Below are 837,957 nucleotides of genomic sequence, written 5' to 3'. Positions count from 1 at the left end.
CCGGAGCTAGGAGTTGGTGCTTCGCAACCCCAGCCTCTCAGCACCGCCCCGGGTGAACAACCTTCATAGCTTCGACATCTAGGCGGGCCGCGCCCGGCGCACTAGATAGGCGCCATGAGCATCGAACAGACCCCCGTCACCGTCCTGACCGGCTACCTCGGCGCCGGCAAGACCACCCTGCTGAACCGCATCCTCACCGAGGACCACGGCAAGAAGTACGCCGTGATCGTCAACGAGTTCGGCGAGGTGGGCATCGACAACGACCTCGTCGTCGACACTGACGAGGAAGTGTTCGAGATGAACAACGGCTGCGTCTGCTGCACGGTGCGCGGCGACCTGATCCGCGTCCTGTCCGGCCTGATGAAGCGCAAGGGCAAGTTCGACGCCATCGTGGTGGAGACCACCGGCCTGGCCGACCCCGGCCCCGTGGCCCAGACCTTCTTCGTCGATGACGAGGTCAAGGCCCGCACCAAGCTGGACAGCGTGACCACCGTGGTGGACGCCAAGCACATCCTGCAGCGCCTGACCGACAGCAAGGAAGCCGTCGAGCAGATCGCCTTCGCCGACCAGATCGTGCTGAACAAGACCGACCTCGTCAGCGCCGATGAGCTGCGCACCGTCGAGGCCCAGGTCCGCCGCATCAACCCCCTGGCCCCGATTCATCACGCCCAGCGCTCCAACGTGCCGCTGGACGCCATTCTCGGCCGCGGCTCGTTCGACCTGGACCGCATCACCGAGATCGAACCGCAGTTCCTGAACCCGGCCCACGGCGAGCACGGCCACGTGCATGACGAGCATTGCGGCCACGACCACGATCATGGCCACCATCACCACGATCATGATCACGGGCATCAACACCACGACCACGTGGCCGAGGCGGGCATCCGCGGGATCTCCCTGACCCTCGACACGCCGGTGGACGGAACGAAGATCACCACCTGGCTCAACAATCTGCTGGCCGTCCAGGGTCCAGACATCCTGCGGGCCAAGGGCATTTTGGACGTTCAGGGCGAAGACAAGCGCCTGGTCTTCCAGGCGGTGCACATGATCCTCGAGGGCGACCTGCAGCGCGAGTGGCGCGAAGGCGAGCGCCGCTACAGCCGCATGGTCTTCATCGGCCGCAACCTGGACGAAGCCGCTCTGCGGACCGGATTCGAGGCCTGCGCCGCTTAGAGTGAAGGGCGCGGCTTCGGTTGCGCCCGATCCTCCGCCGATCGGGCAAAGAAAAAGGCCGGGCGCTCGCGCACCCGGCCTTTCCTTCGCTCGAAAGCGACGAAGCTTACATGATGTCTTCGTTGATCAGGCCGACCTTGTAGTAGCCGTTGCCTTGCAGTTCGTTCAGGACCGCCATGAAGTCCTGGTACAGGACGTCGGCGTCGGCGCGGATCATGATGCGCTCTTCCTGCGGGATCGCGCCCGGCGACTGGGCGGCGATGCGGCCGGCGAGATCCGACGGCAGGCCTTCCAGGCTGGTTTGCTGTTCCGCCAGGAACAGGGCGCCCGACTTCTGGATCGAGATGAAGATCGGCTCTTTCGGCTTGTCTTCCGGGCTCGGCGGCGTGGCCGGCGGCAGGTCGACCTTGATGGCCACGGTCGCCATCGGCACGGCGACCATGAAGATGATCAGCAGAACGAGCAGAATGTCCACGAAGGGCGTGACGTTGATCTCGTTGTTTTGACCGAGATCGTACTTACCACCGCCACCGCCGGAAAGCTTTGCAGCCATCGACAAAAATCTCCCAATCACCGCGCCTATGCGCGGCCTTATCGTCGGGAAAGACTTCTGGCGCGGATATTTTTGGAAGTAAAGTGCAAGTTGGGGCCGAGACGCAGACTCTCGCAAGACTCCCGTTTGACGTGCAGGAATGACCGCGTTTCGTCACACGCCGATACGCCGATTTCATCCGCCGCGCCTAGCGCGGAGCCGGCCGGCGGGCTAATCGCGGGTCATGATCTTCGACTTCGACGCCTTCATCACCGCCGCCCTCTTTGATTCTCATGGCCGCGCAGCTTTCGCCCTCGGGGACGGAACGGTCCGCCTGCAGACCGAGGACGGCTTCGTCACGGTCGAAGCCCATGACGGCGCGGCGCTGTCCGCTTGCGTCCACCCCTCCGGAACAGGAATCGTCACCGGTGGAGATGACGGCGCGGTCGTCTGGTCGCGCATCGAAGACGGCGAGGTGGCCGTCACCCGCCTCGCCGAGGTGAAGGGCCGCTGGATCGAGGCGATCGCCGCCAGCCCGGCCACCGGCCTGATCGCCTTCGGGGCCGGCAAGGCCCTGCACGTGATCGACATCGCCGACGCCGGCTTCACCCGGGTCTACGCGCACGAGAAGTCGGTGTCCGACGTGGCCTTCGATCCGAAGGGCCGCCGCATCGCCACCGCCTCCTATGGCGGGGCGCATCTGTGGTGGGCGCGGATCGAGAACCAGAAGCCCCAGATCCTTAAATGGGCCGGAAGCCACATCGCCATCGCCTGGAGCCCAGACGGCAAGTTCCTGATCTCCGCCATGCAGGAGAACCAGCTGCACGGCTGGCGTCTGGCCGACGGCAAGGACATGCGCATGGGCGGCTATCCGGCCAAGCCGCGCAGCTTGGCCTTCTTCGACGGCGGCAAGGTGCTGGCCACGGCGGGCGCCAACGGCGCGGTCATCTGGCCCTTCGCCGGCTCCAACGGGCCGATGGGCAAGGAAGCGGCCGAGATCGGCTTCAGCCGCGACAGCCTTTCGACCCGGGTCGCGGCGCGTCTGACCGGCAATGTCATGGTCGCAGGCATGAGCGACGGCCGCATCTGGGCGGCGAACCTGCGCTCCGGCCGCATCGAGACCCTGAAAGCGGAAAAGGGCGCTGCGATCAGCGCCCTTTCGGTATCCCAGGACGGCGGCCGCGCCGCGTTCGGCGATGAAGCCGGCGCGGCGGGCGTGCTGGAGATTCCCGAGCTTTAGTAGTCCTCACCGTCGGCGCGGCCCCACCAGAACAGCTGGTAGAGGGCGTTCAGGGCGCTGAACACCATCAGCGCGCCGATGCCGGCGAAGGCCAGGCCGGCCATGTCGCTCATCAGGTCGCCGCCGAGCATGGCCAGGCCGGCGATGCCGCCGGTGGCCGCCAGCAGGCCCATGATGAGCGCGGCGCGGAAGAACAGGCGAGCGGGGCGGATCAGGGGGTCGGTCATGGGAGCAATAAGCGCTCCCGCCGGCCACGATTGAATATCGTAGAACTACCACTCGTAGTCCTACGGTATCATCTCAATCCTCGAAGCCGCTTAGTTCCGCCCATGTCTCGAAGGGGTCGCGACGCGTCCGCAGGGTGTTGACCGGGTCCGCCTCATCCGCCCAACCCAGGGCCATGCCGGCGAACAGCATGTGGTCCTCCGGCAGCTTGAGGAAGTCCGCCACCGTGCGGGCGTAGATCGACCAGAACTCCTGGGCGCAGGTGCCCAGGCCCCGCTCCTGGGCCAGCAGCATCACGGTCTGCATGTACATCCCGAGATCCGCCCACTGTGGCGGACCCAGCTTGCGGTCGAGCGAGAAGAACAGGCCAACCGGCGCGCCGAAGAAGTCGGCATTGCCGCTGAACTGACGCATGCGGCCGATCTTGTCTTCGCGCGGAATGCCCAGCGTGCCGTACAGGTCCTCGCCGCACTGGAAGCGGCGGGTGCGGAACGGCTCCCACAGATTGGGCGGGTAGACGTCGTACTCGGCCCCGTCCGGCTGCCCAAGCTTGCCGGCGATGATCGCCTTGAACGCGGCGAGCGGCTCGCCGGCCAGGGCATGAACCCGCCAGGGCTGCAGGTTGCCGCCCGAGGGCGCCTTGGCCGCGGCTTGCAGAATCTCGCGCACCACCTCGCCGGAAACCGGGCGGTCGGTGAAGGCGCGGACGGAGATGCGCCGTTGAACGGCCTCGGTCACGGTCATGCTTGTTCCCGTTAAGGACAAATCAGAACCACACCGCTAGCATCGCTCCGCCGCGTCAAGGCAAGGGGCGTATCCACACCAATGGCGAAATCGAAGAAGCCGGCTGCCCGCAAGCCGAAGAAGCCCGCCAAGCCCAAGGGCCGCGCCGGCCGCCTGATCGGCATGATCCTGATGGTGCTTCTGCTGGTCGGCGTGGTCGGCCCGGTGATGACAGTGATCGTCTATCGCTTCGTCCCGCCGCCGATCACCTTCCTGATGGTTCAGCGGATGTTCGAGGGCAAGGGCCTGGACCGCAAGTGGATCGCTCTGGACGATATGTCCCCCGCCCTGCCCCGCGCGGTGATCGCCGCCGAGGACGCCAAGTTCTGCCAGCACAACGGCTTCGACTTCACCGCCATGCAAAAGGCGATGAAGAACAACGAACGCCGCCCCAGCAAGATTCGCGGCGGCTCGACCATCAGCCAGCAGACGGCCAAGAACGTCTTCCTGTGGCCGCAGCGCTCCTACATCCGCAAAGGGCTGGAAGCCTACTTCACCGTCCTGATCGAGACGATCTGGGGCAAGAAGCGGATCATGGAGGTCTATCTGAACTCCATTGAGATGGGCCCCGGCATCTATGGCGCCGAAGCCGCCGCCCAGCGCTACTTCCGGGTCAGCGCCGCCGACCTGTCCAACGCCCAGGCCGCCCGCATGGCGGCCATCCTGCCGAGCCCGCTGAAGTGGAAGGCCGCCAGGCCCGGCCCCTATGTGAAGCGCCGCTCGCGCAAGATCACCGCCGCCGCCGGCACGGTCCGCCGCGACGGCCTGGCCGCCTGCGTGATCTGATCCGTCCCTCTCTTGACGCTGGCGCGTAAGGGCTTTCCCATGCGCGCCTTCAGCGGCCCGAAAGAGGCCGCAGCTCCGAGAGAGGCCGCATTCCCATGAAACTGAAACTCCTCGCCGCCTGCGCGGCCGTCGCCCTGGCGTCCGCGCCGCTGACGGCCATGGCCCAGGCGACGCCGACCGCCGCCGAGGCCAAGGCGTTCGTCGACAAGGCCGAGGCCGACCTCGCCAAGCTGAGCGAGTACGCGGCCCGCTCGTCCTGGGTGCGCGCCACCTACATCACCGAGGACACCCAGTGGCTGGAGGCCAAGGCCGGCGCCGAGATCACCGAGCTGGCCACCCGCCTGGCCATGGACGCGGCCAAGTACGACAAGGCCGCCGTCGATCCGGTGACCCGCCGCAAACTCGACATCCTCAAGCGCAACCTCAACCTGCCCGCGCCGCAGCGCCCAGGCGGCGCCGAGGAGCTGGCCACCATCGCCTCGCGCCTGGACAGCACCTTCTCCACCGGCAAGTTCGACTACAAGGGCAAGACCATCACCCTCAACGACGCCGAGGACGTGCTGGCCGAGGATCGTGATCCCGCCAACCTGAAGGCCGCCTGGGAAGGCTGGCACTCCACCGCGACGGTGATGCACGACGACTACGTCAAGATGGTCGAACTGGCCAACGAGGGCTCCCGCGGCCTGGGCTACAAGGATACCGGCACGCTCTGGCGCGCCGGCTATGACATGGATCCCGAGGCGTTCGCCGCCGAGACCGACCGGGTCTGGAAGCAGCTGGAGCCGTTCTACCGCAACCTGCACTGCTACGTCCGCGCGCGCCTGAACGAGAAGTACGGCGACGCCGTGCAGCCGCGCACCGGCCCGATCCGCGCCGACCTGCTGGGCAACATGTGGGCTCAGGAATGGGGCAATATCTACGACATCGCCGCCCCCAAGACCGCCAGTGCGGCGGCGGGCTACAACCTCGACGATCTGCTGGTCGCCAAGGGCTATGACCCGGTGAAGATGGTGAAGGCGGGCGAGGGCTTCTATTCCTCGATCGGCATGGCGCCGCTGCCGGAGACCTTCTGGAAGCGCTCCATGTTCGTCCGCCCGCAGGATCGGGAAGTCGTCTGCCACGCCTCGGCCTGGGACGTGGACGACAAGGAGGACATCCGCATCAAGATGTGCACCAAGGTGAACGGGACGGACTTCGTCACCATCCACCACGAGCTGGGGCACAACTACTACCAGCGCGCCTATTCCAAGCAGCCTTACCTGTTCCGGGGCGCGGCCAATGACGGCTTCCACGAGGCGATCGGCGACTTCGCCGCCCTGTCGGCCACCACGCCCACCTATCTGAAGCAGATCGGCCTTCTGGAGACCGTGCCGGGCGAGGAAGGCGACATCCCGTTCCTGCTGAAGACGGCCCTCGACAAGATCGCCTTCTTCCCGTTCAGCCTGATCGTCGACAAGTGGCGCTGGCAGGTGTTCTCCGGCCAGATCACGCCGGACCAGTACAATGACGGCTGGTGGAAGCTGCGCACCCAGTACCAGGGCATCGTGCCCCCCGGCCCGCGCCCGGCGGACGCCTTCGACGCGGCGGCCAAGTATCACGTGCCCGGAAACACGTCCTACACGCGCTACTTCCTGGCCCGGGTCTATCAATTCCAGTTCCACCGCGCGGCCTGCAAGCAGGCCGGGTGGAAGGGGCCGCTGCACCGCTGCTCGATCTACGGGAACAAGGAGGTCGGGGCGAAATTCAACGCCATGATGGAGATGGGGGCCTCGAAGCCCTGGCCCGAGGCCATGGCCGCCTTCACGGGCGAGAAGCAGACCGACGCCAGCGCCGTGGCCGACTATTTCGCCCCGCTGAACCTGTGGCTGACCAAGCAGAACAAGAACGAGAAGTGCGGCTGGTAGGCCGTTTCGCTGACGGGCTCGCCCGGGCCCGTCAGCCCTCTTTTCCGGCGACTTAGAGCAGCTTGATCTCGCGCAGGCGCTGCTTGAGGAAATCGTCGGCCGTGATCGGCTCCGGATAGCGGTTCGGATGTTCCGCCGTGGCGCAGCCCGGCAGGGTCTCGATCAGATAGTCCGGCGCGAAGTGCAGGAAGAACGGCGTCGAATAGCGTGAGAAGCCGCGACGTTCCGGCGGCGGATTCACCACCCGGTGCGTCGTCGAGGGCAGCACGTCGTTGGTCGCCCGGCTCAGCATGTCGCCGATGTTGCAGACCAGCGCCCCCGGCGGCGGATTGATCGGCAGCCAGCGGCCGTCGCGATCCAGAACCTCCAGGCCGGCCTCTTCGGCGCCCAGCAGCAGGGTGATGGCGTTGATGTCCTCGTGCGCCCCGGCGCGGACGCCGCCCGCATCGGCCGGCACCGGGGGATAATGCAGCAGGCGCAGGATCGAGTTCCCCTCGCGCACCGGCTCGTCGAAGGTGTGGCGATCAAGCTTGAGGTAGTTGGCGATCGCCTGCAGGACGCGCACGCCCATGTTGTCGAGCGCGCCGTATAGCCAGCTCAGCTCAGCCTGGAACCCCGGGGCCTCCGACGGCCACACGTTCGGCGGCATCACGTCGGAGAAACGATGCCCCTCGGGGAGGTCCCGGCCAATATGCCAGAACTCCTTCAAATCGTGATGGGTCGCGCCCTTGGCGGTCTCGATGCCGAAGGGGACATAGCCGCGCTGCCCGCCCTTGCCGACCACGTAGCCCTTCTTCACGTCCTCGGGCAGGGCGAAGAACCCCTTGGCCTCGCCGATGGCCCTCTCGATCCGGCCCTGGTCCAGGTCGTGGTCGCAGATCACCGCGAAGCCATAGCGCTGGAACGAGGCCCCCAGGTCGCGGGAGAAGCCCTCGAAGTCGTCGGCGTAACGCAGGAACGAAACGGGTTCGATGGCGGAGGTGGTCAAGGGGCGGCTCCATGGAGGACGGAGGCGGCTTCTACACCTTTCAGGGCCTGCGCGCATCTGACTCAGGTCAATGCCGCCTTTAGCTGTAGCCACGCTTACGGTTTCATTAACCATAATTGCAGAGCCTGACGCCGCATCGAGATTCGCCGCCGTTCATGTTCCAGAAGAAGCCCGCCTTCGCTTTCGCCACCGCCTCCAGCGCGGGCGGGGTCGGCGTGCGCGACATTCTGATCGGCCTACGGTCCAATCCCTATGTGGGCGCGGCGGGCGCGGCGCTGCTGTTCGCCGTGACCCTGGGCGTGCTGGTGCTGGCTCTGGGCGACCCCACGGCCGGCGCCCCATCGGTCCGCGTGCGTCTGCAAAGCATCGGCGCAACCAAGGGCGCGCCTCCCGGATGGCTGGAAGCGCTCGCACCGGAACCCAAGGAAGAAGCGCCGCTGATTCCTGACGTCTTCACCCTCTCGGAATCGCCGGGGCGCCATGAGGCCGACGCTCCCGCCGCCAAGGCTGAAGCGCCCTATGCACCGCCCCTGGCGGCGCACGGACCGCTGCCGGCCGCGCCGATCGCGGGCCTATGGGCGCCGGGGCCCGGCGGCGGCAAGCTGCCCGTGGTCGCCCCCGGCGGACGCACGCCGGCCGAAGCCTATGCCCGCCCCTTCACCCCGGACGGCCGCCCCCGCGTGGCCCTGGTGATCGGCGGTCTCGGCCTCAACGCCCAGACCACCCGCGCCGCCATCGAGCAACTGCCCGCCGAGATCACCCTGTCCTTCGCCCCCTATGGCGAAGACCTGCAGGGCTGGATCGACCTGGCCCGCCGTCACGGCCACGAGGTGCTGCTGGAGACGCCGCTTGAGCCCAACGACTATCCGCAGAACGATCCCGGCCCTTACACCCTGATGTCAGGCGCCCGGCCGGAAGAAACAGTGCGCAAGCTGGAGTGGCTGATGAGCCGCGCCTCCGGCTATTTCGGCCTGACCAACTATCTTGGCTCGCGATACCTGAAATCGGACATGGCGGTGGCCACCCTGACCGCGGTGCTGAAGCAACGGGGTCTCGCCTTCATCGACGACGGCCAAGCCAACGGACGCGGCGCCGGCCTGCGCGCCTCCGCCGACCGCATCATCGACGACCAACTCTCGGCCGAAGCCATCAACCGCCAGCTCAAGACCATCGAAGGCGGCGCCGTGCAGCGCGGCCAGGCCCTGGGCTCCGGCTTCGCCTATCCAGTGACCATCAGACAGACGGCGGCCTGGGCTCAAGGCCTTTCAGCGCGCGGCTTCCAGCTGGCGCCGGCCTCGGCGGTGACAAGCAAGCGATGACTGACCTGTCCGCCTATCGCCCCAATGTCGGCGTCGTGCTTTTCAACGATCGTGGCCAGGTCTGGCTGGGCCGTCGCGCAAACACGCCCGACCCGTGGAACTGGCAGTTTCCTCAAGGGGGCGTGGACGAAGGCGAAGACCTGGAGGCCGCCGCCCGCCGTGAGCTGGCCGAAGAGACCGGAGTCGTCAGCGCCGCCCTGCTGGGCCGCACCGATGGTTGGATCGTTTACGATTTTCCGCCAGAGATCATGCACAAGCAGATCGCGCGAGGCTGGAAGGGCCAGAAACAGGTCTGGTTCGCCTTTCGCTTCGACGGCGAAGAGGCGGAAATCAATCTTTCATCTCACGCGGATATCGAATTTGACGCTTGGCGGTGGGGCGCTCTCGACGAAGCAGTCGAATTGATCATACCCTTCAAGCGAGACGTGTACGGACAAGTGGCTGACGCTTTCCGGCGTTTCGCGGGGGTCTAGTTAGGGGCTTCGTTCTGGGGCGTATTGGCGGGGGCCAGTTCCATGATCCACGACATGCGACCGCAAGCGGACGCTAGACCGGCCGACCACGAGGGCCGCACTTCAACCCACGGGCCGACTTGGCCGAACGTCGCTGACAGGGAACCGATACAGTGATCGACAAAATTCTCACCTGGCTGGGCATCAAGCCGGCCCCGCAACCCGCCAAGCCGGCGGCGCCTGCTCCGGCCCCCAAGCCGGCTCCGGCCCCGGCCGCTGTCGCGCCGACCCCGGCTCCCACGCCGGCCCCGACGCCCAAGCCCGCCGCTCCGGTCGCCGCGGCCCCGGCCGCCGCCAAGCCGGCTGCTCCGAAGGCTGCCGCCAAGCCGGCCGCGAAGAAGCCCGCCGCCGCAAAGCCGGCCGCCAAGGCCGCCGCGCCGAAAGCCGCCGCCAAGCCGGTCGCCGTGAAGAAGGCTCCGGCAAAGGCCGCCGCCAAGCCGGCTGCGAAAGCCGCGCCCAAGGCAGCCGCCAAACCCGCCGCCAAGCCGGCGGCTAAGAACGCCGCTCCGGTGAAGGCCGCGGCGAAGCCGGCCGCCAAGGCCGCGCCGAAGGCCAAGCCGGTTGCGAAGCCCGCCGCGAAGGCGGCTCCGAAGGCTGCGGCCAAGCCCGCCGCCAAACCGGCCGCGAAGCCGGCCGCCGCCAAGGCTCCGGCCAAGACGACTGCTCCAAAGAAGGCCGCCGCCCCCAAGGCTCCGGCCAAGCCCAAGGCCAAGAAGTAAGGCGCTTGGCGTCACGACCTGACGCCTCGCAATCCCGGCGCCCCGTGGTGATGATCCACGGGGCGTTTTGCGGCGGATGGGTGTTCGAGCGGTTGCGAAAGCCGTTCGAGGCCGCCGGCCATACCGTCCTCGCTCCGAACCTTCCCGGCCATGGGGTGGGTCAGAATCCGGCGGGACTGTCCATGGGCGACTATGCCCGCGCCGTCGCGGCGCTCTGCGACGCCCAACCCGAATCCCCCATTCTCATCGGTCATTCCATGGGCGGCCTTGTCGCCCAGATGGCGGCCTCAAGGCTGGCGCGGCGCCGGCCGCTCGCCGGCTTGATCCTGCTGGCCCCCTCGGCGCCATGGGGCGTCATGGGCGCCTCCATGGAGGAGGCGGTCAGCGCCGTCGGCCTCTACAGCCTAGGCGCCTACTGGCTGCAGGCGGTGGATCCACAGTACGACCTGGCGCGGACCTACAGCCTGGACCGCCTGCCCCGTGACGAGATCCGCCCGACCTTCGAACGCATGACCGCCGAAAGCGGCCGCGCCCTGTTCGAGACCCTGAACTGGTGGCTGGACCCTATGATGACGACCTCCGTGGGCTCGGTCGGGGCGCCGGCCCTGGCCATCGCCGGCGATCGCGATCTGATCCACCCGTCGGCCACCGTGCGCCAGACGGCCGCTCGGCTGGGCGCCCACTTCCGGAATTTCACGGAGATGAGCCACTGGCTTCCCGCCGAGCCCGGCTGGGAAAGCGTGGCCGAGGCCTGCCTCGATTGGCTGGCCCAAGAGGCCCGCGCCGCGGCCTAGATACAATTCGGGCGTCGAACCGCTGAGGTCCGACGCCCGATAAAGCTTACTTGCGGACGCTGTAGAGCAGGTTCGACTGGTCGGCGTTCTTGCCCACCGGCGAGCCGTCCAGCTTCTTCAGCTGCACGAACACCATGCCGGTCGAGGCGTTGCCTTCACCGACATGCTCCCACGAAACCGTGGTGCGCTTGAAGTCCGAACCGGTCATCTGGTCGTTGCGGTACAGCTGCAGGATGGGCGCGCGGGTCGAGGCCCAGCCGTGCAGGTCGGTCACCAGCGTCTGGGCCAGGCCCGTCGGATGGGTGATCGTCAGGGTGCAGACGTTCTTGTTCGAGCCGGCCGGCTCGACGACGATCTGGTACGGCTTGGTCTGGGCCAGGATCCACTGATCGCGCTTCTTCTTGAAGCCGGCGGCCTTGGCCAGGGCGGCCTGGTCGCCGCCGTCCTGGACGCCGGGGACGCAGATGGCGTTCAAAGCGCTGATGATGGCGATCGACGTCGGATCGGTCGGGTCCGGATAGGTGACCGGAGCCGGTTCGGCCGGGGCGGCCGGAGCCGCTTCAGGAGCCGGAGCAGCCGGAACAGCGGCCGGATCGGTCGGGGTGGCGGCGGCCGGAGCCGGCGCGGTTTCGGCCGGGGGCGGCGTGGCCGCATCCTGGGCGACGGCGACACCGAACGTGGCGGCGGTGATCAGGCTGGCGAGCACAAGGCGCATACGGCAATTCCCCTTAACTTGACGGCGCGGCATGACACACCGGGCAGGACACTATCGCAACCCCTCTAGAGACGGTTTACGACAGTAATACGGCGACAAACCGCCTCAGGCGGCCTCGACCGCATGTTCGGCCAGGATCGTCAGGCCTTCCGGGGTGACGTCGGCGAAGCCGCCCTGGATGTCGAACACGCGCACGGCCGAGCCGTCACGCACCGTCACGCGGCCCTCCTTGAGGGCCGTCATGAACGGCGCATGGCCGGCCAGGACGCCGAAGTCGCCCTCGGTGCCCGGGGCGTCGACCTGATCGACGTCGCCCGAGTACAGCTCGCGCTCGGGCGCGACGAGGGAGAAGTGCAGCTTGGCCATGATCAGGCGGCTTCCGCGGCCAGCTTCTCGGCCTTGGCGACGGCGTCCTCGATGGTGCCGACGTTGTAGAAGGCCGGTTCCGGCAGATGGTCATAGCCGCCGTCGCAGATCGCCTTGAACGAGCGGATCGTGTCTTCCAGCGAGACGAACACGCCCGGCAGGTTGGTGAACTGTTCGGCCACGTGGAACGGCTGCGACAGGAAGCGCTGGATCTTGCGGGCGCGGGCCACGGTCAGCTTGTCGTCTTCCGACAGCTCGTCCATGCCCAGGATCGCGATGATGTCCTTCAGCGCCTTGTACTGCTGCAGGATCTCCTGAACGCGGCGGGCGACGGCGTAGTGTTCTTCGCCGATGACGTTCGGGTCCATGATCCGGCTGGTGGAGTCCAGCGGGTCCACGGCCGGGAAGATGGCCTGGGCGGCGATGTCGCGGCTCAGCACGGTCGTCGCGTCCAAGTGGGCGAACGAAGTGGCCGGGGCCGGGTCGGTCAGGTCGTCGGCGGGGACGTACACGGCCTGGACCGAGGTGATCGAACCCTTGTTGGTCGAGGTGATGCGCTCCTGCAGGTTGCCCATCTCGGTGGCTAGGGTGGGCTGATAGCCCACAGCCGACGGGATGCGGCCCAGCAGCGCCGACACTTCGGCGCCCGCTTGGGTGAAGCGGAAGATGTTGTCGACGAAGAGCAGCACGTCCTTGCCTTCTTCGTCGCGGAAGTACTCGGCCTGGGCCAGACCGGTCAGGGCGACGCGGGCGCGGGCGCCCGGAGGCTCGTTCATCTGGCCGTAGACCAGGGCGCAGCGGCTGCCTTCGCCGCCGCCCGGCTTGTTCACGCCGGACTCGATCATCTCGTGATACAGGTCGTTGCCTTCGCGGGTGCGTTCACCCACGCCGGCCAGAACCGAATAACCGCCGTAAGCCTTGGCGATGTTGTTGATCAGCTCCTGCATGGTCACGGTCTTGCCGACGCCGGCGCCGCCGAACAGGCCGATCTTGCCGCCCTTGGTGTAGGGGCAGAGCAGGTCGATGACCTTGATGCCGGTGACGAGCACTTCGGCGGTCGTGGTCTGCTCGGCGAAGGACGGGGCCTCGGCGTGGATCGGACGACGCTCGGCGGTGGCGATCGCGCCGCCTTCGTCGATCGGATCGCCGACCACGTTCATGATGCGGCCCAGGGTGGCCGGGCCTACCGGCACGTTGATCGCCGCGCCGGTGTCGGTCACCGGCTGACCGCGGGTCAGGCCCTCGGTGGTGTCCATGGCGATCGTGCGGACGGTGTTCTCACCCAGATGCTGTGCGACTTCCAGAACCAGGCGGAAGGTCTCGCCGGTGCGCTGGTCGGTGTTGGTGGTCTCCAGCGCGTTCAGGATCGCCGGCAGGGCGCCCGTGAACTCGACGTCGACGACGGCGCCGATCACCTGGGCGATGCGGCCCGTGGCGGCGCCGGTGGCGACCAGCGCCTTGGACGTGGAGGCCTTGGCGGCGGGAGCCTTCGGCGCAGCAGCCTTCTTCGGCGCAGCGGCGACAGCTTTCGGAGCGGCGGCTTTAGCAGCCTTCGGGGCGGCGGCCTTGGGGGCCGTAGCAGCAGGGGTCTTGGCCATGGCGAGCTTCAATCGTCTTTCGTCAGATAGCTTCGGCGCCGGAGATGATTTCAATCAGCTCCTTGGTGATCTGCGCCTGGCGGGTTCGGTTGTACTCAAGGGTGTAGCGGCGGATCATGTCGCCGGCGTTGCGCGTGGCGTTGTCCATGGCGCTCATCTGGCTGGCGTAGAAGCCGGCCTGGTTCTCGAGCAGCGCGGACAGGATCTGAACCGTCAGGTAGCGCGGCAGCAGCGTCTCGAGGATTTCCTCCTCGGACGGCTCATAGGTGTAGACCGCGTCGCTTTTCGGGGCGTCGGACTCCACGGCCGCCGGGATCAGCTGGCGGGCGGTCGGAACCTGCGACACCACCGACTTGAAGCGGCTGTAGAACAGCGTGACCACGTCGGTCTCGCCCGCTTCGAAGATGCGGGTGATGGCGTCGGCCACCGGCTGGGCGCTGGCCAAGGTCAGGGTGCGCTGACCGGCGAGCTCGAAGCTCTCCACGATCCGCTCTTCACCGAACACGCGGCGCAGCGGGTCGCGGGCCTTCTTGCCCACGGTGATGATCTTCACGTCCTTGCCCTGGGCCAGCAGGCTCTGGGCGAAGTCCTTGGCGGCGCGGACGATGGCGCTGTTGAAGCCGCCGGCCAGACCGCGGTCGGAAGTCGCGACCACCACGAGGTGACGCTGGTCCGAACCGGTGCCAGACAGAAGCTTCGGGCCGTCGCCCGACACCCCGGCCGACAGGTTGGCGATCACGCTGGCCAGCCGCGTCGCATAGGGACGCGCGCTTTCGGCGGCGTCCTGCGAGCGGCGCAGCTTCGCGGCCGCCACCATCTGCATTGCTTTCGTGATCTTCTGCGTGGCCTTCACGCTCGAGATCCGATTGCGCATTTCCTTCAGGCTGGCCATGCCTCAGACTCCCCGTCCGGAAGCAGGCTGACCCGCACGGAACACGAAATGCGGGTAGATTTGCTCGCTGCGCACGTTCTTCTCGTGGATCAATTCTTCCACCGCCTGGGTCGCCCCGAGGCAGGTGCTCACTGTTGCGTCGTCATAGACGACATAACCGCCCGGCGTCATGCGCTGCCATACGGCGGTCTGCACATAACGGATCGGGTGGTAGATATCGAGGTCGATGTGGGCCAGGCCGAAGGTGTCCTGCCCCGGGATCTGGACGGGGAAGGTGTCCTGCACCAAGCCCTTGACCAGAGTGATGTTGTTCAGACCGCGACGATCGGCCTCTTCCTGGATCGACTCCAGGGAGGTGTCGTTGAAGTCGCCTTCCGCATGATAGTCGACCGACCCGTCGGCCGCCGGCATGCCGCTGAAGGTGTCCAGACCATAGACCCGGGCTTCAGGGTAGAGCCGCGCCAGCAAGGTGGCGAAGAACAGAAGGCTTCCGCCGCGATAGCAGCCGAATTCGATCACGTTCCGGCTTTCGAGAGCCTCGAACCCCTGAACGATGATGAGGAAGAGGTTCTTCAGCCGATGCGGATCAACGACGGTCCGGCCTTGCGCCGCGGCCATCGCCTCTTGGAACAGAGGATGAGCGTCGACCAGCGCGGCCGTCTGACCCATCTGCAGGCCCGCAGCCCGCTGGAACCCCGTATAGGGATCGCGGCCGTGCAGGATGCCCGGCTGGATGCGTCCCACACCGTACTGCGGCAGGGCGAGGGCCGGATAGCCGGCGGTTTCAAGGGCAGCGGACATCTAGCCCTCCGCCTTCGTCGCGCCGTGCGGATCGGCGGCAACCAAAGCCCAGGACGCGCACGCGACGCGCGCGGCGTCGACCGACGCGGAGCCATGCCCCGCGTAGGTGTCGCCGAACGCACCGAACTTGGCGCCCAGAGGCTTGGGTTGGACCGAGGCCATCGCTTTCCTGCTTAGGCGAAGGTCGCCGAGAAGCTTTCCAGCGCGCTCTTCAGCTTGCCTTCCAGCGTATCGTCCAGGGCCTTCTTGGTGCGGATGCCGTCCAGCAGATCCTTATGCTGGCTGTGCAGACGCGACAGGAACTCGGACTCGAAGCGGCCGACCGAGGCGGTCGGGATCTTGTCCAGGTAGCCGCGGGTGCCGGCATAGATCACGCAGACCTGCTCTTCGACCGACAGCGGCGCGTACTGCGGCTGCTTCAGCAGCTCAGTCAGGCGCTCGCCGCGGGCCAGCAGGCGCTGGGTGGCGGCGTCCAGATCCGAGCCGAACTTCGCGAAGGCGGCCATTTCACGATACTGCGCCAGCTCGCCCTTGATCGGACCAGCCACCTGCTTCATCGCCTTGATCTGAGCCGAGGAGCCCACGCGCGACACCGAGATGCCGACGTTCACCGCCGGACGGATGCCCTGATAGAACAGGTCCGTCTCGAGGAAGATCTGGCCGTCGGTGATCGAGATCACGTTGGTCGGGATGTAGGCCGACACATCGTTGGCCTGGGTTTCGATGAGGGGCAGGGCCGTCAGCGAGCCCGAACCGTAGTCCTCGTTCAGCTTGGCGGCGCGCTCCAGCAGGCGGGAGTGCAGGTAGAACACATCGCCCGGATAGGCTTCGCGGCCCGGCGGGCGGCGCAGCAGCAGCGACATCTGACGGTAGGCGACGGCCTGCTTGGACAGATCGTCATAGATGATCAGGGCGTGCATGCCGTTGTCACGGAACCACTCGCCCATGGCGCAGCCGGCGAACGGAGCCAGGAACTGCAGCGGGGCCGGTTCCGACGCCGTGGCGGAGACCACGATGGTGTAGTCCAGAGCACCGTTGTCCTCCAGCGTCTTGACGATGCGGGCGACGGTGGAGCGCTTCTGGCCGATGGCGACGTACACGCAGTAGAGCTTGGCGCTCTCGTCCGTGCCGGCGTTGACGGCCTTCTGGTTCAGGATGGTGTCGATCGCCACGGCGGTCTTGCCGGTCTGGCGGTCGCCGATGATCAGCTCGCGTTGGCCGCGGCCGACGGGGATCAGGGTGTCGATAGCCTTCAGGCCGGTCTGCACGGGCTCGTGCACCGACTTGCGGGGGATGATGCCCGGAGCCTTCACGTCCACGCGGCGGCGTTCAGCCACGTTCTTGATCGGGCCCTTGCCGTCGATCGGCTCGCCCAGCGGGTTGACGACGCGGCCCAGCAGGCCCTTGCCGACCGGCACGTCCACGATCTCGCCGAGGCGGCGGACTTCGTCGCCTTCACGCACGTTGCGGTCGTCGCCGAAGATCACGACGCCGACGTTGTCGCGTTCCAGGTTCAGGGCCATGCCCTTCACACCGGCTTTCGGGAACTCGACCATTTCACCGGCCTGGACCTTGTCCAGACCGAAGACACGGGCGATGCCGTCGCCGACCGACAGCACGGAGCCGACGTCGGACACATCGGCTTCTTCGCCGAAGTTGGCGATCTGGGACTTCAGGATGGCCGAAATTTCGGCGGCGCGGATGTCCATGGCGGGCTTAGGCTCTCTTCAGGGCGAATTTCAGGGAATCGAGCTTCGACTTCAGCGAAGCATCGAACAGACGCGAACCGACACGCACCTTCAGACCGCCCAGGATGGACGGATCGACGCGCGTCGAGATTTCAGGCTCCTTGCCCAGCGCGGTGCGCAGGGCCTGCGCCACGCCCTTGGATTGGGCGGCGCTGAGCGGAACGGCGGAGACCACCTCTGCCGAGACAACGCCGCGCTGAGCAGCCGACAGGCGCTCGAAGGCGGCGATCGCCGACATCAGGTCGGACGAGCGGCGGTTGGCGGCCAGCAGGCCGAGGAACTTGATGGTGGTGGCGTTGAACTTCGCCTTCTTGGCGATGGCGTTCAGGCCGGCGGCCTTGTCTTCGGCGGTGAAGGCAGGGCTGGCCAGCAGGCGGCGCAGATCCGCGCTGTCCTTATAAGCAGCCTTCAGGCTCTTCAGATCGGATTCGACGGCCGCCGTTTGACCGGCCTCATTGGCCAGGTCGAAGAGGGCCTGGGCGTATCGGTCGCCCGCATCCGTCGTCTTGGTATCGTCCGCCACGTAAATCCGCCCGGTGGGTTTGTCTGTCGTCCGCGGGCGAAGGGTTAATTTCGCCGCGGTTTTAAAGGCTTGATTGCGTTCGAGAAAAACACGCTGACCCCGCGATCGTTAAAAATCGCCGGGCCGAAGCCGCGCGCCTGATAGCATGTGCTTTTGCCCCTCGCAACCGAGCGCTCCGCTCACGTTTGCAGCGGAAGCTATGCGGCGGCGGGAACCCGGAAGACGGCGCTGGCTGTCGCCGCTGCGGAACCCTGAGGGCGAACCGCCCTGGCTTGAACGAACACCAGGGTGCGGGTGGCCCGCTCCACCACCGCCTCGACCTGAAGGTCTTCTCCTGCGGCGCCCTCACCGTAATCCACCGTGAGCGAGACAGGCTCTGTCCCGCCGGCTTCGGCGGCGGCGGCGGCGAGCGCCGCCTGCAGGGCCGGAACGATGTCGGACGTCGTGATCATGATCTTGGACATAGAAGCATGAGCGCAAAAGAAAAGGGACGGTCGGAGCCGCCCCCTCATCCAAGTAAAGAAATGGGGCGGCCGGAGCCGCCCCAGTGGTTGATCGAGGAACGATCAGGCCAGATACGCGGCCGGGAAAATTCTCAGTTGGCGGCCGTCTGGGTCGCGGCGGCGGCCTGGCCGACGTTGCAGCGGTCCAGCTCAGCGGCCTCCAGCGCCTTGCGGTCGCCGGCATAGGCGGAGACCCGGCCCACTTCCTTGGCCAAGGCCTTGCAGCCGGCGGCGGTCAGGGCCCGGCTGGGCGCCGAGGCGGAGACGCATTCGGAGCCTTCGCAGGCGAACACGGCGCCGGCGGCGACGACCTTGGTCTTGGCGGCCACGGGCGCGGCCAGGGTGGCGGTGATCTTGCCGTCGGCCAGGGCCGGGGCGGCGAACATCAGGGACAGGGCGGCGGCGGCCGCGAGGGTTTGGAGCTTCATGAGGAGCCCTCCGAGCGTTGCGAATGTCTGATTGTGTGTAAGCAAGGATCGAGCACTGGCCCGCCGCGCCGAGGGGATCGCCGCCGATATCCCCATCGACGGCCCAGCGCGAACTAAGCATTGTTTAGATAGCGGCGGTCGAACTTGTCGTAAAGCGAAATTTTCGCGCCCGTCGAAATTTTCCTTAGGCGAGGCCGCCGCGCTTGATCAATCTCATCGCCCCGACATGGACAAGGTTTAACCTCGAAGGTCCTGACACGGCGTTCGGCCTGTCCTTATCTAGCGTGACTGCCGGGCGCATCCGCCTGGTCTGGAGGGATGAATGAACCGTCTTCTGAAGAACGTCGCCAAGATCGCCCTGCCCCTGGCCCTCGCCATCGGCCTGGCCGGCTGCGGCGTGAACACCATTCCCACCCGCGACGAGCAGGTGAAGGCCTCGTGGGCCGAGGTGCAGAACCAGTACCAGCGCCGCTCCGATTTGATTCCCAACCTCGTCGCCACGGTAAAGGGCTACGCCGCCCATGAGCAGAACGTGCTCACCGCCGTGACCGAGGCCCGCGCCAGCGCCACCCAGGTGAAGGTCGACGCCTCGACCATCACCGACCCGGCCGCCTTCGAACGCTACGCCCAGGCGCAGGACCAGCTGTCCGGCGTGCTCGGCCGCCTGATGATGATCACCGAGAACTATCCGGACCTGAAGTCGAACCAGAACTTCCTGGCCCTGCAGAGCCAGCTGGAAGGCACCGAGAACCGGATCACCATCGCGCGTCGCGACTACAATGAGAGCGTCCGCGTCTACAACACCGAGATCCGCACCTTCCCGGGCGCCCTGTGGGCCGGGACTGTCCACCGCTGGGCCAAGCCGGCCACGCCGTTCCAGGCCAGCGCGGCAGCCCAGTCGGCGCCGTCGGTGAGCTTCGACGCTCCGGCGGCCCCGGCTCCGACGAAGTAAGGTCATGCTCCTCTTCCGCTCTCCCCCGCGCAGGCGGGGGCCCAAGCTGAATCACCGCTTGGATTCCCGCCGTCGCGGGAATGAGCGGGGGTGGGGTTTCTTGGGTCTCGTCCTGGCTGCGGCCCTTGTCGCCCTGCCCGCCTTCGCCGCGCCCAGCTTTCCCAAGCTGACCGGGCGCGTGGTCGACGAGGCGAACATCTTGTCGCCCCAGACCGAGGCGGACCTGACCCAGAAGTTGGCGACGCTGGAGGATACGACCGGCCGCCAACTGGTGGTCGTCACCCTGCCCAGCCTGCAGGGCTACGAGATCGAGGATTACGGCTACCAGCTTGGCCGCCACTGGAGCATCGGGCGGGAGAAGGAGGACGACGGCGCCCTGTTCGTCGTGGCCCCCAGCGACCGCAAGGTGCGCATCGAGGTCGGCTACGGCCTCGAACCGGTCCTGACCGACGCCCTGTCCAGCGTCATCCTGCAAAGCCAAGTCCTGCCGCGGTTCCGCGACGGCGACATGGAGGGCGGGGTGGTCGCGGGGACCGACGCCATTCTCGAGCAACTGTCACTTCCTGACAGCGAGGCCAAGGCCAAGGTCGCCCAGGCCAGCGAGAGCCGCGATAGCCGCGGCGAGGGTTGGGGCACGGCGATCTTCGTCATCATCCTGATCTTCTTCTTCGTCAGCCGGCTGATGCCGGGACGACGCCGTCGGCGGTCGGGCCTGGCCTCGGCCCTGCCGTGGATCATTCTCGGCTCCCTGGGCAACGGACGGGGCGGCGGCGGGGGCTGGTCCGGCGGGGGCGGCGGCTGGGGCGGAGGGGGCGGCGGCTCCTTCGGCGGCGGCGGATCTTCGGGGAGCTGGTGATGGACTTGAGCAAGCAAGATCACGAACGCATCGCCGCGGCCGTCGCGGCGGCGGAGCGCACCACCGCCGGAGAAATCTACTGCGTCCTGGCGCCGGAGGTTTCGGACTATCGCGAGACGCCGCTGGTCTGGGCCGCCGCCTCGGCGCTGGTCCTGCCGGCCCTGGCCCTGTTCGCAGGACTGCGGCCGCATATGCTGACCGACCTGTTCGGCGGCTGGACGGCGGCGCATGACACCGCCACGGACGCCACTATCTTCTCGGCCCTGTCGATCTACATCGCCGTGCAGGCGGCGGTGTTCGTCATCGCCGCCCTGGTCGTCTCGCTCGGCCCGGTGCGCCGCGCCCTTACGCCGGGCCCGCTGAAAACCGCGCGCGTCCACCAGGCCGCCATGCAGCAGTTCCTCAGCCACGGCCTGCACCTGACCCAGGACCGCACCGGCGTCCTGCTGTTCGCCTCGGTGGCCGACCACCGCGCCGAGGTGGTGGCCGACGAGGGCATCTACGCCAAGGCTCCGCCGGAAGTCTGGGACGAGGTGGTCGCCCTGCTGATCGCCGGCCTGAAGCGGGACGACGCGGCGGGCGGCTTCATCGCCGCCATCGAACGCTCAGGCCAGATCCTGGCCGAGCACGTGCCGCCTCGCGGCGACAATCCGAACGAACTTCCCGACGGTCTGGTCGTTCTTCCCCGACCCGGACGCGACTGAGGAGACCACGATGATCGAGGACTTGATCGTCGAAATCTCGGCCAAGACGCCGCTTTCCCATGACCAGGCCCGCAAGGCCCTGGCCGGCGCTCTTTCGCTGATCGCCAAGCATGGCGAAGCCGGCAAGGTGGCTGAGCTGTTCGCCGCCGCCCCTGGCGCCCAGGCCCTGGCGGCCGAGGGCGCGAGCCAGCCGGCCAAGGGCGGGCTCTTCGGCGGACTGATGAAGGCTGCTGGCGGCGCCTCCGGCGCGGCCATGTCCGACGGCATGGCCATGCTGCAGACCCTGTCGCGGGCCGGCGTCGATCAGGACGGCCTGAAAGCCATGCTTCCCGTCGCCGCCGCCTGGGTGCGTGAACGCGCCGGCGGCCGTGACCTGCTGAACGAAACCCTCGCCTCCATTCCCGGCGTCGGCGGAATGCTGTCCCGCGCCTGACGTTAAGTCACTTTGGTTTACGTTTACGGGAACTGGCGCTCGCCCTGCGCTTGGCCTAGGGTCACCCTCAATTCAAACTAACGTTTAAGAGGGAAACGCCATGCGTGAAGCGGTCATCGTCTCCTACGCCCGCACCGGTCTCGCCAAGTCGGGTCGCGGTGGGTTCAACAACACCCACGGCGCGGCCATGGCCGGCCACGCCATCCAGCACGCGGTGCAACGCGCCGGCCTTGAAGGCGCCGAGGTCGAGGACGTGGTCCTGGGCTGCGGCGGCCCCGAAGGCGCCACGGGCATGAACGTGGCCCGCAACGCCGCCATGTGGGCCGGCCTGCCGGTGACCACGTCCGGCCAGACCATCAACCGCTTTTGCTCCTCGGGCCTGCAGGCCATCGCGACGGCGGCGAACTACGTGAAGAACGACGGCGCCGACGTGGCGGTCGGCGGCGGGGTGGAGTCGATCTCCCTGGTGAACATGGGCGGCCACATGAACCGCTTCCACATCACCGAGGAGAAGCTGCTCAAGACCCATCCGGCCCTGTGGATGGCGATGATCGACACCGCCGACATCGTGGCCAAGCGCTACAATGTCAGCCGGGAATATCAGGACGAGTACGCCCTGCGTTCGCAACAGCGCATCGCCGCCGCCCAGGCCGCCGGCCTGTTCAAGGACGAGATCGTCCCGATGCAGGTGAAGATGAAGAAGGTCGACAAGGTCACCAAGGAAGAGAGCCTGGTGGACTACGTGGTCGATCGCGACGAGTGCAACCGCCCCGACACCACCCTGGAAGGCCTGGCCTCGCTGGAGCCGGTGAAGGGTCCGGGGAACTTCGTCACCGCCGGCAACGCCAGCCAGCTGTCGGACGGCGCGGCCGCCGTGGTGATCATGGAGGCCAAGGAGGCCGAGCGTCGCGGCCTGAAGCCGCTGGGCGCCTTCAAGGGCTTCGCCGTCGCCGGCTGCGAGCCGGACGAGATGGGCATCGGCCCGGTCTTCGCCGTGCCCCGTCTGCTGGAGCGTCATGGCCTGAAGGTGGACGACATCGACCTGTGGGAGCTGAACGAGGCCTTCGCCTCGCAATGCCTCTACAGCCGTGACCGCCTGGGCATCGACCCGGAGAAGTACAACGTCAACGGCGGCTCCATCGCCATCGGCCACCCCTTCGGCATGACCGGCGCCCGCTGCGTCGGCCACGTCCTGATGGAAGGTCAGCGCCGCAAGGCCAAGACCGCCGTCGTCACCATGTGCATCGGCGGCGGCATGGGTGCGGCGGGTCTGTTCGAGATCTTCTAGGAAGCACTCTGAGCCTTCAGAAAATGGCGAAGCCGGCCGGGCTCAAAATCCGGCCGGCAAGCTCCACATTAGGAACCCGGCTCAACCCGCATCGGTTGAACTGTCACAATTCTTAATGCCGCTATGGAGCAAACCATGGCCCTCAAGGCCCTCATCGCCCTGGCCGCCGTCGCGGCCATCTCCGTCGGACTGCTTCTGCCCGTGCCGCATCACGACAACGAGGCTAAAGCCACCTCCGCGATCCCGACGCTGAATCTCAACAAGGGCTAGTTTTCTCCCCGCTCCCCCGCGGCCGCCGCGCAGCCCTTGAGCTTGCGCCCGCCGATCAGGGCCTCGGCCTTGAAGGGGTAGGACCGGTCCGACATGCCGTCAGAGCAAGGGCCCGCCGTCACCGTCAGCTTCAGCACGCCCTCCGCCGTTTTCGCCTCCCACCGAGTCGCCGAGGCGGTGCGGCTCGCGCCCGCATTGGGCGCGGTGACCGGCGGATGTTCCGGCCGCGTCAGGGCGATCTGCTCGGCGTCGATCATCACCGCCCAGAAGGGTTCGGTCCCCAAGGCGTCAATGGCGTCGGGGACCGGCAACGTGGCTTCCGAAGCTGGCGTCGCCCCGACGGGAGCGGTCTGGCAGGCGGACAGAAACCCGGCCAGGGCCAGCACAGCGACGCTCCGCATCGTCTTTTCCTTTTTGTCTCTTCCCAACACGCTTTAGCCTGCGTCGGCGATGAATCGCGCCGCGCCCTTTTCTTTCTACGAGTTCTTCGCCGGCGGCGGCATGGCCCGCCTGGGCCTCGGCGACGCCTGGGCGTGCCTGTTCGCCAACGACTTCGACCCGTTGAAGGCTCGAACCTACCGCGAAAACTTCCCCGACGCGCAAGCCCATATGCATGAAGGCGATGTGTGGGCGGTCGAGCCCTCCGCCTTACCCGGACGCGCCGACCTCGCCTGGGCCTCCTCGCCCTGCCAGGATTTCAGCCTGGCGGGCGGCCGCGCGGGCCTGAACGGCGGCAAGTCCTCGGCCTTCTTCGGCTTCTGGCGTCTGATGGAGACCCTCGACGTCGAAGGCCGCGCGCCCGGCGTGCTGGTGATCGAGAACGTCAGCGGCCTGCTGACCTCCAACGGCGGCCGCGACTTCCGAGCCCTGTGCGAAGTCCTGGCCGCGCGCGGCTACAAGGTGGGGGCTCTGGAGATCGACGCCGCCGCCTTCGCGCCGCAGTCGCGGCCGCGCATCTTCGTCATCGCCGCCCGCCACATCGCGCCGCATCTGCTCGGCGCCAGCCCTTTCCAGACCGAGGCCGTCCGCGCCGCTCATAACCGCCTGCCCGAAAGCTTGAAGGACGCCTGGGCTTGGTGGTCGCTGCCCGCGCCGCCGGCCCGCAACGCCGACCTGGCCAGCATTCTGGAGCCGGACGACGCCGTGAACTGGCGTGCCGAGGCGGACACCGAAGCCCTGCTCGCCATGATGGCTCCCCTGCACCGCGCCCGGGTGGAGAAGGCGCGCTCCGACGGCGGCCGGGCGGCCGGAGCCGTCTTCCGCCGCATGCGCGGCGGCGTGCAGCGCGCCGAGGTCCGCTTCGACGGCCTCGCCGGCTGCCTGCGCACCCCGCGCGGCGGCTCCTCGCGCCAGACGGTTCTGGTGGTGGACAACGGCCAGGTCCGCTCGCGCCTGATCACCGCGCGTGAGGCCGCGCGCCTCATGGGCCTGCCGGAAGACTACTGTCTGCCCAAAAGCCAGAGCGGCGGGCTGCACGTCATGGGCGACGGCGTTGCTGTCCCCGTGGTGCGCTGGCTGGCCGAGCATCTGCTTGAGCCCCTGGCGGCCGGTCCCCGCGCCGTCGCCGCCGAATGAGCCGCTGACAGCCCGCCCCCGACGGCATAAGGTCGCGACCATAGGGCCGGCCAACGAAAACCAGTCACGGAACTCCCCGCCATGGACGACGCCTCCAACCTGTACGACGCCGCGCGCTACAAGCGCGCCGGGCGCGGCAAGATCTACGACTCCATCCTCGACACCATCGGCGACACCCCCCTCGTCCGCCTGCCCCGTCTGTCGGCGGAGCTGAAGCCCAAGGGCGAGGTCGTCGCCAAGCTGGAGTTCTTCAACCCCATCGGCTCGGTGAAGGACCGCATCGGCGTGTCCATGATCGAGGCTCTGGAGGCCCAGGGCGTCCTGAAGCCCGGCGGCGCGATCATCGAGCCCACCAGCGGCAACACCGGCATCGCGCTGGCCTTCGTGGCGGCGGCCAAGGGCTACAAGCTGACCCTGGTCATGCCGGAAAGCATGTCCATCGAGCGCCGCAAGATGCTGCTGCTGCTCGGCGCCAAGCTGGAGCTGACCCCGGCCGAGAAGGGCATGCGCGGCGCCGTCGCCCGCGCCCAGGAACTGGTCGAGGAGACCCCTGGCTCGGTCATGCCGCAGCAGTTCGAGAACGGCGCCAATCCCCTGATCCACCGCGTCTCCACGGCGGAGGAGATCTGGAACGACACCGACGGCAAGGTTGACGCCGTGGTCAGCGGCGTCGGCACCGGCGGCACCATCACCGGCGTCGGCCAGGTGCTGAAGGCCCGCAAGCCGTCCCTGAAGATGGTGGCGGTGGAGCCCGAGGCCTCGCCCGTCCTGTCGGGCGGCGCGGCTGGCCCGCACAAGATCCAGGGCATCGGCGCCGGCTTCGTGCCCGGCATCCTGGATCGCGGCGTGATCGACGACATCGTCCAGGTCGGCAATGACGACGCCTTCGCCATGGCCCGCAAGGCCGCGGCGGTCGAAGGCCTGCCGGTGGGCATCTCCTCCGGCGCGGCCCTGGCCGCGGCCTTCCACCTGGCCAGCCAGGACGCCTATGCCGGCAAGTTGATCGTGGCGATCATCCCCAGCTTCGCCGAGCGCTACCTGTCCACGGCCCTGTTCGAGGGGCTGTAGGTCTAAAGGCCATGACCGACGTGTTCGACGCCGAAAAGCGTTCGGCGGTCATGGCCAGGATCAAGGGTAAGGACACCAAACCCGAGATGAGCGTGCGCCGGCTGCTGACGCAGCTTGGCGCGCGCTATCGCCTGCACCGCAAGGACCTGCCCGGCTCGCCGGACGTGGTCCTGCCGGGCCGCAAGCTGGCGATCTTCATCCACGGCTGCTTCTGGCACGGCCATGACTGCAAGCGCGGCGCGCGGGAGCCCAAGGCCAACGCCGACTATTGGCAAGCCAAGATCGGCCGCAACCGCTCGCGCGACACGGCTTCCCGCGAGGCCCTGGCCGCCGCCGGCTGGCGGGTCGAGACGATCTGGGAGTGCGAGATGAAGGACGAGGCGGCCTTGCGAGCGCGGCTGTCAGACCTGCTTGCCGGCTAGGCCGGAGCCGTCTCCCGCGCGCGGCGGCGCGTGACCAGGGCCTCGGCCATGGCGGCGTAGAGCTCGGCCCCGTCGATCGGCGCCGCCACCCAGCTGTTCATCCCCGCGCGCCGGCAGCCGTCCCAGTCGCGCGGCGCGGCCGAAGGGACGAGACCCACCACCGGGATGGCCCGATTGCCGCTGGGGCTGGTGCGCAGACGGCGCGTCACCTCGAACCCGTTCAAGCCAGGCAGGCCGGTTCCCATCAGGACAATATCGAAGGCCTGGCGGTCGAGCATGGCCAGGGCCGTTTCGCCGCTCTCAGCGACCGCCGGGCGCAGGCCCAACGGCAGCAAAAGCTCCATGGCGGCGCGGTGCAGCGCCGACGGCGCCGCCACCAGCACCCGCGCCCCGATCACCGCCGTCAGAATGTCCTGAGGCTCGGGCGCGTCGATGGGATAGACGCGGAAGCTGAGGGTGAAAACCGCTCCCTCCTCCGCGCCCGCCACGGCGGTCAGGTCGCCCCCCATCAGCCGCGCTAGTTCGCGGCTGATCGCCAGACCGAGGCCCGAGCCCCCCACGCGGGGCGACGCCCTGTCAAAGGGGGAGAAGAGCGCCTCCAGCTCTTCGGTCGAAGGCGCGGGACCGGTGTCAATCAGCACCACAGTGATCCCGATCCGCCCGTCATCACCACTCTTGGCCGACAAACGGATGGTGACGGAGCCGCCCTCAGCGTTGCGGATCGCGGTGGCGAACAGGGCGTTCAGCGCCTGGCTGATCCGCATGGGGTCGCCATTGACCCATCGGGGCAAGGTCGCGGCGCCTTCGAGCTTGAGCCGCAATCCCTTGCGCCGCGCCGCCGGCCGCCAGGCCCGCAGAACATCGTGCCCTTTCCGGCGCAGGTCGAAGGGAATGTGCTCCACCAGCATCCCCCCCGACTCCAGCCTGGCGAAGTCGGCCAAGTCGTTGAGCAGGCCGCGCATGGTCGAGCCTGAGCGGGCGATGCGTTGTCCCAGACCGCGCACCTCGGCCGCCGGCGGATGTGTTCCTTGCAACTGGGCGGCGGCGGCCAGGATGGCGTTGATCGGCGACTTCAGCTCCTGGCTGACCGTGGCGATGTAGCCCGCCTTGGCCCGCAGCGCCGCCTCCACCTCCAAGCGTCGCGCCTCGGCCTCGTTCAGAGCGTCCTTCTGCGCCGTGATCGCCCGCTCGAACATTCGCCAGGTGACCAACGAACTGCTCAGCATCAGCAGGCAGGCCAGGATGGTCACCGGCCGGTAGAAAGGCGTCACGTCGGGGTCGAAGATCACCACCAGGGCGGCGGTCAGCAGGTACGGCGCCGAGGAGGTCAGAAAGGCGATGCGCGACTGGGCGCTGATGACGATCAGGTTGATCACCGAACCGGAGATCAGGAACACCGCCAGCGCCGGACCATAGCTTCCGCCGAGCAGCCACAGAGCCCCGCAGATGCCGGACAGGATCAACGCGGGCAGGACGAACAGGGCGACGATGAAGATCATCCGGCCCCAGGACGGCTTTCGCCATTCCGCCCGGGCAGGGCGTATGGCCCAGACCTCAAGGACCTGGGCGGCGATATGGACGCCCATCCAGACCCAGACCGAACTGAACTCCGTGATCAGGTAGACCACCAGGGCGATCGGCAGGGCGGTGATCACCCGCAACGGCATATGCCGCCGGCGAGCCTCCGCCGCCTCCAACAGGCGCGCGTAACTCACGGAAAGATCGCGCATGGTCAAAACCCGAGCCCGGCGCACTATCGCGCGGAACTCACCTACAATTCAACCAAAGGTGTCAGGTTACAATCTTTGCTCGATATTTGAGAAATTCGCTCGAAATCGACCAATGTTCGTCGAATTATTCCCCGCGACCGGGCGAGTCAGGCGGCTTCCGCCGCTATGGCGCGAGACGTCAGCACTTGGCGAAGGGCGGCATGCAGTTCGGCCGGAATGACCGGCTTGGCCACATGGGCCTCCATGCCGGCCTCCCGGCAATCCTCCCAGTCCTTGTCGGTGGCCGAAGCGGTCACGGCGATCACCGGCGTCTTCTGGTTCGGCCCCGCCTCGCGACGCAGGCGGCGCACGGCGTCCCGGCCGTCCATGCCCGGCATGTAGAGGTCCATCAGCACGACGTCGAAGGGTTGCCGGGCCAGAATCTCCAAGGCCGTCTCGCCGGAATCGGCCGTCACCGGCAGCACGCCGAAGGGCTCCAGGATCACCTCCAGGGCGCGACGGTTCAGGACGTGGTCGTCGACCGCCAGGACCCGGACTCCCGCCAGGGTCGGCACGTTGGCCGCGGGCGGGGAGGCCGCCACCTCGAGATCAAGAGACAGGGTGAAGGCCGCGCCCGCGCCCGGACGGCTCTCGACGGTCAGTTCGCCACCCATCAGGCGGGCCAGCTCACGGCTGATCGCCAGACCCAGACCCGAGCCGCCATACTTGGCGGCAACGCCGGCGTTCAGCTGGTTGAAGGCGGTGAACAGGCGCTGGGCCGCCTCGTCATCAAAGCCCGGCCCTGTGTCCACGACGCTCAGCTCGAGGGCCAGACGCCCGTCGCGCCGCGGCTCGGCGTTCACCTTCAGCGTCACCGAACCGGAAGGCGTGAACTTGATGGCGTTGGACAGCAGGTTGTTGAGGATCTGCCGCAGGCGGGTCGGGTCGCCCTGCAGCCAGCGCGGCAAGCCCGCCGATCCTTCGATCCGAAGCCGAAGCTGTTTCTTCATCGCCTCCGGCCGCCAAAGACGCATGACGTCGGACAGCGTCTGACGAGCGTCGAAGGACACGGCCTCCACCGACAGGCGCCCCGCCTCGATCCTCGACAGGTCGAGCAGGTCGTTGAGCAGGTTGCGCATCATCGACCCGGCGTCGCCGATCACCTGGGTGTGGGTGCGCGTGGCCGCATCCGGCGCGTTGCGCTCCAGCACGGCCGCGCCGGACAGGATGGCGCTGATCGGGGTGCGCAGTTCATGGCAGACCACGGCCACGAAGGCCGACTTGGCGGCGGCGGTGGCCTCGGCCTCGGCGCGGCGGCGCTCATGTTCGGCGGCGATGGCCCGCTCGCGCAGGACGGCGGACATCGACATCCGCCAGGCGATCATGGCGTTCACGCCCACCAGCCCGCCGCCGATCAGCAGAACCGCCTTGGTGATCGGCGTCACGTCAGGGTCCAGCAGGACCACCCCGGCGGCCACCGTCATCATCGGCGTGACCATCGCCAGGAAGGCCAGACGTGAATAGGATGACGCTGCGATGACCTGCAGCAGGCCGCCGCCGAGCAGCAGGAAGGCGCAGACCGGGGCGAACTCGTTCAACTCCCGGACCGTCCACATGGGCACGGCGGCCAGGGCCCAGAGGGTCGACGGCGTCCCCGCCACGATCGTCATCACCGCCAGCCGAAGTCGCGTCGGCTCCCGCCAATGCTCCGCCAGACGGCTGCCCCTGAGAACATATCCGAAGATGTCGACGGCGGCGTAGGCCAGGCCCCAGCCCCAGATCCACGCCCAGGCGGAGCCCATCACGGCGAAGATCAGGCAGCAGACGGCGAAGGTGATGGACAGGCGCACGGGCGCGCCCGCGCGCCGCGCCGCGAGCGCCCGCATCAGGCCCGCATAGTGCTCGGAATAGGAGGCCATCTTCCTCACCCGTAAGAGCCTCAGGATCGCAGGGCACGGCTAATGGTTTGTAAAATCACCGCTTGCGGGCAGGCGGATGGACAATTCGCCGCAACGAATAAGGGCCGGCTCACCAGGAGCCGGCCCTTCCGCATCAGGATGCGAGACGCGCCTTAGGCGGCCTTCTGGGCCCCGGCGAAGCGTCCGTAGAAGGTCTCGCCCTTGGCGGCCATGTCCCGCAGAAGCTGCGGCGGGCTGAAGCGCGAGCCGTACTTCTGCGCCAGCTGATCGCAGGTCTCGACGAACTTCGCCGCGCCCACGCCGTCGATCAGGCTGATCGGACCACCGGTCCAGGGCGCGAAGCCCCAGCCCAGGATGGCGCCGACGTCGGCTTCACGCGGATCGACCACGACGCCTTCCTCGAAGCAGCGCGCCGCCTCGACCGCCTGACGATAGAGAAGCCGCGTGCGGATCTCCTCGATCAGGGCCTTGTCGGCCTCGGCCGTCTTCACGGGCGCCACGTCGGCCAGGCCCTTCCACAGGGTCTTGGGGCCGCTTTCCGGATAGTCGTAGAAGCCCTTGCCGTTCTTGCGGCCGTAGCGGCCGAGCTCGGCGACCATCTTCTCGATGATCGGGGTGAACGGACGGTCCTCGTACTTGTCGCCGAGGTCCTTCTTGGTCTGCTGGGCGATCTTGTAGGACAGGTCCAGGGCGACGTCGTCGTTCATCTCCAGCGGACCGCGGGGCATGCCCGTGGCGCGGCCGACATTGTCGATGATGGTCGGAGCGATGCCCTCGGCCAGCATCTCCAGGCCTTCCTGCACGAAGGTGCCGAAGCAGCGCGAGGTGTAGAAGCCTCTGGAGTCGTTCACGACGATCGGGGTCTTGCGGATCTTCAGGACGTAGTCGATCGACTTGGCCAGGGTCTCCTGGCTGGTCTCGCCGCCCATGATGATCTCGACCAGGCCCATCTTGTCGACCGGCGAGAAGAAGTGGATGCCGATGAAGTTGGCCGGACGCGCCGAGGCCTCGGCCAGTCCGGTGATCGGCAGGGTCGAGGTGTTGGAGCCGAACACGGCGGTCTCGGCCAGTTGGGCCTCGGCCTTCTTGGTGACCTCGGCCTTCACCTCACGGTTCTCGAACACCGCCTCGATGACGAGGTCGGAGCCCTTCACCTGGGCGTAGTCGGCGGTCGGGTGGATCAGGGCGAGGATGGCGTCGCCCTTCTCCTGGGTCAGCTTGCCGCGCGAGACGGCCTTCTTCACCAGGCCTTCGGCATAGCCCTTGCCCTTGTCGGCGGCTTCCTGGGTCTGGTCGATCAGCACCGTTTCGATGCCGGCCATGGCCTGAACATAGGCCACGCCCGCGCCCATCATGCCGGCGCCCAGCACGGCGACCTTCTTGACATCGTACTGCGGCACGCCGGCCGGACGGCCCGAACCCTTGCCCAGCTCCTGCAGCGACAGGAACAGGGTGCGGATCATGCCCTTGGCCTGGGGCGACATGATCGTCTTCAGGAAGTAGCGGGTCTCGATCCGCAGAGCTGCATCGATCGGCACCTGCAGGCCTTCATAGACCGCTTTCATGATGTTCAGCTGTGCCGGATAGTTGCCGTAGGACTGCTTGCGCAGCATGGCGTTGCCCATGACGAACACTTGGCTGCCGCCGGGGGTGTAGGGCCCGCCGCCGGGAAGCTTGAAGTCCTTCTTGTCCCAGGGAGCGACCGGATCGCCCTTGGTCTTCACCCAGGTCTTGGCGGCCTCGACTTCCGAGCCCGGTGCGACGACCTCATTGACCACCTTGAAGGCCAGAGCCTCCTGCGGCTTCATCGACTTGCCTTCCAGCAGGTACGGCGCGGCCTGCATCACGCCCATCAGACGCGGCAGACGCTGAGTGCCGCCGGCGCCCGGCAGCAGACCGACCTTGGATTCCGGCAGGCCCAGCTGGGTCTTCGGATTGTCGCCGACCACGCGGTAATGGCAGGCCAGGGTGATCTCCAGCCCGCCGCCGAGGGCCAGGCCGTTGATCGCCGCCGCCACCGGCTTGCCGCAGGTTTCAAGCGCGCGGAACGCCTTGTTCAAGGCGAAACCTGCGTCGAAAGCCTGCTGCAGATCGCCGCCGCCCAGGCCGCCGGAGCCGCCCAGTTCGCCCAGGTCCGCCCCGGCGCAGAAGCCGCTGGCCTTGCCCGAGGTGATCACCGCGCCCTTGATGGCCGCGTCGGTCTTGATGCGCTCCACCACCTCGCCGATCTCCTTGATCACGGAGGCGGTGAGGGTGTTCATGCTGCGTCCGGGGACGTCGAAGGTGACCAGGGCCACGCCGTCGCCATCAACCTCGATCTTGAAGTTTTCCATCACTCTAGTTCCTTGAAATCGAGGTTCAGACGCGTTCGATGACCGTGGCGGTGCCCATGCCGGCGCCGACGCACAGGGTGACCAGGGCGGTCTCCTTGTCGGTCCGCTCCAGCTCGTCCAGCACCGTGCCCAGGATCATCGCGCCGGTGGCGCCCAGAGGGTGGCCCATGGCGATGGCGCCGCCGTTCACGTTCATCTTCTCGTGCGGGATATCCAGGGCCTGCATCATGCGCAGGACCACCGCCGCGAAGGCCTCGTTCAGTTCGTAGAGGTCGATGTCGGCCACGTTCATGCCGAGCTTCTTGAGCACCTTCTCGGTCACGAAGGACGGACCGGTCAGCATGATCGAGGGCTCCGAGCCGATGGAGGCCATGCCCTTGATGCGGGCGCGGGGCTTCAGGCCCAGCGCGTCGCCCATCTCCTTGGTGCCGATCAGCACGCCGGCGGCGCCGTCGACGATGCCCGAGCTGTTGCCCGCGTGGTGGACGTGGTTCACGCGCTCCACTTGCGGGTAGCGCTGGGTGACCACCGAGTCGAACGCCATGTCGCCCATGCCCTGGAAGGAGGGGTTCAGCGAGGCCAGGCTCTGCATCGAGGTGTCGGGACGCATGTGCTCGTCATGATCCAGGATGGTCAGGCCCAGCTGGTCCTTCACCTTGATCACCGACTTTTCGAAGCGCTTCTCGGCCCAGGCCTTGGCGGCGCGCTTCTGGCTCTCCACCGAATAGGCGTCCACGTCGTCGCGGCTGAAGCCATACAGGGTGGCGATCAGATCGGCGCTGATGCCCTGCGGGACGAAATAGGTCTTGAAGGCGCTGGACGGGTCGGTCGGCCAGGCGCCGCCGTCGCTGCCCATGGGCACGCGGCTCATGCTCTCGACGCCGCCGCCGATGGCCATGTCGGCCTCGCCGCTCATCACCTTGGCGGCGGCCATGTTCACCGCCTCCAGGCCCGAGGCGCAGAAGCGGTTGATCTGCACGCCGGCCGTGGTCTCGGCGTAGTCGGCGGTCAGCACGGCGGTGCGGGCGATGTCCGAGCCCTGCTCGCCCACCGGGGCGACGCAGCCGAGCACCACGTCATCGACCTTGGAGGTGTCCAGGTTGTTGCGGTCGCGCAGGTTCTCCAGGACCTGGGTGGCCAGGGACAGGGCCGTGATCTCGTGAAGCGATCCGTCTTTCTTGCCCTTGCCGCGCGGGGTGCGCACGGCGTCGAAGATGTAAGCGTCGGCCATGGGGGTGGCTCCTTCCTGCGGGTACTAGTTCAGGTTTTGGGGGGTCACAGCGTCCTCGCAATGAGGAGCTTCATGATCTCGTTCGTGCCGCCGTAGATGCGCTGCACACGGCTGTCGCGGTACATGCGGGCGATCGGATATTCGTTCATGTAGCCGTAGCCGCCGAACAGCTGCAGGCACTCGTCGACGATCTTGTTCTCAAGATCGCTGACCCAGTACTTGGCCATGGAGGCGGTGGCCGCATCCAGCTTTCCGGCCAGATGCTGCTCGATGCAGTGGTTGACGAAGACCCGGGCGACGGTCGCCTCGGTCTTGCACTCGGCCAGCTTGAACTGGGTGTTCTGGAAATCGATCAGGGCCTTGCCGAAGGCCTTGCGGTTCTTGACGTAGTCGAGGGTCACGGTCAGCGCCCGCTCGATGGTCGCCATGCCCTGGACGGCGATGTTCAGGCGCTCCTGCGGAAGCTGGCCCATGAGCTGGAAGAAGCCCTGGCCCTCGTCCACGCCCAGCAGGTTCTCCGTCGGAACCTTCACGTCGTTGAAGAACAGCTCGGAGGTGTCCTGGGCCTCGTGCCCGATCTTGTCGAGGTTGCGGCCGCGCTCGAAGCCCTCGGCGCCGTCGGTCTCCACGAAGATCAGCGACACGCCCCTCGCGCCCTGTGACGGGTCGGTCTTGGCCACCACGCAGATCAGGTTGGCGGTCTGCCCGTTGGTGATGAAGGTCTTGGAGCCGTTGATGACGTACTGGTTGCCCTGCTTCACGGCCGTCGCCTTGACGCCTTGCAGGTCGGAGCCCGCGCCCGGCTCGGTCATGGCGATGGCGCCGACCAGCTCACCGGTGGCCATGCGCGGCAGCCAACGCTGCTTCTGCTCCTCGGTGCCGTAGTGGAAGATGTACGGCGCGACGATGGCGTTGTGCAGGCTGGCGCCGAAACCGTCGACGCCCTTGAGGCCGAGCTGCTCCATGAGCACGACCTCGTGCCGATAGTCGCCGCCCGGACCGCCATATTGCTCGGGCGTGGAGAGGCAGAGCAGGCCCGCCTCCCCCGCCTTGGTCCACATCTCGCGGTCCACGACGCCGTTTTCGCGCCAGCGGGCCACTGTGCTTTCGGGGGCGTGCTCGTCAAAGAAACGGCCCACGGCGTCCTCGAAGATCACCATGTCCTCTTCGGCCATGAAGGCCGGCCGTTCAACTTGAAGCACGCCCATGATCAGAAAGCCTCCGCCGGCAGCGACATCAGCGTCGCTGAACCCGTCTTCAACTTCGCCAGATGCGACGCCGCGTCAGGCAAGAGGCGTTCGACGAAATATCGGCCGGTCGTCAGCTTGGTCGCGTAGAGCGGGTCCGTGGAGCCCTCGGCGATCTTGGCCAGCGAGGCCTTGGCCATCAGCGCCCACATATAGGCCAGGCCCGTGAGCCCGAAGAGGTGCATGTAGTCGGTGGACGCCGCGCCGGCGTTGTCCGGGTTCTGCAGGCCGTTTTGCATCAGCCACAGGGTGGCGTCCTGCAGTTGCGCCTTGGCGGAGGCCAGACCGTCGATGAACGGCTTCAGCTCGGCGTCGTCGCCGTTCTCGCCCACGAACTGATCGACCTCGGCGAAGAAACTCATCACCGCGCGCCCGCCGTTGGCCGCCAGCTTGCGGCCCACCAGGTCCAGGGCCTGGATCCCGTTGGTCCCCTCATAGATCAAGGCGATGCGGCAATCGCGCAGGTACTGGCTGGCGGGGAAGTGCTCGGTGAAGCCCGAACCGCCGTGAACCTGCATGGCGTCCGAACAGATCTTGAAGCCCTTGTCGGTCAGGTAGCCTTTCAGCACCGGCGTCAGCAGGCCCATGTAGTCGTTGGCCTTCTGGCGCACCGCCTCGTCCGGGTGGGCGTGGGCCAGATCGCCGTGCAGGGCGGTCCAGAACAGGAAGGCGCGGCCGCCTTCGATGGTCGCCTTGGAGTCCAGCAGCATGCGGCGCACGTCCGGATGGACGATGATCGGATCGGCCGGGCCGTCCGGGTTCTTCGGGCCGGTCAGGGAACGCCCTTGCAGGCGGTCCTTGGCGAAGCTGACGGCGGCCTGATAGGCGGCCTCCGCCTGAGCAACGCCCTGCAGGCCGACGCCCAGACGGGCCTCGTTCATCATCACGAACATCAGCTTCAGGCCGCTGTTCTCCTCGCCGATCAGCCAGCCCTTGGCGTCCTCGTACTGCATGACGCAGGTGGCGTTGCCGTGGATGCCCATCTTCTCTTCGAGGCCCACGCACTTGGCGCCCTCGTTGCGCTCGCCCACCGAACCGTCGGACTTGGGCAGGAACTTCGGCACGATGAACAGGCTGATGCCCTTCACCCCGGCCGGCGCGCCTTCGATGCGGGCCAGGACCAGGTGGACGATGTTGTCGGCCATGTCGTGCTCGCCGGCCGAGATCCAGATCTTCTGGCCGGTGATGCGATAGCTGCCGTCAGCCTGCGGGACCGCCTTGGTGCGCAGCAGGCCCAGGTCCGTGCCGCAGTGGGGCTCGGTCAGGTTCATGGTGCCGGTCCATTCGCCGGACACCATCTTGGGCAGGTAGAGGTCCTTCTGCTCGTCCGAGCCGCCGTAGTGGATGGCCGAATAGGCGCCATGCGCCAGACCCGGATACATGGAGAAGGCCATGTTGGCCGAGCTGCTCATCTCTGAGAACGACAGGTTCACCACGTGCGGCAGGCCCTGGCCGCCATAGTTCGGGTCGGAGCCGATCGCCGTCCAGCCGCCTTCGCACAGTTGCTTGTAGGCTTCCTTGAAGCCGTCCGGCGTCTTGACCGTGAAATCCGGATTCCAGACGCAGCCCTGCTTGTCGCCGACGCCGTTCAGGGGGGCCAGCACCTCGCCGGTGAAGCGGCCGGCTTCTTCGATGATCTGGTCCACCACGTCGATCGAGGCGTCGGCGAAGGCCGGCAGCTCTGCGTACTGGTCGATCTTCAGCACGTCCCGCAGCAGGAAGGCGTGGTCACGGACGGGCGGTTGGTAAGCCATGGGTGCTCCGAACTGGGAAGGCGTTGAAAACGGCTATTTGGCCGAAAGGGGATAGGTGTGGCCGTCGAGACGGGCCCGCAACATCTGGTCGTAGTCTTCCGCCCGCGGCAGCAGGTCGGGGCGCACCTCGGCCAGTTGTTTCTCCAGACGCTCGCAGGCGGTCTTCAGCTCGCTGATCGCCTGGTCGATGTCCTCGCGTTGCTGCTCCATCTCGCTGATGCGCTGACGGAAACGCTTGAGCGAATGCGCGCTCTGCATCACCGGGCCGTCCTCGGCGCCGTAGAGCTCGAGAATGTCGCGGATCTCCGCCAGGGGCAGGCCCACGCGCTTGCCGCGCAGGATGAGCTGAAGGCGGGCGCGATCCTTGTAGGAATAGACCCGGTTCATCCCGTCGCGCGACGGCGCCAGCAGACCCTTGTCTTCATAGAAGCGCAGGGCGCGCGGAGTGACTTTGAATTCCTGGCATAGCTGGCGGATCGTGAAGGTCCGCTCCGGACGACGCAGCTCGGCAAGCATCAGACGGCTCCCTGTCTCGACCTTTGCGGTCTTGTTGTTCGAGAACTCTATATTCCCTTTACGTTAGCGTCAACGCAAGGGCCGCCGTGCGAATGGCTCTGCATGCCGCTGATAACCACCGCCGGGCGCGGCGACGCTCAGCCTCAACCGTGATCTCGGGAAACCAGCTTGGATAACCCGCAGATCGCCGCTCAGGTCGCCAAGCGCCTGCTCGCGGCGGAGATGGAGGCCCCGCGCGTGGGCGGTCCGAAAGAGCGCGTTGCCGCGGCCCTATTCAGCCTGGCCTGGATCGCCACCCTCCTGACCCAGATCGTCGCCGACGCCACGGGCCACTCTGGCGATCGATCTGGCCGTGCTGACCTGTCTGTTGTCCATGGCGTGGGAGTCGCCGCGCGATTGGCCGACGGTCGCCGCCGGGTTTCAGGCGATCGCTACGGCGGCGCATATGGCCCGAATCTATGGCGCTGCCGGCGATGCCAGCGCCTAGTTGCAGGTCATCGGCATCGCGGGGTTCGGGACGGCAGGCGTCCTCGCGCTCGCGACCTGGCGGGGCGATGAATGACAACCTATTCTAGGTTTACATTCCTAAATGGGCGACCTATTTTCCTCATACCACGCTGCAAGGATACGGGCCGCAGGGCCATGTCGCCGCTCTCCCATTCGCAGATCTGGTCGGCCATCGACGCCCTGGCGGCGCGCTTCGACATGACGCCGTCGGCCCTGGCCAAGCTGGCGGGCCTCGACGCCACCAGCTTCAACCGCTCCAAGCGCTTCGGCGGCGAGGCGGACGCCCGCCCCCGCTGGCCGTCCACCGAAAGCCTGGCCAAGGTCCTGGACGCCACCGGCGTCAGTCTCAGCGAATTCGCCGCCCTGTCCGAGGGCGGCCGCCCGGTCGCCCATCGCGGCGTGCCCCTGATCGGCTTCGCCCAGGCGGGCTCCGACGGTTTCTTCGACGACGCCGGCTATCCGGTCGGCCAGGGCTGGGACGAGGTGGACTTTCCTGGTGTGGCCAAGGACGGCGTCTACGCCCTGGAGATCGCCGGAGACTCCATGTCCCCCGTCTATCGCGACGGCGACCGCATCGTGGTCTCCCCGGCCACCGAGGCCCGGCGCGGCGACCGCGTGGTGGTCAAGACCCTGGAGGGCGAAGTGATGGCCAAGGAGTTGGTCCGCATCACCGCCAGCCGCATCGAACTGGCCTCGCTCAATCCGGAGTATGAGGGCCGCACCCTCGACCGGCGCGAAATCGCCTGGATCGCCCGGATCCTCTGGGCCAGCCAATAGCTCAAACGAAAAGGCCGCCCCGAACGGAGCGGCCCATCGACGCCTGTTCTACAGTGATCAGCGGGCCGCGAACTGGACCGCCGGACGGACCGCCGCGAGCTTGGTCTGGAATTCCTGGCGGACGGCGGCGCGGCAGTCGGCCTGGCGGCCCCAGGAGCCGCGGTCTTGCGCGCACAGGGCGCGGCCGGCGCGGGTGATGCGCTGCTCCAGCTTGGCGGCGCCGGACGCCTTGGTCAGGTCGAGGTCGCTGAACTTCACGGCCACTTCAGCCTGGCTGGCGCCGGCGGCGATGATGAAGCTGCCGAAGGCTGCGGCGGCAAGAACGGTCTTGAGCATTTCCAACTCTCCGGTGCTGACGGCCTTGCGGGGGCTTGGCGGCCGTCGTTGTGAACCGAGGAAATGAATACTGCCGCGTCATAAAGAACGCATCTTAACTCGGAGTCATTACACTGATTTAATCAAGACAAATCAAAGCAACATTTTTGTATTCATCGCGACAATTAATTCAAACAGTGCTGAAAGATGCAAAAGTTGCTTTTAACGGCGCAATTGCGGCGCCGCCGCTCTTGAGCGGCCACGGCGAGGCTTCAGGCAAAAGAAAAGCGGGCCGCCCGGGAGGAAGGCGGCCCGCTCCTTGAATCCTCCCGAACTGGAGGATTGGGGGGGTATGTCCGGGAGGATTAGCTCGGCTTAGCGCGAGGCCAGCTGGATCGCGTTGGTCGAAGCCAGTTGCGACTGGACTTCAGCGCGGACAGCGGCGCGGCATTCCGGAGCACGCGACCAGGAGGCGCGCTCGGTGTTGCAGACGGCGCGGCCGGCGCGGGCGATGCGCTGCTCCAGCTTGGCGGCGCCGGCGGCCTTGGACAGGTCCAGGTCGGAGACCTTCACGGACACTTGGGCTTGGGCGGCGCCGGCCAGAGCGACAGTGAGAGCGGCGGCGGTGATGACGGTCTTGAACATGATCTTATTCCCCTAGTGGGCGACCATTCCTCGGCCGCCGTTGAACGTGAGGAAGAGATACCTCGCCGCTCAGGGAATGGTCATGTTAATTTGCCGTCATTACGCCCATTTAATGCAATTACATACCTGTAATGCTGGATATGACAGAATTAATTCTCCGTTAACCGTCATTAGTCCGCAATAATCTTGCTCTCGATGAGCTGAATCGTCCGATCCAGACCAAAGATCGCGGCGAATGAGCCGAAACGCGGCCCCTGGCTCTGGCCGAGCAGGACTTCATACAGACCCTGGAACCAGGCGCGCAGCGGCTCGAACCCGCCATCCTTGCCCGCGGCATAGACCTCGTTCTGGATGACTTCCGCGTCCTGGCAGCCTTCCGGCAGGGCCTTGAAGCGGGCCAGCAGGTCCAGCATGGCCGCGCGTTCCTGCTCGGTCGGAGCCCGGAACGCCTTGTTCGGCTTCACGAAGTCCTCGTAGTAGTTGATCGCGTAGCCCGCCAGGCGGTCCAGCAGCGGCTGGCTCTGCGCGTCGGCGCCGGGGATGTAGCGGCTGAGGAAGCCCCACAGGATATCCTTGGTGGACGCATCCGCCGCCGACACCAGATTCAGCAGCAGTGAGAAGCTGACCGGCGAGCCGTATTGCGGCGGGCGGGCCGAATGGACGTGCCACACCGGATTGCCCAGCTGCTGGTTCTCGTCCTGGCGCGGATAGGCGTCCAGCTGCTGCAGATACTCGTCCGTCGCCTTGGGGATGACGTCGAAGTACAGCTTCTTGGCCGACTTCGGGCTCTGGAACATGTAGTAGGACAGGCTCTCGGGCGCGCCGTAGCGCAGCCAGTCCTCCATCGTCAGGCCGTTGCCCTTGGACTTGGAGATCTTCTGGTTGTTCTCGTCGAGGAAGAGCTCGTAGTTGAACCCTTCCGGCGGCGTCCCACCCAGGATCTTGCAGATCTGCGAGCTGACCTTGACGCTGTCGATCAGGTCCTTGCCGGCCATTTCGTAGTCGACACCCAGGGCCGTCCAGCGCATGGCCCAGTCGGGCTTCCACTGCATCTTCACATGGCCGCCGGTGACCGGAACCTCGGTCTTCTCGCCGTTCTCATCCTCGAAGACGATCGTGCCCTTGGCGACATTGCGCTCCAGGGTCGGGACCTGCAGCACGCGGCCCGTGGTCGGGCTCACCGGCAGGAACGGCGAATAGGTGGCGCGGCGCTCCTCGCCCAGGGTCGGCAGCATCACCTTCTGGATGGCGTCGAAACGCTCCAGGGCGATCAGCAAGGTCTCGTCAAAACGGCCGCCCTTGTAGCAGTCGGTGGCGGAGATGAATTCGTACTCGAAGCCGAAGCCGTCGAGGAACGCCTGCAGGCGGGCGTTGTTGTGCGCGCCGAAGCTGTCATGCGTGCCAAACGGGTCGCGCACCACGGTCAGGGGCTTGCCGAGGTCCGCTTCCAGCACCGCCTTGTTCTCGATGTTCTCGGGAACCTTGCGTAGGCCGTCCATGTCGTCGCTGAACGAGATCAGGCGCGTGGGGATGGCGTCGTCGGTCAGGGCGCGGAACGCCGCGCGGACCATGGTCGTGCGCGCCACTTCGCCGAAGGTGCCCAGGTGCGGCAGGCCCGACGGGCCGTAGCCGGTCTCGAAGATCACCGGCCGTTGCAGCGCCGGCAGGGTCTTCACCGCCTCGTCCGTTTTGCCCGCATTGATCAGCGTCGCGGCGAGATCGCGCTCGGCGTCGGACAGACGGATGCGCAGGACGCGGGCCAGCAGGGCGCGGGCTTGCTCGAACGGCCACGCCTTGGCGGCCTGGGCGGTGTGGGAGAGACCTTGATACATAGCGGCGGCGTATAAGACTTCCGCGTCGGATAGTCGATTGGTCTGCTTGCGCCGCCTCTCGCGGTCCGCATAGTTCCCCGCAACGATAAGCGGGAGAAGACCCTTGAGCGACGAGTTGTTTCCGGTCCCGGCCGAGTGGGCCGCCAAGACGCACATGGACAAGGCCGCCTACGCGGCCGCCGTCGCCCGCGTCGAGGCCGACCCCGACGGCTTCTGGCGCGACGTCGCCGGACGGCTGGACTGGATCAAGGCTCCCTCCAGGATCAAGGACGTCTCCTTCGACAAGGACGACTTTCGCATCCGCTGGTTCGAGGACGGGGTGCTGAACGTCAGCGCCAACTGCATCGACCGCCACCTGGCGACGCGCGGCGACGAGACCGCAATCATCTTCGAGGGCGACGAGCCAGGAGCCGGCGGCAAGCTGACCTATCGCGAGCTGCACGCCGAGGTGTGCCGCATGGCCAACGTCCTGAAGTCGCTGGGAGTCAGCAAGGGCGACCGGGTCACCATCTACCTGCCCATGGTTCCTGTCGCCGCCGTGGCCATGCTGGCCTGCGCCCGCATCGGGGCGGTGCATTCGGTGGTGTTCGGCGGCTTCTCGCCCGACAGCATCGCCGGGCGGATCGAGGACTGCGGCTCCAAGGTGGTCATCACCGCCGACGAAGGCTGTCGCGGGGGCAAGCGCATTCCGCTGAAGGCCAATGTCGACAAGGCCCTGGAGCAGGCCGCCGTCGACAAGGTGCTGATGGTCCGCCTGACCGGCAAGGACGTGCCGGTCATCGCCGGCCGCGACGTGGTCTATGGCGACGTGAAGGACGGCGTTCCGGCCGATTGTCCGCCGGAACCGATGAACGCCGAGGACCCGCTGTTCATCCTCTACACCTCCGGCTCCACCGGAAAGCCCAAGGGCGTGCTGCACACCACGGGCGGCTATCTGACCTGGGTCGCCTGGACCCATGAGCTGGTCTTCGACTACCGCCCCGGCGAGGTGTTCTGGTGTACGGCCGATGTGGGCTGGGTCACCGGTCACAGCTATGTGGTCTATGGCCCCCTGGCCAACGGCGGGACCACCCTGATCTTCGAGGGCGTGCCCAACTATCCCACCCCGGCCCGCTTCTGGGAGGTGGTCGACCGCCACAAGGTGGAGATCTTCTACACCGCCCCCACCGCCTTGCGCGCCCTGATGCGCGAGGGAGACCACTTCGTCACCGACAATTCGCGCAAGAGCCTGCGCCTGCTCGGCAGCGTCGGCGAGCCGATCAATCCGGAAGCCTGGCTCTGGTACCATCGCGTGGTGGGCGAGGGCCGCCTGCCCATCGTCGACACCTGGTGGCAGACCGAGACCGGCGGCGTGCTGATCTCGCCCCTCCCCGGCGCCACCGACCTGAAGCCCGGTTCGGCCACCAAGCCCATGCCCGGTGTGAAGCCACAGCTTGTCGACGCCGAGGGCAAGGTCCTGGACGGCGCGATCAGCGGCAATCTGGTCCTCACCGACAGCTGGCCCGGCCAGATGCGCACGGTCTTCGGCGACCACCAGCGCTTCATCGACACCTATTTCAGCACCTATCCGGGCAAGTACTTCACCGGCGACGGCGCCCGCCGCGACGCGGACGGCTACTACTGGATCACCGGTCGGGTGGATGATGTGATCAACGTCTCCGGCCACCGCCTGGGCACGGCCGAGATCGAGTCCGTCCTGGTCGGCCACTCCGGCGTCACAGAGGCCGCGGTCGTCGGCTATCCCCACGACATCAAGGGCCAGGGCATCTACGCCTATGTCACCCTGCATCAGGGGGTGGAGCCCAGCGAAGAGCTGCGCAAGGAGCTGATCGCCTGGGTGCGGTCGGAGATCGGTCCCTTCGCCACCCTCGACGCCGTGCAGTGGGCCCCCGGCCTGCCCAAGACCCGCTCCGGCAAGATCATGCGCCGCATCCTGCGCAAGATCGCCGAGAACGAGATCGGCGCCCTGGGCGACACCTCCACCCTCGCCGACCCGTCCGTGGTCGACGACCTGGTGAAGAACCGCGCCCCGGTCTGATCCGCGCCTGCGTGGCAAGATGACCGTTCCGTAATCTTCCCAGGCTGAGGGCCGGTGCTAGGGTCTCCGTTCCATCTGGAGACCCTCATGCGCCTCGCCAAAGCCGCCGTCCTCGCCTTCGCGCTTTCGACCACCGCCCTGACCGGCTTGGCCGCCGCCCCTGCGGTCGCCGCCGAGATCGCCGTCCCGCCCATCGCCTACAAGGAGCGGACCCTAGCGAACGGCATGAAGGTCTACTGGTCGCGCGACGCGGCGACCCCGAACGTGACCGTCCAGGTCTGGTACGGCGTCGGGTCCAAGGACGACCCCAACGGCCGCTCCGGCTTCGCGCACCTGTTCGAACACATGATGTTCAAGGCCACGCGCGACATGCCGTCCGAGACGCTGGATCGCCTGACCGAGGACGTGGGCGGCTTCAACAACGCCTCCACCTATGACGACTTCACCAACTATTACGAGGTGGTGCCGGCGGCGCATCTGGAGCGCCTTCTGTGGGCGGAGTCCCAGCGCCTGGGCGCCCTGGTGGTGGACGAGGCGATCTTCAAGTCCGAACGCGACGTGGTGAAGGAGGAGCTGCGTCAGCGCATCCTAGCCCAGCCCTACGGCCGGCTGTTCGGCCTCTACATCCCGCAGAACTCCTACACGACGCACCCGTACAAGCGCCCCGGCATCGGCTCGATCGAGGAGCTGGACGCCGCCACCATCGACGACGTGCGCGCCTTCCACGCCACCTACTACCGGCCGGACAACGCCGCCCTGATCGTGGTCGGCAACTTCGACGAAACCCAGTTCAACGCCTGGGTCGACAAGTATCTGGCGCCCATCAAGACGCCCTCGACGCCCCTGCCGCGCGTCACGGCGGTGGAGCCGGCCCGCACCGGCCCGAAAACCGTCACCACCTACGGCCCCAATGTGCCGCTGCCCGCCGTGGTGACCACCTGGCTCGGCCCGAAGGCTTCGGACAAGGACGCCGCCGCCACGGCGGTGCTCAACACCATCCTGTCGGGCGGCAAGTCGTCCCGGCTCTACAACACCCTGGTCTATGACAAGCAGGTGGCGGTGGAGGCCTTCTCCGGCGCCGACCTGCCGGCCCAGCCGGGCCTGATCTATGCCGGCGCCATCGTGGCCGGCGGCAAGACCATCGCCGAGAACGAGGCCTTGCTGAAGGCCGAGGTGGCCCGCATCCGCGACACCCCCGTCACAGCCGCCGAGCTGGACGAGGCCAAGACCGAGCTGATCGCCGCCGCCGTCCGTGACCGCGAGACCATCGACAACCGCGCCTTCGCGCTCGGCTACGCCGTGATGACCGAAGGCGACGCCGCCAAGGCCAACAGCGCCGTGGCCGAACTGTCGGCCGTCACCGCCGCCGACGTGCAGGCCGCCGCCCGCAAGTACATGCGCGACGACCGCGGCGTGACCATCCGCTACCTGCCCGAATCCGAACGGCCCAAGGGCGAGGCGGCGGTCACGACCCCGACCCCTGTCGTGCCCAGCGTCAAGTTCGCGGGCGAGATCGTCACCCTGCGCCCCGAAGGTCAGCGCCAGGCGCCGCCGCCGGTGGGCCAGGCGGTGAACCCGATCCTGCCCTCGCCTAGCGAGACGACCCTGCCCAACGGCCTGAAGGTGGTGGTGGCCAAGAGCTCGGCCCTGCCGCTGGTCGCCGCCCAGCTCACGGTGAAGGCCGGCGCCTCCTCCGACCCCGAGGGCAAGGCCGGAACCGCCAGCCTGATGGCGGACCTGCTGACCGAGGGCACCGCCACCCGCAGCGCCCAGGACATCGCCGCCCAGAGCGAGGCCCTCGGCGCCAACCTGTCGGCGGGCTCGGGCTGGGAGTCGTCCTCGCTCAGCCTCAGCGTGGTGAAGAGCAACCTCACCCCCGCCATGACCATCTTCTCGGACCTGGCCCGCAACCCGGCCTTCAAGGACGAGGAGATCGAACGCATCCGCAGCCAGTCCCTCGACGGGCTGAAGGTGTCGTACCAGCAGCCGGGCTCTCTCGCGGGTTTCGTCACCGCTCCGGTGCTCTACGCCGGCACGCCCATGGGCCACGTGGCCGGCGGCACGCCCGCCTCCCTGCCCAGGATCGCCCGCGCCGACCTGGCCGCCCTGCACCAGGGCGCTTGGCGGCCGGACAATGCGGTCCTGGTCCTGACCGGCGACATCACTCCCGATGAGGGCTTCGCCCTGGCGCGCACCGCCTTCGGCGACTGGAAGGCCTCCACCGGCAAGCCTCTGACCGCCCCGGCCGTGAACCCGGCCGCCGCACCGCGCCAGGTGATCATCGACCTGCCCGGCACCGGCCAGGCGGCCGTGGTGCTGGCCAAGACCGCCATCGCCCGCAAGGACCCGAGCTACTACGCCGGCATCGTCACCAACAGCGTGCTGGGCGGCGGCTATTCGGCCCGCCTGAACCAGGAGATCCGCATCAAGCGCGGCCTGTCCTACGGCGCCAATTCCGGCCTCTCGCCGCGCCTGACCACCGGCGGCTTCTCCGCCTCGGCCCAGACCAAGAACGAGTCCGCCGGCGAGGTGGTCGGCCTGATCCGCGCCGAGCTGACCCGCCTGGCCGCCCAGCCCGCCGCGCCGGAGGAGCTGACCGCCCGCAAGTCGGTGCTGATCGGCGGCTACGGCCGCTCCCTGGGCACCGCCGGGGGCCTGGCCGGCATCCTGGGCGACCTGTCTTTCAACGGCATCGATCTGAGCGAGATCCAACGCTACACGGCCAAGGTCGAGGCGGTGACCCCCGCCGACGTTCAGGCCTTCGCCCGCACCAGCCTCGATCCCGCCAAAGCCAGCGTCGTCATCGTCGGCGACCGCAGCCAGATGGGCGACAGCGTTGTGCAGGCGCTGCCGCAGGCCGAGGTGATCCCGGTGAATCAGCTCAACCTCGACAGCGCCTCGCTGAAGGGAAAGTAGGCCAGGATCAGGCGGAGGGCGCGCGGGCGCACCAGGCCGACAGGTCGTCCTCCGCACCGATCAGGGCCAGGCCGGAGGCGATGGAGACCAGCTCCGCCCCGCTCTCCAGCTTGGCCTCCCCGAACCGGCGCTCGAAGATCTCCCGCACCGCCGGGACAAAGGACGAGCCGCCGGTCATGAACACCCGGTCGACGCCGGCTTCGGTCAGGTTCGCCTTGCGCAGGGCCTCGTCCACGGCCCGCTCCATAGCGCCCAGCTCCGGGGCGATCCAGGACTCGAAATCGGCTCGCTCCACCCGGGCCCCGATGCGCACGTCGCCGCCCTCGAACACGAAGGGCGCACTCTCGGCGCCCGACAGCGCCTCCTTCAGCCCCGACACCGCGCGGTACAGGCTGTAGCCGTGGTTGTCGTCCAGCAGCTCCACCAGCCGCTCGATCTTCTCCGGCTCCACGGCCGTGCGGACCAGGGCGCGGATGTCCTTCATGTCCTTGGACGACCGCAGCAGGGCCAGCTGCTCCCACCGCGCGAAGGCGGTGAAATAGCGGTTGGGGATCGGCAGGACGTTGTCGAAGGCGCGATAGGAAGAGCCCTTGCCCAGGCTCGGCGACACCAGATTGTCGATGATCCGGTAGTCGAAGGCGTCCCCCGCCACGCCCACGCCGCTGTTGGCCAGGCCCTGCGAACGGATGCGCCCCGCATGGCGCTCGAACCGCACCAGCGAAAAGTCCGAGGTGCCGCCGCCGAAGTCGGCCACCAGCACCGTGGCGTCCTGCTCCAGCCGCCGGGCGAAGAAGAAGGCCGCCGCCACCGGTTCGAAGGCGTACCAGATGTCGTCGAAGCCCAGCCGCCGGAACGCCGCCTCGTAGCGGCGCAGGGCCAGGTCCGGATCGGGGTTGGACCCCACGAAGTTCACCGGCCGCCCGACGATCAGCCGCCGCCCCGCCTCCAAGGCTCCCGGACCATGCTCGCGCAGGCGCAGCAGGAAGGCCGACAGAAGGTCCTCGAACCCGTACCGCTTGCGCAAAATCTGGGTCTCGGTGAACAGGGCGCTGGCCGAATAGCTCTTGAACGACTGGATGAACCGCGTCTCCAGCGGGTCTTCCACATAGCTCTCGATCGCCCACGGCCCGGCCTCGACGATCCGCTCGGCGGGGTCGTGCGGCGAGGCGTGGAAGCTGAGGGCCGAGCGGAAGGGCGCGGTCTCGCCCTGCGGCGCGGCGAAGTGGGCGAGGTGCGCGCCGCCAGCCCCGTCGCCCAGGGCGACGACGCTGTTGGTGGTGCCGAAATCGACGCCGATTGCGGCCTGGTTGGCCGTGGTCATGGTGCGCTCCAACGCTAGAGAGGAGACGGCGGATCGCCCGCCGCCCTCCTCAGGGCGTCAGGCGCGTCTCGCCATCGAAATGTGAGGGCCGGTCAAGCGCCCGCCTCGGCCAGCGGCCGATCGTAGGCGGCCATCAGGGCCATGTTGAGAATCTTCGACACCGAGGCCGAGAGCGGACAGATCTGCACCGACTTCTCCAGTCCCAGCAGCACCGGCCCGATGACCGTGGCGCCGCCCAGGGACTGAACCAGCTTGGTCGAGATCGAGGCGGCGTGGATGGCCGGCATGATCAGGACGTTGGCGCTGTCGGTCAGGCGCATGAACGGATAGTTCGCCCGCAGGCTCGGGTCCAGCGCCAGTTCGGGCGGCATCTCGCCTTCGTACTCGAAGTCGACGTTCATGCCGTCGAGGATCTCCACCGCCCGGCGCACCTTGTCCGAGCGCGTGCCCATGGGGTTGCCGAAGGTGGAGTAGGACATGAAGGCCACGCGGGGCGTGAAGCCCAGCTTGCGCACGTCGCGCGCCGCTTCGCAGGCGATGGAGACCAGCTCCTCCGCCTCCGGCAGCTCGGTGACGTTGGTGTCCGCGATGAACAGGGTGTGCCCCTTGGCCAGCACGATGGACATGCCCATGACCCGGCCGCCCGGCGCCGGATCGATCACCCGGCGGACCTCCTCCAGCACCTGGTCGAAGCTGCGGGTCACGCCGGTGACCATGCCGTCGGCGTCGCCCATGGCCACCATGGCGGCGGCGAAGCTGTTGCGGTCCTGATTGATCAGGCGCTGCACGTCGCGGCGCAGGTAGCCCTTGCGCTGCAGGCGCTCGTACAGGAAGTCCACATAGACCGGGTTCTTGTCCGACAGGCGGGCGTTGACGATCTCCAGCGGGGTGTCGTCCGGATTCAGGCCCACCAGCTTCATGTTCTGATGCACCAGGTTCTCGCGGCCGCACAGGATCGCCTGCCCCAGCCCCTGGGTCTGGAAGGCGTAGGCGGCGCGGATCACCGACGGCTCCTCGCCCTCGGCGAACACCACCCGCTTCTGCGGATTGCTCATCACCGAGCCGCTGATCCGCTGCAGGAAGGCCGCCGTGGGGTCCAGACGCTGGGCCAGGCTGGCGCGATAGGCGTCCATGTCCTCGATCGGCTTGCGGGCAACGCCGGTGTCCATGGCCGCCTGGGCCACGAAGGGCGGGATGTACCAGATCAGGCGCGGGTCGAAGGCTGAGGGGATGATGTAGTCGGGGCCGAACTTCAGCTGCCGGCCGTGATAGGCGGCGGCCACCTCGTCCGGCACGTCCTCGCGCGCCAGTTCGGCCAGGGCCCGGGCGCAGGCGATCTTCATCTCGTGGTTCACCCGCCGCGCGCGCACGTCCAGGGCGCCGCGGAAGATGTAGGGGAAGCCCAGGACGTTGTTGACCTGGTTGGGGTAGTCGCTGCGGCCCGTGCCCATGATGGCGTCGGGACGGACGGCCTTGACCTCTTCCGGGGTGATCTCCGGATCGGGATTGGCCATGGCGAAGATGATCGGGTTCGGCGCCATGCTGGCGATCATCTCGGGGGTGAAAGCGCCCTTGGCCGACAGACCCAGCAGCACGTCGGCGCCGGCCACCGCCTCGGCCAGGGTGCGCTTGTCGGTCTTCACCGCGTGGGCGCTCTTCCACTGATTCATGCCCTCGGTGCGGCCCTCATAGAGGACGCCTTTGGAGTCGACCGCGAGCACGTTCTCCGGCCGCACGCCCATGGCCTTGATCAGCTCCAGCGAGGCGATGCCCGCCGCGCCGGGTCCGTTCAGCACGACCTTCACGTCCTCCAGCTTGCGGCCGGTGATGGCGCAGGCGTTGATCAGGCCGGCGGCGCAGATGATCGCCGTGCCGTGCTGGTCGTCATGGAAGACCGGGATGTCGAGCAGGTCCTGCAGCTCGGTCTCGATGCGGAAGCACTCGGGGCTCTTGATGTCCTCGAGGTTGATGCCGCCGAAGGTCACGCCGATATTCTTGACCACCGTGATGATCTCGTCGGCGTCCTTGGTGGAGACCTCGATGTCGATGGAGTCCACGTCGGCGAAGCGCTTGAACAGGACGCTCTTGCCCTCCATCACCGGCTTCGACGCCAGGGCCCCCAGATCGCCCAGACCCAGGATCGCCGTGCCGTTGGAGATCACCGCCACCAGGTTGCCCTTGGAGGTGTAGTCGTAGGCCGCGTCCGGATCGGCCGCGATGGCGTGAACCGGCACCGCCACCCCAGGCGAATAGGCCAGGGACAGGTCACGCTGCGTCGCCATGGGCTTGGTCGGCGTCACCGCCAGCTTGCCCGGGGTCGGATAGCGGTGGAAGGCGAGCGCTTCTTCGTCGGTGAAGGCGCGTTTCTCGGCGTCGCTCATGCGGCGTTCGTCCCGTCTGCAGGCTTTATGGGCCCGCCGTACATGCGGCGAACCCTTGTGATGAAGGGCACGCACCCTAGCGAGCGCCTCGCCCCCTCACAACCGCCGCCGCGGTGAACGCCCGTTCGGATCAGGCCCCGGCGCGCAGGGCGGCGAGGCCCTGGTCGATCTCGGCGCAGACCTTGACCGCCAGCGGATGGGCCGAGGCGCGGCTCCAGTAGGCGGCCAGGTTGGGCCGCTCGGCGATCATGGACGGCCGGCGGAACGCACCCTCGATCACCGGCAGGAAGTGCAGCATCGGGATCAACTGGCAGTCCGCCAGCCGCAACGCCCCGTCCGCCGCCGGCTTCAGATCGCACAGGTGGCTGTCCAGGTGGTCCAGGCCGGCCTCCAGCTTGGCGAACTCCTGCTCCGCCACCGCCGCATCACGGACGCGCGGATTGAGGTGCTTGAAGAGGACGCTCATCGGCGCCGCCACATAGAGGTCGCCGACCCGGGCGATCAGGCGCTGGCGGGCAGTCTCCTTCGGATCGGCCGGACGCAGGGCGACCTGCGGAAAGGCGTCCTCCAGATATTCCAGGATGGTGTCGGACTCGGCGATCACCTGGCCGTCGTCCAGCACCAGGGCCGGGATCTTCCCGATGGGATTGATCGCCAGATACTCCGGCGACTTCAGTCCGCCCGGCGGCGTGGCCAGCTCGATGTCCAGGCCCTTGGCGTAGACGGCCAGCCGCACCCGGGCGGCGAACGGCGACATGTCGTGGGTATAGAGTTTCATGACGTCTCCCCTGCCGCGACGGCTTGACCGCGCGGTTTGGCCGCGAGACTAGACTGCAAGCTCGATCGGCGACAGTTGTTTTTGGAGACCCACTTGTCCGACACCCTCCGCATCGCCGTGGCCGGCGCGCTCGGCCGCATGGGCAAGGCGGTCGCCGCCGTGGTCGAGACCAGCACAGACGCCGAGGTTTTCGCCCGCTTCGACCGCCCCGGCGCGACCGGGGACGGCCTGGTGGACGCCGACGCCGCCCTGGCGGTGGCCCATGTGGTCATCGACTTCACCGTGCCGGAAGCCTCCGTCGCCCTGGCCGAGCGCTGCGCGGAAAAGGGCGGCCCCGCCCTGATCATCGGCTCCACCGGCCTGGACGCGGCTCAGGAGACCCGCCTCGCCAGGGCCGCCGAGAAGGTCGCCATCGTCCGTTCGGGCAACTTCTCCCTCGGCGTGAACATGCTTATGGGCCTTGTGGCTCAGGCCGCCCGCGCCCTGCCGGCCGAGGACTGGGACATCGAGGTCTTCGAGGCCCATCACAAGCGCAAGGTGGACGCCCCCTCGGGCACCGCCCTGATGCTGGGCCAGGCCGCCGCCGATGGACGCGAGGTCGATCTGGCCGCCGTGTCCGACCGCGGCCGCGACGGCATCACCGGCCCGCGCACGCCCGGCGCCATCGGCTTTTCGGTGGTCCGCGGCGGCGGCATCATCGGCGAGCACAGCGTGATCTTCGCCGGCGAGGAGGAGATCCTGACCCTGTCGCATTCGGCGCGTGATCGCAGCCTCTTCGCCCGTGGCGCGTTGCAAGCTGCACGATGGGTGAACGGTCAAGCTCCAGGCCTCTACGACATGCAGGATGTGCTCGGACTGAAGTGCGGGCGCTGACGCCTTATTTCTGTCCCGCGAGCCACGACCCTGAGGGCGGATGACGGAGACGACGCAGAACCCCGAACCGACCGCCCGCCCCGCGCCTTCCCGGCGCGCGCGGCTGGCCGCCGTCGCTCTTGAGGTCGGCGCGGTCGCCCTGTGGAGCGTGGCGGCCGGCGGCCTGATCGTCCTGGCCCAGCGCCGCGAGATCGCGCGTGAGCTGGCGGTCTCCTGGCTGCGCGAGCGGGGCGTGGAGGCGGCGGTCGACATCCGGGCGCTCGATGTGGACGGCTTCGTGGGCCGGGTCCGCGTGGGGTCGGAAGCCGATCCGATCTTCACCGCCGAGCGGCTGGAGGTGGCCTACGCCCTGACCCCGCCCTGGGCCGGCGACAAGTTCGCCATCGAGACCCGCGCCGTGCGCCTGGTCCGTCCGCAGCTGAAGGCGGCCTTCATCAATGGAAAGCTGTCCTTCGGCGCCCTCGATCCGCTGATCGAGGACTTCACCAAGACCCCGCGCCCCGAACAGGAAGGCGGCCCCGCCGTCCTGATCCAGAGCGCCCGCATCGACCTGGGCACGGATTTCGGCCGCGTCACCCTGATCGGCGACGGGGCCATGGACCAGGGCGCGCTGCTGCGTCTGGACGGCGCTCTCATGCCCGCCCGGCTGCGCAAGGACGATTTGACACTCGCCACCAACGGCGGCCGCTTCTCCCTGCGCAAGCATGACGCCCGCCTGCGGGCCTCGCTGCACCTGTCGCCCTCGACTCTGACCCAGGGCGCGACCCGGCTGGAGGGCCTGGAGGGCGATCTGGCGGGCGAACTGCCCTATCCTGACCTGCGCGGCATGTCGGCCGCCGGCCCGGCCAGCCTTCAGGCCGCGCTCAAGGCCGGACGCGGACAGATGGGCGAGGCCTCGATCAACCTCGCGCGGCTGAAGCTGGACTGGAACGGTTCGATCTTCGGCTATCCAGAGCGCGCCGCCCTGTCCGGCCGTCTGGACGCCTCCCTGACCGCCGACCGGATTGCCCAGGCCGGACAGGCGGCCCGTGATGTCGAGGCGCGCCTGCTGCTCGACGGCTTCCGGTTCAATCACGACAAGGCCGGCGACACCTTCGAGGGCGCGGCCCGAATCCAGGCCAGCGCCGACGCCCTGGACGCCGGCGGGCTCGACCTGCAACGCGTGGCGCTTGGCGCCCGCACGGGCCGCATGAGCGCCCGGAACGACACCCAGGGCTTCACCCTGAACGGCCAGTTCGCCGTGGACGGCGGCGCCTCCACCTCGGCCGCCACCGCCCGCCGCATCTCGGCCCGGACCCCGGTCGTCGCCCAGAACCCGGCCTATCAGGCGGCCCTGACCCGCAACCTCACCCGCCTGACTCTCCACGCCCCGTCGCTGGCGGTCGCCATCCGTCCGGACAGCCTGAAAGCGACGGCCAGCCGGCCGCTGACGGTTCGCGGCGCAAGCGGCGCCCGCGTGACCCTCGACACCGGCGGGGGTTCTCTGATCCAGGCCGTCGGCGGCGCGGCGTCCGGTGCGGCGCGGGTGGAGCTGGCGGGCGGCGGCCTGCCCACGGCCAATCTGCGCATCGCCCGCTGGACCAGCGGCGCCCGGGGCGTCGAAGCCGCTCTGTCGCTGGACGCCAAGCTGGACGTCCCGCCGTTGCAGAACCTGACCCTCAAGGGCGACGCCCGCGCCGCTGGCCGAGACGGCCTGTGGACCGTGCGCCTGGACCGCTGCGCCGACGCCGAGGCGGAAAAATTCGTCATGGGGGAGACCAGCATCGACGGCATCGCCGCACAGGTCTGCGCCAACGGCCCCATCCTGCAGGTCGGGCCCAACGGCTGGCGCGCCGACGGCCGCCTGACCAAGGCCAGGGCCGGCCTCACCGCCGCCGAGTCCGAGCTGGCGGGAGGCGAAGCCGCCTTCCGCCTGAGCGGCGCGAACGGGGCCATGAACGGCGAGGTCAAGCTGAGCGCCGCCAAGGTGGTCGATCGCCAGCCGGCCCCGCGCTTCAATCCCATCTTCGCCGACGGGACCATCCGCCTGGCCCGCAACCGCTGGAACGGCCCGGTGACCGTGCGCACCGAGGCCGGCCGGCCCCTGGCCCGCATCGACGTGGTCCACGACATGAACAGCGGCGTCGGTTCGGCGGTGATCGACGCCTCGCAGATCAGCTTCATGCCCGATGGTCTGCAGCCGTCCGAGATTTCGCCCATGGCCGCGCCGCTGGAGAACGCCCAGGGCGCGCTCAGCTTCACCGGCCGTTTCGACTGGAACGCCGCCGGCATGACCAGCAGCGGGCGGCTGGCCGGTTCGGGTCTCAGCTTCAAGGGACCCGCCGGTCTCAGCAGCGGCGCGGCGGTGGACATCGCCTTCACCAGCCTCACGCCGCTGATCAGCGCCCCGGCCCAGACCGCGACCATCGCCCGCGTCGAGGCCTTCGCTCCCGTGGAGCAGGTCGCCGCCGCCTTCCACCTGGAGGAGAAGGCCTTCGTGCTCGAGGGCGCGACCGCCCAGACGCTCAAGGGCGTCGTGCGGGTCGAGCCCATGACCGTAGGCTATGAGGGCGGCGTCATACGCGGCGCGGTCGTTCTGGAGGGCATCCAGCTGGGCGAACTGGTCACCAGCACATCCCTGGTGGACCGCCTGCAGATCAACGGCCTTTTCGACGGCCGCATCCCCTTCGAGATCGACGGGGAGAAGATCCGGGTCCACGACGGCAAGCTGACCGGCCGCCCGGGCGGACGTCTCTCCATCAGCCGCTCCCTGATCAACAACACCACCGCCAACGGCCAGCAAGTGGAGTCCACCAACGCCATCCAGGACTTCGCCTATCAGGCCATGGAGAACCTGGACTACGCCAAGCTGGAGGCCACGGTGAACAGCACCGATTCCGGCCGCCTGGGCATCCTGTTCCATATCGAAGGCCAGCACGCTCCCAAGGTGAAGGAGAAGGCCCGCGTCGGCATTCTCGACGCCATCCGCGGCCGGGCCTTCAACAAGCGCATCGCCTTGCCGGCCGGGACGCCGGTCAATCTGACCCTCGACACCTCGTTCAATCTGGACGACCTGCTGGCGGGGTGGCGGCGCAAATGGGCCGATCCGCAAGACACCCCCTCGCGTTCAGGCGCCGTTCAGCCGTAGAATCCGATTAACTGAGCCATGACGGAGACCACGATCATGACCAAACGCGCAGCAGCGCTCGCCACAGCCGCCCTCGCGGCTTCACTACTTGGAGCCGCCTGCACGCCGACGGTGCGTGTGAAGGTCGATCCGATCAACATCTACGCCAAGCTGGACGCCGACGTCCGGGTGCGCCTGGACAAGGAAGTCCAGACGCTGATCCAGCAAAACCCGAACCTGTTCTAGGCGCCTGAGGAGACAAGTTTCATCATGATGCGCAAGCTTTTCACCGCCGCCGCCCTTGTCACGCTGATTGGCGCCGCCTCGGCTCCGGCCCTGGCCCAGTCCAACGCCAAGGCCCAGGTGGACATCGCCAAGAGTGCCGGCGTCGTCGGCGAGCAGGCGGACGGCTATCTCGGCTTCGTATCCATGGGCGACTCCGCCCTGCAGGCCGCCGTCCGCGAGATCAACGCCGGCCGCGCGGGCGTCTATCGCGACATCGCCGCCAAGACGGGCGTGACCCCGGAGGCCGCCGGCCAGGCCGCGGCCCGCCAGCTGTTCGAACGCCTGCCCGCCGGCGCCTGGTACAAGCCGGAAGGCGGCTCCTGGGCCAAGAAGTAAGCGGGGGTTTTCTAGCCCCCGCGGGCGACAAACCAGCCGTTGCGGAAACCCGCCTCGGCCTTGCCGTACAGGAATGGCGAGCCGTCGGGCGTCTCGAAGCGCCCGCCGGCTCCCTCCAGCACCGCCTGCCCGGCGGCGGTGTCCCACTCCATGGTCGGCCCGTGGCGCGGATAGATGTCCGCCGCGCCCTCGGCGATCCGGCACAGCTTGATCGAGCTGTCCATCGGCTGGCGCAGGTCGAAGCCGTACTCGGCCTGCAGCTTCTGCGCCGTCTCGTCCTTCATGGTGTGCGAGACCAGGGCCACCGCCTCGCCCTTCGGCCAGGGCCGCACGCGCACAGGCGCCGCCGCCTCGCCGCCCCGACGCTTCAGCGTGCCGGCCTCGGTCGTGAACCAGGTCTCCATGGTCACCGGCGCGCAGACCGCCCCCGCCACCGAACGGCCGTTCTCGATCAAACCAATGTTGACCGTGAAATTGGGGTCGCCCCGCACGAAGGCCTTGGTGCCGTCCAGCGGATCGACCAGGAAGAAGCGCCCCGCCGCGTCGGTGGGCACGCCGTTCTCGGCGGAATCCTCCTCCGACACCACCGGGATGTCCGGGAAATGGCGAGCCAGGAGCTGAAGGATCAGGGCCTCGCCACGCTGATCGGCCTCGGTCACCGGGCTCTCGTCAGCCTTGCGGATCACGGTCAGGTCCGAGCGCCAGTAGGGAAGGATCAGGCGCGCGGCCTCCTCCACGATGTCGGCCAGGATTTCGCCCATTGCGGCGTCGTTGCTCAACTCAGCTTCCCCTCGGATCGTCGCCGACGAAGATCAGGCGGACGGCGTCCGTGTCGATCGTCTGCTTGCCGGCCTGCTCGAAATTCACCGTCACCCGCCGGCCGGCCACGGACTGGACCTGACCCAGCCCCCAATCGTCCTGGTCGGGATGGCGCACCAGGGCGCCGGGTTCGAGAAACAGGTCCATCGGGCCGTCTTTAAGGGCCATTTTCCCGGGCGCCAAATCAGGTCAAGGTCCGCGTCGATGACCGACGCCGCCGACACCCCCGCCCAACAGTCTCCCTCCGAACTGGCGGCCCTGCTCGCGGCGCGCCTGTGTCACGACTTCATCAGTCCGGCCAGCGCCATCGTCTCCGGCCTGGACCTGCTGGAGGACCCCACGGCCCAGGACATGCGCGAAGACGCCATGAGCCTGATCAACGCCAGCGCCCGCAAGCTGGTGGACCTGCTGCAGTTCAGCCGCGTGGCCTTCGGCGCCTCCGCGGCGGCGGAAAGCTTCGACTGTCGCGACCTGGAGACCCTGGCCCAGGGCGTCTACGCCCATGTGCGGCCGGAGCTGGAGTGGGTGGCCGACGCCCCCCAGGTCAACAAGCCCGCCGCCCGCGCCCTGCTGAACCTGGCCCAGATCGCCGCCGGCGCCCTGCCGACCGGCGGCAAGGCCCGCCTGCGCGTGCTGCTGGCCGACAACCGCTATGTCATCACCGTGGACGCCTCCGGTCCCCGCGCCCGGCTGCGGCCGGAAGTGGTCGCCGGCCTTAAGGGCGAGCCCCTGGGCGACGGCATCGGCGGCCAGTGGATCCAGGCCGCCTATCTGCACAATCTGGTCAAGGCCAGCGGCGGCCAGGTCGCCGCCGAGACCGCTGAAGAGCGCGTCACCCTGGCGGCCTGGGTGCCCGCCTAAGCGGCGCCATTACCCCTCCTTAACCAAACCGGCGCAAAACGGCTCATTGGATTGGAGCCCGCGCGCCTGTGAAGACCTGCCTCGTCGTCGATGACAGCCGGGTGATCCGGAAAGTCGCCCGACGTATCCTGGAGGACATCGGCTTTCAGATCGCCGAGGCCGCCGACGGGATGGAGGCGCTCGCCTGGTGCCGTGCGGCCATGCCCGACGCCATCCTGCTCGACTGGAACATGCCGGTGATGAACGGCGTGGAGTTCCTGCGCCAGCTGCGTCAGGAACCCGGCGGCGCCGCGCCCGTGGTGGTTTTCTGCACCGTCGAAGCCGATATGGAGCATATCCGCGAAGCCCTCGGCAGCGGCGCGGACGAGTACATCATGAAGCCGTTCGACGGCGACGTGATCGAAGCCAAGTTCATTGAGGCGGGCGCCCTGTGAAACCCGCCGACCTAGAGTTCCTGGCGGCCCTGTGCCGCTCCCGCGCCGGCCTGAAGGTCGCGCCGGAGAAGACCTATCTGATCAACAGCCGGCTCTCCCCCGTGGCCCGCCGCGAAGGCTTCGCCAGCATAGACGACATGCTCGCCGCCGTCCGCGCCAAGCGCGAGGAGCGCCTGATCTGGGCGGTGGTCGAGGGCATGACCGGCGCCGAGACCGCCTTCTTCTTCCCCCGCGAGGCCTTCAACCAGTTCGAGAAGGAGCTGCTGCCGGCCATGGCCCAGCGGCGCCCAGGCGGCGCGGTGCGCATCTGGAGCGCCGCCTGCGCCACCGGCCAGGAGGCCTATTCCCTGGCCATGATGGCCGAGGAGGCTCGCGCCGAGATCCCCGGCCTGCGCCCGGAGCTGTTCGGTTCGGACCTGTCGGAGCGCTGCCTGGAGAAGGCCCAGAGCGGTCTCTACACCCAGTTCGAGGTGCAGCGCGGCCTGCCGATCCGCAAGCTGGTGACGCACTTCGAGAAGATCGACGACATGTGGTCCCTGGAGCCGCGGGTGCGCCAGATGGTGCGCTGGCGGCGGATCAACCTGATCTCCGACCTGTCCGCGCTCGGCCGCTTCGACATTATCTTCCTGCGCGGCGTGCTGGCCACCATGGACGAGGGGGTGCGGGCCCGCGTGCTGGAGAACGTGGCCGTCACCCTGGCCGACGACGGTTTCCTGGTGCTCAGCCCCGGCGACGATCTGGGCGGCCTGACCGGCGCCCTGCTGCCCCTGGACGGCCAGCCCGGCGTGTTCGGGCGCGACCCGAACTTCCGCAAGGCGGCCTGATCCCCCAACGCAAAAGGCCCCGCGGATGCGGGGCCTTCCTCGTCTCGGTGAACCCGAGCGGCGGTCTTAGTTCTTGGCGTCTTCAGCGGTGCTGGTGACGGCGCGGCCGGCGGCCGTGACGTCCTGGCCGGCGCCCGAAACGGTGTTGCAGGCGGCGGCGGTCAGACCAGCGGCGACGATCGCCATGACAATGAGCTTACGCATGAGAGTTTCTCCTGAACGCCGTTTGGGGGAACGGCTTTGTATCGCGCCGGAGAAACGCCAGCGGCTCAGCTTTGTTCCGCCTTGGCCGGTTCGGCGACCGGCGAATGAGAAGCCTTGGCCTCGGGGGCGGGGAACACCAGGCTGATCCGCAGCCCGCCGGCGGGCACAGGGTCGAAGCTGACCTTGCCGCGCAGCTGACGGGCGAAGGCGTTCATCAGGGTCATTCCCATGCCGCTGGGCGGAGCGCCCGGCGCGCCCAGGCCGCCGCCGTCGTCGACAATGTCCAGCTGACCCTCCCCGTCGCGCACGCGGAACTCCACCCGCAACAGGCCGGGACGCTCGGCGAACACCTGCTTTTGGGCGTTGGCCACCGCCTCCACCGCGAACAGGGCCAGCGGCGCCAGCCGGTCCGGGTCGATCATCAGCGGATCGGCGTGCACCTCCGTGCGCACCGCACCATGCGGACCCACGTCGCCCGACAGCAGTTGGGCGGTCAGCTCCTCCAGGAACGGCCGCAGATCCACCTGCTTCAGGTCCGGCCCCTGGTAGAGGGCGCGATAGACCAGGGCCAGGGCGGAGATGCGCTGGCGCGTGTCCATGATCGCCTGACGCGAGGCCGGGTCGGTCAGGGCCCGCTGCTGCAGGCTGAGCAGGCTGGAGATGACCTGCAGGTTGTTCTTCACCCGGTGGTGGATCTCGCGCATCAGCGCGTCCTTCTGGTGAAGGCTGTCATGCAGCGACGCGTCGCGGGTGACGATGGCCCCGGCCATGTGGTCCAGGGTCTCGGCCAGCTCACGAATCTCCGGCGGGGCCTTGTCGGCGCGGACCGGCCGCACGGTGAAGCGGCCCCGGGCATAGATCGCCGCCACCCGCTCCAGATAGAAGATCCAGCGCACGATGCTGCGTTCGGCCGCCAGCAGCACCGCCGCCAGGGCCGCCACGAAGGCGAAGACCGGCAGCAGCAGGCGCGAGATCGGATTGAGCCGCGCCCAGGAGAACAGGCCCGGCGACGGCGCCGACAGCACCACATAGACCTCGTTCGCCACCAGGGGCGCGGCTGAAAGCGTGCGCAGGCGGCCGGCCGCATCCCGCGCGGTCCACAGAATCTTGTCCGAGGACGCGGCAGCCAAGTTCGGCGGCGCATCGGGGAACGCGCTCTGATCGGTCATGGCGAAGTACTGGCCTTCGCGGTCGATCATGGCGATCTCGGCGCCGCCTGGCAGGGCGCGCGACTGGGTCTCGGGCTGCAGGCTGGACAGGGCGATCACCGCCACCAGGGCGCCGTCAAAGGCTCCGTCGCGCTCGGCGCGCACGGCCGCCAGCAGCGCCGGTTCGGCGGAATAGGCCACGCCCGGCTGGGCCTCCACCGTCATGGGCGCGCCGTCGCGGATGCGGGCGAACCAGGACCGGGTGGCGCGTTGAGCGTCGGGCGGCACGGTGTCCGAGGCGCAGGCGACCCGCCCGATCCGGTCGAACCGGATCAGGTTGGCGTAGCCTGGAAGCCGCCGTTTGACGTCATTGAGCCGCTGCGCGCAGTTCAGGCCTGTCGAGCCGGGACCGAGGGTCTCCAGCAGGACGCCCGCCGCCTCGATCCGGGCCTGGACCGTGGCGGCGCTGCGTTGCGCGCCGAGCGCCAGGCTTTCGCGCTGGGCTTCGGCGTCACGATAGAAGGCGGTGACGGTCTGCGCGCCGCTGAGGATGAGCACAGGCAGGAGCGCGACGGCCACGGCCGCGGCCAGACGGACGCGGATGGTGGTCGAGGGGCCCCAGCCCAGCCTTTCGGCCAGCCTCACCGAACCGAGCTCAACCGCTCCGCATCGGCCAGGATCGCCTTCATCGCGTCGCCTGCCGCGCCGCCGTCGCGATCATAGGAGCCGTCCTCGAGAATCGACTGGAGGGCGCGTCGCGCCCGGCTGACCCGGCTCTTCACCGTACCCACCGCGCAACCGCAGATCTCCGCCGCCTCTTCATAGGCGAAGCCGCCAGCCCCCACCAGAATCAGCGCTTCGCGCTGTTCGGCGGGCAGCATGTTCAGGCTCATGCGCAGTTCGTCCAGGGCCACCGGCGCTTCCGGATCGTCCACCGCCACCAGGGTCCGTTCGGCGGCCTCCTGGTCGAGCTGGCTCTGGCGCCACGAGCGGCGCTTCTCGGAATAGAACTGATTGCGCAGGATCATGAAGGTCCAGGCCTTCATGTTCGTGCCCAGCTGGAAGCTCTCGCGCGCGTCCCAGGCCTTCATCATGGCGTCCTGCGCCAGATCGTCGGCCGAGGTCGGGTCACCCGCCAGAGTCCGCGCGAAGGCGCGCAGATGCGGGATGAGCTGAACCAGCTCGCGCTTGAAAATGGTGTCGCGCTCGGCCCCCGTGGGGCCCGTCGCGGTCGCCGCCGCGTCCATATGGTCTTCCATCAGCGGTCTCCCGCTTTGGAGTCGGCCTTGCGCAGAATGTCCAGGAACTCGTCGGGAACGGGCTCGTTCACGACTTCGTCAAACATGGCGCGAAGTTTCACGCCGATGGCCTGCTGACGCAGGCGCGCTTCGTCCAGGGCCGGCGAGGACGGCCCCTTGCGACGTTCATCCATGGCTCTTTGTTCGATCATGACTCCAACGCCGGAACCGGCGATCGCCCCCTGATTAAGCCCAAAAACAAGGACGCATGCTGCGCCGTGAGCCGAAAACGCCTTTGGAACCGCGCGGTTCCATTGCTTTCGACCCTATCATGACGAAAGGTGAAGCTTGTTGGAACCGTAGCTTTGGAAACACGTTTCGGTCTTTGTCGGGACGCTGTGCGAACCTCGACGCTTGTTTCCAAGACCTTTGAGAGTCGGGAGGGGTCATGAGTCTTCTTGCTCGGCTTGCGCCGCATCTGCCCTATGTTCGTCGTTATGCTCGTGCGCTCACGGGCGACCAGACCACGGGCGACCATTATGTGCGGGTGGCGCTCGAAGCGCTGGCCGCCGGCGAGCGCTCGCTGGAATCGTCCCTGTCTCCGCGGGTGGCGCTCTATCACGTGTTTCACGCCATCTGGCTCAGCTCGGGCGCCCAGCTCGAAGCCACCGGCCAGGATGACATTTCGACCGGCGAGGATCCCTCCCGCCGCCTGATGCGCATCGCCCCACGTTCGCGCCAGGCGTTTCTGCTGACGGCCCTCGAAGGCTTCACCCCCACCGAAGCCGCCCAGATCCTGGGCACGGACTTCGACGAGGTTGAGGCCCTGATCTCCGAGGCCCAGAGCGAAATCGACGCCGAACTGGCCACCGACGTCCTCATCATCGAGGACGAGCCGGTGATCGCCGCCGACATCGAGGCCCTGGTCCGCGAGCTGGGTCATGAAGTCACCGACATCGCCGCCACCCGCAGCGAAGCGGTGGACGCCGTGGCCCGCAAGACCCCGGGTCTGGTCCTGGCCGACATCCAGTTGGCCGACGGTTCGTCCGGCATTGACGCGGTGAAGGACATCCTGGCCCGTCTCGACGTGCCGGTGATCTTCATCACGGCCTTCCCGGAACGTCTGCTCACCGGCGAGCGTCCGGAGCCGACCTTCCTGATCACCAAGCCGTTCCAGCCGGAAACGGTGAAGGCGGCGATCGGCCAGGCCCTGTTCTTCCACCCGCGCCGCGCCCGCAAGGCGGCGTAAGGAACCCGCTCCAGCGAGCCGGCGTTGGCTTCCAGAACGGCCGCAACCGCGGCCCGGCAAGGGAGAAAACGTCGTGCTCGGCTGGACTTTGGTTTTCGCGATCCTGGCCGTCGTGGCCGGTTATCTGGGCTTCATGGGACTGGCTGGCCTCGCCGCCTCCATCGCCAAGATTCTCTTCGTCATCTTCCTGGTGCTGCTGGTCGCGGGCTTCGTGGTCCGCGCGATCCGGGGGCAGTCTGTCATCTGACTCCCCGCGATCTCAGGCCGCGATCTTCAGGCAAAGAAAAACGGCCGCTCTTTCGAGCGGCCGTTTCCTTTTGCGGTGATGCGCCGGCGCTAGTTCTGCTTGGGCGCCATGGAGTCCGCCGGGGCGGTCCCGGTTTCAGCCGCCGCCGGACGGTTCTGCTCCTGCAGCGCGGCGTATTCGTTGCTGCGCATGCCCCAGCTGCCGAACAGGGCAAGAGCGGCCAAGGCCGTGGAAATCACCAGGACCCACAGGATGTGGCGACCCCAGCGGCCCTGGCGGGCGCGGGTGGCGTTCAGGCGGGGAGCGGTGTTGGAAGCAGGCATGGGAACTCCTTACTGCGGGAGATATGAAAGCGGCGCTTCGGTCTGGGCGACCTGCACCGGTGCGGCCTTTTCAGCCGGGGAATGCATGAACTGACTGGCGATCCCGCCAGACACGGCGATCACGACGCCGCCGGCGGCCATGGCCAGCATGAGGCGGCCGGACCGCCGACGCTCCGGTGCGTCGTAGAAAACAAGACCGCCCAGCGCTGCGCGATAGGTGCGGATCATGGCGATGCTCCTGGGGTGCGGACCTTCCGCACCATCGCCGAGTCAACGCGGGCGAGGCTTGAGCTGTTCCGGCCGGCCGCCTGAATCTTGGCCGTATCGTGACGGCTCGCCGACCGCTGAAATTATTTTCGCACGCGCCGGGAACGCTTGCCCCGGCCAATGCTTTCTATGTCTGCGGAGGCGGCGACGCCCCCCCGACTTGAGGCTGGCGACAGCCAGCCTGCCGTCTCCGCACCCCTTTTCTCGATGATGCAGACTTCAAAAAAGGCGGCCCGCGAAGGCCGCCTTCTTTTTCGTCGCAAGAAGTCCGCCGTTAGTGCGGGCCGCCCAGGTCCACCGCCACGTCGGCGCGTCGGCGCAGGGGACGGGCCTGACCATCGGCGGTGACCGCCCCGGCGTCGCCCACCGCCGCGGTGGAGAACTCCACGCTCGGGAAGCCGGCGCGGGCCAGGGCCTGCTCCACCGCCTTGGCCCGGCTCTGCGACAGCTGCAGGTTCGCGTTCGGCGCGCCCACGGCGTCCGCCAGGCCGGTCACGGTGACCTTGTCGATCTTGCAGCCGGCCGCCATGGACGAAGCGTCGCGCAGCACGGCCCGCGCCTCACGCGTGACGCTGGCCGAGTCCCGGTCGAAATAGATCGAGACAGTGAAGTCCTGGCAGGACGCCGACGCCTTGACGATGTCCGACCGCTTCATGGGCAGCGACGAACAACCCGCCAGCGCGGCGGCGGCCACGCCGAGACAGATGACCTTGGTCTGGATATTGCGCATTCTGAACCCCTCAACCGGCCCCTCGAGGCCCCTGATCCGATCGTCCCCAGACGCGAAGCGGCGGCCGACGTTGTCACGCCGGCCGCCGCCAAGCTGATCCCGCTTGCGAGAGATCAATAGCGCGGCGCGCCGTTCTCCCAGTAATAGCGGCTGTCGCGGCTGTCGTAATAGTAGTATCGGCCGGCGCGCTCATCATAGTACTGGCGACGGTTCACCTGCGCGCCGCAGCCGCCGTCCTCGCGGCAGCCCTTCACGGCGCCCGCCGTGCCGCCCAAGGCCGCGCCGATGGCCGCGCCGGTGGCGGCGCTTCCGCCGCCCACATTATTGCCGATGACGGCGCCGGCCAGGGCGCCCAGAGCCGCGCCGCCGGCGGCGTTGCGCTCCACATTGCCCGTCGAGGTGCAGGCGGCGGCGAGCATGCCGGCCCCCGCGAGGGCGATCCAGGTCCTGTACATCCGAGCTCTCCGTTCGAGTTTGATGCTGATCCACGAACGTGCCCCAACGGCTCAGGTTCCGGCAGGGCAGGAACGGACCCGGCGGCGCGGCGTTTCGACCACAGTTCCAAGGCCAAGATTGAGCCGGGAGGAGGAGAATCATGCGTTTCTGGAACCGGAAACCCGCCGCCGAAGAGCCCAGCCGGCTCGACGCGTTCGCCAGCGACGCCGCCGTGGTGCGCGAGGCCTATGAGCGCGGCCGCAAGGATGAACGTGGCCGCCGCCGAGACTCGCCTCTGCTGGTCTGCCTGGTGGTGCTGCTCGCCCTGGCCGGCGGGGTCAGCCTGACCACCGCCGCCACCCACGGCTCCTTCGCCGAGGGTGGAGCCGCCATCGACCGCGCCCTGGGCCGCAGCCCTTCCGCGCTCGGGGAATATGCATCGCCCGTCGGCGGCTGAAACACGACTTTGGGGCGTCATGAGCACTGATCCGAACCCGCCGCCGATCCGTCACGTCGAGGTGGTGGTCAATCCCCTGTCCGGTTCCGCCGGGCCCAACGCCAAGGCCGACGCCGAGGCGATCCTCGCCAGGCACGAGGTGAAGTGGCGCGTATGCACGCCGGAGGACGGCGTCGTCCCCTGCCTGCAACGCGCTATCGACGCCGGCCCGGATCTGTTGGTGGTGGTGGCCGGCGACGGCACCGCCCGCTGCGCCGCCGAGATGGCGGGTTCCGACGGTCCGCTGGTCGCTCCCCTGCCTGGCGGCACCATGAACATGCTGCCCAAGCAGCTCTACGGCGACCGCGACTGGAAGACCGCCCTGGACGAAATCCTCACCCGCGGCGTCGTCGCCCCGGTCAGCGGGGGCGAGGTGGACGGCCGCATGTTCTTCGTGGCCGCGATCCTGGGCGCCCCCGCGCATTGGGCGGAGGCCCGCGAGGCCGTCCGCGAGGGTCGGCTGTGGTTGGCCGTCCAGCGCGCGCGCCGAGCTGTCCGCCGCGCCTTCACCGGCCGCCTGCGCTACGCCCTCGACGGCGGCAAGACCCGCAAGACCGAGGCCCTGACCCTCATGTGCCCCCTGGTCTCCACCATCATGGACAACGACGCCCGCGTCCTGGAGGCGACGGCCGTGGACCCCGCCGGCGCCCGCGACATCTTCCGCCTCGGCTTCCACGCCGCCGTAGGCGACTGGCGCGCGGCCCCGTCTGTCCATGTGGACAAGGCGCGCTACGGCGCGGTGTGGGCCGGCGGCCGCATCCCCGCCATCCTTGACGGAGAACCCCAGCGTCTGGGCCGCACGGCGCAGATCAAGTTCCGCCCCGACGCGTTCCGCGCCCTGGTCCCGGAGGCGCCGTGACGATCCGCCTGATCCATCTGTCCGACATCCATTTCGGCGGCGAGCATCCCGAGGCCGTGGCCGCCGCGGCCGCGCGTATAGCCCGGGAGCCCGCCGATCTGATCGTCATCAGCGGCGACGTCACCCGCTTCGCCGAGCGACACGAATTCGTCGCCGCCCGCCGCTGGATCGACGGTCTGGACGGCGACAAGTTCATCGTGCCGGGCAATCACGACACGCCCTACTTCGATCTGGCCCAGCGGATCCTGCATCCCTGGCGGCGCTACAACGACTGCTTCGAGACGACCCGGCCGCCGTCGGTCTCCCGCCCCGGCCTCTTCGTCACCGGCTTCAACAGCGCGCGCGGCGTGCAGGTCCGCCTGGATTGGTCCAAGGGCGCGGTGTCGCGGGGGCAGCGCCATCGCGTGGTCGACCGGCTGCAGGCGGCTGACCCCGGCTCCCTGCGCGTGGTGGTCTGCCACCACCCGCTGGCGGAAATCATCGGCGGCCCGATCACCGCACGGGTGCGCGGCGGCTCCCGAACCGCCGCCGCCCTGACCGAGGCGCGGACGGACATCGTCCTGACCGGCCACATCCACGTGCCCTTCGCCATGGCCTATCCCTGCGGCGACCAGAAGACCTATGCGGTAGGCGCCGGCACCCTGTCGGTGCGCGAACGCGGCGTGCCGCCCAGCTTCAACCTGATCGAGGCGGACGAGGCGACCATCACCGTCACCGCCCTGGCCTGGACGGGGTCCGACTTCACCCCCCACCGCACCTGGGCCCTGGACCGCCGAGCCCAAGCCTGAGCTTCCAGAACCCGACCAAAGAAAAACCCCGGAGCGGCGGACCGCTCCGGGGTCTTGTCGTTCTCAGGTGAACCGCCTCTAGAGCGATCCGCGTCCGCCCCTGAACAGGTGCATGACCAGCGACACCAGGAACAGGACGATGAAGACGTAGAACAGGATCTTGGCGACGCCCATGGCGGCGCCGGCGATCCCGGCGAAACCCAGCAGACCGGCGATCAGCGCCACCACCAGGAAGATCAGAGCCCAACGGAGCATGCGGTTTTCCTTCTAAGCTATGGCCTGAAGGGAAAACGCCCGCATCGCTCCGCTGTTCCTGTCCCGCCTTACTGCGGCGCCGGGTAGGCCCAGACGGCGCCGGCGCCCTTGGCGGCCGACAGCTGCGAGGCGGCCAGCGACCAGTTGGCCACGGTGTCGAACCAGGCTTCCAGGAAGCCCTTCCGGTTGTTCTGGTGGTCCAGATAGTAGGCGTGCTCCCACAGGTCGCAGACCAGCAGCGGGGTCAGGTCCGGCTGGTCCAGCAGGTTCTCGCCGTCGTGGGTCGAGGTGATCACCAGCGAGCCGTCCTTCTTGGCGGCCAGCCAGACCCAACCCGAACCGAAGTGGCCGACGCCCTCGGCCACGAACTTCTCCTTGCAGGCCGCGATGTCGCCGAACGCGGCGTCGATGGCGGCCTTCAGCTCGCCTTCAGGCGCGGCGTAGGACGGGATCATGGCGTCCCAGAAGAACGCATGGTTCCAGGACTGGGCGGCGTTGTTGAACAGCTTCTTCTTCGACTTGTCGCCGGCCGCGAAGAGGGTGACCTCCTCCATCGTCTTGCCCTCGAGACCCAGCTCGGCGACCAGGGTGTTGGTCACATCCACATAAGCCTTGTGGTGCTTGTCGTGGTGGAAGGTGAAGGTCTTGGCCGAGACCGTCGGCTCAAGGGCGTCATAGGCGTAAGGCAGATCGGGAAGGATGAACATGGGGGAAGTCTCCTGAGGGAACGCACACAGGCCCTCAACGCGCAGCCCGCTTAGGCGGCGCCCTGAAGGCCGAGCTTGATATAGGCGCTTAGTCGCGGTCTGGCGCGCGCGTTTCCATGAAAGCCTTCGCCAGGGCGGCGAAAAGCACCGGGTTGCGCATGAAGAACACACCCGCGCCGAGCGCCGCGGCGGTCGACAGGATGGGCTTGTCCTTGGCCAGATCGATGATCCGCTCGATGAAGCTGGCGTCCGGCGCCGGCGCATGATGATGGTGGTGGTGCTTGCCCCCATCCTCGGCCCGGTCAGCCAGGACCAGCCCAGCGATCAAGGCCAGAACAGCGAAGATCGCCGCCACGATGGCCGCGGCGCCGGGCACGCCCACGAACGGCGCCAGGACGGCATAGACAGCGAAGCCTGCCGATACGACGGACACGAGAACGGCGGCGCCGATGAGCGCCGCCGAAGCCGTGGTTCTCAGAACCTTGCGGATGATCACTTGTTGCTGCGGTTCGCCAGGAGGAGACCGAGCAGCACGCCCACGCCGAGACCGGCGAGCGTGGCCGTGACCGGGCGTTCCTTAACGCGCTCGACCACGTAGCGCTGACCTTCGTCCCAGTACTGCCCGGCGTTGTCCACATAGGTGCGGCTCTGGGCGCGGAAAGCTTCGGCGCCTTCCTTCAGGGCCTTCTCGGCCTTGTGGGCGGCGTCGGTGAGACCGGCCTTGGCGGTGCTGGCCGTGTCCTTGAAGCTGCGCTTGGTCTCGGCGATGGCGTCGCGAGCCGTGGACTTGGCGTCCTTGGCGTCGGACAGGGCGGGATTGAGCGCGTCGGACATGGCGGTCTCCGGCTTGAGGCCCCGGGGAGGGGGCTGGAAATGAGCGATGGGGGCTCAACGCGAAGCTTCCGGGGTTGTTCCGAAAGCATAACGGCGAGCCTTATCGCTCCTTGTCGTTTTCATCTTCGCCTATAACAGCGATGCGGTCTATGGTCGCAGGCATGGACGATCATGGTGAACCCGCCACCGGGGCGGATGAGGCGGACCGCCTGCGCGCCCTGTATGACATGGGCATACTGGACAGCGAGCCCGATCCTCGGTTCGACCGCATCGTGCGCACCGCCGCCGCGGTGTTCCGCTGTCCCCGCGCCGCCATCGTCCTGATCGACGCCGACCGCCTTTGGTTCAAGGCCCAGGTCGGCCTTCCCATCAACGAGCATCCTCGCGCCGGCACCCTGGGCGAGCGCATGCTGCGCCGACGCGAACAGGTGGTCTGCGGCGACCTTCACGCCGATCCGGTCTTCGGCCCCCTCGTGAAGGAGCTGCCGGCCGTCGACGCCCGCTTCTATGCCTGCGCGCCGCTGTTCACCCGCAAGGGCGAGATGATCGGCCTGCTGGCCCTGGGCGACCCGGAGCCCCACCCCCCCGCCACCCCCGAGATGGAGGCGGCGCTCGCCGATCTGGCCGATCTGGCCATGGAGGAGTTCAACCGCGATGTGGAGACCGCCGCCACGGCGGCCCGCCATCGTCTGGACGAACAGCGCGTCCACCTCGCCCTGCAGGCCGCCCGCATGGGCGAATACGAGTGGGACCTGGCCAAGGATCAGGTGATCCTCAGCGACCGCACCGCCGCGTTGCTCGACTATCCTTCAGGCCTGATGGCCGCCGAACAGGGCGAACGCCTGCGCGGCATGGTCCATCCGGACGATCAGGACCTTGTCACCCGGGCCATCCAGCACGCGATCGACGAGACCGGCGTCTATGAGGTCGAGTATCGGCATGTGCGCGAACCGGGCAGCCGCCCATCCTGGCGCTACACCGCCGGCGTCGTCCTGTATGGAACAGGCCACGTCGCCGAACGGGTGATCGGCGTCACCCAGGACATCGACGACCGCAAACGCGAGGAGGAACGTCTCCAGGCCCTGCTCGCCGAACTCGACCACCGGGTGAAGAACGTCCTGGCGGCGGTGCAGTCCCTGGCGGTGCAGTCGGCCCGGCGCAGCGGCTCCCTCGACAGCTTCCTCAAGACCTTCCAGGGCCGTCTCAAGTCCATGGCCTCGGCCCACGACCTGCTGACCGCCACCCGCTGGCGCGGGGCCATGCTCAGCGACATCGTCGGCGCCGAGCTGGGCGGCCTCGCCCCGCTCCAGACCCGTTGGGACGGACCCGAGTTGTTCCTCACCCCGCGCGCCGCCAGCGCCCTGTCCCTGGCCCTGCACGAACTGGCGATCAACGCCGTGAAGTACGGCGCCCTGTCGGTGGAGATGGGCCGCGTGGACGTGGCCTGGCGGATTTCATCCTCGGGCGGCTTCATTCTCGACTGGATCGAAAGCGGCGGCCCCCGCGTCAGCGCCCCGGCCAGCGAACGCGGCTTCGGCGCCACCCTGCTGTCCGACGTGGCCGGCCGTGAACTGGGCGGCCAGGTTGAGATCGACTACCGCCCCTCCGGCGTCGCCGCGCGGATCGAGGCCTCGGCCCACGCCATCGGCGAGCGCCGCAGCTCCGACGAAGCCTTCGAGGCCGAACACGTGGCCGATCAGATCGCGGCGGAGTTTTCGCCCTCTGGTCCGACCTCGAGCAACCGTACGGACGTAAAGGGCCTGCGCCTGCTGATCGTTGAGGATTCCGTCCTGCTGGCCATGGAGCTGGAGGCCGGACTCACCGAGCTCGGCGCCAAGGTGGCCGGCGTCGCCGCGACCTTGGACGAGGCCATGGGCATGACCAGCCTGCCGCTCGACGCCGCTGTCCTTGACGCCAATCTGGACGGCCTGTCCGTGGCCCCGGCGGCCGAGGCCCTGCGCGCCCGCGGCGTGCCCTTCGTTTTCGCCACCGGTTATGCCGACCGCGCCGCGCCCATGGGCTTCGACGCCCCGATCATCCGCAAGCCTTATAACGTCGGCCAGATCGCCGCCGCCCTCGCCCAGGTCGCCAAGCCGGCCTGATCGGAGAACCCAGTTTCTTAGCGGGTTCCCGGAACCGATCACGTCCTCGTGAGGTTTTGACGCCATCGACCGACGCCGCTCCGGCGCTGGTTCGGCTCAGAACAACGGAGGGAATTCCATGAAACGCCAGCTGCTTATCGTCGGCGCCGCCATCGCCGCCCTGACCGTCGCCGCCTGCGGCGACAAGGCCGAGAAGACCAGCGCCGAACAGCAGGCCGCGACCCCGGACGCCAACCCGGCCGCCACCGTCCCGTCCATGGCCAACGAAACCGCCGCTCCGGACTTCGTCATGAAGGCGTCGGCCACCGACATGTTCGAGATCGAGGCCGGCAAGCTGGCCGTCGAGCGTTCGACCAATCCCGAGGTAAAGAAGTACGCCCAGATGATGGTGGACATGCATACCGCCATGTCTGCTGACCTGAAGTCGGCCATCGCCGCGTCGGGCCAGACCGCCCTGGCGCCGGCCGCCGCTCTGCCGGCCGACCTGCAGGACAAGCTCGACGACCTGCGCGCCGCCGACGCCAAGGACTTCGACAAGAAGTACGCCGACGACATGGTCGACGTTCACCAGACCGCCCTGAACACGGTCCAGCGCTACGCCGAGGACGGCGACGTTCCGGCCCTGAAGGCCTTCGCCGCCGCTGGCGCGCCGAAGATCCAGGAGCACCTGAACCAGGCCGAAGGTCTGAAGAACGGCATGAAGTAAGACTCTCCGCATCACGGAAAGTCGAACGCCCCTCCGGCGACGGAGGGGCGTTTTCTATTGCGGGCGCATCAGGTTGTCGTCCGAGTTGCGGTCGATCAGCTTGTTGTAGGGATCGACGCCGGCGAAGCGCGGCTGGCGCTCGGTGACGAAGCGGAACACCTGGGTTCCCGACCGCACCGGACGCCGCTCGAAGGCCAGGACGTCACCCGAGCGGAAGCCGGCCTTGCCCGGCTCGGCGGCGAACACGCCCAGATCCATCACCTCGTTCAGCGGGGCCTCGCGCTCCACGCCCTTGCCGTCGGCGTAGAGCTTGCGGCCCACCACGGTCAGCTCCACGTCGAACTTGCCGTCCGGGCGGCGGCGCACCGCCATCTTCGGCGCCTTCACGTCGTACAGGGTGATCCGTTCGAACAGGTCGGTGATCAGGGCCTGCTTGTCGGCCGGCGCCTGGCTGCGCAAGGCCGTCACCAGGTCCGAGGCGATGGGGAAGGGCGCGCCCTGGAAGGCGTAGCGCTGCAGCAGGATGCGAAGCGCGCGGTTCACCGCCTCCTCGCCCAGCTCGTCGCGCAGCCGGTACATGACCAGCGCGCCCTTCTGGTAGTGGATGTAGGGCTGGTTCTCGACGCGGACCAGCGGCAGCTCCTCGATCACCTCGCCGCCCCGGGCGCGCAGATAGCGGTCCAGTTCGAACTTCAGGAACTTGCGGATCTGCTCGCGGCCGTAGAGCTTCTCCATGACCATCAGGGCCGAATACTGCGCCAGGGTCTCCGACAGGGCGGTGGCCCCCTGCTGGTCGGCGCTGATCACCTGGTGCGCCCACCATTGGTGGCCCAGCTCATGCGCCCCGACATAGGTGACGAAGTCGATCTTGTCGGGGTCGCGGGAGTCCGAGATGAAGCCGATGTTCTCCGACCACGGAATGGTCCCCGCAAAGGCCTGGGCAAAGTCGCCATAGGCCGGGAACTCCAGCACCCGCGCCTGGCGGAACTGGTACGGCCCGAAGTTGGTCTGGAAATAGTCCAGCCCCACCCGCATCGCCTTCAGCATCCGCTCGGTGTTCCAGTCATGCTCCGGATGATGGAAGACCGTCAGGGTCACCCCGTCATGGACCTCCGACATCTCGCTGTAGCGGGCCGACTGGATCGAGAAGAACGGCAGGATCGGCGCCTCGGTGACGAAACGCGCCGTGCGCCGCCCGCCCAGGGTGCGGTCGCTGGTCTTGTAACCCGGCGCGATCGGCGTCTGGTCCGCCTCGGTGGTCACCGTGATGTCGGCATGGACCCAGTCGGCGTCGCGGCGCAGATAGGTGAACTGGCGGCTGGGCAGGTCACCCAGCCGCGCCATGCGCAGCTCCGGCGCCAGACCGTACTTGCGGCGCTTGGCCCGGTCCTTCAGCACCAGGTTGCGGTCGACGCCGAGGCCCGGCGCGATCTCCTGGTCATTGACGAACGTGCCGTTGTCCACCACCCGCGTGGTGTCGTCGCGATTGCGGAAGCCCTTCTGGGACAGCTCGGTGATGAAGGACAGGGTCCGCCGATCACCCGGCAGCATGGGCGTGTCGAAGGCGAAGATGCGGTAGTTGAACCGATCCAGGGTGCGCTCCGGCCGCGCCCCCTCGATGGACAGGCCCTTCACCTGCAGGTCGCGATTGAAGCGGACGTGGATCTCGCGCAGCGGCTGGGCGGTGCGGTTCTCGATCACATAGACCCCGCGCGTGTCGATGCGCGGTGCATGGGGATGGATGTCCACCTCCAGTTTCACCGAGGCGATCTTCGGCTGCGGGATGTTCTCCAGCGGCGTCAGGGTCTTTTCGTAGTCCGCCATCCAGCGCTCGTCGTCGATGCGCGTGCGGTATTCGTTCCAGACGTTGGTGTTGACGTAGATCCAGCACCCGACGCCGGCGAACACCGCCAGGGCCGCGGTCAGCAGCACGCCGGCCGGTCCGGCCAGGCGGCGCGGGGCGCGGGCCAGGCGCGGCGTCAGGCGCGTCTCGGTCCCACGCCGCCACAGCACATGCGCCAGCACCAGCAGCACCAGGGCGAAGGCCGACCAATAGAGCCGGAACCACCAGGCCCCGATCCAGAACTTGCCCTGCCCGTTCATGTCCGACAGCGGCACGGTGGGCGAGACGCCGTACTGATAGAGATTGTGCTCGAAGCCGAGCGAACCCAGGGTCAGCTGCGCCACCAGCATCAGGACCATCAGGCCCCAGCCCACGAACTTGTGCGGCGACATGGCTTGCAGGAACACCGCCAGGGCGGCGATCAGGATCAGGTCCACGCTGCGCGGCAGCATGTACCACAGCAGGTATTCACCCGGCGCGAAGTCGGTGTAGCCCTTGAGCGCCTGGACGGCGACCGCTGTCGCCACACTGATCACCAGGCTGCACAGCAGAACCAGCGACACGCCCAGGGTCTTGGGGAACACGAACGCCCAGTCAGGCAGGGGGGTGGCGTCGATGATCTCGTGCGTGCGGCGGTCGCGCTCGCGCCAAACCAGCTCGCCGGCGTAGAAGATCCCCACGATCATCGGAATGAAGATGAAGGAGCCGTCCAGCGCCTGGATCATCAGGCGCGTCACCGGCCAGATGTCGCTGCCGTATCGGGTCTGGGTGGCGAACCACAGGCTGCCGATGGCGTTTACAACGCCCATGGCCATCAGGACCAGGAAGGCCGGATGGCGGAAGATCTGGCCCATCTCCAGGGCGGTCCGCGCCCGAAGCTGGCTCCAGGCCGAGGCCAGACCGAAGCTCGGCGCCGGGCGCGCGGCGTCGATCAGCGTCGGGGCCGGTGTGTCGGCCTCCGCCTTGCGCAGGCGGCGCGCTTTGCGGGCCTTGGCCGAGCGTGGCGAGGGATCGAAGCGAAACAGGGCGTAGGTCCCCGCCAGGAAGCCCGCCGCCAGGGACAGGGCCACAGCGCGGTTGAACAGAAGGGCGCCGGCCAGGGGCGGAACCAGAGTGTTGCGCTCGGCGGCCGTCCAATACTTGGTCGCCAGGCTGTAGGCCGCCCCGCCCAGGGGCTCCCACAGGGCGGCGGCCCGCTCGTACTGCGGCTGATCCAGCACGATGCTGGCCACCAGCCAAAGCACCAGGAAGACCACCACTCCCATATAGGTCGCCATCATCGACCGGGTGATCGTGGCCAGGCCGAAGAACATCGCCCCGGTCAACAGCAGGTTGGGGACCGCCAGGACGAAATAGGCGAACAGGTAGTGGCCGATCACCAGCGGCCCCATGGTCTCCGGGTCCACCCATGGCGCCAGCGACCCGGCCAGGATCGCCAGAGGCACGGCGATGAACGACAGCAGCGCCGCCGACATGGCCCCGGTGAAACGCCCGAACAGATAGTCGAAGCGCCTGACCCGGGTGGAGCGGATGATCGGCCCGAACCCGGTCTCGTCGTCGCGCAGCACCACATTGGCCACGAAGGCCGCCGTGACGAACATGTAGAAGATCGACCAGACGAGATGGATCTGGGCGATGGCGAAGGCCGCGTTCTTATGGATGTTGCCGCCGGACCCGATGTTGACCTGGTCGATGGCCACCGCCCCGAAGGTCAGCAGGAAGAACAGCCCAGCCGCCACCCAGAAGACGGGCTGGCGGGTCTGGAACCGGAATTCAAAGGCGGCGATCTTGCCGAACATCGGGGGCCTCAGGCCGCGCGTGTGGTGGCCAGGGTGGAGAAGTAGACATCCTCCAGTCCCTCCGGCGCGGGGGTGAAGCCGTCACCCGGATCATTGTCCGACAGCACATGGACCATGGTCCGCCCGGCGAACAGGCGGGTGGAGATCACCTGCATCCTGTCCTTCAGCGCCGGCAGGTCGGCCTTGTCGATGGTCTTCATCCAGACGCGGCCCTTCAGGGCGGCGATCATGTCAGCCGGCGCGCCGCGCCCGACGATGCGGCCCTCGCAGATGATGGCCATGGCCGGGCAGAGGTCGGAGACGTCCTCGACGATGTGAGTGGACAGGATCACCACCACGCTCTCGCCGATCTCGGCCAGCAGGTTGAGGAAGCGGTTGCGCTCTTCCGGGTCGAGGCCGGCGGTGGGCTCGTCCACGATGATAAGGCCGGGATTGCCGATCAGGGCCTGGGCGATGCCGAAGCGCTGGCGCATGCCGCCGGAAAATCCGGCCAAAGCCTTCTTGCGCACGCCCCACAGGTTCACCTGAGCCAGCAGGCCCTCCACCGTCTCCTTGCGGTCGGCGGCGTTGGCGATCCCCTTGAGCACCGCCATGTGGTCCAGCATGTCGTAGGCGCTGACCCGCGGATAGACGCCGAAATCCTGGGGCAGATAGCCCAGGGTGCGCCGCAGGGCCTGCGGGTCCTTGAGAACGTCGATGTCGCCGAACCGGATATGGCCGCTGGTCGGGGTCTGCAGGGTGGCGATCGACCGCATCAGGGTCGACTTGCCCGCGCCGTTCGGCCCAAGCAGCCCGAACATCCCTCGCGGAACCATAAGGTTGACCTCGTCCAGGGCGCGGACGCCGTTGTCGTAGACGTGGGTCAGATTCTCGATGATCAGCATGTCGGCGTTTGTCGCTGCGAGCTGTCGGGCGGCTCCATTGCTCCTTGGCCTTCCACGGCCACGGTAGCAAGTGAAAGAAGAGTCACGCCCGCGCGTCTGCCAGCAATCACGGCAACGTGCCGTCCGATTGGTTGAGCCGCGGGCTGCGGCGCGCTAACCCTGCGCGCCATGACAAGCCACGCCGTCGCACTGCCGCCCGCGCCGACCGTTCCGGTCCTGGACAGCGATGCGGTGTTCCCGGTCCGGCGCATCCTCTGCGTCGGCCGAAACTACGATGCGCACCGGCGTGAGATGGGCGGCGACGACCGCGATCCGCCGTTCTTCTTCTCCAAGCCGGCCGACGCCGTGGTCCCGCCGGGCCAGGACGTCCCCTACCCCCCGGCCACCGAGAGTCTGCACTACGAGATGGAGCTGGTGATCGCCATCGGCGCCGAGGGCTTCCAGGTCGCGCCGGACAAGGCGCTCGATCTGGTCTTCGGCTACGCCGCCGGCGTCGACCTGACCCGCCGCGACCTGCAGAACGCCGCCAAGGCCAAGGGCCACCCGTGGGAGGCCGGCAAGGCCTTCGATCACAGCGCCCCGATCTCGGCCATCCGCCGCGCCGAAGGCCCCGCCCCGACCGGCCGCATACACCTGTCGGTGAACGGCGAGATCAAGCAGGACGCCGCCGTGGCGGACATGATCTGGAACGTGGCCGAGGTCATCGCCAAGGCGTCCGAGCTGTGGCGCCTCCTGCCCGGCGACCTGATCTTCACCGGCACGCCCGAGAATGTCGGTCCTGTGCGCAAGGGCGACCGCATCGACGGCGCCGTCGAGGGCGTCGGCGCCCTGACTTTCAACCTGGTCTGAACCTGATGAACCTGATCCTGCACAACTACTGGCGCTCCAGCGCCAGCTTCCGCGTCCGCATCGCCCTGAACCTCAAGGGGCTGGAGTTCGAGCAGCGGGGCGTCAACCTCGTGGCCGGCGACCAGAAGTCCGACGCCTTCAAGGCCCTCAACCCGCAGGGCTTCGTCCCCGCCCTGGAGGTCGACGGCAAGGTCATCACACAGAGCCTGGCCATCATGGAGTGGCTGGAGGACACCTATCCCGAGCCGCCGCTGATGCCCGATGACGACGACGGCCGCGCCTTGGTCCGCTCCATGGCCATGGTGGTGGCCTGCGACATCCACCCGCTGAACAACCTGCGGGTCCTCAACAGCCTGCGCCAGGATCTGGGCGCCGACGATGATCAGGTGAAGGCCTGGGTCGCCCGCTGGATCGCTCCGGGCTTCGAGGTGCTCGACGGCATGATCGCCCGCCACGGCCAGGGCTGGTGCTACGGCGACACGCCCGGCCTGGCCGACTGCTACCTGATCCCGCAGGTCTACAACGCCAACCGCTTCGGCGTGGACCTCGCCCCCTATCCACACATCCGTGAAGTGGTGGCCGAGGCCGCCGAGAACGCCGCCTTCGCCGCCGCCCATCCCGACATGCAACCGGACGCCGCCTGATGCCTCGGCTCGATGATCTGAAACTCAACAACCTAAACTGGTCGAAGAAGAAGACCGAGGTCGATCCAGACTTCTTCAAGCGCCTGGAAGGCCAGCAGAGCCCGGAATATCTATGGATCGGCTGCTCCGACAGCCGCGTCCCGGCCAACGAGATCGTCGGCCTCAACCCCGGCGAGCTGTTCGTCCACCGCAACGTGGCCAACCTCGCCCCGCCCCAGGACGCCAACTATCTCAGCGTCCTGCAATTCGCGGTCGACGTGCTGAAGGTGAAGCACATCATGGTCGTCGGCCATTATGGCTGCGGCGGCGTGGCGGCGGCCATCGACGGCCAGCGCCGGGGCCTTGTGGATCATTGGCTGCACCCCATCCGCGAGGTCCACGCCGAACACCGCTGCGAGCTGGACGCCATCGACGGCGACCGCGCCAAGCTCGACCGCCTGTGCGAGCTGAACGTCGTCCGCCAGGTGCGCAACGTGGCCTCCGACGTCTTCGTGCAGGACGCCTGGGCCCGCGGCCAGACGCTGTCGGTCCACGGCTGGGTCTATTCCCTGGCCAACGGCCTGGTCACCGACCTCGACGTCACCATCAACAGCCTCGAGGGCTACCAGGAAGTCCTGGACCGATAGCTCCATCTATCCCCTCTCCCTTGATGGGAGAGGGGCAGGGGTGAGGGTGACGCGGCCGTTCCGCCGCGCGACGTTCCCCGCAGCATCACCCCCATCCCATCAAGGGGAAGAGGCGGATCGTGCGTGCTTCGACAGGCTCAGGATGACGAACTCATCAATTGGCCAACCCGCCTTCGTCATGCTGAGCTTGTCGAAGCACGCACCACACACCCCTAAAGCGGCAGCTCCGCCCGCTTCACCACCGTCCGCATGGCGATCGACGAACTGACCCGCGTCACGCCCGGCAGCCGCGTCAGCTCCCGGCTGTGGACCCGCTCCAGGTCGTCCACGTCGCGGACCACCAAGCGCAGCAGGTAATCCGAGCCCCCGGTCATCAGGTAGCATTCGGCCACCTCGCGCACCCCGGCCACCGCGGTCTCGAAGGCCGTCAGGGTCGCCTCGGCCTGGGAGGCCAGGGTCACGGTGACGAAGACGCTGAGCGGCAGACCCACCGCCCGCTGGTCCAGCACCGCCGAGTAGTGGTCGATGATCCCGGCCTGCTCCAGAGCCTTCACCCGGCGCAGGCAGGCGGACTCCGAAAGATTGGCCGCCTTGGCCATCTCCACATAGCTGGCGCGCCCTTCGCGCTGAAGGAAACGCAACAGCTTTCTGTCGAAGGCGTCGAGCGGCTTGGCGGATTCCTGCGTCATGGGACGCCTTGTCGCACGATCACTCCATATAACAAAGTTCTTCATGGGCATTACGCCGGGAAGCCGCAGCCTGCTCGCGGCACACTGCGTTCAACATCCCGCCAGTGGAGGAAACATCGATGCGCGTTGGCGTCCCTTCTGAGATCAAGCCGAATGAACACCGGGTGGGCCTGACCCCCTCGGCCGCTCGTGAATATGTGGCCCGCGGCCACAGCGTTCTCGTCCAGACCAACGCCGGCCAAGGCGCGGGCTACACCGACGAGGCCTATGTGAAGGCCGGCGCAACCATCGCTCCCGACGCCGACGCCGTTTTCGCCGGCGCCGAGATGATCGTGAAGGTGAAGGAGCCGCAGAAGGTCGAGTGGGAGAAGCTCACCGACAAGCACATCCTCTTCACCTATCTCCACCTGGCGCCCGATCCGGCCCAGACCGAAGGCCTGCTGGCCTCGGGCTGCGCGGCCATCGCCTACGAGACCGTCACCGACGCCACGGGCGGCCTGCCGCTGCTGGCCCCCATGTCGGAAGTCGCCGGCCGCATCGCCGTCTTCTCGGCGGCTGAAACCCTTCTGAAGCACAACGGCGGCATGGGCCTGCTGCTGTGCGGCGTCCCAGGTGTTCCCCCGGCCCGGGTCGCCGTCCTCGGCGGCGGCGTGGTCGGCATCAACGCCGCCCGCATGGCCGCTGGCCTCGGCGCCGAAGTGGTGGTGCTGGAACGCTCCATCCCCCGCATGCGCCAGCTGGACGACCTGTTCCAGGGCCGCATCCTGACCCGCTACTCCTCGCTCGACTCGGTCGAGGACGAAATTCTCAAAGCTGACGTCGTCATCGGCGCCGTGCTGACCGCCGGCGCCGCAGCGCCGAAGCTGGTCAAGCGCGAGCACTTGAAGCGCATGAAACCCGGATCGGTCCTGGTGGACGTCTCCATCGACCAGGGCGGCTGCTTCGAGACCAGCAAGCCGACCACACACGCTGAACCGACCTACACGGTCGACGGCGTGGTCCACTATTGCGTGGCCAATATGCCCGGCGCGGCCCCCCGCACCTCCTCCGACGCCCTGGGTCACGCAACCCTTCCCTTCGGCCTCGCCCTCGCCGACCACGGCCTGGACGCGCTGAAGACCAACCCCCACCTGGCCAAGGGCCTGAACGTGCTGAAGGGTCAGCTGACCCACCCGGCCGTCGCCCAGGCGCTGGGCAAGCCGTCGGTCGATCCGTACGGCGTGTGGGGCTGAGCACAGACTCAAAAGACCGCTCCTCACGGGGAGCGGTCTTGAGAGACGACATCGGCCGCGGGTCAGAACGCGGCCGATGTTCGGCTCCTCGGGGCGCGGCCGCGGTTGAGCACGGCCCGCCCCGAGGGCGCCTCCAAATTCTGAATTCTATGGCTTAGGCTGCGGCCCAGTTCTTCGGGTCGAGCGCGATCGGATCGTCGATCGCCATTTCATCCCAGTCGAGATCCGGCGGCGGGCTCGCCGCGGCGGCCACCACGGCCGACAGCTCGGCGGCGGACGTCACGCCCACCAGCACCGAATGCGCCTCGACGCGTGACAGGGCGAAGCCCAGCGCCGCCTGCAGCGGATCCGAGCGACCCTCGGCGATCATGCGGCGCACGCGCGACAGACGGCCCGAAGCGCCCTTCAGCTGCGCCGGCACGCGGTCCGGCGGCAGGAACAGCAGGCCGTTCAGGAAGATCGAGCGCAGCTGCACCTCGGCGCCCAGCCCGGCCAGGCGCGCCAGGGTGCCGTCAGCCAGCAGGCGCTGGTCCAGCAGGCTGCCCGGCGCCTGGATGATGTCCGGCTTGAAGCGCTTCATGATGCCCACGGAATCGTCCGTGGCATGGACCGAAACGCCGACCTTGGCGAACAGCCCCTCGTCCTTCATGGCCAGAAGGGTGTTCCAGAAATGATCCCCATGCGGACCGAACAGGTCGTGCATGGACGAAACGATGATGGCGTCGGCGCGCTCGACCTGCAGGCGGCGCAGGGCCGCGCGGGCCTCGTTCTCCACGTGGATCGGACCACGATCGGCGCGGCCAGCGCCGATGGTCACGCGCATGGGCACGGGGCGCGGCATGATTTCGCCGAGCAGACCTTCGGCATGGCCGTACAGGCCCTGGGTGTCCAGGACGCCCAGGCCGGCGCGCGCGGCGATGCCCAGGATTTCACGGGCTTCGGCCTGCGGCGAACGCGAGCGCATGCTGGACGAACCGTCCAGACCGAACTGCGCGGCGTTCAGGCCGAGTTTCGAAACGAGGCTGCTCATGAGGGGCAAGATCGCGCCGAAGGCCTAAGAACCCGTATCTGAAGTCTTTCCGAGGCGTTAAGGTCGTTGCATGGGCACTACGACACCATTCGACCTAAACCCTTGGCCTGTCTTCGGTTTTTTCGATGACGCCCGCCCCGCTCTCAACCGTGCCTTGCAAAAAGGTTCGGCGATTTTAGTCACGATTATTGATCTTCACGGCGGCGGTCCGCGACCGGTCGGGACCCAGATGGTGTTCGGCGAGGGCGAGGCCTCCGGCTTCCTTTCCGGCGGCTGCATCGAGGCCGATGTGGCCCTCCACGCCGCCGCCTGCCTCACCGACGGAGAACCCCGGCGTCTGGTCTACGGGACCGGCAGCCCCTGGCCCGACATCCGCTTGATGTGCGGGGCGCGGCTGGAGGTGCTGGTCGAACGCATCTTGCCGGACGACGCGGCGGCCGCGGCCCTGCGCGCCTATGCAAAGACCCGCCAATCCGCCGTCTGGCTTACCGACGGGACCCATCGCGCCTGCACGCTTCCCGAACACGCCCAGCCCTGGGCGGGGGCGTTCGAGCGGCGTTTCGATCCCGCCCCGCGCCTGATCATCTTCGGCGGCGACCCCACGGCCCTGGCCATCGCCAGCCTGGGCGTCTCCTGCGGCCACGAAACCTGGCTGGTCCGGCCGAACGGCCCCTCCGACGCCCCGCCGATCCCCGGCCTGCACTACAGCCGCGCCGCGCCCGGTCAGGCCTTGGCCGATATCGGCCTCGACGCCTGGACCGCTGTGGCCGTCTGCCACCACGACATGGATCTGGATGAGGCCGCGCTTGTGCCGGTCCTCGAGTCGGACGCCCCCTATGTGGGCCTGCTCGGCGCGCGGGCCAGGCTTCCTGATCGCCTTGCACGTCTGAAGAAAGCCGGCCTGACCGAGCGGAAGCTGGCTCGGCTGCGCGCGCCGATCGGCCTGGATCTGGGCGGCAAGGCCCCGTTCGAGATCGCGGTCGCCGTGCTGGGCGAGATCACCGCCGTGCGGAACCTAGACCTGACGTCGCCAGTCCCCGGACTTGCCGCCGGTCTTTTCGACTAGGCGCACCGCCTCGATGGTCATGCCTTTGTCGGCGGCCTTGAGCATGTCGTAAACGGTCAGGCAGGCCACGGACACCGCCGTAAGCGCCTCCATCTCCACCCCCGTCTGGCCGCTGGTCTTGACCCGGGCCCGCACGGCCAGGCCGCCTTCGGCCGGCTCCACCGACACCTCGACCTTGGACAGGGCGAGCGGATGGCAAAGCGGGATCAGGTCGGCGGTCTTCTTGGCCGCCATCACCCCGGCGATTTCGGCTGTGGCGCGCACGTCGCCCTTCTTCGCCTCGCCAGACACCGCCAGGGCCAGGGTCTCCGGCGTCATGCGCACGAACCCCTCGGCCACCGCCTCGCGGGCGGTCACCGCCTTGTCCGAGACATCGACCATGCGGGCGCGGCCCTGGTCGTCGATGTGGGTCAGGCGGCTCATTTCTCCAGCAGCCGGGGCATGAGCTCGACCATGTTGCAGGGCTTGTGACGGCTGTCGAGCTGGGCGCTGATCACCTTGTCCCAACCATCCTTCACCGCCCCGTTCGAGCCGGGCAGGCAGAACACGAACACCCCGTCGATGATCCCGGCGGTAGCCCGCGACTGCAGGGTCGACAGCCCCACCGACTGATAGCTGACCATGTGGAACACCACCGAAAAGCCGTCGATGGTCTTGTCGAACAGCGGCTCCAGCGCCTCCGGCGTCACGTCGCGGCCGGTGATGCCCGTGCCGCCCGTGGTGATGATGGCGTCCACCTCGCCCGAGGCGATCCAGGCCTTCACCACCGTGCGGATGGCGGTGACGTCATCGGGGACCAGGGTGCGGTGCGCCAGAACGTGGCCCGCCCCTTCGATCCGAGCGGCCAGCAAGGCGCCGGAGGTGTCGCTCTCCTCGTCCCGGGTGTCCGACACGGTCAGGACCGCCACGCGGACGGGGATGAAGGGCAGGTCTTCGACGATGCGGCCGCCGGGAACGATGGAAGAGGGCGTGAGAGTGCTCATGCGTTTCTCCTAGCCGTCCCAGCGCTCGGCGTCAGCCAGGTCCTTGCCCGTGGGCTCGATCCAGCGGGCGCCGTCCGGACCGTGCTCCTTCTTCCAGAACGGCGCGCGGCTCTTCAGATAGTCCATCAGCTGGTCGCAGGCCTGCAAAGCCTCGCGCCGATGGGGCGCCGCCGTGGCCACGAACACCACCGCCTCGCCCGGCGCGACCGCGCCGACGCGGTGGACCACCGCCACATCATGCAGGCCGAAACGGGCGATAGCCTCCTCGACCATCAGGGCGATCTGCCTTTCGGTGAAGCCGGAATAGGCCTCGAGCTCCAGCACGCGGGTCGCCCCGCCCTCGGCGCGGGCCAGGCCGATGAAGGTGGCCACCGCCCCGGTCTCGCTGCGGTCGGCGCAAAAGCCCGCGGTCAGGGCGCCGACATCCAGGATCTCGGTCTGAAGGCGGATCATCCGCCGCTCATGGGCGGAAGGAAGGCGACTTCCGACGCGCCGTCCAGGATGGCCTCGCCGCGCACCAGCACCTGATCGACGGCCGCCTGCACGCCGGGCCCAGCCAGGGCCTCGCCCAGAGCGGAATCCTCCCGGGCAAGCTCGGCGCGCAGGGCAGAAAGCGCTACGGGCGGGACATCCAGCACCCGCTCGCGCCAGCCGGCCACATCGGCCAGGCGTCCGAACAACAGGACGCGCATCAGCCCCCCGTCATCGACATGTGCCGGGAAACGGCCGGCGCCGCGCCCCGGTCGATGCGGAAATCATGGCCCTGCGGCTTGCCCGCGACAGCCGCGCGGATCGCCGCCGTCAGCGCCCGATCGTCCGCCCCGTCCCGCAGCACCGCCCGCAGATCCGCGGCGTCCTCTCGGCCAAGGCAGGTGTGCAGCACCCCGGTGCAGGTCAGGCGCACGCGATTGCAGGCCTCGCAGAAATTGTGGGTCAGGGGCGTGATGAAGCCCAGCCGCCCGCCGGTCTCGGCCACCCGCACATAACGGGCCGGTCCGCCGGTGTTCAGCGGCAGATCCTCCAGCGTCCAGAAGGCCGAAAGCTCGCGCCGCACCTGGGTCAGGGACATGAACTGATCGGTGCGGTCAGCCTCGACCTCGCCCATGGGCATGGTCTCGATGAGGGTCATGTCGAAGCCTTCGCCATGCGCCCAGGCGATCAGCTCCGGCAGCGCCCCGGCGTTGTCATCGCGCAGGGCCACGGCGTTGATCTTGATCTTCAGCCCGGCGGACCTGCCCGCCTCCAGCCCGGCGAGGACCTGTTTCAGGTCGCCGCCCCGCGTCAGACGGCGGAAGCGATCCGGGTCCAGGGTGTCGAGCGACACATTGATCCGCCGCACGCCATGCCGGGCCAGATCTTCCGCATGGCGCGCCAGTTGCGTGCCGTTGGTGGTCAGGGTCAGCTCGTCCAGCGCCCCGGCGCGGATATGTCGCGACAACCCCGCGATCAGATCCATCAATCCTTTGCGCACCAGGGGTTCGCCCCCGGTCAGCCGCACCTTGCGCACGCCCAGACCGATAAAGGCCGCGGTCAGGCGATCCAGTTCTTCGAGGCCGAGAACTTCGTTCTTGGGCAGGAACGTCATATGTTCCGCCATGCAGTAGGTGCAACGCAGGTCGCACCGATCGGTCACCGAGACCCTCAGATAGGTCACCCGGCGGCCGAATCCGTCCAACAGGCCCCGGTCGGGGCTCGTCTGGCGGATCAGTGAAGGCGTGGCGTCGAACGGCGTCATGGCTCAGCGGCCAACATAGGCCGTCTGGGGCCACGGTTACAGGGGCGCACATGCGCAGGGGTTTTGAAGCGATCGTGCTGGCGGCCGGCTCCGGCAGCCGGTTCGGCGGCGGAAAGCTGGTTTCCGATTTCGAGGGCGCGCCCCTGATCGAGGGCGCCTTGGCGGCCGCCTTCGCCGCGCCGGCCCGTTGCGTCACTGTGGTTCTGGGCGCCGACGACCGCGTGGAGGAAGCCGCCCTGGCCTTCGCCCGCCGCTGGGGCGAGTCGCGCCGCCTGAATCTGGTCTATGCCGCCGATCATGCCCACGGTCTGTCCGCCTCGCTGCGGGCCGGACTGGCCGCCATCCGTGACTGCCGCGGCGTGTTCATCTTCCTGGGCGACATGCCGCGCATCCCGCACGGCTTGCTCGACGCCCTTGCCGACGCCGTGGAGCAGGGCGCAGCCGCCGCCGCGCCGATCTGCGGCGGCCGACGCGGACACCCCGCCCTGCTGTCGCAAGATTTGTTCGACGCCCTGCGCGCGCTCAGCGGCGACCAGGGCGCGCGCTCGATCCTCGATGATCTCGGCGATCGCCTGGCCCTCATCCCGACCGAAGACGAGGGCGTGCTTTTCGACGTGGATCTTCCGTCCTCAATCTAGGCCGGCTTGACGAACGGCTGGCTCAAGGTCGGCTGGCCCGTGGCGGCCAGGATGGCGTTGGCCACCGCCGGTCCGATCACCGGCGTTCCGGGCTCGCCCACGCCAGACGGCGCGGCGGTGGAAGGCAGGATGTGGGTCTCCACCCTGGGCGCCTCGTTCATGCGCAGGACGCGATAGGTGTCGAAATTGGTCTCCTGCACCGCCCCGTCGATCAGGGTGATCTGTCCGTATAGGGCGCCCGACAGGCCATAACAGGTGCCGCCTTCCATCTGGGCGGCGATCTGGTCCGGCGAGATGGCCGTGCCGCAGTCGATCACCGTGACCACCCGTCCGACCTTGGGCGGCTGGCCCTCCACAAGCTGCACGTCCGCCACCTGACCGACCACCGAGCCGAAACTCTCGTGAACCGCCAGGCCGCGCACCCAGCCTTCGGGCGCGGAGCTCTTCCACCCAGACCGCTCCACCAGCAGGTCGAGCACCGCCAGATGCCGCTGGGAGCCGGCCTTCTGGTACAGGGCGCGGCGATAGTCGGCCGGGTCCTTGCCCGCCTTGCGCGCCAGCTGGTCGATGGTGTGCTCCATGGCGTAGGCGGTGTGGGTCGCTCCCACCGAACGCCACCACAGGACTGGGACGCCGACGTCCGGCATGGCTACCTGGGCGTCCACGGCCGGCGTCGCCTTCAGATAAGGCGAGCCCTGGGCCCCTTCGACCGCCGGAGGTTCGGGACCGTCGCCCCCGCCCATGGGCGAGCCCTTCATGATCGACTGGGTGACGATCCGGTGCCGCCAGGCGGCGGGATAGCCGTCCTTGTCGACCCGCACCGAGACGGCGTGGTGGGTGAGAGGGCGGAAATAGCCAGCCCGCTGGTCGTCCTCACGCGTCCAGACCAGCTTCACGGGCCGGCCGTTGGTCTTCTTGGCGATGCGCACGCATTCGGCCACGTAGTCGGACTGGAAGTTGCAGCGCCGCCCGAAGGAGCCGCCGGCATAGAGCGTCTCGATCTCCACCGAGCCGGGCAGGGTCCCGACGATCTTGGCGGTGTTGAGTTGGTCCAGGGTCGGAAATTGCGAGCCGAAGGTCAGCTTCACCTTGCGCCCCTTCACCTGGGCCACGCAATTCATGGGCTCCATGGTGGCGTGGGCCAGATAGGGAAAGTCGTAGGCGACGGTCAGGACGTCCGGGCCGGACAGCTCCCCCACCGTCCCCTTGCTGTCGAAGCCCTGCCACTTGATCTCGCCGCCCTTGCCGGCGGCGATGTCGCGGAAGGTCTGGGCGATGGCGTCGGAGCCGCGCTTCTCGGCCTTGCCCTCATCCCAGGTCACGGTCAGGGCCTCGCGCCCCTTCAGGGCGGCCCAGGTGCTGTCGGCCACCACCGCCACGCCGGACTTCACGGAGAAGACGTCGATCACTCCCGGAACCGCCTTGGCCTTGTCGGCGTCGAAATTCTGAGGGACGGCGCCGAAACGCGGCGGGTGGGCGACCACCGCCACCAGCATCTCCGGCAAGCGGACATCCTGGGTGAAGCGGGCCTGGCCGGTGCTTTTCAGCACCGCGTCCTTGCGGCGCACCCGGTTGGTGCCCACCAGGGTGAAGGTCTTGGGATCCTTCAGCGTCGGATTTTCCGGCGGCGTCACCTTGGCCGCATCGGCCAGCAATTCAGCGAACCCCGCCGAGCGGCCGCTGCCCGCGTGGCTGACCACGCTGTCTTTCACCGAAATCTCTGCGGCGGGAACGGACCACTTGGCCGCGGCGGCCTGGACGAACATGGCGCGGGCGCTCGCCCCCACCTTGCGCAGCTGCTCCCAGCTGTTGGCGATGGCCGAGGAGCCGCCGGTGCCCTGCGCCCCCATGCCGGTGTTCATATAGACCTTGGTGTTGGCGGCGGCCTGCTCCACCCGCACCCGGGTCCAGTCGGCGTCCAGCTCCTCGGCCAGGATGGCGGCCAGGCCGGCGTGGTTTCCCTGGCCGAATTCGATGTGCTTGGAGATGACCGTAACCGCCCCGTCAGGAGCGATCTTCAAGAACGGCCCAAAGGCGCCGAAGTCGTTGTTGGTCCCGATCGACATGATGTCGGCCGGCGAGCAGGCGCCGACGGTGAGCGCCCCGCCCGCCAGGGCCGCGCCGATCACCACCTCGCGCCGGGTGGCGCCGGTCAGGGCCGAAGGTTTGACGATCTTGTTCATCGCGGCCCCCTCAAGCCTTGGCCGGAGCGGGCGCGGCGACGCCGGCCGCGTCCTTGATGGCGTCGCGGATGCGCTGATAGGCGCCGCAGCGACAGATGTTGCCGCTCATCACCGCGTCGATGTCGTCATCCGTGGGCTGCGGCGTCTGGGCCAGCAGGGCGGCGGCGCTCATGATCTGGCCCGACTGGCAGTAGCCGCACTGCGGAACGTCGTGCTTCACCCAGGCGTGCTGCAGCGGGTGGCCGCCGCCAAGCCCCTCGATGGTGGTGATCTGGCTGCCGCCGACCAGTTCGATCGGCGTCTGGCAGGCGCGCATGGGCTGGCCGTCCACATGGACCGTGCAGGCGCCGCACTGCGCCACCCCGCAGCCGAACTTGGTCCCTGTCAGGCCCAGCTCGTCCCGAAGAACCCATAGGAGCGGGGTTTGAGGATCGGCTTTGACGCTGACCGCGCGTCCGTTCACCTGCAAGGTCATAGCCATCGGAGAACTCTCCTTGATCGACATCAAGCTATGCGCATCTTGGCTCCGATAAGTTTTCAAGCGCGAGTGGAAAATTCACGATGTGCGGCTAAGCGTCGCTTCGCGGTGAGGGGCCGCGCAGTTTCAGCGTGTGAGTTGAGAGGCCTGAGTGGAAGCGTTTCCGGCTTATTTTCCCCTGAAGGGCGCCAAGATCGTCATCGCCGGGACTGGCGATGCGGCAGAGGCGAAGGCGCGTCTGTTCGACGGCTCGCCGGCCCAGGTGGTGCGCATCGAAGCGCCGGAGGCGTTCACTCGCACGCCTTATCAGGACGCCACCCTGGTGTTCATCGCCGGCGACAACCTGTTCGCCGAGACCGCCCATGAAGCCGCCAAGGCGGCCGGCGCCATGATCAACGTGGTGGACAAGCCCAAGCTGTCCGATTTCCAGACCCCCGCGGTGATCGACCGGGGCGAGGTGGTGGCCGCCGTGGGCACGGCGGGCGCCGCCCCCCTGCTGTCATCCCTGCTGCGCAGCGACATCGAAGCCCGCGTGCCAGAGGGCGCCGGTCGGGTGGCCGCCCTGCTGCACAAGCACCAGATCGCGGTCCGCAAGGCCCTGCCCGACCAGACCAAGCGCCGCTTCTTCATGCGCGAAGTCCTCAACGGCCCTATCGCCCAACTGGCCATGGAGGGGGACATGGACGCCGCCGGCGAGCAGCTGGTCGAGGCCCTGGCCCAGGGCGGCAAGGTGAAGGGCCGCGTGCGCTACATCGCCGGCCGCGGCCCCGCCGACCTTCTGACCCTGCGCGCCGCCCGAACCCTGGCGGCGGCGGACATCCTGATCGCCGACGAGGACGCTGACCCGCAGATTCTAGGCTTGGCCCGCCGCGACGCCGAACGGGTCGATCCGGCCGAGGTCGAGGTCAAGGACCTGATCGCCCATGCGAACGCCGGGCTGCAGGTGGCCCGCGTCATCACCCACACCGTGGACCCCGATGACCTGCGGGCCCTTATGAAGGCCAAGGTCGAGGTCGAGGTGCTTCTCGCCGCGCCTAGCGCCTGATAACCCGGGCTGATGGCGCCCGGCGATCTCGCGATCCTTTTCCTGTCCCTGAAGGTGGCGGCCGTGGCCGCCATCGCCGGACTGCCGCCCGCTGTCCTGGCCGCGTGGGCCCTGGCGCGGGGGCGGTTTCCGGGCCGCAACCTGCTGGACGCAGCCCTTCACCTGCCGCTGGTGATCCCGCCCGTGGCGACCGGCTTCGTGCTGCTGGTCCTGTTCGGGCGGCGAGGCCTGCTCGGGCCGGCGCTGGAGAAGGTCGGGATCGTCTTCGCCTTTGACTGGACCGGCGCGGCCCTGGCCGCCGGGATCATGGCCTTTCCCCTGATGGTGCGGCCCATCCGCCTGTCCATCGAAGCCATCGACGCCGAGGTCGAGGAGGCCGCCCGCACCCTGGGCGCCGGCCCCTTGGCCCGGTTCGCCCGTATTGTCCTGCCGCTTTCAGCGCCAGGCATCGGCGCGGGCCTGGTCCTGGGCTTCGCGCGGGCCTTGGGCGAATTCGGCGCCACCATCACCTTCGTGGCCGCCATTCCGGGCGAGACCCTGACCCTGCCGGCGGCGATCTATGCCGCGGTGCAGACGCCAGGCGGCGAGACCCGCGCCGCCGTGCTTTGCGTCGCCTCCGCCGTCCTGGCGGTGGTCGCGGTGCTGGCGGCGGACGTGGTGGGCCGCGCCGCCGGCCGATTCCGCTAGGCGTCCAACGGCTTTCCGTTCGTCTCGGGCAGGAAGAACAGGGTGGTCAGGGCGCTGAGCGCCGTGAAGAACACCCCGTACCAGAGGCCCGCATAGATGTTGCCGGTCCCCGCCACGATGGCGAACGCGGTGAAGGGCAGGAAGCCGCCCACCCACCCGGTGCCGATGTGATAAGGCAGCGACAGAGCCGTGTAGCGCACTCGCGTGGGGAACAGCTCCACAAGCGCCGCCGCCATGGGACCGTAGAGCGCCGTGGCCGCGACGGTGAACAGCATCAACACCCCGAACACCCCGGCCAGGTTCATGCGGGCGGGGTCGGCGACGGCCGGATAGCCCGCCGCGGTCAGGGCGGCCTTGATCTCAGCCTGGACCTTGGTCTTGGCGGCCTTGAGGTCGGCGCCGGACAGGCCTGCGCCCTCCACCGAACCGATCACCGTCTGGCCGACCCGGACGCTGGCGACCGCTCCCGCCGCCGCGGCCTCGTTGTCATAGGAGATCCCGCCGTTGGCCAGAACGCTCTTGGCGATGTCGCAGGAGGTGACGAAGGCCGCCTTGCCCACCGGGTCGAACTGCAGCGAGCAGGCGGCGGGGTCGGCCACCACCACGACGGGAGTCCGTTGCTGCGCCTCGGCCAGGGCCGGGTTGGCGAACTGGGTCATCAGGTGGAAGCCGGGAAAATAGAAGGCGATGGCCAGGACCATGCCGCCCAGCATCACCCACTTGCGGCCCACCCGGTCCGACAGCCAGCCGAAGAACACGTAGAGCGGCGCGCTCGCCAGGGTCACGACCATGATCATGGCGTTGACCGACGTGCCGGGAACCTTGAGGAACTTCTCCAGGAACACCTGGCTGTAGAAGAAGGCCGTGTACCAGACGCCCCCTTGGGCGCACATCATCGAGAAGAAGGCCAGCAGGACGAGCTTCAGGTTCCTCCACTCGCCGAAGGCTTCCTTGAACGGCGCCTTGGTCTCTTCCCCCGCCGCCTTCAGCTTCTGGAAGCTGGGGCTTTCGGTGAGCTTGAGGCGCATGAAGATCGAGATCGCCAGCAGGCCCGCCGAAACCAGGAAGGGAATGCGCCAGCCCCAGGCTGCGAACGCCTCCTCGCCCATGAGGGTGCGGGTGGTCAGGATCACCGCCAGCGCCCCGAGAAGCCCGAAGGCCGCCGAGGTCTGGATCCACGCCGTGGCCCAGCCACGCTGGTTCGAGGGCGCGTGCTCCGCCACGTAGATCGCCGCCCCGCCATACTCCCCGCCCAAGGCCAGGCCCTGAACGATGCGCAGCAGGACCAGCAGGATCGGGGCGATGATCCCCACCTGCCCATAGGTCGGCAGCAGACCGATGGCGAAGGTCGCCACCCCCATCATCGAGACGGTGATAAGGAAGGCGCCCTTGCGCCCCGCCTTGTCGCCGATGCGTCCGAAGATCAGGGCGCCCAGCGGCCGGAAGGCGAAGCCCGCCCCGAACAGGGCCAGGGCGGCGATGAAGGCCGCCGTATCGTTCAGCCCTGCGAAGAAGGTCTTGGAGATGACCTGGGTCAGGGCCCCGAAGATGAAGAAGTCGTACCACTCGAAGGCGGTGCCGGCGGACGAGGCCGCCACCACCGTGCGCATGGAAGCGCCATCCTTGTCCGAGGCGCCGTCCGTCGCCGTGCTCATGCGTTTCCCCCGCTTGTTTTGTCGAGGTCTAGCATCACGCCGTTCGGCGACAAGGGGTCGATCTTGCTATCCTTGCCCCTTCTTCTCCAGCCATTCGCGGGCGGCCTGGCGATGGCTGGCCTTCAGGTGGCGGCCGACCAGGGCGATCATCGCCGCCATGACCGCCGCGTCGTCGGTGAAGCCGACCCCCGCCAGAATGTCGGGAATGGCGTCCGTCGGAAGGACGAAATAGGCCAACCCGGCCAGCATCAGGGCCTTGGCCTTCTTCGGCGTGGCCGGATCACGGGCGGCCCAGAACACCGCCAGGGCGTCGGCGGCGAACGGAATCTTGCCGGCGGTGCGGGCGATCTTGGGCCAGAATCCACGCGCCACCCGCTGCTCATTTACGCGGACGACGGCCGGAACGAGGGCTTTTGACGAATCCAACGCCTGGTTGACGTCGGGTGACGGCTTGGCTTGCGCGCTCATCTTTGTATGGGTTCCTCCAAAGCCGCTCGAACGGTCCATCAGAACGCCTGAAATGGGAAGACGTCCATGAAGCTCGACAACACCATCGCCGCCGTCGTCACCGGCGCCGCCTCCGGCCTCGGCGAGGCCACCGCCCGCGCCCTGGCGGCCAAGGGCGTCAAGGTCGCCATCTTCGACATGAACGAGGCCGCGGGCGAGGCCGTGGCCAAGGATATCGGCGGCGTGTTCTGCAAGGTCAATGTGACCTCGGACGCCGATGTGGACGCCGGCTTCGAGAAGGCCCGCGCCGCCCACGGCCAGGAGCGGATCCTGGTCAACTGCGCCGGCACCGGCAACGCCATCAAGACCGCCAGCCGCGACAAGGCCACGGGCGAGACCAAGCACTTCCCGCTCGACGCCTTCGACAAGATCATCCAGATCAATCTCGTCGGCACCTTCCGCTGCATCGCCAAGTCGGCGAAAGGCATGCTGGACCTGGAGCCCATGGAAGACGGCGAACGCGGCGCCATCGTCAACACCGCCAGCGTGGCGGGCGAGGACGGCCAAGTGGGCCAGGCGGCCTATTCGGCCTCCAAGGGCGGCGTCATCGGCATGACGCTGCCGATCGCCCGCGACCTGATGAACGACGGCATCCGGATCAACACCATCCTGCCGGGCATCTTCAACACCCCGCTGATGAACGGCGCGCCCGAGAACGTGAAGGCCGCCCTGGCCGCCTCCGTGCCGTTCCCCAAGCGCCTGGGCCATCCGCACGAATACGCCCAGCTGGCCGTGACCATGATCGAGTGCGGCTATTTCAACGGCGAGGACGTCCGCCTCGACGGCGGCATCCGCATGGCTCCGCGCTAAGCAACGGCGTCAGGCCCGAAAAGAAGAAGGCCGGTGGGGAGCCACCGGCCTTTTCCATTTCTATTCCGAGGTCGGCCGCTGGATCGACGGGCCGAGGTTGGCGATCACCTCCCGGGCGTCGAAGGCGTTGCGGTCGGCGGGCTTGGCGCCCTTGCGCAGAACGATCTCGGCGCTGGCCTCGAACTTGTTGATGGTGCGCACGTCCATGCGGTCCGCCCAGAACGGGTCGCCCCAGTACGGATCCCAGGCGCGCCAGCCCATGCGCGGGCCGAAGTAGCTCCAGGACGGGGCCCAGTAGCTGTAGGCCCAACGGTTATAGAACGGGTCGCGGTCGATATAGGTGCGGCTGGTCTTGTCCGTCTTGCGGTCGGCCAGTTCGAACCAGTCATAGCCCTCGGCTACGGTCAGCTCGGCGGCGCGATAAAGCAGATAGCGCTCGACGGTGTCGCGCGAGGTCAGGCTGTTGCCCTGGAAATTGACCCGGAAGCGGTCAGCCTCGATCCGCATTTCGGAGAAACCGCCAGAGGTGCTGCTGCGGCCCGGAACCGCCGGTTGATACGGCGTCGCGGTGGCGCAGGCCGAAACCGTGGCGGCGGCCGCCAGAAGCCCGGCGATGGCGATGGGTTTGGTCTTCATATGCTCGCGTCCTCCAAAGGCGCGTACTGATCTACTCACAACACATGCGCAGCGGCGCTGGTTGCGCAAGCCCGCCCCGAGCCATTCCGCCCTTCAGATACGGGCTATCCGCGCTGGAAGATGAGCACGGCGGCCGCAATCAGCAGAACACCGACGAAGACGGCGAAAATCCGGCGGAACCTCGGCTCGGTCATGCGCGCGGCCAAGGCCGCTCCGCCGAGGCCGTAGGAGGTCATGCTGATCATGTCCATCGTCACCGCCGCCGCGGCGAACATGGCCATCTGCGGCGCCACCGGCCGGTTCACGTCCACGAAAGGCGGCAGGACGGCGGTGAAAAACAGCAGGACCTTGGGATTGGCGATCTGGACCATGAAGCCGTCGCGGAAGGCGGAGCGGCCGGTCTTGACCTCCACCTGCTCCTGCGGCTCGCCCTTGTCCTTCCAGGCCTTGAGCAGCGACTTGACCCCCAGCCACGCCACATAGGCCGCGCCCGCCAGGGTCAGCAGGTGGAAGACCTGCGGGAAGGCGGCGACCAGGGCGCCCAGGCCCAGCGCCGCGGCGGCGAACCAGACGAGGGAGGCGCTGTTCATGCCGATGGCCCCGATCACGGCGGCGGCCTTGCCCTTCTCCGCCCCGTTGGCGATGGCGAACAGATTGGCGGGACCCGGCGTGGCGGCCATCACCGCCATCACCGACAAGAATGCGCCATAGCGGGCGGGATCGACGGGAAGGGCCATGACCGCTCCTTCGGCTGAGCGGATAAGAGCGTCAAGAGCCGTCTTGGGTAGCGCTGGGTAGGGTGGGGGCGACGCCCGCCCCGAGGGAGGGGCGGGCGTCGGAGCCGCGGTTCGCAGAATGGGGTGGAGGAACCGCGGCCCCAGGAATGACCATCGCGGCCCGGCAATACGCTAAGCGCCGACGGCGATGTCGAGGATCACTATATAGTTCTTACTGGATAAGTAAATCCTGAAGCGTGACTTTTTCGCGCAATCACACAGGCCTTGTGGGTTGTGTAAGAACTGGATACCCTGCGGCCAGGGGGTTTTTGCAAGTGTCGCGCGTTCCCGCCCCCGTCAGATCAGGTGTGAAATGCCCAGACAGGCCGTCGATCCAGCACGAGCAGCCGAGACCAAGAGTCTCCGACAGGAGGCCGGGCGCTGGCTCAAGACCGCGCGGGAATCCGCCGGATTGACCCAGGCAGGGCTCGCGGAACGTGTGAACCTCCGCTATTACACCTTTATCTCGCAGGTGGAGAGCGGGCTGGGCCGCGTGCCGATCGAAATGCAGGCCGCCTGGGCGGAAGCCCTGGGTCTGGATCCGAAAGGTTTTGCGCGCACCCTGCTGCGGTATTACGAACCGGAGCTGTACCGCCTGCTGTTCACGGATGAACCCCGCGCCCAGATGACGCGGGAAAAGGCGGCTGGCTAAAGGAACCCTCGCGGTTGGCGACGATCCTCAAATTCATGGGCCGCGGCCTGGCGAACGGTGACTGGACCGTCGCCGAGCGCGCGCAGCTGCGGGAGATGTCCGCCGCCCTGACTGGGGATCGGACAGGCTCGAACCTTGTCTTCGGCACGACCGAGGACGGGGACCCCTGGGTCGTGGCCACCGACGACAACGAAGACGTCGTCCTGCACATCGCCCGCATCGGCGGGCGGGTGATCATCCACCGGATGTTTGACGGCATGGTGCGCGAGGCGCCCGACGTCTACACCGCCGCCACCCTGATCCAGCAGCGCCCGCCGGCCCGCGTCGGCCGTGTCCAGCCGATCCTGGCCGACGCGCTGCCCACCGACGCGCCGTTCACCCTGATCGCCGGCGCGGCCCTGCACGACAATCCATCCGACGCGACGCCGGTCCATGCTGAAATGGCCCCGCGCTTCGAGCCGGTTCACAGCGACGCCCACCAGCCGATCGCCGGCCTGCTTGGCGACGACCTGCCGATCCCGACCCTGGAAGACGCGCCGCTGCACGTCTTCGCCGCTCCGGCCGCGCCGCATGCGCCGCTGCAGCCGACGGCCGAGATCATCCAGCTTCAGGCCTATCTGCCAAGCTCGACTGGCCTTGCCGCCGTCTCGGCGCCTCTGCCCGACTTCGCCGCGCCGCAGCCGGCGGTCATTCCCGTCGTCGCCCAGACCCCGGACGAGCAGGTCGACGGCGAGACTGTCGGCGGAGGCGGCGAACCGCCCATCTCTCCGCCGACGATCGGCGCCGAAGGCAATGGTTCCGGCAGCGACAAGGGTGCTGACACCCAGACCTACTTCGAAGGCGGCGCCGGCGCCGACGTCATCATCATGGGCGACCGCGTGGTGGCCTTCGGCGGCGACGGCGCGGACACCTTCATCGTCAACTGGCGCAAGCAGGGCGACGACGCGGCTGCGTCGCGCAGCGCGGGCGTGATCCTCGATTACAACGAGGCCCAGGGCGACCGGCTGGTGTTCGCCAACGACGCCAACCCGCCTCAGATCGTCAGCGTCGAATTCGCGAACCTGTCCGGCTTCAACCCGGCCGCCAGCTTCGTCGGCGCCGCGATCGCCGGCCGCCGAATCGGCTTCGACCTGGACGGCGATGGGCGCGAGGACGTCCACATCCTGTTCGGGGGCGACAGCGAGGTGAGCTTCACCCGTCTGGCCGCCAATGTCCGCGAACCGGTGACAAACGTCGCCTCGCCGATGGCGGACGGCGACTTCATCATGGGCATCGCCGCCGCCGTCTCTCCGGCCGAACTGTTCATCTAGAGCCCGGCTAGACCCCGCCGGTCACCATCAGGGCCCGCACCGTTCCCGCGAGCGCGCCGAACAGCAGCACCAGCATCGCCAGGCCTTGCAGGCCGAAACCCAGGCTTCGGCTCTTGGGCTCCTTCACATAGGCCAGCATGTAGACCACGCGGCCGATGAGGAAGAGCGCGCCCAGGCCGGCGGCGATGAGGTCGTTCCAATAGATGGCGAACAGCCAAAGGGACGGCAGGAAGACCACCAGCCCCTCGATCATGTTCATCTGGACGCGGAAATGCCGCTCGAACTCCGGATGGCCGGTGACGGCGGGCGCCTCGACGCCGAAGCGGGCCCGCGCCTTGCCCACCCTGGCGATCTTCCAGACCAGCAGGACCAGCGACAGCAGAGTCACCAGGGCGATCAGGTTGTGTGGTTGATTCATGTCAGCCTCCCTTTTGGGGGATGCTGTCATGCTTCACGTCAAAACGCGAAAGCTGCGCCGCAGGAACCCCTTCGGGGCCTCAAGGCGTTGTAGCAACAGGGTTAGATGGAGCTCCGCCCATGCATGTGGACTCGACCGCCATTTCCGCCATCGACTACGAAACCGAGCACGGCAAGCTGTTCGTGCGGTTCATCGACGGGGACGAGTATGTCTATGTCGGGGTGCCTCAAAGGGTGCGGGACGCCTTCGTCCGCGCACCCTCCAAGGGTCGGTTCTTCCAGCGGATGATCCGGGATCGCTATCCCTACAACCGCTGCGCCTGAACCTTATTTCAGGCGCTGATCGCGCTTGGCGAGGACGCGCAGGCGCAGGGCGTTCAGCTTGATGAAGCCGCCGGCGTCGCGGTGGTCGTAGGCCACCTTGCCTTCTTCGAAGGTCACCAGGTCCTGATCGTACAGGCTGTAGGGACTGGTGCGGCCGATGACCGTGACATTGCCCTTGTACAGCTTCACGCGCACCTGGCCGGTGACGTTCTTCTGCGAGTGGTCGATGGCCGCCTGCAGCATCTCGCGCTCCGGCGAGAACCAGAAGCCGTTGTAGATGAGCGACGCATACTTCGGCATCAGCTCGTCCTTCAGGTGCATGGCGCCCCGGTCGAGGGTGATGCTCTCCATGCCGCGGTGCGCCGCCAGCAGGATGGTGCCGCCCGGGGTCTCGTAGACGCCGCGCGACTTCATGCCCACGAAGCGGTTCTCGACCAGGTCGAGGCGACCGACGCCGTTGTCGTGGCCCAGCTCGTTCAGCTTGGCCAGCAGGGTGGCCGGCGACATCTTCACGCCATCGATGGCGACGGGGTCGCCCTTCTCGAAGTCGATGGTGAAGACGTGCGGCTTATCGGGCGCGTCTTCCGGAGCGATCGTGCGCATATGCACGAACTCCGGCGCCTCGACGGCCGGGTCCTCAAGCACCTTACCCTCGGACGAGGAGTGCAGCAGGTTGGCGTCGACGCTGAACGGCGCTTCGCCGCGCTTGTCCTTGGCGATCGGGATCTGGTGCTTCTCGGCGAACTCCAGCAGGGCCTCGCGGCTCTTGAAGTCCCACTCGCGCCAAGGCGCGATCACGGTGATGTCCGGCTCCAGGCCGTAATAGCCGAGCTCGAAACGGACCTGGTCGTTGCCCTTGCCGGTGGCGCCGTGGCAGACGGCGTCGGCGCCGACCTTGCGGGCGATCTCGATCTGCTTCTGGGCGATCAGCGGGCGGGCGATGGAGGTGCCCAGCAGGTAGACGCCTTCATACACGGCGTTGGCGCGGAACATCGGGAACACGAAGTCGCGCACGAACTCCTCGCGCACGTCCTCGATGAAGATGTTTTCCGGCTTGATGCCCAGCAGCTCGGCCTTCTTGCGGGCCGGCTCCAGCTCTTCGCCCTGGCCGAGGTCGGCGGTGAAGGTCACGACCTCCGCGCCGTACTCGGTCTGCAGCCACTTCAGGATGATCGAGGTGTCCAGACCGCCGGAATAGGCGAGGACCACTTTCTTGATCGGCTTGTCGGCGGCCATGGGCGCGGCGTCCTTGGATTTGGGTGTTTCGGAAAGTCGCGCGCGTTCAAGGGCGCCGGACGCTCAAGGTCAACCCCTAAGCTGACCTTCGTCGCCCAGGATCTTGATCACCTTGCGCAGCCACCAGAGATTGACCAGCGCCAGGAGCGGGGCGAACAGGGCCTTCATGCCCAGCATCATGAGCGCCGCCTCATCGCTGCCGGTCCGGCCCACCGCCACCATGCTCAGCCACACCACCGTCGCCGCGGCCGGCTGAAACGCCAGGGCGAACAGCTTGGGCGCCCGCCAGGTAGGCTGCCCGTCAAAACCGAACTGCATCGGCACCTGGGTGTCCGGAAGGATGCGCGCGTAGGCCTGGCGCGCCGCGCCGGCCATGATGGCCAGGGCGGCGATCCAGAAGCCGTCGACGATGAGGTTCAGCGTATCCATCAGACGGTCACCTGCGCGCCCAGCTCGACCACGCGGCCCGGGGGGATCTTGAAGAAGTCGGTGGGATTGGCCGCGTTCTTCATCAGGAAGATGAACAGGCGGTCCTGCCACAGCGGCATGCCCGACTGGGCCGACGGCACCAGGGAGCGGCGGCCCAGGAAGAAGCTGGTCGCCATGATGTCGAACTTCAGCCCCTGCTTGCGGCACAGCCCCAGGGCCTTGGGCACGTTCGGGCTCTCCATGAAGCCGTAGGTGATGATCAGCTTCTTGAAGTCGTCATTGATCTTCTCGATGCGGACCCGGTCCTCCTCGCGCACGCGCGGGGTCTCTGCGGTCTTCACCGTCAGGATCACATTCTTCTCGTGCAGCACCTTGTTGTGCTTGAGATTGTGCATCAGGGCGACGGGGGTCATGTCCGGATCGCCGGTGAGGAAGATCGCCGTGCCGGGCGCACGGTGCGGGGCCCGGGCCGACAGGATGCCCATCAGGTCGACCAGCGGCACCGAATCCCGGCGCGTCTTCTCACTGAGGATCTGCGCGCCGCGCACCCAGGTGCTCATCACCAGGAACAGGCCGCCGGCGATCAGCAGCGGCAGCCAGCCGCCGGTGAACAGGCGCAGGGCGTTGGCGCTGAGGAAGGCGAAGTCCAGCATCAGCAGCGGGCCGATGAAGCTCAGGCTCAGCCACAGGGGCCACTTCCACAGGCGGCGGGTGACCACGAAGGCCATCAGGGTGGTGACCACCATGGTGCCGGTCACCGCCAGGCCATAGGCGTGGGCCAGGGCCGACGAGGTCTTGAAGCTGACCAGCACGGCCAGAACCCCGATCAGGATCAGCCAGTTGATCTGCGGCACGAAGATCTGGCCGGACTGGGTCTCCGAGGTGCGGCGCACGTCCATGCGCGGCAGCAGCCCCAGCTGGATCGCCTGCTGGGTCAGGGAGAAGGCGCCGGTGATCACCGCCTGCGAGGCGACGATGGTGGCCAGGACCGACAGGATCACCACGGGCAGACGGATGGCGTCCGGCGCCATCTCGAAGAACCAGTTGGCGTTGGGGAACACCCCGCCGGCGGCGGCCACCCGGTCGAGCGTGGCGAGGGCGAAGGCGCCCTGGCCCAGATAGTTCACCACGAGGCAGGGCAGGACGAAGAACAGCCAGGAGGCCTGGATCGGCCAGCGGCCGAAATGGCCCATATCGGCGGTCAGGGCCTCGGCGCCGGTCACGGTCAGGAACACCGCGCCCAACACCAGGAAGCCCACCAGGCCGTGCTCGGCCAGGAACAGCACCGCATAGTGCGGGCTGATCGCCATCAGCACGTCCGGATGCTCGAAGAACCGATAGGCCCCCAGGCCGAACATGGTCAGGAACCATACCGCGCAGACAGGGCCGAAGAAGCGGCCGACCTTGGCCGTGCCATGGTTCTGCACCATGAACAGGCCCACCAGGATGATGACGCTGATCAGCATCACCAACTGGGTGCTGATCTTGCCCTCCAAAGCCGGGATGGTGCCCAGGCCCTCCACCGCCGAGAGCACGGAGATGGCCGGCGTGATCACCGCGTCGCCATAGAACAGCGCCGCGCCGATGACGCCCAGGACGAAGACCGTGGTGGTCCGCTTGCCGATGGCGCGCTGGGCCAGGGCCATGAGCGACAGCACCCCGCCCTCGCCCTTGTTGTCGGCGCGCATGACGAAGAAGACGTACTTGATCGTCACCACGAGGATGAGAGCCCACAGGGCCAGGGACACGACGCCCAGAATCTCGCCGCGGGTCACACCGTCGGCGGCGGCCGTGTGCAGGGCTTCGCGGAAGGCGTAGAGCGGGCTGGTGCCGATGTCGCCGAAGACGACGCCGACCGAGCCGAGAGCGAGCGCCAGGAAGGCCCGGCCCTTGGGGCCGTGGCTGTCGTGACCGTTATTGCGCGGGGAGGCGGCCGAGGTCGCCGAAGCGGCGGAATCCGCGGAACCGCCAGAGGCTTGATCAGCCATTCAATCCCTCCGGGGCATGGTCCGCGAAGGCGGAGCCCCATTGATCGAGCGGCGCGCGATACACCCATTCCGCGCCCCATTCAATGACAGCAAGGTCTGATTCACGTAACTAGCCATTGAACACGCGCCAGACTGACCTACGTTCCACGATAAGATGTCAGACAGCCAAAAATTCCCAGTGGCGGCCCACGCCTTGGCCTATCTGGCCCACAAGGGGGCGTTTTCGGCTGATAAGGCCGTCGCCAGCGCCATGCTGGCGGCCTCCATGCCGACCAATCCCGTGGTCGTGCGCCGCGTGACTGCGATGCTTGGCCGCGCCGGCCTGGTCGGGGCCCGCGCCGGGGCCAGCGGCGGCGCCTGGCTGCTGAAAGCCCCCGAGGACATCCGTCTGGACGAAGTGCTGAAGGCCGTCGGCGGCTGCACCCACCTGGGCACCCCCCCGCCCGGCGCCAAGGGCTGCCCCATCGGCGAGAAGATCCCCGACGCCGTGCGGGGCGTGCTGGCGGCGGCGGATGCAGCGGCCCGTGATCGTCTGTCGCAGATCACCGTGGCCGACCTGCTGGCCGAAGCCGAGTCGCCGCGCGCTGTTGCCTAGCTTGGCGGAGCGCGCCAATCTCGCCGCGTTCCTGACGAGGTGACCTTTCCATGGCCCGCCGCCTCGCGCTGATCACCGGCGCCTCCGCCGGCATCGGCGCCGCTTTCGCCCGCATCTACGCCGCCCACGGCTATGACGTCGCCCTAACCGCCCGCCGCGCCGACCGGCTGGAGCAGCTGGCGAGCGAAATCTCCCTGCGCTTCGGGGTCGAGGCCCTGACCGTGCCCGCCGATCTGGCCGCCCCCGGCGGGGTCGAGGCCATGCTGGCCGGGGTCGAGGAGCAGGGCCGCGTGGTCGACGCCCTGATCAACAACGCCGGCTACGGCCTGCCCGGCGCCTATTCCCACACAACCTGGACCGATCAGGCCGCTTTCCTGCAGTTGATGGTCACCGCCGTGTGCGAGACCACGCACCGCGTCCTGCCGGGCATGGTGGAGCGGCGGTTCGGCCGCATCGTCAATGTCGCCTCCGTCGCCGGCATGGTGCCGGGCGCGGCGGGACACACCCTCTACGCCGCCTCCAAGAGCTTCCTGGTCAAATTCTCCCAGAGCCTGCACCTGGAGAACCTGTCCACGGGCGTCCATGTGAGCGCCCTGGCGCCCGGCTTCACCTTCACCGAGTTCCACGACGTCAACGGCACCCGCGAGCAGACCCAGGGCTCCACCCCGCCCTGGATGTGGCTGGGCGCCGACGAGGTCGCCGCCGCCGGCTACGAGGCGGCCGAGGCCAACCGTCCCGTCTGCGTCACCGGCGCCCCCAACAAGGCCATCGTCGCCCTGGCCAAGATCCTGCCCGACGACTGGGCCCTGGCCCTGATCGCCAGCCAGCAGAACCGCTTCCGCAAGGTGTGAGCGTGAGCCGGCCGCTCAGCCTCATCATGCTGGCCGCCGCTGGTGTTCTTTTGAATGGATGCGCCCACAAGCCCGCATCGAAGGGTTTGCTGCCCGTCGATCTGATCGGCGACGACTGGATCGGATCAATCCGGGGACGCACCTTGGTGATCGACGGCGCCCGCGAATCCTTGAGGGTGAGCCCTGCCGAACATGTGGTCGATGGGCCGATATTGCTGCTGGTCAATTCGCCGACCGACGAGGGTCGATATGTTTCGACATCCACCCGCACGCAACGCTGCGAGGTGCGCGGACGCGTCTTTCCACTGACGTTCAGCCTGTGCCTGAAGACGAAGGGAGACCAGGAGTGCCTCTATCGTCTGCAAGGCTGCGCCGAGCCCGCCCGCAGCTGATCGTCAGTTTCCGTCAGCGTATGGGCTCGCCGCCTCGTAGCGGATGATGCCTCGCGTGGCGTCGGCGGCGCCGATGATGATGAACTGCACCGCCATGGCGCAGAGGATCAGACCCAGCACCCGCACCACGATGGTCAGACCGATGCGGCCCAGCAGGCGCGTGATCAGCGGCGTCGCCCAGAAGGCCATGACCACCGTGAACGACACCCCGGCGATGGCCAGCACCCCGGCGAGGGCCCCCGCCAGGCCGGCGGCCTTTGCCTCCGAGGCATAGATCACTACGGTCGAGATGGCCCCCGGCCCGATGAGCAACGGCATGGCGAAGGGCACGATCAGCCGCTCGAACCGCTTGCGGGCATAGGCGCGGGCGGTGGGGATCTGCTCTCCGGCGTCGGCGGCGTCGGCGAAGCTGGCGGTGAAGTCGTCGCGGGCCATGTCCAGGCCCAGCAGGAACAGGATGATCCCGCCGGCGATGCGGAAGGCCGGCAGGGAGATGCCGAAGAACTGCAGCAGCGACAGGCCCGAGAAGAAGAAGAAGGTCAGGAAGCCCAGGACGAACAGGCCGATATAGACGGCCACCATCCGCCGGCCCCAGATGCTGGCGCCCACCGTGGCGGCGGCGAACAGCGGCACATTGCCGATCGGGTCGATCAGGGCGAAGAGCGCCACGAAGAAGTTGACGGCGAGGTCGCTGTGGATCATCTGGCGTCTTCAGCCTCAACTTGCCCCGCGCCCGCCGCGAGTCGCCTCATCCTAGGCGATCTGACGGTCCCCGCGCCATGCCCGGAGCCTGCCCGCCATGACCGCCGACGCCCGCCTGATCGTCCCCCTCGACCTGCCCTCCACCGATGAGGCCCGGGCCATGGTGGAGCGCCTGGGCGACGCCGTGTCCTTCTACAAGGTGGGGCTGGAGCTGCTGGCCAGCGACGGCATGGCCCTGGCGGCGGAGCTGAAGGGCCAGGGCAAGCAGGTGTTTCTGGACTGGAAGCTGCACGACATCGGCGAGACCGTCCGTCGCTCCACCGCGGTTCTGGCCGGCGCGGGCTGTGATCTGCTTACGGTCCATGCCACGCCGCAGGTGATGAAGGCCGCCGTGGCCGGACGCGGCGACTCCAGCCTGAAGATCCTGGCGGTCACCGTCCTGACCAGCCTGTCTGAGGCCGATCTCGTGGAGATGGGTTATCGCGAAAGCGCTCGCGACCTGGTGGCCAAGCGCATCCGTCAGGCGGTGGAGGCGGGCGTCGACGGCGTCGTGGCCAGCCCGCTCGAGGCCGCCCTGGCCCGCGAGATCGCCGGGCCGGACTTCCTGGTGGTGACCCCGGGCGTGCGCCCGGCCTGGTCGGCCAAGAACGATCAAGCCCGCGCAGCCACCCCGGCCGACGCTCTGGCTGCCGGCGCCAGCCACCTGGTCTGCGGCCGCCCGATCACGGCGGCGAGCGATCCGCGCGAAGCCGCGCTCAGGGTCGTTGCCGAAATGGCGCACTAACCGGCCAACGTCTGAGGCCGGCCGGCGCGGCCGGACCGCACCCTTGCACCCACCTGCCGCCACTGTTAATGCGAGCCATTCGCAATATCAGGGCTGGCGCTAGGGCGCGCCCCCTTCTACCGGGGATATGGAAATATGCGGTTCAAGCTGAGCTTGATGGCCGGCGTGGCGCTTGTCGGCGTTCACAGCGCCGCCCGGGCGCAAGACACCACCGTCGAAGAGGTCGTGATCACCGGCCGCTACACCGTGGACGAACAGATCGACACCGCCACCGGTCTCGGCCTGTCGGTCCGCGAGACGCCGCAGTCGGTGACGGTCATCACCCAGCAGCGCATCAAGGACCAGAACCTCACCACGATCGCGGACGTGATCCGCAACACCGCCGGCGTCTCGATGGTCGAGGTCGATGACGTGCGCAACGTGTTCAACGCGCGCGGCTTCGAGATCAAGAACTACCAGATCGACGGCGTGCCGCTGTCCTGGAGCCTCGCCGGCGACTCCGGCGAGACCGTCGCCGACGTGTCCATCTATGAGCGCGTCGAAATCGTCCGCGGGGCCACGGGCCTGCTGACCGGCGCGGGCGACCCATCCGCCTCCATCAACCTCGTGCGCAAGCACGCCGACGCCCGCGAATTCCAGGGCTCCATCTCCGCCGCCACCGGCAGCTGGGACAAGCGCCTGATCGAGGCGGACATCTCCGGCGCCCTGAACGACGGCGCGATCCGCGGCCGACTGGTCGCCAAGTACGAGAAGCGCGACACCTATTTCGATCGTCAGAGCACAGAGAAGAGCGTGCTCTACGGCGTGGTCGAGGCCGACCTGACCGAGTCGACCCTGCTGCGGGCTGGCGTCAGCTGGCAGGACACCGCGCCGAACGCCGCCTTCTGGGGCGCGCTGCCCACCTTCTATACGGATGGCGGCTTCACCAACCTGCCGGTCTCGACGAACACGGCGGCGAACTGGTCCTACTGGGACACCACCGCCACCAACTACTTCGCCAACCTGGCGCACACCTTCTCGAACGACTGGAAAATCTCGTTCAACTACAATCACATGATCAATGAGCAGGACTCCCAGCTGCTTTATCTCATGGGGACCATCGACCGCGCCACGGGCGTCGGCCTCGCCACCTGGCCCTACAAGAGCAAGGGCGAGACCACCCAGGACAGCTTCGACGTGCAGCTGCACGGCGGCTATTCGCTGTTCGGCCGCGAGCACGACTTCACCCTCGGCGCGCTGTACAGCAAGCAGGACTCGGACGTGGTGTACTACGTCGCCGGCGGCCCCAACGCCTTCGCTCCGGCGACCAGCATCTACACCTGGGACGGCAATTTCCCGAAGCCGGACTTCGCCGCGGCCCCGACCCAGTACACCGACAACAAGACCGAGCAGTCGGGCGTCTTCGCGTCCACGCGCCTGAACATCACCGACTCCCTGAAGCTGATCGGCGGCGCGCGCCTGTCCTCGTGGGAGCGTCGCGGCATCAACGGCGGCGCGGCCGACAACTACGAATCCAAAGACGTCGTCATTCCCTATATCGGCGCGCTCTACGACCTGACCGAACAGCACCGCCTGTACGGCAGCTATACGGAGATCTTCCAGCCGCAGAACGTGCGCGACGTCAGCGGCTCGACGCTCGATCCGATCACCGGCAAGGCCTACGAGCTGGGGATGAAGAGCTCCTACCTCAACGACGCCCTGCAGTCGTCGGTGGCGGTCTTCCTGATCCAGCAAGACGGCGTCGGCCAGCCGACGGGCGCCATGGTGCCCGGGTCAACCCCGCCGGAGCAGGCCTACGCCCCGGCCAAGGGCGCGGAGAGCAAGGGCTTCGAGCTCGAACTGCTCGGACGCGTGAACGCCAATTGGGACGTCAGCGCCAGCTACGCCCAGTTCGAAGTCGAGGACGCCAATGGCGCCAAGGTCAACACCGATCAGCCGCGCAAGAGCTTCTCGCTGTTCACCACCTACCGCCTCGACGGGATCGTGGACGGCCTGAGCGTGGGCGGCGGCGTCAACTGGCGCGACACCATCTACTCGCCGGCCGTCAATCCGGTGACCTCCGCGCCGACGCGGATCGAGCAGAAGTCGTTCGCCCTGGTGAACCTGATGGCCCGTTACAACGTGACGGAAAGCACCACGGTGCAGGTCAATATCGACAACCTGTTCGACGAGAAATACTACAGCCAGATCAGCTACTTCAGCCAATATCGCTATGGCGCGCCGCGTAACTTCACGGTTTCGCTGACGCAGAAGTTCTAATCGGGCGCCGCGAGTCATGCTGCAGGCATTGGGGATCCTGGTTCAGGCAGCGGGGCTCGCGGCCCTTCTCATGCATTGGCGCGCCAAGAGCGGGCTTGGCGGCGGCGTCCTCGCCGGCGCCTGGGCGCTGGTGATCCTCGGTGCGGCGCCGTGGTTGCTCACGGTGTCGCCCGAAAAGGCCCTGGCGCTCGGAAGCCTGGCGCCGATGATGTTCGGCCTCGCCCTGCTGGCGCCGGACGCCCTGCCCCGGATCAACTCGGGAAAGGTCAAGCGCGATCGGACCGCACGCGAGCCCGCCGATGACGCCGACATGGCCGCGGCCGGTCGCGTCAGCCGCAACACGGCGCGCTGGTTCTCAGCTCTCGTGGCCGCCCCGGCCCTGACCCTCGCCGCCTCCGCGGCCTGGCTGGCCTATGTCCCGCTCGGCCCCATCGACAGCCTGGTGTCCTGCGCCTTTCTGATGGCGGCCGTGCTGACCGGCGCGCTGCTGTGGCTGCTGTCCGTGACCCGGATCTGGCGCCATGTGCTGTTCGCCTGCGCGGCGGCGCTGGTCCTGGCCGCCCTCGCCTGGGCCGGAGTGAAATAATGACCGATACGGTGAAGGCCGCGGCCAAGGCCAAGCGGACCATCTGGCCGCGCGTCCCCTCGGGGTTCGTCAAAGGTCAGCTCCTGGCCCACAAGCTGCTGGGCCTGGTGCTCGCCGCCGTGATGTACCTGGTCTGCATCACCGGGACCGTGGCGGTCTTCTATGGCGAGTTTCAGCGCTGGGAGCAGCCGGCCGCGCCGGAAATGGCCTACGCCTCGCCGGAAGCCATCGGCCGCGCCGTGGCTAATACGCGCGAACACATCGCCCGCACCGGCGCCAAGCCGACCGACGTCTACATCATCACGCCCAGCGTGGAGATGCCGCGCATCATCGCCGACTACGAGACCGACGCCCTGGCCTTCGACGCTAAGGGAGAGCCCGCCGGGTCGGGCGAGCACAACCTGACCCACTTCCTCGTGGAGATGCACTACGAGCTCAATCTGCCGGGCACGATCGGCTTCGTGATGATCGGCGTGCTGGGCGTTTTGCTCGTGGCCTTGATCGTCGGCGGCGCCCTGGCCCTGCCGCGCATGTTCCGCGACGCCTTCACCCTGCGGATCGACGGCGGACGGCGCATGTCCCGCGTCGACATCCACAACCGCATCGCGGTGTGGGGCCTGCCCTTCCACTTCATCGTCGCCTTGTCCGGCGCGATCATGGGCCTGGCCCTGCTGGTCATCGCGCTCGCCGCGCCGATCCAGTTCCAGGGCGACAGCCTCAAGGCCATGGCCTCGATGTTCGGCGATCCGGGCAAGGTCGCCGCCGAGGCCCGCAAGGCCGGCCCTCCGCCCGCCATGGCGACGCCGGAGCCCCGCATCGTCACCGCCCTGCAGACCCTGGCGCGCGAACGGCCGGACAATCCGCCGATCTATATCGGCATCAGCCAGTTCGGCACGCCGAACGAGCTGCTGACCATCGGCGCGAAGCACGGCGACCGCCTGATCTACACCGAAGGCTACCGCTTCAATTCCGCCGGCGGCCTGATGGGCAAGGACGGCTATTCCGACGGCGAGGTCGGACGCCAGGTCTATGTCTCGATGTTCCGGGTGCATGCCGGCGCCTTCGGCGGCATGGGCGTGAAGCTTGTCTATGTGGTTCTGGGCCTGGGCCTCAGCCTGCTCTGCACCACCGGTGTCGACATCTGGCTGGCGAAATCGGCCGCCAAGGGCCGCGACTATCCGCGCGTGCAATCGGCCTGGACCACCTTCGTGTGGATGACCCCCGCCCTGGTGGCGGTCAGCTGCGCCCTGGCGATTCTGGCGAGTGTTCCGCCGGCGCCGTTCTTCTGGATCAGCCTGCCGCTGGTGACCCTGGCCGGCATCTGGGTGGAACAGCGGCGGCTGCATTGGCTGGCGCCCCTGGCCGCCGGCGTTCTGGTTCTGGGCTTGCCGCTGACTCACCTCGCCCGACATGGAGAGGCGGCCTTGTCGCCCGCGGCCTTCGGCGTGAACCTCGGCCTCATCCTGACGGCTGTGGCGATCATCGGCCTGGCCGTCCGCAACTGGCGCAAGGCCGGGCGCTGACCTCCGGCCCGCCTAGGCTGCGGCGGTCCTAGAAATCGACCGCGATTCCCTTTCGCTCCCAGTCGCCAAAGCGGGTGGGCTCGGGCCCGGCCGGGCCGCCCTGCTCGGCGACGCGGGTCTGCTCGGCCTCGGCGGCGCGGCGCGCGGCCGCTTCTTCCAGGGCCCGGCGGGCGGCGGGGCTCAGGACCTTGCCGGGGGCGGCGCCGATGTGGCCGTCATCTGTCTCGCTCATGGGAAGCTCGCTCATTTCGCACACTGATAAATTGCATTGTTCGCCCAACGCTGGCATGAGAGCGCCGACTTCTGGGGGGAGTTTACCATGTCTCGGCTCTCGATGGCCTTCTTCACCGCCGGCGCCCTTTGCGGCCTGATCGGCATGGGCTGGGGCGTCTATATGGGCGCCAGCCATGACCACACGACCTTTCCGGCCCACGCCCACCTGAACCTGCTCGGCTGGGTGAGCCTTTTCCTTATGGGCGGCTTCTACGCCTTTCTCGGCGATCGCGCGCCGGCCAAGCTCGGTTGGACCAATTTCGTCCTGTCCGCCGTCGGCGCGATCACCATGGCGCCGACCCTGGCCCTGCTGCTCAAGGGGAATCCCGGCATGGAGCCGGCCGTGGGCGTCACCTCACTGATCGCCTTCGCCGGCATGATCACTTTCGTCGTCGCGGTGCTCGGCGCCTGGCGCAGGACGGTCTAAAGTCCTTGCCTCGGGCCGCGCCTTGGGGCACGGCCCGCGGGTGACCTCTGAAAACTCTCATGAACTGGCTCCTCGCGCCGCCGCCTGCGACCTGATCGAGGCGGCCCTGGCGCGACGCGCGGGCCTAGACGAAGCCCAGACCACGGGCGCCTTCACCCGGCTGGAAGGGCGCGACCGCGCCTTCGCCCGCGCCCTGGCCCTGGCCACCTTGCGCCATCTGGGCGTGGTGGACCGCATCCTGGCCCCCAAGCTGCAGCGCGAGCCGCCGGCGCGGATCCGCACCCTGCTGCGCCTGGGCGCGACGCAAGCCTTCTTCCTGGACGTGCCGGAATTCGCGGCGGTGACCACCACGGTGGACCTCGCCGACGCCCGCAAGGAGACCAAGGCTTTCAAGGGTCTGGTCAATGCCGTGCTGCGCGGCCTGCTGCGCGACGGCAAGCCGGAGCTGGACCCGGCCGCCCTCGCGCCCGACTGGCTCTACGCCCGCTGGCGTTCGGCCTTCGGCGACGAGGCGGCGGCCGCCGTCGCCGGCCTTATCCCCGCCGAGCCCTCTACTGACCTTTCCGTGCGCGATCCGGACGACATCGCCGCCCTGGCCGAGGCCCTGCCCGCCGAACACCTTCCCGGCGGGACCCTGCGCACCGCCCTGCGCGGCGACGTGGCGAGCTGGCCCGCCTTCGAGGACGGCCGCTGGTGGGTGCAGGACGCCGCCGCCGCCATCCCGACCCGCTTGCTTAACGTGCAGAAGGGCGAGACCGCCCTGGACCTGTGCGCCGCGCCGGGCGGCAAGACCATGCAGATGGCCGCCGCCGGAGCGAAGGTGGTCGCTGTCGACCGCTCGGCGGCCCGCCTGAAGCGCGTCACCGAAAACCTCGCCCGCATCGGTTCGGGGGCGGAGATCATCGCCGCCGACGCCGCCGTCTGGCAGGACGACCGCACCTTCGACGCGGTTCTGCTGGACGCGCCCTGCTCGGCCACCGGCACCTTCCGTCGTCATCCGGACGTACTGTGGGCCGCTCGGTCCACCGACATCGCCAGCCTGGCCGCCGTGCAGTCGCGCCTGCTGGATGCCGCCGCCGCCAAGACCAAGCCGGGCGGCCGTCTGGTCTATTGCGTCTGCTCCCTGGAGCCGGAGGAGGGCGAGGCCCAGATCCGCGCCTTCCTGGCCCGCCGCACGGATTTTCAGCTCGTTCCGGTGGAGCCGGGCGAAGGCGGCGCGCCCGCCGCGAGCGTCACGGCCGAAGGCATGCTGCGCATTTTGCCGCACCACATCCCCGGCGGCGCGGACGGCTTCTTCGCCGCACGGCTGGTGAAGGCCCCTTAAGCTTGTAGCGGCCTGCGACGAAGGCTAAGCCTCACCCATGTCCGGCAAGACTCCGCTCATCGCCCCGTCGATCCTCGCCTCCGACTTCTCCAAGCTCGGAGAGGAAGTGCGCGCCATCACCGCCGCCGGGGCCGACTGGGTCCACATCGACGTGATGGACGGCCATTTCGTGCCCAACATCACCATCGGCCCGGACGTCGTGAAGGCCCTGCGCCCGCACAGCGCCCTGCCCTTCGACGTCCACCTGATGATCGCGCCGGTCGATGCGTACATCGAGGCGTTCGTGGCGGCGGGCGCCGACTATGTGAGCATCCACCCGGAAGCTGGCCCGCACCTGAACCGCACCCTTCAGCTGATCCGTCAGCTCGGCGCCAAGGCGGGCGTGGTGTTCAACCCCTCGACCCCGGTGGAGACCATCGAGTGGATGATGGAGGATATCGACCTGCTGCTGGTCATGTCGGTGAACCCGGGCTTCGGCGGCCAAAGCTTCATCACCTCGCAGCTGAAGAAGGTCGAGCGCCTGCGCGCCATGATCGACGCCAGCGGCCGCGACATCCAGCTTGAGGTCGATGGCGGCGTAAATCCGGTCACGGCCCGTGACTGCGTCAACGCCGGGGCCACGGCCCTGGTCGCCGGCAGCGCCGTGTTCAAGGGCGGTCCCGACGCCTATGCGGACAACATCCGCGCCCTTAAGGGCGGCTGATCGACGGCATGGACGACCGGGCGCCCCTGACACGCGTGGTTCCCGACTTCGTCGCCCGCCTGGGCGGCGGACCCTTCTCCACCTTCTCCGACGGCCTGCGCCGTCAGCTGGAGCTGGAGTGGTTCGGCTCGCCGCTTCATCTGCTGACCCTGGGCGGCAGGAAGCCGGAAGGGCTGCTGGCCCACCCGCGCGATCCCCGGCCGGTCAATCCCGAGCGCGGCCGCCAGATTCTGAGCGGGGCCTTCCTGTTTGGCGGCACCGCCCTGCACCTTGGCCCTCAAGGCGACCCCTGGAACAAGGCCAGCCCGTCGCGCCGCTTCGCCGTGATCCTGCACCGCTTCGCCTGGATGGCCGACCTGCTGGCCACCGGGGATGCGGGCGCGCGCCAGGGACTGCGGCTCTATCTCGACTGGCGGCGGGTGTTCGGTCGCTGGAACAGCTTTTCCTGGAGCGCCGAGGTGCTCGACCGCCGGGTCCTGAACCTGGCCTGCGCCGCCCGCGCCCTGAACGCCGTCGCCTCCGACGCCGAAGGGGCGCAGCTGGCCCAGGACCTGGCCCGCCAGGCCCGCCACCTGCTGCAAATCACCCACGACCGGGGCCGCGCCGCCGAGCGCCTGGCCGCGGCCGCCACCGCCGGCTGCGTGCTGTCGGGCCAGGCCGGCGATCAGATCTGCGAACGTGCGCTGGTCCGGTTGGAGCGCCTTCTGCCGCAGATCGTCCTGGCCGACGGCGGCCACGCCACCCGCTCGCCCGAGGCGGGTCTCGAGCTGCTGTTCGACCTGCTGACCCTGGACGACGCCCTGGTTCAGCGCGGCCGCGCCGCACCCGAGGCCCTGTCCCGCGCCATCGACCGCCTGACCGGCGCGGCCCGCTTCTTCACCCTGGCGGATGGGGCATTGGCCTGCTTCCAGGGCGGCGAAGCCGTGGGCAAGGCGCGGATCACCGCCGCCCTGGCCCATGACGACGGGGAGACCCGCCCCCCGGAGCAGGCCCTGAACGCCGGCTATCAGAAGCTGACCGGCAAGAGCCTTCAGGTCGCCGTGGACGCCGGCGCCCCGGCGCGGGGTGATCTCAGCCACGCCGCCTGCGGCCAGCCCCTGGCCATCGAGATCGTCTGCGGCAAGGACCGCCTGATCACCAACGCCGGCTGGAGCCCCGACGCGGCCGCGCCGCAGGCCTTCCGCCTGACCGACGCGGCCTCGACCATCGCGGTGGGCGACATCTCGGCGGGCGAGCCCCTGCGCGGCTGGCTGGCCAACCTGCTGGGTCCGCGCCTGCGCGGCGGCGCGCGGCGGGTGGAGGTGCGGCGGCATGAGACCGAGGCCGGCCTGTGGCTGGACCTGTCGCACGACGGCTGGGTCCGCCGCTTCGGCCTGACACACGAGCGCCGCCTCTATGTGGACCTGACCACCGACGAACTGCGCGGCGAGGACCGCCTGGGCCCGATCCAGGCGCCCAAGGGCGACGGCCCGCGCCGCTACGCCCCCTTCGCCGTGCGCTTCCACCTGCACCCCGACGCCCGCGCCAGCGTCGCCCGCGACCACAAGAGCGTGCTGATCAAGGGCGCCTCCAACATCGGCTGGTGGCTGCGCAACGACGCGGTGGACGTGGCGGTGGAGCCGTCGGTCCACTTCGAGAACGGCGTCGCCCGCCGCTCCACCCAGATCGTCCTGCGCAGCCAGGCCCGCCTGGACAAGGGCGCCCGCATCCGCTGGAAACTGGCCCGCGCGGAGACGTGACCGCGCGGCGTTGACTCCCCCGCGCCCTCGCCTATTTTCCGCGCCGCCTGCGTGACTGGCGCTGATGGTGGATGACCACCGGGGAGCGCGGGCTTGATATGCCGCGCGCCTGGGCTCCTTACTTCGTTCAAACCGAACCCCGGAGTCCGCCGTGCCCGCCGCCCCCGACTATCCTTCCGCCCCTGATCTCGTCGCGCCGAAGCGCGCGCTTCTGTCGGTCTCCGACAAGACCGGCCTGGTCGAGGCGGCCAAGGTCCTGCACGAGGCGGGGGTGGAGTTGGTCTCCACCGGCGGCACCAAGGCGGCGATCGCGGCGGCCGGTCTGCCGGTGAGGGATGTCTCGGACCTGACCGGCTTCCCGGAAATGATGGACGGCCGGGTGAAGACCCTGCACCCCATCGTCCACGGCGGCCTGCTGGGCGTGCGCGACGCGGCCGATCACGCCAAGGCCATGGCCGACCACGGCATCGGCGCCATCGATATCCTGTACGTGAACCTCTATCCGTTCGAGGCCACGGTGGCGAAGGGCGGCAGCTATGCCGAGTGCGTCGAAAACATCGACATCGGCGGCCCGGCCATGATCCGCTCGGCGGCCAAGAACCACGGCTATGTCGCCGTCTGTACGGAACCGTCCGACCTGGCCGAAGTGCTGGAGGCCCTGAAGTCGGGCGGCACGACCCTGGCCCTGCGCCAGACCCTGGCGGCCCGCGCCTATGCCCGCACGGCGGCCTATGACGCGGCGATCAGCGGCTGGTTCGCCGGCCAGTTGGGCCAGGACTTCCCGGCCCGCAAGTCCATCGACGGCAATCTGGCCCAGACCATGCGCTATGGCGAGAACCCGCACCAGAAGGCGGCCTTCTACACCTTCCCCAACCCGCGCATCGGCGTGGCTACCGCCACCCAGCTGCAGGGCAAGGAGCTGAGCTACAACAACATCAACGACACCGACGCCGCCTTCGAGCTGATCGCCGAGTTCGATCCTGCCGAAGCCCCGGCCGTGGCGATCATCAAGCACGCCAACCCGTGCGGCGTCGCCACCGGAGCCAGCCTGCGCGAAGCCTATGAACGCGCCCTGGCCTGCGACCCGACTTCGGCCTTCGGCGGCATCGTCGCCGTCAACCGCCGCCTGGATCGGGCCGCCGCCGAGGCCATGGTCGAGATCTTCACGGAGGTGGTGATCGCGCCGGAAGCCGACGAGGACGCCGTGGCGGTGTTCGCGGCCAAGAAGAACCTGCGCCTGCTGGTCACCGGCGGCTTGCCGGACCCCCTGGCCCCCGGCGAGACCTTCAAGTCGGTCTCCGGCGGGTTCCTGGTGCAGTCGCGCGACGACGCCCGCATCAAGGCCTCGGACCTGAAGATCGTCACCAAGCGCCAGCCCACCGAAACCGAAGTGCGCGACATGCTGTTCGCTTTCACCATCGGCAAGCACGTGAAGTCCAACGCCATCGTCTACGCCCGAGGCGGCCAGACCCTGGGCGTCGGCGCCGGCCAGATGAACCGTAAGGACTCGGCTCGCATCGCGGCCCTGCGCGCCGCCGACTTCGGCCTCGACCTGAGCGGCTGCGCGTGCGCCTCGGAAGCCTTCTTCCCCTTCGCCGACGGCCTGATCCAGGCGGCGGAGGCCGGGGCCACGGCGATCATCCAGCCCGGCGGCTCCATGCGCGACGCCGAGGTGATCGAGGCCGCCGACAAGGCCGGCCTGACCATGGCCTTCACCGGCGTGCGGGTCTTCCGCCATTAGGAGCCAGGCGCTCACCGTCGCCGGCTGGGCCGACCAGCTGGCGGCCAGCATCAAGGTGAGCCGGCCCGAAGGGGCCGGCCCCTTCCCCGTCGTGCTGCTGATGCACGGCTGCGGCGGCCTGCAGCCGTTCATGCGGTCCTATGAGACCGCGGCGGTGGAAGCCGGCTTCGCGGCGGTGACCATCGACTCCTTCACCCCGCGCGGCCTGTCGCGGGTCACGGCCCATCTGGTCGTCTGCACGGGCCTGGGCGTCCACGGCCAGCGGCGGGCGGCCGACATCTTCGCCATGCTGCACTGGCTGAAGGGCCAGGACTGGGCCGACGCCGATCACGTGGCGGTGGCCGGCTGGAGCCACGGGGGCTGGACCGTCCTCGACGCCCTGGCCCTGTCGCCGACCACGGCCCGGGCCACGGGCCTGGTCGATGTGGATCTAGCCGCGCTCGACCGCGTGAAGACGGCGGTGATGGTCTATCCCTATGCCGGCCCGTTCAGCACCGCCCTGCGTCGCGGCTGGAGCGGGCGCATGCCCCGCGTCGCGGCCGTGCTGGGCGGCAAGGATCAGGTGGTGGGCTTTAAGCCCGCCGAGAAGGTGCTGGCCCGATTGATGGCTGACGGGATCGGGGTCGACACCTTGAAGTTCGACGACGCCACCCACGCCTTCGACGATGACCGGGCCAGCGATCCGCGTACGCGGCATCGGCCCGACTACGCGCAGCAGACCCGCTCCTTCTTCGCTCAGGCGCTGCGCGCCGCCCTCTGAAAAGAAAAAGGCCTGGCCCTGTGAGGAGCCAGGCCTTCGTCTCGTCTGGAGCTCGGACGATCAGGCCGCGGACACCACCTCGCGCAGGGCGCCGTTGGCGATGGTCAGCTTGGCGAAGCTCCAGTCGCCGCCCGCCGCCTCGATCTCGTCCACCGCCTTCTTGGCGGCGCGGACGGGATCGGCGCGCAGTGCCGACCAGGACGACACCGCCGCCTTGGCCGCATCCAGGCTGTCGCCGGCCTGGGCGTTGGCGGAGAACTTCATCACCGCCTCGCTCAGGGCCGCCTGTTCGGACAGCAGGTCCTCGATCAGGCGGCGGACCGCCATGCGTTCGAAGGCGTCGCCGGCCGGCAGGCCGCCCGCGGCCGCCCGCAGACGGTCGAAGGCGAAGGCCGAGCCCACGCGGTGATAGAGACGGCCCGCCTGCTGCGGGGTCCAGCCCTGCCTCCAGGCCAGGTCCGCCACGTCGCTGACGCTGGTCAGGGTGCGCAGGGCCGCGATCTCCTGGGCCAGCGCCTCCGTGGCGCCGAGAGCGACGAAGCCCTTGGCGCGCTTGGCCAGGCTCTTCTGATCCAGCTGGGACAGCAGGGCCGAGCCTTCGGCGCGCAGGGCGTCGGCGGCCGGGCGGTAGAGGTCGATCAGCCCCTGCACTGTGACGTCGCCGCGCGTGGCGCGACGGGCCAGCCAGAAGGTCTGGCGGCGCAGAACCAGCGAGACTTCCGAGAACAGGGCCGTCTGGGCCGCCGCCGGAATCTTCAGGTCCTGGGCGGCGATGGCGTCCCAGGCCTCGTCCAGGCGGAAGATGCGGCGCGCCGCCTCGAAGGCCAGGACCATGGCGCGGGTGTCGCAGCCGGCCGCGCCGCGCAGGCGGTACGGGAAGGTCGGACCGCACAGGTTTACGATCTCGTTGGACAGGACCGTGGAGATGATCTCGCGCCGCAGGCGGTGACGCTTCATCTCGTCGCCGTACTTGCCCAGCGCCTTGGGGAAGTAGGCTTCCAGCGTGCTTTCGAAGAAGGCGTCGTCGGGACCCGTGGAGGCCACCATCTCGTCGAACAGGTCGATCTTCGAATAGGCCAGCAAAACCGCCAGCTCGGGCCGGGTCAGCCCCTTGCCGGTCTGGCCGCGTTCGATCAGGGCCGTGGCGTCGGGCAGGCCCTCGACCTTGCGGTCCAGGCGGCCCCGGTTCTCCAGGTCGGCCATGAAGCGCTGATAGGCGTCCAGGTCCGCCGCCCCGCCTTGCTGGGCGAGGGTGAGTGCCAGGGTCTGGTCGTAATTGTGCACCAGCACATGCTCGGCGACTTCGTCGGTCATCGAGGCCAGAAGAGTGTTGCGGTCGGGACGCGACAGCTTGCCCCCGCGCTCCACCATGCCGGTGAGGATCTTGATGTTCACCTCGTGGTCGGAGCTGTCGACCCCGGCCGAGTTGTCGATGGCGTCGGTGTTCAGACGGCCGCCGTTGCGGGCGAACTCGATGCGGCCAGCCTGGGTCAGGCCCAGATTGGCGCCCTCGCCGACCACCTTGACCCGCAGGTCGGCGCCGTTGACGCGCACGGCGTCATTGGCCTTGTCGCCAGCCTCCGCGTTGGTCTCGCCCTTGGCCTTCACATAGGTGCCGATGCCGCCGAGATAGAGCAGCTCGGCGCGGCTCTTGAGGATGGCGGTCATCAGATCGGCCGGAGAGACCTCATCGGCCTTCAGGTCGAGCACGGCCTGGACTTCCGGCGACAGCGGGATGGTCTTCAAGGACCGGGCGAAGACGCCGCCGCCCTTGGAGATCTTGCTGCGGTCATAGTCATCCCAGGACGATCGCGGCAGCTTGAACATCCGGTCCCGCTCGGCCCAAGACGTGGCCGGATCCGGATCGGGGTCCAGGAAGATGTGGCGATGGTCGAAGGCGGCCAGCAGCTTCGTCGCCTTGGACAGCAGCATGCCGTTGCCGAACACGTCGCCGCTCATGTCACCGACGCCCACCACGGTGAAGGGCTCGCTCTGGATGTCCTTGCCCAGCTCGCGGAAGTGGCGCTTCACAGCCTCCCACGCGCCGCGTGCGGTGATGCCCATGACCTTGTGGTCGTAGCCCACCGAACCGCCCGAGGCGAAGGCGTCGCCCAGCCAGAAGCCGTAGTCGTCGGCCAGGCCGTTGGCGATGTCCGAGAAGGTCGCCGTGCCCTTGTCGGCGGCCACCACCAGATAGGGATCGTCCCCGTCATGGGCGATGACGCCGGCCGGGCGGATGACCTCGCCGTCAGCGCCGAGATTGTCGGTGATGTCGAGCAGGCCCGACAGGAAGGTCTTGTAGGCGACGATGGCCGCGGCGCGGGTCTCGTCCGGGGCGCCGCCGCGCGGCAGGGCCTTGGGATAGAAACCGCCCTTGGAGCCCACCGGCACGATCACCGCGTTCTTCACCTGCTGCGCCTTCACCAGGCCCAGCACCTCGGTGCGGAAATCGTCGCGGCGGTCGGACCAGCGCAGGCCGCCGCGCGCCACCGGGCCGAAGCGCAGGTGGACGCCTTCCACATGGGGAGCCCAGACGAAGATCTCGCGATAGGGCTTGGGCGCCGGCAGGTCGTCCAGCTCGCGGCTGGCGACCTTGAAGCTGATGTGCGGCTTCGGCGCGCCGTCGGCGTCCTGCTGGTAGAAGTTGGTCCGCTTCACCGCTCCGACCAGCAGGGCCAGGCGGCGCAGGACACGGTCGTGGTCCAGGCTGGCCACGGCCTGCAAGGCCTCGACCACCTGGGCCATGATCGACTGGGCCTGGGTTTCGCGGGCCTCGGCGTCCGGCGCCAGGGCCGGGTCGAACTTGGTGCGGAACAGGTCCAGGATCAGGCGGGCCACGCCGGGGTGGGCGCTCAGCGCCTCTTCCTGCACGGCCTGGCTCGGATCGAGGCCGCTCTGCTGGCGATACTTGGCCAGGGCGCGGATCAGCGCCGCCTCGCGCCAGGAGATGCCGAGCTCAAGCACCAGGCGGTTGAAGCCGTCGCTTTCCGTCTGGCCGGTCCAGACGGCGGTGAAGGCCGCCTCGAACGGGGCCTTGGCGTCGGCGAAGACCAGATGCTCGCCCTGGTCGTCCTGCAGCAGGAACTCATGCACCCAGACCGGGCGCGGCGCCCCGTCGAGACCGATCGGCGTGACCTTGTTGCCCTCCTCGATCAAGGCCTTCAGGCCCATGTGCTCGAGGATCGGCAGGACATAGGCCAGCGGGGCCGCATCGTTCGGGCGGTAGAGCTTGAAGCGCAGCTGCAGCGGCGTGTCGGTGGGCTTGCGGAAAGCGCGGATGCGCACCGGCTCGTCCGCCGCCATGTCCTCGATGACCGCCATGTCGGCCAGAGCCTCGGCGGCGTCGTTCTCGTCACGATAGCCGGGCGAGAAGGCGCTGGCGTAGCGGGCCAGGGTCTCGCCCACCGCGCCCGGAGCCACGCCGCCGGCGCGGGCGGCCGCCTCGAAGCGGTCCTCCCAGGTGCGGGCGGTCTCGGCGATCTGGGCCTCGACGGCCGACAGGTCCGGAGTCGGATGCTCGCCCGGAGCAACGCCGATGATGTAGTGGACCCGCGCCAGAGGGGCGTCGGAGAAGCTGGGGTAATAGGCCGAGACGCGGCCGCCGAAGGCGTCGGCCAGGATGGCGCCGGCCCGGGCGCGGACGCCGGAATCATAGCGGTCGCGCGGCACGAACAGCAGGATCGACACGAAGCGGTCGAAGGGGTCGCGGCGGGCGAACAGGCGCACGCGCGGACGGTCGTAAAGGTGCAGAACGCCCAGGGCGATGCCCAGCAGTTCGTCCTCGCCCATCTGGAACAGCTCGTCCCGAGGATAGGTCTCGACGATGTTGCGCAGGCGCTTGGCGTTGTGGCTGCCGGGCGCGAAGCCGGCGCGCTGGGTGACGCCGGCGATCTTGCGGCGGATCAGCGGCACCTCATGGGCGGGCGCCTCATAGCCCTCGGCGGTGAACAGGCCGACGAAGCGGATCTCGCCCGACGGCTTGCCGTCCGCGCCGTAACGCTTCACCCCCACATAATCCATGTAGGCGTGGCGATGGACGCGCGAACGCAGGTTGGACTTGGCCACCACCACCGGGTCGCCGATCTCCAGCTGACGGCGCAGCTGGGCCGACAGAATGGCCGGCTCGCTGGCGCGGCGCAGGACCATGCGGTTCTGATCGCGCAAGACGCCCAGGCTGCCCTCCGGCTGATAGAGCGGCTCCTCCGCCGCATAGCCGCCGTCGGCGGTGCGCGGATACTCGTAGGACCGGGCGCCGAGGAAGACGAAGTGGTCGTCTTCGAGCCAGGTGAGGAAGGCGACAAGCTCTTCACGCTCGGCCGCCGATTCCGGGGCCGGGGCGGCGCGGAGCTCCTCCACCGTGCGGCGCATCAGGGCGCGCATGCCGGCGAAGTCCTCAACCGCGACCTTCACGTCGTCCAAGGTGGCGTGCAGGGCGGCGACCAGCGCCTCCTCGCGGTCCTCGCCCACCGGGTCGAGATGGACTTGAATCATCGAGCGGCGGACCCCCGCCAGTTCAACGACGGGGTGGAACATGGCGCGGACCGTGAAGCCGAGATCCGCGATCTCGCCCATGATCGAATCTACCAGGAAGGGACGGTCGGGCTGGACGATCTCCAGCAGGTCGTAACCCAGCTCCCGGCCGCCTTCGCCGACGGCGCGGCGCAGGCGGATGGCCGGGTCGGTCAGGCCGTCGGTGTTGGCGAAGCGCCAGAAGTCGGCGAGGACGGCGGCCAGGTCGCTTTCGCTCAGCCCGACGAACTCCTCGGGCGCGCAATCGTCGATCACCTGGATCAGAAACCCTTCGGCGGAAGGGGCGCTCGCGCCAAGTTGCGCGGCGAAGGCCTTTCTCAAGGCATCGGATTCGAAGTCAGCTGCGACTGACGGGCGGACTTTTGCGCCGCTCATTGGGTAACCCCGTTTTTCTTCCTCCCGCGGGCGCGTTTGCCCGCGTTCAAAAGGGATCAACCCCGACATGAATGGGGACACAACCCCCTGATTGGAAAAAACCCCGATTTGCCGCGATCTGGACGCGAAAGCGCCGCCGGATGGGGGAAATCCGGCGGCGCGATGGCTCGCCATGGGGGAAATGGCGTCGCCTTGTGCGGTTTCGGCGATTTTCGCCGATCCGCGTTTCGGACCTGGGGGAACGTCCGATGGTCTCTAGATAGGGAGACGGTGTGAGAGATTAAAGACCCTCAAGACGACGGTTTCGTGGCGGATTTTTTCCGGCGGCTCATCCGGGCCTGGGTCTCGTCCGCCCCCAGAGGATCGCCGTCGGCCGAGAGCAGGATGGCGATGCGGCGTCCGCCTTCGAACTGGGCGAGGATGACCATGGTCATCACCGCCAGCGGCGTGGACAGGAAGGCGCCCGGCAAGCCCCAGACCAGGCTCCAGAACGCCAGGGCCAGCAGCACTACCACCGGGTCCATGTTGAGGCTGTCGCCCTGCATCCGGGGCTGGATCACGTTGCCGACCACGAACTGCACCCCCTGCAGGATGCCGAGCAGCAGGAACGCCTGCCACCAGGTTTCGAACTGCACCAGGGCGAAGACCGGCGGCAGAGCCACGCCGATCACCCCGCCGACGATCGGAATGTAGGAGGCCAGGAAGATCAGGAAGGCCCAGAACAGGGCGCTGTCCAGGCCCACCGCCGCCATGGCGACCCAGGAGCCGACGGCGATCATCAGACCGGTGACCGTCTGGATCCACAGATAGCGCTCCACCCCGCTGCGGATGCGGTCAAAGGTCTTGCCGGCCTCCTGACGCTCCGCATCATCGCGGAACAGCTTTCGGGCCTTCTGGCTGAAGCCCCGGCGCGAAGCGATGATGAAGCCGAGATAGATCAGCACGAACACCGCGTCGGAGGCGAAGTTCTGGAAGCCCCCGGCCACCGCACCGATATAGCGGGCCGGATTGAAGCGCCCGATCAGCTCACGCACCGGCGGCGGGGCGGCGACGCCCAGGAAATCCGCCCCCTGAGCGATGCGTCCGTCGATGCGCGGGCCATAGTGGATCAACTGGTTCACGAACCCCGCCGCATTGGCGGCCACGAACCATAGGGTCAGCCCCAGAAGGAGGACCGAGAAGACCACCGCCGCCGGCATGGCCGCGCGCGCCGGGAACCCCGGGATGCGGTCCTTCAGCAGGCGCGCGAAGCCGTCGATCATCACGGCCAGGAACAGCGCCAGAGCCAGCGGCGTGAGAATTCCGCGCAGGAAGTAAAGGGTGAACCCCACCGCCACGGCGGCGATGATGATCAGCGAAGTGCGCGAGGTGACGGCAGGAGCAGCGACGGCCATGACGGGTCCAGATGACGGCCCGCGACTGTCTGATCCAGCCCTCGCGCCGTCAATGGCGACGCTTAGACCAGCTCGGCTTCGAAGACCTGGTTCCGCACAACGCCCCAAGGCTCAGCTTGGCTCCCGATGTCGTGGTCAAACTCGGGATTGCTCCAGTAGGACTCCGAGTGCATCTCCAGATTGCCGGACCCCTCGACCGGCGACGCCGCGCGATAGGCGTCGGGCAGATGGACGTTGAACTGGGCGACGCCGTCCTGGGCCAGGTCGATCAGAAAGCGGTTGTTGGCGGTCACGTAGGGACCCGCATCGGCCTTCTGGGCTTCGGCCAAGAGCCAGCCCGCCATGGCGGCCTTCGTCCCCGCGCCATTCTGCCCATCGCCCCCGTAGCTCACGAAATAGTCCACCCGGGCATTGGTCAGCAGGCTGGCGACCTTGGCGTCGGTGGCCGTCGCCCCAAAGATCTCCCCATAGACCTTTTTGGTCGCCTGCTGGAGGTTCAGGCTTCCGTACTCCTCGGCGAAGTTCAGCCGCCCCTCGCCGAGCTTGCCCAGGTTCACCGCGAAGTTGATGTAGCGGTTCTCCAGATTGAAGCCGGCGTAATAGGGATCGTTGAGATCGTTGGCGTTTGCGGCGCTGTTGATCAGGTAGTCCAACCCGTCGCGCGTCGGCGTCCGGCCGGTGAAGAAGTCATAGGACAGATTGGCGACGGACGTGGTCGTCGCCGCCCAGTCGGCGATCTGGGCCTGCACGTCGGCGATGCTGAGCTGGCCGCGATCCACCTGACCCGCCAGACCGGCCAGCTGATCGGCGTAGGCCTTCATCGGTCCGATCGCCAACGCCCCCCCGGCGGAGGCCAGGGTCGCGGGGTTTACACGCAGCACGAACTCGAAGCTCTGCTGCAGCAAGCCCAGGGTCGCCGTGGCGTTGGAGGCGCCCTTGGCGCCGTACAGAGTCTGAATTCCCGTGATGTCGTCGGCCGCCAGCACGCCGGCGCGGTTGGCGGTGGTGATCTGAGGGTACATCACCGCGTTCTGGACGTTGGTATGCTCCAGGCCGACCGCATGGCCGATTTCATGGACGGCCGTGCTGTAGAAATTGCCCCGGTCGTAAGCGTCCACGTCGAAATAGACTTGGGCGACCCGCATCTCGCCGCCGCTGTACCAGAACCGGGCTGTGGCGAGCGTCGAGCTCTGCCCGGGACTGGGCGGGCCGTCGATGGGCGCGTCGCCGATGCGGATGTTGACGCCGGCCGCATCCGGAACCCAGACGAAGTCGATGTTCGCGACGGCCTCCCAGGCATCGAACGCCGCCTGGACGAGCGCGCGGAAACCCGCGGCGATCGGGGTCATGCTGGTGTAGCCGGAAGGCAGACCGCCGACGGCGCCTTCAGCGAAGCTCCAGGTGACGGTCGCGCCGACACCGTACTGGGCGGAATCCCACTTGGCGGGTCCGTAAACGGGCATAGCTCACTCCACGTGGGCCACCCCTGTCCCATAAACGTTGTAACCCGGGACAGGATGCTCGTGAAAGGGATGTCTCGCCGCATCCCCTGGGGTTCACCCTCAGGCGGCGGTAGAGCGTCGGCGCGGCGCGGTCTTGCGGGCCAAAGGGTTGGTCCAGTTGGCCAAGGTCTCAACGGGCGCCGGGCGGCCGATTGCGTAACCCTGGACCTCGGCGCAGTTCTCACCGCGCAGGAAGGCCAGTTGCTCGCCGGTCTCCACCCCTTCGGCCACCACCGGAATGTCCAGGCTGCGGCCCAGGCTCAGCACCGCCTTCACGATGGCCGTGGCGCGGTCATGACGATGGATGCTTTCAACGAAGCTCTTGTCGATCTTGAGCTTGTCGAAGGGGAAGGACTGCAGGGTCGATAGCGACGAATAGCCGGTGCCGAAATCGTCCATGGCGATGCGGACGCCCAGGGCCTTCAGCTGGCGCAGATTGTCCAGGGCGCGCTGATAATCCTTGAACAGGGCGCTTTCGGTCACCTCCAGCTCCAGCCGCCGCGGCGGCAGTCCGGACTCGATCAGGACGCCATGGACCATGGCCGACAAGCCGGGCTGATTCAGCTGCAGGGGCGACAGGTTGACCGCCACGTTCAGCGGACGCTCCCAGGCGACAGCGTCGGCGCAGGCGCGGTTGAGGACGAAGGCGCCCAGCGCCTCGATCAGGCCGCTTTCCTCGGCGATGGGAATGAACTCCACCGGCGGGATCATGCCGCGGGTCGGGTGGTTCCAGCGCACCAGCGCCTCGAAACCGCAGACCTCGCCGTCCGAGGTGCGAGCCTGCGGCTGGTAGTAGACCATCAGTTCTTCGGCGGCGATGGCGGCCTTCAGCTCGCGGGCCAGGCTGCGACGCTCGCGGATGGTCTCGTCCATCTCGCGCTTGAAGAAGCGATAGCGGTCGCGGCCGCTCTCCTTGGCGCGATACAGCGCCATGTCGGCGTTGGCCATCAGGGCGGCGGCGGTGCGGCCATCGTCCGGGCACAGGCTGACCCCGATGCTCACGCTGAGGGACAGTTCGTGTCCTTCATAAATGAACGGCTTGCGCAAAGACTCAAGAATGCGGTTCGCCAGTTCAGCCGCCGCCGCCGGCTGATCGCGGCCGCCGATCTGGACGATGACGAACTCGTCCCCGCCGAGACGGGCGGCGAAGGACGGCGCGGGCAAGATCTCGGAGATCCGGTTGGCCGCCTCCACCAGCAAGGCGTCGCCGGCGGCGTGCCCGTGCAGGTCGTTTGCTTCCTTGAACTTGTCGAGGTCGAGGCAAAGCAGCGCCAGACCTTCGCGCGACGCCTCGACCCGGTCGAGAGCGGCGGACAGGCGGGTCTGCAGGGCGTTGCGGTTAGGCAGGCCGGTCAGGCCGTCGTGTTCGGCCAGGTAGCGGATTTTCTCCTCGGCCGAGCGGCGCTCGCGCAGGTCGCGGATCGCCAGAACGAAGAGCCCCGCGCTTTCCGTCCGACGACCGTCGTCCAGCACGCGGGCGAAGACCTCCACCGGAATCTCCACCGAGCCATCCCGCGGCCGCAGCATGGCTTCGCGGCGGCGCTCCACGTCGCGCGCCCCTACCGCGCCGTCGAACGCCAGAAGCTCGCCTTCGACCCACATGCCGCGAACCTCGTCGAGCGAAGCGCCGACCAGGGCGCAGAACGCGGCGTTGGCGTCGTTCACGCGGCCTTCTTCCACTACGACGATGCCTTCATAGGCGGCGTTGGCCAGGCGGCGGGTGCGCTCCAGAGCCGAGCGGCTGGTCTGGGCCTCGATGACCACCGCGCCCAGGCCCCCCAGCACGATCATGCTGGTGATGCCGGTGATCGCGAAGGTCAGGACGCCGCCCGACAGCAGCTGCTCGGGGACCACGACAGTCGGATCGGGAATGACCGTGATGGCGCCCATGCTGGTGAAATGCAGGGCGCACACGCCCATGGCGAACAGACTGCCGGCCATCAGTTGCCGGCTCAGGGTGCGAGCGCGGCCGGCGACCAACAGGGCCGCCACCGCGCCCACGACGCCGAACAGCACCGAGGCGCCGACGATCGCATGCTCCCAGACGATTTCGCCCTGGGTCTGGAAGGCCGCCATGCCTTCATAGTGCATGGCCGCGACGCCAAGGCCGATCAGGACGCCGCCCGCCACCTGGTTGTCGCTGTCGCGCCGCGCCGCGCCCACGGCGAAGCCGCCGCCGATGACCACCACCGCGATCATCAGCGAGGCCAGGGTGCCCAGGGGCTCGTAGCCGGTGGGCAGGCCGGGCGCATAGGCCAGCATGGCGATGAAATGGGTGGCCCAGACCCCTGACCCGGCCACGAGGCCCGTCAGCAGCAGCCACGCGGCGCGGACCATGCCCTGGGACCCGCGGATGCGCGAGAATAGGCGGAACGCCGTCATGCATGCGGCGAAGCAGACAACGGCCGCCACCACGACGAGCCGAAGATCGTGCTCCATGGTCAGGCACGTGAGAACTTTGAGCACGCGGCGCCCTTATCCAAGAATAAGGGGGCAACCTACGTGCGCGTTGGCGAATAAATAGTTTCCGGCGTCGCGTTTATTTTCAGAAACCCAAGCGCGGCAAAGGTTTCCGCGCCTTTAACTATATCGCCTTGCCATCTTTCGCGTAGCCAAGATCTTCCAGATCATCGTCGTCCAATCGCGAAGATTCATAGCGCGAAGCGCGGGCGCCGCCGGCGTCTGAAAGGTCGCCCGCTGCCGCTAGGTCAACCTCGTCCTCGGCGCCGCGAGACAGACCCATGGTCGAGCGGACCGCCAGATTTTGGTCGTCCTCCAGAGCCGCATCGTCGAACTCGCCGTAGTCGGCCTCCGCCTCCAGCTCGACGATCTCCTCGTCGTCCAGATCTTCGGCGATGAGTGCGTCATCGTCGTCCGTGTCGCCTGCGGCCTGGGTCAGGTCCTCGACGTCCGGCATCTCCTCGAAGGTGCGGAATTCGGCGTTTGGACCACCCTGCTCGTCGAGGGACATGTTGTCCTCGTCGAAGGTCTCCGCCTGATCTTGCTCCCAGTCTCCATTCGCGTCGGTCATGGCCGTCTCCTGTTCTGGACAGGGAAACGGACGGCGTCGGAGCGATGTTCCTGACGAAGCGACAAAGGGATCGGAAACGAAAAAGGGCCCGCCGAAGCGGACCCTTTTCAACTCGACGTTCCAGTCGGGAGACTGGAGCGGGCGAAGAGATTCGAACTCTCGACCCCAACCTTGGCAAGGTTGTGCTCTACCACTGAGCTACGCCCGCATCGGGGGGCGGCGAACCGCGTCCCCAAATTCGAGAGGCCGGCTTATGGCAGAGGCCTCCAGCCTTTGCAAGCCGCCTTTCGAAGAAAATCACGCCCCCAGTTTCGGAGCTTTCAGACGGCGCTTGTTGACGTGGTCCGTCGGCCCCGGCCCCAGCTCCTCCGGCAGCTCGCCCTTGAAGTAGTAACGCTGCCAAGCTTCCTTCACCGCCTCCGGTTCGCGGCGGAAGATCCGGGCGTTGAACTCGCCGCGCTGGCGGCTCCAGGCGTCGTACTGGTCGCGCAGCTCATCGTTGCGGGCCAGGGAGCGGGTCACCGGCTGGACGTTGGCCAACGGCTTGTCCTGCACCAGGGTGATGAAGCAGAACGGCTCGCCCTTCTCGAAACGGACCTCGCCCGGGCGGGTGAAGATCCAGTTCATGGTGAAGGGGAACGGCAGCCAGTCGGTCTCCACCAGGCCGGTGAGCGCCTGGATGCCGTCCTTGACGTGGTTCGGCGCGCCGGTGGTCCACATGGACCAGCCGGGCGGGCTGCGGAACAGGTAGCCGGGGTGGAAGGTGACCACCCCGTGGCTGAAGTGCGACTTCACGAAATCCGAAAAGTCGGGAAACGGATGGTCCGGCGTCAGGCGGATGTCGTCCTGGTGCTTGCCGCCGGTCCAGCTGGCCGTGAAGCCGACGGGGCAGAGGATCTCCCAGCCCGAGGTGTTGGCCATGGTCAGCGGCAGGCAGCGGTACGGATGCCGGTCCGAGAACGTCTCCATCCACCCGCGTTGCGGGCGCCCCGGCACGATGTCCGGCGGGCGGTTGCAGGTGGGATAGCACTCGAGCTGCATGCAGGCTCCTCAAGCTGGATGTCGAAACATCCTCTAACCTTGAGCCTTGGCCTGCGCTAGGGAGGCGCGATGACCGCTCCCGCCAGCCGCGCCGACCTGTTCGCCTTCTTCGACCGCCACGGGGTCGATCACCTGACCCATGAGCATCCGCCGGTGTTCCGGGTGGAGGAAGGCCACGCCATCAAGGCTGCCCTGCCCGGCGGCCACACCAAGAACCTGTTCCTGAAGGACAACAAGGATCAGCTCTGGCTGATCTCGGCCCTGGGCGAGACGCAGGTGGACCTGAAGGCCCTGCCCGCCGTGATCGGCTCGGGTCGGCTGTCCTTCGGCCGCGAAGAGCTGATGGTCGAGACGCTTGGCGTCACCCCGGGCTCGGTGACGGCTTTCGGACTGATCAACGACCGCGAGCGCCGGGTGCGCTTCGTTCTCGACGCCGCCCTGGCCGCCGCGGACCCGGTGAACTTCCACCCGCTGAGCAATGACGCCACCACCGCCGTGTCCCAGGCGGGTTTCCGCAAGTTCCTCGCGGCGCTGGGCGTCGAGCCCCTGATCGTCGATTTCGGCGCCATGACGCTCGCCGCGCGTTGAAGCCGACGGCGCTTGCGACCACATTAGCCCCTTGGAATTCTGGAGCACCGAAGCATGACCTTGATCGGCGAGGGCCTCGCGCCTGAAAAGAAGACCGCCGACGCCGGCGACCTGATCAAGGAAGGCTCCGACGCCAGCTTCGTGGCCGACGTCATCGAGGCCTCCAAGACCCAGCCCGTCATTGTCGACTTCTGGGCCACCTGGTGCGGTCCCTGCCGTCAGCTGACCCCCGCCCTCGAAAAGGCGGTCGCCGCCGCCGGCGGCGCGGTGAAGCTGGTCAAGATCGACGTGGACAAGAACCCGGCCTTCGCGGGCCAGTTGCGCGTGCAATCGATCCCCACGGTCTACGCCTTCGTCAACGGCCAGCCGGTGGACGGCTTCATGGGCGCCCTGCCCGACAGCCAGGTGAAGGCCTTCATCGACAAGCTGGCCGGCCCCGCCGCGCCCTCGGACGTGGACGCCGTCCTCGCCCTGGCCAAGGAGTCCATGGATCTGGACGACATCGGCGGCGCGGCCCAGGCCTATGCCGAGGCTCTGTCCCTCGACCCCGAAAACCTCAAGGCGATCGGCGGCCTGGCCCGTTGTTACCTGGCCGGCGGCGATCTGGAGCGCGCCCGCGAACTGGCCGAAATGGCCCCCGCCGACGCCAAGGACCCGGATCTGGAGAGCGTCCGCGCCGCCCTGTCCCTGGCCGAGGACGCACCGTCCGAGACCAGCGCCTTTGAAAAGCGTCTGGCCGCCGACGCCGACGATCACGAAGCCCGCTTCGAGCTGGCCAAGGCCTTGGCGGGCCACGGCCGCCTGGATGCGGCGGCGGACCACCTGCTGACCATCATCGAACGCGACCGGACCTGGAACGACGAGGCGGCGCGCAAGCAGCTGCTCACCGTGTTCGAGGCCGCCGGCCCCACGTCGGAGGTCGCCAAGCACGGCCGCCGACGCCTTTCCTCGATCCTGTTCTCGTAAAGGAGCGGCCCATGCCCACCGGCTACCGGAAGGCGGCGGACCTGCCCCAGGTGATCCCGGTGTTCCCCCTGGACGGAGCCCTGCTCCTTCCCGGCGGGCAGCTGCCGCTCAACATCTTCGAGCCGCGCTATCTCAACATGCTGGACGACGCCATGGGCGGCGAGCGGCTGATCGGCATGATCCAGACGCGTCATGGCGGCGATCCGGAACGGCCGCGCTTGGCCGCCATCGGCTGCCTGGGCAAGGTCACCAGCTTCGCCGAGACCGCTGACGGGCGTTACCTGATCACCCTGACCGGCGTTTGCCGCTTCGAGGCGGGGGAGGAGCTGCCGTCCCGGACCCCCTATCGCCAGGTGCGCGCCCGCTACAGCGCGTTCGAGCACGACCTGACCGGCATCGAATCCGGGTTGGAGCTTGATCGCGGTCCGTTCCTGGCCGCCCTGAAGCACTATCTTGAACGCCGCGGGATGGAGATCGACTGGGAAAGCGCCGAGAGCGCGCCCTGCGACGCCCTGGTCAATAGCCTGTCCATGGCCCTGCCCTTCGACGCCCAGGAAAAGCAGGCCCTGCTGGAGGCCCGCACCGCCGAGGAGCGCCGCACCGCCCTGATCGCCATGCTGGAGATCGACGCCGCCGCCGGACCCGATGACGAACCCGGCGCCATCCAGTAGAAGACGGCCATGAGCGATCCCTTCGACACCCCCGCCGCCGAAATCGACCCGCGCCTGCTGGAGGTCCTGGTCTGCCCGGTGAGCCGCGGCCCCCTGGACTATGACCGTAAGGCCGGCGAACTGGTCAGCCGCCAGGCCAAGCTGGCCTATCCGATCCGCGACGGCGTGCCGATCATGCTGGCCGAAGAGGCCCGCATCCTCGAAGGCTAGACCTCGGATCGCAGGCGCCGCGCCTCGTCGATCCACAGGACCAGATCCGCATAGGCGGGCATGGTCGCCAGAATGTGACGGGTCAGCCGCTCATAGTGCTGGATGAAGACCGCGATCTCTTCGGCGTTCATGAGACGCGTCCCGCCCGGCGACTGGCGCCCAAGCCCCTCTTCCTGCTGCAGCCGCCAGCGGCGGACCACCTCGAAGCCGGGCGCCGCCAGCAGCACCAGCCGGTCCACGCGGCTGAACAGCGCCGCATAAGCTCCGCCGAGAACGGAATTTGCCTGGCGGCGCCAGACGCCCTGCGGATCAGCCCGAGCCTCAAGCGCATTGGCCGGCGCGATCAGCTGATGCTCCGCCTGCGGCCGGGCGCCCACGCACCAGCCCTCGAAAATCAGGACATCCAGCGGCTCGTCCAGACGCCGCCAGGCGTCCTCCGGCGTCGGGTCGTCCGTGGACTTGTCGAAGCCGGGCAAGGTCACCGGGCGGCCGGCCTTCACCCCGTCCAGAATCGAAAGACCCAGGGCGAGGTCGTGTGTTCCTGGCGGCCCTCGGGTGGCGAACAGCGGATGGACGTCCTCCGCCAGTTGCCGGCGCGCCTCATGCGACAGGTAGAGATCGTCGATCGACAGGGCGGCGGCGCGAAGTCCCCGCGCGGCTAGGCGATCGACAAGACCGGCGGCGAGCGTCGATTTTCCGGACCCCTGCGCACCGCATAGTCCCAGGATGAACGGGCTGTCGGCCCGCCAGCCGTCCAGGGCCGCCTCGACCGCCTCAAGCGACCCGGTCAAGCGGCGGCTCTCCGTCGAAGAAGCGGTCCAGATTGTCCGCGACCCGCATGCCCATGGCGGTCCGCGTCTCCAGGGTCGCGCTGCCCAGATGCGGCAACAGCACCAGGTTCGGCGCCGCCAGCAGCACGGGATTCACCGCGGGCTCGCCCTCATAGACGTCCAGACCGGCCGCCGCGATGACGCCCTCGGTGAGCGCGCGGGCCAGGTCCGCCTCCGCCACCACCGAGCCCCGGGCGGTGTTGATCAGGATGGCGCTAGGCTTCATGCGCCGCAGAAGGGCGCCATCGACCATGTGGCGCGTCTCGGCGCCGCCTGGCGTGTGCAGGGACAGCACATCACTGGCCGCCGCCAGGCTTTCCAGCGTGTTGTGATAGACCGCGCCTTGCTCGTCCTCGGCGCGGCGGCGGCTGTGATAGGCGATCTTCATGCCCAAGGCTGCTCGAGCCCGCTGCGCCGTGGCCTTCGCGATGCGGCCGTAGCCCACCAGACCCAGGGTCTTGCCCGCCAGGGACCGGCCCAGCATGTGCGTGGGACGCCAACCGGTCCAGCGGCCCTCGCGCAGCTCCCGCTCGCCTTCGCCGGCCCGCCGGCTGGTCATCAGGATCAGCAGCAGGGCCAGGTCGGCCGTGGCGTCGGTCAGCACGTCAGGCGTGTTGGTGACCACCAGGCCCGACGCCTTGGCGGCTTGCAGGTCGATATGCTCGAATCCCGCACCGTAGTTGGCGATGATCCGCACGCGCGGGGACGGCGCGGCCAGCACCGCGGCGGAAATCTTGTCTGACACCGTGGGGCACAAGGCGTCGAACCGCCCCATGGCCTCCCGGAAGCCCACCTCGTCCAAAGGACGGTCGTCCGTATTGAGCGTGACGTCGTAGCGCGCGGCCAGATGGGCTTCGACCGCCTGCGGCCACCGCCGGCTGAGAAGAATCTTCGGCCTCATGCCTTGCCGCTAAAGCGCTTCGCCGCGCAGCAGGCGGGGCGTGTCGCCCACCGCGCCGCCGGCTTCCTCCATGAAGAAGCGGCGGGCCGGGCCGATGCGGTTGACCACCGCCATGCCCGCACCGCGCACGAAGCGCAGCAGCGGATCATCGTTGGAGAACAGCCGCACGAAGGCGTCCGACGAGGCCGCGATCATGGCGTTGTCGAATCGGCGCCAGCGAGCGTAGCGGTCGAGCACGGCCAGGGAGCCGATGTCCTCGCCCGCGCGCACCGCCTCCACCAGCACCTCGGCCAGGGCGGCGACATCCTTCAGGCCCAGATTCAGCCCCTGGCCCGCAATGGGGTGAATGCCGTGGGCGGCGTCGCCCAGCAGGGCCACGCGCGGCGCGGCCAAGCGTTCGGCAAGAGACAGCGACAGCGGATAGACGAAGGTCGGACCGGCGATCTCCACCCGGCCGAGGAAATCCCCGAACCGGCGGTTCAGGAAAGCGTGCAGCGCTTCGGGGCCGGAGGCCTTCAGGGCGTCGCCCCGCGCCGTCTTCTCGGTCCAGACCAGGCTGGCGCGGTTCTCGGTCAGCGGCAGTATGGCGAAGGGGCCGCCCGGCAGGAAATATTCGTGCGCCACGCCCTCGTGCGGCCGCTCCAGCTTCACCGTCGCCACCACGCCGGACTGGCCATAGCCCCAGCCGACGGTGCCGATGCCCGCCTCGCGGCGGATCACCGACCCCCGGCCCTCGGCGCCAACCACCAGGGGCGCGCGCAGCGTCTTGCCGCTTCCCAGCGCGACAGTCGCGCCGCCGCCTTCCATGGACAGGCCCGCTACGCTTTCCGGCGCGATCACCTGGATCAGCGGATTCTTCAGTACCGCCGCCGACAGGGCGGCCCGCGTCTGGCGGTTCTCCAGCATATAGCCGAGGGGCTCGCCCTCCACCCGGTCGGCGATCTCCGAAGCGTCAAACCGCAGATAGGCCGAATGGGACAGGTGAGCCGGGCCGGCTCCCGCCCCCGGGGCGCGGCCGTCAGTGACCAGGATCTGTTCGATGCGTTGGGCGTGCGGCTCCATTGCCTCGCCCACCCCGATGGTCTTCCACTGCCGGAACGAGGCAAAGGCGATGGCCGAGGAGCGGCCGTCGAAGGTCGGCGCCAGCTGATCCTCGAATGGCTGCGGGTCCACCAGGATCGAGCTCAGGCCCGCGCTGGCGAGCGCCAGGCCCAGGGTGGCGCCGGCCATGCCCGCGCCGGCGACGATCACGTCCGCATCAAATGGATCAGCCATGGGGGCGATATGCGCGCTCAGGCGGGGATAAGTCCAGACGGCCCGATCATCGTAAACGCCCCTTAACCTTCGTGGGGGCAGAACAAGGTTTGAGGACGACTTCGAACTGTTGAGGGGCGACATGGCGCGGGCGGCGCGACGCACGATCGGCGAACTGGCCTGGGACGCGGCCAAGGCGGGCTGGAGCGCGCCGTTCACGGCCCGTTTCCGGGGCGGCCTGGTGACCGCAGCCGGCGTGGCGCTGGTTCTGGCCGTGGCCACCTACGACGCCGCTGATCCCAGCTGGAACGCCGCCACCGGCGGCGCGCCGGGCAACGCCCTGGGCGGCGTGGGCGCGACCCTGGCCGACATCTTCATGCAATCCCTGGGTCTGGCCGCCTGGGGCGCCGGCCTGATGATGGTGATCTTCGGCCTGTCGCGCGTCGCCGATCAGGAGCCGGACCTGTCGCGCAAGTCGACCCGCATCCGGGCTCTGGTCGGCGTCCTGGGCCTGCTGGCCCTCGGCGGCCTCTTGGCCCTGCCGAGCCCGCCTTCGGGCTGGCCCCTGGCCAAGGGCCTGGGTGGCTTTTGGGGCGACGGCCTGCTGCATGGCCTGGCGGGCCTGCTGAGCTTCGCGCGCCTGCCCGGCGCCACCGTGATCGCCGGCATCCTGCTGGGTGTGCTTGGCGCTGTCGGCGTCGGCTACGCCATCGGCCTGCGCCGCCTGGACCTTGCCGCCTCCGCCGCCTGGGTCGGCGAGCAGATGCAGCGCCGCAATGAAGAGGTCGAGGAGCGCCGCGCTCCCGACCCGCGCAGCGCCCCTCCGCGCCCGGAACGCAAGCCCCGCCGCGCGCCTGAGCCGATCAGCATCGCCGCGGACGACGATGAGGACGAGGACGGCCCTATCGTCGCCGATCCGGTGGATTCCCGCCCCCTGTCGATCAAGCAGCCCAAGCCCACGCCGAAGGATTCCGGCCGCGAGGTGCGGGAGAAGCAGAAGACCTTCGATTTCGTGCAGCCGGGCGGCTTCCAGCTTCCCGAATTGGCCATGCTGACCAAGCCCAAGCCCCGCGCCTCGGCGGTGGACGAAGGCTCCCTGCGCCAGAACGCCCGTCTGCTGGAAAGCGTGCTGGCCGAGTTCGGCGTGAAGGGCCAGATCGACCAGATCCGCCCCGGCCCGGTGGTCACCCTCTACGAACTGGTCCCCGCCGCCGGGGTGAAAAGCGCCCGCGTGGTGGCCCTGTCGGACGACATCGCCCGCTCCATGAGCGTGGCCGCCTGCCGCGTCAGCGTGGTGCCGGGCCGCAACGCCATCGGCATCGAACTGCCGAACCAGAAGCGCGAGACCGTCTATCTGCGCGACCTGCTGTCGAGCAGCGACTACGAGAAGGCCGGCCAGGCCCTGCCCATGGCCCTGGGCGAGACCATCGGCGGCGAACCCTACATCGCCGACCTGGCCAAGATGCCCCACCTGCTGATCGCCGGCACGACCGGCTCGGGCAAGTCGGTGGGGGTCAACGCCATGATCCTGTCGATCCTGTACCGCCTGCCGCCGGACAAGTGCCGGTTCATCATGATCGACCCGAAGATGCTGGAGCTCAGCGTCTATGACGGCATCCCGCACCTGCTGGCGCCGGTGGTGACCGATCCCAAGAAGGCCATCGTCGCGCTCAAATGGACCGTGCGCGAGATGGAGGACCGCTATCGCCGCATGTCCAAGATCGGCGTGCGCAACGTGGCCGGCTACAACGAGCGCGCCAACGAGGCCAAGGCCAAGGGCGAACACTTCGAGCGCACCGTCCAGACCGGTTTCGACGAAGCCGGCCGCCCGATCTACGAGACCGAGAAGCTGAGCCCCGAGCCCATGCCCTATCTGGTCGTGGTCATCGACGAGGTGGCCGACCTGATGCTGGTGGCGGGCAAGGACATCGAAGGCGCCGTGCAGCGTCTGGCCCAGATGGCCCGCGCCGCCGGCATCCACCTGATCATGGCCACCCAGCGCCCGTCGGTGGACGTCATCACCGGCACCATCAAGGCCAACTTCCCGACCCGGATCAGCTTCCAGGTCACCTCGAAGATCGACGCCCGCACCATCCTGGGCGAACAGGGCGCCGAACAGCTGCTGGGCCAGGGCGACATGCTCTACATGGCCGGCGGCGGCCGCATCACCCGCCTGCACGGCCCCTTCGTGGGCGACAACGAGGTGGAGGAGGTCGCCAAGTTTCTCCGCTCGCAAGGCACGCCGCAGTACCTGGAAGAGGTCACCGCCGGCGGCGAGGATGAGGACGCCGAGGCCATCGAGGGCGCCTTCGCCGGCGAGGGCGGGGCCAACGACCTGTACGACCACGCCGTGGCCGTGGTCACCCGCGACCGCAAGGCCTCCACCAGCTACATCCAGCGCCGCCTGCAGATCGGCTACAACCGCGCTGCCTCTCTGATGGAGCGGATGGAGAAGGAAGGCGTCGTCGGCGCGGCGAACCACGCCGGCAAGCGCGAGATTCTGGCTCCGCCGCCCCCTGCCCTGTAGCGGAAAAGCGGCGCGGCGATGAAGCTTCGCCTTGGCTCGCGCGTTACGGCCTGTTCCAAACCTGACATGCAGCGGCCTTGCTGACGCCGAAATGGCGCGACAGGGTCGTCGCCAAGGAGAACAGAAGAATGACCAATCGCCGCGATCTGCTGGCGTTCGCCGCCGTGGCGGGCCTCGCGCCCAGCCTCGCCCTCGCCGCCCCGCCCGCACTGTCGGCCGCCGACCAGGCCTTGGTGGACAAGGCCGTGGCCTATCTGTCCGGCCTGCGCACCGCCAAGGGCCGCTTCGTCCAGACCGACAGCCGCAATGTCAGCACCCAGGGCACGATCTATCTGCAGCGCCCCGGCAAGGCGCGCTTCGAGTATGACGCACCGTCGGGCCTGACCGTGGTTTCGGACGGCGCCTATGTCTATGTCTCGGACAGCCGGCTGAAGACCTTTGACGGCTATCCGCTGAAGGCCACGCCCCTGGCCCTGTTCCTGGCGCGTGAAATCCGCCTGGACCGCGGCGTGCGGGTCGTCCGCGTCTCGCGCCTGGCCGAGGGCTTCTCGATCACCGCCGCCGACACCCGCAAGGAGACGCGCGGCGAGATCACTCTGAACTTCTCGGAATCGCCCATGCAGCTGATCGGCTGGACGATCACCGACGCCCGCGGCTCGGCCACCCGCCTGCGCCTGACCGAGCTTTCACCCGCCGGCGCCTTCCCGGCCGGGACCTTTGTTCTGAAGGATCCCCGCACCAAGCGCGGCGGCCGCCCCTGATTTGTGACATAATCACAACAATCAAGAAACTAACTGTCGCTTATTGCTTTTAAGTTTTGCCGTGGCTATTTTGGCACATAGGCGTCGCGATGGACCTTCGAGACGCTGGACCGTGCCGGTCTTATCCCCTCCCGGCTGCGGCATGAGAGAGATACGACTTTGACGCCTGGACGCAGCCCTCTTCGTCCAGGCGTTTTCTTTTGCCCGCAAACCGCGTAGGTCCGCCGAATGCGGCTTCGATTGGTCACTTGGAACGTCAATTCCGTCCGCCTGCGCATGGAGCAGGTGGCGCGCTTCGTGGATGAGGCGGCGCCCGATGTCATCGCCATGCAGGAGATCAAGTGCCAGGAGGGCGAGTTTCCCCGGGCCGCCTTCGAGGCCATCGGCTTCCCGCACCTGAAGATCGCCGGCCAGAAAGGCTGGCATGGGGTGGCCATCGCCTCGCGCCTGCCGATCGAGGATGCCCAGCCGCTCAGCGTCTGCCGCGAGGGCCACGCCCGCTGCGTCTCGGCCAAGGTGGCGGGGATCGAGATCCAGAACTTCTACATTCCGGCCGGGGGCGACGTCCCTGACCGGACGGTGAACCCGAAGTTCGACCACAAGCTCGACTTCTACGAAAAGCTCACCGCCGAGATGAAGCGCCGCGACCCCAAGGCGCCGCTGATCCTCACCGGCGATCTGAACGTCGCCCCCGGGGAGAACGACGTCTGGAGCCACAAGCAGATGTCGCGGATCGTCAGCCACACGCCTGTGGAGGTCGAGGCCATGGAGGGGCTGAAGGCCTCGCTCGGCTTCATCGACCTGCCGCGCGAAGCCGTGCCCGAGCCGCAGAAGCTATATTCCTGGTGGAGCTATCGCGCCGCCGACTTCCGCAAGTCCAACCGCGGCCTGCGCCTTGACCACATCCTGGCCAGCCCCGGCCTGCGCGAAGCCGCCTTCGCCACCGGCAAGGTCGTGTCGAAAGTCCACGACGACGTGCGCGAATGGGAGCGCCCCAGCGACCACGCCCCTGTCAGCGCCGATTTTCAGATCTAGGACGAGCGCCTACGGCTGCAGCCGGTAGCCGCCGGGGCCCGTCACCAGGATCCGCGCCGCGCCGGGATCAGTCTCGATCTTCTGTCGCAGACGATAGACGTGCGTCTCCAGCGTGTGGGTGGTGACCTCGGCGTTGTAGCCCCAGACCTCGGTGAGCAGCTCGTCGCGCGGCACGGGCTTGCCGCCGGCGCGGTAGAGATACTTGAGGATCTTGGTCTCCTTCTCCGTCAGGCGGATCTTCTTGCCCTTGTCGTCGAGGAGCAGCTTGGTCGAGGGTCGGAATTCGTACGGCCCGACCCGGAACATGGCGTCTTCCGACTGTTCGTGGCTGCGCAGCTGGGCGCGGATGCGGGCCAGCAGCACCCCGAAGCGGAAGGGCTTGATGATGTAGTCGTTGGCGCCCGACTCAAGGCCCAGAATCTGATCGGAGTCCGTGGCGGCGGCGGTGAGCATGATCACCGGAGCAGTGACACCGCCCTTGCGCATCAGGCGGCAGGCCTCGCGCCCGTCCATGTCGGGCAGGTCGACGTCGAGCAGGATCAGGTCCGGCCGCACCTCCTTGGCCAGACGCACGCCGTCGGTCGCGTTGTCGGCCTGGACGGCGGCGAACTCCTCGTGGAGCTGGATCTGTTCGGCCAGCGCTCCGCGCAGGTCGTTGTCGTCGTCGATGAGCAGCAGAGTCTTGCGTTGCGGCATGTTGGTGAACATGCACCGGTCAGGCCCCCTTCGCCAAGTCGAAGCAAGCGGGCATGATGCGGGAATGAGCGAAGCGATGATCTTCACCGCCCATGCCGACGGCCGATTGCAGCTTGGCGACCGCATCGTGCGCTGCGCCCTGGGCAAGGGCGGCGTGCTGCCGGCGGACGAAAAACGTGAGGGCGACGGCGCCAGCCCCCTGGGGACCTGGACGATCCGCAAGGTTCTCTATCGCCCTGACGTCTATCCGCACGGGCCAGGAACCGCCTTGCCCGTCGCGCCGATTACTCAGATGGACGGCTGGTGCGACGCCCCGTCCGACCCGCTCTACAACCAGATGGTCGCCCTGCCCTACCCCGCCAGCGCCGAGCGCATGTGGCGGGAGGATCATGTATACGATCTCGTCGGTGTGCTGGCGCACAATGACGACCCGGTGGTCCCAGGGCTCGGATCAGCGATCTTCCTGCACCTGGCGCGGGACAATTATGACCCCACCGAGGGCTGCGTCGCCCTCGCCCGCCCCGATCTGGAAGCCCTGCTGCACCTGGCGACGCCGGGTTCGGCCGTCGCCATCGTCAGGGACTGAGCCTCAGGTGCGCGCGCCGAACAGGGCCGAGCCCACGCGGACCGAGGTGGCGCCGAAGCGGACCGCCGTCTCGAAGTCGCCGCTCATGCCCATGGACAGCTTCGACAGGCCGTTGCGCTCGGCGATCTTGCGCAACAGGGCGAAATGCGGCCCCGGCGGGACATCGGCGGGCGGGATGCACATCAACCCCTCGATGGTCAGGCCGTATTCGCCCCGGCAGCGGGCGATGAAGGCGTCCGCCTCGGTCGGGATGATCCCCGCCTTCTGCTCTTCCTCGCCGGTGTTCACCTGCACGAACAGGCGCGGCAGCTTGCCGATCCGCTGCGCCTCGTCCGCCAGGGCGCGCGCCAACTTGTCGCGATCCACCGTCTCGATGACGTCGAAGAAAGACACGGCCTCACGGGTCTTGTTGCTTTGCAGGGGTCCGATCAGCCTCAACTCGATCTCCGCCCGACGCTCGGTCCAGCGGCTCATGGCCTCCTGCACCCGGTTTTCGCCAAAAACCTTCTGGCCGGCGGTCAGAACAGGCTCGACGACCGACCACTCCTGGGTCTTGGACACCGCCACCAGCTCCACGGACGCCGGACCACGTCCGGACGCCTCGGCGGCGGCGGCGATGCGGGCGCGGATGTCGTCGAGAGCTTGGGGCATGGGTCGATGAGTCTTCAGGTCCTGGCCGAAGCGGCGGCGCAGCTTAACCGCGCCGCCGGCCTGAAAAAGCCCCTTCCGCCGCTGCTGTTCTTCACAGACCCGCAGCGTACGCCCGATCCAGCGGCGATCGCCCGACGCCTGCCGGCCGGATCGGCGGTGGTGTTGCGCCTGTTCGGCGCGGCGGATGCGCTGGAGCAGGCGGAACATCTGCGGGTCCTGACACAGAAGCACGGCCTGAAGCTGCTGATCGGCGCGGACGCGGAATTGGCGGCGAAGGTCGAGGCTGACGGCGTCCACCTGCCGGAACGGCTCGTTCAGGAGGCCTCACGGCTTCGCCAGGCCCATCCGCACTGGCTGATCACCGCCGCCGCGCACGCGGAAGCCGCCCTGGCCGCAGCCCAGGACGTCGACGCCGCTGTCGTCTCCCCGGTATTTCCGAGCCTCAGCCCCTCCGCCGGCGCGCCTCTGAGCGTGCAGCGGTTCAGCGCCATGGTCCACACAGCGAAAATCCCCGTCTACGCCCTGGGCGGCGTCACGGTTGAAACGGTTGGAGAATTGGAAGGCAGCGGAGCAGCAGGGGTCGCCGCGGTCGGCGGTCTGGCCGACTAGAACTTCAAAGCGGTCTCGAGGCGGACGCGCGGCGCCGGCTCTTCGCGGGACTTGCGCATCATGGCGTTGTCCTGGTCCGGCTGGCCCAGACCGACGGCGCCGCCGACGCGCAGGGACGGGGTCACCTTGAAGTAGGCGCCGGCCTCGACATCGGCGGTGGGACGGACGCGCGACGGATCGACGTCGAACTTCAGGCCCCAACGGCCCTTGTTCGCGTCCCACTTCAGCTTGCCGGCCTGGCCGAACTGCGAGCCCTGCGCGCCCTTGGCGTCGAAATCGCCGCGGACGGTGAAGGCGTCGGGAGAGACGGCGGACGACGGACGCTTCTGATCGGCATGGGCCAGCGTCGCCGATCCCATGAGGATCAGCGTGGCGGCCGCAGCGAAGAAGACGCGCTTCGCGGTCATCACAACCCGTTTAGTCCCTACCGGTTTCACCGAACGCGCTTCGCCCAAAAAGGCTCCGCTTGTTCGGTCTGATAACTGGCATTTGAGACGCGAAGACGACGGGGTCAACGGTGAGTCGACCCTGGAAGGTGGTCTGACCATGATTCAAGCAGCCGCCTGTGGCGCTGGGGCCACGCGAAACCTGTTTGGCGGCGGCCCCGGAGTGTTATAGACCCGATCCGGTCGCGGGGGCGGCGCTGCACGCGCTTTGAACAGAGCGCGGCAAAGATATCGAGTGGAGCGGACGAATATGCGTCTTGAGCGTGGGTCTTTGAAGCGCGGCGCCGCGCTCGGCGTCCTGATCGCCAGCCTGACCCTGGTTTCAGCCTGCGGCGGCGGCAAGGGCCCCGAGGTCTATGGTGAGAAGCGCGGGGGCATCTGGCCCTTCGGCCGCGGCTCGTCGGGCCCCGCCCAGACCGAGATCGGCGTGAACGGCTATCTGTGGCGCGCCTCGCTCGACGCCCTGAACTTCATGCCCCTGGCCTCGGCCGATCCTTACGGCGGCGTGATCATCACCGATTGGTACACCGCGCCGGAAGCGCCGAACGAGCGCTTCAAGACCACGGTCTACATCCTCGACACCCGACTTCGCGCCGACGGCCTGAACGTGACGGTGTTCAAGCAGGTCCGCGACGCGGCCGGCGCCTGGGCCGATGCTCCGGCTTCGGCGCAAACCGAGTCCGACCTCGAGAACGCCATCCTGACCCGCGCCCGCCAGCTGCGCCTGGCCAACCTCAACGGCTGATTTCGGCCTTCCTATTTAAAGCCTGATGGCCCGCTACAACCCGAAAGAAACCGAGCCCAAGTGGCGCGCCGCCTGGGCGGACGCCGACGTTTTCCGCACGCGTGAGGACGCCTCCAAGCCGAAGTACTACGTGCTTGAGATGTTCCCGTACCCGTCGGGCCGCATCCATATGGGCCATGTGCGCAACTACGCCATGGGCGACGTGGTCGCCCGCTACAAGCGCGCCCAGGGTTTCGATGTTCTGCATCCCATGGGCTGGGACGCCTTCGGCATGCCGGCGGAGAACGCCGCCATGGAGCGGGGCGTTCATCCCAAAGGCTGGACCTACGACAACATCGCCGCCATGCGCGAGCAGCTGAAGGCCCTGGGCCTCAGCATCGACTGGTCCCGTGAATTCGCCACCTGCGACCCGGAATATTATGGGCAGCAGCAGCGCTGGTTCCAAAAGCTGCTGAAGCGCGGCCTGGTCTATCGCAAGGAAGGCGTCGTCAACTGGGACCCGGTCGACATGACCGTCCTGGCCAACGAGCAGGTCATCGACGGCCGCGGCTGGCGCTCCGGCGCCCTGGTCGAGAAGCGCAAGCTGACTCAGTGGTTCCTGCGCATCACCGACTATGCCGACCGTCTGATCGACGGCTTGAAGACGCTTGATCGCTGGCCCGAGAAGGTCCGCATCATGCAGGAGAACTGGATCGGCAAGTCCAAGGGCCTGCGGTTCAGCTTCGATTTCGCCGGTGAGGCCCCGAAGGGCTTCGAAAGCGGCCTGGAAGTCTACACCACCCGCCCGGACACCTTGTTCGGCGCCAGCTTCGTCGGCATCGCGCCCGACCACCCGCTGGCCGAGCAGCTGGCCGCCGCTGATCCGAAGGTCGCCGCTTTCATCGCCGAATGCCGCCGTGGCGGCACCTCGGAGGCGGATATCGAAGGTGCGGAGAAGCTGGGCCTGGATACCGGCCTGACCGTGGCCCATCCGTTCGACCCGGAACAGAAGCTGTCGGTCTGGATCGCCAACTTCATCCTGATGGACTACGGCACCGGCGCCATCTTCGGCTGCCCGGCCCATGACCAGCGCGACCTGGACTTCGCCCGCAAGTATGGCCTGTCGGTCCGACCGGTCGTTTTGCCCGCGAATGAGGACCCCAAGACCTTCGACGTCGGGACCGAAGCCTATGTCGGCCCCGGTTCGATCTTCAATTCTCAGTTCCTGGACGGCCTGGACATCGAGTCCGCCAAGGTCAAGGCCATCGAGGTGATCGAAGGCCAGAACCGGGGGCAGGGCGCCACCGTTTATCGCCTGCGCGACTGGGGCGTCTCCCGCCAGCGCTACTGGGGATGCCCGATTCCGGTCATCCATTGCGAAAAGTGCGGCGTGGTCCCGGTGCCGGACGACCAACTGCCCGTGCGCCTGCCTGATGACGTGGGCTTCGACAAGCCCGGCAACCCGCTGCTGCGCCATCCGACCTGGCGTCATGTCGATTGCCCGACCTGCGGCGGCACGGCCGAGCGCGAGACCGACACGCTGGACACCTTCGTGGACAGCTCCTGGTACTTCGCCCGTTTCGCCGACCCGACGGCGGAAGCCCCGGTGAACAAGACGGCGGCGGATCGCTGGCTGCCGGTGGACCAGTACATCGGCGGCGTCGAACACGCCGTCCTGCACCTGCTCTATGCTCGGTTCATCACCAAGGCGCTGAAGGACGAGGGCCTGCTGTCGGTGGAGGAGCCGTTCGCCGGCCTTTTCACCCAGGGCATGGTGACCCACGAGACCTACAAGGATAGCTCCGGCGCCTGGCTGGAGCCCGTCGATGTCGAGATCAGCGGCATGGGCGCGACGCGCTCGGCCGTTCAGGTCTCCACCGGCGCGCCCGTGGTCATCGGCGACATCGAGAAGATGTCCAAGTCCAAGAAGAACGTCGTGGCGCCGGAGGACATCTTCGACGCCTATGGCGTGGACGCCGCCCGCCTGTTCGTCATGTCGGACAGCCCGCCGGAACGCGACGTTCAATGGACCAACAGCGGTGTCGAGGGCGCCTGGCGCTTCACCCATCGTCTGTGGAACGAGTTCGACAGCCAACCGGAAGGCGATTTCGGCCCGATCGGCGACGATCCCGCGGCCCTGGCGCTGCTGAAAGCCGCCCACCAGCTGATCGGCGCGGTCACCAGCGCCATCGAGGGCTTCCGCTTCAACAGCGGCGTGGCCAAGCTGTACGAGTTCCTCAACACCCTGAAGGCCGCGCCGGCCGAGGGCGCTTCCGACGCCGTGCTGGCGGCGCGCAAGGAAGCCCTGGCCATCCTGGCCCGCCTGGTCGCGCCCTTCGTTCCCCACCTGGCCGAAGAATGCTGGATCCGCATCGGCGGGCAGGGGATGGTGGTCGACGCGCCCTGGCCGGTGGCCGACGCCGCCCTGGCGGCCGACGACGAACGCGTCCTGCCGGTCCAGATCAACGGCAAGCGCCGTGGCGAGATCCGCGTCAAGGCGGGCACGCCGGAGGACGATGTGAAGAAGATTGCGCTGGAAGACGCCGGCGTCCTGCCGCACCTTGAGGGCGTGACCGTCCGAAAGGTGATCGTCGTGCAGGACCGCATCGTCAACATCGTGGTCGGCTGATGCGCAAGCTTGCCGTCGCCGCCCTGGTTTTCGCGTCGCTAGGCCTTTCGGCCTGCGGGTTCACGCCGCTCTACGCCACGCCGGGCGTCTCTCCGACCCTGGCTTCGGTGGATGTGGTCGTGCCCGACGGCCGCTCGGCCTATCTGCTGCGCGAACATCTGGACGACGCTATGGCCCGGGACCTGTCGGTTCCGGCGGCCTACCGGTTGGAATTGACCATCGACGAGGCCCGTTATCCGCGCGGCGTGCGCGTCGACAACGTCGCCAACCGCTACGAACTGCGTCTGACCGCCAATTATAAGTTGGTGGAGAAGGCGTCGGGCGGCACCCTGCGCACGGGTCAAGCCCAGGCTGTCGTCTCCTACGACTCCGCCGACCAGCCCTACGCCGGCATCGCGGCGCAGCAGGACGGCCAGGACCGCGCGGCCGCCGAGGTGGCCCGCAAGATCCAGATCGATCTGGCCTCCTGGCTCGCCCGCCAGAAGGGTTGAGGCGGCTGACCGGCCGATGATCCTCTCCAAGCGGCCCGACATCGAGCGTTTCCTGAAGGAGCCGACGCCCGGCGTGCGCGCCGCGGTGATCTATGGCCGTGACCGGGGGGTGGTGCGCGACCGCGCCGACCAGCTCGCCAAGAAGATCACCCCCAACCTCGACGATCCGTTCGACGTCGCCATGCTCACGGACGGTGATCTGGACGGGGAGGGTGGAAAGCTGGAGGGCGAGCTGTCGGCCATCTCCATGATGGGCGGCCGACGCCTGGTGCGCCTTCGCCTAGGCGAGAAGGCCAGCGCCGACAAGGCCGCGGCCGAAGCCGTGGTCCCGCACGCCGACGGAAAATTCAATCCGGACGCCTTCTTCCTGATCGAGGCGGGGGCTCTGGGCCGGGATTCGGCCCTGCGCAAAGCCGCTGAGAAGGTCGCCGGCTGCGCGGTCATACCCTGTTACGAGGACGAGCCCGGCGATATCGCCCGCCTGGTGCGCGACACCCTCAATGCCGACAAGGTCAGCCTGAACAGCGAAGCCCTCGATATCTTCGTCAGCCGCATGCCCAAGGAGCGCGGCGTAGCCAGGCAAGAGATCGAGCGGCTGGCGCTGTACCTCAAACCCGGCAGCGGCTTTGTCGCCACGGCGGCCGACTTGCAGGATTTTCTCGGCGTTGAGGCCGATGCGTCGCTGTTTGATGCGGCCTCGGACGCGTTTGGAGCCAAATTGGCCGCTGCTCAGGGCGGCCTGAGGCGCGCAGCGGCCGAGGGTGAGACCGGTCCGGCCGCGATACGCGCCATAAGCCTGCATCTGGCGAAGCTCCGGCGGGTCAACACCCTGCACAAGAGCGGCGTCGGCCTGCAGGAAGCGGCCAAGGCGGCCGGCGTTTTCTGGAAACAGGAGCGGGAATTCCTGCGACAGGCCCGCGCCTGGACGCTGGAGGACCTCGACGCCATTCAGCCTGAGGTCCTGGAGGCCGACCGGCTGTGCAAGCAGGCCGGCTCTCCGGATTACCTGATCGCCGAGCGGCTGGCCCTGATGATCGCGGGCCGCGCGCGCCGTCTGGGACTTTAAGCCTCGACCGGCGAGGTTTGGGTCAGACGGCGGCAGAGATCGTCGAGCTGCTCCAAGGTCGCATAGCGCACACGAAGCTCGCCTACGCCGCCGCGATCATCGATCACCACGTCCAGACCGAGCACATCAGACAGATCGGCTTCGAGCGCCTGGGTGTCCGCATCCTTCACGCGCGGCGCACGCGGCATGGCGGGCGAGGGGGCCTTGTTTTCGGCGCCCATGTCGCCGCCGCGCTTGGCCAGGGCTTCGGTTTCGCGCACCGACAGGCCTTTTTCAATGACCAGACGCGCCAGGGCGGCCGGATCCTCGGCCGAGGCGATAGCCTTGGCGTGCCCAGCAGTGATCAGCCCTTCAGAAAGCAGGTTCTGGACCTCTTCCGGCAGGGTCAGCAGACGCAGGATGTTGGCCACATGGCTGCGGCTCTTGCCGACGACGTGGGCCACGTCTTCCTGGGTGCGGCCGAACTTCTCCATCAGCGCGCGGTAGGACTGCGCTTCTTCGACGGCGTTCAGGTCGGCGCGCTGGACGTTCTCGACGATGCCGATCTCCAGCACCTGCAGATCGTCCAGGTCCCGAACCAGCACGGGCATGGAGCGCAGGCCCGCCCGCTGGGCGGCCCGCCAGCGGCGTTCGCCGGCGACGATCTGGTATTCGCCCTCGGCGCCCGGAGCCGGACGCACCAGGATCGGCTGCAGAACGCCCTTTTCCTTGATCGAGGCGGACAGCTCTTCCAGCAGTTCTTCGGAGAAGACACGGCGCGGCTGGTCGGCATTGCGGCGGATCAGTTCGATCGACACCTCGTTGGGGCCGCCCGGCGCGCCCGGAGCCGCGGCCGTGGCGGTCTCCGCCTCGCCCAGGAGGGCGGACAGACCGCGACCCAGACCCCGACGTCCTTCGACCATCGTCGTTTCCCCAACCATCAGTACGCCCTTCAGTTCGCTCTACTATGCCGCGACTTGAGCCTGACGGGCCCGTTCGCGGCTTACAACTTCACGCGCCAGCTTCAGATAGGCTTGGCTGCCCGCGCATTTCAGATCGTAGATCAGCACCGGCTTGCCGAAGGACGGCGCCTCGGACACCCGAACATTGCGGGGGATCACGGTGTCATAGACCTTGTCGCCGAAGTGCGCCCGCACGTCGGAGGCCACCTGTTCCGACAGGCTGTTGCGGCGATCGAACATGGTCAGGACCACGCCCTGGATCTCCAGTTTCGGATTGAGGCTGCCGCGCACCAATTCGATGGTCCGCATCAGCTGCGTCAGACCTTCCAGGGCGAAGAACTCGCACTGCAAGGGCACGAACACCGCGTCGGCGGCCGTCATAGCGTTCACCGTCAGCAGGTTCAGCGACGGCGGGCAGTCGATCAGCACATAGGTGTAGTCGCCGGCCCGGCGCAGAACCTCCAGCGCGTCGCGCAGGCGGTATGACCGGCGGGCGGCCTGGCCCAGTTCCAGCTCCACGCCGGACAGATCCGGATCGGCCGGGATCAGATCCAGGCCGGGAAGGCTGGTCTTGACCGCCACTTCGCCGGCCGGAGCCTCGCCCATCAGCACGTCGTACAGGGTCGACTTGCGCTGGTGGCGCGGCACGCCAAGACCGGTGGAGGCGTTGCCTTGCGGATCCGCGTCGATCAGCAGGACGCGTTCGCCGACGGCGGCGAGCGCCGTGCCCAGATTGATGGCGGTGGTGGTCTTACCGACGCCGCCCTTCTGGTTGGCGATGGCGAGGATGCGTAGGGCCGGGTCAGACTGAGCGTGCACTGGAGAGGCCTTTCACCTGAAGAACGAAGCCGCGCGGGTCGCTGAGACTGGGCTTCAGGTCGGAGTTAAATTTCCAATATTTAGAGGCGAGGGTCAACTCGGACACAACATCTTGACCCTTTAGAAACAAGGCGGTTGCGCCCTTCTTGAAGTAGGGCTGGGCATACCCGAGAAGCCGATCGAGAGGGGCGCAAGCACGCGCCGTGATGATATCGGTTTTCAGCGACAGATCTTCGGCCCGGGCGTTGTGGATCGTCGCCGGAAGATCGAGCTGTGAGACCACCTCGGACAGGAAGCGGCAGCGCTTGGCCATGCTCTCCACCAGGTGCACGTGGCCGCCTTCACGCTCCTTGAGCAGGATCGCCAGCACCACGCCGGGCAAGCCGGCGCCGGCGCCGAGGTCAGCCCAGACCCGGGCTTCGGGCGCATAGGTCAGCAGCTGGGCGCTGTCCCACGCGTGACGGTTCCAGAAGTTCGGCAGGCTGGCCGGACCAACCAGGTTCATGCGCTCGTTCCAGTCCGCAAGCAGCTCGCGGAACTGGCGCAGTTCGGCCATGGCCCGGTCGCTGGCGCCGGTCGCGGCCTGGAAGCCTGCCGCATCCGTCACCCCGATCTGCAGGGGATCAAGCTGCACGGCCACGGCGGACATGGGCGAGCAATGCGGTGAGCGCGCCAGGAGTGACGCCTTCGATGCGGGCGGCCTGGCCCAGGGTAAGGGGGCGGACGCGGGAGAGCTTCTCGCGCACCTCGTTGGAAAGGCCGCCCACCTGTCCATAATCCAGGTCGGCGGGCAGGGTCAGGTTCTCGTCGCGCCGGAACGCCTCCACGTCGGCAAGCTGGCGATCCAGATAGCCGGCGTAGGCCGCATCGATCTCGATCTGCTCACGAATGGCCGGGGCCCATTCAGCGATCTCCGGCCAGGCGCCGGCCAGGTCGTCAAAGCTGATGTCGGGATAGGCCAGCATCTGGATCAGGCCTCGACGCTGACCGTCCTGGCCGACCTTGAAGCCGGCGCGCTGAGCCTCTGCCGGGGTGAAGGTGAGCTCCTTGGCGCGCTGTCGGGCGTGGGCGAGAGCTGCCGACTTGACCGCCCAGGCCGCGGCCCGCTCCGGACCGACGACGCCCAGCTCCACGCCGCGCGAAGTCAGGCGCTGATCGGCATTGTCTGCTCGCAGAGTCAGGCGGAACTCCGCCCGGCTGGTGAACATGCGATACGGCTCGGTGACCCCACGTGTGACGAGGTCATCGATCATTACGCCAATATAGGCCTCATCCCGGGCGAAGGTGACGGCCTCCTTGCCGGCGGCGGCGCGGGCGGCGTTCAGGCCGGCGACCAACCCCTGGGCGCCGGCTTCCTCATAACCCGTGGTGCCGTTGATCTGACCAGCCAGGTAAAGACCGGGCAGGGCCTTGGTTTCCAGGGTTGGAAACAGCTCGCGCGGATCCACGTAGTCATATTCGATGGCGTAGCCGTAGCGGATGACCTCGACGTTCTCGAGACCCGGGATCGCCCGCAGGAACAGCAGTTGGGTTTCCTCGGAAACCGACGTGGAGACACCGTTCGGATAGACGGTGTCGTCGTCCAAGCCTTCGGGCTCCAGGAAGATCTGATGCGCCGTCTTATCGGCGAAGCGAACGACCTTGTCCTCAATGGACGGGCAATAGCGCGGGCCGCGCCCTTCGATGCGGCCGCCATAGACCGCCGACTCCGTCAGGCGGTCAGCAATGATCTTGTGGGTCTCTTCCGTGGTCCAGGTCACGCCGCACTGAATTTGTGGCACGTGAATCTTGTCGGTCAGGAAGGAGAAGGGGATCGGCGTCTCGTCAGCCGCCTGCATCTCGAGGCGATCCCAGGCGATGGTCTTACCGTCGAGGCGTGCCGGGGTGCCGGTCTTCAGACGGCCCATGGACAGGCCAAGTCCATAGAGGCGATCCGAAAGACCGATGGCGGGGGCGTCACCAACCCGCCCGGCAGGAATGCGCTTCTCCCCGAGATGGATGATCCCCTTAAGGAAGGTTCCCGTGGTCAGCACCACACGTGGAGCAAGGTAATGCTGACCCGTTCCCCCCATCGCGCCGGCGACTCGGCCGTCCTCGACGATCAGGTCCTCTGCCGCCTCGGCGATGATGTCCAGATTAGGCTGGGCGGCCAGAGCCGCCTGCATGGATTCCCGGTAAAGGCGACGGTCGATCTGGGAGCGCGGGCCGCGGACCGCCGGCCCCTTGGAGGCGTTGAGCATCCGGAACTGAATCCCCGCCACGTCAGCCAGTCGGCCCATCAGGCCGTCCAGGGCGTCGATCTCGCGGACCAGATGCCCCTTGCCCAGGCCACCAATGGCCGGGTTGCAGGACATCTCGCCGATAGTCTCCAGCTTGTGAGTCAACAGAAGCGTACGCGCGCCCGTCCGGGCCGACGCCGCAGCGGCTTCGCAGCCGGCGTGTCCGCCGCCAATAACAATGACGTCCCACGAAGCGGGGAGGGGGGTGGTCATGACGATGCGATCTGAGGCGCGCCCCACGTTGTCGGGCGTAGAGCTAATATAGGGCTTGGCCCGGCAACCGTCGAGGCGACGAACTGTTCCACGTGGAACAGAGATGGGGACAGCCCTGTGGATAAGCTCGCGCTTGTTCCACGTGGAACATCATTTGCCGATGCAGAAGCTGCTGAACACCTTGCCGAGCACCGCCTCTGGATCGATCCGACCGGTGACCCTCGCGAGCGCGCGCGCGGCAAGGCGCACCTCCTCGGCCATCACCTCAATAAGCTCAGGTTTCGTGGACAGGGCGCGGGTCAGCGCATCCCGCGCCTCCGCAAGGCTATCCAAGTGACGGAGGCGGGTGGCGGCGGGGAAGTCCGCCCCACTGAGCGCATCCACCACACGATCTGTCAGCCGGCCTCGAAGGTGATCCATATCCGCACTGTTCCACGTGGAACACGCGATGCGCTCACCTTCGAACTCCAATTCGAGCGCCTGACCAGGGAGGTCGCTCTTATTCATCAGAAGCAGGTCGGTCGAGCGAACCAAGTCGCGCGCCTCTCGCCACGCACTATCCGCACCGTGGCTATCGACGACCCACAAGCGCAGATCGGCTTCCTCCGCCCAGCGACGCGCGCGCCTCACCCCTTCGCTCTCAACCTCGTCAGACGTTTTACGAACACCTGCTGTATCAGCGAGCAGAACCTTATACCCACCGAGGACAAGGGGGACCTCCACCACATCTCGGGTGGTCCCGGGAATGGCGGTGACGATCGCGGCGTCGCGCTCGACCAACGCGTTCAGCAAGCTGCTCTTCCCGGCGTTGGGGGCGCCGATCAGGGCGATACGATAACCGTCGCGCACACGCCGCCCGCGTTCGGCGTCGGCGAGTGCCTCCCTCAGCTCCCCGAGCAACATCGTCATAGCCGGATGTGCCCGAGCCGCCACGTCCTCTGGAAGGTCCTCATCGGGGAAGTCAACCGCCGCCTCGAGCAGGGCCAGTGCTTCAAGTAAGGACTCCCGCCATGACTCGTACCGGCGGCTGAGGGCCCCGCCCAATTGATCGAGGGCCTGCTTCGCCTGAAGGGCAGTTTCCGCATCGACCAGATCCGCCACCGCCTCGGCCTGGGCTAGGTCCAGCTTTCCGTTCTCGAAGGCGCGGCGGGTGAACTCGCCAGGCTCGGCGAGGCGCAGCCCCAGCTCACCCAACCGCAGCATCACACGCTCGACCACGGCGCGGCCGCCGTGGAGGTGGAGCTCGGCGCTGTCCTCACCGGTGTAGCTGGCCGGTCCTTCGAACCACAGCACGAGAGCTTGGTCGATCGTCGCGCCATCCGCGTCCTTTAGTCGGCGGAGCGTCGCCAGCCGCGGAGCGGGCAGGGCGCCCGCGAGGTTGATGAGCGCCTCACCCACGTGAGACCCGGACAGCCGGACGACCGCCACCGCCGCGCGGCCGGGCGCGGTGGCGAGAGCGAAAATTCCGTCTCTCATTCCTTCGGCGTGGCCCCGGTGAAGGCGGCGCCGGTGGCCGCGGTCATCAGCTTGCGGAACTGATCCTGCGCCCCGACCCCAAACGCCATCCAGTTCTTCATCAATTCGTCCGGCGCCAGCATGGCCATATTGGCCTCCATGCGGGCCTGCATCTCGGCGACCAGCTTCTCATTGAGCGGGGCCACATCCGGCAGGCCGAGGAAGGCCCGAGCCTCTTCCGGCGTGCATTCCACTTCGACCTTGACCTTCATGCCGGCTCCGTCTTCACAAACCCTATGCCGCATGGCCTTACCATGCAGCTGGATCAAACCACAGACAGGAGACTAGAGCCCATGGCCTCAGAAACCGTGAAGATCGCCACCCCCGATGGGGAGTTCTCCGCCTATGTGGCTCGCCCTGATCGCCCCGGAAAATCGCCGGCTGTTGTCGTCATCCAGGAGATCTTCGGCGTCAACGCTGTGATGCGTGAGATTGCGGACGGCCTAGCCTCGATCGGCTATCTCGCCATCTGCCCGGATCTCTTCTGGAGGATCGAGCCTGGCGTCGACATCACCGACAAGTCAGAGGCCGAATGGAAGAAAGCCTTCGCTCTCATGAACGCCTTCGACACCGACAAGGGGATCGCCGACATCCAGGCCACCATTAACTTTGCACGCAAGGATGAAGGTTCCACGGGGAGAGTCGGTGCGGTTGGATACTGCCTCGGCGGGAAGCTCGCCTACCTGACGGCGACCCGGACCGATATCAATGCTTCGGTTTCCTACTACGGCGTGGGTATCGAGAACCTCCTCAGCGAGGCGGCCCAGATCCGCACCCCCTTGCTGATGCATATCGCGGGCGCTGACCAATTCGTGCCTCCGCCCGCTCAGGAAAAGATCGTCGCAGCGCTGGAAGGCCACCCCAAGGTGGAGATCCACACCTATCCAGGCCGCGACCACGCCTTTGCGCGAAAAGGAGGCGAACATTACGACGCCAGCGACGCCGCAGTCGCCGACATCCGCACCCTGGCGTTCTTCAACAACAACTTGGCCTAAGCGGCCTTCTCGTTGCTGCGGGCGAGGGCGCGCTCGAAAGCCGGGCGCGCCTTCAGCCTGACCACATAGTCCTGGATCATCGGATCGACCCGATCCTGGAAGCCGATAAATTTCGCCAGCAAGAACGGATAGGACACCGAGATGTCCGCCGCCGTGAAGGCGTCGCCAGCGACGAACTCGCTGGTCTTCAGTTGATTGGCGATCATGCAGCTCCGGCCCATGGCCAGGTCGACGGCCAAAGCGGCGCCCCAGTTGTCGCGATGCTCAAGCGGAGCGGCGAACTTCGAGCCGACGGCTATGTTCAGCAGCGCCGCCACCGAACTCTCCCCGAAATGCAGGAACTGCTTGTAGCGAACCCACGTGGGATTTTCGGGGGAGGGGACCAGCGGCGTCGGACCATAGCGCGCCGCCAAGTATTCCATCATGGCGACGGACTCGATCATGGTCACATCGCCGTCCTGCATCACAGGCAGGAAGCCGGCCGGGTTCAAGGTCTTGAACGCCGGGTCGGATTTTGTCTCCATGAGGCTGACGGGGCGGATTTCGTAATCCAGCCCCATCTCTTCCGCCATCCAGGCGACGCGCAGAGACCGCGTGCGGCCCCCGCCATAGATCACGATCATGCCTGATCAGCTCCCCGTTTCTTTTCGAAACGGAGGCTAGATCAGGTGTTCATGGATTGGAAGAAGTCGCCGTTGGTCTTGGATTGGCGCAGCTTGTCGAGCAGGAACTCGATCGCGTCGGACGCACCCATGGGGTTGAGGATGCGGCGCAGGACGTAGGTCTTCTGCAGCTGATCCTTCGGCGTGATGAGCTCTTCCTTGCGGGTGCCCGACTTGAGCACGTCGATGGCCGGGAAGATGCGCTTGTCAGCCACTTTCCGATCAAGAACGATTTCCGAGTTACCCGTGCCCTTGAACTCTTCGAAGATCACTTCGTCCATGCGGCTGCCGGTGTCGATCAGGGCCGTGGCGATGATCGACAGCGAACCCCCTTCCTCAACATTCCGCGCGGCGCCGAAAAAGCGCTTGGGGCGTTGCAGGGCGTTGGCGTCCACACCGCCGGTCAGCACCTTGCCGGACGACGGCACCACCGTGTTGTACGCCCGGCCAAGACGGGTGACCGAGTCCAGCAGGATCACGACATCGCGCTTGTGCTCGACCAGGCGCTTGGCCTTTTCGATAACCATTTCAGCAACTTGCACGTGGCGGGTGGCCGGCTCGTCGAAGGTCGAGGCGATGACCTCGCCCTTCACCGTGCGCTGCATGTCGGTCACTTCTTCCGGGCGCTCGTCGATCAGCAGAACGATCAGGTAGCACTCGGGGTGATTGGTCTCGATCGACTTGGCGATGTTCTGCAGCATCACCGTCTTACCCACGCGCGGCGGGGCGACGATCAGGCAGCGCTGGCCCTTGCCGAGCGGCGCGACGATGTCGATTACGCGGCCCGAGCGGTCCTTCAGGGTCGGGTCCGGCATCTCCATGACCAGGCGCTCGTCCGGGTAGAGCGGGGTCAGGTTGTCGAAGGCGACCTTGTGGCGGACGTTGTCCGGGCTCTCGAAATTGACCTTCGAAACGCTGGTCAGGGCGAAATAGCGTTCGCCTTCACGCGGCGCGCGGATGGCGCCCTCGACGCTGTCGCCGGTGCGAAGGCCGAATTTTCGGATCTGAGACGGGGACACATAGATGTCGTCCGGACCCGGCAGGTAGTTGGCTTCCGGACTGCGCAGGAAGCCGAAGCCATCCTGCAGAACTTCCATGGTGCCGGAGCCGAAGATCTCCACGCCTTCGTCGGCGAGGGTCTTCAGAATGCCGAACATCATGTCCTGCTTGCGCATGGAGCTGGCGTTCTCGATCTCGAGACGTTCGGCCAGCGCCACCAGGTCGGCCGGGGATTTCTCCTTCAGCTCCTGCAGCGACATGCGGGTGATGCCCAGCTCGGCGATGGCGGCGATGATCTCGGCGTTGTCGTCGCCTTCATCGGAATCGATGTCGATGACCGCTTCCTCGGCCGTCGGCTCAACGGTGGCCACGGTTTCCAGGACTTCGGTCTCGGGGATGTTTTCGTCTTGCATGGCGTACTCAATGGTATGCGGACCCGCACAAGGCGGGCCTTGGGTCTTGTCTGAAGCCGGGATCGAAAGGACTTCGGCCGGCGGATTGGTTTGCGCATAAGGCGCGAAATTCGGGAGCCGGGCCATTAAGGGGCGCGAGGACCGCGCACGACCCGGAAAGAGGCGGGAACACGAAGCGTCCGCCCCATGCTTGCCAGCAGGGGAACCATAACGGCCCGCGCCGGTCAAGCGCGGCGCACGGTCGCTGAGGTGTCTAGCGACCGAACTCGGTCGTCACGGCGATGACCATCACAATAGCCGCCAGGAAGGGCAGCTCGTTGGTGGCGCGCCAGAATTTCTCGCTGCGTTGGTTGCGCCCCTCGGCGAAAAGCTTCCGCGCCTTCGACAGATAGCCATGCCACCCGCTCAGGAAAAGAACCCCGGCCAATTTCACCAGCATCCAGGGCTGCAGCAGGAAGTCATGGCCCAGGCGCACCGTGTCGGCCGCGATCAGGCAAACCCCGAAGATCCAGGCCAAGCCCATGGCGGGCGTCATGATGATCCGCAGGAGCTTGGCCTCCATGGTGCGGAAGGTCAGGTCTGCCTCGCCGCCCGGCGTCGCCTTGGTGTGGTAGGCGTAGAGCCGCGGCAGGTAGAGCAGGCCCGCCATCCAGGCGATCACCGCCAGAATGTGAAGGCCCCGCAGAAGATCGTAGCGCTCAGCCAGCCATGTCATCGAGCCGCTCCCTTGCTCCGCTCAGCACATTTCGGCTGGTTGGTCCCGCACGTCCAGTCATCGGACGCCTCCGCCAGAACGTCTACAGTAAGTCCGGCCAGTCCATTGATGAAGGCCGGTTCGATCCCCAGGGCCGCAACGCGCACATAGGCGGACGCGCCCAGGCCCTTGGCCAGATCGGCGTATTCGTGATCCAGCTCCACCAAAGTCTCCACATGCTCGGAGACGAAGGCGATCGGACAGATCACCAGACCCAGGCCTTCGCCGACAGCTTCTTCGATAGCCTCCGGTGTGGACGGGCCAAGCCATCTCAGCGGTCCTACCCGGCTCTGGTAACAGACCTGCCAATCCCAACCCGCGCCCAGACGATCCGCCACAGCCTTGGCCGTGGCCTGGATCTGCTGCTCATAAGGATCACCCGCGTCGATCACCTTTTGCGGCAAACCGTGGGCGGAAAACAGCAGCCGCACCTTGCCAGGCCGTCCAGCCGCCTCGTAGGCCGTCAGTATCTTTCGCGCGTGTGCTTCGACCAGGCCGTCCATTGTCGGATAGCAGCAAACCGTCCGCACCACGCCCGGTCCGCGATAAGCCTTCTTCCAGGCCTTCAGCGAGGAGTCCGTCGTGGTGGTCGAGAACTGCGGATAAAGCGGCAGCAGGACCACCTCGTCCGGCGCCCAGGCCGCCACGTCCCGCGCGGTATTCTCCGTCAGCGGATGCCAATAGCGCATGGCGATGAAGCACTTCGCCTCCACGCCCCGGGCTTTCAGCGACGCCTCCAGGGCATCCGCCTGGGCCTGCGTCTCCGGAAGAAGCGGCGAGCCGCCGCCCATGATCGCGTAGTTGGCCGTGGCTTCCTTGCGCCGACTCGTGGAGATCAGCGCCGCCAGTGGGTAGCGCGCGATCGCCGGCAAGCCGATGATCGCCGGATCGCGGAACAGGTTGAACAGGAACGGCTGGACCGATTTCGGACCATCCGGCCCGCCCAGGTTCATCAGGACGACGGCGACCCGCCGGCTCATTTGCCGGTGACCCTGGCCAGAACGCGCTCCACATGCGCGATCGGCGTATCCTGCAGGATGCCGTGGCCCAGATTGAAGATGTAGGGACCGCCGCCCCACTGCTCGAGCATCTGTTGGACGCGGATATCCAACGCCTCGCCCCCGGCCCGCAGAAGCAGAGGGTCCAGCGCGCCCTGGATCGGCTTCACGGCCTGAACCCGCTGGCCGGTCAGAGCCGGGCAGGCGGTGTCGAGGGCCACGCCCTGCACATCCACCTTCATGGCGTACCGTTCGGCATAGGCGGCCGAACCACGGGGGAAGCCGATCACCGGCGTGTCGATCCCTTCCGCTCGAAGGCGGCTGATGATCCGCTGGTGCGGGCGAATGACCAGTTTCTCGAACAGATCCTCGGGCAGCCCCTCCGCCCAGCTCTCGAAAATCTTCAGGGCCTGGGCGCCTGACCGCGCCTGCATGGCCAGATAGAGGGCGGTGCTGTCGGCCAGGGCGTTCAACAGACGCTCCATCTCCTCCGGCTGTTCGTAGGCGAAGGTGCGGGCCTTGGACCGATCGGAGGAGCCTCCTTCGATCATATAGGTCGCCACGGTCCAGGGAGCGCCCGCGAAGCCGATCAGGGCCCGTTCCGGCTCCAGAGCCTCACGGACGATGGAAAGCGTGTTCCCGACGGCTCTCAGCGCTTCGGCGGCGCCGTCCACCTTGCCCTCGATGACGTCCAGGCTCGGCAGCTCCCCAAGCTTCGGACCCTCGCCTGCCTCGAACCACACGTCCTGCCCAAGGGCCCGGGGGATCAGGAGAATGTCCGCGAAGACGATGGAGGCGTCGAACGGGAACCGCCGCATGGGTTGCAGGGTCGCCTCGGCGGCTTTCTCCGAATCCAGGCAGAAGCTGATGAAATCCGGGGTCGTGGCGCGAAGGGCCCGATACTCCGGCAGATAACGCCCAGCCTGCCGCATGAACCATACAGGCGGGCGTTCGGCCCTTTGCCCGGCGAGCACGGAGAGGAATTTCGGAGTCGGGGTCGTCGGAGCCTGGTCGGTCATTCCCGCCTTAAACCGGGTCCCGCTCGAAGGCTCAAGTCCGAAGGTCCGATCAGGTCCCGTCCCTTCCCTCCTTTCTTATCTTAATAAGATTTTAAGGAAGAATGGAGGAAGGTGCTGGTCAGGTGGATGATGGGGAAAAGCGTTCTCGGCGCGCCCTTGTCCCACCAGTCTCCCGATATTCGCGCCCAGACCCGCCCACAGTTCCAGACCTCGGCTGTGGAGATCGTGGACAAGTCGACAACCTGCCCAATTCCTTAAGGAAATCTTAATTCGAACCCGTGCGCGGAGAGGTGGATCAGCTATGCCTGTCCCCAAGCCCATCCGACAAGACGCGGGGGATCGACCTGGAACGGACCGCTCCTGGGGATTTACAAGACAGCAAGAGGGGTGGTTCTCAACCGGCGCGCTTGGCAAAGATTGCGACGCGCGGTTTTCTGCCCGCTGATCCCCAGAGAGACGAACTTTGGTTAAGCAACCATTAACGGCGCATCCACAGGGCGGAGATGAGGAACGGGTCGAACGGCCTCGGGTCTCGACCTACTTCCATATCCACCTGGTGTCGGATTCCACCGGCGAGACGTTGAACGCCATGGCGCGCGCGGTCTGCGCCCGCTTCAACGACGTGCTGCCGATCGAGCACATCTACGCCCTGATCCGATCCACCCGTCAGCTGGAACGGGCCCTGGAGGAGATTTCCGGCGCACCGGGCATCGTCATGCACACCATCGTCGATGCTGGTCTTCGCGCCGCGCTGGAGGATGGCTGCCGACGCCTGGAGATGCCCTGCATCGCCGCTCTGGATCCGGTGGTTTCGGCCATGTCCCGTTATCTGGGCGCCAAGATCTCCACCCGGGTCGGCGCTCAGCATGCGCTGGACAACGATTATTTCGACCGGATCGAGGCCCTGAATTACGCCATCGCCAATGATGACGGCGCCGGCGGCCAGGACCTGGAGCAGGCGGATGTGATCCTGGTGGGGGTGTCCCGCACCTCCAAGACTCCGACCTCCATCTATCTGGCCCATCGCGGCATCCGCGCCGCCAATGTGCCGCTGGTCCCGGGCCAGGCGCCGCCGCAGAAGCTGTTCGACGCCAAGGGCAAGCTGATCGTCGGCCTCACCGCCTCGCCGGACAGGCTGATCCAGATCCGCCGCAACCGCCTGCTGTCTCTGCGCGAGGATCGCGAAAGCGACTATGTGGATGTGGAGGCCGTACGGTCCGAAATCATCCAGGCTCGCCGGCTTTTCGAACGCATGGGCTGGCCGGTGATCGACGTCACCCGCCGCTCCATCGAGGAGACCGCCGCGGCGATCATGAACCTTCTGTATGGCGGCCGCGGCCAGGTTGAGATTTGAGTATGACGATGGTGACCCTGGCGTCGAAGAGCGCCGCCCGCACCCAGCTTCTGACCAATGCAGGCGTGCCTTTCGAGGCGGTCGGCGCCGGTGTGGATGAAGACGCCGCCAAGGCGTCCCTGCTCGCCGACAAGGCCACGCCCCGCGAAATCGCCGACGCCCTGGCCGAGCTGAAGGCCGTGAAGGTGTCGACCAAGCGCCCCGGCTTGGTGATCGGCGCTGACCAGACCCTCGACTTGGACGGTCAGCTCTACGACAAGGCCACGACCATGTTCGAGGCGCGCGAACGGCTGAAAAGCCTGCGCGGGAAAAGCCACAAGCTGCATTCCGGCCTCGTTGTCGCCCGCGACGGCCGACCCATCTGGCGCGAAGTGACCACCGCCACCCTGCGGATGCGCGAGTTCAGCGACGAATGGCTGGACGGCTATCTCGAACGCCAGGGCGAAGTCATTCTCGGCTCCGTGGGCTGCTACATGCTGGAAACCGAGGGCGTTCAGTTGTTCGACCGCATCGACGGCGACTACTTCACCATCCTCGGCCTGCCCCTGATGGGACTGCTGGATTTCCTGCGCCTGCACAAGGTTCTCGCCTCGTGATCACCGGAGCCGCCCGGGTCGCCGGCGTTTGCGGCCAGCCCATCGCCCACTCTCTCAGCCCGGTTCTGCACAACGCCTGGATCGCCGAAGCCGGGATCGACGCGGCCTATGTGCCCTTCGCTCCGCCGGAAGGTCGGTTTGAAGCCTTCGTCGACGGCCTGCGCGGCGGCGTGGTGCGCGGGCTGAACGTCACCATTCCGTTCAAGGAACGCGCGCTCGCCCTGGCGGACGAGGCTTCGGCGGTCGCGCGCCGGGCCGGCGCCTCGAACCTGTTGCTGTTTCGTCCCGATGGTACGATCTTCGCCGACAATACGGACGGCGTGGGCTTGCTTGAGGCGCTCAAGGCTCAGGCAAATTATGAGGCGAAGACGGGTCCGGTCGTTCTGCTGGGGGCCGGCGGCGCCGCGCGAGGCGCGGCCGCGGCCCTGATCGAGGCTGGAGCGCCGTCGGTCCGCATCATCAATCGCACCCTGGCCCGAGCTCAGGAGATCGCCGCCGAGATGGGCGCCGGCTGCAGCGCTCATGCCTGGGATGACGCGCCGGCGGCTCTGGCCGACGCGGCCCTGGTGGTGAACGCCACCTCCCTGGGGCTCGGCGGCCGCGCTGGCCCTGATGTGGATCTGGATGCGGCGCCGGCCTCGGCCGTGGTCATGGACATGGTCTTCAAGCCGCTGCGCACCGAATTCCTCGAACGCGCCGCCGCCAGCGGCCGCCGGACCGTGGACGGTCTGGAGATGCTGGTCCGTCAGGCCGTGCCCAGCTTCGAGGCCTTCTTCGGCCAAGTTCCGCCGGCTTCAGTGGATGTCCGAGCCCTGGCGTTGAAGGCTCTGGATCAATGATCCTGCTTGGCCTCACCGGGTCCATCGGCATGGGCAAGTCCACCACTGCGGCCATGTTCGCGGCCGAGGGCGTGCCTGTCTATGACGCCGACGCTGAGGTTCACCGTCTTTATGCAAACGGCGGTGCAGCGGTCGGCCCGGTGGGCGCGGCCTTTCCGGGCGTGGTGAAGGACGGCGCCATCGATCGCGCCGCGCTCAGCGCCCAGGTGGTCGGCAAGCCGGAGGCCCTCCAGAAGCTGGAGGCGATCGTGCACCCCCTGGTCGCCCAGACCCGCGCCGCCTTCTTCGAAAAGGCGGAAGCGGCCGGCGCCGACGTGGTTCTGCTGGATATCCCGCTGCTCTACGAGACCGGCGGGGAGGGCAAGGTGGACAAGGTGGTGGTGGTTTCCGCCCCCGCGGAGGTCCAACGCCAGCGTGTTTTGGCCCGGCCGGACATGACCGAAGCGAAACTGCAGGCCATTCTCCACCGCCAGTTGCCGGACGCCGAGAAGCGACGAAGGGCCGATTTTGTGGTGGATACGGCCCAAGGACTCGATTTCGCCCGGGCCGAAGTGCGAAAAATCCTTGCCAGCGTGCGGTTTCAGCCTCGTTCAGCTTGATGCGGCTGACGAACATCGGCATGGAATCGCCATGGCGCGTGAGATCATCCTCGACACCGAAACCACCGGCTTCGATCCGCTGAAGGGCGATCGTCTGGTTGAAATCGGCTGCATCGAGGTGGTGGACTTCATTCCCACCGGCCGATCCTTCCACGAATATGTCGATCCCGAGCGCGACATGCCGGCCGAGGCCGAGAAGGTCCACGGCCTGTCGGGCGCCTTCCTGAAGGGCAAGCCCAAGTTCGCCGAGATCGCCGACCGCTTCGCCGAATTCGTCGGCGACGCCGTGATCGTGGCCCACAACGCGGCCTTCGACCGTAATTTCGTCAATTACGAGATGGGCCGCTGCGGCCGCGCCTTGATGCACGAGGAGCGCTGGGTCGACACCCTGGCCCTGGCCAAGAAGCGCTTCCCCGGCATGTACAATTCGCTCGATGCGCTGTGCAAACGCTTCAAGATCTCGCTGGAAAGCCGCGACAAGCACGGGGCGCTGATCGACGCCCATCTGCTGGCCGAGGTTTATCTGGAGTTGCAGGGCGGCAAGGAACGCGCTCTGGATCTCACCCACTCGACCGCCGCTCTGGCGGTCTCCGCGGCGATGGCCGGCGGTTATGGCGAACGGCCCCGGCCGCTGGCGCCCCGCTCCACCGACGCTGAACGCGCCGCCCACGCCGAATTCGTAGCGGCGACCCTCAAGGACAAGGCTGTCTGGCTGAAGGTCGGACTATAGCCGCAACCCCATCTCGCCACGCCGGCCGTGACCGTCGTGAGAGAAAATCCCGGTTCAACCAAGGAGATTTGACGTGAACCAATCCGAACTGATCGCCGCGGCCGCCAAGGAAGCCGGCGTTTCGCAAGCTGAAGCCGGCCGCGTCCTCGACGCGTTCCTGTCGACCATCCAAGCGACCCTGGTGAAGGGCGAAGACGTCCGCCTGTCGGGCCTGGGCATCTTCGACGTGGCCGACCGCGCCGCTCGCGAAGGCCGCAACCCGGCCACCGGCGAAACCATCAAGATCGCGGCCACGAAGGCCGTTCGCTTCCGTCCGTCCAAGACCCTGAAGGACGCCGTCGCGAAGAAGTAAGCATCGTCCGAAAGGACTGCTGCTTGAAGGAACGGCGGCTGGATCCCTCCAGCCGCCGTTTTCTTTTCGTATCAGGCGTTGCCGATCTGGACGCCGCCTGCCTGCGCCTTGCGTTGGGCGTAGACGCCACCGAAGTCGATCGGGTCGATCAGGAACGGCGGGAAGCCGCCTTCGCTGGTCACATCCGCGATCACGCGGCGGGCGAACGGGAACAGGAAGCGCGGGCATTCGATCAGCAGCACCGGCTCAAGATCGTCTTCGCTGACGCCGGTCACCTGGAACAGGCCGCCATAGACGACTTCGACGTGGAAGACGGCGTCCGAACCGCGCGTGGCGCGGGCCGACAGCTTCAGATCCACCTCGAACAGGCCGTCCGTGCGGCCGCGGGCGTTCATCTCGACGCCCATGTCGATCTCAGGCTGGCCGCCGCCGCGCAGGGATTCCGGCGCGCCCGGATTCTCGAAGGACAGGTCGCGGATGAACTGGGCGATGACGCGAACGCCGATTTGTTCGCCTTCGGCGGGGGTTTCCGGAACGCCGGAAGTGGTGTCGGTCATGGGAAATCCGTCAGGATGGACAGCCGGGCGACAATGCCTCACGGCCTTCAGATCAGGGTTGAGAGCCGGGCTGCTAACATGAGGGGACCCCCGGTGCAACGCCGGGCCTGACGTGGCGGCCTGTCGCGCCTATATTGCATTCCAACTGTTCCATTGAAGTCGGTCTTCCTTTGCAAGCTCTCGAACTGATCATCTTCGCCGTTCTCGCCGCCGTGGTGCTCTATCAGCTCTATTCGGTGCTCGGCCGCCGGGTCGGCCGGCAGCCTGAAGACACGCCCGCCCCTGTGGAGGCTCCGCGTGGTCCGGTGATCGTCGACGCCCCCAAGGCCGAGGGCGCGGATTTCGCCGCCGCCGACGGTCTGGCCGCCCTGCGAGCCCGCGACCCGGCCTTCGACGTCAGCCGCTTCCTGCACGGCGCCCGCCAGGCCTATGAGATGGTGGTGCGCGGCTTCGCCGCCGGCGACCGCGAAACCCTGCGGCCTCTGCTGTCCGAACAGGTGATGGAGGGCTTCGACGGCGCGATCACCGCCCGCGAGGCTGAAAACCGCACCGAAACCGTCGAATTCCTGCATCCGCCCCGCGCCGATTTCGAAAGCGCGGCGGTGAAGGGCGACATGGCCCGCGTGGTGGTCCGCTTCCTGGCCGAGTTCCGCAGCCGCACCAAGGGTCCGGAAGGCGAGGCGGTGGATGACCGCCGTACGGCCGAACTGTGGACCTTCGAGCGCGATCTGAAGAGCCGCGACCCCAACTGGACCCTGGTGAACGTCGACGCCGCGGCGGCGTGATGCGCCGTATTGCTCTGCATCCCGGCGCCGCAGCTCTCGCGGCGCTGATCCTGGCGGCCTGCGCCACCCGAACTCCGCCGCCGGCCGAGGCGCCGGAAGGTCCCCCCGCGCCGGGCCGTCCAGCCGAACAGCCGCCGGAACGTCCGACGCCCCGGCCGCTGGTTTATGTTCTTTCAGACCTGCCCGGTTGGGCGCAGGAAGACCATCTGGCCGCTTTCGAGGCGCTGAAGACCGGCTGTCAGGCCGCCAAGGACCCCTCATCCGCCGAGCTTTGCCGCAAGGCCCGCCATGCCGGCGACCTGAAACCGGCGGAGGCGCAGGCCTGGCTGGAAGCCCACCTCGTCGCCCGGTCAATGGGCGATGAAGGGACCCTGACCGCCTATTTCGCGCCGGTCTATGAGGCCCGCTTCTCCCGTCGCGGCGAGTACACCGCCCCTGTCCGCGCCAAACCGGCGGATCTGGAGATGATCGACCTGGGTTCCGGCCCGGTGCCCGCCCAAGTCACCGGCGGCGTGCCGAAGCCCTATCCCGACCGCGCGGCCATTGAGGCGGTGGAGACGGACAAGCCCCTGGCCTGGATGAAGCCGGAGGACCTGTTCTTCCTGCAGATTCAGGGCTCCGGCGTTCTGGTCCTGCCCGACGGCAAGCGGTTCAAGGCGCTCTATTCCGGCCACAACGGCCAGCCGTTCCTCGGCATCGCCGCGCCCATGCGTGAAAAGGGCCTGCTGGCCGACAGCAACACCTCGGCCGAGAACATCCGCGCCTGGCTCGCCGATCATCGCGGGCCGGAGGCGGATGCGGTCATGCAGCTGAACCGCCGCTACGTGTTCTTCCACCTGAAACCCGACGACGGGGCCGAGCCGCGCGGGGCCGCCAATATCCCGCTGCCGCCGGGTCGCGCCATCGCGGTGGACCCCAGCCAGCACAGCTATGGCGGCCTTTACTGGATCGACGCCGACGCGCCGAAACTGAACGGCGCCTTCCCGACCTATCGCCGCGTGGTGGCTGCGCTCGATACAGGCGGGGCCATCAAGGGCGCGGTGCGGGCCGATCTCTACATGGGCTCGGGTCCGGCGGCGGGGCTGGAGGCGGGGCGGGTGCGCCATGCCCTGCGCCTCTATCGCCTGGTTCCGAGGGACTGACGTCATGAAGCGGCCGCTGAAGCCGGAGGAGCGGCGGCTGTGGGATCTCGTGGCCGGGACCGTGAAGGGCAGGGCGCCTGATGACGCCCAGGTCAGCAAGGTCACGCCCAAGACCCTGAAGAAGACCAAGTTCGGCAAGCGCGCGCCGCCGCCCGCGCCGATCCCTGAGGCGGATTTCCATGTTCCGGAAGATCCGGCCTGGACCGCTCTGGCCAAGTCCATCCGCCCCGACCGGACGCCGCCCAAGCCCAAGGCGCCGCCGAAGACGGCGACCGCGGCGGCGCCTCTCCTGCTGGCGGCTGAAGACCTGAAGGCTCTGCAGAAGCCGAAACGCGCCGCCCGCAGCGGCTATGACCCCATCGAGCCCGGCCGAAAACGCCGCATCAGCCGCGAGCGCGATCCCTTGGAGGCCCGTCTGGACCTGCACGGCCTGGATCAGGATGGCGCCCGCCCGACGCTTGAAGCGTTTCTGCGCCGGGCCTCGGACGAGGGTTATCGTTCGGTCCTGGTCATCACCGGCAAGGGCAAGACGGGAACGGGCGTCCTGCGCCGCTACGTTCCCGAATGGCTGGGGGCCCCGCATCTCAGCGACATCGTGGCCGGGGTCTCCCAGGCTGACCGGCATCACGGCGGGGAGGGCGCGCTCTACGTCGCCCTGAAGAAGCGGATCTAGGCTCCGCGCGAGGCCTTTTCAGCCAGGCCGGACTGCCCTTGGCGGGCTTCAAGTTTGGCGGCCACGGCGTCCAGATCCAGTCCCACCGCCGTAGCCAGGGCCAGCCAATGATAGAGCAGGTCGGCGCTTTCGGCGGCCAGGGCGTCAAGATCGCCCTGAACGGCGGCGATCACCGTCTCCGTCGCCTCCTCGCCCAGCTTCTTCGCCGCCAGGGCCGGGTCAGCCAGCAGCTTGGCGGTGTAGGAGGCGGAGACATCCCCACCCTTGCGAGAGGCGACCGTCGCGGCCAGGCCTTCCAGAACCTTGAACAGCTCAGCCATGATCAGGCCTCCAGACGCATGGGCAGGCCGGCGGCGGCCATGGCCTGCTTGGCCTGGCGCACGGTGATCTCGCCGAAGTGGAAGATCGAGGCGGCCAGCACCGCATCGGCCCCGCCGTCGCGGGCGGCCTCGATCAGGTGATCGGTGTTTCCGGCCCCGCCGCTGGCGATCACCGGCACGCTCACCGCGTCGCCCACCGCCTTCAGCAGGGGAATGTCGTAGCCGGTCTTGGCCCCGTCGCGGTCCATGGAGGTCAGCAGGATTTCGCCCGCGCCCTTCTCAACCGCCCGGGCGGCGTACTCGATCACATCCAGCCCAGTGTCCTTGCGTCCGCCATAGGTCCAGACGTTCCAGCCCGAGCCGTCATCACGCGCCTTGGCGTCCACGGCCACCACCACGCACTGGGCGCCGAAGGCGTCGGCCCCGGCGGCGATCAGGTCGGGGTTCTCCACGGCGGCGGTGTTCATGGCCACCTTGTCGGCGCCGGCCAGCAGCAGGCGGCGCATGTCCTCGACCGCCCGCACGCCGCCGCCCACCGACAGGGGCATGAAGCAGGCGTCGGCGGTCCGCGCGATCACGTCCAGGATCAGGCCGCGCCCCTCGTGGCTGGCGGTGATGTCCAGGAACATCAACTCGTCGGCCCCGGCGGCGTCATAGGCGGCGGCCTGCTCCACCGGATCGCCGGCGTCGCGCAGGGCCACGAAGTTGACGCCCTTCACCACGCGGCCGTCCTTGACGTCCAGGCAGGGAATGACGCGGCGGGTCAGCATCAGCCGGCGGCCCGGATGGCGTCGGCCGGGCGGATGGTTCCGGCATAGAGCGAGCGGCCCAGGATCGCCCCGGCGATCGGCGCGCCCTTGCGGGCCTTCAGATTGACGATGTCGTCCACCGAGGCGACGCCGCCGCTGGCGATCACCGGCACCGAAACGGCGTCGGCCACTTCGCCCACGCCCTCGACGTTCACGCCGGTCAGGGCGCCGTCGCGGGAGATGTCGGTGACGATCAGGGCCGCGACCCCGGCGTCCTCGAACCGCTTGGACAGGTCTACGGCGCTGATGTCCGACAGGGCGGTCCAGCCGTCCACGGCGACCTTGCCGTCGCGCACGTCCACGGCCACGGCGATCTGCTCGGGCCACAGGCGGGCGGCCTTCTTGACCAGTTCGGGATTGTTCACGGCCACCGTGCCCAGGATCACGCGGCTGACGCCGGCCTCGATCCAGGACTCGACGCCCTCAAGGGTGCGGACCCCGCCGCCCAGTTGAACCGGGATCGACACGGCGTTGAGGATCTCCTCAACCGCTTTGGTGTTCATCGACTGGCCCTCGATGGCGCCGTTCAGGTCGACCACATGCAGCCAGGAGAAGCCGTCCTTGGCGAAACGCTCGGCTTGGTCGGCGGCCGAAGTGTTGAACACCGTGGCCTTGTCCATGTCGCCGTGCAGCAGGCGCACGCACTGGCCGTCTTTCAGGTCGATGGCGGGATAGAGGATCATGGGCGCCATTCCAGAAAGTTGGCGAGGAAGGAAAGACCGGAGTCCTGGGACTTTTCCGGGTGAAACTGAGCGCCGGCCACATTGCCCCGCGCCACCGCCGCCGTGAAGCGTCCGCCATGGTCGCTGACCGCGACCACGTCCGCCGGATCAGCGGCGTCCAAGGCGAAACTGTTGGCGTAGTACATGGGCGAATTGGCCGGCACGCCGGCGAACAGGGGGTGCTCGCGCACCCGCTCCACCGCGTTCCAGCCCATGTGCGGGATGGTCAGGGTCGGATCTAAGGGTTCTAGCTTCTTCACCTCGCCGGTGATCCAGTCGAGGCCGGGGGTGATCCGGAACTCCAGCCCCCGCGTGGCCAGAAGCTGCATGCCGACGCAGATGCCCAGGAACGGGACGCCCCGGACCTTCACCGCTTCGTTCATGGCCTCGACCACGCCGGCGGCGTCCAGGCCCTCGCGGCAGGAGGCGAAGGCCCCGACGCCGGGCAGGAACACCCGGTCGGCCTTGGCGATGAGGTCAGGATCGGCGGTGACGCGCACGTCCACGGAAAGGCCGCGGCGGCGCGCGGCCTCGACCAGGGCTCGTTCGGCCGAGCGCAGATTGCCCGACCCGTAGTCGATCAGGGCGACGCTCTGCATGGATGAACCTTACAGCACGCCCTTGGTGGAGGGGGCATGGCCGCCGGTCTTGGGGTCGATCTCGACCGCCTGACGCAGCGCCCGGGCCAGGGCCTTGAACCCGCTCTCGGCGATATGGTGGGTGTTGTCGCCGTACAGGGTCTCCAGATGCACGCAGGCGCCGCAGTTCATGGCGAAGGCGTGGTGGAATTCCTTGAACAGCTCGGTGTCCATCTCACCCACCTTGGGGCGGGTGAAGTCCACCTTCCAGATCAGGTACGGGCGGTTGGACAGGTCGATGGCGCAGCGCGTCAGGGTCTCGTCCATCGGGATATAGGCGTGGCCGAAGCGGCGGATGCCCTTGAAGCCGTCCAGCGCCTTGTTCACCGCTTGGCCCAGGACGATGCCGGTGTCCTCGACCGTGTGGTGCATGTCGATGTGCAGGTCGCCCTTGGTCTCGACCTGAAGATCGAACCCGCCATGGCGCGCGAAGCTCTCCAGCATGTGGTCATAGAAGCCCACGCCGGTGGAGATCGTCGACTTGCCGGTCCCATCAAGATCGATCGAGACGCGGATCTGCGTCTCCTTCGTCTCGCGGACCACTTCGGCCGTGCGCGCCATTTGCGTATCCGTTCCTGTCAGAAGCCCTTGGCCGCGGCCAGCTCGGCGAGCGAGACCAGCGGACGGGGGCCATAGTGCGAGATCACCTCGGCCGCCGCGATGGAGCCCAGCCGGCCGCAGTCAGCCAGCGGCTTGCCCTTGGCGAGGCCGTAGAGGAACCCGGCTGCGTATTGGTCGCCCGCGCCGGTCGTGTCCACGATTTTCTCCACAGCCTCGGCCGGGATTTCGTGGCGCGCCTCGCCGGCGAGCACCACCGAACCCTTTTCGCTGCGGGTCACGGCGGCGATCTTCACGCTGGCGGCCAGTTGCTTGGCGGCGGCGTCGAAGTCGTCGGTGCGGTACAGAGACAGCAGCTCCGCTTCGTTGGCGAAGACGATGTCCACCTGGGTCTCCACGAAGCCGCGCAGGGCCTCGTAGTGGCGGTCGACCACGAAGCTGTCGGACAGGGTGAAGGCGATCTGGCGGCCCGCGCCGTGGGCCAGGCCGGCGGCCTTGGCGAAGGCGACGCGCGCCTCCGACGGGTCGAACAGATAGCCTTCCAGATAGACGATCTGCGAGCCTTCGATGACCGCCGGGTCCACGTCGTCGGCGGTCAACTGGTTCGAGGCGCCGAGGAAGGTGCACATGGTGCGCTGGCCGTCCGGGGTGACGTTGATCATGCAGCGGCCGGTGGCCGCGCCGCCGATCAGGCGCGGCACGTCGAAGTCGACGCCGATGGCCTTGATGTCATGGGCGAAGATGTCGCCCAGCTGGTCGTCGGCGACCTTGCCCAGATAGACGGCCTTGCCGCCCAGGCTGGCGACGCCGGCGATGGTGTTGCCGCCCGACCCGCCCGAGGTCTCCACGCCGGACGCCATGCGGCCATAGAGCGACACCGCGAAGTCCTGATCGACGAGCTGCATCGAGCCCTTCACCAGCTTTTCCGCCTCCAGGAAGGCGTCTTCGCAGGGGGCGATCACGTCGACGAGGGCGTTGCCGATGGCGGCGACGTCGTAGCGGGCGGTCATGCAGGGGGACTTTCAGAAGGAATTGACCCCGCCGATTAGCGAAAGCGGGGCCCGCTGGCAAATTTCGTGCGCACCATCTCAGCGTTGGCGACGGGCCGAACCTTTTGGCAAGGCCTTCCCCGCCGCTTTGAGGGCGGCATATTCCTCGTCCATGGCCGCCTTTCTGGCCGCCTTTCTCCGCTCGTCGAACTTGGCGTACTCGCGGAGGGCGGAGGTTTCTGCGTCGCCATGGCCGATCTGACCGCCATGATTGAGCACCTGCCGCCCGAGGTTGCTCAACTGGCGGTCAAGCAGCTCGGCGCGTGATCCATCGTGACGAGCTTTCCGATTTCAGCCTGATCATCGAAAATATCGAGGAGGATATTGGTCAGCCGGTTCAGCTCTCGGATTTCGCCGGGAGCCAGATAGTTCTTAGCCACCTTAGCGTCACGTTTTGTGACGTCGCGACCGCTCCAAGTCTGCAACCCCATATTGGGATGATCCGCATCCGCGCGGCTCTTCTGAATTTCCGACGGCGTATGCGATGTGACGGCGTAGAAGAGTTTCGCCTGCATCCGCGTTTAGAAGGTGATCGCCTGCGCGGAGCTCGGCTCGTAATCTTGGCAAAGTGCGCAGATGCCCCGAAGCTCCGCATACCCATTCGCCTCAGAGGCGCGAATGTCGCGGATGATTTCGCGAAGCTCAGAGACCCGGTCCTGGTCGCCGCGGGCTTTCAGTCGCTCCACATCGACGACAAACCCCTTCGTCGCGAACTTGACGAGGATGTTCGTGGCCCATCGCCTGAAAATCGTGCCTTGCTTCGAGCTGACCCGATATCCAACTGCGATTATCGCATCCAGGTTATAGTGCAGAACCTCTCGGGTGACCTGCCGGCCACCTTCAGATCGAACTATCCGGAATTTCCGGATAGTTGGATCTTCGTCGATCTCACCTTCTCGATAAACGTTGGAGACGTGCTCGTTGACGGTGCGAACATCAATGCCGAACAGGTCGGCCATCTGAGCCTGAGTCATCCAGAGTGTTTCGCCTTCATGGCGAAGCTCGACACGAAGCCCGCGGTCCGTTCCATAGATGAGGAAGCGGTCGCCGGTGTCTGCGTCCTCCATCAGCCGAACAGGGTCTTCAGCGGGCGTCTCGATCGTTATTCCGGCTCACCGCATTGGTCGGAACATTAATAGAACATAACCGCGCTGGGCGCCAATAAGCTTCCTGGCGATGGCCCCGCGCCGGGGGCGTTTCAGCCGCCGATGAACAGCTCTCGCGAGGGGCACAGGTCGTCGATGATGCAGTTGCGGCATCGGGGCTTGCGGGCGATGCAAACATAGCGGCCGTGCAGGATCAGCCAGTGATGCGCCCGGGTCAGCCAGGGCTCCGGCACGATGGCGAACAGGTCCTGCTCCACCTGGTCGGGAGTCTTGCCCTTGGACAGCTTCAGGCGGTGGGCGACACGGAAGACGTGGGTGTCCACGGCGATGGCCGGCTCGATGCCCAGCTCGTTCAGCACCACGCTGGCGGTCTTGCGCCCCACGCCGGGCAGGGCCTGCAACGCCTGCCGGTTCAGGGGCGTCTGACCGCCGTGCTGCTCCAGGATGATCCGGGACAGGGCGATGACGTTCTTGGCCTTGGTCCGGTAGAGGCCGATGGAGGCGATGTAGGGGGTCAGGCCCTCCTCGCCGAGGGCCAGCATCTTCTCCGGGGTGTCGGCCACGGCGAACAGCTTGTCGGTGGCCTTATTCACCGAAACGTCCGTGGCCTGGGCCGACAGGGCCACCGCCACCAACAGGGTGTAGGGGCTGTGGAAGCGCAGCTCGGTCTTCGGATTGTCCTCGAAGCGCTCGAAACGAGTGAAGATCTCGTCGATCCGCGCCCGTTCGGCGGGGGACACGCGTTTCTTCGGCTTGCGGGCGGGCTTCTTGGCGGTCTTGCCGGTGATCTGGGAGGCGGGCGCTTTCATGCGGGGCGGACCATGCCGCGCCTTCGCCTTCGCGAAAAGAGGCGCCATGGTGGGGCCATGGACGCGACCCTCTACATGGACGCTGTGATCACCCAGAACCGCTCGCTGTCGCCGGGCGGGTTCAAGGTGCTGCTCGGCTTCGTGGTCGCCGCCAATGTCCTGTTCGGCATCTTCCTGTTCGTAATCGGGGCCTGGCCCGTGCCGATCTTCCTGGGCCTGGACGTTCTGGCCATCTGGTGGGCTTTCAAGCTCAGCTTCCGGGCGTCCGAGCGCGCCGAGCGGGTCCAGGTCTCGGCCGAACAGGTGGTGGTCCTGCGCGAAAGTCCCGGCCGCCGGCGCCGCATCTGGGCCTCGCCCACCGCCTTCACCCGCGTGGCTTTGGAGCAGGCGGGGGAGCATGAGCGGCGGGTGCGCATCCGCCTGTCGAACAAGGCCCTGACCGTCGCCCGGGCTCTCAGTCCGGACGAGCGCGGCGCCTTCGCTGACGCCCTGGAGCGGGCCATCCGCACCGCCCGGGCGGAAAGACATGCGGTGACGCAAGAACCGGGCGGATTCGCCCAATCCGGGGACCTAGTCTGATGGCGAAGATGGAGACCGCCATGCCCCTCGACTCCGAAATCGCTGAAACCATCCTCAGCCCGCTCCAGAAGCTGGAGACTCGGTCCCAGGACTATGTCCGCATGGCCCAGGCCCTCGACTGGCTGGCGCAGCGGTGGCTGGACCGGCCGAGCCTGGACGACGCCGCCGACGCCGCGGGCCTGTCGCCGTTCCATTTCCAGCGCACCTTCACCCGCTGGGCGGGAGTCAGCCCCAAGACCTTCATGGCCGCCATCGCCCACGCGGAGGCCCGCAAATCCCTCGACGCCGGGGCCAGCGTCCTGGACGCCGCCTTCGACGCCGGCCTGTCGGGCCCGTCGCGTCTGCACGACCTGTTCATCGCCCATGAGGCGGTGACCCCGGGCGAGGCGCGCCGGCGGGGCGAGGGGCTGGAGCTGACCTGGGGCTGGGCGCCGACCCCGTTCGGCAAGGCTCTGTTCGCCATGACCCCGCGCGGCCTGGCCGGTCTGGGCTTCGCCGAGGCGGATGGCGAGGCGGCGGCCTTCGCCGACATGCACCGCCGCTTCCCGGCCGCGAACTGGGTTCGCGACGACCAGGCCGCCGCCGCCATGGCCCTGCACGCCTTCGCTGGGGGTGAAAGTCCCCTGCCGGTGGTGCTGATCGGGCCGCCGTTCCACGTCCAGGTGTGGAAAGCCCTGCTGCGCATCCCTGCGGGCGAGACGGCCACCTACGGCCAGGTCGCCGCCTGGGCCGGAAAGCCCAAGGCCTTCCAGGCCACGGGCGCGGCGATCGGGGCCAATCCCCTGGCCCTGCTGATCCCCTGCCACCGGGCCATCGCCAAGGACGGCCGGCTCACCGGCTATCACTGGGGCCTGGCCCGCAAGGCGGCGATCCTCGGCTCGGAGGCCGTGGCGGCGGCGCGGGCGGCTTGATTGCTTCCCCCTTCTCCTCGAGGGGAGAAGGACCGGGGATGAGGGTGATGCTGCATTTCAGGATGCGGCGCGGCTGAGCCCGGACCCGCTGGCGCTGTCACCCTCACCCTCGATCCCTCTCCCATCAAGGGAGAGGGAGGCGTGCAGAAACGTTCCCACGGGTATGAACCCGCAAGGTTGGAAGGGCGGCGGAGCGGCCTGACCTGCGTCAGGCGATGGGACTTAGGCGTGCCGGTTCGACGTAGGTCTTTCCGCTCCGCGCGATCGTGTCTGGGGGCTCCTCGAGAGGACTTACAAATCTCCGAGCAAAGGCCCTGACGGGCGGGCCTCCTCCAGCGAGGAGGTCCCGGACCGCGTGGACGCCGGGGTTCCACGCCTAGATCCCGCTCGATCACATCTCCACCACAACCGGCGCTGGCCGAGCGCCCTTCCCGTGATGGGGACGGGGGAAGAGTACGGGAGGTGGAATGGGGGCGGATAACTCTTCTCCTCTCCCCACGCGTGGGGAGAGGATTGGGTGAGGGGCCTTGCGGCGGTTCCGCTTGCAGCGCCTTGCCCGCTGAACCTCAGCGCCCCCTCACCCTTACCCTCTCCCCCAGAGGAGAAGCGGCCTAAAGGATATACCGGCTCAGGTCGGCGTTCTGGGCCAGGGCGCCGATGCGGTCGCGGACATAGGCTTCGTCGATCGTCACCTGGGGCGGCGAGCCGTCGCCGGCGGTGAAGCTGATCTCCTCGGTCACCTTCTCCAGCACGGTCTGCAGCCGGCGGGCGCCGATGTTCTCCACCGAGCCGTTCACCGCCACGGCGGCGTCGGCCAGGGCGTCGATGGCGCCTTCGGTGAAGGTCAGCTCGACGCCTTCGGTCAGCATCAGGGCCTGGTGCTGGCGGATCAGATTGGCTTCCGGCTCGGTCAGGATGCGGCGGAAATCGTCGCGGGTCAGGGCTTTCAGCTCCACCCGGATCGGCAGACGGCCCTGAAGTTCAGGCAAAAGGTCCGACGGCTTGGCCACGTGGAAGGCCCCCGAGGCGATGAACAGCACGTGGTCGGTCTTCACCGGCCCGTGCTTGGTGGCCACGGTGGTGCCCTCGATCAGGGGCAGCAGGTCCCGCTGCACGCCTTCGCGGGAGACGTCGGCCCCGGCCCGGTCGGAGCGGCTGGCGACCTTGTCGATCTCGTCCAGGAAGACGATGCCGTTGTTCTCGGCCAGCTCGACCGCCTCGCGGGTCAGGGCCTCCTGATCCAGCAGCTTGTCGCTTTCCTCGGCGATCAGCGGGGCGTGAGCGGCGGCGACGGTCATCTTCACCGTCTTCATCCGCCCCCCGCCGAAGGCCTTCATCATGTCCGACAGGTTCAGGACGCCGATGCCGCCCGCCTGGCCGGGAATGTCCATGCTGGGACCGCCGGTGTCGGCAAGCTGGATCTCCACCTCGGTGTCGTTCAGCTCGCCGGCGCGCAGCTTCTTGCGGAAGCTCTCGCGGGCGGCGGTGGAGCCGGGGCCGGTCAGGGCGTCGAGGATGCGTTCCTCGGCGGCGCGCTCGGCGCTGGCCCGAACTCCGGCCCGGCGGCGGTCGCGCACCATGATCAGGGCGCTCTCCACCAGGTCGCGCATGATCTGGTCCACGTCGCGGCCCACATAGCCGACCTCGGTGAACTTGGTGGCCTCGACCTTCAGGAACGGGGCCTGGGCCAGACGCGCCAGGCGGCGGGCGATCTCGGTCTTGCCGACGCCCGTGGGGCCGATCATCAGGATGTTTTTCGGCGTGACCTCGTCGCGCAGGTCGTCCGGCAGCCGCCGGCGTCGCCAGCGGTTGCGCAGGGCGACGGCCACGGCCTTCTTCGCTTCAGGGTGACCGACGATGTAGCGGTCGAGTTCGGAGACGATTTCGCGTGGTGAGAATTCAGTCATCAGGCCGGTAGGATCTGGTCATACACCAGACGCCAGCCTTCCGGCCGCGTCTGCCAGATTCGTACATAGTGCCCTTTGGCCGGCTTGCCATCCGCTGACGTCCAATCCGCGTCGCCCCAGGTCCAGGCCAGATCGCCGGCCCTGGAGGCCGACCCGCCCTTCTGAGCGAAGCTTATGGCCTTGGCGCGGGTGTCGAGTTCGGCGGCGACGGCCTCCGGCGTGGCGGGCAGGGGCGCCTTGGAGCTGGTCAGCCGGGCCTCCTTGGCCAGCACGGCCAGGAACGCAGCCTTGGAGTCGGTGAGCGCGGCCTTGGCCAGCGCGGCTTCGGCGGCCTGGACTTGGGCGAAAGCCTTTTCCGCCGAGCCGGCGCCGCCGACGGCCATCGCCAGGGCGACGGGCTCGCTCTCAGGTCCGGGCTGGCCGACCGAAGTCGCGCGCGGGCCGCCGTCGTAGACCCATTTCCAGGCGCCGTCGGCCTGCCGGGCCCAGACGGTGAAATAGTGCCCGCCGCGCTTGCCGTCGTACTCCGCCGGGCCGGTGGTGAAGCCCAGATCGCCGCTGCGGGCGATGCCGGCGAAGATCGGCCACCACTTGATCTGCACCTTGCTGTCGGGCCGCCCCTCGAAGAACGCCTTGGCGTTCACCGGTCCCGGCGCGAACAGCAGGGCGTCGTCGGTCATGTGGCGCAGGAAGGACGCCTTCACCCCGTTGGCGAAGCCGTCGGCGGCGAAGGCGCGTTCGGCCGCGATGACCTCGGCCGGAGAGGTTGTCTGGGCGATGGCCAGAAGGGGCGCGGCCGACAAGGCGGCGGCGGCGAGAAGAGTGCGGATCATGGGCGCGTCCGAAACGGGGGTTTCGGTGACCTATAAACCGCTCGTCAGCCGCCGTTACATGAATTCCCTGTAAACCCTTACAGGGTTTCGACGGTCAGATTGCCGTTGGTGTAGACGCAGATGTCGGCGGCGATGCCCATGGCCTTGCGGGCGATCTCTTCGGCCGACAGGGGCTGGTCGATCAGGGCCCGCGCCGCGGCCAGGGCGTAGTTGCCGCCCGAACCGATCGCCGCCACGCCCAGATCCGGCTCCAGCACGTCGCCCACGCCGGTGACAGTGTAGATCGCCTCGGCGTCGGCCACGAGCAGCATGGCCTCCAGCTTGCGCAGGTAGCGGTCGGTCCGCCAGTCCTTGGCCAGCTCCACGCAGGCGCGGGCCAGCTGGCCGGGGTGGGCCTCAAGCTTGGTCTCCAGCCGCTCGATAAGGGTGAAGGCGTCGGCGGTGGCGCCGGCGAACCCGGCGATCACCTTGCCGCCGGCCAGGACGCGGACCTTGCGGGCGTTGCCCTTGACGACGGTCTGGCCCATGGACACCTGTCCGTCGCCGGCGATCACGGTCCGGCCGTCCTTGCGGACCGCCAGGATTGTGGTGCCGTGCCAATCGGGGAATGTAGAAGCGTCGGCTTTCATGTCGTCCGATGTGGCGAGCGCAGCCGAAGAGGTCAAGCACATGGGCTTTTCGAGCGAGGAAGTTGAGCGGTACGCCCGCCACCTGGTCCTGCGTGAAATCGGCGGCCAGGGACAGCAGGCGTTGAAGGCGGCGCGGGTCCTGGTGGTCGGGGCGGGGGGCCTTGGCGCGCCGGCGTCCCTCTATCTCGCCGCGGCGGGGGTGGGGACCATCGGTCTTGTGGACGCCGACACGGTCTCCCTGTCGAACCTGCAGCGCCAGGTGATCTATTCCGCCGCCGATGTGGGGCGCGAGAAGGTCATCGCCGCCGCCGAACACCTGCTGGCTCTGAACCCGCATCTGGCTATCGAGCCGCTGCCCCACGCCCTCAACGCCGAAAACGCCGAGGCCCTGGTCGAAAACTACGACCTCGTGCTGGACGGCACGGACGACTTCGCCACCCGTTTCTGCGTCAACGCCGCCTGCGTGGCCGAGGGCAAGACCCTGGTCACCGGGGCCATCGGCCGATGGAGCGGCCAAGTGGGCGTTTTCTCGGGCCGTCCCTGCTATCAGTGCCTGGTGCCGGAGATTCCGCCGGACGCCGAGACCTGCAGCCTGGTGGGGGTGGTCGGCGCCCTGGCCGGCGTGATCGGCTCGATGATGGCGCTGGAGGCGGTGAAGGTCATCACCCGCGCTGGCGAGCCCTTGCAGGACAGGCTGTTGATCTATGACGCCCTGTCGGCCGCGTCACGAACCGTCCGGGTCGGCGCCGATCCGGCATGCACAGTGTGCGGCGCAACGTAAAAAGCGTCGCACCTCTCTTTTCCCCAGACGCGTTACGGTCCATAGGGGGCGCCGCCTTATTGAATTTTTCGTGATGGACGGCCGCAATCATGGACCTCTCCAAGATCCCCACCGGCAAGAACCCGCCCTATGATCTCTATGCGGTGATCGAAATCCCGCAGGGCGGCGAGCCGGTGAAGTACGAACTCGACAAGGACTCGGGCGCGATCTTCGTCGACCGCTTCCTGCACACCGCCATGTATTACCCGGCCAACTACGGGTTCATCCCGCACACCCTGGCCGACGACGGCGATCCCATGGACATCATGGTGGTCAGCCAGACCCCGGTGGTGCCCGGCGCGGTGATCCGCTGCCGCCCGATCGGCGTGCTGAAGATGACCGATGAAGCCGGCGGCGACGAAAAGCTGCTGGCGGTGCCGGTGGACAAGCTGCACCCGTTCTACACGGGCGTGACGTCCTGGAACGAACTGCCGACCATCCTGATCGAACAGATCGCCCACTTCTTCCAACACTACAAGGATCTGGAGAAGGGCAAGTCGGTCACGATCAGCGGCTGGGGCGACGTCGAGGAAGCCGCCGAGCTGATCCGCAAGTCGATCGACGCCTTCAACGCCGCCGAACCGGCCAAGGCGTATCCGGCCCTGGAAAAGGCCGGCGAGCACTAAAGACTATGGCGTCAGGGCCGATCAGGCCCTGACGAAATCGAGGAAGACCGGGGCGCAGTCGCCCAGCTTCTTTTCCTCGTACCGCGTGGTGAGGTGGTCGGCGGGCGCGATGCGCCAGTCGTCCGCCCGCTCCGCCGGCCAGGCGAACAGACCGCAGGCCAGAATCTTCTCCAGAGCCCAGTCCGCGTAGTTCGCCCAGTCGGTGGCGAAGCGCAGCCGTGCGCCCGGCTTCATCACGCGTCCCAGCTCGGCCAGGAAATCGTCCTGGATCAGGCGGCGCTTGTGGTGGCGCGCCTTCTGCCAGGGATCGGGGAACATGATGAACACCCGGTCCAGGCTCTGGTCCGGCAGGCCGGCGATGATGTCGCGCACGTCGCCATGGTGCAGGCGGACGTTCTTCAGACCCTGCTCCTCGACGTGCCGCAGGGCGCTGCCGACACCGTTGACGAAGGGCTCGGCCCCGATGACCAGCGCCTCGGGATTGCGGGCGGCCTGGCCGGCCATGTGCTCGCCGCCCCCGAAGCCGATCTCCAGCCAGACTTCCTTGGCTTCCGGCGCCAGGGCCCGAGGATCGAAGGCGCCTTCCGGCACCGCAATGGAGGGCAGGAGCGTGTCGAACAGCGCCGCCTGACGCGGCTTCAGGGGCCGGGCCTGGATGCGTCCGAACGAGCGAAGGTGGCCGTGAGGCTGCTGGGCGATGGGCATGGCGCGCCCTTTAGACGCTTTCCCGGCCCGCCGCCATGCCACCAAGCGTCGCCATGCGCGTTAGACGGCCGATGACCTCCGAAAGCCTCGCTGCGGAAATTCGCTACGCCCAGGCCCTGGCGCGCGCCGCTGCCGGGGCGCTGCTGTTCAGCCTGCCGTTGTTCATGACCGAGGAGATGTGGCGGTTCGGCCTCTACATGGACCGTCATCGTCTGGCCCTCATGGTCGTGCTCGCCCTCGGGCTGATCACGGGCGTCTCATACTACTCAGGCTTCGAGCGGACGACCGGTCTGTTCGACGACGCCCTGGACGCCCTTGCCGCCTTCGCCGTCGGCGCGGTCGTCACCCTGGCCGCGGTGGTGATCTTCGGCGTGGTCGGACGGGAGATGACCGTCGGCGAGATCGCCGGGATCGTGGCGGTCTGCGCCGTTCCGGCCGGAATGGGCGCCGTGGTGGCCGCCAACCAGTTGGCCGCCCCGGAAGACGGCGATGATCGGCGAAAGCGCGAGGCGGGCTATTTCGGCGAACTCTTCCTCATGGGCGCCGGGGCCCTGTTCTTCGGCTTCAACGTCGCGCCCACCGAGGAGATGATGCTCATCGGCTACAAGATGACCGCCGTCCACACGGTGATGCTGGTGGTCGCCTCGGCGGCCGCGCTTCATCTACTGGTCTATTCGCTCCAACTGCGCGGCCAGCATGAGCGCCGCGAGGGGTCGGGGCATATGGCGACGTTCCTTCACTACACCTTGGCCGGCTACGGCGTGGCGCTGGGCGTCAGCCTGGGCGTGCTGTGGTTCTTCGGGCGGCTGGACGGCGTGGACGCGGCCATGGCGGCGCGGATGACCATCGTCCTCGGCCTGCCGGCCTCGATCGGGGCGGCCGCGGCGAGGCTGGTGCTTTGATGGCGGGACGCGCGAAACAGAAGGCGCCGCCGACGCCGGACATCCCGATCCTGGAATGGGTGTCGGCGGGGGCCGGCGGCCTGATGGCCCTGGCTCTGCTGGCTCTGGTGCTGATCGACGCCCGCAAGGAGCACGAGCCGCCAATACTGAAGATCGCGGCCCTTGAGACCGTCCGAACGGCGGGCGGGTGGCGGGTGATGTTCGAGGTGCGCAACGAAGGCGGCGAGACCGCCGCGGGCGTGCATGTGACGGGCGCCCTGGCCGACGGCGAGACGGCGAACGCCGTGCTGGACGTCGTGCCAGGGGGCTCCGCCGCCGAAGGCGGCCTGTTCTTCAAGAGCGATCCGCGCGCCGGCCGGCTGGCCCTGCGCGCGGAAGGTTTCGTCGAGCCTTAGGCGAGGCCCTTCAGTTCGCCCACCAGATCGGTCTTCTCCCAGGAGAAGCCGCCCTCGTTGTCCGGCGTGCGGCCGAAGTGGCCGTAGGCGGCGGTGCGGGCGTAGATCGGCTTGTTCAGGCCTAGATGTTCACGGATGGCGCGCGGGGTGGCGCCGCCGATCAGCTGCGGCAGGACGCGTTCCAGCTCGGCCGGATCGACCTTGCCGGTGCCATGCAGGTCCACGTGGAACGAGACCGGCTGGGCCACGCCGATGGCGTAGGCGATCTGGATGGTGCACCGATCAGCCAGGCCGGCGGCCACCACGTTCTTGGCCAGATAGCGGCAAGCATAGGCGGCCGAACGGTCGACCTTGGTCGGATCCTTGCCCGAGAAGGCGCCGCCGCCGTGCGGCGCCGCGCCGCCGTAGGTGTCGACGATGATCTTGCGGCCGGTGAGGCCGGCGTCGCCGTCCGGGCCGCCGATCTCGAAACGGCCGGTCGGGTTGACCAGCCACTGGGTCTTCTTGGTGATCAGGCCTTCCGGGAAGATCGGCAGGATATGCGGCTTGATCAGGTCAAGCACGCGCTTGCTGGTGGCCGTCTTGCCGTCGATCTTCTTCTTGTGCTGGTGCGACACCACGATGGAGACGACGCGGACCGGCTTGCCGTTTCCGTCGTACTCCAGGGTCACCTGGCTCTTGGCGTCAGGCTCCAGCTCATGCAGCTCGCCGCTGTGGCGCAGTTCGGCCAGGCGGCGCAGGATGTTGTGGCTGTACTGCAGGGTGGCCGGCATCAGCTCCGGGGTCTCGGTGCTGGCGTAGCCGAACATGATGCCCTGGTCGCCGGCGCCCTCGTCCTTCTTGTCGGTCGAGTCCACGCCCTGGGCGATGTGGGCCGACTGGCCGTGCAGGAAGCAGGCGTACTTGGCCTTCTCCCAGTGGAAGCCCTTCTGCTCGTAGCCGATGTCCTTGATGGCGGCGCGGACCTTGGGCTCCAGGGACTTGATGATGTCCTTGGTCAGGGCCTTGTTGGCGGCCTTGTCGCCGCCCGGCTTGCCGGCGCGGACTTCGCCGGCCAGGACGATGCGATTGGTGGTCACCAGGGTTTCGCAGGCGACGCGCGCCTCGGGGTCGGCCGTCAGGAAGGCGTCCACCACGGTGTCGCTGATCCGGTCGGCGACCTTGTCCGGGTGGCCTTCGGAAACGCTTTCGCTGGTGAAGATGTACGATGAACGGGCCAAATGACGCCTCCAAACGGGATCGCGGAACACCGCGATGATGCTCCCGAACCTATAAAGATAACTTTATGTCCCGCGCAAGGCGTCAGGCGAGGTGTTCATCGCCCTCTTCATCCGCCATGGAGCGGACAAGCTCGAGGATCCGTCGGCGCACGCGCGGTCGGGTGATCTTCGGGAAAAGCTCCGCCAGCTCCAGCCCCTCGGGAGTCATCAGGAAGGTGTTGGCGAAAGGATTGGCCGTATCTTCCGCGAAGCCGGCGGCGCGCCCCTCGCTGGGGTCGGCCAGATCATCGAAGAAGAAGGTCACCGAGATCTGCAGGCTGCGCGCGATCTCGTAAAGTTTGGAAGCGCTTACGCGGTTGGCTCCGCGCTCATATTTCTGAACCTGCTGGAAAGTCAGGCCGAGGTCTTCGGCTAGTCGCTCTTGGCTGATACCCAACGAACGGCGTCGGAGTCGGATGCGCGCCCCGACATGGACGTCGATTGGATTCGGCGACCGCTCTACGTCGCTGTTCTCGTCCATTCCCACCCTGACTGACCGTCTATCGTTCCTGCGGGTATGCGCTCAAATAACTTTGCTTTTCAAGGGCTGAGCCTTCTGACGACGCAGGGCGGCCCCCAAAGAGATTAGGAGCATAGCGGCAAATGGTCCGTCGCCAAGCCGACCGTATACAGTTTTCGGCGCCAACGCTGGCAAAGCGGCGTCAATAACACCGGATTGCCCCAAATCGAGCCTTGCTCCTGGCACGATGCGACCGTAGGCGTCGATCATGGCCGAAACCCCGGTCGGGGTGGCGCGGATCATCGGCGTGCCGGTCTCGATCGCCCGGTAGCTGGCCAGATTCAGGTGCTGCAGAGGGCCTGAGGTGACGCCGAACCAAGCGTCGTTCGAGATGTTGACGATGGCCCGCGGCCGGGTCGCGTCGTCGCCAGCCTGGGTGAAGCCGGGAAACAGGCTCTCGTAGCAGATCAGGGGCTGGATGCGGAAAAGGCCGGCGCTGTCCAGCGGCCGGGGCTTGGGCCCCGGCGTGAAGCCGTCGCCCACCTGCACCATCTGCTTCAAGCCGACGCGTTCAGCCCAGCTTTCCAGCGGCAAATATTCGCCGAAGGGCGTCAGGCGGTGCTTGTCGTAGACGCCCGTCACCTCCAGCGTCGCCGTGCGCCGCAGGGTGATCAGGCTGTTGTAGTAGATCGGCTTCTCGACCGGGCCGTCGATCCGATAGGCGCCGAGGATCAGGTTCTGGCCCGGCTTTAGCGACATTTCGATCGCTTCGCGGGTCCAGGTCCCATGAGCGAGGTAGGAGTCGGCGGCGTCCGGAATGGCGCCTTCGGGCCAGACGATGAGGTCGGGCCGGCGGGCGGCGGCCTGGCGCGTCAGGCGGACATGGCGTTCGACGATGTCGGCGAAGGCGTCGGCGTCATACTTCACGGCTTGGCGGACGTCGGCCTGAACGATGCGGATCATCGGCGCGTCGGGTGCGGTCGGCTCCGCGTGACGGACACGCCAGCCGCCCCAGCCATAGAGGGCGATCAGGGCGATGACCCCGCCAGCCGTGGCGATGCGGCCGCGCGGGCCTTCGAAGGCCGCCGCGAAGCTGGCGGCGATCGCCAGGGTCACCCAGGTCAGCCCATAGGCGCCGAACAGGGCGGCGGCTTGAGAGGGATAGGAGCCGGCTTCCCAGCTCTGGCCCGGCAAATTCCACGGAAAGCCTGTCAGGATGTGGCCGCGAAGCCATTCCACGGCGGCGAAGATCCCGGCAAAGACCAGGACCCGGCGCGCGCCGGCGGGGGCGAAGCGCCGATAGACCAAGGCGGCCAGTCCCCAGAACAGGCCCAGGCCCGCGGCTAGAAGGGTTGGTGCGAAGGGCGCCATCCAGGCTTGCGCCGGATTGACGAAAAAGGCCTCGGCCACCCACCAGATGCTCAGGCCGAAATAGGCCAGCCCCGCCAACCAGCCGCGCAGAAAGGCCGAGGAGAGCGGCGCATGCTGGTCCGCGCCGTCGATGTTGCGCAGCAGGACCGCGTAGCCCAGCAGGCCGGGCAAAATCCCGAAGGGCGGATGGGCCAGGGCCGCGGCCAAGCCGGCCCCCAGGGACAGGCTGGCCGCCAGCCATGGCGCGCGCCAGGCCTGCCGCACCCTCGGTGCGACCTTCGCCTGGACGCGCCGGATCATCCCGCGGCGGCCTCTGCGGCCTCGGGATTCTTGACGGCGGGCCGGACGCGGATGCGTTTGACCCGCCGGGGGTCGGCGTCGGTGATCTCAAGATCGAAGCCGTCCGGATGGACGATCACCTCGCCCCGCTGCGGCACGCGGCCGGCGATGGCGGTGACCAGGCCGGCGACCGTGTCGATGTCCTCCTCGAGGTCGGCGGGCGCCAGGTCCTCGACCCCCATGGCGGCCTCAAGGTCCTCCAGCGCCGCGCGGGCGTCGGCCTCGAACACGCCGCCGGGGCGTTGCACGATGCCGGAGGTCTGGGCCTCGTCATGCTCGTCGGCGATGTCGCCGACCACGGCTTCGACCAAGTCCTCCATGGTCACCAAACCGTCGGCGCCGCCGAACTCGTCGATGACCACCGCCATGTGGATGCGGCTGGTCTGCATGCGCAGCAGCAGGTCGGCGGCGCGCATGGACGGGGGCACATAGAGGATGTCGCGGCGCAGGCGGTGCAGGACGGGCTGGTCCGGGGTCGGACGCTTGCTCTCGTCAGCCAGCAGCTTGAACACGTCCTTCACGTGGACAAAGCCCACCGGGTCGTCGAGCGTGTCGCGGTAGATCGGCATCCGCGAATGCTCCGCCTCGACGAAGCGGGCCAGCAGTTCGCTGAAGGTGGTGGCGATGTCCACGGCGACGATGTCGGCCCGCGGGGTCATCACGTCATGAACGCGGAGGGATTGGAAGGCCTCCGCCGAGTCCATCAGGTCGGCGGCGGACGAGTCGTGCGCGATGACGGCTTCGGCCCCTCGCGTTTCGCCCTCGCCCGAAAGGCGGCGGCGCATCTTCCTCAGGAACGCCCGAACCCCCCGGCTTTTGCGCGCGGCGGTTTCGGGCGGCTGACTTGGGTCGTCGCTAGGCATGGGTCCCCAGGGGGTCGGCGCGCTCGGCATAGGGGTCCGGAACGCCCAGTCCCGCGAGAACCTCGCGCTCCAGGGCCTCCATCTCCTCCGCTTCCGCGTCAGACAGATGGTCGTAGCCTACTAGATGAAGCACCCCGTGCGCCACCAGGTGTTGCAGGTGGTGCGCCAGGGGCTTTCCCTGCTCGACGGCCTCACGCTCGCAGACCCCGAACGCCAGGCAGATGTCGCCCAAGCTGTTCTCGGGATTCTCCGGGGCGGGGAAGGACAGGACGTTGGTGGACTGGTCGCGGTCGCGGAAGCGGGCGTTCAACTCATGGACCGAGGCGTCGTCGGTCAGCAGGATCACGCAGGCGCCGTCCTCGCCGGCCTTGGCCAGTGCGGCTTCGGCGGCCTGCAGCACGAGGGATTCAATCTCCGGCAGGGCCTTCGACCAAGCCTCATCCTCGATCTCGACGTCGATGTCGCTCATCGGCCGCGCTTCTCGGCGTCATCGTCGTAGGCCTTGACGATGCGCTCCACCAGCGGATGGCGGACCACGTCGGAGGCGCTGAAGCGCGACACCGCCACGCCCTTCACCCCTTCCAGGATCGCCACGGCGTGGGCGAGGCCGGAGTCGGAGGCGTTGAGCAGGTCGATCTGGCTGGGGTCGCCGGTCACCGCCATCTTGGCGCCCTCGCCCAGGCGGGTGAGGACCATCTTCATCTGCAGGCGCGAGGCGTTCTGCGCCTCGTCCACGATGACGAAGGCGTGGGACAGGGTGCGTCCGCGCATGAAGGCGATGGGGGCGACCTCGATCTCGCCCTTCTCGCGCCGGCGGCGCAGCTGGTCGGCGCCCATGATGTCGTTCAGGGCCTCCCAGACCGGGGCCATGTAGGGATCGACCTTCTCGTTCAGGTCGCCGGGCAGGAAGCCCAGGCGCTCGCCGGCCTCCACGGCCGGGCGGGTGACGATCAGGCGGTCCACCTCGCCGCGCATCAGCAGGCCGGCGCCATGGGCCACGGCGAGGAAGGTCTTGCCCGTGCCCGCCGGGCCCAGGCCGAAGACCAGGTCATACCGCGAGAGGCAGTCGAGATAGTTGGCCTGGGCCGCCGTCTTGGCGGCGACCATGCCCCGGCGTGAGGCCGAGGGGGAGCGGCTGTCGCCGCCGCTGCGGGCCTGGCCGATGGCGGCGCGGACGTCAGCCTCGCCCACCTCGACCCCGCTGTCGGCGCGGGCGGCGATCAGGCCGATGGCGGCCAGGGCCTGGCGGCGGGACTTGGCGTCGCCGTCGACAGAGACGCCGCCGCCCGGCGTTTCGATCAGGACGCGGAAGGCGTCTTCAATCAGGGCGGCGTGACGGCTGGACGGGCCCGACACGGCGCGCAGGGCCACGTCGGACAGGGCGGTGAATTCGGGGGTCTTGCTCACGCAGGCTCCAGGACCGACGCCAGAACGCCGGCGAGGCTGTTCTTGGAGGCGCCGGTGATGTTCACCGGAACGATCTGTCCGATCAGCTGTTCCGGGCCCTCGCAATGGACGCCGTTCAGGTAGGGGCTGCGGCCGACGATCTGGCCGGCATGACGGCCCTTGCGCTCGAACAGCACCGGCACGGTGCGGCCGACCACGGCGTTGTTGAAGGTGATGGTCTGCTCGTCCAGCAGGGCCAGCAGGCGCGCCAGGCGCTCTTCCTTCACCTCTTCGGCCACCTGGCCGGGCATGGCCGAGGCGGGGGTGCCGGGACGCTTGGAATACTTGAACGAGAAGGCGGCGGCGTACCGGACCTCGCGGATCAGGTTCAGGGTCGCCTCGAAATCACCGTCGCGCTCGCCGGGGAAGCCGACGATGAAGTCGCCGCTCATGGCGATGTCCGGCCGGGCGGCGCGGATCTTCTCGACCAGGCGCAGATAGCTTTCCGCCGTGTGCGCGCGGTTCATGGCCTTGAGGATCTTGTCCGAGCCCGACTGCACCGGCAGGTGAAGATAGGGCATCAGCTCCGGCAGTTCGCCGTGCGCCTCGATCAGCGCCTCGTCCATGTCGGCCGGGTGGCTGGTCGTGTAGCGGATGCGCTCGATGCCGTCGATTTTCGCCAGGCGGCGGACCAGGTTGGCCAGGCCGCCCTCGTAGGCGTTGACGTTCTGGCCCAGCAGGGTGACCTCGCGGACCCCCTTGTCGGCCAGGCTCTGGGCCTCGGCGACAATGGTGTCCATGGGGCGGGACCATTCCCCGCCGCGCGTATAGGGCACCACACAGAAGGTGCAGAACTTGTCGCAGCCCTCCTGCACGGTGAGGAAGGCGGTGACGCCGTCAACATGGCGCTCGGCCGGCAGGGCGTCGAACTTCTCGTCGGCGGCGAAGTCGGCCGACAGCCGTTCGCCGCTGCGGCGGTGGGCGCGGGCGATCAGCTCGGGTAGCTGGTGATAGGCCTGGGGCCCGACCACGAGATCCACCGCCGGCTGGCGATGCATGATCTCCTTGCCCTCGGCCTGGGCCACGCAGCCGGCCACGGCGATGGTCATCTGACCGCCGGCCTCGGCCTTGCGGTTCTTCATCAGCTTGATCTGACCAAGCTCGGAATAGACCTTTTCCGTGGCCTTCTCGCGGATGTGGCAGGTGTTCAGCACCACCAGATCCGCGCCTTCCGGCTCGTTGACCATGCCATAGCCCAACGGGCGCAGGACATCGGCCATGCGCTCGCTGTCATAGACGTTCATCTGGCAGCCGTAGGTCTTGATGAAGAGGCGCTTCAGCGGCGCGCCCTCTCCGACCGCGGCTTGGGCGGTGGTCGTATCGGTCATCGCGGCGTTATGGGGTTGTGGACAACCCGGCGCAAGGGCGCCGCGGCCACAGGCCCCCGCCTACTCCTCGATCGGCATGCCGTAGAGTTCGAGGCGGTGGTCGATCAGCTTGTAACCGAGCTTGCGGGCGATCGCGTGCTGCAGGGCCTCGATCTCCTCGTCCACGAACTCGACGACCTTGCCGGTCTTCATGTCGATCAGGTGGTCGTGGTGGTGATCCGGCGTCTCTTCATAGCGCGAGCGGCCGTCGCGGAAGTCGTGACGCTCGATGATGCCGCTTTCCTCGAACAGGCGGACGGTCCGGTAGACCGTGGCGATCGAGATGTGCGGGTCGATGGCGTGCGCACGGCGATGCAGCTCCTCGACATCGGGATGGTCCTGCGCCGTGGACAGCACGCGCGCGATGACGCGCCGCTGGTCGGTCATCCGCATGCCTTTTTCGGCGCAAAGCTTTTCGAGGCGGTCCAAGGGGCTGTCTCCAGGTCTTGTGCGTCGCCGCCAACATAGGCGGACAGAACTCAGGTGTTAAGGTCGCGGCGCATGACGAGCGCATCCACGTCGCCATCCGGGCGGCGATAATAGCCGCGCCGAAGCCCGACTTGCGCGAAGTCGGTTGTTTCGTAAAGCCCGATGGCGGCCAGATTATCGACCGCGACCTCCAGAAAGAAGCTCGCGGCGCCGTCTTTTCGGGCCCTTCCCGCGGCCGCCAATACCAGGCGGCGGCCCAATCCCAGCCGCCGCGCGGCCGGATCGACGGCCACGGTCAGGATTTCGGCCTCGTCCAGCACGGTGCGGCACAGGATGAAACCCTGACCGTCTTCCACCAGGGCGAAGGCGCCGTCCTGCATCAGATCGGCCAGCTCCGCCTCGCTCCAGGGCGACGGAAAGGCGGCCCGGTGCAGGGCGGCCAGGGCGGCGGCGTCGGAGGCCTCGGCCGCTCTCATGCGTCGGGCAGGGTGGCGTAGGGCGGCCGCAGGTAAAGCGGAGCCGGCGGGGCGGTTTCGGGATCGGCCTGAGCGCCTAGGCGGGCGACCGCGGCGGGATCAGCCAGGGGCCGGTCCACGATCTCCGCACCCGGAAAATGTTCGATCAGCAGCGCGGAGCCGGAGCCGATCAACAGCGGGGGCGAGCCCCCGAACAGGCCCTTGGCGATTTCCGCCGCTTCCGAGGCGGGTTGAGCGGCGGGATCGACCAGGCCCTTCCCGTCGAAGGCCCGCCAGTAGATCTGGTCCTTCTTGGCGTCGATGGCGGCGATGCGCGGACCGTCGCGTCCTTCGGCCAGGGCGTCCAGGGTACCGATCCCGATGCAGGGGATGTTCAGGGCGGTCGCCAGGCCCTTGGCGAAGGCCAGGCCCACGCGAAGGCCGGTGAAGGAGCCGGGGCCGACGGTCACCGCTATCCGGTCGAGGTCGGCGAACGCCACGCCCGCTTGGGCCATGGTTTCACGCACGACGCCGCCCAGGGCTTCCTGGTGGCCACGCATCATGGGCTCGGTGCGGCTCGCCAGGGTGCGGTCGCCGTCGATGACGGCGGCGCTGCTGGCGGCGAGGCAGGTGTCGATGGCGAGGACGATCACGCCCCGCACCTAGACGATAAGAGCCCTGGGCTCAAACCGGATCGTCAGAGGACCTGTTCGACCCGGGTCACTTCAGGGACGTAGTGCTTGAGCATGTTCTCGACGCCCGACTTCAGCGTGGCCGACGACGACGGGCAGCCCGAGCAGGCGCCGCGCATGTGCAGATAGACCGCCCCGGTGTCCGGCTCGAACCGCGAGAAGACGATGTCGCCGCCGTCCTGGGCCACGGCCGGGCGGATGCGGGTGTCGAGCAGATCCTTGATCTCGGCGACGATCTGGGCGGTTTCGCCCTCATAGACGCCTTCGTCGTGACCGACAGCTTCGGCGTCGGTCAGCAGGGGGCGGCCGGAGGTGAAGTGATCCATCACCGCCGCCAGGATCGGCGCCTTCAGGTGCGGCCACTCGGCCTCGGCGGCCTTGGTCACGGTCAGGAAGTCCGGACCGAAGAACACCCGGACCACGTCGCCCAGATCGAACAGGGCGCCGGCGAGCGGGGAGACCTGGGCCTCTTCCGGCGTGCGGAACTCCCGCGTGCCTTCACTCAGGACCTCGCGGCCGGGGAGGAATTTCAGGACGTCCGGGTTCGGCGTGGTTTCGGTCTGGATGAACATGGGCTCCAGATGGCGTCGCCGGCCGCCGATGGCAAGGGATTCAGGCCCGTTCGTAGATGCCGGTGATGCGGCCTTTCGCCGTCACCTTGCCCTCCATGGCCTTCAGAACCGCTTTCCGGCCGGGGGTTCCTGTGAGGGCGAGGGGTTCGGAGAGGGCGAAGAACTGGAACTCGTAGCGGTGCGGCCCGTGGCCCGTAGGCGGGTCGGGCGGCAGGTAATCGGTGCGCAGATAGGCGTTCTTGCCGGTCTGAACCTCGTCGGTGGAGATGGCGCCGGCCTCCAGGGAGCCTTCGGCGGGCAGGCTCCAGGCGATGGCGTGGACCAGGGGATCGGGGGTGGGGGCGTCGGGATCCTCGACGATCAGCACCACCTCGGCCGTGCCGGCGGGGGCTCCGGACCAGGACAAGGATGGCGACTTGCCCTCTCCGTCGGCGGTGAACGTGGCCTGCAGGCGGCCGCCGTCCTGGAAGTCTGCGCTGGAGACCGTCAGGCTTTCCGGCGCATCGTCGAAGGGATCGAGGAAATAGGCGATCTTCATCTCGCCGGCGCGGGCGTAGCGCAGCATGTCGCCGATGACGCGGGGGATCTTCTCGAGCATGGCGGCCTCTCCTTGCGGGCGAACAACGCGCCGCAGGCTTCGCCGTTGCCTCAGGCCAGGTCGATGATCTCCTCGTCCGTCAGGTCGCCCGGGACCACGGTGACGGGGATTTTGCGGGCGCCGAAGCCCACGCCGTCCTTGGCGATGGAGGCGACCAGGGCGCCGGGGCCCCGCCCGCCGGCAGCGGCGGCCAGGACCAGGATCTTGATCTCCGGATCGGCGGCGACCACGGCGCGGATGGCGGCCTTGGTGTTTTCGGCGTGCTTGATCAGGAATTCGGGCGCCTCGCCGGTTTCGGCGACCACCTGTTCGGCCAGCTTCTGCAGCACGGCCTCGGCCTCGACACGCTCCTGGCGCTCGATCTCTTCACGCACCCCGGACCAGTGCTCGAAAACCGCCGGCTCGATGACGCGCAGCAGGGCCACATGCCCGCCCGTGGAGCGGGCCCGGCGGCAGGCGTAGCGCAGCGCGGCGGCGAACTCCTCGCTGTCGTCGGCGATGACCAGGAACTTGCGTCGGCTCATGGGCCGAAGGTGACCGAGGCCGCCGCGACGCGCAAGCGGCCCCGTTCAACCCTAGAGCTGGAGAAAGCCCACCAGCTTCTTGGTCTCGGCCACCACCGGGTCGGCGATGGCGCGGGCGCGCTCGGCGCCGTCCTTGAGGACTGCGTCGATCTGGGCCGGATCAGCCATCAGCTCGCGCATGCGGGCGCCGATGGGACTCATCTTCTCCACGGCGAGCTCGGCCAGGGCCGGCTTGAAGGTCCCGAAGCCCTTGCCGCCGAACTCGGCGATGACCTGATCCTTGGTCAGGCCGGACAGGGCCGCATAGATGTCGACCAGGTTCTTGGCCTCCGGACGGCCGGTCAGACCCTCCAGGGTCTCCGGCAGCGGCTCGGGATCGGTCTTGGCCTTGCGGATCTTCGACGCGATGGCGTCGGCGTCGTCCATCAGGTTGATGCGCGAGGCGTCGGACGGGTCCGACTTGCTCATCTTGGCCGAGCCGTCGCGCAGGGACATGACCCGCGTGGCCGGGCCTTCGATCACCGGCTCGGTGACCGGGAAGAAGCCCGGGGCGTTGAAGTCGTTGTTGAACTTCTGGGCGATGTCGCGGGTCAGCTCCAGGTGCTGCTTTTGGTCCTCGCCCACCGGCACATGGGTGGCCTTGTAGAGCAGGATGTCGGCGGCCTGGAGCACCGGATAGGTGTAGAGGCCGACGCTGGAGCGTTCCTTGTGCTTGCCGCTCTTCTCCTTGAACTGGGTCATCCGGTCGAGCCAGCCGAGGCGGGCGACGCAGTTGAAGATCCAGGCCAGTTCTGCGTGCGCGGGCACGGCCGACTGCGGGAAGATGGTGGCTTTCTTCGGGTCGAGGCCGGCGGCGATGTAGGCGGCGGCGATCTCGCGCGTCTGGGCGGCCAGCACGGCCGGGTCCTGCCACACCGTGATGGCGTGCATGTCGGCCACGAAGATGAACGGCTTCTCGTCCTGGATGTCGACGAAGCGCTTCAGGGCGCCGAGATAGTTGCCCAGATGCAGGGCGCCCGAGGCCTGGATGCCGGACAGGATGCGTTTGGGGCCGGCGTAGGGGGCCGGAGCTTGATCGGTCATGGGGTCAGCTTCTTTGAAAGATCGGAACGTGCGGCGTCAGGCCCGCGAGCGGGCTCTCAGGAGCGGCGCCATCGCCACGTGTCGCGTCCGGTCAGAACCATGGCCCGCTGGATAGAAGACGCGGGGCGGCGCCGCAAGCGTCGTCAGGCCTTGCGGCGACGCAGGGCGGCCTTGGCCTCCGCCGGCGTGACGCCGCCAAAGGCGAACAGCAGGACCGGATAGAGTCCGCCGCCCACCAGGCAGACCACCAGGATGGCGATCTCCTTGGTCCCGAAGCGCAGGCCTTGCAGCGGCGCCTCGATCAGCGGCCGAAAGTGCGAGGCGAGGCCGAGGATGACCCCCAGGGCGAGGCTGGCGGCCGCCACACGGATGATCTTGCCGATGGCGCGCTTGCTGGGACGGTAGTCGCCCCGCCGCGCCAGAGCGGTCAGCATCTGCACGATGGTCAGCCAGGCCGCGAAGCTGGTGGCTGCCGCAATGCCGGGGATGCCGATCAGCCGGAACAGGATCAGGCCCAGCGCGATGTTCACCGCCACCGAGATCAGGGCGAAGCGCATGGGCGCCTTGGTGTCCTGGCGGGCGAAGAACACCGGCGACAGCACCCGGTTCAGCACGAAGGCCGGAACGCCCCAGCCGTAGTGCAGCAGGGCGGACGCCGTGGCGCGGGCGTCCACGACCGTGAACTCCCCACGCGTGAACAGTCCGTCGATCAGGAAGAACGGAATGGCCGACAGGGCCGCCGCCGCCGGCAGGGTCAGAGCCAGGGCGAAGACGATGGCCTGGTCGGTGGCGGTCTGGGCCTCGTCCGTGTCGCCGGCCTGGATCGCCTGGGACAGGCGCGGCAGCAGGGCCACGCCCACGGCCACGCCTACCAGGCCGAGCGGCAGCTGATACAGGCGGTCCGCCGCCGCCAGCCAGGAGCGGCCGCCGGCCACGAAGCTGGCCAGGATGCCCGAGATGAAGATGTTGATCTGGGTGGCGCTGGCGGCGATGGCCCCGGGGATGGCCAGGGCGATCAGGCTTTTGACCTCGGGCGTCAGGCGGGGCCAGCGCAGGCGGATGTCGGCCCCAGCCTTGCGCGCGCCCCACCACAGCAGGCCCGCCTGCAGCACGCCGGCCGTCAGCACCGCCCAGGCGGAGGCCCAGGCGCCGGAGATCGGATCGCTCTGCGGCCAGACGGCGGCCAGCATCACGATGTTCAGGAGAACCGGGAAGGCGCCGGAGACGATGAAGCGGCCGCGGGCGTTCAGAACCCCCGACAGAAGCGCCCCGATGGCCATGCACGGCAGGTAGGGCATGCTGATCTGGGTCAGGCTGACCGCCAGCTTGAACTTCACCGGGTCTTCCGCGTAGCCGGGATTGATGGCGTACATCAGCCACGGCATGGCGAGCTGGGCGACGAGGGTCAGGATGATGGTCGCCGCTGCGAGGGAGGCCATGGCGTCTGAGGCGATGCGGTCGGCGGCTTCCTCGCCGTCACCCTTCAGGGTCCGGGCATAGGCCGGGACAAAGGCCGCCGCGAACGCGCCCTCGGCGAAGATCCGCCGGAACAGGTTCGGGAAGGACAGCATGGTGTTGTAGACATCGGCCGCCGGGGTGGCGCTGGCGCCCAGGCGCGCGGTGATCACCAGGTCGCGCAGGAAGCCCATGAACCGGCTGACCAGGGTCAGGCCCGAATAGATCATCGAGGAGCGGATCATCCCGCCGCCGCGCTTGGCGGGGCTCTGGGAGGGCGCGGGCGCGTCGGTCGGTGCGGGTTCGGTCACAGCCGGCTTCTGCGCTCGCCCTCGAAGGCGGTCAAGGGAGCCTTTGACCGCTGCTTGGCGTTGAGCTTGACCGCACCTTCGCGGCTCGGGCGCCAAGACACCGCATGACCTTCCCGCAGATCCTCGCCTTCTCCCTGGTCGGCGTCACCGTGCTGGCCTTCATCTGGGGCCGCTGGCGCTATGACCTGGTGGCTCTGGGCGCCCTGGCCATCGGGGTGGCGATCGGGGTGGTGCCTGCCGAAAAGGCCTTCGAGGGCTTCTCCAACGACATCGTCATCATCATCGGCAGCGCCCTGGTGGTCAGCGCCGCCATCGCCCGGTCGGGCATCATCGAGATGATCATGCGGCCCCTGCTGCCGCACCTGAAGACCGAGCGGACCCAGGTGCCGGTCCTGGCGGGGGCCACGGCCCTGCTGTCCATGATGACCAAGAACGTGGGGGCGCTGGCGATCCTGATGCCCTCGGCCCTGGCCACCGCCAAGCGCAGCGGATCGTCACCCGCGCGTCTGCTGATGCCCATGTCGTTCGGCTCTCTCGTAGGCGGCCTGGCGATCCTGGTCGGCACCTCGCCGAACATCATCGTCTCCGGCGTGCGGCAGGAGGCCACCGGCGAGCCCTTCGGCATGTACGACTTCACGCCGGTGGGTGCGTCCCTGACGGTGATCGCCATCATCTATCTGACCCTGGCCTACCGCATTCTGCCCAAGGATCGGCAAGGGGCGGTCAGCCTGGACGCCGCCCTGGCCGCCCATGCCTATGTCACCGAGGCGGAGGTTCCCGCTGACTGGGTTCACGGCAGCCTGCGGGTCAGCACTCTCAAGACCCTGGGCGAGGGCGACGTGACCCTGGTGGCCATGGTCCGCAACGGAAAACGGCGGGCGACGCCGCATCCCAACACCAAGATCCTGCCGGGCGACATCCTGCTGCTGGAGGGTGAGCCGCAGTCTCTGGACGACGTGATCGTCAAGGCGAAGCTGCGCCTGACCCGTTCCGACCACCCTGTGGCCATGGATGAGCCCACTGACGAGGTCCGGGTGGTGGAGGCCATCATCAGTGCGGATTCTCCGCTGATCGCCTCCACCGCGCGCAGCTTGGCCCTGCACGAGGAGTTTGGCGTCAACCTGCTGGGTGTCAGCCGGGGCGGATACCGCACCACCCAGAGGCTGGAGATCGTACGCCTGCGCGCCGGTGATGTGCTGGTGTTGCAGGGATCGGAAAAGAACCTGCCCGCCGCGCTGAAAGCTCTTGGCTGCCTGCCCCTGGCCGAGCGGGAGGTGCGGCTGGGCGGCATCCGCCACGTCTTCACCCCGGCGGCGATCCTGGCGGCGGCCATGGTTCTGGTGGCCTTCGGGATCGTGCCGGTTGCCATGGCCTTCTTCGGGGCGGCGGTGCTGATCATCGCCGTGGGCTCGTTGCGCATGCGCGAGGCCTATGCGGCGCTTGACGCTCCGGTGCTCATCCTGATCGCGGCCCTGATCCCGGTCAGCGACGCGATCCAGGCCACGGGCGGCGCCGACCTGATCGGCGGCTGGCTGTCGACCCTGTTCAACGACATGCCGCCGATGATCGCCCTCGCGGCCATGATGGCGGTGGCCATGGCGGCGACGCCGTTCCTCAACAACGCCGCCACCGTGCTGATCGCCGCGCCCATCGGCATGAGCCTGGCCCAGAGGTTGGGGTTGAGCCCCGACCCGTTCCTGATGGCCGTGGCGGTGGGGGCGGGCTGCGACTTCCTCACCCCCATCGGGCACCAGTGCAACACGCTGATCCTGGGGCCCGGCGGCTACAAATTCGGGGACTATGCGCGGCTGGGCGCGCCCCTGACCCTGCTGGTCGTGGCGGTGGGCACGCCGTTGATCGCGTTCTTCTGGCCGCTGACGCCGGTCTAGCGGGCGACGCTGGCCCGGGCGCGCTGCAGGCGGCCGGCCTTGGCGGCAGCCTCGCCCTCTTCCAGCACGGAGGTCAGGGCGCTCTTGAGGGCGTTGCGCTTGCGGCCGTCGGTTAGTTTCCCGCCCTCCGCCGTCTGGACATAGAAGGCGTCCACGGCCCGCTCGCCATAGCCGTCGATGTGGGCTGACTGGATGGACAGCTCCGCCGCCGACAGGGTGCGGGCCAGGGCCTCCAGAAGGCCGGCGCGGTCGCGGCCCGAAGCCTCGACCACCGTGGCGTCCTCCGACGCATCGTTGTCGATGGCCACGCTGGGGGCGATGGCGAAGGCGGCGGTGCGGCCGAGATCCAGGCTGCGGCGGGGCTCCAGCTGGTTCGGCTCGCCCCGGGCGGCGCCTTCGAGCGCCTCGACCAGGCGGGGCAGGGCGCGGGTGTTGTCGCAGCCATAGGGCGCGCCGGCGGCGTCCTGCACATGGAACACGTCAAGCGCCAGACCCTGGCGGGAGGTGAAGACCCGCGCGCCCACCACGTTGGCGCCCAGGCTGGCCAGGGCCAGGGCCAGGTCAGCGAACAGGCCGCGCCGGTCCTGGGCGGCGACCACGATCTCGGCGGCGTTGCGGTCGCTGCGGATGCGGGCCTCGGCCGCGGCGCCGCCATGCAGGGCGGCCCGGCGCGACAGGGCGGCGTGGGCCAGGTGCTCTTCATGGGCGAAGGCGCTGAAATAGGCGTCCTCCATGGCGGCGGCCCAGCCATTGGCCACGGGATCGGCCTCGACCAGGGCGGCCCGGGCGGCTTGGGCCGCTCCGGCATGGTGACGTCGGGCGGCCCCCGCGGGGTCAGACCCGCGACCGCCCCGGAAGGTCGCCTCGGTGGCGCCGTAGAGCTCGCGCAGGAGCTGACCCTTCCAGCCGTTCCAGACGCCCGGGCCCACGGCGCGGATGTCGGCCACGGTCAGGACCAGCAGCAGGCGCAGGCGCTCCGGGTTCTCGACGATGCGGGCGAAGGCGGCCACGGTCTGCGGATCGGCCACGTCACGCTTCTGGGCGTAGTCGCTCATCACCAGGTGATGCTCCACCAGCCAGGCGACCAGCTCGACCTTGCTGCGCTCCACCCCCAGGCGTTCGCAGGCGGAACGCGCGGCGCGGGCGCCGGCCTTCTCCTGACCGCCGACCCCGCCCTTGCCGGTGTCATGCAGCAGCATGGCCAGGAACAGGGACTCACGGTCGTCGATCAGGGGCATGATCGAGGCCGACAGGGGATGGTCGTCCGCCAGCTCGCCGACAGCCAGATCGCCGATCACCCCGATAGCCCGCAGGGTGTGCTCGTCCACCGTGTACGAATGGTACATGTTGAACTGCATCTGGCCGACCACGCGGCCGAACTCCGGCACGAAGCGGCCGAGGACCCCGGAATCGTTCATCAGGGTCAGGGTCGTATAGGCCCGCTTGCCCCGGGCCAGGACGCTGAGGAAGGCCTGGGCCGCCGCCGGGTCGCGCCGCACCTTCGAGGTGATCAGGGGCAGGCAGCGGGTGACGGCGGTGAAGGCGTCCGGATGCAGGTCGAGGTCGCGGTCGTCGGCGATCTTGAACAGTCGGATCATGTTGACCGGGTCGCGCTCGAACACCTCCCGCCCATCCACGTTCAGGCGGCCGCCTTCCTCGTGGAACCCCGGCACGTCCAGGGCCTTGCGCTTGGGCTTGCCCGCCGGAAGGAACCGCGACAGGCCCTTGGGCTCGCGCTTGAACTGATCCGCCTCCAGCTTGGCCGAGAAGGCGCGGGTCAGGGCGCCGACTTCCTTGGCGATCAGGAAGTAGCGGCGCATGAACCGCTCCACCGCCGGGGTGTCGCCGCCCGGCCCGCCCCGGTCGCCATAACCCATGCGGCGGGCGACCTCGGGCTGCAGGTCGAAAGTCAGGCGCTCTTCCGGCCGGCCGGTGGCGAAATGCAGGTGGGCGCGCACCGCGTGCAGGAAGTCGAAGGCGCGGACGAAGGCGCGCACCTCTCGCCGGTCGAAGAGGTCCAGGCGGAAGACGTCGTCGGGGTTCTCGACCGGATAGATGTACTCGGCGATCCACATCAGGGTGTGCAGGTCGCGCAGGCCGCCCTTGCCCTCCTTGATGTTGGGCTCGACCATGTAGCGGGACAGGCCGGCCTTGTGCTGGCGGTCGTCGCGCTCCTTGAGCTTGGCGGCCACGAAGGCGGCGCTGGTGCCCTTCACCACCTCCTCGCGGAAGCGGTGCTTCAGATCGTCGGCGAGGGCCGCGTCCCCCGTCAGGCGGCGAGCCTCCAGGATCGAGGTGCGGATCGTGTAGTCCTCGCGCGACAGGCGCAGGCATTCCTCGATGGTCCGCGAGGCGTGGCCGACCTTGAAGCCCAGATCCCACAGGGCGTAGAGCATGAACTCGATCACGCTCTCGGCGTGGGGCGTCTGCTTGTAGGGGCGCAGGAACAGCAGATCGAGGTCGGAGAAGGGGGCCAGCGCCCCCCGGCCGTAGCCGCCCACCGCCATCAGGGCCAGGCGCTCGCCCTCGGTGGGGTTGCGGGCGCGGAAGATGTGGACGGTGGTGAAGTCATAGAGGGCGGTGACCACCTCGTCGGTGACGCCGCACAACAGGCGGGCGGTCTCGATGCCGCCGGCGCCGTTCTCCAGCCGCTCCTTGACGATCATCCGGCCGCGAAACAGCGCGCCCTTGAGGATTTCGATGGCCCGGCGGCGCTGCTCGGCCTGATCGCCCTCGGCCTCCAGGGCGGCGGCGGACAGGCGCGTGCGCAGGGCGGCGCCGTCGACGACGTGTTCCAGGCGGGTGGGGCGAAGACGCGGCGGCATGACAGGGCCTATATGGCGACCGTCGCCAGTTAAATTAAGGTTCGCAGGCGGTACAGCGCGTCGAGCGCCTCACGCGGGCTCATTCCATCGACATCCAGCTCGGCCAGCGCCTTTTCCATGGGCGACGGGCCGGTGCGGACCGGCTCGGGCGCCGTGGCCGCGAACAGCGGCAGGTCGTCGAGCCGGGCCGGGGCGTGGGCCTCGGACTCCAGCCGCTCCAGCACCTCGCGGGCGCGGGCCACGACCGGGGTGGGCACGCCCGCCAGCCGCGCCACATGCACGCCGTAGGAGCGGTCGGCCGGGCCGGACGCCACCTCATGCAGGAAGACCAGCTCGCCGTTCCACTCCTTGGCGCGCAGGGACAGGTTGGAGACGTGGGCCAGCCGCCCCTCCAGGGTCGCCAGCTCGTGATAGTGCGTGGCGAACAGGCCCCGGCAGCGGTTCACGTCGTGCAGCGCCTCGGCGCAGGCCCAGGCGATGGCCAGGCCGTCATAGGTGGCGGTGCCCCGGCCGATCTCGTCCAGGATGACGAAGGATCGGGGGGTGGCCTGGGTCAGGATGGCGGCGGTCTCCACCATCTCGGCCATGAAGGTCGAGCGGCCCCGGGCCAGGTCGTCGCCTGCGCCCACGCGGCTGAATAGACGGTCCACCACGCCCAGCTTCAGGCTGCGGGCCGGAACATAGGATCCGGCCTGGGCCAGGATCGCGAGCAGGGCGTTCTGGCGCAGGAAGGTCGACTTGCCGGCCATGTTCGGGCCGGTGACGATGGACAGCCGTGCGCCGGCGTCTCCTGCCGCATCAAGGCGGCAGTCATTGGGGGTGTAGGCCTCGCCCGCGCGCTTCACGGCGGCCTCGACCACGGGGTGGCGGGCGGCGACGGCGTCGAAGCATAGGGAGCGGTCGACGACCGGGCGGCAGGCCTGGGCGTCCTCCGCCCATTCGGCCAGGCCGGCGGCCACGTCCAGACGCGCCAGGGCGTCGGCGGCCGCGGCGATCGGGCCGGCCAGCATCCGGGCCTCTTCGCGCCAGGCTTCGAAGGCGTCGACCTCGATAGCCAGAGCGCGTTCGCCGGCGGCGGCGATGCGGGCGTCCAGATCGGCCAGCTCCACGGTGGTGAAGCGGACCTGGTTGGCCATGGTCTGGCGGTGAATGAAGGTGGCGTTCAGCGGCGGCTGGAACAGGGCGTCCGCCTTGCCGGCGGCGGCTTCCACGAAGTAGCCGAGCACGCCGTTGTGCTTGATCTTCAGGGGCACGCCGCTGTCGGCGGCCAGTTTCTGCTCCAGCCCGGCGATCACCCGGCGGCTGTCGTCGCGCAGGGCGCGGGCCTGGTCGAGTTCGGGACGGACATTGGCGGCCACGAAGCCGCCGTCGCGGGCCTGGGCCGGCAGGTCGGCGGCCAGGCCGATCTCCAGGGTCTGCAGGAAATTGGACAGACCCGCGTCCAGGGACGGGGTCAGGGACAGCAGGGCCGTCTCGATCTCGGCCGGGGCGCCGGCGATGGGGGCGGGCTCGCGGGCGGTGTGGGCGACGATGCGCTCGCCGGTCTTCAGGGCGTCCCGCAGGCAGCCGAGGTCGCGGGGGCCGCCCCGGCCCAGGGCCAGACGCGACAGGGCGCGGGCGATGTCCCCGGCGCCCTTCAGCTCTTCGCGCAGACGCTCGCGCAGGGTGCGGCGCTCCAGCAGCCAGGACACGGCGTCCAGGCGGGCCTCGATGGCTATGGGATCGAGCAGGGGGCGCGACAGGCGGGCGGCCAGAAGGCGCGCGCCGCCGGCGGTGACGGTGCGGTCGATGGCGGCCAGCAGGGAGCCGTCGCGCGATCCGGACTGGGTGCGGTCGATCTCCAGGCTGGAGCGGGTGGCCGGGTCAATGGCCATGACGTCGCTCTCGGCCGCGCGGCGCGGCGCGGACAGGGCGGGCAGGCGGCCGGCCTGGGTGACTTCCAGATGGGCGGCGATCAGGCCCAGGGCCGCGATCTCCGCGCCCGAAAGCCCGCCGAACCCGTCCAGGGTGTCAACGCCGTACAGCCGCTTGACCCGGGCCTCGGAGGCGGAGGGCTCCACCAGGGCTGACGGCATGGGCTGAACGAGGCCCGGCGCGTCCTTCAGGGCGGCGGACAGGGCCTCGTCCGCGAACAGGCGGTCGGGAACCAGGACTTCCGAGGGCGACAGAGCCGCCAGAGCGGAGGCGATGGCGCTGGTCGCGACGCTCCAGCACTCCACCTCGCCGGTGGACAGTTCGACCGCGGCGACGGCCGCTTGACCCGCACGGACAGCGACGGCGGCGAGGCGATTGGCGCCCCGGGCGTCCAGAAGGCCATCCTCGGTCAGGGTGCCGGGGGTGACGACGCGGACGAGGTCGCGGCGGACGACGGATTTTGAGCCCCGCTTCTTTGCCTCGGCGGGATCTTCCATCTGCTCGCAGAGGGCGACCTTGAAGCCCGCGCGGACCAGCTTGGCCAGATAGGCCTCGGCCGCATGGACAGGCACCCCGGCCATGGGGATCGGCTGGCCGGCGTGATTACCCCGGAAGGTCTGGGCGATGCCGAGCGCGGCCGCGCCGCGGATCGCGTCGTCGAAGAACAGCTCGTAGAAATCGCCCATGCGGAAGAAGACCAGCGCATCAGGCTGACGGGCCTTCATCTCGAAGAACTGAGCCATGACCGGCGTGGCGCCGGCGGCGTCGGGCAGGGCGGAGGAAGTCGGGGCGTTCATCGCCCGTGAGGCTACAGAGCGTCGCCCCGTTCGTTAAGAGGCGAGCGGCGTTTTCAGGCGCCTGTCACGCCGTCCCAGAACGACTTGGCCTTGCCCATGAAGGTGGCGGCCTTGGGATGCTGCTTCTCGCCGCAGCTTCCGGCCAGCTCGCGCATCAGCTCCTTCTGACGGGCGGTCAGGTGGGTCGGGGTCTCGATGAAGAGCTCCACCACCAGATCGCCGCGCTCGCGGGAGCGTAGGGACGGCATGCCCTTGCCCTTCAGGCGGACGGTCTTGCCGGTCTGGGCCCCTTCCGGGACCTTGACCGTGATCTTGCATTCGCCGTCGCAGGCCTCGCCGCCCATCAGGCAGGGGGCCTCGATCTCGCCCCCCAGCGCGGCGGTGCACATGGGCACCGGCACGGTGCAGTGCAGGTCCAGGCCGTCGCGCTCGAACAGGTCGTGCGGCGAGACGGAGAGGAAGATGTAGAGGTCGCCGCGCGGGGCGCCTTGCGAGCCCGCGTCGCCTTCGCCGGCCAGGCGGATGCGGGCCCCGTCGTCGACGCCGGCGGGGATGCGCACCTGCAGGGTGCGCTCGCGGCGGACGTGGCCCGCCCCGTGGCACGACTTGCAGGGGTCGAGGATCAGCTTGCCGGCGCCGCCGCAGCGGGGGCAGGTGCGTTCGATGGCGAAAAAGCCCTGTTGGGCGCGGACCCGGCCGACGCCGCCGCAGGAGCCGCAGACGGTGGGGGTGGTGCCGGCCTTGGCGCCGGACCCGTCGCAGGTCTCGCAGGTCATGGCCGAGGGAACGACGATCTCCACCTCGGCGCCGGCATAGGCCTGCTCCAGGGAGATCTCGAGGTCGTAGCGCAGGTCCTGGCCGCGCTGCGGGCCGGCGGGGCCGCGGCGGTTGCGGCCGAACATCTCGCCAAAGGCGTCTCCGAACACTTCGGAGAAGATGTCGTTCATGTCGGCGAAGCCGGCTCCGCCGCCGCCAGGGCCGCCCTGGCCGTTGACGCCGGCATGGCCGAAGCGGTCATAGGCGGCGCGCTTCTGCGGGTCCGACAGGACCGAATAGGCTTCGTTGATCTCCTTGAAGCGCGTCTCGGCGTCGCCGCAGCCCCCGTTGCGGTCGGGGTGATGCTCCATGGCGAGCTTGCGGAAAGCCGATTTCAGGGCGCCGTCATCGACGCCCCGGGCCACGCCCAAAATCTCGTAATAGTCGCGCATCGTCTGCGTCAGGCTTTCAAGGGATCAGGTTGTATTGGAGGTGGTGCGGCTCCCGCCCGCCCGCAAGGTTTCGAAACCCGGGTGTGGGCGGGAGCGCATTTTCCGCGAAGGCGGCGGCGACGGTCCCCGGACAAGGCAATGCCCTGTTCCGGGGGCTTGGCGCCATGGGGCGTGATGTCACGCCGCCAGGTCAGGTTCAGGCCGACTTCTTGTCGTCGTCGCTGACTTCCTCGAACTCGGCGTCGACGACGCCGTCGTCGGCCGGAGCCGAGGCTTCTTCCGAACCGGCTTCGCCGCCGGCCTGGGCCTTGTACATGGCCTCGCCCAGCTTCATGGAAGCCTGGATCAGGGCCTGGGTCTTGGTGTTGATCGCCTCGGCGTCTTCACCTTCCAGAGCGGTCTTGGCTTCGGCGAGGGCGGCTTCGATCGCCGACTTCTCGTCAGCCGTGACCTTGTCGCCGTGCTCGGCCAGGGCCTTCTCGGTGGAGTGAACCACCGCGTCGCCCTGGTTGCGGGCCTCGATCACGGCCTTGCGCTTCTCGTCGTCGGCCTTGTTGGCCTCGGCTTCGCGCACCATCCGCTCGATGTCGGCGTCCGACAGGCCGCCGTTGGCCTGGATGCGGATCGACTGCTCCTTGGCGGTGGCCTTGTCCTTGGCGCCCACGTTCACGATGCCGTTGGCGTCGATGTCGAAGGTCACCTCGATCTGCGGCACGCCGCGCGGAGCCGGCGGAATGCCGACCAGATCGAACTGGCCGAGGAGCTTGTTGTCCGCGGCCATGGGGCGTTCGCCCTGGAAGACGCGGATGGTCACGGCGTTCTGGTTGTCGTCGGCCGTGGAGAAGGTCTGCGAGCGCTTGGTCGGGATGGTGGTGTTGCGCTCGATCAGCGGGGTGAACACGCCGCCCAGGGTTTCGATGCCCAGGGTCAGGGGGGTCACGTCCAGCAGCAGCACGTCCTTGACGTCGCCTTGCAGCACGCCGGCCTGGACCGCGGCGCCCAGCGCCACGACTTCGTCAGGGTTCACGCCCTTGTGCGGCTCACGGCCGAAGAAGTCCTGCACCGCCTGCTGGACCTTGGGCATGCGGCTCATGCCGCCGACCAGGATCACTTCGTCGATGTCGCTCTTCTTGAGTCCGGCGTCCTTCAGGGCCTGTTCGCACGGGGCGATCGTCCGGGCGATCAGGTCATCGACCAGGGCTTCCAGCTTGGCGCGCGACAGCTTGACGTTCAGGTGCAGCGGACCCGAGGCGTTCATGCTGATGAAGGGCAGGTTCACCTCGTACTGGGCGACGCTGGACAGCTCCTTCTTGGCCTTCTCGGCCTCTTCGCGCAGGCGCTGAAGGGCGAGCTTGTCCTGGCGCAGGTCGACGCCCTGCTCCTTCTTGAACTCGTCAGCCAGGTAGTCGACGACGCGCAGGTCGAAGTCCTCACCGCCGAGGAAGGTGTCGCCGTTGGTGGACTTCACCTCGAACACGCCGTCGCCGATCTCCAGGATCGAGACGTCGAAGGTGCCGCCGCCGAGGTCGTAGACGGCGATCTTCTTGCCGTCGTTCTTCTCCAGGCCATAGGCCAGGGCCGCCGCGGTGGGCTCGTTGATGATGCGCAGGACTTCAAGGCCGGCGATCTTGCCGGCGTCCTTGGTCGCCTGACGCTGGGCGTCGTTGAAATAGGCCGGGACGGTGATGACCGCCTTCTCGACCTTCTCGCCCAGGTGGGCCTCGGCGGCCTCCTTCATCTTCTGCAGGATGAAGGCGCTGACTTCCTGCGGCGAGTAGTCCTTGCCATGGGCCTTCACCCAGGCGTCGCCGGTCGGGCCCTTGACGATCTCGTAGGGCACCATGTCCTTGTCTTTCGCCACGACGGGGTCGGCGAAGTTGCGGCCGATCAGGCGCTTGATCGCGAACAGGGTGTTGGACGGGTTGGTGACGGCCTGGCGCTTGGCGGGCTGGCCGACCAGGCGCTCGCCGTCGTCGAGGATGCCGACGACCGAAGGCGTGGTGCGCGCGCCCTCGGCGTTCTCAATCACCTTCGGCGCCTTGCCGTCCATGATGGCCACGCACGAATTGGTGGTGCCGAGGTCGATGCCGATAATCTTGCTCATGGCGAGGTTCTTTTCTCCTGACAGGCGGACGGTGGCGGCAAGGGCCTCAAAACTGAGCGCCCCAGTTTTTCTCGACCGTCCCCGTAGTATCAGTCTCCGGTGGGTGGGCCTGGCGGCCCGACTACGTTAGCGACGGCCATATGTCCATGGACGACGCTTCGAGGCCCGATATGGGAAAGGCGCGCGCCGCCGCAAGGGCAAAGTCCCTTTTGGCCGCAGGGACTTAAGGGAAAGCGGCATGCAAGACCCATCCGGCTTCGCCTTCCATCCCGCCCGCCTGGATCGGGCGCAGCAGGAAGCCCTTGTATCCCAAGTATTTGCGGCTCTTGAGGCCGCGCCCCTATACCGACCGGTCACGCCTGGAGGAAAATCCATGAGCGTGCAGATGAGCAATATGGGGCCGCTCGGCTGGGTCACGGATCAGGCCGGCGGCTATCGGTACCAGGCTGCGCACCCGGTCACCGGGGCGCCCTGGCCGGCCATTCCGGCGGTTCTGCTCGATCTTTGGGCTGAACTGGCGGACGCCGAGACGCCGCCGGACGCCTGTCTGGTCAATCTGTACCGCGACGGGGCCCGTATGAGCCTGCATCAGGACCAGGACGAGGCGGACATGCGCTTTCCGGTGCTGTCGGTGTCTCTGGGCGATACGGCCGTCTTCCGGTTGGGCGGGGCGAAGCGCGGGGATCCCACCCGATCACTGAAACTAAACTCCGGCGACGTCTGCCTTTTGGCTGGCGAGGCGCGCCTGTTCTTCCACGGGGTGGATCGGGTTCTGGAGGGCTCATCGACCCTGATACCGGGCGGCGGGCGCATCAATCTGACCTTGCGACGCGCCCGGCCGGCCTAAGAAGGCTGAAAAGAAAAGGGCGGACCTTTCGGCCCGCCCCCTCAATGTCGAAAAATTTCGATCCGGTCAGCCGCGCAGTTTGCGGGTGATGGTCTCAAGATCGCGGGCCAGGGCCGGATCCTCGGCGCGCAGGGCCTCGATGCGGCGGACGGCATGCAGGACCGTGGTGTGGTCGCGCCCGCCGAAGCGGCGGCCGATGTCCGGCAGGGAGCGGGTGGTCAGCTGCTTGGCCAGCCACATGGCCGCTTGACGCGGACGGGCCACGGAGCGGTTGCGGCGCTCGGAGATCAGGTCCGCCTGCTTCAGGCCGAAGTGTTCCGAGGTGGCCTTCTGGATGTCGTCGATGGTGATCCGCTTCTCGCCGCCGCGCAGATGCGGACGCAGGATCGCCTGGGCTTCATCCAGGGACAGGCGGGCCACGCCGTCGCCCAGACGGGCGACCAGGGTGTTCAGGGCGCCTTCCAGCTCCCGCACGCTGTCGGTGAAGCGATCGGCGAGGAAGGTCAGGACTTCCGGCTTGGCCTTGGCGGCCACGCCCTGCTGGCGCGACAGGCTGTCGAGCTTGCGCTCCAGGATGCCGAGGCGAAGGCTGCGGTCGGCCGGCTCGATGCCGCAGACCAGACCTGCCGACAGGTGGCTGCGCAGGCGGGCGTCGATCTCGGTCAGGGCGCTCGGCGGACGGTCGGCGCTGAACACCACGCGGCGGCCGTCTTCCATAAGGGCGGTCAGGGTGTGGAACAGCTCTTCCTGGGTCGACTGCTTGCCGCCCACGAAATGAACGTCGTCGATCAGCAGCAGGTCGGCCGCGCGCAGCTCTTCCTTGAAGGCGGTGGTGGTGCGGTCCATCACGGCGCGGACGAAGGACGACAGGAAGCGTTCGGCGGTCAGATAGACCACACGCTTCTCCGGCGCCGTACGCATGGCCTCCCAGGCCAGGGCGTTCAGCAGGTGGGTTTTGCCGAAGCCGTAGGGACCGTGAAAAACAACGGGGTTGAAGTGGCCGTCCGACCAGGAGGCGACGCGGCGCGCCACGGCATGGGCGAACTCGTTGGCCGGGCCCGGGACGAAGGTGTCGAAGGTGAAGCGTTCCTGCAGGCCGGCCTGCTTGGAGCGGGCGCTCGGCAGGGGCGCCACGGCCGGAGCGTCGGTGGAGACCGGCAGGGCGATCTCGATGACGGTCTCGCCGCCTTGAACCGGCGCGGGCGCGCCGGCGTCGAACTCAGAGCGCGACTTCAGATCCAGCGGACGGCTTTGCGGGTCGCTCAGCGCCCACAGCTCGCCGATGCGGCGCCAGGCATTGCGGCGCACCCAATCACGGGCCACGCCGGTCGGCGTCACCAGGACCAGTTCGCCCGCCGCGGTCTCGCGCAGGGCGGCGTGGGCCAGATAGGAATTGAAGCTGCCGTCGCCGAGTTCGCGCTGAAGCGCCTGGGAGGTTTTCGCCCACAGAACGGCGACCGACGCCGTCGTGGGGGAAACCGCCGCAGCCGTCGCCGCAGAACCCGAGAAAACCTTGTTGGTCATATGCCCCACCGCAAAATCCAGGCCCTTCACAATGACGGTCCGCCGCGCCCCCACGTAGCGGTCCGTTCACACCCAATAGGCCGCAGAGCTCCGACCGCCGAACGCATGCACGTTCGCCGCCGCCGTCTCGCATTCCGCTTGGGATGGAAGGTCGTCTTGGCGCTCAGAGTAGTCAGCGGCCCCTTCCGGTCAAACGGAAAACTTGCCGATTTGTAGCGATAATTCTGTTGACTCAGACGCGGGCTAGAGCCGCCAAGGGGAAGCCCATTTCCTGCTTAAGCTTGCGCCGTTCGTTATGTCGCAGAGCCCGGATTTCAGACGTGAAAAAGCCGGCCGAGCGACAAGCTCTGCCGGCTTTCTGATCACAGCTTCACCAGGCGCGAAAAGCGCCTGTCGCAGGCTTAGGCGGCGGTCGCCAGCTTCTTCAGCTGGGCGGCCAGGCGCGAAACCTTGCGGGCGCCGGTGTTCTTGTGAACCACGCCCTTGGAGACAGCGCGCATCAGCTCGGATTGAGCTTCAACGAAAGCGGTCTTGGCCAGGCCGGCGTCGCCAGCGGCCAGCGCATCTTCGAACTTGCGCAGGAAGGTGCGGACGCGCGAGCGGCGAGCCTTGTTCACTTCGGTGCGGCGTTCGATCTTGCGGATCGCCTTCTTGGCGCCGGGATTATTGGCCATAGGGCTTGGAACCTTCAAACGGACAAGCGCTCAAGACGGACATCCTGGGCGCGGCAAATCAGAGCGGGCGCATATAGCCGAAGGCCAAGCGCCGGTCAACGCGCATCAGCGGCCTTTGAACTGAGGCTTCCGCTTTTCCACGAAGGCCCCCATCCCCTCCTTCTGATCCTCGAAGGCGAAGAGGGAGTGGAACAGGCGCCGCTCCAGCTTCACGCCCTGGGTCAGGGTGGTCTCCAGGGCGGCTTCGACCAGCTCCTTGTTCATCATGACCGCGAGCGGCGACTGGCCGGCGATCTTACGCGCCACGCCCATGACTTCGTCGATCAGGCTGTCGGCGGGGACCACGCGGCTGACCAGACCCGCGCGCTCGGCCTCTTCGGCGTCCATCATCCGGCCGGTCAGGATCATGTCCATGGCCTTGGACTTGCCCACCAGGCGGGTCAGGCGCTGGGTGCCGCCGATGCCGGGGGCCACGCCGAGGTTGATCTCCGGCTGGCCGAACTTGGCGCTGTCGGCGGCGATGATGAAGTCGCACATCATGGCCAGCTCGCAGCCGCCGCCCAGGGCGTAGCCGGAGACCGCGGCGATGATCGGCTTGCGGAAGCGCTCGATGGCGTTGGCGCCGGCGGTGAAGAAGTCCGCCTTGAACATGTCCGCATAGGACTGGCCGGCCATCTCCTTGATGTCGGCGCCGGCGGCGAAAGCCTTGGCCGAGCCGGTCAGCACTACGCAGCCCACCGTCTCGTCCGTCTCGGCGGCGGCCAGGGCCCGGGCCAGATCGGCCAGCAGGGCGGTGTTGAGGGCGTTCAGGGCCTCGGGACGGTTCAGGCGGATCAGGGTGACGCCGTCGGCGGTCTCCACGATCAGGGTCTCATAGGCCATCTGCGCGCTCCTTATTGTTCTGATGCCGGAGGTCTAAGGACCTTCGACCTTGAATCCTAGGGCCCGAAGGCGGGCCGGCAAGCCGTCCTTGCCGACCAGATGGCCCGCGCCGACAACGATCACCGTCTCGCCCGATCCGGCCATGCGGGCCTTGATCGCCTCGATCCAACGGACGTTCCGTTCGACGATCAGGCGGCGATAGAGGGTGGGCGAAGCCTTGCGGATCGGCTCCAGAGCCTCTTCTTCCAGTGTGCGGATGTCGCCCGCCGCCCAGGCCTTGACCAGCTCGTCATAGGCGCCGGGACCTTCCTCCAGCTCGTCGAGGGTCTGGCGAAGGCTGGCGATCTGATCCTCCTGGGGGGTATCGGCCAGGATGGAGATCTGCTGCTCGGGTGTTTCAAAGGCGCGGCGGACGGCGGAAGGCGGGGCCGTTCGCTGGATGACGACCTCCACCCCTTCGGCGCGGCTGGCGCTGCTTTTCATGAACATGGCGTTGGCCAGGGACACCTCCGCCAGCCAGGGGCGCAGGTACTGCAGAACCGCCATGGGCAGGCCGAGCTGATCGGCGACCTTGCGCAGCCGGGCGCCATCCTCGGGGCCGAGCAGGCCGGTCAGGGTCTGGCCGGCCGGCAGATAACCCTTGGCCTGGGCCGCGCGGCCCACCTCCGCCTGGGCGGCGTCGTCCATGGGCAGCTCGAACCAAAGGTCGTCCGCCTTCGCCAAGGCCGCATCCAGGGCGTCGGGCCGCCAGTCCACTCCCGCCGGCAGGATGTGCATGGAGCCGAAGATGACGATCTCGGAATCCGCGTCCCGCACGATCCAGACGGGCGGCTCGGCCGAGGCTCCCGACGGCAGGCAGGCGGCGAGGAAAAGGGCGGAAAGCGAAACGAGGGAACGGATCAAACGCTCAAACCTGACAGACTGGACAATAGAATGTGGATCGCCCCGCCTGCACCTGCCGGTCGATGACGCCCCCGCAGCCCTCATTAAGGCACGGCTCGCCCTCCCGGTCATAGACCTTGAAGCGATGCTGGAAATAGCCCAGCGCCCCGTCGGTGGCCGCAAAGTCCTTCAGGGTGGATCCGCCGGCCTCCACCGCCTCGGCCAGGACGTCCTTGATCGTCTCGACCAGGAGCGGCAACCGCTTGCGGGCGATCTTGCCGGCCGGCTTGAAGGGCGAGATGCGCGAGCGGTTCAGGGCCTCGCACACATAGATATTGCCCAGGCCCGCGACGATGCGCTGGTCCAGCAACAGGGTCTTCGGCCCTTGCTTGCGGCCTTTGAAGGCCCGCTCCAGCACGCCGGCGTCGAGATCGGCGCCCAGGGGCTCCGGCCCCATGCCTTTGAAGAAGGCGTGGCTGGTCAGTTGATCGGTGGGGATCAGGTCCATGAAACCGAAGCGGCGCGGGTCGTAATAGGTGATGCGCACGCCGGCCTCGGTCTCGAAGACCACGTGGGCGTGTTTCTGCAACGGATGAACCGTCTCCACGAACTCACCGGGCGTCAGGGTGCGTCCGTGATCCTCGATCTCGAACCGGCCGGTCATGCCCAGGTGCGCCACCAGGGTGTCGCCTCGGTCCAGGGGCATCAGCAGATACTTGGCCCGGCGGTCGACGCTCTGGATCGTGGCGCCGGTCAGGCGCTGGACGAAGCCTTCCGGCAGAGCGAACCGAAGATCCGGCCGGTTGGCCTGCACCCCTTTTAGCCGCGCCCCGGCCAGAACCGGCTCAAGGCCCCGGCGGACCGTCTCGACTTCCGGCAGTTCGGGCATGAATTCCCTGCTCTCTAGATGACGCGGCCGGTCCGGCGGTCTAAAGCTGCCGCCATGACCAAGACCTCCGCCAGCTTCGGATATCAGGACGTCGATCCGGCCGAAAAGCCGAAACTCGTCCGTGGCGTCTTCGATCGTGTCGCCAAGAACTACGACCTGATGAACGACCTGATGAGCGGGGGCGTCCATCGGCTGTGGAAGGACGCGGTCGCCGCCCGTCTGAACCCCCAGCCGGGCGAGGTGATCGTCGACTGCGCCGGGGGCACGGGCGACATGGCCCGCCGCTTCTCCAAGATGGCCCGTGCGGCTCAAGACCGCCGCGGCGGCCCGGACGCCAAGGTCTTCGTGGTCGACTACAACGCCGAGATGATCGCCGCAGGCCGGGAGAAGGGCTCCGAGCCCGAAATGACCTGGACCGTGGGCGACGCCCAGCGCCTGCCGCTGCCGGACAATTTCGCCGACGCCTATGTGATCAGCTTCGGCATCCGCAACGTCACCGACATCGATGCGGCCCTGCGCGACGCGCGCCGGGTGCTGAAGCCGGGCGGCCGCTTCCTGTGTCTCGAATTCTCGCGCCCCACCACCGAGGCGCTGCGCAAAACCTATGACGCCTATTCCTTCAAGGTGATCCCGCAGGTCGGCGAATGGGTCGCCAAGGACCGGGACGCCTATCAGTATCTGGTCGAAAGCATCCGCCGCTTCCCGGACCAGCGCACCTTCGCCGGTATGATGGAGACCGCGGGCTTCGGCCGCGTGACCGTCACCAACTTCATCGGCGGCGTCGCGGCTCTGCACCAGGGCTGGAAGCTCTAGAGGCATGGGCTCGATCGCCGCCTTCTTCCGGCTGCTGGCCGCCGGCTGGGCGCTGGCCCGCGCCGACGCCCTGATCCCCCGTGAGCTTGACCCGATCCTGCCGCCTTCGCTGAAGGCCCTGGCCGGGTTCCTTCGCCTGTTCGCCGGCCGCGACGCCCGCCTGGGCCGTCCGGGCCAGCGTCTGGCGCGTCAGCTGGAGAAGCTGGGCCCGGTGGCCATCAAGCTGGGCCAGTTCCTGTCCACCCGCGCCGACATGTTCGGGACCGAGTTCGCCGAGGATCTCGGCCGGCTGAAGGATCGCCTCGATCCGTTCCCCATGAGCATCGCCCGCGCCGAGGTGGAGCGCGCCCTGGGCCGCCCCGTGACCCAGGCCTTCGCCAGCTTTGATCCTCCGATCGCCGCCGCCTCCATCGCCCAGGCTCATCCGGCGACCCTGCCGGATGGGCGCAGGGTGGCGGTGAAGGTCCTGCGCCCGGGGATCGAGCGCCGTGTGGCCGACGAGTCCGCCGCCCTGCGCCTTGCCGCCCGCCTGGCCGAGACCTTGGTTCCCGCCGCCAAGCGGCTGGAGCCGGTGCTGTTCGTGGAGACGGTGATCCGCTCCCTGGTTCTGGAGCTGGACCTGCGCCTGGAGGCCGCCGCCGCCGCCGAGCTGGGCGAGGTGATGAACCGCGACGGCTACATGCGCGCCCCGGCGGTGGTGTGGGACGGCGTGGGCAAGCGCGTCCTGACCCTGGAATGGGCCCGGGGCATGTCCCTGTCGGAGGCCGCCGCCCTGGAGCAGCCGGGTCTGGACCGCTCGCTTCTGGCCGACAACCTGATCCGCGCCTTCCTGTCCCAGGCCCTCGACCACGGCGTGTTCCATGCCGACCTGCACGAGGGAAACCTTTTCGTGGCCGCGCCCTCGACCCTGACGGCGGTGGACTTCGGCATCGTCGGCCGTCTGGGTCCGGCGGAGCGGCGCTACCTGGCCGAGATCCTCTACGGCTTCCTGCAGCGCGACTATGTCCGCGTAGCGCAGGTCCACTTCGACGCCGGCTACGTGCCGATGACCCACGACGTGAACGCCTTCGCCCAGGCCCTGCGCGCAGTGGGCGAGGCGGTGTTCGGCCGCCCGGCCAACGAGGTGTCCATGGGCCGCCTGCTGGCCCAGCTGTTCGAGATCACCGCCCTGTTCGACATGCGCCTGCGGCCGGAGCTGGTCCTGCTGCAGAAGACCATGGTCACGGTGGAGGGCGTAGCCCGCCGCCTGGACCCGTCGCACGACCTGTGGGCCGCCGCCGATCCGGTGGTGCGCCGCTGGATCACTCGCGAACTGTCGCCCGCCGCCAAGGTCCGTGACTTCGTGGAGGACGCCCTGTCGGCCATGCGCTCCCTGCGCCGCCTGGCCGAAGGAGGCCAGACGGCGGTGGTGGTCGCGCCGGAGCGAGGCGCTCCGCCGTTGGTCTGGTTCGCCGTGGGCGCGGCGACCGCTGGGGTCGCCTTCCTCGTCGCCCTTTGGTTCGCCTGACGCCTATTCGGCCTGGCCTCTGTCGCGTCGGGCCAAGCGGGTCGAACGCTCGGCTTCCTTAGCCTTCTGCTCCGCCCAATAGGCCTTGCCCTCGCGCGGCCTGAACAGGGTGCGGGGCGTGCCGTGCTTGCTCGACACGGCGAAGACGTTGTCCTTCGCGTCATAGATCAGGGTGTCGCCATTGGTCCGTTTCAGGGTCTCAACCCCCTTGGGCGGGTTCTCCACGAAGTCACGCGCGATGCGGGCGAAGTCTTCCGGGCTCTTGGCGCCGAAGTCCTCGCCGTTGCGCTCGAAGGCGCGCTGGACGTTCTCCTCGGCGGTGTAGCGGCGGCTGGCGGTCCAGATCGGCTTGCCGTCGAGCTGGGGCACGGGAGCGTCGCGGGCGTCGGCCTGCTCGAAAGTCGTCAGGGCCGCCGAAGTCGTCGCTTTTTCACTCTTCGGCGTGGCAGTCGCTCCGCCGTCGCAAGCCGCCAAAAGCAGCAATGACGCGTAAATTGCTGTCTTTGCCGGTGAGAACACACTCAGAACCATTGCTTCCTCCGCATTTACAGCTCACACGTGTGTTGTGGAACGAAGTAAGAACGAACTTTGGCTTTTGTCCATAGCGCGGCATCGCCTAAAGACGCAGGCGAACCCGCAGGGAGGCTTGGCCTTGAGCGAGAAACGCGTCCTTCTGATCGTCGGCGGCGGCATCGCGGCCTACAAGGCGCTGGAGCTGACCCGCCTGCTGCGCAAGGCCGGGGTCGCGGTGCGCCCGATCCTGACCAAGGCGGGGGCGGAGTTCGTCACCCCCCTGTCCCTGTCAGCCCTGGCGGAGGACAAGGTCTATTCCGAGCTCTTCTCCCTGACCGACGAGGCGGAGATGGGCCATATCGAGCTGTCGCGCTCCGCCGACCTGATCGTGGTCGCTCCGGCCACCGCGGATCTGATGGCCAAGGCGGCCACGGGACGGGCTGACGATCTCGCCTCCACCACCCTGCTGGCCACTGACACGCCGATCCTGATGGCCCCGGCCATGAACGTGCGCATGTGGGAGCATCCGGCGACCAAGCGGAATCTGGCCCAGCTCAAGGCTGACGGCGTCGCCTTCGTGGGTCCGGACGAGGGCGCCATGGCCTGCGGCGAATATGGCGAAGGCCGCCTGGCCGAGCCGCTGGTGATCTTCGAAGCTGTCATGGGGATGCTGAGCGGCGGCCGCCCCCTGGCCGGCAAGCGCGCCCTGGTCACCGCCGGCCCGACGGTGGAGGCCATCGACCCCGTGCGTCTGCTGACCAACCGCTCCAGCGGCAAGCAGGGCTACGCCATCGCCCGCTCCCTGGCGCAGCTGGGCGCCGAGGTGACCCTGGTCTCCGGCCCCACCGGCCTGCCCGCGCCCGCGGGGGTGAAGCGGGTGGATGTGGAGAGCGCGCGAGACATGCTGGCCGCCTGCCAGTCCGCCCTGCCCGCCGACGTGGCCGTGTTCGTGGCCGCTGTCGCCGACTGGCGTCCGGACGAGGCCTTCGGCATCAAGCTGAAGAAGGGCAAGGACGGCCCGCCGGCCCTGCACCTGGTGGAGAACCCCGACATCCTGGCGACCTTGGCCGCCTCGGGCCCTCAGCGGCCGACCCTGGTGGTCGGCTTCGCCGCCGAGACCAACGACGTCGAAGACCACGCCCGCGCCAAGCTGGCGCGCAAGGGCTGCGACTGGATCATCGCCAACGACGTCAGCCAGCCCGGCGTCATGGGCGGCGAGGAAAACGCCGTCCTGCTGATCTCCAAGACCGACACCGAACGGTGGGAGCGGGCGTCCAAGGACGCCGTCGCCCGCCAGATCGCCGACCGCATAGCAAAGGCCCTTTCATGACCCCGACCATTCCGATCGTCCGCCTGTCCCACGCCGAGGGCTTGCCCTTGCCGGCCTATGAGACAGAGCACGCGGCCGGCATGGACCTGCGGGCGGCGGTGGCCGACGAAGAGCCGGTCACCCTGAAGCCGGGCGCGCGAGCCATGGTGCCGACGGGCCTGTCCTTCGCCGTGCCGGTGGGCTTCGAGGCCCAGGTGCGACCCCGCTCGGGGCTGGCCGCCAAGGCCGGCATCACCTGCCTGAACTCGCCGGGCACCATCGACGCCGACTATCGCGGCGAGGTGAAGGTGATCCTGGCCAATCTCGGCGCCGAGGATTTCGTCATCCGCCGCGGCGACCGCATCGCCCAGCTCGTCATCGCCCCGGTGGCCAAGGCTTCCTGGAGCGAGGTCGAGACCCTGGACGAGACCGCCCGCGGCCTCGGCGGCTTCGGCTCCACCGGCAAGGGCTAGTTCAGCAGGTCGGCCGGCAGGGTCGGCTCCGACAGGATCGTCTCCATGGCCTTCCAGCGGGCGGCCGGATCGGACCCGGCCCGCTCCACCTTGGCCTTCACCATCTCCTGGCCGGTGACATAGTTCAGCACATAGCTGCGGTAGCCTTCCGAGAAGCGGATGCTTTGTTCGGCCCGGGCGCGGGAGACGAGCTGGTACTTCTGCATCAGGCCGATGGCCGTTTCGCGGTCGATCTTGCCGTTCAGCAGATCGGCGGTGATGGTCAGGCGCGCGCCCGTCAGGCCGCTCAGAGCCTCGCGCAGGGTCCCGTAGGCGGCGGCCGTCTTCGGGTCTAGGCCCGCCAGCGGATAGAGCGTCTTGGCTTCGAAGGCGGTGCGCTGCTCGCCCGGGAAGGCCAGGTCGATGCCGTAATTGCCTTCACCCTCGGCGATCAGGGAGAGGGGCGAGAACAGCGGATAGACCGAGAACTCGACCCAGCCCCGCGCCTTGACCAGACGGTCCTCCAGCAGGGCGTTGTGGGTGTGGTGGCCGGGATAGCCCTCATGGCAGCCCAGATCGACGGCCCGGTCGATGAAGATCGGCAGGTCGGTGTTCACCTGGATCAGGCTGTGGGCCTTGCCCTGGTACCAGTTGTAGCCGGACCAGCTCTTGTTGGTGACGAACTCGAGGACGAAGGACTCTTGGGCCGGCAGCTTGAAATGCGCGGCGGTGCGGGCGCGGCATTCGGCGATGGCGGCGCGCATCACCGGCTCCAGCCGATCCTTGGGGATGGCGTAGCGCATTTTGAAGGCGTCCACCCGGTCGGCCAGCGGGCCGTCACCTGGGACTGCCGCCTCGATCCTGGCCAGCAGCGGGTCGTAGGCCGACAGCGGCTTCAGCGGCGGGTTCACCCCGAACAGGGACTCGGCCTCGTCCTGGAAGGTGGGCTTGGCGCCTTGGATCATGCCGATGCGGAACTCCACCGCCTTGATCTGGGCGGCCAGGAAGGCGCGGCGCTTACGCTCGATGGCGCTCAGCGGCGCGGGATCGACCGCATTCACGGCGGTGGCGAGGCGATCCGCCTCCGCCGCCAGGGCGGGCAGACCGGGCTTGGCGGCCTTCACCGCCTCGCGCACCTCGGCCGGGCCGTAATAGGCGTCCACATAGCCGTCCTCATGCTCGCCCACGCCCAGCACAAGCTTCACATAGGCGGAGGCCGCGTCATCCAGCGGCGCCGCGGCGACCGGGAAGGCGGCGCTGATGGAAAGGGCGAGGGCGGTCAGCAGTCGGCGCATGGGCGTCTCCGGAAACGGGCCGGCACGCTAGCCCTTTCAGGAATCATAGCGAAGGCTCCTTGAATAATGGACCCGATCGTCCATTTTTCATTGCGCCGCAACACGGGTAGGCGTAAAGCGCTCGCCCGAGCTGCGTCTGTGCAGCGTTAAGATCGCCCCAGGGGATTGGCCGATGGCCGCAGATCGCAAGAAGAAGCTGGTTCCGCTTATCGTCGCTGGCGCGACGGGCCTGGCCGTCGTCATCGGCGGCGGCCTGTGGTGGCTGGACAAGCAGCGCTTCGAATCCACCGACAACGCCTTCGTTCAGGCCGATACGGTCCAGGTCAGCCCGCAGGTCAGCGGCTATGTGGCCGAGGTGCTGGTGGCCGACAACCAGCGCGTCCAGGCCGGTGACGTTCTCGCCCGCATTGATCCCTCGACCTATCAGGCGCGTCTGGACCAGGCGATCGCCAACGCCCAGGCCCTGGATGCGGCGGTCCGCAACGTGGACGACCGCACCGTCCTCGAACAGGCCCTGATCGCCCAGCGCGCCGCCGGGGTGGAGAGCGCCCGCGCCGACGCCAGCCGCGCCCGCGCCGATCTCAGCCGCTACGACGCCCTGGCCAAGCAAGGCTGGGTCTCCACCCAGAAGGTGCAGACCGAGCGCGCCGGGACCGCCCAGTCCGAAGCCGCCGTGGCCCAGGCCCAGGCCGCCCTGGAGGCCGAGCGCCGCACCGCCGCCTCCCTCGGCTCGACCCGCGCCCAGACCCTGGCCCAGGCCGTGGCCGCTCAGGCCGCCGTCCAGCAGGCGAGGATCGACCTGGAGCGCACCGTGGTGCGCGCTCCGGTGGCCGGCGTGGTGGGCGCACGCTCCCTGCGTCCCGGCCAGCTCGTCCAGCCGGGCCAGGCATTGATGTCGGTGGTGCCGCTGAGCCAGACCTACATCGTCGCCAACTTCAAGGAGACCCAGGTCTCCCGTCTGCGCATCGGCCAGCCGGTGGAGATCAAGGCCGACGCCTTCGGCAAACAGAAGATCGAGGGCCGCGTGGAAAGCTTCGCCCCGGCCACCGGCCAGGAGTTCGCCCTGATCCCGGTCGAGAACGCCGTGGGCAACTTCACCAAGATCACCCAGCGCCTGCCGGTCCGCATCGCCGTGGACCGCAAGGGCGTGGCGGGCGGCCTGCGCCCTGGCCTGTCGGTCGAGGTGAAGGTCGATGTCCGCGACAAGTCCGGCCAGGGCTTCGCCGACGCCGGCGGCGTCCAGACCGCCAGCCGCTAGGGCCTAGAGAGATCAGGAGCGCGCCATGAGCGACGCCGCCATCTCCGCCGGCCGCCCGGCCGCCGCTCCGCCCGTGGAGACCGACTGGGGAAAGCTTTTCCTCGGCTTCGGCGCCATGGTCATCGGCCAGTTCATGGCCATTCTGGACATCCAGATCGTCTCGGCGTCCCTGCCGCAGATCCAGGCCGGGGTGGGCGCCAGCGCCGACCAGGTCAGCTGGATCCAGACCGCCTATCTGATCCCCGAAGTGGTGATGATCCCCCTGTCGGGATATCTGTCGCGCCTGTGGGGCACGCGGAACGTCTATCTGGCGTCATGCCTCGGCTTCGTGGTCATGAGCATACTGACGGGCCTGTCGACCAGCATCGACATGATGATCCTGACCCGCGCCCTGCAGGGGTTCATCGGCGGGGCCATGATCCCCACGGTTTTCGCGGTGGCCTTCACCGCCTTCCCGCCCGAGCGGCGGGTGACCGCCAGCGTCATCATGGGCCTGATCGTCACCCTGGCGCCGACCGTCGGCCCGACCCTGGGCGGGCACCTGACCGAATGGTTCAACTGGCGCGCCCTGTTCTTCATCAACGTGCCGATCGGCGTGATCGTCCTGTTCGGCGTGGCCCGCTGGGGCGACTTCGACAAGGGCGACCCCAGCCTGGCCAAGGGCTTCGACTGGTTTGGCCTGGCGGTCATGGCCATCTTCCTGATGAGCATGCAGTTCGTCCTGGAGGAAGGCGCCAAGGAGAACTGGTTCGAGGACGCCTATGTCCTGTGGCTGACCGTGGTGGCGGTGATCGGCGCGGTCCTGTTCGTCTGGCGGCAGCTGACCTACTACAACCCGATCGTCGAGCTGCGGGCCTTCGCCAACCGCAACTTCCTGATCGGCGTGGTGATGACGGCCGTGTCGGGCGCCACCCTGTTCGGCGGCACCTTCCTGCTGCCGCAGTACCTGGCGCGCATCCGCAATTTCTCGTCGGCCGAGATCGGCACGACCATGATCGTCTCGGGCCTGTCGATGTTCCTCACGGGCCCCATCGCCGGCCGCATCGTGCGGACCGTGGACCCGCGTATCCCCATGTTCATCGGCTTCGGCCTGGCCGGCTGGGGCATGTGGATGGCCCATACGGTCACCGACGACTGGGGCTTCTGGGAGTTCACCTGGGTCCAGGCCCTGCGCGGGGTCGGGGTGATGATCGCCATGATCGCCACCCAGACCGTGACCATGAGCACCCTGCCGCCCCACATGGTGAAGAACGCTTCGGGCCTGGTGAACCTGTTCCGCAACACCGGCGGCGCGGTGGGGCTGGCCATGCTGTCGACCACCATCACCCAGCAGAGCGCGCTCTACTACAACGACATGTCGTCCAAGGTCGGGGCCTCGGATCCGCAGATCCAGAGCATGATGGCCGGCCTCGTCGCCCGCATGCAGCAGTTGGGCGTGGCCGATCCCGAGGGCGCGACCTTCAAGGCGCTGCACGGGATGATCTTCAAGCAGGCCTCGGTCCTGGCCTTCGGCGACGCCTTCGCCATGCTGGCCATGTGCGGGTTCTTCGCGGCGGTGGTGGCCCTGTTCGCCGCTCCGTCCAAGAACGCGCCGCCGCCGCCCGCGGACGCCCACTGATGCCGCGCGTCGCCGGACAGATCGACGAGGCCAAGACGGAGGCGATCCTCGACGCCGCCGCCGACGTCTTCGCCGAGCGTGGGCTGGCGGCGCCCATGGAGGCCATCGCCCGTCGCGCCGGGGTGTCGAAGCAGACGCTCTACAACCGCTATCGCAGCAAGAACGACTTGGTCCGAGCCTTGGTGATCCAGAAATCGGACCAGATCATCGGCTCGCTACACGCGCGCGACGCCGCCGCGCCGCCGCGCGAGGTGCTGGCCGACTTCGCCCGCAACATGCTGAACCTGGCCAATTCCAAGTCGCCGGTGTTCCTGCGGACGATCATCCAGAGCGCCGGCGAAATGCCGGATCTGGCGCAGGAGGTGTTCGAGGCGGGGCCCCTGCGCTCGCGGCTGGAGCTGGCGGCCTATCTGGCTGAGCAGACCCGCTTGGGGCGTCTGTCCGCGGCCGAGCCGGAGCAGGCGGCCGAATTCTTCGCAGGGATGGTGACGGGCCAGCGCCAGCTGCGCGCCCTGCTGGGCCTCAACAAGCCCATGGCGTCCGAGCAGATCGACCGCCTCGCCCAGGAGGCGGCCGACCGCTTCGTGAAGGCTTACGCGCCTTAGGCCTCTGCCTCGTCGGGCATGCCCATCATGTGGAAGCCGGCGTCCACGTGGACGACTTCGCCCGTGGTCGAGCGGCCCAGGTCGGAGGCCAGCCACAGGGCGCAGCCGGCGACGCCTTCCATCGACGTGTCTTCCTTCATGGCCGAGAAGGCGCGGCCCTGGGCGATCATGCCGCGGCCGCCGCTGATGCCGGCCAGGGACAGGGTGCGCATGGCGCCGGCCGAGATGGCGTTGACGCGGATGCCCTTGGGGCCCAGGTCGCGGGCGATGTAGCGGGTGGAGGCTTCGAGAGCCGCCTTGGCCACGCCCATGGTGTTGTAGTTCGGGATGGTCCGCTCAGACCCCAGATAGGTCATGGTGATCAGCGAACCGCCGTCCGGCATGATCTTCGAGGCGCGCTTGGCCACGTCCACGAAGCTGAAGGCCGAGATGTTCATGGCCGTCAGGAAGCCTTCGCGGGTGGTGTTGTCCACGAACGAGCCCTTCAGCTCATCCTTGTTGGCGAAAGCCACCGAGTGGATCACGAAGTCCAGCTTGCCGAAGACCTTTTCGATCTCGGCGAAGGCGGCGTCCATGGAGGCGTCGTCGGTGACGTCAGCCTGGATCAGGGTCTTCACCCCGATGCTCTCGGCCAGCGGACGCACGCGGCGCTCAAGGCCTTCGCCCATGTAGGTGAAGATCATCTCGGCGCCCTGGGCGGCGAGCTGCGAAGCGATGCCCCAGGCGATGGAGTTGTGATTGGCCACGCCCATGACCAGGCCCTTCTTGCCCTTCATGAGCTCGCCGGTCGGGAAGGTGTAGTCGTCGGCCATGGCTCGGCCTCCCTTGGAATTGGGTGTCGTGAACGGCGCTTTTGAAGCAAAGCGCCCGGTCAGGGAAGAGTCCTAGACGTCCAGGCGGCTCATGATCAGGCAGCCGTTGGTGCCGCCGAAGCCGAAGCTGTTGGACATCACCGTGCCGATCGGCTGGTCCGCGCGCTGGCGCAGGATCGGCAGGTCGGCGAACTCCGGATCGAGGTTCTCGATGTGGGCGCTCTCGGCGGCGAAGCCGTTCTGCATCATCAGGATCGAATAGATCGCCTCCTGCGCGCCGGCGGCGCCCAGGCTGTGACCGGTCAGGGACTTGGTTGAGGAGATCAGCGGCGCATTGGCCCCGAACACCTCGCGAACCGCGCCCATCTCCTTGCTGTCGCCCACCGGCGTGGAGGTGCCGTGCGGGTTCAGATAGTCGATCTTGCGTCCGCCGGCCTCTTTCCAGGCCAGGTTCATGCAGCGCACGGCGCCTTCGCCCGAGGGCGCGACCATGTCGAAGCCGTCGGAATTGGCGGCGTAGCCCACGACTTCCCCATAGATCTTCGCGCCGCGCGCGTTCGCGTGCTCAAGCTCCTCGAGGACGAGGATGCCCGCGCCGCCGGCGATGACGAAGCCGTCGCGGTCCTTGTCATAGGCGCGGCTGGCCACCGAAGGCGTCTCGTTGAAGTGCGTGGACATGGCGCCCATGGCGTCGAACAGGTTCGACAGGCTCCAGTCGATCTCTTCGGTGCCGCCGGCGAAGACGATGTCCTGCTTGCCCAGGGCGATCTGTTCGTAGCCCGAGCCGATGCAGTGAGTGGAGGTGGCGCAGGCCGAGCTGATCGAGAAGTTCAGGCCGCGGATCTTGAACCAGGTGGCCAGGACGGCCGACGGGCCCGAGCTCATGGCCTTGGGGACGGCGAACGGCCCGATGCGCTTGGGGCCCTTCTCCTTGGTGGTCTCGGCCGCCTGGATGATGGCCTGGGTGGACGGGCCGCCCGAGCCGACGATCAGGCCGGTGCGCTCGTTGGAGACATCGGACTCCTCGAGGCCGGCGTCGGCGATGGCCTGCTCCATGGCGATGTGGCCGAAGGCCGTGCCCTGGGCCAGGAAACGGGCGGCGCGGCGGTCGACCAGGGATTCCCAGTCGATCTGCGGCGCGGCCTCCACCTGAGAGCGGAAGCCGAGCTCCGCGTAGGTGGGGGCGGCGCGGACGCCGGACTTGGCCTCCCGCAGGGAGGCTAGGACTTCATTGGCGTTGTTGCCGATCGACGAAACGATGCCGATGCCGGTGACCACGACGCGACGCATATCTATTCCTCTTCTCCCACCCTGCGGTTCCGGCTCTGGCGGCCGGTTCGGTTAATGGATCAGGACGCCATCTGCTCGGCGGTGAACAGGCCGACCTTCAGGTCCTTGGTCTCGTAGATGACCTTTCCATCCGCTTCCATGACACCGTCGCCGATGCCCATGACGAGCTTGCGCATGATCACGCGCTTCAGGTCGATCTTGTAGACCACCTTCTTGATGTCCGGAGTGACTTGGCCGGTGAACTTCACCTCGCCCACGCCCAGGGCGCGGCCGCGGCCCGGCGCGCCGGACCAGCCCAGGAAGAAGCCGACCAGCTGCCACATGGCGTCCAGGCCCAGGCAGCCGGGCATCACCGGGTCGCCGATGAAGTGGCAGTCGAAGAACCAGAGCGACGGGTCGATGTCGAACTCCGCCTCCACGTAGCCCTTGCCGTAGGCGCCGCCGTCGGACTCGATCTTCACGATGCGGTTGAACATCAGCATCGGCGGGACCGGCAGCTGGGCGTTGCCCGGACCGAACATCTCGCCGCGGCCGCAGGCCAGCAGCTCCTCGAAATCGTAGGTGCTCTTGCGGACGTGGGTGGTCTCAGCCGTCATCAATTCATCTCTTTTAGGGCGAACCATGTCGCCGAAGCGTCTCGCCCTAGCACGTTGATGCAACGCGCCTCAACGGCATTGGGTTTTCGGATCGGTCCCCCAGACCGCGTTTTCAGGGATCCAGCCCTTTCGGCCGCCGGCCTTGATGCGGCACCAGCCGTCCTCGCAGCGGTCCAGACCGGCGATGGCCTCGCCGCTCAGATAGGCATCCGTCTTGGCCTCCAGCTTGGGCTGCGCGCGCATGGCCAGGGGCTCGGGCTCCACCCGCATGACCGTGCGGCGGCCATCGGTGACCCGCCCCTTGACCCAGGCGAGGCCGCCCTGGGGATCACAAATTCGGCGCCAGTCGCGGGTTTCGGCCACCACCTGCACGGGCAGACCCTTGGCGCGGTACACCCAGAGAACCTTGTGGTCCTCGCCGGGGCCGGCGCGGGCGTTCACCTCGTCGAACTTCAGGGCGACGTAGCGGGGGACCGGCAAGCCGGACGGGCCGATCCGGCCAGAGGCGGCTTCCGTCTCCTTCTCGCAGGCGGCCAGCATGAGGGGCGCGACCAGGAAAAAAGCGGCGATCGCCGCCTTTCGCGGCTTACGCTGGGTCATGCCTTTTCCGAACGCCACCTTGCTTTGCCCCTCGCGAACCGTCTGATACTGGTCAGGAATACAAAAAGGCCGAACGGCCGAACACTCCCTGCGCAGAGAGCTTCTTTCAGACCGCCGATGGCAGCCCGCAAGCCCAAAGTCGTCGTTACGCGAAAACTCCCCGATCCGGTCGAGACCCGGATGCGCGAGCTTTTCGATACGGAACTCAACCTCGAAGACACGCCGATGTCCGTCGATCAGCTCGTTGACGCCATGAGCCGCGCCGATGTCCTGGTGCCCACCATCACCGACCGGATCGACTCGCGGCTGCTGTCTCGGGCCGGCGAACAGCTGAAGCTGATCGCCAATTTCGGGGCCGGGGTGGACAATATCGACGTGGCCACCGCCAACGCGCGGGGGATCACCGTCACCAACACCCCCGGCGTGCTGACCGAAGACACCGCCGACCTGACCATGAGCCTGATCATGGCCGCCGCCCGCCGGGTAGTGGAGGGGGCGAACGTGGTTCAGAGCGGCGATTTCGCCGGCTGGTCGCCGACCTGGATGCTGGGCCGGCGGATCTGGGGCAAGCGCCTGGGCATCATCGGCATGGGTCGGATCGGCCAGGCCCTGGGCCGCCGGGCCAAGGCCTTCGGCATGCAGGTTCACTATCACAACCGCAAGCCGGTCAGCCCGCGCATCGCCGACGAGCTGGGCGCGACCTACTGGGAAAGCCTCGACCAGATGCTCGCCCGCATGGATGTGATCTCGGTCAACTGCCCGCACACCCCGGCGACCTATCACCTGCTGTCGGCCCGCCGGCTGAAGCTGCTGCGGCCCGACGCGATCGTGGTCAACACCGCGCGCGGCGAGGTGATCGACGAAGGCGCTCTGGCCAACATGCTGGCCCGCGGCGAAATCGCCGGCGCCGGCCTGGACGTCTACGAGCACGAACCGGCGATCAATCCCAAGCTGCTCAAGCTGCCCAATGTCGTGCTGCTGCCCCACATGGGCTCGGCCACGGTGGAAGGGCGGACGGACATGGGCGAGAAGGTCATCGTCAACATCAAGACCTTCATGGACGGCCACCGTCCGCCGGACCGTGTCATTCCTTCCATGCTCTAAGGTCTAGGCCCAGAGCTTCAGGGCCTCTTCGGCGATGACCTCGGGGTATTCTTCGGGAAAGAACAGCTTGGCTTTCTCCAGCCGGCGCACGCCCCGCGACTGGGGCAGCACGCGGTCGAGATAGCCGGGGCTGTCCTTGGAGAAGATGTCGTCGCTCATGCCCCAGACGATGCGGGCCGGGACCTGCAGCTTGCGCAGATCCTTCTCGATCCCGGCCAGCGGATTGGGGTCCAGCCCCAGGGTGTAGGCGTTGGTCAGGGCCTTGCGTTCCGGCGAGGCGACCAGCGGACCCAGATACTGTTCGATGGCCGCGTCCGTGGGCTGGGCGGGGTCGCTGTAGCAGAGGCCGCCCAGTCCTTCGGCCGACCGGCACAGCGCCTTGTCGGCCAGCCACGGGACCAGCCACGTGTCGGGATAGGTCCCCTCCCGCGCCATCTCGATCACCGGCAGAAGGGCCGGCGGCGGGCTGTCCGGCTCCACGTCGCAATTGGTCAGCAGCAGGGTCCGCACCCGCCCCGGATGGCGCAGGGCTAGAAGCTGGGCCACCGCCCCGCCGCTGTCGTTGGCGATCAGGTCGAAACGGTCGACGCCCAGGCGCTCCAGCAGCACGGTCAGCATCTCCACCTGATCGGCGGGCGCGACGCCTTGACCCCGGGCGACCTCGGTCAGCCCCAGCCCCATGAAATCGGGCGCGATGCAGCGGCGGTGAGGCGAGAGCAGGGCGATGGCGTCGCGCCATTGGAAGCTGCTCAGCGGAAAGCCGTGCAGGAACAGGGCGGCGGGGCCGTCGCCACGCTCCACATAGGCGGTCTTGCCGAAGCGCGTGGCCATGAAGCGCCGCCGGGTCGTGTAGTCCCGGGCGTGCTGAACGTCACGCGCGGCCTTGTCGCCAGCCAGGGCGGGTCCGGCCAACCCTAAAGCCGCCGTCGCGGCGAGGAACTGTCTGCGTTGCATCGGGATAGCCTTCAGAGATTGCATCCTCTTGAGGGCTAAGGATGCGGCGTCGCCGTCTCAATGACGTCTCAGGTCATGGCCTGTGGTCACGCGGCTTGTATTCTTCGGCCATGCGATCCAACGCCCTCCGATCCCCAAATCCGCCCGCCGCCCCGAGCCGCGTCGGCGATCTGCTGCGCGAGTGGCGCGCCGCCCGACGGATGAGCCAGCTCGATCTGGCCCTGGAGGCGAATGTCTCCTCCCGCCACCTGAGCTGGGTGGAGACTGGCAAGTCGCAGCCCGGCCGTGAGTTGGTTGAGCAGCTTGCCGACGCCCTGGAGATGCCCTTGCGCGAGCGCAACAGTCTGCTGGTCGCCGCCGGCTACGCCCCCAAGTACCGCGAGACGGCCCTCGCGGATCCGGAGATGGCGCTGCTGCGCAAGGCGGTGGAGTTCATCATCCGCCAGCAGGAGCCGTTCCCGGCCTTCGTCATCGACCGTCACTGGGATGTTCTGATGGTCAATCCCGCCATGCAGCGGGTGTTTGGCGCCCTGAAGCCGGGCGGCCCGACCCACGGCAACATCCTGCGCCAGGTCTTCGACCCCGCGGACATGCGCCCCTTGCTGGCCAATTGGGAGGAGGTGGCGGGCGACCTGATCCGGCACCTGCATCATGAAGCCGCCGCCGCGCCGTCCGACATGAGGGCCCGAGCCCTGCTGGCCGAGGTGCTGTCCTATCCCGACGTGCCGCAGGACTGGCGGCGGCGGGAGCTGGGCGCGACGCCCCTGCCGGTGATCACCACGGTGTTCCGCAAGGATGACCTGGAGCTGCGCTTCTTCTCGACCCTGACCACGTTCGGCACGGCCCGGGACGTGACGGTCGAGGGTCTGCGGATCGAATGCATGTTTCCGGCGGACGAGGCGACCGAGGCGTTCTGCCGATCGCTGGCCGGCTAGAGCAGGCCCGCCGCACCGTCCCAGACCAGCTTGGCGCCGACCACGACCAGCAAGATGTAGATGAAGCGGTAGAATCCCTCGGCCGGCACCTTGCGGACCAGCACCACCCCGGCCCAGGTGGAGGCCACCGCGAAGGGCAACAGCACGCCGGCCGCCATGAGGCTGTCGCGGTTGATCTGGCCCAGGGCGAAATAGGCCGGAACCTTCATCCAGTTCACGACCGCGAAGAACACCGCGCTGGTGCCGATGAACAGGTCGCGCGGCAGGCGCTTGGGCAGGACGTACATTTGAAAGGGCGGCCCGCCGGCATGGGCGATCTGGCTGGTGAAGCCCGAGGCTGCGCCGCAGATCGCGCCGAGAATGGGCGAGGACGGCTTGCCCTGGACCTCCGCCGCCGCCTTCACCGCCCGTTCGGCCCACAGGCGCTGCAGGGCGAAGACGATGGACACGGCGCCCACCGCCAGCTCCACCGCCGCCGATGAGACGAAGGCCGCCAGGGCGAAACCCAAGAAGATGCCCACCGCCGCGCTGGGCAGCAGCAGCTTGAGGAGGCTGAACTCCACCGTCTTTCGGAACGCCCACACCCCCACCACGTCCTGCACGAGCAGGATCGGCAGGATGATCGAAGCGGCCTGCACCGGCGGCATGATCAGGGTCATCAAGGGCACCGCCACCACCCCCACGCCGGCGAACCCGCCTTTGGCCAGGCCAAGAATGATCACGGCCGGCACGGCCACGGCGTAGAAGATGGGATCGGTCAGCAGCATCGCGCCGTCTTGTGGTCCCGCTCCCCACGGACGCGCAAGGCGCAAATCGCCGCCGGACGGGGGATTTGCGCTCCTCGATATCCAGCGCTATATTCACCGCAACATCGTCCGATCGCGCTGGATAGCGCTTTCGAGCGGCGGCGAAAGCCCGCCGCTTTTTTGTTGGCTGAAAGAGGTCAAGCTTTGCGCGGTAGAACCGCTGAAGACCGCCAGCTCGTGGAGCTGCTCGATCCGGTGGCCGAGGCCGTCGGTTACGAGATCGTCCGCCTTCGTCTGATGGCGGGCAAGGAGCAGCGCCGCCTGCAGATCATGGCCGAGCGCCCTGATGGCGACATGAACGTCGAGGACTGCGCCCGCCTGTCGCGCGCCGTGTCCGAGGTGCTGGACTCCGTTGACCCGATCAGCGGCGAGTATCTGCTGGAGGTGTCGAGCCCCGGCGTCGATCGTCCGCTGACCCGCCTGAAGGACTTCGACACCTATGAAGGCCTGGAGGCCCGGCTGGAGCTGGACCGCCTGGCCGACGGCCGCAAGCGGTTCAAGGGAATCCTGGCCGGCGTCGAAGACGACAACATCTGCATCGACCTCGAAGGCGAGGAGGAGACGGCTCTCGTCCCCTTCGCCTGGGTGGTCGAGGCCAAGCTGGTCCTCACCGACCAGCTCATGAAACGTGGGGCCGACCAACGGGCCGCCCGCATCGAATCCGAACAATCGTCCGAGAGTGAAGAGGACTGACCATGGCCACCGGCATTTCCGCCAACCGCCTTGAACTCCTGCAGATCGCCGACGCCGTCGCGCGCGAAAAGTCGATCGAGAAGGAGATCGTCATCGAGGCGATCGAGGACGCGATCCAGAAGGCCGCCCGTTCGCGTTACGGCGCCGAGCACGACATCCGCGTGAAGATCGACCCGAAGACCGGCGAGATGACCCTGAAGCGCGTCATCACCGTCGTGCCGGACGACTTCGAGATGGAAGGCGAAGTCGGCAAGGTCACGATCAGCGACGCCAAGCGCGCCGACAAGGAAGCCTTCGTCGGCCAGGTGACCGAAGAAATCCTGCCGCCCTTCGAGTTCGGCCGCGTCCAGACCCAGATGGCCCGCCAGGTGGTGACCCATAAGGTCCGCGAAGCCGAGCGCGAGCGCCAGTACGAAGAGTACAAGGATCGCGTGGGCGAGATCGTCAACGGTGTGGTCAAGCGCGTCGAATACGGCAACGTGGTCGTCGACCTGGGCCGCGGCGAAGGCATCATGCGCCGCGACCAGTCGATCCCGCGCGAGAACTTCCAGCTCAACGACCGCATCCGCGCCTACATCTACGACGTCCGTCGCGAGACCAAGGGCCCGCAGATCATGCTGAGCCGCGCCCATGGCGGCTTCATGGCCAAGCTGTTCGCCCAGGAAGTGCCGGAAGTGTACGACGGCGTCATCGAGATCCGCGCCGTGGCCCGCGACCCGGGCTCGCGCGCCAAGATGGCCGTCATCTCCAACGACAGCTCGATCGACCCGGTCGGCGCCTGCGTCGGCATGCGCGGCTCGCGCGTGCAGGCGGTGGTGGCCGAGCTGCAGGGCGAGAAGATCGACATCATCCAGTGGTCCGAGGACGAGGCGACCTTCATCGTCAACGGCCTGGCTCCCGCCGAAGTCACCAAGGTGGTGATGGACGAGGAAGACGAGCGCGTCGAAGTGGTGGTGCCGGACGAGCAGCTGTCGCTGGCCATCGGCCGCCGCGGGCAGAACGTCCGCCTCGCCTCTCAGCTGACCGGCTGGCAGATCGACATCATGACCGAAAGCCAGGAGAGCGAGCGCCGTCAGCGCGAGTTCGCCGAGCGCACCGCCCTGTTCCAGGAAGCCCTGGATGTGGATGAGGTCATCGCCCAGCTGCTGGTCACCGAAGGCTTCGCCTCGGTGGAGGACGTCGCCTATGTGGAGCCGCATGAGATCGCGGCGATCGAAGGCTTCGACGAAGACACCGCTGAAGAGCTGCAGACCCGCGCCCGCGAGTATCTGGAGAAGGAAGCCGCCGAGTACGACGCCAAGCGTCGCGAGCTGGGCGTCGAGGACGCCGTGCTCGAGATCGAGGGCGTCACCCTTCCCATGGCCGTGGCCCTGGGCAAGGGCGACGTGAAGACGGTCGAGGATCTGGCCGGCCTGGTGCCGGACGACATGCGCGGCTGGTTCGAGAACAAGAACGGCGAGCGCGTGCGTGAGCCGGGCATCCTCGAAAGCTTCAACTTGTCGCCCGACGACGCCGAAGCCCTGATCATGCGCGCCCGCATCGTCATGGGCTGGGTCGAGGCTCCGGAAGAGCCGGTCTACGACGAAGAGGCCAGCCTCGACGACGCCGACCTGGATCCGGATCACGCCGTGAGCGAGGAAGAGCGTCTGGCTCTGTCCGAAGCCCAGGGCGAGTCCCGCGACGCCTAAAGGAGTCTCCGCCGCCCGCTTCTTAAGGAGCGGGCGGTTCTCTTCATGACCGCACCCAAGACCCACGCCGAGGCGCATCGCGAGCGCCGCGACATCGTCACCGGCGAGGTGATGGACGAGAGCCGCCTGATCCGCTTCGTGGCGGGTCCGGACGGATCGGTCGTTCCCGATCTGGCGCGCAAGCTGCCGGGCCGGGGACTATGGGTGGCGGCCGACCGCGCCTCTGTGGAGGCGGCGGCGAAGAAGGGGCTCTTCTCCCGCGCGGCGAAGGCCAAGCTCTCCGTTCCGGTCGATCTGGCCGATCAGGTGGAGCGCCTTTTGACGCAGCGGGTTCTCGACGGTCTGGGCCTTGCGCGCCGGGCCGGCGATCTTACCTTTGGTTTTGAGAAGGTTGCTTCCGTCCTCTCCGCCGGAAAGGCGGCTTGGCTGGTCGAGGCCTCCGACGGAGCCCCCGACGGCCGGCGCAAGATGCTGGCCCAGGCTCGCAAGGCCTCGCCAGAACCCCGGATTTTCGGCGTTTTCACGTCGGAGGAATTGGGTTTGGCCTTGGGCGGGGAGAATGTGATACATACCGCCTTCCTTGCGGGGCGAGGCGCCGATCGCTGGACTTCTGAAGTTCTGCGGTTATCAGGCTTTCGCCCGCTCCTTCCTCCTGAGTGGACGGCGAGTTGGCGCGAGGAGCCGTAGAAATAGGGCTAGGCGAGTCATCGCCCGGTCCCTTTCGTGTTTGGATTTATGGGTCCGTCGGAACGCCGGCGGGTAGTCAAGCGAACGCATGAGCGACGAGAACGAAAACGGCCGCCCCGGACGGGCACCCCTGACCCTGAAGCCCCGCGCGGGCTCGGTCAGCTCGGGCGTGGTGAAGCAAAGCTTCAGCCACGGGCGGTCGAAGACGGTTGTGGTTGAGACCAAACGCGCGCGCAGCCATGCGCCCGCGACCGGCAATCTCGCCGCGCCGTCATCAGCCGAGCGTCGCGACGCCGCACCGGCTCCGCGCCCCGCCGCTCCGGCGGCGCCGCGTCCCGCCCCGACCTCGGGCGGCGCCGGCGGCCTGTCGGCTGAAGAGATGCAAGCGCGTCAGCGCGCCATCGAAACCGCTCGCCAGCAGCAGGAACGCGACCTAGCCGACCGACGCGCCCGCGAAGATGAAGCGCGTCGTCGCGAAGAGGCCGCCAAGGCAGCCGCCGCCGCCGCGGCCGCCGCTGCAGCGGCTCCGCCGCCGGCGGCGCCTGCTCCGGCTCCCGCTGCTCCGGCTCCGGCCGCTGAAGCGCCGCGCCCGGCCGCCCCGGCGGCTCCGGCTGAACCTGTCCGCGCCGCTGCGCCGCCGGCCCCGGCCGCTGGTCAGACGCGCACCTACGAGCCGAGCCGCGAGCGTCGCGACGACCGGCCGACCACCACCACCTACCGCCCCGACCGTCCGGCCGGTGACCGCCCGCAGAACGTCTATGGCCAGCGCGCCCCGCGCGAGGACCGTCCGTTCAACCAGCGTGCGCCCCGCGAAGGCGGCTTCAACAACGACCGCCCGCGTCCGCCTCGTGACGGCGACCGTCCTCAGGGCGGCGGCTATCGTGGCGGCGACCGCCCGCAAGGCGGCGACCGCTCCGGCGGCGCTGGCGGCGAAACCGTCCGCTATTCTGCCCTGGCTCCCAAGCCGGCGCCGCGCGACGGCGCGCGTCCGGGCGCTCCGCGTCCCGGCGGCCGCCCCGGCGCTCCGGCTGCTCCGGCCACGCCCGAAATCCAACGTGCGGCCCGCTCGACCCCGCGCCCCGGTTCGCTCAATCTCGACCGCCGTCCTGACGACAGCGACGATGATCGCCGCAAGGGCGCGCCCGGCAAGGCCGTGTCGCGCACCAAGGGTCAGCCCCAGCGCCGCGAAGGCCGCCTGACGATCCAGACTGTGGCCGGCGACGGTGAGTCCGCCGACCGCATGCGCTCGCTCGCCTCGGTCCGCCGAGCCCGCGAACGCGAAAAGGAAAAGCGTCGTGGCGGCGCCCAAGAGCAGGCCAAGGTCTCTCGCGAAGTGGTCATCCCGGACGTCATCACCGTCCAGGAGCTGGCCAACCGCATGGCCACCCGCGGCGTCGAGATCATCAAGTTCCTGATGCGTCAGGGCCTGATGATGAAGATCAACGACGTCATCGACAACGACACCGCCGAGCTGGTGGCCACCGAATTCGGCCACACGGTGAAGCGCGTTTCGGAAGCCGACGTTGAAGAAGGCTTCATCGGCGCCGAGGACATCGACGATCACCTGGAGGCCCGCCCGCCGGTCGTGACCGTCATGGGCCACGTCGACCACGGCAAGACCTCGCTGCTGGACGCCCTGCGCTCCACCGACATCGCGGCGGGCGAAGCCGGCGGCATCACCCAGCACATCGGCGCCTATCAGGTCCGCCTGAAGGATGGTCACCGCGTGACCTTCCTGGACACGCCGGGCCACGCGGCCTTCTCGGCCATGCGCGCCCGCGGCGCCAACATCACCGACGTCATCATCCTGGTGGTCGCCGGTGACGACGGCGTCATGCCGCAGACCGTCGAGGCCATCCAGCACGCCAAGGCGGCCGGGGTCCCGATGATCGTGGCCGTGAACAAGATGGACAAGCCGGGCGCTGACGCGACCCGCGTGACCAACGAGCTGCTCCAGCACGAGATCGTGGTGGAAAGCCTCGGCGGCGACACCCAGATCGTCGAAGTCTCGGCCAAGACCCGCCAGGGCCTGGACGAGCTTATGGAGCGCGTCCTGCTGCAGGCCGAAATCCTCGACCTGAAGGCCAATCCGGACCGTGTCGCCGACGGCGTGGTTATCGAAGCCAAGCTCGACAAGGGCCGCGGCGCCGTCTCCACCGTCCTGGTCAAGCGCGGCACGCTGAAGCGCGGCGACATCGTCGTGGCCGGCAGCCAGTGGGGCCGCGTGCGCGCCCTGCTGAACGAGCGCGACGAGCAGCTGACCGAAGCCGGTCCCTCCACCCCGGTGGAGATTCTCGGCCTCGACGGCGCGCCCTCGCCGGGCGATCCCTTCGCCGTGGTCGAGAACGAAGCCCGCGCCCGCGAGCTGACCGAGTACCGCATCCGCCTGAAGCGCGAGAAGTCGATGGCCCCCGTGGGCGCCGGCGCCTCGCTGGCCGACATGATGGCCAAGCTGCAGGACAAGAAGCTGCGCGAGCTGCCGCTGGTCATCAAGGCCGACGTGCAGGGCTCGGCCGAAGCGATCATCGGTTCGCTGGACAAGCTGGGCACCGACGAGGTCCGCGCACGGATCATCCTGTCGGGCGCCGGCGCGATCAGCGAAAGCGACGTCACCCTGGCCAAGGGCGCCAACGCCCCGGTCATCGGCTTCAACGTCCGGGCCTCGGCCCAGGCGCGCCAGCTGGCCGAGCGCGAAGGTGTCGAGATCCGCTACTACTCGATCATCTATGACCTGATCGACGACATCAAAGGCGTCATGTCCGGGATGCTTTCGCCGATCCAACGCGAAACCTTCCTCGGCAACGCCGAAGTGCTGCAGGCCTTCGACATCTCGAAGGTCGGCAAGGTCGCCGGCTGCCGGGTCACCGAAGGCGTGGTCCGCAAGGGCGCCCGGGTCCGCATCGTCCGCGAGGGCGTGGTGGTTCTCGAACTCGGCACCCTGCAGACGCTCAAGCGCTTCAAGGACGAGGTCAACGAAGTCCCGTCCGGCCAGGAATGCGGCATGGCCTTCGCAGGCTTCCAGGACATCCGTCCGGGCGACCTGATCGAATGCTTCACCGTCGAGGAAGTGAAGCGCTCGCTCTAGGGCGTCGCGAAAATCAAGAATGGAAGGGCCGCGCAGATGACCGTCTTCGCGGCCCTTTTTTCATCCGATCTCTTCCGGATCAGCGACTTCTTCACGTGGGAGGCCGGCGCCCGCACGCCCGGTCTCGTGACCCAGTCCGATTTCGGGCTGGTGCGGCGGGGCGCGTATGTCTGCCAGATGCGCGGCCGCGCCCATGTGGCCGACCCGGCCTGCGGCCTGATCTATCACGCGGGCGACGAGCATCACCTGACCAGCGCGGGCCCCGAGGGCTTCGACTGCACGGTGTTCGAACCGGCGGCGCAGGTGATGGACGAGGCGGTGATCGCCGGCGCCCTGACCACCCCGCTCAGCGGCGACACCCAGCTGGCTCACGCCCGACTCTATCGCGCCGCGCGCAAGGGGGCCGACCGTCTGATCGTGGAGGAGGCGGCGATGGAGCTGCTGCACGGCATCGCCCGAGATCGCCAGGGACTGGCCGGGATTACGCCCAGCGCCCGCGATGAAAGGCGCGTCGCCGCCGCGCGGGCCCTGATCGCCGCCGACCTTTCCGCGCCTCTGGGCCTGTCGGACGTGGCGTCCGAGGCGGCCTGCTCGCCCTTCCATCTGGCCCGGCTGTTCCGGGCGGTGACCGGACGATCCCTTCGCGACTACCGCCTTCGACTGCGTCTGGCCGCCGCTTTACACCGGCTGGACCAAGGGGAGCGCGACCTGACCGCCACGGCGCTGGACCTCGGCTTCTCGAGCCACAGCCATATGACGGCGGCCTTCCGGCGCTGCTTCGGGGCGCCGCCGGCCGCGCTGCGCCAAGCCCTGGCGCACTGACAAGCGCAGGTTTTTGAAAGCGGCGCGCCGCTGCACGGCCTATCCCTTGAGAACCAGAAGAGTTCTCGGGAGCATCACATGAGCCGCCTTTCCGGGCCCGTCGCCGCCATGTTCGTCGGCGGTCTCACCTCCGGGGCGCTCGACATCACCTGCGCCTTCCTGTCGTGGGCGCCGCGCGGCGTCACCCCGGCCCGCATCCTCAAAGGCATCGCCGCGGGTCTCCTGGGCAAGGGCGCGATGGGCGGCGGGATCGCCATGGCGGCCCTGGGGCTGTTCCTTCATTTCGCCATCGCCATGGCCGCCGCCGTGGTCTTCGTGCTTGTGGCGACGCGGGTCCTGCCGCAACTGTTGGAGCGGCCTCTGATATGGGGTCCGCTGTTCGGCCTGGGCATGTTCGGGGTGATGAACGCCGTGGTCCTGCCGCTGAACGCCAACCCGCCTCAACGCCCGCCGGAACCGGCCTATGTCGTGCTCGGCCTGTTCGTGCACGCCTTCGCCTTCGGCCTGCCCATCGGTCTGGCGGCGTGGAGGTTCGCGCGCCAGCCCTGAAACCGCCGCCTTCACGCTGTCTCCTGGCGCGTCCCGACGCTAAAAGGGCTTCATGAGACAGCTGCTTGTTCTGCCGCTTCTGCTGGCGGCCTTGGCCCTGAGCGCCTGCGCCACGGTTTCGCGGGTCGATGCGTCCAATGACGTCCACGCCTTGCTGATCGCCATACGCGACAATGACGGCGCGACCTTCGACCGCCACGTGGACAAGGTCGCCCTCAAGCGCCAGCTGGAGAGCCGCATCGTCGAGCAGACACAGCGCTCCAATGCGCCGGACCCGCTCAAGGCCCTCGGTTACATGCTGTCGCGCACCGCCGCCGACCTGGCCGGCGACGCCCTGCTGCGTCCGACCGTGTTCCGCGCGGTGGCCGAATCCTACGGCTATCGTCCGTCCCAGCCGATCCCGGGCCGCCTGGCCATCGCCAGCGCCCTGCGCCCCATCGGCGGCGGCCGCGTCTGTGCGGCGCGCAGCGACAAGGGGCCCTGCCTGCTGACCTTCGCCAATCAGGGCGGGGTGTGGCGGCTGGTCAGCTTCGACGGTCCGGTCTCGGAGCTGAAGCTGCCATGAAGCGTCTGATTCTCGCGGCCTTCGCCGCTCTCGCCGCCGCCTCACCCGCCGCGGCCGAGACCCGCATCTTTTCCTACGACCCGGTTTCGCCGGACGCACGGCGTCTGACGGGCACGGGCCTGACCTTCCTGTTCGAGACACGGATGCTGGGCGGCGGCAAGGTGCGCAAGATCATGGCCACCGCCGTGCCCGCCTCGGCGGAGGTCAAGTCGGTCGGCGTCGGCGCCCTGGGCAAGGGCGCGCCGGTCGGCCCGGGCGACATCTACGAGATCGATGCGGAGAAGGCCCAGGGCAAGGTCTATGTCCGCGCCTTCTGTCCCGGTTCGACCCGGGTCTGGCTGGCGGTGGGAACGCTGCGTCATGGCCGCGACCTGAAGGTCCAGGTTCTGGGCGACGATCCGGCGGGCGGCCCGGCGCGGGCCTGCGCCGAGATGGAGTTCGCCTATCGCGGTGAATGGCGTCTCGGGAACGGCACCCGTCCGGACCCCTTCGAGGACACCTTCGACAGCAATTTGCGGTTCTGAGCGAACGCGGGTTAGCCTCCCGTGGCGAAGGTTCGGGAGGCGGGGATGCGAGTGTTCCGAAGCGCGTTGATGGCGGCTGCATTGGCGTTCGCCGTCCCGGCGGCCGCTGAGGCGCCCAAGGCCGAGATCGACGCGATCATCCGCGAGGTGCTGGCTGAAACCGGCTCTCCCTCCGCCTCCGTCGCCGTGGTCCAGGAAGGCCGCCTCGCCCACCTCGCCGCCTTTGGAGAGGCCCGACTGGACCCGCCAGTCGCGGCTACGACCGAAACCCGCTATGGCGTCGCCTCGGTCTCCAAACAGTTCACCGCCGCCTCGATCCTGCTGCTGGCCGAAGACGGCAAGCTCAACCTCGACGATCCGGTGGGCCGCTATGTTCCGAACCTGACGGACGGGGACAGGATCACCATCCGGAATGTGCTCAACAACGTGTCGGGCTATACGGATTATTGGCCGCAGGACTTTGTCTTCGCGCGCATGAAGCGGCCTGCCAGCCGGGACGACATCCTCGACGGCTGGGCGCGCACGCCGCTCGAATTCCCCACGGGCACGGAGTACCGGTATTCCAATACCGGCTTCGTGATCGCCGGAATGGTGGTGGAGAAGGTCAGCGGCCAGGATCTGTTCGCCTTTCAGAGAGAGCGGATATTCACCCCCTTGCGCATGACCGGGGTGACCGAGAACGACACCGCCCCGCTGAGGTCGCCGCACGCCGCCAATTACACCCGCTACGGCGCGGGGCCTCTGCGCCCGGCCGACAAGGAAGGCCCCGGCTGGCTGTTCGCCGCCGCCCATCTGGCCATGCGCCCCGCGGACCTGGCGCTGTGGAACATCAGTCTGATGGACGCCGGCCTGCTGAAGCCGTCCTCGATCACGGCCATGACCACGCCCGCGGTCCTGACCAGCGGCGAGCCGACCACCTACGCCCTGGGCCTGCGCGTTTCTGTGCAGGACGGTCGCCGGGTGTGGAGCCACGGCGGCGCCTTGTCGGGCGTTCACACCGACAACCGCATCTGGCCGGACGAGAAGCTGGCGCTCAGCGTCATGGTCAACACCGAGGACAATCAGGCCCAGAGCGTCATCGCCGAGCGCCTGGCCTTCCTGCTGCTGCCCTCGACCGGGTCGGCGGCGGTGATGCGGGGGCTGCTGGCGGACGCGGCGGCGGGGCGCATCGACCGCGCGCGCCTGACGCCCAACGCCGACGCCTTCTTCTCCCCGCAGGTATTGGCCGACTATCAGGCCTCGCTGTCCGCGCTGGGTCCGTTGCGGATGTTGCGGCCCACGGGGGCGAGCAAGCGGGGCGGCATGACCTATGCCGGGTTCGACGCGATCTATGGCCGCAAGGTCCTTTGGGTCAGCCTGCGCATGACTCCCGACGGCAAGATCGAGCAATTCATGGCTGGGCCGAAGGTGTGACAATGGGCGGAGATTTCGGAGACTCCGGCGAAGACAAATCCGGAGATTTGGAAGACTTCGAACACTTCGCCTTCGACGACGGCCGCTGGTCGCGCGATGTGTTCCGAAAGGGCGCCGGCCCGGCCGTCATCGTCATCCACGAAATGCCCGGCCTGCACCCCGAGGTCATCCGTTTCGCCAATGACCTCGTGGCGGCGGGCATGACCGTCTTCTGCCCCAGTCTGATGGGCGACCCAGGCCGCCGGGTCACGCCGAACTACGCCCGGGGCGTGATCCTCAAGACCCTGTGCGTGCGGCGGGAGTTCACGGTGTGGGCCACGGACCGCTCCAGCCCCATCGTCGACTGGCTGCGGGCCTTGGCGCGAAAGGCGCACGCCGAATGCGGCGGGCCGGGCGTCGGCGCGGTGGGCATGTGCTTCACCGGCGGTTTCGCCCTGGCCATGATGACCGAGCCGTCAGTGATCGCGCCGGTCGTCTCGCAACCCTCCCTGCCGCTGGGCGAGCGGGGCGCGGCGTCCATGGGGTGTTCGCTGGACGAGATCGCCTGCGCCCGCACCCGGTTCGAGACCGAGGATCTGTCCCTGCTCGGCCTGCGCTTTCACGGCGACCCGTTCGTGCCGGCGGCGCGGTTCGACGCCTATCGCAAGGCCTTCGGCGATCGGTTCGAGGCGATCGAGCTCGACCCCGCCTCCGCCCGTCAGGGGACAGGCCGCACGCCGCATTCGGTTCTGTCCACGCATCTGGACCGTTCCGATCCCGCCGGCCCCACCATGCGGGCCCGCGACCGGGTCGTGGACTTCTTTCGCCACAGGCTCGGGGTGGACAGGGCGGGTCCGGAGGCCTAGAAGCGCGCCCTTCCTATTCTCCCCGCGACCGGCGTTCGACCCGCCGGCCGGGCCAGCAGGCTGAAAGAGCCAATGAAACGCCACCAGAACAAGGGCGCCCTGACGGGCCCCACCCAACGCCAGCTCCGCGCCGGCGAGCTGATCCGCCACGCCCTCGTCGACATCCTCCGGGAGGAGGAGCTGCAGGACGAGGCGCTGCAGGGCGTCTCGGTCACCGTCACCGAGGTGCGGATGAGCCCGGACCTGAAACACGCCATCTGTTTCGTCGAGCCCCTGGGCGCCGGCATGTCGGACGCCGCCCCGGCCAATGAGGTGGTCAAGGGCCTGAACCGGGTCTCCAAGTTCCTGCGCGGCCGTCTGGGCCGTCATATCGACATGAAGTTCACCCCGGACCTGAAGTTCATCCACGACGAGAGCTTCAACACCGCCGGGGAGATGGACCGCCTGTTCTCCGATCCCCGCGTCCAGCAGGACATCCGCCGTCTGAGCGATGTCCTCGGCGACGAGGATGAGGACTGATGGCCCGTCGCAAGAAGGGCGAGGCCGTCTCCGGCTGGGTCAATCTCGACAAGCCCTATGACCTGGGCTCCACCCACGCGGTCAGCCGGGTCCGCCGGGCGTTCAACGCCCAGAAGGCGGGCCATGCGGGCACCCTGGACCCCCTGGCCACCGGCATTCTGCCCCTGGCCCTGGGCGAGGCGACCAAGACCGTTCCGTTCCTGATGGATGCGGACAAGACCTATCGCTTCACCATCGAATGGGGCCGCACCACGGCCACCTTCGACCGCGAGGGCGAGACCACGGCCCAGTCCGACGTGCGCCCCACTGTGGAGCAGGTCGAAGCCGCCCTGCCGGCGTTCGTGGGCGAGGTCGATCAAGTTCCGCCCGCCTATTCCGCCATCAAGGTCGACGGCGAGCGCGCCTATGACCTGGCGCGCGAGGGGGTGGAGTTCGAGCTGAAGACCCGCAAGGTCAGCATCTATTCCCTGTCCGTAGTCGGCGCGCCTGACGCCGACCATGTGGAGCTGGAGATGGATTGCGGCAAGGGAACCTATGTCCGGGCGGTGGTCCGCGACCTGGCCGAAGCCCTCGGCGCCTGCGGTCACGTCAGCCAGCTTCGCCGAACGCGGGTTGGCGCGTTCACCGAGGCGACGGCGATATCGCTGGAAACTCTTGAGAATTTCGACTATGACGCCCGACTGTCGGAGGCATTGCTTCCGGTCGAGACCGCGCTGGACGACATCCCGGCGTTGGCCGTGACCGATGAAGACGCCTTCCGGCTTGCCCAGGGACGGCCGATCGTTCTCGTTCCCCGACAGGTAGAAACGCTGAAAGCCCAGCTCACGCCGGGTGACCGCACCGTTTCCGCCATGAACGGAGAGAAGATCGTCGCTCTGTGCGAGATGCGCGCCGGACGGCTCAATCCGGTGCGGGTCTTCCAACTCACCTGAGCGGAGACAACACGATGTCGATCACTGCCGAGCGCAAGTCCGCGCTCATCACCGAACACGCCCGCACTCAAGGTGACACGGGCAGCGCTGAAGTCCAGGTCGCGATCCTGTCGGAACGCATCTCGAACCTGACCGAGCACTTCAAGACGCACAAGAAGGACAACCACTCGCGTCGCGGCCTGCTGAAGCTGGTCTCGCAACGCCGGTCGCTCCTCGATCACCTGAAGAAGTCCGACGAAGGTCGTTATTCGACCCTCATCGAAAAGCTGGGCCTGCGCCGCTAAGCGCATCCCTTGCCGCCCATTCCCGGAGCCGGGGATGGGCGGTCCAGTTTTCGCCATCGGCCTTGGACAGGCTTAGGACGATGGCGCCCGGGACGTTCCCGGTTTGATTATCGAGGGTTCGAAGTAATCCTCGCCAGCCTGTCGATAGGATGAGGATTCCGCCACGCCCGCCGGGCCTGCCGCCCCTGTCCACCCCGAAGAAATGGGTCTTCGGGAACCGAAAGAAGCAAAAATGTTCGATATCAAACGCAAGACCATCGAGTGGGGCGGCAAGACGCTGGTCCTCGAGACCGGCCGCATCGCCCGTCAGGCTGACGGCGCCGTTCTGGCCACCATGGGCGAGACCGTCGTCCTGGCCACCGCCGTGTTCGCCAAGCAGCAGAAGCCCGGTCAGGACTTCTTCCCGCTGACGGTCAACTATCAGGAAAAGACCTTCGCCGCCGGCAAGATCCCGGGTGGTTTCTTCAAGCGTGAAGGCCGTCCGTCGGAAAAGGAGACCCTGGTCTCCCGCCTGATCGACCGTCCGATCCGTCCGCTGTTCGTCAAGGGCTTCAAGAACGAGGTCCAGGTGGTCGTCACCGTCCTGCAGCACGACCTGGAAAACGATCCCGACATCCTGGCCATGGTCGGCGCCTCCGCCGCCCTGACCCTTTCGGGCGCCCCGTTCATGGGCCCGATCGGCGCCGCGCGCGTCGGCTACATCAACGGCGAATACGTGCTGAACCCGACGCTCGACGAGCTGAAGGAAAGCGACATGGACCTGGTCGTCGCCGGCACCACCGATGCGGTGATGATGGTTGAATCGGAAATCAAGGAACTGACCGAAGAAGTCGTCCTCGGCGGCGTCAACTTCGCTCACGCCCAGATGCAGCCGGTGATCGACGCCATCATCGAGCTGGCCGAGCACGCCGCCAAGGAGCCTTTCGACTTCACGCCGGAAGACACCGACGCGATCAAGGCCGAGATGAAGGGCCTCGTGGGCGCGGACATCGCCGCCGCCTACAAGATCCAGAAGAAGCAAGACCGCTATGAAGCCGTCGGCGCCGCCAAGAAGAAGGCGATCGCGGCCATGGGCCTGTCGGACACCAACCCGGCCGGCATGGACGTGAACAAGCTGGCCGGCGTGTTCAAGGAGCTGGAAGCCGACGTCGTTCGCCGCGGCATCCTGGACACCGGCCTGCGCATCGACGGCCGCACCGTCGACAAGGTCCGTCCGATCCTGGGCGAAGTGGGCATCCTGCCCCGCACCCACGGTTCGGCCCTGTTCACCCGCGGCGAGACCCAGGCCATCGTGGTCGCGACCCTGGGCACCGGCGACGACGAGCAGTTCATCGACGCCCTGGAAGGCACCTACAAGGAATCCTTCCTGCTGCACTACAACTTCCCGCCCTACTCGGTGGGTGAGACGGGCCGCATGGGCTCGCCGGGCCGCCGCGAAATCGGCCACGGCAAGCTGGCTTGGCGCGCCATCCGTCCGATGCTGCCGGCCAAGGAAGACTTCCCCTACACCATCCGTCTGGTGTCGGAGATCACCGAGTCCAACGGCTCGTCCTCGATGGCCACGGTCTGCGGTTCTTCGCTGGCCATGATGGACGCCGGCGTGCCGCTGGTCCGTCCGGTCTCGGGCATCGCCATGGGCCTGATCCTGGAGAAGGACGGCTTCGCCGTTCTGTCCGACATCCTGGGTGACGAAGATCACCTGGGCGACATGGACTTCAAGGTCGCCGGCACCTCGGAAGGCATCACCAGCCTTCAGATGGACATCAAGATCGCCGGCATCACCCCCGCCATCATGGAGCAGGCCCTGAAGCAGGCGAAAGCCGGCCGGGACCACATCCTGGGCGAGATGAACAAGGCCATGGACGCCCCGCGCGACAGCGTCGGCGACTTCGCCCCGAAGATCGAAACCATCTCGATCCCCACCGACAAGATCCGTGAAGTGATCGGTTCGGGCGGCAAGGTGATCCGCGAGATCGTCGAGAAGACCGGCGCCAAGGTCGACATCAGCGACGACGGCACCGTGAAGGTCTCGGCCTCGGAAGCGTCCAAGATCGAAGCCGCCGTGAAGTGGATCAAGTCGATCACCCAGGAAGCGGAAGTCGGCGCGATCTACGACGGCAAGGTCGTGAAGGTCGTGGACTTCGGCGCCTTCGTGAACTTCTTCGGCGCCAAGGACGGCCTCGTCCACGTCAGCCAGATCAGCAACGAGCGGGTCTCCAAGCCCAGCGACGTGCTGACCGAAGGCCAGATGGTCAAGGTGAAGCTCCTGGGGTTCGACGACCGCGGCAAGACCAAGCTGTCGATGAAGGTCGTCGACCAAGAGACCGGCGAAGACCTGTCCAAGAAGGAAGAGCCGAAGGAAGAAGCGGAAGCCTAAGGCTCCGCTTCAACCGAAGCTGAAATGCGAACGGGCGGCCCAGGGATGGGCCGCCCGTTCTGCTTTGTGGTTCGATTGTCGGGCCCGATCAGTAGGGAATGACCGGCGGCGGCGCCTTGGCCGGATCGGTGGCAGGGGCCTCGGCCGGAGCGGGCGTCGTGGGCGCCGGGGCCGACGGGATCGGCACGGGGGCCGGGGCGGTTTCGGCGGTCTCCACGACCTCCTCTTCCTTCGGCTCCTCCTTGGGCGTCTCGGCGACCTTCTTGGTTTCGATCAGCGGCGCGCCCAAGGGCACGGCGTCCTTGGCCGGAGCGGCGATGCGGCTGTCGGGGGCGGCGGCGGCCACCGTGGGCGGTCCCTGACGCTGGAACGCGCCCTGAACGCCGACAGCGAAGCCGCAGACGGCGCAGACGCCGAGCGCGGCGAGGACGAGGGGCAGCTTGTTCTGAGGCGGGCTCCACATGGCGGCGAGCCTAATCCGCTCCGCAGGCGGGGCAAAGGGGGAGTTGCGTCAAGGTCCTGCCCCCTCTTGAGAATGATTATCATTGCAATACACAAAGCTTGCACATAAGAACGCCTCGCAATCGCACCGCCCATCTCTCTCAAACCGGCGATGCGAGCTGATCGGGGATACATCAATGCGCAATATGAACTCTTCGGGCATCCGCGCCCGGGCCAAGCGCGCCATCGGCGTCGCGGCCGTGGCCGGGGCCGCCGGCCTGTCCTTGGCTCCCGCCGCCTTCGCCGCCGATGCGGCCGCCGCGGCCGACAATCCGACCGAAGTGTCGGGCGTCGACGTCCAGGCCGTCGTGGGCCAAAAGCCGGAATCGCCCAAGTTCACCGGCTCCCTGGTGGATACGCCCCGTTCGGTCACGGTGATCCCGCAACAGATCATCGACCAGACCGCCGCCACCTCGCTGCAGGACCTGCTGCGCACCTCGCCGGGCATCACCTTCGGCGCTGGTGAAGGCGGCCAGCCCCTGGCCGACCGTCCGTTCATCCGCGGCCAGAACAGCGGCAACAACATCTTCGTCGACAACCTGCGCGACACCGGCGGCCAGATCCGCGAAGTCTTCGCCCTGGAGCAGGTCGAGGTCGTGAAGGGTCCGGACGGCGCCTATAACGGCCGCGGCTCGGGCGGCGGCAGCATCAACCTGTCCACCAAGAAGCCGAAGCTGGGCACCTTCGTCACCGGTTCGGCGCGCGCCGGCACCGACGACTATCTGCGCGGCGCGATCGACGCCAACTACCAGATCGGCGCCACCTCGGCCGTCCGCCTGAACCTGATGGGCACCCAGGGCGATGTCCCGGGCCGCGGCGACGCGGTGGACTTCGAGCGCTTCGGCGTTTTGGCCGCGGTGGCCTACGGCCTGGGCACCGACACCCGCGCCACCGCCAGCTACTACCACCTGGAAAGCGACGACATGCCGGACTACGGCGTGCCGCTGATGACCAAGGTCGCCGGCTTCCCGCGCACCAAGAGCGGCGTGCTGCCGGTGGGCATGGGCACGTTCTACGGCCTGAAGGCCCGCGACTTCATGAAGACGAAGGCTGACATCGGCACGCTCTTCGTGGAGCACGACTTCAACGACAAGATCTCGATCCGCAACGTCTTCCGCTACTCGCAGACGGTGAACGACTACATCGTCACCAACCCGGGCGACGGCGGCGCGGCCCAGTTCGTGGCCGGCGAATGGTGGATGAAGCGCGGCACCAAGTCCCGCTGGAACGAGGCGACCACGATCGCCAACATCACCGAGGTCTATGGCGAGTTCGACACCGGCGTCCTGAAGCACAACTTCGCCGCCGGGGTGGAGCTGAGCAAGGAGGTCAACGACAACGCCTCCTACCTGATCTACACGACCGCCGGCGCGGCCTGCCCGACGGGCTTCACCAACAACGTCACCACCGCCGGCATCGGCGACTGCACCCGGGTGTTCGCTCCGACGCCGAACGATCCATGGCAGGGCGTGGTCAATCTGGGCCCGGCCTCGACGGCGCGCACCCGTTCGGGCGGCGTCTACGCCTTCGACACCATCAGCTTCGGCGAGAAGTGGCTGCTGAACCTGGGCGGCCGCTATGACGAGTACAACACCAGCGGCGTGAACGCGGCCTCGACCAGCGCCAACGGCGTGGTCACCGGCGTGACCTACACCACGCCCCGCAAGGGCGGCTGGGACTTCTTCAACTACCAGGTGGGCCTGATCTACAAGCCGACCGAAAACAGCAGCATCTACGTGTCCTACGGCACGGCCTCGACCCCGCCGACCATCGCGGGCGGCGACCAGAACACCACCTCGGGCGTGGGCACGGGCAACCTGGCCACCGAGATTCTGGAGCCGGAAGAGAGCGAAAGCATCGAAGCCGGCGTGAAGTGGGCCCTGTTCCGCGACCAGCTGCAGCTGTCGGCGGCCGCCTTCAAGACCAAGCGTGAAAACGCCCAAATCCAGATCGCCAACGGGGTCTACGCCCAGGTCGGCGAAGCCGAGGTCCAGGGCGTCGAACTCGGCGTGTCGGGCAATGTCACCGACAAGTGGCAGGTGTTCGGCGGCTACACCTACATGGACAGCGAGCTGGTCCGCGGCGCCTACAACAGCGTCAATGTCGGCGATCCGCTGGCCAACACGCCCAAGCACAGCTTCAGCATGTTCTCGACCTACAAGGTCCTGGACGCGCTGTCGGTGGGCGGCGGCGCCTACTACGTGTCGAAGAGCTTCGGCGGCAACCAGGGCGGCGCCGGTGGCGGCGCCAACACGATCTACGCCCCGTCCTACTGGCGCTTCGACGCCTTCGCGGCCTACGCGATCAACGAGAAGATCGATCTGCAGCTCAACGTCCAGAACCTGGGCGACGAGAAGTACATCGCGCGGACCAACGGCGTTCACCACGCCGACTTCGGACCGGGTCGTCAGGCCATCCTGACCCTGAACGTCCGTTACTAGTCTGCGGAGCGGCGCGGAGCTCCCTCCCGCGCCGCTTCGATGCGCCCCGTCCAACGGCCCTTGGACGGGGCGCGCTTTCGTTTAAGGCTCCGCTCCCAGGAGAGCGCCTCGCCATGATGCTTCACATTCCCCAGGTCCTGACCAAGGAACAGGTCGCCCGCCTGCGCGCGGTGATCGACGCGGCGGACTGGATCGACGGCAACGCCACCTCCGGCAGCCAGTCGCGGATGGCCAAGGCCAACCGGCAGCTGCCCGAAGGCTCCGACGCCGCGCGCGACGCTGGCGCGGCCATCCTCGACGCCCTGGAGAAGAGCGCGCTGTTCGTGGCCGCCGGCCTGCCGCTGAAGGTCTTTCCGCCGCTGTTCAACAGCTATGGCCCCGGCCAGACCTTCGGCGATCACGTGGACAATTCGATCCGCGTCGCCGCCGACGGCATGCGCATCCGCAGCGACCTGTCGGCGACGCTCTTCCTCACCGAACCGGAAGACTATGACGGCGGCGAGCTGGTGGTGGACGACACCTATGGCGTCCATGAGGTCAAGCTGCCGGCCGGCGACCTGATCCTCTATCCCGCCTCCAGCCTGCACCGGGTCGAGCCGGTGACGCGCGGGGCGCGGGTGTCGTCCTTCTTCTGGATCCAGAGCCTGGTGCGCCAGGACGCCCAGCGGGCCCTGCTGTTCGACATGGACGTGGCGATCCAGCGTCTGGCCGCACAGGTTGGCGGCAACGATCCGTCCCTGATCGCCCTGACCGGGACCTACCACAACCTTCTGCGGATGTGGTCCGAGGTTTAGGTCAGCAGCGCCCGGGCCGCGACGGCCTTCAGGCGCAGGTCCGGCGTCTCGGTGAAGGCGAGGTCGGACACGCCGAAATACTCGGCCTGGTTCGTGGCGCACCAGTCGGTGGTGACGATGCGCAGCTTGTCCGCCGAAGCGGATGACGCCTTCGCGCCGTAGAGGAAATCTCCGCTGCGCTGATCGAACGGCATGGGCCGGTCCTGATTGGCGCGGGCCATGAACCCGGCCAGCCGCTCCCGCGAAACCTCCGCCGTCATCAGCTTGCCTTCGAAGCGCACGACGGCGTCGAAGGCGTAGCGTGACACCGGCCCCGCCGGCAGGCCGGTACCCAAGGTGGTGTGGCCGATGAAGCCGGCGTCGGCGCCGACCGCGCGGGCCATGGCCTCCGCCACGGCGCGCCCAGTGCCGCCCAGGGTCAGGGCCTTGGGCGAACGCCCGAGGATGGCCTGCTCCTGCTCCGTCAGGGTCGCGGCCAGGGTCTGGGTGATCAGGGCGGCGATGCGGGGCGACCGTGCGGCTTCAAGAGCGACGGATCGAGAGGCGGCGTCGCCACCCCCGCCAAGACGAAGGGTCACGGCCGTGTAGGCGTTGCTCCAGGATCCGGTGTGCGCATACACATTGTTTGGAAGCGGATGGTTGAAAAGCAGATGGTTGTGCCCGCCGATCATCACCGCCCCCTTGGGCAGCAGGGGCAGAATCTCCCGATCCGCTGCGACGCCGGCGTGGCTCATGACCATGGCCAGGTCGGCGCCGGCCAAGGCCCCGGCCAGATGGGCCCGGGCCCAGGCGCCGGGATCGGGGATGTTCAGGGCCGGGCGGCTGGCCGCCGGATAGGTGTTCAGTGAATTGGTTGCGATCCCGACCACCCGCAGGGTGCGGCGGCCGAACGGGATGTCGGCGCTGGCCGGCGCGTAAGGCGCGTTTGTCCGCGCGTCGATGATGTTGCTGACCACGGTGATCCCCAGGCCGCGCAGGCGGGCGACCACCTCAGCCAGATCCAGGGTGATGTCGTTGTCGTGGTTGCCCAGATTGACCACGGTGGGCGCGATCTTCGGCAGCTCGCCCAGGAACGCCCAGTCGATGGCGCCGCCGGAACGCAGGGCGACGACATTGCCGTGCTCGAAGATGTCGCCGTCGACGGCGATCACATGCGGAAACGGGCTGGAGGCGACCTCCGTCTCCAGGGCGGCGAGCAACTGCCCCGTCCGCTCATAGGCCGAGTGCAGGTCCGACATGGCCAGCACGCGCCCGGCGATCGCCGGAACCATGGCGCCCAGGAACGGCGTGGCGACGGTCACGCCCAACCCGCCCAACAGGCGGCGGCGGTCGATGCGGAGCAAGCGGCTGGACACGGGATCTCCATGGGGTCTTCGAGGGCGGCTGCCAACGGCGCGACCCTCCGAAAGCCCCCAAAGGTGGCGCATTTATACCGCACTGTGTCCTTGTCTTGAAAAATTCACCTCATTGTCCGGTTATCTGGTGGACGCTTCGGCGTTCGAGGCCTAGGTGACGCGCGTTTTTTTGTGTCTCGGGGATAATTCCAAATGAATCGCCGTCTCAGCGCTCTGGCCCTTACGGTCAGCGGCCTGGCCCTCCTCCTGTCGACGCCCGCCCTTGCCCAGTCGACCGACGTCGCCACCGTCGAGGACATCATTGTCACGGCCCAGCGCCGCAGCGAAAACATCCGCGACGTCCCGTTCGCCGTCACCGCCGTGAACAAGGAGACGGTCGCCGCCATCGCCGCCGGCGGCGCCGACATCCTGTCGCTGTCGGCCCGCGTGCCCAGCCTGCAGGTGGAAAGCTCGAACGGCCGCTATGCGCCGCGCTTCTACATCCGCGGCCTCGGCAATGTGGACTTCGACTTCAACGCCTCGCAGCCGGTCTCGGTCGTGCTCGACGACGTGGTGCTGGAGAACGTCTATCTGAAGGGCTTCCCGCTGTTCGACGTCCAGCAGCTGGAAGTGCTGCGCGGTCCGCAAGGCACCCTGTTCGGCCGCAACACCCCGGCCGGCGTGGTCAAGATCGACACCGTGAAGCCGACCAACGAGTTCGGCGGCTTCGGCTCGCTGACCTACGGCAACCTGGGCTCCATGCGCGGCGAAGCCGGCGTGACCATCCCGCTGCACGACACCCTGCAGGTCCGCATCGCCGGTCTGTGGAACTCGCGCGATGACTGGGTCGACAACGCCTACAACCCCGGCTTCGCCGATCCGGACGGCGATGATCTGGGCAACTTCGACGACAAGGCCGTGCGTGCGCACGTCGCCTGGACGCCCACCGACCGCATGTCGGCCCTGCTGACCCTGCAAGGCCGCGACTACGAAGGCACGGGCACGATGAACCGCGCCAACGTGCTGACCAAGGGCTCCAACGAGCTGAACGCCAACTTCGACCGTGACCGCGTCTATTACGACGGCGGCCGCAACAACTATCAGAAGCAGAAAACGACCTCGCAGTCCCTGCAGGTCGCCTATGACTTCGGCGGCGCGACCCTGACGACCGTGCTCGGCGCCTATCAGGGCTCGTCGGCCGGCAACGGCGACATCGACGGCGGCGTGGCTTCGGCCCCGGCCACCGCGCCCTATAAGACGCCGTTCAACTCCGAGACCGGCACGCTCGACAGCAACCTTCAGCAATACACCTACGAGATGCGCCTCGCCTCCAACGGCGACGGCCGCTTCGGCTGGCAGGTCGGCGCCTTCTACTGGAACGAGCGCTTCAACCTGATCTCCGCCACCTTCAACGGCACAGGCGGTCTGCAGCCGACCATCATCACCGACATCGTTCAGAAGTCGGACTCCTGGTCGCTGTTCGGTCAGGCGAACTATCAGGTCACCGACGCCTTCAAGCTCACGGGCGGCCTGCGCTACACCGACGACCACCGCGACTTCGACGGCCGCCGCACCCTCGGCGCCCCCCTGGCGATCGTCAAATCGGTCGGCGACGAGCAGGTCAGCTGGGACCTGAGCGCCCTGTACGAAGTGAACCCGGACCTGAACCTCTTCGCCCGCGTGGCCAAGGGTTACCGCGGCCCGTCGATCCAGGGCCGCATCGCCACGGCGAACGTCGTCACCACGGCGGATTCCGAGACGGTGATGTCCTATGAAACCGGCCTGAAGGCCCGTCTGTGGGGCAGCCGCGCGCGCTTCAACGCCACGGCCTACTACTACGAGGTCTCCGACCCGCAGTTCACCGCCATCGGCGGCGAAGGCAACTTCAACCAGCTGATCAACGCCGACAAGGGCGAGGGCTACGGCATCGAACTGGACGGCGACGTCTATCTCGGGGCGGGCTTCAGCGTGGCCGGCGGCTTCGCCTGGAACCACACCGAGATCAAGGACAAGGACCTGCTGGTCGCCTTCTGCGGCGCCAACTGCACCGTCACCGATCCGATCGTGAACGTCGGCACGACCCGTCGCGCCAACATCAACGGCAACCCGTTCCCGCAGGCCCCGAAGTACACGGCCAACATCACGCTGAACTACGTCCACACCCTGGGCAACGGTTCGGAGCTGTTCGCCTCCACCGACTGGGTCATGCAAAAGGACTTCAACCTGTTCCTCTACGAGTCGGTTGAGTTCATGCAGGACACGGCCTTCGAAGGCGGCGTCCGCGCCGGCTGGCGTGATGCGGCTCGCGGCATCGAGGCCGCGGTCTACGCCCGCAACATCACCGATGAGGAAAACGTCATCGGCGCCATCGACTTCAACAACCTGACGGCCTTCGTCAACGAACCCCGGACCTACGGCGTCCAGGTGACGAAGCGCTTCTAAGACTGACCGTCCGGGCGGGGCTCATGGCTCCGCCCGGATGACTTTTCAGCGGTCAGCCCGCTGCTTCCCGCGCTTTCGCGGCCTTGCGCATCTCTTCCGCCTGCTCCGCCGTCATGCCCATGGCCGCCAGCAGGGGCGAGGGCGCGTTCTTGTCCCAGCTCTGACGTCCGCCGATGGTGATGCCGCCGTCGACCACGAGATGCGTGCCCGTGACGAAGATGCTGTCGTCGCTGGCCAGGAAAAGGACCGCCTTGGCGATGTCGTCCGGCAGGCCGGCCTTGGGGATGGGCTGGATCCTCGGCCCGATCTCCACCACCCGCGCCGCCATCTGGTCGGCCACGTCGCGCGGCAGGCCCACCGACGCCCCGAAGATCGAGGTGGCGATCAGGCCCGGGCAGATGGCGTTGACCCGGATCTTCTGCGGCGACAGCTCCGCCGCCGCCGTACGGCTGAGATGGATCACCGCCGACTTCATGGTCGAGTAGCAGATGGGACCGAAGCCGGCCTGCAGCCCGGCGATGGAGGCGGTGTTGATGATCGAGCCGCCGCCCCGCTCCAGCATCAGGGGCACGGCGTAGTGCATGCCGATGGCCGGCCCGCGCAGCAGAACCGCATAGGTGGCGTCCCAGGCCGGGATATCCATCTCCTGCACGCCGGTCGGGCAGCCGCCATGGCCGGCGTTGTTGAACAGGATGTCCAGACCGCCGAACGCGGTCTTGGAGAGCGCGATCGCCGCGGCGACCTCCTTCTCCTTGGTCACGTCGCAATGGATGTAGCGGACTGCTTCGGGGAACCGCTTCTCCAGCATGGCGCCCTTTTCGTCCTGCACGTCGGCGGCGATGACCTTCGCCCCCTCGGCCACGAACAGCTCCACCGTGCCCAGGCCGATGCCGGAGCACCCGCCGGTGATGACGGCGACCTTGCCGTCCAGACGTCCCGCCATGGTTTCCTCCCTCGGCGAATGATGCGGGGCGGGCCATCTGACGCGGCCTCGCCCCTGGGGTTTTCTATTCGGTGACGACGACCACCTTGCCCATGGCCTTGCGGCTGGCGAGGTGGGCGATGGCCTCGCCCGCCCTGGCGAGGGGGAAGGTCTCCGACACGTGCGGCTTGATCTTGCCCTCGGCGTAGAGGGCCATCAGCGCCTTGACGTTCTGGGCGTGGCCCTTGGGATCGCGGGCCACCGCCGCGCCCCAGAACACCCCGACGATGTCGCAGGACTTCAGCAGGGTCAGGTTCAGCGGCACCTTGGGAATGCCGGCCGGGAAGCCGATGACCAGGAAGCGTCCGCCCCAGCCGCTGGCGCGGATCACCGCCTCGGCGTAGTCGCCGCCCACCGCGTCATAGGCCACGTCCCAGCCGTTGGGGCCGCAGGCGTCCTTGAACAGTTGGGCCAGGGCCTTCTGGCCGTCCTTGTCGAAGGGGCCGGCGGGATAGACCACGCCGCTGTCCGCGCCGCGCGAGATGGCCAGGTCCACCTTCTCCTGGCTGGAGGCGGCGGCGATCACCTTGGCGCCCATGGCCTTGCCCAGCTCCACCGCCGCCAAGCCGACGCCGCCGGCGGCGCCGAGGACCAGCAGGGTTTCCCCCGGCTTGATCGCGCCCCGGTCCTTCAGCCCGTAATAGGAGGTGCCGTAGGTCATCAGGAAGGCGGCCGCCTCGTCGAAAGGCATGGTGTCGGGGATCGGCACGACCCGCGCCGCGTCCACCTGCAGCTTCTCGGCCATGCCGCCCCAGCCGGTGCTGGCCAGCACCCGGTCGCCCACCTTCAGGTGCGACACGCCGTCGCCCACCGCGCTGACCACGCCCGACACTTCGCCGCCGGGGGCGAAGGGGCGCTGCGGCTTGAACTGGTACATGTCCTGGATGATCAGGACGTCCGGATAGTTGACGCCGCAAGCCTTCACATCGAGGACCACCTGGCCGGCGCCGGCGGCGGGATCGGGCAGCTCCTCCAGCTTCAGGGTCTCTGGACCGCCTACGGTTTGGCTCAGCACCGCCTTCATGATCGCGTCTCCGACTTCTTTTTGTTCGAAAGGGACGCTATCGCACCGGACCCAAGGGAAGGAAGGCCAATGTCGAACAAATGTTTGATTCTGGCGCTGCACGGCGGCGCGGGCGCCAAGCCGGGGCGGAGCTACGATCGCGAGATCGCCCACATGCGGGGACTGGTCGAAGAGGCGCGCGACGCCCTGCGCGCCGGGGCCACGGCCCTGGACGTCGCCACCGCGACGGTGGTCGCCCTGGAGGCCTCGGGCCTCTATGTGGCCGGGCGGGGCGCCTCGCCGAACCTGGCCGGGGAATATGAGCTCGACGCCTGCATCATGGACGGGCTGAGCGGCAAGGCCGGCTCGGTGGCCGCCCTGCAGGGCTTCAAGAGCCCGATCACCGCCGCCCGGGCGGTCATGGAGCGGACGCCGCACGTGATGCTGGCCGGCTCCGGCGCGGGACGCTTCGCCGCCGAACAGGGGCTGGAGGCCATCGACGACCCCAAGGCCTGGTTCACCCATGCCGGCCAGTTCGAGGCCAACCACGCCCCCGGCGCCCTGGCCCACGGCACGGTGGGCTGCGTGGTGCGTGACGGGGAGGGCCGCCTGGCCGCCGCCACCTCCACCGCCGGGGTGTTCAACAAGATGCCCGGCCGGGTGGGCGACAGCCCGATCCCCGCCGCCGGGGCCTGGGCTGACGGAAACGTGGCGGTCTCCTGCACGGGGCAGGGCGAGTATTTCATCCGCCTGGCCGCCGCCGCCCAGATCGGCTTCCGGGTGAAGTTCGCGGGCCAGTCCGTGGAAGAGGCGGCCAAGGCGGTGATCGCCGAACTGGCCGCTCTCGGCGGCGACGGCGGCCTGATCGCCGTGGGCGCGGACGGCTCGGTGGCCACGCCGTTCCACTCGCAGGGCCTGAAGCGGGCGACCCTGACCCCCGACGGGACGATCAGCGCGGCGGCGTTCTGAAAATCCGCCCCATTCGGGGGAGGGGGACCGCGAAGCGGTGGAGGGGGTTTTCTGCTCAGCAAGCCCCCTCCGGCCCTTGGGCCACCTCCCCCAAGGGGGGAGGATTTAGGGTCGCAGGGGCCTGTTTTTGCGGGATTAACGCCCATCTGCTATAAGCCGGCCCTCAATCTGGATTTTCCCGTGACCATCACCCTCGACCTCGCCCGACCGGCGCGCGCCGATGCGCCCTCGCTTCCGCAGAACCTGTCCGGTCTGACCCGGGCGGAGCTGACGGCCGCCCTGGTCGACAGCGGCGTTGTCGAGCCGGCCAAGGCCCGCATGCGCACCACCCAGCTGTGGCGCTGGATGCACCATCGCGGGGTCACCGACTTCGCCCAGATGAGCGACGTGGCCAAAGACCTGCGCGCCGCCTTGGCCGAGCGCTTCGTGATCTCGCGCCCCGAGGTGGTCGAGCGCCAGGTGTCCAAGGACGGCACCCGCAAGTGGCTGATCCGCATGGCCCCGGGGGTCGAGGTGGAGACCGTCTACATCCCCGACGTGGGCCGGGCCGGCGCCCTGTGCGTCTCCAGCCAGGTCGGCTGCACGCTGAACTGCACCTTCTGCCACACGGGCACCCAGCCCCTGGTGCGCAACCTCACCGCGGCCGAGATCGTCGCCCAGGTTCAGGTGGCCAAGGACGACCTGGAGGAGTGGCCGAGCGACCGCGAGGAGCGCCGCCTGTCCAACATCGTCTTCATGGGCATGGGCGAGCCGCTCTACAATCTGGACGCCGTCTCCGCCGCCATCGACATCATCAGCGACGACGAGGGCATCGCCATCTCGCGCCGCCGGATCACGGTCTCGACCTCGGGCGTGGTGCCGCAGCTCACCGCCCTGGGCGACAAGACCGGCGCCATGCTGGCCATCAGCCTGCACGCCACCAATGACGAGCTGCGCGACAAGCTGGTGCCGCTGAACAAGAAGTACCCGATCAAGGCGCTGATGGACGGCATCCGCGCCTATCCGGGCATCTCCAACGCCCGCCGGGTGACCTTCGAGTACGTGATGCTCAAGGGCGTCAATGACAGCCCGGCCGAGGCCAAGGCCCTGGTCCAGCTGCTCAAGGGCATGCCGGCCAAGATCAACCTGATCCCGTTCAACCCGTGGCCGGGCAGCCCCTATGAGTGCTCCGACTGGGGCACGATCGAAAAGTTCGCCGCGGTCATCAACCGCGCGGGCTACGCCTCGCCGATCCGCACGCCGCGTGGGCGGGACATTCTGGCCGCCTGCGGCCAGCTGAAGTCCGAGAGCGAGAAGATCCGCGCCAGCGCCCGCCGCAAGGCGGTTGAAGAGACCGTCGTCGCGGCTGAATAATTTGCGTCATCGCTTCGAAGCGCCGCCATGTTAACGGTGCGGTCAGCGTCGTTCGGGGATTGTCGCTTTCATGCCGCCAGAACTTCAGTCGCCTGAGATCCAGGCCTTCGCCACGGGCTTTCCGACCACCCTGCTGCACGCGGGGACGACGATCGCCATCCTGCTGCTGGGCACGGTGCTCTACGCCCTGCTGACGCCCCACCGCGAGGTCAAGCTGATCCGCGAGGGCAACGCCGCCGCCGCCCTGTCCCTGGGCGGGGTGATGGTCGGTCTGGCCATTCCGCTGGCCGTTTCCCTGCGGGCCTCCAGCACCCTGATCGACATCGGCATCTGGGGGGCGGCGACGACCATCGTCCAGCTGTTCGTCTTCCGCATCACCGACATGGTGCTGAAAGGCCTGCCCCAGCGCATCCAGGAGGGGGAGGTGGCCGCCGCCGCCCTGCTGGTCGGCGCCAAGATCGCCACCGCCCTGATCCTCGCCGCCGCCGTGGCCGGCTGAGCGGCCTGCGCGGCCCATGCACTTTCCCCGTCTTCCCGACTGGCTGGTCTATGCCGCGGTGGTCTGCGCCCTGCTGATCGCCGCTGTCGGCCGGCAGGAGCGCGCCGACGCTCCGCCGCCGCCGCCGCCGGTGGAGGGTGAAGAGGGGCTGCCTCTGGGGCCGGCTTCACCCTTCGATCCCGAGATCGTGGTCGATGCGCCCTTCGCACCGCAACAGGGGTCGGGCACCGCCTTCTCCGTGGATGACGGCGGGACCTGGCTGACGGCCCGCCATGTGGTCGACGGCTGCCGCCAAGCCGCCATTGTGGTCGCCGACGGACGCGGCGTCGCCGCCCGCATCCGTATTGATCCCAAGGCCGATGTGGCCGTCCTGCAGACCGAGGGCGGTTCCGGCGCCCTGCCGCTGGGTCTGGATCGACCCCTGCGCCGGGGCGACCGCGCCTTCCACCCCGGCTTCCCGCAAGGGCAGCCGGGCGAGGCGGCTTCACGTCTGCTGGGCCGGGAGCGTCTGGTGGTGCGCGGACGCGGCGCGCGGACCGAACCCGTCTTGGTCTGGGCCGAGGTCGGCCGCACCGACACCCTCAAGGGCACGTTGGCGGGTCTGTCCGGCGCGCCCGCGCTCGACAACGCCGGCCGGGTCATCGGCGTGACGGTGGCCGAGGCTCCCCGTCGCGGCCGCATCTACACCACGGCGCCGGAGACGGTGGTGGAGAGCCTGAAGCTGGCGCGTGGCCGCCGCGGCGGTCTGGCCATGGGCGAGCCGATCACCGTCGACAACTATGGCCGTGTGGCCGACAGCCTGCGCCGCGACCTGCGCGTGGCCCAGGTGGTGTGCCTCGCTAACTAGGGCGGGGCGAACTAGGCTTCGGTCGGTTTGGGCTGGCGGACCGCCACCATCAGGCACAGCACGATCGCCACGATGCCGATCAGCGCCGAGTAGATGAAGAAGGTCGTGTAGCCCACGCCCATGGCGGCGGGGCTGACCCCCAGCTTGGCCCCGGCGGACACGTAGCTTTCCGGGGTCAGGCCGCTGAACATGCCCTTCATGGCGCCGAGCAGGCCGCCGGCCTCCGCCGATTTCGCCGCCCATTCCACCAGCCGCCCTGACTGCGAGGCGATCAGCTTGCCGGGCAGGGCGTAGAGCGAGGTGAACATGGCGTACTGGGTGGCGGTGAAGCCGCTGGTCGTCAGGCTGGACATGTAGACGATCAGGGCCGTGCCAGCGACGCCGCCGGCCAGGTTGTCCAGGCAGATGGCGATGAACAGGGCCGGGATCGAATGCCCCTGGGCCGCCAGCCAGATGAAGATCAGATTGCTGATCGGCCCGGCGAAGGCGCCGATGATCAGCACGCGCATGATGCTCAGCCGCGCCACCAGCAGGCCGCCCAGGGCGACCCCGAGCATGGAGGCGATGATGCCGAACACCTTCCGCACCTCGGCGATCTCGGTGAGGGTGAAGCCCAGGTCGCGGTAGAACGGGTTCATGATGTTGAGGACGAAATCCGCCACCCGATAGAGGCAGATGGTCGCCAGGATCAGGCCCGCCACGCCCTGATAGCGGCGCATGAACTCGCCCAACGGCGCGCCCAGGGCGGTGGACAGATAGACCCCCGGCTTGGTGCGGACCCTGGGGATCGGCCAGGCCGCCGCGACGACGATGACGAGGCCGGCGAGGACGCCGCCCAACTGGAGCCAGACGCCGGACTGCTTGTCGCTCCAGGCGTCCGCCAGGGCTTCGCCGCCCACGATCTGCGACAGCAGGCTGGCGTCCCCCGCCAGGCCGGAGCCCAGCAGCAGGGCGCCGGTCAGCAGGATCGCCAGGCGGAGCACCCATTCGGCGGCCTGGGAGAGGCCGGACTGCTTCACGTCGCCGGTGGGGATGGGCCGGATGTCGTGAGAGGCTTCGCGCGGGGCCAGCAGCGTGGCCGCCAGGCCCACCACCATGACGGCGGCCATGATGGCGTAGGAGATGTTCCAGCCGAAGCTCTCGGCCAGCAGAAGCGGCACCGCCCCGGCGGCCACCATGGCCCCGCGGAAGCCCCACTGCACCGCCGCGGCCAGGGGTCCCTGGCCTTCCTCGCCCGCCACCTCGATCCGCCAGGCGTCGATGACGATGTCGTGGGTGGCGGTGAAGAAGCCAACCGCCACGGCGACGATCGCCATCAGGCCGAGATTGCGGGCCGGATCCAGGCCCGAGACCAGCCACAGGCCGAGCATGATCAGAAGCTGGCAGACGAGCATCCACGACCGGCGATGCCCGAGCAGCTTGGTCAGGCCGGGGATCGTCGCCCGGTCGATCAGGGGCGCCCACAGGAATTTGAACGAGAAGGACAGGGTCGCCAGGCTGAAAAAGCCGATCACCGCCAGGGACAGGCCGGAATCGCGCAGCCACACCGACAAGGTGTCGAAGATCAGCATATAGGGCAGGCCCGCCGCGAAGCCGAGGCCCAGCATCGCCAGGCTCCGCCGCTCACGGAAGATGGCCAGCGCCTGAAGCAGGCTGCGCTTGGGCTTGGTCCCGGTCGTCTCGCTCATCGCGTCCCCCTGGCGGAGGGCGCGTCGCCCCCTTCTCAGGAGGCGAACTTGGCGCGAGCCGGGGTCTGCGTCCAGCCGCCCGAAACGCAGCGGGCCAGGACCCCGCGCATGGCGTCGGCGCTGATCGGCTTGACCAGGAAATCGTCCATGCCCGCCGACAGGCATTCGCGGCGGTCGTCCTCGAAGGCGTCTGCAGTCAGGGCGACCACGGGGGTCGTCACGCCGCGCGCGCGCAGGATCCTGGTGGCCTCGACGCCGCCCAGATCGGGCATGCGGCGATCCATCAGGATCAGGTCATAGGCGCCGGCCGCAAGGGCGGCGAGGGCCTCCTGGCCGCTGGCCACGCGGTCCACCCGGCAACCCTCGCGCTCCAGCAGGGCGCGGGCCAGCAGGGCGTTGATGGGATTGTCCTCCGCCAGCAGGACGCGCAGACCCGGCGCGGCGGCGGCGGCGATCCGCTCGTCGTCGGCGGCGCGGACCACGGTCTCCGGCGCGGCCGCCCCCTGGAAGGTGTCGCGAGCGGCCAGAACCCGGTCGGCCAGGGACGCCCGGCGCAGCGGCTTGATCAGATAGCCCAGGAAGCCGTCGGCCCGCAGGCGGTCGATGCGGCCCCGCTCCTCAGCGCGCAGCAACACGACGCAGGCGCGGTCGGCCGGCGGCCGGAAGGCCTTCTTGCCCTCGGACAGGGCGACGTCGATCAGGATCACCGCCTCGGTCGGGGCGGCGCGCAGCACGGAGTCCACGTCATAGCCGACGACCGCGCGGCCCCCGCTGGCGGCGATCTGCTGGGCGGCGGCTTCGCGGACGATGGCGTTGGGCGAGGCGACGGCCACGGTCATGCCCTTCAGCGCCGTCTCGACGGAGGTCGTCTCCACGGGGGGCAGGGGCGCCTCGAACCAGAAGTCGGCGCCGTTGCCTTCTTCACCCTCGACGCCCGCGGCCCCGTCCATGGCGTCGGCCAGGCGGCGGACGATGGCCAGACCCAGGCCAGTGCCGCCCGGATGGCCGGCGGTCTCGGCCTGGACGAAGGGCTGGAAGATCTTCTCGCGGGCGGAGGCGGGAACGCCAGGTCCCGTGTCGGAGACGGTGAAACGCAGACGGCCCTCGCCGGCCGGCTCGGCCGACAGCAGGACGCCGCCATTGAAGGTGAACTTCACGCCGTTGCCCACGAAGTTCAGCAGGACCTGGCGCAGGCGGCCCTCGTCGGCCATCACCTCGCCGACGCCAGGGGCGGCGGCCCAGCCGATCTCGATGCCCTTTTCGTCGGCGCGCGGGCTCATCAGCTCGCAGACCTGGCGCAGCAGGGTCTCCACATGCACCGGGGCCGGATGCAGCTCCACCCGGCCCTCACCCAGGCGCGCGAAGTCGAGCAGATCGTTGACCAGGGACAGCAAGTGATCGCCGCTGTCGCGCAGGGCGGCCACATAGGACCGCTGCTCCGCTGTCAGACGCGTGCCCTCCAGCAGCCGCGCGACGCCCAGCACGCCGTTGAGGGGCGTGCGGAATTCATGGCTCAGGGTGGCCAGTTGTTCGGGCGTGACGCTCTTGGGCGGGGTCCGGTTCATCCGCGCACCATAAGGGCCGGCCTCTTAACGGGCCGTATGGGCCACGCTTGTTTCAGAATGTCGCAGGCGCCCGGCGGCGAACATTACAGAACGTTGTTTTGGAAGCGTGAGCTTTGGGCTGTAAGCACCGCGCCGAAACGGACGTGGAGATTGACCATGAAGGTGCTTCTGGCCGCGGGGGCGGGTCTGGTGTCGATGACGGGCGCGGCCTTCGCCGCTGCGCCCGACAAGGTCGATCCCGCCATCCTGGCGCCGCTGGAGAGCTATCTGGAAGGCCATCGCACCGGCAGCCGTGAGGCTTTCGCGCGCGCCTTCCATCCGGAGGCGGAGCTGTTCGGCATCCGCAACGGCCAGGTGTTCCGCGAGACGGCCGCCGCCTATGCGGTGCGCGCCGGCTCGGGCCGCGCCTCGGCGGACGAGGCCCAACGCAAGCGCTGGATCGAAAGCATCGATGTGGTCGGCGGGGCGGGCGTGGCGAAGATCGTCCTCGACTATCCGACCGTCCGCTACACCGACTACATGTCCCTGCTGCAGGTCGACGGTCGCTGGCTGATCGTCAACAAGACCTTCATGGGCGAGGCCAAGACTCCAGCCAAGTAGGGGGTCAGGCGGTGGGCTCCAGGGTCCCCACGCGGCGATAGACCACGGCCTCGGCCACATGGACGCGCCGGACCTGGTCCGACCCATCCAGGTCGGCGGTGGCCCGCGCCAGGCGCAGAGTTCGGGTCCAACCCCGCGCGGTCAGGCCGGCAGCTTCGGCGGCGCGGGTCAGAAGCGTATGGCCAGTCTGGTCCATGGCCGCGGCCTCCTCAAGAAAACGTCCCTCGGCGCGGGCGTTCAGCGTCGCCGCGCCGGGACCGGCCTTGGCGGCGCGTTCCACCTGAAAACGGCGCGCCTTCGCCACGCGGGCGGAAGTTATCCACAGGTGATAACGGACGTTCGGGTCGGATCGCGAACAGATGGGGAACCAAGAAAGAAAATGAAGGCGATCAGTCATCTAGCCTTCACACTTAAACTGGCGCCGCTTCCTCCGGCGCCACCATGAGCGGCATATGGGCCATCCCCACGAGGCTCACGGCAGGCGCATCGCCGTCCTTCATGAAGGCATAGGACTCGCCGCCCCAATGGAAGACGACCTCGGACCCCCGGGCGCGACCTCTGCGGCCAAACGCATGGCGTCCTCGAACGAGAAGGCCGGCGCGCCGAAATCCACGAACGCGCCGTCAGGTCCGGCGTGCATCGTCAGGCCGCCGACCTTGATGACGGCGAGGCCCGGCGACGCCTGGAGGGAGATGAAGTCGCCAAGAACGACGGAAGCCGTTCCTGAACGCGTGGCTTTTCACCGAGAGCGGCATGAACTGGAGAAGTCGAACCAGGACAATTTCACCCACAACAGCAGTGGGCGAAGTGTCACCCTTCACATATGAAGCATAGTCGGGGCGACGCTGTTGGTCAAATCGCCAGGGCTTCGATCCGTTCGAACAGGGCGGCGGTGGCGTCGATCCCGGTGAAGCGCTTCAGTTGCTGGGCGCCGGTGGGGGAGGTGACGTTGATCTCGGTCATGTAGTCGCCGATCACGTCGATGCCGACGAACAGCAGGCCGCGCGCCTTCAACTCCGGCCCGATGATGGCGCACAGTTCCTTGTCGCGGGCGGTCAGCTCGAACGGGTGAGCCGTGCCGCCCCGGGCGAGGTTGGAGCGCACCTGGCCCTCGGCCGGGACGCGGTTGATGCCGCCCACGGGCTCGCCGTCGATCAGCAGGATGCGCTTGTCGCCCTTGCTCACCGCCGGGACGAACTTCTGGATCACCACCTGGTCGCGGCTGGCCATGCCATGCAGCTCCAGCAGGGCGTCGAGGTTGGGATCATCGGGGCGCAGGCGGACCACGCCCAGGCCGCCCAGGCCGTGCAGCGGCTTCAGCACCACGTCGCCGTGACGGGCGCGGAAGTCGTAGATCGACTCGCGGTCGCTGGTGATCAGGGTCGGCGGCTGAACGCCGGGGAAGGTGGTGACGAACAGCTTCTCGGGGGCGTTGCGCACCTCGACCGGATTGTTGACCACGAGGGTCTTGGGATGCACGCGCTCCAGCATGTGGGTGGCGGTGATGTAGTGCATGTCGAAGGGCGGATCCTGGCGCATCAGGATCACGTCCACGTCCTCGGCGAGATCGAGGACCTCCACGGGCCCCAGCTTGGCGTGCTCGCCCTGGGCTGTCTTCACCTCGAGCTTCTGGGCGCGGGCGAACACCCGGCCGTCCTCCAGGCTGAGCCGGTCGGGGGTGTAGAACCAGAGCGAGTGGCCGCGCTCCTGCGCCGTCAACATCATCAGGAAAGTGGTGTCGGACTCGATGTTGACCCCATGGATGGGGTCCATCTGGACGGCGACGCGCAGGGACATGACGGCTCCTCAATCGACCTTGGCCGATCAGATAGGCGTTGCCGCCGCAAAAGCCTAGTTCAGCCGCATCCGGACGCGTTCGCGCTGGGCGCGGGCGGCGAGGGCGGCGCCGCCGTCGAGGAACTGCGCCTGGGCCAGGGCCTGCAGCGCGCCGGCCAGGGCCCCTTGGCCCTCGCGGGCGGCGGCCACGTCCAGCCAGGGCCTGTGGTCGGTGGGGTCGAGCAGGGCGCGGCGCAAGGCGGAGCGCTCGGCCCGCGCCCAGTCGCCCGCCGCCTGGGCGCGGGCGAAGATGTTGTTCTGCAGGCGGATCAAAACGTTGCGGTCGGGGGCCGGGGCCATCAGCACGTCCAGCTTGGCGGCCACGTCCGGCGTCAGCCCGGTGCGCAGGGCGCGGCGGGTCAGCTCCGACGGCAGGACCACGCGGCCCTCGCTGAACGGATCCAGGGCCAGCGGCCCTTCCTCGGTCTCGATGCGCAGCAGGAAGTGGCCGGGGAAGTCGACGCCCTGGACGTTCAGTCCCGTCTTGCGGGCGGCGTGCAGGTAGAAGATGCCCAGCGCCACGGGCAGGCCCTTGCGGCGGTCGGCCACCGAAATGATGTCGGCGTTGTCGGGGTTGTCGTAGGTGATCAGGTCGCCGGACAGACGCAGGTCACCAGAGAGGGCCTCCGCGATGGCCTCCTCCGGGCTTTCGAGCTCCAGGCGCTCCCGGACGCGGATCACCGCCTCTTCAGCCAGGTTGCGGGCGATCTGCGGGTCGCGGGACGGATCGTCATGCACGGCGCAGGCGAGCGCCGCCTCGAACAACGGAAAATCCGCGTCCCCGGCGCGCCCGGCGGCGTTCAGCAGCTCTTCCGCTTCCTGGCGGTCCAAAACGATCCCCCTCCGGCCAGTCTCTACGCGCCGGCCCAAGCGTCGGGAATATGACGCGGTGCGCGGCCGGGCGCGAGAGCGATCAGATCCAGGCGGACCGCGACATTACTCAATGCGGGCCGCATCGCGGCTATATGAGCGCCCGCGCGCCGCAGGCGTTCCCGCTGATCCGTCCGCACCGCCTCCAGCGCTTCTTCGAGGGTGCGGCGCTGTTGGACCTCCACCACCGACAGGAGCTTGCCGCGCAAGGCCAGCAGGTCGATCTTCGCCATGGGGGTGGCCAGGCGGAATCCGAGGATGCGATAGCCCTTGAGCATCAGCCACGCCGCCGCCCGGGCCTCGCCCCGACGGCCGCAAAGCCTCGCGGCCGCGCCGCGTGCGGAGCGGACCTGGCTCATCTCAGGCGCCCTTCAGGTCGAGGGCGCGGCGATAGAGTTCGCGGCGGGGCAGGCCCAGGGCCTTGGCCACTTCCGAAGCGGCGTCGGCCGGGCCCATGCGGGTCAGGGCCTCGGCCAGGGCGGTGTCGGCGTCCTCCGCCGTGGCGGCCTTCTCCTCGCCGGGGCCGACCAGGACGACGATCTCTCCCTTGGGACTGTCCAGCTTCGGATCGGCGGCCAGTTCGGCCAGGGTCCCGCGGATGCAGGTCTCGTGCAGCTTGGTGATCTCGCGGGCCACGGCGGCTGGGCGGTCGCCGCCGAACACGGCGGCCATGTCGGCCAGACTGTCGGCCAGGCGTGGACCGCTCTCGTAGAAGATCAGGGTCGCCCGCACCGGGGCGAACTCGCTGAGGAAGGTGCGCCGCGCCGCGCTCTTGGGCGGAGCGAAGCCGGCGAACAGGAAGCGGTCGGTGGGCAGGCCGCCCAGGGTCAGGGCCGCCAGGGCCGCCGATGCGCCAGGGATCGGATAGACCTGATGGCCGGCCTCGACCACCTCCTTGACCAGCCGATAGCCGGGGTCGGAGACCAGGGGGGTGCCGGCGTCCGACACCAGGGCCACCCGGCCGCCGCCTTCGAGCGCCGCCATGACCTTGGGCCGCGCGCGTTCGGCGGCGTGCTCGTCATAGCGCTCCATGCGCTTGGACAGGTTGTAGGCCGACAGCAGCTTGCCGGTGACCCGGGTGTCCTCGGCCAGCACCAGATCGGCGGCGTTCAGCACGTCCAGGGCCCGCAGGGTGATGTCGCGCAGGTTGCCGATCGGCGTCGCGACCACATAGAGGCCTGGCGCGAGCGGGGCGGTCGACAGGGCGGGCGGGGGCGGGTGCTGAGCCATCGGCCTCCGCATAACAGGTTACGCCGGGACGGCCAAAGTCAGACGATCAGGGCGGCGGTGAGGGAGTCCAGCACCAGGCGGCCCTGGCGGGTGGCGCGCAGGCGCGCCCGGTCCTCGACCAGCAGCCCTTCGGCGGTCAGGTCGCGGATAATCGTGTGGTCGGGCGTCAGACCAAGGGGCGCGACCTCCTCGAAGCTCACCCCGGCGTCGATGCGCAGGCCCATGAGCAGCCGTTCCTCCGCCGCCTCCAGGGCGGTCAGGGGCTCCGGCTCGAAACCCGTTCCCTCGCGTCCGACCCGTTCGATGTAGTCGCCGATGCGCCGTTCGGCGGCGGTGGCGAGGCGGCCGCCGTTCCGAGTCAGCCGGCCATGGGCGCCGGGTCCGACCCCGGCGTAGTCGTAGCCGCGCCAGTAGGCAAGGTTGTGCCGTGACCGCGCCGCCTCGCCCCGGGCGTGGTTGGAGACCTCATAGGCGTCGAAGCCGGCGGCCTCGAGCACGCTCTGGGTCGTTTCGAACAGGGCGGCGGCCAGGTTCTCGTCGGGCGGAGTGAACCTCCCGCGTCCCACCGCGCGGTCGAAGGCGGTGCCGGCCTCGATGGTCAGCTGGTAGGGCGAGACGTGCTCCGGCCCAAAGTCGAGGGCCTCCTTCAGCTCTTCCACCCATCTCTCCGGCGTCTGGTCGGGGCGGGCGTAGATCATGTCCATGGACAGGCGGGGGAAGGTCGCCGCCGCCTTGCGCGCCGCCCGGCGAGCGGTGTCGGCGTCATGATTGCGGCCCAGAAACGCCAGGGCCGCGTCATTCAACGCCTGCACGCCAAGCGACAGCCTGGTCACGCCGCCCTGGGCGAAGGCCTCGAACCGGTCCGCCTCCGCGTCGGTGGGGTTGGCCTCCAGGCTGATCTCCAGGTCCGGCTCGGCCTCCCACAGGCTCTTCGCGGTCTCGATCACCCGCGCCGCGGCCGCCGGGTCCATCAGGGACGGGGTGCCGCCGCCCAGGAAGATCGAGGTCAGGCGGCGCGGGCCCGTCGCCGCACGCCAGCCTTTGAGGTCGTCGATGATCGCCGCCGCCAGGGCCGCCTGCTCGTCCGTCCGCCCCCGGTCGCGCACGACGTTGAAGTCGCAATAGGGGCAGACCTTCGCGCAATAGGGCCAGTGGACATAGACGGCGAGCGGCAGGCTCAAAACAGGGCGGCTTTCAGCTTTTCAAAGGCGCGGGTGCGGTGGCTGATCGCCTCCTTGGCCGCTTGCTCCATCTCGCCGAAGGTCAGGTCGCGGCCTTCGGGGACGAAGATCGGATCATAGCCGAAACCCTTGTCGCCGCGCGGCGGGAAGACCAGCGTCCCGTCGACGCGGCCCTCGACCACCACGGCCGGGCCGCCGTCCGGCCAACAGACGGCCAGGGCGCTGGTGAACCAGGCGCTGCGGTCCTTCGATCCCGTCTCCTCGATCCGCTCCTCGACCTTTTTCATGGCCAGGGTGAAGTCCTTGGTCGGGCCGGCCCAGCGGGCGGAGAAGATGCCCGGCGCCCCGTCCAGGGCGGTGACCGACAGGCCGGAATCGTCGGCGATGGCGATCAGGCCCGACAGCTCGGCGGCGTGCCGCGCCTTGAGCAGGGCGTTGCCCACGAAGGTGCTTTCCGTCTCGTCCGGCTCGGGCAGGTTCAGCGACCCGGCGGTGACGATCTCGAACCGCCCTTCCAGAAGGGCTGCCAGCTCCTTGGCTTTTCCTGGGTTGTGCGTGGCCGCCACGATCTTAAGTCCGGGGGCGAGGGTCAGGGTCATGGCCGGTCTCCAGGATTGCTTCGATGCAGCTGCTCTACTCGCCCACCTCGCCCTTCGCCCGCAAGGTGCGTGTGGCCATGATCGAACTCGGATTGGAGGACCGCATCCAGCTGGCGGCGGTTGATCCGTGGACCGACGAGACCCTGCGCGGCCAAAACCCCCTGTCGAAAGTGCCTACCCTGGTCACCGGGGACGGGGAGATCATCTTCGACAGCCGAGTGATCTGCGAGCATCTCGACGTCCTGGCCGGCGGTCGGCTGTTTCCCGCAAACGGACCGGAGCGCTGGCGCGCCCTGACCGCCCAGGCCTTGGCCGACGGCATCGGCGATGCGGCCCTGCGCGTGGTGGGTCAGGAGAAGCGGCCGGTCGCCGAGCAGCACGCCGATCAGATCGCCCGCCAGCGCGCGGCCATCCTCGCGGCGCTCGACAGCCTGGAGGACGACGAATTCGACGGGCGTTTCGAGATCGGTGAGATCGCAGTGGCGGCTCAGCTCGGCTATCTCGACTTCCGCAAGGTGCTCGACTGGCGCGAAGGCCGGCCGCACCTGACGGCCTGGTTCGAGCAGGTCAGCAGCCGGCCGTCGATGACGGCGTCCGCGCCCAAGGAGTGAATGCTGCGCTGCATTACAACCTGTTCATAACATTGCGAAGGTTTAATATCGTTTTTCGATATGTTCCTTGATCGTTAGTCGGTGAAATCCTAGGTAGCGCTTCAGAAAACGAGGCCATCACGGCCTCACGAAACGGGACCGTCCCGTTTCATGTTGCGCCGCACAAAGGATGACCGAAATGACCGCCTCCCGTTTCATGAACACTCTCGACCGTCTGTCCATGACGGCCCTCACCGCCGTCCTGCTGTCGGGCCTGCCCCTGTCGGCGGCCATGTTCCTGGTCCGCTCGATCTAAGGCGGTCCACGTCGGCGGACTTTCAAGCCCGCCCGACGCAAGGCATTCTCGCCGTGCGCCCTGGCCTTAGAGGCCGGGCGCGGCGGGTTCCGGGGCGGACCCCGGACGAACGACGCAGGGGGATTTGAGGCATGCGCGCCTTGGGACCGGGCTCGGTATCGAGCTTTCTGAAGATCATCCTCGACGTCGTCTATTTCGCGCTCTGGGCCGGTGTGGCCCTGCTCGCGCTCTGCGCCCTCGGGGCGCTGCTGCTCAGCTTCAATCCCGAACTGCTCAAGGGCATCCACATCAGCGGCGACGACGGCCGTGAAGTGACCGCCAAGGGGCCGCTGCTGGCCGGCGTCCTGGCCGCCGCCGCCCTCTATCTGGGCGGGGTGCTGATCATCGTCGGCCGCCTGCGCCGCATCTTCGTCACCCTCACCGCTGGCGATCCCTTCCATCCCGACAATGTGCGCCGTCTGCGGGTCGTGGGCCTGGTGCTGGGCGGGCTGGAGCTGGGCCGCTACGCCTTCTGGGGCCTGGCCGCTTGGCTGGCGCCCGGCTCCAACCGCATCGACGGCGCGATCAACCTGACCGCCTGGTTCTCGGTGCTGGTGGTGCTGGTGCTGGCCGAAATCTTCCGCGAGGGCGCTCGCCTTCGCCGCGAAGCTGAACTGACCATTTAGAGTTTTCAGGCAGAGCCTCGACCCATGGCCATCCGTGTTCAGCTCGACCGCGTCCTCGCCGAACGGCGCATGTCCCTCACCGAACTCGCCGATCGGGTCGGCGTGACCATCGCCAACCTGTCGATCCTCAAGACCGGCAAGGCGCGGGCCATCCGCTTCTCCACCCTCGACGCCCTGTGCCGCGAGCTGGGCTGCCAGCCCGGAGACCTGGTGGTTTTCGAGCCGGGGCCCGGCGATGACGACGACTTCGAGGAAGAGCTGCAGGGCGGCCTCAGCTAGCCCCGCCTAGAGCAGGTTCATGATCGTGTTGCCGAAGTTGTGCAGCACGATGGGCAGCAAGATGCTCCGCGTCCGCAGCACGATCCACACGGCGATCAGCGACGGCATCGCGGTCAGCGCCATGGTCAGCGGGTCGAACGAGAAGCCGCCGCGCGAGAAGCCGAAGGCATGCGCCAGGCCGAACAGGGCGCAGGACAGGATCGCGCCCCAGCTCCAGTCAACGCCCAGCAGCGTCACGCGGCCGGTGAAGGCGCGGCCCAGGGCCAGAAGCAGCACCCCGCGATAGAAGGCCTCCTCCATCAGGCCCGGCATGGTCATCTGGAAGGCCAGGTTCTCGGTGGTGCTCGGCTCGTTTGGGAACACCAGGGCCAGGGCGAGGAAGAAGCCCATATAGAGCGCCGAGACCAGGAGGGCCGGCTTCACGCTGCCCGGCGCCTGGACCGGCGTCAGGTACGAGGCGCGCCAGCCGAAGGCCGGGGTCGAGGCCACGGCCAGCGTCGCCGCCAGGGCTAGGATCATGCCCTGCCAGTTGCGTTCTCCCAGGGGGATCAGGTTCGGCAGCAGGCCGTAGCCCCGGGTCAGCAGGAAATCGATCAGCAGGACCAGACCCGCCGAGACCAGGAGCCACCGCAGGCTGAACTGGCTGGGACGGGTCGCTCCGATCACCCCGCCCGTCGCGAGGAGCAGGGCGCCGACGCCCAGGATTCCAATGAAACTGTTCACGCGTCTGTCTCCGCAATTGTCATGCGGGGACAGCTAACTTGGCCTTGCGCGCCGCTCTCCTCAGAAGGCGGCCAAGCGTTCCTCAGAACCCGGCGCGGGCCCGAAAGGCGCTGGGCGTGGTGTTCTCCACGTCGCGAAACACCCGGTTGAACGAGGCGAGGGAGGAGAAGCCGCTGTCCATGGCCACGGCGATCAGCTTGTCGGTTCGGCGCGTCGGGTCAGCCAACAGGCGACGGGCCTCGGCCACGCGCTGGGCGTTCAGGAAGCTGCGGAAATGGTCGTGGCCGAGCTGGTGGTTGATCAGCCTGCGCACCGTGCGCTCCGGCGCCCCCATCCGACGCACGAAGCCGTCGAAGGTCAGCTCCGGATCGAGATGGACGCGCTCGATCTCGATCAGGGTGTTGAGGCGATCTTTCAGACGGGCGTCGTCGGGCGTGGCCGTGATGGCGGGACGCGCCGGCGCCGGCGCCGGCTCGTCGCTGTCGAACCCGACCCAGACCAGCCAGCAGGTGAACAGCAGAAAGCCCGCGTTCTGGGCGATGGAGAAGGCGTGCGGCTGCCAGTCCATGCCCAGCACCACATCCACCAGCAGGTCAGCCAGAAGCTGTCCCGCCAGCAGAACCACCAGCAGCACCCGCGCCCCGCGCCGCCGGTCGAGCAGGTCGCCCTGCCGGTCGCGGATCACCCGCCAGGCCAGGTGCGCGACCATGCCGAAGCCCAGGGTCACCAGGATCCAGGACAGCCCCAGGCTTTCCAGAGCCGGGCCGAACAGCCCCCTGTCGGCGCTGGCGATGACGATCCAGGCGAGGCCCACGGCCAGGACCACGGCCCTGGGCCGGAAGGTGCGGTCGAACACCGCCAGGCAGAACCACCACAGGAAGACCGCGGCGTATCCGGCCAGGAACTTGCCCACATAGCCCACCGCCCCGCCCAGGCGCAGGGCCGTCTGCGGCGTGTTGCCCGCCAGGAATCCGCAAAGGCCCAGCGCCAGGGGCAGGAAAGCCGCCGCCAGCCGGCGATGGCCGTCCCGATGCAGCAGGAAGACTCCGGCCAGCATCAGGGTCGCGCCGGCCGCGCGCACGATCACATCCAGAGCCGATAGGGACATGATCTGCATGACGGCCGGCCTAGAGCATCAGAGGCCGGCGGCCTGGCGCTGCATGACGAACAGCTCGCCGATGCCCTTCTCCGCCAGGCCATACAGGCTCTCGAACTCGGCGCGGGTGAAGCCGCGCTTCTCGCCTGTGGCCTGGATCTCGACGATGTCGCCGCCGCCGGTCAGGACGAAGTTGGAGTCGGCTTCGGCGTTGGAATCCTCTTCGTAGTCGAGGTCCAGCACCGGCACGCCCTTGAACACGCCGCAGGACACCGCCGCCACCTGGTCCAGGATCGGGTCGGTCTTCAGCACGCCTTCCTCCAGCAGGTAGCCGGTGGCCAGGCGCAGGGCGACCCAGGCGCCGGTGATGGCCGCCGTGCGGGTGCCGCCGTCGGCCTGGATCACGTCGCAGTCAAGGGTGATCTGACGCTCGCCCAGGGCCTTCAGGTCCACGACGGCGCGCAGGGAGCGGCCGATCAGGCGCTGAATCTCCTGCGTTCGGCCGGTCTGCTTGCCGGCGGCGGCCTCGCGGCGGCCGCGGCTGTGGGTGGCGCGGGGCAGCATGCCGTATTCCGCCGTGACCCAGCCCTGGCCCTTGCCGCGCAGCCAGCCCGGCAGGCTTTCCTCGACCGTGGCGGTGACCAGCACCTTGGTGTGGCCGAAGCCGATCAGGCACGAACCCTCGGCATAGCGGTTAACCTTGGTCTCCAGGGTCACGGGGCGAAGGGCGTCGGGAGTGCGTTCGGACGGGCGCATGGCTCAAGCTTTCCTATGAAGGCGCCGCTTATCCTAGATATGGCGCGGATCGTCCACGCCGCTTACATCTGCATCCATGACGTCGTTCCTGCCCGGCGCGGCCCCGACCTTGTCCCTGACCGATCTGGACAGCCGGGCGCGCGACATTTTCCGCCGTGTGGTGGAGACCTATCTGGAGACGGGGGAGCCCGTGGGCTCGCGCACCGTCTCCAAGGGCGGCGTGCATCTTTCCCCGGCCTCGATCCGCAACACCATGCAGGATCTGACCCAGCTGGGCCTGCTCGGCGCACCGCACACCAGCGCCGGCCGGTTGCCGACCCATGCGGGCCTGCGCCTGTTCGTGGACGGCCTGCTGGAGGTGGGCGACCTGGCGGAGGAGGAGCGCCGCGCCATCGACGCGCGCCTGTTCGCCAAGGGAAACTCCTTCGAAGAGGTGATGAACGAGGCCAGCGCCATGCTGTCCGGCTTGGCCGGCGGGGCGGGTGTGGTTTCGGCCCCGGTGCGCGACGCCGGGGTCAAGCATGTGGAGTTCATCGCCCTGGGCGCGGATCAGGCCCTGGCGGTCATGGTCTTTGAGGACGGCACGGTCGAGAACCGGCTGATGAAGCGGCCGGCTGGCCTGACGCCCTCGGCCTTGCAGGAGGCCTCGAACTTCCTCGCCGCGCGCCTGGCCGGCCGCACCCTGGCCGAGGCCAAGCTGGAGATGCGCGGCGAACTTGACCGCGCCCGGCGCGAGCTGGACGAGACCGCCGCCCGCCTGGTTGAGGACGGACTGGCCGCCTGGGGCGGCGGCGACGGGGCCGACCGGGCCCTGATCGTGCGCGGCCGCGCCAACCTGCTGTCCGAGCCCGGCGCCATGGAGGACCTGGAGCGGGTCCGCATGCTGTTCGACGATCTGGAGCAGAAGGAACAGCTGGTCGGACTGCTGGACAATGTGCGCGAAGCCCAGGGCGTGCGTATATTCATCGGCGCGGAAACGAGGCTTTTCTCGCTTTCGGGTTCCGCTGTGATCGCCGCGCCCTATATGACGGGCCGGCAGAAGGTGCTGGGCGCGATCGGCGTGATCGGGCCTGCCCGCTTGAATTATGCCCGGGTCATCCCCTTGGTGGACTATACCGCCAGGGTCCTGGGCAAGCTTTTGGACGGATGAGAGAGACATGACCGACGAACAAACGCCGGCGAACGAAGAAACCTTCGACGGCGCGGAGATCGCCGCCGCCGAGACCGAAGCGCTGAAGGCCGAGGTGGCCGCGCTGAAGGAGCAGGTGCTTCGCTACGCCGCCGAGGCCGACAACACCCGCCGCCGCGCCGAGCGCGAGATGAACGACGCGCGCGCCTACGCCATCCAGAAGTTCTCCCGCGACCTGCTGGGCGTGGCCGACAACCTGTCGCGCGCCATGGCCGCCGCGCCCAGGGAAGACGCTGACGGTCCGGTGAAGACCTTCACGGTCGGCATCGAGATGACGGAAAAGGCCCTGATGGACGCTTTCGAGCGCAACGGTCTGAAGCGCGTGGATCCGGTGAAGGGCGCCAAGTTCGACCCGCACCTGCATCAGGCGATGATGGAGCAGCCCTCAACGGAGGTCGCCGCCGGCGGCGTCATCCAGGTTCTGCAGCCGGGCTACGAGCTGCTGGGGCGTCTGGTGCGTCCGGCCATGGTGGTGGTCGCCGCCAAGGGCTCCACGGGCGTCGGCGAGACGACGGCGGCCGAGCCGACCGCAGCGGCCAATCCCTACGCCAGCGCCGAAGCGGCGGGCGAGGGCGGTTCGGTGGACACCCGCGCCTGATCTTTCTCCGCGCGCCGCTTGTCGGCGCGCGACCAGGCCCTTTCGTGAAGGTTGAAGGCCACGGTCTGGACCATCGGCTCGATGATGCCCACGGCCAGGGCCACCCTCCAGCTGCGCGTCAGCGCATAGGCCACGGCGACAGCCACCAACAGGTGCATGCTAGCGTAGGTCAGGGTCTTCAGGGCGAGCCGCATTTTGCGATGCCTTAATTGCGAGTGCGTCGCAATAACATAATATCGCGGGGATAGGTTGCAAGAGGCGCCCAAACGCGGGCCTTGCCTCTTCCTAAAGCGGCAAGTTCGGCTAATGTCCGTGGTCCTTTCCATAGGCCGCGCGGGGGCTCCTGCGGCCTCACGAGTCCGGACTAGACATGAAGCTTACGATCGAGCGGGCGGCGCTTCTGAAGGCGCTGGGGCATGTGCAGAGCGTTGTTGAGCGCCGCAACACCATCCCGATCCTGTCCAACGTCCTGCTGTCGGCCGACCGCGAGCAGGTCAGCTTCTCGGCCACCGACCTGGACATGGAGATCATCGACGAGGGCATGGCCCAGGTCGATGTTCCGGGCCAGATCACGGCTCCGGCCCAGACCCTGTACGAAATCGTCCGCAAGCTGCCGGACGGCGCCGACGTGTCCCTCAGCTTCAACGGTGATGATCCGCGCCTGCAGATCCAGGCTGGCCGCTCCAAGTTCAACCTGCCGGTCCTGCCGGCCGGCGACTTCCCGGTCATGTCGTCAGACGGCCTGTCGGGCCGCATCAGCGTCGACACCGGCGACCTGATCCGCCTGATCGACAAGACCCGCTTCGCCATCTCCACCGAAGAGACGCGCTACTACCTCAACGGCCTCTACCTCCACACGGTGGTCGAGGGCGGCGAGACCAAGCTGCGCGCCGTGGCCACCGACGGCCACCGCCTGGCCCTGGCCGAGATGGCCGCGCCGGAAGGCACGGCCGGCACGCCGGGCGTCATCGTTCCGCGCAAGACCATCAACGAAATCCGCCGCCTGCTGGACGACGCCGGCGAGAACGTCGAGCTGCAGCTGAGCCCGCAGAAGGTGCGCCTGGAGTTCGGCCGCGCCGCCGCATTGACCTCCAAGGTCATCGACGGCTCGTTCCCCGACTATGTCCGGGTCATCCCCAAGGACAACGCCAAGGTGCTGCTGGTCGACAACAGCCTGTTCGCCAAGGCTGTGGACCGCGTGGCCACCATCTCGGCGGAGAAGAGCCGCTCGGTGAAGCTGGCCGTGGAGCCGGGCAAGGTAATCCTCACCGTCCGCAACATGGAGGCCGGCCAGGCCGTGGAAGAGGTCGAGGTCGACTACGACGGCGAGCCCTTCGAGATCGGCTTCAACGCCCGCTACCTGCTGGACGTCTGCGGCCAGATCGGCGCCGAGACGGCGGAGTTCCGCTTCGCTGACCCGGCCAGCCCGACCCTGGTGCTCGACCCGGCCGATCCGGGCGTACGCTACGTCCTGATGCCGCTGCGGGTCTGAGTTCATAACGAGCTCGCCCCGTGTCCGAGGGCGGGCGGGGGAGTTGATCGTGAAGAAGTCTCTGTTCCTCGGCGCGGCCGTCCTGTGCCTGTTCGCCGCCGCCGATGTGTCGGCCCAGGCCGTCCAGCGCCGCGAGATCGGCAATCAGGTGCTCGAGAACGTGCCCGAGGCTCCGGCCTCGGTGCGCGAGGGCCTGGCCAAGTACCAGAACGTCCGCTCGGCCTATTTTCAGGACTGGGCCGCCGACGGCTCCATGCTGATCACCACCCGGTTCGGCCAGACCAACCAGGTCCACACGGTCGCCGCCCCCGGCGCGGCCCGCAACCAGATCACCTTCTATGACGAGCCGGTGGCCGGCGTCGCCTCCCTGCCGGCGGGCAAGGGCCTGATGCTGACCAAGGACACCGGCGGGGACGAATGGTTCCAGCTGCTGGTCCGCAGGCCCGACGGCAAGACCACCACCATCACCGAGGCCGGCACCCGCAACCAGTCGCCCGCCGTGTCCAAGGACGGCTCGGTCCTGGTCTGGAGCCGCTCGGCCAAGGGCGACGCGGACGCCGATATTCTCATGCTCGACCCGTCCGCGCCGGACGGCCGCCGCACGATTCTGGAGGGCACGGGCGCGATGTCGCCGATCGACGTGTCCGCCGACGGCAAGACCGTGCTGCTGGGCCGTTACCTGTCGATCAACGACTCCCCGCGCTGGCTGCTGGATGTGGCCGGCGGCAAGCTGACCCCGCTCGGCGCCGGCAAAACCCCGATCGCCTATCAGGGCGGCAAGTTCACGCCGGACGGCAAGCGCGTCCTCATCCTGTCGGACGAGGGTTCGGACTTCGCCCGTCTGGTGGAGATCGATCTCGCCACCGGCAAGAAAACCAATCTGTCGGGCGAGCTGAACTGGGATGTGGAGGACTTCGCCCTCTCCAGCGACGGGCGGATCCTGGCCTATGTGGTCAACGAGGACGGCTACTCGAAGCTGATCGTCCGCGACTTCGTCACGCGCCGCGCCCTGCCTCAGGCGCAGCTGCCGGCGGGGGTGCTGTCGAACCTGACCTTCAGCAAGGACGGCTCCAAGCTCGGATTCTCGCTCTCCACCCCGACCTCCTCCAGCGACGCCTGGAGCTGGGACGTGCTGGAGGGCAAGCTGCAGCGCTGGACCAATTCCGAGCTGGGCGGCCTTGATCCCGCCAGCCTGGTCGAGCCGAGCCTGGTGCGGTTCAAGTCCTTCGACGGCCGCTCGATTCCGGCCCTGGTCTATCGGCCGAAGAACGCCAAGGGACCCACCCCGGTGGTGATCGACATCCACGGCGGGCCCGAAGGCCAGTCGCGGCCGGTCTACAACTCGATCAACCAGCACATCCAGCAGATGGTCGGTGAGATGGGGATCACCGTGATCGTCCCCAACGTCCGCGGCTCCACCGGCTACGGCAAGACCTACCTGAACCTCGACAACGCCGAGAAGCGCGAGGACTCGGTGAAGGACATCGGCGCCTTGCTGGACTGGATCGCGACCCAGCCCGACCTCGACGCCAAGCGCGCCGTGGTCTACGGCCAGTCCTATGGCGGCTACATGTCCCTGGCGGTCATGACCCACTATTCGGACCGTCTGGCCGGGGGTGTGGAGCGCTACGGCATCTCCAACTTCACCTCGTTCCTCAAGAACACCGAGACCTACCGCCGCGACCTGCGCCGCGCCGAGTACGGCGACGAGCGTGATCCCAAGATGCAGAAGGTGTTCGAGCGCATTTCGCCGCTGAACAACGTCAAGAAGATCACCAAGCCCATGCTGGTGATGCAGGGCGCCAACGACCCCCGCGTGCCGCAGTCGGAATCCGACCAGGTGGTCGCCCAGCTGCGCCAGAACGGGGTCGAGACCTGGTACGTCCTGTTCAAGGACGAGGGCCACGGCTTCTTCAAGCGCGTGAACAGCGACCGCCGCCGCGAGGCGGAAACCCTGTTCCTTCAGAAGGTCTTGGGGCTAAAACCCGCCGGGTGAGCCGCGCCGCCGTTCTTTCCCTGAGCCTGACCGACTTCCGCTCCTACGAACGGGCGCGGCTGGAGGCTGACGGCCGCTCGGTCTTCCTGTTCGGCCCCAACGGTGCGGGCAAGACCAACCTGCTGGAGGCGGTGTCCCTGCTGTCGCCGGGGCGCGGCCTGCGTGGCTCGGCCTTCGCCGAGGTGGGCCGCCGCCTGCCGGGCGAGACGGCGGGCCGCGCCTGGGCCGTGGCCGCCGTGGTCGAGGACGGCGAGGGCGGGACCCGCCTGGGCACCGGCACGGAGAGCGCCGGCGCGGCCCGCCGCGTGGTGCGGCTGGAGGGCGAACCCGTGCCGCCAGGCCGCATGGCCGACCACATCCGCCCTGTCTGGCTGACCCCGCAGCAGGACCGTCTGTTTCTGGAGGCGGCTTCCGAACGCCGCAAGTTCTTCGACCGCCTGGTCTTCGCCGCCGAACCCTCCCACGCCGCCCATGCCGGCGCCTATGAGAAGGCCCAGCGCGAGCGTCTGCGCCTGCTGGTCGACGAGGTGGGAGACGAGGCCTGGCTGACTGCGCTGGAGGCCCGCATGGCCCAGGCCGGCGCGCTGATGGCCGCCGCCCGGGCGCGGACCCTGCGCGCCCTGCAGGACGAGATCGACAGTCGGGGCGACCGGCCGTTTCCCCAGGCGCGCCTGAGCCTCACCGGCGACTGGGAGACCATGGCCGTCAGCGGCAGCGAATCACCCGAGATCGAGGCCCGTCTTTCGGCCGCCCTGGCCGCCGCCAGGCCTCGTGATGCGGCCGCCGGACGCTCCTTGACGGGGCCTCACAGGGGCGATCTTGCTGTCGTCCACGCCGAAAAGGACCGTCCAGCCGCCGAATGCTCCACCGGCGAGCAGAAAGCGCTGATTTTGAACTTGGTTTTGGCCCAAGCGGCGCGACTTTCGCGTGCGGAATCAGCGCCAAATCCTATATTGTTGCTCGACGAAGTCGCAGCGCATCTCGACCTGAAACGGCGGGCTGCTCTGGCCGACGAAATCACGGCGCTGGGCCTTCAAGCCTTTTTGACGGGCACCGACGAAGCGCTGTTCGACCACCTCAAGGGTCGGGCCCTGGGTGTCCGCGTGGACGCCTCCGGCCTGACGGTTCTGGACCAGTAGATGAGCGACGAAAACCAAGCGCCCGAGACCGAAGCCGTCGCCGGCGAGTACGGCGCGGACTCCATCAAGGTGCTCAAGGGCCTGGACGCGGTGCGCAAGCGCCCCGGCATGTACATCGGCGACACTGATGACGGCTCGGGCCTGCACCACATGGTCTACGAGGTGGTGGACAACGCCATCGACGAAGCCCTGGCCGGCTACGCCACGGCGGTGGAGGTGATCCTCAACGCCGACGGTTCGGCGACCATCACCGATGACGGCCGCGGCATTCCCACCGACATCCACGAGGGCGAAGGCGTCTCGGCGGCCGAGGTCATCATGACCCAGCTGCACGCCGGCGGTAAGTTCGACCAGAACAGCTACAAGGTCTCCGGCGGCCTGCACGGGGTGGGCGTGTCGGTGGTCAACGCCCTGTCCGACTGGCTGCAACTGAAGATCCACCGCAACGGCCAGGTCCACGAGATGCGGTTCGAGCGCGGCGACGCGGTCTCCTCGCTCAAGGTCACCGGCGACAGCCCGACCCGCACCGAAGGGCCCAAGGCGGGCGAGTTCCTGACCGGCACCTCGGTCACCTTCATGCCCTCGACCGAGACGTTCTCGTTCATCGAGTTCGACCGCAAGACGCTGGAGCATCGCCTGCGCGAGCTGGCCTTCCTGAACTCGGGCGTGACCATCCGCTTCAAGGATCTGCGCGAAGCCGAGCCCTTCGAGGAGATCCTTTCCTACGAGGGCGGCATCGAGGCGTTCGTGCGCCACCTCGACAAGGCCAAGAACGGCATGCTGAAGGATCCGATCGTGATCCGAGGCCGCCGCGACAAGGTCGAGCTTGATCTCGCCCTGTGGTGGAACGACAGCTACCACGAGCACATGCTGTGCTTCACCAACAACATCCCGCAGCGGGATGGGGGCACCCACCTGGCCGCGTTCCGCGCCGCCCTGACCCGGGTGATGGGCAACTACATCGAAAGCTCGGGCCTGGCGAAGCGCGAGAAGGTCAACGTCTCCGGCGAAGACGCGCGTGAAGGCTTGACCTGCGTGCTGTCGGTGAAGGTGCCGGACCCGAAGTTCAGCTCCCAGACCAAGGACAAGCTGGTCTCGTCCGAAGTGCGCCCGGCCGTCGAAGGCCTGGTTCAGGACGGCTTGGCCACCTGGTTCGAGGAGCATCCGAACGAGGCCCGCGCCATCGTCGGCAAGATCGTGGAGGCCGCCGCCGCCCGCGAAGCGGCGCGCAAGGCCCGCGAACTGACCCGCCGCAAGAGCGCGCTCGACATCACCTCCCTGCCCGGCAAGCTGGCCGACTGCTCGGAGAAGGATCCGGCCAAGTCCGAAATCTTCATCGTCGAGGGCGACAGCGCCGGCGGCTCCGCCAAGCAGGCCCGCAACCGCGAGAACCAGGCCATCCTGCCCCTGCGCGGCAAGATCCTGAATGTGGAGCGCGCCCGCTTCGACAAGATGCTGTCCTCGGACCAGATCGGCACCCTGATCACCGCCCTGGGCGCCGGCATCGGCCGCGAGGACTTCGACGCCGACAAGGTGCGCTACCACAAGATCGTGCTGATGACCGACGCCGACGTGGACGGCGCCCACATCCGCACCCTGCTGCTGACCTTCTTCTACCGGCAGATGCCGGAGCTGATCGAGCGCGGCTACATCTACATCGCCCAGCCGCCGCTCTATAAGGCGACCAAAGGCAAGTCCTCGCGCTACCTGAAGGACGACGCCGAGATGGAGTCGTTCCTCACCGACGAGGGCGTGGACGGCGCCGAGCTCGACCTGTCGTCCGGCGAACGCCTCACCGGCCGCGACCTGCTGGCCATGGTGCAGACCGCCCGCGGCGCAAAGGCCAACATCGAACGCCTCTCGGCCCGCGCTCCGGCCTTCGCCGTGGAGCAGACGGCCCTGGCCGGCCTGTTCGGCGAGAAGGCCGATGTGACCGCCGCGGCCGCGCGCCTCGACCTCTATGCCGAGGAAGGCGACGGTCCATGGAGCGGCGAGCCCGCCGCCACCGGCGGCGGCTTCACCTTCAGCCGCGTGAAGCGCGGGGTGACCGAGCGTCTGGTGATCGACGAGCTGACCCTGAACGCCGCCGACGCCCGCCGTCTGGCCGAGCGCGCCGGCGCCCTGGCCGAAACCTTCGCCAAGCCCGCCGTGTTCCGCCGCAAGGACAAGTCGACCACCGTGCGCGGTCCGCTGGACCTGGTCCAGGCGGTGATGGACGCCGGCCGCAAGGGCCTGTCGATCCAGCGCTACAAAGGCCTGGGCGAGATGAATCCCGACCAGCTGTGGGAGACCACCCTGGACGCCGAGGCCCGCACCCTGCTGCAGGTCAAGGTGACCCACGCCGACGACGCGGACGACATGTTCGCCCGTCTCATGGGCGATCTGGTCGAACCTCGGCGGGAGTTCATCCAGGACAACGCCCTGGACGCCGAGGTGGACGTCTAAGACGCGGATGGCCGGACGAAAGTCCGGCCATTTTGCTTTTCGAGCTCTAGGTGAGACGCGTCGATCCGGGCGTCGCGACGATGGTGCGGACCGAGGCCCCGTCCAGCGCCGCCTGCAGGTCGCTGGGCGGCGCCGCGTCGGTGATCAGGTCGTGCACCTCCGAGAAGTCGGCGAAGTGCATGACGCCCGCCTTTCCGAACTTGTTGCTGGTGCAAAGGATCACCACCCGCCGGGCGCGGTCGAACAGGGCGCGCTTGAAGTCCGCCTCGTCGGAGCTGAAATCCATGAAGCCGCGCCGGGCGTCCAGCGCGCCGGTGGAGACAAACATGATGTCGGGGGTGAAGCGCTGGGCATAGGCGATGGCGTCGGGGCCGAAGGTGGCGCGGTAGTCCACATCCACGCGCCCGCCGGCCAGGAACAGGCGATAGCCGTCGCGATTGAGGATTTCACCCGCCACTTCGAAACCATTGGTCACGATGGACAGGCTGCGCGGGCGGCTCAAGGCGGTCGGCTGAGTTCACGGCGAATCCCCACGAGGCGTGCGGCATTTTAGAGCGGGTCGGCGCGAAGGTCGCAAATTCGCAGGTCCACAACACACCGACTCAGCGCTGGTCACGCTACCAAAGGTGATGGTCGTGAGAGCGCAGACGGCTTGTGGCGTCAGTCCGCGGAAGGTTTCCTCGGCTCAAGGGCTGAGGAGCCCAATCTGGTGATGTGAGTCAGAACGCCCTCCATCGGAGGGCGTTTCCGTTTCCGGATTAGGCCAGGAGCGGTCTCAGGCGGCCTTGATGTTCGCGAAGGCGAAGACGGTGCTGAGCTGCGGCGTGAGTTCCGGCGCCGGCGCGGCGGCCGGACGGCGACGAGCCACGGCCTTGGCCCCCGGGAAGGGACGGCCGTTGCGCACGATGATCGCGCTCACAGTGAAGACGATGTACAGGCCGCCCAGCCACACGAGGGGGGCCAGGACGAGCATGGCCGGGTAGGCCAGGTCGAATAGCGCCTGATCGGTCGGGTTCATCGTGGTTCTTCAGCTCCGCGGGCGCTGGGCGTTTAATCCCGCGCAACCATAACTGTGACGCTTTACAGCCCGATGTAAACGCCCGATAGCGCCAAGCGATCCAACTGCGCCAACTGGTCGCATGGCTTGCGGTCTATTCGGTATTGATTCTCGCGTCACGGGTGAAATTCGTCGACGCCTCGCGGGCGACTGACCAATGTTCCGCCCCCTTTCTGATCAATGTTTAGGCAACCGGCGGTCTGCGAACGCGATTTCACGCGTCCGACCTGCGGCGTTAACCTTGTGGATACGGGTGCAGCACAGCCTCACGCGCTAGTATCGTATGAAACGATGCGCGCGGCCCTAGGGGGGGTCATGAGCGACACCGATGTCAGCCTTCGTCCGGAACGCATTCTGGACCTGTCCGAGCGCTTGAGCGCGGTCGCCGGTCAGAAGATCGGCGAGATCGCCATGATCAACCGCGAAGCGAAAATGCTGTCGATCAACGCCTTGATCGTCGCGGCGCGGGCGGGGGAGGCCGGTCGCGGCTTCGCCATCGTCGCAGACGAGTTCAAGAAGATCGCCGCCGAGATCGACAATGTCGCCCTCGCCCTGCAGAGCCAGGTCCGCGCCGACCTGGATGAGCTGACCATGGTCGGCCGCTCGATCCTCGGCCATCTGCGCGGCCAGCGTCTGGCCGACCTGGCGCTGAACGCCATCGAGATCATCGACCGCAACCTTTATGAGCGGACCTGCGACGTGCGCTGGTGGGCCACCGACAGCGCCATCACCGCCTGCGCCGCCGAGCCGACGCCCGAGGCGTCCGCCTACGCCAGCAAGCGCCTGAAGGTCATCCTCGACGCCTATACGGTCTATCTCGACCTGTGGATCTGCGACGCCCAGGGCAAGGTGATCTCCACCGGCCGTCCGGACCTCTATCCCAGCGCCGTGGGCCAGTCGGTGGCGGAGACCTCGTGGTTCCGCAACGCCATGCGCACCGCGTCGGGCGACGACTTCGCCGTCTGCGACATCGAGAAGGTCCGCGCCCTGGGCGACGCGCCCGTGGCCACCTACGCCACCGCCATCCGCAAGGACGGCGAGACCCACGGCAAGCCGATCGGCGTGCTGGGCATCCACTTCGACTGGCGCCCGCAGGCCCAGGCCGTGGTCGACGGCGTGCGCCTCACCGCCGAGGAGCGCGCCAAATCCCGGGTCATGCTGCTGGACCAGAAGGGCCGCATCCTCGCCTCTTCCGACAAGAAGGGCGTGTTGGACGAGACCTTCCGCCTGAACGTCCAGGAAGGGACCATGGGCAGCTACTCGTCCGAGGGCAAAACCATCGGCTACGCCCTGACCCCCGGCTACGAGACCTACAAGGGCCTCGGCTGGTACGGCTGCATCGTCCAGAACGAGGATGCGGTTTCGGCGGCGCCGCCGGCGTTCAGCTCGCCCGCGATCGGCGCCGCCGCCTAGCTGTCCATCCCGGCGACCACGGCCAGCACGGCCGCGCCGTAGCGGTCCAGCTTGCCCTGACCGACGCCGCCGGCCCGGCCCAAGGCCGCTGAACTGGTCGGCCGCACCCGGGCGATCTCCGCCAGGGTGGCGTCGTGGAAGATGACGTAGGGCGGCACCTTCTGGCGGTGCGCCTCGTCCCGCCGCCAGGCGCGCAGGGCCTCGAACAGCGGCATGTCGGCGGGGGCGACCACGGTCTGGCCCTCACGGCGACGGCGGTTGCGGTCGGACTTCTCGGCGGCCTCGGAGGGCTTGCGGATCGCCACCTGGCGCTCGCCCCGATAGACGGCGCGCACGCCTTCCGGATCGCCCAGGCCGATCAGCGGCCGGTTGTCGTTCGGGTCCTCGCGCAGCAGGCCCTCGAACAGCAGCTGGTCGATCAGGTCGCGCCAGCCCGGGCCCGAGAACTCAGTCCCGATGCCGAAGGTCGACAGCTTGGCCTCCGCCTCCGTCACGTCCTTGGTCTTGCCCAGCAGGTGGTCCACCAGACGCCCGCGGCCGAACCGTCCGCCCATGCGATGCACGGCGGCCAGGGCCTTCTGCGCGGCCTGGGTGGCGTCCACGGATTCCGGCGGCGACAGGCACAGGTCGCACTGGCCGCAGACCTGCACGCCTTCTTCGCCGAAATAGCGTCGGACCGAGGCGGCGCGGCAGTTCAGCCCGTCCAGCATGGCGTAAAGCTGGCGCGCCTTGCGCACCTGCACGCCCTTCACCTCGGCGTCCATCTCGCGGCTGTCGACCCGGCGCAGGGCCCAGGCCAGGTCCGAAGCGCCGTAGAGGGTGATCCCCTCCGCCGGCTGGCCGTCGCGCCCGGCGCGGCCGATTTCCTGCCAGTAGGCCTCGATGGAGGCGGGGGGATCGGCGTGGATGACGAAGCGCACGTCCGGCTTGTCGACGCCCATGCCGAAGGCGATGGTCGCCACCATCACGGCGGCGTCGGCCTCCAGGAACTCCTCCAGCCGGTCGGCGCGCACCTGCTTGTCGAGTCCGGCGTGATAGGCGAGGGCGGGCACCCCCGCATCCTGCAGGGTCTTGGCCAGGGTCTCGGTCCCGTCGCGGGAGCCGGCATAGATGACGCCCGAGCGATTGAGGCGCTCCAGCACCAGCTCCACCACGCGGTTCTTGGACCCGGGGCGCTTGCGCTCCGCCGACAAGGCGAGCTCAGGCCGGGCGAAGCTGTCTACGAACTCCTCGCAGCCCTCCAGCCGCAGCTCGGCGCGAATGTCCTCGCGGGTCCGGTTGTCGGCCGTGGCGGTCACCGCCAGGCGTGGCACGTCCGGGAACATCTCGGCCAGCCGGCCCAGCATCCGGTACTCGGGCCGGAAGTCATGGCCCCATTGGCTGACGCAGTGGGCCTCGTCGATGGCGATCAGGGCCAGGGGCGTGCGCCGCAGACGATCCAGCATCGCCCCGGCCATCAGGCCTTCGGGCGAGACATAGAGCAGGTCCAGTTCGCCCTGCTCGATCCGCCGCCAGGTCTCCGACCGTTCGTCGAGGGATATGTTTGAATCCAGCCGCGCCGCCGCAACGCCCGATTGCTGCAGCCCGGCCACCTGGTCGGTCATCAGGGCGATCAGCGGCGAGACCACGAGGCCGAGGCCCGGGCGCACGATGCTGGGGATCTGGTAGCACAGGCTCTTGCCGCCGCCGGTGGGCAGCACCGCCATGGCGCTGCGCCCTTCCAGCGCCTCGGTGATCACCTGCGCCTGCAGGCCCCGGAAATCGGCGTGGCCGAACGTCTGGCGAAGGACTTCGCGGGCCTGGTCGAGGGTGGCGGACATTGGGCCCGCTTTTGGCAGTTCGCCCGTTGAATCGCCACCCGGAAAGTCAGGCGATCAGGCCTTCCGGAGCCAGCACGGCGGCCGGCGCGGGGGCGATGCCATGCCGGTCGCCCCAGCGCAGCGGCGAGTCCGCCCGACGCTCGCGGAAGATCTTCAGCGCGAGCCGCGGACGGACCATGAACAGGCCCATCCAGACCAGCAGCACGCCCGCATAGCGGATCGAACCCCAGACCCGGCTCTTGGCCCCGGGCTCCACCGGGCGCGTGGCGAACGGGCGATATTCGGCGAAGTCGATGATGTCGGCCATGGGTCCCTCCGGCGGCATGAGAAGCAAGCTGAAGCCCAGGTGCGTCAAAATCGGTCGCATCTTTACATTAGCAATACTGCTAATTAGCGTTTTGGCTATGAACGAGGTGTTCAAGGCCCTGTCCCACCCTGCCCGCCGCCAGATGGTGGCCATGCTGCGCGAGCGGCCCATGGCCTCGGGCGAGATCGCGGCGGCTTTCGACATGGCCTGGCCGACCGTCACCACCCATCTCGCGGCCCTCAAGACCGCCGGCCTGGTGGAGACGGAGAAGCTGGGCACCTCGGTCCGCTACCGTCTGGTCATCTCCGCCGTGGAAGAGGCCATGGCCTTTCTGTTGGGCCTTGCGCGGGTGGGTGAAGACGCGCCGCAACCCGCATCGAAGGGGGTCGAGTGTTGAGCCAGCTTCCCAGAAACATCCGCTTTCTAGAGATCGCGTCCCTGGCCGGCAGCCTGCTGATGGCGAGCGCCGTGGCTCTGGTCTGGTTTTTCGGCGCTGAAGGCCCGGTCCCGATCCACTTCAATGCCCGCGGCGAGGCTGACGGGTGGGCTCCGCGCGAACAGGTGGCGTTGATCATGGCCGCGGCGGCCGCCGTGGCCGTCTTCACCTTTCTGACCCTGAGCCGGATCGCGCGCGGGCCGCGCGTCCGGAACTTCAGCCCGGCCAACTGGAGCAGCCTCGCCATGGGCTGGGTGATCGGCATCGTCTTTCCGGTTCTCGTCGTCGGCCTGATGGCGGGCGTGGCCCTGGGCTGGACCCCGACCGCCGACGACGGCATGCCGCGCGGGATCATGGCGGTGGTCAGCCTAGTTTTCGCGGTTGTGGGCGGCCTCATCGGCAAGACCAGCCCCAACCCCGTCGTGGGCGTGCGCACCTATTGGTCAAAGCGAAGCCGACTGGCCTGGGACAAGTCTAACCGCCTCGCAGGAAGGGCCTACTTCATCATCGGCCTTGTCGGTCTTGTGGCCGCCCCATTCATGCCCATGCCGGCGGGCATGCTGATCGTTGTGGCCGCCGTCCTAGTGACGTCGGCCTGGGCGATATACGAAAGCTTCCGCGTCTGGCGCACGGACCCCGACCGCCTGCCTTAAGCTTCGTTCATCTCTCATAAACCTTGTCGCGGGTTAGGTCCTTCTCGGCTAAGACGCGCCAGGCTGGGCGGCGTCTTCTAGGACGGAACGAGATATGGCGAAGCAGAACGGCTCCGAGGGCCGGCAAGGCCGGGGCTTTCTGGGCGGGCTCGTCTACTGGACGGCGGTGTTGGGCGTGTGGGCGGCGATCTTCGTCCTCGCCATGCTGGCCGTCTTCGCCCGCGACCTGCCGGACGTGTCCACGGTCCTGGACGCCAAGCGCCAGCCGTCGATCTCCTATCTCGACCGCAACGGCGCTCTGTTGGCGGTGCGCGGCAGCCAGTACGCGCCGCCCGTGGATCTCGACACCCTGCCGGAATACGTGCCCGCCGCCTTCGTGGCGGTGGAGGACCGCCGCTTCTATCTGCACCCGGGTTTCGATCCGATCGGCATCACCCGCGCCCTGATCTCCAACCTGAAGCGTGAGGGCGGCCCGCTCAGCGGCGGCTCGACCATCACCCAGCAGTTGGCCCGCAACCTGTTCCTCGACTTCCGCCAGACCCTTCGCCGCAAGGTGCAGGAGCTGATCGTCGCCGTGTGGCTGGAGTTCAAGTTCTCCAAGAAGGAGATCCTGGCGCTCTATCTCAACCGGGTGAACTTCGGCGGCGGCGCCTATGGCATCGAGGCGGCGGCCCAGCGCTACTTCAACAAGAAGGCCAGCCAGCTGACCGTGGGCGAGACCGCCCTGCTGGTCGGGCTGATGAAGAGTCCGTCGCGCTACAGCCCTGTCTACAACACCGACCGCGCCGAACGCCGCGCCACCATCGTCCTCGACCAGATGGTCCGCACCAAGGTGATCACCGCCGAGGAGCGGGACGAGGCCCTGTCCACCCCGGTGCGCGTCTCCGCCCGCCTGGCCAACCAACGCGCCCAGTACTTCACCGACTGGATCGACGATCAGGTCCGCGCCCTTGTGGGCGAGCCCACCGAGGATCTTGTGGTGGAGACCACCCTCGACCTGCCGATCCAGGCGGCGGCGGAGTCCTCCGTCCGCGCCACCGTCAAGGCGCGCGCCTCGCAGGGGGTGCAGCAGGCGGCCCTGGTCGCCCTCGACGGCGAAGGCCGCATCCGCGCCTATGTGGGCGGTGCCGACTATGCCGAGAGCGAGTTCGACCGGGCCACCAAGGCCAAGCGTCAGGCCGGCTCGGCCTTCAAGCCCTTCGTCTATCTCACCGCCATGGAGGCGGGCCGCACGCCCAACGTCATGGTCGTCGACGAGCCGGTGAAGATCGGCAACTGGGAGCCGCGCAACTACACCAACGACTTCCGCGGCCCCATGACCATCCAGCAGGCCCTGGCCCAGTCGATCAACACCGTGGCCGCGCGCCTGGCCAGCGAGGTCGGCACCGGCAACGTGGCGGCCACCGCCCGGCGCCTCGGCATCACTTCCAAGATCCAGCAGGACCCGTCCATGGCCCTCGGCGCCGTGGAGGTCAGCCCCCTGGAGATGGCCCAGGCCTACGCCCCCTTCGCCAACGGCGGCTTCTCGGCGCGGGGCTACGGCATCACCCGCATCCGCACGGCGGCCGGCAAGGTCCTGTACGACCACGACGTGGGCAAGACCGCCCGCGCCAGCGTCATCGGCTCGCCGTCCCTGCAGTACATGAACCAGATGATGCGCCAGGTGGTGTGCTGCGGCACCGGCACGGCGGCGCGCGTGGACGGCTACGACGTGGCGGGCAAGACCGGCACCACCAGCGATTATCGCGACGCTTGGTTCGTGGGCTACACGGGCGGTTTCGTCACCGCCGTCTGGGTGGGCAAGGACGACAACACCCCCATGCGTCGGGTCACCGGCGGGGGCGCTCCGGCCGAGATCTGGAAGACCTTCATGGGTTCGGCCCTGCCGCGCCTGAAGGCCCAGGCGATCCCGGGCGGCATCATCGAGCCGCCGCCGCCCGCGGCGGACGCCATCAGCGACCTGCTCGGCGGTCTCGGCCTGGGCGGCGACCAGGAGCCCGATCCCAACGCCCAGCCGCAACAGCAGCCGAACCAACAGCAGCCGCTGCCCTACTGATCGGTTTCAGTCCTGGCCCACGGCGTGCAGCTCGCCGCCGTGGCGCTTGAGCCAATCGCGATAGGGGCGGTGGTCGCCCACCAGTCCGTGGACCAGGGCCCAGAAGCGCGGTCCGTGATTGGCCTCGATCAGGTGCGCCGCCTCGTGCGCGCAGACATAGTCGGCCACCGCCGGCGGACACAGGGCCAGCCGCCAGGAGTATCGGATCGCCGCCGGATTGCGGCCATGGGCGGGCTTGCACGACCCCCAGCGCCCCTTGGCGTCCATCACGGACACCGGCGGAAGCGGTTGCCCCAGGGTCTCGCAGTGGGCGGCGGTCAGCAGGGTCAGCTGGCTCTTGGCCTCGGCCTTCAGGCGACGCAGCACCGCGCGGGTCCAGGCCTCGCCCTCGCCCGACGCGATCAGGCGCGCGGGATGCAGGGCGTTGGCGGCGGTCAGGCGCGTGCGCCCCGGCGCCCGCTCCAGCCGCACGGGATTGCCGAACACCGTCAGCATGTCGCCCGGCTGAAGGGGCTGGGCGTCCGGCACGGCGGCCATCTGCTTGGCGATCCAGTCGGCGCGGTCGCGGGCGAAGGCGGCGGCGTCCGCCAGCTTGCGTTCGCTGGGGGCCGTGGCGATCACCCGCCGGCCCGCCCGATCCAGGCGCAGGCTGACGCGCCGGGCCTTGGCGTTGACCTTCATCAGCACCGAAGCGCCGGCCACGACGATCTCGTCGCCATCCCGAAGGGCGGCGGTGCGCGGCGCGTTGATGCGGAAGAGACTCATCGTCCCTGGATTTAGGCCTTCAGGCGCGAGCCTTCAAAGTCCGGATCGCATTCGCGGATGAAATCGCGCATGCGCGGCACGATCTCCTCGCGGAAACGGCGGCCGTTGAACACGCCGTAGTGGCCGACGCCGGGCTGGATGTAGTCCAGCTTCAGCGCTTCCGGCAGGCCCGAGCACAGGTCGTGCGCCGCCTGGGTCTGGCCGATGCCGGAGATGTCGTCCAGCTCGCCCTCCACCGTCATCAGGCCGATGTCGGCGATCGCCGCCGGGTTCACCAAGCGCCCGTGATGGCGCAGCTCGCCCTTGGGCAGCAGGTAGTTCTGGAACACGATGTCGATGGTCTGGAGATAGAACTCCTCGGTCAGGTCCAGGACCGAGAGGTACTCGTCATAGAAGGCCAGGTGCTTGTCGGCGTGGTCGCCGTCGCCCTTCACCAGGTCGTCGAAGTACTGGCGGTGGGCGTCCTGGTGGCGCTCCAGGTTCATGGACATGAAGCTGGCGAGCTGCACGAAGCCCGGATAGACGCGCCGCATCGCGCCCGGATAGGGGGCGGGCACGGTGTGGATCATGTTCGACTGGAACCAGGTGAACGGCTTCTGCTCGGCCAGCTGGTTGGTCACGGTGGGCGACAGGCGCGCATCGATGGGCGAGCCCATGAAGGTCATGGTGCGGGGCCGCGACGGGTCCTTGTCCTCGGCCATCAGGGCGGCGGCGGCCAGCACCGGCGGCCCCGGCTGGCAGACGGCGACCACGTGCGGGCGGCCGCCCATCACGGTCAGCATTTGCCGCACGTGGTCGATATAGTCGTGGAAGTCGAAACGCCCCTCCAGCATCGGCACGTCGCGGGCGTTGGCCCAATCGGTGATGAACACCGCGTGGTCGGGCAGCAGGGCCTCCACCGTGCCGCGCAGCAGGGTGGCGTAGTGGCCCGACAGCGGCGCGACGATCAGCACCGCCGGGTCCAGCTGCATCTTCCCGGCCTTGCGCATGTCGGCCATGTCGCGGTCGAACTGCACCAGCTTGCACCACGGGCTCTGCCACACGGTGGTGGGGCGCACGCGGACATCCACCTCGTTCACGCGGACGCTGTCGATGTTCCAGGCCGGCTTGCCGTAGCGGCGGGTGACGTTGGCGAACAGGTCGGCGCCCGCGAACAGGCTGCGGCCCCAGCGCGAATTGGCGCTCGGATTGAGCGGCGAGCTCCAGAAGTCGCGCGCCGCCAAGGCGGCCATCCGCATGGGCTGTGAGGCGTAGTAAGCCGCCTCGTGGAGGGCGTAGAGCATCAGACCAGTCACTTCGCTATTGTGCGGCGCAGCATAACACGCTTGCGCTTAACGAAGTCCAGCCTTCTGCGTTGCGCCCCAACAGCGCAGGCGCAAGCCTATTTGATCGCCTGGTTCAGCTGCACGGCCATCTGGTCCGGCGTCATGCCATAGGCCAGGACCCGGTCGAACTGGCCCTGCGGATTCATCAGGTAGATGGCCGTGGAGTGGTCCACCAGATAGCCCTCGCCCTCGCCGTTCTTCTTGTAATAGGCGCGATACGCCTTAGCGGCGGCGGCCACCTGCTCCGGCGTTCCGGTCATGCCGATGGTTTTCACCGGCAGGTCCATGGCCTCCAGATAGTCCTTCATCTGCTGCGGGGTGTCGCGCTCGGGATCCACCGAGATGAACACCACCTGCAGCTTCTCGGTCTTGTCGCCGATCTGGCCGGCGGCGGCCTTCAGCGCTTGCAGCGTGCCGGGGCAGACGTCCGGGCAATAGGTGAAGCCGAAGAACACCGCGCTCCAGCGGCCCTTCAGCGCCGCTTCCGTCACCGGCTTGCCGTCCTGATCGGTCAGGGTGAAGGGGCCGCCGATGGCCGCCGTGCCCGTGGCGCTCACCTGGCCCGGGCCGCCTGAGCGCCCGCCCAGGGCGCCCACGCGCCAGGCTAGCAGGCCCGCGAAAATCGCCGCGGCGACGCACAGGAGAACCAGAAGGATGCGGACGCGGTTCATGAAGCAGCTCCGGCCCTTTCAAACGAGGGCTCGCCTAGAGAAGGAAAGTCGTCAATCTTGGCGCGCATGGGCCCACCCACGACAGATGACGCCATGGCGCGAGGCCTCGATAGGCCGGGCGCCGATCCCGCGCAAGCCGATCGCGGCCAGGCGCCCCGGGTCCTGCGCAACGGTCTGCGCGCCCGCACCCTGATCGCCCTGCGCTGGCTGGCGGTGGTGGGCCAGACCATCGTGCTGCTGGTGGCCGGTCTGGTTCTGGACTTCGACGTCCCCTACGCCCTGTGCTTTGCGCTCATCGCCCTGGCGGCCTGGCTGAACGTCCTGCTGATGATCGCCGCCGGCGGCCAGCGTCAGGTGCGTGACATCGAGGCGACCGCCCAGCTGGCCTTCGACATCCTGCAGATGACGGCCATGCTGTTCCTCACCGGCGGCGGGGCCAATCCCTTCGCTCTGCTGCTCGCCGCGCCCGCCACCCTGGCGGCGGCGACCCTGCCGGCGCGCCATGCTCTCAGCCTGGCGGGGCTGGCCGTGGCCATGACCATCGCCCTGGCCTTCAGCCCGTTCCCCGTCCCCTGGGGGCCGGAGATGGCGTCGCAGGAGCCGACCCGCCTGTTCATCCTGGTGGTCACCGCCGCCCGGGTGCTCGGCATCATCTTCACCGCCGGCTACGCTTGGTATGCGGCGGCTGAAAACGTCCGCATGCAACTGGCTCTCGACGTGACCCAGCGGGTGCTGGCGCGCGAGCAGCGCCTGTCGGCCCTGGGCGCCTTGGCCGCGGCCGCGGCGCATGAGCTCGGCACCCCGCTGGCCACCATCACCGTCGTCGCGCGGGAGATGGCGCGCGGGACGACTGATCCGGTGACCCGCGAGGATGCCGAACTGATGATCGCCCAGGCCCAGCGCTGCCGCGAGATCCTGCAGCGCCTGGGCGAGACCCCCGAGACCGGCGACGCGGTGCACGAGCGCATGAGCCTGCTTCAGTTCGTGCAGGAGACCATCGACCCGCACCTGTCCGTGGGCGGCGTGCGGGTGGAGGCGGTGGTCACCGGCGGCCCCGGCGCCGCCCCCGACATCTGGCGCATGCCCGAAGTGGTTCACGCCATGACCTCCATCGTCGAGAACGCCGTGGACTTCGCCAAGTCGGAGGTTCTGGTCACCGCCCGCTTCGACGAGCGCTCGGTGATGGTCGAGGTGCGCGACGACGGTCCGGGTTTCTCGCCGGAGATCCTGGCCAAGCTGGGCGAGCCCTACATCACCAGCCGCCCGGGGACCGAAGGCGGCCGCACGGGCCATGTGGGCATGGGTCTGGGCTTCTTCATCGCCAAGACTCTGCTGGAACGAACCGGCGCCGTGGTGGATTTCAGGAACGGCCGTCAGGTCGGCGCCGTCGTCGCGGCGCGCTGGCCAAGGGCGGTCGTCGAGGCGCCAAATCTCGCCGAAACCTTGCGTGGGACTTGATGCGAAACAGTTTACAACGACAAGATGCCGCATCCGAGCCGGCGCCGCGCCGGGCTGCGGGGGAGTTTTGTGAATGACCGACCTGACCAGCGCCGTTGAAGCCCTGCCGGACAAGAGCCTGCTGGTGGTTGATGACGACGCGCCGCTGCGCACCCGTCTGGGCCGGGCTCTGGAGCAGCGCGGGTTCGAGGTGGCCACCGCCGCGGGGGTTCAGGAAGCCGCCGCCGCCGTGCGGACCAAGGCTCCGGCCTTCGCCGTCCTCGACATGCGCTTGGAGGACGGCACCGGCCTTTCGGTGGTCGAGCAGATCCGCAACGCCCGCCCGGAATCGCGCATCGTCATGCTCACCGGCTATGGCAACATCGCCACCGCCGTAGCGGCGGTGAAAGCCGGGGCGGTCGACTACCTGCCCAAGCCCGCTGACGCCGACGACGTGGTCCGCGCCCTGCTGGCCCGCCCCGATGCGGCCCCGCCGCCGCCGGAAAACCCCATGAGCGCCGACCGCGTGCGGTGGGAGCATATCCAGCGGGTCTATGAGCTGTGCGGCCACAACGTGTCGGAGACGGCGCGCCGCCTGAACATGCACCGCCGCACCCTGCAGCGGATCCTGGCCAAGCGCGCCCCGCGCTAAACCCTCAGCGGTAGAGAAAGTCCGCCGGCCGACCCATGCGCACCGATGCCTGGGCGGGCGGCGCGGCGCTGATCGCGATGCGGTCCGCGATGCGGCCCAGGGTCCGTACGACCGCCGCCTCGCCCTTGCGCAGGCCGCGATTGTCCAGGCCCAGCAGCGCCTGCGTCCAGTCGGGCAGGGTGGAGACCGCCGCCCGCACCAGCATGGCCTGCATCCAGCCCAGGCCGAAGGGCGCGGCCTTGGTCCGGGCGATGATGTCCAGGAACTCCAGGACGATGGCGGAGGGCTCCAGCTTCGGCCGCATGGCCTGGAACTGCGCCTCCAGTTCGGCCTCGGAGGTCGGGGCGCCGACCGCGCCGTAAAGTCGGGCTGAGGGCGCCGCTTCCGCATAGAACTGGTCGCGCTCGTCCTGCGACAGGGGCCGCACGAAGCGGTGATAGGCCTGCATGAAGCCGTAGGACGCCGTGGCCTGCACCCAGTCCAGCAGCTCCGGATCATCGGCGCGATAGGCGGTCCCGTCGGGCGTCGTCCCGGCCACCCGCCCGTGCAGGCGGCCGACCCCGGCGATCATCGCCTCGGCCTTCGACCGCGCGCCATAGACCGTGACCATGGCGGCCAGGCCCGTGCGTTTCATGCGCGGCAGGGGATCGGTGCGGAAACTGGTGTGATCCCACACCCCCGACCGCACGCGCGGCTCGGCCAGCTCCAGCAGCACGGCGGTGATGCCGCCGATGAACAGGGAGACGGGGTTCTTGAACACCCGCCAGGACACGGAGTCCGGCGCGGCCAGGGCGGCTTCGCCCGCCGGCGTGGTGAAGTCGAACGGCGGAACGCCCTTCATCTGACGGGCCAGCAGCCGCGTGGGAAAGGCCGCTTGATGCGCCATGGTGATGTCTCCGGTCAGCGCCCCGCGCCTTTTCTGAAACTTGGCCGGGTTCCCAATGGTTGCGTCAGGGTCCCCAACGTCAGTCAAAGGCGCTTTTCATGCCGCACCAGAACACCCAATCCCCCCGCGCGACCGCCCAGAACGCCGCCACCGGCCAGACCCCCGGCAATGACAAGGGCGCGGAGCAGAACGCCGCCGTCAGGCACGAGCCGCGGACCTACGCCGCGCCCAATGTGGCCGACTCCACGCTCGCGGCGCCGGCGGCGGGCGAGATCGCGGACTTCATGGATGAGGACGGCGACTTCGCCGACGAGTCCGTGGCCCTGCAGCAGGGCGGCGCCCACGCCAACATCCCGGTCCGCACCGAAGCTCTGCGCGGCCAAGGCCCCAAGACCCGCGCCGCCAACCGCAAGATCGTCAAGTCCGGCTCGGCCGACTGATCGGCGAAACATCACCTAATCATCGGCGCGCGACACGGGCGGACGCGCGCCGCACGCCCTAAGCGATCCTAAGCAACAGACGAGGATCGCTCATGCGCCCAATGCTTCCCATCGCCGCCGCCGTGTTCGCCCTGGCGGCCACCTGGGCCGTCGCCGCGCCCCGGCTCGATTGCCCCACCCTGGAGGGCGCCCCGGCGCTCAAGGCCCGCGCCCCCGACTATGTCCTGTTCGGCGAGGCGCATGGGACCAAGGAGCTGCCGGCCCTGTTCGGGGATCTGGTCTGCGCCTATGCCGCTTCCGGCGCTGTCACCGTGGGGTTGGAGTTCCTGCCGGCGGAGCAGGCCGCGCTCGACGCCTATCTGGCCTCCGACGGCGGGGCGCAGGCGCGGGCCACACTGCTGGCCTCCGCGGGCTGGAGCGACAGGGGCGGTCGGGCCAGCGTCGCCATCCTTGACCTGATCGACCGCCTGCGTGAGTTCAAGGCGGCGGGGGCGGATCTGACCGTCGTCGCCTTCGACCATGCCGGCGACAACCCGGCAAGCACGTCGGACGCCCGCGAGAGCGGAATGGCCCGCCATCTGATGGCGGCCAAGGCGGCGCGTCCCGCCGCGCCGCTCCTCGCCCTCACCGGGATCGGCCATGCAGGCAAGAGCGCCTGGACCTCCTTCAATCCGCCGTTCCCGGCCATGTCGCAGCACCTGCCGGCCGACCGCACGGTGGCGACCACCTTCGTGCGCGGCGGGGGCGAGGTTTGGGCCTGCCGCTCCCCGTCACAAGGCGCGCCGCAGGAATGCCGCGTCTGGCCCTCCACCGCCCGTGAGGCGATCCCGGCGCGGGGAATCCGGCCCGACGCGTCGCGTGAAGGGTTCGATGCGGTGGTCTCGCCGGGCGCGCCCTATTCCGGCTCGCCGCCGGCCCGTGACGCCAAGTGATGAAGGCTCAGGCGTCCAGGGTCTCGGCCTGGACGCCGGCCGCGCGCAGGGCCGCCAGACGGCCGAAGGCGATGGTCAGGGCCTTGCGCCGCGCCCCGGCCAGGGGCGCCGCCACGGCCTCGCGCACCACGGCCCCGTCGAAGGCGTCGGCCACGATCAGGCCCGGCTCCTCCGGCAGGACGCCCTCGGGAAAATTCGGCGACACCGCGAAATAGAAGGCGTCGCAATAGGGGGCGTACTCCCCCCACTTGCGGTCGGTGCGGAAGTCCTCGATGCCCGACTTCACCTCGACGATGACGATCTCGCCCTTGCGGCCGAGGGCCATCAGGTCCGCCCGCCGCCCATTGGGCAACCGCACCTCGGCCAGCGGCGCATAGCCCAGCCCGATCAACAGCCGCGCCGCCCCCCGCGTCACCGACGCGGTGGTCTCCGGGCGCGAGATGATCGTGACGGCGACGTCCATGCCGCCATTTTGTTCTGGATATGTTCGAGGCGCAAGTGGCGCGGGCGTCGCATCCTCAAGCCGCAGGCTGGCGCACGATCTTCAGGCGCTTCACGTCGTAGCCCATGGCCTCAGCCCGCCCGATGAGGGCGTCGCGCTCCGCTTCGGTCAGGACCGCCTTACGCGACAGGAGCCACAGGAACTTGCCCGAGCCCTCGCCGACGATGGCCCAGCTGTAGTCCTCGGCCCGGTCGAGCACCCAGTAGTTCCCGAAGAAGAACGGGCCGAAGAAGGACACCTTCAGCTTGGCGCCGTCGGAGCCCTCGACCACCTTCGCCTTGCCCTCGCTGACGCGTTCCGCGCCGTCGGGACTGCCCTCGCGGCAGGTGTTCTTCACGCCGATCAGGCCGTCGGGGCGCTTGGAGTATTCGGCGGTCACCGCTTCGCAGCCGACCTCGAAGCTCTGGTCATAGCGGGCGATCTCGTACCAGACGCCCAGATACCGCCCCAGGGCCACGGGCTTGGCCGGTTGCGGCACGGCCTTGTTGCCGCTCGGCCCGCCGAAACAGGCGGCGGCGGTCAGGGCGAGGGCCGTGGTCACGGCCAGGGGCAGGGCGGCGCGACGCATGGGGATCAGCTCGGCGGTTGTTGGGGGAACTCGAGCCGCTCGACCGGATAGCCCAGGGCCTTCATGCGCCCGAGGGCGGCGGCGCGGGCAGGAGCGCTCATCACCGCCTGACGGGCGAGCAGCCAGATGTAGTTGCCGCCCGGGGTCGCCATCAGCGCCCAGGACTGGTCGTCGGCGCGGTCCAGAACCCAGTATTCCTGGCGATGCAGCCCGCCCAGAAAGCTCATGGAGAACTTGGCGTTGCGGCTGCCCTCAACCACCTTGCCCTTGGTGTTGAATACCTTGGCCTTGCCGCCGGCCGAGCCTCGGCGGCAGGTCTGGACGACGGTGAACGCGCCCGCGCCGGCCTGGGTGAAGACGGTGGTCGGCGCCTCGCAATCCTTCTGGCCGGCGTTGGGCAGACGCGCGATCTCGAACCACTTGCCGCTGTAGAAGCGCTCGGCCACGGGCTTGGCCGGCGGCGGGGCGGCCGCCCGGGCGGCGGAGACGAGGATCAGGCTCGCCGCGGCGGCGATGGACAACAGGCGCATCAGCGTTCCCAAGGGTTCGACCCCGGCGAACGCAAAACGCCCCGCCGGGGTTCCGGCGGGGCGTCTTATACCTTCTCCTCCCCCGTGCAACGGGGGCTCAGCTTTTCAGCCGCTCATCCCGGCGAAGGCCGGGCTCCAGATTCATCCAGAGCCTGGGCAGGACTTCACCCGGGCCCCGGCCTTGCCGGGGAGAGCGGGTTCTTTGGTTACTCCGCGGCGATGCTGACCGCGCCCACCGGGCGGTCCTTGAAGTTGATCGCCTGCAGATAGCGGATGCCATCCTCGGCGATGTCGTCGCCGACCATGCGGTCGCCCTCGGCCTTCAGTTCGTCGATGTCGACGTACATGGCGTAGAAGGCGCGGGTGCGGTCGGTGATGATGCCGGCGTTGAGCAGGGTCTTCACCAGCACCCGGAAGATGTTGGTCTGCTCCTTCATGTTCTCCCGACGCAGGTCGTCGGTCATGATCTTCCCGTACTCCTCGATCACCTTGTCCGGATCCAGGCCGAATTCGGCGTAGAGATCCATCTGCTGGTGCGGCGAGACGAGGTTGAACAGCAGGGTCTGGAAGCAGTGCGCCGCCCAGTCCTCGATGATGTTGTGCTCCTCGGGGCTCAGCTTGGGCACGGTGCGGTCGGCCCAGATCTTCCCGAACTTGTGGTGGAAGGCCTCGTCGGTCATCACCAGCTGCAGCAGCTTCTTTCCCAGCGGATCGTGGATCTGGTTGAAGAAGGTGGCGAAGGCGCCCATGGCCAGGCCCTCCACCAGCATCTGCATGCCGATGATTTTCTTATAGACCTCCGGCGCGCCGATGATCTCCACCAGCAGGGTCTTCAGCGCCGGGCCGCATTCCACCGGACGGCCCCAGCGGGCCTTGATGTACTTGGCGAAGGCGGTGACGTGGCGGGCTTCCTCGCGCGTCTGGTTGGCGGCGTACTCCTGCGCGCCCTGGTCCTTCAGCACGTGGCACAGGCTGGCCGACAGGTTCAGCGCGCCCTGCTCGCCGTGCAGGATCGACGAGAAGCTGCGCAGCACCGACTGGTTGATGAAGCGGATGCGCTGCTTGGGATCGGACAGGTGGTTCGAGACGTAATCGGTCGACAGGGCGATCACGAGTTCCTCGGGCACCAGGGCCTGGTTCTCCATGTCGAACGGCTCGTCGAAATCGATATAGGCCTTATCCAGCGGGTCCCAGAAGTGGTCGTGGGTCGCGGAGATGATCTTGTCGAACGCGGTGGAGCGGTTGTTGTACCGGTCGAGTTCGAGCATCGACTCGAAGTCGTCCGGCGCCACCGCGTCATACATGGCGTCCTTAGTGATGTTCTTGTCTGTCACGGCGCGCTCCTTTTGGCCCTAAAGGCGGGTCCGCTTGCTTGGAACCTCTGGCCATAAAACCATCGGTCCAAAAATATCGACGGTCAAATGAAAATGACGGCGGCGTCACGTTTGTAATTTGAGCGAAGGAGTCAAAAACTTGCGCATCTTTCTGCTGACGGGAGCCGGCGTGTCGGCGGAAAGCGGCCTGGGCACCTTTCGCGACAAGGGCGGGCTGTGGACCCGCTTCGACCTTAACGAGGTGGCTACGCCCCGGGGTTACGCCCGTGACCCGGCCAAGGTCCTGGCCTTTTATTCCATGCGCCGGGAGAACCACGGCGACGCTGAACCCAACGCCGCCCATTTCGCCGTCGCCCGGCTGGAGCGGGAGCTGGCCGAGCGGGGCGGCAAGCTGTTCCTGTGCACTCAGAACGTGGACGAACTGCACGAACGCGGCGGGGCGACGGCCGTCCACCACATGCACGGTCAGGTGTTCCGCAGCCGCTGCGGCCATTGCGGCGTCATCTTCGACGACCGCGCCGCCCTGACCCTGGATCGGTCATGTCCCCATTGCGGTCGGGCGGGAAAGCTGCGCCCCGACGTGGTGTGGTTCGGTGAGACACCCCTGGGCCTCGACCTGATCGACGACGAGCTGTCGGAGGCCGACCTCTTCGTGTCGCTCGGCACCTCCGGCTCGGTCTATCCGGCGGCGGGGCTGGTCTCCCGGGCTCGGGAGTGGGGCATCCGCACCTGCGAGCTCAATCTGGAGCCTTCCCAGAACGCCTTCGCCTTCGACGACCGCCGCTACGGCCCGGCGACGGAGATCGTGCCGGCCTGGGTGGATGAGGTGCTGAGGTAGCGGTGCTCTCGAGACGGCTACGAGCTCCAAAGCATGACGCGCTTTGTTGCTGCTGAATTCGTCATCGTGAGGAGGCCGAAGGCCGTCTCGAAGGACGCAAGAGGGGCCCTAACCCTCGTCCTCGATCCGATGGATGTCGCCGTCCGACAGGCCGTAGTGGTGGCCGATCTCGTGGACCAGGACGTGGCTGATAAGTTCGCCCAGCTCCAGGTCGCCCCGGTCCGCCCACTCGTCCAGGATCGGCCGGCGATAGAGGAAGATCATCGCCGCCTCGGGCGCCGGCCCCAGGAACGAGCGGCGACCGATGTCGACCCCGCGATAGAGGCCGGTCAGCTCGAACGGGTCCTGGATCTCCATCTCGTCCAGGGTCGCCTCGTCGGCGAAGTCCTCGATGCGGAACAGCACGTCGCCCGCAAGCTTGCGCACCTCCGAAGGCAGCGCCTCGAAAGCCGCCTGGGCGAGGCGGGCGAAGTCGTCGAGCCCCGGGGCTCGGGCCTTGGTCCAATCGGTCATGCTCTGCAGATAGACCCTTCTTGACCGTTCGCCAGCGGCGCGGATGCGGCTTAAGATTAATTTCCTGATTCGCCGCTCGCCCGTGGACCGCCCTTGGCTCCTCTCAGCCCGTCAGACCTGATACTCGCCGCCACGGCCGGCGCGGTGAGCTTGGCGGTGTGCGCGACGCTCTGGTCCGTAGCCCAGCGCCGCCGTCACGAGGAGCAGATGGTCGCCCTCAAGCGCCAGCTGCGCGACGCCCAGACCCTGACCTCCGCCGCCCAGGCCTCGGCCGAGGCCTTCGACAGCGCCCTGATCGCCATCGACGACGGCGAGGCCATGCTGGCCTCCGGCATCGACAGCCTGATCGCCTGCGCCGCCGTGTTCGGCATCGACCGGCCCGAAGCCCAGGCCGTGGTCAACGCCGTGATGCGGGCCGAGCCCGACCACGCCAAGCGCCTGCGCGCCCTGTTCGACCGGGGCGAGCCCTGCGCCTTCGAAGCCCGCGGCCCCAAGGGCGCCGTGTCGGTGGAAGGCCGCGCCGCCGGGGCCATCGCCTGGCTGCGCCTCACCGCCCTGGACGAGGACGAGGGCCTGCCCACCGCCGCCCGCTTCGCCGCCTTCCTCGACGCCCGGCGCGATCCCGCCTGGATCGCCGGCGGCGACGGGGCCCTCCAGTGGGCCAACGCCGCCTGGCTGCGGGCCGTGGGCGCCGCCAGCTTCGCCGACGCCGTAGCCCGCCAGCTGTCCTTCGACCGCCCCGCCGAAGCCCTGGCCAGCGAGGCGGCCAATCTGGGCAAGAAGCGCGAGGCCGTCCGCCACGTGCCGATCGAGGGCCGCCGCCGGGCCTTCAAATTCATCGCCGACCCGCTGGAAGGCGGCGGGGCCGGGGTGTGGAGCATCGACGTCAGCGAGCTGGAGGACACCCGCGAGGCGTTCCGCAAGCACGTCGAGGCCCACGACGAGACCCTGAACCACATCGGCGACGCGGTGGCGATCTTCAGCCAACAGCGCCGCCTGTCCTTCCACAACACCGCCTTCGCCGAGCTGTGGGGGCTGGAGCCGGCCTGGCTGGCCGACCGCCCGACCCACAGCGAAATCCTCGACCGCCTGCGCCAGCGCCGCCGCCTGCCGGAGACCGTGGACTACGCCAAGTGGAAGGCCAGCGAACTGGCCCACTACGAGGACATCCGCCCCCAGGCCGACGACCTGTGGACCCTGCCCGACGGCCGCACCCTGAAGGTTGTCCGCCAGCCGCACCCCCTGGGCGGGATGCTCGTGCTCTATTCAGACATCACCGGCGAGCTGCGCCTGAAGGCCCAGTACAACGCCCTGATCCAGGTGCAGCAGGCCACCCTCGACAAGCTTACCGACGCCGTTTCGGTGTTCGGCTCCGACGGCCGCCTGCGCCTGCACAACGACGCCTTCGCCCGCTTCTGGAACGTCAACGGCGCCGATCTCGAAGCGGCCGGCGATTTCGAGCGGGTGGTGGAGCTGTGCCAGCACCGCATCCACGACCTGCAGTTCTGGCGCGAGTTGAAGGGCCGCGTGGCTGATCCCGATCCGCAGGCCCGCGCCCCGATCAGCGGTGAGATCAAGGACAGCGACAGCCGCATCATCGCCTACCAGTCACGGCCCCTGCCGGACGGCGCGACCCTGATCGCCTTCTCGGACATCACCGACACCCGCCAGCTGGAGCAGGCCCTCAACGACCGCTCCATGGCCCTGGCCGAGGCCACCCGCCTGAAGCGCGACTTCGTGGGCAACGTCTCCTACGAACTGCGCACGCCGCTCACCACGATCATCGGCTATTCCGAGCTGCTGGAGCACATGGGCGAGTCCATGCCCGAGCGGGCCCGCGCCCACCTGTCCTCGGTCCGCACCGCCGCCTCGCAGCTGGCGCGCTCCATCGACGACGTGCTCGACATGGCCCAGATCGACGCCGACGAGATGGCCCTCGATGTGCAGGACATCCGCGTCTACGACCTGCTGGCCGACGCCGAGGCGCGCTGGATCGAGCGGGCCCAGGGCGGCAAGATCACCCTGGACCTGTCTTGCGATCCGGCTGTCGGCCTGATCCGCGGCGACGCCAAGCGTCTGGGCCAGGTGCTGGACCATCTGATGGAGAACGCCCTGCTGCAGACCCCGCAGGGCGGCAAGGTCACCCTGTCGGCGACCCGCGCGGTGGGCGAGATGCGCCTGCAGGTGGCGGACACCGGGCGCGGCATTCCGTTCCACGTCCAGGCCCACATCTTCGACCGTTTCGTGGACCGCGACCGCGGCGGCCCGGGCTTGGGCCTGGCCCTCGTCAAGGCGCTGGTCGAACTGCACGGCGGCTGGGTGGCGTTGGAGAGCGAGCCGGGCGCCGGCGCGGTCTTCACCTGCCATCTGCCCGAAGCCGTCCTGTCCGGCGCCGCCCAGCCGGAGCTGGCGTTCAAGAACTGACGTTGCGTGTTTCGAGACGCGCTACGCGCCCGCAGCACGACGAGGTGGGTCGCTTCTGAATTCGTCCCCGTGAGGAGGCCGAAGGCCGCCTCGAAGGATGCACAAAGCCTCAGTGCTGGCTTTCCGGCATGCTCACGACCAAGCCGTCCAGGGCGTCGGTCACCTTGATCTGGCAGGACAGGCGGCTGTTGGGCTCCACGTTCTCGGCGAAGTCGAGCATGGACTCCTCCATGGCCGAGGCCGTGCCGGTCTTGTCGCGCCATTCCTCTTTCACATAGACGTGGCAGGTGGCGCAGGCGCAGGCGCCGCCGCAGTCGGCGTCGATCCCGGGGATGTTGTTCTTCACAGCCCCTTCCATCACCGTCAGGCCGGGCTTCACGTCGACCACGTGTTCGGTCCCGTCGTGTTCGATGTAGGTGATCTTCGCCATGCGTTCCTCGATGTGGATCGGGCCAGTCTAGGCCGCGACCTCCTTCATTGAAATTGCGGTGTCGGCCAGCTTCTCCAGCGACACGGGCGTGCGCCTGGAGATCAGCATCTTGCCGGCCATGAATTCGGGCGGGGCGTTCACCGCCTCCACCGCCTGGACCAGATCGCCCTTCAGGTGGAAGACGGCGAAGCTGGCGGTGTCCGGATCGCCGCGCACCACGATGCGGTCGGCGTCGAAGGGCAAGCCGGCGATCTGCAGTTTCAGGTCGAACTGATCCGACCAGAACCACGGCACCTCCGGCGTCGGGCCGGCGCGGCCGGCGATGGCGCTGGCGGCCTGCTTGGCCTGCTCCAGGGCGTTGGGCACGCTCTCCAGGCGGAACTGGCGGCCGTAAAGCGGCAGCGGCCGATGCGCGACGTCGCCGATGGCGAAGATGTGCGGATCCGAAGTGCGGGCCTCCAGGTCCACCACCACGCCCCCGGCGCAGTCGAGGCCGCAATCCTTGGCCAGCTCGTCATTGGGATGGGCGCCCACGCCCACCAGCACCGCGTCGCAGGCCAGGGTGCGGCCGTCGGCCAGCTTCACGCCCGTGACCCTGCCGTCCTCGCCCACAAAGGCCTCGACCCCGGCGTTCAGCTCGAAGCCCACGCCGCGTTCGCCGTGATAGCGCTGGAAGAAATCGGACAGTTCGGTGCAGGCCACGCGGGCCAGCACGCGGCGCTCGCGCTCGATGACCACGGCCTCGGCGCCCAGGGCGCGGGCGGACGCCGCCGCCTCCAGCCCCACATAGCCGCCGCCGATGATGGCCAGGCGCTTGCCGGGGCCAAGGACGCGTTTCAGATGCTCCGCGTCCGCCGCCGTTCGCAGGGCCAGGACATTGGCCAGGTCCGCGCCCTCGATGGGCAGCATGCGCGCCCGGGCGCCGGTGGCCAGGATCAGGAAGTCGTAGGGAACGGCCTCGCCGCTGGCGAGGGTCACGGTCTTGGCGCCGCGGTTGATCTCGGTGACCACGCCGCCCAGGCGCAGGGCCACCTCGGCCTCCGCGTACCAGCTGTCGGGCTTCAGGGCCAAGCTGTCGGCGTCCGCCTCGCCCTTCAGCCAGGCCTTGGACAGGGGCGGGCGCTGATAGGGCAGCAGCGGCTCCTCGCCCACGAGATAGATGGGCCCGTCAAAGCCGTACTGACGCAGAAAAGCCGCCGCTGAGCCGCCGGCATGGCCGGCTCCCACGATCACGACGCGCGGTTTGCTCACTCGACGTTCCTCCCGTCGGCCAAAAATGACGGGGCCGTCACTTATTGGCAAGTGGGATCGGCGGGTGGATCAGACCACCCGCTCCACCATCATCTTCTTGATCTCTGCGATGGCCTTGGCCGGGTTCAGGCCCTTGGGGCAGACCTGGGCGCAGTTCATGATCGTGTGACAGCGATAGAGCTTGAACGGATCCTCGAGCGCGTCGAGGCGGTCGCCCGTGGACTCGTCGCGGCTGTCGATCAGCCAGCGGTAGGCGTGCAGCAGGGCGGCCGGGCCCAGGTACTTCTCGCCGTTCCACCAGTAGCTCGGGCACGAGGTCGAGCAGCAGGCGCACAGGATGCACTCGTACAGGCCGTCCAGCTTCTCGCGATCTTCCGGAGCTTGGCGCCATTCCTTTTCAGGGGTCGGCGTCTCGGTGTGCAGCCACGGTTCGATCGAGGCGTACTGCGCGTAGAACAGGGTCAGGTCGGGGATCAGGTCCTTGACCACCGGCAGGTGCGGCAGCGGGCTGATCTGGACGGCCTTGCCCGGAACCTCTTCCCAGCCGTGGGTGCAGGCCAGGGTGTTGCGCCCGCCGATGTTCATCGAGCAGGAGCCGCAGACGCCCTCGCGGCACGACCGGCGGAAGGCCAGGGTCGGGTCGACGTTGTTCTTGATGTAGAGCAGGGCGTCCAGGACCATCGGCCCGCACGCGTCCACATCGATGTCGTACGTGTCCCAGCGCGGGTTTCCGCCCAGCTCCGGGTCGTAGCGGTAGATCTTGAAGGACTTGACCTTCTTGGCTCCCGCCGGCGCAGGCCAGTGCTTGCCGGCCTGGACGCGGGAATTCTTAGGCAGCGCGAGTTCGACCATCTTCTACCTCAGTAAACCCGAGCCTTGGGCGGGATGTAGGCGATGTCCTCGGACATCGTGTAGTCGTGGACCGGGCGGTAATCGATCTTGACCTTGCCGGTCGCCTGATCGAGCCACGCCAAGGTGTGCTTCATCCACTTCTTGTCGTCGCGGTCCGGGCAGTCCTCGCGGGCGTGGGCGCCGCGGCTCTCGGTGCGGTTCAGGGCGCCGTTCACGGTGACCACGGCCTGGGCGACGAGGTTGTCGAACTCCAGGGTCTCCATCAGGTCGGTGTTCCAGACGAGACCGCGGTCGCTGACCTGGACATCGCCCTTCTTGGCGTAGACGGCCGCCAAGCGCTGCACGCCGCTCTCCAGGCTCTCGCCGGTGCGGAACACCGCGGCGTCTTCCTGCATGGCCTTTTGCATCTCCAGACGCAGGGCCGCCGTCGGGATGGAGCCCGAAGCGTTGCGGAAGGCGTCAAAGCGCGCCAGGTGGGCGGCGGTGTGCGCTTCCGTCAGCTCCGGCTGCTTGGCGCCGGGGGTCAGGATCTCGGCGCAGCGCAGGCCGGCCGCGCGGCCGAACACCACCAGGTCGATCAGCGAGTTGGAGCCCAGGCGGTTGGCGCCGTGGACGCTCACGCAGGCCGCTTCACCCACGGCCATCAGGCCGGGGATCACCTGATCCGGGTTCTTGCCGGACTTGGTGACGACTTCGCCGTGATAGTTCGTGGGGATGCCGCCCATGTTGTAGTGGACGGTCGGCAGGACCGGGATCGGCGCCTTGGTCACGTCGACGCCGGCGAAGACCTTGGCGGTCTCGGAAATGCCGGGCAGGCGTTCGGCCAGGATCTTCGGATCCAGGTGGTCCAGGTGCAGGAAGATGTGGTCCTTGTTCGGACCCACGCCGCGACCTTCGCGGATCTCGATGGTCATGGCGCGGCTGACCATGTCGCGCGGCGCAAGGTCCTTAACGGACGGGGCATAGCGCTCCATGAAGCGCTCGCCTTCGGAGTTGGTCAGGTAGCCGCCTTCGCCGCGGGCGCCTTCGGTGATCAGGCAGCCGGCGCCGTAGATGCCGGTGGGGTGGAACTGCACGAACTCCATGTCCTGCAGCGGCAGGCCGGCGCGCAGCACCATGGCGTTGCCGTCGCCGGTGCAGGTGTGGGCCGAGGTGGCCGAGAAGTAGGAGCGGCCATAGCCGCCGGTGGCCAGGATGACCATCTGCGCCTGGAAGCGGTGCAGGGTGCCGTCGTCCAGCTTCCACGCCGTCACGCCGCGGCAGACGCCGTCGTCCATGATCAGGTCGAGGGCGAAGTACTCGATGAAGAACTCGGTGTCGTGCGCCAGCGACTGCCCGTACATGGTGTGCAGCATGGCGTGGCCGGTCCGGTCCGCCGCCGCGCAGGTGCGCTGGATCGGGGCCTCGCCGTAGTTCTTGGTCATGCCGCCGAAGGCGCGCTGATAGATCTTGCCTTCCTCGGTGCGCGAGAACGGCACGCCCCAGTGCTCCAGCTCGTACACGGCGGCCGGGGCGTTGCGGGTCAGGTATTCGATGGCGTCCTGGTCGCCCAGCCAGTCCGACCCCTTCACGGTGTCGTACATGTGCCAGCGCCAGTCGTCCTGGCTCATGTTGCCGAGCGAGGCGGAGATGCCGCCCTGCGCCGCCACGGTGTGGCTGCGGGTCGGGAACACCTTGGTCACGCAGGCGGTGCGCAGGCCGGCTTGCGAGCAGCCCAGCGCGGCGCGCAGGCCGGAGCCGCCGGCCCCGACGACCACGACGTCGAACTTATGGTCGATGAACTTGTAGGCCGACATCAGATGGCTCCGGTGAGGGCGACCTTGACGATCGCGAACACACCCAGGGCGCCCGTGAGGACGCTGACGAACAGATTGAGAAGCAGCAGCGCCGACTTGGTGGCGAAGCGCTCGATGTAGTCCTCGATCACCACCTGCATGGCGTTCTTCAGGTGGATCAGGCCCACCACCAGCAGCAGGGACAGCAGGACGGCGTTCAGCGGCTGGGCGATCCAGGCCGCGGCGGCCTCGAAGTCGCTGCCCGCCAGGCGAAGGCCGGCGAACACGCCCCACAGGACCAGCGGAACCGAAGCCAGAGCCGAGACGCGCTCGACCATGAAGTGGCCGACCCCGTGCTTGGCCGAGCCCAGGCCCTGGGCGCGCGAGCGCGGGGTGCGGAAGTTGGAGGAAGACTTGCTCACGACAGGGCCCCCGTGAAGCCGGCGATCACCCAGACCACCACGGCCGCCACGACGCCGAAGGCGATGGCGATGACGCCGGTCATGTCGGCGGTCTTGGGCGTGAAGCCGTAGCCCAGGTCCCAGAAGGCCTGGCGGACGTTGTAGGCGAGGTTGAAGAACAGCATCACCGTAATGCCGAACAGGACCAGCTTGCCCAGGGGCGAGCCGACCACTTCGGTGTAGCAGGCGTAGTGATCCGGGCCCGAGGCCAGGGCGACCGCCCAGCCCGCCAGCAGGATCGCGCCCAGGTACAGCGCGAAGATGCTGCCGCGGTGCAAGATCGAGCAGGCCATGGTCACGTGCCAGCGCCACACCTGAAGGTGCGGCGACATCGGGCGCTCCGGAAGTCCCCCGTTGGGTGCGGTCATCAGACGTTCGGCCCCTGTTCGTCCTTGAATATGCTGCGCCGCTTTTAAGCCGCGATCAGGGGGTGTCAACGAAACCGCGACTGTTGAGAATCGATCTCAAACCCCTTGGCCCGCAAGCTGCGCCATCCTGCCGCAGCGCGTATCGGCGTTCTCGTAAACGAGGGGATAATTCCGCCGGGGATGAAGGTTGCGACCCCCTGAAGCACGCAGCCAGGCCTCGCTCTTGCCAGCAACCTACGCAATAAATATATAGCATATACGAAACGTATATTCAGGAGCCGCCCCATGGGCATCGTCAACATTGAGGACGAGGTTCACGAGCAACTTCGCCGGGCCAGCAAGGCGTCCTATCGGTCGATCAACGGCCAGGCGGCCTTCTGGATCAGGATCGGCATGCTGTGCGAGCTGAATCCCGGCCTCACCTTCCAGGAGCTGGTGGCGCGGGAGCTGAAGGCGGCGGGCGTCGACGCGCCTGATCTGGCGGACGCGGCCCCATGACCAAGACACCGGCCGAGGTGGAGCTGATGGCGCAGTCCGGCCGCCTGCTCGCCTCCGTTTTCGCGCACCTCGACGAACAGCCGCTCGCCGGCCTCACCACCATGCAGGTCAACGACCTGGTCGAGACCTTCATCGTCGAGGGGCTCCAGGCCCGGCCCGCCAGCAAGGGCCAGTACGACTACGGCTTCGTGCTGAACAGCTCGCGCAACGAGGTGGTCTGCCACGGGGTCCCGTCCGCGGACGAGGTTCTGCGCGACGGCGACATCGTCAATTTCGACATCACGTTGGAGAAAAATGGCTTCATCGCCGACTCCAGCAAGACCTATCTGATCGGCGACGTGGCCCCGGCCGCCCGACGGCTGGTCCGCACCACCTATGAAGCCATGTGGAAGGGCATCCGCGCCGTGCGCCCGGGCGCCAAGCTCGGCGACATCGGCCACGCCATCGAACGCCACGCCAGCAAGGCCGGCTATTCGGTGGTCCGCGACTACTGCGGGCACGGCATCGGCCGCGAAATGCACGAAGAGCCGCAGATCCTGCATTTCGGCCGCCCTGGGACCGGCCTGACCCTGCGCGAGGGCATGGTCTTCACCATCGAGCCCATGCTCAATCAGGGCCGCCGCACCGTGCGGACCGAGGATGACGGCTGGACCGTGGTCACCACCGACGGAAAGCTCTCCGCCCAGTTCGAGCATACGGTGGCGGTCACCCGCGACGGGGTCCGCGTTCTGACCCTGCGCCAGGAAGAGAAAGCGGCAGCCTAGTCCCGCGTCTTCTCCAGCCAGCCGGCCGACCGCATCTCCTGCAGGCGCGACACGGTGCGCTCGAACTCGAACGCCCCGTCGCCCTCGGGATAGAGGGTCTCCGGCTCGGCCTCGGCCAGGACGACGATCTTGGCGCCGGCCTCGTACAGGGCGTCCACCAGGGTGTTGAACCGCTTGGCCGCGTCGCGCTTCTCGGGCCGCAGCTTCGGCAGGTCTTCCAGAAACACCGTGTGGAAGCGCTCGGCCAGGGCCAGATAGTCCTGCGGCCCCAGCGGCTTGTCGCAAAGCTCGGTGAAGCTGGCCCGCAGCAGCCCGCCCGCCGCGCGGGGCAGGGCCAGCTTGCGGCCCATGACCTCCAGCGTCGCGCCGGCCTCGGCGTCGCCGTCCAGCATGTCCGCCCACAGGCCGTCGAACTCCCGGCGATGGTCCGCATTGATCGGCGCCAGCCAGATCCGCGCCGCCCGCAGACGGTCCAGTCGGAAGTCCTTCGGCCCGGCGACGGTGATCACGTCCATCCGCGCCTTCAGCATGTCGATGAAGGGGGTGAACAGCTGGCGGTTGATGCCGTTCTTGTACAGGTCGTCCGGCGGCCGGTTCGAGGTGGCGACCAGGGTCACACCATGATCGAACAGCCCCTCGAACAGCCGGCCCAGGATCATGGCGTCGGCGATGTCGGTGACCTGCAGTTCGTCGAAGCACAGCAGCCGGGCTTCGGAGGCGATTTTCTCCGCCGTCGGCGCGATGGGATCGTCGCCCTTGTGCTGGCCGAACCGCGCCTTGCGGGCGGCGGCGTCGCCCTTGCGCCAGGCGTCGATGTCGGCGTGGACCTCGGCCATGAAGGCGTGGAAGTGGATGCGCCGCTTGCGGGGCACGGGGGCGGTTTCGAAGAACAGGTCCATGATCATGGACTTGCCTCGGCCTACCGGCCCCCAGAGATAGACGCCCTTCTGGCTCTTGGGCTTGCGGCCGAAGAACTTGAAGCCGGGCTCGCCGGCGGCGTCCAGCGCCCCCTCCAGCCGGGCCAGGATCTCGATCCCGGCCGCCTGGGCCGCGTCGGCCGTGATCTGGCCCTGGGCGAGGCGGTCCTGATAAGCGGTGCGGATCGACATGGCCGTCTCGTTAGCGGCCAAGGGCTTCGCTGAAAAGCCGGAACGGCCCCCGACCCCGTCCGTTGCTCACCCGACCAGCAACAGGAGACGCCCCATGGCCGAAGACAAGACCCCCGAAACCTATGGCGAGGACGGCTCCTACGATCCCACCACGCCCCAGGCGAACCGCAGCATCCAGCAGGGCGCCGGCGTCGGCGCCAGAGACCTGCGCCTGCAGGCCGATCCCACCCGCGAGCCGGGCCTGCCCGACGACATCAAGCTGGAAGAAGAAGCGCCGAGCCTGAGCGACGCCGACCGCGACGAGGCCCAAGCCTCCGACGAACGGTCCGAAGTCGGCCGCCAACCCTAGGGCCCGGCTTCCACGGCGCCGCGCGGCCCCCTATGGTCGCCGGCGATGCCGTCGATCGAACGCACCTTGGCCGAGGAGGCCGACACCGCCCGGTTGGGCCGGACCGTGGCCCATGCCCTGCGCAAGGGCGAGGCGGTCTGCCTGTACGGCCCCCTGGGCGCCGGCAAGTCGACCCTGGCCCGGGCCCTGGTCCGCGCCTTGACCACCCCGGACGAGGACGTGCCGTCCCCGACCTTCACCCTGGTCCAGTTCTATGACGGGCCGGACTTTCCGGTGGCCCACTTCGACCTCTACCGCCTGGCCTCGCCGGACGAGGCCTACGAGATCGGGCTGGAGGAGGCGCTGGAGGACGGCGCGGCGGTGATCGAATGGCCGCAGCGGCTCGACGGGGCGCTCCCCGCCGACCGACTCGATATAGAGATCACGCCCGAAGGCGAGGGCCGCCGTGCGCGGCTGACCCGCCATGGCGCGTGGAGAGGGCGCGAGCTTGAGTTCTGATCGCAGCGCGGCCAAGGCCGCCTTCCTGGACGCCAACGGCTTCGGCGACGTCCGCCGCGAGGCCCTGAGCGGCGACGCCTCGACCCGCGCCTATGAGCGCCTGCACCGGCCGGACGGCTCGACCCTGATCTTCATGGATCAGCCGCCCAAGGCCGAGACTCCGGCCTGTCCGCCCGATGCGACGCCGGAACAGCGTATCGCCCTGGGCTTCAACGCCGCCTATCGCCTGGCCGCCGGCCGGGTGGACGCCTTCGTGGCCTGCGCCCGGCATCTGAAGTCGCTGGGCCTGTCGGCTCCCACCATCCTCGCCTTCGACGCGGCGCAGGGCCTGGCGGTGCTGGAGGATCTGGGCGACGGCCTGTTCGCCGCCGAGATCGCGGCGGGCGCCAACGAGGTTCAGCTGTACGACGCCGCCGTCGACGCCCTGCTGGTGCTGCACGCCGCCCCGACGCCGGACACCCTGGCCTATGGCGATGTGGACTGGCCGCTGCTGACCTATGACGACCTGGCTCTGAAGATGGCCCAGGACCTGCTGGTCGAATGGCTGCCGAAGCTGCGGACCGAGCTGTCCTTCGACGCCCGGGCCATCGCCGAGTGGGACGCGCTGTGGGCGCCGATCCGCCAGCGGGCCGAGGCGGGCGCCTCGGTCTTCTGCCATCGCGACTACCATGCCGAGAACCTGCTGTGGCTGCCGGCCCGCGAAGGCCCGGCCCGCGTGGGTCTCATCGACTTCCAGGACGCGGTGAAGGCCCACCCGGCCTGGGACTTCTCCATGCTGCTGCACGACGCCCGCCGCCAGGTGACGCCCGATCTGGAGGAGCGCTGCATCGCCCGCTACCTCGCCGCACGGCCGCAGATCGACGCCGCTCAGTTCCGCGCCGACTTCGCCGCCCTGGGCGCGCTCAACACCTGCCGCATCATCGGCATCTTCGCCCGCCTGGTGATCCGTGACGGCAAGCCCCGCTACGAGGCCTTCCTGCCGCGTCTGTGGGGCTATCTCGACCGCACCCTGGCCGAACCGTCCATGGGGCCGCTGAAGACGTGGCTCGACGCCAATGTCCCGCTGGAAGCGCGGCGATGAGCGGACCCAAGACCGCGATGGTGCTGGCTGCCGGCCTCGGCACCCGCATGCGGCCGCTCACCAACGACCGGCCCAAGGCTCTGGTCGAGGTCGGCGGCAAGGCCCTGATCGACCACATGCTCGATCGTCTGGTGGCCGCCGGGGTCGAGACCGCCGTGGTCAACGTCCACTATTTCGCCGACCTGATGGAGGCCCATCTGGCCAGGCGCACGGACCTGCGCATCGTCATATCGGACGAACGCCAGGAACTGCTGGAGACGGGCGGAGGCCTGAAGAAGGCCCGCGCCCTGCTCGGCGACGCCCCGGTCTTCGTGGCCAATATCGACTCCGTCTGGACGGAGGACGCCGCCGCCATCGACGCCTTGGCCGCCGCCTGGGATCCGGATCACATGGACGTCTGCCTGATGCTGACCGGCACGGGCGACGCCATCGGCTTCCACGACAGCGGCGACGTCTTCCGCGAGGCTGACGGCCGCCTGCGCTTCAAGCAGCCGGACGAGATCGCCCCCTACCTCTATGTGGGCGTCCACATCGCCAAGCCGGCGGTCGTGGCGGACGAGCCGGACGGCCCGTTCTCCCTCACCCCCCTCTGGCGGCGTCTGGCTGACAAGGGCCGCCTGCACGGCGTCGCGCCGTCCGCCCACTTCATGCATGTGGGCGATCCCGCCGCTCGGGAGGCGGCTGAGGCGCGCCTCCGGTGACGCGCATCTTCGACACCCCCGGGCCGCGCTGGTTCTCGATCCCGGCCCATCGCCCCTTCGTCGAGGACCTGGCCGCCGGCCTGCACGCCCGGCTGTCGCCCCTGGGGCCGGAAGCGCTCTCCCAGGCCGTCGTCCTCACCCCCACCCGCCGCGGGGCCCGCGCTCTGGCCGAGGCCTTCGTCTCAGTGGCCGGGGGCAAGGCCCTGCTGCTGCCGCAGATCCGCGCCCTGGGCGATCTCGATGAGGGCGAGCCGCCCTTCGAGCCGGGCGAGCTGGCCCTCGACCTGCCCCCCGCCGTCTCGTCCTGGCGTCGCCGGTTCGAGCTGGCCCGCATCGCCGCCGACCAAGCCCATCTGCTGGAGCGGGAGCTCGACGCTTCCGGCGCCCTGGAGATGGCCGACGCCCTGGCCGGCTTCCTGGACAGCGCCCAGATCGAGGAGATCGCCGGCCGGGGCCGCCTGGAGAGCCTGGTCGACGGCGACCTCGCCAAGCATTGGCAGGTCTCCGCCCGCTTCCTGACCGCCGCCCTCGACGCCTGGTCCGATCGCCTGCGGGCGCTCGACCTGATCGACGTGTCCGAACGCCGGGTCCGCTTGCTGCGCGCCCTCGGCGACTTGTGGAAGGCCCAGCCGCCCCAGGGCGTGATGATCGCCGCCGGCTCCACCGGCACGGCTCCCGCCACCGCCGACCTGCTCGGGGTGATCGCCGGCCTGCCTCAGGGCGCGGTGGTCCTGCCCGGTCTGGACGAAGGCCTGGCCGAGACGGCCTGGCTGCAGATCAATGCGGGCGAACAGCATCCTCAGGGCGCCATGAAGCGCCTGCTGGAGCGCCATCGCGTGGGCCGTGAAGCGGTCACGCCCTGGATCGTCGACGCGGACATGAAGGGCCGCTGGCGCCGCCGGCTGGTCAATGAGGCCCTGCGCCCGGCTGAGGCCACCGCCGACTGGTTGGCCCAGATCGCCCGCCTCCGCGCCGAGGCGCCGGAAGGCGTCGATCCCTTCGCCGAGGGCCTGAAGGGCCTGTCCGTGGCCGCCGCCCGCACGGAGGAGGAGGCCGCCCTGGTCTGCGCCCTGCTGCTGCGCGAGGCGCTGGAGACCCCGGGCGTGACCTGCGCCCTGGTCACCCCCGACCGTGAGCTGTCCCGGAGGGTCGGCGCGCGTCTCGCCCGCTGGGGCGTGGCGGCCGACGACTCCGCCGGCGCCGATCTGGCCGGTTATGCCGTGGCGGTGCTGGCCGACCATGTGGCCGCGCTCAGCGCCGATCCGCTCGACCCCGTCCGCCTGCTGGCGGTGGTCAAGCACCCGCTGGTCCGCCTCGGCCTGGAGGAGGTCGACCTCAACATCGCTCGCGGCCTTTTGGAGGCGCGCGGCCTGCGCGGCCCCCGTCCGCCGTCGCGGGAGCGGCTGTTCGCCAAGCTGGCCAAGCATCCCGAGGCCGCCGATCTGGCCCGCCGCCTGTTCGCCGCCCTCGACATCGCGGCTCAGCCCTTCGCCGCCGGCCCGGCCTCGCCGCCCGACGCGGCGGCGGCCCTGGCCCGGTCCATGGAGGCCCTGGCCGACGGGCCGGACGGCTATGGCGCCCTGTGGAACGGCGCGGGCGGGGAGGGCCTGGGCAGCCTGCTCGCCGCCCTGTCCGGGGAAGGCGACGGCCTGCCCGCCGCCACCGCCGCCGGCTTCCACGACCTGCTCGGCCGTCTGATCGGCGGCGAGAGCGTCCGCACCGGCGGCGCGACCCATCCGCGCCTGCGCATTCTCGGGGCCATCGAGGCCCGCCTGGTCCGGGCCGACCGCTTGATCCTGGCCGGGCTGGAGGAGGGCGTCTGGCCCAAGGCCCCGCCTACCGATCCCTTCCTGTCGCGGCCCATGCGCACGGCCCTGGGCCTGCCGCCGCCCGAACGCCGCGTCGGCCTGTCCGCCCACGACTTCGCCCAGGCGGCCAGCGCCCCGGAAGTCGTGCTAGTGCACAGTGAGCGGCGCGGCGGCGCGCCCGCCGTGGAATCCCGTTGGCTTTGGCGGCTGCGCACCCTGGCGCGGGGCGCCGGCGCGGCCTTGCCTGAACGCCATGATGTTCTGGAATGGGCGCGCGCCATCGACGCCCCCGCGACCTATGATCCGGTGAGACGCCCGGCCCCCCGGCCGCCGGTCGAGCATCGCCCGACCCAGATGCCTGTCACCCGCATCGAGGCCCTGACCCGCGATCCCTACGCCGTCTGGGCGCGGGCCATCCTGAACCTGAAGCGCCTGGACCGGCCGGACGAGCCGGTGGACGTGAGGGCGCGCGGCACCGCCATCCACCGCGCCTTCGAGCAACTGGCCCTGCGGCATCCTCATCCCGGCCCGCTGCCCGCCGATCTGGCCGACATCTTCCGTGACCTCTATCTCGACGCCCTGCGCGACGAGGGGATGCCAGACGCCGCCCTGGTGCGCGAGGCGGCTCTGGCGACCGAGGCCGCCGCCTGGGTGGCCGATCTGGAGGCCCGCCGTCGCGAACACTCGGCGCGCATCATCGTCGAGCAGTCCGGCGCCGTGACCTTCTCCAGCGCCCTGGGCGACTTCACCCTCACCGCCAAGACCGACCGCATCGAGGTCACGGCCGACGGCATGGGCCACATCCTCGACTACAAGACCGGCGCCGCGCCGACGGCCAAGATGGTCGAGGCCGGCTTCTCCCCTCAGCTCACCCTCACCGCCGCGATCCTGCTGCGCGGCGGATTCGAGGGCATCGGCAAGGTCGCACCCGGCGACCTGACCTATGTCCGCGTCACCGGCCGCAAGCCCGCGGGTCAGGAAGTGACCATCGCCGCCGCAGGGGGCGAAAGCCTCAAGGCCGCCGAACAGGCCTTCGAGGGCCTGCGCCGCCTGATCGACCGCTACGCCGATCCCGAGCAACCCTACCTGTCCCGCGTCGCCCCGCAGTTCGTGAAGGACCACGCCGGCGACTACGCCCACCTGGCCCGGGTGTTCGAATGGTCCACCGCCGGCGAGGACGGGGGCGACGAATGACGGGTTTCGATCCCCAGGCCGTCGCCGCCGATCCGGCCATCAACGCCTTCGTCACGGCCAACGCCGGTTCGGGCAAGACCAAGACCCTGATCGACCGGGTGGCGCGCCTGCTGCTGGCCGGAGCCGCGCCGGAGGCTATCCTCTGCGTGACCTTCACCAAGGCCGCCGCCGCCGAGATGCAGCGCCGCCTCTTCGAGACCCTCGGCGGCTGGTCGGTGTTGGACGACGCTCGCCTGGCCGAGGCCCTAGGCAAGCTGGAAGGCGCGGAGGCGCCGCGCGACCTGTCCAAGGCCCGCGCCCTGTTCGCCCGCGCCCTGGAGACGCCGGGCGGCCTGAAGATCCAGACCATCCACGCCTTCTGCGAAAAGCTGCTGCGCCGCTTCCCGCTGGAGGCCGGGGTCTCGCCGGGCTTCACGGTGATGGACGATGCGGCGGCCGCCGCCCTGGCCGAGGCCGCCCGCCGCCGCACGGCGCTGGAGGCGGAGAAGGGCGGCCTGCTGGGCGAGGCCTATGCCCGCTTCTCGGTGGCCCTCGATTTTCAGGCCTTCCAAAATATGTTCCGCACCTTCGAGGACCGGCGCGGGGCCATCGCCGCCTATGTGGACCGCTGCGGCGGCTTCCTGGAGACCCGGGCCGACATCTGGCGGGTCTGCACCAACAGCACCGAGGAGCGCGATCCGGAGACGATCGGCGCCGACTTCATGACCCGTCTCGACCGCGCTTTGTGGCGCGACATCGCCGAGGTGCTGGCCACGGGCGGGAAGACCGACATCAAGTGCGCCGAGCAGATGGCCGCCGTGGCCAACAATCCCGACGCCACGCTCGAAGACGCCCTCGTCCCGCTGTTCACCGAGAAGGGCGAGGGCACGCCCGCCACCTGGCCCATGAAGACCAGCGGGCTGAAGAGCCGCGAGGATCTGCGGGGACGTCTGCTCGATCAGCAGAACGCGCTCGAGGACGTCCGCGCCCTGCGCCGCGCTGCTCGGGTGGCGGCAGACACCGCCGACATCCTGCTGCTGGCCTGGACCTACACCAAGGCCTACGAGGCCGAGAAGCGGGCCCGCGGCGCCCTCGATTTCACCGACCTGATCGAGCACGTCCACCAGCTCCTCACCCGCAGGGCGGACGCGGCCTGGGTGCTGTTCAAGCTGGACGGCGGCGTCGACCACATCCTGGTGGACGAGGCCCAGGACACCGCCCCCGAACAGTGGGCCATTCTGCGCGAGCTGACGGGCGAGTTCTTCAGCGGGGCCGGCGCGCCGGGTTGGCGCACGGGGACGGACGAGCGGACCCTGTTCGTGGTGGGCGACGAGAAGCAGTCGATCTACTCGTTCCAGGGCGCTGATCCCGAACGCCTGCTGATCGAGACCCAGCGCTATATCGGCCTGATCGAGGCGGTGGGCCGCACGGCCAAGGGCGTGCCCCTCACCGTCTCCTACCGCTCCACCAAGCAGGTGCTGTCCTTCGTGGACGCCCTGTTCGAGGCGCCGGAGATGCGCGCCGGGGTGCCGCCCCCGGCCGGCGAGGATCGGGTCATCCACCGGCCCTTCCGCATCGAACACGCGGGCTGCGTCGATCTTTGGCCCCTTGAGCAGGAGATCAAGGAGGACGAGCGCGACGCCTGGGACGCGCCGTTGGACGTGGAGGGCGCCCAAAGCGCCAACCGCCGCCTGGCCCGCCGCATCGCCGCCGAAATCAAGGCCCTGCTGGCGCGAGGCGACGCGATCTTCGACAAGGAGACGCGGGAATGGCGCCCGGCCACGGCGGGCGACGTTCTGATCCTGGTCCGCCGCCGCAAGGCCCTGTTCGAGGATATCCTGCGGGAGCTGAAGCACGCCGGCCTGCCCGTGGCCGGCGCCGACCGCCTGGCTCTGTCGGCGCACATCGCCTTTGATGACCTGCTGGCCCTGGCCCGCTTCGCCCTCTATCCGCGCGACGAGCTGACCTTGGCGGCCCTGCTGAAGAGCCCGTTCTGCGGTTATTCGGACGACGACCTCTACGCCCTGGCTCACGGGCGCGGAGACACCAACCTGTGGGGCCTGGCCCGCGAGCGCGGCGACGCCGCCTCCGTCTTCCTGCGCTGGGCTCGGGGCGAGGCTGGCCGCCGGCCGTTCGAGTTCTTCTCCCGCGCCCTGAACTTCAGCGGCGAGGACGGCGTCTCCATGCGCTCGCGCATGCTGACCCGCCTGGGGGCCGAGGCCGCCGACGCCCTCGACGAATTCCTGGCCCAGGTCCTGGCCGCCGAGCAGCGCGGGGTGAACGACCTGGAGGCCCTGGTCGCCGACTTCGCCGCCCTCGACATCACGGTGAAGCGCGAGATGGAAGGCGCGCGCCAGGAAGTGCGGGTGATGACGGCCCACGGCTCCAAGGGACTGGAGGCGCCCATCGTCATCCTGCCGGAGATGGCTCTGAAGGACGCCTCGCGCGGCTCCCCCATGCTGAGCACCGCCGACGGCGGCTTCCTGTGGTGCGCTTCGTCCAGGAACGACTGCGAGGCTTCCGCCGCCGCCCGCGAGCGCCGCAAGGTCAAGGACCAGGAGGAGGGGCTACGCCTGCTCTATGTGGCCCTGACCCGCGCCCGTGACCGCCTGATCCTCTGCGGCCGCATCGACGCCCGCACCAAGCTGGAGAACGTGGCCGGCTGGTACGGCGCCGCCCAGGCCGCCTTCAGCCATCCGGATATCGCGCCGGACGTCCGCACGCTGGGCGAGGGCGATGGGAGCTTCCGCCGCTATGGCCCCGATCCCATGCGTCTGCCGCTGGCTGAAGCCGTGGCTGCAGCGCCCGTGGCCCTGCCCGCCTGGGCGCGTCAGGCGGCGACGCCCGAACGGCCGGACGTCCGCTATGCCGCCCCGTCCATGCTGGGCGAGGATGAGGCGGTGAAGGCGCCGTCGCCCCTGGCGCGCGTCGCCGGTCTCGGCCGCTACCGCCGCGGGACCATCGTTCACCGCCTGCTGCAGCTCCTGCCCGACGTGGCGCCAGCCGAGCGTCCCGCCGCCGCCCGCCGCCTCCTGAACGGCGAGCGCGACCTGACCGCGGAGCAGCGGGCCGAAATGGCCCGGGCCGCCCTGACGGTGCTGGACGACGTCCGCTTCGCCGAGGTGTTCGGTCCCGGCTCCCGCGCCGAGGTGGCCCTGGCCGGAGCCGCCAGCACCTTGCCGGGCGGCTTGGCGGTGTCCGGCCGTGTCGACCGTCTGGTGGTGCTCCCCGACCGCGTCCTGGTGGTGGACTTCAAGACCAACCGCCCCGCCCCGGAGCGGATCGAGGACGCCGAAGACGCCTATCTGGTGCAGATGGCTGTCTATACCGCCGTCCTGGCCGAGGTGTTCCCGGGCAGAACCATCGAGGGCGCGCTTGTATGGACCGATGGTCCCAAGCTGATGCCGGTTCCAGAAAAGGTGATGGCCGATGCGCTCGCCCGTCGCCTTCGCAACAGTTGATGCGGCGGAACCCCCGCCCTACATCTTTCGCTGAAAGAACGCGCGGGCGATTCCCGCCGCGATGAGGAGCTATCGCCAATGAGCACCGTCACGGTGACCGACGAATCCTTCGAAGCCGACGTGCTGAAGGCCGACAAACCCGTCCTGGTGGACTTCTGGGCCGAGTGGTGCGGTCCCTGCAAGCAGATCGCCCCGGCCCTGGAGCAGATCTCCGAGGAGCTGGCCGACGTGGTGACCGTCGCCAAGGTCAATATCGAGGACAGCCCCACGACCCCGTCGCGCTACGGCGTGCGCGGCATCCCGACCATGATGCTGTTCCGCAACGGCCAGATGGCGTCCATGAAGGTCGGCGCCATGCCCAAGCAGAAGATCCTGGAATGGCTCAACGAGGCCGGCGTCCAGCCCGCCTGAGCCAGGCTCAAGAACTGAACCAGCGGACGGCCCGTCTCCTCGCGGAGGCGGGCCGTTTCGCTTTTCCGATCAGGCCAGGCCGTCGAGGCCTTCATGCGGGGCGCTGGTCCCCAGGATGCTGACCCCATAGGTCGCCTTGCCGGCGTAGAGGTCGGCGTAGAAGTCGCGCACGGCGTCGTCATAGACGCCGACGCCGGCTTGCAGGCCCTTGTGCATCAGGAAACCGGCAGCCGCCGCCTTGGCTCCGATGTCGCCCCCGCCCAGCGCCTTGAAGTAGGCCTCCTGGGCGACGACGTAGTCGATGGCGGCGCTGACATTGACGCCCTTGGCCGCCGCCTCGCTGTTGCCGATGATGGCGGCATAGAGCTTGGTGACCGCCGCCTTGAAGTCGAGCGCGCCGTAGGCGGTGTTGAAGGCGCTGGCCCCTTCGCCTTTCACGCCCAGGTTCACCGCCATGTTGATGTAGCGGTTCTCGGCGTTCAGCAGGGCGTAGGTCGGATCGGTCAGATCAGCCGGATTGCTCGGGCTGTCCACCAGATAGGTCATGCCCGCCTGGGTCGGAATCTTGCCGGTGAAGAACTGATAGACCTGCAGGGCGACCCCGGTGGTGTCCGAGCCGAACTCGACCATCTTGTTCAGGAACTGAGACGGGGTGGCGGTCCCGGCGTTCAGCTGGGTCACCCATTTCGCCATCTCCTGCGCCTCGGCGTAGAACTCGTTCTTCACCTTCTGGCCCGTGGGCGTGGTCAGGAACTCCTCCATCGCCTTGGAGGAAGTGGCCGCGATCCCGGCCAGGGCCTTGAAGGCGTCCTGCACCTGCTGGACCGAAGGCGTCACCACCGGATTGGTCGGAGTGGTGGGCGTGCCGCCGCCCGTGATCTCGCTCAGCGGCGTGCTGGGCGGATACTTCAACAGGGCGTCCTTGAGCGTCTGAACCCCGATGTCGATCAGGCCCGGATTGGCCTCCACGGTCTTCAGCGCCGCGTCGGTCTCCGGCGTCAGCACGCCGAGGCTCTGCAGCATCGCGCGGATGTCGCTGAACTTGAAGCTGGCCTTGATCAGGCCCGCGTCCACAAGCTGGATGAGCCAGGAAAAGTCCCCGATCGTCGGTACGGTCGCCATGTGATGAAATCCCCATCTGCCTTGGCCGGACTAGGCTCCGGCCTTCCCGGGCGGGGACGTTAGGGATCGCCGTTGGGCGGCGGCATCCCCGATTCAGGGGGTGTCAGACCAGGCCGCGCCGGGCCGCCTCCAGCGCCGCCTCGGCCCGCGAGGCGATGTTCAGCTTGCGATAGACGGTCTTCACATAGCCGGCGACCGTATGCTCGCTGATGCCCAGGACCCGGGCGGCCTCGCCCACCCGCAAACCCCGGCCGAGCAGGGCCAGCACCTCGGTCTCGCGCGGTGTCAGGGGTTCCAGATCCTCGGATGAAAGGGGCGGCGCGGCGCGGAAATGCTCCAGCATCCGCCGGGCGATGGATGGCGACAGCGGCGGCTCGCCCCGCTCGATGCGCCGCAAAGCCTGGACGAAGGCGGAGGTGTCCTGGTCCTTCAGCAGATAGCCCTGAGCGCCCGCCGCGATGGCGTCGAACAGGTGCGCGTCATCGTCGAAGATGGTGGTGACGATGGGCGTGGCGGCCGGGTGCTCGCGGGTCAGCTCCCGCACCAGGTCGACCCCCGAGCCGTCCGGCAGGCCGATGTCCACCAGGGCCACGTCCGGCGTGCGCCATTGCAGGGATTCCCGCGCGCCGCGCAGGTCGTCCACGGCCACGATCTCGATGTCGAAGGCCTGGTCCAGCGCCCCGACCAGCCATTCGCGCGTGGTGGACTGGTCCTCGACCACCAGTCCCTTGAGCCGTTGCATGCTGTCTGGGTTCGGCATCCTGGCGCCCCGTCCGTCCGAAGGCGGCACTCTAGGCGCCGCCTCGCCTCCTGCTCATCCCCCGAATGGGGGAGGTCATCCGATGGTCAGGGGCAGAGACATGGCGACGCCGGCTCCACGCTCCTGGTTGGGGAAGGTCAGCTCGCCGCCCAGTTCATCGATCCGTCGGCTCATGTTGCGCAGGCCCGACCCGCCGACGCCCTCTTCCGTCCGGGCTCCCAGGCCGACGCCGTCGTCGCTGACCGTGGTGTGCAGACGGCCGTTCTCCACCTGGACCGCCACGCTGACGCGGGAGGCGCGGGCATGGCGGATGGCGTTGCTGATCATCTCCCGGTGGGCGGAGATCAGGGCGCGATAGGTGCGGTAGTCCAGCAGGGCGTCCTCGCTCTCCGTCGCGGGCGTTTCCCAATCCAGTTCCAAGCCCGCGGCCTCCAGTCGGCGGGCGGTCTCGTGGCGCAGATCGGCGACAACCTGGCTCAGCGGCAGGCCGTCGCCGGTCATGCCGCTGACGATCACGCGGATGTCGCCCAGGGCCTCACGCACCGCCTCGCGGGCGCCGGGAAGGTCCTTGGTGTGCAGCCCCGACAGCAGGCGGGCGCCCACGTCGTCGTGCAGGTCGCGCGCGATGCGGCGGCGCTCCTCGCTGACTCCGCGCTCATAGGCCTCGCGGCTGTCCTGGACGTGGCTCATCATCGCCGCCAGCTGCCGCGCCAGTTTCAGGTGCGCCCTGCCGAACAGGCCGCGTCCGCGCCACGGGTACTGCAGGACCAGGGCCGGGCTGTCGGCGGTGGCGGGCAGGGTCAGGCGCAGGCCATCCTCGCTGGCCCGGGGCGTCGCGGGACCGTTCTCCAGCGGCGTCAGGTCCAGGGGCTCGAACAGCCGGTTCAGCAGTTCGCGCCAGCGGTCCCCGCGCTCCCGGCGGCTGCCGCCGAAGGCCACCTCGATCACCGCGTTGAACAGCTCGTGATCCTCAAGCGTGCGCCGGGCCACCAGGCGTCGCCAAAGCCAGTCGCGCAGCGGCAGATAGGCGAAAGCCACCACCAGCAAAGACAGGCCCAGAGCCGGCCCCTGATCCAGCGGCAGGGTCATGACCAGCACCAGGTCCAGGATCACGAAGGCCGCCGCCGCCCCGGCGTAGAACAGGATGGCGAAGGCCCAGTCCTTGAGGTCGAACAGGCGGTAGCGGCGCAGGCCCAGGGCGACCCCGATGTGGATCAGCAGGAAGAAGCCGAACGCGTAGCCCTGCGGCATGGCCGGGGCGAAGCCCAGCACCTGCGGCGCGGCCATCATGGCCACGAACGCTCCCGCCCCGACGGCCACTGAAAGGCCCAGCCATAGCAGGGCCGCACGGGAGGTCGGGTCTTTGCGCACCGCCACCGCCTGAACGAGAATGGCGGCCAGGATCAGCCCCATCTCGGTGACGATAGGCAGGTGATAGGCGGTCGCCACGTCGGGCGTCAGGCGCAGCAGGGCCACGGCGCCCCAGGCGCCGAAGACCAGTGGCGCCGCCAGAAGCCCGACGGCCGGGACCAGCCGCTTGGGATAGCTGAGGAACACGTTGATCATCGCCACGCCGAACAGGCTGGCGCCCACATAGTTGAGCTCGCACAGCGCACGGAACAACGGCGCGGCCAGGGCCAGCTCCCGCGTGCTGTAGATCGCCGCCGCGTGGGTGAAGGTCAGCATGGCCAGGCCGGTCAGGGCGAACATCCGCGCCGCCCAGTCGCCGGGCCGCAGGGCCCACACCCAGGCGGAGATCAGCAGCCCGCCAAAGCCGACTGCGATCTGGAACCAGAAGCCGAAGGGCAGGTCGCCGATCGCGGCCGGACGGGGCGTGATCTCGACCGTTCGCTCGCCGCCGTCCGCCCCGCGCAGACCCAGGGTGACGACGTCCCGCGCCAGCAGACCGGAAAGCGCCGCCTGCCGCGCCATGAAGCGCTCGCGGGCGGCGAAGTTGTCGATGACGTCCGGCTCTTCGATCAGGTCATCGGGATGGAGCTGGAACGTGGTCGGACCGGCGCTGAGGGACAGAAGCCGTTCGCCGGCCTGAATTCCCCCGGCGGGCCGCTCGATGGCCACCGCGCCGTCCGCCGTAGCGGCCAACTCGAAGCCGAGGCGTGGTGTGGAAAGCGCCGCGGCCGTCGCCGCGATCAGGGCGGCCACCCCTAGAAGCACGGCCGCCACCAGGGTCACCACGGGCGACCTCGAACCCAGAACCCCCACGCTCCCCCCTGCGCACTTGTTCTAATCGCCGCAAGCTGACGTCACGAACGCCGGTACGGCAAGGTGTCACGGGAGTGGCTGCGACGGGGCGCCGCACCTTGGCCTTGGGTTCAGCGCGGCCAGGTCTCTTCGGAGCGGGCCAGGATTTCGCCCGCCAGATAGAGCGAGCCGCAGGCGACGATGTGCGGCGGGCCGTCCTGCATCAGGGCCTCGGCCAGGGCGGCGTCGATGTCGGGACAGGCGACGGCGCGCAGGCCCGCCGCCTTGGCGGCCAGGGCCAGGGTCACCGGATCGGCGGCTGCGTCCGCCTCGAAGCCGGTGGTGAAGACCACGGGGTTCAGGTGCGCCAGGGCGGCGAAGAAGCCCGCGGCGTCCTTGTTGGCCAACAGGCCGGCGATCACCGCCACGGGGCGGCCGTCCTTCAGCGACAGGTGGCCGAGCGCGTCGGCCAGGGCGTGGGCGGCATGCGGGTTGTGGCCGCCGTCCAGCCAGAAATCGGTTCCCGCCACCCGCGCCTTCAGGGCGAACGGGCCGGCGGTCAGGCGCTGGAACCGCGCCGGCCAGACAGCGGAGGCGGCCCCCTTGGCGATGGCCTCATCGTCGATGCGCGGATCGTCCAGGGCCAGCAGGGCCGCCACGGCCAGGCCGGCGTTGTCGATCTGGTGGGCGCCGAACAGGCTCGGCTCTGGCAGATCGAGGAGGCGATCCTCCATCTGCACCAGCAGGCGGCCGTCCGCATTCCAAGCGTCGAAGTCCCGGCCCATCAGGGTCAGGGGTGATCCAGTCCGTTCCGCCTGGGCCTCGATGACGGCCTGCGCCTCGTCCTGTTGGCGGGCGCTGACCGTCCTGGCGCCGCGCTTGATGATCCCGGCCTTCTCGCCGGCGATGGTGGCGACGTCGTTTCCGAGGAACTCGCGGTGGTCGATGTCCACAGGGGCGATGACGCTGACCGTGGGCGCCGGGATCACATTGGTGGCGTCCAGCACCCCGCCCAGGCCCACCTCCAGCAGCAGCAGGTCGGCCGGCGCTTCGGAGAAAGCGACCAGGGCCGCCGCCGTGGTGATCTCGAAGAAGGTGATCGGCTGGCCGTCATTGGCCGCCTCCACCCGGTCGAGGATTTCGGCCAGGTGATCGTCCTCGATCAGCTTTCCGGCCAGGCGGATGCGCTCGGCGAAGCGCACCAGATGGGGCGAGGTGAAGACATGGACCTTCAGGCCCGCCGCCTCGGCCATGGCCCGCATGAAGGCGACGGTCGAGCCCTTGCCGTTGGTGCCGGCTACATGGATCGTCGGCGGCAGGCGGTCCTGCGGATCGCCCAGCGCGGCGCAAAGCCGCCGCATCCGGTCCAGCGACAGGTCGATCTTCTTGGGATGCAGCGCCTGCAGCCGCGCGAGGGCGGCGTCATGGGCGCGAAGGTGGTCGCTCATGGCGTAGGGGCTTAAGCCGCCTTCTTGCGCGCCCGGCCCATCATCAGGGTGCCCAGGATGGAGCCCAGCACCGCGGGCAGCTCCTTGCGGGCGGTGACGCGGTCGACCATGCCCTTCTCCACCAGGAACTCCGAACGCTGGAAGCCCGGCGGCAGGGTCTCGCGGATGGTCTGCTCGATCACCCGCTGGCCGGCGAAGCCGATCAGGGCGCCCGGCTCGGCCAGGTGGACGTCGCCCAGCATGGCGTAGGAGGCGGTGACGCCGCCCGTGGTCGGATCGGTCAGCACCACGATGTAGGGCAGGCCGGCGGTCTTCAGCTTCTGGATCGCCAGGGTCGTGCGGGCCATCTGCATCAGCGACAGGGCGCCTTCCTGCATCCGGGCGCCGCCGGCGGCGGTGTAGATCACCAGCGGGGCGTTGCGCTCCACGGCGGCTTCGGCGGCGGCGATGAAGCCTTCGCCCGCGGCCATGCCCAGCGAACCGCCCATGAAGGCGAAGTCCTGGACCAGGACCACGGTCGGCAGGCCGGTGATCTCACCGAAGCCGATGGCCATGGCGTCCTGTTCGCCGGTCTTCTTGCGGGCCTCCACGAGGCGCTGCTTGTAGGGCTTGCCGTCGGAGAACTTCAGCGGGTCCTCGGCCACCTTCGGGCTCGGCAGGATCTCGTGCTTGCCGTCGTCGAAGGTGTAGCGGAAGCGCGCCTCCGGCCCGATCCGCATGTGGCGCCCGGCCGGGGTGACCCACAGGGCCGCCTCCAGGTCGGGGCGATAGATCATCTCGCCCGTATCCGGGCATTTGACCCAAAGGTTGTCCGGGGTCTCGCGTTTGACGAAGGCCCCGCGCACGCCGGGCGCGATCTTGGCCAGCCAGCCGCCGCGCGAACGCTCGCCAGAGGCGGCCTTGGCCGCTTTTTCGGTCTTCTTGGGGTCTTGGGGGTCCGCCATAGCCATAGCCTTCACCACTCAAGCCTTGTTGGAACGTGCGAAGCGCACAGCGTTAGCAAGCTCTTCAGCTTTGGAAAGAACCGCCGAGGTCACGTTTTTGTTCGATGACAAATTGGATTCCAGTTCGTCGATGAGCGCCGAACCCACCACGGCGGCGTCGGCGACCCGCGCCACGGCCGCCGCGCGATCGGGCGTCTTGATGCCGAAACCCACCGCCACGGGCAGGCCCGAAGCCGCCCGGACCCGGGCCACAGCAGGGGCCACGGCGTCGGCGTCGGCTTCCAGAACCCCGGTCACCCCGGCGACGGAGACGTAATAGACGAAACCCGAGGTGCGCTTGACCACCACCGGCAGGCGCGCATCGTCGGTGGTCGGGGTCGCCAGTCGAATCAGCGACAGGTTCGCCGCATCCAGGGCGTCCACCAGCGGATCAGCCTCTTCCGGCGGGCAATCCACCACGATCAGGCCGTCCGCCCCGGCTTCCGCCGCGTCGCGGGCGAAGGCCTCGAAGCCGTAGTTCACCAGCGGGTTCAGATAACCCATCAGGATCACCGGCGTGTCCTCGTCGCCCTCGCGGAAGGCGCGGACGGTGGCGAGAACGCCCTTGGTGGTCATCTTGCCGGCCAGGGCGCGCTGGCTGGCGCGCTGGATGGTCGGCCCCTCGGCCATGGGGTCCGAGAAGGGGAAGCCCAGCTCGATGATGTCGGCCCCGGCGGCGGGCAGGCCGCGCATGATCTCAAGCGCGGTCGCGGCGTCGGGATCGCCGGCCATGATGTAGGCCACGAACGCGGCGCGGTCCTCGGCGGCCAGCGCGGCGAAGCGGCGGTCGATGCGGTCCTTGGTCAAATCTGGCGTCCCAGGGCGTCGGCCACGGTGAAGATGTCCTTGTCGCCGCGGCCGGACAGGCAAAGGGCGATGACGCCGTCCTTGCCCACGTCGCGCGCCACCTCGCCCAGCTTGGCCAGGGCGTGGGCGCTCTCCAGGGCGGGAATGATGCCCTCGAGCTCGGCGCACAGCTGGAAGGCCTCCAGGGCCTCCTTGTCGGTGCAGGTCAGGTATTGGGCCCGGCCCACGTCGTGCAGCCACGAATGCTCCGGCCCGATGCCCGGATAGTCCAGGCCGGCGGAGATGGAGTGGGCGTCCAGGATCTGGCCGTCGTCGTCCTGCAGCAGGTAGGTGCGGTTGCCGTGCAGCACGCCCGGGCGGCCGCCGGTCAGGGACGCGGCGTGCTTGTCGGTGTCCAGCCCGTGGCCGGACGCCTCGACGCCATAGATCCGCACGCCCTCGTCATTGAGGAACGGATGGAACATGCCGATGGCGTTGGAGCCGCCGCCCACGCAGGCGACCACGGCGTCGGGCAGGCGGCCTTCCAGCTCCAGGATCTGCTCGCGGGTCTCCGCGCCGATCACGGCCTGGAAATCGCGGACCATGGCCGGATAGGGGTGCGGGCCGGCGGCGGTGCCGATCAGGTAATAGGTGTCGGCCACGTTCGTGACCCAGTCGCGCATGGCCTCGTTCATGGCGTCCTTCAGGGTCGCCGCGCCGGAGGTCACGGGACGCACTTCGGCGCCCAGCAGGTTCATGCGGAAGACGTTGGGCTTCTGACGGGCCACGTCCGTGGCGCCCATATAGACCACGCAGGGCAGGTCGAAGCGGGCGCAGACCGTGGCCGAGGCGACCCCGTGCTGGCCGGCGCCGGTCTCGGCGATGATCCGGGTCTTGCCCATGCGGCGGGCCAGCAGGATCTGGCCCATGCAGTTGTTGATCTTGTGCGCGCCGGTGTGATTCAGCTCTTCGCGCTTGAAATAGATCTTCGCGCCGCCGAAGTGCCTGGTCAGGCGCTCGGCGAAATAGAGCGGGCTCGGGCGCCCCACATAGTGGGTCAGATAGCCCTTCAGCTCGGCCTGGAACGCCGGATCGGCCTTGGCCTCGGCATAGGCGCGGTCCAGTTCAAGGACCAGCGGCATCAGGGTTTCGGCCACATAGCGGCCGCCGAACTCGCCGAAGCGGCCGGCGGAATCCGGATAGGCCGTGTAGTCGTTGGGCGTTGCGGGCAGGCTCAATTGAGGCTCAGGCGCGGCGTACGGCGATCGAAGGGCCGTTACAGAAGACGCGTCCTTTAGTCCGGTGACGCCTCCGACGCCAGAAGAAACAGGCTGCGAGAACAGCGGTCGCCCAGCACCGGCGGGCTCAGCCGCGCCGGACGGCGTCCAGGAAGGTCCCGATCAGGGCGGGGTCCTTGAGGCCGGCGCCCCGCTCGACACCGGAGGAGACGTCCACCAAGGGGGCGTCAGAAAGCTCGATCGCCTCGCGCACGTTCCAGGGATCGAGGCCGCCCGCCAAGAACCACGGGCGGGCGAAGCGGCGGCCCTTCAACAAGGTCCAGTCGAACCGCGCGCCGGTGCCGCCAGGCAGTTCGGAATCCTTGGGCGGCTTGGCGTCGAACATCAGATGCTCGGCCACCTCCTCGAAGGCGCGGGCCGCCTCGATCTCCACCGAGGTGGAGACGGAGACCGCCTTGATGACCCCCGCGCCGGTCCGCACCGCGATGTCACGCACCCGCGCCGGGGTCTCCTTGCCGTGGACCTGGATCAGGTCGGGGCGAAGGGTCTCCATCAGGCGCTCAAGCAGGGCGTCGTCGGGGTCCACAGTCACCGCCACGACCTTCGCCTTGCCTCGCGCCGGCGTGGCCAGGCGGCCGGCGGTTTGGGGGTCGATGTCACGCGGGCTCTTGGGAAAGAACACGAAGCCGATGTGCGAGGCGCGCCCGTCGAGGGCGGCCTTAACCGCCTCGGGTGTCGACAATCCGCAGATCTTGGCCGTGGTCATGGGGCCGATGTGCGCCCTCCCCGTTTGGCGCGCAAGCCTTGACAGCGTTGTCATCAACAGTGTCGATAGCGCTCCGCTAAAAGCGAATAAGAAAGATCGGGGAGGATTTCATGGTTCAGGTCGGCGGCGCGCCCGCGAATGCGAGCGCCCAGAACGGCAGCGGCTTCCTGCTGCCTTGGGTGATCGTGCTGTTCTTCGCCTGGGGCTTCTCCACCTGCATGGTGGATCTGCTGGCTCCGGCGCTGAAGGCGGTGTTCACCCTCACCAACTTCGAGGCGGGCCTGACCCAGTTCGCCTTCTTCCTGGGCTATTTCGTCATCTCCCTGCCGGCCAGCGCCCTGTTGTCCAAGCTGGGCTATCTGCGCTCTATCGTGCTCGGCCTGCTGATCATGATGGTCGGCTGCCTGCTGTTCGCCCCCGCCGCCAACGCGGGCGTGTTCTGGGGCTTCCTGGCGGCGCTGTTCATCCTCGCCTCGGGCATCACCATCCTGCAGGTGGCGGCCAACCCGATCGTCACCATGCTGGGCAAGGCCGAGACGGCCTCCAGCCGCCTGACCTTCGCCCAGTTTCTGAACTCCTTCGGCACCTTCATCGCGCCGTTCATTGGCTCGGCCCTGATCCTCAGCCACATCGAAAAGGCGCCGGATCCCGCGACCCTGACCCAGGCCCAGCTGGAGGCCCTGCGCCACACCCAGGCCCAGGCGGTCCAGGCGCCCTACATGGTCATCGCCGCCGTTCTGGCGGTGCTGGCCCTGATCTTCTTCCTGCTTCGTAATCACGACCATGCGCCGAAGCCGGAGAAGGCGCCGAGCCTTGGCGAAATGTTCGGCCTGCTGCGCCGCAAGCGCCTGGCCTTCGCCGTGCTCTGCATCTTCCTCTACGTGGGCGCGGAGGTGTCGATCGGCACCTACATGACCACCTATCTGTCGCAGCCGAACACCCTGGCCCTGCCGCTCTCGAGCGCCGGCCACATGGTCGCCTACTACTGGGGCGGGGCCATGGTCGGCCGCCTCATCGGCGCCTGGGTCCTGGCCCGCGTCTCGCCGGGCAAGGTGCTGGCCTTCTGCGCCGTGGGCGCCTCGGTCCTGATCGCGGTTTCGGCCTTCTCCACCGGCTTCACGGCGGGCTACGCGATCATCGCCGTGGGCCTGTTCAACTCGGTGATGTTCCCGACCATCTTCGCCATCGCCCTGGCGGGCACGGGCACCAAGATGCCGGCGGCGTCCGGCCTGCTGTGCATGGCCATCGTCGGGGGCGCCCTGCTGCCGCCGGCCACCGGCTTCCTCGGCGACCATATCGGCCTGGGCCTGGCCTTCCTGCTGCCGGCCGCCTGCTACCTGGTGATCGCCCTGTTCGGCTGGACCTCGCGCAAGCCCGAGGTCGAGGTCGAGGTCGAGCCGGCGCCGGCCATCACCAACTGATCTAAAGGCGGCGGGCTCTAACGGGCCCGCCGTCCGGCCTTCGCGGCCCAGACGATGGCCGCGCTGGACAGCAAAATTCCGGTCATCAGGCAGGTGATCGCCAGGATGCCCGCCGGCGTGACCCGCACCTCCGCCCGGCCGCTGAACGGCCCGGCGCGGTATTCCGCCAGGGCGGATTGTTCGTCGCGACCTAGGCTGCGGTCGTCGGACATGGGCGCCATCCTCTACCGATAGGGCGACATGGAATAGGGGCGGTCGGCTTTGCCGGTCGCCCAGGTCTTGTTCGGCGCCGCCTGCATGACGAAGCGCAGCTCGCCGCCGGCCAGGATGTCCTCGTGGCGCAGCACCGCGCGGGTCAGCGGCTTGCCGTTCAGGCGGGCCGAGCCGACATACCTGTTGGCGTCCGCCAGCCCTTCGGTGACGATGGTGAACCGTTTGCCGTTGGGCAGGTTCAGGGTCGCCTTCTCCACGAACGGGCGGCCGATGACGTACTCGTTGGAGCCCGGCGCCACCGGATAGAAGCCCAGCCCCGTGAACACCACCCAGGCCGACATCTGGCCCAGGTCGTCATTGCCCGACAGACCGTCCGGCGTCGGCTTGTACTGGCTCTCGACGATCTGCTTCAGCCGCTCCTGGGTGCGCCAGGGCTGGCCGGCGTGGACGTACTGATAGGCCGCCTGGTGGCTGGGCTCGTTGCCGTGGATGTACTGGCCGATCAGGCCGCTGATGTCCTCGGCGTGGGAGTAGTCGAGCTTGGAGTTGTCGTAGTCGAACATGGCGTCCAGCTTGCCGACGAGCTTGGCGTCACCGCCCAGGTTGCGGATCAGGCCGGCGGTGTCGTGCGGCACGTACCAGCTGTACTGCCAGGCGTTCCCCTCGGTGTAGTCAGAGCCGTAGTTGATCGCCGTGGGATCGAAGGGCTCGCGGAAGGTCCCGTCGCTGTTGCGGGCGCGGACGAAGCCGGTCTTGGCGTCGAAGACGTTGCGCCAGTAGGCGGCGCGCTTATCGAACTTGGCGGCGGTCTCGGTGTCGCCCAGGTCGCGGGCCATGCGGGCGATGGTCCAGTCGTCGAAGGCGTACTCGACGGTCTTGGACGCCCCCTCGGGGGACTTGTCGATCGGCACGTAGCCGCGCGCCATGTACTCGTCCAGGCCGCCATAGGGGCCGTATTCCGCGCTGGCGACCATGGCCTCCAGCGCCGCCTTGCCGTCGAAGCCGCGAATACCCTTCATCCAGGCGTCGGCGATCACCGGCACGGCGTGATAGCCGATCATGGTCCAGGTCTCTTGGCCGTGGAACGACCACACCGGCAGGATGCCGAACGGGCTGACCTTCTGCGCCGCCAGCAGGGAATTGACGAAGTCGGCGTTGCGCTCGGCCGGCTGGATCAGGGTCAGCAGCGGATGTTCGGCCCGATAGGTGTCCCACAGCGAAAAGGTCGAGTGGTTGCGGAAGCCCTTGGCCGTATGGACGGCGTTGTCCGGCCCGCGATAGCGGCCGTCCACGTCCATGAACAGGGTGGGGCCCATCAGCGTGTGGTACAGCGCCGAATAGAGCGACGCCTTGGTCTGGGCCGGGGCGTCCATCTCAACCGCCGACAGGGCCTGGTTCCATTGGGCGCGGGCCGCGGCCTTCACCCCGTCGAAGTTCCAGTCGGCGACCTCGGTGTCCAGGTTCAGAAGCGCGTTGTCCTCGCTGACGCCGCTGATCGACACCTTGACCAGCACCTCATCGCCGGCCGCCAGCTCGCCGAAGTCCAGCGATCCGACCATGGCGCGGCCCTCGCGCTGATCAGGATCCGGCTTGCCGTGGGCGGGCTGCTTGAAGCCGTTATAGGGGATGTTCTGCTCGCGGTTCAGGAAGCTGTGACCCTTCACCGGCCGCGAGAACCGCATGGCGAAATAGAGCTGCCGCGCCGGGGCCCAGCCGCGGGTCTGGCGCATGCCGGTGACCGCCCCGTCGGGCCGCAGCCGCAGGCGCGACCACAGCACCTTGCCGTCATAGTCGTAGATGGCGTGGCGCAGATCGACGACCACATGGGCCGGGCCCGCCTTGGCGAAGCGGTAGCGATGCAGGCCCACCCGCTCGGTGGCGGTCAGCTCGGCCTTCACCCCGTTGTCGATCAGATCGACCGCGTAGTAGCCCGGCGACGCCGCCTCGGTCTTCTTGTCGATGCGCGAGCGATAGCCGACGCCGGCCTCGCCCGGATCGAGCCTGGCCTCGCCGCTCATGGCGGTGACCAGGATGTCGCCCAGGTCCGAGTGGCCGGAGCCCGAGAAGTGGGTGTGGGAGAAGCCCAGCACCGTCTGGTCGCCGTGCTGATAACCGGCGGCCCAGGGATAGCTGTCCTTGCCGAAGTGGGCGGTCTTGGTGTCGGGGCTCAACTGCACCATGCCGAAGGGCACGGTGGCGCCAGGGAAGGTGTGGCCGTATCCGCCCGTGCCGATGAACGGGTCCACGAAGGATGCGGGATCCTTGGCCTGGGCGACGGCCTGACCGGCGGCCAATACAAGCGCCAAGGCCGCGCAGAACCCGGTCACCAACCCGCCAGCCTTCATCACGCAACCCCTCATCACGCCAGATTTTCGGCCCGCACCTTAGCCGAGACGCGGCCTTGCGAAAGCGGGGTTTGGCGGTTTGGCGCCCAGCGGCGCGGCCGCTCAAGCTTGGAACGGCCTCGCGGTCCCCAGGGTTGATTGCCCCGAAGATGGGAGAGAGGCCCATGCGCGAGATCATGATCGGGGCGGTGGCCGCCCTGCTCCTCACCGGCGGCGTCAGCCGCGCGGACGAGAAGAAACCCGGCATCGTCCAGAACCTCGCCGGCACGGTGGGCAGCGTGGCCGGCAGCACCGCGGGCGCGGCGGCGGGCCCCGTGGCCGGCGCCGCCGGCGGCATCGTCGGCGGTTATATCGGCAAGGGCGCGGGCGGCCTGGTCAGCAAGGTCTTCGGCGGCGGCAAGAAGGACAAGAAGAAGGACGACGCGCCGGCCCTGACCGTGGCGGCCACTGACGCCGCGACGCCCGCGGCCGCTCATGTGCCGGAACCGAAGGTCCTCGACCTTCCGGCGGCGAGCCCTGCCGCGCCGCCGGTCCTGGCCTTGCCGGACGCGCCGAAGGGTTAGGGGCGCTTCTTCAGCTCGTCCCGGATCTCGGCCAGCAGGGCCTCGGTGGGGGTCGGCGCGGCGGGAGCGGCCTCTGCCTCCTCGGCATGCTGGCGGCGCAGGGTGTTGACGATCTTCACCAGTACGAACACGGCCATGGCCACGATCAGGAACTGGATGATGGTGTTGATGAAGGCGCCGTACTGGATGGCGACCTTCTCGATCTCCTCGGTGGCCGGGTTCTCGGAGCGTAGCACCCATTCCAGCTTCGAGAAGTCGAGGCCGCCGGTGGCCAGGCCGATGGGCGGCATCACCACCTGGTCGACAAGGCTTTTCACGATGCTGTTGAAGGCCGCGCCGATGATCACGCCGACGGCGAGGTCGATGACGTTGCCTCGCGCGATGAACTCGCGAAATTCCTTGATGATGCTCACTTGGCGGCTCCTGAAACTTGCCCGACCTCTATAGGCTGGCCGGGTTCGGATGGGCGGGTCAAGTTTGGCTGAACCAGTCGAGGGTGAGATCGTTCCGTCTGGAGCGTAGCTGTTCGTGGGGGAGTTTTCGTATGTTTGACGCGCCGCCGGCCGTGGATGCCGTCGTGGTCACCGCGCCGCGTCTTCCCGATGCCCCCGCCGCCGCCGTCTTCTCCTCCGTTCAGGTCGATCCTCGGCTGCTGGACGCCCGTCCGCGGGTGGACGAGGCGTTGAAGAGCGCGCCCGGCGCCTCGCTCTTTCGCCGGCAGGGTTCGGCCATCGCCAATCCCACCACCCAGGGCCTGTCCCTGCGCTCCATCGCCCCCTCCGGCGCCGGCCGCGCCTTGGTGACCCTGGACGGCGCGCCGCTCAACGATCCGTTCGGCGGCTGGGTGATCTGGAGCCAGGTCCAACCCTCGACGCTCGGCGCGGCGCAGATCGTGCGCGGGGCGGGGGCTGGTCCATACGGCGCCGGCGCCCTGACCGGCGTGGTGCGCCTGCAGACCGCCGACGGCGTGGCGGACGATGTCCAACTCGAACTGTCCGGCGGCGAACAGGGCTATGGCCGCGCCGCCGTCCTGGCGCGCGGGGCGGACCGGCGTCTGCTGGTCTCCGGCGCCTATGAGCGGTTCGACGGCCAGACGCCGGTGCGCGGACCGCGACGCGGCGCGGCGGATGTTCCCATCGACCTAGAGAGCACCGGCCTTTCCGCCGCTTTCGGCGACCGGATCGGCGAGGTCGAACTGGGCGTCCGCGCCGCCGGCTGGCGAGAGAAGCGGGGCGCGGGCCTGCGCGGCGCCGACAGCGTCGCTTCGGGCAAGAGCTTGGCCGCCACGGCGGCGCGCCAGGCCAAGGACGGCCGTCCCGGCTGGCGGCTGCAGGCTTGGGCGGTGGAGAGTGATCTGCGCAACGGTTCGGCAGCGACCGCGGCGGATCGCAGCTCGACCACCGCCGCCAACGATCAATACGCCACCCCTGCGGAAGGTTACGGCCTCAACGCCGCCCTGCGCGGGTCTTGGTGGGAGATCGGCGTGGACGGTCGGCTGTTCGAGGGCGAGAGCCGCGAGCGTTTCCGCAACATGGGCGGCGTCTTCACCCGCACCCGCGTGGCGGGCGGACAGGCCTCCGTGGCTGGCGTCTACGGCGAGGCGTGGCGCGAGAGCGGCCCGCTGCTGCTGACGGCCGGCGTGCGCCTGGACCGCTGGTCCTCCAGCGACGCCAAGCGTCAGGAGCGGGACATCCAGACGGGCGCCGTGACCCTGGACGAGCGACCCGCCGACCGCGACGGAACCACCCCCACGGCCCGCGCGGGCCTGCGCTATGCGGTGAACGACGGGCTGCACCTGCGCGCGGCCGCCTATTCCGGCTTCCGACCAGCCACTCTCAACGAACTGCATCGCCCGTTCCGGGTTGGCAACGATATCACCGAGGCCAATGCCGGGCTGGAGCCCGAGCGTCTGTTCGGCGCAGAGCTGGGCGTCGGCGGAGAGTTTTCAGGCCTGACCTGGTCGCTGACCGCCTTCGCCACCCGGCTGGAGGACGCCATCGCCAACGTCACCATCGGCGCGGGGCCCGGAACCTTCCCCGTGGCGGGCTTCGTCCCGGCGGGCGGCGTGCTGCGCCAACGCCAGAACGTCGGCCGGATCGAGGCGCTTGGGCTGGAGATCGAGGCGTCGAAGGACTTCGGCGAGGCTGTCAGCCTGCGCGCCGCCCTCTCCGGCACGGACGCGGAAGTGGACGGCGCCTCCGCCGCCCCTCAACTGACCGGCAAGCGGCCCGCCCAGGCGCCGCGCTGGACGGCGACGGCGGGCGCGGAGTGGCGGATGAACGCCGTCCTGACCGCCTCGGCTGATCTTCGCTACGAAAGCGCGCGGTGGGAGGACGACCTCAACACCCGCCGCCTGGGCTCGGCCCTGACCACGGACGTGCGGCTGGATGCGGATCTGGGGCGTCACGCCCGCCTGTTCGTGGCCGCCGACAACCTGCTCGACGCCAGGATCGAAACGGTGGAGAGCGCCGATGGTCTGGAAAGCTTCGCGCCCGGCCGTCTGGTGCGGGCGGGGATCGTTCTTCGCCGCTAGGCGGCGGAAGGCCTATTCGTCGCCGTCGGCGTTCAGGCGGGCGCGCAGCTCCTTGCCGCTCTTGAAGAACGGCACATGCTTGGCGCGGACCTCGACGGTCTCGCCCGTGCGCGGATTGCGGCCCGAACGGGCGGGGCGCGAACGGACCGAGAAGGCGCCGAAGCCGCGCAATTCCACCCGGCCGCCCTTTTCCAGGGCGGCGATCATCTGATCGAGGATCACGCCGACGACGCGCTCGATGTCCTTCTGGGTCAGGTGCGGGTTTTCGCCGGCCAGTTTGGCGATCAGCTCCGACTTGATCATCTCGTCCCCCGACAGGCTAAGCGAAACACAAAAACGCGCTGGTCGGCCCGCGGGCCTGACCTTTGCCCAAGGCGGCGTGAGTCTTCAAGTGCTTGCGCGCCAAAGGTTTAGGGTCTCGAGGGTGATCAAAAAGAAAACGGCGGCCCGGGAGACCCGGACCGCCGCAATCTTCAGCAGACCTGAAGGACGATTAGTCCTTGCCGGCCTTGTCGCGCAGAGCCGCGCCGAGGATGTCGCCCAGCGAGGCGCCCGAGTCCGAAGACCCGAACTGCTCGATGGCTTCCTTCTCGTCGGCCAGTTCCAGCGACTTGATCGACAGCGACACGCGGCGAGCGGCCTTGTCGATGTTGGTCACTTGAGCGTCGATGCGGTCGCCGACGGCGAAACGCTCCGGACGCTGCTCCTGACGGTCGCGCGACAGGTCCGACTTGCGGATGAAGGCGCTCATCGGCGCATCGTCTTCGCCGAAGCGGACTTCGATGCCGCCCGAGGTGACTTCCGTCACGACCACGGTGACCGTCTGGCCCTTGCGGTAGGTGTCGCCGGTCATCGGATCGCCGCCGAGCTGCTTGATGCCCAGGCTGATGCGTTCCTTCTCGACGTCCACGTCCAAGACGCGGGCCTTGACCACGTCGCCCTTCTTGTAGCGGGCCATGGCTTCTTCACCCGGCACGGTCCAGTCGATGTCCGACAGGTGCACCATGCCGTCGATGTCGTTGTCCAGGCCGATGAACAGGCCGAATTCGGTGGCGTTCTTGACTTCGCCTTCCACGGTCGAACCGACCGGGTGAGCTTCCAGGAACGCATCCCACGGGTTGGCTTGAGCCTGCTTCAGGCCCAGCGACACGCGGCGCTTCGACGGATCGACGTCCAGGACGACCACATCCACTTCTTGCGAGGTGGAGACGATCTTGCCCGGGTGGACGTTCTTCTTGGTCCAGGACATTTCCGAGACGTGCACCAGGCCTTCAACGCCGGCTTCCAGCTCCACGAAGGCGCCGTAGTCGGTGATGTTGGTGATGCGGCCCGTGAACTTGGCGCCGACCGGGTACTTGGCTTCAACGCCATCCCACGGATCCGACTGCAGCTGCTTCATGCCGAGGCTGATGCGCTGGGTGTCCGGGTTGATCTTCACGATCTGGACCTTCACGGTGTCGCCGACCGCGAGCACTTGGCTCGGGTGCGAGACGCGCTTCCAGCTCATGTCGGTGACGTGCAGCAGGCCGTCGATGCCGCCCAGGTCGACGAACGCACCGTAGTCGGTGATGTTCTTGACCACGCCTTCGCGGATTTCACCCTCTTGCAGCTGCGACACCAGTTCGGTGCGCTGCTCGGCGCGGGCTTCTTCCAGGATGGCGCGACGCGACACGACGATGTTGCCGCGCGGACGGTCCATCTTGAGGATGGCGAACGGTTGTTCCTTGCCCATCAGCGGGCCGACGTCGCGGACCGGACGGATGTCGACTTGCGAGCCCGGCAGGAAGGCCGAAGCGCCGCCCAGGTCGACGGTGAAGCCGCCCTTCACGCGGCCCACGATGGCGCCCATGACCGGTTCGTTCTTGGCGTAGACGCCTTCCAGACGGGTCCAGGCTTCCTCGCGGCGGGCCTTGTCGCGGCTGATGACCGCTTCGCCCATGGCGTTTTCGAGGCGCTCGAGGAACACTTCAACGGTGTCGCCGACCTTCACGGTCGCCTTGCCGTTCTCGTCGAGGCCGAATTCCTTCAGCTGAACGCGGCCTTCGGTCTTCAGACCGACGTCGACGATCGCGAAATCCTTCTCGATGCCCACGATCTTGCCGTGAACGACGCTGCCTTCCATGAAGTCGCGGCCGCCCATGGCGTTGTCGAGAAGCGCGGCGAAGTCGTCGCGGCTCGGGTTCATGCTCATATCGTCAGCCATGCTGATCTTGGTCTCTTAGGGTTGGGGGACGACCGAAAACGGGTGCGAACACCGGCGGTTCTCGGGAATCCGGGTGAATTGTAGAGAAGAGTGATGTCCCGCGGCGGTCGAGGTTCAGCGCGTTGGATTTGGCCTTGCCCGGCTAGATGCCGGCCTTGGCGCGCGCCGCCTCGACGATACGGCGGGCCGCATCGATGGCCGCGTCTATAGTCTTTTCGGACGTATCCAGCAAGACCGCGTCCTCGGCCTTGGCCAGGGGGGCGCTGTGGCGGCCGCTGTCCCGTTCATCCCGCTTGCGGATGTCGGCGAGAATTTCTTCGTAGGTCACGGCCTCGCCCTGGCCGTTCAACTGGCGCCAGCGCCGTTCGGCGCGCACTTCCGGCGCGGCGGTCACGAACAGCTTGGCCTGGGCGTGGGGCGTGATCACCGTGCCGATGTCCCGGCCGTCCAGCACCGCGCCGGGCTCGTGGGCGGCGAAGCTCTTCTGCAGATCGAGAAGCGCCGCGCGGACGCCGGCGTGAACCGCCACGCGGCTGGCCGCTTCGCCCGCCGCGCGGGTTCGGACCTCGGGGCGCTCCAGCGCCGACAGCTCCAACCCGCGGGCGCAGGCCTCGGCCGCCGCCCCGTCGTCCAGATCCTGGTGGTCGGCCAGCAGGCGCACCCCGACCGCCCGGTACAGCAGGCCGGTGTCCAGGAAGGGAAAGCCGAAATCCTTGGCCAGGACATTGGCGATGGTGCCCTTGCCCGAGGCGGCGGGTCCGTCGACGGCGATGATGAAGCCCATGGCCTCAGGCCTCCGAAATGTCCGCGCCCAGGCCGCGCATCAGGTCGGCGAAGCCGGGGAACGAGGTGGCGATCATGCCGGGCTCGTCCACGGCGACGCCCGACCGGGCGGCCAGGCCCAGCACCAGATGGCTCATGGCGATGCGGTGGTCGCCGTGGGTGACGACCGTCCCGCCGCCGCGCGGGGCCTGGCCGGTCCCGGTGACGATCATGCCTTCCGGCTCTTCCTCGACCTGCACGCCGCAGGCCTTCAGCCCGTTGGCGGTCAGGGCGATGCGGTCGCTTTCCTTCACGCGCATCTCGCCGATGCCGCGCATGATGGTGGGGCCTTCGGCGAAGGCGGCGGCCACGGCCAGGATCGGATACTCGTCGATCATCGACGGCGCCCGCTCCGGCGGCACCACCACGCCCTTCAGCTTCGAGTGGCGGGCGGTCAGGTCGCCGACCTCTTCGCCGCCGGCGGTGCGGCGGTTGTCGATCACCAGGTCCGCGCCCATCTCGATCAGGGTGTCGAACACGCCCGCGCGCAGGGTGTTGAGCATGACGCCCTCCACCGTCACCGACGAACCGGGGGTGATCAGGGCCGCCACGATGGGGAAGGCGGCCGAGGACGGATCGCCCGGCACGTCCACATGGGTCCCGGTCAGTTTCTGGCCGGCGGGCAGGCGGATATGACGCTCGCCGTTCTTGTCCTCGACCTCCACCGTCGCTCCGAAGGCGCGCAGCATGCGCTCGGTGTGGTCGCGCGTGGCTTCCGGCTCGATGACCTCGACATCGCCCTCGGCGTTCAGGCCGGCCAGCAGCACGGCCGACTTCACCTGGGCCGAGGCCATGGGCAGGCGGTAGGAGATGGCCTTCAGCGCCCCGCCGCGCAGGGTCAGGGGCAGGCGGCCCCGGTCGCGGCCGATCCAGGTCGCCCCCATTTCACCCAGGGGATCGAGCACGCGGCCCATGGGCCGGCCGCGCAGGGACTGATCGCCGGTGAAGGTCGCGCTCATGGGATAGCCGGCCGCCGCGCCCATGATCAGACGCACGCCGGTGCCGGCGTTGCCGCAGTCGATGACATCCGCAGGCTCGGCCAGGCCGCCCTGGCCCTCGATGCGCCAGGCCTTGTCGCCCGTGCGCTCGACCTTCGCGCCGAAGGCGCGCATGGCGTCGGCGGTGCGCAGGACGTCGTCACCTTCCAGCAGGCCTTCCACCGTCGTGGTTCCGGAGGCCAGGGCTCCCAGGATCATGGAGCGGTGCGAGATCGACTTGTCGCCCGGGATGCGGATGCGGCCCGAAAGCGCCGCGCCCGGGGCGCTCTTTAGTCCAGCGGCGTTGGTGCCCAAAACCGGGGTTCCCTAAAGCTTGCTTGAAGGTATTGATATGAGAGGGGTTTGCTTTTGACAGCGGCCCCCGCGCGTGGCAAGGGAGCCGCCGCTTATCGATCAAGCCCTATCTTTAGAGGATCGCCGCCTTGGCCAATCCCGAACTCGGCGCAAAGCAAGTTTGCCCGAACTGCCAATCGAAGTTCTACGACCTGGGCAAGCGCCCGGCTGTCTGCCCCAAGTGCGGCGAACAGTTCGATCCGGAAGAAGCGATCCGCAGCCGCCGCGTGCGCGCACGCGCCGTGACGCCGGATTACGACACGGACGACGAAAAGGAAGATCAGGTCAAGCAAACCGAGAGCGAGGACGGCTTCGAGGACGAAGCTGACCAGACTCCGGAAATCGACGAGGCCGCCGATGAGGTGGTCGAGAGCGATGACGGCGACGACGCCGAGCCGGGCGCTCCCACGCCGGGCAGCGACGACCTGGGCGTCGACTTCGCCGAAGACGAGGATCTCGCCGAAGAAGAGGGCGAGGACGTGCCGTTCCTCGAGGACGAGGAAGAGGATTTCGAAGATGGCGACATCGACGGAATCCCCGGTTCCGAGGACGAAGACGACCAATAAAAATTGAGGCGCAAAAAATCTTTCCGGGAGGCTTGATCCGATCAAACTCCCGGAATAGGTTCCGCGCCTCGCTCGGGGGGACGAACACCAGACCCGCCGAGAGAACCTAAGGTTCTGGGGCTATAGCTCAGCTGGTAGAGCGCTTGAATGGCATTCAAGAGGTCAGCGGTTCGACTCCGCTTAGCTCCACCATGAAGGCCCGCCGGTAAACTCCGGCGGGCTTTCGCCTTTTCCAAGGGTCTGAAATCCCTCAGGAACCGGCACGGAGTTCCAGGAAGGCGCGTCGAGTGGGTGTTACATCTGGTAAAGGTGATGACCCTATGGCGACCCATCTCACGAAGGTCGGTGCGACCTACTACTTCCGCCGTGTGGTGCCCGACGAACTGCGCCCCTACTTCCCGACCAAGAGCGGTAAGCCCCGCGTCGAGTTGATCTTCCCCCGAAATAGTGGACGGGGTTAAGCCGCTCTACGCTCCATGTCGGCTGGACTGATGTAGCCCAGGGCCGAGTGCAGGCGGCGGGAATTGTAGAAGCCCTCGATGTAGCCGAACAGATCTCGCCGGGCTTCGGCGCGTGTGGCGTAAATCCGGTGATGGACCCGCTCGGTCTTGAGGGTGTGGAAGAAGCTCTCCATCGGGGCGTTGTCCCAACAGTCTCCCTTGCGGCTCATCGACGGCGAAATCCCCGCCGTTGCAAGGGCCGAGCGGTAGGCCTCGGCCGCGTACTGGATGCCGCGGTCCGAGTGATGGATGAGACCGGGTGCCGGACGCTGGCGCTCGATGGCCATGTCGAGCGCCTCCAGGGCGATCTGGACATGCAGGGTCTCGCGCATCGACCAGCCGACGAGCTTGCGCGTGTGCATGTCGAGGATGGCGGCCAGGTAGAGCCACCCTTCGCCGGTGGGGATGTAGGTCAGGTCGGCCAGCCAGATCTGGTTGGCCGCCTGGGCGGTGAAGTTGCGACCGAGCCTGTTGGGCGCGATCGGATAGCCGTGGCGGCTGTCGGTCGTGCGGGTGCGTCGGGGCAGCGCGGCGAGGCCGCGGATGCCGGCGCGCCGCATCAACAGCTCCACGCGCGTGCGGCCGACCCGGCGGCCATGGCCACGCAGGACGGCATGGACGCGGGGCGAGCCATAGGTCCCGCAGCTCTCGGCGTGGATCAGCCGAATGTCCTCAAGCAGCGCCTCGTTGGCCGTAACCCGGCGGCTGACCGGGCGCGTGCGCCAGGCATAGTAGCCGCTGGCCGAAAGCCCCAGCACGGCGCACATCATCCGAACCGGCCATATGTCGCGATGCTCATCGACGAACCCGAACTTCAACGGGAGGCCGCTCCGAAGATGAGCGCGGCTTTTTTTAGGATATCGCGCTCCATGCGCAGCCGGTCGTTCTCACGGCGCAGGCGGGCGTTCTCAGAAGCCAGATCAGACGGCGACGGGGGCGGCGCTTGCGTGTGGGAGCGCCTCGCCGCCCCCGTCGCCTGCGCCCCATACTGCGTCATCCATCGCCGAAGCACCGTCTCGTGAAGACCCAGCTCGGCGGCCACCTTGCCCAGCCGACAGGCCGCTGCTGGCGACGCGATCAACCGCCTCTCGTTTGAAGGCCTCCGGAAAGACCCGACGCGAACCACTCATCAGACACTCCTCTCCAGGCCCAAAAGCCTAGCATGGGTGTCCACCAAACCGGGGGAGGATCACACTGCGTCTAATCGCAATCTCAGTTGGGGGCGCGCGCAAGGATCACGGAAACAGGCCGTGGAGTGAGTGCAGCACAGATTAAAGGCGGGACACTCAACCAACCTTATTGAGGTCGCTTTCGACGGTTACGCCATCCAGCAGGGCAGCATACTCGCCTCGCAGGTAGCTCATGGCGCGCTCGTCATTGGCGCTGAAGTTCAGTCGCTCTTGTATGAACTGGTATTTGGCCTTGTTCTCTTCGATGAGCTGGTCCCAGGTCCGCACGTAGATTTTGGACTTTGGCGTGTCACGGATCATGCCTCGACCATTTTGGTCCTGCTCGACCTGCCATTTGCCCATCTCATCGAGCGTGTCGGAGATGACCCAGTATCTCCAGACGACGCCATCGCGCGTGGCAAATCGGCCATCCCTTTCGATGGACGCCGCATACTTTGAAATCTGATTGATCTCGTCCTGGCCCACTGCCACGCCAGGCCGCTTGAGTTCGACGACTAAGTGCTCGACCTCATCGGCTCGATGTCGGCGCAAAAGACGTGAGAGCATTAGGTCGACGACGCCCCGCTTCTGGTCCACGTGCTTGACCGGATCGTCGATCACGATGTCCTCATCGAGGAATTTCTTGTGCGACTTTAGGACAGCCGTCAGGTCGCGATCATCGGTCGAGACGACGAACTCCTCGCCGAACAGCCACGGGTTTAGCGCGAGGACGCGGTGGAGCTGCGTCCGCTCTTTGACCCGCCCAGTCTCGTCGTACTCGTAGATGATTTGGTAGAGGCCACGTAGGAAGCTCAACCGGTCCGTGACCACCTTGGCTGCGCCGATGATCGACGAAAGCGTCGTATGCTCCAATAGCTTAGCCAGGTCATCCTGCTCTCGCTTAGGCAGGTCCACGACCTTGGCGAGTAGTTCGCGTAGTTGGTTCGGTCCTGTCTCGATTGCGTGCCTTAGAAGCTCCAGTTGCAGCTTCTTTGCGAGCTTCGGCGCACCGGCTAACTCGCTGTGAGCAGTCTGAACTTTGACGGCGACAATCTCGAAGACCTGACGCTCAGCCGCTTCGACGTCATTTTTCGGCTCGTCCTCGTATGGGTAGATTTTGCTCGCCTTCCATTCCTGGATCATGCGAGCCGCCTCCCGCTTCCCCTCGGCGTCGTAGTGAGCCTTGATCGCGTCCTTCGCCGCCTCGATCACGGCAGATACAAGGGGATCAAGCTCGGCCAGGTCCAGCCGGTTCTCTTGGTCGAGCTGATCGAGATACGGGGACTGAAGGTAGGCGGAGAAGGAGTGCTTCTTGAGCTGAAACCGCGTGCTCACCTGCTGGAGCGCAAAGCCTCGCGCATCACAAATGAAGAGGCTCCGACGGTCCAGATGCCGCCACTCCAGCACTCGCAGTCTTCCCGGCCCGGCGCTATCACCCGCCGCGAGCTTCACCTCAGGAACCTCAAGGGAAAACTGGTTGGAAATGGCCGACTTCGGATCGAGCGCCTGACCGGCATAGGAGACGCGGACACCCGGATAGTCGGCGAGATAGATCGCAAATAGTTCAGTAATTTCGAGGACCGCTTCCTCGCTATCGAGGTTCTTAAACTGGCGAATTGGGTCTTGTATCCGCACGATGCAGCCGGTGCGGTCGCGGCCTGACTTCTTCGGGTCGCTAGCCCGAACCTCGGACGGGTCGTCCCCGAGGATGCTGAGGGCGAACTCGTAGATGTCGCCGTCCTGCTCGTAATAATACGTCCACTGGATTGACCGCCCCACGGAAAGAGCCTTGTAGCGGCCCTGGCCCTGGCTCCCATGAAGCACGCGACCGTGCTTCTTCGTGCGGGAGCCAGGCTTCTTCCAAGAGCCCCCCAGGCGACGGAAGAACTCCCTCGCTTCATCCGGCGTCGCGCCGTCACCGTCGTCCTCCACGACAATCCCGCGCAGGCCAAGCTCGTTCTCGTCGAAATACACCGTGACGCTAGTGGCGTCGGCGTCGAGGCTATTCCAGATCAGCTCCGCGATAGCCGTTAGAGGGCGCGCACGGGCGATCCGCAGGAACGTATCCCGCTGCGCTACAACCTTGATCGGATCAGTCGGCAAGCCTCACCCCCCCCCCATGCCCGAGAACAACTTAGCAACGGAGTGCCGCATCAATGCAAGCTCAACCAGGTGGGGCGGGGTCAACCAAGTAGGCATCCTCTTAAGCGCGCTCTTGATCCCGAGCGGAACGGTAAGCGTCTTCCTCAGGCGAATGGACGCCCTCGGGTGATGAGAGCGTCCTCCGACAAGCGCCGCCGCCGCTAGGCAGCAGTCAGCTTCTGAGCTTCAGCTTCCGCGAGCTTCCTCTTCAGTGAGATGAGCCCTGGCCGCGGCTCAAGCCCGACCTGATCGCGGAGCTGGTACCGAACGAGGTCAGCGAGGTAGCGAGAGATGTCGCGGGTGTTCGGACCAAGCTGCAAGCGCCGCGCGTCGTCATCCCACGTTCCATAGGGCTTAAGGACAGCATCCGGAGTGATGTATTCGCTGATGCCCGGAAACGCTTCCTCACGATCCTCGTGGCTCATCAGATAGACGCGCCAAAGGGGGTTCTCATGAGAGAAATCGACCGCGCCATTGGCGATTGCGTCGATGATCGCATCCCGCTTCCCATGGGCCGCAGGCTCATCGCGGGCTTCTTCACCGTTGTGGAAGGACCGCACAAGGAACGCCATGCCCTTGATTACGGTGGGCTGTGCAAGCAGCGTCAGCCGGTCTCTACCGGCTTCAGCCCAGCCCGGCTGCCGGGAAAGCGCCCGCCAGAAGTTATCCGCATAATCTTCTGCGCCCATGACATCCATTGGCGTGATGCCTGACTGATTGAAGGCGCCCCGGAACAGTATGGCGCAGGTGTTCACGAGGTCGTCCCGGAAGATCGCGGCGTCTTCGAGTTTGGTGCCAGACTTCTTGTGGCCCGCGTCCACGACCTTCAACCCATGCACATGGCCGTTAGGAGCAAGGCGGTCAGACGCGTACTTATTGACGGGATTGGCGGCGTCGAACGATAGCGCCTGCGCTGCCGAGGGCTTCTTTCCCAGCACGTTGAGGTCGTGGAAAAGTTGCCGCTCCTGCCCTGCGTCAAGGCCAAGGTGGACCGTGACATCGATCGTGAACGAGGTGTCGAACTCTGTAAGAGCTGCAGCCCAGACCTCCATCTCGTCTGAGGTCACCTCTTGGGTGTCACCAATCCACAAGCCCTTCTTGGGGTACTTGGCATTCGTGATCACCACGCTGAGCCAGTCGTGCACCATCTCGCCAGCGCGCAGGCGGTGCTGGCCGTCGACGACGAAAAGCCTCTGGAGTTTATGGAGGTGCAGAATGGTGCCTGCGGGGGTGTCTTCGAACTCCAGCTCTCCTGGTTGGATGTTCCGAATGTTTGCGGTGAAGGGCTGAAGGGCTTGGTAAGGCCCCTCTCCCAGCTCGTTGAGAATGTCTGTGAGGCAATCCGGCACGTGACGCCCTGCCATCCTCCATTTTGACTTCACACCCGCGAGCAATCCTCGCAGGATATAGAGGGCCAACTTCCTCGCATGGTCAGGGATTAGCTGGCGTTGGGCGACTTGCTCAGGACCCTCACCCATAGACAAAATGCGGGCCTCGTTAGCGACCAAAGCCACTTCTCTAAAGGTACCCATCGGCATGGTGATGTTCAGGGTCCCGTTGCCCATGTTGAAGCCCGAAATCATGGGAAGGTCGACCGTGCCCCGCCCGCCGGTCCTTTTCAGCTGGTCTAAACCGTAACGTTTACCGTCGGTCATCTGCTTTCTCCGTCGATTAGAATTGGCCGCTTTGGCCTGTGTGTTCGCGGCAGAGAGGTGCTGGCGTAGCGGTGGAGCTGACCCCCAGGAGCCAGAGCTCCGGGGGTCATCCCGTGTCACTTCCGGATCAGGATGGGCCACGCTCGAAGCCCATAGGCGCGAGCATGAAGCACCTTTCCGGTCCGAGGGTCGGTTCGGGTGGCCCTGAAGACCAGCCGGTACCCCGGAGGGACGAAAGTCCGCCTACGCATGGCGGTAACCTCGCTGCTAAGCGGGGCGCAAAACCCTTGACTGATCACGCAGAAGTCGGGCCAATGGCCCTGTCCTGTGTCTGGTGATCGGCGAAGGCTTCGGCCGGCAAGCCCCGTTACCCAGCACGAATTGGGTTCGCCCACCGGGTGGTTGAGGGGATTGCGCCCCCTCTCCATCCGGCCCGACCTGCAGCGGTATAGCCAGGTCGCGAGCGCCCGGTCGTCTAATTCGTCTTCATTTCGTACCTCCTGTGCACGTCGCAGCCGACACCGGCTGCCGCGTAGTGTGTATAAGCCCCAGGCGGGGTGGCCATGTCAATCGGCCAGGCGATCAAAAACGTCCGCCTGGCGGAGCAAAATATCAGGCCAGGCCCTTATCTTCGATCCCCCAGCGTTGGATCATACGGCCAGGCGGCGGTGTGGCCGTTTATCGGGGCTGGCGTTGGGACTGCAATGAACGACCGTGCGGTATTCGCCATTGGCAAACTTCCGGTCTCTGCGACCGGCCCGCATGCGATTGGCGCGTCCGGCGCGATACCGAAGCAGCGGCCTGACTGACTTCTCAGCTCTTCCCCGGTGCGCGAAATACTTTTACATCCGGGCAAGGCAACCGTGATGCCCAAAGACAAACCTTCATGGTTTCAAGCGGGTAACAACCTCCGCTTAGCTCCACCATCAGGGCCCGGACGGAAACGTCCGGGCCTTGTCCTTTTCAGGCTCCTTGCCTTGTTCCCGCCCGGAACCTTCACCATAAGCGCGACGTTCTGAGACCTTGGACATCCAGGAGGAGGACGCCATGCGCGCCAGACCCGTCATCCTGAGCGTAGGCGTCGCCGCCATGCTCGCCGCGGCTTGCACCACCACCGATCCGTACAGCTCGACGCCTCGCCGCAACAACACCGGCACGGGCGCCATCGCGGGCGCTCTCGGCGGCGCCCTGCTGGGCTACCTGACCAACACCAACAGCGGCGAGCAGGGCCGCAAGAACGCCCTCATCGGCGCGGGTGTCGGCGCCCTGGCCGGCGCCGGCATCGGTCAGTACATGGATCGTCAGCAGCGCGCCCTGGAGCAGCAGCTCTCCGGCTCCGGCGTCGGCGTGCGCCGCGACCGCGACAACCTGATCCTGGTGATGCCGTCGGACGTCACCTTCGCCACCAACCAGTCGAACCTCGACAGCCGCTTCCTGCCCGTGCTGGACGACGTCGCCAGCGTCCTGCGCCAGTACGACCGCTCCATGGTCGACGTCATCGGCCACACCGACAGCAGCGGCGGCGACGCCATCAACCAGCCCCTGTCGGAGCGCCGGGCCTCGTCCGTGGCCTCCTACCTGATTGACCGGGGCGTGATGCGCGAGCGGCTCTATGTGGAGGGCGTCAGCTCCCGCCAGCCGGTCGCCGACAACGGCACGCCGGACGGCCGCGCCCGCAACCGCCGGGTAGAAATTCTGATCCGTCCGTTCACCGGTTGATCGACGGAGATCGAAGACAAGCCGGCGGAGAATTGCGAGACAAAGCGACAAAAAAGGCCCCGCAGAAGACTGCGGGGCCTTTCGTTTGTCATCGCGGCGGCTGCGTCAGGCTTCCTGGATCGCCGACAGCTTCCACTGGCCGCCGCCCTGGCGGACGAAGGTCCACACCTCGGTCTTCTGGACACGCTGGTTGGGGTCGCCTTCCAGGATCGCGCCGGTGGCCCGCTCGCGCACCACATCCACGAACTCGTAGCGCATGGCGGCCGTGGCGTAGTCGCGGCCTTCTTCGTGCCAGGCCTCGGCGATGTCGGCCTCAAGCAGCTTGGTGTCCGAGATTTCATTGTGGCGGCCCTCGGTGGCGTTCTGACCCAGCTCTTCGGCCAGATAGCCCATGACTTCCGGCGTCGTCCGTTCGCGCAGAGCGGCGTAGTCCTCGCGGCCGAAGGCGTCCTGGATCTCCATCAGCAGGCGCTCGAAGGTCTCCCGGTCCTGGCCGGTGACGCCGATCTCGTGGCTGGCGACTTCAGGAGCCGGGGGCGGGGTGTAGGCGGGCGCGGCTTGCGGCTGACGGCCGAAGCCCTCCGGATAGACCACCTCGCCGCTGCTGCGGGCGTTGCTCGACCAGCCGGCGTTGTTCGCCGCGCCGGCCATGGCGGGCTGCTGGCGACGGCGGAACATCTTGAACAGGCTGAACGCCAGGAAGGCGATGCCGGCGATGAGGGCGATCTGCATCAGCATGGCGGCCATGCCGGCCATGCCCGCGCCGAAGCCGTTGCCCATCAGGGCGCCGATGAGGCCGCCCGCGAGCAGGCCGCCGAGGATGCCGCCGCCCAGACCGCCCAGGAAGCCGCCGCGACGCTGCTGCTGCGGGGCTTGAGCCTGCTGGCGGTTCGCCGCCGGCGCGCCGGGGCGCGCCGTCTGCTGGCCGGGGGCGGGTTGGGTCATGGAGCGCTGGATCGGCGCGGCCTGCTGCGGAGCGGTCTGGGTGGTCCGCGGCGCCTGGTAGGTGCGCGAGCCCCGGCTGCCGAAGCTGCCGCCGCGGCGCGCCGCGTCGGCCGTGTCCAAGCTCACCAGCCCGATGCAGAGCGCGGCGCCGAGCACCGCCATGAGCCTGGATTTTCCAACGTTCATCACACACTCCCAAGAAAGGTCGTTCCCTATATAGGGCGTCCATGGCGCGCCGAGCCTCCGCTCGGGCGGTCGCTGTGTGATTTTTTGTTTCTAGATCCGCCGACGGGCCCGGAACCGGAATGGCTCAGCTTCGTTATGGCTGAGCTAGTTCAGCAGTGTCCCCCAAAAGATTGCGAACTTGACCCCGGCCCCGGAAGGCCGGGGTTTTTCTTGGCCGGCAGACGAAAACGGCCCCGGACTGCTCCGGGGCCGTCTGACCGTCAGGCTTGCGCAGAAGCCTTCTAGTCCTCGTGGGTATGGGTGTTGGCGTTGGTCAGGCCGCCGGCGCTCCACACCTCGCCGCCGGTTTCGGCGAACCAGAACGGCATGCGCTTGCGCATCCGCGTGCCGACCTCGTCCATGTTGTCGTCATAGACGCGGCCGTTGGCGATCACGTAGCGGATCGAGGTGGTGTTGCGGATGTTCTCCAGCGGGTTTTTGTCCAGCACCACCAGGTCGGCCAGCTTGCCGGCCTCCAGCGAGCCGAGGTCCTTGTTCATGCCCAGAGCGTTGGCCGGGTTGATGGTGCCCGCCTTCAGGGCCTGATGGTTGCTCATGCCGCCCTGGACGAAGGACCACATCTCCCAGTGGGAGCCGAGGCCTTCGCGCTGGCCGTGGGCGCCGATCGAGACCGGCACGCCCAGGTCGTTCAGCTCCTTGGCCTCCCGCGCCACGTTGATGTGGTTCGCCTCCTCCTCCGGCACCTTGGTGGGGCGGCGGGTGGTGGAGTCGATCAGGCGGCGGGGCACGTACTTGTTGAGGATCGGCTCCTTCCAGACCTCCGTGGCCTGGGTCCAATAGAGGTCGCCCGCGAAACCGCCGAAGGCCACCACCAGGGTCGGGGTATAGGCGGTCTTGGACTGGCTCCAGAACTGGTCGACGTCCTCGTACATCTTGGCCACCGGCACGGAGTGCTCGATGGTGGTGTGGCCGTCGGCGATCATGTTCATGTTCATGTGATAGAGCGAGCCGCCTTCCGGCGTGACCATCATGCCCAGCTGGCGGGCCGCCTCGATGATCTGCTGGCGCTGTTCACGACGGGGCTGGTTGTAGCTCTTCACCGACCAGGCGCCGGCGGCCTTCAGGCGGCGCAGGTGGCCCAGGGCGTCGTCCAGGCTGTCGATCTGGGCGGTGCCCGCCGTGGTCGCCCCATACAGGATCGAGCCCGTGCTGAAGATGCGCGGCGCCACGACCATGCCCGCCTTGCCCAGTTCGCTGTGAGCGAAGATCTCGGTCGTATCGTTGGACGGGTCGTGCAGGGTGGTCACCCCGTAGCCGAGGGAGGCGTAGTTCTCCCAGCTCTGCTGCGGAATGATCTCGTCCGCGCCCATGGAGCCGTGCCAGTGGGCGTCGATCAGGCCGGGGATCACGGTCTTGCCGGCGATGTCGAACACCTTGGCGTCGGCGGGAACGGTCACCGAACCGCGCGCACCGATGGCTTCGATCCGGTTGCCGTTCAGAACGACCACCCCGTCCTCGATGACCTCATCGCCCTTCATGGTGATCAGGCGGCCGCCGGTCAGGGCCACGCGGCCCGTGGGCTTGTCGTAGGCCTGGGTGAAGCCGAGCTTGATCCCCGCTTCCGGCGCCTTGGGCAGGGTGGCCGGCGCGCCGTCCACGAAGGCGAAGCTGTCCTTCAGGTCCCGGGTGAACAGCTCGTTGCCCAGCGACCATTGAAGGCGCTTGGAGTCGCCTGACCAGTGCAGCCATTCGCCGGCGTCGCGGGTGACCTTGGCCTGCGGCAGGGCCGAGCCCTTGGGCGCCATCTGCAGCGTCTTCGACGTCGCCACGAAGGGCGCGACATAGACGTTGAACCGTTCGGTCCAGGCCAGCCACTTCTCATCCGGCGAGATGGAGAATTCCGACGCCCATTGCGAGGTCAGGTGCGAGCGTTCCTCGCCGCCCTTGACGCCGGCCGAGCGCAGGGTGCGCTTGTCGCCGTCATTGGTCATGAAGAACACGCGGTCGGACTTGGCGCCGAACTGCGGGGCGGCGCCCTTCTTGCTGATCAGGCTCGCCTCGCCGCCCTTGGCCGGGATCGAATAGAGGCCGGTCTCGCGGGCGTTCACCGACGAGATCAGGAAGCCGTCGCGGGTGGCCCGATAGACGATGGTCTGGCCGTCCGGCGAGAAGGCCGGCTCGATATAGTCGCCCGGCTTGCTGGTCACCTTGCGGCCTTCGCCGCCCATGGCGCTGACCACGCGGATCGAGCCGAAGTCCTTGTCGTTCCAGGTTGTGTAGACGATGGAGCGGCTGTCGCGCGACCAGGATGGATAGAGCTCGAAGTGGTCGCTCTGCCTGGTCAGGCGGCGGGCCGCGCCGCTGGGCAGGTCCTTGATCCACAGATGGCCCAGGGCCTCGAACACCGCCTTCTTGCCGTCCGGCGAGGTGGTGGCCCAACGGGTCATCTTCACCTCGAACTGGTCGGGCGCCACCTCGACCGGGAAGCGGACGGCGTCGGCCACGCGGCGGGTGTCCGCCACGTGGAAGGGGATCACGGCCGCCGACTTGGAGGCCACGTCCACGCGGTTGATCTTGCCGCCGGCCCAGAAGACCAGGGACTTGTTGTCCGGCGTCCAGGCGATGCCCGGATAGACGCCGTGGATCGCCCAGGTCTCCTGCATGTCGCGGTCGAGATGCTCATAGATCGGCGTCTCGCGGCCGCTCTCGAGGTCCAGAACGTAGAGCTTCGACTGGAAACGGTCGCGTCGGATGAAGGCCAGGGACTTGCCGTCCGGCGAGGGAGTCGGGCGGATCGAACCGCCCGGGCCGGTGACGAAGGACTCGGTGTCGCCGGTCTGACGATCCAGGCGCTGGATCACATAGAGCTGGCTGTTGGGGTCCTTGCTGTACTCGAACACGCCGCCGGGCGTGGTCTCGTCGCTGTAATAGAGGTAGCGGCCGTCGGGGGAGAAGGCCGGTTCGCCCGTATCCTTTTGCTGGGTGCGGCGCTCGGTCAGCTGCACGCCGTCACCGCCGGAGCGGTGGTAGAGCCACATCTCGCCCGCCCCCAGAGAGCGGCCGGAGGTGAAGTGCTTTCGGCCCACCAGGAACTCGCTGTCCGGCGTCCAGGCCGGGGAGTTCAGCAGGCGGAAGGTCTCCTTGCTGACCTGTTTGGCGTTCGAACCGTCGCGGTCCATGACCCACAGGTTGTCGCCGCCGCCGCGGTCGGAGGTGAAGGCGATCCACTTGCCGTTGGGGGAATAGCGGGGCTGCATGTCCCAGGCCACGCCGCTGGTCAGGGCCTTGGCCTCGCCGCCGCCGATGGGCATCACATAGAGATCGCCCAGCAGGTCGAAGATGATCTCCTTGCCGTCCGGGCTGACGTCCACGGCCATCCAGGTGCCGGAGGTGACGTCGATCCTCACGTCCTTGCCCGGTCCGGGAGGATTGGCGACGTCCCACTTGGGCTTGTCGGCCGGCTTGGCGTCCTGGGCGATGGCGGTGGTGGCGAACGCGAGGGCGATGCCCGCCGCGGTGGTCAGGAATAGGCGCTTCATAAGTCCCCCCGAGTACTGAGGGGGCGACTCTTAACCCGCACTTCGCGGGGGGCGCCAGTCGGAGCGTGCGGTTTACGCCGCCGGGGCCGCCGGCCAGACCCGCACGATCACCGCCCAGGCGATGGCGCCGCCGACCGCGGCGAGCCCGCCCAGCCACTGGGCGGGGGTCATGCCCTGGGCCGCATAGGCTCCCACCAGAGTGCTGGTCAGGATCACGGCCGCGCACGATGCGTATTCGGAAACGACGCCGGCGGTCAGCAGCTTCAGCATGGGAGGGCTCGGGCAGGAGGGAACGCTCCTCCCTTAACCATGGCCGCCCGCGTCGTCGCTGCGACATGGGCTCGCACGCGCGGTTGATGCGACGGCTCCCGCCCGGCATGTTGCGGCCATGGCGATCGTGACCTTGGTGCTCCTTCTGCTGCTGGCCGTCGTGGCCAGCGGATACCTGGTGCGCATGCTGCCCGTGGTCGTGCCGCTGCCCCTCGTGCAAGTGGCGCTGGGCGCGGCCATCGCCGGGCTGGCGGGGATCACCATCGACCTGCGGCCGGAGATCTTCTTTCTGCTGATCCTGCCGCCGCTGCTGTTCCTGGACGGCTGGCGGATGCCCAAGCACAACCTCAAACAGGACGCCCGGCCGATCCTTCAGCTCGCCCTGGGTCTGGTGGTGTTCACCGTGGTCGGGGTCGGCTTCTTCATCCATTGGCTCATCCCCGCCATGCCCCTGCCGGTGGCCTTCGCCCTGGCGGCCGTTCTGGCGCCCACCGATCCCGTGGCGGTCTCGGCCATCACCCGGGGCACACCTTTCCCCGAGCGGATCATGCGGGTGCTGGAGGCGGAGTCCCTGCTCAACGACGCGTCGGGCCTGGTTTGCCTGCGCTTCGCCATCGCCGCGGCGGTCAGCGGGGTGTTCTCCCTGCCGGACGCGGTGCTCAACTTCCTGTGGCTGGCCCTGGGCGGCGTGGCGGCGGGTGCGGGCTTCACCCTGGCGGTCAGCTTCCTCAAATCGCGCCTGGCCCGCCGGTTCGGCGAGGATCCCGGATCGGAGATCCTCATCAGCCTGCTGATCCCCTTCGGCGCCTATCTGGCGGCGGAGGCCGTGCATTGCTCGGGCATCATGGCCGCCGTCGCGGCCGGCGTGGCCATGAGCTACGTCGAGCTCGGCGGCCAGCTCCAGGCCGGCACCCGTGTCCGCCGCAGCGCCGTGTGGGACACGGTCGCCTTCACCGCCAACGGCGCGGTGTTCGTGCTGCTCGGCCAGCAGATGCCCTCGATCCTGGAGAAGGCGGCGCGGACAGTCCGCCAATCCGGCCACCACGAGGTGTGGTGGATGGCGGTCTATGTGCTGGCGATCACGGCCGCCCTCGTGGTGCTGCGGTTCCTCTGGGTCTGGGTGTCGATCCGCATGGCGGGGCTGCGCTACGAGCGGAAAGGGCAGAGGATCGAAAGGCCGAGCTGGCGGATGGTGGCCGCCGTCTCCCTGGCGGGCGTGCGAGGAGCGGTCTCTCTGGCCGGCGTGCTGACCATCCCCTTCTTTGTCGCCGACGGCTCGCCGATGCCGGCGCGCAATCTGGCCATCTTCCTGGCGGCGGGCGTGATCCTGGCGTCCCTGATCCTCGCCGCCCTGGCCTTGCCCTGGGCCATGCGCGGGGTCGACGCCGCCGAGGAGCCGGGCCGTCACGACGAGGTTCAGTCCGCGCGCGCGGCGGCGGCCAAGGCGGCGATCCGGGCGATCGAAGCCATCCAGCCGCCGGCGGGGCAGGAGACTCATGCCGACCTGCACGCGGAGGCCGCAGCCCGCATCATGGGCCTCTATCGCCGCCGTATCGACGGCGGCCTGCGCGACGGGGGCGACGCCGAGCTGATGCAGATGCTGGAGGAGATCGACCGCGACCTGCGCCTCGTCGCCATGAAGGCCGAGCGCGAGGAGCTGTTCAGCCTGGTGAAGCGCCGCCTGCTGAAGGACGACGTCGCCCGCGACCTGGTGCGCGAGATCGACCTGATGGAGACGCGCTGGAGCCGCTAGGCCCTGAGGATCTTCTCCATCGCCTTTCCCTTGGCCAGCTCGTCGATCAGCTTGTCCAGATAGCGGATCTCCCGCATCAGCGGATCCGCCACCTCCTCGACGCGGACGCCGCAGACCACGCCCTTGATCCGGGACCGCGCGGGGTTCAGCGTCGGCGCGGCGGCGAAGAAAGCCTCGAAATCCGTCTTCTGCTCCAGATGGGTCTTGAACTGATCCGGGGTGAAGCCGGTCAGCCACAGGATGATCTCGTCCACCTCGGCCTGCGTGCGCCCCTTCCTTTGCGCCTTGGCGACGTAATGGGGGTAAACGCTGGCGAAGCTGGTCGTGTAGATGCGGTGCTTGGTCATCGCGATGCTGTCCGGCTGAAGGGAGCGCCCGGACAGTAAGCCTTTTTCATGTTCTGTCGCCGGGTGCGCCCTCACGCTCGCTCCCGACGCCCTTGCGGCGGGGCTTGGCCGTCGCCACCTAGAAGAACGACCGCATCCGGCGCCGATCCCGGGCCGGCGGCGGGAGTCGCTTTTCAAGGGCTCCAGACGATGACGACCCGCACCCTGCTTTTCGACAGCCCTTTCCTGTTGGGCTTCGACCATACCCGCAATCTCATCGAGCGCGCCGCCAAGGCCGCTGGCGAGGGGTATCCCCCCTACAATGTCGAGGCCCGCGAAGGCGGCGGGATCCGCATCACCCTGGCCGTGGCCGGATTCTCGCCCGAGCAACTGTTCGTTCAGGTCGAGGACCGACAACTGACCATCGCGGGGCGACGCGGCGAGGGCGAAGGGCAGGACAAGGCCTATCTTCATCGCGGCATCGCGGCGCGCGGTTTCGTCCGCGCCTTCGTGCTGGCCGACGGCATGGAGGTGGAGGCGGCGATCCTGGAGCACGGGCTCCTGCACGTGGATCTGGCCCGCCCCGAACCGCAACGTCAGGTCCGCACAATACCCATCCGAACGGCGGGCTGAGCCTGCCCTCGCCCGCACCGCGTCATGGCCGGCTGAACCGGCGGCCATGCGGCGCGTTGGAAATTTGAAGGAGGTGGTCGAAATGACGCCTACATTGCAAAACCCGGTCTTCTCGAACGAGGCTTTCGCCGCGCTGGGCGCGCCCGACCTCGTCTATGTCCGCCCGGTCAAGGCCGCGGAGGTCATCCCGGACGCCGATCCCGAACAGGCGCTGTCTTTGGACCCGGAGCAGACGCTCTACGCCGTATATCGCGCCGACGGCGCGCGTCTGGCTGTGCTCACCGACAAGGCGGCCGCCGTCGCCGCCGCGCTCGCCCATGAGCTGGCGCCGGTCTCGGTTCACTAAGGCTTGAAAGGCGGGCCGCGCTCACAGAGGGCGCGGCCCGATCTCGTTCGTCAGGCGGCGGAGCTGGCGAGCTCGCTGCCTAGGACGACATGGATGGCGTCGGCCGACTTGGCCTGACGAATCTGTTCGCGAATCTCCGGCTGACGCAGGAGGCGCGAGACGCGGGCCAGGGCCCGCAGATGTTCCGCGCTGGAGGCCTCCGTCGGAGCGAACAGGGCCACCATCAGATCGACCGGCTGGTCGTCCACCGCATCGAAATCGATCGGCAGCTCCAGACGGACCACCACGGCCCGCATGCGGTCCAGGCCCGACACGCGGGCATGCGGCACGGCGACGCCCTGGCCGACGCCGGTCGAACCGGCGGCCTCACGCTCCAGCAGGGCGTCCAGCGCTTCATCGGCGTCCACGCCAAAGGTGCGGGCGGCGATGTCGGCGATGACAGACAGGGCTTGGCGCTTGTTAGGCGCGCTGGCGCGCGGCGAGATGGCCCGCCGGTCCAGCAACTCTCCGATACTCATAGACTTAGAAAGCTCGCTCACGTCAGGCGGCCGACGCCCGGTCGAGAAACTCGGCCGGGCAAGAACGCGCAGACTGTCTACTGGGTCCCGGACGAAACGCCGTTATGTGCGGCGCCGTTCGAACGGCTCGAAGCATGCCCATTGGAGGTCCTTTCGGGATCGATCCAGCCGATGTTCCCGTCAGAACGTCGGTACACCACCGACAGACCGCCATGGGCGGCGTTCCTAAACACGATTGCCTGGCCTTCGGTCAAGTCCAACTCCATGACCGCCATAGAAACGGTCATCGTCTTAAGCTCGGCCTGTGTCTCGGCGATGACCATGGCGCTGGGCGCGCCCTGGTCGGCTTCGGCGAACCACTCCTCGTCGGCCTCGTCGTCCACATCGGGCGCACGCAAGATATAGAATTGCGCGGTTTCGGCGTTCTTGGCCGCAGCGGCGTTGGTATGGCTCTTCAGGCGGCGCTTGTAGCGCCGGATGCGCGTTTCGATCTTGGCCAGGGCCGCATCGAACGCCCCATGGGCGTCACCGCCGAGCGCGTGGCTCTGCAGTTGCTGACCGGAAGCCAGCAGCACCGAACAATCCACCCGGAAGGCGTGGCCTTCGCGGCTGACAACGATGTCGGCGTCGCCGCCGCGCTCGAAGTACTTGCCGATGCTGGAGGAGATTTCGTCGGTCACCCGCGTCCGCAGGGCATCACCGACAGCGACGTGTTTGCCTGAGATCTGGACTTGCATGAGCTTAGCGAACGCCTCCGTTTTGATACTGTCAAGCGGCGCCGCGGTCTTACGACCACGGCCAGAGATCGGCGATATGCCGAAGGCTCGCCACGACAACGCTTGCGCCCAAGACGAGCACGCACGCGCTGATGGCGGTGAGCAGGTACCCGGCGAGGGCGAAGACGCCGTCGCGCTGGATAAGCCCCAACGCAAACGCCGACACCGCCGCCGCAGGAAGCAGGTTTCCGAGCGGAATGGGTATGATCAGGATCAACGCCAGCGCCGTGCAGACCGCGCCGATCACACGGTCGCCCACCGGGCCGAACAGAAATTCCAGCCGCGGGCGGGAGACGTGCTCAACCTTCTCGAGCATGGGGATCAGCTTGCCGAAGGCGCCGCGCAGGTCGCCGCGCCGCAGGTTCTGATTACTGACCCGCTTGGGCAGCCAGGGATGCTCCGCGCCAAACGCCACCTGGGGCGACAGAAGCACCAGCGGCGCGCCCAGCACGGTGGAGGAGCCGGGAGGCAGGGGGAGCAGGTTGGGGGCCGAAAAGACAAGCAGCGCGGCCCCGAAGGCGCGCGGCCCGAACTCGTCCATGATTTCGCCGATCGAGACGCGCGGCTCGGGCCGATCGCAGATGATCTGCAGAACCTCGGAGAGCCGGTCGTTCTCTTCCATGCGCTAGTCCCGTGATGACGCCCTGAAGTTTCAGAACGCACACACAGGATGTGGGGTTCAGGCCAGCTCGCGCAACCGGCGTCTTCTTTCGACCGACGACGGAATCTTCAAGGCTTCGCGATACTTGGCCACCGTGCGGCGGGCGATATCGACGCCGGCCGCCTTCAGGATGTCCACAAGGGCGTCGTCGGAGAGGACTTCGGACTCCCGGCTCTCGCCGTCGATCAGCTGGCGGATCTTGTGCCGCACGCTTTGGGCCGAGTGGGCCTCGCCGCCGCCGGTGGAGGCGATGGCCGAGGTGAAGAAGAATTTCAGTTCAAAGACGCCTCGGGGCGTGGCGATGTATTTGTTGGAGGTCACGCGGCTGACCGTGGACTCGTGCATGCCGATGGCGTCGGCGACGGTCTTGAGATTCAGGGGCCGCAGGTGCTCCACCCCAAAGGCCAGGAAGCTGTCCTGCTGACGGACGATCTCGCTGGAGACCTTCAGGATGGTCTTGGCCCGCTGGTCCAGGCTCTTCACCAGCCAGTTGGCGGAGGACAGGCAGTCGGAGACGAAGGTCTTGTCCTGATCGCTGCGCGCGCCGCCGCTGATGCGGGCGTGATAGCGCTGGTCCACCAGCACGCGCGGCAGGGTCTCGGCGTTCAGCTCCACGTGCCACAGCCCGCCCATGCCTTCGCGCACATGCACGTCGGGCACCACGGTCTGGGCCGTCTCGCCGGTGCTGAAGGCGGCGCCGGGGCGGGGCGTCAGGGCGCGGACCTCGGCGATCATCTCGCGCAGGTCCTCGTCATCGACGCCGCAAAGGCGCTTCAGGTTCGGCAGGTCGCGGCGAGCCAGCAGGTCCAGGTTGTCCAGCAGGGCCGCCATGGCCGGGTCGTATCGGTTGCGGTCCTTGAGCTGCAGCATGAGGCATTCGCGCACGTCGCGGCACGCGACGCCGGCCGGCTCGAAGCCCTGGATGACGCTGAGAACCCCCTCGACCCGCTCGGCCGGGCAGCCCAGGCGGCCGGCGACCTCGTCGATTTCGGCCCGCAGATAGCCGCCCTCGTCCACGGCGTCGATGAGGACCCCGGCGATGGCCTGGTCGGCGGTCGGCAGGCCGGCGACGGCCAGCTGCTCGTGCAGGTGCTCCCAAAGGCTCTTCTCGCGGCCCGGGGCGCTGTCCAGGCCTTCGTCGCCTTCGAAGCTGCCGCCCCGGCCGGCCTTGGACCAGTCGATCTGGCCGCCGGTGGGTTCGGTGCCCGTCTCACCGGAATCGCGCTCCCCGGGCGAGGCGTCGGCATGGGTGTCGGAGGCGCCGCCATCCATGTCGGCGGCGGCCGCGCCGTCGGGAACGGCGTCCACCGCGTAGGATTCCGTCGCCGGGGCGGGGGCTTCGACCTCCACCTCGGCCTCGTCCCGTTGCAGGAGCGGGTTCTTTTCCAGCTCGGCCTCGACAAAGGCCTGCAGCTCGAGATTGTTCAGCTGCAGCAGCTTGATCGCCTGCTGCAGCTGCGGCGTGATGACCAGGCTCTGGCCCTGCCGGAACTCGAGTCTTGGGCCCAAAGCCAAGACAGCCTCCTACGAAACCTCGTAGGGACTAGATGCGGTCATCATGGTTAACGAGATGCTACCGCCTGCAAGGCTCGGGCCAGATGGAGGGCTTGCCGCCGGAAATCGGCCGTGCGGAGGGCAAGCTCAGGTCTCGGGCGAGGGCTGGTCCGGGAACAGGCGGTTCTCCCGCGTACGCTCCACCGCCGTGCTGATCGGCGCATCGGCCGGCAGAGCGCGCTGCACCCTCAAGGTGAAGTCGGCGATGATGTCGTTGTATTCCGCCGCCTGCTCCAACGGCCCCAGGTGATTGGAGCCGCGGACAACGCGAAATTCGGCCTTCGGATTGACCGAAGCGATGCGTTCGCTGGCCTCCAGCTTGGTGACGATGTCCATGTCTCCTCCCACCACGAGGGTCGGGGCATGAACGCGCTCGAGCGCGCCGTCGGCGTGCCAATGGAACATGGCCAGGTTGCCTTTGGCTTCGGCGGCGGGGGAGTTGCGGACCGCCAGGAGCGTCACATGCTCAAGCTGGCTGCGCGTCACTGAACGGCCAAAGCCGAGACGATGCGCCAGATGAGCCGAGCCGCTGAGATAGCCCTGCCAGTTGGCGAGCCAGGCCACGGGCTTCAGGATCACCGTCAGCTTCATCGCCTGCTCCAGCACGCCTTGGAGGCCGAGCAGCAGCTTGCTGAACACCATGGTGCGAAGAGGGTTCGTGAAGGTCGTATTGAGCAGGACGAGGCCCGCAAGCCGGCCTTGGAAATGCAAGTCGTCGCGAAGCAGGGTCTGGATCGTCATCCCGCCGATGCTGTGGCCGACGAGAACCGGCCGGCCGCCGGCGTGGTCGACGACCGCCTTGAGGTCCTCGGCGAAACCCTCCAGCGTGATTCCGCCTCGTCCGGGCTTGGACCGGCCAAGCCCCGGGAGGTCCCAGGCGACGAGCCGGAAACGGTCGCCCAACTGCGCCTTGGCGGCGCGCCAGAAGGTGCTGTCCATCCCCCAGCCATGGGTCAGGACGATGACGGGCGCTCCGGCGGGACCATAGGTCTCCACATGCAGGTCTGAGCCGCGCGGCGTCTGAAGCATGACGCCTCGGCCGTGATGATGCGCGTCGGGCCCGCCGTCATCCTTGCGGGCGAGGACAAAGAGCATCGGAAACCGGCCAAGAAGCGACCAGGCCAAAAGGGCCGCGCCGGTCCAAAGCCGCCAGTCCTCGCGAACCCGACGGGGCACGCCGTCGGGATCCAGCAGCTCCTCGCCTCGGGCGAAGGTCCATAGCAGGTAGATGGACGCGGCGAGCAGGCCCAGCGAGATCAGGCCCGCCAAGAATCGCAACAGATTGAAGGGCGGCAAGGCAAGGCTCCTGGCGATCCCGAGACGGGAACGCGGAGGCAACCTCACGGTCAGGCGGCTAGTTCCCGCAAGCGGTCTTCAAACGTGCGGCCGGTCCGGGCGGTCAGTCGTACAGATTGCCCAGATAGACGCGCCGGACCTCGGGGTTGCCGACGATCTCCTTGGGCGTGCCCTCGAACAGCACCTGGCCGCCGGCGATGATCGAGGCCCGGTCGATGATGTCCAGGGTCTCGCGCACGTTGTGGTCGGTGATCAGGATGCCGATGCCGCGGCTCTTGAGGTAGGTGATCACCTCGCGGATGTCGGCGATCGCCAGGGGGTCGATGCCGGCGAAGGGTTCGTCCAGCAGCATGAAGGACGGCTCGCCGGCCAGGGCGCGGGCGATCTCCACGCGGCGCCGTTCGCCGCCCGACAGGGCCACGGCGGCGGACTTGCGCAGGTGGCCGATGCGCAGCTCTTCCAGCAGGCGGTCGACGATGGCGCGCTGCTTCTTCGGATCGCGCTCGCGCATCTCGACCACGGCGAGGACGTTCTCCTCCACCGTCATGCCCCGGAAGATCGAGGCTTCCTGCGGCAGGTAGCCGACGCCCATGCGGGCGCGCTGGTACATGGGCTGGTCGGTGATCTCCTCACCATCCAGGAAGATGCGGCCGCTGTCGGCGGCGATCAGGCCGGTGACCATGTAGAAGCAGGTGGTCTTGCCCGCCCCGTTGGGGCCGAGCAGGCCGGCGACCTCACCCCGCTTCAGGTGCAGGCTGACGCCCTTGACCACGGGGCGGCCGCGGAAGGCCTTGGCGATCCCGTCGACATACAGGCCGTCCTTGGCGGGCGCGGCGGCGGACGCGGTCTTTGCGGCGGTGGAGAGGTTCACGTGTCGATGCTCAGCGCGCGGCGCCGGAAGCCGGCTTGCTTTCGGGGTAGAAGACGCCGCGCACGCGGCCCGGCTTGTTACGGCCGCTCACCGACGATTCCATCTTGGCCTCGCCGGTCTTGTTGTTCAGCGTCAGGCGCGAGCCGCGGGCCACGTTCTTGCCCTGAACCACGATCACGTCGCCGGTGACCACCACGGTGTCCTGGGCGGCGGTGTAGACGGCGCGGTCGCCGCGCACGGTCTGGTTCGGGGTCACGTAGTAGACCGGGCCCTCGGCTTCCAGCCGGTTGGTGTCGCCGCAGCGCGGACGCCCGTCCTCGCCCGTCCCGGCGCGCGGGTTGGCGTAGACCTTGATCACCGCGGCGCGCAGGCGCGTGGTCTCCTGCAGGGCCTCGGCGTCGCCGCGCCAGATGGTCAGGCACTGGCTGTTGATGACTTCGCTCTCATCGGCGGTGATGTCGATTGGCGCGCTGGAATCGCGCGAAATCTGCGCTTGCGCCGCGCCGGCCATAAGGGTCGCCGCAAGGCCGACCGCCGCCCACCGCATGATCACTCGCCGTTCCTCCGTCACAGGGTTTGAAACCCCTCTTAATCCTGATTGAGCCGCGCGCGAACCCTGCCGCGGAAGATCACCCGGTCGCCCTTGTCCTCGACCGTATAGCCGTTGGCGTTCAGCTGCGTCCCGGGGCCTTCGCCGCGCACCGGGCCCTGGCCCACGACGCGGCCGGCGCGAGTATCGACATTGGCCTCTTCCGCCGCGAAGCGGTAGCCGCCCGCGTCGCTGAACTTCACATCGCCCTGCAGCTTCAACGTCCGGTCGCTTTCGCGATAGATGCCGGTGCGCGCCGTGGCGCGCGTCTCCGACGGGCCGTTCATGGCCAGGCTGACGTCGGGCTGCTCCAGCTTGATGACATTGATGTCGTTGTCGTCCCGCGCGGCGCTCTTGGCGCTGATGCGGAAGGGGCGGCCCTTCTCGTCGCGGCCGAAGAAGCGTGGATTGGTCATGCGCACGACGGTCGACGCCTTTTCCAGCGAGGGCGTCTCCCGGGCGAAGGCGTTCCAGACCACCTGCGCGCCCAGCATCAGCACCAGCACGCCCGCCGCGGCGGGCAGGGCCCAGCGCAGGGTGCGCACCGTGCGCGAGCGTTTGCGCCAGCGCTGCAGGTCAGGCTGGGGCGAACGATCAGGCATGGCGGAGGCTGGGGTCATGAGCGGACCTTAGGCGTGGGCGAAGATGTCTGTCTCTTCCCAACCGGCGATGTCGAGCTTGGCGCGCGTGGGAAGGAAGTCGAAGCAGGCCCGGGCCAGTTCCGTGCGGCCCTCGCGGGCCAGCATCGCGTCAAGGCGCGTCCTGACCACATGCAGGTGCAGAACGTCGCTGGCGGCGTAGGCCAACTGCTCGGGGCTCAGGGTCGCCGAGCCCCAGTCTGAGCTCTGCTGGGCCTTGGACAGCTCCACCCCGGCGCATTCGCGGACCACATCCTTCAGGCCGTGGCGGTCGGTGTAGGTGCGCGCCAGCTTGGAGGCGATCTTGGTGCAGTAGACCGGCGTGGTGGTCACGCCCAGGTGCAGGTCGAACATGGCGATGTCGAAGCGGCCGAAATGGAAGATCTTCAGGACCTTCGGATCGGCCAGAAGCGCCTTGAGATTCGGCGCGTCATAGGTCGGGCGGTTCAGGCGGACGATATGGGCGTCGCCATTGCCGTCGGAAATCTGGACCACGCACAGCTTGTCGCGCCCCAGGCGCAGACCCATGGTTTCGGAATCGACGGCGACTGAAGTCGCGCCCGCGAAGACGTCGGCGGGCAGGTCGCCTTCATGAAGGAAATTGGCCAAGGGTCTCGAATGCTCCGGCGGTGTTGGCGCTCTATATAGCGCGCCGCCGGTTTGGCGCCCGCTCTTTTAGGTAGAAAAGAGCGATGGTGCCCAGGAGAGGACTCGAACCTCCACGGCCGTTAAGCCACTGGCACCTGAAGCCAGCGCGTCTACCAATTCCGCCACCTGGGCCCGCTCCGCATCCACCGGATCGGCGCGAGGCCGGGACCTTTAGAGAAGGCTTTTCGGCGCGTCAACACGTAGCTTCACGAAAAAGCATCTCCGTTGCGAATAACCGCCGGGTCGGGTATCCCGCGCCCGACAAACAAAGGGATTTCCCATGCAAGGCTTGGTGACGGTTTTCGGCGGCTCGGGGTTCATCGGGACCCAGGTGGTCCGCGCCCTGGCCAAGCAGGGCTGGCGTGTCCGCGTGGCGGTCCGTCGTCCGCACCTGGCTTTCCGCATGCGCATGCTGGGCGATGTCGGCCAGATCCAGGTGGTCCAGGCCAACATCCGCAACGGCGCCTCGGTGGCTCGCGCGCTGGAAGGCGCCGAGGCCTGCGTCAATCTCGTCGCGGTGATGCAGGAGCGCGGCCGCCAGGGCTTCCTCAGCCTGCACGCCACCGCCGCCGGCAAGGTGGCCGAGGCCGCCAAGGCCGCCGGGGTCCAGCGCTTCGTGCATATGTCGGCCCTCGGCGCCGACGCGCAGTCGCAATCCAAGTACGCCCGCACCAAGGCCCTGGGCGAGGAAGCCGTCCGCGCAGCCTTCCCGAGCGCGGTGATCGTCCGCCCGTCGGTGGTCTTCGGTCAGGAAGACGGCTTCTTCAACATGTTCGCCCGCATGGCGTCCCTGGCGCCGGCCCTGCCGCTGTTCGGCGGCGGCGAGACCCGGTTCCAGCCGGTCTTCGTGGGCGACGTGGCTCAGGCGGTGGCGCTGGCGGCCACCAAGCCGGAGCATGCCGGCAAGACCTTTGAGCTGGGCGGCCCGGCCGTCCTCAGCTTGAAGGACATCCTGGAGCTGGTGCTGCGTGAAACCGGCCGCGGCCGCGCGCTGCTGCCCGTGCCGTGGTTCGTGGCCAAGCTGATGGGCTCGGCCGGCGATCTGGTCTCCGGCTTCATCCCCGCGCCGATCACCAGCGATCAGGTCATCCTGCTGCAAAGCGACAACGTCGTGTCGGGCGCCCGGCCGGGTCTGGCCGAGCTGGGCGTGTCGCCGACGACGGTGGAGGCGATCGTTCCGACCTACCTCTATCTCTACCGCAAGGGCGGCCAATACGCCCCGCTGCCGGAAGGCGCGCTCTAGGACGCGCCTTCGCCTCGGCTAGTGGCGAGCCTTGCGCGCCGCGTAACGCGCATCGCGCTTGGCCTTCTGCTCAGCCGCGGTCAGGGCCTTGCGTTCCTTGCGCTGGGCGCGCTTGGCGGCCAGGGCCTCCTCGGCCAGGGCCTCTTCGGCCTGGCGCGCGGCTTCCTCGGCTTCAGCGGCGGCTTGCTTGGCGAGGGCCTTCTGGTCGGCGCGCGCCTGGCGCACGGCCTCGACCTCCGCTTGACGGATCGCCTCGCGCTGCTCGAACAGCGGGTCGGTGACAGCGGCCTTGGGCTTCAGTTTGGCCACCAGGGCCTGGCGGGCTTCGGCGGCGGTCTTCAGGCGATCTGCGAAGTCGACATTCTTCATGCGTGAGTGGGGTCCTTTGATAGGGGTCGGGGCTCGCGTGGCGCGGGTGCGTCACGTGATGAGAGTCGAAGGGGATCAGGGCTGGCCCGGTTGCGCGATCAAGGATCAAGCGCGGCGGGGCAGTCGGACCGAAACGTCATTCAACGCCGCCCCTATAGCGCCAAACGGGCCTTTCCACAAACGTGGCCGTAAGCCTAGCCGCCGGCGGGTTCGCGAAGCGACAGCTGGGCCAGGGCGAAGGACGTCACGGCGCAGGCGGTGATGCCGGCCACCATCGACAGCGGCTTGCCGTCGGCGAACAGGCCGGCGGCGGCCATGGTCGCCGCCCCGATCGTCACATGGATCGCGCCCATCAGGGCCGAGGCCGCGCCCGCGATGCGGCCGTGCGCCTCCATGGCCAGCACCCCGGTGGTCGGCATGACCAGGCCCAGGAACCCCCAACCCACGAACAGCAGGCCGCTCATGACCGGCAGGCTGCCGAGACCCGTGGCGAAGAGGGCGGTCAGCAGCACCATCGAGACCGCGAAGCCCGTCACCGCCATGCGCACCAGCCGCGCCAGGCCGAAGCGCTTCGACAGCATTCCCGTGAACTGGGCGGCGGCGAAGAAGGCGGCGGCGTTGAACGCGAAGAAGATGGCGAAGGCGCTGGGCGACAGGCCGTAGTGGTCGATGATCACGAAGGACGAGTTGGCCACATAGACGAAGAAGGACGACACGCCGAACGCGCCCACCAGCACGACGGACAGGTAGCGGCGGTCCTTGAGGAGCTGGCTGTAGCTGATCAGGGCGCCCGCCCAGGAGCTTTCGTTGCGGGCCTCGGCGGGACGCGTCTCCTTCATCACGAAGATCGACAGCAGCAGGCCGACGACCGCGGCGATGGCCGTGGCCCAGAACACCCCGCGCCAGCCGGCGACAGCGATGACCGCCCCGCCCACCGAAGGGGCCAGGATGGGGGAGATGCTGAACACCAGCATCAGAAGCGACATCAGCCGCGCCGCGTCAGGCCCGGTGTAGAGGTCGCGGACCACCGCGCGCGGCACCACCGACCCGGCGCAGGCGCCCACCGCCTGCACCACCCGGAAGGCGATCAGCGCCTCGATGGTCGGCGCCAGGGCGCAGCCGATGCTGCCGATGATGAACAGCACCAGGCCGAAATAGAGCGGCGTCTTGCGGCCGATCATGTCCGACAGCGGGCCGTAGATGAGCTGGCACACCCCCGAGGCGATGAAGAAGGCCATCAGGCTCATCTGCACCGCGGCCGGATCGGCCCGCAGGCTGGCGCCGATGGAGGGCAGGGCCGGCAGGTACATGTCGATGGCGAACGGCCCGATCGCCGAGATCAGGCCAAGAACGACGGCGAGGCCGAGAAACTGGCGGCTCGTGGCCATGACTATCCCCTGTTGAGAATGACGCTTCCCGGGAAAAGGCGCGTCAGCGGCGGCCGCGTCCCGACGGCGCCCGGACGCTAGCTAGGTCGAACAGGCCTTCGGCTCAAGTCGTCTTGGCCGAGACCCCCCAATCAGGGCTCCCGGCGAATCAGTATGTGACGATAATGACGCTCGTTGAACCGTGGGAGGGACGGCCATGGCCGGTTTTACGTTCACCGATTTCACCCTGCCGGTGCGCAGCGGATACTCCACCGCCAGCAGCCATGAGGTCGCCTTGGCCGACTTCAATGGGGACGGCAAGCTGGACGTCGTTCTGTCCTACTTCCTTTACCCTCTCGAAGACCGGGGCGTGCCGATCCGGGTGCTGACCGGCGACGGGACCGGGAAGTTCGTGGACGGCACGTCCAGCCTGTTCGCCAACCCGCCGGTGACGGTCCACGGCCGCCAGATCATCCTCGCCGACTTCAACAGGGATGGGCGCTCGGACGCGTTCTTCGCCGACCATGGTCTGGATGCCGCGCCGTTTCCCGGCGCAAGGAACGCGCTTTTCTTGTCGCAAGGGGCCTCGGGCCTGACAAATGCGGTGGCGGGCCTGCCTGCTATCGCCGACTTCAGCCATTCCGCCGCCGCCGGCGATGTGGATGGCGATGGCGACATCGACCTTTTCGTGGGCAATCAGGGTGATGGGGAAAAGTACCCGTACATTCTGCTGAACAACGGCGCTGGCGGTTTCACGGTGCAGCGCAGCGGTCTTCCGACGACGCTTCACAGTGGCGACCCGGGCATAACCACCAGCACCTTCTTTGATGCTGATCGGGACGGGGATTTGGATCTCTTCCTCGGACCTTGGGATCCGAGAAGCCGGCCCGCGGTGATCCTCGAGAACGACGGCAAGGGGAATTTCCTACGTACCCTGACGACCATTCCCATCCCGGCGCATGGAACTTCGGAGAATGTCATCGACAGCCATGCCGTCGATATCAACGGCGACGGCGCGCTCGACCTTGTGATCAATACCGTAGTCGATTTCTTCAGCGTCGGCTCAATCCGTTTCTACATCAACGACGGGACCGGAAAGTTCACCGACGAAACAGCCTCGCGCTTGCCAAGCCGAAGCGCTGAAGGTTGGAACACGCGGGTCCAGTTCGCCGATATCAATGGCGATGGAAAAGTGGACATGCTCGTGTCGAACGGCACGTCACGCCCGGTCTTCCTTAACGATGGTACGGGAAAATTCATCCAGACCGCCGAAGGCTATCTCCCGGGAGCTGGCCAATATGATCAATATCATGCCGCAGATCTCAATGGCGACGGGCGGATGGACATCTTCTCCGTGCGTGGCCTGTACAACGGCAATGAGCAGTTCCGCGTCTATCTCGCCAGCCCGCCGGAGCCGCTGAACGCCGCGGTCACCACCGCCATCAGTTCAATCCTTCGCGGCTCCAACAATGCCTTGGCGACCGACCTCTCGGCCAAGGTCTCGGCGGGGACCCTGACTCAGGCGGCGGCGATCGCCGAGATCGTCAAGGCGGCGGATCAGACGACGTCTGTGGCGACGCTCAGCTATCTGTTCTTCACCGGCAAGATCCCAGGTTCGGCGGGGATCGACTATCTGGTCTCGGCCTCGGGGCCCAACCCGAACAATCTGAACTCCGCCTACTTCCAGTCCTTCAATCTGGAGAACCGCTACATCAATTTCGCGGTGAACCTGGGTCGGGACGGGGAAGGCAAGGCCGCCTTCCAAGCAGACTACGGCTCCTTGAGCCTCTTTGACGCCACCCGAAAGGCCTATGCCGAAATCTTCGGCCGTGCGCCCACCGACGCCCAGCTGACCACCATGCTGTCAGGCGGCCGTGACGCCTACTTCGCCAGCTACGGCGGCGACGGCCTCACCGGTCAGGGAACCAAGGCGGCCATGGTCGGCTGGCTGCTGGCCGAAGCCGAGAAGGCGGATCTGGGCGTCATGGCCCGCTCCAACGCCGCCTGGCTCACCGACCTGGCCGACGGCTCGGCCCCCTTCGCCATCGACATCACCGCCGCAGGGACCGGCTACTACAAGCCTGAGTTCGTGTTCGGGGGCTAGCGGGCCGGGAAGGTCGCCAGAAGGATCAGGCCGATCGTCCCGACCACCACCCGCCAGATGGCGAACGGCATGAAGCCGTGGCGGGTGATGAAGTTCAGCACGCTGCGGACCACGAACACGGCGGAGATGAAGGCCGCCACGAAGCCCAGGCCGATGATGCCGGCGTCGTCCAGGCTGAGCAGGTCGACGTTCTTGTAGAGGTCGTAGGCGAAGGCGCCGGCCATGGTCGGCATGGCCAGGAAGAACGAGAACTCCGCCGCCGAGCGCTTGTCGCACTTCATCAGCAGGCCGCCGGCGATGGTGGCGCCCGAGCGCGACACGCCGGGGACCAGCGCCACGGCCTGGCAGAAGCCGATGATCAGGGCCGTCTTCAGCGAGAACTGGGTCACGTCGGTGTAGCGCGGCTCGACTTTCATGCGGTCCAGCAGGCCCAGGATGACCCCGCCGATGATCAGGTTGATGCAGATGAGCCCCGGAGACTCGTAGAGCACGGTCTTGATGAAGTCGTGGGCCGCCACGCCGATCAGCACCGCGGGAATGACGCCCAGGATGATGGCGGCGATGAAGCGGCGGCTCGCCGGGTCCTTCGGCGCGGTGATCAGCAGGGTCCAAAGGCGCGTGAAATAGACGCTGACGATCGCCAGGATCGCGCCGAGCTGGATCAGCACCTCGAAGGTGTTGCCCGTGCTGTTGAAGCCCAGGAAGTGGCCGACCAGCAGCATGTGGCCGGTGGAGGACACCGGGATGAACTCGGTCAGGCCTTCGATCAGGCCCAGCACGATGGCGATCAACCAGTCCGGCATTTCAGGCTCCTCCGATGGGCCGTCAGGCGTGGCCCGATAAGGTAAACAGGACGTTTAGTCCAAAAACTTTACTGATAATGACTCGCATGTGACGATTTCCGCCTTTGGGGGCCTGTGCGTCGCGGAATAATGGTCAACTATAGAGACAATGCTGTTTTCCCTGCATTGAACCGCACGTAAGACCCTGCCGCGCGCAAGGTTATGCCTCTGTGAGGCCGCGCGCACGTGGACAAGGGGATGATCATGGCCGAACGCATGTTGAAGTTCACGGTGACGCCGCGGCGGATGCCGGAGAAACGCGACGCTGCTCAGCGTTCGGACGATTTCCTGGAGATCTACGCCGACTTCATTGACGCCAAGGCGACGGAGCAGGCTTCGCGCTGCTCGCAATGCGGCGTTCCGTTCTGCCAGTCGCACTGCCCCCTGCACAACAACATCCCCGACTGGCTGCGGATGACGGCCGAGGGGCGGGTGCAGGAAGCCTATGACCTGTCGCAGGCCACCAACGCCATGCCGGAAATCTGCGGCCGCATCTGCCCGCAGGACCGCCTGTGCGAAGGCAACTGCGTCATCGAGCAGTCCGGCCATGGCACGGTCACCATCGGGGCGGTGGAGAAGTACCTGTCGGACAAGGCCTGGGAGGAGGGCTGGGTGCGCCCGCTGGTCGCCGGTCCGACCCGGGGCCAGTCGGTGGGCGTCGTCGGCGCCGGTCCGGCCGGCCTGGCGGCCGCCGAGCGTCTGCGCGAGGGCGGCTATGACGTGGTGGTCTATGACCGTCATGACCGCCCCGGCGGCCTGCTGATCTACGGCATCCCCGGCTTCAAGCTGGAGAAGGACGTGGTCGAGCGCCGCACCCGCCGTCTGGCTGATGGCGGCGTCGTGTTCCAACTCGGCTTTGAGGTCGGCAAGGACGCCACGCTCGAACAACTGCGCGCGCAGCACGACGCCGTGCTGATCGCCACGGGCGTCTATGCCGCCCGCGACCTGACCGCGCCGGGCGCCGGGTCGAACGGCGTGGTCGCCGCGCTCGACTATCTGATCGCCTCCAACCGCCAGAGCCTGGGCGACGAGGTGGCCGAGATCGCTTCCGGCCAACTGAACGCCGAGGGCAAGGACGTGGTCGTGGTCGGCGGCGGGGACACCGCCATGGACTGCGTCCGCACCGCCATCCGCCAGGGCGCCAAATCGGTGTCGTGCCTCTATCGCCGTGACAAGGCCAACATGCCCGGCTCCATGCGCGAGGTGGCCAACGCCGAGGAGGAAGGCGTCCACTTCGAATGGCTCGCCGCGCCCAAGGCGGTGAAAGGCGACGCGGACGCCGTCACCGGCGTTCATGCCGCGCGCATGCGCCTGGGCTCGCCGGACGCCTCCGGCCGTCAGTCGCCCGAGGAAGTTCCCGGCGGTGATTTCGACAAGCCCGCCCAGCTGGTGATCAAGGCTCTCGGCTTCGAGCCGGAGAACCTGCCGCAACTGTGGTCGGCCCCCGATCTGAAGGTCAGCCGCAGCGGCACGGTGCGGGCCGATTTTCGCACCCAGATGACCAATCTCGACGGCGTGTTCGCCGCCGGCGACATCGTGCGCGGAGCCTCCCTCGTGGTGTGGGCGATCCGCGACGGCCGCGACGCCGCCGACTCCATCCATTCCTACCTGACGGCCAAGGCGAGCGCTCCGGCGCTGGCGGCGGCGGAGTGACGACCATGAGCGACGTTCTCGACCTCTATTTCGCCAACCGCCAGCGTCTGATCGACGGCCACGCCTATGACCCGCGCAGCGAGCGCGACAACTGCGGCGTGGGCCTGGTCTGCGCCATCGACGGCCAGCCGCGCCGCGAAGTCGTCGAACTGGCGATCAAGGCCCTGAAGGCCGTCTGGCACCGGGGCGCGGTGGACGCCGACGGCAAGACCGGCGACGGCGCAGGCATCCTGCTGTCCGTTCCGCAGGACTTCTTCGCCGACCAGGTGCGCCGCACCGGCCACGCCCTGCGTCCCGGCCCGATCGCCGTGGGCCAGGTCTTCCTGCCGCGCACGGACCTGGGCGCCCAGGAGGCGGCCCGAACCATCGTGGAAAGCGAGGCCCTGCGCTTCGGCTTCTACATCTATGGCTGGCGCCAGGTGCCGGTGAACACCGCCGTCATCGGCGAGAAGGCCAACGCCACGCGCCCGGAGATCGAGCAGATCATGCTCGCCGCTCCGGAGGGCCTGGAGGGCGAGTCCCTGGAGCGCGCCCTGTTCCTGTGCCGCAAGCGCATCGAAAAGCGCGTGGCGGCCTCGAACCTGAACGGCTTCTACCTGTGCTCCTTCTCGGCCAAGTCCCTGATCTACAAGGGCATGTTCCTGGCCGAGCACATCAACGAGTTCTATCCCGACCTCAATGATGAGCGCTTCGCCGCGGCCGTGGCGATCTTCCACCAGCGCTACTCGACCAACACCTTCCCCGAATGGCGCCTGGCGCAGCCGTTCCGGATGCTGGCCCACAACGGCGAGATCAACACGCTGAAGGGCAACGTCAACTGGATGAAGAGCCACGAAATCCGCATGGCCGCCCAGGCCTTCGGGGATTTCGGCGAGGACGTGAAGCCCGTCATCCAGCCCGGCGTGTCCGACAGCGCGGCGCTCGACAACACCTTCGAGGTGCTGGTCCGCGCCGGCCGCGACGCGCCCATGGCCAAGGCCCTGCTGATGCCGGAAGCCTGGAACGGCAAGACCGAGGAGCAGATGCCCGCCTCGCACCAGGCGCTCTATTCCTACTGCAACGCCGTGATGGAGCCGTGGGACGGCCCCGCCGCCGTCTGCGCCACCGATGGCCGCTGGGTCGTGGCCGGCAAGGACCGCAACGGCCTGCGCCCGCTGCGCGTCTCCTACACCGATGACGGCCTGGTCATCATGGGCTCCGAAGCGGGCATGTGCGGCGTGGCCGACACCCGCATCGTCAAGAAGCTGAACATCTCGCCGGGGCGGATGATCGCCATCGACCTGGCCAACGGCCAGCTGTTCAGCGAGGACGAGATCATCGACGAACTCGCCGAGCGCCACCCCTACACCCAGTGGCTCGGCAACATCCGCGATCTCGACAAGGAGATCGGCCCCGGTCCCGAGCCGCGCCGCTATGGCCGCGAGGAGCTGGTGCGCCGGCAACTGGCCGCCGGCCTGACGCTGGAGGACCTGGAGATGGTCCTCGCCCCCATGGCCGAGGACGGCAAGGAAGCCGTCGGCTCCATGGGCGACGACACGCCGCTGGCGGTGCTGTCGGAGAAGTACCGGCCTCTGAGCCACTTCTTCCGCCAGAACTTCAGCCAGGTGACCAACCCGCCCATCGATCCCCTGCGCGAGACGGGGGTGATGAGCCTGAAGACGCGCTTCAAGAACCTGGGCAACATCCTGTCCGAGGACGAGGCGCAGACCGATGTGTTCGTTCTGGAAAGCCCGGTCCTGACCACCGGGATGTACGAGCGCATCGTGCCGGTGATCGGCGAGAAGAACGTCGCCCTCGTCGATTGCTCCATGCCGATCCCGGTTGCGGAGGCGCGCCCCGGCGACGCCCTGCGCGCCAATCTGGAACGCATCCGAGCCGAGGCCGAGGACGCCGCCCTGCGCGGCTGCTCGACCATCGTCCTGAGCGATGAGCAGGCCGGCTCCGACCGTGTCGCCATGCCGATGATCCTGGCCACCGGCGCGGTCCACGCGCACCTGGTCGGCAAGGGGCTGCGCTCCTACGTCTCGATCATCGTCCGTTCGGCCGAATGCCTGGACACGCACTATTTCGCGGTGCTGGTCGGGGTCGGCGCCACGGCGGTGAACGCCTATCTGGCCCAGGAAAGCTTCCAGGACCGCCTGGAGCGCGGCCTGATCGGCGAGCGGACCCTTCGCGAGGTCTGCCTGAACTTCAAGACGGCCATCGAGGGCGGCCTGCTGAAAATCCTGTCCAAGATGGGCATCAGCGTCATCTCGTCCTATCGCGGCGGCTACAACTTCGAGGCCGTCGGCCTGTCGCGCGCCATGGTCGCCGAGTACTTCCCGGGCATGCCGTCGCGCATCTCGGGCATCGGCCTGGCCGGTCTGGAGACCAAGGCGGTGGAGCTGCATCGCAAGGCCTGGGACGCTTCGGCCATCACCTTGCCCGTGGGCGGCTTCTACAAGGCCCGCCGCTCGGGCGAGGCGCACGCCTTCGAGGCGCGCATGATCCACACCCTGCAGCACGCCTGCGACACGGGCGATTACGGGGCCTACAAGCGCTGGAGCGAGGGACTGCGCGGCTTCAAGCCGATCCAGCTGCGCGACCTGCTGGACTGGCGTTCGGACCATGCGGCGATCAGCGTCGACGACGTCGAGAGCGTCAACGAGATCCGCAAGCGCTTCGTCACACCGGGCATGAGCCTGGGCGCCCTGGCGCCGGAAGCGCACGGCGTGCTGAACATCGCCATGAACCGCATCGGGGCCAAGTCGGTCTCGGGCGAGGGCGGCGAGGATTCCGCCCGCTACCGCCCGCTGCCCAACGGCGACAATCCCAACAGCGCGGTCAAGCAGGTGGCCTCCGGCCGGTTCGGCGTCACGGCCGAATATCTGAATCAGTGCCGCGAGATCGAGATCAAGGTGGCCCAGGGCGCCAAGCCCGGCGAGGGCGGGCAGCTGCCCGGCTTCAAGGTCACCGAGATGATCGCGCGCCTGCGCCATGCCACTCCGGGCGTGATGCTGATCAGCCCGCCGCCGCACCACGACATCTATTCGATCGAGGACCTGGCCCAGCTCATCTATGACCTGAAGCAGATCAATCCGGTCGCCCGGGTGACGGTGAAGCTGGTCTCCATGACCGGCATCGGCGCCATCGCCGCCGGGGTCGCCAAAGCAAAAGCGGACGTGATCCTGATCAGCGGCAATGTCGGCGGCACGGGCGCCTCGCCCCAGACCTCGATCAAGCACGCCGGCGGCCCCTGGGAGATGGGCCTGTCGGAGGCCAACCAGGTCCTGACCCTGAACAACCTGCGCCACTCGGTGATGCTGCGGGCCGACGGCGGCGTGCGCACCGGCCGCGACGTGGTGATCGCCGCCATGCTGGGCGCCGAGGAGTTCGGCATCGGCACCGCGTCCCTGATCGCCATGGGCTGCATCATGGTGCGCCAGTGCCATTCCAACACCTGCCCGGTGGGAGTCTGCACCCAGGACGAAGCCCTGCGCGCCAAGTTCACCGGCAGCCCGGAGAAGGTCATCAACCTCTTCAGCTTCATCGCCGAGGAGGTGCGCGAGATCCTGGCGTCCTTGGGCTTCAAGTCCCTGCAGGAGATCGTCGGCCGCACGGACCTGCTGCAGCAGGTCAGCCGCGGCGGCGAACACCTGGACGACCTCGACCTCAACCCGCTGCTGGTCCGCGCCGATCCGGGCTCCAACAAGCCCTACTGCACGGTGGAGGGCCGCAACGCGGTGCCGGACACCCTGGACGCCCAGATCGTCCGCGACGCCGCGCCGCTGCTGGAGCGGGGCGAGAAGATGCAGCTGACCTATACGGTCCGCTCCACCGCCCGGACCATCGGCACGCGGACCTCCAGCCACATCGTCCGCAAGTTCGGCATGAAGGGCCTGCCCGCCGGGCACCTGACCCTGCAGCTGCGCGGTTCGGCCGGCCAGAGCCTGGGGGCCTTCGCGGTCCAGGGTCTGCGCATCGAGCTGACCGGCGAGGCCAACGACTATGTGGGCAAGGGCCTGTCCGGCGCGACCATCGTCGTGCGTCCGGGCTCGCACCTGGCCCGGCCGGAAGACAACGCCATCCTCGGCAACACCGTGCTCTACGGCTCCACCTCCGGCCGGCTGTTCGCCGCCGGCCAGGCGGGCGAGCGCTTCGCGGTCCGCAACAGCGGCGCGACGGCGGTGGTCGAGGGTGTCGGCGCCAACGGCTGTGAGTACATGACCGGCGGCCAGGTGGTGGTGCTCGGTCCCGTGGGCGGCAACTTCGGCGCCGGCATGACCGGCGGCATGGCGTTCGTCTATGACCCGAACGACCGGTTCCCCCCTCTGGTCAATCCGGAGAGCGTGGTGGTCCAGCGCCTGGCCTCGCCGCACTGGGAAGGCGTGCTGCGCTCGCTTGTGTCAGAGCATGCTCAGGAGACCGGTTCGCCCCAGGCCAAGGCCTTGCTGCGCGACTGGGAGCACGTGAAGGGCGGCTTCTGGCAGATCTGCCCGAAGGAAATGGTGGGCCGTATCTCCCATCCCCTCGTGGCCGAGGAAAAGGCGCACGAGCGGGCCTAGGGTCGATCCGCCGCCGGCGCCCCTGTGCGCCGGCGGCGAGTCCGTCTACCTCTGCTTGGCGTAACCGCCGGAGGGGGCATGACGACCTGGAGCGAAGGCTACACGACGGACCTGCAGTACACGTCGTCCTTCTACAGCGAACTTGCTCCCGCCCACCTGGCCTTCGCCGCCCGGAGTGCGGGCTGGCGGCCGCCGGCGCTGGCGGGAGCGTTCGACTATTGCGAGCTCGGCTGCGGCCAGGGCGTCAGCGTCAATGTGCTGGCGGCGACCAACCCCCGGGCGCGGTTCTGGGGAATGGACTTCAATCCCGCCCAGATCGCCAACGCCCGCAAGATGGCCGCCGACGCGCGACTAACGAATGTGGAGTTCCGCGACTGGAGCTTCGCCCAGGCGATCGAGCGGGCGGCGGAGCTGCCGCAGTTCGACGTCATCACCTTGCACGGGGTGCTGACCTGGGTCTCCGAAGAGAACGTCCGGCAGATCCTGACCTTCATCGAACGGACGCTGAAGCCCGGCGGCCTCGTCTATGTGTCCTACAACGCCCTGCCCGGCTGGTCGCAGGCCCTGTCCTTCCGACACATGGCGCGGCAAGTCTTCCTCAGGCACGGCGAAAATCCGGAGGCGGCGCCGGCCCGGATACTCGATCTGGCCGACCGTCTGAGGGAAGGCGGCGCCGTCTATTTCGCCACCAGCCCGACCCTGGGACCGAAGCTCGACAATCTGCGCACCCAGTCGAGCGCCTACTTCGCCCACGAGTATCTCAACCGGAACTGGCGGCCGTTCCACTTCACCGAGGTGGCCGAGCTGATGGGCGAGGCGCGCCTGGACTTTCTCACCTCGGCCAGCTTGATGGACTCCATGCCGGAGGCGGCGACCTCGCCCGCCGCGGCGGCGGTGGTCGCGCAGGAGGCTGGCGAGGATCGCGTGTGGGCCGAGCAGCTTCGCGACTTCGCCAACAACAAGGCCTTCCGGCGGGACATCTATTCGCGTGGCCTGAACCGCCTCAATCCTGTCGAACAGTTCCTGGATCTAAAGGATCAGCAATTCGCCCTGGCCGTGCCGCGCGGACAGGCCGACATCCTCTTCGCTGGTCCCATGGGGCAGATCGCCGGTTCGGCTGAGGTGCATCATCCGCTGCTCGACCGATTGGCGGCCGGGCCGGCGACCTTCGGCGAGCTGCAGGCGGCGCTTCCGCAGCAGAACGTCGCCCTCGGCATTCAGGCCGTCAGTCTTCTCGTCCACGCCAAACAAATCCTGCCGGTGTTCGAACAGGCCGATCCGGAGCCGGGCAAGCGCCTGAACGGCGTTCTGCTCGACGCCTATCGCAGGGCCCGAAACTACAACGTCCTGGCCATGCCCGCGGCGCGGACCGGTCTGGTCGCTTCGGGTGCGGACATGCTGGCCGCCTGCGCCGTCGCTGATGGTCGGGACGGTGATCTGCAGGAGGCGGCGGCCTATGGATACGCGCTGCTCAGCGCCAGCGGCCGGACCCTGAACCAGGACGGCAAGCAATTGATCGACGACGAGGCGCGCGCCTATCTGGCCGATGAGATGGCGCCGGCTTTCGACGGTCGGATCGAGGTCTGGAGGAATCTCGGCGCGTTCTAGAGCGCCGGCAGGCCCACATAGCGGGCGCGAGGGCGGATCAGGCGGCCGGTTCCGGACTGCTCGACGGCGTGGGCGATCCAGCCGGCGCAGCGCGCCGTGGCGAACAGGGTGAAGGGGGCGTCCTGCGGCAGGGCCAGGTGCTTGGCCAAGGCGGTGAGGGCGAAATCGATGTTCGGGCGGCCAAAGCCGGCCTCCTCAGCCGCCTTGGCCGCGGCGGCCCAGCGCTTGGGCGTCTCGAACGCGCCGAGCAGGGCCAGGGCCCGCGGGTCACCCTCCGGATAGAGGGGGTGGCCGAAACCCGGCGGCGGCTCGCCGCGCATCAGGCGGGCGGCGGTGGCCGCCTCCGCCCCGCCGCGCTTCACCTCCGCCAAGAAGGACTCCACCCGGCTGGCCATGCCGCCGTGCAGGGGGCCTGACAGGGCGGCCAGTCCGGCAAGGGCGCTGGCGGCCAGGGACGCGCCGGTGGAGGCAGCCACGCGGGCGGCGAAGGTGGAAGCGTTGAGCTCGTGATCCGCCAGCAGCACCAGGGCGCGGCGGATCAAATTCGCGCCGTCGGCGTCGCAGCCCCAGGCGGCGGCGAGACGCTCATGGGCGGGGCCGCGCCCCTCCTGGCCGGCGGCGGCGGTGACGACCTGATCGAGCAGGGACGCCGCCTCCACGAACAGGGCGTTGGGAGAGCGTCCGGCCAAGGGGAGGTCGATGGCGGCGCGGGTGGCCAGGGCGGTGAACAGGCGGGCGCGGGCGGTCTTGCCCTTGGGAGACGGCGCGAGCTGCGCCGGGAAGAGGTCCGCATTGGTCTGTCCGCGCAGCAGGCGGCTCACGGCCTCGAAGTCGTGCGTCGCGGCCAGGGCGACGGCGTCCTGGCCGCGATAGAACAGCCGGCCATGGGCGACGGTGGTGATCGCTGATTCCAGGACCGGCTCGCCCCAGGCGATGGCGCTTTGGGCCACGTCGGCAGCCTTGCGGCCACGTCGTTTGCGCTCGGCCATCAGCTTCACATCGGCGGCGCTGTAACGGCTGCGGCGCGGGTCGGCGGCGTCGGTCTCGGCCGCGATCCGTCCCCGGCTCACATAGGCGTAAAGCGTCTGCCGCCGCACGCCGAGGGCGGCCATGGCTTCGGCGGCGCTCATCCATTCCATGATACATTGATTATATCGATCAAGATTGACGTCAATATATTTCGGGCGCGGATTGTCTCCGAACGAAAGGAGCTTTCCGATGTCGGGACTAGAAGGCGTCGTCGCCGCCCAAACCATTCTTTCCGAGGTCGACGGCCTGGCGGGCCGTCTGATTATCCGCGGCCATGCGCTGGACCAGCTGGCGGGCCGCTGGACCTTCGAGCAGGTGGTCGGCCTGTTGCTGGACGGCTTCTTTCCCGACATGCCCGAGGACGTCAGCGGCGCGCTCGGCGCCGCGCGGGTCAGGGTGTTCGCGCAGGTCGCCGGTCTGGATGCGGTCCTCGCCGCCCGCCCGCCGGTGGAGGCGGTGCGGGCCTTGATGGCGCGTCTGCCTGACGGCGACGATCTGGAGACGGCTCTGAACCTGATCGCCGCGCCGGCCGTGTTCACGGCGGCGGTTCTGCGGGCCGCCGGGGGCGAGGCGCCGATCGCGCCGGATGCGGCGCTCAGCCATGCGCCCGACACGCTGCGCATGATGCGGGGAAGCGCGCCGAGCGCCGGCGAGGCGGCGGCCTTGGACACCTATCTGGTCACGGTCTGCGATCACGGGCTGAACGCCTCGACCTTCGCGGCGCGGGTGGTGGCCTCGACCCAGGCCGGCCTGGGATCTGCGGTTCTGGCGGGGATCAGCGCCCTGAAGGGGCCGTTGCATGGCGGCGCGCCCGGGCCGGTGATCGACATGCTGGACGCCATCGGCGAGCCGCAGAACGCCCGCCCGTGGCTGGAGGCGGCGCTTGACCGCGGCGAGCGCCTCATGGGCTTCGGCCACCGCATCTATCGGGTGCGGGACCCCCGCGCCGATGCGCTCAAGACGGCGGTGCGCCTTCTGGGGCGCGACAGCGAGGGCGCGGCGGGGCGCATCGCCTTCGCCGAGGCGGTGGAGCAGGCGGCCCTGGCCATACTGCGCGAGCGCAAGCCGGATCGGCCGCTGGAGACCAATGTGGAGTTCTATACGGCGCTGCTGCTGGAGGCCCTGGGTTTTGCGCCATCAGCCTTCACCTGCGTCTTCGCCATGGGGCGGACGGCCGGATGGGTCGCTCACGCTCGTGAGCAGACGGCCGGAGGCAAGCTGATCCGGCCGCAGTCTCTCTATGTCGGTCCCGCGCCGAAGGCGGCGGCTTAGGCGTCGCCGTCGGTCAGGTCGGCGATGCGGCCGTCCACGGCTTCGCCCATGGCGGTGGTGACGTTATGGCCAGCATCCTTCACGCCGACGCGGGCGGCGTGCGGGGCCTCGACGACGGTTTCGAGGGTCGGGGTCTGGGGAGCGGTCTGAGCAATCATCGGATAGTCCCTCCGTGCGGGCGGCGTCCATCGCCGTTCGCGGGCGCAACTTCCTCCGATCAGGCACGCGGCGCCTTGCGCTTGATCAACAAGACTTGGACGAACCGGCGTCCTTGAAAGCCGGCTTGCATCGCGGCTCTACACGCTTAGGATCGTATACGATATTTGGTCGTAGTGGGGCGCGTCATGACTTTCAGTCGGGGTGCGGCGTTGATCGCCGCCGCTTGGTTCTGTGCGGGTGTTCCCGCCCTGGCGGCGAGCAAGGCGGCGGTCGAGGCCTCGGTGACGCTTCGCGAGCGCTGGATGTATCTGACCCGCGACGTGGCCGATCCGGCGACCTGGGCGGAGGCGCAGTCGAAGTTTCTCTATCGCAAGACCGTGCCGGGCGGCTTCAACTTCGTTCTCTATGACCCGGTCAGCGGCGCCAAGACGCCGGCCTTCGATCAGGCGAAGCTGGCGGCGGGCCTGTCCAAGGCCATGGGTCAGGAGCTGACCGCCCTGCGCCTGCCCTTCGACAGCTTCACCTACGAGAAGGACGGGCAGGCCATCGCCTTCACGTCCGGCGAGGGGCGCTGGACCTGCACCTTGACGGCTTACGAGTGCGGCAAGGCCCCGCCGCGCAAGACCCGCCCGCGCGGCTTCGGTGTCGTGCGCGATCTGTCCGTGCCCGCCGACAATACGCCCAAACGCTCGCCCGACGGCCGTTTCGAGGCCTTCGTCCAGGGCGACAACCTGGCTGTCCGCAGCCTGCCCGACGGAGTGGTGAAGGTGCTCAGCACCGACGGTTCGCCGGGCGACTTCTACGATCCCGAGACCATCGCCTGGTCGCCGGATTCGTCGAAGCTGGCGGTCTATCGCGTGCGTCCCGGCTATAGCCGTGAAGTGCTTCGGGTGGAGACATCGCCCGGCGATCAGGTGCAGCCCAAGCTGCAGACTCAGCTCTATCCCAAGCCGGGCGACGCGGTGGACATCGAGCGGCCGGTGCTGTTCGACGTGACGGCGGGCAAGCAGATCGGCGTGGCCGAGGACCTGTTCCCCAACCCCTATTCCATGTCGCGCCTGGCCTGGCGCAAGGACAGCCGCACGGTGTCCTTCGAGTACGACCAGCGCGGCCATCAGGCCCTGAAGCTGATCGAGGTCGACGCCGCCACCGGCGCGGCCCGCGCGGTCATCGACGAGCGGTCCAAGACCTTCATCAACATGGGCCGCACCTTCCGCCAGGATATCGGTGCGGACGGCCGCGAAGTGGTCTGGATGTCCGAGCGTGACGGGTGGAACCACCTCTATCTCTATGACGGCCGCAGCGGCCGGGTGAAGACCCAGATCACCAAGGGCGAATGGATCGTCCGCAAGGTCCTCAAGGTGGACGAGGACAAGCGCCGCATCTGGTTCGCGGCCAGCGGCATGCGGCCGGGCGAGGACCCCTATCTGCAGCATGTCTATCGGGTCGATTTCGACGGCCGGAATCTGACGCCCCTGACCACCGCCGACGCCTGGCACGACGTGGCGTTCTCGGCAGACATGAACTTCTACTTGGACACCTATTCGCGGACGGACCAGCCCAACATCTCCGAGCTGCGCCGCGCCGACGGCAGCTTGGTGGCGCGGATCGAGACCGGCGACATCACCGAGCTGAAGGCCGCCGGCTGGAAGGCGCCGGAGGTGTTCAAGGCCAAGGGGCGCGACGGCAAGACCGACATCTGGGGCCTGGTGGTGCGGCCCAAGGACTACGATCCGGCCAAGCGCTATCCGGTGATCGAGAACATCTATGCCGGGCCGCACGACAGCTTCGTTCCCAAGACCTTCTGGCCCTTCGGCTACCACTCCGGCGGGGACAAGGTGATCGGCATGCAGTCGCAGGCCGATCTGGGCTTCATCGTCGTGCAGATGGACGGCATGGGCACCTTGAACCGCTCGAAGGCCTTCCATGACGTGGCCTGGAAGAACCTGGGCGACAGCGGATTTCCCGACCGCATCTTGTGGCACAAGGCCCTGGCGGCGCGCGATCCGGCCTATGACATCAGCCGCGTGGGCATCTATGGCGCCTCGGCCGGCGGTCAGAGCGCCTTCGGTGCGCTGATCTTCCATCCGGAATTCTACAAGGCGGCCGTGGCCTATGCCGGCTGCTACGACAACCGCATGGACAAGATCAGCTGGAATGAGCAGTGGATGGGCTGGCCGGTGGACGGCAGCTACGCCCGCGCCTCCGGCGTCGACAACGCCCACAAGCTGCAGGGCGAGGTGCTGCTGATCGTCGGTGAGCAGGATTCAAACGTCGATCCGGCCTCGACGCTTCAGGTGGTCAACGCCCTGATCAAGGCGGACAAGGATTTCGAGCTGCTGATGGTCCCTGGCGAGGGCCACGCGGTGGGCCGTTCGACGGGGCCGATCCCCTACGTCCAGCGGCGCCAGTTCGACTTCTTCATGCGCACGCTGCGCGGGGAGGGGGCGCTGGGCTGGAACCGCAGCGCCGCCCCCTAAGCGGTACTAGTTGGCAGCCAGCTGACGGCCGACGGCGGCGCGGGTCTGCTCGACAGCCTGCTTGTAGCAGTCGCTGCGCTGGGCCGAGCGTTTCACCACGCGCAGGCTGGCCTCGTCGGCGCCGCAGGCTTTCAGCGCCGCCGCCTGGATGCGGCTCTGGAGCACGCGTGCGGTCGCGGGGTCGGAGGGGTTGAGGTCGCCGAACTTCACCACGGCGGTGTTCGGGGCGGCGATTGCGGCGCCGGCCACGCAGGCAAGCATGGCGGCGGGGGCTAGGATCTTCAACATTGTTGCTTCCTTGGGCGTATCGACGATATCGCGGCTTAGATTTTATGCGTTTGCCGCTTGTTGCTAGGATAAGCCCCCGTCGGCGCCGTTTCCACGTTGACTTGTGGATAATTTCGTCGCGCGCGGTTCAACGAACCGTGAGAATGCAAGGGATTGAGCGCCTTCATGACCCCAACGCCCCTGTCCCTGAGCGAAAAGGCGGCGGTCACCCGGCGCATCACCCTGTTGTCGACGGCCGCCGCGGCGCTGCTGATCCTGCTCAAGGGGGCGGCCTTTCTGTCCAGCGGGTCGGTGGCCATCCTCGCCTCCCTGGCGGATTCCGGGCTGGATCTGGTCGCCTCCCTGGTCACGCTCTTCGCCGTCCGCTACGCCGCCGCGCCGCCTGACGCGGAGCACCGCTTCGGCCACGGCAAGGCGGAAGCCTTCGCCGGTCTGATGCAGGCGGGGTTGGTCTTCGCCTCCGGCGCCTTGATCGGCCGGGAGGCCGTGGGCCGCCTGCTTCACCCTGCGCCGGTGAGCATCGACGCCTGGAGCATTTTGGTGATGATCGCTTCGGTGATCGTCACCGGCGGCCTGATCGCCGTCCAGTCGCGCGCCCTGAAAAAGGCCGGCTCCATCGCCGTGGAGGGTGATCGCGCCCACTACGCCGCCGATCTGGCGTCGAACGGGGTGGTGATTGTCGGGCTGGGAGCGACAGCCCTGACCGGCGTCGTGTGGATCGACGCCGCGGCGGGCCTGATCGTGGCGGCGTGGCTGGTCTGGGGCGCGATCGGCGTCTTGCGGGGCGCGGCCGATCAGCTGATGGACCGGGAGCTCTCGGACCAGGACCGCGACCGGGTCCTGAAACTGATGGCGGCCGATCCCCGGGTGCGCGGCGTGCATCAGCTGCGCACCCGCGAATCCGGGCCTTACATCCATATCCAGGCCCACCTGGATCTTGATCCGGGCCAGACGCTGGAGGCCGCTCACGCCGTCGTCGTGGCGGCGGAGCGTCGGGTTCTGGAGGCCTTCCCCGCCGCCGACATCCTGCTGCACGCCGACCCGCGCGGGCGGGCCGAAACGCACGGCGGCGTGTTCAGCGACGGCTAGGCTTGGCTGGTGCGCTCTGCGAAGGCGAGGGGATCCTCGCTTTCGTCGAGCTCGCCCAGTTCGCCGCGCTTGCGCGCCGTACGCCCATAGACCAGCTCGAACAAAGGCGAGGCCATCAGGGTGGTGATGATGGCCATAAGCACCAGCATGGAGAAGAGGGCCGGCCCGATGATTCCGCGCTGGAGTCCGATATTGATGATGATCAGCTCCATCAGCCCCCGCGCGTTCATCAGGGCCCCGATGCCGAGCGCCGTGGGATTGTCCTGCCCCGTCAGCCGCGCGGCGGCCCAGCAGGCTCCGCCCTTGGCCAGGATCGAGCCGGCGAGGATGGCGATCGTGGCCGCCAGCAGGCCGATATTGTTGACCATGCTCAGCTGGGTGTTGAGGCCAGAGAAGGTGAAGAACATCGGCAGCAGCACGACCACCGCGAAGGGCTCCAGCTGACGCTTCAGTTCACTGGACAGCACGCCGCGCGGCATGACCGTGCCCAGGATGAAGCCGCCGAAAACCGCGTGGATGCCCACCGCGTCCATGGCCCAGGCGCACAGCATGAAGAGCAGCAGGCACACGCCCAGCAGGCCGGGTCCGACCTTGCCCTCGCGCTCTGCCATTCGGCCCAGGGGCGCCAGAAGCTTCGGCCCGAAGGTCAGCATGAACACGGCGAAGGCGCCCCCGCCGGCGATGGCCTTGACCGCCACCATCGGGCCGTCGCCGAAGGAGGCCAGGACGATGGCCAGCACGATCCAGGCGCCGGCGTCGTCGATGGCGCCGGCGGACAGGGACAGGGTGCCCAACGGCGTGCCGCTGATCCCGCGTTCATGGATGATGCGCGCCAGCATGGGGAAGGCGGTGATCGAGATCGCCGCGCCCATGAACAGGGTGGCCTGGAAGGCGTCGATGCCCTTGCCGAACAGGCCGTGGCTCAGCAGCCAGGGGGCCATGGCGACGGCGACCAGGAAGGGCGCCGCCATGCCGGACAGTGAGACCGCCGCCGCGCTCTTGGCGTTCGAGCGGAAGTGCTCGCTCTGGAAGCCGAGGCCGACCAGGAACATGTAGAGGCCGACGCCCATCTGGGCCCCGACGAACAGGATGGCCTTGGATTCCTTGGGGAACAGCATCGCCTGCAGATCGGGCGCGAACAGGCCGAACAGGGACGGGCCGAGGATCACACCGGCGATCATTTCGCCCACCACCTGCGGCTGGCCGAAATACTTCTGCGCCAGCCAGCCGACACCGCGGCAGGCCGCGATGATGATCGCCATCTGCAGGAAAAAGGCCACGCTGAGTTCAGCAGGCGTCATTTCGTCCTCCCCTGGCGCTGTTCCGCGCCTTTGACGGCACCTTATCACCGTGTTTTCTGGGGAGAAGAGGCAAATGACAGCGCTGTCGTGTCTTGGCGCCTTGAATTAGGCGCCGGGCAGGCGCATTGCCGTCATCCCGCGACATTGGCTGTCAGAACGGCGTTCAGTAAACGGGACCTTAACGGGTTGCGCGCCTTGCTGGCGTCAGCGCCTGAACCTATCCCGCACAAAGGCCTTCCAGACCTCAGCATGAGCGTCGAACGCATCCTCCACCACTTTCCGCTCGATCCGGCCTCGCGCCAGGTGCGCGTCCTGCTGGGCGAGAAGCGCCTGCCGTTCACCGACGTGCAGGTGCGCTATTGGGAGCGGCCGGCGGAGTTCCTGAAGCTCAACCCGTCGGGCCTGACCCCCGTGCTGGTGGAGAACAAGGCCCCGGAGAAGCTGGTGCTGTGCGAGGCTCGCGCGATCCTGGGCCACCTGGAGGAGCAGCATCCGGAGCCGGCGCTGCTGGCGCCGGACCCTGCCGAGCGCGCCGAGGCCCGCCGCCTGCTGCAATGGTTCGACCGCAAGTTCGACTTCGAGGTCAACGGCCTGCTGCTCCACGAAAAGATGGAGAAGCGGCTGCTGCGCCTGGGCGCGCCGGAGCTGGCCAATCTGCGCCGCGGGCGCGAGGCCCTGCGCGAGCACCTGCTCTATATCGAGGGGCTGCTTCAGCTGCGCGACTGGCTGGCGGGCAAGCGGATGTCCCTGGCGGACATCGCCGCGGCGGCGCACATCTCGGTGATCGACTACTTCGGGGATGTGCCGTGGCGTGACTTCCCGGCCGCCAAGACGTGGTACATGAAGATCAAGTCCAGGCCGTCCTTCAGGCCGATCCTCGCTGATCGTTGGCCCGGGCTCGCTCCCGCCGGCCACTATGACGACCTCGACTTCTGATCACCCCAAGGACCTGATCCGCGCCAAGGCGCTGGAGCTCGGTTTCGACTTCTGCGGTTTCGCCGCCGTGGACGAGCCGTGGCTGGCGGGTCAGCGGCTGAGCCAGTTCGTGGCCGAGGGGCTGCACGGCACCATGGGCTGGATGGAGGAGACGCTGGAGCGCCGCAGCCACCCGACCTCCATGTGGACCGACGCCCGCTCGGCGGTGGTGCTGGGCATGAACTACGGGCCTGACTCCGATCCCCTGGCCGCTCTGGAGGACCCCACCCGCGCGGCGATCAGCGTCTATGCCCGGGGAGACGACTATCACGAGGTCATCAAGAAGCGGCTGAAGCTGCTGGCCGGTTGGATGGTCCAGGCCTTCGGCGGGGAAGTGAAGGTGTTCGTGGACACCGCGCCCCTGATGGAGAAGCCCCTGGCGGAGAAGGCCGGCGTCGGCTGGCAGGGCAAGCACACCAATCTGGTGTCGCGGGGTTTCGGCTCCTGGCTGTTCCTGGGCTCGGTTCTGACCACCTTGCCGCTGGAGACGGATGAGGTTCCGCAGGCGGGGTGCGGATCGTGCAGCGCCTGTCTGGACGCCTGCCCGACCAACGCCTTCCCGGCGCCCTACCGGCTCGATGCCCGACGGTGCATCTCGTACCTGACCATCGAGCACAAGGGGCCGATCCCCCACGAATTTCGGCCGGCGCTGGGCAACCGCATCTATGGCTGTGACGACTGCCTGGCGGTGTGCCCCTGGAACAAGTTCGCCTCCCGGGCGCGCGAGCAGAAGCTGCATGCGCGCGAGGCCTTGAAGGGGCCGTCTTTGGCCGCGCTGTCCGCCCTGGATGATCCGTCCTTCCGGCTGCTGTTCTCCAAGAGCCCGGTCAAGCGCATCGGCCGCGACCGCTTTGTCCGCAACGTCCTCTACGCCATGGGCAATAGCGGCGATGCAGCCTTGATGGCGGCGATTGAGCCGCGCTTGTCCGACGCCTCTCCCGACGTGCGTGGGGCGGCGGTTTGGGCGGCGTCGCGGTTGCTGGGCGAGATCGCCTTCGCCGATCTGCGGGGCAGGCTGGAGGCGGCGGAGACCGATCCCCATGTGCTGGACGAGTTGGCGGCGACCGATCGGGCGCAGCCGCATTTCGTCCAAGCTTGACCATGTGCTGAGCGCCGACAATGAAGTGTCTGGCTTCAGGGCGAAGCCAACGGCGGATTGCGGCGTCGGGCGACTTCAAAACGCCGTCACCCCAAGCCACGCACAGCCCAGCTGAGCAGCCGATGGGCCTCCGGGAACTCGTCCGGCTCGATAAGCGCCCGGGCGACCCGCAAGCAGGCCATGACGCCCTCGGTACTAGCGGGCTCGCGATCCATCAGCTTCTCGAGCAGCGCCCTGCGCTCGTCCAGGTTCGCCTCAATCCGCGCCTGCATGGATTCGAGGCGTCGTCCTTCCGGCAAAAGCTGCGTCTGATCCATCGAGAGGCCCGCCGCCTTCAGCATCTGCCAGACCTTGCTCTCCAAGGTCGGATAGGCGTCGTAAAGCCACTCGGCTTCCTCATGCAGGACGAGATACCGCCGGCAAAGATCAAGGCAGGCTTCGGCGCCTATGGCGGGCAAAGCCGGCGCCGCCGAGGCCGCCGAGCCGACCGCCAGGATCGTCCGCCGCGACATCTCCGGTCCGGGCGGTCCGCCGCTGCGCAATCGGCTCATGGCGCGTCTCCGATCACCGCGCGCACCGCGCCGGCCGCATGCCGCCAGTCCGCCGCCGTGAACAAGGTGGTCGGGAAGCGGTTGAAGGCATGGTTGGTGTAGTAAGGGGTGAAAAGCGCCGCCACCGCCGCCATGCCGCCCGGCGGCTCGACAAGGCCCGCCCGACGCGCGCAGCGCAAAGCTTTGGTCAAGTCGTGGCGAAGATGGGTGCGGTTCCAGTCGTCGCTCACCCCGAACGCCAGCAGATGGCTCTTCAACGCCAGCTCCATGGCGATGGAGGTCATGTGCCCGGCTTCGCGCGGGTAGACCGATGCGATGTCCTCCACGCCGCTCAGGAATTCGGTGGCGTTCTCGCGGAACAGTGACGCCAGATGACGGTCACCGCCGCGCGCGGACCGATGGCTGAAGCAGCTCATTGCACAGCCTCCCCTGGAGCCAGGACGCCCAGGACGCGGCGCAAAATGAGATTGGCTTCCTCGTTGTCGTCCTTGGTGACGAGCCGCAGCAGGACTCTCAGCGAGGCGATCGCCGCCGCCCGGGTGGTGGGCGGCGTGGCGAGCAAGGCATCCAGCGCCGCCTGTTCCTTCTCCTGCGCGATTCCTTGTCGCGCCTCGATCTCCCCGAACCTCTTCGCGGCGGGGTGCGCCCGCCGCTCTTCAGCGGATAAGCCCATCCAGCCGATCGTCCGGTGCAGATGGCTTTCAAGTCGGCTCCACGAGCCATAGAGGCTCCACGTCTCCGCCTCGGCTTCCAGGAAGGCTTCGCAGGCCTTCAGGCCGAAGTCTTCGCCCATAGCGATGGGCGACAAGACTGGCACAGCCGACGTCCCTCCAAGGACTGACCTTCTGGACAGGCGCGCAGGGTCGCGCCCCGTCTTTTGACGTGACTCCATAAGCGCAGCTCACTACTCATCGATTTGATTTTTATGATCATCTACGAGCGCGCCGGGCGGGTCAACATGAAACTTCAAAAATTTTTGAATAAAATTCAAAACCAGCTATGATGACGGGCCAGCAGATCAAAGCGGCCCGGGCTCTTCTGGAATGGACGCAGCCCCAACTCGCCGCGGCCTCCGGGCTGTCCACACCCACCATTGTTCGAATGGAAGGCTCACTTGGTCCGAGCCGCAGTGTGGCGGGCAATGTCGAAGCGGTAAGGCGTGCGCTTGAAGAGGCGGGGGTCATCTTTCAGGATCCAGATGACCGAGGGGGTGCAGGCGTGCGACTGAAGGGGTAGGGCGGGCCCGCAGACCGTCCGGCCAGGAAAAGCCCTTCCCCGCCTTCTTCGCGCCGAAGCGAAGGCTCGCGGCAACCGATCAGGCACAGCCGCATTCCGTCCAAGCTTGACCATTTGCTGAGGCCCCATGAACGTCCACGCCCGCCCCGTCGTCGCCGCCATCGCCGCCGCCCTGGTGAACAGCCGCGCCTACACCAACGTCCTGGACCATAGCCGGACGGGCAATGTGCGCATCAGCGCCAAGGCGGAAGGTGACATGGTCGAGGCCTATGACCATGGTCGCGACTGCCATGTGGCCGGTGCGCTGCCCAACGGCGTCTATCATCACGGGGACGCCGCCCACATCGCCTTCACCCGCGTCGGCGACACGGTCACCGGCTATCACCACGGCGACGGCACGCATTTCGAGGCCAAGGTGAAGGGCGGCGAGGTCACCCTGTTCGACCACGGCCCCAGCCAGCACTTCAAGTTCACGGTGGGCTGAGCGGCCGCCCGCAAAGTGCAATTGCACAGAAGGGCGCCGAAAATCTGAGCTGCAGGGGGTGAGGCGCGGTCTCACCGTCCCGTCTAGAACAATGGAAGGTTCAACATGGCCCCCAGCCGGGCCATGAACGACACCGTTGTCTCCAGGGGGAAGATATGAAGCCTGTTGGTCTGCTGCTCGCCGCCGCCTTGTCGTTCGGCGCCGCATTCTCCGCGGCCGCACAGCCTCTCGCGCCCGCCGCAACGACCAGCGCCAAGCCCTACGAAATCGAGTGGGCGGTCAAAATTCCCATGCGGGACGGCGTGACCCTGGACGCGACGATCGTCCGCCCGGTGGGCGGCGGCAAGCATCCGGTGATCTTCACCCTGACACCCTATGTGGCCGACCGCTTCATGGATGTCGCCGCCTATTTCGCCAAGGCGGGCTACGTCTTCGCCAGCGTCGACAGTCGCGGGCGCGGCAATTCGGGGGGCGAGTTCGTGCCCTGGAGCGGTGACGGCGTCGATGGCTTCGACGCCGTGGAGTGGTTGGCCAAGCAGCCCTGGGCCGACGGTCAGGTGGCCATGTGGGGCGGCTCCTACGGCGGCAAGAACCAGTGGATGATCGCCGGCGAACAGCCCGAGGGCCTGAAGACCATCGTGCCGGCCTCGCCCGGCTTCGTCGGCATCAACATCGGCAAGACCCAGAGCAATGTGATGCGGCCGTTCGACCACAACTGGGTGGTCAACGTCATGGGCAACACGGCCAACGCCAACGGCTCCGGCGACAAGGCCTATTGGCTGGGTCTCTACACCGAGATGGCCAAGGGACTGGTTCCCCTGCGCGACTTCGACAAGCTGTCGGGCTATGCCAGCCCGATCTGGCAGGAGTGGATGCGCCATCCGGAAATGGACGCGTTCTGGGACGGTGCGAGCGTCGCGCCGGACCGCTATCCCCTGATCAAGATGCCGACCCTGTCCATCGCAGGACAGTTCGAGGCGTCGAACACCGGGGCGATCATCTTTCGGCAGAACCATCTGAACGTCGCCTCGCAGGAGGTGGCGCAAGGCAGCTATCTGGTGATCGGCCCCTGGGATCATCCGGGCTCGCGCGTCCCCAAGCAGCATGTGGGCGGGCTGGACCTGGGCCCCGCGGCGGTCCTCGACGTGAAGGCGCTGCATGTGGCGTGGTACGACCATGTGATGAAGGGCGGACCGGTCCCGGCCTTCCTGAAGGACAAGGTCACCTACTATCTGCTCGGCCCCAATGAATGGCGCTCGGCGCCCAGCATCGCGGCCGCCACGGCGCGTACGCAGGAGCTGAGCCTGTCCTCGCCGAAGTCCGGCGCGGGCTCGATCGCCGAGCGCGGCCTGCTCACCGCCACGGCGGGCCGCGAGCGCCCCGACGCCTACGTCTATGACCCGTCGCTGCCGGCTCATAATGAGGGCTTCGAGGGTGATGTGATGGTTTCGCCCGACTATCTGCTGAACACCGCCATGATGCGCCGGCTGAAGGGCGACGGCCTTGTCTACGACACCGCCCCCCTGGCGGGCGACGCCGATCTGGTGGGCATTCCCAAGCTGAAGATCGACATGGCGCTGGACGTGCCGGACACAGACGTGCGGGCGGTGCTCTATGAGGTGCGGCCCGACGGTTCGGCGATCTTTCTGGCCCAGGACTGGATCCGCGCCCGCTATCGCGAATCCACCCGCGTCGCCAAGCTGGTCACGCCGGGCAAGGTCGAACGCTACAGCTTCGACTGGTTCCCCTTCATCTCCCGCCGGATCCAGGCGGGCAGCGTGGTGCGCCTTGTGATCGTGCCGCTGGGCGCGGGCCTGCACGTGGAGCGCAACCGCAACTCAGGCAAGACCGTGGCGGACGAGCTGGTCACCGACAGCCGCGTGGCCAATGTGTCGATTTCGGTGGGCTCGGGCGCTAGTGTGCTCAGCCTGCCCTGGGGACAGTGAGGCCTGCGGGGAATTGATCCGGATCAAGCCGCCATCGGACGGGCGGGCCTACGATGAGGCCATGCATCAGGAGCGTCGCCAGAACCGTCATCTGCTGTCGCCGGGCGCCGCCGTCGGCGTCACCGAGCCGATGATCCATGAGCTGGTCCACGCCTTCTACGCCAAGGTGCGGCGCGATCCGCAGCTGGGGCCGATCTTCGATGCGGCCATCGGTGATCACTGGGACAAACATCTGGCCAAGCTATGCGACTTCTGGTCGTCGGTCCTGCTGACCACCGGACGCTACAAGGGCGCGCCCATGCCGGTCCATGCGGCCTTGCCGAGGATCGAAGGCGGACACTTTGTCCGCTGGCTGGAGATCTTCACCGAAACCGCGGGGGAGCTTTGGCCATCCGAGGCCGCGGCGCTGGTGGTTGCTCGAGCCAATATGATCGCTCGTAGTTTGCAATATGGCATCGCCGCCAGCCGGGGTGAGATGATCGACGATCTGTCGCGCAGCTGAAGCGGGGTTGCGGCGATTATCGGGCCTATTCGCCGCATAATCTGCGGTGAATGCTGCCTGCTCGCCACTAGCGACTGGTTGGCGCAACATCCTTCGGCTCAATGGCATGGACCGGCGCGACGTCGATCGGAAGGTGATAACGCGTGGATTTTCCGGCCCCCGTCCTGGTCAACGCGCCCGTTTCCACAAGAGCGGCAAGATCGCGCGTTGTGGTGGCGGGAGGGGTGTGAGCGATCGACATGTAGTTTGCCGCGCTGAGTCCCCCCTTGAAGCCCTCAGGGCCCGCGGCGAAGAGACGTAGAAGCACCTTTTCCTGACGCTCGTTGATGGAGCTGCGGACGCTTTCCATCAGTCGCGCCTTTGCAAGAACAAACTCGATCTGAACAAGCGTCTGTTGTTGGGCCTCCAGGGCCTTGGCGGCGAACCAAAGCAGCCAATCGGTGATCTCAAGATGGCGATGCGCTCGCTCCAGTTCGCGGTAGTACGCCTTACGATGTCGCAGCAGCGTGCTGGACATGCCGGTTACGACAGGCGTTGGCAGTCCCTGAGCAAGCAGCTTTTCGCTGATGGCCCGGCCGATGCGGCCGTTGCCGTCCTCAAACGGATGGATGCTTTCAAACCAGAGATGGGCGATCCCCGCCCGCGCCAAGGGAGGCAGCCGGCCGGGTGAGTCCGGAGAGGTTTGCTCGAGCCAGGCCCAAAACAAATCCATCTCGCGTTCCAGCGATGCCGAGGGCGGCGCTTCAAAGTGAACCTTGGGCGCGTGCACATAGCCTGAAACGATCTGCATCGGCTCGGCGTGGGTACGGTAGCGTCCGACATCGGCCAGATCGGATCGACCGTTCATGACCCACCGATGCCAGCGGAAGAGAACCTCCTCGGTCAGAGGCTGATTTGCCTGCTCGAAGAGTTCGACCGTCATCTCGGCAATGCCGGCCTCGGCCGGAGACGCCCGGCGTCTATCGGTGGTCAGTCCGAGGTGTTTTCGGATTGAGGACTGCACACTGTCGCGATCAAGAGCCTCGCCTTCGATCGCCGAGGTGTCCGTCGCCTCTTCGCTTATGAGCTCGACGCGGATTTCAGACAGGTGCTGAGCGCTCAGGTGCTTGGAGACGCCGATCTGAACGCCGGCATGGGCGACAAACTGGGTTTCCGCCCTGAGCAGCGCACTGGCGTCCCAAGTGAAGGTGGGCCATTCCGGTTGCTGCCAATTCCAGGTCATGATCGATATCCGGAAATCTTATCGATCAAAAATCTGATGAATGTGATCGATAAAGTCCAATCTTATCGATCAAAAATTGGGAAAAATATGATCGATATCCGATGTGTTTATCGATCATGGGGCCGCTAGTAGCCGGCATATCTGCCGGGGCGGTGGTTCACGATGATCACCAGACTGAGCGCCGCGGCGCTGAGCAGCGACAGAGCCAGCCTGCCAAAATCGATCACCGTGAAAGCCGCGGCGATGATCAGGATGTCGGCGGTCAGCTGGACCCGACCGGCGCTGACGCCGCGCTTTTCCTGCATGTACATGGCCAGGACGCCGATGCCCCCGACGCTGGAGCGATGACGGGCCAAGGCGAGAACGCCCATGCCGATGATGGTGCCGCCGAACAGGGCCGAGAACACCGGATCGACCCAATCGAGCTTCAGCCACAGCGGCAGCACCGCGGTGAAGGCGGCCAGCAGGGCGTTGGTCGCCAGGGTCTTCAGGGTGAAGGTCCAGCCCATGGTGCGGCGGGCCAGTTCGTAAAACGGAATGTTCAGCGCGAAGAACAGCAGGCCCACCTGCCAGCCCGTGGCGTAAGAAACGATCAGAGCCAGGCCCGCGATGCCGCCGGTCACCAGCCCCGCCGCCTTCAGCAGGGCGATGCCCACGGCGATGAAGCTCGTGCCGATGAGGATCGAATGGATATCCTCGGAGGCGGTGTGACGTGGAGCGCTCACGGCGTCAGCCAGGTGTTGAGCGTCGCGGCCCAGCGAGCGGGATCCAGCGCCTTGGCGGCGTGAGCCTTGGCGGCGGCGCCCATGGTCCTGCGGGCTGCTGCGTCGTCGATCAGCTCCGCCAAGCGGGCTTCGGCGGAGTCGAGATCGGCCTCCGCCCATCGGCCGCCGGCGTACATGCCCTGGCGGTCATCCACGGCCACCAGCCGCGCCGGGATCAGTGCGGCGGCCTTCGGGGCCATGAAGTCCATGTTTCCCGACCAGGCCGTGGCCACCACGGGCTTGCCGGCCAGCATCCCCTCGGCCAGCCACAGGCCAAAACCCTCCGAACGGTGGAGGGACAGGATGATGTCGGCGCTGGCCACCAGGCGGTCGCGGTCTTCGGGCGACAGCACCCCGTTGAACAGGCGGATGTTGGGCGCGTCGCCTATGGCTGCGTTGATCTGGGCCAGCAGCGGCGAGGCGGCGTCAGCCCCTACGGTCTTGAGCACCAGCAGCGCCTTGGACAACGTGCGGCCGGTGGCGCGCTTGAACGCCGCGATGGCGGCCAGCGGGTTCTTGCGGGCAAGGGTTGAGCGCAGGTCGAAGGCAGACAGCACCACGACCGCGTCGTCGGGCAGCTCGAACCGCGCCCGGTCGGGCGCCAGGTCGGTGGGCGCGAGGGGATGCGGCAGGACGCGGATGGTCATGCCTCGGGGCGCGACTTCCTCCACCGCCTCGGCGGTGAAGCGCGACGGCGCCCAGACCTCGTCCACGTGGCGGAAGGCGGGCTTCCAGGCGCGGGGCAGGTGCTCCAGCTCCCAGGCCCAGTAGCCGATCGCCCGACGGCCCTTGAGGGCGTCGCCGCCGTGGAGAGCGATGAGCTGCAGCAGCTCCGGCGGGTTCATGTGCGCGATCAGCGTGCCCGCGCCGGGCGACGGCGCCGCCGGATCGCCGGCCTGGATGCGGCGCTCGTGGCCGAACAGGGCGCTGACGTCCCAGTCGATCACCTCGAAACCGGCCGAGCGCAGGGTGGCCGACAGGCTGCGCGCCGCCTCGCCGATCCCGAGCACCGAGCCGTGGAAGCCAGCCACGATGATCGGCCCCGACGGCGGCAGGCCGCCAGCCTTGTGCCTCAGGCCGGCGATGAATCCGAACGCCGGCGGCAGCATCTTGCCGATCGGTCCGCTCAGGCCTGGGGCCAGACGGCGGCGCAGCGCGCGAAGGCGGGTGAGGGCGGTGTCGGGGGCGCTCATGGGCTTCAACCTGATAAACCGCCGATGCATGCGGTGTCCACGCGCCCCCGCGCCTCGTGCTAAGAGCCGGCTGTGACCAGCGCCTCCCACCCCGCCGTCAGCGTCCTGACCGTCGCTTATCAGAGCGCGCCGACCCTCGCGCGCTGTCTCGACAGCCTCGATGCGCAGACCTTCCGCGACTTCGAGACCATCGTGCTCGACAACGCGTCCAGCGACGACGGGGCCGCCATCGCGCAGGCGCGGGCGGGTGTGCGGGTCATCCGCGCCGACCGAAACCTCGGCTTCGCGGGGGGCAACAACGCCGCCGCCCGGGTGGCCCGGGGGCGCTGGATCGTGCTGCTCAATCCGGATGCCTATGCTGAGGCCGGCTGGCTCGCCGCCTTCATGACGGCGGCGCGGGCCTATCCGGAGGTGCGCTGCTTCACCGCCCGCCAGCTGATGGACGAGGACCCCTCGCGCCTGGACGGCCTGGGCGATGTGATGTCCGTGGTCGGCGTGCCGTTCCGGGGCGGCTATGGCGCAAAGGACGCAGGCGGACCGGCGGGCGAGGTGTTCTCCGCCTGCGGGGCGGCGATGATGATCGACCGGGACCTGTTCGCCAGCCTCGGCGGCTTCGACGAGCGGTTCTTCTGTTACTGCGAGGATGTGGACCTGGGCTACCGCCTGCGGCTGATCGGCGAGGCGACGCGCCTGGTTCCGGACGCGGTGGTTCGCCATACGGGGTCGGCGAGCAACGCCGGACCGCGTTCGGCCTTCGCCCTCTATCACGGGGCGCGCAACCGCCTTTGGGCCTATGTCCAGAACACCCCGCCGCTTCTGCTGGCGCTGACCATCATCCCGCACATCGCCTTCACCGCCCTGCTGATGGCGCGGCATGTGGCGCGAGGGGAGACGAAGCCGGCGCTCCGCGGGCTTGGCGATGGACTTAAGGGTTTGGGCGAAGCGCTGGCGCGTCGGCGGGTCGTGCAGGCGACGCGGACGGTAAACTCGGCGCGGATCGCGGCGGCCATGAGCCTCAATCCGCTGGCGTGGCTGCGCGCGGCGCCGGTGGTCAAGGAGAGGGGATAAGGGAGCTCGGAGTGCTCTAGTCCCCGTTTAAGCTACGGCTGGTGCTCCGGATCTGGCCACGACCGCTCGCACCGTTCTCGCCGGCGGGGATCGAACCCGCATCGCTCCGAACCTGTCCAGAAAACGCCGCAATCACGATGGGGTTGCAAAGATTCTCGATGAGAATCTGAGCGTGTATTTTCCCCTTGCACGGCTTGGCGTTCAGGTCTCGACAACCTCGGCGATCAGGCGCGCCATGAAGGCGGCGCCGCGCTGCATCTGGCTGATCTCCACATACTCGTCCGGCTGGTGCGCCTGGTCGATGGAGCCGGGGCCGCAGATGACAGTGGAGAAGCCGGCGCCCTGGAACTGTCCTGCTTCGGCCGCATAGGCCGCCACGCGGGGCGGGCCGTTGTCGCCCGCCAGGCGCCGGGCCAGGGCTTCCGCCGCCCCTTCGGCTTCCGGCGCGAAGGCGGGGGTCAGCGACCGGACCTCGATCTTGACCCCGCCTTCCGGGACGCGCGCCTTCACCTCGGCGTCGAGCGTTTCGGCCAAGGCGAAGAAGTCCGCCAGGATCGCCCGCGGATCGCGGCCGGGCGGGCAGCGCAGATCGAAGAAGAATACGCACTGGCGGGCCAGGATGTTCACCGCCGTGCCGCCGTTGATCTGTCCGATGGTCAGGGTCGGCCAGGAGGGGGTGAACAGGGAGCCGGGATCGACTTCCGTCGCCAGCGCCTCCGACAGGTCGGACAGCCGGCTCATCAGCTTGATGGCGACCATGTTCGCCGACACGCCCAGATGGGTCATGCTGGAATGAGCTTCACGGCCGGTCACCGTGACCTTGAAGGTCGATATGCCCTTATGACCGCTGACCGCCTGCATCAGGGTGGGTTCGCCGACGACCACGGCGGCGGCCTTGGGGACCTCGGCGGCGAAGGCGGCGATCATGTCCGGCGCGCCCAGGCAGCCGACCTCCTCGTCATAGGAGAAGGCCAGATGTACGGGGCGCTTCAGCCGGCGCGCGGCCAGGTCCGGCGCGACGGCCAGGGCGAGGGCCAAAAACCCCTTCATGTCGCAGGTGCCGCGGCCGTAGAGGCGTCCGTCGCGCTTCGTCAGGACGAAGGGATCCGAAGACCAGGGCTGGCCGTCCACCGGCACCACGTCGGTATGTCCCGACAGGATGACGCCGCCCTCGATATGGGGGCCGATAGTCGCCATCAGATTTGTCTTGGTCCCGTCCGCATTGGGCACGCGACGGCTGCTCACGCCCAGACCCGCCAGATACGCCTCCACCCATTCGATCAGCGCCAGATTCGACAGGCGCGAGGTGGTGTCGAAGGCGACCAGTCTGGCCAGCAGGTCGATGGCGCGCGGCGCGAGAACTTCAGCGGAAGACATTCGCCCAGCTTAGGCGTGCGTCCGGCTTCACCCAAGGCGGGAGCGCCAAAATCCGTCCGCAGCTCTCCTAAACGCCTCGATAGCGCTCATTTGTGGAAAACCGCGCCCGGCGAAGCTAAAGAGCGCGGACCATGATCCTGACCCTCTCCTGTCCCGACCAGCGCGGCATCGTCTCACGCGTCTCCACCTTTCTGTTCGAGCGCGGCTGCAACATCCTCGACGCGCAGCAATTCGACGACCAGGAAACGGGCGTCTTTTTCATGCGCGTGGTGTTCGACGCCAAGGGCGCGGACCCGCAGACCCTGCGCGACGAGTTCGGCGCCCTGGCCGGCCAGCTGTCCATGACCTGGACCCTGCGTGACCGCACCGACCGCTATCGGGTGATGATCCTGGCGTCCAAGTCGGACCATTGCCTGGCCGACCTGCTCTATCGCTGGCGGATCGAGGAGCTGCCGATGGACATCTCGGCGGTGGTCTCCAACCATCCGCGCGACATCTATCCGCACGTGGATCTGAGCGGCCTGCCCTTCCATCATCTGCCGGTCAGCAAGGCCACCAAGCTGGAGCAGGAAGCCGAGCTGTGGAAGCTGATCCAGGAGACGAAGACCGACATCGTCGTCCTCGCCCGCTACATGCAGGTGCTGTCCGACGGCTTGGCCGCCAAGCTGGAAGGCCGCTGCATCAACATCCACCACTCGTTCCTGCCGGGCTTCAAGGGCGCCAAGCCTTATCACCAGGCACACGAGCGGGGGGTGAAGGTGATCGGGGCCAGCGCCCACTACGTCACCGCCGACCTGGACGAGGGCCCCATCATCGAGCAGGACGTGGAGCGCATCAGCCATCGCGACACGCCCGAGGATCTGGTCCGCAAGGGCCGCGACATCGAACGCCGCGTCCTGGCCCGCGCCCTGCGCTGGCGGCTGGAGGACCGGGTCCTGCTGAACGGCAAGAAGACCGTCGTCTTCACCGACTGACAGTGAACACCTCGCCGACAGCCAATATCCTCGCCGCGCTCGTGCTGATCGGGTTCATCGCCGCGGCGTGGAAGGTCGCGCCGCGGCTGACGCGGCGGGGCTTTCGGCCCCGCGTCAGCCTTATGGACGACCTCATGGAGCGCGTGGAGACGCGCCCGTCTCGTCCGCCCGACAAGGTTGAGATCGCTCCGCTGAAGACCGCCGGCGATCCTGATCGACCCGAAGGTTGAGTGTCGGGTCTGGAGGCGATGAAGCCGGCCTTGCGCCTTAGTTCGCCCTGGCGACCTTCTTGTACGGCACGAACTCGCCCAGGCCGACGAACCCGCTCTGCATGCGGCTGTTCGGATCCCAAAGGCTCACGATGTCGATGCTGCACAGGTCGCCGGTGCTGGTGCGGGTGACGAGGACGTCATTGCGGTCCAGCGACTGGGCGCCCGAGCGGGGGCGGTTCACGTAGAGCACGCCGCCCAGGCCTTCATAGACGATGGCGGTGCGGTCGTAGACCTGGCTTGAGCGGATGTTGGTCAGGCGCAGACAGCGCACGGGCTCGCCTGCGACGCGGCCTTCGAGCGCCTTGGCCAGGCGCGACTCGGCCTTGGCTTGGCGTTCTGTCAGCGCTTTTGACGGCGCGGCGTTTGCCGACGCCGCGCCAAGGCTCATGGCGACGGCGATGCAAACAGCGGGAATGGCGCTCTTCATGACGTTCTCCTATCCCCCGATCTGCTCCCTTAACATGTAGGCGCAGCCGAAGGTCCGTCAACGCGGTGCGGCGATTGCGACAGCGTCAGCCAGGCGCCTGGCGATTATGCGCACGCCGGCGCCATTGGGATGAATGCAATCGGCCTGGTTGAGGGCCGGATCGCCGAGGACGCCGGCCAGCCAGTTGGGGATCAAGGTCACCCCAGCGCGTCGTCCCAGGCGGATGAAGGTCGAGTTGAAGGCTTCGGCATAGCCGGCGCCCAGGTACGGCGGCAGATGCAGGCCGGCCAGGATTACGATGATCCCGCGCGAACGAAGCGTGCCGACTAGGGCGGTCAGATCTGCGCTGAACTGCGCGGGCGCGACACCGGTGAGCACATCATTGGCGCCGACAGCCACGATGCAAAGTGATGTGCCGGGAGCGATGCTCCGGTTGAGGCGTCTAAGGGCGTCGCCGGTGGTGTCGCCCGCTGCTCCGGCCCCATGAACGCGCCACGACAAATCTCGTCGGTGGAGCTCGCTTTGAAGCTGGCGCGGAAGACGCTGGGACGGCGGCAAGCCGTATCCAGACGTGATGGAGTCGCCCAGAAGGGTCAGGGTCATCGGCTTGTTCTGCGCCGCGGCCGGGACAGCAAGAAAACTCCCCAGCAACGTTAGAAGCTCGCGACGTCCGATGGCGTTAGACATGTTCGCGGTCTAACGTCTGATCGCAGCACTTGCGCGGCTTCATATCGGCGCGATTGCGACAGCGCGTGTCGCGCCAGTCACGAAAAACACGGTCCCCGAAACTTGAGGCGGCGTGCACGCTTTACCTTGGCGCGGTGCGGCCCTAACGGATCGCCTGCAGCTCTTTTTAGGATCGCCAATGGCTTCGGGACTTGTCGCACTGCTGGACGATGTGGCGGGCATCGCCAAGATCGCCGCCGCCTCCGTGGACGACATCGGCGCGGCCGCCGGCAAGGCGGGCTCCAAGGCGGTGGGCGTCGTGATCGACGACACCGCGGTGACGCCTGGCTATGCGGTGGGCTTCACGCCGGACCGGGAGCTGCCGATCGTGGCCAAAATCGCCATCGGCTCGATCCGCAACAAGCTGATCTTCCTGCTGCCGGGGGCGCTGCTCCTGAGCGCCTTCGCCCCTTGGGCGGTGACGCCGATCCTGATGTGCGGCGGCGCCTATCTGTGCTTCGAGGCGGCCGAGAAGATCATCGAGAAGATCCTGCCGCACGCCGAGCACGACGAGACCGAGGGGCTGGCCCTCAGCGCCAAGGACCTGGAGAACGAGAAGGTCTCCGGCGCCATCCGCACGGACCTGATCCTGTCCGGCGAGATCATGGCCATCGCCCTGTCGGAGGTGTCCGACATGAGCTTGCCAGTCCAGGCCGCGGCCCTGGCGGTGGTGGCCCTGGCCATCACGGTGATCGTCTACGGCGCGGTGGCCTTCATCGTGAAGATGGACGACATCGGCCTGCATCTGGCGCAGCGCAATTCAGCCCCTGTGAAGGCGTTCGGGCGCGGCATGGTCAAGGCCATGCCGGTCATCCTGAAGGCGCTGACCTACATCGGCACCCTCGCCATGCTGTGGGTCGGCGGCGGCATTCTGGTCCACGGGCTCGACCATTTCGGCGTCTCCGCCATCGAGCATGGCGTGGAGGCGCTCAGCCACGCCGCCGCGGTCGCGCCGGGGATCGGCCCGATTACCGGCTGGGCCGCCATGGCCGCCGCCTATGGCGTGTTCGGCCTGGTGGTGGGCTCCGTCATCGCCGGGATCGTCCACCTGATCCCCAAGCGCAAGAAGGCCGCTTAGGGACGCTTGGCCGGCGGCGAGGGTATGCGCAGGGCGACGATCTCTTTGGTGGAGCGGTTGATCCCGTAGATCATACCAGCTTGCGTTTCGTCCCAGTCGATGGCCTGACCCTCGACGTCCACGCCGATGGTGGCAAGGTGCTCGAGCACCGGGCCGCCCTCCTTGGGGAAGTCGAGGATGTAGAGCTCCTTGTGGTCGTGGCCGGTGATGTACAGCCGGCCGTCGGGACCGAAGCCGCCGCCGGAGGAGCTCATGGGCGCGAAACGCTCCAGCACCGTCTGCGGGAAGGTCCAGGCTTCGGTCCGCCGCCACTGGTCGTCGAACTTGACAAGGACAGTGTGGCGGTGGTCGCGCGGCGCCTCGCCGCCCTTGCCGTCATAGTTGGCGAAGGCCGCGTACCAAAAGCCGTCGCGGCGCTCGATCCAGGTCACCGAACCCGTGCCGGGGCCCAAGGCCACGGTGCGCAGGTGCTTGAGGGTCTTGGGGTCGAAGAACTCCACCGAGCTCCAGTGCGGGGTCGCCGGGAAGTTGGAGCTGGCGCAGACCAGCTCCCTGGCGATGATCGTGCAGGAATTGATGTGCGGGTAGCGGACGGGGTCGCCCTTCCACTCGGCCAACTTGGCGCCCGTCTTCTTGTCGTACTTGGCGATGGTGAAGTTGGCGACGGCGTAGATGTGGTCGCGGTCCACCGCGACGCCCTGGCGCGCTTCCGGCGCCGGATAGCGGCGGACCACCTCGGCTTGGCCCATGTCGACCGGCCCCGCGTGGGCGCTGAACGACAGAGCGGCCGAAGCCGCCAGTCCCGTGAGGCCAAAGCCGGTATGCGTGCGCGACATGTTGGAGATCCCTTCCGCCAGTGCGGCTGGACCTAAGTCCAGCCCGCGACAGTAGGGCGACGTGCGCGCGACGTTTAGATGAAAACTCAGCCCTGGCCGGGCGCGCCGGACTTGGAGAGAAAGTCGATCAGCTCGATGCGGAACACCATCACGCTGTTGCCGGGGATCGGCCCCTTGTCCTCGGCGCCGTAGCCGAGCGACGGCGGCACATAGAGCGTCCATTCATCGCCGGGGCGCATGAGCGGGATCGCCTCGCGCCAGGCGGGCACCAGGCCTTGCAGCGGGAAGGTGGCCGGGGCTCCGCGTTCGTAGGAGCTGTCGAACACCGTGCCGTCCAGCAGCTTGCCCTCGTAGTGGACCTTTACTTCGTCGCGGAGGCCGGGATGGGCGCCCGTCTCGGGCCCGGCGCGGACCACCTTGTACTGCAGGCCGCTGGGCAGGGTGACCACGCCCGGCTTCTTGGCGTTCTCGGCCATGAAGGCGTCGGAGGCGGCGAGGTTGGCCTTGGCCTCCTTGCTCGGGCCGCAGCCGGCCAGGGCGAGGGTGGCGGCCAGCGCCAGGGCGATCTTCTTGAACATGCGGATAGGCCTTCTTAGACGGTGCGCGGCGGATAGCCGGCGCCGCGCAGGGCGTCGATGATTTCCCGGGTGTGCTGGGCGTCGCGGGTCTCGATGGTCACATCGAACTCCGCGCCCTTGGCCGGCACGTCCAGGGCCAGGCGGTTGTGCGCCACCTCGATGATGTTGGCGCCGTGATCGCCGATGGTCTGGGACACGGTGGCCAGCAGGCCAGGACGGTCGTCGCCGACGATGCGCAGGGACACCAGGCGCTGGGCGCGCACCAGTTCACGGGTCAGGACCGAAGCCAGCAGGCGGGTGTCGATGTTGCCGCCGCACAGGATCAGGCCGCACTTCTTGCCGCGGAAGCGTTCCGGATAGGCCAGCAGGGCGGCCAGGGACGCGGCGCCGGCGCCCTCGGCGATGGTCTTCTCCACATTGGCGTAGAGCGAGACCGCCTGCTCCATGAACGGCTCCTCCAGCAACAGGACGTCGTCGATCAGGGGGCGGACCTGGGCATAGGTCTTGTCGCCGACGCTCTTGACGGCGATGCCCTCGGCGATGGTCTGGCCGCCGCACTGGGCGGTGACGCCGCGCATGCGGGCGGTGAAGGACGGATACATGGCCGGCTCGCAGCCGATGATGCGGATGTCGGGACTGAGGGCCTTGGCCGCCGTGGCCACGCCGCTGATCAGGCCGCCGCCGCCGATGGGCACGGGCAGGATCTCCAGATCAGGGACCCTCTCGAGCATCTCAAGCGCGATGGTGCCCTGGCCGGCCATGACGTCGTAGTCGTCGAAGGGGTGGACGAAGACCAGGCCGCGCTCTTCCTGCAGGCGGCGGGCCGTGGCGTTGGCGTCGTCATAGGTTTCGCCGTCGATCACCACCTCGGCGCCGAAGTCACGGGTGTGCTGCACCTTCACGAAGGGCGTGGTGCGCGGCATGACGATAGTCACCGGCACGCCCAGGCGGGTGGCGTGGTAGGCGAGGCCCTGGGCGTGGTTGCCGGCGCTGGCAGCGATGACGCCGCGCTTCTTCTCGTCCTCGGACAGCAGCAGCAGCTTGTTGAGCGCGCCGCGCTCCTTGTAGGCGGCGGTGAACTGCAGATTCTCGAACTTCACCCACACCTCGGCGCCCGTGATCTTCGACAGGGTCTTGGAGTGGCGGCAGGGCGTGCGTTCGATGTGGCCTTCCAGGCGCGCTGCGGCGGCGCGGATGGCCTCAAGGTCGAGGGTCATGAATCTGCCCGGCTGGGGAGGGGAAGAAGGAGGGCGGAACCTAACGGTGCGGAAGCGTCGGTGCAATGTCGGCGCAGCGCCGGTCTCATGACAAGCGGGCGGCCCCGCGATAGAGCTTGGCGATTGTAACCGCGGAGCGTGCATGCTGGAGATCGAACAGGTCGGGCGATTGGTCGAGGGCCGCGTCGTCGTCGTCGGCGATCTGATGCTCGACCACTATGTCTTCGGCCAAGTCGACCGGGTCTCTCCCGAGGCGCCCGTGCCGGTCCTGCATGTGGGCGGCGAGCGCTGGACCCTGGGCGGGGCGGCCAATGTCGCCGCCAACATCCTGGCCCTGGGCGGTCAGGCGGACCTCATCGGCGTGGTTGGCGACGATGCGGACGGCGCGCGTCTGGCTGGCCTTCTGGATACTCCGCACGGCGCCGCCACCGCGCATCTGGTCAAGGTGGCGGGACGGCAGACCGCGCTGAAGACCCGCTACCTGTCCGGGCAGCAGCAGATGATCCGTGTGGATCGCGAGGATTGCGGACCGCTGACGGCGCAGCAGGAGGACGCGGTGGTCGAAGCCGTGGCGCGGACCCTGGCGGATGGCGGCGTTCTGGTGGTCTCCGACTACGGAAAAGGCCTGTTCGGCGACCGCGTCCTGCAGGCGATCTTCGAGGTGGCCAAGCGCAAGGGCGCGACGACCATCGTCGATCCAAAGCGCCGCGACCTGTCCGCCTATCGCGGCGCCGACTTCATCACCCCGAACCGCAAGGAGCTGGCCCTGTCCACGGGTCTGCCGTGCGAAAGCGACGCGGAGGCGCAGGCCGCCGCCGACGCCGCCTTTGCGGTCAGCGGCGCGGCGGTTTTGTTGACGCGCTCCGAGAAGGGCATGTCCCTGTTCAGGGACGGTGTCGATCCTGTGCATCTTGCCACGGCCGCACGCTCGGTGTTCGACGTCTCCGGCGCCGGTGACACGGTGGTCGCGGCCGTTTCTCTCGGCCTGGCGTCAGGCCTGCGGGTCGAGGCAGCCATGCGGCTGGCCAACGCCGCCGCCGGCGTCGTCGTCGCCAAGCACGGCACCGCCGTCGCCACCCCCGGCGAACTGGTCGAGGAGCTGCGTGGCCCGGCTCAGCGTACGGAGTCCGTTGCCGGGCTTTTGCCGTTGAAGGGGATGAGCGATCTGCGCGCCGACTGGGCGCGGCAGGGGCTGACCGTGGGCTTCACCAACGGTTGCTTCGATCTGGTCCATCCTGGACATGTCTCCCTGCTGAAGCAGGCGGCCGAGCAGTGCGATCGCCTGATCGTGGCCCTCAACACCGACGCCTCGGTTTCGAGGCTGAAAGGCCCTAAGCGGCCAATCCAGCCGTTGGAGGCCCGCGCCCGGGTGATAGCGGCGATCAAGGGCGTGGACGCCGTGGTCGCCTTCGACGAAGAGACGCCCCTGTCCCTGATCGAGACGCTGAGGCCCGACGTGCTGATCAAGGGCGCCGACTATACGGAGGAAGCGGTGGTCGGCGGCGACGTGGTCAAGGCCGGCGGAGGGCGGGTTTATCTGGCCAACCTCGTGGACGGCCAGTCGACGACAGCCATCGCGGCCAGGGCGGGCGGCTGAGATGTTCGGTCGGCGCGACCCCAAGATCGGGCTGACTGATGAAAAGCTCGCGGCGCTGCGGGCGCGACTGGAGGCGTTGGAGACCCGCGCCAAGGTGCTCGACGAACAGTTGCTGCCCGGTCTGTGGTCCACGCTCGCACAGCTCCACGAGCAAAAGCTGATCAACGCGCCCCTGACCTGTCTGGCCTGCGGGCAGGCGGCGCGGGCCGAACGGTTCGGCGTGCGCGAGGACACATGCGTTTTCGGCGGCGGGCGCCTCAAGCGCTTTGAATGCCCGTCCTGCGGCTGCGTGTTCGGGCCTCAGTGGTATCTGGATGCGCCGCAGCATGTGATCGACGCGGACTACCGGCAGCTTTACCTGAACTATCGGGAAGCGGACTCCACGGAAGACGAGATTCGCGCCTTCCATCTGCTCGACCCACAGCCCGGCGGCCTCTATCTGAACTGGGGCAGCGGGGCCTGGAGTCGATCCGTCGAGGTCCTGCGCGAGCAGGGTTGGGATGTCTGGGGGTATGAGCCCCACGCGTCCACCGCCAGTCCGTTCATCGTGCGCAATCGCGCCGAGGTGAGCGCACGGTTCGACGGCATATTCTCGAACAATGTGATCGAGCACTTCTTCGACCCCGCCGCCCAGTTCTCCGACTTCCGCGAGGTTCTGAAGCCGGCCGGCAAGATGGCCCACGCCTCGCCCTGCTATGCGTGGGCCTGCGCCTACACCCGCTTCCACACCTTCTTTCCCATGGGACAGGCGCCCGCGCGGCTGGCTGACAGGACCGGCTTCACGCTCGAGAGCCAGGTCGAAGACGGCGAATTTCGGGCCGCAGTGTTCCGCGCCTTGTGAACATCGCTTCGTCGGGGCCTCGGAACGACTTCGCCGCCAAGGGTTTCCCTAGGTTTCCAATCCAGGGAGAACTCAGATGAACAGCATCATTTACATCGTTGGTCTTGTGGTTGTCGTCGCCGCCGTGGCGTCGTTCATCCTCTAGGCTTTGCTTCTAGCCAGAGGGTGACCGTCGGCGAGCATGGGTCTAAGAGCGGGGCATGACCTCCTCGACCCTGGGCGAGCTGAAAAGCCCCGTCCTCAAGATCGCCCAAACCCTCTGGCGCGCCGCTCCCCTGCCGGCGGCCGGTCGCGCGGTCGCGGGCCGCGCCGTGGCGGCGGTCATCGGCGCCCGTCACCGCCGCTCACGTCTGGCGGGCCTGGGCGTCGATCTGAAGCCGGGGCCCATCGTGGTCTCCGGTTTCCACAACGAGGCGCTCGGCATCGGCCGCGGCGGCCGCTTGACCGCCCAGGCGCTGGAAGGCGCCGGCTATCAGGTCATCCGTCATGACGCCCGCGAGGCGATCCGCACCCCAGGCTTCGCCAATGTGACCTTGCCAGGCGAAGGCGGCGTCTGGCTGCAGCACTGCAATGCGCCCGAGGCCATCGCCCTGTTCGATCGGGTGCGGCGCGAGGATCTCTTCGGCCGCTACCGCATCGGCTACTGGGCTTGGGAGCTGCCGCAGGCGCCCAAGGACTGGCTGAAGACGGCCCGCTTTTTCGACGAGATCTGGACGCCTTCGCGCTTTACTGCCGAAAGTCTCGCTGGCTGCGGTGTGCCGGTGCGGTCCATGCCCCATCCCTTGCCGGACGTGACCGCTGACCCGGCGCCGGAGAAGTTCGGCTTTATACCCGGCCGTGTGAACTTCCTGGCCATGGCCGACCTTCGCTCCAGCGCCGCCCGCAAGAATCCTCTGGGCGCGGTTGAGGCGTTCCTGAGAGCGTTTCCTCACGCGCAGGACAAGGCGGCCCTGACCCTCAAGCTGGTCCAGGCCCAGACTGACGCGGCGGCCATGCGCGCGCTCGGCGCCCGGATCGCCGGGCGGCCTGACATCCGCCTGCTGATCGAGGAGTACGACGCAGAGGATGTGATGCGGCTTCTCAGCTCGGCGGATGTGGTCCTGTCGCTGCATCGCGCTGAGGGCTTTGGCCTGGTTCCCGCCGAGGCTCTGGCGCTCGGCCGCGCAGCCCTGGCCACGGCGTGGTCGGGCAACATGGAGTTCATGGGCGGAATGCCGGACGCCCTGGTCCCGTACCGCCTGATCAGGGCCGAGGATTCCAGCGGGCGCTATCGTCGGCAGATGTGGGCTGATCCGGATCTGGATGCGGCGGCGCAGGCGATCCGGCGGCTCACGGATGACGCCGCGTTGCGCGCCGCTGTCGGGCAAGACGGAAAGGCGGCGGTCGCTCGGCTGCGTCAGGCCTGGACGCGCGAGGCCCTGGCCGATACAGGCGTGGGGCGTTGGGCTCTGTCATGAAACAGACATTGCGTTTTTACTGGATTCGTTGTTACTGAACTCCAAGCGGCGCTGTTCGCGCTCGCGCATGGAGTTTTAGATCATGGCTAACTCTACCCCCGGCCAGGACGCGCGTATCCGTTCCGTGATCGGAACTGAAGGCGACGACCGCATCCTCGTCGAGACCGGGACCATCGCCGTTGGCAATGGCGGCAGGGACGTCTTTGTCATCGCCGCTGCGACCGCAGGCAACGAGACCGTGCGTCTCGGCGCGATCACCGATTTCGGCGACGGCGACAGCCTGGACCTTGGCCTGCTCGGCCCCAACGCCACGATCCTGGGCGAAGGCCGGATGACCGATGGCTCCACCCGTCTGTCGATCGACTTCAATGGCGACGGCCAGGAAGACGGCTACCTCTATGTGGGCGGCGCGGGCTTCATCCCGGCTGACGACAATTTCCAATCGCCCATGCCGATCATCGACGGCGAGGCCCACATCCTGCCGTTCCCGATGCCGGGCGACGGGGAAGTGATCGGCGGTCCGGCGGAAGAGGGGGAATTCACGATCTTGCCGTATCCGCTGCCGGGCCAGGTGGGCTCCTTCGTGGAGACCGGCGACGGCGTCTTCACCATCCTGCCCTATCCGATGCCGGGTGATGACGGGGTAATGACCATACTGCCGTTCCCCATGCCGGGTGACGGCCCGATCACGGTGGGCGAGGGCGAATTCCATATCCTCCCCTTCCCGATGCCCGGCGACGGCGCCATCGAGGATGGTAAATTCCACATCCTGCCGATCGGGCTGTTCGCGGCTTCGGGCGCTCAGGGCGTGCAGATCGTCCACGCGAACCTGAACCAAAACGACTTTCTGGCCCTGATGGCCGCGTGAATGGGGAAAGGCGCCGGCGACCGCAGCCGGCGCCTTTGCTCACCCGTAGTTGAAGCTTGGCTGGCCGTAGACGCCGACCAGATCGACACCGTAGGCGGCGCCGTCGGCAAGGTCAGTGAGAAAGGCTGCGTTCGATCGGGCGAAGACGCCAAGATCCGCTTTCTCCGCCTCAGCCAAGAGCCAGCCCACCATTGCCGCCTTGGTCCCCTGGCCGGACGGTCCATCGCCGCCGTAGCTGGCGAAATATCCATCCCTCCCGCCTGAGAGCAGTACGGTCACCCGAGCGTCGTCCGGGGTGTTGCCGAAAATCTTGCCATAAGCCTTTTTGGTGGCGGCGAAGAGCGACAGGCCCCCGTACTCGGCCTGGAAGCCAGCCCTGCCCTCCCCATCTCGGCCGAGGTTGACCGCAAAATTGATGTAGCGGTTCTCAAGGTTGAACGACTGGAAGTAGGCGCTGTTGAGATTGTTCGGGTTCGGCCCGCTGGGCGAGACCAGATAGTCGAGGCCCGGCCCGCCCGGAATCTTGCCCGTGAAGAACTGGTAGGAGAGGGTGGCCACCGAGGTTGTGGCGTCCGCCGCCTTCACAAGCTCCCCGATCGCTGCGGTCAGTGACAAAGATCCGGCGGCGACGCGGGTCGACAGATCCGAGACCTGCGCGCTGCTGGAAAGCCGAAGGATGTTCTGAGCTGCGGTCGTCACGGCGGTCGAGCCGGCGGGCGACGACGTGTCGATAATTGACAGACGGTAAGTCCCGGTCTCGTCATCCTCGAAGCCGGAAGCCGCCAGATAGTAAATGCCGGTCGTGGCCGGGCGGAAGATATCGGATGAGTCCAGGCCAGCGCCGCCGTCATCGATGAAATCGATCTTCACTCCGGCGGCGTTGAAGACCTCCAAATAAGGGTCTTCGAGGGTGCCTTGACCTGAAGATTTGCCCTTCAGGTCGAGGCGGTAGGCTCGGCCCGCCGACAACTCCACCCTGAACCAATCCACATCGCCGCCGATCTCGATGACGCCGCTCACCGCGCCGCCGACGGTGACGCGGCCTGAGGTCGTCGCGTTGCCTGCATAATCGTCACGGGCTGGACCGCCCGTTCCGCCGGAGCCTGGCGCGCCATATATCGCCGTCACGCCGGCGATGTCGTCGGCGGTCAAGCTGGCGGCGGAGCTTGGAGTCTTCAGGTAATACATGACCGCGGTCGACAAGGTCGCGTGATCAAGCCCGATGGCGTGGCCGATCTCGTGCAGGGCAGTCCAGTAGAAATCCGCCGAGCTGTCATAAGCGTCGACGTCGAAGACGATCTGAGCGGCCCTGTAGTAGGTTCCGCTCCACCAGTTGTGGGCTTGGCCAAGGGTCGACTGGCCCCCGGGGGCGGCGCGGCCGTCGATCGCATAGTCGCCAATGCGGATGTTCACGGAAGCTGAGTCGGCGACCTGCACGAAATCGATATTGGCTGCCGCCTCCCAGGCATTGAAGGCCGCGATGATCTCGTCTCGGAAGTCGTTGTTGATCGAGGTCGAGAAGTCCCTGTAGCCGCTGTACTGTGTCTTCAGGCTCGCGTAGTTCGACGTTGCGAAGCTCCACGTGACTGTGGTGGTGAGGCCGGTCGATTGCCAACGCTCGCCGCTTAAGACCGGCATGAAGCCCCCCAAGATTGAACCGTCCCCCCCAAGATCAGGACGCGTGTCAAACCTACTTGCGCTGCAAGTTTAGGTGCAGCCCCATTTGGGGGCGCCGTGTCCGGGACCGACGTCAGCGCTCGTCTCTCTCTCTCTTGGTGACAAGGTGCTTCTCTGTCCGCAAAATCGCCGGCGAGCGTATAAAAATGCGTGTTAGAGCCTAGCTTGTTCAGTAAATCCTTAGGTAGTGTGCGGTGAATCACGCGTCTGTGACGCGTTAGTGACGCAAGACATGCCTGGGGGCTTTTTGTATGGCTGCTCTGACTTCGATCAATCTGGCGAGCGCGACGCCTACCTCGGACGACACTCTCGTCTACAACGTCTCATTCGACGCGGCCGTTCAGGGCGTTGACGCCGCCGACTTCGTGCTTGCAAAGACGGGCGGCGCGGACGGCATAATTTCGGGCGTAACAGGGAGCGGAACCGCGTGGCAAGTGACGGTCATCGGTGTGACCGGTACGGGCACGCTCGGCTTGAACCTGCGATCTGACAAGACAATTAGCGATCTGACCAACACGGCCATCACGAATGTGGGCGTTTTCGCTGGGCAGACTTACACGTTGGACAACACCGGCCCGGCGGTGACCGGCGTCACGGTGCCGGGCGCTGCGACGTACCATACCGGTCAGCCTCTCAGTTTCACCGTCACCTTCAACGATCCCGCGTTCGTCATCACCGGCACTCCTCGCATCGCACTGACGGTCGGCTCAGCGACGGTCTACGCCAACTATGTGAGCAGGGTCGGTGCCGATGCATTGTTCCAATGGACGGTCACTTCCGGTTCGGTGGACGCCAATGGCATTGAAGTTGGCGCCCTGACACTTAACGGCGGCACGATCAAAGACACTCTTGGAAACAACGCGATCCTGACTCTAAACGGCGTCGGCACGACCTCGGGCGTTATCGTCGATGCGACGGACCCGACAGTGGTGTCGACGACAGGTCCGGCAGCCGGAACGTATCAAGCGGGCGCGAACCTCGACTTTGTCGTCAAGTTCAACGAAACCGTCCACGTCACCGGTTCGCCATTCCTTGCTGTCACTATCGGCGTCGACACCGTACAGGCGGTCCGCGTCCCGGGGGCCGACAGCGACACTGTGACGTTCCGTTACACGGTCGGTGCTGGCAACATTGACACCAACGGTCTAACGACCGGCAGCGGGATCATCCTAAACGGTGGGTCGATCGCCGATCTCCAAGGTAACCCAGCGGTCACGAACGGGCTCTCTTTCTCAGGATTGGGCAGCGTTTTTGTGGATGCGGCGCCGCCTGCCGTCGACAAGATAGTGCTCGCCGATGGCGCGTTCACAAAGGGCGGCACCAAGCAGTACGTCGTGACCTTCACCGAGAACGTCACCGGCGTGGACAAGGATGACTTTGTTCTGTCGACCACCGGGTCGGCAACCGGGACGATTAGCTCCATCTCCGGAAGCGGTTCAACCTACGTTGTGACGGTTGCAGATGTTGCGGGCGATGGCGCTTTGCGTCTCGACCTGAAGGCGTCGGGCACAGCCATCATCGATAGCGCCAGCGCGCCGATTGGGGGCGGCTTCACTGCAGGTGATCATTACATCGTAGACAACTCCGCGCCGCCGGCGGCGGTCATCAACGCAGTGGCCACAAACGACGTGATCAGCGCGGGAGAGATTTCCGGCTTAAAGTTCACGGGTACGGCGGAATCTGAGGCAACTGTTCGGATCAGCTTCGGGGGCGTCGTTCGGACCGCCACTAACGCGGCAGGAAGCTGGAGCTATGAGGTCACTGACGACGACCTGCGCGCCATGGGATCCGGCCCCGAAACACTAAGCGTCACCGTAACCGATAGGGCGGGCAACGTTAGCGCCGCCGCCACTCGAGCGATCTCCATCGACATTGGCGTCGTACCAACTGGTCCGGGCGGCACCCCCGGCACGCCGGGCACGCCGGGCACCCCCGGCTCTAAGCCGACTAGCATTGCCGATGTGGCGAAGCTTGCTTCGGCTGAAGCAACCAAGGCGGTTCTGGAAGCTGCGAACATCATTCCAGATTCTCCCAAGGTGACCGCGCAGACGGGTACAGCCTCGATTGTGAACAAGAATGTCAGCGACGCATTCAGCGCCTACTCGGCCGGCACTATCACGCTAGACCAGCTTCAGGTGAAGCTAGTGGACGCCACCTTGCCGACCACGGGTGTCGCTCACGACGTCTACAAGTTCTTCACCGGCGCCGCCCCATCAGCGAGCGGCATGGCCTATCTGATCGACTCGCCCACCAACACGACCGATCTCACGGACGCTTACTATGGCGTTTTCAGCCTCGAGAACCGGTACATCAACTTCTCAGTTAATCTTGGCAAACTCGGCGAAGGTCGTGCGACCTTCGAGGCGAAGTACGGCTCGATGACATTCTCCCAGGCGGTCGAGAAGGCTTACGGAGACATCATCGGGTTCTCCAACGCCATTCAGGCCGGCGTCGATTTCACCGCCGCTCTCGCTTACATCGAATCCAAGCAAAGCTACTTCCAGGCACTTGGTGGAGATGCTCTCGGCGCGAAGGCGGCGATGGTTGGCTACGTGATTAGCGTCGGCAGCACCTTCCACCTCGGCAACTACTATGAAGATTTGAAGGACTATGTGATCGACAGTGTCGTCAGCAACGCTGGCTCGCCGGCGGCGAGCTGGGACCTCATCTAGTCCCCTTCCAGATGATCGAATTGAAGAGCGGCCCGGAAGCATTTCCGGGCCGCTTTTTATATAGCGGTCTGAGGTTCGGCGGCTGTCGCAAACAGCCGCGTAAGGGCTGCCGACAGCCGATCGGTGCCTGGGTGGTCGCGGTCGATGCCCAGCTGCGCCAACCGCCAGCCCATCCGCTGGCCCACCGCCAGCAGGGGCAGGGCGTCGATGGTTTCGCGGGCAGCGGCCTCCAGGCCCTCGGCGTAGCGTTGCGGCCCCAGGGCGTCGAGGGCGTAGGCGCGGGCCTTCTCGCCCATCTTGCGACGGGCGGCGGGATCGGCGGCGAGCCGCTCCAGCGTCGCGGTCAGCTCGGCGACATCCACTTCGGGCTTGATCTTGCAGACCAGATCGTCGGGCTGTTCGCCATAGAAGCCGGCGTCGCAGACGATGGTCGGGCGGCCCGACAGCATGCCGTCGATCACCGAGCCCGAGGCGCCTTCCAGCACCGGGCGGCGCAGGCAGGTGATGATGTCGGCGTCGGCCATGGCGGCCTCGAAGGCGTCGTCGTCCACCGCGCCCTCGATGGACAGCCCGGTGAAGCCGAGCTCGTCGGCCAGGGCGGTGAGGCGCTCGCGCTCCGAGTCCAGGATCGCGCCGACCAGGCGGTAGCGGACGCTGTCCTTCAGCGTGTCGGAAGCGGCGATGGCCTGGATCACCTCGGCGACGCACTTGTTGGCGTTCATGACGCCCAGGGTGAGGACCACCAGCTCCTTGCGCTTGCGAGCCGGGGCGGGGCCACCGGGACGGGCGGGACCGCAGAGCGGGATCATGCCCACGGGCCCGGCGCAGACGGCTTCGAGCCGCTCGCGATAGAAGTCGGCGTGGGAGAGGGCGCCGGCGCAGCGGCGAGCGACCCATTCGGTCATGGGGATGACCTTGGCGATGCCGCCCATGTCGAGCTCGCCGGAGCGCGCGGCGCGGGCGGCGTCCAGGGCTTGCGGGCCATAGACCGCCTCGATCTCGCCGTCGTGCACCTTCCAATCCAACTGTTTGTCGAACAGCCAACCCGAGAACAGGTTGTAGATGTAGAAGTCGTGGAAGACGCCCAGGGACGGGACCTGCTCCAGCACCGGGAAGATGCCCCCGTGGAACAGGTAGTTGTCGCCCACATTGACGATCGCCAGATCCACCTGACGCGCCAGGGCGGCCAGATCCACCTTGGACCAGTGCCGGCAGGGCAGGCTGGTGGGGTGCAGCGGCGCCTGCGGATCATCGACGCTTTCGCTGCGGATGATCTGCACCTCGTGCCCGCGGGCGGCTAGCTGGTCGGCGACGGCGGCGTTCACCCGGCCGATGGCCGAGCGCTGCACGAAGGGGGTGACGATGGCGAGCTTCATGCCGCGCCCAACCGCTTGGCCGCCGCGCCGCCCGGTTTGACGAAGGCGATGTTCACCGACTCCACGTCCTTCAGGCCCTTCGGATCACAGGGGCTGACCAGCCCCGTGGGCTCGGCGATGGCGTAGGCCTTGTAGCCCTTCGAGGTGAAGGCCTTGAACCAGGCGGCGGGGGTGACGCCCACGCGCTCCAGGTGGCTGGGACCGTATTCGGCGATGATCGCCAGATCGTTGTTGGCCTGCAGCAGCCCGGCCATGCCCTCCAGCACGTCGAGCTCGGCGCCTTCCACGTCGATCTTCACGACGTCGAGCTTGGTCTTTGCGCCGATGGCCTCGTCCAGGGTGACCACCTTCACCTTCACCTTCTTGGCCGCCTTCTGCTCGTCGCCGGGCAGGGCGTATAGTGAGGAGTGGCCGATGATCGGGCTGACATTGAAGGTCAGAGTCCCAGCCTTGGCTCCAACAGCGGTGTCGCGCAGGTCGACCCAGGACAGGCCGTTGGCGGCGGCCATCTTGGAGGCCAGGGTGCGGGGTCCAAGCTCCGGCTCGAAGGCCCAGACGCGCCCGGTGTGTCCGGTGGATCTGGCGCAGACCAGGGTCAGCAGGCCCACATTGGCGCCCACGTCGGCGACATTCATTCCGGGCACAATCAGCTTCTTAAGCGCCCGGCGCGTTCCCGGCTCCAGGCCGCCTGTAGTGGCGTCGGCCAGCATGAGCGTGAACAGCGGCTGGTCTCGGGGGGCCATGACGTAGCCGTCGCCTAGGCGCACGGCGATGGTGCCGGCGTCGTAGTCGATGAGCGGCCGGGTCTTCAGCTCGATCTCGTCGAATCGAGGCCCGAAAAGGCCGGCGAGGCCTTCGGTGCGTGTGTCGAGATGTTGGATCAGCGCCGTCTGGCGTTGAGCCGACGCCGAATCGAGGCCGCGATGGACGGTCAGCATGGAAGCCTGCAGCGACCGCTCCAGCCGCTCCATCTGCTCGGACAGTTCGGTGATCCGACAATCGACATGGCGCAGATGATGCTCGACCGAGGCGTTGAGATAGCGACGGGCGTAATGGGCCAAGGGGCCGAAGGCGCCTCCGACGATGCGGCGCAACGGATTTCGCGGCCTGGGAGCAGCGTTCTCAGCGTCGCTCTCGGCGGCACCCGACTGAGGTCTAGGTGGCTTGGCGTCCTGGCTGACCATGGCATTTCGGATGGAGAGGTCGAGTCGGGCTGGGCGCAAGGGCGTCTCCATCACAGTATTCATTGAGTGCGTGACTCGCGCCTAGACCTGTCGACAGCCGGGGTAAAGAGGCTGTGTCCGCCAGGCTTTAGCGTGCAACGCCGTCAGTCCCATACGCCTGTGCGTTTAATGCAACACTGGGCGCCCTTCATCAACCTTAACGGGTTGCTAACGACGTTACGTGAAGGGGGGCCAAGGCGGCGAAAAATATGGAGAAAGCGGCGGAACAAACTGCCGCTGCGTCCGCTTATCCGACCGTTCACGACCCGCAAAAAGCCGGGCCACCACTGGCTGGAGGCGGGTGTGTATGAAAAACGCTGTACACAGGAATTTCCTTCCTCTATAGCACCCTTAGCCTGGCGTGGTTGATGCCGCTCCGGCGATTGCAATCTCCCCTGGAGGACACACCGAAATGGCGACTCTCGCCCAACTGACCACGGCGTACACGACGATCACCCGTACGCAGCCGTCGGCCGCTCAGACCCTGGTTCTGACCGATCTGGCCACCCGTTCGTCGAACGGCACCATCACCGACGCTCAAGCTTACGCTTACGTCAACTCGCAAGCTCAAGCCACGACCTCGGTCGCCGCGCTGTCCTACCAGTTCTTCACCGGTAAGACCCCGACCGCCGCTGGCTTCGACTACCTGGTCAACAGCACGACCAACACCTCGGACCTGAACGACGCGTATTACCAGAACTTCAATCTGGAAAACCGCTACATCAACTTCTCGATCAACCTGGGCGTGAACGGCGAAGGCCGCACCGCGTTCTCGTCGACCTTCGGTTCGCTGTCGTTCGCCGACACCGTGCGCGTTGCTTACGAGCGCATCATTGGCACCGCTCAAGCTCAAGCTGCCGGCATCAACGTTCAGGCTTCGATCGACAACATCGTCGGCCGTCAGGCTTACTTCGCCGCTCTGGCCGCCAGCCTGCCGGCCGCTGACCGCGAACTGGGCACCAAGGCCGCCGTCGTCGGCTACATCCTGGCTGAAGCCACCAAGGCTAACGTCGGCGTGTACGTCACGGCCCTGAACAACTTCTACACCGACGCTGCCGACGGCACCGCCAACTTCAACGTCGACCTGACCACGTCCTACGGCACGGGTTCGGGCGGCGCTGGCGACCCGGGCATCCCGGGCGGCGTGACCATCAACTACGCTACGGCTCCGGCTGGCACGGCTGTCAACCTGACCTCGGCTGACACGGCGTTCCGTTCGACCGCGGCTAACGATACCGTCTCGGGCGGCACCCTGACGGGCGCCACCATCGACACCGCCGGCGGCAATGACGTCATCACCGGCCTGACCGTCGACAACACCGGCGCCACCGTTGACACCGTGATCAACACGGGCGTTGGCGCTGACACCGTCACCATCACGCTCTCGGAAGATGCGACGGCCACCAAGGCGATCCTGCTCGAAGGCGGCGCTGGCACCGACACCCTGAACGTCACCAACACCGCTGCCGTCACCAACGGCAACGCCTACAGCACCACGATCTCGGGCTTCGAGACCATCAACTTCACTGGCGCTTTCGCCGTTGACGCTGACTCGATCTCCGGCGCGACCGCGGTGTGGGCGAACGGCGCTGGCGCTGTGACCATCAACGACATCGCTCAAGGCCAGTTCACCGTCGGCACCAAGTCGTCGGCTCTGCTGACCGCTGCCTATGACGCTGGTACGACGGCCGCAACCGTCGCCATCGGCGCCGGCGGCACCGGTGGTGTCACCGTAACGGGCGTTGCCGCCACCGGCACGACCACGGTCACGGCTTCGGCCAACGCGACCTCGGGCGCCATCACGACCTCGACCGCCAACCTGGTTCTGACCGGTGGCGTCGAACTCAACCTGTCGGCCGGCGTGACCCTGGCTGGTGCTGCTCGCAGCATCGACGCCAGCGCTCTGTCGCGCGTCGCTCTGACCTACACCACGGGCGGCACCACCAGCGACACGATCACCCTGACGGGCGGCAACGACGTCCTGACGATCACCAACCTGGCCGTCCTGAAGTCGACCACGATCAACCTGGGCGCTGGCTCGGACCTGATCGCGATCACCGACGCCAACAACCTCGACATCAACTCGTCGGGCGTTGCGGTTGGCTGGGCCAAGATCAACGGCTTCACCGCTGACGACACCCTGGACCTGACCGGCGCCGGCTTCGGCACCTACGTCACCAACGCGACGCTGGACGCCGCCTACATCGGCAACTCGACGCTGGAAGACTTCCTGGCCGACGCGGCCGCCAACCTGGCTGCGAACGAGTTCACGGTCTTCACCTTCAACGGTAGCACCTACATCTACCTGGAAGATGCGACCGACGGTGTGAACGACGCCGACGGCCTGATCCAGCTGGTGGGCGTGACCGGCCTGACGGTCGGCGCCGCCGCCACCAACGACATCCTCGTCTAAGCCTAGGCTTATCGATGATGGGAAAGCCGGCCTTCGGGCCGGCTTTCTTTTTTTGTGGCCCGCGTTAGGAAGGGTGCATGAGCACCTGGAACGAAGGCTACACGACTGACGTGCAATACACGTCGTTCTTCCATGCCGAACTCGCCCCGTCCCATTTGGAGTTTGCGAGTCTCGCTAATGGCTTCCACGCCCCGAACCTTCAGGGCAAGTTCGCTTATTGCGAGTTAGGCTGCGGCCAAGGCGTGACGTTGAACGCCTTGGCTGCCGTGCACCCGCAGGCGAACTTCTGGGGGCTCGATTTCAACCCCTCGCAAATTGTTAATGCGCAACGCATGGCTGATGCGGCGGGGCTGGAGAATGTTCAGCTCCGAGATTGGAGCTTTGCGCAGGCCCTCGAACATGCCGACGAGTTGCCGCGCTTCGACGTTATCGTTCTGCATGGCATCTTATCTTGGGTCTCCGATACGAATCGGCAGGAGCTCGTGAGCTTCATCGACCGCACGCTTAAACCGGGCGGGTTGGTCTACGCGTCTTACAACGCTTTGCCTGGATGGGCGGTTATGGCTCCGCTGCGCCACCTCGCGCGGCAACACTACTTACGCAATCCCAAGCGCTCGGATCTGCACGTTCCTGACTTCGTGAAGTTCGCCGATGTCATGAACGAAGTGAGTGCACTCTATTTCAAATCGAATCCATCGGTGATGGGCCGCTTCGAAACGATGCGCAAACAGCCGCCCGCATATCTGGCGCACGAGTTCCTCAATGCAAACTGGCGCGGGTTTTACGTTAATGAGATCGCGGAGCAGTTCGGCGAGGCGCGCCTTGATTATCTAGCTTCAGCAACGCTGATCGAAAATATTCCGGCGGCTTCCTTGCCACCTGGCGTCGCAGGGCTTCTTCAACAGCATATGCCTGAAGACCGGATTTGGCAGGAACTCGCCAAGGACTACGCAAACAACAAGATGTTTCGGCGTGACCTGTACTGCAGGGGCCTGAACCATCTGAACGCCGCTGATCAAGGCCGTGCTCTGGCTAAGACGCTGTTTGCGCTGACGGCGCCGCGGTCCGCGGTGAAGATCGCGTTCCAGGGGCCGGTAGGGGAGGCTGGAGGCGCTCCTGACGTCTACAATCCGATCCTTGATCTCCTCGAGAAAGGGGCGGCGACCTTTGCGCAGATCGTCGCCACAGTGCCTGGGCGCGATCACGCCAAAGCTCTGCAGGCGGTGATCCTGCTCGTTCACTCTCGGCAAGTCCTGCCGATTACGAATTCCGTGCCGGAGAGTGCAGGCGCGTTAAACCGCTTCTTGGTCGACGCCTACTTTGAGGGCTCCAGCTATCACATCATTGTCGCGCCGCGCGCGCGCACGGCTCTGAACGCTGCCGGCAATGATCTAATACTATTGGGCGCCCTTCTCGCCGGCAAGAAGACCCCTAAAGAGATCGCAAGCTACGGAGTTGAGCGCTTGGCAAGCAACGGCCGGGCATTGCGTCACGGCGACAAGGCGCTGCAAGGCACCGCGGCTGTAGAGCACCTCGTCTCGCAGCTTGGTCCTGAGTTGGAAAGCCGCACTGCCGTCTGGCGTGACCTCGGCATCATCTGAGGGTGGTGTACAGCAAAGTCATATTAAGTGACGCTTGTACCGTGGCGCTTTATGCGTTAAGAAACGGAGCAATTCAGCAATCTATCTGTCGGCCCTGGTCGGCATGGGGGCGAGGTTCCGGCCATGTACGGCAATCCGCAGCGTCTAAACACCAGCGAAGCGCAGGACTTGCGCAAAGAAGGCGGTCGTTGGCTCAAGGCTCAGCGCGAGGCTGCGGGCTTGTCTCAGCGCCAACTCGCCGCGCTGGTAGGCGCCGACTATTATACGTTCATCTCCCAGCTGGAGACCGGACGCGGCCGCATCCCGCCGGATCGCTACCGCGATTGGGCTGAAGCGCTTAACGTGGACTCCCGCGAATTCGTGCGCGAGTTGCTTCGTTTTTACGATCCGATAACCTATGGGATCCTTTTTGAAGCCTAACCGGTTTTTGCTGGTTTAAGGGTCGCCCCCGCGCATGGTCGCACAGGTCATCAATCTCTTTCGTCGGCCTGCGGCTTTGCCGGAGGACTGGACTCAGGCAGAGATCGCCGAGTTCTACCGGGTCGAAAGCGCTCTGATCCAGGCGGGCTTGCGGATCGAAACCGACCGCGGCGTCTCCGATGAGGGCGAGCCTTGGTTCGTTTTTTGCCGCGCCGATGACGGCGAAGTGGTCATCCATTTTGCCCGCATTGATGGACACTACGTCATATCCTCGCCCGCTTACGACGGCGTGGCCCAGGGTCTGAACTTCCAGGCCTTGGTGCGCAATCTGCTCGACCGTCACCCACTGGTCCAGACGCGCAAAGCCGCCAACAACAATGTCTTCCTGCACCCGGCGGCGATTCTCATCGCCATCGTAGGCACCGCTTTTTTCAAGACGGGTGAGGCCAAGGCCGACGACGGTTCGAGCAAGTCCGACACCCGACGCGCCATGCTGACCAGCACATCGACCCCCACTCAGGTGGTGGCCGCGCCGGGCGAAGGCACGATCAAAATCGATGGCGCCCAAGCTATGGCGATTCTGACAAGCGCCATGTTGATCCTGCAGCGTGATGGGGCTTTAGCGCAGGCGCCTGTCGGCGTTTCGGGGGCTTCGTCGGCTTTGCAGGGCGCTTCATCTGCCGATGCAAAAGACAGCATGGCGGGCCTGTTCACGACGAATGAGGCGCATAGCGCGCTCTCCTTCAGTCCCGCTGATCCGGCTATCAAGAGCTTGCTCGCTGTGTCGGCGGTCCTCCATGATCTTCCGGCGGCGCCGGGCGTGATGACGCCTTCCGTCGCAGTCACGGCTGAGCCCGTGGCGTCATCTTCCGCCATCGCCCCATCGCCCCCGTCCACCTCCACGGCTTCCAGTCTGCATGCGCCGGTCATTGAGCGTTGGCAGTTGGAGATCGATCTGCGCGCTGCTTCGGTTCCAGAAGTCTCGGCGATCCGGATCGTTCAGACACTGGCCCAGGGCGAACTTGCAAAGGTGACCGTCCATCAAGGCGCTTTGCCGGACATTTTGGCGAAGTTCCTCACCCAAGCGGAATCGGTTCCGATCAACAAGGTCGTCGCTCCTGTCGTGGAAGCTCAACCTGGGGAGGGCGGATCCCAAAGCGACCCTTCCGCGGAGCTTCCGGTCCTGAATCCCGAGCCGACCGTGCCGGTCGATAATGTCGATCACAACGCTGTGGCTAAGCAGATCTTCGACTTCTTCGTCGCCCATACCCAAAGGGTCGAGATCGTTGTCACCGGTGATGCTGTTGTGCTGTACGATGCGTCTCTTATGCGTCCGTCAGCGGACTGGTCGGATGTCACCAGTGTGACTTTAAACTTCGATGACGGCAGCACGATCAGCATCGTGGGCCACGCTCACGCGATTTACGAACACCTCTACGGGGGGTAATGATCCGCTCCGGGCTTGGCCCCAACCGCGGCTCCCTTTATTACGGCCGGCGAAATGTCGCAGAAGTGACAATCGCGCCTTCGAGCCTTGGCGAAGTAGCGTAACTACTGTAGAGACCCTCGCCTGACGCGCTTGGCCGCGCCGACTGGATTGCCCAGACTTCATGACGAACTTGAAGGAGCTCTACCGCGCGCTCGCCGCCTGGGACGTCTGGTGGGCGATCGCCATGGACGATGTGTTGGCGCGCTATCGCCGCACCGCGCTGGGCCCGCTGTGGATCGTGTTTGCGCAAGCCGCCTTCGTGGCCGGCCTCTATATCCTCCACAAGAGCCTCTTCGCCGCCGGCGGCGACCAATGGCGCTACCTGCTGTATCTCTCCGCCAGCATGCCGGTGTGGAGCCTGCTGTCCTCGCTGCTGCTGGACGGATCAACAGCGCTGTTGCGGGCCAAGGGGTTCATCGAGAGCTATCCGCTGCCGATGCCAATCTACATTGTGCGCTCGATCGTCGCCTCCTTTGTGATGTTCCTGCACATGCTGTTGGTCTATCTCGTGGTGCTGCTGATCGTGCGGCCAACCTTCGAGCCGAGCATGCTTTTGGCTGTGCCGGGCCTAGCCATCGTCATGCTCTTCGGTCTTGGCATCACGCTGCTCCTGGCGCCCCTCAGTGCTCGCTATCGCGACGTCGCTCCGGCCCTGGCGGCAGGGATGAACCTGATGTTCGTGCTGTCGCCGGTCTTCTGGAAGCCAACGGCGGAGCAGAAGGCCCAGTGGCTGCTGCAGATCAATCCGTTCTATCACCTGCTCGAAGTCGTCCGCACGCCCCTGTCCGGGGGGCAGATCGAGCCCCATAACTGGGGCGTGGCGGGGGGCATCGCGGTCGTCAGTCTCATCGCCGGGGTCATCGTCTTCGGGCGCACCCGCTCGACCATCAGCTACTGGATCTAGCCATGGCGCACATCACCCTCGACGGCGTGACCGTGGCCTACCCGGTCGTCATCTCCAACCGCCAGCAGTCGGCCTTCGCCAACGCCGCGCACGCTCTCAGCTTCGGCCGCTATGGCCGTGGCGTGGGCGTTGACCATGTGGTGGCCATCGACGATCTGACCCTCGACTTGCCGCGCGGCTCGCGCATCGGCCTGATCGGCCGCAACGGTTCGGGCAAAAGCACCCTTTTGAAAACCTGCGCGGGGATCATCACCCCGGCCAAGGGCAAGATCGACATCACGGGCACGGTTGGCTGCCTTCTTGGTCTCGGTTCGGGCCTTGAGGTGGACAAGTCCGGCATGGACAATATGAGGCTGATCGGCCGTTTCCATGGCTTGCGCGGCTCCGACCTGAATGATGCTGTGGCCGAGGCCGCCGAGTTTACGGAGCTTGGCCCGTTCCTGCACATGCCGGTACGCACCTACTCCACCGGCATGATGGCGCGTCTGGCCTTTGCGATCGCCACCGCGCAACACAGCGACATCATGTTGATCGACGAGGTGATCGCCACCGGCGACGCCCACTTCATCAACAAGGCCGTCGACCGCGTCCGCACGGTCTGCGCCAATTCAGGGGTGACCCTAGTTGCCAGCCACATGCCGAATCTGCTGGCCGACTTCTGCGACGAAGCCATCTGGATGCATGCCGGCAAGGTCCAGGCCCGCGGTCCGGTGCTGGAGGTCTGGGATCAATATGCCGCCAGCGTCAACTAACTCGCGAGCGGCCTGCCTCTTGCAGGGCGGATGCGGGCGTGATCTAGCCCGCTGCCGTCCGTTTGCTTACATTCCGCTGCATTTTCATGGTCGAGACGCCGCCTCGATCGAATCGATCCTGAACCGCGCCGCGGCGCCGTTCCTTTAGGGCCCCTGAATGGCTGCTCCCAAACCTAACGTGAAGCTCACCGCACTCAACCGCGCCGTGGATGTCGCCAAGCCGGCGATCTTCACGGCCGTTGTGTTCAGCTTCTTCATCAACGTGTTGGCCCTGGTCAGCCCGCTCTACATGCTGCAGGTCTACGACCGCGTGCTGACCAGCCGTAACGAGATGACGTTGCTGTTCCTGACGCTGATCGTGATCTTCCTGTTTGTGATCTACGGGTTCCTGGAAGCGCTTCGCACTCAGGTGCTGGTCCGTGGCGGCCTTAAGTTCGATAGCGAGGTAAGAGATCCCGTGTTCGGCGCGGTGCTCGACTCGACGCTCAAGCGCAAGGGCATGGGTCCGCAGTCGTTCCGCGACATGGACCAGGTGCGCGACTTCCTTACCGGAGCCGGCTTGATCGCCTTTTGCGACGTTCCGTGGATTCCGGTGTTCGTCATTGTCGCCTTCATCCTCCACCCGTTCTTTGGCGTGCTGGCGATCATCTCCGGGCTGATCATCTTCGGTCTGGCGCTCGCCAATGATCGCGTGACCAATGAGCCGCTGAAGCAGGCCAACACCGCCGCGATCGCCGCCCAGAACGACGTCGGCGCCACGCTTCGCAATTCCGAGGTCATGAAGGCCATGGGGATGTGGGGCGGTCTGCAAGAGCGGTGGAAGCTCAAGCGCGACGAACAGATCAAGTGGCAGGCGTCTGCGAGCGACTCCGGCGGCGCGATGATGTCGGGGATCAAATTCTTCCGTCAGGTTGTCCAGACCCTGATCCTGGGCGGCGGCGCTTACCTGGCCATCAAGGGCGACATCTCGCCCGGTTCCATGATCGCCGCCTCCATTATCGTGGGCCGAGCGTTGGCGCCGATCGAACAGGCTGTCGGCCAGTGGAAGGGTTTTGTCGGCGCCCGCACGAGCTGGGATCGTCTCCAGGTCACTTTGCGCGAAAGCCCCGAAGGCGAGGAGCGCATGCCGCTTCCGGAGCCGAAAGGTCGCTTGGCCGTGGAAGGCGCAGCCATCATGCCGCCGGGCGGCTCGGCGCCGACGCTGCGCAACGCCAGCTTCGTCCTGGAGCCGGGCACTGTGGTCGGGGTCGTCGGCCCCAGCGCCGCAGGAAAGTCGAGCCTGATGCGAGGTCTGGTCGGCGTGTGGCCGACGGTCGCCGGCGCCATTCGCCTGGACGGCTTTGATCTCAAGCAATGGGACCCGCAGCAACTTGGCCGCCACATCGGCTACCTGCCGCAGGATATCGAACTGTTCAGCGGCACTGTCGCCGAGAACATCGCCCGCTTCGCCGCTTATGACGCCAACGACGTCATCGAAGCCGCCACCCTGGCCGGCGTTCATGAAATGGTGCAGACGCTGCCCAATGGTTACGACACGCCGATCGGCGAAGTCGGCGCAACGTTGTCCGGCGGTCAGCGCCAACGTATTGCTCTGGCTCGTGCTGTGTACCGCATGCCGGCGCTCGTCGTCCTCGATGAGCCTAACGCAAGCCTGGACGCCGCGGGCGAGCAGGCGCTGGCGGAGGCCATCGGCAAGCTCAAGGCGGCAGGCAAGACCGTGGTGTTCGCCACGCACAAGCCGAACCTGCTCGCAATCACCGACGCGATCATGGTGGTCAACGGCGGTGTGATCGCCGACGTGGGCAAGCGCGACGAGATGTTGGGCAAGCTGCTGGGCGCTCCGCGCCCCGCCGCCCCGCCCGCCTCCGGCGCCCCTGCCTGAACCGACGAGGCTTAGAACATGAACCCGTTTCTCAAACTGCCCAAGCTGTCGGAAATCATCGACCCTCAGGACAAGTCCAAGGGCGTGGCCCGCTTCGGCTACGCGATCATCATCCTGACGTTCGGGGTGCTGGGCCTGTGGGCGGCCTTCGCTCCGCTGGACGCAGCCGTGATCGCCCATGGCTCGCTCTCCAACGAGACCAGCAAGAAAACCGTCCAGCATCTTGAGGGCGGCATCGTGCGTGCGATCCACGTGCGCGAAGGTCAGGAAGTCCGCAAAGGCCAGCTTCTTTTCGAGCTGGATCCAACTCAGGCCAACGCCAGCTTCGAAATCGCCCGCAACCAACTTTTGGCGCTACTCGCCCAAGAAGCGCGCCTCTCGGCCGAACGTGACAACCAGCCGTCGATCACCTGGCCGGCCGAGCTGAACAACGCCGCCGGCGATCCCGCCGTGGCCAGGGCCGTCGCCGACGAGCAAAAGCAGTTCTTTGAGCGCCGCGCGACGGTTCGCGGGCAGATTGACGTGTTGAACGCGCAAAAGTCCCAGTTCCAGAGCGAGATCGAAGGCATCGAGCGTCAGAGCAGCGGCCTGCGTGAGCAGGTGGCCTATGTGGACGACGAACTGGTCGGCCTTCGCACGATCTACGAGAAGGGCCTCGTACCCCGTCCGCGTCTGCTGGCCCTGGAGCGTGAGCGCGCGTCGCTGAACGGATCGATCGGGCGTTTGCAGGCGGACCGCTCCAAAGCCCAGCAGGGGGTGGGTGAAGTCGGCCTCAAGATCCGCCAGCTGCAGCAGCAGTTTTATGAGCAGGTCAGCCAAGAGATCGCCGAGGTCCGCGTGAAGATCGCTGACATCCGCGAACGCGAAGTCGTTGCGGCCGATCAGGTCAAGCGTATCAATGTCGTTTCGCCCGCCAACGGCGTCGTTCAAAATCTTCGGGTCTTCACCAATGGCGCGGTCATTCGTCCAGGTGAGCCCATGGTGGATGTGGCGCCGGAAGACGAGGATCTTTTGATCCATGCGCAGTTCGCACCGACCGATGTGGACAATATTCACAATGGCATGCGGGCCGAGGTTCGGCTGAGCTCCTTCCACTCGCGCAAGATCCCGGTGCTTGAGGGGACTATCCAGTCGATCTCCAAGGACCGCATCATCGATGAGGCCAGCAAGAGCGCTTACTTCCTGGCGATCGTGCGTGTGGACGACAGCAACCTGCCCAAGGAAGTCGCCAAGCGCATTACAGCCGGCATGCCCGCCGAGGTGATCGTGCCGACCGGGGAACGCACGGTGTTGCAGTACCTGTTCGAGCCGCTGTCCAACACCCTGCGCAAGACCATGCGCGAGGAATAAGGCGTCAGCTCATCCTGTGACGGCCCCGCCGAAGTCGCGGGCGGGGCCGTTTGAACCGTCGCGCAACCAGACAAAATAAGAAGGGCGCGAACGCGCATGTCGAGAAAAGCGTTGATCACCGGCGTGACCGGTCAGGATGGGGCCTATCTGGCCGAATTGCTCCTGAACAAAGGCTATGAAGTCTATGGCATGGTGCGCCGTTCGGCTTCGCCCGAGGCCATGCTGGAGCGCCTGCGCTGGATCGGCGTGATCGACCGCGTGAATATCGTCCTGGGCGATCTGCTGGACCTGAGCTCGCTTATCCGCGTGGTGCGCGACGTGCAGCCGGACGAGATCTACAACCTCGCCGCCCAGAGCTTCGTCGGGGCTTCGTGGGACCAGCCGCATCTGACCGGATCGGTCACCGCGCTTGGCGTCACCAACATCCTGGAGGCCGTGCGCATCGAGGCGCCGAAGGCCCGCTTCTACCAGGCGTCTTCATCGGAGATGTACGGCCGCGTCCAGGAGCCTATCCAGAGCGAGACCACGCCGTTCTATCCGCGCAGCCCCTACGCGGTGGCCAAGATGTACGGCCATTGGCTGACCGTGAACTATCGCGAGAGCTACGGCCTGCACGCCTCGTGCGGCATCCTTTTCAATCACGAAAGCCCGCTGCGGGGCCTCGAGTTCGTGACGCGCAAGGTCACGGACGCCGTGGCCCAGATCAAGCTGGGCAAGGCCGACAAAGTTGAGCTGGGCAATCTCGACGCCAAGCGCGACTGGGGTCACGCCCGCGACTATGTGGACGCCATGTGGCGCATACTGCAGCAGGACACCCCCGACGACTACGTGATCGCTACCGGCCGCACCGTGACCGTGCGTGAAATGTGCGACATCGCGTTCAAGGCGGCGGGGCTGAACTACGAGGACCACGTGGTGGTCAGCGAGAAGTTCTTCCGCCCGGCCGAGGTGGACATCCTATTGGGAGACCCCGCCAAGGCCAAGAACGCCTTTGGCTGGGAGCCGACCACCACCCTCGAGCAGATGATGACCGAGATGGTTCAGGCCGATCTCAAGCGGCACGGCGGCTGACCATGTCCGCCGGACCGGTGATCGTTCTGGGCGCGGGAGGTCACGCTAAGGTCGTGATCGAACTGCTGCGCGCCAGCGGTCATGAGGTCTTCGGCGTGCTGGACGCCGATCCGACGCCACGCACGGTGGTGGACGCCCCGGTCATAGGCGACGATTCCCGACTGGAGAGCCTGAAGGCCGAGGGCGTGACGCATGCCTTCATCGCCATTGGCGACAACGGCCTGCGCCTGCGCCTTGGTCGTAAAGCGCAGCGGGCAGGTCTTGAGCTGGTCAACGCCGTCAGTCCTTTCGCCCGTGTCTCGCCGTCGGCGCGGCTCGGCGTCGGGATCGCCATCATGGCGGGCGCGGTGATCAACGCCGAGAGCGACATCCGCGACCTGGCCATCATCAACACCGGCGCGGTGATCGATCACGACGGGCTGATCTGCGAAGCGGCGCACGTAGCCCCCGGCTGCGCCTTGGCGGGCGACGTCACCGTGGGGCAGCGGGCGTTTCTCGGCGTCGGCAGCAGCGTCATTCCGGGCCGCCACATCGGTGAAGACGCCGTGGTTGGGGCCGGCGCCTGTGTAGTCCATGACATTCCGGCGAGTGCGCTCGCCATGGGCGTTCCGGCCCGCGTAACCGGCCGGGTGTGAGAAGAACAATGGCAGATCACCTTCCCCGCATCTCCGTGGCCGCTCCGGTCCTGGACGGACGCGAGCGCGAGTATGTCAACGAATGCCTGGACACCACCTGGATTTCCTCGGTGGGCCGCTTCATCAGCGAGTTCGAGAAGGCGTTCGCGGACTACTGCGGCGTCAGGCACGCCATCGCCTGCAACAACGGCACCACGGCCCTGCATCTGGCTTTGACGGCGCTTGGTCTGAAAGCCGGCGAAGAGGTCATCGTCCCCAGCCTGACCTATATCGCCTCGGCCAATTCCGTCAGCTACTGCGGTGCGACCCCCGTCCTGGCCGAGAACGAGACGCGCACGTTCAATATCGACCCCGCGGACATCGAGGCGCTGATCACGCCCAGGACGCGCGGCATCATGCCCGTGCATCTCTACGGCCACCCGGCGGAGATGGATTCGATCAACGCCATCGCCAAGAAGCACAACCTCTTCGTCATCGAGGATGCTGCCGAAGCTGTCGGCGCGCAGTACAAGGGCCGAATGACCGGCTCGCTCGGCGATGTCGGCGTCTTCAGCTTCTTCGGCAACAAGATCATCACCACCGGCGAAGGCGGGATGGTGACCACCAATGACGATGAGCTGGCTGCAAAGTTGCGTCTGCTGCGCGGTCAGGGGATGGACCCGGCGCGTCGCTACTGGTTCCCGATCATCGGCTTCAACTATCGCATGACCAACATCCAGGCCGCGATCGGCCTGGCCCAGCTGGAGCGGATCGACCACCACCTGGATGGCCGCCGCCGTGTGGCCGCCTTCTACGATAAGGCCATGGCTCGTCTGGGCGACCGAGTGATCCTGCCCGTGGTCGAGGACTACGCCACCCACGTCTACTGGATGTACACGATCCAGCTGGGCGATGGCGTCGCCAAGTCACGTGATCAGGTGATGCTGGACATGGACGCCTTGGGTATCGAGACCCGCCCGGTCTTCCATCCCATGCATGTTCTTCCGCCCTACCAGCATCTGGCGACACGCCCCTTCCCCAAGGCGGAGCTTTGCGCCGGTCGCGGGATCAACCTGCCCACTCACGCCCTGTTGAGCGAAGCCGACATCGACCGCGTGGTCGACGCGCTCGACAAGGTCCTGGCCTGATCCCGTGAAGATCGCGCTTGTCTCCTCCTTCGTACCGTTCATCAACGGCGGAGCCCGGTTCATTGTCGAATGGCTGGAGGAGAAGCTGCGCGTCCATGGGCATCAGGTTGAGCGGTTCTATCTGCCATTCATCGACCATCCTGATGAGCTGCTGCACCAGACGGCGGCATGGCGGCTGCTGGACCTGACGGACACCTGCGACCGGGTGATCTGCTTTCGACCGCCGGCTCATGTGATCGACCACCCCAACAAGGTGCTGTGGTTCATCCACCATATCCGCGCCTATTACGACCTGTGGGACACCCCCTACGGCGTGCCGGTGGACGCCAAGTCGACTGCGGTGCGCAAGGCGCTGGTGGATCTGGACACCCGCACCATCAAGGAGGCGCGCGCTGTCTATACCAACAGCCAGGTGGTGGCCGACCGCCTGATGAACTTCAACGGCATCAAGGCCGACCCGCTCTATCCGCCGATCTACCAGCCAGAACGCTTCCGCCACGACGGCTATGGCGACGAGATCGTGGTCGTCTGCCGGGTGGAGCCGCACAAGCGCCAGTCCCTGCTCATCGAGGCGATGCAGCATGTGAGGAGCGGCGTGAAGCTGCGTCTCTGCGGCACGGCCTCCAACCCGGCCTATGGCGCCGAGATCGGCGGCATGATCGAAAGCCTCGGCGTGGCAGACAAGGTGGTTTTCGACGACCGCTGGATCACCGAGGAGGAGAAGGCCGAGGTCATCGCTCCGGCCCTGGCGGTGGCTTACCTGCCCAAGGACGAGGACAGCTACGGCTACCCCTCCTTGGAGGGCGCGCATGCCCGCAAGGCCGTGCTCACCACCACCGACAGCGGCGGCGTTCTGGAGCTGGTGGAGAACGGCCGCAACGGCTTTGTCTCCGAGCCCGATCCTGTCGCCCTGGCTGAGGTGATGGACCGCCTGTGGCTCGACCGAAAACTGGCCGGCAAGATGGGCGACGCTTCGCTCAAGCGCCTGTCGGATCTGAAGATCGACTGGAACACCGTGGTGGAGCGCCTCACCGCATGAAGGTTCTGGTGGTCAACAACGCGGCACCCTTCATCCGGGGCGGGGCCGAGGAGCTGGCGGACCATCTGGTGCGCAAGCTGAACGCCACGCATGGTGTTCAGGCTGAACTTCTGCGCGTGCCCTTCGCCTGGGCGCCGCGCGAGCGCCTGATCGACGAGATCGTGATGAACCAGGCGTTCCAGCTCTATAACGTCGACCGGGTGATCGGGCTGAAGTTCCCCGCCTATCTGATCCCGCACGAGAACAAGGTGCTGTGGCTGCTGCACCAGTTTCGTCAGGCCTATGACCTGGACATCGCCGGCCAGGGTCACTTGGGCGATGATCCTGACGGGCGGGCGATCCAAGGCGCCATTCACCGCGCCGACGACCAGTGCTTCGCGGACTGCCGCAAAATCTTCGTCAACTCGCCGACCACCCAAGGCCGCCTGAAGAAGTTCAACGGCTTTTCCAGCGAGGTGCTTTATCCGCCGCTGAACGATGAGGAACTGTTCGTTCCGGGCGAGTACGGCGACTACATCTTCGCCGGCGGCCGCGTGGCGCCGGGCAAGCGCCAGCATCTGCTGATTGAGGCCATGGCAAGGACCAAAGGCGGCCTGCGCCTTGTGATTGCCGGGCCGCCGGAGACCGCTGAGTACGCCGCCGAGCTGGAGGCGCTGATCGAGCGCCTGGACCTGAAGGAAAAGGTCGAGCTGAAGTTCGGCTTCCACCCGCGCGAGGACATCGCCCGCTGGGCGGCGGGGGCGCTGGCCTGCGCCTACCTGCCGTTCGATGAGGATTCAGTGGGCTATGTGACCATGGAGGCTTTCGCCTGCGCCAAGGCCATGCTGACGGTGGAAGACAGCGGCGGACTGCTCGAGATCGTCAGCGACAGCACCGGCGCCGTTGTCGCGCCGACGGCTCAGGCCTTGGCTGATGGAATGATGCGGCTTGCCGATCCGGCCCGGGCGCGCAAGCTCGGTGCGGCGGCCAAAACGCTGTGGGACGAAAAAGGTGTGACCTGGCACGAGACGATCCGCCGACTGTTGGCGTGAGCGTCCTTGATTAGGTCACGATGATCTGGTTGACCGCGCGGTTTGAAGACCGGCGGTCTTGGTGAGAGACGAAGACGGTGATGGTGAAGAAGCTTGCCCTATGCGCCTCGGCGCTGGCGCTCGTACTGGGAGCGATGGCGCCCGGCCTCGCCCTGGCCGACACCTTGGCCGAAGCGGTGGATCTGGCCTACCGGACGAACCCGCAAATCCTAGCTCAGCGCGCCGCGCTGAAGGCGCTCGACGAAAGCTACGTCCAGGCGCGGGCCGGCTTTGGCATGCAGGCCAGCGGCCAGGTCAGCAGCACCTACAACTACAACGAACGCGACGTTCCTGGCTCGATCCTGGCTCCGGCCGGCGAGCAGAAAGACAAGGACTACACCAGCAGTCGACAACTCGTTCTTGCCCAGCCCCTCTATACCGGCGGCCGATTGACAGCCCGGCTCAACACCGCTGAGGCCCAGATTAAGGCTGGGCGTGAGAGCCTGCGTCGCGCCGAATATGACCTTCTCACGCGCATCGTCTCCGCTTACGTCGGAGTTCGACGGGATGAAGCGATCCTGAGAGTCAGCGAAGAGTCCGCTCAGGCGCTGGCGAAGATGCTGCAGGACAGCAAAGATAAGTACTCAGTGCGTCAGGTGACTTTGACTGATGTGGAGCAGTCAACGCACCGTTACGCTGCGGCTCGCACGCAGGTCATCAACGCAAGAGCGCAATTGTCCGTCTCTCGTGCGCAGTACACTGCCATCATCGGCCAGGCGCCCGGGACCCTTGAACCTGAGCCCGACCTGGATGGGCTGCCGCCCACGCTCGATGAAGCCTTTGATCTTGCTGAGCTCAACAGCCCGCTGCTGCTGCAGTCGGCCTATACGGAAGCGGCGTCGCGTTCACGCATGGCCGAAGCCAAGGCCGGACGCATGCCGCAGGTCACCGGCCGTATAGATTGGTCGCGAGGCCCCGTGGCGCAGTATGATGACCGCCTTGGCCGGGTTGATAACTACACCGCCTCGGTGACGCTCACCCAGCCTCTGTTCACCAGTGGCCAAGTGTCCTCAGTGATCCGTCAAACGGTGCAGGAGAACACGCGCGACCAGCAACTCCTGGACGATGCTCGACGCAACACGGTGTTTGGCGTCTCACAGAGCTGGGACCAACTGACCCTCGCTCGCGACAGCCTAGTCTCGATTGAAGAGGAGATGCGCGCCGCGGCCGTGGCGCTCTACGGCGTTCGAGAAGAAGAACGCTTCGCCTTGCGCAGCACGATCGAAATTCTGAATGCTCAGCAAGAGCTGCTGCAGGCTCAGATCAACTTTCTGCGCACGCGGGCCAATGAGTACACCAGCCGTGTGCAGTTGTTGGCGACAACCGGCATGCTGCGGCCCGAGACTCTCTCGGCGACGACCTTCGCATACGACCCGACGCGCAACTTCAACAAGGTGAAGTGGAAAGGCGCCCTCCCGACCGAGATTGTCACGCACGTCCTTGACGCCGTGCGCCAGCCAGATCTTTCGACGCCGGTGGCGGGGGACACCACGCCGATCCGGCCGCAAAACTCGTCGCTTCCCAAAGAGCCGGTCGAGGCTGAAAAAGTCGCTCCACTGCCGTCGATCCTGGATCTTGGCGATCCAAAGGAGATCGAGCGGCCGCCAGCGACCGCGCCTAAGGATTAGGCGTCATGGGTCAGCGCTGGAACTTGGTTCAGCATGCTGTCGTAATTGGTCAGTGAGCCTATGACTGAAGCATCCGCTGAACACGCCTCCGTCGACGCCTCCAGCCTTGTTCGCGATCTCACCCGTGAAGAGTTTTGGCGCGAGACATTCCTGGGTCTGACCATTCACGACCTGCTAAGGGCCGAGTTCCCGCTCAATCCATTGAGCGATGCGTCCGCAGTTCTGGCTGACCAGAAGATGCGGCTGGAAGGCTACTTCCAGGACCGCGACGAGCAGCTTGTCGATCTCGCGGATCGGTTGTCGCATGCTATCGAGCACTGCGCACAGCTTGGCATCCCGCCGGTGTTCATCTTTCTATTCGATGAGGCTTGGGCCGCCTTCTATCGGCAGCATCAAATGCTCTCGAAGTTCCTAGGCCCCGATTGCCAGGTGCTTCCCGATTTTTGGGCTTGGCGCGTCGACCCTACTGCGGGGCAGGCCGGTTGGAAGCCACATCGCGACAAGGGCAGCGCGGCGCTGGCACCGGACGGAACGCCCTTGTCTTTGACCATGTGGGTGCCGCTCAACGAGGCCTCCCCTCTGAACGGCTGCATGTACCTACTGCCGGCGAACCGTGATCCGGTCTACGGGACGCCCCAGGACAAAAACTGGCAGATCGATCTCCCCTCGATCCGTGCGCTTCCAGGAGCGCCCGGCGATTACTTCATCTGGAACCAGGCGGTGCTCCACTGGGGCGGGCAGTCGAGCGCCTTCGCGCAGAAGCCTCGGATAAGCATGGCGCTGGAGTTTCAAAGGGCGGATGTCGCGCCGTTTAACAGGCCGTTGTTGGGCACATTGCCATTTTTGACGTTCCAAGACAGGCTGAAGCTGATCGCCAAGCAGATCACCCAGTACAAGCACATGTACCCGCTGCCCCCGGAGATGCAGGCGCTGGCGCAGAAGGTCCTGACTGGCTGACATCGTGCTGCGGCAGACACTCTGCGCCCTGATCGCGGCTTCAATCATTGTCAGGCGTGCCGACCAATCTTTTCGTCGGATGAGTGGATGAGCGCCGGGTATCAACGGGGGGGTCTTTGGTCACGCGACGAGCTCTGTTCGTTCAGCTGGGATTGGTCGGGGCGGGCTTTGCCGCCGCGTGGACGTTTCGGGAGCAGATCTGGAGCGCGCCGGACGTCGCGCCGCAAGGGGCTGCCCGGTCGTCCGGCTGGCTGCAGATCGCAGCGCCGCAGGCGGCGATCCTCACAATCGAAGGCCGCATAGGCCAGAACTTGGTCAGGGTGCTGGTCGACACCGGCGCCGAACGGTCTGTGATCCATGCGGGCACGGCAGATCGATTGGGCCTGAAGGTCGAGGCGGGGCTGCCCATGGCGGCGGTCGGTCTTGGCGGCGGAGTTGCGTTTGGAGGGCGCGCGCCCTTCGATTTGAGCTTGGGCGACCTTGACCTTGTCGGTCTGAACGCCACTAGGCTCGATCTTGGGCCGCTGGCTCAGGCAGGTCCGTTCAGGGCCGATGTCGTGCTCGGCCGCGACGCCCTCAGCGCCATGATCATCGAACTGGACCTGCCTAATCGTCGCCTTGCCCTATCGCTGTCGGCGCAAAGGCCGCGAGGGTTGCGCGCGCGCTTCGGCGGCGCACCACTGATGACCGAGGTTGACCTCGAGGGCCGGTCGCTAAGAGCGCTCGTCGACAGCGGCGCTTCCGGTTATCTGACGCTGTCACATACCAAGGCGGCCGAGTACGGCCTGCACGGGCGGGCGGGCCGCAATGACCAGAGCATCGTTCTGGGCGGGACTGTGCGCACACGCTCGGTGACGATCGACAGTCTCAAGATCGCCGGCCGCAACTTTGCGGATGTCAGCATCAACCTGCTTCCTCAACAACAGATCCCTGGAGCGCCCGACGCTATCGCCGGATTGGAATGCTTCCGTTCCGACCTGGTGACCCTGGACCTTGGCGCTGGCAGCATCGTCCGGCGCGTGTCGCAGAAGCGATCGACAGAAAGGCTTGATGTTCTTGAAGCGCCACTGATCGGTCGTCCCTGATCAGGGGCCGGGATTCGATGTCGCAATCCGATGTCGGGATCAACCCAGCGATGGCACTCCCTAGGGGAGTCGAACCCCTCTTCCCAGATTGAAAATCTGGTGTCCTAACCGATAGACGAAGGGAGCGCGTCGCGGTGGAGGCAGCCGTTTAGCGATGCTCGTCGACAAAGGCAACCGGCGGATTTGTCTTTTACGTGAATGTGTCGTCCGCATTGCAGCTTTATGGCGAACTTTCAGTGGTTTGGACCGGAAAGCTGTCATGATCGCAGCTTATTGCGACGCCCCGTGAACCTGTCGCGGGTTTCGGCGTTTGGTGCGCCGGGGCGTCAGGGCCTCGTCAGTCTCGAGCATTGTCGTGCCGCATATCATCATCGTCTCTCCGTCCGAACTCGGCTGGGTCGTTCAGGCGCCGGGCATGTCCGAGCCGCGCAGCTTCGGCTCCGGCGCGGTGGCGGAGCGGTTCGCGCGCGGGCTCGCCGCCGCGCCGGAGCTGTCGGGCGAAGGCGAGGTCTGGATTCGCGGCCGTGACGGCGCTCTGCTCGGCCGCTGGCGCGATGGCGGGCGCACGCCGGACCTGTCGGCGGCCGACGCGACCCTGAACGCCGCGGCCGCCTAACGTCCGCCGCTGAAATAGCCAGGGAGCACATACTCAGCGAAGCCGCAGGCCGGAACGCCGGGCGCGGCCTTCCTATGCTCGCCAAACGGCTCGGACAGGGCGGTGATGACCTCGGCCTTCACCGTCTCGTAGTCGGGTCCGGGAGTTGTTCGCGGCGCCACGAAGACCTTGACCGTGGTTCGGGTATGGCAGGCGTAGCGGTCCAACATCCAAGGGCGATCGGGGTTCTCGGGTTCAAGGCTGTCCAACTGGATGTTGTTGGTCAGCATGAGCGTCTGAGGCATGCCGCCGTCCTTAGGGACAGCCACGAACACAAACTTTCGCTTGAAAATGCCCTGATCGAGCAGGCCTTCGAAGCCTTGAACCAGGAAAGTGTCTGTTTTGAAGAGCTCCAGCGGCTTCATCTTGGCTGAGAGCGCTAAAAAGTGAGCCTGTAAAAGCACGACGAGCTGGCGTTTGGCCGCGTCGGTTTCGCCAAGCGCATTATGGGCGGCGATCACGGTCAACTGCTTGAACGGCCAGAGCGGGTGTTGTGGCGGCGCCGACGATGAGCCAGCCTCCTTGATCGCCTGGGCGAACTTGCCTTCACGAAGGGAGAGGTCCGCGGCGTAGATCGGCAGGGTCTGGGCCGCGGCGGGGTCATCCTTGCAAGGGCCGGCGGCGATGCTGTCGAGTTTCGTCCGCGCGTCCGCGAACGTTTGCTTCTCCATCGCCCGACCGACGACTGGCAACAGGGTGCGGAAGCCCTCCGCGCAGGCGGGCGTGATCTGAGCCCGCGCGGTCGCCGCGGGCTCCTGGGCCAGCCCGAACATAAGCAAGGCTGCAAGCAACATCGGGCCAGGTCCTTTTGCGACGAGAAGACCTTAACGTCCGGGCCCGACAAAGCGAACCCGCCGTCGCGGGGCGACGGCGGGCTGCGAAGTCTTCAGCTTGAGGGCTGGGCCTAGAGGCGGGTCTTGGCCGCGGCCGCCACGGCTTCGCCGGTGATCCCGAACTCCTGGTAGAGGCGCTCATAGGGGGCGCTGGCGCCAAAGCCGGTCATGCCGATGAACAGGCCGTCTTCGCCGATGAAGCGCTCCCAGCCAAACCGCACGCCGGCCTCGACGGCCACGCGCACCGCAGCGTCGCCGATCACCGCCTTGCGGTAGGCGGCGTCCTGCTTTTCGAACAGATCCCAGCAGGGGGTGGAGACCACGCGGGTCGGCACGCCTTCGGCCTGCAGCAGGTCGCGGGCCTTGACGGCCACCGACACCTCGGTGCCCGAGGCGAAGATGGTCACCTGAGCTGCGCCGCCTTCGGCGGCGGCCAGCTCATAGGCGCCCTTGGCGCAGAAGTTCTGGCTGATGTCGGTGCGCACCGCGGGTACCTTCTGGCGCGACAGGGCCATGAGCGACGGCGTCGCCTTCTGGGTCACGGCGATCTTCCAGCATTCGGCCGCCTCGATGGCGTCGGCAGGGCGGAAGACCAGCAGGCCGGGCATGGCGCGCAAGGAGGCCACATGCTCCACCGGCTGGTGGGTCGGACCGTCTTCGCCAAGGCCGATGGAGTCGTGGGTCATCACATGGATGGCCTTGGCGCCCATCAGCGCGCCAAGGCGGATGGCCGCGCGGCTGTAGTCGCTGAACACCAGGAAGGTGCCCGAATAGGGGATGACGCCGCCGTGCAGGGCCATGCCGTTCAGCGCCGCCGCCATGCCGAACTCGCGCACGCCGTAATGGACGTAGCGGCCGTCATAGTTGGGCGCGTCGAAGGGCAGCATGCCCTTGACGAAGGTGTTGTTGGAGCCGGTCAGGTCGGCCGAGCCGCCGATCATCTCCGGGATGGCCGGGACCAGCTGCGCCAGGGCCGAACCGGAGTGGACGCGCGTGGCGTCGGCCTTGCCGGTAGCGGCCATCTCAGCGATGTGGGCGTCGATGCGCTCTTCCCAGCCGGCCGGCAGTTCGCCGGACATGGCGCGCTTGAACTCGGCGGCCTTGTCCGAGGCGGCCAGGGCCTTCTCCCAGGCCTTGCGGGGCTTGGCGCCGCGCTTGCCGGCCTTCAGCCAGGCCTTGCCCACGTCTTCGGGGGTCTCGAACGGGCCGTGGGTCCAGCCCATGGCCTTGCGCGCCTCGGCGATCTCATCGTCGAACAGGGTGTAGCCGTGGCTGTGCGGATCGCCTTCCTTGCGGCCGGCGCCCTTGGAGATCAGCGTCTTGCAGGCGATCAGGGTCGGCTTGTCCTGACGCATGGCCCAGCGCAGGGCTCCGGCGATCTGGCCGTGGTTGTGACCGTCGATCTTCTTCACCGCCCAGCCGGCGGCCTTGAAGCGGGCCAGCTGGTCGCCGGTCTCGGCGATGGTCGCCTCGCCGTCGATGGTCGTGTTGTTGTCGTCGAACAGGACGGTCAGCTTGGACAGCTTCAGGCGGCCGGCCAGGCTGATGGCCTCATGGCTGACGCCTTCCATCAGGCAGCCGTCGCCGGCGATCACCCAGGTGCGGTGGTCCACCAGATCATCGCCGAAGCGGGCGGCCAGGTGACGCTCGGCCATGGCCATGCCGACGGCGGTGGCCAGGCCCTGGCCCAGGGGGCCGGTGGTGGTCTCGACGCCCGGGGTGTGGCCGTATTCCGGGTGGCCCGGGGTGGCGGAGCCCCATTGGCGGAAGGTCTTGATCTGCTCCATGGTCACCGCCTTGAAGCCGGTCAGGTGGAGCAGGCTGTACTGCAGCATCGACCCATGGCCCGCCGACAGCACGAAACGGTCGCGGTCGGCCCAATCCGGCTTGGCGGCGTCGAACTTCAGGAACTTGGTCCACAGCACGGTGGCCACGTCCGCCATGCCCATGCACATGCCCTGGTGGCCGGAGCGCGCCTTGTGGACGGCGTCCATCGACAACACGCGAATGGCGTCTGCCATGGTCGTGGGGGACACGGACATCAGAGGTTCTCGCTGCGCAGGTGATTTTGCCCGGCGCAGTCGCACGCGTGGGGGCGGGGGTCAACCCGCGCGGGCCTCTCGCAGGGATTCAATCGGCGAGCGGCCCGTGCAAGCCACGCCTAGCTGGAAGGCCTATTTGTCGGCCTGCATCCACTTCCCGCCAGGAGGCGGCCATGGCCAAGACCCTTATCGCGATGAGCTGCCTTTGCGCCTCGCTCGTCCTGATCGTCTTCTATTAGGAGCGGCTCACGTCCATGCCGAGCGTGGGGCCAAGGCCGTCCCGGTTCTCGCCGAACGGATTGGCCTGCGTTCTGCGCCGCGCCAGGGCCTCCAGCCGCCCGCGCAGATCGGCGTCCAGCGGCAGCGGGGCGGGCGCCTCGGGATCGTCGTCATCGCTCATGTCGTCCCGGGGCAGGCTCGCCGCCAGCACCTGGCGCAGCCGGTCGCCGAAGCGCTCGTCCTCCGGCGTTCCGGGCTGAGGCGGCCGCTCCAGCCAGGCCAGGACCTCTTCCAGGGCGGTTTCGTCATCAACGGCGGCGGTCATGGGGCTTCCCGATGCTGCGATTGTCACAAAGCAAGCGTGCGCCGCCCGTTATGAGTTCCTCCAGCCTCGCCAAGCCTGACGAGGGCCGTTAAACCAACTCCGTTCGGGGATTTGGAGGAATTCGATGAAGCCTGTCCGTAAAGCCGTCCTGCCGGTCGCCGGCCTTGGAACCCGCGTCCTGCCAGGGACCAAGACGACGCCCAAGGAACTGCTGAACGTCGTCGACAGGCCGATCCTGTCCTACATCGTCGCCGAGGGCCGCGCCGCCGGCATCGAGCACTTCGTCTTCGTCACCGGCCGCTCAAAGGGCGCCATCGAGGACTACTTCGATCACCAGGTCGAGCTGGAGGCGCAGCTGGAGGCCAAGGGCAAGACCGCCATCCTCAAGCAGCTCCGGGACGAGCTGCCCAAGGCCGGCGAGATGAGCTTCGTGCGCCAGATGCAGCCCCTGGGCCTGGGCCACGCCGTGTGGTGCGCCCGCGACATCATCGGCGACGAGCCCTTCGCCGTCCTGCTGCCCGACGTGATCATCGACGGCGAGCCGGGCGCCCTGAGCCAGCTGGTCGATGTCTATAACCGCGTGGGCGGCAACATCGTCGCCGTCGAGCAGGTGCCCATGGAGGACACCCACAAGTACGGCGTGGTCGCCCCGAGCAAGATCGACGGCCGCCTGGCCACCATGTCGGGCATGGTCGAGAAGCCGCCGCAAGGCACGGCCCCCTCCAACCTGTCCATCGCCGGCCGCTACATCCTGCAGCCGGAAATCTTCGGCCTGCTGGCCGCCCAGGAGAAGGGCGCGGGCAACGAGATCCAGCTCACGGACTCCATGGCCCGCCTGATGGGCGTGCAGGACTTCCACGCCTACGAATATGAAGGCGCGACCTATGACTGCGGCGACAAGATCGGCCTGCTGCGCGCCAATGTCGGCCTGGCCCTGAAGCGCCCGGAACTGGCCGCCGGCGCCCGCGCCGCGGTCGAGGCCCTGCTCAAGGCCTGATCGACTTTTCCGAACCTTCGGCTTGATTAAGTGGACACTCGTGTCCACTTAATCGGCCATGACACGCCCCCTTCGCCAGGACGCCGCCCGCCGTCGCGCCCATATTCTTGAAGCGGCGCGGACGGTTTTCGCGGAATCGGGGCTGGAAGCGCCCCTCGACCTGATCGCCGAGCGCGCGGGGGTCGGGCGCGCCACCCTCTATCGCAACTTCGCCGACCGCTATGTCCTGGCCCTGGCGGTGTTCATCGACCAGCTGGAGCAGTTGGCGCAGCGCACGCGCGCGCTGGGCGATGATCCGCAGGCCTTCTTCGCCTTCATCGAGGACCTCGCCGAATTGCAGGTGCGCAACGCGGGCCTCGCGGCCGCCCTGCGCGCCCCAAGCTCCGCCGAGATGCTGGCCCAGCTGCGCCGGACCCTGGTGGAGGCCGGCGGTCCGCCCCTGGCCCGCGCACAGGCCGCGGGCCTGGTCCGATCCGACCTTGGGCCCGAGGATATCCGCGCCATCGCCCTGATGCTCAGCTCCGCCGCCAATGCGGTGGGAACTGATCCCCGGGCCATGAGTCAAAGAGCGCGTATGATTGTTCTGGAGGGGCTCAGGACCCGCTCATGAGCAGAGGTCACCACCTTCCCTGGGCCGAGTATTTCGCCACGCTGCAGCCGCACGAGCGGCCGCAGTTTCCGGGCTCGCCCGCCACGCCGGATCATCCCGCCGCGCGCCGCATGGCCTACGCCGCCGTCGGCGTGCTCGTGGCCATCACCGGCAGCCTCGGCAATGCGGTGGTGACCGCCAACCTGCCGCAGCTGGCCGGCGCGCTCGGCGCCACGACGGCGGAGGCCGCCTGGCTGCCGGTGGTGTTCGTCATGACCAACGCCTGCATGAACCTGCTGCTGATCAAGTTTCGCATGCAGTACGGGCTTCAGCTGTTCACCCGGATGATCCTGGGCGTCTTCGTCCTGGTCAGCATCGGCAACCTGTTCATCAGCAGCTTCACCTCGGCGATCGTCCTGCGTGCCGTGGCCGGCATGTGCGCCGCGGGCATGTCGACGCTCGGCTTCCTCTATCTGATCCAGGCCTTCCCGGCCGCGCATCGGCTGAAGGGGCTGATCATCGGCATCGGCCTGAGCAGCTTCGCCCTGCCCCTGGCGCGGATCTTCTCCAGCCATCTGCTGGACCTCGACCAGTGGCGGGCGATGCATCTGTTCGAGCTGGGCATGGCCCTGGCCTCGCTGGCGGCGGTGTTCGCCCTGCGGCTGCCGCCGTCGGAGCGGCTGAGGGCCTATGACCGTCTGGATTTTGTGACCTTCGCCCTCTTCGCGCCGGGCGTGGCCATGTTGTGCGCGGTGCTGGGCCTGGGCCGCATCGTCTGGTGGACGGAGGCGGCCTGGATCGGCTGGGCCCTGGCCGGGTCGATGATCCTGCTGTCGGCGGCCCTGATCATCGAGTTCAACCGCAAGCATCCGCTGATCAACCTGCACTGGATGGCCAGCGGCGACATCATCCGGCTGGTCCTGGCGATCCTTCTGGTCCGCATCGTGCTGTCGGAGCAGACCTCCGGCGCCGTGGGCTTCCTGCAGCAGATGGGCCTGGGCCCTGATCAGATGCACGGCCTGTTCTGGGTGATCCTGGCGGCCATGATCGCCGGCACCCTGACCAGCGCCTTCACCCTGAACGTGACCAAGCTGAACAAGCCGATCGCCATCGCGCTCGCCCTGATCGCCGTGGGCGCCTTCATCGACAGCCACGCCACCGTCCTGACGCGGCCGCAGAACCTCTTTCTCACCCAAAGCCTGCTGGCCTTCGCCTCGGCCTTCTTCATCGGTCCGGCCCTGCTGATCGGCATCTCCCAGGTGATGGCCAAGGGGGCGCAGAACCTCGTGAGCTTCATCGTCCTGTTCTCGATCGCCCAGAACGTCGGCGGCCTGGCCGGCGGCGCCATCGTCGGCACGGTCCAGACTCTTCGCGAGAAGTTCCACTCCAGCCAACTGACTGAGGCGGTGAACCTCGGCGACCCGCAGGTGGTGCTGCGCCTGCAACAGCTGTCCGGCGCCTACGCCCGGGTCGTGGTCGATCCCGCCGCCCGCAATCTCGAAGGCATGAAGCTGCTCAGCCAGCAGATCGCCCAGCAAGCCAACGTCCTCGCCTACAACGACGTCTTCCTGCTCATCGCCGCCGCCGCTGCTGCGGGATCTGTGTGGGTGACGATCGTCCACCTGCGCCCGCGCATCGCGGCGCGCCGCGCCGCCGCCAAGGAAGCGGCGGAGGCCGCCACCGATGCGGCCGCCTGACGGAAAACAATCATGACAGACACCCCTGCCACCCCTGCCACCCCCGCCACGCCCCGCCGCAAGGTGCTCTGGACCATCGTCCTGGCCGCCGTCGGCCTGCTGGGCGCCATCCTCATCCTCTACGCCTGGAAGCTGCCGCCGTTCTCCGGCGCGGTGCAGACCACGGACAACGCCTACGTCCGGGGGCAGGTGACGGTGATCAGCCCGCAGGTGACCGGCTATGTCACGGCGGTCCCGGTGCAGGACTTCCAGACGGTGACCCAAGGCCAGGTCCTGGCCACCATCGATGACCGCATCTATCGCCAGCGGCTGGAGCAGGCGCAGGCCGCGCTGCATGCGGCCAAAGCCAATCTGGCCAATTCCGCCCAGGCCCAGTCCTCGGCGCGGGGCGGCGTGGCGCAGAGCGCGGCGGGCGTGGCCGGTGCGGAGGCGCAGGCGGTGCGCGCCCGCGCCGACGCCAGACGCGCCCAGACCCTGTTCGAAGGCGGATGGGTGGCCCAGGCCCAGGTGGACATCACCCGCGCGGCCCTGCGCGCGGCGGAGGCCCAGGTGGCCCAGGCCCGCGCCCAGCAATCCATCGCCGGGACCGGCGTCGCCACCGCGGTGGTCAATCGCGAGGCGTTGGAGGCGGCCGTGGAGAACGCTGAAGCCCAGGTGTCCCTCGCCCGCATCGATCTTCAAAACACCCGCATTGTCGCGCCGCGCGCCGGCAAGCTGGGCGAGGTCAGCGTCCGCCTGGGGCAGCAGGTCGCGGTGGGCGCCCAACTGATGGCGCTGGTGCCCGACCGAATCTGGGTCACGGCCAATCTGAAGGAGACCCAGATGAAACGGGTCCGGGTCGGCCAGCCGGCTGAGCTGTCGGTGGACGCACTCGACACCACCTTGCACGGGCGGGTGGAGCGCATCGCTCCGGCCACGGGTTCGGAGTTCAGCGTCATCCGTCCGGACAACGCCACCGGCAACTTCACTAAGGTGGCGCAGCGCCTGCCGGTGCGCATCGCCCTTGACCCCGGTCAGCCGGGTCTCGACCGTCTCAGCCCAGGCATGTCGGTGGTCGCGCGCATTGATACCGGCGGTCACTAGGGAACTTACGGTATTGCGACGTCATTCCCTGCGTGGAAGTTTTGCGACAGCGAACTCTTTTCGCGCCTGCGAGAAAGTGGTTAGCTGAACCTTAATGAAGGCGGAGGCTCCGATGATGAGCGCAACCCTGAGCGACACGACCGAGGTTCGGCTGGCGCACGTCGAGGACGAAGCGCGCCTGTCGCAGTTCATCCAGGGTTTCCTCTCCGAGAACGGCTATCCCTTCATCATGGTCCACGCCGACGGCGCGGGCGGCCGCAAGGTGATGTTCGAGGACGCCTCCATCAGCCGCCGCTTCCGCGTTCTTTGGCGCCGCGCTTCGCGGCACGCGTGAACATGAACCTCGTTAGGGCTTTTTGACGCTATGGCGTTAGAAGAGGGCCCATGGCGATCCAGACCTCCGACCTGCCCTTCCTGAACCCCTACCGTCACGGATTCGTGCGGGTGGCCACCTGCGTGCCCAAGGTGCGGCTGGCCGACCCGGCGGCGAACGCTAGGTCGGTCCTGGAGCTGGTGAAGCAGGGCCAAGCCCAGGGCGTCGCCCTGATGGCGTTCCCGGAGCTAGGCCTCACCGGCTATTCCATCGACGACCTGCACCATCAGGACGTCCTGCTGGACGCGGTGGAGGAGGCCCTGGCCGAACTGGCCAGGGCCAGCAACACCCTGTCGCCGATCTTCGTGGTGGGCGCGCCGCTGCGTGACGGGCCGCGTCTGTTCAACTGCGCCATCGCCATCGGCGGCGGCCGCGTCCTGGGCGCCATCCCCAAGAGCTTTCTGCCCAACTATCGCGAGTTCTACGAGAAGCGCTGGTTCTCCAGCGGCGCCGGCGTCTCGGATCAGACCTTGACCGTCGCGGGCCATGACATCCCGTTTGGGTCGGACCTAGTCTTCAAGGTTGAAGGTGTTCAGCCCTTCACTTTCCACGCCGAGATCTGCGAGGACTTCTGGACGCCGTCTCCGCCGAGCACGGCCGCCGCCCTGGCGGGGGCCGAAATCCTGCTCAATCTCTCGGCCTCCAGCGTGGTCATCGGCAAGTCGGAGACCCGGCGTCTGCTCTGCGCCTCTCAGTCCGCGCGATGCCTGGCGGCGTATGTCTACGCCGCCGCCGGAGCGGGCGAATCCTCCACCGACTTGGCGTGGGACGGTCACGGCGACATCTGGGAGCTTGGCGCCCTGCTCGCCCAGACCGAACGGTTCGCCGCCACGGCCAATCTGGCGGTCGCCGACATCGATGTCGCCCGCATCCGGCAGGAGCGTTTCCGGCAGGGCAGTTTCGGCGACGCCGCCGAAGCCGCGCAGCACTACTTCCGCCAGGCGCGCGCAGGCTTCGAGCCCCCGGCGGGCGAGCTTGCCCTGGCGCGGCCTGTCGAGCGGTTTCCCTTCACCCCATCCGATCCGGCCAAGCTGCGGGAGAACTGCTACGAGGCCTACAACATCCAGGTCCAGGGCCTCGCCCGGCGGATCGAGGCGTCGGGTCTCAGGAAGCTGGTCATCGGCATTTCGGGGGGCCTGGACTCCACCCAAGCCCTGATCGTCGCCGCCAAGGCCATGGATCAGATGGGCTTGCCGCGCGCCAACATCCTCGGCTTCACCATGCCGGGCTTCGCCACCAGCGACCGGACCAAGAACAACGCCCATGCCCTGATGAAGGCGTTCGGCGTCACCGGCCAGGAGCTCGACATCCGGCCGGCGGCCAAGCAGATGCTGGCCGATCTCGGCCACCCCTTCGCCGAGGGGGAGCCGGTCTATGACGTGACGTTCGAGAACGTGCAGGCGGGCCTGCGCACGGACTACCTGTTCCGCCTGGCCAACCATCACGGCGGCCTGGTGGTGGGCACCGGCGATCTGTCGGAGCTGGCGCTCGGCTGGTGCACCTACGGCGTCGGCGACCATATGAGCCACTACAACCCCAACAGCGGGGCGCCCAAGACCCTGATCCAGCACCTCATCCGCTTCGTGGCCCATTCCGGCGACGTGGACGCCGCCACCGCGGCGCTGCTGGAGGACATCCTCGGCACCGAGATTTCGCCGGAGCTGGTGCCGGGAGAGAAGACCCAGTCGACGGAAAGCTTCGTCGGCCCCTACGCCCTTCAGGACTTCAATCTCTATTACCTGTCGCGGTTCGGCATGGCGCCGTCCAAGATCGCCTATCTGGCCCTGAACGCCTGGGGCGACGCCGCCAAGGGCGGTTGGCCCGCCAACACGCCGCCAGCGTCGCGCGTCGCCTACGACCTGCCCACCATCAAGGGGTGGCTGGAGCTGTTCCTCAGGCGGTTCTTCGCCAACCAGTTCAAGCGCTCGGCCGTGCCCAACGGGCCGAAGATCGCCTCGGGGGGCGCCCTTTCGCCGCGCGGCGACTGGCGGATGCCGTCGGACGCCCAGGCCGATGCATGGCTGGCCGAACTGCAGGCGAACGTCCCAGGCTGAGGCCGGAATGTCGGCATTGCGGCTTCCCAAGGCCAAGCTTTAGTTTAAACGCAAGTTCGGCCGGGAACGGCGAGGCTTCCGGCGCGTTCGGGAAGCCTGTTCGGGAGGCTGTGTATATTCCATGTCGCTTTATCCGGTGATCCTCTGCGGCGGTTCTGGCACGCGCCTTTGGCCGGCCTCGCGTCCTGACCGTCCCAAGCAGTTCCTCAAGCTGATCGGCGAGAGCTCGTCTTACCAGGAGACCTTGAAGCGCCTGCGCGAGATGCCGGGCGCCGAGGAGCCGGTGATCGTCACCGGCCGCAACATGCTGGAGCAGGTGCTGCGCCAGGCCGCCGAGATCGGCGTGCGGGTGACCGTGCTGGTGGAGCCGGAGGCCCGCGACAGCGGCCCGGCCATCGCCGCCGCCGCCGCCTATGTCCAGACCCTGGCGCCCAAGGGCGTCATGCTGATGCTCGCCGCCGACCACCACATCGCCGAATCCGAGATCTTCCAGCAGGCGGCCGCGGTGGCGGCCAAGGCGGCCGCCGACGGCCACATCGTCACCTTCGGCGTCGAGCCCACCGACCCGGCCACCGGCTACGGCTACATCCGCCCCGGCGAGACGTTGGAGGGCGGCGTTCAGCGCGTGGACGCCTTCGTCGAGAAGCCGGACCGCAAGACCGCCGAGAAGTACCTGGCGGAAGGTTACCTCTGGAACAGCGGCAACTTCGCCTTCCGCGCCGACGTGCTGATGGAGGAGATGGCCGAGTTCGAGCCCACCATCGCTCAGGCCGCCCGCGAGTCGGTCGACTGGGGGCGCCGTGACGGCCAGGCCCTGTGGCTGGACCGCGACACCTTCGCCGGCGCGGCCAAGAAATCCCTCGACTTCGCTGTCATGGAGCGCACCCGCAAGGCGGCCGTGGCGCCGGCGGGCTTCACCTGGTCGGATCTCGGCGCTTGGGACGCCATCTGGGACGCCTCGCCGCGCGATGAGGCGGGCAACAGCGCCAGCGGCGACGTGCAGCTGATCCGCACCGAAGGCGTGCTCGCCCGCTCCAACGGCCCCTTCGTGGGCGCCATCGGCGTCACCGACCTGTTGATCGTGGCCGAGCCTGACGCGGTGCTGGTCTGCCGCCGCGACGACGCCCAGAGCGTCAAGACCCTCGTCGACAAGCTGAAGGAGGGCGGGCGTCACATCGTCCAGCGCCACCTGATCAGCGCCAGCGGCGGCGTGGCCAAGCAGCCGGTGACTAAGGAGAACGGCGCCGAGGTGGAAATCTGGCGCCTGGACGACCAGGCCGCCGCCGTCCTGCCCGCAGGCACCGTCCAGGTGCTGGCGGGCAAGATCGAGGGCGAGCCCAAGCGCCACAAGAGCGGCGACCGCTTCGACCTCGACGGCCCCATGAGCGTCCGCGCCAAGGGCGGGGCCACTTTGCTCGTCACCCGCTGGCTGTAGAGCCTTCGATCAGGCCGGGCGGCAGTAGCCTTCCCGGCCAGCGATCACGATCAGGCAATCCGTCCGGTCGGCGAGATACTTGAACCCCGTCTCGGCGCCCGTGCCGAAGCGGATCGTCTCCTGTGCGCCGTTCCGCTCGAACCGGATCACGTCTCCGTCCAGGCGGCCCACATAGTCGGCCTGAGTGTCGAGATTGTCCTTCAGCGTCATGGCGAGCGTCCCCGCCTCCGCGCCCGGCTTGATGTCGAGGAACAGGCCTTCGGGACCGTTCCAGCGGCCCAGCCAGCGGCTGGTGTCCGCGACCGGCGGGGGCGTGGTCGGGGCCGCGGCCGTCGGCTGCGCGGGCGCCGCGGCGCTGCTCTGCGCCTTCTCCTCGGCGGGCTCCCCGCAAGCGGCGAGCGTCAGGGTGAGAGCGGCGGCGAGGATCAGTCTCATGGGCGGGCCTCAGGCGACGTGTTGAAGGATGGCGACAGCGGCCAGCGCGAAGAGCGAGACCGTGGTGAAATCGGCCACCGCATCGGACACCCTGTCAGGGTCGAGGCCCAGGTTCCGGATCAACGTGCTCATGAAGAAGCAAACGTGGTCCGCGGGGGAAGGTTCTCCGCCGCGGACCAGAGCTCTTGACCGCCTACTCGTTCAGACGGCGCTTCTCGAGGGCCTTGTAGAACAGGAACACCGGGCCCGACAGGATCAGGGCCGCGCCCACGAAGCCCATGGCCAGCAGCAGCGGATTGCGGCTGAACCACCACAGCACGAAGATCAGCGGCGACAGAGTCCCGCGCCAGAAAATCGGGCCGACCCGATAACCCTTCACCCCGTCGGCGGCGTCGGCCGTCAGGTCGCCCTGAACCTTGAAGATGTTGCTGGGCGCGGTCAGGCGGGCAAGCGTGCCCGGAAGGGAGCCGGGTTCGGACGACAGCACGGCCACCACCACACGACGGCCGCCATAGGGTGAGCGGAAGCTGGCCAGGCCGCGGAAGTCCTGGCCGTCGAGAACGCCGTCGGCGCCCTTGCCCCCGAACAGGCGGGTCAGGCCGTCCAGAAGCTGGGCGCGGCGGGCCAAGCCGCTCTGGGTCGGGCTGAACGGGCTCTTGGAGAACAGCTCCGCATGACCGGCGGCCATGGCGGTGGAGCCGATCAGCAGCACGTCCTTGTCTTTCAGGACCGAGGCGTCGGAGCTGCGGGTCACCGTCAGGCGGGTGGCCGCTACGCCCGTGGATTCGGCCGCCTGGCCGATGATCGAGAACAGCGTCTCAAGCTCGCCCGGCGTGGGGTTGCCGGCAAGGACCACGGCCGTCTCGGACAGGTCCGCCATGCGGGTGAAGGGGAAGATCGAACCGGTGAAATAGGCCAGGTTCGGCAGGCTGCCGAAGTGCGCGGCGCCGGTCAGGTCGATGGTGCTGTCCGGGTCGATGCCGCTGCGCAGATTGACCGGCAGCTCGCCCTTACAGTTCCCCACCGTCTTGGGAATGATGTTGAAATAGAGGTTCAGCTCGTTCTGGCCGAAGAGCATGTAGGACGGCAGATCGACCTTGGCTTCCTTGAAGGTGAAGTAGCCGGGCACGCGGTCCACGAAGACATCGGCGCGGGTGCTGTCCCGGAAACCCAGGGATTTGACGTAGGTGCCGTTCAGCGAGACGTCGAGCCGCGAGGCGGAGAGGTTCAGCCATTCGCCGTCGCCGAAGCGGTAGCGCAGCTTCAGCCGCGCCACATTGTTCGGCCAAAGAAACAGGTCCGGGGCGGTGCGGATCGGCACGATGACCGGCGCGCCGGAGCCGACGATCTGCATGGCGCTCTGATCCGCCAGCTCGCCGAAGCGCACGGGCCGGTCGGTGCGCAGCCAGCGCGGCGCGTCATAGGGTTTGCGCTCGCGAAGGGTGGGCGCGGTGGTCGTGGCGCCGCCCCCGCGCAGGGAGATGGAGCCAAGGGCCAGGGTGCGGCCGGCGGTCAGCAGTTGCTCACGGTCGCGCCCCAGCACCAGCAGAAGGGTCGAGCCCGGCGCCGCGGGGTTCTCCACCAGGCGCAGGGTCGGCTCGTTCACCGGGCCCACGGCGTAGCCGCCCACCGTCTCGTTGGAGGTGGCGAAGACCACGCCGTTGCCCGCCGGCAGCGAGCCGATCGCCACGGGAAAGCGGAAGTGCTGATAGTCCGCGGCCAGGGCGAAATAGGAGGCGACGGCGGCCGCCGACTGCAGCGCCTCGTCGCTGGGCGGGCCGCCGAAGGCGAAGGGCACGTTCAGGCCGCCGGGGAGACCTTCGAAGAACGGCGCCGGCAGGCGCGCCAGCTCCAGGCGGGGCGCGCCCCTGGTGGTGGTGATGCTGAGGCGCGAGGCGCGGGTGTCGATCTCCGCCCACAGGGACGGATGCAGCGGGTTCTCGCACCCGCGCGTGTAATGGCCCAGGAAGCGCAGGTTCAGGCGGTTGCGCGGCTTGAACAGCGCCGGATCCACGGGGATGTCGATGGTCATGCCCGCCGCGCCGCTGCCGTCCAGGCGCACCGCGCTGATGACCTCGTCGTTGATGTACACCACCAGCTGCGACAGGTCGGTCAGCATGGCGGTGGAGTGGGTGAGGCGAAGACGCAGGTTCGAAGCGGTGACCCGGGCGTCGGACGGCAGGTTGAACGGGACCGAGAACTCCCCGTCGACGCTGATCATCCGCAGCGGATTCTTGATCTCCAGATCGGCGAGGCTGAAGGACTGGACGTCCGGCGGCAGGGGCGCGTCGACCAAGGGCCCCAACTGCACCTGCGCCGGGGCGTAGGTGGCGCTGACGGCATTCGTGCCCAGCGGTTGCGGGCCCGCCGACGGGGCGGGGGGCGGCGCAGCGGGCGTGGCTTGCGCCAAAGCGGCAGGGGCGGGAGGGGCTTGGCCGGGGGCGACGGGCGCGCGCGCCGGAGCCGCCGCGGCGCGCGGGGCGGGCCCTTGCGACGCCGGCGCCTGAGCTTCGGCGGGAAGGAGGAGGAGAAGGGCGCCCGAAAGACCCAGGGCGATGCTTCTGGCGGCTCTGCGAATCAGCTTGCGGCTCCCCAACTTTGCTGTGCAGCCCTGGCCTACCAGCGATCGGAAGGCGATGCGATGCAAGGTCGCGGCGCCCGCTCCGTTTGGCAAGCTATCGCGTCATCCAGCGACGTGGAGGCTTTTCGCCCAGGAGTTTAACTTCGCCCGCCGCCAGGCCGTAGGTCTTCATGGCGAAAAGGCTGATGGGATTGACCGCCTGGACCGGTTCGCGCCCGTCGGAAGGGCTGGAGGCCAAGGGGCCGTCCTGGGTGGCGCGGTCCACGCAGGTCCATTCGGCCTTGCCCTGGTCGGGATGGCCCACGGCGAAATAACGCTGGACCAGTTTCTTGCCCGGCCCTTCGGTCATCACGGCGATCAGCCAGCCGCCGGTGATCAGATGGTCCTGGTTCACGCCTTCTGCGCCTTCATTCGGGCGGTCCGCTCGGCCGCGGCGCGCCTGGCTTCGAGCTTGGCGGCGTGACGGGCCTTGGCCTCGGGCGTGGTGACGCCCAGGTGCGTCATGCCCAGCTTGGCGGTGTGACGCATCTGGCGCATGCGCTCCGCGTAGCGTTCGCGCCGCCCGTCATCGCGCCGGCCGTGGCAGGCAGGACAGCTCACGCCCTCGACATAGAGCGGCGAAGCGCGGTCGGCGGCGCTCACCGGCATGCGGCAGCCGTGGCAAAGCGTGTGCTCGCCGACCTCCAGCCCGTGCTTCACCGCCGTGCGCTGATCGAAGACGAAGCATTCGCCGCGCCAAGCGCTGGCCGCCTGCGGCACGGTCTCCAGATACTTCAAAATGCCGCCCTTGAGGTGGAAGACCTCCTCGACGCCTTCGGCCTTGAGAAAAGCGGTGGCCTTCTCGCAGCGAATGCCGCCGGTGCAGAACATGGCGACCTTGGGCTTGGCCTCGCCCCATCCTTGGCGAAACGCCCGGAACCACGCCGGGAAGTCGCTGAAACTGTCGGTCTTCGGATCCACCGCGCCCTCGAAGGTTCCGATGGCGACCTCATAGGCGTTGCGGGTGTCGATCAGCACCACGTCCGGCTGAGCGATCAGAGCGTTCCAGTCGGCCGGATCCACATGGGTCCCGGCGTCGCGTGCGGCGTCGATCCCCGGCACGCCCAGGGTGACGATCTCCTTCTTCAGCCGCACCTTCATGCGCAAGAAGGGCATGGTCCGCGCGTAAGAGTCCTTGAAGTCGATCCCGCCGCAGCCGGGCAGGGCGCGGATGTGCTCGAGCACGGCGTCGATGGCTTCAGGCGCGCCGGCGATGGTGCCGTTGATCCCTTCGTTCGCCAGCAGCAGCGTGCCCTTCACATCCAGCGAGCAGCACAGCCTGGCCAGAGGCCCGCGCACCGCTTCGAGGTCGTCGAAGGGGGTGAAATGATAGAGGGCGGTCACGCGGACAGGCGCGGGGGAGGTCATGGCCGAGCCCATATGCCCCCGGGCCCTTCACGGCAAGAACAGCATGGCGGGGAGGGCGGGCGCCCGCCCCGCCGGACTGTCCGCGATCAGCGCCTTGCAGCCGCCAGGATCGCGCCGTGCACCTTGTCGGCGACACGGGCGGCGGCGGGGCTCTGCGGCCGATTATAGTCGATGGCCTGCACCACGAAGGCGGTCTTCTGGTCGACCGCGATGCAATAGACGATCAGCGACGCGCCGCCCGCGTTCGGGCCCGACGCGAAGACGGCCAGCTGGCCCGGATAGCGGTTCTCGACGGCGGCCGCATAACCCAGGGCGGCGGACTCGCGTTTGGCGGTGTCGATGCATGTCGACAAGCTGAGCTTGGCGGCCGCTGAGCGCTCCACGCGATACTCAAGGCCGAACTTCGACGCTGCCGCCCAGCTGGCGGAGGCGGGAAGACAAAGCGCGCAGCCTGCGAGCGCCAGACCGGCGAGTTTCAGCGACTTCATGGGTTTCCTCACGACGGGCGACGGCCCCGGGCAGGCGTTCAACGCGCAAGCCCTGAAAAAGAAACCCGGTCTCGAGGAGCTCAGCCGGCGCGCGCCTTCACCGCGCGGTCGAACTCGGCGATGGCCAGGACGATGTGATAGAGCGAGCTGGCGGGGGCGGGCTCGTCCACGAACGTGCCGTCAGGCTGCATACGGTCGCGGTAGAGTCCGGGAACGGGCGTGTCGAAATACTTGAGCAGCCCTTGCGCCCCGGCGCTGGCCACATCCCACCAGGAATCGTCGCCGGTCAGTTCGGCGGCCAGGACGCCGGCCTTGATGCGCTCCGTCTGGGCCCACAGGCGCGCCGACAGGTCGTGCGGCGTCATGTCGTCCAGCAGCGAGAAGAAGGCGACGCCGCGTTGCGGGTCGACGCCGGGCCCCTCGCCGATGCGGATCATGCGCAGGGCCGCCTCGATGGCGTTGGGGTGGGCCGCCAGACTGCCCCAACGCATCAATAGCCAGCCCCACTCGAACTGGTGCCCGGGCTCGAGGATTCGACCATCCACGCCGGGGGCGGGGTTCCAGTCGCCGTCGTAATACTCGCGCACGCCGCCGGTCTTCGGATCCACGAACCGGCTGAAGGCCAGGTTGGCGATCTCGTCGGCCAGGACGCGCCACTGGGCGTCGCCGCCGGCCTCGTCCCATTCCAGGCAGGCCTCGAACAGGTGCATGTGCGGATTGGACAGCAGGGGCGTGACTCGCGGCGAGTCTTCCTCGAAGCCGGCCACGGGATGCTTGCGCTCGGCGATCAGCGCGTCGCGCAGGGTGACGGCGATGTCCCGCAGGCGCGCCTCGCCGGTCAGACGATAGGCGACCGCGAGTCCGTAGATCGCGAACGCCTGGTCATAGAGGACCACGCTGTCATCCTTCGGCTCGCCGTCGGCGCCGACCAGGGTGCGGACAAGGCCGTCAGGGCGCAGATAGCGGCCCAGGAAGAAATCGAGGCCGTGGGCCACGGCGGCGTCCGCCGGCCCGGTCCAACCCAGCGTCTTGGCGGCGGCGAAGGCGTAAATCTGACGCGGCTGCACGCGCGCGCGGCGCGGGGCCTCGACCGGCGTGCCGTCCTGGTTGATCTTCTCGAAGAACCCGCCGCGCAGATGGTCCGCGCCGACCTCCCACCAGATCGGGTAGGCGTCGTTCAACAGCCAGGCCCTCAGTTCGCCGCACAGCTTGGCGGCCTTGGCGAAGGCGTCGGACATGGTGGCGCTCCAAGCTATGCTGCGTAAGGGCTTTTGAGGCCTTTCGCCCCTCCCCGCAACGGTCCCGCTTGAGGGGCGGTTCCCGCATGGGTAAAGCCGGAGCATGAAATCCAAGCTCAAGGCCGTGCTCTTCGACCGCGATGGGGTGCTGAACCTCGACGAGGGCTACACTCACAAGCCCGAGGATCTCGTATGGACGCCGGGCGCGCGCGCCGCGATCCGCCGCCTGAATGAGGCCGGCCTGAAGGTCGTTGTCGTCACCAACCAGTCCGGGGTGGCGCGAGGCCTTTACGATCTGGCCGCCGTCGATCTCTTCCATGACGAGATGCGGCGTCAGCTGGCGAAGGACGGCGCGCGGATCGACGCTTTCTACGCCTGCCCCTACCACAAGGACGCGCAGGTCGACGCCTGGCGTCACGATGACCACCCCGACCGCAAGCCCAATCCCGGCATGCTGCTGGCCGCCCTGCGCGATTTTGGCCTGAAGCCGGACGAGGCGATCATGATCGGCGACCGCGGCTCCGACATGGAGGCCGCGCGCCGCGCCGGCATGCCGGGTCACCTCTACGAGGGCGGTGATCTCGACGCCTTCGTGGCGCGGGTGACCGCATGATCCGCATCCTGCAGTTCGGGGCCACGGGGCAGGTGGCGCGCTGCGTCCTCGCCGCCGCCGAGCTCGCCGCCGCCGCGGGGCGGGCGTCGGTGACCGCCCTGTCGCGGGCCGATTGCGATCTGTCCGATCCCGCCGCGATCGAGGCGACGATCGCTTCGGCCGACTGTGACCTGGTCGTCAACTGCGCCGCCTTCACCGCCGTGGACGCGGCCGAGAGCGATCCATCAGCCGCCATGGCTGTGAACGCCGAGGCGCCGGCCGCCATGGCGCGGGCCTGCGCGGCGCGCGGTCTGCCGCTCATCCACCTGTCCACCGACTACGTCTTCGACGGCGCCAAGGGCGCGCCCTATGTGGAGACCGACCCCGCGACGCCGCTGGCTTCGGTCTATGCCCGCTCCAAACTGGCGGGGGAGGCGGCCGTGCTGGCCTACGCCAAGGGCGCGGTGTTGCGCATCGCCTGGGTGTTCTCGCCGCTCAGCCGCAACTTCGTCACGGTGATGATGCGCCTGGCGCGGGAGCAGGACGAGGTGCGCATCGTCGCCGATCAGACCAGCACCCCCACCAGCGCCGTGGATCTGGCGGACTTCCTGGTCCGCACGGCGCCGCGATGGGCCGCCGCGCCGGAAGGGGACGAGGCGTTCGGCCTGTTCCATTTCGCCAACGCGGGCGTCGCCACGCGCTTCGAGCTGGCCTCCGCCGCCATCGCCCGCGATCCGCGGACCCGCGCCCGGCTGACCCCGGTGCCGATGACCGCCTTCCCGGAGCCCGCGCCACGCCCGGCCTATTCGGCCCTGGACACCACAAAGCTGTCACGGGTTTTCGGCGAGCATCCGCGCCCGTGGCGGGAGGCCGTGAGCGAGACGGCTGACGCTCTGGTGGCGAACGGCGCGCTGAACAGCTAAGAGGCTAGCATGCAGATTTTCCTCGACTCCACCGACACCAAGCTCATCGCCGAACTGGCCGAGACCGGCCTCGTGGACGGCGTGACCACCAATCCGACCCTGATCGCCAAGTCGGGCCGCCCGATGCTCGAGGTGATCGCCGAGATCTGCGATCTGGTCCCTGGGCCGATCAGCGCCGAGGTGGCCGCCATCAAGGCCGACGCCATGATCGCCGAGGGCGAGAAGCTGGCCGGCATCGCCCCGAACGTGGTGGTGAAGGTGCCCCTGACCCGTGACGGCCTGATCGCCACCGGCCATTTCAACCGTCAGGGCATCAAGACCAACGTCACCCTGTGCTTCTCGGCGGTGCAGGCCCTGCTCGCCGCAAAGGCCGGCGCGACCTACATCTCACCCTTCATCGGCCGCCTGGACGACCAGGGCGCCGACGGCATGGGCCTGATCACCGACATCCGGGCGATCTACGACAACTATGGCTTCGACACCGAAATCCTGGCCGCCTCGATCCGCACCACGGGTCACGTGAAGGAGGCCGCCCTGTCGGGCGCCGACTGCGCGACCCTGCCGGCCAACGTCTTCGGCGAGCTTTTCAAGCATCCCCTGACCGACAAGGGTCTGGAGCAGTTCCTGAAGGACTGGGCGGGCACGGGGCAGTCGATCCTCTAGGATTCTCGACGAGGCCGACGCGGATCAGTCTGTCCAAGATTTAATCCACGTTGCTGTTATGTAATTGGCCTGAGCAGGTTGTGAGCGGGCACACCTCCCCTCAAGACTTCTGAGGGGGAGACACCATGCGTATGCAACTGCTCGCGGCGGCGTCCGTGTTCGGGCTGGCCTCGGCCATGAGCAGCGTGGCCCTGGCCCGGGCGCCGGCCGCGCCCGCCGCGCCGGCCGCCTCGGCCAACGGCGTCATCTCCTTCACCCCGGACTTCTTCGCCGCCCTGCTGCCCAACACGGCGCTGGAGATGGTGGAGCGGATTCCCGGCTTCGAACTGGAGGACGGCGAGGATCTGCGCGGCTTCGCCGGCGCCCAGGGCAATGTCCTGATCGACGGCGTGCGGCCCGCCTCCAAGTCGGACACCGGCTCGACGGTCCTGCAGCGCACCCCGGCCTCGCGGGTCGAGCGCATCGACCTGATCCGCGGCGGCGCGGGCGGCATCGACATGCAAAATTACGCGGTGGTGGTGAACGTCGTCCTCAGGCCCGAGGCGGCGCGCGAGCACATCGTCACCGTCGAGCCCTACCTCTTCGAGGGCGGGCCGGAGATGTACCGCCTGCGCTATGAGTTCAGCTCCAGCAAGGACGGCCGCAAGTGGGGCGTCCAGCTCGGCCAGGGCGTCGGCATCGACGACGGCACCGGTCCGGGCCGCCTGACCCGCCGCCGCGCCGACGGCAGCCTGATCTCCGACGAGCCCATGGAGACCGACTTCAAGGGCGGCGGCCAATACATTCGCGGCAATTGGGCCGGCCCGGTCCTGGGCGGCCGCCTGGAGCTGACGGCCGGTCTCGACGACGACTTCTGGCGCAGCAGCACCGCCTTCGGCGACAACGAGCGTTTCCGCCGCTCCGACTATCGCGAGGACGAACTGAGCGGCGACCTGGGCGCGCGCTATGAGCGCCGCTTCGCTGACAACCTGAGGCTCGAGGCCCGCCTGATGCAGAACCTGGAGGATGGCGAGTCGGTGGAGCGCAGCCGGGGCTTCGGCGCCGAGCAGGTGTTCACCGCCGACTACCAGTCAGGCGAGAGCATCGCGCGCACCTCCCTGCGTTGGGAAGGTTCGCCCAAGCTGACCCTCGAGGGCGGCGGCGAGGCGGCCTACAACTTCCTCGACACCAAGCAGCGCTTCACCATCGGCGGCGAGAACATCCCCCTGCCCAGCGCCTCGGTGAAGGTCGAGGAGAAGCGCGGCGAGGTGTTCGGCCAGGCGATCTGGCGGCCGCGTTCGGACCTGGTCATCGACGGCATCGTGCGTGTGGAGCGCTCGGTGATCAGCCAGTCCGGCGACGCCACCTCGGAAAAGACCTTCACCTTCGTCAAGCCGCGCGTGGTCGCCACCTGGACGCCGATCAAGAACAACCAGTTCCGCTTCCGCTTCGAACGGGAGCTGGGGCAGCTGGACTTCGGGGACTTCGCGGCTTCGGCGGCCCTCGACAACGACCAGGTGTTCGGCGGCAACGTCGATCTGGAGCCGGAGCAACGCTGGATCAGCGAGTTCGTCTATGAGCGCCGCTTCTGGGGCGACGGCGTGGTCAGCCTGACCCTGCGCCATGACGAGATCATCGACGCCATCGACCAGATCCCGCTGCCGGACGATCTGTCGGCCACGGGCAACATCGGCGACGGCACGCTGAACCGCGTGGCGATCAACCTGACCTTGCCTCTGGAGCGCCTGAAGGTTCCGGGCGGCCGCCTCGTGGTCAACACCAAGTGGGACCGCACCGAGGTGATCGATCCGACCACGGGCGACAAGCGCCGCATCTCGTGGGTGGAGCACAACCGTCACCTGGTCAGCTTCACTCAGGACCTGCCGCGCTGGAAGCTGACCTACGGGATCGACTACATCCCGCCCTTCAAGCGGGTCCGCTTCCGTCCGGACGAGACGGTGCGGATGGAGGTGAACAACTATCTCCAGGTCTATGCCGAATATAAGCCCAAGCCCGATCTGGCCATCCGCGTGATGGTGACCCGTTGGGAGGACTTCCCGTTCGAGCGGACGATCTACGCCGACCGCTTCACGCGGCAGGTGGAGATGGTCGAGCTGCGCCAGACGGACCCGCGCGAATTCGTGCAGATCCGCCTGCGCAAGAGCTTCTAGGTTTCTTGCGCGCGTCAGGCGGCGAAACCGCTGACACTTTCGCCTGACGCGCGTTTCAGTAGACGAACGCCATGGGCGTGTCCTTGGCCGGGAGGCAGGCGCGCTCCACCGGCTTGGACGGGTCGAGGAAGAAGTCGCGCACCATCTTGCGGGTGCAGGGGCTGGTCCCGGCCACGCCGTGGGTGGCGTTGGTGACGATCACCACTTGGCTGCCGGCATAGCCCTTGGCCGCGGCCTCGGTCAGCTCCGGCGGGCAGCCGGGGTCGATCTCGGCGGCAAGGAAAAGGGTCGGGATCTTGGTCTTCACCGGCTGCTGCTCGATCGGCGAGATCTTGCCCCAGTTGATGGCGGCGCAGATGTCGTGGATGCGCTCCATGGGCGCGACCATCAGTTCGGCCACCGGATCGCCCTTGGCGCCGGCCTTGATCCCCGCGCGCTGCTCGAAGGGAATCTCCTCCTTGCACAGGTGGGTCATGAACTGGCCCTCGGAGTAGTAGTCGCGGGAGGACATGAACTCGTCCACGGGCGACATGTCGCCGGCGATGATCTTCGACAGCTGCTGCGGCAGGACGGGGGCGGCGAAGTAGCTGGCGTCCATCAGGTAGCCGCCCAGGTCATCGGCCGTATAGGTCTTGCCGCCGATGGTCTGCGGGCCGGCCATGAACTTGGCGGCGGTCGTCCGAAGGCGGGCCTTCAGGTTCGGGTAGCGGTTGGCGCATTCAGTGATCGCCTCGCACTTGGCCATGACCACATAGAGCGAGCTGGCGACCATCTCCGGGCCGCCCACCGTCCACGCGGCCTCCGGCGGCCAGGGGCTGTCCTGCACCACGGCGCGCACGCCTTGCGGCGCATGGGTCTGGACGGCGGCTTCGATACGGGTCCCGTAGGAGCCGCCATAGAGGTCGATCTGGCCCAGCTTCAGGGCCTTGCGCATGTCCTGAACATCGTGGGCGATTTCGACGGCGTTGTAGCGGGTCAGGTCCACGCCCTTGGCCTGGAAGGCCTTGAGGCAGGCGATGATGCCGTCGGCGTCCTTCTTCGACGGCGGGCCGGCGTCGGTCAGGGCCGTGCCCGGGCAGTCCATGCCGGGATCCCCATGGCCCGTGCCGCGCTGGTCGAAGAAGATCCAGTCCTGATCGACCGCGACGAACTCCTTGGCCGCCGGACGCTTCAGCCGGGCGGGCACGCTTTCAACCGCGTCGCCGCCGGGGCCGCCATGGAAATAGACCACGGGCGGCAGGCCCTTTGGCTCCAGGGCCCGGACGATGGCTACGGGAAAGGTGATGCGGCGCGACTCGGGATCGCCCCGCGCCTCGTCCACCGTCATGGTTCCGCAGTCCACCTTGTAGGGGACGCCGGCATAGTCGCCCTTGCAGGCATTGGGCGTGAACTGCGGCTCTGCCGCCCGGGCCGCCCCCGCGCCGGCCGCCAGAAGGAACGCGCCCGCCAGCGGCGCCCACAAGGAACGGATCATCTTCTCTCCCCGACAATCGAACGACCATAGGTCGCCAGAACGGCTCCGGGCGCAAGGGCCTGCCCCGCCACCGTAGAAATACGGGATCGATCCGGCACACGCATGGCGCGATAAGCCGGGCCATGGACCCCGAGTTCGAAACCTCTCCCTGGCCTATGGTCGTCGTCGGTGTGATCGGCGGCTGCGGAGCCCTTGCGGCCTACATGGATGGCCGCCCGGGTCTGACGGCGCTCGTCTGTCTGGCGACCCTGGCGTCCATGGTCATCGTTCATCGCATGTCGCGCGAGAAGGACTAGGTCTGGCTGCCGATTCGCCGGACGTCGTGCGGATCGTGCGTTCGTCAGCCTTGCGCCGGCCCGTGCGGATCACCACGCTTTTGCTGCGCAAGGTTTTCTCGCCGTCCCTCACAGTCGGCTTTCGAACTTGCGCGTTTTGCCTCTAGAAGAGGGCAAATCCATCGTTTTTCGGCGGAGCCTTCGCCATGACCGACCAAATCTCGAGCGCCCCCAAGGCGCAGTCTTCCGCCCTCGACCTCATCGGCTCGACCCCGATGATCGAGGTCCGCAACATCGACACCGGCCCCTGCCGTCTGTTCCTCAAGCTGGAGAGCCAGAACCCCGGCGGGTCGATCAAGGACCGGGTCGCACGCTCCATGATCGAGGCGGCCGAAAAGGACGGCAGCCTCAAGCCGGGCGGCACGATCATCGAGGCCACCGCCGGCAACACCGGCCTTGGCCTGGCGCAGGTCGCCAGCCTCAAGGGCTACAAGTTGATCCTGATCGTTCCGGACAAGATGGCGCGGGAGAAGATCCTGCACCTGCGCGCCATGGGCGTGGATGTGCGCCTGACCCGCAGCGACGTGGGCAAGGGCCACCCCGAATACTATCAGGACATGGCCCAGACCCTGGCCCAGTCCATCCCCGGCGCGATCTACGTCAACCAGTTCGAGAACCCGGCCAACCCGCTGGCGCACGAGACCGGCACCGCGCCGGAAATCTTCGCCCAGATGGACGGCGACGTGGACGCGGTGGTGGTCGGCGTCGGCTCCGGCGGCACCCTGACCGGCATCGGCCGCTACATGGCCAAGCACTCGCCCAAGACGCAGATGGTCCTGGCCGACCCGGTCGGGTCGATCCTCTGTGACTATGTGGCGACCGGAACCTATGGCGAGGCCGGAAGCTGGATCGTCGAGGGCATCGGCGAGGACTTCATCCCGGCCGTGGCCGACATGAGCCTGGTCAAGAAGGCCTATTCGATCAGCGACCGCGAGAGCGTCGACACCGCCCGCCTGCTGCTGCGCAAGGAAGGTGTTCTGGCCGGCTCCTCGTCGGGCACCCTGCTGGCCGCCGCCCTGCGCTATTGCCGCGAACAGACCGAGCCCAAGCGCGTCGTGACCCTGGTCTGCGACACCGGCGCCAAGTACCTGACCAAGATGTTCAACGACATGTGGCTGGCGGCGCACGGCTTTGACGAGCGCGAGCTGCACGGCGACCTGCGCGACCTGATCGCCAAGCGCTACGCCGACGGCGGCGTCGTCGCCATCGGTCCGCAGGACACCCTGATGACCGCCTATAACCGCATGCGCAGCGGCGACATCAGCCAGCTGCCGGTGGTCGACCACGGCAAGCTCGTGGGCATCCTCGACGAAAGCGACATCCTCGCGGCCGTCGAAGGCGGCGACGACCAGCCCGGTCCGCGCTTCAAGCAGCCGGTGTCTCAGGCCATGACCAAGGCGGTGAACACCCTTCAGGCCCATCAGGGCGTGGACGCCCTGCCGGAAGTCTTCGACCGCGACGAGGTCGCCCTGGTCGTGGACGGCGACGAGTTCATCGGCGTCATCACCCGCGTCGATCTGATCAACCACCTGCGTCTGACGGCCTGAGCATGAGCGAAAACAAGACTGGCAAGAACCGCCTGGCCTTCGCCACGCGCACCATCCACGGCGGCCAGAGCCACGACCCGACCACGGGCGCGGTGATGGTGCCGATCTACGCCACCTCGACCTACGCCCAGACCAGCCCGGGCGAGCACAAGGGCTTCGAGTACAGCCGCAGCCACAACCCGACCCGCTTCGCCTTCGAGCGCGCGGTGGCGGACCTGGAGAGCGGCACGGCGGGCTTCGCCTTCGCCTCCGGTCTGGCGGCGGCCTCGACGATCCTGGAGATCCTCGACAGCGGCGCGCACGTGATCGCCAGCGACGACCTCTACGGCGGCTCGTTCAGGCTGTTCGACAAGGTGCGCAAACGGTCGGCCGGCCTGACCTTCAGCTTCGTGGACATGGCCGACCTGTCGGCGATCGAAGCGGCTATCCGCCCCGAGACGAAGATGATCTGGGTGGAGACGCCCACCAACCCGATGCTGCGCCTGGCGGACCTGGCGGCCATCGCTGAGCTGGCCAAGAAGCACGGCCTGATCACCGTGGCCGACAACACCTTTTGCAGCCCCTACGTCCAGCGGCCGCTGGAGCTGGGCTTCGACGTGGTGATGCATTCGGCCACCAAGTACCTGAACGGCCACTCCGACGTGGTGGCCGGGGTGGCGGTGGTGGGCGACAACGCCGAGATCGCCGACAAGCTGAAGTTCCTGCAGAACGCCATCGGCGGGGTGCTCGGCCCCTTCGACAGCTTCCTGGCCCTGCGCGGAGTGAAGACCCTGGCCCTGCGCATGCAGCGCGCCTGCGACAACGCCCTGGCCATCGCCGAGTGGCTTGAGGCGCGCTCAGACATCGCCCGCGTGGTCTATCCGGGCCTGGCCTCCCACCCGCAGCACGAGCTGGCAAAGCGCCAGATGATGCATGGCTTCGGCGGCATCATCTCGGTGGACATCAAGGGCGGCCTCGCCCCGGCGCGGCGGATGCTGGAGCGCACCCGCCTGTTCACCCTGGCCGAAAGCCTGGGCGGGGTGGAGAGCCTGATCGAGCACCCGGCGATCATGACCCACGCCTCCATTCCGCCGCAGCAGCGGGAGGCGCTCGGCATCACTGACGGCCTGGTCAGGCTTTCGGTGGGGATCGAGGATCTCGACGACCTGAAATCCGATCTCGCGCAAGCCCTCGAAGGCTGATGGGATGACGACGGCGGCTGCGTTCAGCGGCCGTCGGCTTCGGCGCGGGCGGCGTCAGCGGCGGCAGGTCCGCCTCGGGATTTTCGGACAGGATGCGGATCGCCAGCAGCAGGTCCGACTTCACCGATCCCTCGTCCTCGCGCGCCGTCCAGGCGCGCACGGCGCCCTCGATGAACGCTTCGCTCATGGCGGTGATCTCCACGACCGGCTTCGGATCCTTGCGGATGCGGGGATCCGAGGAGATGCGGGCGTTCAGCGCCGTCAGCATCGCCTGGATGTCGGTCTTGTAGGGCACCTTCCAGATCGCGTCGGAGCGATGTCGCGGATAGTGCGTGAAGTTGAGGATCACATCGCCGAAGACCTTGCCGTTGGGCACGATGACCTTGGTGTTGTCGCCCATGGCCAGCTCGGTGACGAACAGGTCCAGGGACTTCACCACGCCCTTGCGGGTCGAGGTCTCGATGGTGTCCCCCACGCGGTAAGGACGGAAGATCAGCAGCATGACCCCCGCCGCCACGTTTGACAGGGTCCCCTGCAGGGCCAGGCCCACCGCCAGGGACGCGGCGCCCAGCACCGCCAGGATCGAGGTGGTCTGCACGCCCAGCTGCTGGAGGACCGCGATGATGCCGACGAAGATGACGAGGTAGCGCGTCAGCGATGCGCCGAAGCTGGCCAGGGTGGGGTCGGGGTGGTGGCGCTGGACCCGGGTCAGGGCGCGCCGAACCACGCCGGACATGGTCTTGGCCAGCCAGAAGGTGACGGCCAGGATGAGGACGGCGACGAGCAGATTGACCGCGAAAGTGCCGAACATGTCGACGGCCTTGCGGACGAGGTTCTCATCCAGGGTGATCGGGTTGCGAACGGCCTGTTCGACTTCCTTCGGTGCGTTGGTCTGCATGTCTCTGGAATGAAAGCTGCGCCTTGGCTCGTCAACGGCTTCTGCTTGTTCAAGTTCCGACCGTCGCGGCCAAGCGCAGCCTTTGACCGCCGGGCCACGTTGGGTGTTAGGAGTAAGCGAGACCGCACCGCAAGGACGCCCATGTCTGACACGCCCCCGCCGCCGATCGAGCCGCGCCGCCGCCGTCGTCTGCCGCACAGCCCGGCCAGCGCCGAGCCGCGCGGCTTCGAAGGTGTCCGCCTCACCATCACCGAGGCTCAGGACGCCCTGACCGCCGCGGCCGACCGGATCGCGGCGCCGCGATCGCTGTGGTCGCGCGCGCCGTTCGACATCCTGGCGGTCTCCGGCGGCGCGGCGGGCGGCGCCTTCGGGGCGGGGTTGCTTGTCGGGCTCTCGCGGGCGGGACGCCGTCCGACCTTCGCTATCGTCACCGGCGTCTCCACCGGCGCGCTGATCGCGCCCTTCGCTTTCCTGGGCTCGGAGTGGGACGAGCGTCTGAGCGACGCCTATACCGGCGGTCACGCCGCGCGCCTGCTGAGCCGAAAAGCCATTCCCGGTCTGGGCGGCCTCCTGCGGGCCGACGCCCTGGACGGCCTGATCGCGCCCTTCGTGGACGAGGCCCTGCTGCTCGCCGTGGCGGCGGCCCATGCGGAGGGCCGCCGGCTGTTCGTGGCGACCACCGACCTGGACCGCCAGCAGGCCTGCATCTGGGACATGGGCGCGATCGCGTCCCGGGCCCGCCCGGGCGACAGCGACGCGCCGCTGAAGCTTTTTCGCGACATCCTCGCGGCTTCGGCCAGCCTGCCGGGCCTGTTTCCGCCACGCATGATCGCCAGCCGCGCCGACGGCGAGGATTTCGAAGAGATGCATGTGGACGGAGGGGTGGCCGCGCCCCTGTTCATCCTGCCCGAAGCCCTGCTGCGCGACCGCAACATCGGCCGACGGTTCCGGGGCGGGCGGGTGCGGGTTATCGTCAACACCGTGCTGGACCCCGCGCCCAAGAGCACGCCCATGAACCTGCCGTCGATCCTGATGCGCAGCTTCGACACCATGCTGCGGTTCTCGTACCGCCAGGCGATCAGCGTGGCGGCCACCTTCTGCGCCGGAGCCGGCGTGCCGCTGGAGATCGCTTCGATCCCCTACGACCCCAATCACGGCAGCATGGTGAAGTTCGACACCGAAAGCATGCAGCGCATGTTCGATTCCGCCGTGCAGAGCGTCATGGACGGCAAGGCCTGGGTCACGGCGACGCCGGAGCCGGAGACCCTCAGCGGCATGTTCGCCAAGTCGTTCCGCCCCGGAAAGCCGGCGCCGGTCTAATCTGCGTCAGACGTAACGCGGGATCGGCGTCAGCTGCGGGGTCTGGTCCGGAAGCTCGATGAAGATGTCGTCCACATAGCACCAGCCCCAGCCTTCCGGCGGGTCATAGCCCTCGATGACGGGGTGGCGCGTGGCGTGGAAATGCGCCGTGGCGTGGCGGTTGGGCGACTGGTCGCAGCAGCCCACATGACCGCAGGTCCGGCACAGCCGAAGATGCACCCACATGGAGCCGGATTTCAGGCATTCCTCGCAGCCGCGAGCGCTGGGCGTGACTGTCTTCACGGTGGAAAGGTGTCCGCACATGAGGCTCTCCCGGGTGTCTTAGGCGCCGGGTTCATCCAGCGTGGCGAGGTACTGGTGAATCTGGCTGACCACCGCCGCGCCCTCGCCGACAGCGGCGGCGACGCGCTTGGTCGAGCCCGCCCGCACGTCGCCGATGGCGAAGACGCCGGGGCGATCCGTCTGCAGCGACGAGGTGGAGGAGCGGGTGACGATGAAGCCCTTGTCGTCGAAGGTCGCGCAGCCCTCCAGCCACCCGGCGTTCGGGTCGGCGCCGACGAATAGGAACAGATGGCGCAGTTCGCAGCGGTGCGTCTCGCCGGAGCGGACATCTCGCAGGCGCGCGGCGACCAGACCCGTGTCGCAGTCGCCCTCCAGGGCGGTGACCTCGGTATGGGTGTGAAGCTGCACGTTCGGCAGGGCCGCGATCCGGTCGATCAGGTAGCGCGACATGGACGCCTCCAGACCCTTGCCCCGGATGAGCAGATGCAGCTGGCGCACCTTGGGCGCCAGGAAGACCACCGCCTGTCCGGCGGAGTTGCCGCCGCCCACCAGGGCGACTTCCTCGCCGGCGCAAAGCCGCGCCTCCACTGGTGAAGCCCAATACGAGACGCCGCCGCCCTCGAACGGCTCAAGGTTCTCGATCGGGGGACGACGGTAACGGGCGCCGGAGGCGATCACCACGGTCCTGGACTGGACGAGGGCCCCGTTGCTCAGCTCCAGTTTCAGCGGGCCTGCGAACCCGTCCTCCTCATCCGGGCAACGAAGGCGCGTGACCTCCATGGGGATGGCCAGCTCGACGCCGAACTTCAGCGCCTGATTGTAGGCGCGCCCCGCCAAGGCCTGGCCGGAGATGCCCGTGGGAAAACCCAGATAGTTCTCGATCCGCGCCGAGGCTCCCGCCTGGCCTCCGATGGCCCGTTGGTCCAGAACCAGAACCGACAGCCCTTCGGAGGCGGCATAAACGGCGGCGGCCAGGCCGGCCGGTCCGGCGCCGACGATCGCCACGTCGTAGAGCTTTTCCGGGTCGAGGTCGGGCGTCATGCCCAGGCAGAGCGCCGCTTCCGCGTCGCTGGGCCGCCGCAGCACCGTGCCGTTGGGGCAGACCATCAGCGGCAGATCGCCATCGGCCACGCCCAGCCGTTGGACGATGGCGCGCCCCTCCGCGTCCTGCTGCGCGTCGATCAGGGTGTTGGGGTATCCGTTGCGGGTGAGGAAGCCTTGCAGCCGGATCAGGTCCGGGTCGTCCGGCAGCCCCACCAGGACCGATCCCGCCGCGCCGCTTTCGATCAGGCCGACGCGGCGCAGGATCAGCGCCCGCATGATGATCTCGCCGATCTCCGCCGATCCGATCATCAGGGCGCGCAGGTGAGGCGCGTCCACGGGTACGGCGGTGCAGCCCTCAGGCCCGGCCGCCCCTTCGGCCAGGGACGCACGGCCGGCCAGCTGGCTGACCTCGCCGGTGAACTGGCCGGCCTGCTGGCTGGTGATGTGCTGCTCGTGACCCAGGCCGTCGCGCCGGACGATGGCGATCTCGCCCTCCAGGATCACCCACAGGGGCGCGTTGTGTTCACCGATCGCGAAGACGACCTCGCCCGGATCGAACCGACGCGCCGCCCCGCTGGCGAAACCCCGGGCGATCGCCAGCTGGGCCGCGTCCAGCACGGGGAACATCTGGTGGTGGCGATCGTCGATCACAGCCATGGCATCCCCGCTGGTCCGCTTGGCAAACGAGGTTGAGGGGCATCCAGCCTTCCCGCAAGGGGAAGCCTGGATTTCCGGGGCGCCCTAGCCCGTCAGCCCCAGCATGACGATGGCGGTCAGGAACAGCGACAGGGTGACCGCGCAGAAGATCAGCAGGAACCACAGGCGCCAGATCGTCGAGAAGACGCTCAGGCCGTAGGCCCCTTTCAGTTGCGCGTACATGTGGGTCGGGACCGCCAGCATGATGGCCAGGCTGACCCAGTTGAGCTTGGCGCCTCCCCACATCGCCACCGACGCCAGGAGCAGGAGGATGGCGATGAAGGTCAGGGAGTAGAGGACGAACACCCCGTGGTCGTAGAGCGTGAACTGCCGCTTCCACACGAACAGCAGGGCCACGAAGGGGATCGAGATCGGGATCAGCAGGAAGCTGAATTTGTAGAAGGTCTGCTGGATCTTGTAGAGCGCCAGCTCCGGGTTCTGCAGCTTCTTTTTCAGCTTCTTGTCCAGGTTCTTGTCGCCCGTATTGACCTTGATGTCGCCCTTGGCGGCCATGGACTGGAGCTCCCTGGCCCAGTCATTGGTGATCGCCCCCACGTCGGGCGCCGACGGATTGTTGGACATCGCTTCATTGGCGGCTTCCAGGTCCACACGCGCCTTGGTGACGCGCCGCACCGCCGCGTTGCGGACCTCGGGCGAGGCGCCCGCGGGCAGATTCTCCAGCGCCACCTCGGCCTGGGTCACCTCATTGGCGGCCCGGAACAGGGTGGTGCCGCTCACGGGCGGCCTGGCCGCGGCCGCGGTTGAGGGCTCGCCTTCGTTACGCGCCGCCGGCGCGAAGCTCAGCAGCATGAACACCACGAAGACGGTGAACAGGTACATGCCCAGAGGCGAGACATAGCGCGAGCGCTTGCCCTCGATCCATTCGCGGGTCAGGCGGCCGGGGTTGAGGAACAACAGCGGCAGGGTGCGCCAGATGCGGCTGTCGAAGTGCATGACCCCGTGCAGGATCTCTTCGCCCAAGTGCAGCAAGGAGCGATGCACATGGGTGGGCTGGCCGCAGTTGGAGCAGAACTTGCCGCTGGTCTGCGCGCCGCAGTCGGCGCACATGGCGTGATGCTCGCCCGCCTTGCCTTCGCCCCGCTCGACGGCCCCGCCGATCAGTCCGTGCGTGGCCCCCACGCCCGCCGCGTCGATATCCATGGCCATCCCCTGCTGCCCATGGGGGAACCTTTAGCGCTGTTCGCCTCGCTCGGCCAACGCGGGTCTTGAAGAAAGACCGCAACAGTCGGTTACAGGGTTTGTCTCGAAAGCGCCGCCGGAGCGCCTTAAGAGGCCGCCTCATGAGCATGATTCCCTTCATCGACTTGGCCGCCCAGCAGCGGCGCATCCGCGACCGCCTCAACGCCGCCATGGCGCGCGTCCTCGATCACGGCGGCTATGTCATGGGGCCGGAGGTCCGGGAGTTCGAGACCAAGCTCGCCGCCTATGGCCAGGCGAAGCTGGCCCTGTCCTGCGCCAACGGCACCGACGCCATCGCCCTGCCGCTGATGGCCTGGGGGATCGGCGCGGGCGACGCGGTGTTCTGTCCGTCCTTCACCTTCACCGCGACCGCCGAGGTCGTGCCGTGGACCAACGCCACGCCGGTCTTCGTGGACATCCTGCCCGACACCTTCAACCTCGATCCCGCCAGGCTGGAGGCCGCCATCGCGGCGGTGAAGGCCAAGGGTGAGCTGAAGCCCGCCGCGGTGATCGCCGTCGACCTGTTCGGCCAGCCCGCCGACTATCCGGCCCTGCGCGCCATTTGCGACCGCGAGGGGCTGAAGCTGATCGCCGACAGCGCCCAGGGCTTCGGCTGCACCCTGGACGGCAAGCATCCGCTGCATTGGGCCGACGTGGCCACCACCAGCTTCTTCCCGGCCAAGCCCCTGGGCTGCTACGGCGACGGCGGCGCGGTCCTGACCAACGACCAGGCGCTGTGGGACCTGATGGACAGCTTCCGCATCCACGGCAAGGCGGTTGCCGCCGACCTGAACGGCCGCGTCTTCGAGCACGAGCCCAAATACCTCAACGCCCGCATCGGGATGAACTCCCGCCTCGACACCCTGCAGGCGGCGATCCTGATCGAGAAGCTGGCGATCTTCGACGAGGAGATCGCCATGCGTCAGGCCGTGGCCGACCGCTACGCCGAGGGCCTGAAGGGCGTGGTGCTGTCGACGCCCAAGGTGATCGCCGGCGGCCAGTCCGTCTGGGCCCAGTACGTGATCGAGCACGAGAACCGCGACGGCCTTGCCGCCCATCTGAAGACGCAAGGCGTGCCCACCGCCGTCTATTATCCGGTGCCCATGCACCAGCAGGAGCCCTACGCCGGCTTCCCGCAAGGCGAAGGGGGTCTGCCGGTGACCGAGGCCAAGGCCGCAACCGTGCTGGCCTTGCCGATGCACCCCTATATGGACGAGGCGGTCCAGACCCGGATCATCGTCGCCGTCCGGGCGTTCAACGGCTAGTCGAGCATCCGCTCCAGCGTGGCCAGTTCATCGGCCTCCCTGGCGGGCTTGTCCCAACGGATGCGGCTGATGCGGGGAAAGCGCATGGCGACCCCGCTCTTGTGGCGGCTGGAGCGTTGCAGCCCCTCGAACGCCACCTCCAGCACCAGGCCGAAATCGACCCCCGCCTTCACGGCGCGCACCGGCCCGAAGCGGTCGGTGGTGTTGTCGCGCACGAACTTGTCGAGCTGCTTCAGCTCCTCGTCGGTGAAGCCGAAATAGGCCTTGCCCACGGGGGTGAGGGACCGCTCGCCCTCGGCGTCCTCGCGCCAGACGCCGAAGGTGTAGTCGGAGTAGAAGCTTGACCGCTTGCCGTGTCCCCGCTGGGCATACATCAGCACGGCGTCGATCAGGTGCGGGTCGCGCTTCCACTTGAACCACGGGCCCTTGGGCCGGCCGGCCTCATAGGCGCTGTCCCGGCGTTTCAGCATCAGGCCTTCCGACAACCGCGCATCCCCCTGCGGAGGCTCGGCGCGCAGGGCGGCGAGTTCCTCCCAAGTTTCGAACGGCTGAAGCGGCGAAAGATCGATGCGCGGGCTGCCGATGCGGGCGACGAAGGCCTCCAGCCGTTCGCGCCTCGTAGCGAAGGGCAGGGTGCGCAGGTCCTCTTCGCCATCCAGCAATAGGTCGTAGGCCCGTATCCCGGCGGGATAGGCCGCGAGCAGCTTGGCGTCCGCCGTCTTGCGGCCCAGCCGCTGCTGAAGATCGTTGAAGGCGCCGAGCTCGCCGTCTCGCAGAACGATCAGCTCCCCGTCCAGGGCCCCTTCAAAATCCAGAGCCGCGACCACGTCGGGGAAGCTGCCCGACACGTCGTCGCCCGTGCGGGTGTAGAGCCGCCGTACGCCCCGCTCGCTCACCGCCTGGACGCGGATTCCGTCCCACTTCCACTCGGCGGCGTAGTCGGCGGGATCGAGCTTGGCGAAGTCGCTGTCCTCGTCGACGGCCTGGGCCAGCATCACCGGACGGAAACGGCCGGGGTGGTCGGCGTCCGGCTTTTCGGCCCGCCCCTCCAGCCAGGCGAACAGGTCGGCGTAGGGCGGCGTGACCGCGTGCCAGATCTCCTCGATCTCGGCCACGGTCACCGTCTGGCCGTGCAGGGCGGCGAGGTCCGCGCAGGCCTGCTTGGCGAGGCGCGCGGACAGCCCCACCCGCAGACCGCCGGTGACCAGTTTCAGCAGGGCCCAGCGCCCGTCGGGATCCAGAGCGTCGAGCCACCGCTCGATCAGGGCCTGCACCTGCGACCGGCTGGCGGAGCGCAGGGCGTCCACCACCTCCGACAGCTCCGGCTCGCGATTGGCGCCGGGCTGCGCCGGCCAGACCAGGGACACGGTCTCGGCCAGATCGCCCACGAAGTCGTAGGACCAGCCGAACAGGGTTGGATCGACCCGGGCCTCCACCGCCTTGCGGATGAAGGCCGGCTTGGCGGCGTTGAAGCTGAGCTCTCCCGTCAGGGCGGCGAGCGCCCAACCTCGATCAGGATCGGGAATGTTGGCCAGGTGATCGCGCACCAGCACCAGCTTGGCGTTGCGCGAGCTGGTCAGAGACAGCCGGTCCAGCAGGAGGGCGAAGGCGCGCATGGGGCGACGATAGCGCCAGACCTAAAGCGGGCACAGCCCGCCGGAATCGCGGGCGTTCGGCAAGGTCGGGCGGGCGGTGTCCATGGGAGCAGAACCAGCGCTCCGCCGGGCGGTTCCGTCAGGCTTCGCTGAGATGCAGCAGCGGGTAGGGCATGCCGGCGCTGTCCAGGGGCGAGCGTCCGACCTGCCGGAAGCCCATGCGTTCATAGAAGCCCACGGCCCGGGTGTTCTGTTCGTTGACGTCCACCTTCAGCGGCAAACCCCGCGCCCGTGCGGCCCCGATCAGCAGCCGGCCGATGCCGCGGCCATGGTGCGCCGGGTCCACGAACAGGGTGTCGATGCTGTCGCCTTCCAGCCCCATGAAGGCCAGCGGCCGGTCGTCACGATCCACGGCCAGGTGAAGCGACGCTTCCGGCAGATAGCCTTCACGCACCTGTCCGCTGATGAACTCCAGATCCTCGGGCTTCAGGAAGTCGTGGGTCGCTTCAACGGCGCTCCGCCAGATCTCGAACAGGCGGTCGACGTCGTCCGGGCGGCTGAGGCGGATGGTGATCATGAACCCGCTTCTAACCGTCGAGGCTGACGATCGGAAGATGCGGTTTAGTTGTTGCGCAACATGAAGGCTCTGCGCCAAGTTTCCGCCATCGCGCTACTGCAAACCTCTAAGCCGCGAAGGGATTAGTCACCCGCAGGCGGCCGTCGACAAGGAGGCCGTCGTGCATGTCCTCGCTCCACAGCACATCGCAGCCTGCATTGAGCGCGGCGGCGACGATCTGTCCGTCGTAGACCGACAGACCGTACCGCTCGGAGAGCCGCAATCCCTCGACGTGGGTCGCCTCCGTCAGCGGCGTTACAGTCATCAAAGCCCGCACCGCGGAGACCATCTGTGTGGTTTCCGTCCAGGTCAGGGCCATCTTGCGCCGCGCGACGTGGGCCATTTCGTTGAGCACCTGCACGCTGATCGTGCCGCCTTCTGCGACCAAGGCCTCGGCGCGTTCAGCTTTTGAGGCGTCGTGAGAGGCCAGATAGAGCAGGACGTTGGTGTCGAGGAAGCTACCGGCCACCGGCCTCGTCCCGGTCGAACTTGAAATCCTCCGGCAAACGGCCGCGATAGGATCGCAATCGCGCTAGGAGCGCCTCGCGTCCTGGCTTGCGCGCCACCGTCATGGCTGCAGCGTCATGGACGTGAATTTCGATGTCGTCGCCCTCGCGCAGGCCCAACACCTCGACGACGGATTGCGGCAGCCTCACGGCGAGGCTGTTTCCCCATTTGGCGACCTGCATCCAACCCTCCTTAGATATACCTGGAACAATTGTATATCTTTGTGCCCGCAGCAACAAGAATGCCGTGAGCTCAGCAGCACGATCATCGACCTCACGGGAAAGTCGTGGACTCAATTTCAAACAATTGTTTAATTCGCGAGCAAAGGACGTTGCTATGAGCTTCTCTCCGCCCGAAGGCTTCTCGCCCCACACCCGCAAGAGTCCGCTGACCGATCCGTGGGAGCCGCTCTACGCCCGGGTGCTGGAGGACCGGGTTCTGATCGGGCTGGAGGTGCGGGCGCCGCACGCCAATTCGCGCGGCATGCTGCACGGCGGCCTGATCGCCGGCCTGGTGGACAACGCCATGGGCCTGTCCTGCGGCCAGGTGCTGGCGGCGCAGGGGATCGCGGCGGGTGGTCTCGTCACCGTATCGCTCAACGTGGACTATCTGGGCCTCGCCAAGCCGGGCCAATGGCTGGTCTTCGACACCCACTTCCTGAAGCCGGGCAAGACCCTGTGCTTCGCCGAGGCGGGCGTGACGGCGGACGGAGCGGCGATCGCTCGCGCCCGCGCCAGCTTCAAGGTCTTGCCGGCCTAGAGATAGCTCAGCCACCAGTCGCGCCGACGGCGCTTCACCCCCGCGAACCACGCCGACAGCGGATAGAGCGCGGCGAGGGTCAGGGCCCAGGCGGCGTAGGCGCCGGCCAGGCTGAAGCCCCAGCCCGCCTTGATGGTCCGGCTCGGATCGACCACGAAATTGACCATGATCGTCGGGTCCAGCCCCATGGCCGCCGCTATCAGGAGCGCGCCCAGGTGCAGGATGTAGATGTGCAGCACATAGGTGAACAGCGGCGTGCGCCCGAACGCCAGCAGCACATTGGCCGGCGCGCCCTTCAGCCGCTCCAGGGCCAGGGACAGCAGCAAGGACACACCCAACGTCGCCAGGACGTAGAGCAGGGACGGCGGGTACTTGGAGACGTTCAGGAACGACATGGCCGTCCGCGCGGCGTCCGCGTGCGCCGACCAGGGCGCCGGATCGCCATAGAGGTTCGGCGCGCGCAGCACGACGAAGGCCGCCAGCATGCCGAGCGCCAGGACCAGCACCGTCCTGCGCCGCTCATCCGCCGGTTTCAGGAACAGGCCGCCGAGGCCGTAACCCAGGAACATCACCCCCGCCCACGGCAGCAGCGGATAGGCCACGAAGCCCAGGTTCGGGATCAGGGTCAGCTCCATCATGAAGCCCCACAGCAGGCCCCATGACCCCAGGTCCGCCGCATCGATCCCGGACAGGGCGGGGTGGATGGCGATGATCGCCGCGCCCAGCGCCCCCACCGCCAGCGGCGGCGCCCGGGTCAGGGCCGCCAGCAGCACCATGCTCGCCCCGATGGCCCAGATCACCTGCATGAACAGGATGGGCCCGAAGTTGAAGCCCAGGCTGACCACCGTCACCTCAAGGAAAATCAGCCAAAGCCCGCGGGTCAGCAGGAACCGAGACAGGGTCGCCGGGCTCTTGCCGTTGGCGCGCTGCAGATAGGCGGAGACCCCGGACAGCAGGACGAAGGTCGGAGCGCACAGGTGGGTGATCCACCGCGTGCCGAACACCGCCAGGTTGGATTTGGCCGGGTCCACCGGGTCGTAGAGGAAGGCCTGAGCGTGGAAGTAGTCCCGCGCGTGATCCAGCACCATTAGGACAATCACCAGCCCGCGCAGCAGATCGATCACGTCCAGGCGCGCCGCGCCGGAGCGCGTCAGGGCAGGCTCGGTCAGCGGATCGGTCCGCTCGGCGGTAATGGATGTCATGGCGCGCTCCCTAGCATTTGGAGCGCACTTTGCGCAGACCAAACGCGGTTCGGCTACCCGTCGTCCTCGTCATCCTCGTAGCCGACCAGGGCCAGGGCGCGGGCCTTGACGCCTTGCAATTCGCACCAGCGCAGCAGGGCCTCCTCGCGGCCGTGGGTGATCCACACCTCGCCTGGCGACAGTTCGCTGATCGTGGCCGTCAGCTCGTCCCAGTCGGCGTGGTCGGACAGGATGATCGGCAGCTCAACGCCCCGCTGGCGCGCCCGGGCCCGCACCCGCATCCAGCCGGAGGCGAAGGCGCCCACCGGATCGGGAAAGCGGCGCGACCAACGGTCCTGCAAGGCCGAGGGCGGGGCGACGATGATCTCCCCGGCGAAATCGCCCTTCGCGGCGTCAGTGGTGGCGGGCGCCAACGGGCCGAGCTCGACTCCATGCGCTTGATAGAGGGCGCAAAGCCGCTCCAGCGCCCCGTGGATGTAGATGGTCCGCTCCCACCCCGCCTCGCGCAGCAGGGCGATGATCCGCTGCGCCTTGCCAAGCGCGTAGGCTCCCACCAGATGCGCCCGCTCCGGAAACTGCTTCACGGACTTCAGCAGCTTGGCGATCTCTTCGGTGTCCGGCGGGTGGCGGAAGATCGGCAGGCCGAAGGTCGCCTCGCTGATGAACACCTCGCAGGGGACGGGCTCGAAGGCGGGGCAGGTGGGATCGCGCCGACGCTTGTAGTCGCCGCTGACCACCATGGTCAGGCCCTTCCATCGGATCACCGCCTGGGCGGAGCCCAGCACATGCCCGGCCGGGACCAAGGTGATCTCCACCCCGTTGCGCGTGATCGTCTGGCCATAGGCGATGGGCTCAACCGTATGGGCGAAGTCGCGGCCGTACCGTTCGCCCATGATCGCCAGGGTCTGCGGCGTGGCGGCCACCGCGTGGTGGCCCGAGCGCGCGTGATCCGAATGCCCATGGGTGATCACCGCCCGGTCCACCGGCCGCACGGGGTCGATGTAGAAGTCGCCGGGCGGGCAGTAGAGGCCGTCGGGCCTGGGACACAGAAGGCTTTCGGGTTTCAGCACGGTCTGGATATGAACCCCTCGGGCGCTATAAGCCTAGAGTATGAGCGAAGACCTCGAACGGTTCCGAAATCTCGCCCTTGGCATGAACAAGGGCAGCCCCCAGGCGGCGGCCCTCGGGCTCGAGACCCTGTCCATCGACCCCAGCGGCGCGGTGCTGAAGGTCCCCTACCGCGACGAGCTGGTGGGCGATCCGGAAACCGGCGTCATCGCCGGCGGCGTGGTCACCACCCTGCTCGATCACGCCTGCGGCCAGGCCGTCCACGCGGCCATGGAGACCTGGACCTCCATCGCCACCCTGGATCTGCGCATCGACTACATGCGCCCGGCCGTGGCGGGCAAAGACATCCTGGCCCGCGCCCACTGCTACAAGCTGACCCGGTCGGTGGCCTTCGTCCGGGCCGTGGCCTACGACGTCGATCCCGAGGATCCCGTGGCCGCCGCCCAGGCCGCCTTCATGCTGGACTCCAGCGCCGGCCGCAAAGCCGGCGCCAATCTCAAGCCGCCGAGGGGCGTTTAAATGACCGAGGAGAGCGACCGCCTCGCCGCCGTTCTCGGCCGCATTCCCTATGTGAAGTTCCTGGGCCTGCGCGCCGAGCTGGCCGGGGACGAGATGACCGTCATCATGCCGGCCTCGCCGCACCTGATCGGCAATCCCATGCTGCCGGCTCTGCACGGCGGAGTGCTGGGCGCCATGATGGAGGTCACCGCCATCGCCCAGCTGATGGTCGCCCAGCCCCTGGTCAGCCAACCCAAGACCATCGACGTGTCGATCGAATACCTGCGCTCCGGCCGGCCCCTGACCACCTACGCCCGGGCCAAGCTGAACAAGATCGGCCGTCGCATCGCCAATGTGCATGTGGAGGCCTGGCAGGAGCAACGCGGCGCGCCCATCGCCGCCCTGCGCGGTCACTTCCTGGTCCAGCCGGAGGTGGAGGAGTAGGCGCACGTCCTGTGTCAGGACCGCACGATGCGCCTTGCAACGGCCGCGGAACGGTCGCCACATCCGTCCCGATAAGGAGACGGAAACGCCATGCGCAAACTGATCGCTCTCGCGCCCCTGTTCGTCCTGGCCGGCGGTCTCGCCGCCTGCGACCGCAAGGCCGAGACCCCGCCCGCCGCCGCGTCCAAGCCGGCGACGACGCAATTCGCCTCGATCCGGATGGAGGTGAACACCGCCTTCCTGAGCGCCGAGGAGCGCCAGGTGGTGAACCTGCTGATCCAGGCCGCCGACGTGATGACCACGATCTACGCCAAACAGTCGGCCGGCGAGGGGCCGGGCCACGGCTTCTATCCGGCCGGCATGACCAAGGCGCAGTTCGAGGCCTATCTGGCCGCCCATCCCGACCAGAAGGCCGCCCTGACCGACGGCTACACGGTGGTCAAACGCGAGGGCGACCGCTTCGTCGCCGTTCCCTATTCCACAGAGTACAAGGCCGAGCTGGATAAGGCCGCCGCCCTTCTGGAGCAGGCGGCCGGCGTCACTACCAATCCCAGCCTCAAGACGTTCCTGACCCTGCGGGCCAAGGCCTTCCGCACCAACGACTACTTCGAGTCCGAGATGGCCTGGATGGACCTGAAGGACACCCCCATCGAAGTCGCGATCGGCCCGTACGAAGTGTACACGGACGAGATCATGGCGGCGAAGACCGCCTTCGAAGCCTTCGTCACCCTGAAGGACCCGGCCGAGAGCTCGGCCCTCGACAAGTACAAAGCCTATCTTCCGGCCATGGAGGCGAACCTCCCGGTCCCGGACGCCTACAAGAACTTCAAGCGCGGCGGCGACTCGCCCATCGCCGTGGCCGAGCAGGTGCGCGGCGGCGGAGACAATCTGCAGGGCCCGCAGACCATCGCCTTCAACCTGCCCAATGACGAGCGGGTGCGTGAGGCCAAGGGCGCCAAGAAGGTCATCCTGTCGAACGTGCTGGGCGCCAAGTACGACCGCATCCTGGCGCCCATGGCCAGCCGCATCCTGGTGGCCGATCAGGCCGCCCTGGTGACCAAGAAGTACATGACCCTGGAGACCCTCTTCCACGAGCTGGCTCACAGCCTCGGCCCGGGCTCCATCGTCGTGAACGGCCGCAAGACCACCGTGAACGCCGAGCTGACCAGCATCTATTCGGCGAGCGAGGAGGCCAAGGCCGACGTCATGGGCGCCTGGAATCTGCTGTTCATGATGCAGAAGAACGAGCTGCCGGCCGCCGAGAAGCGCCAGCTTCTCAACACCTACGCCGCCGGCATCTTCCGCGCCGTGCGCTTCGGGGCGGAGGAGGCGCACGGCCGCGGGGCCGCGCTGCAGTTCGGCTACATGAAGGCCAAGGGCGCACTCGTCTGGGACGCCGGCGCGGGCCGTTTCCGAGTCGACGAAGCCAAGATGGAGACCGCCATACGTGACCTGACCGCCGATCTCGTGCGGCTGCAGGCCACCGGCGACCGCACCGGCATGGAGGCCTTCTTCAACCAGCACGCCCGACTGGACGACAACGCCAGGAAGGTGGTCGGCGGCCTGGGCGACATCCCCGTGGACATCGCGCCGATCTACCCGGACAAGATCTGACGGGAGGGGCGGAGGCGATGATCCTCCGCCTCCCATTTTGCGGGGTGAAGCTCATGAAGCGTATGGTCCTTGCCTTGGCCGCTTCGGCCCTCTTCGCCGGCCAAGCCGGAGCCGCGGTGGTCGACGCCCAGCCCCACGGCTTCAAGGTCGCCGCCAGCGCCCGGATCGCCGCCCCGCCGCGGAAGGTCTGGGCGGCCCTGTCCACGCCTGGCGGCTGGTGGAATGGCGACCACAGCTGGTTCGGCAAGGCCTCGAACCTGAGCCTCGACCTGAAGCCCGGCGGCTGTTTCTGCGAGATCGCGGCCGAGGGCGGGGCGCTCCACATGCTGGTCAGCTATGTGAAACCCGGCGAGGAGCTTCGTCTCTGGGGCGCGCTCGGCCCATTCCAGACCCTGGGTGCGGGCGGCGGGCTGACGATCCGGCTTGAGCCGGTCGATCAGGGCACGAAGCTGAGCTGGGCCTATACGGTTGGCGGCTACGTGCCGGGTGGTTTGGACAAGCTGGCGCCGGCCGTGGACGGGGTCCTGGCCGAGCAGTTCGGCCGGCTCGGGCGCTATGCGCAGACCGGTTCGCCGGACGTCGCCGAGGCGCCCTAAACCCTTACAAAGCAGTCACTTTCTTACATCGAGGTCATGACGCAGCCTTAACGGGACTTCGCCCGGCGTGCGGCGTATTCACTCAGTCATCGGGGCCGCGGCGCTCCATTCAAGACTGAAGGAAAACGAAAATGACCAACCAAGTGAACAACACCGCCCTGCTCGCCAGCCTGGCTCTCGCCATGCTTCCCCTCTTCGTCTTCGTGCAAGCTCTCTAAGGCTTCGCGGACCAATCCAAGGAATACGACGATGTTCGCTTCCGTGAACAACACCGCGCTTCTCGCCAGCCTCGCCCTGGCGGTTCTGCCGATCATCATGTTCGTGCAGGCGGCGCTGTAAGACCCCGCCGAGGGGGCGCCAAGCCCCCTTTCCGCCCCCGCCGTTAGGGGCTACGACCGCGCCGCATACGGCTTCGAAGAACAAGGCGCGCGGAATGTTGCTTCACCAGTCGACCTGGCCCGAAATCGAGGCCTTTCTGACCCGGTCCAAGACCGTTGTCGTCCCGATCGGCTCCAACGAGCAGCATGGCCCCACCGGGCTCCTGGGCACCGACTGGATGTGCCCCGAAATCATCGCCACCGAAGCCCAGAAGACCGCCGACATCCTGGTCGCGCCGACCTTCAACATCGGCATGGCCCAGCATCACCTGGCCTTCCCCGGCACCATCTCGCTTCGCCCCTCGACCTTCATGGCCGCAATCGGCGACTGGGTGCGCTCGCTCGCCGGCCACGGCTTCGAGAAGATCTATTTCCTCAACGGCCACGGCGGCAACGTCGCCACGATCGAGGCGGCCTTCTCGGAGATCTACGCCGACTACAGCTTCACGGGCCGCAGCGCAGGCTTCGCCTGCAAGCTGAAGAACTGGTGGGACCTGCCGGGCGTCCATGCCCTGGCCAACCGTCAGTTCCCGACCGGCCACGGCAGCCATGCGACCCCGTCGGAGATCGCCGTGACCCAGTGGGCCTATCCCCACGCCATCAAGACCGCCGACTACGCGCCGAAGATCGCCCCCACCGGCCCGATCCGCGAGGCCCTGGATTTCCGCGCCCGCTACAACGACGGCCGCATGGGTTCCGACCCGGCCTTAGCCACCCCCGAAAAGGGCGGCGAGCTGGTGGCTCTGTCGGCAAAAGGGCTGATCGCCGATCTGGCCGACTTCTCCGCCGAGCCCGCACCGTCGGTCTGAGCGGCCCCAAGTCCGTGACTGCAACAGTACCGAGTTTTCGCGGTTGACGTCCGGCGCGACCAAAAGCAACCTCAAATTGTGCTTTACGAAGAAGTACACGCGCTGAACCTGGTCAGCGCGCGGTGCCGGCGGGGGCGCTGGAGTAGAGGTGCATGAGTGACAGCCGCGCCAGTGCGGTCGGTCATGGCGGTCATCCGTTCGAGCCGTCAGATCAGTTTGTTCGGGTCCCCAAGGCGCTCAGCCGCCGGTGGCTGCAGTTCGTGGAAGACGCGGGTGGAAGTGAAGAGGCCCTGCGTCGCCTGATCATCATGGCGCCAAGGCCGCCCCGGCGGCTCTCCCCCGCCGCCGCAATTCGGGGCGCCGAGCGCCTCGACGTCCAGGTGACGGTGTCGTTCTCAAAACCGGACCTGGCGGCCGTGGATGCCGCGGCCAGATCCGCGGGCATGAAACGGGGAGGGTGGCTGCGCAGCCTTGCCCTGGCCCGCCTTCAGCGCGGCTGCCAGCTGGCGCCTGAGGAGCTGAGGGCCAACAGCGCGGTGCGCTACCAGCTGCAGCGGATCGTGGCGATCTTGCGGGAGATCGCCAAACGCTCGGCGATGGACGGCCTGCCGCCAGCGGAGCATCGCAAGCTCGTCGACGCCTATGAAGACGCTCGTCGCCAACTGTCGGCGCTACGCGCGGCCATGGCCGGGGTGCACCTCTATTGGGAGGCAGGCGATGACGGACTTTAGGGACGCGCATGGCTTTGAAGATGTCTGGCGCCAGCTGCGCAACCCGGCGCGGATCACGCCCGAGACGCTTCGGTCGCCGCGATTTCGGGCGGCCCTGATGCGCCTGACCTCGTATGCCCCCACCCCGGTGGTCAGCCACATCGGAGCGCCAAAGACGATCCGTCAGCTCAAGCAGAACCTCAACTACATCTCACGGGACGGCCGCTTGCCGTTGGAGGGGCCGGACGGGACTCGTGTGGTCGGCAAGGCGGAGATTAAGGAACGGTGCGAGGAATGGGTCGCCGATCGCTACTTCAGCGACAACCAGATGAGTCTGGCCCACAGCTTCATCGCGTCCATGCCGCCGGGCACCTCGCGCGAGCCGGTGTTCCAGGCCGCGTCCGACTTCGTCGCCGGCCAGTTCAATGAAACGTCCTGGCTCCTGGCCAGGCACGACGACGAGCCGCATCCCCATGTGCATGTATCGGTCCGGGCGCAGGACGACGAAGGCCGCCAACTTCACTTTGACCGCAAGGCCCTCGACCGGATGCGAGAGGCCTTCGCGGCGGCTCTGCGCGCGCAGGGCGTAGAGGCTGAAGCCGCCCCTCGCTGGGTCCGCGGTGTGGCTGAGAAGCCCCTGTAGCGACGCGTCCACGCCCTGGAGACCGCCCATATCGAAGGACGCGCTCCTGAACCGCGCTACATCGAAACGTCGATCAATGAGGCGTCCGACATCGTCAAAGGCCGCTCAGTAGCCAGCCGACCCTGGGAGGCGCGGATCAGATCGACGCAGCGGCTGGTACGCGACAAGTATCTCCTGATCGCGGACGATCTTTTGCGAATGGACTCGCACGAGGATCGGGATCTGGCCAAGCGGCTGCAGGACTATGTGGCCCGGATGCCAGCGCCGCTTACGCGCAGGGAGCTGTTGGTGGAGGAGGCCAGATCCATCGAGACGATCAGATCGCTCGAGCGGGTCGCCGCCAGGCATAGGGACCAGGACCGGGAGCTGTCCCGTTAAGCCGCCTTGGCATCAGGGTATTCAGGCCTCAACTTTCCTTCCGATCGAGCCTGGATCACCCAAGGCGAGTTCCGCCCAGCTTCCCGGCGCCCGACAACAACTTTGTCGATTTGCTCTAATTTACGTATGTATGGAGCCGATGAGGATATGGTTCGGATCAGCGCTACGGAATTTCAGAAGAGCCCCGGGCATTATCAAGATCTGGCTTTGCAGCATCCGGTGACGGTTACGCGCAACGGGCGGAATCTCATCGTGGTGATTTCAGCCAGTGAGTATCATCGCCTCAAGCGCCGAGACCGCGAGGTGCTTGGTCTTGATGATTTCACTGAGGCCGATCTTCACGCCATCCGGTCCACCCAGCCCGCTCCTGGCTCGGACAAGTTCGACGCCGAACTGAAATAGCACCGCGTGGCGTTCCCGGAACCTCAGCCAGGTCTAGTGATCCGATACTCTTTGGCGCGAACACGCAGAGCGTGGCCAGGAAGAAGGCGAAAAAGACCGTCCCTGTGCGGTCGTCCACCGAGAATGACCAGGGCGATACCGTCGTGATCGTTCTCCCCAATCACGCACACGCCGCCCTCGGTTCCCGATCTGGCCGTCGAGATTGCAGCAGCGACGAAAGCCCGCCTCGGCCTCGACGAGCAGCGGTCCTGGATCATCATAAAGCGGCGCGCTGAAGGAAGGCCGGTACTTGCCCGACGGAGAAGATGCGTGAGAACTACTGGACCCTAGCTTCCGCGCTCGCGTCCAGATGCTGCAGAAGATATCGCCAACTGCGCAGGCGAACATACCGCGCGTCCGCAGCGGGAAAGCTGTGACCGTCTCCTGGCAAGATGAGGGTGTCGAAGCTCTTGCCGGCGTCGATGAGCGCCCTCATCAGCCGAAGCGTGGACCCAAGCGGCACATCCTCATCCAGATCGCCGTGGATCAAAAGAAGGTCGCCCTCAAGTCGTGACGCCAGGGTTTGGTTCACGGCGTAGCCCAAGGCTCCGCCGGCAGGACCGTCCTTTGGCGCGCCGAAATGAAATTCACCGCTGCCCATCTCATAGAGATTGTTGTCGTGATTGCCGCTCGAGGCGACGGCGACCTTGTAGAACTTGGGCTCCAGAAGAAGAGCGGTGGCCGCCATGAAGCCCCCGCCCGAATGGCCGATGATGCCGACACGGTCGATGTCGAGTTGAGGGTGGCTTTGAGCCACTGCGCGCAGCGCGGCCATGTTGTCGGCGACGGGATAGTCGCGCACGGAGCCGAAGGCTCGCGCATAGCTGTGATAGGCCTTGCCGCGCCCTGACATTCCCCCGCGTTGGCCGACGCTCAAGACGGCCAGTCCCAGCTGCGCCATCGAGTAGTTCGGATCGATGGGGTTGAAGATCACCGGGACCTTCTCCGCTGAAGGGCCAGGATAGACGTCGGCGACGATCGGCGCGGTCTTGCCGGCGTCCAGTCCGATCGGCTTCCAAAGCACGCCGTAAAGCGGCGTGGCGCCGTCAGCCGCCAGAACCCGTATCCGCTCGGGCGCCCGCCAGCCGGTCTTCTCAAGCTTGCCCAGATCGGAGCGCTCCAGGGGGACGGCCTTGGCGGTGCGTGTACGCAAGATCAGGGTCGGCGCGAGATCGGCGCGCGAGACAGTATCGGTCCAATAAAGGCCCGTTGGCGACAGGCTCACGTCGTGATCGGCGTCCTCAAGGTCCAGCGCTCTGGACGGGCCGCCGGACAAGCTGGCGGCCCGCAGCCGCATCTGAGCGGGGTTGCGCACCCTTGCGTCGTCGAAGCTGCGATAGACAAGCTCGCCGTGCGTCTCATCGACCCTGACGATGTCGCGCACAGACATCTCTCCAGGGGTCAGATCCGCTTTGAAGCGACCTTGTGCATCATAGCGGGCATAGTGATGGAAGCCGTCGATCTCGGTCTTCCAGACGAAGCCGGACTTCAGCTCGGCGAAGTCCGCCATTCGGATGGACGAGCCGCCGGCCGGATGCTCGTCGACCAGAACCCTGACGGCGCCCGTCTCCAGATCCGCGGCGCAAAGCTGAACCCGCCCATAGCCGCGGTCCATGCGCGCAAAATAGAGGGTCCGCCCATCCCGGGAGGGCCACACGCCGCCGGCGCCCGGATCGAGGTTGCCCACATGGGTCCAACCGCCCGTATCGATCTGGCGTCCTTGGCCAGTCTCGGCGTCGAAAACCCAAAGCTCCGAAACGGGCAGGGGGCTCTCGCCCGGAAGCGGATACTTCTGAGTGATCAGGCGAGGACGCGGCGAGGCCAGCGAATTGACCATCCAAAGCGCGCCGGTGGCGCGCAGGTCCTGGCGCTGGATGTAGAATTTGGGACCCCGTCCGATCCAGCCCACGCGGGGCGGCGCGGCGTCCGCGCGCCCTTCGACAACGGGTCTGTCGCTCGGCTGGGTTTCGGACATGGCGCCGGCGAAGCTGCGCCATAGCTCGCCGTCATGGCTGAGCCGCACAGGGCCCTTTGGGCCGTTCGCATAGAGATCGTGATCGCGCGTACGGACCTCCCATTCGCCGGAAGGCGAGATCGCCGCAGAAGGGTCGCGCGTCGCGCGTCTGGCCCGGTTTTCGGCGGGGGAGAACAGCAGGGACTGCCCGGCCAGCTCCAGGCGCAGCGACCCGCCCTCGACGGCGATCAGTTGAAGGTTTTTCAGCTGTGTTGGCGTGGCGGTCATGCCGATCTGGGCGGCCAGGCTGGCGGCCGTCCGCGTTCGGCGCAGATGAGGGCGGCGTGCGTCGATGAGGGTGAGCGTCGCATCGCCAAGCCGCGGTCTGACATAGGCCAGTCGATGGGCGTCCAGCCACAGGACCTTGGTGCGCGAGGGTGTGATGTCGGCCAGGGCCTCGGCGAGGCCGTCAGCCGTAAAGGGCGCTGTGCGGGTCTCGACGCACTTCAGATCGCAGGCCGCGGCGACACCGGCTCCCATCATCCAGGTTGCGATGATCGAGGTTGCAAGCCGGATGAGCATGGCGTCCTCCCGGGGGCGCTGTGAATGACAAGAAGGCCAAGCCGGCCCGCATGCGAACATGCGGGCCGGCCTCGATCCTTACATGCGCTTGGAGAAGCCCAGATAGAGGTATCGGCCGCGGAAGTCGGCCAGGAAGCGATCCCAACCGTCCGTCGAACTGGCGACGAAGGGCAGGGCCTCGTCCCAGACATTCTCGGCGCCGGCGTGGACGCGGACATTCTTCAGCCAGCGGCCGTAGCCATCGTCCGCGCCTTCGAAGGTATAGGCCACCTGCAGATCGCCGGTGGTGTAGGCCTCGACACGGCGATCGGCGACGCCGGGCAGGACGTCCTTGTATCCGCTGGTGTAGCGGACATAGGCGCCGGCTTCCCAGCCATCCTTCACCCAGGTCGCGCCCGCCACCCAGCGCAGTTCGGGAATAGGGCCGAAGGTGGCGCTGTAGTTGTCCAGACGATCAACCCGCACGGCGCCGGCGCGATCTTCGAACTTGGTGGTCAAGGTGGCGTTGAACGACAGGTTCACCTGACCAAGGTCCATGGCCGGCAGCCCATAGTAGAGACCAAGATCGATCCCCTCGGCGGTGCGGTCGCCGCCGTTGGACAGGCGCAGATCAAGGGTCGGATACTGGGTGACCGGGTCACGTGTGATCGTGCCGCTGGGCGAGGAGCCGTTGAGCAGCGCCTGGCCGTCGGGCGCCGCGATCAGGTCGGTGATCTCCACGCGCCAGTAGTCCAGGCTGGCCGACAGGCGAGGGATCGCCTTGGGCACGAACACGACGCCGATGTTCAGGCTTTCGCCGCGCTCCGGCTGAAGACCCAGATTGCCGCCGACAAGGCGGTCGACCGGGAAATTGCCGCCGCGCACGGGGTCGTAGAAGAAGCCGCCCGGCTCGGTGTTGCGCGTCTGCGGCTGGTAGAGCTGGGCCAGCGAAGGCGCGCGGAAGGATTCCGCCCAAGAGGCGCGAAGATAGAGGCTCTCCTCCAGGAAGCCGACGCGTGCGTTGGCCTGCTTGACCGTCGCATCGCCAAAGTCGCTGTAGTCCTCGTAGCGAATGGCGCCGCCAACCTCGGCCGAGCTGATCGCCTTGGAGTCCGGATTGGCGTAGAGCGGCACGCGCAGCTCGCCAAACACGGTCTTCACGTCACGAGACTGCAGGCTGTCCATGCGCGGACCGCTCAGCCACCAGTAGGTGGTGCTGGCCCAGACCGCGTCGGAATCGAAGTTGTACTTCACGTCGCGAAACTCGCCGCCGGCGGCGAACTGGACCTTGCCGGCCGGCAGGGAGAACAGATCGCCGGAAACCTTGGCGTGCCAGGTGTCGAGGCGGTTGACCTGCTTGTAGCGCGCCGTGGGGCTGAGGCCCGCAAGCTGCTCGGCGGAGTTTGCGTAGTAGCCGAACGGGTTGAAGGCGGTGGCGCCGGGCCGGCTCACCGCGGCCTGGGCGGCCGCCAGCGAGATGTCGTTCAGGTACTCTTCCTTGACCGTCTTTTGATAGCGCGTGAACCCGGCCTCGTAGGAGAAGCCGTTGATCAGGCCGCGCAGGCCCACCGTGCCGCGCACGTTGGTGACGTCGAAGTTCTCGGTGATCGGGCCAAATTCGTTGGGACCGAACTTGTAGACGACCGAGGCGGTCGCGCCGAACGGGTTGTAGATGTTGGAGGCCGGGGCGGTCACCGAGACAATCGGGGAGTCCAGGGCCACGAACTTCTGATCGCGGCTGCTGAAGTAGCCGTCGGTGAACAGCACCAAGCGCTCGTCGAGAACGTCGTAGTGCGCCGCCCAATGGCTGCTGAAGCCTTCCGTGGGCGGGAAGGCGCCGTCCTCGTTTGTCGAGACCGCCATGTTCTGGCTGCGGGGAATGTAGTTGGCCGCGGTCCCCGTGGCGCCCGGGGCCAGGCCCGCAAGGTTCAGCATCAGCGTCTGGCCGTTGACGACCACGCGGTTGGGCACGGTGACCGACGTGCTGCGGCGATCGGCGCCGCCGCGGGCGCGATAATCGCGGCTGGCGGTCAGCTCACGGTCCCACTTGGTCATGCCGTTGCGCTGCTCGTAAGCGCCGCTGACAACGATGCCATAGTTGTCGCCGATCTTGCCCAGCACGGCGCCGCCGCGCTTGTAGCTGGCGTCGCCGTCGGTGGTGTTGCCATAGGAGGCGAAGACCTCGACCCCATCGAAATGGTCTTTGAGTTTGACGTTCACGACGCCGGCGATGGCGTCGGAGCCGAAGATCGCCGAGGCCCCGTTCTTGAGGACTTCGACGCTGGCCACGCCTTCGGCGGGCACCGCGTCGGTGTCGGGGACATCTTCGCCGCCGAACCGGCGACCGTTGACCAGCACCAGGGTGTAGGCGTGACCAAGACCCCGAAGATTGATCGACGAGCCGCCGCCCGAATACTCGTTGTTGGTGGGCGCCAGCGCGGCCCCCACGGAGATCGGCTGAGCCTTCAGCAGGTTGGAGACCGACTCCGCGGAGGTCAGCCGGAAGGTCTGCTCGCTGAGCACGTCCACCGGGGTCGGGTTGGTGATCAGGCGGGTGTTGCTGGTGGCGATGTTCGTGCCGGTGACGATGACTTCGTCGACGGTCGCCGTGTCGGCCGATTGCTTTGCGCTGGCGGGGGAGGCCGCCACCGCAAGGACGAGCAGACTCGCCCCGTAAATCCATGTCTTCATCTTGGTATCCCCCTTTGCGGTGGGGCCGCCGACGCCGGCGAATTTGGCGTCACACGGCCGTCCAAATGCGTCGCCCACCGCAGTTCCCCATGGGTGGGCCAGGAGAAGTCTGCCTCTCGCGGACGTTGGAGATTGCCTTTCTCAAGCCTCTGGCCCGGCTATTCTTCCCCCTGTCACACGACCGACAAAAGAATCCCCGCGCGCCGTCAGGGCATTGCCTTGGGCAGGCGCAGCACAGACCCTTCGCCCAGCAGAAGCTCAAGGGCGGGCGCAGGGGTCAGGGGCGTGGTGATGTAGTTGTCGGCGTCGGCGGCGGTGACCACTAGGCGGATGCGGGAGCCTTTTGCAAAGCGGTAGGCGGTGGGCTGCATCTCGGCCTTCATCACCGCCGGGGCGGCGTTGAAGGCCGCGGCGGCCTTGGCGTCCGCGGTCGTGGCCAGGGCGTACGGAAGCCCGGCGGCGTCATAGGGCGCCGCTCCCGGCTTACGATGGGACGCCCGCATGACCGCCTCGGTCACATAGGCCGCCTCGCCGTCGGCGCCGACCGCCTCGAGAGTGAAGAACAGATCGCCGTCCGCGGCGCTGGATCGCGCTGCAACCTCGATGATCGGATGACCAACGACCAGGAGGTCCTGGCTCAAGGGCGCGGTCTCAAAGCTCAGTGCGCCGCCCTCGGCGTGGGCGTTGAGGTTGCGATAGGCCATTTCCGGGGCGCCGCTGAAGCTGTCGTGGTAGCGCGACTGGCGCCCCAGGGTCTTGGTGTAGTCGGCGGTGAAACGCACGGCGCCTTGGCCGGGCTTGTCGGCGAGACCGCCACGGGCGCCCAGATAAAGCGCCACGTCCGAGGTCTGTTGGGGCCAGCCCGCCTGGGCCCGCCAGGCGATGTCGCCCGACGCCGCGGTGTAACCCACATGAACCTTGGGTTCGGACATGACCCCTGTGTCGACGCCCTTGAGCCAGTAGTCGAACCAGCGGATCGCCTCGGCGGTGAGCAGTTCTCTCGCCTTGGCCTCATTGGCCACGAGCGGACTGGTGTGGCGGCCGCTGTCTTCGTTGGGGCCATGGCTCCAGGGGCCGATCGTCAGCTTGGTCGGGCCGGTCAGATTGCGGGCCAGCAGAGCGGCGCCGCTGGTGTCCATGTCGTACCAGCCGCTCCACACATAGGTTGGGATCCTGGCTGCGTTGAGCTGCGGCAAAAGAAGGTGCGGCGAGCGGCGTCCGGTGCTGAGCGGATCGGTGAAGGCCGGCGCATCGCGATGCACCGTCAGGCTCTTCAGGGCGATGGCCTGGGCTTGCGGGTCGTCGGCCAGGCGCGCTTCAAACTGGGCTTCATCCATGATGACGCCCAAAGCCTCGGCGAGGCCCACGCCCCAGCGCTGGGCCAAGGCGGCCACGCCTTGCGAAAAATCCGGCGCCATGGCCTGGACGGCCCGCTCCACGACGCCTGGCGGAGTGTTCTGGGCGCGGCTTTTGAGAATTTTCGCCAGCTCGGCGGCTTCCGGATCGGCGTCGACCGGCGCCAGCTGCGCAACCACGGAGGATCCTTCCAGTCCGTCGCTGCGCGCCTGGGAGGCGGAGAAGCCGAGCATGCCCTTGTGCAGGACGCCGGCGCCGCCGGTGGCCAGGCGGTAGAGATCGAAGGCCGGCGCCGCCGGGAAGATCGCCTTCAGCGCCGGCGGCGCTTCGGCCGCCACGTTCAACTGCATGATCCCCGGATAGGAGCCGCCGATCATGCCGACCTTGCCGTTGCTGAATGGCTGCTTGGCGATCCAGTCGATCATGTCCGCGCCGTCCTGGGCCTCCTGTTTGGTGAAGTCGGCCAGCCGAACGCCTTCCGATGCGCCGGCGCCGCGACCTTCGACGCGCACGAAGATGTATCCGCGGCGCATGAGCTCGGGCACCGACTCGCGTCCCGTATCCCAGAAGATCAGGCGGCCGCTGGAATCGCGCGCCGTGAGCGGACCAATGCTCTGACCCTTCATCAGGACGCCCAGATTGGTCTGCACCGCGCCGTCGGCGGCGCGGCGGGCGCGCCAGTAGCGGGCGTAGTAGAAGATCACCGGCAGAGGCCTCGCCTCCACGCCCTGGGCGTTCATCGGACGAAAGACGTCCACGGCCAGACGCGTCCCGTCGCGCGTCGGCACATAGAGCGAGCGGCGCTCGTACCGGGAGTAGGCTTCACCTTGAATCGGCGGATAGACCCCAAACCCGTCCTGGGTCGCCTGGTCCTGGGTCGCCCGGTCTTGGGCTGTTTGGGGTGCGGACTGCGCCAGGCTCGAGGTGGCGAGAAGCCCCGCGCCCAAAGCGCCGAGGGTGAATCGAAGAATGGCGGCGGCGTTCATGACTTCCTTCTCACCTGACGGCCGCCTGTGCACCGGCCGATGATGCAGGGTGACGAAGCGCCTCCAAAGAAGCTGCGTCGCGCTCGCGCGACATCGCAAGAAGCTTTCGCGCCGCAGGCGGCCTGACGATGAGACCGTGGGCCGTCCCTGACGCTAGACTGCCCGCATGGACAGTTTGGACGATCTGCTGGTGAACCCCGTACGCGACGCCTTCGCCCACGACTATGAAGATGCGCGGCGTCGCTTCATGAGCGCCGCCAAAAGCTGGAGAAGCTATCCAAGCGCCGCGCGCGGACCCCAGGGCCAGGCGCTTCATACCGACGTCGCCTGGATCGGACCGCGCGACGCGCGCGAGGTTCTGGTCGTCCTGAGCGCCGTCCACGGCGTGGAAGGCTATTGCGGGTCCGGCGTGCAGGTCGACCTTGCGCGCCGCCCGCCTGCCCTGGCGCCCGGCCAGGCCATTGTCCTGGTGCACGCCCTCAACGCCTATGGCTTTGCCTGGGAGCGGCGGGTGACTGAAGAAGGCTGCGACCTCAACCGCAACTTCGTCGACTTCGACAAGGCCGCGCCGCATAACCCCGGCTATCTGGACCTGGCCGAACATCTGCTGCCGCGCTCGCTTGAGCCGGAAGCCCTCGAAGCGGCCGAAGCGGCGCTAACCGATCTGCGCCAGGCGATGGGTGAGCACGCCTTTCAGGTGGCGCGCAAGAGCGGGCAGTACGTCGATCCCAAAGGAATGTTCTACGGAGGCTCTGAGGCGTCCGGTCCCCGGCGCATCCTTGAAATCATCGCCCAAGATTGCGCCCTGGAGCAGCGTGACTTCGTAACCGTCATCGACCTGCACACAGGCCTTGGCCCATACGGCTACGGCGAGCTGCAGTGCGAGAACGCGCCGACCGACCTGTCGCATCATCTTGCCGAGGCGATGTTCGGCCCGGGCCTTACAAGCCCGGCCCTGGGCACATCCTACTCGGTGCCGGTCAATGGGACGGTGCAGCTCTTTTGGGAGCGATTGCGCGGCGATGGCCGCTATGTCTATGCGTGCCTTGAGTTTGGCACCTTCGACCAGGAGGCGAGCCGCAGGGCCTATCGCCTGGACCACTGGCACCACGCCTATGGGGACGGCCTGGCCGACAGCCCTGGCGGCGTCACGGCCCGGGCGGCCATGCGCGCGCAGTTCTATCCCGAGTTCGATGATTGGAAGGCCATGGTGCTGTTCCGAAGCCGTCAGGCTGTGGCGCAGGCCCTGGCCGGCATGGAGCGTTTCCGTTGATGTTGTCCCAGACCCGCGTGATCTCCGACGCCGAGTGCGCGCAGATCCTCACCCCGGCCATCGCGCTGGACGCCATGCGGCGGCTGTTCATCGAGCTGGCCACGGGCGAGGCGGACAACTTTCATGTCATCCGCGAGCGGCCGGGGATCGGCGACTGCGTCTGGGGCGTGAAGGCCGGCGTCAGCCGCCCGCAAGAGCTTCTTGGTCTCAAGATCGGCGGCTACTGGCCAAACAACCCCGCCCTGGGCTTGGCCCGACACCAGTCGACCATCGTCCTTAGCGACCCGCATACCGGCCGCTGCGCCGCGCTCGTCGGCGGCAACATCATCACCGCGCTTCGCACCGCCGCCTCCAGCGCCCTTGCCATCGATCTTCTGGCCCGCAAGGACGCCGCCACGCTGGGGGTGATCGGTGCGGGCGGTCAGGCGCTTTGGCATGTGGAGGCCGCCCTGGCGGCCCGACGGTTCGAGCGGGTCCTGGTCGCCAACCGATCCTTGCCTGCCGCCGAGGCTCTGGCGCGACGCATCTCGGCGCCGGTGGAAGTGGCGACCGCGCCCGACGAGCTCGTCTCGCGCGCGGATGTGGTGATCACCATCACCGGCTCGACGACGCCGCTGTTCGATCCCGCCAGCGTGCGGCCCGGAACGCATTTTTCCTGCATGGGCTCCGACACCCGCGGCAAGCAGGAGGTCCCCGCCGCCCTGCTTGCGCGGGCGCGGCTGTTCACCGACTCCATCGACCAGTCCCTGACCCTTGGTGAAGGCCAGCACGGCGCGACTGCCGAGGCCCTCACCCTTCTTGGCGCTGTGGCGGCGGGTCGGGCGGCCGGGCGCATCGAAGCTGGCGACATCACCCTCTATGACGGCACGGGGCTTGGCCTGCAGGACCTGGTCATGGCCAGGCTGGCGCTCGACCTGGCGGCCGACGCCGGCCTGGGCGTGGACGTGGATTTCTAAAGGCTAAAGCCGGGCTGCGGTCACGCAGCCCGGTCGAAGCGCAGGCCGCGGGCGCGTCCGGTGCTCAGGGTGATGTGGTCGACGTCGCCATCCGCGCCGCGAATGATCTGCAAGGTGCGCAAGACCCCGTCGGCGCCGTCGAAGCGGTCCTGGTCGGTGGCCAGCAAAATCACGCGCCGCGCGCCCCAAAGGTCGCTGATCACCAACTGGCCGTCGACGACGTCCAGACGGTAGGTGATGTCCAAAGGCCCGCTGCGCCATTCGCCGACCAGCTGCTGCAACCTGGCGGGCTTGGGCGCCGACGCGCCGACCCGGCGCCAGAGTGTCTTGGTCGGATGGAAGGGGTTGGAGGCGTCTGTCTCCTCAAGTCCGGTCACCGCGCCGCCCGCGTCCCGGCGCGGCCTCAGGCGCACGTCGGCGTCGAGCCGGACAAGCTCGCCGTCAACGGCTGTGAGCGGCGTTCCGCTGACGCCCGGCGCCAGGCGACGCTCGACGCCTGGCGGGGTGTCGACCACGAAGAGGCATTGCCCCATGGCCCCGCCCACATAGACGCCGGCCAGCTCACCAGCGGATGCGCTGGAGCGCGTCGTCCGACGCGGTTGGTGTTCGCCGGCGCCGGCGACGATGCGCACCATCTCGTCGGCCAGCTTGCGCACGTCCATACGCGTATTGGCCGTCACCGCCACGCAAAGACCGGCGGCAGGCACGATGGCGAAATAGGCGTTGAAGGCGGCGTCATTGCCCGAATGGACAAATGCTTCATGGCCGCCAAGCTGATCGTGGATCAGGCCATGGCCGTAGGCGATGGCCGCGCCGTCGTTCAGCCGTCCTTGAGCGAGCATCTGGCTTGCCAGCGCCTGGTCGGCCGCCGGCGGCCGCAGAAGATAGCCGCCCCAGGTCAGCAGATCGTCGACCGTGGTGTGGACGCTGGTGGCCCCGAAGTTGGCGTAGGAGAGGATCGATCGCTTCCATCCGCCTTGGCCGTCGGCAGTGTAGGACTGAGCCCTGGAGGTCAGAACGGCGGTCACGTCGTCATAGACGACCGTGTTCGACATGCCTCGTGGCGCGAAGACCTCGTCGCGCATGTGCCGCCAGAACGGCGCGCCGCTGACGCGCTGAACGATCTCGGCGAGGAGGGTGTAGTTGGTGTTGGAATAGGCGTAGGCGGAGCCTGGCGCGAAATCCAGTTCGGGGACGCGGGCGACCAGACGCAATATTCGCGCCTGGTTGAGGACATCGCCCCAGTCGCGCCCTCCAAGCGTCAGCAGCGCCCACTGGTCCTTCAGGCCGCTCACATGCCAGGCCATCTGGGACAGGCTGATCGCCTGGTCGAACTCCGGCAGCTCCGGCAGATAGGCGCCCAGCTCGCCATCCATATCCAGACGTCCGGCCGCGGCCAGGCGAAGGGCGGCGTAGGCGGTGAACTGCTTGGAGACGCTGGCCACATGGAAGCGTGTGGACGGCCCGATCGGGACGCGGTTCTCCAGGTCGGCGAGCCCTTGGAAGCCTCGCCAGGTCGCGCCATCGAGCCGTCGGACGGCCAGGGCGGCGCCAGGACCCTCCCGTGAGGTCAGGCTCGCCAGCAGCGTCTCCAAAGCCGCGCTTTGCCCGGCGCTGAAACCGGAAGGGCCGGAGGGCCTGGCCGCAACAGCTTCGACGGCGCTTGCCGCCAACAGGGCCGCCGGGGCACCGGTCACAAACGATCGTCGGCTCACCATCCCGCAAACCGCTCCCAATGATCGACAACGCGGCCGTCGCGCACGAGCGCATAGGCTTTGTGCTGCGCGGCGGTGGCGCAGGCGTGGTTCGGCAAGATCCTCAACCGTGCGCCGACCGGAAAATCTGAGCTCTGCAAAGGCCCCCCGTCCCGGCGAGCGATCACGCCGTGTTCCTGATTGGCGTTGATGACCACCAGGTCGTCGATCAGGCGACCTTGCATGTCGCAGATCAGACCATAGCCCTGGTCGACCGCCTGGCGCTGAGTGCCGCGGTCGCGCGACAGGGCCATCCAGCCTGCATCGACGACCACCCAGCCGCGATCGGCCTGATGGCCGATCACTTCGCAAAGCACCGAAAGGGCTATGTCCTCAGGGCGGCAGACGCCCGCGCCCGCCATGACCAGGTCCTGGAACATGTAGACCCCGGCGCGCATCTCCGTGACCCCCGCAAGGTCCTGGGCGAACAGGGCCGTGGGGGTCGAGCCGATGCTGACGGTCTTGCACTCCAGTCCGCCGGCGCGCAGGCGATCGGCCGCCAGGACCGCCTGGTCGCGCTCCAACCTTGCGAAGCGCTTCAGATCATCGAAGTTTCGCGAGCCGTAGCTCTCGCCCGCATGGGTGAGGACCCCTCCCAGAAGGCCCGCTTCGGCCAGCACCTCGCCCACCTCAAGAAGATGAGGATCGTCTGGACGAAGGCCGCTGCGATGACCGTCGCTGTCAATTTCGATCAGGACACGCAAGCGCCCTTCGAACCCGGGTGCGGCGGCCGCCAGGGCGGCCGCCGCCTCACGGCTGTCGAGGATGACCCCAAGGCGCGAAACCCTGGCGGCCAGGCTCGCCGCCCGATCGATCTTGGAGGGGGCGAGGCCGACGGCGTAGAGAATGTCGTCGAACCCGTGGTCGGCGAAGTATTCGGCCTCGGCCAGGGTGGAGACTGTGATCGGCCCGCCGGCCGGAAGCACGCGACGCGCCACGGCCAGAGACTTGGCGCTCTTCATGTGAGGCCGAAGCTCAACCTGCGGCCAGGCCGACAGCACCTCTCTCAAACGTGCCAGATTGGCCTCCAGCTTGATCTCCTCAAGCAAGAGCGCCGGCGTCTCGATCGCATCCAGTCCTTGCATGGCTCTACGTTCCGAGAACGGCCGTCACCGATTTTACGGTCCGCTCGACGATGGCGTCCGCATCGTTCCTTGTCAGCACCAGCGGCGGCGCAAAGCCCAGGATGTCGCCGCCGGGCATGCCGCGGGCGATGAGGCCGTTCTGCGCGCAGGCGGCTGACACAGCCGCGCCGATCCGGCGGGCGGGTTCGAACCGCTTCTTTTCGGCGCGGTCCTCCACGAACTCCACGGCGGCGAGCAGGCCCGCCCCACGGATCTCGCCCACATGCGGGTGAGCGCCCAGGGCGTCGCGCAGGCCTGCAAGCAGGTAGGGTCCGACCTCGCGGACATTGTCGATGATCCCCTCGCGCTCGATCAGTTCGAGATTGGCAAGGCCGGCGGCGGCGCACAGCGGATGGGCGCTATAGGTGTAGCCATGGGAGAAGGCGCCGTAGCTATCCTCACCCGCCTGCAGCACCGACCAGACCTTGGGGCCGACCATGACCCCCGACAGGGGCAGGTAGGCGCTGGTCAGGCCTTTGGCCACGGTGATCAGGTCCGGCTCGATGTCATAGACTTGGCAGCCGAAATCGGCGCCAAGGCGTCCGAAGCCGCAGACCACCTCGTCGGCGATCAGCAAGATGTCGTGCTTCCTGAGCACCGCCTGGATCGCGGCCCAGTAGCCGGCCGGGGGCGGGACGATGCCGCCGGTGCCCAGGGCCGGCTCGCCGATGAAGGCGGCGATGGTGTCGGCGCCTTCTTCTGCGATCAGCACTTCAAGCTCCGCCGCGCATCGCGCCGAGAACGCCGCCTCGTCCTCACCGTCGCGCGCCTCCCAATAGTGATGGGGCGCGGTGGTGTGACGGACCGGGCCGAACGGCAGGTCGAAGCCGGCGTGATAGACATCCAGGCCGGTCAGCGCCGCCGACATGATCGTGCCGCCGTGATAGCCGCGGCGCCGCGCGATGATCTTCTTCTTCTGCGGCCGTCCCAGGACATTGTTGTAGTACCAGACCAGCTTGACCTGGGTCTCGTTGGCGTCTGACCCCGACAGCCCGAAATAGACGCGCTGCATGTCGCCGGGAGCCTTGGCGAGCATCTTTTCGGCCAAGCGCACGGCCGGCTCGTTCGTGGCGCCGGCGTAGGCGTGATAGTAGGCCAGCTTATGGGCCTGCTCGGCGATCGCATCGGCGATCTCAGTGCGGCCGTATCCGACATTGACGCAATAGAGCCCGGCGAAAGCGTCGAGCAGGCGGCCGCCGTCGGCGTCATGGATCCAGGCGCCCTGGCCGCCCGTGACCACGCGGGTCGCAGGGCCTTGCCCTTGCGCATAGCTCTTCAGCGGCGTGAACGGATGGATGAGGCTGGACCGGTCGATCTCCTCCATGGAGAGGTTGCGGCGCTCGGCGTTGATGGGGTTCGACAAGAGGCTCATCCGTGGTGAAGGCAAAGATATTTGATGTCGGTGAAGTCGCGCAGGCCCTGACTTGAGCCTTCGCGGCCAAGGCCTGAGGCCTTCAGTCCGCCGAACGGCACCGGCGGGCCGGTCATGCGGGCGGTGTTGACCGCGACCATCCCGTATTCGAGCCGGCTCTGCAGGCGACGGGCGCGCTCCAGGTCCCGGGTCTGGATGTAGGCGGCCAGCCCATAGGTGCTGTCATTGGCCCGGCGCACGACCTCGTCCTCGTCGTCAAAGACGATGACCGGCGCCACCGGACCAAAGGTCTCCTCATGAAAGAGGCGCATGTCCTCGTTGACGTCGGCAAGAACGGTGGGGGCCAAAAAGGCGCCGGCGCCGGGCAGGCGACGCCCGCCGGTGACAAGCCGCGCGCCCTTGGCCAGGGCGTCCTCGATCTGCTCCAGGCAATGGTCGAGTTGGCGCTCATGGATGAGCGGCCCAAGATCGGTCTGCGGCGCGTCGCCCGGCCCGACGCGTAAAGCGCGCGCCCGGGCGGTCAACTCGCGGACAAAGACCTCTTCAAGGCTGCGGTGGACAAAGATGCGGTTGGCCGCCAGGCAGTCCTGGCCGGAGGTGACGAACTTGGCCGCCGCGCAGTCGGCCGCGGCTTTGACCGGGTCTGCATCCGCCATCACGATAAAGGGCGCGTGACCGCCCAGCTCCAGCAGCACCCGTTTGACGCCGGCTTCGGCGAGGATCCGTCGGCCCACCGCGGTGGAGCCCGTAAAGCTCACCGCCGAGACCTTGGGGTGGCGCACCAGGGCCGAGCCCAGCGCATCGTCGCGGCCGGTGAGGACGCAAAAGACGCCAGCCTCCAGGCCCGCGGTGCGCGCCGCCGCCTCGATGGCGAGCGCTGTCAGGGGCGTCTCCGGCGACGGTTTGACCACCACGGTGCATCCGGCCGCCAGGGCGGCGGCGGCTTTGCGTGTGATCATGGCGAAGGGAAAGTTCCAGGGCGTGATGGCCGCCGCCACCCCGAGCGGGACGGGCTGCGCGGTGAGGCTGGAGCCTTCCAGATGCGAGGGGATGGTCATCCCCTGCAGCCGAAGACCCTCGGCGGCGAACCAGTCGATGAACGACAGGCCGTAGGCGACTTCGCCGCGCGCTTCGGCCAGAGGCTTGCCCTGCTCGCGGGTGATCAGGCGAGCAAGGTCTTCGGCCTGGCTTTCGAGGCTCTGGCGCCAGCGAAGGAGGAGGGCGGCGCGCTCGAAGGCCGAGCGGCGGCTCCAGGCTTCAAAAGCTTCGCGGGCGCGCAGAACGGCCGCGTCGGCCGCTTCAACACCAAGATCCGGCGCGTGGGCAATCACGCTGCCGTCGGCTGGATCGAGGACCACGAAGCGCGCGCCGGCGTCTTCAGCGCTCACCACATCATCATAGGCCATGGGTCCCCCTCCAGGTGATCGTCGGGATCAGGCTAGGGGGGCGGATCAACAAAGGCTGCGCAGCGAGGCTTTGGCGACGAAGCGATCTTTCGCCAAAGACCGCCCCAGACGAAAAATTCCCGCCCCGGACATCGCGCCGCATGGCGTCCGAGACGGCCGCGCTTGAGTTTGAGCGGCCGGATGCTTGCGGAAGAATCTTCGGTTAGAGCCGCGTCGAGCGACGGACATCCCGTCCGCGAGCCCTCAGGATGGGCGGAGCAAGGGGGATGAATGCCGAACTCAACCAAGAGCTCGCTGTGGCGCCAGCCGGCAGGCGTCTATGTGGTCGCCATCGCCGAGTTTTGGGAGCGGTTCTCCTACTATGGGCTCGTCGCCCTTCTGGTTCTCTTCCTGAGCGGCGCGCCTGCCGATGGCGGGCTGGGCTGGACACAGGCGCAGGCGCTGCAGACCTACGGGGTCTTTGCGGGCCTGGCCTTTTGCCTGCCCGCGGCGGGAGGCTGGCTGGCCGACCGGTGGCTGGGCGAGCGGCGCGGCGTGCTCCTGGGCGGCCTTGGCATCTTGCTTGGCAACCTGGTGCTCTTCTTCATGACCCTGGGCGCCGATCCATCCGCGGCCCAGCTTTGGCTGATGCTGGGCCTTGGCCTGATCGTCCTAGGCACGGGACTTCTCAAGCCCGCCATCTCGACCCTGGTGGGGCGCGTCTATGATGGGCGGCCCCACCTGGCGCGCAGCGGCGGCTACACGCTCTTTTTGATGTGCATCTGGATGGGGTCTGTGGCCGGCACCCTGCTGGCCGGAGCCCTGGGCGAGACGATCGGCTTTCGGTGGGGCTTCCTGGTCTCGGCCCTGGGGATGGCGGCGGGCCTGCTCGTCTACGCCCTGATGGCGCCCAGGACCCTCGGCGAGGTCGGCCTGAAGCCGGCGCGGGCGACAGTCGAGGCTGCAGGCGGGACGGCGATCCCGGCGGCCATTCCGGCAATCTTGCTGATGACTCTGTTCACCGCGCTCTACGCCACCGGCTTCTATCAAAAGGCTGGCGTGCTCACCCTCATGGTCAAATCCCAGACCGACCGGATGGTGCTGGGCGTCGAGCTTCCCGCCTCAGCCTTCCTGACGATCAGCACGGCCGGCTTTGTGATCCTCGCGCCGATCTTCGAGATCGCGCTTGATCGTCTGGCGCGACGCGGTCTGGGTCTGGACGTCTTCCAAAAGCAGGCTCTGGCCCTGGCGGCCCTGGGTATCGGCTACGCCTTCTTCCTTGGCGCAGTCCATCAGTCGGCCGGCGGCGCACTGCACAGCCCCTGGTGGATCGTCGCCGGCTATCTGTGCTTCTCGGTGGGTGATGTTCTGATCTGGCCGCCGCAGATCTCCACCATCAGCCGCCTAGCCCCCGTGCGCCTCACCGGCCTGCTCATCGGCCTTTGGTATGTCACGGTGGGGATCGGCAACTATCTGGCCGGCTTCCTGGGCGTGGCGGCCCAGACGATCGGTCTTGCAGCCTACTTCATGGTCATACAGGCCGGCCTCGCGATCGGCGCTCTTGCGCTCCTCACCATCCGCCTGGCGGCGCCGCGCCTGCGCGCCGCCGTCGCGATCTACAACGACGGAAGTCCCCAATGAATTTGGCGTTCACCCGCGAGGAGTTCGAAGCGCGCCTGGCCAAGGTGCGCGCCGCCATGGTCGAGCGATCGCTCGACCTGCTGATCCTCAGCGACCCTTGCAACTTCTACTATGTGGCAGGCTACGAGGCCTGGTCGTTCTACGTCCAGCAATACCTTCTGGTGCGCGCCGACGACGACCGGCCGGTGTGGCTGGGCCGCGAGATGGATGCGCGCGGCGCGCGTCTGACCACCTGGCTGCGCGACGAGGACCTGCACACCTATCCGGACAGCTACGTGCAGTCCGACGAGCGCCACCCCGGGCAGTTCCTGGCCAACTTCCTGCGCGAGCGCGGCTGGCATAAGGGGCGGATCGGCGTTGAATCCCAAAGCTACTATCTGACCGCCAAGACCCAGAAGGTGCTGGAGGCCGAGCTGGGCGACGCCGCCATCGTCGACGCCAGCTTGCTGGTGAACCGCGTGCGGGCGGTCAAGTCGCCCGCCGAAATCGAGTACATGCGCCAGGCCGCCCGCATCGTGGAAGGCGCCATGGCTACGGCGATCCAGCACACCCGGCCCGGCGTGCGCCAATGCGATGTGGCCGCCGAAATCTATCGCGCCCTGATGCGCGGCACGCCGGACTTTGGCGGCCAGTACGCCAGCTCGCCGCCGTTCATGCCCTCGGGCGAGCGGGTGGACACGCCGCATCTGTCTTGGACCGATCAGCCCTATGCCAGCGAGGGGCAGGCCAACTTCGAACTGGTGGCCTGCCGGCACCGCTATCACACCCAGCTGTCGCGCACCGTGTCTCTTGGCAGGCCCACCGACACCCAGCGCCGGCTGGAGGCCGCCGCACTCGAAGGGATCGAGGCGGCTTTAACCGCGGCGCGTCCGGGCGCCCGGGCCTGCGACGTGGAGGCAGCCTGGCGTGAGGCCGCCGCGCGCCATGGCGTGCGCAAGTCCGCGCGCGTCGGCTACGCGGTGGGGATCGCCTATCCGCCGACCGTGGGAGAGCAGACCATCAGCCTGCGGCCCGAGGACAGGACGGTGCTTGAACCGGGCATGACCTTCCACCTGATGCCGGCCGTCTGGCAGGAAGGCGCCTCCATCGTCATCACCGAACCCTTCGTGGTGACGGAGACGGGGGCAGAGACCTTTTGCCGCTTCGAGCGCAAGCTCTTCTGGACCGAATGAGATTGCATGCATCGCGCAGACGGAAGAATCTTCGGTCAGCGTCTTTGGGCGCACCGGTGAGACGTCAGGAAGCGCGTACATGCAGCTAGACAGCTTTGACCTGAAGATCCTCGACATCCTGCAGCGGGACGGCCGCATCACCAACGCCCGCCTGGCTTTAGATGTAGGGTTGTCCGAGAGCGCCTGCTTCAACCGAGTGCGGCGTCTGGAGCAGCAGAAGATTCTTCAGCGCTATGGCGCTCAGATCGACCGAAAGGCGCTGGGATCCTTCGTCACCGTGCTGGTGAGCGTCATCCTGGAGTCCCACAAACAGCACGAACTGGCCCGGTTCGAGCAGGTGGTCTCAGGCCTTCCGGAAGTCGTCGAATGCAACTACGTGGCCGGTCAGTTCGACTATCTGCTGAAGGTCGTGGCCCGCGACATGACCGACTACATGCGGGTGATGGACGAGCTCATGGAGGCCTTCGGCAAGGTCAACCAGTACTCCTCCTACATCGTCATGCGCAAAACCAAGGAGCAGGAGATGGCCGCCAGCTATCTCGTCGACAAGACGCGGCGTTCGGCTGCCTGAGGCGTCAGTCCTTCAGAAGACTTTCGAACTCCGCCTGGGGAAGCTGCGAGCCGCCTGTGGTCCACACCACATGCGTTGCGTTCTCCACCCGAACCCGCAGGTCAGGCCGCTCCCGAGCCGCCCGCATGAAGGGCTCGACCGCCGCAAGACCTGCGGCGGCTGACGGCTCCAGGCGCAATCCCGCCAGAGTGTGGGCCAGGCGCACGCATTCGATCATCGCCGCATCGGTGACCGCGACGCAGGCGTCGATGGCGTCGCCCACCGCCTCCAGCACGAGGGCGGAGGCGACCGGTACGGCAAGGCCGTCGGCCAGGGTGCGGTTATCGAGGCCAAGCTCGTAGACGGGCAGGGGCTTGCCGCCGCCGGCGCCCATGGCCGCCAAAAAACACGCCGAGGCGACCGGCTCGACGAAGACGCCGATCACCGCTTCGCCCAGCAGCGCCTTGAGGCCATAAAGAACACCGCCTGGCGCGCCGCCGACGCCGCACGGCAGATAGACCACAAGAGGCTTGGAGGCGGTGGGGCGGACGCCGCGCTCGGCCAGTTGATCGCGCAGTTCGACCGCTGCGGCCGCGTAGCCGGTGAAGAGATCGGACGAGGTCTCATCGTCGACGAAGTGGACGCGCCGGGCGCCCCCTGAGGCGATGCGGGCGCGCGCCACGGTCTCTGTGTAGTCGCACTCATGCTCGACCACCTTGGCATCGAGAGCCCGCAGGCGGTCCTTCTTCCAGGACTTGGCGTCCGAGGACATGTGAATTTCGGCGCCAAGGCCAAGGCGGCGGGCAACAAGCCCGACGGAGTAGCCAAGGTTGCCCGTGCTCGCCACCGTCGCCGAATAGAGCGACAGGGTCTCCCGCGCCACAGGCTGCGCCAGAGCCTCGTAACGGTCGCCCGGCCGTACCAGCCCTTCGTCGAGCGCGATGCGCTCCACAAAAGCCAGCAGATCGTGCACGCCGCCGCGCGCCTTGATGGAGCCGGTCATTGGCAGCGCATGATCGGCCTTGAGCAGCAGCGACGGCAACGGCCCGTGCGGGGCGGGCCAGGTCAGCAACGGCGAGACGATCCTCCCATCCCAGCCCTCGTCGTCGAAGAGGCGCGCCAGGAGTGGCGCGAAGCGCTGCAGACGGTCTGCCGCCTCCTGAACATCGCCGCGTGAGATCGGAGCATCCTTGACGTCCGAGGCCGCACGGCGGCTCAGCCAAACGGCGGCGTCGCCCCGGCGCAGATCCGCCAGCCATCCACTCTCGTCGCCATCAAGCATGTTCGCGCCCCTGCTCGTGAGCCGATGATGTCCCACAGCCCGGCGCAAGAAGGTTTCTTGAGACGGCCGTTTTGCAAAAGGGCCTTCACGACGCCTTTGCCTGCTTCAATCGTTTCAGGCCGTCGAACGGACGCTCCAATTTTCCGCAGGCGCGCGGTCGTCGATTGATGAAACCTGTGCTGCGGGCCTTACGTCCGGCAGGTTCCTCTGTCAGGCCCTGTTAGTCTCGCGCGATACGACTTTCGAATCTCTTCAGGAGCGCAGCGATGCGGGGCGTGTTTGATCCTCGGCAGTTGGGCCACATCCCGGAGCGCGAACTGCATAACGGCGAGTGGATGGCCTATTCAGAGACGGCCGCCCGCGCCAACGCGATCATGCAGGCGCTCGGCCCGCTGGAGGCCGCGGTGGATTACGGTCGGGCGCCGCTCATCGCGGTGCATGATTCCGACTATGTAGCTTTTTTGGAAAGCGCTCATGAGCAGTGGTTGCGAGCCGGGCGAACCGGCGACGCCATCGCCTACACGTTTCCGGTGGTCGCCCGCCGCGCCGTAAAGCTGGACCGGATCGACGCCTTGCTGGGGCGTTACGCGTTCGACGCGGCGACTCCCATCGTCGGCGGCACCTGGGAAGCGGTCTACGCCTCCGCGCAAACGGCGCTTACCGCGCGCGCCATCATCGGCGGCGGCGAGCGGACCGCCTTTGCGCTCTGCCGCCCTCCAGGCCACCACGCCGGCGCCGACTACTGCGGCGGCTACTGCTACCTGAACAATGCCGCCATCGCGGCTCAGGCCGCGCTGGACGCGGGCGCCGGCAAGGTCGCCATCGTCGATGTGGACTATCACCACGGCAACGGAACCCAGGACATCTTCTGGCGACGGGGGGATGTCTTCTACGCGTCCATTCATGCCGATCCGCGGACCGACTATCCCTTCTACTGGGGCCATGCCGATGAGATCGGCGAAGACGAAGGGCGCGGCGCCAACCTCAATATTCCGTTGGCGCGCGGCGCGCGGATGGACGCCTTTCGTCGGGGTCTTGCGACCGCGCTGGAGGCCGTCACTGCGTTCGCACCAGGCCTCCTCATCGTCAGCTATGGCGCGGACACCTGGGAGGGTGATCCGATCAGCCATTTCGCCCTCTCCACGAAGGATCATGCTGTTCTGGCTGCGGACATCGCGGCGTGCCGTCTGCCCACATTGATCGTGATGGAAGGTGGGTATGCCGTGGAGGCGCTCGGCTCCAACGTCGCCAGCTTCCTTTCAGGCTTCTAAGCGTGCTGGCGCTTCATGTAAACGATCGTTCTTGGGATGCCGTGGCCCTTGGCAGCGGAGTCAAAGATGCGCCACTAGCGGTCATTGGTACTTGGCTAAAACTTGCCGTTCGCAACGAGTGCGGCCAGCTCGTCAACGAGCGGCAAGGGTGCGCCACGAGCGGACACAACATCATGCCGACGAGCGGCCGCTGGGCTCACTGCGCGACGAGCACAGTTGAGAAACTCAGCCGCGATCACGGCGGCCGACTTCATTCTTCCCACCAGGGGTTTGGCGGAGCTGGCCAAGCCAAGCCATCGTTGTCATAGACCGACCTGAGCGCCCGCCGGAGGTTTTCGTACAGCCAGCCAGCCTTTTTGTCCTCGGTAAGGAGACCGGAGAAGTACGTGGCGTACACGGCGAACTGCATGTCGATGACATCGTTCCGCACCCTGTCGAGCCGCTTCGGCGGCCGGCTTCCCTCTCGGATCCACCCCAGGGCGTAAATGATCGTCACGAGGCCTTGGCGGTAAAGATAGGAGTCGTAGCGGGCCCGCGACCGCTCCCGACGAACAACCGCACCTAGTCCCTCGGCTGCTTGTTCGTAGAGCTCGTCCGCAGCGCCGTAGATTTTGGCGAACATATCGTCCGTGTAGCGGCCGTTCACCCGGCAGAGACGGAGTTCGGCCAGCGTGAATGTCTCCGCGATTTCCGGAAGCGAGACGGCAATATCGTCGGCGCCCAGCAGCATGTCCTCTGCCTGGGATGCGGCGGCTGCCCAGTGTTCCCGCAACGCGTCGGAGGCGCCGGTCTCATCGCCGTCCAGCGCCGCCAGCTCCTCGGCCATACGGCGAATGCCGGCAGGTACGTCTTCAACCTGCATGCGGGAGACGAGTTCGGGACATAGCTCGTCGATCAGCGCGATCTCGCCCCAAGACCGCAGCACTGTCACTTGGTCGGGGAAATTGCCGATCACCGAAAACGCAGCGGCCAGTCCCGCCAGCGACTGCGTCTTGTAGATCTCGAACCCGATATAGTCTGGCAATACAGCGATGTTGTCGGCGTCGGCGGCAAGGAAGGCGCGCAACGCCAGCGACTGAAGCATGTTGCTATCAATGACGAGACTCAATGCCATGACCATCGAGACTAGCGATAACAACATCTTCAGTCAGTTACCGCTTGCGCCGCTTGCAGACTCTGGGGCCTGTCCGGAAGCCGGACGTTGGCCGACGCGGCCAAGATAGGTACCCTACGTTGGCGGTCAAAAGAGGCGGCCCGTCGCTACCGCGAATAATCAAATCGGTCACGATTTCAGGGAGCGGAACATGGCAGGCGTCGTAGCTCAGTCCTATCACCCGGAGAAACAGTCGATTGGGGATTTGCTGGCTTTGACCAATCCAGCAATTGTCGTTCCCGATTGGCAGCGGAACTATAGCTGGCGCATTGAACACGTCGAAACGCTCTGGAATGACCTGACCTTGTTTTCCGACCGCGTCGGAACGCGGATTACGGAAGAATATTTTTTCGGATCTCTGGTTCTCGTGAACGCGGCAGATCAACGCCTTCTTCTGCTTGATGGCCAACAGCGATTGGCCACTTGCTCAATCCTGCTTTCGGCAATCCGTGACACGCTAAATGGCCTCGACGACAAGCTGTCAGCATATCTCCAAGACAACTATCTTTGCGCATATGATGCGATCAAGAAGGACGTGATCAATAAGCTTCAACTGAACGTCTATGATCGCGACTTCTTCAAGCGTTTAATTTCGGTCGCGCGGGAGGATGGCTATGTCGAGCCCGTGCCCCAATACGCATCGCATCACATGATCAAGGGCGCACGCGCCTATTTCCTGCGCGTCATTGAGGATCGAACCAGGGGAATGCAGCCCGAGGAAAAGGCAGACTGGCTGCGGCGGTTGGTCGATATTCTGGCAAACCATTTCACAGTCATCGCAGCCTATTCGGACAATGAGAACAAGGCTGCCGAGGTATTCGAGACACTCAATGATCGGGGTATCGGCTTGTCGACGCCGGACCTACTGCGAAACTTCGTCATCCGTCGCACCCCAGAGGGGCAAAGGCCCGATGTGGTGGCCCGATGGGAAGATGTGATCGCGTTTGACACGGACTCAGAGATTAAGGCGTTCCTGCGCCACTACTGGATTTCAAAGCATGGCGACGTGAAGACCCAAAGCTTGTATCGCGAGGTCAAATCCGTCATCGAGCAGCAAAACATCGACTCCGCAGGGCTATCTGCCGAGTTGAGCGACGCGGCGAAGCTTTATCGTCGCATCAAGAATGCCGAGGCTGATACCGAAACGGACGCTGACATTCTGTCCGCCATCGACTCCGTCGGCGCCGGTGCCTCCATCCTTTACCCTGCGATTCTCAGCATCTTTGGCACGCTCAAGGGCGAGGAGATCACCACGGCATTGACCGCCCTGCTCAACATCTACACCCGAGACGGGATCATTGGCGGCATCGAAAACAGCGTCCTTGAAAACCGCTTTCACAGGGGCGCGCGCGATCTTCGAGGGCACGCATCACTGGCGCAATTATGCGCCGCTTTGGCAGACGGTGCCTTAACTGATGATGACGTTCGCAACAGGTTCGAGCGTTTGAGCCTGACGCAGAACGGTCCTCGCCGATACCTTCTGCACCGGATCGAACTGGCTAAGAGGGGTACCGAGGAATTGACAGTGAACCCACCTTCCAAGGTCCACGTCGAGCACATCTATCCTCAGACGCCTGGTGCAGGGCAGCGCTGGGCTAACCACGAGCGGTTAGTAAACAGGCTGGGCAACCTGTCCCTTCTCGACAAGCGCATCAACTCCGGAATTCGTAACGGCGTCTTCGCCGCCAAGAAGCCGTACTATGCGAAGTCTGAGATTGCCATGACCAGGGAACTGGTCAGCTATGACGAATGGACGGAAGATCGGATTGCAGTCAGACAAGCCGAGTTCGCCGGTTTGGTTCCAGGGCTTTGGCCCATCGTCAAGATTTGAATTCGAGCCGTTTACGGACGCCAAACGGCATTCCTCCTCACGGCGAAACGATGGATTCTGAAGGTCAGCTTGCCTCTCTAGCCGGGAACCTGAAAGTCGATCTATCTTTCGACGTCGGACCTAGACGTAGTCTAGGCCAATCCTCGTCATCGTGCCGCCTAGGCGCTGAACAAAGTTCAGAGCGTATTCATATCTCAACTGAGATACCACTCGCGCCGTTTCCACGCTGTAGGTGACTTTTCTGGACGTCCTCTTCGGAAGAAATACCTTAAAGGCGAAATTCTTTCCAAAGACACCCTTGTTGTCAGCCAAGAGATTGTACCAAGACGGGGCGGCGTCGTCGCTTGAAGGGTCGTTGTAGCAAAACGCCCTCACCTCGCCGTCAAGACGGAGGAAAATATACCTATTCGTCTGAACGTCCTCGATTTTTTTCTCTTTTTTTACGGGGTGAAGCTTTACCGCCATAAAGGGCAAGCGATCACCGTACACGTCGATTTTTGCAGAGGAAAGCTGAGACGGGACCGTGTCGCAAGCTGGCGATACGCAGACCCAATACTCGTCCCCCACCATAAAAACATGGCCGGTTGTCAGATGCCAACCGGTCGGTGCTTTGCTGCTGACGTAGGCATTGTGTTCACGCTCGGACAGTAGCTTTTCTTTTTCGTTGGCGAGATCGACCTTGAAGTGAGCGTCGCAGATATCAAGGGCAGGCCCGGAGCCGCTTTCTTTTCCGACAAGGCGCGTCGCAAACCTGTCGACCTCGGGAAGAATGCCGGCGAGCAACTGCTCCGAATGCCGGGCGACGCTCTCGGAAATCATCCAACGACGCTTTTCACCGTCCGCTTCGAGCAGGCGATGGTACCAGTGCGCCAGTGCGTGGCGATTGCTCAATACCGCCTCCTGCGCAAGCACGCCCCGCTCGTCCATCTCCGCACGTAGCTTTGCCAAAAACAGATGCGACGGCTGTGGTTTCCAAACATTCAGACTGGCCAGAAGGTCCGCAAGCAGGTCGTCATCGTCGCCTTTTTCGGAAAAGGCTACGAAGACAGAATCGCAAGCGATGTATTTGATCGCGTCGCCGCTCCAAGAGCGCGCGATCGTTTTTTCGCTGAGCTCCTCAGAAACCTTCGCCTCGATCTCCGACAAGAAATGGCGTGCAAGGACTTTCAACTCGCCCTTGGCTAAGCCTAGCCCGTCGGCGGCTTGTTTGAATCGTGCAAAGGCGCCTCGACCGGCAATGACGGCATCGATGTACTTGTCGCCGATGAGCCGTGCGTAGAGGTACTCGTCGACGCCAACACTAGTCATGAGCTCCGTAACCAGCTCAGCTTTATCCCCTGCGGCATCCTCGTCGTTTAATCCGTCCAGTTTGAATAGAAGCGCTTGGGCTCGCTCCTTGTTTGCGCCGTCACTAAACTCGCCCCGCACGCCGAGCAGCGCAAAAAGGACCTGACGGAATACCAAGTCCAGCTTCTCGCTCGTGTGCACGACCACAAGATTAAAGTGATTGTTTTTCGTCAGCCTCCGCACGATCTCTATAGCGAGCGTACCGTCATGCTCTTTTGTTTTGTCCAGCTCGAAATCAAGAACGAGCAGATCGGATTGATGCAGATGGGAGGCGATCTCGATCTCCTCCCCGGATGTCACGTTGGATCCATCGTGAATATCGACGAGTAGAGGCCGCTGCGGCTCCCTAAAACGGGAAATTACTTTCTTGATCCGCTCCGGGCGGCTGTACCAACTTTTCGTCCTCGGCGGCTCCTTGTGCTGAGCTCGATCAATCTCCGCACTTAGCATTTCATCAAACGTCGGATAGTCGTCGTCGACGATCAGTACAGACCGAATGGGCGCGATGAACGCCTCTTCGACGAACTCCGAATAGTGCTTACCCGGCATTGAATTGCGCCCCTTTGAACGCGATGAGGAAGTTGGCACCAGGCAACGGCCTGTTGCCTCCGTCGACCTCGTAGCGGATCCGGTGCCCGCCAGCGGCCAAGTTGGCGCGCGAAAGGTAGAGACCCACCCCACGCCCACCGCGCGCCTTTCTCGTGAAAAACAGCCCGAACAGATTAGCGACGTCCTCGGCGTCAACGCCCGGTCCATTGTCCGAGACGGCGACCTCGTCACCGACTACGCTCAGTAGAATTCGACGCTCGCCGGATTGACCCAGGCCAACCCAATAAATGCTGTTGTTCACGAGGTTGATGAAAACCGGGAACAACCGCGACTGCTGGTCGAACACTCGGAACTGAAGAAAATCCGACGTCGCTTCGAGAGCGATCTGCCCCTTAGACAGGTGTAGCTTGAAGAATTCACTCAGGTATTTGAATACTTCTTCGCCCGTAATCCAACGCTGGATGCGCTGCCCCGCCAATCTCAGGGGCGACAAGAACCGGAGCTGATCCGTCAGGCCGTCGAACCCAAATTCGATGTCTTTGGCAGCCTTGGTCTCGCGTACGTCGGCCGGCAGCTTCGCGAGCGCCGCGCCGATGATGTCGTCGTAGGCCTGGAGCTCGTGGCCGACGATCTCGACAGCGATGCCAAGCTGCGCCAGCGCGTTCAGCCTTTCGAGCTCCATCCGAAGCTCTGATACCTCTTCCATGCCGAACATGGCGAGATGCTCAAGATCAATGCTCTCCTTCAAGCTTTCGAGCGCGCCGATGTAGGGGACGAACATGTCCTCGTTGGCGGAGTCGACGTCCGACTTCATACGGTCCAACAACTTGGCCGCCTCACTGAAGCCGATCTCGCCTCGATCAAACCGGGCTAAGATTGCCGGTGCCTCGGCGTGGAAGACCTTATTCCGCTCGGCGACGAGCTCACGAATTCTCTCGAACTCGGCCTTTTGCAGGGTATCGACCGATTTGCGCCAGCCTTGGATACGGCGATGGATCTGCGCGGCGTTGCGAGCGATCTGTTTCTCCAACAAGTCGCGCGGCTGCGCCGGGCTTACCAGCTCGATCTTGGCTTCGAGATCCGCGGCGATCGCGGCTGCCAGGACCGACGCGTCTCGCATGGAGTCGCGATAATCGCCGAAAACACTCTCCAACGTCCCGAGATTTTTTGGAGCACCGGGAAGCTTGTAGTCGTTTATGCGCTCGCGAAACGCTTCAAGCTGCTGCTGGGCGACCGCAATGTCGCTCTCGTCTCGCACTTGGATGTTTCTGGCGAAGGCCTCCATCTCTCTGTTGAGTTTTGGAACGTCCTTCACGTACGCTTGCAGCTTCGATCGGAATTCTTTCCGTTGGCGTTGGCGTAACTTGTTGCGCGCTTCAGATGCCCTGCCTGCTTGGTTTGAAGCTTGGAGTTGCGGCAGCATTTCCGCACGAAAGTCCGACGCCGACCCGTAGTAGCGGCGCGCAGAGGTCATCAGCACGTTCGAAACTAAGATCTTGAGCGTTTTTGCCGCTCTGTTGTCGAGCAACCCCTCTCGGCCGGCCTTATCCTTGAGGTTGGGATTACGGTCACGCCGAATCGACAGGCGGCCGAACATTTGCCGGTGGTTCCAGAACTCGCGGCCAGCGCTTTTACTGCGCCGTGATTCGATCTCGAAGAAATCGTTGTCTTCTCGACCGTATGGCAACACGCGCAAACCATCTCGGAAAATCATAAATCCCGAATACTTTTCCGCTAGGGCTTTGTAGCGCTCGAATTCGGCCTTCGGCAGCGAACTATTGAGTTGGACGAACTCCATGGAAGCTACGTAAATCTCGAACGGACCGACCTCGGAGTCAGCGCGCCGCGGAATGATCAAGTCCTTGGGCGGCTCGATGACGCAGTCGCCTTCGATCCAGTTTCCGAACGCCTTGACCTTTCCAGTGAACACGCCGTCGGCGTCAATCCGACCGAAGAGCAGATGCTCCATTCCATCGAGCGTGCGGCGATCGAATTGCTTTTCGGCCCCGACGATCAGGCGCGGCACCGCACCGTCCCAGGCACGAACCGCGTAAGCGAATTCCAACTTCGCCGCCGCTGACCTCGCATCGGCAAGATCTACGAAGGGATCGACGAAACTGGTCAGCGTTTCGAAAAATCGATCCAACGCTCCACGCGCCGACGAATCGGCCGGCTTCTCATCGAGCTCGACCTTTAGATCGTAGTTGATGTCGCCGACCACAAGCGCGGTGCCGTGCTCACACTCGCCGGACCAGACAGGCCATTGGCCCAGGTGCCGTTCAGAAAAATCGATGCGAGCGATCGTATCTAGGATCGCCTGCGATGGCGGTTCAATCTTGTTCGAGATCCCCGCTTCCTGTTCTTCAGCGAAAAGGCGATCGTAGGCTTGCCAAGCCGCTCTCAGACGTAAGGTGCGGGCTTCCTCGCCCTCCCCACCCGTAACGTTTCTCGCCAAGCCCGTGGACAATTGCGGGAGAAGCGGTAGCAGCTCGTCGCGATGCTCGAACTCCGCCACAGGGACCTGAATATCGACGAGATTCAGGAATGGGTTTTCAAACAAGCGCCAATCGACAAGTGCTGCGACGAAGGGGGTCTCTCGTCGCTTCGAAACGAGCAGGAGAATGGGGCCCAGGTTCGCACAAGACAGGCGGCCGATCCCCTTTTGCCCCTGACGGGGTCGGAGTTGAAGGCCGTTTCGATCGCTAAGGGGCGTTCGATCCGAAAGAGCCTTCGACTCAGTACCAACGACCAGCCAGCGATTTTCGAACTCGAACCGGTTCATGCCGTGTCCGTCGTCGCTGACTACCGCGACGGGATCGCTACCGCCGTAAATGTCTAGGGCCACGGTCCGGGCATAGGCGTCGAAAGCATTCTTCCAAAGTTCGGAAATCGCGGTCGGGCAGTCGGCGATCTGCTCGCGGCCAAGATGATCGACCGTTCTCGCCTTGGTTTGAAACGCGACCGTACTGATCACGCGGCAACGTCCTCAACCTTATGGATTTCCGCCGGGCTCCCCGCAGACTCGTCGCCAGCCTCGTTTTTCGTAAAGGCCTCCCCGGCGGCAAGCAGCAGCGGCTTGAGGTGCTCGATGAGAATTTGACCCAAGGCGACTGGGACGGCGTTACCGACCTGCTTACCGGCAGCCATGAGACCGCCTTCGAATATGAACGTGTCGGGGAACGTTTGAATACGCGCTGCCTGTCGGACTGTAATGCCGTGATGCAGCGTCGGGTGCACGAACCGCCCTTTGGACGGATTGATACAAGCCGTCGTCATTGTCGGCGCGGGCTGGTCGGGGTCGATGCGCCCGTAAACGTCCTTGTGCCCGTCGTGATCCGCATGGCACGGCAGAACACGGCCCGAATCCGCGCGGCTGCCCCCGTTTGGCGGCGTTCTCTTGAAGGCCTCGATCAACGCCGCTCCGTGCGACATGTGGACGTCGTTGACGTCATTTTCAGCAGCCGCCCGAAATGCGCCCTTGCAGTTCACCCAGCGAGCCAGCGCCTCGTCCTTCGCGCACTTTTGGGGATTTCCGTGAGTCGCCCTCGGCGGCCAAGAGAAGCCTTCTAGATCGAGATCGTTTTTCACTCCAAGGATGAAGACGCGCTTTCGTCTCTGCGGGAGACCATAGTCGCGCGCGTCGAGTATGACTGAGTTGAGGAGCCGATAGTTCGAATCCGCAGCCGCTGTATAAAATCTCTCAAGGGCTGCCGCGTGCCGCGGCCAAAGCATCCCCGGCACGTTTTCCATGAGAAATGCCGTCGGCGCGAAGGCTTGCACGAACTCGAAATAGACGTGGATCAGATCGTTCCGTTCGTCATCGACACCGGCGCCATTGAGTCTGTGGGTCGAAAAACCTTGGCAAGGCGGACCGCCCAGAAGAAGATCACAGCGCTCTTGGTCGAACAGTTCGGCCGCGAGCGACTTGGGCGACAGTTCGCGTATCGACTTGTCGATCAACCGCAAAGAGGGATGCCCCTCGCAGAGGTTCCGACGGTAGGTTGAGGCGGCGGCCTTATCGTATTCCACAGCGAGTCGGATATCGAAGCCGGCCCGCCGAGCGGCCAGAGAGAAACCGCCCGCTCCCGCAAAGAGGTCCACGCACTTCAAAGCGCGCTCTCTCGGCGCTGGCGCGTTTCCAGCATTGCTATAACCCGCCCCCAACGACAGCCTCTGCAACCTCGGCCGGAACCGTGTCCGGGAGTTTAGCTTGCTTCGCTAACTGTGTCCGTATCGTTAACACGAAGAAACGATTCTGCTCTCGCTAAGCGTGCGCAACCAACCCCTAACCGCTACAGCTACTTCGCGAATACGCGGAGCCCCCACTACGAAGCTCCAATCGCTGCCCCGCTGGATTGTCGCACCCTTCACCCGCCAGCGGCGAAAGATCGCCTCCGTTAAATGCTCGTAGTTTAACGACGCGGAGAGCGGACCTTCCCAACGGAATCGATGAGCCGTTTTTTGGTCAGACGCCGGCAAACCGCTCCCGGTGAGCAGCCACGAACGATGAGCTCGGCCACATCCGCGAGTCCTTCGGAAGGAGGATGCGTTCCGCCTGGGGCGCGAAGAGCTGCCGCAACTCCGCCGGCACCTTATTGTGAGAAACCAGCAGGCGCATGTTGACGTCGATCGAGATGAGATGCCTGTCGAAAAGCCAATGAGCCGTCGCCGACAGTGCGATGCCGTTTTGGACAATGTCGGGACCACCATCTGCGACAGGAAGAATATGGGCAGCCTGTACTTCGGATCGGCCGCCGCCGTTGACGATCTTCAACCCGGTCACCGCACATCGATCATCATAGGCGCGGCACACAGCTCGACGGAAGTTCGCGTCCCGCACCTTGCGATTCACGAGCATCTCCACCACACCCCGCTCGGGTATCTCCGGCGGGGCATTCACCAGGTTCCAGGTCGCCTCATCAACGCTTCGCTGGTCGAGACCCAGCATCCTGGCATTAGTGGGGTCCGACGTCTCGGAAAGGCCCGTCTCGATGATCGCGACGAAATCGGCCTCCTCCAACTCGCGGACGGACTTGCCTCGAAGAAATAGCCCTACCTGCGGGACGTTGGTGATCTTTCGCAACGCGGCTTCCGCGTACTTCCCGTCTACCCGCCAGGGAACTGGCCGGTCGAACGCCAAAAAGTCGGCGATAACCGCGTAGTGGTGGCCGGGCGTCGTCGTGTCGGGAGTGATGCCGGCCACACGGCCGACGGCGAAATAGGCGATACCTTCACCGCCTGCTCGCGGACGGCGGAACACGACCCAGTCGCCCACACATCGACTCATGACGCCGAGATACCGCGACGGGAAATGATATCGACCGGCAATCTCGTCGTCGTAGGCTGACTCCGGCTTCGTATCGAGGATCGCCTTCATCGTATGCACTTCCCACGCCCTTGAGAAGAATTGCAAGGCAGGCGAGTTGTCTCAAGGCGCCACAACTGAAGCCGTCAGCGTCAAAGGGTCACGGTTAAGCTTGGTAGGCGGTCAGCTGCCAGAAGTTTTGCCAGATCGAACCCGCTCCTACGCAGACTCTGGGGACGACCGCTGCGAGCCGAGAACGGCCTACCGCCAAACGCCAAGCCAAGACTCTAATGTTCAGCCCAGCAATGTTTGGGTCGGACTTCGACCCTAGTCAGCGCTTCCAAGGATCCGCCTTGTCGGGCACTCAATGGTCAAGTTAGCGTGCAACCCATGGCATCCCCCCATCCGGTCCTTCTCGTCCGCGCGAATGCCCGCCGCATAGCAGCCAGTCTCGGTGGGGCCGCCTTGGCGACCTTCACGGTCTTTGCCTGGACAGGCGCTTTCGCATCGCGCTTCGCAGGCGGCCTCTTCATCGCTATGTCGGCGTTGGCCATCGCCGTTTTCGCCGCCACAGAGCCACGCCTTCTGGCTCGGGCACGGACTGCAACCCTAACTTCCTTGGCCTGGTGGCTGCTGCTGGTTCTGATCGCCAGCATCGTTACTCTGACCAAATCTGGACGCTTCGACGAAGGCGGCCCGCTTGGTCTGGCGCTTGTCCTCGGCGTCTATGTAGGCCTTCCCATAATAGTCTTGGCTGTCATGTCGGCCGAGCTTCTGGGTCGACTATTCAGAGATGAGCACTGAGCTTGTTTGACCGTTAGGCCCGCTCACGCCTCCCTCGCCTGCTGGCAGATCAGCGCCACAATGACCTTGCGAAGACTCGCTGACCTACGGCCTAGCGGCCTCTGCCGATCGCGCGAGGATCGAATGGCGTCGTCTGATAAATCTCGTTGATCCAGTTAGCGAACAGCAGGTGGGCATGGCTACGCCAACGGTTGCGCGGCGCACGCCCCGAGTCGCCGCTCGGGAAGTAATGGGCCGGAACTGGCGTCATCGGGTCCTTGGCCCGGTCGCGGACATATTCCTCGGCCAGGGTCGTGGCGTCGTATTCCAGGTGGTTGAACATGTGCAGTGACCGGCGGGCCGGGTCCTCGATCAGACACAATCCCGCCTCCTCGGACTCCAGCAGCACCTTCAGCCCAGCCCCGGCCGGCAGGTCCTCGGGCCGCACCTCGCTCCAGCGCGAGACCGGCACGTCAATCTCGTCGGCGAGCCCTCGCAGATAGGGCGAGGATGGCGCGACCAGAGTGTGGGCATAGACCCCCGAGCGCTTCTCGGCCAGTACGTGCTTGCCCACGCCATGGAAATGCCGCAGCGCCGCCTGCGCGCCCCAACAGATGGTCAGGCAGCTGTGCACGTGCTCCTGGGTCCAGTCCAGGATACGCCGCAGCTCGTCCCAGTAGCCTACGCCCTCAAACGGCAGGGTCTCGACCGACGCGCCGGTGATGATGAAGCCGTCGAACCGTTCGTGCGCCACCTCGTCCCAAGTTCGGTAGAAGGCGGCCAAGTGATCGGCCGAGGTGTTGCGCGAGATGTGGGTGGCCAGCTGGACTAGGGAAAGCTCGACCTGCAGCGGCGTCGCGCCCAGAAGGCGCGCGAACTGGGTCTCGGTCTTAGGCTTGTCCGGCATCAGGTTCAGCAGGCCGATCCGCAGAGGGCGGATATCCTGGCGCGTGGCATCGGTCTCGCGCATCAGCACAACGCCTTCGGCCTCGAGTGTGGCGCGCGCTGGCAGGGTGTCTGGGATCTTGATTGGCATGCACGTCCTCCTCGTCATCGATGCGGACGCAAGGAAGTCGGATCACCCGTTTCGTTGCCGCCTCGGCCACATCCCCCCTGGTGGGAGCGCCACCTTGCTCGGGGAGCAGGTTGGCGTCGGGCTGAGCCCGATCTCTTGATGCATCGCCACCACTACATCGTGGAGCTGAGCACCACAACTCTGGCTCGCCAAACAATGCTGACTGAGTTGGGAAGTCTGTTCACCCACCCAAAAGGCGACCTATTGGTTAGGGCTTGAACGGCACCGAGAGCAGACCTGTCGAGCAGCGGCTTAGAGCCGTTATGCGCCATCCCTCTTCAGCATCGGGGCGGGGACGCCGCGGCAAGCAAGTGTTTGCACTCTTAACGCGGATCATGCTGGACCGGTGCTGATCTCGAAAACGCGGCCGCGATGAGCGTCATGAGAACGCCAGCGCCGTACCCTTCAAAGCGCCAAGCGCCTTTGTGGCCGCAACTTCTACCTCCTGCTGGCGGAGAAGGCGCTGACCGCTGGGATCCAGGAGGCCTACATCCAGGGCGTCTCCACGGCGAATTCGGTTCTCACGCCGCTCACTCCGCCGTCGGCGCGTCGCGTCCCACGCGATGCGCTAGAAACTGTGCGAAGGGCACTATGTCCCCGTTGTGGCTGGCGGCTTCCAAGGCGGTCATGTAGTCGTCGCGCGCCTGCACGGGAATGACTGTCCAAGGATAGCCGCCGGCTGCCATCATCAGGTTCATCAAGAAGCGCCCCATGCGTCCGTTCCCGTCCACATAGGGGTGAATGTAGACGAAGATGAAGTGCCCCAGGACGACGCGCACGGCGGGATCGGGCTCGGCGGCGAGCAGTTCGAAGAAGACCGGCATGGCGTCGCGCACGCCGTCGGCGTGCATGGGCACGTGGCGCGACTTGCTGATGAACACCCGGCCGCCGCGGTAGCCGGCGAGACTGGCGGGCTTGAGCAGACCGGCCCGGACGCTAGGCGAGAACAAGGCCCGGTACCAGGCGCCGTGGTCGCGGTCGGCGACCTTACCGCAATTGGCGCCGGTCAGCACATCGCGGACGCTGGCGCGCACTGCCTGAAAGGCTTCCCAATAGCCTCGCGCGGCGAGTCCGTCGGCCAGGCGCCGGTCGTCGGCGTTGACCTGCGGGTTCCACGCGCCGCGGCGGACACGCTCGATCAGGTCTGGGCTGACCCGATAGCCTTCGATGGAAAGCGAGTGATAGGCGTCCGTCTGATAGAGGTCATCGACGCCCTGCAGGTAGCCCTCTGGCTCGATCGGCGTCTTGGGCGGCGGCGGAAAGTTCTCCCGGACCGGCCCGCGCCAGTTTTCCCACAACAGGCGAATACGTTGAGCATAGGCCGAGCGGTCTCGCCCGAAGGCCGCGCCGTCCACCCGCGTCTCGAAGGGATCGTTCTCACGAATGTCGTAGCCGGCGCTGCGCATCGCCGCGATGATCGCGTCGGCGTCCCGATTGCGGCCGATATTGCGAAAGGCGCCGGCCAATCGTCCGGCGATATGGGTGCGCCCGTCGAGAAGCCGCGACAGCAGCGCCGAGGCGTCGCGTTGAAGTGACAGGACGGTTCGCATCTCCGTCGGCGCGTTGACATAGGCCCCCGGGCCGGCGGCCACGAGCGCCGCCTCGGGCGTATAGGCGCGCAGACCCTCCACCTCGACCAGATCTTCCCCGCGGGCCGGATCCAGCCGCGCTTCGTAGATCGAGGCGCCATGGATCAGGTCGGTCTTCTGGTTGCGCCCATTGGGGGCGCGAACCAGCAGTTGGGCAGGCACGCTCCATTGGCCGGCATGGAGCGACAGCGATTGCTCCGGCGACAAGGACCACTCGTCTCCGAGCCGCTCTGTCAGGTAGGTGCGGACGAAATCCCAGTAAGAGGCGTACCAGGCGGTTGTGTCGCCGCGCGGCGCATCGGGATTGGCCGGCGCGTACCAGCCGTTGATGATCGGCTCGATGAAACCGTTTTCGACCAGCAGTTCGCGTTCGCGACGTTCGAGCTGTCCGCTGCGCAGCACAGCATGGCCGGCGGTCTGCAGGCGACGCAGCTTCTCAAGTGCGTTCGCGAGCTTTTCCTGCGGCGTCGCCATGATTAAGTCCCGAAAGCTTTTGACCGCATCGGCGCGCGGTATTTGTCGTTGGTGTTTCGCTACGACGTTTTCGAACGTGCGCCGCGCGAATTCCTGCGTAGTTTGACGCGTTATTTTTAGCACATTTTGTCGTGCTATTTTTAGCTAATTTTGACGGGATAATTTTAGCGTATTCTGAAGGGTGGAAATTAGCGAATTACGGCGAACAAAGAAATGCGCGCTTCGATCGCGTGGATTTCGAGCGGTGAAAACGCCCGCGTCCGCGTCAGAGACAGCGAAGACGCCATCCAACGAGCACTGAAAGGCGTCGGGTCGCCCATTTCAGCCCAGCCGGCGCGTTCGGAGCGTCCAGGCCGTCGGTCGCCGGTTGCGCGATGGCCCTCTGTCCAGAACCGATTGAGCTTCTTGATGTCCAAGTGGATCAATCGCAGGGCGCGTGAGCGCTCGTGGCGCCCGATCGCAACCTTGGCTCAAGCATCTTAAGCTTGCCGAGGCCGGACGGCGCAGGACCAAGCCCACGGTCGAACGGGCCATGCCCAATCAGCGGGCGATGAGCGGCCCCGTCATCCGCCGGCGGCGCATCGCTCCGATCCGCTGTGATCAATGAGGCGTCCGACATCGTCAAAGGCCGCTCAGTGGCCAGCCGACCCTGGGAGGCGCGGATCAGATCGACGCAGCGGCTGGTACGCGACAAGTATCTCCTGATCGCGGACGATCTTTTGCGAATGGGCTCGCACGAGGATCGGGATCTGGCCAAGCGGCTGCAGGACTATGTGGCCCGGATGCCAGCGCCGCTTACGCGCAGGGAGCTGTTGGTGGAGGAGGCCAGATCCATCGAGACGATCAGATCGCTCGAGCGGGTCGCCGCCAGGCATAGGGACCAGGACCGGGAGCTGTCCCGTTAAGCCGCCTTGGCATTAAGGTATTCAGACATCAACTTTCCTTCCGAGCGAGCCTGGATCACGCGAGGACTTGTCAGCTCATCAGACTCGACCGTTTGGCGCACGGACCCAGTGGAAACGGGCAGCCGTTGTAAACGGAACCTTTGCGAAGCTACTGGACTTCCGCACCTAGAGATGCGATTTAACGCACCTGGAGATGCGAAATGAACAGCGCCTTGGAAACGAGATATCCGTCCCTAAGGCCAGGGGCGGAACCGCAGACCTTCGCCCGCGAGGAAGACCGCGCTCGGCTCGGTGCTGTCGCCTTGAAAGCCTATCGCTCGCTGGCGAAGAAATGGGGTCTGACCAATGCCGAAGCCGCCAAGCTCATCGGAATTTCCGAAAGCAGCTGGGACCGCGTGAAGAGCGGGAAGGACTTGGTGCTTAACCAGGACCAAATGACACGCGTCTCGGTCCTCGTCGGCATTTTCAAAGGCCTGAACCTGCTCTTCGCCGATAAGATGGCGGACGAATGGGTGCGGCTGCCCAACCGCGGGCCTCTCTTCGATCGCCGGACGCCAATCGACGCGATGATCGAAAACGGCATCCCGTTCATGCTGGACGTGCGCCGCCTGGTCGACGCCGTACGGGGTGGCGTCTGACGTGCTCGACGGCCTAACGCTGACTACTGACGCTTTCGCCAAGACCGTCCGGTTCGTGGCGAGCGCCAAGTTGCGGCCGTCGGTGCTGGAAATGCTCGTCGATCCCGCCGAAATCTCCGCGTTGGCCGAAATCGAAGGGGCCACGAGCACCCGCTTGGTCGCCCAGGATCGCGGCACGTCTGTGCTGAACGCAAAGGAGTTTGTCTACGGCGTCCCGCACGCCGCCTTCATCAACGCGTCCTTCGCCTACGCCAAGCCGAGGGACCCCAACCGTTACAACGGCGCGGACCTCGGAGCCTGGTATGCGGCGCTGGACCCGAAAACGTGCATGGCCGAGGTCGCGTTTCACATGACGGAGTTCCTCGCCGACGCCGGCAAACTTGAAGGCGTCGTCGAGTACACCGAGATGTGGTCTAGCATGTCGGGGAGGTTCCTCGACCTGCGCCCACATCCCGCTCACGACTCGCTCCACCCGGACAAGACGATCGGATATCCGATCGGCAATGCGCTAGCCGAACACGCCCGAGCCGCCGGTTTGAACGGCATCATCTATCCCTCGGTCCGGCATGCGGGAGGGGTCTGCTTAGCGGCGTTGCGCCCCTATGTGGTCCAATCCGTCGCTCAGGGCGCGATGTACCGGTTCACATGGTCGGGATCGCCTGCGCCCTCAGTCGAGCAAACTACAACATAGGTCACCGCCAACTCTGTCAGAGAGCGCCCGAATTGGTCGTCACGCCCGACGCGAAGGTTCCTCCGACGCCGTCAGCCGGCCTGCGAAATCTCGACGACCAATCCACCTGGCAGCTCAATGGCGCTCGGCCTCTCCCCGGATCTCGGGGAAATCCGCCAGCTGCTCGTGATTGACCACGAGGAGGATGTCATAGTCGCTGTAGCGGCGGCCCACGGGATCAGCAGAACAAAGTGGACCGCACGTCGACCCCATTGTCCGAGCTGAGACGATATTCTGCGGCAAAGCTCGAACGACGAAATCGGGATTGGTGACGCTCAGGTCGTGACGATCCAGCCGTCCTCGACGGCGACCGGCCAGGGCGTCAGACTTTCGCCAGCGCAAGGACCTACGGTGCAAAAACCGTCCTCGGGGCGAAACAGCGCCCCGTGCCCCGCGCACAGCAGGGCGTTTCCGTCCCGCGTCAGATAGCGGTCCATCATGGCCAGGGGCCAGCCTGCGTGCGGGCAGGAATCCACATAGCCGACAAGCGTCCCCGCCCGCCGGACCACGAAGCCGGCGAACATCGCCTCGCCGGTGCGGAAGCGAAAACCCTTGGCCCCCGGTTCGGCCACCTCGTCGAGGGCGCAGAGCCGGGTCCCGGGCGCGGGGCGGGCGAAGTTCTCGATCAGGCCGGCTTCCCGATGGCCACGCGCCAGGGAAGGATCTCGGTGGTGGCGAAGATGCCGGCCTTGGCGAAGGGATCACCCTCCACATAGGCGCGGGCCTGGGCCAGATCCTCGGCCTCGATCATCATCAGCGAGCCCACCACGGTCTGGCCGTCTTCGGAAAGCAGGGCGCCGGCGATGCGGAACACCTGCGGCAGGCTTTCCAGATATTCCAGATGCTCCGGACGAGTGCTCTGACGCAGGTCGCCCGTGCCCGGCTTGTCGGTGGCGCGCAGCATGAAATAGGCCAAGGCTTCAGTCCTCCTCTGACTTCAGGGGCCGCGACAGCAGCCCCTCGATGGCGGCGTCCACATCGACCCGACCCGACAGGATCGCATCGACGGCGGCGCAGATGGGGGTCTCGACGCCCAGCCTGGCGGCCAGGGCGGTGACGGCGGGGGCGGAGGCGACGCCTTCGGCCACCGACAGTTTGCCGGCCAGGGCCTCCTGCAGCGTCTTGCCGCCGCCCAGGGCCAGGCCGACGCTCATGTTGCGCGATTGCGGGCTGGAGCAGGTCAGAACCAGATCGCCAAGACCGCAGAGGCCGGCCACCGTGGTCGCCTCGCCGCCCAGGGCCACGGCCAGACGGGTCAGTTCGGCGAAGCCGCGGGTGATGACGGCGGCGTGGGCGCTGCGTCCCAGGCCCCGACCCTCGACGATGCCGCAGGCGATGGCCAGGACGTTCTTCACCGCCCCGCCGGCCTCGGCCCCGATCATGTCGTCAGCGAGGTAAGGGCGGAAGGTCGGGGTGGCGATGGCCTCGGCCAGGGCGCGGCCCAGGGCGTCGTCCGGGCAGGCCAGGGTCACGGCCGTGGGCAGGCCGCGCGACACCTCGCCGGCGAAGCTGGGGCCGGACAGCACGGCGGCCACCGCCTGCGGGACCGTCTCGCCCAACACCTCGGTCATCAGCTTCAGCGAGCCCTGCTCAACGCCCTTGGAGCACAGAAGCACGGGCAGGCCTTCACGGGCGTGCGGGGCGAAGGCGACCAGGGTGGCGCGCATGTGCTGGGCCGGCGGCACGGCCAGGATCAGGTCGCAGTCGGAAAGATCGGCGAAGTCGCGGGTGGCGCGGACCGCCTCGTCCAGCTTCACGCCCGGCAGGAACAGGGCGTTCTCGTGCGTGGCGTTGATCCCCGCGACCACCTCGGTCTCGCGGGCCTGCAGCACCACGTCCAGGCCCGCGCGGGCGCAGACCTGGGCCAGGGCCGTGCCCCAGGCGCCGCCACCGATGACTCCGGCTTTTCTCATGCTTTGGCGCCTTTTCTTCCGAAGACGTGGGTTGGGTTGGCCGCCGCCGCCGCCGCGTCCAGCGGCCAGCGCGGACGGGCCGGAGCGTCCATGCCGTCCTCAACGCCCAGGGCCAGCCTTTCGGCGCCGGCCAGGGCGATCATCGCGGCGTTGTCGGTGCAATAGGCCAGGGGCGGGGCGTCGAATGAAAAGCCGTGCTTGTCCGCCGCCCCCTTCAGCGCCGCACGCACGGCTCCGTTGGCGGCCACCCCGCCGGCGACCACGAAACGCGGGGCCTCGCCCGCATGGCGCTCCTTGTAGTCCGCCATGGCCCGGTCGGTGCGTTCCGACAGCTGTCGGGCGATGGCGGTCTGGACGGCGGCGGCCAGATCGGCGCGCTCCTGCTCGGTCGTCACCGTCTCGGCCAGCCTTGCGGCGGCTGTCTTCAGGCCCGAAAACGAAAAATCGAAACCCGCCCGCCCCAGCAGTGCGCGGGGCAGGGTGTAGCGGCTGGCGTCGCCGGAGGCGGCCAATCTCTCGAGCGCCGGCCCGCCGGGATAGGGCAGGCCCATGCTCTTGGCGATCTTGTCGAAGGCCTCGCCCGCCGCGTCGTCGATGGTGGTGCCCAGACGTGTGCAGGCCCCGACCCCGGCCACTTCGAGAAGTTGACAATGCCCGCCGCTGACCAGCAGCAACAGGAAGGGATAGGCGATCTCGGCCCCCAGCCGGGCGGACACAGCATGCCCCTCCAGATGGTTCACGGCGGACAGGGGCAGGCCGCGGGCCAGGGCGACCGCCTTGCCGAAGGCCAGGCCCACCATCACCCCGCCCACCAGGCCGGGGCCGGCCGTGGCGGCCACGCCGTCCAGGTCCTCGAACGACAGGCCCGAGGCGCGCATGGCCTCCGCGGCGATGGCGTCGATGCTCTCCACATGGGCGCGAGCGGCGATCTCGGGCACCACGCCGCCGAACGGGGCGTGTTTTTCGAACTGGGTGCCGATGATCGACGACAGCACCTCCACGCGCCCGTCGGCGTCGCGGCGCACGACCGCGGCGGCGGTCTCGTCGCACGAAGTCTCCAGGCCTAGAATGGTGAGGCTGGCGGTCATCGGTTGCCGGGGAACCGGCGCTCCTGTAGCAGCGGCGTCTTAGGTCGCCTTCATATAGGCGTTTCGAGGTAGCTTCGTCCGCATGGTCCGGCAACAGCCTTCCGTCGTCCGCATCGGCGCCCGTGGCTCCAAGCTTTCGCTCGCCCAGACCCGCACGATGCAGCTTCGCATCGCCGCCGCCCTGGGCGCGCCGCCCGAAGCCGCCGACGAGGTGGCCCCGATCACGGTCATCACCACCACAGGCGACCGCGTGCAGGACCGCCGCCTGCTGGAGATAGGCGGCAAGGCCTTGTTCACCAAGGAGATCGAGGAAGCCCTCCTCGACGGCCGCATCGACTGCGCCGTCCACTCCATGAAGGACGTGCCGGCCGAACTGCCGCCCGGTCTCGTGATCGCCGCCGTGCCGCAGCGCGAGGACGTCCGCGACGCCTTCTGCAGCAAGATCGCCCCCCGGCTGGAGGACCTGCCGCGGGGCGCGGTGCTGGGCACCGCCAGCCTGCGCCGCCAGGCGCAGAGCCTGAACCGCCGTCCGGACCTGAAGATCGTCATGCTGCGCGGCAACGTCGACACCCGCCTTGCCAAGCTGGAGGCCGGCGAGGCCGACGCCATCCTGCTGGCCCAGTCCGGCCTGAACCGCATGGGCCTGGGCGACGTGCCCGCCAGCCAGATCGACCCGTTCGAGGCGCCGGTGGCGCCGGGGCAGGGCGCCCTGGCCATCCAAACCCGCACCGAGGACTTCCACGCCCCCTGGCTGGCGCCGCTGCGCTGCCCGCAGACCGCCCTGGCCGTGGCCGCCGAACGCGGCGCCCTGTTCGCGCTGGAAGGCTCCTGCCGCACCGCCGTCGGCGCTTATGCCCGCATCGACGGCCAGCGTCTGGACCTGGTGGTCGAGGCGCTGACGCCCGACGGAACCCGCCGTTTCCGCCGCGAAGGCGCGGTGGTCCTGCCGGCCGAGGGCGGCGAACGCGCCGCCGTGGAGCTGGGCCTGGAGCTCGGCGCCGCGGTCCGGGCGGAGGGCGGCGACGCCCTGATCTGGACGGTCTGACCTTGGCCGCGGGGCGCAGCATCTGGATCACCCGGGCTCAGCCTGGCGCCGACGCCACCGCCGCACGCCTCCGGGATCTGGGTCATGAGCCCGTTATCGCGCCGCTGCTGTCGGTGCGCGACCTCTCACCCATTATCGATCTGGACGGCGTCGGAGCCCTGGCCTTCAGCAGCGCCAACGGCGTCCGCGCCTTCGCCAAGCTTTCGCCGGAGCGCGGACTGCGCGCCTTCGCCGTCGGCGCCGCCACGGCCGAGGCCGCCAAGGCCGCCGGCTTCACCGGCGTGTTGTCGGCTGACGGAGACGTCGACGCCCTGGCCGCCGCCATCGCCGCGCGGGGGCGGGAGATCGGGGGGATCGTCCTGCACGCCGCCGCCGCCCAGCCGGCCGGTGATCTGGTCGGAGCCCTGGGCGCAGCGGGTGTCTCCGCGCTGGCTGTGGCGGTTTACGAGACGGTGGTGGAGAAGCCCGGCAAGACGCTTCTCGACGCTCTCGGCGACATCGACCTCGTGCTCGTCCACTCGCCCCGGGCGGCCAAGGCCCTGGCGCCGATCCTGGGCCGCCAGCCCGCGCCGCGTCTGCGCGCCCTGTGCATCTCGCGCGCCGCCGCGGCGCCGTTGAAGGCGCCACAGGCCAAAGGGAAACTGGGCGGCGTGGCTTTTGCCCCGTTCCCCATCGAGACCGCCCTGCTTAATCTTATAGACAGGCAACCGGACTAGGCTGGTCGCCTCTTGAAACTTCGCGGCCTGTCATGACGCTTGCGCCCGACCCGACCGAGATCACCCCGCCCAAGGATCCGACGATCTATGCGCGTCCGCGCCTTATGGGGCCGGGTTTCTGGGTGGCCATCGCCTTTGGCGTCCTGTGCATCGCCGGCGGTTACGGCCTGGCCAAGTTCGGACCGAAGCTGACCGGGCCTGGCGTGCTAAACGAATCAGCCGCGCCGGCTGAAGCGCCCGCGGCGCCCGAATCGGCCAGCCGTCACCCGACCGCTGAGCTTGAGCCGGCGTCCCGGCCCGCCGCTCCGATCACGACCGATCCCGCCCTGGAGGGCCGCATCGCCGATCTGGAGGCCGGCCAGGCCCGTCTGACCGAAGCCGCCGGAGCGGCGCTCGCCGTGGCCGCCCTGTCCGAGGCCGCCCAAAGCTCCCGTCCCTTCGATCGCGAGCTGTCCCAGGTCGAGGCTGTCCTGCCGATCTCCGTCGATGTGCGCGGTCTGCGCCGCCTGGCCGAGACGGGCGCGCCCACTCGCGCCGCCTTGACCGAGGAACTGGACGACGCCGCGTCGCGCGCCTCGGTCGCCGCCCGCGATCCGGGCGAAGGGGCCGGCCTGTGGGCCCGCGCCTCCCACGCCCTGGCCGCCATCGTCACCGTCCGCTACGTGGGCTCCACCACGGGCACGAGCCCGGACGCCATGCTCGCCCGCGCCCAGCGGCTGATGGACGAGGGGGATGTGGAGGGCGCGCTGCAGGTGGTCGACCGCCTGCCCGAGCGCGTGCGCACGACCCTGACCGACTGGCGTCTGCGCGCCGAGCGCCGCGCCGAGGTGGACCGCCGCATCGCCGTCATCCGCGGCGAGGCCCTGGCCGATCTCGCCCAGACACGCAGGGCGGCGAGATGATCCGCACCGCGCTCGTCCTGTTCCTGGTCGCCGCCGTGGCGGTGACCGCCATGGCCCTGACCGGCGAACCGGGCCACGCCAGCCTGACCTGGCTGGGCTGGCGCGTGGACACCACGGCCGCGGCCGCCGCCCTCATCACGCTCTTCTCCGCCCTGGCTGCGACCATGGGCTGGAAGCTGGTCCTCTGGCTGATCGAGGCGCCCAAGCGCGCCGCCCGCGCCCGCGCCGAAAGCCGCCGCAAACAGGGTATGGAGGTTCTGGCGCGCGGCTACCTCGCCGTCGCCGCCGGCGACGGCTCCGAAGCGCGCCGTCTGGCGCGCAAGGCTGTCGATCTGGCCGAGGACGCGCCGGTCCTGACCCGCGTGCTCGCCGCCCAGGCGGCCGAGGCCGCCGGCGACACCGCCGCCGCCAAGGCCGCCTACACCGCCATGCTCGGCTTCCCCGACATGCGCCTCGCGGGCCTCAAGGGCCTGATGCATGCGGCCCAGGCCGAGGGCGACGAGACCGGCGCCCTGCGCCACGCCCAGGCCGCCTACGGCTTGGCCCGCACCGCCCGCTGGGCTTGGCGCGCCCTGCTGGAGCACCGGCTGGAGGCTGGCGACTGGGCGGCCGCCCTGGATCTGGTCCAGGGCGCACAGGAACGGAAGATCGTCCCGCCCTTGGTGGCGGACCGCACCCGCGCCGCCCTGCTGGCCGCTTCGGCCGCCCGCATGGAGACCTCCGCCGATCCGCGTCAGCAGGCCCAGGCCCTGGAATTCGCCCAGCAGGCCGTGAAGCTGAAGCCCGACTTTGCCCCTGGCGTGGTCATGGCCGCCCGCCTGCTGGCCGCCGACGGCAAGGCCTCGCGCGCCGCCAGTGTGCTGGAGTCGGCCTGGAAGGCCTCGCCCCATCCGGCCCTTTGGCTGGCCTACCGCGATCTGAAGACCAACGAGACGCCCAAGGCCCGCGCCGCGCGCCTGATGAGCCTGGTCCAGCTGAATCCATCGGCCCGCGAGAGCCGCATCTTGCGCATCGAGCAGGCCCTGCTGGCCGGCGACCCGGTGGCCGCCCGCGCCGCCGCCCGCCTGCTGGACGCCGAGGCGCCCACCGCCCGCTTCGCCGGCCTGATGTCCCGCGTGGCCTACGCCAATGGCGACGCCGACGAGGCCCGCGCCTGGATCGCGCGCGGCGTCGGCGCGCCGCAGGAGGCCGACTGGTCCGACCTGGACCCCGAAGGCCACGCCTTCGCCTACACCCGCGAGGACTGGACGCGTCTGGTCGCCACCTATGGCGAGACGGGCGAGCTGATCCATCCGCGCTTCGAGCGCAGCGAGCGGACCATCAGCGACCTGCCGGAACTGCCGCTGTCCTATACCGACCATGGAGACCAGGCCTCTTTCCTCAAGGCCGCCGAAAGCGGCGCCGGTCTGATCCCGGTGCCGGACGATCCGGGGGCGCCGGACTACGCTGATCCTGTCGGCGAGACGCCGCCTCCGCCCCCGCCGAACGCCCGTCGCACACCGGGTGCGCGTCGACGCTTGGCAAACGGCCCGCGCGCCGCTAAATAGCCGCTTCCCTGGATCCTCGGATCTGGCGGAGCACCGATTACCAGCGTCCTCACGGACCCGGCGCCGCTTTAGCTCAGCTGGTAGAGCACCTCATTCGTAATGAGGGGGTCACAGGTTCGAGTCCTGTAAGCGGCACCACCGTCTTCCATGAAAATCAAAGAAGATGCGCCGCCGCGGGACCTGGCGCGTCGGTCATGCGGGCGCCGGCCGGGCGACGGCCTGCACGCCACGACCGCCAGGCTTTGTTCACTCGCCAATAATCGCGCCCCCGGCGAAGGCCGTGCGGGCGATCCGACCGCAGGGGCCTGCCGCTCGCCGACCTTCGCGCGGCCTCTGGCCTTTTGCCGGCGAGTCGTTGAATGATTCCGGGTATGTCGCAGACGCTGTCCAACGAAGAGCTGATCGCCTGGGCCCAGACCCTGGAGGGCTATGCTCGCGACTGGGACGAGACCTTCGACAAGCGCCCCGGCTATTTCACCCAGGAGTTCTGGTACCTGCTGGTGGGCTGCATGATCGCCGACTGGCGCGGCAAGCCCATGACCGTCAGCGCCGCCTGCCAGTTCATGAAGAGCGGCTCCAGCCGCACGCGCGAGGAGCGCATCAAGCGCGCCGTCACCGACGGCTTCCTGTCCAAGGAGAAGGCCGGCGATGACGGCCGCGCCGCCATCGTGCGTCCGACCCCGCGCTTGGAGGCCATGATGCGCGGCCATCTGGAGCGCACCCTGCGCATGGTCCGCGACGCGGTTTAGCCGCAGATTTTACGGGCAAATCCCCGCTAAACTCTACGATAGTCGTCGGCCCCCGAACCGATCACCCTGACCGGATAGACGCCGCATTGATCGGCGCACGCCCTTGGGGGGGACACATGACCATTCAATCGAGCGCGCGCCGCGCCCGCCTTCGCCGCGTCGGCGGCCTGCTGATGGCGGGAGCTTCGCTCGCCGCCCTCGCCGTCGCCTTCGCCGGCCCGGTTCGGGCCCAGACGGCTTCAGACGAGACCGCGGCCGCGGCCCTGGACGAGATCGTCGTCACCGCCCGCCGCCGCGACGAGCGCCTGCAGGACGTGCCGGCCGCCGTCACCGCCTTCTCCTCGACCGCGCTGCGCAACATGCAGGCGACCAATGTCGGCGACCTGCAGGGCTCGGCGCCCAACCTGACCATCCACGAGGGCGACGCCTCGAACGCCGTGGTCTATGTGCGCGGCGTCGGCCAGATCGACAGCCTCGCCTTCGCCGACCCGGGCGTCGGCGTCTATGTGGACGACGTCTATCTGGGCCGGGCCCAGGGCGCCTTCCTCGACGTCTATGACGTGGACCGGATCGAGATGCTGCGGGGCCCGCAGGGCACCCTCTATGGCCGCAACACCATCGGCGGGGCGGTGAAGTTCGTCTCCAAGCCGCTGACCAACGACTTCGCCGGCGCGCTGGAGGCCACGGTCGGCGACTACGAGCGCGTGGAGCTGAAGGGCTCTGTGGGCGGCGCCCTGGTCCAGGACAAGCTGCTGGCCAAGGCGGCCTTCGTCTATTCCGCCCGTGACGGCTACAGCCTGAACGCCCTCGACGGCCGGACCGACGGGGACAAGAACCTGCTGGCCGGCCGCCTGGCCTTCGAATACCGGGCCAGCGAGGACTTCAGCCTGCGCCTGAACATCGACGGATCGCGCGACCGGCCTGACCGCTCGCGCACCCCGGCCCGCGCCACCGCCGTGTTCGGCGCGCCGCCGACCTTGAACAATCCCTTCGACGTCAACGCCAGCTTCAACACCCTGGCCGATCTGTCGACCGCCGGGGTGTCGCTGGTGGCCGACTGGAAGCTGTCGGACGCGGTCGGCCTGAAGTCGATCACCGCCTATCGGAAGATGTCCTACGACTCCAACCTGGACCTGGACGCCACCACCCAGGCGATCTTCGGCGTTTATGTGCGGGAGGATCAGGACCAGATCAGCCAGGAGCTCCAGCTCAACTACACCGGCGATCGCTTCACCGCCGTCGGCGGCCTGTTCTGGTTCAAGGAGCATGACGACACCTTCAGCGGCCTGCTCGGCCCGGCCATCAGCCTGGTGACCGGCTCGCAGAACGACCAGCACAACGAAAGCTGGGCCGCCTACGGCCAGGGGACCTACAGCCTGACCGACCATCTCTCGGTCACCGCCGGCCTGCGCTACACCCACGAGAAGAAGGACTTCTTCCGCACCCAGAAGTTCTTCGCCCCGACGGTCACGACCCTCCCGGTGCCGTACGATCAGGGGCCTTTCGCCACCTTCATCGACACCTCTGACGAGTGGAGCTCGTTCACCCCGCGCTTCGGCCTGGACTACAAGATCAGCGACGACGTGCTGGCCTATGCCAGCGTCAGCCGTGGCTTCAAGAGCGGCGGCTTCGACGGCCGCGCCAACGACGCCGCCGGCGCCCGTCCCTATGATCCGGAGACCCTGTGGGCCTACGAGGCGGGTCTGAAGTCGACCCTGCTGGACCGCCGTCTGACCGCCAACTTCGCGGTTTTCTGGAACGACTACAAAGACCTGCAGCTCTCCAGCTTCACCGCGGACTCCAGCGGCGCCTTCACCGCCCTGTTCACCAACGCCGGCGCCGCCACCATCCGGGGCGCGGAGCTGGAGCTGGTCGCCCGTCCGATCCGGCCCCTGACCCTGAACTTCGTGCTCGGCTACCTCGACGGCCGCTACGACGAGTACATCGGCCCCGGCGGGCGCGACATCAGCGACCAGCGCGAACTGGTCAACGCGCCCAAGTGGGACGGCAAGATCGGGGCGAACTACCGCTTCGACCTGGCCGATGGCGGTTCGCTCACCGTCGGCGCCGACGCCGCCTTCCGCAGCAAGACCTACCGCACGGTCTCCAGCAGCGAGATCCTGGCCCAGAAGGGCTATGTCCTGGTGGACGCCTTCGCCCGCTGGCAGGACGCCCGCGACAAGTGGTTCGTGCAGGCCGGCGTGAAGAACCTCACCGACAAGCGCTACATCGAGCAGGGCTTCGACCTGTCGGACTCGCTCGGCTACCAACTGGCTTACTTCGGCGCCCCGCGCACCGTGTCGGCCACCATCGGCGTCGCGTTCTAGCGCCGATGTCGGACCCTTACGTCGATCCTGACACCGAACGCCTGCTGGCGCGCATGGCTGGGGACTTCGCCGCCGCGCCCGCGGAGCCGACGGTCCAGGAGCGGCGCGAGGGGCTGGCGGCGGCCGCCGCCCTCTATGGGCCGGACCCCACGCCGGTCGGGCGCGTCGAGTCTCTGCTTATCGACGGCCCCGGCGGACCGCTGCCGCTTCGCATCTACTGGCCGGTCGAGACGAAGGGCTCCTTGCCTCTGCTGCTGCACATCCACGGCGGCGGCTGGGTGCTGGGCGATCCTGACGCTTATGAGCGCGTTGTCCGCGCCTATTGCGCCTTGGGCGGCTGCATCGTCGTTGATGTCGACTATCGACGCGCGCCGGAGCATCGCTTCCCCGCCGCGCTTCTGGACTGCGAAGCGGCGCTCGTCTGGGCCGCCGCTAATGCCGCCAGGCTGGGCGCGGATCCCAAGCGGATTGTGGTCACCGGAGACAGCGCCGGCGGGCACCTGGCCGCCTCGGTCTGCCAGCGCGCCCGCGTGCCCCTGGCCGGGCAGGTCCTCATCTATCCGGTGACCAGCGCCAGCACCCGGGCGGACTTCGCCTCGCGCTCGGCGCTGGGCGACGGGCGGTGGTTCTTGCGCCACTTCGACATCATCCGGGCCGAGACGGAGTACTTCTCCCGACCGGAAGATCAGGACACCGCAGCCGGCTCGCCCCTGTCGGCGCCGCAGATGCTGCGGGCCAATTCGCCGCCGACCCTGGTGATCACCGCTTCGCTCGATCCTCTGGTGGATGAAGGCCGCGCCTATGCGGAGGCTTTGGCCGCCGCCGGCGTGCCGACCACCTATCGCTGCGTGGAAGGGACCATCCACGCCTTCGTCCTGTTCGCCGGCCAGATCGCCCTGGGGCGTGAAGTGCTGGAGCAGGTCGGCGTCTTCATCCGGGCCGCCTAGCCCTCCCAGCCGTCCTCGAACGGGAACCGCTTGGCCCAGAAATCCCGCAGCAGCGGGTGGTCGTCCACACGCCGGACCACCTCCGACAGCTTGGGCGCGACCTCGTAGAAGCGCCGCCGCCGCGGGCGCCAGCGGCTGATCACGGTCACATAGAGGTCCAGCACCGTCAGCTGCTCGCCCAGGATGTAGGTTCCCGGCTCGACCTGCGCGTCCATCATCCGCCAGCAATCGGCGATGCGTTCCAGGGTCCGCGCCTCGATCACCTTCTCGGCCTCTGCGCCCTCGGCCAGCCGGGAGGGTTCGTCCCGCACCCAGAACATCGAATAAATGCTGGCCGGGATGTAAGTCATCCAGCGCAGGAACTGCTTGCGGCGCGGATCGGTCAGGCCGGGGGCCAAGCCCGCCTCCGGGTGGCTGTCGGCCAGCCAGGTCAGGATGGCGCCGCTTTCGGTCATCACCTCGCCATCAGGGAAGACGAGGGCCGGCACCTGCCGCATCGGATTGACGGGAGCGACCTTGGCCTGCTGCGCCTCACCCTCCCAGGTCGGGGCCTCGACCACCGCGTGCTCTATGCCCAAAAGGGTCAGGGCGGCCTCCACCGGGATCGAGCCGGAGCCGGCCGCGCCATAAACGGTCAAGATTTCGGGCTTGTGGATCATTCCGGACTCCTGTGGATCGAAACGCTAAATATGGTTTCCAGGTGCTTTACGCACCCAAGATGTTGCGCGATGGTGTGCTTGCTTCACTCGAACCTTCCGACTCGTCGAGCTGCCCGCCATGACCGTCTCATCGCTCCAAACGCCTGGACTCCTCACTTCGTCGATCGGCTACAAGCCGTTCCGTTATCCGTGGGCCTATGACTTCTGGAAGAAGCAGCAGCAGGTCCACTGGATGCCCGAAGAGGTGCCGCTGGGCGAAGACCTGAAGGACTGGGCCACCAAGCTCAACGACAAGGAGCGCAATCTGCTCACGCAGATCTTCCGCTTCTTCACCCAGTCGGACGTGGAAGTGGCCGACAACTACATGGAACGCTACGGCCGGGTCTTCAAACCCACCGAAGTGAAGATGATGCTCTCCTCGTTCGCCAACATGGAGACCATCCACATCGCCGCCTACGCCCTGCTGCTCGAGACGATCGGCATGCCGGAAAGTGAGTTCGGCGCGTTCATGGAATACGAGGCCCTCAAGGCCAAGCACGACTACATGCAGCAGTTCGGCGTCGACACCAACGCCGACATCGCCCGCACCCTCGCCATGTTCGGCGGCTTCACCGAGGGCCTGCAGCTGTTCGCGTCCTTCGCGATGCTGATGAACTTCCCGCGCTTCAACAAGATGAAGGGCATGGGGCAGATCGTGTCCTGGTCGGTGCGCGACGAAAGCCTGCACTGCGAAGGCATCATCAAGCTCTACCACGCCTTCAACAAGGAGACGCAGTGCGTCACCAAGGCCGTGGCGGACGACATCGTCGACTGCTGCAAGCACGTGGTGGGCCTGGAGGACAAGTTCATCGACCTGGCCTTCGAGGCCGGCGAGGTCCAGGGCATGACCCCCGACGACATCAAGCAGTACATCCGCTTCATCGCCGACTGGCGCCTGCGTCAGCTGGAGCTGCCGGAAGTCTACGGCGTGAAGGAAAACCCGCTGCCCTGGCTGCAAAGCCTGCTGTCGGGCGTGGAGCACGCCAACTTCTTCGAAGCCCGCGCCACCGAGTATTCCAAGGCCGCCACCAAGGGCCAATGGCACGGCAATGAAGGCGTGTGGTCGAACTTCGACCAGATGCTGGCCAAGCGCAGCGAAGCCGCCGCCCTGGTCGAATAGGCCAAGCCGTAACGGACATCGAGAAGGGCGGCGGGAGCGGAACTCCCGCCGCCCTTCTTCATTGCGCTTCGGTCAGAGGAGCGCGTCATGACCGACAAGACCTTCAAGGGCGGCGACAAGGTGAAGTGGGACCACAGCCAAGGGACCGCCACGGGCGAGGTGGTCCGCAAGCAGACCCGCGCCACGCACATCAAGGGTCACAAGGTGGCCGCCACCAAGGACGATCCCCAGTACATCGTCGAAAGCGGCAAGACCGGCGCCCGGGCCGCCCACAAGCCCTCGGAGCTTCGAAACGCCTAGAGCGGGCGGGCGAAGACGATCGTGTTGCGGCCCATGCCGATGCCGGCCATGGCGCGGTTGAACTTCATGCGCAGCTCCTGGCCCATGGCCAGCTCAAGCCGCCGCCGCCGCTGGTGGCAGCTTTTCCCCGTCGCACGGTCGCGCGTGTAGTCCTCGCCCATGAGCAGGAACAGCTCGAGCGGGAAGTCAGCCGTCCGGCGCAGGACCTCAAACCGCTCGGCGGTCAGGAAATTCTCCAGCCCCTCGGCGGTGAAGTAGTTCACGTGGTCAGGAATGGCGACCCACCAGGGCTTCTGGTCCACAGCGGCCCGCGCCTGCTCCTGCACGGCGCTGAAGTCGTTGGGAACACGGATCATCACCAGCCCGCCGGGGGCGAGCAGATTGCGCATCCGCTTAAGCACCTCCGCCGGGTGGGGAATGTGTTCGAGCACGTTGGACAGGGTGACCACGTCGGCTGATCCGTGGTTGGCCTTATCGTCCGCATAAGGCTCCAGATCCGACTCGATAAGGTTGCGGCCAAGCTCCCGGCCGTGCCTGACCGCCATGGTCGACGGGTCGATGCCGCGCGCGTCGAACCCGGCGGCGGCCAGCGACGCCACCAGCTCACCCAGCCCGCAGCCGATATCCAGGGTGCGCGGCCCGGCTCCCAGCTCGCGCAAGGTGGTGATGATATCGGCGTGCTCCGACTCCCGCAGCCAGCGCATCTCCTCCACAGCGTCGGGATCGGCGTTCAGCCGGCGGTCGTCGGGCGCCAGGGCCTCGTAGTAGGTCGAGGCGTAGAACTCGTGGAGGTAGGCCTTGCTTGGGGCCGGCTCCAGCCGACGGACGCCGGGAATGGGGGTGTCGGCGACCTTGAACTTTGGTGTCTCGCTCATCGGATCAGGCGGCGTTCACGAGGGCGGCGTCCGGTTTGAACACCGTCGAGACGCGGCCCGGGAAGGCATGCTCGCGGCTGAACGCGCCCCGGGTTTTCAGATACGCGTTGAACAGCGTCATGACGTGCCAGAAGGCGACCTCCTCGGGAGTGAAGGCGCCTGGACGATAGATCAACGCCCAGCCGGAGCGGATGTCCGAAATATCCATCACGCCCGCCATTTGCATGGCGAGGCACTTGGCGTCGAAGGCCATGACCATGTCGCGGCCGGCGGGATCCAGGGTGTGCGGCGCGCGGGTGAAGCGCATGGTTCCCGCGGCGAAGTCCAGGGCGATCTCGTAGCCGACGCTCGCCTCGCCATCCGTGACGGCGAACAGCGTGCGCCAGGTGCGGGGCTGCACTTTGTCCAGGTTGTGCTTGAACATATCCGCAAAGTTGGCGGTGACATGGGCGGCGTAACCGATCATGGCGGCCTCGTAGACCGCCGGATCGTGGACGAAGCCGTCCTCCCAAAGGCTCTGGGCGGCGATGGCGGCCTGGACGTCCGGCCGCCGGCGCATGGCCGCCAGCACCGTCATCAGCTCCTCTTGGCTGGAATAGGCGGGCGTGAAGTCAAGGCGCGGCTCGGCCAGGTCGAGCTCGTCGCCGGGCGCCATGGTCAGCACCGTGAACGGGCGGCTCTTGGCCGCGGCGTCGCGCCGGAAGTCGAAGGTGTGGGGGCCCAGATAGGCGTCGCTGTCCGGCACCCGGATATAGATCATGTCGCAGGCGCAGGGGACGACGAACCTCGCGCCGACCGCCTCGCCGTATGCAGAGCTGCGGTCGAGCACGCGCTGCTTGCGCGCCTCGGTCTCGGCTTTCTTGCGGGTCTCGTCCATGACGAAGAAGGTCGGATAGATGCTGGAGTTGATCACCCCCAGCAGGGCGAGGTCCACCTTGTGCGCGGCGCCGATCTTCCGCGCCTCCTCGATCGGCATCATGCAGTCGTTCTGGTGGAAGACCGAGTGCCGTCCGTCAGAGGCGACGATAGCGCTGTCGACCGTGCCCAGGTCGGCATAGAGGGTGACGGTCAGATCGCGTTCGATGCGCCGCGTCTCGCCGTGCTGCAGCTCGATGATGGTCTCAAAGCCCATCTCGACCAGGGTCGGCCGGATCGGATTGTCCAGGTCGCCATAGGCCCGGATGATGATCGGGATGTGGCGCGGGATGTGCCCCAAGGTCAGGGGGCAGAAATGATCCACGTGGCTGTGCGAGATGTAGATGTAGTCCTGGTCCACATAGTCCGCCGGGCCGATCGGGCACTCGGGGAACTGCCACATCAGATTGTGGATCGGGTTGTAGGTCCAGGGATCGCACAGCAGCCGCACACCCTGGTCCGTCACCAGACGGAATGAGGCGTGCGAATAGTAGGTGACTCTCACGGGCTTGCCTTTCGCGGCCGAACGCCGGGCGTCCCGAAGGTCGCCCGGCATGGTTAACGCGGCCCTAAGGAAGCCGAAGGGCTCAGTGCCCCTTCACAGGCTCCACGGTCTCCACCGGCGGGCCAAGCTGCTTCTCCCACTTGCCGACAACGGCGGCGGCGACGGAGTTGCCGACCACGTTGGTGCCGCTGCGGCCCATGTCGAGCAGATGGTCCACCGCCACGATCAGCAGCAGGCCGGCTTCCGGCAGCTTGAAGTAGGTGAGGGTGGCGCTGATCACGACCAGCGAGGCGCGGGGCACGCCCGCCATGCCCTTGGAGGTCACCATCAGCAGCAGCAGCATGGTGATCTGCTGGGCGATGGACAGCTCGACCCCATAGACCTGGGCGATGAACAGCACCGCGAAGGTGCAGTACATCATCGAGCCGTCGAGGTTGAACGAATAGCCCAGCGGCAGGACGAAGCTGACGATGCGGCGGTTCACGCCGAACTTCTCCAGCATCTCCATGGTGCGCGGATAGGCGGCTTCCGAGGAGGCGACCGAGAAGGCCAGCAGGGCCGGCTCGCGGATCTCCTTGAACAGACCCACGGCCCGGGCGCCGATGAAGGCGAAGCAGGCCAGGAACAGCACGCCCCACAGCACGCCCAGCGACAGGTAGAAGCCGCCGACGAACTTGGCGTAGGTCAGCAGCACGCCCAGGCCCTGGGTGGCGATGGTCGAGGCCAGGGCCGCGAAGATGGCGACCGGCGCCAGCTTCATGACGTAGCCGGTGACCTTCAGCATGATCTTGGTGATCTGCTCGACCAGGGTCAGGACCGCCGGGGCCTTGTCGTCGATGGCGGCCACGGCCGTGCCGACGAAGATCGAGAACACCACGATCTGCAGGATCTCGTTCTTGGCCATGGCGTCGATGGCCGAGGACGGCACCAGGTGGGTGACGAAGTTCGACAGGGTGAAGGCGGTGGTCTCGATGCCCGAGGCCTCGGTCACCGCCGGCGGCGTCAGGGACAGGCCCGAACCCGGCTGGATGAGGTGGACCATGATCAGGCCGATGGTCAGCGACACGATCGACGCGCCGATGAACCAGCCCATGGTCTTGGCGCCCACGCGGCCGATGGCGCCGGCATCCTCCATGTGGGCGATGCCCGACACCAGGGTGGCGAAAACCAGCGGGGCGATGATCATCTTGATCAGGCGCAGGAAGAGGTCGGTCAGAACCTTGAGGCCGGCGGCCACCTGTTCGATCTGCTCCGGCTGGAGCGTGATGTGGCAGATCCAGCCGACGAGGATCCCGAGGACCATGGATCCGACGATGAGATAAGCGAACAGACGGTTCATGCGTCCCCCACTGTTATTTTGGGCGCCTTTTTCACAGGGAAATCCGGCGGCGTCCACGGCGCTGTGAGCCCGGTGCGGTCATTTGCGGCATGAAACGACGGAATCCGGGCAAAACGCAGCTGTTAAGACGCTCTTCTTCATGACGCAGGCGGCGCGACATACCCCAAACGGGGATGTGCGATCCCCTTCGCGCCCCACACACAAGTCTCTCCGAACAGCCTGGAGAGGGATTCATGGCCAAGGTCACCGCGGGAGCCGTCGCCGGCTTCAACATGTTCGACATGGATATCGGCGGGATCGCCGAAGGGGACATCCTCAGCGCCACGCCGACCCAGATCGTGATCGGCTACGGCGGCGGCGACACGGACACCTTCATCGGCAGCTTCACCTACGCCGGCTCCAACATCACCGGCGGCACGCTGAACCGTATTGAGGTGCGCGTTGGCAACGCCCTGGTCTGGACCGCCAGCGACTTCAGCGCCTCGGTGCCGCAGTTCCTGGCCTGGCTCGCCGCTGACGACACCGAGGCCGCCGTGCGCAGCATCCTGTCCGGCGCGGACGAGATCACCGGCTCCTCCGGCGCGGACGTTCTCTACGGCGTGGGCGGCAACGACCGCCTGGACGGCGGAGCCGGCACGGACACCGTCGTCTATGACGGCGCCTCCGCCAGCTACACCTGGATCCAGACCGCCAACGGCTGGACGGTGACGGACAACCGCGCCGGCTCGCCGGACGGGACCGATACGCTGGTCGGCATCGAAGCCCTGCGGTTCTCCGACCGCACAGTCAGCCTGACCAGCGGCGGCCCGAACCAGCCCGTTCCCGCCGTGACCACCGGCATCGCCTCCATCCTGCGCGGCTCGAACGCGGCGCTGGAGGCCGACCTCTCGGCCAAGGTTTCCGTCGGGGCCCTGACCCAGGCGCAGGCGATCGGGGAGATCGTCAAGGCGGCGGATCAGACGACCTCGGTGGCGACGCTCAGCTACCTGTTCTTCACCGGCAAGATCCCGGGTTCGGCGGGGATCGACTATCTGGTCTCGGCCTCGGGCCCCAATCCGAACAACCTGAACTCCGCCTACTTCCAGAACTTCAATCTGGAGAACCGCTACATCAATTTCGCGGTGAACCTGGGCCGGGACGGGGAAGGCAAGGCCGCCTTCCAGGCCGACTACGGAAGCCTGAGCCTCTTCGACGCCACCAAGAAGGCCTATGCCGAAATCTTCGGCGGAACCCCCACCGACGCCAAGGTCACCGCCCTGCTGTCGGGCGGCCGCGACGCCTACTTCGCCTCCTATGGCGGCGACGGCCTTGCTGGTCAGGGGACCAAGGCGGCCATGGTCGGCTGGCTGCTGGCGGAGGCCGAGAAGGGCGATCTGGGCGTCATGGCCCGCTCCAACGCCGCCTGGCTCACGGATCTCGCCGACGGCTCGGCCCCCTTCGCCATCGACATCACCGCCCCGGGGGCCGGCTACTACAAGAGCGAGTTCGTGTTCGGCGGTTGATCAAAGGAGCAGTCTTCATGGTAACGCTCAGCACCACAAAGCCGCCGGCCGCATCGGCCTTCTACAAGGTCGGCCAGTTCGGCATTGAGACCCGGTCCATCCGCGAGGATCACGGTGTCTACTACTATCCCACCGCCAATGACCGGCAGGAGGCGGGGATATTCAGCCTGGGAATGCCCTATAGCGGGGTGGGCGACTTCAACGGCGACGGACGGCAGGACATCATCCTGGGCTGGGTGGCGTTCCCACACACCGTTCCTCGACAGTCGATGGTGGCGCCGAGCCTTTATTTGAATGACGGCAAGGGCGGGCTGCGGTTGGCGACGAGCGCCGAGGCCGACGCCATTCCCGCCATCTTCAAGGGGCAGCGCTTCGCCGTCGCGGATCTGAATGGCGACGGCGTGGACGACATCGTTCAGGCCAGCGAAGGGATGAACCAGCGCAACACCGACGGGACCTACACGACTAAGTACGATCCCATCATCCTGATGCTGTCGGCCCCCGGCGGCCGGATCATGAACGCCACCACGAACATCCAGGGTCAGGAAGCTCTCGCTCCGCCTGCGGGTTATGCGGTCGGCCATGAGATTTCCGTGGGCGATGTCGATGGTGACGGGGACAAGGACCTCTTTAGCGGGAAGCTGTTGTTCCTCAACGACGGCAAGGGGAAGTTCACCGCCGCCACCGGCGCCCTGCCCGAAGCGGTCAAGCCCGGCCATACGATCCTGACGGCGTCGGCCATTGGCGACGTGGACGGCGACGGCAAGGCCGACATCTTCGCGGCCTATATCGACGGGACCCAGGTGCTGGCGCTTTCGCGGTGGAACGGGCAGGCGTCAGGCTGGCAACTGCAGACGATCCCCCAAGGTCTGTACGGGGCCAACACCAAGCCTAACGATGCGGAAATGGCCGACGTCAACGGCGACGGCAAGCTCGACATCATCGTCACCCAAACCCGATCGGAGCCCTACTATCGGGGCGCTGGGGTCCAGATCCTGATCAACAAAGGCTCGGGCCAGTTTGTCGACGAGACGGCCTCCCGCATCGACAACGGTCCACGCGACAAGTGGTGGGGCGAAGGTGAGATTTATCTCGCCGATTTCGATGGCGACGGCGACATCGACCTTAGCCACAGCACAGACCACGAGACCCAAGATGGTAAGGTTGTCGGGGGCGGCGCCGCAATTGCGCTCAATGACGGCACGGGCAAGTTCACCTGGCTTGCCCAGACTGTCTACGCGGACGTCAAACCCTATCAGCTTGCCGGCTATGAGGACACGGAGCCCTTCCAGCAGCGGCCCCTGCCTGCGCGCCTGTTCCCGATCGATCTCGACGGGAAGGGTGCGATCGACTTCGTCGCGCAGGTCCAAACTCCCTTCAGCAAGTGGCCGACGACAGAGCCCGCCGCCTACACGACCTACACTGTGATCAACACCGCGCCGCTTCCGGGTTCGGCTGATCCGACCATCCTGGCTGCGACAAGAGCGATGCTGCGCGGCTCCAATAGCGCTCTGGCCACCGACCTTTCGGCCAAGGTCTCGGCGGGAGCTCTGACCCAGGCGGCGGCGATCGCCGAGATCGTCAAGGCGGCGGACCAGACCACCTCGGTGGCGACGCTCAGCTACCTGTTCTTCACCGGCAAGATCCCAAGCGTTGGCGGCATCGACTATCTGGTCTCCGCCTCCGGCCCCAACCCGAACAATCTGAACTCCGCCTACTTCCAGTCCTTCAACCTGGAGAACCGCTACATCAACTTCGCGGTGAACCTGGGCCGGGACGGGGAAGGCAAGGCGGCCTTCCAGACGGAGTTCGGAAGTCTGAGCCTCTTCGACGCCACCAAGAAGGCCTATGCCGAGATCTTCGGCGGAACCCCCACCGACGCCAAGGTCACGGCCCTGCTGTCGGGCGGGCGCGACGCCTACTTCGCGAGCTACGGGGGCGACGGCCTCACCGGCCAGGGGACCAAGGCGGCCATGGTCGGCTGGCTGCTGGCGGAGGCCGAGAAGGGCGATCTGGGCGTCATGGCCCGCTCCAACGCCGCCTGGCTCACCGACCTGGCCGACGGCTCGGCCCCCTTCGCCATCGACATCACCGCCCCGGGGGCCGGCTACTACAAGAGCGAGTTCGTGTTCGGGGGCTAGGGTGCTTCCCCCGGGAGGCGACGCGCGCTAGCGACAGCGGGCGTCACCTTCTCAGGGAATTTCCCATGCGTGTTCTGCTGCTGGCCGCCGCTTCGTGGTTTCTGCTGACCGGCGCCGTGTGCGCTCAGTCCTCGGAGACCACCAAGGGACGCCTCGACACCCAGGCAGGCGGCGTGGTGTGGAAGCCCGTTTGCGAGGAGCCGCGGCGCCCCGCGCGCAACACCACCTTCGCCGCCGCCGCCTATAACCGGGCCGTCACCGAGTATTTCACCTGTGTCACCAGCCAGGCCGACTACGATGTGGCCGTGATCCAGCGCTCGGTCGAGAAGGGGCGTGAGGAGGCGGTCCAGCAGATGCGGGACCGCCTGAGACGCAACCAGTAGGTCAGGCGACCGCCGTCGGCGCGCGCCGGCCTCGTACGACCGCAAGGCCGAAGCCGACGAACAGCGCCAGCATGATCGCCTGGCTGGCGGCGAACGGCGGCTCCGACAGGGTCGGGGCGGCGGCCTGCAGGACGGGGATCTTGGTGAAGGCCTGGGCCACGGCCACGAAGGCCAGGAAATAGACCTGGGCCACGAAGCTTCCCAGATAGACGCCGCGCCACAGGCCGGCGAAGCCGCGCAGCCGTGCGACGAGCATGGCGGCGAACACCAGGGTCGCGACGATCCCTGTCGCCACCGCCGGCGTGATTCCCGGCAGCGGGAACATGAAGCCGGTGGCCGTGGTGCCCGCGGCGGTGACCAGGAACAGCGGCGTCCAGAACCGCTGCACGTGCGCGCCCAGCAGGGCGGCGACGGCCATGAGGCCGGAGGCGAGCGCGATCAGGGCGATCACGCTGTGGAAGAGGGTGAAGTAGAACAGGATCATGGCGAACCCCATCAGCTCGATGCTGCGATGGGTGAAGCCTGCGCCTGTCATCGGCCGCCCGCTTGTATGTTCGTGACGGTCTTTGCCGCTCAGCTTGAAAAGGTCATGTCCTGCGCGGCGGCCAGACTCTCGGGCACGCCGATGTCGATGAAGGCGCCGTCGAAGCGGGCGCCGGCCAGGCGGCCCTCGCGGCAAAGACGCGGCAGGGTCTCCTGCTCGAGCGACACCTCGCCAGCCAAAATCGCTCTGCGGTCCATGGCATAGACGCCGCCGTTGATCAGGCCCTCGGCGCGCTGCGGATCGCGCGGCTCAAGCGCCGTGATCATGCCGCCGTGCAGTTGCGCCGTCTCGTAACGGTCGGCGATCTCCACATGACGCAGCGCCACGGCGGCGAAGGCCGGCTCGCCGACGCTCAGCGCCCGCCAGTCGAAGTCGAACCAGGTGTCGCCATTGACCAGCAGAAAGCGCTCATCGAGCTTCGAGCTCGCATGCGCGAGGGCCCCGGCGGTGCCCAGCGGCTCCGGCTCGATCGACAGCGATACCTTCACGCCCGGATAGCGGCGGACCTCGTCCTCGGCGAAGGCGGCGATCATCTGCGCCTTGAATCCGGCCAGCAGCAGGATTTCCGAAATGCCGCTCCGCGCCGCCTTGGCGAACAGGTGGGCCAGGAACGGCCGCTCGGCCACCGGCTGCAACGGCTTGGGCAGGTTCTCGCCCAGCGCGCCCAGGCGCGTGCCGCGGCCGCCCGCCAGGATCACGCACTGCTTCATGGGTTCGGCTCTACCGGCGCACGCGCCAAGCCTCGGCGCCGTCATAGGTGAACTTCACCGCCCCGGCCTGTCCACCCGCGGCGTTCAGCGCCTCGACCAGGCGATAGCGGTTCTCCGGATCGGTCAGCAGCATCAGGAAGCCGCCGCCGCCGGCGCCCGACACCTTGCCGCCCCAGGCGCCGGCCGCCATGGCCAGGTCGTACAGGCGGTCCACCTCGCTGGTGGCGACCCCGCTGGCGGTGCGCTTCTTGGCCCGCCAGGAGCGGTTCAGAATCTCGGCCACCTCGCGCACGTCGCCGGCCAGCACCGCCGCCTTCATGGAGGCCGCGTCCGCCTTCAGGGCGTGCATGCTCTCCAGGGTCACCGGGTCGTCGGCGTTCAGGCCCTTGAGCTGTTCGCGGATGATCGTCTCCGACCGGCGCGACTGGCCGGTGAAGCAGGCCACCAGCGAGGACTCCAGCTCAATCAGATGGTCGCGCGAGGCGCGCAGCGGATTGACCACCACCCGCTCCCCGTCGAGAAATTCGATGTAGTTCAGCCCGCCGAAGGCGGCGGCGTACTGGTCCTGCCGGCCGCCGGCCAGACCCAGGCGCAGGCGCTCGATCTCGAAGGCCAGGCGCGCGACCTCATACGGCCCCAGCGGCGCGTCCAGGGCGGCGCGGAACGCCTCGATCAGCGCCACCACCACGGCGGAGGAGGAGCCCAGGCCCGATCCGGGCGGGGCGTCGGCCGTGGTCGACACCACCAGCGGAACCCGTACGCCGTCCAGATAGGTCTCCACGAAATGGCTGTAGACCGCCTTGTGCAGGATCAGGCCGGCGCCGCCGTCGATCTCCTGGCCGGGGGCGTAGCGCTCCTCCTCGCCCAGATCGCTGGCGCGAAACACGATCTGGCCGTCCGCCGAAGGGCTCACATGGGCGAAGGCGAAGCGGTCGATGGTGACGTTCAGCACGGCCCCGCCGTACTGGTCGCAGTAGGGCGAAAGGTCGGTGCCGCCGCCGGCCAGACCCAGGCGCAGGGGCGCGCGGGCCCGCATGGGCGCGATCACCGGCCGTTCGCTTGCCGGCCGCCCAATCACCGGCTTCTCTGGCATCAGCCGACGGCTTCCAGCACGCGGGTGCCGCCGTGATCGACGCCATAGTGCAGGCGGGGCATGTTGTTGCGGACCATGAAGGCTTCCAGCGCCTCGCCGTCGCCGGGCGTGAACAGCATCAGGAAGCCGCCGCCGCCGGCGCCGATCACCTTGCCGCCGGTCACGCCATAGGCGCTGCGCGCCTCGTCATAGATGGCGTCGATGTGCGGCCAGCTGATCTTCGAGGACAGCTTCTTCTTGTGGGTCCAGTGCTCGTGCAGCATCTCGCCCCAGCCCTCCAGGTCGCCCGCCTTCCACGCGTCGCGGATACGGTAGCCCAGGTCCTTGATGAAGCCGAGGTTCTCCTGCGTCTTGCGGCGGGCCTCGTCCTGCTCGTCCGCGCCCAGCATGGCCTTGTGCTGGTCTTCCAGGATCACGGCCGCGTCCCGGCGCAGGCCGGTGTAGTAGATGTGGGTGTGGCGCACGAAGGCGGCCTCGACCTCGGGGTCGAGCTCGACCTTGCCCACGGTCACCTTGCCGTCCGGCGCGATGTCCAGGGTGGTCAGCCCCCCGAAGGCGGCCATGTATTGATCCTGCTTGCCGATGCCCTTGTTGAGGACGTCGATCTCCAGGGTGCAGGCCTCTTCCGCCAGTTGGGCCGGCGTCGGGCGCTCGCCCTTCAGGGCGTGCAGGGCGTGCAGGAAGCCGACCAGGAAGCAGCTCGATGAGCCCAGGCCGGTGCCGCCGGCGATGTCGGCGATGGAGGCCAGCTCCACACGGTCATGCAGGCCGTGGCGCAGCAGCGCCTCGCGCACCAGCTCGTGCTGGATGTCCAGGCTGCGGTCGGCGGCTTCCGGGTGCGGGCCGTGGATCAGCACGCGCCGTTCGAAGGCCGGGCGGTGGGCGGTGATGTGGATGTACTTGTCCAGCGCCATGGCGAAGATGAATCCGCCGCCGTGGCGATAGTAGCTTTCCAGGTCCGTGCCGCCGCCGCCCAGGGTGACGCGCAGGGGGGTGCGCGTGGAGATCATTCGGCGGCCGGGGCCTCGACGGGGGCGATCTGCTCCCAATGGCCCTTGTGCAGGGACAGCGCCGGGTGGCTGACCAGCAGGTGCCAGACCACGGCGGCGAGGCCCTCGACGATCGGGGTGATCAGTTGCGGATCGACGGTCGGGATCACCACGCAGGCGTCGGCGACCTGGGCGGTGAAGCCGCCGTTGCGGCCGACGATGCCGGTGATCGCCGAGCCGCGCTGCTGCGCCAGCTGCAGGGCGCGCACGATGTTGGCGCTGACCGGCGGCTCGACGCTGCCGCCGCCGACGGAGAACACCAGCAGGGCGTCTTCGGCCTTCAGGCGGCTGGTCTCCAGCCAGGTGGACAGCGTGCCTTCCCACCCCTCGTCATTGATGCGGGCGGTCAGCTCCGAGACGTTGTCGGTCGGGCAGTACGCCTCGAAGCCGCAGATCTTGCGGAAGTCGTTGGTGGCGTGGCTGGCGTGGCCGGCGCTGCCGCCGACGCCGATGATGAACAGGCGGCCGCCGGCTTCGCGGCGTCCGGCCAGGACTTGCGCCATGGCGTCGATCTGGGCGCGATCGAGGCCGGCGACGGCGCGGTTCACCGCATCGAGGAAGTGGTCGACGAACATGGGGGATCAGGCTTTCTGGTAGACGTCTTGAAGGATCACGCGGGCGGCCGCGTAGAGGTCGTCGACGATGCTGTCGGCGCCGGCGCCGCTGTTGTAGGGGCGTGCCAGAAGGATGGTGCGCACGCCGGCGGCTCGGCCGCAGGTGGTGTCGCGGTCCATGTCCCCGACCATCCACGAGCGATGCAGATCCACGTCCCAGCGCTGGGCCAGGTCGAGCAGCAGGCCCGCCTTGGGCTTGCGGCAGCCGCAGCCGTCGCGGTCGTCATGACGGCAGGCGGCGATCTCGTCGATCGGCAGGGCGTCGTCGAGGATGGCGTGCAGCACGTCCAGCTCGCCGTTGCTCATCAGCCCGCGCCGCACGTCCGGCTGGTTGGTCACGCCGAACAGCAAGAAGCCCGCGGCCTTCAGGTCGCGCAGGGCGGCCTCCACGCCCGGGATGATCTGCAGCTCCTCGGGGCGGCGCGGCGAGGCGGGTTTGCCGTCGCGCCAGACGACGCGGTTCAGCACCCCGTCGCGGTCGAGGAAGACGGCGCGACGCTTGGTCATGATTACAGCGTGAACCCGGCGGCGACGGCGTCGCGGCGGAACATGGCCACGGTGTCCAGCGACAGGGCGTCCAGGTCCATGCCGGCCATCTGGTCCATCTTCTTCAGGATGTCCGGCGTGGCGGTGATGATGTGGCAGCCGCACTCGCGGGCCTGATAGATGTTCAGGGCTTCACGGGTGCTGGCCCACAGGACCTCGGCCTTCGGCTTTTCGGCGGCCATGGCCACGGCGGCGCGCATGATCGGCATGGGATCAATGCCGGTGTCGGCGATGCGGCCGGCGAAGATCGAGATGATCCCCGGGACGTTCGGGTCCAGGGCGGCCACGGTGCCGGCGGCCTGGGTCAGGGTCAGGATGGCGGTGACGTTCAGCTTCACGCCTTCGCGCGACAGCTTCTCCACCAACGGCAGGCTGCTTTCGCCCTTGGTGTTGGTGATCGGAATCTTGACGTAGGCGTTCTCGCCCCAGCCGGCGATCAGGCGCGCTTGGCGCTCCATCTCCTCGAACTCGTCCGAGAACACCTCGAAGGAGATCGGCATGTCGGGGATCAGGGCCAGCAATTGCTTGGCGAACCCGGCGTAGTCGGTGACGCCGGCCTTGTACATCAGGGTCGGATTGGTGGTGAAGCCGGTGACGCGGCCCTCGGCGTGCAGCCGGGCGAAGTCATCGAGGCTCGCGCCGTCGCCATACAGCTTCAGTTCGACGCCGGCGGCGGCGGCGTTGGCGTCGCGAAATTCCTTCTGGATGTGACCCATTGCCGACCTCTTCTAATAATCACTATTGAAACGCGCGCGCCAAGTTATGGCTTTTCAGGCGTGCGAATATTCGAGCGCGGCCATTTGGTCCATGCGACCAAGTTGCGCAAGCATTTAACCTTACATGTGGGTTAATTTACATTTGGCAAACATGACTTAGCTCAAAATGCAACCGGAACTAGATTTCGAGTTTTGTCGCGCGCCACAATTTCGGCGCCATGCGTCGCCGGGGTTGCGTTCATCGAGCCGCCCCCGCAAACCTCGGCGGATTTCGGGAGCTGTCCGTTGGACCTGACCATCTCCATCGCCACCTACGACCGGCCGCAACTTCTGGCGCAGACCCTGCGTTCCTGCCTGGCTCAGCGGAACGCCCTGGGTCTGAAAATCGAGATTCTGGTCACCGACAATCATCCCGACGCCGCCGGCCTGGCGACGGCGCGGGAGATGTCGAAGGACGCCGCCTTGCCGATCCGCTGGCAGGCTGACCTGACCCGCAACATGTCGGCCCTGCGCAACGCCGGCATCGCCGCCGCGCGCGGCGCCATGCTCGCCTTCATCGACGACGACGAGATCGCCGATCCCGATTGGACCGACCAGCTTGTGGGCGCTCTGCGCGCCGCCGACGCGGATATCGCGGTGGGTCTGCGGGCGGCGGTCTTCGCCGAGAACGCCCCTGCCTTCGATCCGGCGGGCGACTCCTTCGTCCGCCGCCTGAACCTGGCGCCCGGCGCGCTGGTCGAGCTCATGCGCGCGGACGGCAAGCCGCTGCACGGCCTGGGCACCGGCAATTCGCTGTTCAAGATGGCGACCTGCTTCCCCGATCGACACGCCTTCGACGAGGCCTTCGGCGACGCGGGCGGCGAGGACGCGGAACTCATGGTCCGCCTCTACAAGCAGGGCCGCCGCATCGTCTGGGCGCCCCAGGCGCGGGTGGTGGAGACGGTGCCGCCGCACCGGACGCTCGCCGCCTACCGCCTGATCCGCGCCAAGCGCGAGGCGCAGCACTACTTCAACATCTACGTCGCCCACGCGCCCAGGCCCGCCCGCGCGGCCGCCATTCTTCGACTGAAGGGCCTGTTGCAGGTGGCGGCCGGAACGGCGCTGGCCGTGGCCGGGTTCGAGTTCGGATCGGAGCGCCGGCTGCGCGGCCGTCTGCTGATCGCCAACGGCGTCGGCAAGCTGACCACCCGTCAGGTGGGCTACATCAAGGAGCCGTCCTTGGCCGCCTAGACAGCCTTCTCGTCGATGAAGCCGATGGGCGCGCGCCAGGTCAGCTTGCCCAGCCCCTTGGCCATCCCGATGCGGTTGTCGATGCGGTCGCGGCGGGCGAACTCGCCCGAGACCACGAACAGGCCCAGATGGACCATGAACTGGGCCAGGCCCAGGAAGCTGACCTTCACCCGCGTCCAGGCCTTGCTGTCACTGGTGCCGATGCGGGACGCCGCATAGTGCTGCGAGCCCCGCTTCATGCGGGTGATCATGTAGTCGGGCTTGGTGCGGTCGGTCTCGATGAACTCGACCACCACGGCGTCCGGCGTCCAGACGAAGCGCTTGCCCTCCAGGGCCAGACGGAACAGGAACTGGGTGTCCTCGCCGTTGGCGTCGCCATAGGACACGTCGAAGGGCTCGGCGCCCTCCATGCAGGTCGCGACGCGATAGGCGGAGTTGCCGCTGCCCAGGCCTTTGCCCTTCTTGCGCAGGCGGCCGAACATGTGGATCGGCTCGTCCTTCGCCATCCGAAAGTCGAGGGTGTAGCGCCAGCCTTCCGGGTCCCATTCGGGCGGGCGGCCGCTCTCGAACTCCGGCCGCTTGGGGCCGAAACAGGCGTCGGCGCCGGTGCGGTCAAGGCACTCGGTCAGGGCGTCGATCCAACCCGGTTGCGGCGCCTCGTCGTCATCCACGAAGGCCACATAGCGCCCCTTGGACGCCTTGATGCCCAGGTTGCGGACGATGGACACGTTGCGCCGCGCGTCGGCCAGATAGGTCACCGGCGCGGGCGCCGTGCGCGCCAGTCCTTCCACCAGTCCCCGGGCCAGTTGATCGGGATGATTGTCCACCACCACCAGCTCGTAGGACGCGCCCGCCGGGCTGGCGAACAGGGCGTTGAGCGTCCGCTCCAGCAGGTGGACGCGGTCGTAGCTCAACACCACGACACTGATGTCGATGCTCATATGCCCGTGCCCTTGATCACCACGCCGGCCGTCTTCACCAGGATCATCAGATCCAGTCCCAGCGACCAGGTGCGGATGTACTCCAGGTCGCGTTCGACCCAGTCGTCGTAGTTGTTGATGCGGTGCCGCCCCTCGACCTGCCACAGGCAGGTGATGCCCGGCTGGACGGTCAGCTTCTGGCGCTGGAAGTCGGTGAACTGCTCGTACTCGTGCACGCGCGGCGGACGCGGCCCGACCAGGGACAGGTCGCCCTTCAGAACGCTCCACAGCTGCGGCAGCTCATCCAGGCTGTACTTGCGCAGGAAGCGGCCGATGGGCGTGATCCGCGGATCGTTGGTCAGCTTGAAGGCCGGGCCTTCCATCTCGTTCAGGTGCTGAAGGGCCGCCTCCTGGGCGTCCGCGTCGGCGACCATGGTGCGGAACTTGTAACCGTCGAACCGCCGCCCGCCCTTGCCGACCCAGTGGCAGGTGTAGAAGACCCCGCCGCGCGAGGTCAGGGCCACGCCCAGCATGATGACGATCAGGGCAGGTGACAGGAACAGCATGCCGGCCGCCGAAATCACGATGTCGATGGCGCGCTTGACCGCCAGTTGCGGCCTCACGTCGCGTCCGCCGGCGAAGACCAAGGGTTCCAGAGAGTGACTCATATTAGCTAGGCTTTAAGCACAACACGGTTGACCGCCGCGCCGCGAATATGGTCGCAGCCGTCTCGAAAGCCTTAAGCCCGCGGGAAAACATTGTCCGAGCCGTTTCCGTCCGTCCGTTTCGCCGGTCTTCGTTTCACGCCGATGACGGTGGAGCAGTCCGTCCGCGCCCTGGCCGACCGCCCGGCCTGCGCGCCGCTGTCGGCCTTCGTCACGCCGAACGCCGAGCACGCCTTCCTGCGTCGCAAGGATCCTGAGTTCGCCGCCTGCGGCGACGCCTGCTTCGTCAGCACCAACGACAGCCGCATCCTTGGCCGCGCCGCCCTGCTGGGCGGGCTCCAGCTGCACTTCGCGCCAGGAGCCTACGTGGTCCGCACCCTGTTCGACGAGGTCATCAAGCCGGACACTCCGATGACCGTCATCGGCGGCACCGAGCCAATGATCGTCGAGCTGCGCGCCCGGTACGGCCTGACCAATCTGAAGCAGCACATCCCGCCCATGGGCTTCATCGACAAGCCCGAGGCCGTGGCCGACGCCATCGACTTCGTCGCCGCCAATCCGGCGCGCTTCATCTTCGTCGCCATGGGACCGCCCCAGTCGGAAAAGTTCTGCCAGCGCCTGTCCGCCGACGGTCGGGCCACCGGTCTGGCCCTGTGCATCGGCAGTTCGCTCACCGTCCTGACCGGCGCGTCAAACCCGGCGCCCGACTGGATGGAGCACTCCGGCCTGGTCTGGCTCTATCGCCTCGCCACCGAACCGAAGCGGCTGTGGAAGCGCTACCTGGTGCGCGGCATGTTCGGCCTGGGCCTTGCGCTGCGCGACGCGGTCCGCCTGCGGCTGGGGCTGCTCAGGCCTTCTCATGCCTGAGCCCCTCCTGTCTGAGCCCCTCCTGTCTGAGATCGGGCATGTCTGAACTCGGCGGCAGGATCGCTGCGGGTGTCTGGCGGGACAATCTCGTCGAACGCCGCCTGCGCAGAGAGGCGTGGATCGCCCGTGCGCTGGAGCGGCTGGCCGACGTCGTCCTGGTCCTGACCCTGCTCTATGTCCTGATCGGCGCTTCGCCCTATTCCCGCGGCCTCAACATCGACGAGGCCACTGGAGGCACCGAGCTGTCGCCGGTGAACCGCTACGCCTGGCTGGGATTGATGGCGCTCAGCGGCCCGATCCTTCTGTTGCGTTGGCGACGTGCGATCGACGTCGTGCTCGGGGCCTGGCCGGTGATCGCCGTCTTCGTGTGGTTCGGCCTGACCACCACATGGGCGCTCGACCCCGCCGCTTCCGACCGGCGCTTCATTCTCTATGCCGTCGGACTGATCATCTGCATCGCCCTCGCGGTGGGGATCAGCGACCGGCGCCGGGTCTTGACCCTGATGGCTGGGACCGGCGGGTTCGTGATGATCGTTGACGCGGTCTCCTGGGCCGTCGCGCCGGGCCTGTCCATGACCGAGATCGGCCTCGCGGCGATCCATTCCCACAAGAACACCCTTGGGGCGGTGGCCCTTTTCTCGACGCTGGCCTGCGGGACCCAGACTCTCGTTCAGACGCGGGCCAAGGGCCGCATCCTGTGGGGAGGCCTCGCTGCGCTTTCGATCCTGTTGCTCGTGGCCAGCCTGTCCAAGACCAGCATGATCATCCTGGCGGGGGTGTTGGCGGCGGCCCCGGTGCTGGTCTTCCTGTCACGGGGACGCGTCGGCGTCATGTGGTCGGCGGCCCTCGCGGGCTTCACCATCCTGCTGGGCGCGGTGTTCACCTGGACGGCCGTGAACCTCGCCATGGGCGCCGATCCCCTGGGACCGTTCCGCACCGTGACCTTCACCATGCGCACGGACGTTTGGAAGTTCGCCTTGGGCGAGTTCGCGGCTCATCCCTGGCGCGGCTTGGGTTTCGGATCCTTCTGGGACATTGATCCGCGCCTCCAGCCGAGCCTCAAGGCCGACCTGTGGTTCGCCCAGCCCGACGCCGCCACCAACGGTTCGCACAACGGCTATATCGACCTGATGGTGACCACGGGGATCATCGGTCTGGCGGGCGGGGTGATGCTGCTGTTCCGCTGGATCGCCAAGGCCTGGACCCTGGTGCGCTTCGCCCGCCCGGGAGAGGCCCTGCCGCTGTTCCTGGCGGTGTTCGTCGTGGCGGTCTTCGTCCACAATTTCATGGAGAGCAGCTATTTCACGGCCAACTCGCTGTTCGGCTTTCTGGTGCTGCTCGCGGGCGTGCTTATCGAGGCGCAGTCCCGTGACCACGCCTTAGAAGGACGATGAGCAAGATCGCCATGGCCGCCGCCTCGGCCGCCTGACCGATGACGGTGCCCAGCACCGCGCCCGGCGGCCCCGCCAGCTTCAGCCCGGCCAGGATCGCGCCCATGGCGATCAACGACGCTCCGGCGTTGGCCAGGGCCAGGACCTTGAAGGCCTTGATCGACTGCAGGCCCGTGTTGATCACCACCTGGACGAAGGTCGTGGCGGCGCACACGCCCCACAGCACGACCAGCGCCGTCTCACCCGCATACTTGCCGCCGAAGACATGGTCGGTGACCAACGGCCAGGCGGCCGCCACCCCGGCGGTCCAGAGCGCCGTCAACAGCAGGCCGCCGCCGGCCGCCAGGGCCAGCTGCCGCACCAGGCCGCCAGCGTCGCCCGCCTCCCGCCGCGCCACCAGGTCCGGCCGCGCCGCCATGGCCCAGGATGACGCCAGCAGCGCCGGCGGGCGCAGCAGAAGCTGCGTCGCCGACAGGGTGGCCAGGGCGACCGCTCCGGCCGTGCCCGCCACGGCGAACACATAGAACCGCGCCAGCACCTCGGTGCTCGCCGCGCCCAGGAAAATCCAGCCGCTCTGTCGCGCATAGGGCGGATAGGCGCGCAGCGACGCGGCCAGGCCCTTCACCGCCGACAGCGCGCCGGGGCTCCAGACGCCCCACAGCGCCACCAGGCCATAGGCGGCCGCCAGGAGGATAAGAGCCTTGTCCGCGCTCAATCCGTTGTCGCCGGCCCCTATGGCCGCCGTCGTCAGCCCGGCGGCCGCCAGGGCCAGGACTGCGGCTGTGCGCACCGTGGCGCCCGTGGCGTCCCGGCGTGAAAAGCGAAGAGCGCGCCCGTACTGCTGGGCCAGGAAGGCGATCAGATAGACGGGCCCGGCCCAGACGCCGAGGCTGGCGCCCAGCCCCTTCAGCACCACGACCCCGCCCAGGGCGATAAGGCACACCGCCGCCAGGAAGACCAGGTTCACCCCGGCCATGATCGTCTCGATCCGGCCGCGCGTCTCCTCGAAGCCCGGCCCGAACGGCGTGACCTGCAGATGACAAATGCTCACCGCGTTCTGCACGCTGGCCAGGACGTAGCCGAGGGCTCCCCAGAACACGAAGACCCCATAGTCCTGCGGCGCCACCAGCCGGATCAGGACGAGATTGACCCCGAGGTTCAGGATCGAGAACAGGCCCTGTTCGACGGCGGAGGTCAGGTAGCGGCGCATAGGGCCATCAATTCACGACGCCGTCGCCGCGGTTGACGTTGAAGTTGCGGCTGAACGGCAGGACCCCGGTGATGTACTGGGCCACGAACAGATCGACCTCCGCGATGCGGCTGCGCGGCACGAACACCAGGTCGCCAGGCAGGAGCGGGAAGTTCTGGCTGTTGTCGGCCGTGCTCAGCATGTCGGCCACGTCCACCACCCGCATGGCCAGGCGGCGGTCGCCGACGCGCTGACGCAAGACCACGACCTTGCCGGTGCGCGCGGTGTCCTGGAAGCCGCCCGCCAGCATCACCGCCTGGGCTGCGTTCAGGTCGCCCTTGACCTGATGCACGCCGGGCAGACGCACCTCGCCCCCGATATAGATCTGCGACGAGCCGTAGCTGGTGACCAGCGCCTCCACCTGCGGATTGCGCAGCACCGCGCCATAGGAACGCGCCAGGGCCGTGTTCACCTCTTCCGAAGTCAGGCCCGAAACCTTCAGCGGACCGGCCAGAGGCAAAAGGACGCGTCCATCCGGGCCGACCACAAGACGGGCGTTCAGCTCGGGATTGACCAGGAAATTCAGGCTCAGCTCATCGCCCGCGCCCACGCGGTAGCGATAGTCAGCGTCGTTCCATTCCGCGAAGGCTGCACGGTTCTCCGCCCTGGTCAGGGGTTTCGGCCCGGAGGCGCAGCCAACCACAAGGGCCGCCGCCATGCAGAGGGTCGAGACCACGCCAAATCGCAGGCTTCGCACTGTTCATCCTCCCGTTGCGCCGCGGCGCGGGTTCCGTCTCGCGGCATAGCGACAAGACGTCCATTCCACCATGGACGCCTGACTAAACCCCTAAAAAATCAGGCTTCGTTAAGCATATCGGCGCATGCCTTTTGGACGAGGCCGCGCATGTGCGCGCGGTGGTTTTGGAGACGACACGGCGCAGCCATGAGCAGCGTGGCGTTGGAGAGTGACCCGCCGATTTCGGCGGCGCCGCCCAGACGGGCGCGCGTGTCCCTGACCGCGCGCGACTTCCTCACGCCTGTCTTCTACTACAAGCGCATCGCCATCATCGCCTTCGTGGTCCCAGTGCTGCTGGCTCTGGTGGCGGCGGTGCTGGCCAAGCCGGTCTACACCGCCCAGTCGCGCCTGCTGATCCTGCTGGGCAGCGAATACTCCTTCCGCAGCGGCGTGGCCGGCGACGCCAACCGCCTCAGCTTCGACCGCGCCCAGATCGTCAATGCCGAGATGGAGATTCTGCAGTCGCGCGAACTGCGGCAGAGGACCGTGCAGGAGGTGGGGATCGCCCGCATCTATCCGGGCAGCGCCCCGACGCCCAAGGCGATCGAGCAGGCGACCGAGCAACTGGGCCGCGATCTGGCCGTCACCGCCGTGCCGCAGTCCAACGTGGTCGAGGTCTCCCTGCGAAACGGCGATCCCCGCGTCGCCGCCGAGGTGCTGGCCAAGTTGCTGGATCTCTATCGCGAGCGCCGCCTGGAGGTCTTCTCCCAGGCCGATATCAACGCCGTCGTCGGCCAGCGGGACGATCTGCGCCGCCGCCTGGACGAGATCGAAGGCCGGATCACGCGCTTCTCGGGCGAACATAATCTGTCCGACTACACGCAGGATCTGGTCGACGCCCAGACGCAGAAGGCCAGCCTGACCGCGCAGATCCAGCAGTTCGACCAGCAGATCGCGTCGGCCCAGGCCCGCACGCGCCAGTATCGCGGCAAGAGCGGCGCGGCGCCGCAGGACATCGAGCTGCAGACCGACGTCGGTCCCTCCCTGGCCAACCAGGATCTCAACCTGACCTTGCTGCGCCTTCAGGAGCAGCGTCGCCAGGCCGCCGCCAAGTTCAAGGACGGCTACCCGCTCATCAAGGAGCTGGACGCCCAGATCGCCACCGTCCAGGCCGCCATCGCCGCCGCGCCCAAGCAGCAGGTGGAGACCATCCGCCGGGGCGTGAACCCCCTTCGCCAGCAGTTCGACGCCGCCCTCGCCACCAATGAGAGCGAGGCCGCCGGCCTGTCCGTCGGCCGCCAGCGGCTGGAGCGCAGCCTCGCCGAGGCGCAGACCCGCCTCGATGAACTGGTGAGCGTCGGCCCCGTCTGGCGTGAGATGCTGCGTAACCGCAGCGTGGTCGAGGCGGCCTACCAGGATGTCTCCAAGCGGGCCGAGGACGCGCGCCTGGAAAGCGTCTTCTCCCGCTCGCGCGCCAACGTCCGGATGATCCAGGCGCCGGAGGCTCTCCCCAGCGGGCACAGCGGCCGTCTGACCATCCTCGCCATCGGCGTCTTGCTCGGCGTGGTCAGCGCCGCGGCCGGCATCGTCATCGCCGCCACCTTCTCGCAGGTGATGATCTCGCCCTCCGACGTGGAGGCCAAGCTGGAGCTGCCGACCCTGGCCGCCCCGCCGGCCCTCGACGGCCAGACGCCGCCCCACGTTCGTCTCGACCAACTACGCCCGGTCTTCCTCAGCCACGACGACAGCGCCTTCCTCATGCGCATCCTGGCCACCGTGGGCCGCGAGCGTCACGCCCTGGTGCAGTTCATCGCCGCCAACGCCGGCGAGGGGACCGCCAGCCTGGCCCTGGACTTCGCCATCGCCGCCGCCCAGCGCAAGCAGCGGGTCCTGCTGCTGGACGTGGAGCCGGAGAACGGCGGCGTCGTCGGCCATCTGCGCTCGCAGGGCGCCACCCTGGCCGCCACCGACGCGGCCGGCGGCGTCATGCGGGTGGGGACCAGCCGCCTCTATGTGGCCTCGACCCGCGGGCTGGACCTATCGGAAGACCGCCTGTCCAACGCCATCGTCGCCGCCCGCAACAGTTTCGACCTGGTGGTCATGGCCGCCCCGGCCCTGCAGCAGTCCTATCTCGGCGTCACCCTCAGCGGCTTGGCGGACCTGACCGCCGTGGTGATCGAGGCCGAGCAGACCCGCGCCGCCGTGGTGCGCAACCTGCTCGACAAGCTGGACGCCGCCGGCGCCGACGTGGCCGGCGCCATTCTCAACAAGCGCCGCTTCTACATTCCGCGCCTTATCTACGGATGGCTCTGACGGCTTGACGTCAGCCCAAACGCCGAGCGCTATCGCCCGATGTCCACGCAGTTCATAACGCGCGCGCGCCTGCGCGACGATCTCCACGCCATGGGCTTGCGGGCCGGTGATCTCGTCATGGTCCATGCCGCCATGAGCAAGGTCGGCCGCCTGTTGCACGGCCCCGACGCCCTGGTGGGCGCCCTGCGCGACGCCGTGGGGCCGGACGGGACGGTCATGGCCTATGTGGACTGGGACGGCGCCTACGATGAGCTGGTCGATGCCGAGGGGCGCGTGCCGCCGGCCTGGCGCGACCACGTGCCGCCTTTCGATCCCGCAACCTCGCGGGCGATCCGCGAGAACGGCGTCCTGGCCGAATTCGTCCGCACCACACCCGGTGCTCTTCGCAGCGGCAATCCCGGGGCCTCGGTCGCCGCGATCGGCGCCCGGGCCGCATGGCTCACCGCCGATCACCCGCTCGACTACGGCTATGGCGAGGGCTCGCCCTTCGCCAAGCTGGTGGAGGCGGGCGGCAAGGTCCTGATGGTCGGTGCGCCGCTCGACACCCTGACCCTCCTGCATCACGCCGAGCACCTGGCGCGCATCCCGGGCAAGCGCGTGCGCCGCATTGAGGTCCCGTTCGCGGTGGAGGGCGAAGTCCATTGGCGGATGGTCGAGGAGTTCGACACCAGCGACCCCGTCGTCGGGGGCCTGGCCGAGGACTATTTCGCCCGGATCGTGCGCAATTTCCTCGACGGCGGCCAAGGTGCGGTGGGCGCGGTGGGCGCGGCCGAGGCCGTGCTGGTCGACGCCGCCTCGATCTGCGCCTTCGGCGTCGAATGGCTCCAGAGCCGGTTCGCCTAGCGCGCGTATGGCCGCACCGGACTGAGACTGCTAAGCGTCCGCCCGCGAAGATCCAAAGAGTTAGAAAAATGCCGACGATGATCACACCGACCGCGACCTTCGCTGAGAACCTGCAACAGTTGCCGGGCATCGACGGCGTGGCGCGCATCGACCTTGTGGACGCCGCCGGGACCGTGGTCGCCAGCATCGAGAACCAGCCGGGCAAGAAGGGCTCGGTGGCGGTCTATCAGCATCTGGGCAGTGCCTTCGGCAAGCTGGATGCGGCGGCGGCCGAGCATGGCTTGGCGGTGTTCGCCGAGCACACGGCCGACGCCCGCCAACGTCCGGGCGCGCACCCCAATGTCGACCGCCTGCTCGAGATCGCCGCCGGCGGCGCTGCGCTGGAGATCAGGATCGTTCCCGTCAACGGCTGACCGGCCCGTATTTCTACCAGATGGCGTTCAACCGCTGATAGGCGCACATAGCTTCTCGTCGCTCCGGACCTGCTAGAGCACATCCGAACGGCGCCGGCCGACAGCTCTTTCCCTAGGGAGCTGCGGCCGGCAGCATCGTTCAGGCCGGCGCCGCCGCGTAGCGCGTCGATAGCTGACGATAGGCCTTCGAGTTGAACGCCAGGATCGTCATCACCACCCCCAATAGCCCGCCGAGGGTGAAGACGATGGCGATGCCCCGCTCAGGGCCGCGCCCGAACCAGTCGCCGATGGCGTCCGCGCCCGCGCCGGTGGTCATCAGCGGGACGAAGACGAATTGGGTCAGCGGCCCGATCAGGAAGGCCGTGACGGGCGAGGCCGCCTGCTCGATGGACTGGGCGAAGCCGAACACCCGGCCCTGGCGCTCAAACGGCACCACCTTCTGCAGCGTGGTGTGCTCCGCCGCCTCGGCGTAGGGGCCGAGGAACATCCAGATGAAACAGCCGCCCGCCAGCAAAGGGATGGACGACTGCACGGTGAACACGGCGGCTACCGCCCAGGCGATCAGGTTGACCACCAACAGGGTGCGCAGCGGGTTCTGGCCCAGGCCGGTGCGGGCGATCAGCACGCCGCTGAGGATGAAGGCGCAGGACACCACCGCCCAGAGCACGCCCCAGGCCTCGACCCGCATCAGCGACAGGCCATAGGCGTCCATCAGCGCCATATAGACGCCGCCCAGCAGGTTGTTCATGGCGGCGAAGAAGATCAGGGCGAACAGGCCGGGCACCGCGCCCACCACCTTGATCGTGCCCATCAGGTCCACGCGCCCGGCAGGCTTTGCGTCTTCAGGCGCGGGCGTCGTCGGTTCGGGCTCCTGCAGCGGCACCGAGATCAGGTGGGCCATCACGACCACGGTCAGGACGATGGCGCAGGCCAGCGCCGCCGCCATGCCGCCGCGCGCCACCAGAAAGCCGCTGATCACCGAGGTGGTCAGGAAGCCGATGCCCGTGACCATGCCCACCAAGCCGTTGGCCTTGTCGCGTCTATCTTCCGGCACCAAAGCCGTGACCAGGGTCGGCAGGGCGATTCCGCGCACATTGCCGGCGATCACCCCGATCATCACCAGCACGATGAACGCCCACAGCAGGGGGCCGTCGATCCGTTTCAGCTGCTCCGCCGGCGCCAGCAGGCAGACCGCCAGCGACAGGATGTAGAGGGCCAGCGACGCCAGGCTTGATCCCAGCATCGCGGTCTTCTTCTTGTGGTGGTCCACCAGGCTGCCGAACCAGATGCCCGAGGCCGCCGTCATCACCAGATAGACGCCTGCGATCATGCCGGTGGCGAAGACCGACCGCGTCTCCAGGTAAACCCAGAAGGTCAGGGCGAACCACACCGTGAAGTTGACGATGTTGGCCACCAGGTTGTTGCCCAGAACGGCGTAGAACGGCCCCATGAACTTTTCCTGCCTGGCGATGCCTCACTGGTCGACTGTCGCGCGCGGGAAGGCAAGTCCTCAGGGACGGTAGTCGCGCTCCTCATAATCGAACCAGGCGAAGTCGGCGGGGCGCCCCATGCCGCTCATGTCCTGGCAGGCCATGCCCACGAAGGCGCCGGTGAAGTTGGGCAGGCCGGGCGCCGTCGCCTCGTCCGACAGGATGGAGGCGTCGAACGCCTGGGGCAGCCAATCCCAGGTCTCGCCGTCCAGGCTCCACCCGAACCGCAGCCGTTCGAAATCCACCTCGACCCGCAGATGCACCGGTCCCGCCGGCAGCGGGACCGGCGGTGTGAAGGCGTCGGCTTGGGGCGAGTCCGGCAGGGCCGACATCACCCGCAGATGCTTGCCCGCCGCCTCGTCGTGACTGACATGCAGGTAGTGGAGCTTGGTCCCGCCGTAATAGCAGACCAGCCCCGCCGCCTGCTGAAAGTGGGCGGGCTCGAAATCGACCAAGGTCGTCGCCGAATAGCAGTGCGCCTGCTGCCGCCGGGCGACCAGGGCCTGGCGGAATTGGCTGCCGATGGTCTCCCGTCCGAACAGCCGCAGCCAGCCGGGCCGCGCCGTGGTGCTGAACAGCTCCTCCGGAAACGGCGAGCGCAGCCATTGGAAGTCGATGGACAGGCCGCTGTCGAAGGTCGCGCGCACCGGCGTCGGCGGGAACGGATGCGGCGGCAGGTCGGGCGCGGGCGGATTCAGCTCCGGCATGCCGTCGCCGTCGGTGGTCCGCAGCCAGCCGTCCTCACCCCAGACCATCTTCTGGATCGCCGTCTCGCGGCCCAGCACGCAGCGTCCGCGATTGGGCAGGGGCCGCCCGCACAGATAGACCATCCAGGTCTCGCCCCCCGGCGTCTCCACCAGGTCCGCATGACCCGCCCGCTGCAGCGGCGCATCCGGCCGCAGGCGCGAGGACAGGATGTAGGTGTCGGGGTGCAGCTCATACGGGCCCGGCAGGTTCCGCGACCGGGCCATGGTCACCGCGTGATTCCAGCCCGTCCCGCCCTCGGCGGTCAGCAGATAGTACCAGCCGTCGCGCCTGTAGATGTGCGGCGCCTCGGTCAGGCCCAGCGGCGTGCCCTCGAAGATGACCTGACGCTCGCCCACCAGCCGCCGCTCGGCCGGCGAGTATTCCTGGGCCACGATGCCGGCGAAGCGGTTCTTCCCCGGCCGGTGATCCCACAGCATGTTGACCAGCCATTTGCGGCCGTCGTCATCGTGGAACAGCGACGGGTCGAAGCCGCTGCTGTTCAGATAGACCGGATCCGACCACGGCCCCTCGATGGACGGCGAGGTGACGAGGTAGTTGTGGAAATCCCGTAGCGACGCGCCCGAAGCCCCCGCCGTGGTCGTCCGCCCGTACCGCTTCACGTCCGTATAGATCAGGTGGAACAGGCCGTCGGCATGGCTCAGGCACGGCGCCCACACCCCGCAGCTGTCCGGCGCGCCCAGCATGTTCAGCTGGCTGGCCCGCTCCAGCGGCCGTTTGATCAGCCGCCAGTTCACCAGGTCCCGCGAGTGGTGGATCTGCACCCCCGGGAACCACTCGAAGGTGGAGGTGGCGATGTAATAGTCCTCGCCCACGCGGACGATGGACGGGTCGGGATTGAACCCCGGCAGGATCGGATTGCGGATCACGGGAACGCTCAGACGGTGAGGGGCGGGGGAACGGCGGCGGACTTTGGTGCGCGCCCGGCCGGATCGCGGACCAGGGTCCACAGCAGCAGAGCGCCCACCAGGTCGAGCACGCCCAGGGCGATGAAGAAGGGGTCGTAGCCAATGGTGGCCACCAGCCCTCCGATCAGCAGCGAGAAGATCAGCACGCCGAAGTTTCCGAACGTCCCGGCCATGCCCGCCACCGTCGCCACCTCGCTCTTGCGGAACAGGTCGGACGACATGGTGATCACCGTCACCGACAGGGTCTGGTGCGCGAACCCGCCCAGGCACAGCAGGGCGATGGCGGCATAGGCGCTCTCCACCTGGCCGACAAAGGCCATGCCGGTCATCAGCACCGCCCCCACCGTGAAGGCGCCGCGCCGGGCGTTGATGAGGCTGACGCCGCGCCGTTGCAGGAACAGGGCGACCGTGGGCCCGAACAGGCAGCCCAGGTCCGCCGCCACAAAGGGCAGCCAGGCGAACAGGGCGATCTGCTTCAGATCAAAGCCCCGCGCCGTGGCCAGATACAGCGGCGCCCAGAAGGCCAGGGTTCCCCATACCGGATCGGCCAGGAAACGGGGCAGGGCGATGCCCCAGAAATTGCGCTGCTTCAGGATGTGGACCAGGGACGGCTTGCTTTTTGCCGCGCCCAGATGCTGCTCCTGCCCGGCGGCGATGTAGTCGCGTTCGTCATCCGACAGACGCGGATGCTTGGCCGGCGGCTGGTAGAACTTCAGCCACAGGGCCACCCAGACCAGGCCCAACATGCCGGTGACCACAAAGGCCGCGCGCCAGTTCCAGCTCAGGATCGCCCAGGCCACCAGCGGCGGCGCCAGCATGGAGCCCACCGAGGCGCCGATGTTGTAGACGCCCCCCGCCATGCCGCGCTCCTTGGCGGGAAACCACTCCGCCACCGCCTTCATCCCGGCGGGATTGGCCGAGCCCTCGGCCAGGCCCAGCAGGCCGCGCAGCCCCGCCAGCATCGGCCAGTTGTTGGCCAGGCCGTGGGCCATGGTGATCAGCGACCAGGCCGTGGCGAACAGGGCGAAGCCGGTCTTCAGCCCGATCACGTCCAGCACATAGCCGCACACCGGCTGCAGCATGATGCCCAGCTGGAAGGCGGCGGTGATCCAGCCGTATTCCTTGGTGGTGATGTCCAGCTCGCCCAGCACTGTCGGCGCAGCAACGCCCAGGGTCGCCCGGGTCAGATAGTTGACGATGGCGCCCAGCATGATCAGTCCGATCATCCACCAGCGCAGGGCCTTGAGCGCCTTCATGAACCTTTTCCTCGCCTATCGCCGTCTCACGCGGCATTCTGCGTTACCGGTACCAAAGACCTTGATTGGTCTGACCATGTAGTTCACAACGTCTGACAACGCCCGCCGATAAACAAGGGTGAAATGGGAAACGCCGCACCGCCAAGGCCAAAGGCCGGCGGCGCGACAGGGAAGAGGAAGCCTCGGATGCTGACGCGTCGCGCCTGCCTGAGCCTGACCGCCGCTGGGTTTGCGGCCGGCTTCGCCTCGCCCGCTCCCGCGCAGGAGCCCTCGCTTTCCGCGCTGGCCAAGGCCAAGGGCCTCAATTTCGGCACGGCCCTGGGCACGGGCAAGCCGTTCGAGGACGCGCGCTATCGCGAGATCATCATCCGCGAATGCGGCATGATCGTCCCGGAGAACGAGCTGAAGTGGTACGTCCTGCGGCCGGACGACAAGACCTTCGCCTTCGGTCGCGCCGACGCCCTGGCCGCCTTCGCCCGTGGCAACGGCATGATCCTGCGGGGCCACACCCTGCTGTGGCATCACCCGCGCTGGTTCCCCGCCTGGCTCAACGACTACGACTTCGGCTCCCGTCCGGCGGCGAAGGCCGAGGCGATGCTCAGCCAGCACATCCGCCACCTCTGCGCCCGCTATCCGCAGATCCAGTCGTGGGACGTGGTCAACGAGACCATCAACGACAAGACCGGCGAGCTGCGCGAGACCTCGCTGTCCAAGGCCATGGGTCAGGGCGTTCTGGAGACCTCTTTCCATCTGGCGCGCGAGGCCGCGCCAAACGCCAAGCTGGCCTACAACGACTACATGGGCTGGAACGCCAGCGACGCCAAACACCGCGACGGCGTCCTGCGCCTGCTGGAGCGGCTGAAGAAGAACGGCGCCCCGGTGGATGTGCTCGGCATCCAAAGCCACCTCGGCGTCGGCCAGGGGGACCAGGTCACCGGCTCCGGCGCCCGGCAGGAGCGCGAGTGGCGGCGCTTCATCGATGAGGCGGTGGGCATGGGCTACGACCTGTCCCTCACCGAGCTCGACATCAACGACAAGGCCCTGCCGGCCGACCTCCCGTCCCGCGACCGGGCCGTGGCGGACGAGGCCAAGGCCTTCCTCGACCTGATGCTCAGCTACCCCCAGACCAAGGAGGTCCTGGCCTGGGGCATGACCGATCAGTATTCGTGGCTGCAGGGCACGACCCCGCGCCCGGACAACCTACCCAAGCGCCCGTCACCCTATGGCGCGGATTATCAGGCCAAGCCCCTGCGCGAGGCGATCGCCGCCGCCTTGCGCGCCGCGCCGGAACGCACGCCATGGGGTTGAGGCGGACCCTCATCCTGGCCGCCGCCGCGGCGGTTGTGGTCTCCGCGGCTCAGGCGGCCGAAGCGCGGTTCGAGCGCTTCGCCTATGCCGGCTCGGATCCCGTCTCGGCGACCCTGAAGCCGGGACCAGACGACTACCGCAATCCGATCCTCGCCGGCTTCTATCCGGACCCGTCGATCACCCAGGTCGGCGGCGACTACTATCTGGTCAATTCGACCTTCGCCTACTTCCCCGGCATCCCGGTCTTCCACAGCCGCGACCTGGTGAACTGGACCCAGATCGCCAACGCCATCGACAGGCCACGCCAGCTGAAGTTCGACGGCTTGCGCACCTCGCGCGGGGTCTTCGCCCCGGCCATCGAGCACCACGACGGTCTGTTCTACATCGCCAACACCTGCATCGATTGCGGCGGCAACTTCATCATCACCGCCAAGGACCCGGCGGGCCCCTGGTCCGATCCGGCCTGGCTGGACTTCGACGGCATCGACCCGTCCCTGTTCTTCGACGCGGACGGCAAGGTTTGGCTGGTCAACAACGGTCCGCCGGAGGGCGCGCCCCTCTACGAAGGCCACCGCGCCATCTGGATTCAGCAGTTCGATCCGGCGGCCCTCAAGCTGACCGGCCCGCGCCGGGTGCTGGTCAACGGCGGGGTGGATCTGAGCAAGAAGCCGATCTGGGCGGAGGGGCCGCACCTCTTCAAGCGGGACGGCTGGTACTACCTGATCGCGGCGGAGGGCGGTACGGCCGAGGGCCACTCCCAGACGGTCTACCGCGCCCGCACCCTTGATGGACCATTCGTCCCCTGGGACCAGAACCCGATCCTGACCCAGCGCCATCTGCCCAAGGACCGGCCGTTCCCGATCACCTCCGCCGGCCATGCCGACTTCGTGCAGGCGGCCGACGGAGAATGGTGGACCATCTTCCTCGCCACCCGGCCCTATGCGGACGATCACTACAACACCGGCCGCGAGACCTTCCTGCTGCCGGTGACCTGGACCGCTGACGGTTGGCCATCGATCCTCACCGGCGATGCGGTGATCCCGGCGGTCCACAAGCGTCCGAACCTGCCGGTCCAACCCGCGCCCAAGGTCCCGACGAGCGGCGACTTCTCAGTCGTCGATGAATTCGACGGTCAGCGCCTGCCGCCGTACTGGCTGACCATCCGCACGCCGCCTTCTCAATGGTGGAGACTGGCGGACGGCGCCCTGGCCCTCGACGCCCGGCCGGATGCGGTCGGCGACCTGTCCGCCCAGCCGTCCTTCTGGGGGCGCCGCCAACAGCACGCCGACATGACCGCCTCGACGACCGTGCGGTTCACCCCGCAGCGCGACGGCGACAAGGCCGGCCTGCTGACCTTGCAGAACGACGAGCATTTCTTCTTCCTCGGCCTGGCCCGCGAAGGCGGCCGCGACGTCGTTAGGCTGGAGCGTCGCGCCGGCAAGGCCGCGCCGCAGGTCGTCGCTTCCGCCCCCGTGACCCTCGCGCCCGGCGCGCCGCTCGACCTGAAGGTCGAGGCGCGGGGCGGGACCTACGCCTTTTCCTATGCCGTCCGACCCGGCCGCTGGACCATCCTGGCCAAAGACGTCGACGGCCGCATCCTCAGCACCAAGACCGCCGGCGGATTCGTCGGCGCCCTGATCGGCCCCTACGCACAAAGCGGCCGCTAACTTCAGATGGAGACCCGTCCCATGCACATGACCCGCCGCCATCTGGGCGTCAGCCTCGCCGCCCTCACTGTCGCCGCCGTCGGCCCCCGCGCCCTGGCCGCGCCGGTTCCGCTCTACAAGGACCCCCGCCAGCCGGTGGACGCCCGGGTGAAGGACCTGCTCGGCCGCATGACCCTGGAGGAGAAGGCCGCCCAACTCATCGGCATCTGGCTGACCAAGGCCAACATCCAGAACGACAAGGGCGACTTCTCGCCCGCCAACGCCACCAAGAACTTCCCCCATGGCCTGGGCCAGATCTCCCGCCCGTCCGACCGTCGCGGCATCAAACCGCCGTCGGTGGTGGGCGCCGCCGCGGGGGCGGAGGCCGACACTGTCAACCGCAACGCGCCGGAAACCGCCCGCTACATCAACGCCGCTCAGAAGTGGTCGATGGAGAACACCCGCCTCGGCATCCCCATGCTGATGCACGACGAGGCCCTGCACGGCTATGTGGCCCGCGACGCCACCAGCTTCCCCCAGGCCATCGCCCTGGCCTCCACCTTCGACACCGCCCTGGTCGAGCAGGTCTTCGCCTGCGCCGCGCGCGAGATGCGCGCTCGCGGCTCCAACATGGCCCTGGCTCCCGTGGTCGACGTGGCCCGCGACCCGCGCTGGGGCCGCATCGAGGAGACCTTCGGCGAGGACCCGCACGTCTGCGCCGAGATGGGCCTGGCCGCCATCCGCGGCTTCCAGGGGACGACCCTGCCGCTCGCCCCCGACAAGGTCTTCGTCACCCTCAAGCACATGACCGGCCACGGCCAGCCCGAGAACGGCACCAATGTCGGTCCGGCCCAGATCGCCGAACGCACCCTGCGCGAGAACTTCTTCCCGCCCTTCGAGCGCGCGGTGACCGAACTGCCGGTGCGCTCGGTCATGCCCTCCTACAACGAGATCGACGGCGTGCCGTCCCACGCCAACCGCTGGCTGCTCACCGACATCCTGCGCAAGGAGTGGGGCTATCAGGGCTCGGTCCAGAGCGACTACTTCGCCATCAAGGAGCTGATCAGCCGCCACAAGCTTACCGACCAGCTGTCCGACACCGCCGTCATGGCCATGAACGCCGGCGTCGATGTGGAGCTGCCGGACGGCGAGGCCTATGCACTCCTGCCCGAACTGGTCCGCTCCGGCCGTATTCCCCAGGCGCAGGTCGACGCCGCCGTGGCCCGCGTCCTGACCATGAAGTTCGAGGGCGGCTTCTTCGAAAACCCCTATGCCGACGAGAAGACCGCCGACGCCAGGACCGCGACCCCGCAGTCCGTCGCCCTGGCGCGCGAGGCCGCCCGCAAGGCCGTGGTCCTGCTGAAGAACGACAAGGGCCTGCTACCATTGGACGCCGGCAAGGTCGGCCGCGTCGCCCTGCTGGGCACGCACGCGCGCGACACGCCGATCGGCGGCTATTCCGACATCCCGCGCCACGTGGTCAGCATCCTCGAAGGCCTGCAGGCCGAGGCCAAGGGCAAGTTCCAGCTCGACTACGCCGAGGCCGTCCGCATCACCGAAAGCCGCTCCTGGTCGGGCGACGTCGTGAAGCTGGTGGACCCGGCCGTGAACGCCAAGCTGATCGCCGAAGCGGTGGAGACGGCGAAGAAGGCCGACGTGGTCATCATGGTCCTCGGCGACAACGAGCAGACCAGCCGTGAGGCCTGGGCGGACAATCACCTGGGCGACCGCGACAGCCTCGACCTGATCGGCCAGCAGAACGACCTGGCCAAGGCGATCTTCGACCTCGGCAAGCCGACGATCGTCTTCCTGCTCAACGGCCGCCCGCTGTCCATCAACCTGCTGGCCGAGCGCGCCGACGCCATCATCGAGGGCTGGTACCTGGGCGAGCAGACCGGCTTCGCCGCCGCCGACATCCTGTTCGGCCGCGCCAATCCGGGCGGCAAGCTGCCGGTCAGCGTCGCCCGAGACGTGGGTCAGCTGCCGATCTACTACAACCGCAAGCCCACGGCCCGCCGCGGCTATCTGCTGGGCGACACCAGCCCGCTCTATCCGTTCGGCTTCGGCCTCAGCTACACCACCTTCGACATCTCCGCCCCGCGCCTGGCCAAGAGCCGGATCGCCATGGGCGAGAAAGTCCGCGTCGAGGTGGACGTGACAAACACCGGCAAGCGCGCCGGCGACGAGGTGGTCCAACTCTATGTCCGCGACGTGGCCGCCTCGGTCACCCGTCCGCTGCTGGAGCTCAAGCACTTCAAGCGGGTCACCCTGGCGGCGGGTTCCAAGACGACGGTGGCCTTCGAGATCGCACCCTCGGACCTGTGGTTCTGGAACCTGGAGATGAAGCGCGTGGTCGAGCCGGGCGACTTCACCATCATGGCCGGCCCCAACTCCGTAGACCTGAAGTCGACGACCCTGACAGTGGCCTGATGTTCCGCAACCTCCTGATCGCCGGGGTCATGGTCGTCGCCATGTCCCCGACCCTGGCGCGCGCTTGCGCGACGCCCGTCTCGGTCTGCGCCAAGGATGGCGCCGGCAGCTTTCCCCTGATCCGCGCCGGCAAGGCGGCGGGGGTATATGTGGACGCCGGCGCCGATCCCGCCGTGCGCCACGTGGCCGATAGCTTCGCCGCCGACCTGCAGCGCGTCGGCGGCCAGGCCGCTCTTCGCGTCACGAATGTCGCGTCGGCCAAGGGCGATCTCGTCGTCATCGGCGTGCGCGGCGCAAGCCCCGTGATCGACGCCCTGGTCCGCGAGGGAAAGATCAAGGCTGACGACCTCGCCGGCCAGTGGGAAGCCTATCGCCAGCTCGTGGTGGAGCGGCCGTTCCCGGGCGTTCCGCGCGCCTTGGTGATCGTCGGCTCGGACCGGCGCGGTGCGGTGTTCGGCGCCTATGACCTGTCCGAGAAGATCGGCGTCTCTGCCTGGCACTGGTTCGCCGACGTGCCGACTGAGCGGAAGTCGAACGTCTTCGTCACCGCCGGCGACCGCCGAGACCAGCCGAAGGTCCGCTATCGCGGCTTCTTCATCAATGACGAGGATCCGGCCTTCGGCGCTTGGTCGAAGACCAAGTTCGGCGGAGCCAATTCGAAGATGTACGCCCATGTCTTCGAGCTGCTGTTGCGCCTGAAGGGCAACTACCTGTGGCCGGCCATGTGGCAGCCGCGCGCCTTCAACGCCGACGATCCTCAGAACATGGTGGTGGCCGATGAGATGGGCGTGGTGATGGGTACCTCCCACCACGAACCCATGACCCGCGCCCACGACGAATGGAGCCGCTTCAAGGGCGGCGCCTGGGACTACGCCCGGAACGGCGACAAGCTGCGCGAATTCTGGCGCGGCGGCGTCGAGCGGATGATGTCCAAGGGCGATGGCCAGCCTTACGAAAACCTCGTCACCATCGGCATGCGCGGCGACGGCGACGAGGCCATGGGCGAGGAGACCGCCATCGGCCTGATGGAGACCATCGTCGCCGACCAGCGCAGGATCATCGCCGACGTCACCGGCAAGCCGGCGGAAAAGACGCCCCAGGTCTGGGCCCTCTACAAGGAGGTGCAGGACTATTACGACCGCGGCATGAATGTCCCCGACGACGTCATCCTGCTGTTCGCGGACGACAACTGGGGCCAGGTCCGCCGCCTGCCCACCACGGATCGCGACCGGGCCGCCGGCTACGGCGTCTACTACCACTTCGACTATGTGGGCGCGCCGCGGAACTACAAGTGGCTCAACACCGTCCAGAACGAGAAGACCTGGCAGCAGATGGACCTCGCCTGGCGTAAGGGCGCGCGGGCCCTGTGGATCGCCAATGTCGGCGACATCAAGCCGATGGAGTTCCCGCTCAGCTTCTTCATGAAGCAGGCCTGGGATCCGGAAGCGATGACGCCCGAAGCCTTGGCCCGCTATCCCGAAACCTGGGCGCGCAAGGCCTTCGGCCCGGCCCACGCCGCCGAGATCGGCGCCATCCTCACGCGCTACGGCCAGCTGGCCGGCCGCCGCAAGCCTGAGCTGATCACCGCCGACAGCTTCCCCCTCGGACCCGACGGCGAGGCGTTGGACGGGGGCGAGTTCGGGATCATGATCGACGAGTGGCGCGCTCTGAATGCCGACGTGGCGCGGGTGAAGGCGTCTATCACGCCGGCCCGGTCTGACGCCTTCTTCCAGTTGGTCGAGCATCCGGTGGCGGCCATGTCGAACCTCTACGAGCTCTACTACGCCGCCGCCTGGAACCATCGCCTGGCCGTCCGGGGCGACGCGCGGGCCGACCTGTTCGCCGACCGGGTCGAGGCCGCCTTCAAGGCCGATAAGGCCATCGCCGCCGCCTATCACGCTCTGAACGGCGGCAAGTGGGAGGGCATGATGCGGCAGACCCACTTCGGCTACACAAACTGGCAGCAGCCCCCGGCCGACGTCATGCCCGCCGTGACCCGCGTGGGCGGAACGCCGAAACCGCTGGTCTTCGCCAAATCGACCCCGCCGTCCGCCCCGGGCGTCGTCGCCGTGGAGGGGCCGGACTTCACACGCGCCGTCGGCGGCGCCGGGCTGGACTGGAAGGTCGTGCCGCACTTCGGCCGCACCAAGGGCTCTGTCATCGCCCTGCCGCAGGGCCGCCCCTCCACCACCCGGGCCGATGGCGTGCGCCTGGAGTATGCCATGCCCGTGGCCGAGGCCGGCGATCTGACGGTGGAGCTGCACATGTCCCCGACCCTGGATCCCACCGGCCGCAACCAACTGCGCGTCGGCGTCTCGCTGGACGACGGGCCGATGCAGGTCATCACCGACAGCCTGATCCCGGCTCCCACCGCCACGACCATGCAGGAGCAGCGCGACTGGAACAAAGCGGTGATGGACAACGCTCGCGTGCTGCGCGCGGCCTTTCCCCGCGTCCCCGCCGGCCGGCATGTGGTCAAGGTCTGGCGCCTCGACGACAACGTGGTGCTGCAGAAGGTCGTGGCCGGGACGCGGCCGGCCCCGCCTTCCTATCTGGGCGTCGCGGCCCGCTAGGCTAGATCGCCACCCGCTTTGCGATGGCGCTGCGGCGGGCCTTGGTCTCCTGCTGCGCCTTCTGCAGGGCCTCGGTCTCGGTGGCGTGCAGCAGGTGCTCGATCACCCGCTCCAGGTGGTCGCGCATGGCCTGGCGGGCGGCCACCGGATCGCGGGCGCGCAGGGCGTCCAGCACTCGGCGATGCTCGTTGGCGCGCGGCTCCAGGCCCAGACCGCGGGCGCGGACCAGGATGTTGCGGGCCAGGGGCGAGCGGTTGCGCAGCTCCCACAGGTTCTCGACCGTGGCGGCGATGGCCCCGTTGCCGGTGGCCCGCGCGATCAGCAGGTGGAAGTCGCGGTCGGCGTCCTCGCCCTTGATTTCCTCCTGCGAAGTCATCAGGGCCAGCAGGCGCTCCAGCTCCGCCAGATCCTCGTCGTCGATGGTGGTGGCGGCCAGGGCCGCGGCCTCGCCCTCGAACAGGCGGCGGGCCTCGATCAGCTCGAAGGCGCCGATCTCGAAATCCCAGGAGGTCGTCATCGGCCGCGCGCCCCCGGTGACATAGATGCCCAGGCCGTGGCGGGCCTCGACCATGCCCAGCATCTCCAGCGCGATCATGGCCTCGCGAAGGGTGGGGCGGCTGACCCCGAACTGCTCGGCCAGCTCACGCTCGGTGGGCAGGCGGTCGCCCACCTTGTAGTTCCCGCCCTCGATCTCCTCGGCGATGGAGTCGGCGATGCGGCGATAGAGCTTGTTGCTGGCGGTCATGAGCGGTGTCGGATGGAGGTAAGACGACTCCCGCTAGCATAGGTCAGCTTTCTCTTCGCCGCCAATGCGCCGAACAGGCGGCCTCACCAGTCGTGCATCGACCCGTCCTCCAGCCGGGCGACCGGCAGGTAGGCGCGCTTGTAGGGATGCTTCTGCGCCAGGGCCTCGTCGATATCCACGCCCAGGCCCGGCGCCTCGCCCGGATGCATCATCCCGTCGGCGAAGGTGTAGGCGTGGGGGAAGACCTCGTCCGTCTGGGCCGTATGGCGCATGTACTCCTGCACCCCGAAGTTCGGGATCGACAGGTCGAAGTGCAGGGCCGCCGCCATGCACACCGGCGACAGGTCCGTGGCCCCGTGGCAGCCGGTCCGCACGTTGTGAAGCGCCGCGAAGCTGGCCAGCTTGCGTAGGTGCGTGATCCCGCCCGCATGGACGACCGTGGCGCGGATGTAGTCGATCAGCTGCTCCTCGATCAGTTGCTTGCAGTCCCAGATCGAGTTGAAGATCTCGCCCACCGCCAGCGGCGTGGTGGTGTGCCGGCGGATCAGGCGGAAATTGGCTTGGTTCTCCGCCGGGGTGGCGTCCTCCATCCAGAACGGACGATAGGGCTCCAGGTCCTTGCCCAGCCGCCCCGCCTCGATGGGCGTCAGGCGGTGATGCACGTCATGCAGCAGGTGGACGTCCCAGCCCAGCCGTTCGCGCGCCGTCTCGAACAGGCCAGGCACGGTGCGCATGTATTTCTCGGTGGACCACAGGTTTTCAGTGGGCAGGTCGCTGTCCGCCGGCTCGTAGAAGAACTTGTCCTTGGAGACCCCGTAGGTCCCCTTCAGGCCCGGAACTCCGGTCTGCAGGCGGATCGCCTTGTAGCCCTGCTCGGCGTAGTGGGCGGCGTTGTCGAGCGTCTCTCCCACCGTCTGGCCGTTGGCGTGGCCGTAGACCATCACGCCCGTGCGGCACGCCCCGCCCAGCAGCTGGTAGAGCGGCAGGCCCGCGACCTTTCCCTTGATGTCCCACAGGGCCATGTCCACCGCGGCGATGGCCGACATGGTCACCGGCCCCCGGCGCCAGTAGGCCCCGCGATACAGGTATTGCCAGATATCCTCGATCTGATGGGCGTCGCGCCCGATCAGGCACGGAATCACGTGGTCCTTCAGGTAAGCCGCCACCGCCAGCTCGCGCCCGTTCAAGGTCGCGTCCCCGATCCCGTAAACGCCGTCCGAGGTGACGATCTTCAGGGTGACGAAGTTGCGGCCAGGGCAGGTGACGATGACCTTGGCGGCGATGATCTTCAGCATGGACGCGCTTTCCTCATTGATACCGGTATCGGTTTCAGCGCGCAGGTTGTCAACCTAGAGGTCTGACCAATATTGTCTCAGTGTCTCGACCTCCGTTCTCTCAGGCTGTAGGAGGAAGGCAACGACGCCCTTCCCAGGCTTGGAGGCGGGCGCACCCTGGTTGGAAACAGAAGGTCCCATGCCCATGCCGGCGTTCCTGCGCGGTCTGATCGTCCTCCTCGCCGCCCTCGTCCTGGCGCCGGCCGGCCATGCGGAGGACGGCTACGACCTCTGGCTCCGTTACCGCCCGGTGGAGGACGCGGGTCGCGACCGCTACCAGCCTCTCGCCGCGGCCATCGTACCCGGAACGGCGTCCCCGACTCTTGATGCCGCTCAAGCCGAGCTCGTGCGCGGCCTTACCGGCCTGCTTGGCGCCGCCCCCGCCGTTTCGCCATCCGCCCGCGACGGCGCGGTGGTGTTCGGCACCCCCAAATCCTCGGCGGTCATCGCCGGCCTGAAGCTGCCGCTGGAGAAGGCGGGGACCGAAGGCTACCTGATCCGCAGCGTCCGCATCGACGGCTCACGCGCTACGGTGATCGCCGCCAACAGCGACGTCGGCGTTCTCTACGGCGCCTTCGCCTATCTGCGCCTGATCCAGACTCGCCAGCCCCTCGACCGTCTCGACATCGCCTCCGCGCCCAAGGTGGCGCTGCGCATGCTGAATCACTGGGACAATCTCGATCGCACGGTGGAGCGCGGCTATTCCGGCCAGTCGATCTGGGACTGGCACAAGCTGCCGGACTGGAAGGACCCGCGCTACCTCGACTACGCCCGCGCCAACGCCTCGCTGGGGATCAACGCGACGACCCTGAACAACGTCAACGCCAACGCCCTCAGCCTGACCCCGATGTACCTGGAGAAGGCCGCCGCCCTGGCCGGCGTGTTCCGGCCTTACGGGATCAAGGTCTATCTGACCGCCCGCTTCAGCGCCCCGATGGAGATCGGCGGCCTCAAGACCGCCGACCCTCTCGATCCGCGGGTCCGCGCCTGGTGGAAGGCCAAGGCCGACGAGATCTACCGCTACATTCCCGATTTCGGCGGCTTCACGGTCAAGGCCAACTCGGAAGGCCAGCCCGGTCCCCAGGACTACAAGCGCACCCATGCCGACGGCGCCAACATGATGGCCGAGGCCCTCGCCCCCCATGGCGGCGAGGTCATCTGGCGCGCCTTCGTCTATTCGCACGAACAGCCCGACGACCGCGCCAAGCAGGCCTATGACGAGTTCGTCCCCCTGGACGGCAAGTTCGCCTCGAATGTCATCGTCCAGGTGAAGAACGGCGCCATCGACTTCCAGCCGCGCGAGCCCTTCCACCCCCTGTTCGGGGCCACGCCCAAGACGCCGCTGGCCATGGAATTCCAGATCACCAAGGAATACCTCGGCTTCGCCACCCACCTGGCCTATCTAGGCTCCATGTACGAGGAGACCCTTCGCGCCGACACCTGGCGGCGGGGCGAGGGCTCCACGGTGGCCAAGGTCATCGACGGCTCCCTGTTCGGCCACAAGCGTTCGGGCATGGTCGGCGTCGCCAATATCGGCACGGACCGCAACTGGTCGGGCTCGGACTTCGACCAGGCCAACTGGTACGTCTTCGGCCGCTTGGCCTGGGATCCCTACCTGTCCACGCGCGACATCGCCGATGAGTGGGCGCGCCAGACCTTCTCCAACGACCAAGCCTTCCTCAAACCTACTGTCGACATGATGACGGGCTCGCGCGAGGCGGTGGTGAACTACATGACCCCGCTGGGCCTGCATCACCTCATGGCCCGCAGCCACCACTACGGTCCCGGCCCCTGGGTCTCCGGCGGCGAGCGCGCCGACTGGACCTCGGTCTATTACCACCGCGCCGACAAGGCCGGCATCGGCTTCGACCGCACCGTCGCCACCGGCAGCAAGGCCACGGCCCAGTACGCCCCGCAGGTCGCCGCCGTGTTCGAGGACGTGAAGAAGATCGATGAGAAGGACCTGCTCTGGTTCCACCATCTGCCGTGGGACTACCGCACGCGCTCGGGCCGCACCCTGTGGGACGAGATGGTGGTCCGCTACACCGGCGGCGTCGCCGACGTGAGCGCTATGCGCAACACCTGGGCAGGCCTCGCCGCCTATGTGGACCCCCAGCGCCACGCCCAGGTCGCGACCTTCCTGTCGATCCAGGAAAAGGAGGCCCAGTGGTGGCGCGACGCCTCCATCGCCTACTTCCAGACCTTCGCGAACCGCCCCCTGCCGGCAGGCTACGCCCCGCCGCCCCAGCCGCTGTCCTACTACGAGGCCCTGAGCTTTCCGGAAGCACCGGGGATCTAGTTCTCCACACCTCTCCCTTGACGGGAGAGGGGCGGGGGGTGACGGCGTCAGCGGGGCCAGGCTCGGCCGCGCGCCATCTTGAAATGCAGCATCACCCTCATCCCCCCGGCCCTTCTCCCATCCAGGCAGAAGGGGGGCTCACCGACAAACTCCGTCCAACCCCGTCACGCTCCAGCCCTGAACCGGAACGGCCACGCCCTTCGCCCTCGCCGCGTTCTCCAGCGTCGTCGGCGCGTCCCCCGACGGCTTCACGTCCGGTGCGTAGAACGCATCCCGCGTCGCCGTCTCCAGGGTCACGAAGCGCACGCCTTCCGACCGGTAGAAGGCCAGCAGTCTCGGCATCATCCGCGCGTCGAACGCCCCGGCGTGCAGCAGCAGGACCAACGGGATCTCCCGCTCCAGCGCCGCCTTCGACAGCGCCCGCGCATAGGCCAGGCTCGCCGCCGCGCCGGCTATGTAACGCGCCTCCAGCTCGGCGATCGCCGCTGCGTCACCCTTGGCCGCGCAGCGGGCGTAGGGGTCGTTATAGGCCCAGTCCCCGAAGTCCAAGGTCACCCCGGCCACCCGATAGCCGCGCCTGGCCAGCATGGCCCGCGCCTCGGCGTGCTGGGCCGGCGTCTTGCCTTCGGCCAGGTAGGGATAGCGCAGCCAGCGCCAGTCCTCCTGGCCCATCCGCCGCTTCAGCATCGGCTCGTTGCGGGCGACGTCGGCTTCGAATTCGGCGACGGAGTGATCGTCCAGCCGCATGTGCGACCAGGTGTGATTGGCCAGGGGCTGGCCCGCTGCCCGCCATAAATCCAGGGCCGCCGCCGAGTCCGGCTCACGCTCGGTCTGGACCCCGTTGATGAAGCCCATGGCGGGGGCGCCCGCGTCGGCCAGGGCGGCGATCAGGCGGGCCGTCACGCCGACCCGCGTCTCCCCCGGCGGCAGGGCCGCATGGGCCGGCAGGTCGTCGAAGGTCAGGGCGATCTCCTGCGCCTGAGCGCTCATCGCCCAGAGCGAGGCCGCCAGCCCCAGCAGCAGCCGCCTCACCGGAACAGCGCCAGCGGCACGGCGTCGCCCATGAAGCGGTATCCCGCCAGGGACGGGTGCAGGCCGTCATTGTCCAGGTCCGCCCGCAGCCGTTCAGGCCGCGCCGGATCGCGCAGGGCAGCGTCGAAATCGATCACCGCGTCGAAGTTTCCGGGCGCGCGGATCCAGCGGTTCACCGCCTGGCGGTCCGCCTCGTTACGGGCGTCGGGATGATAATAGGGCGAGGCGCCATAGGGCAGGATGGTCGCCCCGATCATCTTCAGCCCTCGAGCCCGGCCGCGCTCCACCATCTGGCGATAGGCGCCGATCATCCGGCGCACCAGGGCGTCGTGCTGCTCCGGCATTGCGGGGGCGTCGCGGGTCAGGGTCCCCAGATCGTTCACCCCCTCCAGAACGATCACATGCTTCAGGCCGGTCTGGCTCAGCACGTCGCGGTCGAAACGGGCCAGGGCGTTGGGGCCCAGGCCGTCATTGAGGATGCGGTTGCCGCCGATGCCGTGGTTCAGCACGCTCAGATGCCGGGTCGCGGCGCTGGCCTGCAGCCGCTCCGCCAGCCGGTCGGGCCAGCGGGCGTGCGTGTCCGTCGTCACCCCGAACCCGTCGGTGATCGAGTCGCCGATGATGGCGATGGCCGCCGCCTTCGGTCCGGCCAGCACGTCGACCGCGGACAGTTGGTACCAGTGCGCCACCCGTTTCGCGTCCGGCAGGTCGTTCTCGCCGACGCGGGCGCCCTTGGCCACGAACGAGGTGGTCCGCGAACCGGGGTGACTGGTCTGCACCGCCGGCGGGGCGGGCAGGTGATAGGTCACCGCCAGATGGGACAGGGCGGCCATCGGCATGTCCAGCGGGTCGGAGACGTACTCCGCGCCCGCCGGAATGATCACGCCCGCCTGCCCGTCGAAGGTCAGGGCCCGGCCGCCCTCGATCGACGCCGAGCCCAGGGCGGCGGCGCGCGCCACATGCACGGCGCTGAACGCCAATGGCGCGGTCCCGAAGCGGTTGGAGAGCCGCACCCGCAGCTTCGTCCCGCCGATCATCAGCCGCACGATCTGGCGCACCGTGGCGTCAGTCAGGTCGGCGGGGTCGAGGGCGTTGTGCGGTTCGGGAATCTGCTGGGCGCTGGCCCAGGCGCCGACCCATCGAGACGCGGCGGGCGCGGCCAGGGCCGGCGGCGCGACGAAAGCGGCGGCGGAGAGGGCCAGAAGAGAGCGGCGGTCGAGGGTCATGACGCCTCCATTGATCCTTGGATTATCCGTCTCCCCCAAGAAAAAAAACGGCGCACCCGGGGAAGGTGCGCCGCAAGGGAGAGATAGGGAGTTGGACGTTAGAACTTGCCGCGCACGCCGAGCAGGAAGGTCGTGCCCGGCTTGTAGTAGGTGAAGGCCGCGTTATCCCATTCGAAGGTGCTGCGCTGAGGCTCGTTCGTGATGTTGATCACGTCGAAGGTCAGGCGCGGCTGGCTGGGCAGCCATTCGAATTCGTACGAGGCCGACAGGTCCCACTGACCACGTTCGTCCGTGCGCAGCTGGGCGACCGGGACGCTGTTCTGGTTCGGGCCCGAGGAGATCTGGGCGTCGTTCCAGACGTAGGAAAGGCGGATCGAGGCGGGGCCGCGCTCGTAGTAGCCCGTGACGTTGTAGGTCCAGGGCGAGATGCCCACCGCCACGGCGGGTGCGCCGGAGCCACGGCCGCGCTGCTCGATCTTGGTGACGTTGGCGGTGAAGCCCGCGCCCTCCACCAGGAAGTCCAGCGGCTGCACCCAGGTCACTTCCGCGCCGTCGATGGTCAGGATGCCGTTGGCGTTGACCTGCTGGGTCACGGTCACCGAGGCGGCGTCGGGGCCGCCGCGGTTGGTGATCGCCTGCTGCTGAAGCTGCGTCAGTTGGTCGAAGGGGATGCCCAGCTGGGTGAAGGGGATCGTGGTGTTCCCCTGCACCGTGAAGCCGGTGATCTCCTTGGTGAACAGGGCGACGCCGATATAGCCCTCGCCGCCGGTGTAGAACTCGCCGCCGATGTCGAAGTTGTTCGAGATGTACGGCTGAATGCCCGGGTTGCCCTGGGTGGCGTTCTGGGCCGACGGATCGCTGAACACCGTGCCCGGCAGCATGGCGCTGGGGTTGGCGCGGGTGATCGTCCGCGATGCGGCGAAGCGCAGGTTGATGTTGTCGCGGATCTGCCAGACCGCGTTGAAGGCCGGCAGGAAGCCGTCGTAGTCCGTCTCGCGGGACAGGAACGACAGCACGCCGTTCACGGTCTGCGGACCTTCGATCAACTGGTTGGTGTCATAGTAGCGGACGCCGGCGTTGAAGCGCAGATCGCGGTCGAGGACCTGGGTCAGGCCGTTGACCTCGATATAGGCGCCCTTCGTCTTCTCGCCGACCAGGCCCGATGCGGCGCCGGTGGCGGCCGAGGCGGTGAACGGCGCGACGCTGTTATAGGCGTCGAACTGACCCGTCTGCATGATCCGCGGATCGAAGGTGATGAAGTTGGTCGGTCCCGGAACGATGAAGCCGGCGAGGGCCGATTGCGGGATCAACGACCCGGCCTGGCCGTTGCAGGGAGGGGCCGGGGTCGGCAGGGCGCCGGTCGGGGTGATGCCGCCGCCGCCGCAGACCGCCTGTTGCCAGCGGGCGCTGTTGTCCAGCGCCTGGATGGTGCGGCCCACGTCGTCATACGAGACGCCGGCCCGGACGTTGATGCCGTCCTCGGCGCCGAAGGTGACGTCGATGCGGGCGCCCTTGTTGGAGGTGACACGCTTCTCGTTCTGGATGTTCACGCGGCCGCCGGCCCACATCCAGCCCAGATTCGGGTCGTTGAGGTTCAGCGAGCTCTTGATCGAGGGGTACGGGCCCGAGGTGTTGTCATACTCGACCGTCGTGAAGGGCGAGTTGATCAGGATGGTCGGCGCTTCGCGGAAGAAGATCGAGCGGCTCAGATTGGCCTGGGCGTCGACGCGCAGCCACTCGTTCGGACGCCAGGTGCCGCCGGGATTGAAGTTGTAGAACTCAACCTCTTCGTCATACGGGCGGTACTCGAGGAAGAACTGCGAGTTGAGGAAGGTGCCCTTGGTGACGATGTTGTTGCTGTCGACTTGGACGCCGACCGGAACCATGGCGTTCGAGTTGCGAACGATCCAGTTCATGTCGATGCGTTCGAACTCCCGGTTCGCCTTCCCGTAGAGGGTGTCGAAGTAGAAGTTCAGCGCATCGTTCGGACGCCATTCGAGGGACAGCAGCGCCGAGTTGCGGTCGCGGTCGCCATAGCTGACGGACTCGCGGCCAAGGCGCGGGATCAGGCCGTCCGACAGCTGAACCAGGCTGGTGCCGGGGTTCAGGCCTTGCAGCGTCGCCGTGGTGATCGCCGAACCGGGAACCAGACCGTTGCTGGTCACGCCGGCCGGTACAGTGGATGCGAAGTTGAAGCCGTTGCCGCCGTTGGTGTTGCAGCCGGGGCAGGTCAGGTTGGCGTTGGTCCAGCCGATGGTTTCGAAGCCGTCGGTGCGGCTCTTGTTGCGAACGAAGGCCACGCCCGCCAGCACGCCGATCTCGCCGATCCCGGTCTCCCAGGTGTCGCTGGCGATCAGGGCGCCGCGCGGCGTCACCTTCTCGGCGATGGAGTTGTAGCTGCCCTGCATCGAATAGGTGATCTGCCGGCCCTTGTAGTCGAACGGGCGGGCGCTGCGCATGTTGACCACGCCGGCCACGCCGCCTTCGACGGTGCTGGCCACCGGCGTCTTGTTCACGTCGAGACGGGTGAACAGTTCGGTGGGGAACAGGTCCAGATCGACTTCGCGGTTCTGGTTCTGCGAGTCCGTGCGCCCGGACGAGGCGACGGCGATCTGCGCGCCGTTCAGCAGCACCTTGGTGAAGTTGGTGCCCAGGCCCCGGACCGAGACGTTCAGGCCTTCGCCGTTGATCTCGCGGGTCAGCTGCACGCCGGGAATCCGGTTCAGGGATTCCGCCAGGTTCAGGTCGGGAAACTTGCCGATGTCCTCGGCGAAGATGGAGTCGCTGAAGCCCACCGATTCGCGTTTGGCGTTGGTGGAGCTGATCAGGGCGCCGCGGAAGCCGGTGACGATGACCTCTTCGACGGTCGAGTCATCGGCCGGTGCGGATTGCGCGAAAGCGACGGAGGTCAGACCCCCTGTAAGAAAGGTCGCGCCCAGCAGCGCGGCCTTCGCGCGCGCAATTATCCTGCGGTTTGAACTACGCATGTTTCGTCCCCTTGTGCGCGCTCTGAGGCGCTTTTTGTTATGCGGGCCGGCCCGGGAGCCTTGTTCCCTGCGCTCCCGCTTCACCACCCCGCGCAGGCCTCTGCGAACCCCGAGGAATGGTACCGGTCACATCAAAAACCGGTACTAGGTCAGTTCTTGGATGTCAAGTTGGTCTAACAGTGCTCAGCTCAGTGGTCAGACCATAGGGCTTGCGGTTCCGTTCTCTTCGTGGTTCTGGTCTGATGGACAAGTCTTCCGAGGTCCGCCGCGAGCGTCCCGTCCAGGAAGCGAGAAAAGCGGGGGCGAGCCGACTCGTCCTAGTCGGAGGAAACTGGTGCAGCAGAAGGTAGCCCGTCGACAGGGAGGCGGATCGACCATCCGCGACGTGGCCCGTCAGGCCGGTGTCTCCCCGATGACGGTCTCCCGCGTGATCAATGGCGAAAAGAGCGTCCGCGATTCCACGCGTGAGACGGTGACCGCCGCGATCCGCGACCTGAACTATGCGCCCAATCCCGCCGCCCGCAGTCTGGCCAGCGCCGAGCTGGTCCGCATCGGCCTGCTCTACAGCAACCCCTCCGCCGCCTACCTGAGCGAGTTCCTCGTCGGAGGCATGGAGCAGACCAGCCGCAGCGGCGCCCAGCTGATCATCGAGCGCTGCGACGAGGGCGGCGAAGCCGAGGCCGCCGCCAAGCTGGTGGGCATGGGCGTGGACGGCGTGATCCTGCCGCCGCCGCTCTGTGACTCCGAAGCCGTGCTTCAGACCCTGGCCAAGTCGCGCACGCCGGCCGTCTCCGTGGCGACCGGCCATCCCGCCGCCTCGACCTCCGCCGTGCGCATCGACGACCGCGCAGCGGCCGAGGCGATGACCCAGCATCTCATCGACCTGGGGCACCGCCGCATCGGCTTCATCAAGGGCCACCCGAACCAGACCGCCAGCGCCCAGCGCTATGACGGATACCTGACTGCCCTGGCGCGCGCCGGCCTGCCCGCCGACCTGGCGTTTGTGACCCAGGGCTACTTCACCTACCGCTCGGGCCTGGAGGCGGCGGATCAGCTGCTCGGCCTCGCTTCGCCGCCCACCGCGATCTTCGCCAGCAACGACGACATGGCCGCCGCCACGGTGGCCGTGGCCCACCGCCTGGGCCTGGATGTCCCACGCGACCTGACGGTCTGCGGGTTCGATGACAGCGCGCTCGCCACGACAATCTGGCCGGAGCTGACCACCATCCGCCAGCCCATCGCCGACATGTCGCGCGAGGCGGTGATCCTGCTGATCGAGGAGATCCGCGCCCGGCGGTCCGGCGAGCTGACCGACCGTCGTCGCACGCTCCTCGACTTCACCCTGATCCGACGCCAGTCCGACGGTCATCCGAAGGGTTGATGCGATGAAGCATTCCCATCACGTGATCAGACCGTCTAAGTTTGATACCGGTAACAGCCCGCAGAGGCCGCATAGATGAACGCCCCCATTCTCAGCTTCCTGCCCTCCGACCTGAGCTCCGCCCTGCTTGTGGGCCGCATCCAGCTTCCGGAAGGACCGACCCCGGTTCTGGTGGTCGAGGGGCGTCTGCGTGACGTCTCGGCCGTGGGGGCGACCATCTCCGATCTGCTTGGCGGCTGGACGGGCGCCATCCCTGCGGGGCGCGACTTGGGCCCTGTCGAGGACTTCGACTTCGCGGCCAATCCGCTGCTCGCGCCCGTGGACTTGCAATGCGTGAAGGCGGCGGGGGTGACCTTCGCGGTTTCGGCCGTGGAGCGCGTGATCGAGGAGCGTTGCCGCGGCGACGCCGGCGCCGCCCAGGCGATCCGCGACGCTCTCAGCGAACGGGTCGGCGCCGACATCCGCTCGGTGGTTCCGGGCTCCGAGGGCGCGGCCAAGCTGAAGACCGCCCTCATCGCCGACGGCCTGTGGTCGCAGTACCTGGAAGTGGCCATCGGCCCCGACGCCGAGATTTTCACCAAGGCGCCGGTGCTGTCCTCCGTGGGGCTCGGCGCCAAGGTCGGCGTGCGCTCGGACTCGGCCTGGAACAATCCGGAACCCGAGGTCGTGGTCGTGGTCGACGGCCAGGGCCGCATCCTCGGCGCCATGCTGGGGAATGACGTCAACCTGCGCGACTTCGAGGGGCGCAGCGCGCTGCTGCTCGGCAAGGCCAAGGACAACAACGCCGCCTGCGCGGTGGGTCCGTTCATCCGCCTGTTCGACGACGGCTTCACCCTGGATCACGTGCGCAAGGCGCAGGTCGATCTGAAGATCACCGGACCGGAAGGCTATGTCCTCGAGGGCCGCAGCTTCATGGACCAGATCAGCCGCGATCCGGCCGAACTGGTCCGCCAGGCCATGAGCGAGCATCATTACCCGGACGGCTTCGCGTTGTTCCTCGGCACCCTGTTCGCGCCGACCCAGGACCGGGATGCGCCAGGCAAGGGCTTCACCCACAAGGTCGGCGATGTGGTCCGCATCTCCAGCCCGCTGCTGGGGGTGCTGGAGAACGAGGTGACCACCTCCAAGGAAGCGCCGGCCTGGCGCTTCGGCATCAGCGACCTGATGCGTAATCTCGCCGCCCGCGGCCTGCTCAAGGGCTGACGCGATGATCCAATCTACGACCCAAGCCCAATTTTCGAGCCAAGCAGAGGGCGCAAAGTGAGCGCGATTTATCCCAGCCTGAAGGGCAAACGCGTCGTCATCACCGGCGGCGGCTCCGGCATCGGCGCCGGCCTGGTGGAGGGCTTTGTGCGCCAGGGCGCCCAGGTCCACTTCCTCGACATCGCCGAGGCGGATTCCAAGGCCCTGGCCGACGCGCTGAAGGATGCGCCGATCGCGCCCGTGTTCCACAAGTGCGACCTGACCGACACCGACGCCATCGCCGCCGTCTTCGCCGCCATCGGCGAAGTGGAGGTTTTGGTGAACAACGCCGGCAATGACGACCGCCACACCCTGGACGAGGTGACGCCGGCCTATTTCGACGAGCGGATCGCCGTGAACCTCAAGCACATGGTGTTCTGCGCCAAGGCGGTGGTCCCGGCCATGAAGGCCGCCGGCAAGGGCGTGATCATCAACTTCGGTTCGATCTCCTGGCATCTCGGTTTGCCCGATCTGGTGCTCTACGAGACCGCCAAGGCCGGCATCGAGGGCATGACGCGCGCCCTGGCGCGTGAGCTTGGCCCGGACGGAATCCGCGTCGTCTGCATCAACCCGGGCAACGTGAAGACCCCGCGCCAGATGAAGTGGTACACGCCCGAAGGCGAGGCCGAGATCGTCAGCCAGCAATGCCTGAAGGGCCGAATCGAGCCGGCGGACGTCGCCTCGCTGGTGCTGTTCCTGGCTTCCGACGACGCGCGTTTCTGCACTGGCCACGAGTACTGGATCGACGCAGGTTGGCGCTGATGAGCACGCGACAGCCCAAACGCCCCTTCCGTTCACGCGAGTGGTTCGCCGACCCCGCGCGCAGCGACATGACCGCCCTCTATCTGGAGCGGTTCATGAACTACGGCATCACGCCCCGGGAGCTGCGCTCCGGCCGGCCGATCATAGGCATCGCCCAGACCGGCTCGGACCTGTCGCCCTGCAACCGCATCCATGTGGAGCTGGCCAAGCGCACCGCCGCCGGTATCCGCGACGCCGGCGGCATCCCGATGGAGTTCCCCGTCCATCCGATCTTCGAGAACTGCCGCCGCCCCACCGCCGCGCTGGACCGCAACCTGGCCTATCTGGGCCTGGTCGAAATCCTGCACGGCTATCCCATCGACGCGGTGGTCCTGACCACGGGCTGCGACAAGACCACGCCGTCAGGGATCATGGCGGCGTCCACGGTCGACATCCCGGCCATCGTCCTGTCTGGCGGGCCGATGCTGGACGGCTGGCATGAGGGCGAGCTGGTCGGCTCCGGCACCGTGATCTGGCGGTCGCGCCGCAAGCTGGCGGCGGGCGAGATCAACGAGGAGGAATTCCTCGACCGCGCCTGCGCCTCCGCCCCCTCGGCGGGGCATTGCAACACCATGGGCACGGCCTCGACCATGAACGCCGTGGCCGAGGCGCTGGGCCTGTCCCTGACCGGCTGCGCGGCCATTCCGGCGCCGTACCGCGAGCGCGGCCAGATGGCCTACGAGACCGGCCGCCGCATCGTCGAGATGGCCTATGAGGATCTGCGCCCGAGCGACATCCTCACGCGCCAGTCCTTCATCAACGCCGTCAATGTGGTCTCCGCCATCGGCGGTTCGTCCAACGCCCAGCCGCACATCGTCGCCATGGCCCGGCACGCGGGGGTGGAGATCGGACCAGAGGACTGGAGCGCCGCCTATGACCTGCCGCTGATCGTCAACATGCAGCCGGCGGGTAAGTATCTGGGCGAACGCTTCCACCGCGCCGGCGGCGTTCCGGCGGTGATGCACGAGCTGCTGGAGGCCGGGAAGATCGACGGCGCTTGCCGCACGGTGACCGGCGAGACCCTGGCCCAGAACCTGGAAGGCCGCGTCACCCACGACCGTGAGGTGATCACCCCCTACGCCAAGCCCCTGCGCGACCGCGCCGGTTTCCTGGTGCTCAAGGGCAACCTGTTCGACTTCGCCATCATGAAGACGAGCGTGATCTCCGAAGGCTTCCGCGAGCGCTATCTCAGCGTCCCTGGCCGCGAGGGCGTGTTCGAGGCCCGGGCGGTCGTCTTCGACGGTTCGGACGACTATCACCACCGCATCAACGACCCGTCGCTGAACATCGACGAGAACACCATCCTGGTGATCCGCGGCGCCGGTCCGCTCGGCTGGCCCGGCTCGGCCGAGGTGGTGAACATGCAGCCGCCGGACGCCCTGATCCAGCGCGGGATCATGAGCCTGCCGACCCTGGGCGACGGGCGTCAGTCCGGCACTGCCGACAGCCCCTCGATCCTCAACGCCTCGCCGGAAAGCGCGGCGGGCGGCGGGCTGGCTTGGCTCCAGACCGGCGACATGATCCGCATCGACCTCAACACCGGGGCCTGCGACGCCCTGGTGGACGAGGCTGAAATCGCACGCCGAAAGGCCGACCTGCCGGCGCCGCCGGTCCCGGAAAGCCAGACGCCGTGGGAGGAGCTGTTCCGCGAAAAGACGGGGCAACTGGCCGAGGGCGGCGTGCTTGAGTTCGCCCTCAAATACCGACAAACCTCAAAGAAAACGCCGAGACATAACCACTAAGCCAGCGGGACGCAGAGCGCCGGCGCATCGAGGAAACGGCCCACCTGCAAAGACAGGCTACGGGCGGGAGAAAACAAAATGGCAGGACCGACGGGGGGCTCCGGCCCCGACATCGCGGGCGGCGACCAAGTGAACATGGCCTTCATCGCCCTGATCGTGGCCGTCGCCACCATCGGCGGATTCATGTTCGGCTACGACTCCGGCGTCATCAACGGCACGCAGGAAGGGCTCGAGGCGGCCTTCAACCTTTCAGCCCTGGGAACCGGCTTCAATGTCGGCGCCATTCTCCTCGGCTGCGCCTTCGGCGCCTTCGCCGCCGGCCGTCTGGCTGACGCGCTTGGCCGCCGCACGGTGATGCAGGTCGCGGCTGTCCTCTTCATCATCTCGGCCATCTGGGCCGGGGCGGCGGACACCTCGGCGCACTTCATCATCGCCCGTTTCATCGGCGGCTTGGGCGTGGGCGCGGCCTCGGTGCTGTCGCCGGCCTACATCTCGGAAGTGACGCCGGCCTCGATCCGGGGGCGGCTGTCCTCGGTCCAGCAGATCATGATCATCACCGGCCTGACAGGCGCCTTCGTGGCCAACTACGTGCTGGCCGCCACCGCCGGCGGCTCGACCGCCGAGTTCTGGATGGGCTTCCCCGCCTGGCGCTGGATGTTCTGGCTGCAGGTTGTTCCGGCCGCGATCTATCTGTTGGCCTTGCTGGCGATACCCGAAAGCCCCCGATACTTGGTGGTCAAGCGCAAGGACGCCCAGGCGGCCGCCGTGCTGTCCAAGCTGTTCGGCGCGGGGACGGGCGAGCGCAAGGTGGCCGAGATCCGCGCCACCCTGGCCGCGGATCACAAGCCCAAGTTCGCCGACCTGCTCGATCCCGTCACCCGCAAGGTGCGCCCGATCGTCTGGGCCGGCCTGATCCTGGCCGTGTTCCAGCAACTCGTGGGCATCAACATCGTCTTCTATTACGGCGCGGTGCTGTGGCAGTCGGTGGGCTTCTCCGAGAATGACGCCCTGAAGATCAACATCCTGTCGGGCGTGCTCTCCATCGCCGCCTGCCTGGGCGCCATCGCGGTGATCGACAAGATCGGCCGCAAGCCGCTGCTGCTGATCGGCTCGGCCGGCATGTTCGTGACCCTGGCGGTCATGGCCTGGTGCTTCTCGCGCGCCACAATGCTCGACGGCGCTCTGCACCTGAATGACAGCACCGGCCTGATCGCCCTGATCGCGGCCAACGCCTATGTGGTGTTCTTCAACCTCAGCTGGGGCCCGGTGATGTGGGTCATGCTGGGCGAGATGTTCCCCAACCAGATGCGCGGTTCGGCCCTGGCCGTGGCCGGCTTCGCCCAGTGGATCGCCAACTTCGCCATCTCGGTCAGCTTCCCGGCCATGGCGGCGGGACTCGGCCTCGTCTTCACCTACGGCTTCTACGCCGTCAGCGCCCTGATCTCGTACTTCCTGGTCCAGGCCTGGGTGAAGGAGACCCGCGGCAAGGAGCTGGAGGACATGGCCGGCTAAGGCTGGCTTTCAGCTGAAGATCGCGCGGCCCGTGGGTTCTCCCCGTGGGCCGTCTGCGTTTCTATGCCAAGCCTTCGCCCGTGTGCGCCAGGCCGACCAGCGCGACCGGCGGCAGATCGACCAGGCCGTCGGAGAAGGCCAGCTGTTCGATGTCGATCAGGGTGTCGCGGCCGTCCGGCGAACCCTCGCGCAGATCGGCGATCCACCAAGAGCCGTCATCCGACTGGCTCCAGTCATAGTCGGCGGCGGCCCCGGAGAAGACAGCCGTGTCGAAACCTTCGCGGCCGTCCAGGATGTCGTCGCCGGCGCCGCCGGCCAGGCGGTTGTCGGCGGTGTTGCCCTTGAGGCTGTCGTTACCTTTGCCGCCGACGGCGGCGGCGATCAGATTGTCCACGCCGTCTTCGCTGACGAGATAGGCGTTGGCGATGTTGCCGACAGCGGTCTTCATAGGATCGACGCGCGGGTCCAGGCGCGCAAGCTGCGCCCGCGACACCGTCGACCAGGCGCCTGGAGCCAGATCAACAGCCAGATCGGTCGTATAGGCTGAAAAGTCGTAAGTGACCTCCGCCCCGCCGGTCCAGACCGTCATGAATACCCGGTTGCCGCCGGGACGACCCTGGCCTTCGCCGTCGATGGATAGTTCGCCGGTCGTCGGGCTCCAGCTATAGACCTGCGTCTCGCCCACCTTGTCGAAGCGTGCGCCATAGGCGTGTTGCAGGGCGCGGATGTCGTCCAGCATCAGGGTCTGCGGATAGTCCCACGTCCCGTTGCGATAGCCGCCGTTATCCGTGGCCCCGACGTACGACAGGTAGCTCATCACCGAATACTCGATGCTGTCGTGATCGGAGGGCAGAACGCCGAATGCGCCCTCACGCTCGTCTGTATGTTTCAGGCCGAGAGCGTGGCCGGTCTCGTGCAGAAGGGTGAGATAGCTGTAGCCGCCTTTAGCGCTGTTGCCGAAATAGCTGCTGATGCTGGAGATCCAGACGTCGCCCCCTTCGTCTGAGGCGTGAGGGGTGTAAGCCCAAGCCGTGTTGGTGGCGCCGGTGCGGGCGTATCGCAGGTCCGCACCAGCCTCGGATCCCTCTACGAAGTCCAGGGCGATGACCTTTGAGAAATCGCCCAGCACGGAGCTGACCGCCGCCTGCTGGCTCGTGGTGAGGGCGGAGAAACCTTTGTCGGTTTCGCTGTATCCGTACTTCCTCCCATAGGCCGTAACGGTCGTGGGAAAGCTGTAGGTCAGCGTGTCGGTCGCCCAGCGCAGGCCCGACAGCAGACCGTCGACATAGATGTCGCCCGTAGCGGAGAAATTCTCAGGCTTTGGCATCGAATTCTTCCGCGCAGTCCATCCCTCGGCGCGGAAGATGCGATTTGGTCTCTTAAGTTGCTGATTATTATTGAGGTAAATCCACGTACATTTGAATGTAGGAAGCGTAAATCCGATCTAAATTCTATATTTACTATAATCTCACTGAAGCGTTCCGTTCGATGCGCTTTGTGGCCGCGCCGAAAGATGAATGTTGCGATGCAATAAGATGTCGGTCGCTTGATTGCGCCGTCGCTATGAATTCAGCAGGTAGTGAAAAAGAAAATTGCTCCTAGTGATGGAGTCATTAAAGCCTTGTGGAAAAAGGTTTTGCGCTCAAAATTAACTATAAGTCACTGATTTTGAGCTCTTTATTCCGGTTAACAAAACGTTGACTCTTAAGGTTGCTGCGAGCAAGCGTTCGCGCCGTGGTGGTTCGGCGTGTGGGTTTCAGGTCCCCGCGCCGCGGTGTGATTGCTTGGCTTGGGGCGGCGTCCCGCTTGCGACGCAGTATCTCAAGAAGACAACAGCAAAGGCGGCGGGATGGAGCTCCCGGCTGCGTTGTCGGGCCCGGCGATTGCAACTGAGAGGCAAATCATTGGGTGGGGGCCCGAAATGGCACAGTTCGAAATCTCCAGCGCGTCTGACCTTCAGGCGCTGTTCGCCGGTACCTACAATCCCGGATCGGGCGTCGTCACACTACAGAGTGGCGACATCATCAAGCTCGCAGCGGGCACGTATTCGGCAAGCCTGATCATCAACAAGGGCGTGACGATCACACGCGCTGACGGTGTCGCAAAGGCCGACATCGCCATCACAGGCGCGTGGACGATCAACAGCGCGACTGCGGTCACGATCGATGGAGTTCGTTTCCTGAACGACAAGCCGATCGCGAATGGGGCGGGAACCTCCTTGCTCGTCCACAATCCGACTGGCGTCGTCCACGTGGTTGAAAACTCGATCTTCGACCGAGACCCGACGGATAATCCGCCCGATCCGAGCGCCTTCCAGTCGGTGATCACCAACTATGCCATCCGCACCCAGGGTGCAGGCGGCGCGGGCGGCGGCCTGACGATCCGGAACAATCTATTCACAGGCCAGAACGATGTTCGCGCCTACGCGAACGACGTATGGGCCAACGCCATCTGGTCGGAGGGTTCGGTCAGCACGACGCTTATCACCGGCAACGAGTTCGAGAACACGCGGGCGGGCATCAACGCTGCGAACTTCAACGCCAACACCCAGATCACCGGCAACACGTTCCATGACATGGGCACGGCGATCACTTTCGGGTCCGGAACCACGGGCACGATCACCACGGTCACCGGCAACACCTTCGCCAGCGACATCGACACCGAACTGAACCTGAAGAATCTGACGGGCGCTGTTGATGTGCGCCAGATCATTACCGGCAACACCTTCTCTCCTGCGGCTCAGCCGATGTGGATCGAGACGGGAGCCGGCGCGGACACTCTGCTGGCGACAAGCGGCGCGGACACCTTCCTGACCTACAAGGAAGGCAGCGCGGACACGGCCGTCGATACGGTGATCTACAACGACCGCATCACAAGCCTGACCAAGGTTGACGGCGGCTGGCGGACCACGAGCAGCGGCAACGCCAATGCCGACCTGCTGAAGGGCGTCGACGTGATCGACGACTCTGGTTCCGGCCGCATTCTTCTGGTCGGGACCGGAGGCACGGCCGGCTCCGGCGGCTTCGCGACCATTCAGGCGGCGATCGACGCGGCGTCCAGCGGCGACACCATCATGGTCGCTCCGGGGACCTATGCGTCCTTCGTGGTCAACAAGGCCGACCTGAAGATCATCGGCGATGGTGACTCCACGATCATTCAGGGAACCGGCGCCAACGGCTCAATCGGCGTCTCCATCCAGGCGTCGGGTTTCACCCTCCAGGACGTCAAGGTCTCCAACTTCCACTACAACGCCCGCGCCGTCGCGGACGCGAATGATATCCTCATCGACGACGTGACCTTCTCGGGCGGCAAGATCGGTTTCGGGAAATCGACCGAAACCGACATCCACGCTTTGACGATCAAGGACAGCATCTTTGAGAACCTGACGATCGGGGTGGATCTGCCGACAGCGACCGCCCAGGGGCGTGTGGTGGACGTGGAGTTCCTCGACAACACGTTCGCGAACATCACCCACAAGGGTATTTACGCCGAAGCCCTCTCGAATGCCGTGTTCGGCGGCGTGACGATGAACAACGTGGGCAAGGTGGGTAACGACAGTGGTCTCAACGGCAACGGGATCGACTTCAATCTGAAGTATGCCAGCTACACCGATATCACGATCAGGGATTTCACCCTTGTCGATGTCGGGGGGGCTGACGCCAACGGCGCTGCTATCGCCGTGAAGGCCCGCAATGATGGACCCAGTTACAGCGCCAATCCGGCCAGCTTCACCGGCCAGTTGATCATCGAGGATGGGTCGATCACCGGTGCTTCCGTTGGCATCCGTGCAGGCGAGGCGGGAAAGGTCACGACCGGGCCGGCGGTGACGATCGCCGATGTCACGATCGACAGTCTGGTGGCGGATATCGACAACCAGACTGCATCGACCATGAAGGTGGACACGACGGACTACGTCCTGGCCTCCACCTCCACCGGCTACATCGACGACGGCGTCGCTGACACCATCACGGTGGGCGCGGGCGGCGACTACGCCACGATCCAGGAAGCGATCGACAACGCCCACGAGGGCGACGTTATCCAGGTGGCGGCCGGAGTCTATAACGAGAAGATCATTGTCGATGTCGACAACCTGACGATCGCCGGCGCGCCCGGCGCGATCATCAAGGGCGGCTTCAGCACCGACAATTCCGGGATCGCCGGCAAGCTGTCGGACTGGATCGGCCCGCAAACCTCCTACAACGCCAATTCCGGCGCGGGCGTGACGGTCCGGGCTGACGGATTCACGCTCAGAAGCATCAAGATCGACGACTTCTATCAGGGCGTCCGCTTCGACACGGATGTGCAGGACATCGCTCTGACCGAGGTCAATATCGAGAACTCCCTGTTCGGTCTGCACAAGACCACGACGGCGGACATCGACGGCCTGACGATCACCGGCGGCTCCATCGTCGACGGCTATCAGGGCACGGACTTCACCAAGAGCACGGCCAGTCTGACGGATGGTCAGCTCAAGAACGTGGCGATCACCGGCACGCGCTTCGAGGACCTCAGCGCCAAGGGCATCTACACAGAGGCCCTGGCCAACGCCCTCATCAGCGGCGTCACCATGACCAATGTCGGCGTGTACGGGCGGGGCGATTCCTTCGGCGACATCGGCCAGCACGGCGCGGGCATCGACATCAATCTGAAGAGCGGCGCCTACAGCGGCATCACCATCCAGAACTTCACGTTCACGGATGTGGGCACGTCGAACGGCGCGGGGACGTCGCATAACAACGCGGGCGCCATCACCATCAAGGCTCGGGACGACGCGCCCAGCTACAACGCCAACCCGGCCACCTTCACCGGCGCGGTCATCATCCGCAACGGCACGATCGACGGCACATCCACCGGCGTCCGTGTGGGCGAGGAAGGCAAGACGGTCGGCGGTCCCGAGGTCGACATCACCAACGTCCGTGTGACGGACTATGTGGACAACGCCGACCACGGCGCCTTTATCAACGACACCACCAAGGTGATGGACGTCACCTTCACGGCTGCGGGATACAGCTTTGACTTCGGGCCGAGCAGCGGGAACGTCAACTACGTTCCCTTCGTCGTCACGCCCGATCCGGAAGAGGAAGAGCCCACCACGCCTCCGCCGCCCAGCCCGGGTCAGGGCCCCGGCACGACTCCGGAGGAGGTGATCGACAACGGGTTTGGCGTGGTCACCGGCGTCGATCCGACCTCGGCGAAGGCGACGGATCCTGTCATCATCCTGCCGAACGGCCAGGAGATTCCAAACCCGGTCTATGAAGAGGCCAAGCAACTCGCGGACATCTCGGCGCAGTTCAAGGCGGGGCTGATTTCCGAAGCCACGGTCATCGACAAGATGGTCGAGTTCGCCGCCGACACGACCGCGGTGGCGTTGCAGGCCTATCAGTTCTTCACGGGCGCCACGCCGACCCGGGAAGGCGTCGCCTATCTGGTGAACAGCGACGACAACGAAAACGATCTGACCGACCCCTACTACGCCACCTTCAGCGCCGATAACCGCTACATCAACTTCGCGGTCAGCCTGGGCACCGGGGGGCAGGGCTCGCAGCAGTTCGCCCAGGAGTACGGCGCGCTGTCGTTCGAGGACTCGATCCGCTCCGCCTATGACAAGATCATCGGGGTGGATGAGGCGACGGCCGCGGGCGTCGATGTGAACGCCGCCATCGCCTATGTCATGACGCAGCTTGCCTATTTCACCGCCTTGGGCGGCAGCGCCATCGGCGCCAAGGCGGCCATGGTCGGCTACCTGATGTACGCCGGCATGCAGGCCAAGATCGGCATCTATTACGAAGGCACCCGTGGCTTCCTGACGGACGCCTTCCATGGCGAGGCTGATTACAACGTCGACCTGACGGGCGGTTCGTCAGGGCTCACCTCGAGCCACCTGGACTTCGGACTGGCGTGATCCGCATCAGCCGGCGAGGCGGCTCACCGCCTCGTCGGTCTCCAGGCCTTCGATCTCGATCTGCTTGAGACGGGCGGTCTGGCCCGAGGCGATGGTCACCGCCGACTTGGGCACGCCCAGGGACTTGGCGATCAGGACGACGAGGGCCGCATTGGCCTTGCCGTCCTCCGGCGGGGCGCTGACGCGCGCCTTCAGGAAGGGGCGGCCATCGCCGTCCTTGTCCCAGCCGTCGATGCGGTCGCGCCCGCCGCGAGGCGTCAGGCGGACCGCGATCCGGGCGGCCATGCTCAGCCGAGCGTGAGCAGGATGGGAGTGGCGTAGGCGTTGAAGATGATGCGGATCACCGACAGTGCAAGCCACGCGACGATCGGGCTGATGTCCACGCCGCCAAGCGTCGGCACGATGCGCTGGAAGGGACGAAGCACTGGATCGGTGATCCGCTCCAGCATGGTCAGCACCTGGTACACGAAGCGGTTGCGCGTGTTCAGGATGTCGAACGCCACCAGCCAGCTGACGATTGCGCGGGCGAAGATCAGGAAGATCAGCAGGCTGATGATCGTATTCACCAGCCAGACGATGGCGCTGCCCATGGGGCCTCCAAGCAAAATCCAAGGCCTGGGTTGTATCCGCCCGAAGACCGCCGCCGCAACCCTTGACAGGGATCGGGCCGCCGCCGTATGTGCGCCTTCCTGCCTCGGCAGGGGGCCGTAGCTCAGTTGGTAGAGCGCGTCGTTCGCAATGACGAGGTCAGGGGTTCGACTCCCCTCGGCTCCACCAGAAAGGCCCCGTCGCTAAACGACGGGGCCTTTTCCATTTCCGGACATGCTGTCAGCCGCTCGATAGAGCGACCCGGCATCAGAAGTCGTTGGCGGGCGTACGGATGGCGGGCGCGGAATCCTTGCCGTCATCCTCGCGCGGCGCGCGGATGAACAGATAGATGCTGAAGGCGCTCATGCCGAGCATGCCGACGCGCAGGGTGGTTTCGGCATGGGGCGACATCCAGGCGAACAGCGAGGCGGCGAGGAAGAACAGGGCGGACAGGAGCCACAGGGGCGAGGCGTTGTTGTTCATGGCGGTCATCGATCAATAGGTTCTGGCGCAGCTACGAAGCCGCACCGTGTTCGGATGCTTTTCTTCTGAAGACTGAGCCTTCTGCCCCGTGGGGGCGCGGCGGCTCAAGTTTCGTTTTGGTAATGCCAAACGCTGTTCAGCGCCGCTGCATGGGCGTGCAGGGTGGTGCATTGGCGTGCGTCCTGATGTCGCCCGCCCCGCGTCTTAACCCTTCGCCCAAATCTGGGGAGCAACATGGGTCGATGAGACAGGCCGCGCCGACATCCTCGAAGCTGGGCCGTTCGCCGCAGGCGACGGTGGTCTGGACGCTCGCCGCCTTTCTGGCGTCGGCGCTGTGTACGGGCGCGAGCCTGAACTTCGCGCGTGAGGCGGGTCACTTCTCGGCTATCTGGCCGGCCAACGCCGTGGCCCTGGCGCTGATGCTGCGCGCACCGCGCGCCACGCGCCTGTGGATGGTTGCAGGGGCCTATCTGGGCATGGTCGGGGCGGTCGCCGCGTCGGCTCAAGGAGTCGCCTGGGCCCTGCCGGGCGCCTTGCTTCTCTATTCGGCGAACCTCCTGGAGATGGTGCTGTGCCTGCTGGTTCTCAGCCGATGGGCGCCGCGTGGTCTCGACTTCACGCGAGGGCGCGACCTGCTGTTGTTCTGCGGCCTGACCCTCATTGCGCCAGCCGTCTCGGCGACACTCTCGACCGCGCTGCTGACCCTGCTGCCCGTGCCGGTCCCGCCTTACAGCTGGCTGGTCTGGTTCGGACGCAACATGCTGGGTCTGCTGATCCTGACGCCGGCCCTGCTCATGATTTCGCCGCGCCGCATCCGGGCCAGGCGCCTCAAGCCGTGGCGTCCGTGGGATGTGGCTGCGGGGATCGTTCTGCTGGCGGTCCTGATCGGCGTGTTCAGCCAGACCCGCTATCCGATCCTGTTCCTGGTGCCGCCGGCGTTGGTGCTGGTGGCCTTTCGGCGGGGCGCGTTCGGCGGCGCACTGGGCGTGCTGCTGACCGCGGCGGTCTCCGTGGGCGCGACGGTGGCGGGATCGGGGCCGATCATGCTGATCCCGGCCTCTCTTACCGTCCGCGTTCTCGTGCTTCAGGGCTTCCTGGTCGCCATGGCGGCGTCGGCTCTCCCCGTGGCGGCGGCGCTGGCGCGCCAGCGGCGTCTGATGGTGTCCCTGAAGAAGGCCACCGCGCGGGCGGAGCGTCATCGCCGCCAAGCCGAGGCTAGCGAGCGGCGCTATCGTCTGATGGCCGACAGCGCCACGGACATGATCATCCGCTACACGCCGAACGGTCGGATGCTGTTTGTCTCCCCGGCCAGCCAGCAGGTCCAGGGCTACAGTCCTGAGGCGTTGATGGGCCGGTTCATGCAGGACTTCATTCATCCGGACGACATGCCGCGCCTCATCGCCAATGCGCGACGCCTGATGGATGACGAGGCGGCGGAGCGCAGGCCGATCGAGTTCCGCTCCCGCATGCCGGACGGCGGATGGCATTGGTTCGAGACCAACCCTTCGGTGCGCCGCGACGAGACCGGCGCGCCGATCGAGTTCATCGATGTCATGCGCAACATCACAGCCCGCAAAGCGGCGGAGGCTGAACTGGCGACGGCGCGGGTGGCGGCCGGTCAGGCGGCAGCGGCCAAGGCCGACTTCCTGGGCACCATGAACCATGAACTGCGCACGCCGCTGACTTCGATCATCGGCTTCTCCGATCTGCTGGTGGAGAGCGAGGCCCTGCCGGCGGCGGAGAAGCGCTACGCCCAGTGCGTGCGGCAGGCGGCGGGCAACCTGTTCGTGCTGATCAACGACGTGCTCGATTTCTCCCGCATCGATTCCGGGTCGCTGCGCCTGGAGCCCGAGGCGGTGGATTTGCCCGACCTGCTGACCGACGCGCTGGAGCATGTGCGCAGCGCCGCCGAAGCGCGCGATCTTGAGCTTCGGCTGCTGATCGACCCCGCCGTCCCGCCGGTCGTGCAGGTCGACCCCGCACGCCTGCGCCAGATCCTGCTGAATTTCCTGACCAACGCCGTGAAGTTCACCGAGACCGGATCGGTCCGACTTCACGCCGTCATGGTGCATGAAGGGCGTCTGCGCCTGGCGGTGATCGACACCGGCCCCGGCGTTCCGGAGGAGCGGCGAGCGGCGCTGTTCGAACGATTCAGCCAGGTCGACAACTCGTCCAGCCGTGTGCATGGCGGGGCGGGTCTGGGCTTGGCGATCTGTCGCGGCCTCGCCCTGGCCATGGGCGGCGAGGCTGGCTATTCACCGGCCCCCGGCGGGGGCTCGATCTTCTGGTGCGAGATCACCGCGCCGGCGGTGCAGGCGGATGTGGGGGCGATGGGATGACCGCTTCTGTGAACGAGAAGGCGCGAGGCAAGCAGATCGTCCTCGTGGAGGATGACGCCCTGATCGCCGAATGGGTCCAGGTGCGCCTGAAGGCCGCCGGCTATGAGGTGGACTGGCTGCAGAACGGCCAGAGCGGCCTCAACCGCATCCGGCGCGCGCCGCCGGATCTGGTCCTTCTCGACATCTCCATGCCGATGATGGACGGCTTCGCGGTGCTGCGGGAGCTGCGCTACGATTCAAAGACCAAGACCGTGCCGGTCCTGATGATGACCGCTCAGAATACGCGGGGGGATGTTGAGCGGGCCGGCCAATTGCGGGCCAACGGCTACATCACCAAGCCATTTATCGCCCAGGATCTGATCGCCCGGGTCGGCAAGCTGATCGGGGCTCAGGAAACGAAAGACGCCCAGGGCGGTGTCTCGCCCCAGGATGTCAGTTCAGATCCGATCATCATCTAGGGGCGGATTGGTTGGGGCCTGCCGAAACACCCCACGGATCAGAACCCGCAAGGTTGGAAGGGCGGCGGAGCGGCCTGACCCTTGTCAGGCGATGTGACTTTTGGAGTGCCGGGTTCGACGCAGGTCGTTCCGCTCCGCGCGAGCCGTTATCCGGGAGCTGTCGGTAGGCAGCGCTCTTAGCGCTTAGCCGACGAAGCCTCCGACGGGCGGGTGGGATCAGCGTTCCCAGCCCCGGTCCGCGTGAGTAACCCCCTCACGCCTGTTGCGCGCCGCCGATGTCTTGCCGCTTTGGGGCAAGAGCAGTGTCTAGACAGGGATTGCTCCCCTCCTTCCCACCACCGACGGTCGCGCTTCCCGCTCGACCGCATCCCCCTCACGACACAGCGCTGGCCGCGCGCCCTTCCCGTGATGGAGACGGTCAGGAGCTTACGGGAGGTGAAATGGGGGCGGATAAGTCCGCTGATCTCCCCGCCCCACATCCGTCTTCCTAGGCCTTGTGCCTAGGACCCAGAGACTCCGTGGCGGCTGGATTGGCGCGGCGATGGCCGCCGCACTCACCAGGAAGCTCAGCCGTTTCTGGGCTAGGCACGAGGCCTAGGGTGACGGAGTTTGGGAAAGGCAGCAGTCACCCTCACCCCTGCCCCTCTCCCATCAAGGGAGAGGGGAGAGGGATGGACTTTAGAACTCCTCCCACTCGTCGGCCGCCAATTGGGTGGTCGGCTTCATGGCTGGGACGGCGCGGGCGCCGGGGCGTTGGGCGGCGGTGACCGCGGCCTTGCGGGGCGCGGGGTCGCGATTGGCGTTGGCCGCGGCGACTTCGCCCACCTTGAAGCGGGCGACCATGCGGGCCAGCTCGGAGGACTCGCCCTTCAGGGCGTGGGTGGCGGCGGTGGCTTCCTCGACCATGGCGGCGTTCTGCTGGACGACGCTGTCCATCTGGTTGACCGCCACATTGACCTCGCCCAGCCCGGTGGACTGCTCCTGGGCGGAGGCGGCGATGTCGGCCACCAGGGCGTCGATCTCCGCCACCTGGGCGACGATCTGCTCCAGGGCCTGACCCGTCTGGCCGACCAGATCCACGCCCGAGCCGACCTGATCGGTGGAGGTGTTGATCAGGGACTTGATCTCCTTGGCGGCTTCGGCGGAGCGCTGGGCCAGGGCCCGCACTTCCGAGGCGACGACCGCGAAGCCCTTGCCGGCTTCACCCGCACGGGCGGCTTCGACGCCGGCGTTCAGGGCCAGCAGGTTAGTCTGGAAGGCGATCTCGTCGATGACGCCGATGATGTTGCCGATCTCCCGCGAGGAGCTTTCGATCTGGCCCATGGCGGTCACCGCCTGGCGGACGACCGCGCCGGAGCGCTCGGCGCCGTCGCGGGCGGAGGTGACCAGGGTGGTGGCCTCCTTGGCGCCGGCGGCGGTCTTCTTCACCGTGGCGGTGATCTCGTCGAGGGCGGCGGCGGTCTCCTCCAGCGAGGCGGCCTGCTGTTCGGTGCGGCGGGACAGCTGGTCAGAGGCGCTGGCGATTTCATCGGCGCTGAAGCTGACGCCGCTGGAGGCGCCGGCGATCACCGCCATAGTCTCCTGCAGGCGGGCCATGGCGGCGTTGAAGTCTTCCTTCAGCTTGGCGTAGCGGCCGGCGAACTCGGCGTCGATGCGCCAAGTCAGGTCGCCGTCAGCCAGGCGCGACAGGCAGTCGGCCAGGGTGTCGACGACCATGGCCTGGGTGGCTTCGTTGCGGCGGCGCTCCTCTTCGGCGGCGCTTTCAAGGCGCTCGGCCTCCAGGCGGGCGGCTTCGGCCTCCGCCTGCAGGCGGATCTTGGCCAAGGCGTTGTCCTTGAAGGTCTGGACGGCGGCGGCCATCTCGCCGACCTCGTCCCGACGGCCGATGGCCGGCACGTCCACCGAGTTGTCGCCGGACGCCAGGCGGCGCATGGCGCCGGTCATGGCGGTCACCGGCACGGCGATGGACCTGCGCAGCAGGAGGCCCGCGCCGATGGCGGTCAGGGCGACCAAGGCGACGCCGACGATCACCACGAGCTTGGTCCACAAGGCGATGGAGGCCTGGCTTTCCGCCTCGGCCTTCATGGCGTCCTCGGCGGCGGCCTGGATCTCGTCGGCCGTCTCCTCCACGGGAGTGATCAGCTTGTCGGCCACGCCGTCGTTGTTGACCATCGCGGCGCCCTGGGCGCGGGTGGCCGGGTCGGCGGCGAGCTGGATGGCCGGGTTGATGGCCCCGTCGGTCCAGGTCTTGAAGCTGCTGCGCAGGCGGGCCACGCGCTCCAGGCCCTTGGCGTCGCCGGCGAACAGCGTCTCGAGTTCAGCGACGTGGGCCTCGTAGGCCGGACGATGCGATTCCACGAGCCGGCCGCGATAGTAGTCATCGCCCGACAGCAGCAGGCCGCGCAGGGAGTTCTCCTGGCGGGAAAGGCGGTAGCGCACGCCTTCGATGGCGCTGACCACTTTGTGGGCCTGCTCCGTGCGCTGGATCGAGGCGTCCAGACGTTCATTGCTGATGAAGATCGCCGCGCCCATGGCGACGATGACCGCGATGGTCACGCTGAAGATGACCATCAACTTGGCCGGAATGCGCAGGTCGTTGAACGTCATAAAGGCCCCCTAGCCCTTGTCCGGCTTGGGGTTGCTGCATTTACGACGAGTGATTTCGCGTCTTACAGGCTCCCCAGCCTAGAGCATTGGTGGCGTCCCACATGTTTAACGAGTCTTAACGCTAAGGCTTTGCACGCGCGTCGGATTGTCGCGCGCAGCTGAAACCAGGGTAATTCGCGTCGACCCAACACTTGTATGATCCATTGCTTCCAATTCAGTATTTAAATTGACCCGATTTCAGAGCGTCTTTGTTTTGAATTGTCGCTCGCCTTTTGGTTGTTTTCTGGAGTTTCAAGATTCCAGAACTTGGGATTGCGGCTTGATCGTCATCAAGAAGGCCTTCGGTTTCCCTTGCGCCATAAGGAAAACGCCGGGCTTGTCCCGGATATCGCCTGTGTAGCCCTGGGCGTCGGCGAAGCCGCTCCACGGCTCGATGCAGATGTAATCCGCCCCCGGCTTGGTCCAGACGCCCAGGTGCGGGCAGTCGGGGAAGGCGACCTCGACTCCCGGATGTCCGGGAGCGCCATAGACCAAGCGGCGGCTGGCCAGGTCGTCGAAGATCACGGCGTCATTGACGAACAACTCTTCACGCAAGGCCATGTCGCGCCCCTGGACCGGCGTCGGCAGACGGTCCGGGCGCACCAAGCCGTCATCGCCGACCCGCCGGATCGGCGCGGGCTGCGGCTGCTCGAAACGGAGAAGGTGCTCCAGCTTTTCGCCGCCATAGGGCAGGGGCCAGCGCAGGGCCGGATGGAAGCCGAAACTCGCCGGCATTTCGCCGTCGCCGAGATTGCTGACCGTGACGGTGTTGGCCAGCGCGCCGTCCTCAATGGCGAAGGCGACGTCGAGGCGGAACTCGAAGGGATAGACGGCGCGGGTCTGCTCATCCGCCTCAAGACGAAGCAGGACGCGGTCGGCAGTCTGCTCGACGACCTTGAAGGCCTTCGTCCGGGCGAAGCCATGCTTGGGCATGGGATAGGTCTGGTCGCTCAGGCGATAGACGCCGCCGTTCAGCCCGCCGACCACGGGAAACAGCAGCGGCGCGCGGCCGGTCCACCAGGCGGGATCGCCACCCCACAGAAGTTCGCGTCCGTCGCTGTCCGTCAGCCGCGACAGCTCGGCGCCGAAGGGGTTGATCTCGGCCGACAGGCCGTCGCGCTCGATCCGGATCCAGGCGTCGCTCATCAGTGGGCTTCGTCCCAGTTCAGGGCTGCGCGGGCCTCGACCACCAGCGGCACGGTCAAGGCGACGGCTGGCTCCGCCGCGCGCTCCATCACGGCCTTGACCAGGGCGCAGGTCGCTTCGGCCTCCGCCTCCGGCGCCTCGAAGACCAGTTCGTCGTGCACCTGCAGCAGCATGCGGGCGCTCAGGCCGGCCTCAGCCAGGGCGGCGGGCATGCGGACCATGGCGCGGCGGATCACGTCGGCGGCCGAGCCCTGGATGGGGGCGTTGATGGCCGCCCGCTCGGCGAACTGCCGCTGGGCCACCGACTTGCCCCCGATCTCCGGGATGTTGACCTTGCGGCCGAAGATCGTGCTCACGAAGCCCTGTTCGCGCACCTGGGCCTTGGTGCGGTCCATATAGGCCCCGATGCCGGGGAAGCGCTCGAAGTAAGTCTTGATGTAGGCCCCGGCCTCGCCCTGGGGGATGCCCAGCTGGTTGGCCAGACCGAAGGCGCTGATGCCGTAGACGATGCCGAAGTTGATGGCCTTGGCCTGGCGGCGGATCATCGGATCCATGCCTTCGATCGGCACGCCGAACATCTCCGACGCCGTGGAGGCGTGAATGTCCAGACCGTCGGCGAAGGCCCGCTTCAGCTGCGGGATGTCGCCGATGTGGGCCAGCAGGCGCAGCTCGATCTGGCTGTAGTCGGCGCTGATCAGGACGTGGCCCGGTTCGGCGATGAAGGCCTTGCGGATCTTGCGGCCTTCCTCGGTGCGGACCGGGATGTTCTGCAGGTTGGGGTCGTTCGACGACAGCCGCCCGGTGGTGGTGGACGCCAGGGCGAAGGACGTGTGAACCCGGCCCGTCGACGGCGCGATCGCCGCGATCAGGTTGTCGGTGTAGGTGCCCTTCAGCTTCGAAAGCTGGCGCCAGTCCAGCAGAACGCGGGGGAGTTCGTTCCCCTCGGCGGCCAAGCTCTCCAGCACGTCGCTGTCGGTGGACCACTGGCCGGTGGCGGTCTTCTTGCCGCCGGTCAGCTGCATCTCGCCGAACAGGATGTCGCCGATCTGCTTGGGGCTGCCCAGGTTGAAGGGGCGGCCGACGATTTCCTGCGCCTTGGCCTCGTATTCGGCCATCCGCATCGAGAAGTCGTTGGACAGTTTGCGCAGAGCCTCGGGGTCGACCTTGATCCCCTCGTTCTCCATCCGCGCCAGGACCGGCGGCAGGCCGCGCTCAAGGGTCTCGTAGACCGTCAGCAGACCCTCGCGCGCCAGGCGCGGCTTCAGCCGGTTGTAGAGGCGCAGGGTGACGTCGGCGTCTTCGGCGGCGTAGCGCGTGGCCGGCTTCAGCTCCACATGCTTGAAGCTGATCTCGCTCTTGCCCGTGCCGGCCACCTGCTTGAACGGGATCGGGCTGTGGCCCAGGTGCAGGCGAGACAGCTCGTCCATGCCGTGACCGTGCAGGCCCGCCTCCAGCACGTAAGAGATCAGCATGGTGTCCTCGATCGGGGACACGTCGATGCCGTGCCGGGCGAGGACGGCGATGTCGTACTTGGCGTTTTGGGCGATCTTCAGGACCGCCGGGTCCTCCAGCAGCGGCTTCAGCCGGTCGATGACCTCCTGCAGCGGAATCTGCTCGAGGTCGGCCGCGGCTTCGAGGGCGAGGCCTTCCTTCTCGCAATGGCCCACGGGGATGTAAGCCGCCTCGCCCGGCGCCACGGCCAGGGACACGCCGCACAGGCCGGCGGTGGCGGACGACAGGGCGTCCGTCTCGGTGTCGAAGGCGACGATCCCGGCGGCGCGCGACCTGGCGATCCAGGTGTCCAGCGTGGCCACGTCGCGGATGCAGACATAGGCGTCGTGGTCGATGGCGGACTCGGGCGGCGCCTCAACCGGCGCCTTGGCGGCGGCCGGCGCGCCAATCCCCGGCAGGGGCGTGCCCGCGCCGCCCTTGCCGATGCGCGTGGCCAGCGTGCGGAAGCCCATGTCTTCGAGGAAAGCCCCCAGCACATCCTTGTCCGGCTCGCGCAGGACCAGCTCGTCCAGCGGCTCGGGCAGGGGCGTGTCGCAGTCCAGTTTCACCAGCGCCCGCGACAGGCGGATCTGGTCGGCGAACTCGATCAGGGTCTCGCGGCGCTTCTGCTGCTTGATCTCGCCGGCGCGGGCCAGCAGCGTGTCGAGGTCGCCGTACTCGTTGATCAGGGCGCTGGCGGTCTTGATGCCTATGCCAGGGGCGCCGGGGACGTTGTCGACGCTGTCGCCGCACAGGGCCTGGACGTCCACCACCCGCTCCGGCGGCACGCCGAACTTCTCGATCACCTGTTCACGGCCGAGGCGCACGTTCTTCATGGGATCGTACATCGACACACTGTCGTCGATGAGCTGCATCAGGTCCTTGTCGGAGGACACGATGATCGCCTCGCCCCCGGCGTTGCGTGCGGCGCAGCTGTAGGCGGCGATCAGGTCGTCGGCCTCATACCCCGCCAGCTCAATGCACGGCACGCCGAAGGCGCGGGTGGCGTCGCGAACCAGGGCGAACTGCGGGACCAGGTCCTCGGGCGGCGGCGGACGGTGCGCCTTGTACTTGTCGTACAGATCGTTCCGGAAGGTCTTTTCCGAATGGTCGAAGATCACCGCCAGATGCGTCGGGGCGTCGCCCTGCATGTCCCGCATCAGCTTGAACAGCATGTTGCAGAAGCCGGACACGGCCCCGACCGGCAGGCCGTCGCTCTTGCGGGTCAGGGGCGGCAGGGCGTGATAGGCGCGGAAGATGAAGGCCGAGCCGTCCACCAGGAACAGGCGGATGGCGGGACCGTCCTGGGTCAGGGGGCGGTCAGGTGCGGCGGTCGGCTCGATCGTGTCGGTCATGGCGCGGAAGATAGGCGCGCCGGCGCTCCGGGTCAGCCCCGATCATCGACTGTCTTGCTACCGTTGCGGAATAAGGGTTTGGTGGCGGAAATTCTCGTTGGGGTTGTGATGCGCGCTGCGATTCTTTGTGGCTTGGTCTTGGGTCTTTGCGCCGCTGGGGCTCCGCTCTCCGCGGAGCCGGCGATCAGCGAGCCGGACTGGGCGTCAAAGCCATCCGGCAAGGATTTTGATCGGGCCTATCCCAGCGCCGCGCGAAAGGCGAAGTTGAATGGGGAGGCGGTGCTGGATTGCAGCGTGGCGCCAGACGGCGCCCTCGATGCCTGTTCGGTGGTGAGTGAAAGCCCCAAGGACTATGGCTTCGGCGAGGCGAGTCTGGCTGTCGCATCCAAGTTCCGGATGAAGCCTGAGGACGCGTCGCGCCAAGCCGGGGCGAAGGTGCGGTTTCTGGTGGAGTTCTATGAGGCCGGGTTCACCACCCGAACGGCTACGGGGGAAATCCGTACAACTGACTGGCGCAGGAAGCCAAGCGCCCACGATCTGCAGGGCGTTTGGCCCGCGGCCGCACTCAAGCGCGGCGTAGGCGGCAAGGCGACGATCGATTGCCAAGTCAGCACGGTCGGCTTGCTGGAGAAGTGCAAGGTGAAGTCGGAGGAGCCCGCCGGGCTCGGCTTCGGATCCGCCGCGCTGGCGCTGTCAGGGGCGTTCGAGATGCAGCCGCGGCTGGAGAACGGCACGCCGACCAAAAGCACGGTGACGATTCCGATCGTCTTTGGAGCGGCCGGGGCCGGGTCGATGACGAATGTCGGCAAGACCTTCAAAATGCTTCAGCGGCCGCTCTGGGACGCCGCACCGACGTCTGCGGACGTGGCGGCGCTCTGGCCGAGGAGCGGGGCTCAGGACCTGGAGACAGCTCGGGTCACCCTGACCTGCTTTCCCAAGCCCGACGGAACGTTGCGCGGGTGCCGTGAGGTCCTGGTCTCTCCCAACAGGGGCGCTTTCCGAGACGCCGCGTTTAAACTGATCCCCAAGTTCAAACTGCGGCTGTCGGGTCTTGAGCCAGAGCTTCTGAAAGAGATCGGCGTCACCGTGCCGATCCAGTTCCTCAATCCCGCGACCCACACCCAGCCGCGGGCGCTCAGCAATGCTCAGTGGGCGCGCTCGGCCGACTTCAATCAGGTTTTGGCGGTCTTCCCAGAACAGGCCGTCGCCAAGGGGATCAAGCAAGGTCTTGGCGTCGCCCAATGCGTGGCCGCCGTGGGCGGGCGGCTGGACGACTGCAAGCCGCTTCGCGCCGACCCGGCCGATCTGGGGTTCGCCGAGGCGGCCGTGGTGATCGCCCGCTCGATGCAGTTGAATGCGTGGGGCGAGGATGGCCTGCCGCCTGACGGCGCGGTCCTTCGCCTGCCGATCCGGTTCAACCTGAACGAACCGGCGGCGAAGGCTGATCCCTAGAACTGCGTGATCGCGCTCAGGGCCAGATAGGCGCTGTTCTCGCCGTTCTTCGAGGCGTTGGGCGCGTCCTGCAGGAAGCGGCCCTTGGCCAGGATCAAGGCGTTGGCCTCCAGCCGCAGGCGGTCCTTCACGGCCCAATAGCGCACGCGGCCCTCAAGCTGGTGGCCGGCGAAGTCGCCGGAGGCGCCGGTGGCGTCCCGCACGCTGGTGGTCGAGAAGCTGTCGGTGTCCGCCGCCAGCCACATGCTGCGGAACGAGGCGAAGGCGTCCAGGCGCTTGTTCGGCGCCACCTCCAGGCGAATGCCCGGGGTGATGATGTTCGCCCGGCCGATGGCGGCGTAGATGCCCGAGGGGCCGAAGTCCGCGCGGCGCATGCCCAGCAGGGTGTCGAAACGCCCGTACTTGCCGCCGGGCTCGTCGCCGCTGGCGTAGTCCAGCTCCACCGACAGGCGCGGCTTCCAGGCGCTGTCGCGGGTGTAGCCGACATCGGCGTGGACGAAGCTGGCCCACACGTCGAGGGTCGGATCGTTCGCACCCGTGCCGCGGCTGACGGTTCCGGTCTGGCCGACGACCTCGACCTCGTAGTCCCAGGCGGCCACGGTCGGCTCCAGGATCACGCGGGCGCCGAAGGTGTCCAGATCGCGATCGCGGGTCGGGGACCCGGGCGCGTCGTGTTCTTCGAAGTGGAAGAACTCGCCCTCCAGGGTGGCCTTGCCGATGGTCTTCGGCCGCGCGGCGACGCCGCCCCAGACCACCAGATCGTCGTTCTCGGTGTCGGGATACTGACGATTGTCGAGCAGCGACTGGATGTCGTTCGGGCGACGCACCTGCGGCATCACATAGAGCAAGGTGGTCTTCACCCCGGCCGGCGCCATGTCGACGCGCACGCCCGTGTAGCCGTTGGTGGTGTTGCGATAGTCGTCGGCGGCGACCAGACGGCGCGAGCCGACGTTCAGCATGAAGCGGCCGGCCTGAAGGTTCACCGGACCCAAGGCGTCGCTCTTGAGCTTCACGGCGGCGTAGGCCTGGACCAGTTCGGCGGTGTTGACCTCGTTGGTGCCGATGGGGGAGCGGCGATCCGCGCCATAGACGCGGCTGTCGTACATCTCCGCGAACAGGGTCACCGGACCTTGGCGCCGCTCGGCGGCCAGGGTGGTGCGAACGCTCCACAGATCGTCCTGGGTGTTGAAGTTCGGCCGGACCTGATCGTCGACGGTCTCGTATCGGACGCGGACGCTGCCCGAAAATTTCCACTGCGCCTCGGAAGCATCGGCCGCGAAGGCCGCGGCGGGCGTGAGAAGCAGACAGGTCGTCGCCAGCGCGACGCGCTTGAACTTGGTCATGGCAGGTCCCCCAAACCTGGCCGCGCGGAAAGCACGCGGCGTTGGGGGAGTTCTACGCAGCCGGTTCCTAACGACCCTTAAGTCGGCGGAAGCTTCGCCTTGGGGCGAATTGACGCGGGCCTAGTGGCCGCCCGCGCCTTCATAGACGCCCGGGGCCAGGCGCTCGTCCTCGTGACCGTCCGAGCCATGGGCCAGGACGAAGCGACGATCGCAGTAAGAGCAGTCGATGTACCCCGCGGCGCCCATCTCCAGCCACACCCGCGGATGGCCCAGCGGACCGCCGACGCCGTCGCAGGCGATGCGGTGGGAGCGCACGGTCACCGTCTCCGGAGCCGGGCCGACGCCCAGGTCGGGAGCCGACATCGTGGCGGCGGTGTCGGGGATCGGCTTGGCCTTGCGCGCCATGGTCTAAAGCTTTCCGTGTGGCCCGCCTCAAGAGGGTCGGCGGGCGAATTGGTCGATGCGGCCTTGGCTACAGGGCCTGCGGGCCATACCTATGCGACGGGCCGCGGGGGCGTCAATTCGCCTTGCGGCCGCAACAAACCGTTCTGTCTCCAGACGCCGCAGGCTCCATGGACCTTCCCGACTACGCCATCGAGGCTCAAGGCCTCTTCAAGACCTACGCGGCCACCAAGACCACGCCGGAAAAGCGGGCCCTCAACGGCATCGACCTGAAGATCCCGCGCGGCTCGATCTTCGGCCTGCTGGGGCCGAACGGCGCCGGCAAGTCCACTTTCATCAACATCCTGGCCGGCCTGACCCGCAAGACCAGCGGCTCGGTGAAGATCTGGGGCCGGGACATCGATACTCACCCGCGCGACGCCCGCGCCGCCATCGGCGTGGTGCCGCAGGAGTTGGCCGCCGACGTCTTCTTCACGCCAAAGGAATCCCTCGACGTGCAGTCGGGCCTCTATGGCGTGCCCAAAAATGAGCGCCGCACCGATGAGCTGCTCGCCGCCCTGGGTCTTTCCGACAAGGCCAACGCCTATGTGCGGCAACTGTCCGGCGGCATGAAGCGCCGCCTGATGGTGGCCAAGGCCATGGTCCATCATCCGCCGGTCCTGGTGCTGGACGAGCCCACCGCCGGTGTCGATGTCGAGCTGCGCCGCCAGCTCTGGCAATATGTGGTGGGCCTGAACCAGCAGGGCGTGACCATCGTCCTGACCACGCACTATCTGGAAGAGGCCCAAGAGCTCTGCGATCAGATCGCCATCGTCAACCGGGGCGAGGTGGTGGCCTGTGAGCCGACCTCGACCCTGCTGCGCCGGCTCGACACCCGCAATGTGGTGGTCACGCCGGAAGAGCCGGTGACGGTGGCGCCCGTGCTGCCGGGCTTCGAGACCAAGGTCCGCGCCGGCGGCGCTTTTGCGGTGAGTTACAAGACCGGGCAGTCCAGCGTGGAGCAGGTTCTGGCCGCCGTCCGCGGCGCCGGCCTGCACATCAAGGACATCGCCACGGAGGACCCGGACCTGGAGGACGTCTTCGTCTCCCTGACCTACGGCTCGGCCACGGCGGCTGATCCGGTCAAGGACTAGCGGGGCAGGCGGGCAAGGCGTTTGCGCGTATCCGCGCTTTCAGCTAGAACCCGCCTCCCGGAACGCACCCGTAGCTCAGCTGGATAGAGCGTTGCCCTCCGAAGGCAAAGGTCACACGTTCGAATCGTGTCGGGTGCGCCACTTTCCTGAAATCTGAACAGGTCTCGCGCGGCTGTCGCGTAAGCGACCGATGCTATTTCAGCGTGTGTCATCATCACAATCTGGATTGGACATCCGCAGCCCTATGCGCGGAGATCGCGTCCGCGCGCGAAGGGGTTTCCCTGTTCGCGATTTAGTGGTCTGATGACTTGTCAGTCCATGAATGAGCCATTGGTCAGTCCAATGAAGCGGGCGACCTTGGAGGCCGGGAGGAGGGCCGACATATGGACGATACGAGCCGACGTGCTTTGCTGATGGCCGCCGGGACGGCGGGTCTCGCCTCGCTGGCGGGCGGCGCCTTCGCCCAGCCGCCGACGCCCAAGCCGCTGCAGCCCACCGAAGAGGTGGCCGAGCCGGGCATGGACCCGAACACCAAGCCCAAGCACTCCATCCGGTTTGCGGTGATCGGCTGCGACCACAATCACATCTACAGCATGACGGCCGCCATGAAGCGCGGCGGCGGCGCGTTGGTGAAGTTCTACACGGCCGATCCCAAGCAGATCGCCGAGTTCCGCAAGCAGTTCGGCGACGTGCCCCTGGCGCGCAGCGAAGATGAGATCATCGAGGACAAGTCGATCCAGCTGGTGGTCGCCGCCCCGATCCCCGACCTGCGCACGCCCCTGGGCCTGAAGGTCATGGCGGCGGGTAAGGACTACTTGGCGGACAAGCCGGGCATCGTGACCCTGGAGCAGCTGGCCCAGGTCCGGGCGGCGGTTAAGAAGACCGGCCGCAAGTACGCGATCATGTATTCCGAGCGCCTGGAGGTGCCGTCGGCGGTGAAGGCGGGCGAGCTGGTCAAGGCCGGCGCCATCGGCAAGGTGATCCAGACCGTGAACCTGGCCCCGCACCGCATCGGCGTCGGACGGGCCGACTGGTTCTGGGACAAGCGCCGCTATGGGGGGATACTGACCGACATCGGCTCGCACCAGGCCGAGCAGTTCCTCTACTACACCGGCTCGACCAAGGCCCATGTGGTGGCCAGCCAGACGGGGAATCTGACCCATCCGGACCGGCCGCAGTTTGAGGATTTTGGCGATATGACCGTCACCGGGAACGGCGGGACGGGCTATCTGCGGGTGGACTGGTTCACGCCGGACGGCCTGGGCGTCTGGGGCGACGGGCGGCTCTTCATCCTCGGGACCGAGGGATACATCGAGCTGCGCAAGTACATCGATCCCATCGGCCGGCCGGGCGCCAACCACATGCTGATCGTGGACCAGAAGCGCGCCCGATACATCGATTGCAGCAAGGTCGTGCTGCCGTTCGGGCATCAGTTCATCACCGACATCGTCGAGCGCACCTCGGTGGCGCAGGACCAGGACCAGGCCCTGCTGGCCGCCGAACTGGTGCTCAAGGCGCAGAAAAACGCGACCCGGCCGATCACGAGCTAGGAGCGAAAACAGGAGGAGAATTGAGTGACTGGAAAGCAGATACAAAGACGACTTCTGATACAGGGCCTGGGCGCCGCGGCGCTCGGCTTTCCAGCCATCGTTCCCTCCACCGTTTTCGGCGAGAACGCCCCGTCCAACCGCATCAATGTCGGGGTGATCGGGGCGGGGCGCATCGCCCGCATCCACGACATGCCCGAGACCTGGAAGTACGACCACGCTCAGGTCCTGGCGGTATGCGACGTGGACTCCAAGCGGGTCGAGGCCGGCAAGGCCCTGGTCAACGAGACCTATTCCAAGAAGCTGGGCCGCCCGTGGGACGGGGCGGTCGGCTATGGCGACTATCGCCAGATGCTGGCGTCCAAGGACATCGACGCGGTGATCATCGCCACGCCGGACCACCAGCACGCCATTCCCACGGTCCACGCGGTGCGGGCGGGCAAGGATGTCTATCTGCAGAAGCCCGCTGCCCTGACGATCGCCGAGGGGCGCTATCTGTCCGACGCCGTGGCGGCCACCGACCGCATCGTGCAGATCGGCTCGCAGCAGCGCTCGCTCAATCCCTGGCCGCAGTTCCACCGCGCTTGCGAGCTGGTCCGCAACGGCCGCATCGGCGAGTTGAAGCATGTGGAGGTGGGGCTGCCCGGCGACCCGTCCGGCCCCGAGGCCCCGCAAATGCCGGTGCCGCCGAACCTGGACTATGACGCCTGGCTGGGCTCGACGCCGGAGGCCTATTACACCGAGATGCGGGTCCATCCGCAGGCGTCCTTCGACCGGCCCGGCTGGCTGCGTTGCGAGCAGTTTGGCGCCGGGATGATCACCGGCTGGGGCGCGCACCACGTGGACACCGCCCACTGGGGCATGGACATGGAGCATTCCGGGCCGGTGGAGGTCTGGGGCTCGGCGCAGTTCCCGACCAGCGGCCTGTGGGACGTGCATGGCACGTTCCTGACCCACGCCCGCTACGCCAACGGCGTGACCATGGACATCAGCGGCGACTTCCCCAACGGGGTGAAGTTCATCGGCACGAAAGGCTGGATCTTCGTCACCCGCGACGGCGGCGTCACGGCGAGCGACCCGGCGGCGGGGGCGGCCAAAGGGCTGACGGCCAGCGATCCGAAAATCCTGACCAGCGTCATCGGGCCCAATGAGGTGCGCCTCTATCGCAGCAAGGAGCAGCACGGGAACTGGCTGGACTCCATCCGGACCCGCAAGCCGCCGGCCGCCCCGGTGGAGCTCGGGCATCGCGCCACCTCCACCTGCCTGGTGCATCACGCGGCCATGAAGCTGAAGCGGCCCCTGAAGTGGGACCCAAAGGCCGAACGCTTCATCGGCGACGACGAGGCCAACGCCCTGCTCAGCCGCCCGCAACGCAAGGGCTACAGCTTCTCGGAGGCCGCATGATATCCCGCCGCGACATCACCGTGGCGGTCATCGCCGCCGGCGTCAGCCTGGCCGCCGTTGCGGTCGCCCAGGCGCCCAAGCCCGCCGTCCTGGGCCCCGCCGTCTTCACCTGGGAGGGGATGAAGCACGGGGCGACCGACGTGGGGACCTACGCCCAGCTGACCCGCGCGCCCACCGCGACCCTGGACGAGCTGGAGATGCACGTCACCACGCTGCGGCCCGGGACCAACTCCCACCCGCCGCACATCCATCCCAACGAGGAGCTTGTGATCATCAAGCAGGGGACGGTGGAGGTGCTGTCGGGTGGCGAGTGGAAGCGCGTCGGGCCGGGCGGGGTGGTGTTCAACGCGTCGAAATCGCCCCATGCGCTGCGGAATGTGGGGGATGAGGCGGCGGTCTATCACGTGGTGAACTGGAAGGTGGGGAAGTAGGCCTTGCGTCCTTCGACAGGCTCAGGATGACGAACTCATAGCCAATCCAGTTTCGTCGTGCTGAGCGGGAGCGCAGCGACCAGTCGAAGCACGCAACCACGCCAACCCTCGCACTAGGCGGAGAGAGGGAGGGCCGCTATAGCCGGCCCATTATCCAAGGAGCCCCCGCTATGACCGCCATGACGCACAGCGAACTGAACCTGCCGCTGATCGCGCGGGGCAAGGTGCGGGACGTCTATGCGGCGGGGGATGACCGGCTGCTGCTGGTGGCCTCCGACCGGGTCAGCGCCTTTGACGTGGTCATGGCCGAGCCGGTGCCGTTCAAGGGCGTGGTCCTGACCCAGATCAGCGCCTGGTGGTTCAGCCAGCTGAAGGACGTGGTCGACCATCACCTGATCACCACGGACGCGGACGAGATCATCGCCGCCGTCCCGGCCCTGGGCAGCCAGCGTGACCAGATCAACGGCCGCGCCATGCTGTGCAGGCGCACCTCGGTGGTGCCGTTCGAATGCGTGGTGCGAGGATACATCTCCGGCTCCGCCTGGAAGGAGTACGCGGCCGAGGGCACCCTGGCCGGCGAGGCCCTGCCCGCGGGCCTGGTTGAGAGCGACCGCCTCGATCCGCCGATCTTCAGCCCCGCCACCAAGGCCGAGACCGGCCACGACGAGAACGTCACCATCGCCCAGATGGCCGCCGCCCTCGGCGCCGACGAGACGGCGGAACTGGAGCGCCTGTCTCGCGCCGTCTATGGCCGGGTGCGCGACGTGGCCGCCACGCGCGGCGTGATCATCGCCGACACCAAGTTCGAGTTCGGCAAGACTGCCGACGGGCAAATCATCCTGATCGACGAGGTGGCGACCCCCGACAGCTCCCGCTTCTGGCCCGCGGACGTCTATGCCCCCGGCGGCCCGCAGCCCAGCTTCGACAAGCAGCCCCTGCGCGACTATCTGGACGCCGAGCGCAAGGCCGGCCGCTGGGACGGCGAAGCCCCGGCGCCGGCCCTGCCGGAGGTGGTCATCCAGGCCATGAGCGCGCGGTACCTGGAGGCGTTCGAGCGGGTGACTGGCGCGGCGCTGGATACGTGGCGGTTTTCCTAGGGGCCTTTTCGCGTAGTTGCGAGGGAAACTCTCAGAGCCGCGACTGCCGGACATGGCTGGCCGCTCGCCTCTCTCAGTTCTTTAACCGCCACCCCGTCCGGAACACGGCGTAGATCACCGCCAGGCAGGCGGCCATGAAGCCCAGGGTGGCCATGAAGCTGATCTGGATGCCTACGTCGGACACGCCGTAGAAGCTCCAGCGGAAGCCGCTGACCAGATAGACCACGGGGTTGAACAGGGTGATGTTGCGCCAGACCTCGGGCAGCATGTTGATGGAATAGAAGCTGCCGCCCAGGAAGGTCAGGGGCGTGACGATCAGCATGGGCACGATCTGCAGCTTCTCGAAGCCGTCGGCCCACAGGCCGATGATGAAGCCGAACAGGCTGAAGGTGACGGCGGTGAGGACCAGGAAGCCGATCATCCAGAACGGGTGGGCGATCTCGAACGGCACGAACAGGCGGGCGGTGGCGAGGATCACCAGCCCCAGCATGATCGACTTGCTGGCGGCCGCGCCCACATAACCGATCACCGTCTCGATCCACGAGACGGGGGCGGACAGCAGCTCATAGATCGTGCCGGCCCACTTGGGCATGTAGATGCCGAACGAGGCGTTGGAGATGCTCTCCGTCAGCAGGGACAGCATGATCAGGCCGGGCACGATGAAGGCGCCGTAGGAGACACCGTCGATGGATTGCATGCGGCTGCCGATGGCCGAGCCGAAAACCACGAAATAGAGCGAGGTGGAGATTACCGGCGACAGCAGGCTCTGGCCTAGGGTGCGGAACCAGCGCGCCATCTCGAAGCGGTAGATGGCCTTGATGGCGTGGATGTTCATTGCTGCCCCCTCACCAGGCTGACGAAGATCTCTTCCAGCGAGCTTTCTTCGGTGCGCAGGTCCTTGAAGTCGATGCCGTGGTTGTCGAGGCGGCGCAGCAGGGCGGCGATGCCCGTGTCGTCGCCCTGGGCGTCGAAGGTGTAGGTCAGGTCCAGGCCGTCCTCGGACAGGGACAGGTGGTGGTCGGCCAGGTCGGCGGGGATGGCGGCCAGCGGGGCCTGGAGATGCAGGGTCAGCTGCTTCTTGCCGAGCTTCTGCATCAGGACGTGCTTGTCCTCCACCAGGATGATCTCGCCCTTGCGGATAACCCCGATGCGGTCGGCCATCTCCTCGGCCTCCTCGATGTAGTGGGTGGTCAGGATGATGGTCACGCCGCTTTCGCGCAGGCCCCGGACCATGGCCCACATGTCCTGGCGCAGCTCCACGTCGACGCCGGCGGTGGGCTCGTCCAGGAACAGGATGTCGGGCTCGTGGCTGAGGGCCTTGGCGATCATCACCCGGCGCTTCATGCCGCCGGACAGGGCCATGATCTTGCTGTCCTTCTTGTCCCACAGGGACAGGTCGCGAAGGATCTTCTCGATCAGCTTGTCGTTCGGCGCCTTGCCGAACAGGCCGCGGCTGAAGCGGACGGTGGCCCAGACGGTCTCGAAGGCGTCGGTGGTCAGCTCCTGTGGGACCAGGCCGATGGCCTTGCGGGCGGCGCGGTAGTCGCGCACCACGTCGTGGCCGGCTGCGAGGATGGTCCCTTGGCTCGGATTGACGATGCCGCAGATGGTGCTGATCAGCGTGGTCTTGCCGGCGCCGTTCGGCCCCAGCAGGGCGAAGATCTCGCCCTTGCGAATCTCGAGATCGACGCCCTTCAGCGCCGAGAATCCCGAGGCGTAGGTCTTCGACAGACCCGAAACGGAAATGATCGGCTCCAAACCGGCCCCCTCATGCCGGCGTGTCCGGCGTGGCGGCAAGATGGGGACGCCCAAGGCGTTCGCCTAGCCCCTTATCCACGGGATTCGATGAGAGGAGCGCGCCCCCTTCCGGGGGGAGGGAAGGGGGCGGCCGTGAAAGGCCGGCATTGGGGGGAGGGGCAGCCGGCCTCGACAAGCGGCGATGGGCGCCGCCTCGCTCGGGCCGCGCCGCCTGGGGGACCGGCGCGGTCGTTCGATGGAGGCCACTATGCGCCCCGATCCGTGACGGAAAATTGTACGGATCGACAGTCCGTTGGACGGATCGGCCTCAGTCGTCCTTGTTCGGCGCCGTGCGGGCCGCGGCGGCGGTGAGCGGCGCGCCCTTGCCCTTGGCCGAGGCGACCAGGCCCTGGCAGTCGGCGTCCTTCTCCAGGCCCGGATCGACGAAGGGCAGCAGGGCGGCCAGGGGCGTCAGCAGGGCGCCCAGCGCCGCCGCGACGCCGCCCTGGGCCACGGCGCCGCCGGCCTCGACCCCGACCTTGGGCTGCATCAGCGGGCCCTCGACGGTGATCGGCAGGAACAGGCGGACGAGGCGGGGCTTCTTGCTGTCCCCCTCGATGCGGAAGGCCAGGCGCTCGGTCTCCAGGTCCACCGTGCCCGTGCCCTTGGCCAGGACCACGCCGGTGTCGAAGACGATGGTGTTGGCGCGCAGCACGCCGTCGGTGACCTTGAAGTCGGCCACGGCGCAGCGGACGTCCGTCTCCTTGTTGCTCTTGGACAGCAGGAGCAGCAGGCCCTTGCTGGCGTTGACGCCCAGCAGCTCGGCGAAGGCCTGGCGGATCTTGCCGCGCGGCACGACCATGGTGACGGAGCCGTTGGCGCTGCTGGCGGCGCGGTGGACCGAATTGCCGTAGCCGGTGAGCTTGGCGCGGGCGGCCATGGCCCCCTCGATGGCCGGCTGGCCGCCGGTCTGGATCGGGATGAAGTCCTGCAAGGCCGCATTGGTCAGGCGCACGTCGGCGTCGGTGCGCGGGGTCTTGCCGGTGGCGTCCAGCTTGATCTGGCTGGTCAGGCGGCCGCGCGAGAAGTCGAAGGACAGCGGGTCCATGGTCAGGACCCCGTCGTCCAGGGTCAGGTCCAGGGACACCCGGCGCAGGGGCAGGTTCGGGGCGTTCACCGCCAGGGCGCGGTAGCGGACCTTGGCGTCCATGGCCCGGATGCGTTCGACCTGCAGGGTGGAGTCCGGCAGCAGGCGGCGCTGGGCCTGCATCTGCCCGGCCATCTGCTTCTGGCCGGTCGAGGCGGTCTCGCCGCCCCCTGTGGAAGGCGTGCCGCCCAGCAGGCTGCCGAGGTCGTCGAAGTCCAGGCGGCGCGAACGCAGGTCGGCGGTCAGCAGCGGGCGCTCGCGGCCCGTCTCCACCGCCACCTTGCCGCCGATGTCGCTGTCGCCGATGCGGCCTTTGAGGGCGGTCACGTCGTACAGCGAGCCCTTGCGCTCCAGCCGGCCGGAGACGCGGTAGGGCGGCGTGTTCGGCAGGGCCAGGCCGGTGAGGTAGTACAGGTTGTTCAGGTCCTGGCCGGCGATGGTCAGGTCCGCGCCGAACCGGCCCAGGTCGAAGGGCTTGTTGATCGACCCCTTGGCCAGGACACGGGTGGTGCCGGCCCGCACGTCGGCGTCGAAGGGGTAGGGCTTGTTGGGCGACACGTTCAGCAGGGCGCCGCCGGTGACCAGGGCCAGGAACGGCGCGCGGTTCAGTTCGCCCTTGCCCTCCAGGCGGAAGCGGCCCCGCTCGGCGCCCTCGGCCCGCTCGTTGGAGCTGACCGACCCGCGGAAGCTGAGGCCCTTCTGCAGGTCCTCATAGTGCAGCTGCCCGTCGTCGATGATGAAGTGCTGGATGGCCGGCAGCTTCATGGGTTTGCCCTTGGGCTTGTTCGGATCGCCGAAGGTCCAGTTGGCGCGGCCCGACGGCTCGCGCAGCAGGATCACGTCCGGCTTCTCCACCGCCAGCAGGGGCAGGACAACGTCGCCCTTGAACAGGGGCAGCAGCTTGACCTGGACGGCGATGCGCTCGACCCGCGCCATGTGGCCGGGCGGCGCCCATTTAGGCTGGCCCACATGCAGGCCTTCGATGCTGGCGCGGGGCGAAAGGGACCAGGGGTGGACGCGCAGGTTTCCGTCGATGCGCACCTCGCGCTGAAGCTGGGCGGAGGCGAACTTCGACACCGGGCCGCGCAGCCAGTTCCAATCGAAGATGAACAGGAACACGATCACGGCGACGAGGAGCGCCAGGGCGCCGCCAATGCCCCAGCGGGCGGTCTTCGACAGGCCGCTCAGGGGGGCGAGCGCCCAGCGGCTGCGGGGCTTGTGCGGCGGGGGATTGTCGGCGGTCTTGTCCAAGGCGGCGCTCCGGTCGTTCCGTCAAGAACGCGCGGAGCGTAGAGAAGTGTTCCCGCCAAGCTTCAGTTCGCGGGCGCGACCTTGATGGAGATGAGGTTGCGGGCCGATCGCGCGGGGCGCTTGTCGCCTTCCACCACCAGGCGGAACGGGGCCTCCGCCGCCGGCAGGGGCTGGCCGTCCTTGCGGTCGGCGACGATCACCCGCCGCGTGCTCATGGCCGGGTCGACCTCGGCCAAGGCCAGGGCGATGCGATAGCCGTCCGAGGCGTCGGCGATCACCACATTGGCCAGGGCCGCGCCGCGCAGGGCCTCGCCCAGGGGCACGCCGCCGGCCAGGTTCAGGATGTCTGACAGCAGCGGCCCCTCATAGGTCGCCGATTGGCCGTGCCACTGAACGGCTAGCGACAGGCGGGGCAGCTTGGCGATCTCGGCGGCGGTGACAGCCTTGGTCCCGGTGGAGGTCTGGACCTTGAGTTCCTGCGCCAGGGCGGGCGTGACGGCCAGGAGCGCGACGGCGAAGGCGGCGACGGGGAAGCGCATGTTCGGCTATAGGTCCACGATCGTTCGACGGAGCCGGATCATGCGTCGCCACCTGCGCCTTCTGCTAGCCCTCGCCTTCGTTTTCCTGGCCTGGCCTGTGCTGGCGGCCGAGCCGGTGCGGGTCTTCGCCGCCGCCTCGCTGCGGGAATCCATGACCGCCGCCGGCGCCGCCTTCACCAAGAGCACCGGGACGCCGGTGACCTTCAGCTTCGCCGGATCGAACGCCATTGCCCGCCAGATCGAGCAGGGCGCGCCGGCCGACGTGGTGGTCACGGCCGACGCCGAATGGATGGACTGGCTGGCGGAGCGCCGCCTGATCCAGGCCCCGACGCGCAAGACCCTGCTGGGCAACACCCTGGTGCTGATCGCGCCAGCGGGGGCGGCGACCAAGCTGACGATCCGCAAGGGCTTCCCGCTGGCCCAGACGCTCGGCGGGGGGCATCTGGCCCTGGCCGATCCGGCGGTGCCGGCGGGTCGCTACGGCCGGGCCGCCCTGGGTTCGCTGGGCGTGTGGGACAGCGTGGCGGGCAAGACCGCGCCGGCGGCCGATGTGCGCGCCGCCCTGGCCTATGTGGCGCGCGGTGAAGCGCCGCTTGGCGTCGTCTACGCCACCGACGCCAAGGCCGAGCCGAAGGTGCGGACGGTGGCGGTGTTCCCCGCCTCCAGCCACGACAAGATCGTCTATCCTGGGGCGGTGGTGACGGGAACGAAGAACCCGCAGGCGGCCGCCTTCCTGCGTTTCCTGCAAGGGGCGCAGGCCAAGGCGATCTTCCGTGACGCGGGGTTCAATCCGCTCTAGCGTCCCGCGCAAATCAGAAAAGGCGGGGGGAGCGGCATGGCGGTGAAGGCGGTGATCTTCGATTTCGGCGGGGTGATCACCTCGTCGCCGTTCGAGGCCTTCACACGATACGAGGCGGAGCGCGGACTGCCGGACGGGCTGCTGCGCCGGGTCAACGCCACCAATCCCGACGCCAACGCCTGGGCGCTGTTCGAGCGCAACGAGATCGACGCGGCGGCTTTTGATGCGCGCTTCCTGGAGGAGTCCTCGGCGCTGGGCCATCCGGTGCGCGGCGGCGATGTGCTGCCCTTGCTGTCCGGCGACATCCGGCCGGGGATGGTCGAGGCGCTGAAGGCCTGCAAGGCCGCGTTCAAGGTCGGCTGCATCACCAACAACGTCATCACCGGCCACGGCGCCGGCATGTCGGGAACGGCGGAGAAGGCGGCCAAGGTGGCCGGGATCATGGAGCTGTTCGACGCGGTGATCGAAAGCTCCAAGGTCGGCTTGCGGAAGCCCGATCCCCGCATCTACGAGATGATGTGCGAGCTGCTCTCGGTGCAGCCCGCCGAGTGCGTCTATCTCGACGATCTGGGCATCAATTGCAAACCGGCGGCGATGCTCGGCATGACCGCCATCAAGGTGACGAACGAGGCGCAGGCTTTGGCCGACCTGTCCGCCGCCACCGGCCTGAATTTCCTGGCCTGAACTTCAAGGAAAGCTGACATGACCAAGCGCATCGGGGCCAACGCCGCCCTCGCCCAACTGGACGGCCACGGCTGGACCGCGTCCGAGCATCGCGACGCCATCGCCAAGACCTTCACCTTCAGGGATTTCGCCGAGGCGTTCGGCTTCATGGCCCGCATCGCCATCGCCGCCGAGAAGCTCGACCACCATCCCGAGTGGTTCAACGTCTACAACCGGGTCGAGGTGATCCTGACGACCCACGACGTGGACGGGGTCAGCGAACGCGACATCGTCCTCGCGAAGATCATGGACGCGGCGGCCTAGCTCATTCAAACTAATGTTTGAAATTAGGAGGAAGCCCCAATGACCAACAAGAACGGGCGCGTGGCCGGCAAGAAGGCCTTCATCACCGGCGCGGCCCAGGGGCTCGGCGCCGCCGCGGCGCGCCGGCTGGCCGAGGAGGGCGCCAAGGTCACCCTGGCGGACATCAATCTGGCCGGGGCGCAGGCCGTCGCGGACGAGATCAACGCAGCCCACGGCGCCGGCACGGCCTTCGCCGTCAAGCTGGACGTGACCCAGGAAGACCAGTGGATCTACGCCCTGGAGGAAGCCGACGCGGCCATGGGCGGCATCTCGGTGCTGGTGAACAACGCCGGGGTCAGCCGGGACCGGAACATCGAGGAGCTGTCCTACGACACCTGGAAGCAGGTCATGGCGATCAATGTGGACTCCGTCTTCCTCGGCGCGAAACACGCCCTGAAGTACATGCGCCAGAACCAGCCCGGCTCGATCGTGAACCTGTCGTCGATCGCCGGCCTGATCGCCAACCACAACGGCCCCTCCTACAACGCCTCCAAGGCGGCGGTCTGGCTGTTGTCCAAGAATATCGCCCTGCACTGCGCCAAGCAGAAGCTCGACATCCGGTCGAACTCGATCCACCCGACCTTCATCGACACGCCCATCCTGGACAACATCCGCCAGATGATCGGCAAGGAGGAGGCGGAGTCGAAGCTGGCGCGCCAGATCCCGCTGGGCCGCATCGGCGAGCCGAACGACATCGCCAACGCCGTGCTCTATCTGGCCTCGGACGAGAGCCGGTTCATGACCGGCGCGGAGCTCAAGCTGGATGGCGGCATCTCCGCCATGTGAGCCTACTGGAGGATGACGCCGCCCAGCATGACCTGGGCGCCGCGTCCGCCCAGCACCGTGTCGGTGGCCTTCTGGAGCTGGCCGGCGATCAGGTCGAGATTCACAGCCTTCTCCGACGTCGTGCTGTGCGCATAGCGGGCGAGCACTTCGGTATAAGCGGCGCGCAGACGCGGCACGGAAAGCTGGGCCTTCTGGCGGAGCGGCTCGGCGGGCACGTTCAGGTCGGCCTCGATGGTTATCACCGCCCATCGGCCGTTGGGCCGGCGCACGCTGACCGAAACCGGCGCCACGTCGACGATGGGACCTTCGTCGCCCTTCTTCGCCTTGCCGCCGCCAGACGCCAAGGCCGCGCCCGGGAGAGCGAGGCTGAGCGCGAGCAGCAGGGAAAGGAGGCGGCGGTGCATGGCGGCCATCTTGGCGCCTGCGGGTTGACGCAGGGTTGATGGGCGGTGACAGGCGCCGGGACTCAGCCGAGACTCGGTCCAACGCCGCTTGTTCGCGGCCAGGGGGTTTGTCTTGGGTCGTTTCGCACCAGCTTCGCTTGATCTCGACGACAAGGTGATCCTGGTCACCGGCGGCACGGGCTCTTTCGGCCGCCGCTTCGTGGAGGAGGTGCTGGCTCGCGCCAAGCCTCGCAAGCTGATCGTCTATTCGCGCGACGAGCTGAAGCAGAGCGACATGCAGATGGAGCTTCGCGAGAAGTTCCCGCTCGAGGATTTCAAGCGCATGCGCTTCTTTCTCGGCGACGTGCGGGATCGGGAACGCCTGACCCTGGCGCTGCGTGGAGTGGACATTGTGGTCCACGCGGCGGCCCTGAAGCAGGTGCCGGCGGCGGAGTACAATCCCTCCGAATGCATCCACACCAATGTGATCGGCGCCGAGAACGTCGTGTGGGCCAGCCTCGCCAACGGGGTGAAGCAGGTGCTCGCCCTGTCCACGGACAAGGCCTGCAATCCGATCAACCTTTACGGGGCGACGAAGCTGGCCTCGGACAAGACCTTCGTGGCGGCTAATAACCTGTCCGGCGACATCGGCACGCGCTTCGCGGTGGTGCGCTACGGGAATGTCGTCGGCTCGCGCGGCAGCGTCGTTCCGCTCTATCGACGACTGTTGGCGCAGGGCGCGACCGAACTGCCGATCACGGACGTGCGGATGACCCGCTTCTGGATCACCCTGCCCCAGGGTGTCGACTTCGTCCTCTCATCCCTGCAGATGATGCGCGGCGGCGAGATCTTCGTGCCGAAAATTCCCTCCATGAAGATGACCGATCTGGCCGAGGCCATAGCGCCCGGCGCCAAGATCAAGGTGATCGGCATCCGCCCTGGCGAGAAGCTGCATGAGGTGATGATCAGCGCCGACGATGCGCGCCAGACCATCGAGTTGGTCGACCGCTATGTGATCGAGCCCACCTTTGACGAATTCGCCCGAATGGCCCTGCGTGAGGCCGAGAGCGCGAAGCCGGTGAGCGAGGACTTCTACTACGCGAGCGACAACAACGACGATTGGCTGAGCACCGAAGGCCTGCTCGCCATGCTGGAGGAGGGCGGGGCGTGAGCGCCCGGCCGTTCCTGCCCTACGGCCGCCAGACCATCGAGGACGACGACGTCCAGGCTGTCGCGGACGCGCTGCGCGGAGACTTCCTGACCACGGGCCCGACCGTCGCCGCCTTCGAGGCGGCGGTGGCGCAGAAGGTCGGAGCGGCTCATGCCGTGGCCGCCTCCAACGGCACGGCCACCCTGCACCTGGCGATGATGGCGCTGGGCGTCGGCGAGGGGAATGTGTGCATCGTCCCGTCCGTCACCTTCCTGGCGACCGCCAACTGCGCCCGCTACGTGGGCGCCGAGGTGGTGTTCGCCGATGTCGATCCCGACAGCGGCCTGATGACGCCGGACACCCTGGCCGAGGCGTTGAAGCGCGCCGAGGGACGGCGGGTGAAGGCGGTGCTGCCGGTTCATTTGCGCGGGGACGTGGTTGACCTGCCGGGCCTGAAAGCGCTGGCCGATGAGGCGGGCGCGGTGCTGGTGGATGATGCGCCGCACGCTCTGGGCTCGACCGCCGTGTTCGGGAACCAGGCCTCGACCGTAGGCGACTGCCGCTGGTCAGCCATGGCGAGCTTCTCGTTCCATCCGGTGAAGACCATCGCCACCGGCGAGGGCGGCATGCTGACCACCAATGACGGGGCGCTGGCCGGCCGCCTGCGCGCCCTGCGCAGCCACGGCATGAGCCGGCCGGCCGGGGCCGATCCCTGGATCTACGAGATGGCCGAGCCGGGGTTCAACTACCGCCTGCCGGACATCAATTGCGCGCTGGGCCTGTCGCAGCTGGCCAAGCTGGATCGGTTCGCCGAGCGTCGGCGGACCTTGGCGGCTCGTTATAAGGCGTTGCTGCCCCCGCTGGCCCCCGTCGTGCGGTTGGCTTCAAGTCCCGGCCATTCGAAGCCGGTGCTACATCTGCTGACGGTTCTGATCGATTTCGCGACCGCCGGGGTGACGCGGGCGGAGGTCGTCGCGCGTCTGGCGGAGCAGGGGATCGGCTCTCAGGTCCACTACATCCCGGTCCACAACCAGCCCTATTATCGTCAACGGTACGGCGCGCTCGACCTGCCCGGCGCCCAGGCCTGGTATGACCGTTGCCTGACCCTGCCGCTGTTCCCCGGCATGGCGGATGCGGACGTTGATCGCGTGGTCGAGGCCCTGAAAGCGGCTCTGGACTGACAGCGTCCGCAGAGCGACGTTCTTAAAGAATTGCTGACTCCGAGGCCAAGAAAGCTGCCTTCTCCAATTTCCGATCAGGCCGATAGGAATAGTCGAGATAGCAGGGGAGATCTCGATGAGGCTCAAGTCCATCTTTCTGGCGGGCGCCGCGTTCGCGGCTTTTGGCGCGCCTGTCGCGGCGTTTGCGAAAACGGCTGATCAGGCGCCGAGCGCGACCCGCGCCACGGCGGACGCCGCTAATATCGAAGGGGTGATCGTCACCGCCCGCCGTCGGGCTGAGAACGTCCAGGCGGTGCCGGTCGCCGTGGCGGTGGTCACGGCCGAGACGGTGAACAACACCGGCGCGTTCAACATCAGCCGGCTGACCCAGCTGCAGCCGACCTTGCAGTTCTATTCCCAGAACCCGCGAAACACCTCGGTGAACATCCGGGGCATCGGCGCGCCGCTGGGCCTGACCAACGACGGGATCGAGCAGGGCGTCGGGGTCTATATCGATCAGGTCTATTACAACCGGGTGGCCGCCGCGACGCTGGACTTCGTGGACATCGAGCAGATCGAGGTGCTGCGCGGGCCGCAGGGCACGCTCTACGGCAAGAACACCACGGCCGGCGCCATCAACATCACCACCCGCGCGCCGAGCTTCGATTTCGACGCCACGGGCGAGGTGTCCCTGGGCAATTACAGCTTCAAGCAGGCCAAGGTGTCGGTGTCCGGCCCGCTGACCGACGACATCGCCTTGCGCATCAGCCTGTCCAACACCGACCGGCGGGGCACGATCTACAACACCGCCACCAACCAGTGGATTCAGGGGCAGGACAACATCGGCGTCCGCGGCGCGCTGCTGTGGAAGGTCAGCGAGGACCTGAACTTCACGCTGTCAGGAGACTACAATTTGCAGGACCCGATCTGCTGCGCGCAGATCTACGCTCGGGTGGGGGCGACGCAACGGCCCCTGAACCGCCAGTACGCGGCGCTGACGGCGGCGTTTGGTTACACGCCGGTCAGCACCAACCCCTTCGATCGCGTGACCGACGTGGATGCGCCGCTGGCCGCCCGCAACGAGCATGGCGGCGCTTCGCTGCGCGCGGAATGGGACGTTGGCGGGGGCACGGTGACCTCGGTCACTGCCTGGCGCTTCTGGGACTGGGGGCCGAAGAACGATCGGGACTTCACCGGCCTGCCGATCACCACGGCGTCGAACAACCCCACCAAGCAGGACCAGTACACCCAGGAACTGCGCTACGCCTATGACACCGAGCGCTACGACTTCGTGGTCGGGGCCTTCGCCTTCCACCAGAAGCTCCACACCACGGGTCTGGAGGCGCAGGGGCCGGCGGCCAGCCGCTGGAACCTGAACCCAGGCAATGTGGCTCCGGGCGCGGCCGGATGCGCCACGCCGACCACCCTGGCCTGCATTCCGGCGGTGCTGAACGGCCTGACCGCCAACAACGACATCCTGCTGAAGAACACGAGCCTGGCCGTCTTCTCCAAGGTGAACTGGAAGCTCACCGACCGGCTGACCCTCTCGCCCGGCGTGCGGGTGAACTACGACAAGAAGACCGGTCACTACGACTCTGTGGTCACCGGCACGGCGTCGGACGGCACGCGGCAGCGGGTTCTGTTCACCGGGCCCTATTCCACCGATCCGTGGATCGTGGCCCAGCGGGGCGTTCGCGCACCGCAGTATTACGAGCCGTCGTTCAGCAAGTGGAACCTGTCCTACGACCTGAACCTGTCCTACCAGGTGACGCCGGACGTGCTGGCCTACGGCACCTACGCCAAGACCTTCAAGACGGGGGGCATCAACCTGAACGGCGTGCCGCTGGACGCCAACGGGGTGCCGATCCTGTCGGCCGGGGCGATCAAGCCCGAGAAGGTCGACCACTTCGAGGCCGGCCTGAAGACCCAGTTCTGGGAGCGTCGGGCGACCCTGAACCTCACCGGCTTCTGGACCGAGATCCAGGACTACCAGGCCAATGTGAACAACGCCCAGCTCGGCCTGCTGCGCGGCTATCTGGCCAACGCCGACAAGGTGCGGGTGCGCGGCGTCGAGGCCGACTTCAACGTCCGGCCGTCGGAGCGTTTCACCGCCTACGCCAACGGCGCCTATACGGACCATGAGTACGTGCAGTTCGTGGACGCCCCATGCCCGCCGGAGCTGTCGGGCGGCGGCGCGGGGGCGACGCCCTCGGCCCCGGGCACGCCGGGCGGGATCAGCCCGTCCAACTGCGACATCTCGGGCCAGTGGCTGCCGGGCATCTCGAAGTTCGCCGCGTCGTGGGGGGCGGAGGCCAATCGTCCGGCCAACCTGTTGGGCAAGGGCGGCGAGGTCTATTTCGGCTACGACGCCAGCTATCGCTCGAAGTTCTCGTCAAATGCCTCGCGGTCGGTGGACCTGGATGTGGAGGGCTACGCGCTCCACAACTTCCGTCTCGGCTTCCGCTCCGACGACGGCTTCAACATCTATGGCTGGGTGCGTAACGCCTTCGACGAAGAGTACTTCGAGCAGCTGGCGGTGACGCCGGGCAGCACGGGCCTCGTGGCGGGACAGCCGGGCGATCCCCAGACCTGGGGCCTGACCATCCGGCAGCAGTTCTAAGGGGGTGGCGGAAGGCGGCCTCAGGCCGCCTTCTGGGTGCTTTCCACAAAGCTGCGCACCAGGGTCAGGACCTGGGGCGACTTGGCCAGAGCCTCGCGGGACTCCGGCGTGCGGATCAGGCGCAAGGCTTCGTTGCGCGCCTTGTCGGCGGTCGGACCCAAGGGGCCGGTCTCGCCAGTGGCCAGTCGGATCAGGACGCTGAGCTTGAAGGTCAGGGGCGACGGCGCCTTGAGCAGGGTGCCGATCATCCGCGTCTCGTTCTCGATCCGCGCGCCCAGGACGCCGAAGTGGTCCTGGATCGGCTTGTAGTCTTCCTGGACCAAGCCTGACCGCGCCACGAGGCGCTGCAGGGTGGCCAGAGCCGCCAGCTTGGCGGCGGCGGCGTCGGGCCCCATCTGAATCTCACGCTCGAACCGCAGGCCCGTGGCGTTGGCCAGCAGCCAGCGCGAGGCGGCGCGCTTGTTGGCCCCGCCGGTGACGTTCTCGGTCAGCTTGACCAGAACCTCGATCTCTTCCCGAGCCGAACGGTCGCGGCCGAGCAGGTTGGTCACGAACTCGCCGGTGAGCAGCATCTTCGAGCGCTCGGTGAAGGCGCTGTGGATGTCCTCATGCTCCAGGATGCGTCCCGCCGCGGCGGTGAGGGCCATGGCGAGGGCGCGCAGGTATTCGATCTCGGCCTCCGCGTCGCCGGGCTTCAGGCGTTTGGGGCTGATCAGCTCCTTCAGCACGCGCTGGGAGATCGCCTTGCGGACCTGTTCGAAGTGCTTGCCGCCCAGCCAGTTGGCGAGGCGCGCGGCCGGGCCGTCGAGCGGCGGCATGACCGTGGCCACGCGGGGCTCGATGCCGATCAGCATCTCCACCTGTTCGGACCCGGCCAGGCGGGTCATGGCCGCCAGGGAGGAGCCAAGATCCAGGTCGGCGCCCAGCAGGTCGTTGAGGCCGGCGGCGGAATTGAGGATTTCGCAGATGGGCTGTTCGATCACCGCCAGGGCCATGGCGCGGGCCTTCGGCTCCTGCGGCGCGGCGTCGGCCAGATCCAGGAGGCGCGTGATCTTGTCGGCCCAGCTATGGGCCGGCGCGATTGAGGCGGCGACGCCGGCGCCCAGCAGGTAGGCGCGGTCGGGATCACCGACCAGGCGTTCGGCGGCCTGGGCGAAACCTTCGCGGTCCACGTCAGGCAGCTTGCCCTTCTTGAAGTCCTTAAGCAGGCGGTCGATGGCCCGCTGGGCCAGACCCTGGAAGGTCTTCATCACGTCGTGGACCTTCAGTCCCCGGGCTTCGGCCTCTGGGATCGAGATCTTCTGGATGGCGTGCTGCAGCTCGACCGAGGCTTCGAGGTTCTCGACGAGGTCGGGGCGGTGCAACAGTTCGAACGGCGTGGCCTTGTGCCGGGCCAGATAGCCGTCCAGCAGGCGGCCGATCCGTTCCCGGGCATGAGCGCTGTAGAGGTCGGCGGGGCTGACGCACAGCGGCGCGCGGTCCTCTTCCTTCTTCTTCTTGTCGGGTCCGGTGACGGCGCCCTTGCTCATGATGGTGACGGTCTGGAACTCGCGAGTTTCCTCGTCGAGCGTCTCCTTGGTCACGCGTACGGCGGCGGCGCGGCCTTCGGCCAAGCAATCTTCCGCCGATTGGAGCGCGCGCGCGCGGTCCTCCGACGCCAGGTCAAGGACCCAAGGCGCGCCAGGCTTGCGCCGCACGTAAAGCTCGTAATGGACTTGCCGGCTCATCTTGGAGAGGACATTGAGCCCGCAGACCTTAAGACCTAGTTGAGATGCGCCGTATTGGCGCCATGCTGTACGGGCATTGAGCTTCACCTTTATGGAAGCCTTGCGCCGTGCTGTGCGTTGATGCGGTTCAAGCTGGGCGGTAGAGATCGGCGGCCCGCCCCCGCCGTTGTCCGGAGAAATCTTCCCCGATGGCCGACATCACCCTCGTCGACGACGACGAGAACATCGTCGCCTCCGTGTCCCTGGCTCTGGAAAGCCACGGCCATACGGTCAAGGCCTACTATGACGGCGCTTCTGGCCTTCAGGCCCTGGAGAGCGATCCGCCGGACCTGGCGATCCTCGACGTGAAGATGCCGCGCATGGACGGGATGGAGGTGCTGCGCCGCCTGCGCCAGACCTCGGACCTGCCGGTGATCATCCTGACGTCCAAGGATGAGGAGATCGACGAGATCCTCGGCTTCAATCTCGGCGCCGACGACTATATGCACAAGCCCTTCAGCCAGCGCCTGCTGCTGGAGCGGGTGAAGGCCGTCCTGCGCCGCGCGCGGGCCGATGAGGATGAGGCCGCCGTCGCGACAGCGGCCGTCGATCCCAACGCCAAGGCCATCAAGCGCGGCCGGCTGACCCTGGATTCCGCGCGCCATGACTGTCTTTGGGACGGCAAGCCCGTGCGCCTGACGGTGACCGAGTTCCTGCTGCTGCAGTCCCTGGCCCAGCGTCCCGGCTTCGTGAAGAGCCGCGACAACCTCATGGACGCGGCCTACGACGATCAGGTCTATGTGGACGACCGCACGATCGACAGCCACATCAAGCGCATGCGCAAGAAGTTCCGGCAGGTCGATCGCGAGTTCGACGCCATCGAAACCCTCTATGGCGTCGGCTACCGATACCGCGAATCCTGAGGCGCGCCCCCGTCGGCGAGCCATGCCGTTCAGCGTGCGGTCGACGGGCCGCCGCTGGTTCGCGGGCTCGCGCCTGGGGCGGGTCATCCTGGCGCTCAATCTTCTGGGCCTCGCCGTCCTCATCGGCGGCGCCCTGGTGCTCAACGAGCTGCGGCGCGGGCTGATCGAGGCCCGCATCGACAGCCTGACCACCCAAGGGCAGTTCATCGCCAAGATTCTGGATCAGACGGCCACGGTCGGTGATCCGGAGCCGGCGCTTCAGGCCGCCGAGGCCAGCGCCTTCCTGCAGTTGCTGTTCATTCCGACCAACCAGCGCGCCCGCCTGTTTGACTCCCAAGGGCGCCTGCTGGCCGACTCCTACGTGGTTGCGGACCGCGTGGAGTGGAAGCTGCTGCCCCCCGCCCGGCCGGCGGACGGATCCGGCCTGTCCTTCGCGCGGCAGGACGACGACGCCAAGCCGCAGACCATCGAGCGGGCCCGCACAGCTCTGGCCGACGAGGTCGCCCGGGCCATGAAGGGCGAGCAGCAGGCCGGCGTGCGCCTGGCCGAGAACGGGCGGCGGGTCGTCTCCGTCTCCATCCCGGTCCAGCACGTGCGCGCCGTCCTGGGCGTCCTGACCCTGGAAGCGGGCGACGTGGACGAGATCATCGCCGCCGAACGCAAGGCGTTGGCGCCCTTCATTCTGGTGGCGATAGGCGTGACGCTGGGCTCGTCCTTGCTGCTGCAGTTGCTGGTGGTGACGCCGATCCTGCGCCTGGCGCGGGCGGCGGACCGCGTCCGGCTGTTCGGGGTCAAGGCCATTGTGCTGCCTGACCTGTCCAAGCGAAGCGACGAGGTGGGCGATCTGACCCGCTCGCTGGAGGACATGACAGAGGCGCTGTCGGAGCGGATGGACGCCATCGAGCGCTTCGCCGCCGATGTGGCGCACGAGATCAAGAATCCCCTGACCTCGATCCGTTCGGCGGTGGAGACCCTCGACATCGTCACCGACGACAAGGCGCGCGAGCGCCTGCTGGCCATTCTCAAGCAGGACAGCGGCCGTCTGGACCGGCTGGTCACCGACATCTCGAACGCCTCTCGTCTCGACGCCGAACTGGCCCGCGAACCGCTGGCCACCGTGGATATCGGACGTCTGCTGGCCGAGGTTGCGGGGCTCTACGGCGCACGCGAACGCGCCGGGGCGGCGCCTAACAGCGTGCACGTGACCTTCGTCGATCCCAACCTTCTGGAGCTTGTGCGGGTGCAGGGGCGGGAAATCCCGTTGGGCCAGGTGTTCCGCAATCTGGTGGACAACGCCCGGTCGTTCAGCCCCGCGGACGGCGAGGTGCGCATCACCCTGGCCCGCGCCGGCAAGGGCAAGATCGTTGCGGCGGTTGAGGATGACGGACCGGGCATCCCCCAAGAGAACCTGGAGACCGTCTTCGAGCGGTTCTACACCTCGCGGCCCAAGGGCAGCGCCTTTGGCGGCAACTCCGGCCTGGGCCTGTCCATCGCGCGCCAGATCATCGAGGCGCACGACGGTGAAATCCACGCGGAGAACCGCAGGGATGACAGCGGCAAGGTGCTGGGCGCGCGGTTCGTGGTGACCCTGAAGGAAGCGCGGGCGTGATCCTGCACGCCGGCCTCTTGGCCCTGTGGTCCGGCGGCCGGTGGCGCGGGCTGCTGATCGAAGGGGCCTCCGGTTCCGGAAAAAGCGATCTGGCGCTGTGCAGCCTTGAGCACGGGTTTCGCCTGGTGGCGGACGATCGGGTGCTGGTCTGGACCTGTGACGGCCGGCTGTTCGGCCGGGCGCCCGATTCCCTCTCAAGCCTGATGGAGACCCGCGGGCTTGGCGTTCTTGCGCAGGACAGTCTGGCGTTTTGCGAGATCGACCTGAGCGTCCGCTGCGTGGCCGCCGACGCCGTCGAACGCCTTCCGGACGCTGCGTCAACCGAGGTTGAGGGCCACGCCGTCCCCCGGATCGACCTGTGGCCTTTCGACGTGGCCGCCCCCTTAAAGCTCATTCGTGCGATGCAGCATCTTGGAGGCGGGCCCCGATGAGCGTATCAAGGCGCCCTTGTGGCGGCCTTCGGGACGCGGCGGGCAGGGGATCCCGTTGAGAGATCAAGCATGATCGGCCTCGTGATCGTTACGCACGGGCGCCTGGCGGAAGAGTTTGTTTTCGCCATGGAGCATGTGGTCGGACCGCAATCGGCGGTGAAGGCCATCTGCATCGGGCCGGAAGACGACATGGAGCGTCGCCGGACCGATATCCTGAAGGCCTGCGCGGAGGTCGACTCCGGACGCGGGGTGATCCTGCTCACCGACATGTTCGGCGGCACGCCGTCCAACCTGGCCATCTCGGTCATGGAGCAGACCCGCGCCGAGGTGATCGCCGGGCTGAACCTGCCCATGCTGATCAAGCTGGCCAGCGTCCGCACCCGCGACAGCCTGGAGGCCTGCGTCGCGCACGCCCAGGAGGCGGGCCGCAAGTACATCTCCGTCGCCTCCTACGTGCTCGCGGGCGACAAGTGACGCAGCGGGCCACGGTCGAGATCATCAACGAACGCGGCCTGCACGCCCGGGCCTCGGCCAAGTTCGTCAAGCTGGCCTCCAGCTTCGACGCCGAGGTGAAGGTCAGCCGCGACGGCCATACCGTCGACGCCCGCTCGATCATGGGACTGATGATGCTGGCCGCCGGGATCGGCTCAACCATCGACATCGAGGCGGAGGGCGCCGAGGCCAAGGAAGCCTTGGAAGCCCTGGTCGAGCTGGTCGGCAACCGCTTCGACGAGGAGCGCTAGGCTTCTTGGCCCGGGCGCTGTTTCCGCCCCTGAATGCTCAAAGCGCGATCTTCGCCGGCGCGTTCTCCAGCATTCTGCTGATCGGCCTCATCGGCCGGCTGCTTCTGGGCGGCGGCTTTTCCTACGCTCCGCTGCTGGCCCTGCCGATCGGCGCATCGGTGGTGCTGGTCTTCGCCGCCTCCGCCAGTCCTTTGGCCCAGCCGCGAGGCGTGATCGGCGGTAACATCATCTCCAGCCTGGTCGGGCTGGCGGTCGGCTGGCTGGTTCCTGTTCCCTTGCTCGCCGCCGCGCTGGCGGTGGCGGCGGCCATCAGCGTCATGTCCATGCTCAAGTGCCTGCACCCGCCGGGCGGGGCTTCGGCTCTGGGCGGGGCGCTGCTGGCGACCCACGATCTGGCCTCGTCGGCGCACTATGCGGCCCTGGTGGCGCTTTGCTCGATCCTGTTGGTCCTGATCGGGTGGCTGCTGGTCAACCGGATCGAGGGGCGCAGCTATCCGCACAGGGCCCATCCCCAACCGCCGGCGCCGGCGGACGGCGTCACGCTTGGCGACATCGAGCAGGCGCTGGCGCGCTATGGCGAACTTTTGGATGTCAGCGCCGAGGACCTCGAGGTGCTGTTTCATGATGTGGAGAGGCGGGCTCATGAGCGCCTGCATGGCCGCATCACCTGCCGGGAGATCATGAGGAGCGCGGCGGGCGCCGCCGCATCCTCCGCCGTCCGCGTGGCGGCTGACGCGCCCATGGAGATGCTGCTTCCGCTGCTGTCCACCGGGGCCGTGCGCGAGGCCGCCGTGACCGACGGGGATGGCGTGATCATCGGCGTCATCAGCCAGACCGATCTGCTGGCGGCCCTGTATCGCGCCCACCTGGTCGAGACGGCGGGCGCGAAGGCCTAGGGCCTACTCCGCCGCGACGGCGGCCTTGGCCATGGTCATCGGGCGCACGCCCAGATCGGCGAACAGGGCGGTGTCGGCGTCCATTTCCGGCAGCGGGGTGGTCAGCAGCTTGCCGCCCACGAAGATCGAGTTGGCGCCGGCCATCAGGCACAGGGTCTGAAGCTCGCGGCTCATGCCCTCGCGGCCGGCCGACAGGCGGACCATGGATTTGGGGCAGACGATGCGGGCCACGGCGATGGTGCGCACGAACTCCAGGCCGTCGATCTCGCCCTTCTTCAGGATGCGCTCGCCCAGCGGCGTGCCGGTCACCGGGACCAGGCCGTTGATCGGCAGGCTGTCCGGATGCATCGGCAGGGTGGCGAGCTGGTGCAGGAAGCTGGCGCGGTCACGGCGCGTCTCGCCCATGCCGACAATGCCGCCGCAGCAGGTGCTCATCCCGGCGTCGCGGACGTGGGACAGGGTGTCCAGCCGGTCCTGGTAGGTCCGGGTGGTGACCACTTCGCCGTAGTACTCCGGCGAGGTGTCGAGGTTGTGGTTGTAGTAGTCGAGGCCGGCGGCCTTGAGCGTCTTGGCCTGGTCGGCGGTGAGCATGCCCAGGGTGGCGCAGGTCTCCATGCCCAGGGCCTTCACCCCGCCGATCATGGCGGCCAGCTTCGGCACGTCGCGGTCCTTCAGTTCGCGCCAGGCCGCGCCCATGCAGAAGCGCTGGGCCCCGCCGTCGCGGGCGGCCTTGGCGGCGGCGATGACGTCGTCGGCCTCCATCAGCTTGGACGCCTTCAGGCCGGTGTCGAAGGAGGCCGACTGGCTGCAATAGCCGCAGTTCTCGGCGCAGCCGCCGGTCTTGATCGACAGCAGCTGCGACAGCTGCACCTCGCTCGGATCGAACCAGCGGCGGTGGACGGTGGCGGCCTCGAACACCAGCTCCATGAACGGGCGCTCGAACAGGGCCTCCACCTCGGCGACGGTCCAGTCGTAGCGCGGCGTGGCGATGTCGTGCTTGGCGGTCATGCGGAACTCCCGAAAATCGCGGCCTTGATCGCGCGGACGGGCGGCGGACTCAAGGACTGATCGGTGTTCACACAGCTTGAGGCGATGACAGCGTTGTCAATTTTGCTTGCGGCCCGGGGCTCAAGCCGCCTTACTGCGCCTCACAAACGGCGCCGCGTGAAGGACGCCGACATGGGAGGTCATCATGCGTCTTCGTTCCGCTCTCGCGGCCCTGATGTGCTGCGCGTCATTCGCTACCATCGCTTCGGCCGAAGGTTTCCTTCGCGCAGAGGGAAAGCAGATTGTCGACGGGGCTGGCCGTGCGGTGATCCTGCGGGGCATGGGTCTGGGCGGCTGGATGCTGCAGGAAGGCTACATGCTGCAGATGGGTGAGGTCGGGCGCGGCCAGCAGCACGTCATTCGCGGCAAGATCGCCGAGCTGATCGGCGAGGAGAAGACGGCCCGCTTCTACGAGGCCTGGCTCGACAACCACACCACCAAGGCGGACATCGACTACATGGCCGCGCAGGGCTTCAACTCCGTGCGCCTGCCCATGCACTACGACCTGCTGACCTTGCCGGCGGACCAGGAGCCGAAGTCGGGCGCCGACACCTGGCATGAGGACGGCTTCAAGCGGATCGACGACCTGCTGGCCTGGAGCAAGGCCAATGGCCTGTACCTCATCCTCGACCTGCACGCCGCGCCGGGCGGGCAGGGAAACGACCTGCCCATAGCCGACCGCGATCCCTCCAAGCCCTCCCTATGGGACAGCCCCGAGAACCGCCGCAAGACGGTGGCGATCTGGCGCAAGCTGGCCGAGCGCTACAAGGACGAGCCGGGGATCGGCGCCTACGACATCATCAACGAGCCCAACTGGGACTTCGAAGGCGATGGCGGCGGGCACGGCTGCAAGGAGGAGAAGAACGCTCCCCTGCGTTCGCTGATGATGGAGATCACCGCCGCCATCCGCGAGGTGGACAAGCGGCACATGGTGATCATCGAGGGCAACTGCTGGGGCAACAACTACAAGGGCGTCATGCCGCCCTGGGACGACAATCTGGCGGTCAGCTTCCACAAGTACTGGAACGTCAATGACCGGGCGTCGATCGAGCCGCTGCTGAAGCTGCGGGATGAGCACAAGGTCCCGCTGTGGTTGGGCGAGTCCGGAGAGAACTCCAATGTCTGGTTCCGCGACTCCATCGCCTTGGTGGAGGGCGAAGGGATCGGTTGGGCCTATTGGCCGCTGAAGAAGATCGGCTTCAACCAGCCGCTGGAGATCCGCTCCAACCCCGACTACGCCAAGGTCGTCGCCTACCTCACCAGCAAGGGACCGAAGCCGACCGCCGCCGAGGCGGAGCGAGGTCTGATGAAGCTGGCCGACGACCTGAAGTTCGAGAACAACATCGCCCACCCCGACGTCATCGACGCCATGATCCGTCTGCCCCACGCGGACGAGACGAGGCCGTTCAAGGCGCACACGATCGGCAGGACGGGCGGTACGATCCAGGCCGTGGATTACGACCTGGGCCCGATCGGGCAGGCCTATTTCGACATCGACGCGGCCAATTATCACGTCTCCACCGGCAAGGAGCGGACGCTGTGGAACAACGGCCGCGCCTACCGCAACGATGGGGTCGATGTCGCCGTGGCTGCGGATGGGGCGCCCTATGTCAGCGACTTCAAGCCTGACGAATGGATGCGGTACACGCTCCAGGCGGACGCGGCGGGGACCTATGACGTCGAACTGAAGGTCATGACCAAGGCGGCGGGAGGCGTGGCCGTGAGCGTCAATCAGGGCACGGCGTCAGTCGCGGCCGTGCCGGCCGGCGGCGCGTGGCGGACTGTGAACGCGCAGGCCGTCCGCCTTCAGAAGGGAAGCAATGCACTTGTGCTGCGGTCAGTCGATTGCGACTGCGCGATCGCCTCGGTCCGGCTCACGCCCGCGCGGCGGTGAGCGTCTGAGAGGCCTGATGCTTTGGCGCGTCGCGCCGGGCTCCGTCGGCCTGGTTCAGAAGCAGCCCCAGGACGGGGTTGGATGACGAGGCCTCGGCCGCGCCGAAGGTGAGGGTGGCGCGGCGCGGGCCGCCCGACTTTCCGGCCAGAGCCTCGAAGGCGCTGCGCAGGTGGCGGCCGGTCTGTTCGGCTTCCGCATGGGCGGCGCCCGGCAGCAGCAGGACGAACTGCTGCGTGCCCATTCGGGCCAGCAATTGCCCTGGGCGGCCATGCCGGAGGACCACGGCGTTCAGCAGCTTCAGCAGCCGCTCCGCCGTGGCGGGTCCCTTGGCGTCCGCCGTGTGATCGAGGCCCTCGACCTGGATCGACAGAGCCGACAGCTTGCGCGCGCGGGCGGGATCGGATCGCCACCGTTCGAAGCCGGCCTTCAGGCCGGCGGCGTTCAGGGCGCCGGTGAGGGCGTCACGGAAGGCCAGGCGCTCCCAGGCCTTGTCCGCCCGCTCCACAGCCATGAGCAGAAGCACCAGGGCCCTCAGGACGACGATGGCGCCGGCGGCGGCGGCCATGATGCTCTGTGAGGGCGGGGTCGCCTCGAACATGCCCGGCGATGACCAGCCCGAGGCCGCGAGAATGGCGCGGACGGAGAACAGGATGGTCGTCAGGCCGAACAGGGCCATCAGGATCTTGGCCGAGGCCAATCCCTCGTCGCGGATCACGCGGCGCGCGTCCGCGCAGACCGCCAGGTCGCAACCCGCGCAGAGGACGGAGACCAGGGCGATCCGGGGCGCGAAGGCCGCCGCGTCCGACCAAATGCCGAAGATGAAGGGCGACACCGCCGCGCCGATCACCGCATAGGCCATCCAGTGGGGTTTGCGGCCCGTGAACATCCGGACGCTCGCCAGCAGAAGGAAGTTGCCGCTGATGGTCGCCAGATTGGCCGCATGGATCGACAGAGCCGGCGGGATCATGTCGCGCAGCCCGGTCATCAGCAGGCCCGCGCCGACCAGCAGGCTGCTGAGCGCCCAGCAGAGCACCCAACGGCCGAAGCGGCGGGTCGTGAACGCCGCGATCTGCATGGCCCCAAGGCACAGGTAGATGCAGGCGATGGCCAGATAGAGTGTTCTAAGGTCGAGCATGGTCGGATTTTTCGCCGGCCCGACTAGCTCGATTGATCCGGCAAGTAACGTGAAAATCGTATACCGAAGATACGCGTATGGTCATTCATCATTGAGATTCTTGGTTAATTTTCGTCGGGTCAGCCTCCCTCGCAGTTGAGAACGTGATTGTCCGAGCATTCGATGACACCGTTGCCATCCCGATGGCATGCTCGGAAATCCCGCGTGTATGGAAGGTTTTCGCCTCATTGATCGGGCGACGGGGCAGATCGCATCCGCGCGGCCCGCCTGCGCGCTCTGACCTAGATCATCGTCAACGCTTCACCAGGGTGCGACACCGGGCCGCGCCCTTGCTAGACAAGGGAAACCCGCCAAGGAGATCGTGATGCGGCAGCAGGAAGTCGAGCTGAAGTTCGAAGTGGACCGTTCAGCCTTCGACATCGTGACCGCCGCCTTTCCCGATGTGACCTTCAGCGAGAAGCGCCTCGTCTCCACCTATTTCGACACCGACGACCAGGCCCTGCGACGGGCCGGCTGCACCCTGCGCGTCCGGACGGGCGACGGCGGTGGGAAACAGATCTTCAAGAGCCCCGGCGACGATGACTCCCTCTTCGCGCGGGATGAGTGGGAGGCGGCTTCCGGCGACGCGCCTGACGACGTCTTCCTGATGGAGACGCCGGCGCCAGGGATTTTGCGCGGGCGAGCCGTTTTGCCGCTTTTCAGGATCGAGAACCGTCGTCTGAAGGGGATCGTCGCGACGCCCGAAGGCGAGGTCGAGATCGCCCTGGATGACGCCGAAGCGGTGGCCGGCGAGCGCCGGGAGGCCTTCGTGGAGATGGAGCTGGAGCTGAAATCAGGATCAGAGGCGGCGCTTCACACGGTGGCGGCTCGCCTTCGCCGCCTGATCGACATGACGCCGTCGCAGGTCGGCAAGGGCGAGCGGGGTTATCGTCTTCTCGACTAGCGCATAAAGAAATCCTTATGCGTTCGTTGCGAGGGTGGCGCCGAACGGCTATACCCGCTGGTAAAGCCGATACGCCAAAGGAGCCTCCCGTGGCCGACTACATCATCCGTGACATCTCGCTCGCCCCGTGGGGCCGCAAGGAGATCGACATCGCCGAGACCGAAATGCCGGGCCTGATGTCGACCCGCGCCGAATACGGCAAGGCTCAGCCGCTGAAGGGCGCCCGCATCGCCGGCTCCCTGCACATGACCATCCAGACGGCCGTTCTGATCGAGACCTTGCAAGCCCTGGGCGCCGAAGTGCGCTGGGCGTCGTGCAACATCTTCTCGACCCAGGACCACGCCGCGGCCGCCATCGCAGCCACCGGCACTCCGGTGTTCGCCACCAAGGGTGAGACCCTGGTGGAGTACTGGGAGTACGCCCACAAGATCTTCGAATGGCATGACGGCGGCTATCCGAACCTGATCCTCGACGACGGCGGCGACGCCACCCTGCTGTGCGTGCTCGGCCCGAAGGCCGAGAAGGACCCGTCGGTCCTGAGCAATCCGCAAAACGAGGAAGAAGAAGCCCTTTTCGCTGTGATGAAGAAGTACCTGGCCGAAAAGCCGGGCTTCTATTCGGCCATCCGCGACGCCGTCACCGGCGTGTCGGAAGAGACCACCACGGGCGTTCACCGCCTGTACCAGATGGCCGCCAAGGGCGAGCTGCCGTTCCCGGCCATCAACGTCAATGACAGCGTCACCAAGTCGAAGTTCGACAACCTGTATGGCTGCCGTGAAAGCCTGGTGGACGCCATCCGCCGCGGCACCGACGTGATGCTGGCCGGCAAGGTCGCCGTGGTCTGCGGCTACGGCGACGTGGGCAAGGGCTCGGCCGCTTCGCTGCGCAACGGCGGCGCCCGCGTGATCGTAACCGAAATCGACCCGATCTGCGCCCTGCAGGCGGCGATGGAGGGCTATGAAGTCCTGACCATCGAAGACGCCCTGCCCGTGGCCGACATCTATGTCACCGCCACCGGCAACAAGGACGTCATCACCGTCGATCACATGCGGGCGATGAAGAACAACGCGATCGTCTGCAACATCGGCCACTTCGACAGCGAAATTCAGATCGCCGGCCTGCGCAACTTCAAGTGGGACGAGATCAAGCCGCAGGTCCACCATGTGGAGTTCCCGGGCGGCAACAAGATCATCGTGCTGTCGGAAGGCCGCCTGGTGAACCTGGGCAACGCCACGGGCCACCCGTCCTTCGTCATGTCGGCCTCGTTCACCAACCAGACCCTGGCCCAGATCGAGCTGTGGACCAACCGTTCGGCCTACAAGAACGACGTCTACACCCTGCCGAAGGTCCTGGATGAGAAGGTCGCCAAGCTGCACCTGGAGAAGCTGGGCGTGAAGCTCACGACCCCGACCAAGGAGCAGGCCGACTACATCAACGTGCCGGTCACCGGCCCGTTCAAGCCGGAGCACTACCGCTACTAAGCGGCGGCTTCAGCGACCGATCACAGCGGCGGGCGTCCCACGGGCGCCCGCCGTTTTCGTTTTGGGACTTGCCTCGGAAGGTTCGAGTCCGCACTTGAGCGGCATGACCGAATTCGCCGCCGATGGCCATTGCGCCGACCGTTTCTCGCCCGTGCGCGAGGCCTTCGAAGCCAACTTCAACGAGGGCAGGGAGCTCGGCGCGCGCTTCACCCTGATCGTGGACGGCGAGACGGTGGTCGACCTGTGGGGCGGCCACATGGATCGGGCGAAGTCGAAGGCCTTCACCGCCACGACCCTGACGCCGATCTTCTCGTCCACCAAGGCGGTGGCCAGCCTGATGATCGCCCGGCTGGTGGAGCAGGGACGTCTCGACTACGGCCAGACCGTCGCCAGCGTCTGGCCGGAGTTCGCCGAGGGCGGCAAGGACGCCGTGACCATCGAGCAGTTGCTGTCGCACCAGGCGGGCCTGTCGGGCTTTCCCGAACAGATGGACCCGACGCTCTGGTATGATCCGCCGGCCATCGCCGCCAAGCTGGCCGCCATGGCGCCGATCTGGGCGCCCGGAACTGCCAGCGGCTACCACCCCACCACCATCGGCTACATGACCGGCGAGATCTTCCGCGGCGTGGACGGCCGCAGCATGGGGACCGCCCTGCGCGAGGACATCGCCGGGCCGCTGGGCCTGGACATCTGGCTGGGCCTGCCGGACAGCGAGCATGAGCGCGTGGCGGATTTGCAGCGTCCCAGCGCCCTGCCCAAGTTCGGCGAGCTGAACGAGGCGGTGAAAGCCGCCTTCCTGACCCCCTGGGCCACGGCCAGCGGCAAGAGCGCGGCGGACTGGCGGCGGATCGAGATTCCGTCGGCCAACATGCACGCCACGTCCGAAGGTCTGGCGCGGTTGATGAGCGCCCTGGCCGGCGACGGCGAACTGGACGGCCGCACGATCCTGTCGCCGCGTGGGACCGCGGCCGCGAGCCGCGAGCGCATCCGCGGCCGCGACCTGGTTCTGCCGTTCGAGATCAGCTGGGGCGCGGGCTTCATGCGCAACGCGCCGAACTTCTTCTACGGCCCGACGGACGACGCTTTCGGCCATAGCGGCTGGGGCGGCTCGTGCGTATGGGCCGATCCGCAGCGCGGCGTGGCCGGCGCCTATGTCATGAACAAGCAGGGCGCGGACCTGATCGGGGATCCGCGCGCCGTGCGCCTGATCGAGGCGGCCTACGCCGCGCTCTGAGCCAGGCGCGCCCTCCGTCCCGCCTGCCAGGCGCCATAGGCGAACACCGCCACCCCGGCCCAGATGAAGCCAAAGGACAGGGCCCGCAGGGGCGTGAAGGCCTCGCCCAGGGCGACGCCGATCAGGAACTGGATGGTCGGGGCCAGGAACTGCAGGAAGCCCATGGTCGACAGGGGCATGCGCCGCGCGGCCCAGGCGAACAGGGCCAGGGGCGCGACCGTGGCCGGGCCGGCGGCCATGAGCAGCAGGGCGATGTTCCAGCCGCCGGTGAAGTGGCCGACGCCGGTCTTCTGCAGCCACAGCACGTAGAGCAGGCCGGGCAGGGCCAGATAGGCGCACTCGAAGAACAGGCCGGTCTGGGCGTCCACCGCCACCCGCTTGCGGATCACCGCATAGGCGCAGAAGGACATGGCCAGGCCGAGCGAGACGATGGGCAGGTGGCCGATGGCGATGGCCTGGACCACCACCCCGATCGCGGCCAGACCGATGGCGACCTTGCCGGGGCCGCTCATGCGCTCGCGGAACAGCAGGGCGCCGGCCGCCATGTTCATCAGCGGGTTGATATAATAGCCGAGGCTCGCCTCGATCACGTGGCCGGCGTTCACCGCCAGGACATAGACCGTCCAGTTGATGAAGATCGCCAGGGTCGAGGCCGCCAGCCAGGCCATGATCTTCAGGTCGCCGAGGACCCGCTTCACCTCGCCGGCCTGGCGGGCCAGCAGGACGAGACCGCCCGCCCAGATCACGGCCCAGACGGTGCGATGGGCGATCATCTCGAACGAGCTGACGCCGAACAGGCTGACCACATGGAAGTAGAGGGGCAGGAAGCCCCACAGCAGGTAGCAGACAACCCCCGCCGTGATCGCGGAGCGCTGGTTCGTTTCGGCGGCCATTCAAATCCCCGTGCGAAGGCCAAAGAAAAAGCGGGCGGCGAACTGGTCGCCACCCGCTTCTTGTGAAGGTCGGTCACGAAGACCGGGTGACATCGTTCCTAGGCGAGCGCCTTCTGCTTCAGCCAGCCGCGCTCGTGCAGAAGCTGTGCGATCTGCACGGCGTTGAGAGCGGCGCCCTTGCGCAGGTTGTCGGACACGCACCACAGATTGATGGTGTTGGCCTGGGTCGGGTCGTTGCGGATGCGCGAGATATAGACCGGGAACTCGCCCTGGCTTTCCTTCGGCGTGATGTAGCCGCCGTCCTCGCGCTTATCGACGACGATGACGCCCTCGGCTTCACGCAGGATGTCGCGGGCCTCGTCCTCGTCCAGCGGGCTTTCGAACTCGATGTTCACGGCCTCGGAGTGGCCGACGAACACCGGCACGCGCACGCAGGTCGCGGTCAGCTGGATGGCCGGGTCCAGGATCTTCTGGGTCTCGACCGCCATTTTCCACTCTTCCTTCGTCTGCCCGTCGTCCAGGAAGACGTCGATGTGCGGGATGACGTTGAAGGCGATCTGCTTGGTGAACTTCTTCGGTTCGGACGCGCCCAGGACGAAGACCTGCTTGGTCTGCTCCCACAGCTCGTCCATGCCTTCCTTGCCCGCGCCGGAGACCGACTGGTAGGTCGACACCACCACGCGCTTGATCTTGGCGCGGTCATGCAGCGGCTTCAGGGCCACCACCAGCTGCGCGGTCGAGCAGTTGGGGTTGGCGATGATGTTCTTCGGCGCGTCGGCGGCGGCCTCGGGGTTCACCTCGGGCACGACCAGCGGGACCTTGGGGTCCATGCGGAAGTGACTGGAGTTGTCGATCACGATCGGACCGGCCGCGCCGATCTTCTCGCCCCAGGCCTTGGACACGGAGCCGCCGGCGCTCATCAGCACCAGGTCGACCTTGGTGAAGTCGAACTGCTCCACGTCCTCGCAGGCGACCACGCCGTCTTTCCAGCCGACCTCGACGCCAATGGATTTTCGCGACGCGAGCGCATGCATCTTGTCCACGGGGAAGTTGACTTCCTCGAGGATGTTCAACATTTCGCGGCCCACATTGCCCGTGGCGCCGACGACGGCGACCCGGTAACCCATGGCGATCTCCTTCGACAAAAATACCCCCAGTACGGGGAGCGAACCCGTTACGCCTCATGCTGACGGCGCGCAAGGCGAGGCTTTCTTACAGGGGGCTCAGGAAAGCGCCGGGCGAGCCCTTGATCCACCGGAATGCGGGGCGGCGGCTGAGGCCCCATGGTCACATGACGAGAAGAACGCCGTGCGACGAAGCCCTGTTTCGCCGCCGCGGAGCGACTCCATGACGCTTGTAGGGACTTTGCGGCGTCAGACGCCTTGGCAAGGCTGGACGATACGCGTATGCACCCGCCAAGGCGAAAAGGGGGCCGCGCATTCGCTCGCGCTCATTCCTGACGCCTCAAGATGAGTTGCCGACCACGATCCGGCCCTGAAAACGGGGCGTTTCGGGCGGCGAAACGGGCCGTGAGGGACATGAAGGCGCAACTTTTGGGTATGCGGCGGATGATGGCGGGTCTGGCCGCGTTCGCAGCGACGACGTTGGTCGGCGCATCGGCGCTCGCCGAGGATCTGATGGGGCAGCCGACCCCGAAGGGCATCGCGCTGCAGCCGGCGGCCTCGCCGCTGAAGCACCACGCGCACTTCTTCCACGACGCGATCCTGCTGCCGATCATCACGATCATCACGCTGTTCGTGCTCGGCCTGCTGATCTGGATCGTGGTGCGCTACAACAAGCGCGCCAATCCGGTGCCGGCCAAGTTCAGCCACAACACGGTCATCGAGATCGTCTGGACCGTGGTTCCGGTCCTGATCCTGATGTTCATCGCGATCTTCTCGTTCCGGCTGCTGTTCGATTACCACAACATGCCGAAGCCCTACATGACCGTGAAGGCCACCGGCTATCAGTGGTACTGGGGTTATGAGTACCCCGACCAGGAGATCGCCGAGATCACCTCGACGATGCTGCCGGAAGCCGAGTCCAAGGCCCGCGGCGTTCCGTTCCGCCTCGCGGCCACGGAGCCGATGGTGGTTCCGGTCAATCAGGTCGTGCGCGTCCAGGTGACCGCCGCCGACGTGATCCACGCCTTCGCCCTGCCGGCCTTCGGCCTGAAAACCGACGCCATTCCGGGCCGCCTGAACGAAACCTGGTTCAAGGCTGAGAAGACCGGCACGTTCTACGGCCAGTGCTCGGAGCTGTGCGGCGTCGACCACGCCTTCATGCCGATCGAGATCAAGGTCGTCACCCAGGCCGAGTTCGACGCCTGGGTCGCCCAGAAGGCTCCGCCGGCTCCGGCCCCGGCAGCGGCTCCCGCCGCCGCTCCGGCCGCGACCGACGCCGCGGCTCCGGCCGCCGAAACCACTCCCGCTCCGGCCGCGGCTCCCGCCGCGCCGGCGGCTTAAGTTCGCAGGATAGAGTCCGATGGCTCACGCCGCAGACCACGCACACGATCACGACGCCGATCACAAGCCGGGCTTCTTCGCCCGCTGGTTCTTCTCCACGAACCACAAGGACATCGGCACCCTCTACATCCTGTTCGCCATCATGGCGGGCATCGTCGGCGGCGCCCTGTCGGGCCTGATCCGCTGGGAACTGGCCGAGCCGGGCATCCAGGTGTTCTCCGACACCGGCCTGCTGGCCCAACTGGGCGTCTTCAAGGGCAAGCACGGCTATAACGCCGTGGTCACCGCCCACGCCCTGATCATGATCTTCTTCATGGTCATGCCCGCGATGATCGGCGGCTTCGGCAACTGGTTCGTTCCGATCATGATCGGCGCGCCGGACATGGCCTTCCCGCGGATGAACAACATCTCGTTCTGGCTGCTGGTGGCCGCGTGGGTGCTGCTCTGCACCTCGATGTTCGTCGACGGCGGTCCCGGCCAAGGCTTCGGCGGCGGCTGGACGATCTATCCGCCGCTGTCCACGTCCGGCCACACCGGCCCGGCCATGGACCTGGCGATCTTCTCGCTGCACGTGGCGGGCGCCAGCTCGATCCTGGGCGCGATCAACTTCATCACCACGATCTTCAACATGCGCGCGCCGGGCATGACCCTGCACCGCATGCCGCTGTTCGCCTGGTCGGTGCTGATCACCGCCTTCCTGCTGCTGCTGTCGCTGCCCGTCCTGGCCGGCGCCATCACCATGCTGCTGACGGACCGTAACTTCGGCACCCACTTCTTCGATCCGACCGCCGGCGGCGACCCGGTCATGTTCCAGCACCTGTTCTGGTTCTTCGGTCACCCGGAAGTGTACATCCTGATCCTGCCCGGGTTCGGCATCATCAGCCACATCGTGTCGACCTTCAGCCGCAAGCCGGTCTTCGGCTACCTCGCCATGGCCTACGCCATGGTGGCCATCGGCTTCGTCGGCTTCATCGTGTGGGCTCACCACATGTACACCGTCGGCATGAGCATCAACCTGCGCGCCTACTTCGTGGCCGCCACGATGATCATCGCCGTTCCGACGGGCGTGAAGATCTTCTCCTGGATCGCCACCATGTGGGGCGGCTCCATCAGCTTCAAGACGCCCATGCTGTGGGCGATCGGCTTCATCTTCCTGTTCACGGTCGGCGGCGTGACCGGCGTGGTCCTGTCCAACGCGGGCATCGACTACAGCCTGCACGACACCTACTACGTGGTGGCGCACTTCCACTACGTGCTGTCGCTGGGCGCCGTGTTCGCCATCTTCGCGGGCTTCTACTACTGGTTCGAGAAGATGTGGGGCGTGAAGTACAACGAGTTCCTCGGCGCGCTGCACTTCTGGGTGATGTTCGTCGGCGTGAACCTGATCTTCTTCCCGCAGCACTTCCTGGGCCTGCAAGGCATGCCGCGCCGCTACGTCGACTATCCGGACGCCTTCGCGTACTGGAACTGGGTCTCGTCGGTGGGCTACGCCATCACCCTGGTGGCCGTGGCGATCTTCCTGATCGTCCTGCTGGAGGCGGCCATCCGCCGCCGCAAGGCCGAGGCCAATCCGTGGGGCGAAGGCGCGACGACGCTGGAGTGGACCCTGTCCTCGCCGCCGCCGTTCCACCAGTTCAACGAACCTCCGGTGATCAAGGCCGACGGCCACCACTGATCGCCAGGTTTGGGGTAAAATCGGGGGCGCGGATCGGACGCAGGTCCGGCCGCGCCCTTCGGCTTATAAGACGCGATGATGAGCAAGCCCGCCGCCATTGAAACCGCCGAGGCCGCGCCCGCCAGCTGGCGCGATTACCTGCAGCTGATGAAGCCGCGGGTGATGAGTCTGGTGGTGTTCACCGCCCTGACCGGTGTGGTCGCCGCACGCGCCCACCTGCATCCCGTGCTGATGGCGGTGGCGGTGCTGTGCATCGCCGTGGGGGCCGGAGCGTCCGGCGCCCTGAACATGTGGTTCGACGCCGATATCGACGCCAAGATGCGCCGCACCCGGGCGCGGCCGGTGCCGGCCGGCAAGGTGGCGGGCGCCGAGGCCGCATCCCTGGGCGTGGTGCTCAGCCTGCTGTCGGTGATGCTGATGGGCATGGCGCTGAACTGGCTGGCCGCGGGGCTGCTGGCCTTCACCATTCTGTTCTACGCCGTGGTCTACACCATGTGGCTGAAGCGCTGGACGGTGCAGAACATCGTCATCGGCGGACTGGCCGGGGCGCTGCCGCCGGCCATCGGCTGGGCCGCCGCCACGGGCGAGGCGCCGCTGAACGCCTGGCTGATGGTGCTGATCATCTTCCTGTGGACCCCGCCGCATTTCTGGGCGCTGTCGCTCTACACCAAGCAGGACTACGCCAAGGCCGGCGTGCCCATGTTGCCCGTGGTGAAGGGCGCCAAGAACACGCGCCTGCAGATCCTGATCTATAGCCTGATCCTGATCCCGGTCTGCGTGGCCCCGGCGTTCACGGGCCTCGGCGGACTGCTGTACCTGGTGGTTTCGGTCCTCGGCGGTCTGGTGTTCCTGACCCTGGCGGGGCGCCTGTTCGCCAGCCGAGCCGGCGACGAGGCGGACGACCGCACGGGCGAGAACGGCGACCTGCTCTATGCGGTCCGCGCCGGCTCCAAGGATGCGCGCAACCTGTTCGCCTTCTCGATCCTGTACCTGTTCCTGCTGTTCGCGGCCATGCTGGTCGAGGCGGCGGCTGGTCTTTCCCCCATGCACTGGGTAATCAAGCTGTCATGACCGAGCCGCAGAAAACCCAAAGCAAGGAAGCCGCCGACAAGGCGCGCCGTGGCCGCAACGTGGCCCTGGCCCTGGGCCTGGTCGCCTTCGTCATCCTGGTCTTCGTGGTGACCATCGTGCGGCTGGGAGGCAACATTGTCGACCGGCCGCTCTGAGCTGACGCCGCAACAGAAGCGCAACCGCCGCGTCGCGCTGATCTGCGCCGCGGGTTTCTTCGGCATGGTGGGCGCGGCCTACGCGGCCGTGCCGCTCTACAAGATGTTTTGCCAGGTGACCGGATTCGACGGCACCGTGCGCAAGGCTGAGGCCGCGCCGGGCAAGATCCTGGACCAGAAGGTCACCATCCGCTTCGACGCCAATGTCCGCACCCTGCCGTGGGATTTCAGCACCGAGCAGGTGAGCCAGGAAATCAATATCGGGGCGACCGGGCTGGCCTTCTTCAAGGTCACCAACAACGGCGACAAGCCCATGACCGGCCGTGCGGCGTACAACGTCGTGCCCGAGCAGGCCGGTCCGTATTTCCAGAAGCTGGAGTGCTTCTGCTTCAACGATCAGACTATCCAGCCCGGCCAGACGGTCGAGTTCCCGGTGGTCTATTTCGTAGACCCCCGCTACGCCGAAGACTTCGAAACGAAGGGCAAGGAGGAGATCACCCTCTCCTACACGTTCTTCCCGTCCACGAAGGTTGCGGAAAGCGGTGCTTCGGCCTCTGGCGGAAGCTGACAACGGACGTTATAGCACGAACGATTTTCAAGGTCGGGCCCGCCCGACCGGGGGACAAAAGGGTTAGGCGAACATGGCATCTGGCGCCGTAAAACACGACTATCACATTCTTCCGCCCAGCCCGTGGCCGTTCGTCGGCTCGGCCGCGGCCACCGTTCTGGCCATCGGCGCCGTCATCTGGATGAAGGGCGGCGTGTTCGGTCTGGAGAAGGGCACCTGGTGGGTGTTCGCTCTCGGCCTGCTCGGCATCATCTACACGATGATCGGCTGGTGGGGCGACATCATCAAGGAAGGCAACGCCGGCGACCACACGCCGGTCGTGTCGATCGGCCTGCGCTACGGCATGATCCTGTTCATCGCCTCGGAAGTGATGTTCTTCGTGGCGTGGTTCTGGATGTTCTTCGAGATGGTGCTCTTCCATGAGCACCGGACCCTGTCCGCCTACGAGGAAGTAAAGACGGCCTGGGCCCAGTGGCCGCCGGCCGGCGTCGAGACCGTCTCGGCCTGGCGACTGCCGCTGGTCAACACCCTGACCCTGCTGCTGTCCGGCACCACCGTGACCTGGGCGCACCACGCGATCATCCAGAACGACCGCAAGGGCGCCAAGCTGGCTCTGATCCTGACCATCGCGCTCGGCCTGCTGTTCAGCGCGATCCAGTTCTACGAATACGCCCACATCAACCACGAGCACCTGTTCTACTCGGAAGCCGCCGCCAACTCGGGCCTGTACGGTTCGACCTTCTTCTTGGCCACCGGCTTCCACGGCGCTCACGTGATCATCGGCACGATCTTCCTGATCGTCTGCCTGATCCGCCTGATGCGCGGCGCCTTCACCCCGGAGCGTCACTTCGGCTTCGAAGCGGCCGCCTGGTACTGGCACTTCGTGGACGTGGTCTGGCTCTTCCTGTTCGCCTTCGTCTACGTCGTCTTCGGCTAGATGGCTGGGCCGGCGAACCCCTACCTGTCAGGGCTCGCCGGCCGCTGCCCGAACTGCGGCGAAGGAATGCTCTTCGAGGGCTTCCTTCGCATCAGCCCAGCCTGCGAGGCTTGCGGCTACGATCTCTCCAAGGCCGACAGCGGCGATGGCCCCGCGGTCTTCATCATCCTCATCGCCGGCTTCCTGGTCTGCTTCGCGGCCCTGTTCGTGGAGTTCACGCTCCATCCGCCGATCTGGGTGCACCTCGTCCTCTGGCTTCCGCTGATCACCTTCGTGTCGGTCGGCCTGCTGCGCCCGATGAAGGGGCTGATGGTCGCCGCCCAGGTGGCCAACCGCGCGTCCGAAGCCGGACGCCGCGACGTCTGATCCCATGACCGTTCAATCCGACCGCCGGTTCCCCATCGGCCTGACCGTCGCCACGGCGATCAGCCTGGCGATCCTCTGCGGCCTCGGGGCCTGGCAGATGCAGCGGCTGGCGTGGAAGCAGGACCTGCTGACCCGCATCGCCGCCCTGCAGGGGGCGGCCGCCACGCCGTGGACCCCGAAGTCGGCGGAGTTCACCCGGGTCACCCTGACGTGCCCGGGCCTGGCCAAGGCGCCCTTCGTCCAGCTCTACGCAATCCGCGACGGCAAGGCGGGGGAGCGGATCATCTCCGCCTGTCCCACGCCGCAAGGCACGGTTCTGATCGACCGCGGCTTCGTGGCCGACACCATCTCCGCGCGTCCGCCGGTGGACGCCGCCGACCGCACGCCGGTCGCGGTCATCGGCGTGCTGCGGGCCGGGGACGCCCGCAGCTTCGTCACCCCGCCGGATCAGCCGCAGAAGGGCCAGTTCTTCGCCCGCGACGCCGCCGCCATCGGCGCCGGCTTGAACGTGTCGAACCCTGCTCCGCTGTTCCTGATGGCCGAGACCTCCACCAATCCGGAATGGGCGGCGCTGGAGCCCGCGCCCCTGCCGGCGGAGATCTCCAACCGTCACCTGGAGTACGCCCTGACCTGGTTCGGCCTTGCCGCGACCCTGGCCTGCGTCTATGCCGCCATGCTCTGGCGCAGGCGAAGAGACTGATGAAGTACATCTCCACCCGGGGGGAGGCCCCCGCGATCGGTTTCCTGGATGCGGTTCTGTCCGGCCTCGCGCCCGACGGCGGTCTTTATGTTCCCGAAACGTGGCCCAGCTTCACCGCCGACGAGATCGCCGCCTTCGCCGGCAAGCCCTATCACGAGGTCGCCACCGAGGTGCTGGCCCGCTTCGCCGGCGATGAGATCGCCCGTGAGGATCTGGCCGCCATCTGCCAGGAGGCCTACGCCAGCTTCGCCCACCCGGCGACCACGCCGCTGAAGCAGCTCGCGCCCGGCCTTTTCCTGCTGGAGCTGTTCCACGGCCCGACCCTGGCGTTCAAGGACGTGGCGATGCAGCTGCTGGGGCGGCTGTACGATCACATCCTGTCGACCCGCAACCGCAACCTGACCATCGTCTGCGCCACCTCCGGCGACACCGGCGGCGCGGCGGTCGAGGCCTTCCGCGGCCGGACCAATGTGAAGATCGTCGCCATGTTCCCGGACGGCCGGATCAGCGAGGTCCAGCGCCGGTTCATGACCACGGTCGAGGACGCCAATGTCCAGTGCCTGTCCGTGGGCGGCACCTTCGATGACTGCCAGGCGATCCTGAAGGGGATGTTCGCCGACGGCCAGTTCGCGCAAGCCGTGGACTTGTCGGCGGTCAATTCGATCAACTGGGCCCGGGTCGCGGCGCAGAGCGTCTATTACTTCACCGCCGCCGTCGCCCTGGGCGCGCCGCTGCGTGAGGTGGCCTTCGCCATCCCGACCGGCAACTTCGGCGACGCCTATGCCGGCTATGTGGCCAGCAAGCTGGGTCTGCCGATCCGCAGCCTGACGGCCGCCACCAACGCCAACGACATCGTCGCCCGCGCGATCGAGGACGGGAAGTACGAGCGTGGCCAAGTGGCCGCCACCTCGTCTCCGGCCATGGACATCCAGGTCTCGTCCAATTTCGAGCGTCTGTATTTCGAAGCCGTCGGCCGTGACGGCGTCGAGACCGGCCGTGCGTTCCGCGCCTTCGCCGGAGCCGGCGCCCTGGACATTCCGCCGTCGGCCCTGGCCGCCATCCGCGAGATCTTCCGCGGCCGCGCGGTGAGCGAGGCGGAGACCGCCCGCACCATGGTTTCGACCCTGAACGAGACGGGCGAGATGATCGATCCGCACACGGCGGTCGGCGTCACCGCCGCGCAGGCCGCCCTGGCGGCGGGCGGGGTCGATGCGCCGCTGGTGGTTCTGTCCACCGCTCATCCGGCCAAGTTCCCGGAAGCCGTCCTTGCGGCCTGCGGCCTAGATGCGCCGGCCCCGCGCGGAGCCGGCGACCTGTTCCAGCGTCCGGAGCGCTTTGAGAGCGTGGCCGCCGACGCCGAAGCGGTGAAGGCCCGCGTGCGCGCCTTCGCGAGAGCCGAGTGACGACGCCGAAAGTCCACACCCTGCCCAACGGGGTGCGGGTCGTCTGCGACCGCATGCCGGGCCTGGAGACGGTCGCCCTGTCGGTCGTCGCCGGCCGGGGCGCTCGGTTCGAGGACAAGGCCCGCTCCGGCTGGTCGCACCTGCTGGAGCACATGGTGTTCAAGGGCGCGGGCGCCCGCTCTGCCCGCGACATCGTCGAAGTCATCGAGAACGAGGGCGGCAATCTGAACGCCGCCACCGGCTATGAACGCACCAGCTTCCAGGTCCGCGCCCTGAAGGGCGGGATGGATCTGGGCATGGCGGTGGTGGCCGACCTGCTGCTGCGCCCGACCCTCGACGCCGAGGATCTCGAGAAGGAAAAGCAGGTCATCGGCCAGGAGATCGCCGAGGCGGCGGACACGCCCGACGATCTGGTCTTCGATCTGGTGCAGGGCGCGGCCTGGGGCGACACTGGCCTTGGCCGGCCGATCCTGGGCACGGACGCCTCGCTGGCGCCGGCCACGCCATCGGCCGTGAGCGAATGGCGCGCCGCGCTCTACGCCGCTGACGCCCTGGTGGTCAGCGCCGCCGGCGCGGCGGACGAAGCCGAACTGTTGAACCTGGCCGAACGCGAGTTTGGCGGCATGCCGAACACGGCGGGCGCCCCGGTGACCGCCACACCGACCTTCGAGGGCGGCCATATCGAGAACCCCAAGCGGCTGGAGCAGGCGCATCTGGTGCTGCTGCTGCCGGCTTTCGGCGCACGGGACCCGGACTATTTCGTGCTGCGCCTGTTCGCCGAGGTGCTGGGCGGCGGTATGTCCTCCCGCCTGTTCCAGGAGGTTCGCGAGAACCGGGGCCTCGCCTACGCCATCGACGCCTATGCCGACACCTATTCGGATGTTGGCGTGCTGGGGGTCTATGCCGGCTGCGCCGCCAAGGACGCGGCGGAGGCGGCCAAGGTCACGGCCGGCCAGATCGCCGATCTGGCGCAACGGATCGAACCCATCGAACTGTCGCGGGCGAAGGCGCAGTTGAAGGCGTCCATGTTCATGGGCCGCGAGCAGCCCCTGTCCCGCGCCGAGCAGGCGGCGGGCCAGACCCTACTGTTCGGCAAGACCCTGAGCGCGTCGGAGATCGGCGCCGCCATCGACGCGGTGGAGGCCGGCGACATCGCGCGGGTCGGCGCCCGTCTGCTAGGCTCTGGAAAGTGCGCCACCGCCGTGTTGGGCGCAAAGGGGGCCATGAAGGCCGGCCGCGCCTTCGAGGCCGGGCTGTTCGCCTGATCGAAGCAAGCTAGGGTCGCGTCCATGGGCATGCTCGACTGGCTTTCTCCGAAGAATGAGATCGTGCTGCAGGGGGAGGGCGTCACCCTGCGCACCCCGCGCCTGTCGGACCATGCGGAATGGGCCAGAGTGCGTGAGGCGTCCCGCGCCTTCCTTCAGCCCTGGGAGCCGACCTGGCCCGAGGATGACCTGACCCGCGCCGCCTTTCGCCGCCGCATCGAGGCCTACGACCGCGAACTGGCCGAGGGGCTGGGCGTGGCCTTGGCGATCCGCGAGACGCGCGAGAACCGTCTGGTCGGCCTGATCCGCATGCACAACATCCGCCGGGGCGTGGCCGACACCGCCTCCCTCGGCTACTGGATCGGCGAACCCTTCGCCCGCCGGGGCTATGGCCTGGCCGCCGTGCGGGCGGTCAGCGCCTTCGCGTTCGGGCCGTTCCGCCTTTCCAGGCTGGAGGCCCAGTGCCTACCCGACAACGCGCCGTCGCGCGGCCTGCTGCTGAAGGCCGGGTTTTCCGAGGAAGGCTACGCCCGCGCTTATCTGAAAATTAACGGCGAATGGCGAGACCATAGGTTGTTCGGGCTGGTCTCACGCGCGCGTGCGTCGGAAAGCCCGTACATTGCCGGAACCTAGAACGGGTTTTCGGCGGGGCTGTGCATGGCGCTGAAGCAAAACCTGAAACGGGGCTGGGAGGCCCCGGCCATGCTGGAGGCCCTGGGCGCCGCTGATGTGGCGCTGTGGGTCTGGGAGCCCGAAGCCGACCGCCTCCGCGTCAACGGACCCGCGCGCGCCCTGGGCCTTGGCCCGCTGGCGCCCGAGTGCGCCTCCGCCGCCATTCTCGCCCTCGCCATTCCGCAGGACCGCGCCCAGGTGGAGCGCATGCTGCGCACCCAGGCGCCTGGGACCGAGGTCATCGCCCGCGTCCGCATGCGCGGCGCCGAAAGCTGTCTCTGGCGCGGCGTCTGGCTTGAGGAGGGCGTCCGCGCCGCCGGCGTGGTTGCTCCGGAAACGAAATACACCGCTTCCCAGCATGATCACCTGACCGGTCTGCTGGATCGCTCCAGCTTCATCGCCCGGGCGCGGGATCGTCTGCAGTCGCCGGGCGAGTACGAAATGGTGGTCGCCGACCTCGACCGCCTGCGCCGCCTGAACGAGGCCCTGGGACATGAGCGCGCCGATCTGGTGCTCGCGGCTCTGGGCTCGCGTCTTGCTGCCGCCTTTCCCGCCGACGCGGTGATCGGCCGGATCGGCGAGGATGAGTTCGCCGTCCTGATCGAGGCCGTCAGCGGCCGCGAACCCGCCGAGATGCTGCGTCAGGCGGTGGAGCAGCCCCTGCGCGTGGTGGGCTTCGACATCTTCCCGACCCTGTCCCTGGGCGCCGTGTCGGCGGAGGGGGGCGAATACGCGCCCGAGGCCACCGAGCTGCTGCGCCGAGCCGAGCTGGCGGTCGAGGCGGCCCGCGTGGGCGGCCGGGGCGGGGCGGCGGCCTATGGCCGGGCCATGGAGTCCGACGGCCTCTCCAGATTGGCGCTCGAAGGAGACCTTCGCGGCGCGCTGGGCCGTGGCGAGATCATCCCATTCTTCCAGCCCGTGGTGCGTCTGTCCGACGGCGCTTTGGCTGGGTTCGAGGCCCTGGCCCGCTGGCGGCATCCCCGTCGCGGTTTCCTGCCGCCGGACGACTTCCTGCCGCTGGTCGAGGAGATGGGGCTGATGAGCGAACTGGGCGCCCACATGGTGCGCTCCGCCGCCGCCCAGCTTTCCGCCTGGCGCAGGACGCACCGGCAGGTCGAGGGCATGACGGTCAGCGTCAACCTCTCCACCGGCGAGATCGACCGCGCCAGCCTGATCGCCGAAGTCGCCTCGGTCATCAAGGAAAACGACCTGCCCGCCCAGGCGCTGAAGCTGGAGATCACCGAGAGTGAAGTGATGCGCGATCCCAAGCGCGCCGCCTCGGTCCTGAACGCCCTTCGCGACACGGGCGTGGGCCTGGCCCTGGACGACTTCGGCACCGGCTTCTCGTCCTTGTCGTACCTGTCGCAGCTGCCCGTCGATACGCTGAAGATCGACCGTTATTTCGTGCGGACCATGGCCGGCAATGAAGGTTCGGCGAAGATCGTCCGCTCAATCGTCCAGCTCGGACGCGACCTGAACCTGGAAGTGGTGGGCGAGGGCGTGGAGAACGCCGCCATGGCCGCAAAGCTTCTGGAGCTCGGCTGCGATTACGGTCAGGGCTTCGGCTACGCGCCGGCTTTGGCGCCGACGGAAGCCGAGGTCTATCTCAACGAGGCCTATCTGGACGGCGTCGCGCCGTTGCGCGCCTGGGCCTAGGCGCGGCCTGCCTGACCGGATAGCTGATCGGCGCTGATCCCAAGTTTCGCCAGGGCCTGCGACCACTTGTGTTCGTGGTCGGAGCCGAACAGCAGCTGCTCGTCCGGATCGCAGATCAGCCACACGTTCTCGCGCAGCTCCTGCTCCAGCTGACCGCCGTCCCAGCCGGCGTAGCCCAGAGCCATCATCGAACGGCGGGGCTTGGTGCGGTAGTCGGTCATGGCCTCCAGCACCGCGCGCGTGGCGGTCAGGCTGAGGTCGTCGGTGATGGCCACGCTGGCGCCCTCGGCTTCATAGTCGGCGGTGTGCAGGACAAAGCCGCGCTCGCGCTGCACGGGACCGCCCATCAGCACCAGATCGGCGGGGCCGTCTTCCGCCTTGGGCACACCCAGCTTCTCCAGCAGATCACTGACCATCAGGCCGTCCACCGGCCGGTTCACCGCCAAGCCCATGGCGGCGTCCTCGTCGTGCGAGCAGACGAACACCACGGCGCGCTCGAAACGCGGATCATCAATGCCAGGCATGGCGACCAGCAGCCGCCCCGTGAGAAATTCGCTTTCAGCCATAGGGAGAGGATCGGAACTGAAAGCGGCGGTTTCAAGCCCGGACGGTCAGATGCAGCTTGCGTCGCGATGCAGCGTCTCTATGTGCTCAGCTTCCAACCTATCCAAACCGGAGATCGGCCATGACCATCAAAGTCGGCGACAGCCTGCCCGCCGCCACCTTCATGACCACCTCGCCCGAGGGCCCCAAGCCGATCACCGGCGACGAGGTGTTCAAGGGCAAGACTGTGGCCCTGTTCGCCGTGCCCGGCGCCTTCACGCCGACCTGCTCGGCCAAGCATCTGCCGGGCTTCAAGGAGAAGGCCGCCGACCTGAAGGCCAAGGGCGTCGACGCCATCGCCTGCGTCTCGGTCAACGACGTCTTCGTGATGAAGGCCTGGGCCAAGGATCAGGAGGTCGGCGAGGACATCCTGATGCTGGCCGACGGCAATGGCGACTTCACCCGCACCATCGGCCTGGACTTCGACGGTTCGAAGTTCGGCATGGGCCCGCGTTCGCAGCGCTACTCCATGATCGTCAAGGACGGCGTGGTGCAGCAGCTGAACGTGGAAGAGGGCGGTGAATTCCGCGTCTCTTCCGCCGACTACATGCTCGGCCAGCTCTAAGGTCTACGGGTTGCGTGGATGGGCTCAGCCCGTCCACGCCTCCAGCGGGTCGGCGCCCTGCGTGATCGCCGCCACCAGGCCGGGCGCGCCGGCCAGGACCTGATCGGCATAGAGCCGGGCCAGCGCGGCGTCGCCGCCCTTGGCCAGCATCCAGCCGCCGGTGGTCTCCCCCATCAATTGCAGGAATGCGGTCGCTCCAGCCAGGGCGTCGGGCGTGCCCTTGCGCGCCGCCAGCCAGGCGGCGGCTTCGCGGGCGGCCTGGACGGCAGCCGTCAGACGCGGACCGATCGGGCCTTGGGCGGTCTTGGCCGTCGCCTCGATCTCCGCCAGCAGCTCCTCCAGCGCCAGGCCGCCAGCCATGGACAGCTTGCGGCCGGCCAGGTCCATGGCCTGGATGCCGTTGGTGCCTTCGTAGATCGGCAGAATGCGGGCGTCGCGATAGTGCTGGGCCGCGCCGGTCTCCTCGATGAAGCCCATGCCGCCGTGGATCTGCAGCGCTTCTGAGGCCGCCCAGACGCCGATATCCGTGGACCAGCCCTTGGCGATCGGGGTCAGCAGCTCTTCGCGGCGTTTGGCCTTGTCGCGGGCTTCCGGCGTGTCGGCCAGGCGCGACAGGTCGGCGGCGACGGCGGTGGACAGGCAGACGCCGCGCGCGGCGACGGTCTTGGCCTTGATCAGCATCAGGGTGCGGCGCACGTCCGGGTGATCGAAGATCGGGGCCTTGGCCTCGCCGGTCCAGGCGCTGCGGCCCTGGCGGCGTTCCTGGGCGAAGGCGAGGGCCTGCTGATAGGCGCGCTCGGCGATGGCGACGCCCTGGGTCCCCACCTGCAGGCGGGCGGCGTTCATCATCGTGAACATGTGCGCCAGGCCCTGGCCTTCCTCGCCGACCAGTTCGGCCTTGGCGCCCTCGAACAGCATGACGCAGGTGGGCGAGGCATGGATGCCCAGCTTGTGCTCGATGCCGCCGGCGCGCAGGTCGTTGAGGCCGCCAAGGGCGCCGTCGTCGCCGACCAGCACCTTGGACGCCAGAAACAGGCTGATGCCCTTCACGCCTTCCGGTGCGTTCGGGGTGCGGGCCAGGACCAGATGCACGATGTTGTCGGCGGCGTCGTGGTCGCCCCAGGTGATGAAGATCTTCTGGCCGTGCAGCAGCCAGCCGCCCTGGCCGTCCGGCTCGGCGCGGGTGGCGACCTGGGCAAGGTCTGAACCGGCCTGCGGCTCGGTCAGGTTCATGGTCCCGGTCCATTCGCCGCTGACCAGCTTGGGCAGGTAGAGCTGCTGCTGGCGCTCGGTGCCGTGGGCGTGCAGCGCCTCGATGGCGCCCTGGGTCAGCATGGGGCAGAGGCCGAAGGCCAGGCTGGCGGCCTGGATCATTTCGAAGACCGCGATCTCCAGCGCCTTGGGCAGGCCCTGGCCGCCGAACTCCGGGTCGGCCGACAGGCTGTTCCAGCCGTCCGCCGAGAATCGGCGATAGGCGTCCGCATAGCCCGGAGCCGTCTTCACCTTGCCGTTGGCGTAGGTGGCGCCGGCCAGATCGCCCGGCCGGTTCAGCGGCGCGATCACCTCGCCCGCGAAGGCGCCGGCGGCCTCCAGAATGGCGGCGGCGGTCTCTTCGTCCACCTCCGGGAACAACGCGGCCAGGCTTTCAAAACCGGCTGCGCGCAAGGAGGCGAGGAGGTCGGATACGGGGGCGATGTAGGTCATACGGGCGTTTTAAGGCTCAGCCTCGCCGCCGTCTATCACGCGTTCGTGAACATCCCGCCCCTTACAAGATCAAGGTTCGAGCTTAGCTGAGCGCTGAATTGTAATCGCAACTGATGCAGATATCGGAGTTATCCATGCGTCGCTCTCTCGCCTACGCCGCCTTCGCCTTCGCTCTGGCCGCGTCTCCAGTCGCTTTCGCGGCTTCCAACAACCCGGCCGAGATGCCGGCGGGTACCTACGCCCTCGACAAGACCCACGCCAGCATCACCGCCCAGATCGATCACTTCGGCTTCAGCGGCTACACCTTCCGCTTCGAAAAGTTCGACGCCAGCTACACCTATGACCCGGCCAAGCCGGAAGCCTCGGTGATCAAGGTCACCGTTGACGTCAATTCGCTGAGCACCGGCTACGACAAGGCGGACGCCGCCTTCCCGGCCGAGTTCCTGGCCGCCGACAAGCACCCCACCGCCACCTTCGTCTCCAAGTCGATCACCCGCAGCGGCGGAAACAAGGGCGTGGTCGCCGGCGACCTGACCCTGGCCGGCGTCACCAAGCCGGTGAGCCTGGATGTCACCTTCAACAACGCAGGCAAGGACATGTTCGGCGCGATCCGTTCGGGCTTCGCGGCCTCGACCGTGATCAAGCGCGGCGAGTTCGGCTCCACCAAGTACGCCCCGGCCCTGGGCGACGAGGTGAAGCTGATGATCGACGTCGAGTTCACCAAGCAATAATCCGCGCCTAAGCTTCGCCCCGGCCCTCGCGTCGGGGCGAACTGATCAGGAGACTGGCATGGCCGAGAGCCGAAACCGCTACACGACCGTCGCCATCGTCCTGCACTGGCTGATCGCCGCGGCGATCATCTTCCAGATCATCCTGGGCTGGCGGGCCGGCGATGCGCCCAAGGGGCCGTCGGCCTTCGCCATGATCCAGCTGCACAAGTCCATCGGGATCACGATCCTGCTGCTCAGCCTGGCGCGCCTGGCCTGGCGACTGACGCACCGGCCGCCGCCGCACGTGGCGGATCAGCCGCGCTGGCAGACCATCGCCTCGCACGCGGTCCATTGGGGCTTCTATGCGATCATGATCGGCCTGCCGCTGACGGGCTGGATCATGGTGTCGGCCAGCCGGCTGAACATTCCCACCGTGCTCTACGGGACCATCCCGTGGCCGCACCTGCCGTTCCTGCCGGAGCTGCCGGCGGACGCCAAGGCCGTGTGGCGGACGGTCGGGGACACCGGGCATGGCGTGCTGGTCAAGCTGACCTACGTTCTGCTGCTGCTGCACCTGGGCGCCGTCGCCAAGCACCAGATCCTCGACCGCGACCAGACCTTCGGTCACATGGCCCCCGGCGCGAAGGCCGGGTGGAAGGAGCCGCGTGCGTGGCTCGCGGCCATCGGCTTCGTGGCTGTGGTCGGCGGAGCCTACGCCTGGTCGCCCAAGGCCAAGCCCGCGCCGGCTCCGACGGTCCAGGAAGAAACGGTTGAGGTGGCCGAAGCGCCCGCGCCGGAGCAGGCCGCTCCTGCTCCCGTGGCGACGGATACGCCCGCCGCCGAGGAAGCCCTTCCCGCTCCCATGCCGCCCGTCGCCTGGACGGTGAGCAAGAGCTCCACCCTCGGCTTCTCAACGAGCTGGGGCGGCGAGGCGGTGGAGGGGCGCTTCTCGCGCTGGACCGCCGACATCCTGTTTTCGCCTGATGCGCTGGACACCTCGAAGGTCAGCGTGAAGATCGACCTGTCTTCGGTGGCCACCGGCGACGGGCAGCGCGATGAGTCCCTGGTGGGCTCGGACTTCTTCGACACCGGGTCGCATCCGACCGCCACCTTCACCGCCACGAAGTTCCGCAAGACCGCCGAAGGCCGCTTCGTCGCCGACGGGACCCTGGACCTGCGCGGGGTGAAACGGCCGGTCAGCCTGCCCTTCAGCCTGAAGATCGACGGCGACACGGCCCGCATGCGCGGTGTAACCAGCCTCGACCGCACGGCTTTCGGAGTTGGACAGGGCGAATGGACGGCGACGGACGAGATTCCGGCCAAGGTGAGCGTCAGGGTCGATCTGACCGCGACCAAGCGGTAGCAGCCCTGCGCGCGGGCGGGCTCGTCATCCTGCCCACCGAGACGGTCTATGGGCTCGCCGCCGACGCGGCGGACCCCAAGGCCGTGGCCGCCATCTTCGAGGCCAAGGGCCGGCCGCGCTTCAATCCCCTGATCGCCCACGTCGCCGACCTGGCGACCGCGGAGAAGATCGCCGTCTTCGACGATCGCGCCCGCAAGCTGGCGGAGGCTTTCTGGCCGGGGCCGATGACCCTGGTTCTGCCGATCCGCGACGCCTCCGCCGTCTGCGATCTGGCGCGGGCCGGGCTGGAGACCGTGGCGATCCGCGTACCCGGGCACGAAGGCGCGCGGGACATGCTCGCGGCCTTCGGCGGTCCCGTGGTGGCGCCTAGCGCCAACCGTTCTGGGCGCCCCAGCCCCACCACCTACGAGGATGCCATCGGCGAGACCGGCTCATCGGCCGGCGCAGCGCTCGATGGCGGTCCCTGCCAGGTCGGCCTCGAATCCACTGTCGTCTCTGTGCTCGACGGCGCGCCGCGCCTGCTGCGTCCCGGCGCCGTGACGCGAGCCCAGATCGAGGCGCTGATCGGTCCGCTGGCGGAGGCGGCGGATGACGCCAAACGCTCCCCCGGCCGGCTCGCCGTCCACTACGCGCCAGATGCGCCGGTGCGGATCAACGCCGAGGCGGCGGGGGAGGGCGAGGCCTATCTCGCCTTCGGCCCCCATGCAGGCGGCGAGCGGGTGTTCAACCTCAGTCCGTCCGGCGATCTGGCGGAGGCGGCGGCTAATCTGTTCGCCTTCCTGCGTGCGGCGGACCGCACCAAGCCATCAGCCATCGCAGTCGCGGCGATCCCGGATGAAGGCCTGGGCGAGGCGATCAACGACCGTCTGCGTCGCGCGGCGGGGTTCGTCGGATGACCGCGCCGGCCGAAGTCATCGCGCGCCTGAAGGCGGCTCTGGGCGAGGGGGGCTGGAGCCAGGACCCCGACAGGCTGGCGCCGAAGCTGACCGAATGGCGGCGACGCTGGTCGGGAACTACGCCTATGCTGGCCCTGCCGGACACGACCGAGAAGGTGGCGGCGGTGGTGCGCATCTGCGCCGAGGCGGGGGTGGCGATCACGCCCCAGGGCGGCAACACCGGTCTCGTGGGCGGCCAGATTCCGCAGGGCGAGATTCTGCTGTCCACCGACCGCCTGCGGGCCCTGCGCGACGCGGACGCTTTCGACGACGCCCTGATCGTCGAGGCGGGCCTGACCCTGGCACAGGCCCATGCGGCGGCGGAGAAGGTCGGCCGGCGCTTTCCGCTCAGCCTCGCCTCCGAAGGCTCGGCCACCATCGGCGGGCTGATCAGCACAAACGCCGGCGGGGTGCAGGTCCTGCGCTACGGGACCATGCGTGATCTGGTTCTGGGCATCGAGGCGGTGCTGCCCAATGGCGAGGTCTGGAACGGCCTGAAGCGCCTGCGCAAGGACAACTCCGGCTACGACCTCAAGCACCTGCTGATCGGGGCGGAGGGGACGCTGGGCGTCGTCACCGCCGCCAGCCTGAAGCTGTTCCCGATCCTGCCGTCGCGGGCGGTGGCCATCGTTGGCCTCGCCAGCCCGGCGGACGCCATCGCCCTTCTGGCCCGCGCCAAGGACGAGACGGGCGGGGCGCTGGAGGCGTTCGAACTGATGGGGCGGACGGGCGTGGCCCTGGCGGTGAAGCATCTGCCCGCCGTGCGCGAGCCGCTGGCTGAGGCGCATCCCTGGTACGTGCTGATCGAGGCCGCCAGCGGCGAGCCTGGCGCAGCGGAGGCGGCGCTGGAGCGCCTGCTGGCCCGCGCCCTGGAGGACGGCCTGATCGCCGACGCTGCCCTCGCCCAGAACGAAGCGCAGGCAGCCGCCTTCTGGAGCCTGCGCGAGGGACAGTCCGCCGCCCAGAATCCGGAAGGGGCGTGCTGGAAGCACGACGTCTCCGTCCCGGTCTCGCAGATCGCCGCCTTCATGGCGCAGGCTGACGCGGCGGTTCAGCAGGTCGCCCCGGGCGCACGGGTCGTCGCCTTCGGCCACGTGGGCGACGGCAACGTCCACTACAACGTCCTTCGGCCTGTGGACTGGACCGACGCCGAGCATGACCGGCTGCGCGCGGCGGGCGCCCTGGCCGTCCACGACATGGTCGCCCGCTACGACGGCTCGATCAGCGCCGAGCATGGCCTCGGCGTGATGAAGGTGGGCGAGGCCCTGCGCTACAAGTCCCCCGCCGAGATCGCCGCCCAGCGCGCGGTGCGCTCAGCGCTCGATCCCCACAGGATCATGAACCCTCGGGTGTTGTTCTGACCCCCGCTAGAGCTTAAGTCCCGCCCCATGCTGATGGTCATCTCCCCCGCCAAGGCGCTGGACTTCACGCCGCCCGCGCAAACCCTGCCGCTCACCACGCCGGAGCTGAAGGGCGACATCGCCGAGCTGGCCAAGACCACCTCCAAGCTGACGGCGGCGGATCTGCGCCGGCTGATGCACATCTCCGAAAACCTCGCCAAGCTGAACCATGAGCGGTTCCAGGCCTTCGATCCGGCGGTCGAGGACGGTCTGCAGGCGGCCTTCGCCTTCAACGGCGACGTCTATTCGGGGCTCGAGGCGCGCAAGCTGGACAAGGCGGGTCTGACCTGGGCGCAGGAACACCTGCGCATCCTGTCGGGTCTGTACGGCGTGCTGCGTCCGCTGGACGCCATCCAGCCCTATCGCCTGGAGATGGGGACGCGGCTGAAGACCAAGCGCGGCTCCAGCCTGTACGACTTCTGGGGCGATCACATCTCCAACGCCCTGAACGCCGTGCTGGAAGGTCACAAGGACAAGACCCTGGTGAACCTGGCCAGCCAGGAATATTTCGGCGCCGTGGACGCCAAGGCGCTGAAGGCCCCGGTGGTCACCTGCCACTTCAAGGAGGAGAAGGAGGGGACGCTGCGCATCCTCAGCTTCTACGCCAAGAAGGCGCGGGGGCGCATGGCGCGCTTCGCCATCGACAACCGCATCGACAAGGCCGAGGGGCTGAAGGCGTTCGACCTCGACGGCTATGCTTTCCGCGCCGACCTCTCCACCGAAGCCGACTGGATTTTCGCTCGCCCGCAGCCTTAAATTCATCTAGCGGTGAATTAAAGCGGACTCGCCGCTGGCGCGCGGCTGACTTATGCTGCGTTGCAACAAAAAGATTGCGGAGCGTAGGGGATGAGCGTGGATTTCGGTCTGAAGGGCCAGGCGGCCATCGTCACGGGCTCGACCAGCGGCATCGGCCACGCCATGGCCGAGGCGCTCGCCGCCCAGGGCGTGGACGTGGTCCTGAATGGTCTGGGCGATCCAGTCGCCATCGAGACCACCCGCTCCAAGCTTGAAGCCGACCACGGCGTCCGCGTCGTCTATCACGGCGCCGACATGACCAAGCCCGGCGAGATCGCCGAGATGGTCGCCTTCGCCAAGGCCGAATTCGGGCGCCTGGACATCCTGGTCAACAACGCCGGCATCCAGCACGTGGCCCCGGTCGACGAGTTCCCGCCGGAGAAGTGGGACCAGATCATCGCCATCAACCTGTCCTCGGCCTTCCACGGCACGCGTGCGGCCCTGCCCATCATGAAGGCGCAGGGGCGCGGTCGGATCGTCAACCTGGCCAGCGCTCACGCCCTGGTCGCCTCGCCTTTCAAGTCCGCCTACGTCGCCGCCAAGCACGGGGTGCTGGGCCTCACCAGGACGGTGGCGCTGGAAGTCGCGCAGCAGAACATCACCTGCAACGCCATCTGCCCCGGCTATGTGAAGACCCCCATCGTCGAGGGGCAGATCAAGGACCAGGCCAAGGCTCGCGGCATCAGCGAGGACGAGGTCCTGAAGAACGTCATCCTCGCCGCCCAGCCGACCAAGCGGTTCGTAACGGTTGAGGAGATTTCGGGCCTGCTGCTCTACCTCGTCTCGGACGCCGGGGCGTCGGTGAACGGCACGGCCCTATCGGTGGACGGCGGCTGGACCGCGCAGTAGGGGAGCAGGGCATGTTGGGCATCGGCAAGAAGTCGGGGCCCAAGCCCATCAGCGTGGCCCTTCAGGGCGGTGGTTCGCATGGAGCCTTCGCCTGGGGCGTGCTGGACCGCCTGCTCGAGGAGGAAAGCCTGGAGATCCAGGCTGTCACGGCCGCCTCCGCCGGGGCCATGAACGCGGTGGCCATGACCGCCGGCCTGATCGAAAATGGCCGCGAGGGCGCCAAGGCCAAGCTGGCCGACTTCTGGAAAAAGGTGAACCAGGCGGGCGGCCGCAACATCTTCGGCGACTCCAGCGTCTGGAACGCCGCGCTCAGTTCCGACTGGATCAAGAACACGCCGGGATGGCGGTTGGCGGAGACCTTCGCCATGTCGCTGAGCCCCTACGACTTCAATCCCTTCAACCTGAACCCGCTGCACGACGCCCTGGAGCGGGTGGTGGATTTCGACGTCCTGCGCGAGCGCTCGCCCCTGGCGCTGTACATATCCGCCACAGAGGTGCGCACCAGCCAGGCCAAGATCTTCCGCGAGCATGAGCTGACCGTGAAGCACGTCATGGCCTCGGCCTGCCTGCCGCACCTGTTCCACGCGGTGGAGATCGACGGCGAGCCCTATTGGGACGGCGGCTACCTCGCCAATCCGGGCCTGTGGCCGCTGTTCTATGACAAGACGCCGGACGACGTGCTTGTGGTCACCCTCAACCCCTTCATCCGCAAGGAGGCGCCGAGAACGCCGGGGGACATCGTCGACCGCCTGAACGAGATCACCTTCAACGCCTCCCTCGCCGCCGAGCTGCGCGCCATCGGCCTGCTGCAGAAGCTGCTGGAGGAGGGCTTGCTGAAGGACGCCGCCAAGGGGCGTTATAGGCGGATGCTGCTTCACTCCATCGCCGCCGACGGCCATCTGGACGACCTGTCCCTGTCCACCAAGTTCAACACCGAGTGGGGCTTCCTCACCGATCTGAAGGACCGGGGGCGCAACGCCGCCGAGCAATGGCTGGGTTCCTGCCTCAGCCATGTGGGCGAACGGGCGACGCTGGACATCGCCTCGGTGGCGGCGTGAGCGGGCCCGTCTCCACGGCCGGCGTCGTCTGTTTCCGGGGCGACGATGTGCTGCTGATCAAACGCGGCAAGCCGCCCCGCCTGGGCCAGTGGAGCATCCCCGGCGGCCGCATCGAGTGGGGCGAGGCCGCCATCGCCGCCGCCCGCCGCGAACTGATGGAGGAGACCGGCGTCGAGGCCGAGATCCTCGCCCTGGTCGATGTGGTGGATGGCGTCTTCGTCGGCGACGACGGCGAGGTGCAGCGGCACTACGTGATGATCGACTACGCCGCCCGCTGGACCTCCGGCGAGCCCGTGGCGGGCGATGACGCGGCCGACGCGCGCTTCGTGCCGATGAGCGAGGTGGACGCCGTGGTCGAGTGGCAGGAGACCCGCCGGGTGATCCACGAGGCCTGGGCCCGCTTCGGCGGCGCTTGACCGCCTCCGCGTCAACCGGGTCTGCTGTCCTCAACGAGAAAACGAGGAGCGACCCATGGCCTACAAACCCTTCGACCTGAGCGGCAAGGTGGCGCTGGTGACCGGCGGCAACCGCGGGATCGGCTTCGGCATGGCGGAGGCCCTGGCCCAGGCCGGCGCTGACATCGTCATCTGGGGCTCCAACGCTGAGCGCAACCTGGAGGCCGAGGGCAAGTTGAACACCTTGGGCGTGCGGGTCCTGGCGCAGAAGGTGGACGTCTCCGACGAGGCGCAGGTCGTGGCGGCCATGGCCGAGGCGGCGGCCAGCATGGGCCGCATCGACAGCGTCTTCGCCAACGCCGGGGTGGGCTATGGCGCGCCGTCCTTCGTGGACATGTCGACCGAGACCTACCGCAAGGTGCTGGCCGTCAATCTGGATGGGGTGTTCTTCACTTTCCGCGAGGCCTGCCGCCACATGGTGGAGCGGGCCAAGGCCGGCGATCCCGGCGGCTCCATCGTCGGCATCGCCTCCCTGGCGGCCATCGAGGGCGCGGCGCGCAACGAGGCCTACGCCGCCACCAAGGGGGCGGTGATCTCGATGATGAAGTCCGTGGCCGTGGAGCACGCCCGCTGGGGCGTCCGCGCCAACGCCATTTTGCCGGGATGGATCGCCACCGACATGACCGCCGGCGCCCAGGCCGCTCCGGCCTTCGCCGAGAAGGTCATTCCCCGCGTTCCCGCCCGCCGCTGGGGCGAGCCGGCCGATTTCGGCGGCATGGCCGTGTACCTGGCGTCGGACGCCAGCGCCTATCATTCGGGCGACACCCTGGTGATCGACGGCGGCTACTCGATCTTCTGAGGCGCTTGCTGGAACGCCGTTCTCATGAGACGTTTTTCTGACGCGACCCTGCCCGTCAGAGGCGGGGCGCTGGAGGAACGACGGAAATGCAGCCGCACGATATCGCGGGCGTTGCAGGATCGCGCAGCTTCTGGGCCGCGCTACTGATGGGGCTGACGGCCCTCACCGCCTGCTTCTGGACGCCTGAACAGCGCTGAGCTGACGTCGGGTCACCATTGCGGGGCCGCTGTCGGCGGCCTCATGCTCCCGCAAAACAACGGGAGGACGGCCGATGGGGCTGCGCACGCCGCTTTGCGATCTTCTGCAGATCGAGCATCCGATCCTGCTCGCCGGCATGTGCGGGGTGTCCTACGCCGAGCTGGCGGCGGCGGTCTCCAACGCCGGCGGCTATGGCGTGCTGGGCATGGCCGGCACGTCGCCCGACTTCATCGCCGGCCAGATGCGCAAGGTGCGCGAGCTGACCGACAAGCCGTTCGGCGTCGACCTGCTGGCCGCCACGCCGGACGCCCTGACCGCCAGCGTCGAGGTGATCATCGCCGGCGGCGCCTCCAGTTTCGTGGCGGGGCTTGGCGTGCCCGCGCCGATCATCGCCCGCCTCAAGGACGCGGGGCTCAAGGTCATGGTGGTCTGTGGGGCGGTGAAGCACGCGGTGAAGGCTCAGGCCGCCGGCTGTGACGCGGTGATCTGCCAGGGCGGAGAGGGGGGCGGCCATACCGGTCTGGTCGGCACCTTGCCCCTGGTCGCCCAGGCGGTGGAGGCCGTGGACATTCCCGTGATCGCGGCGGGCGGCCTGCATGACGGCCGGGGATTGGCCGCGGCTCTGGCTCTCGGCGCGCAAGGCGTTTGGATGGGCACGCGGTTCATCGCCTCCGACGAGGCGCATTCCGGCGCGGTCTATCGTCAGGCGATCCTCGACGCCGCCGACGAGGATACCGTCCGCACGCGCAGCTATTCGGGCAAGCCGATGCGCGTGCTGAAGAACCCGTATGTAGAGGACTGGGAGGCTCGCGCCGCCGAGATCCAACCTTTTCCGCAGCAGGCCATTCACTCGATCCAGACCGGTGTCATGGGCGGCATCGGCGGCCAGACCGAGGGGCTCGATATCGACCGCTCCTGCCTCGCCATGGGTCAGTCCGCCGGGGGCGTTCGGGAGGTGCTGCCGGCGGGCGAGATCGTCCGCAATCTGGTGGACGAGGCGGTCGCCGCCATCGACCGGGTCGCCGCCTTGCGGGCGAACGGCCAAGCTTCTACCAAGATCGCATGACCTTCGATCCGAACCTGACGCTGGAGACCGAACGCCTGCTGCTGCGCATTCCGCGCGCGGAGGATCTGGATCCCTGGTCGGCCATGATGGCCGATGAGGAAGTCGCTCGTTTTATCGGCGGCGCCATGGGGCGCGAGCAGACCTGGCGCGTGATGGCGGCGGTGACCGGTTCATGGGTGCTGCAGGGCTTCTCCATGTTCTCGGTGATAGAGAAGTCCAGCGGCCGCTGGGTGGGCCGCATCGGCCCTTGGCGGCCGGACGGCTGGCCCGGCACGGAGATCGGCTGGGGCCTGTCGCGCCATTCGTGGGGCAAGGGCTATGCGGTCGAGGCGGCTGCCGCCTGCATGGACTTCGCGGTCGACGTGCTCGGTTGGGATGACGTGATCCACACCATCGACCCGGAGAATGCCGGCTCGCAGAAGGTGGCTCAGCGTCTGGGGTCGACCAACCGGGGCGCCACACGGCTGCCGCCGCCTCTGGATGGCTTCAATGTGGAAGCCTGGGGCCAGACCGCCGACCAATGGCGGGCGCGGCGCAAGCCGGCCTAGAACCAGCCGGCCTCGCGCAGGGCCTTGGCGTAGGCGCGGCTGACCGGAACCTTCACGCCGGACTTGAGGGTCAAGGTCGCCCGGCCGTCACCGCGCCGTGCGTCGGCAAGCGCCTCGCGCGCCACCCACCAGGAGCGGTGCGTCTGGGCGCCTTCGATCCCCGCCAGCTCGGTCACGGCGTCTGACAGCCGCATCAGGATCAGCTCCTGTCCCCGATCGGTGTGCAGGCGCAGATAGTGATCCTCCGCCTCCACCGCGTAGAGGGTCGCGCCGCGCAGTTTCAGGGGCAGGCGTTCCAGGAAGCGGGGCGGTTCAGCCTCGGCCGGAGCGGCGGTGGTGAGGGAGTTCTGCGGGCGAGTGATGAAGTAGCTGAGCAGGGTCATCGCCACGGTCACCACAATCACCGAGATGAAGAAGCCGGGGATGTCCCTCAGCCGGACCGCGTGACCAAAGGCCAGCGCCGAGCTCAACCAGACGATGAGTGTTCCGGGCGGGGTCAGGATCGCGACGATCAAGCCGCCCGCCAGCCATGGACGCTCGTCGAACAGGCCTCGCATGGCCACGTGCCGGGCCGTCAGATTTCCGGCCAGACCTCCCAGCACGGAGGTGCCGACCCAGAAGGCGAGCCTTGACGCCAGCGGCGTGTCGTCGGTCCCGAAGGCTCCGACGATGGCGAGAAAAACACCGGCGCCGGCGGCGAAGGCCAATCCGCGCCAGATGTGCGGCCCGTCCATTCGCGCTTCGCGAACGGCGGCGCCTGTTCGACCGCGAATTTCAGACGCCCCTTCACGCACCTTGGAATGCACCCCGTCCAGGCCCCGTCTAGCGCTCGTCCGGCAAGCACCGCCGAACGGAGATCGAAGATGTCGCAGCATTCGCCGCAAACCGGAACCGCAAACCTGGGCGGGGTCCGCAACCTGATCAGGACTGCGGTCATCGCCATCGGCGTCACCGTGGCGGTGACCTGGCTGGCCATGGGCGATCGGGCCGCGATGTTCTTGCGCCACGTCAGCGAACTGAACTGGGCGCCGCACCTGCCCGATCTTTCGCTGCTGGCGCGGGCGTCGCTGGCGATCCAGATTCACGTGGCGGCGGTCACGGTCGCCCTGGTGATCGGCGGCGCGGTGCTGACCGGGATCAAGGGCGACACGAAGCATCGCGTCCTCGGCTGGACCTGGGTGGTCGCCATGGCGGCGGCGGCGATCTCGTCGCTGTTCATCTCGTCGATCCGTCCCGGCCATTTCAGCTTCCTGCATCTGTTCGCCGGCTGGACCCTGGTCGCCCTGCCGTTCGCGGTCGCCATGGCCCGCAAGCACAAGGTGCGGATCCATGGGCGGATGATGACCGGCCTGTTCGTCGGCGGCCTTGTCATCGCCGGGATCACGGCCTTCCTGCCTGGGCGGCTGATGTGGGCGGTGGTGTTCGGCTAACTTGCCAATGGTGAGGCTGCGGGCCTACGAACGGGGCCATGAACGCTGCTACGCCGAAAAAGCCCCGCGCAAGCGGCCGGGGCCGCCCGTCGAAACACGCCGGGCTGGATCTGAAGGAGACGATCCTCGACTCGGCCGAGCAGCTGTTCGCGCGTCATGGCTTTTACGGCGTGACCACTCGCCAGGTGGCGGCCGAGGCCGGCGTCGACACCGCCCTGATCCACTACTATTTCGGCGCCAAGCGCGAGCTGTTCGACGCGGTGTTCCTGCGCCGGGCGGAGATACTGAACCGCGAGCGGGTCGCCTCCATGGACGCTTACGAAAAGGCGGCTGGCGGCGTCCTGACCAGCGAGGGGGTGATCGAGGCCTTCATCGATCCCCTGCTGCGCATCTCGGAAAACGGCGGGCCGGGCTGGAAGAGCTACTTCGCCCTGGTGGCCCAGGTGAACAACACCCCAGGCTGGGGCGGCGACACCATGCACCGCTTCTTCGATCCGGTGGTGCGGCGCCTGGTGGATGCGTTGGGGCGGGCCCTGCCCAAGGCCAGCCGCGCGGATCTGTTCTGGTGCTACGAATTCCTGACCGGCTCGATGATGCTGGCCCTGTCCGAGACGGGGCGCATCGACGCTCTGTCCGACGGCCTGTGCCGGTCCAGCGACCTGTCGGCCATCCGCGCCCGGTTGTTCGCCTACTGCGCCGCCGGGTTCGAGGCCGTGGCTGTCCGCAACAAGGGCTGACGCAGCGCCGACCTCACTGTGGCGCCAATTCATCAACTGGTGAAAAATAATCATGCTGCGTTCGGTCGCACTTTCGCGACGAACGATCTTCCGCAAGAACTTCCCCTAATTCGCACTTCGATGAATTTGCGAATCAACAAGGCGACCGACGAACGGCGCTAGGGAGGATGAGGATTATGAAATCCATTCTGAAAGTCGCGCTGCTCGCCGGCGCGGCGCAAGTCGCGTTCGCCTCTGGCGCCGTTGCGCAGGACGCCGCGCCCGCCACCGAAACCAGCTTCAACATCGAGGAAGTCGTCGTCACGGCCCGCCGCCGTGAAGAGTCGCTGAAGGACGTCCCGGTCTCGGTCTCGGCCCTGGGCGCCGAGCGCCTGGAAGCCATGGGCGCCTCCGACATCACCACCCTGCAGCAGCAGACCCCGAACGCGACCGTTCAGGTGGCCCGCGGCTCCAACTCGACCCTGATCTCCTTCATCCGCGGCGTCGGCCAGCAGGACCCGCTGTGGGGCTTCGAGCCCGGCGTCGGTCTCTATGTGGACGACGTCTATGTGGCCCGTCCGCAGGGCGCGGTGCTCGACATCTTCGACATCGAGCGCATCGAAGTGCTGCGTGGCCCGCAAGGCACGCTGTACGGCCGCAACACCATCGGCGGCGCGATCAAGTACGTCACCAAGAAGCTCGACCTGACCCGTCCGCAGTTCACCGCGCGCGGCTCGCTCGGCTCCTACGACCAGCGCGACGTTGTGGTCACCGGCTCGGTGCCGCTGACCGACAAGCTGGCCATCGGCGGTTCGGTCGCGTCGTATGACCGCGACGGCTTCGGCAAGAACCTGAACACCGGTGAAGAGCACTACGACAAGGATGTCTTCGCCTATCGCGCCAGCGCCGAGTATGCGCCGACCGACGACCTGTTCTTCCGCTTCGCCTACGACAAGGTCGAGGACAACTCGAACCCGCGTCACGGTCACCGCGAGACCGCCGGCGTCGGCGCCGACGCCCAGATCTTGGACGACGTCTACGACACCCGCGCCGGGATCACCGGCAAGAACAAGGTCGACACCGAAGGCTGGTCGCTGACCGGTCAGTGGAACGTCAACGACGTCATCACCCTGAAGTCGATCACCGCCGGCCGTGAAAGCTACACCGACACCATCATCGACTTCGACAACACCCCGGCCCCGACGCTCGACATCCCGGCCTTCTACGCCGACGAGCAGTTCAGCCAGGAGTTCCAGGTCCAGTTCGCCACCGACCGCGTCCAGGGCGTGGCGGGCGTGTACTACATGAACGGCTACGCCAAGGGCGCCTTCGACACTGTCGCCGGCAACCTGGGCCTGGCCATCAACTCGTCCGGCAAGGTGTCGACAACCTCGCTGGCCGCTTTCGCCGACGTCAGCTTCGACATCACCGACCGTCTGAAGGCCTCGGTGGGCGGCCGCTGGACGCAGGACAGCAAGAACGCCAACGTGTTCCGCGCCTTCTATCTGGGCGCCACGCGCAGCCCGGTTCTGGGCGGCGCCCCGCGCGCCATCCTGCAGACCCGCACCAACTACGTGGCGGAGAAGGACTTCGAGGAGTTCACCCCGCGCATCAGCGTCTCCTACGAGCTGAGCGACGAGCTGACCGCCTACGCCTCGTACAGCGACGGCTTCAAGTCGGGCGGTTGGGACATGCGCGGCGACGCCTTCCTGACCCCGCAGACGGTGAACGGCTACGAGCCGGAAACGGTGAAGGCCTATGAAATCGGCCTGAAGGGTTCGCTCCTCGACCGCCGCCTGCAGTTCAGCTCGGCCTGGTTCTATTCCGACTACAAGGACCAGCAGATCACGACTCAGCAGGTCGCGACGCCGCCGCAGGTGGGCATCGCCTCCATCGTCGACAACGCCGGCGCCTCGACCATCTGGGGTCTGGAGTTCGAAGGTTCGGCCTATCTGAGCCAAAGCCTGACCGCCAACTTCGCGGTCGGCTACCTGAACGCCGAGTTCGACGAATTCATCACCAACATCACCGGCACGCCGGTCGACATCTCGAACACCCGCGAGTTCCAGAACTCGCCGGAATGGTCGGGCTATCTGGGCGTCACCTACAAGACGGCCCTGGCGGGCGGCACGCTGCGCGTGACCCCGTCGCTGTCCTATCGCGGCGACTACCACCTGTTCGACGTGGCGGACCCGATCCTCGACCAGAAGGCCTACACCCTGGTCGATCTGGGCGTGGTCTGGGATGCGCCGGGCGATCAGTGGCAGGTCGGCGTGTACGGCAAGAACCTGACTGACGAGGAATACCGCGTCGGCGGCTACAGCTTCCCGGGCGCGACCTACAACAACTCGATCATCGGCTTCTACGGCCCGCCGCGGACCTGGACCGCGACGATCCAGTACAAGTTCTAAGACAGCTTACGAGGGCGGCGGTTTCGGAAGGAGCCGCCGCCCTTTCCTTGTTCGCTGACAGTCTGCAAGACTGCCGGCCAAGCTTCATGATGATGGACCGCTTATGACCACCCCGACGACCCCGGCGCCGAGCCCGCGCTACCGCGCCTATGTCCTGTTCATCCTGGTGGTGGTCTACACCTTCAACTTCCTCGACCGGCAGATCCTCGGAATCCTGAAGGAGCCGATCAAGGCCGACCTCGGCCTGACCGACACCCAGCTGGGCCTGATGGGCGGAGTGGCCTTCGCGGCGCTCTACACGACCCTGGCGGTGCCGATCGCCTGGATGGCCGACCGCTTCAGCCGCACCTGGATCATGACCGGTGCCCTGACCCTGTGGAGCGGGTTCACGGCCCTGTGCGGCTTCGCCGGCGGCTTCTGGTCCCTGTTCCTGGCCCGCATGGGCGTCGGGGTGGGGGAGGCGGGCGGCGTGGCCCCGGCCTATTCCATGATCGCCGACTATTTCCCCAAGGCGCAGCGCGCGCGGGCCCTGGCGGTCTATTCCTTCGGCATCCCCATCGGCACGGCTCTTGGAGTTCTGTTCGGCGGCCTGATCGCGGCGGCCATCGACTGGCGCACCGCCTTCATCGTCGTGGGCCTGGCCGGCGTGCTGATCGCGCCGATCTTCCGCCTGACCGTGAAGGATCCCCGCCGCGGCGGTTACGAGGACATTCCCGCCGTCGAGGCGCCGGCGCCCAAGTCGCCCAGCCTGGGCGAGGTGGTGCGCACCGTGGCGCCCAAGCCCAGCTTCTGGCTGCTGTCGTTCGGCGCGGCCTGCTCGTCGGTCTGCGGTTATGGCGTGGCCTTCTGGCTGCCGTCCTTCTTCATGCGCAGCCTGGGTTTGACACTGGTCGAGACGTCCTGGTTCTACAGCGGCGTGGCCTTCTTCGGCGGCGTGGCCGGCATCTGGCTCGGCGGCTGGCTGGGCGACCGGTTTGGCGGCAAGAACAAGGGGGCCTACGCCCTGGTGCCGGCGATCTGCTTCCTGGTCGCTCTGCCGTGCTTCCTGCTGGCCATGAACGTGAAGTCGATGCTCCTGTCGTTCCTGATCTTCCTGATCCCCACCGGCCTGAACCTGGCCTGGGCGGGTCCGGTCATCACCGCGGCTCAACACATGGCGCCGGCCAACATGCGGTCAACCGCCTCGGCGCTGTTCCTGCTGATCAACAACCTGCTGGGGATCGCGGTGGGCCTGTGGTTCTTCGGCTTCGTCTCCGATCTTCTGGCGCCCCGTTTCGGAGCGGAATCGATGCGGTACGCGATCTATTTCGGGCTCGGATTCTACGTCCTGAGCGCTACGCTGCTGATCCTTGCCTCTCGCCGGCTGCGCAAGGACTGGGTGGATTAGAAGCAGCGCTTTCGAAGACCGACGTTCGGGGCATTTTCTTCCAAACTGCGCCGTTTTGCCCCTGACAGCGCTGTCATCTCTACTGCGGTTGCGCCTGCGAAATGAGCCTCCTATAAGGCCCGCACCTTCCCGCAGCGCATTTGCGACCGGAACCTCATGAACATCCACGAACATCAAGCCAAAGCCGTCCTCGCAGAGTTCGGCTGTCCTGTTCCGCGCGGCTTCGCCGCCTTCACCGCGGCTGAAGCCGAGGACGCCGCAAAGAAGCTGGGCGGCCCGGTCTTCGTCGTGAAGAGCCAGATCCACGCCGGCGGCCGCGGCAAGGGCAAGTTCGAGGGCCTCGCCCCCGACGCCAAGGGCGGCGTCCGCGTCGTCAAGTCGGTCGAAGAGGTCAAGGCCAACGCCGAGGAGATGCTCGGCCGCGTGCTGGTGACCCATCAGACCGGCCCGAAGGGCAAGCAGGTCAACCGCCTCTACATCGAAGAAGGCGCGGCCATCGCCAAGGAATTCTACCTGTCGCTGCTGGTCGATCGTGAGACCAGCTTCGTGTCGGTGGTCTGCTCCACCGAAGGCGGCATGGACATCGAGGACGTGGCCCACGCCACCCCGGAAAAGATCCACACCTTCTCGATCGACCCCGCCACCGGCGTGTGGCCGACGCACCAGCGCGCTCTGGCCAAGGCTCTCGGTCTGACCGGCGGCCTGGCCAAGGAAGCCGCCTCGCTGCTGACGCAGCTCTATACGGCGTTCCTGGCCAAGGACATGGCCATGCTGGAGATCAACCCGCTGATCGTCACCGCTGACGACCACTTGCGGGTTCTGGACGCCAAGCTGTCCTTCGACGGCAACGCCCTGTTCCGTCACCCGGACATCCGCGAGCTGCGCGACACTTCGGAAGAAGACCCGAAGGAGATCGAAGCCTCGAAGTTCGACCTGGCCTACATCGCCCTCGACGGCGAAATCGGCTGCATGGTCAACGGCGCGGGCCTGGCCATGGCCACCATGGACATCATCAAGCTGTACGGCGCCGAGCCGGCCAACTTCCTCGATGTCGGCGGCGGCGCCAGCAAGGAGAAGGTCACCGCGGCCTTCAAGATCATCACCGCCGACCCCGCCGTGAAGGGGATCCTGGTCAACATCTTCGGCGGCATCATGCGCTGCGACATCATCGCCGAGGGCGTCATCGCCGCGGTGAAGGAAGTCGGCCTGGCTGTTCCGCTGGTCGTCCGTCTCGAAGGCACGAACGTCGAGCTGGGCAAGAAAATCATCTCCGAAAGCGGCCTGAACGTCATCGCCGCCAACGATCTGTCCGACGGCGCCGAGAAGATCGTCGCGGCCGTGAAGGGTGCGAAATAATGTCGGTTCTCGTCACCTCCGCCACGAAGGTCATCTGCCAAGGCGTCACCGGCGCCCAGGGCACCTTCCACACTGAACAAGCCATCGCCTACGGCACCAAGATGGTCGGCGGCGTCACGCCGGGCAAGGGCGGCCAGACGCACGTCGGCTTGCCGGTGTTCGACACCGTGGCCGAAGCCAAGGAAGCCACCGGCGCCGACGCGTCCGTGATCTATGTTCCGCCGCCGTTCGCGGCCGACTCGATCCTGGAAGCCATCGACGCGGAAATCCCGCTGATCGTCTGCATCACCGAGGGCATCCCGGTGCTGGACATGGTCAAGGTGAAGAAGGCCCTGGCCGGCTCCAAGTCGCGCCTGCTCGGCCCGAACTGCCCGGGCGTTCTGACGCCGGGCGAGTGCAAGATCGGCATCATGCCGGGCTCGATCTTCTCCAAGGGCTCGGTGGGCGTCGTGTCCCGCTCGGGCACCCTGACCTATGAAGCCGTGTTCCAGACCACGAACGCCGGCCTCGGCCAGACCACGGCCGTCGGCATCGGCGGCGACCCGGTCAAGGGCACCGAGTTCATTGACGTCCTGGAGATGTTCCTGGCTGACGACGCGACCCAGTCGATCGTCATGATCGGTGAAATCGGCGGTTCGGCCGAAGAAGAAGCCGCTCAGTTCCTGAAGGACGAAGCCAAGCGCGGCCGCAAGAAGCCCATGGTCGGCTTCATCGCCGGCCGTACGGCTCCTCCCGGACGCCACATGGGCCACGCCGGCGCGATCATCTCGGGCGGCAAGGGCGGCGCCGAGGACAAGATCGCTGCGATGGAGTCCGCGGGCATCCGCGTGTCGCCGTCGCCGGCGAAGCTTGGCGAGACCCTTCTGGAAGTCCTGAAGGGCTGAACTATCTAACTTAATACCTATCCCCGCTTCGGCGGGGACCCAGGCTTTTTGCGACCGCCGGTCCGACGATCCGAAAAAATCACCTGGGTTCCCCGCAAAAATCGGGGATAGGCCGGTGATTTGAGAGACTATCTTTACGGGGACAGGGTTAAGCCCTGTCCCCGTTAGCGGATCGAAGGCGAGCCAGATGGCGGACGACGCAGGGCTGATCAACCAGGTTTTGACTGAAACCTCCTTCCTCTACGGGGCCAACGCGGCCTTTGTGGAAGACCTTTACGCCCGTTGGGCGGCCGATCCCGGATCGGTGGAGGCCTCCTGGGCCGCCTTCTTCGCGTCCTTGAAAGATCAGGCCGCCGACGCCCAGCGCGCCGCGCAGGATCCGTCCTGGACCCCGCGCCAGGTGCCGACCGCGCGTCCTGACTGGCTTTCGGCTCTGGACGGCCAGTGGCCGACCGTCGCCCCGGCCGTCGAGGCCAAGGTCAGCAAGGCCATCGAAGCCAAGGCCCCCGGCGCGTCTTCGGAAGCCGTTCGCGCGGCCACGCTCGACAGCCTGCGCGCCATCATGATGATCCGCGCTTATCGCATGCGCGGCCATCTGGCGGCCAATCTCGATCCGCTGGGCCTGGATCCCAAGCAGGACGCCAGCGAGCTGGATCCGGCGACCTACGGCTTCGCCGAGTCCGACTACGATCGTCCGATCTTCCTGGATTTCGTGCTGGGCCTGGAGACCGCCTCGGTCCGCCAGATCCTCGAGATCCTGCAGCGCACCTACTGCGGCAATGTCGGTGTGCAGTACATGCACATCTCCAACATCGAGGAGAAGGCCTGGCTGCAGGAGCGCATCGAGGGCCGCGACAAGGAGATCACCTTCACCAACGAAGGCAAGATCGCCATTCTCAAGAAGCTGATTGAGGCCGAGGGCTTCGAACGTTTCCTGCACAAGCGTTTCCCCGGCACCAAGCGCTTCGGCCTGGACGGCGGTGAAGCCATGGTCCCGGCCATGGAGCAGATCATCAAGCGCGGCGGCGCCCTGGGCGTGAAGGACATCGTCCTCGGCATGCCGCACCGCGGCCGCCTGAACGTGCTGGCCGCCGTGATGGGCAAGCCGTACCACGTGATCTTCCACGAGTTCCAAGGCGGCTCGTCGGTCCCCTCGGACATCGAGGGTTCGGGCGACGTGAAGTATCACATGGGCGCCTCGTCGGACCGCGAGTTCGACGACAACAAGGTCCACCTGTCGCTCACCGCCAACCCGTCCCACCTGGAGATCGTCAACCCGGTCGTCATCGGCAAGGCCCGCGCTAAGCAGGCGTTCACTCTGCGTGAGCAGCCGGATTCGGGCCGCGGCCATGTCCTGCCGCTGCTGCTGCACGGCGACGCGGCTTTCGCCGGCCAGGGCGTGGTGGCCGAGTGCTTCACCCTGTCGGGCCTAAAGGGCTACCGCACGGGCGGCACCATCCACTTCATCGTCAACAACCAGATCGGCTTCACCACCAGCCCGCGCTACTCGCGCTCGTCGCCTTATCCGAGCGACGTGGCCCTGATGGTCGAGGCCCCGATCTTCCACGTGAACGGCGATGACCCGGAAGCGGTCGTCTTCGCCGCCAAGGTGGCCACGGAGTACCGCCAGCAGTTCGGCAAGGACGTGGTCATCGACATGTTCTGCTACCGTCGCTTCGGCCACAACGAAGGCGACGATCCGACCATGACGTCGCCCTTGATGTACGCGAAGATCAAGGACCATCCGTCGACCCGCGAACTCTACAGCCAGCGCCTCGTCGGTGAGGGCGTCGTCACCGACGCGCAGGTCGACCAGTGGCTGGGCGAGTTCGAAGGCTTCCTCGACGCCGAGTTCGACGCGGGCAAGAGCTACAAGGCCAACAAGGCCGACTGGCTGGACGGCAAGTGGGCCGGCCTCAGCGGTCCGGGCGACGAAGACCGTCGCGGCAAGACCCAGGTGCCGCTCGCCAAGCTGAAGGATCTCGGCAAGGCGATCACCACCATCCCGTCGAGCATCGACGCCCACAAGACCGTCAAGCGCGTCATCGATGGCCGCCGCGAGGCGATCGAAAAGGGCGAAGGCCTCGATTGGGGCACCGCCGAGCACCTGGCCTTCGCCAGCCTGCTCGACGAGGGTGTTCCGGTCCGTCTGTCGGGTCAGGACTCGGTCCGCGGCACCTTCACCCAGCGCCATTCGGACGTCATCGATCAGACGACCGAGGAGCACTACACGCCGCTCAACAACATCCGTCCGGGTCAGGCCCACTACGAAGTCATCGACTCGGCTCTGTCCGAAGAGGCGGTGCTCGGCTTCGAGTACGGTTTCTCGCTGGCCGATCCGAACACCCTGACCCTGTGGGAAGGCCAGTTCGGCGACTTCGTGAACGGCGCCCAGGTGGTCATCGACCAGTTCATCAGCTCGGGCGAGCGCAAGTGGCTGCGCATGAGCGGCCTCGTGATGCTCCTGCCGCACGGCTATGAGGGCCAGGGGCCCGAGCACAGCTCGGCGCGCCTTGAGCGCTTCCTGCAGCAGTGCGCCGAAGACAACATGCAGGTCGCCAACTGCACCACGCCGGCGAACTACTTCCACATCCTGCGTCGCCAGATGCACCGGGAGTTCCGCAAGCCGCTGATCCTGATGACGCCGAAGTCGCTTCTGCGTCACAAGAAGGCGATCTCGTCCCTGGCCGATCTGGCGGAAGGCTCGACCTTCCACCGCGTTCTGCAGGACGACGCCCAGTGGGGCCGCAACACCACGATCAAGCTCAAGTCCGACGACAAGATCCGCAAGGTCGTCGTCTGCTCGGGCAAGGTCTACTACGACCTGCTGGACGAGCGTGAGAAGCGCGGCGTGGACGACGTCTACATCCTGCGTCTCGAGCAGTTCTATCCGTGGCCCATGAAGTCGATGATGACCGAACTGGCCCGCTTCAAGAACGCCGACCTGGTCTGGTGCCAGGAAGAGCCGAAGAACATGGGCGGCTGGACCTTCGTCGATCCGTGGCTGGAGCTCACCCTCGACAAGATGAAGATCAAGGCCAAGCGCGCCCGTTATGTGGGCCGTCCCGCCTCGGCTTCGACGGCTGCGGGTTTGATGAGCCGTCACGTCAAGGAACTACAAGCTTTCCTCGAAGAGGCGTTCGCCTAATCGGCGCGCACCGTACGCAGACAAGAACGAGAAATCGGAAGACCAATGGCCGACATCCTGACCCCCGCCCTGGGCGAATCCGTTAGCGAAGCCACCGTGGCGCGCTGGACCAAGAAGCCCGGTGAGGCGGTGAAGAAGGACGAGCTTCTCGTCGAGCTGGAGACCGACAAGGTCAGCCTGGAAGTCGTGGCTCCGGCCGACGGCGTCCTGGAAAGCGTCGCCGCCGGCGAAGGCGACACCGTCGTTCCGGGCACGGTCCTGGGCGTCGTCGCCGAAGGCGGCAAGGCTTCGGCCAAGCCGGCCCAATCGGCCGCCGCGCCGGCTGGCGAAGCCCAGCCCGAACCGCAGAAGGGCAAGGCCCCCCCGTCGTCCGGTCCGGTGCCGGACACCTCGGCTCCGGCCGCCGGCGGCGTGGAGGTCACCACCCCCGCCATGGGCGAAAGCGTCGCCGAAGGCGTGGTCGGCAAGTGGACCAAGAAGGCCGGCGACGCCGTGAAGAAGGACGAAGTCCTGGTCGAGATCGAGACCGACAAGGTCGCGGTCGAGGTCGCGGCTCCGGCTGACGGCGTGCTCTCCGAAATCCTCGCCGCCGAAGGCGCGGCCGTGACGCCGGGTCAGGTCTTGGCCCGCATCGGTGGAGCCTCCGCTGGCGCCGCCGCCGCCGCGCCGAAGGCTGCTCCGGCGCCTGCCGCGGCTCCGGCCCCGGCCGCTGCTCCGTCGGCCATGCCGCTGGCGCCGTCGGTGGCCCGCATCGCCGCCGAGACCGGCCTGGACACCTCCAAGGTGACCGGCACGGGCAAGGACGGCCGCATCACCAAGGGCGACGCGCTCGCCGCCCTGGAAACCCGCGCCGCCGCTCCCGCCCCGGCCGCCGCTCCGTCGGCTCCGCGCGCCCTGCACGAGCGCGAGGAGCGGGTGAAGATGACGCGCCTGCGTCAGACCATCGCCCGCCGCCTGAAGGAGGCCCAAAACACGGCCGCCATGCTGACGACCTTCAACGAGGTCGACATGACGGCGGTCATGGCTCTGCGCAGCCAGTACAAGGACGTCTTCGAAAAGCGTCACGGCGTGAAGCTCGGCTTCATGAGCTTCTTCACCAAGGCCGTCGTCGCCGCCCTGAAGGACATCCCGGACGTCAATGCCGAGATCGACGGTCAGGACGTCATCTACAAGAACCACTACGACATCGGCGTCGCCGTCGGCACCGACAAGGGTCTGGTGGTTCCGGTCGTCCGTGACGCGGACGCCAAGAACCTGGCCGAGATCGAAAAGACCATCGGCGATCTGGGCAAGCGCGCCCGTTCGGGCCAGCTCGGCATCGACGACATGCAGGGCGGCACCTTCACGATCACCAACGGCGGCATCTACGGCTCGCTGATGTCGACGCCGATCCTCAACGCGCCGCAGTCGGGCATCCTCGGCATGCACGCGATCAAGGAGCGTGCGATGGTCATCAACGGCAAGATCGAGATCCGCCCGATGATGTACCTGGCCCTGTCCTACGATCACCGCATCGTCGACGGCGCCGGCGCCGTGACCTTCCTGGTCAAGGTGAAGGAAGCCATCGAAGACCCGCAGCGTCTGCTGCTGGAGCTCTAAGGCTCTATGGCCAGGGATGCGCTCTATCTGCTGAAGGCCGGTTTCGAGGACATGGGGAAACCCTGGTTCTGCCCGGACTGCGCGATGATGGAGGGCTACCTGGCCTACTACCCCCAAGTGCGCGAGGCGCTGGACGTGGTCTATGTGGACTACCCGCGCCCGCGCGGCGACATCGCCCAGCGCATCGGCGAGGCGAACCAGGGCTGTCCGGTCCTGATCCTCGCCGAGCCGCAAGAGGGCGACGAGATCCAGCAGGCGAACGGCGCCAGCTTCCTCTCCGACGCCCGACCGATCACCCGATACCTGGCCGCCAAGCACGACCTGGCGCCGCCGCATCCCTGACCCGCAAGAAGACAAGGCAGATCCCATGGCCCAGTACGACGTCGTCATCATCGGGGGTGGTCCCGGCGGCTACAACGCCGGTATCCGCGCCGGACAACTGGGCCTGAAGGTCGCGGTCATCGAAGGCCGCGGCAAGCTGGGCGGCACCTGCCTGAACGTCGGCTGCATGCCGTCCAAGGCCCTGCTGCACGCCTCGGAGCTCTATGAAGCGGCCGTGGGCGGCGAGTTCGCCACCCTGGGCATTGAGGTGAAGCCGAAGCTGAACCTCGACCAGATGATGAAGCAAAAGGCCGACAGCGTCGAAGGCCTGACCAAGGGCATCGAGTTCCTCTTCAAGAAGAACAAGGTCGAGTGGATCAAGGGCTGGGGCCGCATCGACGGCCCCGGCAAGGTGGTCGTGAAGGGCGAAGACGGCGCCGAGACCACGCTTGAAACCAAGCATATCGTCATCGCCACCGGCTCCGAGCCGACCCCGCTGCCGGGCGTCGAGATCGACCAGAAGCGCATCGTCGACTCCACCGGCGCCCTGAGCCTGCCGGAAGTGCCCAAGAGCCTGGTCGTCATCGGCGCCGGCGTCATCGGCCTGGAGCTGGGTTCGGTGTGGCGTCGCCTCGGCGCGGAAGTGACCGTGGTCGAATTCCTCGACCGCATCCTGCCGGGCACGGACGAAGAGACCGCCAAGACCTTCCAGCGTTCGCTGCAGAAGCAGGGCTTCCAGTTCAAGCTGGGCGCCAAGGTCACCGGCGCGAAGAACACCGGCAAGGGCGTCGAACTGTCCGTCGAGCCCGTGGCCGGCGGCGCGGCCGAAACCATCAAGGCCGATTACGTCCTGGTCGCCATCGGCCGTCGTCCCTACACCCAGGGCCTGGGCCTGGAGACCGTGGGGATCCAGACCGACAAGCGCGGCGTGATCGCCAACGACCATTACAAGACCGGCGCCCAGAACGTGTGGGTGGTTGGCGACGTGACCACCGGCCCGATGCTCGCCCACAAGGCCGAGGACGAGGCCGTGGCCTGCATCGAGCTGATCGCCGGCAAGGCCGGCCATATGAACTACGACATCATTCCGGGCGTGATCTACACGAAGCCGGAAGTGGCCACGGTCGGCAAGACCGAGGAGGACCTGAAGGCCGCGGGCGTCGCCTACAAGGTCGGCAAGTTCCCGTTCACGGCCAACAGCCGCGCCAAGATCAACCATGAGAACGAGGGCTTCGTGAAGGTTCTGGCCGACGCCAAGACCGACCGAATCCTCGGCGTCCACATGGTCGGCCCGAACGTCGGCGACATGATCGCCGAATACTGCGTGGCCATGGAGTTCTCGGCCGCGTCGGAAGACGTGGCCCGCACCTGCCACCCGCACCCGACCCGCTCCGAGGCCCTGCGCCAGGCGGCCATGGGCGTCGAAGGCTGGACGATGCAGGCCTGATGAGCCAGGAGCGGCCGCCCGAGGAGGCCCCGGTCATCCGGGTGGTCGCCATGCCCGCCGACGCAAACCCGGCGGGCGACATCTTCGGCGGCTGGCTGATGAGCTGGATGGACTTGGCGGCCGGCACCGTGGCGGCCCGCCGGTCCCGAGGCCGCGCGGCGACCATCGCCGTCGACTCCATGACTTTCCTGCGGCCGGTGATCGTCGGCGACGAGGTCAGCTTCTACGCCGATCTCGTGGCCAGCGGCCGCACCTCCATGAAGATTCACGTGGAGGCCTGGCGCCGTCATCGCGAGGGCGAGGAGACCCACAAGGTCACCGAGGCCACCTTCACCTTCGTGGCCCTGGGCGCGGACCGCAAGCCGCGCGAACTGCCTGCGGCTTAGGCCGCTTTTCTGCTCTAGTTATGGTGGTATTCTCGGCGTCGAACGAGGGAATCCGCCATGCTGACCGCCGCTCTTCTCGCCGCCGCCGCGACGACTATTGCGCCGCCGCTGACCACCGCAAAGATGTTTCAGGTTGCTCGTGAAAAGTCCTGCTTCCAGCGGCAGTTCTTCCATGCAAACAACAATGCTGTCTTGCGCGGTCAGCCCCCGAAATCTGAACCACTAAGCAAGCAGCCGCCCGCTCGGATGGAGCTTGCGGTCAGTCGACGCGTGGATGGCTGCCCGGTCCCAGTCATCATCCGTCAGGATGTGGAGCGCACGCTGCCGTCCCCGCGCCGCTAGGCGCGCGGATGCGCCTTGCCGTAGGCGGCCAGCAGGCCAGCGGCGTCCACCTGAGTGTAGCGCTGCGTCGTCGATAGCGAGGCGTGGCCCAGCAGTTCCTGAATGACCCGAAGATCCGCGCCCGCGCCTAACAGGTGCGTGGCGAAGCTGTGGCGCAGGGCGTGTGGCGTGGCGCTGTCCGGCAGGCCCAGACGGCCCCGCAGCCGCTGCATCAGCGCCTGCACATGGCGCGGGCTCAACGGCCCGCCGCGCTTGGCGCGGAACAACGGCTCTTCCGGCGACAGGTTGAAGGGCAGAGCGGCCACATAGGCGTCCACCGTCTCCCGCACCTGGGGCAATACCGGCGACAGCCGCGTCTTTCCGCCCTTGCCGGTGATCCGCAGGCTGGACGGCAGCGGCGCGTCCCGGCGCAGCAGCGACAGTCCCTCTGAAATCCGCAGGCCGCAGCCCCACAGCAGGGTCAGCACCGCCTCGTCGCGCAGAACCTCCCAGTCCTCGCGATCCGGGTCGAGGGACACCTCGGTGATCAGGCCGCGCGCGGCGTCTTCCGATACGGGACGCGGGGCGCCAGGAACCACTTTCGGCCCCTTCACCAGGGCGATGGCGGCGTTGGGCGTCTCCAGGCGCCGGTCGAGGAAGCCGTGAAAAGTGCGGATGGACGACAGGACCTGCGACAGGGATCGCGGCGACAGGGCCTGCTCCCCCTGCCGGCGGTGGGCCAGATAGGCGCGGATGTCCCCCGCGCTCAGCTTGCCCAGATCAGCCAGCGACAGGGCGCCGCCTTGGTGCCGCTCGAGGAAATTCAGATAGGCCAGGATGTTGTCGCCATAGGCCCGCACGGTGCGGGGCGAGGCGCGCTTCTCGTGGGTCAGGTGCTCCAGCCAGGCGGCCAGGGCCTCCCGCGCATTCACAGATCACCTATGCTCAAAGAACGGGCCATCGCTCCGCCGTGCGCATGGTCACTTCGGCCAGGAAGGCGACCAGCTCCGGGCCCATGTCCGGGGTGAAGCCGTCGTGCTCCGGCGAGCCGAAGGCGAGGATGGCTTGGCGGGTGTCGCCCCACAGGCCCATGCGGACCATGGCCATGCTGCGCACCTGCTCGGCCTTGTCGCCGAACAGGGCCAGGGCCGGGAAATGGAAGCCCATGCGCCAGCCGCGGCCGTCCAGGATCATGTCCACCTGGCTCTCCACCAGCGGGAACCAGCCGGCGGGCACGCGCTCGGGACCTTCCAGGGCGATGGCGCCGGCCGACAGGCCGAAACGGCTCATGGCCAGATCGTCAATGCGGACGGCGAGGTCCGAATGATTGCGGGCTTCGAGGATGTCGATCACCGCCGCATGGGTCTGGGCTTGGGCGGCGAAATTGGCGCGGGCCGTGGCCTCCAGCTGGCGGCGGGCGGTGCTTTCGCGCTTGTGGGCGGCGCTGACGCGGGCCAAGGCGGCGGGACCGAAATCCACCAGATTGGCGGCGTCCAGGCGCAGACCCAGATCCTTCAGAAGGTCGAAGTCGTCGCGCACGAAGCCGGGTTCGGCGCGGAGGAAATCGCGCACCATCTCTGCTTCGAGGTCCGGAAGGGCATAGGCCCGCGTCGCGTCGCTCATCTGCGCCTCACTGGGAATACAACCCAACCATGTATCGATCATCGCGGTTAACATGCGCTTGACGATGAAACAGACGGCCTCGACGGCGCGGGATTTATCCCCCATGTGAAGGCCGACCATGCCGCGCGTCGCCTCCATTCTCCTGCCCATGCCGCTGCCCGAGGCGTTCGATTATTTCGAGCCCGAAGGCATGGATCTGGCCGTCGGCGATCACGTCGCCGCGCCGCTCGGACCGCGTCTGATGCATGGTGTCGTCACCGACCTGCGTGACGGTTCGGGGATGAATCGCCCTCTGAAAAGCGTGGCCGAGAAGTTGGAGGGGCCGCCCCTTCCGCCAGGCACCTTAGCCTTCGTGCAGTGGGCCGCGCGTTACTCGGTCGACGCTCCGGGCTGGCCGCTCGCCATCGCCCTGCGCGGCCTGCGGGCGCCAGCGCCCAAGCCGGAGCGCCTGGTCGTCGCCACCGGCAAGGCGCCGGCGCGCGCCACCCCCGCCCGCACCAAGGTCCTGGAGACCATCGGCGAGCGCCAGATGCCGGGCGCGGCCCTGGCCGTTGAAGCCGGCGTGTCCGCCGGCGTGGTGAAGGGGATGGTGGACGAGGGTGTTCTGGAGGTGCGGCTGATCGAGACGCACCTGAACCCGCCGCCGCCCGACCTGACCCTGCCGGCCGCCCAGCTCAATCCCAGCCAGGCCGCCTCAGCCAAGGCGCTGGGCGACCTGTTCAGCGCAGGCGGCTTCCAGTCGGCCCTGTTGGATGGCGTGACGGGCTCGGGCAAGACCGAGGTTTATCTTGAGGCCGTGGCCCGCGCCCTGGCTGAGGAGCCTGATGCGCAAATTCTGATCCTGCTGCCGGAGATCGCCCTGACCCAGGCGGTGATAGCCCGCTTCGAGGCCCGCTTCGGCGCGCCGCCCTGCGAATGGCACAGCGCCATCACCCCGCCGCGCCGCCGCCGGACCTGGGAGGCGGTGGCCGCCGGCTCCGCCCGCATCGCCATCGGCGCCCGTTCGGCCCTGTTCCTGCCGTTCAAGAAGCTGCGGATGATCGTGGTCGATGAGGAGCACGACGGCTCCTACAAGCAGGATGAGGGCTTCATCTACCAGGCCCGCGACCTGGCCGTGGCCCGGGCCAAGTTGGAGGGCGCGCTGGTGGTGCTCGCCTCCGCCACCCCCTCCATGGAGACCCTGTGGAACGCTCAGGCCGGCCGTTACCGCTGGCTGCGCCTGTCGGAGCGGCACGGCGCGGCGCGCCTGCCGGACGTGTCCCTGATCGACCTGCGCCAGACGCCGCCGGAGCGGGACCGCTGGCTGTCGCCGCCGCTGGTCCGCGCCATGGGCGAGACCCTGGCGCGGGGCGAGCAATCCCTGCTGTTCCTGAACCGCCGGGGTTACGCGCCGCTCGTCCTGTGCCGCGCCTGCGGCGAGCGGATGACCGCGCCGGACACTGACAGCTGGCTGGTGGAGCATCGCTACACTGGCCGTCTCGTCTGCCACCTCACCGGCTTCTCCATGAAGAAGCCGGACACCTGTCCGCACTGTGGGGCCAAGGACAGCCTGGTCTCCATCGGCCCGGGGGTGGAGCGGGTGCAAGAGGAGGCGCAGAGCCTGTTCCCTGACGCCCGCGTGGCGGTCTTCTCCTCGGACACCGTGTTCGACGCCGCCGGCGCCCGGGCCTTGGTGGAGAGCATGGCCCAGGGGGAGATCGACATCCTCGTGGCCACCCAGGCGGCGGCCAAGGGGCACAACTTCCCGAACCTGACTCTGGTGGGGGTGGTGGACGCCGACCTCGGCCTGCGCGGCGGCGACCTGCGGGCGGGGGAGCGGACCTTCCAGCTTCTGGCCCAGGCCGCCGGCCGCGCCGGGCGGCACGACAAACCGGGCCGCGCCATGCTGCAGACCTACGCCCCCGAGCATCCGGTGATGCAGGCCCTGGCCGCCCAGGACCGCGAAGCCTTCATCGACGCCGAGATGGCGGCGCGGGAGATCGCCGGCCTGCCGCCCTACGGCCGTCTGGCGGCCATCGTCCTGTCCAGCGAGAACGCCCCGGCGCTTGAGGCCTATGCCCGCGCCCTGGCCGCCGCCGCGCCCAATGCGGAAGGGGTTGAGGTGTTCGGCCCGGCCGACGCGCCGCTCAGCCTGATCCGCGGCCGCCGGCGCAAGCGCCTGCTGGTCCGCGCCGACCGAAACATCGATCTTCAGGGTTATCTGTCGACCTGGAAGGCGCGGGCCAAGCCGCCCAACGCCGTGCGGATGACTATCGACGTGGATCCCTACAGCTTCCTGTAGGCGCAACGGAAAAGGGCGGACCTTGCGGCCCGCCCTTCAAGTCCGTCAGTGCTTCTGCGGCGGCTTTCGCCGGGCCAGCATGTTCAGGGCCTCGACCCCAGCCGAGAAGGCCATGGCCGCATAGATGTAGCCCTTGGGCACGTGGTAGCCGAAACCGTCGGCGATCAGCACCATGCCGATCATCAGCAAGAAGCCGAGGGCCAGCATGACCACGGTTGGGTTCTTGTTGATGAAGTTCGCCAGCGGGTCCGCGGCGATCAGCATCACCACCACCGCAACGATCACGGCGATCATCATCACCGGCAGGTGCTCGGTCATGCCCACGGCCGTCAGGATCGAGTCAATCGAGAACACGATGTCCAGCAGGATGATCTGGACGATCGCCGAGCCGACGTTGGTCACCGCCGCCGAGGCCGGGGTCTTGTCCAGGATCGCGTCGGATGGAGCCGGGTCGACGGTGTGGTGGATCTCCTTGGTCGCCTTCCATACCAGGAACAGGCCGCCGGCGATCAGGATGATGTCGCGCCAGCTGAACTCGTTGCCGAGGATGGCGAAGGCCGGCGCGGTCAGGCCGACGATCCAGGCGATGGTCGTCAGGAGCCCCAGGCGCATCACCAGGGCCAGCCCGATGCCAAGGCGGCGGACCTTCTGGCGGTTGGCCTCAGGCAGCTTGTTCGATAGGATCGAGATGAAGATGAGGTTGTCGATGCCCAGGACCACCTCCATCACGATGAGGGTCACGAGGGCGGCCCAGGCGGCCGGGTCGGCGGCGAGAGCGAGGAGGTCGGTCATCTGTGGATCGGCCTGTTCTAAGTGGTGGAGAACGTGAAGACTATCTAAGCTTGTCTATGGGAACTGCCCAAGAGGATCGTCGAGAATCGCATTTTTGCGGTGAAGGTTCCCAAGGTTTCCACAGGGTTAATCGGCTGCGACCGTAAACCCTCTTTTCATAACTGCGTGAGACAGTTACCCCTTATCCCGAGTGTCGCGGGGGAGTACCCGAACATGCGTCAACGGACGAGAGCCGGCATCGGCTCCCTGGCCGCCGCTTTGTTTTTGAGCCTCGTGCCGTTTTCCGGCGCCGTGGCTGACGGCTACTGGCAGTGCGTTCCGTTCGCACGCCTCATTTCAGGCATTCAGATTTTCGGCGACGCCCGCACTTGGTGGGGCCAGGCGCGTGGCCGCTACGAGGTCGGCTACACGCCCAAGGCCGGTTCGGTTCTCTGCTTCCAGCCCACCGGCCGCATGCGCCTGGGCCATGTGGCCGTCGTCAGCCAGGTGTTGACCGACCGCGTCATTCAGATCACCCACGCCAACTGGTCCGTCATCGAAGGCACGCGCGGCCAGGTGGAGAAGGACGTCACCGTGGTCGACGTGTCGCCGAACGGCGACTGGTCCCAGGTGAAGGTCTGGTACGACCCGGCCCGCGACCTCGGCTCGACCGTCTATCCGACCCACGGCTTCATCTACCAGAACGCCCAGGCCATCGCGGTTGCGTCGGCCAGCGAGAAAGTCGGCAAGGCCGGCTCCGCCGCCATGGCCATGGCCCAGTCGGCCGTGGGCACGGTCAGCGCCGCCGTCCGTCCGGGCGCCTCGCCGTTCGGGCTGATCACCCAGGCCGCCGACGCCACCGACCGCATCGCCGCCCTCATCGCGGCCGCGACGACCCAAGGGCCTCCGTCGGCTGACGAACGCGACGGCCCGCGTTGACCTTGTCTCCGGGCTCGGGCGATAGCCGGAGCCTGGGAGGCTGCCCATGCTGAAACTTCTTCGCCGCAGCGACGCCGGGCTCGAATGCCCGCTGTTGAGCACCGATTGGGTCCTGCCCAGCGACGCGGTCTGGATCGATCTGATCGAACCCACGCGCGAGGAGGAGCTGAAGGTCGAGAAGGCCCTGGGCTTCATGTTGCCCACGCGCGAGGACATGGCCGAGATCGAGGCCTCCTCCCGCATTTACCAGGAAGACGGCGCGACCTTCCTCACCGCCTCGATCCTAGTCAACAGCGACGCGGACCTGCCGAGCATCGCTCCGATCACCTTCGTCCTGGCCGGCGAGCGGCTCATCACCATCCGCTACGGCGAGCCCAGGGCCTTTGCGGTCTACGCAGCCCAGGCGGAGCTGCAGAAGCCGCCCCATCCCGACGGCGCGGCGATCATGGTCGGCATTCTCGACGCGGTCGTCGACCGGGTCGCCGATATTCTGGAGCGGACCGCCGCCGAGGTGGAGGCGGTGTCGGTGGCCATTTTCCGCACGCCCAAGACCGCCGGCTTCCAGCCGATCATCAACCGTCTGGGCAAGGCGCAGATGACCGGCGCCAAGGCCCGGGAAAGTCTCGTCAGCCTGTCGCGCCTGGTCAGCTACGCCACTATCACCGGCCAGATGGAGATGGACGCCGACCTGCTGGACCGGGTGAAGACCCTGCAGCGCGACATCCAATCCCTGACCGACCACGCCGGATATCTGGCGGGGAATGTCACCTTCCTGCTGGATGCGGCCCTGGGCCTGATCAACATCGAGCAGAACTCGATCATCAAGATGTTCTCGATCTTCACGGTGGCCCTGCTGCCGCCGACCCTGATCGGAGCGATCTACGGCATGAACTTCGAGCATATGCCCGAACTGCGCTGGATGGGCGGCTATCCCATGGCGCTGGGGTTGATGCTGATCTCCGCCGTGCTGCCGCTGGTCTGGTTCCGGCGAAAAGGCTGGTTTTAGGGCCGCCTGCGCAATATGGGTGGGGCGACGGTCGGCGGACCGTCGTTCATGGAACTATCGGTCGGTTTGTGATGCGAGGCGCGCCCAGCCTTCTGCACAGGATGGACGTCGGCGCCGTGCGCGCCGCGCTCGACGCGCATGAACGCTACCTATGCGGCAAACAGGGCGGCCGCCGCGCCTGCCTCGCCTATGTGGACCTGTCCGCCTTTGATCTGAGCGGCGCGAACCTGACCGACGCCGACCTGACCGGGGCGGTGCTGGAAGGCGCCGACCTGAGCAACGCCACGCTGGAGCGGGCCAGCCTGTACGGCGTCGATCTGCGTGACGCCGACCTGCGCAACAGCGACCTGGGCCGGGCTGATCTGCGCGGCGCTTGCCTGCGCGGGGCGAACCTGTCGGGCGCTGATCTGCGGGGCTGCGACCTGCGCGAGGGGCGCACGGCCCTGCACGACGCGCGCCAGGGCTTGAAGCTGTTGAAGCACGGCAAACGGCCTGGGGAGCTGGACTACGCGATCCTGCATGGCGCGGACTTGTCGGGCGCGCGCATGGCCGGGACCTCCGCCCGGGCGGCGGACTTCACGGACGCCTGCCTGGCGGGAGCGTCCCTGCGGGGCGCCAAGCTGGGCAAGGCGGTGCTGGACGGCGCCGATCTTTCCAAGGCTGACATCGCCCAGGCCGACCTCAGCGGCGCTTCGTTGAAGCGGGCGAACCTGGCCGAGGCGGAGATGACCGGCGCGCGCCTGACCGACGCCGATCTCAGCGATGTCCTGCGCGAGCCGCCCACCGTCGTCTATGTGGACGACGAGCCGCTGGAGGACGTTCTGGCCGCACATGAGCGCTGGCGGCTGACCGACGGGCGCGAAGGCCGCCCGGCGCGCTTGCCGCCCGTGGACTTCCGCGTGGTGCGCTGCCTTCAGGGACGCAAGCTGACCGCTCTTGTGGCGCCGGAGGCGGTGATGTTCGGCGTCAATCTGGAAGGCGCGGAGCTGCAGGGCTGCGACCTGTCCGGCGCGGATCTGCGCGGCGCGCGGCTGAAAAACGCCGACCTGCGCGGCGCCCGGCTCACCGGCGCACGCCTGACGCGGGCCGACCTGCGCGGGGCGAACCTGGGCCCTCTGCGCATCGCCGAGGGACGGTTCATCCGCGCCGACCTGATCCGTGCGGTGCTGCGTCACGCCGACCTGCGCGGGGCCGTCGCTCATCGGGCCCGCTTCCTGGAGGCCGACACCACCCACGCCCGTTTCGATGGGGCGGATCTGAGGGACGCCGAGTTCGACGCCCCCGCCGGGCCCTAGAGACCCTTCGAAAGAGGCAGCAGGTCGGGATAGACCGGCTCGCGGTTCTCCTGCTTGGCCTTGAAGGACTCCGCCATGTGTCCGCCGGCGAACATGCCCGTCTGCCACGTGGCGATGTAGTCCAGGCTGTCGTTGATGGAATGGTCGCGGGCGTAGTTGATCATCACCTTCGAGCCGGCCACGGCCAGGGGCGACTTGGCGGCGATCTCCTTGGCCGTGGCCAGGGCGTGTGCGACCAGCTCTTCGTGGGTGTCGAACACCTCGTTGACCAGGCCGATCTCCTTGGCCTTCTGGGCCGGCAGGCGGCGGCCGGTATAGGCCAGCTCCCGAACCCAGCCCTCGGGGATCAGCTTGCACAGGCGCGGGAAGGTGCCCACGTCGGCAGTCATGCCGATGTTGATCTCCTGGATCACGAAGAAGGCGTCGGCGCTGGCGTAGCGGATGTCGCAGGCGCTGGTCATGTCCACCGCCCCGCCGATGCAGCCGCCCTGGATGGCGACGATCACCGGCATGCGCGCCTTGTCCAGGCAGCTGAAGGTGTCCTGCAAGGCATGGACCTTGCGCCGGAAAGCCTCGCCGGAGACGTGGCGGTCGGCCCCGCCGCTGTCGCCTATGCCGTCGAACACCGACAGGTCCATGCCCGCCGAGAAGTGTTTGCCGGTGGAGGAAATGACGATGCAGCGCGCCTTGGCGTTGCAGTCGATGTCCTCGATGATCGCCGGCAACTGATGCCAGAACGCCTTGTTCATGGCGTTCATGGCCTTGGGCCTGGCCATCTGGACGTGCGCCACCCCGTCGGCGATCTCGACCTTGAAGCAACTGGGTTCGGACAAGTGTTCCCCCATCTTACTGACGCCTCCCGACATATGTTTGTTTGAGGCGAGCCTATCCGGCGGGGTCAGAGATCGACAACCTCGCATTTCAGCCGGGCCCGCAGCTTGTCGGCGAGAATGGCGCGATGACAGTCGCAGGCGCGATCCTCGTAGCAGAGCAGGGCGCTGGGCGTTTCGGCCGCCAGCTCCTCCGCCTGCTTCAGGGCCAGCTGAGCCTCCGGCTCCTGCATGTGGCCCTCGAAGATGGCGCGCATCTCGTCCGTGCGGCCTGCCCGCGCGGCGTCGCGGCCGGCCTTGGGCGTACCCAGCGGGCGCAGGTGGACATAGGCGATGCCCGCCTCGTTCAGGCTGGCGGCCAGCAGGCTCTTGGAGAAGCCGGCCTTGCGGGAGGAGGCGACCGCCCGCACGTCGATCACCTGTTTCACGCCGCCGGCCTTCAGACGGTCGATCATGCCGCTCTGGGTGTCGGTCTCGTAGCCCACGGTGAAGATGGGGTGCATCGGCCCTCCCGGGCGGTGTAAGAGCGCGTTTCGATTGGAGACTGCACCCATGGGCCAAGCCGCCGCAAGCGAGACCGGATTCCAGCGGCGAACCTTCACCGTGCCCGGCGGGACCATGGCGGGTCTGGAGTTCGGGCCGGCGGACCGTCCGGTGGACGTGGTGTTCCTGAACGCCAACGGCTTCAACGCCATGACCTACCGGTCGATCCTGGCGCCGCTGAAGGATCTGCGGATCCTGGCCGTCGATCAGCGGGGGCACGGCCATACGAACCTGCCGCTGAAGCGCGAGCCTCGGTCCTCGTGGAACGACCTGCGCGACGATCTGCTGGCGCTGCTGGATGTTCTGGGCGGCCCGGCTCCTGTGCTGGCGGGTCACTCCATGGGCGGCACGGCCAGTCTGCTGGCGGCGGCGAAGCGTCCAGGCGCGGCGCGCGCCCTGGTGCTTCTGGACCCCGTGGTGACGCCGCGCGCGGCCTGGTGGGCGGCGCAACTGCCCTGGGCGGCGTCAGCGGCGCTTAAGGGCTTTCCCTTGGCCACGGCCGCCGTGCGCCGCCGTGACCGCTTCCCGGACCGGGAGACGGCTTTCGCCGGCTATCACGGCCGGGGCGCGTTCAAGACCTGGCCGGACGAGATGTTGCGCGACTATCTGGAGGACGGCCTGATCCCGACGGGCGAAGGCGATCTGAGACTGGCCTGTCCGCCCGCATGGGAAGCCTCGAACTATGCCGCCCAGGGCCACGACAGCTGGGGCGCATTGCGCAGGATCAACGTCCCGGCCCGCATCCTGCGGGCGGAGCGTCACTCCACCTGCAGCCTGACGGAGGCCTCTCCCCTGATGGCGCACAAGCCGAACTTCTCGCTCAGCACGGTCCCCGGCACGGGGCACTTCATCGCCATGGAGCGCCCCGACCTGGTGCGCGAGGCATTGACGGCGGCGGTGTAGAGCTAGCGGGCGAGACCCGGCGTCGACAGCTTGGCGACCGCGTCGCGCGCGGCGTCGGTGACGGCCACCAGCTTGCGGGCGTCCAGGTCGAAGGCGGCGACCACGGCCAGGGCCGAGCCCAGCGGCGCGCCGGTGTCCGGATCCAGCAGCCAGTGGATGACGCGGAAAGTCCGCGTCTCCGCGCCCAGCACGCCGGAACGCAGCTCGAACCTCTGACCCGCGCGCGGCCAGGCGGCGAAGGTCTGGTGCAGCTCCAGCACCGCCCCGCCGACGCGGGCGGGTTGCTGCTCCGCATGCTCGATGATCGCGGCCCGCGGCGCGCCGACCACGAAGGCGGCGCCGTCGGAGACGCGGCCGATATAGACCTCCGGCCGCATGCGGCCGAACACGTCGCAATCCTGCGGGCCGATGACGCCCAGGCCGATGCGGCCCAGGCCCAGTTCGTCCGCCGCCGCCAGGCTGGCTTGGCTTTCGAAGGGCGCGATATCGATGCTGCGGGGGCGGGCGGCCTCGGGGACCTCCACGCGCAGGGCGTCGACCTTGGCCAGGGCCGCCGCCGGCCAGGGGAAGGGCTCGCCCAGTCGGGTGGTGTGGCTGACGCCGATCTGGAAGGTGGCCGCGGGCGTCCCGTCCACATGGCGCATGATCAGCACCAGCCGCGCCTCGGTCTCGCCCAGTTCGACGACCCCGCCCTCGATGGACAGCAGAGTTCCGGCATGCGCCTCGCGCAGGAAGCGGACGTGGATGTCGCGGACGATCAGGGTGGCGTTGGTGTTGGCGGTGAAGGCGCCGGGCATGCCCATGGCGGCGGCCAGACCGGCGACGCCCTCCATGGCCTTGGCGACGTAGAAGCGCACGTTCATGTGCCCCATCTCGTCGCATTCCCAGGTGTTGACGCCGCCGCGCCAGACCTCGATCCCCGTCTGCACGCTCACGGCTTCACCCCCGATTTATTTTCGTTGTCTTGCGCTCAGGCGCGGCAGGCCGCGCACATGCCGTGCGCTTCAATGGTCACGGTGCTGATGCTGTAGCCGGCCGCGGCGCCCGCCGCCTCGATGGCGCTGCCCACGGCGGGATCGACCTCCTGGGTTACGCCGCAGCAGTCGCAGATCAGGAAGGCCGCCGCATGCACCGCCTCGCCATGCTTGCAGGCGACGTAGGCGTTCAGGCTTTCGATGCGGTGGGCGAAGCCCAGCTTCTCCAGGAACTCCAGGGCGCGATAGACGGTGGGCGGCTTGGCGGCCTGGCCGTCGGTCCCGAAGGCGCCGATCAGATCATAGGCCTTCACCGGCTGACCGGCCTCCAGCAGCAGCTCCAGAACGCGCCGGCGCGGCGGGGTCAGGCGCTGGTCGGCGCGGCCGCAGCGGGCTTCGGCGGCCGACAGCTCCGCCGCCAGTGATCGGCCCGATAGGCCGGGGTGTTCGTGCTCGTGAGCGCATCCCATGCCCATCAGGTAGAACGCAGGCCGCTCCTGCGCAAGCGACGCTAGCGGCGCTTGCCTTCGGCGGGATCGCTGTCTGGGCCACGGAAGCTGCGGTTTTCCGTGGTTTCCGTAGCGTCGCCGCCGTCGGGACCGGCGGTCTTCTGCTCGTGCTTGCCGATCTGATCGGTCTTCTTGTCGGAGACGAGGCCGGAACGTTCGCCTAGGGGTTGGGCGGCGTTCTGCTTGCGGCCTTCGCTTTGCGGCTGTTCGGACATGGGAAGCCTCCTTCGTGTGGAGGGACAATCTCCGCGCCGCCTGGTTGTTCCGTCAGAAGGGCGGCTTTGCGATCAGGGCCGCCTCGGTCTCGCACGCTGCGGCATCCGGCGCGGGCGTGGTGGCGCGGGCCTTGGCGACCTCGGCGCGGGCGGCGTCCATGTCCTTGCGGAACGCCGTCTCTCCGTGCAGGCGGGCGACCAGGGCGCTGCCGGTGATGCGGGCCGCCTCGATGGCGCTGGCGTTGTGGACGCCGCAGACGATGCGGCTTTCGCCGAAGGCGCGGCCGCGCTGCAGGATCTGGCTGGCCCGCTCCGGCGCGGCCTCCGCCAGGATCAGGCTGGCGGTCCAGCCGAGGGTCCCGTGGCCGGAGGGATAGTCCGGGCTCTTCTTGAGGGCGTCTGTCTTGGGCAGGCAGATCTCGCCTTCGTCGATCAGGAACGGCCGCTGTCGCTGGTACAGCGTCTTGGCCGCGCGCACGGCGGCGTCCAGGTCCGGCTCGATGCGGTGCATGATCTTCACCAGGGTCGGCGTGGTCTTCTCGTCCGGCGTGAAGCCCACGGCGCAGGCGAAGGCGCCCATCAGCCCCTCGTAGTGGTCGTCCTTCAGGGCCAGGGCCCAGCGCGGCCCGTCCTTCAGCGAGCGGGTCGACAGGAAGATGGTCCGGTCGGCCTCATAGCGGGTCGTTCCGGCGACCGGGGCGGGGGGCACGATGATGGTGGTGTCGAGCGGCGTCGGCAGATAGCCCTTGGGCTCTTCCTTGGCCGGGGCCGCGACAGCCGTTCCGGCGGTCAGAAGCAGGGCGGCGGCGAGTACGAAGCGCATAACAAAAAATCCCCCGGAACGGTGTTCCGGGGGACCATTGTCACAAAAGCTTCGCGGATCAATCCTTGCCGAACAGCTTGGCCCAGCGCGGCTTGGTGCGGGCCTTCCAGGCGCCGCGGTGATAGGCGTCCGAACCGATCAGCGGCACGACCGTGGTGGCTTCGGCGAAGACCATCTGTTCGTAGGTGGTCGAGACCTTGCCCCAGGACGCGGCTTCCTTGAGCGTCGAGGACGAGCAGGCGCCGTCGCGCACGTCGGCCACGGTGATCTGCACCGCATACTTGTGCATGTCGGCTTCCACGCCGAGGATTTCGGCGCAGACCACGGTGTCCTGGGCGAAGTTCTTCGGCACGCCGCCGCCGACCATGAACAGGCCTGTGGTGCCCGCCGCGATCTTGATGTCGGTCAGTTCGCGGAAGTCCGCCACGGCGTCGATCATCAGGTACGGCTTACCCTCGGCGATCCGCTCCTTCTGGTGCTTCACCAGACCGAAGCCGGCCGAGCTGTCCACGAAGGCCGGGCAGAAGATCGGCACGCCTTCTTCATAGGCGGTCTGGATCAGCGAGCCGGGCTTCTTGGCGTTGCCTTCCGACAGCCACTTGCCCATCTCCCAGATGAACTCGCGCGAGGAATAGCCGCGCGGCTCCAGGCGGTTGCAGATCTCCAGAATCGTGTGATCGCAGGCCTGCAGCTCTTCTTCGTCGATGTAGGTGTCGTAGATGCGGTCGATGTAGTTGTCGCGCAGGATGTTGTCGTCCACCGGACCAGCCGCTTGGTAGTGCTTGAAGCCGAGGGCTTCGAAGAAGTCCATGTCGACGATCGAGGCGCCGGTCGCCACAATCGCGTCGATCATGCCGAACTTCACCATGTCACGGTAGACGTGCATGCAGCCGCCCGCCGAGGTGGAGCCGGCCAGGATCAGCCACGGCGAGCAGTCCTTGTCTTCCAGCGCCATGTTGAAGATGTCGGCGGCGCGGGCGGTGTCGCGCGACGAGAACGACATCTTGCGCATGGAGTCGATGATCGGCCGGGCGTCGAAGGACGTCATGTCGACGTGCTCGACGGTCTTCTGAAGCAGTTCAGCCTTGGTGTTCGGAACGGGAGCGTTCATGGCCAGAGGATCCTCTGAAAGTGAGCGCCCGTCGTGACCCGCTGACACGCCGGGACGGAGCGACCGGCGAGGGGTGTTTCTATAGGGGCGGCTATATAGACGGTTTGCGATATTTTTTAAGCGCTTCCGTCCAACGCCCCAAAAGCGAAAAGGGCGAAGCTCTCACTTCGCCCTTCCGCACTTCGTCAGATCAGGCGTCTCAGCGCTTGCGGCGCTGCTTGCGGCCGCCCTTGGGGCGGGACAGGCGGACCACGTTGGTCTCCGACTTGGCGGCCGGGGTCGGGATCGACCGACGGGCCAGACCGAACATCGAAGCCATCGGCGCGTCCTCGACAATGGCGCTGTCGCTGTCGCCGTAGCCGTTGAACCGGGTCGCCATGGCGACGCCATAGGCGCCGAGCATGCCGATCTCGATGTAGTCGCCCTCGTTCACGCTCTCGGGCAGGTAGAACGGCCCGGGCATGTGGTCGATGGAGTCGCAGGTCGGGCCATAGAAGCGGAACGGCTTCAGCTCACCTTCCGGCTCGCCGGAGCCGTCAGCCTGGTACGACTTGACCGGGAACGGCCACTTGAAGTGGGCCGCGTCGAACATCGAGCCGTACGAGCCGTCGTTCAGATAGAGCGCGTCGCCCTTCTTCAGCTCGACCTTGACCAGCAGCGACGAGGCTTCAGCCACGAGGGCCCGACCGGGTTCGCACCACAGCTCGGTGGTCTCGTGGACCATCATCTCGGCGAAGCCGCGGTCGATGGAGGCCAGGTACTCGCTCATGTCCGGCGGAACCATGCCCGGATAGACCGAGGGGAAGCCGCCGCCCACGTCGACCACGTCGGCGAACACGCCGGCGCGGACAAGGGCGCGCGAGGCCTGGGCCATCGCAGCCTGATAGGCGGTGGGGCGCATGCACTGCGAGCCCACGTGGAACGACACGCCCATCAGGTCCTGCGTCGCTTGGCGCGCGGCCAGGAGCAGGGCGGGAGCCTGATGCAGATCGACGCCGAACTTGCCCGACAGCGAGTAGGACGCGCCTTCCGCCGCCACGCCGAGGCGGACGATCAGATTGAGGTCCTTCGCGCCGCCCGTGGCCTCGAGAATCTTCTCGAGCTCCTCATGGGTGTCGAGGGAGAAGGTCCGCACGCCGTGGTCGTGATAGGCCGCCGCGATGGCGCGACGGCTCTTCACCGGGTGCATGAACGCCATGCGCGAACCCGGCGCGTGCTCCGCCACCAGCTCGATCTCGGGGACCGACGCCACATCGAACGACTTCACGCCGGCGGCCGCGAGTTCACGGATCACCCACGGCGAAGGATTGGCCTTCACCGCATAAAAGACGTCGCCTTTAAAATTCGTCTGGAACCAGCGCGCCGCTACAGCCACCGCGTCCGGTCGCGCCAGGGCGACAGGACGTTCCGGAGACCGCTCACGGACCAGGTCCAGGGGCTTATGGTACGTGTGCAATTCACGTAACCCCCATTGATTGTTGAACCCAGGCCGGCGTTAGCAGCGCTTGTTAGGACTTCGGGTCCGCCGGAGCCGTGCGAAATAGGGAAATCGGACCCCTGTGTAAAGACCCTTGTTGACGAACGCCGCCCCACGTCACAAAGGCGTCTTGTCCCTCCTTCATCAAAGGGGGCGTTTCGTGACAGGTGAAAACCCTTCCATGACCGCCAAAGAGCCCTCCGGCGCCGTTCTTTCGATACGCCAGGCCGCCAAGACCTTCGGCGCGCGCAAAGCCCTCGGCGGGGTTTCGCTCGACGTGGCCAAGGGCGAGATGATCGCCCTGATCGGGCCCTCGGGCTCAGGCAAGTCGACCCTGCTGCGCTCGATCAGCGGCCTGCAGACCATCGACGCCGGCGAAGGCCGCATCGAGGCGTTCGGCGCGAAGATCCAGGCGAAGGGCAAGGTCGCCGACGACGTGCGCCACACGCGCATCCGCATCGGGTTCATCTTCCAGCAATTCAATCTGGTGGGCCGGCTGAGCCTGTTCACCAATGTGGTGCTCGGCTCGCTCGGGCGCATCAACTTCTGGCGCGGCCTGCTCGGCCGCTGGCCGGCCGAGACGCAGAACGCCGCCATGGCCGCCCTGGCCCGCGTGGGTGTCGCGGACTACGCCGCCCAGCGCGCCAACACCCTGTCCGGCGGCCAGCAGCAGCGCGGCGCCATCGCCCGCGCCCTGGTTCAGAAGGCCAAGATCATTCTGGCCGACGAGCCGGTCGCCTCGCTCGACCCCGTCTCCGCCCGCAAGGTCATGGAGCTGCTCCGCGACCTGAACAAGACGGACGGCCTCACCGTCGTCGTCACTCTGCACCAGGTCGACTACGCCCTGCGCTACTGCGACCGCGTGGTCGCTCTCAAAGCGGGTCAGAAGGTCTATGACGGACCGGCGTCCGGTCTCGACCGCAAGACCCTTATCGACATCTACGGCCCGGAATTCGAAGACGTGTTCTGGGAAGGAGCTCCGCAATGATCCGCCGCAGCATCCTCGCTGGCGCCGCCGCCCTCGCCCTGTTCGGCCTCGCCGGCTGCGGCAAGCCCGATCCGGGCGCTGGCGGTCCGACGACGGTCAACTTCTCGATCCTGGCGGTCGAGAACGCCCAAGGCCTGCAGACCGAGTGGGGACCCATCCTCGCCGACATGGAGAAGGCCACCGGCTACAAGATCAAGCCGTTCTTCCAGTCGAACTACACCTCGCTGATCGAGGCCATGCGCTTCAAGCAGACCGACGTGGCCTGGTTCTCCAACCAGTCGGGGTTGGAGGCGGTGCGCCGCTCCAACGGCGAAGTCTTCGCCCGCACCTTCGATCCGTCGGGCGCTGACGGCTACAAGTCGGTGCTGATCGTGCCGGCCTCCAGCAAGACCACGCTGGAAGACGTGCTGAAGTGCGACAAGAGTCTCGACTTCGGCATCGGCGACGCCAAGTCCACCTCGGGGACCCTGGCGCCGATGACCTATCTGTTCTCGCCCAAGGGCATCAAGCCGGAGCGCTGCTTCAAGACCGTGCGCGCCGCCAATCACCAGGCCAACCTCTTCGCCGTCGGCAAGGGCGTGCTGGACGTGGCCACCAACAACTCCACCTCGATCCGACTGAACCGCGAGCGCGGTGAAAGCGCCGCCAACCAGATCCGCGTGATCTGGGAGTCGCCACGCCTGCCGGAAGACCCGATCGTCTGGCGCAAGGATCTTGATCCGGCGGTGAAGGAGAAGGTGCGGCAGTTCATGCTGACCTACGGCAAGGGTACGGGCCCGGACGCCGAGCGCCAGCGCGCCAACCTCGCCAAGCTGTCCATCGGCGGCTTCCTGCCTGCCGACAACACGCACCTGATCCCGGTCCGCGAAATGGAGGCCACCGGCGCCCTAGCGGCGGCGGAGAACGACAAGGACGCGGCCAAGATCGCCGAGGCCAGGAAGACGCTGGAAGCCGTGCGCGCCGAACGCGCTGCGCTCGAAGCCAAGACCGGCAAGCCGGCGGAATAAGCGGATGAGCGCCGTCGACACCGCCAGCCTGAAGCCGCCCGTCCGCGCCTTCTCGGATCGTCTCTTCGACTATCTGGTCTGGGGCGGGATTCTGGCCCTGCTGATCATCAGTTTCGGCCCGGCCGAGATGAAGAAGCTGCCGCTGCTGTTCTCCAACTCGGACAACATGCGCCAGTTCGGGGCGGAGTTCCTGAACCCCGACTTCACCCAGTGGAAGCTTTACGTCGCCCAGATGTGGCTGACGATCCAGATCGCCCTGTGGGGCACCGGGATCGCGGTCCTGGTCGCCGTGCCGCTGGGCCTGGCGGGCGCGCGCAACATCTCGCCGCCGTGGATCCGCCATCCGGTCCGCCGCCTGATGGACGTGCTCCGCTCGGTGCCGGACCTCGTTATCGGCACGGTGTTTATCGTGGCCGTGGGCCTTGGCCCGTTCGCCGGCGTCATGGCCCTGGCGCTCAACACGGGCGGCGTGCTCGGCAAACTGTTCTCGGAAGCGGTCGAGTCCATCGACAAGGGCCCGGTCGAGGGCGTCCGCGCCACCGGCGCCGCGCCCCTGCAGGAGATTGTCTGGGGCGTCATCCCGCAGGTGGCGCCGCTGTGGACCTCCTACGCGCTCTACCGCTTCGAATCGAACAGCCGCGCGGCCACCGTGCTGGGTCTGATCGGCGCCGGCGGCATCGGCCAGGTGCTGTTCGACAATCTGAACAGCTTCTCCTACTCGAACGTCGCCGCCATCGCGCTGGTGATCGTCATCGCGGTGTCCCTGATCGACCTGCTGTCGCAGGCGATCCGCGGCCGTTTGCTGTAACGCCTTCAATAATTGCGGGCCTTGCGTTTATAGTGGCGCAAGGCTCGCCCGCGCCCTGAAAACAAGTCGGGTCCGTCCGCCGCTCCTGGCCGGATGTCGCTCTGCCTTCAGAGGCCATGATCTTACTCGCTATCGCGATCGTCCTTTTCCTCGTTCTGTTGAACGGGGTTTTCGCCATGTCTGAACTCGCGGTGGTCTCCGCCCGCCGCGCCCGCCTCCAGACACTGGCCGACCGCGGCGACAAGGGGGCCAAGCTGGCCCTGGCCATGGCCGAGAACCCGACGCGGTTCCTCTCGGCCGTGCAGGTGGGCATCACCCTGATCGGCATCCTGGCCGGCGCCTACGGCCAGGCGACCATCGCCGGGGCCTTCGATGTGTGGCTGGAGCAGTTCCCGCCGCTGCGCCCCTATTCCGAGATCATCGCCACCGGGGTGGTGGTCGTGGCCATCACCTATGTCTCGCTGATCTTCGGCGAATTGGTGCCCAAGCGTCTGGCCCTGATTCACCCCGAACCCATCGCCCGCCGCATGGCGCCGTCCCTGGCGATCATGGCCTCGATCCTGCGTCCCTTCGTGACCCTGCTGACCTCGTCGACCGCGGGCGTGCTGCGCCTGATGGGCGTGCGGGACGAGCGCACCAACAACATCACCTCCGAAGAGGTGGAGACCGTCCTCGCCGAGGGCGCTGACGCCGGCCTGATCGAGCCCGAAGAGCGCTCGATGATCCAGGAGGTCCTGCGCCTGGGCGACCGTCCTGTGCGGGTGGCCATGACGCCGCGCCGCGACATCTTCTGGGTCTCGCTGGCCGACACCCAGGCCGAGACCCTGGCCGAGATCCGTCAGTGCAACTATTCGCGCATCGTCGTGGCCCATGGCTCCGACCTGGACGGCGACGTGGGCGTGGTTCTGAAGAAGGACCTCGCCGACGCCCTGCTGGCGGGCGGCAAGCTCGACATCGGCTCGCTGGTGCAGCAGCCGGTGGCCATTCCGGAAAGCATGTCCCTGCTGCGCGCCCTGGCCCTGTTCAAGAGCACGCCGCTGCACCTAGCGTTGGTGGTGGACGAGTTCGGCTCCCTGCAAGGGGTCATCACGCCCCTGGACCTGCTGGAGATGATCGCCGGCGACTTCCCCGAAGCGCACGACGACGACGACGGCCGCATGATCCGCCGCGAGGACGGCTCATGGCTGGTGGATGGCCGTCTGGGCCTGGAGGAGCTCAACGAAGCCCTGGGCGAGCAGTTCGAGGTCGAGGGCGACTACCACACCGTGGCAGGTCTGGTGCTCGACCGCCTGGGGCGGATTCCGCAGGAGGGCGAGGTCCTGGGCCTCGGCGCCTTCGATGTGGAGGTCGTCGATATGGACGGCTCGCGGATCGACAAGCTGATCCTGCGGACGGCCAAGCCGAAGAGCTAGGCCACCGCCTTGCTGGCGGTCCCGCGGCGCAGCCGCGCGAGCCGCCGCAGCCGCCGCCAGAAGCGGGTCTTCTCCGGCTCCGGATAGGGCTGAAGATTCTGCAGGAACTCCTCGGCGCAAGCGCGCCAAGAGTACTTCTCGGCGAACTTCCGCACCGCCTTGCGGTCCAGCTCCAGGCAGTCGAGGCAGGCTTGGCGCAGATCGCCGTCGAAGCCTTCGGCCAGCACGCCCGCGCCCGAGCCCGGAATGATGTCGATGGGGCCGGGGGCGGAGAAGGCGGCCACCGGCACGCCGGCGGCCATGGCCTCCAGAATCACCAGGCCGAAGGTGTCGGTCAGGGACGGGAAGACGAAGACGTCGGCGCAGGCGAAGGCCTGGGCCAGTTCGTCGCCGAACTTGGCGCCGGTGAACACCACGTCGGGATATTGCTCGGCCAGCTCCTCACGCAGGGGGCCGTCGCCGACGATCACCTTGGTGCCGGGCAGGTCGAGAGCCGCGAAGGCCTCGATGTTCTTCTCGACCGCCACGCGGCCGACGTTCAGGAAGATCGGTCGGGCCAGACCCTCGAACACGTCCGGCTCGCCCTTCTTGCGCGGGCGGAAGACATCCACGTCCACGCCGCGGGACCAGGGCGAGATGTTGCGGAAACCGTGGGTCACCAGCTCGTCGCGCATGGTGGGCGTCGCCACCATCAGGCGGCCCGACGGCTTGTGGAACCAGCGCATGTAGGCGTAGCCCGCGCCCAGGGCCAAGGGCTGGGGCAGGGGCAGGCGGGCCGAGACGTATTCCGGAAACCGCGTGTGATAGCTGGTGGTGAAGGGCAGCCGCCATTCCAGGCAGATGCGACGCGCCGCCAGGCCGATCGGCCCTTCGGTGGCGATGTGGATCGCCTCCGGCTCGAACGACTTGAACTTCTCCTGCACCGGCTCATAGGCCCCCAGAGCCAGCTTGATCTCTGGATAGGTGGGCATGGGGACGGTGGGGAACTGGTCGGGGCTCACCACCTCGACCTCGTGACCCATGGCCTTCAGCTCCGCCATGACGCGGGTCAGGGTGCGAACGACGCCGTTGACCTGCGGCTCCCAGGCGTCGGTGGCGAGCAGTATTCTCATCAGGCCGCGATAGTCTCCGGGACCGGCGACAGGGGCGTGCGCGGCGTCTTGCGGTCGATCATCGACCATGAACGCTCTTTAGCCCACTCAAGAATCTCCATGCGGCCGTCCGCGTGCTCCACGAGCGCGGTGCAGCTTTCGACCCAGTCGCCGTCGTTGATGTATTGGATGCCGTCGATGTCGCGCATCTCGGCCTTGTGGATGTGGCCGCAGATCACGCCATCGACCCCGCGCCGCCGGGCTTCCTCGGCGACGGCGGCTTCGAAGTTCTCGATGAACTGCAGCGCGTTCTTCACCTTGACCTTCAGGTAGGCCGACAAGCTCCAATAGCCGAGCCCCATCCGCCTTCTGAGGCGATTTGCGACGGTGTTCAGCATCAAAATGGTCCTATATGACCAATCGCCGACAAAGGCGAGCCACCTAGCGTGCTGCACCACCCCGTCGAACTCGTCGCCGTGGACAACCAGGAAGCGCTTGCCGTCGGCCGCCTCGTGGATGGCTTCGCGCTGGACCACCACCCCGCCGAAGTGGACGCCGCAGAAGTCGCGCACCCCTTCGTCGTGATTGCCGGGCACGTAGATCACCTCGCAGCCCTTGCGGGCCATGCGCAGGATTTTCTGCACCACGTCGTTGTGGGACTGCGGCCAGTGCCAGCCGCTGCGCAGCTTCCAGCCGTCGATGATGTCGCCGACCAGATAGAGTTTCTCGCACTCGATGTTCTTGATGAAATCGAGAAGCAGCTCCGCCTGGCAGCCGCGCGTGCCCAGGTGGATGTCGGAAATAAAAACGCTGCGGTACTGACGGACTTGCTCGACACTCATGGCCCAAAGCCCCCATCCGGATAAATGGGACGCCGATTAGGCTGATTGCATGTCGCGTCCGTGACAGCCGCCTGTTGAGGAGGCAGGCGCGCCCTTGCGCCGCAAGGGCTGTTGCAGTGCGAAAGGCGGGGCTCTATGGCAGGGAATCATGGACGCTGATCAAGTCGCGCTTCGTCCCGCCAAGGACACGCCCAAGTCGCTGAAGACGCGGGCGCGCATTCTCGACCGTGCGATGAACCTCATCGCCGAGATCGGCTATCATGCCGCAACCAATGCCGCGATCGCCGAGGCGTCCGGTCTGACGCGCGGCGCAATGCTCTATCACTTCCCCACCCGCGAGGCGTTGGTGGAGGCGGCGGTCGTGCATATCCACACCGAACGCACCCGCCTGTTCGAGGCCGCCAGCCGCACCCTGCCGGCTGGCGGGGACGTGACCGAGCACGCCATCGACACCTATTGGGAGCTGCTGCACACCAAGCCGTTTATCGCCTTCCAGGAGATGGAGGCCGCCGGCCGCACCGAACCGGCCGTTGCCGAGCTGGTGGCCAAGGCCCAGGCGGAGTTCGACCGCGCCCAGGCCGGCGACCACTTCATGAAGATGCTGCACGCCGGCGCCGGCCCGCGCTTCCAGGCCAGCCGCGACCTCGCCCGCTTCATGCTGGAGGGGCTAGCCCGCGCCAAGCTGACCTATGACGGCGACGCCCGGGTCGAGCGGCTGCTCAAGGTGATCAAGCGCGCCACGCACATGCTGAACCGCAAGGGCGGCGTTCAGGATCTCTGGGTGGACTGAAACTTCCGCCAGCCCTTCCTATATGCCGAGGATGATCCCGTTCTCGGTCCTCGACCTCTCCCCCATCGTCGAAGGCGGCGACGCCGCCCAGTCGTTCCGCAACAGCCTGGATCTGGCCCGTCACGCCGAGGCGTGGGGTTATGAGCGTTTCTGGCTGGCGGAGCACCATTCCATGCCCGGCGTGGCCAGCGCGGCGACTGCCGTGGTCATCGGCCATGTGGCGGCGGGGACCAAGACCATTCGTGTCGGGGCGGGGGGCATCATGCTGCCCAACCACGCGCCCCTGGTGATCGCCGAGCAGTTCGGCACCCTGGCTTCGCTGTTTCCTGGCCGCATCGACTTGGGCCTTGGCCGCGCGCCGGGCTCGGACCAGGCCACGGCGCGAGCCTTGCGCCGCAACCTGATGGGCGACGTCGACTCGTTCCCCAACGACGTGCTCGAGCTGATGAACTACTTCCAGCCTGCCCAGGAAGGGCGGCCGGTGATCGCCGTGCCGGGCGAGGGGCTGGACGTCCCGGTCTGGATGCTGGGCTCCAGCACCTATGGCGCGCAGCTGGCGGCCATGCTGGGCCTGCCCTACGCCTTCGCCTCGCACTTCGCCCCGGCGGAGCTGATGACCGCGATCGACCTCTATCGCCGCAATTTCCGCCCCTCGGCCCAGCTCGACGCGCCCTATGTCATGGCCGGGGTGAACATCTTCGCCGCCGAGACAGACGCCGAGGCGCGTTTCCTGAGCAGCTCGATGCAGCAGGCCTTCGTCAATCTGCGCCGCGGCCGGCCGGGCAAGTTCCAACCGCCCGTCGACGGCTACGAGGAAAGCCTCACCGACATGGAGCGCGCGACCCTGCGCCAGATCACCAGTTGCTCCTTCGTCGGCTCGAAGGAGACGGTGAGGGAAGGGCTGTCGGGCTTCCTGCAACGCACCGGCGTCGACGAGATCATCGTCGCCTGCCAGATGTTCGATCACGCCGCCCGCCTGCGCTCCTACGAGATCGCCGCCGAGGTGCGGAAGGCACTCGCCTAGGCGGTATGCACCGGCAGGGCGGTGGTGAACTTGATCTGCTCCATGGCGAAGGACGATGAGACGTCCGACAGCGGGGCGGTGGCGATCAGCCGTTTGTAGAAGCGGTCATAGGCGGCGATGTCCTTGACGATCACCTTCATCAGATAGTCGACCTCGCCGCTCATCCGGTACAGCTCGACCACCTCCGGCAGGCCGCGCGCGCCGGTGGCGAAGGCCTCCAGCCATTCCTCGTCGTGCCGGTTGGTGCGGATGGCTACGAACACCGTCAGGCCCAGGCCCAGGGCGTCGCGGTCCAGCAGGGCCACGCGCTTGGTGATGACCCCCGCGTCCTGCAGCCGCTTTACGCGCTTCCAGCACGGCGTCTGCGACAGGCCCACCCGTTCCGCCAGCTCGGCGATGGGCGTGGTGGCGTCTTCCTGGAGAATCGCCATCAGGCGGCGGTCGATGGTGTCGAAGTCCATTTTCTCCGGACTCGATCATATGGAGAATGATGTTCTCCAGATTAACCGGATGGAAAGCTTATCGGCAATGCGTTTTCTCCGGATCCGCGCGACGATTCCCTGAACTTCAGGGAGCCGCAGCGATGATCGAGTCCTTCACCCGTCATCCCGCCCAGGTGGGCGAGACCTACGGCGGCCACATGAGGACCGCCTTCGGCTTCGGCTTCGCCATGATCGGCGCCGGTCTCGCCTGCGTCCTGCACGGCCTCTTCCCGTTCATGTTCACCACCACGGGCAGCCGCTGCGTCCAGCGGCTTCACGACCGGATGAGCCGCCGCAACGCCGTCGCCCATTCTCACGGCGCCGCGCCGCTAAAGGCCGTCGCGGACGCCGAAAGGTGAGCCTGCCCAGCCTGGCGGACAGGTCCTCACCGGCCGCCTGGTTCGGTCCCGGCCTGATCGCCGCCGGCCTCATCGCCTTCATCGCCCAAGCCGCCGCGCCCCTGACCCACATGCCGGCTCCGCTGCTGGCCGTGGCGCTGGGCCTGTCGCTGGGCGCGGCCAATCTCGGCTCCATGCTCGCTCCCGGCCTTAGCCTGTGGTCCAAGCCCGGCCTGCGCCTGGGCGTCGCCCTGATGGGCGCCCAGATCACCTTCGCGGAAATGGCCGCCCTGGGCGCCCCCGCCCTGATCGCGGGGGGAGCCATCGTGCTGGCCGGCGTGGCGGCGGGCAGCGGCCTGGGCGTGCTGCTAGGCCTGCCCCTGGCGGAAGCCGCCATCGCCGCCTGCGCGGTGTCCATCTGCGGCGCCTCCGCGGCCTTGGCGGCGGCTCAGGCCGCGCCCTCCACGCCGCAGATCCAGCGGACCACGGCCTTCGTCGTGGTCGGGGTGAACATCCTGTCGACCGTGGCTATGCTGCTCTACCCGCTGCTAGCCCATGGGTTGGGGTTCAGCGCGCACCAGGCGGGCGTGTTCTTCGGCCTCTCCATCCATGACGTGGCCCAGGTGGCCGGGGCGGGGCAGTCGGTCTCGCAGGAAGCGGCGGACGCCGCCGCCCTGTCGAAGCTGGCGCGGGTGCTCTGGCTGGGGCCGGCGGTGGTGTTGGTTGGCCTGTTCCTGGCCCGCTTCGCCGCCGCGCCCGTGGGTGAGCGGCCGGCCTTGAAGGCCCCGCCGCTGTTCGTCTGGGGTTTCGCCGCCCTTGTGCTGGCGCGGGGGCTTCACCTGTTGCCGCAACCGCTGGTCGAAGCCATGGCGGCGGTGTCCAAGATCCTGCTGCTGGGCGGGGTGGCCGCCATCTCCGCTCAGATCGGGCCCAAGGCCTTGCTCGGTGTGCAGCCGCGTCTGGCGGCGGCCCTGGTTGGCACGACGGCGCTCGTCGGTCTGGCCGCGTTGCTCGCCGCCGCCTTCCTCGTGGCCTGACTAAAATTGCACACCGCCTCCGCGCAAGGAGGCTTTGCCATTTCGGCCCGAGCACGCCATGGTCCGCGCCAAATTAAGAGGGGCGCCCCCAGAAATGAGCTTCATCACACGCCGCAAATCCATCGACGCGCTCGCCGCGGTGGATGCGCAACATCGTCTGACCCCGACCCTGAGCTGGCCGCACCTGGTGGCCCTGGGCGTCGGCGCCATCGTCGGCACGGGCATCTACACCCTGACCGGCATCGGCGCGGGCCTGGCCGGTCCCGCCGTCATCCTGTCCTTCGCCATCGCCGGCGCGATCTGCGCCTGCGCGGCGCTCTGCTACGCCGAGATGGCGACCCTGATCCCCGCTTCCGGCAGCGCCTACACCTACAGCTACTCCGTCATGGGCGAGCTGGTGGCCTGGGTCGTGGGGTGGAGCCTGATCCTGGAATACACTGTCGTCTGCTCGGCCGTGGCCGTGGGCTGGTCGGCGCATGTGCAGCCCTTCCTGTCGGGCGTCGGTTTCCCGGCCCAGCTGATGGCTGGCCCTCATGCGGGCGGCGTCATCAACCTGCCGGCGGTGTTCATCTGCTTCGTGGTGGCGGGCCTGCTGTCGGCCGGCACCAAGGAAAGCGCCGTGATCAACATGGTGCTGGTGGCGATCAAGATCGTCGCCCTGGCCGCGTTCGTGGCGATCACCTTGCCGACGTTTGACGCCAGCCACTTCACGCCGTTCATGCCGAACGGCTTCTCGGGCCAGACCAACGGGACCGAGAAGATCGGCGTCATGGCCGCCGCGGCCCTGATCTTCTTCGCCTTCTACGGCTTCGACGCGGTGTCGACCGCGGCGGAAGAGACCAAGAACCCGAAGCGTGACCTGACCATCGGCATCGTCGGCTCGATGCTGGCCTGCACGGCGATCTACATGCTGGTCGCCGCCGTCGCCATCGGCGCCAGCCGGGCCGAGGTGTTCTCCCAGAGCGAGGCCCCGCTGGTCTTCATCCTGGAGACCCTGGGCCAGCCCAGCGTCGCCAAGGTCGTGGCCGCCGCCGCTGTCATCGCCCTGCCCACCGTGATCATGGCCTTCATGTACGGCCAGAGCCGCATCTTCTTTGTCATGGCGCGTGACGGCCTGCTGCCGCGCGCCCTGGCCAGCGTGAACAAGAAGACCGGCACCCCGGTCGTCATGACCATGCTGACCGGCGCCATCGCCGCGGCCATCGCCGGCTTCTTCCCGCTGAAGGAGATCGCTGAACTGGCCAACGCCGGCACGCTGGCGGCCTTCATCGCGGTGGCCCTGTCGGTGATCATCCTGCGCCGTCGTGAGCCGAACCGCCCGCGGGTGTTCAAGACCCCGCTGTGGTTCATCGTGGCCCCGGCCGCGATCCTTGGCTGCCTCTACCTGTTCTGGAGCCTGCCGGCCTCGACGCAAGTCCGCTTCCTGATCTGGAACGCGATCGGGGTTGTCGTCTATCTGCTCTACAGCCGCCGCGCGAGCTTGCTCGCCAAGGCCTGATCTGGTCGGCCCTCCTCTCGCGTTGAGGAGGGCCGACCCCGTAGCAAATCAGGGGTTTGGGAACATGGTTAAGGCCTGAGTAAGGATTTCATTTGAGTTTCGGATGACTCAAATCAAGCCTTCCAAGGACCTGACGTGGCCGACGCCCAAGCCATCGCCGAACGCACTCGTTTCATCGGTCTGGACCCGAAGGCGCGTTCCGCTCTGCGCTCCCTGGCGCCGGTCATCCAAGCCGAAATCGGCAACGCTCTGGACCAGTTCTATGATCGCTTGCGGCAGGAGCCGCACACCAAGTCGTTCTTCCGCGACGACGCCCATATCGACGGCGCCAAGCGGCTGCAGGCGGCCCACTGGTCGAAGATCGCCGCCGCCGATTTCGATGAGCACTACGTCAAGGACGCCACCCGGGTCGGCCAGACCCACGCCCGCATCGGGCTGGAGCCGCGCTGGTACATCGGCGGCTACTCGCTGATCGCCGAGCAACTGCTGCGCAGGGCCATCAAGAGCCGCTGGCCCAAGGGCCTGTTCGGCTCGAAACCCGCCCAGGCGGACGCCACGGCAGACGCCATGGGCGCTCTGGTCAAGGCGGTGATGCTCGACATGGAGCTGGGCATCTCCACCTATATGGCGGCCATCAACGAAGAACGTCGCCAACACGAAGAGGCCCGTCAGAAGGCCGAGCAGCAGCAGGCCGTGGTGGTGGAGGCCTTGGGCGAGGCCTTGGCCATGTTGGCCGCCGGCGATCTGGTCGGCCGGCTGTCCACCGACTTCTCGCCGGAATTCCAGAAGCTGAAGGACGATTACAACAACGCCGTCGGCTCTTTGGGTGAAGCCATGGGCGGTGTCGGCCGCTCGGCCCAGGGCATCCGCTCCGGCGTCGACCAGATCGCCCAGGCCCTCGAGGATCTGTCCCGCCGCACGGAAAGCCAGGCCGCCAGCCTGGAAGAAACAGCCGCCGCCCTCGAGCAGGTGACCGCTACGGTGAAGCGCAGCGCCGCTGCCGCCAACGAAGCCGCGGCCGTCGTCGGCGCCACCAAGGGCGAGGCCGAGCGCTCGGGCGAGGTCGTGCAGCAGGCCGTCTCCGCTATGGGCGAGATCGAGGCCTCCTCCCGCCAGATCGGCAGCATCATCGGCGTCATCGATGAGATTGCCTTCCAGACAAACCTGTTGGCGCTGAACGCCGGGGTGGAAGCCGCGCGGGCGGGTGAAGCGGGCAAGGGCTTCGCGGTGGTCGCCTCGGAAGTGCGGGCCCTGGCCCAGCGGTCGGCGGACGCCGCCAAGGAGATCAAAACCCTGATCTCCTCCAGCAGCCAGCAGGTCGAGGCGGGCGTGGACCTTGTCGGCCAGACCGGCGAAGCCCTTCAGCGCATCGTCGGCCGCGTGGATGAGATCGACGGCCTGGTGGGGGAGATCGCCGCCTCCGCCCAGGAACAGGCCTCAGGCCTCAACCAGGTCAACATGGCCGTGGGCCAGATGGATCAGGTGACGCAGCAGAACGCGGCCATGGTGGAGCGCTCCAGCACCTCCAGCCGCACGCTGCGCAGCGAGGCGGCCGACCTGACGGCCTTGATCGGGAAGTTCAGCCTTTCCGGTGTCGCCCATCGTCCGATGGTGGCCGATCCGGCGTTGCATGCGCCGGCCCGCAACAGCGTGGCCGAACAGCGGGCCCGCTTGGCGGCGTTCGCCCGTCCAGGGCGCTGAGGGGCGTCGAGTAAGCTTAAAAAGAGCGGTTAACGCGAACAGCCGCCCACGGTGTGTGGGCGGCTGCTGGCCGTTCTCCGGGAGAACGGCGTCACCAAATCAGGTGCTTACGCTTACGCGGTCAGGCTTACGCGCCGCCCGGGAAGCGGAACGGAACCTTCACGGCGCCGGTCTTGCCGGCCATCGGCAGCTTTTCGGCGATGCAGACGGCGGCCTTGTCGAAGCCCTTGCCAGCAGCGCTGTCCGAGACGACCTTGCAGGCCGACAGCTTGCCGCCGTCAGCGTTGCATTCCAGCATGACCTGGGCGGCGTCACGCGTGTTGGCGTGCTTGGCCAGGCATGCGCCCATGGCTTCTTCAAAGCCGCCGGCGGCGAGGGTCGACTGAGCGACAAAGAGGCTCGCAACCAGTCCGGCGGCGATAGCGATCGGATACTTCATCCCGCTTGCTCCTGATGTGGGGGAAAGAACTAAACCAGGAGGCCGTTCTAGGAGGCGTGGGTTAAAAGTTCCTGAGTCGGGTCGGCAATAATCGCCTGTTCCTGCATTTTTTGCCGGGAGGTCGCCCGGATAACTTTTGATGACTTTATACAGGCGCGAAAGCCTTGAAAAAAACAGGTGCGGCAAGTGAGCATCTGTTAACGATATCTCCCGATTATCCCTCACCATGCTGTAGGGCGCGAAAGAACTGTCGCGTCGTTGAGGGGATCTACCGATGAAGCGTTTCCGGCTCGTCGACTTGCCTTTGATCGTCAAGATGGGCTTCGCGCCCGCTTTCGCTCTTCTTATGCTGGCCGTTCTGGCGACTGGCTCCATCGTGGTTCAGCGCCAACAATCGGCGGCGCTGCAGCAGGTGGTCGCCGTGGACATGCGCGACAACCTGCGCATCCAGCAACTGACCAAGCGGATCGAGGCGGTCCACGGCGAACTCTATCTCGCCCTGACGCACGCGGCCGGCCAGATCGAAGTCGATCAGGTGGCGAACCGCATGAACCACATCCTCGCCGAGATGGACGCGATCAAGAAGGATCTCACTGAGCTCCAGAAGAACGCCGATCCCGCGCAGAAGGGCGACTACGCCAAGCTGATCAAGGCGATCGACGAATGCCGCAGCGCCATCGACGTGGTGAGCGGCATGATTGGCGTGGACTTCGGCACGGCCGTCGGCTTCGTGGCTCCCTTCGAGGAAGAGTACAAGAAGATGACCGGCATGCTGGACAAGGTCGTCCAGCAGGAGAACGCCCAGACCGCCGCCCGCGCTGAAGCCGCGCAGAAGGAAGCGGCCCAGGCTCAGCTGATCAGCATCATCGGCAGCATCATCACCGTGCTCGCCGTGGCCGGTCTGGCCCTGGTCTCGGTGCTCGCCACCCGACGCGCTATCAATGACATCGCCCGCGCCACCGAAACCCTGGCCAAGGGTGACAACAGCATCGACATCGACCGTCTCGCCCGTAAGGACGAGCTGGGCGCCATCGTCGGCTCGCTGGGCGTCTTCAAGCAGAACCAGCTGAACCTGGAGCAGATGCGCAGTGAGCAGGAAGCGGCCCGCGCCCTGACCGACGAAGAGCGCGCCGCCAACGAACGCTCGGCCGCGGAAGCCGCCAAGGTCGCCGCCACCGTGGTGTCGGAACTGGCCTCGGGCCTGGAGAAGCTGGCTTCGGGCGACCTGACCTACCGCGTCACCGCCGACTTCCCGGGCGACTACCGCAAGCTGAAGGACGACTTCAACGGCGCCATCACCCAGATGCAGGAAACCATGAAGGTCATCGCGGCCTCCACGGACGGCCTGCGCACCGGCGCCGACGAAATCGCCCACGCCTCCGACGACCTGTCGCGCCGCACCGAGCAGCAGGCTGCCTCTCTGGAGCAGACCGCCGCCGCCCTCGACGAGCTGACCGCCACCGTCAAGCGCACCGCCTCGGGCGCCAAGCAAGCCTCGGACGTGGTCTCTACGGCCCGCGGTGAAGCCCAGCACTCGGGCGAGGTCGTCCGCCAGGCGGTGTCGGCCATGGGCGAGATCGAGAACTCCTCGCGCCAGATCGGCAACATCATCGGTGTGATCGACGAGATCGCCTTCCAGACCAACCTGCTGGCTCTGAACGCCGGCGTGGAAGCCGCCCGGGCCGGTGAAGCCGGCAAGGGCTTCGCGGTCGTCGCCTCGGAAGTGCGGGCCCTGGCCCAGCGCTCCGCCGAAGCGGCCAAGGAGATCAAGGCGCTGATCTCGTCCTCGTCGCAGCAGGTCGGTTCGGGCGTGAGCCTGGTCGGCCAGACCGGTGAGGCCCTGCAGCGCATCGTCTCCAAGGTCGGCGAGATCGACGCCCTGGTCACCGAAATCGCGGCCTCGGCCGACGAACAGGCGACCGGCCTCCAAGAGGTGAACACCGCCGTCAATCAGATGGACCAGGTCACCCAGCAGAACGCCGCCATGGTGGAGGAATCCACCGCCGCCACCCACTCGCTGAAGGGCGAGACGGGCGAGCTGGTGCGCCTGATGAGCCGCTTCCGCGTCGGCGAGGGGGCTCCCGCCATCTCGTCGCGTCCGACCATGGCCGACCCGGCCACGCATGCCCCGGCCCGCAACCCGGTCGCCGAGCAACGCGCCAAGCTCAACTCCTTCGCCCGCCCGGGCGTGTCCGGGGCCAACGCCCTGGCCGCCGCGCCGGCTGAGGACGGCTGGGAAGAGTTCTGAGCCCTATGGCCCAGATGACCCTTCCCGAGACCATGGATCTCAAGGCTGCGGCTGGATTGAAGGCTTCGATCCTGGCCCAGCGGGGCTCGCCTCTGGAGCTGGACGCCTCGGGCGTCCGGCGTCTGGGCGGGCTCTGCCTGCAGGTGCTCATGGCGGCTGCGTCAACCTGGCGCACCGACGGACAGAGCTTTTCGTTAACCAACCCCTCTGAATCTTTCGCTGAAGCTATTCGCCTGTTCGGCGCCGATGCGGCGCTCGGAACGGCAATTCATGGAGCCTAAGACGTGACCACGCGTACGATCCTGACGGTCGATGACTCCCGCACCATGCGGGACATGCTGCGGATGGCGCTCGCCAGCGCGGGCTTCAACGTGGTCGAGGCCGTCGACGGCGAGCATGGTCTCGAAGTCTTGTCGGCCCACAAGCCCGACGTGATCATCACGGACATCAACATGCCGAAGCTGGACGGCTTCGGCTTCATCGAGGCCGTGCGGGTGGATGACAGCCACCGCGCCACCCCGATCCTGGTCCTGACCACCGAAAGCGACCCCGCCAAGAAGGAGCGCGCCCGTGCGGCCGGCGCCACGGGCTGGATCGTGAAGCCTTTCAATCCCGACAAACTGGTCGAAGCCATCCGCCGGGTCGCGGCTTAAGCAACGAAAGTTCGGGGGCGTAGGGGATGGACGAACTAGAGGCCATCAAGGTCACCTTCTTCCAGGAATGCGAGGAGCTGCTCGCTGATCTGGAGGGCGGGCTGCTGGCCATGCAGGACGGCACGAGCGACGGCGAGACCGTCAACGCCGTGTTCCGGGCCGTGCATTCGATCAAGGGCGGCGCCGGCGCGTTCGGCCTGGATCCGCTTGTCCGCTTCGCTCACGTCTTCGAAACCCTGCTGGACAGCGTCCGCAGCGGCAAGGTCGATGCTTCTCCCGATCTGGTGGCGCTGCTGCTGCGCGCCTCGGACGTTCTGGCCGACCACGTCAGCGCCGCGCGCGGCATGGGCGACGTGGACGAAGCCCTGTCGCACGCCATGGCCGCTGAACTGGAGGCCTGGGACGGTGACGGCGGCGCTCCTGCGCCGGCCGCCGCTTCGGCCACGGCCTCAGCCAGCGATGACGATTTCGATCTGAGCGCCGGCGTCGCCGCCGAGCTGGACGACATGGATTTCGGCTTCACGCCGATGACGATCTCCGTCGAGGAGCAGGCCGGCGCCGACGAGCAAGCCGCCGCGGGCTGGATGGTCGTGATCCAGCCGAAGTCCGATCTCTACCGGAAGGCCAATGAGAGCCTGCTTCTGCTTCGCGAGCTGGAGCGCCTGGGCCCGATCGAGACGACCGTCGACGACTCCGCTCTGCCGGACCTCGCCGATATGGATCCCGAGGCCTCCTACCTGACCTTCAAGGTCAAGCTGACCACCGACAAGAGCGAAGCCGACGTCCGTGAGGTCTTCGAATTCGTCGATGGCGACTGCGACCTGACCATCACCCCCCTCATGGCCGGCGATGCGCCCCCCGCCCCGGCGTTCGAAGCGCCGGCCCTCGAGGCCGCGCCGGAGCCCGTCGCCGCGGCCGTGGCCGCGCCCGAGGTGGATGTGGCTGCTCTGATCAGCGCCGCCACCGCTGCGCCCGCGCCGCAACCCGCAGCCGCTGCTCCGGTCGCGCCGCCGCCCGCTCCGGTCGCCATGACGCCGGCCGCCGCCGCCGCTGTCGCCGCCAAACCGACCACCGCCGCCGCGCCCGCCAAGGCGCCGCTGGAAGCCCCCGGTCCCGGCCAGTCGGTGATCCGCGTCGATCCCGAGCGGATCGACCGTCTGATCGACCTGGTGTCCGAGCTGGTCATCAACCAGGCCATGATCGCCCAGCGCGTGGCCGAGCATGGCATTCCGCAGTCCTCCAACCTCGCCATCGGCCTCGACGAGCTCGAGCAGCTGACCCGCGAGATTCAGGACAGCGTCATGGCCATCCGCGCCCAGCCGGTGAAGTCGGTGTTCCAGCGCATGCCGCGTCTGGTCCGCGAAGTCGCCTCGATGGTGGGCAAGCAGGTCCGCCTCGTCATGGAGGGCGAGGGCACCGAGGTCGACAAGACCGTGATCGAGCGTCTGTCCGACCCGATCACGCACATGCTGCGCAACGCCATCGACCACGGGCTTGAGAACCCGGACGAACGTCGCGAAGTCGGCAAGCCGGTTGAAGGCGTCATCAAGCTGCAGGCGCTGCATCGCGGCGGCCGCATCGTGATCGAAGTCACCGACGACGGTCGCGGCATCAACCGCCCGCGCGTGCAGAAGATCGCCGTCGACAAGGGCCTGATCGCCCCCGATCTGCAGCTCACCGACGAAGAGATCGACAACCTGATCTTCCTTCCCGGCTTCTCCACCGCCGACAAGGTGTCGGACGTGTCGGGCCGCGGGGTGGGCATGGACGTGGTGCGCCGGTCGGTGCAGGCCCTGGGCGGCCGCATCTCGATCAGCTCGCGTCCGGGTCATGGTTCGACCTTCACCCTCAGCCTGCCTCTGACCCTGGCCGTCCTCGACGGCATGGTGGTCGAGGTCGCTGGCCAGACCCTGGTCGTGCCGCTGGCCGCCATTGTCGAAAGCCTGCGGCCCAAGCCGGAGGAAGTCCGCGCCCTGGGCCCGACGGGCGCCGTCCTGGCCGTGCGCGACAGCTTCGTGCCGCTGGTCGATATCGGCAGCACCATGGGCTACCGCGCCAATGCGCCGGATCCGACCGACGGTGTCGTCCTGCTGGTCGAAGGCGAAGATGGCGGCAAGGCCGCGCTCGTCGCCGACAACATCCAGGGCCAGCGCCAGGTCGTCATCAAGTCGCTGGAGGCCAACTACCAGCAGGTCGAAGGCGTCGCGGCGGCCACCATTCTCGGCGACGGCCGCGTCGCTCTGATCCTCGATGTGGACGCAGTCATCAACCTGCGCCGTCGCGAGGCTCCCGCACCCAAGCCCACTGAACCCATGATCGCAGCGGAATAGACATCATGATCGACCAAACCACCGCCGTCGGCGAGCGTCGCGAACTGATCTCCTTCCGGGTCGGCCAGCAAGAATACTGCGTGGACATCATGGCCGTCCGCGAAATCCGGGGCTGGAGCCCCGCGACGTCGCTGCCGCAGTCGCCGAACTACATGCGCGGCGTCATCAACCTTCGCGGCGCCGTCCTGCCGATCATGGACCTCTCCTCGCGCCTCGGCCTCGGCTCGGCCGAACCTACCGTCCGCCACGTGATCATCGTGGTGAAGGTGCAGGAGCGGATGATGGGCCTACTGGTCGACGCCGTGTCCGACATCCTGTCGATCACCGACGACCTGGTTCAGCCGACGCCGGATGTGGCCTGCGACCGCGTGCGCAGCTTCGTTCGGGGCATCATCTCGCTGGAAGGCCGGATGATCAGCGAAATCTCCCTCGACCGCCTGCTGCCCGAGCGGGAGGCGCTCGCCGCATGACCCTGGCCCCGGCCGCGCGAGTCGACCGCAAGACCGCCCTCGTCGAGGGCGAGTTCCTCTTCACGGCGGAAGACTTCAAACAGATCGCAGCGATCATGTACGACCAGGCTGGCATCAGCCTGGCCGACAGCAAGGCCACGCTCGTCTATTCGCGGCTGGCCAAGCGTCTGCGCATCCTCGGCATGGACAGCTTCAGCGCCTACTGCGCCATGGTTCTTCAGGACCGGGAAGAAGCGCAGAACATGCTGCGCGCGCTGACCACGAACGTCACCCGCTTCTTCCGCGAGCCGCATCATTTCGATGACCTGCGCGAGACGGTGCTGCTGCCTATGGCGGACGAGGTCCGTCGGGGCGGACGTCTGCGTCTGTGGTCGGCCGCCTGCTCCACGGGGCAGGAGCCGTATTCCATGGCTTTGACCGTGCTGTCGGTCTTCCCGGACGCGGCCAATCTCGACATCAAGATCCTGGCTACCGACATCGACTCGAACGTCGTCGCGACCGGCAAGGCCGCTGTTTACGACGAGGCGCAGATCGAGCCGGTCCCCGGGCCCGTCCGCAACCAATTCTTCGAGCGTGATCCCAGCAACAAGGGCATGTGGCGCGTGGGCGCCGCGGCCCGCAGCATGGTCAGCTTCAAGGAGCTCAATCTGATCGGCGAATGGCCGATGAAAGGACCGTTTCACGCCGTGTTTTGCCGCAACGTCGTCATCTATTTCGACGAACCGACCCAGGAGCGGATCTGGACGCGCTTCGCGCCCCTGATCGCTGATGGCGGCCGGCTCTATATCGGGCATTCCGAGCGCGTGCCCGCCAGCAACACTTCGTTCGAGAGCAACGGTCTGACCTCGTACCGCAAGGTGGGAGGCCGTCGATGACCATCAAGGTTCTCGTCGTTGACGACTCCGCCACCATGCGGGGCCTGATCACCGCCGCCCTGCGCCGCGATCCCGAGATCGAGGTGGTCGGCTCCGCCGGCGACCCGTTCGAGGCGCGTGGCGCGATCAAGGCGCTCAATCCCGATGTCGTGACCCTCGACATCGAGATGCCGAACATGAACGGCCTGGAGTTCCTCGAAAAGATCATGCGCCTGCGGCCGATGCCGGTGGTCATGGTCTCCAGCCTGACCCAGCAGGGCGCCGACGTGACCCTGCGCGCGCTCGAGATCGGCGCTGTCGACTGCGTGGGCAAGCCCACCGGCAACATGACCACCGGCGAGGGCCTCGGTGAGATCGCCACCAAGGTGAAGAACGCCGCGCGCGCCACGGTCCGCGCGACGATGAGCGTGGCCGCAAAGGCTCCGGCGAAGCCGGTCCGCGCTAAGGAATTCACGCCGTCGGGCGATCTGGTCGCCATTGGCTCGTCTACGGGCGGGGTGGAAGCCCTGCTGACCGTGCTGAACAACTACCCGGCCAATTGCCCGCCCACCGTGATCACCCAGCACATGCCGGCGGCGTTCACCGCCAGCTTCGCGGCGCGCTTGGGCCGAGCCTGCAACGCCAAGGTCTATGAAGCCCGCGACGGCGACGTTCTGGAGCCGGGCAAGGTCTATGTGGCTCCGGGCGGGGCGACCCACCTGGAGATCAGCCGCTCCGCCGGCCTGCGCTGCCGCCTGACCGACGGCGATCCCGTCAGCGGCCACCGTCCCTCGGTCGACGTGATGTTCAAGTCCGTCGCCGCGACCATGGGCGACAAGGCCGTGGGCGTCATCCTGACCGGCATGGGCCGTGACGGCGCGCAGGGCCTTCTGGCCATGCGGCAGGCCGGCGCCCGCACGATCGGCCAAGATGAGTCCACCTGCGTGGTCTATGGCATGCCGCGAGCCGCCTACGAAAACGGAGCCGTCGAGAAGCAGCTTTCGCTGTCCGCCATCGGCCCCGCCATCCTTGATCTCTCTTCTGCGAAACGATGATCCATGCCTAGCGCATCCTCCATCTCCGTCCTGGTCGTCGATGATCAGCTCACCATGCGGGCTCTGGTCCGCAACGGCCTGCAGCAGATCGGCTTCCGGGACACCCGCGAGGCCGCCGATGGCGAAGAGGCCCTCAAGCTGGTCGTCGCCAAGCCGGTCAATCTGATCATCTCGGACTTCAACATGCCGAAGATGGACGGTCTCGCCTTGCTGCGGGCGGTGCGTGCGCACCCGCCGATCAGCAAGACGGCCTTCATCATGCTGACCGGTCGCGCCGACCGCGAGCTCGTGCAGCGCGCCGTGCAGTTCGGGGTCAACAACTACCTCGTCAAACCCTTCACCGTGCAGGTCCTGCGCGAGAAGATCGAACAGGTCTTCGGGCAACTCACATGATCCCAGGCCGGCCCGAGCCGACAACGCCGGAATACACGCGCAAGGTCCATGTGACCCAGGGCGAGCAGCACGTCACTGACGACCCGGGAGTCGTCATGACCACGGTGCTCGGCTCCTGCATCGCCGCGTGCATCCGCGATCCCCAGGCGGGGATCGGCGGCATGAACCACTTCCTGCTGCCGGATGACGGCGGCGGTCGTGGCGGCGATTCCGTACGGTTCGGCGCCTACGCCATGGAACTGCTGATCAACGACCTGCTGAAGCAGGGCGCCCGCCGCGACCGGCTGGAAGCCAAGATCTTCGGCGGGGGCAAACTGTTCGACGGCCTGTCGGACGTGGGCGCCAGCAACGCCGAGTTCGCGGAACGCTTCCTGCGCGACGAAGGCATTCCGATCGTCTCCTCCAGCACCGGCGGTCCTTCGGCGCGCCGCGTGGAGTTCTGGCCCGTCAGCGGCCGGGTGCGTCAGCGCCTGGTGGCGGTCGAGCAGGCCCCGCAGGAGGTCCGTCGTCCCGCAACGCCGCCGCCCGCGTCGTCTTCCGGCGAACTGGAACTCTTCTAAGGCCCGGCCATGTCGAGCTCGCCCCTTCCCCTGCCGCCGCTCACGCCCGAAGAAGCGGCTCATCTGCCGCTGGGCGAGCTGTCGCGCCGCCTCGCCGCCGAGCTCTCGGCGGCCGCCGCGATCTGCCGCGAGTGCGAGGTGCTGGCTGGAGACCTCGCCAAGGACGGCATGACCGCCGCCAGCATGACGCGGCTGCAGGCCCTGGATGAGCTGACTCAGCGGCTCGCGGGCCTGTCCTGCGTGCTGGAGCGCATCAGCGAGCACGCCAACGGCGAATGGAGCCTGCAGCTCGAGCCGCTTCTGAAGGGCCTGGGCCTGTCCGACCTTGTGGGGCGCCTGACCACGGCCGAGTCGGAACCCGCATGGGAACGCGAAGCCGGCGAACCGGACCTCTGGTAGGCGGATGTCTCTCGCGTCCGCCCTTCAATCCGCAACCCGCATCCAGCTTGATCAGGCCTCGGTTCTGGTCCTCGACGACAACGGTCAGTCGCTCGATATCCTTTGCCAGGTGGTCTACGGCTTCGGCGTGCGCAACGTGCACCGCGCGGAGAGTGTCGAGCAGGCCAAGGAGCATGTGGCCAGCCAGACCCTGGACCTCATCCTGTCAGACGTTCAGATGCCTGAGCCGGACGGCTACGACTTCGTCCACTGGCTGCGGCGGGAGGCGAAGGAGCCAAACCGCTTCGCCCCGGTCATCCTGATCACCGGCCACACCCGCCAGTCGCAGGTGCTGAAGGCCCGCGACAGCGGCGCCACCTTCACGGTCGCCAAGCCTTTGACGCCTAAGGTTCTGCTGGAGCGCATCATCTGGATCGCGCGCGAGGACCGGATGTTCATCGAGTGCGACACCTATATGGGCCCGGATCGGCGCTTCAAGTTTGAAGGTCCGCCGCCGGGCACGGAAGGCCGCCGTCACGACGATCTTCCGCCCGAGGTGGGGGACGCCTTCGGCGCAAACCTTTCTCAGGATGAAATCAACAGCTTCATGAAGCCCGCAAAGGTCTCGATATGAGCGTCGCGCGCACCTTCCATGTGCCAAACCGGCTTGGCGCGGTCATGCGCCGGCCCGGCGGCATCCGCGCGAGCGAGGCGATCGAACGCGCCGAAACCGGCGTCGAGCAGTTCCGTGAGGAATGCCTCAAGACGATCGGTGAGGTGATGGTCGAGCTGGACGCGCGCTTCGGGCCGAACGCCGAGCGCGAGGGCGCGGACTTCGAGGCGCTCTACACGCTTGTTCTCAAGCTGATCGACGTCAGCGGCTTTGTCTCCCACACGGGCCTGGACCGCGCGGCGATCTCCATGTGCACGCTGGTGGACACCATGTCTGAGCGCGGCCGCTGGCGCTGGCCGGCGGTGGACGTGCACCTCGACGCCATGCGCCTGCTGTGGACCCAGGGCGAGACCCTGTCGGAAGGCGAGCGGGAGGCCGTGATCGAAGGCCTCTACAAGGTCAGCAAGCACAAGCCTGCTTCGGAGTAAGGATAAGCCTCGCCGCGTGGGCGCGACGGGGGAGGGCCGTGTTCAGCCCTTGTCGCCCAGGCGGGCGAAAAGGGCCGTCAGGCGCGTCTCGCCCTCCACGACCGGCGGGGCGGCGGGCGCTGCAGCGGCGGGCGCAGGCGCGTAACGGCGCAACAGGCCAGCCTTGGGTTCAACGGCGGGTTTGGCCGCCGGGAACAGCGCCACGGGCGCGGCAGGCGGGATAGCCGGGGTCGGCGCCTCGATCTTGGCCGCCGCGACCGGCGTGGGCTCGAGAACGGGCTCTGCGGCGGCCGGCGCCTCGACCACGAGTTCCTTCACGCCTTCGGCGGCGGGCACCGAGAAACCCTGAAAGACGCGCTGGCGGATGCTGGCGATGACCTTCCGGGCGCCATACTGGCGCTCCGGCTCAGGCTCCGGCGCGATCTCGATCGGCTCGAAGTCCTCGGCGGTCTGGGTGATGATCGTAGGCAGCGGCGCCAGGACGTCCGGCTGGGATTCGTCCATGGCTTCGACGTCTCCGAGGTTGTCGAAGACCTGATAGGGAAGATCAACCTGGTTGATCTTCAGGAAGAGTCCGCGGACGTCGTTGACCATAGTCGAGGCCTTAGCTTAGCCGTGACAATGGTATTACCAGACCTTGTGCGACAAGGGACTGCGGCGCAGTGTCATAGGCCTATGCGGCGACGTCCCACGTCCTTGCGCGACACTGTGGCCAGAAGTTGCAGCACCGATGAATAGTAGTTGGGCTCTTCGGCCTTCCATTTGTCCACGCCGTTGTCGTTCATGACGATCGCGGCGACCGCCGCGCCGCCGTTCGACAGGGTGTAGGGGGCGGTTTCGCCGGTCATGACGTCGATCCAGGCCGGGGGACGTTTGTCGTCCTTGAAGCCCTTGCGCCACCAGGCCGCCACCGCCTGCACCTGGCGGCGGCTCTTCTCACCGCCCCACACCAGATAGAACGGCGCGCGGATGGCGTCGAAGCTGAAACGCGGCGCATGACCGGCGGCCGGCGCCAGGCGGCCGTCCACGCCAACGAACACCCAGTCCGAAGGCAGGGACTCCTGCCCGAACAGGGCGAGGTCGGCCACTTCCAGCCCGCCGGCGATCACCTGCCGCCACGGCCCGTGCGGATCGCGGTCGGCGAACAGCTTCAGGGCCGGCAGAACGAAGTAGGAGGGGTTGTAGGTGATCCCCTCGGCGTTGGCGAAGCCCTCCAGGCCCGGCAGCAGCAAGGAGCGGCCGGCGATCTGGGCGACCAGACCGCGTCCGATGGCGCCGCGAATCTCGGCGCTGGCCCGGGCGTAGTCGTCGTTGCGCCAGCGGTCGGCGGCGCGCAGCAGCGCCCAGGCGATGAAGATGTCGCCGTCGGTGGCGTTGTTGGGGTCGGTCACCGGCGGCTGGGCCGCGGGATCGTAGCGCCAGCTGAACAACCGCACGTCGGACCGCGCCAAGTTGGCGTTGGTCCAGGCCCAGACGCGGTCGAAGGTCTCGCGGTCTTCATTCGCTACAGCCAGCAACATGGCCCAGCCCTGGCCCTCGGTATGGCTGACGCCGTTGTTGCCGTTGTCGACCACCCGGCCGTCAGGCTGCAGGTAGCGGGTTTTGAAGCTCTCCCAAGTCTCGCCTTCCTCGGCGCAGGCTGTGGCGCCCGGCAGGATCATGGCGAGCGCAGCGGCGGCCGTGAACACGCGTCGATCAGGCTTGGGGCCGGTCTTCATCGGTCATAGGCCGTGGAACAGCTCCAGCGGCTCGGCGCTGTCGCTGACCCTCAGGGTCTTGTCGATGGGGCTGCCCTGGGCCTGCAGCCAGACCGTGTAGACGCCTTCCAGGACCGACGCCCAGGCTGCGGGCCAGATTTTCTCGTCCGCGCCCGTGGCCACGTCCGGATAGGCCCCGTGCAGGATGCGGACGCCATCGGCGACGGCGTGCAGACGCACCCAGCCCCAATCCATCTCGGCCCACACCTTGTTCATGCCGGCCTCCAGCTCCTCCAGGGTCTCGACCTTGGTCAGGGGCGTGGCCTGGGCCATGCGGCGGCCCACCTGGCGGAGGAAGTTGCGCACCTCTTCCGGATCGGCGCCGCTATGCAGTTCACCGAGAAGGGCAGACAGGAAGCCTCGCCATTGCGGGCTGCGCTGGCGCTGGGTGCGGCGGTAATAGGCCAGATCGGCGGACTGGACGTCCTTGTCGTTCATCCAGGTCGTAGGGGTCTTCATCGCGAGCCTCCGATCGTCTGGCGGATGTAGAGCCCGACCTTGGTCTCACTGTACTCGCCGAAATTGTCGAAACTCAGAGCCCCGCCAAAAGTTGTGGTGGGGGTGAATTTATAATCGATGGCCGCACGGCCGTTGATGCCGAAGCCGCTGCGGCTGCTGCCCGAGAATCCGCGCTTCACGTCAGGGTCCTGGGCGGAGATGGCGTTCTGCGCACCTTGCAGCGTCGGATCGGTGGGGAAGTAGTCCCGCGCCGACTGGCTGTAGGTCTGGTAGCCCGGCGTGGCGCGCAGCTCCCCGCCCCAGCGGTCGCCCTGCACCTTCCAGCTCATGGGGAAGGCGATGGCCGTGAACTGCTGCGGGCTGAAATAGCCGCCGTTGCCGTACGAGAAGACGTTCTGGTTGTTGTCGTAGCTCTGCAGATTCAGGTTCGTGCCCAGCTGCACCACTTGGCGCGTGCTGACATAGGGCCGGATGTAGGCCCCGACGTTGAACTGCAGGCTTTCATTCTCCTCGACGAGGCGGCCGTCGTACTTGCTGGCCGAGGCGTCGGCGTAGAAGCCCATCTTGCCCCGCTCGTACGCCACGCCGACCCCGGCGGTGTTGCGCATCACCTGGCCCCAGCGGCGACCGGTCAGCGGATCACGCGAACTGGCGTATGAGGTGACGCTGTCGGTCACCGGGCGGCGCTCGATCCACACGCGCGGACGCAGGCCGCCGATGTTGGGCTCGACGCTCAGACCGCCGGTCATCTCCGGCGGCTTGGCGAAGCCGACAGGGGTGACCCCGATGTCCGCCTTCAGCCCATCGACCTCATAGGCGATCTCGGCCGCGACGCCGGCGGCGGTGTGCGGATTAGGCCGGCGGATGACCGGGGGCGTGATGTCCGAAATGGTGTCGCGCGCCACCGACAGAGGATTGGTGCCGAACCGCTGCAGGCTTTCATCCGTCGGCGTGCCGGCGTCCAGCGACACGGGATTCAACGTGGCGCTCAGGCGGCCGCGCCCGAAGGGCGAGATCGAGCCCGTGACCTTGGCCGACAGTTCGTCCAGCTGGCTCAGTCCGGCCTCGCCGCTGCGGGCGCGGAAGTCGATGCTGGCGTCCACCCGCGGCCCGATGGTCTCCGACAGCTCGGCGATCTGGCGGTCGATGGACTGCAGCACGCCGTCGCGCGCGGGGGCGCGAGGCAGCAACGGGTTCACTGGCGTCGGCAGCGCGCCGTAGCCGCCGACCGGCGGGGTGTTCTGATAGGCCTGCGGCTGCACCGGATAGGAGGGCAGGTTCGTGGACGGATAGACGTACGGCGAGGTGTAGACCGGCGCCGTGAAGTTCGGCGCCGGCGGCGCGGGCGCCAATAGCGACGGGGTCGACGGATAGAACGGCGCCGACAGGGCCGGAGCCTGATACGTCGGGTAGGTCGGAGCCGTGTAGGTCTGTTGCTGCTGCGGCGCGACCGGAGCGGGATAGGTCCGCGCCGCGGGAGCCGCTCTGCGGACCGTGGGCGTGCGGGGTTTGGCGGTCGTGGTCGTGCGCGGCTTCGCGGCCGGCGTGCGCGCCGCCGGCGTGGTTGTCCGGGGGGGCGCCTGATAGGTCGGCTGCTGCTGCGGCGCAGAGTAGGTCGGGGCCTGATAGGGCTGATAGGCCGGCGGCGCATACACCGTCGGGGCCTGATAGGTCGGCGCGGTGTAGGTCTGGGTCGGATAAACCGGCGCCGGATATGTCGGGGCCGGCTGGATCAGCGGCGTCTGGTTGCCATAGTAGGGCGCAGAGCTCGGCGAGGCCGGTGCGGCATAGGTCGGCGCGGCGTAGGTGGCCGATGGATAGGTTGGAGCCTGCTGCGGCTGGTAGGCCGGCGCCTGTTGATAGACCGGGGCCTGTTGGTAGGTCGGCGCTTGGTATTGCGGCGCCTGGTAGGTTGGCGATGCGTAGTAGGGCGCGGTCGACATCGGCGCGTCGGCGCGCGGCGCGGCCTGCTGGGGCTGCGTCGGATAGAGCGGCGCGCGGGTGGCGGGCTGCTGTACGGGCGGCAAGTACGTCTGCGCCTGATAGCCTGGCTGCGGAGCCGGGCTGGGATAGTTCGGATCCGCGTAAGTCGGCGCGACCTGAGACGGATAGGCCTGGCTCGGCGGATAGACCGGGCTTCGGCCGGTCGGGTTCAGGGCGGCCGGCGTCTGCGCTTGGGCCAGCAGATACGGCTCGGCGACCGCCGGCGTCTCCATGAAGCTGGCGTTGACCGCGAACGGCTCTTCCGGCGCCGAGGGCGTCCGCCAGGCCACCTGGGTCGCCACGGGAGCTTCGTTGAAGGCGGTCTGCACCGCCGGCTGATCAAAGCTGGCGGGCAGCATGTAGCCGGGGATGTACGGCTGGGTCGCGGTGCTCGGCTGCGGCAGGACCTGGACCGGCTGCGCGGGCACGGGCTGATAGGGCGTGAACACAGCGGGCGAGCCGCCGCTCCGGAACGGGTTGCTGCCCAGGGCGCCTGACGGCGCCTGGAAAGGCGACACCGGGACCGGCGCGACGCCGGTGTAGAGCGACGGACCGATCGGCACGCCCTGACGCTCGCGCAGGACGCGGGCGGTCTCCAGCGCCTTTATGGCGGCGCTCTTGTCGCCGGCCTGCTGCTCCAGCCGGGCGGCGATCAGATAGAGGTTTGGATCCCCTGGCGTGCGCTGCATCGCGGCGCGCAGCAGCTCCTTGGCGCGCGAGACGTCGCCGCGCGCAACAGCCGCCTCCAGCACCCCGTTCATGGCCTCGGGGTCGTTGGGGTTCATGCGCAACAGGACGTCGTAGACCTGCCCCGCCTGTGCGGTCAGTCCGCCGGACTGATACAGCCGCGCCAGGCCGGACAGCAGGCGGGTGTCGTTCGGGGCGGAGGCGAAGGCGTTGGACAACACGTCGAACGCTTGGGCGTAGTCGCCCGCCAGGCGCAGACGGTCCGCGCGTTCGGAACCCAGGGTCGCCACCAGGCCGGACATGCCCTGCCGCCCGCTCGGCGTGTTGGCGGCGGGCGTGGCGCCGATCTGACGGATCAGGGCGGCGGCTTCGGCGTCGCGGCCCGACCGCGCCAGAACCGAGACGAAGCCGCCATAGGCGGCCGGGTCCGCGCCCACCGCGCCGGAGGTCAGGATGCGCTGGGCCAGGTTGATGGCTTGGGGCTTGTCACCCAGATCATAGAGCGCGTCGGCGATCGAACCCTGCACGCCGACGGTCATGTTCGGCCGCGCCAGCAGCTCGTGCAGCAGCGCCATGGCCTCGGCGTTGCGGCCGCTGGTGCGCAGGTCCTTGGCCTGCTGGATCGCGGTGTCGAGATAGAGTTGGCCGGCCAGTTCGTTCAGGGCCGGGGTGCGCGCCTGCGGATGGATGCGCGACAGCAGGGCGTAGGCTTCGGCTGACCGGCCCTGCTGCTGGGCGAACAGGGCGGCGGCGTTCAGGCCCTCGACCGTGGTGCTCTGGGCCAGCATGGCCATCAGGCCCTCGGCGGCAGGACCTTGGCCCTGGCTGACCAGGAAGCGAGCGAAGTCGTAGCGGATCCACGGATCGGTGGGATCGGCGGCGAGCGCGGCTTCGAAGCTGGCGTAGGCGGACGAATAGTCGCCGGCGGCCATGAACTGCTGCGCCTTGGCGTGTTCGATGCGGCCGCGCGTGTTGTTCAGCGGACCGGGCGTCCGGTCCACGGTGGCGCGGGCGAGCTGCTCGGCCTCGGCGAAGCGGTTCAGACGCAGCAGCGCCTCGATCAGGCCGGCCTGGGCGTCTGTGTTGGTGCGGTTCGCGGCCAGCACCTGGCGATAGAGCTGCTCGGCTTCGGCGTTGCGGCCGCCGCGCAGGAAGATGTCCGCCAGGAGCTGTTGGGCCAGAGCGCGGTCCTTGGACGCGCTGGAGGCCAGAGGACGGGCCAGCCGTTCGGCCTGGGCGGTGTCGCCCCGCGCGGCCGCGGCCTGCGCCGCGCGCAGATCGCCGAAGAAGGTGGCCGTCTCCAGCGCCTCGCTCCAGCGGGCGCGATTGGCCGGAGCCGCCTTGATGGCGCGCTGAAGGTAGGTCTTTGCCTCGACGAAGTTCTCGCGGCGCAGGCGCACCAGACCGACACCGCCCAAGGCGTCGGAGTCGCCGGCGCGGATGCGCAGGGCGGACTGGAAGTTCTGTTCGGCGGTCTGCAGATCGCCGCGCTCAAGGGCCGCGAAGCCCTGCGTGCGATACGGAGCGCCGCGATCCACCGGGGCGGCTGGCGTCGCCGCGCGCTGCTGGGCGGCGTTGCGGGCGGCGGTTTCGCGCGCCGCCGTCTCGCGGGCGGTGCTGTCGTTGATCTGCGCGATCTTGGCGCTGACCTGCGCGTCGGCGCCCGTGCGCAGGAACTCCTCGTAAAGAGGAAGGTCCGCCGGGCGGTTGCCCATCCACAGCAGAGCCTGACGCCAGGATGCGCGGGCCTGCCCGGCCACCGCGCCGCCCTCGCGCGACAGGCGCGACAGTTGGGCGATCCCTTCGCGACGCGTGGATTCCTGATAGGTCAGGGCCTGACCCAGGGCGAGGGCGACAGCCTTGTCGTTCGGCCGCTCCTTGAGCATGGCCTCCAGGCCGCGCCGGCCTTCGGCCGCGCTTTCGGTCACGCCCGACAGGGTCTGGTAGTATTCGAGGCGGTAGGCGGCCTGCGGATTGCCGTTGGGGAACGCCTTGCGATAGGCGCGCACCGCGCCCGTGGTGTCGCCGGCGCGAGCCAGGCGGCGGGCCTCGGCCACTTCCGGAGTAGCGCCGCCGCGCGCGGCCGTGGCGACGGCCACTGTGCCGCTGCCGGCCCGCACCTGACCCAGGGTCGCCAGACGGGGATCGTTCGGCGCCACGCTGCGCAGGCGGTCGGTCCAGCGCTTGGCCGCGTCCTGATTGCCGTCTTCGGCCGCATAGCGGGCCAGGGCGGCCAGGGTGTCGGCGCTGCGCGGATTGGCGCTGAGGGCGCGGTTCAGCGCTTGCTCGGCCAGATCCTTGCGTCCGCGTTCACGCCAGAAGGTCGCCTGCTTCAGCAGGGCGTCCACGGCCTGGGTGGTGCTTTGCGCCTCGACAGCGCTCGGCATGATGAGGGCGGCCGCCGTCGCGGCCGCCACGACGCCGGCGGTCAATGTCCCCGCGGGACCGAGCTTCGACGGACGGTGCGTCATGGCGCCTCCGTCCGGGCGTTGCGACGCTGCTCCATCAGCTTGTAGGCCAGGAAGATCGGCGCGGACATGAGGATCGCCGCGCCCACCAGGGCCAGGGCGAGCATCCACGGCGTGCGGGTCAGCCACCACAGCACGCGCAGCAGGTACGGCAGGTCGCCGGTCCAATAGATCGGCCCGATGCGGAAGGATGACAGGCCCTGTTCGGTGTCAGCCGTCAGGTCGCCCTGAACCTTGAAGTTCTCGGTCGGGTCGGAAAGCTTGGCCACCAGGCCCGGCAGGCTTTCGCGCTGATCTGAGAGCAGCGCCACGACGGTGTTCTTGTCGCCATAAGGCGACTCGAAGCTGATCACGCCGGTGAAGCCGCTCTGGCTGACCAGAACCTCGTCGGCCTTCTTGCGCTCGCCGCCTTCCAGGTTGGCGTTGAACACCGAGAAGACGCGGGCGATCACCGAGGTGACCCGCAGGCGCAGGCGCGAACCTTCGGTCACGAACGGGGCGTTCTTGAACAGATCGGTGTTGGAGGCGGCCATGGCCACCGGGCCGATGACCAGGATGTCCTTGCCCTGCAGCGCGCCGCGGTCGGCGTTGCGGGTGATGCTCAGCTTGGTGGCCGGCGCGCCCGTGGAGTCGGCGAAGCGGCCGATCAGCAGCATCAGCGCCTCAAGCTCCTGGGCGGTCGGCTGGGCGCTGATCAGCAGGGCGGTGTCCGACAGGTCGGCCATGCGCGTGAACGGGAAACCCGAGCTCACGAAATAGGCCAGGTTCGGCATGCTGGTGAAGTGATGGCCGCCGGTCAGGTCGATGGTGCTGTCCGGATCGATGCCGCTGCGCACGTTGGTCGGCAGCTCGCCCTTGCACTCGCCCAGCTTGTTGGACTTCAGGTCGAAGAAGAAGCCCATCTGGCCGGGCCCCGACAGCAGATACGGCGGCAGGGCCAGCGACTGCTCCTTCTGGGTGAAGAAGCCCGGGATGCGGTCGAAGAAGTGATCGCCGGCGCCGCGGCCGTCGGTGTGCAGCGAGCGCAGGTATTGGCCGTTCAGCGACACGTCGAGGCGCGAGTTGCGCAGGTCGATCCACGAACCTTCCGGGAAGCGGTAGCGCAGGCGCAGGGGCGCGCCGCCCGTGGGCCACAGGAACAGGTCAGGGGCGACGCGGAAGTCCACCTGCAGCGGGGCCGGGGTCAGGCCCAGGGCCTGAAGCTTCTGCTGGTCGACCATCTCGCCGAAGCGCACCGGGCGGTCCATGCGCACCCAGCGCGGGGCGTCATAGGGCGCGCGGTCGCGCAGGCGCGGGGCGCCGACCTGGGCGTAGGCGCCTTTCAGGCCGACCGAGCCGACGGCCAGGTTCTGGCCGGCCTGACGCAGCTCGGCGTCGTTGCGGCCCATGACCAGCAGCAGAGAGCTGGTCGGATCATTCGGATTGGGGACCACGGCCAGGGTCGGGCCGTTGATGGCCGGCAGGAACAGGCCGGGGATCTCCTGGCCCGACTGGGCGAAGATCACGCCTTCGCCGCTGGGCAGGCCGCCGATCTGCACCGGGAACCGGAAGCCGCGATAGCCGGCCGCCATGCCGAAGTAGGACGCCGCGCCCGCCGCCGCCTGGATGGCGCCGTTGCTGGGGTTGCCGGCGAACACGAACGGCAGGGTCAGGCCGCCGACGCCCGCCTCGTAGAAGGGCGAGGGCAGGCGCGCCAGGTCCGGCTGGGCGGGCAGGCGCTGGAAGGTCACCGCCAGTGTGGTGCGGATGTTGCTGATATTGGCCCACAGGGACGAGTGCAGCGGGTCTTCGCAGCCGCGGGTGTAGTGGCCTGCGAAGCGCAAATTCAGGCGGTTCTTGGGAAGGAACAGCGCCGGGTTCACCGGCATCTGGACCGTCAGGTTGTTGGCCGTCTCGCGCGGCAGGACCACCGAGCCGATCACCTCGTCATTAATCGCCACGCTGAGCTGCGACAGATCGGGCAGCATCACCGGCGAATAGGCGAAGTTGATGGTCAGGGTGGCGGACACCGCCACCTCGTCGGTGCGCAGGTCGAACGGAATGCCCGCCTGGCCGTCGGTGCCGCGCAGGCGCAGCGGCTGCTCCACACCCATGTCCTTCAGGGTGTAGACCACCTGGCGCAGGCCGCCGCTGGAGGCGGGGGCGGCGGCCGCCGCGGGGGCCGGATCCGCCGTGGGCGCGGCCGGGGTCTGGGCCTTTGCCGACGGAGCGAAGGTCGCGGCGGCCAGGATGGCGGCGCCGGCGATGGCGCTGGTGCGGATGGCACGCTCCACCAGGACGCGGCCGCGCACGCGGGCCTCCAGGTCCTTCAGGCGCCACCAGAACAGCAGGCTGGCGCTGGCGCGGCACAGGTCCGCGAACGAGGCGAACGGGTTGGCCGAAGGCGTCGAGCCATGCGGCTGCCAGGCGTCGGCCCGGCCCATGACAGCGGTGACCAGCGCCCGGCGCTTGCCCAGGGGCATGGCCTGGAACTGGACGCGGATGGCGTCGTCGCCCTGGATCATGGCGGCGGGGAACGACACCATGCGCGCGCCGCACAGCAGGTCCACACCCGTCATCTCGCGGCCGGCGATGTCCAGGCCGGCGGGCCACTTCACGGACAGGCCGCCCATGGACACGTCGGTGGTCTCGCTCTCCACGGCCAGGCCGTCAGCGAAACGCAGGATGACCGGCAGAACCGCGTCCACCCGGACGAAATTGCGCACCTGGCGGGTCTCCCGGCCCACGGCCAGAGCGGTCAGCAGGATCAGCAGGCTGAACATGGACCAGGTGGTGTTCAGCAGCAGGGTGCCGAGCTGCACGTCGAAGCGCTCAGGCCAGAAAAGGCGCGCGAAGCCGCTGGAAACGCCTGCCACCAGCAGGAAAACGACCGTGATGTGAGGCCACATCAGGCGGTAGTCGAAATAGCCGTGCTCGAGCAGGCCGCCTTTTTCGGTCACGTTGAACTTGCCCTTCTTCGGGTCAAAAATCGTCAGCACGGTCGGGGCAAGCAAATGGAAGGCCAACAAGGTCTCGTAGACCTCGCCCCAGAAGGCGCGCCGGTCTTCGCCCTGGATCCGGTTGTTGGTCATGATCGAGTGGATCAGGTGGGGCGCCGCATAGACGGCGATCATCGCGGCGGAAGCGTAGATGATGTTCGCGCCGAACAGCAGGTAGGCCAGCGGCGAGGTCAGGAACACGATGCGCGGCAGCGGAAACTGGAAGTGCATCATCGCATTCAGGTAGCAGAGCCGCTGACCCCAGGTGAGGCCAGGCCCCAGCAGCGGATTGTCGATGCGGAAGATCTGCGTCATGCCGCGCGCCCAGCGGGCCCGCTGCCCCACGTGCAGGGCCAGGCGCTCGGTGGCCAGGCCTGAGGCCAGGCGGATGTCGAGATAGGCCGTCGACCAGCCCATGCGCTGCAGCTTCAGGGCGGTGTGCGCGTCCTCGGTGACGGTCTCGCCGGCGAAGCCCTTGGTGATCATCAGCGCCTCGCGCCGGATCACCGCGCAGGAGCCGCAGAAGAAGGCGGCGTTCCAGAAGTCGTTGCCCGGCTGCACCGAGCCGTAGAACAGGGCGCCCTCGTCCGGCACCTCCTTCACGGTCAGCAGGTTCCGCTGGACCGGGTCGGGCGAATAGAAGTGGTGCGGCGTCTGCAGCAGGCACAGCTTCGGGTCCTTCTGGAACCAGCCGACGGTCATCTGCAGGAAGGCGCGGGTCGGGATGTGGTCCGCGTCGAACACCAGGATCAGCTCACCATCGGTCTTGGTGAGCGCGTGGTTCATGTTGCCGGCCTTGGCGTGCTTATTGTCGGGCCGGGTCATGTAGATGGCGCCCGCCGCCTCGGCGAAGGCGCGGAACTCGGGGCGGCGGCCGTCGTCCAGCAGGTAGACGCGGAAGCGGTCGCGCGGATAGTCCATGTTCAGGGCGGCCAGGACGGTGTCCTGAACGATCTGCAGGCTTTCGTTGTAGGTCGGAACATAGACGTCCACCGTCGGCCAGGTGGACGGATCGCCCTTCATGGGCTCCACCGGGCGATGAAGCGGCCAGGTCGTCTGAATGTAGCCGAGAACCAGGATCAGCCAGGCATACAGCTCAGCCAGGAACAGGCCCGTGCCCAGCAGGGTCTCGGTGATGGTGGCGAAGTGCAGGGTCTCGGTGATCCGCCAGTAGATGTAGCGGGTCGAGGCGATCAGCGAGAGGATGCACAGCGCGATCGTCACCTGACGCGATTTGTTGCGGCCCAGAACAAAGGCGGCGGCCACGGTCGCCAGCGCGAACAGGCCCTGCGCGCGCAGGTCCAGCGGCACGGTCACGGCAAGCAGGCAGGCCACGAGGGCCAGCGCGCCGAGAAGCAGTTTCAACACCCGCATCACGTCCGGGGCCCAGATCCTTCAATGGGCGGTCGCCCAGAAGCGCGACCTTACGATTGGCCGGTAACTATAGGCGTTCGAGTTTTACTAACCATTACTCGTCAACGGAACGGCCGCCCCAACCTGCGACGGATTGTCCCTTTTCGGGAGTAGAGCCCTGTTCGCGGCGGAGCGCCAGTCGTCGGCGCCCACTTGAGGTTGCAGAAACTGCGATAGGCGAGGCCCTAGGCGGTGGCCCGCGCCTGGACGGCGGCGAAAGCGTCGTGAACCCCCTGCGCCAGGGCCGCGACGTCGAAAGGCTTGCTCAGCACGACGATGTCGGCGGGCGGATCACGCAGATCCGGATGGCCGCTGACCAGCATGATCGGCAGGTTCGGCCGGATGCGCCGGGCGGCCTCCACGAAGTCCATGCCGGTCATGCCCGGCATGGCGAAATCCACGATGGCGATGTCGATGGCGCGGTCCTGCTGCAGGATCGCCACCGCCGCCTCGGCGCCGTGCGCCTCAACCGCCTGATCGCCGAGTTGCCGGACGAACTCGCTGGTCACCGTGCGGACGCTGGCGTCGTCGTCGATCACCAGGACCCGAGCCACTGGGCGCGGCGGCGCCAGCGGGGCGGCGCTTTCGGTGCGGACGACCGCGGACTCCACGGCGCGGGGCAGCAGCAGGCTGATCGCCGTTCCATGGCCCGGCGCGCTCTCCACGTTCACCGCCCCGTGCGAACGCTGGACGAAGCCATAGACCATGGACAGGCCCAGACCCGTGCCCTTGCCCACGTCCTTGGTGGTGAAGAACGGCTCGAAGATGCGCGCGGCGATGTCCGGGTCAATGCCGGCGCCGGTGTCGGCGACGGTCACGCGCACATAGTCGCCGGCGGGCAGACCGTCCGTCCCGTCCTCGGTCAAGGTCTCGCTGCGGGTGGACAGGGTCACGACGCCGGTCTCGCCCATGGCGTCCCGGGCGTTGACGCAGAGGTTCAGGATCGCCAGCTCGAACTGGTCCGGCTCAATATGGGCGGGCCAGACGTCGTCCTGCAGCTTCCAGTCGATCTGCACCGCGCCGCCCATGCTGCGCGCCAGCAGGTCCCCCATGGCTTTCAGCAGTTCATTGACGTCGACGCTTTCGGAGCGCGGCTCGCGCTGACGGCTGAAGCCCAGCAGGCGTTGGGTCAGGGCCGCACCCTTCTTGGCCGCCAGGCTGGCGTTGTCGATGTAGCGATGCAGGCGCGGATCGTCCGGCAGGCGCCGAGCGGCGAGATCCAGGCTGCCCAGGATCGCGGTGAGAAGGTTGTTGAAGTCATGCGCCACGCCGCCGGCCAGGGTGCCGAGCGCTTGCAGCTTGTCGGCCTGGCGCAGGCGCGCCTCGGCCATGCGCTGGTCGGTGACGTCTCGGTCGAACTCCACCAGATGCTCGACGCCCGTGTCGCCGACCAGGGGGATGTGGCTGGTCTCGATCCAGCGCGCGCCGCCCTCGCCGGGACGCTCCTCCAGGGTCTGGGCGGGCTCCGCGCGGGCGGTCACCTTTCGCTCGACGGCGGCCATGGCCGCGGCCGCGTCGGGGCCGATCAGCTCGCGCTCGATCTTGCCCAGCGCATGGTCGCGCGACACCCCCAGCATCTGCGCCTTCAGGGCGTTCAGCCGGATGATGCGGCCATCCGGATCCTTGAAGGTCACCGCCGCCGGCAGGTTGTCCATCAGGGCCTGCAGCAATCGCTGCTCGACTCGCAGTTCGTGCGCCAGACGGCTGCGCTCCACCGCGCTGGCGACCATGGCGCGCAAGGCTTGCGGCTCCCACGGCTTGGCGGCGTAGCCGCCGATGCCGCCCGTGTTGATCGCCGAAACCACGGCCGACAGATCGGCGTAGCCGGTCAGCAGGATCGAGGGCGCCGGGCTGATCTCCCGCGCCGCCGCCAGGAAGGCGTCGCCGGTCATGCCCGGCATGCGCTGATCGGAGATGATCACCTCGAAGCCGGGCTCGCGCGCCAGCATCGCCAGCGCCTCGCGCGGCGAACTGGAGGTGCGGACGTCGTACAGGTCCTCCAACAGGTCCTGCAGGGCGATCAGGATGTCCGGCTCGTCGTCGACAGCCAGGATCAGCGGCCGTTCGGGCAGGCGGTGGCTCATGGCGCGCTTCCCTCGGTCACGGGGCTGATCGGAATGGTGATGACGAAGGCGGCGCCGCCGTGCGGGCTGTCCTCGACGAAGATCGACCCCTTATGCGCCTCCACGACCGAATAGGCGATGGCCAGGCCCAGGCCGGTGCCTGAACCCACCGGCTTGGTGGTGAAGAACGGCTCGAAGATGCGGTCGCGCAGATCGGCCGGCACGCCGGGGCCGGAGTCGGCGACGCTGATGCGGTAGAGGCCGTCGGTCTGGCTGGTGGTGATTTCGATGATCCCCTGGCCCTCCACCGCGTCGGCGGCGTTGCTGACCATGTTCATGACCACCTGGTTCAGCAGGGCGGGGGAGCCTTCCAGCGCCCGCCCGGCCTCGAAGCTGCGGCGCACCTCGATGCCCGGCCCCAGCTTGTGGGCCAGCAGGGCCAGGACGGTTTCGATGGACTCGGGCACGTCCAGGGTCTGCACGGCGCTTTCGTCCATGCGCGAGAAGCGGCGCAGGTTCAGCACCAGGTCCTGAATACGCTTCAGGCCCAGGTGCATGGCCGTAAGCCGGTCCTTGGCCTTGCCCACGGCGGGGTTGTCGCCGCCGATCTGTCCAACCAGCCGCTCCACCGTGGCGTGGTGGCCCAGGATGAAGGCGAGGGGGTTGTTGATCTCGTGGGCGATGCCCGCAACCAGCTCGCCCAGGGACGCCATCTTGGCCGCCTGGACCAGCTTGGCCTGGGCTTCCTTGAGCTGCGAGTTGGCGCCGGCCAGTTCGGCGTTGGCGCTTTCCAGCGCCTCGACCATGGCGGCGCGGGCGTCGGAGGCGGCCAGGGCAAGGGCGCGGTCGCGCTGCTCGGTGTCCTGACGGCGGGTCTCCTCCGCAAGCTGCTTGCGGCGGATCAGGGCGCGGACGCGCACCGCCATCACGTCATCGCTGGCGTCAGCGGGCGCCACGTCGTCGGCCCCCGCCAGGAAGGCGGCGTCCAGGAGGCCGCGTCCGCCCAGGCCGATGATGCGGGGCGGATCGTCGCCTTCGTCCCGCATGTGCTCGGACAAGCGCCGGCACACTTCCAGCCCGTCGAAGGCGTGGGCCGCCAGGTTGATCAGCACGCAGTCGGCGGGTTCCCACAGCACCGCGTCCAGCGCAGCCTCGTCGGCCACTGCCTCCACGGCGTAGCCTTCCTGGGTCAGGACATCCTTCAGGTGCAGGCGGGCCGTGGCGCTGTCGTGCAGGATCACCACACGGCCGCGCCGGAACGGCGAGAACGCCGCCGCCTTGGGCGCATCGGCGGCGGTGTCCACCGTTCGCCGCAGCAGGGCCTTCAGGCGCAGGCGGATCAGGTCGGGATCGGACGACTTGGACAGATAGGCGTCGGCGCCGCTTTCCAGCCCCTGGCGCTCCAGGTCTTCGTCCCGCGCGCCGGTCAGCATCAGCACCGGAATGGCGCGCGTGCGCCCGTTCAGTCGGATCTGGCGCGACAGCTCGCGGCCGTCCATGCCGGGCAGGTGGACGTCGGCGATCACCAGGTCGGGGATGCGGGCGTTCAGGCTTTCCAGCGCGGCTTCGGCGCTTGCCGCGCGCTCGACGCTGTAGCCTTCGGCCTCCAGCAGTGCGCGCAATTGAACGGCTTGGGTCTCGGAATCCTCGACCAGAAGGATCTCGACGCCGGTCACGCCTTCTCCTCCGCCATCTGGACCAGCCGTGGCCCGATCATGTCGAGGGGAAGGCTGGCGCGGGAGGCGCCCATGCGCACCGCCGCGCCCGGCATGCCGTAGACAACGGTGCTGCTCTCATGCTCGGTGATGGTGCAGCCGCCGGCGTTGCGCAGCTCCAGCAGTCCCCGGGCTCCGTCCTCGCCCATGCCCGTCAGCAGCACGCCCACGCCCCGGGCGCCGATGGTCTTGGCCATGGACTGGAACAGAACATTGGCCGAAGGGCGTTGCCCGCCGACCGGCGCGGTCTCGCTGACCATGAGCGTGCCGCCAGCCCGCAGCGCCAGATGGCGATCGCCCGGCGCCACATAGACGCGCCCCGGCTGAGCGACTTCGCCGGCCTGGGCGATGGACACCGGCAGGGGTGACAGGCCGCCCAGCCAGGACGCGAAGCCCTCCATGAACGGCGCGCCCATGTGCTGCACCAGCAGGATCGGCGCGGGAAAATCGGCGGGCAGGGCGCCGATCACCTTGGCCAGGGCAGGCGGTCCGCCGGTGGAGGCGGCGATGCCCAGCACGCTCATCTTCTGGAACGGCGGCGTGTCCAGTTGCGGCGGGGCAGGACGAACCGCCGCCAGCGAGGCGCCGATCGCGCGCCGGCGGATAACCGGCACGCTGCTCATGATGAACAACTGGGTGCGGATGTCGTCGGCCAGGGCGTCATAGGCCTGGCTGGCCAGGCCCGCGGGCTTCTCCACCACCGTCAGCGCCCCGGCGCGCAGGGCGTTCAGCGAGATCTTCAGCGAGTCCTCGACCGAATCCGCGATCACTACGATGGGTGTCGGATGCTCCGCCATGATCCGGCGGGTGGCCTCCAGCCCGTCGATGCCGGGCAGGCGGATGTCCATGGAGATGACGTCGGGCTTCACCTCCTCCAGCACCTCCAGCGCCTCCTCGGCCGAGGCCACGGCCAGAGCCACGGTCAGGCGCGGATCGGCGTCGATGATGTGAGTCAGCAAGGTCCGCACCACGGCGGAATCCTCAACGATCATCACCCGGACGGGCTTTTTCGGTCGGGCCGTCACAGCAGTTGGCCGATGGTCGCCAAGAGTTCGCGTTGATCGAACTTCTGCTTGGTGATGTAGGCGCCGGCGCCCAGGGTCAGGCCGCGACGCACATCCTCGGGGTCCTGACGCGAGGTCATCAGGATCACCGGTAGCACCGACAGGGCCGCGTCTGCCTTGATCGCTTGCAGCAGGGAGAAGCCGTCCATGCGCGGCATCTCGACGTCGGCCACCACCAGGTCGAACACGTCGCCGCCGGAGCGCAGCTTCTCCAGCGCGTCCAGACCATCGACGCTCAGCACCACGCGATAGCCCTGGGCTTCCAGGATGCTCTTCTCGAGCGTGCGGGTGGTGATGGAATCGTCCACCACCAGGATGGTGCGGACCGCGGCGGCTTCGCCTTCCGCTTCGGCGGCGGCCATCGGGCGGCCGCCCTCGGTCCAGCGGCGGATCAAGGCTTCTGGGTCCAGCACCAGGGCGGGTGTCTCATCCTCCAGCAGAACGCCGCCAGTGACGAGCGTGGGGTCCAGCAGGGAGCCGGGCGTCTCGCTCACCAGCATGGAGCGGACATCGCGAAGGCTGTCGACAGCCACGGCCAGACGGCGGCCGCCGCTCTGGATCAGCAGGGCCTTCACGGCGTCGGCTTCAACGGGAAGAGGAGCAGTGGTCAAGTAGATCAGGGACGAGAGCGGAACGAGCGGGACCACAACGTCCTCACCCGCGATTGCGATCCGTACAGAAGCACGTCCGTCCAGCATTTCAATGTCGCGACGATTCAGCCGCAGCAGGCGCTCCACCCCGCTGGCCGGCACCGCGTAGACGGCGTCGCCGCTGTCGGCCAAGGCCACGGTCTGACGCGAAGCGGAGAAGGGCAGGGACAGGGTGACCAGCGCCCCCCACGGCTCGCCGGCCTGCATATGGACCGAGCCGTGCAGGCGGCGGGCGGCGTCGGCGACCACCGACAGGCCGGCGCCGCGCCCCGAAAGACGGTCCACCGTCTCGGCGGTGGTGAAGCCCTGCTCGAAAACCAGGGCCAAGAGCTGTTCCGGGGTATGCGGGCCAGGGCCGATAAGGCCGCGCTCAACGGCGGCGACGGCGATCCTTTCCAGGTCGGGGCCGGGGCCGTCATCACGCACCGACAGCTCCAGCCGATCACCACGCGCCGCGACGGTCAGGGTGATGGTGGTCACCGGCGGCTTGCCCTTGGCCTTCCGGGCCTTGGCCGGCTCGACCCCGTGGCTGACCGCGTTGCGCAGCAGGTGCAGGGCGGGATCCTTCAGGGCTTGCAGCAGAGCGCGGTCGGCGCGGACATCCAGCCCCTCGACCACCACCTCGACGTCCAGCCCGTCTTCACGCGCCAGGTCGCGGGTCATGGCGGCGATGCCGCCGAACACTTCTTCGGCCGGAGTCAGAACCAGGCGTTCGGCATGGTCGCGGACCTCGCGCGCCTGCTGGTCCAGCGCCCAGTCCGCGCGGGCCTTGCGCTGGGTGAACCCGCCGAGGTCGCGCAGCAGACGACGCAGGGCGACATCGAACTCAAGTGCCGGGGCCGCCCCGCCGCCGCGCGCGCGCTCCCACAGACGGCCGAGGTCGCGCGCGTCGCCATGGATCTGGCGCAGGGTCGCCCGCAGTGTCGCGTGGCTTTGCAGCTCCGCCGACAAGGCCAGGGCGGCGGCCGACAGGGCCTCCACCTCGCTGGCGTCGATCCGCAGATAGGTGAGGGCTTCGCCGTCCTCCGCCTGCACATCGGCGGGCTCCGCGGGCGCCTGAGCCGGAGCCGCCGTTTCAGCCAGGCCCAGATTCCGCGCCAGGCTGTTCAGGGCGGCGTCGGCCGATGGCGCCTTGCGGCCCAGCTTCAGGGCGGCGGCCTGGCCCTCCACCGCGTCGAGGCCGAATTCGATGGCCTTCAGGGTGTCGCGGTCGAACTGGCCGTCGCCGTCCATGGCCCGCTGGAAAATCGCCTCCAGTCGGTGGGACAACTCCTCGATCACCGGCATGTCCACGGCCCGGGCGGCGCCCTTCAGGCTATGGACCCGGCGGAAGGCCTCCTTCAGGTCGCCGCCAGCCGCCAGCAGGCGACGGATCGCCTCGATGTGCTCACGGTGCTCGACCTCGAAGGCGGCGAGCAGTTGCTGGCGGATGTCGGACACGCGGAACTCGACGCTAGACGCGGTAGCGTTCCACCAGCCCGAGCAGCTGGCGCGACAGGTTCGACAGATTGGCCGCGGCCTCGTCCAGCTGGCGGGTGCCCGCGGCGGTCTGCTGGCTGGCCTGACGGATGTTCTGCAGCGCGCCCATCACCTGCTCGATGCCCAGTTGCTGCTGATTGGTCGATGCGACGATCTGCTGGAAGGTCTGGACGCTTTCCTGCACCCGACCGGTGATCTCGGTGATCGTGCGCTGGGTGGTGTCGGTGCGCTCCTTGCCGGCGGCCACGCGCTTCACCGCCTCCTCGGTCAGCATGACCGACGAATTGATGCCACGCTGGATGTCGCCGAGGATCGAGCGGACCTGCACCGTGGCGTCCTTCGCCTGGTCGGCCAGCAGCTTCATCTCCGACGCCACAACCGCGAAGGCGCGGCCGTTCTCGCCGGCCGAGGCGGCTTCCAGCGCCGCGTTGAGGGCCAGCAGGTGGGTGCGCTCGGAGATGTCGTTGACCGTGGCGATGATGTCGCCGACGGCCTGGGTCTTCTCGCTCAGGGCGACGATGTTTTCCGCCACGGCCTCGGCCTGCTCACGGATGGCGTCCATGGCCTTGGCGGTTTCGTCGACGGCGCGCAGGCCATCGTTGCTGGTCTGGGCTGTGGCCTGGGCGGTGGCGATCACTTCCTGAGCGCGGCGGCCGATCTGGGCGCCGGAGTGGGTGATCTCGTCCACCGTGGCGGCGGTTTCCTGCACGGCGGCGAGCTGCTCCTCGACACTGGCGGCCTGCTCCTGGGTGGAGGCGCGGATTTCGGCGGTGGCGGCGTTCAGATTCTCGGTGGCCTCGCGGCTCTGCTTGGCCAGATTGCTCAGGCCTTCGACCATCTCATTGAGGTTGCCGCCCAGCTTGCCGATCTCGTCCGCCCCGACGGCCGCCTTGCCGGTCAGGTCGCCCTGGCCGACCTTGCCCACGAAGGTCATGAACGCGCCCAGCGGTCCGACGATGGAGCTGCGGATCAAATAGGTGATCACCACCGCGACGGTCACCGCCGCCAACATGAAGGCGAACAGCCACAGGCGGCTGGCGTTGTAGGTGTCGTTCACCCGGCGCTGGCCGGAGATGATGGCGTCATCCAGCACGGTCTCGGCCCCCTGGATGCCGCGGCCGAACTCGGCGCGGCGCTGGACCAGAGCGGTCTGGGCGGCGGCCACGCCGGTGGCGTCGCCGGTGCGGACGGCGGTGAACAGCGCCTCGGTGTCGGCGCGACCCTGACGGGACGAGGCGGCGGTTTGGGTCAGGTGGCGTTCGATCTCGCCCCACGCCTGCTCACGCTCCGCAGATTGGGCCGTGGCTCGGAATTCACGCGCCTTGGCGACCGCGGCCGCCAGGGTGGCGTCCATGTCCAGGCCCTTCTGGCGCCAGTTGGCGATGGGGTCGGAATCGTTGCCGCCCAGGCCGCCGGCCGAACGCGACAGGTAGCTGGTGATGACCGCGTCGCTGGCGGCGCGCATCTCGTTGGCGATGTTCCGGACGCCGGCGATTTCGCGCATCATCGCCATGTCGCGGGTGACCACGGTCTCGGTGGTGTCCTTCACCACCCCCACCTGGTTCAGGCCGAACACGCCGATGCCGAGCATCAGCACGGTCACGAAGGCGAAGCCGAGAAGGATTCTGTTGGCGATCGTCACGAGGTCAGGCTCCGGGATGGGCTTGTCTGCAGCGCGCGGAACAGCGCGTCTGCATTGAGAAGGGCCGTGGTGCGGCCAAGATGATCGCCGATGCCGGCGCGAATGGCGGCCAGCGGATGCGCGCCCTCGCCCTGGTCGGCCAGGGGCTCGACCTCCGCCACGCCAAGCACGGCGTCGACGCGCAGGGCGGTGGGGTTGGGGGCGCTGGCGATGATCAGGATCTGGCCGGTGGTCGCTGGCGTCGCCGCCGCGCCCAGCAGGACCGCCAGGTCCAGCACCGCGTGCAGCTTGCCGGCGTGGGACAGGACGCCGATGACGGCCGGATGGCTGCGCGGCGCGGCGGCGATGCGGGCGACGGGCGCCACCTGCGAAACCAGGTTGAGGGACAGGCCGACCAGTCCGCCGGCGGTTTCGCACAGCAGGACGGATCGGGTGGCGGCGATGGCGGCCTCGACCCCGCGAACGGCCAGCCGTTCGGCCCGCGCCGCGGTGATGCGGCGCGCCCGACCTGGCGACATCTCGCCGGTCGAAAGCTTGACCTTCCTGGTGCGACCTGTGGCCATCACCCCCCCGTAACAGACTCAAGCTGTGCGCGCGCCGCTGTTCGCAACGCGCCCGCCGTGAGCCCCGACCCGGCCGTCAAACGCGCGTCCGACGACAAGGTTCCCGCGATTTTCGCCGCCGTGGCCAATGACCGCCGCCCGCTCGGCTTGCGCCCGGTCGCCGCTAGAAGCAGCCCAAGGTGATAGTGCGCCAGGGCGAACTCGCGATTGAGGTAGAGCGCGCGGCGCAGCGCCTTCTCCGCCTCTTCCATACGGTCGACGGCGTAGAGAACCACGCCCTCGATGAAGTGCAGCTCCGCCGCCTCGGGACGCTCGCTGATCGCTTCGCGGCTCAGCGCGAGCGCCGCGTCATAGCGGCCGGCGTCGGCCGCCGTCTGGATCGCAGCGAAGGTCTGTTCCAACGGCGCGGCGGAGGTCGTGGCGGGCGAGGGCGGCGGCGCGGCGGGCTGAACGACCTTCGCCGGCGCGGATGGCGCCGGCGGCGCAGGCGGGTCGATCAAAGGGGCCGGCGGCTCGAACACGAAGGGCGTCGGCGTCGCCGGCGGCTCATAGGTCTCCCCCTCGGCCGGTCTGCGATAGGCCGCCGTACCAGGCAGCGAGACCGGCTCCAGGGAGCGGGCGAAGTTCGGGCTGGGTTCGGCGTGACCCACCAGCAGCCAGCCGCCGCCGGCCATGCGCTCGCCCATGGCCTCCACAAGGGCGTCCACCGTGGTGGGGTGGAAGTAGATGAGCACGTTGCGGCACAGGATCAGGTCGAACTCCGACCACTCCAGCGGCGCGTCGCCGGTCAGCAGGGTCAGCAGATTGGCCCGCTCGAACCGCACCAGCGACCGATAGGCGCCCTTCAGCCGCCAGCGGCCCTTGTCCTCGGCGTCAAACCAGCGGTGCTGGTCTTCCGGCTTCAGGGCCCGCAGGGCCCATTTCCCAAAGACGCCGGCCTTGGCTGTGTCCAGGGAAGGCTGGTTTATGTCCGTGCCCAGAATGGAGATCCGCCAATCAGGCAGGCGCTCGCCCAGCATCTGCGACAGCAGGATGGCGACGGAATAGGGCTCCGATCCGTTGGCGCAGCCGGCGCTCCAGATGCGCAGCCGCTTGCTCTGCGCGCGCCGCTTCAGAAGCTCCGGCAGGATGGTTTCGCGCAAGGCCGCGAACTGCTCGGCGTAGCGGAAGAAGAAGGTTTCGCCGACCGTGATCTCGGCTTCCAGGGCCGCCCATTCGCGCTCGCTGTCGATTCCGTCCAGCCGCTCGCGATAGGCCGCCGCATCGGCCGCGCGCACCGCCGCCATGCGGCGCTGGACCCGCTCCCAAAGCAGGTCGTCCTTGTCGTCGTAGTAGAAGTGGCCGGTGCGTTCGATGATCCGCCGCTTCAGCTCCCGGAAGGGATGCGACGGGTCGAGAATGGCGGCGTCGTTGGCCCGCCGAGGGATCAAGCCGCCGACGGGCTCCACTCGTCGATCCGCGCCTGGGCGGCCTCGGCGATGTCGGCCAGTCGGGCCTTCTCCTCCGCCAGCAGCAGGCGCTCTAGCGACAACACCGGGATCAGAGCGCCGTCGTGGGCCAGTTGGGCGCTGACGCAGCCGTTCAGGCTGTCGCCCTCGTCGGCGGGGCGCAGGGCGTCGGGCGCGGTCTCGGCCACGTCCAGAACCCGGTCCACCAGCAGGGCGGTGCGGCGGTCGCCGGAGCGTACCACCAGCATATGACTGTAGAGACCCGGCTCGTCCGCACCGCCGAACAGGGCGGCCATCGAGACGACCGGCACCGCCTCGCCGCCCAGGTTGAATACGCCGGCCAGGGCGCGGGGCGCAGCCGGCGGTCGGGTCAGGTCAGGCAGGGGGAGGAATTCCACGACCGCCTCGCGCGGCAGGGCCGCGGTGGTCTGGCCGAACTGGAAGATGGCGAAGATGTCGCGCGGCGAACTCATGCCGCCATTAGCCACACGAGCGGCGACGGCCGCAATGGCCGCCGGCTCAATCTTGCTCAAAGACCGCTCTTAGGCGGCGCTTTCCTCGCGCTCGTCGTCGGTCATCGAGGTGACCAGCTGGACGACCCGGCGACGCACCGCGTTGCTGGTGATCTTCGGGAAGGCGCGGGCGATCTCGAGACCTTCCGGGGTCAGCAGGAATTCCTGCACCGCCTGTTGGTCGTCCAGGGCCGTCACGTCCGCCGGGGTCGCGGCGGTCGGGTCCGGCAGGCCGTCGAAGAAATAGCTGATCGGCACGCCCATGGTGCGGGCCATGTCGTAGAGCTTGGAGGCCGAGACGCGGTTCACGCCCCGCTCGTACTTCTGAACCTGCTGGAAGGTCAGGCCCAGTCCTTCAGCCAGTTGCGTCTGGCTGATGCCCAGATGCTTGCGGCGGAGTCGAATGCGGGCGCCGACGTGGATGTCGGTGGGGTTCGGAGCGGATTCGAGCTTATCTTGAGCGTTCATGTCCTCCCGCTACACCCTCAAGCTGTACCGCGCAACGAGGGGCGACGATTCGCCTCAAGAAGTGTTCCAATAACAATGGCTAGCAACAACAAGTAGCTGGAGATGAAGAGGCCGGTCAGATAGGCCCAGGTGACGATCTCGGGATCGACCATAGCCCCGATGTGCATGATGGTCCCGAGAGCGTGGAATCCCGCCGCCCACAAGGGCCAGAAGCGCGCCGAACGCAGCGCCAGAGCGATCAGGAAAGCCAGCAGCCCCGCATCGATCGCCAGGATGCCGAGCTGCGGCCCCAGGTGGACGTCCAGGTTCTGCGTGAAGGGGGTGATGATCCAGCAGATCAGCACCACGGCGGCGCCCGCCGCCTCCGTCCGTCCGCCGCGCCAGAAAGCCAGCACCGTGGTCGCGACGACAGCCGCCATCCCGATCTGCTGCGTCGGCGTATGCAGGTGCAGTTGGGTCAGGACATCCGAAAGCAAAATGGGGCCTCCTTCCGGAGACCCCATATAAACTGCGCCATGGATCGGCGGCAATTCTTCAGGCGGCGTGCGGCTCCACGGCGCGCAGATCGCGGCGGGCGAGACGGGCGCTCAGCGGCTTTTCAGGGCCGGTGCCCACCATCACGGCGCCCAGGCCGATGTCGTGCTGGGCGACGGTCAGCTCCTTGTGTGTCTCGACGATGGAGCGGCGGGCCATGCCCAGGGCGCTCACGGTCTCGATCGCCTTCTCGATGGCGCTCTGACCGATCAGGGCCGACAGGTTGGCGTCGCTGCGGATGGCGGGCATCAGGCCGGCCAGCTTGGCGGTCGCGGCCAGGGCGGCGTCGATGGCGGCTTCGGATTCGTAGAGGCTTTCGGCCACCTTCTCGGCGACCATGCGGCGTTGCTTGAGCATGAGTGGTCCTCCGCGCCGGACATCCCCCGGCGAGCTGTTGAATGCTGCTTCCGATAGGCGCCGCGGGACCTCGCGGCGCCGCAGCAGTTACATGAGTTCCTTCAGGGCGTGGAGGCCGGCAAGAATGCCTCCGAAGCCCACGGCCGCACCGATGGCGATCGCCGCGATCCAGCCCAGTCTCGCGAAAAGACCTAGGTCGTTCCGCTCTCCCCAAGCCGGGGCTGGAACCCATCGTCCAGCACCGTCGAGGCGAGGCACAAAATCTCCCGCAGGACCATTTCCGGAGGCTTCCAGCGGGCTAGTTTGCGAGTGGCCGAAACCATGCCCGCGATGAAGTCCGCCTTCTCCCCGCCAGCCAGATCGTTCAGCTGGCGCTCGAGTTGCTCCCAGGTGAAACCCGGAAGCGCGGTCTGCATCGTGGGCTGATCCACCCACCTGTTTTCGAACGAGCGGACCTCGTTCCTCAGCCAAAGCGCGTCCATGATGACTTCCGCTGAAGCCGTGCTCTGGGTGTTGATCGAACCGTCGTCCATGAATGTCGCCTCCATGGTCACGAGAAGGCGCGACGTTCGGGGCCGGCGACAGTCGGGCCGAATCCCATGGGGGATTTTCCCCACCCCCGGGAAGGCCCTCGGCGACGTCGGATCCGGTGAAGGCGAGCATGCGCACGGCGTCGCGGCGGCTGCTTGCGCCCAGGCGCTTGCAGGCCTTCTCCACGTGAGTGTCGACGGTCTTGGCGCTGATGCCCAGCTGCCGACCGATCTCCTTGGAGTTCATGTACTGCGCGGCCAACTGAAGGCACTCGCGCTCGCGCGGCGTCAGTCGTTCCATACCTTGCAGTTCCGCTTCCGGCTCGTTCATGCCCGTATGAGTAAACGTCCAAAGACCTTCCACGCCAAGTAGAATTCCTGGCGGCGAAATCAAGCGGCGTTTGGGATTCCGCCGGCGCGCAGGCGGGGGCTCAGGCCTGGGCGGCCTTGGGGGACGTCCCCCAGATCACCTGGTTCACCACCACGTTCTGCAGGCTGGCGCCGTCCGTGGCCGCGCCGGTGAAGTCGGCGCCGCGAAGGTCCGCGTCATCCAGGATCGCCGCCGTGAAGTCCGCGCCCAACGCGTTCACATAACGGGCGCGGGTCTCGGTCAGGTCGGCGGGCGCGTCGCGGTCACGCAGCTTCAACGGCCCCAGCTTGGCGTCCCTCAGCACGGCCTTGCTCAGGTTCGCCCCGCGCAGGCGCACGCCGCGCAGGTCGGCGCCGCTCAGGTCCGCCGCGCGCAGATCGGCGCCGTCCAGCTTGGCGCCTTGAAGCTCCGCGCCCGCCAGCTTCAGCCCCACCAGGCAGGCGCGGCGCGCGGAGATGGCGGTCAGCTTCAGGCCGGTCAGGGCGTCGGCCAGGGGGCGCAGATCCTCGCCGTCGATGATGGCGGGCGTGCCTTCGCGTCCGTCGGTCCGGCACCAGCGGTCGTGCTCCACCAGGGCGGCCTGGATCGCGCGGGAACGCTCGATGGTTTCGCGGGTCGGATCGGTCAGGCAGCCGCCCATCTTGGTGGCCACGGTCTTGGCCCCGGTCAGGGTGACGTTCATCAGCACCGCGCCGTCGAAGTCGGCTCGGTCCAGGTCGGCGTTGGTGAAGTCGGCGTTGACCAGGATCGCCCCGGTGAACTTGGCTCCGCGCAGGGTCGCGCCCTGCAGGGTCACGCCGCGCAACGCCGCGTCGGTGAAGTCGGCCGAGATCGCCGAGACGTCCGAGAACTGCGCGTCGTTCAGGACCGCGCCGCCGAAATCGGCCTCGTCAGCGTCGGCGGGCTTTAGCTGGTCCTCGCCGGCGCGGTTGCGGCTGGCGCCGGGGGCGGTGACCACCGCTGGGCGCAGATCCGCCCGGGTCAGGTTCACGGAGCTGAGCGTCGCGCCGCGCAGGACCACGCCCCGCATGTCCGCGTCCACCAGGCTGGCGCCGCGCATGTCCGCGCGCCGCAGGTCGCAGCCGAACAGGTTCGCCCCGTCGAGTTTGGAGCCTTGAAGCTTGCAGCCTTCCAGCACCGAGGCCGACAGGTCCACGCCGGACAGGTCGCGCCGGGAAAGGTCGAGGCCGCTGAGATGGGTGAAGCGCAGGATCGCGCGCCGGCCGCCGGGCTGGCGTCCCACGAGCCGTTCGTGGGCGGTCAGGATCATGTCGAGTTCCGGCTGTGTCAGACGCCGGCGGCCCGAAAGCTCCATATCAGCCCGCAAACCTTTTCCTCCCCCAAGGAAGCTGCGCTTTGTGCGTGTCTTCTAAACACGCTCAATCGCCGCGACGCCAGACCCGAGGCCGCGATTCTGCGTCGCAGGCGCACGACCGCACAGCCTTGCGGCGCTTGGTTCAGCTTATCAGGAAAGAATGGCGGAGAGGGTGGGATTCGAACCCACGATACCCTTGCAGGTATGCCGCATTTCGAGTGCGGTGCATTCGACCACTCTGCCACCTCTCCTAAGCCGGGTGTGGAGCCCCTTTAAGGGCCCCCGTGATCGAGGCGCGGAACCTAGCGGCGAGGTCCCGCTTTCGCAAGCCCGTCTTACAGGACTTTTTTGAACCTAGTTTTTCGGGTGCAGAACCATCTGCGTGCAGCGGAACAGGGCGATGGTCTTGCCCGTCTCCTCGTGTGTCACAACGGCGTCCCACACCTGGGTCATCCGGCCCCCATGGGCGAGCTTGGCCTCCACCGCCACCGCGCCGTCCCGGGCGGTGCCCAGGAAGTTGGATTTCAGCTCGATGGTGGTGAAACTGGTCGCCCCTTCCGGCAGCGACACCACGCAGCCATAGCCGCAGGCGCTGTCCGCCAGAGCGATGACGCTGGCGGCGTGCAGGAAGCCGTTGGGCGCCATGTGATGCTGCTTCACCTCGAAGCGGCCCTTCACATAGCCGCGCTGGGCGTCCAGCCACTGAAGGCCCAGCAGGTCGGGCAGGGAGCCGGCCTGGGCTTGGGTCAGCTGCTGTGAAAAGTCGTTCTCGGACATGCTCTTGATCCTCAGGCGGCGACGCGTTCGGCGGTCACGACGGCCAGTGTGGCGAGGCCCACGGCCACCAGCTTCTCCGTTCCGCCGTCCTCCACGGCATAGACCTTGGCCTCCACCGGCGCCAGCGAGCGCCCCGGCTTGACCACCGTCGCCCGGCACACCAACCGGCCGCGCCGGGCGGGGGCGACGATGTTGAGCTTGTACTCGGCGGTCAGCACCGTGCTGCCAGGCTCGCGCAGGGATGATCCCGCCGCCGCGGCGCAGGCCACATCCACCAGGAAGCCCACCGCGCCCCCGTGGAAGAAGCCGTTGTGCTGCGCCACCTCGTCCCGATAGGGCAGAGCCACGACGGCCTCGCCCCGGCTCAGGGCCAACACCTCGGCGCCCATGTGGCGAAACAGGCCCTGGGCCTGAAGCGCGCCGCGCACCAGTGCGTCGACCGGCGCGAAGTCCGGATCATGCTCGCTCATGAAAACTCCTTCGTACGCGAAGAAGCTAGGCGGGCGACCTTGCGGCAGGCAAGGCGTTTCGTGCGTGAAATTATTTCGGTGCGAGGCGGCCGGCGCTGAGATTGATCTTCAGCGCGACCTTCTGGGTCGGCGTCAGGGCCACGGGCGCGAGGCCCCGCATGGCGGCGAAGGCCGTTTCGCTGACGTCATCGCCCACATGCGGATTGGACCGCCGATGGTCGCCGATGGTGCTTTCGTGGACGAGCGTTCCGTCGGGCAGGCGCGTGGCGCGGCTGTGATAGAGTTTGGTGCCTTCCGGCAGCTTGGTCAGCAGACGGCGCAGGGACTGGTGGAATTGCACCGGATTGGCTGTGGGCAGGTCGGTGGGCCCCGCGCCTTCCGACGGCATGTTCAGGGCCGTGCCCACGAACACCGCGTTGCCGACCCGATAGGCCACGGCCTCGGGCGTGCGGCCCGGGATCGGCAGGGCGTACAGTTTCAGCGAGCCCATGGGCATGGGATCGCCGCCGCGCGCCAGCTTGTCGAAATCGTAGCCCATGGAGTCCACGCCCGCGACGCTGACCTCGATGCCCGCCAGGGGGCAGAGGGCGGCGATGGTCTTGGGAACCTCCGCGCCGATGCAGGTGGAGCCGCCGGTCAGGTACTTGATGCGCCCGGCGGCGGTGATGCGGTCACCTTCGATGCCGGTCTGCAGGACCCAGGTCGGGCCCATGTCCTTTTCGCGGATCTTGGCCACGATGCCTTCCACGAAGGTGCTGGAAAGCTTCTTCGCGACGGGGTCGATGTCCAGGATCGGGTCCACGAACGCGCACAGCCCGGTGGACGGATCGACGATCAGATAAATGACGGCGAGGCTGTCCGGATTTACGAACGCCTGGATTTCCGGCTGCATGCGGTTCCCGCCGCTTCCCCAACTAATCCAGTCAAAGTGACGCAAGCGTCTTAAAGCAATACGAACAAGAAACGCTTTTGCCGCAAGCCCTTCAGCTTCTCCATTTCAGGACCGCGGGCTCCACCGGATTGCGGAAAGCCCGGCCTTCGGCCCGGCTGGCGGCCCATTCACGCTTAAGCTGTTGGTACCACTTGGCTTGGCGGTCGGCGTCGTCGACCCAAAGCAGAGCCGGATCGTAGCGCAGCCCCTCGTTCTGAAGGTTCACCATTGCGGCGTCTTGCCGCAGGAAGATGCGCGCGGCCTTGCGGATCAAGGGGCGCAGCAGGACGAAAGCCGGGTGATCCGACCACATGATCTGGGTGATCCGGGTGCGGTTCTCGTCCATCGGCGTCAGGCAGGTCAGGGACAGGACCTGCCGCTTGCCCACCGTCACATGCTCCCAGCGCAAGCCGGGCAGGCGGAAGGTGATCTCCGTCAGCGGCTCCCCGCCCAGCACCGCGTAGGCGCGGCTGTTCTTGGACGGCTCGTGCCGGACCATGGCGAAGCCGGCTTCGCGGGGCTCGAACTTCTTGGCCTTCTCGTGCTGGCTCTTGGCCGAGCGCCACCACCACTGCTGATGCACATACGGGCCATGGGCGGGGTCCATCAGCCCGACCACCGCGTGGTCGATATGGCTGTCGAACACCATGCGGTCCACCAGCTTGGGCGCTCCGCCCACCACGCCGGGGAACACCGGCGGCGCCTCGGGCGGCTCACCGGCGAAGCGCGGGTCGGACGAGATCCAGACGAACACCATGCCCTGGCTCTCGGCCACAGGGTAACGGCGGACGCGGATGCGCTCCACCTCCATGGCCTGGTTGTCGACCAGCGACGGAACGGTGGTGCAGACCCCCTCGTCGGTGGAGAAGCGCCAGCCGTGATAGGGGCATTCGACACTCTCGCGCCCGTCGCACTCGCGCTTCAGCTTGCCGGCTGATAGCGGCGCGGCCCGGTGCGGGCAGATGTCCTTCAGGGCATAGACGCCGCCGTCCCGCTGCCGGCCCAGCAGCACCGGCTCCCCCAGCAACTCGTAGCGTTGCAGCTTGCCGCGCTTCAGCTCGCTGGAAAGGGCGGCGAAATACCAGCTGTCGAGCAGGAAGCCCTGCCCGAACTTCTGCGCGGGAGCCTTGCGGGTGGGAGCGTCGCCTTCAGCCATGAGCCCCTTTAGCTTTTCAGCGCGCCGCCGTCTCCACCAGCCGCATGTAGAACCGCACCATCTTGCCCACATCGGCGATGGCGATGTGCTCGTTGGTGCCATGGATCATGGCCAGCTCCTTCTGGCCCAGTTCGATGGGCTGGAAGCGGTAGGTCGCGTCCGACACGGGGGTCATGTAGCGGCTGTCGGTGCCCGCCACGACCAGGGCGGGGGCCACCGGCGCGCCGGTCTCGGCCGCCGCCACGCCGGCGATGGTCTTCCAGGCGTCCGAATCCGTGGATGCGACGCCCGACGGCTCGATCGGAGTTTTCACCCAGGACAGGACAACCGGCAGGTCGCCCACCGCCGCCTTGGCTCGCGCCATGACAGAGGCGGAGGTATCGCCCGGCGCGATGCGGTAGTTGATCCACGCCGTGGCGTCCTGCGGCAGGACGTTCTCCTTGGGGCTGCCCTTCAGCATGGTCGGGGCGATGGTGGTGTGCAGCATGGCCGCCCCCGCCGGGGTCTTGGCCGTTTCACTGACCAGAAGCGGCGAGAACAGCCAGGTGTTGGCCGCCGCCACTTTCACAATGGGCGACGCCAGCGGCGCCAGGGCCTTCAGCATGTCCGCCCCCGGCCCGGCGAAACGCAGGGGGAAGGGATCGCCCGTGATCGCCAGCACCGCCTTGGACAGGGTCTCGACCCCCGTCTCCTTGGGCGGGGTGGACGAATGGCCGCCCGGCGCCTTGGCCGTCACGGTCAGTGTGCCGTAGCCCTTCTCCGCCGTGCCGATCAGGGCGACCTTGCCGCCGGTGACCGGGTGGTCGGCGATCACCGCCATGCCCTCGTCGAGGACAAAGTGCGCCTGCACGCCGCGCGCCTTCAGCAGGGCCGCCGCCGCCTTGGCGCCGGAGCCGCCGGCCTCCTCGTCATGGCCGCTGACCAGGATGATGGTGCGCCGGGGCTGATACCCGCCGGCCGCCAGGGTCTCCATGGCCTCGAACAGGGCGATCAGGGAGCCCTTGTCGTCGATCGCTCCGCGCCCCCAGACCGCCCCGTCGGCGATGCGGCCCTCGAACGGCGGATGCTTCCAGTCGCCTTCGGTCCCGGCGGTCACCGGCACTACGTCCTGGTGCGCCATCAGGATCGCGGGGCGCAGGCTCGGGTCGCTGCCGCGCCAGGTGTAGACCAGCGCCTGCCCCGCCACCGTCTCGCGCGTCATCCGCGCATGGGCGGCGGGATAGGTGGCCTGCAGCCAGGCGTGCAGCTTGTCCCACTCGGGAATCTGGTTCTCGGCCGGGTCCTGGTGGCTGATGGTCTGGAAGCGGATGGCCTGCGACAGGTGGTCGGCGGCGCGGGCGGCGTCCACGTTGCGCGCCCGGGGCAGGTTCGACGACGCAGGATCGACCTCGGCCGGCGGCTTGAAGGTCACGGTCCGCACCGCCACCACCGCGCCGACCACCACCACGACACCCAGGCCAGCCAAGGCCGTATTGCGAACCCAACCCATGCGACGCTCCCCGCGTTTTGCGCGAGCTTAGGCCGATCGAGGCGAGGGCGGCTAGGGGCGTAAGTGGCCGTTGTTCAGTGCACGCGCACGATGTGGGCGGCGTAGGGGCCGAGGCGCCATGCGCCGGCTTCAGCTTCAGCCTCGCCCGTCGCAGCCAGGGTCTCGCCCGACAGCTTCGTCTCCCAATCCACGACCGCGGCGCTCAGGTTGAAGACGCAGACGATACGCTCGTCTCCCTCGCTCCGCTCATAGGCAAGGATCGGCGCCGGGGCGTCGATGAAGCTCAGTGCGCCCAGGCGCAGGGCGGGAGAGGCGTTGCGCACCTTCATCAGGCGACGAGCGAAGTTCAGGGTGGAGCCGTCGTCGCTCTCCTGCTCCGCCACGGTCAGCCCCACGTGCTCCTTGGCGGCGGGCAGCCAAGGTGTCCCGCTGGTGAAGCCGAAATTCCGGTCCGGCCTCCACGGCATCGGCGTGCGGCAGCCGTCCCGCCCCTTGGCCACCGGGTAATAGAGATCGCCCATGGGATCGCGCAGCTGGTCCCGGGTCAGGTCCGCCTCCGGCAAGCCCAACTCCTCGCCCTGATAGAGCAGGATCGTCCCGCGCAGGCTCAACAGCAGGGCCAGCATCATCCGCGCCAGCTTCGGCCCGGCGTTCGTCCCGCCGAACCGCGTCACCGTCCGCACGATGTCGTGGTTGGAGAAGGCGATGCAGGGCCAATGGTCCGCATGCTCCGACAACAGTTGATAGTGCTGGGTCAGGAAAGCCCGCTCCAGCTCCGAAGCGATCAGCAGGGGGAAGCTGTAGCCGGAATGCAGCCCCACATCCGGCGCCGCCAGGCCGCCGGACAGAGCCGGCTCTTCGAAGAACTCGCCAAAGACAAAGCGGTCGGGATGCCGCTCCACCGTCCGCCGCACCGCCTCCATGGCGGTGATGTTGTCGGGGCGGTTGCTGTCGTGCAGGTGCCGTTGAAGATGCGCCGCATGGCCCCAGTGCCAGCGTGTCCGGCTCTCCATCGGCTCGGGCGGATTGTCCGCCAGATCGGGGTCGTGCAGGTAGCAGTTGGTGGTGTCGAGACGGAACCCGTCCGCCCCCCGCTTCAGCCAGAAATCCAGCACGTCCAGCGCCGCCTGCCGGGCGTCCGGATTATGCCAGTTCAGCTTCGGCTGCTGCCGCAGGAAGCGGTGATGGAAGTGCTGGCGCCGGGCCGGCTGATAGGACCAACCCGGACCGCCGAACGCCGCCAGCCAGTTGTTCGGCGGCGTTCCGTCCGGCTTGGTCTCCGCCCAGACGTACCAGTCGGACTTCGGATTATCCCGGCTACGCAGGCTTTCCTGAAACCAGGGGTGTTCGTCGCTGGTGTGGGCCAGAACCTCGTCCAGCAGCACCTTGATCCCGCACCCATGCGCCGCCGTCAGCAGGGCGTCGAAATCGGCCAGGGTCCCGTAGTCGGGATGGACGTCCTCATAGTCGCTGACGTCATAGCCCCAGTCGCGGTTCGGCGACGGGTGGATCGGCGACAGCCAGATCGCGTCCACGCCCAGGCTCTTGATGTAGTCCAGTCTGGAGATCAGGCCCGGCAGGTCGCCGTGTCCGTCCCCATCGCTGTCCAGGAAGCTGCGGACATAGACCTGATAGACCACCGCGCCGCGCCACCAGGGGGCATCCGCCATCTCGTCCTCCCGACCCTCGTCAGGGGATGAAGCGGCCCTGGCGCGCTTGCGTTCCCCTCAGGCGCCCGACAGCTCCAGCACCTCCTCGAAGGTGCGCAGGCCCGGCCGTTGGGCGCAGACCAGCACGCCCATGTTTCCGGGCAGGTGCTTGTTGTCGAGCATCTTCTCGTGAGCCGCCGGGATGTCGTTCCAGGGAAAGACCTCCGACAGGCAGGGGTCGATGCGACGGTCGATGACCAGCTGGTTGGCGGCGCTGGCCTGCATCAGGTTGGCGAAGTGGCTGCCCTGAACCCGCTTCTGCCGCATCCACAGGAAGCGCGCGTCCATGGTCAGGTTGTAGCCGCTGGTCCCGGCGCAGATGGCGACCATGCCGCCCCGCTTCACCAAGAAGACCGATACGGGGAAGGTGGACTCGCCCGGGTGCTCGAACACCAGGTCCACGTCCCTGTTGCCGGTGATCTGCCAGATGGCTTTGCCGAACTTGCGGGTCTCCTTCATGTAGTCGGAGAATTCCGGCCCGTTCACGGTCGGCAACTGGCCCCAGCAGTTGAACGCCTTGCGGTTCAGAACCGCCTTGGCGCCCTGGCTTTTGACGAAGTCGATCTTGTCGTCGTCGCTGACCACGCCGATGGCGTGCGCCCCGGCCACGGCGGCCAACTGCACGGCGAACACGCCCAGGCCGCCGGACGCGCCCCAGACCAGCACGTTCTGGCCGGGCTTCAGCTCATGCGGCTTGTGCCCGAACAGCATCCGGTAGGCGGTGGCGAGCGTCAGGGTGTAGCAGGCGGCCTCCTCCCAGGTCAGATGCCGGGGCCGCTGCATCAATTGGCGCGACTGCACGCGGCAGAACTGGGCGAAGCTGCCGTCCGGCGTCTCGTAGCCCCAGATTCGCTGGCTGGACGAGTACATCGGATCTCCGCCGTTGCACTCCTCGTCGTCGCCGTCGTCCTGATTGCAGTGAATGACAACCTCGTCGCCCAGCTTCCAGCGCTTGACCTTGGACCCTACCGCCCAGACCACGCCCGAGGCGTCCGATCCAGCGATGTGATAGGGCTGCTTGTGCCCGTCCAGCGGGCTGATCGGTTCGCCCAGAGTGGCCCACACGCCGTTGTAGTTCACGCCAGCGGCCATCACGAGCACCAGCACCTCGTCCTCGCCGATCTCCCAGGTCGGCACGACCTCCACCTGCATGGCGGTCGCGGGGCGGCCGTGCCGTTCCTTGCGGACGGTCCAGGCGTACATGGTCTTGGGCACGTGGAAGGCCGGCGGGATCTCTCCGATCTCGTACAGGTCCTTCAGCTCGGTCTTGTCGACCGTGTCGGTCGTCATCGCGCGGCTCCCTTCCGCTTCTGCGCTGCAACATGGATCGAACGCTTGGGTGCTCGACGCGGATCATTGATCTGATCCGTCATTCCGCCAGTTTCAGCGTGTTCCTCGCCGCTCTGACGCCAACGAGTGTTTGACAACTCTTTGAAACTGGCAAGACTGTTTTTGCATCGCAGCATGGACGAAGAAGCCGATATTGCGCTGCGGTAGGGAGCGAGCCGTTGTCAGACAAGCCTTTCCAGCACGCCAAGGATGCGCCGTGGATTTTCCGCACCTATGCGGGCCACTCCACGGCGGCCAAGTCCAACGCCCTCTACCGCTCCAACCTGGCCAAGGGGCAGACGGGTCTGTCGGTGGCTTTCGACCTGCCGACCCAGACGGGCTACGACGCCGACCACATCCTGGCGCGGGGCGAGGTGGGCAAGGTCGGCGTGCCGGTCGGCCACCTGGGCGACATGCGCACCCTGTTCGAGGGCATCCCGCTGGAGCGGATGAACACCTCGATGACCATCAACGCCCCGGCGGCCTGGCTGCTGTCGCTCTATGTGGCCCTGGCCGACGAGCAGGGCGCCGACCGCAAGCTGCTGCAGGGCACCACTCAGAACGACCTGATCAAGGAATACCTGTCGCGCGGGACCTACATCTTCCCGCCGGAGCCCAGCCTGCGGCTGATCGGCGATATGATCGCCTGGTGCTACCGCGAGGTTCCCAAGTGGAACCCCATGAACGTCTGCAGCTACCACCTGCAGGAGGCCGGCGCGACGCCGGAGCAAGAGCTGGCCTTCGCCCTGGCCACCGCCATCAGCGTCCTCGACACCGTCCGCGCCGGCGGCCAGGTCCCGGACGAGGACTTCGAGGTTGTCTGCTCGCGCATCAGCTTCTTCGTCAACGCCGGCGTCCGCTTCGTCACCGAGCTGTGCAAGATGCGCAGCTTCACCCAGCTGTGGGACGAGATCCTGCGCGATCGCTACGGCGTCCAGGACCCCAAGGCCCGCCGCTTCCGCTATGGTGTGCAGGTCAACAGCCTGGGCCTGACCGAGCCGCAGCCCGAGAACAACGTCTATCGCATCCTGCTCGAAGCCATGGCGGTGACCCTGTCCAAGGACGCCCGCTGCCGCGCCCTGCAACTGCCCGCCTGGAACGAGGCGCTCGGCCTGCCGCGCCCCTGGGACCAGCAGTGGTCCCTGCGCATGCAGCAGGTCCTGGCCTACGAGACCGACCTGCTGGAGTACGAGGACCTGTTCGCGGGCTCCCATGTGGTCGAGGCCAAGGTCGCCGAGCAGAAGGCCGGGGCGCTGGAGGAGCTGGCCCGCATCGACGCCATGGGCGGTTCGGCCGCCGCCATCGGCTATATGAAGGCGGCCCTGGTGGCCTCGAACGCCGAACGCGTCCGTGCGGTGGAGACCGGCGAACAGGTGGTGGTCGGCGTCAACCGCTGGACCGACAGCGAGGCCTCGCCCCTGTCGGCCGGCGAAAGCGCCATCGAGACCGTCGATCCGAAACTCGAGGCCGATGTGGTCGCCGCCCTGAAAGCCTGGCGGGCCCAGCGCGACAACGCCGCCGTCGAGACCGCCCTGACCGAACTGAAGACCTGCGCCGCCGACGGCCGCAACATCATGCCGGCCTCCATCGCCGCCGCGAAGGCGGGGGTTACCACGGGCGAATGGTCCTTCGCCTTGCGTGAAGTGTTCGGCGAATACCGCGGCCCCACCGGCGTCTCCCTGATCGTCTCCAGCGACGGGGATGAGGACCTGGAATCCGTCCGCCGCGAGGTGGAGCGGGTGTCGCAGGCCCTGGGCCGCCAACTCACCTACCTGATCGGCAAGCCGGGCCTGGACGGTCACTCCAACGGCGCCGAGCAGATCGCCACCCGCGCCCGCGCCGTCGGCATGGAAGTGCTCTATGACGGCATCCGCTCCACGCCGGATGAGATCGTCCGCCGCGCCAGGGAAAGCCGCGCCCATGTGGTCGGCCTGTCGATCCTGTCGGGCTCGCACCTCGATCTGGTGCAGGAGGTGGTGCGCCTGATGCGGGCCGAGGGCCTGCACGACATCCCGGTGGTGGTCGGCGGCATCATCCCGCCGGAAGACAGCCTGATCCTCAAGCAGATGGGCGTCGCCCGCGTCTACACGCCCAAGGACTTCAAGCTCACCGAGATCATGGCCGACGTGGTCAAGGTCGTGGAGGCGGCGGCCCTGGCGGAGGCTTGAGCTTAAATCCTCCCCCTCTCCGTCCCTTCGGGACACCTCCCCCACAGGGGGAGGATTACTGTTTCATCCCGCCCAGCCGCAGCGCCGCTAGCCAGCCGGCCAGTGATAGCGGGATCAGCGCTCCGAACAGCCAAGACCCCACGGCGGTCGCCGTCGACGGTTCGATCCCGTGCGCGAAGCCCAGCGCATTGGCCGCCGCGCCGATGCCGGCCGCGCCCGCCGCGCCGCCGATCATCTGGGCGGTGGGGATCGAGGACGAGCCCATGGCCTGCTCATCGCTGGGCAGGGCGCCGATGATCCGTTTGGCCGTCGGACCCCAGGCCAGGCCGAAGCCGCAGCCGACCAGCAGCAGCGACGCGAAGATCTCCGCCACCGACCGGTGCGGCAGGGTCCAGGCGCTCCACACCGTGCCCAGCATGACGCAGGTCGCCCCCAGCCGGATCATGATCCCGTCCAGCCTATGCGGCACGACGGCGGCCAGCAGGGCGGTGATCGTCCAGCCGCCGGCGATGGCGCTGACCACATAGCCCGCGAACAGGGGCGAGGCGTCGTGCTGCCGTTGGATGAAGGCCGGGCCATAGACCGACAGGCCGATGGCCGCCGCCTCCAGGGCGAAGATCATGAAATAGCCGGCCCCCGCCGCCCGGCGCAGGTCCCCGGCCGATCGCGGCAGCAGCGGCGTTCGCGCCCGCGCGTTCACCCGCAGCAGGCTGGCCATGACCACCACCCCGAACAACGCCAGGGCGCCGCCGATCACTGGCCGGGTCACGATCCCGGCCGAGGCGATCATCCCCACCGCCACGGTCAGCACCAGAAGCTGCGGGACGGGCACGCCGCCGGACCGCTCCGTCCGGTCGCCCTTCTCCATCAGCAGGGCCGAGGCCGCCACGAACACCGAGCCCTGGACCACGAACATCCAGAACGCCCCGCGCCAGAAACCCAGCTCCGCGAACACCCCGCCCACCAGCGGGCCAAGCACCGTGGCCACGCCCCACACGGCGCTGATCGCCCCGAACACCTTGCCCCACAGGCGCTGCGGGAACATCACCGCGATAGCCACGTAGCACAGAGCCACGATGCCGCCCGCGCCCAGGCCCTGCACCAGCCGGCCCAGGACGAAGGTCAGGAAGTCCGGCGCGACCGCGCTGGCCAGGCAGCCGATCACATAGGCCCCGCCCGCCACCAGCGTCGCCTGCCGCAGGCCCAGCACCATGGACAGCCGCCCCGCCGCCGCCCCCGCGATGATCGAGCCCAGCAGGTACGCCGCCACCGCCCAGCCGAAGTACTGATACCCGCCCAGATCCTGACCCACGCTCGGCATGATGGTCACGGTCACCAGGGTGTCGGCGGCGTTCAGCCAGATGCCCAGGCACAGCAGGCCAAAGCGCAGGGCCAGCCCGGGCGCCATCAGGTCGCGCCAACTGGCGGGAGTCTCGGTCGTCATGCGCGGCGGTCTAGCCCGCCTCGACGAGGAAGCCCACCCATGGCGAACCGCCTGCGCCGGGCCGCGTTGCCTCCCTGTGAAGCCCGCATCGCCCGAAACCCTTGCCCTGGCTGGCCTTGGCGCGGCCCTGCTCGATTTCGCCCTGATGGCGATCATCGTGTTCGCGGGGGTGGATCGATATGCGCCGCCGCAGGACCTGCCGTGGAAGCCGTTCAGCCTGGAGCAGCCCATCGGCATGGCCACGGCGCGAAAGCTGGCGAGCCTCGCGGACGATCCCGCCGCCTGCCGCGCCGCCCTTACCGACGGCGGCCTGACCTTCAGCGAGGTCCCTCTACGCGAACAGGGCTTCTGCTCCACCCGCGACGGCGTCCGCATCACCGGCGGCGCCAGCCTGTCGCCGCCCGGTCCGCTGATGACCTGCGGCCTGGCCCTCACCTACGCCCTGTGGGAACGGCAGGTGGCGGCTCCCGCCGCCCAGATCGCCTTCGGCCAGCCGCTGGGTCGTGTCGATCACTACGGGACCTATGCCTGCCGCACCGTCTATGGGCGCGAGGGCGCACGCCCCAGCAATCACGCCACCGCCAACGCGGTCGACATCGCCGGCTTCCGGCTCGTGGACGGCCGCCGCCTCACCATCGCCTCGGACTTCCGGGACGAGAACGCCGAGGGCCGCTTCCTGCGCGCCGTCCGCGACGGCGCCTGCAAGCTATTCGGCTCCACCCTCAGCCCCGACTACAACGCCGCCCACGCGGACCACCTGCACCTGGACCGCAGCCGGTATCGGATTTGTCGGTAACTCCCCCTCTCCCTCGATGGGAGAGGGGCAGGGGTGAGGGTGATTGCGACGGTTCCTAATCTCCGTCACCCTAGGCCTTGTGCCTAGGGCCCAGAAACGGCTGAGCATCCCGTTGGACTGCGGCGGTCACCCCCGCACCATCCAAGGCCGCCACGGAGTCTCTGGGTCCTAGGCACAAGGCCTAGGAAGACGGATGTGAGGCGGGGAAATCGGCGAACTTATCCGCCCCCATTCCGCCCTCCCGTAAGCTCCTGATCGTCCCCATCACGGGAAGGGCGCGCGGCCAGCGCTGTGTCGTGGAGGGGATGCGGTCGAGCGGGAAGCGCGACCGTCGGTGGTGAGAAGGAGGGGCTTCCGCCTTTCCGGACACTGCTCTTGCCCCAAAGCGACGTGACATCGGCGGCGCGCAGCAGGCGTGAGGGGGTTACTCACGCGGTCCGGGGCTGGGAACGCTGATCCCACCCGCCCGTCGGAGGCTTCGTCGGCTAAGCGCTAAGAGCGCTGCCTACCGACAGCTCCCGGATAACGGCTCGCGCGGAGCGGAACGACCTGCGTCGAACCCGGCACTCCAAAACACACATCGCCTGACAAAGGTCAGGCCGCTCCGCCGCCCTTCCAACCTCTCGGGAATTTCCCCAGGGGGTGATTTCGCGCGCCGCTTGACCCAGCGTCCATCTCCCCGCAGGTTGCCGCTCAATCAAACAAGCGTTTAAGGGAGCGCGTCCATGGCCCACCTCTTCGACCTGACCGGCAAGGTTGCGATCATCACCGGCTCCTCGCGCGGCATCGGCAAGGCCATCGCCGAGCGCATGGCCGAGCAGGGGGCCAAGGTCGTCATCTCCTCGCGCAAGGCCGGCCCCTGCGAAGAGGTCGCCGAGGCGCTGAACGCCGCCCACGGCGCCGGGACCGCCGTCGCCATCCCCGCCAACATCTCCTCCAAGGAGGATCTGCAGCGCCTGGCGGACGAGACCCGCAAGGCCTTTGGCAAGATCGACGTGCTGGTCTGCAACGCCGCGACCAATCCCTATTACGGCCCCATGGGCGGGATCGAGGACGACCAGTTCCGCAAGATCTTCGAGAACAACGTCCTGGCCAATCACTGGCTGATCGGCATGGTCGCGCCCGAGATGCGCCAGCGTAAGGACGGGGTGATCATCGTGGTGTCGTCCATCGGCGGCCTGCGCGGCTCGCCGATCATCGGGGCCTACAACGTCTCCAAGGCGGCGGACTTCCAGCTCGCCCGCAACTACGCCCACGAGTTTGGCCCCGACAATGTGCGGGTGAACTGCATCGCCCCTGGCCTGATCCGCACCGACTTCGCCAAGGCCCTGTGGGAGAACCCCGACACCCTGCGCCGCGCCACTGAGGGCGTGCCCCTGCGCCGTATCGGAGAGCCGGACGAGATCGCCGGCGCGGCGGTGTTCCTCGCCTCGGCGGCGGGCAACTTCGTCACCGGCCAGGCCATCGTCTGCGACGGCGGGGCGACGATCTAATTCTTCTCCTGCCCCGTAGCGAAGCCTACGGGGGAGGAGAGGCTCTTGTCCGGCGCGCCCTCAAAGCGCAAACACCACCCATGCAGATCGTCGAATTCGAGCCCCGTCACGCCGAGGCCTGGCGCGTCCTCAACGAGGCCTGGCTGACCAAGTTCTTCGTCATCGAGGCGAAGGACCGGCTGGTGCTCGACAATCCTGGTCCCGCCATTCTCGACAAGGGCGGCCGCATCTTCATGGCCGAGGCCGACGGCGAGACCGTGGGGTGCGTCGCCCTGATCCCCATGGAGGACGGCGGCTACGAGGTCGGCAAGATGGCCGTGGACGAGCGGATGCAGGGCAAGGGCTATGCCCGCAAGCTCATGGAGGCCTGCATCCACAAGGCTCGCGAACTGGGCGCGCCGCGTCTCTATCTGGAAAGCAGCTCTCACCTCACCCCGGCTCTGACTCTCTACGAGTCGGTGGGGTTCGTGCATCTGCCGCCGTCCTCGTCGCCCTATGTTCGGGCCGACGTCTGGATGGAGATGAAGCTCTAGCCGCAACCTTGACCGCAGCTCGCGCATTCCTGCCTCGGGTTTCAGGAAACGCGGGAGCGAACTCCAATGAGCGGCGTAGGCATCATCGGCGCGATCATCATCGGCATTCTGGCCGGCTGGATCGCCGAACAGGTCATGAAGCGCGAGCACGGCCTGCTGACCAACCTGATCGTGGGTCTGGTCGGCTCCTTCCTCGGCGCCTTCATCGCCAACGTGCTGGGCATCAGCTGGGGTGGCTGGATCGGCAGCCTAGTGATCTCCACCCTCGGCGCCATCGTGCTGCTGGCGCTTCTGGGACTCTTCCGTCGCCGCTAGGCGCTACGGAGTCCGAAAACCGCAACTTGCGGGCGGAAACGGACGGGCGAGGGGTGTAGGCTCCTCGTTATGTCCGGCATCGCCTACGCCTTCTTCGACACCGACATCGGCCGCTGCGCGATCGCGTGGGGCGACGGCGGCATCAAGGGGCTGCGCCTGCCGGACGACGATCCCGCCTACGCCTTGCGCCGTCTTTTGAACCGGTTTCCAGATGCGGAGGAGGTCGCTCCGCCGCCACGCATCCAGGCGGTGATCGACGACATCGTGCGCCTGATGCGGGGCGAGAAGGTGGACCTGTCCGCCGCCCCGCTCGATATGTCCGACGTGCCGGAATTCCACCGCCGCATCTACGCCGTCGCCATGCGAATCCAGCCGGGCCAGATCCGCACCTATGGCGACATCGCCCGCGACTTGGGAGACATCACGTTATCCCGCGCCGTCGGCCAGGCCATGGGGGCCAACCCGTTTCCCATCGTCATGCCCTGCCACCGCGTCATGGCGGCGGGCGGCAAGCTGGGCGGTTTCTCCGCCCCCGGCGGCTCCAACACCAAGCTCAAGATGCTGGTCATCGAAGGCGGCAAGCCCGACGCCGGACCGCAGGGCGACCTGTTCGGCTAGAAGCGGACTTCCTGCGCCAGGAAGTCGATGAACGCCCGCACCCGCGCCGGCAGGCGGCCGTCCTGGCCGATGAAGACGGCGAACACCTCCTCGGTGTCGCCGGGATTCAGGTCTTCGAGAATCGGAACCAGCCGACCGGCGGCGATGTCGCGCCCCACATGGAAATGCGCCAGCCGCGCCACGCCCGCTCCAGCCAGGGTGAGCTGCCGCAGGGACTCCCCGTCGCTGATCCGCAGGTTTCCGGCCACCGGCGTGCTGACATTCCCCCCCTCGCCGTCGAGGAAAGGCCATCCGCTGAGGATGCGGCTGAAGTTGAAGGCCAGCAGATTGTGCTCCTCCAGCTCCGCCAGGGTCTTCGGCGTGCCATGGCGGGCGAGATAGTCGGGCGAGGCGACCACCGACAGCCGGCTGGTCCCCAGCTTGCGCGCGATCAACTGCGACTCACGCAAGGGTCCGGTGCGGATCGCCACGTCCGCCCGCTCCTGCATCAGGTCCACCACCACATGGTCGATCAGGGTGATGTCGAGCTGCACCTCCGGATAAGCGGCCAGGAAGCGGGGAACCAGGGGCAGCAGGTAATGATGGCCGAAGGGGATGTTGCAGTTCACCCGCACGCGGCCGCGCGGAACGGCTCCCACGCCTGCTTCGCGTTCGGCCTCGGCGATGTCGGCCAGCACCTTCACCGCCCGCTGGAAGAAAGCGTCGCCCTCCGCCGTCAGTTGCAGGCTGCGGGTGGAGCGGTTGATCAGCCGCGCGCCCAGGCGGGCCTCCAGCCGGCTCATCAGCTTGCTCACCGCCGACGGCGTCATGCCCAGGCTGCGCGCGGCGGCGGAAAAACCGCCCAGCTCAACCACCCGGGCGAAGACCTCCATCTCTCCGGAGCGATTCAGGTCCTGCCGCGCCATGGTGAATTGAACTCACAGATGGTTTTCCGACCGGCAATCTAGTTCACAAACACCAACGGCTCCACCTGCGCTCGACTTGCTGTTTCAGGAGGCCGCCGTGCCCATAGCTCTCTTCGCCCTGACCGCCGGCGCCTTCGGCATCGGGGTCACTGAATTCGTCATCATGGGCCTGCTCCTGCAGGTCTCCGCCGACCTCGGCGTCAGCATCTCGCAGGCAGGGCTGCTGATCTCCGGCTACGCCTTCGGAGTTTTCCTGGGCGCGCCGCTGCTGACCATCGCCACCCGCCGCATGCCGCGAAAGGCGGTGCTGATCGCCCTGATGATCATCTTCACCCTCGGCAACATCGCCTGCGCGGTCGCCCCGTCCTACGGCCTGCTGATGGCCGCGCGGATCCTGACCTCCCTGGCCCATGGCACCTTCTTCGGCGTCGGGGCGGTGGTGGCCACCAGTTTGGTGCCGCCGGAACGCAAGGCTTCGGCCATCTCGATCATGTTCACGGGCCTGACCATCGCCACCCTGATGGGCGTGCCGTTCGGCGCTTGGCTGGGTCTGCAATTCGGCTGGCGCTCCACCTTCTGGGCGGTGGCCGCCATCGGTCTGGTCGCCGCCGTGGTGCTGGCGGTCTTCGTCCCCGCCGACAAGGAAAAGCCCCAGCCCGGGCCGCTGAAGGAGGAATTCGCCGTCCTCGCCCGGCCGCAGGTCCTGCTTGGCCTGCTGATGACCGTGATGGGCTTCGCGGGCGTGTTCGCGGTCTTCACCTACATCCAGCCGATCCTGACCCGCATCACCGGTTTCTCGGAGGCGGCTGTCTCGCCGATCCTGCTGGTGTTCGGCGGCGGGCTGGCGGTGGGCAATCTGCTGGGCGGCCGCTGGGCGGACAAGCGGCTGATGCAGGCTCTGATGGGGACGCTGGCCTTGCTGGCGGTGATGCTGGTCGCCCTGACCTTCGCCTTCCAGGCCAAGATTCCCGCCGTGCTGTTCACCGGCCTGTTCGGGATCGCCGCCTTCGCTACGGTCGCGCCCCTGCAGCTTCGGGTGCTGGAGCAGGCGGGCGGGGCGGGCCAGAGCCTGGCCTCGAGCCTCAACATCGGGGCCTTCAACCTGGGCAACGCCTTCGGCGCCTGGCTGGGCGGGACGGTGATCGACCATGGCCCGGGCCTGGGCGCGGTCACCTGGGTCTCGGCCCTGGTTCCCCTGGCCGGCCTGCTGGTCGCCTGGTGGAGCGTGGCGCTTGAGCGCCGCTCTCCCGCTCCGGCCATGGCCTGAACGAAAAAGGCCCCGGCTTTCGCCGGGGCCTTTGATCTTAGTCGTCCTTGGCGCGACGCTTGCGGAAGGACGGGTTCAGCACCTGCTTGCGCAGGCGGATCGACTTCGGCGTCACCTCGACCAGCTCATCGCTCTCGATATAGGCGATGGCCTGCTCCAGCGACGGACGGCGCGGCGGGGTCAGGCGCACGGCCTCGTCCTTGCCCGAGGCGCGGACGTTGGTCAGCTGCTTGCCCTTGATCGGGTTCACGTCCAGGTCGTCCGAACGCGAGTTCTCGCCGATGATCATGCCCAGATAGGTCTTCTCGCCGGCGCCGACGAACATCACGCCGCGCTCTTCCAGGTTCCACAGGGCGTAAGCCGCCGTGTCGCCGTCGGAGTTGGAGACCAGCACGCCCTTCGGGCGGCCTTCGATCGGGCCCTTGTACGGCTCATAGTGGCTGAACACGCGGTTCAGCACGCCCGAACCACGCGTATCGGTCAGGAACTCGCCCTGGTAGCCGATCAGCGAACGCGACGGGCAGGCCAGCTGGATGCGGGTCTTGCCGGCGCCCGACGGACCCATGTCCTTCAGCTCGGCCTTGCGAGTCGACAGCTTCTCGATGACCACGCCGGTGAACTCGTCGTCCACGTCGATGACCACGTCTTCGATCGGCTCCAGACGCTCGCCGTTCTCGCCGGTCTGATAGACCACGCGCGGACGCGAGATCGACAGCTCGAAGCCTTCGCGGCGCATGTTCTCGATCAGCACGCCGAGCTGCAGTTCGCCGCGGCCGGCGACTTCATAGGCGTCGGCGCCCGGGGTCTCGCTCACGCGGATGGCGACGTTGGCCTCGGCTTCCTTCAGCAGGCGGTCGCGGATGACGCGGCTTTGGACCTTGTCGCCTTCGCGGCCGGCCAGCGGGCTGTCATTCACGCCCACGGTCATGGAGATGGTCGGCGGATCGATCGGCTGGGCGTCCAGCGGCTCCATCACTTCCAGGGCGCACAGGGTGTCGGCCACGGTGGCCTTGGACATGCCCGCGATGGCGACGATGTCGCCGGCTTCCGAGCCTTCGTCCAGCGGCTGGCGCTTCAGGCCGCGGAAGGCCAGCACCTTGGTGATGCGGCCTTGCTCGATCTGCTTGCCGTCGCGGTCCAGGGCCTTGATGGCCATGCCGGGGACGGCCTTGCCGCTCTCGATGCGGCCCGTGAGGATGCGGCCCAGGAACGGATCGCTCTCGATCAGCACGTTCAGGATGCGGAACGGCTTGTCCTTGTTCTCGGCCACGGCCGGCGGCGGAACGTGGTCGACGATCAGGTCGAACAGCGGCGCGAGGGTGTCGGACTTCTCGTTCAGGTCCATCGTCGCCCAGCCGTTGCGGCCCGAGGCGTAGATGTGCGGGAAGTCGAGCTGCTCCGGCGTAGCGCCGATGGCTTCGAACAGGTCGATCGTCTCCAGGTGGACCCGGTCCGGATCGGCGTGCGGGCGGTCGACCTTGTTGATGCAGAGGATCGGGCGCAGGCCCATCTTCAGCGCCTTGGTCAGCACGAACTTGGTCTGGGGCATGACGCCCTCTTCGGCGTCCACCAGGATGACGCAGCCGTCCACCATGCCCAGGATCCGCTCCACCTCGCCGCCGAAGTCGGCGTGGCCGGGCGTGTCGATGATGTTGATGCGGGTCTCGCCGGCCTTGCCGTTCCACATGACGGACGTGCACTTGGCGAGGATGGTGATGCCGCGCTCGCGCTCCTGGTCATTGGAGTCCATCGCGCGCTCGGTCGTCGCCTCGTTGGCTCGGAACACGCCGGACTGGGCAAGCAGCTGATCGACCAGAGTCGTCTTGCCATGGTCGACGTGCGCGATGATGGCGATGTTTCGCATAGACATAAGAGTGCGGACTTTCGGGAGCGCGGATTGGGAGAAGGCGCGGGCTTCTACCTGAAAGCGCGGAGATACGCCAGTGCAGCGCCCAAGGCCATGACAGCGCTGTCTATTGCAATGCCACCGGTGTCATCGAGAAAGCGCTTATTTTTCAGGCTCTTCCGTTGACTGCTGCAGATTTGAGCAAATGCTGCGGTGCAGCAAAAACCTTGGATTCCAATGGGAGAACGGAACTGCAGAGATACCCATTGATACGTAAGGGTTTCTGAAAGTGTCCGAAGAATTTTCTGCATTCGAGTGCAAAAAAGCGCTTGATGCTTTGTGCGCCGCACCCTATAAACATCCTTGTGAGGCGGCGCTGTCGCCTCTGCCCTTCCTGGGCGTTTCCTCCCTAATGAACTGCGGCGCCGTTTGGCGCCGCTTTTTTTTGGTCTGAGGCCCAGCCTGGAGGCGATAAGCAGCGAAATTGCGGCGTTTAGCGCAGTTTCGACCAGTCCGTGGCCGCCACGGCCTCCGTCAGCCGGCCGATGTCGCGACGCAGGCGTTTCAGCCCGTCCGTGGCCGTCAGGGTCTTCTCGTCCATATAGAGCGCGCGACTCAGCTCGATCTGCAGCGCATGGGTCCGCAGGTGCGGCCGGCCATAGTGCTCGGTGGTCCAGCCGCCGGCATAGGGCGCGTTGCGCGCCACCCGGTAGCCCAGGGCGATGAGCGTCTTCTCCGCCAGGCGGGTCAGCTCCGGCGCGCAGGACGATCCGTACCGGTCGCCCAGGACGATGTCGGTAGGCTTGGCCCCCTTCACAGGGCTCCCTGCGGCGGCCGAGGGCATGGAGTGCCAGTCGATCAGCACCGCCACCCCGTGTGTCGCCCGCGCCTCGGCCAGCAGTTGGCCCAGGGCGTCGTGATACGGGCCGTGAGCGGTTTCGATCCGCCGCTTGGCCTCGGCGAAGCTCAGCTTGCGCGAATAGATTTCGCGGCCTTCCGCCACCACGCGGGCGATGGAGCCCAGGCCCGCCGCCACGCGCGCCGATCGGCCGCGGGCGAATTCCGGCAGTTCGTCCTCGAACATGCCGGGGTCCAGCTCCCAGGCCTCGCGGTTCAGGTCCACATAGGCCCGGGCGAAGGTGGCCTGGATCACCGCCGCGCCCTTGGCCGGAGCCGGGGCGATCAGTTCGTCCACGAAGGCGTCCTCGGACACCCGGATGTCGTGCGGCCCCAGGGCCGAGGCGGCCATCATCTCGTCCGGATAGACCCGGCCGGAGTGGGGCGAGGCGAAGACAACCGGCGTCGGCGGCGGCGATCCCGCGCGCAGCACCTCGAACGGCGCCGTGGGCGGCCCGTTCTCGTCTGCGGTCAGGGGCGCCGTGCTCAAGGTTCGTCCGCGTCCGTTAAGGTTAAAGAGTCGCAGGCCTGTGGATAGCCGCCGGGCTTTATGGGCGATTTACGGACCGTGGCCTAGAATAGCCTACGAATCTCTCATCGAGCTCATAAACCCATGCCCAAGATCCTGCTCGCCGAAGACGACGACTCCCTGCGCGGCTTTCTCGCCCGCGCTCTGGAGCGCGCCGGCTACGAAGTCACCGCCTGCGCCGACGGCGAGGAGGCGGTCACCCATCTCGGCGAAAACTGGGACCTGCTGCTGACCGACATCGTCATGCCCGGCATGGACGGAATCGAGGTCGCCCGCCAGGCCGCCGCCCGCCAGCCGGACATGCGCATCATGTTCATCACCGGCTTCGCCGCCGTGGCCCTGGCCGCCGCTGACCGAACGCCGGCTGGCGCCAAGGTCCTGTCCAAGCCGATCCACCTGCGCGAAATCGTGGGCGAGGTCGAACGGATGATGGCGGCTTAAAACACGCTTGCCACGACAAAAGGCGGGGGCTATATCCCCCGCCTCCCGCAGCCTTTTGGTTGCTCCGGCGGACGCGTAGCTCAGCGGGAGAGCACCTCGTTGACATCGAGGGGGTCACAGGTTCAATCCCTGTCGCGTCCACCATTCTCTCCTATGCAGAAGACCGCTGACGCTGGCCTCGAGGGCGCTATAGGCCCTGGCTTCAGCACACGCTCCCTACAAGGCAGATGACGCCCTAGGCCGCCGCGGTCTCGATTGAGGCGCGCATCCGCTCGGCCACCTCGCCCAGGGTGATGGTGGCCAGGGCGGCGTTCACGTCCAGGCCGGTGTCCTGGCCCAGGGTCTGGGACAGCTTGTGGGTGAAGTCGGCCATGGCGGTGATCCGCTGGGCCAGCATGTCCACCGTGTGCAGTTCCTGCATCACCGCCATGCGGCCTTCCGGCGGCGTGGCCTCCAGGATGCGGCCCAGGGCGTCATCCAGGTGGCAGCACGACTGGGAGGCGATGGCCATCTCCGCGGTCAGGGCCTTCAGAATGGCGCTGACGGTGTCGGTGGTGATTTGCGGCGTCGCGGACATTGGCCTTACCCCAGAAAGGCGGTGATCGAATCGAGCCTCACCATAGGGCACGGAGAACAACCATTGTCTTAACCGCGCGCCTCACGCCTGCGACAAAATCGCGTGTCGTCAGTGGGTTACGGGCGTCTCGCCGCGAACCGCCCTGGGTTGACCGCCGCCGCCAGCTCGCGCGGCAAAGGCGAGGGCGCGCCGACGATCAGCGCCGCCAGATGCTCAGCCAGCAGCGGCGCGGCGCAGAACCCGCGCGACCCCATGCCGGTCAAAAGATAGAGCCCATCGCCCACCGCTCCGGCGGAGGGCAGTCGGTCCGGCGTGGTCGCCCGGACGGCGGCGCGTGATTGCAGCGGCACGCCGGTCAGACGCTCGGCCAGGCGCGGCGCGCGGGCGGCCAGGACGGCCAGATTGCGGGCGTCGTCCTCGGTGCGCCGCGCCTCGTCCGTCACGTCGCGGTCGTGGGTGGCGCCGAACAGCACGCCGCCCTCTCGCGTCGGGATCACATAGCCGCCGAAGGCCGCCGCCGCTGGGGCCGGAACCGCGTCGGTGAAGCTGGCCTGCCCCCGCACCGGCTGCAACGGCGTCTCCGGCAGGAGGGTTTGGCACCCCATGCCCGCCGCCAGGATCACCGCATCCGACGTCAGGATCTCTCCACCCTCGGCGTCCAGCAGCCGCCAGCCGTCGCCGGATCGCTCCAACGCCGAAACCTCGGTCTGGATGACTTCCCCGGCCCAGGCCGCCAGGGCGGCGGCCGGCTGGATGACCAAGGCCTCCTCCAGCCTCAGCGCGCCGGGCGCCTCCGCCTCGCCCAGCACCGCCGCTGTCGCATCGCCGTCCAGCCGCGTCATCGCACTGGGCTCGAACAGCGGGGAGGCGGCGATGCGGTCGAAACGCGGGCTGTCCTTCTCCTTGGCCTCCAGTTGCAGCACGCCCTTGGCGATCACCGCGCCGGGGATGGCCTCATAGAGCGCCGCCGCCCGCCGCATGGCCTGGGCGAACAGGCGGCCCGCCGGGCCGTCGCCGGCGTCCAGCCGGGGCGTGACCAGAGCCGCCGGATTGCCAGACGCCGCGCCGCCCAGACCGCGTGGATCGACGATGACCGCCTCGCCGCCCAGCGCCCGGACAGCCTGCGCCGCCGAGGCGCCGGCGATCCCGCCGCCGATGACCGCGACGCGAGAGCGCGCCTTTCGGCCCTCGGCCATCCCCGTTGGCAGATACGCCTCCAGCCGCTCGCGCTTGCGGCCATAGCCCGGCTTCTTCTCCACCGTGAAGTCCGCCGCCGTCAGGCCGCGCCGCACCTGTCCCGCCACGGTGAAGGTCGCGGCTCGCGCGCCGGGGGCGGACCGCTGCGCCACCAGGGCCAGGACCTCATCGCTCCACATGGCGGGGTTCAGGGCGGGGGAGAAGCCGTCCAGGAACCAGGCGTCGGCCATGCCGCTCCAACTCGCCAGCGCCGCCGCGGCGTCCATGACGGCCAAGTCCAGCACGGCCCTGAACTCCGGCAGCTCCACGCGATGAAAGCCCGCCGCCTGGCCTGGCCAGCGGTCGATCAGGGCCTGCGACGCCTCGGCGATGCGCGGCCAGCGCGACAGGGCGCGGGCGGCTTCCTCCGCCGTGATCGGGTGCGCCTCGATGGAGAAGATGTGCAACCGCCCATCCGCCGGCCGCTCCCGCCGCCACAGATCCAGCAGGGCGGCAATGTTCAGCCCGGTGCCGAAACCCAGCTCCCCCACTACGAACCGGTCGCGGCCGCGCCAACCGTCGGGCAGGCCGCAGCCCTGCAGGAACACCGCCTCGGTCTCGGCCAGCCCGTCGTCGCTGGAGAAATAGACGTCGCCATACAGCCGCGAGGCCGGCAGGCCGTCGTCGCGCCAGGATAGGGGAGAGGAAGCGGATTTTTCGGTCATTTCACGCCCGGCTTTTAAACTACGGACGCCGCAAACGCCTATGGCGTCACGGATTCATGGTGAATTCGCCCTTAACCATGATAGCGTCTCCGCAATCCTGTTTAGGGGCGGGAGTAGGACGTGAACTTATCTCTGGCGATTTTGGTCATGCTGGGCTTCGCCGCCCTGATCGCATGGCCGAGCATTGAGCCGCATGCGCGGCGTTGGCTTCGATTGCAAAGGCGCTCCAGACGCGCGCGCCTGGAGCGTATCGAGGACCTGTAGTCTAGCTTGAAGGCCTAGTGAGCCTTTTCGTCGGCGTGAGGCTTCTCCTCCGCCGGCTTTTCAGCCGTGGCCGGAGCATCGGCCGGGGCTGCGGCGTCGGCGGGCGCGTCCGACGGCGCGGCCACGGTGCTGGCGTCCTCGGCGGCGGCTCGGGCGGCGGCGGCGGCTTCCTCGGTGGTGGTGCCGGCCGGCTGCTGCGTGGCCGAATGGCTTTCGCCGCCTTCGGAAGTCTCCGACTTGCCGCAGGCCGACAGGCCCAGGGCGGCCGCGACGGCGCCGGCCATGGCCAGCTTGCGGATCAGTTCGGTGGTCATGGACGTCTGCCCCTGTCTGTTATGACTTGCGGCGACGATTGCGCCGTTCGACAGGCCGCGCAAGTTAGAGACTCTTAATGCGCGGCCAGCGCCCGTGAGCGCTCTTAAGCCTCGGTCGGCAGGGCCTGCAGGGCGGCTTCCAGCTCCAGGAAGCTGGGCTGGGCGGAAGTCGGGATGTCGCCGCGGCCGATCTCCACGGAGATCTGGGCGGCGTTGCCGTGCAGATGTGCCACCAGTACCGACTGGATGATCTTGTAGAATGCGCCTTCCTCCTCGATCACGTCCTTCATGCGGGCCGCGAACGGACCCACCAGGCCATAGGCCAAGAACACGCCGAGGAAGGTGCCGACCAGGGCGCCGCCGATCATGCCGCCCAGGACGGCCGGCGGCTCGGTGATCGAGCCCATGGTCTTGATGACCCCCAGAACGGCGGCCACGATGCCCAGGGCTGGCAGGGCGTCGGCCATGTTCTGCAGGGCGTGCGACGGGGCCAGCGCCTCGTGGTGGTGCTTCTCCAGCTGCTTCTCCATCGCGTCCTCGACCTGGTGGGGGTCCTCCAGGTTCATGGTCATCATGCGCAGCGTGTCGCAGATGAAGTCGATGGCGAAGTGGTCCTTCATCAGCTTCGGGTAACGCGAGAAGATGGTGCTGTCGGCCGGCTTCTCGATGTGCGCCTCCAGGGCGATAACGCCCTTGGACTTCATCGTCTTGGTCAGCTGGAACAGCAGGCTCAGCAGGTCGCGATAGTCGGCCGGCTTCCACTTGGGACCGGAGAACACCTTGGCCATGCCGCCGCCGACGCCCTTGATCACGGTCATCGAGTTGGAGATCAGGAACGCGGCCACGCCGGCGCCGCCGATGGCCATCATCTCGTGGGGCAGGGCGTGCATGATCACGTCCATCTTGCCGCCGGAGATGATGTAGCTGCCGAAGACCAGCGCGAACAGCAGGACGATGCCGATGATCTGGAACATGGGTGGGGGACGCCTTTGGGCCGGATTTCAGGCGCTCAACATGCCGATTAATGCTTAATCCAAGGTGAGCGGGCCTCAGGCCGCCATTGCGCGACCCCGGGGAAGCGGCCTAACAACCGTTCGCATGAACGAACAGAAGCTGCCCAAACGCATCTTCGCTCTGCTGTTCTCGGCCTCGATCGTGGTCGCGATCGGCAATACCGGTCTGCTTTCCGTGCTTCCCGCCATTGGCCGCCAGATCGGCATTCCCGATCCCATGGTGGCGGCGATCTTCTCGCTTTCGGCCCTGCTATGGGCCGTGGGATCGCCCTTCTGGGCGCGGCAGTCGGACATCTGGGGCCGCAAGCCCATGATTTTGCTGGGTCTTGGCGGCTTCACCCTGTCCATGACCCTGTGCGGCCTGGTGGTCACCGCCGGCCTGCATCACTGGGCGCCGGTCATGGCGATCTTCGTCATGTTCCTGCTGGCGCGGGCGATCTTCGGCATGATCGGCTCGGCCTCGAACCCCGCCATCCAGGCCTATGTGGCCGAGCGCACCGGGCGCGGCGAGAGGACGCAGGCCATGGCCGGTCTGGCCAGCGCCTTTGGTCTCGGCACCATCGTCGGTCCGGCCCTAGCGCCGCTGTTCGTCCTGCCGATCGTCACCCTGGCGGGGCCGCTCTACGGCTTCGCCCTGCTGGCCTTCATCGCCTTGCTGGCGGTGCTCAAGTACCTGCCCAATGACGAGCCCAAGCCCGTCGCCAAGCGCGAGAAGAAGCCCTTCAGCCTGTTCGCCCGCTCGGGCGAGGCGCCCCTGTGGCGCGATCCGCGCCTGCTGCCCTTCCTGATCTTCGGCTTCATGGCCGCCCTGTGCCAGACGGTGCAGACCCAGACCCTGGGCTTCATGATCATCGACAAGCTGCACGTCTCGCCGTTGCAGGCCCAGGGCTTCACCGCCGTGGCCATGATGGCGGGGGCGGCGGCGGGCCTGCTGGCCCAGTGGTCGCTGATCCGCATGTTCAACATGTCGCCGCGCGACCTGATGCGCTGGGGCGTGGCCCTGGCCTGCGGGGCCAACCTCGTCACCGCCTTCGCCCCCACCTACAGCGTGGTGGTCATCGCCTTCGCTGTGGCCAGTCTGGGCTACGGCTTCCTGCGCCCGGGCTTCACGGCCGGGGCCTCGCTGTCGGTGCATATGCATGAGCAGGCGCGGGCCGCCGGCGCCATCGGGGCGATCAACGGCCTGAACGTGATCTTCGCCCCATTCTTCGTCTGGCTGTACGAGGCGGTGCATCCCGCCCCGTTCCTGCTCAACGCGGTGATCCTGGGCGGGCTTCTGGCCTACGCCCTCAAGAACGCGGTGCTGCGCGAGGCGGGCTCCAAGGCCCCGCCGGAGGACGAGGCCACCCTCGCCATGTTGGAGCGCAGCGACGAGGGCGGGGTCTAGCGCCTCACCGGGGCGGCGGGGGAACCGCGACGCCGAAGTTCGCGGCCGCCTGCAGTCGGCGCACCATGTCCGCCGACAGATAGCCGTCCGCCGGCACGCCCGCCGTCTTTTGCCAGGCGCGCAGGGCCTTGCGGGTGCCGGCCCCGATCACCCCGTCCGGCGCGCCCGGATCGAAGCCCAGGTTCGACAGCGCCACCTGCGCCGCCTGACGGTCGGCCAGGGACATGGGCGCCTCCACCGGCCACGGGGTGCGCAGCGGGCCATCCCCGCCCATGCGGTCGGCCAGCAGACCGATGCCCAGGGCGTAGGAGGTGGAGTTGTTGTACTTGCGGATGGCGTAGTGGTTGGGCAGCGCCAGGAAGGCCGGCCCCGCCGCGCCCGCCGGCAATAGCAGATTGGCGTCCGCCGCCGAATCCGCGGCGCTGAACGCCAAGCCGTCGGCCCGGCGCACGCCCTGCGACAGCCATTGCCTTACCGGGATCCGGGCTTCTTCCGTCTGGCCGTAATCGAAGTCCTCGGGCAGCACGACCTCCCGCGCCCAGCCCACGCCGCGTTGCCAGCCGCCCTTGGCCAGCAGGCTGGCGGCCGAGGCCAGGGCGTCGGCGTCCGAGCCCCAGATGTCGCGCTTGCCGTCGCCGTCCTCGTCGACCGCCACGTTCAGATAGTTGCTGGGCAGGAACTGGGTCTGGCCCATGGCGCCCGCCCAGGAGCCCTTCAGCCGCTCGCGCGTCACCTCGCCCGAGGCGATGATCTTCAGGCAGGCGTAAAGCTCGCCCTCGGCCCAGGACCGGCGACGCCCCTGCGCCGCCAGGGTCGCCAGGGAGCGGACCACATCCTTGGTCCCCTGGATCTTGCCGAAGGCCGATTCCATGGCCCAGACGCCGACGAGAATCTCCTTCGGCACGCCGAAGCGCTGCTCCACATGCGGCAGGAAGCCCAGGGTCTGCAGCTTGCCCCGCCCGATGGAGACGCGCTCGTCGCTGACCACCCCGCGCAGATAGTCGCTGACCGGGCGCGAGAATTCCGGTTGCTTGGCGTCTGAGCTGGAGACGCCGGGATCGGGCGTCAGGTCCGCCAGTTGCGCCTGCAGAAGCTGCGCCGGCCAGCCGGCCTGGACCGAGCGGTCATAGAAGTCCGTCCGCCAGGCGTCGAACACCGGATCGCCGGATGCGGCGAAGGACGCGCTCTGCGAGCGGGCGGAGTTGAGAGACAGGCCGGTCCCGGCGAGAGCGGCGGCGGAAAAGACGAACGAACGACGAAGCATGCGGAAGAGGCTAGCGGCTTCGCGGCAAATCCTTCAATCACAAGGACGACAGCGCGCCGCCGAAGTCCCGCCGCAATTGACTCCCGGCCAATGTCCGCCTATACGCCCGCCCTCTGGATTTAACCGGGAAGCCTCGTCAGCGCCTTTCGCTGCGCGGCGGCGTTCCCCGCAGTAACAACAAGACGGTCGAGATCATGAAGGTTCGTAGCTCGCTCAAGTCGCTGAAGTCGCGTCACCGCGATTGCAAGCTGGTCCGCCGCAAGGGCCGCATCTACGTGATCAACAAGACCGATCCGCGCTTCAAAGCCAAGCAAGGCTAAGAAAGCCGCCATCGGCGCTTCGACGCGCCGAGCGCAGAATTCGACTGAGAACCGGCCGGCGACGGCCGGTTCTTTTCGTTTGTCCGGACGGCGGCGAATCGGACCTGTTGTGGGCTGCTCGCCGCGCGACTATGGTCCGCCGCCTTCCGACGACTTCTGACTTATGAGAGCATCCCTCCATGGCCGACGACTCCGCTTCCGTTGACGTTCTGAACTCCACCGCTCAGGGCCAGCTGAAGAGCATCATCGATCGCATCGAGCGCCTTGAGGTCGAGAAGGCCGAGGTCGCCGAGCAGATCAAGGAAGTCTACGCCGAGGCCAAGGGCAACGGCTTCGACGTGAAGATCCTGCGCAAGGTCGTCCGCCTGCTGAAGCAGGATCGCGCCAAGCGTCAGGAAGAGGAAGCCATCCTCGACCTCTATCTGTCCGCCCTCGGCGGGCTGTAAGGACGGGCTCTGAAGCGCAAGCTTCCAGACCGGTACGAGGCGGCGAGACGGGCCGCCCTCAACGCTTTGAAGCGCGCCCGCCGCACCGCCGACAAGGCGGGCGTCGAACTTTCCGAATGGGAAGGTGAGTTTCTCGGTTCCGTGACGGACCGGGTGAAGACCTATGGCCGGGCCTTCGGCGATCCCGAAAAGGGCGCGCCGGGCCAGGCCCTGTCGGCCATGCAGGCGATCAAGCTGAAGGAGATCGCCGCCAAGGCCAAGGGCGAGAAGCCCAAGGCCGCGAAGGCCGCCAGAACATTTCGCCGTAAGAGGCCGTCTGACGACTAGCGCGTTCGGTCGCGCCCAGGCGGCGGCCCAGCTCGTAGATCTCGGCCATGGGCACCGACATCGGCGGACGCGGGATGTCCAGCTCGGCGTCGAACATCGGGCGCGGGGTGGGGCGGCGGATGGTCATGCTCACGACGCTTTCACCAGCTCTTCCAGGCCCTGCTCGCGCACCTTGCGGTACAGGGTGGAGCGGCCGATGCCGAGGCGGCGGGCCACCTCGCTCATGTGGCCGGCATAGACCTCGATGGCGTGCTGGATCAGATCGCGTTCGATCTCCTCCAGGGTCCGCAGATGTCCGCGCCCGTCCAGGATGCGCACCGGCTGCTCGCCCACCGGCGCGGCGGCGATGGCCTCGGCCAGGATCGACGGAACCTGGGCGGGGGCGGCCTCCGGCGGGGGAACCGAAACGCCCGAAATGGCGGGGAAGTCGTGAAGTTGCAGGTACGGCGCGTCCGACAGCACGATGGCGCGGTACACGGTGTTCTCAAGCTGGCGCACGTTGCCGGGCCAGTCGAAGCTGCTCAGGCAGGCCAGGGCCTCCGGCGCGCAGCCGATGACGCTCTTGCCTTCCTCCACGTTGAAGCGGCGCACGAAGGCGTCGATCAGGGCGGGGATGTCTTCGCGACGGTCGCGCAGGGACGGGGCCTCCACCGGAAAGACGTTCAGGCGATAGAACAGGTCCTCGCGGAACCGGCCCTCGGCCACGGCCGTGGCCAGGTCGCGGTTGGTGGCTGAGACGATGCGCACGTCCACCTTCACCGACCGCTTGGAGCCGATGGGGTCGATCTCGCCCTCTTGAAGCGCGCGCAGCAGCTTGACCTGCATGTCCAGCGGCAGCTCGCCCACCTCGTCCAGGAACAGGGTGCCGCCGTCGGCCTCCTTGAACTTGCCCGAATGTTGGGCCGAGGCCCCGGTGAAGCTGCCCTTCTCGTGGCCGAACAGGATCGACTCCACGAGGTTCTCAGGGATAGCGCCGCAGTTCACGGCCACGAACGGCTTGCCGGCGCGGTCGGACCCGCCATGCACGGCGCGGGCGATCAGCTCCTTGCCGACGCCGCTTTCGCCGGTGACCAGGATCGGGATGGCGGACTTCGCCGCCCGCGCGCCCATGCGCTTGACCAGGGTCATGGCCGGACCGTCGCCGATCAGGTCGTCGAAGGTGGTGCGGTTGCTGGCCCGCTTTGAGAGTCTGTCCACCTCGCCCTTCAAGGCGCCGATGGACAGGGCGTTGCGGATCGACACGATGATCCGCTCGGGGGACGCCGGTTTGATGAAGAAGTCGGTGGCTCCCGCCTGCATGGCCTTGACCACGGTGTCGACGCCGCCCGTGGCGGTCAGGACGATCACCGGCTGGACAAAGCCGCGCTGGCGGATCTGCACCAGGGTGTCCTGGCCCGTCATGCCCGGCATGACGAGATCGAGCAGAACGACATCGGCGCTCTTGCCGCCGATCAGGTGACCGAGGGCCTCATCACCGTTTTCCGCATGCGCGACGGCGAAGCCCTCGCGTTCGAGAACCGCCTGAATGAGCCGACGCTGAGTCGGATCGTCGTCGACGACGAGAACCGTCTTGGTCATCTTGAAGACACCTACCTGTATCGGCCTCCGCCTGCCCGAGAGTGCGGGGGAGGAAGCTCGTTGTGGTTCGTATTGATACAGGTGACGGGTAAAGGCGTGGTTTCGGAGACCTGAGTCTTGAGTTAACGAGCCTGACGGTTGGTGGGGAATTGGAAACCATGATCTCGAGAATTCGCACGCTCTTCTTCGGCCTTGCCGCCGTCCTCTATTCAGGAGCCGCCATGGCCGCGCCCATCGACCCGCTCGCCGACCCGTCCTTCGAGAAAGTCGCCGTCTGGCCGGGCTCGCCTCCCGGCGGCCTGAACGCCACCGCCAAGGCGAAGATCACCGAGCGCAGCCAGGACGTCACCGTCATCCGCGACCGCTACATCGAGCAGGTGGAGCGCCCCGACATGGTGGTCTTCAAGCCGAAGACCCCGAACGGAACCTCCCTGCTGATGGCGCCGGGCGGCGGCTACATCCGCGTGGTCATGGATAAGGAAGGCTACGAGACGGCCGAGCGTTTCGCCGCCGCCGGGGTCACCGTCTATGTGATGACCTACCGCCTGCCGGGCGATAATTGGGCCGCCGGCCCGGATGTGGTTCTGCAGGACATGCAGCGCGCCCTGCGCCTCGTGCGCCAGCGCGCGACAAAGGACGGCCTCGATCCGAAGAAGGTCGGCGTCATCGGCTTCTCCGCTGGCGGCCACGCGGCGGGCTCCCTGACCTTCCGTTTCGACGAGGCGGTCTACAAGCCTGTGGACGCCGCCGACCAGCTTTCGGCCCGGCCTGATTTCTCGGTCCTCATGTACCCGGTCGCCACCATGGCCGATCCCTTCGTCCACGCCGGCTCGCGCACCCAGCTCCTGGGCAAGGAGCCGACCTCGCGCCTGATCGAGAAATACTCCCTGGAGAAGGAGGTCCGCCCCGACGCCCCACCGGTGATCTTCATCCACGCCGCCGACGACGCCTCGGTCCCGGTGGAGAACAGCCTCCAGGTCTTCGCCGCCCTCAAGGCCGCCAAGGTCCCTGCCGAGATGCACATCTACGAAGAAGGCGGCCACGGCTTCGGCCTGCGTGCGGTGAAGGACAAGCCGGTTGAGGCCTGGCCGGATGCGGTGCTGAACTGGATGAAGCGCAAGGGGTTCTGATGGCGAGCCGCTTCGCCTGCATCGCCGTCTATCTGATGACGGACCGCAAGCGTGGCACGCTCTACGTCGGGGTGACCAGCGACCTGCCCCGACGCATTTACGAACACCTCGAAGGTGTCCGGGCCAGCTTCACCAAACGGTACGGTCTCAAGACGCTCGTCTGGTACGAAGTCCACGACGAGATGGCGCAGGCGCTTCAGCGGGAGAAATCGCTCAAGCGCTGGCCGCGCGATTGGAAGATCAACCTGATTGAGCGGGATAACCCCGACTGGATCGACCTCTATCCGACACTCGTTTTGAACCAATCTCTCAACCGCCTCCCTGGGCCTTGTGCCCAGGGTCCCTGTGTCCGCTGGCGCTGTGCGCGACAGGTTAGCTCTGAGGTGACTGAACCAGGGACCCTCGCCACAAGGGCGAGGGAGGCGAACTTTTTTGAGCGGTCGAAGCCCGCGCCTTCCTATATTCGCTCTCTGACTTCCTCCGAGACCACCCGATGAACGCTCCTGTCCGCACCCCGAAGACCGACATTCCGCAATGGCGCCTCGACGACCTGTACGTCGGGCGTGACGATCCCCGGATCGAAGCGGACCTCGCCGCCGCCTCCGCCGCCAACAACAGGCTGGTGGCGCTGAAGGGCGCCTTCGTGGCCGCTCGCGCCGAGCCGGCCAAGCTGGGCGCCCTGATTGACGAGGGGCTGGGCTACTACGAGGACGCCACCAATGCCCTGTGGGGCGTCGGGGCCTATGCCTCGCTCGCCGCCTCCACCGCCCGCGACGACGCCGGCTGGTCGAAGTTCGAGGCCGACGTCCGCGCCAAGGCCGCCGCCATCGGCGCCGAGAGCCTGTTCTTCACCCTGGAGCTGAACGAGCTCGAGGACGCCGAGCTCGACGCCGCGCTCAAGGCCCATCCCGCCGCCGCCAAGTGGACGCCGTGGCTGCGCCGCCTGCGCCTGTCGCGGCCGCACGAGCTGTCGGCGGAGCTGGAGCATCTGCTGGTCGACCGCGCCCCCGCCGTCGGCAACTGGGTGCGTCTGTGGGATGAGACCCTGGCCCGCCTGACCGCCAAGGTCGGCCGCGAGACCCTGACTCTGCCCGAGGCGCTGAACCGCCTCACCGACCCCTCCGTCGCCAACCGCAAGGCCGCCGCCAACGGCCTGGCCAAGGCGCTGGAGGAGCGCGTCTCCACCCAGGCACTGGTGCTCAACACCCTGGCCTTCGAGAAGCAGGTCGAGGACCGCTGGCGCAACTACGCCACTCCCGCCCAGTCGCGCCACCTGGCCAACGAGGTCGACGCCGAGTCGGTGGCGGCGCTGGAGGCGGCGGTGGTCGAATCCTACCCCTCCATCAGCCACCGCTATTACGCGCTGAAAGCCCGGGCCATGGGCCGCAAGACCCTGGACTACTGGGACCGCAACGCGCCTCTGGATGCGGCCACGCCACGCCAGTACGGCTGGGACGAGGCCAAGCGTCTGGTGCTGGAAAGCTTCCAGGACCTCGCCCCCAAGTTCGCCGATGTGGCCCGCACCTTCTTCGCCCAGCCGTGGATCGACGCCGCCCCGCGTCCGGGCAAGCAGTCCGGCGCCTATTCGCATCCGGTCTCGGCCAACCGCCACCCCTATGTCTTCATGAACTACATGGGCGAGCGGCGGGACGTCCTGACCCTGGCGCACGAGCTAGGCCACGCCGTCCACCAGACCCTGTGCTCGCCGCTGGGCACTTTGCTGGCTGACACGCCCCTGACCCTGGCCGAGACCGCGTCGATCTTCGGCGAAGGCCTGGTGTTCGAACGCCTGCTGGCCGAGGCGTCCAAGGCGGACCGCATGGCGCTTCTTGCGGGCAAGATCGAGGACGGGCTCAACACCGTCGTCCGCCAGATCGCCTTCCATCGCTTCGAGGCGCGCTTCCACGACGCCCGCCTGCAGGGCGAACTGGCGCCGGATCAGATCGCCGGCCTGTGGCTGGAGACCATGGCCGAAAGCCTCGGCCCGGCCGTGAAGCTGAACCCCGGCTACGAGCACTACTGGGCCTATGTCAGCCACTTCGCCCACGCGCCGTTCTACGTCTACGCCTACGCCTTCGGGGACCTGCTGGTGCGCGGCCTGATGGCCAAGCGGGCGGAGAACCCGACGGCCTTCGCCCCGCTGTACGAGGACCTGCTCGCCGCCGGCGGGACCAAGACCTACGTGGAGGCCCTGGCCCCCTTCGGCCTCGATCCTCGCCAGAAAGCCTTTTGGGCCGCCGGCTGCTCGCAGCTTGAGAAGCTGGTCGACGAGTTCGACGAACTGGTGGGCTAGAACGGCTCAATCCTCCCCCTCTGGGGGAGGTGTCCCAAAGGGACGGAGGGGGCTTCGCCTGAGCACGCCCCTCCACCGCTTCGCGGTCCCCCTCCCCCAGAGGGGGAGGATTACCCTTCCCACCGCCCTCAAACGCTTGTTAGAATCATCGCATGTCCGATGACCTGACAGAGGCCCAGGCGGCCGTGATCCCGGAAGGCTATCGCCAGCTCAACTGGTCGCGCGGCTTCGGGGTGCAGATCGGCCCGCTGTTCGAGCGGGGCGGGGAGCGCTCGCTGCTGGCCTTCCGCGTGGAGCAGCACCACACCAACGGCCTCGGCAACTGCCACGGCGGCATGTTGATGAGCTTCGCCGACATGGCCTGGGGGCGGATCATCTCCATCGAGCGGTCCAGCCGCTGGGTGACCGTTCGTCTGACCTGCGACTTCCTCTCCGGCGCCCAGCTGGGCGACTGGGTGGAGGGTGAGAGCGAGCTGATCTCCGAGGTCGAGGGCCTGTTCACCGTGCGCGGCCGCATCTGGTGCGGCGACCGCACCCTGATGACCGGCTCCGGCGTGTTCAAATCCCTGGGCGCGCGCGACCCGCGTCCGGGCGAGAAAGCGTTCAAGAATGGCTGACGAAGCGCCCTTGCCGCCCGAGCTCGGCACGCCCCTGGCGCCCTTTACGGGCGAGAAGCCGCCAGCCCCCGAATGGTTCGACGCCACAATCGCCCGCGAGCCGGAGCGTTCGACGGTGCAGGTCGACGGCGCGGCCATCGAACTGCTCACCTGGGGCGAGGTGGGCAAGCCCGGCTTGATGTTCCTGCACGGCAACGGCGCTCACGCCGACTGGTGGAGCTTCATCGCCCCCTTCTTCGCCGACGAGTGGCGGGTGGCCGCCATTTCCTGGTCGGGCATGGGCGGGTCTGACTGGCGGGAGAAGTACGACGGCGACCAGTTCGTTCGCGAGGCCTTCGCCGCCGCCGAGGCCGCAGGTCTCTACGCCGACGGCGGCAAGCCGGTTTTCGTGGGCCATTCCTTCGGCTCCTATCCGACCATGCTGGCGGCGGCCAAGGGTGGCGACCGCCTGCGCGCGGCGGTCAGCGTCGATTCACCGATCCGCCCGCCCAGCCGCGAATGGAAGGGCCCCCCATCCCGCAGCGGCCCGAACCGCATCTACGCCACCCTGACCGACGCCCTGGCCCGCTTCCGCCTGGCGCCACCGCAGCCGTGCGAGAACCTCTACATCGTCGACTTCATCGCCCGCCGCTCCGTGCGCGAGGTCGAGGGCGGCCTGACCTGGAAGTTCGACCCAAACCTGTGGAAGCACTTCAGCTTCAACGAGCGTCCCGGCCGCCCGAAATGCCCCAGCGCCTTCATGTGGGGCCAGAACTCCGCCCTGATCGATCCGGAGGTGCTGGAGTACATGCACAGCCTGGTCGCGCCGGGCACGCCGATGATCGAGCTGCCGCAGGCGCATCACCATGTGATGCTCGACCAGCCGTTGGCCTTCGTCAGCGCCCTTCGGGGCCTGCTCGCCGGCTGGCCGCGAAACGCCGCACAGACCCGAGCTTGAGCCGGGCGGCGCGGCGTTGTATCTGCCGACCAACTCAAGTTTCCACGCAAGGGCGAGACATGGCCGAGTATCACCGCGGTGAGATGGATATCCAGGAACAGGCGTCGACCTTCCACGCCTTCAACCTGATGACGAAGTGGGGCTCGTTGGCTCTCTCCGTCCTGCTGACCATGCTGACCCTGTGGTTCTGCACCGGCGCTGGTTTCCTCGGCGGCCTGATCGCCGGTGTGGTCCTGGCTGCGGCCGGGATTTTCTTCCTTCGCGAAAAGCCTCAGCAACACTAACGGCTGTTCGAGAATAATTTTGCGCGAGCCGAGCTGATCGGCTCGACAAAGGGCAAGTTCTTCCCCTACACGGGCTGCAACCATAGGGCAGTCCGTAGAGGGGGAGGCGCTGCATGGCCGTCATCGCGGTCACTAAAGAACGTCGTGCGGGCGAGACCCGCGTCGCGGCCACACCCGAAAGCATCAAGAAGCTTATCGCCGCCGGCTTCGCCGTGACGGTGGAGGAGGGCGCGGGTCTTTCGGCCGCCATTCCCGATTCCGAATACGCCGCCGCAGGCGCCAAGCTGGCCAAGACGGCCAAGGCCGCCGCGGGCGAGGCCGACATCCTGTTCAAGGTGCGTGGCCCCGAGGCCGACGAGATCGCCGCGCTCAAGGCCGGCGCCCTGGTCGTGGCCCTGCTCAATCCCCACCAGGACAAGACCACCCTGGACGCCCTGGCCAAGAAGGGCGCGACCGCCATCGCCATGGAGTTCATCCCGCGCATCACGCGGGCCCAGGTGATGGACGCCCTGTCGTCCCAGGCCAACCTGGCCGGCTATCGCGCCGTGATCGAGGGGGCCCATGTCTATGGCAAGGCCCTGCCGATGATGATGACCGCCGCCGGCACCGTCGCCGCGGCCAAGGTGTTCATCATGGGCGTCGGCGTCGCCGGCCTTCAGGCCATCGCTACGGCCCGGCGTCTGGGCGCGGTGGTCACCGCCACCGACGTCCGTCCCGCCACCAAGGAACAGGTGGAATCCCTGGGCGCCAAGTTCCTCGCCGTCGAGGACGAGGAGTTCAAGAACGCCCAGACCGCCGGTGGATACGCCAAGGAGATGTCCAAAGAGTACCAGGCCAAGCAGGCCGAGCTGGTCTCAGGCCACATCGCCAAGCAGGACATTGTCATCACCACGGCCCTGATCCCGGGCCGTCCGGCGCCGCGCCTCGTCACCGCCGCCCAGGTCGCCTCAATGCGCCCCGGCTCGGTGCTGATCGACCTGGCCATCGAGCAGGGCGGCAATGTCGAGGGCGCCAAGCTGGGCGAGATCGTCGAGACGGCCAATGGGGCCAAGATCGTCGGCATCGCCAACCTGCCCGGCCGCATCGCCGCCGACGCCAGCGCGCTCTATTCGCGCAACCTCTTGTCCCTGTCGGCCCTGCTGCTGAACAAGGAAGGCGCCTACGCCCCGAACTTCGAGGACGAGATCCTCAAGGCCGCCGTCGTCACCCAGGGCGGCGCCGTCGTCCATCCGGCCCTCAAGGCCTAGCAACACAGTCCGTCATCCTGAGCGCGCCGCAGGCGCAGTCGAAGGACGCACAAAGGAAGGCTTGAGACCATGGAAGCCGTCGACCCCACCATCTTCCGCCTGGCGATCTTCGTGCTCGCCATCTTCGTTGGCTACTACGTGGTGTGGAGCGTCACGCCCGCCCTGCACACGCCGCTTATGGCGGTGACCAACGCCATCTCGTCCGTGATCATCGTCGGCGCGCTTCTGGCCGCCGCCGCGCATGGGGCGGGGGCGCAGGACGCCGAGACGGCGGCCAATGTCTGGATCTCGAAGGGGGCCGGCGCCGTCGCCGCCGGCTTCGCCGCCGTGAACATCTTCGGCGGCTTCCTGGTCACCCAGCGGATGCTGGCCATGTACAAAAAGAAGCAGAAGTAAGCGCGGGACCGGGGGACATCACATGAACGCCAATCTCGCCGCCATCCTGTACCTCGTCTCCGGGGTGCTGTTCATCCTGGCCCTGCGCGGGCTCTCCAGCCCCGAGACCAGCCGCAAGGGAAACACCTACGGCATGGTCGGCATGGCCATCGCGGTCGCCACCGTCATGGCCACCCTGTGGACGCAGGGTGCGCTCGACCTGATCACCATCGGCCTGATCATCGCCGGCGTCGCTGTCGGCGGCGGGATCGGGGCCGTCATCGCCCGCAAGGTGCCGATGACCTCGATGCCGCAGCTGGTCGCCGCCTTCCACTCGCTGGTCGGCATGGCCGCCTGCCTCGTGGCCGTGGCCGCCATCTACACCCCGGCCGCCTACGGCATCGTCGACGCCTCGGGGCACGTCCACATCAACAGCCTGATCGAGCTGTCCCTGGGCCTGGCCATCGGCGCGATCACCTTCACCGGCTCGGTCATCGCCTTCGCCAAGCTGAACGGCAACATGGGCGGCGCGCCCATCCTGCTGCCGGCCCGGCACCTGCTGAACATCCTGATCGCCGCCGGCATCGTCGCCCTGATCGTGGTGCTGGTCGCCACCGGCGGCGAGGCCAAGTGGGCCTTCTGGGGCATCTTCGCCCTCAGCCTGCTGATCGGCGTCACCCTGATCATCCCCATCGGCGGCGCCGACATGCCCGTCGTGGTGTCGATGCTGAACAGCTATTCCGGCTGGGCGGCGGCGGCCCTAGGCTTCACGCTGGAGAACACCACCCTGATCATCACCGGGGCCTTGGTCGGCTCCTCGGGCGCGATCCTGTCCTACATCATGTGCAAGGGCATGAACCGCAGCTTCGTCTCGGTGATCCTGGGCGGCTTCGGCGCTGACGCGGCGGCGGCCGGCGCGGGCGGCAAGGTCGAGACGCGTCCCGTGAAACAGGGCTCGGCCGACGACGCGGCCTTCATCATGAAAAACGCCAGCAAGGTGATCATCGTCCCGGGCTACGGCATGGCCGTGTCCCAGGCCCAGCACGCCCTGCGCGAAATGGCCGACAAGCTGAAGGAGGAGGGGGTCGAGGTGAAATACGCCATCCACCCCGTCGCCGGCCGCATGCCCGGCCACATGAACGTCCTGCTGGCCGAGGCCAACGTGCCCTATGACGAGGTATTCGAGCTGGAGGACATCAATTCGGAGTTCTCCACCGCCGACGTGGCCTTCGTCATCGGGGCCAACGACGTGACCAACCCGGCCGCCAAGACCGACCCCACCAGCGCCATCTTCGGCATGCCGATCCTGGACGTGGAGAAGGCCCGCACGGTCCTGTTCGTCAAACGCGGCATGGCCTCCGGCTATGCGGGCGTCGAGAACGAGCTGTTCTTCCGCGACAACACCATGATGCTCTTCGCCGACGCCAAGAAGATGGTCGAAGGCATCGTGAAGGGGCTGTGAGTCACGAAACGCCGGCTTCGAGATGATCGAAGCCGGCGCGCTCGACCCTATGGTCAAGCTGAGCCCTATTCCGGACAATAACTCTAACTAGTTCTTGCGCCTCATCATCGAAGAACGTCGTCGCGCGGCCGTCTGATCTCGGCGGGCCGCATATAGAAGCGCGACCCTCAGACGAGGTCTAAGAATTGTCTACCGACGTCATTGACGGACGGGTCCCGTACATGGGCCTCGCCGCCATCCTGGGCTCCTGCGCCCTGTGGGGCGTGTTCGCCCTGACCGCCATCGGCGCCGCGCGCCCGGAGGCGGACCTGACCTTCATCTCTCGCCCCGAGCCCGCGCCTGTCGTGGTCGCCAAGGCCGAGCCCGCGCCGCCGCCGCCGGCCTATAGCTTCGTCACACCCCTGCCGGGCCAGCAGGTCAACTCTCCCTTCGGCATGCGCCAGCTGCCGTGGGAGGAGGCCGGCCGCCTGCACAAGGGCGTGGACATCGCCGCCCCCGCCGGCGCGCCCGTGCTGGCCACCCTGCCGGGGACGGTGATCCGCTCGGGCGAAGACGCCGCCTATGGCCGCTTCATCGAGGTCGAGCACAAGGACGGCCTGTCCTCGCTCTACGCCCACCTGGGCCGCAAGGCGAAAGGCATCCGCAAGGGCGCGGCGGTCGAGGCCGGCCAGGTCCTCGGCCATGTGGGCTCCTCCGGCCGCTCCACCGGCTCGCACCTGCATTTCGAGATCCGCAACGACGGCGACCCGGTGAACCCGACCTTCTTCATGGGCCGCCAGTTCGCCACTGCCGAGGATCTGCCCCTCACCGCCGCCGCCCGCGTCTCGCGCAAGGTGCGCATGGCGACGGTGTCCAAGTGGCCCGCGCACGTGCGCAAGAAAGCGGCGGCGAAGGGCGAAAGGCCGCGAGCGACCATCCGCCTGGGCGAATGATCGTCGTCGCGTTGCGGCTTTGTAATTCGCTAAAGCCGCAAGCCTGATTATCTAGGCGACATGCTCAGCTTCACCGTTCGCGCCGTCTCCTGTCTCGTTCTCGCCTTCATCGCCTGGATCGCCGTGGGCGGGGCCATGTCGATCGCCGCGCCGCAGCCGCGCGGCAAGTTCTATGACGTGGGCGGGCGCAAGATGCGCTTGGTCTGCGAAGGACCGGCCGCCGCCTCGCCCACCGTCCTGCTGGAGGCGGGCGCCTTCGGCTTCGCCGCCGACTGGGGCGCGGTGCAGGAGGCCCTGACGGCCGAAGGCATCCGTTCCTGCGCCTATGATCGCGCTGGCATGGGCTTCTCCGACCCCGCCCCGACCCCGCCGACCGGAACCTCGACCGAGGCCGATCTGGAGGCGCTGCTCGACGCCGCTGGCGAAAAGGGCCCCTTCGTCCTCGTCGGCCACTCGATGGCGGGCCTGCGCATGCCCCAGTTCACCGCCGCCCGGCCGGAGCAGGTGCGCGGCGTGGTCTTCGTCGACGCCTCTCCGCCGCCGCCCAAGCTCGACAACGAGACGCTGGAGCGCAACAGCCGCTTCGCCAAGCGCTTCACCGTCATGTCCCGCTGGGCCGCCCGCGGCGCCGCCCTGGGCCTCTACAAGCCGTTGAAGGGCACCCGCCTGGCCGACAAGATCGGCCTGCCGCCGGAGGCTTCCGCCGAAAAGCGCTGGGCCTTCGCCAACGCCGGCCACAACCGCGCCGCCGCCCGAGAGATCGCCGCCTGGCGGCCCCTGGTGACCGAATCCATGAAGGCGCCGCCCTTCCCGAAGGAATGGCCGGTGGCGGTAGTTACCGCCGGTGGCGCCACGCCCGAACGCGCCGAGCGCAAAAAATCCCAGGTCGGCCCCGCCGAACGCTCCGATCACGGCTACATCCGCCACGTGGAAGGCGCCGGCCACAACACCCTGCTCGGCCGCACCTACGCCCACGAGATCGTCAAGGCGGTGAAGTTCGTGATGGAGAAGGGGAAGTAGATCCTCTCCCTTTGGGGGAGGGGGACCGCGAAGCGGTGGAGGGGGCTTCCAGCCCAGCTGACCCCCTCCATCCCTCTGGGACACCTCCCCCGGAGGGGGAGGATCAAAAGCAAAAAGGCCGCGCACCGGAGAGTGCGCGGCCTTTTCGATGTCTAGCGAGCCGGTCGGCCCGCCGAAGATTTAGCGCGAGGGCTTCTTCGGCGCGGCGATCAGGCCTTCGCGCTGGGCGCGCTTGCGGGCCAGCTTGCGGGCGCGACGGACGGCTTCAGCCTTTTGGCGAGCGCGCTTTTCCGACGGCTTTTCGTAGTGGACGTGGCGCTTCATCTCGCGGAACGAGCCTTCGCGCTGCATCTTCTTCTTCAGGGCCTTCAGGGCCTGATCGACGTTGTTGTCGCGGACAAAAATCTGAACCAGGGGACTCTCTCCGGTCGGTTGGTCGGCCCCCTGATACGGGCGCGCGAAGAATAATGAGTGGGGTCGGCAGGGCGAACCCGGCCGACGTGAGGCGGGCGAAATAGCAGAACCCTACCTGCTTGTCCATGCGCGACGGCCACTTCGGCACGATGTATCATGACGCCATGACCAAGCGTGACGCCGACTCCACAGATTGGGCCGACAAGGCCGAGCAAAGCCTTCTGGACGCGGCCATCGCCCGCGCCCCGCGCCTGGGCTGGAGCGGCCCTCTGGTCGCCGCCGCCGCCCGCGACGCCGGCTTCTCGGCGGCCGAAGCCGAGCTTCTGCTGCCCCACGGGGCCCGCGATCTGGCCGCCTTGCTGTCCCACCGACACGATTCCCAGGCCCTGGCGGCCCTGCCCGACGGCGCGACCCTGAAGATTCGCGAGCGTATCCGGGCAGGCGTCGTCGCCCGTCTGGACGCGGCCGCCGCTGATCGCGAAGCCGTGCGACGCTGGACCGGCTTCCTGGCTTTCCCCACCAATTTTCCCCTGGCCCTCAAGCTGGTCTGGGAAAGCGCCGATTCCATCTGGCGCTGGGCCGGCGACACGGCCACGGACGAGAACCACTATTCCAAGCGGGCCATCGTCTCGGGGATTCTCATCTCGACCCTGGCCCTGGATCTGACCAACGGCCGCGAGGCGGCGCTCGCCAGCCTCGACGCCCGCATCGATAACGTCATGGCCTTCGAGAAGTGGAAGGCGACCACCAAGCTGAAGCCGTCGCAGTTGGCGGCGGAAGTGGCCGGGGCGCTGGGGCGTCTGCGGTACGGGGCGGCCTAGAGGGGCCGCAGCCGGTTCACGTGGCCCATCTTGCGGCCGGCCTTCACCTCGCGCTTGCCGTAGAGGTGGACGCGGGTCTCCGGCTCGGCGGCCAGCTTGGCCCAGGCCAGGACTTCCTCGCCCAGCAGGTTGACCATCTCCACATGCGCCAGGGCGTGGGTCGGGCCCAGGGGCCAGCCGGCCACGGCGCGGATGTGCTGCTCGAACTGGTCGACTTCGCAGCCGTCCTGGGTCCAGTGGCCGGTGTTGTGGACGCGCGGGGCGATCTCGTTGACCAGCAGCCGGCCGTCCTTCAGCTCGAACAGCTCGACCCCGATCACCCCCACATAGTCCAGGCCCGACAGGATCTGGGCGGCGATGCGCTCAGCCTGTTCGCGCAGCTTGGCCGAAACCTTGGCCGGGGCCGAGGTCCGGCGCAGGACGCCGTTCTCGTGATGGTTCTCGGCCAGGGGATAGACGGCGATCTCGCCGTCGCGGCCGCGGGCGGCGATCACCGACAGCTCGCGCACGAAGTCGGCGCGGCCCTCGACGATGGCCGGCTTGCCGCCGATGGCGGCGAAGGCCTCGGCGGCGCTGGCGTCGGTGGCGTGCTCCACCCAGGCCTGGCCCTTGCCGTCATAGCCGTCGCGGCGGGTCTTCAGCAGCACGGGCGCGCCGAACTCGGCGGCGGCGGCCTTCACGGCCTCGGCGTCGTCGGCGGCGGCGAAGGGCACGGTGCCGACGCCCACGCCGTTCAGGAAGCTTTTCTCGGTCACCCGGTCCTGGGCGGCGGCCAGGGCGGCGGCCGACGGGGCCACGGGAACGCCGGCCTCGGCCAGGGCGCGCAGGGCGGCGGCGGGGACGTTCTCGAACTCGGTGGTCACCACCTGGGCCACGGCGGCCAGGGCCTTCAGGGCGGCGGGGTCGTCATATTCGGCGACGATGATGTGCGCGGCCACGCGCGAGGCCGGCGAATCCTCGTCCGGGGTCAGGATGGCCACGTCGAAGCCCAGACGGGCCGCCGCCTGGGCCAGCATCCGGCCAAGCTGCCCGCCGCCGAGGACGCCGATGGTCGAACCCGGGGGGAGGGGGAAAGTCGTCACGGGGATCAGTCCTCGACCGTCTCGGCCACGCTGTCAGTCTGCGCCGCGCGGAAGGCGGAAAGACGGCCGGCCAGGGCCTCGTCCGACAGGGCCAGGATCTGCGCCGCCAGGATGCCGGCGTTCTTGGCGCCGGCCACGCCCACGGCCAGGGTGCCAACCGGCACGCCGCCCGGCATCTGGACGATGGACAGCAGGGAATCGAGGCCGTTCTGCAGCTTGGACTCCACCGGCACGCCCAGCACCGGCAGGTCGGTCATCGACGCCGCCATGCCCGGCAGGTGCGCCGCGCCGCCGGCCCCGGCGATGATCACCTTGAAGCCCGCGGCCTTGGCGCCCTTGGCGAAGGCGAAGAGACGGTCCGGCGTGCGGTGCGCAGAGACGACCTTGGCCTCATAGGCCACGCCCAGAGCGTCGAGGTTGTCGGCGGCCCACTTCATGGTGGGCCAGTCCGAGCGGCTGCCCATGATGATGGCGACGGGCGGCTTGGCGGCGCTCATGGCGTCTTCGATCCCTTTGGGGCTCATAGGAAACGGGGCCCCGGAAGGGCGCGGAGTATAGGCGCCGCTTTCGATGCGGCAACTGCGCTGGTTAAGCGATGATGTCGGGGGTCAGAAGGCCTTCCAGATGCGTGATCTGGTCGCGCAGGGCCAGCTTGCGCTTCTTCAGCCTCGCGATCAGCAGCTGGTTGGGCAGGGGCTGCGCCTCGATGGCCTCGACGGAGGCGTCGAGGTCGGCGTGCTCCTGGCGCAGCTCCGCCAGTTTCTCCAGCACCACGCTGTCGAGAAGCGGTTCGTCATCGTTCATGTGCGCCCCCCTACAGGCAGTCGGCAGTTCAACATCAAAGCACGCGCCTCGTTAAAGGCGCCTCAAGACAGCAGCGTGGCGAGGTTCGCCATTTTCGTGTCCGGCGCGCCGCCGAACGCCATGGCGGCGGCGGCCAGCGCCTCGCCCACCGGACGCGTCGGGCCGGGTTCGCCGGCGGTCGCCTGCAGGCTCTCCATCAGCAGGCGCTCGGCCCCGAACTCGACACCCTTCACCTGCTCGCGCAGGGCCAGGCGCGCGGCCTCGGCGGTTCCGGGCATCTCGGTCTTCAGTCGGCGGCGGGCTGCGCGCAACGGAGCGACCACCTCGGCCTCCCAGGCGCGGGCCATGGCCACCGCGCGGATCGCCTCCACCCGGCGGCCTTCCAGCGCGGCCCAGGCGGCGAACAGCAGATAGGGCACGCTCTGGCCGTGCTCGTCCTGCAGCTCCACGCAGGCTTCGCTCACGCCCGGCCGCTCATAGGCCGACAGCGCCCAGGTCCAAAGGCTCATGCCTCGCCCCCGAGCACCGGCGACAGGTCCTCGCCCCAGCGCTTCACCGGTTTCCAGTCCAGGCCGAACAGGTCCAGCGCCCGGCCCACCGACTGGTCGACCATCTCCTCGATGCTCTTGGGCTTGGCGTAGAAGGCGGGCAGGGGCGGGGCGATCACCGCGCCCATCTCGGACAGCTTGGTCAGGGTCCGCAGATGGCCCAGGTGCAGCGGCGTCTCGCGCACCATCAGCACGAGATTGCGGCGCTCCTTCAGGGTCACGTCGGCGGCGCGGGTCAGCAGGGACGAGGTCACGCCCGTGGCGATCTCGCTCATGGTCCGCACAGAGCAGGGGGCGATGATCATGCCCAGGGTCTGGAAGGAGCCGGAGGCGATCGACGCTCCCACGTCCGAAACGCGATGCACCACGTCGGCCCGGGCGTTGACGTCGGCCGGGGACAAGCCGGTCTCCTGGCTCAGGGTCAGGACCGCGGATTTGGAAAGGATCAGGTGGCTTTCGACGCCCAGCTCGCGGCAGGCGTCCAGGGCGCGAAGGCCGTAGACCACGCCCGAGGCGCCGGAAATCCCGACCACCAGCCGCGTACGCCCCTCTGTCGTCATGGTTCCGTCACCCTCATGACTCACGCCTGCAACCATATGTGATCTGACAGCCCCGCAAAGCGGGTGTTCACTGTCGTCGTCACAGCAAATTTAGGAGCCGAGAGCCATGGCCATCGAATCCCGCATCCGCGAATTGGGCGTCCGACATCAGACGCTGGACCGCACGATCGAGGACGAGATGCGCCGCCCGGTATTCGACGAAGTCCGCCTCAGGGCCTTAAAGCGGCAGAAACTCCGACTTAAGGAACAGATAGAGACTCTTAAGTCTCGAGCCCACTGACGGAAATCGTCGCTTCGGCCCCGCCTCTCGCAGGCGGGGCCGAAGTTCATTTCGGGCCTTAGTCTTCTTCGTCCGCGACGGGCGTCGACTTGCCGAACACGTCTTCAGCCGACAGGCCGCTGCCGCGGCGGTAGTCGATTTCCTCGACTTCCGGCTCGGGCTCGGGGGCCTCGAGTTCGCCGGCCGGGCGCAGGGTCGCGCCGTCCGGATCGGTGATGCCGCGCTTGGCGTCGTCCTTGGCCTTCTTCTCGGCGGCCTTCTTGACCAGGGCGTCCAGCTCCAGCTGGCCGACCAGGCCCAGGGTCACGGGATCAACCGGCTTGATGTTGGCCGCGTTCCAGTGGCTGCGGTTGCGCACCTGCTCGATCGTGGCCTTGGTGGTGCCGAGGATCTTGGCGATCTGGGCGTCAGTCACTTCCGGGTGGTTGCGGATGAACCAGGCGATGGCGTCCGGACGGTCCTGACGGCGCGACACCGGGGTGTAGCGCGGGGCCTTCTTGGTCGGCTTCAGCAGCTCGGCGTGACGGCTCACCAGGGCCTTCATGCGGTACTTGTCGCTGGCCTGGGCCTTGTCGAGCTCTTCGCGCGACAGCTGGCCGTTGGCGATCGGGTCGGCGCCGCGGATGTCGCGCGCGACTTCACCGTCGGCGATGCCGCGGACTTCCAGCGGGTGCAGGCCGCAGAAGTCGGCGATCTGCTCGAAGGTCAGCGAAGTGTTGTCGACGAGCCAGACGGCGGTCGCCTTCGGCATCAGGATTTGGTCGGCCATGAGACCCTCCAGAAATGACGGCGCCCGGCCTTTCGGCCGGGCGGGTATTGGAGCACACCTATACTGGGCTTCCATGACGAAGCAAAGGGTTCAGGCGCGCTCGGTCAGCTTTTTCAACACCTTGGCGTCCTTGGGCGCGGCGCTCTTCTGGTCGTTGTCGAAGTACACATGCACATCGCGCCTGCCGCGCCGCCATCCCGTGACCCGTTCCGCCAGCGTTTCCAGCTCCGCCTGCGGGTAGCGGCCGTGATAATGCCCGCCCGGCCCATGCATCCGCACATAGACCAAATCCGAGGTCGCCTCCCAGGGCGACGGCGCGTCGTGGTGGTCGCTGATGCACAAGGCGGCGCCGTGATCCTCCAGGATTTTCAGCACCGTCGGCTCGTACCAGGTCGGATGCCGGAACTCGACCGTGACGCGCGGCGTCCTGGGCAGCCAGCCCAGGAAGCGCTTCAGCCGCTCATCGTCCCGCTTCAGCATCGGCGGCAGCTGCACCAGCGCCGGACCCCGCCGGTCGCCGAGGTTCTCCATCACCCCGAACACCAGCTTCACTGAGTCCTCGCAGTCCTTCAGCTTCTTGTTGTGGCTGATGTAGCGCGAGACCTTCCAGGCGAAGCAGAAGCCGTCCGGCACGCCCCCGGCCCAGGCTTTGACCGCCTTCTCGGTGGGCAGGCGATAGAAGCTGCCGTTGATCTCGCAGGCGTCGAATTGTGTGGCGTAGAAGGCCAGCCGATCCTTCAGCCGCAAGTCGTCCGGATAGAACGGCCCTTTCCAGTCGTCATAGGTCCAGCCGGAGCATCCGATGCGAAGGTCGGTCATGCGGGCTGAACGCGCGGCGCGGGATTTAGGTCGTCAGCACCACCTTCCCCACATGGGAGCCCGCCTCCAGGTGCGCGTGCGCCCTGGCCGCCTCGGCCAGGGGGAAGGTCGCGTCGATGCGCGGCTTCAGCTTGCCGGCCGCCACCCACGGCCAGACGATGCGCTCGACCTCGGCGGTCAGCCGCGCCTTTTCGTCGGCGTCGCGGGGGCGCAGGGTCGATCCGGTCAGCACCGCGCGCTTGCGCATCAGGCCGAAGACCGGGACGTTCAGCGTTCCGCCGCCCAGGCTGGCGATATAGACGATGCGCCCGCCGGTCTTCAGGGCGTCCAGGTTCTGGTCGAAATAGTTGGCCCCGACCATGTCCAGCACCACATCGACACCGCCCGCCGCCTTGGCGGCCTCGGCGAAGTTCCCGTCGGCGGCGTCGATAGAGACGTCCGCGCCCAAGGCCTTGGCCTCCGCCGCCTTGTCGGCGCCGCGTCCGGTGGCGATTACCTTGGCGCCCGCCGCCTTGGCCATCTGGATCGCCGTGGTGCCGATGCCCGAAGTGGCGCCGTGAACCAGCAGGGTCTCGCCTTCCTTCAGCGCCCCATGCTCGAACACATTGGCGAACACCGTGAACACCGTCTCCGGCAGGGCCGCCGCCTCAACCAGGCTCAGGCCATCGGGGATCGGCAGGGCGTGTCGGGCGTCCACCACGGCGTATTGCGCGTAACCGCCCCCGCCCAGCAGGGCGCAGACCTTGTCCCCCACCTTCCAGCGGCCGGCGGCGACGACCACCTCGCCCGCGACCTCCAGGCCCAGGGTGTCCGGCGCGCCCGGCGGCGGCGGATAGGCGCCCAGCCGCTGTAGCAGATCGGGACGGTTCACCCCGGCGGCGGCCACCTTGATCAGGATATCTCCCGCTTTGGGACTGGGGCGGGGCAGGGCGACGGGCTTCAGCGCCTCGGCCGGGCCGGAGCCGTTCTCCACCGCGATCGCGGTCATGGTCTCGTTGCTCACCGGGCTCTCCAAAGCTTGCGTTCGACCCTAGCTAGGGCTCACATGTCGCCCCCACAAGCGGAGGCGAGCCATGGACGAGCCGGTTGAACCGCGTCGCGGACGCGGAGAAGCGCTGAACGAGATCCTCAGGGAGGACCTTGAGCTGCAGGGAGTCGCTGAACTCCAGGACCGCATCGCCCTGCTTGAGACGGAAATCGCCCGCACCCGCCTGCATCTCGAAACGAAACAGGCCGGCCGCGCCGCCGCCGACGCCCTGTTCGGCGGTCTGCGCGACGATTGAACTCTGGATAGTTCTGGCACGGGCGTTGCACCCATGGGCCATGTGCGGCCATTAGTGTGCCGCGACCTGGTTGAAGGCTATGATTCCAATGAGTGACGCGCCCACGGCGGCATCGACGGTCTGGCGGGCTGGCGTGATCGAGGATTTCGCCCGCTCCGAACTGTTCGACAAGACCTTCGAGGAAGGCATGGAGCTCGTTGAGGTCTGCGCCGCCTATCTCGACGGCGTCGGCCGCCAGGATTCCAAGATGCTCTCGCGCAACGCCGCCCTGGCCTATGCGGCCGAGAGCATGCGCCTGACCACCCGTCTGATGCAGGTCGCCTCCTGGCTGCTGGTGCAGCGCGCCGTGCGCGAGGGCGACATGGAGCCGGCCGCCGCCTGCGAGTCCCGCTACCGCGTGGGTGACGAGGCCCTGAGCCCCACCACCGAGGTTCCGGAACACGAGGGCCTGCCCTCCAGCTTGGTCGAACTCGTCGGCCGGTCGGAGCGCCTCTATGAGCGCGTCCGCCACCTGGACCAGCGCATGTACGTCGACGGCGAAGCCGCGGTGGAGGCCCCGAACCCGGTGCTGTCCCAGTTCACTCGCCTGCAGGACGTGTTCGGCAAGGCGTCGTAATCACTGGTGCGTCCAGTCGAAGGACGCACAGAACCCCAAACACGAAAAAGCCGGCGCGCTTTTCCAGCGCGCCGGCTTTCCAGCCCCAGGGCGTTTCCGCCCTTACCGGATTATTTCTTGGTGAAGGCGCCGAACTTGGCGTTGAAGCGCGAAACGCGGCCGCCGCGGTCCAGCAGGTGGGCGTTGCCGCCAGTCCACGCCGGGTGCGTCTTCGGGTCGATGTCGAGGTTCAGGGTCGCGCCCTCTTTCCCGTAGGTCGAACGGGTCTGGTAGGTCGTGCCATCCGTCATGACGACGTTGATGAAGTGATAGTCGGGGTGCGTGTCTTGTTTCATCGGGCGATCCAACCGACTAAGCGGCGTGAAAATTTGTGTCGTGTCGGCCCCGAGAGGCTGACCGCGAAGACGCGCGGCTATACAGAAGGCCCGGCGTATTGGCAAGAGGTTGGTCATGAGTGAGGCGAACGGAACGGACACGGATGCGGGGGCTCGCCCCGGCGCCGGGGCCGAGGTCGCCCAGAATCTGCAGGCCGCCGCGGCCCGCCGCGCCAAGAGCCGCAATGTCCGCGCCCTGGGCCGTCTGCTGCCCTTCTTGGCCGCTCACAAGGCCGACGCCGGCTTGGCCCTGATCTTCCTGCTGTGCTCCACGGCGGCGACCCTCGGCCTGTCCGTCACCCTGCGCCTGCTGGTCGAGCAACTGACCAACGGCCAGCCCACGGCGGCCAGCATCAATCCCTGGTTCGCCCTGATCGGGATCAACGCCCTGATTCTGGCGGCGGCCACGGCCCTGCGATTCTTCTACGTGACCAAGACGGGCGAGCGGATCATCGCCGACCTGCGCGCGGCCCTCTATTCCCACGTCCTGACCCTGGACCCCGGCTTCTTCCTGAAGACCCGCACGGGTGAGGTGCTGTCGCGGGTGACGACCGACATCCAGATCGTCGAGAACATGATCACCACCTCGGTGTCGGTGGCCTTGCGCAACACCCTGATGCTGATCGGCGCCCTGGCCATGCTGTTCGTGGTCAGCCCGCGTCTGACCGGCTTGGTGCTGTTGCTGTTCCCCTTCGTTCTGGCGCCGCTGTTCCTGTTCGGCCGCCGGGTGCGCAAGCTGACCACCTCCACCCAGGACCGCTTCGCCTCGGCCGTTGGCTATGCCGGAGAGACCCTGGACGCGCTTGAGACGGTCCAGGCCTTCGGCCGCGAGAGGAGCGCCGCCGCCCGCTTCGGCGAGGCGGTGGAGGACACCTTCCGCATGTCCCTGCGCCGCATGGGCGCGCGGGCCACCATGACCGCCCTGGTCATCGGCCTGGTGTTCGGCGGCATCGTCGTCGTCTTCTGGCTGGGGGTGAACGCCGGCCTGCGGGGCGAGATGACCTGGGGCGCGCTGATGCAGTTCGCCTTCCTGTCGGTCATGGCCGCCGGCTCCGTCGGCGCCATCGGCGAGGTCTGGGGCGAGGTGCAGAAGGCCTCCGGCGCCATGGAGCGGATTGGCGAACTGCTGGCCGCCAAGCCCGGCGTCGCCGCTCCCGACAAGCCCGTCTCCATGCCAAAGCCGGCGCGGGGCGAGATCGCCTTCGACGACGTCACCTTCGCCTATCCCGGCCGTCCCGACCTGCCGGCGCTGAAAGGCTTTGATCTGAACGTTCGGCCAGGCGAGACCGTGGCCCTGGTCGGCCCCTCGGGGGCAGGCAAGAGCACGGTGCTGCGCCTGCTGCTGCGCTTCTACGACCCGCAGGCCGGCGCGATCCATCTGGACGGGGTGGAGTTGCGCGACGCCGATCCGGCGGAGGTCCGCGCCCGCATGGCCTTGGTGTCCCAGGAAAGCCCCCTGTTCTCCGGCTCGGCCATGGACAACATCCTGTTCGGCCGCGAAGGCGCGACCATCGCCGACGGGACCACGGCCGCCGAGGCCGCCCAGGCCGCCGGCTTCATCGCCAACCTGCCGGAAGGCTTCAACAGTCCGGTGGGCGAGCGCGCCAAGACCCTGTCCGGCGGCCAGCGCCAGCGTCTGGCCATCGCCCGCGCCCTGGTCCGCCAGGCGCCGATCCTGCTGCTGGACGAGGCCACCAGCGCCCTGGACGCCGAGAACGAGCGCCTGGTGCAGCACGCCCTCACCGAGGCCATGAAGGACCGCACCACCCTGGTCATCGCCCACCGCCTGGCCACCGTCCTGGCGGCGGACCGCATCGTGGTCATGGACGAGGGCCGCGTGGTCGAGCAGGGCACGCACACCGAGCTGTCCGCCCGCGGCGGCCTCTACGCCCGCCTGGCCAAGCTCCAGTTTGGTGGTGAGGCCGCCTAAGCGTCCCGCGCCTGAACAGCCAAGCCCGGGAAGTCGCTGAACACGCCGTCGACGCCGGCGGCGTACAGGGCCTTCAGGACCGGGATCACGTCGCCCTGCAGGCGCGGATGGTCCGGACGGATCGCCATCCCCTTCTTCAGGCTCTTGGGCAGGAAGTAGTTCTCGGCGCGGACGGTCCAGGGGTGGACCACCAGGCCCGCCGCGTGGGCGTCCTTCACCAGGCTGGTGGCCGGCAGCAGGGTCTCTTCGTTCTGCGGAACCGCCAGGGTCTTTTCCGGGCCCAGGCCGCTGGCGTAGCCGGCGATGGCCTTCAGGCCGTCGGGCGTCAGCATCTCGGCATAGGTCTTGTTCGGCAGGTCCGCCGGTCCGCCCTCGGACGAGACAAGCTGCACCAGCCGGGCATTGGTCCGCCGGCGGATGGTCTTCAGCGGCGTCACCTCGAAGCACTGCACGAAGACCGGGGCGTCGGGACTGTCCAGACCGGTCTCCCGCAGGGCGGCGGCCATGCGGTCCTCGATGGGCAGGCCGACGGAGGCCAGGAAGGTTGGGTGCTTCATCTCCGGATAGACGCCGATGACGCGGCCCACCCGCGTGCTCTCGGCGCGGGCCAGCGCCACCACTTCCTGGAAGGTCAGGATCTGGGCCTGGCCGTCGAACTTGGCGCTGGCGGGGCGCAGCTGCGGCAGGCGTTCGCGGGCGCGCAGGCTCTTCAGCTCCGCCAGGGTGAAGTCCTCGGCGAACCAGCCGGTCAGGCTCTCGCCGTCGATGACCTTGGTGGTCTTGCGGGCGGCGAATTCGGGCCGGGCGGCCACGTCGGTGGTGCCGCCGATCTCGTTCTCGTGGCGGACGACCAGATGACCGTCCTTGGTCACCACCAGGTCCGGCTCGATGAAGTCCGCGCCCTGGTCCACGGCCAGCTTGTAGGCGAGCTCGGTGTGCTCCGGCCGCTCGCCGCTGGCGCCCCGGTGGGCGATGACGATGGGTTTTTTGGACTGCGCCCGGGCGGCTTCGGCGACGAAGGGCAGGGCGAGGGCGGAGGCGGCGAGCGCGCGGCGGGTCAGCGTCATGACCGCCAGCTTAGCCGGCGATCATGACAGCTGCACAGTCGGCTTAGGCCGCCTGAAGCTTCTCCAGCACCAGCGGGTGCAGGTCGAGATTGGAGGCCAGGATCGAGGCGCCGCCGGTCACGCCGGCTTCCTCGCCCGACAGGTCGGTGACCTTGCCGCCAGCTTCACGGACCATCAGCACGCCGGCCGCGACGTCCCAGCTGTTGAGGTTGCGCTCCCAGTAGCCGTCGTAACGGCCGGCCGCGACCCAGGCCAGGTCCAGCGCCGCCGAACCGAAGCGGCGCACGCCGGCCACCCGTTGGGTGATCTGGTGCAGCTCCTTCAGGAAGGTGGCGTGGCCCGGCTTGCCCGCGAACGGGACGCCCGTGGCCAGGACCGCGTCCTCAAGGTTGCGGCGGGCGGCGACGCGCAGGCGCTTCTCCATGCCCAGATACGCGCCCTTGCCCTTTTCGGCCCAGAACAGGTCGTTGGTGGCGGGGTTGTAGGTCACGCCCGCCACGATCTCGCCCTCGCGCTCGAGCGCGATGTTCACCGCGAAGTGCGGGATGGCGTGCAGGAAGTTGGTGGTGCCGTCCAGCGGGTCGACGATCCAGGTGTGGGTCTTGTCCGTGCCCTCGATCACGCCGCGCTCTTCACCGATGAAGGTGTAACCGGGGCGCGCCTTGGTCAGGGCTTCGAAGATCACCTGTTCGGCCTTCAGGTCGGCGGCCGACACGAAGTCGGCCGTGCCCTTGCGGGAGACCTGCAGTTCGCCCAGCTCGCCGAAATCGCGCGAGAGGCCACGCGCGGCCTTGCGGGCCGCGTCGATCATGACGGTGACGACGGCGGAGGGGGTGGCCACGGCGGATCAGTCCGCGCGGCGGACGTACTCGCCCGTCTCGGTGGAGACGAGCACGCGTTCGCCGGCTTCCATGTACGGCGGGATCATGACGCGCACGCCGTTGTCGGCCTTGGCCGGCTTGTACGACGACGAAGCGGTCTGGCCCTTCACCGTGGCTTCCGCCTCGACGATGGTGACAACGACGTGTTCCGGCAGCTCGATGCCGATCGGACGCTCTTCGTGGAACTCCACGACGACGGTCATGCCGTCCTGCAGCCAGGGCACGCGGTCTTCGCCGACGAAGTCCTCATGGAGGGTGATCTGCTCGTAGGACTGGCCGTCCATGAACACCAGCATCTCGCCCTCCGCGTAGAGGAAGGTGTGGTCCTTCTGCTCCAGGGTGACGCGCTCGACCTTGTCTTCCGAACGGAAGCGTTCGTTCAGCTTGCGGCCGTCGATCAGGTTCTTCAGTTCGACCTGGGCGAAGGCGCCGCCCTTGCCCGGCTTCACGTGGGAAGCCTTCACGCAGGCCCACAGGCCGCCCTCGTGCTGGATCACCATGCCGGGTTTGATGGTGTTGCCGTTGATTTTCATGTGTTTGGAGTCCGGGAAATTTGGCCGCGGAACCTAACGGCGAGACCCTTTGAAAGCAAGGTAGGGCCTTTTCTCCTCCCCCGTGCAACGGGGGAGGGGGACCGCGAAGCGGTGGAGGGGGCGCAGACTGCGTTCCGAGCCGGACTGGAGAGCGCCCCCTCCGTCTCGTCGCTGCGCGCCGATCCACCTCGCCCGCACGCTTTGCTACGGGGGAGGAGAAAGACCTACTGCGCCGCCTTGGGCAGGCTGTCCTTCTTCTCGCAGGCCATCTTCCCGGCCGGGCCGACGATGGCGCCGATGCCGGTGTCCTTCTGGCCGGCGCGCCAGTTCTTGGGCAGCTTGCCGTCGCCCTTGTAGTCGAGGCCCAGGTCGATCACCCCGTCCGCCGCGCAGTCCACGGCGAACATCATGATCGGCGACTTCGAAGCCGCCCAGGTCGCATAGGGCGCCGCCTTGCCGCCGGACGCATAGCGCAGCACCACCATGCCGCTCTGCTCATCCACCTTCATGAAGTCGCTGTCGTACCGGAACGACGGGTCCCCGGGGACGGGCTGCCAGTTCTCGGCCGAGGCCCCGGACACAAACGGCGCGCTGAGCGCCAGACCAACCAGACACACCACGAGCCGTCTCATGACCGCTCCTCCCATAGTCTTGTTGTTATGGGAGGACGCTACGCCCGGTCGCGAGGCCGCGCAATGAATGTGTCTGGATTGTGTCTGAAAGCTTGGCCGTAACCCGGCTCAGCGCCGCGTCAGGCCCTCGTCGATGGCGGCGTTCAGGGCCTTCACGCCCGCGGCCGGGCCTTGAGGATGCTTCCAGACCCCCGCGCTCACCGCCAGGAAGTCCGCCCCGGCGGCGGCCAGATCGGCGGCGTTCTCCGCCGTGATCCCGCCGATGGCGACGCAGGGGACCTCCATGGTCTCCTGCCAGATGCTCAGAATGTCCGGCTCCGCGCGGGTGGAGGCGTCCTTGGTCTCGGTGGGGAAGAAGGCGCCGAAGGCCACGTAGTCGGCCCCGGCTTCAGCCGCCTCCATGGCCAGGTGCCGGCTGGCATGGCAGGTCACGCCCACCATGGCCTTGGCGCCCATCGCCCGCCGCGCCTCGGCGCAGCTGGCGTCTTCCTGGCCCACATGCACCCCGTCGCAGCCCAGCTTCGACGCCAGGTCCGGGCGGTCGTTGAGGATCACCGCCACCCCGCGCGCCTGGGCGATGGGGGACAGGGCGTGGACAGCCGCCTCGACCACTGTGTCGGGAACGTCCTTCAGCCGGATCTGCAGGGCGGCCACGTCCCCGGCGTCCAGCGCCTCGGCCAGCAGGCGGCCGAAGGCGGCCAGGTCCTCGATGGCGGGCGGGGTGATCAGGTAAAGGCGGCATTCGGCGGTCATGGCCGCTCCCTAGCCGATTTCGCCGATGGCCGCGACCTGCGACGCGCGGGCGCAGGTGCAAATGACTTGCAGAGTCAGTGTGTCCCATATTAGATGCGAATGATAATCAATCGGTCGGGTTTCGCGTCCCTTGTACGTCTGCAACTGCAACGGCATCCGTGAACGTCAGGTCCGCGCGGCGATCGACGCCGGCGCGTCCCGTCCGGCTGAAATCTTCCGCGCTCACCAGTGCCAGGCGCAATGCGCCAAGTGCGTCTGCGAGATGCGCCAGATGATCGAAGAATCCCGTCAGGCCCTGCGTTTCGCGGCCGAATAGGCCCCGTTTTCAGCAACTGCGAAGCGCTTGCGAAGAAAAGCGTGCGCCTGCGAAACACTTGCACACAAAGCAGTTGAAGCTCTGATCCTGATCAATCAGGTTCCGCCCGAACCCGCGATCAGGAGAGACCAATGCAGGGCGACAAGACCATCATCAACCTGCTCAACGCCGTGCTCACCAACGAGCTGACGGCGGTGAACCAGTACTTCCTGCATGCGCGGATCTACCAGCATTGGGGTTTCGCTCGTCTGGGCAAGATCACCTACGATGAAAGCATCGGCGAGATGAAGCACGCCGACATGCTCATCAAGCGCATCCTGTTCCTGGATGGCCTGCCGAACCTGCAGGACCTGCACAAGCTGAAGATCGGCGAGACCGTGCCGGAATGCATGACCGCCGACCTCGCGGTGGAGCAGGTCGGCCACGCCACCCTGGTCCCCGGCATCGCCGCCTGTGAAGCCGCCAAGGACTATGTCAGCCGCGACCTGCTGCTGAAGATCCTGGAAGACACCGAGAACCATATCGACTTCCTGGAGACACAGCTTGGCCTGGTGAAGGCGCTGGGCGAGCAGAACTACCTGCAGTCGGCCCTGGGCGAACTGGTCGGCGAAGGCCACGCCGACGGCTGAGGCCGCGACGGCGGAACCGGTCTAGGTTCCGCCGGTTCTCCTTGCGTCAGCAGGGAGGACGCCATGGATCTGATCGACACCGCCCAGGACAAGATCGAAGACCAGCTCAACAGCCGCGGGCGCGGCGTCGCCCACGTGGCCCTCGGCGTCGCCGTCTGCGCCGCCATCGCCGGCGGCACGGCCCTGCTGGCCATCAAGCGCGCCCCGCCCGCCGCTCCGGTCGAGGAAGCCACGGCCACGGACGGCGCGACGGTGAAGCCGTCCAAGCCGACCCTGTCCCTGCTGCTGCCGGCCCTGTTCTCCTTGTCCAGCCTGTCGGCCTTGCGCATCTGGAATGCGCCGAACAGCCCGCGCCGCACGCGGGCGCTGGCCCTATGGGCTGTCATGCAGGGCGTGAACGCGGCCATGGTCTGGATCGCGCCCAAGCGCCGCTCGGCCCAACTGGTCGGCACGCTCGCCACCGCCGGCATCACCGCCGCCTATTCCGAAACCGCCAAGCGCATCGACACCAAGGCCGCCGGCATGGTCGCTCCCTATGCGGGCCTGATGAGCTTCACCAGCGCCATGGCCGGGGACATCCGCCGCTCCCGCGAACAGCACGACCCGGCGACCCTTCACTGAGCCTTGTTCGCGCGGCCTTGTGCGTGGCCGCGGACTAGCCCAACCATAGGCGTAAGGCCGACAACAGGCTTGAGGAAACGCATATGGCGCAAGGGCGCAAGCACGGGCTGGTGATCGGGGCGGCGTCGGCCGGCACGGTTTTCGAGTGGTATGATTTCTATCTCTACGGTTCGCTGGCGACCTTCATCACCCGGCACTTCTTTTCCGGGGTCAACGAGACCACCGGATACATCTTCGCCCTGCTGGCCTTCGCCGCCGGCTTCGCGGTCCGGCCGCTGGGCGCGCTGATCTTCGGCCGCCTGGGCGACCTGTGGGGGCGCAAGAACACCTTCCTCGTCACCATGCTGCTCATGGGCGGATCCACCTTCGCGGTGGGGGTCCTGCCCAGCTACGACACCATCGGGGTCGCCGCCCCGATCCTGCTGCTGCTCATGCGCCTGCTGCAGGGGCTGGCCCTTGGCGGCGAATACGGCGGCGCAGCGACCTATGTGGCCGAGCACGCGCCCCCCGGACGGCGTGGCCTCTACACCAGCTTCATCCAGACCACGGCGACCCTCGGCCTGTTCCTGAGCCTTGCGGTCATCCTGGTGGTGCGTGGCCAGACGGGGGAGGCTGCCTTCGCCGAATGGGGCTGGCGCGCGCCCTTCCTGATCTCGGTCGTGCTGCTGGGCGTCTCCCTGTGGATCCGCCTGCAGCTCAACGAGAGCCCGATCTTCCAGAAGATGGTCGAGGAGGGAAAAACCGCCAAGCAGCCCCTGGCCGAGGCCTTCGGCAAGTGGCCGAACCTGAAGCTGGTGATCTTCGCCCTGCTGGGCCTCACCGCCGGCCAGGCGGTGGTCTGGTACACAGGCCAGTTCTACGCCCTCTTTTTCCTGGAGAAGGTCCTGAAGGTCGATGGCGCCCTGACCAACACCCTGGTCGCCATCGCCCTGGTCCTGGGCACGCCGTTCTTCATCGTCTTCGGCTGGCTGTCGGACAAGATCGGCCGCAAGCCGGTGATCCTCACCGGCTGCCTGCTGGCGGCGGTGCTGTACTTCCCGCTGTTCAAGACCCTGACCGCCGCCGCCAATCCGGAACTCGCCGCCGCCAGCCAGCGGGCGCCGGTGGTGGTCATCGCCGACCCGTCGGAATGCGCCTTCCAGTTCGACCCGGTAGGCAAGACCGCCTTCACCACCAGTTGCGACGTGGCCAAGTCAGCCCTCGCCTCGGCGGGGATCTCCTACGAGAACCGCACCGCGCCCAAGGGCGAGATCGCCAGCGTCGAGGTGGGCGGCGTCAGCGTCCCGTCCTTCCGGGGCGAGGGCATGAGCACGGCCGATTTCACCGCCAAGCAGACCGCCTGGCGCAAGGCCCTGAACGGAGAGCTGCAGACCGCCGGCTATCCAGCCAAAGCCGACCCGGCCAAGGTCAACAAGCCGATGGTGGTGGGTGTGCTGTTCGTCCTCGTCCTGCTGGTGACCATGGTCTATGGCCCGATCGCCGCGGCGCTGGTGGAGATGTTCCCGGCCCGCATCCGCTACACCTCCATGTCGCTGCCCTATCACCTGGGCAATGGCTGGTTCGGAGGGTTCCTGCCGACCACGGCCTTCGCCATGTCGGCGGCCACGGGCAACATCTATTTCGGGCTCTGGTACCCGGTGGTGGTGGCCGCCGCCACGGTGGTCATCGGCGCCTTCTTCGTCCACGAGATGCGCGGCGCGCACACCGAGGACTAACGCAGGGCGGTGAAGGCGCCCGCCGCGATGAGGCCGGCGAAGATGCGCGACATGTCGGCGTCCGGGTGCTGGCCCAGGGTGTCGGCCATGGCCCGGTGCAGCGCCTTGCCAGCCGCGCAGCCGGTCAGGAACGCCGCCGCCGCGGGGGAGAGCAGGCGCGGCTCCGGCCCCGATTTCGGCCGGGTGATCAGCAGGCCCCGGGCGCGTCGGCGATCTCCAGCTCCGCCTCGCCGGCGCGGCTGGCCAGCCACAGGCCGGGCAGCCCCTGGTCGAAGGCCGCCCAGCACCACCGGATGCAGCCGCACCCGAGCGAAAGGCAGACGGGACGGCGGCAGCACCGCGAAGTCGCAGGCGTTCAGGACCGGCGCGTCGGCGGCGAACAGCGCCTCGGTCCACAACCGGTCCAGGGCCGCCCTGCGCCTGTCGCGCCCCGGCGGCACGGCCCCCGCCGCGCCGTGGATCGCCGGCGGGCTGGCCGTCAGCTTCCTGTCGGCGGCGGGGCTGGAGCTGGTCTCCGCGGACGGCGGCCACCGGGCGCACATGATCCACGGCATTCGTTCAGCTACTGCCTGACCGCGATCCTCACCCTCAGCATCACGGTGGTGACCGCCATGCTGCTGGCCATGCGGGCCTTCGCGCCCTCGCGGCCGGCCGTCGCCGGCCTGGCGGCGGGCGTGTTCAGCGGCGCCTTGGCGGCCACCGTCTATGGGCTGTCCTGTGCGGAGAGCACGGCCACCTTCGTGGCGACCTGGTACACCCTGGGCATGGCGATGAGCGGCGCTCTGGGCGCCCTGGCCGGCCGATGGGTGTTGAGATGGTGATCCGTCAGCCCGGACCCCGCTGAGCGGAGCCCGGGCCAATCGGGATCAGCCGGCCTGGATCAGGCGGCGGCGTTGGCGGCCTTGGGCGCGCCGATCTTCGGGTTCAGTTCGCCCGTCAGGTAGCGCTTGGCCATGTTGGCGGTCGACAGAGCACGGATGCGCGAAGCATGGCCGGCGGCCCCGAACTCCTCGTAGCGCTGCTGGCAGACCTTGCGCATGGCGTCCTTGGCCGGCTTCAGATAGGCGCGCGGGTCGAACTCCTGCGGCTTCTCCATCAACAGCTTGCGGACGGCGCCGGTGATGGCCATGCGGTTGTCGGTATCGACATTGACCTTGCGCACGCCGTGCTTGATGCCGCGCTGGATCTCTTCCACCGGCACGCCCCAGGTCTGGGGCATCTCGCCGCCGTACTGGTTGATGATGTCCTGCAGGTCCTGCGGCACCGAGGACGAGCCGTGCATCACCAGGTGGGTGTTGGGCAGGCGGCGGTGAATCTCCTCGATCACGTGCATGGCCAGGACGTCGCCATCCGGCTTGCGCGTGAACTTGTAGGCCCCGTGGCTGGTGCCCATTGCGATGGCCAGCGCGTCGACGCCGGTCTTCTGGACGAAGTCCACGGCCTGGTCCGGATCGGTCAGCAGCTCGTCATGCGACAGCTTGCCTTCGAAGCCGTGGCCGTCCTCGGCCTCGCCCATGCCGGTCTCCAGAGAGCCCAAGACGCCCAGCTCGCCCTCGACCGAGACGCCGCAAGCGTGCGCCATCTCGACCACCCGGCGGGTCACTTCGACGTTGTACTCGTAGGAGGCGGGCGTCTTGGCGTCCTCCATCAGCGAGCCGTCCATCATCACCGAGGTGAAGCCGTACTGGATCGCCGTGGCGCAGGTCGCCGGACCGTTGCCGTGGTCCTGGTGCATACACACAGGGATATGCGGGTACAGCTCGACCAAGCCGTCGATCAGCCGGGTCAGGATGATGTCGTTGGCGTAGTTCCGCGCGCCACGGCTGGCCTGGATGATGACCGGCGCGTCGACGGCGTCGGCCGCCTCCATGATCGCGAGGCCCTGTTCCATATTGTTGATGTTGAAGGCCGGCAGGCCGTAATTGTCCTCGGCTGCATGGTCGAGCAGCTGTCTGAGGGTGATCCTCGCCACCGTTAATCTCCGTCTGCGTGTGTCGTTTTTTGTTTTTTGGTCGTCTTTTACCGGCTTAGCCGACTTCGAGAGCCGAGACCCCCGGCAGGGTCTTGCCTTCCATCCACTCCAGGAACGCGCCGCCGGCGGTCGACACGAAGGTCAGTTCGCCCGCGACTCCCGCGTGGTTCAATGCCGCCACCGTATCACCGCCGCCCGCAACCGCCACGATCTTCCCCGCCTTGGCGAGTTCGCCGGCATGTTTCGCCGCTTTTACGGTCGCTTCGTCGAAGGGCGGGACTTCAAAAACGCCAAGCGGACCATTCCAGATGAGCGTCTTCGACCCGTCCATGGCGGCGAGCAGGATCTCCGTGGTCTTGGGGCCGGCGTCGAAAATCTTGTCGTCCCCCTGAACTTCGTTCAGCGCGCGAACCTCGCCCTTGGTTCCCGGCTTCAGGTCCTGGGCCACCACCACGTCCACCGGCAGCAGCAGTTCGCAGCCGCTGGCCTTGGCCTTGGCCATGATCTCGCGGGCGGTGTCGGCCAGGTCCTTCTCGCACAGGGATGCGCCGATCTCGTGACCTTGAGCATGGAGGAAGGTGTTGGCCATGCCGCCGCCGATGGCCAGCTTGTCCAGCTTGGCCACCAGGTTGTTCAGCAGGTCCAGCTTGGTGGAGACCTTGGAGCCGCCGACGATGCCGATCACCGGCTTCTGCGGATTGCCCAAGGCGGCGTCCAGCGCCTCCAGCTCACGCTGCATGGCCAGGCCCGGATAGGCCGGCAGGTTGCGGGCCAGGCCCTCGGTGGAGGCGTGGGCGCGGTGCGCTGCCGAGAAGGCGTCGTTGACGTACAGGTCGCCCAGGGCCGCCAGGGCCTCGGCGAAGGCCGGGTCGTTCTTTTCCTCGCCCGCGTGATAGCGGACGTTCTCCAGCAGGGCGACGCCGCCCGGCTCCAGCCCCTCGATCACCGTCTTGGCCTCTTCGCCGATGCAGTCGTCGGCGAAGGCCACCGGCTGCTCCAGCAGGGCCGACAGGGGCGCGACCACCGGCTTCAGGCTCATCTCCGGCACGCGCTTGCCCTTAGGGCGGTCGAAGTGGGCCAGCAGCACCACCTTGGCGCCGCGGAGGCTCAGGGCGTGGATCGTCGGCAGGGCCGCCCGCAGACGGGTGTCGTCGGTGACCTTGCCGCTCTCCATCGGGACGTTGAAGTCCACGCGGACGAGAGCGGTCTTGCCTTCAAGGTCGGCGTCGGCGAGCGGGCGGAAGGTCATGCGGGGCGTCCTACTGTTCCTTCTCCCCTAGTGGGAGAAGGTGGCTCGCGGAGCGAGACGGATGAGGGGGCTGTGAATCCGGCGAAGGCCCTGAGAGCGAGGATGACGATCGCCGAACAGGCGATATGGCGTCTGCTGCGCGGCCGAGGCTTTGCGGGTCACAAGTTCCGCCGCCAGACCCGGATCGGGCCTTGGGTGGCGGACTTCTGCTGTTACGAACTTAGACTGATCGTCGAGCTGGACGGCGGTGTCCACCGACTTCGAGAAAGCGAGGATGCGGCGCGGGACCTTGATCCCACGCGCCGGGGCTTCACGGTGCTGCGGTTCGGCAACGAACTGGCCCTGACCAGTCCGAACGTCGTTTTCGACGCCATCAAACGCCATGCCGCGCAACAGCCCCCTCATCCGTCAGGCTCCGCCTGACACCTTCTCCCACGAGGGGAGAAGGGCAGACGAATAGCTTCTTACAGGAACTTGGCCATCACGAGCGCGGTGTCGCTCATGCGCGTGGCGAAGCCCCATTCGTTGTCGTACCAGCTCAGCACGCGGGCCAGCTTGCCGTCGATGACCTGGGTCTGCGGCAGGGCGGCGGTCGAGCTGGCGGCGATGTGGTTCAGGTCCGACGACACCAGCGGATCGGTAGTGGTCGCCAGGACGCCGTTCATCGGGCCGTCGGCGGCGGCCTGCAGGGCGGCGTTGATCTCGTCCACGGTCACGTCGCGGCCGGCCACCACCTTCAGGTCGACGACCGAGACGTTCGGGGTCGGGACGCGGATCGACGAGCCGTCCAGCTTGCCCTTCAGCTCCGGCAGCACCAGGCCGAGCGCCTTGGCGGCGCCGGTGGAGGTCGGGATCATGCTCAGGCCGGCCGCACGGGCGCGGTAGAGGTCCTTGTGCATGGTGTCGAGGGTCGGCTGGTCGCCCGTGTAGGCGTGGATCGTGGTCATGTAGCCACGCTCGATGCCGAACAGGTCGTGCAGCACCTTGGCCACCGGGGCCAGGGCGTTGGTGGTGCAGCTGCCGTTGGACACGATGATGTCGTCGGCGGTCAGGGTCTCATGGTTGACCTTGAAGACGATGGTCTTGTCCGCGCCGTCGGCCGGGGCCGAGACCAGGACGCGCTTGGCACCGGCGGCCAGGTGGGCGGCGGCCTTGTCCTTGGACGTGAAGATGCCGGTGCATTCGAACGCGATGTCGACGTTCAGTTCCTTGTGCGGCAGGTCCTTCGGGTCGCGGATCGCCGTGACCTTGATCTTGCCCATGCCCACGTCGATCCAGTCCTCGCCGGACGTGACCGTGCCGGGGAAGCGGCCGTGGACGCTGTCGTAGCGCAGCAGGTGGGCGTTGGTCTCCACCGGGCCCAGGTCGTTGATGGCGACGACCTCGATATCGCGGCGCGCGTGCTCGGCGATGGAACGCAGAACCAGGCGGCCGATGCGGCCGAACCCGTTGATGGCGACGCGAATAGCCATAGTGGTGCTCTCCTACGAAAATACGCGCGCTCAAGGACGAGCGGCGTTCTTGATTTTGCGACGCGTTGTGAAGCCGGGGGCCGGGAAGTCAACCCCAGGCTACCTTCACAACGAGTGAGTGTTTGTGACGATGTTCGATTTCTCCTCCCCCGTCATGACGGGGGAGGAGCGCGGCTTGCGAGTCTTAAAGGCGCCAAGATCGCTTGCGAGGGCCTTGTGTGACTGGCGATAAGCGTCGCGATCTATATGTTTGGAGCCCATGAGCGGAACGTCACCGATGAACGGCGAAGCCAGCGCCCTCGATCTGGCGGCCAAGCGGCTGGAGCGCGCCGTGACGATGCTGGAGCAGAAGCTGGCCCGCCCGGCCGCCAACAGCGACGACCTGTTCGCCCAGGACCGCGACAAGCTGGCCGCCGAACTCGACGCCGCCCGCGCCCGTGAAAAGGCGCTGGAGGAAGCCGGCGCCCAGGCGTCGGCCGCTCTTGGCCGCGCCATCACCGAAATCCGCGCCGCCCTGGGCGACAGCGACGGCTCGAAGGAATAGCCCGTGGCCCAGCTGACCATCGACATCAACGGCCGCCCCTACACCGTCGGCTGCGAGGACGGGCAGGAGAACCACCTGCGCGAGCTGGCCAAGGCCTTCGACCGCCAGGTCCGCCATGTGTCCCAGGACATGGGTCAACTGGGCGAGACGCGCCTGTTCCTGATGGGCGCCCTGCTGCTGGCGGACGAGCTGGCGGACCTGAAATTGCGCTACGGCGCCCTGCAGGCCGACCAGATGCGTCTGCAGAATGGCCAGTCCGGCGCCGAGGCCAAGGCCGTCCAGGCGCTGGAAGCCGCGGCGAAACGCATCGAGAAGCTGGCGAACGGCGACCAGACTGACTAGATTAGCCAGCGGCGGGTCTGCTGTGGCCCTCGTCGAAGGCTTCACATCCCAGAGACCTTAATCATCTCGAAGGGAGCTGTCCCTGTCCGTGGCCGTGGCTGCGGGTATATGGCGCCCACCTGGTATTCCAGGTCCGAGGGGATTGAACACGTCCTTCACGGTTCTTCGCGGCGCCGCCACCCCTTTCCCCATAAGGCTCGACAAGACTTTCTCGCTACCGTAGCGTGCAATTCTTGCTGTGCTTCATCGTGGGAGTTCCTCGTGATCAAGACCCTCGTGCTTGCCGCCTTCGCCACCGCCCTGACCTGCGGGATCGCCTTCGCCCAGGCGGAGTCCAACAACAGCGTGAACGCGACCGGAGCCTGGCAGAACGCATACCAGTCCCCCTACCAGGCGCCTCTGGCGCAGGACGCCTATTCCGTGGCGATCCACAACGCGCCCACGGTGGCGAAGCAAAAGGCGGCCCGGATCGCCGCCGCCAAGGCGAAAGCGGAAGCCCGTGCGGCGAAGGCCCGCGCCGCTGAGGAAGCGCGTCCCGGCGCCTGAGGGCACGGGCGGGGGCCTCGAGCGTTGTTCCGGGATGGCCGTCCATAGACGGCTGCACTAGAAGCTGTCGCCATGGTCCACGCCACCCTGTCCTCGGCCAAGACGCTCCTGCGGGCCGAGATGCGCGCCCTGCGCAAGACCTTGGCCAAACGGTCGCCGGATGCGGCCGAGCAGGCGGCGGCTAATCTGCCCATGGAGCGGCTGCCGGCCTTCGCCGTGGTGGCCGGCTATCACCCCCACGGGGCCGAGATCGCACCCTATGCGGTGCTGGACCGGCTGGCCGCCACCGGCGCCACGGTCGCTCTGCCCGCGGCGTTGACCCGTGAGGATCCGCTGGTCTTCCGCATGGCAGAGGGGCGGCACACCTTCGTCCCCGACGCCTTCGGCGTGCCCAGCCCGCCGCCGGCCTCGCCCCAGGTGCATCCGGACATCATCATCGCGCCCCTGGTCGCCTTCGACCGCCGGGGCCTGCGTCTGGGCCAGGGGGCGGGGGCCTATGACCGCACCATTCAGGCCGCCCGGGCCCAGAAGCCGGTGTTCGTGATCGGCCTCGCCTATGCCGGCCAGGAGGTGGCCCGCGTGCCTTGCGAGCCGCACGACATGCATCTGGACGCCATTCTCACCGAAAACGGGTATATCGAGGTCCGAAAGGACCCTTCCTGACATGCGCTTCGCCTTTTTCGGGGACGTCGTGGGCAAATCCGGCCGCGACGGCCTGGCCGACCACCTCCCCAATCTCCGCCGCCAGCTCGATCTGGAGTTCGTGGTCATCAACGCCGAGAACGCGGCGGCCGGCTTCGGCATCACCGAGAACACGGCCCGGGAGCTGTTCGAGGCGGGCGCCGACTGCCTGACCCTGGGCAATCACAGCTGGGATCAGCGCGAGGCCCTGACCTACATCGTGCGCGAGGAGCGGCTGATCCGCCCCGCCAACTACCCGATCCTGTCGGACGCGCCGGGACGCGGCTCGCATCTGTACCAGACCGAGCGGGGGCGGACGGTGTTCGTGGTCAACCTGCTGGGCCGGGTCCACATGGACGCCATGGACGACCCCTTCGCCGCCGCCGACCGCGAGCTGGACAAGGCACCCCTGGGCATGGTCGCCGACGCGGTGATCGTGGACATGCACTGCGAGGCCACGTCCGAGAAGATGGCCATGGGCCACTTCTGCGACGGCCGCGCCAGCCTGGTGGTGGGCACCCACACCCACGTGCCGACCGCCGACTGCCAGATCCTGACGGGTGGCACCGCCTATCAGACCGACGCCGGGGCCTGCGCCGACTATGACAGCGTGATCGGCAACCAGAAGGACGAGCCGCTGCGCCGCTTCACCACCAAGATCAGCGGCGGGCGCTATCAGCCGGCCAGCGGTCCGGCCACGGTCTGCGGGGTTTTCGTGGAGACGGACGACCGCACGGGCCTGGCCAAGCGGGTCGAGCCCATCCGTGTCGGCGGCCGGCTGCGCCAGTACATCCCGTCGCTGGAGATGGCGGCGGTCTAGATCCAGCGCCTCACCAGATCGCGGGGGTCGAAGTCATCGAACGACTTGCCCGCGGTCGAGCGGCCCAGGAGGAACGCGCCGACGGCCACCGCCGCCAGGGCGAGAGCGCCCACGCCGATGGCGATCGCCGTCTCGCTGGTCGCGTTCGTCACCGCGCCGCGATGCAGGCCGACGCCATGGGTGGGCTGCCAGGCGATGATCGATTTTGGCAGGACTTCCGGTTCGGCTTCGGTCATGTGCGGCTCCTTCGACAGCCAAACGCGGCCATGCCGAGGCGGTTGCCGCCCTTGAACAGAAGCAATTCAAAGCGCTAGAAGCGCCCACCTTCACTTTTCGAGATCAGAGAGCCCGAGCATGGCCGGCCACTCCAAATTCAAGAACATCATGCACCGCAAGGGCCGCGCCGACGCCGCGCGCTCCAAGCTGTTCTCCAAGCTGTCGCGGGAAATCACCGTGGCGGCCAAGGGCGGCTTGCCTGACCCGGCCATGAATCCGCGCCTTCGCCTGGCGGTGAACAACGCCAAGGCCGAGTCGGTGCCGAAAGACGTCATCGACCGCGCCATCAAAAAGGCCGCCGGCGGCGAAATCGACGCGATGGAGGACGTCCGCTACGAGGGCCGCGGTCCCGGCGGCGTCGGCATCATCGTCGAAGCCCTGACCGACAACCGCAACCGCGCCGGCGCCAACATCCGCTCGGCCTTCGCCAAGAACGGCGGGGCCCTGGGCGAAATGAACTCGGTCGCCTTCATGTGGGACCGCGTGGGCAAGATCGTCTATGCGGCCGAGGCCGGCTCGGAAGACGCCGTCATGGAGGCCGCCATCGAGGCCGGCGCCCAGGACGTGGAAAGCGATCTGGTGAAGCCGGACATCTACGAGGACGCGCCGGGCCACACCATCTGGACCGCCTTCGAAGACCTGAACGACGTGGCCGAGGCCATGTCCAAGGTGCTGGGCGACCCGAAGTCCACCGCCATCGTCTGGAAGCCGCAGACCGAGGTCGAGGTCACCGGCGACGCCGTGAACACCCTGATGAAGCTGCTGGACGCCCTGGACGCCGAAGACGACGTCCAGACGGTCTATTCCAACGAGATCATCTCGGACGAAGACCTGGCCAAGCTGGGCTGACAATCAAGGCCGCTTATCCCCGCGAAGGCGGGGGCCCAAGCTGAATCTCAGTATGGGCTCCCGCCTTCGCGGGAGTGAGCGGGTTTGGGAGCCACACCCAAACTCAGCCGTTCCACCCTTCATGGACTGGTGGCGGCCCGATCTTTTCTTTCCCATCCTCGGCGCGGTCGCGGCCGGAGGCCTGATCGGTTTCGAGCGGGAGTTTCGCGGTCATGCGGCGGGCCTGCGGACCCATGTGCTCGTCTGCTTGGCTTCGGCCCTGCTCATGCTCATGGCCGTGCACCAGCTGGGTTGGATGAAGGTCTCCCATCCTGACGAGGTCGTCCGCATCGACCCGGTGCGGATGGCGCACGGCATCCTGACCGGCGTCGGCTTTCTGTGCGGCGGGGTGATCTTCCGCCAGGGCTTCTCGGTCCACGGCCTGACCACGGCCGCCTCTCTCTGGATCACCTCGGCGCTCGGCACGCTCTACGGCGTCGGGGTCTACGACCTGGCGATCACGGGCACGACGGTGACGCTCGTGGTGCTCAGCGCCCTGCGCTGGGTCGATCGTCACGTGCCGCAGATCCAGGCGGTGGATGTCACAGTCTGCAGCCGGCGGGGCCAAATCCTGTCCGAAGCCGACCTGCGGACCATCCTCGGCCGTTTCAGCTTCGCCACCTCGGCGATCAATCACCGCTTCGAGTCCGACGGCGTCGTGCAGCTCAGCGCCGTCTTCAAGGGCGTCGGTCCGGCGCCCGCCGACGCGATCTGCCAAGCGCTGCTGGATGATCCGCGCGTCACCCACTTCGAAGTCCGGCCCCACCGTGTTTAACCAATTCGGGCTTTTCCGCCGGGTTCGCTCTATGCGAACTTGCGGAACACATGACGAACGCGATTCGCATTCTCGGGCTCGATCCCGGCCTTCGGCGCACCGGCTGGGGCGTGATCATCATGGAGGGCTCGCGCCTGACCCATGTGGCCCACGGCGTCATCGTCCCCGATGAATCCGCACCCTTCGCCAGCCGCCTGCTGACCCTGTTCCAGGAGATCGAGCGGGTGATCGCCGCGCACGCGCCGCAGGAGGCGGCCGTGGAGGAGACCTTCTTGAACACCAACGCCCAGTCCAGCCTGAAGCTCGGCCATGCCCGGGCGGCGGCCCTGATCGCCCCGGCCCGCGCCGGCCTGCCGGTGGCCGAATACGCCAGCCGCCACGTGAAGAAGGCGGTGGTCGGCACTGGGGCGGCGGACAAGGACCAGATCGGCTTCATGATCGCCCGCATCCTGCCCACGGCCAGCGGCGCGACCGCCGACGCCGCCGACGCCCTGGCGGTGGCCATCGCCCACGCCCATGCCCGCGGCCGGGCTGCCGACCCGATCGTCACCCGCGCGCCCGTCCGCTCCCGCAAGGGCTCGTCCGGCGCGGCGTGGGAGGCGGCCCTGGCCGCCCGAGGCGTCCGATGATCGGCCGTCTGCGCGGCGCCGTCGCCGAGGTGGGCGAGGAAGAGGCCCTGATCGACGTCATGGGCGTCGGCTACGTCGTCCGTTGCGGCGCGCGCACCCTGTCGCGCCTGCCGGCCCTGGGCGAGGAGACTCTGCTGCATATCGAGAGCCAGTGGAGCGAAAGCGCCGGCTTGCGCCTCTACGGCTTCGGCACGCGGGAGGACCGCCGCGCCTTCGTCCTGCTGCAGGCGATCCAGGGTGTGGGCCCCAAGGCCGCCATGGCGGTGCTGGACGTGCTGAGCCCCGCCGAACTGGCCGGCGCCGTGGCCCGCGAGGACAAGGCCGCCGTAGGCCGCGCCCAGGGCGTAGGTCCGAAGCTGGCCCTGCGCATCGTCACCGAGCTGAAGGATAAGCCGATCACCGATGGCCCGGTCAGCTTCGCCCCGTCGCCCAGCAGCGGCCCGGCCGTGGCCGCCAAACCGTCCGCCTCCGGCGAAGCCGTGGTCGGCCTCATGGGCCTGGGCGTCGCCGAGGCGCAGGCCCGCCGTGTGGTCGAGGCCGCCGCCACCCGCCTGGGTGAGGAGGCCGACGTGGCCGCCCTGATCAAGGCCGGCCTGCAGGAGCTGGGCCGGTGACGCGCATCGTCTCCGGCGAGGAGGCCCCCTTCGAAGGCTCCGACAAGGCGCTGCGCCCGCAGACCCTGGCCGAGTTCGTGGGCCAGGCGCAGGCCAAGGCTAATCTGAAGATCTTCATCGAGGCGGCGCGCGGCCGGGGCGAGTCCCTGGACCACGTCCTGCTGTTCGGCCCGCCGGGCCTGGGCAAGACCACCCTGGCCCAGATCGTCGCGCGGGAGCTGGGCGTGAACTTCCGCGCCACCAGCGGCCCGGTGCTGAACAAGCCCGGCGACCTGGCGGCGATCCTGACCAATCTGGAAGCCAACGACGTCCTGTTCATCGACGAGATCCACCGCCTGTCGCCGAACGTGGAGGAGATCCTCTACCCGGCCATGGAGGACCACGTCCTCGATCTGGTGATCGGAGAGGGGCCGTCGGCCCGCTCCATCCGCATCGACTTGGCGCCCTTCACCCTGGTGGCGGCGACCACGCGGGCGGGGATGCTGGCCACGCCGCTGCGCGACCGTTTCGGCATTCCGGTGCGGCTGGAGTTCTACACCCACGAAGAACTCAAGCACGTCCTGCTGCACGCCGCGCGCAAGATGGGCGCGCCCCTGGCCGAGGAGGGGGCCATGGAGATCGCCGCCCGCGCCCGGGGCACCCCGCGCGTGGCCGGCCGCCTGCTGCGCCGGGTGCGCGACTTCGCCGAGGCCGACGGGGCCACGGTGATCGACAAGATGCATTCCGCCCGCGCCCTGGCCCGGCTGGAGGTGGACGAGTCCGGCCTCGACAGCCTGGACCGCCGCTATCTGCGGGCCCTGATCGAGCACTACAACGGCGGCCCGGCCGGGGTGGAGACCCTGGCCTACGCCATCGCCGAGGCCCGCGACGCGGTCGAGGACGTGATCGAGCCCTATCTGATGCAGCAGGGCTTCATCCAGCGCACCCCGCGCGGCCGCGTGGCCTGCGCCAAGGCGTACCTCCACATCGGCCTGACCCCGCCGCCGCAGCCGACTCCGCAGGGCGGGCTGTTCGAGTGACCGGCGGGGCGGCTAGGCGCGTTTGGGGCCTCGTCGCCCTTCTGCTCCTCCTGACCCTGGCGGCGTCCCTGCTGGCCATCCGGGCGGCGGGCGCGCCAAGCCTCATGCTGGCGGTGCAGGGCGTGGCAGGCGTCGCCGCCGCCGCTTCGATCTTCATCGTGTCCCGAGTCAGCACCGCGCGGTCGGCGGCGGTCATGGGAGTCGGCCTTGCTGCTTTTGCGGCGACGGCGCTGTTCGGCGTCACCATGGACGGCGCGACCCGCTGGATCGGGTTCGGGCCCCTGCTGGTTCATACCGCCTCCATCGGATTTCCGTTCGTCGTCTGGGCCTTCGCTTTGCGCCCGGCTACGCTCCTGACGGCTGCGCTCTGCGCCGGCATCGCGGCGGTTCTGGCGATCCAGCCGGACGGCGGGGCCGCCGTCGCCTTCGCCCTGGCGACGGCCGTGCGGTTGGCGGCTTATCGCGGGCGGTTGGACATGGCCGCCGCCGCTGTCGCCATTGTCGCCGCCGCCTGGGCATGGACCCGGCCCGACAGCCTGCCGGCCGTCAGCTATGTGGAGGAGGTGGTCTTCGCCGCCTTCATGGCCGCGCCGCCGGTCGGACTGTTCGCGGGACTGATGCTGGCCCTGCTGCCGGCGCCCTTCGTCTTCCTCGGTCTCAAGCAGAACGTCGCGCCGGCTTTGACGCTCGGCGGTCTCTGGGCCGGCTTCGTGCTGGCGAGCGTGTTCGGCAACTATCCCGCCCCGGTGATCGGCTACGGCGCATCACCCTTGCTGGGCTGGGGCTTTTCGCTGGGACTCGCCATGGCGCATGTCGGCGCAGGCTTGAGGCGGCCTGCTGCGTAAGTCGTGCGTGCTTGGAGATGCGCTTGCGCGCTCCCCAATCCGTCATCCTCGCCTTGTGGCGAGGACCCAGAAGCGGCTGAGAGGCCGGGTTCCTGGGGCGGAGCCGCCGCGCTGAAACGACCGATGCGGAGTTTCTGGGCCTTAGGCACAACGCCTAGGGTGACGGGTGGTTGTTAGGGCTCGCCTGGGCTACGAATTCCCCATGACCGAACCCACCTGCGGCGTCCTGATCGGGCGCGAGCATCACCTTCCGGTGCGCATCTACTATGAGGACACCGACTTCACCGGGGTCGTCTATCACGCCAACTACCTGCGTTATTTCGAGCGGGGGCGGAGCGATTTCCTGCGGCTGGCCGGAATATCCCACACCGACCTGGCGGGGCGCGATGACCCCGCGGCCTTTGTCGTCGTGCGGATGGAGATCGACTTCAAGCGCGCCGCCAAGGTGGACGACGCCCTGACGGTGGTGACCCTGTACGACGCGGTCAAAGGGCCCCGGCTGCTGGTCACGCAACGGATCATGCGCGGCGACGAGCTGATCGCCCAGGCGGCGGTCGAGGCGGCGTGCATCACCATGGACGGCCGTCCGCGCCGTCCGCCGGCCGATATGGTGGAACGCCTGTCGCCTTTGTTCGCTAAGCGTGACTGATCACGCCGCGAGGCGGTGCGGATCAGCAACTCGTGACCGGCTTTTCAGCCACGCCATAGTTTCAACATCCCGCCGGGTCATGGCAAACGAACCCGAACCGTCACTGATTCGCTTCCTTCGGAGACCGCATGGACGCCGCCGCCGCCGCTGACTTCTCGTTCCTGCATCTGTTCATGCAGGCCGACTGGATCATCAAGCTGGTGATGATCGGACTGGGCGTGGCCTCGCTTTGGTCGTGGGCGGTGATCCTGGACAAGACGTTCAAGTTCACGGCGCTGAACCGCGAAGCGGACCGTTTCGAAGACAAGGTGGCGGGCGGACGCTCGCTTGAGGACGTGGCGGCGGAAGCCGGCTCCAACCCCTCTCACGCCCTGCCCAAGATGCTGGTGGCGGCGCTTAAGGAATGGCGCGACGCCCGCGCCAAGGGCCGCCTGGACGACGCCCAGACGGCGATGCTGATCACCCGCATCGACCGCACCCTGGACAACACCATCGCCCGCGAGACCTCGAAGGCCGAGGACGGCCTGGGCTTGCTGGCCATCGTGGCCACCGCCTCGCCGTTCATCGGCCTGTTCGGCACGGTCTGGGGCATCATGAGCGCCTTCCAGTCCATCGCCGCCGAGAAGAACACCTCGCTGGCCGTCGTGGCCCCGGCCATCGCCGAGGCCCTGTTCGCCACGGCCATCGGCCTGATCGCCGCCATCCCGGCCTATATCGCCTACAACAAGTTCTCCACCGATGCGGCCAAGTTCGGCGGCCGTCTGGAGAACTTCGCCGACGACCTGTCCACCGCGATCCAGCGCCGCCTGGCGGAGCGCTGATCCATGGGCATGTCCTCCCACGACGCCTTCTCGACCGGCGGCGGTCGAGGCCGGCGCCGGCGGGGACGCCGCCGCGGCGCCCTGTCGGAGATCAACGTCACCCCGCTGGTGGACGTGATGCTGGTGCTGCTGATCATCTTCATGATCAGCGCGCCCCTGCTCACCGCCGGGGTCGAGGTCGAGCTGCCCAAGACCGAGGCCGGCGCCATGCAGGACCAGAAGGAGCCGCTGACGGTCTCCATCCGGCAGGACGCGGCCATCTTCATCGGCGAGACCCAGATCCAGTTCGCGGAGCTGTCGCCGCGCCTGCACGAAATGGCGGGCGAGGGGACGGAGACGCCGATCTTCGTGCGCGCCGACGGCCGTGCGTCTTACGAGACCGTGGCCCAGGTCATGGCCTCGCTGTCGACCTCCGGCTTCACCAAGATCAACCTCGTCACCGAGACGGGCGGCCCGTCCTCCGGCGCGTCGGCGGATAGCACCGAGGCGCGGTAGGGATGGTGCGTGAACGGTCCAACCGCACGCCGTTCCTGGCAGGGTCGCTGATCCTCCACGTGGCGGTGATCGGCTCCTTCTTCGTCTCCTGGCCCTGGATGACGAAGAAGATGGTCGTCGCCTCCGTGCCAGTGACCATCGTCGCCGAGGGGCCGACCAATGTGCGCCCGGCGGTGCAGGGTCCCGAGAACCTGCCGGCCCAGGCCGAGGACCCCGTGCCCGACACCACGCCGGAGCCGCCGGCCCCGCCCGCGCCGACGCCGGAGCCGGCGCCGCCGACCCCCGCGCCCAAGGCCGCCCAGAAGCCGGTCCCGCAAAAGCCGGCGCCGAAGCCCGCGCCGCAAAAGCCCCAGCCACAGAAGCAGAACCAGGCCAAGCCGAAGGAAGACAGCTTCGACCTGGACGCCCTGGCGGCTTCGATCAACAAGGGCCGCAAGCCCGCCGGCCGCCCGAACTCCAACGCCCAGAAGGGCCCGAACCGTGCGGAGACCGCCGTCGAGGCGCGTCCCGCCGCCGGCGCGGCCACGGGCATGACCGCTTCGCAGCTCGCCACCCTGGGCGCGCAGCTTGAGCGTCTGTGGAACCCCAACTGCGAGGTCGAGGGCGGCGCCGACGTGAACCTGATCGTCCAGGCGACCATCTCGTCCACGGGCCAACTGGTCGGCCAGCCGCGCGTGACCAGCGGCCTGACCGCCAATCCGATCACTCAAGCTGCAGCCACCCGCGCGGTTTCCGCGTTCGGACGAGCGGCGCCGTTCTCGGTGCCGCCCGGCTTCCGCCAACAGGCGATCTCGTTCAGATTCAACGCCAAGTCGGCCTGCTCAAACTAGATAAGGACCGTTGACGCCATGAAAGCCCGCTTCGCCTTCCTCGCCGTGGCCGCCGCCCTCATGGCCGGGGTGGCCGCGCCGAGCGTGACGCGCGCCCAGGAACTGGTCGTGGACGTCAACAAAGGCGCCATCGCGCCCCTGCCCATCGCCATCCCGAACTTCTCGGGCGCGACGCGCGGCGGCGACATCGCCCAGGTCATCAGCGGCAATCTGGAGCGTTCGGGCCTGTTCGCCCCGGTGGCCCCGGCACGCTTCCCGACCCAGACGCTGGACGTGAACGTCCAGCCGGTGTTCGACAACTGGAAGGGCGTCGGCGCCCAGGCCCTGGTCAACGGCCAGGTGACGGTGGAGGCCGACGGCCGCCTGCGCGTGGATTTCCGCCTGTGGGACGTCTATGGCCAGCGCCAGTTGCTGGGCCTGCAGTTCTCCGCCCCGGCCGAGAACTGGCGCCGGATCGCCCACAAGATCAGCGACGCGGTCTATGAGAACCTGACGGGTGAGAAGGGCTACTTCGACACCCGCGTGGTGTTCGTGGCCGAAAGCGGCCCGAAGCTGAACCGTATCAAGCGCCTGGCGATCATGGATCAGGACGGGGCCAACCCGAACTACCTGACCGACGGCTCCTACATCGTCATGACGCCCCGGTTCTCCTCGAACAGCCAGGAGATCACCTACATGGCGCTGCGGCCCACGGGGTCGAGCCTGTACCTGTTCAACCTGGAGACCGGCCGCCAGGAGACCCTGGGCCGCTTCCCCGGCATGGTGTTCGCGCCGCGCTTCTCGCCGGACGGCAGCAAGGTGGCCTTCTCGGTCGAGCGCGCCGGCAACAGCGACATCTACATCATGGACCTGCGCACGCGGCAGTCCACGCGGATCACCACCGATCCGGCGATCGACACCTCGCCGTCCTTCTCGCCGGACGGGACGAAGATCGTCTTCAACTCCGACCGCGGCGGCACGGCTCAGCTCTACATCATGAACACCGACGGTTCGGGCGTGCGCCGCATCTCCTACGGCGGCGGCCGCTACACCACGCCGGTGTGGAGCCCGCGTGGCGATTTCATCGCCTTCACCAAGCAGTCGGGCGGCTTCTCCATCGGCGTCATGCGTCCCGACGGCTCGGACGAGCGCATCCTGACCTCGTCTTCGCTGGAGGAGGGGCCCACCTGGGCGCCCAACGGCCGCGTGATTATGTTCTTCCGTGAGAACGGCGGCGGCGCGAAGCTTTGGACCGTGGACATCACCGGCCGCATCCTGCGCCCGGCGCCGTATCCGGGCTCCGGCTCCGACCCCGCGTGGTCGCCGCTGCTCGACTAGACGCAACCTTGGCCGGGCTTCTGCGTTCGGCCTTGGAACGCCCCTATGGCCATGTTTGTGACGTCTTCTGACGTGTTTGTGAGCGGACGCTGACGTTTTGTCATGTCGATGCAAACAAGCTTGAGTATAGGGTTCGCTGGACTTTTTTAGCTGAGGAGGAAGCGATGAGCTTCAACACCAAGCGCGCCGGTCAACTGGTGCTTATCGGCGTCGCCGCCGCCACTCTCGCCGCCTGCGCCTCGAAGCCGAAGCCGCAACCGGCGCCGGCCGCCCCGCCGCCGGCTCCGGAAGCCCCGAGCTATCCGTCGACCCCGCCGGCCCCGCCGCCGGTCCAGAGCGGCCCGATCCCGGGTTCGGTGCAGGACTTCGTCGTGAACGTGGGCGACCGCGTCTATTTCGACCTCGACAGCTACTCGGTCCGCGCCGACGCCGAGCCGGTCCTGGCCGGCCAAGCCGCCTGGCTGGCCCGCTATCCGGCCGTGAAGGTCCGCATCGAAGGCAACGCCGACGAACGCGGCACCCGCGAGTACAACCTGGCCCTGGGCGCCCGCCGCGCCAACTCCGTGCGTGACTTCCTGGTCGCCCGCGGCGTCGCCTCCTCGCGCATCGAGACGATCTCCTACGGCAAGGAACGCCCGATCGACGGCGGTTCGGGCGAAGACGCCTGGGCCAAGAACCGTAACGCCGGCACCGCCATCACCGAAGGCGCGCGCTAAGCGTTCGGGTCCGATCTGGACCTGAAAGACAGTCGAGGCCGCTCCTTCACGGGAGCGGCCTTTGCTTTGCATAGGGGGCGACACGCCGTAATTTCGTCCCCGCAGTCGCCGAAGAGAGTCTGATGAAGTTCAAGCCCGCCGCCTTCGCCGTCCTCCTCGCCACCACCGCCCTGACCGGCGCGGCGGCGATCGCCCAGACTCCGCTGCCGCTGGAGGCTGATCCGCTGGACGACCGTTCGGCCCGCCGGGTCGAGCGCATGGAGAAGGTGGTCCGCGAGCTGCGTTCGATCGTCTTCCAGGGCCGCGACACCGGCAAGCCGGTGGTTGTGCAGCCCGCCGAGACCGAGGCGATGATCCAGACCATGGCCACCCGGGTCACTGACCTGGAGGAGAGCCTGCAGCGTCTGAACGGCCAGAACGAGACCCTGAACTTCGACCTGAACCAGGCCAAGCGCGAAGCGACCGACGCCAAGTCCCAGGCCGCCGCCTTGAACGAGCGCCTGACCGCCCTGGAGCAGAAGATCGCCTCGGGCGCCTTCGCCGCGCCGGGCTCGCCGCCGCCTGGCGAGACGGGCGGCCTGCCCATGGCCTCGGACGTTGATCCGGACACCGCCTTCGCCAACGCCCGCCAACTGCTGCTGGACGGCGACTATGGCGGCGCCGAGCGCGCCTTCGCCGGTTTTGTCGAACAGCATGGCGACAGCCCCAAGGGGGCCGAGGGCCGCTATTGGCTGGCCGAGACCCTGTATGTCCGCCAAGCCTATCCTGACGCCGCCGCCGCCTATATCGGCGCCATCCGCGGCTGGCCGAAGACCGGCTGGGCGCCCGACGCCGTGGTCAAGCTGGCCCGGTCGCTGACGGCGATGAACCGCGCCGCCGACGCCTGCAAGACCCTGGACGAGCTGCCCAAGCGCTACCCCAGCGCCTCGGCGGCGGTGAAGAGCCGCGCGGCGACGACCCGGACCCAGGCCAAGTGCGCCTAGAGGCGGTCTCGGCGGTTCTCGACCGCCGGCTGCTGTCTTCATCGCAAGCACCGCTCGCCGTCGGCCTGTCCGGCGGCGGCGACTCCCTGGCGCTGCTGCTGATCGCCGACCAGTGGGCGCGGGCCCATGGGCGCCGCCTGCTGGTCCTGACCGTGGATCACGGCCTCAATCCCCTCAGCGCTGAATGGACCGCTCGCTGCGGCCGGATCGCGGGGGAGTTGGGCTGGGACTTCCGGGCCTTGGCCTGGACCGGCGACAAGCCGACGACGGGCCTGCCCGCCGCCGCCCGCCGGGCGCGTCACGCCCTGCTGGCCGACGCGGCGCGTAAGGAGGGGGCGAAGGTCATCCTGCTGGGCCACACCGCCGACGACCTGGCGGAAGGCGCGGCCATGCGGGATGAGGGCTCCAGCGTCTCCGATCCCCGTGAGTGGAGTCCGTCGCCAGCCTGGCCGCAGGGGCGGGGCGTGTTCCTGCTGCGGCCGATGCTGGGCCTGCGCCGAGCGCAGATCCGCGACTGGTTGAGGGCGCAGGGCCGCGACTGGATCGATGATCCGGCCAATGAGGACCGCCGTTTCGCCCGCAGCCGGGCGAGGGCGGCGTCGCCGTCCCTGGTCCAGGCGGCGGAGGTCGCCGCTGAAGAGGCCGTTGCTGAGCCTCTGGCGGCCCGCTGGGGCCTGTTGAACCTGCCCCGCACCCTCAGCGCCCGAAGCCTGGCCGCCGCCTGTCTGAGCGCCGCCGGCACGGATGTCCCGCCGCGCGGTGAACGGCTGGAGCGGGTGATGGCGCTGGTGCGGGGCGGCGAGCCCTTCACCGCCACCCTGGCCGGGGCGCGGATTGAGGGACTGGACGACCGCGTGCTGATCGCCCGCAACGCCGGAGAGGCGGCGCGGGGCGGGCTGGCCGAAAGCCCGTTGGCGCCGGGCGTGGAGATTGTCTGGGACGGGCGGTTCGAAATCACCGCCAGCCAGCCGGGGCTGAGCGTCGCAGCCCTGCGCGGGCACGCCTCGCGCCTGCCGAAATCCGAGCGGGACGCCTTGAAGGCCGTTCCCGCCCTGGCGCGGCCTTCGCTGCCCGTGATCCTGCACGCCGACAAAAGCGTGACCTGCCCGCTGCTGGACGGCGAAACCCCAGTGCGTGTAAGGGCTCTGGCCGCAGAACGGCACTCCGCCGCCTGCGGCCTAACGACCCGCGAACCGGGCTGATCACACGCGTGCGTGGCGAAATCCCGCCGGTCATCCTATCTTGCGTAGATCGCCCCGTTGGGCGGGAGAAGATTGAAGAGCCATGAACCTGCGTAACCTGGCCATCTGGGGCGTCATCCTCGTCGTTCTGATCGGCGGCTACAGCGTCATCACCCAAGGCTCGCGCGGCGGGTCGGCCGGCGAGATCACCTATTCGGAACTGCTCCGCCGCATCGACCAGGGCGGCGTAAAGAGCGCGGTCATCCACGGCCAGGTCGTCGAGGCGCGCGGCGCCGACGGCAAGGCCGTGACGGTCATGGCCCCGCCGAACTCCGAAGACCTGATCAAGCGTCTGGAGGCGCGCGGCGCCGACATCCAGATCAAGTCGCCGGGCGGCAACACCCTGCTGACCATCCTGTTCAACATGCTGCCGATCCTGCTGCTGATCGGCGTGTGGATATTCTTCATGCGTCAGATGCAGGGCGGCGCGCGCGGGGCCATGGGCTTCGGCAAGTCCAAGGCCCGCCTGCTGACCGAGAACAAGAACCGCGTCACCTTCGAGGACGTGGCCGGCGTGGACGAGGCCAAGGAAGACCTGACGGAGATCGTCGACTTCCTGAAGGACCCGGCCAAGTTCCAGCGCCTGGGCGGCAAGATTCCCAAGGGCGCGCTGCTGGTCGGCCCTCCCGGCACCGGCAAGACCCTGCTGGCTCGCGCCGTCGCCGGTGAGGCGGGCGTGCCGTTCTTCTCGATCTCGGGCTCCGACTTCGTGGAGATGTTCGTGGGCGTCGGCGCCAGCCGCGTGCGCGACATGTTCGAGCAGGCCAAGAAGAACGCGCCCTGCATCATCTTCATCGACGAAATCGACGCCGTCGGCCGCCATCGCGGCGCCGGCCTGGGCGGCGGCAACGACGAGCGCGAGCAGACCCTGAACCAGCTGCTGGTGGAGATGGACGGCTTCGAGTCCAACGAAGGCATCATCCTGATCGCCGCCACCAACCGTCCGGACGTTCTGGACCCGGCGCTGCTGCGTCCCGGCCGCTTCGACCGTCAGGTGGTGGTGCCGAACCCGGACGTCACCGGCCGTGAGAAGATCCTGCGCGTCCACATGAAGAACGTGCCCCTGGCCGCCGACGTGGACGTGAAGACCCTGGCCCGCGGCACCCCCGGCTTCTCGGGCGCGGACCTGTCGAACCTGGTCAACGAAGGCGCCCTGATGGCCGCGCGGAAGAACCGCCGCATGGTCACCATGCTCGACTTCGAAATGGCCAAGGACAAGGTCATGATGGGCGCCGAGCGCCGGTCGCTGGCCATGAACGACGAAGAGAAGAAGCTGACGGCCTATCACGAGGGCGGCCACGCCATCGTGGCCATCAACGTCCCCTGCGCCGACCCGGTCCACAAGGCGACCATCGTCCCGCGCGGCCGGGCCCTGGGCATGGTGATGCAGCTGCCGGAAGGCGACCGCTACTCCATGAAGTACCAGCAGATGACCAGCCGCCTGGCCATCATGATGGGCGGCCGCGTGGCCGAGGAGCTGATCTTCGGCAAGGAGAACATCACCTCGGGCGCCAGCAGCGACATCAAGGCCGCCACGGACCTGGCCCGCAACATGGTCACCCGCTGGGGCTATTCGGACGAGCTGGGCACCGTGGCCTATGGCGACAACCAGGAAGAGGTGTTCCTGGGCCATTCGGTGGCCCGCACCCAGAACATCTCCGAAGCCACCGCCAAGCTGATCGATTCCGAGGTGAAGCGTCTGGTCGACTACGGCCACGACGAGGCCCGCCGGATCCTGACCGAGAAGCTGGACGATCTGCACACCCTGGCCAAGAGCCTGCTGGAGTTCGAGACCCTCAGCGGCGACGAGATCAACGGCGTGCTGAAGGGGGTGAAGCCCAACCGCGACGAGCCGGAAGCCAAGCTGCCGGCCAATCCGACGGTTTCGGTGCCGATCACCTCGACACCGGAGCAGGCCTCGGTCTGATGCGTTACAGGGGGAGCATGAAGCTCCCCCTTTTTCTTTGCGCGCTCGCCCTGACCTGCGCGCCCTTCGCCGCTTCCGCCCAGGCTCCCACTGAGGCCGTGAGGCTGGCGCCCATGGACGCGACGCTCAAGGCCTACGCCTATCCGCATGAGGTCCGCTTCCTGCCTGTGGTGGTGGAGGCCAAGGGCAAGCGGGTGCAGACCAAGCTGGCCTATATGGACGTCGCGCCGACCAGCCTGGCCAACGGGCGCACGGTGCTGCTGCTGCATGGGCGCAACTTCCCCGCGGGCTATTGGGGCGGGACGATCAAGGCCCTGACCGCCGCCGGCTATCGGGTGATCGCGCCGGACCAGATCAATTTCGGCAAATCAGGCCGGGTGGACGACATGGCGGTTCGCTTCGACGTCATGGCGGATCACACCTGGGCGCTGCTGGATCACCTGAAAATCGAGAAGGTCGACGTGGTCGCCCACTCCATGGGCAACGTGGCCGGCACGCGGCTGGTGCTGGCCCACCCGGAGCGGGCGGGGCGGCTGGTGATGTACGCGCCCATCGGGCTGCAGGACTATCGCCCCCTGACCCCGCCTATCGATCCCGAGGCCCTGGTGCGGGCCGAGAGCGCCAAAGGGGCGGAGGCCTATCGGAAGGAGCTCGTGGGCTCCTACGGCCTGGCCTCGCCCGTGGTGATCGAGCCGTTCGTGACCCTGCGCGAGCAGCTGAAGGCTGGCGACGAGTGGCCGTTCTACGTCCGGACCTTCAACGCCAGCGCCGTGGCCATCCGCGATCTGCCGGTGGTGCAGGACATTCCGCGCATCCCGGTGAAGACCCTGTTCCTGGTGGGGAGCACGGACCGCGCCGCGCCCGGCAAGGCCCAGGCGAGCGAGGCGGACAAGGCGAAGTTCAAGACCGTGGCCGAACTGGCGGCGGAGATCGCCCCGACCCTGCCCGACGCCCGGGTGCGGGTGTTTGACGGGCGCGGCCACCTGATCCATCTGGAGGATCCCGAGGCCTTCAATCAGGCCGTCCTCGACTTCCTGGCGCAATGACCGCACATGCCCGCCCCCAAGTGATGGGGATCGTCAACGTCACGCCCGACAGCTTCTCCGACGGGGGGCGGTTCACGGGGCTGGAGGCGGGGCTGGCGCACGCCCGCAAGCTGATCGCCGACGGAGCCGGCATCCTCGACATCGGCGGCGAATCCACCCGCCCCGGCGCCGAGCCGGTGAGCGAGGCGGACGAGATCGCGCGGGTGGTCCCCCTGATCCAGGCGATCCGCGCCGAGAGCCCGATCCCGATCTCCATCGACACCATGAAGCCCGCCGTGGCCCGCGCCGCCGTAGCGGCCGGGGCGACGATCTGGAACGACGTGGCCGCCCTGGGCTTCGCGCCCGAAGGGCCGGCCGTGGCGGCCGAGCTGGGCTGCGAGGTGGTGCTGATGCACATGCAGGGCGAGCCCCGCTCCATGCAGGCCGAGCCGGTCTATGAGGATGTGGTGGGCGAGGTGCTCGCCTTCCTGGCGGCCCGGGCCGGCGCGGCCATGACGGCGGGGGTTGCGCGGGAGAAGATCTGGCTCGATCCCGGCATCGGCTTCGGCAAGACGGTGGCGCACAACCTGGCCCTGCTGGCGGCCCTGCCGCTGTTCGTGGAGACGGGTTTTCCGGTCCTGCTGGGGGCGAGCCGCAAGCGCTTCATCCAGGGACTCGATCCGCTGGCGGTGGAGGCCGTGGGACGGCTGGGCGGTTCCCTGGCGGCGGCGCTCGAGGGCGCGCGGGCCGGGGTGGCGGCCGTGCGGGTCCATGACGTGCGCGAGACGGTCCAGGCGCTGACGGTGCAGGCGGCGATCGCGGGGGTTTAGGTAACGCTCACTCCATCTTCCTCGCCCTTGTGGCGAGGACCCAGAAACGGCTGAGGTTCTGGGTTCGTGGGGCGGAGCCGGTGCGCGACTTCGGGCGAGGCGGAGTCTCTGGTCCCTAGGCACAAGGCCTATGGTGACGGGGATTTGGTAGCGGCGTGCGAAAGCATCCCACGGGCTGAACCCGAGAGGTGCGGGAGGGCGGCGGGCGTCGGACGGCTCTCGATTGGGGTTGGAGTGGACAGGAAGATCGTCCGGCGCTCCGCGCGGGTCCTTGTCGTGAACGCTGCGACCGACGCCTTCGATGAGACAGGAAACCCGGCGTCAATCGGCCTCCAGGGGGAGCCCGCTCCCGCCGCCCGTCGGCACGTGGCCACGCGCCCTCCCGTGCGATGGGATGAGGGAAGTCTAGGCGAGGTTTAGAGGGCGGGGATAAGTCCGTTCTTCTCCTCCCTGCGAAGCGGGGGAGGAGTGGCGACGTCACCTCCGCAGTTCGATCACGTCCAGCGTGGACTCCTGCTTGGGATAGGGCAGAGCCAGGCGCCAGCGGTTCTGGCCGATGCGCTCCAGCACGCCGGCCTGGTCGCGCTCCACGTCCTGTCGATAGGCGAGGGGCTTCTCAGAGCCCCAGGCCACGGCGCCGAGGAAGACCTGGCGGCGCGGGCTGTCGGGATAGAGGTTTCCCGACTGCCGCTGGGAGCCGGTGATCTTGCGCAGGATCATGTCGCCGCCGGGCGTCAGCTCGACCCGGCAGGTGAACCAGCCATAGGCCACATAGGGCAGGTTTCCGCCCAGCTTGAAGGTCCGGCAGCGATAGGTCCCGGGAGCGGGCTGCGGCCGCTTGAGGGCGGCGTTCGGCTTGAACAGGGCGCCCTGGGCGGCGAGGTCGCGGGCATGGCCGCCCTGGCGCGCCTCGTCCAGGGCGTGGGTCCAGGCCTGGTCCAGCCGCTCGATGCGGCGGCGGTCGAGCTGGACGGCGTCCTTGCGCCAGTCGCCGGAGGCGGCGTGGGCGGAGAGGGGCAGGGCGGCGGCGATGGCCGCCATAAGAAGAAGGCGTTCTCTCATCTGAGAGAGAACGCCTTTGATCGTCTTAGGCTTCTTCAGCTTCCGGCGCGGCGGCCGGGGCTTCGCCTTCGCCGCCTTCGAAGCTGCGCGGGGCGCGGCGGCGGCGGGGTTTCTTGACCTCGCCCTCGGCGGCTTCCGGGGCCGGCGCCGAGGCGCGGCTGAGGAAGGCGGGGGCATGGCTGACGGCGCCGTCCTGGCCGCGCAGTTGCGGCGAGGGCTCGGCGGCCTCCACGGTCAGCGGGGCGGCCTGGGGCTCGACGACGGCCAGCGGGTCACGCGGCTCGCGGTCGTTGCGGTCCTGGCGGTCGCCACGCTCGCCGCGTTCGCGGTCGAAGCGTTCACGGCGGCCTTCACGTTCGCCGCGCGGCTCGCGGGCTTCGCGAGGCTCGCGGTCCTGGCGGGGCTCGCGGTCCTGACGGTCGCCGCGGTTCTCCTGGCGATCACCACGGTCGTCGCGGTCGCGCCAGCGGTCCCGGCGGCCGCCTTCGCGGTCGCCACGCTCGCCGCGGTCACGATCACGGTCGCGGTTCTCGTTGCGGTCGCGGTTGTCGCGATCGCGGAAGCGCGGACGCTCCTCGCGCTGGCCGCCTTCACCCTCGCCGCTCTCGGCGGTTTCGCCTTCCGCCTGGGCGGGGGCTTCGGGCTGTTCTTCCGGTTCGGCCTCGAAGTCGATGTCGTAGCCGGAGCCGAACTGCTCCTTGCCGACGATCTCGGAGACCGGACGGTTCGGCTGAACCGCGCGGATGACGCGGAAATAGTGCTCCGCGTGCTGCAGGTAGTTCTCGGCCAGGACGCGGTCGCCGGAGGAGGCGGCGTCACGGGCCAGCTGCTGGTACTTCTCGAAAACGCTCTGGGCGGCGCCGCGCACCTTCACGCCGTCGGGACCGTTCGAATCGAAGGCCCGGTTGGCGTTGTGCTGCGGTTTTCCGCCACCACCGCCGCCGCGATTGCGGCCGCGTTGACGCTTCATACCCTTGAAATCTCTCATCTTGCCTTGAACCTGTCCGCCGCCGGGCGCCTCTAGCGTCGCCGTGCGGCTGTGGTTGCTCTTGAGCCGGTTTGGACCTGTGGTCCTAGTCGAGATCGAAGACGCTGGTTTCCTTAAAAATCTCAACCGCCCCAGCGCGCCATCGGGTGATGAATCCGCGCGCGCTTGCCGGAGGCGTTGGCATCGCCGTTCTGACGAATGCTGTTCCCGACGCCGGCGATTTGGTTGAGACCAATTTGATGTAGCGTCTCGACCTTAAGTTTCCAAGGGCTTTTTCGTACCGGTCACGACGCGGTCGCGATCCGACAGGTCCTTGATCGTCCAGACATCGAGGCCGCCGGCCGCCGTGAACAGGGCTTCCACGTCCTTGGACTGGGTGTGGCCGATCTCAACGGCGAAAAGGCCTCCCGGCTTCAGGACGCGCAGGATCTCGGGCGCCAGGATGCGGTACGGGTCGAGGCCGTCGGCTCCGCCGTCCAGGGCCAGGCGCGGCTCATGGTCGCGGACTTCCGGCTCCAGCGTCTCGATCTCGTCCGTGGCGATGTAGGGCGGGTTGGAGACGACGATGTCGAAGTTCTCGTCCGCCAGGCCGCCGGTCCAGTCGCCGCGCAGCAGGGCGACCTGATTGTTGAGGTCGAGGTTGGCGGCGTTTTCGCGGGCCACGGCCAGGGCCTCGCTGGAGATGTCGATGCCCAGGCCCTTGGCGGCCGGGCGCTCGGCCAGGATCGACAGGATGATGGCGCCGGAGCCGACGCCCAGGTCCAGCAGGTTGAAGGCCTGGTGCTCGGTGGTGCGCTTCAGCACCAGATCGACGATGACCTCGGTGTCGGGGCGCGGGGTGAGCACCTGGTTGTTCACCGACAGCATGACCTTCCAGAAGCCCTTGCGGCCCAGGATGTGGCTGACCGGCTCGCGGCGCAGGCGGCGCTCCACATAGCCGTCGAGGGTGGCGGTCTGCTCGGGCGTCAGCTCGCGATAGGGATCGGTGACGATGTCGATGCGGCTGGCGTCGGCGGCGGCCTCCAGCAGGAGGCGGGCGTCGATCACGGGGCTGTCGATGCCGCCGTCCGTCAGCCGCTGCTTGGCGGCGGTCCAGGCTTTCACGAGGTTCTGGGTCATGAGCCTTCAAATGCTCCGACCGCGAAAAGGACGCAAGCCAAACCCCGCCCGCTTTCGCGGACGGGGCGGGTTGTGCGTGGGGCTCAGCCGATGCTCAGGCGGACGTCCAGGCTGCCCTTGGTGGCGTGCGAGTATGGGCAGACGATGTGGGCCGCGTCGACCAGGGCCTTGGCGGTGTCGGCGTCGACGCCCGGCAGGGTGATCTTCAGCGCCACGTCCAGGCCGAAGCCCTGGCCGTCGTCGCGCGGGCCGATGCCGACCGTGGCGGCGACCGTGCTGTCGTCGGCGATCTTCACCTTCTTCTGGCTGGCCACGAACTTCAGGGCGCCGAGGAAGCAGGCGGCGTAGCCGGCGGCGAACAACTGCTCGGGATTATTGCCTTCGCCGCCCGGGCCGCCCAGCTCCTTGGGGGTGACCAGGCTGACGGAAAGGGCGCCGTCGGTGGTGGCGGCGGAGCCGGTGCGGCCGCCGGTGGCGACGGCTTCGGTGCGGTACAGGACGTTCATGATCGTCTCCCATTTCGAGGGCGGGCGGGACACGGCGTCTCGTCTTTGCTCTCGATTAAATCGTGGACGATATAAATGTCTTTCCGTCGTCTGATGCAAGGGGTTCGAGCGAATATTTTGTGCGCGACCTTTTCGGGCCTATATCAACCCCATGAGCCAGACGCCCGACCTCCTGCGCCTCGACGATCAGCTGTGCTTCGCGCTGTACTCGACGGTCCACGCCCTGAACCGGGCTTACAAGCCGCTGCTGGAGCCGCTGGGCCTGACCTATCCGCAGTACCTTGTGCTGCTGGTGTTGTGGGAGGACGGGACCCAGACCGTGGGCGGCATCGGCGAGCGGGTGGGGCTGGAGTCCAGCACCCTGACCCCGCTGCTGAAACGCATGGAGACGGCGGGCCTGATCAGCCGCACCCGCAGCCCGGAGGACGAGCGCGTGGTGCGCATCGCCCTGACGGACGCGGGCGAGGCACTGAAGGAAAAGGCCAAGGCCGTGCCGCCCGCCCTGCTGTGCGCCATGGGCGGGGACCTGGACACGGTGGTGACGCTGCGCGCCGAGGTGGCGAAGCTGCGGGCGCGGCTGGAGGCGGCGAACGCGGGGTAGTGTTCAGCCTCCCCTAACCCCTCACCCTTACCCTCTCCCCACGCGTGGAGAGAGGGGAGGTCAGTGCGTCTCGTCGCCCTCGGCGACCACGCCGCCGTCCAGCACGCGCACATAGAGCCCGCACAGCATGTGGCCGTAGTGGTCGAAGAGGGCCTTCACCACGTCCATGTCGCGCTCTGCGGTGGTCGGGTTCACGTGAGTGGCGGCGCAGCGGACGATGGGCTTGATGCCCTGGACCGTCGCCCCGCCGAGCGTGAAGGTTCGGTCGGCCCAGCCGTTCTCGACCCAGGGCTCCCAGCCCTCGACATAGACGTTGCCGCGGAAGCGCAGGGGATCGACGGGGCGGCCGATCTTCTCCGCCAGGTCGCGGACGCTGGCCAGGTTGATGATCGAGACGAAGCCGGACTTGCTGTCCATGAAGCGGTGCTGGCCGGGGCCTTCCAGCACCCGCAGCGGCCCCTGGATATCGTCCTTCAGCACCTCGGCCAGCCAGGCGGCGAAGGCCTCGCGGCCGGCGGTCTGCGACAGGCGGCCCTCGAAGTCCGGCGCGCCGTCGGCGCGGGCGCGCAGGGTGGCGGTGGCCTCGTCATAGGCGGTGTGGGCGCCGGCCACGGCGGGAATCTTGGCCAGCACCGTGAACTTCATCTTCGACAGGTGGGCGGGGGCGTCGGGATCGAAGCCGCTGGGCCCGTCCTCCACCGCATAGAGGCGGTCGCAGGGAAAGTGCTCGCCCGCCCGCAGGGTCACGGAGTCCAGCCGCTCGGGCGTGAAGCCTTTGACCGGGTGGCGATATAGCGACGTGATGCGGGCCATTGCGCGCGTCACTGCCCCCAACGGCGTCGCAGCGCAAGCGGAACGGCGAGGCTTGGCGGGTGTTTGACCAGCCGGAGGCTTCATGGACCGCAAGCGCGTCGCCAATCTGATCCCGTGGGCCGGTCTGCTGGCCGTCGCGGTCCTGTGGCCGCGCAAGGACAAGGCCGTGGCGGCCGAGGAGCCGGTGCCCGGCCTGAGCGAGCAGCGGGTGATGCCGCCGCACGACTTCGACACCCAGGAGCCGCGCCGGGGACGGGCGGCCTTGCGGCCGCATCACATTCCGCTGCTGGGCTGGCGCGACATCCTGTGGCGCACGATCATGGAGATCAACGCCGACGGCCTGCCGGCGGTGGCGGGGGGCGTGACCTTCTACGCCCTGCTGGCGATCTTTCCGGCCATCGGCGTGTTCGTCTCGGTCTATGGCCTGTTCGCCGACGTGGCGACGGTCCAGAAGCAGCTTCAGGACATGGCGGTGATCTTTCCCGCCAGCGTGGTCCAGATCGTCGGCGAGCAGATGCTGCGCCTGGCCAGCCAGCAGCAGGAGAAGCTGGGGGTGGCCCTGATCGTCTCCCTGCTGCTGTCGGCGTGGAGCGCCAACGCCGGGATGCGGGCGCTCTTCAACGGCCTGAACGTCGCCTATGACGAGACGGAGAAGCGCAATTTCGCGGTGGTCAGCCTGATGAGCTACGGCTTCACCGTGGCGGCCCTGGGCGTTCTGGTGGTGGCGACGGCGGTGCTGGTGGCCGCGCCCCTGGCCTTGGAATGGATCGGCTTCAGCCGGGCGGAGCTGTGGTGGATACCCCTGCGCTGGGTGGCGGTGCTGGCCCTGGCGGCCTTCGCCTTCGCGGTGCTGTACCGCTACGCCCCGTGCCGGGCGCGGGCGCGCTGGCGCTGGGTGATCATCGGAGCGGCCTTCGCGGCGCTGTTCTGGCTGGCGGGGTCCTTGGGCTTCTCCTGGTACGTGAACACCATGGCCCACTATGACGCCACCTACGGCCCGCTGGGGGCGGTGATCGCCTTCATGGTCTGGGTTTGGTTTTCGGTGATGGCCGTGCTGCTGGGCGCGGAACTGAACGCCGAGATCGAACACCAGACCGCCATCGACTCCACCACGGGGCCGGAGCGGCCCATGGGCGAGCGCGGGGCGGCCATGGCGGATTCCGTGGGCCTTGCCTTCCACCCGCTGGCCTCGATCAAGAAGGAGGCCCAGCGCGCCCGCCGCATCGCGGGAGGGGCCTGGACGCGGGTGCGGCGGCGGTAGATCGGACTCATCCGTCTTCCTCGCCATGTGGCGAGGACCCAGAAACGGCAGAGGCTCGGAAGGGGAGCGGTGCGGTGGTCGCCGCAACGGGCCTTCGTTCGACGCGGAGTCTCTGGGGCCTAGGCACAAGGCCTAGGATGACGGAGCTGATTGAGCGAGCGGATCAGATCAGCCGAAGCTGTCTTCCAGGCTCGCCAATCTCGCGGCCTGATCCTCGGCGATCAGGGGCTTGATGATGTCGTCCAGGGCGTCGCCCTCGATCACCCGCGCCAGGTTGTAGAGCGTCAGGTTGATGCGGTGGTCGGTCACCCGGCCCTGCGGGAAGTTGTAGGTGCGGATGCGCTCCGACCGGTCGCCGCTGCCCACCTGGCTCTTGCGGGCGTCGGAGCGGGCGGTGTCCAGCGCCTCGCGCTGCATGTCGTACAGGCGGGCCTTCAGGTTCTTCATGGCCCGGGCGCGGTTCTGGTGCTGCGACTTCTCGGAGGAGGTCACCACCACGCCGGTGGGAAGGTGGGTGATGCGCACGGCCGAGTCGGTCTTGTTGACGTGCTGGCCGCCGGCGCCCGACGAGCGGTAGGTGTCGATCCGCAGGTCGCTTTCGTTGATCTCGATCTCCACGTCCTCGGCCTCGGGCAGGACGGCGACGGTGGCGGCGCTGGTGTGGATGCGGCCCTGGGCCTCGGTGGCGGGCACGCGCTGCACGCGGTGGACGCCGCTTTCGAACTTCCAGCGGCCGAACACGCCGTCGCCGGTGACCGAGGCGATGATTTCCTTGTAGCCGCCCATTTCGCCTTCGGAGACGCTGTCGATCTCCACCCGCCAGCCCTGGAGAGAGGCGTAGCGTTGGTACATGCGGAACAGGTCGCCGGCGAACAGGGCCGCCTCGTCTCCGCCGGTGCCGGCGCGCACTTCCAAGATGGCGGACGCGTTCTCGTCCTTGTCCTTGGGGGCCAGCATCAGGGCCAGGTCGCGCTGCATGTCAGGCAGTCGCGCGTCCAGGGCCTCCAGCTCGTCGCGGGCCAGGGCGGCCATGTCGGCGTCGCCGGACTTCAGCATCTCCTCCAGGTCGCCGCGCTCGGCCTCGGCCTTGGCCAGGGCTTCCACCGCCTCGGCCACAGGCTTCAGCTCGGCGTGCTCCTTGGAGAGTTTGACGATCTCGCCGCCGTCCGTGGCCGCGCCCATGCGGGCTTCGACTTCGCGGAAACGGTCAAGAACCTGATCGAGACGGGCTTGGGGCAGACGCATGGCGGGTCACTAAGGGCGCGCAGCCCGAGACGCAACCTATTCGGCCGCGACGGCGGTGGCGGCCTTGGCGGCCTCGATCTCGGCGGCGCGCTTTTCCACGAGCTCGACGATGTGGTCGATCATGCCGTCGTTGGACTGCTTATGATCAGGCTTGCCGGCCATGTAGATCATGCCGGCGCCCGCGCCGCCGCCGGTGAAGCCGATGTCGGTCATCAGGGCTTCACCCGGACCGTTCACGACGCAGCCGATGATCGACAGGGACAGGGGCGTGGAGATGTGCGCCAGGCGCTCTTCCAGAGCCTCCACCGTCTTGATGACGTTGAAGCCCTGACGGGCGCAGGACGGGCAGGCGATGATGTTCACGCCGCGGTGGCGCAGGCCCAGCGACTTGAGGATGTCGAAGCCGACCTTCACCTCTTCCACCGGATCGGCGGCGAGGCTGACGCGGATGGTGTCGCCGATGCCGGCCCACAGCATGGAGCCCATGCCGATGGCGCTTTTCACCGTGCCGGTGCGCAGGGCGCCGGCCTCGGTCACGCCCAGGTGCAGGGGGCAGTCGATGGCCTCGGCCAGTTGCTGATAGGCGGCCACCGTCAGGAACGGGTCGGAGGCCTTCACCGAGATCTTGAACTCGTGGAAGTCATGATCCTGCAGGATGCGCGCGTGGTTCAGGGCGCTCTCGACCATGGCTTCGGGGCAGGGCTCGCCATAGCGCTCCAGCAGCTCGCGCTCCAGCGAGCCGGCGTTGACGCCGATGCGGATCGAGCAGCCGTGGTCCTTGGCCGCCTGGACGACTTCGCGGACGCGGTCGGGGCTGCCGATGTTGCCCGGGTTGATGCGCAGGCAGGCGGCGCCCGCCTGGGCCGCCTCGATGCCGCGCTTGTAGTGGAAGTGGATGTCGGCCACGAGCGGGACCTTCGCCGCCTTGGCGATGATCTTGAACGCCTCGGTGGACTCCACGTCGGGGCAGGAGACGCGGACGATGTCGGCGCCGGCCTCCTCCAACTGACGGATCTGGTCGATGGTCGCGGCCGCGTCGGCGGTCACGGTGTTGGTCATCGACTGGACGCTGATCGGCGCATCGCCGCCGACCTCGACGGAGCCGACGCGGATCTTGCGACTCTTGCGGCGGTCGATCATCCGCCAGGGGCGGACGTGGGTGTGGTCCTGGACGCTCATGTCGCGCGGAACATAGGCCTTTGAAGCGACGAGAAGAAGACCGCAGTCGGCCGCAGGGCGGGTTTAGTCGACCAGCTTGCCGATAGAGGTCTGGGCGGCGGGCAGGACGCCCTTGGACGCGCCGGCCACGAACACCTCGAAGGCGGCGGGGTCGGAGACGTCCGCCACCAGGCCCTTGGCGGCAGGGACGCGGTACGCCTCGCCGGCGTTGAGCTGGCGGGCGAAATAGACCTGGCCGTCGCCGCTGCGCACCACCAGGGCGCCGTTCTTGCGGGCCTGGAGGGTGACGAGGGACTCTTCCGGATTGGCGCCCATGACGGCGCCGTTGGCCTTGAAGGGCGAGCCCAGGACAATGCTTTCGTCCGGAGTCGCGGCTTCGGCGGCCTTGGCGGCGGCGCGGGCCTTGGCCACGGCGATGGCGGCGTCGGCCGAACCGCCGGAGGCGACCGAGTCCTCAAGACCCGGGGTGACGTAGGGCTTCGGCGTGGTCGACTCGACCGGCGCCGGCAGGGGCGCGCCAAGCGAGACGGCGCCGGAATTGGTGGTGGGAACCGGCGGCGCGACCGGCGCGGACTGGATGCCCGCCTCGGCCTGCTGCGGCGCGGGCTCCATCACCCGACGGGCGACGTTCCAGGCGAGAATGGCGGCGAGGATCACCACGCCGGCCACGGCGGCCATGGCGAAACGGGGATCGGTCTTCTTCTCGACACCGACCGGGCCGCGCAGGACCTGCTCGGGATCGGGGCTGTCGATCTTGAAACGGTTGACCGCGGCCTCACCGTCAAGGTTGAGGGCCTTGGCGTAGGCGCGCACATAACCGACGGCGAAGGGACGTGACGGCAGGGTGTCGAGGCGCATGTCCTCGATGGCCGCCAGATAGGTCCGGCGGACGCGGGTCGTCTCGGCGACCTCTTCGAGAGACAGGCCCAGGTGCTCGCGGACGGCTTTCAAAGCCGCGCCGACGTGCTCACCGGTCGTCAAGGAAGGAGCGGAGGGCTGGTCCACCTCGGACCCCTCGTCAGGAAACTTCAGCTGCGTGACCCCGCCCATGTCCAGCGGCATGCCCCGTGTCCTGTGTTCGCGCCGCACGTGCAGGCGACGCCCGCACAATCCTTGGCACGAAATGGGTTAACTATTCTTTCTCGATAGCAAGAAGATGTGACAGCGCCAACGCATTCAAACTGCGACATAAAGTTTGCGCGCCAAGGTCTCGATTTCGCCCCGGATCGAACCCGCTCCGCTGCGGATGAGGGCTTCCACCCCACGCTTGGCCGCTTCGCGGTCGCAGGACAGCACCATCTGCTTCACCGGACCGATGCCGGCGGGGGGCATGCTGAGTCGGTCGAAGCCCAGGGCGGTGAGGGCGAAGGCCTCCAGCGGACGGCCCGCCATCTCCCCGCAGATCGACACCGAGGTGCCGGTATCGGCGCAGGCCTGCTGGATCGTCTTGAGGGCGCGCAGGGCCGGCGGCGACAGGAAGTCGTAGCGGTCGGCCACCTGCGGGTTCCCCCGGTCGGCGGCGAACAGGTACTGCATCAGGTCGTTGGTCCCCACCGAGACGAAGTCGGTCATCGGCAGCAGGGCGTCCAGGTGCCACAGCAGGGACGGTGCCTCGATCATGGCGCCCACGTCCAGGCGCGCAGGCGCGGGACGGCCGCGGCGCTGGGCCCAGGCGATCTCCTGGTCGACGAAGACGCGGGCGGCGCGGAACTCGTCCACGCTGGCCACCAGGGGGAACATGATGCGCAGCTCGCGGCCGCGGGCGGCCTTGATCAGGGCGCGGATCTGCATGCGCAGCAGGGCCGGGCGGTCCAGGCCCATGCGCACGGCGCGCCAGCCGAGGGCGGGATTCTCCTCCCGCTCCAGCTCCATGTACGGCACCAGCTTGTCGCCGCCGAGGTCGAGGGTGCGGAAGGTCACAGGCATGCCGCCGGCGGCGTCGAGCACTTTCTCGTAGAGGGCGGTCTGCGCCTCCAGCCGGGGCATCTCCTCGGCCACCATGAACTGGAACTCGGTGCGGAACAGGCCGATGCCCTCCGCCCCGGTCTCCGGCAGGATGTCCAGGTCCACCGCCAGGCCGGCGTTCATCAGCAGGGTGACCTTGTGGCCGTCGCGGGTGAAGGCCGGCGTGTCGCGCAGCTTGGCGAACTCGGCGCGGCGGCTGTTGCGGACCTCGATCCGGGCCTTGAGGGCGGCGACCACGTCCTGGCGGGGGCGGAGGAAGGCCTCGCCCGTCTCGCCGTCGACCACCACGGGGTCGCCCTCGGAGACGCGGTCGCGCAGGTCGGTCAGACGGCCGACGCAGGGAATGTCCAGGGCGCGGGCGACGATGGCGGCGTGGCTGGCGGAGGAGCCCTCCTCCAGCAGCAGGCCCTTCAGCTTGGTGCGGTCGTATTCCAGCAGGTCGGCCGGGCCCAGATTCCGGGCGATCAGGATGGCGTCGTCCGGCAGGGTGCGGGCGTGGTGCCCCTCGCCGGACAAGTGGCGCAGCAGACGGTCGTTCAGATCCTCAAGGTCGTGCAGGCGTTCGCGCAGATAGGGATCGCGGGCCTGGCCCAGGCGGGCGCGGTGCTCGGAGCGCACGCGCTCCACCGCCGCCTCGGCGGTGAGGCCGGAGCGGACCGCCTCCTCCAGGCTGCGGTTCCAGCCGCGGTCGTGGGCGAACAGGCGGTAGGTCTCCAGAACCTCGTAAGAGGCGCCGACCAGGCCGTGCTGGCCGTCGAGCATGGAGTCGATCTGGCTCTGCAGCGCCTCGATCGCGTATTTGAGGCGCGCCTCCTCGGCCAGGGCGTCGTCGGACAGAAGCTGTTCCGGGGCCACCGGCGGCTCGTGCAGCACGGCCACGCCATAGGCCAGGCCGTCGGCGAACTTGGCGCCCTTGAGCCGCTCCGGCTTGTGAGGGGCGATTTCGACGCCCTTCAGCTCGGCCTGGTCGATCAGGCCGCCGCCGGAGACCATCTCCGCCAGCACCATGGCGATGATCTGGAGATCCTCGACCTCCTCTTCGCCATAGACCCGCTCCGTGCGGTTCTGGACGACCAGGACGCCGATGGCGCGGCCGCCGCGCAGCAGGGGCACGCCGAGGAAGGAATGGAAGGGGTCTTCGCCGGTTTCCGGGCGGTAGGCGAAGGCCGGATGGTTCGGCGCGTCTGACAGGTTCAGCGGCCGGCCCAGGCGGACGATCTCGCCCACCAGGCCTTCGCCGGTCTTCAGTCGGGTGACGTGAACGGCGTCGCGCGACAGGCCTTCGGTGGCGAACAGCTCGAGGTCGCCGCCGGCGCGGCGCAGGTAGATCGAGCACACTTCCGCGACCATCGACAGAGCGATGATCCGCACGACCATATCCAGTCGCGCCTGCGCAGGTCCGCCGCCAGCCAAGGCTTCGCGGATCTGGCGAAGCAGGCTGCGGGGTCCGCGAACGGCCAAGCCGGATGCAGCCATGAGTTGAACGCCTCTCGCCTGTACTCCTAGGGCTATACCAGATTTATAGCCTGCGAACCTTGCCGCCATATAAACCTTGTTCGGCTCCGCTTTTTTCACCTTCTTCGCGGATGCTGGGGGTCTCGGCTGCTGAACGCGGCCGCCCACGCCGCGGTTGAGGGAGAACCCCCATGGCGCAAGCATTGACGGCTCTGCTGGCTGGCGGCGACGACCGCCAGGTCATCTCGTTCGAGGTCGCGGGCCAGGAATTCTGTCTGGACGTCGGCGCCGTGCGCGAACTGCGCGGCTTCACCGAACCGACCCCGATGCCGGACTCGCCGCCCTACGTGACCGGCGTCATCAACCTGCGCGGCACCGTGATGCCGGTGATCGACCTGCGCGCCCGCCTGGGCTTCGCGGGCCTCGATCCCGCCGCTCGCCCTGTAATCGTGGTCATCGAGGTACGCGGCGAATGCGCCGGCCTGATGGTCGATGCGGTGTGCGACACCTACACCGTCGCGCCGGGCGATCTGACCCCGCCGCCGGCGTTCAGCGAGTACGCCTCCGACGGCGTGGTCTCTGGCGTGATCAAGGCCGGGGACAAGATGATCATTCTTCTGACGCCCGACACCCTGCTGCCGCAGGGCCTGGCGGCCGCGGCCTAACAATCGTTTGAATTTCGTCTTCCCCTACGGAGGGGGAGGGCGATAACGTGCCTCTCAGACAAAGGGAGACGCGTATGAAGGCTGCGGTTCTGCGGGAGGTGGGCAAGCCGCTCTCCATCGAACAGGTCGCCATCGGCAAGCCGGGCCCGCACGAAGTGCTGATCCGCACCGTCGCCGCCGGGGTCTGCCACTCAGACCTGCATTTCGTGGAGGGCTCCTACACCCACCCGCTGCCGGCGGTGCTGGGCCATGAGAGCGCCGGGGTGGTCGAGGCGATCGGCTCCGAGGTGCGGACCGTGAAGGTCGGCGACCACGTCATCACCTGCCTGTCGGCCTTCTGCGGTCACTGCGAGCACTGCCTGACCGGCCATATGAGCCTGTGCGTCAGCCCGGACACCAAGCGTCCCAAGGACGCCGAGCCGCGCCTCTATCGCGAGGACGCCGCCGCGCCGCGGATGAACCAGTATCTGAACCTGTCGTCCTTCGCCGAGTACATGCTGATCCACGAGCACGCCTGCACGTCGATCCGCAAGGACATGCCGCTGGACCGCGCCTGCCTGATCGGCTGCTCGGTGATGACGGGGGTGGGGGCGGTGATCCACACCTCCACCGTCCGTCCGGGCGAGACCGTGGCCGTGATCGGCTGCGGCGGGGTGGGGCTGGCGGCGGTCAACGGCGCGGCCATCGCCGGGGCGGGGCGCATCATCGCCATCGACCGCGTGCCGGCCAAGCTGGAGCTGGCCAAGAAGTTCGGGGCCACCGACGTCATCAACGCGACCGAGGTCGATGTCGTGAAGGCGGTGCAGGAGCTGACCGGCGGCGGGGTCCACCACAGCTTCGAGGCCATCGGCCTGAAGGTCACCGCCGAGCAGGCGTTCAAGATGCTGCGCCGGGGCGGCACGGCCAACATCATCGGCATGATCCCGGTGGGGACCATGATCGAGCTGCACGGGCCCGACTTCCTCGGCGAGAAGAAAATCCAGGGCTCGTACATGGGGTCGAACCGCTTTCCCGTGGACATGCCGCGCCTGGTGGACGCCTACATGGCGGGGAAGTTGAACCTCGACGACCTGATCTCGAAGCGCATCAAACTCGAAGACGTCAATGACGCCTTCGAGGAGTTGAAGCGCGGCGAGCTGGCCCGCTCGGTGATCGTCTTTGACAGCTAGCGGGGACTAGCTGCGGCAGTAGTAGCGGTAGCCGTCTCGGGCCAGGTAGGTGTCGCTGCGCGGATCATAGCTGCGGTACATGCGCGAGCAGCGGGCCACGTGGCCGCGGTCGTCGCGACGGGCATAGGCCCGGTTGGCGTCGTTCTGCGAGCCCATGATCGCCGCGCCCAGAGCGAAGCCGATGATGCCGGCGGCCAGGGCGTCGTTGTTGTTGCGGTCGCGGTAGCGGCGGCGATTGTCCCAGCGACGCCAGTCGCCGCGATCGCGGTAGTCGTACCACTGACGCTGATCCACCCAGCGGCCGTCATAATAGTAGTAGCCGGGCGGCTGGGCCTGGACGGCGACGGGGGTGAGCACGCCGCCGAAGGTGACGGCGGCCAGGGCGGCGCATAAGGTCTTGCGCATGTTGATCTCCGGGTTTTCCCGGAGACATCAACGTGCAGCTTGGGTCTTGGCTCCGCTTAGTCGGCCGAGGCGAGTTGGACGCTGCTCGGGCCCTTGGCCAGCATGGTGTCGATCTGGTTCTTCTTGGCGCGGAAGCGGTTCAGCTCGGCGCCGGCCAAGACGGTGCCCTGCGGAATCTTGGCCCCGACCGGGTTCACGCGGCGGCCGCCGTTGAAGATCTCGTAGTGCAGGTGCGGGCCGGTGGACATGCCGGTGGAGCCCACATAGGCGACCAGTTGTCCCTGCTTCACGCGCTGGCCCTTCTTCAGGCCCTTGGCGTAGCGCGACAGGTGGGCGTAGCCGGTCTCCCAGCCGCCGTTATGGCGGATCTTCACCCAGTTTCCGTAGCCGCCCTTGCGGCCGGCCTCGACCACCACGCCGTCGCCGGCGGCCAGGACCGGGGTGCCGGTTCCGGCTCCGAAGTCGATGCCCTGGTGCATGCGGGTATAGCCCAGGATCGGGTGGCGGCGGGCGCCGAAGCTGGAGGTGATGCGGGCGCCGTCCACCGGGGTGCGCAGCAGGAAGCCGCGCACGTTCTTGCCGGTCTCGTCGAAGTAGTCGACGCCGCCGTCATTGCGCTCGAAGCGGTAGAAGCGCAGGCCCTTGATCTCGGCGTATTCCAGATCGCCGGCCTCGATGGTGCGGCCGCTTTCGGTGACCTTGCGGTCGAAGATCAGGCTGAAGTTGTCGCCCGCCTTGATGTCGCGGGAGAAATCCAGCTTGTGCGAGAACAGCTTCACCACCTGGGCCGTGACGGTGGGTGTGGCGCCCGCGCGGGCGGCGGACTCGAACAGCGAGCCATGCAGTTCGCCCTGGGCGACGGTGGTTTCGTCGCGGACCTCTTCTTCCAGCTCACGCAGGCGAAGCGCGCCGTCGAAGGTGCGTGAAACGGTGATGGCGCTGGACGGGCTGGTGCGCAGGGACAGGCCGATCAGGCGGGCCGGGCCGCCGCGGTCGCCGCGCGGGCGAGCCAAGGCGATGTCCAGGGCCATGCCGGCCTTGATCTTCACGGTGTCCATGGCGCCGGCCAGGGTCTGGACGACGATGGCGGCTTCGTCGGCTTCGACCCCGGCGCGCTGCACGGCACCTTGCAGGGTTTCGCCGGGACGCACCTTCACCGGGACATTTTCGGCGCGGGTCAGGCCGGGCTGGGCCTCGGCCTGGGCGAAGGCCTTGTGCTGCAGGGCCGTCATCTCGGCCGTGTTCAGGGCCGGACCGGCGGGCGTGGAGGCCTCGATGGGAACAAGCTTCACCGCCAGGGCGATGGCGACGACGGCGGCGGAACCGACCAGCAGTTTCGGCAGCAAGCGGGCGGCCGGGCGTCGCGGATCGAATTCCTGCATCGTTCCCCCTGTCGATGTCGGTCACCGATGGCCGCCGCACCCCTGCGCGACCGTTGAGAAGTGGCCGGAAGTTCCCGATGTTCGTCCGCAAAGGCAAGCAATTTGCGCGACTTGGGCGCTTTGTCGCGGGCGAACCCGGAAAAAATAAGGCGGTCTCGAATGAGACCGCCTTTGCAGTTTTTACTCGGGGAATGTGACGCTTTCGTTCAGGCCATCCAAGCGGTGTCGCTGGAATAGGCCGCCACGAGGTTGACGTTGAACTGGGCCTCGCTGTCGGCCAGGTCGAAATAGAAGTTCTCAAGGGCGTTGGCGTAGATGCCCACGTCCGCCTTGATCGCTTCCGCCAGCACGTAGCCGATCAGGCCGGCCTTGGCCGCCAGTTCGGTGTCGCTGGAGCCGATGCGGGCGGAGGCAAGGGTGTCGAAGTAGGCCTTGCGGCTGACGATGTCGCTGATCGAGGCCTCGACGTTGATGCCGGCCGCGGCGGCCTCGCTGTTGCCGATGATCGTCCCGTAGGCCTTGCGGACCGCCGCCTCGAAGCTCAGTCCGCCGTATTCGCTCTTGAACGAGGTGGCGGCTTCACCGAACAGGCCGAGGTTGGCGGCGAAGTTGATGTACCGGTTCTCAAGGTTGAAGCCTTGATAGTAAGGGTCCGTCAGGTCGGTGGGGTTCACCGTGTCCACCGCATTGACCAGGAAATCCAGGCCGCCGACGCTGGGCGTCTTGCCGGTGAAGAACTGGTAGGTGGTGATCGCCACGGCGCTGGTGTCGATGGCGAAATCCGTGATCAGGCGCACGGCTTCGGTGGTGCTGAGCGTGCCTGCGTCGACGCGGTTCCAGATCTGGGTCAGGGCCGCCGCGTCGCCCGCGCCCTTCGCCGAACCGGCGTCCACGCGGGTGATGTTCTGATAGGCGACTTCCAGGTCGAGCTGGGTGTTGCTGCCCGGCAGCCAGCCGGTGCCGCCGGAGCCGGAGCCGCCCGGGTTCTCGACCCCGTTGTTGCCGTTGCCGTCGATGTCGCCGCTGCCGTTGTCGCCGGTGCCGCCGCCAGTCCCGCCACCGCCGCCGGTTCCACCGCCGCCGCCAGTGCCGCCGCCGCCGCCGGTCCCACCGCCGCCGCCAGTACCGCCACCGCCGCCGCCGCCGCCCGTTCCGCCGCCGCCGATGTCGATGGTCACGCCGCCGCCGACATCAGGCAGGATGTCGATGTCGATCCCGCCGCCGAGGTCGAGGCCGGGCAGAACATCGACGCCGATGATGGCGCCGGCCGTTCCGGCGTTCACGCCGCCAGCCAATCCGGGAAGGATGTTGAGGCCGAGATTGTTGTTGTTCGTGTTCAGGCCAATGCCTCCAAGGAGGCCGGGCAGGAGGGTCAGCTGTCCAGCTTGGCCCCCAATCAAACCAGTATTGTCGGTCATTGAGCTCTCTCCAAATGTCCCCCACTCCATATACAAATACGAGAGTGGTTTGGTTCCAGGATCGCTATGGTTGAGCTTTTGCCTTTAAAAGTTGCGAACACGCTCGCAAATGACGCAACGCGTGTGTCGGCTTAGGGTTGAGCGCCGCCACGATTTCGCGGCGGCGCTCGATCCTTCGTCAGGCCATCCAGGCCCCGTCGTCGTTGTAAGCGGCCACCAGCCCGACCTTGAACTGCGCCTGACCGTCGGCGAGGTCGTAGTAGAAGTTCTCGAGCGAGTTGGCGTACTTGCCCACGTCGGCCTTCACGGCCTCGGCCAGGATGTAGCCCACCAGAGCGGCCTTGGCGCCCAGGTCGACGTTGGTGTTGTTGATCCGCGTCGCCGCCAGTTCATCGAAGTAGGCCTTGCGGCCGACGATGTTGGCGATGGCGGCGTCGGTATCGACGCCGAGAGCCCGAGCTTCCTGGATGCCGATCACCTGGTCGTAGATGGACCGGGCGGCCTGAGCGAAGGTCATGTCGCCATAGCTCAGAGCGAACGACTTGGCGCTTTCACCCGCCAGGCCGAGAGCGGCGGAGAAGTTGATGTAGCGGTTCTCGAGGTTGAAGTTCGCGTAGTAGCTGTCCGTCAGATCGAAGGGGTTCAGCTCGTCGCTGGTGTTGACCAGGTAGTCGAGACCCTTGGCCGACGGAATTTGACCCGTGAAGAACTGGTAGGTCAGGATTGCCACCGAAGTGGTGCCGTCAGCGAAGTCGATGATCCGATCGACCGCCTGCTGGGTGGTCATGGTTCCGGCCGTGATGGCGGTCTTGAAGGCGTTGACCAGGGCCAGCTCGCCCGCCGGAGCCTTGGAGGAGGTCGGGTCGAGGCGGGTGACGTTCTGATAGGCGGTCATCAGGTCGAGGCGGACGTTCGGCGAGGCTGGGGTCCAGCCGTCGTTGCCGATGCCCGAACCGTCGTCGTTGTTGTCGCCGTTGTCGCCATTGGTGGGATCGTCGTCGTCGTCGCCACCGCCGTTGTCGTCATCATCGTCATCGATGTCGTCGGGGATCTGCGGGACGTTGACGCCCAGATCGATGTCGAGCCCGTCGTTCAGGTCGACATCGAGATCGACGCCGAGCAGGCCCGGCAGGATGTCCACGCCGACGCTGCCGTCGTCCAGATCGACGCCCACGCCGCCGGCCAGGCCGGGCAGGATGTCGATGCCGACGCCGCTGCGGGTGTCCACGGTGACGAGGCCGCCCAGCAGGTTGCCGACGCCGGGAAGGCCGCCGCCCGTGCCGCCGCCGGGCAGGATGCCGCCCAGACCGGGCAGAAGCCCGCCGAGACCGCCGCCAGAACCGCCGCCGCCATTGCCGGGCAGGATGCCGCCGAGGTCAGGCAGGATGCCGCCGAGGCCGCCGCCGGAACCGCCGCCGCTGCCGAAGCCGGGCAGGACCTCGACGTCGACCAGAGCGCCGCCGCCGAGCGTCACGTCGACGCCGCCGCCAAGCTGGGGCAGAATTTCCACGGTCAGGGAGCCTCCCTGACCATTCGTTCCGCTGTTTCCGCCGATATTAATCAGACCGAGAAGTGAAAAGGCCATGGTGTTTGCTCCCTTACAGCCAGGGAGAAGCACAACTCAGTTGGGCGAGCGCTGGTTGAAGAGTCACCCTTAAGTTGAGTCGACTGGGTGTTAACCAACCCGTTGAATGGCAACGCAAAACGCCCGCCGGCCAAGCCGACGGGCGTTTGCGATAGTCGAAGCTCGCTGGCGGGATTAGGCCGCCTGCATGCCTTCTTGCGGGTCGCGCAGAACGTAGCCGCGGCCCCAGACGGTTTCGATGTGGTGCTTGCCCTGGGCCGAGGCCGCCAGCTTCTTGCGAAGCTTGCAGATGAAGACGTCGATGATCTTCAGTTCCGGCTCGTCCATGCCGCCGTACAGGTGGTTCAGGAACATCTCCTTGGTCAGGGTCGTGCCCTTACGCAGGGAGAGCAGCTCCAGCATCTGATATTCCTTGCCGGTCAGA

General features: G+C 67.7%; 799 protein-coding genes, 9 tRNA genes, 5 pseudogenes and 2 riboswitches (1 of these 815 only partly in view). Of the genes and pseudogenes, 418 read left to right on the top strand and 395 right to left on the bottom strand.

The annotated features are described in order from the left end of the window. Positions 1–114 precede the first annotated feature (114 nt). Complete coding sequence (locus P7B02_RS09030) at positions 115–1,173, top strand: CobW family GTP-binding protein (protein ID WP_277785988.1); 1,059 nt, start codon at positions 115–117, stop codon at positions 1,171–1,173. 106 nt (positions 1,174–1,279) lie between these two features. Here the strand turns inward: P7B02_RS09030 and P7B02_RS09025 are convergent, their stop codons facing one another. Beyond that, positions 1,280–1,726 (bottom strand): biopolymer transporter ExbD, encoded by a 447-nt coding sequence (locus tag P7B02_RS09025; protein ID WP_277785987.1) that lies wholly within the window; start codon positions 1,724–1,726, stop codon positions 1,280–1,282. Positions 1,727–1,949: 223 nt separating this feature from the next. Between P7B02_RS09025 and P7B02_RS09020 the strand changes: the two genes are divergently transcribed. After that, positions 1,950–2,945: a WD40 repeat domain-containing protein gene (locus P7B02_RS09020; protein WP_277785986.1), complete on the top strand. Its 996-nt coding sequence runs from the start codon at positions 1,950–1,952 to the stop codon at positions 2,943–2,945. On the opposite strand, the gene P7B02_RS09015 is transcribed toward P7B02_RS09020, so the two are convergent. Together P7B02_RS09015 and P7B02_RS09010 are read right to left on the bottom strand one after the other, a co-directional pair. Beyond that, on the bottom strand, positions 2,942–3,172 hold the full coding sequence (locus P7B02_RS09015; protein WP_277785985.1) for a hypothetical protein: 231 nt from the start codon (positions 3,170–3,172) through the stop codon (positions 2,942–2,944). The two genes, P7B02_RS09020 and P7B02_RS09015, sit on opposite strands and share 4 nt — an antisense overlap. Positions 3,173–3,245: 73 nt before the next feature. Then, positions 3,246–3,914, bottom strand: coding sequence for a nitroreductase (locus P7B02_RS09010; RefSeq protein ID WP_277785984.1), 669 nt, complete (start codon positions 3,912–3,914; stop codon positions 3,246–3,248). A gap of 81 nt (positions 3,915–3,995) precedes the next feature. On the opposite strand from P7B02_RS09010, the gene mtgA reads away from it, so the two are divergent. Together mtgA and P7B02_RS09000 are read left to right on the top strand one after the other, a co-directional pair. After that, entirely contained in the window at positions 3,996–4,739 is a 744-nt protein-coding gene (gene mtgA, locus P7B02_RS09005) for a monofunctional biosynthetic peptidoglycan transglycosylase (RefSeq protein ID WP_431355798.1), read from the top strand. Between the two features lie 95 nt (positions 4,740–4,834). Beyond that, a complete protein-coding gene (locus P7B02_RS09000; protein ID WP_277785983.1) occupies positions 4,835–6,643 on the top strand; it encodes a M2 family metallopeptidase in 1,809 nt (602 codons plus the stop codon). A 52-nt stretch (positions 6,644–6,695) separates the two neighbouring features. Here the strand turns inward: P7B02_RS09000 and P7B02_RS08995 are convergent, their stop codons facing one another. After that, positions 6,696–7,631: an isopenicillin N synthase family dioxygenase gene (locus P7B02_RS08995; protein ID WP_277785982.1), complete on the bottom strand. Its 936-nt coding sequence runs from the start codon at positions 7,629–7,631 to the stop codon at positions 6,696–6,698. Positions 7,632–7,786: 155 nt separating this feature from the next. On the opposite strand from P7B02_RS08995, the gene P7B02_RS08990 reads away from it, so the two are divergent. The 4 genes from P7B02_RS08990 (at position 7,787) to P7B02_RS08975 (ending at position 10,975) form a co-directional block, all read left to right on the top strand. Next, the gene (locus P7B02_RS08990; RefSeq protein ID WP_277785981.1) at positions 7,787–8,950 is read left to right on the top strand and encodes a divergent polysaccharide deacetylase family protein; all 1,164 of its coding nucleotides are present in this window, start codon (positions 7,787–7,789) and stop codon (positions 8,948–8,950) included. Then, on the top strand, positions 8,947–9,423 hold the full coding sequence (locus P7B02_RS08985; protein WP_277785980.1) for an RNA pyrophosphohydrolase: 477 nt from the start codon (positions 8,947–8,949) through the stop codon (positions 9,421–9,423). The genes P7B02_RS08990 and P7B02_RS08985 overlap by 4 nt, the downstream gene beginning before the upstream one ends. Before the next feature lie 152 nt (positions 9,424–9,575). Then, positions 9,576–10,181: a hypothetical protein gene (locus P7B02_RS08980; RefSeq protein ID WP_277785979.1), complete on the top strand. Its 606-nt coding sequence runs from the start codon at positions 9,576–9,578 to the stop codon at positions 10,179–10,181. A gap of 5 nt (positions 10,182–10,186) precedes the next feature. Next, entirely contained in the window at positions 10,187–10,975 is a 789-nt protein-coding gene (locus P7B02_RS08975; RefSeq protein ID WP_277785978.1) for an alpha/beta hydrolase, read from the top strand. A 46-nt stretch (positions 10,976–11,021) separates the two neighbouring features. On the opposite strand, the gene P7B02_RS08970 is transcribed toward P7B02_RS08975, so the two are convergent. From P7B02_RS08970 to P7B02_RS08925, 10 genes are all read right to left on the bottom strand, one after another. Then, complete coding sequence (locus P7B02_RS08970; RefSeq protein WP_277785977.1) at positions 11,022–11,690, bottom strand: hypothetical protein; 669 nt, start codon at positions 11,688–11,690, stop codon at positions 11,022–11,024. Positions 11,691–11,795: 105 nt separating this feature from the next. Further along, positions 11,796–12,056, bottom strand: a complete 261-nt coding sequence (locus tag P7B02_RS08965; RefSeq protein WP_277785976.1) for an ATP synthase F1 subunit epsilon — start codon at positions 12,054–12,056, stop codon at positions 11,796–11,798. Positions 12,057–12,058: 2 nt separating this feature from the next. Then, positions 12,059–13,654 (bottom strand): F0F1 ATP synthase subunit beta, encoded by a 1,596-nt coding sequence (gene atpD / locus P7B02_RS08960; protein WP_277785975.1) that lies wholly within the window; start codon positions 13,652–13,654, stop codon positions 12,059–12,061. A gap of 22 nt (positions 13,655–13,676) precedes the next feature. Further along, entirely contained in the window at positions 13,677–14,546 is an 870-nt protein-coding gene (locus P7B02_RS08955) for a F0F1 ATP synthase subunit gamma (protein ID WP_277785974.1), read from the bottom strand. A 3-nt stretch (positions 14,547–14,549) separates the two neighbouring features. After that, the gene (locus P7B02_RS08950; protein WP_277785973.1) at positions 14,550–15,347 is read right to left on the bottom strand and encodes a TylF/MycF/NovP-related O-methyltransferase; all 798 of its coding nucleotides are present in this window, start codon (positions 15,345–15,347) and stop codon (positions 14,550–14,552) included. Then, the gene (locus P7B02_RS08945) at positions 15,348–15,509 is read right to left on the bottom strand and encodes a hypothetical protein (protein WP_277785972.1); all 162 of its coding nucleotides are present in this window, start codon (positions 15,507–15,509) and stop codon (positions 15,348–15,350) included. Positions 15,510–15,520: 11 nt separating this feature from the next. Beyond that, positions 15,521–17,056 carry a F0F1 ATP synthase subunit alpha gene (atpA, locus tag P7B02_RS08940; RefSeq protein WP_277785971.1) on the bottom strand — a complete coding sequence of 512 codons (1,536 nt, stop codon included), beginning with the start codon at positions 17,054–17,056 and terminating at the stop codon, positions 15,521–15,523. Between the two features lie 7 nt (positions 17,057–17,063). Then, complete coding sequence (locus P7B02_RS08935; protein WP_277785970.1) at positions 17,064–17,618, bottom strand: F0F1 ATP synthase subunit delta; 555 nt, start codon at positions 17,616–17,618, stop codon at positions 17,064–17,066. Positions 17,619–17,815: 197 nt separating this feature from the next. After that, entirely contained in the window at positions 17,816–18,082 is a 267-nt protein-coding gene (locus tag P7B02_RS08930; protein ID WP_277785969.1) for a hypothetical protein, read from the bottom strand. A gap of 131 nt (positions 18,083–18,213) precedes the next feature. Then, entirely contained in the window at positions 18,214–18,549 is a 336-nt protein-coding gene (locus P7B02_RS08925; RefSeq protein ID WP_277785968.1) for a CC_3452 family protein, read from the bottom strand. Positions 18,550–18,871: 322 nt separating this feature from the next. On the opposite strand from P7B02_RS08925, the gene P7B02_RS08920 reads away from it, so the two are divergent. The 6 genes from P7B02_RS08920 to P7B02_RS08895 all read left to right on the top strand — a co-directional run bounded on the left by P7B02_RS08920 (position 18,872) and on the right by P7B02_RS08895 (position 23,052). Beyond that, positions 18,872–19,501, top strand: coding sequence for a LemA family protein (locus tag P7B02_RS08920; RefSeq protein ID WP_277785967.1), 630 nt, complete (start codon positions 18,872–18,874; stop codon positions 19,499–19,501). A 100-nt stretch (positions 19,502–19,601) separates the two neighbouring features. Next, on the top strand, positions 19,602–20,357 hold the full coding sequence (locus P7B02_RS08915) for a TPM domain-containing protein (RefSeq protein ID WP_277785966.1): 756 nt from the start codon (positions 19,602–19,604) through the stop codon (positions 20,355–20,357). Further along, a complete protein-coding gene (locus tag P7B02_RS08910; protein WP_277785965.1) occupies positions 20,357–21,061 on the top strand; it encodes a TPM domain-containing protein in 705 nt (234 codons plus the stop codon). The genes P7B02_RS08915 and P7B02_RS08910 overlap by 1 nt, the downstream gene beginning before the upstream one ends. Positions 21,062–21,071: 10 nt before the next feature. Continuing rightward, complete coding sequence (locus tag P7B02_RS08905; protein ID WP_277785964.1) at positions 21,072–21,494, top strand: hypothetical protein; 423 nt, start codon at positions 21,072–21,074, stop codon at positions 21,492–21,494. A gap of 100 nt (positions 21,495–21,594) precedes the next feature. Then, the gene (locus P7B02_RS08900; RefSeq protein WP_277785963.1) at positions 21,595–22,782 is read left to right on the top strand and encodes an acetyl-CoA C-acyltransferase; all 1,188 of its coding nucleotides are present in this window, start codon (positions 21,595–21,597) and stop codon (positions 22,780–22,782) included. A 135-nt stretch (positions 22,783–22,917) separates the two neighbouring features. Beyond that, positions 22,918–23,052, top strand: coding sequence for a hypothetical protein (locus P7B02_RS08895; protein WP_277785962.1), 135 nt, complete (start codon positions 22,918–22,920; stop codon positions 23,050–23,052). Here the strand turns inward: P7B02_RS08895 and P7B02_RS08890 are convergent. Next, a complete protein-coding gene (locus P7B02_RS08890; protein WP_277785961.1) occupies positions 23,049–23,453 on the bottom strand; it encodes a COG3650 family protein in 405 nt (134 codons plus the stop codon). The genes P7B02_RS08895 and P7B02_RS08890 overlap by 4 nt on opposite strands. Positions 23,454–23,502: 49 nt before the next feature. On the opposite strand from P7B02_RS08890, the gene P7B02_RS08885 reads away from it, so the two are divergent. From P7B02_RS08885 to P7B02_RS08875, 3 genes are all read left to right on the top strand, one after another. Next, entirely contained in the window at positions 23,503–24,627 is a 1,125-nt protein-coding gene (locus tag P7B02_RS08885) for a DNA cytosine methyltransferase (RefSeq protein ID WP_277785960.1), read from the top strand. An 81-nt stretch (positions 24,628–24,708) separates the two neighbouring features. Next, positions 24,709–25,695 (top strand): cysteine synthase A, encoded by a 987-nt coding sequence (cysK, locus tag P7B02_RS08880; protein ID WP_277785959.1) that lies wholly within the window; start codon positions 24,709–24,711, stop codon positions 25,693–25,695. A gap of 11 nt (positions 25,696–25,706) precedes the next feature. Further along, entirely contained in the window at positions 25,707–26,117 is a 411-nt protein-coding gene (locus P7B02_RS08875; protein ID WP_277785958.1) for a very short patch repair endonuclease, read from the top strand. Here the strand turns inward: P7B02_RS08875 and P7B02_RS08870 are convergent. From P7B02_RS08870 to P7B02_RS08840, 7 genes are all read right to left on the bottom strand, one after another. Next, on the bottom strand, positions 26,114–27,847 hold the full coding sequence (locus P7B02_RS08870) for an ATP-binding response regulator (protein WP_277785957.1): 1,734 nt from the start codon (positions 27,845–27,847) through the stop codon (positions 26,114–26,116). The two genes, P7B02_RS08875 and P7B02_RS08870, sit on opposite strands and share 4 nt — an antisense overlap. Positions 27,848–27,993: 146 nt before the next feature. Continuing rightward, positions 27,994–29,745 (bottom strand): ATP-binding protein, encoded by a 1,752-nt coding sequence (locus P7B02_RS08865; protein ID WP_277785956.1) that lies wholly within the window; start codon positions 29,743–29,745, stop codon positions 27,994–27,996. A 152-nt stretch (positions 29,746–29,897) separates the two neighbouring features. Continuing rightward, complete coding sequence (locus P7B02_RS08860; protein ID WP_277785955.1) at positions 29,898–32,078, bottom strand: 3-hydroxyacyl-CoA dehydrogenase NAD-binding domain-containing protein; 2,181 nt, start codon at positions 32,076–32,078, stop codon at positions 29,898–29,900. A 25-nt stretch (positions 32,079–32,103) separates the two neighbouring features. Continuing rightward, on the bottom strand, positions 32,104–33,309 hold the full coding sequence (locus P7B02_RS08855; RefSeq protein WP_277785954.1) for an acetyl-CoA C-acetyltransferase: 1,206 nt from the start codon (positions 33,307–33,309) through the stop codon (positions 32,104–32,106). Positions 33,310–33,353: 44 nt separating this feature from the next. Further along, positions 33,354–34,517, bottom strand: a complete 1,164-nt coding sequence (locus P7B02_RS08850) for an acyl-CoA dehydrogenase family protein (RefSeq protein ID WP_277785953.1) — start codon at positions 34,515–34,517, stop codon at positions 33,354–33,356. A 2-nt stretch (positions 34,518–34,519) separates the two neighbouring features. Beyond that, a complete protein-coding gene (locus P7B02_RS08845) occupies positions 34,520–36,310 on the bottom strand; it encodes an acyl-CoA dehydrogenase C-terminal domain-containing protein (RefSeq protein WP_277785952.1) in 1,791 nt (596 codons plus the stop codon). Between the two features lie 33 nt (positions 36,311–36,343). Continuing rightward, positions 36,344–36,826: a MerR family transcriptional regulator gene (locus P7B02_RS08840; RefSeq protein WP_277785951.1), complete on the bottom strand. Its 483-nt coding sequence runs from the start codon at positions 36,824–36,826 to the stop codon at positions 36,344–36,346. A 642-nt stretch (positions 36,827–37,468) separates the two neighbouring features. On the opposite strand from P7B02_RS08840, the gene P7B02_RS08835 reads away from it, so the two are divergent. Continuing rightward, on the top strand, positions 37,469–38,110 hold the full coding sequence (locus P7B02_RS08835) for a S24 family peptidase (RefSeq protein ID WP_277785950.1): 642 nt from the start codon (positions 37,469–37,471) through the stop codon (positions 38,108–38,110). A 57-nt stretch (positions 38,111–38,167) separates the two neighbouring features. Here the strand turns inward: P7B02_RS08835 and P7B02_RS08830 are convergent, their stop codons facing one another. The 3 genes from P7B02_RS08830 to P7B02_RS08820 all read right to left on the bottom strand — a co-directional run bounded on the left by P7B02_RS08830 (position 38,168) and on the right by P7B02_RS08820 (position 40,902). Then, positions 38,168–38,446, bottom strand: coding sequence for a UrcA family protein (locus P7B02_RS08830; RefSeq protein WP_277785949.1), 279 nt, complete (start codon positions 38,444–38,446; stop codon positions 38,168–38,170). 354 nt (positions 38,447–38,800) lie between these two features. Further along, positions 38,801–39,070, bottom strand: coding sequence for a UrcA family protein (locus P7B02_RS08825; RefSeq protein WP_277785948.1), 270 nt, complete (start codon positions 39,068–39,070; stop codon positions 38,801–38,803). A gap of 170 nt (positions 39,071–39,240) precedes the next feature. Continuing rightward, positions 39,241–40,902 carry a lysine--tRNA ligase gene (locus P7B02_RS08820; protein WP_277785947.1) on the bottom strand — a complete coding sequence of 554 codons (1,662 nt, stop codon included), beginning with the start codon at positions 40,900–40,902 and terminating at the stop codon, positions 39,241–39,243. 103 nt (positions 40,903–41,005) lie between these two features. Between P7B02_RS08820 and acs the strand changes: the two genes are divergently transcribed. Beyond that, complete coding sequence (gene acs, locus P7B02_RS08815; protein ID WP_277785946.1) at positions 41,006–42,940, top strand: acetate--CoA ligase; 1,935 nt, start codon at positions 41,006–41,008, stop codon at positions 42,938–42,940. Between the two features lie 87 nt (positions 42,941–43,027). Beyond that, the gene (locus tag P7B02_RS08810; protein ID WP_277785945.1) at positions 43,028–45,856 is read left to right on the top strand and encodes a M16 family metallopeptidase; all 2,829 of its coding nucleotides are present in this window, start codon (positions 43,028–43,030) and stop codon (positions 45,854–45,856) included. Positions 45,857–45,863: 7 nt separating this feature from the next. On the opposite strand, the gene P7B02_RS08805 is transcribed toward P7B02_RS08810, so the two are convergent. From P7B02_RS08805 to P7B02_RS08795, 3 genes are all read right to left on the bottom strand, one after another. Beyond that, entirely contained in the window at positions 45,864–47,177 is a 1,314-nt protein-coding gene (locus tag P7B02_RS08805) for an Hsp70 family protein (protein WP_277785944.1), read from the bottom strand. A 92-nt stretch (positions 47,178–47,269) separates the two neighbouring features. Next, the gene (locus P7B02_RS08800; RefSeq protein ID WP_277785943.1) at positions 47,270–49,558 is read right to left on the bottom strand and encodes an NADP-dependent malic enzyme; all 2,289 of its coding nucleotides are present in this window, start codon (positions 49,556–49,558) and stop codon (positions 47,270–47,272) included. 130 nt (positions 49,559–49,688) lie between these two features. After that, entirely contained in the window at positions 49,689–50,336 is a 648-nt protein-coding gene (locus P7B02_RS08795) for a glutathione S-transferase family protein (RefSeq protein ID WP_277785942.1), read from the bottom strand. A 93-nt stretch (positions 50,337–50,429) separates the two neighbouring features. Here P7B02_RS08795 and dapB point away from each other — a divergent pair, with 93 nt between their 5' ends. Genes dapB through P7B02_RS08775 form a run of 4 tightly spaced genes read left to right on the top strand, consistent with a single transcriptional unit; the run spans position 50,430 to position 54,936 of the window. Then, the gene (gene dapB / locus P7B02_RS08790; protein WP_277785941.1) at positions 50,430–51,209 is read left to right on the top strand and encodes a 4-hydroxy-tetrahydrodipicolinate reductase; all 780 of its coding nucleotides are present in this window, start codon (positions 50,430–50,432) and stop codon (positions 51,207–51,209) included. Between the two features lie 40 nt (positions 51,210–51,249). Continuing rightward, positions 51,250–54,336: an intermembrane phospholipid transport protein YdbH family protein gene (locus tag P7B02_RS08785; RefSeq protein ID WP_277785940.1), complete on the top strand. Its 3,087-nt coding sequence runs from the start codon at positions 51,250–51,252 to the stop codon at positions 54,334–54,336. A gap of 36 nt (positions 54,337–54,372) precedes the next feature. Further along, positions 54,373–54,561: a YnbE family lipoprotein gene (locus P7B02_RS08780; RefSeq protein ID WP_277785939.1), complete on the top strand. Its 189-nt coding sequence runs from the start codon at positions 54,373–54,375 to the stop codon at positions 54,559–54,561. Positions 54,562–54,585: 24 nt separating this feature from the next. Continuing rightward, entirely contained in the window at positions 54,586–54,936 is a 351-nt protein-coding gene (locus P7B02_RS08775) for a YdbL family protein (RefSeq protein ID WP_277785938.1), read from the top strand. Between the two features lie 11 nt (positions 54,937–54,947). On the opposite strand, the gene cysQ is transcribed toward P7B02_RS08775, so the two are convergent. Continuing rightward, positions 54,948–55,697 (bottom strand): 3'(2'),5'-bisphosphate nucleotidase CysQ, encoded by a 750-nt coding sequence (gene cysQ, locus P7B02_RS08770; RefSeq protein WP_277786016.1) that lies wholly within the window; start codon positions 55,695–55,697, stop codon positions 54,948–54,950. A gap of 19 nt (positions 55,698–55,716) precedes the next feature. Beyond that, positions 55,717–55,902, bottom strand: a complete 186-nt coding sequence (locus P7B02_RS08765; RefSeq protein WP_277785937.1) for a DUF3553 domain-containing protein — start codon at positions 55,900–55,902, stop codon at positions 55,717–55,719. A gap of 57 nt (positions 55,903–55,959) precedes the next feature. Between P7B02_RS08765 and chpT the strand changes: the two genes are divergently transcribed. The 3 genes from chpT to P7B02_RS08750 all read left to right on the top strand — a co-directional run bounded on the left by chpT (position 55,960) and on the right by P7B02_RS08750 (position 57,874). Beyond that, positions 55,960–56,616 carry a histidine phosphotransferase ChpT gene (chpT, locus tag P7B02_RS08760; protein WP_277785936.1) on the top strand — a complete coding sequence of 219 codons (657 nt, stop codon included), beginning with the start codon at positions 55,960–55,962 and terminating at the stop codon, positions 56,614–56,616. 68 nt (positions 56,617–56,684) lie between these two features. Beyond that, a complete protein-coding gene (locus P7B02_RS08755; protein ID WP_277785935.1) occupies positions 56,685–57,050 on the top strand; it encodes a response regulator in 366 nt (121 codons plus the stop codon). Continuing rightward, positions 57,047–57,874, top strand: a complete 828-nt coding sequence (locus P7B02_RS08750) for a CheR family methyltransferase (RefSeq protein ID WP_277785934.1) — start codon at positions 57,047–57,049, stop codon at positions 57,872–57,874. The genes P7B02_RS08755 and P7B02_RS08750 overlap by 4 nt, the downstream gene beginning before the upstream one ends. A gap of 66 nt (positions 57,875–57,940) precedes the next feature. Here P7B02_RS08750 and P7B02_RS08745 read toward each other — a convergent pair whose 3' ends face one another. The 4 genes from P7B02_RS08745 to P7B02_RS08730 form a co-directional block, all read right to left on the bottom strand. Continuing rightward, positions 57,941–58,078 carry an entericidin A/B family lipoprotein gene (locus P7B02_RS08745; protein WP_277785933.1) on the bottom strand — a complete coding sequence of 46 codons (138 nt, stop codon included), beginning with the start codon at positions 58,076–58,078 and terminating at the stop codon, positions 57,941–57,943. Positions 58,079–58,143: 65 nt separating this feature from the next. After that, entirely contained in the window at positions 58,144–59,871 is a 1,728-nt protein-coding gene (locus P7B02_RS08740; protein ID WP_277785932.1) for a sensor histidine kinase, read from the bottom strand. Beyond that, on the bottom strand, positions 59,868–60,473 hold the full coding sequence (locus P7B02_RS08735) for a sigma-70 family RNA polymerase sigma factor (RefSeq protein ID WP_277786015.1): 606 nt from the start codon (positions 60,471–60,473) through the stop codon (positions 59,868–59,870). Before P7B02_RS08735 ends, P7B02_RS08740 begins: the two co-directional genes overlap by 4 nt. 11 nt (positions 60,474–60,484) lie before the next feature. Next, positions 60,485–60,676, bottom strand: a complete 192-nt coding sequence (locus tag P7B02_RS08730) for a NepR family anti-sigma factor (RefSeq protein ID WP_277785931.1) — start codon at positions 60,674–60,676, stop codon at positions 60,485–60,487. 236 nt (positions 60,677–60,912) lie between these two features. Here P7B02_RS08730 and P7B02_RS08725 point away from each other — a divergent pair, with 236 nt between their 5' ends. Both P7B02_RS08725 and P7B02_RS08720 read left to right on the top strand, forming a co-directional pair. After that, complete coding sequence (locus P7B02_RS08725) at positions 60,913–61,713, top strand: response regulator (protein ID WP_277785930.1); 801 nt, start codon at positions 60,913–60,915, stop codon at positions 61,711–61,713. 73 nt (positions 61,714–61,786) lie between these two features. Next, positions 61,787–61,960, top strand: coding sequence for a DUF1328 domain-containing protein (locus P7B02_RS08720; protein ID WP_277785929.1), 174 nt, complete (start codon positions 61,787–61,789; stop codon positions 61,958–61,960). Between the two features lie 89 nt (positions 61,961–62,049). Here the strand turns inward: P7B02_RS08720 and P7B02_RS08715 are convergent, their stop codons facing one another. From P7B02_RS08715 to P7B02_RS08700, 4 genes are all read right to left on the bottom strand, one after another. Continuing rightward, positions 62,050–62,283 carry a hypothetical protein gene (locus P7B02_RS08715; protein WP_277785928.1) on the bottom strand — a complete coding sequence of 78 codons (234 nt, stop codon included), beginning with the start codon at positions 62,281–62,283 and terminating at the stop codon, positions 62,050–62,052. Positions 62,284–62,292: 9 nt separating this feature from the next. Beyond that, complete coding sequence (locus tag P7B02_RS08710; RefSeq protein WP_277785927.1) at positions 62,293–62,511, bottom strand: hypothetical protein; 219 nt, start codon at positions 62,509–62,511, stop codon at positions 62,293–62,295. 313 nt (positions 62,512–62,824) lie between these two features. Beyond that, the gene (locus P7B02_RS08705) at positions 62,825–63,280 is read right to left on the bottom strand and encodes an OmpA family protein (RefSeq protein WP_277785926.1); all 456 of its coding nucleotides are present in this window, start codon (positions 63,278–63,280) and stop codon (positions 62,825–62,827) included. A gap of 113 nt (positions 63,281–63,393) precedes the next feature. Next, positions 63,394–63,735 carry a YMGG-like glycine zipper-containing protein gene (locus tag P7B02_RS08700; RefSeq protein WP_277785925.1) on the bottom strand — a complete coding sequence of 114 codons (342 nt, stop codon included), beginning with the start codon at positions 63,733–63,735 and terminating at the stop codon, positions 63,394–63,396. Positions 63,736–63,875: 140 nt separating this feature from the next. Here P7B02_RS08700 and P7B02_RS08695 point away from each other — a divergent pair, with 140 nt between their 5' ends. Genes P7B02_RS08695 through P7B02_RS08685 form a run of 3 tightly spaced genes read left to right on the top strand, consistent with a single transcriptional unit; the run spans position 63,876 to position 65,858 of the window. Beyond that, positions 63,876–64,172 (top strand): hypothetical protein, encoded by a 297-nt coding sequence (locus P7B02_RS08695; RefSeq protein WP_277785924.1) that lies wholly within the window; start codon positions 63,876–63,878, stop codon positions 64,170–64,172. Positions 64,173–64,191: 19 nt separating this feature from the next. Next, complete coding sequence (locus P7B02_RS08690) at positions 64,192–65,070, top strand: diacylglycerol/lipid kinase family protein (RefSeq protein ID WP_277785923.1); 879 nt, start codon at positions 64,192–64,194, stop codon at positions 65,068–65,070. Continuing rightward, complete coding sequence (locus tag P7B02_RS08685; RefSeq protein ID WP_347276643.1) at positions 65,067–65,858, top strand: metallophosphoesterase family protein; 792 nt, start codon at positions 65,067–65,069, stop codon at positions 65,856–65,858. The genes P7B02_RS08690 and P7B02_RS08685 overlap by 4 nt, the downstream gene beginning before the upstream one ends. 78 nt (positions 65,859–65,936) lie before the next feature. Here the strand turns inward: P7B02_RS08685 and P7B02_RS08680 are convergent, their stop codons facing one another. From P7B02_RS08680 to P7B02_RS08665, 4 genes are all read right to left on the bottom strand, one after another. After that, positions 65,937–66,113, bottom strand: coding sequence for a DUF1328 domain-containing protein (locus P7B02_RS08680; RefSeq protein WP_269715209.1), 177 nt, complete (start codon positions 66,111–66,113; stop codon positions 65,937–65,939). A 68-nt stretch (positions 66,114–66,181) separates the two neighbouring features. Beyond that, on the bottom strand, positions 66,182–66,820 hold the full coding sequence (locus P7B02_RS08675; RefSeq protein WP_277785922.1) for a superoxide dismutase: 639 nt from the start codon (positions 66,818–66,820) through the stop codon (positions 66,182–66,184). Positions 66,821–66,908: 88 nt separating this feature from the next. Further along, positions 66,909–67,316 carry a hypothetical protein gene (locus tag P7B02_RS08670; RefSeq protein ID WP_277785921.1) on the bottom strand — a complete coding sequence of 136 codons (408 nt, stop codon included), beginning with the start codon at positions 67,314–67,316 and terminating at the stop codon, positions 66,909–66,911. Further along, positions 67,313–67,654: a hypothetical protein gene (locus tag P7B02_RS08665; RefSeq protein ID WP_277785920.1), complete on the bottom strand. Its 342-nt coding sequence runs from the start codon at positions 67,652–67,654 to the stop codon at positions 67,313–67,315. Before P7B02_RS08665 ends, P7B02_RS08670 begins: the two co-directional genes overlap by 4 nt. A 161-nt stretch (positions 67,655–67,815) precedes the next feature. On the opposite strand from P7B02_RS08665, the gene P7B02_RS08660 reads away from it, so the two are divergent. Both P7B02_RS08660 and P7B02_RS08655 read left to right on the top strand, forming a co-directional pair. Next, positions 67,816–69,756 (top strand): HWE histidine kinase domain-containing protein, encoded by a 1,941-nt coding sequence (locus P7B02_RS08660; RefSeq protein WP_277785919.1) that lies wholly within the window; start codon positions 67,816–67,818, stop codon positions 69,754–69,756. 118 nt (positions 69,757–69,874) lie between these two features. Next, positions 69,875–70,462, top strand: a complete 588-nt coding sequence (locus P7B02_RS08655) for a DUF4142 domain-containing protein (RefSeq protein ID WP_277785918.1) — start codon at positions 69,875–69,877, stop codon at positions 70,460–70,462. 54 nt (positions 70,463–70,516) lie between these two features. Here the strand turns inward: P7B02_RS08655 and P7B02_RS08650 are convergent, their stop codons facing one another. Both P7B02_RS08650 and P7B02_RS08645 read right to left on the bottom strand, forming a co-directional pair. After that, positions 70,517–74,104 (bottom strand): ABC transporter permease/M1 family aminopeptidase, encoded by a 3,588-nt coding sequence (locus P7B02_RS08650; RefSeq protein ID WP_277785917.1) that lies wholly within the window; start codon positions 74,102–74,104, stop codon positions 70,517–70,519. 8 nt (positions 74,105–74,112) lie between these two features. Further along, positions 74,113–74,988, bottom strand: a complete 876-nt coding sequence (locus P7B02_RS08645; RefSeq protein ID WP_277785916.1) for an ABC transporter ATP-binding protein — start codon at positions 74,986–74,988, stop codon at positions 74,113–74,115. Positions 74,989–75,156: 168 nt separating this feature from the next. Here P7B02_RS08645 and P7B02_RS08640 point away from each other — a divergent pair, with 168 nt between their 5' ends. The 3 genes from P7B02_RS08640 to P7B02_RS08630 are packed head-to-tail and all read left to right on the top strand — an operon-like array spanning position 75,157 to position 77,107. Then, complete coding sequence (locus P7B02_RS08640; protein WP_277785915.1) at positions 75,157–75,837, top strand: fumarylacetoacetate hydrolase family protein; 681 nt, start codon at positions 75,157–75,159, stop codon at positions 75,835–75,837. Positions 75,838–75,842: 5 nt separating this feature from the next. Next, a complete protein-coding gene (maiA, locus tag P7B02_RS08635) occupies positions 75,843–76,481 on the top strand; it encodes a maleylacetoacetate isomerase (protein WP_277785914.1) in 639 nt (212 codons plus the stop codon). After that, positions 76,481–77,107 carry a carbonic anhydrase gene (locus P7B02_RS08630; protein WP_277785913.1) on the top strand — a complete coding sequence of 209 codons (627 nt, stop codon included), beginning with the start codon at positions 76,481–76,483 and terminating at the stop codon, positions 77,105–77,107. The genes maiA and P7B02_RS08630 overlap by 1 nt, the downstream gene beginning before the upstream one ends. A 212-nt stretch (positions 77,108–77,319) precedes the next feature. Here P7B02_RS08630 and P7B02_RS08625 read toward each other — a convergent pair whose 3' ends face one another. Beyond that, entirely contained in the window at positions 77,320–77,796 is a 477-nt protein-coding gene (locus P7B02_RS08625; RefSeq protein WP_277785912.1) for an Lrp/AsnC family transcriptional regulator, read from the bottom strand. 119 nt (positions 77,797–77,915) lie between these two features. Between P7B02_RS08625 and ald the strand changes: the two genes are divergently transcribed. After that, a complete protein-coding gene (gene ald / locus P7B02_RS08620; protein WP_277785911.1) occupies positions 77,916–79,028 on the top strand; it encodes an alanine dehydrogenase in 1,113 nt (370 codons plus the stop codon). Positions 79,029–79,182: 154 nt separating this feature from the next. Here the strand turns inward: ald and P7B02_RS08615 are convergent, their stop codons facing one another. Next, the gene (locus tag P7B02_RS08615; protein WP_277785910.1) at positions 79,183–80,058 is read right to left on the bottom strand and encodes a bifunctional regulator KidO; all 876 of its coding nucleotides are present in this window, start codon (positions 80,056–80,058) and stop codon (positions 79,183–79,185) included. Between the two features lie 70 nt (positions 80,059–80,128). On the opposite strand from P7B02_RS08615, the gene P7B02_RS08610 reads away from it, so the two are divergent. After that, positions 80,129–81,124 carry an XdhC family protein gene (locus tag P7B02_RS08610; RefSeq protein WP_277785909.1) on the top strand — a complete coding sequence of 332 codons (996 nt, stop codon included), beginning with the start codon at positions 80,129–80,131 and terminating at the stop codon, positions 81,122–81,124. On the opposite strand, the gene moaC is transcribed toward P7B02_RS08610, so the two are convergent. The 5 genes from moaC to moaA are packed head-to-tail and all read right to left on the bottom strand — an operon-like array spanning position 81,074 to position 83,842. Continuing rightward, positions 81,074–81,547, bottom strand: a complete 474-nt coding sequence (gene moaC / locus P7B02_RS08605) for a cyclic pyranopterin monophosphate synthase MoaC (protein WP_277785908.1) — start codon at positions 81,545–81,547, stop codon at positions 81,074–81,076. The two genes, P7B02_RS08610 and moaC, sit on opposite strands and share 51 nt — an antisense overlap. Beyond that, a complete protein-coding gene (gene moaB / locus P7B02_RS08600; RefSeq protein ID WP_277785907.1) occupies positions 81,544–82,107 on the bottom strand; it encodes a molybdenum cofactor biosynthesis protein B in 564 nt (187 codons plus the stop codon). The genes moaC and moaB overlap by 4 nt, the downstream gene beginning before the upstream one ends. A gap of 9 nt (positions 82,108–82,116) precedes the next feature. Beyond that, entirely contained in the window at positions 82,117–82,560 is a 444-nt protein-coding gene (locus P7B02_RS08595) for a molybdenum cofactor biosynthesis protein MoaE (RefSeq protein ID WP_277785906.1), read from the bottom strand. Then, positions 82,557–82,802 carry a MoaD/ThiS family protein gene (locus tag P7B02_RS08590; protein ID WP_277786013.1) on the bottom strand — a complete coding sequence of 82 codons (246 nt, stop codon included), beginning with the start codon at positions 82,800–82,802 and terminating at the stop codon, positions 82,557–82,559. Before P7B02_RS08590 ends, P7B02_RS08595 begins: the two co-directional genes overlap by 4 nt. Beyond that, complete coding sequence (gene moaA / locus P7B02_RS08585; RefSeq protein ID WP_277785905.1) at positions 82,799–83,842, bottom strand: GTP 3',8-cyclase MoaA; 1,044 nt, start codon at positions 83,840–83,842, stop codon at positions 82,799–82,801. The genes P7B02_RS08590 and moaA overlap by 4 nt, the downstream gene beginning before the upstream one ends. 50 nt (positions 83,843–83,892) lie before the next feature. Between moaA and P7B02_RS08580 the strand changes: the two genes are divergently transcribed. Continuing rightward, positions 83,893–84,480 (top strand): nucleotidyltransferase family protein, encoded by a 588-nt coding sequence (locus tag P7B02_RS08580; RefSeq protein WP_277785904.1) that lies wholly within the window; start codon positions 83,893–83,895, stop codon positions 84,478–84,480. Here the strand turns inward: P7B02_RS08580 and P7B02_RS08575 are convergent. Together P7B02_RS08575 and P7B02_RS08570 are read right to left on the bottom strand one after the other, a co-directional pair. Further along, on the bottom strand, positions 84,477–86,663 hold the full coding sequence (locus tag P7B02_RS08575; protein WP_277785903.1) for a xanthine dehydrogenase family protein molybdopterin-binding subunit: 2,187 nt from the start codon (positions 86,661–86,663) through the stop codon (positions 84,477–84,479). The genes P7B02_RS08580 and P7B02_RS08575 overlap by 4 nt on opposite strands. A gap of 10 nt (positions 86,664–86,673) precedes the next feature. Further along, complete coding sequence (locus P7B02_RS08570) at positions 86,674–87,144, bottom strand: (2Fe-2S)-binding protein (protein WP_277785902.1); 471 nt, start codon at positions 87,142–87,144, stop codon at positions 86,674–86,676. Between the two features lie 148 nt (positions 87,145–87,292). Here P7B02_RS08570 and P7B02_RS08565 point away from each other — a divergent pair, with 148 nt between their 5' ends. Both P7B02_RS08565 and modB read left to right on the top strand, forming a co-directional pair. Further along, positions 87,293–88,186 (top strand): precorrin-2 dehydrogenase/sirohydrochlorin ferrochelatase family protein, encoded by an 894-nt coding sequence (locus tag P7B02_RS08565; protein ID WP_277785901.1) that lies wholly within the window; start codon positions 87,293–87,295, stop codon positions 88,184–88,186. A 12-nt stretch (positions 88,187–88,198) separates the two neighbouring features. Further along, positions 88,199–88,873, top strand: a complete 675-nt coding sequence (gene modB / locus P7B02_RS08560; protein ID WP_277785900.1) for a molybdate ABC transporter permease subunit — start codon at positions 88,199–88,201, stop codon at positions 88,871–88,873. On the opposite strand, the gene P7B02_RS08555 is transcribed toward modB, so the two are convergent. Then, positions 88,870–90,528, bottom strand: coding sequence for an MFS transporter (locus P7B02_RS08555; protein ID WP_277785899.1), 1,659 nt, complete (start codon positions 90,526–90,528; stop codon positions 88,870–88,872). The genes modB and P7B02_RS08555 overlap by 4 nt on opposite strands. A gap of 66 nt (positions 90,529–90,594) precedes the next feature. Further along, positions 90,595–90,996, bottom strand: coding sequence for a YkvA family protein (locus P7B02_RS08550; RefSeq protein ID WP_277785898.1), 402 nt, complete (start codon positions 90,994–90,996; stop codon positions 90,595–90,597). A 66-nt stretch (positions 90,997–91,062) separates the two neighbouring features. Between P7B02_RS08550 and P7B02_RS08545 the strand changes: the two genes are divergently transcribed. Then, a complete protein-coding gene (locus tag P7B02_RS08545; protein WP_277785897.1) occupies positions 91,063–91,845 on the top strand; it encodes an SDR family NAD(P)-dependent oxidoreductase in 783 nt (260 codons plus the stop codon). A gap of 60 nt (positions 91,846–91,905) precedes the next feature. Here the strand turns inward: P7B02_RS08545 and P7B02_RS08540 are convergent, their stop codons facing one another. Together P7B02_RS08540 and P7B02_RS08535 are read right to left on the bottom strand one after the other, a co-directional pair. Then, positions 91,906–92,481 carry a CC0125/CC1285 family lipoprotein gene (locus P7B02_RS08540; RefSeq protein WP_277785896.1) on the bottom strand — a complete coding sequence of 192 codons (576 nt, stop codon included), beginning with the start codon at positions 92,479–92,481 and terminating at the stop codon, positions 91,906–91,908. A 104-nt stretch (positions 92,482–92,585) separates the two neighbouring features. Further along, on the bottom strand, positions 92,586–93,218 hold the full coding sequence (locus tag P7B02_RS08535; RefSeq protein WP_277785895.1) for a LysE family translocator: 633 nt from the start codon (positions 93,216–93,218) through the stop codon (positions 92,586–92,588). A gap of 352 nt (positions 93,219–93,570) precedes the next feature. On the opposite strand from P7B02_RS08535, the gene P7B02_RS08530 reads away from it, so the two are divergent. Both P7B02_RS08530 and P7B02_RS08525 read left to right on the top strand, forming a co-directional pair. Further along, positions 93,571–93,909, top strand: a complete 339-nt coding sequence (locus tag P7B02_RS08530) for a helix-turn-helix domain-containing protein (RefSeq protein ID WP_277785894.1) — start codon at positions 93,571–93,573, stop codon at positions 93,907–93,909. Positions 93,910–93,923: 14 nt separating this feature from the next. Next, positions 93,924–95,219, top strand: a complete 1,296-nt coding sequence (locus P7B02_RS08525) for a hypothetical protein (protein ID WP_277785893.1) — start codon at positions 93,924–93,926, stop codon at positions 95,217–95,219. 7 nt (positions 95,220–95,226) lie between these two features. On the opposite strand, the gene P7B02_RS08520 is transcribed toward P7B02_RS08525, so the two are convergent. After that, a complete protein-coding gene (locus P7B02_RS08520) occupies positions 95,227–95,637 on the bottom strand; it encodes an MAPEG family protein (RefSeq protein ID WP_277785892.1) in 411 nt (136 codons plus the stop codon). 119 nt (positions 95,638–95,756) lie between these two features. On the opposite strand from P7B02_RS08520, the gene P7B02_RS08515 reads away from it, so the two are divergent. Beyond that, the gene (locus P7B02_RS08515; protein ID WP_277785891.1) at positions 95,757–95,960 is read left to right on the top strand and encodes a KTSC domain-containing protein; all 204 of its coding nucleotides are present in this window, start codon (positions 95,757–95,759) and stop codon (positions 95,958–95,960) included. Between the two features lie 3 nt (positions 95,961–95,963). Here the strand turns inward: P7B02_RS08515 and P7B02_RS08510 are convergent, their stop codons facing one another. The 3 genes from P7B02_RS08510 to P7B02_RS08500 form a co-directional block, all read right to left on the bottom strand. Next, entirely contained in the window at positions 95,964–97,196 is a 1,233-nt protein-coding gene (locus P7B02_RS08510; protein ID WP_277785890.1) for an argininosuccinate synthase, read from the bottom strand. 69 nt (positions 97,197–97,265) lie between these two features. Then, on the bottom strand, positions 97,266–97,625 hold the full coding sequence (locus tag P7B02_RS08505) for a hypothetical protein (RefSeq protein ID WP_277785889.1): 360 nt from the start codon (positions 97,623–97,625) through the stop codon (positions 97,266–97,268). Further along, positions 97,625–99,613, bottom strand: coding sequence for a potassium transporter Kup (locus tag P7B02_RS08500; RefSeq protein WP_277785888.1), 1,989 nt, complete (start codon positions 99,611–99,613; stop codon positions 97,625–97,627). The genes P7B02_RS08505 and P7B02_RS08500 overlap by 1 nt, the downstream gene beginning before the upstream one ends. A 154-nt stretch (positions 99,614–99,767) precedes the next feature. Here P7B02_RS08500 and P7B02_RS08495 point away from each other — a divergent pair, with 154 nt between their 5' ends. Genes P7B02_RS08495 through P7B02_RS08485 form a run of 3 tightly spaced genes read left to right on the top strand, consistent with a single transcriptional unit; the run spans position 99,768 to position 101,451 of the window. Then, positions 99,768–100,208, top strand: a complete 441-nt coding sequence (locus P7B02_RS08495; protein WP_277785887.1) for an Rrf2 family transcriptional regulator — start codon at positions 99,768–99,770, stop codon at positions 100,206–100,208. Positions 100,209–100,258: 50 nt separating this feature from the next. Further along, positions 100,259–101,059 carry an SDR family NAD(P)-dependent oxidoreductase gene (locus P7B02_RS08490; protein WP_277785886.1) on the top strand — a complete coding sequence of 267 codons (801 nt, stop codon included), beginning with the start codon at positions 100,259–100,261 and terminating at the stop codon, positions 101,057–101,059. 2 nt (positions 101,060–101,061) lie between these two features. Continuing rightward, the gene (locus P7B02_RS08485; protein ID WP_277785885.1) at positions 101,062–101,451 is read left to right on the top strand and encodes a hypothetical protein; all 390 of its coding nucleotides are present in this window, start codon (positions 101,062–101,064) and stop codon (positions 101,449–101,451) included. 3 nt (positions 101,452–101,454) lie between these two features. Here the strand turns inward: P7B02_RS08485 and P7B02_RS08480 are convergent, their stop codons facing one another. Next, positions 101,455–102,153 (bottom strand): MarC family protein, encoded by a 699-nt coding sequence (locus P7B02_RS08480; RefSeq protein WP_277785884.1) that lies wholly within the window; start codon positions 102,151–102,153, stop codon positions 101,455–101,457. Positions 102,154–102,250: 97 nt separating this feature from the next. Here P7B02_RS08480 and pyrF point away from each other — a divergent pair, with 97 nt between their 5' ends. The 4 genes from pyrF to P7B02_RS08460 all read left to right on the top strand — a co-directional run bounded on the left by pyrF (position 102,251) and on the right by P7B02_RS08460 (position 107,305). Beyond that, positions 102,251–102,937, top strand: coding sequence for an orotidine-5'-phosphate decarboxylase (gene pyrF / locus P7B02_RS08475; protein ID WP_277785883.1), 687 nt, complete (start codon positions 102,251–102,253; stop codon positions 102,935–102,937). Positions 102,938–103,072: 135 nt separating this feature from the next. Next, the gene (locus P7B02_RS08470; RefSeq protein ID WP_277785882.1) at positions 103,073–105,196 is read left to right on the top strand and encodes a TonB-dependent siderophore receptor; all 2,124 of its coding nucleotides are present in this window, start codon (positions 103,073–103,075) and stop codon (positions 105,194–105,196) included. Positions 105,197–105,212: 16 nt separating this feature from the next. Continuing rightward, positions 105,213–105,782, top strand: a complete 570-nt coding sequence (locus P7B02_RS08465) for a hypothetical protein (RefSeq protein ID WP_277785881.1) — start codon at positions 105,213–105,215, stop codon at positions 105,780–105,782. Continuing rightward, positions 105,782–107,305 carry a PepSY-associated TM helix domain-containing protein gene (locus P7B02_RS08460; protein WP_277785880.1) on the top strand — a complete coding sequence of 508 codons (1,524 nt, stop codon included), beginning with the start codon at positions 105,782–105,784 and terminating at the stop codon, positions 107,303–107,305. Before P7B02_RS08465 ends, P7B02_RS08460 begins: the two co-directional genes overlap by 1 nt. A gap of 28 nt (positions 107,306–107,333) precedes the next feature. Here P7B02_RS08460 and P7B02_RS08455 read toward each other — a convergent pair whose 3' ends face one another. Beyond that, the gene (locus tag P7B02_RS08455; protein WP_277785879.1) at positions 107,334–107,537 is read right to left on the bottom strand and encodes a DUF1674 domain-containing protein; all 204 of its coding nucleotides are present in this window, start codon (positions 107,535–107,537) and stop codon (positions 107,334–107,336) included. A gap of 87 nt (positions 107,538–107,624) precedes the next feature. On the opposite strand from P7B02_RS08455, the gene P7B02_RS08450 reads away from it, so the two are divergent. The 6 genes from P7B02_RS08450 to P7B02_RS08425 all read left to right on the top strand — a co-directional run bounded on the left by P7B02_RS08450 (position 107,625) and on the right by P7B02_RS08425 (position 114,272). Beyond that, entirely contained in the window at positions 107,625–108,005 is a 381-nt protein-coding gene (locus P7B02_RS08450) for a hypothetical protein (protein ID WP_277785878.1), read from the top strand. A 40-nt stretch (positions 108,006–108,045) separates the two neighbouring features. Next, positions 108,046–109,329, top strand: a complete 1,284-nt coding sequence (locus P7B02_RS08445; RefSeq protein WP_277785877.1) for an RsmB/NOP family class I SAM-dependent RNA methyltransferase — start codon at positions 108,046–108,048, stop codon at positions 109,327–109,329. Positions 109,330–109,366: 37 nt separating this feature from the next. Then, positions 109,367–110,032, top strand: a complete 666-nt coding sequence (rpe, locus tag P7B02_RS08440) for a ribulose-phosphate 3-epimerase (RefSeq protein WP_277785876.1) — start codon at positions 109,367–109,369, stop codon at positions 110,030–110,032. An 8-nt stretch (positions 110,033–110,040) separates the two neighbouring features. Further along, positions 110,041–111,771 carry a heparinase II/III family protein gene (locus P7B02_RS08435; protein WP_277785875.1) on the top strand — a complete coding sequence of 577 codons (1,731 nt, stop codon included), beginning with the start codon at positions 110,041–110,043 and terminating at the stop codon, positions 111,769–111,771. A 41-nt stretch (positions 111,772–111,812) separates the two neighbouring features. Further along, a riboswitch (ZMP/ZTP riboswitch) is annotated at positions 111,813–111,893 on the top strand. Positions 111,894–111,922: 29 nt separating this feature from the next. Beyond that, the gene (gene purH, locus P7B02_RS08430) at positions 111,923–113,512 is read left to right on the top strand and encodes a bifunctional phosphoribosylaminoimidazolecarboxamide formyltransferase/IMP cyclohydrolase (RefSeq protein ID WP_277785874.1); all 1,590 of its coding nucleotides are present in this window, start codon (positions 111,923–111,925) and stop codon (positions 113,510–113,512) included. Positions 113,513–113,567: 55 nt separating this feature from the next. Next, positions 113,568–114,272 (top strand): dienelactone hydrolase family protein, encoded by a 705-nt coding sequence (locus P7B02_RS08425; RefSeq protein WP_277785873.1) that lies wholly within the window; start codon positions 113,568–113,570, stop codon positions 114,270–114,272. 60 nt (positions 114,273–114,332) lie between these two features. Here the strand turns inward: P7B02_RS08425 and P7B02_RS08420 are convergent, their stop codons facing one another. The 7 genes from P7B02_RS08420 to P7B02_RS08390 form a co-directional block, all read right to left on the bottom strand. Further along, a complete protein-coding gene (locus P7B02_RS08420; protein WP_277785872.1) occupies positions 114,333–119,177 on the bottom strand; it encodes an NAD-glutamate dehydrogenase in 4,845 nt (1,614 codons plus the stop codon). Between the two features lie 290 nt (positions 119,178–119,467). Beyond that, positions 119,468–120,571 (bottom strand): AI-2E family transporter, encoded by a 1,104-nt coding sequence (locus P7B02_RS08415; RefSeq protein WP_277785871.1) that lies wholly within the window; start codon positions 120,569–120,571, stop codon positions 119,468–119,470. A gap of 62 nt (positions 120,572–120,633) precedes the next feature. Next, positions 120,634–122,034, bottom strand: coding sequence for a matrixin family metalloprotease (locus tag P7B02_RS08410; RefSeq protein WP_277785870.1), 1,401 nt, complete (start codon positions 122,032–122,034; stop codon positions 120,634–120,636). A gap of 99 nt (positions 122,035–122,133) precedes the next feature. Continuing rightward, entirely contained in the window at positions 122,134–124,512 is a 2,379-nt protein-coding gene (locus P7B02_RS08405; protein WP_277786012.1) for a bifunctional diguanylate cyclase/phosphodiesterase, read from the bottom strand. A gap of 145 nt (positions 124,513–124,657) precedes the next feature. Next, positions 124,658–125,104, bottom strand: a complete 447-nt coding sequence (locus P7B02_RS08400; RefSeq protein ID WP_277785869.1) for a hypothetical protein — start codon at positions 125,102–125,104, stop codon at positions 124,658–124,660. A 133-nt stretch (positions 125,105–125,237) separates the two neighbouring features. Next, positions 125,238–125,312, bottom strand: a tRNA-Gly gene (locus P7B02_RS08395). Between the two features lie 89 nt (positions 125,313–125,401). Further along, positions 125,402–126,145: a DUF6065 family protein gene (locus P7B02_RS08390; protein WP_277785868.1), complete on the bottom strand. Its 744-nt coding sequence runs from the start codon at positions 126,143–126,145 to the stop codon at positions 125,402–125,404. 69 nt (positions 126,146–126,214) lie between these two features. Between P7B02_RS08390 and P7B02_RS08385 the strand changes: the two genes are divergently transcribed. From P7B02_RS08385 to P7B02_RS08370, 4 genes are read left to right on the top strand one after another with little or no spacing between them, the layout of a single operon-like run. Next, entirely contained in the window at positions 126,215–126,733 is a 519-nt protein-coding gene (locus P7B02_RS08385; RefSeq protein WP_277785867.1) for a prolyl-tRNA synthetase associated domain-containing protein, read from the top strand. A gap of 54 nt (positions 126,734–126,787) precedes the next feature. Next, complete coding sequence (trxA, locus tag P7B02_RS08380) at positions 126,788–127,699, top strand: thioredoxin (RefSeq protein WP_277785866.1); 912 nt, start codon at positions 126,788–126,790, stop codon at positions 127,697–127,699. A gap of 11 nt (positions 127,700–127,710) precedes the next feature. Continuing rightward, complete coding sequence (locus tag P7B02_RS08375; RefSeq protein ID WP_277785865.1) at positions 127,711–128,370, top strand: LON peptidase substrate-binding domain-containing protein; 660 nt, start codon at positions 127,711–127,713, stop codon at positions 128,368–128,370. A 9-nt stretch (positions 128,371–128,379) separates the two neighbouring features. Beyond that, positions 128,380–128,580 carry a Trm112 family protein gene (locus P7B02_RS08370; RefSeq protein WP_277785864.1) on the top strand — a complete coding sequence of 67 codons (201 nt, stop codon included), beginning with the start codon at positions 128,380–128,382 and terminating at the stop codon, positions 128,578–128,580. Here P7B02_RS08370 and P7B02_RS08365 read toward each other — a convergent pair. Genes P7B02_RS08365 through P7B02_RS08355 form a run of 3 tightly spaced genes read right to left on the bottom strand, consistent with a single transcriptional unit; the run spans position 128,577 to position 131,586 of the window. After that, positions 128,577–129,371 (bottom strand): kinase, encoded by a 795-nt coding sequence (locus P7B02_RS08365; protein WP_277785863.1) that lies wholly within the window; start codon positions 129,369–129,371, stop codon positions 128,577–128,579. The two genes, P7B02_RS08370 and P7B02_RS08365, sit on opposite strands and share 4 nt — an antisense overlap. Further along, a complete protein-coding gene (locus tag P7B02_RS08360; RefSeq protein WP_277785862.1) occupies positions 129,355–130,311 on the bottom strand; it encodes a 2-hydroxyacid dehydrogenase in 957 nt (318 codons plus the stop codon). Before P7B02_RS08360 ends, P7B02_RS08365 begins: the two co-directional genes overlap by 17 nt. A 9-nt stretch (positions 130,312–130,320) precedes the next feature. Next, positions 130,321–131,586 carry a UbiH/UbiF/VisC/COQ6 family ubiquinone biosynthesis hydroxylase gene (locus tag P7B02_RS08355; protein WP_277785861.1) on the bottom strand — a complete coding sequence of 422 codons (1,266 nt, stop codon included), beginning with the start codon at positions 131,584–131,586 and terminating at the stop codon, positions 130,321–130,323. A gap of 121 nt (positions 131,587–131,707) precedes the next feature. On the opposite strand from P7B02_RS08355, the gene P7B02_RS08350 reads away from it, so the two are divergent. The 3 genes from P7B02_RS08350 to xth all read left to right on the top strand — a co-directional run bounded on the left by P7B02_RS08350 (position 131,708) and on the right by xth (position 135,888). Next, a complete protein-coding gene (locus P7B02_RS08350) occupies positions 131,708–134,092 on the top strand; it encodes an FtsK/SpoIIIE family DNA translocase (protein ID WP_277785860.1) in 2,385 nt (794 codons plus the stop codon). Positions 134,093–134,220: 128 nt separating this feature from the next. Then, the gene (locus tag P7B02_RS08345) at positions 134,221–134,853 is read left to right on the top strand and encodes a LolA family protein (protein WP_277785859.1); all 633 of its coding nucleotides are present in this window, start codon (positions 134,221–134,223) and stop codon (positions 134,851–134,853) included. A 228-nt stretch (positions 134,854–135,081) separates the two neighbouring features. After that, positions 135,082–135,888 (top strand): exodeoxyribonuclease III, encoded by an 807-nt coding sequence (gene xth, locus P7B02_RS08340; RefSeq protein WP_277785858.1) that lies wholly within the window; start codon positions 135,082–135,084, stop codon positions 135,886–135,888. Positions 135,889–135,897: 9 nt separating this feature from the next. Here xth and P7B02_RS08335 read toward each other — a convergent pair whose 3' ends face one another. Beyond that, entirely contained in the window at positions 135,898–136,584 is a 687-nt protein-coding gene (locus P7B02_RS08335) for a response regulator transcription factor (RefSeq protein ID WP_269717118.1), read from the bottom strand. 76 nt (positions 136,585–136,660) lie between these two features. Here P7B02_RS08335 and P7B02_RS08330 point away from each other — a divergent pair, with 76 nt between their 5' ends. Beyond that, a complete protein-coding gene (locus P7B02_RS08330; RefSeq protein ID WP_277786011.1) occupies positions 136,661–137,170 on the top strand; it encodes a L,D-transpeptidase family protein in 510 nt (169 codons plus the stop codon). Between the two features lie 3 nt (positions 137,171–137,173). On the opposite strand, the gene P7B02_RS08325 is transcribed toward P7B02_RS08330, so the two are convergent. Beyond that, the gene (locus P7B02_RS08325; RefSeq protein WP_277785857.1) at positions 137,174–137,821 is read right to left on the bottom strand and encodes a YggS family pyridoxal phosphate-dependent enzyme; all 648 of its coding nucleotides are present in this window, start codon (positions 137,819–137,821) and stop codon (positions 137,174–137,176) included. A gap of 6 nt (positions 137,822–137,827) precedes the next feature. On the opposite strand from P7B02_RS08325, the gene P7B02_RS08320 reads away from it, so the two are divergent. Beyond that, a complete protein-coding gene (locus P7B02_RS08320; protein WP_277785856.1) occupies positions 137,828–138,430 on the top strand; it encodes a thiamine phosphate synthase in 603 nt (200 codons plus the stop codon). Here P7B02_RS08320 and P7B02_RS08315 read toward each other — a convergent pair. Further along, positions 138,427–138,837 (bottom strand): NtrZ family periplasmic regulatory protein, encoded by a 411-nt coding sequence (locus P7B02_RS08315; RefSeq protein ID WP_277785855.1) that lies wholly within the window; start codon positions 138,835–138,837, stop codon positions 138,427–138,429. The two genes, P7B02_RS08320 and P7B02_RS08315, sit on opposite strands and share 4 nt — an antisense overlap. A gap of 289 nt (positions 138,838–139,126) precedes the next feature. Between P7B02_RS08315 and P7B02_RS08310 the strand changes: the two genes are divergently transcribed. The 4 genes from P7B02_RS08310 to holA are packed head-to-tail and all read left to right on the top strand — an operon-like array spanning position 139,127 to position 143,786. Beyond that, positions 139,127–139,621 (top strand): DUF3576 domain-containing protein, encoded by a 495-nt coding sequence (locus P7B02_RS08310; protein ID WP_277785854.1) that lies wholly within the window; start codon positions 139,127–139,129, stop codon positions 139,619–139,621. A 25-nt stretch (positions 139,622–139,646) separates the two neighbouring features. After that, positions 139,647–142,229, top strand: a complete 2,583-nt coding sequence (leuS, locus tag P7B02_RS08305; RefSeq protein WP_277785853.1) for a leucine--tRNA ligase — start codon at positions 139,647–139,649, stop codon at positions 142,227–142,229. Next, positions 142,229–142,720 carry an LPS assembly lipoprotein LptE gene (gene lptE / locus P7B02_RS08300; protein WP_277785852.1) on the top strand — a complete coding sequence of 164 codons (492 nt, stop codon included), beginning with the start codon at positions 142,229–142,231 and terminating at the stop codon, positions 142,718–142,720. The genes leuS and lptE overlap by 1 nt, the downstream gene beginning before the upstream one ends. Positions 142,721–142,736: 16 nt before the next feature. Next, entirely contained in the window at positions 142,737–143,786 is a 1,050-nt protein-coding gene (gene holA, locus P7B02_RS08295) for a DNA polymerase III subunit delta (RefSeq protein ID WP_277785851.1), read from the top strand. Here the strand turns inward: holA and P7B02_RS08290 are convergent. From P7B02_RS08290 to P7B02_RS08265, 6 genes are all read right to left on the bottom strand, one after another. Beyond that, positions 143,783–144,688: a ParB/RepB/Spo0J family partition protein gene (locus tag P7B02_RS08290; RefSeq protein WP_277785850.1), complete on the bottom strand. Its 906-nt coding sequence runs from the start codon at positions 144,686–144,688 to the stop codon at positions 143,783–143,785. The genes holA and P7B02_RS08290 overlap by 4 nt on opposite strands. Positions 144,689–144,730: 42 nt before the next feature. Further along, complete coding sequence (locus tag P7B02_RS08285; protein ID WP_277785849.1) at positions 144,731–145,546, bottom strand: ParA family protein; 816 nt, start codon at positions 145,544–145,546, stop codon at positions 144,731–144,733. Then, positions 145,530–146,195 carry a 16S rRNA (guanine(527)-N(7))-methyltransferase RsmG gene (gene rsmG, locus P7B02_RS08280; RefSeq protein WP_277785848.1) on the bottom strand — a complete coding sequence of 222 codons (666 nt, stop codon included), beginning with the start codon at positions 146,193–146,195 and terminating at the stop codon, positions 145,530–145,532. The genes P7B02_RS08285 and rsmG overlap by 17 nt, the downstream gene beginning before the upstream one ends. After that, positions 146,170–148,038, bottom strand: coding sequence for a tRNA uridine-5-carboxymethylaminomethyl(34) synthesis enzyme MnmG (gene mnmG, locus P7B02_RS08275; RefSeq protein WP_277785847.1), 1,869 nt, complete (start codon positions 148,036–148,038; stop codon positions 146,170–146,172). The genes rsmG and mnmG overlap by 26 nt, the downstream gene beginning before the upstream one ends. 150 nt (positions 148,039–148,188) lie before the next feature. Continuing rightward, positions 148,189–149,514 (bottom strand): tRNA uridine-5-carboxymethylaminomethyl(34) synthesis GTPase MnmE, encoded by a 1,326-nt coding sequence (mnmE, locus tag P7B02_RS08270; protein ID WP_277785846.1) that lies wholly within the window; start codon positions 149,512–149,514, stop codon positions 148,189–148,191. Next, positions 149,511–149,765, bottom strand: a complete 255-nt coding sequence (locus P7B02_RS08265; RefSeq protein WP_277785845.1) for a DUF6489 family protein — start codon at positions 149,763–149,765, stop codon at positions 149,511–149,513. The genes mnmE and P7B02_RS08265 overlap by 4 nt, the downstream gene beginning before the upstream one ends. Before the next feature lie 81 nt (positions 149,766–149,846). Between P7B02_RS08265 and P7B02_RS08260 the strand changes: the two genes are divergently transcribed. Continuing rightward, positions 149,847–150,548, top strand: a complete 702-nt coding sequence (locus P7B02_RS08260; protein ID WP_277785844.1) for a dienelactone hydrolase family protein — start codon at positions 149,847–149,849, stop codon at positions 150,546–150,548. Here the strand turns inward: P7B02_RS08260 and P7B02_RS08255 are convergent. The 5 genes from P7B02_RS08255 to hemE form a co-directional block, all read right to left on the bottom strand. After that, positions 150,545–151,171 (bottom strand): glutathione S-transferase family protein, encoded by a 627-nt coding sequence (locus P7B02_RS08255; protein WP_277785843.1) that lies wholly within the window; start codon positions 151,169–151,171, stop codon positions 150,545–150,547. The two genes, P7B02_RS08260 and P7B02_RS08255, sit on opposite strands and share 4 nt — an antisense overlap. A 41-nt stretch (positions 151,172–151,212) precedes the next feature. After that, entirely contained in the window at positions 151,213–152,622 is a 1,410-nt protein-coding gene (rho, locus tag P7B02_RS08250; RefSeq protein WP_277785842.1) for a transcription termination factor Rho, read from the bottom strand. A 253-nt stretch (positions 152,623–152,875) separates the two neighbouring features. Then, positions 152,876–153,337 carry a CopD family protein gene (locus tag P7B02_RS08245; protein WP_277785841.1) on the bottom strand — a complete coding sequence of 154 codons (462 nt, stop codon included), beginning with the start codon at positions 153,335–153,337 and terminating at the stop codon, positions 152,876–152,878. Next, entirely contained in the window at positions 153,334–154,356 is a 1,023-nt protein-coding gene (gene hemH / locus P7B02_RS08240) for a ferrochelatase (protein WP_277785840.1), read from the bottom strand. Before hemH ends, P7B02_RS08245 begins: the two co-directional genes overlap by 4 nt. Then, positions 154,353–155,393 (bottom strand): uroporphyrinogen decarboxylase, encoded by a 1,041-nt coding sequence (hemE, locus tag P7B02_RS08235; RefSeq protein ID WP_277785839.1) that lies wholly within the window; start codon positions 155,391–155,393, stop codon positions 154,353–154,355. The genes hemH and hemE overlap by 4 nt, the downstream gene beginning before the upstream one ends. Positions 155,394–155,856: 463 nt before the next feature. On the opposite strand from hemE, the gene P7B02_RS08230 reads away from it, so the two are divergent. The 6 genes from P7B02_RS08230 to P7B02_RS08205 all read left to right on the top strand — a co-directional run bounded on the left by P7B02_RS08230 (position 155,857) and on the right by P7B02_RS08205 (position 159,863). Further along, positions 155,857–156,747, top strand: coding sequence for a pyruvate, water dikinase regulatory protein (locus P7B02_RS08230; RefSeq protein WP_277785838.1), 891 nt, complete (start codon positions 155,857–155,859; stop codon positions 156,745–156,747). Then, positions 156,744–157,343, top strand: a complete 600-nt coding sequence (locus P7B02_RS08225) for a Maf family protein (protein ID WP_277785837.1) — start codon at positions 156,744–156,746, stop codon at positions 157,341–157,343. Before P7B02_RS08230 ends, P7B02_RS08225 begins: the two co-directional genes overlap by 4 nt. Further along, entirely contained in the window at positions 157,340–158,182 is an 843-nt protein-coding gene (gene aroE / locus P7B02_RS08220) for a shikimate dehydrogenase (RefSeq protein WP_277785836.1), read from the top strand. The genes P7B02_RS08225 and aroE overlap by 4 nt, the downstream gene beginning before the upstream one ends. Further along, positions 158,179–158,781: a dephospho-CoA kinase gene (gene coaE / locus P7B02_RS08215; RefSeq protein WP_277785835.1), complete on the top strand. Its 603-nt coding sequence runs from the start codon at positions 158,179–158,181 to the stop codon at positions 158,779–158,781. The genes aroE and coaE overlap by 4 nt, the downstream gene beginning before the upstream one ends. A gap of 31 nt (positions 158,782–158,812) precedes the next feature. Beyond that, positions 158,813–159,511 (top strand): DNA polymerase III subunit epsilon, encoded by a 699-nt coding sequence (dnaQ, locus tag P7B02_RS08210; protein ID WP_277785834.1) that lies wholly within the window; start codon positions 158,813–158,815, stop codon positions 159,509–159,511. Positions 159,512–159,584: 73 nt separating this feature from the next. Continuing rightward, positions 159,585–159,863 (top strand): HU family DNA-binding protein, encoded by a 279-nt coding sequence (locus P7B02_RS08205; protein ID WP_277785833.1) that lies wholly within the window; start codon positions 159,585–159,587, stop codon positions 159,861–159,863. Between the two features lie 71 nt (positions 159,864–159,934). On the opposite strand, the gene secB is transcribed toward P7B02_RS08205, so the two are convergent. Next, complete coding sequence (secB, locus tag P7B02_RS08200; protein WP_277785832.1) at positions 159,935–160,420, bottom strand: protein-export chaperone SecB; 486 nt, start codon at positions 160,418–160,420, stop codon at positions 159,935–159,937. Between the two features lie 170 nt (positions 160,421–160,590). On the opposite strand from secB, the gene timA reads away from it, so the two are divergent. Genes timA through P7B02_RS08185 form a run of 3 tightly spaced genes read left to right on the top strand, consistent with a single transcriptional unit; the run spans position 160,591 to position 163,020 of the window. After that, positions 160,591–161,205, top strand: a complete 615-nt coding sequence (gene timA / locus P7B02_RS08195; protein WP_277785831.1) for a TIM44-related membrane protein TimA — start codon at positions 160,591–160,593, stop codon at positions 161,203–161,205. After that, positions 161,205–162,347 carry a murein transglycosylase A gene (gene mltA, locus P7B02_RS08190; protein ID WP_277785830.1) on the top strand — a complete coding sequence of 381 codons (1,143 nt, stop codon included), beginning with the start codon at positions 161,205–161,207 and terminating at the stop codon, positions 162,345–162,347. Before timA ends, mltA begins: the two co-directional genes overlap by 1 nt. A gap of 4 nt (positions 162,348–162,351) precedes the next feature. After that, entirely contained in the window at positions 162,352–163,020 is a 669-nt protein-coding gene (locus P7B02_RS08185; protein ID WP_431355797.1) for a Smr/MutS family protein, read from the top strand. Here P7B02_RS08185 and P7B02_RS08180 read toward each other — a convergent pair. Genes P7B02_RS08180 through P7B02_RS08155 form a run of 6 tightly spaced genes read right to left on the bottom strand, consistent with a single transcriptional unit; the run spans position 163,017 to position 167,077 of the window. Continuing rightward, positions 163,017–163,340: a phosphoribosyl-ATP diphosphatase gene (locus P7B02_RS08180; protein WP_277785829.1), complete on the bottom strand. Its 324-nt coding sequence runs from the start codon at positions 163,338–163,340 to the stop codon at positions 163,017–163,019. The two genes, P7B02_RS08185 and P7B02_RS08180, sit on opposite strands and share 4 nt — an antisense overlap. Positions 163,341–163,342: 2 nt before the next feature. Next, positions 163,343–164,110, bottom strand: coding sequence for an imidazole glycerol phosphate synthase subunit HisF (hisF, locus tag P7B02_RS08175; RefSeq protein WP_277785828.1), 768 nt, complete (start codon positions 164,108–164,110; stop codon positions 163,343–163,345). Further along, positions 164,110–164,841 (bottom strand): 1-(5-phosphoribosyl)-5-[(5-phosphoribosylamino)methylideneamino]imidazole-4-carboxamide isomerase, encoded by a 732-nt coding sequence (hisA, locus tag P7B02_RS08170; protein ID WP_277785827.1) that lies wholly within the window; start codon positions 164,839–164,841, stop codon positions 164,110–164,112. The genes hisF and hisA overlap by 1 nt, the downstream gene beginning before the upstream one ends. Then, a complete protein-coding gene (gene hisH / locus P7B02_RS08165; protein ID WP_277785826.1) occupies positions 164,829–165,470 on the bottom strand; it encodes an imidazole glycerol phosphate synthase subunit HisH in 642 nt (213 codons plus the stop codon). Before hisH ends, hisA begins: the two co-directional genes overlap by 13 nt. Positions 165,471–165,479: 9 nt before the next feature. Then, complete coding sequence (gene hisB, locus P7B02_RS08160) at positions 165,480–166,070, bottom strand: imidazoleglycerol-phosphate dehydratase HisB (protein WP_277785825.1); 591 nt, start codon at positions 166,068–166,070, stop codon at positions 165,480–165,482. 17 nt (positions 166,071–166,087) lie between these two features. Then, complete coding sequence (locus tag P7B02_RS08155; protein ID WP_277785824.1) at positions 166,088–167,077, bottom strand: adenosine kinase; 990 nt, start codon at positions 167,075–167,077, stop codon at positions 166,088–166,090. Between the two features lie 66 nt (positions 167,078–167,143). Between P7B02_RS08155 and P7B02_RS08150 the strand changes: the two genes are divergently transcribed. After that, complete coding sequence (locus P7B02_RS08150) at positions 167,144–167,383, top strand: hypothetical protein (RefSeq protein WP_277785823.1); 240 nt, start codon at positions 167,144–167,146, stop codon at positions 167,381–167,383. Here the strand turns inward: P7B02_RS08150 and rhuM are convergent. After that, a pseudogene (rhuM, locus tag P7B02_RS08145) lies at positions 167,353–168,075 on the bottom strand (RhuM family protein). The gene P7B02_RS08150 and the pseudogene rhuM overlap by 31 nt on opposite strands. A gap of 239 nt (positions 168,076–168,314) precedes the next feature. Continuing rightward, the gene (nth, locus tag P7B02_RS08140) at positions 168,315–169,031 is read right to left on the bottom strand and encodes an endonuclease III (RefSeq protein ID WP_277785822.1); all 717 of its coding nucleotides are present in this window, start codon (positions 169,029–169,031) and stop codon (positions 168,315–168,317) included. Positions 169,032–169,088: 57 nt separating this feature from the next. Here nth and P7B02_RS08135 point away from each other — a divergent pair, with 57 nt between their 5' ends. Together P7B02_RS08135 and P7B02_RS08130 are read left to right on the top strand one after the other, a co-directional pair. After that, on the top strand, positions 169,089–169,610 hold the full coding sequence (locus P7B02_RS08135; RefSeq protein WP_277785821.1) for a DUF2244 domain-containing protein: 522 nt from the start codon (positions 169,089–169,091) through the stop codon (positions 169,608–169,610). Between the two features lie 20 nt (positions 169,611–169,630). After that, positions 169,631–170,521 carry a methylated-DNA--[protein]-cysteine S-methyltransferase gene (locus tag P7B02_RS08130; RefSeq protein ID WP_277785820.1) on the top strand — a complete coding sequence of 297 codons (891 nt, stop codon included), beginning with the start codon at positions 169,631–169,633 and terminating at the stop codon, positions 170,519–170,521. A gap of 611 nt (positions 170,522–171,132) precedes the next feature. Here the strand turns inward: P7B02_RS08130 and hslU are convergent. From hslU to hslV, 3 genes are all read right to left on the bottom strand, one after another. Beyond that, positions 171,133–172,428, bottom strand: a complete 1,296-nt coding sequence (hslU, locus tag P7B02_RS08125) for an ATP-dependent protease ATPase subunit HslU (protein ID WP_277785819.1) — start codon at positions 172,426–172,428, stop codon at positions 171,133–171,135. After that, complete coding sequence (locus tag P7B02_RS08120; protein ID WP_277785818.1) at positions 172,428–173,261, bottom strand: DUF4440 domain-containing protein; 834 nt, start codon at positions 173,259–173,261, stop codon at positions 172,428–172,430. Before P7B02_RS08120 ends, hslU begins: the two co-directional genes overlap by 1 nt. Before the next feature lie 77 nt (positions 173,262–173,338). Next, the gene (gene hslV / locus P7B02_RS08115) at positions 173,339–173,932 is read right to left on the bottom strand and encodes an ATP-dependent protease subunit HslV (RefSeq protein ID WP_277785817.1); all 594 of its coding nucleotides are present in this window, start codon (positions 173,930–173,932) and stop codon (positions 173,339–173,341) included. Here hslV and P7B02_RS08110 point away from each other — a divergent pair. After that, positions 173,931–174,671, top strand: a complete 741-nt coding sequence (locus P7B02_RS08110) for a HesA/MoeB/ThiF family protein (RefSeq protein ID WP_277785816.1) — start codon at positions 173,931–173,933, stop codon at positions 174,669–174,671. The genes hslV and P7B02_RS08110 overlap by 2 nt on opposite strands. 89 nt (positions 174,672–174,760) lie before the next feature. Continuing rightward, a complete protein-coding gene (gene ppa, locus P7B02_RS08105; RefSeq protein WP_277785815.1) occupies positions 174,761–175,336 on the top strand; it encodes an inorganic diphosphatase in 576 nt (191 codons plus the stop codon). A gap of 21 nt (positions 175,337–175,357) precedes the next feature. Here the strand turns inward: ppa and trmB are convergent, their stop codons facing one another. Further along, on the bottom strand, positions 175,358–176,041 hold the full coding sequence (gene trmB / locus P7B02_RS08100) for a tRNA (guanosine(46)-N7)-methyltransferase TrmB (protein ID WP_277785814.1): 684 nt from the start codon (positions 176,039–176,041) through the stop codon (positions 175,358–175,360). Between the two features lie 71 nt (positions 176,042–176,112). Here trmB and P7B02_RS08095 point away from each other — a divergent pair, with 71 nt between their 5' ends. Next, positions 176,113–176,943 carry a TIGR02587 family membrane protein gene (locus P7B02_RS08095; protein ID WP_277785813.1) on the top strand — a complete coding sequence of 277 codons (831 nt, stop codon included), beginning with the start codon at positions 176,113–176,115 and terminating at the stop codon, positions 176,941–176,943. After that, positions 176,943–177,338, top strand: a complete 396-nt coding sequence (locus P7B02_RS08090) for a hypothetical protein (RefSeq protein ID WP_277785812.1) — start codon at positions 176,943–176,945, stop codon at positions 177,336–177,338. The genes P7B02_RS08095 and P7B02_RS08090 overlap by 1 nt, the downstream gene beginning before the upstream one ends. Here the strand turns inward: P7B02_RS08090 and metK are convergent. From metK to murJ, 15 genes are all read right to left on the bottom strand, one after another. Then, the gene (gene metK, locus P7B02_RS08085; RefSeq protein ID WP_277785811.1) at positions 177,335–178,558 is read right to left on the bottom strand and encodes a methionine adenosyltransferase; all 1,224 of its coding nucleotides are present in this window, start codon (positions 178,556–178,558) and stop codon (positions 177,335–177,337) included. The genes P7B02_RS08090 and metK overlap by 4 nt on opposite strands. Positions 178,559–178,640: 82 nt before the next feature. Then, on the bottom strand, positions 178,641–179,084 hold the full coding sequence (locus P7B02_RS08080; protein WP_277785810.1) for a helix-turn-helix domain-containing protein: 444 nt from the start codon (positions 179,082–179,084) through the stop codon (positions 178,641–178,643). A gap of 36 nt (positions 179,085–179,120) precedes the next feature. Then, positions 179,121–180,728, bottom strand: coding sequence for an apolipoprotein N-acyltransferase (lnt, locus tag P7B02_RS08075; RefSeq protein WP_277785809.1), 1,608 nt, complete (start codon positions 180,726–180,728; stop codon positions 179,121–179,123). Next, the gene (locus P7B02_RS08070; RefSeq protein WP_277785808.1) at positions 180,725–181,630 is read right to left on the bottom strand and encodes a hemolysin family protein; all 906 of its coding nucleotides are present in this window, start codon (positions 181,628–181,630) and stop codon (positions 180,725–180,727) included. The genes lnt and P7B02_RS08070 overlap by 4 nt, the downstream gene beginning before the upstream one ends. Next, positions 181,623–182,099 (bottom strand): rRNA maturation RNase YbeY, encoded by a 477-nt coding sequence (gene ybeY, locus P7B02_RS08065; protein WP_277785807.1) that lies wholly within the window; start codon positions 182,097–182,099, stop codon positions 181,623–181,625. The genes P7B02_RS08070 and ybeY overlap by 8 nt, the downstream gene beginning before the upstream one ends. Next, positions 182,096–183,037, bottom strand: a complete 942-nt coding sequence (locus P7B02_RS08060) for a PhoH family protein (RefSeq protein WP_277785806.1) — start codon at positions 183,035–183,037, stop codon at positions 182,096–182,098. Before P7B02_RS08060 ends, ybeY begins: the two co-directional genes overlap by 4 nt. Continuing rightward, positions 183,034–184,404, bottom strand: coding sequence for a tRNA (N6-isopentenyl adenosine(37)-C2)-methylthiotransferase MiaB (gene miaB / locus P7B02_RS08055; RefSeq protein WP_277785805.1), 1,371 nt, complete (start codon positions 184,402–184,404; stop codon positions 183,034–183,036). The genes P7B02_RS08060 and miaB overlap by 4 nt, the downstream gene beginning before the upstream one ends. Before the next feature lie 60 nt (positions 184,405–184,464). Further along, positions 184,465–184,872, bottom strand: a complete 408-nt coding sequence (locus P7B02_RS08050; protein WP_277785804.1) for a Fur family transcriptional regulator — start codon at positions 184,870–184,872, stop codon at positions 184,465–184,467. A 50-nt stretch (positions 184,873–184,922) separates the two neighbouring features. Then, positions 184,923–185,348: a ribosomal protein S18-alanine N-acetyltransferase gene (rimI, locus tag P7B02_RS08045; protein ID WP_277785803.1), complete on the bottom strand. Its 426-nt coding sequence runs from the start codon at positions 185,346–185,348 to the stop codon at positions 184,923–184,925. Then, positions 185,345–185,977: a tRNA (adenosine(37)-N6)-threonylcarbamoyltransferase complex dimerization subunit type 1 TsaB gene (tsaB, locus tag P7B02_RS08040; protein ID WP_277786009.1), complete on the bottom strand. Its 633-nt coding sequence runs from the start codon at positions 185,975–185,977 to the stop codon at positions 185,345–185,347. The genes rimI and tsaB overlap by 4 nt, the downstream gene beginning before the upstream one ends. A 47-nt stretch (positions 185,978–186,024) precedes the next feature. Continuing rightward, positions 186,025–186,591: a NifU family protein gene (locus P7B02_RS08035; protein ID WP_277785802.1), complete on the bottom strand. Its 567-nt coding sequence runs from the start codon at positions 186,589–186,591 to the stop codon at positions 186,025–186,027. Positions 186,592–186,631: 40 nt separating this feature from the next. Then, entirely contained in the window at positions 186,632–187,189 is a 558-nt protein-coding gene (locus tag P7B02_RS08030; RefSeq protein ID WP_277785801.1) for a YbhB/YbcL family Raf kinase inhibitor-like protein, read from the bottom strand. A gap of 50 nt (positions 187,190–187,239) precedes the next feature. Next, on the bottom strand, positions 187,240–187,713 hold the full coding sequence (locus tag P7B02_RS08025; RefSeq protein ID WP_277785800.1) for a universal stress protein: 474 nt from the start codon (positions 187,711–187,713) through the stop codon (positions 187,240–187,242). A gap of 51 nt (positions 187,714–187,764) precedes the next feature. Beyond that, positions 187,765–188,796 carry a tryptophan--tRNA ligase gene (gene trpS / locus P7B02_RS08020; protein WP_277785799.1) on the bottom strand — a complete coding sequence of 344 codons (1,032 nt, stop codon included), beginning with the start codon at positions 188,794–188,796 and terminating at the stop codon, positions 187,765–187,767. A gap of 143 nt (positions 188,797–188,939) precedes the next feature. Then, on the bottom strand, positions 188,940–190,496 hold the full coding sequence (murJ, locus tag P7B02_RS08015) for a murein biosynthesis integral membrane protein MurJ (protein WP_277786008.1): 1,557 nt from the start codon (positions 190,494–190,496) through the stop codon (positions 188,940–188,942). 170 nt (positions 190,497–190,666) lie between these two features. Between murJ and P7B02_RS08010 the strand changes: the two genes are divergently transcribed. After that, positions 190,667–192,451, top strand: a complete 1,785-nt coding sequence (locus P7B02_RS08010; RefSeq protein WP_277785798.1) for an SLC13 family permease — start codon at positions 190,667–190,669, stop codon at positions 192,449–192,451. On the opposite strand, the gene P7B02_RS08005 is transcribed toward P7B02_RS08010, so the two are convergent. The 4 genes from P7B02_RS08005 to dnaK all read right to left on the bottom strand — a co-directional run bounded on the left by P7B02_RS08005 (position 192,448) and on the right by dnaK (position 201,299). Then, positions 192,448–195,276 (bottom strand): [protein-PII] uridylyltransferase, encoded by a 2,829-nt coding sequence (locus P7B02_RS08005; RefSeq protein WP_277785797.1) that lies wholly within the window; start codon positions 195,274–195,276, stop codon positions 192,448–192,450. The genes P7B02_RS08010 and P7B02_RS08005 overlap by 4 nt on opposite strands. Positions 195,277–195,305: 29 nt before the next feature. Continuing rightward, positions 195,306–197,987, bottom strand: coding sequence for a DNA mismatch repair protein MutS (mutS, locus tag P7B02_RS08000; protein WP_277785796.1), 2,682 nt, complete (start codon positions 197,985–197,987; stop codon positions 195,306–195,308). Between the two features lie 53 nt (positions 197,988–198,040). Then, positions 198,041–199,195: a molecular chaperone DnaJ gene (dnaJ, locus tag P7B02_RS07995; RefSeq protein ID WP_277785795.1), complete on the bottom strand. Its 1,155-nt coding sequence runs from the start codon at positions 199,193–199,195 to the stop codon at positions 198,041–198,043. Between the two features lie 196 nt (positions 199,196–199,391). Further along, positions 199,392–201,299, bottom strand: a complete 1,908-nt coding sequence (gene dnaK / locus P7B02_RS07990; protein WP_277785794.1) for a molecular chaperone DnaK — start codon at positions 201,297–201,299, stop codon at positions 199,392–199,394. A 238-nt stretch (positions 201,300–201,537) separates the two neighbouring features. Between dnaK and P7B02_RS07985 the strand changes: the two genes are divergently transcribed. Beyond that, positions 201,538–202,146, top strand: coding sequence for an alpha-ketoglutarate-dependent dioxygenase AlkB (locus P7B02_RS07985; protein ID WP_277785793.1), 609 nt, complete (start codon positions 201,538–201,540; stop codon positions 202,144–202,146). Positions 202,147–202,212: 66 nt separating this feature from the next. Here P7B02_RS07985 and dnaA read toward each other — a convergent pair whose 3' ends face one another. From dnaA to mutM, 5 genes are all read right to left on the bottom strand, one after another. Beyond that, positions 202,213–203,670, bottom strand: a complete 1,458-nt coding sequence (gene dnaA, locus P7B02_RS07980; protein ID WP_277785792.1) for a chromosomal replication initiator protein DnaA — start codon at positions 203,668–203,670, stop codon at positions 202,213–202,215. Between the two features lie 401 nt (positions 203,671–204,071). Further along, positions 204,072–204,344 carry a 30S ribosomal protein S20 gene (rpsT, locus tag P7B02_RS07975; protein ID WP_277785791.1) on the bottom strand — a complete coding sequence of 91 codons (273 nt, stop codon included), beginning with the start codon at positions 204,342–204,344 and terminating at the stop codon, positions 204,072–204,074. A 105-nt stretch (positions 204,345–204,449) separates the two neighbouring features. After that, on the bottom strand, positions 204,450–205,226 hold the full coding sequence (locus tag P7B02_RS07970) for an enoyl-CoA hydratase (protein WP_277785790.1): 777 nt from the start codon (positions 205,224–205,226) through the stop codon (positions 204,450–204,452). A gap of 33 nt (positions 205,227–205,259) precedes the next feature. Beyond that, positions 205,260–206,129: a TraB/GumN family protein gene (locus P7B02_RS07965; protein ID WP_277785789.1), complete on the bottom strand. Its 870-nt coding sequence runs from the start codon at positions 206,127–206,129 to the stop codon at positions 205,260–205,262. A 4-nt stretch (positions 206,130–206,133) separates the two neighbouring features. Then, positions 206,134–206,997, bottom strand: coding sequence for a bifunctional DNA-formamidopyrimidine glycosylase/DNA-(apurinic or apyrimidinic site) lyase (mutM, locus tag P7B02_RS07960; protein WP_277785788.1), 864 nt, complete (start codon positions 206,995–206,997; stop codon positions 206,134–206,136). 54 nt (positions 206,998–207,051) lie between these two features. Between mutM and P7B02_RS07955 the strand changes: the two genes are divergently transcribed. Continuing rightward, positions 207,052–207,810 carry a class I SAM-dependent methyltransferase gene (locus P7B02_RS07955; protein WP_277785787.1) on the top strand — a complete coding sequence of 253 codons (759 nt, stop codon included), beginning with the start codon at positions 207,052–207,054 and terminating at the stop codon, positions 207,808–207,810. A gap of 4 nt (positions 207,811–207,814) precedes the next feature. Beyond that, on the top strand, positions 207,815–209,317 hold the full coding sequence (gene ubiB, locus P7B02_RS07950) for a 2-polyprenylphenol 6-hydroxylase (protein ID WP_277785786.1): 1,503 nt from the start codon (positions 207,815–207,817) through the stop codon (positions 209,315–209,317). Between the two features lie 3 nt (positions 209,318–209,320). On the opposite strand, the gene P7B02_RS07945 is transcribed toward ubiB, so the two are convergent. Next, on the bottom strand, positions 209,321–209,848 hold the full coding sequence (locus P7B02_RS07945) for a hypothetical protein (protein ID WP_277785785.1): 528 nt from the start codon (positions 209,846–209,848) through the stop codon (positions 209,321–209,323). A gap of 121 nt (positions 209,849–209,969) precedes the next feature. On the opposite strand from P7B02_RS07945, the gene coaBC reads away from it, so the two are divergent. Together coaBC and dut are read left to right on the top strand one after the other, a co-directional pair. Next, complete coding sequence (gene coaBC, locus P7B02_RS07940) at positions 209,970–211,160, top strand: bifunctional phosphopantothenoylcysteine decarboxylase/phosphopantothenate--cysteine ligase CoaBC (protein ID WP_277785784.1); 1,191 nt, start codon at positions 209,970–209,972, stop codon at positions 211,158–211,160. Next, the gene (dut, locus tag P7B02_RS07935; protein WP_277785783.1) at positions 211,157–211,612 is read left to right on the top strand and encodes a dUTP diphosphatase; all 456 of its coding nucleotides are present in this window, start codon (positions 211,157–211,159) and stop codon (positions 211,610–211,612) included. The genes coaBC and dut overlap by 4 nt, the downstream gene beginning before the upstream one ends. Here the strand turns inward: dut and P7B02_RS07930 are convergent. Further along, entirely contained in the window at positions 211,609–212,886 is a 1,278-nt protein-coding gene (locus P7B02_RS07930) for a hypothetical protein (protein ID WP_277785782.1), read from the bottom strand. The two genes, dut and P7B02_RS07930, sit on opposite strands and share 4 nt — an antisense overlap. A 172-nt stretch (positions 212,887–213,058) precedes the next feature. Here P7B02_RS07930 and P7B02_RS07925 point away from each other — a divergent pair, with 172 nt between their 5' ends. Genes P7B02_RS07925 through P7B02_RS07915 form a run of 3 tightly spaced genes read left to right on the top strand, consistent with a single transcriptional unit; the run spans position 213,059 to position 216,367 of the window. Then, on the top strand, positions 213,059–214,144 hold the full coding sequence (locus P7B02_RS07925) for an HlyD family secretion protein (RefSeq protein ID WP_277785781.1): 1,086 nt from the start codon (positions 213,059–213,061) through the stop codon (positions 214,142–214,144). Positions 214,145–214,169: 25 nt separating this feature from the next. Continuing rightward, complete coding sequence (locus P7B02_RS07920) at positions 214,170–215,762, top strand: DHA2 family efflux MFS transporter permease subunit (protein ID WP_277785780.1); 1,593 nt, start codon at positions 214,170–214,172, stop codon at positions 215,760–215,762. Continuing rightward, positions 215,762–216,367 carry a TetR/AcrR family transcriptional regulator gene (locus P7B02_RS07915; RefSeq protein ID WP_277785779.1) on the top strand — a complete coding sequence of 202 codons (606 nt, stop codon included), beginning with the start codon at positions 215,762–215,764 and terminating at the stop codon, positions 216,365–216,367. The genes P7B02_RS07920 and P7B02_RS07915 overlap by 1 nt, the downstream gene beginning before the upstream one ends. On the opposite strand, the gene P7B02_RS07910 is transcribed toward P7B02_RS07915, so the two are convergent. The 4 genes from P7B02_RS07910 to P7B02_RS07895 all read right to left on the bottom strand — a co-directional run bounded on the left by P7B02_RS07910 (position 216,364) and on the right by P7B02_RS07895 (position 219,605). Continuing rightward, entirely contained in the window at positions 216,364–217,179 is an 816-nt protein-coding gene (locus P7B02_RS07910) for an enoyl-ACP reductase FabI (protein WP_277785778.1), read from the bottom strand. The genes P7B02_RS07915 and P7B02_RS07910 overlap by 4 nt on opposite strands. A gap of 72 nt (positions 217,180–217,251) precedes the next feature. Then, on the bottom strand, positions 217,252–218,469 hold the full coding sequence (gene fabB / locus P7B02_RS07905) for a beta-ketoacyl-ACP synthase I (RefSeq protein ID WP_277785777.1): 1,218 nt from the start codon (positions 218,467–218,469) through the stop codon (positions 217,252–217,254). 59 nt (positions 218,470–218,528) lie between these two features. Beyond that, positions 218,529–219,065 carry a 3-hydroxyacyl-[acyl-carrier-protein] dehydratase FabA gene (gene fabA, locus P7B02_RS07900; RefSeq protein WP_277785776.1) on the bottom strand — a complete coding sequence of 179 codons (537 nt, stop codon included), beginning with the start codon at positions 219,063–219,065 and terminating at the stop codon, positions 218,529–218,531. A gap of 69 nt (positions 219,066–219,134) precedes the next feature. After that, on the bottom strand, positions 219,135–219,605 hold the full coding sequence (locus tag P7B02_RS07895) for an SH3 domain-containing protein (protein WP_277786007.1): 471 nt from the start codon (positions 219,603–219,605) through the stop codon (positions 219,135–219,137). 177 nt (positions 219,606–219,782) lie between these two features. On the opposite strand from P7B02_RS07895, the gene P7B02_RS07890 reads away from it, so the two are divergent. After that, the gene (locus P7B02_RS07890; protein ID WP_277785775.1) at positions 219,783–220,769 is read left to right on the top strand and encodes a 2-hydroxyacid dehydrogenase; all 987 of its coding nucleotides are present in this window, start codon (positions 219,783–219,785) and stop codon (positions 220,767–220,769) included. Positions 220,770–220,772: 3 nt separating this feature from the next. Here the strand turns inward: P7B02_RS07890 and P7B02_RS07885 are convergent, their stop codons facing one another. Continuing rightward, positions 220,773–221,723, bottom strand: coding sequence for an alpha/beta fold hydrolase (locus P7B02_RS07885; RefSeq protein ID WP_277785774.1), 951 nt, complete (start codon positions 221,721–221,723; stop codon positions 220,773–220,775). Positions 221,724–221,833: 110 nt separating this feature from the next. Between P7B02_RS07885 and P7B02_RS07880 the strand changes: the two genes are divergently transcribed. After that, on the top strand, positions 221,834–222,658 hold the full coding sequence (locus tag P7B02_RS07880; protein WP_277785773.1) for a helix-turn-helix domain-containing protein: 825 nt from the start codon (positions 221,834–221,836) through the stop codon (positions 222,656–222,658). On the opposite strand, the gene P7B02_RS07875 is transcribed toward P7B02_RS07880, so the two are convergent. Then, positions 222,655–223,422: a sulfite exporter TauE/SafE family protein gene (locus P7B02_RS07875; RefSeq protein ID WP_277786006.1), complete on the bottom strand. Its 768-nt coding sequence runs from the start codon at positions 223,420–223,422 to the stop codon at positions 222,655–222,657. The genes P7B02_RS07880 and P7B02_RS07875 overlap by 4 nt on opposite strands. Before the next feature lie 186 nt (positions 223,423–223,608). Here P7B02_RS07875 and rimP point away from each other — a divergent pair, with 186 nt between their 5' ends. The 14 genes from rimP to pnp all read left to right on the top strand — a co-directional run bounded on the left by rimP (position 223,609) and on the right by pnp (position 238,447). After that, on the top strand, positions 223,609–224,157 hold the full coding sequence (gene rimP / locus P7B02_RS07870) for a ribosome maturation factor RimP (RefSeq protein ID WP_277785772.1): 549 nt from the start codon (positions 223,609–223,611) through the stop codon (positions 224,155–224,157). A gap of 2 nt (positions 224,158–224,159) precedes the next feature. Continuing rightward, complete coding sequence (nusA, locus tag P7B02_RS07865; RefSeq protein ID WP_277785771.1) at positions 224,160–225,845, top strand: transcription termination factor NusA; 1,686 nt, start codon at positions 224,160–224,162, stop codon at positions 225,843–225,845. Between the two features lie 45 nt (positions 225,846–225,890). Further along, the gene (locus P7B02_RS07860) at positions 225,891–226,532 is read left to right on the top strand and encodes an RNA-binding protein (RefSeq protein WP_277785770.1); all 642 of its coding nucleotides are present in this window, start codon (positions 225,891–225,893) and stop codon (positions 226,530–226,532) included. Between the two features lie 88 nt (positions 226,533–226,620). Continuing rightward, the gene (infB, locus tag P7B02_RS07855; protein WP_277785769.1) at positions 226,621–229,617 is read left to right on the top strand and encodes a translation initiation factor IF-2; all 2,997 of its coding nucleotides are present in this window, start codon (positions 226,621–226,623) and stop codon (positions 229,615–229,617) included. Positions 229,618–229,653: 36 nt separating this feature from the next. Then, a complete protein-coding gene (locus P7B02_RS07850) occupies positions 229,654–230,439 on the top strand; it encodes a helix-turn-helix transcriptional regulator (protein WP_277785768.1) in 786 nt (261 codons plus the stop codon). Positions 230,440–230,517: 78 nt separating this feature from the next. Further along, a complete protein-coding gene (locus P7B02_RS07845; protein WP_277785767.1) occupies positions 230,518–230,988 on the top strand; it encodes a hypothetical protein in 471 nt (156 codons plus the stop codon). Between the two features lie 52 nt (positions 230,989–231,040). Further along, positions 231,041–231,553, top strand: a complete 513-nt coding sequence (locus tag P7B02_RS07840) for a DUF2939 domain-containing protein (RefSeq protein WP_277785766.1) — start codon at positions 231,041–231,043, stop codon at positions 231,551–231,553. Continuing rightward, entirely contained in the window at positions 231,550–232,077 is a 528-nt protein-coding gene (locus P7B02_RS07835) for a hypothetical protein (protein WP_277785765.1), read from the top strand. The genes P7B02_RS07840 and P7B02_RS07835 overlap by 4 nt, the downstream gene beginning before the upstream one ends. Positions 232,078–232,146: 69 nt before the next feature. Next, complete coding sequence (locus tag P7B02_RS07830; protein WP_277785764.1) at positions 232,147–233,490, top strand: serine hydrolase domain-containing protein; 1,344 nt, start codon at positions 232,147–232,149, stop codon at positions 233,488–233,490. A gap of 47 nt (positions 233,491–233,537) precedes the next feature. Continuing rightward, positions 233,538–234,335, top strand: coding sequence for a dienelactone hydrolase family protein (locus P7B02_RS07825; protein ID WP_277785763.1), 798 nt, complete (start codon positions 233,538–233,540; stop codon positions 234,333–234,335). Between the two features lie 72 nt (positions 234,336–234,407). Then, the gene (gene rbfA / locus P7B02_RS07820; protein ID WP_277785762.1) at positions 234,408–234,854 is read left to right on the top strand and encodes a 30S ribosome-binding factor RbfA; all 447 of its coding nucleotides are present in this window, start codon (positions 234,408–234,410) and stop codon (positions 234,852–234,854) included. Continuing rightward, the gene (truB, locus tag P7B02_RS07815; RefSeq protein WP_277785761.1) at positions 234,854–235,786 is read left to right on the top strand and encodes a tRNA pseudouridine(55) synthase TruB; all 933 of its coding nucleotides are present in this window, start codon (positions 234,854–234,856) and stop codon (positions 235,784–235,786) included. The genes rbfA and truB overlap by 1 nt, the downstream gene beginning before the upstream one ends. A 14-nt stretch (positions 235,787–235,800) precedes the next feature. Next, on the top strand, positions 235,801–236,070 hold the full coding sequence (gene rpsO, locus P7B02_RS07810) for a 30S ribosomal protein S15 (RefSeq protein WP_277785760.1): 270 nt from the start codon (positions 235,801–235,803) through the stop codon (positions 236,068–236,070). Between the two features lie 232 nt (positions 236,071–236,302). Further along, positions 236,303–238,447, top strand: a complete 2,145-nt coding sequence (pnp, locus tag P7B02_RS07805) for a polyribonucleotide nucleotidyltransferase (RefSeq protein WP_277785759.1) — start codon at positions 236,303–236,305, stop codon at positions 238,445–238,447. Positions 238,448–238,535: 88 nt separating this feature from the next. Here pnp and P7B02_RS07800 read toward each other — a convergent pair whose 3' ends face one another. After that, on the bottom strand, positions 238,536–238,910 hold the full coding sequence (locus P7B02_RS07800) for a hypothetical protein (RefSeq protein ID WP_277785758.1): 375 nt from the start codon (positions 238,908–238,910) through the stop codon (positions 238,536–238,538). A gap of 175 nt (positions 238,911–239,085) precedes the next feature. On the opposite strand from P7B02_RS07800, the gene P7B02_RS07795 reads away from it, so the two are divergent. Both P7B02_RS07795 and P7B02_RS07790 read left to right on the top strand, forming a co-directional pair. Then, positions 239,086–241,389: a TonB-dependent receptor gene (locus tag P7B02_RS07795; protein ID WP_277785757.1), complete on the top strand. Its 2,304-nt coding sequence runs from the start codon at positions 239,086–239,088 to the stop codon at positions 241,387–241,389. Between the two features lie 113 nt (positions 241,390–241,502). After that, entirely contained in the window at positions 241,503–242,183 is a 681-nt protein-coding gene (locus P7B02_RS07790; protein ID WP_277785756.1) for a Fe2+-dependent dioxygenase, read from the top strand. Here P7B02_RS07790 and P7B02_RS07785 read toward each other — a convergent pair. Then, on the bottom strand, positions 242,180–243,538 hold the full coding sequence (locus P7B02_RS07785) for a metallophosphoesterase (protein ID WP_277785755.1): 1,359 nt from the start codon (positions 243,536–243,538) through the stop codon (positions 242,180–242,182). The genes P7B02_RS07790 and P7B02_RS07785 overlap by 4 nt on opposite strands. Positions 243,539–243,730: 192 nt before the next feature. On the opposite strand from P7B02_RS07785, the gene P7B02_RS07780 reads away from it, so the two are divergent. Next, on the top strand, positions 243,731–245,959 hold the full coding sequence (locus tag P7B02_RS07780; RefSeq protein WP_277785754.1) for a TonB-dependent receptor: 2,229 nt from the start codon (positions 243,731–243,733) through the stop codon (positions 245,957–245,959). 52 nt (positions 245,960–246,011) lie between these two features. Here the strand turns inward: P7B02_RS07780 and P7B02_RS07775 are convergent, their stop codons facing one another. Next, entirely contained in the window at positions 246,012–246,902 is an 891-nt protein-coding gene (locus tag P7B02_RS07775) for an SDR family NAD(P)-dependent oxidoreductase (RefSeq protein WP_277785753.1), read from the bottom strand. Between the two features lie 64 nt (positions 246,903–246,966). Further along, on the bottom strand, positions 246,967–247,965 hold the full coding sequence (locus P7B02_RS07770) for an NADPH:quinone oxidoreductase family protein (RefSeq protein ID WP_277785752.1): 999 nt from the start codon (positions 247,963–247,965) through the stop codon (positions 246,967–246,969). A gap of 69 nt (positions 247,966–248,034) precedes the next feature. Here P7B02_RS07770 and P7B02_RS07765 point away from each other — a divergent pair, with 69 nt between their 5' ends. The 4 genes from P7B02_RS07765 (at position 248,035) to P7B02_RS07750 (ending at position 251,612) form a co-directional block, all read left to right on the top strand. Then, positions 248,035–248,913, top strand: a complete 879-nt coding sequence (locus tag P7B02_RS07765; RefSeq protein ID WP_277785751.1) for an isoaspartyl peptidase/L-asparaginase family protein — start codon at positions 248,035–248,037, stop codon at positions 248,911–248,913. Between the two features lie 180 nt (positions 248,914–249,093). Beyond that, positions 249,094–250,266: a 23S rRNA (adenine(2503)-C(2))-methyltransferase RlmN gene (gene rlmN / locus P7B02_RS07760; RefSeq protein ID WP_277785750.1), complete on the top strand. Its 1,173-nt coding sequence runs from the start codon at positions 249,094–249,096 to the stop codon at positions 250,264–250,266. 70 nt (positions 250,267–250,336) lie between these two features. Then, positions 250,337–250,765, top strand: a complete 429-nt coding sequence (locus P7B02_RS07755; RefSeq protein WP_277785749.1) for a DUF350 domain-containing protein — start codon at positions 250,337–250,339, stop codon at positions 250,763–250,765. A 16-nt stretch (positions 250,766–250,781) separates the two neighbouring features. Beyond that, complete coding sequence (locus P7B02_RS07750; RefSeq protein WP_277785748.1) at positions 250,782–251,612, top strand: S1 family peptidase; 831 nt, start codon at positions 250,782–250,784, stop codon at positions 251,610–251,612. An 11-nt stretch (positions 251,613–251,623) separates the two neighbouring features. Here the strand turns inward: P7B02_RS07750 and P7B02_RS07745 are convergent, their stop codons facing one another. Further along, on the bottom strand, positions 251,624–253,300 hold the full coding sequence (locus P7B02_RS07745) for an AmpG family muropeptide MFS transporter (RefSeq protein ID WP_277785747.1): 1,677 nt from the start codon (positions 253,298–253,300) through the stop codon (positions 251,624–251,626). Positions 253,301–253,335: 35 nt separating this feature from the next. Continuing rightward, complete coding sequence (locus P7B02_RS07740) at positions 253,336–254,865, bottom strand: response regulator (RefSeq protein ID WP_277785746.1); 1,530 nt, start codon at positions 254,863–254,865, stop codon at positions 253,336–253,338. 156 nt (positions 254,866–255,021) lie between these two features. On the opposite strand from P7B02_RS07740, the gene P7B02_RS07735 reads away from it, so the two are divergent. Next, positions 255,022–255,465 (top strand): nuclear transport factor 2 family protein, encoded by a 444-nt coding sequence (locus tag P7B02_RS07735; protein ID WP_277785745.1) that lies wholly within the window; start codon positions 255,022–255,024, stop codon positions 255,463–255,465. A gap of 4 nt (positions 255,466–255,469) precedes the next feature. Here the strand turns inward: P7B02_RS07735 and P7B02_RS07730 are convergent, their stop codons facing one another. The 7 genes from P7B02_RS07730 to rdgB all read right to left on the bottom strand — a co-directional run bounded on the left by P7B02_RS07730 (position 255,470) and on the right by rdgB (position 261,181). Further along, on the bottom strand, positions 255,470–255,769 hold the full coding sequence (locus P7B02_RS07730; protein WP_277785744.1) for a hypothetical protein: 300 nt from the start codon (positions 255,767–255,769) through the stop codon (positions 255,470–255,472). A gap of 548 nt (positions 255,770–256,317) precedes the next feature. Then, the gene (gene gshB / locus P7B02_RS07725) at positions 256,318–257,262 is read right to left on the bottom strand and encodes a glutathione synthase (protein ID WP_277785743.1); all 945 of its coding nucleotides are present in this window, start codon (positions 257,260–257,262) and stop codon (positions 256,318–256,320) included. A 54-nt stretch (positions 257,263–257,316) separates the two neighbouring features. Further along, positions 257,317–258,132: a SirB1 family protein gene (locus tag P7B02_RS07720; RefSeq protein WP_277785742.1), complete on the bottom strand. Its 816-nt coding sequence runs from the start codon at positions 258,130–258,132 to the stop codon at positions 257,317–257,319. Between the two features lie 23 nt (positions 258,133–258,155). After that, complete coding sequence (locus P7B02_RS07715) at positions 258,156–258,530, bottom strand: YraN family protein (protein ID WP_277785741.1); 375 nt, start codon at positions 258,528–258,530, stop codon at positions 258,156–258,158. Between the two features lies 1 nt (position 258,531). Continuing rightward, positions 258,532–259,401, bottom strand: a complete 870-nt coding sequence (rsmI, locus tag P7B02_RS07710) for a 16S rRNA (cytidine(1402)-2'-O)-methyltransferase (protein ID WP_277785740.1) — start codon at positions 259,399–259,401, stop codon at positions 258,532–258,534. A gap of 38 nt (positions 259,402–259,439) precedes the next feature. Then, positions 259,440–260,582 (bottom strand): radical SAM family heme chaperone HemW, encoded by a 1,143-nt coding sequence (gene hemW / locus P7B02_RS07705; protein WP_277785739.1) that lies wholly within the window; start codon positions 260,580–260,582, stop codon positions 259,440–259,442. Continuing rightward, a complete protein-coding gene (rdgB, locus tag P7B02_RS07700) occupies positions 260,579–261,181 on the bottom strand; it encodes an RdgB/HAM1 family non-canonical purine NTP pyrophosphatase (protein WP_277785738.1) in 603 nt (200 codons plus the stop codon). The genes hemW and rdgB overlap by 4 nt, the downstream gene beginning before the upstream one ends. Positions 261,182–261,204: 23 nt before the next feature. On the opposite strand from rdgB, the gene P7B02_RS07695 reads away from it, so the two are divergent. The 3 genes from P7B02_RS07695 to P7B02_RS07685 all read left to right on the top strand — a co-directional run bounded on the left by P7B02_RS07695 (position 261,205) and on the right by P7B02_RS07685 (position 263,031). Beyond that, on the top strand, positions 261,205–261,792 hold the full coding sequence (locus P7B02_RS07695; protein WP_277785737.1) for a glutathione S-transferase N-terminal domain-containing protein: 588 nt from the start codon (positions 261,205–261,207) through the stop codon (positions 261,790–261,792). 426 nt (positions 261,793–262,218) lie between these two features. Next, positions 262,219–262,752 carry a DUF2975 domain-containing protein gene (locus tag P7B02_RS07690; protein WP_277785736.1) on the top strand — a complete coding sequence of 178 codons (534 nt, stop codon included), beginning with the start codon at positions 262,219–262,221 and terminating at the stop codon, positions 262,750–262,752. A gap of 24 nt (positions 262,753–262,776) precedes the next feature. Further along, the gene (locus P7B02_RS07685) at positions 262,777–263,031 is read left to right on the top strand and encodes a helix-turn-helix domain-containing protein (RefSeq protein WP_277785735.1); all 255 of its coding nucleotides are present in this window, start codon (positions 262,777–262,779) and stop codon (positions 263,029–263,031) included. Between the two features lie 6 nt (positions 263,032–263,037). Here the strand turns inward: P7B02_RS07685 and P7B02_RS07680 are convergent, their stop codons facing one another. The 3 genes from P7B02_RS07680 to rph form a co-directional block, all read right to left on the bottom strand. Further along, positions 263,038–263,754 (bottom strand): CPBP family intramembrane glutamic endopeptidase, BDIM_20840 family, encoded by a 717-nt coding sequence (locus P7B02_RS07680; protein WP_277785734.1) that lies wholly within the window; start codon positions 263,752–263,754, stop codon positions 263,038–263,040. An 82-nt stretch (positions 263,755–263,836) separates the two neighbouring features. After that, positions 263,837–264,871 carry an AraC family transcriptional regulator gene (locus P7B02_RS07675; RefSeq protein ID WP_277785733.1) on the bottom strand — a complete coding sequence of 345 codons (1,035 nt, stop codon included), beginning with the start codon at positions 264,869–264,871 and terminating at the stop codon, positions 263,837–263,839. 18 nt (positions 264,872–264,889) lie between these two features. Next, a complete protein-coding gene (gene rph, locus P7B02_RS07670) occupies positions 264,890–265,606 on the bottom strand; it encodes a ribonuclease PH (RefSeq protein WP_277785732.1) in 717 nt (238 codons plus the stop codon). Between the two features lie 76 nt (positions 265,607–265,682). Between rph and hrcA the strand changes: the two genes are divergently transcribed. After that, a complete protein-coding gene (gene hrcA / locus P7B02_RS07665) occupies positions 265,683–266,756 on the top strand; it encodes a heat-inducible transcriptional repressor HrcA (RefSeq protein WP_277785731.1) in 1,074 nt (357 codons plus the stop codon). 7 nt (positions 266,757–266,763) lie between these two features. Further along, positions 266,764–267,393 carry a nucleotide exchange factor GrpE gene (gene grpE / locus P7B02_RS07660; protein WP_277785730.1) on the top strand — a complete coding sequence of 210 codons (630 nt, stop codon included), beginning with the start codon at positions 266,764–266,766 and terminating at the stop codon, positions 267,391–267,393. Here the strand turns inward: grpE and P7B02_RS07655 are convergent. Beyond that, positions 267,339–267,587 carry a DUF2061 domain-containing protein gene (locus P7B02_RS07655; protein WP_277785729.1) on the bottom strand — a complete coding sequence of 83 codons (249 nt, stop codon included), beginning with the start codon at positions 267,585–267,587 and terminating at the stop codon, positions 267,339–267,341. The genes grpE and P7B02_RS07655 overlap by 55 nt on opposite strands. 176 nt (positions 267,588–267,763) lie before the next feature. On the opposite strand from P7B02_RS07655, the gene dnaN reads away from it, so the two are divergent. Genes dnaN through gyrB form a run of 4 tightly spaced genes read left to right on the top strand, consistent with a single transcriptional unit; the run spans position 267,764 to position 274,465 of the window. Next, positions 267,764–268,885: a DNA polymerase III subunit beta gene (gene dnaN, locus P7B02_RS07650; RefSeq protein WP_277785728.1), complete on the top strand. Its 1,122-nt coding sequence runs from the start codon at positions 267,764–267,766 to the stop codon at positions 268,883–268,885. 49 nt (positions 268,886–268,934) lie between these two features. Further along, positions 268,935–270,881 carry a S9 family peptidase gene (locus tag P7B02_RS07645; RefSeq protein ID WP_277785727.1) on the top strand — a complete coding sequence of 649 codons (1,947 nt, stop codon included), beginning with the start codon at positions 268,935–268,937 and terminating at the stop codon, positions 270,879–270,881. Further along, positions 270,878–272,020, top strand: coding sequence for a DNA replication/repair protein RecF (recF, locus tag P7B02_RS07640; RefSeq protein WP_277785726.1), 1,143 nt, complete (start codon positions 270,878–270,880; stop codon positions 272,018–272,020). Before P7B02_RS07645 ends, recF begins: the two co-directional genes overlap by 4 nt. After that, entirely contained in the window at positions 272,021–274,465 is a 2,445-nt protein-coding gene (gyrB, locus tag P7B02_RS07635) for a DNA topoisomerase (ATP-hydrolyzing) subunit B (RefSeq protein WP_277785725.1), read from the top strand. Positions 274,466–274,511: 46 nt separating this feature from the next. On the opposite strand, the gene P7B02_RS07630 is transcribed toward gyrB, so the two are convergent. After that, complete coding sequence (locus tag P7B02_RS07630) at positions 274,512–274,967, bottom strand: DeoR/GlpR family DNA-binding transcription regulator (protein WP_277785724.1); 456 nt, start codon at positions 274,965–274,967, stop codon at positions 274,512–274,514. Positions 274,968–275,240: 273 nt separating this feature from the next. After that, entirely contained in the window at positions 275,241–275,483 is a 243-nt protein-coding gene (locus tag P7B02_RS07625) for a hypothetical protein (RefSeq protein WP_277785723.1), read from the bottom strand. A gap of 354 nt (positions 275,484–275,837) precedes the next feature. On the opposite strand from P7B02_RS07625, the gene P7B02_RS07620 reads away from it, so the two are divergent. Next, positions 275,838–276,935 carry a methyl-accepting chemotaxis protein gene (locus P7B02_RS07620; protein ID WP_277785722.1) on the top strand — a complete coding sequence of 366 codons (1,098 nt, stop codon included), beginning with the start codon at positions 275,838–275,840 and terminating at the stop codon, positions 276,933–276,935. On the opposite strand, the gene recQ is transcribed toward P7B02_RS07620, so the two are convergent. Both recQ and P7B02_RS07610 read right to left on the bottom strand, forming a co-directional pair. Beyond that, a complete protein-coding gene (gene recQ / locus P7B02_RS07615; protein WP_277785721.1) occupies positions 276,932–278,755 on the bottom strand; it encodes a DNA helicase RecQ in 1,824 nt (607 codons plus the stop codon). The two genes, P7B02_RS07620 and recQ, sit on opposite strands and share 4 nt — an antisense overlap. Before the next feature lie 46 nt (positions 278,756–278,801). Next, positions 278,802–279,062 (bottom strand): hypothetical protein, encoded by a 261-nt coding sequence (locus P7B02_RS07610; RefSeq protein WP_277785720.1) that lies wholly within the window; start codon positions 279,060–279,062, stop codon positions 278,802–278,804. A 97-nt stretch (positions 279,063–279,159) separates the two neighbouring features. Here P7B02_RS07610 and P7B02_RS07605 point away from each other — a divergent pair, with 97 nt between their 5' ends. The 3 genes from P7B02_RS07605 (at position 279,160) to P7B02_RS07595 (ending at position 282,207) form a co-directional block, all read left to right on the top strand. Beyond that, positions 279,160–279,459 (top strand): metalloregulator ArsR/SmtB family transcription factor, encoded by a 300-nt coding sequence (locus P7B02_RS07605; RefSeq protein ID WP_277785719.1) that lies wholly within the window; start codon positions 279,160–279,162, stop codon positions 279,457–279,459. Further along, positions 279,456–280,151: an SdpI family protein gene (locus tag P7B02_RS07600; protein ID WP_277785718.1), complete on the top strand. Its 696-nt coding sequence runs from the start codon at positions 279,456–279,458 to the stop codon at positions 280,149–280,151. Before P7B02_RS07605 ends, P7B02_RS07600 begins: the two co-directional genes overlap by 4 nt. 94 nt (positions 280,152–280,245) lie before the next feature. Then, complete coding sequence (locus P7B02_RS07595; RefSeq protein WP_431355796.1) at positions 280,246–282,207, top strand: transglycosylase domain-containing protein; 1,962 nt, start codon at positions 280,246–280,248, stop codon at positions 282,205–282,207. Positions 282,208–282,213: 6 nt separating this feature from the next. On the opposite strand, the gene P7B02_RS07590 is transcribed toward P7B02_RS07595, so the two are convergent. The 3 genes from P7B02_RS07590 to P7B02_RS07580 form a co-directional block, all read right to left on the bottom strand. Further along, the gene (locus tag P7B02_RS07590) at positions 282,214–282,972 is read right to left on the bottom strand and encodes a M48 family metallopeptidase (RefSeq protein WP_277785717.1); all 759 of its coding nucleotides are present in this window, start codon (positions 282,970–282,972) and stop codon (positions 282,214–282,216) included. Positions 282,973–282,983: 11 nt separating this feature from the next. Further along, positions 282,984–284,255, bottom strand: coding sequence for a polyhydroxyalkanoate depolymerase (locus P7B02_RS07585; RefSeq protein ID WP_277785716.1), 1,272 nt, complete (start codon positions 284,253–284,255; stop codon positions 282,984–282,986). Between the two features lie 98 nt (positions 284,256–284,353). Further along, positions 284,354–284,968, bottom strand: a complete 615-nt coding sequence (locus P7B02_RS07580) for an SCO family protein (protein ID WP_277785715.1) — start codon at positions 284,966–284,968, stop codon at positions 284,354–284,356. 93 nt (positions 284,969–285,061) lie between these two features. Here P7B02_RS07580 and P7B02_RS07575 point away from each other — a divergent pair, with 93 nt between their 5' ends. Both P7B02_RS07575 and P7B02_RS07570 read left to right on the top strand, forming a co-directional pair. Next, positions 285,062–286,426 (top strand): ActS/PrrB/RegB family redox-sensitive histidine kinase, encoded by a 1,365-nt coding sequence (locus P7B02_RS07575; protein ID WP_277785714.1) that lies wholly within the window; start codon positions 285,062–285,064, stop codon positions 286,424–286,426. Between the two features lie 73 nt (positions 286,427–286,499). After that, complete coding sequence (locus P7B02_RS07570; RefSeq protein ID WP_277785713.1) at positions 286,500–287,057, top strand: ActR/PrrA/RegA family redox response regulator transcription factor; 558 nt, start codon at positions 286,500–286,502, stop codon at positions 287,055–287,057. 4 nt (positions 287,058–287,061) lie between these two features. On the opposite strand, the gene P7B02_RS07565 is transcribed toward P7B02_RS07570, so the two are convergent. Next, complete coding sequence (locus tag P7B02_RS07565) at positions 287,062–287,943, bottom strand: oxygenase MpaB family protein (protein ID WP_277785712.1); 882 nt, start codon at positions 287,941–287,943, stop codon at positions 287,062–287,064. A 98-nt stretch (positions 287,944–288,041) separates the two neighbouring features. Between P7B02_RS07565 and P7B02_RS07560 the strand changes: the two genes are divergently transcribed. Continuing rightward, the gene (locus P7B02_RS07560) at positions 288,042–288,383 is read left to right on the top strand and encodes a hypothetical protein (RefSeq protein WP_277785711.1); all 342 of its coding nucleotides are present in this window, start codon (positions 288,042–288,044) and stop codon (positions 288,381–288,383) included. A gap of 92 nt (positions 288,384–288,475) precedes the next feature. Beyond that, a complete protein-coding gene (locus P7B02_RS07555; RefSeq protein WP_277785710.1) occupies positions 288,476–289,315 on the top strand; it encodes a hypothetical protein in 840 nt (279 codons plus the stop codon). A 7-nt stretch (positions 289,316–289,322) separates the two neighbouring features. Here P7B02_RS07555 and mmcB read toward each other — a convergent pair whose 3' ends face one another. From mmcB to P7B02_RS07535, 4 genes are all read right to left on the bottom strand, one after another. After that, positions 289,323–289,778, bottom strand: a complete 456-nt coding sequence (gene mmcB / locus P7B02_RS07550; protein ID WP_277785709.1) for a DNA repair putative endonuclease MmcB — start codon at positions 289,776–289,778, stop codon at positions 289,323–289,325. A 55-nt stretch (positions 289,779–289,833) separates the two neighbouring features. Further along, on the bottom strand, positions 289,834–290,385 hold the full coding sequence (locus tag P7B02_RS07545) for a lipocalin family protein (protein WP_277785708.1): 552 nt from the start codon (positions 290,383–290,385) through the stop codon (positions 289,834–289,836). Positions 290,386–290,390: 5 nt separating this feature from the next. After that, positions 290,391–290,915, bottom strand: coding sequence for a lipocalin family protein (locus tag P7B02_RS07540; RefSeq protein ID WP_277785707.1), 525 nt, complete (start codon positions 290,913–290,915; stop codon positions 290,391–290,393). A gap of 206 nt (positions 290,916–291,121) precedes the next feature. Then, positions 291,122–292,249: a ferritin-like domain-containing protein gene (locus tag P7B02_RS07535; protein ID WP_277785706.1), complete on the bottom strand. Its 1,128-nt coding sequence runs from the start codon at positions 292,247–292,249 to the stop codon at positions 291,122–291,124. 139 nt (positions 292,250–292,388) lie between these two features. Here P7B02_RS07535 and P7B02_RS07530 point away from each other — a divergent pair, with 139 nt between their 5' ends. Beyond that, positions 292,389–293,087 carry an NAD-dependent deacylase gene (locus tag P7B02_RS07530; RefSeq protein WP_431355795.1) on the top strand — a complete coding sequence of 233 codons (699 nt, stop codon included), beginning with the start codon at positions 292,389–292,391 and terminating at the stop codon, positions 293,085–293,087. Positions 293,088–293,195: 108 nt separating this feature from the next. Here the strand turns inward: P7B02_RS07530 and P7B02_RS07525 are convergent, their stop codons facing one another. Continuing rightward, on the bottom strand, positions 293,196–293,600 hold the full coding sequence (locus P7B02_RS07525) for a metallopeptidase family protein (RefSeq protein ID WP_277785704.1): 405 nt from the start codon (positions 293,598–293,600) through the stop codon (positions 293,196–293,198). Between the two features lie 93 nt (positions 293,601–293,693). Between P7B02_RS07525 and divL the strand changes: the two genes are divergently transcribed. Next, positions 293,694–296,024, top strand: coding sequence for a cell cycle protein kinase DivL (gene divL / locus P7B02_RS07520; protein WP_277785703.1), 2,331 nt, complete (start codon positions 293,694–293,696; stop codon positions 296,022–296,024). A gap of 109 nt (positions 296,025–296,133) precedes the next feature. Here the strand turns inward: divL and P7B02_RS07515 are convergent, their stop codons facing one another. The 6 genes from P7B02_RS07515 to sdhC all read right to left on the bottom strand — a co-directional run bounded on the left by P7B02_RS07515 (position 296,134) and on the right by sdhC (position 301,161). Then, positions 296,134–296,454 carry a 2Fe-2S iron-sulfur cluster-binding protein gene (locus P7B02_RS07515; RefSeq protein WP_277785702.1) on the bottom strand — a complete coding sequence of 107 codons (321 nt, stop codon included), beginning with the start codon at positions 296,452–296,454 and terminating at the stop codon, positions 296,134–296,136. 27 nt (positions 296,455–296,481) lie between these two features. Then, entirely contained in the window at positions 296,482–297,705 is a 1,224-nt protein-coding gene (locus P7B02_RS07510) for an NAD(P)/FAD-dependent oxidoreductase (protein ID WP_277785701.1), read from the bottom strand. Between the two features lie 69 nt (positions 297,706–297,774). Then, positions 297,775–298,557 carry a succinate dehydrogenase iron-sulfur subunit gene (locus tag P7B02_RS07505; protein ID WP_277785700.1) on the bottom strand — a complete coding sequence of 261 codons (783 nt, stop codon included), beginning with the start codon at positions 298,555–298,557 and terminating at the stop codon, positions 297,775–297,777. A gap of 8 nt (positions 298,558–298,565) precedes the next feature. Next, complete coding sequence (gene sdhA, locus P7B02_RS07500) at positions 298,566–300,353, bottom strand: succinate dehydrogenase flavoprotein subunit (RefSeq protein WP_277785699.1); 1,788 nt, start codon at positions 300,351–300,353, stop codon at positions 298,566–298,568. Next, on the bottom strand, positions 300,353–300,754 hold the full coding sequence (sdhD, locus tag P7B02_RS07495) for a succinate dehydrogenase, hydrophobic membrane anchor protein (RefSeq protein ID WP_277785698.1): 402 nt from the start codon (positions 300,752–300,754) through the stop codon (positions 300,353–300,355). The genes sdhA and sdhD overlap by 1 nt, the downstream gene beginning before the upstream one ends. Then, the gene (gene sdhC, locus P7B02_RS07490; protein WP_277785697.1) at positions 300,751–301,161 is read right to left on the bottom strand and encodes a succinate dehydrogenase, cytochrome b556 subunit; all 411 of its coding nucleotides are present in this window, start codon (positions 301,159–301,161) and stop codon (positions 300,751–300,753) included. Before sdhC ends, sdhD begins: the two co-directional genes overlap by 4 nt. A 285-nt stretch (positions 301,162–301,446) precedes the next feature. Here sdhC and P7B02_RS07485 point away from each other — a divergent pair, with 285 nt between their 5' ends. Together P7B02_RS07485 and map are read left to right on the top strand one after the other, a co-directional pair. After that, a complete protein-coding gene (locus tag P7B02_RS07485) occupies positions 301,447–301,659 on the top strand; it encodes a ParD-like family protein (RefSeq protein ID WP_277785696.1) in 213 nt (70 codons plus the stop codon). After that, on the top strand, positions 301,656–302,423 hold the full coding sequence (gene map, locus P7B02_RS07480) for a type I methionyl aminopeptidase (RefSeq protein WP_277785695.1): 768 nt from the start codon (positions 301,656–301,658) through the stop codon (positions 302,421–302,423). Before P7B02_RS07485 ends, map begins: the two co-directional genes overlap by 4 nt. On the opposite strand, the gene zapE is transcribed toward map, so the two are convergent. Then, positions 302,420–303,532 carry a cell division protein ZapE gene (gene zapE, locus P7B02_RS07475; RefSeq protein ID WP_277785694.1) on the bottom strand — a complete coding sequence of 371 codons (1,113 nt, stop codon included), beginning with the start codon at positions 303,530–303,532 and terminating at the stop codon, positions 302,420–302,422. The two genes, map and zapE, sit on opposite strands and share 4 nt — an antisense overlap. A 94-nt stretch (positions 303,533–303,626) precedes the next feature. On the opposite strand from zapE, the gene P7B02_RS07470 reads away from it, so the two are divergent. From P7B02_RS07470 to trxA (P7B02_RS07440), 7 genes are all read left to right on the top strand, one after another. Further along, positions 303,627–303,881, top strand: coding sequence for a hypothetical protein (locus tag P7B02_RS07470; RefSeq protein ID WP_277785693.1), 255 nt, complete (start codon positions 303,627–303,629; stop codon positions 303,879–303,881). Positions 303,882–303,926: 45 nt separating this feature from the next. Further along, positions 303,927–304,379, top strand: a complete 453-nt coding sequence (gene tsaE / locus P7B02_RS07465) for a tRNA (adenosine(37)-N6)-threonylcarbamoyltransferase complex ATPase subunit type 1 TsaE (protein ID WP_277785692.1) — start codon at positions 303,927–303,929, stop codon at positions 304,377–304,379. Next, the gene (gene amgK / locus P7B02_RS07460) at positions 304,345–305,460 is read left to right on the top strand and encodes an N-acetylmuramate/N-acetylglucosamine kinase AmgK (RefSeq protein WP_431355794.1); all 1,116 of its coding nucleotides are present in this window, start codon (positions 304,345–304,347) and stop codon (positions 305,458–305,460) included. Before tsaE ends, amgK begins: the two co-directional genes overlap by 35 nt. Next, positions 305,457–306,161: an N-acetylmuramate alpha-1-phosphate uridylyltransferase MurU gene (murU, locus tag P7B02_RS07455; protein ID WP_277785690.1), complete on the top strand. Its 705-nt coding sequence runs from the start codon at positions 305,457–305,459 to the stop codon at positions 306,159–306,161. Before amgK ends, murU begins: the two co-directional genes overlap by 4 nt. After that, a complete protein-coding gene (addB, locus tag P7B02_RS07450; RefSeq protein WP_277785689.1) occupies positions 306,158–309,163 on the top strand; it encodes a double-strand break repair protein AddB in 3,006 nt (1,001 codons plus the stop codon). Before murU ends, addB begins: the two co-directional genes overlap by 4 nt. Beyond that, entirely contained in the window at positions 309,160–312,603 is a 3,444-nt protein-coding gene (gene addA / locus P7B02_RS07445) for a double-strand break repair helicase AddA (protein WP_277785688.1), read from the top strand. Before addB ends, addA begins: the two co-directional genes overlap by 4 nt. 78 nt (positions 312,604–312,681) lie before the next feature. Next, positions 312,682–313,014 carry a thioredoxin gene (trxA, locus tag P7B02_RS07440; protein ID WP_277785687.1) on the top strand — a complete coding sequence of 111 codons (333 nt, stop codon included), beginning with the start codon at positions 312,682–312,684 and terminating at the stop codon, positions 313,012–313,014. Between the two features lie 69 nt (positions 313,015–313,083). Here the strand turns inward: trxA (P7B02_RS07440) and P7B02_RS07435 are convergent, their stop codons facing one another. The 8 genes from P7B02_RS07435 to P7B02_RS07400 all read right to left on the bottom strand — a co-directional run bounded on the left by P7B02_RS07435 (position 313,084) and on the right by P7B02_RS07400 (position 322,319). Next, a complete protein-coding gene (locus P7B02_RS07435; RefSeq protein WP_277785686.1) occupies positions 313,084–314,136 on the bottom strand; it encodes a hypothetical protein in 1,053 nt (350 codons plus the stop codon). A 103-nt stretch (positions 314,137–314,239) separates the two neighbouring features. Next, positions 314,240–314,878 carry a response regulator transcription factor gene (locus P7B02_RS07430; protein ID WP_277785685.1) on the bottom strand — a complete coding sequence of 213 codons (639 nt, stop codon included), beginning with the start codon at positions 314,876–314,878 and terminating at the stop codon, positions 314,240–314,242. A 93-nt stretch (positions 314,879–314,971) separates the two neighbouring features. Beyond that, a complete protein-coding gene (locus tag P7B02_RS07425; RefSeq protein WP_277785684.1) occupies positions 314,972–317,092 on the bottom strand; it encodes a sensor histidine kinase in 2,121 nt (706 codons plus the stop codon). 137 nt (positions 317,093–317,229) lie between these two features. After that, positions 317,230–318,546, bottom strand: coding sequence for a bifunctional folylpolyglutamate synthase/dihydrofolate synthase (locus tag P7B02_RS07420; RefSeq protein ID WP_277785683.1), 1,317 nt, complete (start codon positions 318,544–318,546; stop codon positions 317,230–317,232). 11 nt (positions 318,547–318,557) lie between these two features. Beyond that, on the bottom strand, positions 318,558–319,496 hold the full coding sequence (locus tag P7B02_RS07415; RefSeq protein ID WP_277785682.1) for an acetyl-CoA carboxylase carboxyltransferase subunit beta: 939 nt from the start codon (positions 319,494–319,496) through the stop codon (positions 318,558–318,560). 12 nt (positions 319,497–319,508) lie between these two features. Then, on the bottom strand, positions 319,509–320,336 hold the full coding sequence (gene trpA / locus P7B02_RS07410; RefSeq protein ID WP_277785681.1) for a tryptophan synthase subunit alpha: 828 nt from the start codon (positions 320,334–320,336) through the stop codon (positions 319,509–319,511). Further along, entirely contained in the window at positions 320,333–321,553 is a 1,221-nt protein-coding gene (trpB, locus tag P7B02_RS07405) for a tryptophan synthase subunit beta (RefSeq protein ID WP_277785680.1), read from the bottom strand. The genes trpA and trpB overlap by 4 nt, the downstream gene beginning before the upstream one ends. Positions 321,554–321,680: 127 nt before the next feature. After that, complete coding sequence (locus P7B02_RS07400; RefSeq protein WP_277785679.1) at positions 321,681–322,319, bottom strand: phosphoribosylanthranilate isomerase; 639 nt, start codon at positions 322,317–322,319, stop codon at positions 321,681–321,683. A 110-nt stretch (positions 322,320–322,429) separates the two neighbouring features. Between P7B02_RS07400 and P7B02_RS07395 the strand changes: the two genes are divergently transcribed. After that, the gene (locus tag P7B02_RS07395) at positions 322,430–323,740 is read left to right on the top strand and encodes a sugar MFS transporter (protein ID WP_277785678.1); all 1,311 of its coding nucleotides are present in this window, start codon (positions 322,430–322,432) and stop codon (positions 323,738–323,740) included. 17 nt (positions 323,741–323,757) lie between these two features. On the opposite strand, the gene P7B02_RS07390 is transcribed toward P7B02_RS07395, so the two are convergent. Together P7B02_RS07390 and P7B02_RS07385 are read right to left on the bottom strand one after the other, a co-directional pair. Further along, on the bottom strand, positions 323,758–323,952 hold the full coding sequence (locus P7B02_RS07390; protein WP_277785677.1) for a hypothetical protein: 195 nt from the start codon (positions 323,950–323,952) through the stop codon (positions 323,758–323,760). Positions 323,953–323,964: 12 nt separating this feature from the next. Then, the gene (locus P7B02_RS07385; protein WP_277785676.1) at positions 323,965–326,298 is read right to left on the bottom strand and encodes a GH92 family glycosyl hydrolase; all 2,334 of its coding nucleotides are present in this window, start codon (positions 326,296–326,298) and stop codon (positions 323,965–323,967) included. Between the two features lie 164 nt (positions 326,299–326,462). Between P7B02_RS07385 and P7B02_RS07380 the strand changes: the two genes are divergently transcribed. Continuing rightward, positions 326,463–326,861 (top strand): hypothetical protein, encoded by a 399-nt coding sequence (locus P7B02_RS07380; protein ID WP_277785675.1) that lies wholly within the window; start codon positions 326,463–326,465, stop codon positions 326,859–326,861. Here the strand turns inward: P7B02_RS07380 and mscL are convergent. Further along, positions 326,858–327,274 (bottom strand): large-conductance mechanosensitive channel protein MscL, encoded by a 417-nt coding sequence (gene mscL, locus P7B02_RS07375; RefSeq protein ID WP_277785674.1) that lies wholly within the window; start codon positions 327,272–327,274, stop codon positions 326,858–326,860. The two genes, P7B02_RS07380 and mscL, sit on opposite strands and share 4 nt — an antisense overlap. A 131-nt stretch (positions 327,275–327,405) precedes the next feature. Between mscL and P7B02_RS07370 the strand changes: the two genes are divergently transcribed. Continuing rightward, on the top strand, positions 327,406–329,394 hold the full coding sequence (locus P7B02_RS07370) for a TonB-dependent receptor (RefSeq protein ID WP_277785673.1): 1,989 nt from the start codon (positions 327,406–327,408) through the stop codon (positions 329,392–329,394). Between the two features lie 12 nt (positions 329,395–329,406). Here P7B02_RS07370 and P7B02_RS07365 read toward each other — a convergent pair whose 3' ends face one another. From P7B02_RS07365 to aroA, 4 genes are all read right to left on the bottom strand, one after another. Next, positions 329,407–329,697 (bottom strand): integration host factor subunit beta, encoded by a 291-nt coding sequence (locus tag P7B02_RS07365; protein WP_277785672.1) that lies wholly within the window; start codon positions 329,695–329,697, stop codon positions 329,407–329,409. 190 nt (positions 329,698–329,887) lie between these two features. Further along, positions 329,888–331,597, bottom strand: a complete 1,710-nt coding sequence (gene rpsA, locus P7B02_RS07360) for a 30S ribosomal protein S1 (RefSeq protein WP_277785671.1) — start codon at positions 331,595–331,597, stop codon at positions 329,888–329,890. A gap of 142 nt (positions 331,598–331,739) precedes the next feature. Then, a complete protein-coding gene (cmk, locus tag P7B02_RS07355) occupies positions 331,740–332,381 on the bottom strand; it encodes a (d)CMP kinase (RefSeq protein ID WP_277785670.1) in 642 nt (213 codons plus the stop codon). Between the two features lie 4 nt (positions 332,382–332,385). Continuing rightward, positions 332,386–333,711 carry a 3-phosphoshikimate 1-carboxyvinyltransferase gene (aroA, locus tag P7B02_RS07350; RefSeq protein ID WP_277785669.1) on the bottom strand — a complete coding sequence of 442 codons (1,326 nt, stop codon included), beginning with the start codon at positions 333,709–333,711 and terminating at the stop codon, positions 332,386–332,388. Between the two features lie 128 nt (positions 333,712–333,839). Here aroA and P7B02_RS07345 point away from each other — a divergent pair, with 128 nt between their 5' ends. The 3 genes from P7B02_RS07345 to P7B02_RS19685 all read left to right on the top strand — a co-directional run bounded on the left by P7B02_RS07345 (position 333,840) and on the right by P7B02_RS19685 (position 334,777). Next, a complete protein-coding gene (locus P7B02_RS07345; RefSeq protein WP_277785668.1) occupies positions 333,840–334,316 on the top strand; it encodes a TIGR02300 family protein in 477 nt (158 codons plus the stop codon). 116 nt (positions 334,317–334,432) lie between these two features. Next, positions 334,433–334,508, top strand: a tRNA-Ala gene (locus P7B02_RS07340). A gap of 128 nt (positions 334,509–334,636) precedes the next feature. Beyond that, complete coding sequence (locus P7B02_RS19685; protein WP_431355793.1) at positions 334,637–334,777, top strand: DUF6538 domain-containing protein; 141 nt, start codon at positions 334,637–334,639, stop codon at positions 334,775–334,777. Here the strand turns inward: P7B02_RS19685 and P7B02_RS07335 are convergent. The 3 genes and pseudogenes from P7B02_RS07335 to P7B02_RS07325 all read right to left on the bottom strand — a co-directional run bounded on the left by P7B02_RS07335 (position 334,774) and on the right by P7B02_RS07325 (position 339,782). Next, positions 334,774–335,946: pseudogene (locus P7B02_RS07335) on the bottom strand (IS3 family transposase). The gene P7B02_RS19685 and the pseudogene P7B02_RS07335 overlap by 4 nt on opposite strands. 156 nt (positions 335,947–336,102) lie before the next feature. Next, the gene (locus tag P7B02_RS07330; protein ID WP_277785667.1) at positions 336,103–338,088 is read right to left on the bottom strand and encodes an ATP-binding protein; all 1,986 of its coding nucleotides are present in this window, start codon (positions 338,086–338,088) and stop codon (positions 336,103–336,105) included. A 200-nt stretch (positions 338,089–338,288) separates the two neighbouring features. Then, positions 338,289–339,782, bottom strand: coding sequence for a DNA sulfur modification protein DndB (locus P7B02_RS07325; protein ID WP_277785666.1), 1,494 nt, complete (start codon positions 339,780–339,782; stop codon positions 338,289–338,291). A 1,047-nt stretch (positions 339,783–340,829) separates the two neighbouring features. Between P7B02_RS07325 and P7B02_RS07320 the strand changes: the two genes are divergently transcribed. Next, on the top strand, positions 340,830–341,501 hold the full coding sequence (locus P7B02_RS07320) for an OmpA family protein (protein WP_277785665.1): 672 nt from the start codon (positions 340,830–340,832) through the stop codon (positions 341,499–341,501). A 105-nt stretch (positions 341,502–341,606) separates the two neighbouring features. Here the strand turns inward: P7B02_RS07320 and P7B02_RS07315 are convergent, their stop codons facing one another. From P7B02_RS07315 to P7B02_RS07305, 3 genes are all read right to left on the bottom strand, one after another. Further along, entirely contained in the window at positions 341,607–342,632 is a 1,026-nt protein-coding gene (locus tag P7B02_RS07315; RefSeq protein ID WP_277785664.1) for a TIM44-like domain-containing protein, read from the bottom strand. 281 nt (positions 342,633–342,913) lie between these two features. Further along, positions 342,914–346,171, bottom strand: a complete 3,258-nt coding sequence (locus P7B02_RS07310; protein WP_277785663.1) for an amidohydrolase family protein — start codon at positions 346,169–346,171, stop codon at positions 342,914–342,916. A 72-nt stretch (positions 346,172–346,243) separates the two neighbouring features. Then, positions 346,244–346,441 carry a hypothetical protein gene (locus tag P7B02_RS07305; RefSeq protein ID WP_277785662.1) on the bottom strand — a complete coding sequence of 66 codons (198 nt, stop codon included), beginning with the start codon at positions 346,439–346,441 and terminating at the stop codon, positions 346,244–346,246. A 118-nt stretch (positions 346,442–346,559) separates the two neighbouring features. Here P7B02_RS07305 and P7B02_RS07300 point away from each other — a divergent pair, with 118 nt between their 5' ends. Then, complete coding sequence (locus P7B02_RS07300; RefSeq protein ID WP_277785661.1) at positions 346,560–348,194, top strand: Na+/H+ antiporter; 1,635 nt, start codon at positions 346,560–346,562, stop codon at positions 348,192–348,194. Here the strand turns inward: P7B02_RS07300 and P7B02_RS07295 are convergent. Then, positions 348,191–348,541, bottom strand: coding sequence for a DUF2200 domain-containing protein (locus P7B02_RS07295; protein WP_277785660.1), 351 nt, complete (start codon positions 348,539–348,541; stop codon positions 348,191–348,193). The genes P7B02_RS07300 and P7B02_RS07295 overlap by 4 nt on opposite strands. A gap of 189 nt (positions 348,542–348,730) precedes the next feature. Between P7B02_RS07295 and P7B02_RS07290 the strand changes: the two genes are divergently transcribed. After that, positions 348,731–349,153 (top strand): Hsp20 family protein, encoded by a 423-nt coding sequence (locus tag P7B02_RS07290; protein WP_277785659.1) that lies wholly within the window; start codon positions 348,731–348,733, stop codon positions 349,151–349,153. 82 nt (positions 349,154–349,235) lie between these two features. Beyond that, the gene (locus tag P7B02_RS07285) at positions 349,236–349,499 is read left to right on the top strand and encodes a DUF1150 family protein (protein ID WP_269714956.1); all 264 of its coding nucleotides are present in this window, start codon (positions 349,236–349,238) and stop codon (positions 349,497–349,499) included. Between the two features lie 50 nt (positions 349,500–349,549). Here P7B02_RS07285 and P7B02_RS07280 read toward each other — a convergent pair whose 3' ends face one another. The 10 genes from P7B02_RS07280 to P7B02_RS07235 all read right to left on the bottom strand — a co-directional run bounded on the left by P7B02_RS07280 (position 349,550) and on the right by P7B02_RS07235 (position 357,182). Next, positions 349,550–350,017 (bottom strand): PTS sugar transporter subunit IIA, encoded by a 468-nt coding sequence (locus tag P7B02_RS07280; RefSeq protein ID WP_277785658.1) that lies wholly within the window; start codon positions 350,015–350,017, stop codon positions 349,550–349,552. Between the two features lie 77 nt (positions 350,018–350,094). Beyond that, entirely contained in the window at positions 350,095–350,754 is a 660-nt protein-coding gene (gene hpf / locus P7B02_RS07275; RefSeq protein WP_277786005.1) for a ribosome hibernation-promoting factor, HPF/YfiA family, read from the bottom strand. Positions 350,755–350,803: 49 nt separating this feature from the next. Beyond that, the gene (locus tag P7B02_RS07270; RefSeq protein ID WP_277785657.1) at positions 350,804–351,415 is read right to left on the bottom strand and encodes an exopolysaccharide biosynthesis protein; all 612 of its coding nucleotides are present in this window, start codon (positions 351,413–351,415) and stop codon (positions 350,804–350,806) included. A 57-nt stretch (positions 351,416–351,472) separates the two neighbouring features. Beyond that, positions 351,473–352,969 carry an RNA polymerase factor sigma-54 gene (rpoN, locus tag P7B02_RS07265; protein ID WP_277785656.1) on the bottom strand — a complete coding sequence of 499 codons (1,497 nt, stop codon included), beginning with the start codon at positions 352,967–352,969 and terminating at the stop codon, positions 351,473–351,475. A gap of 126 nt (positions 352,970–353,095) precedes the next feature. Continuing rightward, positions 353,096–354,304, bottom strand: a complete 1,209-nt coding sequence (locus tag P7B02_RS07260; RefSeq protein WP_277785655.1) for an alpha/beta fold hydrolase — start codon at positions 354,302–354,304, stop codon at positions 353,096–353,098. Between the two features lie 103 nt (positions 354,305–354,407). Then, entirely contained in the window at positions 354,408–355,175 is a 768-nt protein-coding gene (lptB, locus tag P7B02_RS07255; RefSeq protein ID WP_277785654.1) for an LPS export ABC transporter ATP-binding protein, read from the bottom strand. 10 nt (positions 355,176–355,185) lie between these two features. Next, on the bottom strand, positions 355,186–355,722 hold the full coding sequence (locus P7B02_RS07250; protein ID WP_277786004.1) for an LptA/OstA family protein: 537 nt from the start codon (positions 355,720–355,722) through the stop codon (positions 355,186–355,188). A 41-nt stretch (positions 355,723–355,763) separates the two neighbouring features. After that, entirely contained in the window at positions 355,764–356,384 is a 621-nt protein-coding gene (gene lptC, locus P7B02_RS07245) for an LPS export ABC transporter periplasmic protein LptC (RefSeq protein ID WP_277785653.1), read from the bottom strand. Positions 356,385–356,393: 9 nt separating this feature from the next. Next, on the bottom strand, positions 356,394–357,011 hold the full coding sequence (locus P7B02_RS07240; RefSeq protein WP_277785652.1) for a ribonuclease D: 618 nt from the start codon (positions 357,009–357,011) through the stop codon (positions 356,394–356,396). Between the two features lie 84 nt (positions 357,012–357,095). Beyond that, positions 357,096–357,182, bottom strand: a tRNA-Leu gene (locus tag P7B02_RS07235). A gap of 148 nt (positions 357,183–357,330) precedes the next feature. On the opposite strand from P7B02_RS07235, the gene P7B02_RS07230 reads away from it, so the two are divergent. Then, positions 357,331–358,293 (top strand): complex I NDUFA9 subunit family protein, encoded by a 963-nt coding sequence (locus P7B02_RS07230; protein ID WP_277785651.1) that lies wholly within the window; start codon positions 357,331–357,333, stop codon positions 358,291–358,293. Between the two features lie 18 nt (positions 358,294–358,311). Here P7B02_RS07230 and P7B02_RS07225 read toward each other — a convergent pair whose 3' ends face one another. After that, positions 358,312–358,662 carry a DUF6481 family protein gene (locus P7B02_RS07225; protein ID WP_277785650.1) on the bottom strand — a complete coding sequence of 117 codons (351 nt, stop codon included), beginning with the start codon at positions 358,660–358,662 and terminating at the stop codon, positions 358,312–358,314. A 194-nt stretch (positions 358,663–358,856) separates the two neighbouring features. Further along, on the bottom strand, positions 358,857–360,050 hold the full coding sequence (locus tag P7B02_RS07220; protein ID WP_277785649.1) for a multidrug effflux MFS transporter: 1,194 nt from the start codon (positions 360,048–360,050) through the stop codon (positions 358,857–358,859). A gap of 196 nt (positions 360,051–360,246) precedes the next feature. Between P7B02_RS07220 and P7B02_RS07215 the strand changes: the two genes are divergently transcribed. Beyond that, the gene (locus tag P7B02_RS07215; RefSeq protein WP_277785648.1) at positions 360,247–362,133 is read left to right on the top strand and encodes an FG-GAP-like repeat-containing protein; all 1,887 of its coding nucleotides are present in this window, start codon (positions 360,247–360,249) and stop codon (positions 362,131–362,133) included. Here the strand turns inward: P7B02_RS07215 and P7B02_RS07210 are convergent. Further along, complete coding sequence (locus P7B02_RS07210) at positions 362,130–362,936, bottom strand: undecaprenyl-diphosphate phosphatase (RefSeq protein WP_277785647.1); 807 nt, start codon at positions 362,934–362,936, stop codon at positions 362,130–362,132. The genes P7B02_RS07215 and P7B02_RS07210 overlap by 4 nt on opposite strands. 243 nt (positions 362,937–363,179) lie before the next feature. Between P7B02_RS07210 and P7B02_RS07205 the strand changes: the two genes are divergently transcribed. From P7B02_RS07205 to P7B02_RS07195, 3 genes are all read left to right on the top strand, one after another. After that, on the top strand, positions 363,180–364,628 hold the full coding sequence (locus tag P7B02_RS07205) for an NAD(P)-dependent oxidoreductase (protein WP_277785646.1): 1,449 nt from the start codon (positions 363,180–363,182) through the stop codon (positions 364,626–364,628). A gap of 5 nt (positions 364,629–364,633) precedes the next feature. Then, complete coding sequence (gltB, locus tag P7B02_RS07200) at positions 364,634–369,172, top strand: glutamate synthase large subunit (protein ID WP_277785645.1); 4,539 nt, start codon at positions 364,634–364,636, stop codon at positions 369,170–369,172. Between the two features lie 78 nt (positions 369,173–369,250). Continuing rightward, positions 369,251–370,780: a class I SAM-dependent methyltransferase gene (locus tag P7B02_RS07195; protein WP_277785644.1), complete on the top strand. Its 1,530-nt coding sequence runs from the start codon at positions 369,251–369,253 to the stop codon at positions 370,778–370,780. On the opposite strand, the gene P7B02_RS07190 is transcribed toward P7B02_RS07195, so the two are convergent. Further along, positions 370,777–371,922, bottom strand: coding sequence for a citrate synthase family protein (locus P7B02_RS07190; RefSeq protein WP_277786003.1), 1,146 nt, complete (start codon positions 371,920–371,922; stop codon positions 370,777–370,779). The genes P7B02_RS07195 and P7B02_RS07190 overlap by 4 nt on opposite strands. Positions 371,923–371,998: 76 nt before the next feature. Between P7B02_RS07190 and P7B02_RS07185 the strand changes: the two genes are divergently transcribed. Further along, positions 371,999–373,081: a citrate synthase/methylcitrate synthase gene (locus P7B02_RS07185; RefSeq protein ID WP_277785643.1), complete on the top strand. Its 1,083-nt coding sequence runs from the start codon at positions 371,999–372,001 to the stop codon at positions 373,079–373,081. Here P7B02_RS07185 and P7B02_RS07180 read toward each other — a convergent pair. Beyond that, complete coding sequence (locus P7B02_RS07180; RefSeq protein WP_277785642.1) at positions 373,078–373,239, bottom strand: hypothetical protein; 162 nt, start codon at positions 373,237–373,239, stop codon at positions 373,078–373,080. The genes P7B02_RS07185 and P7B02_RS07180 overlap by 4 nt on opposite strands. Positions 373,240–373,425: 186 nt before the next feature. Between P7B02_RS07180 and P7B02_RS07175 the strand changes: the two genes are divergently transcribed. After that, on the top strand, positions 373,426–375,720 hold the full coding sequence (locus P7B02_RS07175; RefSeq protein ID WP_277785641.1) for a S9 family peptidase: 2,295 nt from the start codon (positions 373,426–373,428) through the stop codon (positions 375,718–375,720). A 6-nt stretch (positions 375,721–375,726) separates the two neighbouring features. On the opposite strand, the gene P7B02_RS07170 is transcribed toward P7B02_RS07175, so the two are convergent. Then, positions 375,727–376,008 carry a UrcA family protein gene (locus P7B02_RS07170; RefSeq protein ID WP_277785640.1) on the bottom strand — a complete coding sequence of 94 codons (282 nt, stop codon included), beginning with the start codon at positions 376,006–376,008 and terminating at the stop codon, positions 375,727–375,729. A 165-nt stretch (positions 376,009–376,173) separates the two neighbouring features. Here P7B02_RS07170 and P7B02_RS07165 point away from each other — a divergent pair, with 165 nt between their 5' ends. After that, positions 376,174–377,097, top strand: coding sequence for a cation diffusion facilitator family transporter (locus P7B02_RS07165; RefSeq protein WP_277785639.1), 924 nt, complete (start codon positions 376,174–376,176; stop codon positions 377,095–377,097). On the opposite strand, the gene P7B02_RS07160 is transcribed toward P7B02_RS07165, so the two are convergent. Beyond that, on the bottom strand, positions 377,094–378,398 hold the full coding sequence (locus tag P7B02_RS07160; protein ID WP_277785638.1) for a cation:proton antiporter: 1,305 nt from the start codon (positions 378,396–378,398) through the stop codon (positions 377,094–377,096). The genes P7B02_RS07165 and P7B02_RS07160 overlap by 4 nt on opposite strands. Before the next feature lie 249 nt (positions 378,399–378,647). Between P7B02_RS07160 and fzlA the strand changes: the two genes are divergently transcribed. After that, entirely contained in the window at positions 378,648–379,334 is a 687-nt protein-coding gene (gene fzlA / locus P7B02_RS07155; RefSeq protein WP_277785637.1) for an FtsZ-binding protein FzlA, read from the top strand. Further along, positions 379,315–380,472, top strand: a complete 1,158-nt coding sequence (gene queG, locus P7B02_RS07150; protein ID WP_277785636.1) for a tRNA epoxyqueuosine(34) reductase QueG — start codon at positions 379,315–379,317, stop codon at positions 380,470–380,472. The genes fzlA and queG overlap by 20 nt, the downstream gene beginning before the upstream one ends. An 86-nt stretch (positions 380,473–380,558) precedes the next feature. On the opposite strand, the gene P7B02_RS07145 is transcribed toward queG, so the two are convergent. From P7B02_RS07145 to P7B02_RS07135, 3 genes are read right to left on the bottom strand one after another with little or no spacing between them, the layout of a single operon-like run. Further along, positions 380,559–381,023: a hypothetical protein gene (locus tag P7B02_RS07145; RefSeq protein ID WP_277785635.1), complete on the bottom strand. Its 465-nt coding sequence runs from the start codon at positions 381,021–381,023 to the stop codon at positions 380,559–380,561. Beyond that, complete coding sequence (locus P7B02_RS07140; protein WP_277785634.1) at positions 381,020–381,439, bottom strand: hypothetical protein; 420 nt, start codon at positions 381,437–381,439, stop codon at positions 381,020–381,022. The genes P7B02_RS07145 and P7B02_RS07140 overlap by 4 nt, the downstream gene beginning before the upstream one ends. Continuing rightward, entirely contained in the window at positions 381,436–381,816 is a 381-nt protein-coding gene (locus P7B02_RS07135) for a hypothetical protein (RefSeq protein ID WP_277785633.1), read from the bottom strand. Before P7B02_RS07135 ends, P7B02_RS07140 begins: the two co-directional genes overlap by 4 nt. A 570-nt stretch (positions 381,817–382,386) precedes the next feature. Between P7B02_RS07135 and P7B02_RS07130 the strand changes: the two genes are divergently transcribed. The 3 genes from P7B02_RS07130 to P7B02_RS07120 all read left to right on the top strand — a co-directional run bounded on the left by P7B02_RS07130 (position 382,387) and on the right by P7B02_RS07120 (position 385,191). Next, positions 382,387–382,743, top strand: a complete 357-nt coding sequence (locus P7B02_RS07130) for a hypothetical protein (RefSeq protein ID WP_277785632.1) — start codon at positions 382,387–382,389, stop codon at positions 382,741–382,743. A gap of 155 nt (positions 382,744–382,898) precedes the next feature. Beyond that, a complete protein-coding gene (locus tag P7B02_RS07125; protein ID WP_277785631.1) occupies positions 382,899–384,689 on the top strand; it encodes a CocE/NonD family hydrolase in 1,791 nt (596 codons plus the stop codon). 13 nt (positions 384,690–384,702) lie between these two features. Next, positions 384,703–385,191, top strand: a complete 489-nt coding sequence (locus P7B02_RS07120; RefSeq protein WP_277785630.1) for a group III truncated hemoglobin — start codon at positions 384,703–384,705, stop codon at positions 385,189–385,191. Positions 385,192–385,258: 67 nt separating this feature from the next. Here the strand turns inward: P7B02_RS07120 and P7B02_RS07115 are convergent, their stop codons facing one another. The 3 genes from P7B02_RS07115 to P7B02_RS07105 form a co-directional block, all read right to left on the bottom strand. Beyond that, a complete protein-coding gene (locus P7B02_RS07115; RefSeq protein WP_277785629.1) occupies positions 385,259–386,413 on the bottom strand; it encodes a Fic family protein in 1,155 nt (384 codons plus the stop codon). 125 nt (positions 386,414–386,538) lie between these two features. Next, positions 386,539–387,138: a YitT family protein gene (locus P7B02_RS07110; RefSeq protein ID WP_277785628.1), complete on the bottom strand. Its 600-nt coding sequence runs from the start codon at positions 387,136–387,138 to the stop codon at positions 386,539–386,541. Beyond that, positions 387,135–388,370 carry a glycosyltransferase family 4 protein gene (locus P7B02_RS07105; protein ID WP_277785627.1) on the bottom strand — a complete coding sequence of 412 codons (1,236 nt, stop codon included), beginning with the start codon at positions 388,368–388,370 and terminating at the stop codon, positions 387,135–387,137. The genes P7B02_RS07110 and P7B02_RS07105 overlap by 4 nt, the downstream gene beginning before the upstream one ends. A gap of 72 nt (positions 388,371–388,442) precedes the next feature. Between P7B02_RS07105 and P7B02_RS07100 the strand changes: the two genes are divergently transcribed. Next, on the top strand, positions 388,443–389,438 hold the full coding sequence (locus P7B02_RS07100) for a glycosyltransferase family 2 protein (RefSeq protein ID WP_277785626.1): 996 nt from the start codon (positions 388,443–388,445) through the stop codon (positions 389,436–389,438). A 201-nt stretch (positions 389,439–389,639) separates the two neighbouring features. Here P7B02_RS07100 and argE read toward each other — a convergent pair whose 3' ends face one another. Then, a complete protein-coding gene (argE, locus tag P7B02_RS07095; protein ID WP_277785625.1) occupies positions 389,640–390,815 on the bottom strand; it encodes an acetylornithine deacetylase in 1,176 nt (391 codons plus the stop codon). A 131-nt stretch (positions 390,816–390,946) separates the two neighbouring features. Between argE and purU the strand changes: the two genes are divergently transcribed. Together purU and P7B02_RS07085 are read left to right on the top strand one after the other, a co-directional pair. Further along, the gene (gene purU, locus P7B02_RS07090; protein ID WP_277785624.1) at positions 390,947–391,789 is read left to right on the top strand and encodes a formyltetrahydrofolate deformylase; all 843 of its coding nucleotides are present in this window, start codon (positions 390,947–390,949) and stop codon (positions 391,787–391,789) included. Positions 391,790–391,791: 2 nt separating this feature from the next. After that, on the top strand, positions 391,792–392,019 hold the full coding sequence (locus P7B02_RS07085; protein WP_277785623.1) for a hypothetical protein: 228 nt from the start codon (positions 391,792–391,794) through the stop codon (positions 392,017–392,019). A 37-nt stretch (positions 392,020–392,056) separates the two neighbouring features. Here the strand turns inward: P7B02_RS07085 and P7B02_RS07080 are convergent, their stop codons facing one another. Together P7B02_RS07080 and P7B02_RS07075 are read right to left on the bottom strand one after the other, a co-directional pair. Next, on the bottom strand, positions 392,057–392,488 hold the full coding sequence (locus P7B02_RS07080) for a hypothetical protein (protein ID WP_277785622.1): 432 nt from the start codon (positions 392,486–392,488) through the stop codon (positions 392,057–392,059). A gap of 57 nt (positions 392,489–392,545) precedes the next feature. Beyond that, entirely contained in the window at positions 392,546–393,091 is a 546-nt protein-coding gene (locus P7B02_RS07075; protein WP_277785621.1) for a GDSL-type esterase/lipase family protein, read from the bottom strand. A 262-nt stretch (positions 393,092–393,353) separates the two neighbouring features. On the opposite strand from P7B02_RS07075, the gene P7B02_RS07070 reads away from it, so the two are divergent. Then, positions 393,354–394,292, top strand: coding sequence for a DUF808 domain-containing protein (locus P7B02_RS07070; protein ID WP_277785620.1), 939 nt, complete (start codon positions 393,354–393,356; stop codon positions 394,290–394,292). Here P7B02_RS07070 and P7B02_RS07065 read toward each other — a convergent pair. The 3 genes from P7B02_RS07065 to P7B02_RS07055 form a co-directional block, all read right to left on the bottom strand. Continuing rightward, a complete protein-coding gene (locus P7B02_RS07065) occupies positions 394,289–395,128 on the bottom strand; it encodes a hypothetical protein (RefSeq protein WP_277785619.1) in 840 nt (279 codons plus the stop codon). The genes P7B02_RS07070 and P7B02_RS07065 overlap by 4 nt on opposite strands. Before the next feature lie 86 nt (positions 395,129–395,214). Further along, a complete protein-coding gene (locus P7B02_RS07060; protein ID WP_277785618.1) occupies positions 395,215–395,706 on the bottom strand; it encodes an FKBP-type peptidyl-prolyl cis-trans isomerase in 492 nt (163 codons plus the stop codon). 14 nt (positions 395,707–395,720) lie between these two features. Beyond that, positions 395,721–396,923: a threonine ammonia-lyase gene (locus P7B02_RS07055; protein ID WP_277785617.1), complete on the bottom strand. Its 1,203-nt coding sequence runs from the start codon at positions 396,921–396,923 to the stop codon at positions 395,721–395,723. A gap of 142 nt (positions 396,924–397,065) precedes the next feature. On the opposite strand from P7B02_RS07055, the gene rfaE1 reads away from it, so the two are divergent. The 4 genes from rfaE1 (at position 397,066) to P7B02_RS07035 (ending at position 401,686) form a co-directional block, all read left to right on the top strand. Then, the gene (rfaE1, locus tag P7B02_RS07050) at positions 397,066–398,520 is read left to right on the top strand and encodes a D-glycero-beta-D-manno-heptose-7-phosphate kinase (protein WP_277785616.1); all 1,455 of its coding nucleotides are present in this window, start codon (positions 397,066–397,068) and stop codon (positions 398,518–398,520) included. 1 nt (position 398,521) lies between these two features. Beyond that, on the top strand, positions 398,522–399,361 hold the full coding sequence (locus P7B02_RS07045) for a class I SAM-dependent methyltransferase (protein ID WP_277785615.1): 840 nt from the start codon (positions 398,522–398,524) through the stop codon (positions 399,359–399,361). A 200-nt stretch (positions 399,362–399,561) separates the two neighbouring features. After that, positions 399,562–400,818, top strand: coding sequence for a glycosyltransferase (locus P7B02_RS07040; protein ID WP_277785614.1), 1,257 nt, complete (start codon positions 399,562–399,564; stop codon positions 400,816–400,818). 82 nt (positions 400,819–400,900) lie between these two features. Next, positions 400,901–401,686 carry a hypothetical protein gene (locus P7B02_RS07035; protein WP_277785613.1) on the top strand — a complete coding sequence of 262 codons (786 nt, stop codon included), beginning with the start codon at positions 400,901–400,903 and terminating at the stop codon, positions 401,684–401,686. A 39-nt stretch (positions 401,687–401,725) separates the two neighbouring features. Here P7B02_RS07035 and P7B02_RS07030 read toward each other — a convergent pair whose 3' ends face one another. Beyond that, a complete protein-coding gene (locus P7B02_RS07030) occupies positions 401,726–403,324 on the bottom strand; it encodes a matrixin family metalloprotease (protein ID WP_277785612.1) in 1,599 nt (532 codons plus the stop codon). Between the two features lie 290 nt (positions 403,325–403,614). Between P7B02_RS07030 and P7B02_RS07025 the strand changes: the two genes are divergently transcribed. Next, positions 403,615–406,035 carry an Ig-like domain-containing protein gene (locus P7B02_RS07025; protein WP_277785611.1) on the top strand — a complete coding sequence of 807 codons (2,421 nt, stop codon included), beginning with the start codon at positions 403,615–403,617 and terminating at the stop codon, positions 406,033–406,035. A 56-nt stretch (positions 406,036–406,091) separates the two neighbouring features. Here P7B02_RS07025 and P7B02_RS07020 read toward each other — a convergent pair whose 3' ends face one another. Together P7B02_RS07020 and P7B02_RS07015 are read right to left on the bottom strand one after the other, a co-directional pair. Then, entirely contained in the window at positions 406,092–407,411 is a 1,320-nt protein-coding gene (locus P7B02_RS07020) for a glycosyltransferase family 4 protein (RefSeq protein ID WP_277785610.1), read from the bottom strand. Further along, positions 407,408–408,505: an FkbM family methyltransferase gene (locus P7B02_RS07015; protein WP_277785609.1), complete on the bottom strand. Its 1,098-nt coding sequence runs from the start codon at positions 408,503–408,505 to the stop codon at positions 407,408–407,410. The genes P7B02_RS07020 and P7B02_RS07015 overlap by 4 nt, the downstream gene beginning before the upstream one ends. 541 nt (positions 408,506–409,046) lie before the next feature. Here P7B02_RS07015 and P7B02_RS07010 point away from each other — a divergent pair. From P7B02_RS07010 to P7B02_RS06935, 16 genes are all read left to right on the top strand, one after another. Next, entirely contained in the window at positions 409,047–411,047 is a 2,001-nt protein-coding gene (locus tag P7B02_RS07010; RefSeq protein WP_277785608.1) for a hypothetical protein, read from the top strand. A gap of 77 nt (positions 411,048–411,124) precedes the next feature. Continuing rightward, entirely contained in the window at positions 411,125–412,648 is a 1,524-nt protein-coding gene (locus P7B02_RS07005) for a class I SAM-dependent methyltransferase (protein ID WP_277785607.1), read from the top strand. A gap of 123 nt (positions 412,649–412,771) precedes the next feature. Next, entirely contained in the window at positions 412,772–413,068 is a 297-nt protein-coding gene (locus P7B02_RS07000; RefSeq protein ID WP_277785606.1) for a helix-turn-helix domain-containing protein, read from the top strand. Positions 413,069–413,102: 34 nt separating this feature from the next. Then, positions 413,103–414,515 (top strand): hypothetical protein, encoded by a 1,413-nt coding sequence (locus tag P7B02_RS06995; RefSeq protein WP_277785605.1) that lies wholly within the window; start codon positions 413,103–413,105, stop codon positions 414,513–414,515. 163 nt (positions 414,516–414,678) lie between these two features. Further along, complete coding sequence (locus P7B02_RS06990; protein WP_277785604.1) at positions 414,679–415,461, top strand: ABC transporter permease; 783 nt, start codon at positions 414,679–414,681, stop codon at positions 415,459–415,461. Positions 415,462–415,463: 2 nt separating this feature from the next. Next, entirely contained in the window at positions 415,464–416,213 is a 750-nt protein-coding gene (locus P7B02_RS06985) for an ABC transporter ATP-binding protein (protein WP_277785603.1), read from the top strand. Between the two features lie 157 nt (positions 416,214–416,370). Then, the gene (locus P7B02_RS06980) at positions 416,371–418,095 is read left to right on the top strand and encodes a type I secretion system permease/ATPase (RefSeq protein WP_277785602.1); all 1,725 of its coding nucleotides are present in this window, start codon (positions 416,371–416,373) and stop codon (positions 418,093–418,095) included. Between the two features lie 18 nt (positions 418,096–418,113). Next, positions 418,114–419,445: an HlyD family type I secretion periplasmic adaptor subunit gene (locus tag P7B02_RS06975; protein WP_277785601.1), complete on the top strand. Its 1,332-nt coding sequence runs from the start codon at positions 418,114–418,116 to the stop codon at positions 419,443–419,445. Between the two features lie 96 nt (positions 419,446–419,541). Then, complete coding sequence (gmd, locus tag P7B02_RS06970; RefSeq protein WP_277785600.1) at positions 419,542–420,516, top strand: GDP-mannose 4,6-dehydratase; 975 nt, start codon at positions 419,542–419,544, stop codon at positions 420,514–420,516. A 2-nt stretch (positions 420,517–420,518) separates the two neighbouring features. Beyond that, positions 420,519–421,151 (top strand): acetyltransferase, encoded by a 633-nt coding sequence (locus P7B02_RS06965; protein WP_277785599.1) that lies wholly within the window; start codon positions 420,519–420,521, stop codon positions 421,149–421,151. Positions 421,152–421,159: 8 nt separating this feature from the next. After that, on the top strand, positions 421,160–422,278 hold the full coding sequence (locus P7B02_RS06960) for a DegT/DnrJ/EryC1/StrS family aminotransferase (protein WP_277785598.1): 1,119 nt from the start codon (positions 421,160–421,162) through the stop codon (positions 422,276–422,278). Positions 422,279–422,282: 4 nt separating this feature from the next. After that, positions 422,283–423,317 carry a glycosyltransferase family 4 protein gene (locus P7B02_RS06955; RefSeq protein ID WP_277785597.1) on the top strand — a complete coding sequence of 345 codons (1,035 nt, stop codon included), beginning with the start codon at positions 422,283–422,285 and terminating at the stop codon, positions 423,315–423,317. Continuing rightward, the gene (locus tag P7B02_RS06950) at positions 423,314–424,348 is read left to right on the top strand and encodes a glycosyltransferase family 4 protein (protein ID WP_277785596.1); all 1,035 of its coding nucleotides are present in this window, start codon (positions 423,314–423,316) and stop codon (positions 424,346–424,348) included. Before P7B02_RS06955 ends, P7B02_RS06950 begins: the two co-directional genes overlap by 4 nt. An 80-nt stretch (positions 424,349–424,428) precedes the next feature. After that, positions 424,429–426,015, top strand: coding sequence for a TolC family protein (locus tag P7B02_RS06945; RefSeq protein WP_277785595.1), 1,587 nt, complete (start codon positions 424,429–424,431; stop codon positions 426,013–426,015). 60 nt (positions 426,016–426,075) lie between these two features. Beyond that, entirely contained in the window at positions 426,076–426,972 is an 897-nt protein-coding gene (locus P7B02_RS06940) for a phytanoyl-CoA dioxygenase family protein (RefSeq protein WP_277785594.1), read from the top strand. Positions 426,973–427,088: 116 nt separating this feature from the next. Beyond that, the gene (locus P7B02_RS06935; RefSeq protein WP_277785593.1) at positions 427,089–428,057 is read left to right on the top strand and encodes an aspartyl protease family protein; all 969 of its coding nucleotides are present in this window, start codon (positions 427,089–427,091) and stop codon (positions 428,055–428,057) included. Positions 428,058–428,108: 51 nt separating this feature from the next. Here P7B02_RS06935 and P7B02_RS06930 read toward each other — a convergent pair. After that, a tRNA-Glu gene (locus tag P7B02_RS06930) sits at positions 428,109–428,183 on the bottom strand. A gap of 229 nt (positions 428,184–428,412) precedes the next feature. Here P7B02_RS06930 and P7B02_RS06925 point away from each other — a divergent pair. After that, positions 428,413–428,673 carry a hypothetical protein gene (locus tag P7B02_RS06925; RefSeq protein ID WP_277785592.1) on the top strand — a complete coding sequence of 87 codons (261 nt, stop codon included), beginning with the start codon at positions 428,413–428,415 and terminating at the stop codon, positions 428,671–428,673. Here P7B02_RS06925 and P7B02_RS06920 read toward each other — a convergent pair. The 3 genes from P7B02_RS06920 to P7B02_RS06910 all read right to left on the bottom strand — a co-directional run bounded on the left by P7B02_RS06920 (position 428,670) and on the right by P7B02_RS06910 (position 432,131). Next, positions 428,670–429,506, bottom strand: coding sequence for a hypothetical protein (locus P7B02_RS06920; RefSeq protein WP_277785591.1), 837 nt, complete (start codon positions 429,504–429,506; stop codon positions 428,670–428,672). The genes P7B02_RS06925 and P7B02_RS06920 overlap by 4 nt on opposite strands. A 110-nt stretch (positions 429,507–429,616) precedes the next feature. After that, complete coding sequence (gene tkt / locus P7B02_RS06915) at positions 429,617–431,587, bottom strand: transketolase (RefSeq protein WP_431355792.1); 1,971 nt, start codon at positions 431,585–431,587, stop codon at positions 429,617–429,619. Positions 431,588–431,822: 235 nt separating this feature from the next. Next, complete coding sequence (locus P7B02_RS06910; protein ID WP_277785590.1) at positions 431,823–432,131, bottom strand: hypothetical protein; 309 nt, start codon at positions 432,129–432,131, stop codon at positions 431,823–431,825. Positions 432,132–432,255: 124 nt separating this feature from the next. On the opposite strand from P7B02_RS06910, the gene galU reads away from it, so the two are divergent. The 7 genes from galU to P7B02_RS06875 all read left to right on the top strand — a co-directional run bounded on the left by galU (position 432,256) and on the right by P7B02_RS06875 (position 440,359). After that, positions 432,256–433,128 (top strand): UTP--glucose-1-phosphate uridylyltransferase GalU, encoded by an 873-nt coding sequence (gene galU / locus P7B02_RS06905; protein WP_277785589.1) that lies wholly within the window; start codon positions 432,256–432,258, stop codon positions 433,126–433,128. A gap of 58 nt (positions 433,129–433,186) precedes the next feature. Then, a complete protein-coding gene (locus P7B02_RS06900) occupies positions 433,187–433,738 on the top strand; it encodes a TetR/AcrR family transcriptional regulator (protein ID WP_277785588.1) in 552 nt (183 codons plus the stop codon). Then, entirely contained in the window at positions 433,735–435,414 is a 1,680-nt protein-coding gene (locus P7B02_RS06895) for an MFS transporter (protein ID WP_277785587.1), read from the top strand. The genes P7B02_RS06900 and P7B02_RS06895 overlap by 4 nt, the downstream gene beginning before the upstream one ends. Before the next feature lie 12 nt (positions 435,415–435,426). Then, positions 435,427–436,497 carry an HlyD family secretion protein gene (locus tag P7B02_RS06890; protein ID WP_277785586.1) on the top strand — a complete coding sequence of 357 codons (1,071 nt, stop codon included), beginning with the start codon at positions 435,427–435,429 and terminating at the stop codon, positions 436,495–436,497. A 115-nt stretch (positions 436,498–436,612) separates the two neighbouring features. Then, positions 436,613–436,831, top strand: a complete 219-nt coding sequence (locus P7B02_RS06885) for a hypothetical protein (RefSeq protein ID WP_277785585.1) — start codon at positions 436,613–436,615, stop codon at positions 436,829–436,831. Between the two features lie 50 nt (positions 436,832–436,881). After that, on the top strand, positions 436,882–438,924 hold the full coding sequence (locus tag P7B02_RS06880) for an NAD(+) synthase (protein WP_277785584.1): 2,043 nt from the start codon (positions 436,882–436,884) through the stop codon (positions 438,922–438,924). A gap of 121 nt (positions 438,925–439,045) precedes the next feature. Next, positions 439,046–440,359: a mannose-1-phosphate guanylyltransferase/mannose-6-phosphate isomerase gene (locus tag P7B02_RS06875; RefSeq protein WP_277785583.1), complete on the top strand. Its 1,314-nt coding sequence runs from the start codon at positions 439,046–439,048 to the stop codon at positions 440,357–440,359. A gap of 9 nt (positions 440,360–440,368) precedes the next feature. Here P7B02_RS06875 and P7B02_RS06870 read toward each other — a convergent pair whose 3' ends face one another. The 7 genes from P7B02_RS06870 to P7B02_RS06840 all read right to left on the bottom strand — a co-directional run bounded on the left by P7B02_RS06870 (position 440,369) and on the right by P7B02_RS06840 (position 446,508). Further along, positions 440,369–440,794 (bottom strand): hypothetical protein, encoded by a 426-nt coding sequence (locus tag P7B02_RS06870; RefSeq protein WP_277785582.1) that lies wholly within the window; start codon positions 440,792–440,794, stop codon positions 440,369–440,371. Positions 440,795–440,803: 9 nt separating this feature from the next. Next, a complete protein-coding gene (locus tag P7B02_RS06865; protein ID WP_277785581.1) occupies positions 440,804–440,926 on the bottom strand; it encodes a hypothetical protein in 123 nt (40 codons plus the stop codon). Between the two features lie 61 nt (positions 440,927–440,987). Further along, positions 440,988–443,090, bottom strand: coding sequence for a cellulose biosynthesis cyclic di-GMP-binding regulatory protein BcsB (gene bcsB, locus P7B02_RS06860; protein WP_277785580.1), 2,103 nt, complete (start codon positions 443,088–443,090; stop codon positions 440,988–440,990). Positions 443,091–443,469: 379 nt separating this feature from the next. Next, positions 443,470–443,769 (bottom strand): hypothetical protein, encoded by a 300-nt coding sequence (locus P7B02_RS06855; protein ID WP_277785579.1) that lies wholly within the window; start codon positions 443,767–443,769, stop codon positions 443,470–443,472. Next, positions 443,766–444,782, bottom strand: a complete 1,017-nt coding sequence (locus P7B02_RS06850) for a rhodanese-related sulfurtransferase (protein WP_277785578.1) — start codon at positions 444,780–444,782, stop codon at positions 443,766–443,768. The genes P7B02_RS06855 and P7B02_RS06850 overlap by 4 nt, the downstream gene beginning before the upstream one ends. Before the next feature lie 86 nt (positions 444,783–444,868). Further along, positions 444,869–445,270: a DUF6180 family protein gene (locus P7B02_RS06845; protein ID WP_277785577.1), complete on the bottom strand. Its 402-nt coding sequence runs from the start codon at positions 445,268–445,270 to the stop codon at positions 444,869–444,871. A gap of 80 nt (positions 445,271–445,350) precedes the next feature. Next, positions 445,351–446,508 (bottom strand): AGE family epimerase/isomerase, encoded by a 1,158-nt coding sequence (locus P7B02_RS06840; RefSeq protein WP_277785576.1) that lies wholly within the window; start codon positions 446,506–446,508, stop codon positions 445,351–445,353. A gap of 103 nt (positions 446,509–446,611) precedes the next feature. Between P7B02_RS06840 and P7B02_RS06835 the strand changes: the two genes are divergently transcribed. The 4 genes from P7B02_RS06835 to P7B02_RS06820 all read left to right on the top strand — a co-directional run bounded on the left by P7B02_RS06835 (position 446,612) and on the right by P7B02_RS06820 (position 450,836). Beyond that, the gene (locus P7B02_RS06835) at positions 446,612–447,121 is read left to right on the top strand and encodes a D-glycero-alpha-D-manno-heptose-1,7-bisphosphate 7-phosphatase (protein WP_277785575.1); all 510 of its coding nucleotides are present in this window, start codon (positions 446,612–446,614) and stop codon (positions 447,119–447,121) included. Beyond that, positions 447,118–448,023, top strand: a complete 906-nt coding sequence (gene rfbD, locus P7B02_RS06830) for a dTDP-4-dehydrorhamnose reductase (protein WP_277785574.1) — start codon at positions 447,118–447,120, stop codon at positions 448,021–448,023. The genes P7B02_RS06835 and rfbD overlap by 4 nt, the downstream gene beginning before the upstream one ends. Before the next feature lie 9 nt (positions 448,024–448,032). Then, a complete protein-coding gene (gene fsa, locus P7B02_RS06825) occupies positions 448,033–448,686 on the top strand; it encodes a fructose-6-phosphate aldolase (RefSeq protein ID WP_277785573.1) in 654 nt (217 codons plus the stop codon). Positions 448,687–448,811: 125 nt separating this feature from the next. Then, positions 448,812–450,836 carry a TonB-dependent receptor plug domain-containing protein gene (locus P7B02_RS06820; RefSeq protein ID WP_277785572.1) on the top strand — a complete coding sequence of 675 codons (2,025 nt, stop codon included), beginning with the start codon at positions 448,812–448,814 and terminating at the stop codon, positions 450,834–450,836. 55 nt (positions 450,837–450,891) lie between these two features. Here P7B02_RS06820 and P7B02_RS06815 read toward each other — a convergent pair whose 3' ends face one another. Further along, positions 450,892–452,310: an alpha/beta hydrolase gene (locus P7B02_RS06815; protein ID WP_277785571.1), complete on the bottom strand. Its 1,419-nt coding sequence runs from the start codon at positions 452,308–452,310 to the stop codon at positions 450,892–450,894. A gap of 122 nt (positions 452,311–452,432) precedes the next feature. Here P7B02_RS06815 and P7B02_RS06810 point away from each other — a divergent pair, with 122 nt between their 5' ends. The 3 genes from P7B02_RS06810 to P7B02_RS06800 all read left to right on the top strand — a co-directional run bounded on the left by P7B02_RS06810 (position 452,433) and on the right by P7B02_RS06800 (position 455,373). Further along, positions 452,433–452,606, top strand: coding sequence for a hypothetical protein (locus P7B02_RS06810; RefSeq protein ID WP_277785570.1), 174 nt, complete (start codon positions 452,433–452,435; stop codon positions 452,604–452,606). Between the two features lie 185 nt (positions 452,607–452,791). Further along, positions 452,792–454,192, top strand: a complete 1,401-nt coding sequence (locus P7B02_RS06805) for a cystathionine beta-synthase (protein WP_277785569.1) — start codon at positions 452,792–452,794, stop codon at positions 454,190–454,192. A gap of 2 nt (positions 454,193–454,194) precedes the next feature. Continuing rightward, positions 454,195–455,373, top strand: coding sequence for a cystathionine gamma-synthase (locus P7B02_RS06800; protein WP_277785568.1), 1,179 nt, complete (start codon positions 454,195–454,197; stop codon positions 455,371–455,373). Here P7B02_RS06800 and P7B02_RS06795 read toward each other — a convergent pair. Further along, positions 455,303–456,271: a mechanosensitive ion channel family protein gene (locus P7B02_RS06795; protein ID WP_277785567.1), complete on the bottom strand. Its 969-nt coding sequence runs from the start codon at positions 456,269–456,271 to the stop codon at positions 455,303–455,305. The genes P7B02_RS06800 and P7B02_RS06795 overlap by 71 nt on opposite strands. 141 nt (positions 456,272–456,412) lie before the next feature. On the opposite strand from P7B02_RS06795, the gene P7B02_RS06790 reads away from it, so the two are divergent. Beyond that, positions 456,413–457,591, top strand: coding sequence for a patatin-like phospholipase family protein (locus tag P7B02_RS06790; RefSeq protein ID WP_277785566.1), 1,179 nt, complete (start codon positions 456,413–456,415; stop codon positions 457,589–457,591). Positions 457,592–457,597: 6 nt separating this feature from the next. Here the strand turns inward: P7B02_RS06790 and P7B02_RS06785 are convergent, their stop codons facing one another. The 3 genes from P7B02_RS06785 to P7B02_RS06775 all read right to left on the bottom strand — a co-directional run bounded on the left by P7B02_RS06785 (position 457,598) and on the right by P7B02_RS06775 (position 460,774). Then, on the bottom strand, positions 457,598–457,894 hold the full coding sequence (locus P7B02_RS06785; RefSeq protein ID WP_277785565.1) for a UBP-type zinc finger domain-containing protein: 297 nt from the start codon (positions 457,892–457,894) through the stop codon (positions 457,598–457,600). An 18-nt stretch (positions 457,895–457,912) separates the two neighbouring features. After that, on the bottom strand, positions 457,913–459,574 hold the full coding sequence (locus P7B02_RS06780) for an FAD-dependent oxidoreductase (RefSeq protein ID WP_277785564.1): 1,662 nt from the start codon (positions 459,572–459,574) through the stop codon (positions 457,913–457,915). A gap of 84 nt (positions 459,575–459,658) precedes the next feature. Beyond that, on the bottom strand, positions 459,659–460,774 hold the full coding sequence (locus tag P7B02_RS06775) for a DUF3667 domain-containing protein (RefSeq protein WP_277785563.1): 1,116 nt from the start codon (positions 460,772–460,774) through the stop codon (positions 459,659–459,661). A 140-nt stretch (positions 460,775–460,914) separates the two neighbouring features. On the opposite strand from P7B02_RS06775, the gene P7B02_RS06770 reads away from it, so the two are divergent. Continuing rightward, on the top strand, positions 460,915–462,078 hold the full coding sequence (locus tag P7B02_RS06770; protein WP_277785562.1) for a DegT/DnrJ/EryC1/StrS family aminotransferase: 1,164 nt from the start codon (positions 460,915–460,917) through the stop codon (positions 462,076–462,078). On the opposite strand, the gene P7B02_RS06765 is transcribed toward P7B02_RS06770, so the two are convergent. From P7B02_RS06765 to P7B02_RS06750, 4 genes are all read right to left on the bottom strand, one after another. Next, positions 462,075–463,694 (bottom strand): cisplatin damage response ATP-dependent DNA ligase, encoded by a 1,620-nt coding sequence (locus P7B02_RS06765; RefSeq protein WP_277785561.1) that lies wholly within the window; start codon positions 463,692–463,694, stop codon positions 462,075–462,077. The genes P7B02_RS06770 and P7B02_RS06765 overlap by 4 nt on opposite strands. Positions 463,695–463,812: 118 nt before the next feature. Next, positions 463,813–464,250: an acetyltransferase gene (locus P7B02_RS06760; RefSeq protein WP_277785560.1), complete on the bottom strand. Its 438-nt coding sequence runs from the start codon at positions 464,248–464,250 to the stop codon at positions 463,813–463,815. 106 nt (positions 464,251–464,356) lie between these two features. Further along, positions 464,357–464,758: a PIN domain-containing protein gene (locus P7B02_RS06755; RefSeq protein WP_277785559.1), complete on the bottom strand. Its 402-nt coding sequence runs from the start codon at positions 464,756–464,758 to the stop codon at positions 464,357–464,359. Further along, positions 464,748–464,978 carry an AbrB/MazE/SpoVT family DNA-binding domain-containing protein gene (locus P7B02_RS06750; RefSeq protein ID WP_277785558.1) on the bottom strand — a complete coding sequence of 77 codons (231 nt, stop codon included), beginning with the start codon at positions 464,976–464,978 and terminating at the stop codon, positions 464,748–464,750. The genes P7B02_RS06755 and P7B02_RS06750 overlap by 11 nt, the downstream gene beginning before the upstream one ends. 154 nt (positions 464,979–465,132) lie before the next feature. Between P7B02_RS06750 and P7B02_RS06745 the strand changes: the two genes are divergently transcribed. Further along, the gene (locus P7B02_RS06745; RefSeq protein WP_277785557.1) at positions 465,133–465,555 is read left to right on the top strand and encodes a PaaI family thioesterase; all 423 of its coding nucleotides are present in this window, start codon (positions 465,133–465,135) and stop codon (positions 465,553–465,555) included. On the opposite strand, the gene P7B02_RS06740 is transcribed toward P7B02_RS06745, so the two are convergent. Continuing rightward, positions 465,552–466,757, bottom strand: a complete 1,206-nt coding sequence (locus tag P7B02_RS06740; RefSeq protein WP_277785556.1) for a DUF1624 domain-containing protein — start codon at positions 466,755–466,757, stop codon at positions 465,552–465,554. The genes P7B02_RS06745 and P7B02_RS06740 overlap by 4 nt on opposite strands. Positions 466,758–466,810: 53 nt before the next feature. Next, positions 466,811–467,840, bottom strand: a pseudogene (locus P7B02_RS06735) (ligase-associated DNA damage response exonuclease); the annotation flags it as partial. 27 nt (positions 467,841–467,867) lie between these two features. Between P7B02_RS06735 and P7B02_RS06730 the strand changes: the two are divergent. From P7B02_RS06730 to P7B02_RS06690, 9 genes are all read left to right on the top strand, one after another. Further along, on the top strand, positions 467,868–468,344 hold the full coding sequence (locus P7B02_RS06730) for a PaaI family thioesterase (protein WP_277785555.1): 477 nt from the start codon (positions 467,868–467,870) through the stop codon (positions 468,342–468,344). Further along, positions 468,345–468,767 carry a PaaI family thioesterase gene (locus tag P7B02_RS06725; protein ID WP_277785554.1) on the top strand — a complete coding sequence of 141 codons (423 nt, stop codon included), beginning with the start codon at positions 468,345–468,347 and terminating at the stop codon, positions 468,765–468,767. It begins immediately after the preceding gene. A 90-nt stretch (positions 468,768–468,857) separates the two neighbouring features. After that, entirely contained in the window at positions 468,858–470,381 is a 1,524-nt protein-coding gene (locus P7B02_RS06720; RefSeq protein ID WP_277785553.1) for a dipeptidyl-peptidase 3 family protein, read from the top strand. A 53-nt stretch (positions 470,382–470,434) separates the two neighbouring features. After that, complete coding sequence (locus P7B02_RS06715; RefSeq protein WP_277785552.1) at positions 470,435–470,977, top strand: SRPBCC family protein; 543 nt, start codon at positions 470,435–470,437, stop codon at positions 470,975–470,977. Positions 470,978–471,410: 433 nt separating this feature from the next. Continuing rightward, complete coding sequence (locus P7B02_RS06710) at positions 471,411–472,163, top strand: creatininase family protein (protein ID WP_277785551.1); 753 nt, start codon at positions 471,411–471,413, stop codon at positions 472,161–472,163. A gap of 152 nt (positions 472,164–472,315) precedes the next feature. Continuing rightward, a complete protein-coding gene (locus P7B02_RS06705) occupies positions 472,316–472,894 on the top strand; it encodes a hypothetical protein (protein WP_277785550.1) in 579 nt (192 codons plus the stop codon). Continuing rightward, positions 472,881–473,516: a relaxase/mobilization nuclease domain-containing protein gene (locus P7B02_RS06700; RefSeq protein ID WP_277785549.1), complete on the top strand. Its 636-nt coding sequence runs from the start codon at positions 472,881–472,883 to the stop codon at positions 473,514–473,516. The genes P7B02_RS06705 and P7B02_RS06700 overlap by 14 nt, the downstream gene beginning before the upstream one ends. 198 nt (positions 473,517–473,714) lie before the next feature. Continuing rightward, entirely contained in the window at positions 473,715–473,894 is a 180-nt protein-coding gene (locus tag P7B02_RS06695) for a hypothetical protein (RefSeq protein ID WP_277785548.1), read from the top strand. 147 nt (positions 473,895–474,041) lie between these two features. After that, on the top strand, positions 474,042–474,296 hold the full coding sequence (locus tag P7B02_RS06690) for a type II toxin-antitoxin system Phd/YefM family antitoxin (RefSeq protein ID WP_277785547.1): 255 nt from the start codon (positions 474,042–474,044) through the stop codon (positions 474,294–474,296). A gap of 316 nt (positions 474,297–474,612) precedes the next feature. Here the strand turns inward: P7B02_RS06690 and P7B02_RS06685 are convergent, their stop codons facing one another. The 3 genes from P7B02_RS06685 to P7B02_RS06675 all read right to left on the bottom strand — a co-directional run bounded on the left by P7B02_RS06685 (position 474,613) and on the right by P7B02_RS06675 (position 481,883). Beyond that, the gene (locus P7B02_RS06685) at positions 474,613–476,871 is read right to left on the bottom strand and encodes a S9 family peptidase (protein ID WP_277785546.1); all 2,259 of its coding nucleotides are present in this window, start codon (positions 476,869–476,871) and stop codon (positions 474,613–474,615) included. Between the two features lie 78 nt (positions 476,872–476,949). Beyond that, the gene (locus tag P7B02_RS06680; protein ID WP_277785545.1) at positions 476,950–479,541 is read right to left on the bottom strand and encodes a TonB-dependent receptor plug domain-containing protein; all 2,592 of its coding nucleotides are present in this window, start codon (positions 479,539–479,541) and stop codon (positions 476,950–476,952) included. A gap of 206 nt (positions 479,542–479,747) precedes the next feature. Further along, positions 479,748–481,883, bottom strand: a complete 2,136-nt coding sequence (locus P7B02_RS06675) for a CocE/NonD family hydrolase (protein ID WP_277785544.1) — start codon at positions 481,881–481,883, stop codon at positions 479,748–479,750. A gap of 166 nt (positions 481,884–482,049) precedes the next feature. On the opposite strand from P7B02_RS06675, the gene P7B02_RS06670 reads away from it, so the two are divergent. Continuing rightward, entirely contained in the window at positions 482,050–483,156 is a 1,107-nt protein-coding gene (locus tag P7B02_RS06670) for a DUF2817 domain-containing protein (RefSeq protein ID WP_277785543.1), read from the top strand. Then, a complete protein-coding gene (locus tag P7B02_RS06665; protein WP_277785542.1) occupies positions 483,156–484,112 on the top strand; it encodes an ornithine cyclodeaminase family protein in 957 nt (318 codons plus the stop codon). Before P7B02_RS06670 ends, P7B02_RS06665 begins: the two co-directional genes overlap by 1 nt. Positions 484,113–484,132: 20 nt before the next feature. On the opposite strand, the gene P7B02_RS06660 is transcribed toward P7B02_RS06665, so the two are convergent. The 4 genes from P7B02_RS06660 to P7B02_RS06645 form a co-directional block, all read right to left on the bottom strand. Further along, positions 484,133–485,707, bottom strand: a complete 1,575-nt coding sequence (locus tag P7B02_RS06660) for a serine hydrolase domain-containing protein (RefSeq protein WP_277785541.1) — start codon at positions 485,705–485,707, stop codon at positions 484,133–484,135. 116 nt (positions 485,708–485,823) lie between these two features. Then, positions 485,824–486,951 carry an alanine racemase gene (locus P7B02_RS06655; protein WP_277785540.1) on the bottom strand — a complete coding sequence of 376 codons (1,128 nt, stop codon included), beginning with the start codon at positions 486,949–486,951 and terminating at the stop codon, positions 485,824–485,826. A gap of 4 nt (positions 486,952–486,955) precedes the next feature. Continuing rightward, positions 486,956–488,353, bottom strand: coding sequence for an aminotransferase (locus tag P7B02_RS06650; RefSeq protein ID WP_277785539.1), 1,398 nt, complete (start codon positions 488,351–488,353; stop codon positions 486,956–486,958). 5 nt (positions 488,354–488,358) lie between these two features. Continuing rightward, positions 488,359–489,768, bottom strand: a complete 1,410-nt coding sequence (locus tag P7B02_RS06645) for an NAD-dependent succinate-semialdehyde dehydrogenase (RefSeq protein ID WP_277785538.1) — start codon at positions 489,766–489,768, stop codon at positions 488,359–488,361. Between the two features lie 270 nt (positions 489,769–490,038). Between P7B02_RS06645 and P7B02_RS06640 the strand changes: the two genes are divergently transcribed. From P7B02_RS06640 to P7B02_RS06630, 3 genes are all read left to right on the top strand, one after another. Then, on the top strand, positions 490,039–491,388 hold the full coding sequence (locus P7B02_RS06640; RefSeq protein ID WP_277785537.1) for a peptide MFS transporter: 1,350 nt from the start codon (positions 490,039–490,041) through the stop codon (positions 491,386–491,388). Further along, positions 491,385–492,560: a M24 family metallopeptidase gene (locus P7B02_RS06635; protein ID WP_277785536.1), complete on the top strand. Its 1,176-nt coding sequence runs from the start codon at positions 491,385–491,387 to the stop codon at positions 492,558–492,560. The genes P7B02_RS06640 and P7B02_RS06635 overlap by 4 nt, the downstream gene beginning before the upstream one ends. Positions 492,561–492,639: 79 nt before the next feature. Beyond that, positions 492,640–493,131 (top strand): Lrp/AsnC family transcriptional regulator, encoded by a 492-nt coding sequence (locus P7B02_RS06630; protein ID WP_277785535.1) that lies wholly within the window; start codon positions 492,640–492,642, stop codon positions 493,129–493,131. 4 nt (positions 493,132–493,135) lie between these two features. On the opposite strand, the gene P7B02_RS06625 is transcribed toward P7B02_RS06630, so the two are convergent. Further along, on the bottom strand, positions 493,136–494,392 hold the full coding sequence (locus P7B02_RS06625) for a D-serine ammonia-lyase (protein WP_277785534.1): 1,257 nt from the start codon (positions 494,390–494,392) through the stop codon (positions 493,136–493,138). 266 nt (positions 494,393–494,658) lie between these two features. Here P7B02_RS06625 and P7B02_RS06620 point away from each other — a divergent pair, with 266 nt between their 5' ends. After that, entirely contained in the window at positions 494,659–495,663 is a 1,005-nt protein-coding gene (locus P7B02_RS06620) for a histone deacetylase family protein (protein WP_277785533.1), read from the top strand. A 250-nt stretch (positions 495,664–495,913) separates the two neighbouring features. On the opposite strand, the gene P7B02_RS06615 is transcribed toward P7B02_RS06620, so the two are convergent. Then, positions 495,914–496,747, bottom strand: a complete 834-nt coding sequence (locus P7B02_RS06615; protein WP_277785532.1) for a hypothetical protein — start codon at positions 496,745–496,747, stop codon at positions 495,914–495,916. Positions 496,748–496,967: 220 nt separating this feature from the next. On the opposite strand from P7B02_RS06615, the gene P7B02_RS06610 reads away from it, so the two are divergent. After that, positions 496,968–498,647, top strand: a complete 1,680-nt coding sequence (locus P7B02_RS06610) for a DUF262 domain-containing protein (protein ID WP_277785531.1) — start codon at positions 496,968–496,970, stop codon at positions 498,645–498,647. A gap of 120 nt (positions 498,648–498,767) precedes the next feature. On the opposite strand, the gene P7B02_RS06605 is transcribed toward P7B02_RS06610, so the two are convergent. The 4 genes from P7B02_RS06605 to P7B02_RS06590 all read right to left on the bottom strand — a co-directional run bounded on the left by P7B02_RS06605 (position 498,768) and on the right by P7B02_RS06590 (position 505,920). After that, on the bottom strand, positions 498,768–500,543 hold the full coding sequence (locus P7B02_RS06605) for a response regulator receiver domain (protein WP_277785530.1): 1,776 nt from the start codon (positions 500,541–500,543) through the stop codon (positions 498,768–498,770). Further along, entirely contained in the window at positions 500,533–503,517 is a 2,985-nt protein-coding gene (locus tag P7B02_RS06600) for an ATP-binding protein (protein WP_277785529.1), read from the bottom strand. Before P7B02_RS06600 ends, P7B02_RS06605 begins: the two co-directional genes overlap by 11 nt. Continuing rightward, positions 503,514–504,644, bottom strand: coding sequence for a DNA cytosine methyltransferase (locus tag P7B02_RS06595; protein ID WP_277785528.1), 1,131 nt, complete (start codon positions 504,642–504,644; stop codon positions 503,514–503,516). Before P7B02_RS06595 ends, P7B02_RS06600 begins: the two co-directional genes overlap by 4 nt. A 364-nt stretch (positions 504,645–505,008) precedes the next feature. Then, the gene (locus P7B02_RS06590; protein WP_277785527.1) at positions 505,009–505,920 is read right to left on the bottom strand and encodes an HNH endonuclease; all 912 of its coding nucleotides are present in this window, start codon (positions 505,918–505,920) and stop codon (positions 505,009–505,011) included. A 393-nt stretch (positions 505,921–506,313) separates the two neighbouring features. Here P7B02_RS06590 and P7B02_RS06585 point away from each other — a divergent pair, with 393 nt between their 5' ends. Next, the gene (locus tag P7B02_RS06585; protein ID WP_277785526.1) at positions 506,314–506,652 is read left to right on the top strand and encodes a hypothetical protein; all 339 of its coding nucleotides are present in this window, start codon (positions 506,314–506,316) and stop codon (positions 506,650–506,652) included. A 91-nt stretch (positions 506,653–506,743) separates the two neighbouring features. On the opposite strand, the gene P7B02_RS06580 is transcribed toward P7B02_RS06585, so the two are convergent. Both P7B02_RS06580 and P7B02_RS06575 read right to left on the bottom strand, forming a co-directional pair. Continuing rightward, the gene (locus P7B02_RS06580; RefSeq protein WP_277785525.1) at positions 506,744–507,667 is read right to left on the bottom strand and encodes a homoserine O-succinyltransferase; all 924 of its coding nucleotides are present in this window, start codon (positions 507,665–507,667) and stop codon (positions 506,744–506,746) included. A 40-nt stretch (positions 507,668–507,707) separates the two neighbouring features. After that, positions 507,708–507,814: riboswitch (SAM-I-IV-variant riboswitch) on the bottom strand. 422 nt (positions 507,815–508,236) lie between these two features. Beyond that, positions 508,237–509,892 (bottom strand): Fic family protein, encoded by a 1,656-nt coding sequence (locus P7B02_RS06575; protein ID WP_277785524.1) that lies wholly within the window; start codon positions 509,890–509,892, stop codon positions 508,237–508,239. Between the two features lie 512 nt (positions 509,893–510,404). Between P7B02_RS06575 and P7B02_RS06570 the strand changes: the two genes are divergently transcribed. From P7B02_RS06570 to P7B02_RS06560, 3 genes are all read left to right on the top strand, one after another. Beyond that, on the top strand, positions 510,405–510,674 hold the full coding sequence (locus P7B02_RS06570) for a hypothetical protein (protein WP_277785523.1): 270 nt from the start codon (positions 510,405–510,407) through the stop codon (positions 510,672–510,674). 200 nt (positions 510,675–510,874) lie between these two features. Beyond that, the gene (locus P7B02_RS06565) at positions 510,875–511,312 is read left to right on the top strand and encodes an antitoxin Xre-like helix-turn-helix domain-containing protein (RefSeq protein ID WP_277785522.1); all 438 of its coding nucleotides are present in this window, start codon (positions 510,875–510,877) and stop codon (positions 511,310–511,312) included. 1 nt (position 511,313) lies between these two features. Continuing rightward, positions 511,314–512,003, top strand: coding sequence for an RES family NAD+ phosphorylase (locus P7B02_RS06560; protein ID WP_277785521.1), 690 nt, complete (start codon positions 511,314–511,316; stop codon positions 512,001–512,003). A gap of 314 nt (positions 512,004–512,317) precedes the next feature. Here P7B02_RS06560 and P7B02_RS06555 read toward each other — a convergent pair whose 3' ends face one another. The 4 genes from P7B02_RS06555 to tsaD are packed head-to-tail and all read right to left on the bottom strand — an operon-like array spanning position 512,318 to position 515,043. Next, positions 512,318–512,671 (bottom strand): Rieske (2Fe-2S) protein, encoded by a 354-nt coding sequence (locus P7B02_RS06555; RefSeq protein WP_431355802.1) that lies wholly within the window; start codon positions 512,669–512,671, stop codon positions 512,318–512,320. After that, a complete protein-coding gene (locus P7B02_RS06550) occupies positions 512,668–512,958 on the bottom strand; it encodes a YciI family protein (RefSeq protein ID WP_277785520.1) in 291 nt (96 codons plus the stop codon). The genes P7B02_RS06555 and P7B02_RS06550 overlap by 4 nt, the downstream gene beginning before the upstream one ends. Before the next feature lie 4 nt (positions 512,959–512,962). Further along, a complete protein-coding gene (locus P7B02_RS06545; RefSeq protein WP_277785519.1) occupies positions 512,963–513,955 on the bottom strand; it encodes an NAD(P)H-dependent glycerol-3-phosphate dehydrogenase in 993 nt (330 codons plus the stop codon). After that, positions 513,952–515,043 (bottom strand): tRNA (adenosine(37)-N6)-threonylcarbamoyltransferase complex transferase subunit TsaD, encoded by a 1,092-nt coding sequence (gene tsaD, locus P7B02_RS06540; protein WP_277785518.1) that lies wholly within the window; start codon positions 515,041–515,043, stop codon positions 513,952–513,954. The genes P7B02_RS06545 and tsaD overlap by 4 nt, the downstream gene beginning before the upstream one ends. Positions 515,044–515,125: 82 nt before the next feature. On the opposite strand from tsaD, the gene hemC reads away from it, so the two are divergent. From hemC to P7B02_RS06500, 8 genes are all read left to right on the top strand, one after another. Further along, on the top strand, positions 515,126–516,088 hold the full coding sequence (gene hemC, locus P7B02_RS06535) for a hydroxymethylbilane synthase (RefSeq protein WP_277785517.1): 963 nt from the start codon (positions 515,126–515,128) through the stop codon (positions 516,086–516,088). A gap of 2 nt (positions 516,089–516,090) precedes the next feature. Further along, entirely contained in the window at positions 516,091–516,804 is a 714-nt protein-coding gene (locus tag P7B02_RS06530) for a uroporphyrinogen-III synthase (RefSeq protein ID WP_277785516.1), read from the top strand. Between the two features lie 32 nt (positions 516,805–516,836). Then, a complete protein-coding gene (locus P7B02_RS06525) occupies positions 516,837–517,706 on the top strand; it encodes a COG4223 family protein (RefSeq protein WP_277785515.1) in 870 nt (289 codons plus the stop codon). Continuing rightward, positions 517,703–519,253, top strand: coding sequence for a heme biosynthesis protein HemY (locus P7B02_RS06520; RefSeq protein ID WP_277785514.1), 1,551 nt, complete (start codon positions 517,703–517,705; stop codon positions 519,251–519,253). Before P7B02_RS06525 ends, P7B02_RS06520 begins: the two co-directional genes overlap by 4 nt. Before the next feature lie 62 nt (positions 519,254–519,315). Continuing rightward, positions 519,316–519,391, top strand: a tRNA-Thr gene (locus tag P7B02_RS06515). A gap of 233 nt (positions 519,392–519,624) precedes the next feature. Further along, the gene (locus P7B02_RS06510) at positions 519,625–520,002 is read left to right on the top strand and encodes a hypothetical protein (RefSeq protein WP_277785513.1); all 378 of its coding nucleotides are present in this window, start codon (positions 519,625–519,627) and stop codon (positions 520,000–520,002) included. A 116-nt stretch (positions 520,003–520,118) separates the two neighbouring features. Beyond that, complete coding sequence (locus tag P7B02_RS06505; RefSeq protein ID WP_277785512.1) at positions 520,119–522,329, top strand: TonB-dependent receptor; 2,211 nt, start codon at positions 520,119–520,121, stop codon at positions 522,327–522,329. A gap of 5 nt (positions 522,330–522,334) precedes the next feature. Then, a complete protein-coding gene (locus tag P7B02_RS06500) occupies positions 522,335–523,276 on the top strand; it encodes an alpha/beta hydrolase (RefSeq protein WP_277785511.1) in 942 nt (313 codons plus the stop codon). On the opposite strand, the gene P7B02_RS06495 is transcribed toward P7B02_RS06500, so the two are convergent. Next, a complete protein-coding gene (locus P7B02_RS06495) occupies positions 523,273–523,935 on the bottom strand; it encodes a glutathione S-transferase family protein (protein WP_277785510.1) in 663 nt (220 codons plus the stop codon). The two genes, P7B02_RS06500 and P7B02_RS06495, sit on opposite strands and share 4 nt — an antisense overlap. A 118-nt stretch (positions 523,936–524,053) precedes the next feature. On the opposite strand from P7B02_RS06495, the gene P7B02_RS06490 reads away from it, so the two are divergent. Both P7B02_RS06490 and P7B02_RS06485 read left to right on the top strand, forming a co-directional pair. Next, positions 524,054–525,094 (top strand): ribonucleotide-diphosphate reductase subunit beta, encoded by a 1,041-nt coding sequence (locus P7B02_RS06490; RefSeq protein ID WP_277785509.1) that lies wholly within the window; start codon positions 524,054–524,056, stop codon positions 525,092–525,094. Positions 525,095–525,181: 87 nt separating this feature from the next. Further along, positions 525,182–525,394 (top strand): DUF2945 domain-containing protein, encoded by a 213-nt coding sequence (locus tag P7B02_RS06485; RefSeq protein ID WP_277785508.1) that lies wholly within the window; start codon positions 525,182–525,184, stop codon positions 525,392–525,394. On the opposite strand, the gene P7B02_RS06480 is transcribed toward P7B02_RS06485, so the two are convergent. The 3 genes from P7B02_RS06480 to P7B02_RS06470 all read right to left on the bottom strand — a co-directional run bounded on the left by P7B02_RS06480 (position 525,391) and on the right by P7B02_RS06470 (position 529,028). Then, positions 525,391–526,269, bottom strand: a complete 879-nt coding sequence (locus P7B02_RS06480) for a class I SAM-dependent methyltransferase (RefSeq protein ID WP_277785507.1) — start codon at positions 526,267–526,269, stop codon at positions 525,391–525,393. The genes P7B02_RS06485 and P7B02_RS06480 overlap by 4 nt on opposite strands. A 4-nt stretch (positions 526,270–526,273) precedes the next feature. Then, positions 526,274–527,689: an MBL fold metallo-hydrolase gene (locus P7B02_RS06475; protein WP_277785506.1), complete on the bottom strand. Its 1,416-nt coding sequence runs from the start codon at positions 527,687–527,689 to the stop codon at positions 526,274–526,276. 82 nt (positions 527,690–527,771) lie between these two features. Beyond that, entirely contained in the window at positions 527,772–529,028 is a 1,257-nt protein-coding gene (locus P7B02_RS06470; protein WP_277785505.1) for a dicarboxylate/amino acid:cation symporter, read from the bottom strand. A 233-nt stretch (positions 529,029–529,261) separates the two neighbouring features. On the opposite strand from P7B02_RS06470, the gene P7B02_RS06465 reads away from it, so the two are divergent. The 3 genes from P7B02_RS06465 to P7B02_RS06455 all read left to right on the top strand — a co-directional run bounded on the left by P7B02_RS06465 (position 529,262) and on the right by P7B02_RS06455 (position 533,054). After that, the gene (locus P7B02_RS06465) at positions 529,262–530,530 is read left to right on the top strand and encodes a hypothetical protein (RefSeq protein WP_277785504.1); all 1,269 of its coding nucleotides are present in this window, start codon (positions 529,262–529,264) and stop codon (positions 530,528–530,530) included. Positions 530,531–530,547: 17 nt separating this feature from the next. Next, complete coding sequence (locus tag P7B02_RS06460; RefSeq protein WP_277785503.1) at positions 530,548–532,671, top strand: FG-GAP-like repeat-containing protein; 2,124 nt, start codon at positions 530,548–530,550, stop codon at positions 532,669–532,671. Between the two features lie 65 nt (positions 532,672–532,736). Continuing rightward, on the top strand, positions 532,737–533,054 hold the full coding sequence (locus P7B02_RS06455; protein ID WP_277785502.1) for a hypothetical protein: 318 nt from the start codon (positions 532,737–532,739) through the stop codon (positions 533,052–533,054). Between the two features lies 1 nt (position 533,055). Here P7B02_RS06455 and P7B02_RS06450 read toward each other — a convergent pair whose 3' ends face one another. From P7B02_RS06450 to P7B02_RS06420, 7 genes are read right to left on the bottom strand one after another with little or no spacing between them, the layout of a single operon-like run. Beyond that, positions 533,056–533,589 (bottom strand): hypothetical protein, encoded by a 534-nt coding sequence (locus P7B02_RS06450; protein ID WP_277785501.1) that lies wholly within the window; start codon positions 533,587–533,589, stop codon positions 533,056–533,058. 38 nt (positions 533,590–533,627) lie between these two features. After that, positions 533,628–534,308: a sugar phosphate nucleotidyltransferase gene (locus P7B02_RS06445; protein WP_277785500.1), complete on the bottom strand. Its 681-nt coding sequence runs from the start codon at positions 534,306–534,308 to the stop codon at positions 533,628–533,630. 10 nt (positions 534,309–534,318) lie between these two features. Next, on the bottom strand, positions 534,319–535,401 hold the full coding sequence (locus tag P7B02_RS06440; protein WP_277785499.1) for a dehydrogenase: 1,083 nt from the start codon (positions 535,399–535,401) through the stop codon (positions 534,319–534,321). Further along, positions 535,401–536,411 carry a hypothetical protein gene (locus P7B02_RS06435; RefSeq protein WP_277785498.1) on the bottom strand — a complete coding sequence of 337 codons (1,011 nt, stop codon included), beginning with the start codon at positions 536,409–536,411 and terminating at the stop codon, positions 535,401–535,403. The genes P7B02_RS06440 and P7B02_RS06435 overlap by 1 nt, the downstream gene beginning before the upstream one ends. Beyond that, positions 536,408–537,025, bottom strand: coding sequence for an SIS domain-containing protein (locus P7B02_RS06430; RefSeq protein ID WP_277785497.1), 618 nt, complete (start codon positions 537,023–537,025; stop codon positions 536,408–536,410). The genes P7B02_RS06435 and P7B02_RS06430 overlap by 4 nt, the downstream gene beginning before the upstream one ends. Positions 537,026–537,031: 6 nt before the next feature. After that, positions 537,032–537,571, bottom strand: a complete 540-nt coding sequence (locus P7B02_RS06425) for a D-glycero-alpha-D-manno-heptose-1,7-bisphosphate 7-phosphatase (RefSeq protein ID WP_277785496.1) — start codon at positions 537,569–537,571, stop codon at positions 537,032–537,034. A gap of 2 nt (positions 537,572–537,573) precedes the next feature. Beyond that, on the bottom strand, positions 537,574–538,326 hold the full coding sequence (locus tag P7B02_RS06420; protein WP_277785495.1) for a transaldolase: 753 nt from the start codon (positions 538,324–538,326) through the stop codon (positions 537,574–537,576). A gap of 285 nt (positions 538,327–538,611) precedes the next feature. Here P7B02_RS06420 and P7B02_RS06415 point away from each other — a divergent pair, with 285 nt between their 5' ends. Continuing rightward, positions 538,612–539,556, top strand: coding sequence for a glycosyltransferase family 2 protein (locus P7B02_RS06415; protein ID WP_277785494.1), 945 nt, complete (start codon positions 538,612–538,614; stop codon positions 539,554–539,556). Here the strand turns inward: P7B02_RS06415 and P7B02_RS06410 are convergent. Then, positions 539,553–540,497 carry a glycosyltransferase family 2 protein gene (locus P7B02_RS06410; RefSeq protein ID WP_277785493.1) on the bottom strand — a complete coding sequence of 315 codons (945 nt, stop codon included), beginning with the start codon at positions 540,495–540,497 and terminating at the stop codon, positions 539,553–539,555. The genes P7B02_RS06415 and P7B02_RS06410 overlap by 4 nt on opposite strands. Continuing rightward, positions 540,494–541,144, bottom strand: a complete 651-nt coding sequence (locus P7B02_RS06405) for a sugar transferase (RefSeq protein WP_277785492.1) — start codon at positions 541,142–541,144, stop codon at positions 540,494–540,496. The genes P7B02_RS06410 and P7B02_RS06405 overlap by 4 nt, the downstream gene beginning before the upstream one ends. Before the next feature lie 90 nt (positions 541,145–541,234). Between P7B02_RS06405 and P7B02_RS06400 the strand changes: the two genes are divergently transcribed. Together P7B02_RS06400 and P7B02_RS06395 are read left to right on the top strand one after the other, a co-directional pair. Next, positions 541,235–542,008: a WecB/TagA/CpsF family glycosyltransferase gene (locus P7B02_RS06400; protein WP_277785491.1), complete on the top strand. Its 774-nt coding sequence runs from the start codon at positions 541,235–541,237 to the stop codon at positions 542,006–542,008. Positions 542,009–542,046: 38 nt separating this feature from the next. Beyond that, entirely contained in the window at positions 542,047–543,402 is a 1,356-nt protein-coding gene (locus tag P7B02_RS06395) for an O-antigen ligase family protein (RefSeq protein WP_277785490.1), read from the top strand. On the opposite strand, the gene P7B02_RS06390 is transcribed toward P7B02_RS06395, so the two are convergent. Then, on the bottom strand, positions 543,359–544,609 hold the full coding sequence (locus P7B02_RS06390) for a hypothetical protein (RefSeq protein WP_277785489.1): 1,251 nt from the start codon (positions 544,607–544,609) through the stop codon (positions 543,359–543,361). The genes P7B02_RS06395 and P7B02_RS06390 overlap by 44 nt on opposite strands. A 7-nt stretch (positions 544,610–544,616) precedes the next feature. Then, complete coding sequence (locus tag P7B02_RS06385; protein ID WP_277785488.1) at positions 544,617–545,345, bottom strand: polysaccharide biosynthesis/export family protein; 729 nt, start codon at positions 545,343–545,345, stop codon at positions 544,617–544,619. A 249-nt stretch (positions 545,346–545,594) separates the two neighbouring features. Here P7B02_RS06385 and P7B02_RS06380 point away from each other — a divergent pair, with 249 nt between their 5' ends. The 3 genes from P7B02_RS06380 to P7B02_RS06370 all read left to right on the top strand — a co-directional run bounded on the left by P7B02_RS06380 (position 545,595) and on the right by P7B02_RS06370 (position 548,893). Further along, on the top strand, positions 545,595–547,637 hold the full coding sequence (locus tag P7B02_RS06380; protein ID WP_277785487.1) for a GumC family protein: 2,043 nt from the start codon (positions 545,595–545,597) through the stop codon (positions 547,635–547,637). Positions 547,638–547,676: 39 nt separating this feature from the next. Beyond that, on the top strand, positions 547,677–548,480 hold the full coding sequence (aac(3), locus tag P7B02_RS06375) for an aminoglycoside 3-N-acetyltransferase (protein ID WP_277785486.1): 804 nt from the start codon (positions 547,677–547,679) through the stop codon (positions 548,478–548,480). Between the two features lie 68 nt (positions 548,481–548,548). Then, a complete protein-coding gene (locus tag P7B02_RS06370) occupies positions 548,549–548,893 on the top strand; it encodes a DUF2322 family protein (protein ID WP_277785485.1) in 345 nt (114 codons plus the stop codon). A 139-nt stretch (positions 548,894–549,032) separates the two neighbouring features. Here P7B02_RS06370 and P7B02_RS06365 read toward each other — a convergent pair whose 3' ends face one another. From P7B02_RS06365 to P7B02_RS06355, 3 genes are read right to left on the bottom strand one after another with little or no spacing between them, the layout of a single operon-like run. Then, positions 549,033–550,343 carry an MFS transporter gene (locus P7B02_RS06365; protein ID WP_277785484.1) on the bottom strand — a complete coding sequence of 437 codons (1,311 nt, stop codon included), beginning with the start codon at positions 550,341–550,343 and terminating at the stop codon, positions 549,033–549,035. Positions 550,344–550,403: 60 nt separating this feature from the next. Then, positions 550,404–552,029, bottom strand: coding sequence for a glycoside hydrolase family 43 protein (locus tag P7B02_RS06360; RefSeq protein WP_277785999.1), 1,626 nt, complete (start codon positions 552,027–552,029; stop codon positions 550,404–550,406). Then, complete coding sequence (locus tag P7B02_RS06355) at positions 552,026–553,312, bottom strand: MFS transporter (RefSeq protein WP_277785483.1); 1,287 nt, start codon at positions 553,310–553,312, stop codon at positions 552,026–552,028. Before P7B02_RS06355 ends, P7B02_RS06360 begins: the two co-directional genes overlap by 4 nt. A gap of 186 nt (positions 553,313–553,498) precedes the next feature. On the opposite strand from P7B02_RS06355, the gene P7B02_RS06350 reads away from it, so the two are divergent. The 4 genes from P7B02_RS06350 to P7B02_RS06335 are packed head-to-tail and all read left to right on the top strand — an operon-like array spanning position 553,499 to position 561,269. Beyond that, the gene (locus P7B02_RS06350) at positions 553,499–554,620 is read left to right on the top strand and encodes an endo-1,4-beta-xylanase (protein ID WP_277785482.1); all 1,122 of its coding nucleotides are present in this window, start codon (positions 553,499–553,501) and stop codon (positions 554,618–554,620) included. Then, positions 554,611–556,287, top strand: coding sequence for a glycoside hydrolase family 43 protein (locus P7B02_RS06345; RefSeq protein WP_277785481.1), 1,677 nt, complete (start codon positions 554,611–554,613; stop codon positions 556,285–556,287). Before P7B02_RS06350 ends, P7B02_RS06345 begins: the two co-directional genes overlap by 10 nt. Before the next feature lie 21 nt (positions 556,288–556,308). Continuing rightward, on the top strand, positions 556,309–558,696 hold the full coding sequence (locus P7B02_RS06340; RefSeq protein ID WP_277785480.1) for a glycoside hydrolase family 3 N-terminal domain-containing protein: 2,388 nt from the start codon (positions 556,309–556,311) through the stop codon (positions 558,694–558,696). Beyond that, complete coding sequence (locus tag P7B02_RS06335) at positions 558,696–561,269, top strand: glycosyl hydrolase 115 family protein (RefSeq protein ID WP_277785479.1); 2,574 nt, start codon at positions 558,696–558,698, stop codon at positions 561,267–561,269. Before P7B02_RS06340 ends, P7B02_RS06335 begins: the two co-directional genes overlap by 1 nt. A 1-nt stretch (position 561,270) precedes the next feature. On the opposite strand, the gene P7B02_RS06330 is transcribed toward P7B02_RS06335, so the two are convergent. Then, entirely contained in the window at positions 561,271–562,014 is a 744-nt protein-coding gene (locus P7B02_RS06330) for a FadR/GntR family transcriptional regulator (protein WP_277785478.1), read from the bottom strand. 83 nt (positions 562,015–562,097) lie between these two features. Continuing rightward, positions 562,098–563,309, bottom strand: coding sequence for a D-mannonate dehydratase ManD (manD, locus tag P7B02_RS06325; RefSeq protein ID WP_277785477.1), 1,212 nt, complete (start codon positions 563,307–563,309; stop codon positions 562,098–562,100). A gap of 178 nt (positions 563,310–563,487) precedes the next feature. Here manD and P7B02_RS06320 point away from each other — a divergent pair, with 178 nt between their 5' ends. Beyond that, positions 563,488–565,647: an alpha-glucuronidase family glycosyl hydrolase gene (locus P7B02_RS06320; RefSeq protein ID WP_277785476.1), complete on the top strand. Its 2,160-nt coding sequence runs from the start codon at positions 563,488–563,490 to the stop codon at positions 565,645–565,647. A 138-nt stretch (positions 565,648–565,785) separates the two neighbouring features. Here the strand turns inward: P7B02_RS06320 and P7B02_RS06315 are convergent, their stop codons facing one another. The 3 genes from P7B02_RS06315 to P7B02_RS06305 all read right to left on the bottom strand — a co-directional run bounded on the left by P7B02_RS06315 (position 565,786) and on the right by P7B02_RS06305 (position 570,892). Next, positions 565,786–566,679, bottom strand: coding sequence for a polysaccharide deacetylase family protein (locus P7B02_RS06315; protein WP_277785475.1), 894 nt, complete (start codon positions 566,677–566,679; stop codon positions 565,786–565,788). After that, complete coding sequence (locus P7B02_RS06310) at positions 566,676–567,905, bottom strand: SGNH/GDSL hydrolase family protein (RefSeq protein WP_277785474.1); 1,230 nt, start codon at positions 567,903–567,905, stop codon at positions 566,676–566,678. The genes P7B02_RS06315 and P7B02_RS06310 overlap by 4 nt, the downstream gene beginning before the upstream one ends. A 98-nt stretch (positions 567,906–568,003) precedes the next feature. Continuing rightward, entirely contained in the window at positions 568,004–570,892 is a 2,889-nt protein-coding gene (locus tag P7B02_RS06305) for a TonB-dependent receptor (RefSeq protein ID WP_277785473.1), read from the bottom strand. A gap of 334 nt (positions 570,893–571,226) precedes the next feature. Between P7B02_RS06305 and P7B02_RS06300 the strand changes: the two genes are divergently transcribed. The 5 genes from P7B02_RS06300 (at position 571,227) to P7B02_RS06280 (ending at position 577,570) form a co-directional block, all read left to right on the top strand. Next, positions 571,227–572,273 carry a LacI family DNA-binding transcriptional regulator gene (locus P7B02_RS06300; RefSeq protein WP_277785472.1) on the top strand — a complete coding sequence of 349 codons (1,047 nt, stop codon included), beginning with the start codon at positions 571,227–571,229 and terminating at the stop codon, positions 572,271–572,273. Positions 572,274–572,348: 75 nt separating this feature from the next. Continuing rightward, positions 572,349–573,476, top strand: a complete 1,128-nt coding sequence (locus P7B02_RS06295; protein WP_277785471.1) for a fumarylacetoacetate hydrolase family protein — start codon at positions 572,349–572,351, stop codon at positions 573,474–573,476. A gap of 57 nt (positions 573,477–573,533) precedes the next feature. After that, a complete protein-coding gene (locus tag P7B02_RS06290) occupies positions 573,534–574,277 on the top strand; it encodes an SDR family NAD(P)-dependent oxidoreductase (protein ID WP_277785470.1) in 744 nt (247 codons plus the stop codon). Further along, positions 574,277–576,058 carry an IlvD/Edd family dehydratase gene (locus P7B02_RS06285; protein WP_277785469.1) on the top strand — a complete coding sequence of 594 codons (1,782 nt, stop codon included), beginning with the start codon at positions 574,277–574,279 and terminating at the stop codon, positions 576,056–576,058. Before P7B02_RS06290 ends, P7B02_RS06285 begins: the two co-directional genes overlap by 1 nt. A gap of 78 nt (positions 576,059–576,136) precedes the next feature. Beyond that, positions 576,137–577,570 carry a sugar porter family MFS transporter gene (locus P7B02_RS06280; protein ID WP_277785468.1) on the top strand — a complete coding sequence of 478 codons (1,434 nt, stop codon included), beginning with the start codon at positions 576,137–576,139 and terminating at the stop codon, positions 577,568–577,570. Between the two features lie 61 nt (positions 577,571–577,631). Here the strand turns inward: P7B02_RS06280 and P7B02_RS06275 are convergent, their stop codons facing one another. Then, a complete protein-coding gene (locus P7B02_RS06275) occupies positions 577,632–578,897 on the bottom strand; it encodes a M10 family metallopeptidase (RefSeq protein WP_277785467.1) in 1,266 nt (421 codons plus the stop codon). 594 nt (positions 578,898–579,491) lie between these two features. Here P7B02_RS06275 and P7B02_RS06270 point away from each other — a divergent pair. Then, positions 579,492–583,472 (top strand): hypothetical protein, encoded by a 3,981-nt coding sequence (locus P7B02_RS06270; protein WP_277785466.1) that lies wholly within the window; start codon positions 579,492–579,494, stop codon positions 583,470–583,472. A 6-nt stretch (positions 583,473–583,478) separates the two neighbouring features. On the opposite strand, the gene P7B02_RS06265 is transcribed toward P7B02_RS06270, so the two are convergent. Together P7B02_RS06265 and P7B02_RS06260 are read right to left on the bottom strand one after the other, a co-directional pair. Continuing rightward, positions 583,479–583,757 (bottom strand): DUF167 family protein, encoded by a 279-nt coding sequence (locus tag P7B02_RS06265; RefSeq protein WP_277785465.1) that lies wholly within the window; start codon positions 583,755–583,757, stop codon positions 583,479–583,481. A 2-nt stretch (positions 583,758–583,759) separates the two neighbouring features. Continuing rightward, on the bottom strand, positions 583,760–584,062 hold the full coding sequence (locus P7B02_RS06260; RefSeq protein WP_277785464.1) for a YggT family protein: 303 nt from the start codon (positions 584,060–584,062) through the stop codon (positions 583,760–583,762). A 111-nt stretch (positions 584,063–584,173) separates the two neighbouring features. Here P7B02_RS06260 and P7B02_RS06255 point away from each other — a divergent pair. After that, positions 584,174–584,249 (top strand) — tRNA-Ala (locus P7B02_RS06255). Positions 584,250–584,327: 78 nt separating this feature from the next. Here P7B02_RS06255 and P7B02_RS06250 read toward each other — a convergent pair. Further along, complete coding sequence (locus tag P7B02_RS06250) at positions 584,328–584,552, bottom strand: hypothetical protein (RefSeq protein WP_277785463.1); 225 nt, start codon at positions 584,550–584,552, stop codon at positions 584,328–584,330. A gap of 233 nt (positions 584,553–584,785) precedes the next feature. On the opposite strand from P7B02_RS06250, the gene P7B02_RS06245 reads away from it, so the two are divergent. Together P7B02_RS06245 and P7B02_RS06240 are read left to right on the top strand one after the other, a co-directional pair. Next, positions 584,786–586,882, top strand: a complete 2,097-nt coding sequence (locus P7B02_RS06245; protein ID WP_277785462.1) for a sensor histidine kinase — start codon at positions 584,786–584,788, stop codon at positions 586,880–586,882. Further along, entirely contained in the window at positions 586,879–587,340 is a 462-nt protein-coding gene (locus tag P7B02_RS06240; RefSeq protein ID WP_277785461.1) for a response regulator transcription factor, read from the top strand. The genes P7B02_RS06245 and P7B02_RS06240 overlap by 4 nt, the downstream gene beginning before the upstream one ends. A gap of 678 nt (positions 587,341–588,018) precedes the next feature. On the opposite strand, the gene P7B02_RS06235 is transcribed toward P7B02_RS06240, so the two are convergent. From P7B02_RS06235 to polA, 3 genes are all read right to left on the bottom strand, one after another. Further along, positions 588,019–589,947 carry a methyl-accepting chemotaxis protein gene (locus P7B02_RS06235; protein ID WP_277785460.1) on the bottom strand — a complete coding sequence of 643 codons (1,929 nt, stop codon included), beginning with the start codon at positions 589,945–589,947 and terminating at the stop codon, positions 588,019–588,021. 291 nt (positions 589,948–590,238) lie between these two features. Next, positions 590,239–591,132, bottom strand: coding sequence for an aldose 1-epimerase family protein (locus P7B02_RS06230; RefSeq protein WP_277785459.1), 894 nt, complete (start codon positions 591,130–591,132; stop codon positions 590,239–590,241). Then, positions 591,132–593,978, bottom strand: a complete 2,847-nt coding sequence (gene polA / locus P7B02_RS06225) for a DNA polymerase I (RefSeq protein ID WP_277785458.1) — start codon at positions 593,976–593,978, stop codon at positions 591,132–591,134. Before polA ends, P7B02_RS06230 begins: the two co-directional genes overlap by 1 nt. 108 nt (positions 593,979–594,086) lie before the next feature. On the opposite strand from polA, the gene P7B02_RS06220 reads away from it, so the two are divergent. Further along, positions 594,087–595,430 (top strand): TonB family protein, encoded by a 1,344-nt coding sequence (locus P7B02_RS06220; protein ID WP_277785457.1) that lies wholly within the window; start codon positions 594,087–594,089, stop codon positions 595,428–595,430. Here P7B02_RS06220 and P7B02_RS06215 read toward each other — a convergent pair. Then, positions 595,427–596,773, bottom strand: a complete 1,347-nt coding sequence (locus P7B02_RS06215) for an alginate export family protein (protein WP_277785456.1) — start codon at positions 596,771–596,773, stop codon at positions 595,427–595,429. The genes P7B02_RS06220 and P7B02_RS06215 overlap by 4 nt on opposite strands. 120 nt (positions 596,774–596,893) lie before the next feature. Next, entirely contained in the window at positions 596,894–597,178 is a 285-nt protein-coding gene (locus P7B02_RS06210; RefSeq protein WP_431355791.1) for a zinc-finger domain-containing protein, read from the bottom strand. A gap of 167 nt (positions 597,179–597,345) precedes the next feature. On the opposite strand from P7B02_RS06210, the gene P7B02_RS06205 reads away from it, so the two are divergent. From P7B02_RS06205 to P7B02_RS06180, 6 genes are all read left to right on the top strand, one after another. Continuing rightward, positions 597,346–598,308 carry an ABC transporter ATP-binding protein gene (locus P7B02_RS06205; protein ID WP_277785455.1) on the top strand — a complete coding sequence of 321 codons (963 nt, stop codon included), beginning with the start codon at positions 597,346–597,348 and terminating at the stop codon, positions 598,306–598,308. A 64-nt stretch (positions 598,309–598,372) separates the two neighbouring features. Beyond that, positions 598,373–598,449: transfer RNA gene (locus P7B02_RS06200), tRNA-Arg, on the top strand. A gap of 242 nt (positions 598,450–598,691) precedes the next feature. Then, the gene (locus tag P7B02_RS06195) at positions 598,692–599,858 is read left to right on the top strand and encodes a Gfo/Idh/MocA family protein (protein WP_277785454.1); all 1,167 of its coding nucleotides are present in this window, start codon (positions 598,692–598,694) and stop codon (positions 599,856–599,858) included. A gap of 24 nt (positions 599,859–599,882) precedes the next feature. Then, the gene (locus P7B02_RS06190) at positions 599,883–601,259 is read left to right on the top strand and encodes a Gfo/Idh/MocA family protein (protein ID WP_277785453.1); all 1,377 of its coding nucleotides are present in this window, start codon (positions 599,883–599,885) and stop codon (positions 601,257–601,259) included. After that, positions 601,256–601,690 carry a cupin domain-containing protein gene (locus P7B02_RS06185; protein ID WP_277785452.1) on the top strand — a complete coding sequence of 145 codons (435 nt, stop codon included), beginning with the start codon at positions 601,256–601,258 and terminating at the stop codon, positions 601,688–601,690. Before P7B02_RS06190 ends, P7B02_RS06185 begins: the two co-directional genes overlap by 4 nt. Before the next feature lie 170 nt (positions 601,691–601,860). Next, positions 601,861–602,787, top strand: a complete 927-nt coding sequence (locus P7B02_RS06180; RefSeq protein WP_277785451.1) for a phosphoribosylaminoimidazolesuccinocarboxamide synthase — start codon at positions 601,861–601,863, stop codon at positions 602,785–602,787. A gap of 73 nt (positions 602,788–602,860) precedes the next feature. Here the strand turns inward: P7B02_RS06180 and P7B02_RS06175 are convergent, their stop codons facing one another. The 4 genes from P7B02_RS06175 to P7B02_RS06160 all read right to left on the bottom strand — a co-directional run bounded on the left by P7B02_RS06175 (position 602,861) and on the right by P7B02_RS06160 (position 607,461). Then, entirely contained in the window at positions 602,861–603,622 is a 762-nt protein-coding gene (locus tag P7B02_RS06175; protein ID WP_277785450.1) for an ABC transporter permease, read from the bottom strand. Next, entirely contained in the window at positions 603,619–604,584 is a 966-nt protein-coding gene (locus tag P7B02_RS06170) for an ABC transporter ATP-binding protein (protein WP_431355801.1), read from the bottom strand. Before P7B02_RS06170 ends, P7B02_RS06175 begins: the two co-directional genes overlap by 4 nt. Before the next feature lie 268 nt (positions 604,585–604,852). Continuing rightward, entirely contained in the window at positions 604,853–606,922 is a 2,070-nt protein-coding gene (locus P7B02_RS06165; RefSeq protein WP_277785448.1) for an AsmA family protein, read from the bottom strand. A 62-nt stretch (positions 606,923–606,984) separates the two neighbouring features. Further along, positions 606,985–607,461: a molybdopterin-dependent oxidoreductase gene (locus tag P7B02_RS06160; protein WP_277785447.1), complete on the bottom strand. Its 477-nt coding sequence runs from the start codon at positions 607,459–607,461 to the stop codon at positions 606,985–606,987. Positions 607,462–607,501: 40 nt separating this feature from the next. Between P7B02_RS06160 and modA the strand changes: the two genes are divergently transcribed. The 4 genes from modA to P7B02_RS06140 are packed head-to-tail and all read left to right on the top strand — an operon-like array spanning position 607,502 to position 610,072. Then, positions 607,502–608,260 (top strand): molybdate ABC transporter substrate-binding protein, encoded by a 759-nt coding sequence (gene modA / locus P7B02_RS06155; RefSeq protein ID WP_277785446.1) that lies wholly within the window; start codon positions 607,502–607,504, stop codon positions 608,258–608,260. Positions 608,261–608,296: 36 nt separating this feature from the next. Beyond that, positions 608,297–608,944, top strand: coding sequence for an HAD-IA family hydrolase (locus P7B02_RS06150; protein ID WP_277785445.1), 648 nt, complete (start codon positions 608,297–608,299; stop codon positions 608,942–608,944). An 18-nt stretch (positions 608,945–608,962) separates the two neighbouring features. Further along, complete coding sequence (locus tag P7B02_RS06145) at positions 608,963–609,247, top strand: 4a-hydroxytetrahydrobiopterin dehydratase (RefSeq protein WP_277785444.1); 285 nt, start codon at positions 608,963–608,965, stop codon at positions 609,245–609,247. A gap of 39 nt (positions 609,248–609,286) precedes the next feature. Next, a complete protein-coding gene (locus tag P7B02_RS06140; RefSeq protein ID WP_277785443.1) occupies positions 609,287–610,072 on the top strand; it encodes an SDR family oxidoreductase in 786 nt (261 codons plus the stop codon). Between the two features lie 2 nt (positions 610,073–610,074). Here P7B02_RS06140 and P7B02_RS06135 read toward each other — a convergent pair whose 3' ends face one another. Then, on the bottom strand, positions 610,075–610,476 hold the full coding sequence (locus P7B02_RS06135; RefSeq protein ID WP_277785442.1) for a hypothetical protein: 402 nt from the start codon (positions 610,474–610,476) through the stop codon (positions 610,075–610,077). Positions 610,477–610,588: 112 nt separating this feature from the next. On the opposite strand from P7B02_RS06135, the gene pseB reads away from it, so the two are divergent. The 3 genes from pseB to P7B02_RS06120 all read left to right on the top strand — a co-directional run bounded on the left by pseB (position 610,589) and on the right by P7B02_RS06120 (position 615,385). Beyond that, positions 610,589–611,626: a UDP-N-acetylglucosamine 4,6-dehydratase (inverting) gene (gene pseB, locus P7B02_RS06130; protein ID WP_277785441.1), complete on the top strand. Its 1,038-nt coding sequence runs from the start codon at positions 610,589–610,591 to the stop codon at positions 611,624–611,626. Then, positions 611,623–612,786: a UDP-4-amino-4,6-dideoxy-N-acetyl-beta-L-altrosamine transaminase gene (gene pseC / locus P7B02_RS06125; protein WP_277785440.1), complete on the top strand. Its 1,164-nt coding sequence runs from the start codon at positions 611,623–611,625 to the stop codon at positions 612,784–612,786. The genes pseB and pseC overlap by 4 nt, the downstream gene beginning before the upstream one ends. 115 nt (positions 612,787–612,901) lie before the next feature. Then, positions 612,902–615,385 carry a TonB-dependent receptor gene (locus P7B02_RS06120; protein WP_277785439.1) on the top strand — a complete coding sequence of 828 codons (2,484 nt, stop codon included), beginning with the start codon at positions 612,902–612,904 and terminating at the stop codon, positions 615,383–615,385. Between the two features lie 20 nt (positions 615,386–615,405). Here P7B02_RS06120 and P7B02_RS06115 read toward each other — a convergent pair whose 3' ends face one another. Further along, positions 615,406–616,998, bottom strand: coding sequence for a hypothetical protein (locus tag P7B02_RS06115; protein ID WP_347276640.1), 1,593 nt, complete (start codon positions 616,996–616,998; stop codon positions 615,406–615,408). 302 nt (positions 616,999–617,300) lie between these two features. On the opposite strand from P7B02_RS06115, the gene P7B02_RS06110 reads away from it, so the two are divergent. From P7B02_RS06110 to P7B02_RS06085, 6 genes are all read left to right on the top strand, one after another. Beyond that, positions 617,301–618,014, top strand: a complete 714-nt coding sequence (locus P7B02_RS06110) for a response regulator transcription factor (protein WP_277785437.1) — start codon at positions 617,301–617,303, stop codon at positions 618,012–618,014. After that, positions 617,983–619,623, top strand: a complete 1,641-nt coding sequence (locus P7B02_RS06105; protein ID WP_431355790.1) for a stimulus-sensing domain-containing protein — start codon at positions 617,983–617,985, stop codon at positions 619,621–619,623. Before P7B02_RS06110 ends, P7B02_RS06105 begins: the two co-directional genes overlap by 32 nt. Beyond that, positions 619,620–620,054: an HPr kinase/phosphorylase gene (locus tag P7B02_RS06100; RefSeq protein ID WP_277785435.1), complete on the top strand. Its 435-nt coding sequence runs from the start codon at positions 619,620–619,622 to the stop codon at positions 620,052–620,054. The genes P7B02_RS06105 and P7B02_RS06100 overlap by 4 nt, the downstream gene beginning before the upstream one ends. A 69-nt stretch (positions 620,055–620,123) precedes the next feature. Further along, positions 620,124–620,528: a PTS sugar transporter subunit IIA gene (locus tag P7B02_RS06095; RefSeq protein ID WP_277785434.1), complete on the top strand. Its 405-nt coding sequence runs from the start codon at positions 620,124–620,126 to the stop codon at positions 620,526–620,528. Then, positions 620,525–620,797, top strand: coding sequence for an HPr family phosphocarrier protein (locus tag P7B02_RS06090; RefSeq protein ID WP_277785433.1), 273 nt, complete (start codon positions 620,525–620,527; stop codon positions 620,795–620,797). Before P7B02_RS06095 ends, P7B02_RS06090 begins: the two co-directional genes overlap by 4 nt. Positions 620,798–620,802: 5 nt before the next feature. Continuing rightward, a complete protein-coding gene (locus tag P7B02_RS06085; RefSeq protein WP_277785432.1) occupies positions 620,803–621,693 on the top strand; it encodes an HPP family protein in 891 nt (296 codons plus the stop codon). A gap of 3 nt (positions 621,694–621,696) precedes the next feature. Here P7B02_RS06085 and bioB read toward each other — a convergent pair whose 3' ends face one another. Next, positions 621,697–622,701, bottom strand: a complete 1,005-nt coding sequence (gene bioB / locus P7B02_RS06080; RefSeq protein WP_277785431.1) for a biotin synthase BioB — start codon at positions 622,699–622,701, stop codon at positions 621,697–621,699. 184 nt (positions 622,702–622,885) lie between these two features. On the opposite strand from bioB, the gene P7B02_RS06075 reads away from it, so the two are divergent. Continuing rightward, positions 622,886–624,634, top strand: coding sequence for a cellulase family glycosylhydrolase (locus P7B02_RS06075; protein ID WP_277785430.1), 1,749 nt, complete (start codon positions 622,886–622,888; stop codon positions 624,632–624,634). Here the strand turns inward: P7B02_RS06075 and P7B02_RS06070 are convergent. Continuing rightward, a complete protein-coding gene (locus P7B02_RS06070; RefSeq protein ID WP_277785429.1) occupies positions 624,615–625,769 on the bottom strand; it encodes a GGDEF domain-containing protein in 1,155 nt (384 codons plus the stop codon). The two genes, P7B02_RS06075 and P7B02_RS06070, sit on opposite strands and share 20 nt — an antisense overlap. 364 nt (positions 625,770–626,133) lie before the next feature. Between P7B02_RS06070 and P7B02_RS06065 the strand changes: the two genes are divergently transcribed. From P7B02_RS06065 to P7B02_RS06055, 3 genes are all read left to right on the top strand, one after another. Further along, the gene (locus P7B02_RS06065) at positions 626,134–626,712 is read left to right on the top strand and encodes a CYTH domain-containing protein (protein ID WP_277785428.1); all 579 of its coding nucleotides are present in this window, start codon (positions 626,134–626,136) and stop codon (positions 626,710–626,712) included. Positions 626,713–626,801: 89 nt separating this feature from the next. Further along, the gene (gene ahcY, locus P7B02_RS06060; protein WP_277785427.1) at positions 626,802–628,193 is read left to right on the top strand and encodes an adenosylhomocysteinase; all 1,392 of its coding nucleotides are present in this window, start codon (positions 626,802–626,804) and stop codon (positions 628,191–628,193) included. Positions 628,194–628,296: 103 nt separating this feature from the next. Beyond that, positions 628,297–629,427 carry a serine hydrolase domain-containing protein gene (locus P7B02_RS06055; protein WP_277785426.1) on the top strand — a complete coding sequence of 377 codons (1,131 nt, stop codon included), beginning with the start codon at positions 628,297–628,299 and terminating at the stop codon, positions 629,425–629,427. Here the strand turns inward: P7B02_RS06055 and rarD are convergent. Continuing rightward, on the bottom strand, positions 629,412–630,320 hold the full coding sequence (rarD, locus tag P7B02_RS06050; protein WP_277785425.1) for an EamA family transporter RarD: 909 nt from the start codon (positions 630,318–630,320) through the stop codon (positions 629,412–629,414). The genes P7B02_RS06055 and rarD overlap by 16 nt on opposite strands. Positions 630,321–630,418: 98 nt before the next feature. Then, a complete protein-coding gene (locus tag P7B02_RS06045; protein ID WP_277785424.1) occupies positions 630,419–631,447 on the bottom strand; it encodes an aspartate-semialdehyde dehydrogenase in 1,029 nt (342 codons plus the stop codon). A gap of 411 nt (positions 631,448–631,858) precedes the next feature. On the opposite strand from P7B02_RS06045, the gene coxB reads away from it, so the two are divergent. From coxB to P7B02_RS05985, 12 genes are all read left to right on the top strand, one after another. Next, the gene (coxB, locus tag P7B02_RS06040) at positions 631,859–632,785 is read left to right on the top strand and encodes a cytochrome c oxidase subunit II (protein WP_277785423.1); all 927 of its coding nucleotides are present in this window, start codon (positions 631,859–631,861) and stop codon (positions 632,783–632,785) included. A 19-nt stretch (positions 632,786–632,804) separates the two neighbouring features. Beyond that, positions 632,805–634,460, top strand: a complete 1,656-nt coding sequence (gene ctaD, locus P7B02_RS06035; protein WP_277785422.1) for a cytochrome c oxidase subunit I — start codon at positions 632,805–632,807, stop codon at positions 634,458–634,460. 78 nt (positions 634,461–634,538) lie between these two features. Continuing rightward, entirely contained in the window at positions 634,539–635,531 is a 993-nt protein-coding gene (cyoE, locus tag P7B02_RS06030; protein ID WP_277785421.1) for a heme o synthase, read from the top strand. After that, positions 635,528–635,686 (top strand): hypothetical protein, encoded by a 159-nt coding sequence (locus tag P7B02_RS06025; RefSeq protein ID WP_277785420.1) that lies wholly within the window; start codon positions 635,528–635,530, stop codon positions 635,684–635,686. The genes cyoE and P7B02_RS06025 overlap by 4 nt, the downstream gene beginning before the upstream one ends. Then, positions 635,667–636,254: a cytochrome c oxidase assembly protein gene (locus tag P7B02_RS06020; protein ID WP_277785419.1), complete on the top strand. Its 588-nt coding sequence runs from the start codon at positions 635,667–635,669 to the stop codon at positions 636,252–636,254. The genes P7B02_RS06025 and P7B02_RS06020 overlap by 20 nt, the downstream gene beginning before the upstream one ends. A 73-nt stretch (positions 636,255–636,327) precedes the next feature. Beyond that, the gene (locus tag P7B02_RS06015) at positions 636,328–637,191 is read left to right on the top strand and encodes a cytochrome c oxidase subunit 3 (RefSeq protein WP_277785418.1); all 864 of its coding nucleotides are present in this window, start codon (positions 636,328–636,330) and stop codon (positions 637,189–637,191) included. Positions 637,192–637,257: 66 nt separating this feature from the next. Beyond that, a complete protein-coding gene (locus tag P7B02_RS06010) occupies positions 637,258–637,557 on the top strand; it encodes a DUF983 domain-containing protein (RefSeq protein WP_347276639.1) in 300 nt (99 codons plus the stop codon). A 4-nt stretch (positions 637,558–637,561) separates the two neighbouring features. Further along, positions 637,562–638,257 carry an SURF1 family protein gene (locus P7B02_RS06005; protein WP_277785416.1) on the top strand — a complete coding sequence of 232 codons (696 nt, stop codon included), beginning with the start codon at positions 637,562–637,564 and terminating at the stop codon, positions 638,255–638,257. Further along, positions 638,257–639,660: a threonine synthase gene (gene thrC / locus P7B02_RS06000; RefSeq protein ID WP_277785415.1), complete on the top strand. Its 1,404-nt coding sequence runs from the start codon at positions 638,257–638,259 to the stop codon at positions 639,658–639,660. The genes P7B02_RS06005 and thrC overlap by 1 nt, the downstream gene beginning before the upstream one ends. Further along, complete coding sequence (locus P7B02_RS05995) at positions 639,657–640,925, top strand: M16 family metallopeptidase (protein ID WP_277785414.1); 1,269 nt, start codon at positions 639,657–639,659, stop codon at positions 640,923–640,925. The genes thrC and P7B02_RS05995 overlap by 4 nt, the downstream gene beginning before the upstream one ends. A gap of 24 nt (positions 640,926–640,949) precedes the next feature. Beyond that, positions 640,950–641,558 carry a GNAT family N-acetyltransferase gene (locus P7B02_RS05990; protein WP_277785413.1) on the top strand — a complete coding sequence of 203 codons (609 nt, stop codon included), beginning with the start codon at positions 640,950–640,952 and terminating at the stop codon, positions 641,556–641,558. Between the two features lie 24 nt (positions 641,559–641,582). After that, entirely contained in the window at positions 641,583–643,253 is a 1,671-nt protein-coding gene (locus P7B02_RS05985; protein WP_277785412.1) for a putative bifunctional diguanylate cyclase/phosphodiesterase, read from the top strand. Here the strand turns inward: P7B02_RS05985 and P7B02_RS05980 are convergent. Next, positions 643,250–643,819 (bottom strand): YqgE/AlgH family protein, encoded by a 570-nt coding sequence (locus P7B02_RS05980; RefSeq protein WP_277785411.1) that lies wholly within the window; start codon positions 643,817–643,819, stop codon positions 643,250–643,252. The two genes, P7B02_RS05985 and P7B02_RS05980, sit on opposite strands and share 4 nt — an antisense overlap. Before the next feature lie 119 nt (positions 643,820–643,938). Here P7B02_RS05980 and P7B02_RS05975 point away from each other — a divergent pair, with 119 nt between their 5' ends. Then, entirely contained in the window at positions 643,939–644,421 is a 483-nt protein-coding gene (locus P7B02_RS05975; RefSeq protein ID WP_277785410.1) for a peroxiredoxin, read from the top strand. A gap of 24 nt (positions 644,422–644,445) precedes the next feature. On the opposite strand, the gene P7B02_RS05970 is transcribed toward P7B02_RS05975, so the two are convergent. Then, positions 644,446–646,125 (bottom strand): acyl-CoA dehydrogenase, encoded by a 1,680-nt coding sequence (locus P7B02_RS05970; RefSeq protein ID WP_277785409.1) that lies wholly within the window; start codon positions 646,123–646,125, stop codon positions 644,446–644,448. A gap of 134 nt (positions 646,126–646,259) precedes the next feature. Here P7B02_RS05970 and P7B02_RS05965 point away from each other — a divergent pair, with 134 nt between their 5' ends. The 11 genes from P7B02_RS05965 to P7B02_RS05915 all read left to right on the top strand — a co-directional run bounded on the left by P7B02_RS05965 (position 646,260) and on the right by P7B02_RS05915 (position 656,301). Next, positions 646,260–646,856 carry a YceI family protein gene (locus P7B02_RS05965; protein ID WP_277785408.1) on the top strand — a complete coding sequence of 199 codons (597 nt, stop codon included), beginning with the start codon at positions 646,260–646,262 and terminating at the stop codon, positions 646,854–646,856. Positions 646,857–646,914: 58 nt separating this feature from the next. Beyond that, positions 646,915–648,198: a YceI family protein gene (locus P7B02_RS05960; RefSeq protein ID WP_277785407.1), complete on the top strand. Its 1,284-nt coding sequence runs from the start codon at positions 646,915–646,917 to the stop codon at positions 648,196–648,198. Further along, complete coding sequence (locus tag P7B02_RS05955; RefSeq protein ID WP_277785406.1) at positions 648,129–649,094, top strand: L-threonylcarbamoyladenylate synthase; 966 nt, start codon at positions 648,129–648,131, stop codon at positions 649,092–649,094. Before P7B02_RS05960 ends, P7B02_RS05955 begins: the two co-directional genes overlap by 70 nt. Next, the gene (locus P7B02_RS05950; RefSeq protein WP_277785405.1) at positions 649,091–650,494 is read left to right on the top strand and encodes an FAD-binding oxidoreductase; all 1,404 of its coding nucleotides are present in this window, start codon (positions 649,091–649,093) and stop codon (positions 650,492–650,494) included. The genes P7B02_RS05955 and P7B02_RS05950 overlap by 4 nt, the downstream gene beginning before the upstream one ends. Before the next feature lie 27 nt (positions 650,495–650,521). Then, the gene (gene yaaA / locus P7B02_RS05945) at positions 650,522–651,289 is read left to right on the top strand and encodes a peroxide stress protein YaaA (protein WP_277785404.1); all 768 of its coding nucleotides are present in this window, start codon (positions 650,522–650,524) and stop codon (positions 651,287–651,289) included. A gap of 90 nt (positions 651,290–651,379) precedes the next feature. Continuing rightward, positions 651,380–652,177, top strand: coding sequence for a 3-hydroxybutyrate dehydrogenase (locus P7B02_RS05940; protein ID WP_277785403.1), 798 nt, complete (start codon positions 651,380–651,382; stop codon positions 652,175–652,177). 11 nt (positions 652,178–652,188) lie between these two features. Further along, the gene (locus P7B02_RS05935; RefSeq protein WP_277785402.1) at positions 652,189–653,235 is read left to right on the top strand and encodes a patatin-like phospholipase family protein; all 1,047 of its coding nucleotides are present in this window, start codon (positions 652,189–652,191) and stop codon (positions 653,233–653,235) included. Further along, positions 653,232–653,651: an NUDIX hydrolase gene (locus P7B02_RS05930; protein WP_277785401.1), complete on the top strand. Its 420-nt coding sequence runs from the start codon at positions 653,232–653,234 to the stop codon at positions 653,649–653,651. Before P7B02_RS05935 ends, P7B02_RS05930 begins: the two co-directional genes overlap by 4 nt. Positions 653,652–653,706: 55 nt before the next feature. Continuing rightward, entirely contained in the window at positions 653,707–654,489 is a 783-nt protein-coding gene (locus P7B02_RS05925) for an SDR family NAD(P)-dependent oxidoreductase (RefSeq protein WP_277785400.1), read from the top strand. A 271-nt stretch (positions 654,490–654,760) separates the two neighbouring features. After that, positions 654,761–655,753: an NAD(P)H-dependent flavin oxidoreductase gene (locus P7B02_RS05920; protein WP_277785399.1), complete on the top strand. Its 993-nt coding sequence runs from the start codon at positions 654,761–654,763 to the stop codon at positions 655,751–655,753. Beyond that, entirely contained in the window at positions 655,750–656,301 is a 552-nt protein-coding gene (locus P7B02_RS05915; RefSeq protein WP_277785398.1) for a GNAT family N-acetyltransferase, read from the top strand. Before P7B02_RS05920 ends, P7B02_RS05915 begins: the two co-directional genes overlap by 4 nt. Here the strand turns inward: P7B02_RS05915 and P7B02_RS05910 are convergent. Next, positions 656,298–657,035, bottom strand: coding sequence for a LytTR family DNA-binding domain-containing protein (locus P7B02_RS05910; RefSeq protein WP_277785397.1), 738 nt, complete (start codon positions 657,033–657,035; stop codon positions 656,298–656,300). The two genes, P7B02_RS05915 and P7B02_RS05910, sit on opposite strands and share 4 nt — an antisense overlap. Positions 657,036–657,164: 129 nt before the next feature. Between P7B02_RS05910 and P7B02_RS05905 the strand changes: the two genes are divergently transcribed. The 13 genes and pseudogenes from P7B02_RS05905 (at position 657,165) to P7B02_RS05845 (ending at position 671,728) form a co-directional block, all read left to right on the top strand. Next, the gene (locus P7B02_RS05905; RefSeq protein WP_277785396.1) at positions 657,165–657,731 is read left to right on the top strand and encodes a DUF2306 domain-containing protein; all 567 of its coding nucleotides are present in this window, start codon (positions 657,165–657,167) and stop codon (positions 657,729–657,731) included. 38 nt (positions 657,732–657,769) lie between these two features. After that, positions 657,770–658,468 carry a TetR/AcrR family transcriptional regulator gene (locus P7B02_RS05900; RefSeq protein WP_277785395.1) on the top strand — a complete coding sequence of 233 codons (699 nt, stop codon included), beginning with the start codon at positions 657,770–657,772 and terminating at the stop codon, positions 658,466–658,468. A gap of 176 nt (positions 658,469–658,644) precedes the next feature. Next, entirely contained in the window at positions 658,645–660,858 is a 2,214-nt protein-coding gene (locus tag P7B02_RS05895) for a TonB-dependent receptor (RefSeq protein WP_277785394.1), read from the top strand. A gap of 103 nt (positions 660,859–660,961) precedes the next feature. Next, entirely contained in the window at positions 660,962–662,245 is a 1,284-nt protein-coding gene (locus P7B02_RS05890) for a spinster family MFS transporter (protein WP_277785393.1), read from the top strand. Positions 662,246–662,401: 156 nt separating this feature from the next. Continuing rightward, a complete protein-coding gene (sucC, locus tag P7B02_RS05885) occupies positions 662,402–663,601 on the top strand; it encodes an ADP-forming succinate--CoA ligase subunit beta (protein ID WP_277785392.1) in 1,200 nt (399 codons plus the stop codon). Then, complete coding sequence (sucD, locus tag P7B02_RS05880) at positions 663,601–664,485, top strand: succinate--CoA ligase subunit alpha (protein WP_277785391.1); 885 nt, start codon at positions 663,601–663,603, stop codon at positions 664,483–664,485. Before sucC ends, sucD begins: the two co-directional genes overlap by 1 nt. A gap of 187 nt (positions 664,486–664,672) precedes the next feature. Then, positions 664,673–667,633, top strand: a complete 2,961-nt coding sequence (locus P7B02_RS05875; protein ID WP_277785390.1) for a 2-oxoglutarate dehydrogenase E1 component — start codon at positions 664,673–664,675, stop codon at positions 667,631–667,633. A 45-nt stretch (positions 667,634–667,678) separates the two neighbouring features. Further along, a pseudogene (locus P7B02_RS05870) lies at positions 667,679–667,885 on the top strand (biotin/lipoyl-containing protein); the annotation flags it as partial. A gap of 159 nt (positions 667,886–668,044) precedes the next feature. After that, positions 668,045–669,232 (top strand): 2-oxoglutarate dehydrogenase complex dihydrolipoyllysine-residue succinyltransferase, encoded by a 1,188-nt coding sequence (gene odhB / locus P7B02_RS05865; protein ID WP_277785997.1) that lies wholly within the window; start codon positions 668,045–668,047, stop codon positions 669,230–669,232. A gap of 6 nt (positions 669,233–669,238) precedes the next feature. Further along, positions 669,239–669,574: a DUF3088 family protein gene (locus P7B02_RS05860; RefSeq protein ID WP_277785389.1), complete on the top strand. Its 336-nt coding sequence runs from the start codon at positions 669,239–669,241 to the stop codon at positions 669,572–669,574. Between the two features lie 25 nt (positions 669,575–669,599). Then, positions 669,600–671,000: a dihydrolipoyl dehydrogenase gene (gene lpdA, locus P7B02_RS05855; RefSeq protein WP_277785388.1), complete on the top strand. Its 1,401-nt coding sequence runs from the start codon at positions 669,600–669,602 to the stop codon at positions 670,998–671,000. Then, the gene (locus P7B02_RS05850) at positions 671,000–671,386 is read left to right on the top strand and encodes an acyl-CoA thioesterase (RefSeq protein WP_277785387.1); all 387 of its coding nucleotides are present in this window, start codon (positions 671,000–671,002) and stop codon (positions 671,384–671,386) included. Before lpdA ends, P7B02_RS05850 begins: the two co-directional genes overlap by 1 nt. Positions 671,387–671,443: 57 nt before the next feature. Next, positions 671,444–671,728, top strand: coding sequence for a hypothetical protein (locus P7B02_RS05845; RefSeq protein ID WP_277785386.1), 285 nt, complete (start codon positions 671,444–671,446; stop codon positions 671,726–671,728). Here P7B02_RS05845 and P7B02_RS05840 read toward each other — a convergent pair. Beyond that, positions 671,725–672,639 carry a tyrosine recombinase XerC gene (locus tag P7B02_RS05840; RefSeq protein WP_277785385.1) on the bottom strand — a complete coding sequence of 305 codons (915 nt, stop codon included), beginning with the start codon at positions 672,637–672,639 and terminating at the stop codon, positions 671,725–671,727. The two genes, P7B02_RS05845 and P7B02_RS05840, sit on opposite strands and share 4 nt — an antisense overlap. Positions 672,640–672,652: 13 nt before the next feature. Beyond that, complete coding sequence (locus tag P7B02_RS05835; RefSeq protein ID WP_277785384.1) at positions 672,653–673,330, bottom strand: DUF484 family protein; 678 nt, start codon at positions 673,328–673,330, stop codon at positions 672,653–672,655. Positions 673,331–673,448: 118 nt separating this feature from the next. On the opposite strand from P7B02_RS05835, the gene P7B02_RS05830 reads away from it, so the two are divergent. Then, positions 673,449–675,611 (top strand): primosomal protein N', encoded by a 2,163-nt coding sequence (locus P7B02_RS05830; RefSeq protein WP_277785383.1) that lies wholly within the window; start codon positions 673,449–673,451, stop codon positions 675,609–675,611. Positions 675,612–675,656: 45 nt separating this feature from the next. On the opposite strand, the gene P7B02_RS05825 is transcribed toward P7B02_RS05830, so the two are convergent. After that, entirely contained in the window at positions 675,657–676,403 is a 747-nt protein-coding gene (locus tag P7B02_RS05825; protein ID WP_277785382.1) for a TerC family protein, read from the bottom strand. A 213-nt stretch (positions 676,404–676,616) separates the two neighbouring features. Here P7B02_RS05825 and P7B02_RS05820 point away from each other — a divergent pair, with 213 nt between their 5' ends. The 3 genes from P7B02_RS05820 (at position 676,617) to P7B02_RS05810 (ending at position 679,622) form a co-directional block, all read left to right on the top strand. Then, on the top strand, positions 676,617–677,321 hold the full coding sequence (locus P7B02_RS05820) for a CHAP domain-containing protein (RefSeq protein ID WP_277785381.1): 705 nt from the start codon (positions 676,617–676,619) through the stop codon (positions 677,319–677,321). A gap of 46 nt (positions 677,322–677,367) precedes the next feature. Beyond that, entirely contained in the window at positions 677,368–678,327 is a 960-nt protein-coding gene (locus tag P7B02_RS05815) for a magnesium transporter CorA family protein (protein ID WP_277785380.1), read from the top strand. A gap of 101 nt (positions 678,328–678,428) precedes the next feature. Further along, positions 678,429–679,622 carry a pentapeptide repeat-containing protein gene (locus tag P7B02_RS05810; RefSeq protein ID WP_277785379.1) on the top strand — a complete coding sequence of 398 codons (1,194 nt, stop codon included), beginning with the start codon at positions 678,429–678,431 and terminating at the stop codon, positions 679,620–679,622. Here P7B02_RS05810 and P7B02_RS05805 read toward each other — a convergent pair. Further along, complete coding sequence (locus P7B02_RS05805; protein WP_277785378.1) at positions 679,619–680,455, bottom strand: crotonase/enoyl-CoA hydratase family protein; 837 nt, start codon at positions 680,453–680,455, stop codon at positions 679,619–679,621. The genes P7B02_RS05810 and P7B02_RS05805 overlap by 4 nt on opposite strands. Positions 680,456–680,520: 65 nt before the next feature. Beyond that, on the bottom strand, positions 680,521–680,955 hold the full coding sequence (locus tag P7B02_RS05800; RefSeq protein ID WP_277785377.1) for a DUF488 domain-containing protein: 435 nt from the start codon (positions 680,953–680,955) through the stop codon (positions 680,521–680,523). Positions 680,956–681,004: 49 nt separating this feature from the next. Between P7B02_RS05800 and P7B02_RS05795 the strand changes: the two genes are divergently transcribed. Beyond that, on the top strand, positions 681,005–681,898 hold the full coding sequence (locus tag P7B02_RS05795; RefSeq protein ID WP_277785376.1) for an alpha/beta fold hydrolase: 894 nt from the start codon (positions 681,005–681,007) through the stop codon (positions 681,896–681,898). Positions 681,899–681,900: 2 nt separating this feature from the next. Here P7B02_RS05795 and P7B02_RS05790 read toward each other — a convergent pair whose 3' ends face one another. The 6 genes from P7B02_RS05790 to P7B02_RS05765 form a co-directional block, all read right to left on the bottom strand. Continuing rightward, the gene (locus P7B02_RS05790; RefSeq protein WP_277785375.1) at positions 681,901–682,833 is read right to left on the bottom strand and encodes an acyl-ACP thioesterase; all 933 of its coding nucleotides are present in this window, start codon (positions 682,831–682,833) and stop codon (positions 681,901–681,903) included. Positions 682,834–682,868: 35 nt separating this feature from the next. Further along, positions 682,869–683,348, bottom strand: a complete 480-nt coding sequence (locus tag P7B02_RS05785; RefSeq protein ID WP_277785374.1) for a Fur family transcriptional regulator — start codon at positions 683,346–683,348, stop codon at positions 682,869–682,871. 35 nt (positions 683,349–683,383) lie between these two features. Beyond that, on the bottom strand, positions 683,384–683,596 hold the full coding sequence (locus tag P7B02_RS05780) for a hypothetical protein (RefSeq protein ID WP_277785373.1): 213 nt from the start codon (positions 683,594–683,596) through the stop codon (positions 683,384–683,386). Positions 683,597–683,648: 52 nt separating this feature from the next. Next, complete coding sequence (locus P7B02_RS05775; RefSeq protein ID WP_277785372.1) at positions 683,649–684,419, bottom strand: acid phosphatase; 771 nt, start codon at positions 684,417–684,419, stop codon at positions 683,649–683,651. Between the two features lie 58 nt (positions 684,420–684,477). Beyond that, positions 684,478–685,530 (bottom strand): 1,9-bis(guanidino)-5-aza-nonane synthase, encoded by a 1,053-nt coding sequence (locus P7B02_RS05770; RefSeq protein ID WP_277785371.1) that lies wholly within the window; start codon positions 685,528–685,530, stop codon positions 684,478–684,480. Between the two features lie 199 nt (positions 685,531–685,729). After that, on the bottom strand, positions 685,730–686,986 hold the full coding sequence (locus tag P7B02_RS05765; RefSeq protein ID WP_277785370.1) for a type III PLP-dependent enzyme: 1,257 nt from the start codon (positions 686,984–686,986) through the stop codon (positions 685,730–685,732). A 202-nt stretch (positions 686,987–687,188) separates the two neighbouring features. Here P7B02_RS05765 and phnC point away from each other — a divergent pair, with 202 nt between their 5' ends. The 4 genes from phnC (at position 687,189) to P7B02_RS05745 (ending at position 691,222) form a co-directional block, all read left to right on the top strand. Next, positions 687,189–687,995, top strand: coding sequence for a phosphonate ABC transporter ATP-binding protein (phnC, locus tag P7B02_RS05760; protein ID WP_277785369.1), 807 nt, complete (start codon positions 687,189–687,191; stop codon positions 687,993–687,995). Then, a complete protein-coding gene (gene phnD / locus P7B02_RS05755; RefSeq protein ID WP_277785368.1) occupies positions 687,992–689,002 on the top strand; it encodes a phosphate/phosphite/phosphonate ABC transporter substrate-binding protein in 1,011 nt (336 codons plus the stop codon). The genes phnC and phnD overlap by 4 nt, the downstream gene beginning before the upstream one ends. 4 nt (positions 689,003–689,006) lie before the next feature. Next, on the top strand, positions 689,007–689,810 hold the full coding sequence (gene phnE, locus P7B02_RS05750) for a phosphonate ABC transporter, permease protein PhnE (RefSeq protein ID WP_277785367.1): 804 nt from the start codon (positions 689,007–689,009) through the stop codon (positions 689,808–689,810). Positions 689,811–689,926: 116 nt separating this feature from the next. Then, positions 689,927–691,222 (top strand): hemolysin family protein, encoded by a 1,296-nt coding sequence (locus P7B02_RS05745; RefSeq protein ID WP_277785366.1) that lies wholly within the window; start codon positions 689,927–689,929, stop codon positions 691,220–691,222. On the opposite strand, the gene P7B02_RS05740 is transcribed toward P7B02_RS05745, so the two are convergent. Both P7B02_RS05740 and P7B02_RS05735 read right to left on the bottom strand, forming a co-directional pair. Next, positions 691,219–692,334: a glycosyltransferase family 4 protein gene (locus P7B02_RS05740; RefSeq protein ID WP_277785996.1), complete on the bottom strand. Its 1,116-nt coding sequence runs from the start codon at positions 692,332–692,334 to the stop codon at positions 691,219–691,221. The genes P7B02_RS05745 and P7B02_RS05740 overlap by 4 nt on opposite strands. Beyond that, positions 692,334–693,155 carry a UDP-2,3-diacylglucosamine diphosphatase gene (locus P7B02_RS05735; RefSeq protein ID WP_277785365.1) on the bottom strand — a complete coding sequence of 274 codons (822 nt, stop codon included), beginning with the start codon at positions 693,153–693,155 and terminating at the stop codon, positions 692,334–692,336. Before P7B02_RS05735 ends, P7B02_RS05740 begins: the two co-directional genes overlap by 1 nt. A gap of 148 nt (positions 693,156–693,303) precedes the next feature. On the opposite strand from P7B02_RS05735, the gene P7B02_RS05730 reads away from it, so the two are divergent. Together P7B02_RS05730 and P7B02_RS05725 are read left to right on the top strand one after the other, a co-directional pair. Continuing rightward, complete coding sequence (locus P7B02_RS05730; RefSeq protein ID WP_277785364.1) at positions 693,304–693,945, top strand: TetR/AcrR family transcriptional regulator; 642 nt, start codon at positions 693,304–693,306, stop codon at positions 693,943–693,945. Between the two features lie 31 nt (positions 693,946–693,976). Further along, positions 693,977–694,969, top strand: coding sequence for an LLM class flavin-dependent oxidoreductase (locus P7B02_RS05725; RefSeq protein ID WP_277785363.1), 993 nt, complete (start codon positions 693,977–693,979; stop codon positions 694,967–694,969). Here P7B02_RS05725 and P7B02_RS05720 read toward each other — a convergent pair. Then, a complete protein-coding gene (locus tag P7B02_RS05720) occupies positions 694,966–695,430 on the bottom strand; it encodes an Lrp/AsnC family transcriptional regulator (RefSeq protein ID WP_277785362.1) in 465 nt (154 codons plus the stop codon). The genes P7B02_RS05725 and P7B02_RS05720 overlap by 4 nt on opposite strands. Positions 695,431–695,552: 122 nt before the next feature. Between P7B02_RS05720 and P7B02_RS05715 the strand changes: the two genes are divergently transcribed. The 4 genes from P7B02_RS05715 (at position 695,553) to P7B02_RS05700 (ending at position 700,025) form a co-directional block, all read left to right on the top strand. Next, a complete protein-coding gene (locus tag P7B02_RS05715; protein ID WP_277785361.1) occupies positions 695,553–695,810 on the top strand; it encodes a DUF6356 family protein in 258 nt (85 codons plus the stop codon). Continuing rightward, complete coding sequence (locus tag P7B02_RS05710; RefSeq protein WP_277785360.1) at positions 695,807–696,826, top strand: YeiH family protein; 1,020 nt, start codon at positions 695,807–695,809, stop codon at positions 696,824–696,826. Before P7B02_RS05715 ends, P7B02_RS05710 begins: the two co-directional genes overlap by 4 nt. 94 nt (positions 696,827–696,920) lie before the next feature. After that, entirely contained in the window at positions 696,921–698,324 is a 1,404-nt protein-coding gene (locus P7B02_RS05705) for an amino acid permease (RefSeq protein WP_277785359.1), read from the top strand. Positions 698,325–698,459: 135 nt separating this feature from the next. Further along, entirely contained in the window at positions 698,460–700,025 is a 1,566-nt protein-coding gene (locus P7B02_RS05700; protein WP_277785358.1) for a globin-coupled sensor protein, read from the top strand. A 127-nt stretch (positions 700,026–700,152) separates the two neighbouring features. On the opposite strand, the gene P7B02_RS05695 is transcribed toward P7B02_RS05700, so the two are convergent. Then, positions 700,153–700,464 carry a hypothetical protein gene (locus P7B02_RS05695; protein WP_277785357.1) on the bottom strand — a complete coding sequence of 104 codons (312 nt, stop codon included), beginning with the start codon at positions 700,462–700,464 and terminating at the stop codon, positions 700,153–700,155. A gap of 274 nt (positions 700,465–700,738) precedes the next feature. On the opposite strand from P7B02_RS05695, the gene P7B02_RS05690 reads away from it, so the two are divergent. Genes P7B02_RS05690 through P7B02_RS05635 form a run of 12 tightly spaced genes read left to right on the top strand, consistent with a single transcriptional unit; the run spans position 700,739 to position 710,506 of the window. Further along, positions 700,739–702,712, top strand: coding sequence for a methyl-accepting chemotaxis protein (locus tag P7B02_RS05690; RefSeq protein ID WP_277785356.1), 1,974 nt, complete (start codon positions 700,739–700,741; stop codon positions 702,710–702,712). 5 nt (positions 702,713–702,717) lie between these two features. Continuing rightward, positions 702,718–702,993 (top strand): STAS domain-containing protein, encoded by a 276-nt coding sequence (locus P7B02_RS05685; RefSeq protein ID WP_277785355.1) that lies wholly within the window; start codon positions 702,718–702,720, stop codon positions 702,991–702,993. 3 nt (positions 702,994–702,996) lie between these two features. Further along, positions 702,997–703,365, top strand: coding sequence for a response regulator (locus P7B02_RS05680; protein WP_269715599.1), 369 nt, complete (start codon positions 702,997–702,999; stop codon positions 703,363–703,365). A gap of 26 nt (positions 703,366–703,391) precedes the next feature. Further along, complete coding sequence (locus P7B02_RS05675) at positions 703,392–705,695, top strand: chemotaxis protein CheA (protein ID WP_277785354.1); 2,304 nt, start codon at positions 703,392–703,394, stop codon at positions 705,693–705,695. A 5-nt stretch (positions 705,696–705,700) separates the two neighbouring features. Continuing rightward, positions 705,701–706,165: a chemotaxis protein CheW gene (locus tag P7B02_RS05670; protein WP_277785353.1), complete on the top strand. Its 465-nt coding sequence runs from the start codon at positions 705,701–705,703 to the stop codon at positions 706,163–706,165. Continuing rightward, a complete protein-coding gene (locus tag P7B02_RS05665; protein WP_277785352.1) occupies positions 706,162–707,040 on the top strand; it encodes a CheR family methyltransferase in 879 nt (292 codons plus the stop codon). Before P7B02_RS05670 ends, P7B02_RS05665 begins: the two co-directional genes overlap by 4 nt. Continuing rightward, entirely contained in the window at positions 707,037–708,074 is a 1,038-nt protein-coding gene (locus P7B02_RS05660) for a protein-glutamate methylesterase/protein-glutamine glutaminase (protein ID WP_277785351.1), read from the top strand. The genes P7B02_RS05665 and P7B02_RS05660 overlap by 4 nt, the downstream gene beginning before the upstream one ends. Before the next feature lie 3 nt (positions 708,075–708,077). Continuing rightward, positions 708,078–708,467: a response regulator gene (locus tag P7B02_RS05655; protein WP_277785350.1), complete on the top strand. Its 390-nt coding sequence runs from the start codon at positions 708,078–708,080 to the stop codon at positions 708,465–708,467. Further along, positions 708,464–709,027 carry a chemotaxis protein CheD gene (locus P7B02_RS05650; RefSeq protein ID WP_277785349.1) on the top strand — a complete coding sequence of 188 codons (564 nt, stop codon included), beginning with the start codon at positions 708,464–708,466 and terminating at the stop codon, positions 709,025–709,027. The genes P7B02_RS05655 and P7B02_RS05650 overlap by 4 nt, the downstream gene beginning before the upstream one ends. Before the next feature lie 9 nt (positions 709,028–709,036). Then, a complete protein-coding gene (locus P7B02_RS05645) occupies positions 709,037–709,426 on the top strand; it encodes a chemotaxis protein CheU (RefSeq protein ID WP_277785348.1) in 390 nt (129 codons plus the stop codon). A gap of 4 nt (positions 709,427–709,430) precedes the next feature. After that, entirely contained in the window at positions 709,431–710,039 is a 609-nt protein-coding gene (locus tag P7B02_RS05640; RefSeq protein ID WP_277785347.1) for a response regulator, read from the top strand. Next, a complete protein-coding gene (locus P7B02_RS05635; protein ID WP_277785346.1) occupies positions 710,036–710,506 on the top strand; it encodes a chemotaxis protein CheE in 471 nt (156 codons plus the stop codon). Before P7B02_RS05640 ends, P7B02_RS05635 begins: the two co-directional genes overlap by 4 nt. A gap of 42 nt (positions 710,507–710,548) precedes the next feature. Here the strand turns inward: P7B02_RS05635 and P7B02_RS05630 are convergent, their stop codons facing one another. From P7B02_RS05630 to ccrA, 27 genes and pseudogenes are all read right to left on the bottom strand, one after another. Continuing rightward, complete coding sequence (locus tag P7B02_RS05630; RefSeq protein WP_277785345.1) at positions 710,549–711,100, bottom strand: hypothetical protein; 552 nt, start codon at positions 711,098–711,100, stop codon at positions 710,549–710,551. Positions 711,101–711,171: 71 nt separating this feature from the next. Beyond that, a complete protein-coding gene (locus P7B02_RS05625; RefSeq protein ID WP_277785344.1) occupies positions 711,172–712,224 on the bottom strand; it encodes a glycosyl hydrolase family 8 in 1,053 nt (350 codons plus the stop codon). Between the two features lie 3 nt (positions 712,225–712,227). Continuing rightward, positions 712,228–712,722, bottom strand: coding sequence for a cellulose biosynthesis protein BcsD (bcsD, locus tag P7B02_RS05620; RefSeq protein ID WP_277785343.1), 495 nt, complete (start codon positions 712,720–712,722; stop codon positions 712,228–712,230). Beyond that, positions 712,719–717,863, bottom strand: coding sequence for a cellulose synthase subunit BcsC-related outer membrane protein (locus P7B02_RS05615; RefSeq protein ID WP_277785342.1), 5,145 nt, complete (start codon positions 717,861–717,863; stop codon positions 712,719–712,721). The genes bcsD and P7B02_RS05615 overlap by 4 nt, the downstream gene beginning before the upstream one ends. Beyond that, a complete protein-coding gene (bcsA, locus tag P7B02_RS05610) occupies positions 717,860–722,212 on the bottom strand; it encodes a UDP-forming cellulose synthase catalytic subunit (protein ID WP_277785341.1) in 4,353 nt (1,450 codons plus the stop codon). The genes P7B02_RS05615 and bcsA overlap by 4 nt, the downstream gene beginning before the upstream one ends. Positions 722,213–722,436: 224 nt before the next feature. Beyond that, positions 722,437–724,335, bottom strand: coding sequence for a response regulator (locus P7B02_RS05605; protein WP_277785340.1), 1,899 nt, complete (start codon positions 724,333–724,335; stop codon positions 722,437–722,439). Then, entirely contained in the window at positions 724,332–725,990 is a 1,659-nt protein-coding gene (locus tag P7B02_RS05600) for a response regulator (protein WP_277785339.1), read from the bottom strand. Before P7B02_RS05600 ends, P7B02_RS05605 begins: the two co-directional genes overlap by 4 nt. Next, a complete protein-coding gene (cheB, locus tag P7B02_RS05595; protein ID WP_277785338.1) occupies positions 725,987–727,054 on the bottom strand; it encodes a chemotaxis-specific protein-glutamate methyltransferase CheB in 1,068 nt (355 codons plus the stop codon). The genes P7B02_RS05600 and cheB overlap by 4 nt, the downstream gene beginning before the upstream one ends. Next, on the bottom strand, positions 727,051–729,183 hold the full coding sequence (locus P7B02_RS05590) for a hybrid sensor histidine kinase/response regulator (RefSeq protein ID WP_277785337.1): 2,133 nt from the start codon (positions 729,181–729,183) through the stop codon (positions 727,051–727,053). Before P7B02_RS05590 ends, cheB begins: the two co-directional genes overlap by 4 nt. Before the next feature lie 13 nt (positions 729,184–729,196). Continuing rightward, positions 729,197–730,864, bottom strand: a complete 1,668-nt coding sequence (locus tag P7B02_RS05585) for a methyl-accepting chemotaxis protein (protein ID WP_277785336.1) — start codon at positions 730,862–730,864, stop codon at positions 729,197–729,199. Further along, on the bottom strand, positions 730,861–731,427 hold the full coding sequence (locus P7B02_RS05580) for a chemotaxis protein CheW (RefSeq protein ID WP_277785335.1): 567 nt from the start codon (positions 731,425–731,427) through the stop codon (positions 730,861–730,863). The genes P7B02_RS05585 and P7B02_RS05580 overlap by 4 nt, the downstream gene beginning before the upstream one ends. Further along, positions 731,427–732,857 (bottom strand): CheR family methyltransferase, encoded by a 1,431-nt coding sequence (locus P7B02_RS05575; RefSeq protein WP_277785334.1) that lies wholly within the window; start codon positions 732,855–732,857, stop codon positions 731,427–731,429. The genes P7B02_RS05580 and P7B02_RS05575 overlap by 1 nt, the downstream gene beginning before the upstream one ends. Next, a complete protein-coding gene (locus P7B02_RS05570) occupies positions 732,854–733,408 on the bottom strand; it encodes a chemotaxis protein CheW (protein WP_277785333.1) in 555 nt (184 codons plus the stop codon). The genes P7B02_RS05575 and P7B02_RS05570 overlap by 4 nt, the downstream gene beginning before the upstream one ends. 9 nt (positions 733,409–733,417) lie before the next feature. Next, positions 733,418–733,855: a helix-turn-helix domain-containing protein gene (locus tag P7B02_RS05565; protein ID WP_277785332.1), complete on the bottom strand. Its 438-nt coding sequence runs from the start codon at positions 733,853–733,855 to the stop codon at positions 733,418–733,420. Between the two features lie 17 nt (positions 733,856–733,872). Next, positions 733,873–734,331, bottom strand: a complete 459-nt coding sequence (locus P7B02_RS05560; protein WP_277785331.1) for a hypothetical protein — start codon at positions 734,329–734,331, stop codon at positions 733,873–733,875. 58 nt (positions 734,332–734,389) lie between these two features. Continuing rightward, on the bottom strand, positions 734,390–734,746 hold the full coding sequence (locus P7B02_RS05555; protein ID WP_277785330.1) for a hypothetical protein: 357 nt from the start codon (positions 734,744–734,746) through the stop codon (positions 734,390–734,392). Between the two features lie 191 nt (positions 734,747–734,937). After that, the gene (locus P7B02_RS05550) at positions 734,938–735,279 is read right to left on the bottom strand and encodes a hypothetical protein (RefSeq protein WP_277785329.1); all 342 of its coding nucleotides are present in this window, start codon (positions 735,277–735,279) and stop codon (positions 734,938–734,940) included. Positions 735,280–735,418: 139 nt separating this feature from the next. Continuing rightward, positions 735,419–735,577, bottom strand: a pseudogene (locus P7B02_RS19680) (helix-turn-helix domain-containing protein); the annotation flags it as partial. Positions 735,578–735,707: 130 nt separating this feature from the next. Next, positions 735,708–736,916 (bottom strand): pentapeptide repeat-containing protein, encoded by a 1,209-nt coding sequence (locus tag P7B02_RS05545; protein WP_277785328.1) that lies wholly within the window; start codon positions 736,914–736,916, stop codon positions 735,708–735,710. 206 nt (positions 736,917–737,122) lie between these two features. Next, positions 737,123–737,212: transfer RNA gene (locus P7B02_RS05540), tRNA-Ser, on the bottom strand. A 103-nt stretch (positions 737,213–737,315) separates the two neighbouring features. After that, positions 737,316–737,738, bottom strand: coding sequence for a PaaI family thioesterase (locus tag P7B02_RS05535; RefSeq protein ID WP_277785327.1), 423 nt, complete (start codon positions 737,736–737,738; stop codon positions 737,316–737,318). 11 nt (positions 737,739–737,749) lie between these two features. Beyond that, on the bottom strand, positions 737,750–738,208 hold the full coding sequence (locus P7B02_RS05530) for a PaaI family thioesterase (protein WP_277785326.1): 459 nt from the start codon (positions 738,206–738,208) through the stop codon (positions 737,750–737,752). Between the two features lie 70 nt (positions 738,209–738,278). After that, positions 738,279–739,100, bottom strand: coding sequence for an MBL fold metallo-hydrolase (locus P7B02_RS05525; RefSeq protein WP_277785325.1), 822 nt, complete (start codon positions 739,098–739,100; stop codon positions 738,279–738,281). A 91-nt stretch (positions 739,101–739,191) separates the two neighbouring features. Continuing rightward, positions 739,192–740,295 (bottom strand): aromatic ring-hydroxylating oxygenase subunit alpha, encoded by a 1,104-nt coding sequence (locus P7B02_RS05520; protein ID WP_277785324.1) that lies wholly within the window; start codon positions 740,293–740,295, stop codon positions 739,192–739,194. Positions 740,296–740,311: 16 nt separating this feature from the next. Then, positions 740,312–741,784 (bottom strand): M20 family peptidase, encoded by a 1,473-nt coding sequence (locus P7B02_RS05515; RefSeq protein WP_277785323.1) that lies wholly within the window; start codon positions 741,782–741,784, stop codon positions 740,312–740,314. Positions 741,785–741,858: 74 nt separating this feature from the next. Beyond that, positions 741,859–743,454, bottom strand: coding sequence for an alpha-glucosidase (locus P7B02_RS05510; RefSeq protein WP_277785322.1), 1,596 nt, complete (start codon positions 743,452–743,454; stop codon positions 741,859–741,861). A gap of 57 nt (positions 743,455–743,511) precedes the next feature. Further along, positions 743,512–744,783 (bottom strand): crotonyl-CoA carboxylase/reductase, encoded by a 1,272-nt coding sequence (gene ccrA / locus P7B02_RS05505; RefSeq protein ID WP_277785321.1) that lies wholly within the window; start codon positions 744,781–744,783, stop codon positions 743,512–743,514. Between the two features lie 218 nt (positions 744,784–745,001). Here ccrA and P7B02_RS05500 point away from each other — a divergent pair, with 218 nt between their 5' ends. Then, positions 745,002–746,990: a protein meaA gene (locus tag P7B02_RS05500; protein WP_277785320.1), complete on the top strand. Its 1,989-nt coding sequence runs from the start codon at positions 745,002–745,004 to the stop codon at positions 746,988–746,990. A gap of 55 nt (positions 746,991–747,045) precedes the next feature. Here P7B02_RS05500 and P7B02_RS05495 read toward each other — a convergent pair whose 3' ends face one another. Next, on the bottom strand, positions 747,046–748,434 hold the full coding sequence (locus tag P7B02_RS05495) for an MFS transporter (protein WP_277785319.1): 1,389 nt from the start codon (positions 748,432–748,434) through the stop codon (positions 747,046–747,048). Between P7B02_RS05495 and P7B02_RS05490 the strand changes: the two genes are divergently transcribed. From P7B02_RS05490 to P7B02_RS05470, 5 genes are all read left to right on the top strand, one after another. Continuing rightward, positions 748,433–749,230 (top strand): extensin family protein, encoded by a 798-nt coding sequence (locus tag P7B02_RS05490; protein ID WP_277785318.1) that lies wholly within the window; start codon positions 748,433–748,435, stop codon positions 749,228–749,230. The two genes, P7B02_RS05495 and P7B02_RS05490, sit on opposite strands and share 2 nt — an antisense overlap. Positions 749,231–749,955: 725 nt before the next feature. After that, entirely contained in the window at positions 749,956–750,723 is a 768-nt protein-coding gene (locus P7B02_RS05485) for an SDR family oxidoreductase (protein ID WP_277785317.1), read from the top strand. 80 nt (positions 750,724–750,803) lie between these two features. Further along, on the top strand, positions 750,804–751,256 hold the full coding sequence (locus tag P7B02_RS05480; protein ID WP_277785316.1) for a GNAT family N-acetyltransferase: 453 nt from the start codon (positions 750,804–750,806) through the stop codon (positions 751,254–751,256). 66 nt (positions 751,257–751,322) lie between these two features. After that, the gene (locus P7B02_RS05475) at positions 751,323–751,571 is read left to right on the top strand and encodes a GlsB/YeaQ/YmgE family stress response membrane protein (protein ID WP_277785315.1); all 249 of its coding nucleotides are present in this window, start codon (positions 751,323–751,325) and stop codon (positions 751,569–751,571) included. A 69-nt stretch (positions 751,572–751,640) separates the two neighbouring features. Beyond that, positions 751,641–752,189, top strand: a complete 549-nt coding sequence (locus P7B02_RS05470) for a methylated-DNA--[protein]-cysteine S-methyltransferase (protein ID WP_277785314.1) — start codon at positions 751,641–751,643, stop codon at positions 752,187–752,189. On the opposite strand, the gene P7B02_RS05465 is transcribed toward P7B02_RS05470, so the two are convergent. Continuing rightward, the gene (locus P7B02_RS05465; protein ID WP_277785313.1) at positions 752,186–753,061 is read right to left on the bottom strand and encodes a LysR family transcriptional regulator; all 876 of its coding nucleotides are present in this window, start codon (positions 753,059–753,061) and stop codon (positions 752,186–752,188) included. The two genes, P7B02_RS05470 and P7B02_RS05465, sit on opposite strands and share 4 nt — an antisense overlap. A gap of 130 nt (positions 753,062–753,191) precedes the next feature. Between P7B02_RS05465 and P7B02_RS05460 the strand changes: the two genes are divergently transcribed. Next, the gene (locus tag P7B02_RS05460; protein WP_277785312.1) at positions 753,192–754,361 is read left to right on the top strand and encodes an MFS transporter; all 1,170 of its coding nucleotides are present in this window, start codon (positions 753,192–753,194) and stop codon (positions 754,359–754,361) included. 37 nt (positions 754,362–754,398) lie between these two features. Here the strand turns inward: P7B02_RS05460 and typA are convergent, their stop codons facing one another. Both typA and P7B02_RS05450 read right to left on the bottom strand, forming a co-directional pair. Further along, positions 754,399–756,231 carry a translational GTPase TypA gene (gene typA, locus P7B02_RS05455; protein WP_277785311.1) on the bottom strand — a complete coding sequence of 611 codons (1,833 nt, stop codon included), beginning with the start codon at positions 756,229–756,231 and terminating at the stop codon, positions 754,399–754,401. Between the two features lie 469 nt (positions 756,232–756,700). After that, the gene (locus tag P7B02_RS05450) at positions 756,701–757,594 is read right to left on the bottom strand and encodes an N-formylglutamate amidohydrolase (RefSeq protein WP_277785310.1); all 894 of its coding nucleotides are present in this window, start codon (positions 757,592–757,594) and stop codon (positions 756,701–756,703) included. A 123-nt stretch (positions 757,595–757,717) separates the two neighbouring features. Here P7B02_RS05450 and cpdR point away from each other — a divergent pair, with 123 nt between their 5' ends. Together cpdR and P7B02_RS05440 are read left to right on the top strand one after the other, a co-directional pair. Beyond that, positions 757,718–758,074, top strand: coding sequence for a cell cycle two-component system response regulator CpdR (cpdR, locus tag P7B02_RS05445; RefSeq protein WP_277785309.1), 357 nt, complete (start codon positions 757,718–757,720; stop codon positions 758,072–758,074). A gap of 69 nt (positions 758,075–758,143) precedes the next feature. Continuing rightward, positions 758,144–758,218: transfer RNA gene (locus P7B02_RS05440), tRNA-Val, on the top strand. A gap of 91 nt (positions 758,219–758,309) precedes the next feature. Here the strand turns inward: P7B02_RS05440 and P7B02_RS05435 are convergent. From P7B02_RS05435 to motA, 4 genes are all read right to left on the bottom strand, one after another. Beyond that, complete coding sequence (locus tag P7B02_RS05435) at positions 758,310–758,651, bottom strand: hypothetical protein (RefSeq protein WP_277785308.1); 342 nt, start codon at positions 758,649–758,651, stop codon at positions 758,310–758,312. 116 nt (positions 758,652–758,767) lie between these two features. Next, entirely contained in the window at positions 758,768–760,552 is a 1,785-nt protein-coding gene (gene mnmC, locus P7B02_RS05430) for an FAD-dependent 5-carboxymethylaminomethyl-2-thiouridine(34) oxidoreductase MnmC (RefSeq protein WP_277785307.1), read from the bottom strand. Positions 760,553–760,830: 278 nt separating this feature from the next. Further along, positions 760,831–761,130: a hypothetical protein gene (locus P7B02_RS05425; protein WP_277785306.1), complete on the bottom strand. Its 300-nt coding sequence runs from the start codon at positions 761,128–761,130 to the stop codon at positions 760,831–760,833. Between the two features lie 104 nt (positions 761,131–761,234). Beyond that, positions 761,235–762,104: a flagellar motor stator protein MotA gene (gene motA, locus P7B02_RS05420; RefSeq protein WP_277785305.1), complete on the bottom strand. Its 870-nt coding sequence runs from the start codon at positions 762,102–762,104 to the stop codon at positions 761,235–761,237. A 124-nt stretch (positions 762,105–762,228) separates the two neighbouring features. Here motA and P7B02_RS05415 point away from each other — a divergent pair, with 124 nt between their 5' ends. After that, positions 762,229–763,530: an MFS transporter gene (locus P7B02_RS05415; protein ID WP_277785304.1), complete on the top strand. Its 1,302-nt coding sequence runs from the start codon at positions 762,229–762,231 to the stop codon at positions 763,528–763,530. A gap of 4 nt (positions 763,531–763,534) precedes the next feature. Here the strand turns inward: P7B02_RS05415 and P7B02_RS05410 are convergent, their stop codons facing one another. Continuing rightward, positions 763,535–764,794 carry a lytic murein transglycosylase gene (locus P7B02_RS05410; protein ID WP_277785303.1) on the bottom strand — a complete coding sequence of 420 codons (1,260 nt, stop codon included), beginning with the start codon at positions 764,792–764,794 and terminating at the stop codon, positions 763,535–763,537. Positions 764,795–764,988: 194 nt separating this feature from the next. Here P7B02_RS05410 and ykgO point away from each other — a divergent pair, with 194 nt between their 5' ends. The 3 genes from ykgO (at position 764,989) to P7B02_RS05395 (ending at position 765,887) form a co-directional block, all read left to right on the top strand. Further along, positions 764,989–765,114 (top strand): type B 50S ribosomal protein L36, encoded by a 126-nt coding sequence (gene ykgO, locus P7B02_RS05405; RefSeq protein ID WP_099620601.1) that lies wholly within the window; start codon positions 764,989–764,991, stop codon positions 765,112–765,114. A 179-nt stretch (positions 765,115–765,293) separates the two neighbouring features. Next, positions 765,294–765,560, top strand: a complete 267-nt coding sequence (locus P7B02_RS05400) for a DUF2312 domain-containing protein (RefSeq protein ID WP_269715837.1) — start codon at positions 765,294–765,296, stop codon at positions 765,558–765,560. Between the two features lie 9 nt (positions 765,561–765,569). Then, complete coding sequence (locus P7B02_RS05395; RefSeq protein ID WP_277785995.1) at positions 765,570–765,887, top strand: hypothetical protein; 318 nt, start codon at positions 765,570–765,572, stop codon at positions 765,885–765,887. Positions 765,888–766,016: 129 nt separating this feature from the next. On the opposite strand, the gene P7B02_RS05390 is transcribed toward P7B02_RS05395, so the two are convergent. Then, positions 766,017–767,465 carry a sigma-54-dependent transcriptional regulator gene (locus P7B02_RS05390; RefSeq protein WP_277785302.1) on the bottom strand — a complete coding sequence of 483 codons (1,449 nt, stop codon included), beginning with the start codon at positions 767,463–767,465 and terminating at the stop codon, positions 766,017–766,019. A gap of 158 nt (positions 767,466–767,623) precedes the next feature. On the opposite strand from P7B02_RS05390, the gene P7B02_RS05385 reads away from it, so the two are divergent. The 11 genes from P7B02_RS05385 to P7B02_RS05335 all read left to right on the top strand — a co-directional run bounded on the left by P7B02_RS05385 (position 767,624) and on the right by P7B02_RS05335 (position 777,762). After that, on the top strand, positions 767,624–768,595 hold the full coding sequence (locus P7B02_RS05385; protein WP_277785301.1) for an alpha/beta hydrolase: 972 nt from the start codon (positions 767,624–767,626) through the stop codon (positions 768,593–768,595). Then, positions 768,595–769,092, top strand: a complete 498-nt coding sequence (locus P7B02_RS19635) for a GIY-YIG nuclease family protein (protein WP_347276638.1) — start codon at positions 768,595–768,597, stop codon at positions 769,090–769,092. Before P7B02_RS05385 ends, P7B02_RS19635 begins: the two co-directional genes overlap by 1 nt. Next, a complete protein-coding gene (locus tag P7B02_RS05375) occupies positions 769,089–770,888 on the top strand; it encodes a M3 family oligoendopeptidase (RefSeq protein WP_277785300.1) in 1,800 nt (599 codons plus the stop codon). Before P7B02_RS19635 ends, P7B02_RS05375 begins: the two co-directional genes overlap by 4 nt. Positions 770,889–771,040: 152 nt before the next feature. Then, entirely contained in the window at positions 771,041–771,505 is a 465-nt protein-coding gene (locus P7B02_RS05370; RefSeq protein ID WP_277785299.1) for a PaaI family thioesterase, read from the top strand. After that, entirely contained in the window at positions 771,498–772,442 is a 945-nt protein-coding gene (locus P7B02_RS05365; protein WP_277785298.1) for an alpha/beta fold hydrolase, read from the top strand. Before P7B02_RS05370 ends, P7B02_RS05365 begins: the two co-directional genes overlap by 8 nt. 59 nt (positions 772,443–772,501) lie before the next feature. Continuing rightward, positions 772,502–772,726 carry an aa3-type cytochrome c oxidase subunit IV gene (locus P7B02_RS05360; RefSeq protein ID WP_277785297.1) on the top strand — a complete coding sequence of 75 codons (225 nt, stop codon included), beginning with the start codon at positions 772,502–772,504 and terminating at the stop codon, positions 772,724–772,726. A gap of 113 nt (positions 772,727–772,839) precedes the next feature. Next, entirely contained in the window at positions 772,840–773,973 is a 1,134-nt protein-coding gene (locus P7B02_RS05355; RefSeq protein ID WP_277785296.1) for a Re/Si-specific NAD(P)(+) transhydrogenase subunit alpha, read from the top strand. A gap of 69 nt (positions 773,974–774,042) precedes the next feature. Further along, complete coding sequence (locus P7B02_RS05350) at positions 774,043–774,369, top strand: NAD(P) transhydrogenase subunit alpha (RefSeq protein ID WP_277785295.1); 327 nt, start codon at positions 774,043–774,045, stop codon at positions 774,367–774,369. Between the two features lie 22 nt (positions 774,370–774,391). After that, the gene (locus P7B02_RS05345; RefSeq protein WP_277785294.1) at positions 774,392–775,810 is read left to right on the top strand and encodes an NAD(P)(+) transhydrogenase (Re/Si-specific) subunit beta; all 1,419 of its coding nucleotides are present in this window, start codon (positions 774,392–774,394) and stop codon (positions 775,808–775,810) included. 185 nt (positions 775,811–775,995) lie between these two features. Beyond that, positions 775,996–776,742, top strand: a complete 747-nt coding sequence (locus tag P7B02_RS05340; protein ID WP_277785293.1) for a M23 family metallopeptidase — start codon at positions 775,996–775,998, stop codon at positions 776,740–776,742. Between the two features lie 60 nt (positions 776,743–776,802). Further along, on the top strand, positions 776,803–777,762 hold the full coding sequence (locus P7B02_RS05335) for an alpha/beta fold hydrolase (RefSeq protein ID WP_277785292.1): 960 nt from the start codon (positions 776,803–776,805) through the stop codon (positions 777,760–777,762). A 180-nt stretch (positions 777,763–777,942) separates the two neighbouring features. On the opposite strand, the gene rpsU is transcribed toward P7B02_RS05335, so the two are convergent. After that, positions 777,943–778,176 carry a 30S ribosomal protein S21 gene (gene rpsU, locus P7B02_RS05330; RefSeq protein WP_111275467.1) on the bottom strand — a complete coding sequence of 78 codons (234 nt, stop codon included), beginning with the start codon at positions 778,174–778,176 and terminating at the stop codon, positions 777,943–777,945. Between the two features lie 125 nt (positions 778,177–778,301). Between rpsU and P7B02_RS05325 the strand changes: the two genes are divergently transcribed. Continuing rightward, entirely contained in the window at positions 778,302–778,997 is a 696-nt protein-coding gene (locus tag P7B02_RS05325) for a COQ9 family protein (RefSeq protein WP_431355800.1), read from the top strand. Here P7B02_RS05325 and P7B02_RS05320 read toward each other — a convergent pair. From P7B02_RS05320 to P7B02_RS05300, 5 genes are all read right to left on the bottom strand, one after another. Beyond that, the gene (locus tag P7B02_RS05320) at positions 778,994–780,079 is read right to left on the bottom strand and encodes a 5-(carboxyamino)imidazole ribonucleotide synthase (RefSeq protein ID WP_277785291.1); all 1,086 of its coding nucleotides are present in this window, start codon (positions 780,077–780,079) and stop codon (positions 778,994–778,996) included. The genes P7B02_RS05325 and P7B02_RS05320 overlap by 4 nt on opposite strands. Positions 780,080–780,084: 5 nt before the next feature. After that, positions 780,085–780,576 carry a 5-(carboxyamino)imidazole ribonucleotide mutase gene (purE, locus tag P7B02_RS05315; protein ID WP_277785993.1) on the bottom strand — a complete coding sequence of 164 codons (492 nt, stop codon included), beginning with the start codon at positions 780,574–780,576 and terminating at the stop codon, positions 780,085–780,087. 91 nt (positions 780,577–780,667) lie between these two features. After that, positions 780,668–780,883, bottom strand: coding sequence for a YdcH family protein (locus P7B02_RS05310; RefSeq protein ID WP_277785290.1), 216 nt, complete (start codon positions 780,881–780,883; stop codon positions 780,668–780,670). 62 nt (positions 780,884–780,945) lie between these two features. Continuing rightward, complete coding sequence (locus P7B02_RS05305; RefSeq protein ID WP_277785289.1) at positions 780,946–781,392, bottom strand: TIGR02444 family protein; 447 nt, start codon at positions 781,390–781,392, stop codon at positions 780,946–780,948. After that, the gene (locus P7B02_RS05300) at positions 781,389–781,991 is read right to left on the bottom strand and encodes a UbiX family flavin prenyltransferase (protein ID WP_277785288.1); all 603 of its coding nucleotides are present in this window, start codon (positions 781,989–781,991) and stop codon (positions 781,389–781,391) included. The genes P7B02_RS05305 and P7B02_RS05300 overlap by 4 nt, the downstream gene beginning before the upstream one ends. A 106-nt stretch (positions 781,992–782,097) precedes the next feature. On the opposite strand from P7B02_RS05300, the gene P7B02_RS05295 reads away from it, so the two are divergent. Next, positions 782,098–782,271 (top strand): YdcH family protein, encoded by a 174-nt coding sequence (locus tag P7B02_RS05295; RefSeq protein ID WP_277785287.1) that lies wholly within the window; start codon positions 782,098–782,100, stop codon positions 782,269–782,271. Between the two features lie 58 nt (positions 782,272–782,329). Here the strand turns inward: P7B02_RS05295 and P7B02_RS05290 are convergent, their stop codons facing one another. The 3 genes from P7B02_RS05290 to P7B02_RS05280 all read right to left on the bottom strand — a co-directional run bounded on the left by P7B02_RS05290 (position 782,330) and on the right by P7B02_RS05280 (position 784,847). Next, positions 782,330–783,040 (bottom strand): DUF1013 domain-containing protein, encoded by a 711-nt coding sequence (locus P7B02_RS05290; RefSeq protein WP_277785286.1) that lies wholly within the window; start codon positions 783,038–783,040, stop codon positions 782,330–782,332. Positions 783,041–783,130: 90 nt separating this feature from the next. Beyond that, the gene (locus P7B02_RS05285) at positions 783,131–783,859 is read right to left on the bottom strand and encodes a DUF72 domain-containing protein (protein ID WP_277785285.1); all 729 of its coding nucleotides are present in this window, start codon (positions 783,857–783,859) and stop codon (positions 783,131–783,133) included. Positions 783,860–783,884: 25 nt separating this feature from the next. Then, complete coding sequence (locus P7B02_RS05280; RefSeq protein ID WP_277785992.1) at positions 783,885–784,847, bottom strand: NAD(P)H-quinone oxidoreductase; 963 nt, start codon at positions 784,845–784,847, stop codon at positions 783,885–783,887. 85 nt (positions 784,848–784,932) lie between these two features. Between P7B02_RS05280 and P7B02_RS05275 the strand changes: the two genes are divergently transcribed. Both P7B02_RS05275 and P7B02_RS05270 read left to right on the top strand, forming a co-directional pair. Further along, positions 784,933–785,142, top strand: a complete 210-nt coding sequence (locus tag P7B02_RS05275) for a DUF1192 domain-containing protein (RefSeq protein WP_277785284.1) — start codon at positions 784,933–784,935, stop codon at positions 785,140–785,142. Positions 785,143–785,230: 88 nt separating this feature from the next. After that, on the top strand, positions 785,231–785,758 hold the full coding sequence (locus P7B02_RS05270) for a DUF1465 family protein (protein ID WP_277785283.1): 528 nt from the start codon (positions 785,231–785,233) through the stop codon (positions 785,756–785,758). 110 nt (positions 785,759–785,868) lie between these two features. Here P7B02_RS05270 and rpmE read toward each other — a convergent pair whose 3' ends face one another. Continuing rightward, a complete protein-coding gene (gene rpmE / locus P7B02_RS05265; protein ID WP_277785282.1) occupies positions 785,869–786,093 on the bottom strand; it encodes a 50S ribosomal protein L31 in 225 nt (74 codons plus the stop codon). A gap of 115 nt (positions 786,094–786,208) precedes the next feature. Between rpmE and P7B02_RS05260 the strand changes: the two genes are divergently transcribed. Further along, complete coding sequence (locus P7B02_RS05260; protein WP_277785281.1) at positions 786,209–788,062, top strand: ABC transporter transmembrane domain-containing protein; 1,854 nt, start codon at positions 786,209–786,211, stop codon at positions 788,060–788,062. Here P7B02_RS05260 and P7B02_RS05255 read toward each other — a convergent pair. The 5 genes from P7B02_RS05255 to thiE form a co-directional block, all read right to left on the bottom strand. Further along, positions 788,059–789,129: a glycerophosphodiester phosphodiesterase gene (locus P7B02_RS05255; RefSeq protein WP_277785280.1), complete on the bottom strand. Its 1,071-nt coding sequence runs from the start codon at positions 789,127–789,129 to the stop codon at positions 788,059–788,061. The two genes, P7B02_RS05260 and P7B02_RS05255, sit on opposite strands and share 4 nt — an antisense overlap. Before the next feature lie 43 nt (positions 789,130–789,172). Continuing rightward, a complete protein-coding gene (locus tag P7B02_RS05250; protein WP_277785279.1) occupies positions 789,173–789,970 on the bottom strand; it encodes an inositol monophosphatase family protein in 798 nt (265 codons plus the stop codon). Between the two features lie 6 nt (positions 789,971–789,976). Next, on the bottom strand, positions 789,977–790,543 hold the full coding sequence (efp, locus tag P7B02_RS05245) for an elongation factor P (RefSeq protein ID WP_277785278.1): 567 nt from the start codon (positions 790,541–790,543) through the stop codon (positions 789,977–789,979). 224 nt (positions 790,544–790,767) lie between these two features. Beyond that, the gene (locus P7B02_RS05240; RefSeq protein WP_277785277.1) at positions 790,768–791,175 is read right to left on the bottom strand and encodes a hypothetical protein; all 408 of its coding nucleotides are present in this window, start codon (positions 791,173–791,175) and stop codon (positions 790,768–790,770) included. Positions 791,176–791,283: 108 nt separating this feature from the next. Continuing rightward, positions 791,284–791,928, bottom strand: coding sequence for a thiamine phosphate synthase (gene thiE, locus P7B02_RS05235; protein ID WP_277785276.1), 645 nt, complete (start codon positions 791,926–791,928; stop codon positions 791,284–791,286). 130 nt (positions 791,929–792,058) lie between these two features. Between thiE and P7B02_RS05230 the strand changes: the two genes are divergently transcribed. The 4 genes from P7B02_RS05230 (at position 792,059) to P7B02_RS05215 (ending at position 795,209) form a co-directional block, all read left to right on the top strand. Continuing rightward, positions 792,059–792,244 carry a (2Fe-2S)-binding protein gene (locus tag P7B02_RS05230; RefSeq protein WP_277785275.1) on the top strand — a complete coding sequence of 62 codons (186 nt, stop codon included), beginning with the start codon at positions 792,059–792,061 and terminating at the stop codon, positions 792,242–792,244. Between the two features lie 131 nt (positions 792,245–792,375). Continuing rightward, a complete protein-coding gene (gene bfr / locus P7B02_RS05225) occupies positions 792,376–792,873 on the top strand; it encodes a bacterioferritin (RefSeq protein ID WP_277785274.1) in 498 nt (165 codons plus the stop codon). 63 nt (positions 792,874–792,936) lie between these two features. After that, positions 792,937–793,494 carry a tryptophan-rich sensory protein gene (locus P7B02_RS05220; RefSeq protein WP_277785273.1) on the top strand — a complete coding sequence of 186 codons (558 nt, stop codon included), beginning with the start codon at positions 792,937–792,939 and terminating at the stop codon, positions 793,492–793,494. A gap of 83 nt (positions 793,495–793,577) precedes the next feature. Then, positions 793,578–795,209 carry an MFS transporter gene (locus P7B02_RS05215; RefSeq protein ID WP_277785272.1) on the top strand — a complete coding sequence of 544 codons (1,632 nt, stop codon included), beginning with the start codon at positions 793,578–793,580 and terminating at the stop codon, positions 795,207–795,209. Here P7B02_RS05215 and P7B02_RS05210 read toward each other — a convergent pair. Then, on the bottom strand, positions 795,206–795,763 hold the full coding sequence (locus P7B02_RS05210) for a hypothetical protein (RefSeq protein WP_277785271.1): 558 nt from the start codon (positions 795,761–795,763) through the stop codon (positions 795,206–795,208). The two genes, P7B02_RS05215 and P7B02_RS05210, sit on opposite strands and share 4 nt — an antisense overlap. A gap of 57 nt (positions 795,764–795,820) precedes the next feature. Between P7B02_RS05210 and P7B02_RS05205 the strand changes: the two genes are divergently transcribed. Continuing rightward, positions 795,821–796,030, top strand: a complete 210-nt coding sequence (locus P7B02_RS05205; protein WP_277785991.1) for an NrsF family protein — start codon at positions 795,821–795,823, stop codon at positions 796,028–796,030. A gap of 59 nt (positions 796,031–796,089) precedes the next feature. Here P7B02_RS05205 and fba read toward each other — a convergent pair whose 3' ends face one another. Together fba and P7B02_RS05195 are read right to left on the bottom strand one after the other, a co-directional pair. Further along, complete coding sequence (fba, locus tag P7B02_RS05200) at positions 796,090–797,181, bottom strand: class II fructose-bisphosphate aldolase (protein ID WP_277785270.1); 1,092 nt, start codon at positions 797,179–797,181, stop codon at positions 796,090–796,092. 55 nt (positions 797,182–797,236) lie between these two features. Next, positions 797,237–798,430: a phosphoglycerate kinase gene (locus P7B02_RS05195; RefSeq protein ID WP_277785269.1), complete on the bottom strand. Its 1,194-nt coding sequence runs from the start codon at positions 798,428–798,430 to the stop codon at positions 797,237–797,239. Between the two features lie 30 nt (positions 798,431–798,460). Here P7B02_RS05195 and P7B02_RS05190 point away from each other — a divergent pair, with 30 nt between their 5' ends. Beyond that, complete coding sequence (locus tag P7B02_RS05190; RefSeq protein WP_347276637.1) at positions 798,461–798,853, top strand: endonuclease domain-containing protein; 393 nt, start codon at positions 798,461–798,463, stop codon at positions 798,851–798,853. A 41-nt stretch (positions 798,854–798,894) separates the two neighbouring features. Here P7B02_RS05190 and gap read toward each other — a convergent pair whose 3' ends face one another. Further along, the gene (gap, locus tag P7B02_RS05185; RefSeq protein WP_277785267.1) at positions 798,895–799,902 is read right to left on the bottom strand and encodes a type I glyceraldehyde-3-phosphate dehydrogenase; all 1,008 of its coding nucleotides are present in this window, start codon (positions 799,900–799,902) and stop codon (positions 798,895–798,897) included. 259 nt (positions 799,903–800,161) lie between these two features. On the opposite strand from gap, the gene P7B02_RS05180 reads away from it, so the two are divergent. From P7B02_RS05180 to P7B02_RS05160, 5 genes are all read left to right on the top strand, one after another. Next, positions 800,162–800,446 (top strand): DUF4164 family protein, encoded by a 285-nt coding sequence (locus P7B02_RS05180; protein WP_277785266.1) that lies wholly within the window; start codon positions 800,162–800,164, stop codon positions 800,444–800,446. A gap of 3 nt (positions 800,447–800,449) precedes the next feature. Further along, a complete protein-coding gene (locus P7B02_RS05175; RefSeq protein WP_277785265.1) occupies positions 800,450–800,788 on the top strand; it encodes a cell division protein ZapA in 339 nt (112 codons plus the stop codon). A gap of 261 nt (positions 800,789–801,049) precedes the next feature. After that, a complete protein-coding gene (locus tag P7B02_RS05170) occupies positions 801,050–801,334 on the top strand; it encodes a hypothetical protein (RefSeq protein WP_277785264.1) in 285 nt (94 codons plus the stop codon). Positions 801,335–801,406: 72 nt separating this feature from the next. Next, positions 801,407–801,997, top strand: a complete 591-nt coding sequence (locus tag P7B02_RS05165; protein WP_277785263.1) for a 5-formyltetrahydrofolate cyclo-ligase — start codon at positions 801,407–801,409, stop codon at positions 801,995–801,997. Position 801,998: 1 nt separating this feature from the next. After that, positions 801,999–802,835, top strand: coding sequence for a TIGR00282 family metallophosphoesterase (locus tag P7B02_RS05160; RefSeq protein WP_277785262.1), 837 nt, complete (start codon positions 801,999–802,001; stop codon positions 802,833–802,835). Here P7B02_RS05160 and P7B02_RS05155 read toward each other — a convergent pair. Continuing rightward, positions 802,832–803,071 (bottom strand): hypothetical protein, encoded by a 240-nt coding sequence (locus tag P7B02_RS05155; protein ID WP_277785261.1) that lies wholly within the window; start codon positions 803,069–803,071, stop codon positions 802,832–802,834. The genes P7B02_RS05160 and P7B02_RS05155 overlap by 4 nt on opposite strands. A 118-nt stretch (positions 803,072–803,189) precedes the next feature. Here P7B02_RS05155 and P7B02_RS05150 point away from each other — a divergent pair, with 118 nt between their 5' ends. The 17 genes from P7B02_RS05150 (at position 803,190) to folP (ending at position 818,715) form a co-directional block, all read left to right on the top strand. Next, positions 803,190–803,960 (top strand): YebC/PmpR family DNA-binding transcriptional regulator, encoded by a 771-nt coding sequence (locus P7B02_RS05150; RefSeq protein ID WP_277785260.1) that lies wholly within the window; start codon positions 803,190–803,192, stop codon positions 803,958–803,960. Between the two features lie 121 nt (positions 803,961–804,081). Beyond that, on the top strand, positions 804,082–804,774 hold the full coding sequence (locus tag P7B02_RS05145; RefSeq protein ID WP_277785259.1) for an MgtC/SapB family protein: 693 nt from the start codon (positions 804,082–804,084) through the stop codon (positions 804,772–804,774). Positions 804,775–804,824: 50 nt separating this feature from the next. After that, complete coding sequence (gene ruvC, locus P7B02_RS05140; RefSeq protein ID WP_277785258.1) at positions 804,825–805,403, top strand: crossover junction endodeoxyribonuclease RuvC; 579 nt, start codon at positions 804,825–804,827, stop codon at positions 805,401–805,403. Beyond that, positions 805,400–806,017 carry a Holliday junction branch migration protein RuvA gene (gene ruvA, locus P7B02_RS05135; RefSeq protein WP_277785257.1) on the top strand — a complete coding sequence of 206 codons (618 nt, stop codon included), beginning with the start codon at positions 805,400–805,402 and terminating at the stop codon, positions 806,015–806,017. The genes ruvC and ruvA overlap by 4 nt, the downstream gene beginning before the upstream one ends. Then, positions 806,014–807,036 carry a Holliday junction branch migration DNA helicase RuvB gene (gene ruvB, locus P7B02_RS05130; RefSeq protein ID WP_277785256.1) on the top strand — a complete coding sequence of 341 codons (1,023 nt, stop codon included), beginning with the start codon at positions 806,014–806,016 and terminating at the stop codon, positions 807,034–807,036. Before ruvA ends, ruvB begins: the two co-directional genes overlap by 4 nt. After that, complete coding sequence (locus P7B02_RS05125) at positions 807,033–807,881, top strand: FtsW/RodA/SpoVE family cell cycle protein (RefSeq protein ID WP_277785255.1); 849 nt, start codon at positions 807,033–807,035, stop codon at positions 807,879–807,881. Before ruvB ends, P7B02_RS05125 begins: the two co-directional genes overlap by 4 nt. A 202-nt stretch (positions 807,882–808,083) precedes the next feature. Then, positions 808,084–808,530: a tol-pal system-associated acyl-CoA thioesterase gene (ybgC, locus tag P7B02_RS05120; protein ID WP_277785254.1), complete on the top strand. Its 447-nt coding sequence runs from the start codon at positions 808,084–808,086 to the stop codon at positions 808,528–808,530. A 128-nt stretch (positions 808,531–808,658) separates the two neighbouring features. Then, positions 808,659–809,351, top strand: a complete 693-nt coding sequence (gene tolQ / locus P7B02_RS05115) for a protein TolQ (protein WP_277785253.1) — start codon at positions 808,659–808,661, stop codon at positions 809,349–809,351. Between the two features lie 3 nt (positions 809,352–809,354). Further along, positions 809,355–809,846, top strand: a complete 492-nt coding sequence (tolR, locus tag P7B02_RS05110) for a protein TolR (RefSeq protein WP_277785252.1) — start codon at positions 809,355–809,357, stop codon at positions 809,844–809,846. A 2-nt stretch (positions 809,847–809,848) separates the two neighbouring features. Beyond that, positions 809,849–810,676: an energy transducer TonB gene (locus P7B02_RS05105; protein WP_277785251.1), complete on the top strand. Its 828-nt coding sequence runs from the start codon at positions 809,849–809,851 to the stop codon at positions 810,674–810,676. An 18-nt stretch (positions 810,677–810,694) separates the two neighbouring features. Next, positions 810,695–811,993: a Tol-Pal system beta propeller repeat protein TolB gene (gene tolB / locus P7B02_RS05100; RefSeq protein ID WP_277785250.1), complete on the top strand. Its 1,299-nt coding sequence runs from the start codon at positions 810,695–810,697 to the stop codon at positions 811,991–811,993. 164 nt (positions 811,994–812,157) lie between these two features. Continuing rightward, on the top strand, positions 812,158–812,709 hold the full coding sequence (gene pal / locus P7B02_RS05095) for a peptidoglycan-associated lipoprotein Pal (protein ID WP_277785249.1): 552 nt from the start codon (positions 812,158–812,160) through the stop codon (positions 812,707–812,709). A gap of 122 nt (positions 812,710–812,831) precedes the next feature. Further along, positions 812,832–813,692 carry a tol-pal system protein YbgF gene (ybgF, locus tag P7B02_RS05090; RefSeq protein ID WP_277785248.1) on the top strand — a complete coding sequence of 287 codons (861 nt, stop codon included), beginning with the start codon at positions 812,832–812,834 and terminating at the stop codon, positions 813,690–813,692. After that, positions 813,683–814,894, top strand: a complete 1,212-nt coding sequence (gene tilS, locus P7B02_RS05085) for a tRNA lysidine(34) synthetase TilS (protein WP_277785247.1) — start codon at positions 813,683–813,685, stop codon at positions 814,892–814,894. Before ybgF ends, tilS begins: the two co-directional genes overlap by 10 nt. Positions 814,895–814,976: 82 nt before the next feature. After that, positions 814,977–816,860 (top strand): ATP-dependent zinc metalloprotease FtsH, encoded by a 1,884-nt coding sequence (ftsH, locus tag P7B02_RS05080; RefSeq protein WP_277785246.1) that lies wholly within the window; start codon positions 814,977–814,979, stop codon positions 816,858–816,860. Between the two features lie 17 nt (positions 816,861–816,877). After that, positions 816,878–817,906 (top strand): alpha/beta fold hydrolase, encoded by a 1,029-nt coding sequence (locus P7B02_RS05075; protein WP_277785245.1) that lies wholly within the window; start codon positions 816,878–816,880, stop codon positions 817,904–817,906. Beyond that, positions 817,903–818,715, top strand: a complete 813-nt coding sequence (folP, locus tag P7B02_RS05070) for a dihydropteroate synthase (protein ID WP_277785244.1) — start codon at positions 817,903–817,905, stop codon at positions 818,713–818,715. Before P7B02_RS05075 ends, folP begins: the two co-directional genes overlap by 4 nt. Positions 818,716–819,192: 477 nt before the next feature. Here folP and P7B02_RS05065 read toward each other — a convergent pair whose 3' ends face one another. The 4 genes from P7B02_RS05065 to P7B02_RS05050 all read right to left on the bottom strand — a co-directional run bounded on the left by P7B02_RS05065 (position 819,193) and on the right by P7B02_RS05050 (position 822,390). Next, a complete protein-coding gene (locus P7B02_RS05065) occupies positions 819,193–819,777 on the bottom strand; it encodes a DUF4893 domain-containing protein (RefSeq protein WP_277785243.1) in 585 nt (194 codons plus the stop codon). 25 nt (positions 819,778–819,802) lie between these two features. Then, the gene (locus tag P7B02_RS05060; protein WP_277785242.1) at positions 819,803–820,765 is read right to left on the bottom strand and encodes a DUF4167 domain-containing protein; all 963 of its coding nucleotides are present in this window, start codon (positions 820,763–820,765) and stop codon (positions 819,803–819,805) included. 255 nt (positions 820,766–821,020) lie between these two features. Further along, positions 821,021–821,884: a peptide chain release factor N(5)-glutamine methyltransferase gene (prmC, locus tag P7B02_RS05055; RefSeq protein ID WP_277785241.1), complete on the bottom strand. Its 864-nt coding sequence runs from the start codon at positions 821,882–821,884 to the stop codon at positions 821,021–821,023. Positions 821,885–821,967: 83 nt separating this feature from the next. Further along, a complete protein-coding gene (locus P7B02_RS05050; protein WP_277785240.1) occupies positions 821,968–822,390 on the bottom strand; it encodes an organic hydroperoxide resistance protein in 423 nt (140 codons plus the stop codon). Between the two features lie 151 nt (positions 822,391–822,541). Here P7B02_RS05050 and P7B02_RS05045 point away from each other — a divergent pair, with 151 nt between their 5' ends. Next, positions 822,542–822,991, top strand: a complete 450-nt coding sequence (locus P7B02_RS05045) for a MarR family winged helix-turn-helix transcriptional regulator (protein ID WP_277785239.1) — start codon at positions 822,542–822,544, stop codon at positions 822,989–822,991. Positions 822,992–823,051: 60 nt separating this feature from the next. On the opposite strand, the gene P7B02_RS05040 is transcribed toward P7B02_RS05045, so the two are convergent. Next, on the bottom strand, positions 823,052–823,804 hold the full coding sequence (locus P7B02_RS05040; RefSeq protein WP_277785238.1) for an MOSC domain-containing protein: 753 nt from the start codon (positions 823,802–823,804) through the stop codon (positions 823,052–823,054). An 82-nt stretch (positions 823,805–823,886) separates the two neighbouring features. On the opposite strand from P7B02_RS05040, the gene P7B02_RS05035 reads away from it, so the two are divergent. Continuing rightward, positions 823,887–825,065 carry a YihY/virulence factor BrkB family protein gene (locus tag P7B02_RS05035; RefSeq protein ID WP_277785237.1) on the top strand — a complete coding sequence of 393 codons (1,179 nt, stop codon included), beginning with the start codon at positions 823,887–823,889 and terminating at the stop codon, positions 825,063–825,065. Positions 825,066–825,233: 168 nt separating this feature from the next. On the opposite strand, the gene prfA is transcribed toward P7B02_RS05035, so the two are convergent. The 4 genes from prfA to ptsP all read right to left on the bottom strand — a co-directional run bounded on the left by prfA (position 825,234) and on the right by ptsP (position 830,930). Beyond that, positions 825,234–826,310, bottom strand: a complete 1,077-nt coding sequence (gene prfA / locus P7B02_RS05030; RefSeq protein WP_277785236.1) for a peptide chain release factor 1 — start codon at positions 826,308–826,310, stop codon at positions 825,234–825,236. Positions 826,311–826,346: 36 nt separating this feature from the next. Then, the gene (gene ispG / locus P7B02_RS05025; protein WP_277785235.1) at positions 826,347–827,489 is read right to left on the bottom strand and encodes a flavodoxin-dependent (E)-4-hydroxy-3-methylbut-2-enyl-diphosphate synthase; all 1,143 of its coding nucleotides are present in this window, start codon (positions 827,487–827,489) and stop codon (positions 826,347–826,349) included. Positions 827,490–827,552: 63 nt separating this feature from the next. Next, the gene (locus tag P7B02_RS05020) at positions 827,553–828,551 is read right to left on the bottom strand and encodes a helix-turn-helix domain-containing protein (protein ID WP_277785234.1); all 999 of its coding nucleotides are present in this window, start codon (positions 828,549–828,551) and stop codon (positions 827,553–827,555) included. 114 nt (positions 828,552–828,665) lie between these two features. Then, entirely contained in the window at positions 828,666–830,930 is a 2,265-nt protein-coding gene (ptsP, locus tag P7B02_RS05015; RefSeq protein ID WP_277785233.1) for a phosphoenolpyruvate--protein phosphotransferase, read from the bottom strand. 170 nt (positions 830,931–831,100) lie between these two features. Here ptsP and P7B02_RS05010 point away from each other — a divergent pair, with 170 nt between their 5' ends. Further along, positions 831,101–831,574, top strand: coding sequence for a chemotaxis protein CheW (locus P7B02_RS05010; RefSeq protein ID WP_277785232.1), 474 nt, complete (start codon positions 831,101–831,103; stop codon positions 831,572–831,574). Between the two features lie 74 nt (positions 831,575–831,648). Beyond that, the gene (locus P7B02_RS05005; protein WP_277785231.1) at positions 831,649–832,743 is read left to right on the top strand and encodes a Zn-dependent alcohol dehydrogenase; all 1,095 of its coding nucleotides are present in this window, start codon (positions 831,649–831,651) and stop codon (positions 832,741–832,743) included. Positions 832,744–832,749: 6 nt separating this feature from the next. On the opposite strand, the gene P7B02_RS05000 is transcribed toward P7B02_RS05005, so the two are convergent. From P7B02_RS05000 to ctrA, 5 genes are all read right to left on the bottom strand, one after another. Then, complete coding sequence (locus P7B02_RS05000; protein WP_277785230.1) at positions 832,750–833,148, bottom strand: BA14K family protein; 399 nt, start codon at positions 833,146–833,148, stop codon at positions 832,750–832,752. A 56-nt stretch (positions 833,149–833,204) separates the two neighbouring features. Continuing rightward, entirely contained in the window at positions 833,205–834,530 is a 1,326-nt protein-coding gene (locus P7B02_RS04995; RefSeq protein ID WP_277785229.1) for a M23 family metallopeptidase, read from the bottom strand. 206 nt (positions 834,531–834,736) lie between these two features. Beyond that, complete coding sequence (locus tag P7B02_RS04990) at positions 834,737–835,948, bottom strand: hypothetical protein (RefSeq protein WP_277785228.1); 1,212 nt, start codon at positions 835,946–835,948, stop codon at positions 834,737–834,739. Between the two features lie 178 nt (positions 835,949–836,126). Beyond that, positions 836,127–837,458 carry a hypothetical protein gene (locus P7B02_RS04985; RefSeq protein ID WP_277785227.1) on the bottom strand — a complete coding sequence of 444 codons (1,332 nt, stop codon included), beginning with the start codon at positions 837,456–837,458 and terminating at the stop codon, positions 836,127–836,129. A 249-nt stretch (positions 837,459–837,707) separates the two neighbouring features. Then, positions 837,708–837,957 carry the end of a response regulator transcription factor CtrA gene (ctrA, locus tag P7B02_RS04980; RefSeq protein ID WP_269715999.1) on the bottom strand. The gene runs 446 nt beyond the window's last position, so the window shows 250 of its 696 coding nt (coding positions 447–696); its start codon lies beyond the right edge, outside the window; its stop codon occupies positions 837,708–837,710.

Source organism: Caulobacter segnis (assembly GCF_029543125.1).
GTDB lineage: Bacteria > Pseudomonadota > Alphaproteobacteria > Caulobacterales > Caulobacteraceae > Caulobacter > Caulobacter segnis_D.
This window is presented reverse-complemented; position numbering and strand designations above follow the sequence as displayed.

Coding starts and splice junctions, on each gene's coding strand:
- P7B02_RS09030 (WP_277785988.1), top strand. CDS start 115: ATGAGCATCGAACAGACCCCCGTCACCGTCCTGACCGGCTACCTCGGC.
- P7B02_RS09025 (WP_277785987.1), bottom strand. CDS start 1,726: ATGGCTGCAAAGCTTTCCGGCGGTGGCGGTGGTAAGTACGATCTCGGT.
- P7B02_RS09020 (WP_277785986.1), top strand. CDS start 1,950: ATGATCTTCGACTTCGACGCCTTCATCACCGCCGCCCTCTTTGATTCT.
- P7B02_RS09015 (WP_277785985.1), bottom strand. CDS start 3,172: ATGACCGACCCCCTGATCCGCCCCGCTCGCCTGTTCTTCCGCGCCGCG.
- P7B02_RS09010 (WP_277785984.1), bottom strand. CDS start 3,914: ATGACCGTGACCGAGGCCGTTCAACGGCGCATCTCCGTCCGCGCCTTC.
- mtgA (WP_431355798.1), top strand. CDS start 3,996: ATGGCGAAATCGAAGAAGCCGGCTGCCCGCAAGCCGAAGAAGCCCGCC.
- P7B02_RS09000 (WP_277785983.1), top strand. CDS start 4,835: ATGAAACTGAAACTCCTCGCCGCCTGCGCGGCCGTCGCCCTGGCGTCC.
- P7B02_RS08990 (WP_277785981.1), top strand. CDS start 7,787: ATGTTCCAGAAGAAGCCCGCCTTCGCTTTCGCCACCGCCTCCAGCGCG.
- P7B02_RS08985 (WP_277785980.1), top strand. CDS start 8,947: ATGACTGACCTGTCCGCCTATCGCCCCAATGTCGGCGTCGTGCTTTTC.
- P7B02_RS08970 (WP_277785977.1), bottom strand. CDS start 11,690: ATGCGCCTTGTGCTCGCCAGCCTGATCACCGCCGCCACGTTCGGTGTC.
- P7B02_RS08965 (WP_277785976.1), bottom strand. CDS start 12,056: ATGGCCAAGCTGCACTTCTCCCTCGTCGCGCCCGAGCGCGAGCTGTAC.
- atpD (WP_277785975.1), bottom strand. CDS start 13,654: ATGGCCAAGACCCCTGCTGCTACGGCCCCCAAGGCCGCCGCCCCGAAG.
- P7B02_RS08955 (WP_277785974.1), bottom strand. CDS start 14,546: ATGGCCAGCCTGAAGGAAATGCGCAATCGGATCTCGAGCGTGAAGGCC.
- P7B02_RS08950 (WP_277785973.1), bottom strand. CDS start 15,347: ATGTCCGCTGCCCTTGAAACCGCCGGCTATCCGGCCCTCGCCCTGCCG.
- P7B02_RS08945 (WP_277785972.1), bottom strand. CDS start 15,509: ATGGCCTCGGTCCAACCCAAGCCTCTGGGCGCCAAGTTCGGTGCGTTC.
- atpA (WP_277785971.1), bottom strand. CDS start 17,056: ATGGACATCCGCGCCGCCGAAATTTCGGCCATCCTGAAGTCCCAGATC.
- P7B02_RS08930 (WP_277785969.1), bottom strand. CDS start 18,082: ATGTCCAAGATCATGATCACGACGTCCGACATCGTTCCGGCCCTGCAG.
- P7B02_RS08925 (WP_277785968.1), bottom strand. CDS start 18,549: ATGAAGCTCCAAACCCTCGCGGCCGCCGCCGCCCTGTCCCTGATGTTC.
- P7B02_RS08920 (WP_277785967.1), top strand. CDS start 18,872: ATGAACCGTCTTCTGAAGAACGTCGCCAAGATCGCCCTGCCCCTGGCC.
- P7B02_RS08910 (WP_277785965.1), top strand. CDS start 20,357: ATGGACTTGAGCAAGCAAGATCACGAACGCATCGCCGCGGCCGTCGCG.
- P7B02_RS08905 (WP_277785964.1), top strand. CDS start 21,072: ATGATCGAGGACTTGATCGTCGAAATCTCGGCCAAGACGCCGCTTTCC.
- P7B02_RS08900 (WP_277785963.1), top strand. CDS start 21,595: ATGCGTGAAGCGGTCATCGTCTCCTACGCCCGCACCGGTCTCGCCAAG.
- P7B02_RS08895 (WP_277785962.1), top strand. CDS start 22,918: ATGGCCCTCAAGGCCCTCATCGCCCTGGCCGCCGTCGCGGCCATCTCC.
- P7B02_RS08890 (WP_277785961.1), bottom strand. CDS start 23,453: ATGCGGAGCGTCGCTGTGCTGGCCCTGGCCGGGTTTCTGTCCGCCTGC.
- P7B02_RS08885 (WP_277785960.1), top strand. CDS start 23,503: ATGAATCGCGCCGCGCCCTTTTCTTTCTACGAGTTCTTCGCCGGCGGC.
- cysK (WP_277785959.1), top strand. CDS start 24,709: ATGGACGACGCCTCCAACCTGTACGACGCCGCGCGCTACAAGCGCGCC.
- P7B02_RS08875 (WP_277785958.1), top strand. CDS start 25,707: ATGACCGACGTGTTCGACGCCGAAAAGCGTTCGGCGGTCATGGCCAGG.
- P7B02_RS08870 (WP_277785957.1), bottom strand. CDS start 27,847: ATGCGCGATCTTTCCGTGAGTTACGCGCGCCTGTTGGAGGCGGCGGAG.
- P7B02_RS08865 (WP_277785956.1), bottom strand. CDS start 29,745: ATGGCCTCCTATTCCGAGCACTATGCGGGCCTGATGCGGGCGCTCGCG.
- P7B02_RS08860 (WP_277785955.1), bottom strand. CDS start 32,078: ATGGAAAACTTCAAGATCGAGGTTGATGGCGACGGCGTGGCCCTGGTC.
- P7B02_RS08855 (WP_277785954.1), bottom strand. CDS start 33,309: ATGGCCGACGCTTACATCTTCGACGCCGTGCGCACCCCGCGCGGCAAG.
- P7B02_RS08850 (WP_277785953.1), bottom strand. CDS start 34,517: ATGGGCGTGCTTCAAGTTGAACGGCCGGCCTTCATGGCCGAAGAGGAC.
- P7B02_RS08845 (WP_277785952.1), bottom strand. CDS start 36,310: ATGGCTTACCAACCGCCCGTCCGTGACCACGCCTTCCTGCTGCGGGAC.
- P7B02_RS08840 (WP_277785951.1), bottom strand. CDS start 36,826: ATGCTTGCCGAGCTGCGTCGTCCGGAGCGGACCTTCACGATCCGCCAG.
- P7B02_RS08835 (WP_277785950.1), top strand. CDS start 37,469: ATGTCGCCGCTCTCCCATTCGCAGATCTGGTCGGCCATCGACGCCCTG.
- P7B02_RS08830 (WP_277785949.1), bottom strand. CDS start 38,446: ATGCTCAAGACCGTTCTTGCCGCCGCAGCCTTCGGCAGCTTCATCATC.
- P7B02_RS08825 (WP_277785948.1), bottom strand. CDS start 39,070: ATGTTCAAGACCGTCATCACCGCCGCCGCTCTCACTGTCGCTCTGGCC.
- P7B02_RS08820 (WP_277785947.1), bottom strand. CDS start 40,902: ATGTATCAAGGTCTCTCCCACACCGCCCAGGCCGCCAAGGCGTGGCCG.
- P7B02_RS08810 (WP_277785945.1), top strand. CDS start 43,028: ATGCGCCTCGCCAAAGCCGCCGTCCTCGCCTTCGCGCTTTCGACCACC.
- P7B02_RS08805 (WP_277785944.1), bottom strand. CDS start 47,177: ATGACCACGGCCAACCAGGCCGCAATCGGCGTCGATTTCGGCACCACC.
- P7B02_RS08800 (WP_277785943.1), bottom strand. CDS start 49,558: ATGAGCGACGCCGAGAAACGCGCCTTCACCGACGAAGAAGCGCTCGCC.
- P7B02_RS08795 (WP_277785942.1), bottom strand. CDS start 50,336: ATGAAACTCTATACCCACGACATGTCGCCGTTCGCCGCCCGGGTGCGG.
- P7B02_RS08785 (WP_277785940.1), top strand. CDS start 51,250: ATGACGGAGACGACGCAGAACCCCGAACCGACCGCCCGCCCCGCGCCT.
- P7B02_RS08780 (WP_277785939.1), top strand. CDS start 54,373: ATGACCAAACGCGCAGCAGCGCTCGCCACAGCCGCCCTCGCGGCTTCA.
- P7B02_RS08775 (WP_277785938.1), top strand. CDS start 54,586: ATGATGCGCAAGCTTTTCACCGCCGCCGCCCTTGTCACGCTGATTGGC.
- cysQ (WP_277786016.1), bottom strand. CDS start 55,697: ATGGGCGAAATCCTGGCCGACATCGTGGAGGAGGCCGCGCGCCTGATC.
- P7B02_RS08765 (WP_277785937.1), bottom strand. CDS start 55,902: ATGGACCTGTTTCTCGAACCCGGCGCCCTGGTGCGCCATCCCGACCAG.
- chpT (WP_277785936.1), top strand. CDS start 55,960: ATGACCGACGCCGCCGACACCCCCGCCCAACAGTCTCCCTCCGAACTG.
- P7B02_RS08745 (WP_277785933.1), bottom strand. CDS start 58,078: ATGCGTAAGCTCATTGTCATGGCGATCGTCGCCGCTGGTCTGACCGCC.
- P7B02_RS08735 (WP_277786015.1), bottom strand. CDS start 60,473: ATGGACGCGGCGGCGACCGCGACGGGCCCCACGGGGGCCGAGCGCGAC.
- P7B02_RS08730 (WP_277785931.1), bottom strand. CDS start 60,676: ATGATCGAACAAAGAGCCATGGATGAACGTCGCAAGGGGCCGTCCTCG.
- P7B02_RS08725 (WP_277785930.1), top strand. CDS start 60,913: ATGAGTCTTCTTGCTCGGCTTGCGCCGCATCTGCCCTATGTTCGTCGT.
- P7B02_RS08715 (WP_277785928.1), bottom strand. CDS start 62,283: ATGCCTGCTTCCAACACCGCTCCCCGCCTGAACGCCACCCGCGCCCGC.
- P7B02_RS08710 (WP_277785927.1), bottom strand. CDS start 62,511: ATGATCCGCACCTATCGCGCAGCGCTGGGCGGTCTTGTTTTCTACGAC.
- P7B02_RS08705 (WP_277785926.1), bottom strand. CDS start 63,280: ATGCGCAATATCCAGACCAAGGTCATCTGTCTCGGCGTGGCCGCCGCC.
- P7B02_RS08700 (WP_277785925.1), bottom strand. CDS start 63,735: ATGTACAGGACCTGGATCGCCCTCGCGGGGGCCGGCATGCTCGCCGCC.
- P7B02_RS08695 (WP_277785924.1), top strand. CDS start 63,876: ATGCGTTTCTGGAACCGGAAACCCGCCGCCGAAGAGCCCAGCCGGCTC.
- P7B02_RS08690 (WP_277785923.1), top strand. CDS start 64,192: ATGAGCACTGATCCGAACCCGCCGCCGATCCGTCACGTCGAGGTGGTG.
- P7B02_RS08680 (WP_269715209.1), bottom strand. CDS start 66,113: ATGCTCCGTTGGGCTCTGATCTTCCTGGTGGTGGCGCTGATCGCCGGT.
- P7B02_RS08675 (WP_277785922.1), bottom strand. CDS start 66,820: ATGTTCATCCTTCCCGATCTGCCTTACGCCTATGACGCCCTTGAGCCG.
- P7B02_RS08665 (WP_277785920.1), bottom strand. CDS start 67,654: ATGTCCGACGCGCTCAATCCCGCCCTGTCCGACGCCAAGGACGCCAAG.
- P7B02_RS08660 (WP_277785919.1), top strand. CDS start 67,816: ATGGACGATCATGGTGAACCCGCCACCGGGGCGGATGAGGCGGACCGC.
- P7B02_RS08655 (WP_277785918.1), top strand. CDS start 69,875: ATGAAACGCCAGCTGCTTATCGTCGGCGCCGCCATCGCCGCCCTGACC.
- P7B02_RS08650 (WP_277785917.1), bottom strand. CDS start 74,104: ATGTTCGGCAAGATCGCCGCCTTTGAATTCCGGTTCCAGACCCGCCAG.
- P7B02_RS08645 (WP_277785916.1), bottom strand. CDS start 74,988: ATGCTGATCATCGAGAATCTGACCCACGTCTACGACAACGGCGTCCGC.
- P7B02_RS08640 (WP_277785915.1), top strand. CDS start 75,157: ATGACAAGCCACGCCGTCGCACTGCCGCCCGCGCCGACCGTTCCGGTC.
- maiA (WP_277785914.1), top strand. CDS start 75,843: ATGAACCTGATCCTGCACAACTACTGGCGCTCCAGCGCCAGCTTCCGC.
- P7B02_RS08630 (WP_277785913.1), top strand. CDS start 76,481: ATGCCTCGGCTCGATGATCTGAAACTCAACAACCTAAACTGGTCGAAG.
- P7B02_RS08625 (WP_277785912.1), bottom strand. CDS start 77,796: ATGACGCAGGAATCCGCCAAGCCGCTCGACGCCTTCGACAGAAAGCTG.
- ald (WP_277785911.1), top strand. CDS start 77,916: ATGCGCGTTGGCGTCCCTTCTGAGATCAAGCCGAATGAACACCGGGTG.
- P7B02_RS08615 (WP_277785910.1), bottom strand. CDS start 80,058: ATGAGCAGCCTCGTTTCGAAACTCGGCCTGAACGCCGCGCAGTTCGGT.
- P7B02_RS08610 (WP_277785909.1), top strand. CDS start 80,129: ATGGGCACTACGACACCATTCGACCTAAACCCTTGGCCTGTCTTCGGT.
- moaC (WP_277785908.1), bottom strand. CDS start 81,547: ATGAGCCGCCTGACCCACATCGACGACCAGGGCCGCGCCCGCATGGTC.
- moaB (WP_277785907.1), bottom strand. CDS start 82,107: ATGAGCACTCTCACGCCCTCTTCCATCGTTCCCGGCGGCCGCATCGTC.
- P7B02_RS08595 (WP_277785906.1), bottom strand. CDS start 82,560: ATGATCCGCCTTCAGACCGAGATCCTGGATGTCGGCGCCCTGACCGCG.
- moaA (WP_277785905.1), bottom strand. CDS start 83,842: ATGACGCCGTTCGACGCCACGCCTTCACTGATCCGCCAGACGAGCCCC.
- P7B02_RS08580 (WP_277785904.1), top strand. CDS start 83,893: ATGCGCAGGGGTTTTGAAGCGATCGTGCTGGCGGCCGGCTCCGGCAGC.
- P7B02_RS08575 (WP_277785903.1), bottom strand. CDS start 86,663: ATGAACAAGATCGTCAAACCTTCGGCCCTGACCGGCGCCACCCGGCGC.
- P7B02_RS08570 (WP_277785902.1), bottom strand. CDS start 87,144: ATGGCTATGACCTTGCAGGTGAACGGACGCGCGGTCAGCGTCAAAGCC.
- modB (WP_277785900.1), top strand. CDS start 88,199: ATGGCGCCCGGCGATCTCGCGATCCTTTTCCTGTCCCTGAAGGTGGCG.
- P7B02_RS08555 (WP_277785899.1), bottom strand. CDS start 90,528: ATGAGCACGGCGACGGACGGCGCCTCGGACAAGGATGGCGCTTCCATG.
- P7B02_RS08550 (WP_277785898.1), bottom strand. CDS start 90,996: ATGAGCGCGCAAGCCAAGCCGTCACCCGACGTCAACCAGGCGTTGGAT.
- P7B02_RS08545 (WP_277785897.1), top strand. CDS start 91,063: ATGAAGCTCGACAACACCATCGCCGCCGTCGTCACCGGCGCCGCCTCC.
- P7B02_RS08540 (WP_277785896.1), bottom strand. CDS start 92,481: ATGAAGACCAAACCCATCGCCATCGCCGGGCTTCTGGCGGCCGCCGCC.
- P7B02_RS08535 (WP_277785895.1), bottom strand. CDS start 93,218: ATGGCCCTTCCCGTCGATCCCGCCCGCTATGGCGCATTCTTGTCGGTG.
- P7B02_RS08530 (WP_277785894.1), top strand. CDS start 93,571: ATGCCCAGACAGGCCGTCGATCCAGCACGAGCAGCCGAGACCAAGAGT.
- P7B02_RS08520 (WP_277785892.1), bottom strand. CDS start 95,637: ATGAATCAACCACACAACCTGATCGCCCTGGTGACTCTGCTGTCGCTG.
- P7B02_RS08515 (WP_277785891.1), top strand. CDS start 95,757: ATGCATGTGGACTCGACCGCCATTTCCGCCATCGACTACGAAACCGAG.
- P7B02_RS08510 (WP_277785890.1), bottom strand. CDS start 97,196: ATGGCCGCCGACAAGCCGATCAAGAAAGTGGTCCTCGCCTATTCCGGC.
- P7B02_RS08505 (WP_277785889.1), bottom strand. CDS start 97,625: ATGGATACGCTGAACCTCATCGTCGACGGCTTCTGGATCGCCGCCCTG.
- P7B02_RS08500 (WP_277785888.1), bottom strand. CDS start 99,613: ATGGCTGATCAAGCCTCTGGCGGTTCCGCGGATTCCGCCGCTTCGGCG.
- P7B02_RS08495 (WP_277785887.1), top strand. CDS start 99,768: ATGTCAGACAGCCAAAAATTCCCAGTGGCGGCCCACGCCTTGGCCTAT.
- P7B02_RS08490 (WP_277785886.1), top strand. CDS start 100,259: ATGGCCCGCCGCCTCGCGCTGATCACCGGCGCCTCCGCCGGCATCGGC.
- P7B02_RS08480 (WP_277785884.1), bottom strand. CDS start 102,153: ATGATCCACAGCGACCTCGCCGTCAACTTCTTCGTGGCGCTCTTCGCC.
- pyrF (WP_277785883.1), top strand. CDS start 102,251: ATGACCGCCGACGCCCGCCTGATCGTCCCCCTCGACCTGCCCTCCACC.
- P7B02_RS08470 (WP_277785882.1), top strand. CDS start 103,073: ATGCGGTTCAAGCTGAGCTTGATGGCCGGCGTGGCGCTTGTCGGCGTT.
- P7B02_RS08465 (WP_277785881.1), top strand. CDS start 105,213: ATGCTGCAGGCATTGGGGATCCTGGTTCAGGCAGCGGGGCTCGCGGCC.
- P7B02_RS08460 (WP_277785880.1), top strand. CDS start 105,782: ATGACCGATACGGTGAAGGCCGCGGCCAAGGCCAAGCGGACCATCTGG.
- P7B02_RS08455 (WP_277785879.1), bottom strand. CDS start 107,537: ATGAGCGAGACAGATGACGGCCACATCGGCGCCGCCCCCGGCAAGGTC.
- P7B02_RS08450 (WP_277785878.1), top strand. CDS start 107,625: ATGTCTCGGCTCTCGATGGCCTTCTTCACCGCCGGCGCCCTTTGCGGC.
- rpe (WP_277785876.1), top strand. CDS start 109,367: ATGTCCGGCAAGACTCCGCTCATCGCCCCGTCGATCCTCGCCTCCGAC.
- P7B02_RS08435 (WP_277785875.1), top strand. CDS start 110,041: ATGGACGACCGGGCGCCCCTGACACGCGTGGTTCCCGACTTCGTCGCC.
- P7B02_RS08420 (WP_277785872.1), bottom strand. CDS start 119,177: ATGAGCGGCGCAAAAGTCCGCCCGTCAGTCGCAGCTGACTTCGAATCC.
- P7B02_RS08415 (WP_277785871.1), bottom strand. CDS start 120,571: ATGGCCGTCGCTGCTCCTGCCGTCACCTCGCGCACTTCGCTGATCATC.
- P7B02_RS08410 (WP_277785870.1), bottom strand. CDS start 122,034: ATGCCCGTTTACGGACCCGCCAAGTGGGATTCCGCCCAGTACGGTGTC.
- P7B02_RS08405 (WP_277786012.1), bottom strand. CDS start 124,512: ATGGAGCACGATCTTCGGCTCGTCGTGGTGGCGGCCGTTGTCTGCTTC.
- P7B02_RS08400 (WP_277785869.1), bottom strand. CDS start 125,104: ATGACCGACGCGAATGGAGACTGGGAGCAAGATCAGGCGGAGACCTTC.
- P7B02_RS08390 (WP_277785868.1), bottom strand. CDS start 126,145: ATGCAGCTCGAGTGCTATCCCACCTGCAACCGCCCGCCGGACATCGTG.
- P7B02_RS08385 (WP_277785867.1), top strand. CDS start 126,215: ATGACCGCTCCCGCCAGCCGCGCCGACCTGTTCGCCTTCTTCGACCGC.
- trxA (WP_277785866.1), top strand. CDS start 126,788: ATGACCTTGATCGGCGAGGGCCTCGCGCCTGAAAAGAAGACCGCCGAC.
- P7B02_RS08375 (WP_277785865.1), top strand. CDS start 127,711: ATGCCCACCGGCTACCGGAAGGCGGCGGACCTGCCCCAGGTGATCCCG.
- P7B02_RS08370 (WP_277785864.1), top strand. CDS start 128,380: ATGAGCGATCCCTTCGACACCCCCGCCGCCGAAATCGACCCGCGCCTG.
- P7B02_RS08360 (WP_277785862.1), bottom strand. CDS start 130,311: ATGAGGCCGAAGATTCTTCTCAGCCGGCGGTGGCCGCAGGCGGTCGAA.
- P7B02_RS08355 (WP_277785861.1), bottom strand. CDS start 131,586: ATGGCTGATCCATTTGATGCGGACGTGATCGTCGCCGGCGCGGGCATG.
- P7B02_RS08350 (WP_277785860.1), top strand. CDS start 131,708: ATGGCGCGGGCGGCGCGACGCACGATCGGCGAACTGGCCTGGGACGCG.
- P7B02_RS08345 (WP_277785859.1), top strand. CDS start 134,221: ATGACCAATCGCCGCGATCTGCTGGCGTTCGCCGCCGTGGCGGGCCTC.
- xth (WP_277785858.1), top strand. CDS start 135,082: ATGCGGCTTCGATTGGTCACTTGGAACGTCAATTCCGTCCGCCTGCGC.
- P7B02_RS08335 (WP_269717118.1), bottom strand. CDS start 136,584: ATGCCGCAACGCAAGACTCTGCTGCTCATCGACGACGACAACGACCTG.
- P7B02_RS08330 (WP_277786011.1), top strand. CDS start 136,661: ATGATCTTCACCGCCCATGCCGACGGCCGATTGCAGCTTGGCGACCGC.
- P7B02_RS08325 (WP_277785857.1), bottom strand. CDS start 137,821: ATGCCCCAAGCTCTCGACGACATCCGCGCCCGCATCGCCGCCGCCGCC.
- P7B02_RS08320 (WP_277785856.1), top strand. CDS start 137,828: ATGAGTCTTCAGGTCCTGGCCGAAGCGGCGGCGCAGCTTAACCGCGCC.
- P7B02_RS08315 (WP_277785855.1), bottom strand. CDS start 138,837: ATGACCGCGAAGCGCGTCTTCTTCGCTGCGGCCGCCACGCTGATCCTC.
- P7B02_RS08310 (WP_277785854.1), top strand. CDS start 139,127: ATGCGTCTTGAGCGTGGGTCTTTGAAGCGCGGCGCCGCGCTCGGCGTC.
- leuS (WP_277785853.1), top strand. CDS start 139,647: ATGGCCCGCTACAACCCGAAAGAAACCGAGCCCAAGTGGCGCGCCGCC.
- lptE (WP_277785852.1), top strand. CDS start 142,229: ATGCGCAAGCTTGCCGTCGCCGCCCTGGTTTTCGCGTCGCTAGGCCTT.
- holA (WP_277785851.1), top strand. CDS start 142,737: ATGATCCTCTCCAAGCGGCCCGACATCGAGCGTTTCCTGAAGGAGCCG.
- P7B02_RS08290 (WP_277785850.1), bottom strand. CDS start 144,688: ATGGTCGAAGGACGTCGGGGTCTGGGTCGCGGTCTGTCCGCCCTCCTG.
- rsmG (WP_277785848.1), bottom strand. CDS start 146,195: ATGTCCGCCGTGGCCGTGCAGCTTGATCCCCTGCAGATCGGGGTGACG.
- mnmG (WP_277785847.1), bottom strand. CDS start 148,038: ATGACCACCCCCCTCCCCGCTTCGTGGGACGTCATTGTTATTGGCGGC.
- mnmE (WP_277785846.1), bottom strand. CDS start 149,514: ATGAGAGACGGAATTTTCGCTCTCGCCACCGCGCCCGGCCGCGCGGCG.
- P7B02_RS08265 (WP_277785845.1), bottom strand. CDS start 149,765: ATGAAGGTCAAGGTCGAAGTGGAATGCACGCCGGAAGAGGCTCGGGCC.
- P7B02_RS08260 (WP_277785844.1), top strand. CDS start 149,847: ATGGCCTCAGAAACCGTGAAGATCGCCACCCCCGATGGGGAGTTCTCC.
- P7B02_RS08255 (WP_277785843.1), bottom strand. CDS start 151,171: ATGATCGTGATCTATGGCGGGGGCCGCACGCGGTCTCTGCGCGTCGCC.
- rho (WP_277785842.1), bottom strand. CDS start 152,622: ATGCAAGACGAAAACATCCCCGAGACCGAAGTCCTGGAAACCGTGGCC.
- P7B02_RS08245 (WP_277785841.1), bottom strand. CDS start 153,337: ATGACATGGCTGGCTGAGCGCTACGATCTTCTGCGGGGCCTTCACATT.
- hemH (WP_277785840.1), bottom strand. CDS start 154,356: ATGAGCCGGCGGGTCGCCGTCGTCCTGATGAACCTGGGCGGGCCGGAT.
- hemE (WP_277785839.1), bottom strand. CDS start 155,393: ATGACCGACCAGGCTCCGACGACCCCGACTCCGAAATTCCTCTCCGTG.
- coaE (WP_277785835.1), top strand. CDS start 158,179: ATGATCCTGCTTGGCCTCACCGGGTCCATCGGCATGGGCAAGTCCACC.
- dnaQ (WP_277785834.1), top strand. CDS start 158,813: ATGGCGCGTGAGATCATCCTCGACACCGAAACCACCGGCTTCGATCCG.
- secB (WP_277785832.1), bottom strand. CDS start 160,420: ATGACCGACACCACTTCCGGCGTTCCGGAAACCCCCGCCGAAGGCGAA.
- mltA (WP_277785830.1), top strand. CDS start 161,205: ATGCGCCGTATTGCTCTGCATCCCGGCGCCGCAGCTCTCGCGGCGCTG.
- P7B02_RS08185 (WP_431355797.1), top strand. CDS start 162,352: ATGAAGCGGCCGCTGAAGCCGGAGGAGCGGCGGCTGTGGGATCTCGTG.
- P7B02_RS08180 (WP_277785829.1), bottom strand. CDS start 163,340: ATGGCTGAGCTGTTCAAGGTTCTGGAAGGCCTGGCCGCGACGGTCGCC.
- hisF (WP_277785828.1), bottom strand. CDS start 164,110: ATGCTGACCCGCCGCGTCATTCCCTGCCTGGACGTCAAGGACGGCCGC.
- hisA (WP_277785827.1), bottom strand. CDS start 164,841: ATGGCGCCCATGATCCTCTATCCCGCCATCGACCTGAAAGACGGCCAG.
- hisH (WP_277785826.1), bottom strand. CDS start 165,470: ATGCAGAGCGTCGCCCTGATCGACTACGGGTCGGGCAATCTGCGCTCG.
- hisB (WP_277785825.1), bottom strand. CDS start 166,070: ATGGCGCGCACGGCCGAAGTGGTCCGCGAGACGAAGGAGACGCAGATC.
- P7B02_RS08155 (WP_277785824.1), bottom strand. CDS start 167,077: ATGACCGCCCGCTACGACGTCGCCGCCATCGGCAACGCCCTCGTCGAC.
- nth (WP_277785822.1), bottom strand. CDS start 169,031: ATGAAAGCGCCCGCCTCCCAGATCACCGGCAAGACCGCCAAGAAGCCC.
- P7B02_RS08135 (WP_277785821.1), top strand. CDS start 169,089: ATGGACGCGACCCTCTACATGGACGCTGTGATCACCCAGAACCGCTCG.
- P7B02_RS08130 (WP_277785820.1), top strand. CDS start 169,631: ATGCCCCTCGACTCCGAAATCGCTGAAACCATCCTCAGCCCGCTCCAG.
- hslU (WP_277785819.1), bottom strand. CDS start 172,428: ATGACTGAATTCTCACCACGCGAAATCGTCTCCGAACTCGACCGCTAC.
- P7B02_RS08120 (WP_277785818.1), bottom strand. CDS start 173,261: ATGATCCGCACTCTTCTCGCCGCCGCCGCCTTGTCGGCCGCGCCCCTT.
- P7B02_RS08110 (WP_277785816.1), top strand. CDS start 173,931: ATGGGCTTTTCGAGCGAGGAAGTTGAGCGGTACGCCCGCCACCTGGTC.
- hslV (WP_277785817.1), bottom strand. CDS start 173,932: ATGTGCTTGACCTCTTCGGCTGCGCTCGCCACATCGGACGACATGAAA.
- ppa (WP_277785815.1), top strand. CDS start 174,761: ATGGACCTCTCCAAGATCCCCACCGGCAAGAACCCGCCCTATGATCTC.
- trmB (WP_277785814.1), bottom strand. CDS start 176,041: ATGCCCATCGCCCAGCAGCCTCACGGCCACCTTCGCTCGTTCGGACGC.
- P7B02_RS08095 (WP_277785813.1), top strand. CDS start 176,113: ATGACCTCCGAAAGCCTCGCTGCGGAAATTCGCTACGCCCAGGCCCTG.
- P7B02_RS08090 (WP_277785812.1), top strand. CDS start 176,943: ATGGCGGGACGCGCGAAACAGAAGGCGCCGCCGACGCCGGACATCCCG.
- lnt (WP_277785809.1), bottom strand. CDS start 180,728: ATGATCCGGCGCGTCCAGGCGAAGGTCGCACCGAGGGTGCGGCAGGCC.
- P7B02_RS08070 (WP_277785808.1), bottom strand. CDS start 181,630: ATGCCTAGCGACGACCCAAGTCAGCCGCCCGAAACCGCCGCGCGCAAA.
- ybeY (WP_277785807.1), bottom strand. CDS start 182,099: ATGAGCGACATCGACGTCGAGATCGAGGATGAGGCTTGGTCGAAGGCC.
- miaB (WP_277785805.1), bottom strand. CDS start 184,404: ATGACCGATACGACCACCGCCCAAGCCGCGGTCGGAGAGGGCGCGCCG.
- rimI (WP_277785803.1), bottom strand. CDS start 185,348: ATGAGAGCGGCCGAGGCCTCCGACGCCGCCGCCCTGGCCGCCCTGCAC.
- P7B02_RS08035 (WP_277785802.1), bottom strand. CDS start 186,591: ATGTTCATCCAGACCGAAACCACGCCGAACCCGGACGTCCTGAAATTC.
- P7B02_RS08030 (WP_277785801.1), bottom strand. CDS start 187,189: ATGCTCGAGAAGATCCCCCGCGTCATCGGCGACATGCTGCGCTACGCC.
- P7B02_RS08025 (WP_277785800.1), bottom strand. CDS start 187,713: ATGAGCCGACGCAAGTTCCTGGTCATCGCCGACGACAGCGAGGAGTTC.
- trpS (WP_277785799.1), bottom strand. CDS start 188,796: ATGACCGATCAAGCTCCGGCCCCCTACGCCGGCCCCAAACGCATCCTG.
- murJ (WP_277786008.1), bottom strand. CDS start 190,496: ATGATCCGCTCCTCGATGATCTATTCGGGCCTGACCCTGGTCAGCCGG.
- P7B02_RS08010 (WP_277785798.1), top strand. CDS start 190,667: ATGACCTTCCCGCAGATCCTCGCCTTCTCCCTGGTCGGCGTCACCGTG.
- P7B02_RS08005 (WP_277785797.1), bottom strand. CDS start 195,276: ATGCCGCCGCGTCTTCGCCCCACCCGCCTGGAACACGTCGTCGACGGC.
- mutS (WP_277785796.1), bottom strand. CDS start 197,987: ATGAACGCCCCGACTTCCTCCGCCCTGCCCGACGCCGCCGGCGCCACG.
- dnaJ (WP_277785795.1), bottom strand. CDS start 199,195: ATGCGCGACTATTACGAGATTTTGGGCGTGGCCCGGGGCGTCGATGAC.
- dnaK (WP_277785794.1), bottom strand. CDS start 201,299: ATGAGCAAGATTATCGGCATCGACCTCGGCACCACCAATTCGTGCGTG.
- P7B02_RS07985 (WP_277785793.1), top strand. CDS start 201,538: ATGCAAGACCCATCCGGCTTCGCCTTCCATCCCGCCCGCCTGGATCGG.
- dnaA (WP_277785792.1), bottom strand. CDS start 203,670: ATGACCAACAAGGTTTTCTCGGGTTCTGCGGCGACGGCTGCGGCGGTT.
- rpsT (WP_277785791.1), bottom strand. CDS start 204,344: ATGGCCAATAATCCCGGCGCCAAGAAGGCGATCCGCAAGATCGAACGC.
- P7B02_RS07970 (WP_277785790.1), bottom strand. CDS start 205,226: ATGGCCTATGAGACCCTGATCGTGGAGACCGCCGACGGCGTCACCCTG.
- mutM (WP_277785788.1), bottom strand. CDS start 206,997: ATGCCCGAACTGCCGGAAGTCGAGACGGTCCGCCGGGGCCTTGAGCCG.
- P7B02_RS07955 (WP_277785787.1), top strand. CDS start 207,052: ATGACCAAGACCTCCGCCAGCTTCGGATATCAGGACGTCGATCCGGCC.
- ubiB (WP_277785786.1), top strand. CDS start 207,815: ATGGGCTCGATCGCCGCCTTCTTCCGGCTGCTGGCCGCCGGCTGGGCG.
- P7B02_RS07945 (WP_277785785.1), bottom strand. CDS start 209,848: ATGGTTCTGAGTGTGTTCTCACCGGCAAAGACAGCAATTTACGCGTCA.
- dut (WP_277785783.1), top strand. CDS start 211,157: ATGACCCCGACCATTCCGATCGTCCGCCTGTCCCACGCCGAGGGCTTG.
- P7B02_RS07930 (WP_277785782.1), bottom strand. CDS start 212,886: ATGCGCCGACTGCTGACCGCCCTCGCCCTTTCCATCAGCGCCGCCTTC.
- P7B02_RS07925 (WP_277785781.1), top strand. CDS start 213,059: ATGGCCGCAGATCGCAAGAAGAAGCTGGTTCCGCTTATCGTCGCTGGC.
- P7B02_RS07920 (WP_277785780.1), top strand. CDS start 214,170: ATGAGCGACGCCGCCATCTCCGCCGGCCGCCCGGCCGCCGCTCCGCCC.
- P7B02_RS07915 (WP_277785779.1), top strand. CDS start 215,762: ATGCCGCGCGTCGCCGGACAGATCGACGAGGCCAAGACGGAGGCGATC.
- P7B02_RS07910 (WP_277785778.1), bottom strand. CDS start 217,179: ATGGCCGACGACTACACCTTCCCGACCGGCGAGCTCATGAAGGGCAAG.
- fabB (WP_277785777.1), bottom strand. CDS start 218,469: ATGCGTCGCGTCGTGGTCACCGGCATCGGCATCGTTTCGTCGATCGGC.
- fabA (WP_277785776.1), bottom strand. CDS start 219,065: ATGACGGCTGAGACCACCCACGTCCGCAAGAGCACCTACGATTTCGAG.
- P7B02_RS07895 (WP_277786007.1), bottom strand. CDS start 219,605: ATGCTGGCCGCCTGCGAGAAGGAGACGGAAGCCGCCTCTGGCCGGATC.
- P7B02_RS07890 (WP_277785775.1), top strand. CDS start 219,783: ATGGCAGCCCGCAAGCCCAAAGTCGTCGTTACGCGAAAACTCCCCGAT.
- P7B02_RS07885 (WP_277785774.1), bottom strand. CDS start 221,723: ATGCAACGCAGACAGTTCCTCGCCGCGACGGCGGCTTTAGGGTTGGCC.
- P7B02_RS07880 (WP_277785773.1), top strand. CDS start 221,834: ATGCGATCCAACGCCCTCCGATCCCCAAATCCGCCCGCCGCCCCGAGC.
- nusA (WP_277785771.1), top strand. CDS start 224,160: ATGGCCACCGGCATTTCCGCCAACCGCCTTGAACTCCTGCAGATCGCC.
- P7B02_RS07860 (WP_277785770.1), top strand. CDS start 225,891: ATGACCGCACCCAAGACCCACGCCGAGGCGCATCGCGAGCGCCGCGAC.
- infB (WP_277785769.1), top strand. CDS start 226,621: ATGAGCGACGAGAACGAAAACGGCCGCCCCGGACGGGCACCCCTGACC.
- P7B02_RS07850 (WP_277785768.1), top strand. CDS start 229,654: ATGACCGTCTTCGCGGCCCTTTTTTCATCCGATCTCTTCCGGATCAGC.
- P7B02_RS07845 (WP_277785767.1), top strand. CDS start 230,518: ATGAGCCGCCTTTCCGGGCCCGTCGCCGCCATGTTCGTCGGCGGTCTC.
- P7B02_RS07840 (WP_277785766.1), top strand. CDS start 231,041: ATGAGACAGCTGCTTGTTCTGCCGCTTCTGCTGGCGGCCTTGGCCCTG.
- P7B02_RS07835 (WP_277785765.1), top strand. CDS start 231,550: ATGAAGCGTCTGATTCTCGCGGCCTTCGCCGCTCTCGCCGCCGCCTCA.
- P7B02_RS07830 (WP_277785764.1), top strand. CDS start 232,147: ATGGCGGCTGCATTGGCGTTCGCCGTCCCGGCGGCCGCTGAGGCGCCC.
- rbfA (WP_277785762.1), top strand. CDS start 234,408: ATGAAACGCCACCAGAACAAGGGCGCCCTGACGGGCCCCACCCAACGC.
- truB (WP_277785761.1), top strand. CDS start 234,854: ATGGCCCGTCGCAAGAAGGGCGAGGCCGTCTCCGGCTGGGTCAATCTC.
- rpsO (WP_277785760.1), top strand. CDS start 235,801: ATGTCGATCACTGCCGAGCGCAAGTCCGCGCTCATCACCGAACACGCC.
- pnp (WP_277785759.1), top strand. CDS start 236,303: ATGTTCGATATCAAACGCAAGACCATCGAGTGGGGCGGCAAGACGCTG.
- P7B02_RS07800 (WP_277785758.1), bottom strand. CDS start 238,910: ATGTGGAGCCCGCCTCAGAACAAGCTGCCCCTCGTCCTCGCCGCGCTC.
- P7B02_RS07795 (WP_277785757.1), top strand. CDS start 239,086: ATGCGCAATATGAACTCTTCGGGCATCCGCGCCCGGGCCAAGCGCGCC.
- P7B02_RS07790 (WP_277785756.1), top strand. CDS start 241,503: ATGATGCTTCACATTCCCCAGGTCCTGACCAAGGAACAGGTCGCCCGC.
- P7B02_RS07780 (WP_277785754.1), top strand. CDS start 243,731: ATGAATCGCCGTCTCAGCGCTCTGGCCCTTACGGTCAGCGGCCTGGCC.
- P7B02_RS07775 (WP_277785753.1), bottom strand. CDS start 246,902: ATGGCGGGACGTCTGGACGGCAAGGTCGCCGTCATCACCGGCGGGTGC.
- P7B02_RS07770 (WP_277785752.1), bottom strand. CDS start 247,965: ATGAAGGCGGTGCTGAGCCAAACCGTAGGCGGTCCAGAGACCCTGAAG.
- P7B02_RS07765 (WP_277785751.1), top strand. CDS start 248,035: ATGTCGAACAAATGTTTGATTCTGGCGCTGCACGGCGGCGCGGGCGCC.
- P7B02_RS07755 (WP_277785749.1), top strand. CDS start 250,337: ATGCCGCCAGAACTTCAGTCGCCTGAGATCCAGGCCTTCGCCACGGGC.
- P7B02_RS07750 (WP_277785748.1), top strand. CDS start 250,782: ATGCACTTTCCCCGTCTTCCCGACTGGCTGGTCTATGCCGCGGTGGTC.
- P7B02_RS07745 (WP_277785747.1), bottom strand. CDS start 253,300: ATGAGCGAGACGACCGGGACCAAGCCCAAGCGCAGCCTGCTTCAGGCG.
- P7B02_RS07740 (WP_277785746.1), bottom strand. CDS start 254,865: ATGAACCGGACCCCGCCCAAGAGCGTCACGCCCGAACAACTGGCCACC.
- P7B02_RS07735 (WP_277785745.1), top strand. CDS start 255,022: ATGAAGGTGCTTCTGGCCGCGGGGGCGGGTCTGGTGTCGATGACGGGC.
- gshB (WP_277785743.1), bottom strand. CDS start 257,262: ATGTCCCTGCGCGTCGCCGTCCAGATGGACCCCATCCATGGGGTCAAC.
- P7B02_RS07715 (WP_277785741.1), bottom strand. CDS start 258,530: ATGAGCCAGGTCCGCTCCGCACGCGGCGCGGCCGCGAGGCTTTGCGGC.
- rsmI (WP_277785740.1), bottom strand. CDS start 259,401: ATGGCTCAGCACCCGCCCCCGCCCGCCCTGTCGACCGCCCCGCTCGCG.
- rdgB (WP_277785738.1), bottom strand. CDS start 261,181: ATGACCCTGACCCTCGCCCCCGGACTTAAGATCGTGGCGGCCACGCAC.
- P7B02_RS07695 (WP_277785737.1), top strand. CDS start 261,205: ATGCAGCTGCTCTACTCGCCCACCTCGCCCTTCGCCCGCAAGGTGCGT.
- P7B02_RS07690 (WP_277785736.1), top strand. CDS start 262,219: ATGCGCGCCTTGGGACCGGGCTCGGTATCGAGCTTTCTGAAGATCATC.
- P7B02_RS07685 (WP_277785735.1), top strand. CDS start 262,777: ATGGCCATCCGTGTTCAGCTCGACCGCGTCCTCGCCGAACGGCGCATG.
- P7B02_RS07675 (WP_277785733.1), bottom strand. CDS start 264,871: ATGCAGATCATGTCCCTATCGGCTCTGGATGTGATCGTGCGCGCGGCC.
- rph (WP_277785732.1), bottom strand. CDS start 265,606: ATGCGCCCGTCCGAACGCACTCCCGACGCCCTTCGCCCCGTGACCCTG.
- hrcA (WP_277785731.1), top strand. CDS start 265,683: ATGACGTCGTTCCTGCCCGGCGCGGCCCCGACCTTGTCCCTGACCGAT.
- grpE (WP_277785730.1), top strand. CDS start 266,764: ATGACCGACGAACAAACGCCGGCGAACGAAGAAACCTTCGACGGCGCG.
- P7B02_RS07655 (WP_277785729.1), bottom strand. CDS start 267,587: ATGCGGCTCGCCCTGAAGACCCTGACCTACGCTAGCATGCACCTGTTG.
- dnaN (WP_277785728.1), top strand. CDS start 267,764: ATGAAGCTTACGATCGAGCGGGCGGCGCTTCTGAAGGCGCTGGGGCAT.
- gyrB (WP_277785725.1), top strand. CDS start 272,021: ATGAGCGACGAAAACCAAGCGCCCGAGACCGAAGCCGTCGCCGGCGAG.
- P7B02_RS07625 (WP_277785723.1), bottom strand. CDS start 275,483: ATGAACCCGACCGATCAGGCGCTATTCGACCTGGCCTACCCGGCCATG.
- P7B02_RS07620 (WP_277785722.1), top strand. CDS start 275,838: ATGAGCGACACCGATGTCAGCCTTCGTCCGGAACGCATTCTGGACCTG.
- recQ (WP_277785721.1), bottom strand. CDS start 278,755: ATGTCCGCCACCCTCGACCAGGCCCGCGAAGTCCTTCGCCAGACGTTC.
- P7B02_RS07610 (WP_277785720.1), bottom strand. CDS start 279,062: ATGGCCGACATCATCGACTTCGCCGAATATCGCCCGTTCGCCACGCGC.
- P7B02_RS07605 (WP_277785719.1), top strand. CDS start 279,160: ATGAACGAGGTGTTCAAGGCCCTGTCCCACCCTGCCCGCCGCCAGATG.
- P7B02_RS07595 (WP_431355796.1), top strand. CDS start 280,246: ATGGCGAAGCAGAACGGCTCCGAGGGCCGGCAAGGCCGGGGCTTTCTG.
- P7B02_RS07590 (WP_277785717.1), bottom strand. CDS start 282,972: ATGAGTCTCTTCCGCATCAACGCGCCGCGCACCGCCGCCCTTCGGGAT.
- P7B02_RS07585 (WP_277785716.1), bottom strand. CDS start 284,255: ATGCTCTACGCCCTCCACGAGGCGGCTTACTACGCCTCACAGCCCATG.
- P7B02_RS07580 (WP_277785715.1), bottom strand. CDS start 284,968: ATGAACCGCGTCCGCATCCTTCTGGTTCTCCTGTGCGTCGCCGCGGCG.
- P7B02_RS07575 (WP_277785714.1), top strand. CDS start 285,062: ATGGCGCGAGGCCTCGATAGGCCGGGCGCCGATCCCGCGCAAGCCGAT.
- P7B02_RS07570 (WP_277785713.1), top strand. CDS start 286,500: ATGACCGACCTGACCAGCGCCGTTGAAGCCCTGCCGGACAAGAGCCTG.
- P7B02_RS07565 (WP_277785712.1), bottom strand. CDS start 287,943: ATGGCGCATCAAGCGGCCTTTCCCACGCGGCTGCTGGCCCGTCAGATG.
- P7B02_RS07560 (WP_277785711.1), top strand. CDS start 288,042: ATGCCGCACCAGAACACCCAATCCCCCCGCGCGACCGCCCAGAACGCC.
- P7B02_RS07555 (WP_277785710.1), top strand. CDS start 288,476: ATGCGCCCAATGCTTCCCATCGCCGCCGCCGTGTTCGCCCTGGCGGCC.
- mmcB (WP_277785709.1), bottom strand. CDS start 289,778: ATGGACGTCGCCGTCACGATCATCTCGCGCCCGGAGACCACCGCGTCG.
- P7B02_RS07545 (WP_277785708.1), bottom strand. CDS start 290,385: ATGCGTCGCGCCGCCCTGCCCCTGGCCGTGACCACGGCCCTCGCCCTG.
- P7B02_RS07540 (WP_277785707.1), bottom strand. CDS start 290,915: ATGCGCCTGTTGTCCATCGCCGCCGCGGCGAGCCTGATCCTCGTCTCC.
- P7B02_RS07525 (WP_277785704.1), bottom strand. CDS start 293,600: ATGACCGATTGGACCAAGGCCCGAGCCCCGGGGCTCGACGACTTCGCC.
- P7B02_RS07515 (WP_277785702.1), bottom strand. CDS start 296,454: ATGGCGAAGATCACCTACATCGAACACGACGGGACCGAACACGTGGTC.
- P7B02_RS07505 (WP_277785700.1), bottom strand. CDS start 298,557: ATGGTCGAACTCGCGCTGCCTAAGAATTCCCGCGTCCAGGCCGGCAAG.
- sdhA (WP_277785699.1), bottom strand. CDS start 300,353: ATGTCGGCCTACAAGTTCATCGACCATAAGTTCGACGTCGTGGTCGTC.
- sdhC (WP_277785697.1), bottom strand. CDS start 301,161: ATGACCGCACCCAACGGGGGACTTCCGGAGCGCCCGATGTCGCCGCAC.
- P7B02_RS07485 (WP_277785696.1), top strand. CDS start 301,447: ATGGGCATCGTCAACATTGAGGACGAGGTTCACGAGCAACTTCGCCGG.
- map (WP_277785695.1), top strand. CDS start 301,656: ATGACCAAGACACCGGCCGAGGTGGAGCTGATGGCGCAGTCCGGCCGC.
- zapE (WP_277785694.1), bottom strand. CDS start 303,532: ATGTCGATCCGCACCGCTTATCAGGACCGCCTCGCCCAGGGCCAGATC.
- P7B02_RS07470 (WP_277785693.1), top strand. CDS start 303,627: ATGGCCGAAGACAAGACCCCCGAAACCTATGGCGAGGACGGCTCCTAC.
- tsaE (WP_277785692.1), top strand. CDS start 303,927: ATGCCGTCGATCGAACGCACCTTGGCCGAGGAGGCCGACACCGCCCGG.
- amgK (WP_431355794.1), top strand. CDS start 304,345: ATGGCGCGTGGAGAGGGCGCGAGCTTGAGTTCTGATCGCAGCGCGGCC.
- murU (WP_277785690.1), top strand. CDS start 305,457: ATGAGCGGACCCAAGACCGCGATGGTGCTGGCTGCCGGCCTCGGCACC.
- addA (WP_277785688.1), top strand. CDS start 309,160: ATGACGGGTTTCGATCCCCAGGCCGTCGCCGCCGATCCGGCCATCAAC.
- trxA (WP_277785687.1), top strand. CDS start 312,682: ATGAGCACCGTCACGGTGACCGACGAATCCTTCGAAGCCGACGTGCTG.
- P7B02_RS07435 (WP_277785686.1), bottom strand. CDS start 314,136: ATGGCGACCGTACCGACGATCGGGGACTTTTCCTGGCTCATCCAGCTT.
- P7B02_RS07430 (WP_277785685.1), bottom strand. CDS start 314,878: ATGCAACGGCTCAAGGGACTGGTGGTCGAGGACCAGTCCACCACGCGC.
- P7B02_RS07420 (WP_277785683.1), bottom strand. CDS start 318,546: ATGAGCGACCACCTTCGCGCCCATGACGCCGCCCTCGCGCGGCTGCAG.
- P7B02_RS07415 (WP_277785682.1), bottom strand. CDS start 319,496: ATGGCTATGGCGGACCCCCAAGACCCCAAGAAGACCGAAAAAGCGGCC.
- P7B02_RS07400 (WP_277785679.1), bottom strand. CDS start 322,319: ATGACCACGGCCAAGATCTGCGGATTGTCGACACCCGAGGCGGTTAAG.
- P7B02_RS07395 (WP_277785678.1), top strand. CDS start 322,430: ATGGTTCAGGTCGGCGGCGCGCCCGCGAATGCGAGCGCCCAGAACGGC.
- P7B02_RS07390 (WP_277785677.1), bottom strand. CDS start 323,952: ATGTCCGACGACCGCAGCCTAGGTCGCGACGAACAATCCGCCCTGGCG.
- P7B02_RS07385 (WP_277785676.1), bottom strand. CDS start 326,298: ATGAAGGCTGGCGGGTTGGTGACCGGGTTCTGCGCGGCCTTGGCGCTT.
- P7B02_RS07380 (WP_277785675.1), top strand. CDS start 326,463: ATGCGCGAGATCATGATCGGGGCGGTGGCCGCCCTGCTCCTCACCGGC.
- P7B02_RS07370 (WP_277785673.1), top strand. CDS start 327,406: ATGTTTGACGCGCCGCCGGCCGTGGATGCCGTCGTGGTCACCGCGCCG.
- P7B02_RS07365 (WP_277785672.1), bottom strand. CDS start 329,697: ATGATCAAGTCGGAGCTGATCGCCAAACTGGCCGGCGAAAACCCGCAC.
- rpsA (WP_277785671.1), bottom strand. CDS start 331,597: ATGGCTGACGATATGAGCATGAACCCGAGCCGCGACGACTTCGCCGCG.
- cmk (WP_277785670.1), bottom strand. CDS start 332,381: ATGGGCTTCATCATCGCCGTCGACGGACCCGCCGCCTCGGGCAAGGGC.
- P7B02_RS19685 (WP_431355793.1), top strand. CDS start 334,637: ATGGCGACCCATCTCACGAAGGTCGGTGCGACCTACTACTTCCGCCGT.
- P7B02_RS07325 (WP_277785666.1), bottom strand. CDS start 339,782: ATGACCGACGGTAAACGTTACGGTTTAGACCAGCTGAAAAGGACCGGC.
- P7B02_RS07320 (WP_277785665.1), top strand. CDS start 340,830: ATGCGCGCCAGACCCGTCATCCTGAGCGTAGGCGTCGCCGCCATGCTC.
- P7B02_RS07315 (WP_277785664.1), bottom strand. CDS start 342,632: ATGAACGTTGGAAAATCCAGGCTCATGGCGGTGCTCGGCGCCGCGCTC.
- P7B02_RS07310 (WP_277785663.1), bottom strand. CDS start 346,171: ATGAAGCGCCTATTCCTGACCACCGCGGCGGGCATCGCCCTCGCGTTC.
- P7B02_RS07305 (WP_277785662.1), bottom strand. CDS start 346,441: ATGCTGAAGCTGCTGACCGCCGGCGTCGTTTCCGAATACGCATCGTGC.
- P7B02_RS07300 (WP_277785661.1), top strand. CDS start 346,560: ATGGCGATCGTGACCTTGGTGCTCCTTCTGCTGCTGGCCGTCGTGGCC.
- P7B02_RS07295 (WP_277785660.1), bottom strand. CDS start 348,541: ATGACCAAGCACCGCATCTACACGACCAGCTTCGCCAGCGTTTACCCC.
- P7B02_RS07290 (WP_277785659.1), top strand. CDS start 348,731: ATGACGACCCGCACCCTGCTTTTCGACAGCCCTTTCCTGTTGGGCTTC.
- P7B02_RS07285 (WP_269714956.1), top strand. CDS start 349,236: ATGACGCCTACATTGCAAAACCCGGTCTTCTCGAACGAGGCTTTCGCC.
- P7B02_RS07280 (WP_277785658.1), bottom strand. CDS start 350,017: ATGAGTATCGGAGAGTTGCTGGACCGGCGGGCCATCTCGCCGCGCGCC.
- hpf (WP_277786005.1), bottom strand. CDS start 350,754: ATGCAAGTCCAGATCTCAGGCAAACACGTCGCTGTCGGTGATGCCCTG.
- P7B02_RS07270 (WP_277785657.1), bottom strand. CDS start 351,415: ATGGAAGAGAACGACCGGCTCTCCGAGGTTCTGCAGATCATCTGCGAT.
- P7B02_RS07250 (WP_277786004.1), bottom strand. CDS start 355,722: ATGCGGTGGGCGGCGGTCGGCCTTGCGGCGACCCTTATGGCCGGCGCG.
- lptC (WP_277785653.1), bottom strand. CDS start 356,384: ATGACCCCAGCCTCCGCCATGCCTGATCGTTCGCCCCAGCCTGACCTG.
- P7B02_RS07230 (WP_277785651.1), top strand. CDS start 357,331: ATGCAAGGCTTGGTGACGGTTTTCGGCGGCTCGGGGTTCATCGGGACC.
- P7B02_RS07225 (WP_277785650.1), bottom strand. CDS start 358,662: ATGAAGAATGTCGACTTCGCAGATCGCCTGAAGACCGCCGCCGAAGCC.
- P7B02_RS07220 (WP_277785649.1), bottom strand. CDS start 360,050: ATGGCCACGAGCCGCCAGTTTCTCGGCCTCGCCGTCGTTCTTGGCCTG.
- P7B02_RS07215 (WP_277785648.1), top strand. CDS start 360,247: ATGGCCGGTTTTACGTTCACCGATTTCACCCTGCCGGTGCGCAGCGGA.
- P7B02_RS07210 (WP_277785647.1), bottom strand. CDS start 362,936: ATGCCGGACTGGTTGATCGCCATCGTGCTGGGCCTGATCGAAGGCCTG.
- P7B02_RS07205 (WP_277785646.1), top strand. CDS start 363,180: ATGGCCGAACGCATGTTGAAGTTCACGGTGACGCCGCGGCGGATGCCG.
- gltB (WP_277785645.1), top strand. CDS start 364,634: ATGAGCGACGTTCTCGACCTCTATTTCGCCAACCGCCAGCGTCTGATC.
- P7B02_RS07195 (WP_277785644.1), top strand. CDS start 369,251: ATGACGACCTGGAGCGAAGGCTACACGACGGACCTGCAGTACACGTCG.
- P7B02_RS07185 (WP_277785643.1), top strand. CDS start 371,999: ATGTCGGGACTAGAAGGCGTCGTCGCCGCCCAAACCATTCTTTCCGAG.
- P7B02_RS07180 (WP_277785642.1), bottom strand. CDS start 373,239: ATGATTGCTCAGACCGCTCCCCAGACCCCGACCCTCGAAACCGTCGTC.
- P7B02_RS07175 (WP_277785641.1), top strand. CDS start 373,426: ATGACTTTCAGTCGGGGTGCGGCGTTGATCGCCGCCGCTTGGTTCTGT.
- P7B02_RS07170 (WP_277785640.1), bottom strand. CDS start 376,008: ATGTTGAAGATCCTAGCCCCCGCCGCCATGCTTGCCTGCGTGGCCGGC.
- P7B02_RS07165 (WP_277785639.1), top strand. CDS start 376,174: ATGACCCCAACGCCCCTGTCCCTGAGCGAAAAGGCGGCGGTCACCCGG.
- P7B02_RS07160 (WP_277785638.1), bottom strand. CDS start 378,398: ATGACGCCTGCTGAACTCAGCGTGGCCTTTTTCCTGCAGATGGCGATC.
- fzlA (WP_277785637.1), top strand. CDS start 378,648: ATGAGCGTCGAACGCATCCTCCACCACTTTCCGCTCGATCCGGCCTCG.
- queG (WP_277785636.1), top strand. CDS start 379,315: ATGACGACCTCGACTTCTGATCACCCCAAGGACCTGATCCGCGCCAAG.
- P7B02_RS07145 (WP_277785635.1), bottom strand. CDS start 381,023: ATGAGCCGATTGCGCAGCGGCGGACCGCCCGGACCGGAGATGTCGCGG.
- P7B02_RS07140 (WP_277785634.1), bottom strand. CDS start 381,439: ATGAGCTGCTTCAGCCATCGGTCCGCGCGCGGCGGTGACCGTCATCTG.
- P7B02_RS07135 (WP_277785633.1), bottom strand. CDS start 381,816: ATGGGCGAAGACTTCGGCCTGAAGGCCTGCGAAGCCTTCCTGGAAGCC.
- P7B02_RS07130 (WP_277785632.1), top strand. CDS start 382,387: ATGAACGTCCACGCCCGCCCCGTCGTCGCCGCCATCGCCGCCGCCCTG.
- P7B02_RS07125 (WP_277785631.1), top strand. CDS start 382,899: ATGAAGCCTGTTGGTCTGCTGCTCGCCGCCGCCTTGTCGTTCGGCGCC.
- P7B02_RS07115 (WP_277785629.1), bottom strand. CDS start 386,413: ATGACCTGGAATTGGCAGCAACCGGAATGGCCCACCTTCACTTGGGAC.
- P7B02_RS07105 (WP_277785627.1), bottom strand. CDS start 388,370: ATGAGCGCCCCCGACACCGCCCTCACCCGCCTTCGCGCGCTGCGCCGC.
- argE (WP_277785625.1), bottom strand. CDS start 390,815: ATGTCTTCCGCTGAAGTTCTCGCGCCGCGCGCCATCGACCTGCTGGCC.
- purU (WP_277785624.1), top strand. CDS start 390,947: ATGATCCTGACCCTCTCCTGTCCCGACCAGCGCGGCATCGTCTCACGC.
- P7B02_RS07080 (WP_277785622.1), bottom strand. CDS start 392,488: ATGAAGAGCGCCATTCCCGCTGTTTGCATCGCCGTCGCCATGAGCCTT.
- P7B02_RS07075 (WP_277785621.1), bottom strand. CDS start 393,091: ATGACCCTGACCCTTCTGGGCGACTCCATCACGTCTGGATACGGCTTG.
- P7B02_RS07070 (WP_277785620.1), top strand. CDS start 393,354: ATGGCTTCGGGACTTGTCGCACTGCTGGACGATGTGGCGGGCATCGCC.
- P7B02_RS07065 (WP_277785619.1), bottom strand. CDS start 395,128: ATGTCGCGCACGCATACCGGCTTTGGCCTCACGGGACTGGCGGCTTCG.
- P7B02_RS07060 (WP_277785618.1), bottom strand. CDS start 395,706: ATGTTCAAGAAGATCGCCCTGGCGCTGGCCGCCACCCTCGCCCTGGCC.
- P7B02_RS07055 (WP_277785617.1), bottom strand. CDS start 396,923: ATGACCCTCGACCTTGAGGCCATCCGCGCCGCCGCAGCGCGCCTGGAA.
- rfaE1 (WP_277785616.1), top strand. CDS start 397,066: ATGCTGGAGATCGAACAGGTCGGGCGATTGGTCGAGGGCCGCGTCGTC.
- P7B02_RS07045 (WP_277785615.1), top strand. CDS start 398,522: ATGTTCGGTCGGCGCGACCCCAAGATCGGGCTGACTGATGAAAAGCTC.
- P7B02_RS07040 (WP_277785614.1), top strand. CDS start 399,562: ATGACCTCCTCGACCCTGGGCGAGCTGAAAAGCCCCGTCCTCAAGATC.
- P7B02_RS07035 (WP_277785613.1), top strand. CDS start 400,901: ATGGCTAACTCTACCCCCGGCCAGGACGCGCGTATCCGTTCCGTGATC.
- P7B02_RS07030 (WP_277785612.1), bottom strand. CDS start 403,324: ATGCCGGTCTTAAGCGGCGAGCGTTGGCAATCGACCGGCCTCACCACC.
- P7B02_RS07025 (WP_277785611.1), top strand. CDS start 403,615: ATGGCTGCTCTGACTTCGATCAATCTGGCGAGCGCGACGCCTACCTCG.
- P7B02_RS07020 (WP_277785610.1), bottom strand. CDS start 407,411: ATGAAGCTCGCCATCGTCACCCCCTTCGTGCAGCGCTCGGCCATCGGC.
- P7B02_RS07010 (WP_277785608.1), top strand. CDS start 409,047: ATGGCGACTCTCGCCCAACTGACCACGGCGTACACGACGATCACCCGT.
- P7B02_RS07005 (WP_277785607.1), top strand. CDS start 411,125: ATGAGCACCTGGAACGAAGGCTACACGACTGACGTGCAATACACGTCG.
- P7B02_RS07000 (WP_277785606.1), top strand. CDS start 412,772: ATGTACGGCAATCCGCAGCGTCTAAACACCAGCGAAGCGCAGGACTTG.
- P7B02_RS06995 (WP_277785605.1), top strand. CDS start 413,103: ATGGTCGCACAGGTCATCAATCTCTTTCGTCGGCCTGCGGCTTTGCCG.
- P7B02_RS06990 (WP_277785604.1), top strand. CDS start 414,679: ATGACGAACTTGAAGGAGCTCTACCGCGCGCTCGCCGCCTGGGACGTC.
- P7B02_RS06985 (WP_277785603.1), top strand. CDS start 415,464: ATGGCGCACATCACCCTCGACGGCGTGACCGTGGCCTACCCGGTCGTC.
- P7B02_RS06980 (WP_277785602.1), top strand. CDS start 416,371: ATGGCTGCTCCCAAACCTAACGTGAAGCTCACCGCACTCAACCGCGCC.
- P7B02_RS06975 (WP_277785601.1), top strand. CDS start 418,114: ATGAACCCGTTTCTCAAACTGCCCAAGCTGTCGGAAATCATCGACCCT.
- gmd (WP_277785600.1), top strand. CDS start 419,542: ATGTCGAGAAAAGCGTTGATCACCGGCGTGACCGGTCAGGATGGGGCC.
- P7B02_RS06965 (WP_277785599.1), top strand. CDS start 420,519: ATGTCCGCCGGACCGGTGATCGTTCTGGGCGCGGGAGGTCACGCTAAG.
- P7B02_RS06960 (WP_277785598.1), top strand. CDS start 421,160: ATGGCAGATCACCTTCCCCGCATCTCCGTGGCCGCTCCGGTCCTGGAC.
- P7B02_RS06950 (WP_277785596.1), top strand. CDS start 423,314: ATGAAGGTTCTGGTGGTCAACAACGCGGCACCCTTCATCCGGGGCGGG.
- P7B02_RS06945 (WP_277785595.1), top strand. CDS start 424,429: ATGGTGAAGAAGCTTGCCCTATGCGCCTCGGCGCTGGCGCTCGTACTG.
- P7B02_RS06940 (WP_277785594.1), top strand. CDS start 426,076: ATGACTGAAGCATCCGCTGAACACGCCTCCGTCGACGCCTCCAGCCTT.
- P7B02_RS06920 (WP_277785591.1), bottom strand. CDS start 429,506: ATGTTGCTTGCAGCCTTGCTTATGTTCGGGCTGGCCCAGGAGCCCGCG.
- tkt (WP_431355792.1), bottom strand. CDS start 431,587: ATGTCCGTGTCCCCCACGACCATGGCAGACGCCATTCGCGTGTTGTCG.
- P7B02_RS06910 (WP_277785590.1), bottom strand. CDS start 432,131: ATGACCGCCGCCGTTGATGACGAAACCGCCCTGGAAGAGGTCCTGGCC.
- galU (WP_277785589.1), top strand. CDS start 432,256: ATGAAGCCTGTCCGTAAAGCCGTCCTGCCGGTCGCCGGCCTTGGAACC.
- P7B02_RS06900 (WP_277785588.1), top strand. CDS start 433,187: ATGACACGCCCCCTTCGCCAGGACGCCGCCCGCCGTCGCGCCCATATT.
- P7B02_RS06895 (WP_277785587.1), top strand. CDS start 433,735: ATGAGCAGAGGTCACCACCTTCCCTGGGCCGAGTATTTCGCCACGCTG.
- P7B02_RS06890 (WP_277785586.1), top strand. CDS start 435,427: ATGACAGACACCCCTGCCACCCCTGCCACCCCCGCCACGCCCCGCCGC.
- P7B02_RS06885 (WP_277785585.1), top strand. CDS start 436,613: ATGAGCGCAACCCTGAGCGACACGACCGAGGTTCGGCTGGCGCACGTC.
- P7B02_RS06880 (WP_277785584.1), top strand. CDS start 436,882: ATGGCGATCCAGACCTCCGACCTGCCCTTCCTGAACCCCTACCGTCAC.
- P7B02_RS06875 (WP_277785583.1), top strand. CDS start 439,046: ATGTCGCTTTATCCGGTGATCCTCTGCGGCGGTTCTGGCACGCGCCTT.
- P7B02_RS06870 (WP_277785582.1), bottom strand. CDS start 440,794: ATGAGACTGATCCTCGCCGCCGCTCTCACCCTGACGCTCGCCGCTTGC.
- P7B02_RS06865 (WP_277785581.1), bottom strand. CDS start 440,926: ATGAGCACGTTGATCCGGAACCTGGGCCTCGACCCTGACAGGGTGTCC.
- P7B02_RS06850 (WP_277785578.1), bottom strand. CDS start 444,782: ATGACCTCCCCCGCGCCTGTCCGCGTGACCGCCCTCTATCATTTCACC.
- P7B02_RS06845 (WP_277785577.1), bottom strand. CDS start 445,270: ATGAAGTCGCTGAAACTCGCCGGTCTGGCGCTCGCAGGCTGCGCGCTT.
- P7B02_RS06840 (WP_277785576.1), bottom strand. CDS start 446,508: ATGTCCGACGCCTTCGCCAAGGCCGCCAAGCTGTGCGGCGAACTGAGG.
- P7B02_RS06835 (WP_277785575.1), top strand. CDS start 446,612: ATGAAATCCAAGCTCAAGGCCGTGCTCTTCGACCGCGATGGGGTGCTG.
- rfbD (WP_277785574.1), top strand. CDS start 447,118: ATGATCCGCATCCTGCAGTTCGGGGCCACGGGGCAGGTGGCGCGCTGC.
- fsa (WP_277785573.1), top strand. CDS start 448,033: ATGCAGATTTTCCTCGACTCCACCGACACCAAGCTCATCGCCGAACTG.
- P7B02_RS06820 (WP_277785572.1), top strand. CDS start 448,812: ATGCGTATGCAACTGCTCGCGGCGGCGTCCGTGTTCGGGCTGGCCTCG.
- P7B02_RS06815 (WP_277785571.1), bottom strand. CDS start 452,310: ATGATCCGTTCCTTGTGGGCGCCGCTGGCGGGCGCGTTCCTTCTGGCG.
- P7B02_RS06810 (WP_277785570.1), top strand. CDS start 452,433: ATGGACCCCGAGTTCGAAACCTCTCCCTGGCCTATGGTCGTCGTCGGT.
- P7B02_RS06805 (WP_277785569.1), top strand. CDS start 452,792: ATGACCGACCAAATCTCGAGCGCCCCCAAGGCGCAGTCTTCCGCCCTC.
- P7B02_RS06800 (WP_277785568.1), top strand. CDS start 454,195: ATGAGCGAAAACAAGACTGGCAAGAACCGCCTGGCCTTCGCCACGCGC.
- P7B02_RS06795 (WP_277785567.1), bottom strand. CDS start 456,271: ATGCAGACCAACGCACCGAAGGAAGTCGAACAGGCCGTTCGCAACCCG.
- P7B02_RS06790 (WP_277785566.1), top strand. CDS start 456,413: ATGTCTGACACGCCCCCGCCGCCGATCGAGCCGCGCCGCCGCCGTCGT.
- P7B02_RS06785 (WP_277785565.1), bottom strand. CDS start 457,894: ATGTGCGGACACCTTTCCACCGTGAAGACAGTCACGCCCAGCGCTCGC.
- P7B02_RS06780 (WP_277785564.1), bottom strand. CDS start 459,574: ATGGCTGTGATCGACGATCGCCACCACCAGATGTTCCCCGTGCTGGAC.
- P7B02_RS06775 (WP_277785563.1), bottom strand. CDS start 460,774: ATGGATATCGACGCGGCGGGCGTGGGGGCCACGCACGGACTGATCGGC.
- P7B02_RS06770 (WP_277785562.1), top strand. CDS start 460,915: ATGAGCATGATTCCCTTCATCGACTTGGCCGCCCAGCAGCGGCGCATC.
- P7B02_RS06765 (WP_277785561.1), bottom strand. CDS start 463,694: ATGCGCGCCTTCGCCCTCCTGCTGGACCGGCTGTCTCTGACCAGCTCG.
- P7B02_RS06760 (WP_277785560.1), bottom strand. CDS start 464,250: ATGATCACCATCCGCCTCAGCCGCCCGGACGACGTCGACCGCCTGTTC.
- P7B02_RS06750 (WP_277785558.1), bottom strand. CDS start 464,978: ATGCAGGTCGCCAAATGGGGAAACAGCCTCGCCGTGAGGCTGCCGCAA.
- P7B02_RS06745 (WP_277785557.1), top strand. CDS start 465,133: ATGAGCTTCTCTCCGCCCGAAGGCTTCTCGCCCCACACCCGCAAGAGT.
- P7B02_RS06740 (WP_277785556.1), bottom strand. CDS start 466,757: ATGACATCCATTACCGCCGAGCGGACCGATCCGCTGACCGAGCCTGCC.
- P7B02_RS06730 (WP_277785555.1), top strand. CDS start 467,868: ATGAGCGAAGACCTCGAACGGTTCCGAAATCTCGCCCTTGGCATGAAC.
- P7B02_RS06725 (WP_277785554.1), top strand. CDS start 468,345: ATGACCGAGGAGAGCGACCGCCTCGCCGCCGTTCTCGGCCGCATTCCC.
- P7B02_RS06720 (WP_277785553.1), top strand. CDS start 468,858: ATGCGCAAACTGATCGCTCTCGCGCCCCTGTTCGTCCTGGCCGGCGGT.
- P7B02_RS06715 (WP_277785552.1), top strand. CDS start 470,435: ATGAAGCGTATGGTCCTTGCCTTGGCCGCTTCGGCCCTCTTCGCCGGC.
- P7B02_RS06710 (WP_277785551.1), top strand. CDS start 471,411: ATGTTGCTTCACCAGTCGACCTGGCCCGAAATCGAGGCCTTTCTGACC.
- P7B02_RS06705 (WP_277785550.1), top strand. CDS start 472,316: ATGAGTGACAGCCGCGCCAGTGCGGTCGGTCATGGCGGTCATCCGTTC.
- P7B02_RS06700 (WP_277785549.1), top strand. CDS start 472,881: ATGACGGACTTTAGGGACGCGCATGGCTTTGAAGATGTCTGGCGCCAG.
- P7B02_RS06695 (WP_277785548.1), top strand. CDS start 473,715: ATGGACTCGCACGAGGATCGGGATCTGGCCAAGCGGCTGCAGGACTAT.
- P7B02_RS06690 (WP_277785547.1), top strand. CDS start 474,042: ATGGTTCGGATCAGCGCTACGGAATTTCAGAAGAGCCCCGGGCATTAT.
- P7B02_RS06685 (WP_277785546.1), bottom strand. CDS start 476,871: ATGCTCATCCGGCTTGCAACCTCGATCATCGCAACCTGGATGATGGGA.
- P7B02_RS06680 (WP_277785545.1), bottom strand. CDS start 479,541: ATGAAGACATGGATTTACGGGGCGAGTCTGCTCGTCCTTGCGGTGGCG.
- P7B02_RS06675 (WP_277785544.1), bottom strand. CDS start 481,883: ATGAACGCCGCCGCCATTCTTCGATTCACCCTCGGCGCTTTGGGCGCG.
- P7B02_RS06670 (WP_277785543.1), top strand. CDS start 482,050: ATGGACAGTTTGGACGATCTGCTGGTGAACCCCGTACGCGACGCCTTC.
- P7B02_RS06665 (WP_277785542.1), top strand. CDS start 483,156: ATGTTGTCCCAGACCCGCGTGATCTCCGACGCCGAGTGCGCGCAGATC.
- P7B02_RS06655 (WP_277785540.1), bottom strand. CDS start 486,951: ATGCAAGGACTGGATGCGATCGAGACGCCGGCGCTCTTGCTTGAGGAG.
- P7B02_RS06645 (WP_277785538.1), bottom strand. CDS start 489,768: ATGGCCTATGATGATGTGGTGAGCGCTGAAGACGCCGGCGCGCGCTTC.
- P7B02_RS06640 (WP_277785537.1), top strand. CDS start 490,039: ATGCCGAACTCAACCAAGAGCTCGCTGTGGCGCCAGCCGGCAGGCGTC.
- P7B02_RS06635 (WP_277785536.1), top strand. CDS start 491,385: ATGAATTTGGCGTTCACCCGCGAGGAGTTCGAAGCGCGCCTGGCCAAG.
- P7B02_RS06630 (WP_277785535.1), top strand. CDS start 492,640: ATGCAGCTAGACAGCTTTGACCTGAAGATCCTCGACATCCTGCAGCGG.
- P7B02_RS06625 (WP_277785534.1), bottom strand. CDS start 494,392: ATGCTTGATGGCGACGAGAGTGGATGGCTGGCGGATCTGCGCCGGGGC.
- P7B02_RS06620 (WP_277785533.1), top strand. CDS start 494,659: ATGCGGGGCGTGTTTGATCCTCGGCAGTTGGGCCACATCCCGGAGCGC.
- P7B02_RS06615 (WP_277785532.1), bottom strand. CDS start 496,747: ATGCTTCAGTCGCTGGCGTTGCGCGCCTTCCTTGCCGCCGACGCCGAC.
- P7B02_RS06610 (WP_277785531.1), top strand. CDS start 496,968: ATGGCAGGCGTCGTAGCTCAGTCCTATCACCCGGAGAAACAGTCGATT.
- P7B02_RS06605 (WP_277785530.1), bottom strand. CDS start 500,543: ATGCCGGGTAAGCACTATTCGGAGTTCGTCGAAGAGGCGTTCATCGCG.
- P7B02_RS06590 (WP_277785527.1), bottom strand. CDS start 505,920: ATGAAGGCGATCCTCGATACGAAGCCGGAGTCAGCCTACGACGACGAG.
- P7B02_RS06580 (WP_277785525.1), bottom strand. CDS start 507,667: ATGCCAATCAAGATCCCAGACACCCTGCCAGCGCGCGCCACACTCGAG.
- P7B02_RS06565 (WP_277785522.1), top strand. CDS start 510,875: ATGAACAGCGCCTTGGAAACGAGATATCCGTCCCTAAGGCCAGGGGCG.
- P7B02_RS06545 (WP_277785519.1), bottom strand. CDS start 513,955: ATGAGAAAAGCCGGAGTCATCGGTGGCGGCGCCTGGGGCACGGCCCTG.
- tsaD (WP_277785518.1), bottom strand. CDS start 515,043: ATGACCGCCAGCCTCACCATTCTAGGCCTGGAGACTTCGTGCGACGAG.
- hemC (WP_277785517.1), top strand. CDS start 515,126: ATGGTCCGGCAACAGCCTTCCGTCGTCCGCATCGGCGCCCGTGGCTCC.
- P7B02_RS06525 (WP_277785515.1), top strand. CDS start 516,837: ATGACGCTTGCGCCCGACCCGACCGAGATCACCCCGCCCAAGGATCCG.
- P7B02_RS06520 (WP_277785514.1), top strand. CDS start 517,703: ATGATCCGCACCGCGCTCGTCCTGTTCCTGGTCGCCGCCGTGGCGGTG.
- P7B02_RS06510 (WP_277785513.1), top strand. CDS start 519,625: ATGTCGCAGACGCTGTCCAACGAAGAGCTGATCGCCTGGGCCCAGACC.
- P7B02_RS06505 (WP_277785512.1), top strand. CDS start 520,119: ATGACCATTCAATCGAGCGCGCGCCGCGCCCGCCTTCGCCGCGTCGGC.
- P7B02_RS06500 (WP_277785511.1), top strand. CDS start 522,335: ATGTCGGACCCTTACGTCGATCCTGACACCGAACGCCTGCTGGCGCGC.
- P7B02_RS06495 (WP_277785510.1), bottom strand. CDS start 523,935: ATGATCCACAAGCCCGAAATCTTGACCGTTTATGGCGCGGCCGGCTCC.
- P7B02_RS06490 (WP_277785509.1), top strand. CDS start 524,054: ATGACCGTCTCATCGCTCCAAACGCCTGGACTCCTCACTTCGTCGATC.
- P7B02_RS06485 (WP_277785508.1), top strand. CDS start 525,182: ATGACCGACAAGACCTTCAAGGGCGGCGACAAGGTGAAGTGGGACCAC.
- P7B02_RS06480 (WP_277785507.1), bottom strand. CDS start 526,269: ATGAGCGAGACACCAAAGTTCAAGGTCGCCGACACCCCCATTCCCGGC.
- P7B02_RS06470 (WP_277785505.1), bottom strand. CDS start 529,028: ATGAACCGTCTGTTCGCTTATCTCATCGTCGGATCCATGGTCCTCGGG.
- P7B02_RS06465 (WP_277785504.1), top strand. CDS start 529,262: ATGGCCAAGGTCACCGCGGGAGCCGTCGCCGGCTTCAACATGTTCGAC.
- P7B02_RS06460 (WP_277785503.1), top strand. CDS start 530,548: ATGGTAACGCTCAGCACCACAAAGCCGCCGGCCGCATCGGCCTTCTAC.
- P7B02_RS06455 (WP_277785502.1), top strand. CDS start 532,737: ATGCGTGTTCTGCTGCTGGCCGCCGCTTCGTGGTTTCTGCTGACCGGC.
- P7B02_RS06450 (WP_277785501.1), bottom strand. CDS start 533,589: ATGACAGGCGCAGGCTTCACCCATCGCAGCATCGAGCTGATGGGGTTC.
- P7B02_RS06445 (WP_277785500.1), bottom strand. CDS start 534,308: ATGAAGCAGTGCGTGATCCTGGCGGGCGGCCGCGGCACGCGCCTGGGC.
- P7B02_RS06440 (WP_277785499.1), bottom strand. CDS start 535,401: ATGCCAGAGAAGCCGGTGATTGGGCGGCCGGCAAGCGAACGGCCGGTG.
- P7B02_RS06435 (WP_277785498.1), bottom strand. CDS start 536,411: ATGATCTCCACGCGCACCCCCCTGCGCGTCACCCTGGGCGGCGGCGGC.
- P7B02_RS06430 (WP_277785497.1), bottom strand. CDS start 537,025: ATGTTCGTCGACCACTTCCTCGATGCGGTGAACCGCGCCGTCGCCGGC.
- P7B02_RS06425 (WP_277785496.1), bottom strand. CDS start 537,571: ATGACCAAGCGTCGCGCCGTCTTCCTCGACCGCGACGGGGTGCTGAAC.
- P7B02_RS06420 (WP_277785495.1), bottom strand. CDS start 538,326: ATGGGTCACATCCAGAAGGAATTTCGCGACGCCAACGCCGCCGCCGCC.
- P7B02_RS06410 (WP_277785493.1), bottom strand. CDS start 540,497: ATGAGCATCGACATCAGTGTCGTGGTGTTGAGCTACGACCGCGTCCAC.
- P7B02_RS06405 (WP_277785492.1), bottom strand. CDS start 541,144: ATGAGTCACTCTCTGGAACCCTTGGTCTTCGCCGGCGGACGCGACGTG.
- P7B02_RS06395 (WP_277785490.1), top strand. CDS start 542,047: ATGTCTGAACTCGGCGGCAGGATCGCTGCGGGTGTCTGGCGGGACAAT.
- P7B02_RS06390 (WP_277785489.1), bottom strand. CDS start 544,609: ATGCGCCGCTACCTGACCTCCGCCGTCGAACAGGGCCTGTTCTCGATC.
- P7B02_RS06370 (WP_277785485.1), top strand. CDS start 548,549: ATGCCGACGATGATCACACCGACCGCGACCTTCGCTGAGAACCTGCAA.
- P7B02_RS06365 (WP_277785484.1), bottom strand. CDS start 550,343: ATGGGGCCGTTCTACGCCGTTCTGGGCAACAACCTGGTGGCCAACATC.
- P7B02_RS06355 (WP_277785483.1), bottom strand. CDS start 553,312: ATGAAGGCGCTCAAGGCCCTGCGCTGGTGGATGATCGGACTGATCATG.
- P7B02_RS06350 (WP_277785482.1), top strand. CDS start 553,499: ATGCTGACGCGTCGCGCCTGCCTGAGCCTGACCGCCGCTGGGTTTGCG.
- P7B02_RS06345 (WP_277785481.1), top strand. CDS start 554,611: ATGGGGTTGAGGCGGACCCTCATCCTGGCCGCCGCCGCGGCGGTTGTG.
- P7B02_RS06340 (WP_277785480.1), top strand. CDS start 556,309: ATGCACATGACCCGCCGCCATCTGGGCGTCAGCCTCGCCGCCCTCACT.
- P7B02_RS06335 (WP_277785479.1), top strand. CDS start 558,696: ATGTTCCGCAACCTCCTGATCGCCGGGGTCATGGTCGTCGCCATGTCC.
- P7B02_RS06330 (WP_277785478.1), bottom strand. CDS start 562,014: ATGACCGCCAGCAACAAGCTCTATCGCCGCATCGCCGACTCCATCGCC.
- manD (WP_277785477.1), bottom strand. CDS start 563,309: ATGCTGAAGATCATCGCCGCCAAGGTCATCGTCACCTGCCCTGGCCGC.
- P7B02_RS06320 (WP_277785476.1), top strand. CDS start 563,488: ATGCCCATGCCGGCGTTCCTGCGCGGTCTGATCGTCCTCCTCGCCGCC.
- P7B02_RS06310 (WP_277785474.1), bottom strand. CDS start 567,905: ATGACCCTCGACCGCCGCTCTCTTCTGGCCCTCTCCGCCGCCGCTTTC.
- P7B02_RS06305 (WP_277785473.1), bottom strand. CDS start 570,892: ATGCGTAGTTCAAACCGCAGGATAATTGCGCGCGCGAAGGCCGCGCTG.
- P7B02_RS06295 (WP_277785471.1), top strand. CDS start 572,349: ATGAACGCCCCCATTCTCAGCTTCCTGCCCTCCGACCTGAGCTCCGCC.
- P7B02_RS06285 (WP_277785469.1), top strand. CDS start 574,277: ATGAGCACGCGACAGCCCAAACGCCCCTTCCGTTCACGCGAGTGGTTC.
- P7B02_RS06280 (WP_277785468.1), top strand. CDS start 576,137: ATGGCAGGACCGACGGGGGGCTCCGGCCCCGACATCGCGGGCGGCGAC.
- P7B02_RS06275 (WP_277785467.1), bottom strand. CDS start 578,897: ATGCCAAAGCCTGAGAATTTCTCCGCTACGGGCGACATCTATGTCGAC.
- P7B02_RS06270 (WP_277785466.1), top strand. CDS start 579,492: ATGGCACAGTTCGAAATCTCCAGCGCGTCTGACCTTCAGGCGCTGTTC.
- P7B02_RS06265 (WP_277785465.1), bottom strand. CDS start 583,757: ATGGCCGCCCGGATCGCGGTCCGCCTGACGCCTCGCGGCGGGCGCGAC.
- P7B02_RS06260 (WP_277785464.1), bottom strand. CDS start 584,062: ATGGGCAGCGCCATCGTCTGGCTGGTGAATACGATCATCAGCCTGCTG.
- P7B02_RS06250 (WP_277785463.1), bottom strand. CDS start 584,552: ATGACCGCCATGAACAACAACGCCTCGCCCCTGTGGCTCCTGTCCGCC.
- P7B02_RS06245 (WP_277785462.1), top strand. CDS start 584,786: ATGAGACAGGCCGCGCCGACATCCTCGAAGCTGGGCCGTTCGCCGCAG.
- P7B02_RS06240 (WP_277785461.1), top strand. CDS start 586,879: ATGACCGCTTCTGTGAACGAGAAGGCGCGAGGCAAGCAGATCGTCCTC.
- P7B02_RS06235 (WP_277785460.1), bottom strand. CDS start 589,947: ATGACGTTCAACGACCTGCGCATTCCGGCCAAGTTGATGGTCATCTTC.
- P7B02_RS06230 (WP_277785459.1), bottom strand. CDS start 591,132: ATGAGCGACGCCTGGATCCGGATCGAGCGCGACGGCCTGTCGGCCGAG.
- polA (WP_277785458.1), bottom strand. CDS start 593,978: ATGACCGACACGATCGAGCCGACCGCCGCACCTGACCGCCCCCTGACC.
- P7B02_RS06220 (WP_277785457.1), top strand. CDS start 594,087: ATGCGCGCTGCGATTCTTTGTGGCTTGGTCTTGGGTCTTTGCGCCGCT.
- P7B02_RS06215 (WP_277785456.1), bottom strand. CDS start 596,773: ATGACCAAGTTCAAGCGCGTCGCGCTGGCGACGACCTGTCTGCTTCTC.
- P7B02_RS06210 (WP_431355791.1), bottom strand. CDS start 597,178: ATGGCGCGCAAGGCCAAGCCGATCCCCGACACCGCCGCCACGATGTCG.
- P7B02_RS06205 (WP_277785455.1), top strand. CDS start 597,346: ATGGACCTTCCCGACTACGCCATCGAGGCTCAAGGCCTCTTCAAGACC.
- P7B02_RS06195 (WP_277785454.1), top strand. CDS start 598,692: ATGGACGATACGAGCCGACGTGCTTTGCTGATGGCCGCCGGGACGGCG.
- P7B02_RS06185 (WP_277785452.1), top strand. CDS start 601,256: ATGATATCCCGCCGCGACATCACCGTGGCGGTCATCGCCGCCGGCGTC.
- P7B02_RS06180 (WP_277785451.1), top strand. CDS start 601,861: ATGACCGCCATGACGCACAGCGAACTGAACCTGCCGCTGATCGCGCGG.
- P7B02_RS06175 (WP_277785450.1), bottom strand. CDS start 603,622: ATGAACATCCACGCCATCAAGGCCATCTACCGCTTCGAGATGGCGCGC.
- P7B02_RS06160 (WP_277785447.1), bottom strand. CDS start 607,461: ATGCGCTTCCCCGTCGCCGCCTTCGCCGTCGCGCTCCTGGCCGTCACG.
- modA (WP_277785446.1), top strand. CDS start 607,502: ATGCGTCGCCACCTGCGCCTTCTGCTAGCCCTCGCCTTCGTTTTCCTG.
- P7B02_RS06150 (WP_277785445.1), top strand. CDS start 608,297: ATGGCGGTGAAGGCGGTGATCTTCGATTTCGGCGGGGTGATCACCTCG.
- P7B02_RS06145 (WP_277785444.1), top strand. CDS start 608,963: ATGACCAAGCGCATCGGGGCCAACGCCGCCCTCGCCCAACTGGACGGC.
- P7B02_RS06140 (WP_277785443.1), top strand. CDS start 609,287: ATGACCAACAAGAACGGGCGCGTGGCCGGCAAGAAGGCCTTCATCACC.
- P7B02_RS06135 (WP_277785442.1), bottom strand. CDS start 610,476: ATGCACCGCCGCCTCCTTTCCCTGCTGCTCGCGCTCAGCCTCGCTCTC.
- P7B02_RS06120 (WP_277785439.1), top strand. CDS start 612,902: ATGAGGCTCAAGTCCATCTTTCTGGCGGGCGCCGCGTTCGCGGCTTTT.
- P7B02_RS06110 (WP_277785437.1), top strand. CDS start 617,301: ATGGCCGACATCACCCTCGTCGACGACGACGAGAACATCGTCGCCTCC.
- P7B02_RS06105 (WP_431355790.1), top strand. CDS start 617,983: ATGGCGTCGGCTACCGATACCGCGAATCCTGAGGCGCGCCCCCGTCGG.
- P7B02_RS06095 (WP_277785434.1), top strand. CDS start 620,124: ATGATCGGCCTCGTGATCGTTACGCACGGGCGCCTGGCGGAAGAGTTT.
- bioB (WP_277785431.1), bottom strand. CDS start 622,701: ATGACCGCCAAGCACGACATCGCCACGCCGCGCTACGACTGGACCGTC.
- P7B02_RS06075 (WP_277785430.1), top strand. CDS start 622,886: ATGCGTCTTCGTTCCGCTCTCGCGGCCCTGATGTGCTGCGCGTCATTC.
- P7B02_RS06070 (WP_277785429.1), bottom strand. CDS start 625,769: ATGCTCGACCTTAGAACACTCTATCTGGCCATCGCCTGCATCTACCTG.
- P7B02_RS06065 (WP_277785428.1), top strand. CDS start 626,134: ATGCGGCAGCAGGAAGTCGAGCTGAAGTTCGAAGTGGACCGTTCAGCC.
- P7B02_RS06055 (WP_277785426.1), top strand. CDS start 628,297: ATGACCGAATTCGCCGCCGATGGCCATTGCGCCGACCGTTTCTCGCCC.
- rarD (WP_277785425.1), bottom strand. CDS start 630,320: ATGGCCGCCGAAACGAACCAGCGCTCCGCGATCACGGCGGGGGTTGTC.
- P7B02_RS06045 (WP_277785424.1), bottom strand. CDS start 631,447: ATGGGTTACCGGGTCGCCGTCGTCGGCGCCACGGGCAATGTGGGCCGC.
- coxB (WP_277785423.1), top strand. CDS start 631,859: ATGAAGGCGCAACTTTTGGGTATGCGGCGGATGATGGCGGGTCTGGCC.
- ctaD (WP_277785422.1), top strand. CDS start 632,805: ATGGCTCACGCCGCAGACCACGCACACGATCACGACGCCGATCACAAG.
- cyoE (WP_277785421.1), top strand. CDS start 634,539: ATGAGCAAGCCCGCCGCCATTGAAACCGCCGAGGCCGCGCCCGCCAGC.
- P7B02_RS06025 (WP_277785420.1), top strand. CDS start 635,528: ATGACCGAGCCGCAGAAAACCCAAAGCAAGGAAGCCGCCGACAAGGCG.
- P7B02_RS06015 (WP_277785418.1), top strand. CDS start 636,328: ATGGCATCTGGCGCCGTAAAACACGACTATCACATTCTTCCGCCCAGC.
- P7B02_RS06010 (WP_347276639.1), top strand. CDS start 637,258: ATGCTCTTCGAGGGCTTCCTTCGCATCAGCCCAGCCTGCGAGGCTTGC.
- P7B02_RS06005 (WP_277785416.1), top strand. CDS start 637,562: ATGACCGTTCAATCCGACCGCCGGTTCCCCATCGGCCTGACCGTCGCC.
- thrC (WP_277785415.1), top strand. CDS start 638,257: ATGAAGTACATCTCCACCCGGGGGGAGGCCCCCGCGATCGGTTTCCTG.
- P7B02_RS05990 (WP_277785413.1), top strand. CDS start 640,950: ATGGGCATGCTCGACTGGCTTTCTCCGAAGAATGAGATCGTGCTGCAG.
- P7B02_RS05985 (WP_277785412.1), top strand. CDS start 641,583: ATGGCGCTGAAGCAAAACCTGAAACGGGGCTGGGAGGCCCCGGCCATG.
- P7B02_RS05980 (WP_277785411.1), bottom strand. CDS start 643,819: ATGGCTGAAAGCGAATTTCTCACGGGGCGGCTGCTGGTCGCCATGCCT.
- P7B02_RS05975 (WP_277785410.1), top strand. CDS start 643,939: ATGACCATCAAAGTCGGCGACAGCCTGCCCGCCGCCACCTTCATGACC.
- P7B02_RS05970 (WP_277785409.1), bottom strand. CDS start 646,125: ATGACCTACATCGCCCCCGTATCCGACCTCCTCGCCTCCTTGCGCGCA.
- P7B02_RS05965 (WP_277785408.1), top strand. CDS start 646,260: ATGCGTCGCTCTCTCGCCTACGCCGCCTTCGCCTTCGCTCTGGCCGCG.
- P7B02_RS05960 (WP_277785407.1), top strand. CDS start 646,915: ATGGCCGAGAGCCGAAACCGCTACACGACCGTCGCCATCGTCCTGCAC.
- P7B02_RS05955 (WP_277785406.1), top strand. CDS start 648,129: ATGGACGGCGACGGACGAGATTCCGGCCAAGGTGAGCGTCAGGGTCGA.
- P7B02_RS05950 (WP_277785405.1), top strand. CDS start 649,091: ATGACCGCGCCGGCCGAAGTCATCGCGCGCCTGAAGGCGGCTCTGGGC.
- yaaA (WP_277785404.1), top strand. CDS start 650,522: ATGCTGATGGTCATCTCCCCCGCCAAGGCGCTGGACTTCACGCCGCCC.
- P7B02_RS05940 (WP_277785403.1), top strand. CDS start 651,380: ATGAGCGTGGATTTCGGTCTGAAGGGCCAGGCGGCCATCGTCACGGGC.
- P7B02_RS05935 (WP_277785402.1), top strand. CDS start 652,189: ATGTTGGGCATCGGCAAGAAGTCGGGGCCCAAGCCCATCAGCGTGGCC.
- P7B02_RS05925 (WP_277785400.1), top strand. CDS start 653,707: ATGGCCTACAAACCCTTCGACCTGAGCGGCAAGGTGGCGCTGGTGACC.
- P7B02_RS05920 (WP_277785399.1), top strand. CDS start 654,761: ATGGGGCTGCGCACGCCGCTTTGCGATCTTCTGCAGATCGAGCATCCG.
- P7B02_RS05915 (WP_277785398.1), top strand. CDS start 655,750: ATGACCTTCGATCCGAACCTGACGCTGGAGACCGAACGCCTGCTGCTG.
- P7B02_RS05910 (WP_277785397.1), bottom strand. CDS start 657,035: ATGGACGGGCCGCACATCTGGCGCGGATTGGCCTTCGCCGCCGGCGCC.
- P7B02_RS05905 (WP_277785396.1), top strand. CDS start 657,165: ATGTCGCAGCATTCGCCGCAAACCGGAACCGCAAACCTGGGCGGGGTC.
- P7B02_RS05900 (WP_277785395.1), top strand. CDS start 657,770: ATGAACGCTGCTACGCCGAAAAAGCCCCGCGCAAGCGGCCGGGGCCGC.
- P7B02_RS05895 (WP_277785394.1), top strand. CDS start 658,645: ATGAAATCCATTCTGAAAGTCGCGCTGCTCGCCGGCGCGGCGCAAGTC.
- P7B02_RS05890 (WP_277785393.1), top strand. CDS start 660,962: ATGACCACCCCGACGACCCCGGCGCCGAGCCCGCGCTACCGCGCCTAT.
- sucC (WP_277785392.1), top strand. CDS start 662,402: ATGAACATCCACGAACATCAAGCCAAAGCCGTCCTCGCAGAGTTCGGC.
- sucD (WP_277785391.1), top strand. CDS start 663,601: ATGTCGGTTCTCGTCACCTCCGCCACGAAGGTCATCTGCCAAGGCGTC.
- P7B02_RS05875 (WP_277785390.1), top strand. CDS start 664,673: ATGGCGGACGACGCAGGGCTGATCAACCAGGTTTTGACTGAAACCTCC.
- P7B02_RS05860 (WP_277785389.1), top strand. CDS start 669,239: ATGGCCAGGGATGCGCTCTATCTGCTGAAGGCCGGTTTCGAGGACATG.
- lpdA (WP_277785388.1), top strand. CDS start 669,600: ATGGCCCAGTACGACGTCGTCATCATCGGGGGTGGTCCCGGCGGCTAC.
- P7B02_RS05850 (WP_277785387.1), top strand. CDS start 671,000: ATGAGCCAGGAGCGGCCGCCCGAGGAGGCCCCGGTCATCCGGGTGGTC.
- P7B02_RS05845 (WP_277785386.1), top strand. CDS start 671,444: ATGCTGACCGCCGCTCTTCTCGCCGCCGCCGCGACGACTATTGCGCCG.
- P7B02_RS05835 (WP_277785384.1), bottom strand. CDS start 673,330: ATGAGCGACGCGACGCGGGCCTATGCCCTTCCGGACCTCGAAGCAGAG.
- P7B02_RS05830 (WP_277785383.1), top strand. CDS start 673,449: ATGCCGCGCGTCGCCTCCATTCTCCTGCCCATGCCGCTGCCCGAGGCG.
- P7B02_RS05825 (WP_277785382.1), bottom strand. CDS start 676,403: ATGACCGACCTCCTCGCTCTCGCCGCCGACCCGGCCGCCTGGGCCGCC.
- P7B02_RS05820 (WP_277785381.1), top strand. CDS start 676,617: ATGCGTCAACGGACGAGAGCCGGCATCGGCTCCCTGGCCGCCGCTTTG.
- P7B02_RS05815 (WP_277785380.1), top strand. CDS start 677,368: ATGCTGAAACTTCTTCGCCGCAGCGACGCCGGGCTCGAATGCCCGCTG.
- P7B02_RS05810 (WP_277785379.1), top strand. CDS start 678,429: ATGGACGTCGGCGCCGTGCGCGCCGCGCTCGACGCGCATGAACGCTAC.
- P7B02_RS05800 (WP_277785377.1), bottom strand. CDS start 680,955: ATGCACCCCATCTTCACCGTGGGCTACGAGACCGACACCCAGAGCGGC.
- P7B02_RS05795 (WP_277785376.1), top strand. CDS start 681,005: ATGGGCCAAGCCGCCGCAAGCGAGACCGGATTCCAGCGGCGAACCTTC.
- P7B02_RS05785 (WP_277785374.1), bottom strand. CDS start 683,348: ATGGGCATGGGATGCGCTCACGAGCACGAACACCCCGGCCTATCGGGC.
- P7B02_RS05780 (WP_277785373.1), bottom strand. CDS start 683,596: ATGTCCGAACAGCCGCAAAGCGAAGGCCGCAAGCAGAACGCCGCCCAA.
- P7B02_RS05775 (WP_277785372.1), bottom strand. CDS start 684,419: ATGCGCTTCGTACTCGCCGCCGCCCTGCTTCTGACCGCCGGAACGGCT.
- P7B02_RS05770 (WP_277785371.1), bottom strand. CDS start 685,530: ATGAACGCTCCCGTTCCGAACACCAAGGCTGAACTGCTTCAGAAGACC.
- phnC (WP_277785369.1), top strand. CDS start 687,189: ATGACCGCCAAAGAGCCCTCCGGCGCCGTTCTTTCGATACGCCAGGCC.
- phnD (WP_277785368.1), top strand. CDS start 687,992: ATGATCCGCCGCAGCATCCTCGCTGGCGCCGCCGCCCTCGCCCTGTTC.
- phnE (WP_277785367.1), top strand. CDS start 689,007: ATGAGCGCCGTCGACACCGCCAGCCTGAAGCCGCCCGTCCGCGCCTTC.
- P7B02_RS05745 (WP_277785366.1), top strand. CDS start 689,927: ATGATCTTACTCGCTATCGCGATCGTCCTTTTCCTCGTTCTGTTGAAC.
- P7B02_RS05740 (WP_277785996.1), bottom strand. CDS start 692,334: ATGAGAATACTGCTCGCCACCGACGCCTGGGAGCCGCAGGTCAACGGC.
- P7B02_RS05735 (WP_277785365.1), bottom strand. CDS start 693,155: ATGAGTGTCGAGCAAGTCCGTCAGTACCGCAGCGTTTTTATTTCCGAC.
- P7B02_RS05730 (WP_277785364.1), top strand. CDS start 693,304: ATGGACGCTGATCAAGTCGCGCTTCGTCCCGCCAAGGACACGCCCAAG.
- P7B02_RS05725 (WP_277785363.1), top strand. CDS start 693,977: ATGATCCCGTTCTCGGTCCTCGACCTCTCCCCCATCGTCGAAGGCGGC.
- P7B02_RS05720 (WP_277785362.1), bottom strand. CDS start 695,430: ATGGACTTCGACACCATCGACCGCCGCCTGATGGCGATTCTCCAGGAA.
- P7B02_RS05715 (WP_277785361.1), top strand. CDS start 695,553: ATGATCGAGTCCTTCACCCGTCATCCCGCCCAGGTGGGCGAGACCTAC.
- P7B02_RS05705 (WP_277785359.1), top strand. CDS start 696,921: ATGAGCTTCATCACACGCCGCAAATCCATCGACGCGCTCGCCGCGGTG.
- P7B02_RS05695 (WP_277785357.1), bottom strand. CDS start 700,464: ATGAAGTATCCGATCGCTATCGCCGCCGGACTGGTTGCGAGCCTCTTT.
- P7B02_RS05690 (WP_277785356.1), top strand. CDS start 700,739: ATGAAGCGTTTCCGGCTCGTCGACTTGCCTTTGATCGTCAAGATGGGC.
- P7B02_RS05685 (WP_277785355.1), top strand. CDS start 702,718: ATGGCCCAGATGACCCTTCCCGAGACCATGGATCTCAAGGCTGCGGCT.
- P7B02_RS05675 (WP_277785354.1), top strand. CDS start 703,392: ATGGACGAACTAGAGGCCATCAAGGTCACCTTCTTCCAGGAATGCGAG.
- P7B02_RS05670 (WP_277785353.1), top strand. CDS start 705,701: ATGATCGACCAAACCACCGCCGTCGGCGAGCGTCGCGAACTGATCTCC.
- P7B02_RS05665 (WP_277785352.1), top strand. CDS start 706,162: ATGACCCTGGCCCCGGCCGCGCGAGTCGACCGCAAGACCGCCCTCGTC.
- P7B02_RS05660 (WP_277785351.1), top strand. CDS start 707,037: ATGACCATCAAGGTTCTCGTCGTTGACGACTCCGCCACCATGCGGGGC.
- P7B02_RS05655 (WP_277785350.1), top strand. CDS start 708,078: ATGCCTAGCGCATCCTCCATCTCCGTCCTGGTCGTCGATGATCAGCTC.
- P7B02_RS05650 (WP_277785349.1), top strand. CDS start 708,464: ATGATCCCAGGCCGGCCCGAGCCGACAACGCCGGAATACACGCGCAAG.
- P7B02_RS05645 (WP_277785348.1), top strand. CDS start 709,037: ATGTCGAGCTCGCCCCTTCCCCTGCCGCCGCTCACGCCCGAAGAAGCG.
- P7B02_RS05640 (WP_277785347.1), top strand. CDS start 709,431: ATGTCTCTCGCGTCCGCCCTTCAATCCGCAACCCGCATCCAGCTTGAT.
- P7B02_RS05635 (WP_277785346.1), top strand. CDS start 710,036: ATGAGCGTCGCGCGCACCTTCCATGTGCCAAACCGGCTTGGCGCGGTC.
- P7B02_RS05630 (WP_277785345.1), bottom strand. CDS start 711,100: ATGGTCAACGACGTCCGCGGACTCTTCCTGAAGATCAACCAGGTTGAT.
- P7B02_RS05625 (WP_277785344.1), bottom strand. CDS start 712,224: ATGAAGACCGGCCCCAAGCCTGATCGACGCGTGTTCACGGCCGCCGCT.
- bcsD (WP_277785343.1), bottom strand. CDS start 712,722: ATGAAGACCCCTACGACCTGGATGAACGACAAGGACGTCCAGTCCGCC.
- P7B02_RS05615 (WP_277785342.1), bottom strand. CDS start 717,863: ATGACGCACCGTCCGTCGAAGCTCGGTCCCGCGGGGACATTGACCGCC.
- bcsA (WP_277785341.1), bottom strand. CDS start 722,212: ATGCGGGTGTTGAAACTGCTTCTCGGCGCGCTGGCCCTCGTGGCCTGC.
- P7B02_RS05605 (WP_277785340.1), bottom strand. CDS start 724,335: ATGAGCCACCGCCTGCCCGAACGGCCGCTGATCCTGGCTGTCGACGAC.
- P7B02_RS05580 (WP_277785335.1), bottom strand. CDS start 731,427: ATGGCCACAGGTCGCACCAGGAAGGTCAAGCTTTCGACCGGCGAGATG.
- P7B02_RS05565 (WP_277785332.1), bottom strand. CDS start 733,855: ATGAACGCTCAAGATAAGCTCGAATCCGCTCCGAACCCCACCGACATC.
- P7B02_RS05555 (WP_277785330.1), bottom strand. CDS start 734,746: ATGCTCAAGCAACGCCGCATGGTCGCCGAGAAGGTGGCCGAAAGCCTC.
- P7B02_RS05550 (WP_277785329.1), bottom strand. CDS start 735,279: ATGGACGACGGTTCGATCAACACCCAGAGCACGGCTTCAGCGGAAGTC.
- P7B02_RS05545 (WP_277785328.1), bottom strand. CDS start 736,916: ATGATCCTGACCGCCCACGAACGGCTCGTGGGACGCCAGCCCGGCGGC.
- P7B02_RS05535 (WP_277785327.1), bottom strand. CDS start 737,738: ATGTCCGAGAACGACTTTTCACAGCAGCTGACCCAAGCCCAGGCCGGC.
- P7B02_RS05530 (WP_277785326.1), bottom strand. CDS start 738,208: ATGAGCGAGCATGATCCGGACTTCGCGCCGGTCGACGCACTGGTGCGC.
- P7B02_RS05525 (WP_277785325.1), bottom strand. CDS start 739,100: ATGCAGCCGGAAATCCAGGCGTTCGTAAATCCGGACAGCCTCGCCGTC.
- P7B02_RS05520 (WP_277785324.1), bottom strand. CDS start 740,295: ATGGCTGAAGGCGACGCTCCCACCCGCAAGGCTCCCGCGCAGAAGTTC.
- P7B02_RS05515 (WP_277785323.1), bottom strand. CDS start 741,784: ATGGGTTGGGTTCGCAATACGGCCTTGGCTGGCCTGGGTGTCGTGGTG.
- P7B02_RS05510 (WP_277785322.1), bottom strand. CDS start 743,454: ATGGCGGATGCCCCCTGGTGGCGCGGCGCGGTGGTCTATCAGGTCTAT.
- ccrA (WP_277785321.1), bottom strand. CDS start 744,783: ATGACGACCGACACGGTCGACAAGACCGAGCTGAAGGACCTGTACGAG.
- P7B02_RS05490 (WP_277785318.1), top strand. CDS start 748,433: ATGCGCGGCGGTCTAGCCCGCCTCGACGAGGAAGCCCACCCATGGCGA.
- P7B02_RS05495 (WP_277785319.1), bottom strand. CDS start 748,434: ATGACGACCGAGACTCCCGCCAGTTGGCGCGACCTGATGGCGCCCGGG.
- P7B02_RS05485 (WP_277785317.1), top strand. CDS start 749,956: ATGGCCCACCTCTTCGACCTGACCGGCAAGGTTGCGATCATCACCGGC.
- P7B02_RS05480 (WP_277785316.1), top strand. CDS start 750,804: ATGCAGATCGTCGAATTCGAGCCCCGTCACGCCGAGGCCTGGCGCGTC.
- P7B02_RS05475 (WP_277785315.1), top strand. CDS start 751,323: ATGAGCGGCGTAGGCATCATCGGCGCGATCATCATCGGCATTCTGGCC.
- P7B02_RS05470 (WP_277785314.1), top strand. CDS start 751,641: ATGTCCGGCATCGCCTACGCCTTCTTCGACACCGACATCGGCCGCTGC.
- P7B02_RS05465 (WP_277785313.1), bottom strand. CDS start 753,061: ATGGAGGTCTTCGCCCGGGTGGTTGAGCTGGGCGGTTTTTCCGCCGCC.
- typA (WP_277785311.1), bottom strand. CDS start 756,231: ATGTCTATGCGAAACATCGCCATCATCGCGCACGTCGACCATGGCAAG.
- cpdR (WP_277785309.1), top strand. CDS start 757,718: ATGCCCAAGATCCTGCTCGCCGAAGACGACGACTCCCTGCGCGGCTTT.
- P7B02_RS05435 (WP_277785308.1), bottom strand. CDS start 758,651: ATGTCCGCGACGCCGCAAATCACCACCGACACCGTCAGCGCCATTCTG.
- mnmC (WP_277785307.1), bottom strand. CDS start 760,552: ATGACCGAAAAATCCGCTTCCTCTCCCCTATCCTGGCGCGACGACGGC.
- P7B02_RS05425 (WP_277785306.1), bottom strand. CDS start 761,130: ATGACCACCGAACTGATCCGCAAGCTGGCCATGGCCGGCGCCGTCGCG.
- motA (WP_277785305.1), bottom strand. CDS start 762,104: ATGTTCCAGATCATCGGCATCGTCCTGCTGTTCGCGCTGGTCTTCGGC.
- P7B02_RS05415 (WP_277785304.1), top strand. CDS start 762,229: ATGAACGAACAGAAGCTGCCCAAACGCATCTTCGCTCTGCTGTTCTCG.
- P7B02_RS05410 (WP_277785303.1), bottom strand. CDS start 764,794: ATGCTTCGTCGTTCGTTCGTCTTTTCCGCCGCCGCTCTCGCCGGGACC.
- ykgO (WP_099620601.1), top strand. CDS start 764,989: ATGAAGGTTCGTAGCTCGCTCAAGTCGCTGAAGTCGCGTCACCGCGAT.
- P7B02_RS05400 (WP_269715837.1), top strand. CDS start 765,294: ATGGCCGACGACTCCGCTTCCGTTGACGTTCTGAACTCCACCGCTCAG.
- P7B02_RS05390 (WP_277785302.1), bottom strand. CDS start 767,465: ATGACCAAGACGGTTCTCGTCGTCGACGACGATCCGACTCAGCGTCGG.
- P7B02_RS05385 (WP_277785301.1), top strand. CDS start 767,624: ATGATCTCGAGAATTCGCACGCTCTTCTTCGGCCTTGCCGCCGTCCTC.
- P7B02_RS19635 (WP_347276638.1), top strand. CDS start 768,595: ATGGCGAGCCGCTTCGCCTGCATCGCCGTCTATCTGATGACGGACCGC.
- P7B02_RS05375 (WP_277785300.1), top strand. CDS start 769,089: ATGAACGCTCCTGTCCGCACCCCGAAGACCGACATTCCGCAATGGCGC.
- P7B02_RS05370 (WP_277785299.1), top strand. CDS start 771,041: ATGTCCGATGACCTGACAGAGGCCCAGGCGGCCGTGATCCCGGAAGGC.
- P7B02_RS05365 (WP_277785298.1), top strand. CDS start 771,498: ATGGCTGACGAAGCGCCCTTGCCGCCCGAGCTCGGCACGCCCCTGGCG.
- P7B02_RS05360 (WP_277785297.1), top strand. CDS start 772,502: ATGGCCGAGTATCACCGCGGTGAGATGGATATCCAGGAACAGGCGTCG.
- P7B02_RS05355 (WP_277785296.1), top strand. CDS start 772,840: ATGGCCGTCATCGCGGTCACTAAAGAACGTCGTGCGGGCGAGACCCGC.
- P7B02_RS05350 (WP_277785295.1), top strand. CDS start 774,043: ATGGAAGCCGTCGACCCCACCATCTTCCGCCTGGCGATCTTCGTGCTC.
- P7B02_RS05345 (WP_277785294.1), top strand. CDS start 774,392: ATGAACGCCAATCTCGCCGCCATCCTGTACCTCGTCTCCGGGGTGCTG.
- P7B02_RS05335 (WP_277785292.1), top strand. CDS start 776,803: ATGCTCAGCTTCACCGTTCGCGCCGTCTCCTGTCTCGTTCTCGCCTTC.
- P7B02_RS05325 (WP_431355800.1), top strand. CDS start 778,302: ATGCGCGACGGCCACTTCGGCACGATGTATCATGACGCCATGACCAAG.
- purE (WP_277785993.1), bottom strand. CDS start 780,576: ATGAGCGCCGCCAAGCCGCCCGTCGCCATCATCATGGGCAGCCGCTCG.
- P7B02_RS05310 (WP_277785290.1), bottom strand. CDS start 780,883: ATGAACGATGACGAACCGCTTCTCGACAGCGTGGTGCTGGAGAAACTG.
- P7B02_RS05305 (WP_277785289.1), bottom strand. CDS start 781,392: ATGAGCCTTTGGACCTGGGCGCTGTCGGCCTATGAGCGGCCGGGCGTG.
- P7B02_RS05300 (WP_277785288.1), bottom strand. CDS start 781,991: ATGACGACAGAGGGGCGTACGCGGCTGGTGGTCGGGATTTCCGGCGCC.
- P7B02_RS05295 (WP_277785287.1), top strand. CDS start 782,098: ATGGCCATCGAATCCCGCATCCGCGAATTGGGCGTCCGACATCAGACG.
- P7B02_RS05290 (WP_277785286.1), bottom strand. CDS start 783,040: ATGGCCGACCAAATCCTGATGCCGAAGGCGACCGCCGTCTGGCTCGTC.
- P7B02_RS05285 (WP_277785285.1), bottom strand. CDS start 783,859: ATGACCGACCTTCGCATCGGATGCTCCGGCTGGACCTATGACGACTGG.
- P7B02_RS05280 (WP_277785992.1), bottom strand. CDS start 784,847: ATGACCGCGATCGCGGTGGAGAACGGCTCCGGCCCGGCCGAGGCGCTG.
- P7B02_RS05275 (WP_277785284.1), top strand. CDS start 784,933: ATGGACGAGCCGGTTGAACCGCGTCGCGGACGCGGAGAAGCGCTGAAC.
- P7B02_RS05270 (WP_277785283.1), top strand. CDS start 785,231: ATGAGTGACGCGCCCACGGCGGCATCGACGGTCTGGCGGGCTGGCGTG.
- rpmE (WP_277785282.1), bottom strand. CDS start 786,093: ATGAAACAAGACACGCACCCCGACTATCACTTCATCAACGTCGTCATG.
- P7B02_RS05260 (WP_277785281.1), top strand. CDS start 786,209: ATGAGTGAGGCGAACGGAACGGACACGGATGCGGGGGCTCGCCCCGGC.
- P7B02_RS05255 (WP_277785280.1), bottom strand. CDS start 789,129: ATGACGCTGACCCGCCGCGCGCTCGCCGCCTCCGCCCTCGCCCTGCCC.
- efp (WP_277785278.1), bottom strand. CDS start 790,543: ATGAAAATCAACGGCAACACCATCAAACCCGGCATGGTGATCCAGCAC.
- P7B02_RS05240 (WP_277785277.1), bottom strand. CDS start 791,175: ATGAGACGGCTCGTGGTGTGTCTGGTTGGTCTGGCGCTCAGCGCGCCG.
- thiE (WP_277785276.1), bottom strand. CDS start 791,928: ATGACCGCCGAATGCCGCCTTTACCTGATCACCCCGCCCGCCATCGAG.
- bfr (WP_277785274.1), top strand. CDS start 792,376: ATGCAGGGCGACAAGACCATCATCAACCTGCTCAACGCCGTGCTCACC.
- P7B02_RS05220 (WP_277785273.1), top strand. CDS start 792,937: ATGGATCTGATCGACACCGCCCAGGACAAGATCGAAGACCAGCTCAAC.
- P7B02_RS05215 (WP_277785272.1), top strand. CDS start 793,578: ATGGCGCAAGGGCGCAAGCACGGGCTGGTGATCGGGGCGGCGTCGGCC.
- P7B02_RS05210 (WP_277785271.1), bottom strand. CDS start 795,763: ATGCCGTGGATCATGTGCGCCCGGTGGCCGCCGTCCGCGGAGACCAGC.
- P7B02_RS05205 (WP_277785991.1), top strand. CDS start 795,821: ATGCTGCTGGCCATGCGGGCCTTCGCGCCCTCGCGGCCGGCCGTCGCC.
- P7B02_RS05195 (WP_277785269.1), bottom strand. CDS start 798,430: ATGACCTTCCGCCCGCTCGCCGACGCCGACCTTGAAGGCAAGACCGCT.
- gap (WP_277785267.1), bottom strand. CDS start 799,902: ATGGCTATTCGCGTCGCCATCAACGGGTTCGGCCGCATCGGCCGCCTG.
- P7B02_RS05180 (WP_277785266.1), top strand. CDS start 800,162: ATGAGCGGAACGTCACCGATGAACGGCGAAGCCAGCGCCCTCGATCTG.
- P7B02_RS05165 (WP_277785263.1), top strand. CDS start 801,407: ATGGTCCACGCCACCCTGTCCTCGGCCAAGACGCTCCTGCGGGCCGAG.
- P7B02_RS05160 (WP_277785262.1), top strand. CDS start 801,999: ATGCGCTTCGCCTTTTTCGGGGACGTCGTGGGCAAATCCGGCCGCGAC.
- P7B02_RS05155 (WP_277785261.1), bottom strand. CDS start 803,071: ATGACCGAAGCCGAACCGGAAGTCCTGCCAAAATCGATCATCGCCTGG.
- P7B02_RS05150 (WP_277785260.1), top strand. CDS start 803,190: ATGGCCGGCCACTCCAAATTCAAGAACATCATGCACCGCAAGGGCCGC.
- P7B02_RS05145 (WP_277785259.1), top strand. CDS start 804,082: ATGGACTGGTGGCGGCCCGATCTTTTCTTTCCCATCCTCGGCGCGGTC.
- ruvC (WP_277785258.1), top strand. CDS start 804,825: ATGACGAACGCGATTCGCATTCTCGGGCTCGATCCCGGCCTTCGGCGC.
- ruvA (WP_277785257.1), top strand. CDS start 805,400: ATGATCGGCCGTCTGCGCGGCGCCGTCGCCGAGGTGGGCGAGGAAGAG.
- ybgC (WP_277785254.1), top strand. CDS start 808,084: ATGACCGAACCCACCTGCGGCGTCCTGATCGGGCGCGAGCATCACCTT.
- tolQ (WP_277785253.1), top strand. CDS start 808,659: ATGGACGCCGCCGCCGCCGCTGACTTCTCGTTCCTGCATCTGTTCATG.
- tolR (WP_277785252.1), top strand. CDS start 809,355: ATGGGCATGTCCTCCCACGACGCCTTCTCGACCGGCGGCGGTCGAGGC.
- P7B02_RS05105 (WP_277785251.1), top strand. CDS start 809,849: ATGGTGCGTGAACGGTCCAACCGCACGCCGTTCCTGGCAGGGTCGCTG.
- tolB (WP_277785250.1), top strand. CDS start 810,695: ATGAAAGCCCGCTTCGCCTTCCTCGCCGTGGCCGCCGCCCTCATGGCC.
- pal (WP_277785249.1), top strand. CDS start 812,158: ATGAGCTTCAACACCAAGCGCGCCGGTCAACTGGTGCTTATCGGCGTC.
- ybgF (WP_277785248.1), top strand. CDS start 812,832: ATGAAGTTCAAGCCCGCCGCCTTCGCCGTCCTCCTCGCCACCACCGCC.
- ftsH (WP_277785246.1), top strand. CDS start 814,977: ATGAACCTGCGTAACCTGGCCATCTGGGGCGTCATCCTCGTCGTTCTG.
- P7B02_RS05075 (WP_277785245.1), top strand. CDS start 816,878: ATGAAGCTCCCCCTTTTTCTTTGCGCGCTCGCCCTGACCTGCGCGCCC.
- folP (WP_277785244.1), top strand. CDS start 817,903: ATGACCGCACATGCCCGCCCCCAAGTGATGGGGATCGTCAACGTCACG.
- P7B02_RS05065 (WP_277785243.1), bottom strand. CDS start 819,777: ATGAGAGAACGCCTTCTTCTTATGGCGGCCATCGCCGCCGCCCTGCCC.
- P7B02_RS05060 (WP_277785242.1), bottom strand. CDS start 820,765: ATGAGAGATTTCAAGGGTATGAAGCGTCAACGCGGCCGCAATCGCGGC.
- prmC (WP_277785241.1), bottom strand. CDS start 821,884: ATGACCCAGAACCTCGTGAAAGCCTGGACCGCCGCCAAGCAGCGGCTG.
- P7B02_RS05050 (WP_277785240.1), bottom strand. CDS start 822,390: ATGAACGTCCTGTACCGCACCGAAGCCGTCGCCACCGGCGGCCGCACC.
- P7B02_RS05045 (WP_277785239.1), top strand. CDS start 822,542: ATGAGCCAGACGCCCGACCTCCTGCGCCTCGACGATCAGCTGTGCTTC.
- P7B02_RS05040 (WP_277785238.1), bottom strand. CDS start 823,804: ATGGCCCGCATCACGTCGCTATATCGCCACCCGGTCAAAGGCTTCACG.
- P7B02_RS05035 (WP_277785237.1), top strand. CDS start 823,887: ATGGACCGCAAGCGCGTCGCCAATCTGATCCCGTGGGCCGGTCTGCTG.
- prfA (WP_277785236.1), bottom strand. CDS start 826,310: ATGCGTCTGCCCCAAGCCCGTCTCGATCAGGTTCTTGACCGTTTCCGC.
- ispG (WP_277785235.1), bottom strand. CDS start 827,489: ATGAGCGTCCAGGACCACACCCACGTCCGCCCCTGGCGGATGATCGAC.
- P7B02_RS05020 (WP_277785234.1), bottom strand. CDS start 828,551: ATGCCGCTGGACATGGGCGGGGTCACGCAGCTGAAGTTTCCTGACGAG.
- ptsP (WP_277785233.1), bottom strand. CDS start 830,930: ATGGCTGCATCCGGCTTGGCCGTTCGCGGACCCCGCAGCCTGCTTCGC.
- P7B02_RS05010 (WP_277785232.1), top strand. CDS start 831,101: ATGGCGCAAGCATTGACGGCTCTGCTGGCTGGCGGCGACGACCGCCAG.
- P7B02_RS05005 (WP_277785231.1), top strand. CDS start 831,649: ATGAAGGCTGCGGTTCTGCGGGAGGTGGGCAAGCCGCTCTCCATCGAA.
- P7B02_RS05000 (WP_277785230.1), bottom strand. CDS start 833,148: ATGCGCAAGACCTTATGCGCCGCCCTGGCCGCCGTCACCTTCGGCGGC.
- P7B02_RS04995 (WP_277785229.1), bottom strand. CDS start 834,530: ATGCAGGAATTCGATCCGCGACGCCCGGCCGCCCGCTTGCTGCCGAAA.
- P7B02_RS04990 (WP_277785228.1), bottom strand. CDS start 835,948: ATGACCGACAATACTGGTTTGATTGGGGGCCAAGCTGGACAGCTGACC.